Below are 922746 nucleotides of genomic sequence, written 5' to 3'. Positions count from 1 at the left end.
CCCGGCTCCGACCTGCGGAGCAGACGCTCCCCGAGTGCTGTCAGGGTTGTCGGCTCAGTGTCCAACTCCTGTGGGCTCCAGTACCATCGGCGCCATGCCAGCACTCAACATCGAGTACACGGAGCACGAACTCGCCGCCATCCGCGAGGCCGCCGCCGCCGACGGAAAGAGTGTCAAGGCGTATGTGCACGACTTGAGTGTGCGGGAGCAGCAGCGCCGGGTGTTCGTCTCGCACGCGGTGGCGTTCTGGAACGAGCACCGCGAGGAGTTCGACCGGGCGTTCCCGGAGGACGCGCCCGCCGCCTGAGCGGTGCCGTCACGGGAGGGGGCGCGATGATGCTGCCGCGCGTCGATCTGCGCTGGCTGCTCGACATCCAGGAGCTGGCCTCGCCCGAGGACCTCAGCGTGCGCGACTACTCGGCACTCCAGGCGGCCGTCGCACGGCACCGGGTGAACACCGCCCAGCTCGGCCACGACGCCGATCCGGCCTGGTGCGCCGCCACCCTGATGCACACCATCGTGCTGCTGCGCCCGCTGCCGCTGCGCAACAACCTCTTCGCCTGCATGGCCACCGCCGCGTACATGCACGCGGCGGGCGAGGGCGTCGATCCGCCGTACGGGGCGCTGGTCGAGCTGGCCCGGGACATCGTGGAGGGGCGGGCGGACGTGTTCGCGGCGGCAGACCGGATCCGGTCCTGGCGGATCTGAGGCCGGGCCGGTCTGACGCCTGATTCGCCGTCAGACCTCGGCCGGAGCGGAGCCGTCGCGCGTCAGCCGGGTGCGGACCAGGGTCCCCAGCCGGTCCAGCCCGACGACGACGGCGGCCAGCGCGACGAACTCGACCGTCAGCAGGGCGATCTGGCCCCAGACGTAGCCGTACCCCTTCGTGGTCGGGTCGAAGAAGAAGTACGGGTACGGCAGCGGGTAGTTGGAGAACAGCGCGTTGCGGACGAGCACGAGCGCCGCGTAGCCGAGCGGGAAGGCCAGCCAGAGCGGGATGTCCCGCCAGGAGGAGGCGTTGCGGGGCCGGAACACCAGCCAGTCGACGATCACCAGCACCGGGGTGACGTAGTGCACGAAGAACGACGACCAGTGCTGGAGCTTGTCCGGCCCGTCGAACAGGCCGGGCAGCGGGTTGGCGCCGTGCTCCAGCAGGATGTGCGAGACCAGCCCGGTGATCAGGATGTACAGGGTGGCGGCGCCGCGCAGCCGGGGCGCGGGGGCGTCGGTGGTGCCGCGTTTCAGCATCCAGTACACGGCGCCGATGAAGTAGCCGAGCACGATCACATTGCTCTGGATGGTGAAGTACACCAGCGGCGCGGTCTGCAGGCTCAGGCCGAGGCCCGTCGAGAGCACGATGCCGGCGCGCCACCAGAGCGCCGGGCTGGTCCGGACTGACATACGGCCACCAGTTCTTTCCGGGCGATACGGGAGGTATCGGACGTCGAAGGGAAGATCGCACTCTACCCGTGGGTCGGGGGGAGGGAAAAACGTTCCTCCACCTACCGGATTCCCTGTGGATGCCCCTGCGACATTCGGCCGACACCTCGGCGGGCGGCCCCGGGCGCCGGACTCAGCCCGGCAGGACGAAGCCCGACTCGTAGGCCGCGATGACCGCCTGGGTGCGGTCCCGCGCGCCCAGCTTGGCGAGCACGCTGCCCACGTGCGTCTTGACCGTCTCCTGGCTGAGCACGAGCTTCGCGGCGATCTCCCCGTTGCTCAGCCCGGCCGCCATCAGTCGCAGCACCTGACCCTCACGTTCGGTCAGCCGCTCGATCGGGGTACGGCTCCGGCCCTGGTCCGAACCCCGGCCGGGCGCCGGACGGGTGTCCCGCGCGGACGGCGCCCCGTACCGGACGGCCAACTCGCGGACGGCCGCCGGGAAGAGCAGCGAGTCGCCGCGCGCGATCAGCCGTACCGCCTGCACCATCTCCTCCGCCCGGGCCCGCTTCAGCAGGAAGCCGGCCGCCCCGGCCCGCAGCGCGTCGTACACATGGTCGTCGTGCTCGAAGGTGGTGACCACCAGGATCCGGGGCGGCTCGGCCATTCCCCCGATCAGCTGCTCGGTGGCCCGGATCCCGTCGATCCCGGGCATCCGGACGTCCATCAGCACCACGTCCGGACGCAGTTCGCGCACCAGCGGCACCACCTCGGCGCCGTCGGCGGCCTCGCCGACCACGGTGAGGTCCGGTTCGGCGTCGATGACCACCCGCAGGCCGGTCCGCACCAGCCGCTCGTCGTCGGCGATCACCACCCGCACCGGGCCGCTGCCGCCCGCCGACGCTCCCTGGACCCCCGACGTACTCCCCGACGTACTCGTCGAACCGCTCACCGCTGCTCTCCTCCCGTTGCCACCGGCAGCCGGACGGCCAGCCGCCACATCGTTCCGTCGTCCGTCGGCCCGGCCTCGCTGTCGCCGTGCAGTGCCGCCGCGCGTTCGCCGATCCCGCGCAGCCCGCGTCCGCCGCCGGGCCGGCCGGGCCGGAGCCGGTCGAGCGGATTGGTCAACTCGATCCCCACCCGCTCCTCGGCCAGCGAGACCCGCAGCCGGGCCGGTGCGGGCCCGGCGTGCCGCAGCACATTGGTCAGGCCCTCCTGGACGATCCGGTACGCCTCGCGGGAGAACCCGGGCGGCAGCCGGTCCAGGCCCGGCGCCAGCTCGGCCTCCACCGTCAGCCCGGTCCTGGCGAGTTGCCGCAGCAGGTCGTCCAGCCCGGCGAGGGTCGGACCGGCCGTCGCGGCCTCGCCGCGTTCCTCCTCGCGGAGCAGCCCCAGCACCGCGTCCAGTTCGGCGACGGCGCCCCGCGCGGTCTCCTCGATGGCGGCCAGCGCCTCCGCCGCGAACTCCGGGTCGGTGCGCAGCACCCGGGCGGCGGCCGAGGCCTGGATGCCGACGGCGCTCAGCGCGTGGCCGACCGAGTCGTGCAGTTCGCGGGCCAGCCGGTTGCGCTGGGCGAGTACGGTGGCGCGCCGCTCGGCGGCGGCCAGGCGCTCGTCCGGGGTCGGGCCGAGCAGTACGGGCGCCCAGCGGGCCAGCAGGCCGCCGAGGCCGGCGCTGGTGCCGACGATCAGCGCGAGCAGGGCGAGGCCCAGCACCGGCCCCGGCAGCGGTCCCGGTACGCCGCGGCCCTCCCAGAACCGCGTCAACTCCTGGAAGCCGTTGGGCTGGAGGACCAGCATCACCGCGAACGGCGTGCCGGTCAGCGTCATCCCGCTGACGATGCCGCCGAACGCGAGGTGCAGCACGAACCAGCCGGCCGTCCGCCGTCGGGCCGCCCAGGACCGGGCCGGTCCGGTGACCACGTCGCCCGCCCGGGCGGGCGCGCAGAGCGCCAGGGCGGCCGCCCCCTCCAGCGCCCGAACGGTCGGCACCAGCGCGGTGGCGGCGGCCATCGGGAGCGAGGTGGCGAGGGCGGCGAAGTAGAGCAGGACCTGGAGCGGGAGCCCCTTCTGCGGGTCGAGCGAGCCCAGCAGGACCGTCGACAGCAGCCAGTACGGCATCAGCAGTGCGCCGCCGAGGACCAGGTGCACCCACCGCAGCCGGGCCTGCCGCCCGAACAGGGCGCGCAGCGCGCGGCGGACGGGGCCGGTGGCCCGGCCGTTGTCAGCATCCCGGCCGTTCTCCGTGCCCGTGCCCGTGCCCGTGCCCGTACCCGTACCCGTGCCCGCGCCCGTGTGCCGGTCGGCCCCCGCCCCCGTGATCATTGCGCAGACTCTACGTCAGCTGCCCGGCCGGACCACGGGACCGCCGAGGCCCACGCGGTGTCCGGGACGGCGCGGGCCGAGGACTGCTCGGCCAGGGCGATCGCGCCCACCGCCAGGACCAGCAGTCCGGTCACCGTCTGCGCGGCCTCCACCAGGGTCATCAGGCCCGGCACCGCCCGGCGGGGGTCGGGCGCCGCCGTGAACGTCCCGAACGCCACCAACTGCCAGGATCCCCAGCCGAACAGCGACCCCGCCGCCGTCCACACCACGGCCAGCGGTCCGCGCAGCCGCCACCCCGGACGGCCCCGGAACACCAGCAGCAGCAGCGCCGCGCCGGCGGCCACCGCCATCAGCGCCGTCACCCCGTCCATCACCGCCACACCCCGGCCCCGGTACTCCTGCCACTCCAGCGGCAGCCCGGCCGTCCCTCCGCAGGCCCAGTAGACCCGGGCCGCCGCGACCCCGGCGGCGAGCGGGGCGGCGACGCACGCGAAGGCCCGTTGGGTGGTCAGGGTGGGGGAGCGGGGCAGGTCGCCGATCCGGTCGTGGCGCAGCAGTCCGGCCCAGCGCTCCCGCGCGTACAGCAGGAAGCCGGTGATCAGGGCCAGCCCCTGGACGGCGAACCCGCCGTACACCACCGGGAACACCCAGCCGCTCGGCCCGTCGTCGGTACCGGGCGGCGCCTGGTCCGGGCCGAACAGCAGGGTGGAGAGCAGGAACAGCGGCAGGGCGAGCAGGACGGTCCCGAGCAGTCCGGTCGCGACCCACATCGGGAAGGCCACCAGTCCGGCCGGCGCCCGGCGCCCCCAGGGGCGGACGAAGGAGAGGGCGAGCAGGACGGCGACGGCGTCCATGCCGAAGGTCAGCAGGTTGACCAGCCACAGGTCGTCCATGGCCTCGGCGTCGCCGGCGCCGACCGGGTGGCCGGTGAGCCAGAGCAGCTTGAGACCGAGGTAGGGCACGGTCGCCGCGACGGCCGTCCAGGTCGCCGCGGTCCGGGCCCGGCCGACCGGTGCGGCGGGGCGGGGCGCGGTGGCCGTCGCGGCGGTGCCGGGCGCGGTGGCCGGTACGCCGTTCGGGGCCGGAGCGGGCGTCGCGTCGGGCGTCGGGGCCGGGGCCGCTGGGCGGGGCGGGAGCATCGAGGTCATGTGCCCCACGGTCCCGCGGGCCCGGCGGCCCGCGCGTCCTCCGGAGACCGGATCAGCCTCCCCCGCCGGGGGGATCCGGGCGGGCCGCGACCGTCCTGGCGGACGAGGGCCGGAGGTCTTGTTACCGGCCGGTCGCTTGCCTATCATCGCGAGTGTTACAGCTTTACTGTCAGACTTCGTCGATCCTCGGAGGGGCCGTGGCGCCCGTGGGTGACAGCGGTGTGCGCGGCGGCGGTGGCGTCGGCGCGGGCGGTGGTCCGGGCGGGCCGCTGGCCGGGGTCCGGGTGGTCGAACTCGCCGGGATCGGCCCCGGACCGTTCGCCGCGATGCTGCTGGGCGACCTCGGCGCCGACGTGGTCCGGGTGGACCGCCCCGAGCCCTCGCCGCTCGGCATCGAGCCGGTGTACGACATCGCCAACCGCAACAAGCGTTCGGTGGTCGTCGACCTCAAGGCCCCCGGGGGGCCGGGGCAGGTGCTCGACCTGGTCGCCCGAGCCGATCTGCTGATCGAGGGGTACCGGCCGGGGGTCGCCGAGCGGCTCGGGGTCGGGCCGGAAGCCTGTCTGGCCCGCAATCCGGCGCTGGTCTACGGGCGGATGACCGGCTGGGGGCAGCACGGGCCGCTGGCCGCCAGGGCCGGGCACGACATCGGGTACACGGCGGTGGCCGGCGTCCTCGGCCTCGTCGCCCCGACGTCCGCCGCGGCTGCGGCCGACCCCGACGGGCCGCCCGCCGTCCCCGCGAACCTGCTCGGCGACTACGCCGGCGGCTCGCTCTACCTGGTCGTCGGCCTGCTCGCGGCCCTCCACCACGCCCGCGCCACCGGCGCCGGACAGGTGGTGGACGCGGCCGTCGTCGACGGCGCCGCCCACCTCACCGCCGTCCTGCAGGGCCTGCTGGCGGGCGGCCGGTGGCAGGACCGGCGCGGCGTCAACCTCCTCGACGGCGGCGCGCCGTTCTACGCCGTCTACCCGGCCGCCGACGGCGGCCACCTCGCGGTCGGCGCACTGGAGCCGCAGTTCTACGCCGAGTTCGCCCGGCTGCTGGAGCTCGGCCCGGACGCGCCCGGCCAGTGGGACACCGCCCGCTGGCCCGAACTGCGGGCCCGGATCGCCGCGCGTTTCGCCACCCGCTCCCGGGCCGCCTGGGAGGCCGTCTTCGCCGGGTCGGACGCCTGCGTGGAACCGGTGCTGACGATGCGTCAGGCACACGCGCACGAGCACCTGGCGAGTCGGGAGACCTATGTCGAGGTGGACGGCATCACCCAGCCGGCCCCCGCGCCGAGGTTCTCCGCCACGCCGGGCGCACTGCGCCGCCCGCCGGCCCGCCCGGGCGCCGACACCTCCGAGGTCGCCCGCGACTGGGGTGTGCCCTCGCTCGCCGTCGAGCCCGTCGAGCCCGCCGAGTACGCCGGGCCCGCCGGGTCCGCCGAGTCGACCGGTGCGGCGGAGCCCGTCGGTCCAGCCCGCACCCCCGCACCGCCGACCGTCTGAACCCGCCGCCCTCCCAAGGAGTTTGCCGTGCAACGCGACCTCTTCACCGACGAGCACGAGGACTTCCGCGGCACCGTCCGGGCGTTCCTCGCCAAGGAGGTGCTGCCGCACTACGACCGCTGGGAGAAGGCCGGCATCGTGGACCGCGAAGCCTGGCTGGCGGCCGGCCGGCAGGGGCTGCTCGGCCTCGCCGTCGACGAGGAGTACGGCGGCGGAGGGAACGCCGACTTCCGCTACGCCGCGGTGCTGGCCGAGGAGTTCGCCCGGGCCGGGGCGTCCGGGCTGGCGATCGGTCTGCACAACGACATCATCGGCCCGTACCTCACCTCGCTCGCCACCGAGGAGCAGCGCCGCCGCTGGCTGCCCGGGTTCTGCTCCGGCGAACTCGTCACAGCCATCGCGATGACCGAGCCCGGGACCGGCTCCGACCTCCAGGGCATCCGTACCCGGGCCGAGGACCGGGGGGACCACTTCCTGCTCAACGGCGCCAAGACCTTCATCTCCAACGGGATCCTCGCCGACCTGGTGATCGTGGTCGCCCGCACCACCCCCGAGGGCGGCGCGCACGGCCTCGGCCTGCTGGTCGTCGAACGGGGCATGCCCGGCTTCGAGCGCGGCCGCAACCTCGACAAGATCGGCCAGAAGGCCCAGGACACCGCCGAGTTGTTCTTCGAGGACGTCCGCGTCCCGAAGGAGAACCTGCTCGGCGAGATCGACCAGGGCTTCCTGTACCTGATGCGCAACCTCGCGCAGGAGCGGCTCACCATCGCCGCCGCCGCGATCGCCGGCGCGGAGTACCTGGTCGAGATCACCACCGAGTACGTCAAGGGGCGCGAGGCGTTCGGCCGGCCGCTGGCGAAGCTCCAGCACGTCCGCTTCGAGATCGCCGAACTGGCCACCGAGTGCGCCGTCACCCGCGCCTTCGTGGACCGCTGCATCACCGAGCACAACCGCTACGCGCTCACCCCGGCCGACGCCTCGATGGCGAAGTGGTGGGCCACCGAACTGCAGAAGCGCACCGCCGACCGCTGTCTCCAACTCCACGGCGGCTACGGTTACATGACCGAGTACCCAGTGGCCAGGGCGTTCACCGACGGTCGCATCCAGACCATCTACGGCGGCACCACCGAGATCATGAAGGAGATCGTGGGCCGCTCCATCCTCGGCTGAGACCCCGGCCGGCCCCGGCCCCTGGCCCTCGGGCCGCCACCTCAGCTCCCAGCTCCCAGCACCCCGCCCCGAAAGGCTGCCCACCGTGACCACCGAAGCGTACGTCTACGACGCGATCCGCACCCCGCGCGGCCGGGGCAAGGCCACCGGCTCGCTGCACGGCACCAAGCCGATCGACCTCGTCGTCGGCCTGATCCACGAGATCCGCCGCCGCTTCCCCGGACTGGACCCGGCGGCGATCGACGACATCGTGCTCGGCGTGGTCAGCCCCGTCGGCGACCAGGGCTCCGACATCGCCCGGATCGCGGCCGTCGCGGCCGGTCTGCCCGACACGGTGGCCGGCGTCCAGGAGAACCGCTTCTGCGCCTCCGGCCTGGAGGCCGTCAACATGGCCGCCGCCAAGGTCCGTTCCGGCTGGGAGGACCTGATCCTGGCCGGCGGCGTCGAGTCGATGTCCCGGGTGAAGATGGCCTCCGACGGCGGCGCCTGGTTCGCCGACCCGATGACCGCCTACGAGACCAACTTCGCCCCGCAGGGTATCGGTGCCGACCTGATCGCCACCATCGAGGGCTTCTCCCGCACCGACGTCGACGCCTTCGCCGCCGAGTCCCAGGCCCGCGCCGCCAAGGCCCAGGCCGACGGGCTGTTCGACCGGTCGGTGGTCCCGGTCCGCGACCGCAACGGCCTGGTCGTCCTGGAGCGGGACGAGTTCATCCGCCCCGGCACCACCGTCGAGACCCTGGCCGGTCTCAAGCCCTCCTTCGCCGCGATCGGCGAGGCCGGCGGGTTCGACGCCGTCGCCCTGCAGAAGTACCACTGGGTGGAGGCCATCGACCACGTCCACCACGCCGGCAACTCCTCGGGCATCGTGGACGGCGCGGCCCTGGTCGCCATCGGCAGCCGCGAGATCGGTGAGCGCTACGGGCTGCGGCCGCGCGCCCGGATCGTCTCCGCGGCCGTCTCCGGCTCCGAGCCGACCATCATGCTCACCGGCCCCGCCCCCGCCACCCGCAAGGCGCTCGCCAAGGCCGGGCTGACCGCCGCCGACATCGACCTGGTCGAGATCAACGAGGCCTTCGCCGCCGTCGCGCTGCGCTTCGTCCGGGAGATGGGCTTCTCCGCCGAGCAGGTGAACGTCAACGGCGGCGCGATCGCCCTCGGCCACCCGTTGGGCGCCACCGGGGCGATGCTCATCGGCACCCTGATCGACGAACTGGAGCGGCGCGAGCTCCGCTACGGCCTGGCCACCCTCTGCGTGGGCGGCGGTATGGGCATCGCCACCGTCATCGAGCGCGTCTGACCCGCGCCCCCGAGACCTCCTCCCTTTCCGGCCCCTTCAGGAGACCAGAACCCCATGAGCGACACCGGCGACACCACCACCATCCGCTGGGAGCAGGCCGAGGACGGCGTGGTCACCCTCGTCCTCGACGACCCCACCCAGTCCGTCAACACCATGAACGAGGCGTTCACCGCCGACTTCGAGACCGTCGTCGCCCGGCTGGCCGGCCTCGGCGCCTCCGGCGGGCTGCGCGGAGTGGTGATCACCTCCGCCAAGAAGACCTTCTTCGCCGGCGGCGACCTGAGGATGCTCTCCGCCGCCCGTCCGGAGGACGCCGCCGCCGTCTTCGAGAAGTCGATGCGGATCAAGCGCGCCCTGCGCACCCTGGAGACGCTCGGCCTGCCGGTCGTCGCCGCGATCAACGGCAGCGCGCTCGGTGGCGGCCTGGAACTCGCCCTCGCCTGCCACCACCGGATCGCCCTGGACAACCCGGCGAGCCGGATCGGCCTGCCCGAGGTCACCCTCGGCCTGCTCCCCGGCGGCGGCGGGATCGTCCGCACGGTGCGGCTGTTCGGCATCACCGACGCCCTGCTCAAGTTCCTGCTGCAGGGTCGCCAGTACCGCCCGGCGCAGGCCCTCCAGCACGGTCTGGTCCACGAACTCGTCGCCACGCCCGCGGAGTTGGCCGAGCGGGCGCGAGCCTGGATCGAGGCGAACCCGGCCCCGGTCCAGCCCTGGGACGTCAAGGGCTACAAGATCCCCGGCGGCACCCCGAGCACCCCGGCCTTCGCCGCCAACCTGCCCGCCTTCCCCGCCAACCTGCGCAAGCAGCTGGCCGGCGCCCCCTACCCGGCGCCGCGCAACGTGCTCGCCGCGGCGGTGGAGAGCGCCCAGGTGGACGTCGACACGGCGATGGCGATCGAGGCCCGCTACTTCACCGAGCTGGCCTGCGGGCAGACCAGCAAGAACATGATCCAGGCCCTCTTCTTCGACCTCCAGGCGGTCAACTCCGGTGCCGGGCGGCCCGCTTCGGTGGAGAAGCGGACGGTCCGCAGGGTCGCCGTGCTCGGCGCGGGGATGATGGGCGCCGGCATCGCCCACGTCTGCGCCGAGGCCGGGATCGAGGTGCTGCTCAAGGACGTCACCGTCGAGGCCGCCGAGTGCGGGAAGTCCTACTCCGAGGGCCTGTTGGCGAAGGCGGTGGCCCGGGGCCGGCGCACCGGGGCGCAGCGCGACGAGGTGCTCGCCCGGATCACCCCCACCGCCGACGCGGCCGACCTGGCCGGCTGCGACGCGGTGATCGAGGCGGTCTTCGAGAACCCGGAGCTCAAGCACAAGGTGTTCCAGGAGATCGAGGGGATCGTCGCCCCCGACGCGCTGCTCTGCTCCAACACCTCCACCCTGCCGATCGGCCTGCTCGCCGAGGGCGTGCAGCGCACCGCCGACTTCATCGGGCTGCACTTCTTCTCGCCGGTCGACAAGATGCGGCTGGTGGAGATCATCCGCGGGCCGCAGACCGGGGACGAGGCGCTGGCCCGGGCCTTCGACCTGGTCCGGCAGATCGGCCGGACGCCGATCGTGGTCAACGACTCGCGCGGCTTCTTCACCTCGCGGGTGATCGGCCAGTTCATCAACGAGGGCGTCGCCATGATCGGCGAGGGCGTCGAGCCGGCCAGCGTCGAGCAGGCCGCCGCCCAGGCCGGTTACCCGGCCAAGGTGCTCTCGCTGCTCGACGAGCTGACCCTCACCCTGCCGCGCCGGATCCGCGACGAGTACCGGCGCGCCGTCGAGGCGGCCGGCGGCGCGTGGACCGCCCACCCGGCGGACGCGGTGGTGGACCGGATGGTGGACGAGTTCGGCCGCCCCGGCCGCAGCGGCGGCGCCGGCTTCTACGACTACGACGAGAACGGCACCCGGGGCCGGCTCTGGCCCGGTCTGCGCGAGCACTTCACCCGCGCGGAGGTGGACATCCCGTTCGAGGACCTCAAGGAGCGGATGCTCTTCAGCGAGGCCCTGGACTCCGTCCGCTGCCTGGAGGAGGGCGTGCTCACCTCCGTCGCGGACGCCAATGTCGGCTCGATCCTCGGCATCGGCTTCCCGGCCTGGACCGGCGGTGTGCTCCAGTACATCAACGGCTACCCGGGCGGTCCGGCCGGTTTCGCGGAGCGCGCCCGCGAACTCGCCGCCGCGTACGGGGAGCGGTTCGCGCCGCCCGCGCTGCTGGAGCGGATCGCCGCCGAAGGGCGCACCTTCACCGACTGACCCCCGCCCTCCCCGCCCTCCCCGCTCTCCTCACCCGGGCGGGGCGGTCCGACCGTCCTCGGCGGCCGCCTCGCCCAGCTCCTCCCGCAACGACCGCTGGAACGCCGTGACCAGCGCCTGCGCCACCATCGGCTGGATGTGGTCGGTGAGCGCCTTCATCCGCTCCACGTCGTCCGGCTCCGGCTCGCTCTCCCGGTACGGCTTCCACACCGTCTCCCGGAACAGCCGGTGCAGCTCCCGCGCGGTCGCCCGGCTGTGCTCCACCACGACCGCGCGCGCGGCCAGCAGGGTCTCCAGCGGGATCGGCACGTCCAGGATCCGCACCCCCAGCGGGAGCAGCCCCGGGTCCACCCGGAACACCTCCGGGTCCGCGGTGCGCTCCACCGCCCCCATCGCGGCCAGCCGGTCGACCTGCTCCTCCGACAGCCGCCGCCCGGCCCGCCGCTCCACCTCCTCGCGACCCGCCTCCTCCGGCACCTCGGGCGTCCACGAGGCCACCAGCGCCCGGTGGATCGCGAGGTCCAGCGGGGTGGAGTCCTGCGGCAGCCGCGCCAGGTACCGCTCGATCGCGGCCAGCGTCAGCCCCTGCCGCTGCAACTCCTCGATCAGCCCCAGCCGGTCCAAGTGCTCGGCCCCGTACCACCCCACCCGCCGGGCCCCCAGCACCGGCGGCGGCAGCAGCCCCTTGGTCCCGTAGAACCGCACCGTCCGCACCGTCACCCCCGCCCGCGCCGCCAACTCGTCCACCGTCAGCCGCACCTCCACCCCCGCCTCCCACCTCGTAGCACCACCACTGTGACAGCACCAGTGTGACACCACTGTCCCACCCGGTCCACGCCCCCGAACACCCCCGAACGCCTCCGGGCCCGGACTCCGATGTCGGAGTGCGGGCCCGGAGGCGTCCTGAACGGGGCGGCCCCGCGGCCTCAGGCGGCGAGGTCGGGGTGGTGGCGGCGGGTGACCTCGGGGTGGGCGCGGGTGTAGCCCTTCCACTCGTTGAAGCCGAAGTCGGCGTAGAGGGGGTTGGCCGGGTCCTGGGTGGCGCCGGGGGCGTGGTGGGCGAGCGGGAAGTCCAGCGGCTCGATGTGGGCGTCCAGGCGCGGGTTGTAGAAGAACGGCACGGAGTAGCGCTCGCGGGCGCCGGGCGGGCTGACCACGCGGTGGCTGGTGGCCTTCAGGTAGCCGTCGGTGGCGACCTCCAGCAGTTCGCCGAGGTTGACCACGAAGGCGCCCGGCATCGGCGGGACGTCCAGGAAGGAGCCGTCGGCGCGCTGCACCTGGAGGCCGCCGACGGTGTCCTGGAGGAGCAGGGTGATGAAGCCGTAGTCCTTGTGGGCGCCGACGCCCTGGCCGGCGCCGTCCGGGGCGGTGCCCGGGTAGCGGACCAGCTTGAGCCGCAGGTGCGGGTGGCCGGCGAAGGCGTAGTCGTAGAACTCCGGGCGGGCGCCGATCGCGGTGAGGAGTTCGTGCAGCAGCGTGCGGGCGACGGAGCCGAGCCGGTCGATCCAGGTCAGGGCGGCGTCGCGCAGGGCCGGCAGGGCCGCCGGCCACTGGTTGGGGCCCTCCAGCCACCAGTAGGCGGGCTCGCCCGGGCCGGGGACGTGCGGGGGCAGTTCGGCGCCGATGTCGAGCTGGTCGCGCCAGTCCTGGCTGCCGCCGGTGCGCTCGTCGCCGGTCCGGGTGTAGCCGCGGTAGTGCGGCGAGTTGAGGTTGGCGACGGCGAGGCGGTCGGCCTCGGGGAGGGTGAAGAAGGCCCGCATGGCGTCGGTGAGGGCGTCCGTCTCGGCCGGAGTGACCCCGTGGCCGACGAGCTGGAAGAAGCCGACACCGGTGGCGGCGGCCCGGAGCGCGTCGTGCAGCCGGGTGCGGTCCGCCGGGCTGCCGTGGGCGAGCGAGAGGTCGATCACCGGGAGGGCGTCCTCGGTGGCCGGGGAGGTGGTCGGGAGGGTGGCCGAGGTGGTGGTGGGGTGCTGCTGCGACATGGATGACATCCGCTGGGTCTCGTCCCGGCCGGCTCCGGTGGTGACCGGGAATGCCGGGGACGCGCGCCTGGTGCGGCGGATGTGCCCGGGGCCGGGGAGGGGGGACGCGGCCGGGTGGGGGCCGCGCTGAGGGTGGGTGCGAGGTTCAGCTGGAGCGTCGACAGGACATGCTGGTCACGCGGAGCAGGTCCACGTGGCGACGGCGAACGAGTATGAGCACGTCACCAGCCTAGATCAACCGTTCGGGTGGTGGCGCAGGGGGCCGGGTCCATGGCATGGGCATGCCGAGATGGTGCTCCTGGCGTGCTGTCCCGGCAAGGGGGCGTGCGCGGAATTCCCGGGCGCGGACTTCTTGGCAGAGCCTTGGCCGTGTCCTGGCCGTGGACCGGACGGACGCTGACCCGTCCCCCGGAAGAGTACGCCGAGGACCCGGAAAGCGTCCGGGGCGGACGCGGGGCTGTAATCTCCACGCCCCGTCCCGGCGGGACTTGACCTCAAGTGAGCTTCAAGTTCCATGATTGTCCGCATGACCAACGCACTCATGAACGCCGGTTCCGTCGAGGCCGAGATCGCCGCCATCCAGCAGGTTGTCGCCACTGTCCAGCACGCGCAGGTCAACGAACTCCCGGAGGTGTTCATCGACCTCTTCCGGGAGGACGCGATCTGGACCACCGGGCACGGCAAGGTCCTGCTCGGCCGGGACGCGATCGCCGAGTTCACCCGCAAGGTGCTCCCCGGGGCCTTCGCCGGCACCGGCCGGACCGCCGCGTACGAGGTGGCGCACGTGTTCTTCCTCCGTCCCGACGTGGCCGCCGTCAAGGTCCGCCAGCGGTACTTCGACGGCGCCGGTGAGCAGGTCGGCGACGAGGGCAGCCCGCTGTACGTGATGACCAAGGAGGACGGCCGCTGGCTGCTGACGGCCAATCAGAACACCGTGGTGGTGGCGGAGTAGAATGACCTACCGGTGCCGCAGATAGGCGGCCGCAGTCGCGCGGAGCCGGTCGTGCAGGCCGTCGTACGCCCGGGTGCGTCCCAGAAGTGCCTTGGGCAGCTTGGCGGCCATGGTGTAGTTGGTGTCGCACACATTGGCCGCCGGGGCAAGGCCGGCCTGGCTGACCAGCTGGTAGGCGTCCAGGGTGTCCAGGCCGAGCAACTCCCCGGTCCAGCCGACGAGATCGTGCTGGCTGATCCGGAAGGCGTCCTCCAGTGGCCGGGCCGAACCGGTGGAGATCAGGTAGCGGTCGTCCTCCAGTCGCGGCCAGGCGGGCCCGCCGCCCTTGACCAGGTCGACCACGACCGTGGTGCGCATCGCCGTCTCGACCGCGGTGCCGCACACCTCGCCCTCGCCCTGGCGGGCGTGGCCGTCGCCGACGGCGAGCAGGCCGCCGGGCACGTTGACCCGGAAGTAGGCGGTGGCACCGGCCCGCATCTCGGGGGTGTCGAGATTGCCGCCGTGCGCGCCGGGCGTGATCGACATCAGGGTCTCGCCGCCGGCCGGGGCGACGCCGACCGTGCCGTGCATCGGGTCGAGCGGCAGGTCGACGGTGAAGTCGCCGACCCGGGCCCGGAACCGGCAGGTCCCGGCCGCCCGGTCCAGCTCGTACACCCAGACCCGCTCCTCCAGTGGGGCGTGCAGCATCGCGGTGCTGTGGGTCGCGGTGAGCGCGCCGAAGTGCGGGAAGGTGCTGGAGATCCCCCAGTCCCGGGCCGGGGCGATCTCCACGAAGTGCACGGCGAGGGTGTCGCCGGGCTCGGCGCCGGCCACCGCGATCGGCCCGGTCACCGGGTTGAGGTAGGGGAACTCGCAGACCTCGCTCGGCAGGTCGCCGGTGCCGCGGACCCGGCCGCCGAAGCAGTCCTCGGTGGTCAACTCGACGATCGTGCCCGGTCGGACGGTCAGCAGCGGGGCGCTTCCGCCGAAGGTGTAGGCGTACTCGTCGGGGGTCGGGGAGAGCGTGACGAGGTCGGGCAGGCTCACTGGTTCTCCTTGCTGAGGGGCGAGTCGGGGGAGGACGGGTCGGGGGAGGGTGATTCGGGGGAGGAGGGCTGGTCGGTGGCGACCGCCGTCAGGTTCGGCCGACGGCCGGAGAGCATCAGTCCGGCCAGGACCAGCCCGCCGATCGCCAGCCAGACGAAGCCGAGCCGCTGGGCGGCGATGTCCGCGTTCACGACCACGTACGCCAGGATGACGAATCCGGCGGCCGGGGCGAGGAGATGGCGCCACCAGTCCCGGCTGCGCCGCCGCACCAGGTAGTGCACCACCACGGACACGTGCAGGACCAGGAAGGTCGTCAGCGCGCCGAAGTTCACCAGCGTGGACAGCAGGGTGATGCCGTCCTCGCGGGAGGCCGTCCAGAGGCCGAGGACGAGCGAGACGCCCGCCGTCAGCAGGGTGGCGTTCACCGGGACGCGGCGGCTCGGGTGGATCTTGGCGAGGAAGGCGGGCAGCTGCCGGTCCCGGGCCATCGCGTACAGCAGCCGGGAGGTGGCGGCCTGGGCCACCAGGGAGTTGGCGAAGCCCCAGGCGACGGCGGTGGCGGCGGCCGTCACGGTGGCGAGCCAGCCGCCGGCGGCGACCCGGGCGGCGTCGTAGAAGGCGGTGCCGTCCGGATCGCCCTCGGTGATCAGCGCGTTCGGGTCCGGGACGAGCAGGGAGGCGATCCAGGTCTGCGCGATGAACAGCGACCCGGCGAGCAGCAGGGCGGCGATCATCGAGCGGCCGATGGCCCGGGTGGAGTCCCGGTTCTCCTCGGAGAGGGTGGAGATCCCGTCGAAGCCGAGGAAGCTCAGCACCGCCACCGAGACCGCGCCGAACACCAGACTCCAGGAGAACGTCTGGGAGTTGTAGACGGGAGTGAAGTCGAAGCCGCGGCCCTTGCCGGCGGCCAGCGCCGCCAGGCCGAAGCCGACGAAGACGAGCAGTACCAGCAACTCGCCCACCAGCATGACCTTGTTGACCTTCGAGGTCATCTCGACGCCCAGGTAGTTGACGGCGGTGTTGAGCAGCACGAAGCCGACCAGCCACAGCCAGACCGGGACGGCCGGCACCAGCGAGTTCATCGCCACACCGGCGATCAGGTACAGCAGGCCGGGCACCAGCACGTAGTCCAGCAGGATCATCCAGCCGGCCAGGAAGCCGACCGGTGCCGCGATGCCGCGCCCGGCGTAGGTGTACACCGAGCCGGCCATCGGGAAGGCCCGTGACATCTGGGCGTAGGAGAGGGCGGTGAACATCATCGCCACCATCCCGAGCCCGTACGCCAGGGCGACCATGCCGCCCGAACCCTGGAAGACGCTGCCGAAGATGCCGAAGGGGGCGATCGGCACCATGAAGACCAGGCCGTAGACCAGCAGGTCGGTGAAGCGCAGGGAGCGGCGCAGCTCCTGGCGGTAGCCGTAGCCCTCGATGCCGGCCTGCTCGGACGCGGTGGTTCGACCGGTGGGGCCGGAGGAGGTGGTGGGGCCGGAGGGCGGGGCGGGTGCTTCGGACATGGGGGGCTCGCTTCCGTGACGACCCGGGGTGGTGGTGGGAGACACTAGAGCCAGTTATTTCCAAATGGAAGGGTTATGTGCGAGGTCGTCGGGGAACTCCGCCGTTCACGGGAGGACCGTGAACCCCAGCCCCTCCGCCCGCGCCAGGTGCACCCCCTCCCGGGCCGGTCCCAACGGGGCCCGCGCCCACGCCCGCCGCACCGCCGGGCCCTCCCCGCGCAACAGGCGCGCCGCCGCCCGCGCGAGCCCCCCGTCCGCGACCAGCTCCCCGCGCGCCGCCAGCGCCGCCACCAGGTGCAGCCCGTCGTAGAGGCCCACCGCGTACGCGTCCAGCACCGGCGCGTACGGGCCGAACACCGCCCGGTGCCGCTCGGCCAGCCGCACCCGCCGCTCCTCCCCGAGGCTCGCGAACGACGGCATCGCGGCGTACAGCGTGCCGGTGGTGTCCCCGCCGTACGCGAGCAGGCTGTTCTCCTCCAGCGCGCCGGACAGCCGCACCAGCCGCCGGTCCAGGCCGGTGCGGCGCAGCGCCCGGTTGAACCGCACCAGGTCGGCGCCGATCAGGCTCAGCACCAGCGCGTCCGCCCGCCGTGCCCGCAGCGTGTCCAGCAGCGGTTCCAGCCCCCGTTCGGCGGTCCCGAACGGCAGGTGCCGGTCCAGGACCACCCGCGCCCCGGCCCGGGTCACCGCCGCCCCGGCCGCCCGGTGCACGGCGCGGGGCCAGATGTAGTCGTTGCCGACCAGCGCCCACCGGCTCAGCCGGTGCTGCCCGGTGAGCCGTTCGACCACCCCGGCCAGCTGGCGGGCCGGCTCCGCCCCGGTGCAGACGACGCCCGGCAGCCGCGTCCCGCCCTCGTGCGGCGGGGTGAAGACGTACGCCGCCCGCCCGGTGGTCACCGCCTCCACGGCCCGGTGCACGTCGCTGGAGTGGCAGCCCGCCACCGTGTCCACCGCCCCGGCGTCCAGCAGCTGCGCCACCTCCCGGGCCACCGCGTCCGGCGGGCCGCCGCCGTCCACCAGCACCAGTTCCAGCGGCCGGCCGCGCACGCCGCCGCCGGTGTTCACCTCGTGCGCGGCCAGCAGCGCGCCGTCCAGCGCCGAGGGCCCGGTCAGCCCGAGCGGGCCGGACTGCGGCACGACCAGGCCCACCCTCAGCGCCGGTGCCTCGCGGGGGAGGTACAGCGCGTCGAGTGGCTCCAGCAGCTTCACATCGGCGCCCATGGCTTGCGAGTATCGTCATGGCAGCCGGTCCGGCCAAGCGGGCCCGGCCAGGTCGGGCGGGACGACAGGACCGGCCGCGGGACGAACGACGGGGAGAGCGAGACGGCCATGACACCACCAGCCACCCCCGACACCTCGATGCCCGGCACCTCGGCCCCCGGCACCTCGGCCCCCGGCACCTCGGCCCCCGGCACCTCGGCCCCCGGCACCTCGGCCCCCGGCACCTCGGCCCCCGGCACCTCGGCCCCCGGCACCTCGGCCCCCGGCACCTCGGCCCCCGGCACCTCGGCCCCCGGCACCTCGGCCCCCGGCACCTCGGCCCCCGGCACCTCGGCCCCCGCCGCCGTCGACGAGCCGCTGCTGATCGAACTCCTCACCCTCGCCCAGCGCCGGCTGGCCCGCGACCTGGCCGCCCGCCTGGAGGCCGAGGGCTGCACGCTGGACCAGTGGCGGGTCATGCGGTGCCTCATCGACGACGCCGGCCGCTCGATGGGCGACCTCGCCCAGGCGCTGCTCATCCCGCAGGCCAGCCTCAGCCGCATCGTCGACGCCCTCACCGAGGCGGGCCTCGCCTACCGCCGCCAGGACGAGCAGGACCGCCGCCGGATCACCGCCCACCTCTCCCGGCGCGGCCTGATCCGCCTCGAACGCCTCGACGCCCTCGCCGCCGCCCACGACGCCGCCGTCCGCGCCGCCTGCGGCACCCCCGACCCGGGCCGGCTCCTGCGCCACCTCACCGAGGCCTGACCGGTCGGCCCCCGGGCCGTCGCGGGCGCCCGGTGGAGCGGGACGTCGGAGAGCCCGACTTCCCGCCCCCACCGGGACGGCGGAACCCGGGACGCCTTGCCGCGGCGACCGCATCGCCCACAGGCCCCGAGCCGCCCGACCGCTGACCCCGGCCCCCTCCGCCCACGGCCCTGCCGCTCAGTGTCCGTCGGGCCCGAAGACGGCCGGGCCGAGGTCGGCCGGGACATGGGCCTCGGCGAGGGCCGCAGCCTCGGCCGCCGACCCGACCTCGGCGATCAGGCTGCCGGCGCCCTCGCGGTCCAGGGTGCGCTGCACCCGGTACGTGCCGCTGCCACGGCCCGGGACGATGACGACCGCCGGCCCGAGCACGTGGCCGACGCTGGGCCGGAAGCCGAGTCGCCACATGCTCGTGAACGGGAGCAGTTGTCGCAGCCTCGGTCGCACGTACGCCGCCTCCACCGCCGCCCCGAACTCCGGGAACCCGTCCGCCTCCTCCTGGGCCCGTTCCTTGAGCTGCCGCCATGCGACGTCGACCGCGTCGGCCGGGTTCCGGTCGGCCGCCTCCGCGAGCTCGCCGTATTCCAGCCAGGGCAGCAGCTCGCGCATGGCGGGCAGGCTCTCCCCGCGCCCCCAGGCCACGCCCGCCCGGACGATGTCCCCGAGGTCTGCGGTGCCGCCCGCGATCATCGCCAGGCCCCGGCTCCAGCCGTCGACGCCGAAGAAGCGCCAGCCGTCCTCGATGTAGACCACGAGCGGCTCCCGCCCGGGAGCAGGGGCGGCGATGGTCGCCGTCTCGTCCGAATCGTCCGGCACCACCGTGATGTCCAGGCCCAGCCGGGCGGCTGTCCGCTCCAGCGCGATGGCGAGGCTTCCGGCGGCGATGACATCGGGATAGAACTCATGATCCATTTCGCCAGTATGGCGATGCGACTGTCACGGATCGAGAGGATCGGGAGGACGGCCTGATCCCGTCGCTCAGCACGGCGAACAGGACGCCGGCCCGGCGGGGGCGCGTCAGGAGGTCTCAGGGTGTGTCGCCCGGACGGGCTCCCTTTCCGTCCGTTGCCGCGTGCGGGAAGGGGCAGCCGCCCGACGCGGGGGTGTCCTCGAAGGTGCCCAGCTCGCTGATCCGGTAGCCGTACGGGTAGCCGGGGTAGCTGCGGACCTGCCGGCCGTCGCGGCCGAGGTGCGGGCGGCGGCGGGGCGGGAGCAGGCGGACGAAGCGGCCCCGCAGTCGCATCCCCGCCCGTACGGCGCTCCGCAGCGGTGCGGAGGGGGCCGGGTAGCCGAAGGCCTCGCGCAGCGGGTCGTCGAGCAGGCAGAGGGAGGAGAGCCGCATCGAGGAGCGCAGCGGCGCCGGGTACCAGGAGGCCATCAGGCCGAGCGTCGAGTCGGAGACCGCCCGGCCGCCCTCGTCGAAGGCGAAGTGCTCGCGCTCGTAGTCGTCGAGCAGCCGCTCGAACTCCCCGTAGGTCTCCGGGAGGTCGACCAGGCCCATGTGCCGGCCCAGCTCGCGGTAGTAGTTGACGCTCGCCCGGATCTCGTGCGGGGAGAGCCGCCGCCAGCCGTAGTCGTCCAGCCAGCGCTTGGGCGTCACCACGAACGTGGACAGCACATAGCGGTAGTCGGCGTCGGAGATGTCGTACCGGCGGTGCATCCCGTTCATCCGGCGGATCGCCTCGCGGCCCTGCGAGGAGTCGAAGCCGTACTCGATCACCGCCTCCAGGATCAGCACCGTGTCGTCGTAGCGCTTCTGCGTGCGCCGGGTGAACTCGCCGGTCCCGGCCAGCAGTCGGCCGATGCTGGGCACCGCGTAGGTGCGGTAGAGCGCGAAGCTGAGCGACTGGGTGTAGTCCCACGGGAACTCGTACCAGCTGCTGATCCGGTAGATCTCGGTGAACTCGGTCTCCGGGTCCATGTGCTGAATCTTCTTCAGCCAGTCGTATCGCTGCACGGGCCCCGACCCTAGAGTCCTGCTCACGGCCGGGTCAACGGCACCTCCGCCCGGGTCCGGCGGGCCCGGCGGGGGCCGCGAAAAGATTTTCCCGGATTCCCGGCCGGCGATGTCGAGACCGCGCGGCCGGCTCCGACCCCTCGGTGCAGGCCCACCACGAACGAGGAGCGCGACCGTGAAGTACATGCTGCTGATGCAGTTCAGCAAGAAGGACGTCGACTTCCCGAAGGTCGAGGACTGGCCGTTGGAGGACGTCCGGGTCCACGTCCAGTACATGCGGGACCTGAACGCGGAGCTGGCCGGCACCGGCGAACTCGTCGACGCCCAGGGGCTGGACATGCCGGAGACCGCCCGGATCGTCCGGGCGCAGGGCGGCGGCCTGCCGGTGGTGACCGACGGGCCGTTCGCCGAGAGCAAGGAGTGGCTGGCCGGCTGGTGGATCGTGGACTGCGGCACCCAGCAGCGGGCGATCGAGATCGCGGCCAGGGTCTCGGCCGCTCCCGGGCCGGAGGGGAAGCCGCTCGGCATGCCGGTCGAGGTGCGCCGGATCATGTCGGAGTCGCCGGTCGAGGTGTGAGCGCCGACGCGTGACCGCGGTCCGGGCGGGCCCACCACCCCCGTGGGCGGGCCCGCCCGGACCGCGCTGCATCGGCCGGACGGAGCCGCGCCGGGTGTCAGAGGCGCCCGGCCGCGCCTCCTGCCGCGCCCCCCGCCGTGCTCTCCGCCGCCGTCCGGGCGGCCCGCTCGACCCGGGCCCGGTGGGCGGCCCACCAGGCCGCGTCGCCCGGGGCCGTGTTCTCGCCGTCCCGGCGCTGCCCGGTCGCGCCGTCGACGAGCTCCCGCACGATGTCGGCGTGCCCGGCGTGCCGCTGGGTCTCGGCGGTCATGTGGACGAGGCTGTGGTGCAGCGTCACCGCACTGCGGTCGCCCCACGGCACCCGGCCGACGGCGTCCAGCGGCAGCGCGGCGATGGTCCCGTCCGCGTGCGCGCAGGCCGCGCGGTACTGCCCGGCGATCAGCTCCCGGCTCTCCTCGGGGGTGGCCCAGAAGTCCGCGTTCGGTTCGGCGTCCCCGGTGATCCACGGTCGGGGCGCCTCGAAGGGCCGCCCGAAGGTCTCCCCGAAGTAGAGGGCCTCCGCCGCCGTCGCGTGCTTGACCAGCCCCAGCAGATTGGTCCCGGTCGGCGTGAGCGGGCGGCGCACGTCGTACTCGGACAGCCCTTCGAGCTTCCACAGCAGGGCGTCCCTGGCGTCCTGGAGGTAGGTCCGCAGGTCCTTCTTGAACGCCGCCGGTCCGGAGGGTGGCCCGGGAGGGCCGGTGTCGGTCCCGGTCTCGATGCCGGCGTCGGTGTCGGTGCTGGTCTCGGTCATGGCGGCCAGTCTTCCGCCGCCGCCCGGTCCGATCACCGGATTTTCCGGCGGCGGGACCGGGCAGCCCTCACTGAGCCGCGACGGGCAGCAGACCGCGCTCGCCGAAGACCTTCTTGGCGACGAACGTGGCGTTCAGGGCCTTCGGGAATCCGCAGTAGCCGGTGGTGTGCAGCAGCACCTCGGTGATCTCGGCGGGCGTGAGGCCGACATTGAGGGCCGCGTTGAGGTGGACCTCCAGCTGCGGTTCGCAGCCGCCGAGCGCGGTGAGCATGCCCAGGGTCACCAACTGCCGGTCGCGGGGTTCGAGCCCGGGGCGGCTGTAGATCTCGCCGAAGCCCCAGGCGACGATCTGGTGGGCGAGTTCGGGGTGCACGTCGGCGAGCGAGTCGACCACCCGCTGCCCGGCCTCGCCGTCCACGGCGGTCAGCACGGCCAGCCCCCGGTCGAACCGCTCCTGCCTGGTGCTGCCGGTCTCGGTGCTGGTGCTCTCGGCACTGCCGCTGTTGGTGCTGTCGGTGCTCATGGGGTCTCCGTTCCCTGGGCGTTCTCGGTGTGCGGTGCTGCCGACCGTACGACTTGGAGTGCACTCAAGGTCAACCATCTCCGCCGCCGTGCCGGGCCGGTCGCTTCCGCCGATCCGAGCAGGGCGAATGCCGATGGTTATCATGCGGACGGGGGAGTCGTTCGGGTGCGGGGGGAGTCGGTAGGTGGGCCAGGTCGGGGGGTCCGGCGGGCTGGGGTTCGAGGTGCTCGGGCCGGTGCGCGCGCTGCGGGACGGGGAGGAACTGCCGCTGGGTTCGCCGCAGCAGCAGGCGCTGCTGCTGTCCCTGCTGTTCCGGTCGGGTCGGCAGGTGTCGGGCGGCCAGCTGATCGACGACCTGTGGGGGGACGAGCCGCCGGCCAGCGCCCACGGTGTCGTCCGGACCTATGTGCACCGGCTGCGCCGGGTCCTCGGGCCGGACGTGCTGACCTCGCTCGGCGGCGGCTACCTCCTGGTGGCCGACCGCGACGGCCTCGACACAGCCCGGTGCGAGACCCTGGTGGCCCGGGCGCGGGTGCTGCGCGCCGACGGGCGGCCCGCCGAGGCCGCCACCGCGCTGCGGGCGGCGCTGGCGCTCTGGCGCGGCGAACCGATGTCGGGGGTGCCCGGGCCCTATGTGCGGCGCCGGCGCCGGGAGTGGGAGGAACGGCGGCTCGCCGTCCTGGAAGCACGCCTGGAGGCCGAGGCGGAGGCGGGGGCCGCGCGCGGGACGGTGGGCGGCCGGTGGACCGGGTCGGTCGCCGAACTGGCGGCCCTGGTCGAGGAGCACCCGCTGCGCGAGCGCCTCTCCGAACTGCTGATGCTCGCGCTGTACCGCTCCGGGCGGCAGGCGGAGGCGCTGGAGGCGTACCGTGCGGCGGACCGCCGGCTGCGCACCGAGCTGGGTGTCGCACCCGGCCCGGGCCTGCGCGAGCTGCACGGGCGGATCCTCGCGGCGGACCGGACGCTCACGGCGCCCGCCGTCCGGGAGTCGGTCGTCCGGGAGTCCGCAGTCCGGGAGCCCGCCGCCCGGGAGCCGGTACCGACGTCCCCGGGGGAGGCCGCCGGGTCGACCGGGGCGGACCCGGCCGCGCTGCTTGTCCCCGATCAACTCCCTTCCCCTGTGGCTGATTTCATCGGCCGGTCGGCGGAGGCCGAAGCGCTGCGGGCCGCCCTGCGGGAGCCGGGCTGCGTGCCCGTGGCGGCGGTCGCGGGGATGGGCGGGGTCGGCAAGACCGCGCTCGCCGTGCAGGTCGCGCACGACCTCGCCGGGGAGTTCCCGGACGGCCGGCTCCACCTGGACCTGCACGGCACCGACGGCCGTCCGACCCGGCCCGAGGAGGCGTTGGCGGTCTTCCTGCGCTCGTTCGGCGTGGTCGGCGGGGCGATCCCGACGGGCCTGGCCGAACGCACCGCCCGCTACCGCTCGTTGCTGTCCGGGCGGCGGGTCCTGGTACTGCTCGACAACGCGCGCGACGCGGAACAGGTCCGGCCGCTGCTGCCGGGCAGCCCGGGCTGCGCCGTCCTGGTGACCGGCCGGACCCGGATCGGGGCGCTGCCCAATGCCCGCTTCACCGAACTGACGGTCCTGTCCGCCGACGAGGCCGTCGCCCTGCTGACCCGGGTGGTGGGCGGCGAGCGGGTCGCGGCCGAGGGTGAGGCGGCCCGCGAACTCGTCCGACTCTGCGGGCAGTTGCCGCTGGCGGTGCGGATCCTCGCGGCCCGCCTGGCCTGCAGGCCGAGTTGGAGCATCGCCCGACTGGTGGAGCAACTCGGCTGCGACCGCTACCGCTTGGACGCGCTGCGGGCCGGGGACCTCGCCGTGGAGTCCTCGTTCCGGTTCGGCTTCGACCAGCTGGACGCCGAACAGGCACGCGCCTTCCGGCTGCTGGCGGTGCCGGAGGTGCCGGACCTGTCGCCCGGGGAGGTGGCGGCGGTGCTGGACCGGTCGGCGGCCGTCGCCGAGGAGCTCGCCGAGTCCCTGGTGGACTGTTCGATGCTGGAGGTCGCGGCGACCCCGGACCGCTACCGCTACCACGATCTGCTGCGGGCGTTCGCCCAGCGGCTCGGCCGGGGGGACGACGCCGGGGCGCAGGCAGAGGAAGAGGCAGAGGCGGAGGCGGAGGCGGAGCGGCTGGGTGTGCTGGCCCGGCTGGTGGACCACCACCACGCGAGGGTGACGGCCGGCCCCGGCGACCCGGCGGCCCACGGCGGGGACCACCGGGTCGTCGGTGGCGACTACGTGGCCGTCGGCGCGCTGGTGAGCCAGTGCGCGAAGCTCCCGCACCCGGCCGCCGGGGCGGCGCCCGCGCTCGACCGCCTCGCCGAACTCCTCCTGGGCGCCTGCTTGTCGGCGGTCTCGGGCCGCGCCACCCGGCCGCTCGGACACGCCGCCAACGCCCTGCTGCGCTCGGCCCTGGAGCAGGGCGACCGCACCGTCGAGGCCCGGGTCAGGCTGGTGCTCGGCCGGCTGCTGACCGAGGTCGGCTCCGCGTCCTCGGCGCTCTCCGAACTGCTCCGGGCCCGCGACCTGTGCACCGCGCACGGGCTGCCGGAACCGTTGCTCGCCCTCGCACACGGCTCGCTCGCGGCCTGCTTCGTCCACCTGGGCCGGGCGGAGGAGGCGGTGGCCGGCTTCTCCGCGGCGGTCGCGGTCCGGGAGCGGTCCGGGGACCGTCGGGCGCTGGCCGCCGAACTGCTGGACCTGGCCGGGGCGTTCGCGCGGCAGGGACGCTACGACGCGGCGGGCCGGGTGATCGACCAATCGTTGCTGGTGAGTCATGAACTGGCCGACCACGCGTTGGAGGCCCGGGCCCGGGAGGCGCTCGGATCGATCGCCCACGACCTCGGCCGGCACGACGGGGCGGTCTCCCACCGGCGGGCCGCGCTCGCCCTGACCGACCCGGCCGACCACCGGCGCACCGGCCGGATCCTGCTGCGGTTGGTCGAGTCGCTGCGCGCGGCCGGACGCGGCCCGGAGGCGGTCGAGGCGGCGGAACGCGCGGTCGGGGCGCTGACCCTCGACGGCGACCACCGGGGCCGGGGGCTGGCTCTGGCGGCACTCGGTGACGCGCTGGCCGACGGTCCGGCGGCCACCGGCGCACCGGCTGCGGCAGACGATCCGGTGGCGGCCGAGGTCCGGGCGCGGGCCCGGGCCTGCTGGGCCGAGGCGCACGACATCCTGGCCCCGATCGGCTCGCCCGAGGCCGAACGCCTGGTGCCCCTGCTCGGCCGGGACCGCTCGGCCGGGCCGCCCCGACGGCGCTGGCCCTCCTGGCTCCCGGCCTGAGCGGTCGGGCCAGGGGCGGGGAGGGAGGGCCCGGCGCCGCCGGGGGCGGGGTCAGGCGGTGGTGACCGTCCAGATCTGGTCGGCGGAGGCCTCACAGGTACGGAGCATGGCGGGCGTGTTCGGACCGACCGCGGACAGGCAGTGCAGCGCATCCCCCAGGACGCTCAGCAGATAGCCGCCGGACACCGGGACGAACGTCCAGGCCTGCTTCGTCCGGTCGGGCACCGGCTGGGACAGCATGGTCAGGGCATGGTTCTCCTCCAGGTCCAGGACCTTGGAGAACCGGCTGGAGCCGTTGAGGAGGGAGTACCCGCCCCCGGCCCGCGCGGCCAGCTGCCACACGCCGCCGGGGCCGCCGTCGTCCCGAACGACCACCACCGGATTGCCGTCCCGGTCCAGGGACGCCAGGTTGTAGAGCACGGCACCGGCGTTGGACAGCCGGGCGCGCGGGGGCAGCGGGCCGGGCTGCTGGGTCGGCGGCTTGATCGGCGGTGTCGGGTAGGGCGGGCCCGCGGTGTACGCCGGGGGCGTGTACGGCGCCGGTGGCGTGTAGACCGGGGCGGGCGGCAACGTGGAGGTCGTGTACACCGGGGGAACGGTCCGGCGCGGCGCGGTGGTGTAGGCCGGGTCGCCCGGCGGCGGGGCGGCCGTGTAGACGGGGTCGGAGGGTGTCGACGGCCGCTCGGGCGGGTTCGTGGCGGCGGTACCGGGTGCGCCCGGTCCGCCCGCCGCCGAGCCCGGGGTCTGGGGAGCGGCGGGGCCGCCGGGTGCTCCGGGAGCCGTGGTGCCGGAGGCGTTCGGCACGGTGTCCCGGCCCGCCGGAGCGCCCGGCGATCCGGCCCCCGGGCCCCCGGTGCCGCCGACGGCCCCGCCGACCGCTCCGGCACCGATACCGGCCCCGGCCTCGGCGAGCGGGGCGCCCGACGTGCCGGGCGGGAGGGAGGCGGAAGGCGAGGGGGCGGCGGGGGAGGGCGAGGCCGTGCCCGGGTCGGAGGCCGGGCCGGCCGAGGCCGCCGACAGCGGGTCCGCCCGGACGGGGTCGCCCGTCGATCCGGCGGCGGCCGCCCCCGTCACGGCGGCGGCCCGCTTCCCGTCCTGGTGCAGCACGACGGCCGTGCCGGCGGTGACGACGCAGCACAGCACGGCCGCGGCCGTCACGAGCAGGGCCCGGCGGCGGGTGCCGAAGAGCGCCGCCCGCCATCCGGTCGCGGGCTTCGGCGGGGCGACGGTCCCGACCAGGAGCAGCTCGCGCGCCGCCGTCCCGAGCGGATGGGGCCCGGTCCCGGCCAGCAGCGACCCGGTGCCGATCGACCCGGCCGGGTCGAACACCACCCGGCCGAGCGTCGTCGTCCCGGTGCCCGGGCCGGTGCCCGCTCCGGCCCGGGCGCCCGTGCCCGTCCCCGCGCCCGTCCCCGTGGGTCGGAGCACCGCCGCCGCTCCGGTCGGCCGGACCGCGGCCGCTCCGGCCGCCGCGCCGCCCAAGGTCCCGGTGGGCGGCGGACCCGCGACCGGCGCGCCGGCCAGCGCCGCCCGGACGGCCGAGGCCATCGCGGCGGCGTCCGGCCAGCGCAGGGCGGGATCCTTGGCCATGGCCCCCTCGACGACGGCCCGGACCGGTGCCGGGACGTCCGCCGGCAGCGGTGGCACCGGGTCGGTCAGGTGCTTGAGGATCAGTTCGAGGGCGGTCCCGCCCTCGAACGGCAGCCGCCCGGTCAGGCACTCGTAGAGGACGACCCCGAGCGCGTACAGGTCCGCCGAGGCGGTGACCGTGCCGGTGGAGGCCTGTTCCGGGGCCTGGTAGGCGGCGGTGCCGAGCACCATCCCGGGGACCGTGAGCCGGGCGTCGCAGCCGGGGCGGGCGATGCCGAAGTCGGTGATGACCACGTGGCCGTCCCGCACCATCAGGTTGGCCGGCTTGATGTCCCGGTGGACGATGCCGGCCCCGTGCGCGGCCTGCAGCGCGGCCAGCACCTCCAGCGCCAGGCCCAGGGTCTCCAGGACGGTCAGCGGGCCGCGCCGCTCCAGCACCGTGCTCAGCGGCTCGCCGGTGATCAGTTCCATGACCAGGTAGGCGACCGGGCGGGTGGGGGGAGCGGTCGGCGCGCCCCAGGACGGCACGTCCTCGGCCGTCCGGCCGGGGCCGAAGTCGTGCACGCCGACGATGCCGGGGTGTCGCAGCCGGGCCATCACCCGGGCCTCGTCGTGGAACCGCTCCGCGAAGCCGGGTTCGTCCAGCAGCGCGGGTTTCAGGATCTTGACAGCCACCCGGCGGTCGAGCACCTGGTCCTCGGCGAGCCAGACATCGCCCATCGAGCCGCCGCCGAGCCATTCGCCCAGCCGGTAGCGGTCACCGAGTGTGGTGCCACGCATGATTCTCCTCGACCTCGTTCCGTCGTCGCGTCCGCCGCCAGGGGGCCCGGGTCGGGCCTCGGTCGCGCCGACCCGACCCTGTCAGCAGGGAATAAACACCGACTTGGCGTGGTCACTGAAAGTTCCCGTTCGGGCACCCCGGCGGTCCGTCAGCACCTCCGACGGGCCGGAAAATCCGGGGCGGGCGGCTGCGGTTCCGATTAGGGTCGCGGACGACCGGTCAGGTGAACCTCGGGGGCTTCGATGCAGCGCGACGGACAGGTACTCGTCTTCGACGCGGACGACACGCTGTGGGAGAACAACGTGCTGTTCGAGCGCGTCATCCACGACTACCTGGACTGGCTCCGGCACCCCACGCTCGACCGGGCCCGGCTGCGGGCCGTGCTCGACGACGTCCAGCGGGCCAACGCCGTCACCCACGGGTACGGCAGCCGGATGCTGCTGCGCAGTCTCGGCGACTGCGTCGAGAAGCTGCGCGGCAGGCCCGCCACCGGCCAGGAGCTGGCCGAGATCGAGGAGCTGGGCGCCGTCCTGGCCGACCACCGGGTGGAGCTCGTCCCGGACGTCGCCGAGACCCTTGCCGTCCTCGGCGGCCGGCACACCCTGCTGATGCTGACCAAGGGCAACCCGGAGGAGCAGCGGCGCAAGATCGGCGCCTCCCGGCTGGCGCACCACTTCCGGGCGATCGAGATCGTCGAGGAGAAGGACACCGCGACCTACCGGGGCTTCGTGGCGGCGCACGGCCTCACCCCCGCCGACAGCTGGATGATCGGCAACTCGCCGAAGTCGGACATCCTGCCGGCGCGGGCCGCGGGCATGAACGCCGTCTTCATCCCCAACGACCACACCTGGGTGCTCGAACACAGCGAGCTGGACCCGGCCGACGAGGGGGTGCTGCACCTGCGCGCCTTCCGCGAGCTGCTCGACCACTTCTGACCGTGCCCGACACCGGAGGAGCCACCGCATGAACCCCGCCCCGACCGGACGTCCCGCCGAACGGGCGCTCACCGCCCCCACGGTGTCCTGCGTCTTCGTCTGCCACGACGGCAACGGCCGCATCCTGCTGGCCCGGCGCAGCGCCGGCGCCCGGGACGAGCCGGGCACCTGGGACACCGGTGCGGGGGCCCTGGAGCACGGCGAGTCCTTCGAGTCGGCCGTGCGGCGCGAGGTCCTGGAGGAGTACGGCACCGAGGCCCTGACGGTCGAGACCCTGGGCGTGCGCAACATCCTGCGCGGCGACCCGGTCTCGCACTGGGTCGCGGTCCTGTTCGCCGTCGAGGTGGACCCCGCGCGGGTCGTCATCGGAGAGCCGCACAAGTTCGACGCCCTCGGCTGGTTCCCCCCGGACGCCCTGCCCGAGCCCCGGCACTCCCAACTCGCCGAGACTCTCGCCCACTTCGCCGCCACCCGCTGACCGCCACCCGCTGACCGGGCCCTTCGGAGGCCCGGTCGGTCGCCGACGAAGGCGAGGCCGACCGCGTGGAAGCGAAGCCCTGGCCGCCCCGACCCGGGGCGGCCAGGGCCTTTTCCGTCCGGTCGGGCGCTGTCGCCCCAGAAGGTCGAGTGTGCTCGATGCCGATCGGGAGCCGCCTCGAAACCCCGTGCGGCAGCCCCCTGCCGCCCGGGGTGGTCACGGAGGGTGACGGGTGGGGCGGGGGAATCGGACTTGAATCTTTGCGAACAGATGTTCGATCCTGGGGGTGTGCCCGTAATCGAATCTGTTTTCGAATCCACCGTCGAGCGGCAGCCCTCGCTCCGACCGGTGGCGTCGCCCGCTGCCTCCGGGCGGGGGCTGCTGCCGGTGGTCCCCGCCCTGCGCGGGGTGCTGCCGGAGGGCGGGCTGCGGCGGGGGACGGCGGTGTCGGTGGCCGGCGGGGACGCCGGGCTGCTGCTGGCGCTGGCCGCCGGGGTGCGGGAGACCGACGGCGGATGGGCGGCGGCGGTCGGGCTGCCCGACCTCGGACTGGCCGCGGCCGCCGGTTACGGGCTGGACCTGCGGCGGCTGCTGGTGGCCGACGATCCCGGCCCGCACTGGGCCGAGGTGGTGTCGGTGCTGGCCGGCGCCGTCGAACTGATCATGCTGCGCCCGGACGGCCCGGTCCCGCCGAACCTGGCCGCCCGCCTGGCCGCCGTACTGCGGCGCAGCGGCTGCGTGCTGCTGGTGGCCGGGCCGTGGCCGGGGGCCGGACTGCGGCTGGGGGTGCGGTCCGGGCGCTGGTTCGGGCTGGGGGACGGGCACGGGCAGCTCACCGGACGGCAGGTGGAGGTGGTGGCCGAGGGGCGCGGCTCGGCGGTTCGCGGGCGGGCGGCCAGGCTCTGGCTGCCGGACGCGCACGGCGCGGTGCGGACCGTGGAGGAGACGGTCGGCGCCGGGACGGCGGACGTGGTGGGGGAGGACGCGGTGGCGGGGCCCGGAACGGGTCTCGACCGCATGGCGGTGGTGTGAGATGAGTGGTGCGAGTTGACCGGCGGAGAGGTTGCCGGCTCCACCGGGGCGAGTGGCGCGGTCACCCCCCGGGTGCTGGTGGTGTGGTGTCCGGACTGGCCTGTGGTGGCCGTCGAGCGTCCGGGAGAGGACCGGGACGCCCCGGTGGCGGTGGTCGAGGGCGGCCGGGTGCTGGCCTGTTCGGCGGCGGCCCGGGCGGCCGGGGTGCGGCAGGGGCAGCGGCTCAAGCTGGCCCAGCGGCTCTGCCCGGTCCTGGAGCTGCGGGACCGGGACCCGGAGGCGGAGGCCCGGCGGTTCGAACCGGTGGCCGCCGCGGTGGAGGCGTTCACCCCCCGGGTGGAGGTGCTGCGCCCGGGGCTGTGCGCGATCCCGGTGAAGGGACCGGCCCGCTACTTCGGCGGGGAGGAGGCCCTGGCGGCGAAGGTCCGGGCGGCGGTCACGGCTGCCCTGGCGGTGTCGGCGGAGGTGGTCGCGGCGGCGGTTGCGGAGGCCGTGGCGGCGGCGGTCGTCGGGCCCCAGGAGTTGCCGGCGGACGCGGAGGCGGGCACCGGGAGAGGGCGGGGCGACGGGCACGGCGACGGGGACGGCCTGGCCGAGGTCGTTCCGCTGCGTCCGGCCGCTCCCGCGCACCCCGCCGATGCCGAGCGGGCCGGGGCCCGGCGGCGGACGGCGGGGACGGAGGAGCTGTTCTCCGCCGCGCCGCCCGCCCGGGACGGCGCCCGGGGCGGTTTCGCCCGCCCGCCCGCCTACCCGTCGGCGCCCCCGTCGGCGCCCCCGTCGGAACCGGCGCCCGGAGCAGTTGCGGTCCCTGCGGCTCCCGCAGCCGTGCCGCCCCTCGGCCTGGTCGGGGTGGCCGACGGCCTGTTCGCCGCCGTGCTCGCCGCGCGGGCCGGGGTGCTGGTCCCCGCCGGGCGGACGGCGGAGTTCCTCGCGCCCTACCCGGTGGCCGCGCTCGGTGACGCCGGACTGGCCGAACTGCTGGAGCGACTGGGCCTGCCCACGGTCGGCGCGTTCGCCGCGCTGCCCGCAGAGTCGGTGGCCGACCGCTTCGGCCCGACCGGTACGACGGCGCACCGGCTGGCCCGGGGGCTGCAGCCGCGCCCGCTGGTGCCGCGTGCCGAGGGGCCGGACCTCTCCGTCGAGCAGCGCTTCGACCCGCCGGAGCCGCTCGCCGAACCGCTGGTGTTCGTCGCCCGGACCCTGGCCGAGCGGCTGCACCAGCGACTCGCCGGGGCGGGGCTGACCTGCCAGCGGGTCGCCGTCGAGGTGGTGTGCGCGGACGGCCGGACGGTCGCCCGGCTCTGGCGGCACGAGGGCAGGCTCTCGGCGACGGCGCTCGCCGAGCGGGTCCGCTGGCAGCTCCAGGCCTGGCAGAGCACCGGCACGTTCGACCGGGCAGGTGAGAGCCGCCCCGGTGAGAGCCACCCCGGTGACAGCCGCCCCGAGCCGGGCGGCTTCACCGCGCTGCGCCTCGTTCCCGACGACCTCACCCCCGACCAGGGGCGCCAACTCGCGCTCTGGGGACAGGCGGTGGCCGACGACCGGGTGGAGCGCGCGGTGGCCCGGGTGCAGGCGGTGCTCGGGCATGCCGGACTGCGCCGGATCGAGCCGGCCGGCGGACGGGGGCCGGACGACCAGGTGGTCCGGGTGCCGTGGGGCGAGCCGTACGACCCGGCGGCGCCCGCCGACGCGCCGTGGCCGGGCCGGGTCGGCGGGCTGCGGGACGTCTGGCCGTCCGTCGTGCACCGGGTCCCGGTGCCGGCGGCGGTCCTGGACGCGGACGGGCGCGCGGTGACGGTGGACGGCCGGGCGGGGGTGTCGGCCCGGCCGGCCACCGTGGCGGTGCGCGGGCGGGAGCTGCCGGTGGAGGGCTGGACCGGGCCCTGGCCGGCCGTCGAGTACTGGTGGGACCAGGCCCGGGCCCGCCGCCGGGCCCGGTTCCAGGTGACGGTGGCGGACGGGCGGGCGCTGCTGCTCACGGTGGAGGGGGGTGCCTGGTTCGTGGAGGCCGGGTACGACTGACGGCCCGGACGGTGCGAGCCGTTCGAGCGGGGGGCCGGAGAACCGACAAGAGATCGAAGGCGTCACCCCGATGGGATTCACCAGTCATCCCTCCGTCCCCTGGAGCGAGCTGCACCGGCGCATGGCCGCCGGTGCCGGAGGTGCTGTCGTACCGCTGCGCCCGGGCCCGACCGAGAAGGCGGCCGACCCCACGCGTCCCACCGGGCCCGCCCCCACCGCCGGGCCCGCCTGGGCCGAGCTGCACGTCCACTCCGCCTTCAGCTTCCTGGACGGCGCCAGCGACCCCGAGGCGCTGGTCGCCGAGGCCGCCCGACTGGAGGTCGAGGCGCTCGCGCTCACCGACCACGACGGCCTCTACGGAGTGGTCAGGTTCGCCGAGGCGGCCCGGGGCACGGGCGTGGCGACCGTCTTCGGCGCTGAACTGACGATCCGTCAGGAAATGGGCGGCGGTGTCGAGCACCTGCTCGTGCTGGCCCGCGACCCGGAGGGCTACCGCCGCCTCTCCGCCGTCATCGGCGCGGCCCAACTCGCGGGCGGGGCCAAGGGGAACCCTGTCTACGACTTCGCCGCCCTGGCCGATGCGCACGGCGGCCACTGGGCGGTGCTCACCGGATGCCGCCTCGGGCGCGTCCCGGCCGCCCTGGCCGCCGCCGCAGCCGGTCCCACCCCCGTCCCCACCCTCACCCCCGACCCCGAGCACCAACTCAGCACCCTCACCGAGGCGTTCGGGCGCGACAACGTCCACGTCGAGCTGATCGACCAGTGGCTCCCCGGCGACGACCTGCGCAACGACGCCCTCGCCGCGCTCGCCACCCGGCTGGGCCTGACCGCCGTCGCCTCCACCAACGCCCACCACGCGAGCCCCGCCCAGGGCCGCCTGGCCCAGGGCCTGGCCGCCCTGCACGACCGCCGCACCCTCGCCGCGGCGGCGGGCTGGACGCGGGTCGCCGGCACCGCCCACCTGCGCTCCGGCCGCGAGATGGTGGCCCGGTTGGCCCGCTTCCCCGGCGTCCGGGAGGCGACCGTGGACCTCGCCCGCGCCTGCGCCTTCGACTTCGCGACCCTGGACCCGGAGCTGCCCGGCTACCCCGTCCCGCCCGGCCGCACCGAGATCGGCCATCTCCGCGCGCTGGTCGCCGAGGGCGGCCCGGCCCGGTTCGGACCGGCGAACGGTCCGGCCCGCCGCCAGCTCGCCCGCGAGCTGGACGTCATCGAGGACCTCGACCTGGCCGGCTACTTCCTGATCGTCCACGACATCGTCGACTTCTGCCGCCGCGAGGACATCTGGTGCCAGGGGCGCGGCTCGGCGGCGAACTCGGCGGTCTGCTTCGCGCTCGGGATCACCGCCGTCGACCCGGTGCACTACAAGCTGCTCTTCGAACGTTTTCTCTCCACCGCCCGGGACGGGCCGCCGGACATCGATCTGGACATCGAGAACCGCCGCCGTGAGGAGGTCATCCAGTACGTCTACCGTCGCTACGGGCGCGAGCACGCCGCCCAGGTGGCCAATGTGATCACCTACCGGCCCCGGCTGGCGCTGCGCGACGCGGCCAGGGTGCTCGGCTACCCGCAGGGGCAGGTCGACGCGTTCAGCCGGCAGGCGGACTTCCGCTCGCCGCCCGGCGAGGACGCCGTCGTCCCCGCCGACGTGCTCTCGCTCGCCGGCCAACTCCACGGACTGCCGCGCCACCTGGGCATCCACTCGGGCGGCATGGTGCTCACCCGGGAGCCGATCGCCGAGATCTGCCCGACCGAGTGGGCCCGGATGCCGGGGCGGTCGGTGCTGCAGTGGGACAAGGAGTCGGTGGCCGGCGCCGGACTGGTCAAGATCGACCTGCTCGGCCTCGGCATGCTCGCCGCGCTGCACGACACCTGCGACCTGGTCGCCCGCCACCACGGCCGGCACTTCGACCTGGCGACCGTCCCGGACGACGACGCCGGCGTGTACGCGATGCTGCGGCGGGCCGACACCGTCGGGGTCTTCCAGGTCGAGTCGCGCGCCCAGATGGCCACCCTGCCCCGGCTCAAGCCGGACCACTTCTACGACCTGGTGGTGGAGGTCGCGCTGATCCGGCCCGGCCCGATCCAGGGCGGCTCCGTCCACCCCTACCTGCGCCGCCGCGCCGGGGTGGAGCCGGCCGACTGCCCGCACCCGCTGATGGAGAACGCGCTCGGCAAGACCCTCGGGGTGCCGCTGTTCCAGGAGCAGATGATGCAACTCGCCATCGACTGCGCCGGGTTCACCCCCGCCGAGGCGGACCGGCTGCGCCAGGCGATGGGTGCCAAGCGCTCCCACGAACGGGTCGCCCGGCTGCGGCAGCGGCTGCTGGACGGCATGGCCGCGCGCGGCATCCCGCAGGAGGTGGCGGAGGACGTCTATCTGAAGATCGAGGCCTTCTCCAACTACGGCTTCCCGGAGAGCCACGCGATCAGCTTCGCCTACCTGGTGTACGCCAGCGCCTGGCTCAAGTACCACTATCCGGCGGCCTTCACCTGCGCCCTGCTGGCCAACCAGCCGATGGGCTTCTACTCGTCCCTCAGCCTGATCTCGGACGCCCGGCGGCACGGCGTGCGGGTGCGCGGGGTGGACGTCAACGCCAGCGGACCCGCGCCCACCCTGGAGCCCTACCGGGGGCCGACGCCCGCGCCGCCGCTGACCGCCGGCCTGCCGCAGCCCGCGATCCGGCTCGGCCTGGACACCGTGCGCGGCATCGGCACCGCGCAGGCCGAGGCGATCGCGGCCGGGCGCCCGTACGCGGACCTGGAGGACTTCGCCCGCCGGACCGGCCTGCCGGCGCCGGGCCTGGAGGCGCTGGCCTCGGCGGGCGCGTTCGGCTGCTTCGGGCTCGGACGGCGGCAGGCGCTCTGGGCGGCGGGCGCGTTCGCGGGCGTCTCGGCGGACCTCATCCCGGGCACGACGCCCGGCACCGAGGCGCCGGAGCTGCCCGCGATGACCCCGGTCGAGGAGACCATCGCCGACCTCTGGGCCACCGGGACGTCCGCGACCAGCCATCCGCTCCAGCACCTGCGCGCCCACCTCGACCGGGGCGGCGCGCTCCCGGCGGAGCGGCTCCCGGACGTGCCGGACGGGACGGCGGTGGTGGTCGGCGGCCTGGTCACCCACCGGCAGCGGCCTCCGACGGCGGGCGGGGTGCTCTTCCTCAGCCTGGAGGACGAGACCGGGCTGATCAATGTGATCTGCAGCCGGCCGGTCTGGGAGTCCCAGCGCCGCACCGCCCTCGACCGGGCCGGACTGCTGGTCCACGGGCACATCGAACGGGACCGGGGCGCCACCAATCTGGTCGCCACCCGGCTCGCCCCGCTGCGGATCGGGCTGTGACGGCGCCGGATCGGTTCGTGCCATGATCGTCCCCATGGAATCGACGCCGTCGCCGACCCCACCCCCGACCGCGCTCCCGACCACCGTCGTCTCCCGGACCTCCGCCCGGGCGGGGCTGCTGCTCGCGGTGGGCGTGCTCGCGACGGCCGGCTGCGGCAGCACCCCGGCGACCGGGGCGGGCGGGGGAGCGCCGGGACCGGCGCGCAGCATCGGCGACGCGCCCCTCCCGGTGGTCACCTCGGCCCCCGCGATCACACCGTTCCCCGCGTCCCCCGCACCCGCCGCGAGCACCTGGTCCACCCCGGGGCCCGTCCGGTCGGTGCCCCTGCCGGGCACCGCGCCGACCACCACCCCGGCCCCGCCGCCCGTCTGCTCCCCCGAAGGCATCGCCCTGACGGTCGGCGAGGCCGATGCCGCGATGGGCCTGCGGGTGATGCCGGTCCGGCTGACCAACTGCGGCACCCGCCCCTACAGTCTCAACGGCCACCCCGCCGTTCGCGTCCTGGACGCCGAGCGCGCCCCGCTCACCGTCACCGTCAAGCACGGCTCGGCCGGCATCGCGACCCTGGCGAACTTCGACGCGGCCCCGAAGCCGCTGACCCTGCAGCCCCGCGAGTACGCCGAGTTCCAGCTGGTCTGGCGCAACACCGTGGCCTTGGGCAACAAGGCCCCCGACAACGGCCGTTACCTGGAGGTTGCCCCGCTACCCGGCCGCCCCCGGCTGACCGTCCCGGCCGACCTCGACCTCGGCACCACCGGCCGGCTCGGCGTCGCCCCCTGGTCCGCGCCCGTGCGGTAGAGCTCCAACACCCCCGCCCGCCGGGCGAGATGGCAGCACCGGGACAATGGCCCGCATGTCCGAACAGTACCTCTCGGCGTTCGCGGTCGACGGCGACGCCCTGCTGCGCACGGTCGGCTCCGGCGAGGAGTCCTTCGTCCGGGCCGCGCTGGACCGGATCGCTCCGCTGGCGGCGGCCGACCGGCTGCTGCGGGCCACCGATCCCGCCGAGGTGGAGACCGCCCTGCGGGAGATCGTCCACGGCCGGCTCCACCCCGCGCGCCCGGGCGGCTACGGCTGGCTGCTGGAACTCCTGCTGCCCGGGGCCGGTGACACCCTCGGCGCGGCGATCCTGCCGGGTCGCGGCTGGCACGAACTCGCCGACACCTTCCGGGCCTGGGGGCTGCCCGCCCTCGCCGGACTGTGGGCGCGCCCCTGGCCGTGGCCGCGCGCCGAGGTGTCGGACGGCGACCCGTGGCCCTTCCCCTGTCTCGCGGCCGGTCCCGAACTCGACCGCGTCCACGGCGAACTGGCCGGTTTCGACACCGACCGGATCCACCAGGAGCCCGAGCTCCTCCCGGGCGGGGACGAGGACGCGGCCGAGGAGGTCGAGTGGCTGGTCGGCGAACTGCTCCCGGAGTGGACGGCGGGCGCCCGGGAGCGCGGGCGCGGGCTGCTGATCCTGCGCGACGGCGGCAAATGACCGCGCACGGGTGACCGCGCGCGGATGACCGGTGCGGCGCAGTCGTGGGGGTGCCTGCGCCGCACCGGGGCTCATAGGGGTCCGGCGGCCGGACCCGACCGGTCGGAGGAGCGGCAGGTCAGAAGGCGGGCCGGTCGCCGAGCTCGACGATCTTCAGATCGCGCACCCGCACGGTGAACCAGACCTCCTGGCTGCCGCCCCCGCCCCAGAACTCGGTGAGCCGGACGGAGGCGTAGCCGTACTCCTCCTTCACCTGCTGGACGGACCAGTCCACCGGGACGTTCTGCGCGCGGAACACCGGATCGGCGTCGTGCTCCTGCGCCCAGGTGTCCAGCCGACGGTCGAGGGCCGGGGCGAGGAAGCGCTTGCGCACCTCGGACGGCTGCTCGCCACTGGTGCCCAGCACCGCCCGCCGGTACTCCTCGAAGAAGACGACCACCTGGTGCGCGGCCGGCGTCCCCGCCCGGACCTGGGCGGTCGAGACCGCCCCCGGAGGCAGTGCGGACACCGCCTGCGCGGAGGTGGCGAGCAGGCTGCCGACGGCGAGCAGGACGGCGGCTCCGGCCAGGGCTGTGCGCATCGGATTCATTCGCTTCATGGCAGGATTCCATCATTCGCCGACGAACTCTGTATATCGCTGGAACGTGTGGTTTGCCGCGCTGGCGAGGGTATTTGACGATTGATCTGCTAAAGGGAGAATCCGCTCTGCCGTCCCTTCCCGGGCGGGCCGGCGAAGGCCTGGGCGATCGGCAGCCAGGCCGTCGCCACCTCGCCGACGGCGGTCAGTGCGAGGTCGTCCGGGTGCCGCCGCTGGGTGACCAGCAGACAGAAGTCCAGCGCCGGACCGGCCACCCGGTCCGCCGCGTCCTCCGGTCCCCAGGTCCACAACCCGCCGTCCGGGGCCGTCAGTTCGACCCGCACCGGGGCCTGCGGGGCGGGCAGTCCGTGCACCGTGAACGCGAACCCCAGGGTCCGCACGCCCAGGTGCGCGACGTGCCGCAGCCGGGCGCTCGGTTCCCGGACGGCGCCGAGCGCGTCCGCGACGTCCTGCCCGTGGGCCCAGGTCTCCATCAGTCGGGCGGTGGCCATCGAGGCGGCCTTCATCGGCGGGCCCAGCCACGGCAGCCTGGTCCCGGACGGCACCGCCGCGAGGGCCGTCGCCAGCCGCTCCCGGCCCGCCCGCCAGCGGGTCAGCAGCGCGGGCGGCTCCTCGGCGGCCCCGCGCGCGGCGCCGTCCTCGACCGGGTCCGCGCCGGCCGCCAGCAGCTCGCCGAAGATCCGGCGGGAGTCCGCGACGAAGGACTCGGGGTCGCGCGCGGCCAGCTCGGACCAGTCGTCCGTCCAGGCCAGGTGTGCGATCTGGTGGGCCACCGTCCAGCCCGCCGCGGGCGTGTCCAACGCCCAGCCGTCCGGCTCCAGACCGGCGACGAGCCCGTCCAGTACCTCGCTCTCGGCCCGCAGGTCGGCCAGCAGTCCGGTCAGTACGGGCGACTCCCCGGGAACGGGAACGTTCGGGTCCGTCATGGATCTCCCTCTCGCAAGCTCGGAAACCTGGAACACACCGCGGCGCGCCCCCCTTGGTGACCCGCCGGTAACCTCGCGCCCGCACCCTACGCCGCCCGGCGGTCCCGCGCCCGGAACTCCACCGAACCCGCGCTCCGCACCCCTCCCCACGGGCAGGAGGCCGTGTGACAATCGCGCGGTGACGACCGCCCCGACCGTCCAGGGCCCGCCGGTGAGCGGCCCGCCGGCGAGCGCGCCCGCGCCGGACGACCTCGCCGCCCGGGCCGCCGTGCTGGTGCGGGACGCCGTGCTCGGCGACCTCGCCCGCCGGGTGGTCGCCGACTGCGGGGCCGACGTCGGCCTGGTCGGCGTACCCGACCCGGAGGTGACCGGACCGGCCACCGAGGGGATGGTGCTGCGGCACTGGGCCGGCACCCGGGCGGAGCTGCTGCACGGCCTCGCCGTACCGGCCGGGACCGGACTCGGCGGCCGGGCACTGGCCGAGCGGGCGCCCAACTGGGTCCCCGACTACCGCGCGGCCACCACCATCTCGCACCACTACGACGCGGCCGTCACCGCCGAGGACCTCTACGCGATGCTCACCGTGCCGCTGCTCCACCACGGCGCGGTGCACGGCGTGGTGTACGCCTCGCTGCGCGCGGTGGTGCCGTTCGGGGACGTCCGGATCGGCGCGGTGACCAGGCTCGCCGAGGCCGCCACCCGGGCCCTGGCCGGGGCCGCCGCCTGGTGCGGAGCACCGGCCCCGTCCGCCCCGAGGCACGCCCCGCCGCTCACCCGGCGCGAGCACGAGGTGCTCCGCTGGGCGGCGACCGGCCGGACCAACCCGGAGATCGCCGCCCAGCTCGGCCTGACCTGCAACACGGTGACGGGCTACCTGAAGAGCGCGATGCACAAGCTCGGCGTCCGCAACCGCACCGAACTCGCGCTCGCCGCCCGGGAGTCCGGCCTTCTGGGCTGAACGTCGATTCAGAGCCGGTCAGTTGACGCCGCGCTCGCGCCCCGCCCAGTACGGCTCGCGGAGCCGGAACTTCTGCAGCTTCCCGGTGGTCGTCCGCGGCAGCGACTCCCGGAACTCCACCGAGGTGGGGGACTTGTACCCGGCCAGCCGCTGCTTGCAGTGCGCGATGAGGTCCGCCTCGCCGACCTCGGTGCCCGGCTTCAGCACCACCAGGGCCTTGACCGTCTCGCCCCACTTGGCGTCCGGTACGCCGATCACCGCGGCCTCGGCCACCGCCGGGTGGTCGTAGAGGCAGTCCTCCACCTCGATCGAGGAGACGTTCTCCCCGCCGCTGATGATGACGTCCTTCTTCCGGTCCGAGATGGTCAGGTAGCCGTCGGTCAGGGTGCCGCCGTCGCCGGTGTGGAACCAGCCGTCCCGGACCGCCTCGGCGGTGGCCTCCGGCTGCTGCCAGTAGCCCTCCAGGACGACGTTGGAGCGGACCAGTACCTCGCCCTGCTCGTCCACCCGGACCTGGTTGCCGAGGGCCGGGGCGCCGGCCTGCACCAGCTTCTCGGCCCGTCGCTCGGCGGGCAGTTCGTCCCACTCGGCGCGGGTGCGGTTGACCGTCACCACCGGCGAGGTCTCGGTCAGGCCGTAGATCTGCATGAACTCCCAGCCGAGCTCGGACTCCATCCGCTGCACCACCGAGGTGGGCGGCGGCGCGCCGGCCACCACCATCCGCACCCGGTCCCGGCCGGGGACCGGCCCCTCCCATTCGGCCGCCGCGTCCAGCACCATCTGCACCACGGCCGGAGCGCCGCACAGGAAGGTCACCCCGTGCCGCTCGACCCGGCGCAGGATCTCCGCGCCGTCGACCTTCCGCAGCACCACGTGCCGCGCGCCCAGTCCGGTGAGCGAGAACGGGAAGCCCCAGCCGTTGGCGTGGAACATCGGCAGGGTGTGCAGGTAGACGTCCCGGTCGCTCGCACCGAAGTGCAGGGCCATCAGGTTCGCGTTCAGCCAGATGTTGCGGTGGGTGAGCTGAACGCCCTTGGGGCGAGCGGTGGTTCCGCTGGTGTAGTTGACGGTGGCGGTGTCGTTCTCGTCGATCGGGTACCGGCGGGGCGCGTGCTCGAAGTCGTACAGCAGCCGGTCGCTGTCCGCGCCGATCACGAACTTGTGCTTGGCGACCACCCCGGCCAGCGGCTCCGCCAGCTCCGGGTCGACCAGCAGCACCGAGGCGCCGCTCTGCTCGACGATGTACGACACCTCCTCTGCCTTGAGGCGGAAGTTCACCGGCACCAGCACCCGGCCGTGCCCGCTGACACCGAACATCGAGGTCAGCAGCCGCGCCGAGTTGTGCGACACGACCGCCACCCGCTCACCGGGACCGACCCCGAGCCGGTCCAGCCCGGCCGCCTGCGCCCGGGCCAGCTCGGCCACCCGTCGGTACGTCAGATCGCCCCAGGATTCGGCCGGTTGCGCCGATTCGTCGACGATGCCGACCCGGTCGCCGTAGACCAGCTCGGCCCGGTCGAGGAAGTCCATCACGGAGAGTGGAATCTGCATGCGCCCACTGTCCTCCGCCCACCGCCCCCTGCACACCCCCGATCGGGGGTGTCACCCGTTAGTGACCGGCGAGCCGGAGCCGGGGCTTCCTCTTGCTGAGCCGGCGGCGAACACGTGGCGAACAGGGGGCGCGGGGGAGGCGCGGCCTCCGCTCCGCTGCTAGGAAGGGCGGCAGGACCGCAAGGACATCCGCACGGGGAGAAACACCGATGACCGACCACCGTTCCGACGGCTCAGACGGCCTCTACGACGCGATCGGGGGCCTCGACGCCCTCCGGAGACTGAGCAACACCTTCTACCAGGGGGTGCTCGCCGACCCCCTGCTCGCGCCGGTCTTCGCCGACTTCACGCCCACCCACATCGAGCACGTCGCCGTCTGGCTGGCCGAGATCTTCGGCGGTCCGGACCGCTTCACCACCGAGCTCGGGGGCCACCAGTCGCTGCTCCGCGTCCACCTCGGCCTCGCCATCACCGAGGAGCAGCGCACCCGGTGGATGGAGCTGATGGCCGAGGCCGTGCACAAGGAACTCCCCGAGGGTGAACTGCTGCGGCGGCGTGTCCTGGAGTACTTCGACTGGGGGACCCGGATCGCCAAGGACGTCTCGGCCTCGCCGGCCGGCACCGACCTCGGGGACCCGGGCCCCACCCCGCGCTGGGGCTGGGAAGGCCTCAAGTAGGGCCCCGGAGACAGCCCCGGACGCAGCCCCCGGAGCGGCCGACCGGCACCGCCGGCGGCCGCGAAACCCGGTTGGACGAGAGGAGTCCGGCGGGTCACAGTGGGCGCATGGCTTCTCTTGTGCGACATGTGACCTTCGACTGCGCCGACCCCCACTCCCTCGCCGTGTTCTGGGCGGAGGTGGTGGACGGCGCCCTGGGCGAGGGCGACGTCCCCGGTGACCCGGAGATCGAGGTCAACTCGGAGGGTGTCTCGCTGCTCTTCATCCGGGTCGAGGAGGGCAAGGAGGTCAAGAACCGGCTCCACCTCGACCTCGTGCCGAAGGACCGCACCCGGGACGAGGAGGTGGAGCGCCTGATCGCCCTGGGCGCGAAGCAGTTCGAGGACCACCGCCGGCCCGACGGCGCGGGCTGGGTGACCCTCACCGACATCGAGGGCAACGAGTTCTGCGTGGTGCGCAGCGCCGCCGAACGGGCCGCCACCGCCTGAGTGTCCGCACGCAACGGCTACCCGACGGCCGCCCGCCAGGTCCACGAGGTCCGGCGCGGGCGGCCGTCGAGTTCGCCCCGGCCGGTGCACCAGAGCAGTACGTCCACCGGCTCCCCGGCGGGAGCGTCGGGGAAGAGCCGGGCGAGCACCGCCGCCGCGAGCCGCTCCGGGGGCCGCCAGTCCAGGCCCAGCCCGAGGGTGATGTCGTGGGTGTGCAGCAGGGTCTCGGCGACGCCCATCGCGGCGAAACCGGCCGGGTCGCAGGGCCCGTAGTGCCAGGCCCGCAGTTCGGGTGGCGCCGCGTCCAGGGCGGTGGCCAGCAGGTGCGCGGCTGCCGTGACCACCGTGAGCACCTCGGCCGGTCCGGCGTCCGGACGCACGGTGAGGTCCAGCGGCAGATAGCGGTCGGTCGGCCGGGCGGCGAGCTGTCCGGCGTAGGCGAGCAGGTCGTGGGCGATGTGGGCGGCGGTGTCCCGGCAGCTCCACTCCAGTGGCCCGGCGGGCGCGTCCCAGTCCGGGCCGCCCGCTTCGGCGGCGGGTCCCAGTACGGCCGTCGCCTCGCCGAGCGCGTCCCGGACGTCGCCGCCGTTCATCCGATGATCGGTCATAGCGCCACCGTCTCACGCACGCCACCGCCCCGGGGGATCTACCGTCCGCAGCTGCCCCCGCCCGTAGCCCCCGACCGGTGGGCCGTCAGCCGATCTGGATCGAGCGCTTCGCCAGACCCATCCAGAAGCCGTCGATCACGGTGCGCTGGCGGCCCAGCTCGCCCTCGGCGGCACCGAGGGTGACGAACAGCGGGGCGAAGTGCTCGGTCCGGGGGTGGGCGAGCCGCCCGGCCGGCGCCTTCTCCTCGAAGTCGAGCAGCGCGTCGAGGTCCTGGGCCTCCAGCGCCCGCCGGCCCCAGTCGTCGAACTCGGCCATCACCGAGGTGATCCGGCCGTCGCTGCTGAGCGCCCGCAGGTTGTGGGTGAAGAAGCCGCTGCCGACGATCAGCACGCCCTCGTCGCGCAGCGGGGCGAGCCGGCGGCCGATCTCCAGCAGCCGCTGCGGGTCGAGGGTCGGCATGGAGACCTGGAGGACGGGGATGTCCGCCTCCGGGAACATCTCCACCAGCGGGACGTAGGCGCCGTGGTCGAGGCCCCGGTCGGGGATGTCCTGGACCGGCGTGCCGGGGGCGCGCAGCAGTTTCCGCACCCGCTCGGCGAGCTCCGGTGCGCCGGGGGCGGCGTACCGGACGCGGTAGTAGTGCTCGGGGAAGCCCCAGAAGTCGTACACGAGTGGCACGGTGGTGACGGCGCCGAGCGCGAGCGGGGCCTCCTCCCAGTGCGCGGACACCATCAGGATCGCCCTGGGTCGGGGCAGGTCGGCGGACCAGGCGGCCAGCTGACCGGGCCAGACGGGGTCGTCGGCGAGCGGCGGCGCTCCGTGCGACAGGTAGAGGGCGGGCATGCGGCCGGGTGCGGCGGTACTCATGGCGGTTCTTCTCCTCCGGCCCTCGGGGTGCTCGGGGCGGTCCTCGGAAGGCGGTCCGGGCAAGTAGTTCAAATTTGAACTCTCCACGGATTCGACCGTACACCTTCGTTCGAATTTGAACAATAGGAGTACGATCACCTCATGCCCTCCACCTCGTCCGCACCTTCGGCGCCCCCCTCCGCCGCCTCCCCGTACGAGCCCCGGTGGCTCGACGAGGAGGAGATGGCTGCCTGGCGGAGCTTCGTCACCGCGAGCAACCTCCTCAACCGCCGCCTGGAACGCCAGCTCAAGGAGGATTCCGGTCTCTCCCACACCCAGTACGAGATCCTCGTCCACCTCTCCGCCGCCCCGGCCGGCTCGCTGCGCATGACCGAACTGGCGGACAAGCTCGTCACCTCCAAGAGCGGCCTGACCTACCAGGTCACCCAGCTGGAGAAGGCGGGGCTGGTCGGCCGGCGCTCCTGCCCGAGCGATGTGCGCGGCGTCTTCGCCGAACTCACCGACCAGGGTCGGGAGATGCTGCGGGAGGCCGCCCCCGGCCATGTCGCGCTGGTCCGCGAACTGCTGATCGACGTGCTCAGCCGGGAGCAGCTCGCCGTCCTCGCCGACGGCCTCGGCCAGGTCGGCGCCCGCCTCCGTCTCGACGACGCCCTCTGAGCCGGGCGGCGCGCTCCGGACTGTCCGCGAGTCGTCCGCCCTTCGGGCCGCCGGGTCCCGAGGACACCCCCGTCGTCCTCGGTACCCGGTTTCCGCCCGCCCCGCCCGTGCCCTGACCGCGCCCCGCCCGCGCCCTGACCCCGCTCCGACCCCGCCCCGCCTCAGCCCTCGGCCGGGGCGGCTTCCGTCGCGCGCGCGAGCAGCAGCTCCCGCTCCCGCTCGTTGCGGGTCAGCGCCGCCGCCCGCTCGAACTCCGCCCGCGCCTCCGCGCCCCGCCCCAGCCGGGCCAGCAGGTCCCCCCGGACGCTGGGCAGCAGGTGGTACCCGCGCAGCGCCGGCTCCTCGGCCAACGCGTCCACCACCTCCAGCGCGACCGCCGGACCCTCGGCCATCGACAGCGCCACGGCCCGGTTGAGCTCGACCACCGGGGACGGCGTCAGCGCCATCAGCCGCCCGTAGAGGGCGGCGATGGTCCGCCAGTCGGTGTCCTCGTAGCGCACGGCCCGCGCGTGGCAGGCCGCGATCGCCGCCTGGACCGAGTACGGGCCGGTGCCCGCCCGCAGCAGGGCGGCGAGCCCTCGCCGGATCAGCAGCCGGTCCCAGCGGGCCCGGTTCTGGTCGGCGAGCAGCACGGGTCGGCCGTCCGGGCCGGTACGGGCCGCCGTCCGGGAGGCCTGGAGTTCCAGCAGCGCCGCCAGTCCGTGCGCCTCGGGCTCCCCGGGCATCAGCGCGGCCAGCACCCGGGCGAGGCGCAGCGCGTCCTCGCAGAGCGCCGGCCGCAGCAGGTCGTCCCCGGCGGTGGCCGAGTACCCCTCGTTGAAGATCAGATAGATGACCTCCAGGACGGAGGAGAGCCGGGCCGCCCGGTCCGCCCCGTACGGGACCTCGAACGGTATCCCGGCCTGCGCCAGCGTCCGCTTGGCCCGGACGATCCGCTGGGCGACCGTCGGCTCCGAGGAGAGCACGGCCCGGGCGATCTCCGCCGTGGTCAGGCCGCCGAGCAGCCGCAGCGTCAGCGCGATCCGGGCCTCGGCGGACAGCACCGGGTGGCAGACGGTGAAGATCAGCCGCAGCAGGTCGTCGTCGATGTCGTCCGGCCCGGCCGGCTCCGGCGGCGGGACGTCCTCCAGCGCCCGTCCGACCTCGGCGAGCTTGCGGGCGTACGTCTCCCGGCGGCGGACCAGGTCGACCGCGCGGTGCTTGGCGGTGGCCATGAGCCAGGCGCCCGGACGGTCCGGGACGCCCGACCCGGGCCACTGCTCCAGGGCGGCGACCAGCGCGTCCTGCGCCAGCTCCTCGGCGATGCCGACGTCGCGCACGATGCGGGTGACCCCCGCGATGATCCGGGCCGACTCGATCCGGAACACGGCCTCGACCGTCCTGGCCGTGTCCGCCCCACCGGCTTCCGTCGCACCGGCTTCCGCCCCACCGGCTTCCGTCGCACCGGCTTCCGCCCCACCGGCTTCCGTCGCACCCGCGTCGCGCTCCGTCACGATCACCCATCAGAGCAGTCGGCACCCCGGGGGGCAAACCGTTCGCCCGGGACGCCGCCGCCCGCCCGGTCACGCCTCCGGCGGCGTGGCGGCCTCGTCGATCTGCCGCAGCTCGGCGCCGACCGTCCAGCTCCCCGGGTGGACCTCCAGGAAGCGCCGGGTCCACTCGACGGCCTCGGCCATGTCCTTGCACTGGATGATCGCGTAGCCGCCCACGACCTCCTTGGTCTCGGTGAACGGCCCGTCGGTGGCGGTCACCTTGCCGCCCTCCCAGAGCAGCCGGGTGCCCTCCTTGGTGGGCAGCAGTCCGGCGGTGTCAAGCATCACCCCGGCGTTGGTGATCTCCGCGAACAGTGCCCCCATCCGCTCCTCGAACGCGGGGTCCATCTCGAAGTTCTGCGACTGCTGCTCGTCGATGCGGATCAGGCTCATGAAGCGCGGCACGGTACTCACTCCTCGTCGGTGCGGGCGGGGCTTCTCCCCGCCGCTCACCCCTGCGTCGAACGGAGGGCGTCCGTTTCGACAGCCGGTCGGGAAATTCTTCCGACGGATTCCCGCCCCGGCCACCGGAGCGCCCGGCGCGCCCGCGCGGCGGCGCGCGAACGCGGAGCCGCACGGGTGTATCGGACCCGGCCGGGTGTCCGCTACGGTGGCGGCGGATACACCGATGTATCCGATGCGTCGATGTATCGAGGTGGAGCTGTGGCGGCGACGGACGCGACAGGGGCGGCAGAGGTGGCAGAGGTGGCACCCGGGCCCGGCGGCGTCCGGGTGACCGCGCGCAGGGCACGGACGAGGGCCCGGCTGCTGGAGGCCGCGTTCGGCGTGTTCGCGGCCAAGGGGTTCGGCCGGGTGTCGATCGAGGAGGTCTGCGAGGCCGCGGGCTACAGCCGGGGCGCGTTCTACTCGAACTTCGACACCCTGGAGGAGCTGTTCTTCGCCCTGTACGAGGAGCGGGCCGAGCTGATCGCCGCCCAGGTCACCGGGGCGCTCGCGGCGCGGGCCGGGGACACCGACGTGGCCTCGCTGGTCGACCGGGTGACCGGGGTGCTGCTGCTGGAGCGCGACTGGCTGCTGATCAAGACGGACTTCCACGTCGCCGCCGCCAGGGACCCCCGGACCGCGCGGACACTGCTGGAGCACCGGCGGCGGCTGCGGGAACTGATCGCTGAACGGCTGGCCGAGGTGGCCACCGAACGCCCGCTGCCCGAGGTGCTGGGGGGCGCCGAGGGCGCGGCCCACGCGGTGATCGCCGCCTACGACGGTGTCACCACCCAGCTCCTGCTGGACCGCGACGTCGAGCACGCCCGGGCCTGGCTCCGGCAGCTGCTGCTCGCCCTGCTGTCCGCCGACGGACCCCGCTGACCGGTCCTCCCGGTCCGCTGCTTCCCCTGCCTTCCGCTTCCCCTGTCTTCCCTGTACCCCCGGCCGGACCGGCCGGACCGGCCGGTCGCCCGAAGGATGGAGTGCTGTTGTGGACACCGATGTCGCCGATGTGATCGTGGTCGGAGCCGGACTCGCCGGTCTCGTCGCGGCCCGCGAACTCACCGCGCGGGGCCGACGGGTCGCGCTGCTGGACCAGGAGAGCGCCGCCAACCTCGGCGGCCAGGCCCACTGGTCCTTCGGCGGGCTCTTCCTGGTGGACTCCCCCGAGCAGCGGCGGCTCGGCGTGAAGGACTCCGTCGAGCTGGCGTGGAACGACTGGAGCGGCAGTGCCCGCTTCGACCGCCTCGACGACGAGGACTCCTGGGCGGTGCGCTGGGCCCGCGCCTACGTGGACTTCGCCGCCGGCGAGAAGCGCGCCTGGATCACCGAGCGCGGGATCAGGCTGACGCCGCTGGTGGGTTGGGCCGAGCGCGGCGACCTGCGCGCGGACGGCCACGGCAACTCCGTGCCGCGCTTCCACGTCCCCTGGGGCACCGGCACCGGGGTGGTGGGCCCGTTCGTGCAGGACGCCCGGCAGGCCGCCGCCGCCGGTCTGCTCACCTTCCACCACCGCCACCGGGTCGACGAGTTGGTGGTCCGGGACGGGGTGGTGACGGGCGTGCGGGGCACCCTGCTGGCGCCGGACCCGGCGCCGCGCGGCGCCGCCTCCAACCGCGAGCCGGCCGGGGAGTTCGAACTCACCGCCCAGGCCGTGATCGTCACCACCGGCGGCATCGGCGGCGACCACGAACTCGTGCGCCGCCACTGGCCGGAGCGCATGGGCACACCCCCGAAGAACATGATCACGGGCGTCCCGGCCTACGTGGACGGGCGGATGCTCGACATCAGCGCCGCCGCCGGGGTGCGGCTGGTCAACCGCGACCGCATGTGGCACTACACCGAGGGCATCCGGAACTGGGACCCGGTCTGGCCCGGACACGCGATCCGGATCCTCCCGGGCCCGTCGCCGCTGTGGTTCGACGCCCTCGGCCGGCGGCTGCCGGAGCCCTGCCTGCCCGGCTACGACACCCTGGGCACGCTCAGGCACCTGCGCACCACCGAGGACATCGCGCCGTACGACCACTCGTGGTTCGTCCTCACCCAGCGGATGATCGAGAAGGAGTTCGCGCTGTCGGGCTCGGAGCAGAACCCCGACCTCACCAGCGGGGACCGCAAGGCCGTCCTGCGCGAGCGCCTGCTCGGCAGCGGGGCGCCCCGCCCGGTGGAGGCGTTCAAGCGCCACGGCGCGGACTTCGTCGTCGCCGACACCCTGGAGGAGCTGGTGGTGAAGATGAACGGCCTGACCGAGGAAGCACTGCTCGACCCGGCCGTGCTGCGGGCCCAGATCGAGGCCCGGGACCTCCAGATCGCCAACCCCTTCAGCAAGGACGCCCAGATCCAGGGCATCCGCAACTCCCGCCGCTACCTGGGCGACCGGCTCAGCCGCACTTCCGCCCCGCACCGCGTGCTCGACCCGGCGGCGGGCCCGCTGATCGGCGTCAAGCTGCACGTGCTGACCCGCAAGACCCTCGGCGGCATCCAGACCGACCTGGACTCCCGCGCCCTCGGGGCCGACGGGCGTCCGGTCGGCGGCCTGTACGCGGCGGGGGAGGTCGCCGGGTTCGGCGGCGGGGGCGTGCACGGCTACAACGCCCTGGAGGGCACCTTCCTCGGCGGCTGCCTGTTCTCCGGCCGCGCGGCGGGCCGGGCGGCGGCGGCGGTGGGCTGACGGGTCCGAGGGGTGCGACGACGGGGGGCGGACCACCGGCTCGTCCGGCCCGCCCCCGCCGTCACACCCGGGGCGGTCAGAACATCCGGGCCTGGGTGACCCGGTTCAGATGGATCAGCACGTCGTAGGCCCGGCCGATCGCCAACTCCGGCCGGGGGTCGGTGAGGTAGACCGACCCGGCCTCGTAGGTGGGGCGGGAGACGTTCAGCCAGTCGCGGGCCGCCCGGGGCGCGGTGCGCAGATCGACGTAGTAGTCCCGGTAGCGGACCCGGTCGAGGGTGTGCTCGTTCATCTCGGGCGTGGCCGGCGGGACGGTGACGGCCTTCCAGGCGTCGGTCAGGATCCCGTCGTTGGTGAGGAAGGAGCCGCTGTCGAAGGTGAAGCCGACGGCCACGTAGTCGCGGCCGTAGGTGTCCCGCAGATGGGACCCCTGCGGCTCGGGGTACAGGAAGGTGTCGGTGGCCAGGTAGCCGGTGTGCCCGTTGTGCGCCGACAGCAGCACCTTGCCGCCGGTGCGGCGCTCCCACCAGGCGGTGTTGTCCGCCATCGCCCGGTCGCGCAGCTGCTCCGCGGCGGAGACGGAGGCCGGGTCGGTGAGGTCCAGGGCGGCGAAGTCGAAGGTGTCGGCGATGTTCCGGGCGTGCTGCACGGCCCACGCGTGGGCGTCCCCGCCGGCCCCGCTCGCGCTGACCAGGTCGAGGGCCTGCCGCGCCTTGGCGGCGTTCTCCCGGCGCTCGGCGACCGGCTTCTTCAGGTACGCCATGGTGTCGTCGAAGGGCCGCAGTCCGGCGTAGAGCCCGTCGAGCTGCGGCAGCGCGTCCGGCCGGGCCTCGCGCAGGTAGGAGGCGACGCGTTCGAAGATCCGGTCGCCGAGCCTCGGGGCGCCGATGTCGTCGCCCAGGAAGTGGACCGGGTTCGTGGGGTGGCTCCGGTTGTAGGAGCGCATCCAGGCGATCAGCTCGGCGAACTCCTCGCGGTCCCAGGGGCTGCCGCCCAGGGCCTCCTTGACCACCTGCCGGGCGTCGCCCGGCCCGCCCTGGAGGTACTCCTCGATCTGCAGACCGCTGGTCCAGCTGGTCTCCAGGGCGAAGGTGGTGAAGCCCTTCTCCTCGACCAGGTAGCGGAACAGCCGCTGCTTCATCGCGAAGAACTCGTGCGAACCGTGGGTCGCCTCGCCGAGGCCGACCACCCGGGCGTCGCCGATCATCGCGCCCAGCGCCCGCAGGTCCGCGGTGCGGCCGCCCGGTTCGGTCGTCCGCAGCGGCTGGGCGACGCTCTCCAGCGCGCGCACCACGGCGGAGCGCTGCGCCTGCGTCGGGGCCGCGGCCGTGGCGGCGGACGCGGACCCGGCCGCCGCGGGGGCCACCGGCGCGGCGACCGCCGCCACCGGGGCCAGTACCGCCGCGGCGGCCAGTGCCGCCGTCGCCGCCAGCAGTCCGCGCCGCCCGATCCGCTTGTTGCCTGCCATCTTGTGATCACTCCTCAACCCGTCGGACCGCCGATGACCTCGGCGTTCGATGAGTTGATCTTCGCCGTGGCAGGGCCCGCGGCGCGCTGGGGAGGACCGCCGTCCTTGCTGGGGGAAACCCCCCGCTCGGATTCGGTGGCGGGCCCCCGACCGGCGGCGGCCCCTCCGTCCGTTACCGCGCGCGCGGCACCGGGCGACGTGCTGCGGGAGTGCGCTACGGGCGGCCGTGCCGCACGTCCGCGTTCTTCTCCGGGCGCAGCTCGGCCGCCAGCGGTTCGGCCTTGGCCCGCTTCACCGCGAGCGCGCGGGCCAGGTCGAACGCCGCCACCGGGTCGTCCTGCTTGAGCCACGGCTGCGCCCCGCACCAGGGGCCGATCGCCCGGAACTGCTCCAGCGCCACCTCGTAGGACTCCACCTCGCCGGCGAAGTGCGCCAGCAGGTGCCGCAGCTGGGGCATCCGCTCGTCGTCCGGACGGACCTGCCGCAGCTGGGCGGCGAGGTTGTCGATCCGCCACTTGGTCCTGTCCGCCGCCAGCGCGCCGGCGATGCTGCGGCGCTCCTCCAGCTCGGCGAGCGCGTGCAGGTAGATCCCGCCCAGCGGGCTCCCGGGCGGGGCCGCGTCCATGGCCTGCTCGGCGAAGGCCATCATCCTGTCGTTCGACCCGAACCACTTGGCGCACCAGTACTGCATGGCCTGCCAGTGGCCGTCGTAGTGGTACCAGGCGCGCTTCACCAGCTCGTCCCAGGCCTCCTGGAACTGCTCCGGGGTGAACTGCGCCCCGCGCGCCGCCGTCACGACCACCACCCACGGGCCCGGGTTCGCCGGGTCCAGCAGCGCGGCCCGGCGGGCGGCCTCGATCGCGGCCGGCAGCAGCTCGACGAAGCTGTTGATCGCGTCGTCGCCGACCTCGTGCCGGTAGCCGGAGCCGCGCACCTCCCAGGCGCGGTGCACCATCAGCTTGGCCTCCAGGGTGGCGGCGTCGCAGTCGCCCGGTTCGGCGGCGCGCCAGGCGGTCAGCCAGCCGTCCCCCTCGGCCGCGACCGCCGCCAGCAGGCCCAGCCGGGACCAGCGCTCGTCCCAGTGGTCCCCGGCCTCGGCGACGTACGCGGCCGCCGGGCGCCAGTCCCCGGCCCAGGCGGCGTCGGCGATCGCCTGCGAGCGCTCGCGCTGCTCCAGCGGGGTCGGCGGGCCGGAGCGGGTCGGGTCGAGCCGTTCGCGCGGCGGCATGCCGTAGGCCGCCGGGTCGAAGCCCTCCCGGGCCCACTTCAGATGGTTGCGCCGCCGGAGGAAGCGGTAGACGAGGTAGGCCACGAAGGCCAGGAGGATGATCAGCAGACGTATCACGAGGGCGAATCATGGCTGGTGGGACGGTGTGCGTGCAAAGCGATAACCGCTCGCCGAATGCGGCGTTCCATGGAAGCATCCGCTGTTATGGGGACGAATCTGCACGGCGCGCACGTGACACTCCGCCCGGCCTCGGCCGAGGACATCCCGGCCCTGGTCGCCATCCGCCGCACCCCCGAGGTCTTCGCCCGCTGGCGCGGTGGTGACGACCTCGCCGACGCCGTCACCACCGACCTCGCCGAGCCCGGCACCGAGACCTTGGTGATCGAGGTCGGGGGCCGGGTCGTCGGCGCGGTCCAGTGGTACGCCGAGAACGACGACGAGTACCGCCACGCCGGGATGGACATCTACCTCGACCCGGCCCACCACGGGCAGGGTTACGGCACCGACGCCGTCCGCACCCTGGCCCGCCACCTCGTCGACGACCACCACTACCACCGGCTGATCATCGACCCGGCGGCGGACAACACGGCGGCGATCCGCTGCTACGAGAAGGTCGGCTTCCGCCCGGTGGGGGTGATGCGCCAGTACGAGCGCGGCTCCGACGGCACCTGGCACGACAATCTGCTGATGGACCTGCTGGCCGCCGAACTCGTCTGAGCCGCGGCCGCGCTCCCCGGCGGGGGAGCGCCACCGGTGCGGTCAGTGGTCGGCGCGCAGCGGCTCGCCGGTGCGGTGGAGGTGGGCGAAGATCTCGCGGTAGGAGCGGAGCAGCCCGGTCTCGTAGTACGGGATGCCCTTCTCCGCGCAGAACCGGCGGGTGATCCGGGCGGCCCGGGGGAGCGCGGGGGTCGGCATGCTGGGGAAGAGGTGGTGCTCGATCTGGTAGTTGAGGCCACCCATCAGGGTGTCGAGCACCGGGTTGCCGCGGACGTTGCGCGAGGTCAGCACCTGGCGGCGGAGGAAGTCCAGCCGCATCTCCGGGGTCACCATCAGCATGCCCTTGTGGTTGGGCGCGAAGACGCAGCCCAGGAGGATGCCCAGCAGCGCCTGGTGGACGGCGAGGAAGGCGATCGCCTTTCCGGCCGGGAGGGCGGCGAGGACGACCCCGAAGTAGGCCGCGAAGTGGAGGACCAGCAGGGTGCCCTCCAGCCGGGGGCGCTTCATGTCGGGGCTCCGCAGCGCGCGGAAGCTGTTCCAGCTGAGGTTGAGGCCCTCCAGGCACAGCAGCGGGAGGAAGAGGTAGGCCAGTCGGCGGCCGATGAACCGGGCGGCCCCGCTTGCCTCCCGGGCCTGCTGCTGGGACCAGACCACGATGTCGGGGGAGACGTCCGGGTCCCGGCCCTCGTGGTTGGGGTTGGCATGGTGGCGGGTGTGCTTGCTCATCCACCAGCCGTAGCTCATGCCCATCAGCAGGTTGGCGACTATCCGCCCGCCGATCTCGCTCGCCCGTCGCCCGCCGAAGACCTGACGATGCGCCAGATCGTGTGCCAGTAGTCCGAGTTGGGTGAACACGACGGACATGCCGGCGGCCAGGGCGAGTTGCAGCCAGGTGTCGCCCAGGGCGAACAGGGCGTACCAGCCGCCGGCGAACGCCGCGAGGGTGAGGCCGATGCGCACCGTGTAGTAGCCGGGGCGCCGGTCGAGCAGTCCCTCCTCGTTGATCCGGCGGGCCAGCTGGGCGAAGTCGCTGCCCTCCCGCTCCCGCCCGGCCGTGGCGGCGGTGGTGACCGTAGTGACCGGTGCGGGTGGGGCAAGCGTCGTGGGCTCTGGGCTCATGACAGGAAGTCTGCTGTCCGGCCGCGGGTCGGAGAACCGGACAAGCCCCCTTTCCGGTAGGGGGGTTGACCCCCGTACCAGGGGCGGGAAAGCCCCCGCCCGGCGGCGGTCGGGGTTGACGGCTGCGGCGGGGTTCCACCACCCTTTCACTAATTGAGTAGTGAAAGGGTGGGTTACTCATGTGGATGCTCCATGCCCTCCGGCGGCCCCGGCCGCTGTCCTGGGGGCTGGCCGGACTGTTCGCCGCGCTCTACGCCTGCGTCGCCGTCAACCGGCACCGGCGGATGCTCACCCAGTCCTACGACCTGGGCATCTTCGAACAGGCGGTGCGCGCCTACGCCCACGGGGAGGCGCCGGTGGTCCTGCTCAAGGGGCCCGGTTACCAGCTGCTCGGCGACCACTTCCACCCGCTGCTCGCCACCCTCGCCCCGCTGTACCGGCTGTTCCCGAGCGCCGTCACGCTGCTGCTGGCGCAGGCGGTGCTGATGGCGCTGGCCGTCGTGCCGCTCGCCCGGTGGGCCTTCGAGGTGGGTGGTCCGAGGCTGGCCGTGCTGGTCGGCGGCTTGACCGGGGCCTCCTGGGGGATCGTCGAGGCGGTGGCCGACGACTTCCACGAGATCGCGTTCGCGGTGCCGCTGCTGGCCTTCGCCGCCACCGCGCTCGGCCGGGGCCGACCGGTCGCCGCGGTGCTGTGGGCGCTGCCGCTGGTCCTGGTCAAGGAGGACCTCGGGCTCACCGTGGCCGTGGTCGGCGCACTGGTCTTCGTCCGGGCGGGGAAGGGCAGCGGGACCAGGGCGCTGGGCTTCGGGGTGGCGCTCTTCGGACTCGCCGCGACCGCGCTGACCGTGCTGGTGGTGCTGCCCTCGTTCAATCCGGACGGGGCCTTCGACTACTGGGGCCAGATGGGGACGCGGGAGGCGGCGGGTGCGCCGTGGGAGCTCGCGGGCCGGCTGGTCTGGCCGCCGCTGAAGTGGCTGCTGCTCGGGCTCGCCGCCGCGACGGCCGGCTTCCTGGGGCTGCGGTCGCCGCTGGTCCTGCTCTGCGCGCCCACCCTCGGCTGGCGACTGGCTGCCGACAACTCGCACTACTGGGGCGTGAGTTACCACTACAGTGCGGTGCTGATGCCGCTGCTGCTGGCGGCCCTGGTGGACGCCGTGCGGCGGACCGGCGCCTTCGCCGGGCCGGGCCGGGTGCTGGCGCGGGGCCGGGAGGCAGGACCGGACCGGGCGGCCGTCCGCCGGGCCCGACGCGCACTGGCGGTGGCCGGCCTGGTCGCCCTGGTGACGCTGCCGGTCTATCCGCTGCACGAACTCGTCGCCCCCGGGGCCTGGGGGACCTCGCCCCGGCTGGAGCGGGCCCGGTCGATGCTCGCCCGGATACCCGACGGTGCCACCGTCGCCGCCTCCAACCGCCTCGCCGCGCAACTGGCCGGACGGACCGCGGTCGGCCTGGTGTGCCGCGAGCCGTCGCCGCCGCTGGTCGAGTCGCCGCCGGTCGGGACGCCGTCGGTCGGGGCGCCATCGCCCGGGACGCTTTCGCCCGGAGCGGTGCGGGGCGGCCCGGAGTGGGTGGTCGTCGACCTGGCCGACCCGAGCGTGCAGGCACCCTGCGCGATCGCCGACACCCTCCGGATGCTCGACCGCTACGAGCGGCTCGGCTACCGCCGGGTCGTGGACGACGGTGACCTGCGGCTGCTCGGCCGTTCGTAGGACCTTTCCCGAACGTCCCCCCGGGGGTGGGTCGGACTTGACCGAGGCGCAGCGGTCCGCCACCATTCCACCAATAAACTAGTGAAAGGGTGATGCGGGTGTGATCGAGTACCGCATCGAGCGGCGCAGCGGCGTCTCCACCTACCAGCAGATCGTGCAGCAGACCAAGCAGGCGCTGCGACTCGGTGTGCTGCAGCCCGGGGACAAGCTGCCGACCGCGCGGGAGGTGGTCGAACAGACCGCGATCAACCCGAACACCGTGCTGAAGGCCTATCGCGAACTCGAACGCGAGGGGCTGGTCGAGCCCCGGCCCGGTCTCGGCACTTTCGTCCGGCGTTCGCTCGCCCGGCCCGAGGCGGCCGCCGACGGACCGCTGCGCGCGGGGCTGGTGGGGTGGGTCGACGAGGCCCGTGCGGCCGGACTCGAACGCGAGGACATCTCCGCGCTGATGGCCTCCGTGCTGGAGCAGCGCTTCGGGACCGGCGCCACCGGGAGCACCGGTACGGCCGGGAGCACCGGTACGGCCGGGAGCACCGGTACTGCCGGGGGCTCCGGCGCCGCCGGGAGTACCGGGCCGGCGGATCCGGCCGCGTAGACGCGTAGACGCGCAGGCGCACAGAACAGAGAGGGTGGGGGCCGCATGACAGACGCGACAGCGGCGACGCACGCGATATCCGTCCCGGCGGACGGCGCGCCGTCCGCCGGGACGCCGGCCGTCGAGGCCGTGGGGCTCGGCAAGCGCTACCGGGGCGACCGGTGGGCGCTGCGGGGCTGCGAGTTCACCGTCCCGGCCGGCCGGATCTGCGGCGTGGTCGGTGCCAACGGGGCCGGAAAGAGCACCCTGCTCGCCCTGGCCGCGCGCCTGATCGAGCCCACCGAGGGCGAGTTGCGGGTGTTCGGCGAGGCGTCGAGCACCCCGGAGGCGCGGGCCAGGGTCGCCTGCGTCACCCAGGAGAAGCCGCTCTACCCCTCCTTCACGGTGGCGGGCACCCTGCGCATGGGGCGCGAACTCAACCCGGGCTGGGACGAGGAAGCGGCCCAGCGGGTCGTCGACATGGGGGAGTTGAGGCTCGACGCCCGCGTCGGCTCGCTCTCCGGTGGCCAGCGCACCCGGGTCGCGCTCGCGCTCGCCCTCGGCAAGCGCGCCGATCTGCTCCTGCTCGACGAGCCGATGGCCGACCTCGACCCACTCGCCCGCCACGAGCTGATGGGCGTCCTGATGGCCGAGGCCGCCGAGCGCGGCACCACGATCCTGCTCTCCTCGCACATCCTGGCCGAACTCGACGGCATCATGGACCACTTGCTGCTGGTGCAGGCGGGCCGGATCCGGCTGTCCGGCGACCCGGAGGAGATCCTCGACAATCACCAGCTGCTCACCGGCATCGCCGACGGGGCGGAGCTCCCCGCCGGGACCGCCGTGGAGCGGCGGGTCCGGGGCCGCCAGGTCACCGCGCTGCTGCACACCGGCGAACCGGTCGACGGGCCGTGGGAGTCGGTCCGGCCGAGCCTGGAGGAACTGCTGCTGGCCTACCTCCGCAGCCCGCTGCCCCCGCCCGCCACCGCCCCCGATCGCGAGGCCGCCGCATGAGCACCAGCACCCTGTCCGGCTCGGCGACCCCGCCCCACCCGGCCGCCGCCCCGGCCGCGAACGGCGGTTCCGCCCCGGCCCGCCGCAGGCGCGGGCCGAGCGGAGCACTGTGGCTGGTGCTGCACCAGAACCGGCCCGCGATCCGCTCGGTGGCGATCCTGCTCGTCCTGGTCTCGGCCGTCCTGATCGCCATGCACGTCCTCCTCCACGACCGGATCGTGCTCATGCGGGAGACCTCCTGCTACACCCCGGCGTCCTGGGAACGGATCGAGTGCGCGGTGCGGTCCGGCCGGGTCGAGCTGCTGAGCCGGATGTTCACCGACGTCGTCCAGCCCGCCGTCACCGCGGTCCCGGTGCTGATCGGCATGTTCCTCGGCGGGCCGCTGCTCGCCCAGGAGTACGAACGCGGCACCGTCCGGCTGGTCCTGACGCAGTCCGTCAGCCCGCGCCGCTGGCTGCTGACCCGGCTCGCCGTGCCCGGCGGGACCGTGCTGGTGGCGACCGCCGTGCTGTCCGCGCTGACCAGCTGGGTGTGGTGGTCGGACATCTACCGGGGCCCGGTGGCCTTCGACCCCCCGTTCCAGGGCTTCACCTACCCGGCGCTGGGCCTCGCCCCGGTCGCCTGGTCGCTGTTCGGCCTGGCCCTGGGTGTGCTGGTGGGGCAGCTGCTGCGGCGCACCGTCGCCGCCGTGCTGGTCAGCGGGGTGGTGGTGGCACTCTCCCAGGCCGTGATGGTCGCCTGGCGGCCGTTCTTCTGGCCGCTGGTCGAGGAGGAGCAGCCCTACAACAACATGATGGGCGGTTTCGTCAAGCCCGCCGGCGCCTGGCTGGTGGAGGACGGCGTGGTGCGCGCGGACGGTACCCGGCTGATGCGCGACCAGTGCTTCGAAGCGGCCAGCGCCTGCGACGAGGCGCCGACCTCCTGGGGCCAGTACCACCCGGCCTCGCACCTCGTGCCGATCCAGCTGGTCGAGGCCGGTCTGCTGCTGGCGCTCACCGCCGTGGTGGTGACCGTCGTCCTGCGCCGGCTCACCCGCGCCGGCGTCTGAACGGTCCGGGGTGCTCCGAACGGGTCCGGGGTGTGGTCCGAACGGGCCGCCGCCGTCCGATTACGGTCTTCTGCCCGGGCGCCCGGCCCAGCAGACTGGGACGGCTTCACGGCCGATTGCGGTCTCCCCCGTCCCAGAAGGAGAACTGCGCAGCATGACCGGAACGACAGCAAGGACCGGAACGACCGGTGGGGTCGGGGCGACCGCGAGGATCGCCGTCATCGGCGGCGGCCCCGCCGGCCTCACCCTGGCCCGGATCCTCCAGGTCCACGGCATCGCCGCCACCGTGTACGAGCGCGAGCCCGACCGGGACGTGCGTGGCCAGGGCGGGACTCTCGACCTGCACGGCGACACCGGCCGGCGCGCCCTCCAGGAGGCGCGCCTGACCGAGGAGTTCTGGGCGAGGGCCAGGACCGAGGGCACGGAGTTCCGCATCGTCGACAAGCACGGCGCCGCCCCCCGCGGCTTCGGCGCCGGGCCCGCTCCGGACGCCGCCGGTGCGCCGGGCCGTCCGGGCGCCGGGGACGGGTCCGGTCCGCCGGGAGGGGCCGACCCGGGGGAGAGCCCCGAGATCGACCGGGGCGACCTGCGCGGACTGCTGCTGGACTCGCTCGCCCCCGACGCCGTCCGCTGGGGCCACCGCCTCGACCGCGCCGAGCCGCTCGGCGACGGCCGGCACCGGCTGCACTTCGACAACGGCGCCGTCGAGCTCTGTGACCTGCTGGTCGGCGCCGAGGGCGCGCACTCCCGGGTCCGCCCGCTGCTCACCCCGGTGGAGCCGCACTACACCGGGGTCAGCCTGGTCGAGCTGGGCATCCCCGACGCCGACCGGACCGCCCCCGGGGCCGCCGCCGCGGTGGGCAACGGCAGCCTGTTCGCGTTCCACGACAACAAGGGCCTGGTCCTCCAGCGCAACAGTGACGGCCGGATCCGCGTCTACGCCTTCTTCCGCAGCCCCGAGGACTGGCTGCGGGTGGCCGGCCTCTCCGCGGACGACCCGGCGGGCACCCGCGCCGCCGTCGCCCGGCACTTCGCCGACTGGGCACCGGAGTTCCGGGACGCCCTGGCCGCCTGCGACGACACCCTGCGCACCCAGCCGCTGGAGATGCTGCCGGTCGGCCTGCGCTGGTCGCGCCGCCCGGGCGTCACCCTGGTCGGGGACGCGGCGCACCTGATGTCCCCGTTCGCCGGGCAGGGCGTCAACCTCGCGATGTGGGACGCCGCCGAACTCGCGCTCGCGGTGGCCCCCGTGCTGGCTCCGCCGGCCCGCTGGGAGGCGTCGACCGCGGCGGCCCTCGACGCCGCCGTCGAGGGTTACGAGAAGGCGATGTTCGAACGGGGCGCGTTCTGGGCCGGCATCTCCGCGTTCAACCACGACCGGGTACTGGCCCCGGACGGCCACGAGAACCTGCACCTCATGGCCGGGCCGCCCGGCCCGCCGGACGGCGCTCCGGGCGGTGCTCCGGGCCGCGCGTAAAGCCCCCGTCCGGGCCCGGCCTCAGGCGCCGGTGCAGCCGCAGGACCGCCGGACCACCATCCGGGCCGGGAACATCCGGGCCCCGGTGGTGGGCGTCGGCTCCCCGTCGGCGCGCGCACCGAGCACCAGGTCGACGGCGGCGCGCGCCATCTCCTCCTGCGCGGTGGCCACGCTGGTCAGCGGCGGCCCGGCGATCACGGCCTCCGCGATGTCGTCGAACCCGGCCACCGCGACGTCCTCCGGCACCCGCAGGCCGAGGTCGTCGGCGGCCCGCAACAGGCCGATCGCCTGATCGTCGGTGGCGCAGAACACGGCCGTCGGCCGGGCGGCGCGCGCCAGCAGCGCGAGCGCCTCCCGGTGCGCGCGGACACGGTCGAAGGGCGCGCCGACCAGTCGGCCCTCGGTGGTGAGCCCGGCCGCCGCGAGCGCGGCGGCCCAGCCGGCGGTGCGGACGGTGACCGGGTCGCTCGGGCTGAGCGAGAAGGTGCCGCCGAAGCAGTGCACCGTGGCGTGGCCGTGCCCGAGCAGGTGGCCGACGACCTCCCGCGCCCCGCCCTCGTCGTCCGCGACGACCGCGAGCCCGTGCTCGGTCTCGGCGCGGTGGTGCAGCAGCACGACCGGCGTCCCGTCCGGGGCGTCCGCCCGGGCGACGCCGGGGGCGGACGGGTCCTGGGTGACCAGGATCAGACCGTCCACCTGCATGCCCAGGAAGGCGCGGATGTAGTGGGCCTCGCGCTCGTTCGCGTAGTCGGAGTTGCCGATCAGCACCAGCTTGCCGCGCTCGGCGGCGGCCCGCTCCACGGTGTGGGCGAGTTCGGCGAAGAAGGGCTGACGGGCGTCCGGCACGACCATGCCGATCAGGTCGCTCCGCCGCCGCGCCATGGCCTGCGCGACGCGGTTCGGCCGGTACCCCAGCTCCTCGACGGCGGCGAGCACCCGGGCCCGGGTCGCGGCCGCCACCGGCCGGGGCCCGTCGTTGATCACATAACTCACGACCGCCGTCGACGTCCCCGCCGTCCTCGCCACGTCGTCCCGCGTCACCCTTGCCATGCCCGCGAGCCTACACACCGGCACCGACGGGCCCGGCCGTCGTTCCACCGGCCGGACGCCGCGCCGGACGCCGCGCCGGACGCCGCGCCGGACGCCGCGCCGGACGCCGCGTCGGACGCCGCCCGGGGTGCCGCGTCGGCTGCCGCTTTGGGCGCCGCGCGGGGTGCCGTCAGTACATCTGGTCAGCGGTGACGTCCGCGGAGCGGCGCAGGGCCTGCTCGGCCGGTTCGCCGCGCAGGGCGAGCAGGGTGAGCGTCAGCGCGTCCACGACCGTCAGGTGGGCGATCCGGCTGGCGGTGGTCTCCAGCCCGAAGACCAGGTCCTGGCCGCCGGCGACCAGGGTGCGGGTGGCGGCCTCGGCGAGCGGGGAGCGGGCGTAGCTGGTGACCGCCACCACCGCGGCGCCGTTGCCGCGGGCGTGGCGGGCGGCGTCGACCACGGTGCGGGTCGCCCCGGTGTGGCTGACCGCCAGGCAGGCGGAGGCGGACGTCAGCTGCGCGGCGGCCAGCTGCGCGGTGCTCGGGTCGGCGGGGGCGTCGGTGCGCAGGCCCAGGGCGCGCAGCCGGTAGGCCGCGTCCAGGACCACCGCGCCGGACAGCCCCTCGCCGAGGAGGAGGACGTGGTCGGCGGCGTTCAGCACCTCGGCCGCCGCCCGCAGCTCGTCGACGGCGAGCGTCGTGGTGATGCCGTCGAGCGCCTCCCGGGCGGCGCGAACGGTGTCGGCGAGGGCGCGGGCGGCCGGGTCCCGGGTGTCGGACGTGTCCGGCGCCAGGGCCGGGGCCTGGCGGACGGCCGCGATCTTCAGCTCCTGGTAGCCCCGGAAGCCGAGCCGCTGGCAGGCGCGGACCACCGAGGACGGCGCCGTCCCGGCGAGCTCGGCGACATCGCTCACGCTCAGGCCGACCAGGTCGGCGCCCCGGGCGAGGACCACCCGGGCGACCCGCTCCTCGCTGCCGCGCAGCTCGCCCAGCCGGGCGCGGACGTGGGCGGCCAGCTGGGACTCCAGTGGAGAAAAATCGGAATGCTCTTCCATGGAAGCAGTGTAACGTGGAACGGGATTCCGAGGGTCGGTGCTCCGCCGGCCCGCGGATCCACCGTTCTGCCGTTCCGTCGTTCTGCCGGTTCCGTCGGTTCCGTCGTTACGTCGTTCCGTCCTCAGGAGGGGAGCCCCGCCGTGGCAGCCGCCGCCGTTCCCGTGGCCGTTCTGACCGCCGCCGTTCTGCACGCGGTGTGGAACGGGCTGGCGCACCGGATCGAGGACAAGCTGGTCGGGTTCACCCTGATCAACCTCGCGTACACCGCCTGCGCGGTGGTCCTGGTGCTGCTCAACCCGTTCCCGGCGGCCGTCGCCTGGCCCTACCTGCTGGCCTCGGTGGCGATGCAGGTGACGTCCCAGCTGCTGCTCCTGCGGGCCTACCAGTTGGGGGACTTCGGGCAGATGTACCCGATCGCGCGCGGTTCGGCGCCGCTGCTGGTGGCGGTGCTGTCGGTGGCCCTCCTCGGCGAGTCGCCCGGGGTCGGGGAGCTGCTCGGGGTGGCCGTCATCTCCTGCGGGCTGGTCGGTCTGGCCTTCGCCAAGGGGATCCCCGGCCGGGCCCAGCTGCCCGCGCTCGCGGCGGCGCTCGGCACCGGGGTGATGATCGCCGCCTACACCGTGTCCGACGGCGGCGGCGTCCGGCACGCGGGGACGGTCGGCGGCTACGTCGCCTGGCTGTTCCTGCTCCAGGGGCCGGTCCTGGCACTGATCGCCCGGGTCCGGCGCGGGCCGGGCCTGCTGGCCGGGGCCGGTCCGGCGGTGCCGTTCGGGCTGCTCGGCGGAGTGCTGTCACTGACCGCCTACGGGCTGGTGGTGTGGGCGCAGTCCCGGGGGGACCTCGCCACCGTCGCGGCGCTGCGCGAGACGAGCATCGTGATCGCCGCGCTGATCGCCGCCGTGGTCTTCCGGGAGCGGCTCGGGCGGCTGCGGATGGCGGCGAGCGCGGCCGTACTGGCCGGGATAGCCGTCCTGGAACTGGCCCGCCCCTGAGGCCGGTTCCAGGACGGCGGGGGCGACCCCGCGCGATTCAGGGGACGACGACCGTCAGCGAGCTGTGCGTCGTCGTGAAACCCAGCTCCTCGTAGAGCTGCCGGGCCCGGTTGCCCTCGGTCACGGCCAGTCCGATCCGGGCGGCGCCACCGGCGGCGACCTCGGCGACCACCCGGCGCAGCAGGTCGCGGCCGAGACCGGGGTAGCCGTGCGCCGGGTGGCGGAACACGTGGGCGATCCAGGGCAGGCCGTCCCAGTCGGTGACGACGGCACCGGCCACCACCAGGTCGCTACCGTCCACGACCAGGCTGCTGGCCGACAGCGGGGGTCCTATCACCTGCCCGGAGAGCAGTTCGGCGATCCTCCGCACCGAGGACCGGTCGTCCCGGCCCTCGTCCGGTCGGTGGTCGGGGTGGCCGGGGCCGAAGGCCGCCCGGGAGGCCGGCACGAGCGCCTCGGCCCCCCGGTCGCAGGGGACGGCCCGGAACCCGTCCCGGAGCGGGGTTTCCGCCCAGACCTCCCAACCCCCGGGCGGGGGAGCGTCGGTGAGGTCCCGGTGCATCGTGTGGCCGTGGCGCAGCACCGCGGCTCCCTGGCGCACCAGCTCCTCCCCGAGCCGGACCGGTCCGGAGACCACCCAGCCCGCCAGCTCCGTCCGCACGAAGGCGGCCAGGGCGGCGGGATCGGTGCCCGGGTCGACCACCTCCAGCCGGTCCGCCCAGGGGCGGCCCTCCCGTTCCCCCCGCTCGAACCGCACCACGGCGACCCCGTCGGCCCCGTACCCGTACTGCCAGTCGCTCCCCGTCTGCGCCACGCCGTCCGTCCGATCCTCGCCCGTCGGCGCACCCTCGGGTACGCCCTGTCGTCCCGCCATGCTCGGTGAACGATCCGCCCGGGATCAACCGACTGCCGGTCAACCGGCCGACCGGGGCGGCGAATCGGTCAGGACGTGGCCGGATTGTCGGTGGCGACGCTCAGCGTTCCGGGCATGAGCGTCCCCGAGGTCGTCCCGATCCTGCACGAGCCCGGCTACCGCACCGACACCATCGGCCGCTGCCGGGGCGGCCAGTTCTTCGCCTCCGTCTGCTACGCCAGCCCCGAGGGGTCCTCCGACTCCGACGACGGAGCCTGGTACGCGGTGCTGCACCGGTTCGACCCGGGCGGGCGGCACCTCGGCTCACGGATCGAGGCGGTGCCCGAGGAGTTCGGCACCGGTACCGGTAAGACCGCCGAGGAACTGCTGCGGGAGTGGCTGGACGCCCTGCCGGAGCGGGAGTTCGGGGACATCGCGGTCGCGCCCTTCCTGGTGCTGGTCGACGGCTGCCGCTTCGGCCTGGTGACAGAGCGGCACGACGAGGAAGCGACGGAGGACGACTGGGCCGAGCTCTACCCCGACGGCCTCGGCTTCCACGCTCCCTGGGACGGCGAGTACGACACCTGAGCCCGGCCGTCCCCGAACCCCGTGGTCGGCCACCCCCGGGCCCCGGCCTGCTCAGTCCGCGATCACCGCCGCGCGGACGCAGAGCACGTCCGGCAGGTGGGAGAGCACCGGCGACCAGTGCGCGCCCTCGTCGTTGCTGGCGTAGACCTCGCCGGTCCGGGTGCCGAAGTAGATGCCGGCCGCCGCGAGGTCGTCGGTGCGCAGCGCGTCGCGCAGTACGACGCCGTAGTGGTCCTCGCCGGGCAGGCCCTCGGCGAGGGCCTGCCAGCTGTCGCCGGCGTCGTCGGTGCGGAAGACCCGGCAGCGGCGGCCCGGCGGGATCCGGTCGTCGGCGCCGCCGAGCGGGAACACGTACGCGGTGTCGGCGCGGTGCGGGTGGGCCGCGATCGCGAAGCCGAAGTCGGCGGGCAGGCCGTCGGCGATCGAGCGCCAGCTCGCGCCGCCGTCGTCGCTGCGGTAGACGCCGCCGTGGTTCTGGAGGTAGAGCCGGTCAGGGTTCACGGCGTCCCGGGCGATCTTGTGCACGCACTGGCCGAACTCCGGGTACTGGTTCTCCTCCGGCAGGAACTCGGCCCGCAGACCGGTGTTGGAGGGTTCCCAGCTGCCGCCGCCGTCCTTGCTGCGGTAGACGCCGCCGCTGGAGACGGCGACCAGCAGCCGTTCCGGGTCGCGCGGGTCGCACAGGACGGTGTGCAGGCCCTGGCCCCCGTAGCCGGCGCCCCACTCGGTGCGCTGCGGGTGGTCCCACAGCGACTCGACCAGGGTGAAGGTCTCGCCGCCGTCCGCAGAGCGGAACAGCGCGGCGGGTTCGGTGCCCGCGTAGACCACGTCGGGGGCCTCGGGGCCGGCCGGCTGGAGCTGCCAGACCCGGGTCAGCGAGGCGCCCGTGTGCTCCGGGAAGCGGATGGCCGGGGTGGACGGCTCGAACCAGCTCGCGCCGAGGTCGTCCGAGCGCCACACCGACGGGCCCCAGTGGCTGCTGTCGGCGCCCACCAGCAGCCTGGTCCGGCCGCCGCGGCGGTCGACGGCGACGGAGTAGACCGCGTTCATCCGGAAGTGCGGCCCGCTGAACTCCCAGTCCAGCCGGTCACGACTGCGGCCGAGAAAGAGGCCCTTCTCGGTCCCGACGGCCAACAGCACCTCGGTCATTGCCACACACCACCCGGTCGGCGAAACGGCCCCCTCGGACACCCCTCCCGGGCCAGTGTCCCGCTGTCGGGGGCCCGCCACATCTCGCCGCGCCGGTGCGGACCGCCGCCGGACGCCGCGCCCGACCGAGGACGGGGCCGGTGGTGCGGCGCCCGGGACGCCCGGGCGCCGCACCACCGGCCACCGGAAACCGGCCGCCGTCAGCCCCGGCAGCCCTCCAGCAGCCGCAGCCAGACCTCGCTGATCGTCGGATAGGCGGGCACCGCGTGCCACAGCCGGTCGATGGGCACCTCGCCGACCACCGCGATCGTCGCCGAGTGCAGCAGTTCGGAGACGCCGGGGCCGACGAAGGTCGCGCCGACCAGCACCTCCCGGTCCAGGTCGAAGACGACCCGGGCCCGGCCCCGGTAGTCGTCGCCGTAGAGCGAGGCCCCGGCGACGGCGCCGAGGTCGTGGTCGATCGCCTTGACCCGCAGTCCGGCCCGTTCGGCGGCGTCGAGGGTCAGACCGACGGCGGCTACCTCCGGCTGTGTGAAGACCACCTGGGGCGCGCCGGCACTGTCCGCGGACGCGGCGTGCGCGCCCCAGCGCTCGGTGTCCAGCGGGCGCGCCTGGGCGCGGGCGACGATCGCCGCGCCGGTGATCCGCGCCTGGTACTTGCCCTGGTGGGTGAGCAGCGCCCGGTGGTTGACGTCCCCGGCGGCGTACAGCCATGCGCCGTCGACACCGAGCACGGTGCAGCTGTCGTCCACGTCGAGCCAGTCGCCGGGGTGCAGACCGACCTGCTCCAGGCCGACGTCGGCCGTGCGCGGGGCACGCCCGGTGGCGTACAGCACCTCGTCCACGGTCAGCCGCCCGCCGTCGCCCAGGGTGAGCGTGACCTCGGACGGGCCCTCCGCAGGGTCGGCGCCCTCTGCCCCGTCTGCCCCGTCCGCCCCGGCCACCGCCCGCCGCTCCAGCGCGGTCACCTCCGTCCCGAACCGGAGGTCCACCCCGAGGTCCCGCAGACCGTCCGCGACCAGCTCGCCGGCGAACGGCTCCGTCCGGGGCAGCAGCGCGGAGCCGCGGACCAGCAGCACCACCTCGGAGCCGAGCGCCCGCCAGGCGGTGGCGAGTTCCACGCCGACCACCCCGCCGCCCACCACGGCCAGCCGCCGGGGGACGGCGGGTGCGCCGGTCGCCTCGCGGTTGGTCCACGGCCGGGCGTCGGCCAGTCCGGTCACATCGCGCGGCAGCACCGGGCGGCTCCCGGTGCAGATCGCGACGGCGTGCCGGGCCACCAGCAACCTTTCACCGCCGTCCTCCGACTCGACCGTCACCTGCCGGTCGCCCGCCAGCCGGCCGTGGCCCCGGGCCAGTTCGATGCCGGTGTCGCGGAGCCACCGCACCTGGCCGTCGTCCTGCCAGTGCGAGGCGAACGAGTCCCGCCGGGCGAGCACCGCGGCCGCGTCCAGCGCCCCGCCGCCGACCGCCTCCCGGGAACCGGCCACCGCGCGGGCGTCGGCCAGCGCGGCCACCGGGCGCAGCAGCGCCTTGCTCGGCATGCAGGCCCAGTACGAGCACTCGCCGCCGACCAGTTCGCTCTCCACGATCACCGTGCGCAGCCCGGCGGAGGCCGTCCGGTCGGCGACGTTCTCGCCGGTGGGGCCCGCGCCGATCACGATGACGTCGAACTCCTCGGGGGCGGGGGACTGGGGGGAGGTCATACGTGCTCCTCGCTGCTCTGGATCGGTGCTGTTGTTCGGGCGGACAACACGGGCCCGCGGACGGGCCGGTGGCGCTCCGGTGCCGGTGCGCCTCGTGCACCGTGCCGTGGTGCCCCGTGCCGTGGTGCCGTCGTGCCGTGCCCATCCTGCGCCGACCGGACCGCCCGACGCAGCCGAACACGCGGGCGAGGCGCCGGTCCGGACAACCCCTTCACACCCCGGTGACCGCCGCACCGCACGGAGGTACGGTGCGGCGGCCACCCGGAGCGGTCCGAACGGCACGACCTACCCGAGCGCCGCCAACTCCGCGAGCGCCGCCGCCGTTTCGGCCGGCCGGGAGAACATCGGCCAGTGCCCGGTCAGCACCTCGCGCAGCTCCCACTCCGCCCCGCCGAGCGCCGCGAAGTACGGGTGCCCGGCGGCGATCATCTCCCGGAGCTGTCCCAGCGGGATCGAGCAGGAGATCAGGGCCTTCGGCAGCTTGTCCGCCCCGCCGGTCAGCCGCACCGGCTCGGAGAACGTCCCGGCCGGCTGGGCCGTGGCCCGCTCGCGGAACCGCGCCAGCCCGGCTTCGTCGATGCCCTCCACGGAGGTGCCGTCGGAGGTCAGCACCTCCCAGGACGGCAGCGGCAGCCACCGGCCGTCCACCACCATGGCCTCCATCGCGGCACGCTGGTCCGGCTCCCAGAGGTCCGCGAGCGCGACGCCGTCGGCCAGCGGGCCGGAGTCGACGTAGACCACCCGCCGGATCCGGTCCGGCACCCGGTCGGCCGCGCCGGACACGGCGACGGTGCCGCCGCTGTGCGCCACCAGCACCACGTCCCGGAGGTCCTCGCGGACCAACAGTTCGGCGAGATCGGCGATCTGGGCCTCCGCGCCGGTCTCCGCGGTGGCTTCGCCGGCCCGCTCGGCGAGCCCGGGCAGGGTCACCGCGTGCACGGTGTGCCCGGCGGCGCGCAGGGGTTCGGCCACCGCCTCCCAGGCCCAGCCGCCGAGCCAGAAACCGGGGACGAGTACGAAAGTGCTCATGATGGGACGGTCCTCTCCTGGAATGCCTGTGCTGGGCCCGGGCCCGGTCCTGACCGCCACCCGGCCGCCCGTCGTGACCCCGACCCTAGAATGGCAACCGGACAGAACTCGACCGGATTTGCCGCCGGTTCGACCACCCGGCCGTCAGCCCCGCCCACTGCCCTCCGGCCGAACCGTCCGGGCTGCGCGGGCGTCCGGCCGAACCGTCCGGGCCGTCCGAACCGTCCGGGCCGCACGGGAGAACAGGAGCGGAGCACGGTGGAGCACCCGGTCAGCCGCATCCTCGCCCTCCTCGAACTGCTCCAGGCACGCCCCGGCCTCACCGGCGCCGACCTCGCCGAGCGGCTGGACGTCGACGTCCGCACCGTGCGCCGCTACGCGGCCCGGCTCGCCGAACTCGGCATCCCCGTCCAGGCCGACCGGGGCCGCTACGGGGGCTACCGGCTGCTGCCCGGCTACCGGCTGCCGCCGCTGATGCTCACCGGGGACGAGGCTGCCTCGGTGGTCCTCGGGCTGCTGGCCGGACGCCGGTCCGGACTGTCGGTGGGGGAGCAGGCCGGGGAGTCGGCCCTCGCCAAGGTCCAGCGGGTGCTGCCGCCGGCGCTGCGCGACCAGGTCGCCGCCGTCGAGCAGACCCTCGGACTGACCGCCGCGCCCGCCACCGGCCCCAGCCCGGCCGCCTCGGAGCTGTTCACGCTCGCCGAAGCCGCGCGCCGCAGCCGCAGGGTCCGGCTCGACTACCGGGACCGCGCCGGCACGCCCAGCGAGCGCGAGTTCGACCCGTACGGACTGGTTTTCCACTCCGGCCGCTGGTACACCACGGGGCTGGACCACCGCAGCGGCGAGCAGCGGACCTTCCGGCTGGACCGGATCCGCTCCGTCCACCCGGGCGGGACCGGCTTCGAGCCGCCCGCGGACGCCGACCCGGTGCGGAGGGTCCTGGAATCACTCGCCTCGGTGCCGTGGCAGCACGAGATCGAGGTCGTCCTGACCACCGGCCTGGACGAGGCCCGCCACCGCATCCCGCCCACCGTCGGCACGGTCACCGCGACCGAGGACGGCAGGGTGCTGTTCCGCGCCCGGGCCGAGCGCCTCGACGGCATGGCCGTGCTGCTCGCCGGTCTCGGCTGGCCCTTCACCGTCCGCCGCCCCGCCGCCCTGCGCGACGAGGTCCGCGCGCTGGCCGCCCGCCTCGCCGACTGGACGGAGGACGGGACGGGCCCGGCCGACGGCTGACCGGCACCGAGCCCTCCGAACGCGTGACGGTCCGCCGAAGAAAAGCGACAGCGGGCCCCGGGGCGGACGAACCGCCCCGGGGCCCGCCGTACGGGCGACCGGCCGTCAGACCTTCGGCGCGCCGTTCTGCTCCGACGCCACCTGCCGCTTGACCTCGTCCATGTCCAGCTTCCTGGCCTGGCCGATCAGATCCTCGAACACCGGCTCGGGCAGCGCCCCGGCCTGGGAGAAGACGAGCACGCCCTCCCGGATGATCGCCAGCGTCGGGATCGACTGGATCCCGAACGCCGCGGCGAGCTCCTGCTGCGCCTCGGTGTCGACCTTGGCGAACACGAGGTCCTGGTGACGCTCGGCGGCCTTCTCGAAGACCGGCGCGAACTGCCGGCACGGGCCGCACCAGGCCGCCCAGAAGTCGATCAGGACGAAATCCTTGCCGCCCTCACCGGGGACGATGTCGTCGAAGTTCTCCTTGGTCAGCTCGACCGTGCTGCTCATCTCGCGATTCCTGCCCTTCCGGTGGTGGCGATCCAGGCCATGCGCCCCCGACAACGGCTGCTGTCCGCGTGCTATTCCGCGGACCCTGCCGCGCGGTTCGTCGAGCGGAATCGGGCCCGCGTCCGTACCGGAGGGTGTCAGGCACCGACGTGCCCACCCACCGACCGGGGAGCGGTCACCATGCGCAACACCCGCCGTACCCGTACCGAAGGCCCGACCGGTTCCGTTCACGGGCCCGGGCGCCTCGCCGTGCTCGCCGCCGCCGCCCTCGTCGCGGGCTGCGGCTCCTCCGCCTCCTCCGGCGGCTCGCCGCCCGCCGACCCGCCCGCGTCCTCCTCCGCCCCCGCCGTACCGGGCACGTCCGCCGCCACCCTGCGGACCACCACCGCCGCCCGGCTCGGCACCGTCGTCACCGACAGTGCGGGCTTCACCCTCTACCGCTTCGACAAGGACAGCGCCACACCGCCCACCGCCACCTGCGCCGGCGACTGCGCCACCCTCTGGCCCCCGGCCGCGGCCCCGGCCGACGGCACGACGGCCACCGTCAACGGCATCGACGCGAAACTCGTCGGCACCGTCACCCGGGCCGACGGCAGCAAGCAACTCACCCTCGCCGGCTGGCCGCTCTACCGCTACGCCCCCGACCACAACCCCGGCGACACCAAGGGCCAGGGCGTCCAGGGCGTCTGGTTCGCGGTGACCCCCGCCGGCGACCGGGCCGCCGCCACCTCGGGCGGCTCCGGTTACTGAGCCCGACGGACCGCCGCCCACACTCGACCCGGAGGCACGGGTGCGCAAGGATGTGATGGTGACCGAGGAGCCTCCCGGTGGCGGCCGCCCGGCCGCGCGGAGCGCGTCGGCACCGGACGAGGAGCTGATGCGCGCCCTCTACCGCGAGCACGCCGGGCCCCTGCTGGGCTTCGTGCTCCACCTCGTCGCCGGGGACCGCCAACGCGCCGAGGACGTCGTGCAGGAGACCCTGCTGCGGGCCTGGCGCAACCTCCACCGGCTCGACCCGGCGACCGCGTCGCTGCGCCCCTGGCTCGCCACCGTCGCGCGGCGGATCGTCATCGACGGACACCGCGCCGCGCTCGCCCGACCGCGCGAAGTGGACGCGGCTCCGCTGGAGTTGCTGCCCGCGGCTGACGAACTCGACCGCGCACTGCGGATGATGACGGTCGCCGATGCCCTCGGCGACCTGTCGCCCGCGCACCGGGAGGTCGTCGTGGAGACGTACTTCAAGGGCCTGACCGCCACCGAGGCGGCCGTCGAACTCGGCATCCCGGCGGGCACCGTGCGCTCGCGGCTGTACTACGCGCTGCGCGCGCTGAGGCTCGCGCTGGAGGAACGGGGCGTGACACCGTGACACCGCACGAGCCCGGCCCCGAGCCGTCCGTGCACCTCGACGTCGCCGGCTACGTCCTCGGCGTACTGGACCCGGCCGAACGCGCCGCCTTCGACGCCCATCTGGCGGCCGGCTGCCCGCAGTGCGCCCGGCAACTGGCCGAACTCACCCCCGTCGGAACCCTGCTGGCCGAGTACGCGGCCGACGGCGATCCGGCCGACCCCCTGCCGAGGCCGGACCCGGCGCTGCTGGACCGGCTGGTGGCGGAGGTCGGGGCGGTCCGCCGCCGGGGCCGGGTCCGGCGGCTGGCGCTGGTCGTCGCGGCGGCCGCCGTGGCACTGGCCGGACCTGCGGTGACCGCCGCCGTCATCACTGCCGACACCCCGCCCGCGGTGGTCGCCGCGGCCGCCGCCCACCGCTTCACCGCGACGAACCCCGCGACCGGGGCCAACGCCGTCGTCGGCGTCGACCCCGCGCCCTGGGGCAGCCGGATCACCCTCGAACTCTCCGGCGTCCCCGGCCCGCTCACCTGCGACCTGGTCGCCGTCTCCGGCGCGGGCGACCGGCAGACGGTGACCACCTGGAGCGTCCCCGCCACCGGCTACACCGCCGCCGCCCTCCACACCACCGGCGGCACCGCCCTCCCCCCCACCACCATCGACCACTTCGAAATCCGCACCCTCGACACCGACACCCTCCTCCTCACCATCCCCACCCGCACCCCCTGACCCCCACCGCAGGAAGCCGCCCCCGCCGACTTCCTGCGCCACCACCCCAGCCCTTCGTCCGTCGCCACGGGAGGTCGATCCCGCCGACCTCCCGTGTCCCTGCTCGGCGCCGCTGCCGCTCGCTGTGGAAAGTCGATGGGGCCGACTTCTCGCTCCCGCTCGTCCGTCGGCGGCGCGGGGCGCTGCCGCCCCTGCTTGGTGTGAGCAGAGGTGGTGGTCGGTGCGGAGTAGGAAGTCGACTTCGCCGACTTCCTACTCCGTGTCTACCGGGGTGCCCGGGTGGCGAGGTGGGTGAGGGCGCGGGCGCAGCGCTGGGCGAAGAAGCGTTGGGCGAGGGGGAGGAGGGGGCCGGCGAGGCGGGCGTACCAGCGTTGTGGGCGGCTGAAGGCGTTCAGGGTGAACCAGACCGCCCCGTCCGGCGCGAGTTCCACCACGAAGGTCTCCTCGCCCACCGCGAGGTGCCCCCGGCGGGTGCCGTAGGTGAAGCCGTAGCGGTCGTGCTCCCCGTCGGCGGTGCTCCAGACCACCCGGCACGGGGCGCCTGCCCGCAGCGGGCCCAGGCCGATGCCGCAGTGGACCGCGACGCCGCGTGCGGCCCGGTCGGCGTCGGTGGTGATCCGGACACCGGCCGCCCGGTGCATCCGCCAGTCCAGTACGGCGGCCCCGGCGGCGTCGAGGGCGGCGCGGCCGTGGCCGAGCAGGGCGCGGTGGCGCAGGTGGTTGTAGCCGGTCGGCAGTGGGGCGTCGAGGCGGGTGCTGGCGCCGACCTCGGGGTAGTTGAGGTCGTCCAGCGGTGCGACGGCGTTCATCGAAGGGCCTCCTGCGGGATCGGCGGCATCGGCGGGACAGGCGGGACAGGCGGGACAGGGGCGACGGCGAGGCGGGGCCAGGCGAGCAGCGAGCAGAGCGCGAAGCCGAGCGCGTTGCCGACGCCGTGGGTGGCGGCCATCCAGCCGAGGGTGGGGTGGGGGAGTCCGGTGGCTTCGCCGAGGGCCCACCAGAGGGCGAGCAGCATGGTGACGGCGAGGACGGCCGCCGAGACGCCGAGCAGTAGGGGCGTGCCGGTGAACCGGGGGGCGCCGCTGCGGTCCTCGGCCCGGGGGCGCAGGTCGCGCCAGGTGAGCAGGCCGACCAGCCACATGCCGGCGGTGAGGACGGTGGCGCCGACGAGTTCGGCCCAGTCCCCGACGAAGTAGCCGCCGAGGACCAGCAGGGTCCCGGTCGGGACGCTGAGCGCGGCCCACCGGGCGGCGGGGCGGTCGGGGACGGCGCGGCAGACGAGTCCGGCGACGAGGGCGGCGGTGAACCCGGCGTAGTGGAAGTGCGGGACGGTCAGGGCGAGGATGTCGAGGTCGAAGCCGAACAGCTGGTACCCGGCGCGTTCCGCGACCAGGGCGAGTCCGGCGATCGAGGGCATGGCCAGCGCGGTGAGGACGGCGATCTCGGCCGGGGCCAGGGAGCGGGTGCGGGCCAGCCGGAGCGGGGCGTGGGCGGCGACGGCGAGGGTGCCAAGGGCGTAGCAGGCGGCGGCGCCGGTGGCGAGCGGGCCCCGCGGCAGCCACAGCGACAGTGCGCCGGGGACGGCGGCGAGCGGCCAGAGGCGGCGCAGCCGGACGAGTCCGGGTTCGTCGACGAGTGCGAGGCCGAGCGGGACCACCGCGCCCATGCCGAGCAGGACCAGCAGGTCGACCAGTTCGGTGGTGCCTCTGCCCATGGCGGTCGGAGCTCCTTGAACGCGTTCAAACTTCCCTTGCGCGCCGACTCTACGCGCGGCATTGAACGCGTTCAAGTTCTGGTTCCGGGGCAGCGGGGACGGCCTGCCCTGGTGTTCGCGAGGGGCGCGGCGCACCCTGGAGGAGTAGGAGGGGTGACCGGACGAGGAGCGACCGCCGGAGGTGATCCGCCATGCAGACTCTTGTCGGTTGGCACATCGAGATGGAGTTCCGCGAGGAGGGGCCGCGGACAGCCGCCGCCGCCCTGCTGCGACTGGGCGACGGATCGGAGCTGCGCGCACACGGGTACACCAGCCGCCACCCGTCGGACCCGGAACAGCTCAAGGTCGGTGAGGAGATCGCCGCCGCGCGGGCGCTCAACGACCTCGCCTCGCAGTTGCTCACCAAGGCCCACGGTGAGATCCAGCAGGTCAGCCCCGTCCCGACCCACCCGCTGTCGTGACACCGTCGGAGGGTGCCGCGGGCCCGGCCCCCCACCGCTCGCGCATCCCGCTGATCTGCCCGAGGTGCGGGAAGGAGCAGCGGGTGGTGCCGGGCGGGGCGGGCCGCGCGGTCAAGGTGGTGCACGCCGGGACCGGCCAGGAGGCCTGCGAGCCGGGCGACCTCGCCCGCGCCCCGGAGAACGGCACGGCCTGAGCCCGGGCCGGCCCAGGCCGCGTGCCGCGGCAGGTCAGTTCGGGCAGTACGTGGTCGGCACCTGCCACTCGGGCCCGATCAGCCGCTGCTCCAGCTCGTTGAGCGTGATCCGGATCCCGATCGTCCCGGCCAGCCCGAGCCGCATCCGGCTGCGGGCCAGGACCACGAAGGCCGACAGGCCGTACTTGTTGATCAGCGACGCGCGGTAGCGGGCGGTGGCGTCCTCGTCGCAGACGGCGGCGCGGGCCGGGAGCTGGGCGCCGGTCGGGCGGCCGTGCGAGTCGCAGGGGCCGACCAGCACCTTGGGGTGGCGGCGGATCCGTTCGGCCTCGCCCGAGTGGGCGGGGGTCCAGATGCCGAGCGCGGTGCCGTCGGAGACGACCCAGCTCTGGGAGTGGACCTGGCGGCCGTCCTCGCCGTAGGAGGTGAGCAGGAGGTATCTGCTGTCGGCGAGCTGGTCGGTACGGTCGTGCACGGTGTCCTCCCTCTCCGGTCCGGCGGGCGGTCGCGCCGGCGCGGCCCCGGAGGTCGGGGTGACCGGTGCTCCCGTGGCGCTCCACAGGGGCGTGCTGCTCGCAGGCGGTGCGGTGCTCCGCGGTGGGGCCCGACGGTCCGGGTGCCTCCGCCGTACGACCCACGGGACAGCCTGGCACGGGTCCGGTCAAGGACCCCGGCCGGGTGGGCCACTCCATTGTCGTCCGGGGCGGCCGCCGTTTCGAGGGCTCGGGGGCGTTCGAAAGCGGCGAACCGGTGCGGTCCCGCAGGCGTGGGCGGGGGGCGTGCGCCGCCGCAGACCTGAACGGCTGCCGTTCGACGGCGACAGAGGATCCCACCCGGACGGCGTAGACACGGACGCAGGCACCGGCACGGATGCGGGAGAACGGCGAGCGGCCCGCCCGGTGTCCTGAAGACACCGGACGGGCCGCTTCGCACCGTCGCGCTACCCCGCGAGGGTCAGTGCACCAGCACCGGCACCTCGTTGGCGTCCGCCGCACCCGCGCCCGAGCCCTCACCGGCGCCGCCGGCCCCGGGGCTGCCGGCGTTGATCAGGACGAAGGCCAGCACGGCCGCCAGGGCCAGGATCCCGAAGGACCACCAGATCGCGGTCGAGAAGCCGTGCACCATGCCCCCGAACTGCACCGCCTTCGCGGCGGCCGGGCTGGTGGCCTCGCCGGCGTGGGCCGCCAGCCAGGTGGTGGTGGCGCTGGCCGCGATGGTGTTCAGCAGCGCGGTGCCGATGGCGCCGCCGACCTGCTGCGAGGTGTTGACCATGGCGGAGGCCACGCCCGCGTCGCGCGGCTGGACGCCGTGCGTGGCGAGGCTCATCGCCGGCATGAACGCGGTGCCCATGCCGAGGCCCATCAGGACCAGACCGGGCAGGATCAGCGCCGGGTAGGAGGTGTCCACGTCGATCTGGGTCAGGATCAGCATGCCGACCGAGGCCAGCAGGAAGCCGGGCGCCATCAGGTACCGCGCCGGGACGCGGGTCATCAGGCGGGCGCCGATCTGGGTGGAGCCGGTGATCATGCCCGCCACCATCGGCAGGAAGGCCACGCCGGTCAGCACCGGGCTGTAGTCGAGCACGATCTGCAGGTAGTAGGTCAGGAAGAGGAAGAGACCGAACATGCCGATCACGGCCAGGCCCAGCGACAGGTAGACGCCGCCGCGGTTGCGGTCCAGCACGACGCGCAGCGGCAGCAGCGGCGCCTTGACCTTGCTCTCGACCAGGACGAACGCGGCCAGCAGCAGGGCGGCGGCGACGAACAGACCGATCGTCATGCCCGAGCTCCAGCCGTCCGACTCGGCCCGGGTGAAGCCGTAGACCAGCGCGACCAGACCGGTGGTGACCAGCAGCACGCCGGGCACGTCGAGCTTGTTGCGGTTGCGGCCCTCGGCGGGCTCGCGGATCACCATGACGGCGCCGACGGCGGCGACCACGGCGAACGGGATGTTGACGAAGAAGGTCCAGCGCCAGTTCATGTACTCGGTGAGCAGGCCGCCGAGGATCAGACCGATCGCACCGCCACCACCGGCGATGGCGCCGTAGATGCCGAACGCCTTTGCGCGCTCCTTGGCCTCGGTGAACATGACCGCCAGCAGCGAGAGCGCGGCCGGGGCGAGCAGGGCGCCGAAGACACCCTGGAGGGCGCGGGCGCCGAGCAGCATCGCGGTGTTGGCGGCGGCGCCGCCGAGCGCGGAGGCCAGCGCGAAGCCGGTCAGACCGACGATGAAGGTGCGCTTGCGCCCCCACAGGTCGGCCACCCGGCCGCCGAACAGCAGCAGTCCGCCGAAGGCCAGCGCGTACGCGGTGATCACCCACTGGCGGTTGCCGTCGGTGATGCCGAGGTCCTTCTGGGCGGACGGCAGCGCGATGTTCACGATGGTGGCGTCCAGGACGACCATCAGCTGTGCGAGGCCGATGAATATCAGGGCCTTCCAGCGCCTCGGATCAGGCTGCAGGGAGGGCAGGGCGTCGGTTTTCGACATGGAGGTACTCACTTCACGGTGCGAGGTGTGCGGAACACGTGCGGGGCAGTGCAAGGGGCAAAGGGTTAAGGGGAGGAGAACAGCGGCGGACGCGTCGGATCAGTGGTCGCCGTGGAAGTCCTCGAAGGTCGCGGCCCGGCCGGGCAGTGTCGAACGGGCGGGCGCCCGCATGCCGTCCAGGAACAGTTGCAGGTGCCGGTGGACGAATCCCTCCAGGATGTGGCACGAGGTGCCCGGCAGCGGGCGGGTCAGCTGGCTGAGCGCGATGAACAGGTCACCGTGGGCGACGTCCGGACGGATCTCGCCCGCCGCCTTCGCCCGGTCCAGCAGATCGCCGACGACCAGCAGCAGGCGCTCGCGTGCCTCCGCCAGGTCCGGATCGTTCAGGTCGACCTGGTTGGTGAGCATCGGGCAGAGCGCGCCGACCTTCTCGTCGACCGTCTCGTGGGCGAACCGCTCCAGGGCGTCGAACGGGCCGGCGGCCTCGGTGGCGGCCCGCTCGGCGATCGCCACGATGCGGTTCTTGACGAGAAGTGCCACCTCGCGGATCAGTGCCGCCCTGGTGGGGAAGTTCCGGTAGAGCGTAGCGTTTCCGACGCCTGCCCGCTTCGCAATTTCGTCCAGCGGCGCCTCGGCGCCGTGCTCGACGAACGCGTCCCGGGCTGCCAGCACGATCCGCTCACGGTTGCGGCTTGCGTCCGCACGCAGTCGGGGCGTGCGGGCCGGTTCCGTCGTCGGGGTCGGCCGGACGGCGGCGGTGCTCATGGCTCTGCTCCTCCCGAAGCATACAAGTTCCGGGGAGAAACTCCCCGCTTAGTCCTACGAAGGGCTAAACGGGGAATCGCTCCCCGGAAATTTCACGCTTCGGTGTGACCTGAGTCACATCACCGTCCGTGCTTCGGGCATCCCGCCACCGTCACGGCCGCCGTCACCGTCGGCCGCACCGCCGACCGCTGACCGCACCGCCGACCGCTGACCGCGCCGCCGCCGCGGGGGCGGCCCGACGGTCGAGGGTCACCCCACCGCGACCCGCGCCCCGACGCCCGGACCGGTGCGGACGGGCCGGTGCAGCGGGATCTCGAAGTGGACGGTGGCCACGCCGGGGCCGTGCTCGCCGCTCGGGCGGGCGTCGTGGACCTCCTCGGCGAGGCTGCGCCAGAACGGCTCGGCGCCCGGGACCGCCGTGTTGGTGTGCAGGTAGAGCCGCCGGTAGCCGCCCTCCGCGGCGGCGAACGCACGCGCGCGCTCGACGAGTTCGCGGGCCAGACCGTGCCGCCGGTGCTCCGCCCGGACGTACACCCGGACCAGCTGGGCGGTGGTCCCCGAGGGGTAGCGCTCGGCGACCTCGCGCGGGTGCGGCGGGTGGACCGGCCCGGTGGAGTGCAGCGCGGTGGTGGCGACCACCTCCTCGGCGTGGACGGCGACCAGCAGGGCGTGCCGGGGGTGGTCCAGGTAGTGCCCCTGGAGGTCGACCACATCGGCGTGCCACTCGGGCACATAGCCGTAGCCGAACTCGCGGTAGAAGGTGTCGAGGATCAGCCGGCGCGCCCCGGGCACGTCCTCCGGCACGGCATGACGGATCACATAAGGAAGTTGACGCTGCATCAGAAGCTCCGACCGAAGGTGGGGCGGGAGGGTGATGGTCAGCGTACATGAAAACCACTTTCATCTGACACGTTGGCGGACGTGCGGTCCGGCGTGTTGAAAATGAAAACGAATCCCGTTACCGTCCTGCCTGTCCACCGATCGTCGTGTCCGTCGAAGGGGAGAACCGTGGCGCATCTGCTGGTGATCGAGAGCTGGGTCGGCTCCATGAGCAGGCTGCTGCCGAGGGCCCTGGGGGAGAGCGGCCACCGCTTCACCTTCCTCACCCGCGACCTGCACCACTACCTGCGCGCCGCCCCCGTCGACGGCCCGCACCCGCTGCTCGCGGCGGAGAACATCCTCACCGTCGACACCAACGACGCGGCCGTGCTGCTCCCGTACGCCGAGCGGCTGCACGGGCTGCTCGGCTTCGACGGGGTGCTCTCCTCCTGCGACTACTACCTCCCCCAGGTCGCCCGGGTGGCCCACCGGCTCGCCCTGCCCGGGGCCGCCCCCGACGCGGTCGAGGCCGCCTGCCGCAAGGACCTCACCCGCCGGAAGCTCGCCGAGGCCGGCGTCCCCGGCCCCGCGTACGCGCTCTGTGCCGACCGCGAGCAGGCCCGGGCCGCCGCCCGGGCGATCGGCTACCCACTGGTGGTCAAGCCGGTCGACCTGTGCGCCGGGATGTTCGTCCGGGAGGTCGTCGACGAGACCGAGCTCCTGGTCGCGATCCGGGCCCTGGACGCGTTCCCGGTGAACGCGCGCGGCCAGCGCCGGGAGCCGGCCGTGCTGCTGGAGGAGCTGCTCACCGGGCCCGAGGTCAGCGTCGAGACGGTCTCGGCGGGCGGTTCCGCGCACGTCGTCGGGATCACCGACAAGAGCGTCGCCGGGGCGCCCGCGTTCGTCGAGACCGGGCACATGTTCCCGGCCGCCCTGGAGCCGGCCGAGGCCAGGGCCGCCGCCGACACCGCCCTCGCCGCGCTGGCGGCGCTCGGGCTGGACCAGGTCGTCGCGCACACCGAGATCAAGCTGACCCCGACCGGGCCCCGCGTGGTCGAGGTCAACCCGCGACCGGCCGGGAACCGGATCACCGAGCTGGTCCGGCGGGTCACCGGGGTCGACCTGGCGGCCGCCGCCGTCGACGTGGCCCTCGGCCGCCGGCCCGACCTGGCCGTCCACCCGACCGGGGTCACCAGCGCGGCGATCGCCTTCCTCGTCCCCGAGGGCGGGCAGGCCGGACTGCTGGACGGCTTCGACGGCGAGGACGCGGTGCGGCGCGACCCGGCGCTGGTCGAACTGGCGCTCGCCGGTGCGGGCCGCGAGGTCCGGCCGGCGACCAGCAACAACGAGTACCTCGGGCACGTCATGACCGCCGACAGCGTCGGGGCCGGGGCGCGCGGCGCGGCCGAGCGGCTGCTGGCCGGGCTCACGCCGCGGCTCACGGCCGCCGTCGGGGCCGAACCGGCGGAGGTGCCCGCATGAGCGCCCCCGCCCCCGCCGCAACCCCCGCCCCCGCCGCAATCGCAGCCCCCGCCGCCACCGCAGGCGTCGCCACCGCGGGCGTCGCTGTCCCCCCGAGCGTCGGTACCCCCGCGCTCGACCTGATCACCGGGCGGGCCCGTACGGGGGCGTACGGGCCCGACCCGGCCTCCCTGCGGGTCGCGCTCGCCTTCACCACCGCCCAGGCGGTCCGGCACGCCGGCCGCGCCTGCGGCTACCGCAACGAGGTGCTCAGCCTGCGGCTCGGCGCCGCCGTCGGCTCCTGCGCCGTCGAGCCGGGGGAACTCCCCGCCGACACCCTCACCGACTGCGTCGGCGCCACCGTCGACGAACTGCTCGACCACCCCCGCGCCGCCGTCCGGGTCGCCGTGCTGGACGCCTACCTCGGCCACTGCCGCCCGCACGGACCGGCCGCGGGTGCCCGCCCGTTCCCGCTGCCTGCGGGCTCCTCGCTGGCGAAGTCCCGCGCCCGCGCCGCTGCCGTGGTGGGGCTGCTGCCGCTCGCCGACGTCCGCCGGGTACTGGTCGTCGGAGTCGTCAACTCGCTCCTGGAGCAGCTTCGTTCGCGCGGAGCCGAGTACGTCCCGTGCGACCTCAAGGGCGGCACCACCGAGTGGGACGAACCGGTGCGTACCGACGCCCTCGCCCACCTCGACACCTGCGACGCCGTCCTCGCCTCCGGCATGACCCTGGGCAACGGCTCGCTCGATCCGCTGCTCGCGCACGCCCGCGCCACCGGCAAGCCGCTGGTGCTGTTCGCCCAGACCGGCAGCGCGGTGCTGCCCCGGCTGCTGGGGGACGGCGTCACCGCCGTCAGTGCCGAGCCCTACCCCTTCTTCTGGCTCGACGGCGGCCCCACCGTGCTCCACCTCTACGGCGGCCCGGCGGCCCGAGGGGGTGCGGCGCGATGACCGCCCTGCTCGATCCGGCCGCGGCGCTGGGCAATCCGGACCTGCTCCCGCTGCTCGGCGGCACCCCGCTGACCCGCATCACCACCCCGCTGCCGCACCCGCACCCCGGCTTCTGGGCCAAGCTGGAGGGGCTGGGCGCGGGCGGGATGAAGGCCCGCTCGGCCGTCGCCATGCTGCGCGGTGCCCGGGCGCGCGGTGAACTCCGCCCCGGAGCCACGGTGGTGGAGTCCACCTCGGGCACCATGGGGGTCGGCCTGGCCTTCGCCGGGCAGGCCCTCGGACACCCGGTCGTGCTGGTCGGCGACAGCGAACTCGAACCGTCCATGCGGCAGTTGCTGCACGCCTACGGGGCCCGGCTGGAGCTGGTCGAGCGGCCGGCCCGGCACGGCGGCTGGCAGGCGGCCCGGCTCGCCCGGTTGCGCGCCGTGCTCGACCTGCTGCCCGACGCCTACTGGCCCGACCAGTACAACAACCCCGACAACGCGGCCGGTTACCGGGCGATGGCCCAGGAGATCACCGCCGAGCTCGACCACCTCGACGTGCTGGTGTGCAGCGTCGGCACCGGCGGGCACAGCGCGGGGCTCGCCGAGGCGCTGCGCCGCCGCTGGCCCCGGCTGCGGATCATCGGCGTCGACTCGGTCGGCTCCACCATCTTCGGCCAGCCCGCCCGGCCCCGGCTGATGCGCGGCCTGGGCAGCTCGATCCACCCGCGCAACGTCGCCCACCAGGCCTTCGACGAGGTGCACTGGGTCGGCCCGGCGGAGGCGGTGGACGCCTGCCGCCGGCTGGCCCGGGGTGCCTTCGTCAGCGGCGGCTGGTCCACCGGCGCGGTCGCCCTGGTCTCGTCCTGGGCGGCCCGGGTCCATCCGGGCGCCGCCGTGGCCACCGTCTTCCCCGACGGCCCGCACCGCTACCTCGGCACGGTGTACGACGACGCGTTCTGCCGGCGGCACGGTCTGGACGCCGAGCGGGCCGCGCCCCGCCCGATCGAGATCCCGCACCCGGCGGCCGTCGAGGTCAGCGGCTGGGCCCGCTGCAGCACCGGCCGGACGGCGCCCGCCCCCGCCCCCGCGGTCGTCACCGTCCCGGCCGCCGCCGTCCCTGTCGTCACCGTCCCGGCCGCCGCCGGACCCGCCCGCACCGAGGAGGACCGATGAGGCTCGACATCCGCACCGGACGGCTCCGCCTGGCCACACCGCTGCGCATCTCCCGCTCGGTGACCACCGAGCGGGACGCCGTCCGGCTCGCCCTCGGCCACGGCGGACTGACCGGCCACGGCGAGGTGGTCAGCAGTCTCCACCTGGGCCTGCCCACCCACCGGATCCACCAAGAACTCGCCCTGCTGCGCCCCGCGTTGGAGCGCCATCAGGACCCCGAGCAGGCCCTTGCCGACCTGTCCTCCGGCGCGCCCCCGTTCGCGGCGCTGCCGGCCGGTGTGCTGGCCGCCGTCGAGGCCGCCCTGCTGGACCTGGTCGGCAAACGGGCCGGCGAACCCGTCCACCGCCTCCTCGGCCGGGCCGACCCGGTCGCCGCCGTCACCGCCCGCACCATCGGCATCGAGCCGCCCGCGCGCGCCGCCGTCCAGGCCGCGAGGCTCGCCGACGCGGGCTTCACCGTGCTCAAGATCAAGGCCGGCAGCGCCGACCCCGGCCTCGACCTGGCCCGGGTCCGGGCCGTGCACGAGGCCGCGCCCGGGGCCCGGCTGCTGCTCGACCCCAACGGCGCCTGGACCCCGGCCGAGGCCCTCCGGCTGCTGCCCGCCTTCGCCGCCACCGGGGTCGAGGCCGTCGAGCAGCCGATCGCCCCGGGCGACCCCGACGCGCTCGCCGCCGTCGCCGAGCGCTCGCCGATCCCGGTGATCGCCGACGAGGACGCCGTCGACTACGAGGACGCGTGCCGGCTCGCCGGGCGGGTCCAGGGCGTCAACCTCAAGCTCGCCAAGTGCGGCGGCGTCCACCAGGTGCTGCGCATCGCCGAGGCCCTGCGCGGCAGCGGCACCGAGCTGATGCTCGGCTGCCTGGTGGCGAGTTCGCTGGGCATCGCGCCCGCCGTCCACCTCGCCGACCGGGCCCGCTGGCTCGACCTCGACGGCCATCTGCTGCTCGCCCACGACCCCTGGCAGGGCATCGGCGGCGCCGACGGCACCGTCCGCACCCCGGACCGGGCCGGCCTCGGCGTGCTGCCCGCCCCCGACGTTTCCGCTCCCGAGGCCCCGGCCCCCGTGTCCCGGGCCACAGCGGCCGGAGCTCCCGCTCCCGAGGCCCCGGCCCCCGCGCCCGACGGCCGCGCCGAGCCGTTCGCCGAGGCCCGACCGGCGGCCGGCCGGTGAGAATACTGCGCGCCGTACGGACCTTCCCACTGCCCGTACGGCTGCTGCTGGTCAACCAGCTCGGCGTCAACACCGGCTTCTACCTGCTGATCCCGTACCTGGCCGGGCACCTCGGGCACGACCTGGGACTGTCCGCGCTCGCCGTCGGCACCGTGCTCGGGCTGCGCAACCTCAGCCAGCAGGGACTGTTCATCCTCGGCGGCTCGGCCGCCGACCGCCTCGGCGCGCGCCGCGTCATCATCGCCGGGTGCGCGCTGCGCAGCGTCGGCTTCGGCCTGTTCGCGCTCGGCGACACCCTCGGCGTGCTGCTCGCCGCCTCCGCCCTCAGCGGGCTGGCCGGCGCGCTGTTCAACCCGGCCGTGCGCACCTACGTCGCCCGCGAGGCGGCGGACCGCAGGGCCGAGGCGTTCGCGCTGTTCTCGGTGTTCGCCACCACCGGCGCGCTGGCCGGCCCGCTGATCGGCACCGTCCTGCTGCTGGTGGACTTCCGGGCCGCCGCGCTCACCGCGGCCGGCGTCTTCGCCGTCCTCACCGTCGCCCAGGCCTTCGCCCTGCCCGAGCGCGCCGCCGAGCCCGCCCCGCGCGGCGTGCTCGCCGACTGGCGCGAAGTGGCCTCGGACCGGCGGTTCCTGGCCTTCTCCCTGGGCATGGTCGGCCTGTTCGGCATGGAGAGCCAGCTCTACCTGCTGCTGCCCGACGCGGCCCGCCGCGCCACCGGCTGGGAGGGCGCCGTCAGCCTGGTCTTCCTGACCGCCACCCTCGCCAACCTGACCCTGCAACTGCGCATCACCACCCGCCTGCAGCGGCACGGCCCGCCCTCCCGCTGGATCCCGCTCGGCCTCGCCGTCTCCGCCACCGGCTTCCTGCTGCCGCTCGCCGCACCCGGCCTGCCCGGCGTCCTCGGCGGTGTCCTGCTGCTCCAGCTCGGACTGATGACCGCGCAGCCCTTCGTCCTCGCCCTGATCCCGGCCTTCGGGCGCGACGGCCTCACCGGCACCTACTACGGCCTGTACTACGTGGTCTCCGGCTTCGCCGCCGCGCTCGGCAACACCCTGGTCGGCCGGGCCATGGACAGTGCCGCCACCGCGCCCTGGCTGCTCTGCGCCGGTCTCGGCCTCGCCTCCGCCACCGCGCTCGCCCGGCTGCACCGCGCCGGGCGGCTCCCCGTCCCCGCCCGCCCCCTCCCCAGCGAGGCCCGATGAACCGCCGCCCGACCCCGCCGCCCCCCGCCGGGACCCACCGGAACCTGCTCACCGACCGCCCCGAACTCTACGAACTCCGCTTCCCCGACCCGGAGTCCACCGCCGCCCGGTGGGCCGAGGCGATGCTGCGCGCCCACGGCGCTGGGCCCGAGGTGCTCGACCTCGGCTGCGGCACCGGGCGGGACGCGGCGTGGCTGCACCGCGTCGCCGGGCGCACCGTCACCGGCCTGGACAGCTCCCCGGAGATGATCGCCCACGCCCGCTCCCGCCACCCCGGACCGGCCTACCACGTCGGCGACATGCGGGACTTCGCGCTGCCCGGGCGGTTCGACGCGGTGCTCTGCCTGGACAGCGCACTGCTCCACTGCCACACCAACGAGGACCTCGACGCCCTCTTCGGCCGGGTCCGCCGACACCTGCGCCCCGGCGGACTGCTGGTCGCCGAGATGCGCAACGGCGCCTTCTTCCTCGGGCGCACCGAACTCCTCGACGCGCCGAGGCTGGACAGCATCACCCACGAGGGCGTCACCCTCACCTCGCGCACCGTGCTGTGGATCGACCACGCCGCCCAACTCCTGCGCCGCACCCGCAGCTGGGCCGGGGACGACGGCGCGCCGCCGGTCGAGCAGCACTCCGCCTGGCGGCTGCTCTTCCCGCAGGAGCTGCGCCACCTGCTCGCCCACCACGGCTTCACCGTCCTCGCCCTGCACGACCGGCCCGGCCCGCGCACCGACCCCCCGTGGACGGACGGCACCCCGGGCACCTCGGGCACCGCAGGGACCGGTGGCACCCCCGGCACCCCCGAGACCGCCGACGGCGACCGGCTGCACCTGGTCGCCCGGCTCGAACCCCCCGCCCGAAAGGGAAGTTGACCCCGATGACCCGCCCACTCGCCCGCCGTACCCTGCTCACCGCCGCCTCCGCCTCCGGTGCGGCGCTCGCCCTGGCCGCCTGCTCCGCCCCGGGCGGCACGGCCGCCACCGACCGTGAACCGGACGCCGCCGAGCCCCGGCGCGGCGGCCGGCTGCGCGCCCTGTTCGCCGGCGGCGGCGCCGACGAGACCCTCGACCCGCACCGGGTCAACCTCTTCGCCGACGTCGCCCGCGCCAAGGCGCTCCACGACAAGCTCGCCGACTGGGGCCCCGACCTCGCCGCCGTCCCCCGGCTCGCCACCGGCTGGGAACCGGGCCCCGGCCTCGACGTCTGGACCGTCCGGCTGCGCGAGGCGGTCTTCCACGACGGCCGGCCGGTCACCGCCGCCGACGTCCTGTACAGCTACCGCCGAATAGCCGACCCCAAGCGGGCGTTCCGGGCCCGGGCCTCGCTCGAACCGATCGACCTCGCCGCGAGCCGGGCCCCCGACCCGCGCACCGTGGAGTTCCGACTGAACCGCCCGTGCGCCGAATTCCCCAACGTCCTGGCCGCGTTCGGTGCCTACATCGTCCCGGACGGCACCGAGGACTTCCGGGCACCGGTCGGCTCCGGGCCGTTCTCCTTCGTCTCCTTCGAGCCCGGCCGCTCCCTGCTGCTCCGGCGCTTCGACGGGTACTGGGACGGCGCCCCGCACCTCGACGAGCTGGAGATCCTCGCGGCCGCCGAGGAGTCCGCCCGCGCCAACGCCCTGCTGGCCGGACAGGCCGAGTACGCCCACGAGTTGGCGCCGGCCACCGCCCGCGCCCACGCCTCCGGAGGGCGGATCGGCATCGTCCGGCTGCGCAACAGCGCCATGCAGGGCTTCGTCATGAAGACCGACCGGCCGCCGTTCGACGACCCCCGGGTCCGACAGGCGTTCTTCCACCTGGTCGACCGGCAGGAGCTGGTCGACGGCGCGCTCTCCGGTGCCGGTGAGATCGGCAACGACCTGTTCGGCAAGGGCAGTCAGTACTATCCGGCCGGTCTCCCGCAGCGCACCCGGGACGTCGACCGGGCCCGCGCGCTGCTGCGCGAGGCCGGCGCCGAGGGGCTGCGGATCACCCTCGACACCTCGCCGGTCGCGGCCGGACTGGTCGAGGCGGCGGGCATCCTCAAGGACCAGGCGGCGCGGGCCGGCATCACGATCGACGTGCGGGTCGGCAACAAGGACACCTACTGGAAGGACATCCTGGACGGCGGCGTGCTCGCCTCCTTCCGCTCCGGCGCGATGCCGATCGAGTCGCACCTCTCGCAGCGGCTGCTCTCCACCTCCACCACCAACGCCACCCACTGGCGCCGCCCCGACTTCGACGACCTCTACACCCAGGCGCAGTCCACGGCCGACCCGGCGGCCCGCACCGCCCTCTACGAGCGGATGCAGCGCCGCCTGTTCGACGAGGGCGGACTGCTGGTGTGGGGCTTCGCCGACTGGATCGTCGGCCACGCCCCGCGGCTGCGCGGCGTCGCGGCGGACGCCCCGGCCAACACCCTCGACTGGGCCAGGTTCGACAAGGTCCGGCTGGCGTGACGGCGACGCCGCGCGGCTGGGTGCGGCGCCGGCTGCTGCTCGGCGCCGGGCAGGTCGCGGCCGTCCCGGTCCTGGTCTTCGTCCTCACGGAGGCGCTCCCCGGCGACGCCGCCGTGGTCGCCGCGGGGGACGACCCCGACCCGGCGCGGATCGCCGCGCTGCGCGCCGCGCTGGGGCTGGACCGCCCGGCGGTGGAGCGCTTCGCCGACTGGGCGGGGGAGTTGGCGCACGGCGATCTGGGCCGCTCGCTCGTCGGCGGCCGCCCCGTCGCCGACCACCTGACCGGGGCCCTCGCCCCGACCCTGCTGCTGGCGGCGCTCACCCTGGCCCTGCTCGTCCCGGCGGCGGTCGGCCTCGGGCTGCTCGCCGCCCGGCGGGAGGGCGGAGCGTTGGACCGTGCCGTCAGCACGGTGACCCTCGCGGTGTACGCGGTACCGGAGTTCGCCCTCGGCGTGCTGCTGACGGGGGTCTTCGCGCTGTGGCTGGGCTGGCTCCCGCCGACCGCCGTCGGCGGGATCGGCCGGCAGCCCGCCGTGCTGGTCCTGCCGGTCGTGGTGCTGCTGGCCCGCCCGGTCTGCTCGACCGCGCGGCTGGTCCGGGCCGGGCTGCTCGACGCCATGGCGGCCCCGTACGCCGTCCACGCGCTGCGCTGCGGTGTCCCGCCGAACCGGGTCCGGCTCGGCCACGCGCTGCCCAACGCCCTCGCCCCGGTGGTCCAGCACCTCGCCCGCACCGCCGAGTGGCTGCTCTGCGGGGTGATCGTGGCCGAGGCCCTGTTCGTGGTCCCCGGGCTCGGCACCGTGCTGCTGGACGCCGTCGCCGCCCGTGACGTGCCGGTGGTCCAGGGCCTGGCGGTGCTGTTCGGCACCGTGACCGTCCTGCTGAACCTCGCCGCCGACCTCGCCGCCCGCCGCCTCGCCCCCCGAACGGAAGTCGCCGTATGACCGCCCCGCCCCGCGCCACCCCGCTCCGCCGTCCCGCCGGCCACCGGCCCGACCGCGGACCTGCCGACCACCTCACCGCCCGTCGCTGCGACTGCGGCGTCTGCCGGGCCCTCGCCCGGCGCTGCCGGTGGCTGGTCCGCCGGGTCGGCGGGTCCGTCGCCGGGCGCCGGCGGGACAGGGCCTCGGTGGCACCGTGAGGCGCTACGCGCTCGGACTCGCGCTGGTCGCCGTGCCGCTGCTGCTCGCCCTCGGCGGGCCGCTGCTGGCGGGCGGGCCGGGGCCGCGCGGGGTCTCCTTCACGGTCGGCGGCGGCCACTGGCTCGGCACCGACTTCGCGGGCCGCGACGTCCTGCGCCAGGTCCTGCTCGGGGGGCGCCCGGTGGTGCTGGTGGCGGTCACCGCGACCGTCCTCGGGTACGCGCTGGCGCTGCCGCTCGCGCTGGCCGCCGCACTGACCGGGCGGACCTGGGCCGAGGAGTTGCTGCTTCGGCCCCTGGATGTACTGATCGCCGTACCGGCGCTGCTCCTGGTCCTGCTGGTGGCCACCGCGGCGGAGCCGGGACCGGCCGGACTGGCCGTCCTGGTCGGGGTGACGGCGGTGCCGGACATCGCCCGGGTCGCGCACGCGGCGGCGGTGGCGGCGGCGTCCCGCCCGGTGGTCGAGGCGTTGCGGCTGCACGGCGAGTCCTGGTGGCGGATCGCCTTCGGACAGGTCGCCCGGACGGTCCGCCGCACCCTCGCCGCCGACGCGGGCACCCGGCTGGTGGGTGCCCTCTACCTGGTGGCGACGGCGGCCTTCCTCGGTGTCGGGGTGCGGCCGGACACCGCCGACTGGGCGGTGATGGTGGACCGCAACCGGGCGGGGCTGTTCCTGCAGCCCTGGGCGGTGGTCGTCCCGGCGCTGCTGGTGGCCGGGCTGTCGACCGGCACCAATCTGCTGTTCGACACGGCACTGGCCCGGCCGCGCCGGCGCGGTCCGGGAGCGGGTCGGCGCGGTCCGGGAGCCGCCGCGTGAGCGGGTCGGAGCTGGCCGCCGTGGACGGACTGCGGGTGCGGGTCGGCGCCCGGGTCCTGGTGGACGGGGTGTCGCTGCGGGTGCGCGCCGGCCGGGTGACGGCCCTGGTGGGGCCGTCCGGCAGCGGGAAGACGACGACCGCGCTCGCCCTGCTGGGCGCCTACCCCGAGGGCGCCCGGGTGTCCGGCACGGTCTCCCTCGCCGGGGCGGGCGGCGCCCCGGTCGGCCATGTGCCGCAGCACCCCGGCACGGTGCTCAACCCGGCCCGTCGGGCGGGCGTCCTGCTGCGCGACCTCGCCAGGGTGCACGGCGGCGGCCCGGAGGCCGTCCGGCGTGCGCTCCACGACACCGAACTGTCCGAGGTGGACGGCCTGTTGCGCCGCTACCCGCACCAGCTCTCCGGCGGCCAGCAGCAACGCCTGGTGCTCGCCCAGGCGTTGCTCACCGGAGCGCGGGTGATCGTCGCCGACGAGCCCACCACCGGCCAGGACCCGGCCACCGCGCACCGGCTGGCCGCCCTGTTCCGCCGGCTCGCCGCGCGCGGCACCGGGCTGCTGCTGCTCAGCCACGACCTGGCCCTGGTCCGGGAGTCGGCCGACGAGGTGGTGCTGCTGGCCGACGGCCGCGCGGTGCGGACGGGCCCGCCCGACGAGGTCCTGCGCGCGCCCGCCCGCCCGGCGGTGCCCCCGGTCCGGCCCGCCCCGGCCCCGACCTCGGCTCCGGCCGCGCCGGTCCGGCTCGCCGTCACGGGCCTCACCGCCCGCCACCCGGGCGGCACGGTGGTGCTGCGCGAGGTCGGCCTGAGCCTGCGGGCGGGGGAGTGCCTGGCCCTCACCGGCCGCACGGGCAGCGGCAAGACCACCCTCGGCCGCTGCCTGGCGGGGCTGCACCCGCGCCACGAGGGCACGGTCCTGCTGGACGGCGAGCCGCTGCCGCGCAGCGTCCGGCAGCGCGGACGGCGGCGGCTGGCGGCCGTGCAGTACGTCTTCCAGGACGCCCGGTCGGCGTTCGCGGACCACCGTCCGGTGCTCGACCAGGTCGCCCGGGCGGCGGTGCGGCTGCGCGGCCGCACCCCGTCGGCGGCCGGGGCGGAGTCCGAGGCCCTGCTCGCCGTGCTCGGCCTCGACCCGGCGAAGGCCGCCCGCCCGCCCGGCGGCCTCTCCGGTGGTGAGCTCCAACGGGCAGCGCTGGCAAGGGCGTTGATCGTCGAACCGGCGGTGCTGGTGTGCGACGAGATCACCGCGGGCCTGGACGCGGACACCCGGGCCTCGATCCTGGCCCACCTCGCCGACCGCCGGGACCGGGCCGGTCTGGCGCTGCTGTTCGTCTCCCACGATCCGGCGGCCGTCGACGCCCTGGCCGACCGGGTGGCCACCCTGGCCGACGGCCGGCTGCACCCCGCCTCGACGGCTCACCCGTTCGGGCGACAGGACACCGCGCCGCCCGGGTAGCACCGCCGGCCGCCCTCCGCACCCGCGCGGGGCGGCCGGGGCGCACCCCCGGACTCCCGGCCCTTCCGTCACCCTCACCACCACCTCACCGGCCCCACACCCACCCCCGCGCGCGTGGCGCGGCGCGAAATCTCGGACACGTCCTAGGCTGAACCCGCCCGGACGGCCGGACGGCCGTGGGAGTCGGGAGGGGCCCGGCGGCCGGGATCTCGGAGGTGGTGCGCGATGGGCAGCGACGGTTCGACGAGCGACGGTTCGACGGCCGAGGTGCGCTGCGTGGCGGCCGTCCCCTGCTGGGTGAGCCTGATGGCCCGCGACCTCGACACCGCCCGGGCCTTCTACGGACCGCTGCTGGGCTGGGAGTTCGAGCCGGGCCCGGACCGCTTCGGCCCGTACGAGCACGCGGTGGTCGGCGGCGAGGCGGTGGCCGGGGTCGGCGTGGCGGGCGGCGGCTGGGACATGCCGGTCGCCTGGACCAGTTACTTCGGCACCGAGAGCGCCGACGCGGCCGCCGACGCGGTGCGGGAGCGCGGGGCGACCCTCGCGGTCGGTCCGCTGTCCTTCGACGCCGGCCGGCTGGCGTTCGCGGCCGACCCGGCGGGTGCGGTGTTCGGCATCTGGGAGGGCCCGCCGGGACGGGCCCGGCGGCTGGACCTGCTGGGCGCCCCGGTCTGGATCGAGCTGCGCACCCCGGACCCGTTCGCGGCGGCGCTCTTCTACGGCGAGGTGTTCCGCTGGGACGGCCGCGACCCGGAGCGGTTCGAGGTCCGCTGGGAGCACGACCGGGTGGTGCTGCGGGCGGAGGGGCACAGTGTCGCCGCGCTGGCCCGGGAGCAGGCGGGCGGGCCGACGGGGCTGACCCCGCACTGGGAGGTCTCCTTCTCCGTACCGGACACCGACGAGGCGCTGGTCCGGGCGGAGCAGCTCGGCGGCAGCGTGCTCGGTCCGGCCTTCGACTCGCCCTACGGGCGGGTGGCCCGGCTGCGGGACCCCGAGGGCGGCCGCTTCGCGGTGATCAGCGCCAAGCCCTGACCGCGCCCGTCGAACAGTTCCCTAGGCCCCGGCGATCTCCGCCCGATCGGCCCGCAGCCGTTCGCCGAGCGCGGCCCGCTCGGCGGCCGGCAGGGCCTTGCGGGCGGCGGTGAAGAGCTGCTCCTCCTCGGTCGCCAGGTGCCGCCGCAGCCGCTCGGTGAGCCCGTTCAGCAGCGTGCCCAGCGCCGGGTCGCCGGCGGGGAGGGCCTGGAGGTCGGAGAGGTACTGGCCGATCGCGAGGTGGTCGTGGATGCACCGGAACACCACCGCGCCGCCGTCCGGCACATCGTGCTGGACGACCGGGAAGAGGTGCTCCTCCTCGGCCGCGCAGTGGCTGAGCAGCAGGTCGGTGAGCTGGTCCAGCAGGGCCCCGGGCGCCCGGCCCTCGGCCCGGCCGGCCTCGATCCGGACGAGCAGTTCCTCCACCGCGCGGTGCTCCGCGGTGAACTCACCCAGGATGTCCGGCCTGCGGTTCATGGCGCGCCCGCCTCTTCTCCGTCGACGTCCGGTGCGCCCCCCGATACCTCCAGTATCCGGCGCCGCCCGGGCAACCGGGTCGTCCGCCGGATCCGCCCGCGCACGGTGCTCGTGCCACCACCGGCCCTCGGTCCCCGCGCGGCCGTCCGCTCAGGGGCGGTCCCGCCGCCCGGCGAGGGCCAGCAGCCGGGTCTGCGGCCCGGCGTCCCCGGCCACCGGGAGCGGTGGGTCGAACAGTCCGCTGCCGGAGAGGTCCCCGTAGCCGGCGAACTCGGCGAGCGCGAAGTCGACGAGCTCCTCCGGGAGCCGGGTGCCCCGGCCGATGCCCTCGGCGAGGTCCCAGCTGTGGACGACGGCGTCGGTGGTGAGCTGGTCCAGGTAGTACTGGCCGGGGACGTCGCCGAAGGAGAGGTGGACGACGAGCTCGGTGGCGCCGGGGACGGCGAAGGCCTCGCGGGCGGCGTCGGCGGCGGCCGTCCAGGCGGCGACCGGGTCGTCACCGAGGACGTCGCCGTCGAAGCGGCCGCCGACCTCGGAGATCGTCGCGCCCATCAGCAGTTCGGGCACCCAGAGCTGCTCGCCGGTGAGGTGGTTGACCAGGTCGCGCACGCTCCAGTCGGTGCACGGGGTGGGGGCGTCCCACTGGTCGGGGGTGACCAGCCGGATCCGTTCGGTGAAGGCGGCGAGGGCCTCGGCGTGCGGGGTGCCCCGGTCGGCCGGCCGCGGGTGTTCCTTGCGATGTGCCATGTCCTGAGCGTGCCCCGCCGCGCACTTCCGTACGCCGGTCTACACCACTTGTGACCCGGCCACGCCAATATCCTCGGTCCGGTCGGTTGTTCAAATTCAAACTTCCAGGTACGGTCGACACACCCCAGCTGGTTCGAATTTGAACAAACGAATTCGGCCGGTATCGACGAACCCCCCTTTCTGATGGAGACGCGCATGCCGAGCAGCAGCCCGAGCACGACCGCCGCCACCACCCCCCTTTCCGCATCCGGGTCGGTCCCCGGATCGGTGACCACCTCCCCGCACGCCTACGACGCCGGCCTCCTGCTGCTGCGGGTGGCACTCGGCCTGACCATGGCCGCCCATGGCAGCCAGAAGCTGTTCGGCTGGTTCGGCGGCGGCGGCATCGACGGCACCGGAAAGTTCTTCGAGGCGAAGGGCTACCCGGCGCCGAAGTTCATGGCCGTCGTGGCCGGTCTCACCGAGGCCGGCGGCGGACTGGCGCTCGCCGTCGGTCTGCTGGCCCCGCTGGCCGCCGCCGCGATCCTCGGCACCATGATCAACGCCCTGGCCGTCACCTGGAGCAGCACCTTCTTCGCCGCCAAGGGCGGCAGCGAGTACGAACTCCTGCTGATCGCCGCCGCGGCGGCGCTCGCACTGACCGGCCCCGGCCGCTATGCCGCGGACCGCTACCTGCCGGTGGTGCGCGCGCACCGGCTGAGCTACGGGGCGGCCGCAGTGGTGCTCGCCCTCGTCACCGCGGGCGCCGTGCTCCTGGCTCGCAACTGACAAGGAGTGCACGGCCGTTGAGGTTGTTCCCCCCCGTGAAGGCCGCCGGTCACCGACCGGCGGCCTTCGCCGTTCCGTGGTCGATTGGTGAAGTTCCTGTGCAGGCGGGGGAGTTGCCGGAGATTCTCCGTTTCGAGGGTTCCCCGGCCGTGTGATGTATGCCATTGTACATGTCACACTCCCCACCGGTGCTCGGCGCCACCGCCCCAACGGTGCGCCGCAACGGCCCTCAATACCCCCACCGGTCGCGCCCCCATGCGACCGACGAAGGCCCGGAGGCCCCCACGTGAGAATCACACGCCCTTTAGCGCAAATACCGCACGTCGCAAAGGTCCTGGCGCTGATTCTGGCGCTGTTCGTGACGGTCGGCCTGTTCGCCCCGCGCGCCCAGGCGACCACCGACAAGACTCGTCCGGAGTTCGGCGGCGGCTCTCCCGCCGCCACCTCGGCCGGCCCGGCCGGGCTCGCCCCGAGGCCCGCCGTCGGTGACACCCCCGATGCGGGCGGCAAGAACGAGGCGGTTCCGGCCCGGGACCGCGCCCCGTTCTCGACCGCCTCCCCGGACCGCTCCGACACCCCGTCGGCGGCCCACCGGCAGGCCGAGATCGTCAAGACCTTCGGCGCGGCCGCCCCCAAGGCCCTCGCCGAACAGGCTTGCAACATCCCGGACTTCACCGGTCGCACCGGCAGTGCCCTGGTCCAGGCGGTCAAGGCGGCCGACCTCGGCTGCATCAACAGCCTGTTCAACCTGGTCGGCACCGACGCGCGCGGCGCCTTCCGCGAGGCCCAGATGGTCTCGGTGGCCGACGCCCTGCGCGACAACGCCGCCGCCTACCCGGGCGACAACTCCACCTCCACCGGCCAGTTGGTGCTCTTCCTGCGGGCCGGCTACTTCGTGCAGTGGTACCACGCCTCCGACGTCGGCACCTACGGCACCGCCCTGCAGACCTCGATCCGCGGCGCGCTGGACAGCTTCTTCAACAGCGCGCACTCCCGCGACGTCACCTCCGCCAATGCCGGCACCCTCGGCGAGGCGATCACCCTGATCGACAGCGCGCAGGAGAACGTCCGCTACCTCCCCGTGGTGAAGCGGCTGTTGGGCGCCTACGACGCCGCCACCCACAACCCGACCAACATGGGCAACGCGCTGAACAGCGTGTTCACCGTGCTGTGGCGCGGCCACCAGACCACCGGCTTCGTCGACGCGGTCGCGGCCGACCCGAGCGTGCTCGACGCGCTCTACTCCTTCGCCTCCGCCAACAGCGCCCTGCTCGGCGGCGACTACACCTTCCTGGTCTACAACGCCACCCGCGAGCTGGGCCGGTTCGTGCAGTACCCGGTGCTCCAGTCCAAGGTGCGCCCGCTGCTGAAGGGGCTGGTCGACCGCTCCTCGCCCAGCGGCAACACCGCCTACCAGTGGGCCGCCGTCGCCGAGATGACCGACGCCTACGACAACGGCAACTGCTCCTACTACGGCACCTGTGACTCCGCCGCCCGGCTCAAGTCGGCCGTGCTGACGGTCAGCTACACCTGCAGCCAGAGCATCCGGATCCTCGCCCAGGCGCTCGACCCCACCCAGCTGGCCACCGCCTGCACCAGCCTGACCGGCCAGGACGCGTACTTCCACGGCGTGGCCAAGGACAGCGGGCCGGTCGCGGACGACCGGAACACCACCATCGAGGTCGTGGTCTTCCACAGCTCCTTCGACTACGGGGTGTTCGCCGCCTCCATCTACGGCATCAACACCGACAACGGCGGCATGTACCTGGAGGGCAAGCCCAACGAGGTCGGCAACCAGCCGCGTTTCCTCGCCTACGAGGCCGAGTGGGCGCGCCCGGACTTCCAGGTCTGGAACCTCAACCACGAGTACACCCACTACCTCGACGGCCGGTTCGACATGTACGGCGACTTCGACGCCGGTGTGACGACCCCGACCATCTGGTGGATCGAGGGCTTCGCGGAGTACGTCTCCTACTCCTACCGCAAGGTCAACTACGACGCGGCGATCTCCGCGGCGGGCCTGCACACCTACAAGCTCTCCACCCTGTTCGACACCACCTACGAGAACACCAACACGGAGCGCACCTACCGCTGGGGCTACCTCGCGGTGCGCTACATGCTGGAGCAGCACCGCGCCGACGTCGACGCCGTGCTCGGCAAGTACCGCGCCGGTGACTGGAACGGTGCCCGCACCCTGCTCAAGACCACCATCGGCACCCGCTACGACGCCGACTTCGACGCCTGGCTGACCCGCTGCGCGGCCGGTTCCTGCTCCGGCAGCACCAACCCGCCCGGCAACCAGCCGCCCACCGCCGCCTTCACCACCTCGATCGGCGAGCTGGGCGTCACCTTCGTCAACCGCTCCACCGACCCGGACGGCAAGATCGCCGCCTACGCCTGGGACTTCGGCGACGGCACCACCGCGACCACCGCCAACCCGACCAAGTGGTACACCAAGGCCGGCACCTACACCGTCACCCTCACCGTGACCGACGACAAGGGCGCCACCGCGAGCGCCCGGCAGAACGTCACCGTGGCGGGCCTGCCGGAGTGCTCCGGCGCCGACCCGCGCCAGCTGGACAAGAACTGCCGCCGCAGCAACCTCTCGGCGAGCACCGGCAACTACACGCACTTCTACCTGTACCTCCCGGCCGGGGTGAAGCAGCTCAAGCTCACCAGCACGGGCGGCACCGGCAACGCCGACCTCTACTACAACGCCACCAACTGGGCGTACACCAACTCGTACACCGCCAAGTCCACCAACGCGGGCAACAACACCGAGACCCTGACCATCACCAACCCGCCGGCCGGCTACGTCTACGTGAGCCTCTACGGCCAGCAGGCCTACTCCGGCGCGAACATCAAGGCCGAGTACTGATAACGGAGTTCTGATCCCGGAAGCACTCGGAGGCACTCGGAAGCACCCGGAGGCCCCCGGCGGCGCGCGAACGGCGCGCCGCCGGGGGCCTCCCCGCGTTCGGCCCCGGCGTCCGGCCTTCCCGCATCCGGCCCAGGAGCGACCGCATCGGTATTGCACCGACCGTTCCAAAAAGGCTAACGTGCTGCCATGGCGAGACCGCGCACCTTCGACGAGGGCCGGGCGCTCGACGCGGCGATGCACGCGTTCTGGGCGAACGGCTACGAGGCCACCTCCACGCAGGACCTCTGCGAGGCGACCGGCCTGGGGCGGAGCAGCATCTACAACACGTTCAGCAGCAAGCACGACCTGTTCAAGCGGTCGCTGGCCCGCTACATCGAGCTGATGACCGTCCCGCAGATCGAGCTGCTGGAGGATCCGGAGCTGCCCCCGCTGGAGCGGATCCGGGTCCTGCTCGCGCGGATCGTCGAGGCGGAGTTCGAGCACCGCCCGGAGGGCCGCAGCATCGGCTGCCTGACCGTGAACGCCGTGGTGGAGCTGGCCGGGCGCGACCCGGAGGCGGACGCGATGCTGGTCCGCGACCAGGAGGTGCGGCTCGCCGCGCTGCGGGCCGCGATCGCCGCCGGACAGCTGGCGGGCGCGATCGCCGCCCGGCGGGCGCCGGAGGAGCTGGCCCGCTTCGTCAACGCGGTGATCGGCGGCATGCGGGTCGCCGCCAAGGGCGGGGCCGACCGGGTCGCCGTCGAGGCCGTGGCCGCCACCGCCCTGGACGCCCTCGCGCCCTGACCTGACCTGTCCCGGCCTGTCCCGGCCTGTCCTGTGCGGCTCGCTCCGGAGCGTGCCCACGCCTGCCCTCATTCTGTACTGATCGATCCAAAACAAACGGGGGAGCCCTTCCCATGCCACGTGCCGTGTACGTCCTCGCCCTCGGCGTCTTCGCGATGGTGACCAGCGAGTTCGCCGTCGCCGGGCTGATGCCCCAGCTCGCCGAGGGCCTCGACGCCACCGTCCCGCAGATCGGCTACCTGATCACCGCCTTCTCGGTGGCGATGTCCTTCGGTGGCCCGTTGCTCGCCGTCGCCCTCCTCCGGACGCGCCAGAAGGCGGCGCTGATGCTCCTGTTCGCGATCTTCCTGGTCGGCAACGTGCTCGCCGCGACGGCCTCCGGCTATCCGGTGATGCTGGCGGCCCGGGTGGTCTCCGGCGTCGCCGCGCAGGCCTTCTTCGGGATCTCGATCTCGCTCTGCGCCCAGCTGACCCGTCCGGAGGTCCGCGGTCGGGCGATCGCCGTCCTGATGAACGGCCTCATGCTCGGCACGCTGCTCGGTCTGCCGCTCGCTACCGTGATCGGCGAGCACCTCGGCTGGCGCGCGGCGTTCTGGGCGGTGGCCGTCCTCACCGCGGCGGTGGCGCTGTGCACCCTCGCCGGGGTCCCGGACGCCGACCACGCCGAGGGCACCGGCTCGCTCCGGGACGAGCTGGGCGCGCTGCGCGACCGGCGGCTGTGGCTGGCCTTCGTCACCAGCACCCTGATCATCGGCGCGACCTTCACGCTGTTCAGCTACGTCAACCCGATCCTGACCGAGCTCACCGGCTTCCCGGTCGGCTCCGTCCCGCTGCTGCTGGTCGCCTACGGCGCGGCGACGGTGGTCGGCAACACCGTGGTCGGCCGGCTCGCCGACCGGTACGCGCTGCCGGTGCTGGCGACCGGCCTGGCGCTGAACGCCGTGTTCCTGGCCGGCCTCGCGCTGCTCGCCCAGTTCCGGGTGCCCGCCGTCGGCCTGCTGCTGGGTGTCGGCCTGGTCGGGGTCACCATGAACCCCGCGATGGTCTCGCGGGTCCAGCGGATCGGCGGCTCCCGCCCGCTGGTGAACACCGTCCACAACTCGTTCATCACGCTGGGCGTCATCCTCGGCTCGCTGCTCGGCGGCCTCGCCATCGACGCCTGGGGCCTGCGCGCGGTGCTGTGGCTCGGGGTCGCGATGGCCGTCGCGGGGCTGCTCAGCCTGCTCCCGGACGTGCCGCGCGGTCGCCGCGCGCTCCCGGGCCGGGCTTCGGGCGCTCGGGGGAATAACCCCGAGGGGGTGGATGCTAAGGTGGTTGAAACTTTGACGATCGGATCCTGAGCCGGCTTCCCGGCGGGATCAGCCAGGAGTGTGGTGAGCACCATGCAGTTCGGAATCTTCACCGTCGGCGATGTCACCCCCGACCCGACCACCGGCCGCACCCCGACCGAGCACGAGCGGATCAAGGCGACCGTGGCCATCGCGCGCAAGGCGGAGGAGGTCGGCCTCGACGTCTTCGCGACCGGCGAGCACCACAACCCGCCGTTCGTGCCGTCCTCCCCGACCACGCTGCTCGGCTACATCGCCGCGCAGACCGAGCGCATCATCCTCTCCACCTCGACCACGCTGATCACCACCAACGACCCGGTGAAGATCGCCGAGGACTACGCGGTGCTCCAGCACCTCGCCGACGGCCGGGTGGACCTCATGATGGGCCGGGGCAACACCGGCCCGGTCTACCCGTGGTTCGGCAAGGACATCCGCCAGGGCATCCCGCTCGCGATCGAGAACTACGCACTGCTGCACCAGCTGTGGCGCGAGGACGTGGTCGACTGGTCGGGCCGCTTCCGCACCCCGCTGCAGTCCTTCACCGCGACCCCGCGCCCGCTGGACGGCGTCCCGCCGTTCGTCTGGCACGGCTCGATCCGCAGCCCGGAGATCGCCGAGCAGGCCGCCTACTACGGTGACGGCTTCTTCGCGAACAACATCTTCTGGCCCAAGGAGCACTTCCAGAAGCTGGTCAACCTCTACCGGGAGCGCTACGCCCACTACGGGCACGGCACGCCCGAGCAGGCGATCGTCGGCCTCGGCGGCCAGCTCTTCATGCGCAAGAACTCGCAGGACGCGGTACGGGAGTTCCGCCCGTACTTCGACAACGCGCCGGTGTACGGCCACGGCCCGTCGCTGGAGGAGTTCGCCGCGGAGACCCCGCTCACCGTCGGCAGCCCGCAGGAGGTCGTGGAGAAGACCCTCGCCTTCCGTGACACCTTCGGCGACTACCAGCGCCAGCTGTTCCTGATCGACCACGCCGGCCTGCCGCTGAAGACCGTGCTGGAGCAGCTGGACCTGCTCGGCGAGGAGGTCCTGCCGGTGCTGCGCGAGGAGTTCGCCAAGGGCCGCCCGGCCGGCGTCCCGGACGCGCCGACCCACGCCAGCAGGCTCGCGGCCGAGCGTGCCCGTCAGGAGCAGGGCGCCGACAACGCAGGGCAGACCGAGCAGACCGTGGAGGTGGCCAAGTGACCGCGTACCGACTGGTGGTGATCAGCGCCGGACTGAGCAAGCCGTCCTCGACCCGGCTGCTCGCCGACCGGCTCTCCGAGGCGACGGTCCGCCGACTCGGCGCCGAGGGGCGGGAGGTGGACGTCCAGGTGGTCGAACTGCGCGACCTCGCCACCGACATCGCGCACAACTTCGTCACCGGCTTCCCCGGTCCCGCGCTGCGCGAGGCGATCGCGGCGGTCGGCGGGGCGGACGCGCTGATCGCGGTGACGCCGATCTTCGCGGCCTCCTACAGCGGGCTGTTCAAGTCGTTCTTCGACGTGATCGACCCCGACACCCTCACCGGCAAGCCGGTGCTGATCGCCGCCACCGGCGGCACCGCCCGGCACTCGCTCGCCCTGGAGCACGCCGTCCGCCCGCTGTTCTCCTACCTGCGCTCGGTGGTCGTGCCGACCTCGGTCTACGCCGCCACCGACGACTGGGGTACCACGGGGGACCGCCTCACCGACGGCCTCCCGGGCCGGATCGAGCGCGCGGCCGGAGAACTCGCCGGGCTGCTCGCCGGTCGGGCCCCGAACGGTCCGGCCGGGGGCGGCGCGGCCCAGGAGGAGGCCGTGGTGCCGTTCGAGCAGCAGCTGGCGGCGCTGCGGGTCTGAGCGCCGCGGTTCTGAGCGCATGCGGGAGGGGCGGGTCCGAGAGCTTCGGACCCGCCCCTCCCGTGTGTATTCACCCCAGACGCGCGTCGTACGAGGCCCGGGCCGTCGCGATCTCGCGCTGGTGCGTCTCGGTCCAGGCGACCAGGGAGCGGACCGTCTCGTGCAGCGTCCGCCCGAGCGGCGTCAGCGCGTAGTCGACCCGGGGCGGCACCACGGCGTGCACGGTCCGCTCGACCAGCCCGTCCCGCTCCAGCTGCCGCAGGGTGACGGTCAGCATCCGCTGGCTGACCCCGTCGATCTCCCGCCGCAGCTCGGTGAAGCGCAGTGAGCCCCGGTCCAGCAGCGCGATCACCAGCAGCGACCACTTGTCGGCGATCCGGTCGAGGATCTGCCGCACCTCGCAGTCCTCCCGGGTGTCCCACTGGAGCACGTCGTAGTCGTCCTCGGTAACCGCGCAGTGCGTCGGTGACTTCAAAGTGCCTTCTTCCATGCCTCCTGATGCTGCCTCAGGATGGCAATGGTTACAAGAGGGAACCGGCCGGACGAAGGGGAACCGCCCCCGTCCGGCGTCCCCGCCCCCCGCGCACTTCCAGGAGACCACCGTGTCCACGTCCTCAGCCGTGCCCGAAACCGGCCGCCGGGCCGCCGCTCCGGCCGGGTCGCCACCGGCGGAACCGTCCTCCCACTTCACCGGCCGGGAGGCGGCCGTCCTGCTCGTCCTCTGCGGCGCGATCTTCCTGGAGGGCATCGACGTCGCCATGCTCAACGTGGCCCTCCCGTCGATCCGCGCGGACCTCGGGATGGACACCGGCTCGCTGAGCTGGGTGCTGAGCGCCTACGTGCTCGGCTACGGCGGCTTCATGCTGCTCGGCGGCCGCACCGCCGACCTGCTGGGACGGCGCCGGATGTTCCTGTTCTGGCTCACCGTCTTCGTGCTCTGCTCCGGCCTCGGCGGCCTGGCTGGCGCCCCCTGGGTACTGATCCTGGCCCGCTTCCTCACCGGCCTCTCGGCGGCCTTCATGACCCCCGCCGGCCTCGCGATCATCACCACCGCCTTCGCCGAGGGCCCCCGCCGCAACCGCGCACTGCTCGTCTACGCGGGCACCGCCGCGGCCGGCTTCTCCCTCGGCCTGGTGGCCGGCGGACTGCTCACCGCCGTCGGCTGGCGCTGGGTCTTCTTCGCCCCGGTGCTGCTCGCGGGCGGCCTGCTGCTCGCCGCCGTGCCGCTGCTCCCGCGCGACCAGGCGCCCGCCCGCCGCCCCGGCGAGCGCTTCGACCTGGGCGGCGCCGTCACCGTCACCGGCGCGATGCTGCTGCTGGTCCAGGCCGTGGTGCGGCTCGGCGAACCCGACGCCGCGGCCGGCCCGACCCTCGCCCTGTTCGTCGGCGGTGCCGCCCTGCTGGCCGCCTTCGTCGCGATCGAACGGCGCTCGGACGCCCCGCTGCTCCGCCTCGGCCTGCTGCGCTCCGGCCCGCTGCTGCGGGCGAACATCGGCGCGCTGCTGTTCGCGGCCTCGTTCTTCGGCTTCCAGTTCACCGTCACTCTCTACCTCCAGGACCTGCGCGGCTGGTCCCCGCTGCAGACCGGCCTCGCCCTGCTCGCGGTCGGGGTGGACGCGGTGCTCGCGCCGACCCTCACGCCCCGGCTGGTGGAGCGCTTCGGCAACGTCCGGGTGATCCTCGGCGGCTTCTGCCTGGCGGTGGTCTCCTACGCGCTGTTCCTGCCCGTCGGGCCGGACTGGACGTACCCGATGATGTTCCCGACCATGATCCTCACCGGACTGGCCTTCGCCCTCGCGTACGGGCCGCTGACCATCGCCGCCACCGACGGCGTCGCCGAGGAGGAGCAGGGGCTGGCCGGCGGACTGCTCAACACCGCCTTCCAGTTCGGCGCCGCGCTCGGCCTCTCGGCGGTCACCACCGTGAGCCTCACCGTCGGCGGGTCGGACGGTCTGCGGGCCGCGCTGGTGGTGCCGGTCGTGGCGGTCGCGCTCGGCGCCCTGGTCACCGCCCTCGGCCTGCGCCGCGGCCGGGTCTGACCGGCGCCCGCCCTCTTCCCGCTGTCGCCCCTCCCGCTCCCGCGCGGTGAGGGGCGTACGGCCGACCGGCCCGCCGCCCGCGCCGAAATGTCCGCTCCGGGGTGTAATCGTACGGATGATCAGGCCCCGGAGACCGGAGTCCGCCCATGCCGCCACAGTCACCCCAGGCGCAGCCGCAGTCGCAGCCCGCCGACCCACCGGCCCCGCAGCCGGTCCTCACCCCGCTGACCACCGCCGCGATCTTCCTGGTCCTGACCGTCGACCCCGGCGGCGAGGACGCCGTCCGCGAGCTGCTGCCCGACCTCGCCGGCCTCCGCCACGCCATCGCCTTCCGCGCCCCCGACGTCGGCCTCACCTGCGTCACCGGCATCGGCTCCGACGCCTGGGACCGGCTCTTCGACGGCCCCCGCCCGGCCGCCCTGCACCCGTTCCCCGAGGTGGCCGGCCCCCGCCACCGCGCCCCGGCCACCCCCGGCGACCTGCTCCTGCACATCCGGTCCGCCCGGACGGACGTCTGCTGGGAGCTCGCCGGCCGGATCACCCGGCGGCTCGCCGGCGCCGCCACCGTCGTCGACGCGACCAACGGCTTCTCGTACTACGACGCCCGCGATCTGCTGGGCTTCGTGGACGGCACCGAGAACCCGGAGGGCCGGGACGCCGCCGAGGCCGTGCTGATCGGCGAGGAGGACCGGGACTTCAGCGGCGGCAGCTACGTCATCGTGCAGAAGTACCTGCACGACCTGGCCGCCTGGGAGCAGCTGACCGTCGACCAGCAGGAACGCGCGGTCGGCCGCAGCAAGGCCGACGACATCGAGTTCGCCGACGCCGCCAAGCCGGCCGACTCCCACGTCGCGCTCACCTCCGTCACCGGCCCGGGCGGCGAGGAGCGGCAGATCCTGCGGTTCAACATGCCCTTCGGCCGGTTCGACGGGGGCGATTCGGGGCGCGGCGAGGCCGGCACCTACTTCATCGGCTACGCACGCGACCCCGAGGTGCCCGAGGAGATGATCCGCAACATGTTCGCCGGCCGGGGCCCGGCCGCCCACGACCGCCTGCTCGACTTCTCCACCGCGGTCACCGGCACGCTGTTCCACGTCCCCACCGCCGACTTCCTCGCCGACCCGCCACCGGCCCCGGGCGCCTCCGCCACCTCCGCCCCGCTCACGGCCCCGCTCCCCGAGGCCGCCTTCCCCGTCGCCGCTCTCCCCACCGACGGCTCCCTCGCCATCGGCAGCCTGAAAGGCACCCCCGCGCCATGAACAACCTGCACCGCGAGCTCGCCCCCGTCTCCGCCGCGGCCTGGGAGGAGATCGAGGAGGAGGCCAGGCAGACCTTCAAACTCCACGTCGCCGGCCGCCGGGTCGTCGACCTGGCCGGCCCGGACGGCCCCGCGCTCGCCGCCGTCGGCACCGGCCACCTCACCACCATCGAGCCGCCCACCCCCGGCGTCCAGGCCCACGCCCGGGAGGTCCGCCCGCTGATCGAGCTCCGGGTCCCGTTCACCGTCGCCCGCGCAGCCGTGGACGACGTCGAACGCGGCTCCCGCGACTCCGACTGGCAGCCGGTCAAGGACGCCGCCCGCACCCTCGCCCTCACCGAGGACGGTGCCCTGTTCGACGGCTACCCGGCCGCCGGCATCGAAGGCATCCGCGCCGCCGCCACCAACCCCGCCGTCCCGCTCCCCACCGACGTCCGCGAGTACCCGGAAGCCGTGAGCCGCGCCCTCACCACCCTCCGCCTCGCCGGGGTGGGCGGCCCCTACGCCCTCCTCCTCGGCGCCGACGCGTACACGGCGGTCAGCGAGACCTCGGACCACGGATACCCGATCGCCAGCCACATCGCCCGGCTCCTCGACGGCGAACTGATCTGGGCCCCCGCCATCGAGGGCGCCCTGCTGCTCTCCACCCGCGGCGGCGACTTCACCCTCGTCCTGGGCCAGGACGTCTCGGTCGGCTACCTCTCCCACACCGAGGACACCGTCGCCCTCTACCTCCAGGAGTCCCTCACCGCCCGCCTCCTCACCCCCGAGGCCGCCGTCCCCCTGACGACCCCCTGACCCCGCACGGCGTACCCACGTACCAAGGGCCGGTGCGACTCGCACCGGCCCGGGTCTTTCCGTGTCGGGTCAGCACCAGATGGCGATGCCCCAGACGGATGTCCCGTCGAACCCGAGGGCGGAGACGGTCGAAAGGGCACCCACGATGATCATCTTGAACACGGTGAACCGCACATTTCTGCGCCAGGCGCGAAGTCGTTTGAACGTGCGGTCAGTTAATCAGTCCCAGAGTGTCGGGACAAATCGTCTTTGAGCGCTCGGTCCGAGGGTGGTATTCGAGCGGGTTTTCGTCAGGCGTCGTGCTCGTCGCGGGTCCGGGCGAGGGATTCCCGGGCGAGTGCGAGTTCGTCGGCCGCCTTGATGCGGTCCGCCAGGGCGACGGCCTCGGTCAGGAGGAGAGCGGCGGTGGCACGGGCACCGAGGGTCAGTTCGCACTCGCCGAGGCCGCGCAGGGCCGTCACCTCCTCGCGGGCGGCACCGACCGAGCGGGCCAACTCCCGGGCCAGTGCGTACTGGTCGCGCGCATCGGCGGACCGACCGGTGGCGAGGAGGGTGCCACCCAGGCCGTTCAGGGCGTTCGCCTCGTGCCGCACGCTCCCGGTCGACCGGAAGGTGGACAGTGCGGACCGGTACAGGCGGACCGCCCGGTCGTACTGCTCCGGGACCGGCAGGGACGCGGCCAGGTTGGCCTGCGCCACGGCGAGGTCGAAATGAGAGATGTCGTCGCCCGCGATATCAAGGATGCGCTCGAAGGAAATGCGGGCCGACTCGTGGTCGTGCATTCCCAGGAAGAGATCCCCGAGATTGTTCAGGATGCGGAACTCCAGAGTTCTGTCCTGGAATTCCCTCGCCAATGGAAGGGCTGCTTCGTAGGCGGCGAGCGAGCTCTTCCGGTTCCCGAGCGAATTTTCGATGGTGCCGATGTTGGCGAGGCAGCGCGCGGTGTTCCAGAGGTCGCCGCTCTCTCTTCGGATCCGCAGGGACTCCTCCAGGACGTCGACTGCCTCGACCAGGGAGCTCTGGTGCCAGAGCAGTCCGCCCAGCAGGCTCAGCGCCTCCGCCGTGGCGTCGTCGTCCTGGTCGGCGCGCGCCAGGGCCAGGCCGCGCTGGAGGGCTTCCTGGGCGGCCGGGTAGCGGGAGGCGTTGGCGAGGGTGGCGCCGAGGTCGATCAGCGCGCGGGCCTCGCGGCGGTCGTTCGGCACCGAACGCCAGTACGCCGCCGAGGCCTGATGCAACTCGTGGGCCTCGCTCCAGTAGGCCTGGGAGTCCAGATGGCCGGCCAGGACATGGGCGAGCCAGGCGGCGGCCTCCGGATGGCCGGTGCCGCGGGCATGGCCCGCCAGGACGATCAGGCCGGACTGCTCGGTGACCAGCCATTTCCTTGCCGAGTCATTCGAATCGAGGTCAAGGTCGAACAGCAGCCCTTCCGATGCGGGTAATTGACGGAGCATCGGGAGCGGCAGCCGCGATCGCCGCGGATAGATCAGCCGGTCGGCCCGGTCGGCCGCGTGGAGGGTGAATCCGAGGAGTCGCCGGAGTGCGCCGGCGGCCTCCTCCGGGCCCCCCTCGTCGCGGGTCAGGACGTGTGCGTACTCCCTTATGAGATCATGGAGTTGATATCGCTCGGGAGTGTCCTCCTGGATCAGGTGGCAGTGCAGCAGCGCCTCCAGCAGGTGGTCCGCCTCGTCGACCGGGCGGCCGAACAGGGCAGCCGCGGCGTGGAGGCCGATGTCGGGCCCCGGGTGGGCGCCCAGCAGGCGGAACGCCTCCTGCTGCTCGGTCGGCAATGACCGGTACGTCATCTCGAAGGCGCGGGCGACGCTCTCCGTGTCGTGCCGGATCTCGGCGAGCCGCCCCGTCTTGCGGGACAGCCGCTGGGCGAGGTGCCCGAGGGTCCACGACGGCCGCGCCTTGAACCGGCTGGCGGCGATCTCGATGGCCAGCGGGAGCAGCCCGCAGCGGTCGACGATCTCGACGATCCGGCCTCGGTCGTCGGCGCGCTCCCGCCCCACCACCGAGGTGAACAGGGCGACCGCGTCGTCCACCGGCAGGATGTCCAGGAACACGGCTCTGGAGCCCGGCAGTTCGGCCAGGCGGCGCCGGCTGGTGACGAAGACCAGCGAGGCGGGCGCGGTGGGGAGCAGCGGTCTGATCTGGGCGGCGGTCGCCGCGTCGTCCAGGACGACCACCGCGCGCCGGGTGGCGAGCACCTCGGCGCACAGGGCGAACAGTTCCTCGCTGTCGATCGGCACGGTGGTGGCCGGCACGCCGAGGCGGCGCAGCAGCGCGGTGGCCACCGCCGAGGGTGTGAGCGGGTGCCGGTTGACGATGTGGGCGCCCAGGTTGAGGTGGGCGTAGCCGTCGGGGAACCTGCCGCGCATCAGATGGGCGGCGTGCAGCGCCAGGGTGGTCTTGCCGACGCCGGCCATGCCCAGGATCGCCGAGACCGTCACCACGCCGCCCTGCTCGACCGCGTCCCCGGTGCTGCCGAGCAGTCGGCGCAGGTCGTCCCGGCGGCCGATCATGTGCCGACCCGGCGATGGGGACGGTGCGGCGCCACCGCGCGGGACGGGTGCCGGGCGCGGGCCTGCGGGAGTCCGGCCCGCGGGAGTGCGGACGGCGGGAGTGCGGACGGCGGGCCCGGTCAGCGGGGCGCCGGTGAGCATCCGCTCGTGCAGTCGGGTGAGGGCCTCGCCGGGTCCGGTGCCGAGGTCGGCGTGCAGTCGGCGGACGACGGCGGGGTAGACGGCGAGCGCCTCCGCCTGCCGGCCGGCGCCGTGCAGCGCGACCAGCAGGTGCGCGGCGACCCGTTCGTCGGTGGGGCGTTCCTCGCGGAGGGCGGTGAGTTCGGGGACGACTTCCCCGAAGCGGCCCAGCCGGAGGTCGATCTCGATCCGGAGCAGGGTGGTGGCGAGGCGCTGGTCGGCCATGGTGGCGCGGGTGGACTGGGCCCAGCCGCCGGGAAGTCCGGCCAGCGGTTCGCCGCGCCAGATTTCCTCGGCGCGGCCGAGAACGGTCCTGGCCTGGATGTCGTCGCCGTTGTCGGCGAGTTGGCGGGCGTTCTTGGACAAGTCGACAAAACGATGCCAGTCGATCAAATGGGTGTCGGCGCGGAGCGTATATGTGTGCGATCGGCTCTCGATGGTGGGGATGTCGCGCGGCGAACCGGGGCTCTCGCTGGCGGCGGCCATTCGCAACTGGCGCCGAATGCGCGAGACATGGCTGTAGATGCTGGCGACCGCGCTGGGCGGGGGTTCCTCGTCCCACAGCCGTCCTGCCAGCAGCTCATGGCTGAGCGGCCGCCCGACGTCCAGGGCCAGGGCGGCCAGCAGTCGGCGCCCCTTGTCGGTGCGAATTTCCGACAACTCGCCGTTCACCGAAAGTTCAACCGAACCCAGAAGGTGGAACTCCATTCGACGCCCCCCGCCGGTGGCCACCAGCTTGCTGTGTCGGAGCGGAGCATCCCACGTGTGCAGGGACGGGGCCATACCGCCTTCCGCTGTAAGGGTCAGGCGTTATTGACAATTCGGCGTCCGACTGGGAGTCATGTGATATGCGGGAGTTGTCGATTGCCCATCAACACGGGTCACACCGATTCGTTCCCGTCACTTCAGTCCATCGTTCTACGGGTAGGGGGAGCCAGTGGAGCCGGAGATGTGCGGAGTAGCGGGGGTCCGAGGTCGGCCGCGCGTCGGGAGTCGCCGATGAGCGCGTCGGACGGAGCACGCGAGCCGCGCCTCGTGGCGCGGAACTCCCTGTCCGGCGGGCGGGTCGAAGGCTCCGTCGTCCAGGCGGGGGAGATCCACCATCTGACGGTCTACAGCGGTCCCGCCGAAGCACCCGCGGCCCCGGCTCTCCCGGTGCCGCGCCAACTGCCCCCGACACCACGCCGTCTGGTCGGGCGGGAGGACGACCTCGCGGCCCTGGACCGCGAGTTGGGCGACCCGCCGGGCGCCGCCGACGTCACGGTGGTCGTCACGGGCCCCGCCGGGGTGGGCAAGACCGCGCTCGCCGCCCAGTGGCTGCGCCGGCTGTCCGGCCGTTTCCCGGACGGCCAGCTCTACGCCGACCTGCGCGGCCACGCCCCGGGCGGTCCCGCCGACCCCGCCGAGGCGCTCGGCGGGTTCCTGCGCGCCTTCGGCATCGCCCCCGTGCCCGGCAGCCTCGCCGAGGGCGCGGCGCTCTGGCGCTCCCTCGCCGCAGAACGCCGGATTTCCGTCCTGCTCGACAACGCCTCCACCGCCGCCCAGGTCCGGCCGCTGCTTCCCGGCTCGGAGCACGCCGTGGTCGTGGTGACCAGCCGCCGCCGGCTCACCGGGCTGGGCATAGACGGTGCCGTGTTCCGGCCGGTCGGACTGCTCTCGGGCGACGCGTCGGTGCAGCTGCTGGCCCAGCGGGTCGGTGCGGAGCGGGTGGCCCGCGAACGGACCGCCGCCGCCCAGGTGGTGGAGCGCTGCGGCCGGCTTCCGCTGGCCGTCTGCCTGGCGGCGGCCCGGATCGCCGCCCGTCCGGTGCAGCCGCTCGCCGCCACCGCCGAAGCCCTCGGACAGGAGTCCCAGGGGCTCGCCGCGCTCGACGTCGAGGGGGAAGCCGTGCGGCACGCACTGGACGCGTCCTTCGAAGTGCTGGGGGCGGACACCGTCCGGCTGTACGGGCTGCTCGGTCTGCTGCCGTTCCCCGTGTTCACGCTGGACGTGGTCTGCGCGGTCGGCGGCCTGGCCCCGGGCGAGGCCGACCGGCTGCTGGACGGGCTGATCGACGTCCATCTGCTGGAGGAGATGGAGGGCGGTTTCCGCTTCCACGACCTGGTCAAACTGCATGCCCGGGCGCGGGCCGAGAAGGTGCGCGGGCTGGCCGAGGGCCGGGCCGCCGTCGACCGGGTGCTCGACTGGTACCTCGCCCGCACCACCGCCGCCGAGGCGCTGCTGAGCCCGAGCCACCGCACCCTGCGCCGCGACTACACGGTCGAACCGGGGCCCCGCGCAGCGGAGTTCGCCGACGAGTCGGCCGCCCTCGGCTGGCTCGACGCCGAGACCGGGCGGCTCGCCGACACCGTCCGCTGGGCCGCCGCCCTCGGCCGGGCGGCCACCGCCTGGCAGCTGGTCGACGCCATGTGGCCGCTCTTCCTGCGGTTGCGCCCGGCCCGGCTGTGGATCGAGGCGCACCGGATCGGGCGGGAGGCCGCCCGGGCGGCCGGCGACCGGGCGGGGGAGCTGCGGATGCTCACCTCCGGCGGCACCGGTCTGCGCAACGCGGGCGCGGGGGAGGAGGCCGCGGAGTGGTTCACCGAGGCACTGGAGCTGGCCCGCGAGGTCGGCGAACCGCTCGTCGAGGCGGACGCCCTCTACGGCTTGAGCCAGACCCACCGGACGGCGGGCCGACTCACCGAGGCGGCCGACTGCCTTCGCGGGACAGCGGCCCTGCGGGAGTCCCGGGGGTACGACCGGGGCACCGCGCTCGCCCGGTTGGCGCTCGGTGAGGTGCTGATCGTGGCCGGTCGCCCGGCCGAGGCGGTCCCCGTCGTCGTCGAGGCCCACCGGGTCCTGACCGCCGTCCCCGCGCCCTACGAGGCCGCGCGGGCGCTCGCCTTCCTCGGTCAGGCGCAGGTCGCACTCGGCGCCCACGACGAGGCCGACCGCTGCTACGCGGAGGCGCTCGCCGAGTTCCGCGCGGGCCGGGCCCGTCACTGGGAGGCCCGCGTCCTCGAACTTCTCGGTGACCTGGCCCGGGCCCGCGGAGACCTGGTCGGGGCGGCCGCCCGCTACGGCGAGTCCTTCGCCCGCTACCGGGCCCTGGTGGCGCCCGACGCCGCCCGGGTCGAGGCCGCCCTCGCAGCCCTGGCGGCCCCGCCCGGTCCTGCTCCCGCCACCGACTGAGCGCCGGTCCGCGCCGCCGCGCCCGCCGCGTCACCGGGGCCCGGCCCCGGACCCCCGGCCGGACGGTCGACCCGCGTACCGGCACCCACTCCGGTACGCGGGCGGCCGGACGGCCGAGCTCCGTCAGGCGCCGCGCCGGGCTCCCGGGCGCGGAGTCGGAGCCGAGGCCGGAGCCGGGGCCGGAGCGACCGGTGCGGGGAGCTCGGCCAGCGCGACGAGCTCGGTGAGCGCGCCGCCGGTGGCGAGCCACGCGTGGGCGAGCGAGCCGAGGACCGGCCCCGGGGCGGACGGGGAGCCGCGCAGCGCCAGCCGTCCGCCGGTCCGGGCGAGGACGAACCGGGTGCCGTCCGTGCCGTCGGCGGTGGCGACCGCGCAGCCGGGGAAGGCCCGGAGGACGGCGCAGAGCCGGTCCCGGGCCCGGACCGGGCCGGTGCGGCCGAGGTGGAGCACATCGGCGTGGCGACGCCAGCGGGCGGCGCCCGGTGCGGTGAGGTCGAGCGCCAGGTGCTCGTCGAGGAAGGAGCGCGGCGCGGGCGACCCGACGGGGCGGACGGTGCTGAGCAGCCAGGACCGGATCCCCGCCGGGGAGTGGATCCGCGCTTCGAAGCCGGTGCCGGGCACCCCGGCCGGCGGCGGGCCGTCGACCGGGGTGAGCAGCACGGTGCGGAACGCGGCGTGCGGCACGGTGCGCGGCGGAGTCACCGCCGGTCCTGCCCGGCCCGGCGGGTCGCGCCGCTGCTCGGCCACAGCGGTGCCGGCAGCGGCAGGACGGGGGGCTCCGGTACGTGGGCGGGCTCGCCCAGGCCGAGGACGCGGTAGAGCAGCCGCCGCATCCGGCGGTCGAACCGGCCCGGTTCGGAGCTGATCCGGGCGGCGATCGCCGCGTACTCGGACCGCCGGTACTGCCGGGCGGCGTAGTCGAGCTGGGAGGTCAGGGGATGGGCGGGGCTGAGCGCGGGCGCGGTCCGCGCGAGCAGGGCCCCGGGCGAGCGCGGGTTGACGTCGCGGTGCGGGTATTCGGCGAGCAGGATCGGCGCGGCGGTCATGGTGCCGTAGAGGGTGACGGAGCCGTGGTCCCCGATGACGAAGTCGGCGGCGACCAGCAGCGGGCGCCAGTCCTCCTCGGGTCCGAGCACGGTGACCGCCCCGCGGGCGGTGGCCGTGGCCCAGGAGCGGACGGCCCACGGACCGTGGGCGGCGGCCACATTGGGGTGGACCAGCAGCGCGGTGCGGAAACCGCGCCTGGGCAGTTCGCCGGCCAGCCGCGGCAGGACGGCGTCGAGCCGGGTGAACAGCGAACCGCTGCCCCAGGTGGAGCAGACCAGCACCAGGCGTTCGCCCGGCCGCAGCCCGAGCGCGGCCCGGTAGCGTTCGCGGGCGGGCAGGGCGGCGGCGATCCGGTCGTAGCAGCCGTCCCCCACCACCTCGGTGATCGGCAGCGCCTCGGGGCAGCCCCGGCCCACTTCGGCGCGCTCCTCCTCGTGCGCGAGGGCGAAGGCGGAGGGCACCACCCGGCCGTTCCGGACGATGTACTCGGGCCCCAGACCGGACACCGTCCGCGCGGTGCCGGTGCCGGCTTCGGTGCCCGCCCCGGCTTCGGTGCCGGTCCCGGCCGGCGACAGCTTGATGTGCCCGGCCCCGTGCGGCAGCCGGACCAGCGGCCCGCGCAGCTGCTCCAGGCCCTGCGAACCGGCCGCGAGCACCAGGTCGAACTCCCGTCGGACGGCCTCGTCCCAGGGCAGCACCGTGCCGCCGAGGCCCCGGACGTGGGCGGCGGCTCCCGCGTTGAACGCGTGCGGTGCCACCGTGAACTGGACGTGCACCCGCAGGTCGGCGCCGAGCAGCGGATAGATGTCGTGCAGCCGCTGGCCGTAGACCGTCGAGTGCACGACCACCAGCACCTCCTTGCAGCCGGTCAGCGTGGCCCAGCGCCGACCGCTCCCGGCCTTTCCGTACGTGCTCTCCCCGTGGTCGACTTCCCCGTGCACCAAGGTCATGTCGTTCCCCCTCCTTGATCCCGGACCGGGGCCCCGGGTCTCGGCGGCCCCGACGGGGGTGTGCCCGGGTGTTCTGGCGGATTCCATGACGGTCCCTGGCGGGTGCTTGCGCAAAGCTTGCGGCGGCCTTGCCCCCGGTCGTACCGGGCCCCGGGAGGGGGAAGGGTACTGAGTTCCTTTACGAGGGGTACTGAGTGCCGTATCCTCCTCGGAGAGCCTCTGACGCTGTTGAACGAGAGCCGACAGGGCAGGCCGGTCCGGGTGGTGCGACACCGCTCGCGGGGCACGGTCGGGCCTGGCCCGGCACTCAGTACCCTCGGCGGGCTGCGAGGCCGTGGACCAGTGCATCCGACCAGTGCACCCGTACCAGGAGAACCGCTCATGAGCTTGAGGATCGTTGTCTGTGTGAAGTACGTGCCGGACGCGACGGGTGACCGTCGTTTCGCGGACGACCACACCACCGACCGGGAGGGCGTGGACGGCCTTCTGTCGGAGCTGGACGAGTACGGGGTGGAGCAGGCACTGCGGATCGCGGAGGCGAACGAGGGTGCCGAGGTGACCGTGCTGACGGTGGGTCCGGACGACGCGAAGGACGCGCTGCGCAAGGCGTTGTCGATGGGTGCGGACAGGGCCGTGCACGTCAACGACGAGGACATCCACGGTTCGGACGTGATCGGGACGTCGGCGGTGCTGGCGAAGGCACTGGAGCGGACCGGGTTCGACCTGGTGATCGGTGGTATGGCGTCGACGGACGGCACGATGGGTGTGCTGCCGGCGCTGCTGGCGGAGCGGCTGGGTGTGCCGCAGCTGACGCTGCTGTCGGAGGTGTCGGTCGAGGGCGGCGTGGTGAAGGGTCGTCGGGACGGCGACTCGGCGACGGAGCTGGTGGAGGCGGCGCTGCCGGCGGTGGTGTCGGTGACGGACCAGTCGGGCGAGGCGCGCTACCCGTCGTTCAAGGGGATCATGGCGGCGAAGAAGAAGCCGGTGGAGTCCCTGGACCTGGACGACCTGGGCATCGACGCCGGTGAGGTCGGTCTGGCGGGTTCGTGGACGGCGGTGGAGTCGGTGACGGCGCGTCCGGCGCGTACCGCGGGCACGGTCGTCAAGGACGAGGGCGAGGGCGGCAAGGCGCTCGCGGGCTTCCTCGCCGACCAGAAGTTCATCTAGTCCCACCCGTTCGCGCATCCCTGCTGCCCCACCCCACAACACGGAGACATCGAGCAATGGCTGAGATCCTCGTCCTGGTCGACCACGCCGACGGCGCGGTCCGCAAGCCGGCCCTGGAGCTGCTGACCCTGGCCCGCCGTATCGGCGAGCCGTCGGCGGTCGTCCTCGGCGCCGGCGACAAGGCGGCCGAGCTGGCCGCCAAGGCCGCCGAGTACGGCGCCGCCAAGGTGTACGTCGCCGACGGCGCCGAGTTCGCCGACCAGCTGGTCGTCCCGAAGGTGGACGCGCTGGCCCAGATCGCCGAGGCCGCCGACGCCGCCGCGGTGCTGGTCACCTCCTCCGGCGAGGGCAAGGAGGTCGCCGCCCGCGTCGCCCTGCGCCTGGGCTCCGGCATCATCACCGACGCCGTCGACGTGCGCGCCGGCGACAACGGCCCGATCGCCACCCAGTCCGTCTTCGCGGCCTCGTACACCGTCGACTCCCGCGTCAGCAACGGCGTGCCGGTCATCGCGGTGAAGCCGAACGCCGTCGCCCCGGAGGCCGCCCCGGCCGCGGGTGCGGTGGAGGACGTCACCGTCGCGTTCACCGGCAACGCCGCCAAGGTCGTCTCGCGCACCCCGCGCGTGTCCTCCGGCCGTCCCGAGCTGACCGAGGCCGCGATCGTGGTCTCCGGCGGCCGCGGCGTCGGTGCCGCCGAGGGCTTCGGCGTGGTCGAGGAGCTCGCCGACGTGCTCGGCGCGGCCGTCGGTGCCTCGCGCGCCGCCGTCGACGCCGGCTGGTACCCGCACAGCAGCCAGGTCGGCCAGACCGGCAAGCAGGTCTCCCCGCAGCTCTACATCGCCAACGGCATCTCGGGCGCGATCCAGCACCGGGCCGGCATGCAGACCTCGAAGACCATCGTGGCCGTCAACAAGGACCCCGAGGCCCCGATCTTCGAGCTCGCGGACTACGGCGTGGTCGGCGACCTGTTCGAGGTCCTGCCGCAGCTCACCGGCGAGGTGAAGGCCCGCAAGGCCTGACACCGGCCCGATACCGGCCTGATCGCGGAAGGGGCGTGGCACCGAGTACCCCGGGGTACTCGGTGCCACGCCCCTTCTCGTGCGCCGTGCGCCGTGCGTCGTCAGCCCTGAGGCGAGAGCCGCGGCCCCGGGGGAGCCGCGGCTCTCGCCGTCACTCCGCGAACGCCGCCAGGTGCTGGGTGAACCCGCCCTGGTTCGGCGGCAGCGGCCGGGGTTCGAGGACCGGCACCCGCTCCGGCTCCTCCGGCGACAGCACCGTCAGCTCCGGCTGCTCCACGCCCTCGGCCGCCCCGCTGAGCCGGACCCTGGTGCCCACCGGCACGGTGGAGCGCAGGCCGGTGACGATGCACCAGACGTCGAAGCCCTCGGACATCCGGATCAGCGACTTCTGCCGGGCCAGCGGCGTACGGGCCTGCTCGACGGCGCACCGCCGCACCACCCCGGTGCCCTCGCTGCGCTCCAGCCGCAGCTCGGTCGAGCCGCAGGTGGGGCAGAGCAGCCGCTGGAAGGTCGGATTGTGGCACCAGTCGCAGCGCTGGAAGTACAGCGGAACGAGCTCGGTGTCGGCGTCGATGGCTGAGTGGACCACGGTGTCATCTCCCTGCGTTCGTACGGGCCCGGTGCTACGGCTACCGCCAAAAAGAGGATAGGGAACTCAGTGCCGCTCTGTGAAGGCACTGAGTTCCCTTTTCCTTGTGCACGTGCATAATGAAGGGTACTGAGTACCGTCGTGAACGTCGTGAAACAGGAGTGGCCGCTCATGAGCCAGGACTTCGATCTCTTCCGGATCTCCGAGGAGCACGGGATGCTCCGTGAGGCGGTGCGGTCGTTGGCGGAGGCGAAGATCGCTCCGTTCGCGGCGGAGGTGGACGAGGCGGGTCGGTTCCCGCAGGAGGCGCTGGACGCGCTGCAGGCGAACGATCTGCATGCGGTGCATGTGCCGGAGGAGTTCGGTGGTGCGGGGGCGGACGCGCTGGCGACGGTGATCGTGATCGAGGAGGTGGCGCGGGTGTGCGCCTCCTCGTCGCTGATCCCGGCGGTGAACAAGCTGGGTTCGTTGCCGGTGCAGCTGTCGGGGTCGGAGGAGCTGAAGGCGAAGTACCTGGGGGCGCTGGCGCGTGGGGAGGGGATGTTCTCGTACTGCCTGTCGGAGCCGGAGGCGGGTTCGGACGCGGCGGGGATGAGGACCCGGGCGGTGCGGGACGGTGACTTCTGGGTGCTGAACGGTGTGAAGCGCTGGATCACCAACGCGGGTGTGTCGGAGTTCTACACGGTGATGGCGGTGACGGACCCGGAGCTGCGGTCGAAGGGGATCTCGGCGTTCGTGGTGGAGAAGGGCGACGCGGGGGTGTCGTTCGGCGCGCCGGAGCGCAAGCTCGGCATCAAGGGGTCGCCGACGCGTGAGGTGTACTTCGACAATGTGCGGATCCCGGCGGACCGGATGATCGGCGCGGAGGGGACGGGGTTCGCGACGGCGATGAGGACGCTGGACCACACCCGGGTGACGATCGCGGCGCAGGCGCTGGGCATCGCGCAGGGCGCGCTGGACTACGCCAAGGGGTATGTGCGGGAGCGTCGGCAGTTCGGGAAGCCGATCGGTGACTTCCAGGGTGTGCAGTTCATGCTGGCGGACATGGCGATGAAGCTGGAGGCGGCGCGTCAGCTCACCTACGCGGCGGCGGCGAGGTCGCAGCGGGGGGACGGGGACCTGACGTTCTTCGGTGCGGCGGCGAAGTGTTTCGCGTCGGACGCGGCGATGGAGATCACGACGGACGCGGTGCAGTTGCTGGGCGGGTACGGGTACACCCGGGACTATCCGTTGGAGCGGATGATGCGGGACGCGAAGATCACGCAGATCTACGAGGGCACCAACCAGATCCAGCGCATCGTCATGGCCCGCAACCTCCCGTAGCCCGACCCCTCCCGACCCGTCGGGGGGACCGCCCTCGGGCACCCGGACCACGGCCGCGCACGGGCCGGTCCGGGTGTTCGAGGCCGATGCTATGTTCCGGGAATGAGCGAGAAGGAAGAGCAGGACCAACCGATGAACGACGGGCAACCGAAGCCCGCGATGCGTGAGGCGCTGGTCGCCGCCGCCTTCGAACTCTTCCTGGAGCGCGGCTTCGAGCAGACCACGATCGACGACATCGTCTCGCTCGCCGGGGTCGGCCGGCGGTCCTTCTTCCGCTACTTCCCGGCCAAGGAGGACGTGGTCTTCCCCGACCACGAGCGCGGCCTCGCCGAGATGACGGAGTTCCTGGAGTCCGGCAGCGGCGAGGAGGACCCGGTCCGGCACGCCTGCGACGCGGCCCGGCTGGTCCTGCGGATGTACGCCGAGCAGCCCTCCTTCTCCGTCCAGCGCTACCGTCTCACCCGCAAGGTGCCGGGCCTGCGCGCCTACGAACTGTCCGTCGTCTGGCGCTACGAGCACACCCTCGCGCACTATCTGCGCGGCCGGTTCGCCGGGCGCCCGGAGGGGCCTCTGCGGGCCGACGTGGTCGCCGCCGCCGTGGTCTCCGCGCACAACCACGCCCTGCGCACCTGGCTCCGCTCCGGCGGCGAGAGCGACTGGGTGACCGAGGTCGACCGGGCGATGACCTTCGTCACCGACACCTGGGGCGAGCGCGCCGCCGGCGGAGACCCGGCTGCGGACGGCACCGGACCGGGGGAGCAGGACGAGGTCGTGGTGCTGGTCGCCAGCCGCCGGGCCCCGCTCTGGCGGATGGTCCAGGGCATCGAGAGCGCCCTCGGCGACCCCCGCCGCGTCCACCAGGACTGACCCCTCGGTCCCTCTGCCCCGCCCTCACCCTGATGGCGCAGGCCCGGCGGGACGCGCCGGGCCCGGAACCGCGGCCGCCGTGCGCGGCCCCCGACGGCGGGTGAGACTCGGTCGCAGGACGTGGCCGGAGCCGGACCGGCGCGGGGAACGCGACGGAGGCGGACGATGCCCGAGCCGAGCGACGGTCCGAGCGGGAGCGAGGACCCGACGGCGAGGCCCGACCCGACGGCGGGCACCGGCCCGCCGTCCCCGCCCGCCCAGGCGGCCCCGACCCTGCACGGCGTGCTGCGCACCAAGGGCTACCTCGGACTCCTGGTGATCTCGGCCCTGGTCGGCGTCCCGGTCTCGCTGGCCGCCTTCTGGTTCGTCGGCCTGGAGCACCAGCTCCAGCACTGGGTCTGGGAGAGCCTGCCCGACGCCCTCGGCCTCGACCGCGCCCCCTGGTGGTGGCCGCTGCCCGCGCTGCTGCTGGCCGGTCTGCTGCTCGCGCCGATCGTCACCCGGGTGCCCGGGCGCGGTGGCCACATCCCGGTGGACGGCCTGGGCGGGCCGCCCGCCCCGCCGAGGACCGTGCCCGGCGTCGTGCTGGCCGCACTCGCCTGTCTGCCGCTCGGCGCGGTGCTCGGCCCGGAGGCGCCGCTGATGGCGATGGGCGCCGGGCTGGCGCTGCTCGCCGTCCGGCCGTCCCGCCGCGCGGCCCGGCCGCAGCTGGTGCCGGTGCTCGGCGCGGCCGGTTCGGCGGCGGCGATCTCCACCATCTTCGGCAGTCCGCTGGTGGCCGCCGTGATGATGATCGAGGCGGCCGGCCTGGGCGGGCCGCAACTCCTGCTGCTGATCATGCCCTGCCTGCTGGCGAGCGGGGTCGGCGCGCTGGTGTTCACCGGCTTCGGCCACTGGACCGGGCTCTCGGTCGGCGCCCTGTCGCTGCCCTCGGAACCGCCCGCCGGGATCCCCGACCCGGGCGACTTCCTGTGGGGCCTGCCGGTCGCGGTCGCGGTCACCGTGGTCTGCGTGTCCGGTCAGCTGCTCGGCCACCGGGTCAAGGCGTTCACCGTCGGCGACCCGGGGCGGGCCGTGCCGCCGCCGCCGATCCGGCAGACTGCTCTGCGCACGGTGCTGTGCGCGGTCGCGGTCGGCGGCTGCATCGCCGCGTACGCGCTGCTGACCGGCCGCTCGCCGGAGGAGGCGGCGCTCTCCGGCCAGGCCACCCTGGGTACCCTGGCCGCGAACCCGGCGGCCTGGTCGGTGTTCGCGCTGCTGATGCTGACGCTCTGCAAGACCGCCGCCTGGGGCATCGCCCTGGGCAGCCTGCGCGGCGGCCCGATCTTCCCGGCCGTGCTGATCGGCGCCGCCCTCGGAGTGGCCTGCGGCCCGCTGCCCGGCCTCGGCGTCGAGTCGGGCCTGGCCGTCGGCCTGGCCGCCGCGGCCACCTCGGTCACCCGGCTGCCGGTCACCAGTACGGTGCTGGCGGCCGAGCTGCTGGGGCCGGACGCACCCGATTCGCTCCCGCTGCTGCTGGTGACCGCCGTGACCTCCTTCGTGGTCGGCGAACTGCTGCGCGGGCAGATCGAGCGGCGCACACCGACGGCGGACGCGCGGGCCGGCTGAGGGGCCCGCGGTGCCGGCGTCAAGAGCGATCCGCTTTCTCCACTCCTTCGAATTAATCCGGGGTTCGGGGCCGTCACCCCGGGCAATCCCGCTCCCATGACGACCTCCTCGCCGCACCGCCGCAGCCGCCGCTCCACCGACCGCCGTTCCACCGACCGCCGCCCCCGCCGCCCGCTCCCCGCACCCCCGCCGAGCGCGGCCCGGCCGGGTACTCCCGTGCCCGCACCCGCACCGGTGCCGTGCGCCCCACCGGCGGCCGCCTGCTGCGCCGTCTCCACCAGTGAGCGCCGCTCGCTCGGCGGGACGGTCATCCGCACCCACCGCCACCACCCCCGCTGCCCGGTCTGGGCCGCCCGCTGAAAACCCCCGTGCCAACCGTCGCCGCCCGGTGGTAGAACAGGCCGGACGCCGAGGGGGAACACATGTCGGAAGCCGACGAGCCGATACACGAGCACCTGGTGGACGAGGCGGCGCTGCGCCCGGGCGGGCGCGTGCTCGACCTCGGCTGCGGCACCGGCCCCACCCTGGCCGTCTTCTCCCGCCGCCACCCCGACGCCCGGCTGCTCGGCCTCGACCACTCGGCCGACAGCGTCGCGACCGCCCGGCGGCTGCTGGCGGACCACCCCGGCGGCATCGGCATCGGGACGGCGGACCTCGCCCACCCGCTCCCGCTGCCCGACCATCACCTCGACGCCGCGGTCTCCTACAACGTGCTCGAATGCCTGCCGGACCCGGCCGCGCTGCTCGCCGAGACCGCCCGGGTGCTGCGGCCCGGCGGCCGGGCGGTGCTCGCACACGTCGACTTCGACTCACTGGTGATCGCCGGCGCTGACCGGGACCTCGACCGTCGGATCTGCCACGCCTTCACCGACGACCAGCAGCCGTGGATGGACCACGTGGACGGGCGGATCGGCCGCAAGCTCCCGGGCCTGGTCCGGAACTCCCCGCTGCGGCTCGGACGGGTCCACCCGGTCGTCACCAGCTCCACCGAGCTGACCGGCCACGCCGCCCGCCGGATCGAGGGCATCCGCCACGCCCTGACCACCGCCGGCGAGGAGGGCCGGGGCACCCTCTCCCCGGCGGAGATCGAGACCTGGCACACCGCCGTCCGCCTCGCCGCCGCCCAGGGCCGCTTCTTCCTCGCCGAAACCGCCGTCACCGTCACCGCCCACGCCACCTGACCGGCGCCCGCCCCGCACCCCACGACCTGCTCGCGCCGCGGCACGGAAGAGGAAAGGGACCCCGGACGAATCCGGGGTCCCTTTCGTGATGTGCCAGGAGATCCTGCGGTCGGTCACGCCGTTGGGGAAAACGAAAAAGGCCCCAGACGAATCTGGGGTCTTCCGTGGTGTCCGAGGGGGGACTTGAACCCCCACGCCCGATAAAGGGCACTAGCACCTCAAGCTAGCGCGTCTGCCATTCCGCCACCCGGACGGGGTGTTGTCCTCGCGGCTTCCTTCTGTTCGTCGGCCGCGCTGACAGATGTAACTGTAGCAGTGATCCGCTGCCGGTCCCAAAACGGCCCGGGGAGGGGGAGTGGGGGTTGCGGCGGTGTGTCGGCGTGTTTCCTGGGGGTGGATCCGGGTCGGGGGCTGGGAGAGGATGGGCGGACGTGCTCGTGCGACCCGGGTGCAGGTCCTGGGGCGCCGCTGGGGTGCCGGTGCGGGCCAGAGACGAGGAGTGACCGTGAGCGAGCGGAGCGAGTCGAAGGTGACGGGGGAGTCCGAGGTCGCCGACATCTGCCGCGATCTGATCCGGATCGACACCAGTAACTACGGCGACGGTTCCGGTCCGGGCGAGCGGAAGGCGGCCGAGTACGTGGCCGAGCAGCTCGCGGAGTTCGGCCTCGAACCGCAGATCATCGAGTCCGCCAAGGGGCGGGCCTCCACCGTCGTCCGGATCGAGGGCGAGGACCGGTCCCGACCGGGCCTGCTGATCCACGGGCACACCGACGTCGTGCCGGCCAACGCCGCGGACTGGACGTACGACCCGTTCTCCGGCGAGATCGCGGACGGCTGCGTCTGGGGGCGCGGCGCGGTCGACATGAAGGACATGGACGCGATGACCCTGGCGGTGGTGCGCGACCGGCTGCGCACCGGCCGCAAGCCCCCGCGGGACCTGGTGCTGGCCTTCCTCGCCGACGAGGAGGCGGGCGGCACCTACGGCGCGCGGTACCTGGTGGACAAGCACCCGGGGCTGTTCGAGGGCGTGACCGAGGCGATCGGCGAGGTCGGCGGCTTCTCCTTCACCGTCAACGACCGGAACAGGCTCTACCTGATCGAGACGGCCGAGAAGGGCATGCACTGGATGCGGCTCACGGTCGAGGGCCGGGCCGGGCACGGGTCGATGGAGAACAACGACAACGCCATCACCGAACTGTGCGAGGCGGTCGCCCGCCTCGGCCGGCACGAGTTCCCGCTGCGCATCACCAAGACCGTCCGGGCCTTCCTGGACGAGCTGTCGGACGCGCTCGGCGTCGAGCTCGACCCGGAGAACATGGACGAGACGCTCCGGGTGCTCGGCGGCATCGCCAAGATGATCGGCACCACGCTGCGCAACACGGCCCAGCCGACCATGCTCGGCGCCGGGTACAAGGTGAACGTGATCCCCGGCCAGGCCACCGCGCACGTGGACGGCCGCTTCCTGCCCGGCTACGAGGAGGAGTTCCTGGCCGAGCTGGACAGCGTGCTCGGCCCGCGGGTGAAGCGGGAGAGCCTGCACTCGGACAAGGCGATCGAGACCAGCTTCGACGGGGCCCTGGTCGAGGCGATGCAGACCGCGCTGCGCGCCGAGGACCCGATCGCCCGCGCGGTGCCGTACTGCCTGTCCGGCGGGACGGACGCCAAGTCCTTCCAGGACCTCGGGATCCGCTGCTTCGGCTTCGCCCCGCTCCAGCTGCCGCCGGAGCTGGACTTCGCCGGGATGTTCCACGGGGTGGACGAGCGGGTGCCGGTGGACGGCCTGAAGTTCGGTGTGCGGGTGCTGGACCGGTTCCTCGACGCCTGCTGAGCAGCCTGCCGAGAAGCCGGTTGACCGGTCTGCCGACCGGTCAGCCGGCAGGGACGGGAGCCGTACGGGAGCCGCACAGCGGTCGACCGTGCGGCTCCCGTGTTTCCGGCTGCACATCGCCCTCGGCAGTTCGATGACATGTTCGTCGTATCACCGGTCCGGGTGAATGCAACGTCTGTTCCGTACCCCGTTTGCCGCAACCTCGTTCCTTCCTGTGACGGCCCGGAGCCGATATCCGGGTGTTCATACAGGAGGAATGATGAAGGTCAAGAAGATCGCCGCCGTTGCCGCCGCCACCGGTGGTCTGGTGCTCGCTGTCGCCGGTGCGGCCTCCGCCCACGGCGGGGCCGGTGCCGAGGGTGTGGCAGCCGGTTCCCCGGGCGTCGTGGCCGGCAACCAGATCCAGATCCCGGTGCACATCCCGGTCAACGTGTGCGGCAACACCATCAGTGTGATCGGCGTGCTGAACCCGGCGTTCGGCAACCACTGCGCGAACGTCTGATCCTCGGTCGGTCGTCGAGTCGGGCCCCCGGGCGGCGTACGCGCCGCGCCGGGGGCGCCTGCGTTTCCTGGGCCGCCCCCGGAGCGACCCATGGCATCCCTCGAAAGAGTGAATGGGGGCTGCACGGCTCAACCTCCTTGCGGGTTGCTTCGTTTTCTCCCATGCAGCCGAGGACCTCTCCGCCCAATCGGAAATTCCGACTTTCGGAAGGTCGTCACGTCGTCTCGAAATGTCAGGGGAAAATATGAGGAACGCAGCCAAGAAGGGGCTCCTCACGGCCGTGGCCACCGGCAGTGTGCTGGCCTCGACAGCCGGCTACGCCAGCGCGACCGCCGGTGCGGAGGGCGCGGCAGTGGGTTCACCGGGTGTCGCTTCCGGGAACTCGGTGCAGGTGCCGGTGGAGGTGCCGATCAACGCCTGCGGTAACACGGTCGACGTGGTCGGCGTGCTGAACCCGGCGTACGGCAACAACTGTGCCAACGCCTCCGGGCACCACGGCGGTGCGCACACGGGCGGCGGCAAGTCGGCCTCGGGTTCGAGCGCCTCCGGCGCGGCCACCGGGTCGCCCGGTGTCGTGGCCGGGAACAGCGTCCAGGCCCCGGTGCACATCCCCGTCAACGCCTGCGGCAACTCGGTCGACGTGGTCGGCGCCGCCAACCCGGCCTTCGGCAACGACTGCGCCAACACGGCCGCGCCCGCGCACACCGCTCCGCCCGTCACGCCCGACGAGGACTGCCCGGAGGAGCACGGCCCGCACAACCCGCCGCCGCCCGCCACCACCGGCCACCCGTCCACCCCGCCGCCGGTCACCCAGACCCCGAGCAGCGGCGAGACCACGCAGGGAACGCCCAGGAACGGCGGCCCCTCGGAGGCCCCGCCGTCCGGCGGGGCGACGGGCGCTTCCGCGAGCGGGGCGGCCACGACCCCGGGCAGTGCTCCCGGCGTTCCGCAGGCCCGCCCGGCGGCCGCGCGCACCGGAAGCCCGTCCGCGGCCCCGACCGCCGAGGCGGGCAGCCAGCTCGCCTCCACCGGCGCGGGTGACACCGAACTGCTCGGTGCGGCCGGTCTGGCCCTGCTGATCGGCGGCGGCGTCCTCTACCGCCGCTCCCGCGCCGGCGCTCGCTGAGCACTTCCGGCGCCGGGCTCCCCGGCACACCGGCCCCGGGCCCCACGGCCCGGGGCCGGTGCCGTGCCGTCAGGGACTCCTGGGACTCCAGGGCCTTCAGCAGGGGGCCAGGAGGCCCGGCAGAGGTCGTGAGGGCAGGGCCGCGGGCCCGGATGCGGCACCCCGCCACCGGTACCGCCACCGGCAGCTCATCGGCCCCGGACCGTCACCAGCTCCGTACCTGCCGGATGATCCGCCGGCGCAGCAGCACCGTCCGGCTGCCGTCCGGGAGCAGTCGGAGCCGGTCGAGCTCCCAGTGCCCGTACTCGGCGTGATCGGTGAGAAGTTGGCGTGCCGCGTTGCGGGACGTCCCGCGCGGCATGCGCAGCGACTGGTACTCGTACTCCGGCTGCCGGACCAGCTTCGGTGGGGTCAAAATGCTCCTCCTGTGGGACGCCTCCGAGCAAGCCTACGGCCTGCCTCCGACAGCGGGCCCGGGTATTTTCGGCCGCCCCGGCCCGCACCTGACTGACTGGACATCAGTTCCGTTGCTGCTGTGGTCGGCATACCCCCGGCGCGGCGGGTGAAGCGACTCCGGGGCGGGCCCGCGCGTGCGCCCGGCGTGCGCCGTCGAGCGCTTTCCGGCGGGGGACAGATGCATGCGGAACGGACATCAAGGGGGAAGTTGCGGTGAAATCGCGGGTGTAGGTGACAACCGCTGTGCGTACCGGCACCGGGGGGAGATAGCGTCTGCACCATGTCTGATGCCGCGCAGCCCACCATTGCCGAGGTACGCGCCGCCGCCGAGGCGGTCAAGGCCGCCATCGACCGTCATCTGGAAGCGGTGTCAAGCCCCAGCGCAGCGGACGATTCCGCTGTGTCCACCGCCTACGAGCAGCTCGCGACGGCGGCCATCGCGTACGACCAACTCCTCTACGAGGTCTACGACGAGGTGACCCCCTTCGAGGTCCCCGGCGACGAGGGCCCGGGCGGGTACCACGGACCCGAACAGCCCGAGGCGATCAGCGTGCTGATCCGCCGCGACTACCACATCGTCGACCCGAAGCGGCTGCGTGCCCAGGCCGAGCGGCTGGACGACTCGCTGACCCCGGAGGGGGCCGCGGGCGACGGGGTGAACGCCGCGATCGGTGTGCTGTTCGGCGAGTTCGAGCCGGACGAGATCGCCGCCCGCAGCGAGGAGTTCGGGCTGGAGGAGGGCGACTCCACGCTCTGGGTGGCGGCGGCCGAGCCGAGCGAGCCGGGGGAGTGGCTGCCGGAGCCGTTCGAGCACGCGGACCCGCAGCTGCTGATCTGCCGCTTCGACGTCAGCGAGGTCTACGACGACGAGGACCTCGACGACTGACCCCTGTCCCGCCCCGCGCGCCCGGCGCGCGGGGCGGGGGCCCGCTCAGCCGGCGGCGGCGCCGAGCTGGGCGAGGAGGGTCGTGTTGTCCTCGATGTGCCAGTCCTCGGTGATCCGCCGTGCGCCGACGTGCTGGATGTCGATCGCGGCGAACTCCACGGCCTGCCCGCGACCGGCCCGTCCCTGGAACACCCCGGTGAAGTGCCCTCGGAACACCAGCCGGGCGGTGAGCTTGTCCCCCGTGACCAGGAGGTCGGCCAGCTCGCACCGGAGGTCGGGCACGGCGGCCCGGAAGGCGCGCGAGGCGACGGCCGGGCCGGTGGGCCCCTGCGGCCGCCCGGCCGGGAGGGTGTTGTCCCGGAAGTCCCGGTCGACGGCGGCGTCCAGGTAGCGCTGCTCCCCGGTGTTCCAGAACGTGTAGAGCTGCTGGGCCAGCCGGATCTCCAGCGCGGCCCGGCGGGCCCCCAACGAGCCGTCCACGGTGAGCGCGAGGGGCCGGACGAGGTCGGGCGAGCGGTCCACCAGCCGCCAGGCCCGGTCCGCTCCCGGGATGGAGCCCCGGTTCGCGGAGTCGCGGGCGGTGGCGGCGGTCGCACCGCCGAGGACGGCGCCGACGGCGAGCAGGGCGGCCAGGGAGCCGGCGAGGGTGGCGGAGGCGGGGCGGAAGCGGCGCTTCGGAGGCATGATTTCGGACGTTCCTCTCGGGGGACGGCCGGCGCGGAGGTGCGCGCCGGGGGACGTCCTCACCCTCCGTCGGCCCGGTGCCATGCGTCCAAGGCTTGCTTTCTACCGGAACGATGAATCCTGTTCATGGCGGGAGGGTCGGGAGCGCGCCCCGGCCGGCGGCGCGTAGGAAGGCCGAGGGCCCCCTCGTACGTCCGAGGACGTACGTGGGGGCCTCTCCGTGCGGACCGGACGCCGTTCGGGCCCGTCAGTACTCCTGCGCGGCGTTCTCGGCGAGGATCGCGCGCAGCCGCGTGGTGCGCGGCGCGGCCGGGCGCTCGGCGACCGCCTGCGGGAGCGCCGGTCCGGCGGCGTGGACCACCGAGAGGTGCCGCTCGCCCCGGCCGAACGCGGTGTACACCCACTGCCGGCTGAGCGCCGCCGCGGCGTCGTCCGGCACGACCACCACCGCGCCCGGCCAGTGCCGGCCGACCGCCTGGTGGACGGTCAGCGCCCAGCCGTGCCGCAGCTTCTTGGCCTCGGCGGGCGCGACGGTGCGGCGGCTGCCGTCCGGGTACTCCAGGTGCAGGCCGGCGGCGTCGCCGTCGACCACCCGGGCCGGCCGGGTGTGGCCGGGCGCGGGGGAGTCGGCGACCCGGTCGCCGGGGTCGAAGCCGGCGAACCGGCCCGGGCCCGGGTTGAGCCTGGCCTTGGCGGCCGCGTTCAGCGCGCGGGTGCCGGCGCCGCCGCCGTGGCCCGGGGTGAGCAGGACGACCTGCTCGGACGGGATGCCGAGGGCGCGCGGGATGGAGTCGGTGAGCAGCTGGACGGCGCGGTGGACGGCCTCCCCGCTGTCCTTGGCGGTCAGGATGACCACCTCCTTGTCCGGTGCCTCGACCGGCTGGAGCTCGCCGATGCCGACGCCGGAGACCAGCTCGCCGATCGGGCCGAAGTCCGGCGTGCGGGAGGCGACGGCCGGGCAGACCTTGGCGGTGAGCAGGTCGGCGAAGAACCGGCCCGGCCCGGCGGACCACAGCTGGCCCGGGTCGCCGCTGAGCACCAGCCGGGTGCCGTCGGCCAGCGACTCCAGCAGGGTGGCGGCCAGCTCGACGTCCAGCAGCGGGGCGTCCAGCACGACCAGCAGGTCGAGCGCGAGCATGCCGTCGGGGGACCGGCCGGGACCGGCGGCGCCGGCGAGCAGCTCGGCCAGCGTGGCGACGGGCGCGGGGGCCGGGGCGTCGGCGAGCGGCGCGAGCGCGGCGAAGGCGTCGCGGCCGTGGTCGGTCCAGGTGGCGGCCCAGGCGCGCAGTCCGAGGCCGGTGGCCGCGGCCAGCAGGGCGGCCGGCTCGGCGCGGGCGGCCTCGCCGCCGGTGTGCAGGACGAGCGCGCTCCCGGCGGCGGCCCGGACCAGGGCGGCCGCGGAGGAGGACGGGGCGGTCCCGGCGGCGGCCTCCCAGGCGGCCGGACCGGGCGCGGCGGGTGCCTGCGGGGCGGCGTCGGTGTCGGTCTCGGCGCTGGCTTCCGCGCCGTCCGCCTCCACGACGGCTTCGGCACCGGCTTCCTCGGCGGACCCGCTGTCGGAGCCGTCGTCGGTCTCCTCGGCGGACCCGTCGGTGGCCTCCTCGTGGTCCTCGCCGGGCACGAAGGTGGACATCAGCCGGACCAGGCCGTCGGCCAGGCTCTCCTCCGCCAGCGCGAGGCGCTCCAGGGCGAGCAGGGTCCGGGTCGGCGGCTCGTCCTCGTCCTCGCCGCCCGCCGCGTGCGCCTCGGCGCCGGTGAGCTCCTCCTGGAACGGCATCGCACGGCCGTCGAGCACCGCGGCCTGGACGGCGGCGGCGGAGTCCGGCACCCCGAGGCGCTCCAGTCCGGCGGTCACCTCGCCGATCTCCAGGGCGGAGTGGCCGCGCAGCGCCGCCTGCTCCAGCAGCCAGCCGACCAGCGCCTGCGCCCGTCGCGGGTCGCCCGGGCCGGCCGCCGGACCGAGCAGGCCGCGGGCGAAGCCGTCCGCGTGCTCGGGGCGGACACCGGGGAGGGAGAGCACGGCCCACGGGTCCTCGCGGAGCTGCTCGGCCGCGCCGTCGCCGAACACCGACACGGCGGCGGTGGCCAGCTCGGCCGGGGCGCCGCCCGCGCCGAGCACCTCGGCGGTCGCGCGGAGCGCCTGGGCCCGCTGCTCGTCGGTCACCGCCGGACCGGTGCCGGTGCCGTCGGCGGGGGTGCCGGGGGCCGTCCCGTCCTCCGGCGTCGAGCCGGCCGGGTGGGCCGAGGACGCGCCGGTGCCAGGGCCGGACCGGCCCACCGAGCGGACCCGCTCGGCCAGCGCCGCGACGGCGGCCGCCCGGTCGGCGGCGACGCCGCCGGGACCGGCCGCGTCCGGTGCCCCCGCGCCCGCCGTCTCACCGTCCGCCGAGCCCGAGCCCTCGTCCGTCGAGTCCACGTCCGCCGAGCCCTCGTCCGCCGAGCCCGACTCACCGTCCGTCGAGTCCGAGTCCGAGTCCGAGTCCGAGCCCGCCGGGCCCCGCTCCGCCGACGCCTGCGCGGGCACGGCGCCGCCCGTGTCCGGGCTCATCGAGGACTCCTCCGGGGCGCCGTTCTCCGCGTCAGTCATCGTCCGCTCCACAAAAGCTCAACTCCACTGCTGGGCACCGGCCGCCCGTACTGCGGGCGGTCGGCTGTTCGGGCCGGTCCGGGGCCGCGCGGGGCGGCCGGGTCGGCGGTCGGTCGGTTCGGGCAGGCTCGGGCGCGGGGTCGAGCGACCGCTACAGCTCGCTCCACCCCTGGTCGGGGTAGCGGTGGACCGGCGCCGAGATGTCGTCGAGCGCACCGCGGATCTCCTCCGGAAGCGTAAGCGCCTCCACCGACAGCGCCGCCTGCAGCTGCGCCACCGTGCGGGCCCCGACCAGCGCGCTCGCCACCCCGGGGCGGTCCCGGACCCAGGCGAGCGCGACCGCCAGCGGGCTGCTGGCGAGCCCGTCGGCGGCGGTGGCGACGGCGTCCACGATCCTCCGGGGACGCTCCCCGAGGTACGGCTGGACGAACCCCGACAGGTACGGCGAGGCGCCGCGCGAGTCCTGCGGCAGGCCGTGCCGGTACTTGCCGGTCAGCACGCCGCGCCCGAGCGGGGAGGCGGCGAGCAGCCCGACCCCGGCGTCCAGGGCGGCGGGCAGGGCCTCGCGCTCGATGCCGCGCTGGAGCAGCGAGTACTCCAGCTGCGCCCCGGCCAGCGGCACCCGCCCGTGATGGGCGTTCTGCCAGGTGGCGGCCTTGGCCAGCTGCCAGCCGCTGAAGTCGCAGACGCCGACGTAGCGGGCCCGGCCCGAGGAGACGGCGATGTCGAGGGCGCTGAGGGTCTCCTCGACGGGGGTGGCCGGGTCGAAGGCGTGCACCTGCCAGAGGTCGACGTAGTCGGTGCCGAGCCGGCGCAGCGAGGCGTCGAGCGCGGTGAGCAGGTGCCCGCGCGAGCCGTCGAAGCGGCGGGCGGCCGGGACGCTGCCGGCCTTGGTGGCGATGACCAGGTCGGAGCGGGGGACGAGACTGTCGGTGAGCCGGGAGAGCAGGTACTCGGCGTCGCCGTCGGCGTAGACGTCGGCGGTGTCGACGAGGTTCCCGCCGGCGTCGACGAACTCCTTGAGCTGTTCCGCGGCCACCTGCTCGTCGGTGGCGCGGCCCCAGGTCATGGTGCCGAGGCCGAGCCGGGAGACCTGCAGCCCGGTGCGGCCGAGGTGACGCTTTTCCATCGGACGTGCCCTCTTACTGGCCGTAGGTGCGGTGGCGGCGCGGCGCCACCGGCCGGCACCGCGGCCGCACGGCCGGGACGACGGGGGACGAACGCGCAGGTGGGGCGAGGCGCCCCCACGTCGGCTGAGCGTAGCGGCCGGTGCCCGGGCAGGTGTGCAGACCCGCAGGACGACCCCGGCCGCCGCCGCAGGACGACCCCGGGCCCCCGTGGGACCCGCCCCCGGTCCCGCCACGCGGCCGGAATGTGACCCGGCCCACTCCTACCGGCCAGTAGCATGTCCGTCGGACGCGCCGCTACCCTCACGGAACAACCGACTGGAAGGCACTGCCCATGCGACTCGGCATCAACCTCGGCTACTGGGGACTCGGCATGGACGCCGACAACATCGCCGTCGCCCAGGAGGCCGACCGGCTCGGCTACTCGGTCTGCTGGGCCGCCGAGGCCTACGGTTCGGACGCCGCCACCGTGCTGTCCTTCGTCGCCGCCAGGACCGAGCGGATCGACGTGGGCTCGGCGATCTTCCAGATCCCGGCCCGCACCCCCGCGATGACCGCGATGACCGCCGCCACCCTGGACACCCTCTCCGGCGGCCGCTTCCGGCTCGGCCTCGGCGTCTCCGGCCCCCAGGTCTCCGAGGGCTGGTACGGCGTGAAGTTCGACAAGCCGCTGACCCGCACCCGCGAGTACGTGGAGATCATCCGCAAGGCGATGTCCCGCGAGCGGCTGGTCCACGAGGGCGACCACTGGACGCTGCCGCTGCCCGGTGGCCCCGGCAAGCCGATCAAGCTCACCGTGCATCCGGTGCGCGAGCACATCCCGCTGTACATCGCCGCGATCGGCCCGAAGAACCTGGAGCAGACCGGCGAGATCGCCGACGGCTGGCTCGGCATCTTCTTCGACCCGGAGCACGCCGCGCTCTCCCTCGACCCGCTGAAGGCCGGCCGGGTCCGGTCCGGAGCCGAGGCCGGCCGGGAGTTCGAGGGCTTCGACGTCTGCCCCACCGTTGCCATCGCGGTCGGCGAGGACATCAAGGCGGGCGTCGACTCACAGCGCTCGTACACCGCGCTCTACATCGGCGGCATGGGCAGCAAGGAGAAGAACTTCTACAACCAGCTCGCCCGGCGGATGGGCTACGAGCAGGCCGCCGACGAGGTCCAGGAGCGCTACCTGGCCAGGGACTACGCGGGCGCGGCCGCCGCCGTCCCGCACGAACTCATCGACGCCACCTCGCTGATCGGCGACACCGCCCGGATCGCCGACCGGATGCAGGCGTACGCCGACGCGGGCGTCACCACGCTCACCCTGGCCCCGGCCGGCTTCACCCTGGACGAGCGGATCACCGCGCTGCGCACCGGCGTCGCGGCGCTGGAGCGCGCCGGCCTGGCCTGACCGCCGAACCCGGGTGGCACCGTCCGAACGGCGACGGTGCCGCCCGGGAACGACCGGTGGCGGTGCCACTCGGGAACGACCGGCGGCGGGGGAGCGACCGGCCCTACAGCCAGTCGTGCCGCTTGAACACCCGGTGCAGCAGCACGCAGACCACCACCATCAGCGACACCGCCGCCGGATAGCCCCAGGGCTGGTGCAGCTCGGGCATGTGCTCGAAGTTCATCCCGTACACGCCCGCGATCATCGTCGGCACGGCGGCCAGCGCCGCCCAGGCCGAGATCTTCCGCATGTCGTTGTTCTGCTGCACGCTGACCTGCGCCAGATTGGCGGCGAGGATGTCCGAGAGCAGCCGGTCCATCCCCTCCACCTGGTCGTTGGCCCGGGCCAGGTGGTCGGAGACGTCCCGCAGGTAGGGGTGCGCCTCGGCGCGGACGTACGGCACCCCGTCGCGGTCCAGCCGCATCATCGGCTCGACCAGCGGGCCGGTGGCCCGGCGGACGGTGACCAGCTGCCGCTTGTAGCCGTAGATCCGGCTCGCGACGTCCCGGCCCACCCGGCCGGGGGCGAACACATCGGCCTCCAGCTCGTCGAGATCGGCCTGGAGCCCGACCACCACGTCCACGTAGCCGTCCACCACCGCGTCGCAGACGGAGTGCAGCACGGCGCTCGGGCCGTACTTGAGCACCTCCGGGTGCTCCTCCAGCTCGGCCCGGAGGTCCCCGAGCGGGCTGTCGGCGCCGTGCCGGACGGTCATCACGAAGTCCTCGCCGACGAAGAGCATCACCTCGCCGCTGGTCACCGCGTGGCCGCCGGGGTGGTAGCCGAGGGTCTTGAGCGCGACGAACAGCGAGTCCTGGTACGCCTCCACCTTGGGCCGCTGGTGGGCGCCGACCGCGTCCTCGACGGCCAGCGGGTGCAGGCCGAACTCCTCGGAGACCTCGTCGAGTTCCTCGACGGTCGGCTCGAACAGGCCTATCCAGACGAAGCCGCCGCGCCCCGCCTTCCGCGCGGCGGCGAGGGAGCCGGCCGGACCGGCGGGCGTCGCGACCGGTCGGCCGTCCCGGTAGATGGCGCAGTGGACGATCATGCGCGCCATTCTCGCCCCTGGCGCCGTTCCGAAACATCCGCCGCGACGACGGTTCGCCCCGGCACCGGTCGCCACCGTCCCCCGCGTCCCCCGCGCCCCACCCGTGCCCGGGTCCGGACCTTCTCGGCGGCACCCCTCGGCAGCGCCCCGACCAAGATCCGGAAGCCCGCCCGCCCCGCTCCGGGAGGCCGTAGGGTGGGCCCATGCCCACCCTGCTGCTCGTCCGCCACGGCCGCTCCACCGCGAACACCGCCGGAATCCTGGCCGGTTGGACGCCGGGCGTGGAGCTCGACGACACCGGGCGCGCGCAGGCCGCCGCGCTCGCCGCCCGGCTCGCCCCGGTCCCGCTGGTCCAAGCGGTCAGCAGCCCGCTGGAGCGCTGCCGGCAGACCCTGGAGCCGCTGCTCGCGGCCCGCCCCGAGCTGGCCCGCCCCGAGCAGGCCGGCTCCGGGTCGGCCGGTTCAGGGCCGGCCGCTTCCGCAGGCGCCGCCGCCGCGGCGGGCGGGCCCGCGCTGGACGACCGGCTCGGCGAGTGCCACTACGGGGAGTGGACCGGCCGCCCGCTGGCCGAGCTCGCCAAGGAGCCGCTCTGGCGCACCGTCCAGGACCACGCGGCGGCCGCCGCCTTCCCGGGCGGGGAGTCGCTGCGCGAGCTGAGCCACCGCACCGTCGGCGCGGTCCGCGAGTGGAACGAGAGGATCGCCGCCGAGCACGGCGAGGACGCCGTCTGGATCGCCTGCTCGCACGGCGACGTGATCAAGTCCGTGGTGGCCGACGCGCTGGGCCTGCACCTCGACCACTTCCAGCGGATCAACGTCGACCCCTGCTCGGTCACCGCGATCCGCTACACCGCGCGCCGCCCGTTCGTGCTGAGGATGGGCGACACCGGCGACCTCGCCTCCCTCGCCCCCCGGCCCGCCGCCCACCCCGGACAGGACGGCCAGGCCGCTCCGAGCGGGGACGCCGTGGTCGGCGGTTCCACCGGCGCGGCCTGATCCGGCAGAACCCGGGAGACGGACCCGGGGCAGCCCGCCCCCGGGCTCGGCTCCCCGGCCCGGCCCGGGAGGTCGTAGGGTGACCAGTGGGCCCCGGCGCACCCCGCCGCGCACCCCGGGACCACCGGGCCCGACCCCGAACCCCGTGACGTCCCCGACGTCCACGACGATCGATACGATCCGGAGCGAGAGCGTGCCCCGTCAGGTCTACTTCTACGACCAGCCCGAACGGTTCGTGGCCGGCACCGTCGGCCAGCCCGGCGCCCGGGCGTTCTACCTCCAGGCCAGCGCCCGGGGGCGGATCACCAGCGTGCTGCTGGAGAAGACCCAGGTCTCCGCGCTCGCCGAGCGGATCGAGGAGGTCCTCGACGAGGCCCTGCGCCGCAGCGGCGGCGAGGCCGCCATCCCGGCCGGCGCCCCGCAGGAACTGCTGGACACCGCGCCGCTGGACCTGCCGCTGGAGCAGGAGTTCCGGGTCGGCACGATGGCGCTGGCGTGGGACACCGTGGACAGCTGCCTGGTCGTCGAGGCGCAGGCGCTGATCGAGGAGGAGGAGGGCGAGGAGGAGGGCGCCGCCGTCTTCGAGGACGACGAGAACGGCCCCGACATGCTCCGGGTGCGGCTCTCCGGCGCGATGGCCCGGGTGTTCGCCAGGCGCGCGCTGGACCTCGTCGCGGCCGGCCGCAAGCCCTGCCCGTTCTGCAACCTGCCACTCGACCCGGAGGGCCACCTGTGCCCGCGCGCGAACGGGTACCGGCGCTGAACACGCCGCCGGCCCCGGTCGGCGGGACCGAGCCGCCGCGCGCCGACCCCGCCGGGGCCGCCGCCCTCGCCGCCGACACGCCGACCGCGCTGCGGCTGCTGCGGGAGGGCGCGCTGACCGTGCACGGCCGGCTCACCGACGCCTCCAACGCGGCCCTCTACTGCACCGTCGGCATCGACGGTACCGACGGTACCTACGGCCTCAGCGCGCAGGCGGTCTACAAGCCGGTGGCCGGCGAGCGCCCGCTCTGGGACTTCCCGGACGGCACCCTGGCCGGCCGCGAGGTCGCCGCCTACGAGCTGTCCGCCGCCACCGGCTGGGGACTGGTCCCGCCCACCGTGCTGCGCGACGGCCCGCACGGCCCCGGCATGGTGCAGCTGTGGGTGGAGCCCGATCCGGAGGCGGACCCGCTGCTCGCGCTCCAGGACCCGGCCGGCCCCGAGGACGGCTGGCTGCCGATCGTCCGGGCCGAGGTCGGCGACGGGCGCACCGCGCTGCTGGTCCACCCCGACGACACCCGGCTGCGCCGGCTCGCGGTGCTGGACGCCGTCCTCAACAACGCCGACCGCAAGGGCGGCCACCTGATCCCGGCCGCGGACGGCCGGATCTACGGCATCGACCACGGCGTCACCTTCCACCGCGAGGGCAAGCTGCGCACCCTGCTCTGGGGTTGGGCCGGGAGCCCGCTGCCCGAGGAGGCAGCGGCGGTGCTGGCCGGGCTGGCCGGGCAGCTGGACGGCCAGCTGGGGGAGCGGCTGGCCCCGCACCTGACGGCGGCCGAGCTGGACGCGACCCGGGCCCGGGTCGCGGCGCTGCTCGCGGCCGGCACCCATCCGCTGCCCTCCGAGGACTGGCCGTCCATCCCCTGGCCGCCGATCTGACGGTCCGGCGGGCCGTCCGGCCTTCGAACCGCGGGCCGGCCGGGCCGCCGGACCACCCGTCCACGGGTCCCTGTACCGGACAGTGGTCTGGACCGGTGCCCGGTCCCGGCCGCACACTGCGACGATGGACGAGCGACGGACCACCCCCCACCTGGACCTGCCGCTGCACCGCCTCCAGGTCCCGCTGCCGCATCTGCTCCCGTTCGCGATCGGCAGCTTCGACACCATCGGCCCGCTGTCCCGGGCCGGCTTCCCCCACCGGCACTCCTTCTTCGAGATCGTCTACGTCACCGGCGGCCGAGGCGCCCACGTCCTGGACCTGGTCCAGCGGCCGCTGCAGCCGCCGCAGTTGTGCGTGATCGCACCCGGCCAGGTGCACCACTGGGTGGACGCGGACGACCTCACCGGCCAGGTCGTGCTGTTCAACGAGGACTTCCTCCTGACCAATCCGCAGGACCTCGCGGCGCTGCGCTCCCTGGCCGGACGCCCGGCGGTGCGGCTGGGCGACCAGGCCGGGCCGATCGCCGCGCTGCTGGCCGACATGGAGACCGAGTACCGGGCCCGCCCGGCGGGCTATCCGGGCGTGCTGCGGGCCAGTCTGCACATCCTGGTCGTCCGCGCCCTGCGGGCCTGTGCGCCGGTCGGCCCCGGGGCACTGCCGGGCCGCACCGGCGACCTCGCCGCCGCGTTCACCCGGCTGATCGCCGACCCGGGCGGAGTGCAACGCTCGGTCGCCTCCTGCGCCCACGAGTTGGGGGTCTCCGCGGGGCACCTCCAGGCGACGGTCAAGCAGGCGACCGGCCGCACGCCGGGGCGGCTGATCCGCCAGCAGCAGACGCTGGAGGCCAAGCGCCTGCTGGCCTGCACGGAACTGACGGTCCGTCAGGTCTCCCGCGAGGCCGGGTTCGGCGACCCGGCGTACTTCTGCCGGTTCTTCCGCCGGGAGACCGGGATGACCCCCGGGGAGTTCCGGACCAAGGTCGGAGGAAATCACCACGATCCCCGGATCACGTCCATCGCGGCAGGTCCGGACGGCCCGTAGGTTGACTGTCGGCCACCGGCGGACCGCCCGGCGCGAGCGGGCGGCCCGCCGGCCCGGTCCTTGTCATGCCCCCACCATGGCAAGGGCCGTCATTCCCATCGACACCGGCAGATCCCCCACACCCACAGCGAAGGAGTCGGCGCATGCCCGCGTCCGAAGAGCCCGTCACCGGGACGGACGGTCCCACCGACCGCCGGATAAGCCGCAAGACCGTCCTCCGGGCAGCCGCCGTTCTCGGCACCGCCCCCCTCCTGGTCGGCGGCGGCGTCGCCCTGGCCCGCGACCGGGTCGGCACCGGCGAGATGCCGGACTTCACCCCCGAGTGCCACGACGGCGACGCCCCGACCATCGAGCAGACCGAGGGGCCGTACTTCAAGCCCAACTCGCCGCTGCGCAGCTCGCTCATCACCGACAGCACCCCGGGCACCAGGCTCACCGTCAGCGGCTACGTCTTCGGCCGCGCCTGCCTGCCCCTGTCCGGCGTCCTGCTGGACTTCTGGCAGGCCGATGTGAACGGCGCCTACGACAACGTCGGGTTCACCTTCCGCGGCCACCAGTTCACCAACGCCCAGGGCGCGTTCAGCCTCACCACGATCGTGCCCGGCCTCTACCCGGGCCGCACCCGGCACATCCACGTCAAGCTCCAGGCGCCCAACCGGCCGGTGCTCACCACCCAGCTGTACTTCCCGAACGAGCCGCGCAACAGCACCGACACCATCTACGACGCGCGGCTGCTGATGAACGTCCGCCAGGTCGGCTCGGCCAAGGAGGGCACGTACGACTTCGTGCTCAACGTGCCGCAGACCCCGACCCCGACCGCCACCCCCACCGGCCCGACCACCCCGCCCACCAGCACGCCCCCCACCACACCGCCGGGCGGGACCTGGGCCGCGGGCACCCTCTACAGCGCGGGCGACCGCGTCACCTACGGCGGCGTCTCCTACCGGTGCCTCCAGGGGCACACCGCCATCACGGGGTGGGAGCCGCCGAACGTGCCGGCCCTCTGGCAGCGGTTGTAGCGGCTCCGGCCGTCTGCCCGGAGGGTCGCGGGCGCCCGGTCGGCGGCAGGGCCGACCGGGTCGCCCGTCCGCCCGGACCGCCCCGCGTGGCCGTGCGCGGGGCGGTCCGGCGCGGTTCCTACGTGGTTCCGGCGTGGTTCCGGCACGGTTCCGCGCCGACGGCCCGGCGAGGGCTTCCGGACACAATCGGTCAGGAACCGCCAAGGCCGCGAAAGCAGACGAATCCAGTCGATCTCGCCGACTGGTTAGGCTTTCAAATGTTCTCAAGGTTAAAGTCGATCCCATGCATGCCTGGCCCGCCTCCGAGGTTCCCGCCCTGCCTGGTCAGGGGCTCCCCCTTCGAATCCACGACACCGCGACGGGAGGCATTCGGGAGGTCGTGCCGCAGGACGGCGCCGCCCGGATCTACGTCTGCGGCATCACGCCCTACGACGCGACCCACATGGGCCACGCCGCCACCTACAACGCCTTCGACCTGGTGCAGCGGGTGTGGAAGGACGCCGGCCACGACGTCCTCTACGTGCAGAACGTCACCGACGTCGACGACCCCCTGCTCCAGCGCGCGGTCGAGACCGGACAGGACTGGGTGGCCCTCGCCGAGCGCGAGACCGCGCTGTTCCGCGAGGACATGACCGCGCTGCGGCTGCTCCCGCCGGCCCACTACATCGGCGCCGTCGAGTCCATCCCGTGGATCGTCCCGCTGGTCCAGAAGCTGCTCGCGAGCGGTGCCGCCTACGAGCTGGACGGCGACATCTACTTCTCGGTCGAGTCCGACCCGACCTTCGGCGAGGTCTCCGGCCTCACCCGCGAGGCCATGCACCCGGTCTTCGCCGAGCGCGGCGGCGACCCGGACCGCCCGGGCAAGCGCCACCCGCTGGACGCCCTGCTGTGGCTGGCCGCCCGCCCCGGCGAGCCCGCCTGGGACACCGAGCTCGGCCACGGCCGCCCCGGCTGGCACATCGAGTGCGTCGCGATCGCCCTGCAGTTCCTCGGCATGTCCTTCGACATCCAGGGCGGCGGCAGCGACCTGTCCTTCCCGCACCACGAGATGGGCGCCGCGCACGCCCAGGTCGCCACCGGCGCCCACCCGTACGCCCAGGCGTACGTGCACGCCGGCATGGTCGGCCTGGACGGCCACAAGATGTCCAAGTCCCGGGGCAACCTGGTCTTCGTCTCGGCCCTGCGCCGCGAGGGCGTCGACCCGGCGGCGATCCGGCTGGCTCTGCTCTCGCACCACTACCGCGAGGACTGGGAGTGGACCAAGGGCACCCTGGACGAGGCCGTCGAGCGGCTCGCCCGCTGGCGCGCCGCGGTCTCCCGCCCGGACGGCCCGCCCGCCGAGCAGCTGCTCGCAGAGGTCCGCGCCGCGCTCGCGAACGACCTGGACGCCCCGGCCGCGCTGGCCGCGGTGGACCGCTGGGCCGCCGCGCAGGAGCGCGACGGCGGCACCGGGATCGACGCACCGGGCCTGGTCACCCGCACCGTGGACGCACTGCTCGGCGTCGCGCTGTAGACCGTGCGCGCGGAGTCCCGCGAACGAACGCCGGAGGGGCGTCGAGGCCGATGGCCCCGGCGCCCCTCCGGCGTTCCTGCGGTGTTCCCGCGCCGCGGGGAGGGTCAGTCCTCCTCGGCGCCGTCCTGGGTCTCCCGGGCCGCCGGCGGCTCCGGCTCGGCCGGCCGCTCCGCGGTGGCGTGCCCGGCGACGGGCTTCTCACCGGTCGGCCCGACGTTCTCCCGGCGCCGCAGGTACCGCTCGAACTCCCGGGCGATCGCGTCGCCCGAGGCCTCCGGCAGCTCCGCGGTGTCCTGCGCCTCCTCCAACTGCTGCACGTACTCGGCGACCTCGCTGTCCTCGGCGGCCAGCTGGTCCACGCCCAGCTGCCACGCCCGGGCGTCCTCGCCGAGCTCGCCCGGCGGGATCCGCAGGTCCAGCAGGTCCTCCAGCTTGTTGACCAGCGCCAGGGTGGCCTTGGGGTTCGGCGGCTGCGCGACGTAGTGCGGCACCGCCGCCCACAGCGTCACGGCCGGCACCCCGGCGTGCGTGCACGCCTCCTGGAGCACCCCGACGATCCCGGTCGGACCCTCGTAGCGGCTCTCCTCCAGCTCCAGCCGGCGGGCCAGGTCCGGGTCCGAGGTGACGCCGCTGACCGGCACCGGGCGGCTGTGCGGGGTGTCGCCGAGCAGCGCGCCCAGGATCACCACCAGCTCGACGCCCAGCTCGTGCGCGAAGCCGAGCAGCTCGCTGCAGAACGAGCGCCAGCGCATGCTCGGCTCGATGCCGCGGACCAGCACGACGTCCCGGGTGGTCGGCTCGGTGACGCGGATCACCGAGAGCCGGGTGGTGGGCCAGGTGATCCGGCGCACTCCGCCGTCCAGCCAGACGGTGGGCCGGTTGACCTGGAAGTCGTAGTACTCCTCCGCGTCGAGCGCGGCGAACACCTTGCCGCCCCAGGTCTCGTCCAGGTGCGCCAGCGCGGCCGAGGCGGCGTCACCCGCGTCGTTCCACCCCTCGAAGGCGCACACCATCACCGGGTCGATCAACTCGGGAACTTCCTCCAGCTCGATCACCCAGCGTCTCCCTCCGGTCGGCGGCCACCGCGCCACCCGGCCGGGAATGCCCGGGTGCCGGCGGTCGGAAGCCGACGGTCGAACCTCTCGTCACCCATGGAACGCCTCGCTCCATGGTCCCTACCTGCCCAGCCTACGGGCTTTGAAGCGCCGTTCCGCCGGGCCACCGGGCCAGTCTGGGCGAGGGGACGGCCACGATCCAGCGGTTATCCCGGCGGGCCCCGGGGGACCGCCCCGGGTCCGGCCGCGCCCGGGCGGCGGGACGGCGCGATGATGGGTGGTGGGGCCGGGCGCGCAGGGTGTGAGGAGCCGGCGGATGAGCGGATGGCGGTGGACGGCGGCCGGGGCGGCCGGGGCGACTGTCGTGGTGGCGGCGGCGGTCACGGCGGGGCTGGCGGCGGCGGTGCTGGCTGCGGGCCGGCGGCTGCCGGTGGAGCACGTCAGCGAGGGCGGGTTCGAACTGGACCGGCCGCCCGCCGAGGTCTGGGACGTCCTGACCGCCGTCGACCTCTTCCCGGCCTGGCGCCCGGGGCTGGCGCACGTCGAGCGGCTGCCCGCCACCGCCGCGGGCCACCCCCGCTGGCGCGAGTACGGCAGGCACGGCCACACCACCTACGAGGTCGTGGAGAGCGCCGCCCCGCACCGCCTGGTGACCGGCATCGCCGACCCGGACCTGCCCTACGGCGGCACCTGGACGTACGTGCTGACGCCGGTCGGCCGGGGCTGCACCCTCACCGTCACCGAGCACGGCGAGGTGTACCAGCCGCTGTACCGGGCCGTCTCCCACTACCTGACCGGCGAGGGCGCCACCGTCCACCGCTACCTGGGCGCGCTCGCCCACCGGATGGCCACCCGGTAGGCCAGCCTCAGCGGACCCAGTCGCGCCGGTAGTCGGCCCAGTTCTGCTCGGTGGCGGCGAAGTCCACGTACAGGCCGACGCCGAAGTTCGGCCGGTGCGGGTCCTGCCGGCCCAGGCCCAGCCGGATGCCCCGGATCCCGGCGGGCACCGTCTCGGCGCGGCCCCGGTGGCCCCACTTGTCCTCCCAGTAGAACGGCAGGCCCATCAGCAGGTCGGTCTCCGCCGGGGTGGCCTCCAGGGCGAGTTCGGTCTGGTAGGCGTTGTAGGCGCCGTAGAACCCCTCGGTCGGCATGCTGGAGTCGTAGGTCATCACCGCGATCTGGTCGACCCGGCGGGCGGTGGCGGTGAAGTACGCCTGGTCCCACCACTTGCCGTGGTCGGTGAGCGCGATGGCGACCGTGTGCTGGTGGGGCAGCGGGTCGATCTGCGGGGCGGCGACCGACAGTTTCACGCCGCGCCCGGCGGTGACCGGGCGGACCTGGTCGAGCAGGGCGAGCCAGCCGGCGGAGCCGGGCCGGATCGGCTCCATGTCGAAGTGGACGCCGTCGAAGCCGAGGTCCAGGACCTGGCGGGCGGAGGCGGTGACCCGGTCGCGGGTGGCGGCGTCCTCCAGGTCCAGGGCGTCCTTCTCGGGCTTCACCTCGTCGCCGAGCCAGCTCTGCACCCGGACCCCGGGCAGCGCCCGGTGCGCGGCCTCGGTGAACCAGCGCGCCCGGGGGTGCACGGCGGGCGGCAGCGAGCCGTCGTGCTCCAGGGGGCCGGTGTGCACGTAGAGGTCGCGGACGCCGGTGCCGGCCAGCCGTTCGGCGAGGGCCGCGACGTCCGCGTCACTCTTCCGGCCGTCCACCCAGGCGTGGCCGAGCCAGAGCGCGTCACGGCCGCGGCTGCGGGCCTCGGGGGAGGGGTCGCCGACGTACTGCAGGCGCAGCGCGAGCGCCGCCGAGCCGACCGGGACCAGCACCACGGACAGCGCCGTCAGGGCCACCACCAGGCTCTTGCGCCATCGCGACCAGCCGCGCCAGCGGGACCGGAGGGCCCGGGCCGGGGCGGCCGCGGCGCGCCCGGTCCGCCGGGCACCGTCTCGTACGAGTGTCCGCATGGTGGTCATTCGGTCGTTCCCCCCTGTTCGGCCGAGCGTTCAGGATACGGAATAGGTGGCCTTCTCCCGGCGGGGGCCGGATACCCTGGCCACGTGCGTCCCCGATTCAGCGGGTTCGCAAAGCCGACAGCCGTCGCACCCAGGGAGAAGCCCCATGGCCATTGCCGCCAGCCCGTCCGTCACCCCGCAGAGCCGCGCGAACGCGCTGCGTGAGGCACTGGCCACCCGGGTGGTGGTCGCCGACGGAGCGATGGGCACCATGCTCCAGGCACAGGACCCGACGCTGGAGGACTTCCAGAACCTGGAGGGCTGCAACGAGGTCCTCAACCTGACCAGGCCCGACATCGTCCGCTCCGTCCACGACGCCTACTTCGCGGTGGGCGTGGACTGCGTGGAGACCAACACCTTCGGCGCCAACTTCTCCGCGCTCGGCGAGTACGACATCGCCGACCGGATCTTCGAGCTCTCCGAGTCCGGTGCCCGGCTGGCCCGCGAGGCCGCCGACGCGCACGCCGCCGAGGACGGCCGGACCCGCTGGGTGCTCGGCTCGATCGGCCCCGGCACCAAGCTGCCGACCCTGGGCCACGCCCCGTACGAGGTGCTGCGCGAGGGCTTCCGGGTCAACGCGGCCGGTCTGATCGCCGGCGGCGCGGACGCCCTGCTGGTGGAGACCAGCCAGGACCTGCTGCAGACCAAGGCCGCGATCCTGGGCTCCAAGCAGGCCCTGGCCGACGCGGGCCTGGACCTGCCGGTGCTGGTCCAGGTGACGGTGGAGACCACCGGCACCATGCTGCTCGGCTCGGAGATCGGCGCCGCGCTGACCGCGCTGGAGCCGCTCGGCGTCGACTACATCGGCCTGAACTGCGCCACCGGCCCCGCCGAGATGAGCGAGCACCTGCGCTACCTGGCGAAGAACGCCCGGATCGGCCTGTCCTGCATGCCCAACGCGGGCCTGCCGGTGCTGGGCAAGGACGGCGCGCACTACCCGCTGAGCCCGTCCGAGCTGGCCGACGCGCACGACGTGTTCACCCGCGACTACGGCCTCTCGCTGGTCGGCGGCTGCTGCGGCACCACCCCCGAGCACCTGCGCCAGGTGGTCGAGCGGGTGCAGGGCCGCCCGGTCGCCCCGCGCGAGCCGCGCCCCGAGGCGGCCGCGTCCTCGCTGTACCAGTCGGTGCCGTTCCGCCAGGACACCTCGTACCTGGCGATCGGCGAGCGCACCAACGCCAACGGCTCGAAGAAGTTCCGCGAGTCGATGCTGGCCGGCGACTGGCAGGCCTGCGTGGAGATCGCCCGGGACCAGATCCGCGACGGCTCCCACCTGCTGGACCTCTGCGTGGACTACGTCGGCCGCGACGGCGTCGCCGACATGAAGGAGGTCGCCGCCCGGCTGGCCACCGCCTCCACCCTGCCGATCGTGCTGGACTCCACCGAGCCGGAGGTGCTGCGGGCCGGCCTGGAGTCGCTCGGCGGGCGCGCCGTGCTGAACTCGGTGAACTACGAGGACGGCGACGGCCCGGAGACCCGCTTCGGCCGGATCGCCTCGCTGGCCCGCGAGCACGGCGCCGGCCTGATCGCGCTGACCATCGACGAGGAGGGCCAGGCCCGCACGGCCGCCAAGAAGGTCGAGATCGCCGAGCGGCTGATCGCCCAGCTGACCGGCGAGTACGGCGTCGACGAGGGCTCGATCCTGGTCGACTGCCTGGCGTTCACCCTGGGCACCGGGCAGGAGGAGTCCCGCCGGGACGGCATCGAGACCATCGAGGCGATCCGCGAGCTCAAGCGCCGCCACCCGGACGTGCAGACCACCCTCGGCCTGTCCAACATCTCCTTCGGCCTCAGCCCGGCCGCCCGGATGGTCATCAACTCGGTCTTCCTGAACGAGTGCGTCGACGCGGGCCTGGACTCGGCGATCGTGCACGCCTCCAAGATCCTGCCGATGGCGCGGATCCCCGAGGACCAGCGCGAGGTCGCGCTCGACCTGGTGTACGACCGCCGCAGCGAGGGCTACGACCCGCTCCAGAAGCTGCTGCAGCTGTTCGAGGGCGTCTCCTCGTCCTCGGTCCGGGCGTCCAAGGCGGAGGAGCTGGCCGCGCTGCCGCTGGAGGAGCGGCTCCAGCGCCGGATCGTCGACGGCGAGCGCAACGGCCTGGAGGCCGACCTCGACGAGGCGCTGACGGAGCGCCCGGCGCTGGAGATCGTCAACGGCACGCTGCTGGCGGGCATGAAGGTGGTCGGCGAGCTGTTCGGCTCCGGCCAGATGCAGCTGCCGTTCGTGCTCCAGTCGGCCGAGGTCATGAAGACCGCGGTGGCCCACCTGGAGCCGCACATGGAGAAGTCCGACGACGAGGGCAAGGGCACCATCGTGCTGGCCACCGTCAAGGGCGACGTCCACGACATCGGCAAGAACCTGGTCGACATCATCCTGTCCAACAACGGCTACACCGTGGTCAACCTGGGCATCAAGCAGCCGGTCTCGGCGATCCTGGACGCCGCCCAGGAGCACCGGGCGGACGTCATCGGGATGTCCGGCCTGCTGGTCAAGTCCACCGTGATCATGAAGGAGAACCTGCAGGAGCTGAACCAGCGCAAGCTGGCGGCCGACTACCCGGTGATCCTCGGCGGCGCCGCGCTGACCCGGGCCTACGTCGAGCAGGACCTGCACGAGATCTACGAGGGCGAGGTCCGCTACGCCCGGGACGCCTTCGAGGGCCTGCGGCTGATGGACGCGCTGATCGCGGTCAAGCGCGGCGTGCCCGGAGCCACCCTGCCGGAGCTCAAGCAGCGCCGGCACGCCCGGGTCGAGGTCGAGGAGCCGGAGGAGGTCAACCTCGGCCAGATCCGCTCCGACGTCGCGGTCGACAACCGGGTGCCCGAGCCGCCGTTCTGGGGCGACCGGATCGTCAAGGGCGTGCCGTTCGCCGACTACTCCTCCTGGCTGGACGAGGACGCGCTGTTCAAGGGCCAGTGGGGCCTCAAGGCCGCCCGGAGCGGCGACGGCCCCTCGTACGAGGAGCTGGTGGAGACCGAGGGCCGGCCGCGGCTGCGGATGTGGCTGGACCGGCTGCAGACCGAGGGCTGGCTGGAGGCGGCGGTCGTCTACGGCTTCTACCCGGCGAACTCCAAGGGCGACGACCTGATCGTCTTCCACGAGGACGGCAGCGAGCGGACCCGCTTCACCTTCCCGCGCCAGCGGCGCGGGCGCCGGCTCTGCCTGGCCGACTTCTTCCGTCCGGAGGAGTCCGGGGTCCGCGACGTGCTGGGCCTCCAGGTGGTCACCATGGGCAACCGGATCTCCGAGGCGGCCAACGAGCTGTTCGCCGACAACTCCTACCGGGACTACCTGGAGCTGCACGGCCTGTCCGTCCAGCTGGCCGAGGCGCTGGCCGAGTTCTGGCACGCCCGGGTCCGCTACGAGCTGGGCTTCGGCGACGAGGACCCGCAGGACGTCAGGGACATGTTCGCGCTCAAGTACCGCGGCGCCCGGTTCTCGCTGGGCTACGGGGCCTGCCCGGAGCTGGAGGACCGCGCCAAGATCGCCGACCTGCTGAAGCCCGAGCGGATCGGCGTGGTGCTCTCCGAGGAGTTCCAGCTGCACCCCGAGCAGTCCACCGACGCGATCGTGATCCACCACCCGGAGGCCAAGTACTTCAACGCCCGGTAATGCCCACGCTGCGCAGCGTTCGCTTCATTCGGGGTCCCCGGGCGTATCCTTGATGATCCTGAACGGGCCGGTCCGCTCAAATGCGGGCCGGCCTGTGCCATCCCCGGGTCCGATCCGGGCACGGACGGAAGGATCCCGCCAATGACCACCATCTCCACCGCCACCCCGACCCTCGGCCGCGGCGACGACGACCGGGGCCTGCAGGCGGTGCTGCTGGACATGGACGGGACGCTGGTCGACACCGAGGACTACTGGTGGCAGGCGGAGGCCTCGCTCTTCGCCGAGCTGGGCCACGAGCTGACCGCCGAGGACCGCGCCCACGTGGTCGGCGGCCCGATGACCCGGGTCATCGACCACCTGCTGGCCAGCACCGGGGTGGACCTCTCGCCGGCCGAGCTGACCGTGCTCATCAACAAGCGCTTCGTCGACCTGCTGGACGGCGAGGTGCCGCTGATGCCGGGCGCCGAGCGGCTGCTCAACACGCTGGCCGCGCACGGCGTGCCGGCCGCCCTGGTGTCCGCCTCGCACCGGCACATCATCGACATCGTGCTCCGCTCGCTCGGCGCCGAGCACTTCGCCTTCTCGGTCGCGGGCGACGAGGTCGCCCGCACCAAGCCGCACCCGGACCCGTACCTGGAGGCGGCCCGCCGGCTCGGCGCCGACCCGGCCCGCTGCGTGGTGGTGGAGGACGCGCCGACCGGGGTGCGGGCCGCCGAGGCGGCCGGCTGCCCGGTGATCGCCGTCCCCTCGGTGGCGCCGATCGAGCCCGCGCCGGGGCGGCTGGTGCTGTCCTCGCTGGAGCAGGTCGATCTGGAGCTGCTGCGCTCGCTGGTCGCCTCGCGAGTGTGATTGTCGTCTCATTGCGGACCGGCCGTACCGCCCGGTAAGCGGACGGAACCGGCCGGGCCGGGAGACTGCTCGGGGAGAAAACGGGCATTGCCTGACAACTCGTAGGAGAGGCCAGCCCAGCGCACCCGCCCGTGTCCCAACTGTCACCTGTGCGGGTATCGGGGGTGTGTGTTCGATATGGCACGCTACTCCAGTTCGTTCCACCCCCCCGAGCCCAGGCACCGCCGCTGACGGGCACCCCCGTCGTGCCCGCGGTCGCAGCCCCGCACCCAGAAGGACGCGACCCGTGAAGACTTCCGCTGAACGACTGGCCGTGCTCGGCTGCGCCGGAATCGTGGCCGTTTCGGTGGCCGGCTGCGGCTCGGTGACCGACGCCGTCAAGGGCGACGGCGACAAGGCGATCACCCTGGGCACCACCGCGACGACCACCGCCCTGGACCCGGCCGTCGCCTACGACGCCGGCTCCTGGCTGCTGCTGCGCAACACCTTCCAGTCGCTGCTGAGCTACCCGGCCGCGTCCAGCGCCCCCACCCCGGACGCCGCCCAGGCCTGCGAGTTCACCGCCGGCGACGCCACCCAGTACCACTGCACGCTCAAGACCGGGCTGAAGTTCTCCAACGGCCACGCGCTGACCTCCGCCGACGTCGTGCACTCGATCCAGCGGACCCTGAAGATCAACGACGCCAACGGCCCGGCCGGCCTGCTGTCGTCGATCAAGACGGTCGAGGCGGTCAACGACACCGAGGTGCTCTTCCACCTCGCCCAGCCCGACGCCACCCTCCCGGCGAAGCTGGCCGGCCCGGCCGGCGCCATCGTCGACCAGGAGGTCTTCCCGGCCGACAAGGCGCTGCCGAACGACAAGCTGGTCGGCTCCGGCCCGTACCGGATCGACTCGATCGAGGCGACCCCGAAGAGCGGCCCGGCCAAGGTCGTGCTCCTGCCCAACGACAAGTACACCGGCGACGCCAAGCTGCGGAACAAGAAGTTCGTGCTGCGCTACTTCGACAAGCCGGCCGACCTCAAGACCGCGATCGACAACGGCGAGGTCGACCTGGCGGACAACAGCCTGGAGCCGAACACCGCCGCGCAGATCCTCTCCGACCAGCAGGGCGGCAAGACCGACCTGCGCGTCGTCGAGGGCGACAGCAACGACACCCGCTACCTGGTGTTCAACACCAAGGACGCCACCGCCGGCAACGTCGCCGTCCGCCAGGCCGCCGCCCAGCTGGTCGACCGCAAGGCCCTGGCCCGCGACGTCTTCGCGCGCACCGTCCAGCCGCTGTACTCGATGGTCCCGGCCGGCGTCACCGGCCACAACACGGCCTTCTTCGACCGCTACGGCGACCAGGACCCCGCCAAGGCCAAGGCCATCCTCGCCGCCGCCAAGGTGGCCACCCCGGTCAAGCTCAGCCTCACCTGGTCGCGCTCGCGCGCCGAGGCCGTCGAGGCCGAGACCCTGAAGAAGCAGCTGGAGGCAGGCGGCCTGTTCCAGGTCACCGTCCAGCAGGAGCCCGACTGGGACGCCTTCAAGAAGGGCTGGAACGAGAGCAAGTACCAGATGTACCTGATCGGCTGGTTCGCGGACTACCCGGACCCCGACAACTACGTCGCGCCGCTGATCGTCGAGGGCGGTTCCTACCACCACGGCTGGGACGACAACCGGATCAGCCAGAAGCTGGTGCCCGACACCCTCAAGCAGACCGACCGGGCCACCGCCAGCAGCCTCTACGCCCAGATCCAGGGCATCGTGGCCGAGAACGCCCCGCTCATCCCGCTGTTCCAGAACAAGGCGTTCTACACCTCCCGGTCCAACATCACCGGCGTCGAGTCGACCGTCGACACCACCGGCTTCTTCCGCTTCTGGGAGATCGGCCGGGTCGGCAAGGGCAAGTGACCCGAGGGGCCGGCGCCCCGACAGCACGACGGAGCGGCCCGCCCGCCCCCACCCCGGACCGGGGCGGGAGCGGGCGGGCCGCTCCGTCGTTCCGGCTACAGCGCGCCGGGCCGCACCAGGCCGCTCTCGTACGCGTACACCGCCGCCTGCACCCGGTCGCGCAGCTGCAGCTTCGTCAGCACATGGCCGACATGGGTCTTCACCGTCGTCTCGCTGACGAACAGCTCCGCCGCGATCTCCGCGTTCGACAGCCCGCGCGCCACCAGCTTCAGCACCTCCAGCTCCCGCTCGGTCAGCGCGTTCAGCGCCTGCGGGGGCGCCTCCTCGCCCGAGGGCAGCTTGGTGGCGTACATGTCCAGCAGTCGCCGGGTGATCGACGGCGCCAGCATCGCCGCGCCGTCCGCCACCACCCGGATCGCCTGCACCAGCTCCTCCGCCGGCACGTCCTTCAGCAGGAAGCCGCTCGCACCCGCGCGCAGCGCCTCCACCACGTACTCGTCCAGGTCGAACGTGGTCAGCACCAGCACCTTGGCCGGGCCGTCCCGACCCGGACCGGCGATCCGGCGGGTCGCCTCCACCCCGTCCATCCGCGGCATCCGGATGTCCATCAGCACCACGTCGGGCTGCAGCGCCCGCACCTGGTCCAGCGCCTGCTGGCCGTCGCCGGCCTCACCGACCACCACCAGGTCGGACTCGGCCTCCAGGATCATCCGGAAACCGGTGCGCAGCAGCGGCTGGTCGTCGACCAGCAGCACTCGGATCGTCACCTAGGACTCCTTGCTCGTCGGATCCCCGGTGGGATCGTCCTCGTCGGGCGTACGCGCCAGGGGCAGCGGGTACGGCGGGGGCGTGCCGCCGAACTCCGGACAGCTGGCCCGGTGGTCGCACCAGTCGCAGAGCCGGTTGCGGGTCGCCGGGAAGTCGCCGGTCGCCACCGCCAGACCGATCCGCTCCCACAGCGCCAGCAGCTTGCGCTCCACGGCCAGCAGGTCCGCCTCGTCCGGGTCGTAGCTGACCACGTCCCCGCCGCCGCCCAGGTAGACCAGCTGCAGCCGCCGGGGGAGCACGCCCTTCCAGCGCCAGACCACCAGCGCGTAGAACTTCATCTGGAACATCGCTTTGCCCTCGAAATCCCTCGAGGGAGCCCGGCCGGTCTTGTAGTCCACCAACCGGACCTCGCCGGTCGGCGCGACATCGACCCGGTCGATGTAGCCGCGCAGCAGCAGCCCCGACTCCAGGGCCGTCTCCACGTAGAGCTCGCGCTCCACCGGGTGCAGCCGGGTCGGGTCCTCCAGCCGGAACCACTGGGCGACCAGCTTCTCCGCGTCCCCCAGCCAGCGCGTCAGCGCCGCGCCGTCCGGGTCCTCCGGGAACAGGCCGGCCAGCTCCGGGCGCTCGCCCAGCAGCCGCTCCCACTGCGGGCGCAGCAGCCCCAGCGCCCGCTCCGGCGTGCGGTCCGCCGCCGGGGAGTCGAACAGCCGCTCCAGCACCGCGTGCACCAGCGTGCCCCGGGTCGCCGCCGAACTCGGCGGCTCCGGAAGCCGGTCGATCACCCGCAGCCGGTACAGCAGCGGGCAGGTCAGGAAGTCGCCCGCGCGCGACGGGGACAGCCCGGTCGGGGCCGCCGCCGCCCGCGCCGGAGCCACGACGGCGCTGCTGGTCTCGGTCTGCTGCATACCCCAGACCCTATTGCCCTGCGCTGTCATCCCGCTGCCACGGTGCTGCCGAAAGCCCCCTGCGGGTGGGTATGAAGGCAGTGGGAAGGCGAGGGGCGCGCGCCGGACGACCGCCCCGATCACGTAGCGTGGGCGCACCGGCGCGCGGCGCGCGCCGGTGGCAGACGGACGAAGGGAACACGGTGAGCGACTCCAGTGGCCGGCGGACCTCCGACCAGCCACCGCACGACAGCGGCACCCGGCCCGGGCCCCCGCCGCCCGAGGACCCGGAGCCCCGCGGCGGCATCCTGATGGGCCGCCCCTTCGGCGTACCGATCTACGTCACCCCGTCCTGGTTCGTCATCGCCGCCCTCATCACCTGGGTCTTCGGCGGCCAGCTCGACCGGGTGCTGCCCGAGCTCGGCGCCGCCCGCTACCTGCTCGCCTTCTTCTTCGCCGTCGCCTTCTACGGCTCGGTGCTGATCCACGAACTCGCCCACACCCTCGTCGCCCTGCGCTACAAGCTCGGCGTGCGCCGCATCCAGCTGCAGTTCTTCGGCGGCGTCTCCGAGATCGAGAACGAGGCCGAACGCCCCTGGCGCGAGTTCTGGCTCGCCTTCGTCGGCCCGCTGCTCTCGCTCGTCCTCGGCGGCGTGTTCTACCTCGCCCTCCAGGGCGTCGAGCTGTCCACCGTCCCCGGCGTCCTGCTGACCGGCCTGATGGTCTCCAACCTCGTCGTCGCCGCCTTCAACCTGCTGCCCGGCCTGCCGCTCGACGGCGGCCGGATGCTGCGCGCCGTCGTCTGGGCGGTCACCGGCCGGCCGATGACCGGCACCGTCGCCGCCGCCTGGGCCGGCCGGGTGCTCGCCGTCGCCGTCCTGATCGGCCTGCCGCTCGTCAGCTCCGCCCGGGAACTCGACCGCAGCCGCACCGACACCCTGGTCGACGCCGTCCTCGCCGCCGTCCTCGCCGCCATCATCTGGAACGGCGCCACCGGCGCCCTGCGCAACGCCCGGCTCAAGGAGGTCCTGCCCGGCCTGCGGCTGCGCGACCTCGCCCGCCGGGCCGTCGAGGTCACCGCCGACACCCCGCTCGGCGAGGCCACGCGGCGCGCCCACGAGGCCCAGGCCGGCGCCGTCGTCGTCGTCGACGGCCGCGGCGAGCCGATCGCCCTCGTCCGCGAGTCCGCCGTGCGCGCCGTCCCCGAGCACCGCCGCCCCTGGGTCGCCGTCGGCCCGCTCGCCCGCGACCTCGAACCGGGGCTGCGGCTCCCCGCCGACCTCGCCGGCGAGGACCTGCTGCGCGCCGTCCGGGCCACCCCCGCGGGGGAGTACCTGGTGGTCGAGGAGGACGGACGGGTGTTCGGCGTCGCCACGCTCACCGACATCGAACAGCGGCTGACCGCCGCCGTCACCGGCCGCTGAGACGACCGCCCGGCAGCGCTGGGACGACCGCCGGGCAGCGCGCGGACGATCACCTGGTCGGGCGGACGGCGCGCTTCCCTTAGGATTGTCCGCATGTCCGAACCGACCGGTGCCACCCGCCGACGCGGGCCCTTCCAGGTCGGGGACCAGGTCCAGCTGACCGACCCCAAGGGCCGCCACTACACGTTCACGCTCCAGGCCGGGAACCAGTTCCACACCCACAAGGGTGCGTTCCCCCACGACGAGCTGATCGGCGCCCCCGAGGGCACGGTCGTGCGCACCACGGGGAACGTCCCGTACCTCGCGCTGCGCCCCCTGCTCCCCGACTACGTCCTGTCCATGCCGCGCGGCGCCGCCGTGATCTACCCCAAGGACGCGGGGCAGATCCTGGCGATGGCCGACATCTTCCCGGGCGCCCGCGTGGTCGAGGCCGGCGTCGGCTCCGGCGCGCTGTCCACCTACCTGCTGCGCGCCGTCGGCGACACCGGCCTGCTCGCCTCGTACGAGCGCCGCCAGGACTTCGCGGACATCGCGCAGTCCAACGTCGAGCGCTACTTCGGCGGCCCGCACCCGGCGTGGAAGCTCACCGTCGGCGACCTCCAGGACAACCTGGTCGAGACCGACGTCGACCGCGTCATCCTGGACATGCTCGCCCCCTGGGAGTGCCTGGACACCGCCTCCAAGGCGCTCGTCCCCGGCGGCCTGATCTGCTGCTACGTGGCCACCACCACGCAGATGTCCCGGACCGTCGAGGCCCTGCGCGAGCACGGCACCTACACCGAGCCGCAGGCCTGGGAGACCATGGTCCGCACCTGGCACCTGGAGGGCCTGGCCGTCCGCCCGGACCACCGGATGATCGGCCACACCGGCTTCCTGCTCACCGCCCGGCGCCTCGCCGACGGCGTCGAGCCGCCGCTGCGCCGCCGCCGCCCGGCCAAGGGCGCCTACGGCGAGGAGTACGACAACGGGGCCCCCGAGCCCACCCTGCAGGAGCGCGCGGCCGCCCGGGCCGCCGCCCGCACCGAGAGCGCCGACCAGGTCGACCTCGGCTGAGACAGCCACCGGAGGGGTGGTACGGCATCGCCGTACCACCCCTCCCGCGTTCCCGCGCACCCGGACACCTCCCGGCCGCCCCGGTGTGGGACGATGCTCGCTCACACAGACCACTGGAGGGGACGCCTGGTGGAGACCGCGGTCGGGACGACGGCTGGACAGCGGACCGCGACGGGCCGCACCGGCCCCGGTCGGGGGCGCACCACCCCCTGGCACTGGGGCGTCGCGGTGGGCGGCTGCGCCGCCGTGGTGGCGGCCGCACTCGCCGCCGGCCCCGCCGGCGGCACCACCGGGCCCGCCCGGCCCACCCCCAGGGCCCTGCCCGCGGCCGCCGCGCCCGATCCGGCCCGGGCCGAACTCCCGCTCGACTGCGGGCCGTTCCCGGTGACCATAGCCGTCAGCTTCGCCGCCGACCTCGGCGACGGCCGGCCCGGCACCGTCGCCGCCGCGCACTGCGCGGCCGGGAACGGCACCCCGCCCGACGGCGTCTTCCTGCTCGGCCCCGGTCCCGGCGGCCGTCCCGCCGTCCTCGCCACCCTGCTCTCGGAGCGCGAGAACCTGATCGTCAGCCGGCTCGCGCTGCGTTCGGACGGCGCCATCACCGGCCACGCGCAGGGGTATTCGAGCGACGAGGTGCCGCGCTTCGCCCCCGACATCTCGCTCGACCTCACCTGGACGCACAAGGGCGGCGCCTGGGACCGCTCCCAGACCGCCGCCCCACTGGCCCTCACCTAGCGTCCACGCGGCGTCGGGCCCGCGCCCGCCCGGAGCCGGGCCCCGGCCTACTCGGCGTCGGGCCCGAAGACCTCGACCCGGTCGTTGGCCCGGCGCACGTGGATGCAGTCGCCGGGGCAGTCCTTCACCGAGTCCACCACGTCCTGAAGCAGCGTCAGCGGCACCGGCACGCTCTCGCCCGGCTGCTGGCGCAGCTCGTCGTCCTCGCCCTTCACGTAGGCGAGGCCGTCGATGTCCAGCTCGAAGACCTCCGGCGCGTACTGCACGCAGATGCCGTCGCCGGTGCACAGGTCCTGGTCGATCCAGACTTCCAGCGGCTCGGCCGCCTCCGTCGTCCCGTTCACCGACATGTTTCGTCCGCCGTTTCTGTCCCGGGACGCCCCGTCCTGGGGCATTCCCGCCATTCGTACAACGATCGGACCTCGGGCGTCGGTCGCGATCGGATATCGACTCGCCCGACGATACATCTGGTCCGCTTTGGCCGGTGCGCGGTGGGTATCCCCCTAGCAGAGGGGAAGCACGCGAGGGCGAAGATCGGACACGCCCGTTCCATCTTTCTTGATCTAGGGGTTTACGGACCCCTGGTCCCAGGTAGGGTCTGGAAGCGTCCAGCTCCCCGGAGGAGGTGAGGACCGTGGCAGCCCACGATGACGACTACAACCGCAGCACCGGCAGGCCCGCTCGTGGTTCCGACGAGGCCGCTCAGGTCTCGTACCTTGAGCAGGAAATCGCCGGACTGCGCCGCAAGCTCGCCGACTCGCCGCGCAATTCGAGAATCCTCGAAGAGCGGATCGTCGAGCTCCAGACCAACCTGGCCGGCGTGACCGCCCAGAACGAACGGCTCGCCTCCACCCTGCGTGAGGCCCGCGACCAGATCGTGGCCCTCAAGGAGGAAGTGGACCGGCTGGCACAGCCCCCGGCCGGATTCGGTGTGTTCCTCAGCTCCAACGAGGACGGCACCGCCGACATCTTCACCGGTGGCCGCAAGCTCCGTGTGAACGTCAGTCCCAACGTCGTCCTCGACGAACTGCGGCGCGGCCAGGAAGTCATGCTCAACGAGGCCCTCAACATCGTGGACGCGATGGCCTTCGAGAGCATCGGCGACCTCGTCACCCTCAAGGAGGTCCTGGAGGACGGCGAGCGGGCCCTGGTCGTCGGCCACACCGACGAGGAGCGGGTGGTGCGCCTGGCCGAACCCCTGCGCGACATCACCCTGCGCACGGGCGACGCCCTCCTGCTGGAACCGCGCTCCGGCTACGTCTACGAGGTCGTGCCGAAGTCCGAGGTCGAGGAGCTCGTCCTCGAAGAGGTCCCGGACATCGACTACCGCCAGATCGGCGGCCTCGCCAACCAGATCGAGCAGATCCGCGACGCGGTCGAGCTGCCCTACCTGCACGCCGACCTCTTCAAGGAGTACGAGCTGCGCCCGCCCAAGGGCGTCCTGCTCTACGGCCCGCCCGGCTGCGGCAAGACGCTCATCGCCAAGGCGGTCGCGAACTCGCTGGCCAAGAAGGTCGCCGAGGTCACCGGCCGGCCCCAGGGGAAGAGCTACTTCCTCAACATCAAGGGCCCCGAGCTCCTCAACAAGTACGTCGGCGAGACCGAGCGGCAGATCCGCCTGGTCTTCCAGCGCGCCCGCGAGAAGGCGAGCGAGGGCACCCCCGTCATCGTGTTCTTCGACGAGATGGAGTCGCTGTTCCGCACCCGCGGCTCCGGCGTCAGCTCGGACGTGGAGAACACCATCGTCCCCCAGCTGCTCGCCGAGATCGACGGCGTGGAGGGCCTGGAGAACGTCATCGTCATCGGCGCCTCGAACCGCGAGGACATGATCGACCCGGCGATCCTGCGGCCCGGCCGCCTGGACGTCAAGATCAAGATCGAGCGCCCCGACGCCGAGGCCGCCAAGGACATCTTCTCCAAGTACCTCAAGGGCTCGCTGCCCTTCCACCCCGACGACGTCAAGGAGCACGACGGCTCGCTGGAGGCCACCGTCGCCGCCATGATCCAGTCCGTGGTGGAGCGGATGTACTCCGAGACCGAGGAGAACCGCTTCCTGGAGGTCACCTACGCCAACGGTGACAAGGAGGTCCTGTACTTCAAGGACTTCAACTCCGGCGCGATGATCCAGAACATCGTCGACCGGGCCAAGAAGATGGCCATCAAGGACTACCTCGACCACGGCCAGCGCGGCCTGCGCGTCTCCCACCTCCTCAACGCCTGCGTCGACGAGTTCAAGGAGAACGAGGACCTGCCCAACACCACCAACCCGGACGACTGGGCCCGCATCTCCGGCAAGAAGGGCGAGCGGATCGTCTTCATCCGCACCCTCGTCACCGGCAAGCAGGGCGCCGAGTCCGGCCGCTCCATCGACACTGTCGCCAACACCGGACAGTACCTGTAACCGCTCCGCCCCGGACCTCCGGAACGCACGTACCCCGTCCGGCTGTGGCGCCTCGCGGCCCCGCAGCCGGACGGCGCGTCTCGGGGCCCGCCGGTCGGTACGGCGTTCTAGGCTCGACCCACCGTTCGCGGGCAGACGGCCCGGCGTCGGTGTTGATCAGCGGTACGTCAGCGTGTGCCGTCCGTCGGGGGCGGCGCACCGGGGCAAGGAGGGCCGCATGACCGTACGGCGCGTGATGGGCATCGAGACCGAGTACGGGATCTCCGTGCCCGGGCACCCCAACGCCAACGCCATGCTCACCTCGTCCCAGATCGTCAACGCGTACGCGGCGGCGATGCACCGGGCCCGACGGGCCCGCTGGGACTTCGAGGAGGAGAATCCGCTGCGGGACGCCCGGGGCTTCGACCTCGCGCGGGACATCGCCGACGCCAGCCAGCTGACCGACGAGGACATCGGCCTCGCCAACGTCATCCTCACCAACGGCGCGCGGTTCTACGTGGACCACGCGCACCCCGAGTTCAGCTCGCCCGAGGTGACCAACCCGCGCGACGCCGTGCTCTGGGACAAGGCCGGCGAACGGATCATGGCGGCAGCCGCACAGCGCGCCCTGGAACTGCCCAACGGGCAGACCATCCACCTGTACAAGAACAACACCGACAACAAGGGCGCCTCCTACGGCACCCACGAGAACTACCTGATGAAGCGGGCGACCCCGTTCGCCGACATCGTCCGCCACCTCACCCCGTTCTTCGTCTCCCGCCAGGTGGTCACCGGCGCCGGCCGGATCGGGATCGGGCAGGACGGCTCCGCGCACGGCTTCCAGATCAGCCAGCGCGCCGACTTCTTCGAGGTCGAGGTCGGACTGGAGACCACCCTCAAGCGCCCGATCATCAACACCAGGGACGAGCCGCACGCCGACGCCGAGAAGTACCGCCGGCTGCACGTGATCATCGGGGACGCCAACCTCTCCGAGATCTCCACCTACCTCAAGCTCGGCACCACCTCGCTGGTCCTGGCCATGATCGAGGACGCCTTCATCACCTCCGACCTGGCCGTCGACCAGCCGGTGCGCACCCTGCACCGGATCTCCCACGACCCCTCGCTGAAGCATCTGGTCACACTGCGCAGCGGGCGCCGGCTCACCGCCGTCCAGCTCCAGCTGGAGTACTTCGAGCTGGCCCGCAAGTACGTCGAGGACCGCTTCGGCACCGACGCCGACGAGCAGACCGTGGACGTGCTGGCCCGCTGGGAGGACGTGCTGGGCCGGCTGGAGCGGGACCCGATGTCGCTCTCCCGGCAGCTGGACTGGATCGCCAAGCGGGAGCTCCTGGAGGGCTACCGCAACCGGGACGGGCTGGAGTGGGACAATCCGCGGCTCGCCCTGGTCGACCTCCAGTACAGCGACGTGCGGCCCGAGAAGGGCCTCTACAACCGCCTGGTGGCCCGTGGCCGGTTCGACCGGCTGGTGACCGAGGAAGAGGTCGTCAGGGCCGTCACCAAGCCGCCGGAGGACACCCGGGCGTACTTCCGGGGGCGCTGCCTGGAGCAGTACGCGGAGCACGTCGCGGCGGCCTCCTGGGACTCGGTGATCTTCGACCTTCCGGGCCGGGACTCGCTGCAGCGGGTCCCCACCCTGGAGCCGCTGCGCGGCACCCGCAACCACGTCAAGGCGCTGCTGGACCGCTGCCGCACGGCGGAGGACCTGCTGCGGGTACTCGCCGGCGGGTAACTTTTCGATCACCACGGGTGAAGCCCGGGCAAATGGGAATCATCCGGGGGGACGGCGGGTGTTGGACAGGAAGCGCCACCGGCAAACCGGAAGCGGGTTGTCGCAGCTTGTGTATAGGGTCGATGCAGCAAGCAGCGACCAAACCGTGCCAGATGATCGAGCGGGGTGAGGTAAATGGCGAGCAAGGACACCGGCGGCGGCCAGCAGCGGGCGAACCGCTCCTCCGAGGAGGTCGAGGAGCAGGCCGCGGAAGCGCAGAATTCCGACGAGCTCAAGGAACGCCAGGAAAAGCTGAGCGACGACGTCGACGCGGTTCTGGACGAAATCGACGAGGTCCTGGAATCGAACGCCGAGGATTTCGTGCGGCAGTTCGTGCAAAAGGGCGGACAGTAACCGGACCGGAAACCGGCCGGGCGCCCGGTGGACATTCCGGGAATTCACGGCCGCGACCGATGACGGCGGACGGGCGGCACGAGCCGTCCGTCCGCCCGGTCCGGCCCACGGGTCCGCTGGACAGTGATCGCCCGGCCGATAGGGTCGGGCAGTGCGCGCTTCAAGCTACCTGGAAGGAATCGTGTGGAAGCCAACACTCGTGGCACCGGGCGTCTACCGGCTGCCTTCCTCACCCCGGGGTCCTCGTCGTTCCTCGACTTCCTGGAGGCCCACCGGCCCGAGCTGATCCCCGGGCGGCAGCGCCTGCCCGAGGGCGTCATCGAGGCCCCGCACGGGACGACCATCGTCGCCGCGGTCTTCGACGGCGGCGTGGTCCTGGCCGGTGACCGCCGCGCGACGATGGGCAATGTGATCGCCCAGCGCGACATGGAGAAGGTCTTCCCCGCCGACGAGTACAGCGCCGTCGGCGTCGCCGGCACCGCCGGCCTCGCGATCGAGATGGTCCGGATGTTCCAGCTGGAGCTGGAGCACTACGAGAAGATCGAGGGCGCCGTCCTCTCCCTGGAGGGCAAGGCCAACCGGCTGACCACCATGATCCGGGGCAACCTGGGCATGGCGATGCAGGGCCTCGCGGTCGTCCCGATGTTCGCGGGCTACGACGTCGACCTGGGCCGCGGCCGGATCTTCACCTACGACGTCACCGGCGGCCGTTCCGAGGAGCGCGGCTTCGCCGCCACCGGCTCCGGCTCGGTCTTCGCCAAGGGTTCGATGAAGAAGCTCTACCGCGAGGGCATGACGGCCCAGCAGGTGTCCACCATGGTCGTCCAGGCCCTCTACGACGCGGCCGACGACGACTCCGCGACCGGTGGCCCCGACCTGGCCCGCAGGATCTTCCCGATCGTCTCGCTGATCACCGAGGACGGCTTCCGCCGGCTCACCGAGGCGGAGGTCACCGCGATCGCCGTGTCCATCACCGACCAGCGCCTGACCCACCCCAACGGGCCCCAGGCCCCGCTGCTCTAGCCGTCAACCGAGAAGGAAGGGACGACCGCCGGTGTCGACACCGTTCTACGTCTCCCCCCAGCAGGCCATGGCGGACCGCGCGGAGTACGCCCGCAAGGGCATCGCGCGTGGTCGCAGCGTGGTCGTGCTCACCTACGCCGACGGCATCGTCTTCGTCGCCGAGAACACCTCCCGGGCGCTCCACAAGGTGTCCGAGATCTACGACCAGATCGCCTTCGCGGCGGTCGGCCGCTACAACGAGTTCGAGAACCTGCGCATCGGCGGCGTCCGCTACGCCGACCTGCGCGGCTACACCTACGACCGGGCCGACGTCACCGCCCGGGGCCTGGCCAACGTCTACGCCCAGACGCTCGGCACGATCTTCTCCTCGGTCGGCGAGAAGCCCTACGAGGTCGAGCTGATCGTGGCCGAGGTCGGCCGCAGCACCGAGGACGACCAGATCTACCGGCTCACCCCGGACGGCTCGGTCGTCGACGAGAAGAACTACGTGGTGGTCGGCGGCAACGCCGACTCGATCGGCAACTACCTCGGTACGCGCCACCGGGCCGGGTTCTCGCTCACCGAGGCCATCAAGGTCGCCGTGGACTCGCTCGCCCGCGACCCCAATGGCGGCAGCCCGCGCACCCTCACCCCCGACCAGCTGGAGGTGGCGGTCCTCGACCGCGAGCGCTTCCAGCAGCGCAAGTTCAAGCGGATCCTGGGCGGCCAGCTCGCCCGGCTGCTCGACGGCGACCAGTCCGCCGAGACGGACGACGAGGAGAAGCCGGCGGCCACCCCGCCGGGCGACTCCGACCAGTAGTGCCTGCGGGGTCCCCGCGGCGGCCGGCGACGTCCGCCGCGGGGACCCCGGTGCCCCTGCGGCGGCCCGGTCGGCGCCGCGGAGGCGGTTTCGGACAGCTCCCATCAGAGAATGGATGGCCCATGGACCGCCGAATTTTCGGGCTGGAGAACGAGTACGGCGTCACCTGTACGTTCCGCGGGCAGCGCAGGCTGTCCCCGGACGAGGTGGCCCGCTACCTCTTCCGCCGCGTAGTCTCCTGGGGCCGCAGCAGCAACGTGTTCCTGCGCAACGGTGCCCGCCTCTACCTCGACGTGGGCTCCCACCCCGAGTACGCCACCCCCGAGTGCGACGACGTCACCGAGCTGGTGACGCACGACAAGGCGGGCGAGCGCATCCTCGAGGGCCTCCTGGTGGACGCCGAGCGGCGGCTGCACGAGGAGGGCATCGCCGGGGACGTCTACCTGTTCAAGAACAACACCGACTCGGCCGGGAACTCCTACGGCTGCCACGAGAACTACCTGGTGGCCCGGCACGGCGAGTTCTCCCGGCTGGCGGACGTGCTGATCCCGTTCCTGGTGACCAGGCAGCTCATCTGCGGCGCCGGCAAGGTGCTGCAGACCCCCCGCGGCGCGGTCTACTGCGTCAGCCAGCGGGCCGAGCACATCTGGGAGGGCGTCAGCTCCGCGACCACCCGCTCCCGCCCGATCATCAACACCCGCGACGAGCCGCACGCCGACGCCGAGCGCTACCGCCGGCTGCACGTCATCGTCGGCGACTCCAACATGTCGGAGACCACCACCCTGCTCAAGGTGGGCTCCACCGACCTGGTGCTCCGGCTCATCGAGGCCGGCGTGGTCATGCGCGACCTCACCCTGGAGAACCCGATCCGGGCGATCCGCGAGGTCAGCCACGACCTCACCGGCACCCACCAGGTCCGGCTCGCCAACGGCCGGGAGGCCAGCGCCCTGGACATCCAGGAGGAGTACTACACCAAGGCGCTGGAGTTCGCCGACCGCAAGGGCATCAACACCGGCACCATCGCCCGCGTCCTGGAGCTGTGGGGCCGCACCCTGGAGGCGGTGAAGACCGAGCGGCTGGACGACGTGGCCACCGAGATCGACTGGATCATGAAGTACAAGCTCATCGAGCGCTACCGCGAGAAGCACCAGATGAGCATGAGCAATCCGCGGGTCGCCCAGATCGACCTCGCGTACCACGACATCCACCGTCGGCGCGGCCTGTTCTACCTGCTCCAGGCCAAGAACCAGGCGCTGCGGGTCACCACCGACCTCAAGACCTTCGAGGCCAAGTCGATCCCGCCGCAGACCACCCGGGCCCGGCTGCGCGGCGACTTCATCCGCCGGGCGCAGGAGCAGCGCCGCGACTTCACCGTCGACTGGGTGCACCTCAAGCTGAACGACCAGGCGCAGCGCACCGTGCTGTGCAAGGACCCGTTCCGGTCCGTCGACGAGCGGGTGGAGAAGCTCATCGCCGGCATGTGACGGTGGGAGCGCCGGCAGCCGACCGGCGCGGCGCCGGGGTCCGACCGGTGCCGCTGACGTGCGGCGGCGGGGGAGCGGCAACCCCGCCGATGTGATCTTCGCGGTGTCCGGTCCCGGTGGTGCCTCCCGGGACCGGACACCGTCTGCGCATACGCTGTCCGTCGAGTCCGGAGCCGGGTCCGGAGAGCCGACTTTGACCGACAGTGAGGAAAGCCGTGCGCCGCACCGCCGGGTTGCTAGTCACCCTGCCCCTGTTGCTGGCGGTGGCCTGCAGCAGTTCCACCAAGCCTGTCAGCCAGGCCACGCCCACCGCGTCGCCCAGTGCCGCGCCCACCGTGCCTGCCCCGGTGAACGAGGCCTCGCCGATGCCGACCCTGTCCGGCGGGGGCTTCGGGAGCAAGGCCACCATCACCATCCCCGAGGGCCAGCAGCCCAGCGGTCAGTTCGTGGTGAACACCGTCAGCGAGGGCGACCGCTCCACGGTCAACAAGGGCGACTGGGTGACGGTCAACTACACCGCCAAGGACTGGACCACCGGCAAGGACCTGCCCAGCTCCTACGACTCCGGCGGCAAGCCGCAGCTCTACCAGGCGGGCAGCGGGCAGCTGGTCCCGGCCTTCGACCAGAGCGTGATCGGCAAGAAGGTCGGCAGCCGGCTGCTGGTCGTCGCCCCGCCCGCCGCCGCGTTCGGCACCCAGGGCAGCACCCAGCTCGGCGTCGCCGGCGGTGACACCGTGGTCTTCGTGCTGGACATCATGGAGAGCCTGCCGCCGGACGCCACGCTCTCCGGCGCCATGACGCAGCCGCCCGCCAACCTGCCGCAGGTCAAGGACAACGGCAAGGCCGCGGTCACCATCACCGTGCCGGCCGGGCAGGCCCCGCCGACCGAGCTCCAGCAGGCCGTGCTGATCAAGGGTGAGGGCAAGCAGGTCAAGTCCGGGCAGACCCTGGTCGTGCAGTACACCGGGGTGCTGTGGGCCAACGGCCAGCAGTTCGACTCCTCCTGGAGCCACGGCGGGGCGCAGGCCCTGCAGATCGGCACCGGCAGCGTCATCGAGGGCTGGGACAAGGGCCTGGTCGGGCAGACCGTCGGCAGCCGGGTCGAGCTCGTGGTGCCGCCGGCCCTCGGGTACAAGGACCAGGCGCAGGGTGCCGTGCCGGCCAACTCCACGCTGGTCTTCGTGATCGACATCCTGGAAGCCGTCTAGCGTCCGCCCCGTCGGATCCGTCCGGCGGAGTCGGGGTCCGCCCCGTCGGGCCGCCCCTCGGGGCTTTCCGGCGGAGCCTTCCGTCGGACCGCTCCGGGCACGGGGAATGCGAAGATCCTTCACGCGGGCTGGTTTCGGCCCCGGGGGATTCCGTACGCTTGGGCGGGCGCTCGCACACGGAAGCGCCCGCCCTCATCCTGACCTGTCATACTGCCCTCGCACTGTGGTAGGCGCCGCCGGCGTCCGGGGTCCGGGCGGGCAGTGCGACAGCACCCCGGCGCCACCACGCCGGCCGTAGACCTCGAATACCTCGTGGTGAGATGGATGGGGAGTCATGTCTGAGAAAGAGTCGAGCCCGGGCGGGTCCGGCACCGCGCACGGTAACTCCGTCGGAGACCCGGCCGACTCGCGGCCCGGCGGCCCGCTCCCGGGCGACGGCGAGTCGATCATCGTCCCCCCGGCGATCCTGCGGCAGCAGGCCGGCTGGGGCGGCACCGACGAGGCGCCGCGGACGGGAGGGACCAAGACCGACGAGGTCCCGCAGATCTTCGCGTCCACCGTCCGCCGCCAGGACGGCTCCGAAGCCGGGTACGACGAGAACCCCGGCAGCGTCGGCCGGCTCGGTGTGATCCTCGGCACCGTCCTGGGCGTCCTGCTCGCCGGCAGCGCCGTCACCCTGTACCTGGTGAACAAGGACGGCTCCTCCGACGACAGCGCCGCCGCCAAGCCGGACACCGCCAAGTCCGCCCCGGCCACGCCGACCGCCGACCCCGTCCCGCCGATCAAGGACAGCGCCAAGGTGCTGCCGACCGTCACCGGCGACTTCGGCAAGAAGGCCACCATCGAGGTGCCGCCCGCCGACCAGGCCGACGGCAGCTTCGTGGTCAAGGTCCTCTCCGAGGGCAGCGGCCCCAAGGTCGAGAAGAACTCCTGGACCTCGGTCGACTACACCGGCAAGGACTGGAACACCGGCAAGGACATCCCGTCCTCGTACGACGACAAGGGCAAGCCGCAGATCTTCCAGGCCGGCACCGACGCCCTCATCCCGGCGCTCGACCAGGCCGTCGTCGGCAAGAAGGCCGGCTCCCGCCTGCTCGTGGTCGCCCCGCCGGCCGCCGCCTTCGGCGCCCAGGGCAACCCCAGCATGTCGATCGGGGCCAAGGACAACCTGGTCTTCGTCATCGACATCCGCAACAGCAACGCCCCCGACGCCGTCGTCAGCGGCACCGTGACCCCGCCGCCCGCGGACTTCCCGCAGGTCAAGGACAACGGCAAGAAGCCCGCCGACATCACCCCGGTGCCCGGCGCGGCCGACCCGACCGAGCTCAAGAGCCACCTCCTGATCAAGGGCGAGGGCCGCAAGGTCGAGAAGGGCGAGAAGATCCTCGTCCAGTACACCGGCGCGCTGTTCAAGGACGGCAAGGTCTTCGACTCCTCGCTCAGCAAGGGCCAGGCGTTCTCCTTCCCGCTCGGCGGCGGCCAGGTCATCGCCGGCTGGGACCAGGGCCTGGAGGGCCAGACCATCGGCAGCCGCGTCGAGCTGGTCATCCCCGCCTCCCTCGGCTACAAGGACCAGGCCCAGGGCGACATCCCGGCCAACTCCACGCTGGTCTTCGTCGTCGACATCCTCGACGCGGGTCAGGGCTGATTCACTTTCGGGTGACAATGGTGTGCGTGTGACCTCCGGGTCCGGCCGCGTGGCCGGACCCGGACGGGCGGCGGGCGCCCGTACCGTGGTCCGGGAAACGGACCGAGGTGCGGGCGCCCGCCGCTTGGTCATGGACCGAACCAACCGTGAAACGAGGCATCAAGTGAGCAAGCCCGAGATCGACTTCCCGGTCGGCGACGCGCCGACCGAGCTGAAGATCCGCGACATCGTGGTCGGCACCGGCGAGGAGGCCAAGCCCGGCCAGGTCGTCGAGGTCCACTACGTCGGCGTGACCTTCGCGACGGGCGAGGAGTTCGACGCCAGCTGGAACCGCGGCTCGACCTTCAAGTTCCCGCTCGGCGGCGGCCGCGTCATCAAGGGCTGGGACCAGGGCGTCGCCGGCATGAAGGTCGGCGGCCGCCGCGAGCTGGTCATCCCGCCGCACCTGGGCTACGGCAACCAGTCGCCGACCCCGGCCATCCCGGCCGGCTCGACCCTGATCTTCGTGGTCGACCTGATCGGCGTCTGAGCACGCTGACCGATCGGCGTCCGAGCACGCCGACCACCAGGGCCGCACCCCCTCCGCGGGGTGCGGCCCCGGTCGTTCCCCGGCTCGGCTTTTGCACCGCGTACCGCTACCGGTACGGTCGGTCCCGCCGGGTCCACGACGCCCCGGCGGGCACACCCCGCGCGCGGCGCGGCACACCGGAAGGGTCAGCGATGGCGATCGCCAAGGCAGAGCGGCTGATGAATCTCGCCCTGTGCCTGATGAACACCAGACGTCCGCTCTCCAAGAAGGAGCTGCGGGAATCCATCGAGGCCTACCGCGAAGCCTGGCAGCACAGCAGCGAGGAAGCCTTCAACCGGATGTTCGAGCGGGACAAGGACGACCTGCGCGAACTCGGACTGGTCATCGACGTCGACGAGAACGCCCTCGACGGCGAACTCGGCTACCTCGCCCGCGCCGACCGCAACCGCCTGCCGGAGATCGCCCTCGACGCCGAGGAAGCCGCCGCGCTCACCCTCGCCGCCCGCGTCTGGCAGCAGGCCAAGATGTCCGGCGCCGCCAGCGGCGCCCTCCAGAAGCTGCGCGCCGCCGGCGTCCCCTTCACCGAGACCGAGGGCCGACCCGTCCTCGAACCGCGCATCCCCGCCCGCGAGGCCGCGTTCGAACCGCTGCTCACCGCCGCCCGCGACCGCCGCCCGGTCACCTTCGAGTACCGCAAGGCCGGCGCCGCCGCCGCCCAGCAGCGCAGCGTCGAGCCCTGGGCCCTGGAATGCTGGCGCGGCCACTGGTACCTGGCCGGCTGGGACCGCGACCGCGAGGCCGCCCGGGTCTTCCGGCTCGGCCGGATCACCGGCAAGGTCCGCGCCCGCTCCGGCGCCTTCCTCGGCACCGTGCCCGAGCACGTCGACGTCCGCGCCACCGTCGCCGAGTTCGCCGGCGAGGGCGCCACCGCCACCGCCGTCGTCCGGGTCCGCCGCGGCGCCGGCTTCCCGCTGCGCACCAAGGCGCTCGGCACCCGCCGGATCGACGACGGCTGGGACGAACTCGACATCCCCTTCGGCAACGGGCTCGGCGCCGACCTCGCCGAGTTCGGGCCCGACGTGCTCGTCGTCGGACCCGAGGACCTGCGGGCGGACGTCGTCGACCGGCTGCGCGCGGTGGCCGGTGCCGGCGTGGTGGTTGCCGGGGTCGCCGGCGCCGGGCCGGCGGGGACCGCCGGGGTGGACAGGACCGAGACCGAGGACGTGCGGGCATGAGCAACGCGATCGACCAGACCCGGCGGATGCTCTCGCTGGTCACCTACCTGCGCGAGCGCCCCGGCGCCGAGGTGGCCGAGGTCGCCCGCGCCTTCGGCATCAGCGAGCGCGAACTCATCGGCGACCTCAACGTGCTCCCGATGTGCGGCACCAGCTTCCGCGGCGGCGACCTGCTCGACATCGACACCGACGGCGAGCGGATCTGGTGGCACAACGTCGACGACGTCGCGCAGCCGCTGCGCCTCGCCGCCGACGAGGCGACCGCCCTGCTGGTCGCCGCCCGCGCCGTGGCCGGCCTGCCCGGCCTGCGGGCCGGCGACCGCGAGGCCCTCACCCGGGCCGTCGCCAAGATCGAGAACGCGGCGGGGGAGAACGCCGAGGGCAGCGCCCGGGTCGGCGTCACCTTCGAGGCCGAGAGCCACGTCTTCGCCGACATCGACCGCGCCCTCAGCGAGGGCCGCCGGCTCTGGCTGCGCTACTACTCGCACGGGCGCGGCGGCATGACCGAGCGCGAGGTCGACCCGATCCGGCTGCTCACCGAGGGCCACACCTACCTCGAGGCCTGGTGCCGGACCTCCGAGGACCACCGGATGTTCCGGCTCGACCGGGTCGCCGAGATCAAGGTCCTGGACGTCCCCGCCGACCCGCCCAAGCGCGAGCCGCGCGACCTCTCCGGCGGGCTGGTCAACCCCTCCGCCGACGACCCCGAGGTCGTCGTCGAGGTCTCCTCCGGCGGGCGCTGGGTCGCCGAGTACTACACCCACGACCGGGCCGAGGAACTGCCCGACGGCGGACTGCGGATCACCCTGCGCAGCGCCGACCCCTCGCAGCTGCGCCCGCTGGCCCTGCGGCTGGGCCGGGACGGGCGGATCGTCTCCCCGCCGGCGCTCGTCGAGCAGGCGCGGGCCGCGGCGCTGGAGGCGCTCGCGCACTACGGTGACGGGCTGGTCTGAGCCGTGGAGCCCGGTACCAGATTCAAGGTGTACTGCTCCGAGTGCCGGGAGAAGGTCGAGGTGCCCGCCGAGGGGTTCCGGCTGACCTTCGGCCGGACGGCGGACCGGACGCACTACAGCTTCTCCTGCCCGCTGTGCGGGGCGGCGGTGCGCAAGCCGGCCGGGGAGAAGATCGTCGCGGCGCTGACCGAGGCCGGGGTGCGGACCATGCGGCTGGTGCCGGCGGAGCAGTGAACCGGGGCCGGCGCACCGCGGTCCGCCCGGCGCACCGCGGCGTCCGCGCGGCGCACTGCCGGGTCCGGGCAGCGCTCCGCGGGGCGCGGGCGGGCCGATAGGGTGGGGCCATGTCCTGGATGCCCGTCGCCGCAGTCCTCCTCACCACCGCCGGTCTGCTGGTGCTCGGCGTCCTCGCGGTCCGGCTCTGGCTGGACGTGCGGGCGCTGGCCGAGGGAGTGGACACGGCCTCCCGGGCACTCGCCGAGGCTGCCGAGGAGCTCGCGGCCTCGGCGGCGGCCCGGCCCTGAGCCCGGGACCTCGGACGCGGGGGGCTGCTGCTCGGCCGTAGGGGCGCGTTACGCTCTCAGATGGCTCCTGAATGCGAACGGGGGGCCGCTGTCCTGTCGGGCGGCCGTCGTCACGGTGTCATCCGCAGCGGTTACCATCCCCGCAGCGAGCGGCCCGGTCGGTGCCGCCGAAACTGAAGGTGGTCGAGCATGCGGGTCTCGTTCACCGCGATCCTGGTGGTCGCGGTCATTGCCATTGTGCTCTTCGGCGCCAAGCGGCTGCCGGACCTGGCGCGCTCGCTCGGCCAGTCGGCCCGGATCCTCAAGAGCGAGGCCAAGGCGATGCGCACCGACGGTTCCGCCGACACCCCGGCCGCGCCCGCCCCGGTGGCGGCCGAAGGCGTCGCGGCGAAGACCATCCAGTCCGCCCCGGGGGCCTCGGCGAGCGCCCGTCCGGTGAGCGAGCCGTCCGCCGGACAGTCCGCGGGTCCGTCTGCGGCTCAGTCCGCGGGCCAGTCCGCGAGTCACTCCGCCCCGGAGGGCGGGGCGCGCTGAGCGCGCGGCACACGCCACCACTGGGGGCCCGTCGACCGGCGGGCCCCGACGCACAAGTTGAGGACCGGGGTTGAGCAAGCTCACGAAGGCGCCGAAGGCGGCCAAGGATCCCGAGGGGCGGATGGCCCTCGCCGACCACCTGCGGGAACTGCGGAACCGCGTGGTCAAGTCGGTCCTGGCGATCGTGCTGTTCACGATCGTCGCGCTGATCTTCCACAAGCAGATCGAGACACTGCTGCTCAAGCCGCTGCCGCAGTGCACCCCGGACACGATCGCGTCCACCAAGGGCCGCTGCGCGCAGGTCTCGACCATCGGTCTGACCGCGGGCTTCAACTGGATGCTCAAGGTCGCCCTGACCGCGGGTGTGGTCGCGACCGTCCCGGTCTGGCTGTACCAGCTGTGGGCCTTCGTGGCGCCCGGACTGCACAAGCACGAGCGCAAGTACACCGTCATCTTCATGCTGTGCGGTGCGCCGCTGTTCCTGGCCGGTGTGACGCTGGCGATCCTGCTGCTGCCGCTGACCGTCGAGGTCCTGATCTCGTTCACCCCGAACGAGACCGTGCCGATCCTGCCGCCGGCGGACTACTTCGACATCGCCACCCGGCTGGTGATGGTGTTCGGCCTGGCCTTCGAGTTCCCGCTGCTGCTGGTCATGCTGAACCTGGTCGGCGTCGTCACCGGCAAGCGGCTGCTCGGCTGGTGGCGCGGCATGGTGATGGGCATCACCGTGTTCGCGGCCTTCGCGACGCCGAGTGCCGATCCGCTGAGCATGCTGGCGCTGGCCGCGCCGATCTGGGGCCTGTACTTCGTCGCGGTCGGTGTGGCGATGCTGAACGACCGGCGCCGGGCCCGGCGCAACCCGGACCTCGCGCTGGACGACGAGGAGGCTTCGCACGTGGACCTGTCGGTGGCACCGGTCGCCGGGGCCGAGGCGATCGAGGCCTCCGCCACGCCGAGCGCCTCCGGCCATGTGCCGGCCGCGCGGCACGAGCAGATGGACGACATCACCTGATCCGTCGGGGGTGATCCGGCCGCCGGCGATCCGCCGCCGGTGGCCGGGGCGCACCGACCGCGACGGTCGCGGTGATCCGAATGCCGGGAGCCCCGGCCCGCCGTTTTGCGGTGGGCCGGGGCTTTTTGGTGCGACTCGCCCGTTCGTACCCGGGGCAGTCTTGGCAGGTTCGATGGCATGTGACATATTACTGCCGTGTCCCACTCACAGAGACTCCCGGACGTCGTGGTGGTCGGAGCCGGCGTCGTCGGCGCCGCCTGCGCGTACTACGCCGCGCGGGCCGGGCTCGCCGTCGACGTCGTCGACCGCGGCCCGGTCGCCGGCGGCACCACCGGCGCCGGCGAGGGAAACCTGCTCGTCTCCGACAAGGAGCCCGGTCCCGAACTCGATCTCGCCCTGTACTCGGGCGGACTCTGGCGCGAACTCGCCGCCGAGTTCGGCGCCGACGTCGAGTACGAGGACAAGGGCGGCCTGGTGGTCGCCGGAACGCCCGAACGGCAGGAGGCGCTGCGCGCCTTCGCGGCCGGGCAGGCCGGCTCCGGCGTCCTCGCCGAGGAGATCCCCGGCGAGCGGCTCCGCGAACTGGAGCCGCACCTCGCTCCGGGGCTGGCCGGAGGATTCCACTACCCCCAGGACTCCCAGGTCCAGCCCGCCCTGGCCGCCGCCCACCTGCTGCGTGCCGCCCGCCGCGCGGGTGCCCGGCTGTACACCGGCGAGGCCGTCCGGGCGCTGCGGATCGGTGCCGACGGTGCCGTTCGCGGGGTCGAGACGGAGCGGCGGCGGCTGGACTCGGCCGCCGTGGTCAACGCCGCCGGCACCTGGGGCGGCGAGCTGGCCGCACTGGCCGGTGTCGGGCTGCCGGTACTGCCGCGGCGCGGGTTCGTCCTGGTGACCGAGCCGCTGCCGCGGATCGTCCGGCACAAGGTTTACGCCGCCGACTACGTCGCCGACGTGGCCAGCGGCTCGGCCGCCCTGCAGACCTCGGCCGTGGTCGAGGGCACGCCGGGCGGGCCGGTGCTGATCGGTGCCAGCCGCGAGCGGGTCGGCTTCGACCGCACCCTCTCGGTCGAGGTGCTGCACCGGCTGGCGGCCCAGGCGGCCGCGCTCTTCCCGGTGCTGGCCGGGGTGAACGTGATGCGCGCCTACCGGGGCTTCCGTCCGTACCTCCCGGACCACCTGCCCGCGATCGGCGCCGACCCCCGGGTGCCCGGTCTGTACCACGCCTGCGGCCACGAGGGCGCCGGCATCGGGCTGGCCCCGGGCACCGGGGCGCTGATCGCCCAGCAGCTCACCGGCAAGGACCCCGAACGCGACCTCGCGCCCTTCCGGCCCGACCGCTTCCCGGCGGCGGACGCCGCGGCCTGAGGGGGGTGCCGCACACTTTGCAAAGTGCACTTTGCAAAGTGCGTGGACACCACCCGCAGGACGGGCACCCCGGAAGGCCGCGTACCCGGAGGGGCGTGTGCCGGCGGGACCGCGTGTGTCCGCCGGGCCGCGCGCCCGACGGAGCACGCGCCCGACGGACCGTGCGCCCGACGGACCGTGCGCCCGACGGGGCCGAGCGCCCGCCGGGGCAGGTGCCTGCCGGAGCCCCCGACAATCCCACGATCGGCTCGTGAGCTGAACGGAGAACCCCCACCCATGCGCCGTACCCGCACCCCCGCGGAGCTGGTCCGGGCCGAGCCCGGGCCCGCCCACACCATCGAGTTCGACGGTCGGCCCGTGCCCGCGCTGCCCGGGCAGACGATCGCCGCCGCCCTCTGGGCCGACGGCGTGCTCGCCTGGCGCACCACCCGGGTCGGCGGGAAGCCGCGCGGGGCGTTCTGCGGCATCGGCGCCTGCTTCGACTGCCTGGCCACCGTCGACGGGCGGCCCAACCAGCGCACCTGCCTGCTGCCGGCCGAGCCCGGCACCACCGTCACCACCCAGGAGGGCCACGGCCGTGCCGACCTCGAAGTCTGAGCCCGTGCAGTCCCCCGGAGCCCACGGCCGCGGCGGTCCGTTCCACGACCTCGCGGTGATCGGCGCCGGCCCCGGCGGCCTCGCCGCCGCCGTGACCGCCGCCGACCTCGGTCTGCGCTGCGTCCTGGTCGACGCCGGACGCAGCACCGGCGGGCAGTTCTACCGCCACCCCGCGCCCGGCCTCGGCGCCGCCCGCCCCGACCGGCTGCACCACGGCTGGTCCGTCTACACCGGCCTCTCCGACCGGCTCGCCGCCCACCGCGCGGCCGGCCGCGTCGAGCTGCTCACCGGCCACCAGGTCTGGGCGCTGGAGCGGGCCGGGGACGGCGACTGGCGGCTGCACGCCACCACCGGCCCGGACGCCGACGACCGGACCACCGTCCGCGCCGCCGCCGTCCTGCTCGCCACCGGCGCGTACGAGCGGCAGCTGCCCTTCCCCGGCTGGACCCTGCCCGGGGTGGTCACCGCGGGCGGCGCGCAGGCCATGCTCAAGGCCGGCCTGGTGCTGCCCGGCCGGCGGATCGTGGTCGCGGGCAGCGGCCCGCTGCTGCTCGCGGCGGCCTCCTCCCTGGTCACGGCCGGCGCCGAGGTGCCGGCCGTGGTGGAGGCCACTGCGTACCTCGGGTACGCCCGACGCCCCGGCGTGCTGGCCGCTGTCCCGGCCAAGCTGGTCGAGGGCGCCGGGCACGGTTCGGCGCTGCTGCGCCACGGCGTCCGGCTGCGGCCGCGCAGCGCGGTGGTCGAGGCGCACGGCACCGACCGGGTCACCGCCGTCACGGTGGCCCGGTTGGACGCCGAGTGGCGTCCGGTGCCCGGCAGTGAGCGGCGGATCGCCTGCGACGCGCTCGCCGTCGGCCACGGTCTGATCCCCCAGATCGAGCTGGCCACCGAGCTGGGCGCGGCCACCAGGACCACCCCCGACGGAACGGCCGCGCTGAAGGTCGACGCCCGCCTGCGGACCACCGTGCCCGGGCTCTGGGCGGCCGGCGAGGCCTGCGGTGTCGGCGGCGCGGACCTCGCGATCGCCGAGGGCGAGCTGGCGGCGCACGCGGTCGCGGAGCGGCCGGTCCGGACCGCGCTGCTGCGCCGGCGCTCCCGGCTGCGGGCCTTCGCCGAGCTGATGGCCGCCGCCCACCGGCCGGGGCCGGGCTGGACCGACTGGCTGCGGGAGGACACCGATGTCTGCCGCTGCGAGGAGGTCCCGGCCGGGCGGATCAAGGAGGCGGTGGACGAGCTGGGCGCGGCCGACGCGCGCACCGTCAAGCTGCTGACCAGGGCCGGGATGGGCTGGTGCCAGGGCCGGATGTGCGGTCCGGCGGTGGCCTGCCTGGCGGGCGGCGACGATCGGGCCGAGGTCCGGCCGGACAGCCGGCCGTTCTCCTGCCCCGTTCCGCTCGGGCAACTCGCGGCCGAGCGGGACGACATGGCCGACCCGGGTCACCGGGTCGGCCAGGACCATCAGGGCCATCAGGATCACCAGGACCACCAGGACGACCGGCAGGACCGGTAGCACCGGCCGGATCGGACGGACCGGCCGCTCCCGTCGGCCGGTCGGTCCGAATCCGACCGAAAACGCCCGGTGGTGGCTCTTGTCTCCACCGCGCGCCTTCTAATAAAATGTCACACCTCACCAAGGAGTCATCCGTGTCCCAGATCTCGCACGACACCACCCGGCCCTGGCGCGGCATCATGGTCGCCACCACGCTCCCGCTGCGCCCGGACCTCTCCGTCGACTACGACGCGTACGCCGACCACGTCCGCTGGCTGATCGAGTCGGGCTGCGACGGTGTCGTCCCCAACGGCTCGCTCGGCGAGTACCAGACCCTGACCGCCGAGGAGCGCGCCAAGGTCGTCGAGGTCGCGGTCGAGGCCGCCGGCGACGGCTCCCGCGTGATGCCCGGTGTCGCCGCCTACGGCAGCGCCGAGTCCCGCCGCTGGGCCGAGCAGGCCGCCGAGGCCGGCGCCGGCTCCGTGCTGCTGCTGCCGCCGAACGCCTACCGGGCCGACCACGACGCCGTCCGCGGCCACTACGCCGAGGTCGCCAAGGCCGGCGTGCCGATCGTCGCCTACAACAACCCGATCGACACCAAGGTCGACCTGGTCCCGACGCTGCTCGCCCAGCTGCACGCCGAGGGCTCGATCGTCGCGGTCAAGGAGTTCAGCGGCGACGTCCGCCGGGCCTACGAGATCGCGGAGCTGGCCCCGGGCCTGGACCTGCTGATCGGCGCCGACGACGTGCTGCTGGAGCTGGCCCTGGCCGGCGCCGTCGGCTGGATCGCCGGTTACCCGAACGCCCTGCCGGAGGCGAGCGCCGCGCTGTACAAGGCCGCGATCGCGCACGACCTGAACACCGCGCTGCCGCTGTACAAGTCGCTGCACTCGCTGCTGCGCTGGGACTCCAAGACCGAGTTCGTCCAGGCGATCAAGCTCTCCATGGACATCGCCGGCCGCCCCGGCGGTCCGACCCGCGCGCCGCGCCTGCCGCTGACGCCGGAGATCGAGGCGGCCGTCCGCGCGGCCACCGAGAAGGCGCTGGCCGAGGGCCTCGCCTGATCCGAAGCACGACCCGAACCGGATTCCCGGTTCCGAGTGTCCGGGACGGCCGGCTGCGGGGGCAGCCGGCCTCCGGGCCACTTTCCGGCCCCGCCGGTCCACCCCCGTCCGGACCGTCCCGGCCTCGACGAAGCCAGCCATCTCCCCACCCACGGAGCGTCAGCAGATGCGCAGCCGTCACGTCTTCCACGCCGTCGACTCGCACACCGAGGGCATGCCCACCCGGGTCATCACCGGCGGGTTCGGTGTCATTCCCGGTGCCACCATGGCCGAGCGCCGGACGCACTTCCAGGAGCACCTGGACCACTTCCGGACCCTGCTGATGTACGAGCCCCGGGGCCACGCCGCGATGAGCGGCGCGATCCTGCAGCCGCCGACCCGGCCGGACGCCGACTTCGGCGTGCTCTACATCGAGGTCACCGGCCTGCTGCCGATGTGCGGCCACGGCACCATCGGCGTGGCCACCGTGCTGGTCGAGACCGGTATGGTGCCGGTCGTCGAACCGGTCACCACCGTCCGGCTGGACACCCCGGCGGGCCTGGTGGTCGCGGACGTCGCGGTCGAGAACGGCGCGGCCACGGCGGTCACCATCCGCAACGTGCCCTCGTACTCGGAGGCGCTGGACCGCAAGATCGAGGTCCCCGGCTACGGCACGGTGACCTACGACCTGGCGTACGGCGGCAACTTCTACGCGATCCTGCCGCTCGCGGAGTTCGGCCTGCCGTTCGAGCGGGAGCGCAAGCAGGAGATCCTGGACGCGGGCCTCGCCCTCATGGACGCCATCAACGCGAGCCCGGACCGGCCGGTGCACCCGGAGAACCCGTCCATCCACAGCTGCCACCACGTGCAGCTGCTGGCCCCCGGCTCGACCGCCGAGCACTCCCGGCACGCGATGGCCATCCACCCCGGCTGGTTCGACCGCTCGCCCTGCGGCACCGGCACCTCGGCCCGGATGGCCCAGCTGCACGCCCGCGGCGAGCTGCCGCTGGACCGCGACTTCCGCAACGACTCCTTCATCGGGACCACCTTCATCGGGCGACTGGTGGAGGAGACCGAGGTGGGTGGGCGGACGGCCGTCGTGCCGACCGTCACCGGGCGGGCCTGGATCACCGGCACCGCCCAGTACTTCCTCGACCCCAGCGACCCGTTCCCGGCCGGCTTCCTGCTCTGATCCGGCCCGCTCCGGCCCGCTGATCCGCACCGGCCTCCCGCCCCACCCCGGTCCCGCCCCGCCCCACCCCGGTCCCGCGGCCGGCCGGCCCCCCGTCCCGGGGCCGGCCGACCGCCGCGGGACCTGCCGTCCGACCCGCTCCGAACACCCGTCGAAACCCCCGAAGGGCTGCCTGCAGTGACGATCCGTTCGTACAACCCCGCCGACCCCGCGGACCTCGTCGCCGAGGCGCCCGCCCCCGGTGCCGAGGCCGTCCTGGCCACCGTCGCCCGCGCCCGCGCCGCCCAGCCCGGCTGGCTCGCCGCCGGCGCCGGCGGCCGCTCGGCCGCGCTCACCCGGATCGCCTCGGTCGTCGAGGCGCACGCCGAGGAGCTGGCCGAGCTGGTCGTCCGCGAGGTCGGCAAGCCCATCGCCGAGGCGCGCGGCGAGGTCGCCCGCACCGTCGCGATCTGGCGCTACTACGCGCAGGCGCCGTTCGCGGCCTCCGGCGAGGTGCACGAGACCGCCGGCGGTCCCGGCCTGCTGCTCACCCGCCGCCGCCCGTACGGGGTCGCCGGTCTGGTCACCCCCTGGAACTTCCCGCTGGCGATCCCCACCTGGAAGGCCGCCCCGGCGCTGGCCGTCGGCAACACCGTGGTGCTCAAGCCCTCCTCGGAGGCGATCGGCTGCGCCCGCCGACTGGCCGAGCTGGTCGCCGAGGCCGGGCTGCCGGCCGACGTCTTCACCGTGCTGCCCGGCGGCGGCGCCGAGGGCGGCACCCTGGTCGGCGCGGCCGACGTGGTCTCCTTCACCGGCTCCACCGGGGTCGGCCGCCAGGTCGTCCGCACCGCCACGGACCGCGGCATCCCCATCCAGGCCGAGCTCGGCGGGCTGAACACCGCGATCGTCCTGCCGGACGCCGACATCGACCAGGCCGCCGCCCACCTCGCCAACGCGATCGCCGGCTACGCGGGGCAGAAGTGCACCGCCACCAGCCGGGTCGTCGCGGTCGGCGAAGCCTACGAGCCGCTGCGCGCCGCCCTGGTCAAGGCGCTCGGCCAGGTCGACGGCACCTCCTGCGGGCCGGTCATCAACGAGGCCACCCGGGACGAGATCACCGCGGCCGTCGACTCCGCCCGGGAGGCCGGCGCCGAGGTGCTGACCGGTGGCGGCGCGCCCGCCCGGAACGGCTGGTACCTGGAGCCGACCCTGGTCGCCGGCGTCCCGGACGAGCACCCGCTGAGCCGCGAGGAGTTCTTCGGCCCGATCGCCGTGCTGCACGCGGCGGCCGACCTGGACGAAGCGATCGCGCTCGCCAACGACACCCCGTACACGCTGTCCGCCTCGGTGCACACCCGGGACCTGGACGCGGCGCTCGCCACCGCCGACCGCCTGAACGCCGGCATGATCCGGGTCAACGCGCCGTCCAGCGGCGTCGACTTCCACCTGCCGTTCGGCGGCGCCAAGGGCGCCAGCCACGGTGCCCGCGAGCAGGGGCAGGCCGCGCTGGACTTCTACACCCAGAGCCGCACCGTCACCCTGCTGCCGGGCGGAGGCGCCTGATGACGACGGACCTCCCCGACCGGGAGGCGCCCGCGGCGGTGCACGTCGACACGGTCGACTACCACACGGCCGGCGAGCCGTTCCGGATCGTCGTCGGCGGCGCGCCCGTCATCCCCGGCGACACCGTCGCCGAGCGGCGGGCGATCGCGATCGGGGCCGGCGGCACCGCCACCGCGCCCCGGCCGGGCCCGCTGGACGACATCCGGCAGCTGCTCACCCGCGAGCCGCGCGGCCACGCCGGCATGTACGGCGGCTTCCTGGTGCCGCCGGACGACGACGAGGCCGACCTCGGCGTGCTGTTCTGGCACAAGGACGGCTACTCGACCGCCTGCGGCCACGGCACCATCGCGCTCGGCGCCTGGGCGGTCGACTCCGGGCTGGTCGCCGCGCCCGACTACGGCGTCGCCCGGGTCCGGATCGACGTGCCGTCCGGCCGGGTCACCGCGCTGGTCAACCGGGCCGCCGGACGGACCACCGGGGTGACCTTCCGCAACGTGCCCTCCTGGGTGAGCGAGCTGAAGCTCCCGGTCGAGACCTCGCGCGGCACCGTCGAGGTGGCCGTCGCCCACTCCGGCGCCTGCTACGTCTCGGTGCCGGCCTCGGCCCTCGGACTCTCGGTGACCCTCGACCGGCTGCCCGAGCTCACCTCGGTCGGCCGGGAGATCCGGGCCGCGCTGGCCGACTCCCCGGCCGTGCGGCACCCGGTGGACCCGAGGCTGTCCGGCGTCTACGGCGTCATCCTGTTCGACGAGCTCCCGTCGGTGGACGGCGCGCTGAACCAGCGCAACGTCACCGTCTTCGCGGACGGCCAGATCGACCGCTCGCCGTGCGGCTCCGGCAGCTCGGCCCGGCTGGCCGTGCTGGCCGCCGAGGGGCGGCTCGCCCCCGGCGAGGAGCTGCGGCACGAGTCGATCGTCGGCACGGTCTTCGGCGGACGGGTCCTGCCCGGCGGCGACCCGTGGGGCGACGGAGTGGTCACCGAGGTGACCGGCACCGCGCACCGCACCGGCGAGCACCGCTTCGTGCTCGACCCGCAGGACACCCTCGGCGCGGGATTCCTGCTGTGAGCGGCGACCTGCGGACCGCCCCGGAACCGCCCGGCGTGGCGGCCGAGCCGCTCCGGCCCGCCGCGCCGGGCTCCGCCCCCGCCGCCGCCCCGGCCGTCGGGCCGACCACCGGGCCGGCGGTGCTGCCGACCGGCGCGGTCGGACTGACGCCTGCGGAGGCGGCGCGGGCGATCGAGGGGGTGCTGCTCGACGGGCTCGACCCGGAGGCCGCCCCCGCCCGCTCGGCGATCCCGGTCCCGGCCGGGGAACTGCTGATGATGCCGGCCGCCTCCACGGCCTACGTCGGGGTGAAGATCGCCGGTGTCGCGCCGGCCAATCCCGCCGTCGGGCTGCCCCGGATCACCGGCGGCTACCTGCTGCTGGACGGTCCGACCCTGCAGCCGGTCGCGCTGCTGGACGGCATCGCGCTCACCTCGCTGCGCACCCCCGCGGTCACGGCCGTCGCGCTGGACCGGCTGGCGGTGCCGGAGGCCGAGCACCTGGTGCTGTTCGGTTCGGGCCCGCAGGCGTACGGGCACCTGGACGCCCTGCTCGCCGTCCGCCGGCTGACCCGGGTGACCGTGGTCGCCCGCAGCGCGGAGCCGGCCGAGGCGCTGGTCCGGTACGCCCGGGGGCTCGGCCTGGAGGCCGCCGTCGGCACCTCGGCCGAGGTGGCGGGGGCGGACCTGGTGGTCTGCTGCACCACCGCGCGCACGCCGCTGTTCGACGGCGCGCTGGTGCCGGACCACGCGGCGGTGGCCGCGGTCGGCTCGCACGAGGTGGACGCCCGCGAGGTGGACGAGGTGCTGGTAGGCCGGTCCGCGCTGTACGTGGAGGCCAGGGCCGCCGCGCTGCGGGAGGCCGGCGACCTGCTGATGGCGGGCGTGACCGGCGCCGACCCGCTGTGGAACCTGGCCGAGCTGGTGCGGGGCGAGGCCCCGGTGCCGGCCGACCGGCCGAGGTTCTTCAAGAGTGTCGGGATGGCCTGGCAGGACCTCGCGGTCGCGGCCGAGGTGCACCGGCGCGGGGCGGGCCGATAGGGCTTCCGGTCGGCACAGGTCTGCTGTGGGACCCGGCCAGTCGGGTACCGGCGCTCGGCGCTGTGTCGGTACCCGTCCCCAAGTCCGTTACCTAGGACGGGGATTGGTCGTCGTTGTGTCGGCCGGAGTTGCGGCCGGCGTGGTGGGAAGGGATCCCCCGCCACGCCGGCCGCTTTTTCGCGTTCCGGCCGGGGGCGGTGGGTACGGCGGGTCCGGTGCGACCGGTCCGGCCCGTTCGGTCACGGGGGAGCGGAGTGACGGAATCGAGGAGTTCGGCCGCCGACCGTTGTCAGCGGGCGGCAGCCCTGCCACCATGGGGTCCGACCATGGATGCCGTGCGCTGACTGGTCGTTCGAAATCACGGAATGTTGCACACTCAACGTAACGTGACATTGTACGCTGGTGTTCTGCACTCACCGGAGGAACACCATGGCCGACCTCAAACCCCGCACCCTGATCTCCGTCCAGGAGCGGCTGCGCGACCAGGTCGCCCACGCCCTGCGAGCCGCCCTGATCTCCGGCGAGCTGCGCCCCGGCGTCGTCTACTCCGCGCCCGCCCTGGCCGCCGACTTCGGCGTCTCCGCCACCCCCGTCCGCGAGGCCATGCTGGACCTTGCCCGCGAGGGACTGGTCGAGGCCGTCCGCAACAAGGGCTTCCGGGTCACCGAGCTCACCGAGCGGGACCTCGACGACTTCACCGAGATCCGCGCCCTGATCGAGGTCCCGACCGTCGGCCGGGTCGCCCGCACCGCCACCCCCGAGCAGCTGGAGGCTCTGCGGCCCCAGGCCGAGGCGATCGTCGTCGCGGCCGGCAAGCAGGACCTCATCGGCTACCTGGAGGCGGACCGCCAGTTCCACCTCGACCTGCTCGGCCTGGCCGGCAACTCCCGCCTGGTCGAGGTCGTCGGCGACCTGCGCAAGCGCTCCCGCCTCTACGGCCTCAACCGGCTGGCCGAGCGCGGCGAGCTGGTCTCCTCGGCGGAGGAGCACCTGGAGCTGCTGGACCTGATGATCGCCGGCGACGCCCCGGCCGCGGAGTCCTGCATGACCCGCCACCTCAGCCACGTCCGCTCCCTGTGGGCGGAGGGCCAGGAGGAGGCGGCGGAGGAGGAGTCCCGCACCGGCCTGCGCCTGCGCGCCCGGTAGGGGTGAACCACCCGTTCGGGGGAATTCGTCGTGACCGGGTGGGGTATCGATTCCGGGTTCTACGATGATGTTCCCGACATCGGCAGCAAGGAGAACTCCATGTCCGCCGCCGCAGTGGAAGACCCTTTCGGCCAGCCCACGCTGCTGGAAGCCGCAGAGCTGATCGCCAGCCGGTTGACGGGTCACCGCGTCGAGATCATCGGGGGCCAGATCACCGTGACGCCACCTGCCGACGGGCCGCACGGTGAGGTGCTGACGGATCTCATGGTCCCGCTTCTGGCGGCCGGACTCCACCGCAATACGTGCAGGGTGGTTCAGGCAATCGGGTTGTGGCTGCCAGGCGGACCCTCCGACTACGCCGTTCCAGACCTTTCGGTCGTGGACGCGGACTACCGGGACCACCTGATCGAGCACAACAGTTACGACCCGGCGGTCTTCAGGCTCGTGGCCGAGGTCACATCCTCCAACTACATGGCGGATGTGAAGATCAAGCCGATGGTCTACGCCGATGCGGGAATCCCGGTCTATCTCATCGTCGACCGCAGAAACCTCAAGGTCATGGTGCTCACCGACCCCCAGGGCGGCGAGTACCGGGTGCACGCCGTCCATCACCCCGGGCAGTCCTTCGCGTTGCCGGAGTCGATCGGTGCGGCCGTGACGCTCTCGGTGGACGAGGTGCTGGCCGCCAAGAAGTAGCTCACAACGCCGCCGGGACCGTCAGGCGGCCGTCGTGGACCTCGGCGACCTGGTCGACCGCTGTCAGATGGGTGCGGTCGTGGGTGACCAGGACGGTGGCGGTGGCGCGGCGGTGGGTGAGGGTGGTCAGCAGGTCGAGCACGGCGGCGCCGCGTTCGTGGTCCAGGGCGCTGGTGGGCTCGTCGACCAGCAGCACGGTGGGGTCGTTCATCAGCGCCCGGGCGATGTTGACGCGCTGGCGCTGACCGCCGGAGAGCTGGTGCGGGCGGCGGGCGGCCAGGTCGCGCAGGCCGACGGCGGCGAGCAGGTCCAGGGCGCGGGGCAGCGCGGCGCGCGGGGAGCGGCCGTCGAGGTGGGCCATCACCTGGAGCTGTTCGGCGGCGGTCAGCGCGGGCAGCAGGTTGGGCTGCTGGAAGACGATGCCGATCCGGTGCCGCCGCAGCGCGGTCAGTCCGGCGCGGTCCAGTCCGGCGGTGTCGGTGCCGTCCACCACCACCCGACCGGAGTCCGGGGCGATCAGAGTCGCGGCGACCGCCAGCAGGCTGGACTTGCCCGAGCCGGACGGGCCGACCACGGCGGTGACGGTGCCCTTCGGCACGGTCAGCGACACCTCGTCGAGGGCGGTCAGCCGGCCGTCGCCGTCCGGGTAGGTGAGGGTGACGCGGTCGAGGTGCAGGGTCATCGGGCACTCCCCAGGGCGGTCAGCGGGTCGACGGAGGTGATGCGGCGGATCGACAGGGCCGCGCCGAGCGCGCCGAGCGCGATCATGACGGCGGCGGGCAGCAGCACCGTCGGGGCGTCCAGGACGAACGGGACGGCGGAGCCGATCAGCGCGCCGACGCCGACCGCGACCGCCGTGCCGAGCGCGGTGCCCAGGAGCAGCAGCAGGACGGCCTGGCCGAGCGCGTCGCGCAGCAGGTAGCGGGTGGAGGCGCCGAGGGCCTTCAGGACGGCGATGTCGCCGCTGCGCTGGATCGTCCAGACGGTGAAGAAGGCGCCGATCACCAGCGCCGAGATGGCGAACAGGAAGCCCCGCATCAGCTGCAGGGAGCCGTTCTCCGAGGTGTAGGAGCCGATCGCGGCGAGCGCGTCGGTCCGGTCCCGGGTCTCGGTGCCGAGGGCGGCGTCGGCGGCGGAGAGGTCGGCGCCCTTCGCGGTGGTCAGCGCGACCACGGTGGCGTGCCCGGCGCCGCCGGGGGCGGTCCGCTGCCAGTCGGCCAGGGTCGTCCAGACCACCGGGGTGTGGCTGTAGGAGGCGTCACCGGCGACGGCCGCGACGGTCAGCGGGTGGCCGGCGACGGTGAAGGCGTCGCCGGGGCGCAGCCCGCCGAGGTCCTTCGCGGCGGTCTGCGACAGCACCGCCCGGCCGGGGGAGAGGGTGTCGCCCCGGGGGGCCAGCGCGGAGCCGTCGGGGACGCCGAGGACGGAGAGCGCGGCGGTGCGGGTTCCGGCGGCGCCCTTGGTGGTGGCGATGCCGAGGGGCTCGGCCGAGGTGACGCCGGGGGTCCGGGCCCAGCCCTGCCACTGCTCGGGGGTGACCTGGGAGTCGGTGAACGACAGCTTCTGCCCGTCGGCGGGCCGGCCGAAGGCCAGGTGGTCGGCGGGCAGGCCGGTGACGGCCGAGGTGTTCTGCCGGCCGAGTCCGGCGGTCAGTCCCGACAGCAGGCCGACCAGCACGGTGATCAGTACGATGACGGTTCCCATCAGGGCGAACCGCCCCTTGGCGAACCCCAGATCCCTCCAGGCGACGAACACCGCGAGTCCTTTCGTCCGTTCCGCTGCGACACTGACGAGAGTGGTCGAACGGCGGTCCTCCGGGCATCGCACCGGGGATTGGATCCTCGGCTTCGAAGGACGGAAGCGGAGTTCAACCTTTCGATTGATGCCGGTCGGCGGCACGGACCCTAGGCTGGACGGATGGCGACCGATCGACCTCGAACCACCCCCGTCGCCCGTGTGCTCCGGGTCTGTCTGCACCTGCTGGTGGCGGGCCTGCTCGCGCTCGCCGTGGTCCGGGCCCTGGCCGGGCGCGACGGGGACCCGGCGGCGGTCGCGGCCGCCGCCACCGCGATGGCCGCCGTCTACGCGGCCGGTCCGCTGATCGGCGCCGTCGGCCGCTCCGGCCGGGCCGCCGCGCTCTGGCTGGCGCTGCTCGGGGTCACCTGGGTGGGCGTGCTGGTGGCCACCCCGGACGGGGTCTGGGTGGCGTTCCCGCTGTACTTCCTGGAGCTGCACCTGCTCGGCCGGCGGGCCGGGGTGGCGGCGGTCGGGCTGACCGCCGTCGCGGCGATCGTCGCCTACTCCGCCCATCAGCACACCGTCGGTGTCGCGCCGGCGATCGGGCCGCTACTGGGCGCCGCCTTCGCCGTCGCGACCGTGTTCGGCTACCAGGCGCTCTACCGGGAGAGCGAGGAGCGCCGTCGGCTCATCGACGAGCTGACGGCCGCCCGCGCCGACCTCGCCACCGCCCATCACGCGGCCGGCGTCCTCGCCGAGCGGGAGCGGCTGGCCCGGGAGATCCACGACACCCTGGCGCAGAGCCTCACCAGCATCCAGTTGCTGCTGCGGGCCGCCCAGCGCGCGCTGCCGGAGCGGACGGACGCCGCCGGCGAGTACGTGGAGCAGGCCCGGCAGGCCGCGCAGGACAACCTCGACGAGGCCCGCCGCTTCGTGCGTGCGCTCACCCCGCCGGCGCTGGAGAGCGACACCCTGCCGGTGGCGCTGGAGCGGCTGTGCGCGACGACCTCGGTGCGGAGCGGCCTGCCGGTGCGGCTGCACGTCCTCGGCGAGCGGGTCCCGCTGCCGGTGCCGCACGAGGTGGCGCTGCTGCGGATCGCGCAGTCCGCGCTCGGCAACACGGTGCGGCACGCCGGGGCGGGCCTCGCCGAGGTGACGCTCAGCTTCATGGCGGGCGAGGTGGCGCTGGACGTGGTGGACGACGGTGCGGGGTTCGACCCGGAGGCTGTGCGGACGCGGTCCGCCTCCGGTGGGGCGGCCGGTGGCGGGGAGGGCGGCTACGGGCTGCCGTCGATGCGGGCCCGGGCGCGGGCGCTGGGCGGGAGCTTCGCGGTGGAGTCCGCGCCGGGGGAGGGCACGGCGCTCGCGGTGCTGCTGCCGGTGCCCGGGGACGCGGGCGACACGCAGGAGGAGGGGTCGTCGTGACCGGGGCCGTGATCCGTCTGCTGCTGGCCGACGACCACCCGGTGGTCCGGGCCGGGCTGCGGGCCGTCCTGGAGAGCGAGCCGGACTTCGCGATCGTCGCGGAGGCCGCCACCGCCGAGCGCGCGGTCGAGCTGGCCGCGGAGGTGGCGGTGGACGTGGTGCTGATGGACCTGCAGTTCGGGCCGGGGGCGGCGATGAACGGCGCGCAGGCCACGGCGGCGATCACGGCCCGGGGCCCGGGGGCGCCGAGGGTCCTGGTGGTGACCACCTACGACACGGACGCGGACACGCTGCCGGCGCTGGAGGCCGGGGCCACCGGGTACCTGCTGAAGGACGCGCCGCCGGAGGAGCTGGCCCGGGCGGTTCGGTCGGCGGCGGCGGGCCGGCCGGCGCTGGCGCCCACGGTGGCGGACCGGCTGCTGGAGCGGATGCGGACGCCCGCGGCGGCGCTGAGCGCGCGGGAGACGGAGGTGCTGGGGCTGGTCGCGGACGGTCTGACCAATCAGGCGATCGGCGGGCGGCTGCACCTGAGCCTGGCCACCGTCAAGTCGCATCTGGTGCACATCTACACCAAGTTGGGCGTGGAGTCGCGGACGGCGGCGGTGCGGGAGGCGCGGGCGCGGGGGCTGATCCGGCGCGGGGGCTGACGGCGACGGGGTGACAGCGGGCGGGCCGAGGGGGCGGCGGGCGTAGGGTGGTCGGCGACCTCGTGTGCCGCGCGATCGGAGGATCCCCGGATGGCCGTCCGACTCGACGAACTCGCCGTGCCCGTGCTCGGCGCACCGATGGCCGGCGGGGCGACCACGCCGGAGCTGGTGGCCGCGGTGAACGCGGCGGGCGGGCTGGGCTTCCTGGCGGCCGGCTACCGGAGCGCCGCCGCGATGGCCGAACAGGTCGATATCACCCGAAAGCTGACGGACCGTCCGTTCGGTGTGAACCTCTTCGTACCGGCCGCGCCCGGCGACCCGGCGGCGGTCGCCGCCTACCGGGAGCGGCTGCGGCCCGAGGCGGAGCGGCACGGGGTCGTGCTGCCGGAGGCGATCGGGCCGGACCGGGACGACTGGGACGCCAAGATCGCCGCGCTGCTCGACGGGCCGGTCGCGGTGGTCTCGTACACCTTCGGGCTGCCCGCCGCCGAGGAGGCGCGGGCGCTGCGGGCGGCGGGGGTGTTCCAGGTGGGCACGGTGACCACGCCGGAGGAGGCCCGGCGGGCCGAGGCGGTCGGGATGGACGCGCTGTGCGTGCAGGGCCCGGAGGCGGGCGGGCACCGGGCCACCCACGGGATCGCGGACCGGCCGGGGGAGGTCCCGCTGCTCGATCTGCTGGCCGGGGTGCGGTCGGTGACGGGGCTGCCGCTGGTCGCGGCGGGCGGGCTGGCCGACGGGGCGTCGGTCGCGGCCGCGCTGCGGGCCGGGGCGGTGGCGGTCCAGCTGGGGACGGCGCTGCTGCGGGCGGACGAGGCGGGGACGTCGGCGGCGCACCGGGCGGCGCTGACGGAGTTCGAGGCGACGGCGGTGACCAGGGCGTTCACCGGGCGCCCGGCGCGGGGGCTGCGCAACGCGTTCATCGACCGGTACGGGCCGTACGCGCCCGCCGCCTATCCGGAGGTGCACCACCTGACCCAGCCGCTGCGCGCGGCTGCGGCCGGGCGCGGTGACACCGGGGCGATGCACCTGTGGGCCGGGACGGGCCACCGGGCGGCGCGCGGCGGCCCGGCGGCGGGGATCGTGGCCCGGTTGTGGGAGGAGGCCCGGGCCGTCGGGCGGTGAGCCCGGCGGCCCCGCGGCCGTTCCCGGGGGTCCGTCCACCGGGTCCCTGCCTGGGCGGGAAGCCGGTGGACGGGCCCCCGAACGGTGCCGGCCCGACCGCCGTGGGGCCGGCACCGCCGGCTCAGCCGAGCAGTTCGGCCATCCAGGCCTCGATGGCCGGCACGCTGCGCGGCAGCGCGCCGGACATCAGCCGGGCGCCGTCGGCGGTGATCACCAGGTCGTCCTCGATCCGGACGCCGATGCCGCGCAGCTCGGCGGGGAGGGTCTCGTCGTCGGGCTGCAGGTAGAGGCCGGGCTCGACGGTGAGCACGTGGCCCTCCTCCAGGACGGCGTCCAGGTACGTCTCGGCGCGGGCCTTGGCGCAGTCGTGGACGTCGAGGCCGAGCATGTGGCCGGTGCCGCAGAGGGTGTAGCGGCGGTAGAGGCCGCTGTCCTCGGCGAGCGCCTCCTCGGCGGAGACGGGCAGGACGCCCCAGTCGGCGAGGCCCTCGGCGATGACCCGGGCGGCCGCGGCGTGGAAGTCGCGGAAGCGGGCGCCGGGGCGCAGCGTGTCGATGCCGGCCTGCTGGGCGGCGAGCACCAGCTCGTAGACCTGGCGCTGGACGGGCGTGAAGGTGCCGCTCAGCGGGAGGGTGCGGGTGATGTCGGCGGTGTAGAGGGTGTCGGTCTCGACGCCGGCGTCCAGCAGCAGCAGGGAGTTCGGGTCGAGCGCGCCGTCGTTGCGGATCCAGTGCAGGACGCCGGCGTGGGCGCCGCTGGCGGCGATGGTCTCGTAGCCGATGCCGTTGCCCTCGGCGCGGGCGCGGAGGTTGAACACGCCCTCGATCCAGCGCTCGCCGCGGTGGTGGCGCAGGGCGGCGGGCAGGGCGCGGACGACGTCCTCGAAGCCGAGCACGGTGTGGTCGACGGAGAGCTGGAGCTGCTCCACCTCCCAGGTGTCCTTGACCAGGCGCAGTTCGGACAGCACGGCGGCGAAGAGGCCGTCGGCGTCGACGAGCGCGGCGGGGCCGGGGCGGCCGGTGGCGGCGTCGAGCTCGGGGTCGACGCCGGTCAGCACCCGGGTGACGGGCTGCGGGCCGGTGAGCAGCTTGTCCAGCTCGTCGAGGTGCTCGACGCGCACACCGGTGAGCCGGGCGGCCTCGTCGAGGTCGGGGCGGCGGCCGACCCAGAACTCGCCGTAGCGGCGGTCGCGGAAGAACTCGGCGCCGCGCACCGGGTCGGCGCCGCCGCGGGGGGAGCGGGGGCGCAGGTAGAGGACGGGCTCGTGGCCGTCGGGGCCGGTCGGCTCCAGGACGAGCACATGGCCGACCTGGTCCTCGCCGGTGAGGCCGGTGAGCCAGGCGTAGGCGCTGTGCGGGCGGAAGCGGTAGTCGACGTCGTTGCTGCGGACCTTGAGCCGGCCGGCCGGGACGATCAGGCGCTCGCCGGGGAAGGCCAGGGACAGCCGGGCGCGGCGGCCGGGCGTGACGGCGTAGCCGGGGACGCGGTCCTCGGCCGGGAGCGGGGTGGGGGCCCAGGCGGTGCCCATGAAGGCGTTGAGCGCCGCCGACACCGGGAGGTCGTGGCTTCCGGTGTTGAGGCCGGTCTGACGGAGGGTCACCGGGTACTCCTAAAACGCGTGGTGCGGAGTTGGGGGAGGAGGGGCTGCACGGACACATCTCGGTAACGGGTGGCGTCACCTCTTGTGCAGTGCAATTTCACATTACTATGTTACGGGTCACACCGCGGAGCGGCTAGACCCCCTGAGGTCGCCCTCCCGGCCGGGCCCCGGATCCACCCCCGGGGTTGGACGACGGGCCTTCTCGGCGGGCCCCCCACTGCGGAGTCAGATATGAACAGGCGTACCCAGACCGCCCTCGCGGCGGCCATCGCGGCGGCACTCACCCTCGGGCTCGGCGCCTGCGGAAGCAAGGACAAGAGCGACAGCGGCTCCGGCGACACCGCCGCCGCCAGCTCCACCAAGGGACCCGGTGCCGACACCGGCACGGCCGTGGGCGGCACCCCGGTCAAGGGCGGCACCCTGACCGTGCTGACCAACCAGGACTTCGCCCACCTCGACCCGGCCCGCAACTGGACCCTGCCGCAGATGGACTTCGGCACCCGGCTGATCTACCGCACCCTGGTCACCTTCAAGGCCGAGCCCGGCGACGCCGGCAACCAGATCGTCCCCGACCTGGCCACCGACACCGGCCGCCCGTCCGACGGCGGCAAGACCTGGTCCTTCACCCTGCGCGACGGGCTGAAGTACGAGGACGGCTCGCCGATCAAGTCCTCCGACATCAAGTACAACGTCGAGCGCTCGTTCTCCCCGGACCTCACCGGCGGCCCCGACTACGCGGCCCAGTACCTGGCCGGCGGCGAGAACTACAAGGGCCCGCTGACCGGCGAGCACCTGGCGAGCATCGAGACGCCGGACGACAAGACCATCGTCTTCCGCCTCAAGCGCCCGGTCGCCGAGTTCGCGTACACCGCGACCCTGCCCACCTTCGCGCCGGTGCCGCCGGCCCAGGAGAAGGGCACCCAGTACGACATGCGGCCGTTCTCCTCCGGCCCGTACAAGATCGAGAGCTACGACCGCGGCAAGCAGCTGGTGCTGGTCCGCAACAGCAACTGGGACCCGTCCTCGGACCCGATCCGCAAGGCCTACCCGGACAAGATCGTCGTCACCCAGGGCCTCAAGGGCGGCCAGGTCGACGACCGCATCATCGCCAGCGACGGCGCCGACGCCTCCGCGATCGAGATGCCCTGGATGCGCCCCGAGTCGGTCGCGAAGGTGCTGCCCAAGCCCGACGTCAAGGCCCGCATGGTGGCCGAGCGCACCGGCTGCACCGACAGCCTCTACCTCAACACCTCCAAGGCGCCGTTCGACGACCCGAAGGTCCGCGAGGCCGTCATGTGGGCGGTCGACCGCGAGGCCCAGGTCACCGCCTTCGGCGGCCCCGCGATCGCCGACGTCGCCACCTCCTTCCTGCCGCCGTCGCTGACCGGCGGCGTCAAGGCCGACCCGCTGAAGATCCCGGCCGCCGGCGACCCGGCGAAGGCCAAGGACCTGCTCAAGGCGGCCGGCAAGACCGACCTCAAGGTCGCGCTCACCGTCTCGCTCGGCGACAAGACCCGCGGCGAGGCCATCCAGCAGTCGCTGTCCAAGGCCGGCATCCAGGTCACCGTCAACACCGTCGACCCGTCGGCGTTCATCGACACCCTCGGCGACGCCAAGGCCGCGCCCGAGCTGACCATCAACGGCTGGTGCCCGGACTACCCGTCCGGCGCCACCTTCCTGCCCTTCCTGTTCGACGGCCGCACCATCAAGGACAAGGGCAACCAGGGCAACTACAGCCAGTTCCGCGACCAGGCCACCATGGACGAGATGGACCGCATCGCGGCCCTCCCGGACGTGAACGAGGCCAACGCGGCCTGGAAGAAGCTGGACGAGGCGCTCCTGCAGAAGGCCCCGGCCGTCCCGCTCATGTGGCAGCGCCGCGCGCTGCTGGTCGGCACCAACGTGGCCGGCGCCTTCGGTGCCCCGGGTTACGCGGGCATGATCGACATGGCCACCGTCGGCCTCAAGGACCCCGCCAAGAGCCAGGGCTGAGGAACCGTCCGTCATGAGCACCACTACGACTGAGCCCGCCGCCGCGCCCGTCGCGGCGGCGGGCCCCGCGAAAGCCTCCGGGCGCGGGCCCTGGCGGCTGGTCTGGGACCAGCTGTGGGCCAAGGGCTCCGCCCGCTTCGGCCTGATCATGGTCGTCCTCCTCGTCCTGATGGCCGTGCTGGCCGGCCCGCTGAGCGCGCTCGGCGGCTGGAACGCCGAGGAGTTCGACAAGCGCGCCGTCGACGCCTACCTGGGCGGCCTGCCCAAGGGCGACTTCGGCGGCGTCGGCGCCCGGCACTGGTTCGGCGTCGAGCCGGCCACCGGCCGCGACCTGTTCGCCCGCGTCCTGCACGGCGGCCAGGTGTCGCTGCTGATCGCGTTCGTCGCCACCGCCGTCGTCGTGATCGCCGGCACCCTGGCCGGCATCGCGGCCGGCTACTTCGGCGGCCGCATCGACAGCCTGCTGTCCCGGCTGATGGACCTCACGATGTCGTTCCCCTCGCTGATCTTCATGATCGCGATGATGTCGGTGGCCAGGGACGTCAACCGGATCCTGCTGATGACCGTGGTCATCGGCCTGTTCGGCTGGCCCGGCGTGGCCCGCGTCGTCCGCGGCCAGACGCTCTCGCTCAAGCACCGCGAGTACGTCGAGGCGGCCAAGGTCGGCGGCGCCCGGTCCTGGCGCATCCTCACCCGGGAGATCCTGCCCAACGTCTCCGGGCCGATCATCGCCTACACCACCCTGCTGATCCCCGGCATGATCGCCACCGAGGCCGCGCTCTCCTACCTCGGCGTGGGCGTCCGGCCGCCGACCCCCTCCTGGGGCCAGATGATCGCCGAGTCGATCGTCTTCTACGAGACCGACCCGACGTACTTCCTCATCCCGACGGTCTTCCTGTTCGTCGCCGTCCTCGCCTTCACCCTGCTCGGCGACGCGCTGCGCGACATCCTCGACCCGAAGGGAGGACGGTCGTGATCCTCTACCTCGGGCGCCGGCTGCTCGGCGTCGCCGGCATCCTGCTGGCCATCTGCGCCATCACCTTCACCATCTTCTACCTGCTGCCCAACGACCCGGCCGCGGCCGCCTGCGGCAAGACCTGCAGCCCCGAGCGGCTGATCGAGGTCAAGGCCGCGATGGGCCTGGACAAGCCGATCTGGGAGCAGTTCTTCGTCTACCTGCTGGGCATCGTCGCCGGTCGCGACTACGGCAGCGGAGCCAGCGCCACCCACTGCGGTTTCCCCTGCCTCGGCTACTCCTACGAGTACTCGCTGCCGGTCTGGGACCTGCTGGTCGACCGCCTGCCGGTGTCGGTCTCGCTCGCCATCGGCTCGGCCGTGCTCTGGCTGGTGCTCGGCCTCAGCGCCGGCATCACCTCGGCGCTGCGCAAGAACACCGTCGTCGACAAGGTCCTCACCGTCCTGTCGGTCGGCGCCGCCTCGCTGCCGGTCTACTTCACCTCGATCATGCTGATCTGGGGCGTGGTGCGGACCGCCGGCCTGCTGCCCTACCCCGCGTACCACGAGTTCACCGACAACCCGGTGTCCTGGGCCTCCAACCTGCTGCTGCCGTGGACCGCCCTGGCGCTGCTCTACGCGGCCCAGTACGCCCGGCAGAGCCGGACCTCGATGATCGAGGCGATGGCCGAGCCGTACATCCGCACCGCCCGCGCCAAGGGCATGCCGGCGCTCACCGTCACCGTCAAACACGGTCTGCGCTCCGGCATGACGCCGATCCTCACCATCTTCGGCATGGACCTCGGCGGCCTGCTGGCCGGTGCCGTCATCACCGAGTCGATCTTCGGACTGCCCGGAATCGGACGCCTCTTCTACGACGGCCTGCTCCGCTCCGACCAGCCCGTCATCCTCGGCGTCACCCTGCTCGCGGCCTTCTTCATCGTCGTCGCGAACCTGCTGGTCGACGTGCTCTACGCGTACGTCGACCCGAGAGTGAGGTACTGATGACGTCGTTGTTGGAGGTCGAGGACCTCAAGGTCGCCTTCGACACCCCGCGCGGCACCGTCCGGGCCGTCGACGGCATCAACTTCACCGTCGAGGCCGGGAAGACCCTCGGCCTGGTCGGCGAGTCCGGCAGCGGCAAGTCCGTCACCTCGCTCGCCGTCATGGGCCTGCACCGCGGCGCCCACGTCGGCGGCTCGATCAGGCTCGACGGCCAGGAGCTCAACGGCCTGGGCGAGAAGAAGCTCGGCGCGATCCGCGGCCGGAGGATCGCCATGATCTTCCAGGACCCGCTGTCCAGCCTGCACCCCTTCTACCCGGTCGGCGAGCAGATCGCCGAGCACTACCGGGTGCACTTCAAGGCCTCCCGCAAGGCCGGCCGCGAGCGTGCGATCGAGATGCTCGCCGAGGTGGGCATCCCCGAGCCGGCCCGCCGGGTCGACGAGTACCCGCACCAGTTCTCCGGCGGCATGCGCCAGCGCGTGATGATCGCCATGGCGCTCGCCTGCGAGCCCGAACTGCTGATCGCCGACGAGCCGACCACCGCGCTCGACGTCACCGTCCAGGCCCAGATCCTCGACCTGATCGCCAAGATCCAGCAGGAACGCGGACTCGGCGTCGTGATGATCACCCACGACCTCGGCGTGGTCGCCCGGGTCGCCCACGAGGTGCTCGTCATGTACGGCGGCCGCGCCGCCGAACAGGCGCCCGTGGACCGGCTGTTCGCCGCCCCCGCGCACCCGTACACCCGCGGTCTGCTCGACTCGCTGCCCCGCCTGGACGACACCGACGACGCCCCGCTGCGGGCCATCCCCGGCAGCCCGCCGTCGCTGATCGCCCCCGCCCCCGGATGCTCCTTCGCCCCGCGCTGCGCCCGCACCATCGCCGCCGCCGCCGAGGAGCACGCCCGCTGCCTGTCCGAGCGGCCGGAGTTCGGCCCGCTCGCCCCCGGCCACCAGGCCGCCTGTCACCTGCCGCTGGTGCCGGAAGGAGTCCTGGGATGACCGAACCCCTGCTGACGGTCCGGGATCTGGTGAAGACCTTCCCCGGCCGCCGCTCACGCACCGGCAAGCCCGGCGCCGCGATCAGGGCGGTGGACGGCGTCAGCTTCGACGTCGGCGCCGGCGAGACCCTCGGCCTGGTCGGCGAGTCCGGCTGCGGCAAGTCGACCACCGGGCGCATGGTCGTCCGCCTGATCGACCCGACCTCGGGCACCGTCGACTTCGACGGCACCGAGATCGGCGGTCTGACCCAGGCCCAGCTGCGCCCGCACCGCAAGCACCTGCAGATGGTGTTCCAGGACCCGTACTCCTCGCTCAACCCCCGGCAGACGGTGGCCCGGATCATCTCCGAGCCGCTGCTGGTCCAGGGCAGCAGCGCGGCCGACGCCCGCAAGCGGGCCGTCGAGCTGATGGAGCTGGTCGGCCTCATCCCCGAGCACCTGGACCGCTACCCGCACGAGTTCTCCGGCGGCCAGGCCCAGCGCATCGGCATCGCCCGCTCGCTGGCCACCTCGCCCCGGCTGGTGGTCGCCGACGAGCCGGTGTCCGCACTGGACGTCTCCATCCAGGCCCAGGTGGTCAACCTGATGGAGCGGCTCCAGGACGAACTGGGGCTGGCGTACATCTTCATCGCGCACGACCTCTCGGTGGTCAAGCGCGTGTGCGACCGGGTCGCGGTGATGTACCTCGGCCGGATCGTCGAGATCGGCGACAAGCACCAGGTGTACAGCAACCCGGCGCACCCCTACACCAAGGCCCTGCTGTCCGCCGTTCCGCTGCCGGACCCGGCCGCGGAGCGGGCGCGGGAGCGGATCGTGCTGCTCGGCGACCCGCCGAGCCCGGCCGCCCCGCCGCCGGGGTGCAGCTTCCACCCGCGCTGCCCGAAGGCCCAGGAGATCTGCCGGACCGAGCGTCCGCTGCTGCAGATCGCCGGGCCGGGCGGGCGCGAGGCGGCCTGCCACTTCCCGGAGAACTGATCCGGGACGCGGTCTCGCGGTCGGGGGCGCCTGCCACTGGGCGCGCCTCCGGCCGCGGCTGAACCGCCGTACCGTCCGGCCACCCCCACGGCGGACGGTACGGCACCGAACGCGCGAGGAGCGATCCTCCTCGCGTGCCGAGCCCCCGGTCGGGAGCGGCGGGGAGCCTGTGATGAGGGCCGCGCCCGACCGGGACCCGTCCGGTGGACTTCCACCGGGCGGGCGGGGCCCGCCTGTTCCGACCGGGTCGTCGGAACGGGCGGGCCCTCTGTCGTCCCGGGGCCTGCCACCGCGCGGGCCCGCTTCGTCGTTCCGGGGCCCGCGTGAGCGCTTGACTTGAAGTTCACTTGAACTCATAGCGTGTCCACGTGACCGAAACTCCGCGTGTCCAGACCGCCTCCACCTCCTCCGACCAGGGAGACCGCGCTCCCGTTGCAGAGTCGGCGGCGACCTCCGGCGGCTGGGGGGACCTCTTCTCCAAGCAGTACGCCGCCCAGGCCTCGATCATGGCCGGCGGTGTCGCCCTCTACGCGATGAACCTCTACTTCACCGCCGCCCTGCTCCCCTCGATCGTCGAGGACATCGGCGGCGCCCGCTTCTACGCCTGGGTGGCGACCGGCTTCCTGATCGCCGCGGTGACCGCCGCGATGCTGGTCAGCCGGCTGCTCGCCCGGTTCGGGCCCTCGCGCTCCTACCTGACCGGGTTCCTGGTGTTCGCCGCCGGTGCCGGGCTGACGGCGGCCAGTCCGTCGATGGAGACGCTGATCGTCGGCCGGATCGTCCAGGGCCTGGGCGGCGGGCTGATGGCCGGCCTCGGCTACGCGGTGATCCGCACCGCGCTGCCGGAACGGCTGTGGACCAGGGCGGCCGGCCTGGTGTCGGCGATGTGGGGCGTGGGCACGCTGGTCGGCCCCTCGCTCGGCGGGCTCTTCGCCGAACTGAACGCCTGGCGCGGCTCCTATGTCCTGCTCATGGCGGCCGCGCTGGTGCTGGCCGTGCTGGCCCGCCGCTCGCTGCCCGGCCCGACCGGGTCCGCGCGCACCGTCGAACCGCTGCCGCTGCCCTCGCTGCTGCTGCTGACGCTCGCGGCCGGTGCCTTCAGCATCAGCTCCACCGTGCCGCGCGGCTGGGCGACGGCGCTGTGCATCGTGCTGGGCCTGGTGCTGCTGGCGGGCTTCCTGCTGGTGGAGCGCCGCGGGTCGGCGACCGTGCTGCCGAAGCTGACCTACCGTCGCGGCAACCACCTGAAGTGGATCTACCTGACCGTCGCGGTGTACTGCACCGGTGTGATGACCGAGACCTTCATCCCGCTGTTCGGCCAGGAGCTGGGCGGGCTGAGCCCGCTGGCGGCCGGCTTCCTCGGCGCGACGGTGTCGGTCGGCTGGACGTCCGCGCAGCTGTTCAGCGTCAACCTGAGCTCGGAGCGGGCCCGTTCGCTGGCGATCCGGGTCGGCCCGGCGGTGCTCACGGCGGGCCTGCTGGCCTACGGACTGCTGCAGACCTCGCAGGCCTCCGGCGGCCGGGTGCTGCTGTGGGCGGTGGTGCTGGTGATCGGCGGGACCGGCATCGGGGCGGCCTTCCCGCACCTGAGCGTCACGGCTATGCGCAGCACCGACGACGAGGTGGAGGGCGCCAAGGCGGCCGCGGGCCTCAACACCACCCAGCTGATCGCCTTCACGGTGAGTTCGGCGCTGGCCGGGACGCTGGTGAGCTTCGGCGGGGACTCCACGCTGGACGGCGCCCGCTACATGGTCTTCGGGCTCGGCGCCCTCACCGTGTTCGGCACCGCCACCGCCGCGCTGAGCCTGCGGCGGGCGCGCGCCGAAGGGTGAGCGCGACGCGGGAAACGGACCGCCCCGGCCCTCCTGGTGGGAGGACCGGGGCGGTCTGCCTGTCCGTGGGACCTGTCTTCCACGGGGAGGCCCGGCGCTCAGGACGCCGGGGTCCGGACTGCCGGGCCCGGCCGGGCGGGGTGTGCGCGGCCGGATCCGGGCAGCGGGGTCAGGACGCGGGGCCCACCCGGACGGTGGTGATCCGCCCGCCCTGGGACTCGCGCACGACCTCGATCTTGGTGTTGGTGTCCGGCACCTTCACCCCGAGCTGCGGGGTGGCCGGGTCGCTGTAGACACCGGTCCGGTCGTTGAAGGCCGGGACGGCCTTCTCCGAGCCGATCTTCACCGGGACGCCGGCCTTGTGCAGCGTGAACCCGGTGGTCGGCTTGAGCGAGAAGGTCGCGTCGAAGGTCTGCGCCCGGGCGTTGACCAGGGTGCCGTCGGCGAAGCGGATCGGCGCCGGGTGGGCGTCGATCGGCAGGATCAGGCCGCCGCCGGGGTGGTCCTTGGTGTTGTTGTCGCCGTAGCCGGTGTCCCAGAGCCAGACGAGCACGCCCTCCTGGTACGGGTAGTTGTCGACGATGTCCTTCTTGCCCTCGACCCCGGTGTAGCCGAAGTTGTACGGGCCGGTCTTCAGGAACTCGCCGAAGCCGGCGTAGCGCCGGTTCTCCACCAGGTAGGCGCGCGGGTGCTGCTTGACCGCGGTGCGGCCGGTGATGACGGTGAAGCCGGTGGCGGTCCAGCCGTTGGTGCCGTTCTCGGCGCCGTCGGTGAACAGCGTGGTGGCGCCGGCGGTGATCCTCACCGCGTCGACCAGGACGCCCTTGCCGTGGGTGTTGCCGTCGGAGGTGACGTGCAGCCGCAGCCGGACCTTCTGGCCCGCGTAGGCGTCCAGCGGGATGTGCAGCTGCCGGTACGCGCCGGAGGTGCCGCTCAGGCCCGGGACGTTGGCGCTGGTGCTGCCGATCGGGTTGCCGTCGACGGTGCCGGGCAGGGCGGTCCAGGTCTTGCCGCCGTCGGTGGAGGCCTCGGCGGTCAGGAAGTCGTAGTCCTGCTCGATGTCGTACCAGACCGCCGCGTCGAGGGCGGCCGGGCCGGTGGTCCCGCCGAGGTCGACGTCGCGGGCCAGCGCGTTGTCCAGGTTGTCGCCGGTGTCGCTCCACCACTGCTTGGCGCCCTCGCGCGGGTCGGCGAGGTCGGTGCTGGTGGTGCCGTCCGGCAGGTGGACCAGGACGGCCTGCGCCTGGTCGGTGTTGTAGCCGCTGACGCCGAGCGCGTGGCTGGACCGGGTGGCGGCCTGCGCCTCGTCGTAGTTGAGCCAGCCGAACTGCAGCTTGCTCCAGGCGTCGAGGTCGCCGGGGTAGGCGCCGGTGGTGTTCTTGCCCTTGCCCAGGTACGAGGCGGAGGACATCAGCGACCAGAAGTTGACGCTGTTGTCGCCGCCGCTGGTGCTGTACAGGTCGGGCAGGCCGAGGTTGTGGCCGAACTCGTGGGAGAACAGGCCGACGCCGCTGTTCTCGCCCGCCTGGACGTAGTCGTAGACGTACAGGCCGGTGTCGCCGACCGGCGCGCCGCCGATCTTGTTGCCGACCGGGCCGACCTGGCCGGTCGGGTCCGGGAAGGTCCAGCTGCGGTGCGCCCACAGCGCGTCGGCGCCCTGCGCGCCGCCGCCCCAGGTCTCGTCGGCGCCGGCGTGCACGACGACGACGTTGTCCAGGTAGCCGTCGGGCTGGGCGAACTCGCCGTCCTTGTCGTGGTCGTAGCGGTCGTAGACGTCGTACTGGGCCAGCTCGGCCTTGACGTCCGCGGCCGTGCGGCCCTTGGCGATCTCGCCGTCGTACCAGGCCTTGACGGCGTCCCGGATGAACTCCTGGCCCTGGGTCCAGGCGCCGGAGCCCTGCGGGCCCTTGTTGGAGCCGTAGCGGGCCTCGTTCCACGGCACGGTGACCCAGTTGCTGACGGTGCCCTCGATGTCGTACCGGCCGGAGGACTGGGTGCGGTAGAAGTTGCGCATCGAGACCGCGCCGGGCGAGTCGTCGAAGAACATCTTCTGGTAGTACTTCCGGTCGAAGTCCTGGTTCCAGAGCGTGTGGTTGTCGCTCTTGCCGGGCTTCGGGATGGCGTTGTGCGCCGGGCCGGGGGTGCCCCCGTAGCGCGGCTGGCCGTTGTACAGCGTGGTGTTGTCCACCTGGTCGCCGAACTGGGCGAGGATCACGAAGACCTTGTCCTTGCGCTGCTGCGCGAGCTGGACGTAGTCATTGCCGACCCGCACCTTGGCGGGTGCCCGGCGGTCCGTGGTCTTGGCCACGGCGCCCTTGTTGAGCTGTTCCAGTGCCTTGGTGCGCAGCGACTGGCGCTCGCGCTCCTGGGGCGCGAGCGGCGCCGGCGGGGCTTCGAGGCCGCCGGCCTCGGCGCTGTCGCCGGACTCGGCGGTGATGGTGGATGCGGGCGTGGGGGGAGCGGCCTGGGCGGGGGTACCGAGCAGGGTGACCGCTATCGCGCTCGTGGTGAGCGCGGCCGCGAACGCCGCGGACAGTCTGCGCAACTGACCTGTCCTTTCCGGACGGTGGGTGGTCGGGCGAGCGCAGGTAATATTTCACATGTCATGGGTCACACGGAAGGGATCTGACCACGGGAGGTGTGGGCGGCCCCCGGCGGGGGAACGCGGCCGGGCCGCCCGCGTGCTGCGGCGGGCGGCCCGGGATGGGTGCGGCGCGGGTGCGGCGGCGCGACCTGGGGGCGCGGCCTGCGCGAAGCAGGGCGCCCGCCACCCGGGTGGCAGTGGAGCGGCAGCCTCCGCCCGGGTGGCGAGCATCACAGCGGATCAGAGTTTCAACGCGGTCCGCAGGAAGGCGAGTTCGGCCTGGGTCAGCTGCTCGTTGACGCCGCCCGGGGTCATGTGGGTGATTCCCGGCAGGGCCAGCAGGCTGTGCGGCCGGCCCGCCGCGGTGAGCGCCTGCGAGAGCAGCAGGGTGTGCGAGGGGTGCACATTGTCGTCCGCCAGACCGTGGATGAGCAGCAGCGGCCGATCGAGCGAGGCCGCGTCGTCCACCAGGCAGTCGGCCGCGTAGCCGTCCGGGTTCTCCTGGGGCAGTCCCAGGTACCGCTCGGTGTACGCGGTGTCGTACAGCCGGAAGTCGGTGGGCGGGGCGCCGGCGCAGGCGGCGTGGAAGACGTCCGGGCGGCGCAGCACGGCCAGCGCCCCGAGGTAGCCGCCGTACGACCAGCCGCGCACGCCGACCCGGTCGAGGTCGAGGTCGGGGTGCGTCTCGCCGAGCGCCCGCAGGGCGTCGGCCTGGTCGTCCAGTGCCACCTGGGAGAAGCGGCGGAAGATGGTGCGCACGAAGGCGGGGGAGACGAACGGGGTGCCGCCGTTGTCGACGGTGACCACCGCGAACCCCTGGTCGGCCCACCACTGCTTGAGCTGCCAGCGGCGCGGCTCGTTGGCCACGGCCTGGTAGCCGGGGCCGCCGTAGACGTCGAGCAGCACGGGCAGCTTCCGGCCCGGGACGTGCCCGCGCGGGTAGACCACGGCGCTCGGCAGGCCGCGCTCGGTGAGCCGGGCGAGCAGCGGCTCGACCCGGTACGGCAGCGGGGCGGAGAGGTCGGTCAGCGGGACGGTGCCGTGCGGGGTGCGGGCCTCGCGGCGCACGCCGTCCGGGTCGGCCGAGACGAGCAGCAGGGTGTCGCCGGCGGCCAGCGCGCTGTGCGTGCCGGGGCCCTCGGAGAGCCGCTCGGGCGCGCCGCCGTCCGGGTCGACCAGGTGGACGTGCTGGTCGAACGGGTCGCCCTCGCCGGTCTCGCAGAGCAGCCGGTCGCCGACCCGGCCGACGACGCGGCGGATCTGCAGGCCGGTGGTGTCCAGCGGCTTGCCGTCCACGGCCAGGCCGCGGGCGTCGGGCGTGTCCAGGACGGTGAGCAGTCGGCCGTCGTCCAGCCGGTCCGGCGTGCCGGGCAGGTCGTCGACCCAGAACTCGTCCGCGGTGCGGGAGAGCTCGGTGGTGCTGCCGGTGGCCGGGTCGGCGCTCAGCAGCAGCACGTTCTGCTGCAGCCGGTCGGCGACGGTGAGCAGCAGCTCCTCCGGTCCGGCCCACCGGGCGGCGCACAGGTAGGGGAAGGTCTCGGTGTCCCAGTGGAGTTCGACCCGGGTGTCGTCCAGGCCGAGCACCCAGAGCCGGACGTCCGCGTTGGGGCCGCCGGCCTGCGGGTAGGCGAACTGCTCGGGGGCCTGCTCCGGGTGCGCCGGGTCGGCGAAGTGCCGCGGCGGGACGGCGGACTCGTCCACCCGGGCGGCGAGCACGGCGCCGCCGTCGGGGCTCCACCAGTGGCCCCGGTGGCGGCCGAGCTCCTCGGCGGCGGCGAACTCGGCGACCCCCCAGCGGGCGCCGTCGTCCGGGCTGAGGCGCCGGTCGGGGCCGCCGGCCGGGGTGGTGACGTACAGGGCGTCGTCGGCGACGTAGGCGACGCGCTCGCCGGTCGCGTCCGGGCGGGGGTCGAAGACGGGGCCGGCGGCGGCGAGTTCGGTGGTGCGGCCGGTCGCGGTCTCGGTGCGGAAGAGCCGGCCGTCGAGGGCGAAGACGGCGACGGAGAGGTCGGGGGTGGCGGCGAAGGTGCCGATGCCGGCGGCGGTGAGCCGGGACCGCTCGCGCAGCCGGCGCTCGACGTCGGGCAGGTCGGCGGTGGAGCCGGTGCGGCCGGGGGCCAGCACGGTCGGATCGGCGACCTCCCGCTCGGCACCGGTGGCGAGGTCCAGGAGGTGGAGCCGGTCGAACCGGTCCTCGGGACCGCTGGAGCGGAGCAGCAGCAGGCGGGTACCGTCCTCGTTGAGCGAGATCGCTCGCGGGGCACCGAAGCTGAAGCGGCCGGTCCGGGCGCTGAGGGAGAGGTAGGAGTCGGTGATGGTCACCGCCCGATGGTCGCCGTGGAACGGGCCCGCCACCAGTAGGGCGACATGTGAAATGTCACACATCACGTGATCTGGGTAACAGAACGCTCGGGCGCCGACCCCCGGACCCCCGGCCCCGACACCACTCCAGGAGGAACGCAGTGACCGAGACCGCGCCGACCGTCGAGGCCCCCGAACCGCTGGCCGGGACCGAACGGCTGTTCACGCTGGACCCGGCGGTGGTCCACCTCAACCACGGCTCCTTCGGCGCCGTCCCGGTCCCGGTCCAGCAGCTCCAGCGGCGGCTGTACGAGGAGCAGGAGGCCGACCCGGACGGCTTCTTCGCCGACCTGCCCGGGCGGGTCGCGGCGGCCCGGGCCCGGCTCGCCGAGGCCCTCGGCACCCGGCCGGAGCTGCTCGCGCTCGTCCCCAACGTGACCGACGCGATCGCCGTCGCGCTGGCCAACGTCCCGCTCGCGGCCGGGGACCAGGTCCTGGTCACCGACCACGGCTACGGCACGGTCACCGAGGCCGTCCGGCGGCGCGCCGAGGAGCTGGGCGCCGAACTGCGCACCGTCCGGCTGCCGCTGGACCTCCCGGACGGGGAGGCCGTCCGGGAGGCCGTCCTGGCCGAGGTCACCGACCGCACCGCGCTCGCCGTCCTGGACGGCATCACCTCGCCCACCGCCCGGCGGGTCGCCACCCCCGAGCTGCTCCGGGAGCTGCGCGGGCGCGGGGTGACCACCGTGGTGGACGCCGCGCACGAGCCGGGCATGCTGGCCGACCCGGTCCCGGCGGAGGCCGACTTCTGGTTCGGCAACCTGCACAAGTGGGCCTTCGCGCCGCGCGCCACCGGCGTGCTGGTGGTCCGCCCGGAGTGGACCGGGAAGATCCGGCCGCTGATCCTCTCCTGGGAGGACCACCAGGGCTATCCGGCGGCCGTCGAATGGCGCGGCACGCTGGACTACACGCCCTGGCTGGCCGCCCCGGCCGGGATCGACCTGCTGGACGGGCTGGGGCCCGGGCTGGTGCGCGAGCACAACGAGCGGCTCGTCGCGTACGGCGCCGCCGTGGTCGCCGAGCGGGTCGGACTGGCCCCGCTGCCGTCCTCGGCCGGGCTGTCGATGCGCGCGCTGCGGCTGCCGCCCGGCGTCTCCGAGACGCTCCCGCAGGCGCAGGAGCTGATGGCGCAGATGTGGCGGCGGTACGCGGTGCGGACGGTGGCGCGGCCCTGGGCGGGCGGCGGGGTGCTGCGGCTGTGCGGACAGCTGTACAACCGGGCGCCGGAGTACCGGGTGCTGGCGGACGGGCTGGCGGAGCTGCTGCGGTAGCCCGTTCCGCGTCGGCCCAGGACCTAGGAGAGGGCCTGGCTGTCGCCGGGGCGGTCGTCGCCGGGGTGGCTGTCGCCGGGGCGGCTGTCCGAGGTCCGGTCGTCCCCGGGCGGGCCGTCCTCCCGGGAGCCCTCCGTGGCGGCGCGGAGCTCGGCGAGCAGCGCGTGCTGCTCCGAGATGAGCCCGGTGAGGATCCGCCGCGCCGCCCGGAGCAGGTCGGCGACGTCCCCGCCGGCCAGCGCGTACACCACCGTGGTGCCCTCCCGGGTGGCGGTGACGATGCCGGACCGGCGCAGTACCGCGAGCTGCTGGGAGAGGCTGGACGGTTCGATCCCCAGCTCCGCCAGCAGCTCGCGCACGGGCGTCGGTCCGGCCTGCAGCAGCTCCAGGACCCGGATCCGGACGGGGTGGCCGAGCATCCGGAAGAACTCGGCCTTGGCCTGGTACAGCGCGACCGCCACGGCGCTCCCTCCCTGGTGCGTCCCCCTGGTGTGTCCCCGACGGGTCCCGGGCGCGCCCCCTCCGGCTCCGGCCGGCCGGGTGGGCCCGGGACCGTCAGATCTCCAGCGAGAGCTCGATCCGCTTCAGCTGGTGGCGGGCCATCGCGAGGTTGGCGCGGGTGCGGTTGAGCGCCAGGAACAGGAACAGCCCGCGCCCGCTCTGCGTGGTCAGAGGCCGCAGCAGGTGGTACTGGCTGGTGAGGCTGACCAGGATGTCCTCGATCTCGTTGTCGTGGAGGTTGAGCATCTCCATCGCCCGCATCTTGGCCCGCACCACGTCGGTGTTCCCGGCGGCGGCGACGTGGAGGTCGATCTCGGTGCTGTCGCCGAGGCTCCCCAGCGCCATGCCGCTGCCGTAGTCGACCAGGGCCACGCCGATCGCGCCCTCGATCGCCATGGCCTCCTTGAGCGAGGTCTCCAGATTCGCCATCGTGCGCTCCTCCCGCGGGCCCGGTGGGTGCCACCGGGATGTGGCACCGAATGTAGGGAGGACTCCGGGCGCGGCAGCGCGGATGACCGGAGTCGTTCGAAGATGGTCGCCGGGTGACTGCTTGAAGACATTTGCAACTATGGATGTGAAAGAGATCCGATGCATTGCCCCGGAAAAACGGTGCTATCGATGTCGGTCCCGGCGGGTAACCTCTCGCTGAGATGCGAGATCACACCAACGACCCCCGGACGGCGATGAACACCCCTGAGCCCGTGCCCTCCGACGACCGGGAGCTGAGCCCCGCCGAGGCCTTCGCGGCCTCCCGCCGCCGGGCCAAGGAGCAGGCCACCGCCCTGCACGGCTTCCAGGAGCTGTACGACTTCCCGCTGGACGACTTCCAGCTGGAGGCCTGCCGCGCCCTGGAGGCGGGCGAGGGCGTCCTGGTCGCCGCTCCCACCGGATCCGGCAAGACCATCGTCGGCGAATTCGCCGTCCACCTCGCGCTGCGGGGCGGGCGGAAGTGCTTCTACACCACGCCGATCAAGGCGCTGTCGAACCAGAAGTACGGCGACCTCGTCAAGCGCTACGGCGCCGCCAAGGTCGGCCTGCTCACCGGCGACAACAGCGTCAACGGCGACGCCCCGGTGGTGGTGATGACCACCGAGGTGCTCCGCAACATGCTCTACGCGGGCTCCAGCACCCTCGACGGCCTCGGCTACGTGGTCATGGACGAGGTCCACTACCTCGCCGACCGCTTCCGCGGCGCGGTCTGGGAGGAGGTCATCATCCACCTCCCCGAGTCCGTCACCCTGGTCTCGCTCTCCGCGACCGTGTCCAACGCCGAGGAGTTCGGCGACTGGCTGGACACCGTCCGCGGCGGCACCCGGGTGATCGTCTCCGAGCACCGGCCGGTCCCGCTGTGGCAGCACGTGATGGCCGGCAACCGGATGTACGACCTGTTCGCCAGCCCCGACCGCGACGGCCGGCCCAAGAGCGGCCCGCGCAACCCCGGCAAGGCCGTCAACCCCGAGCTGGTCCGCCTCGCCCGCAGCGAGCTCGACCGCAACCCGCGCGACCGGTTCGGCCGGGGCCGGGGCCGCTCCATGCCCAACGGCCGCCCCGGCAAGGTCTGGACCCCGGGCCGGGTCGACGTCATCGACCGCCTCGACGCCGAGGGCCTGCTGCCCGCGATCACCTTCATCTTCAGCCGGGCCGGCTGCGAGGCCGCCGTCCAGCAGTGCCTCTCCTCCGGCCTGCGGCTGAACAAGGACGGCGACCGCGCCCTGGTCCGCGCCTTCGTCGAGGAGCGCTGCGCCGACATCCCCGACGAGGACCTCCACGTCCTCGGCTACTTCGAGTGGCTGGACGGGCTGGAGCGCGGCATCGCCGCCCACCACGCCGGCATGCTGCCCCGGTTCAAGGAAGTGGTCGAGGAGCTGTTCGTGAAGGGCCTGGTCAAGGCCGTCTTCGCGACCGAGACCCTGGCCCTGGGCATCAACATGCCCGCCCGCTCCGTGGTCATGGAGAAGCTCGTCAAGTGGAACGGCGAGACTCACGCCGACATCACCCCCGGCGAGTACACCCAGCTCACCGGCCGGGCCGGGCGGCGCGGCATCGACGTCGAGGGCCACGCCGTGGTGCTCTGGCAGCGCGGCCTCGACCCGGAGGCGCTGGCCGGCCTCGCCGGCACCCGCACCTACCCGCTGAAGTCCTCGTTCCGGCCGTCCTACAACATGGCCGTCAACCTGGTCTCCCAGTTCGGCCGGCACCGTTCGCGGGAACTCCTGGAGACGTCCTTCGCGCAGTTCCAGGCCGACCGCTCGGTGGTCGGCATCGCCCGCCAGGTCCAGCGCAACGAGGAGGGGCTGGAGGGCTACCGCGAGTCCATGACCTGCCACCTCGGCGACTTCGGCGAGTACATGGAGCTGCGCCGGCAGCTCAAGGACCGCGAGAACGAGCTCGCCCGCGAGGGCAGCAGCCAGCGCCGCGCCGCCGCCGTCGAGTCCATCGAGCAGCTCAAGCCCGGCGACGTCATCCACGTCCCCACCGGGAAGTTCGCCGGCCTCGCCCTCGTCCTCGACCCGGGCCTGCCGCCGGACCGCCGCTCGCCGCGCGGCGGCCCGCGCCACCCCGACTACCAGGACGGGCCGCGCCCGGTGGTGCTCACCGCCGAGCGGCAGGTCAAGCGGCTCGCGATGATCGACTTCCCGCACCCGGTCGTCGCCATGGACCGGCTGCGCATCCCCAAGTCCTTCAACCCGCGCAGCCCGCAGTCCCGGCGCGACCTCGCCTCGGCGCTGCGCACCAAGGCCGGCCACCTGGAGCCCGAGCGGTTCCGCAAGGGCCGCGCGGCCGCCGCCGACGACGCGGAGATCACCCGGCTGCGTGCCGTCCTGCGCCAGCACCCCTGCCACGGCTGCGACGAGCGCGAGGACCACGCCCGCTGGTCCGAGCGCTACCACCGGCTGCACCGCGACACCGAGCTGCTGGAGCGCCGGATGCGCTCCCGCACCCACACCATCGCGCGCACCTTCGACCGGGTCTGCGGGCTGCTCACCGACCTCGGCTACCTCAGCGGCGACACCGTCACCGAGGACGGCAAGCGGCTCGGCCGGCTCTACGGCGAGCTCGACCTGCTCGCCTCCGAGTGCATCCGCGAGGGCGTCTGGAGCGGCCTCGCCGCCCCCGAACTCGCGGCCTGCGCCTCGGCGCTGGTCTACGAGGCCCGCCAGTCCGACGACGCCACCGCCCCCCGGGTCCCGGAGGGTGGCGCGAAGGAGGCGCTCGGCGAGATGGTCCGCATCTGGGGCCACCTCGACGCCCTGGAGGAGCAGCACCGGATCAACACCGCCGAGGGCGTGGGCCAGCGCGAGCCCGACCTCGGCTTCGCCTGGGCCGCCTACCGCTGGGCCCTCGGCCACTCGCTGGACCAGGTCCTGCGCGACGCCGACATGCCGGCCGGCGACTTCGTCCGCTGGACGAAGCAGCTGATCGACGTCCTGGGCCAGATCCAGGACGCGGCGGGCGAGGACGCCGAACTCCGCAAGACCGCCCGCAAGGCGGTCGACGGCCTGCGCCGCGGCATCATCGCGTACTCCTCGGTGGGCTGACCCGCCCGGAGAGCCACGACGCCGACGGCCCCCCGCCCCGTGCGGGGGGCCGTCGGCGTTCCGGGCCTCAGGAGGACCGGTCGAGGAGCCGGAGGCGGCTGAGGGTGCGGTTGATGTCCAGCGGGAGCGAGTCGCCGCCGAGAGCGTCGCCCAGGAGCTCCGCCACGGCGAGGTCGCAGGCGTCGCGCTCCCGGCGGTGGCGGGCGTACACCGCGTGGAACTCCCGGAAGAACTCGTGGAAGTGCACGCGCCGCTTGCGGGGGAGCGGGAGGGCCTCGTAGAACACCTCGGTCAGCCAGCTCTTGCCCCGGCCGACCGGCCCCCAGACGTAGAGGCCGCAGGGCGGCGGCCCGGCGAAGAAGCGCCGGCGCCCGGTGAGCTCCGCCCCCAGCCGGGCGAGCCGTGCGGCGGCGGCCCGCTGCGCGTCGTCGAGCGCGAACCCGGCCTCCCCTGCCGCCTGTTCGAAGGTGTCCAGCATCTGTGTGCCCCCCGGTACCGGAAAATGACGGACCGCCAGGTCCTCCGACGGTCCGGCATGATCATTTCAGACCGGCGCACGCGGGAGGTCGGACGGGTCGACCTCCCGTGAGGGGGCAGGAGTCCACACCGGGCAGAGGGAAGGGCCCGTCGCGTGGTGCGACGGGCCCGGGGGCGGGGGAGGGGCGGGGTCAGCGGGCGGCGAGGGTCTCCAGGACGCGGTCCAGGGAGGTGCCGAGGCCCCAGCGGGTGGCGAGGTGCTCCAGGGTCATCGGGTCGAGCGGCTCGCGGGGGAGGGCGGGGTCGAACTCGGGCAGCGGGGCGTCGGTGGCGACCCGGACCACGGTGGGTGCCACGTCCAGGTAGGGCGCGGCCTCCACGATGTTGCGGCGCCGGGCCGGGGTGAGCGCGGAGCCGATGTCCTGGGCGGCGGCCCGGATGCCGGCGAGGTCGCCGTACTCGTGGATCAGCTGGGCGGCCGTCTTCTCGCCGATGCCCTTGACGCCGGGCAGGCCGTCGCTCGGGTCGCCGCGCAGGGCGGCCAGGTCGGCGTACTGGGCACCGCCCACGCCGTACTTCTCCCGGAGCAGGGCGTCGTCGGTGACCTGGAGGTTGCCCATGCCCTTGACGGGGTAGAGCACCGTGATCCCGCGGGCGTCGTCGACCAGCTGGAACAGGTCGCGGTCGCCGGTGACGATCTGCACCGGCCCGGAGGCGCGCGCCGTCAGGGTGCCGATCACGTCGTCCGCCTCGTAGTCGGCGGAGCCGATCCGGGCGATGCCGAGCGCGTCCAGCACCTGCTCGATCACCGGGACCTGCGGGGCGAGGGTGTCCGGCACCTCCTCCGCGCCGTCCTCGGCGGCCTCGGCGACCCGGTGGGTCTTGTAGGAGGGGATGAGGTCCACCCGCCACTGCGGCCGCCAGGCGGCGTCCATGCAGGCGACCAGCTGGTCGGGCCGGTGGTCGTGGACCAGCCGGGCGATGAAGTCCAGCAGGCCCCGGACGGCGTTGACCGGCTCACCCTGCGGCGAGCGCAGGGTGTCCGGTACGCCGAAGTAGGCCCGGAAGTACAGGCTGGCGGAGTCGAGCAGCATCAGACGGGGTGCGGTCACGCCTCCGATCATGCCGTACCGGGCGGACAGGGACGTGCTAGTGCTTGTGCGGCCCGGCCCGGTGGACGGGGCCGTGGGCGTCGGCGCAGTGGTCGGGGGAGAGATCGCCCGGGGTGGTGATCTGGAGCAGTGCCCCGGCCTCGTCCTCGCCGACGTGGTCGACCTGGAGCGTGCTGTGCGAGATCCCGTACTCGTCGGCGAGCCTGCGCTGCAGTTCGCGGCGGACGGCGTGGCAGTCCCCGCCGGGGGTGACCAGGATGTGGGCGGAGAGGGCCGGCTGGTTGGAGGTGATCTCCCAGATGTGCAGGTCGTGGATCTCCTCCACCAGCGGCTGGGCGACCAGCCGGTCCGCGACCGTGTCCGGGTCGATGCCCGCCGGTGCGGCTTCCAGGAAGATCCGCCCGGAGTCGCGGACCAGGCCGATGCCGGCCTTGAGCATCAGCGCCACCACGATCAGCGAGGCGATCGAGTCGGCGCGGGCGAAGCCGGTGGTCACCATGACCACGCCGGCGACGGCGGTCGCGATGAACGCGTACAGGTCGGTGAGCACGTGCTGGAAAGCGCCCTCGACGTTGAGGGAGCTGCGGTTGGCCTTGGACATGCACCAGGCGGCGGCGATGTTGACGACGATCCCGATCAGCGCCGTGACCAGCACCAGCGTGCCGGCCACCTCCGGGGGTTCGAACAGCCGGGTGATCGCCTCGTAGCCGAGCCAGGCGGAGAGGATCAGCAGCGTCACCCCGTTGGCCTGGGCCGAGAGGATCTCCGCGCGCTTGAGTCCGTAGGTGTAGCCGCCGCGGGCCGGGCGGGCGGCGAGCCGCATGGCGATCAGGGCGAGCACGATCGAGGCGGCGTCGGTGAGCATGTGGGCGGCGTCCGAGATCAGCGCCAGCGACTGGGCGGCGAAGCCGACCACCACCTCGCCGGCCATGAACACCACGATCAGCGCGAGCGCGCTCAGCAGCCACCGGCGGTCGGCGTCGGCGGCCACGCCGTGCGAGTGCCCGCCGTGGCCGCCCCGACCCCCGTGCTTGTGGTCATGCTCATGATCATGCTGGGAGTGCTCGTGGCCGGCCATCGAAGTCCTCTCCTGGAGCCCATGAACGCGTGGGGGTAAGGGGCGACATCCGTGACCGCCCCGCACCCGAAGTGAACCGCACATCGAACGAAGATCCAAAGGCTGCATTGGAGACCGTTGTCATTGCCGCGTCGTAACCCTCGTGGGGTATCGTCCCGCTGCCGTTGACCAGGGGAGAAGCGCATGAGGCCGGACGGACGCACCGCAGGGACCGAACGGGTGGTCGGCCTCGGCACGATCGCCCGCGAGTGGGGCCGGATCGGGATCACCGGCTTCGGGGGGCCGCCCGCGCACATCCTGCTGCTGCGCAGGCTCTGCGTGGAGCGGCGGCGGTGGCTGACGCCCGAGGAGTTCGAGGACGGCATCGCGGCCACCAACCTGCTGCCGGGACCGGCCTCCACCCAGCTCGCCGTGCTGACCGCGTGGCGGCTGCGCGGCGCGCCCGGCGCGCTGGTCGGCGGGGCCTGCTTCATCGGGCCCGGGCTGGTGCTGATCCTCGCGCTCGCGGCGCTGTTCCTGGCCGGCGACCCGCCGCTGTGGGTGCTCGGCGCGGCGGCCGGCGCCGGGGCGGCCGTGCCGGCGGTCGCGGTGCAGGCGGCCACCTCGCTGGTCCCGGCCAGCCTCGGCCGGATGGGCCGGGGCCGGGGTGCCCGCGCCCGCTGGGCGGGGTACGCGCTCGCCGGGGCGGTGGCGGCGGTACTGACCGGGCCCTGGCTGGTGCTGGTGCTGATCGCCGCCGGACTGGCCGAGATCGCCGTCCGGGGTGGAAGGGAGGACCGGGGAACGGGCGGATCGGGCGGGCGGGCCGTGCTGCCGCTCGCCACCGGGCCGCTCGCCCTGGGCGGGCTCGGCGTGCTCGGGGCGGTGGCCTGGGTGGCGTTCAAGGTGGGCGCGCTCTCCTACGGGGGAGGGTTCGTGATCATCCCGCTGATGCGGGACGACGCGGTCAACCGCTACCACTGGATGACCGACGGACAGTTCCTCAACGCCGTCGCCCTCGGCCAGGTCACCCCGGGGCCGGTGGTGCACACCGTCGCGGCGGTCGGCTACGCGGCCGCCGGACTCGGCGGCGGCCTGCTCGCGGCGGCGGTCGCCTTCGCGCCGTCCTTCCTCTTCGTGCTCCTCGGCGGCCGGCACTTCGACCGGCTCCGGGCCGACCGGCGGGTGCGGGACTTCCTCACCGGCGCCGGACCGGCCGTCACCGGCGCCATCGCCGGCTCGGCGCTGCCGCTGGCCGCCTCGCTCGGGTACGGCTGGCAGTGGGGCGTGCTGGCCGGGGCGCTGCTCTGGCTGGTGCTCGCCCGGCGGGGCGTGGTGCTCGCCCTGCTGGCCGCCGGCGCGGCCGGGGTGCTCGCCGTGGCCGCCGGACTGCCGCCGGCCTGAGGCTCCGCTCCGTACGGACGCCCGGGTCGTACGGGCGCCCGGGTCGCACGGACACTCGGCCTCCGGCGTGAACCTTGGGGGTGGGGCTCACTCGACCGGGTGAGCCCGGTTTGCGCGCCCCTGTGCGCCTGCGCCACGATCGGCACCCGTGAAGATCATCGCGGCGCGAGCCGTCCACTGGCTCTCGGAACTGGAGCCCTTCGCCGCCGAATTGATGAACCGTCATATCAATGCGGCACGCGAGTGGTTCCCGCACCAGTACGTGCCGTGGAGCCTCGGCCGGGACTTCGACGGACCGCTCGGCGGCGAGCCCTGGCGGCCGGAGCAGTCCGCGCTCGCCCCCGCGATCCGCTCCGCCCTGGTGGTCAACCTGCTCACCGAGGACAACCTCCCCGGCTACCACTGGACCATCGGCGCGCAGACCTCCCGCGACGGCGCCTGGGGTGCCTGGCTGCACCACTGGACGGCGGAGGAGGACCGGCACGCCGCCGCCATCCGCGCCTATCTGCACGCCACCCGCGCCGTCGACCCGGTGGCCCTGGAGCGCGCCCGGGCGGCCCAGCTCGCCACCGGCACCCTCCCCCGGCCGGACGGCGTGCTCGGCCTGGTCGCCTACGCCGCCGTGCAGGAGCTGGCCACCCGGGTCAGCCACCGCAACACCGGCCGGCTCAGCGGCGACCCGGTCTGCGACCGGCTGCTCGCCCGGGTCGCCCAGGACGAGAACCTGCACATGGTCTTCTACCGCGAACTGCTGCGCGCCGCACTGGAGCTGGACCCCGACGAGGTGCTCGTCCGGCTCGACGCCACGGTCCGCGCGTTCGCCATGCCCGGCCAGGGGATGCCCGGCTTCGCCGCCCTGGCCGCCGAGATCGCCGTCGCCGGCGTCTACGACCCGCGGGTCCACCACGACGAGGTGCTCGCCCCGCTGCTCCGCTCCCTGCGGGTCTTCGAACTGACCGGGCTCGGTCCGGACGGCGAGCGGGCCCGTGACGGGCTCGCCGAGCACCTCGCCCGGCTGGACGTCCGCGCCGCCCGGTTCGTCGAACGCCGTGCGCGGGCGCTCGCCGCCCGCGCCGCCCGCGACTGACCCCGCCGCCCGCGACCGACCGCACCGCCCGCGACCGACCGCACCGCCCGCACCGCCCGCGACCGACCCGCGTTCCCCGCCCCCGGACAGGAGAGGCATGACGACCATCATCGACAGCACCGGGACCGTCGGCACCAGCGCCGCCGACATCGAGTTCCACTACGACCTCGGCAACGACTTCTACGCCCTCTGGCTCGACGAGACGCTCAGCTACTCCGCCGCCGTCTGGGACGGCATCGACCCCGCCGAGCCCGACGCCACGGCCCTGCCCCGCGCCCAGCGGGCCAAGCTCGACCTCCACCTCGACCTGGCCGGCGCCGCTCCCGGGGCGCGCCTGCTCGACGTCGGCTGCGGCTGGGGCGGTCTGCTCGACCGCGCCGTCCGCACCGGCCGGGCCGCCGGGGCGACCGGGCTCACCCTGTCCCGGGCCCAGCACGCCCACGTCCGGTCGCTCGGACTGCCCGGCGTCGACGTCCGGCTGGAGAGCTGGGACGCCCACCGCCCCGGGCGCCCGTACGACGGCATCGTCTCGGTCGGCGCCTTCGAGCACTTCGCCACCGCCGACATGGACGCCGCCGCCCGGCTCGCCGCCTACCGCGGCTACTTCGAGCGCTGCCACGGCTGGCTGCGGCCCGGCGCCCGGATGTCGCTCCAGACCATCGCCTACGACGGCGTGACCGGTGGCGACGGCCCGGTCGGCGCCTTCGTCGCGGCCGAGGTCTTCCCCGGCGCGGCGCTGCCCCGGCTGGGCGAGATCGTTCTCGCGAGCGACCCGTACTTCGCCGTCACCGCCGTCCGGGCCTCCGCCGAGGACTACGCCCGCACCCTGGGTGCGTGGTCGGCCAGGCTGCTGCGGGCCCGTACGGAGGCCGAGCGGCTCGTCGGCCCGGACGGCTACCACCGCTACCGCCGCTACCTGCGGGCCTGCGAGGTCACCTTCCTGCGCGGCGCGGCCACGCTCTACCGCATCGGCTTCCGGCGGCGCGACGAGCCGCTCCGGCCGGCGGGCTGAGGGCCGGCCCGGATGCGTCCCTCCGTCGCTGCCGCCGATTCGTCGCCCTTACCGGGAAGCCCCGCCGGGCCTCCCCCCGCCGGGCCTCCCCCCGCCGAGCCGCCGCCCGCCACCGTCGTCCCCGGAACTCCCGCCCCCGGGCCGGTGGGCAGGCGGCGGGCGTGGTCCGCCGTGGGGGTCGTCTGCGCCGCGCTCTTCCTGCTCGGACTCGACTTCACAGTGCTCAACGTCGCGGTCCCCGGCCTGCGCGCCGAACTCGGCCCCACCCTCGCCGAGACCCAGTGGATCGTCGACGGCTACGCGCTCGCCCTCGGCGGCTGCGTGCTCGCCGCCGGCGCCCTCGGCGACCGGTACGGGCGGCGCCGCGCGTTCGCCGCCGGACTCGCGCTCTGCGCGCTCGCCTCGGTGGCCGGCGCGCTCGGCGACACCCCCGGGCAACTCGTCGCCGCCCGCTGCGCGATGGGCCTCGGCGCGGCGTTCTTCATGCCGGCCACGCTCTCCACCGTCGTCCATGTGCTGGACGCTCCGGAGGACCGGCGGCGGGCGATCGGCATCTGGGCGGCGGTGGCCGGTGTCGGCGCGCTGTTCGGCCCGGTGGTCGGCGGCTGGCTGGTCGAACGGCACGGGTGGCAGGCCGCGTTCTGGCTGAACGTCCCCGTGGTGGCCGTGATCCTGGCGCTCACCCCGGTCGTCCCCGAGTCCCGCGACCCCGGGGTCCGCCCGCTGGACCGGCTCGGCGCACCGCTGTCCTGCGCCGCCCTGCTCACCCTCGTCTGGGGCTTCATCGAGGCACCGGGCCGGGGCTGGACCAGTGCTGCGGTGCTCACGGCGTTCACCGCCTCCGCCGTGCTGATCGCCCTGTTCCTGTGGCGCCAACTCCGCTGCGCCGCGCCCATGGTGCCGCTCCGACTGCTGCGCGGCGGGCCGGTCTGGCCGGCCACGGTCAGCCTGGCGCTGATGTCCTTCGCGATGTTCGGTGCGATGTTCCTGCTCACGCTCCACCTCCAGCAGGTGCGCGGCCTCTCGGCCTGGCAGGCCGGGCTGCGGATGGTGCCGCTCTCGCTGGGGCTGGCCGTCGGCGCCGTACTGGGTCCGGTGGTCGCCCGGCACGCCGGGGCCCGGGTGCCGGTGGCCGCCGGTCAGCTGCTGATCGCCGCCGGGTTCGTCCGACTCGGCCTCCTGGAGGCGGAGTCGGGGGATGCCCCGGTGCTGCTCTTCGAGGCGGCCGCCGGGCTCGGTGCGGGCCTGCTCGCGCCGGTGGCCACCGAACTCGTGATGAGCGCGGTGCCGTTGGCCATGGCCGGGGTCGGCTCGGCCCTCAACGACGCCACCCGGCAGGTCGGTTCGACGCTCGGTGTGGCGGTGCTCGGCTCCGTGCTCGCCACCGTCGCGGACGGCTCCGCACCGGGCGACCGGGCCGCGTTCACCGCGGGCCTGAGCGCCGCGGCTCTGGTCGGCGGGGCGGTCGCCGCGCTGGCCGTCCTGCTCGCCTGGTTCCGGCTGCCCGGCCGCGAACCCTCCGTGGACACCGGCCGCCCGGCCCCGGCGGCACCCGGACCGGGCTGAGCGCCGGACCCGTCACCCCGTCCCCTTCCCCCCCCCTTGAGAGGAACCCCCGTGTCCGACACCTTCACCGTCCTGCGCGACTGCCTGGTCACCGAGTTCGACGTCCCGGCCGACCGGGTCGAGCCCGGGGCCACCCTCGCCTCGCTGGAGCTGGACAGCCTCGCCCTGGTCGAACTGTCCCTGCTGGTCGAGGAGCGGATCGGCGCGACCGTCAGCGACATCCGCCCCGAGTCCACCCTCGGCGCCCTGGCCGCCCACGCGGACGCCGTCCGGGCCGCGGCGCCCGCCGCCGTCCCCGTCCCCGCTGCCGTTCCCGCCGCGAGCACCACCCTCGCGTCGAGCGCCGTCAGTTGAGCACCGGCGGCACCGACGGCGCCCACAGCGCCGGCGGCACCCGGGCGACACCCTCCCGGGCGGTCGCCGTGACCGGGATCGGCCTGGTCACCCCCGCCGGGTTCGGCGCCGGGGCGACCTGGGCCCGCCTGCTCGACGGCACGTCCACCGCCCGTACCGATCCCCGGCTCGCGGGGCTGGCCGTCGACTTCTCCTGCCCGGCCGAGGGCTTCGAGGTGGCCGAGCTGCTCGGCGGCCGGCTGGTCCGCAGGCTCGACCGCTTCGCCCAACTCGCCGTCCTGGCCGCCCGCGAGGCTGTCGCCGACGCCGGACTCGACCCGACGGCCTGGGACTCCGCCCGGGTCGGCGTCGTCCTCGGTGTCAGCGCCAACAGCACCCTGACCTACGAAACGGAGTACGCCCGGCTCGCCGACGGCCGGCCCGACCTGGTCTCCCCGCTGATGCTGCCCCGCTCCATCCCGAACATGGCGGCCGGCGAGGTCGGCCTCGACCTCGGTGTCCGCGGGCCCAACCTGGTCACCAGCACCGCCTGCGCCTCCGGTACCACCGCCCTCGCCGTCGCCTGCGACCTGCTCCGGGCCGGGACCTGCGACCTCGTTCTCGCCGGCGGCACCGACTGCCCCCGCGCACCGATGGTGGCCACCGCCTTCGACCGGCTCGGCGCGCTCTCCCGGAGGCGCCACGACCCGGCCGGCGCCTCCCGCCCCTTCGACGCCGACCGGGACGGCTTCGTGCTCGGCGAGGGCGCGGGCGTCCTGGTACTGGAACGGGTCGCGCACGCCCGGGCGCGCGGCGTCCGGCCACGCGCGTACCTGGCCGGCCACGGCTCCACCGCCGACGCCCACCACTTCACCGCCCCGCACCCCGGGGGTGACGGCCTGGCCCGGGCGATCCGGGCGGCCCTCGCCGACGCCGGCCTCGCCCCGCACGACATCGGGCACGTCAACGCGCACGGCACCGGAACCCGGCTGAACGACACCGCCGAGGCGGCGGCCCTGCACCGGGTCTTCCGCCGGCCGCCCCCGGTCACCTCGGTCAAGGGCGCGATCGGCCACACCCTGGGCGGCGCCGGGGCGATCGAGGCGGCGGTCACCGTGCTCACCCTTCAACACGGACTGGTCCCGCCCACCGCCAACCTCGAACGGCCCGACGAGTCCCTCGGCCTCGACGTGGTCGCCAAGGTGCCGAGACGGCTCGCCCTGGACGCCGCCGTCTCGGTCTCCAGCGGGTTCGGCGGGCAGAACGCGGTCGTCGTCCTCACCGCCGCCTGAGCCGCCGTCGTCCTCACCGCCGCCTGCCGCCGCCTGCCGCCTGAGCCGCCGTCGTCCTCACCGCCGCCTGCCGCCGCCCGCCGCCTGAGCCGCCGTCCCGTCGCCGTTCCGCCCCGTCGCTGTCCCGCCCCCGGAGTCCGCCATGCCCACCCCCGCCACCCGCCGGCCGCTCGCCCGGGCCCGGCTCACCGCCGCCCGCCTCTACCAGCGGCTGGTGATGAGCCGCCCGCCCGCCGACTGGACCGTCCCGCCGGCCGACGGCCGCTACGGCCCGGACGAACCCGCCGACCCCCGGCCGCTCACCCTGCTGATGCTCGGAGACTCGCTCGCCCGGAGCCTCGGCGCCGGCCGGCCCGAGGAGACCCTCGGCGCCCGGCTCGCCCAGGCCCTCGGCGAGCACCTCGACCGCCCCGTCGACCTGCGGGTCCTCGCCCGGGTCGGCGCCACCACGGCCGCCCTGCGGCAGCAGGTCGCCCGGGCCGACCGGATCCGGCCCGGCCTCGCGGTGCTGATCGTCGGCGGCAACGACGTACTCCTCCCGCTCCCGCTCGGCCGCGCCGCCCGCCGGTTCGCACTGGTGCTCCAGCGCCTCCGCGACACCGGCTGGCACCCGGTCGTCGTGCCCTGCCCCGACCCCGGCCACGCCCCGGGGTTCCGCGCCCCGGCCCGCCTCCTCGGCGCACCCCGCTCCCACCGCCTGGCCCACCGCCAGACCCGGGCCGCCGAACGCGCCGGCATCCCGGTGGCCGTCTCCTCCGGTCCCGAGTTCCGCGACCGGGCCGAGCACCTCCTCGGCCCCGACGGCGTCCACCCGTCCCCCCGGGGCTACGCCGAACACGCCGCCCGGATGCTCCCCGCCCTCCTCGCCGCCGCCGCGACCCTCCCCGCCCCGGCCCCCGTCACCCTGTAGCGCACGGCCGGGGCGCGCCGCGAAGCACCTGCGGCACGCCCCGGCCCGGAGCAGGACTAGGTGTACTGACCACGGAGGTTGGTGACGGGGTTCACGGTGCGGTGATCTTGAAATGAGTGAGGGCCTTCTGGCCAGGTGTGGATTGCGACATCTACCCCAGCGCCAGAAAGGCCCTCATGCCACACCGTAACGCACCGCTGACCGAGACCGGACGCCTGCGCCTTGCCCGCTGCGTGGTCGAGGACGGCTGGCCGCTGCGGCGGGCCGCCGAGCGCTTCCAGGTCTCGCCCACCACGGCCAAGCGCTGGGCCGACCGCTACCGCGCTCTCGGCGAGGCCGGCATGGCGGACCGGTCCTCGCGCCCGCACCGCAGCCCCTGGCAGACCCCGACCCGCACCGAGCGGCGGATCATCAAGGTCCGCGTCCTCCGGCGCTGGGGACCCGCCCGCATCGCCTACCTGCTGCGGCTCAACCCGGCCACCGTGCACCGCGTCCTGACCCGCTACCGCCTCGCCCGCCTGGCCCACCTCGACCGCACCACCGGCCGCGTCATCCGACGCTACGAGCACTGCGCACCAGGCGAGTTGGTCCACGTCGACATCAAGAAGCTCGGCAACATCCCCGACGGCGGAGGCCACCAGGCCCTCGGACGCCAGGCAGGCCGCAAGAACCGCTCCGGAGCCGGCTACAGCTACCTCCACAACGCCGTCGACGACCACTCCCGCCTGGCCTACAGCGAGATCCTGCCCGACGAGCGCAAGGACACCGCCACGGCGTTCTGGGCCCGGGCGAACGCCTTCTTCGCCCGGGCCGGAATCACCGTCCAGCGCGTGCTGACCGACAACGGCTCCTGCTACAAGTCACACGCCTGGCGCGATGCCCTCGCCGCCGAGGGCATCGCGCACAAACGCACCCGCCCCTACCGGCCACAGACCAACGGCAAGGTCGAACGCTTCAACCGCACCCTGCTCGACGAATGGGCCTACGCCCAGCCCTACCGCAGCGAGCAGGAGCGCCGCGACGCCTACCCCGCCTGGCTGCACACCTACAATCACCACCGCGGACACACCGCACTCGCAGGCAAGCCACCCGCCAGCCGCGTTCCCAACCTCACGGGTCAGTACAACTAGGGCGCGTATTCGGTCGTGATCAAGGGGTGGTCCTGCTGAGGTCTTTGATCCAGATCATCGCGCCGCGGAGGTGGAGGCCGGCGAGGTAGCTGGCGGGCGTCTTGTCGTAGCGGGTGGCGATGCCTCGCCAGGCCTTCAGCTTGTTGATCAGGCGCTCGACGGTGTTGCGCTCCTTGTAGAGGTCGGTGTCGTGGCTGACGGGCCGGCCGCCCCGGCTGCCCTTCTTCTTCCGGTTGGCGGTCTGGTCCCTCTTCTCCGGGATGACGGCCTTGATCGCGCGTTGACGCAGGTGGGCGCGGTTGCCGCGGGACGAATAGGCCTTGTCCCCGGCGACCGCGTCGGGCCGGGTGCGGGGACGGCCGACCGGTCCGCGGACCCGTAATTTCTTGAGTACGGGGATGAACTGCGGGCTGTCGGCGGCCTGCCCCTCGGTCAGCACGAACACCAGCGGGCGGCACCTGCGGTCGCCGGCGACGTGGACCTTGCTGGTCTGGCCGCCTCTGGAGCGTCCGAGCAGCGCGGCCTTCAGGCGGAGCTTGCGCCGCCGCTGGATACGTCGTCGCTCCTCGCGTCCCGGATCATCTGCGGCGTCCTGTCCGTCTTGTTCTTCCGGGCCGCCCCTTTTTGCCGGGCCTTCTCCGCCTCATCGGCGGCCTTCTCCAGGGCCGCCAGGGCGTCGGGGCTCAGGTGCATCCCGGCGGCGTCGTGGTGGGCCCGAACGGTGGTGGAATCCACGCTGACCAGCGACAAGTCCACCTCGCCCCGCCTCGCGGCTTCCGCGATCGCACCCTCCAGCAGGGCTTCGAAGACGCCCGCGTCACGCCACTGCCGAAAGCGATTGGAGACGGTCGACCACGCGCCGAAGTCCGCCAGCATCTCCCGCCACTGCCCGCCGGTCTTGAACCGCCAGATCACGCCCTCGAACTGCTGCCGCAGCCGCTCCGGGTACGGGCCGTACTCGCCGATCGGCAGGTACGGCTCGATGAACTCCCATTCCGCATCAGTCAGTTGCACTCGCGTCACGCGACATGGTCTACCTGATCAGGCCTCGCCGTGAGGGCAAATCCCACAGATTGATCACGACCCGATACCCGCCCTAGCCGACCTCCACCGGCTCCAGCTGCAGCGACCGCGCCGCCGTCGCGGCCCGCACCAGCGCCCGCATCACCCGCAGGTCCTCGCCCTGCTCCGGATGCCACTGCACCCCGAGCGTGAAGCCCGGCCCCTCCACCGCCTCCACCGTGCCGTCCGGCGCGTGCGCGCCCACCCGCAGCCCGGTCCCCAGCCGGTCCACCGCCTGGTGGTGGAAGGTCGGCACGGTCAGCTCCGGCTCCGGCAGCAGCCCGCCCAGCAGCGTCCCCGGCACCGGCCGCACCACATGCGTCCCGTACCGGCCGGGCGAGCCCCCGTGCACGTCCACGTCCACCACGTCCGGCAGGTGCTGGATCAGCGTGCCCCCGCACACCACGTTGAGCACCTGCATGCCCCGGCAGATCCCCAGCAGCGGCATCCCGGCCGCCAGCGCCGCCCGCAGCAGCGCCGACTCCCAGACGTCGCGCTCGACCGTGTCGACATCGGTCAGCGGGTGCGGCGGCTGCCCGTAGTAGGCGGGGTCGATGTCCGGTCCGCCCGCGACGACCAGGGCGTCCAGCCGGGCGAGCACCTCCGGCGCGCGCTCGGGGGCATCGGGCGGCAGGAGCACCGCGATCCCGCCCGAACTCTGTACATAGGCGGTGTACCGCTCGGGCACCAGGGCCACGCGGCGGTCCCGCCAGTCGCTCCAACTCGCGTCCACCAGATAGGTGCTGACGCCGACAATAGGCCTGCGATCCATGGCGCGCATTCTCCTCCCGTCCCGCCCGATCACCCGTCAACCTCGCACCTCGGCGCGCCACACCCGTCCGCCCTCTTCCGTGCTGTCGGCGCCAGGCCGTACGGTTCGCTGTGACCGCTCGGTCTCGCTCCGTGATCGAGGAAGAGGAGGAGGGCGTCCGCCATGTCCGACCGCACCACCGCACCCGGGGCCGCCGGGCCCGGCACCCCCCGCCGGCGCGCCCCGCTCACCCTCGACGAGCTGCGCGCGCTGGTCGACGCGGGCGAGGTCCACACCGTCGCCCTGGCCTTCACCGACATGCAGGGCCGGCTCCAGGGCAAGCGCTTCGCCGCCGGCTTCTTCCTCGACGAGGTGGCCGAGCACGGCGCCGACGCCTGCGAGTACCTGCTGGCCGTCGACGTCGAACTCAACACGGTGGACGGCTACGCGCTCTCCTCCTGGGAGACCGGCTACGGCGACTTCGCCATGCGCCCCGACCTGTCGACCCTCCGCCTGACCCCCTGGCAGCCCGGCACCGCCCAGGTCACCGCCGACCTGGCCGGCCGCGGCGGCCACCCGGTCGCCGCCGCGCCCCGCCAACTGCTGCGCCGCCAGATCGCCCGCCTCGCCGAGTACGGCCTGGCCGCCGACATCGGCACCGAGCTGGAGTTCCTGGTCTTCCGCGACACCTACGAACAGGCCTGGCAGGGCGGCTACCGCGGGCTGACCCCGGCCAACCTCTACAACGTCGACTACTCGCTGCTGGGCACCGCCAGGGTCGAGCCGCTGCTCTCCCGGATCCGCGTCGAGATGGCCGGCGCGGGCCTGGTGGTGGAGTCCGCCAAGGGCGAGTGCAACCTCGGCCAGCACGAGATCGCCTTCCGCTACGCCGACGCGCTCACCACCTGCGACCAGCACAGCGTCTACAAGACCGGTGCCAAGGAGATCGCCGCCCAACTCGGCTGCGCGCTCACCTTCATGGCCAAGTACGACCAGCGCGAGGGCAACAGCTGCCACATCCACCTGTCGCTGCGGGACGCGGTCGGCGCCCCGGTGTTCGCCGACGCCGACGGCCGGATGACCGACACCATGCGGCACTTCCTGGCCGGGCAGCTGCTCGCACTGCGCGAGTTCACCCTGCTGTACGCGCCGAACATCAACTCCTACAAGCGCTACCGCCCGGGCTCGTTCGCGCCGACCTCGGTCGCCTGGGGCCGGGACAACCGGACCTGCGCCTACCGGGTGGTGGGCCACGGCGCGGGCCTGCGGATGGAGAACCGGGTGCCCGGCGGGGACGTCAACCCCTACCTGGCGGTGGCCGGCATGATCGCCGCCGGCCTGCACGGCGTCCAGCAGAAGCTGGAACTGCCCGCCCCCTGCCTGGGCAACGCCTACGCCGTCGAGGACTACGCCCGGGTGCCGGGATCGCTGCGCGAGGCCGCCGACCTGTGGGGCGCGAGCGAACTCGCCCGCACCGCCTTCGGGGACGACGTGGTCGAGCACTACCTCCACATGGCCCGGGTCGAGCAGGACGCCTACGACGGCGCGATCACCGACTGGGAGCGCTACCGGTCCTTCGAGCGGATGTGAGCACCATCGACCGAGCGGATGTGAGCACCATCGACACGACCACCGCCACCCTCGCCGAGGCGGCGCCCCCCGCCTGCACCGTCCGCAACCCCGCCACCGGCGAGGTCCTCGCCACCCTGCCCGACACCACGCCCGGGCAGCTCGACGCCGCCGTGCGGCGCGCCGTCGCGGCCCAGCGCGGCTGGGCCGCCCTGGCGCCCGGCGAACGGGCCCGGCTGCTGCGGTGCTTCGCCGACCAGGTGGACGTGCACGTCCCCGAACTCGCCGCCCTGGAGGTCACCGAGGCCGGCCACACCATCGGCAACGCCACCTGGGAGGCCGGCAACGTCCGCGACCTGCTGGAGTACGCGGCCGGGGGAGTGGAGCGGCTGACCGGGCGGCAGATCCCGGTGGCCGGCGGGCTGGACGTCACCTTCCGGGAACCGGTCGGCGTGGTCGGGGTGATCGCGCCGTGGAACTTCCCGATGCCGATCGCCGCCTGGGGCTTCGCACCCGCCCTCGCGGCCGGCAACGCCGTCCTGCTCAAACCCGCCGAGGCGACCCCGCTCACCGCGCTGCGGCTGGCCGAGCTCGCCCTCGCCGCCGGGCTGCCCGAGGGCCTGTTCCAGGTGGTGCCGGGCTCCGGGCCGGTGACCGGCCGGGCGCTGGTGGACCACCCGGAGGTCCGCAAGATCGTCTTCACCGGCTCCACCCTGGTCGGCAAGGAGGTCGCCGCCCGCTGCGCGGCCCGGGCCAAGCGGGTGACCCTCGAACTGGGCGGCAAGAGCCCCAACATCGTCTTCGCCGACGCCGACCTCGCGGGCGCCGCCGACCCGATGTCCTTCCTCGACAACAGCGGCCAGGACTGCTGCGCCCGCAGCCGGATCCTGGTCCAGCGGGACGTGCTCGACGACTTCCTGGCCCTGCTGCTGCCGGCCGTCGAGGCCGTCCGCACCGGCGACCCGGCCGATCCGCGGACCACGATCGGCCCGCTGATCTCGGCCGCGCAGGTGCGCCGGGTCGCCTCGTACGTGACGCCCGACCTGCCGGTGCTGGCCCGCGGCGCGGTCCCGGACGGGCCCGGCTTCTGGTACCCGCCGACGGTCCTGGCGCCGACCCGGCCGGACGTCCCGGCGGTCACCGAGGAGATCTTCGGCCCGGTCGCGGTGGTGCTCCCGTTCGAGGACGAGGCGGACGCGCTGCGCCTGGCCAACGCCACCCGGTACGGCCTCTCCGGCTCGATCTGGACCCGCGACCTGGGCCGGGCGCTGCGGCTGGCACGCGGGGTCGCGGCCGGGAACCTCTCGGTCAACTCGCACTCCTCGGTGCGGTACTGGACGCCGTTCGGCGGCTTCGGCGAGTCCGGCGTCGGCCGCGAGCTGGGGCCGGAGGCACTGGCGCACTTCACCGAGACCAAGAACGTCTACATCCGCACCGACGCGTAGGAGCCGCCAGTGACCCGGAACGCCCCCCGGCCCCACCACCCCCACGAGTCCGGGGAGGCCGACGGGCCGGTCTGCCGCCGGCTGGTCGGGCGCACGGCCGTGATCACCGGTGCGGGCAGCGGGATCGGCCTGGCCTCGGCCCACCGGCTCGCCGCCGAGGGTGCCCGGGTGGTCTGCGCCGACATCGACGAGACCGCGGGCAGGGCGGCCGCCGAGGCGGTCGGCGGCCTGTTCGTGCACACCGACGTGACCGACCCGGCGATGGTCGAGGCGCTCTTCGACGAGGCCTACGAGACCTTCGGCAGCGTGGACGTCGCCTTCAACAACGCCGGCATCTCGCCGCCGGAGGACGACTCGATCCTCACCACCGGGCTGGACGCCTGGCGCCGGGTCCAGGAGGTCAACCTGACCTCGGTCTACCTGTGCTGCCGGGCCGTGCTGCCGTACATGCGCCGGCACGGGCGGGGTTCGATCGTCAACACCGCGAGCTTCGTGGCCCGAATGGGCGCGGCGACCTCGCAGATCTCGTACACCGCGTCCAAGGGCGGGGTGCTGGCGATGTCGCGCGAGCTGGGCGTGCAGTTCGCCCGGGAGGGCATCCGGGTGAACGCGCTCTCCCCGGGGCCGGTGGACACCCCGCTGCTGCGCGAGCTGTTCGCCGCGGACCCGGAGCGGGCGGCCCGCCGACTGGTGCACATCCCGCTCGGCCGCTTCGCCCGGCCGGAGGAGATCGCGGCCGCGGTCGCCTTCCTCGCCAGCGACGACTCCTCGTTCATGACGGCCGGCGAGTTCCTGGTGGACGGCGGGATCTCCGGCGCCTACGTGACGCCGCTGCACGGCCCCGGGGCGTGACCCGGCGGTGGCCCGGGAGCGATCCGGGAGCGATCCGGGGTGTGATCGGAAAGACACGTTCCGGGCCTCCGGAGGGGCCGCTCCCGGCTTCTCACCGTAATCTCATCGAAAAGGGCCGGAATTCGGGGTCCAGCTGATTTCGCGCTTATCCGGCTGCCTTTAGATTCTCTGTCGTGAGTGAGCAGATCCCCGCCGGGTGGTACCCGGACCCGAAGGACATCACCAGCGACCCGCGACCCCAGCGCTGGTGGGACGGCAAGGGCTGGACGGCCAGCACCCGGCCCGCACCCTCGGACGCGCCGCCGCCGGAGGCCCCGGCGGCGGACGCTCCGGGGTCGGAGGAGACCGCCGAGACCCGAGTGCTGGAGGGGGAGGTGCTGGAGGGCGGACCGTCGGTCCGCTACCCGGAGCCGCCGCCCTTCGGCACCGCCTACGGTTCGCCGCCGCCCCCACCGCCGAAGCGGCGGCGCAAGCCGTCCAAGCTCGTGATCGCGGCCACCGTGGCGGCCGTGCTGGGCCTGGGCGTCGGTTCGGGCATCACCTATCTGGCGATGGACGACCACGGCGACCGGCACCACAGCGCGCGCCCGGCCGTTCCGCCCGGCGGCAATGGAAACGGCAACGGCAATGGCAACGGCGGCCCGTGGCGCGGTCTGCCGGACTTCGGCGACCCGGGCGGCAACAACGGCGGTAACAACAACGGCGGCCAGGGCAACGGCAACGGAGGCCGTGGCAACGGGAACGGCAATGGCGGCCAGGGCAACGGCGGTCAGGGCAACGGCGGTCAGGGCAACGGGAACGGCAACGGAGGCCGGGGCAACGGCGCCAACAGCACCCAGGCCATCGACGCGGTGAACCGGCTGGTCCTGTCCATCCCCTCGGGTTGGGAGGGCGGCACCACCCGCGACGGCTTCGCCCTGATCACCATCGGCTCCTACGACTGCGAGGGCGGCGGCAGCTGCTCGCTGGGCGGTGCCAACACCGGCCGGATCGACGGCGCCGGCACCGACGTCCAGGCGGCGGCCAAGGCCGACATCGACAAGGCCGTCAAGGACTCCTACAACGAGGTCCTCTCGCACCAGGAGCTCAAGTCCGAGGCGGTCAAGGTGGACGGCCGGGACGGCTACCTGGTCCGCTGGAAGGTGGACGCCGCCAAGGGCAACGACGGCTATGTGCAGACGGTGGTCTTCCCGTCCGCCGACGGCAAGTCGCTGGTCTCGGTGCACTTCGGCTTCGACATCGCCGACAAGGCGCCGGACGTCGCGGCGATGGACACCATCCTCAAGGGCATCACCGACTACAGCGGCAAGCTGCCCGCGATCCCGGGCTTCCCCGGCGGCCAGGACGGCGGCGGTACCGGCACCTCGAACACCTGAGAAGGGCATCGGCCCCGGGGTCCCGACGCGGACCCCGGGGTACGACCCGCACGGTTCGGCTCACGCACGGCGGCGGCCCGCCCGGAACACTCCGGGCGGGCCGCCGCCGTACCGCTACGGGTGGATCGGCCGGGGCAGGCGCCGAACAGGGGTTCGGGAACGGCGCCGCCCCGGCTTCCGGCGGTCAGCCGTCGTGTCGAACAGCCTCGACCCGACGGCGCCGGAGCACCATGGCGGCCCAGCCGAGGCCGATCGCGGCGGCACCGGTGAGCAGCATCGGCCCGGTGGCCGAGCCGCCGCCGACCGCGGCGCTGTCGGCCGCGACGACCTTGCCGGCCGGCTCCTCGGCGTTGCCGCCGTGTCCGTGGTGGGCCACGGTGGACTTGGACTGGCCGGCGGCGATCTGCGCCTCGCTCGGCGCGGCCGGGGCCTGGGCGGTGAGCGCGGAGACCGCCTCGGTGAGCGAGGCGCCCTTGCCGAAGTCGACGTCCGAGCAGCTGTAGAACGCCTCCGGGCTGTCGGTGCGCTGCCACACCATGTAGAGCAGCTGACGGCCGGTGCGCTGCGGCAGGGTGCCGCTGTAGTTGTAGTAGCCGTTGTCCGAAGTGCGCTGGGTCGGCACCTGGGCGACCGTCACCGGGTCGAGGTCGGACCACTTCAGCGGCTGGGTGGGGTTCCAGCTCTGCTTGGTGATGTAGATGGTCTGGTTGCCCTGGTGCGGGGCGGTGACCCGGAACTTGAAGTCGATCTTTCCGGCGGTGACCGCGGTGGCCGGCCAGTCGGCGCGCGGCAGGTCCAGGGCCTTGTACTTGTCGCGGCCGGCGGAGCAGAGCTTGCCGTCCGGGATCAGCGCCTGGTGGTTGCCGGCGGCGTTGGCGAGGTTGACCTCGTTCCAGTCGTACAGCGGCTGGGTGCCGCTCAGTGCGACGAGGTCCTTGCAGATCTGCGACTTGGGGGTCTCCGGACCCTCGGCGTAGCAGGCCGCGACCCGGCTGACCGGGTTGGTCACGGTGCCGTGGGCGCCGGCCGTGCCGATGCCGGCGGCCGAGACGGAGAGGAACGCGGCGCCGATGACGCCGACGGACAGAGCGGTGCGCTTCATGGACATGGGGTGGGGACTCCTTGACCGTGTACCGGGTCGAGGTTGTGGGGGAGTGCCGGGCACGTCTGCCCGAGGGGCCGGTCGACCCGGCGCTCCGGTCCCTGGGCTGAGCGTATGATTGGACTAGACCAGCTGGCAATAGCGCGCTGTGGGCCACTTTTTGACGGAATGTAGCCCGCCGAGCAGCGCAAAGGCCCGACGGGGCGCCGTAGTTAGGCATCCCATCGGGCCTTCTTAAGGTCCGGCCAAGGTCCGGCCAAGGTTCGGCCGGGGTTCCTGCGGTTCCCGGGCGGGGTCAGTCCTTCCCGGGCGGCGGGGACTGGTAGTTGTAGGTGACCTGGCTCCGGCCCGCCTGGATGACGGACTCGTTGAACGTCCCGTTGTGGATCTCGTTGTGCACGGTGTCCCCGGGCTGCTGCCGCGGCGCGAACTCCCGCAGCACGGCCTCCAGCTCCGCCGCCGCCCGCGGGTCCTCGCGCAGCAGCCGGCGGAGCCGGTTGCGCAGCTCGGCGGCCTGGTCGCCGACCAGCTCGGCGTCGCCGTCCGCCCGGACCACCTCGACCCGGATCTCCTCCAGCTCGGCCGACACCTCCTCGGCGTTTCGGCCCCGCCCGAAGAGCGCGGCCAGACGTGAACGGGCCTGCGTCCACGCCTCGGTGGCCATCAGCCCGACCACCGTCGTGGCCCCCGTCGTCACCAGCTGCGCGATCTCGGCCTCCACGGCCTCCCCCTCCGTCGGTGCGATCCGCGTCCCACGGTAGTGGAACCGCGGTCCGGAGGGGACGGAACGGCGCGGGCCGCCACCCGGCTCAGAGGAAGGTGTGCCCCTCGCCCCGGTAGGTGGGCACGGTGCGTACCACCCGGTCGCCCTCCACCAGGTGCAACTCCGGGAAGCGCTCGCAGAGTTCCCCCGCCTTGGCGTGCCGGAACCAGACCCGGTCGCCGATCAGCAGATCGTCCGCGGCGGCGCCGAGCAGTGGTGTCTGCACCTCGCCGGCCCCCTCCATCGGGTCGTAGCGCAGCCCGGTCGGCAGGTACGGCACGGGGGAGCGGTCCGGGCCGGCCGCGCCGGACGCCGGGTAGCCGCCGCCCAGCACCGTCACCACGCCGAGCCCGGGCCGGCGGACCACCGGCTGGCCGAACAGGGCGGCCGGCCGGCCCCGGAACGACCGGTAGTTGTCGAACAGTCTCGGCTGGTACAGCCCGGATCCGGCCGCCACCTCGGTCACCGCGCGCTCGGCCACCGTCGACTCGACGCTGCCGGTCCCGCCGCCGTTGACGAACTCCAGCTCGGCCACCCGGCGCACCAGCCGGACCGTCGCCGCCCGCCGCTCGGCCAGCTCGGTCCGGGCCCGGGCCTGCATCAGCCGGATCAGCCCGGAGCGCACCGGCCGCCCGGGCACCGCGTCGCCCACACCGGCGACGTGCCCCTCGTAGGCCATCAGCCCGACCACCCGGAAGCCCCGGCGGCGCTGCACCAGCTCGGCGAAGGCGGCCACGTCCTCCGGGGTGCGCAGCGGCGAGCGGCGGGCGCCGACCCGGACCCGGCCGCCGAGCAGGTGCAGCGCGGTGTCCAGTTCGAGGCAGACCCGCACCTCGGCGGAGCCGGCCCGGGCCGCGTCGACCAGGTCCAGCTGGGCCGGGTCGTCCAGGACCACGGTGACGGCGGCGGCCAGCTCCGGGTCGGCGGTCAGCTCGGCGAAGCCGGCGCGGTCGCTGGAGGGGTAGGCGAGCAGGATGTCGCGCAGGCCGGTGCGGGCCAGCCAGAGCGACTCGGCGAGGGTGAAGCCCATCACCCCGGCGAAGCCCTCCACGGCCAGTACCCGCTCCAGCAGGGCGCGGCAGCGCACCGACTTGCTGGCCACCCGGACCGGCTTGCCCCCGGCCCGGCGCACCAGGTCGGCCGCGTTGGCGTCGAAGGCCGCCAGGTCGACGACGGCCACCGGGCCGTCCAGATGGGCGGTGGCCCGGTCGTACCGGGCGCGGTCGGCGGCCGGGGAGGGGGCCGGCGGCGCGGCGGTCGGTCGGGCGGACGCGGTGCGGGCTGCGGCTTCGGGCGTGGCCATGGGCGCAGCGTGCCACACCCGCCGTACCCGTCGGTAGGGGTTGGACGGGGGACCTTCGGGCGGGTACCCCGAACAGGGACTCCGGACGGGACCTCCGGACGGGACCTTCGGTCCGGGCGGGGCGGCCGCACGGTGGCATAGGGTCGGGCGGGTGGACCGCAACGACTTCCCGAACCCGGCCTTCGTCGGCAAGAGCATCCCCGATCCCGGCTTCTCCGGCGACGACGGCACCGCGGACCCGGCGCTGACCGCCGCGCTCGCCCGCTGGACGCAGGACCCCGCCGCCGAGCCGCAGGTGCTGGCCGCGCTGACGCCCACCCGGCTGATGGTGCCGATCGTGGCGATCCTCGGTGAGGTCGAGGTGGACGAGCACGGGCACAAGCACGACAAGAGCAGTGACATGGCCGTCCCGCTGGTCGAGGCCGCCGACGGCCGGCGCGCCCTGCCGGCCTTCACCTCGCTGGAGTCGCTGGCGCGCTGGCGGGCCGATGCCCGCCCGGCGCCGGTGGCCGCGCCGCAGGCCGCCATGGTCGCCTTCTCCGAGCGCGCGGACACCCTGCTGCTGGACCCGGCCGGGCCGGTGCCGTTCCTGCTGTCCGGGGCCCGGCTCCGCGCCCTGGCGGAGAACCGGTCGTACCTGGCGCCGGCCGCCGACCCCGAGGTGCGGGAGGCGGTGCGGGCGCTGCTGGCCGCGGAGCCGCAGGTGGTCGCCGGGGTACTGGCGGCGACCGAGGACTCGGACGGCGTGCTCGCGGTGGTCCTGGACCCGGAGCTGGACCGGACCGGGATCCAGGAGGCCGCGCAGCGGGTGGGCCGGGCGGTGGCCACCGATCCGGTGCTGCGGGTCCGGCTGGACCTGGGGCTGGACCTGGCGGTCCTCCCGGCGGGTGCGGGGCTGCCCGGCGAACCGCTCTACCGGCGCTGACGAAGGACGGCGGGGAGCATCGTCACGTGACGATGCTCCCCGCCGTCGCGGGTGCGTCTCAGGAGTAGACCGGCCCGGTGAACTTCTCGCCCGGGCCCGAGCCCGGGGCGTCCGGGACGAGCGAGGCCTCGCGGAAGGCCAGCTGCAGCGAGCGCAGGCCGTCCCGCAGCGGCGCCGCGTGGAAGTTGCTGATCTCCGGGGCTCCGGCGGTGACCAGTCCGGCCAGCGCGGTGATGAGCTTGCGGGCCTCGTCGAGGTCCTTGTCCTTGTCGCCGCCCTCGGCGAGACCGCACTTGACGGCCGCGGCGCTCATCAGGTGCACCGCGACGGTGGTGATCACCTCGACGGCCGGGACCTCGGCGATGTCCCGGGTGAGGTCGTCGAAGCCGATCGCCTCGTCGTCCGCGGCGGGGTTCTGGATGGGCTCGCTGCTCAAGGGGGGCTCGTTCCGTCGTGCCGTTGTCCGTACAGAGGGAGCGTACAAGCCGGGCCGGGCGGGGGCGGAATGGCGTTCGACCCCCCGGGGCTGTATGCTTCGAGACTGACCGGCCAGGCATCCCCAGGGAAGCCCGGCCAGCAAGAGGAGGCTCCACCCAGGAGGCCCGAGAGGGCAACCGCGAAAGTCTCCCACCCGAGCGGCCTCGCGGTCGACGGGTCCGGTCCGCGACGGGCGCCCAGCGCCGACAGTCGCCGCAGCACCCCTCACCGGGTGCCGACCCCGGTTGTGTGGAGCCCCGCTTGTACCGAGCGGGGCTTTTTTCGTGTCGCGGTGTGGGCGTAGGGATCCACAGCGCAGCACGAATGAAGCCCCGCCCAGTGGTCGAGTCCACTACGTGCGACCGCCGCCCGACGGCCGCATCGCAGAAGGTGCAACCGAGGAGGCCCCATCAGCACCGAGCCCCGCATCAACGACCGGATTCGCGTCCCCGAGGTGCGACTCGTCGGTCCCAGCGGCGAGCAGGTCGGCATCGTGCCGCTTGCCAAGGCGCTGGAGCTCGCGCAGGAGTACGACCTCGACCTGGTCGAGGTCGCGGCGACCGCCCGGCCGCCGGTGTGCAAGCTCATGGACTACGGCAAGTTCAAGTACGAGTCGGCCATGAAGGCCCGTGAGGCGCGCAAGAACCAGGCGCACACGGTCATCAAGGAGATGAAGCTCCGGCCGAAGATCGATCCGCACGACTATGACACCAAGAAGGGTCACGTCGTTCGGTTCCTCAAGCAGGGCGACAAGGTCAAGATCACGATCATGTTCCGTGGTCGTGAGCAGTCCCGCCCCGAGCTGGGCTTCCGTCTGCTCCAGCGGCTCGCCGACGACGTCCAGGACCTGGGCTTCATCGAGTCGTCGCCGAAGCAGGACGGCCGAAACATGATCATGGTCCTCGGCCCGCACAAGAAGAAGACCGAGGCGATGGCCGAGGCCCGCGCCATCGCGGACGCCCGCAAGGCCGAGCGTCAGGGCCGGACCCCCGGCTCCGACGCCGCCGCGGACTCCGAGGAGCTCCTCGACGACCAGGACGACGTCCTGGACTCCGAGGACGTCGCCGAGGACCTCGCTGAGGACCTTGCCGAGGACGTCGCCGAGGCCCAGGACGCCGCCGCCGAGACGGAGGCCCCCGAGGCCGCCGCTCCGGTCGAGCAGCCGGCCGAGGCCTCCCAGGGCGCCTGACCTTCCCCGGTCAGAGCGGCCCGGGAGACCGGCCACCAGGGTGACGGGGCGTCCCGCCCGGTCACCGCAGATCCATCCTTCACGCCCGCGCGGCGCACACCGCGCGGGCGTGGACGGACCGACGAGGAGAAACGGCGACATGCCGAAGCAGAAGACGCACAGTGGCGCCAGCAAGCGCTTCAAGATCAGTGGCTCTGGCAAGGTGCTGCGCGAGCGCGCCGGCCGCCGCCACCTCCTGGAGCACAAGCCCTCCACGCTGACCCGCAAGCTGGCCGGGACGGTCGTGCTCGCCCCCGCCGACGCCAAGAAGATCAAGAAGCTTCTCGGCAAGTGATCGCCCTCCCGCCCGGCGCCAGCCGTGTGCGGGGCAGCTGATCCTTCCCGACCCATTCGAATGACGGACCACGTGAAGTAGTCCGTGGTCCAACCCAAGGAGTAATCAAGTGGCACGCGTCAAGCGGGCAGTGAACGCCCACAAGAAGCGCCGGGTCATCCTGGAGCGCGCCAGCGGCTACCGCGGCCAGCGCTCGCGCCTGTACCGCAAGGCCAAGGAGCAGGTCACCCACTCGCTGGTCTACAACTTCAACGACCGCAAGAAGCGCAAGGGCGACTTCCGTCAGCTGTGGATCCAGCGCATCAACGCTGCGGCCCGTGCCAACGGCATCACCTACAACCGCTTCGTGCAGGGCCTGAAGGCCGCCAGCGTCGAGATCGACCGCAAGATGCTGGCCGACCTGGCCGTCAACGACCCGGGCGCGTTCGCCGTGCTCGTCGAGGTCGCCCAGAAGGCGCTGCCGGCCGACGTCAACGCGCCGAAGGCCGCCGCCGACGCCGCCTGATCCTCGGATCAGTTGTGTTGAACTGACCGGACCCGCAGGCTCGATCCTGCGGGTCCGGTTTTGTGTTACCGCGCAGACGCCAGTACAGAGACGAGACCATGCCGAGCACCGACACGCCCCTGCTCACCTCCCTGCGCTCGCCGCGCGTCATCGCCGCCCGGAGGCTCGCCAAGCGCAGCCAGCGCGGCAAGGAGCGCCGCTTCCTCGTCGAAGGCCCGCAGGCCGTGCGCGAGGCCGTCGCGTTCGGGCGGCTGCCGGGTTCGGGCGAGCACGCCGTCGTCGAGGTGTACGCCACGGTCGAGGCCGCCGAACGGCACGCCGGGATCGTCGAGGCCGCGCTGGCCGAGGGGCTGCCGGTGCTCACCGCCACGGACGAGGTGATCGCCGGGATCTGCGACACCGTGACCCCGCAGGGCATCGTCGCCCTCTGCCGCTTCATCGACACCCCGTTCGCCGAGGTGCTGGCCGCCCGGCCGAAGCTGGTCGCCGTGCTCGCCCACGTCCGCGACCCCGGGAACGCCGGCACCGTGCTGCGCACCGCCGACGCGGCCGGGGCCGACGCCGTGGTGCTCACCGACGCCTCCGTGGACCTCTACAACCCGAAGGCCGTCCGGGCCTCCGTCGGCAGCCTGTTCCACCTCCCGGTCGCCGTCGGCGTGCCGGTCGAGGAGGCGATCGGCCGGCTGCGCGAGGCCGGCGTGCGGGTGCTGGCCGCCGACGGAGCGGGGGAGCGCGACCTCGACCGGGAGCTCGACGAGGGCACCCTGGGCGCGCCCGGCGCATGGGTGTTCGGCAACGAGGCGTGGGGGCTCCCGGAGGAGACCCGCGCGCTCACCGACGAGGTCGTGCGCGTCCCGATCCACGGGCACGCCGAGAGCCTCAACCTGGCCACGGCCGCCGCGGTCTGCCTGTACGCCTCGGCCCGCGCCCAGCGCTCGCCCGGCGGCTGCCGCGCGGCCGTCCGCTAGCGGTCCCCGTCCGGCCGCTGCCGGTCCCCCGGCCCGGCCGGGCACCGCGCCCCGCCCGGCCGCCCCGGGGCCGGTCCCCCGGTGACAGCCCGGGAACGGGGCCGCCCGGGCGCGCCGGGAACTCGTCGTGGGCCCTATTACCCGAGGCCGGGAGGCGCTAGGGTCTGCCTCGGTGGGGGGAAAGACACGGTGGGTAATCGGGGAGGACACCCATGGTCGGCAGCGGGCCGGAGCTCGATCCGGACGACCTTCCGGACGGCCTGGTGGTCGCCGACGCGTCGGGCCGGGTGGTCTGCTTCAACCGCGCCGCCGCCCGGTTGACCGGGGTCCACCCCGGGGCCGCCCTCGGCAGCGGACTGGAGGACGTCCTCCCGCTGGAGGACCTCGACGGCCGCCGCTGGTGGCAGCTGACCGACCCGTACGGCGGTCTCGCCGTCCGCACCAGCCAGCCGGAGCGCAATCTGCTGCTGCCCGGCGGCCGCGAGGTGCTGGTCTCCGCCCGCTACGTGCGGGCCCGCCCCAAGGGCCCGGTGGAGAAGCTGGTGATCGCCCTGCGCGGCACCGAGGCCCGCCGCCGCACCGAGCGCAGCCACGCCGAGCTGATCGCCACCGTCGCGCACGAGCTGCGTTCGCCGCTCACCAGTGTCAAGGGCTTCACGGCGACCCTGCTGGCCAAGTGGGAGCGGTTCACCGACGGGCAGAAGCGGCTGATGCTGGAGACCGTGGACGCCGACGCCGACCGGGTCACCCGGCTGATCGCCGAGCTGCTGGACATCTCCCGGATCGACGCGGGCCGGCTGGAGCTGCGCAAGCAGGTGGTCGACCTGGCCGCCGCCGTCCGCCGCCACGTCGAGCGCAAGGTCGCCACCGGCATCCCCGAGGACCGCTTCGACATCCGGATCGGCGAGCCGCTGACGGTGCTGTGGGCCGACCCGGACAAGGTCGACCAGGTGCTCGCCAACCTGCTGGAAAATGCGGTGCGTCACGGCGAGGGGACTGTCACCATCGAGGTGGCACCGGCCAAGGAGGTCGTCGAGGCCCCCGTCTGGGAGCGCCCCGGCACTCCGCCCCGCATCGTGGAAGGCACAGCGGTCACCGTGAGCGACGAAGGAAGCGGTATCCCCGAAGAGGCGGTCCCACGCGTCTTCACCCGCTTCTGGCGCGGCTCCAGGCGTGGCGGCACCGGCCTCGGCCTCTACATCGTCAAGGGCATCGTCGAAGCCCACGGCGGCTCGATCCGGGTGGACCGCGCGCCCGGCGGCGGCGCCCGGTTCCGATTCGTCCTGCCCGCCGGGATCCCCGACTTCATGCTCTGAACGAGCAGCGGCGCCCTGCCCCGCAGGGCGCGGTCGGTCCACGGGCGGGCTTGACGGCGGTCGCGCTACGCGCTGCGACTACACTCGACCTTTGGCGTTGTGGAACGCCCTGCGCGGCCGTGCCGCGGACATCCCACCTCCCCCGTTCGGAGACCGGCTGCCCGTGCCCCGGCCACGCCGGGCGTGACGCGGTGGACCCCTCCTGCCCGTCGGCGGGTACGGAGGGCGTACGAGCCCCCTTACCTGAGCACGGACGAGCAGGAGCACGGGAAGATAGAGATGTCGGCACCCAACAAGTCGTACGACCCGGTCGAGGTCGAGGCCCTCAAGCCCGAGGTGGTGGAGGCGGCCCGGGACGAGGCAATCGCCGCGTTCGCCGCCGCCACCAGCCTCGACGAGCTGAAGCAGGCCAAGGTCGCCCACACCGGCGACCGTTCCGCGCTCTCCCTCGCCAACCGCGAGATCGGCGCCCTGCCCCCGCACGCCAAGGCCGCCGCCGGCAAGCTGATCGGCCAGGCCCGGGGCGCCGTCAACCAGGCCCTCGCCAAGCGGCAGGGCGAACTGGAGGCCGAGCGCGACGCCCGGGTGCTGGTCGAGGAGGCGGTGGACGTCACCCTGCCCTACGACCGCACCCCGCGCGGCGCCCGCCACCCGCTGACCACGCTGGCCGAGCGCATCGAGGACACCTTCGTCGCGATGGGCTACCAGGTCGCCGAGGGCCCCGAGGTCGAGGCCGAGTGGCTGAACTTCGACGCCCTCAACCTGGGCCCGGACCACCCGGCCCGCTCCATGCAGGACACCTTCTTCGTCCGCGCCCCGGACGGCTCCGCCGACTCCGGCGTGGTGCTGCGCACCCAGACCTCCCCGGTCCAGGCCCGCACCCTGCTCGACCGCGAGCCCCCCGTCTACGTGGTCTGCCCCGGCCGGGTCTACCGCACCGACGAGCTGGACGCCACCCACACCCCGGTCTTCCGACAGGTCGAGGGCCTGGCCGTGGACGAGGGCATCACCTTCGCCGACCTCAAGGGCACCATCGAGCAGCTGGTCTCGACCCTGATCGGCGACGGCCTGGAACTGCGCTGGCGGCCCTCGTACTTCCCGTTCACCGAGCCGAGCGCCGAGATCGACCTGCAGTGCTTCGTGTGCCGCGGCGAGTCGGTCGGCAACCCGGACCGGCCCTGCCGCACCTGCGGTTCCGAGGGCTGGATCGAGCTCGGCGGCTGCGGTGTCGTCAACCCGCGGGTGCTGGTCGCCTGCGGTGTCGACCCCGACCGCTACAGCGGCTTCGCGTTCGGCCTGGGCCTGGAGCGAATCCTGATGAACCGTCACAACGTCGCCGACATGCGCGACATGGTCGAGGGTGACGTGCGCTTCACCCTCCCGTTCGGGATGGAGATCTGATGCGCGTCCCGCTTTCCTGGCTGCGCGAGTACGTCGACCTGCCGGCCGGCGAGACCGGCCGCGACGTGGCCGAGCGCCTGGTCCGGGCCGGCCTGGAGGTCGAGACCGTCGAGCAGATCGGCGGCGACCTCAAGGGCCCGCTGGTGGTCGGCGAGGTGCTCTCCATCGAGGAGCTGTCCGGCTTCAAGAAGCCGATCCGGCACTGCTGGGTCAACGTCGGCGCGGCCAACGGCACCGGTGACCCGCAGGAGATCGTCTGCGGCGCGACCAACTTCGCCGTCGGCGACAAGGTCGTGGTGGTCCTCCCCGGCGCCGTGCTGCCCGGCCCGTTCCCGATCGCCGCGCGCAAGACCTACGGCCACACCTCGGCCGGCATGATCTGCTCCGCCCGCGAGCTGGGCATGGGCGACGACCACGACGGCATCATCGTGCTGCCGCCGGAGTACGAGCCCGGCACCGACGCGATCGAGCTGCTCCAGCTGGTCGACGACGTGCTCGACATCGCCGTCACCCCGGACCGCGGCTACTGCCTGTCCATGCGCGGCGTCGCCCGCGAGGCCGCCGCCGCGTACGGGCTGCCGCTGGCCGACCCGGCGCTGCTCGACGTGCCGCCGGCCAACTCCTTCGGCTACCTGGTGAAGGTCAACGACCCGGCCGGCTGCGACCGCTTCGTGGCCCGCACCGTGGTCGGCATCGACCCGGCCGCCAAGTCCCCGATCTGGCTCCAGCGCCGGCTGCAGAAGGCGGGCGTCCGCCCGATCTCGCTCGCCGTCGACATCACCAACTACGTGATGCTGGAGGTGGGCCAGCCGCTGCACGCCTACGACAAGCAGCGCGTGGACGGCCCGATCACGGTCCGCCGGGCCGAGCCGGGCGAGAGCCTGACCACCCTCGACGGCGTCAAGCGCACGCTGTCCGCCGAGGACCTGCTGATCTGCGACAACAGCGGCCCGATCGGCCTGGCCGGTGTCATGGGCGGCGCCTCCACCGAGATCCTCGACCCGGCCGCCGGCCCGGGCACCACCGAGGTGATCATCGAGGCGGCGCACTTCGACCCGGTCGCCATCGCCCGCGGTGCCAAGCGGCACAAGCTGCCCTCCGAGGCGTCCAAGCGCTTCGAGCGCGGCGTCGACCCGGAGGCCGCCCGCGCCGCCGCGCAGCGCGCCGTCGACCTGCTGGTGCTGATCGCCGGCGGTACCGCCGAGGCCGGTGTCACCGACATCGCCGCCCCGCACCCGGTGCGCACCATCACCATCGCCGCCGACCTGCCCGACCGGGTCGCCGGCACCGGGTACGGCCGCGAGACCGTCACCCGGCGCCTCCAGGAGATCGGCTGCTCGGTCTCCGGCGCCGACGTCCTGGAGGTCACCCCGCCGACCTGGCGCCCCGACCTCACCGACCCGTACGACCTCGCGGAGGAGGTCATCCGGCTGGAGGGGTACGACAACGTCCCCGCCCGGATGCCCACCGTCCCGCCGGGCAAGGGCCTGACCGAGGCCCAGCGGACGCACCGCCGGGTGGGCGTGGCACTGGCCGGCGCCGGCTTCGTCGAGGTCAACAACTACCCGTTCGTCGGCGAGGCCTCCTTCGACGCGCTCGGCCTGGAGCCGGACGACCGCCGCCGCCGGACGGTGACGCTGGTCAACCCGCTCAACGACGAGGAGCCGGGGCTGCGCACCACGCTGCTGCCGGGACTGCTCGGGGCGCTGCGCCGCAACGTCGGCCGGGGCAACACCGATCTGGCGATCTTCGAGACCGGGACGGTGTTCCTGCCGAAGGACGAGCTGTCGGTCGCCCCGCGCCCGGCCGTCGACCGCCGTCCCAGCGCCGAGGAGCTGGCCGCGCTGGACGCCGCGCTGCCGCACCAGCCGCGCCGGGTCGCGGTGGCCCTGGCCGGCGAGCGGCTGCCGTCCGGCTGGTGGGGCAAGGGCTCCGCGGCCGGCTGGGCCGACGCGATCGAGGCCGCCCGCGCGGTGGCCCGGGCCGCCGGCGTCGAGCTGGACGTGCGCCGGGGCCAGCTGCTGCCCTGGCACCCGGGCCGCTGCGCCGAGCTGGTCGTGGCGGGCACCGACCGGGTGGTCGGCCACGCCGGTGAGCTGCACCCGCGCGCCGTCAAGGCGCTGGGCCTGCCCGAGCGCACCTCGGCGATGGAGCTCGACCTGGACCTGCTGTCCGCCGACGGCGCCGTGCGGGTCGACGGCCCGCCGGTCTCCGGCTTCCCGGTGGCCACCCAGGACGTCGCGCTGATCGTCGACGCGGCCGTGCCGGCCGCCGAGGTCGAGGCCGCGCTGCGGGCCGGGGCCGGCGAGCTGCTGGAGGCGATCCGGCTGTTCGACGTCTTCACCGGCGAGCAGGTCGGCGAGGGCCGCAAGTCGCTGGCGTACGCGCTGCGGTTCCGCGCCGCGGACCGGACGCTGACCGCCGACGAGGCGAGCGCCGCCCGCGGGGCGGCCGTCGCCGAGGCCGTCGCCCGCACCGGCGCGGTGCTGCGCGGCGCCTGACGGCCCGTCCGCCCAGCGGTACGAGGGGCCCCGACCGGACTTCCGGTCGGGGCCTTTCGCATGACCGCGCGGGTAAAGATGGCGTCAGGGCCTTGCGCGGTGGTGGGCGTGAACGCTTCAATCTAGTTAGGAAACTTTCCTAACTCTCCTCATGGGTCCGGAGACCCCCATGCCCCGGACCAGGGAAACGGAGCGCCCCATGCGTCTCAAGCACCCCACCGCCCGGCTCGCCCTCGCCGCCCTGCTGGTCGCCGTCCCGGCCGGTGTCGCGGCCGCCGGCACCGTCCACGCCGCCCCGGCCCCCGCCGGTGCCACCCGGCTCGTGGCCGTCGGCCTGGACGACCCGCACAAGAAGGACATCGCCATGCAGCTGGTGTCCAGTGCCGAGAACTCCTCGCTCGACTGGAAGTCCCAGTACAAGTACATCGAGGACATCAAGGACGGCCGCGGCTACACCGCCGGCATCATCGGCTTCTGTTCCGGCACCGGCGACATGCTCGACCTGGTCGAGCACTACGCCGACCTCAAGCCGGGCAACATCCTCGCCAAGTACCTCCCGGCGCTGCGCAAGGTCAACGGCACCGAGTCGCACGCCGGCCTCGGCTCCGCCTTCGAGAAGGACTGGGCGACCGCCGCCAAGGACAGCGTCTTCCAGCAGGCCCAGAACGACGAGCGCGACCGGGTCTACTTCAACCCCGCGGTCAACCAGGCCAAGGCCGACGGCCTGCGCGCGCTCGGCCAGTTCGCCTACTACGACGCGATCGTCATGCACGGTCCCGGCGACAGCTCGGACAGCTTCGGCGGCATCCGCAAGGCCGCCATGAAGAAGGCCAAGACCCCCGCCCAGGGCGGCGACGAGGCCACCTACCTCAAGGCCTTCCTGGCGGCCCGCAAGACCGTGATGCTGAAGGAGGAGGCCCACTCGGACACCAGCCGGGTCGACACCGAGCAGACGGTGTTCCTCAACGCCAAGAACTTCGACCTCAACCCGCCGCTGAAGTGGAAGGTCTACGGGGACAGCTACGCCATCAACAGCTGACGGACCGCCGGATGGTGGCGGGAGGCGCGGCGGCGGCCGGGCCTCCCGCCACGGGCGCGTCCTGAACGGACCCGTGGTGTCCGTTAATTCGGATGACGGTCGAACACGCGCGCTGGTAGCGTCCCCGACGTGGCAAAGCTGAACCAGATCATCGCTGTCGAAAAGGGCGTCAAGTCGAAGTCCTTCCAGGAGCTGACGCAGTCCCACCAGGACCTGCAGAAGCCCGCGCTGCTGGCCGGCATCTCCCGGACCTACCAGCCCAAGGACGAGGAGGGCGAGCAGCTCCCGCCGGAGTCCACCCGCGTCCAGGTCAAGGCCGAGGACGTGCTGCGGACCACGGCCACCACCCTGACCAGGCTGTTCGACGTCGTCGCGACCAAGGACTGGGCCAACACCACCGCCCGCGCGGACGTGGTGGTGGACGGCCGGACCCTCGTCGCGGACGCGCCGGTCACCTACCTGCTCTTCCTGGAGAAGCAGCTCACCGACCTGCGGACCTTCCTCCGCAAGCTGCCCGTGCTGGACGCCGCCGAGGCCTGGAGCCACGACCCGTCCACGGACTCCTGGAAGACCGAGGCGGTGCGCACCAACCGGACCAGGAAGGTGCCGCGCAACCACGTCAAGGCCGAGGCGACCGAGAAGCACCCGGCGCAGGTCGAGGTGTACTACGAGGACATCGCGATCGGCTACTGGACGACCGTGAAGTTCTCCGGGGCGCTCCCGGCCCGACGGGTCAACGAGCTCGTCGAGCGGGTCGAGAAGCTCCAGCAGGCCGTGCAGTTCGCCCGCGAGGAGGCCAACGGGGCCGAGGTCGACGACCGCAGGGTGGGCGACGCGGTGTTCGGCTACCTGCTCGGGTAGCCCCATGATCGCCCCCGGGTGAGACCGGGGGTGGCGCGAAGAGCGCAAGCTGATACTGACGTTGAAGCTGAACATCGGGGAAATGGTGGGGGTTCGAGTCCCTCCTCCGGCACCACCTGCCGGAGTGGCCCAAATGGTAGAGGCGCCCCGTAAGACTCAGACTCTCGCTCAAGACTCAGCATTCGCCGCCGAGCGCCGGATCGACCGGGTGTGTGCTACAGCGTGGGTTGCGGGTTCGACTCCCGTCTGCGCCTCTCCGTGGCGCGGTAGCTTCAATGGCAGAGCAACGTTGTGAGACTGACCCACACCCTTAAACGTGCCGGCGCAGAGCAATTGGGTGGCACACCAGGGGCCCGGGAGCTGGATACCGCTCCCGGGCCCCGTCACGTCCGCGGACAGCGGACCGTCAGGCGGTCGCGGTGTAGTCGTAGAAGCCCCGGCCGGACTTGCGGCCCAGCAGGCCCGCGTCGACCATCCGGGACAGCAGCGGCGGAGCGGCGAACAGCGGCTCCTTGTACTCGTCGTACATCGACTCGGCGATGGAGACGATGGTGTCCAGGCCGATCAGGTCGCACAGCCGCAGCGGGCCCATCGGGTGGGCGCAGCCGGCCTCCATGCCCTTGTCGATGTCGGAGGCGGTGGCCACACCGGTCTCGAACATCCGGACCGCCGACAGCAGGTACGGCACCAGCAGCGCGTTGACCACGAAGCCGGCCCGGTCCCGGGCGCGGATCGGGGCCTTGTGCAGCACCTCGACGGCGAAGGTCTCGGCCCGGTCGGTGGTCGCCGACGAGGTGGTCAGGGTCGGGATCACCTCGACCAGCTTCTGCACCGGCGCCGGGTTGAAGAAGTGCAGGCCGATCACCTGCTCGGGACGGGAGGTGGCGGCGGCCAGCTTCACGATCGGGATCGAGGAGGTGTTGGAGGCGAGGATCGCGTCCCGGCGCTCGACGACGCGGTCCAGCGTCTCGAAGATCTTCACCTTGATGTCCTCGCGCTCCGCGACCGCCTCGACCACCAGGTCGCGGTCCGCGAAGTCCGCCAGGTCGACGGTGAAGGACAGCCGGGCGAGCGCCTCGTCCTTCTGCTCCTCCGTCAGCTTGCCGCGCTTCACGGCGGTCTCCAGTGAGTTGGTCAGCCGGGTGCGCCCGAACTCCAGCGCCTCGCCGCTGGCCTCGGCGACCAGGACGTCCAGCCCCGCCCGGGCGAACACCTCCGCGATGCCCGACCCCATCAGGCCGCAGCCGATCACTCCGACACGCGCGATGTCACTCACTCAGTTGCCCTTCGGTGGTGCCGGGGGTCGCCCAGCGACAGTGGCCCAGCAGCTGCTGTTCGGCGGTTCGGGGGCACCGGTATGTGCGGACCGGTGCACCGTCCCGACGACGTTACTACTCCCTACCGGCGAGTAGGTCATCCCCTCCCCGGGCGGAACGGCCGGTCCCCGCCCCCAGGTCGTCCCGACCGCGTCCCCCTCCCGGTCCCCGGTCCCTCCCCGCCGCGTTCCCGTCCTGCCCCCGTCCCGTGCCTGCGCCGAACGGGTGGCCCCGTCCGCGTCGCGCGCCCCCTCGGGCACCGCCCCCGCCCACCGGGGGACAGAATGCGGGCCGGACAGCGGGTGGCCGGGGACGCGCGAAGGAGCAGCGGCATGCCGACGGGATCGCTCACGGGACAGGTCGCCCTGGTCACCGGCGCCGGCCGCGGCATCGGCCGGGAGATCGCCATCGGCCTCGCCGCCGAGGGCATGGCCGTCGGCCTGGTCGGCCGCACCCACGAGACCCTCACCGACACCCTCAAGGAATGCGTCCGGCACGGCTCCCGCGGCGTCGCCGTCACCGCCGACGTCACCCGGCCCGGCTCCGTCCGCGAGGCCGTCCGCGTCGTCGAACGCGACCTCGGCCCGATCGACCTGCTGGTCAACAACGCCGGCCGGACCGACCCGGTCGAGGCCCCGCTCTGGGAGACCGACGTCAACCAGTGGTGGCAGGTCGTCGAGGTGAACCTGCGCGGCCCCTACAACCTGCTGCGCTGCGTGCTGCCCGGTATGGTCGAGCGCCGCCGGGGCCGCGTCGTCAACCTCAACTCCGGGTTCGCGCTGCGCCCCGAGAGCCGGTACACCGCGTACGCGACCTCCAAGGCCGCGCTGCTCCGGCTCTCCGACAACCTCGCCGACCCGCTCGCCGAGCACGGGGTCGTCATGCTCGACATCAGTCCCGGCGCCGTCGCCACCGACATGACCGCGGGGATGCCGATGTTCCGGGACATGAAGGCCTGGGGCTCCCTCCCGTACATGGTCGCCGTCACCGTGGACGCCGCGCGCGGGCGCTTCGACGCGCTCCACGGGCGGTTCATCCACGCCGGGCGGGACAACCTGGAGGAGCTCGTCGGCCGCGCGGAGGAGATCCGCGCGGCGGACGCCCGGACGCTGCGGCTGCGTGCCTACGGGCCGGACGACCCGATGGGCTGACCGGGCGCGGGGGCGATCGGGTGCGGGGCGTGCGGGTGCCGTGGCGCGCGGGCGCGACGGGGCGGGGGAGGGGCGCTCAGAGGCCGGCGAGCGCCGCCAGGGCGTCCAGTTCCTCCGGCGTGAGCGAACCCGGTGCCCGCCCGGCCCGGGCGAACTCCCCGGCCAGCCGCTGGAGCGCCTCGTTCAGCGGCGCCGCCGCCCCGTGCAGCCGCGCCAGCAGGACGATCTCGCCGTTCAGGTGGTCCGCCTCGATCGAACCCGTCCCGCGCGCCAGGCTCTGCCAGGACGAGGACCCGGTCCGCTCCTCGCCCTCCACCGGCTCCAGCCGCAGCGCCTTCCCGCACGTGCGGGCCAGCTCGTCCGGATCGTCGTGGGGGATGCCGGCGGCCGCCAGCACGGCCGCGCCCTCGGCGCCCACCCGCTCGTACAGCGCCTCCAGCCGGCCGTCCGCCGAGCCCCCGCCGTACGGGCCCCGCCCGGCCACCGCGTCCAGCGCGTTGCCGAGGTTGCCGAGCAGCTTGGTGTACTTCCAGCGCGCCACGTCCGCGTCCACCGGCGCGCTGAAGCCCGAGCCGCCGAGGTCGGCGGCGATCGCGGCGGCCCGCCCGCCCCCGCTGCCGGACGGGTACCCGCCGAGCCGCAGGATCCCGCTCACCGGGGTGCCGTTCGCGCTCACCCGGCCCGCCGCGACATGGGTGGAGGGCATCCACACGAACACCGCCAGCACCTCGCGGAACAGCCGCAGCGCGAGCCGCTCGTTCTCCACGCCGTTCTGCGCGCACACCAGCGGCAGCCGCTCGGCGGCCGTCCCGCCGCCCGCCACCGGGCGCGGCGCCCACTCGGCCAGCACGGCGGCGGTGTCCTGCGACTTCACGGCGAGCAACAGCACGTCGTCCGGCCCCAGTGCCAGCTCCGCCGGCCCGCCGACCGCCGGGATCCGCAGCGTCCGGGTGCCCTGCGGCGTCCCGAACCGCAGTCCGTCCGCGCGCAGCGCCCCCAGGTGCGCGCCGCGCGCGACCAGGACCACGTCGTGTCCACCCTCGTGCAGCCGGGCACCGATCGTGCCGCCCACCGCACCCGCCCCGATGATGATGTACCGCATGGCCGAAGCATCCCACGGCCCCACAACCCCGGTCCGGCCCGGGCGGGGCGAGGTCGGTGGCGTCCGGTGGCGGACGCCGAGGTGCGGCGGGGGCCCGGGGCGGGCCGGGGACGAGGGGCCCGTCGGCCCCGCGCGGACGGGGCGGCGTCCGGTGGAGCGGGCGGTGGAGCGGGCGGGGGTTGGCAGGACCCCCACGGGGAGCGGGGCGGGACCGGGGTCAGGCGCAGAGGCGGCTGGCGGTCACCGGGGTCAGGCCGGCCTTGGCGAGGCCGTCCAGGATGCCGGGCAGGGCGTCCACCGTGCAGCGGTGCCCCAGGTGCAGGGCGACCACCGAGCCGCCGCGCACCGAGTTGAGCACCCGCCGCTGGAGTTCGGCGGCGGTCGGGTCGGCGTAGTCGCGCGGGTCCACGTCGAAGGCGAGCACGTGCTCGTAGCCGACCGCCCTGGCCTGCTCCCGCACCATCGGCGTCGCGTACTGGGCGGCGGACGGGCGGAACCAGCGCCCGATCGAGCCGGTCAGCCGCTGCAGCCGCTCCGCGCACTGGGCGATCTCGTCGCGCGCCCGGTCCGGGGACATCGCCGAGATGTTCTGGTGGTTCTGGGTGTGGTTGCCCAGCTCGTGGCCGCCGTCCAGGATCCGCCGGGCCATCTGCGGCTGCTGGTCCAGCCAGCTGCCGACGACCATCACGGTGAGGCCGACGCCGCGCTTCTCGGCGGTCTCCAGCAGCGCCGCGGCCAGCGCCGGATCACCGCTGCCGTGGCAGGTCAGCGCGACGTTGCGGCCGGTGCGCGGCCCGTACGCCACCTCGAAGGGCGTGCCGGCGGCGAGCGGCGGCAGCACCGGCGGGACGGGCGGGACGGGCGGCGCGCTGGCGGCCGCGGCGTCCGGCGCGGGCCCTTCGCCGGCCGGGGCGGACGCGGTGGGCGCGGGCGAGGCGGGACCCTCGCCGGCCGGCCAGGCCGGGTCCACGGTGCCGGAGGGGTCCACCGGGCCCGGGCGCACGGCGAACGACCCCGGATCGGCCCGGCGGCGGCCGGTGTCTCCGCAGGCGGTGAGCAGCCCGCCGGCCGAGGCGAGAGCGGCCAGCTTGACGGTGGTGCGCAGGACAGTGCGCCGGTCGACAGTCATCGGCAGCCAGCATAGGGACGGCGCCCCCCGGCGGCGAACGCCCGCGCGCCCGGCGCGGACCGGGGCCCGGCCGCCCGCGCGGCATCGTTCGGACGCTGCGGAAACCTGAACTACCGCTGTTTCGACGGCGTGTCGTCGGTTACGATCACGGCGCACCGTGCGGTGGGGGCCGCTCGGCGGCCGCCCGCCGGCCACACGGAGCGACGGGGGCCCGGGACGTCCGGCAGCGGACGCGCCGGGCGCACAGCACGCGGCGGACACGCCGCGGACAGCCAGGGGGCGGAAGATGACCGAGGACACGAGCACGGCGGCCGACGTCGTGGACGCATGGGAATGGGCACGCGCCGAGGACTGGCGGCCGCCGACGGAACTCGACACCGGCGTCCCGCACACCGCCCGGATGTACGACTTCTACCTCGGCGGCAAGGACAACTTCGAGGCCGACCGCAAGGCCGCCGAGGCCGCCATCGCCGCCTACCCGGCGCTGCCGCTGCTGGCCCGCACCAACCGCGAATTCCTCGGCCGGGCCGTGGAGTTCGCGGCCGGCCGGGGGATCAGGCAGTTCGTCGACATCGGCACCGGCATCCCGGCCGTCGGCTCCACCAGCGAGGTCGCCCAGCGGGCCGCGCCCGACGCCCGGGTCGTCTACATCGACAACGACCCGATCGTGGCCACCCACGCCCGCGCCCTGCTCTCCGGCCACCCGGCCGGCCACACCTCCGTCATCGAGGCGGACCTGCGCGAGCCCGAGGCGATCCTCGACCACCCCGCCCTGCGCGGCGCCGTCGACCTCGGCAGGCCGGTCGCCCTGATGCTGGTCGCCGTCCTGCACTTCATCCGCGACGAGGACGGCGCCGAGCGGATCGTCCGCACCCTGCGCGACGCGCTCGCCCCCGGCAGCGTGCTGATCCTCTCCCACGGCAGCCCCGACTTCGCCTCCCGCGAGAGCGCCGCCGAGGGCACCCGGATCTACCGCAGCGCCAGCGCCCCGCTCGTGCTGCGCCCGCGCGCGGCCGTCGAACCCTTCTTCGGCGACTTCGAGTTCGTCGGACCCGGCCTGGTCCAACTCCCGCTCTGGCGCCCCGTCGCCGGCCACGTCCCCACCGCCGACCTCCCGGCCGGCTGGCAGGACGTCTCGGCGTACGCCGGCGTCGCCTTCAAGAACTGAGCCCCGGTCGGGGGCCGGGCGGACCGCCCGGCCCCCGACCCGCCCCGGTGGCTAGCGGCCGCGCAGGCCGTCCATGTCGCGGCGGTCGCGCTTGGTGGGGCGGCCGGCGCCGCGGTCGCGCAGGCCGGGGGCGGCGACGAACTCCCGGGCCGGGCGCGGCGGGCTGTTGTCCACCAGGCAGTCGGCCGCGACCTCGGCGCCGACCCGTTTGCGGATGGGCTTGCGCACCACGACGACCCGCTCCCAGCCCTCCTGGCGCACCCGGACCTCGTCGCCCGGCTTCACCGCCTGCGCCGGCTTGGCCCGTTCGCCGTTCACCCGCACATGCCCGGCCTTGCAGGCCGCCGCGGCGGCGGACCGGGTCTTCGCCAGCCGCACCGACCAGATCCAGCTGTCCACCCGCACGTTTCCCTCGTTCTCGACCATCCTTCGAGCTTAGGGCCCGTACTTCCGGGCTCAGCGGCGGCCGGGGGCCTCCTGGACGGCCCAGCCGTTGCCGTCCGGGTCGTTGAAGAAGACGAAGGAGTTCCACACCTCGCCGCGGCCGTCCACCCGGTCCCCGGCCTCGAAGTGCTGCACCGGGCTCACCTCGACGCCGCGGGCCAGCAGCTCCTTGTAGGCGCGGTCGATGTCCGGCACCACGAGCTGGAGCCCCTTCACCGAGCCGGCCGGGGCGTCGGTCAGGCCGGTGCCCAGCACGATCGAGCAGCCGGAGCCGGGCGGCGTCAGCTGCACCACCCGCAGGCCGTCCCGGATCCGGGTGTCGTGGTCGACGGCGAAACCGGCCTGCTCCTCGTAGAAGGTCTTGGCCCGGTCGACGTCCGCCACCGGGACCACCACCACTTCCAGCTTCCAATCCATGGCTTCGTGCCTTCCCTCGGGATCCCTCGGGTCCTTCCAGTATCGGCCGCCGCCCCGGCCCGCGCCCGGCACGGGCCGTCGGGCGGTCGGCTAGCCTGGGCCACAATGAATCCCCTCGCCGAACCGGCCGCCCCGACCCCTTTCCCGACTCCCTGGGGCGATCTCGTCCTCACCCGATTCCCGGAGGATCCGCGCGAGCGGTTGCGCGCCTGGGACGCCGCCGACGAGTACCTGCTGCGGCACCTGGGCGGCGAGGCCGACTCGGCCGGTGGCCTGGCCACCGCCCTGGCCGGCCGCGCCGTCACCGTCCTCGGCGACCGCTGGGGCGCGCTCACCACCGCGCTCGCCACGGTGCCGGCCGACGCGGACCGGCCCGCCGAGGTCACCCAGATCAGCGACTCGCACCTCGCCCGGCGCGCCACCCTCGCCAACCTCGCCCGGGCCGGCGCCGACCCCGCCGCGGCCCGGCTGCTGACCACCCGCGACACCCCGCCCGACCGGATCGACGTCCTGCTGGTGCGGGTCCCGAAGAGCCTCGGCCTGCTGGAGGACCAGCTGCGCCGGCTCGCCCCGGCCCTCCACCCGGACACGGTCGTCCTCGGCACCGGCATGGTCACCGAGATCCACACCTCCACCCTGAAGCTCTTCGAGCGGATCCTCGGCCCGACCCGCACCTCGCTCGCGGTCCGCAAGGCCCGGCTGATCCTCTGCACCCCGGACCGGGCGCTCGACCCCGGCCCCAACCCGTGGCCGCTCCGCTACGCCCTGCCCGGCGACATCGGCGCCGTCTCGGGCCGCACCGTCACCAACCACGCCGGCACCTTCTGCGCCGACCGCCTGGACATCGGCACCCGCTTCCTGCTCGCCCACCTGCCGGTCGCCGCCCCGGGCGCCCGGGTGGTGGACCTCGGCTGCGGCAACGGCGTGGTGGGCACCGCCGCCGCGCTGGCCACCCCCGGGATCGAGCTGCTCTTCGTCGACGAGTCGTACCCGGCGGTGGCCTCCGCCGAGGAGACCTTCCGCGCCAACCTCGGCCCGGACGCCCGGGCGGAGTTCCGCACCGCCGACGCGCTCGACGACGCCGACGTGCCGGCCGGCTCGGTGGACCTCGTCCTCAACAACCCGCCGTTCCACTCGCACCAGGCCACCACCGACGCCACCGCCTGGCGGATGTTCACCGGCGCCAAGCGCGTGCTGCGCCCCGGCGGCGAGCTCTGGGTGGTCGGCAACCGCAATCTCGACTACCACGTCAAGCTCCGCCGGCTGTTCGGCAACTGCCGCACGGTCGCGGGCAATCCGAAGTTCGTGGTGCTGAAGGCCGTCAAGCGCTGAGCGCCGTCCGCCGCTGAGGGCGTCCACCACCGGCGAGTACCCGCCAAGTCGCGGGTACTCGCCGGAACTCCTTGCATGAATGTTCGGTACTGCGTATATTCATGCCTCGACAAAGGAGGAACGCCATGGCATTGCGAGTCGCCGTCGCCGGAGCGAGCGGATACGCGGGCGGCGAGGTGCTGCGCCTGCTGCTCGGCCACCCGGAGGTCGAGATCGGGGCGCTGACCGGCGGCTCCAACGCGGGCACCGCGCTGGGACTGCTCCAGCCGCACCTGCCGGCGCTGGCCGGCCGGATCCTGGAGCCCACCACCCCGGAGGTGCTGGCCGACCACGACGTGGTCTTCCTGGCGCTGCCGCACGGGCAGTCCGCCGCCGTGGCCGAGGCGCTCGGCGAGAACGTCCTGGTCGTCGACTGCGGCGCCGACTTCCGGCTCAGGGCCGCCTCCGACTGGGAGCAGTTCTACGGCTCGGCGCACGCCGGCACCTGGCCCTACGGCCTGCCCGAGCTGCCCGGCCACCGCGACGCGCTCAAGGGCGTCAACCGGATCGCCGTCCCCGGCTGCTACCCGACGGCCGTCTCGCTGGCGCTGTTCCCCGCCTACGCGGCCGGCCTCGCCGAGCCCGAGGCGGTGGTGGTCGCCGCCTCCGGCACCTCCGGCGCCGGCAAGGCCGCCAAGACCCACCTGCTCGGCAGCGAGGTGATGGGCAGCGTCAGCGCCTACGGCGTCGGCGGCGTCCACCGGCACACCCCGGAGATGGCCCAGAACCTCACCCCGCTCGCGGGCGAGCCGGTCAGCGTCTCCTTCACCCCCACCCTGGTCCCGATGCCGCGCGGCATCCTCGCCACCTGCTCCGCGAAGGCCAGGCCGGGGGTCGGCGCCGAGGAGCTGCGCGCCGCCTACGCCGAGGCGTACGCGGACGAGCCGTTCGTCCACCTGCTCCCCGCCGGGCAGTGGCCGCAGACCAGCAGCGTCTACGGCGCGAACACCGCGCTGGTGCAGGTCGCCCTGGACGCGGCGGCCGGGCGGATCGTGGCGATCAGCGCGATCGACAACCTGGTCAAGGGCACCGCCGGCGGCGCGGTGCAGAGCATGAACATCGCCCTCGGCCTGCCCGAGGAGCTCGGCCTCCCCGTGAACGGAGTCGCACCGTGACCGACCACCAGAACATCGGCGTGACCGCGGCCCGGGGCTTCCGGGCCGCCGGCGTCACCGCCGGGATCAAGGCCTCCGGCACCCCGGACCTCGCCCTGGTCGTCAACGACGGCCCCTCGCTCGCCGCGGCCGGCGTCTTCACCGCCAACCGGGTCAAGGCCGCCCCCGTGCTCTGGTCCGAGCAGGTCCTCAAGGGCGGCACGGTCTCCGCCGTCGTCCTCAACTCCGGTGGCGCCAACGCCTGCACCGGCCCGCTGGGCTTCCAGGACACCCACGCCACCGCCGAGAAGGTCGCCGAGGAGCTGGAGCTGAGCGCCGGCGAGGTCGCCGTCGCCTCCACCGGCCTGATCGGCGTCCGGCTGCCGATGGACCTCCTGCTGCCCGGTGTCGCCACCGCCGCCGCCGCGCTCGACGCCGCCGGCGGCGAGGCCGCCGCGATCGCCATCAAGACCACCGACACCGTCCACAAGACCGCGCAGGTCACCAGCCCGGCCGGCTGGACGGTCGGCGGCATGGCCAAGGGCGCCGGGATGCTCGCCCCGGGCCTCGCCACCATGCTGGTCGTGCTCACCACCGACGCCGACGCCGACGCGGCCGCCCTGGACACCGCGCTGCGCGCCGCCACCCGCACCACCTTCGACCGGATCGACTCCGACGGCTGCATGTCGACCAACGACACCGTGCTGCTGCTCGCCTCCGGCGCCAGCGGCACCGCCCCGGAGCCGGCCGAGTTCGACGAGGCGGTGCGCGCGGTCTGCGCCGACCTCGCCCGGCAGCTGATCGGCGACTCCGAGGGCGCGAGCAAGGACATCCGGATCGACGTCACCGGCGCCGCCACCGAGGACGAGGCCGTCGGCGTCGCCCGGGTGATCGGCCGCAACAACCTGCTCAAGTGCGCCATCCACGGCGAGGACCCCAACTGGGGCCGGGTGCTGGCCGCGATCGGCACCACCGACGCCGCCTTCGACCCGGACCGGCTCGATGTCGCGATCAACGGCGTCTGGGTGTGCCGCGACGGCAGCGTGGGGGAGGACCGGGACCTGGTCGACATGAGCGGGCGCGAGGTCGTGATCACCGCGAACCTCAACGCCGGCGGGGCCGCCGCCACCCTGTGGACCAACGACCTCACCGCCGACTACGTGCACGAGAACAGCGCCTACTCCACCTGACGGCGGGCCGGCCCGCCGGCCGACCGTCCGACCGCCGCCACCCGAGCCGGGGGACCAGAACCGTGAAGATCGCACCCAAGGGCGAACAGGCCCGGAACAACACCGCGTTGCCCAAGGCCATGACGCTGATCGAGGCCCTGCCCTGGTTGGAGCGCTTCCACGGCAAGACCGTCGTCATCAAGTTCGGCGGCAACGCCATGGTCGACGAGGAGCTCAAGGCCGCCTTCGCCGCGGACGTCGTCTTCCTGCGCTTCGCCGGGCTCCACCCCGTCGTGGTGCACGGCGGCGGCCCGCAGATCAGCGCCCAGCTCGACCGGCTCGGCCTGGAGTCCTCGTTCACCAACGGCCTGCGGGTCACCACCCCGGAGACCATGGACGTGGTCCGGATGGTGCTCGCCGGCCAGGTGCAGCGGGAACTGGTCGGCCTGCTCAACGAGCACGGCCCGTTCGCGGTCGGCATGACCGGCGAGGACGCCCACACCATGACCGCGGTCAAGCGGTACGCGGTCGTCGACGGCGAGTCGGTCGACATCGGCCTGGTCGGCGACATCGTCAACGTCGAGGCCGGCGCGGTGAAGGCGCTGATCGCGGACGGCCGGATCCCGGTGGTCTCCTCGATCGCCCGCGGCACCGACGGCCACGTCTACAACATCAACGCCGACACCGCCGCGTCCGCCCTCGCGGTCGCCCTCGGGGCCGAGATGCTCGTCGTGCTGACCGACGTCGAGGGCCTCTACAAGGACTGGCCGGACTCGGACGACGTGATCAGCCAGCTGGAGGCCGCCGAGCTGGAGGAACTGCTGCCGGGCCTCGCCTCCGGCATGGTGCCCAAGATGGAGGGCTGCCTGAACGCCGTCCGCTCGGGCGTCGGCACCGCCCGCGTGCTGGACGGCCGGGTGCCGCACAGCCTGCTGCTGGAGATCTTCACCGACGAGGGCATCGGCACCATGGTCGTGCCCGACGACGAACCGACCGTGACCGGGGGACTCGCATGACTTCCAACGCCCAGCTGACCGAGCGGTGGCAGCACGCCTTCACCGACAACTACGGCACCCCGCGGATCCCGCTGGTCCGCGGCGAGGGCAGCACCCTCTGGGACGCCGACGGCAAGGCCTACACCGACCTGCTCGGCGGCATCGCGGTCAACGCCCTCGGCACCGCCCACCCGGCCGTGGTCGAGGCCGTGGGCCGGCAGATCGCCACCCTCGGCCACATCTCCAACCTGTTCCTGGCCGAGCCCACCGTCGCCCTCGCCGAACGGCTGCTGGAGCTCGACGGGCGCCCCGGGCGGGTGTTCTTCTGCAACTCCGGCGCCGAGGCCAACGAGGCCGCCTTCAAGATCTCCCGCCGGACCGGCCGCACCCACCTGGTCGCCCTGGAGGGCGCCTTCCACGGCCGTACCATGGGCGCCCTCGCGCTCACCGGCCAGCCCGCCAAGCAGGAGCCGTTCCGCCCGCTGCCCGGCGACGTCACCCACGTCCCGTTCGGCGACGTGGAGGCGCTGCGCGCGGCCGTCACCACCGACACGGCCGCCGTCTTCCTGGAGCCGATCCAGGGCGAGAACGGCGCCGTCCCGCTGCCCGACGGCTATCTGCGGGCCGCCCGCGAGATCACCCGCGCCACCGGCACCCTGCTCGTCCTCGACGAGATCCAGACCGGCGTCGGCCGCACCGGCCACTGGTTCGCGCACCAGGCCTTCGACGGGGTCGAGCCGGACGTCGTCACGCTCGCCAAGGCGCTCGGCGGCGGACTGCCGATCGGGGCCGTGCTCGCCTTCGGCGAGGCCGCCGAACTGCTCACCCCCGGCCAGCACGGCACCACCTTCGGCGGCAACCCGGTGGTCGCGGCCGCCGCGCTCGCGGTGCTGGACACCATCGGGTCCGAAGGACTGCTGGAGCACGCCCGCAAGATCGGCGAGCGGCTGCGGCACGGCGTCGAGGCGATCGACGACCCGCTGGTCTCGCACGTGCGCGGGGCCGGGCTGCTGCTCGGCATCGTGCTCACCGCCCCGGTGTCCGCGAAGGTGCAGGCGGGCCTCCAGGAGGCCGGCTTCCTGGTGAACGCCGCGGTGCCGGACGCGGTGCGCCTCGCGCCGCCGCTGGTGCTCACCGAGCAGGAGGCGGACGCCTTCCTGGCCGCGCTGCCGGCCGTGCTGCGGGCCGTGCGGGCGGACGCCCCGGACGATGCGAACCGAGCGTAGTCCGGGAGAATAATCACATGACCGTTCCCCACTCCGGCCAGCCCGCCGCCGGCCCGACGCCGCAGGTCCCGCAGACCCGCACCGCGCGCCACCGGCGGATCGTGGACCTGCTCACCCGCCAGCCCGTGCGCTCGCAGAGCCAGCTCGCCAAGCTGCTCGCCGACGACGGACTCGTGGTCACCCAGGCCACCCTCTCCCGGGACCTGGACGAGCTGGGCGCGGTGAAGATCCGCAACCGGGACGGCGCGCTCATCTACGCCGTCCCGGCCGAGGGCGGCGACCGCACCCCGCGCGCGCCGATGGGGGAGTCCGCCACCGAGGGCCGGATGGCCCGGCTGGCCGGCGAGCTGATGGTCTCCGCGACCGCCTCCGGCAACCTGGTGGTGCTGCGCACCCCGCCCGGCGCGGCGCAGTTCCTGGCCTCGGCGATCGACCAGGCGGAGGTGTTCGAGATCATCGGCACCATCGCCGGCGACGACACCGTGCTGCTGATCAGCCGCGACCCGGCCGGCGGCCAGGCCCTCGCCGACCACCTCATGCAGCTCGCCCAGGCGAAGGCGCAGTAGCCCTCCCGCGCGGCTCCCGCACCGCCCTGTGGGCCCGGTTCCGACCGGGCCCACAGGCGTATCCGGAACCGGCCCGGCCACGGGTTTTGAGTTTCATACGGAGTAGTGCATACTTATGCCTATCGCCGTAAGCCTGTTCGCACAGTTGTGAAGGAGAAAGCCGTGACCGAGCGCGTCGTACTCGCCTACTCGGGCGGTCTGGACACGTCCGTCTGCATCGGCTGGATCGCCGAGGAGACGGGCGCCGAGGTCATCGCCGTCGCCGTCGACGTCGGCCAGGGCGGCGAGGACCTGGACGTCATCCGCCAGCGGGCGCTGGACTGCGGCGCCGTCGAGGCCGAGGTCGCCGACGCCCGCGACGAGTTCGCCGACGAGTACTGCCTCCCGGCCGTCAAGGCCAACGCCCTCTACCAGGGCCAGTACCCGCTGGTGTCCGCCCTCTCCCGGCCGGTCATCGTCAAGCACCTGGTGGCCGCCGCCCAGAAGCACGGCGCCACCACCGTCGCCCACGGCTGCACCGGCAAGGGCAACGACCAGGTCCGCTTCGAGGTCGGCATCAACTCGCTGGCCCCCGGCCTCAAGTGCATCGCCCCGGTCCGCGACTACGCGATGACCCGGGACAAGGCCATCGCCTTCGCCGAGGCCAAGGGCCTGCCGATCGCCACCACCAAGAAGTCCCCGTACTCGATCGACCAGAACGTCTTCGGCCGGGCCGTCGAGACCGGCTTCCTCGAGGACATCTGGAACGCCCCGATCGAGGACGTCTACGAGTACACCCGGAACCCCGCCACCGCGCGCGAGGCCGACGAGGTGGTCATCACCTTCGACGCCGGCGTCCCGGTCGCGATCGACGGCCGCAAGGTCACCGTCCTGCAGGCGATCGAGGAGCTCAACAAGCGCGCCGGCGCCCAGGGCGTCGGCCGGCTCGACATGGTCGAGGACCGCCTCGTCGGCATCAAGTCCCGGGAGATCTACGAGGCCCCCGGCGCGATCGCCCTGATCACCGCCCACCAGGCGCTGGAGAACGTCACCGTCGAGCGCGAACTCGCCCGCTACAAGCGGCAGGTCGAGCAGCGCTGGGCCGAACTGGTCTACGACGGCCTGTGGTTCTCCCCGCTCAAGCGCGCCCTCGACGGCTTCGTGAACGAGGCCAACCAGCACGTCTCCGGCGACATCCGGATCGTCCTGCACGGCGGCCGGGCCGTCGTCAACGGCCGCAAGTCCGACCAGTCGCTGTACGACTTCAACCTCGCCACCTACGACACCGGCGACACCTTCGACCAGTCGATGTCCAAGGGCTTCATCGAGATCTTCGGCCTCTCCTCGAAGATCGCCGCCCGTCGCGACCTGGGCTGAGCAGCCCCGGACCCGGCCGGCCCCGCTCCCGCGGGGCCGGCCGGGACCACCCCCGCGGTCCCGGCCGGGACCGCCCCCGAACCCCCCTTTCCCGCACGTCCGTAAGGAGCCAGTGATGTCCGCCGACCAGACCGCCACGGGTGGCGACGTCCGCCTCTGGGGCGCCCGCTTCGCCGACGGCCCCTCCGAGGCCCTGGCCAGGCTCTCCGCCTCGGTGCACTTCGACTGGCGCCTCGCCCCCTACGACATCGCCGGCTCCAAGGCCCACGCCCGCGTCCTGCACAAGGCCGGCCTGCTCACCGCCGACGAACTCACCGCCATGCACGAAGGGCTCGACCGGCTGCTCGCCGACGTCGAGGCCGGCACCTTCACCGGCACCGTCGCCGACGAGGACGTCCACACCGCCCTGGAACGCGGCCTGCTGGAGCGCCTCGGCCCCGACCTCGGCGGCAAGCTGCGGGCCGGACGCTCCCGCAACGACCAGATCGCCACCCTCTTCCGGATGTACCTGCGGGACCACGCGAAGACCATCGGCGGCCTGGTACTCGACCTCCAGCACGCCCTGGTCGGCCTCGCCGAGGCCCACCCGGACACCGCGATGCCGGGCCGCACCCACCTCCAGCACGCCCAGCCCGTGCTCTTCGCCCACCACGTCCTCGCGCACGTGCAGGCCCTCGGCCGGGACGCCGAGCGGCTGCGCCAGTGGGACGCCCGCACCGCCGTCTCCCCCTACGGCTCCGGGGCGCTGGCCGGCTCCTCGCTCGGCCTCGACCCGGAGGCCGTCGCCGCCGACCTCGGCTTCGAGGGCGGCTCGGTCGGCAACTCCATCGACGGCACCGCCTCGCGCGACTTCGTCGCCGAATTCGCCTTCGTCACCGCGATGATCGGGATCAACCTGTCCCGGATCGCGGAGGAGGTGATCATCTGGAACACCAAGGAGTTCGGCTTCATCACGCTGCACGACGCCTTCTCCACCGGGTCGTCGATCATGCCGCAGAAGAAGAACCCCGACATCGCCGAGCTCGCCCGCGGCAAGTCCGGCCGGCTCATCGGCAACCTCACCGGCCTGCTCGCCACCCTCAAGGCCCTCCCGCTCGCGTACAACCGCGACCTCCAGGAGGACAAGGAGCCGGTCTTCGACTCCTGCGACACCCTCGAAGTCCTGCTCCCCGCCTTCACCGGCATGATGGCCACCCTCACCGTCCACCGCGAGCGGCTGGAGGAGCTCGCCCCGGCCGGCTTCTCCCTCGCCACCGACATCGCCGAATGGCTCGTCAAGCAGGGCGTGCCGTTCCGGGTCGCGCACGAGGTCGCCGGAGCCTGCGTCAAGGAGTGCGAGGCGCACGGCATCGAACTCGCCGACCTGACGGACGAGCAGTTCGCCGCCATCTCCACACACCTCACCCCCGAGGTGCGGACGGTCCTCAGCGTCCACGGCGCCATCGCCTCCCGCAACGGCCGCGGCGGCACCGCGCCCGGCGCCGTCGCCGTCCAGCTCGGCGAGATCAAGGCCGACCTCGCCGCCCAGCAGGAGTGGGTGACGGGCTGACCGGCCCCCACCACCCACCACGGGGGAGGGGCGCGGCGGGTCCTCCGCCGCGCCCCTCCCGTCCGTATGCGACCGGCCGCCCGTAACCCGGACGGCCCCCACCCGGTCAAGCACGGTATGTGCACCGCCTTCCCGTCCGTCCCCTCCGCCGAGGACGAGGTCCTCGCCGAGCTGCGCCGCCGCCGCGTCCGCGAGGCCGTCGCCGCCCTGCCCGGCCGCTGCCCGCAACTGGTCGCCGCCCTCGCCGAGGACCCGCCGCCGACCTACCGCGAGCTCTCCCACCGCCTCGGCATGCCGCGCGGCTCCATCGGCCCCACCCGGGCCCGCTGCCTGGCCTGCCTGCGCGTCCTGCTGCACGCCGAGCGCTACGCCTGAGCGGCGGCCGTGCGCCCCCCGGCCCGCGAGCCGCCGCCCCGCCCGGGCCTCGCGCGGTCCTCGCCCGGCACCCGTCCCGCCGCGCCCCGCCGGGCGTGACCCTCGCCACGTCCGGCGGCCGCGAGGTTGAGATCAGCTGACACCCGGGTAAGGCGCTGGCGAACGCGGCTCTTGACGGTGGCGCGCCCGCTCGGATACTGACCGTGAGCGCGCCGCCGCCGACACGGCCCCACCAGGGCCGTGCGGGCTGGTACGTTCGTGCGCCACCCCCGGTCTGGGCGGATCCCCGGCCGGGACACCCTCCGGCAGCCAACCGGTGCGACACCCTCACCTCTCACGCGCCGGGCACAACGATGGGGAGGCCCCCGCACATGGGCATGAGCGTGAACATTTCGACCGCCGGGACGGACGACGCGGAGCAGATCCTCAAGCTCCAGTACCTCGGCTACCAGAGCGAGGCCGAGCTCTACGGCGACTGGGCCATCGAGCCGCTGACCCAGTCCCTGGAGAGCCTGCGAGAAGAGCTGACCGAACGGCACGTGCTCGTCGCCCGCCTCGGCGACGAGATCGTCGGCACCGTCCGGGGCCACCTCGGCCCCGACGGCGTCGGTCGGATAGGGCGTCTGGTCGTCCACCCCCGGATGCAGCGCCACGGCCTCGGCGGCCGACTGCTGGAGGCCCTGGAGCGCCGCCTCGCGGCGGACGGCGCGGTCAGCTCCTACCGCCTCTTCACCGGCCACCGCAGCCTCGGCAACCTGCGCCTCTACGCCCGCCAGGGCTACCGCCAGACCACCGTCGAACAGATCAGCGGCCGGATCACCCTGGTGCACCTGGAGAAGTCCGCCGCCGCCCCGCTCGCCGCCACCGCCTGAAGCCCCGGCCCGCCCCACGCGGGCCCCGTCGAACCGGCGCCGCCATCATTCGGACTCCCGAAGGCGGCGCCGGTCGCCGTTCGTGCAGCTCAGTGCCACGAGTGTCCGCATTGCGGACGCCGTTGCGAAATAATTGGGACCTCCTCGAACCATCTGATTTACTGGCTCACATGACTGCGACGACGAAATGGACCCCCACCGGCACCCCGCCGGCAGGTGAGAGCGCCATGTGCCGTCGAATGTGTCACCGCTGAGGGCCACCGCCCACGGCACCCGCTGAGAGTGCCTCTCCTCGCGCCCCGAAGCGAGAACCCCGGCGTCGTTCCCGTCCGTGCGGACGCGCCCTTCCTGCCGTACCCCCCTTCTTCGGCCTGCCCGCACACCCTCGGGCGGTCCACTGACTCGTAAGGGCCACGCCGTCGCGCGGCCCGGCCGCCCAGCGGCGACGATCAAGGGGTGGCAGGTCCGGATCCCCCCGGCGCGACGCCGTTCCCGTCGCCGACCGCACGGCGGTGCGACCTCCGCACGCCGCCCGCCCCCGACCCACGGAAGCAGCTGTGATCACCACCACGGACCTCACCAAGGTCTACCGATCCCGCGGCCGCGAGGTGACCGCCCTCGCGGGCGTCGACCTCCACGTCCGCCCCGGCGAGGTCTACGGAGTCGTCGGCACCAGCGGCGCCGGCAAGTCCACCCTCATCCGCTGCGTCAACATGCTGGAGCGCCCCAGCTCCGGCACCGTCACCGTGGACGGCGTCGAACTCACCGCCCTCACCGGCGGCGAGAACCGCGCCGGCAAGGACCTCCGCGAAGCCCGCCGCCGCATCGGCATGGTCTTCCAGCACTTCAACCTGCTGTCCTCCCGCACCGTCCAGCAGAACGTCGAACTCCCGCTGGAGATCATCGGACTGGACCGCACCCAGCGCCGCCGCAAGGCCGCCGAACTGCTCGACCTCGTCGGCCTCACCGACAAGGCCCGCAACTACCCCGGCCAGCTCTCCGGAGGCCAGAAGCAGCGCGTCGGCATCGCCCGCGCCCTCGCCGGCGACCCCAAGGTGCTGCTCTCCGACGAGGCCACCTCCGCGCTCGACCCCGAGACCACGCGCTCCATCCTCAAGCTGCTGCGCGACCTCAACGAACAGCTCGGCCTCACCGTCCTGCTCATCACCCACGAGATGGACGTCATCAAGTCCGTCTGCGACTCCGCCGCCCTGATGCGCGGCGGCCGGGTGGTCGAATCCGGGGCGCTCACCGACCTGCTCGCCCGGCCCGGCTCCGAACTCGCCCGCGAACTCTTCCCGCTCAGCGAATTCGGCACCGGACACCCCGGCGCCACCGTGCTGGAGATCACCTTCCAGGGCGACGCCCCCGCCCAGCCCTTCGTCTCCCAGCTGGCCCGCACCTACCAGATCGACATCAACATCCTCGGCGCCGCCGTCGAGACCATCGCCGGCCGCATGGTCGGCCGGATGCGCGTCGAACTGCCCGGATCCCGGCACGACAACGTCGTGCCCATCGGCTTCCTGCGCGAGCAGGGCCTCCAGGTGGACGTGATCGAAACGGCGAACGGAGCGGTGGCATGACCTGGGACCAGATGCAGGAACTGATGTGGCCCGCCACCTGGGAGACCCTCCAGATGGTCGGAGTGTCGACCGTCTGCACCGTCGTCCTCGGACTCCCGCTCGGCGTGCTGCTCGTCCTCACCGCCAAGGGCGGCGCCCTCCAGAACCAGCCCGTCAACAAGGTGCTCGGCGCGGTCGTGAACCTCGCCCGCTCACTGCCGTTCATCATCCTGATGATCGCGCTGTTCTCCTTCACCCGCTGGCTGGTCGGCAGCTCCCTCGGCTGGCAGGCCGCCACCGTCCCGCTGACCGTCGGCGCCATCCCCTTCTTCGCCCGACTCGTGGAGACCAACGTCCGCGAGGTCGACCGCGGCCTCGTCGAAGCCGTCCAGGCGATGGGCGGCAACACCTGGACCCTGGTCCGCAAGACGCTCGTCCCCGAAGCCCTCCCCGGCATCGTCGCCTCCGTCACCACCACCGTCATCGCGCTCATCGGCTACTCCGCGATGGCCGGCACCGTCGGCGGCGGCGGCCTCGGCGACCTCGCCTACCGCTACGGCTACCTGCGCTTCGAGACCGCCTTCATGTGGGTCATCGTCGCCGAGATCGCGATCATCGTCACCGTGATCCAGCTGGCCGGCGACTACGCCGTGCGACGGCTCGCCAACCGGGGCCGCGGCGGCGGCCGGACCAGGCTGCTGCGCCCCCGCGCCGACACCGACCTCGTCGCCTCCTAGCGCTCCCCGCCGCCCGGACCCCGGCACCCCCGGTCCCGGCACCTCCCAGACTTCCCCGTCCGAAAACCGGACGCGGCTCCCCGCAATACGCAGAAAGGCACTTTTCGTGCGCAACGCCCTGAAGTTCACCAGCGTCCTCGCCACCGCCGGCATCGCCCTCTCCCTGGCCGCCTGCGGCAGCAACGGCGACTCGTCCTCCTCGGACGCGAACGCGCCGCTCACCGTCGTCGCCAGCCCCACCCCGCACGGCCAGATCCTCAAGTACGTCAAGGACAACCTCGCGGACAAGGCCGGCCTCAAGCTCAACGTCAAGGAGGTCACCGACTACGTGACCCCCAACACGGCGGTGCAGGACGGCTCGGCCGACGCCAACTACTTCCAGCACGTGCCGTACCTGGAGGACTTCAACAAGAAGCGCGGCACCGACATCGTCTCCGTCGAGGCCGTGCACCTGGAGCCGCTGGGCGTCTACTCCAAGAAGGTCAAGGCGATCGCCGAGCTGCCGGACGGCGCCACCATCGGCCTGCCCAACGACGCCACCAACGAGGGCCGCGCGCTCAAGCTGCTCGCCGACAACAAGCTCATCACCCTCAAGGACGGGGCCGGCACCGCCGCCACCCCCGCCGACGTCACGGGCAACCCGAAGAACTTCAAGTGGAAGGAGCTGGAGGCCGCCCAGCTGCCCCGCTCCATCGCCGACCTCGACGCCGCCGTCATCAACGGCAACTACGCGCTCGACTCGGGCCTCAAGCCCGCCACCGACGCGATCGTGCTGGAGAAGGCCGAGGGCAACCCCTACGCCAACATCCTCGCCGTCAAGAAGGGCAAGGAGAACGACCCGCGGGTGAAGAAGCTCGCCGAGCTGCTGCACTCCGCCGAGGTCAAGAAGTTCATCGACGACACCTTCCAGGGCTCCGTCATCCCGGCGTTCTGATCCCCCGGGCCGACCGCTCCCGACCCGTCCCGCCGGACCACCGACCGGGCCCCCGCCGCAACCAGGCGGGGGCCCGGTCGGGCAGTATGCACCAGTGACGGTCCGACAGACCCATTTCTGACGTACCGTCGTCCGGTCCGAGCACCGCGTGACCACCCGGTACCGGCGAGGCGTACGGTGTGTCCACGACCCGGCGAGGAGAGACGGCATGGCAGCGAGCTTCCCCGAGACCGCCATCAGCACCGAACGGCTGCTGCTGCGCCCGCTTGCGGAGGACGACGCCCCCGGCCTGGCCGCCATGATGGCCGACGAACTCGTCCTGGCCTGGACCGACCACCCGCACCCCTTCACCGAGGCCCACGCCCTCGACCTGGCCCGCACCCTCGCACCCGCCCACCGCGCCACCGGCCGGGGCATCGTCCTCGCCGTCACCGAACACCTCACCCAGCGCCTGGTCGGCCTGGTCGAACTCCGCCACACCGACTGGCGGCTGCGCACCACCGAGATCTCCTTCGTCACCGCCGCCTGGGCCCGCGGCGAGGGCTACGCCCCCGAGGCCGTCCTCGGCGTCGCCCAGTGGCTCTTCGAGGACCGGGGCTTCCTGCGCCTCGAACTGCGCACCGCCGCCGGGAACACCGCCGCCCAGCAGGTCGCCCAGAAGATCGGCGGCATCAGCGAGGGCGTCCTGCGCAGCGCCTGGATAGTGCGCGGCGAGTCCGGTGAGTCCGGCGGGTCCGGCTCCGGTGGGGCGGGGGAGCGCCGGGGCCACGGCCGCCCGGACCACGGCTCCTCGAACCGGGACCTCCCGGACCACGCTCCCTCGGGTCACGACCGCTGGGCCCCCGACCGTCCGCCCGTCGGCGAGAGCCGCAGCGACCTCATCCTGTGGAGCCTGCTCCCCGAGGACATGGAGACCCCCGAGCCCGCCGCCCCCGCCTGGGCCGGCGGCCACCGCTACGTGCTGCGCGACTGACCCGCGCGACCGGACCCCGCGAGGACCCGCGAGGACCCGCACGAGGACCCGAACGAGAACGCGCACGACCGGCCCGCGCGACCGCCGGGCTGCCCTTCGGGGCCGGTCGGCGCGGACATGTGTACGAGATGTCCGCGCCGAGGGGATCACACCCGGTAGCCTTCCACCGGCGCCGCACACGGGCGCCGCCTGTCGGCGCACGGATGGCGAGGGAGAACAGCCGCAGATGGCTGACCGGATCACGGTCATCGGGTGGGACGGCACACCGCTCACCGAGGCCGCCGCCGCGGCCCTCGCCGCAGCCACCCTGGTGGCCGGCGCCCCCTACCAGCTCAAGGCCCTCCCGGTGCCGCCCGCCGCCGAACGCATCGCCCTCGGCAGCATCCAGCTCGCCGCCCGCCGGATCGCCCAGCACCGCGGCGCCGCCGTCGTCATCGCCGAGGGGGACCCCGGCTTCTTCGGCGTCGTCCGCACCCTGCGCCGCCCCGAGTACGGCCTCGAACTCGAAGTCCTCCCCGCCGTCTCCTCCGTCGCCGCCGCCTTCGCCCGCGCCGGAATGCCCTGGGAGGACGCCCAGGTCGCCAGCGCGCACGGCGGCCGGCTGCGCCGCGCCGCCAACCTCTGCCGCGCCCACCCCAAGGTCGCCGTCCTCACCGCGCCCGGCGCCGGCCCCGCCGAACTCGCCCTGATGCTCCGCGGCGTCCACCGCACCTTCGTCGTCTGCGAAGCCCTCGGCACCCCCGACGAGGACGTCACCGTCCTCACCTCCGACCGCGTCGCCGACCACATCTGGCGCGACCCCAGCGTCGTCCTCGTCATCGGCGGCAGCAGCGCCGGCGGCCCCGGCGGCGGACCCGCGAACGGCGCCGCCGGCGAGGCCGCCGGCTGGCTCGCCGGACGCCCCGTCGGCTACCCGGGACCGGACCGGGGCTGGGCCCTGCCCACCGACACCTACACCGGCACCGGCCGAAACCCCACCGCACCCGGCGCCCCCGCGGACCCCGGCGCACCCGGCGCGTCCGACACGCTCCCGGCGCACGTCCGCGCGCTCGTGCTCGCCCGCCTGGGTGCCCGCCCCGGCGACCTCGTCTGGACCGTCGGCGCCGGCAGCGGCGCACTCGCCGTCGACGCCGCCCGCTTCGGCGCGGCCGTCGTCGCCGTCGAGGCCGACCGCTCCGCCTGCGCCCGGCTCGCCGTCAACGCCCGCCGCTACGGCGTCGAGGTCGAGATCGTCCACGGCCGGGGCCCCGACGTCCTCGGCGAACTCCCCGAACCCGACGCCGCCGTCATCGAGACCGGCGGCCCGGAAGCCGTGCGCGCCGTGCTCTCCCGCCGCCCCGAACGGATCGTCGCCGTAGCCCGCACCCTCGCCGAGGCCGAGGAGGTCCGCCGCGTCATCGCCGGCGCCGGCTACCGCGCCGACGGCGCGCTGCTCCAGTCCGCGCCACTGCTCGCCCCGACCGGGGCCGCCGCCGACGGACCGGGTCTGCGGCTCGGCATGGGCGACCCGGGCACCTTCCTGCTCTGGGGTGCGCAGAAACCGTGAAGGCCCGGTGGTGCCGGGTGGTGATCCCGCTGGGAGCCGGTGCCGATCGACGCACCCCCGGCCGCTCCCCGGGTCCGCCCGCCGGGCCCGCCGGCCGCGCCCTCCGGTCCGCCCGAGGGGCCCCGGCCCGGCGCACGGCCCGGCCGGACGGTGATCCAGGTCGCATCCGGACACCGATTCGGGAGGCGGCGTCCCCGGGCCGGTAGTGTGGCGTCCGGGACGGCTGCGGTGTCCGACAGCCCGCCCGATCCGGTCGGGTCCGGTGCCTTTCTGACATGGCGCCGACCGACGAGGTTCGGAGTGTGGGCAATTCGACGGGCCGCCCGCCGGACCTGGAGAATGCCGTAGGGTCCGGTGCGGTCGTGCCGGTTGCCCCGGCTTGTCGTTGTCTCAGATGACGCGCCGCCCCACCGGGTGGCGCGCGGGCCGGGGTGCCGCAGCGCGCCGGAAGGATTTCGGCCGCAGCGCCTCGGCGCGGCGGCCGTGTGTGATTGAGGGGCGGGCCGGTGCAGGCCCGGCCCGTGCGGATGGGCGCTGCGGTCGGTGATCGTGTCGCCGAGGGCGCGGCAGCGGCCTGGAAGGAGCATTGACATGACCGATGGCGGCCACGTCCCGAACGAGGGACTGCCGGAGCACCTGCTCGCCGGGCCCGACCGGCTCGGCGGCCCGGAGGGCGTCGCGGCTGTCGCACCCGTGCAGGGCGTCGCACTGGACGGCACCCTCCCCGGCGTGCCGGCCCACGGTGTGCCGACGCAGGCCGTGCCCGTGCAGGGAGTACCCGTGCAGGGCGTCCCGGCACCGGGCAGCCCCGCACCGGGCAGCCCGCTCGGTGCGCCCGGATTCGCCGTGCCCGCTCCCGGAACGCCCGGCGCCGCCGGTGACGCCTGGGCCGCCGCCCCCCGCCCCACCTTCCACTTCGTCGACCAGCCGGACGGCCTCGACGACGAGGACGACGTCCTGCTGATGCCCGGTCCGCAGGGCTCCTGGGGCGAGCCGACGGCGCCCGCCGCCGACCAGGCCACCGACCCGCAGGCCCCGCCCGGCACCCCCGTCGAGCCGTCCTGGCCGCCGCTGGAGCCGCCCGTGCTCGGCGCCGCCGACCAGGCGGGCGCCCCCCACGGCTTCGCGCCGCAGGCCGCCCACGGCAACCAGACCGTGCCGGCCCAGCAGCAGGGCCCCGAGCCGGTGACGGCCGTTCAGTCGCCGCGCAGGCCGCTGCACGCCGGGCCGCCGATCCCGGACCCGTCGCTGATGACCGGCCAGGTCCCGGTCCGCTCGCTGGCCGACCGGGGCCCGTCGACCGGCAGCACCCCCGCGCACGGCATCCCGGTGGTACCGGCGGCCGTCCAGCCCGAGCCGGCGGCCGTGCCCGTCGCCGTCCAGCCCGTGCCCGCGCCGCAGCCGGTCGAGGCCGCCGTCCAGCAGCCTCCCGTCGTGCTGCCCGTCGCCGTTCCCGTCGAGGCACCGGTCGTGGCCGAGGCGGTCGTCGAGGCGCCCGTGGAGGCCGTCGTCGAGGCCGCCGTCGAGATCGCCGCGGCACCCGGGAACACCGAGCCGGCCGCCGTCGAGCCGGTCGCCGAACCGGTCGCCGTAGCCGTCGCTGTCGAGGCCCCGGCCGAGGGCTCCGCCGCCGAGGTTCCCGCCGCTGCCGCCGAGGCCGCCGCCGAGGCACAGGCCGGGGGCGGCCAGCCGCGCCGCATCTCCGCCTTCCTCGCCGCGCCGACCCCGCACGGCCTCCCGCAGGTCGAGCCGGTCGCCGAAGCCGCGGCCGAGCCGCTGGTCGAGCAGTCCGCCCCGGCCGCCGTCGGGACGGAGGCCGAGCAGTCCGCCCCCATAGCGCCCGTCGCCGACCCGGCAGCCGCCGCCGCGCAGTCGGAGCCCGAGGCCGTCGGGCCCGCCGCGCCCGTCGCCGTCGAGCCGGTCCCGGCGGAGCAGCCCGCGCCCGCGGTCGAGGCCGCGGCCACCGCGCCCGAGGCGCCCGCGGGCCGGCTGGCCGAGCCGGCCGCCGCCGAGGCCCCTGCCGAGGTGCCGGCCGAGGCCCAGGCCCCGGAGGCGGCCGCCGAGACCGCCGCAGGCACCGGTGAGATGCCCTCCGGCCAGCCCGTCGCCGTCCCGGTGGACGTCCCGGCCGAGCCGGTCTCCGCCGCTCCCGCCGAGCCGCTGCCCGCCGCTGCCGCCGAGGCCCCCGCCGAGGAGCAGCCTGCGGTCGAACTGCCCGCCGTGCCGACCGACACTCCGCCGACGGACGCCGTGCCTGTCGACGCGCCGCCGGCCGACGCGCCCGCCGAACTGCCCGCGACCGAGGCCGCCGAGGCCCCGCAGGCCGAGGACGGCACCGCGGCCGAGCCGACCGCCGTCACCGAGCCGGTCGCTCCCGCAGAGCCGGCCGGGGCCCCCGCGTCCACCGACCCGGCCGAGGCCCCCGACGCTCCGGCCGTCCCCGCCGAAGCGGTCGAGCCCGCCGCCGCCGAGGCACCTGCGGACGCCGAGCAGCCGGCCGAGGTCGCGCAGCCCGTCGACGCCGAGGAGCCCGCCGTGGAGTCCGAGGAGCCCGAGGAGCCCGCCGAACCGCGCGGCCCCGCCGCCCCCGGCTACGACGAGGTCGGCCGCGAGGCCGTCCACCAGGTGATCCGCGAGCGCCGCGACATCCGCAACGGCTTCCGCCCCGACCCGATCCCGCACGAGGTGCTGATCCGCGTCCTGGAGGCCGCCCACACCGCCCCCAGCGTCGGCTACTCGCAGCCCTGGGACTTCGTGGTCATCCGCTCCGCCAAGACCCGCCGCAAGATGCACGAACTGGCCGAGCGCCAGCGCGAGGCGTTCGCCGACTCGCTCCCCAAGGGCCGCGCGAAGCAGTTCAAGGAAATCAAGATCGAGGCGATCCTCGAGACGCCCGTCAACATCGTCGTCACCGCCGACCGCACCCGGGGCGGCCGGCACACCCTGGGCCGGCACACCCAGCCGCAGATGGCCCCGTACTCGGCGGCCCTCGCGGTCGAGAACCTCTGGCTGGCCGCCCGCGCCGAGGGCCTCGGCGTCGGCTGGGTGAGCTTCTTCGACGAGGAGGAGCTGGTCCGCGAGCTCGGCCTGCCCGAGCACCTGGAGGTCGTCGCCTACCTGTGCGTCGGCTTCGTCGACGCCTTCCCGGACGAGCCCGAGCTCCAGCAGCAGGGCTGGGCCAAGAAGCGCCCGCTGTCCTGGGTCGTCCACGAGGAGCAGTACGGCAACCGCGCCCTGCCCGGCGAGGAGCCGCACAGCGTGCTCTCCGAGACCCTGCGCGGCATCCGCCCGCTGGACGCCAAGGCGCTCGGCGAGGCCTGGGACCGGCAGAAGCGGATGACCAAGCCGGCCGGCTCGCTCGGCATGCTGGAGATCATCTCCGCCCAGCTCAGCGGCCTGTCCCGGAAGTGCCCGCCGCCGATCCCGGAGCCCGCCTGCGTCGCGGTCTTCGCCGCCGACCACGGCGTGCACGCCCAGGGCGTCACCCCCTGGCCGCAGGAGGTCACCGCCCAGATGGTGGGCAACTTCCTCGCCGGGGGAGCGGTGGTCAACGCCTTCGCCAAGCAGATCGGCACCGAGGTCTGCGTCGTCGACGTCGGCGTGGCCTCCGAGCTGCCCGACGCGATCCAGCAGGGCCGCACCACCGGCCTGCTGCCGCGCAAGGTCAAGCCCGGCACCGACGACATGACCCAGGGCCCGGCGATGACCCGCGAGGAGGCCCTCAAGGCCCTCGAGGTCGGCATCGAGACCGCCCGCGACCTCGTCGCCGCCGGCAACAAGGCCCTGATCACCGGCGACATGGGCATCGCCAACACCACCGCCTCCGCCGCCCTGATCTCGATCTTCACCGGGCTGGACCCGGCCGAGGTCACCGGCCGGGGCACCGGCATCGACGACGCGACCCACACCCGCAAGATCGAGGTCGTCCGCGCCGCACTGGCCCTGCACCAGCCCGACCCGGCCGACCCGATCGGCGTGCTCGCCGCGGTCGGCGGCCTGGAGCACGCCGCCCTCGCCGGCTTCCTGCTCGGCGCGGCCAGCCTGCGCACCCCGGTGATCCTGGACGGCGTGATCGCCGGTTCGGCCGCGCTCGTCGCCAAGGCGATCGCGCCCGAGGTGCTCGCCGCCTGCATCGCCGGCCACCGCTCGGCCGAGCCCGGCCACCAGGCCGCCCTGGCCAAGCTGGGACTGCGTCCGCTGATCGACCTCGACCTGCGCCTCGGCGAGGGCACCGGCGCCCTGCTGGCCCTGCCGCTGGTGCAGAGTGCGGCCCGCGCGATGCACGATGTAGCCACCTTCGACTCCGCCGGGGTCACCGAGAAGGCCTGACGCTCGTCCGAACCGCTCCGTGCACCGGCCCGAGGGCGCGCCGGTGCGCGGAGCGGCGCCGTACCCAGCCACACCCTCACCCGATCCAGGAGCACCGCCGATGACCGCGCCCACCCCGCCCTCCTCGCCCGCCGACGGGCAGGAGGGGCCCAACCCCAGCACCGAGGGCCGCGCTCGCACCCCGTACCCGGTCGGCCTGCTGCTCGCCGGCCGCCGTGTCGTGGTGGTCGGCGGCGGCCACGTCGCCCAGCGGCGGCTGCCCGCGCTGCTCGCCACCGGCGCCGACGTCCACCTCATATCGCCGGTCACCACCCCGGCCGTGCAGGCGATGGCCGACGCCGGCGAGCTGACCTGGCACGAGCGCCGCTACCAGGAGGGCGACCTCGCCGACACCTGGTACGCGCTGGTCGCCACCGACGACCCGGCGGTGAATGTCGCCGTCAGCGCCGAGGCGGAGCGCGAGCGGGTGTTCTGCGCCCGCAGCGACGACGCCGCCGCCGCCACCGCGTGGACGCCGGCCAGCGGACGCGACGCCGGGGCGACCGTGGCCGTCCTCACCGGGGACCCGCGCCACTCGGCCGCGCTGCGCGACGCGATCGTCGAGGGGCTGCGGGACGGTTCGCTCGCCGCCCGCCAGTACCGCGCCCGCGGCGCAGGGGTGGCACTGGTCGGCGGCGGCCCGGGCGACCCGGACCTCATCACGGTGCGCGGCCGCCGGCTGCTCGCCGACGCGGACGTGGTGGTGGCCGACCGGCTGGCGCCGCGCGAGCTGCTCGCCGAGCTGCCGGAGCACGTCGAGGTCATCGACGCCTCGAAGATCCCTTACGGGCGCTTCATGGCGCAGGAGGCGATCAACCGGACGCTGGTCGAGCACGCCAGGGCCGGCAAGTTCGTGGTGCGGCTCAAAGGCGGCGACCCGTACGTGTTCGGGCGCGGCGGCGAGGAGCTGCTGGCGTGCGTGGAGGCGGGGCTGCCGGTCACGGTGGTGCCGGGCATCTCCAGCTCGATCAGCGTGCCGGCGGCGGTCGGGGTGCCGGTCACCCATCGGGGGATGACCCACGAGTTCACCGTGGTCTCGGGCCACGTGGGGCCGGACGACGAGCGTTCGCTGACCAACTGGGAGGCGCTCGCCGGGATGACCGGCACGCTGGTGCTGCTGATGGCCGTCGACAAGATCGGCGCCATCGCGGCCCGGCTGATCCGGGACGGGCGGGCCGCCGACACCCCGGTCGCCGTCGTCCAGGAGGGCACCACCGCCGCCCAGCGCCGGGTCGACGCCACCCTGGCGACCGTCGCCGCCACCGTCGAGGCCGAGCGGATCAAGCCCCCGGCCGTCATCGTCGTCGGCGACGTCGTCAACGTCCTCGCCACCCCGGAGTCCTGAGGGCCGCCCCGGAGTCCTGAGGGCCGCCCCGGAGTCCTGAGGGCCGCCACACCCCCGAGGGCCTCCCCACCCCGAGATCTCCCCGTCGGCACTTTGCAAACAGCAGCTGTTTGCAAAGTGCCGACGGCATAACAGCAGCTCGGGGCCGTAGGAGTGGCCGTTCCCCGCACTTTGCAAAGTCACACTTTGCAAAGTGCGGGGAGGGCACCGGACCACCCGCCTCACTCCAACGGCTGCTCCGTCCAGATCACCTTCCCCGTGGCGGTGTACCGCGTCCCCCACCGGTCCGCGAACTGCGCGACCAGGAAGAGCCCGCGCCCGCCCTCGTCGGTGGTGGCCGCGTACCGCAGATGCGGCGACGTACTGCTCCCGTCCGACACCTCGCAGATCAGCGACCGGTCGAGGAGCAGCCGCACCCGGATCGGCCCGGTGCCGTACCGGATCGCGTTGGTCACCAGCTCGCTCAGGATCAGCTCGGTGACGAACGCCGCCTCCTCCAGCCCCCACTGCTCCAGCCGCTCCGCCACCGCCGCCCGCACCCCGGACACCGCCGCCGGGTCCGCCGGCACCTCCCACTGCGCCACCCGGTCCGCCGGCAGCACCCTGGTCCGCGCCACCAGCAGCGCGATGTCGTCCTGAGGCCGCACCGGCAGCAGCGCCCCCAGCACGTCCGCGCAGGTCTGCTCCGGAGTGCGCGGCGGCCCGGTCAGCGCCGCCCGCAGCAGCTCCAGCCCCACGTCGATGTCCCGCTGACGGTCCTCGACCAGCCCGTCCGTGTACAGCACCAGCCGGCTGCCCTCCTCGACCTCCAGCTCCACCGTCTCGAACGGCAGCACCGCGAGCCCCAGCGGCGGCCCGGTCGGCAGCTCGGGGAACACCACCGTCCCGTCCGGCCGCACCAGCGCGGGCGGCGGATGCCCGGCACTGGCCAGCGTGCACCGCCGCGACACCGGGTCGTAGATCAGATACAGACAGGTCGCACCCGTCACGGCCGCCGCCCCGCCGGTCGCCGACTCCTCCTGGTCTATCCGGTTCACCAGCTCGTCCAGGTGCCCCAGCAGCTCGTCCGGCGGCAGGTCCAGCGTCGAGAAGTTGTGGATCGCCGTCCGCAGCCGCCCCATCGTCGCGGCCGCGTGCAGCCCGTGCCCGACCACGTCCCCGACCACCATCGCCACCCGCGCGCCCGGCAGCGGGATCACGTCGAACCAGTCGCCGCCCACCCCCGCCTGCGCCGGCAGGTACCGGTGTGCCACCTCCAGCGCGTTCTGCGCCGGCAGGCTGCGCGGCAGCAGACTGTGCTGCAGGGTCACCGCCATCGCGTGCTCCCGGGTGTACCGGCGCGCGTTGTCGATGCAGACGGCGGCGTGCGAGACCAGCTCCTCGGCCAGCGCGAGGTCCTCCTCCTCGAACGGCTCCTCCCGCTCCGACCGCCAGAACCGCGCCACCCCGAGCAGTACCCCGCGCGCCTTCAACGGCACCCGCACCAGCGAGTGCACCCCGTGGGCGAGCACCCGCTCCGCGCCCTCGGGATCCTGCTCCCGCCACGCCCGCGCCTCCGCCAGCCGGGGCTCCACCCCGGGCAGCCCGCTGCTCAGCGTGCCCGCGAGCGGCGTCGCCGGCACGACCTCCACCACCGTGCCCACCGGGTAGAACGGCGGGTCGTCCCGCGCCGCCGACAGCGCAGCCCGCCGCATCCGCAGCGGCGCCACCCCGGCCGGCGGCTCCTCGCCCTCCAGCACCTGCTCGGCGAGGTCGACGGTGACGATGTCGGCGAACCGGCCCACCGTCACCTGGGCCAGCTCCTCCGCCGTCCGGGTCACGTCCAGCGTGCTGCCCACCGTGACCCCGGCGTCGTACAGCAGCCGCAGCCGCCGCTGCGCCACCTCGGCCCGCCCGGTCAGCGCCAGCAGCTCGGTGGAGTCCCGCAGCGTCGCCACCGAACCGGGCGGCCCGCCGTCCCGGTCCGTGGGCCGCACGTTCACCGCGAGCAGCCGCTCGCCGGCCATCACCACCTCGTCGGTGACCGCCCGCCCGGCCGCCAGCAGCTCCAGCGGCGCCGGTTCCAGGCCCAGCTCGGCGAGCGGACGGCCCTCGGCGTCGGGCGGCAGGTCGAGCAGCCGGCGCGCCTCGTCGTTGCAGAGCAGCAGCCGTCCGTCACCACCGAGGATCAGCACGCCCTCGCGCACCGCGTGCAGCACCGCTGCGTGGTGCTCGTACATGCGGGTCATCTCGGTCGGCCCGAGGCCGTGGGTCTGCCGCTTCAGCCGCCGGCTGATCAGCGCCGAACCACCGGTCGCCAGCCCGAGCGCGGCCGCCGCCGCGCCCAGCACCACCGGCAGCTGGCGCTCGCTGGCGCTGCTCACATTGGCGATCGTGATGCCCGCCGACACCATCCCGACGATCTGCCCGTCCGGCGCCCGCACCGGCACGATCGCCTGCACCAGCGGCCCGATGGTGCCGACGACCTCCTCGGTCACCACCTGCCCGGACAGCGCGGGCTGGTAGTCGCCGACGAACTTGTGGCCGATCCGGTCCGGGTTCGGGTGGGTGTAGCGGATGCCGTCGGTGCTGAGGACGACGATGAAGTCCACGCCCGCGTTGATCCGCGCCGCCTGGGCCGAGGGCTGGAGGACCGCGCTCGGGTCGGGGGAACGCAGCGCCTGGACGATGCCGGGCGAGTTGGCGTAGGTCTGGGCGACGGCGACGGACCGGGTGGTGGCCTCCTGCCGTGCGTCGTTGCGGGACTGCACCACCAGCGCGACCACGGCGGCCACCACCAGCAACAGCACCACCACGACCTGCAACGCGAAGACCTGACCGGCCACCGAGCGCACCCGGCCCGGCTTGGGCCGGGCCGCGCGGGCGTGCTGGTGCCGACCGTGTGGGCGCCCACCGGGAGAGCCGGCGGCGGTACCGGTGGATCGCGAGCCGGAAGCGGAACCGGTCGCACCAGGGTCCGACGGAGCCCAGGATCGGCCCGAAAAACGGGCCATACGTCATATTTGCACTCCACGAGCCGACGGGCCAAGGCCACCGGCGACGAGCGTTGGGCCGGTTGGCCTTCCCCGGCCCGACTTGGCAAGATCTCAGGGTGTCCGAACCCAGCACCATCACCGACCCCGCCGACCCCCGTCTCGCCGACTACACCGGCCTGACCGACGTCGAACTCCGCCGCCGCCGCGAGCCCGCCGAGGGCCTGTTCATCGCGGAGGGCGAGAAGGTCGTCCGCCGCGCCCTCGCGGCCGGCTACCGGATGCGGTCGATGCTGCTGACCCCCAAGTGGCTGGACGTGATGGCGGACGTCATCGCCGGGACCGACGCCCCGGTGCACGTCGTCGAACCCGACCTGGCCGAGGCCGTCACCGGCTACCACGTCCACCGCGGCGCGCTCGCCTCGATGGAGCGGCAGCCGCTGCCGGACGCCGCCGACCTGCTGGCGGGTGCCCGCCGGGTGGCCGTCCTGGAGGGCCTGGTCGACCACACCAACCTCGGCGCGATCTTCCGCAGCGCGGCCGCCCTCGGCATGGACGCCGTGCTGCTCTCGCCCGACTGCGCCGACCCGCTGTACCGGCGCGCGGTCAAGGTCTCGATGGGCGCGGTGTTCGCCGTCCCGTACGCGCGGCTGGAGCCCTGGCCGGCCGCCCTGGGGACGGTGCGCGCCGCCGGCTTCGAGCTGCTCGCGCTCACCCCGGCAGAGACCGCCGTGGACCTGGCCTCGCTGGTCCCCGAAGCCGGTGCCAGGACGGCGCTGATGCTCGGCGCGGAGGGCGACGGCCTCACCCGGCAGGCCCTGGCCGCCGCCGACCACGCCGTCCGGATCCCGATGGCCCACGGCATCGACTCCCTGAACGTCGGCGCCGCTGCGGCCGTGGCCTTCTACGCCGTCACCGCCACCCGCTGACCCCACCGCTCGGCCCCCGGCGGGGGCTGCGCGGGAAGTCGGCCGGTCCGACTTCCCGCGCGACGGAGGGAAGCGGGCACCCGGACGCTGCGTGACGGGACGGCCCGTCGACGGGGCGGTCGGTCCGACGGGAGCGCGCCCGCGCGGGACGTCGGACCCGCCGACTTCCTGCTCCCGGACGCTCCCGGGCACTTCCGGGCACTTCCGGACTCTCGGGCACTCCCGGGCGTTCCCGACCCCGGAGGCTCCCCGGAGGTCAGCCCGTCGGGGCCGTGGGCGGTGCCGGGGCGGCGGCCGGGGGCGGGGTGACCGCCGGGGTGGTGGTGGCCGAACCGGGCCAGGACTCGTCCAGCGTGCCGTCCGCCCGCAGCGCGTAGCGGGTGGAGGTGACCGCCCCGGTCTGGGCGACCCGCTCCTCGCGGACCAGCGCGCCGTTCTCCAGCCGCCAGGTCGCGACCGCCTGCGGATCCGCCGCCGAGGAACGCGAGGTCAGGGCCACCGGAGTGTCCCCGGTGAACGAGAAGAGCTGCACCAGGTCGACCGGCACCGACCCCTCCGAGCGCCGCAGGACGACCAGCGCCGCCGGTCCGCCCCTGTAGCGCGCCGGGAGTACGGCGCTGAGCACGACCTGCGGCCCCGGGCCCGCCGAGCGGCCGTCCCGCAGGGTGACCGCAGGACCGCCCGCCGGGTCGGCGTAGGAGCGGTTCGGCCAGTCGACCGCCGGCCCGGCGCCCTGGGGCGGTGCCAGCGCGGCGTCCCCGGCCGCCGGGGCGCCGTGGGCCGCGGCCGCCAGCGGGCTGGTCGACGGCGCGATGCCGTCCGCCGAGAGCCCGGCCCCGGCCGGGGGCGTCCCGCCGTTCGTCTGTTCCCCCGCCCCCGCCGCCCCGGCAGCGGCCCCGGGGGCGCCCGTCGGGCCCTGCGCGGCGGAGGCGCTGACGGACGGCCGCAGCCCCTGGTTGTCGCGGTTCTCGCACCCCTGCGCCGCCGCGATGGCCAGCGCCACTCCGACCGTCACCGTCACGAACACCACGAGCCGCTGCCGCAGCAGCTGCTGCCGCGCGGTGCCCGGCCGCCCGCCGGGCACCGGGGTGTGCTGCCGGTCGCGCGGCCGACCGGGCCGCTGGACCCGCTCCCGTCCGGGCGGCGGCGTGGCCTGCCGCTCGCGCATCGGCCGGGTGGCCTGGACGGCCTCGGGCCGGGGGAGCGGGGCGGTGACCGCCTGGCTGCTGTCGTGCCCGGGGCCGGGGGCCCGCCGCGCCGCGCCGCCGGACGGCGCCCCGGTCCGGCCGATTCCGCCGGCCCGGGCGCGGGCCGCCGCCTGGTCGGGGGCCCGACCGGGCCCCGGGACGCCGTGCGGCGCGGCGGCGGACGCTCCCGCCGGTGCCGTCCGGGCCGGGCGCGTGGTGGCGCCGGGCCGGTCCGTGCCGCCGTGCCCGGGCCGTCCCTCGGCGGGCGGGCCCGCCGCCCCGGGCACGGCCCCGGCCCGACCGGCCGGGTCGTCCCGTCCGGCGGCCTCGCCGCGTGCCCCGCGGCCCCGGCCGAACGGCCCGCCGGACCCGCTGCCCGCGCCCCGTGCGGCGAGTTCGCTCAGCCGCTCGTGCAGCGCGGCCGCGCCGGGCCGTTCGGCGGGCTCCTTGGCCAGGCAGGCCCGGATCAGCGGCGCCAGCTGCGGCGGCACCGCCGTGAGGTCGGGCTCCTCGTGCACGACGCGGTAGAGCATGACCTCCGAGGAGGCGCCGGACCCGAACGGGGTGTCCCCGGTGAGCGCGTAGGCGAGCGTCGCGCCGAAGGCGAAGACGTCGGTCGCGGGCGTGACGGCGACCCCCCGGACCTGCTCGGGGGCGAGGAAGCCGGGGGAGCCGACGGCGGTGCCGACGTGGGTGAGCGTGCTCGCCCCGCGCGACCAGGCGATGCCGAAGTCGATGATCCGCGGCCCGCGCGGCGACAGCAGGATGTTGGAGGGCTTGAGGTCCCGGTGGACGACGCCGGCCTCGTGCACCTTGACCAGCCCGTCGGCCAGCGCGGCCCCGATCCGGGCGACCTCGGGCCAGCCCAGCGCCCCTTCGTCGCCGACCCGCTTGTACAGCGAGGGTCCGGGGACGTACGCGGTGGCCAGCCAGGGCCGGTCGGCCTCGATGTCGGAGCCCATGACGCGGGCGGTGCAGCCGCCCCGGATCCTGGAGGCGGCGGCGATCTCGCGGGCGAAGCGGGTGCGGAACTCGACGTCCTCGGCCAGTTCCGCCCGGATCAGTTTGAGCGCGACCCGCTGCCCCCGGCGGTCGGAGCCGAGGTAGACCACGCCCATGCCGCCGGCCCCGAGCCGCCGGTGCAGCCGGTACGGCCCGACGATGCGGGGGTCCTCACGCCTCAGCCGCATCATCGTCATTCCCGTTTCCCCGTCAGACTGTCGGTGAGGCCCCGTCGAGTGGGGCGTCGTCAGTTCCTGTCCGGCACAGCTTACGGACTGCCTGCTGCGGTGTGCTGATACGCAACACCTGAAGCCACCGTCCGATTGTCGGATCTTGGACTGACAGTCGGCGGGGCGGTGCCGAATCGTTTCTCGGGGTCCCCTCTCAGGGTTCCCCCGGGGGAGCCGCGGCGGGCGTCTCCGCCTGCGGTAGTAGGCCCCAGGTCCGGGCGTCATCCTCCGGGAGGCCCGGAGAACAGTACGACGGCATGACGTCCGCCAACCCCCTCGCGCCATACCGTTGTTCTCAGCGGTGGACGGGGAGCTCGTCCCCCGAGGTAAGCCGTCCACCGCGTCCACGTGCACCACCGTTCCGCCTTCCACCACCGGCCGAGCTCACGAATCAGGAGTCAGGGCATGGCAGCGCAGCACACGGGACCCACCTCCCGCCGCCGTCGGCCGGCCTTCACTCAGCCGCAGGCCGCGGAGCCCACCAGGCACCCCGCGGTGGCGGTGGCCATGGCACTGCCCTGCGCGGTGCTGCTGGCCGTCCTGTTCGGAGGCTGGGAGCAGATGGCGAACCAGGCGCAGGCGGTGGCCGATCTGATCGGCCACTGACGCGCACCACAAGCTGGCACTGATCCCCTGGGGACGGGGAGCCGGTGCCGCCGGGGAGGCCGCCGCCGCGACAACTCGCGGACGGGCGAGTGCGGCGCGCAGAGCGCCCCGGCAGGCGGAGATGCCGCGTACGGACGTCGGTGAGGGCGACCGTACGCGGCTCTTCCGTTGCAGGGCCCACAGCGCACGGCCCCCCGCGGACCGCACGGGCACCGGGGCGGAACGCCGAAAACGGCCGGGGCCGCGACTCGAACGAGTCGCGGCCCCGGCCGTCACTGTGCGCGATACTGGGATTGAACCAGTGACCCCTACCGTGTCAAGGTAGTGCTCTCCCGCTGAGCTAATCGCGCCTGGTAAGGCGGTTCTGCAGCAGGCCCCGGAGGGCCTGACGTGCGCGATACTGGGATTGAACCAGTGACCCCTACCGTGTCAAGGTAGTGCTCTCCCGCTGAGCTAATCGCGCTGGTGCGGTGCTTCCGCAGCGGATCCCGGAGGATCCGACGTGCGCGATACTGGGATTGAACCAGTGACCCCCACCGTGTCAAGGTGGTGCTCTCCCGCTGAGCTAATCGCGCGGGGCTGGTGCCTCGGTGGAACCGGGCGTGGTGCGCGATACTGGGATTGAACCAGTGACCCCTACCGTGTCAAGGTAGTGCTCTCCCGCTGAGCTAATCGCGCGGGGAGGACACCCGGCAGAACCGGGCGATCCTCTTGGAGGTGGAGACGGGATTTGAACCCGTGTACACGGCTTTGCAGGCCGTTGCCTCGCCTCTCGGCCACTCCACCAGGCAACACTCGAAAGACGACCTTACACTGTCCTTCGTCGAGCGGACGACGAGATTCGAACTCGCGACCCTCACCTTGGCAAGGTGATGCTCTACCAACTGAGCCACGTCCGCCTGTCTCCCGGGGATCTTCACCGGTTTTCCCGGCTGCGCTCCCTGGCGACGTGTTGAACTCTAGCGGATTCCCGGGCCAGCTAAAAATCCGTTCCCGCAGCGTGCCCCCGGGGTCCCCGCCCGACGCCCCCGGGTCGCCCCGGGTCCGACCGCCCCGGACGGACCCATCGGGGGCGGCGGAACACCCTGAGTGACACCCGCAGGTCACCCGGCGTACGCCCGCGCGACGCCCGGCTCTGCTCACTCCTCTCGACCTACACTGCAGGCACCGCAACCTCGCAAAGCCCTGTGCAGGAGAACCGTGTCCGGCCACCCCGCCCTTCAGCAGCCCCTCGCCCGCTTCGGCGGCCGCGTCGCCACCGGACTGCGCGACCTCACCTCGGACCCGGCCGCGCTGGACTCCACCGGCTGGTGGGCCGTCGCCCACGACTTCGAGGGCCGGCTCACCTGCGCCCGCTTCGACGACGTCCGCCCCGCGCCGGCCGCGCCCTCCGGCGCCGGCTGGCTCGGCCCGGCCGCCGGCAGCTGGCGCAGCTCGCTCGACCGCGCCGCCTACACCGGGGGCGTCCGCCGGATCCGCGAGCACATCGCCGCCGGCGAGGTCTACCAGGCCAACCTCTGCCGGGTGCTCTCCGCCCCGCTGCCCGACCCGGACCGCTCCGACATCGACGCCCTCACCGGCCTGCTCGCCCACGGCAACCCGGCCCCCTACGCCGGAACGGTCCGGCTGCCCGGCCACGGCGTGGAGATCGCCACCGCCTCGCCGGAGCTCTATCTGCGCCGCACCGGCCGCACCGTCGCCTCCGGCCCGATCAAGGGCACCGGCCGCACCGAGCACGACCTGCTCGACAAGGACCACGCCGAGAACGTGATGATCGTCGACCTGGTCCGCAACGACCTCGGCCGGATCTGCGCCACCGGCAGCGTCACCGTGCCCGACCTCTGCGCGGTCGAGAAGCACCCCGGACTGGTCCACCTGGTCTCCACCGTCGAGGGCACCCTGCGCGAGGACGCCGGCTGGCCCGGGCTGTTCTCCGCCACCTTCCCGCCCGGGTCCGTCACCGGAGCCCCCAAGTCCAGCGCCCTGCGGATCATCGACGCCCTGGAGACCGCGCCCCGCGGCCCCTACTGCGGCGCCGTCGGCTGGGTCGACGCCGACCGGGGCGAGGCCGAACTCGCCGTCGGCATCCGCACGTTCTGGATCGACCGGACCGACCCGACGGCCCCCGAACTCCGCTTCGGCACCGGCGCCGGCATCACCTGGGACTCCGACCCCGAACGAGAATGGGCGGAAACCGAACTGAAGGCGGCCCGCCTGGTCGCGATAGCGTCGGGTGCCGAGACGTACCCCGACACCGACTGAACCCGACACGGACCGCACCGGCCGCCACCCGGACCCGGCCGGCCCGTGCCCGTCCCGCGAGGAGCCCCCCGCGATGCAGCACCCGACCACCAGCTGGGTCAACGGCACCCTCGTCGACTCCGCGGACCCGGCCCTGTCCGTCCTCGACCACGGACTCACCACCGGCGACGGCGTGTTCGAGACCATGAAGACCGTCGACGGCCGGCCCTTCGCGGTCACCCGCCACCTCGACCGGCTCACCCGCTCCGCCCGCGGCCTCGGACTGCCCGACCCCGACCACGACCTGGTCCGCAAGGCCTGCGACACCGTCCTCGCCGCCAACCCGATGCCGCTCGGCCGGCTGCGCCTCACCTACACCGGCGGCACCGCGCCGCTCGGCTCCGAACGCGGCGACGGCGCCCCCACCCTGGTGGTCTCCCTCGGCACCGCCGCCCGCCGCCCCGACACCACCGCCGTCGCCGTCGTCCCCTGGCGCCGCAACGAGCACAGCGCCGTCGCCGGACTCAAGACCACCTCCTACGCCGAGAACGTCGTCGCCCTCGCCGCCGCCCACCGCATCGGCGCCTCCGAGGCACTGCTCGCCAACACCGCGGGACGGCTCTGCGAAGGCACCGGCTCCAACGTCTTCGTCGTCCTCGACGGCCGGCTGCTCACCCCGCCGCTCGCCTCCGGCTGCCTGGCCGGCATCACCCGGCAGCTCGTCGTCGACTGGTGCGGCGCCGAGGAGGCCGACCTGCCGCTGGACGCCCTCCAGCAGGCCGAGGAGGTCTTCCTCACCTCCTCCCTGCGCGACGTCCAGGCCGTCACCCGGATCGACGACCGGGAACTCCCCGGCCCCGGCCCGGTCACGCTCGCGGCCATGACGGCCTTCGCCCGGCGCAGCGGCGACGACCTCGACCCCTGAGACCCCCGGCTCCCGGCCCCCGGCCCCCGGCACCCCGGGCACGCCCGAGGGGCCCCGGCCGGTACAACAGCCGGACGGCGGGGAAGGGAGCGGGACATGACCATCACGCTGCGCCCCGAGAGCCAGGAGACCCCCACCGCCGCGGGCGGCCGGACCAGACGCTGGCAGATCTGCGTCAACGGCCGCCCGGTCGGCGGGCTGCGCACCACGGCCGTCCCCCGGGGCGACCGAGTCTGGGGCGAGATAGCCGAGTTGGAGGTGCGCAGCGGGCGCGGCCGGGGCCGGGGGACGATCGCCGCGCTGGCCGCCGAGGAGGTGCTGCGGGGCTGGGGCTGCGTCCGGGTGGACGCGGACATCCCGGAGACCGCGCGGATCGCCCGCTCGCTCGCGGTGACCCTCGGCTACACCGAGCGGATGCGGAACATGATCAAGCGGCTGGACGGGCCGCCCGCGCTGCCGGGGGGCGTCGCCGCCCGTCCGATCGACGAGGACGCGTTCCCGGCCTGGCTGGCCGAGGCCAAGGCGGGTTATGTGAGCGATCTGCTGGCCTCCGGGCTGGGCGAGGAGCAGGCCCGCGCCAAGGCCGAGGCCGACCACCTGAAGCTGCTGCCGCAGGGGGCCGGCACCCCGGGTGTGGCGCTGCGCCGGCTGCACGGGGCGGGGGAGGAGCCGCTGGGTTCGCTCTGGCTGGCGCTGCGGGTCCGTGAGCTGTCGGACGGCGCGCCGCTCGGCTGGGTGATGGTGGTGGAGGTGGCCGACGCCCACCGGGGTCGCGGGCACGGGCGGACGCTGATGCGGCTCGCGGAGCGCGAGTGCCTGGCGGCCGGGGTCCGCGACCTCGGGCTGAACGTCTTCAGCGGCAACGAGGTCGCGGTCCGGCTGTACGACTCGCTCGGCTACCGGGTCACCAACCGGGTCTACGGCAAGCAGCTGCTGTGAGCCGCCGGGCCGGCCGGCCCGGGTCAGGCGGTGCGGGCGGCCCCGGCGGCCTCGACGGCGGCGACGAGGCGCTCCAGCAGGCCGTCCTGGCTCTGCCCGCCGTCGAACCGCTGCCCGGCGATCACATAGGTCGGGGTGCCCTTCACGCCGATCGCCCGGCCCTCGGCCTGGTCGGCGTCGACGGTGAGCATGTGCCGGCCGTCGACCAGCGCGGTGTCCACCTCCTCGGGGTCGACCCCGACCTCGCGGGCGACCTCGAGCAGCACCTCGGTGCCGCGGGTGGAGAGGTCCTCGACCCGGGCGAGCAGGGCCTCGACGAAGGGCCAGCCGAGGCCCTGGGCGAACGCCTCCTCGGCGGCCTCGGCGGCGGCGTAGGCGTGCTTGTGCTTCTCCAGCGGGAAGTGCCGCAGCTCGACCTGCAGCGCGTCGCCGTAGCGGGCGCGCAGTTCGCGGACGTCGTCCAGGGCGGTGCGGCAGTCCGGGCACTGGAGTTCGCACCAGAACTCGAGACGGGGGAGGGAACCTTCGATCATGCCTCCAGTGTTCCACCTGTGGGGCCCCCGCCAGGACGGTCGGCGGCCGGGCCCGGCCAGACCGGGAGCGACGGGAGGTCCGACGGGATGACGACTCCGACCGACGGGGCGGCGGTGACGGCCGCGACGGCCCCGATCAGCAGGACGGCCCCGGGTACCGGGGCGGCGACGGGCGAGGGGAGGCGGCCGTGCTGACGGCGGCGGTCAGTGTCGCGCTCACGGCGGCCGGGGTGGCCGTGGCGGGCCTGCGGGCCTACCGTCGGCGCTTCCTCTCCGCGACCCGGTGGTTCGCCGTCGCGCTGCTGCCGCTGGGCCTCTATCTGACCGGCCTGTTCCCGGTGGCCCGGACGATCGGCGACGAGCTGGCCGACTGGGCGACCAAGCTCGTCCTCGACCCCCGGGTGTGGACCGGCATCGTGCTGCTGGGTGTCTCGGCCGGTCTGCTGGCCGCCACCCGCTGGGCGGGCCGCCGCGGCGCCGTGACCGGGGGGAGCGAGTCCCGTCCGGCCGCCGCCGGGCCCGCACCGGCCCGACCCGCGGTGGCTCCGGCCGCCGGTACCCCGGCCGCCGGGCCGGCCCCGAAGCGCGCCGAGGAGGCCGCCGGGGCCGAGCGCGGCAGGGCGGGCAAGGCCGGGAAGCCGGGCAAGGCAGCCAAGGCAGGCAAGAACGACAGCGGTCTGGACGAGTTCGCCGACATCGAGGAGATCCTGCGCCGGCGCGGCCTCTGACCTGCCCGGTGCCCCCGGCCGCCCCGCCCGCTCAGGCCGAGGGCACCGCTTCCGCGGAGCGCTGCCGGGCCCGGTACGCGGCGACGTGCAGCCGGTTCCCGCAGGTCCGGCTGTCGCAGTAGCGGCGGGAGCGGTTGCGCGAGAGGTCCACGAACACCCTCGCGCAGTCCGGCGCCTCGCAGCGGCGCAGCCGTTCGCGCTCGCCCGCGGTGAGGATGAAGGCCAGCGCCATGCCCAGCTCGGCGGCCAGGTGGTCGCCGAGGGCGGCGTGCGGCGCGAAGTAGTGGATGTGCCACCCGTGGTGGTCGTGGTTGGTCAGCCGGGGTGTCGTCCCGGCGGCCGCGACCAGGGCGTTCACCTGCTCGGCGGCCTCTTCGGTGGACTCGGTGCCGAAGACCTCGCGCAGCCGGGAGCGCAGCTCGTGCACCTGGCGCAGGTCGTCCTCGGTGAGGGAGTCGATCTCGCTGATCTCCTGCCGGACCACGAAGGCGTCGAGCGCCGCGGTGTCGGGCAGCAGCTCGGTGCCGCACACCTCGGGTGCGGTGTTGAGCAGCTCGACGAGGATGCTCAGGGCGCACTCGGTGTCATGGGTGATCAGCACGTGGAGGCTCCTCGTGCGGAGGGGGCCGTGGGCACCCCGCGACTACGGGTCATTCCCAGACCCTACCGGGGCGGCGAGGGGTCCGGCGGTGGCTTGCTTCGAAGACGCGTACGGATTCCGTAGGTCTGTACGGAGTTTCTTCCGGGGGCCGGGCCGGGCGGTGCCCGCCGGGGCGGACTCCCGGGCAGTCGGGGCCGCGTCCGGGGGCACGGCCGTCCGTGCGGGCGGGGAGGGAACGGGAGGGCGCGGGGGAGACCGGCGGGGAGAGCGGTGGGGGAGCGCCGGAAAACGGTCGCGCCCGACAGCGAGGCCGGCCACCCGTGGGATGGCCGGCTCCGGTGCCGGGCGCGTGCGGTGCTGCGGGCCCACCCCGGTCGGGGTGAACCGTTTCGTCACCTGCCCCGAGACCGCGTCGTGCGCGGCTGAGTCTGCTGCCGTGCCCCCGAGTAGGACGGCAGCGGTGACGGCAGGGGTGACGACCCCGCCGACAGCGGGGCGTGACCGCCTCCGGTCGGTCAGCTTTCGGCGAGGATGTGGGACAGCTCCCGGTCGAGGTCGAAGTGACGGTGTTCGGTGCCGGGGGGCACGGCGGCGTCCGTCCGCTTGAGGAAAGACTCAAGCGCCCGGGCCGGGGCTTCCAGCAGGGCTTCTCCTTCCGGAGAGCTCAGGGCGATGCAGACCACCCCTTGCCCGTGACTGCGCGACGGCCAGACCCTGACGTCGCCGGTACCGGTGGGTCGGTGCAGCCCCTCCGCGAGGAGATCTCGGGCGAACACCCACTCCACGGTCTCGTCCGCGCCGGTGTGGAACGTGGCGTGCACGGCATAGGGGTCGGCGGTGTCGTAGCGCAGGCCCGCGGGGACGGGCAGTGAGGACTCGCTGGACACGATGAGGCGCAGGTGCAGCTCGCAGCTGACCGTGGTGTTCATAAGCGCCATGGCCTTTCGCTCAGTGTGCGCTCGGGGAATCGCACGTCGGCGAACGGACCATCCCACCTCCAAGACCGATGTAAACCCCTCTGTCCCGATTCGGGCGCGAGTCGTACCCCTTACGGCGCATTGCGGAATCGCCACAGACCGGCCTCCGGGCGATTACCGGAGCCCTTCTCGGTTAGTTTCCTGGCATGACTGTGCGAAGCGACAAGGCACGCGGTGACGCGGGCGGGAACACCGGAACGGGGGATGTGATCGTGCCGGACGACACGGGGGTGCCGACGGGGGCGGACGACAGCGGTGGGGGCTCCGGCGGGGAGGGGGCGGCGGAGGCCGGCGCGGACGGCGGCAGGCCGCTCGGCTCGCGGGCCCCGCGCTTCATCCGCCGCTCCCGCCCGCTGCACCTGAGCTGGCAGGTCGCCGTCTTCCTGGTCGGCCTCGCCGTCGTGGCGCTCGGCGTGGTCATGCTGCCGCTGCCGGGACCGGGCTGGGTGGTGATCTTCCTGGGTATGGGCATCTGGGCGACCGAGTTCGTCTGGGCCCAGCTGGCGCTGCGCTGGACCCGCCGCAAGGTGGCCGAGGCGGCCCAGAAGGCCCTGGATCCGAAGGTGCGGCGGCGCAACCTGACGCTCACCGCGATCGGTGTGGTGGTGATCGCGGCGCTCGGCGGCTGGTACCTGTGGAAGTACGGGCTGGTCATGCCCTGGAAGATCCACGAGGACTGAGCCGTCCGCCCGCCCGCCGGGCGGGGCCGTCCGGGTGAGGGCGAGGCCGGGGGCGGTGGTCGGACCGCCGGGGAGAGCGGGTTCGGACCACCCTCCGGGATGCGGTAATGTTTTCCCTGCACCCGGGCGATTAGCTCAGCGGGAGAGCACTTCGTTCACACCGAAGGGGTCACTGGTTCGATCCCAGTATCGCCCACCGGAATGCATTGTGATATGTGAGGCCCAGCCGATTATCGGCTGGGCCTCACATGTATTTCCCGCAATCCGGTGAACGGTGTCGGGGAATGTCCTGAGGCGCAGTCATCTTCCGCACCGCGCGGAGTTCTGTGGGGGCGTCGGGCGGCACTCCCCGAACGAGTTGTACGGCACCCCCCGAATGGTGCTACTGTTCTTCTCGTTGCCCGGGCGATTAGCTCAGCGGGAGAGCACTTCGTTCACACCGAAGGGGTCACTGGTTCGATCCCAGTATCGCCCACCGGACAGCACGCAGGCCCTGATCGGAACACCGGTCGGGGCCTGCGGCGTTCGTGCGCGTCGGGCCCGCCCCTACGCGGCCACCTCGCAGTCGTGCTCCGGCGACAGCCGCCGCCCGCAACCGCACCGGGCCGGGCGCATCGGCCAGGACAGGTCCACCCGCTCGTCCGCCCCCGACCGGTCGAACCATGCCTGCAGCCCCCGGGCCTGCGCCGCGTGCCACACCGCCTGCCGCAGATGCAGCTCGCCCACCGTCAGCCCGCCCAGCGCCCCCGGGTACCGGGCGCCGACCGCCCGCACCAGCTCCAGTGCCGCCGTCGCGTCCGCCGCCGCCTCGTGCGCCCCGGTCAGCTCGACCCCGTAGTGCGCGCAGAGGTCCGTCAGCGTCCGCCGGCCCCGGCGGTAGCGGTCCACGTGCTTGTCCAGCACCCGCGGGTCCAGCACCAGCAGCGCCGCCGGACCGGTCGCCTCGGCCAGCGACGTCCCCCGGTGCCGGCGCAGCTCGCGGTCCAGCAGCGTCAGGTCGTACGGCGCGTTCATCACCACCACCGGCCGCCCGGCCCGGGCCTGTTCGGCCAGCGCGGCGGCCACCTCGGCCACCACCACCGCCGCCGGGCGCCCGAACGCCCGCACCCTCGCGTCGTCTATCCCGTGCACCGCACGGGCCCCGTCGGGTATCGGCACGCCGGGATCGGCGAGCCAGCTGGTCGCCACCGGGGCCGCGCCCGGGGCGGGTTGGACGACCAGGGCGGCCGAGACGATGCGATCGGACTCGACGTCCACGCCGGTGGTCTCGGTGTCGAAGGAGGCGAGCGGGCCGGTGAACCAGTGCTGCTGCATGACTGCCCCTCGAAAACAGCGTGTTCCCGCCCCGGTGATACCCGCCCCTGACGCCCCCTCAACCGTTTGGCGGCACACCGGCCGGGCACCCTGCCCTCGGGTGCCGTGTTCGAATCCGGACCGGCCGGGGGGACGGGGGAGGGACGGACGGTCATGGCGCTGACGCAGCCGCAGCCCGAGGGGGCGGCGGCCGTCCTGCGGGGCGATCTGGCGGTGACGGCCTGCATGGAGACCCTGCAGGTCGGCTATCTGCACGCGGTCGTCGCCGCGGCCGGCTGCTCGCTCTCGCAGCCGTTCCCGGACAACGGCATCGACTGGCACGTCAGCCACGGCTCGCGCAGCCACCAGGTCGACGACGAGGTCACCGTCAAGATCCAGCTGAAGGCCACCCAGCAGATCGCGCCCGACCCGCGCGGCGCCTTCTTCTCCTTCACCCTGGACAACGACCACCTGCGCAAGCTCGCCCGGCCCCGGGTCGCGGTGCCCCGGATCCTCGTCGTCATGCTGCTGCCCCGCCGGGTGGACCGCTGGCTCGCCGCCCGGCCCGACGCGCTGGAGCTGCGGCACTGCTGCTACTGGGTCAACCTGGCCGGCCACCCCGTCACCGGGCAGCGCCGGACCAACGTCCGAGTCCCCACCGCGAAGGTCTTCGACGACCGCGCCCTGTGCGACATCATGGCCAGGGTCGGCGCGGGCGGCAGCCCGTGACGGCCCGGCCCCCGGCCGGGAGGAGCCGCTCCATGACACTGCCCCACGGGCCGTTGCGCCCCGCACCCGGCGAACCGCCGACCGGGCCGCTGCCCGATCCGGCCTCCGTCGATCCCGCGGTGCTCGCCACCCTGCTCGCCCGGCACGGCTGGGTCCGGCGCGGCGGACCCTCCGCCCGTTACGGGCGCTGGACACCCCCCGAGGGCACCGACCCCGGCGTCAGCCTGCTCGTCCCGGCCGGCGACGGCTTCGACGACGCCGTCGACCTGCTCACCGACGCCGTCACCGCGCTGTCCCGCTCCGCCAGCCCCTCCGCCCGGGCCATCCTGCTCGCCCTCGCCGTCCCCGGCGACGAGCTGCACTGGCACCGCGACCCGACCGGACCGCCCGGCGCCGCCACGCCCGGCACCGCGCCCTGGGAGGAGACCGAACGGCTCCGGCGGGCCGCCCGCGCCATGCTCGCCGCCGGTGCCAAGGCCGGCCGCACCCGCGCCGCCTACTTCGGCGCCCGCCTGGACACCTGGGCCGGCGACTTCCTGGACCGGGTCCTGGTCGTCGCCGACGGCCCCGGGCTCACCGCCCACAGCCCCGCCCCCGAGGGCCGGGCGGCGATCACCACCCTGGTCCGCGCCCTGGAGGCGCTGCGCGACGCCGTCGACTACCGCCGGGTCAGCGGCGGCGCCGAGGCCTTCGAGAACGCCGTCCAGTCCGGGGTCAGCCGCGAGCTGGTCGACGCGGTCCAGGACCTCGTGCGCGGCGCGACCGCGAGCCGCTTCACCGTCGCCTGGTCGGCCGCCGCCGGCACCCCGGGCGGTTTCGGCGACCGCCGGACCGCCGTCGAGTTCTCGCCCGGCGACCTGCCGGCCCTGGCCGAGGCCGCCGAACTGCTCGAACGCCTCGAACCCGCCGTCGCCGTCACCCTGGTCGGCCTCGTGGTCCGGCTCAAGCGGGCCGACCCCGCCGGGCCCGGCAGCGTCCGGCTGCGGGTGCTCGGCGGCGCCGAGGTCGACGAGGTCAAGGTGCGGCTGCCCGCCGCCGCCTACCGGCTCGCCGCCGAGGCCCACCTGGCCGGCACCCCCGTACGGATCTCCGGCCGCCTGGAACGGCGCGGCGGCTTCCGCCGCCTCACCCGCCCCTCCGCCCCGGAGCCCTGCGGACTGGAGGACGCCGAGCGCGAGCGGCTGCTCAAGACCCTGGGGGAGGGGAGGGAGGCATAGGAGGGGTACGGAGGTGACGGTGGGGCCACCGGTCTCGGTACCATCGTCAGACGCAGCGCTGTGCTGCGTCCTCTGAATCCAGCACGTCAGGAGAGACCGGTGACGGACGTCCGGGTAATCATCAACCGCGAACCCGATCGGGAAGAGCGCGTGGTGACCACGGGCACGACGGCCGCCGAGCTCTTCGCGGACGACCGCTCGATCATCGCGGCCAAGATCGCCGGCCAGCTCAAGGACCTCGCCTACGCCGTCCAGGACGGCGACGAGGTCGAGCCGGTCGTGATCGGCAGCCCCGACGGCCTCGACATCCTGCGCCACTCCACCGCGCACGTGATGGCCCAGGCCGTGCAGCAGCTCTTCCCGGAGGCCAAGCTCGGCATCGGCCCGCCGGTCAAGGACGGCTTCTACTACGACTTCGACGTCGAGAAGCCGTTCCACCCCGATGACCTCAAGGCCATCGAGAAGAAGATGCAGGAGATCATCAAGCGCGGGCAGAAGTTCTCGCGCCGCGTCGTCACCGACGAGGCCGCCCGCGAGGAGCTGTCCGGCGAGCCGTACAAGCTGGAGCTGATCGGCCTCAAGGGCTCCGCCGCCACCGCCGGCGAGGGCGCCGACGTCGAGGTCGGCGCCGGCGAGCTCACCATCTACGACAACCTGGACGCCAAGAGCGGCGAGCTGTGCTGGGGCGACCTCTGCCGCGGCCCGCACCTGCCCAGCACCCGGATGATCCCGGCGTTCAAGATCATGCGCTCGGCCGCCGCCTACTGGCGCGGCAGCGAGCGGAACCCGATGCTCCAGCGCCTCTACGGGACCGCCTGGCCGAGCAAGGACGAGCTCAAGGCGCACCTGGAGTTCCTGGAGGAGGCCGCCAAGCGCGACCACCGCAAGCTCGGCAACGAGCTCGACCTCTTCTCCATCCCCGAGGAGATCGGCTCCGGCCTCGCCGTCTTCCACCCCAAGGGCGGCATCATCCGCCGCGCCATGGAGGACTACTCGCGCCGCCGGCACGAGGAGGAGGGCTACGAGTTCGTCTACACCCCGCACGCCACCAAGGGGAAGCTCTTCGAGAAGAGCGGCCACCTGGACTGGTACGCGGACGGTATGTACCCGCCCATGCAGCTCGACGAGGGCGTGGACTACTACCTCAAGCCGATGAACTGCCCGATGCACAACCTGATCTTCGACGCGCGCGGCCGCTCGTACCGTGAACTGCCGCTGCGCCTGTTCGAGTTCGGCACCGTGTACCGGTACGAGAAGTCCGGCGTCGTGCACGGCCTGACCCGCGCCCGCGGCTTCACCCAGGACGACGCGCACATCTACTGCACCCGCGAGCAGATGGCGGACGAGCTCGACTCGACCCTCACCTTCGTGCTCAACCTGCTGCGCGACTACGGTCTGACCGACTTCTACCTGGAGCTGTCCACCAAGGACCCGGAGAAGTTCGTCGGCAGCGACGACGCCTGGGAGGAGGCCACCGCCGTCCTCGCCGCCGTGGCCGAGAAGCAGGGCCTGCCGCTGGTCCCGGACCCGGGCGGCGCGGCCTTCTACGGCCCGAAGATCTCGGTGCAGGCGCGGGACGCCATCGGCCGGACCTGGCAGATGTCGACCATCCAGCTGGACTTCAACCTGCCCGAGCGTTTCGACCTTGAGTACACCTCGGCGGACGGCTCGCGCCAGCGGCCGGTCATGATCCACCGTGCGCTGTTCGGCTCGATCGAGCGGTTCTTCGCGGTGCTGCTGGAGCACTACGCCGGTGCCATGCCGCCGTGGCTGGCTCCGGTCACCGTGACCGGCATCCCGATCACCGACGAGCACGTGCCGTACCTGCTGGAGGTCGCGGCCGAGCTGAAGAAGCGCGGGGTCCGGGTCGAGGTGGACACCTCGGACGACCGGATGCAGAAGAAGATCCGCAACGCTCAGAAGACCAAGGTCCCGTTCATGCTGATCGCCGGCAACGACGACGTCGAGGCGGGCGCGGTCTCCTTCCGCTACCGCAACGGCGAGCAGAAGAACGGTGTCCCGCTGGCCGAGGCCGTGCAGGAGATCGTGGACGCGGTGGAGCGTCGCATCCAGGTCTGACCCGACCGGGTGCGCGGGGCGGGCTCCTCAGGGAGTCCGCCCCGCGCGCTTTGCAAGCAGGGGCGGGCGAATATGCTGATCAGCATGACGACTGAGCCGGAACTGCAGCGGGGCGTCGGGGAGCCGGACGGCTTCCGCCGCCTGTGGACCCCCCATCGGATGGCCTACATCCAGGGCGAGAACAAGCCCACCGGCCCGGCTCCGGACGACGGCTGTCCGTTCTGCTCGATCCCGTCGCTCACCGACGAGGACGGGCTGGTCGTCGCGCGCGGGAGTTCGGTGTACGCGGTGCTCAACCTGTACCCGTACAACGGCGGGCACCTGATGGTGGTCCCGTACCGGCACGCGGCGGACTACACCGAGCTGGACGAGGCGGAGACGGCCGAGCTGGCGGTGTTCACCAAGAAGGCGATGACGGCGCTGCGCGCGGCCTCGGGCGCGCACGGCTTCAACATCGGGATGAACCAGGGCGCCGCGGCGGGGGCGGGTATCGCCGCGCACCTGCACCAGCACGTGGTGCCGCGCTGGGGCGGGGACACCAACTTCATGCCGGTGGTCGGCCACACCAAGGTGCTGCCGCAACTGCTGGCGGACACCCGGAAGATGCTGGCCGAGGCCTGGCCGGTGGACTAGAGGTCGGGCCTGGCACGAGGAGGGCCCCCGTCGACCGTTCCGGGTCGGCGGGGGCCCTCCTCGTGTCGCGGGGCGGACGGTCAGGCGTCGTAGCGGTCGACCTTGAACGGCCGGCTGCCCTGGGCCTCGGCCTTGAGCCCGGCCGCGCGGCCCTTGAAGGCGCGTTCGGTGTCGAGGTCGTGCTCGGCGAGGAACTCCATCGTCGCCGTGTGGACGGCGCCGATGACCGGGTGCGAGACGTTGAGCGCGTTGTCGGCCATGGTGCGGGTGTCCCAGGGCTGGCCGGCCCAGATGTGCCGGAGGCCGAAGGGTTCGGGCAGGCCGAGGCCGCCGCCGAGCCAGGACAGCAGGCCGGGCATCCGGTAGAAGGGGGCGCGGACGGCCTGCCGGACGACCTCGTCGTTGTCGATCAGCGGGAGCTTGACCGTGCGCTCCTCCCAGAACCGCACGGTCTTGGCGACCGACTTCTCCTTGTCCTTGGGCTTGTCGAAGAAGTAGCCGTTGATCGGGCCGAGCGCGAAGGCCGCGACGGTGACGTTGAGGGTGTTGGCGAGCAGCGCGACGGTCACGGTGAAGGTGAGGACGAGCTTGCCGTCGTGGGTGATGAACTGGGTGGAGAGGTAGTGCCGGGGGCCGCCGCCGAAGGTCTGCTTGTCGGCGATGGCCTGGACGGCGAAGTCGCGCATGTGGTCGCCGTCCATGTCGGCGCTGCCGGGGCGGCTGATCTCGTCGGCGTTCTCGCCGACCTCGAAGACGACCCACTGCTTGATCCGGACACCGGGGATGCCGCTGTTGGCGACCTCGCTGATGCCGAGGGCCTTGAGGTGGCCGGAGATCTTGCGGACGAGGTCCCAGGGGTGGAACTGGCGGAAGTCGATCTGGCCCTCGGCGGGGCGCAGGGTGTCGATGAGCTTCCACTCGCCCCAGCGGCGGCCGGCGCCGAGGATGCCCTTGGGTCCGGCGTAGTGGTGGACGTTGGTCTCCTGCTCGGACTCCAGCCGGCCGAGTTTGGCGCGCAGGTCGGCGGCCTTCTTGTCGAGGTCGTCGCGGGGGACGGCCATCGGGACGGTCGCGGCGACGGCGTTGCCCTCGACGAGTTGCAGCCAGCGGGCGCGCAGGTCGAGGGCGGTGCGGACGACGATGCGCTTGGCGAGGTACCAGCCGACGACCGGGGCGAGCATGACGATGCGCAGGTAGAGGCCGAGGATGCCGCCGGCCGGGGGCTTGATCGCGAGCAGGACGGCGACGGCGGCGGCGAGGAAGAGGACGACGCCCCCGTACACGCCGGCGTTCTTGGGGTTGTCGCGCCTGAGCCAGGCGCGGAGCTGGAAGGTGCCGAGCCAGAGCAGGGTGCCGGGCAGGAAGAGCAGGCCGGTGACGACGGAGACGGTGGACAGCTGCCGGTCGCGGCCCCGGCGGATCTCCTCGGCGGCGAGGCAGTGCTCGACGACCTGGCGGGTGTCGACGCCGAAGGCGGGCACCAGGGGCTTGCGGTCGCCGCCGAGGGCGCGGGAGATGAGCGCCTTGCTGAAGGCCTCGCCGAAGTTCGGCGCGAAGAGGGCGAAGCGGCCCTTCTTGGCGGTGGCTCCGTCGAGCTTCCCGGCGTCGCCCGTGAGTTCGGCGTCGCGGTACGCGGCCGAGGAGAGCGCCTGGGTGCCGGCGGTCTGCGGGCCGGCGTCGGTCCGGGGTATCTGCGCACCCGGGGTCATGTCGAGTGTGGTCACGGTGGCGTCCCCTCCTCCCCTTGTCCTGCGGCAGGGTACCGCGCCGGGGTACCGGTGCGCGGATGATCGTCTGAACTGGCGTCACGAACGGGCCACGTCGGGCCCGTGGGGCATGATGCCCACGTTTCGGCTGTCCGACGCGCCCCGGCGGCCTGTTGCCGGGAGGGATGGGGCACGATGGGCGCCATGGAGAGCGATGCGCTGACGGATCCGGTTCTGGTCTTCGACGGGGACTGCGCGTTCTGCACGACGTGTGCGACCTGGGCGGAGCGTTTTCTGCGACAGACGCTGGCGTCGGGGGGCTGGGAGGCGGTGCCGTTCCAGTTCGCGGACCTGGCGGCGCTGGACGCCCTGGCCGGGGGGCGCGGCGAGGTGTCGTGGGAGCGCGCGGAGCGCGAAGTGCTCTGGGTGACGCCGGCCGGCCGGGTGTACGGCGGGGCGCAGGCGGTGGCGCGGCTGCTGATGCGTTCGGGCGGGGCGTGGGCGTACCTGGGCGGGGTGCTGGCGCTGGCGCCGGTGCGGCCGGTGGCGGGGCTGGTGTACCGCTGGGTGGCGCGTTACCGGCACCGGATGCCGGGTGGGACGGCGGCCTGCGCGCTGCCGCGGCGCTGACGTTCGGGGCGCTGACGTTCGGGGTCTGACGTCCGCAGGGCCGACGGCCGGGGCGGACGGCGGGTGGTTCAGTCGTCCTGGTCGGTGAAGCGGGCGGCGAGGGCGGCGGGCATGGGTTCGTGGCGCAGGTGGGAGCGGCCGAACTCGGCGGTGCCGTGGGTGAGCGAGCGCAGGTCGACGGGGTAGCGGGCGAGTTCGAGTTCGGGGACCTCGGCGCGCAGCAGGGTGAGGCCGGGGCCGGCGGTCTCGGTGCCGAGGACGCGGCCGCGGCGGGCGGAGAGGTCGCCGAGGACGGCGCCGAGGTAGTCGTCGGGCAGCAGGACGCGGACGGCGGCGACGGGTTCGAGGAGCCGGATGACGGCGTGTTCGGCGGCGTCGCGCAGGGCGAGGGCGGCGGCGTTCTGGAAGGCGGAGTCGGAGGAGTCGACGGAGTGCGCCTTGCCGTCGGTGAGGGTGACCCGGATGTCGACGAGCGGGTGGCCGGTGGCGACGCCCTTGGCGAGCTGGGCGCGGACGCCCTTCTCGACGGAGGGGATGAAGTGCTTGGGGACGGCGCCGCCGACGACGTGTTCCTGGAACTCGAAGCCGGAGCCGGCGGGGAGGGGTTCGACCTCCAGCTCGCAGATGGCGTACTGGCCGTGGCCGCCGGACTGTTTGACGAGGCGTCCGTGGCCGGCCGCGGCGGTGCCGAAGGTCTCGCGCAGGGCGACCTTGTGGGGGACGGTGTCGACGTGGACGCCGTGGCGGTTGCGGAGGCGGTCGAGGAGGGTCTCGGCGTGGGCCTCGCCGGTGCACCAGAGGACGAGCTGGTGGGTGTCGGGGTTCTGTTCGAGGCGCAGGGCCGGGTCCTCGGCGGCGAGCCGGGCGAGGGCCTGGGAGAGCTTGTCATCGTCGGCCTTGCTGTGGGCCTCGACGGCGATCGGCAGCAGCGGGTCGGGGAGCGGCCAGGTGTCGAGTTCGACGGGGTGGCCGGGTTCCTGGACGGTGTCGCCGGAGCGGGCGGTGCTGAGTTTGGCGACGCAGACGAGGTCCCCGGCGACGGCGTGCGGGACGGGGCGCTGGAGTTTGCCGAAGGGGCTGGTGAGGCCGGTGACGCGTTCCTCGGTGTCCTGGTCGGCGGGGTGGTGGGGGCCGGTGAGGCGGATGCGGGTGTCCGGGCGCAGGGTGCCGGAGTAGACGCGCAGCAGGCTGATCCGGCCGACGTAGGCGTCCCCGGTGACGCGGACGACCTGGGCGGCGAGGGGTGCGTCGGGGTCGCAGGCGGGGCCGGGGCGGGTGCGTTCGGTGGGGTCGGGGAAGGTGCTGGTGATGAGGTCGAGGAGTTCGGTGGCGCCGAGGCCGTGCTCGCTGGTGGGGACGGCGGGGTGGAGGGCGCAGGTGAGGACTTCGCGGCGCAGGCCGGCTTCGAGGGCGGCGGTGTCGAGGGTGTCGCCGGCCAGGTACTGCTCCATCAGGGTGTCGTCCTGGCCGGAGATGGCTTCGACGAGGCTCTCGCGGGCGGGCCCGGTGTCGGGGAGGGGGTCGGTGCGGCCGTAGGTGTGGCCGGTGAGGAGGTCGACGCTGCCGTCGGGGCGGCCGTCGTGGTGGACCGGGAGGAAGAGCGGCCGGAGGGTGTCGGGGCCCAGTTCGAAGGCGTCGTGGCAGGCGGTGAGGATCTCGTCGAGGCTGCCGCGGGCGATGTCGAGTTTGGCGACGGCGATGGCGCGGGGGATGTTCTCGGCGGCGCACTGGCGCCACAGGGCGCGGGTGGGGGCGGTCACCGGGTCGGTGGCGGAGACCACGAAGACGGCGGCGTCGGCGGTGTGCAGGGCGGCGCGCAGGTCGGCGGCGAAGTCGGGGTGGCCGGGCGGGTCGATCAGGTTGATCTTGACGCCGCGCCATTCGAGGGGGAGCACGGAGAGCTGGACGGAGCGCTGCTGCTGGTGCTCGACGGGTTCGTGGTCGGAGACGGTGGTGCCGTCGGCGACCTTGCCGGGGCGGCCGAGGGCGCCGGCGGCGAGGGCGAGGGACTCGGCGAGGGTGGTCTTGCCGACGCCGGCGCAGCCGACGAGGGCGACGTTGCGCAGGTCGCGCGGTCCGGTGACGGCGGGGGCCTGGCCGGCCCGGGCGGTGCTGCGGTCGGGCATCGGGGTCTCCTCCCGTCGCGCCGGGGGCTGTCGGTGAAAGTCTAGGGTCGAAGGCGTCGGGGGGCGCGCGAGCGGTCGGTGGGCGGGGAGTGTCGGCGGGCGTGGCTACGATGGGTGCGCCGGGCGGGCTGATCCGTCGGGTCGTCTGCCGCATTCTCCGCCGCAGGCGGGTACCAGGCAGATCGGAGCGGTCGGGAAGGCCATGCTCAACAAATACGCGCGTGCCTTCTTCACACGTGTCCTGACCCCGTTCGCCGCGTTCCTGATCCGGTTGGGTGTGAGCCCGGACACCGTGACGCTGGTCGGTACCGCCGGTTCGGTGGCGGGCGCGCTGGTGTTCTTCCCGCGCGGGGAGTTCTTCTGGGGCACCATCACGATCACGCTGTTCATCTTCTCGGACCTGGTGGACGGGAACATGGCGCGGCAGCTGGGGCGGACCAGCAAGTGGGGGGCGTTCCTCGACTCGACGCTGGACCGGGTCGCGGACGCCGCGGTCTTCGGCGGCCTGGCCATGTGGTACGCGGGCAAGGGTGACAACAACCTGCTGTGCGCGGTGGCGGTGTTCTGTCTGGCGAGCGGGCTGGTGGTGTCGTACACCAAGGCGCGGGCCGAGAGCCAGGGGCTGCCGTGCGACGTGTCGGGGCTGGTGGAGCGGGCCGAGCGGCTGGTGATCAGCCTGGTGGCGGCCGGTGTGGCGGGTCTGGCGACGTTCGGTGTGCCGTACGTGGAGTGGCTGCTGCCGGTGGCGCTGTGGCTGGTGGCGGCCGGCAGTCTGGTGACGGTGGTCCAGCGGATGGTGACGGTGCGCCGTGAGGCGTTCGAGGCGGACCGGGCGTCGGCCGGGAGTTGAAGGGGGCGGTGCCGCGGTGAAGGAACGAGTGATGGACCGGCTGGTGTACTCGGCGTACGCGTCGGGCTGGGCGGTGCTGAGGCATCTGCCCGAGCCGGCGGCGCGGGCGCTGTTCGACCGGCTGGCGGACTCGGCGTGGCGGCGGCGCGGCAAGCGGGTGCTGCAGTTGGAGGCGAATCTGCTGCGGGTGTGCCCGGACGCGGACGAGGCCCGGCTGCGGGAGCTGTCGCGGGCCGGGATGCGGTCGTACATGCGGTACTGGCAGGAGTCGTTCCGGCTGCCGGTCTGGGGTCGCGCGCGGGTGCTCCGGGACGTCCGGGTGGACGGGTTCGAGGGGCTGCGGGAGGTGCTGGAGTCCGGGCGGGGCGCGGTGGTGGCGCTGCCGCACATGGGCAACTGGGACCTGGCGGGGGCCTGGGTGGCCTCGTTGGGGTATCCGTTCACGACGGTGGCGGAGCGGTTGGAGCCGGAGCGGCTGTTCGACCGGTTCGTGGCGTTCCGGGAGAGCCTGGGCATGGAGGTGCTGGCGCTGACCGGCGGCTCGGTGAACGTGGTGGGCACGCTGGCGCGCCGGCTGCGGGCGGGGAAGCTGGTCTGCCTGGTGGGGGACCGCGACCTGTCCGAGGCGGGCATCGGGGTGTCGTTCTTCGGTGAGGCGACGCGGATGCCGGCCGGTCCGGCGGCGCTGGCCCAGCGGACCGGGGCGGCGCTGATGCCGGTCTCGCTCTGGTACGAGGGCCGGACCCTGCGGGGGCGGATCCATCCGGAGGTGCCGGTTCCGGCGGAGGGCGACCGGGCGGAGAAGACCCGGGCGATGACGCAGGCGATGGCCGACGTGTGGGAGGACGCGATCCGGGCGCACCCGGAGGACTGGCACATGCTGCAGCGCTTCTGGCTGGCCGACCTCCCGGTCCGTGAGACGGTGGAGACGGGGCCGGTCCGCCCCGCGGACCCGGTGGCCGCAGGCCCGGTCGTGGCCGACCCGGTCGTCGCGAAGCCCGTGGTCGCCAGTCCGGTGGTCGCGAGTCCCGTGGTCGCCGACCCGGCGGCCGGGGCCTCGGGGGCGTCGGGGGCCTGAGGCCCTGCCCGTCGTCGCCCGTACCGCTCGCGCCGCCCGTACCGCCCGCACCGTCCGCAGGATTTCGAGGAGACCCGTGAAGATCGGCATCGTCTGCCCGTACGACTGGGACGTCCCCGGTGGCGTGCAGTTCCACATCCGGGACCTCGCCGAGCACCTGATCGGTCTGGGCCACGCGGTGTCGGTGCTGGCGCCGGCCGAGGACGACGAGGCGCTGCCGCCGTACGTGGTCTCGGCGGGGCGGGCGGTGGCGGTGCCGTACAACGGCTCGGTGGCGCGGCTGAGCTTCGGGATCCTGTCGGCGGCCCGGGTGCGGCGGTGGCTGCACGACGGGGGGTTCGACATCCTGCACGTGCACGAGCCGACCTCGCCGAGCCTGTCGATACTGGCGGCCTGGTCGGCGTCGGGGCCGATGGTGGGCACCTTCCACACCTCCAACCCGCGCTCGCGGGCGATGATCGCGGCCTCGCCGATCCTCCAGCCGGGCCTGGAGAAGATGCGGGCCCGGATCGCGGTGAGCGAGTACGCGCGGCGCACCCTGGTGGAGCACCTGGGCGGGGACGCGGTGGTGATCCCGAACGGCGTGGACGTGGGCTTCTTCGCGGAGGCCGAGCCGGACGCGCGCTGGACCGGCGGGGCGGCCGACGGCGGGCCGGGGACGATCGGCTTCATCGGGCGGATCAACGAGCCGCGCAAGGGGCTGCCGACGCTGCTGGCGGCGCTGCCGCGGATCCTGGCGGAGCGGCCCGGGGTGCGGCTGCTGGTCGCCGGCAAGGGCGACGAGGAGGAGGCGGTCGCCGGGCTGGCGCCGGAGGTCCGCGCGCAGGTGGAGTTCCTCGGCATGGTGAGCGACCGGGAGAAGGCCCGGCTGCTGCGCAGCGTGGACCTGTACGTGGCGCCCAACACCGGTGGCGAGAGCTTCGGGATCATCCTGGTCGAGGCGATGTCGGCGGGCGCGCCGGTGCTGGCGAGCGACCTGGACGCGTTCAAGCAGGTGCTGGACGGCGGGGACGCGGGCGAGCTGTTCCCGGTGGAGGACGCGGACGCGCTGGCGCGGACGGCGCTGCGGCTGCTGGCGGACCCGGGGCGGCTGGAGGAGCTGCGGAAGGCGGCGTCGCGGCATGTGCGGCGGTTCGACTGGTCGACCGTGGGCGCGGACATCCTGGCCGTCTACGAGACGGTGACGGCGGGCGCGGCGGCGGTGGTCGGGGAGGACGAGCGCAGCGGCCGGCGGGGCCGGTTCGGGCTGGCCCGGGACTGAGCCGTCGGCGGGGCGCCGATAGGGTCGGACGGCTGTCCCGTCGGACGTGCGGTTCGACGTCCGACGTCCTGTCCGTCGTCCCGACCGTGCCCCCGGAGGCCCCCGATGCCGCAGATCTCCGTCGACTACTCGCCGAGCCTGGCCGGCTCCTTCGACCGCCGTGAGCTGGGGGTGGCGATCAACCGGCTCGCGGTGGAGACCATCGACGCCACGCCCGGGGGCTGCAAGACGGTCTTCCGGCAGACCGACCCCGAGGTCGTGGTGGGCTTCGGCGAGCGGGTCGAGGCGCAGCTGTTCGTGCAGTTCCAGATCTTCCCGGGGCGGACCCCGGAGGCGAAGGCGGCGCTCACCGAGGCGGTGCTGGCGCTGCTGGCCGAGCGGGTGAAGCCGGCGCCGGGGGAGCGGCTGCAGCTCGCGGTGGACGTGCGCGACATCGACCGCGGGGCGTACCGGAACACGGCGGTCGAGGGGTGAACCGGAGGCACCCGGTAGCGTAGCGCCCCGTGACTACGTGGATCTGGGCCGGCGTGGCCGTGGTGCTGTTCGGGATGTACCTGAGTTGGACGGCCGGGAGGCTGGACCGGCTGCACGCCCGGATCGACGCCGCTCGGGCGGCGCTGGACGCGCAGCTGGTCCGCCGGGCGTCGGTGGCGATGGAGCTGGCGACGTCCTCGCTGCTGGACCCGGCGGCGTCGCTGCTGCTGCTGGACGCGGCGCACGCGGCCCGGCAGGCGGAGGACGAGCAGCGCGAGGTGGCCGAGAGCCAGCTGAGCCTGGCGCTGCGGGCGGTGTTCGCGGAGCCGGAGCAGGTGGCGGTGCTGGTGGCCGAGCCGGGCGGTGAGGAGGCGGTGCGGGACCTGACGGCGGCGGTGCGGCGGGTGCCGATGGCGCGGCGGTTCCACAACGACGCGGTGCGGGCGGCGCGGGCGGTGCGGGAGCACCGGCTGGTGCGGTACTTCCGGCTGGCGGGCCGGGCGCCGTTCCCGATGGCGTTCGAGATGGACGACGCGCCGCCGGTGGCGCTCACTCCGGAGGGCGCGCCGGCGTAGGGCGCGGGCGCGGGGAGCGCGGCGGGGGACCGGGCGGTTGACCTTGCGGGGGACCGGGTGGGGGACCGATGGGGCAAGTCCGGCACGGCCGGGTGGAACGCGTCTCACCCGCTGCGGCGGGTGGGTCCGGATCCGGCCTGTTTGTCGTATCCCGTCACCCACGCTGGACTTGGTGGCGCATGGAGGGGCCGTTTCTTCCGCCTACCATAGGGCGATAGCACTGGTTCATCTTCGAGTGAGGTCTCACGTGTCCACCACCCCCACCACCGCAGACCAGCCGCAGATCGGTACCGCCCGGGTCAAGCGCGGCATGGCCGAGCAGCTCAAGGGCGGTGTGATCATGGATGTGGTCAACGCCGAGCAGGCGAAGATCGCCGAGGACGCCGGCGCTGTGGCCGTCATGGCCCTGGAGCGTGTGCCGGCCGACATCCGCAAGGACGGCGGCGTGGCCCGCATGTCGGACCCGAACATGATCGAGGAGATCATCGCCGCGGTCTCGATCCCGGTCATGGCGAAGTCCCGGATCGGCCACTTCGTCGAGGCCCAGGTCCTCCAGTCGCTGGGTGTCGACTACATCGACGAGTCCGAGGTGCTGACCCCGGCCGACGAGGTCAACCACTCCGACAAGTTCGCGTTCACCACGCCGTTCGTCTGTGGTGCGACCAACCTGGGCGAGGCGCTGCGCCGCATCGCCGAGGGCGCGGCCATGATCCGCTCGAAGGGCGAGGCCGGCACCGGCAACGTCGTCGAGGCCGTCCGCCACCTGCGCCAGATCAAGAACGAGATCGCCAAGCTGCGCGGCTTCGACAACAACGAGCTGTACGCCGCCGCCAAGGAGCTGCGCGCCCCGTACGAGCTCGTCAAGGAGGTCGCCGAGCTGGGCAAGCTGCCGGTCGTGCTGTTCTCCGCCGGCGGTGTGGCCACCCCGGCCGACGCCGCGCTGATGCGCCAGCTGGGTGCCGAGGGCGTCTTCGTCGGCTCCGGCATCTTCAAGTCGGGCGACCCGGCGAAGCGTGCCGCCGCGATCGTCAAGGCCACCACGTTCTTCGACGACCCGAAGATCATCGCCGACGCCTCCCGCAACCTGGGCGAGGCCATGGTCGGCATCAACTGCGACACCCTGCCGGAGACCGAGCGCTACGCCAACCGCGGCTGGTAATACGCCTCCCACGGCCCGCCGCACGGTGTGATCATCGGCGCGGCGGGCCGCTGCGCGTCGTCCGTTCGAGAGTCAAGAGGTACGAGAAGTGTCCACTCCAGTCATCGGCGTCCTCGCCCTGCAGGGCGACGTCCGTGAGCACCTGATCGCGCTGGCCGAGGCCGACGCGCTGGCCCGTCCGGTCCGCCGGGTGGAGGAGCTGGCCGAGGTCGACGCGCTGGTGATCCCCGGCGGGGAGTCCACCACGATGTCCAAGCTGGCGCTGCTGTTCGGCGTGATGGGCCCGCTGCGCGAGCGGGTGGCGGCCGGGATGCCGGTGTACGGGACCTGCGCCGGCATGATCATGCTGGCCGACAAGATCCTGGACGGGCGCGAGGACCAGGAGACGGTGGGCGGTATCGACATGACCGTGCGCCGCAACGCCTTCGGCCGCCAGAACGAGTCCTTCGAGTCGGGCGTCGCCTTCACGGGCCTGGACGAGGCACCGGTGCACGGCGTGTTCATCCGCGCCCCGTGGGTGGAGGCGGTCGGCGCGGCCGTCGAGGTGCTGGCCGAGCTGCCGGCCGCCGACGGCCCGGAGAGCCGGATCGTCGCGGTCCGCCAGGGCAACCTGCTGGCCACCTCGTTCCACCCCGAGCTCACCGGCGACCACCGGGTGCACGCGTACTTCGTGCGGATGGTCGAGGAGCACCTCGCCGCCGCGTGACGGTAAGCGAACGACCGTGTGCGGGCGAGGACCGACCGCACCGGTAAGATCTCATCTGTTCATTTCCCATTGGCGACGTAAAGGAGCTGGCGATGTCCGGCCACTCTAAGTGGGCTACCACCAAGCACAAGAAGGCCGTGATCGACGCCAAGCGCGGCAAGCTCTTCGCCAAGATGATCAAGAACATCGAGGTGGCGGCGCGCACCGGCGGTCCCGACGTGAGCGGCAACCCGACCCTCTACGACGCCATTCAGAAGGCGAAGAAGAGCTCGGTCCCGATCGACAACATCAACCGCGCCGTCAAGCGCGGTGGCGGTCTGGAGGCCGGCGGCGCCGACTACCAGACCATCATGTACGAGGGCTACGGCCCGAACGGTGTCGCGGTGCTCATCGAGTGCCTCACCGACAACCGCAACCGCGCCGCCTCCGACGTGCGCGTGGCGATGACCCGCAACGGCGGCTCGATGGCCGACCCGGGCTCGGTCTCGTACCTGTTCAACCGCAAGGGCGTCGTGATCGTCCCCAAGGCCGACGGCGTGGACGAGGACAAGCTCTTCGAGGTCGTGCTCGACCAGGAGCCCGAGGAGATCAACGACCTCGGCGAGTCCTTCGAGATCGTCTCCGAGGCCTCCAAGATGGTCGCCGTGCGCACCGCCCTGGTGGACGCCGGCGTCGACTACGACTCGGCCGAGGCCAACTTCCTCCCGAGCATGCAGGTCGAGCTGGACGTCGACGGCGCCCGCAAGATCCTGAAGCTGATCGACGCCCTGGAGGACAGCGACGACGTGCAGAACGTCTTCGCCAACTTCGACATCAGCGACGAGGTCGGTGCGCAGCTCGACTCCGAGTGATCGTGCCCCCTCCCGGCCCGGCGGTCCCCAGGACCGCCGGGCCGGTGTCGTCGGTGGCGCTGTCGGTGGTGGACGGTAGCCTTCGCAGGTCGGAGGACGTGACTACACAGGGGGAACCTTGGTTCGGGTGCTGGGGGTCGATCCGGGGCTGACCAGGTGCGGGATCGGCGTGGTCGAGGGCGCACCGGGCCGGCCGCTGCGGATGGTCGCGGTCGGGGTGGTGCGCACCCCCGCCGAGGCGGAGATCGGGCCGCGGCTGCTGCTGGTCGAGCAGGGCATCGAGGCCTGGCTGGACGAGCACCGGCCCGAGCTGGTGGCCGTCGAGCGGGTCTTCGCCCAGCACAACGTCCGCACCGTGATGGGCACCGCGCAGGCCAGCGCGGTCGCGATGCTCTGCGCCACCCGGCGCGGCATACCGGTCACCCTGCACACCCCCAGCGAGGTCAAGGCCGCCGTCACCGGCTCCGGCCGGGCCGACAAGGCCCAGGTCACGGCTATGGTGCAGCGGCTGCTGCGGCTCGACGCGCCGCCGAAGCCGGCCGACGCCGCCGACGCGCTGGCGCTGGCCATCTGCCACATCTGGCGCGGCGGCGCCACCAACCGCCTGGAGGCCGCGATCAAGGCGGCCGCCCGCACCACCACCCCGCCCGGCCCGAGAGGAACCCTCCGATGATCGCCTTCGTGCAAGGACCAGTGGCGGCGATCTCCGCCGGCCTCGCGGTGGTGGAGGTCGGCGGTGTCGGCATGGCGGTGCAGTGCACTCCGACCACCCTGGCCGGCCTGCGGCTGGGCGAGCCGGCCCGGCTGGCCACCTCGCTGGTGGTCAGGGAGGACTCGCTGACCCTGTTCGGCTTCGCCGACGACGACGAGCGCGCCGTCTTCGAGATCCTCCAGGCCGCGCCCGGGGTCGGCCCGAAGCTGGCGCAGGCCGTGCTCGGGGTGCACAGCCCGGACGCGCTGCGCGCCGCGGTGGCGAGCGGCGACGAGAAGGCGCTGGTGGCGGTGCCCGGCATCGGCAAGGCCAAGGCGGCCAAGCTGCTGCTGGAGTACAAGGACAAGCTGGGCGCGCCGCACGGCGCGGTGCCGGCGCAGAAGCCGGTCGCGACCGGGCCGGCGCCGTGGGGCGAGCAGCTGCACTCCGCGCTGGTGGGTCTCGGCTACGCGCCCCGGGAGGCGGACGAGGCGGTCGCCGCCGTCACTCCGGAGGCGGAGGCGCAGTCGACGCCGGACGTCGGAGCGCTGCTGCGGCTCGCGCTGCGCGGCCTCAACCGTTCGCGCTGAAGCCAACTGACGATCCGTCACTTTGTCGACACCGATGTGGGAGCCCCCTCCGATGAGCCCGTACGACTCCGAGCCCGCCGACCGGCTGGTGACCGCCGCCGCCGACGGTGAGGACCAGGCCGTCGAGGCGGCGCTGCGCCCCAAGCTGCTGGACGAGTTCATCGGCCAGGAGCGGGTGCGCGAGCAGCTGTCGCTGGTGCTCCAGGCGGCCCGTCGTCGCGGCTCCGCGCCGGACCACGTCCTGCTCAGCGGCCCGCCCGGGCTCGGCAAGACCACCCTGTCGATGATCATCGCGGCCGAGCTGGGCGCCCCGATCCGGATCACCTCCGGGCCGGCGATCCAGCACGCGGGGGACCTCGCGGCGATCCTCTCCTCGCTCGCCGAGGGGGAGGTGCTCTTCCTCGACGAGATCCACCGGATGTCCCGGCCCGCCGAGGAGATGCTCTACATGGCGATGGAGGACTTCCGGGTCGACGTGATCGTCGGCAAGGGGCCGGGTGCGACCGCCATCCCGCTGGAGCTGCCGCCGTTCACCCTGGTCGGCGCGACCACCCGGGCCGGTCTGCTGCCGCCGCCGCTGCGGGACCGGTTCGGCTTCACCGGCCACATGGAGTTCTACGCCCCGGCCGAGCTGCAGCGGGTGGTGCACCGCTCGGCCGCGCTGCTGGACGTGGAGATCGACCCGGCCGGAGCGGCCGAGATCGCCGGCCGCTCCCGGGGGACGCCGCGGATCGCCAACCGGCTGCTGCGCCGGGTCCGGGACTACGCGCAGGTGCGGCACGACGGCGTGGTGACCGCCGAGATCGCCGGCCGGGCGCTGGAGGTCTACGAGGTCGACGCCCGTGGTCTGGACCGCCTGGACCGCGCGGTGCTGGGCGCCCTGCTGAAGCTCTTCGGCGGCGGCCCGGTCGGGCTGTCCACCCTCGCGGTCGCGGTCGGCGAGGAGGCCGAGACGGTCGAGGAGGTCGCCGAGCCGTTCCTGGTCCGGGAGGGCCTGCTGGCCCGTACCCCGCGCGGGCGGATCGCCACCGCCGCCGCCTGGCAGCACCTCGGCCTCGTCCCGCCGGTTCATCCGGGCCGCGGCGCGGTGCCCGCCCAGCCCGAACTCTTCGCTTCCGACGGGCCCCGGAGCACCGAGGACTGAGCGCCGGCCCGGGCGGGAGGCCGAACGGGTGAGGGCGGAGCGTATGCGGAGCGTGTGCGCCCGCGGTCGGGGCAGGTGCGGGATTCGGGGGAGAAGTCCCGGGAAACTGTGCAGGCGGAGGCTCGCCACTTTCGGCGGCAGGATGCGATGCTTGGCGTTGTCCGATCAGTTCGGGGTCGCCTAGACTCCGCCGGACCGCCCCTCTCACCCGAGAGGACGACCAATACCACACAGGCCGCCGGCCGGCGGCCCGTAAAGGACCCTGGCTGCAGTGAACCTCATCATCCTTCTCCTCCCGATCCTCGCGATCGTGCTCATGTTCCGGTCGCAGAAGAAGCGCCAGTCGCAGATGCAGCAGATGCAGACCGCGCTGGAGCCCGGGGCGGGAGTCCGGACCATCGGTGGTCTGTACGCGCGGGTGAAGGCGGTCAACGAGGAGACCGTCGAGCTGGAGATCGCGCCGGGCGTGGTCAGCCACTTCACCAAGAGTGCGATCGCGGCGGTCATGGACCCCGCGGACTACGACGCGATCATCAACGGCCGTCCCGCCGAGGACGAGCCGGTCGACGCCGTGGACGCCGAGATCGAGCCGGTCGCGGCCGAGCCGCTGTCGTTCACCAAGGACGACGCCGCCAAGGGCGACGCGAAGGCCGAGGCCGAGGGCGGCGCTCCCGCGAGCAAGTAGTACGGTCGGGCACCCGCCCGGCCGCGCGGCGCAACGCCGCGAGCCCACAGGACTCAGGGCCGCAGTTCCGCCACACCCCGTCCAGCCACGAGCCGGGCGGGGTCCGGTGGGGGGAAGTGGCATGGACAGGGAGAAACGAGCAAGGTGGCAACACCCAAGTCGCGCCCGCGCGACGGCTACCCAGGGCGGGCGCTGGCCCTCATCCTGGTCGTCACCGTCGGACTGGTCGCCCTCATGTTCGGGACGGGCAACACCAAGCCCCGCCTCGGGATCGACCTCGCCGGCGGCACCAGCATCACGCTGAGTGCGAAGTCGAGCGACCCCAAGGCGATCAACAAGACCAACATGGACGTCGCCACCGGGATCATCGAGCAGCGGGTCAACGGGATGGGTGTCTCCGAGGCGGAGGTGCAGACCCAGGGTGACCGCAACATCATCGTGAACATCCCCAAGGGCGGGGACAAGCAGACCGCGGCCGACCAGGTCGGCACCACCGCGAAGCTGTTCTTCCGCCCGGTCCTCGCCCTCGCGCCGAGCGGCGTCCAGGCCCCGGCCCCGAGCGCGACCCCGTCCGCGGGCGCGACCGGCACCCCGGCCGCCGCCCCCGCCGCGACCGGGACGGGCTCCGCCGCCCCGAGCGCCGCCGCCACCGGCACGCCGAGCGCGAGCGCCACCAAGCAGGGCCGCCCGGCCGGTGAGGCCCTCGCGGCCGACAACACGCCGTCGCCGGTCGCCACCACCGGTGCCGCCGCCTCCGCCACCCCGAGCGCCGCCCCGGCCGCCGCGACCGGCACGCCGCCGGCCGCCGCCACCCCCCCGGCCACCCCGGACCTCTCCGCCGCGATGACCTCGGGCACCGTGCCGCCGGAGCTGGCCGCGCAGTTCGCCGCGCTGGACTGCAGCAAGCTGGAGCAGCGGAAGAACTACCAGGGCGAGGACGGCGCGCCGACCGTCGCCTGCACGCAGAAGGACGAGAAGGGCCTCTACTACAAGCTCGCGCTCGGCCCCGTCGCGGTCCAGGGCAAGAACGTGACCAAGGCCCAGGCGACCATCGACACCCAGCAGGGCGGCGGCTGGCAGGTCCAGCTGCAGTTCGACGGTAAGGGCACCGACGCGTTCACCGCCGTCACCGGCCAGCTGGCCGCGCAGCAGCCCCCGACCAACCAGTTCGCCATCGTGCTGGACGGCCAGGTCGTCTCCCACCCCGAGGTCCGCAGCGCCATCCCCGGCGGCTCGGCCGTGATCTCCGGCGGCTTCGGCCAGGAGGAGGCGCAGAACCTCGCCAACGTGCTGAGCTTCGGCGCCCTGCCGCTGGAGTTCCAGACCAGCGACGTCACCACGGTCTCCCCGCAGCTCGGCGGCGACCAGCTGAAGGCCGGCCTGGTCGCCGGTCTGATCGGCATGGTCCTGGTGGTCCTGTACTCGCTGCTCTACTACCGCGGCCTGGGCCTGGTCTCGATCGCCGGTCTGCTCGTCTCGGCGGCCCTGACCTACTCGATCATGAGCCTGCTCGGCGCCGGGATCGGCTTCGCGCTGAACCTGCCGGCGGTCTGCGGCGCCATCGTCGCGATCGGTATCACCGCGGACTCCTTCATCGTGTACTTCGAGCGCATCCGCGACGAGGTCCGCGAGGGCGCGCTGCTGCGCCCGGCCGTCCAGCGGGCCTGGCCGCGCGCCCGGCGCACCATCCTGGTGTCGGACTTCGTCTCCTTCCTCTGTGCCGCCGTGCTCTACGTGGTCTCGGTCGGCAAGGTGCAGGGCTTCGCGTTCACGCTGGGCCTGACCACGGCGCTCGACGTCGTGGTGATCTTCCTCTTCACCAAGCCGCTGATCACGCTGCTGGCCCGCCGGAAGTTCTTCTCCGACGGCCACCCGTGGTCCGGCCTGGACCCCAAGCGGCTGGGCGCCCGCCCGCCGCTGCGCAGCACCCGTCGTCGCAACCCTTCGTCCTCCGCCGCCGTGAAGGGGGCCTGACACCGTGTCGCGCTTCTCCAATCTGGGCCACAAGCTCTACCAGGGCGAGGTCAGCTTCGACTTCGTCGGCCGCCGCAAGCTCTGGTACAGCATCTCCGGCGTGATCGTCCTGGTCGCCGCGATCGGTCTGGCGATGGGCCTGCACCTGGGCATCGAGTTCAAGGGCGGCTCGGTCTACACCGTGGCCAAGCCCGGGCTCACGGTGTCGCAGGCCCAGGACGCCGTCGACAAGATCGTGTCCTCGCACCCGCTGGTGCAGTCGACCGACAACGGCAAGATCCGGATCCAGATCTCCTCCGAGGACAAGACCACCGCCTCGGAGTTCACCGGCAAGCTCGCCCCGGCGATCGGCGTCCCCGCCGCCGAGATCGACACCCAGGTGATCGGCCCCAGCTGGGGTGAGCAGATCTCCCACAAGGCGATCACCGGCCTGGTCATCTTCATGATCCTGGTGACGATCTACCTGGCGATCGCCTTCGAGTGGCGGATGGCGGTGGCCGCCCTGGTCGCCCTCATCCACGACCTCCTGATCACCATCGGCGTCTACGCCCTGGTCGGCTTCGAGGTCACCCCGGGTACCGTGATCGGCTTCCTGACCATCCTCGGCTACTCGCTCTACGACACGGTCGTCGTCTTCGACACCGTGAAGGAGAACGCCAAGGGGCTCACCAAGCAGAACAAGATCACCTACAGCGAGGCGGCCAACGCGGGCCTCAACCAGACCCTGGTCCGCTCGCTCAACACCACGGTGGTCGCCCTGCTCCCGGTGGCGGCGCTGCTGTTCATCGGTGGCGGCCTGCTCGGTGCCGGCACCCTGAACGACATCTCGCTGGCCCTGTTCATCGGTCTCGCCGCCGGTGCCTACTCCTCCATCTGCGTCGCCACCCCGCTGCTCGCGCAGCTGAAGGAGGAGCAGCCGGAGATGAAGGCCCTCGCCAAGCGGGTGGCCCAGCGCCGGGCCGCCGAGGCCAAGGCCGCCACGGCGGCGGAGGCCGGCGAGGGCGAGGAGATCGCGGACGAGGACCTGCCGGCGGGTATGGTCGGTCAGCGCGGCCGAGGGGCCGGCACCACGCGTGCCAAGGGCCGTCCGTCCACCAAGCGCTGATCCCCGCCTACCGTAAGGACCGTTCGTGACCACCGCCGACACCGCACTCGCCGAGCTGCTCACCAGCCGGATCCGGGACGTCCAGGACTACCCGAAGCCGGGCGTGCTGTTCAAGGACATCGCGCCGCTGCTCGCCGACGCCGAGGCCTTCGCCGCGCTCACCCGGGCGCTGGCGGAGCGGGCCCGGGAGCTCGGGGCGACCAAGGTGGTCGGTCTGGAGGCACGCGGGTTCGTGCTGGCGGCCCCGGCGGCCTTCGCGGCCGGGCTCGGCTTCGTGCCGATCCGCAAGGAGGGCAAGCTGCCCGGCGAGGTGTTCCGGCGCTCGTACGAGCTGGAGTACGGCTCGGCGACGCTGGAGGTGCAGTGCGACGCCTTCGCGCCCGGTGAGCGGGTGCTGGTGGTGGACGACGTGCTGGCCACCGGCGGGACCGTCGGGGCCTCGCTGGACCTGGTCAGGGAGGCCGGGGCCGAGCTCGCCGGTGTGGTGGTGCTGATGGAGCTCGGCTTCCTCGGCGGCCGCGAGCGGCTCGCCCCGCACCTGGGCGGCGCTCCGCTGGAGACGCTGGTCATGGTCTGACAGCGGTCGTGGTCCTCCGGTACCGGTCACGGTCCGAGGACGCACGACCCGGACGGGCGGCGGTCGGAATCATCCGGCCGCCGCCCGTCGTTGTGTCCGGGGTGTGTCCGGTCCGTGCGCGGGGCCCGGCCGACCGAACGGCGCGGCGCCGGGCTCGGTACCATGAAGATTCATCCCCTCCCGGTTGCGCGAGGCGCGGCCCCGGCCGCACGGCGCCCGCGGGGGGCAGGCCGAGTGCCCCGAGGAGTGTCCTTGCCCGACGAGGTTGTGCCCAAGGCCGCTGCGGCCGCCCCCGAGAACCGGCCCACGCCCTCGGGGGCCACCCCGGCACGCCCGGCGCCGACCCCGTCCCGGCCGCCCGCCCCGGGCGGCCGGGCCTCCACCGCCGGAGGCATGCGCGCCCGCCTCGCCCGCCTCGGCGGCCAGCGCTCCAGCGTCCTCAACCCGGTGCTGGAGCCGCTGTTCCGCTCCATCCGGGCCAACGACCCCAAGGCCGATCCGGCGCTGCTGCGGGACATCGAGAAGGCGTACGCGGTCGCCGAGAAGTGGCACCGCGGGCAGAAGCGCAAGAGCGGCGACCCCTACATCACCCACCCGCTGGCGGTCGCCACCATCCTGGCCGAGCTGGGCATGGACGCCGCGACCCTGATGGCCGGGCTGCTGCACGACACCGTCGAGGACACCGACTACGGCCTGGAGACCCTCCGCAAGGACTTCGGCGACTCGGTGGCCCTGCTGGTCGACGGCGTCACCAAGCTGGACCGGGTCAAGTTCGGCGAGGCCGCGCAGGCCGAGACGGTCCGCAAGATGGTCGTCGCGATGGCCAAGGACCCGCGGGTCCTGGTGATCAAGCTGGCCGACCGGCTGCACAACATGCGCACCATGCGCTACCTCAAGCGGGAGAAGCAGGAGAAGAAGGCCCGCGAGACGCTGGAGATCTACGCCCCGCTGGCGCACCGGCTGGGCATGAACACCATCAAGTGGGAGCTGGAGGACCTCGCCTTCGCGATCCTCTACCCCAAGATGTACGACGAGATCGTCCGGCTGGTCGCCGAGCGCGCCCCCAAGCGGGACGAGTACCTGGCGACCGTCATCGACCAGGTCCAGGGCGACCTGCGCGGCGCCCGGATCACCGCCTCCGTCACCGGCCGGCCGAAGCACTACTACTCGGTCTACCAGAAGATGATCGTCCGCGGCCGGGACTTCGCCGAGATCTACGACCTGGTGGGCATCCGGGTCCTGGTCGACACCGTCCGCGACTGCTACGCGGCGCTGGGCACCATCCACGCGCGGTGGAACCCGGTGCCGGGGCGGTTCAAGGACTACATCGCGATGCCCAAGTTCAACATGTACCAGTCGCTGCACACCACGGTGATCGGTCCCGGGGGCAAGCCGGTCGAGCTGCAGATCCGCACCTTCGACATGCACCGCCGGGCCGAGTACGGCATCGCCGCGCACTGGAAGTACAAGCAGCGGGCGGTGGCCGGCGCCTCCAAGGTGCGCACCGACACCCCGACCCAGACCCGCAAGGACGACAAGGCCGGCGCCGTCAACGAGATGGCCTGGCTGCGGCAGCTGCTGGACTGGCAGAAGGAGACCGCCGACCCGAGCGAGTTCCTGGAGTCGCTCCGCTTCGACCTGGCCAGCAACGAGGTCTTCGTCTTCACGCCCAAGGGCGACGTCATAGCGCTCCCGGCCGGCGCCACCCCGGTGGACTTCGCGTTCGCGGTGCACACCGAGGTGGGCTACCGCACCATAGGGGCCCGGGTGAACGGGCGGCTGGTGCCGCTGGAGTCGACCCTGGAGAACGGCGACACCGTCGAGGTGTTCACCTCCAAGGCGGAGAACGCCGGACCGTCCCGGGACTGGCTGGGCTTCGTCAAGTCGCCCCGGGCCCGCAACAAGATCCGGGCCTGGTTCTCCAAGGAGCGCCGCGAGGAGGCGATCGAGCAGGGCAAGGAGGCGATCGTCCGGGCGATGCGCAAGCAGGGCCTGCCGATCCAGCGGATCCTCACCGGGGACTCGCTGGTCACCCTGGCCCACGAGATGCGCTACCCCGACATCTCCTCGCTGTACGCGGCGATCGGCGAGGGCCACGTCGCCGCGCAGAACATCGTCCAGAAGCTGGTGCAGGCGCTGGGCGGCGAGGAGGGCGCCACCGAGGACCTCGCCGAGACCGCCACGCCCACGCACGACAACCGGCGCGCGGCGCGCCGCCGGGCCAAGGGCGACCCCGGCGTGATCGTCAAGGGCGTCGAGGACGTCTGGGTGAAGCTGTCGCGCTGCTGCACCCCGGTCCCGGGCGACGGCATCGTGGGCTTCATCACCCGCGGCAACGGCGTCTCGGTGCACCGCGCCGACTGCGTCAACGTGGAGGCGCTCAACCAGCAGCCCGAGCGGATGATCGACGTCGAGTGGGCGGCCACCCAGTCCTCGGTCTTCCTGGTGGCGATCCAGGTCGAGGCGCTGGACCGGTCCCGGCTGCTCTCCGACGTCACCCGGGTGCTGTCGGACCAGCACGTCAACATCCTGTCGGCGGCGGTGCAGACCTCCCGCGACCGGGTGGCGATGAGCCGGTTCACCTTCGAGATGGGCGACCCCAAGCACCTCGGCCACGTCCTCAAGGCGGTCCGCGGCGTCGAGGGCGTCTACGACGTCTACCGCGTCACCTCGGCCCGCAAGTAGTAACCGGCACAGCGCGAAGGGCCCCCGGGGATCGCTCCCCGGGGGCCCTTCGCACGCTGTTCGCGGCCGGGATCAGCCGCTGAACTCCTCCTGGCTGCGGTGGGCCTGGTTCAGCAGCTCCTCGACGCCGGCCAGCTCGGACTCCAGCTTCGCCGTCCGGGAGGCGTTGCCGGCCGCACGGGCCTTGTCGAGGTCGGTGCGGAGCTTGTCGGCCTTGGCCTGGAACAGGCCGACCATGCCGGCCGCGCGGGCCTTGGCCTCCGGGTTGGAGCGCTTCCACTCGCTGTCCTCGGCCTCGCGGATCGCCCGCTCGACCGTGTTCAGCCGGCCGTCCAGCTTCGGGCGGACGTCGCGCGGCACGTGGCCGATGGCCTCCCAGCGCTCGTTGATCTCGCGCAGCGCCGCCTTGGCGGCCTTGAGATCGGTGATCGGCAGGATGGTCTCGGCCTCGGCCGCCAGCGCCTCCTTGAGCTTCTGGTTGGCCACCTGCTCGGCGTCGCGCTCGCTGAACACCGCGGAACGCGCCTGGAAGAAGACGTCCTGGGCGCCGCGGAACCGCGCCCACAGCTCGTCCTCGATGTCGCGCTGGGCGCGGCCGGCGGCCTTCCAGCGCGCCATCAGGTCGCGGTAGCCGGCCGCCGTGTCGCCCCAGTCGGTGGACGAGGAGAGCGCCTCGGCCTCGGTGACCAGCTGCTCCTTGGTGAGCCGGGCCTGCTCGCGCTCGGCGTCCAGCGACGCGAAGTGCGACTTGCGGTGCTTGGAGAAGACCGAGCGGGCGTGCGAGAAGCGGTGCCACAGCTCGTCGTCGCTCTTGCGGTCCAGCCGGGGCAGGGCCTTCCAGGTGTCCACCAGGGCGCGCAGCCGGTCGCCGGCCTCCCGCCACTGGGTGGACTCGGCGAGCTGCTCGGCCTCGGTGACCAGCGCCTCCTTGGCGGTGCGGGTCTCGTCCTGGGCCTTGGCGCGGGCGGCCTTGCGCTCCTCGCGGCGGCTGTCGATCTCGCCGGTGAGCGTGTCCAGGCGCTTGGCCAGTGCGGCCAGGTCGCCCACCGCGTGCGCCTCGGTGACCTGCTCGCGCAGGTGCTCCAGCGCGGCCTGGGCGTCCTTGGCGGCCAGGTCGGTGGTGCGCACCCGCTTCTCCAGCAGGCCGATCTCCACCTCGATGCCCTGGTACTTGCGCTCGAAGTAGGCGAGCGCCTCCTCGGGCGAGCCGGCCTGCCAGGAGCCGACGACGCGTTCGCCGTCCGCGGTCCTGACGTAGACCGTGCCCTGCTCGTCGACACGGCCCCACGGGTCGCTGCTCATAGCGCGTCCTCCACATGACGTCGCGCCCACCGCCGGGGCGGTAGGCGTCCGTCGTCCACAGTTGATGTGCGGCGGACCGATGAGTCCGCCGTCCCCGCCCGCCGTGTCCTGCTTGCCGAGGGTGACGGCCGGCGGGTCTGGGCACCCTATACAACGCCAACATAGGCGACCGGGCCCGGTGCTGTCCGCATCCGGGCCGGGCGATTTCGGGTCCGGGGCCGCCCGGCGGGCCGCGTGGGCGCCGCCGGGCCGCTCCCGGGGCGGATCAACCCTTGGCGGCGGTCACCGAGTTGAGGGTGACGTCGGCCATCGGGTGGCCGTCCGTGCCGCCCTCCAGGGTGCCCGCGGCGGCGATCTTCTGGAGCGCGTCCAGACCGCCGGTGATCTTGCCGAAGGGGGTGTAGTTCGGCGGCAGCTGGGTGTCCTTGTAGACCAGGAAGAACTGGCTGCCGTTGGTGCCGGGGCCGGAGTTGGCCATCGCCACGGTGCCGGCAGGGTAGGTCGCGCCGGTGAGGTTCTCGTCGGCGAACTTGTAGCCCGGGCCGCCGGTGCCGCCGGGGGCGGTGGCGCTCGCGGTCGGGTCGCCGCACTGCAGCACGAAGATGCCGTCGGTGGTGAGGCGGTGGCACTTGGTGTGGTCGAAGTACTTCTCGCCGGCCAGGAAGGCGAAGGAGTTGACCGTGTGCGGTGCCTTGGCGGCGTCCAGCGCCAGCGTCACCTTGCCGCAGTTGCTGTCCAGCGTCGCGGTGTAGGTGGCCTTGGCGTCCACGGTCATGGCCGGCTCGGCCTGCCACTGCTTGCCGTTCGGGCTGCCCGGGGCGGCCTCGCCGCAGCCCTCGACCGGCTTGCGGGTCGGGACCGTCGGCTCGGTCGGGGTGGGCGCGGCCTGGGCGGTGGGGTCGCTCTTCTTGTCGTCCGAGTCGAAGGCACCGGTCGCGAACAGGGTGCCGCCGCCGGCCAGCACGACCACCGCCAACGCGGCGCCGAGGACGCTGTTGCGGCGCTTGCGCGCGGCCGCCGCGGCGGCCCGGCGCTCCGCCTGGCGTTCGTACTTGTCACGGGCGAGCTGCCGCCGCCGCTGTTCGCTGGTGACCACCGGCTTTGTCTCCTACGGAAGTGCTGGTCGCTGATGTGTGGGCCTCGTGTGTGCGATGCCGATGCGGATCATCGCACCCATCGGCGGCCAAGTGTAGGGACCGCGACCGTAAGAACGGGGTGAACCTGTCAGGTCGAAGTGAACCTGTCACCCGGATCTGGTTCGCAACCGGACCCGGACCGCCGGTAGGCTGCCTCTGCAATCACAGCTTGTAGCAGCAGCCGGAGCCACCGCGGCGGCCGAAGCCCGAGAGACCGAGACCGACACCGAAGGACGCGCGTGTTCATCGCCGGATTCCCCGCTGGAGCCTGGGGCACCAACTGCTACCTGGTCGCGCCGGGACCGGGCGAGGAGTGCGTCATCGTCGATCCCGGCCACCAGGCCGCCGCCGGCGTCGAGGAACTCGTCCGCGAGCACCGGCTGAAGCCGGTCGCGGTGCTGCTCACCCACGGCCACATCGACCACGTCGCCTCCGTGGTCCCGGTCTGCGGCGCCAAGGGCGTCCCGGCCTGGATCCATCCCGAGGACCGCTACATGATGAGCGACCCCGAGCGGGCGCTCGGCCGCTCCCTGGGCACCCAGCTGATGGGCGAGCTCACCGTCGGCGAGCCGGACGACGTCCGCGAGCTGACCGACGGCAGCGTGCTGGAGCTCGCGGGCCTCTCGCTCACCGTCGACCACGCCCCCGGCCATACCGGGGGGTCGGTGACGTTCCGGACGCCCGGCGCCGAGGACATCCCTCCGGTGCTCTTCTCGGGCGACCTGCTCTTCGCCGGCTCCATAGGGCGGACGGACCTCCCGGGCGGGGACGGCGAGGCGATCATGCGCTCGCTGGCCCGGGTGTGCCTGCCCCTCGACGACGCCACCGTGGTCCTCTCCGGCCACGGCGGACAGACCACCATCGGCCGCGAGCGCGCCACCAACCCCTACCTCCGACAGGCAGCGGGGGCGGACGGCGCCCCGGCTTTCCCGCGACGAGGAATGTGACGGAAGAGAAGTTGAGCACCTTCACCGCCCCCAAGGGCACCTACGACCTGCTGCCGCCCAGCTCCGCGACCTTCCTGGCGATCCGCGAGGCCATCGCCGCCCCCGCCCGCCGGGCCGGCTACGGGTACATCGAGACCCCGGTCTTCGAGGACGTCAAGCTGTTCTCCCGCGGTGTCGGCGAGTCCACCGACATCGTCTCCAAGGAGATGTACAGCCTCACCACCAAGGGCGGCGACGAGCTCGCGCTGCGCCCCGAGGGCACCGCCTCCGTGCTGCGCGCCGCGCTCCAGGCCAACCTGCACAAGCAGGGCAACCTGCCGGTCAAGCTCTGGTACTCCGGCTCGTACTACCGCTACGAGCGCGCCCAGAAGGGCCGCTACCGCCAGTTCTCGCAGGTCGGCGCCGAGGCGATCGGCGCGGAGGACCCGGCGCTGGACGCCGAGCTGATCATCCTCGCCGACGACGCCTTCCGGACGCTCGGCCTGAGCGACTACTCGCTGCTGCTCAACAGCCTCGGCGACAAGCAGTGCCGCCCGGTCTACCGCGCCGCCCTGATCGAGTTCCTGGCCGGCCTGGACCTCGACGAGGACACCCGCCGCCGCGCGGAGATCAACCCGCTGCGCGTCCTCGACGACAAGCGCGAGTCCGTGCAGGCCCAGCTCGTCGGCGCCCCGATGCTGCGCGACTACCTCTGCGAGGACTGCAAGTCCTACGACGAGAAGGTCCGCGAGCTGCTCACCGCCAACGGCGTGGCCTTCACCGACGACCCCAAGCTGGTCCGCGGTCTCGACTACTACACCCGCACCACCTTCGAGTTCGTGCACAACGGCCTCGGCGCCCAGTCCGCGATCGGCGGCGGCGGCCGCTACGACGGCCTGTCCGAGATGATCGGCGGCCCCGCGCTGCCCTCGGTCGGCTGGGCGCTCGGCGTGGACCGCACCTTCCTGGCCCTGGAGGCCGAGGGCGTCGCCCTCGAACTGCCGGCCGCCACCTCCGTCTACGCCGTCGCGCTCGGCGAGGAGGCCAAGAACGTCCTGTTCGCCAAGGTGGTCGAGCTGCGCCGGGCCGGCGTCGCCACCGACCTCGCCTTCGGCGTCAAGAGCATCAAGAACGCCATGAAGTCCGCCGACCGATCCGGCGCCCGCTTCGCCCTCGTCGCCGGCGACCGGGACCTCGCGGAGGGCGTGGTCCAGCTCAAGGACCTCACCACCGGCGAGCAGAACCCCGTCGCCCTCGACGCACTCGTCACCACCCTGAAGGAGAAGCAGCTGTGATCCGCACGCACGACGCGGGCACGCTCCGCCCGGAGCACGCAGGCACCACCGTCACCCTGGCCGGCTGGGTCGCCCGCCGCCGCGACCACGGCGGCGTCGCCTTCATCGACCTGCGCGACGCCTCCGGCACCGTGCAGATCGTGGTCCGCGACCTCGACTCCGTGCACGGCCTGCGCGCCGAGTACTGCGTCAAGGTGGTCGGCGACGTCCGGGTCCGCCCCGAGGGCAACGAGAACCCCGACATCCCGACCGGCGCCGTCGAGGTCGTGGTCAGCGCGATCGAGGTCCTCTCCGAGGCCGCTCCGCTGCCGTTCCCGGTCGCCGAGTACGAGCCCGGCACGGTCAACGAGGAGGTCCGCCTCCGCTACCGCTACCTCGACCTGCGCCGCGAGGGCCCGGCCAAGGGCCTGCGCCTGCGCTCCAAGGTCAACAACATCATCCGCCGGGTGATGGAGGACAACGACTACCTCGACATCGAGACGCCGTACCTCACCCGCTCCACCCCCGAGGGCGCCCGCGACTTCCTGGTCCCGGTCCGCCTCCAGCCCGGCCACTGGTACGCCCTGCCGCAGTCGCCCCAGCTGTTCAAGCAGCTGCTGATGGTGGCCGGCATGGAGCGCTACTACCAGATCGCCCGCTGCTTCCGCGACGAGGACTTCCGCGCCGACCGCCAGCCGGAGTTCACCCAGCTCGACATCGAGGCCTCCTTCGTCGACCAGGAGGACATCCTGGCCCTCGGCGAGAAGATCATCGGCTCGATCTGGCGCGAGGTCCACGGCTACGAGGTCCCGAACCCGCTGCCGCGGATGACCTACGCCGACGCCATGGGCCGCTACGGCTCGGACAAGCCGGACGTCCGCTTCGGCCAGGAGCTCACCGACCTCACCGAGTACTTCCGGGGCACCGAGTTCCGCGTCTTCCAGGCCCCGTACGTCGGCGCCGTGGTCATGCCCGGCGGTGCCTCGCAGCCGCGCAAGCAGCTCGACGCCTGGCAGGACTGGGCCAAGGCGCGCGGCGCCAAGGGCCTCGCCTACGTGCTCATCGACGCCGAGACCGGCGAGCTGCGCGGCCCGGTCGCCAAGAACCTCTCCGAGGAGCACCTGGCCGGCCTCGCCGCCGCCGCCGGCGCCAAGAACGGCGACGCGGTCTTCTTCGCGGCCGGCAAGGAGCGCCCCTCGCAGGAGCTGCTCGGCGCCGCCCGACTGGAGATCGGCCGCCGCTGCGAGCTCATCGACGAGTCCCAGTGGGCCTTCCTCTGGGTCGTCGACTTCCCGATGTTCGAGCCGATCGAGGACGACAAGGGCGCCTTCCAGGGCTGGCACGCGGTGCACCACCCCTTCACCGCCCCCACCGCCGAGTCGCTGTCGACCTTCGACACCGACCCGGGCAGCGCCCTGTCCAACGCCTACGACCTCGTGCTCAACGGCTCGGAGCTGGGCGGCGGTTCGATCCGTATCCACCAGCGGGACGTCCAGAAGCGGGCGTTCGACGCGATCGGCCTCTCCGAGGAGGAGGCCGCCTCGCAGTTCGGCTTCCTGCTGGACGCCTTCAACTACGGCCCGCCGCCGCACGGTGGCGTCGCCTTCGGCCTCGACCGGATCGTCACCCTGCTCGGCGGGTACGACACCATCCGCGACGTCATCGCCTTCCCGAAGACGTCCACCGGCGGCGACCCGCTGACCGGCGCCCCCACCCCGATCACCCCGGCGCAGCGCCGCGAGGCCGGCGTGGACGCCCAGCCGAAGGTCCGCGAGGACGCCAAGTCCGAGGCGCAGCCGAAGGCCTGACATTCCGTCGGCCGGCATCGGCTAACCTTTCACGGCCCCGGACAGCAACTGCGCTGTCCGGGGCCGGTCCACAACGGTGTGCGACAGAGAGAGGGATCCCCTGTGAAGGTCAGTACCAGAATCGAGTGTCCCGAGGACGCTCCTGCCACCAGACGAGTCCACATGGCCGCCTTCCCCGGCCCGGACGAGGCCGACCTGGTCGACGCGCTGCGCCGCGACGCGGCCTGGCTGCCGGAGCTGTCGGTGGTCGCCGTCGACGACACCGGGCTGGTCGTCGGCCACGCGCTGCTGTCCCGGCTGCGGGTCGGCGAGGGCCCCGGGCTGGCGCTCGCGCCGGTCGCCGTCGCGCCCGAGTGGCAGCGCAAGGGCGTCGGCGAGCTGGTGGTCCGGGCCGCGCTGACGGCCGCCGAGGAGGCCGGCGAGAAGCTCGTCGTCGTGCTCGGCGACCCGGACTACTACGGCCGCTTCGGTTTCATCCCGGCCCAGCGGCACGAGGTGAGCGGCCCGTTCGAGGTGCCCGAGGGGTACCTCCAGACGCTCGCCCTGCCCGGGTACGACGGCTCCCCGAGCGGCCTGTGCCGGTACCCGGAGCCCTTCGAGTCCGTCTAGGTCGCTCCCGGGCTCTCCGGGGCGTCCTGGGGCGTGTCCTGCGACAGGCCCCGCGGAGTGTCCTGGGCCCCCCGTCCGTCGATCCGGTTCCCGAGACCTACCGTGGCCCGGCAGCTGCGCACGAACGCGGCCATGGCAGGTGTCGGCGTCCGGTCCTTCGGCCAGTACAGCCCGACCTGGCTCGGGCTCAACCCTCGCACCGGCCGGTACGCGACATCCTCGCGCGGTGCCAGCCGGCTCATTGTCTCCGGGGCGAAGCCGACGCCCTGGCCGCACACCACGGCGGCCAGCCACTCGTCGGTGTTGTGCGCCACCGCGCCGATCCGCACCGGTCGCCCGCCCCGCTCCCGGACCGCCAGCCAGTAGTCCCGCCAGTGCCCGGCCTCGTGCGGGATCGCCACGAAGGGCTCGTCGAGCAGCTCCTCGAAGTCGATCACCGCACGGCCGGCCAGCCGGTGCCCGGCCGGCAGCGCCGCGCAGCGCGGCTCCTCGCCCAGTACGGCCACGTTGTAGCGCCGGGCCAGCGAGGGCGGCGCGTGCCAGAGGGTCAGGTCGATCTCGCCGGTGGCCAGGCCGGAGGTCGGGTCGAACCAGTTGTTCTGCCGCAGCTCCACCTGCCAGCCCGGCATCCGCCGGGCGAAGTCCGCGACCGTGCTCCGGGTCATCAGGTTGATGATGCCGCCCTCGAAGCCCACCCGGAGCGTCGAGCCGTGCTCCGCCGCGGCCGCCCGGGTGGCGCGCAGCGCCTCCTCCCAGCCGGCCATCAGCGCGTCGGTGTGCGCGGCCAGGGCCAGGCCGGCCCGGGTCGGGGTCATGCCGTGCCGCGAGCGTTCGAACAGCTCGACCCCGAGCAGGGTCTCCAGCTGCCGGATCTGCTTGGTCAGCGCCGGCTGCGAGACCAGCAGCCGGGCCGCCGCCGCGGTCAGCTGCCCCTCCTCGCAGACCGCGGCGAAGCCGCGCAGCAGACGGGTGTCGACATCCATGCCCCAAGGTTATGGAACCGGAAATTGGACCCGTTCGGCAGGTCTGGGTCATGGTGGGTCGTTCGGTCTTCGGGCCGGTCGACGGGGGAGCCCGGCAGCGACGGTTCAGGGGGCCGCCGGTGCCGGGCCGGAACACTCCCGGCGCGCGGCGCCGCCCCGGTCGGGACCTGCGGGGACCGGCCCCAGGACGTACGGTGAGGGATCATCAGCACCCCGCCGAACGGAGGCGCCCAGGTGGCAGCCAAGGCCCAGCGCGAGCAGAGCGCCCCCGAGGGGCGGAGCGCCCAGGACGGTCCGGCCGGTCCGCGGGGGCGGCTGGCGAGGAAGCCGTACGAGAACGAACTGCTCCGGCTCCAGCACGAGCTGGTGAAGCTCCAGGAGTGGGTGCGGGCCGAGGGTGCCCGGCTGGTGGTGGTCTTCGAGGGGCGCGACGCGGCCGGCAAGGGCGGCGCGATCAAGCGGGTGACGGAGTATCTGAACCCGCGCATCGCCCGGGTCGCCGCACTGCCCGCGCCGACCGAGCGCCAGCGCACCCAGTGGTACTTCCAGCGGTACGTCGAGCACCTGCCCGCCGCCGGGGAGATCGTGCTGTTCGACCGCAGCTGGTACAACCGCGCCGGGGTCGAGCGGGTGATGGGCTTCTGCTCCGAGGAGGAGTACTGGCAGTTCCTGCACCAGGCCCCGATCTTCGAGCGGATGCTCGCCGAGTCCGGCCTGCTGCTGCGCAAGTACTGGTTCTCGGTCAGCGACACCGAGCAGGAGCGGCGCTTCCGGGAGCGGCTGGCGGACCCGATGAAGCGCTGGAAGCTCTCGCCGATGGACGTCGAGTCGATCACCCGCTGGGAGGACTACTCGCGGGCCAAGGACGAGATGTTCCTGCACACCGGCACCCCGGAGTCGCCCTGGCACGTGGTGGAGAGCGACGACAAGCGGCGGGCCCGGGTGAACATGATCGCCCACCTGCTCTCCACCGTCCCGTACCGCGAGGTGGGCCCGAGGCCGATCGAGCTGCCGGAGCGCCCGGCCTCCCAGGGCTACCGGCGGCCGCCGCGTGACCTCCAGAAGTACGTGCCGGACCACGCGGCCCGGATCGGCGGAGAGGGCACCTCCTAGGGTCGGGGGCGGTCGTGGCCGCCCCGGATCCGGGGCGGGCTGTCGGAGGGCTCGCATAGGCTTCCGGTGTGGACGAACCGGACCTCTTCACCGCCGCCGCCGAGGAACGCCAGGCCAAGGAGCCCGGCCGGGCGCCGCTCGCCGTGCGGATGCGCCCGCGCACCCTCGACGAGGTGGCCGGCCAGCGCAAACTGCTCAAGGACGGCTCCCCGCTGCGCCGGCTGGTGTCGGGGTCGAGCGGCCCGGCGGCGACCAGCTCGGTGATCCTCTGGGGCCCGCCCGGCACCGGGAAGACCACGCTCGCGCACGTCATCAGCCAGGCCGTCGAGGGCCGCTTCGTCGAGCTGTCCGCGATCACCGCCGGGGTCAAGGAGGTCCGCGCGGTCATCGACGGCGCCCGGCGCGCGGTCGGCATGACCGGCCGGGAGACGGTGCTCTTCCTCGACGAGATCCACCGTTTCTCCAAGGCCCAGCAGGACTCCCTGCTCCCGGCGGTGGAGAACCGCTGGGTGACCCTGATCGCCGCGACCACCGAGAACCCGTACTTCTCGGTGATCTCGCCGCTGCTCTCCCGCTCGCTGCTGCTCACCCTGGAGTCGCTGACCGACGACGACGTCCGGGCGCTGCTGCGCCGCGCGGTCGTGGACGAGCGCGGCCTCGGGGGCGCGGTGGAGCTGACCGGGGAGGCCGAGGACCACCTGGTCCGGCTGGCCGGCGGCGACGCCCGCAAGGCGCTCACCACGCTGGAGGCGGCGGCCGGGGCGGCGCTGGAGCAGGGGGAGGCGGAGATCACCCTGGCCAGTACCGAGACCGCCGTCAACCAGGCGGCCGTCCGCTACGACCGGGACGGCGACCAGCACTACGACGTGGCCAGCGCGCTGATCAAGTCGATCCGCGGCAGCGACGTGGACGCCACCCTGCACTACCTGGCCCGGATGATCGAGGCGGGGGAGGACCCGCGCTTCATCGCCCGGCGGCTGATGATCTCGGCGAGCGAGGACGTCGGACTGGCCGATCCGACGGCGCTGCCGACGGCGGTGGCGGCGGCCCAGGCGGTGGCGCTGATCGGCTTCCCGGAGGCGCGGATCATCCTCTCCCAGGCGGCGATCGCGCTCGCCCTGGCGCCCAAGTCCAACGCCGCCTACCTGGCGATCGACGCGGCGCTCGCGGACGTCCGGCAGGGCCTGGCCGGCCCGGTGCCGCCGCATCTGCGGGACGCGCACTACGGGGGCGCGGGCAAGCTGGGGCACGGCAAGGGCTACCAGTACCCGCACGACCTGCCGGAGGGCATCGCGAGCCAGCAGTACGCGCCGGACGCGGTGCACGGGCGGGCGTACTACCGGCCGACCCGGCGCGGCGGGGAGGCGCGCTACGCGGACGTCGTGGAGTGGACCAGGGGGCGGCTGTGGGGCGAGCCGGCCGGGCCCGCGAAGGCGGTGGCCAAGGCGGACCCGAAGGCAGGATCCGTGGCGGAACCGAAGCCCGCACCCGAGGCGGCGCCGGTGACGGAGGGGGAGCGGGAGGCCGGGTGAGGGGGCCGGTGATCTGCCGGTATACTCGGGCGGAGTGCCATGTCCCGGGACGGCGGTGGGGGAGACCCGACCGACCGGCCGCACCAGCGGGGCAGTGGCCGTTGGCCCCTTTCGGGGGGCCCGCACCAGGAGCGTCGCGCACCGTCTCGGTGTCGCGGGCGACCGGTTCCCGGTTCGCCCGTGTGACCAGCACATTCGTGCCCGGCTCCGGAGAGCGGCTGATCGCACTGCCCCAGGGCGGTGGGGTTTTCTCCGGGCCGCGACATGCGACCTCCGTCAACACCTGGTGAAGCCGTAGTCGTCAGTAAGGAAGGTTTGGTTCATGGCGAACCAGAAGCGTCCCAAGGTCAAGATCGCGCGTGCGCTCGGCGTGCCGCTGACCCCGAAGTCCGTCAAGTACTTCGAGGCCCGCCCGTACCCGCCCGGCCAGCACGGCCGTGGCCGCAAGCAGAACTCGGACTACAAGGTCCGTCTGGTCGAGAAGCAGCGTCTGCGCGCTCAGTACGACCTGAGCGAGAAGCAGATGGCGCGCGCGTTCGACCGCGCGAAGAAGGCCGAGGGCAAGACCGGTGAGGCGCTCGTCGCCGAGCTGGAGACCCGCCTCGACTCGCTGGTGCTGCGTTCGGGCATCGCCCGCACCATCTACCAGGCCCGTCAGATGGTCGTCCACGGCCACGTCGAGGTCAACGGCGGCAAGGTCAACAAGCCGTCGTTCCAGATGAAGCCGGGCTTCGTGGTGACCATCCGCGAGCGCAGCAAGGAGAAGGTCCCGTTCCAGGTCGCCCGTGAGGGTGGCAACGCGGGCGAGGGCCAGACCCCGAAGTACCTCGAGGTCAACCTGAAGGCCCTGGCCTTCCGCCTGGACCGCGCGCCGCAGCGCAAGGAGGTCCCGGTGATCTGCGACGAGCAGCTCGTCGTCGAGTACTACTCGCGCTGACCCGCGAGCGGTATCACCTGCGGTACCCAGCGAGCCCCCGTCGCCCCTGTGCGGCGGGGGCTCGCCCCTGTGCGGGGGAGGTTCGCCCTTGGGCGGGATCCGTCAGACCTGTTCGCCGGTCATCGCGGCGACCAGCCGCAGGTGCGGCCGGGCCTCCTCGTGGCGGCCCTGGCGCTCCAGGGTGCGGCCCAGCACCAGCCGGGCGTAGTCCTCGGCCGGGTCGGCGTCCAGCACCCGGCGCAGCTCCGCCTCGGCCCGGCCGAGCTGGGCGGAGTGGAAGTAGCTGCGGGCCAGCAGCAGCCGGACCGAGAGGTTGGCCGGCTCCTCGGCGAGCACTCCCTCCAGCATCCGGGCGGCGTCCGTGTACGCCTTGGAGTCGAAGTAGAAGTTCGCCATGCGGTAGTCGTCGGCGAGGTTGGTGGCCACGGGGGTGCTCCTTCCGTACGGGCCGGTGGTTCTGCCCCCTCCAGCAATGGACAAGTTTCAACTATTCCCGGGGTGCAACCGGGTCCCCGCAGCCTTCACCGGCCCGCAGCCTTCACCGGCCCACCGGGGAGGGCTGCGGCGCGGGCGGCAGCGGCCCCGGTCCCGGCCGCGCCCCCGGATCCCCCGGGTGCTCGCCGCCGCCCAGCGCGCGGTGCACGGCGGCGTCCAGGTCGAGCCGGGTGCCGGTGGTGAAGAAGTCGGTGTACTCCTGCTCGGTCAGCCCGGCTCCGGCCCGCTCCTCGCAGGCCCGGTGCGGGCCGTTGAAGGTGCGGGAGCCGAAGAACGGCTTGCCGACCGCCTGCCAGATCCGGTGCGCCGCGCCCTGCAGCACCCGGGCCTCGCGCAGGTCCCCCGGCTCGCCCGGACCGGCCGGCTCGGTCTCCAGCAGCGCCAGCAGGTCGATCGCCAGCACGATGCCCAGCAGGTCGTTGAAGAGGTGGTTGAGCCGGACGCTCTCCCGGGCCAGCGCCCGGGCCGGGCGGACCTCGCCGTTCAGCCACTGCGAGTACGCCAGCGCGTACAGCGCGTACGCGTACGCCCACTGCTCGCCGTGCTCCTCGCACAGCTCGCGGACCTGGCCGAGCCACAGCTCGCCGCTGTCCTGGTCGCCCTGGAACAGGTACGCGATCCCCAGCTCGAACATCGCCATCAGGACGTTGCTGTTGAGCTCGCCGATGGTGCGGTAGTGCCAGAGCGCCTCCTCGAACAGCTCGGCCGCCCGGGCCGGCTCGTCGCCGATCAGCGCCGCGCAGCCCTGCCGGTGCACCGCGTAGGCGAGCGCGCGGTCGTCACCGGTGGCCAGCGCCTGGCGGCGGCACTCCTCCAGCGCCGGCCGGGCGGAGACCAGGTCGCCCTGGAGAGTGGCCATGTAACCGGTCACCCAGAGCGCCTTGGCCCGGGCCTCGGTGGGCTCGGGGGCGAGGGCGAGGGCCCGGTCGAGCCAGTGCCGGCCCTCGCCGAGGTGGCCGCAGCCGACCCAGAAGAACCACAGCGTGCCGGCCATCAGCAGGGCGATCTGCTCCTCGCCCGGCTCGGCCAGGCAGAACTCCAGGGCCGCCCGCAGATTGGCGTGCGCCAGCCCGGTCCGCTCGGCGGTCTCCGCCTGCCGGGGGCCGAACCACTCGACCTCGCCCCAGGTGGCCACGCCCAGGTACCAGTCGCGGTGCCGGCACAGCAGCCGGTGCTCCTCGCCGGCCGCCCGCAGCCAGCGCAGTCCGTACTCGCGGACGGTGTCCAGCAGCCGGAAGCGGACGCCGAAGGGGCTGTCCTCGCGCAGCACCACGGACTTGGCGACCAGCTCGGTGAGCAGGTCCAGCAGCTCGTCCGGGTCGACGCCCTCGCCGCCGCACACGTACTCGGCGGCGTCCAGGTCGAAGACGCCCGCGAAGACCGAGAGGCGCGCCCAGAGTAAACGTTCCTGCTCCGTGCAGAGCTCGTGGCTCCAGCCGATCGTCGTGCGCAGCGTCTGATGGCGCGGCAGGGCGGCCGGATCGCCACCGGTCAGCAGCCGGAACCGGTCGTCCAGCCGCGCGCCGATCTGCTCCACCGACAGCGCCCGCAGCCGCCCCGCGGCCAGCTCCACCGCCAGCGGGATGCCGTCCAGCCGCCGGCACAGCTGGGCGATCCCCTCGGCGTTCGCGGCGGTGACCGCGAACGACGGCAGCACCGCCCTGGCCCGGTCCGCGAACAGCAGCACCGCGTCCGGCGGCGCCCCTGCGGCGATCGCGCCGGCGGTGCCGACCGGCAGCGGGGCCAGGTTCAGCAGGTGTTCCCCGGCCGTCCGCAGCGCCACCCGGCTGGTCGCCAGCACCCGCAGCCCCGGCAGCGCCCGCAGCAGCGCCAGGGCCAGCTCGGCGCAGGCCGGCACCAGGTGCTCGCAGCCGTCCAGGACCAGCAGCAGCCGACGCCCGGCGAGCCGCTCGGTCAGCACCTCCAGCGGGGGCCGCGCCGTCCCGTCGGTCAGCCGCAGCGCCTCCAGCACGGCGTGCCCGAGCAGCCGGCCGTCCTGCACCGGGGCCGCCTCGACCAGCCAGGTGCCGTCCGGGAACGCCCCGGCCGCCCGCGCCGCCGCGCGCAGGGCCAGCCGGCTCTTGCCGACCCCGCCCGGGCCGGTGACCGTCACCAGCCGCCGTTCGGCCAGCAGCAGGGACAGCTCGGTCAGCTCGCGCTGCCGGCCGACGAAGCTGGTGACCTCCGCCGGGAGCCGCCCCGGCCCCGGCCCGTCCGGCCGTGGTGTGGAATCCCGATCCAACCCCTGCTCCCCGTTTCGCGGCCCGGGCCAGGTCGGCCCGGGCGTCCGGCTCGGCCGCGTGGGTGGCGACCTGCCTGGCAGAACGAGGTGACCGGCGGGTAGGTTACGCGCGCGGATCGCACACCCGGTCGGTTCGCCGCGCGCCCCGCGGGGGAAACCCGGTCCGGAAACCCGGTGCGGTCGCGATAGGGTTCCCCCTGGGAAACAGCAAGGCGAGGGAGCGCGCAAAGGTGTCCGTGGGAGAGCTGGCCGGTCTGCTCGTCGCCGTGTTCTGGGCGGTCCTGGTCACCCTGCTCGCCGTCGTGCTGGTCCGGCTGTCGCGGGTCCTCAAGGAGGCCACCGTCCTCGTCTCCGCCGTCACCGAGCAGGCCGTGCCGCTGCTGACCGACGCCGGCGCCGCCGTGCGCAGCGCCAACGAGCAGCTGGAGCGGGTGGACGAGATCACCGCCAACGTGCAGGACGCGGCGGCCAACGCCAACGCGCTCTCCTCCACCGTCGCGGCGACCCTCGGCGGTCCGCTGGTCAAGGTCGCGGCGTTCAGCTACGGCGTGCGCAAGGCCGTCGCCAAGCAGCAGGGCACCGCGACGCTGCCCGCCCAGCCGTCCGAGCGCGAGGAGCTGGCCCGGCTGATCCGGGCCGAGGTTCGCGCCGCGACCGCGCAGAAGACCGGTCTGCTGTCCCGGGTCCGGCGCGCGGTGAGGGGCTGACGGCATGGTGCGACGCATCTTCTGGATGGCGGTCGGCGCCGGTGCCACCGTCTGGGCCATGAACAAGGCCAACGAGGCCGTGCACCGGCTCACCCCGGACAGCCTGTCGGGCACCGCCGCGCGCGGTGCGCTGCACCTGGGCGACCTGGCCAAGCAGTTCGCCCAGGACGTCCGGACCGGCATGACCGAGCGCGAGGAGCAGCTGCGCGAGGACCTCGGGCTGGACGGCACCGCCGTCGTCGAGCCGCGCCGCCGCGGAGCGCTGCGCGGCGAGCCCCAGTACCGAGCTATCTCGGCGGCGCCCGGTAGCCCGGCCGCCGCCCTGCCTCCGCCCAGCCGTGCCCGCGCCTCGTCCGAGGACGGTACGGGCACCACCCCCCAAGCCATCGAGAGAACGCCCCGGCGCGCGATTCCGCCGCGGGGCGGTACGAACCGGAAGGACCACTAATGGAGTCGGCAGAGATCCGCCGCCGCTGGCTGCGCTTCTTCGAGGAGCGCGGCCACACCGTCGTTCCGTCGGCGTCCCTGGTCGCCGACGACCCCACCCTGCTGCTGGTCAACGCCGGCATGGTGCCGTTCAAGCCGTACTTCCTGGGCGAGGTCAAGCCGCAGTTCTCGCGCGCCACCAGCGTCCAGAAGTGCGTGCGGACCCTGGACATCGAGGAGGTCGGGAAGACCACCCGGCACGGCTCCTTCTTCCAGATGTGCGGCAACTTCTCCTTCGGCGACTACTTCAAGGAAGGAGCCATCAAGTTCGCCTGGGAGCTGCTCACCACTCCCGTCGCGGACGGTGGCTACGGCCTGGAGAAGGAGAAGCTCTGGATCACCGTCTACAAGGACGACGACGAGGCCGAGCAGATCTGGCGTGACGTCATCGGCGTCCCGTCGGAGCGGATCCAGCGCCTGGGCATGAAGGACAACTTCTGGTCGATGGGCGTCCCCGGCCCGTGCGGCCCGTGCTCGGAGATCAACTACGACCGCGGCCCCGCCTACGGCGAGGAGGGCGGCCCGGCCGTCAACGGCGAGCGCTACCTGGAGATCTGGAACCTGGTCTTCATGCAGTACGAGCGCGGCCACGGCGACGGCAAGGACGGGTTCGAGATCCTCGGCGACCTGCCGAGCAAGAACATCGACACCGGCCTCGGCCTGGAGCGTCTGGCCGCCATCCTGCAGGGCGTCGACAACCTCTTCGAGATCGACACCAGCCGGATGATCCTGGACCGGGCCGCCGAGCTCACCGGCCACACCTACGGCGCCGACCACAGGTCGGACGTCTCGCTGCGCGTCGTCACCGACCACATCCGCACCGCGCTGATGCTGATCGGCGACGGCGTCACCCCCGGCAACGAGGGCCGCGGCTACGTGCTGCGCCGCATCCTGCGCCGGGCGATCCGCAACATGCGCCTGCTGGGCGCCACCGGTGTGGTCGCCAAGGACCTCACCGAGGTCGCGATCCGGGCGATGGCCCCGCAGTACCCGGAGCTGGAGGCCGACCGCAAGCGCATCGAGACGGTCGTCGTCGGCGAGGAGGCGGCCTTCCTGCAGACCCTGAAGGCCGGCACCAGCCTGCTCGACACCGCGGTCACCGAGACCAAGCAGTCCGGCGGCGCGGTGCTCTCCGGCGACCAGGCGTTCAAGCTGCACGACACCTACGGCTTCCCGATCGACCTGACCCTGGAGATGGCCGAGGAGCAGGGCCTCCAGGTCGACGAGGCCGGCTTCCGCCGCCTGATGCAGGAGCAGCGGGACCGCGCCAAGGCGGACGCCAGGGCGAAGAAGATGGGCCACGCCGACGTCGCCGCGTACCGCGAGGTCGCCGACAAGTCCGGCGCCAGCGTCTTCACCGGCTACACCCTCACCGAGGGCGAGGCCACCGTGGTCGGCCTGCTGGTGGACGGCGTCCCGGCGCCGGCCGCCTCCGAGGGCGACGAGGTCGAGCTCATCCTCGACCGCACCCCGTTCTACGCCGAGGGCGGCGGCCAGCTCGCCGACCACGGCCGGATCCGGCTGGACTCCGGCGCGGTCGTCGAGATCCGCGACGTGCAGCAGCCGGTGCCGGGTGTGGTCGTGCACTCCGGCGGCGTGCTGTTCGGCGAGGTCGTGCTCGGCGCCTCGGCCTACGCCACCATCGACGTGGACCGCCGCCGGGCGATCGCCCGTGCCCACTCGGCCACCCACCTGACCCACCAGGCGCTGCGCGACGCGCTCGGCCCGACGGCCGCCCAGGCCGGTTCGGAGAACGCCCCGGGCCGCTTCCGCTTCGACTTCGGCTCGCCCGCCGCCGTGCCCGGCAGCGTGCTGACCGACGTCGAGCAGAAGATCAACGACGTGCTGACCCGCGAGCTGGAGGTCACCGCCGAGGTCATGACGATGGACCAGGCCCGCAAGGCCGGCGCCATCGCGATGTTCGGCGAGAAGTACGGCGACGAGGTCCGCGTCGTCACCATCGGCGACTTCTCCAAGGAGCTGTGCGGCGGCACGCACGTCGGCAACACCGCCCAGCTGGGTCTGGTGAAGCTGCTCGGCGAGTCCTCGATCGGCTCCGGGGTGCGCCGGGTGGAGGCGCTGGTCGGCGCCGACGCCTACCGCTTCCTGGCCCGTGAGCACACCGTGGTCGCCCAGCTGACCGAGCTGGTCAAGGGCCGCCCGGAGGAGCTGCCGGAGAAGATCTCCGGCATGCTCGCCAAGCTCAAGGACGCCGAGAAGGAGATCGAGCGCTTCCGCGCCGAGAAGGTGCTCGCGGCCGCCGCGGGTCTCGCCGACTCGGCCGAGGACGTGCACGGCATCGCCGTGGTGGCCGCCCGGGTCGCCGACGGCGTCGGCGCGGACGAGCTGCGCAAGCTGGTCCTGGACGTGCGCGGCCGTCTCGGCTCGCGCCCGGCCGTGGTCGCCGCCTTCACCGTGGCGAACGACCGCCCGCTGACCGTGATCGCCACCAACGAGGACGCCCGCGGCCGGGGCATCAAGGCCGGCGAGCTGGTCCGCACCGCGGCCAAGACCCTCGGCGGCGGCGGTGGCGGCAAGGACGACGTCGCCCAGGGCGGCGGCACCGACGCGACCGCGATCGACAAGGCCGTCGCCGCCGTGCGCGGACTGGTCGCGGAGCGTGCCTCCTGATGGGGTCCGCGTTCTGATGGAGATCGAGGAGAAGCCCTTCCGGCGCGGGCGGCGGATCGCGGTCGACGTCGGGGACGCCCGGATCGGGGTCGCGTCCTGCGACCCCGACGGGGTGCTCGCCACCCCGGTGGAGACCGTCCCGGCCGGGGCGAAGTCGCAGGCCAGGATCGCCGCGATCGTCGAGGAGTACGGCGCGATCGAGGTGGTCGTCGGTCTGCCGCGCTCGCTCAGCGGCAAGGAGGGCCCGGCGGCGGAGAAGGTCCGCGGCTACGCGGTCCGGCTGGCCGACCGGCTCTGGCCGGTCCCGGTCCGGCTGGTCGACGAGCGGATGTCGACCGTCACCGCGACCCACGGGCTGCGCGCCTCGGGGGTCAAGGCCAAGAAGGGCCGCTCGGTGGTCGACCAGGCCGCCGCGGTGGTGATCCTGCAGACCGCCCTTGAGTCCGAACGGGTGAGCGGACGCCCGCCCGGTGAGAGCGTCGAGGCGGCGGGCTGACCGGCCTGCTCTAACGTCCCGGTGAGGGGTCCGTGCGGACGCGTCCGCACGGACCCCTCTGCCATTGCCGTCGTGCCGCACACCGTGCGGACCGCCGAGGGGGCGCGCCGTGACCGACCTGGACCTCACACCCGGCCTGAGCCCCGGCCACCTCGGTGCGCCGGTGATCGAACCGGAGGGCCGACCGCCGGGCCCGCCCGCCCCGCGCCCCGAACCGCCGGACCCGCACCGGCGGCGCAACGGGCTGGCCTGCCTGCTGACCGCGCTGTCGCTGGTGGTGGTGTTCGGCGGCATCGGCCTCGCGGGCTTCGGCTGGCTCCAGGGGCAGCGCAAGCCGCCGGCCGCCGCCGACTTCGCGGGCGGCGGCTCCGGGTCGGTGCAGGTCTCGGTGCCCGAGGGGGCCGGCCTCAGCCAGATCGCCTCCGCCCTGGTGCGCAACGGCGTGGTGGCCAGCTCGCTGGCCTTCACCCGGGCGGCGAAGGGCAGTGCGGCGGCGGCCGGGCGGATCCAGCCGGGCACGTACACCCTGCGGCAGCGGATGTCGGCGGCCGCGGCGCTCGCCGTGCTGGTCGACCCCGCCAACGCCAACGGTCTGACCATCCCCGAGGGCTGGCGCGGCAGCCAGATCTTCGCGGCGATCGACAAGAAGCTGCAGCTGGCCGCGGGCACCACCGAGCAGACGGCCAAGGACCAGGCCGCCGAGCTGGGCCTGCCGGAGAACGCCAACGGCACCCCCGAGGGCTACCTGTTCCCCGCGACCTACAGCGTCACCGAGGACACCACCGCGGCCGAGCTGCTGAAGCAGATGGTCGACCGGGCCGAGAAGGAGTTCGCCCGGGACGACGCGGAGGTCGTCGCGACCAACCTCGGGCAGAGCCTGTACGGGCTGGTGACCATCGCCAGCATGGTGCAGGGCGAGGCCGACAACTCCGAGGACATGGCCAAGGTCGCGCGGGTGATCTACAACCGGCTGGCCAAGAACATGCCGCTCCAGCTGGACTCCACCATCAACTACGCGCTCGGGCGCTCCACGCTGAACACCAGCGTCACGGACACCCGGCTCGACTCCCCCTACAACACCTACAAGCACGCCGGGCTGCCGCCGACCCCGATCTCCAACCCGGGGCGGCAGGCGATCATGGCGGCGGTGGACCCGGCGCCGGGGGACTGGCTCTACTTCGTGACCGTGAAGCCCGGGGACACCCGGTTCACCGACAGTTTCGAGGTGCAGCAGAAGAACGTCGCCGAGTTCAACGCGACCCGGGCCGCGAGCCCGTCCGCCACGGCCTCCGGCTCGGCCCCGACGTCCGGCCCGGCCCCGGGGTCGGCGCCCGCCTCGGCCCCCGCCGGGGCGGGGGCGCCCTCGGGGCCGGGCGGTCACTGAGCGCAGCGGTTGCGGCCCCGACCGGACGGCCGACTGCGGTACGGTAGCGTCTCCGTCCAGGTGTTGCGCTAGCACGCCGGTTCGACAAGCAGCCGGGACGCCGTCCCGGGCGACCGGGCCGATCCTCCGGTCGTCTCCGTCGGTATAAGGGGATCAATGACCGATCTGGGTCGGGGCTACGGCCCCCAGGGCTCCGAGCCGTGGCATCCGGGTGACCCCGGGTACGGCGGTCAGCAGCCGGTCCCCGGCCAGCAGGACGGGCAGTGGCAGCAGAATCCCCAGCAGCAGCAGCAGCAGTACGGCGACGGCGGCCAGGGCATGGGGCAGCAGGGGTACCCCCAGCAGCAGGGCGTGCAGGGTCAGCAGCAGCAGTACGACGGCGGTCAGCAGGGCTACCCCCAGCAGGGCATGGGCGGTCAGCAGGGCTATCCGCAGCAGCAGGGCGTTGAAGGGCAGCAGCAGCAGTACGGCGGCGGCCAGCAGGGGTACCCCCAGCAGCAGGGCTATCCGCAGCAGCAGGGGATGGGCCAACAGGGTTACCCGCAGCAGGGGATGGGCCAGCAGGGCTACCCCCAGCAGGGCATGGGCGGTCAGCAGGGCTATCCGCAGCAGCAGGGCGACCAGGGCCAGCAGCAGTACGGCGGCCAGCAGGGCTACCAGCAGCAGCAGATGCCGCAGCAGGGTGCGCCGCAGCAGCAGATGCCGCAGCAGGGTGCGCCCCAGCAGCAGCTTCCCCCGCAGGACGGGCCCCAGCAGGGTGCGCCGGGCGCGCGCCGCAGGGCCGCTCCGGCGGAGCAGAAGCAGCCGGCCGCCGCGCGTCCCGCCGGGCCCGGGCCGGACGGCATCGACTGGGAGGCGGAGGCCGCCGCGCTGGAGGCCGGGGCCGACCCGGTCGGCGCCGTCGAGGAGGCCGGCCACGCCGAGGGCGAGTGGGACGGCCACGAGGGCGAGTACACCGAGGACGAGTACCACGGCGACGGCTCCGACGAGGACGGCAACGGCTTCCTCGGCGAGGAGGACCAGTCCCGCGAGGCCAAGAAGAAGCGCAAGGAGAGCGGCAAGAAGTCGGGCCGGCGCAACGGCGGCGCGTGCCTGGTGGTCGCCCTGGTGCTGCTCGGGGTCATGGGCGGCGCCGGCTGGTGGGGCTACGGCTTCTACACGAGCCACTTCGGCCCGCCGCCGGACTTCCCCGGTCCGGGCAGCGGTTCGGTCAAGGTCGAGATCAAGCAGGGTGCGGCGGGCAGCCAGATGGGCCTGGCGCTGAAGCAGGCCGGCGTGGTCAAGAGCGTCGACGCCTTCAGCAAGGCCTGCGACAAGAACGTCAAGTGCACCACCATCCAGCCCGGCACCTACAGCATGCCGACGGAGATGTCCGCCGACGGTGCGGTGCAGTTCCTGGTGGACGCCAACGGCGGCGAGAAGCTGATCGTCCAGGAGGGCCTGACCGCCGCGGCCACCTACGTCAAGATCGACGACAAGCTGAAGCTGGCCAAGGGCACCACCGCGGCCGTCGCCAAGGAGCAGGTTGGCACCCTCGGGCTCCCGCCGTACGCCAACGGCAACATCGAGGGCTTCCTCTGGCCGACCCGCTACTCGATCACCGAGGGCATGAAGCCCGAGGAACTGCTCAAGCAGATGGTCAAGAACGCCGTCGACCGCTACGCGAGCCTGGACGCCGAGGCGTCGAAGATCGGGCTGAAGACCGGCTACGACGTGGTCATCGAGGCCAGCATCCTGCAGGCCGAGGGCAACAACCCCGAGGACTTCGCCAAGATGGCCCGGACCATCCAGAACCGGCTGGCCGACAAGGGCAAGGTCAACGGCAAGCTCGGCATGGACACCACGCTGCAGTACGCGCTGGGCCGCAAGAACCTGGACAAGAAGGACATCAACGACGCGTCCAACAAGTACAACACCTACTACAACGCCGGACTGCCGCCGACCCCGATCTCCAACCCGGGCGACGCCGCGCTGAAGGCGACGCTGAACCCGGCGGACGGCAAGTGGCTGTACTTCATCGCGATGTCCCCGACCAGCACCCTGTTCGCCGACACGGACACGGAGCACGCCAAGAACGTCGAGTCCTACTGCCTGGCGGCGGGTCAGAAGTTCGACGCGGTCTCCGTCCACTGCACCACCAAGTGACGACCGCCGGGAGGCGGCGGAGGAAGTGACCAGCGTGACCAGCAAGCACCGGGCGGCCGTCCTCGGCTCGCCGATCGCCCACTCGCTCTCGCCCGCCCTGCACCGGGCCGCCTTCGCGGCGCTCGGCCTGGACGGCTGGCGCTACGACCGGTTCGAGGTGGACGAGGCCGGCCTGCCCGGCTTCGTCGCCGGGCTGGACGAGGCCGAGTGGGCGGGCTGCTCGCTGACCATGCCGCTCAAGCGGGCGGTGATCCCGCTGCTCGACGAGGTGAGCGGGGCCGCCCGGACCGTCGACGCGGTGAACACCCTGGTCTTCACCGCCGACGGCCGGCGCGAGGGCCACAACACGGACGTGCCCGGCCTGGTCAACGCGCTGCGCGAGCGCGGCATCACCGAGGTGTCCTCGGCCGCGGTGCTCGGCGCAGGGGCCACCGCCTCCTCCGCGCTGGCCGCGCTGGCCCGGCTCGGCGCCCGCGAGGTGACCGTCTACGTCCGCACCCCCGAGCGGGCCCGGGAGATGGCCGCGCTGGGCGAACGGCTCGGCGTGGCGGTGCGCACCGCCGACTGGGAGCGCGGCGCCGAGGCGCTGGCCCACCCGCTGACCGTGGCCACCACCCCGGCCGGGGCGACCGACACCTTCGCCGCCGGGCTGACCGCCGCGCCGGGCGCGCTGTTCGACGTGCTGTACCACCCGTGGCCGACCGCGCTGGCCGCGGCCTGCGCGGACCGCGGCGCGACCGTGCTGGGCGGCCTCGACCTGCTGGTGCACCAGGCGGTGCTGCAGAACGAGCTCTTCACCGGGCGCGGCCCCGGTCCGCTGGCGGCGGTCCGCGCGGCCGGCGAGGCGGCGCTCGCGGCGGGCTGACCGCCGCCCGGGGCAAGGGTGGTGCACGGACGGTGTGCGCCCTCGGTGTGCCCACCGTGTCCGTACGGTGCCCGGGGTGTGGCGGCGCTCCGCCGGCGGGCCCTCGGCCGCGCGGTGACCGGCCATTCCCGTCCGCCGGTCGGCCGAATGCTGTCCGGTGATCGGACTCCAGGTCCGGTCGGCCGTCCGGCATGAAAGGATTCGGGGAGAGAAGGCACGCCCGGACGGGTGCGGAAGCCCCGCGCCGGTCCGCTGATGAAGGAGCTCCGTTGGGTACGTTGCGCTGGCTGACGGCGGGGGAGTCGCACGGCCCCGCACTCGTCGCGACGCTGGAGGGCCTGCCCGCCGGTGTACCGGTCACCACCGCGGTGGTGGCCGACGCCCTGGCGCGTCGCCGGCTCGGTTACGGTCGCGGCGCACGGATGAAGTTCGAGCAGGACGAGGTGACCTTCCTCGGCGGCGTCCGGCACGGCCTCACCATGGGCAGCCCGGTGGCCGTGATGGTCGGCAACACCGAGTGGCCGAAGTGGGAGCAGGTCATGTCGGCCGACCCGGTCGACCCCGAGGTGCTGGCCGGTCTCGGCCGCAACGAGGCGCTGACCCGCCCGCGCCCCGGCCACGCGGACCTGGCCGGCATGCAGAAGTACTCGATCGACGAGGCCCGCCCGATCCTGGAGCGCGCCAGCGCCCGGGAGACCGCCGCCCGGGTCGCGCTCGGCGCCGTCGCCCGCTCCTACCTCAAGGAGACCTGCGGCATCGAGATCGTCAGCCACGTGGTCGAGCTGGCCGCCGCCAAGGCCCCGGCCGGGGTGCTGCCGCTGCCCGCCGACGAGGCGAAGCTGGACGCCGACCCGGTGCGCTGCCTGGACGCCGACGCGTCGAAGGCGATGGTCGCCGAGATCGACCAGGCCCACAAGGACGGCGACACCCTCGGCGGCGTCGTCGAGGTCCTCGCCTACGGCGTCCCGGTCGGCCTCGGCTCGCACGTGCACTGGGACCGCCGCCTCGACGCCCGGCTGGCCGCCGCGCTGATGGGCATCCAGGCGATCAAGGGCGTCGAGGTCGGCGACGGCTTCGACCTGGCCCGCGTCCCCGGCTCGCAGGCGCACGACGAGATCGTGCCGGGCCCGGACGGTGCCAAGCGCGTCTCCGGCCGCTCCGGCGGCACCGAGGGCGGCCTGTCCACCGGTGAGCTGCTGCGGGTGCGCGCCGCGATGAAGCCGATCGCGACCGTCCCGCGCGCGCTGCGCACCGTGGACGTGCGCACCGGCGAGCCCGCCAAGGCGCACCACCAGCGCTCCGACGTCTGTGCGGTGCCGGCGGCCGGCATCGTCGCCGAGGCGATGGTCGCCCTGGTGCTCGCCGACGCGGTGAACGAGAAGTTCGGTGGCGACCACGTGTCGGAGACCCGGCGCAACGTGCGGAGCTACCTCGACAACCTGATCGTCCGATGACCACTCCGGTCCTCGTGCTGGTCGGCCCGCCCGGCAGTGGCAAGTCCACCGTCGGGCGGGCCGTCGCCGAGCGCCTCGGTGTGGCCTTCCGGGACACCGACGCCGATATCGAGGCGCGGGCCGGAAAGCCGATCCCGGACATCTTCGTGGACGAGGGCGAGCCGCACTTCCGCGAGCTGGAGCAGGCGGCCGTGCGGGCCGCGGCCGGGACCCACGCCGGGGTGCTGGCGCTCGGCGGCGGCGCGGTGATGGCCGCGCCGACCCGTGAGCTGCTGCGCGACCTGCCGGTGGTGTTCCTGGAGGTCCCGCTCGCCGACGCGGTCAAGCGGGTCGGCCTGGACGCCCCGCGCCCGCTGCTCGCGGTCAACCCGCGGGCCCGCTGGCGCGAGCTGATGGAGGCCCGCCGCCCCCTCTACCTGGAGGTGGCCACCGCCGTCGTCGACACCGCCGGCCGCACCCCCGAGCAGGTCGCGGACGCCGTACTGGAAGCACTGGAGCTGAAGACCCCCCATGACTGACACCACCGTCAGGATCCACGTCGCCGGAAGCGCCGGCCACGACCCGTACGACGTGCTGATCGGGCACCAGCTGCTCGGTGAGCTGTCCCCGCTGATCGGGACCAGGGCCAAGCGGGTCGCGATCATCCACCCGGAGGCGCTGTCCGCCACCGCCGACGCCGTCCGCGAGGACCTGGCCGGCGAGGGCTACGAGGCGATCGCGCTGCAGGTCCCGAACGCCGAGGAGGCGAAGAGCGCCGAGGTGGCCGCGTACTGCTGGTCGGTGCTCGGGCAGACCGGGTTCACCCGCAGCGACGTCGTCGTCGGCCTCGGCGGCGGTGCCACCACCGACCTGGCCGGCTTCGTCGCCGCCACCTGGCTGCGCGGGGTGCGCTGGATCTCCGTGCCCACCACGCTGCTCGGCATGGTCGACGCGGCCGTCGGCGGCAAGACCGGCATCAACATCGCCGAGGGCAAGAACATGGTCGGCGCCTTCCACCCGCCGGTGGGCGTGCTGGCCGACCTCGGCACGCTGGAGACCGTGCCCAAGCACGACTACGTCTCCGGGCTCGCCGAGGTCATCAAGTGCGGCTTCATCGCCGACCCGGTCATCCTCGACCTGGTCGAGGCCGACCCCGAGGGGGCCAGGACCCCGGCCGGGCCGCACACCGTCGAGCTGATCCGCCGCGCCATCCAGGTCAAGGCCGACGTGGTGTCCGGGGACCTCAAGGAGTCCGGGCAGCGCGAGATCCTCAACTACGGCCACACCCTCGGCCACGCCATCGAGCGCAACGAGCGCTACAAGTGGCGGCACGGCGCGGCGATCTCGATCGGCATGGTGTACGCCGCCGAACTGGGTCGCCTGGCGGGCCGGTTGGACGACGCGACGGCCGACCGGCACCGCACCGTGCTGGCCTCGGTCGGCCTGCCGCTGACCTACCGGGCGGACGCCTGGCCGAAGCTGCTGGACGCGATGAAGATCGACAAGAAGTCGCGCGGCGACCTGATCCGCTTCATCGTGCTGGACGGCCTCGCCAAGACCTCCGTACTGGAGGGCCCCGACCCGTCGCTGCTGGTGGCCGCCTACGCGGAGGTGTCCGGGTGACCAGGGTGATGGTGCTCAACGGCCCCAACCTGGGCCGGCTGGGCAGCCGCGAACCCGACGTCTACGGCGCCACCTCGTACGCCGGGCTGGTCGAGCGCTGCACCGCGCTCGGCAAGGAGCTCGGCTTCGAGGTCGAGGTGCACGAGACCAACTCCGAGCAGCAGATGGTGGAGTGGCTGCACGAGGCCGCCGACGGCCGGGTGCCCGTGGTGATCAACCCGGGCGCGTTCACCCACTACTCGTACGCGATGCGGGACGCCGCGGCGCAGCGCACCGCGCCGCTGGTCGAGGTGCACATCTCCAACCCGTACGCCCGGGAGACCTTCCGGCACACCTCGGTGATCGCCGCGGTGGCCTCCGGGACGATCGCCGGGTTCGGGATCGGCTCGTACGAGCTGGCCCTGCGGGCGCTCGCCGAGCAGCTCGCCGCGGGCTGACGCCGGGCCCGGTCGGTGACCGGCGGCGGTGCGGCGGTGGGCTGTGTCCACCGCCGCACCGCCGTGTAGTGTCCCGCTGAAGGAAGTCGGGAGGTGCCGTGACGCAGTACGCCGGGGGTGGATCCGTCCCCCCACGTCCCGTGGCTCCGCCGGTGCCGGGGTATCCGGTGGCGGCCGGGACGGTGCCCGTTCCGATGGTCGTTCCGTTGCCTCTGCCTGTGCCGGTGGCTGTTCCGCTGATGGTTCCGGTGGGCGACTCGACGGCCTCGACGGACTCCTCGGGGCCGCCGACCGTTCCGCTGCCGGTGCTGCCGTCCCCTCCGCCCGGACCGTTGCCCGCGCCCGCGCCCGCGCCCGCGCCCGCGCCCGCCCCGGCCGCGCCGCCCGCGCCGGCCCCGGTGCCCGCCGGCTCCACCGGGCACTTCCTGCTGCCCTCCGGCGCGCCCGTCCAACTGCCCGCCCGGCAGCCGCAGCAGCACGCGCCCGCGGGCCCGATCGCGGTGCTGCTGATCGGTCCGGCCGGTGCCGGCAAGACCACCGTCGCCCGGCACTGGGCCGAGCGGCGTCCCACCCCGACCGCGCACATCAGCCTCGACGACGTCCGGGAGTGGGTGCAGTCCGGCTTCGCCAACCCGCAGTCCGGCTGGAACAACGCCTCCGAGGCGCAGTACCGGCTGGCCCGCCGGACCTGCGGCTTCGCCTGCCGCAACTACCTCGCCAACGGCATCTCCTGCATCATCGACGACGCGGTCTTCCCCGACCGCCCGGCGATCGGCCTCGGCGGCTGGAAGCGGCACATCGGGCCCGGCATGATCCCGGTGGTGCTGCTGCCCAGCCTCGACTCGGTGCTCCACCGCAACGCCCGGCGCAGCGGGAACCGCCGGCTCGGCGACGAGGAGGTGGCCCGGATCCACGGCCGGATGGCCGGCTGGTACAACTCCGGGCTGCCGATCATCGACAACTCCCAGCTCGACGTGGCCGCCACCGCCGCCGAGCTGGACCGGGTGATCCTGGCCCGGCTGATGGGCATCCCGGTCCGCTGAGGGGCCCGTTCGCCCGGCGGGTGTGTCGGTGCCGACTGCGATGATGGACGGGTCCTGAACGTTCGACCGGGGGAGCCGCGCCCGTGCCGGAAGGCCACATCATCCACCGTCTCGCCGCCGAGAACCACCGCGCCTTCGGCGGCCGGGAGGTCCGGGCCAGCAGCCCGCAGGGGCGGTTCGCGGACGGCGCCGGGCTGATCGACGGACGGGAGCTGGAGGCGGCGGAGGCCGTCGGCAAGCACCTGTTCCTCGGCTTCGGCGAGGACGCCTGGGTGCACATCCACCTCGGCCTGTACGGGGGCTTCACCTTCGCCGCGATCGGCGACGGGCCGGTCCCTGCGCCGGTCGGCCTGGTCCGGCTGCGGCTGGAGAACGACGAGCACGTCGCCGATCTGCGCGGCCCCAACACCTGCGCGCTGATCACCGGCGCCGAGAAGGCCGCGGTGGCGGCCAGGCTCGGCCCCGACCCGCTGCGCGCCGACGCCGACCCGGACGCCGCCTGGCGGCGGATGGCGGCCAGCCGGACGACGGTCGCGGCCCTGCTGATGGACCAGAAGGTGCTGGCCGGGGTGGGGAACGTCTACCGGGCGGAGGTGCTGTTCCGGCACGGCATCGATCCGCACCGGGCGGGGCGCGAGCTGCTCCGGGCCGAGTGGGACGCGATCTGGGCGGACCTCGTCGCGCTGATGCGCGAGGGCGTCGGCGCGGGCCGGATCGACACCGTGCGCCCCGAGCACACCCCCGAGGCGATGGGCCGCCCACCACGGGTCGACGACCACGGCGGCGAGGTGTACGTCTACCGGCGGGCCGGGATGCCGTGCCTGGTCTGCGCCACCGAGGTCCGGACCGAGGAGCACGCCTCCCGCAATCTGTTCTGGTGCCCGTCCTGCCAGCCGGCCGGGACCCCGGGCCGCTGACCGGGCCGCCGGTCGGGCGGTCGGTCGGGCGGTCGGCGGGGTGGGGTCAGCCGGTCGCCGCGTCGGGCTCGCCGTGCTCGTGGTGCTCCTGGTGTTCGCCGTGCTCGTGGTGCTCGTCGTGTTCGGGGGTGTCGACGGCGCACGCGTCCAGCAGGGGGCGCAGGTCCGCGTCCACGAGCCGGTAGCGCACGACACGTCCCTCCTTCTCGCCGGTCACCGCCCCGGCCGTCCGCAGCAGCCGCAGGGCCTGGGAGACGGCGGGGTCGCGCATGCCGGTGGCGACCGCCAGGTCGGAGACGGCGAGCGGCCCGGTGCGGTGCAGCGCGAGCAGCAGGGCGAGGCGGCCGGGGTCGGCGAGCAGCGAGAAGCGCTCGGCCCAGGAGCGGACGTGGGCGGTGTCGCCGATCGCCGCGATGGCCTCGCAGACCCGGTGCCCGTCGATGGTGCGGTGGCCCGCGCGGTCGGCCGGTACGAGATGCATACGGGCCATTCTCGCAGGCGGGACGCTGTGATCCTGGACACCTGCGCAGGTGCGCAGCCTTGCAAGGGTCACCGCCCGCCGCCTACGGTGTTGCCCGCCGTGGTGCTCGGGAAGACCGGTGACGGACCCTCAGGGGTCCCAGTCCGGAGCGGCCCTCGCCACTGTGATCGGGGGGAAGTGTCCGTACCCACATGCCACTGGGCGCCTCGCGCGTTCGGGAAGGCGGGTGCGGGAGCCCCGTCAGCCAGGAGACCGGCCGCGGCATCTCACGAAGTGTTTCCACGAGGTGCTGGAGCGTGATCCCAGGATGACCCTGCCCGAAACCGTCGCCGCCCCGGCGGCGCCCACCGCCCTGCCCACCTTCCGATGGCGGCGGGAGGACACCGTACGGACCGCCGGCCTGATGGGCGTGATCCTGGCCATGCACGTGGTGGCCTTCGGCACGCTGATCTTCCTGGTCGCGCCGGAGAAGTACGAGGTGGGCACCCAGGTCTTCGGGGTGGGCCTGGGCATCACCGCGTACACCCTCGGCATGCGGCACGCCTTCGACGCCGACCACATCGCGGTGATCGACAACACCACCCGGAAGCTGATGGCGGACGGCAAGCGGCCGGTCTCGGTCGGCTTCTGGTTCGCGCTCGGGCACTCCTCGATGGTGGTGCTGATGGCCGCCCTGGTGGCGGGCGGCGCGCAGCTGGCCAGCACCCTGATGGACGACGAGTCCACCACCCACCAGTGGCTGGGCGTGGTCGGCACCTCGGCCTCCGGGGTCTTCCTCTACCTGATCGGCGCGCTCAACCTGGCCGCTCTGTTCGGCATCCTCAAGGTCTTCCGCTCGATGCGGGCGGGCCGGTTCGACGAGGCCGAGCTGGAGGAGCACCTCAACTCGCGCGGCCTGCTGGCCCGGGTGCTGAACCGGGCCACCCGCTCGATCACCCGTCCCGGCCAGATGTTCCCGGTCGGCATGGTGCTCGGCCTGGGCTTCGACACCGCGACCGAGGTCACCCTGATGGTGATGGCGGGCTCCGGCGCGGCCTCCGGCCTGCCCTGGTACGCGATCGTCTGCCTGCCGCTGCTGTTCGCGGCCGGCATGAGCCTGTTCGACACCCTGGACGGCACCTTCATGAACTTCGCCTACCAGTGGGCGTTCTCCAACCCGGTGCGCAAGGTGTACTACAACCTGACCATCACCGGACTGTCCATCGCGGTGGCGTTCATCATCGGGACCATCGAACTCGTCGGCGTCCTGCACGAGAAGCTGGACCTCACCGACCCGGTGACCGGCTGGATCGCGGACATCACCCTGGACAACGTCGGCTACGCCATCGTCGGCCTGTTCGTCGTGGTCTGGGCCGCCGCCATCGCCTACTGGCGCCTGGCCGGCGTCGAGAAGAAGTGGGCCGTCGCCCCCGTCCCCGCCCCGGTCGCCGCACCCGCCCCGACCGCCGCCCGGGCCCCCGCCGGCGGCGCCGAGTAGTCCCGCGCGGGCCCGGGTGGGGGCGTTCGGCGGGCGGATCGGGGGCGGGGTTCGTAGGCTCGACGCATGGCTGATGCGTACGCGGGCCGCCGGGAGCGGTTGCGGGAGCACTGCAGTGCGTCCGGGACCGACGCGGCGCTGATCACCCGGGCGGCGAACGTGCGGTACCTCACCGGGTGTCCGCCGTGCGGGGCGACCCTGCTGCTGACCCGGGACCGGGCGTTGCTGGCACTGCCCGACGACCTGCCGCCGGACGACACCGGCGAGCACCTGATCTCGCCCGAGGTGACCCGGCTGGAGGTGGCGGCCGGGGCGGACACCGCGCTGGCCGCCGCCGGTGCCGCGGCGGGGCTGCGGGTGGCCGGGCTGGCGGTGGAGGAGCACGACCTGACGGTCACCCGGCACCGGGCCGTGGCCGGACTGGTCGAGGGCACCCGGCTGGCGGACGTCGGACAGGCGGTCGAGCGGCTGCGGGTGGTCAAGGACGAGTACGAGATCGCCGATCTGCGGATCGCCGCGGAGATCGCCGACCAGGCGCTCGGCGAGCTGCTGGAGTCGATCCTGGTCGGCCGGACCGAGCGGCACCTGGCGATGGAGCTGGAGCGCCGGATGATCGACCACGGCGCGGACCGCGCGGCGTTCCCGGTCTCGGTCGGCACCGGCAGCCACTCCGGCCAGCAGGCGCACCAGCCCACCGACCGCCGGGTCGAGGAGGGCGACTTCCTGACCGTGGTGCTCGGTGCCAGGTACCGGGGCTACGGCGTCTCGACCGCCCGGACCTTCGTGATCGGCGCGGCCCCGGCCCCCTGGCAGGTCGAGCTGCACCGGCTGGTGTTCCGGGCCCAACGGGCCGGTCGGGAGGCACTCGGCCCGGGGGTCGAGCAGCACGTGCCGGACCAGGCGGCGCGGGAGATTCTGCAGTCCGCAGGGCACACCGAGACCTCTCCGCACCCGGTCGGCCACGGCATCGGGCTGGAGATCCGGGAGGCACCGCGTCTCGGCCCCACGGACATGGGTAAACTGGACAGCCGCGTGCCGGTCACTGTCGGCCCGGGAGTCCACCTCCCGGGACGCGGCGGGGTCCGGATCGAGGACACGCTCGTCGTGCGCCCCCTTGAGGAGGGCGGGCCCGAGCTGCTCACCATCACCACCAAGGAGCTCCTCGCCCTGTGACACGGGTGTGTCCCAGGACGCGACCCCTTGGTTCCTTGACAGCTATATCCAGGAGTTAGTGCGCCCGTGGCTTCCACGAACGATCTCAAGAACGGCATGGTCCTCAAGCTGGACGGCGGGAAGCTCTGGTCCGTCGTCGAGTTCCAGCACGTCAAGCCCGGCAAGGGCCCGGCCTTCGTGCGCACCAAGCTCAAGGAGGTCCTGACGGGCAAGGTCGTCGACAAGACCTTCAACGCCGGCACCAAGGTCGAGACCGCCAACGTCGACAAGCGCACCATGCAGTTCTCGTACAAGGACGGCGAGAACTACGTGTTCATGGACATGGACACCTTCGACCAGCTGACGATCGAGCCGGTCGTCGTCGGTGACGCCGCCAAGTACCTGCTCGAGGGCTTCGACGCGCTCGTCGCCGTGAACGACGGCGCGGTGCTGTACATCGAGCTCCCGGCCGCCGTCGAGCTGGTCATCGCCGAGACCGAGCCGGGCGTCCAGGGCGACCGCTCCACCGGTGGCACCAAGCCGGCCACGCTGGAGACGGGCGCCGAGATCCAGGTCCCGCTCTTCGTGACCACCGGCGAGAAGGTCAAGGTCGACACCCGCGACGGCAGCTACCTCGGCCGGGTGAAGTAAGTCCGTGTCGTCCGCACGCACCAAGGCCCGCACGCGAGCCTTCCAGATCCTGTTCGAGGCCGACCACCGTGGGGTCGACCCGCTGACGGTCCTCGCCGACTGGGTGGCCCGGGCCCGGGAGCCCAAGCCGGACGAGGGCACTCCGCAGGTCGGCGAGTACACCATGGAGCTGGTCGAGGGGTACGTCCAGTACGCCCGCCGGATCGATGATCTGATCTCGCAGTACGCCGTCGGCTGGACGCTCGACCGGATGCCGATCGCGGACCGCAACGTCCTGCGGCTCGGCACCTACGAGCTGATCTGGGAGGACAGCGTCCCGGACGCGGTCGTCGTCGACGAGGCGGTGGAGATCGCCAAGGAGTACTCCACCGACGACTCCCCGGCGTTCGTGAACGGTCTGCTGGCCCGCTTCATGGAGCTCAAGCCGAGCATCCGCCGCTGAGGCGCGCACCTGTACCGACGGCCGTCGGACCGGAAACGGTCCGGCGGCCGTTCGGCGTGTTCACCCGTTCGGCGTATGGTGGCCCTACTCGTCAGTAACCTCATGCGCCGGCGGCCCACGCCCGCCGGCGACCCCGTAGTGAAGGGCAGGCCACCCCCCCATGACCACGGCGATCCGCAGCGAGTTCGACCAGGGCATCGCCCTCACCCCGCACCCGGACGAGCCCGGCCGGTACGACGGCGAACTCGGCGCGGGCTGGCAGATCGGCGGCGGCGTCAACGGCGGACTGCTGCTGGCCGTCGCCGGCCACGCGCTCTCGCTCTCGCACACCGCCCGCCCGGAGAGCGCCGGCCACACCGACCCGGTGTCGATCAGCGGCTACTACCTCTCCGCCGCCACCCCCGGACCGGCCACCGTGCGCACCGACGTCGTCCGCGCCGGCCGCACGCTCTCCACCGGCACCGCCTCGCTCAGCCAGGACGGCGTGGAGCGCCTGCGGGTGCTCGCCACCCACGGCGACCTCGCCACCCACGACGGCGAGGTGCGGACCAGCGCCGCCCCGCCGCAGCTGCCGCCGCCGGACCAGTGCGTCGGCGTCGAGCACGCGCCCAAGGAGCTGATCGCGCAGGCCGCGCTGCTGGAGCGGTTCGACATGCGGCTCGACCCGGCGACCATCGGCTGGGCGCTCGGACAGCCGTCCGGCGCCGGCCGGATCCAGGGCTGGTTCCGGCTCGCCGACGGCCGCGAGCCCGACCCGCTGCTGCTCCTGCTGGTCGCCGACGCGCTGCCGCCGGTCACCTTCGACCTCGGCATGCCGGGCTGGGCGCCGACCGTGGAGCTGACGGTGCATCTGCGGGCCAGGCCCGCCCCGGGCTGGCTGCGGGTCGTGCACGCGACCCGGAACCTGGCGGGCGGGTACTTCGAGGAGGACGCCGAGGTCTGGGACGAGACGGGCCGCCTCGTTGCCCAGTCCCGGCAGCTGGCCCGCGTGCCCCGATAGTCGCCCGCTCGCCTCCGGGGCGCTTTCGTCCGGTGCCGACGGTCGGCGCTCCAACGCCGCTCGTACCTCGCGTCGTCCTCGCTTCTCCCTTTCGGCACCGGCGCGCCCCTTCGGCTCGGGGCGGGAGTCGCCCGCTCGCCTCCCCTGTGGGGCTCGGGGCGGGAGTCGCCCGCTCGCCTCCCCTGTGGGGCTCGGGGCGGGGGTTGCCCGGTCCCGTGTGGGGCTCGGGGCGGGGTCGCCCGCTCGTTCTCCTCGCGGGGGCGCTCGTTCGGGGGGCGTGCGCGGGCGTGGGTGGCTGAAATGGTGTGAGCGGGTGGGCACGGGGTGTGACGACGGCGCCTCGCGCGGGGCGGATGCGCGGGGCGCGACCGCTCGGGCGCACAACCGTGCGTGACTCCAAACATCAGATTCACCCTCGGTTACAGTCCTGTGACACGTCGTACGTGTGCGCCACGCGGGGCGGGGGAGGACAAGGTCGGCGGTGCACCCGCCGCCGCCCCGCCCGCCCCGCCCGAGGAGCCCCGATGAGCCGCAACGGCCGCGCCCGCCGCACTCCCGACTGCACCGCCGCCGGCCACCGCCCCCGGGTCCGTCCGCGCACCGCCGCCGAGCGGTCCGAGGGCTGCGAGCGGCAGCGGTCCGAGGGTGCCGGCCAGGCCTTCGTGATCGGGGTGCTCACCAACGCGGCGGACTTCGAGGAGGCCCGCGCCTGGCAGCTGTCGGACGCCCCGGACCACGAGCGGTACCTGGCCGAGACCGCCGAGCTGCTCGCCGACGCCCGGCGGCGGTTCGACACCGTCCGGGCGCGGATGTTCCACCCGCGGGACTTCGCCGAGTTCTGTCTGCTGCACGGCCTCGACCCGGCCGAGCCGGCCGCCCGCGAGCGCTACCTGGTCAACCCGCCGCTGCAGACGCAGCTGTTGGCCTATCAGGGGGAGGAACTGGTCGGCGACTTCCTGCCCCGGCTGGTGCGGGCCCGGGAGAACGGGCTGACCCTGCGGCACACCGACCTGCTGCTCGACGGCCGCCTCCACGGGGAGCGCGACGAGGCCGTGCGCGGCGCCTACGAGCAGGGTGCCGAGGTGTTCCGCCGGATGCTGCTGGGGGCCGGCTGCGGCGTCTACGAGCTGCGGCTGTCGGTGGACGCCCCCGGCGGGCGGCTGACCGCGGCGGCCCGGGTGCTCCAGTGGGAGGACGGCGTGGTGCGGATCAACGACGAGGACCTCGAACTGCTCTGCGCGGTGCTCTGCGCCGGGCTGGCCCGGGGGCTGCCCGGTCTCGCGGTGCTGCACGGCGCGCAGGGCTCGGCGGCCGCCTGCGGGGAGTACCGGCCGACCGCCTGGGCCTGGACCAGCGAGGGGCAGGTGTGGACGCCCTCGGCCGGCCCGGTGCGGCTGGACGGCGTGGCGGCCGAGCCGGGCTACCGGCTGGAGACGGTTTGCTGAGGGCGGGGACGGGCATACGGGCGGGCGCCGGGACGGCCGCTCGGGAACGCCGCGGCGCGGCACCCTGTGCGGGGTGCCGCGCCGTGACGTTTCTGCTGGTGTGGGCCGTTCCCGCTCCCGTTTCGTGGGCCGCGAACCGAGGAGCCGGGAACCGAGGGGCCGGGACTCAGCCCGTCTCCTCCTCGCGCACCGCACGGCGCGCGTCGGGGTTGAGCACGCCCCAGGAGATGAGCTGCTCGGTGAGGATCGACGGCGACTGGTCGTAGATCACGGCCAGGGTGCGCAGGTCGTCCTGGCGGATCGACAGCACCTTGCCGTTGTAGTCGCCGCGCTGGCTCTGGATGGTCGCCGCGTAGCGCTGCAGCGGGCCGGCCTTCTCGGACGGGACCTGGGTCAGTCTCTCCAGGTCGAGGACCAGGCGCGGCGGCGGCTCGGCCGCGCCGCCGGGCGTACCGCCGGGCAGCAGCTCCTGTACCGGGACCCCGTAGAACTCCGCCAGTTCGGCCAGCCGCTGCACGGTGACCGCACGGTCGCCGCGCTCGTACGAGCCGACGACCACTGCCTTCCAGCGCCCCTGGGACTTCTCCTCGACACCGTGCAGGGAGAGCCCCTGCTGGGTGCGGATGGCTCGGAGCTTGCCTCCGAGCTGCTTCGCGTAGTCGCTGGACATTGATCTCCCCGGACGAGATTGCTTCGCGTTCAGTGGTGTGTCACGGGCGATTGCCGACGCCGTTACCGGTGGGTTCGACGTCCGTCTCGTAACTCACTGTGAGGTTACGTAGAGTGAGGTAGTTGCGTCAAGCCGAATGGGGCAGTCGTGCGAATGGGCCGCATCAGGGGTGCGTCCGGCACGTGAACCAGGGGAAGCGGAACGATGGCCGTCGGTTGGCCGCAGAATCACGCTGGTAGGATGACCGGAGCCCGCGCCGCAGGTCGGCGGGGGTCTCCCGACATCCTTTAAGACCCGTCCCGTGAGGCGGGGAAGGAGGTCCGCTTCGGCATGACCGCACACCAGGAATCCGCACCGAGGCCGCCGCACCAAGTGCTGGACGGCACGGACATCGCCCGGGTCATCACCCGGATAGCGCACGAGATCGTCGAGCGCGCCAAGGGCGCCGAGGACGTCGTGCTGCTGGGCATCCACACCAGGGGTGTCCACCTCGCCCGGCGGCTGCACGCCAGGCTCGCCCAGATCACCGACCAGGACATCCCGCTCGGCACCCTGGACATCACGATGTACCGGGACGATCTGCGGCTGAAGCCCGCCCGCGCCCTGGAGCACACCGAGATCCCGCCCGGCGGCATCGACGGCCGGCTGGTCGTCCTCGTCGACGACGTGCTCTTCTCCGGCCGCACCATCCGCGCCGCGCTCGACGCCCTGAACGACATCGGCCGGCCGCGCGCGGTCCAGCTCGCCGTCCTCGTCGACCGGGGCCACCGCGAGCTGCCGATCCGCGCCGACTACGTGGGCAAGAACCTCCCCACCTCGCTTCGCGAGGCCGTCCAGGTGCGCCTGTCCGACCGCGACGGCGTGGACGCCGTGCTCGTCGGCGACCGCGACTTCGCGGCGCGCTCCTCCCAGGCCATGGCCGCTCAGGCCACCGAATCGCACCTCCCGGAGTAACCCGCGTGAAGCGCCACCTCGTGTCCGCCGCCGATCTCACCCGCGACGACGCGCTGCTCGTCCTGGACACCGCCGAGGAACTCGCCCAGCTGTCCGGCCGGGCGGTCAAGAAGCTCCCCACCCTCCGCGGCCGCACCGTCGTCAACCTCTTCTTCGAGGACTCGACCCGCACCAAGACCTCCTTCGAGGTCGCCGAGAAGCGGCTCTCCGCGGACGTCATCAACTTCTCCGCCAAGGGCTCCTCGGTCTCCAAGGGCGAGAGCCTCAAGGACACCGCCCTGACCCTCCAGGCGATGGGCGCCGACGCGGTCGTCGTCCGGCACCACGCCTCCGGCGCGCCGGCCCGGCTGGCCCAGTCCGACTGGCTGCACGGCAGCGTCATCAACGCCGGTGACGGCACCCACGAGCACCCCACCCAGGCCCTGCTCGACGCCTTCACCATGCGCCGCCACCTCAACCCGGGGTCCGGCAACGACCTGGCCGGGCGGCGGGTGACCATCGTCGGCGACATCCTGCACAGCCGGGTGGCCCGCTCGAACGTCCACCTGCTCACCACGCTCGGCGCCCAGGTGACCTTCGTCGCCCCGCCGACCCTGCTGCCGATCGGGATCGAGAACTGGCCCTGCGAGGTCAGCTACGACCTGGAGAGCGTGCTCCCGAAGACCGACGCGCTGATGATGCTCCGGGTCCAGCGCGAGCGGATGAACGCCGCGTTCTTCCCCACCGAGCGCGAGTACACCCGCCGCTACGGCGTCGACGGCCCGCGGATGGCCCGGCTGCCCGAGCACGCCATCGTCATGCACCCCGGCCCGATGGTCCGCGGCATGGAGATCACCGCCGAGGTCGCCGACTCCCCGCGCTGCACCGTGGTCGAGCAGGTCGCCAACGGCGTCTCCGTCCGGATGGCCGTGCTCTACCTGCTGCTCGGCGGAGCCACCCTCACCGACACCCCCCGCACCGACTCCGTGGAGAGCGCCAAGTGACCACCTACCTGATCCGCAACGCCCAGATCCTCGGCGGCGCTCCGCAGGACCTCCACCTCGTCGACGGTGCGATCGCGGCGATCGGCACCGCCCTGGACGCCACGGCGGACATCGAGATCGACGCCACCGGGCTGATCGTCCTGCCCGGCCTGGTCGACCTGCACACCCACCTGCGCGAGCCGGGCCGGGAGGACGCCGAGACCGTCCTCACCGGCACCCGCGCCGCCGCCAAGGGCGGCTTCACCGCCGTCCACGCGATGGCCAACACCTTCCCGGTGGCCGACACCGCCGGTGTGGTCGAGCAGGTCTGGCGGCTGGGCCAGGAGTCCGGCTACTGCGACGTCCAGCCGGTCGGCGCCGTCACCGTCGGCCTGGAGGGCAAGAAGCTCGCCGAGCTGGGCGCCATGCACGAGTCCGCCGCCGGCGTCCGGGTCTTCTCCGACGACGGCAAGTGCGTCGACGACGCGGTGATGATGCGCCGCGCGCTGGAGTACGTGAAGGCCTTCGACGGCGTCGTCGCCCAGCACGCGCAGGAGCCCCGGCTGACCGAGGGCGCCCAGATGAACGAGGGCCAGGTCTCCGGCGAGCTCGGCCTCGGCGGCTGGCCGGCCGTCGCGGAGGAGGCGATCATCGCCCGCGACGTGCTGCTCGCCGCGCACGTCGGCTCCCGGCTGCACATCTGCCACGTCTCCACCGCCGGCTCGGTCGAGATCGTCCGCTGGGCCAAGGCCAAGGGCTGGGACGTCACCGCCGAGGTCACCCCGCACCACCTGCTGCTGACCGACGAGCTGGTCCGCTCCTACGACCCGGTGTACAAGGTCAACCCGCCGCTGCGCACCGCCGAGGACGTCCAGGCGCTGCGCAAGGCGCTGGCGGACGGCACCATCGACGCCGTCGCCACCGACCACGCGCCGCACCCGGCCGAGGACAAGGACTGCGAGTGGGCCGTGGCCGCGATGGGCATGGTCGGCCTGGAGACCGCGCTGTCCGTGGTGCAGCAGACCATGGTCGACACCGGCCTGCTGAACTGGGAGGGCGTCGCCGACCGGATGTCGCACCGCCCGGCCCGGATCGGCCGCCTCGCGGGGCAGGGCCGGCCGGTCTCGGTGGGTGAGCCCGCCAACCTGGTGCTGTTCGATCCCGCGTACCGTGGTGCCGTGAACCCCGACAGCTTCGCCACGCGCTCCCGCAACACCCCTTACAAGGGCCTCGACCTGCCCGGACGGGTGCACGCCACCTTCCTGCGCGGCCGCGCCACGGTGCTGGCCGGCGAGCTGGTCGAGCAGGGTGGTCTCGCGTGAGCTCCACGACCGGGGGCGCCGTCGCGCTGCTGGCCCAGGAGCAGGCCAGGGTGACCAATTGGCCCGGGTACATCGGCTGGACGGTCGGCCTGCTGCTGGTCATCGGCCTCGTCTACTGGCTGATGCGCCAGGGCTGGAACTGGCGCCGGACCCTGCAGTCCGGGATCCCGCCGCTCCCCGCCGTGCCGGAGCGCGCCGGCCGGACCATCCTGGAGACCAGCGGCCGGTACCACGGCACCACCACCGCCGGGAACTGGCTCGACCGGGTCGTCGCGCACGGCCTGGGCACCCGCAGCCGCGCCGATCTGACCCTCGGCGAGAACGGCCTGCTGGTGCAGCGCCCGGGCGACGTCGACTTCTGGATCCCCGCCGAGCACCTGACCGGTGCCCGGACGGACTCCGGGATCGCCGGCAAGGTCGTCCCCTCCGGGCTCCTCGTCGTCACCTGGACGCACGAGGGTACCGAGCTGGACTCCGGTTTCCGGGCCGACCACCCGGACGAGCACGCCGCCTGGGTCGAGGCGGTCGCTCAACTCGCAACACGTACGACGACGAAGAAGACGGAAGAGGCCGCGTCATGACCGCACCTGCCCCCACCACGCAGCGCCAACGGCGGGAGCGTGTGCCCGCTGTGCTCGTCCTGGAGGACGGCCGGACCTTCCGGGGCCAGGCCTACGGCGCGACCGGCGAGACCTACGGCGAGGCCGTCTTCAACACCGGCATGTCCGGCTACCAGGAGACCCTCACCGACCCCTCGTACCACCGCCAGGTGGTCGTGATGACCGCCCCGCAGATCGGCAACACCGGCTGGAACGACGAGGACGACGAGTCCAAGCAGATCTGGGTCGCCGGGTACGTCGTCCGCGACCCCTCCCGGGTCGCCTCCAACTGGCGCTCCCGCCGCTCGCTGGACGAGGAGCTGGTGAACCAGGGCGTCGTCGGCATCAGCGGCATCGACACCCGGGCGCTCACCCGCCACCTGCGCGAGCGCGGCGCCATGCGCTGCGGCATCTTCTCCGGCGAGGCCCTGGCCGACCCGGCCGCGCTGCTCGCCAAGGTGCAGACCTCGCCCGAGATGAAGGGCGCCGACCTGTGCGCCGAGGTCGCCACCACCGAGCCCTACGTGGTGCCCGCGATCGGTGAGAAGCGCTTCACCGTCGCCGCCCTGGACCTCGGCATCAAGGCGATGACCCCGCAGCGGATGGCCGAGCGCGGCATCGAGGTGCACGTGCTGCCCGCCAACGCGACGATCGAGGACGTCTACGCCGTCGACCCCGACGGCGTGTTCTTCTCCAACGGCCCGGGCGACCCGGCGACCGCCGACCACCAGGTCGCCGTGGCGCAGGGCGTGCTGGAGCGGAAGACCCCGTTCTTCGGGATCTGCTTCGGCAACCAGATCCTCGGCCGCGCGCTGGGCTTCGGCACCTACAAGCTCAAGTACGGCCACCGCGGCATCAACCAGCCGGTGCAGGACCGCACCACCGGCAAGGTCGAGGTGACCGCCCACAACCACGGCTTCGCCGTGAACGCGCCGCTGGACAAGGTCAGCGACACCCCGTACGGGCGGGTCGAGGTCTCCCACGTCTGCCTGAACGACGACGTGGTGGAGGGCCTCCAGGCGCTCGACGTGCCCGCCTTCAGCGTGCAGTACCACCCCGAAGCGGCTGCCGGCCCGCACGACGCGGCCTACCTCTTCGACCGGTTCGTCGAGCTCATGCGAGGCGACGACAAGCAGAGTGTTGAGCTCATGGAGGGCCAGCGTGCCTAAGCGCACCGACATCAAGTCCGTCCTGGTCATCGGGTCCGGCCCGATCGTGATCGGCCAGGCCGCCGAGTTCGACTACTCGGGCACTCAGGCGTGTCGCGTCCTCAAGGCCGAGGGCCTGCGGGTCGTCCTGGTGAACTCCAACCCGGCGACGATCATGACCGACCCGGAGATCGCCGACGCCACCTACGTCGAGCCGATCACCCCGGAGTTCGTCGAGAAGATCATCGCCAAGGAGCGCCCCGACGCCCTGCTGCCCACCCTGGGCGGCCAGACCGCGCTCAACACCGCGATCTCCCTGCACGCCGCCGGCACGCTGGAGAAGTACGGCGTCGAGCTGATCGGCGCCGACGTCGAGGCGATCAACAAGGGCGAGGACCGCGAGCTGTTCAAGGGCGTGGTCGAGGCCGTCAACGCCAAGATCGGCCACGGCGAGTCCGCCCGCTCGGTCATCTGCCACACCATGGACGAGGTCATCGCCGGGGTCGACACCCTGGGCGGCTACCCGGTCGTCGTCCGCCCCTCCTTCACCATGGGCGGCGCCGGCTCCGGCTTCGCCCACGACGAGGACGAGCTGCGCCGCATCGCCGGCCAGGGCCTGACGCTCTCCCCGACCACCGAGGTGCTCCTGGAGGAGTCCATCCTCGGCTGGAAGGAGTACGAGCTGGAGCTGATGCGCGACAAGAGCGACAACGTCGTGGTCGTCTGCTCGATCGAGAACTTCGACCCGATGGGCGTGCACACCGGTGACTCGATCACCGTCGCCCCGGCGATGACGCTCACCGACCGCGAGTACCAGATCCTGCGGGACATCGGCATCGCCGTGATCCGCGAGGTCGGCGTCGACACCGGCGGCTGCAACATCCAGTTCGCCGTCAACCCCGACGACGGCCGGGTCATCGTCATCGAGATGAACCCGCGGGTGTCCCGCTCCTCGGCGCTGGCCTCCAAGGCCACCGGCTTCCCGATCGCCAAGATCGCCGCCAAGCTCGCCGTCGGCTACACCCTCGACGAGATCCCCAACGACATCACCGAGCAGACCCCGGCCTCCTTCGAGCCGGCCCTCGACTACGTCGTGGTCAAGGTCCCCCGGTTCGCGTTCGAGAAGTTCCCGAGCGCCGACGCCACCCTCACCACCACCATGAAGTCGGTCGGCGAGGCCATGGCCATGGGCCGCAACTTCCCCGAGGCGCTGCAGAAGGCGCTGCGCTCGCTGGAGAAGAAGGGCTCCCAGTTCACCTGGGTCGGCCCGGTCGGCGACAAGGCCGAGCTGCTGGCCAAGGCGGTCGTGCCGACCGACGGCCGGATCAACACCGTGATGCAGGCCATCCGCGCCGGGGCCACCCCGGACGAGGTGTTCGAGTTCACCAAGATCGACCCGTGGTTCGTCGACCAGCTCTTCCTGCTCGACGAGATCGCCGCCGAGCTGGCCGAGGCCCCCGAGCTCACCCCCGAGCTGCTGCGCCACGCCAAGCGGCACGGCTTCTCCGACCACCAGATCGGCGAGATCCGCGGCCTGCGCCCCGACGTCGTCCGCGAGGTCCGGCACGCGCTGGGCATCCGCCCGGTGTTCAAGACCGTCGACACCTGCGCGGCGGAGTTCGCGGCCAAGACCCCGTACTTCTACTCCTCCTACGACGAGGAGAACGAGGTCGCCCCGCGCACCAAGCCCGCGGTGATCATCCTCGGCTCCGGCCCGAACCGCATCGGCCAGGGCATCGAGTTCGACTACTCCTGCGTGCACGCCTCCTTCGCGCTCGCCGAGGCCGGGTACGAGACCGTCATGGTCAACTGCAACCCGGAGACCGTCTCCACCGACTACGACACCTCCGACCGGCTCTACTTCGAGCCGCTCACCCTGGAGGACGTGCTGGAGATCGTCCACGCCGAGAAGCAGGCCGGACCGCTCGCCGGTGTGATCGTCCAGCTCGGCGGCCAGACCCCGCTCGGCCTGGCCCAGGCGCTCAAGGACAACGGCGTGCCGATCGTCGGCACCCAGCCGGAGGCCATCGACCTGGCCGAGGAGCGCGGCGCCTTCGGCCGCGTGCTGCGCGACGCGGGCCTGCCCGCCCCCAAGCACGGCACCGCCTTCTCCTTCGCGGAGGCCAAGGCCCTCGCCGACGAGATCGGCTACCCGGTGCTCGCCCGCCCGTCCTACGTGCTCGGCGGCCGCGGCATGGAGATCGTCTACGACGAGGAGTCGCTCGCCTCCTACCTGGAGCGGCACGCCGGTCTCATCTCCGAGCACCCGGTGCTGATCGACCGCTTCCTCGACGACGCGGTGGAGATCGACGTCGACGCCCTCTACGACGGCACCGAGCTGTACCTCGGCGGCGTCATGGAGCACATCGAGGAGGCCGGCATCCACTCCGGCGACTCCGCCTGCGCCCTGCCCCCGATCACCCTCGGCGGGTACGACATCAAGCGGCTGCGCGCCTCCACCGAGGCCATCGCCCGCGGCGTCGGGGTGCGCGGCCTGATCAACATCCAGTTCGCGCTCTCCGGCGACATCCTGTACGTCCTGGAGGCCAACCCGCGCGCCTCGCGCACCGTGCCGTTCACCTCCAAGGCGACCGCGGTGCCGCTGGCCAAGGCCGCCGCCCGGGTCTCGCTCGGCGCCACCATCGCCGAGCTGCGCGCCGAGGGCATGCTCCCGGCCGAGGGCGACGGCGGCACCCTGCCGGCCGACGCCCCGATCGCGGTCAAGGAGGCCGTGATGCCGTGGAGCCGCTTCCGCGACATCCACGGCCGCGGCGTGGACACCGTCCTCGGCCCGGAGATGCGCTCCACCGGCGAGGTCATGGGCCTGGACCGGGTGTTCGGCACCGCCTACGCGAAGGCCCAGGCCGGCGCCTACGGCGCGCTGCCGACCAAGGGCAAGGTCTTCGTCTCGGTCGCCAACCGCGACAAGCGCAACCTGGTCTTCCCGGCCCGCGCGCTGGTCAGCCTGGGCTTCGAGGTGCTCGCCACCGCCGGCACCGCCGAGGTCCTCCAGCGCGGCGGCATCCCGTCGACGCTGGTGCGCAAGCACAGCGAGGGCGAGGGCCCGAACGGCGAGCGGACCATCGTCCAGCTGATCCACGACGGCGAGGTCGACCTCATCATCAACACGCCGTACGGCACCGGCGGCCGCCTCGACGGCTACGAGATCCGCACCGCCGCCGTCGCCCGCGCGGTGCCCTGCCTGACCACCGTGCAGGCCATGGGCGCCGCCGTCCAGGGCATCGACCGGCTGCTGCGCGACGAGGTCGGCGTCATGTCGCTCCAGGAGCACGCCGAGCTGATCAACGCCGGCCGCGCCAAGTAGCACCACCGCAGTGGGGGGCACCAGTACCGCCGGGTGCCCCCCACTTCCATGCCCTGGGAGGACTTTGTGTACAAGCTGCTGTTCGACCTCGTGTTCAAGAAGATGGACCCGGAGAAGGCCCACCACCTGGCCTTCTTCTGGATCCGGCTGGCCTCCTCGGTGCCCGGCCTGCGCGGCCTCGTCCGGCTGGTGCTCGCCCCGCGCGACCGGGCGCTGCGCACCGACGCCCTCGGCCTCGCCCTGCCGGGACCGTTCGGCCTGGCGGCCGGCTTCGACAAGAACGCGGTCGGCATCGACGGCCTGTCGATGATCGGCTTCGACTACGTCGAGATCGGCACCGTCACCGGCGAGGCGCAGCCCGGCAACCCGCAGCCGCGACTGTTCCGGCTGGTCGAGGACCGCGCGCTGATCAACCGGATGGGCTTCAACAACCAGGGCTCGGCCCGGGTCGCCGCCCGGCTGGCCGCCCGCCCGCACACCAGCTCCACCCCGGTCGTCGGCGTCAACATCGGCAAGACCAAGCTGGTCGAGGAGGCCGACGCGGTCGCCGACTACGTGAAGTCCACCGAGCGGCTCGCCCGCTTCGCCGACTACCTGGTGGTCAACGTCAGCTCGCCGAACACCCCCGGGCTGCGCAACCTCCAGGCCGTCGAGCACCTGCGCCCGCTGCTGAGCGCCGTGCGCGAGGCCGCCGACCGGACCACCCCGCACCATGTGCCGCTGCTGGTCAAGATCGCCCCCGACCTGGCGGACGAGGACATCGACGAGGTCGCCGACCTGGCCCTGGAACTGGGCCTGGACGGCATCATCGCGACCAACACCACGATCGGCCGCGAGGGCCTGCGCAGCGACGCCGCCCGGGTCGCGGAGATCGGCATGGGCGGCCTGTCCGGCGCCCCGCTCAAGGAGCGCGCGCTGGTGGTCCTCCAGCGGCTGCGCGCCCGTACCGGCGGCCGGCTGACGCTGGTGTCGGTCGGCGGCATCGAGACCGCCGAGGACGCCTGGCAGCGGATCGTGCACGGCGCCGACCTGGTGCAGGGCTACAGCGCCTTCGTCTACGAGGGCCCGTTCTGGTGCCGGCGCATCCACAAGGGCCTGTCGGCGCGCCTGCGGGCCGGCGGCTTCCGCAGCCTGGCCTCGGCCGTCGGCAGCGCGGTCGACGACCGCACGGCCGCCTGAACCCCTCCTCCCACGCCTCTTCTCCCACGCCCCTCCGGAAGGACGTCATGACCCTCGCCCCCTTCGGCGCCCGGCTGCGCCACGCCCTCGACACCCGCGGCCAGCTCTGCGTGGGCATCGACCCGCACGCCTCCCTGCTCGCCGCCTGGGGCCTGGAGGACACCGTCGCGGGCCTGGAGACCTTCAGCCGCACCGTGGTCGAGGCGCTGGCCGGCCGGGTGGCCGTGCTCAAGCCGCAGGCCGCGTTCTACGAGCGCTTCGGCTCCCGGGGCGTCGCCGTCCTGGAGCGCTCGGTCGAGGAGGCCAGGGCGGCCGGCGCGCTCGTCCTGATGGACGCCAAGCGCGGCGACATCGGCTCCACCATGGCCGCCTACGCGGAAGCCTTCCTGGCGCCCGGCAGCCCGCTCTTCTCGGACGCCGTCACGGTCAGCCCCTACCTGGGCTTCGGCTCGCTGCGTCCGGCGCTGGACCTGGCGAAGGCGAGCGGCGCGGGCGTGTTCGCGCTGGCGCTCACCTCCAACCCGGAGGGCGCGGAGGTGCAGCGCGCGATCGGCGCCGACGGCGAGCCGGTCGCCGCCTCGGTGCTGCGCCAGCTGGCGGAGGAGAACGCCGGGGCCGAGCCGCTGGGCTCCTTCGGCGCGGTGGTCGGTGCCACCCTGGCCGACGCCGGGGTGGACCTGGCGATCAACGGCCCGCTGCTGGCCCCCGGCATCGGGGCGCAGGGCGCGACGATGGCGGACCTGCCGCGGGTGTTCGGCGCCTCGGTGCGCAATGTCGTCCCGAGCGTCAGCCGGGACGTGCTGAAGCACGGCCCCTCGGTTGAGGCGCTGCGCTCGGCCGCCGACCGTTTTGTCCAGGAGTACGCCGAAGCGGTCAAGTAGCGGACGGCATCGCGGGGTTCGCCCCGGCGGACGCTCCGCAGCACCCCCGTGACGGGTTGCGACGGGGGAGGCGGGACGGCGGCCCGACGTGAGCGCCGTCACATCGGTGCCGCCAAAGCTTCGCAATCACGGTCATTTTGCCCCGGAAAGTCCTGGTCGGCCTTGGCTGACCAGGACTTTTCGTGTTCTTTTCCTGACGCGGCGCCGCAATCCGGGTAGTGTCCGGCGATAGGTCAACGAAGAGCCGCGAATTCTGCTGCTCTCGCAGGTCAGGGGTGGCGCGTCGCTCTCTGGCCGGTGTCCTGGGAACCACAACAGTCCTAGTTCAATCCCTTCCATCCACACCTGAGGTGAACGGCGTGGCTCTTCCGCCCCTTACCCCTGAACAGCGCACCGCCGCGCTCGCGAAGGCCGCCGAGGCTCGCCGGGAGCGCGCCGAGGTCAAGAACCGGCTCAAGCACTCCGGCGCCTCCCTGCACGAGGTGATCAAGGCCGGCAAGGCCGACAACGACGTGATCGGCAAGATGAAGGTCTCCGCTCTGCTGGAGTCCCTGCCGGGCGTGGGCAAGGTCCGCGCCAAGCAGATCATGGAGCGGCTCGGCATCTCCGAGAGCCGTCGTGTCCGTGGCCTCGGAACGAACCAGATCGCCTCCCTGGAGCGGGAGTTCGGCGGCGGTGCCGCCTGACCGTGCCCCCGTGGTCCCAGGATCGTCCGCGATCCGGGATAATCGGTGCATGAGTGAGCGTCCGCGGCTGACCGTGCTCTCCGGCCCCTCGGGGGTCGGCAAGAGCACGGTCGTCGCTCATATGAGGAAGCAGCACCCCGAAGTCTGGCTCTCGGTGTCGGCGACGACCCGCCATCCGAGGCCGGGCGAGCAGCACGGGGTCCAGTACCACTTCGTCGACAACGACGAGTTCGACAAGCTGATCGCCAACGGCGAGCTGCTGGAGTGGGCCGTGTTCGCGGGCAACCGCTACGGCACCCCCCGGGCCGCTGTCCAGGAGAAGCTGGAGCGCGGCGAGCCCGTGCTGCTGGAGATCGACCTGCAGGGTGCCCGCCAGGTGCGCGAGTCCATGCCCGAGGCGCAGCTGGTCTTCCTGGCTCCGCCGAGCTGGGACGAGCTGGTCCGCCGGCTCACCGGCCGGGGCACCGAGCCGCAGGACGTGATCGAGAAGCGGCTGGAGGCTGCCAAGATCGAACTGGCGGCCGAGCCGGAGTTCGACACCACCCTGGTCAACACCTCCGTCGAGCAGGTCGCCACTGAACTGCTAGCCTTGCTCGGTGTAGGCTGACCTGTTGTCTTTTTTTCCACCCTTTCGGAAGGTTTTCGCGTGTCCTCTTCCATGACCGCGCCCGAGGGCATCATCAACCCGCCGATCGACGAGCTGCTTGAGGCCACCGACTCCAAGTACAGCCTGGTCATCTACGCGGCCAAGCGTGCGCGTCAGATCAACGCGTACTACTCCCAGCTCGGCGAGGGCCTGCTGGAGTACGTCGGCCCGCTGGTCGACACCCACGTGCACGAGAAGCCGCTGTCGATCGCGCTGCGCGAGATCAACGCCGGCATGCTGACGGCCGAGGCGATCGAGGCCGCCTGAGGCGTCACCGCGTCTGCGGAAGGGCCCGTCGGAGTTCGCTCCGACGGGCCCTCCGTCTTTTCTGCTTCCGGTGGTGCCGTGCTGTCCCGGCGGCCGGGCGGGGTGCCACTGGGCGGGGTGCCACTGGGCGGGGTGCCACTGTGCGGGTGATCGGCGGCGGGCCGTAGGGTTGGCGGGCATCTGGGACCGCCACGAGGAGAGCAGGCGACATGAGCGGCAGCACGGAGCGGACGGGCGCACCGCGCGTCGTCCTCGGCGTCAGCGGCGGCATCGCCGCGTACAAGGCGTGCGAGCTGCTGCGGCGGTTCACCGAGTCCGGCCACCAGGTCACCGTGGTGCCCACCGCGGCGGCGCTGCACTTCGTCGGCGAGGCGACCTGGGCGGCCCTCTCCGGCCGCCCCGCGGCCACCGAGACCTGGGACGACGTGCACGAGGTCCCGCACGTGCGGATCGGGCAGAACGCCGACCTGGTCGTGGTCGCCCCGGCCACCGCCGACCTGATGGCCAAGGCCGCCCACGGCCTCGCCGACGACCTGCTGACCAACACCCTGCTCACCGCCCGCTGCCCGGTGGTGCTGGCGCCCGCGATGCACACCGAGATGTGGGAGCACCCCGCCACCCGGGAGAACGTCGCCACGCTGCGGCGCCGGGGCGTGATCGTGCTGGAGCCCGCCAGCGGGCGGCTGACCGGCAAGGACACCGGCAAGGGGCGGCTGCCCGAGCCGTCCGCGATCTTCGACGCCTGCCGGGCCGTGCTCCGGTACGGCGGCGAGCGGGCCGACCTGGCCGGCCGGCACGTGGTGGTCTCGGCCGGCGGCACCCGTGAGCCGCTCGACCCGGTCCGCTTCCTCGGCAACCGCTCCTCCGGCAAGCAGGGCTACGCGCTCGCCGCGACCGCCGCCGCCCGCGGTGCGCGTGTGACGTTGATCTCGGCCAACGCGGGGCTGTCCGACCCGGCCGGGGTGGACGTGGTCCGGGTGGCCACCGCGCTGGAACTGCGGGACGCGGCGCTGAAGGCCGCCGAGGACGCGGACGCCGTGGTCATGGCCGCGGCGGTGGCCGACTTCCGGCCCGCGGCCTACGCCGCCGGCAAGATCAAGAAGGTCGAGGGCGTCGAGCCGGCGCCGGTCGCGCTCGTCCGCAACCCCGATGTGCTCGCCGAGCTCTCCGCCCACCGCACCCGTTCGGGCCAGTTGGTGGTGGGATTCGCGGCGGAGACCGACAACGTCCTCGCCAATGGCCGCGCCAAGCTCGCGCGAAAGGGCTGCGACCTGCTGGTGGTCAACGAGGTGGGGGACGGAAAGGCCTTCGGGCAGGATGTCAACGAGGCCGTGGTACTGGGCGCGGACGGCACCGAGACCCCCGTTCCGGTGGGTCCGAAGGAGGCTCTCGCGGACGTCGTCTGGGACCTGGTCGCGGAACGGCTAGATCTGCGCGCCCATTGATCCCAAGGGGTGGGCATACGGTCTTCGATTCCGGAATCACGTGACGTTTCCCGGAAGCCGACCGTTACACTCCAGGAATCAAGTCTTTCCGGAAGTCCCCGGTTCCGACCGGGGCCTTTCAGTCAGCAGCCGCTGCAACCCCAGGGAGCGCTGTGTCTCGCCGCCTGTTCACCTCGGAGTCCGTGACCGAGGGACACCCCGACAAGATCGCTGACCAGATCAGCGACACCATTCTTGACGCTCTCCTCCGTGAGGACCCGACTTCCCGGGTCGCGGTGGAGACGCTGATCACCACCGGCCAGGTGCACGTGGCCGGCGAGGTGACCACGAAGGCTTACGCGCCGATCGCGCAGCTCGTCCGGGACAAGATCCTGGAGATCGGCTACGACAGCTCCAAGAAGGGCTTCGACGGCGCCTCCTGCGGCGTTTCCGTCTCGATCGGCGCGCAGTCGCCGGACATCGCCCAGGGCGTCGACACCGCGTACGAGGCCCGGGTCGAGGGTGACGAGGACGACTTGGACCGGCAGGGCGCCGGCGACCAGGGCCTGATGTTCGGCTACGCGTCCGACGAGACGCCCGAGCTCATGCCGCTGCCGATCACCCTGGCCCACCGCCTCTCGCGCCGCCTCACCGAGGTGCGCAAGAACGGGACCATCCCCTACCTGCGCCCCGACGGCAAGACCCAGGTCACCATCGAGTACGACGGCGACAAGGCCGTCCGCCTCGACACCGTGGTGGTCTCCACCCAGCACGCGAGCGACATCGACCTGGAGTCGCTGCTCACCCCGGACATCCGCGAGTTCGTCGTGGAGCCGGAGCTGAAGGCGCTCGCCGAGCAGGGCATCAAGCTCGTCACCGAGGGCTACCGGCTGCTGGTCAACCCGACCGGCCGGTTCGAGATCGGCGGCCCGATGGGCGACGCCGGCCTCACCGGTCGCAAGATCATCATCGACACCTACGGCGGCATGGCCCGCCACGGCGGCGGCGCCTTCTCGGGCAAGGACCCGTCCAAGGTGGACCGCTCGGCCGCGTACGCGATGCGCTGGGTGGCGAAGAACATCGTCGCCGCCGGCCTCGCCCGCCGCGCCGAGGTCCAGGTCGCGTACGCGATCGGCAAGGCCGAGCCGGTCGGCCTGTTCGTGGAGACCTTCGGCACCGAGACCGCGCCGGTCCTCGCGATCCAGAAGGCCGTCACCGAGGTGTTCGACCTGCGTCCGGCCGCGATCATCCGCGACCTGGACCTGCTGCGCCCGATCTACTCGCAGACCGCCGCGTACGGCCACTTCGGCCGTGAGCTGCCGGACTTCACCTGGGAGCGGACCGACCGGGTGGAGCAGCTGAAGAAGGCCGTCGAGGCCTGATCGGCTCGTAGGATCGTTTCATAGGATCGTTTGACGGCAGGTGGTGGCCGCCCGGCTCTCCGGGTGGCCACCACCTGCCGTTTTGTCGGTGGACCTGCTGCTGTTCTGTCGGTGGGACCTGGTAGGACTGGGTGCGATGAGCAGCAGGCAGGGGAGTGACGAGGACGGCGGGGCGGTGGGCGAGGAGGTCGAGGACGCGGGGGTGGTGAGCGAGGACGCGGCGGACGGCGGGGCGCCGGAGCAGCTGGCGTTCATCCGGGAGACGGTCCGGCGGGCCAAGCCGCGCAGCTGGCGCGGGGCCAAGCGGGCCGAGCACCTGCCGGTCGCCCGGGTGGTCGTCGACAAGGGCGTGCTCACCATCGACAAGTTCTTCGACTACGAAGTACCGGCCGCGATGGCGGAAGAGGCCCGGCCCGGTGTCCGGGTCCGGGTCCGCTTCGGCGCGCGGGTGGTCAAGGGCCAGCGCGAGGGCGGGGAACTCCACGACGGATTCATTGTCGCCCGGCTGGAGAAGAGCGACTTCTCCGGGCCGCTGGCCCCCCTCGCACAGGTCCTCTCGCCCGAACCGGTGCTCACCCCCCAGCTGCTCCGGCTCTGCCGCACCGTCGCCGACCGGTACGCCGGCACCCTGGCCGACGTCCTGCAGCTCGCCGTGCCGCCCCGGCACGCCAAGGCGGAGGCCGAGCCCTCGCCGCCGCCGTCGCCCCGCCCGGACGCGCCCGCGCCCGGCGGCTGGAGCCGCTACCCGGCCGGGCCGGACTTCCTGGCCTCGCTGGCCGCCGGCGGGGCGCCGCGCGCGGTCTGGACGGCCCTGCCCGGCCCCGGCTGGCCGTACGAGACCGCCCGGGCCGTCGCGGCCACCCTGGCGAGCGGGCGCGGCGCGCTGGTCGTGGTGCCCGACGGCCGTTCGGTGGCCAGGGTCGACCGGGCGCTGACCGAACTGCTCGGCGAGGGCCGGCACGCCGTCCTGGCCGCCGACCTCGGCCCGCGCGAGCGCTACCGGCGCTGGCTCACGGTCAGCCGGGGCTCGGTGCGCGCCGCCGTCGGCACCCGGGCGGCGATGTTCGCGCCCGTGCACGACCTCGGGCTCGTGGTGGTCTGGTCCGACGGCGACTCCAGCCACTGCGACCCGCGGGCCCCGCACCCGCACGTGCGCGAGGTCGCCCTGCTGCGTGCGGCCGAGGAGGGCGCGGCGGTGCTGCTCGGCGGGCACGTGGTCACCGTCGAGGGCGCCCAGCTGGTGCGGACCGGGTGGGCCAGGGCGCTGACCGCCGACCGGGAGACCGTCCGCCGGACCGCACCCCGGGTCCGCACCGTCACCGACCTCGACCAGCACCGGGACGCCGCCGCGCAGGCCGCCCGGCTGCCCTCGATCGCCTGGGAGGCCGCCCGCGAGGGCCTGGCCGCCGGCGGTCCGGTGCTCATCCAGGTGCCCCGGCGCGGCTACGTCCCCCGGCTGGCGTGCGGGCGCTGCCGCACGCCCGCACGCTGCCGTCGCTGCGAGGGCCCGTTGGAGGCGGCCGGGGCCGACGCGCCCCTGCACTGCGGGTGGTGCGGCGAGGAGGAGCGGGAGTGGCACTGCCCGGAGTGCGGGTCGTTCCGGCTGCGGGCCCAGGTGGTGGGCGCCCGGCGGACGGCCGAGGAGCTCGGCAAGGCGTTCCCCCGGATCCCGGTGCGGACCTCCGGGCGGGACGCGGTGCTGACCACCGTGCCGGACGAACCGGCGCTGGTGATCTCCACGCCCGGGGCGGAGCCGGTCGTCGAGAGCGGCGGCGGGTACGCGGCGGCGCTGCTGCTGGACGGCTGGGCGCTGCTCGGCCGCCCCGACCTGCGGGCCGGGGAGGAGGCGCTGCGGCTCTGGCTGACCGCCGCGGCGCTGGTCCGGCCGTCGGAGGAGGGCGGGACGGTGGTGGTGGTCGCCGAGCCGACCGCGCGGCCGGTGCAGGCGCTGGTGCGCTGGGACCCGCTCGGGCACGCCGGGTTCGAGCTGGACGAGCGGGCCCAGCTGCACTTCCCGCCGGTGGCGCGGATGGCCTCGGTCACCGGCAGCCCGGCGGCGGTGGCGGACCTGCTGAACCTGGTCCGGTTGCCGCCGGACGCGGACGTGCTCGGGCCGGTGCCGGTGGCGGCGCTGCGGGGGGAGGAGCAGGAGCGCGCGCTGCTGCGGGTGCCGCCGGGGCAGGGGGCCGCGCTGGCGGCGGCGTTGAAGGCGGCGCAGATCGCGCGGATCGCGCTGCGGACGCCGGAGGTGGTGAAGGTGCGGATCGATCCGACGGACATCGGCTGAGGGGCGGTCCGGCGGGGGTGTGTGCGGGGCCGGTGCCGGGACCGGTTCTGTGACCGGTGCCGTTTATCGGTGCTGTGTTCGGCTGTGGGGTCGTGTGTTCGGTGGTGGATGCCGGACAGCGGGTGAGGGGCGCGGCGTTCGTGCGCGGCCCTCACCCGGCGTCCGGGTGGTGCGTCAGCTGCGCAGGGGGACGCCGGAGCGGTCCAGGGCGGTGCGGTCGACGGCGCTGCGGTCGAGAGTCGCTCGGTCGCCGGTGCCGCGCTCGCCGGTGCCTCGGTCGAGCGCGGCGCGCTCCATGGCGGCGCGCTCCAGGGCGGTGCGGTCGAGGCCGCCCTGGCGGGCGGCCGGGACGGTGGTGGCCAGGCCGGTCGGGGCGGGGGAGCGGTCGCGCTCCACCGTCGGGTGGCCGGGGCCGGTGTGGCCGGGGGCGGTGTGGCCGGGGGCGGTGTGGGTCGGCGGGTGGCCGGCCGCGGCGTGCTGCGGGGTGTGGGTCGCGGGGTGCGGCGCGGAGTGGCCGGGGAGCTCCTCGGAGCGGTCCGGGCGGCTCGGGTTGGGCACCGTCCCGCTCGCCGCCAGCAGCTCGCCGGTCGGCCGGCGCATGCCGTAGCGGCGGTGCACCGCCTGCTTGGTCACCCCGAGGGCGGAGCCCACCGAGTCCCAGGAGAACCCCAGCGCGCGGTCGAACTCGACCGCCGCCGCCACCAGGGTCTCCACGCTCTCCCGCAGCTCCTGCGCCAGCCGCACCGTCGGCGCGGGGGCTCGTCCGTACACCACGAAGCCCGCGGAGGTGCTGGGGCGACGGGGGCGGTAGACGTTGCCCAACTGGGCGGTGAGCGTCCGCAGCGCGTCGACCTGCCGCCTCACCCGCTCGATGTCCCGCACCAACAGGTGCAGGCTCGCCCGCGCCCGGGCGTCGTGGTTGATCTGCTCGGCCATGGCCTACGTGCCGCCTTCCGTACGGTTCACTCGACCGGAGCGCCCTTCCCGCGCGCTCCGGCCACGGTCAATCCCCCTTGACCAACGCCGGACCGGCCACCGGGGTCACGCAGGCAGGGCGAGCGGGATATGCCAGAACCTCGTGCGGGCGGATTGCATAGACTTGCCGACGGCCGCGCGCGCCCCGCTCGGCCGTGCGTTCCCAGCAGCCGGCACCCCGACGGACAAGGAGCCCGTGCCCGTGGCGATCCAGCCGATCCGAATCTTCGGAGACCCCGTCCTGCGCGCCACCGCCCAGCCCGTCACCACCTTCGACAAGGAACTCCGCACCCTGGTCGGGGACCTCACCGAGACCATGCTCGACGCCCCCGGCGCCGGCCTGGCCGCGCCTCAACTCGGCATCTCGCTGAGGGTGTTCACCTACCACGTGGACGGCGTCACCGGGCATCTGATCAATCCCGACCTGTCGCTGAGCGAGGAGGAGCAGGACGGCCCCGAGGGCTGCCTCTCGCTCCCCGGCCTGCGCTACGACACCCGGCGCGCCTACGGCGTGGTCGCCCGCGGCTTCAACATGTACGGCGACCCGGTCACCGTCGAGGGCACCCAGCTGCTGGCCCGCTGCATCCAGCACGAGACCGACCACCTGGACGGCATCGTCTTCATCGACCGCCTCGACCCGGAGCAGCGGAAGGCCGCGCTCAGGGCGATCCGGGAGACGGACTGGGGCTCCGGTCCGGTGCCCGTGGTCAAGGTCTCCCCGCACAGCACCTTCGGCGCGGCGCGCTGAGCGCCTGCGCGTCTGGCCCCGGTCTCGTTCCGGTGTCCGTCCGATCTCCTCCCGATCTCCTTTGATCGGTGTCAACTCCTTACTGCAGAAAGGCACTTGATGCGCCTCGTGTTCGCCGGCACCCCCGAGGTCGCCGTTCCCGCCCTGGACGCCCTGCTCGCCTCCGACCGGCACGAGGTCGTCGCGGTGGTCACCCGCCCCGACGCCCCCTCCGGCCGGGGCCGCAAGCTCGTCGCCAGCCCCGTCGCCCAGCGCGCCGAGGAGGCCGGGATCGAGGTCCTCAAGCCGGCGAAGCCGAGCGACCCCGACTTCGTCGCCCGGCTCACCGAGCTCGCGCCCGACTGCTGCCCGGTCGTCGCCTACGGCGCCCTGCTGCGCCCCGGCACCCTGGAGATCCCGAAGCACGGCTGGGTCAACCTGCACTTCTCGCTGCTCCCCGCCTGGCGCGGCGCCGCGCCCGTCCAGCACGCGGTGATGGCCGGCGACGAGGTCACCGGCGCGTCCACCTTCCTGATCGAGCAGGGCCTGGACTCCGGCCCGGTCTACGGCGTGATCACCGAGGAGGTCCGCGCCGCCGACACCAGCGGCGACCTGCTCGGCCGGCTCGCGCACTCCGGTGCCCGGCTGCTCGCCGCCACCATGGACGGCATCGCGGACGGCAGTCTGCACGCCGTCCCGCAGCCCGCCGAGGGCATCACCCTCGCCCCGAAGATCACCGTCGAGGACGCCCGGATCGACTGGACCGCGCCCGCACTGCGGGTCGACCGGGTCGTGCGCGGCTGCGCCCCCGCGCCCGGCGCGTGGACCGAGTTCCGCGGCGAGCGGCTCAAGGTCACCGGCCCGGTCACCCTGGTGCCGGCCTCCGCCGATCTCGCCCCGGGGGAGCTGGCGGTCGGCAAGAACAGCGTCCGGGTCGGCACCGGCAGCCACGAGGTCGAGCTGGGCGAGGTGCGGCCGCAGGGCAAGAAGGCCATGCGGGCGGCGGACTGGGCGCGCGGCGCGCGGATCGAGTCCGGCGAGCGTCTGGGTGAGCGCCCCGCGGAATGAGCCGGGCCGGGCGGGGCGGCGTGCACTTTGCAAAGTGTGCGAGGACTTTGCAAAGTGCACTTTGCAAAGTGCACGCCCGGGCCCGTAGCGCGGACACCCGGGCCTCCCCGGCGAGGGCGTGCGGGAGCCCGTCCGGGAGCGGCGTGAGCTGAGCCGGTCCGCTTTTCGCGTTACTGTTCGAGAGATCACGACATAACCTCCGTAGCACCTTGAGGCACATCCCATGAGCACGTCCCACAGCAATTCCGGCACCACCTCCGGCGCGGCCGGCGCGTCCGGCGGAAAGCGCGCCCCGCGCCCGCACCGGCGCCCGAAGAAGGACCCCGCGCGAATCGTCGCCTTCCGCGCCCTGCGGGCCGTCGACGAGCGCGACGCCTATGCCAACCTGATCCTCCCCTCGCTGCTCCGCGAGGCCGAGCAGAAGGGCATGGACCGGCGCGACGCGGCACTCGCCACCGAGCTGGTCTACGGCACCCTCCGGCTCCAGGGCACCTACGACGCGGTCATCGCCGCCTGCATCGACCGCCCGCTCAGCAAGGTCGACCCGCCGGTCCTCGACGTCCTCTCGCTCGGCGCCCACCAGCTGCTGACCACCCGCATCCCCAGCCACGCCGCCGTCTCGGCCACCGTCGAACTCGCCCGGGCGGTGCTCGGCGACGGCAAGGCCAAGTTCGTCAACGCCGTGCTGCGCCGGATCAGCGCCCACGACCTGGACACCTGGCTGGAGAAGGTCGCGCCGCCGTACGACAAGGACGCCGAGGACCACCTCGCCGTCGTGCACTCCCACCCGCGCTGGGTGGTCGCCGCCCTGTGGGACTCGCTCGGCCGCTGGCAGCCCGGCGCCGCCGGACGCGAGGCGATGGAGGAACTGCTCCGCGCCGACAACGAGCGCCCCGAGGTCACCCTGGTGGCCCGGCCCGGCCGGATCGCCGTCGGCGAGCTGGCCGAGACCCTGCCGGAGGCCGAGCCGGGCCGCTGGTCCCCGTTCGCGCTGCGGCTCGCCGAAGGCGGCGACCCGGGCTCGCTCGCGGCCGTGCAGGACAACCGGGCCGGCGTCCAGGACGAGGGCAGCCAGCTGGTCGCCCTCGCTCTCGCCGCCGCGCCGCTGGACGGCCCGGACCGGCTGTGGCTCGACGGCTGCGCCGGCCCCGGAGGCAAGGCCGCGCTGCTCGCCGCGCTCGCCGCGGAGCGCGGGGCCGCGCTGGTCGCCAGCGAGAAGCAGCCGCACCGGGCCCGACTGGTCGCCCGCACCCTGGCCGGCAACCCCGGCCCGTACACCGTGATCGCCGCCGACGGCACCCGCCCGGCCTGGAAGTCCGGCGGCTTCGACCGGGTGCTCGTCGACGTGCCGTGCTCCGGCCTCGGCGCCCTGCGCCGCCGCCCGGAGGCACGCTGGCGTCGCCGGCCGGCGGACGTCGCCGCCTTCGGACCGCTCCAGCGCGACCTGCTGCGCTCGGCCGTCGAGGCCACCAGGATCGGCGGCGTGGTCGGCTACGCCACCTGCTCGCCGCACCTCGCGGAGACCAGGGCGGTCGTCGACGACGTGCTGCGGGAGCTGGGCGGCAGGGTCGAGTGGATCGACGCCCGGCCGCTGCTGCCCGGCGTTCCGGCCCTCGGTGACGGCCCCGACGTCCAGCTCTGGCCCCACCTGCACGGGACGGACGCGATGTACCTGGCCCTGCTGCGCCGCACGGCGTAACGGCGTAGGGCGCGTAGCCCGCCGGGGCGCGGGCTCGTCAGGAACGGCCGGTCGGGTCCGGCCCGGGTGATCGGCCCGGGCCGGACCCGATCGGGGTGTTCAACGGGCGCTCAGGACGGGATGGTTGTCGCCGAGGAAGGCTTCGGCCGGGGGCAGGTCGACGGTGCGGCGGGGGGAGCCGGCGCGCGCTGTGACGACGCCTCGGACCAGTTCGCGCAGCCAGCGGTGGCCGGCGTCCTGGTCGTTGCGCGGGTGCCAGGCCATGGTGAGGACCACCTCGGGCATCGGCACCGGGAGTGGGAAGGTGGTCAGGCCGAGGGCCTCGGCCGCCCGGGTGCCGAGGCGGGCCGGGGCGAGGCCGACCAGGTCGCTGTCGCGGAGCAGGAAGAGCGCGGCCGGGTAGCTCGGCACGCTGGCGACCACCCGCCGGGAGAGGCCGACCTCGGCCAGCCGCTGGTCGATCGGCCCCTGGCCCCGGCCGTTGCGGGAGACCGCGAGATGGTCGGCGGTGGCGAACTCCTCGGCGGTGGGGGGCGCGCCGACGGTCAGCGGGTGTCCGGCGCGGGCGATGCCCACCAGGCCGGAGGTGGCGAGCGGTTCGGTGCGGGTCTCGGGGTCCAGGTGGTCCGTCACGCCGACCTCCAGGTCGATCACGCCGTCCCGCATCGCGCTGGCGCCCTCCGGGTGGTCGCTCAGGAAGCGCAGGGTGACGGCGGGGGCCTGGGCGCGGACCGTCTCCACCAGGGTCGCGCCGATGGTGGTGAGGAGGACGTCCCCGGTCTGGAGGGTGAAGCGGCGGTTGAGGTCGGCCGGTTCGGCGGCGGCGCGCGGGACCAGCAGCGACTGGCCCCTGCTGACCAGCGCCCTGACCTCCGCCCGCAGTTCCACCGCGCGCGGCGTCGGGACCAGCCCCCGGCCGGCCCTGACCAGGAGCGGATCGCCGAGCACCCGGCGCAGCCGCCCGAGCGTGCGACTCATCGCGGGGGCCGAGGTGTGCAGCCGCTCTGCGGCGCCTGTCACGCTGCCCTCCTCCAGCAGGGCGTCCAGGGCGACAAGCAGGTTGAGATCGAGGTCCGGCATGGAGTTCTCCGCTGGTGGTCGGTCGGCTGGGTGGGGGTGGTGGGGGCGGGGATGACCAGAAGTGGAAGCAGTGCTGACCAAGGGTTTCGTGGGGACGCATGACGACTCGTCATCTACCGTCGATCGTGACAACTCCCCTTTGGAGTGAAGGATCTGACGTGATGATTGACAATGACATGTTGGTGATGGCCTGCCAAGGAGGCCGTGTGCCGACCTTTCGTCCGGCCGACGGCGCACGCCGGCCGCACCGGCCCGGTGAGCTGCCCGGGCTCCCCGTGTGCCGCCCGGGCGCCGTCTCCGGGTGACCCGTCGGCCCGGCGGTGGGGGTGCGGAAGTGGGGACGGTCGGTCCGGATCATCGGACGGTGGTACATACCAATGGGCCTGCGCCGGAGCGCGCCCCGGGCGGACCGGCGCGTCCGGACCCGCGTTCGGACCCGCGTTCGGGCCCGGGTTCGTGTCCGGACTCGCGTTCGGGCTCTCGTCGGGGTGAGGGTGGGAGGGTGAATTCCTCCTTGGTGGGTCCCTCCGCGTACGCGGAACGGCCGCCCGGTGCCTCCCCCGGGCGGCAGGTGGCCTGTGTCTGGGTGCGGCGGAACGTCGCGGGGCCCGCGTACGGGCAGCTGGTCGTGCCGGACGGCTGTGTGGACCTGGTGTGGTCGGCGGCGGGCCTGGAGGTGGTCGGCCCGGACCGCGCGCCGCGGACCGTGCCGGTGCCGGGCGGGGCCGAGCTGGCCGGGGTGCGGTTCCGGCCCGGTGCGGCGGGCCTGCTGCTGGGGGCGATGCCGGTGCGGGAGCTCTGCGACCTTCAGGTGCCGCTGGCCGAGGTGGTCGGCGCGCCGGTGGCGGAGCGGCTCGGGGAGCGGTGTGCGGAGGGGCTCGGGGAGGGGCTCGTGGAGCGGGGCGGGGAGTGGGAGGGGGAGCGGTGCGCCGGGGCGGGTGGGCCGGCGGAGGTCGTGGTGGTGCTGGACGACTTCGTGGCCTCGCGGGTGCCCGGGTGGGCGCCGGACCGGGCGGTCGAACGGGCGGTGGTCGCGCTGGGGCGTCCGGAGGGGGTGCGGCTGCCGGATCTGGCGGCGGAACTCGGCCTTTCGGAGCGGCAGTTGCGGCGCCGGGTGACGGACGCGGTCGGCTACGGACCGAAGACCCTGCAGGCGGTGCTGCGGTTCCGGCGGGCGGTGGCCCGGGCGCGGTCGGGCGGTGGAGGGAGCGGTGAAGGCGCCGGTGGGGCGCCCGGGTTGGCGGCGGTGGCGGCCCAGGCCGGGTACGCCGATCAGGCGCACCTCACGAGGGAGGTGCGCCGGTGGTCGGGGGTGTCGCCGACGGTTCTGCTGGGCCGGGCGGCCGCGAGGCCCGGTCAGACGCCCCCGGGGGCGTCGTAGGCGCGCAGGGTGAGCAGCGCCTGGAGCGTGACGCCGGGGCGGGCCTCGGACTCGGTGCTCGCCGACCAGCGGACCCAGTGGATCGGCCAGCCGCCGTCCGACTGCTGCTCGGCGGCGAGGTGGTCGAGCCCGCGGGCGAGTTCGGCGGCGGTGAACCAGCGGCGCGCCAGGCTGTCCGGCCGGCGGGCGTAGTCGTGCGGTAGGTGGTGCTCGCCCGGTGCGTAGCCGGGGGAGACCCTGGCCTCCTCGGGCCGGGCCGGGTCGAGCAGGACGATCCGCTGCTCTTGGACCAGCGCGCCCAGGCGCGCGGCCTCCCGCCGGGCCCAGGCCGTGTCCGGGGCGGCGTCGAGGAAGCGGATCGCGGCGCCCGCCTCGTACGGGTGGGTCTCGTGGAGGTTCTCGACGGCGGTGCGGCAGAAGGCGGTGGCGGCGGTGAGCCACGGGTGGACGATGCCCAGGCGGAGCAGCGGGGCGACGATCTGGCCGGTGGACAGCAGTGCCCCGACGGGCGGTTCGCCCTCCTCGGGGACCGGGACGAACGGCGGGTGCGGGTAGGGGCGCAGGCTCGGCAGGACGACCGGCACGCCGCCGTCGGGCGCGGCGACGCCCGCCAGCCAGTCGCAGACCGCCCGGGCGCGGGCGTGGTCCAGGGCGCCGGCCTCCTCCAGGGCGAGCAGCGCGGCCGGGACGGCGATGGGCTGGGCGGCGGGCCCGCGCACGTCCGGTTCGAGGCCGTAGGCGTAGCCGCCGTCGGCGGTGCGGTGGGCGTCGAGGGCGGCGAGGACGCCTGCGGGGTCGCCGGTGGGGACGACTGCGGGAACGCCGGTGACCCCGCCGGTGGGACCGCCCTCGACGCCGAACAGGTGGGCGAAGCGCCGCTGTTCGAGGACGCGGCCGGAGGTCCAGAGGTACCGGGCGGCGGCGTCGAGGCGGGCCCCGGTGAGGCGTGCGGTGCGGGTGCGGGTCATGACTCGACCGTAGGCGGGCCGGGGGCGGCCGTCTTGAACGATTCGGACGCGGGCGCGGGGGTGTCGAGGGTGCGGGGGTGTCGAGGGCCGGCGCGGCGGGGGCGGGGGCGGGTGTCAGAGCTCCTTGGCGGCCGCTCGGCGCTGCCGCTTGCCGAGCGGGGCCTGGGAGAGGTCCTCGGCCTGGGAGCGGAGGTTCTTGTGGCCGTACCCGCGTTCGTCGAGCCAGGCGCGCGCCGACTGCTCCGCGCGCTCGGTGGCGTTGAGGATGTCCTCCTCGGCCTCGCCGGTGTCCTGGTAGCGGAACGTGAAGACGGCGCGGGCGTTCAGGTCGTAGCTGAGGTGGCCCTCGGGGGTGAAGGCGGCGAAGAGGATGTCGTGCTCGGCGGCCTCGGACTGCAGCTCGGCGTGCTGCTCCGGGGTGAGGCCGTCGAAGACGCCGCGGACGGTGATGCGGAAGGTGCGGGTGGTCATCCGGCGAGCCTAGTTCGCCGGGCGGCGGGTCGGCGAAGGGTTTTGCGGCGGTCCGGCCCCCGGGCGGCCCGCTCGGACGCAGCTGTAGGGGAGCGGCGGGAAGCCGTTGAAGCCCCGGGTGGTGTAGGCGGTGGCGTAGGCGCCGCAGGAGAGGATCCACACCGGGTCGCCCGAGGCGGCGTCCCGGGGGACGGGCACGCCGGCGCCCTCGTCGGCGTAGGCGTCGTCGCTGTCGCAGGTGGGCCCGGCGATCACGGCGGGGACGGTCGCGGCGTCGGGGTGGGTGGGGAACTCCAGCCGGTAGCGCAACTCGTCCATCTCGTACAGGCCGTTGAACTTGCCGCAGCTCAGGTAGAGCCAGTACGCCCGTTCGCCGTCAAGTTGCTGACGATCCGTCAGGCGGGTGATGTGGGCCCGGATCGCGCCGTGGTCGGCGACCAGGTGGCGGCCCGGCTCCATCAGGAAGTCGAGCGGTACGGCGGAGACTTCGCGCAGCCGCTGCATGCCCTCCCGGATCACCGCGAACATCTTGTCGACCGGCGGGTCGAGCGGCTCCCCGCGCCGGTCCAGGACGCCGAGGGCGGGCAGGCCGCCGCCGAGGTTGACGTGGTCCAGCAGGATGCCGCGCCGGTTGGCCTCCTCGACCACCGAGGCGATCGTCTCCAGGGCACGCTGCCAGGCCTCGGAGGTGAGTTGCTGGGAGCCGACGTGCACGGAGAGCCCGGCCGGGACCAGTCCGGCGTCCCGGGCTGCCTCCAGTACTCGCAGGGCGTCCGCCGGGGAGCAGCCGAACTTCCTGCTCAGGCCCCAGAGTGCCCCCTCGCCGGTGGTGGCGAGGCGGCAGAACACCCTTGCACCCGGCGCGTGTTCGGCGATCGCGAGGACATCGGCCAGGCTGTCGGTGGCGAAGTCGCGCACGCCGATCCGGTACGCCTCGGCGATCTGGCGGTCGGACTTGATCGTGTTGCCGTAGTGGACCCGCTCGACCGGCACGCCGGTGCGCAGCGCCTGGACGATCTCCTGCGGTCCGGCCGCGTCGAAGCCGGAGCCCCGTGCGGCCAGGCAGTCGAGCACCTCGTCCACCGGGCAGGCCTTCATGGCGAACCGGATCTCCACGTCCGGAAGTTCGTGCCGCAGGGCGTCGTACTGGGACTCGATGCCGTCGAGGTCGTAGATGATCCGGTCGTCCTCGGCGGCGGCCAGGGCGGTGCGCAGGCTTCCGTGGTCAGGCATGGGCGGCACTCCGGCCGGTGGTGGGTCGGTCCGGTCTTCCGGGCGTTCCGGTGCGCCGCTGCTCGACGGTGCGGCCGGTGGTCGCCCGCGGGCCCACGGCCTCCTCGTGGGCCGCCGGTTCCTGGGACGGGCGCTCCGAAGCGGCTCGATACAGGTGCCCGTCGGGCTTCGGCATCACGTCACTCCAAGGTCGGGTCGGGGCGTCGGATCGGTGGGTGTCGGACGGTCGGATGCCCGTGCGAGGGGAGGGGGCGGCAGGGGTCGAGGGGCGCGCGGGTACGGGTCGCCGGACAGGCGCGGAGAAGGGCGCGGCGAGAGAACGGCGAGGGTGACGGCGAAGGAAACGGGGAGGGGAACGGCGAAGGAAATGGAGGAGGACGCGGGTCCCTGACGGGGAGTGAGGCGGCGGCTGGTTTGCTCGTCGGACAAGGAGTGCCGACAACTGTTCCGGCCTCGTCAAACGCGTGTGACCCTACGGTGGACTAGACCAACTTACGGTGTCAACCCTCGTCCCGGCAGCCCCGATCGGTGCCCCGTCGGTCGGTGGACGACCGGGTGTGACCTGCGGGAAAGCCGGAGGTCGGGCGGGTCGCGGCCGCTCGGCGCGGCGGTCCGGCGGGTCGGGCCGCAGGTGCCCCTTCAGGTACTCGCCGCTGCCCGAAGGGGCTGGTGGTGGCGGGCGTCGGCGGCTTCGCGCGGCCCCGGGCGGGGGTGCGGGCGGCGTGCCGGTGCGGAAAGTGGGGCGGGGCGTGCGGGGAGGGTGTGGAGGATGTGAGGGGCGCGGCGGCGGTGACTCGCAACGGCCGCCCGTAGAGGCAGGGTTGCCGACCCGCGCGGTGCCGGGCGGGCGGCGTCCCCGGGCCCCGCGGTGCCGGGCGGACGGCGCGTCCGGGCCGCGGCGTGCTGCCCGGGCCGCCGCCGGGGCCGCCACCCCCCACCGGTCGGAGGAGGTGACGGCCCCGGGGTCGGGGATCAGAGCGCGACGGTCCGCAGGTAGGAGCCCTGGCCGCGGATCCCGGCGACGAGGAGTGTGTGCCCGCCGGGGACGACCGCCGCGGCCGAGACGCCGTCCAGACCGAAACCGGTGAGGGTCTCGCCCGGCACGGCGGTGTCGGTCGCGGTGCTGTAGGCGAGTACCGAGGCCTGCGGCGTCCAGCTGTCCTTGAGGAGGTAGAGCCGCCCGCCGTCCGGGCTCACCGACACGTAGTGGAGGTCGGCCGGCGCGGTCGCGAAGGTGAAGACCGGCCGCGCGGTGTTGGTGGCGGTGCTGATCGCGTACCCGGTGCCGGCGGAGGCCTGGATGCCCAGCGCGTACACCCGCAGCCCGTCGGGCGAGGCGGTCAGCTCCCCGGTGGCGCCGAGCCGCTCGACGGGGAGCAGCGGGGTCGGCACGGCGGTGGTGGTGTCGAGGTGCTCGACGCCGAGGTCCGTGGCGACGTACGCGGTGGCGCCGCCCGCCTGGAGCGCGAACCCGCCCACGCCGTACCCGCGCAGCGGCAGGCTCCCGGTGAAGGCGCCCGCGCCGGTGCCGAACACCAGCACCCGGCCGGGGCGGACGCCCTGGCCGTCGCCGGCCGGGCCGTTCTGCCCGGCGTAGACCTTGGACCCGTCCGGACTCACGGCGAGGCCGGTCAGCGCGCCCGGCGTCCAGTCGGCCGGGCGCTGCTGCTCGGGGGCGGGGGTGCGGGAGAGCACGGTGCCCGCCGCGGTGTCCACGGCCACCAGCCGGTCCGCCACGACCACGTAGAGCCGTCGGCCGTCCTGGCTCACCACCGGCTTCCCGGCGTCGCCGTCCTCGGCCAGCGGCAGTTCGGCGACGACCGCGCCGCTGCGCAGGTCCACCGTCCGCAGGACGACCGGGGTCCGGCTGCCGGACCGGTCCGCCGCCACCACGTACGCCTTGGTCCCCTCGGGGCTGACCGCGAGCCCGAGTGCCCGCCAGCCGACGGCGGTGCCGTTCGGTGCGCCCGCGGCCGGTTCGGCGGCGGCCGCCCCGGCACCGGTCCCGGTCAGCAGCAGCGCCGCGGCCACCGCCAGCGCCCCGGTCCACCGGGCTTTCCCCACAAGCGAATTCATGATTCCCCACTCTGTGGTCTAGACCTTATGGGTGGTGCGAGGAAAGGCTAGGGCACGGGAGCGGGGCCGGGGCGTCGGTTTTTGGACCTTGTTCGTGCGGGCGGGGGCCGGAGGGGGGCGGGCCCCGGTGCGGGCGCGGGCGCGTCGTTGTTCCCGGATCGGCCATAGGTTCGCTCTATGGGCCCATAGATCCACACCGCCTACAGTGGCAAGGTCCGGCGGGGTTGGGTGGACGTGGAGCACCCTCGCCCGTCCGCTCCACCGGGCAGTGCGCTGTGCCCGCTGTGCCGCTGTGCCCGCTGTGCCGCTCCGCCCGCTGTACCGCTCCAACCCGTCCTGTTCGTTCCCGTCCGGAGGATCGCCCCGAGATGACCCGCCCGATCCGTGTCGCGATCGTCGGAGCCGGCCCCGCCGGCATATACGCCGCCGACGCCCTGCTGAAGTCCGACGCCGCCCAGCAGCCCGGGGTCTCCATCGACCTCTTCGAGCGGATGCCCGCGCCGTTCGGTCTGATCCGGTACGGCGTGGCGCCCGACCACCCGCGGATCAAGGGCATCGTCACCGCCCTCCACAAGGTGCTGGACAAGCCGGAGGTGCGGCTGTTCGGCAACGTCGACTACCCCGGCGACCTCGCCCTGGACGACCTGCACCGGTTCTACGACGCCGTGGTCTTCTCCACCGGCGCGATGGCCGACCGGGCGCTCGACATACCCGGTGTCGGCCTCGACGGCTCCTACGGCGCCGCCGACTTCGTCTCCTGGTACGACGGTCACCCCGACGTGCCGCGCACCTGGCCGCTGGAGGCCGAGAAGGTCGCCGTGCTCGGTGCCGGCAACGTCGCCCTGGACGTGGCCCGCATCCTCGCCAAGACCGCCGACGAGCTGCTGCCCACCGAGATCCCGCCGAACGTGTACGAGGGCCTCAAGCGCAACCGGGCCCTGGAGGTGCACGTCTTCGCCCGCCGCGGTCCCGCCCAGGCCAAGTTCAGCCCGATGGAGCTGCGCGAGCTCGACCACTCGCCCAACATCGAGGTGATCGTCGCCCCCGAGGACATCGACTACGACGAGGGCTCGATCGCCGAGCGGCGCGCCGCCAAGCACGTCGACATGGTCGCCTCGACCATCGAGAACTGGGCGATCCGGGACGTCGGCGACCGCCCGCACCGTCTCTACCTGCACTTCTTCGAGTCCCCGGTGGAGGTGCTCGGCGAGGACGGCAAGGTCGCCGGGCTGCGCACCGAGCGCACCGAGCTCGACGGCACCGGCAACGTCCGCGGCACCGGCGAGTTCACCGACTGGGACGTCCGCTCGATCTACCGGGCGATCGGGTACTACTCCGACGAGCTGCCGAAGCTGCCGTTCGACCCGGTCTCCGGCACCGTGCCGAACGCGGCCGGCCGGGTGCTCGCCGCCGACGGCTCGCACCAGGACGCGGTGTACGTGACCGGTTGGATCAAGCGCGGGCCGGTCGGCCTGATCGGGCACACCAAGGGCGACGCCAACGAGACCGTCGCCTGCCTGCTCGCCGACCAGGCCGAGGGGCGCCTGCCGGGCGCCGTCGAGCCGGACCCGGAGGCGGTCCCGGCGTACCTGCGGGAGCGCGGGGTGCGGTTCACCACCTGGCAGGGCTGGTACGAACTCGACGCCCACGAGCGCGCGTTGGGCGAGGCCGAGGGGCGCGAGCGGGTCAAGGTGGTGGAGCGGGAGGACATGCTCCGGCACAGCGGGGCGTAAGCCTGGTCCGGACCGGGGCCGGCCCCCGGTCGGAGTCGGAGTCGGAGTCGGAGCGGGTCCCGCCCCGGCCCGTCGACGGTGGACACCTCCCGTCGACGGGCCGGGGCGGCGTCGGCCTGCTACTTGGGCATCTCGTTCCAGAGCTGGTCGGCGCTCCTGCCGGTGACCTGGACCCAGATCTGGCCGGAGCCGTAGTCCCTGGTGTTCAGCAGGTACGGCAGGTCGGGCCGCCGGTAGGTCTTCGCGACGTAGTCGATGAACCTGGCGGTGGCGCTGTAGCCGCTGTCGTACCGGTCGCCCGGGGCGAGCGGATGCACGGTGCCGGGCTGGAAGTTGTAGTAGCGCACCCAGTCCGCCAGCCCCTCCTCCAGCCACCACGGGCGGCCCGGGTGGCCGAAGAACGCGACGTGCGCGGCCTCGTGCAGCAGGAAGCCGGTGTCGCCCCGGTTGTTGCGGCTGTAGTCGACGCTCGCGTGGATCTCGGGCACCGCGCCCGGCCGCGCGTCGGCGGGGTGGTCGGTGACCTGCGGGTCGAGGACGATCCGGAACCGCGGGGCGGCGGTCCAGGCGCCCTTGGTGACCAGGGCGGAGATCGTCGAGTAGTAGTCCGCGATCGTCTGCTTCTGCTGCTCCAGCCACGGTCCGAGGTCCGGGGCCCGCGAGTAGTCCAGGTCGATGACCGGGCGGCCGGGGGTCGGCGGGGTGGTGCCGCTGCTCCGGTCGAGGTTCCAGTTCTGTGCCGGGTCACCGGTGTTGCAGGCGGCCACCCTCGCGTTCAGGTCGGCGCCGCGGGCGAGGCAGAGGCGCGGGTCCGAGACGTTGCGCAGCAGCCAGCCCCTGCCGTCGCCCAGTGAGGTGTTGTGCAGGCTCCACCGCTGGTTGTCCGCGGCCAGGTAGTTCCAGGCGCCGACGGTGTTCCGGCCCAGGTCGCGGTCGATCGCGTTGTTGGTGCCCGGCACCTTGACCGACCAGGTGCCGGCGCCCTCGTCCTTGATCGTCCAGACCTGCTGGGCGGACGCCTCGTTCCAGTCGCGGACCACCACGTTGGACCCGCTGTCGCGGCTGTCCCACTGGAGGGCGCCGCCGGCCTTGCTGGAGACGCGGTAGTCGGCGCCGCTGACCGGCAGCGGCAGGTCGGTCGTGCTCGCGCTCGCGGTCCCGGCTCCCAGGACCGTCCCTGACACCGCGGTCGCGGCGACCAGGACTGCGGCGGCGGCCGTACGACGGTTGATCATGTCGGGTTCCCCTCTCGGCCGGATCCCCGGTGGATCCGGCCTCCCGTCATGTCATCGCGCCGCCGCACACAGCGGGTCGACAGCCTGTTGACGAGTGCGTCGACAGGGGGCGTCGTACGGTCGGCCCGCTGTGTGCGGCGCTCAGTCCTCGGTGGGCGGGGGCGGGGCGAGCACGACCGGCCAGGCGTCCTCCCCGGCGAGCACCTGTTCCAGGGCGAGCCCGGGGCGGGCGTTGAACACGGCGGTCGCGGCTCCGGCCCGGGCGTACAGGACCGGGTCTACCGCCGCTTCCGCGTGCAGCACCAGGGCCGCCTCGGGGGCGGCGGGCGAGCGCTCCGGGAACGCCGCCGGGTCCGCGCCGACCTGCTCCAGGGTGAACGGGTACGCGGCCACCGCGACGGTCAGGCGGTTCCCGTCCAGGGCGTGCTCCGCCCAGCCGTCGGTGGGGAGGAGGAAGAACGCGCCGTCCCCCTCGTGCCCGTACCAGCTCAGCTTGGCGACGGCGCGTTCGCCGGGTGAGCCGTCCGGATCGACGAGCAGTGCCACCACGGGCGCGTCCGGGTCGTCGGGGTTGATGCCGTTGCGGACGTAGAGGCGGGCCACGGGCGACCTCCGGTCGGGGGTGGGTGGTGCGGGCGGGGGTGCGTGGGCGAATGCGGGCGGGGCCTCCGGGGACGGTCACCCCGAAGTGATTGTCATGAACGCGACTTTAACGGGCCGGTCGCGTGAACGACAGGAGAACCGTGCGCTCCGGATCGTTCGCGCCGGATCGTTCGCTGCAGGGCGTTCGCTGCGGATCGTTCGTTGCGGGGCGTTCGCTACGGCGCGTTCGCTACGGAGCGGGCTCGCGCTTGCGCCCGCCGCGTTGTTCGTCGTGCTGTTCGAGCCGTTTCGGTCCACCGTCGCGCGGCCGCTCCGGCCGGTGGTCCCGGACCGTCGGCGGGACGGTACGGCGGCGGCGCGCCTCGACGACGTGGCGGGTCAGAGCGAGGGTGCAGAGCAGTGCCAGCAGCGTGCAGACGCCCGCCCAGCCCGCCAGGGCGTGGGCGCGCAGGCCGAGCCAGGAGCCGACGCTGCCGCCGAGGTAGCCGAAGGTCATGTAGGCGGTGTTGAGCCGGCTGCGGGCGTCGGCCCGGAGCTCGTAGACCCGGGTCTTGTTGGCGATCATCCCGGACTGCATCGAGACGTCCAGCAGCAGCGTCCCGGCCACCAGGACGGCCAGGCCCGCCGCGCCGCCCCCGCCCCCGGCCGCCAGGACCGCCGCCGCGGCGAGGGCGCCGAGAAGTCCGGCCAGGTTCACCGGGTCGGCGCCCCGGCGGTCCACCACCCGTCCGGCGAACGGCGTGCAGACCATCGTCGCCGCCCCGACCAGCGCGATCAGCCCGACCGTCTGCGCGCCGAACCCGTACTCCGGCCCGGTCAGCAGCAGCGGCAGGCAGGTCCAGACGGCGCAGAACCCGCCGAAGACCATGGCCTGGTAGAAGCCCGAGCGGCGCAACTCCGGTTCGTCGCGCAGCAGTCGGAGCGGCTCGACCAGCAGCGACCCGTACGACGGCCGGACGGCGGGAGTGACGGCGGTGACGTCCGGCAGGGCGCGGGTCAGGACGGCCGCGAGCGCCAGCGTCAGCACCCCCGCCGCCAAGTACGGGGCGCGCCAGCCCAGGTACTCGCCGAGCGTGCCGCTGAACGTCCGCGCCAGCAGCATGCCGCCGGTGGCCCCGCTCAGCAGCGTACCCATCACCGCCCCGCGCCGGTCGACGGGCACCAGCCCGGCCGCCATCGGCGACACCACCTGGGCCGCGACCGTGGTGGTCCCGACGGCGACGCTCGCCGCCAGCAGTACGGGCAGGGTGGGCGCGCAGCCGGCCGCGAGCAGTTCGACGCCGGTGAGCCCGAGCAGGGTGGTCAGCAGTCGGCGGTTGGGTATTCGGTCGCCGAGCGGCACGATCAGGAAGATGCCGATGGAGTAACCGATCTGAGTGAACGTCACCGCCAGTGCGGCGGAACTCTCGGACGTGTCCAGGCCGGAGGCGATCAGGGGGGTGATCGCCTGGGGGAAGTAGATCGTGCCCACGCCGACGGCGCAGGTGACGGTGAGCAGCAGGAGCAGACGGCGATTCATACCCGGAGGTTGGACCTGCGGCGCGCCGTTGCCAACCGATGTAGCGTGGCACTTCATGGTCATCACCTTCGAGTTGGGCGTCGAGGACCTCGCGGACACCCGGTTCGCCCTCTCGCCGCTGAACGAGACCGTGCTCAGCCTGCGCGTCCTGCGCGAACCGGGCCTGTCGGCGCTGCACCTGCCCTGGCGCCGGTCCGTGCTCCGGTCGCTCGGTGAACTCGACGGTTTCGACGCGGGGTTGCTGCTCTCCCTGGTGGCCGAGCGGCGTACGGTGCCGGACTTCCTCACCCCGCGTCCGGAAGGCTTCGCCCCGACGTTCGAGGAGGAGTTGGCCGTCGTCCGCCGCACCGCCCCCGCGGTGGTCCGGCGCGACCTGCTGGACACCCACCTCCCCGACCCGCCGCCCGAGCCCCTGCGCACCGCCCTCGACCGCGCCGGGGACGCGGCCGTCCGCCGGCTGCGCGACGCCCTCTGCGAACTCCTGCGGCGCTACTGGGAGATCGCGGTGCGGCCGGAGTGGCCGGGGATGCGGCTGCTGCTGGAGGCCGACATGACCTACCGCGCCCGCCGGCTCGCCCTCGGCGGTGCCCGGCTGCTGTTCGCCGACATGCACCCGTCCCTGCGCTGGCACCGGGGCGTCCTGCACATCGCCGACATGATCGGCCGCCACCATGTCCTCGCCTCCGGACGGGGGTTGCTGCTCCTGCCGTCCGTGTTCGCCCACAAGCCGGCGCCACCGCTCAGCGCGGACGGCGCGCCCACGCTGGCGTACCCCTGCCGGGGTGTCGCGACGCTCTGGTCCCGCCCGCCCGTCGTCGAGGCCCCGGCGCTCACCGCGCTGGTCGGGGCGGCCAAGGCCCGGCTGCTCACCATGCTGGACGAGCCGCTGGCCACCGTCGAACTCGCGCGCCGGTTGCGGGTCACGCCGAGTGCCGTCTCGCAGCACCTGCGGGTGCTGCACGCCAACGGTCTGGTCGCCCGGGCCCGGGACGGGCGGCAGGTGCTCTACCGGCGGACGTCGTTGGGGGACCGGCTGGGGGGTGGGGGTCGGGTCGGGGGTGGGGTGGGGGAGTAGGCGGGCGGTGGGGTGCGGGAGTAGGCGGGCGGTGGGGCGGCGGGGTGGCCGCCGCACCGCCCGGCCGGTTCAGCGCGGGTCGGGCGACGTCGGGAGCGTGGCCGGGTCGGTGTTGGCGCCGCACAGGATGACGCAGACCTTCTCGCCGTCGGCGGGGCGGTAGCCGTAGGTTCCGTCGGTGCGGGCGGCGTTGTCGGTGCTGTCGGTGCTGGTGCCGCTGCTGTCGTTCTCGGCGTCGCCGTCGGTGAGCAGGGCGGCGAAGGCGGTGGCGGCGCCGTGCTCGACCAGGATCCGGCGGTCCTCCCAGAGTTCCCGGCGGGCCCGGACGATGGCCTCGTCCGGCACGAGCACCGAACGGGCGCCGGTGGCGCCTCCGCCCCGGCCGTCCGCGTCGGGCCGGGCGGCGTCCACGGCCAGGGCGGTGGCCCGGCGGGCGCCGAGCGAGTCGCCCGCGACCGAGTCGACCGTGACGTCCACCGGCCGGCCCGCCGCGAGGGCGGCGTGCAGCGCCCGGGAGTGCTCCGGCTCGACCGCCACCGCGCGGATCCCGTGCTGCCGCGCGGCCGTGGCCACGCCCGCGAACAGCCCGCCGCCGCCGACCGCGACCAGCACGGTGTCCAGGCCGGGCACCCGCGCGTGGATCTCCTCCATCAGGGTGCCCGCGCCCGCCGCGATCAGCGGATGGTCGTAGGCGTGGCTCGCCAGCGCGCCGCTGGTCGCGGCGAACTCCTCGCAGGCCGCCAGCGCCTCGGCGTACTCCGTGCCGACCAGCCGGACGTCCGCCCCGTACGAGCGGAGCCGGGCGATCTTCACCTGCGGTGCGTTGGCCGGCAGGAACACGGTCGCCCGCACCCCTTGCCGGAGCGCCGCCCACGCGCACGCCAGCCCGGCGTTGCCGCCGGAGGCGATGGTGACGCCCGCGTCGGGCAGGGTCCCGGCCTCGCGGTGGGCGCGGAGGAAGTTCTGCGCGCCGCGCGCCTTGAACGACCCGGTGTGCTGGAGGTACTCCAGCGCCAGCCACAGCTCGGGGCCCTTGGCGTCTCCGCTGTCCCCGAGGCCCTCGGCGGGCGCGACCGCCACCGGCCGGACGTGACCGGCGATCCGCTCCGCGGCCGCCTTGATGTCGTCGTAGCCGAGCTCGTGTCGCATGGTGCCGCCTCCAGGGGTCCGCATTCCGGTACGGCGTACCGTACGCTGTGCCGCATGCCTCGGCAATCCGCCTCCCTCGACCGCGCCACCCCCGAACGCATCGCGGTCGCCGCCCTGTCCGTCGTCGACGGCCAGGGCCCGTCCGCCCTCAGCTTCCGGACGCTCGCGGCCCACCTGGACATCTCCGTCGCCTCGCTCCAGCGCCGTTGCACCGACCTGGCGGGACTGCTCGACCTGGTCACCGACCACCTCGCCGAACAGCTCCCGCGCATCGCGCCCGGCACCGCCTGGGCCGACGCCACCGAGACCCGGTTCACCGCGCTGTACCGGCTGCTGACCACCCACCCCGGGCTCGTCGCCCTGCGCGGCAGCCGCCCCTGGCTGGGCCGGAACCTGCTGGCCCGGCTGGTGGAACCGCAGCTCGCCGACAGCATGGCGGCCGGGATGACCGCCGAGGAGGCGATCACCGCGTACCGGCGGATGTACCTGCTCACCCTCGGCAGCGCGAGCTTCGTCGACCACCGCGACCCTGCCGCCACCCGGGCCGCGACCCGTACGGCGTTGGCCGCGCTCGACCCGGAGATCTATCCGGTGCTGAGCGGCCGGCTCGCCGAGATCGTGCCCGTCGTGACCGACCACGAGGTGTACTACGGGGCGCTGCGCCAGCTGATCCGCGCCGCCGTGCCCTCGTCGGCTGCTTCGTCGTCGGCAGCGTCCTCGCCGGCCGTGTCCTCGTCGGCGGCGTCCGGCGGCTGACCGGTGCCCGGTGCCCGGTGCCCGGTGCCCGGAAGGGCACTGCTGTTCTTCCCCCTGGGCCTCCCCGCTCGGGGTGCGTCGCCGCTGATACGGCGCGCGCGGGCATTCCGCGCGCCGGCCCGCCTCCCGCCGTCCGCGCGGGTGCCCCGCCCGATCTGCCCGATCTGCGCGCCGGGCTGCCTGAACGGTGCCGGGCCTGGGAATATCCTTTGAATCCGTACGAGAACGAAGAACTAAGGGTGGGCGACATGATCGGTGCGGTGCTGATCGGGATCCTGGCGCTCGTCGTCGGGGGCTGCGTCTGCGTGGTGTGGGCCGACCGAGGGGGTCCCCGGTGGACGCGCGCCGTGGCGGCGGCCACCGTCGGTGCGGGTCGGGCGGTGCGGAGCTACCAGAAGGCCCAGCGTCGCAAGGACAACAACGGTTCCGAGACCCTCGGCGGCGACGCGGGGTAGGTACGGGGTAGGTGCGGGGCCGTTGTTCCCGGCGCCTTGGTTTTCACCGGTGCCCCCTGCCGATCAGCAGGGGGCACCGGTGCGTTGGGGCGAGTCGGAAATGTGCCGATCGGTACGGGCGGATTGGGGTGGGGGAGCGGCAGGCTGAGGGACGTCGGGCTGCCGGTGGGGTGGCCCGGGAATCGAGGTCCCGTGGTCGACCACCTCTCCCGGCAGGGCGTGAGCGCCGAGCCGCGGCGCTTCCTGTTTCCCGCAGCTGTCCGTGAGTTGCTGCGCACCGTCGTCGCCGTCCTCGTTGCCGCCGTCCGCCGCGTGTGCCGTCCGTCGGTGCGGCGCCCGCCGTGGGTGCGGCGCCGTCCGGCGCTCAGCGCACCCGACCGTCCCAGCGCCATGCACCCGCCGGGCGGCGCGGGAGGTCCGACAGCGCGGTCCGGCCGGTGCACCAGAGCAGGGTGTCCGTGCCGCCGTGGCCGGGCGGGGCCTCCGGGAAGAGCCGGGCCACCGCCGGGGCGGCGAGCCGGTCCACCGGTTGCCGGTCGAGCTGGAACGCCCCGGCCAGGTCCCATCCGTGGACGAGAAGTTCCACGATCCCCATCGCGGCGAAGCCCGGACCGTCCGAGTGGCCCCAGGGGTGCCAGGCCCGGGCCTCCGGCGGTGCCGAGCGGACGGTCGCCGCCAGCAGCTCGGCGGCGATGCGCAGCCCTTCCAGGCAGTGGGGGATCGGGGCGGCCGGGTCCAGCGAGCCGAACAGGGTGACGTACCGATCGGTGGGCCGCGCGGTCAGCAGGCCCGCGTAGCCGAGCACACCCAGCGCGAGGTGGTCCAGGGTGGCCCGGGCGGTCCAGTCGCTTCCGTCGGGGCGCCGCGACCAGTCGGCGTCCGCCGCCCGCTCCAGGACGCCCGTGGTCACGTCGGCGGCCTCGACGACCAGTGCTGCCCACAACCTGCGCCGCGACTTCACCGCCCGCGTCGGCGTCACGCCCACCGACTACCGCCGCGCGTTCCGCTCACCGGCCGCCCCGGCGTGACGCCGCGCGCGATGCCGCCGAGTGCGGCCTCAGCGGTTGCCCTCGACGCGCTCGACCCGGACGACGATCGTCCGCCAGAGCCACCCCACCGAGAGCGGCAGCGACACCAACCCGACGCCGACCGCGCCACGCATCCGGTTGTCCGTGATGCCGCCGCAATCACGGGTGGCCCACGAGTCGGCGAGAGCGTTGTAGAACACCGGAGAACCGCAGTGCACCGTCGTGCCGTTCCGGTACTCGTGCGAGGCCGGGACGAAGGCCATCCCGATCGCCCACAACCAGGCGGCCAGCGCCAGCAGCCCCAGCGCGTGCACTCCCCAGCCCCGCGAACGCTCGGCGCGCCGCCACGCCCGCGCGTCACGTTCCCTCAGGTACTCCCCGACGTCCATGCGCTTCCCCCCGCTTCCGGTCCGACCGTCGGCCGACGGCCCAGGAGAGCATGGCAGCCAGCACTCCCCGGCCGTTGGCGGGGGTGGGTCAGCGGGGGTGGGTCAGAAGTCGAAGAACGCGCCGGTGGTGCGCAGCAGGTCGCAGTGGTTGCCGTAGGTGTGCTGGAAGGTGAGCGGCCGTCCCCGGTAAGTCCCGGAGGCGGTGACGGTGTACGGGTCGTACAGGTCGTTGCAGACACCGGGGTCGACGTCGAGCCGGCCGAGGTCGCCGTTGACCGAGTCGAGCAGGCGGCAGGCCGTGAACGGGTCGGGGTGCGTGGTGGAGCCGTCCGGCGGGCAGCCGAGGAGGGCGACGTGCGGCGTGCCGGCGACGGGGGTCTCGCCGTGGGCCACGGTGAGCCGGAGGCCGGTGCCGACGGCGGGAAGGACCGAGCCGGTAGCGGACGAGCCGGTGGCGGACGAGGAGGAGGCGGACGAGGGGGAAACGGGCGTCGCACCGGCGGTGGCCGTGCCCGCAGGAGCGGTGGTGAACAGGACGGTCGCGAGGAGCACGAGGGCTCGGGTCGTCTTCACACCCGGCGCAACGACCCTTCGGTACGACCGTCACGGTCGGACCGGCCCACCGGAGTGGGAAGTCGGCCGGTCCGACTTTCGGTGCACGTGGGCGCCCGCTCCTCCGCCTCCTCCGCCCCCGCAGCGTCCTACGCCCCGAAGTGTCCTACTCCTGCTCCACCCCGTCGGCGTCCCGGGTGGCCTCGGCGGCGCGGGCTTCGAGGAGGCGGGCCGCCTTGAGGAGCGTCGCGAAGGACGGCAGGCGCGGCTCGATGTGCGGGCCGACCGCCTCCAGGGCCGCCGCCGCGTGCTCGGCGGCCGAGGCGGGGTCGTACCGCAGAGCGGCCATTCCGCTGCGGATCCGGAGCGTCGCGACGGCGTGCCGTCCGATCAGCGCCGTCTCGGAACGCGGGCCGAAGACCCGTTCCTGCTGCGGCAGGGCGATTTCGGCGAGGCGCAGGGCCTGCCGGGTCCGGCCCGCCTCCGCGTAGGCGTTGATCAGGTTGGCGGCGGACGCCAGCGTGTCCGGGTGGTCCCGGCCGAGGACCCGGGCCCGGGCAACCAGTACCCCCTCGCCGACCGAGGCAGCCTTGTCGTTGTGGCCGGCCCGCCGGTAGGAGACGGCGAGGTCGGACCGGCCGGTGAGGGTCAGCGGGTGGTCGGCGCCGAGGACGCGTTCCAGTTCGGGGACGGTCCGTTCCTCGATGGCGAGTGCCTCCTCCGTGCGCCCGACGGCCGCGTAGGAGGCGGCGAGCTGCATACGGGACCAAAGCGTGTCCCGGTGGTCGGGGCCGAGCACCCGTTCCCGGGCGGCCAGGACCTCCTCCTGGATGGGAAGGGCCTCCGCCGCCCGTCCGGTCTCCGTGTAGGTGTGCGCGAGGTTGGCGCGGACGATGAGCGCATCCGGGTGGTCGCTGTCCGCGGGCCTGGCCGGGGTCGATCGGCCCGGGCCGAAGGGGCCCGGTTCGTCGGGGTCGTCGGCGGGCCGGAATTCGGTGACCGCGCGTTCCTGCAGCACAAGCGCCTCCGCTGTCCGCCCCACTGCGGCGTACGCGATCGCGAGGCCGGTACGCGAGCTGACGGTGTCGGGGTGGAGCGGGCCGAGGACCCGCTCCCGGCTCGCGAGCACCTGTTCCTTGAGTGCGACGGCGTCACCGAGCAGGCCCGCCTCGCTGTAGGCGGCGCCGAGGGCGGCGAGGACAGCCAGAGTGGTCGGGTCCTCGTCCCCCCGGAGCTCCTGTTGCGCGACCGCGACCTGCTTCAGCAGCCGGGCGGCGTCCACCGGCTGCCCGGCCTGTCGGTGGGCGGCGGCCAGGTTCGCCCGGGCGGTGAGGGTGCGTCCGTGGAGCGGGCCGAGCGAGCGGGCGACGGAGCGGACCTCCTCCTCCCAGTGCTGGACCGCGAGTTCGCCGAGCCCGGCGTGGAGGAGGCTGAGCCCGGCCTTCTCCCGCAGCAGGTAGCCGGGGAAATGATGCTGTCTGTCGCCGAGGATCTCGTTCAGCACGGCCGTGTTGGCACGCAGGCTCGCGACGAGACGGTGGTCGGCGTGCTCCTGCGCGGGCCACAGTTCGCCGAGGGCCCAGATCACCGCGAGCTCGGCCCACTGGGGCTCGGCGTTGGTGTCGCGGGCGGCCCGGGCGGTCAGCGCGTGGATGGTGATCTCCCGGTGGGCCGGGCGGTGGGCCGGTCCCGGGCCGGGGTGGGGGAGGGGTACACCGGCCGGGAGGTTGGCGATGAGGTTGTAGATGTGCAGGACGGCCAGCACGGCCCGGGTCTCCTCCTCGCTCACCGCCGGCGGGGCGGGCGGAGGGTCCGGGGGCGGCTCGCGGCGCAGCAGCCGGGCGGCCCAGCGTCGCGACCGCCGGCTGCTGCCCTGCGGTGGCGCCTCGACGACGGCCTGCGCGTCGGGACCGGCGTGCGCGTCGGGGTCCGGACCGCCTCGCGCGTCGGGTGCGTCCCGGGTGTCTCGTGCGTCCAGTGCATCCGGGTCGGCCGCGGCGCCGGCGGCCCGCCGCTCCGCCAGGTACTCCGTGGCGGCCGGCGTCCGCCACAGCTCGCGCGGGTGCCCAGCCGGGTCGAGCAGGGCGGCGAGTTGGACGGCGGGCAGGGCGAGGCCCTTCGGCTCGGTCTGCTGCGCCGCCTCCAGAGAGATCAGCAGGGCGGTGCCGACGGGCCGCCCGTACAGTTCGGTGTCCGCGTCGGGCGGCAGCATGCCTTCCAGTGTCCTGCTGCGTTCCCGGAACAGGGCGAGGTACTCGGCGCAGCTGCAGCCCTTGTTGACCATGTAAGCGGCGGCGTGCCCGAGCGCGAGCGGCAGCCGTCCGAGGGCTTCGGCGAGTTCCTCGGCCTGCTCGTCGAGCAGGTAGGGGTATCCGGCGGAGGTGAGCCGGTCGCGCAGGTAGTCGGACGCTTCCTCCGGGCTGTACACGTCCATCGGGACGAGCGCCCGCCCGCCGCCGGAGGCGTGCGCGCCCCGCTGGCGGGTGGTGGCGATCACCCGGCCGTTGCCCCGGCGGGAACTCCCGGGCCACGGCGGGCCGGTGGCGGTGAAGTCGGTGACGTCGTCGAGCACGACCAGCCAGCCCCGGTCGGTGCTGCGCAGCCAGTTGAGGAACTGCAGGGCGTTCCGCTCGACCTCGGCCGGCGCCTCGGTCGCACCGGGCAGTTGTACGGCGACGGCCGCCTCGGCGTACGCGGCGAGCACGGTGAACGTGTCGGCGGCCGGTGCCCACACCACCACGTCCACCCCGCTGTCGGGGCGCAGCGCCCGGTGGGCGTAGGAGGCGGCGAGCTGGCTCTTGCCGACGCCGCCGCCCCCGGCGAGGACTTGCGTCAGCACCACGGTCTCGTGCCCGGCGCGGGCCTCGTCGATCTTCGCGCGCACGGCGGTCCGGGGCTGGAAGGCACTGGCGAGGATCGGGATGCTGCCGATCACCACCGGCCAGTCCGGCGGGGCGGGGCGCGGGGCTTCCTGGTGGATGTACGTCCCGGCCTGGATCGCGTTGACGATCCGGGAGTTGATGATCTGATTGTGGACGACGGGCTGGCCGGCGGGTATCGGCGCGACGTGGTCGAGGTCGGCGCCCTCGTTGCCCTCGTTGCCTTCGCGGTCCTCGCCACCCCCGCGGCCGCCGCCGCCCCCGCCCCCGCTGCTGCCTCCGTCCGACCGTTCCGGCGGCGTCTCCGACTCGCTCATGATCCGATCCTCCGTCGATCCTTCTGACCGGAGAATCATCATTCCGTGCGATGGTCACCGCGGGACGCGTTTTCGCCGTAACGGTCGCTCAGGGCACGGACGGTGGCGGCGATGCGGTCCCGGAGCTCCGCCGGGGCCAGGACCTCGATCTCGGTACCCAGGCGGAGGAACTCCCCGTGCGCGTGCTCGACCGACTCGATCGGCACCCGCGCCTCCGTCCATTCATCACCACCCGAACGTGTGAGGCCGAGACGCCGCGCGCCCTCCGCCGTCACCCGGACGAGTGCCTCCCCGGTGTGCAGCCGGGCCCGGAAATCGGCGACGTACGCGCGCCAGTGGGCGGCGAGGTCGAACCCGGAGGGCGGCGCGGTGATGGGTTCCTCCGCCAGGAGGCGCAGGCCGAGGATCTGGTCGACGCGGTACGTCCGCAGCCCGGACGCCCCGCCCGCGACCAGGTACCAGCGCCCGGCCTTCAGCACCAGCCCGTACGGCTCGACCCGTCGCTCGATCTCCTCCGGCGCCCGCCAGCGCCGGTAGCGCAGCAGCACCGCCCGTCGCTCCCACACAGCGGTGGCGACGGCGGCGAGGTGCGGGTGCGGCGCGCGGTCGGCGTCGCCGTACCAGCCGGGCGCGTCGAGCAGGAAGCGCTGCCGGATCCGCCCGGCGTGCTCGCGGAGGGCAGCGGGGAGGGCCGCGTCCAGCTTCAGCCGGGCGGTCGCGAGGGCCTCGCCGAGCCCGAGCTGGGCGGCGGCCTCGGGAAGTGCGGTGAGGAAGGCGGCCTGCGCCTCGTCGCCGGTGAGCCCGGTGAGGCGGGTCCGGTAGCCGTCGAGCAGCCGGTAGCCGCCCGCGTGCCCGGCGTCCCCGTACAGCGGGATCCCGGCGGCGGCGAGGGCCTCGACGTCCCGGTAGACGGTCCGGACGGAGACCTCCAACTCCTCGGCGAGCTGCCGGGCGGTCATCCGGCCCCGGTTCTGGAGCAGGAGCAGCAGGGTGACGAGTCGGCTCGCGCGCATAGCGTCGAGTATCCGCGACTTCACTGACAGAGGATGTCAGTGGAGTGTCCATAACCTGCGGCGCATGAACGATTTCGACTTCCTGCACGGCTCCTGGGACGTGGCCAACCGCCGCCTCGCCGCACTGCTGACCCCCGGCTCCGAGGTGTGGGAGGAGTTCCCGGGGCGGTCGGTGGTCCGGCCGCTGTTCGAGGGTGGCGGCAACATCGACGAGATCACCTTCCCCACCCTCGGCGGACGCCGGGGCGTGACCCTGCGGCTGTTCGACCGGGAGGCCGGGAAGTGGTCGATCTATTGGTCCAGCAGCCGGACCGGCCGGCTCGACCCGCCCGTGAGCGGCGGTTTCGCGGGGGAGCGGGGCGACTTCTACGGCGACGACAGCTACGAGGGGCTGCCGGTCCGGGTGCACTTCACCTGGCACCGGCTCGGCCCGGACGCGGCGCGCTGGGAACAGGAGTTCTCGGCGGACGGGGGAGTGACCTGGGAGCTCAACTGGGTCATGGACTTCACCCGCACCGGCCCGGCGACGGTCGGCCTGTGAACACTCCGCTGCTCGACAACTCGCGCATCGTCGAACTCCGCCGCTACACCCTGCACCCGGGCGCGCGGGACACCCTGATCGAGCTGTTCGAGCGCGAGTTCGTCACCGGACAGGAGGCGGTCGGGATCGCGGTGGGCGGCCGGTTCCGCGACCTGGGCGACCCGGACCGCTTCGTCTGGATGCGGTCCTTCCCCGACATGGCGAGCCGTCGGCGCTCCCTGGAGGCGTTCTACGGCGGCCCGGTGTGGCGGCGGCACCGCGAGGCGGCGAACGCGACGATGCTCGACAGCGACGACGTGTTCCTGCTGCGCGGCCCGGGCTTTGTCCCTGTGGACGCGGACGTGCTCGCCACCGTCTGCCATCCCCCGGACGAGGCCGCCTTCGACGCGTACGCCGCCCGGCACCTGGACCCGTCCCACGCCCTCCACCGCACCGAGCACGCGCCGAACGACTTCCCGGCGCTCCCCGTGCGCGGGGGCGAGGACGTCCGGGTGTGGTTCAACGGCCCTGCCGAGCCGCCCCCGTGGCCGTCGGAGCGGCTGCGCCTGGTGCGGGTATGAGACGACGGAGTGGGAAGTCGGTGGATCCGACTTCCCACTCCGTCGTGTGTCACGTCGTCAGACGGTGAAGTTGGGAGCCTGCGTCTCGATCGCCTTGACGAAGGCGGTCCACTCGGCACGGTCGAACGCGAGGTGCGGCCGCTCGGGGTTTTTGTCGTCGCCGACCCAGACGTCCCCGTTGGGGAAGCGAGCGACGATCACACAGTTGCCGTTGCTCTCCCCGGAGAAGGGGGACTTGGACCAGGCCGCCTCGGCGGGACTGTGGTCGTAGGGGTCGTGCTTCTCGCTCACGTGATCTCTTCCAACTTGCGTTCAAGGGCACTGATGGTGTCGGCAGGCGACAGGGCGAACCGCTTCAAGCGGCTGAAAGCCCGCTCGGCTCGTCGAACATCTCGTCCCGATCTACGCGGGAGCATACCGCCGACGGCCTCGGTGAAGACAAAGCCGCCATCCGGCTCATCGGGGAACCGCAGAAGCGTGAGTCCTGAGACGAGGATGCCGGGTCTCCCTGCGCTCAACGGCACCATTCGGACCGTCACATTGGGGTATTCGGAGACCTTGAGGACGTGGCGGATCTGCTCGGCGAGGATCTCCTCGTCGCCGGCTACCAGGAGTGCGACCTCGCCGAAGTAGACCTCCAGGTCGAGCCTGGGCTCATCAGTGAGGCGACGTTGGCGCAGTATCCGGATCTCGGCCGCAGCCTCGTTCTGATCCTCGCTCAGGCCGTCGAGACCTGCAGAGATCATCTCGCGCGCGTAGTCCGGCGTCTGCAGGAGTCCCGGGAAGGCGGAGTGGTAGTAGTCGAGCATGTGTGTGGCCGCGGCTTCGAGGCCGAGGAACTCGCCGAACGCGGCGCTGATCGTCTCGGCGAACTCGTGGTCCTGCCACCAGTTCCGGTCCGGCCCGTCACCAATGAGGTCCTCGATCTCAGTGCGGTCAGTGCCGGTGATGCCGCAGTGGTCGAGCAGCCGATTGAGGTCTGCTGCGTCGACAGGGACCTTTCCGTGCTCGACTCTGCTCAGGCGGCCAGGGTTCCAGCCCTTCAGACCCCTCGTCATGTCGATCTGGGTCTTGTTGTTCTCCACTCGCCAGGCGCGCAACTCCTCCCCGAGCCGGATCCTCCGGAGCGTGGACCTGTCCATGGACAAGAGCTGTCCCTCCCTGTAGGCGTTCGCGACCAGTCTGTCCATGAGGGCGGCGAGGCTCAAGCCGGACCCATGATCAACTAATTTATTTTTAGCTTTCCTAGTTCGGGTTGCAAATTCGATTCAGGTTGCCCCACACTCAACGTGACCGACCGGACACGCTCCTGAAGGGGCTCCTCCATGTCCACTCCGGGTATGCCTGCCTTCCGCACCTGGGAGGCCCGACTCGCCGATCACAGCACCTCGGTGCGAACTGCCCGGCGGGGCATCCGTGACCAACTGACCTCCTGGGGATGGTCGGGCGAACGGGTCGACGACCTCGTCCTCATCGCCTCCGAACTGGTCACCAACGCCGTCGTCCACGCCTGCGCCGGCCACGGCGAAGTCCGGCTCCACCTCCAGGAGTTCGACGGTGACTGCCGGCTCGAAGTCTGGGACCCCCGGCACGACCTGCCGCTCCACTCCCGCGCGCCCCGCCGCTTCAGCGAGTGCGGGCGGGGGATCGACCTCGTCCGCCAACTCGCCTTCGACTTCGGGGTCGTCACCCGCAAGGGGGCCGGAAAGCGGGTCTGGGTCCGAATGTTGCTCGACCCCTCCGCCATGCCACCACCACCGCTCACCGGTTGAACTCCTGAGGACCCGACCCCATGCACCCCGCCGCCATCGCCTTCCAGGACCCCGCCCGGCTGCACGCGCGCTGCGAGATCTCCGGCGTCCGCCGTTTCACCCTCCGACCGGGGTACGAGACCACCGTCGTCGTCCCGGACGAGGTCTGGGAACCGCTCCCGGACGGGTATCCGGAGCGGTTCGCGCCGAGCGTCTTCACCCGGGACAGCGGGCTCGTCGAACTCTTCCGCTTGCCCGACACCGTCTTCGACGTCCCCACCGCGACCGCCCTCGTCGAGATGCTTGGCGACGCCTTCCCGGTCACCCTGGGTGAAACCGCCGACCCACCTGGGCTCGCCTCCACCCACGCCCATCCCGACACCGGCCTCCGCCTCGGCCTGCACGTCGACAACCACCAGCCCCTCCCGTACCCCTCCCGCGAGACCGCCCGCCGACGCCTCTGCGTGAACCTCGGTCCGGGGAGCCGGCACCTCCTCCTCGCCACCACCGACATCAAATCCATCTGCCGCACCGTCCACGCCGACTACGCGACCCACACCCCGAGCACCGCCGACCTGCGCCTCTACGTCACCCTCCGCAGGCCCGTGCACGCCCTCCGGCTGCGCATCGACCCGGGGGAGGGGTGGATCGCACCGACCGCCGTCCTCCCGTACGACGAGTCGACGGCCGACCTGCCGCTCCCCTCCGTGACCGCCTCCTGGCTCGGCCACTGGCACCGCGGCCTCTTCCCGCCCCTGATCTGATCCCCCTCCCTCCCCTTCTGTGTCAGGCTGGAGGGTGCACGACCGAGGTCGGGAGGCTCTCGATGGCCGAGATCAGGGTGAACGGCGTGTCGCTGTACTACGAGACCCGGGGCGCCGGGCCGGGAGTGGTGCTGGTGCACGGTTCCTGGACGGACGCCGACAGCTGGGTACGGGTACTGCCGGGGCTCGCGGAGGAGACCACCGTCGTCTCCTACGACCGGCGCGGACACAGCCGCAGCGAGGACCTCCTCACCCAGGGATCCGTCTACGAGGACGCCGCCGACCTCGCCGGCCTCATCGTCGGCCTCGGCCTGGCGCCCGCCTACGTCTGCGGCGACTCCTACGGCGGCCTGATCGCCCTCCGCCTCGCCGCCGCCCGCCCCGACCTGCTGCGCGGCGTGACCGTCCACGAACCGCCCGCGACCGGCGTCCTCCTCGCCGACCCGGAACTCCGCCCCCTCGGCGTCGCCTTCTCCGAACGGATCTCGGAGGTCCGCGAACTCCTCGAACAGGCCGAATCAGCGGCCGCGGCCGAGCTCTACGCCAACACCATCGCCTTCGGCCCGGGCGCCTGGGAACAACTCCCCGCCCCGGTCCGCCACACCTGCGTCCGCAACGCCCCGACCTACCTCGACGAACTCCGCGACCCGGACGCCCTCGACCTCGACCTCACCGCCCTCAACCGCTTCACCGAACGCGTCCTCCTCACCCAGAGCGACGACAGCGCCCCCATGTACGGCGAGATCCTCGACCTGATCGACCTCTCCCTCCCCAAACCCGAACGCCACGTCTACCCCCACGCCGGCCACGCCCCCCACCTCTCCGAACCCGAACGCTGGGTCCGCACCACCCTCCCCCACGCCCTGAATTGACCCACTCGGAGACCAGTCGCCCAGGGGGAACCGCGGCGTCGCGGCCTGTGTCCACTACAAGGAGCGCATCGGAGGTCGACATCGCCTGTGCCCGGAGTGCTTCCCATGAGTCCAAATGAAAAGGTCGCCGCCGAGAGTGGCGAAACTGCTCGTCGGATGTGATGCTGGGTGAAGTGTGGCCGATCGTTGCCGCCACATTAACTTTCGCCACGATGCTTCAGTAGGTCGCTTCGTCGGGTTCGTTTCCGCGAGCTCCGACATGCAACCGTCACCCTCCTCGCGGGTCGAGGCGTTGAACTTGTCGTCGTCGGATATTTCCTCGGCCACGCCCACATCGGCGTCATCGCCACCGTCTGCATGCACGTCAGACTCCGTATGCAACCAACCGCTATCGGCCTCGCCTGATGGGCACCTGGAAAGCTCTATCGGGTCGTCACCGATCCGGACGGCGGCAGTGATGTGCCGTCCTTTGCGGCCCCTATTCACTGACGGTGATGTCAGCTGCTGCCGTCAGGCGCCACTGCGGCCCCACTGGAATTAGACCAGGGGGCCGCAGCGATCTATGCAGACCGAGGGAATTTCTGGGCAGGAAACTCTCGGAGAGGCACCGCGGAGTTGGATGTAGGCTCAGTTACTCCTGAGACGCAACGGCGCGAAAATAATCGGTTGCACGGTTGAGCGAAATATCCAATGCTGCTAGTCCCTCTGCGTCACGCCATTCTTTGGTTCCTGTCTCGCAGGCTTGCCATGCCTCGATGTACGCATCCTCAGCATCGGCGATGCTGAAAAGCAACTCGTCCAGACGATCGCCCGAGATCCGACTCTTCGTGCCCGGGGCAAGGATCCTGCTATTCATTTTGGCTCGCGCAACCAGGACCTCTCCTGCGCGCTGAAGATGAACTTCACCCACATTCGCGCTGACGATGATTTCGGCCAGCACCTTAAGGGCGGGCTGCGGAACATACGTCGAAGATCAATCTCCTCACTTGCCCCTCCTGAGGGCTAGTCGCAATGTAGCTACGCCCCCTGCGCCTTCCGGTAGGTCGACTCCGCCTGCCCGCAATACGAATACGCAGTATGTGACGCAGTTGTTGCCGGGGCCATAAGGGTCGAAGTTCGTGTCGACGGATCCTTGCTGAGCTTTCCAGGCGGCCTCCGCATTTGGAAGATCGAACGTCCTGGACACAGTCTTCGGCCCCATGTCCTCCCGGAACCCTCTCCGCCCACATTTGGGAGTCCAGAATAGTCGCCAGGCGACCTGGGCCTTCCCTGCGGCATGGCTTCCGTCGTGGCTGATCGTCCGTCGGCCATGTCTATCTGAATGATGGCGTGCCCATCACTCCCCTGCTCGGGATCGTAAAGAACGGTCGCCGTCTCATCGCAATTATGGACGAAGACCGGAATGCTTCCCGCCAGCAAATCTCCGCGAGACCACCCACACCCGCTACACCGCGTGCGTCAACCAGTACCGAGCCCCCGGCCTTGGCCGGCAGAAGATCGCCAAGCTCTCGGCAAAGGACGTCCGGAGCTGGCTGAACGAACTGTGAACGGTCTGCCAGTGCTGCGCTCGCGGCATCGACGCCGCCCGCAGGCCCGACGCTAAGGCCGGCCGCCGCTCGCGTTGTTGCGCCATCGGAAAATGCTGCCGCAAGCATCTCTCCCCACTCGCACTCGCCTACCTCCACTCTGTGCTCAAGTCCGCCCTGGAGCACGCAGTGCGAGAGGAGGAGATCCCACGCAATGTCGCCCGCAACGTCCCCACCGGCACACCCCGCCCCCGCCGCTTCGATCCCTTCACCGCTGACGAGGCCCGCAACTTCCTCGCGGGTGCCTCTGGTCACCGGCTGTGTGCACTGTTCGAACTCGCCCTCCATACCGGGCTCCGCAAGGGCGAACTCCTCGGCCTGCGTTGGGAATACCTCGACCTTGCAGGCGGCACCGCCAACGTCCGCCGGACTCTCCAGCGCACCCGCACCGGCGGCCTGACCATGCTCCCCACAAAGACCATCAGCTCGGAGCGCCGCATCGCCCTGCCGTCGTCCTGCTTACGCACTCATCGCACCCATCGCGGGCAGCAGGCTCAGGAGCGAGAGAAGGCCGACAGGGGCTGGATGGACAACGGCCACGTCTTCACCCGGCCCGACGGCCACCCGATCGAAACCGCCACCCTTACCCGCCACTTCAAAGCTTTCCTTCGCCGCTCCCAACTGCGCCAAATCCGGTTCCATGCTCAAGGAACTCCTCGGGCACGCCCACATCGGCGTCACCGCCACCGTCTACGCCCACGTCCGCCTCCAGCGGCAAGCCATCGACCTCCTCGGCCGCGCCCTACACAACCCCACCAACACCGCCGACCAGCCCGACGGTGGCGACGACCCGCGGCTTTGTGCAACACCCGTCCGCTGACGTTGCCGTCAACTACTGCCGTCAAGACGCCGTAGAGCCCCCGCTGAAGTGACCTTCAGCGGGGGCTCTACGAATGTTCTGACAAACTGCTCCTGGCGGCCATTCCTGTATCCGGCGCGCGCAGAAAAGATCACATCAAGATCAGGCTACCGGCGCCCTCAAGGGGTCAAATCGATCCCACTCAAGACCCCAGAATGCATCAAAGCCATTCAGCTTTACAAACTCCCTCTCCGAAGCATAAATTGGATACGCCCCGACGAGTTCAACGACGTCACGCTCGCCCGAATCAAACTCCCCAGGCCCTAGATCGAGAGTGCCGGAATTCCATTGACCCGCAGGGCTGGCCAAGAGAAGGCTAGACATATCGGAATAATCGATAAATCGCTCCATGTGGCCAAATGCTCGCCCGCTATGAAAGGCTGAAACTCCACGCATTGCACCAACCGCGCGGGATGGGATAGTTGCCCATTCGAAGTCATCAGAGCAAACGGTAACGCTCAATTCTCGGCGACTTGAAGTCCACTCCGCGTGATCCGCCAGTGAGAGTCCGTACGTGAATCCGGTCAGATAGCCAGGCTCCGGCACGTTTGCATAGATGGCGGCGAGCGCCCTGCCCAGCTTGGATCCTGGGGGCAGGATCTCTCGAATGACCGGATCCGCGCCAGTAAGTGTATGCAGATGGCCGAGATAGCGGGAAAGTCGGCCAGAAGTGTCGCGATCATTCATTGGTTCTCAATGCTCCGAACATCGGATTGACGGGCGGGCGCCTCCACAGTAGCACCGAGACGCCCGCCCGTAACAATCAGTCCTCCCACCAGCCCTGATGGACATCTACCCATCTGGTTTTGGAGTGATCAATATATGAATTGAACTCGTCGAATCTGCGGGCTGGAATTCTCCACTCGGTAACACCCTTTAGCCCATTCTTGTTCTCCAACGGGTACTCGAGTTTACCAAATGCCTTCCGAAATCCCGGCTTCATTGTGAAGACGTGGAATCCAGGGTCATGGCCGTTGCCAGCGTACTGCGCTGCGCCTTCGGCCATGTTGGACAGGTATGCCGTGGGATGATTTCCGTCGTGGTTGGCGACATTCAGCCCGTCCGCCTCACTCGCCCTCTTTCCCTCCCCAGGGGAGCGAAAGAGCTCTATCGGATCCTCATCCCCACAGTTATGAACGAGGATGGGCGTGGCCCCCGCCAGCACATAGTACGTGTGGAGGTTGGAGACAGTGAGGTCGCGGGCTTCGGTGGGGGCGAGTTCGTAGTTGCGGACGGACTGGATGGTGACGGGGGTGCCGTCGGCGGTGAGGAGGGTGTCGCCGGGCTGGAGGTCGGAGGCTTGGGTCCAGCGGGCGGTGGTGATGTCCCAGTAGGGGTGGTGCTGGGTGGAGGTGAGGGTGCTGGGGGAGGAGGTGGTGGAAGCGAGGGTGAGGTCGGTGAAGAGGGTGTCGTCGGGGGTGACGATGGTGTTGACGACGGCTTCGGCGGAGGTGGTGTTTGTTTGGGGGTCGGTGGCCAGGACCTGGTCACCGACGGTGATTTCACCGATGGGTTTGGCGCTGCCGTCGGCGAGTAGGACGGGCGTGGTCGGCGGGAAGCTGTGGCGGCGGATCGGGCAGGCCGCAGCTACGGTGTCTTCCGCTTCCTTGGCAGCCTTGGATTCGCGGCGCCAGGTCTTCAGGCCGTCGAAGAGGTCGCCGGCGAGGGTCTTGAGGGTTTTGGCGAGTTCGTAGGCCTTGTTCCAGCGGAACGCGTACTTGGTCAGGAGCTTGGTGAGCGGGCCGCCGCTGAGCATGCTGCTTACGACGTTGAGTGCGGTCTCGCCGCAGGAGCCGAGGTTTCCGGTCGTGACGCAGTCGATGGCGTCGGTAATGCCCAGCTCGTCGGAGACGATCTTGGCGAGTTTCTTGCCGACGTCGATGACCTTGTTCTTGGCGGTCTCGGCCTTCTTGGCGCTCTCGGTCACCTTGGTTGCGACCGGACCGCCGCCGCCGGATCCGGGGCCGGGGACGTTAACAGTGCTGTACGGAGTGAGGTCGGCCTTCGGGGGTTCGACCCCGGGCATGTAGGTCGCGGTGGTTTCCGCCGCGTTGCTCATGGTGATGGTGCCGGCCGCGCCGCATGGGTAGAGCGTGCCGCACTCCTGCGAGCGGAGGCCGCTCGGGTCGGACTTGTTGACCGGGTCGTTCTCGGAGTACGCGTAGCCGTTCCACTGTTGTGGGTCGCCTGCGTCTAGGACGGGGTCGAGGCTGAGGAATCGGCCTGTGGTGGGTTGGTACTGACGCGCGCCGAGGTTGGTGAGGCCGGTGATGTCGTCCTTGGTGCCGCCGACGAAGCCGTGGTCGCCGGCCCAGATGGAGGGCTGGGTGCCGCGGGGGTTGCCGAAGGGGTCGGTGGGTCGCCGGTTCTCCGCGAGCGTCCTGGCGTTGATGGCCAGGGAGTTGCTGCCGTGGTGGTCGGCGAACTGATAGGTGAGGACGTTGCCGCCCTGGCGCACCAGGGTGATGCCGCCGGGGACGGAGTAGTAGCGCGAGGCGGTGAGCGACTTGGTTGCGGTGTCGTAGACCAGCTCGTCGCCGTTGGCGAGGTTGATGGTCGTCTTGCCTGGGTTGCGGCGGACGAGCTGGCTGCCGCCGGCGTCGTACACATAGGTGGTGGCGCCGCTGCCGGTCTTGTTGACCGACTCCAGGCGGTCCTCGCCGTTCCAGGTGAGGGTGGTGGTGCCGGCGGTGTCCGTCACGGCGGTGGTGTGGCCGGCCGCGTCGTACTGGGAGGTACTGGTGGTCGGGTTGTCACTCCCCACACGGTTGGTGGAGGTGAGCAGGGCGTGCGGGCCGCCGGTACCGCCGCCGGTGCCGGGCGCGGCGGTCGGGGTGTTGCGGGTGCCCGCGTTCGGGAAGGTCTGGGTGGTGGTGACGTCCCGGGAGGTGTCGCCGCCGGGATCGTGGGCGACCATGCCGGTCCGGTTCCCGGTCAGGTCGTACTGGTAGCTCTGCCAGTAGGGGGCGGAGCCGCCGACGGTGGTCTGGGCCGGGACCTGGGCGCCGCTCGTCGGACTGTCGTTGGTGCAGCGGCCCTGGCCGCCGACCGTCGGGTTGGGCTCCTGGTAGAGGCGCCCGGTGTCGGTCCAGGCCGTGGTGAGGCGGCCGAGGTAGTCGTAGCCGAAGCACTGCAGGTCGGTCGCGGACGGGGTGTTGTTGGGGATGCTGCGGATCGCCGTGATCCGGCCGGCCTGGTTGTAGGCGTAGGTGGTCTGCTGGACCGAACCGGTGGTGGCGGTCTGCTTGTCGACGAACTGGCTGATCGGGCGCCCGGTGGACTCGTCGAACGTGTTCGTCGCGACGAGCTGGGTGCCGTACGGGTTCATCGTGGAGCGGATGTTGCGGCCGTAGGCGTCGTAGTCGGACTGGACGTCGTAGGCGACGCCGCCGAGCCCGCCGATGTCGTGCAGGAGACCGTAGGCCTCGTAGTTGTAGGTGACCGACTCGGCGAACAGGTCTCCGACCGCGGGCAGGCCCTGCTTGGTGAGCGCGCCGGTGATGGGGTTGTAGACGGCCTGGTACGTGTAGGTGAGCGGGTTGGCCTGCCCGACCTCGCTGCCGGGGATGGTGACGGTCGTCTTGGTGGGACGGTAGGCGGTGTCCATCGCCGTGACCGCGGTGGTGTACGCCGCGCCGCTCTGACCGCCGACGTAGCGGGTCGAGGCGGCGGGTTTGCCCTTGGCCACGGTGTCGTACGTGTTGCCGGTGAGCCGGTTGGCGGGACTGACGGAGTCCTTGTAGGTGCCGGTCGGGCGTCCGAGCAGGTCGTAGGTGGAGACGATGCTCTGGCCCCGGGCGTCGGTGGCGCTGGCCACCCGGCCGGCGGCGTCGTAGGTGACGGTGCTGCTGCCGGCGTCGGGGTCGCTGGTGCCGGTGCGGCGCCCGCGCTGGTCGTAGCTGTACGTCCAGGTGTTGCCGGCGGCGTTCGTGCGGGAGGCCTCGGTGCCCACCTGGGAGTAGCTGTAGGACGTGACGTCCGCGTCTCCGGGGTTCCCGGTCGGGGCCGGGGTGCGGTACTGCCACAGCTGGAGGGTGCGCCCGCGCGCGTCGGAGATGGTGGTGGTGGCCCGTCCTCCTGTCGGCGGTGTGACGTCGATGCGACCGGGCTCGGGGTACGAGGTCGCCGTGGTGGCCTGTTTGACGCCGTACGCGCGGGACTCGCTGGCGACCACGCGGCCCATGCCGTCGTAGACGGTGTGCGACTGGCTGGGGACCTTGGAGTTGTCGGGGTGGAAGCGGGTGGTTTCCGGCGGGTTGAGGTTGTTGTAGTACGTGTTGTTGGTCGAGTCGGGGCGGCCTTGGGAGTCGTAGGAGGTGTCGGTGATCAGTCGGCCGGCGTAGGCCGAGATGGCCGGGTCGGTCTGTGTCTGCACGACACGGGCGAGGCCGTCCAGGATCTGGATGGACTGCTGGTAGGTCTTGGTGGCCCGCAGGGTCTGGGTCGTGATCGAGGAGGGGCCGTTGTTCCTGAGCTGGTACGTGAACTTGTAGTCGGCGGGTTCGGCGGTGCTGCGGCCAGCCTGCCAGACGGCTGTCAGCCGGCCGAGGGAGTCGTAGGTCTGGGTGACGGTACGGCCGTTGACGTCCGTGGTGGTCAGGGGCAGGGACCGGGTGGGGTCGAGGGTGACGGTGGAGGTCCAGCCGGTCGCGGCCTCCGGGGTGCCGGCCGGGGCGGGCGCGACCACGGTGTTCTTGTTGGGCAGTTCACCCGGCGCGGCGGCACTGTAGACGGTGGTGGTGGCGGCACCGTTCGGGTGCGCGCCGTCGGTCGTGGTGGGGTCGGTGACGGTGGTGGGACGGCCGTAGGCGTCGTACGCGCTGGTGCCGGTGGTGGTCCACTGGGCGGTGCCGTTGGCGTCGTACTTCTCCAGCACCTGGAGGCCGGTGGCGGACGCGGTGGCGCCCAGGCTGCCGTGGGGCTGGTTGTCGTAGAGCGTGCGACCGCCGGTGACGGTGTTCGCCGCCGTGGGAGTCGCGTCGCAGGCGTTGTCGCCGGAGACGGTGAGCGTCTGGGAGACGGCGTTGACGATGGGCGAGGCCGGGTTCGCGGCGTAGTTCGTCCGCACGCACACGTCCGGGGTGCCGTCGGCCTGCTGCAGGACCTTCGAGGGGCGGTAGGGCGCGTTCGCCTCGACGAACGTGGTGTCCGTGGTGGTGCGCCAGCTGTTGTCGGACTTCCTTGCCTTCGCGGTCACGGAGCTCTGGGCCGGTGCGGCGTACCGTGCCTGGAGCGGAGGCAGGGAGTTCCCTCGACTGTGGGTGGCGACCACCGCAGGCTCGCTGCTGGAGTTGACGCTGCTGACGGCGGGGGCGTCGAGAGGGGCGTTTCCGTCGGCGTAGGTGGCGGATTCGAGGACCTGACCCGAGAGCCAGTCGTGGTCGGTGACGGGACCGCTGGTCGGGCCCGCGACCTTGACGCCGGTGCGGACGTTTCCGGCACCGTCGTGGTCGCCGTCCATGCCTTGGTGGTAGTAGGTGGCGGTTTTGCTCTGCGGGCCCTCACCCTCACCGATGGTGCCGCTCACCGCGGTGACGTAGGCGTAGCCGCGGAACTGGTCCCAAGTGCGAACGGCGCTGTCGATGCCGTCGGCGTCATTGCGGTGCCAAGCGGCGTCGCCGTAGGTGTAGCTGGTGGTCTGGAGGAGGGAACTGGACACGAAGTCCGAGCGCGGGTCGATGGCCACGGTGTGGACCGGGTAGCGCAGGAACCAGTCGTCGACGGGGTTGTCGGTCGCTGTGGCGTTGGGCTCGTACCACTTGACGTTGAAGCAGGGCAGTGTGTTGTTGCTGGGGGAGTTCGGCATGACGCCGTTGTCGCGCGAGCACGACTGGCGGTAGTAGTCGATGCCGATGGTGCCGCCGGTCTCGGTGGTGATGACCTCCATCCGGTAGCGGAAGAAGTCCGAGCGCGAAGGCACGAGGCCGTCGACGCGGTTGCGCAGTGCCATGGCCTTGAAGGTGACGGGGTTCAGCGCGGTGTCGCCCTGCCCGCTGCTGTGGCCCGTGCGCTGGACCGAGTCGAGCCAGGGGATCTGGGGATCCGCTGCACCCGGGCTGTTGCTGGTGTCGTGCGGGTCCTTGAAGGAGTGCTCGAGCCTGTAGGTGTCGACGTCACGGTACTCACCGTTGACACGGACCTTGGTGGTGATGGTGTTGAGCCACCGGCTGGTCCAGAAGCTGGGACCCGCGTTGGCACAGGCGCCTGCGGCGGCGCACTGCTGGTCCACCGGCACGTCGGGCCAGTTGCCGGCGTTCTCGGGTGTGCGGTTCTCGGCCGCGCAGGCGTCGCCGGCGAGGCAGCGCTCACCGCTGTCGAAGGCGACCTGGGAGGAGGGCTGGTGCGTTCCGTTGCTGTTCAGCTGGTCGGAGAGAAGCTGACCGTAGCCGATGGCGCGCAGAGTGCCGGCACGCGTGTACTCGGTGTTGGTTCCGTTGCCGTGGTTCTGGCCGGCGCCGAGCGCGTAGTTGTTCTTCTCGGGGTCGTAGCTGAAGGTGGTCAGGTTTCCGTGGGGGTCGACGATGTAGTCGAGGTTCCACCGCCAGGCGCTCCGGCACCAGGACGCGTTGCCCTTGGCGGAGTCGTAGCAGGGATCACCGGGCTTCGGGGAGAACACCGGGACGGTCCAGGCCGACTGGCTCACCGGACCGGTGCTGGTCGGAGTGCCCTGGGCCGAGGGCAGGTGGTTCAGGCCGAAGTAGTAGACGGTGCCGCTGGTGTCTGTGACCTTGAGGAAGGATCCGTTCCAGGTGCCGTTGTCGGCGCCGGTGAGGAACTCGACCTTGGTGCCGTCGTCGGACTGCAGGCGCCAGGTGCACTTGGACAGTTCGTCGCGCGGGTTGGAGGTGTCGCAGGAGCCGTCGTGCGGGACGAGCTGGCCGGAGTGGCCGGCCAGGGAGAGCGTCAGGTTGGCGCCGCCCCAGCACTGGTCGCCGGAGCCGGTGATGCCGGCCTTCGAGCACGGCTGGTAGGAACGCTCGACGAAGCCCGAGCCGAGGTCCCAGCCCTCGCCGATCCAGGACGCCTGGGAGTTGGTCGCGGAGGTCTTGCCGTCGACCGACGCCGAGTCGTAGGACAGACCGATCTGCGGGACGCCGCCGCCGAGGCTCGGTGGCATCTGGACCGGGTAGTTGTACGTGAACGAGCCGGACGATCCGCCGGCCGCCCAGCCCTGACTGGGGTTCAGACTCGTGGCGCTGTAGGTGCCGGAGCCGCTGCTCGGGGCTCCCTGCAGGGCGAGGACCATGGCGGGCGCCGCGGTGGGAGCACCGGCCGCGGAGACGGCCGAGGACTTCGCGAACGGTGAGGACACGGGCGCGGCGGCGGGGAGGTCGACGTCGGCGACGAGCTTCTTCGTCTGCGGGTCGAGGTGCGAGGGGACTGGTGTGCCGGTCCGGCATTCCTGAGCGCCCGGGTTGGTGAGCGCGCAGGCGGGCAGCGCGACCAGGGTGGCGCGGTTCGCCCAGTCGCCGCCGTAGGCGGGGGCGAGCGCCACGGGGTCCAGGCTGACGCGCGCCTTGGTCCCGATGTGCTGGTCGGCGAGGGAGAGGGAGACCAGGGCGCCGCTGACCCCTGCGGCCTTGGCGGTTGCGGTGTCCGCGACCGTGACGCCGACCTTGGGGTTCGTCTCCGCGCCGGTGGAGCTTTCGGCCCGGCGGGCGGGCGAGGGGTTGCTCCCGCCGGCTATGGACGACACCCAGACGGGAAGGTCGCCGGCCTTCGCGGCGGCGCCCGCCGCAGGCTCCTGGACCGTGTTGCCGCGGCCGTCGGGGCGGGTGGTGAGTGTGCCGGCGGCGGGGGCCTGCGCCAGTTCGACCGTCGCGGCGCCGGCCGGAGCAGTCTTCCCGCCCCTGTTCGGGACAGGCTAGGCGGGCGTTGTCTTCGCAGGGGCGGTTGCCGGGATGGACGCCTCGGTGCCGTCCACCGAGGCTGTTCCCGGAAGCGGAGTCTTCGGTGGCGACCATACGCGGTGGTAGTCCGGTTCCGCCGCGAAGGCTATGCCCCCGGCGGGAACCATCAGGGAGGCGACGACCGCAAGGGTGCTGACCAGGGCGGTCCGCGAGCGTCGCGAGTAGGAGGCCCGTAGGCGGGCCGAGCGAGCACGGTGAGAGAGCACCGTCACCCCTCCGTAGGTGACCGTGCCCGTGGGAACGGCCAGTTGATCAAGCGTCAGTCGACCTTATGGGTCGCCTACATCTCACGTCGAGGAGTCGACAAAGATCGCCTGCGGTGATTCAAATCACGACGGGTGCGAATGGTGTGAACCAGTGTCAAAGCATTCTGGTAGCAAGGAAAAGTGATTGACGGACCGTCAGGTTCGTGGGCAGGTTGCGTCTGTCCTGTGCGCGCAGTGCCGATCCGGCCGCGTCCGCACCTTCTCCTCGTCGGAAAGGCTTCGCCGTGCCCACGCCCCCCAGATCACGCCCTGCAGGGCGCCGAGCCAGGACCCTGGCCGGACGAGTTCCAGCGTTCGCCCTAGGTGTACTGACCCGTGAGGTTGGGAACGCGGCTGGCGGGTGGCTTGCCTGCGAGTGCGGTGTGTCCGCGGTGGTGATTGTAGGTGTGCAGCCAGGCGGGGTAGGCGTCGCGGCGCTCCTGCTCGCTGCGGTAGGGCTGGGCGTAGGCCCATTCGTCGAGCAGGGTGCGGTTGAAGCGTTCGACCTTGCCGTTGGTCTGTGGCCGGTAGGGGCGGGTGCGTTTGTGCGCGATGCCCTCGGCGGCGAGGGCATCGCGCCAGGCGTGTGACTTGTAGCAGGAGCCGTTGTCGGTCAGCACGCGCTGGACGGTGATTCCGGCCCGGGCGAAGAAGGCGTTCGCCCGGGCCCAGAACGCCGTGGCGGTGTCCTTGCGCTCGTCGGGCAGGATCTCGCTGTAGGCCAGGCGGGAGTGGTCGTCGACGGCGTTGTGGAGGTAGCTGTAGCCGGCTCCGGAGCGGTTCTTGCGGCCTGCCTGGCGTCCGAGGGCCTGGTGGCCTCCGCCGTCGGGGATGTTGCCGAGCTTCTTGATGTCGACGTGGACCAACTCGCCTGGTGCGCAGTGCTCGTAGCGTCGGATGACGCGGCCGGTGGTGCGGTCGAGGTGGGCCAGGCGGGCGAGGCGGTAGCGGGTCAGGACGCGGTGCACGGTGGCCGGGTTGAGCCGCAGCAGGTAGGCGATGCGGGCGGGTCCCCAGCGCCGGAGGACGCGGACCTTGATGATCCGCCGCTCGGTGCGGGTCGGGGTCTGCCAGGGGCTGCGGTGCGGGCGCGAGGACCGGTCCGCCATGCCGGCCTCGCCGAGAGCGCGGTAGCGGTCGGCCCAGCGCTTGGCCGTGGTGGGCGAGACCTGGAAGCGCTCGGCGGCCCGCCGCAGCGGCCAGCCGTCCTCGACCACGCAGCGGGCAAGGCGCAGGCGTCCGGTCTCGGTCAGCGGTGCGTTACGGTGTGGCATGAGGGCCTTTCTGGCGCTGGGGTAGATGTCGCAATCCACACCTGGCCAGAAGGCCCTCACTCATTTCAAGATCACCGCACCGTGAACCCCGTCACCAACCTCCGTGGTCAGTACACCTAGGGCTTGCCCTGTGTGCCGGTCTGCCGACACCGGCAGCGACAGCCGCGCCGCAGCCGAAACCCAAGAGTCTCGCTCAGGTGATGGCGGAGGCCGACGCCGAGCACACGAAGATGCGGCCGCCCGCGACCGAGGCGGAGAAGGCGATCGCCCGGGCCAAGAGCACGGGCGTGGCCGTACCCGTTCCCTCGCTGACCGACGACTACAGCGAGACGGTGGCCACTCCTGAAGGGCATCTGCAGAAGACGCAGCATGTGGAGCGGCAGCGGGTCAAGCAGAACGGCGCGTGGGCGGATCTCGACGCCACCCTGGTCACCGATCCCAGGGGCGGCTTCCGTCCGAAGGCTTCGGGGGCCGGCGTCCACCTGTCGGCCGGCGGGCCGGGCGCGCTCGCGACGCTCACCAGCGCGGACGGGAAGCAGCTGACGCTCAGCTCACCGTTTCCGCTGACGCAAGGTCATGTGGACGAGGACGGCGACGGCGTGCTCTATCCCGAGGTCGCCCCCGGGATCGACCTGAAGGCGACCGCCACCAAGTACGGCGGCCTGAGCACCGTCCTCGTCGTGAAGACCGCCGAGGCCGCCGCCGATCCGGCGCTGAAATCGGTCACCTTCCCCGTGGCCACCGCGGGCGTGACCGTGAAGTCGGACGCCGACTACAACCTCACGGCCACCGCCGACGACGGCACCGTGCGCTGGTACGCCCCTGCGCCCCGGATGTGGGACAGCACCACGGCTGCCCCGGCCACGGCCCCCCGGAGCGCCCCGGCCACCCCGTCCTCCGTGAAGGCCGGCTTCACCGCCCTTGGCTCGGCCGCTGTCGAACCGGCGGCCGCGAGCGGTGATCCCGAGGGCTCGGCGACCAGTAGCGTCGACGGGCCGGGGAACAACGCCAAGGTCTCGGTCATGCCCACCAGCGCCGGCGGCGGCGGAATCACCCTGAGTCCCGATCAGGACCTGCTCGCCCACGGTGAGGGGCCGTGGTTCATCGATCCGGGCTGGATCACCGACGACCGCAGTGGCAACGGTTGGACGTGGACCCAGTCCGCCTACCCCGGTCAGAAGAACTTCCTGCGGACCGTCTCGGCCTCGGAGCCCTTCAACCGCCCCGGTGTCGGTCGGCAGGACTATGTGCAGAAGACCGGAATCGAGCGGTCGTTCTTCCAGATCGACTCGGCCGGCTTCGGCGGTACCATCATCAACAAGGCCACTATGACGATGTGGCAGGTCAAGTCGTCCAACTGGGACTGCAAGAAGGCATACCCCCTCAACCTCTTCGTGGTCAACAAGCCGATCGGCTACGAGACGAGGTGGGAGGACGCTCCGACGCACCTCGGCGGTCGAATCGGGGACCCCGCTTTGGTACCCGGCTCCGGAAACGCGGGATGCACCAACTCCGTTGACTTCCGCTTCGACGTGACCTCGGCGTACCGCGACTGGGCGGCACAGACGTCGGCGATGACTTTCACCGTCGAGGGCGACGAGAACGACAAGCTCGCGTTCAAGCGCCTCGACTACCGGCCGGTCGTGGTGGTCGAGTACGACCGGACTCCCGACACTCCGACGGAACCCCACACCGATCCCGCCCCGAAGACCGAATCCCCGGATCGGACTGTCCCGGGTTGCGACGGCAGCGGTTGGGGCTGGTTGGGCGCGGGGTCCGACCTGAACGGAGTCACGCTCAACGCGACTGTCAGCAGCCCCGTTCAGCAACAGCTGTACTCCTGGACCCACATCTGGGACTACACGGTGCCCGGCGTTCCCGATGTCGCCTCGGACTACACCGGCCCGGTGAACAGCGGCACCAATGCCGCTTACCTGGTGCCGGCCGGCGTCATCAAGGACGGCCATGTCTACGGCTACGGCATCCTCGCCAGCGACCAGTTGGTGGGCATGTCCGGATCCACGCCGGCCTGCCACTTCGGTGTCGACCAGACCCCACCCACGGTGCAGGTCCCGACGCTCTACGACCAGTTGTCCGACGAGGCGCTCGCCACCCAGTTCCCGCCGTCGGGCAACGGGCAGGGCAGCAGGCTGCGGTCCGGTGAGTGGGGGAACATCCCGTACACCGCCGTCGACCCGAACCCTTCGGGCGGCCAGACCTCCGGCGTCGTCTGCGCGCGCTGGAGCTTCGACCCGCAGTTCGAAGGGGCGTCCTGGCAGTGCGGCGACTCGCTGCCCGCGGGTGGGCTTCCTGTCTTCCCCACCGCCTGGGGAACCAACATCGCCTACATCCAGGTCGAGGACAATGCGGGCAATGTCTCGCCCGTCGCCCAGTACGCCTTCTACGTGCCATGGAACCCGGACGGCCCGCAGCCGGTCTTCGGCGATGTCACCGGTGACGGCGCGGCGGACATCCTCACCGCCGACGACGCCGGGAACCTCCGCGCCTACAGCATCCCCGGAAACACCGTCGCCAAAAGCCCGACTGCCGCACTCGCCGCTGTACCCGCCGATACACCGGACCGGAGCACCTGGGGCCGGGATGCCGTCCAGTACAGCCACCGCGGTGCACTCACCGGTGGCAAGCACGTCGACGACCTGTTCGTCCACGTCAAGGACGATCCGAACCTATTCGTGTACGGAAATCCCGGCAACAGCCGTTCCACGGGCCGCTACGACAGCAAGTCCCCGGTCAACCGGCCGGCGTGCGTGACGCCTCCCAACGACACCGCCTATTGCAACGGCTATGCCGCGGACTGGTCGCACACCCTGCGTGTGGCGGCGTTGGGCGACCCCGCCCACACCGACCTCGACATCAAGCTGGAGTTCAAGAACAAGACCGGCCTGATCACCGTGGAGGTCAATGACGACGGCAGCGACGCGGGTCTGTGGTTCTTCCCCGCCGCGACGACCAACCAGTTCGGTCAGCCCGTCCGCCTCGCCTCCGGCGGTTGGAAGGACATGGAACTCATCACCCCGGGTGACTGGGCCGGACAAGGGCACCCAGGCTTGTGGGCACGCAACCTCCGCCCGGTGGACGTGGATCCGACATCGGGTGACCTGACCGCCTACACCTTCACCACAGGCACCCTCGACGTCGTCGATCCCGACTTCGGGGATCCCGTCCTCGACGAGAACGGCACTCCTCTCGTCGTTCCGACCCTGACCGGCATCGCGAGCGCCACCAATATCCAGGGTGTTCCCGTCGCCACCTGGCCCGTCCTGGGCTCCGACGGCGACCTCCTGGGCAACGGCGCCCCCGGACTGTGGGGCAAGAACCCCGCGACCGGTGACATCCAGATCTGGTGGGGGCACCGCACCGGTGATCCCGCCAACCCCGGCTTCGCCTGGGACGTAGGACCTCACACGGTCGCCAACTACCAGGTGAACCCGGACTGGTACAACCTCGACCGTCAGAACACACTCCGCTCCGATCCCACCAGGGCCGTGGTCGACAGCAACGCGACCAACGTACTCGGTGGCACCAACAATCCCGGATTCACCACCGACCGGAACGGCACCGTCAACGGTGCTTCCACTTTCGACGGCGGCAACTACTACCAGAGCACGCGGGCACCCGGTATCGACACCCGCCGCAGCTACAGCGTCGCCGCCTGGGTCAAACCCGACAGCGTCAACGGCTACGGAACGGTGCTCTCTATCGTGGGCAACGACCGCAGCCCCTTCTATCTCCAGTACTCGGCCGCTACCGGCACCTGGGCCTTTGTCGCTCCGAACGAGGACTGGCACGACACCACCACCTACTACGTGGCCGGCGGCTCGGAGCAGGCTCGCCCCCAGATCGGTCAATGGGTGCACCTGGTGGGCACCTACAACGCGGAAACCGCCACCATGACGCTCTACGTCAACGGAAGGGCCGTCGGCGCGGCGAAGAACCCCCACGGCTGGTACAGCGGTGGAACGCTCTCCATCGGCGCTGCCGTCACCCGCTACTACTCGGTCGAGGATCACTTCCACGGTGCCATCGGCGACGTCCGTGCGTACCCCTACGCGCTCACCGACCCCCAGGTCAGCAACCTCGCCATCAGCGGCACCAGCATCTCGGTGCGCAGTGCCCTCGACAGCGGAAAGTGCCTGGACAACATCGGCGGCGGAATGGACGTCGGCATCTGGAACTGCTGGAACGGCCCCAACCAGCAGTTCAAGTTCAACACCGACAACCACGCCCTCATCATCCAGGGCAAGTGCGTGACCGTGCAGGACGAGGCCACCTGGAACGGTGCCCCCGTCGTCCTCGCCGACTGCGACAACATCAAGGGCGGCCAGAAGTGGCTGCGCCGTGCTGACAACAGTCTCTACAACCCGAACTCCGGCCGCTGCCTCGAACTGCCGGGCTGGGTCACCGAGAACGGCACTCGCCTCGGGATCTGGGACTGCCACGCCGGTGCCAACCAGCGCTGGTTCCTCAGTCCCGCCACCTGACCTGCGGTAACACACCCCTTCACTCGGCCCCCGTCGCGTTCCTGCGGCGGGGGCCTTCGCCTGTCCGTGTGCTCCGGGGTCGAAGGTCAGGGGCTGGGCCGGGCAGGGCCGCGACGAGGTTGTCGGCGCGGGGGTCGGCGTGGCCGATCATGCGGTTGGTGCTGTAGGTGAAGGTGGGGGCGGCGAAGGCGGCGGCGACCCGGTCTTGGTGAGGTCGGGGGAAACGATTTGATGATCTGCCAGTAGCAGTGGGTGGTCCGGCCGCTAGGGTTTGGCGCGTGGCAGCGGTGAACGGGGCACTGATCGGGGGCCGGTACCAGCTCGTGGAGCTGATCGGCCAGGGTGGCATGGGGCGGGTCTGGCGGGGGTGGGACACCACGTTGGGCCGGGATGTCGCGGTGAAGGAGGTGCTGCTGCCGCAGGGCGTCACGGAGGCGGAGCGGGAGCAGCTCGTGCAGCGGGTGCTGCGGGAGGCGCGGGCTGCCGCGCGGCTGAACCATCCCGGGATCATCACCGTGCACGACGTCGCCGAGTACGAGGGCGCGCCGGTGATCGTGATGGAGTTCGTCGACGGGGAGTCGCTCGCGGCGGCCGTCGGCCGGGGCGGGGCGCTGCCGGTGGCGCGGGTCGCGGAGTTCGGGGCGGCGATGGTGAAGGCGCTCCGGCAGGCGCATGCTGCGGGGATCGTGCACCGGGACCTCAAGCCGGACAATGTGCTGCTGATGGGTGAGCGGGTGATCCTCACCGATTTCGGGATCGCGCACATGGCGGACGCCACCACGGCGCTCACCCGGACCGGGGCGGTCATCGGCACGCCCGCGTACATGGCGCCGGAGCAGTTGGAGGGCCGGCCCCCGGCTCCCGCCAACGACCTTTGGGCGCTGGGCGCGACGCTGTACTCGGCGGTGGAGGGCGAGGCGCCGTTCAGCGGGGACACCTTCGGCGCGCTGTGCGTGGCGGTGGTGACCAAGGAGCCGCGTCCGATGGTGCGGGCGGGGGCGCTGGCGCCGTTGCTGGGTGCGTTGTTGGCGAAGGATCCGGCGGCGCGGCCTTCGGCGGAGCAGGCGTTGGCGGCGCTGGAGGCGGTGGCCCGGGCGGGGGCGGCTGCGGGCGCGGTGGGAGGGGCGTTCGGGCCGCCGCCGGTGATGTACGGAGAGGTGCCGCTGGGGCCGGTGCGGATCCCGCCGCAGGTCGGCCCCGGGCCGCTGGCTTCGGGCCGGCCGCCGGGGGAGTTCCCGCACGGGGGTTGGCAGGATCCGGTGGCGGCGGGGTGGGGGAGCCCGATAGAGGTAACGGCGGCACCGGCACCGGCTCCGGTGCCGGAGCGGTCCGGGGCGAATCCCGCGGTGGCGGTGCTGGTGCGCTTCATCGGGTGTCTGGCGCTGATCTGGGTCGTGGGCACGGTTTTGCCGTGGAACTACCTCGACCACGTCGTCAGGGGATTCGGACCGCTGGCGTTGGCCATCACCGGCGTACTGGCACTGGCCAACGCGGTGCCCCGGCCGCGTTGGCACCCGGCGGTGGTGTGGGTCGTGGCCGTCGTCGCGGACTTCGGCCTCTGGTACCTCACCGCCACTCTGCTGGAGGTCAAGTTCGGCGGCTGGTTCACCGGATTCGGCGAAGCGCCCGGGCAGATCGCCGTGAACATGCTCCTGCTCGGCACGGGTTCCTGGCTGCTCTGGATGTTCGTCCCGGGCAGCCGCCGACGCCGGTAGCGGACGTCAGACGCGCCCCACCGGGGCCAGGGCGGCCGTGATCACGCGGTCGAGCGACCGGTCGAACACGGCGTCTGGGCTGTCGGCCGCCGGTCCGGCGGTGGCGAACGCGGCCGCCAGGTGCGGGAATTCACCGCTCGCGGCGGCGCGGCCGAGGTAACCGGCCAGGTCCGCCTGCCACTTGGCGCCGGCCGCCGCCGTGCGCTCGTACTGCGCGAACTGGCACACGAACCCGGTGAGCAGCGCGAGCGCCTCCAGGCGGGCGGTGCCGTTCAGGCCGCTCGGCTCGGTGACGGCGAGGAAGTGCTCGGTGTAGCGCAGGGCGTTGGGGCCGATCCCGGGGCGGGCGATCACCAGGGCGGGCACCCAGGGGTGGCGGCGCAGGGCGGCGAGCTGCTCGTGCGCGAGGCCGCGGAGGTCGGCCCGGCAGTCACCGGTCGGGGTGAGGCCGGAGTAGTCGTACTCACCGGCGACGGCGTCGAGCATGAGGTCGAGCAGGTGCTCCTTCTTCGGCACGTAGTTGTAGAGCGACATGGTGCCCGCGCCGAGCGCGGCCGCGACCCGGCGCATGGAGACCGCGTCCATGCCCTCGGCGTCGGCGACGGCGATCGCGGCGGCGGCGATGGAGGCCCGGCTGTGGGCGGGGCGGGGGCCCCGGCCGGTGCGCTCGGGGCGCAGCCAGATCAGTTCGGGCGACTCGCCGGGGGGCGGAGCGGCGGGGGTCGGCACAGCGGCGGGGGTGCTGCTGGCGGTGCTGTTGCTGGGGGTCTTGCTGCTCGGCTGCTCACTGGACGGCACTGGTAGATCACCTCGGTTCCCCATCTTAGATACGTACGGCGTACGTAGTACGATGCGCTTGCGTTCTCTTCTACGTACGCTGTACCTAATGAGGGAGTGGCAGAGCCATGTCCGACACCGCCTGGACCAGCGCCCCGAGGAGTTCCGGGGCCCGGAACGCCGCCTTCGCCGTCGAGATGTCCGGCGTGGAGAAACGCTTCGGTGCCACCCGGGCGCTGCGCGGACTCGACCTCGCCGTGCCGGCCGGCACCGTCTGCGGCCTGCTCGGCCCCAACGGCGCGGGCAAGACCACCGCCGTCCGGGTGCTCGCCACCCTGGTCGCCCCCGACCGGGGGACGGCGCGGGTCTCCGGGTACGACGTGGCTCGCGAGGCGGACGCGGTCCGGCGCAGCATCGGCCTGGCCGGTCAGCACGCCGCCGTGGACGAGGGCCTCACCGGCCGCGACAATCTGCGCCTCCTCGGTCGGCTGCACCGGCTCGGCGGCCGGGGCGCCCGGGACCGCGCCGAGGAGCTGCTCGACCGCTTCGGGCTCACCGGGGCCGCCGACCGGCTGGTGCGCACCTACTCCGGCGGCATGCGGCGGCGGCTCGACCTCGTCGCCAGCCTGGTCACCGCCCCGCCGGTGCTCTTCCTCGACGAGCCGACCACCGGGCTCGATCCCCGCAGCAGGCGGCAGATCTGGGACGCGGTCGCGGAGTTGGCCGAGGCCGGGACGACGGTGCTGCTCACCACCCAGTACCTGGAGGAGGCGGACCGGCTCGCCGACACCGTCGTGGTGGTCGACCACGGCGCCGCCATCGCGACCGGCCCGCCCGAGCGGCTCAAGGCGTCGATCGGCACGCGGGTGTCGGTCACCCTCGCCGACGCCGACCAACTCGGCCGGGCCGCCGTGGTCCTGTCCGCGCTCGCGGGGAACGGCGACGTGGCGGTGAACCAGGACGAGCGGACGGTGGAGGTGGTGTCCCGGTCGGGGGTGACGGTGCTGCTGCCTGCGCTGGTGAGGGAGTTGGACGCGGTGGGGGTGGTCGCGCTCGATGCGGCGGTGCGGCCGCCCTCGTTGGACGACGTCTTCCTCGCGCTCACCGGGACGGCGCGGGGTGGCGGCGTCGACGACGCCGATGCCGCGCACACCGCACATGCCGCAGATGTCTCCGATTCCGCCGATGTCGCCGCCGGTGTCTCCACCGAGAGGAAGGTCGCCTGATGTCCGCAGTCGCTGACCTGGCCGCCGACACGTGGTCGTCGATGCTCCGTGTCCTGCTCCACTACCGCCGCTCGCCCGGGCTGCTGGCCGTCTCGCTCGCCGTGCCCGTGCTGATGGTGGTGGTGTTCGGCTATGTGTTCGGCAGTGCCATCACCGTGCCGGACGGCGCGTCCGGCGCGTCCGGCGCGGCCGGTGCGTCCGGCGCCGGGCCTGTCGACGGCTACCGGGAGTTCCTGATGCCCGGGCTGTTCGCCATGGTGGCCGTCAACGGCATCGTGCCGACGATGGTCGGCGCCGCCCGGGACGTCGGGCGCGGCGTCACCGACCGGCTGCGCTCGATGGCGCTCTCCCGGACCGGCCTGCTGCTCGGCCAGACCCTCGCCGACCTGCTGGTGAGCGTGGTGGTGCTGGCCCTGCTGGCGGCGGTCGGCCTGGCCGTCGGCTGGCGGATCCGCGGTGGGGCCGCCGATGCCTTGGGGGCGTTCGGGCTGCTGCTGCTCTTCCGGTTCGCCATGACCTGGGTCGGGCTGCTGCTCGGCCTGGCCGTCGGCAAGGAGGAGGCCGCCGGCCAACTGGCGGTCGCGGTCTTCCCGTTGGCCATGGTCACCAACGCTTTCGTACCCACCGGCGGCATGCCCGGCTGGCTGGCGGCGGTCGCCGAGTGGAACCCGATGAGCGCCGTGGTCCAGGCCGGGCGCGACCTCTTCGCCAATCCGTCCGCCCCGGCGGCGGCCTGGCCGATGCAGCACGCCGTCCTGGCGACGCTGCTGTGGTGCGGGGTACTGCTGCTGGTCTGCGGCCCGTTCGCGGTGCGGAAGTTCGCCACCCACGGCACGTAGGCGCGAGGTCGGCCGTGCGCAGGGCCGTGCACCCGCAGGTGCAAGGTCCTCCGCACGGGGGACCGGCCCCGCGCCGACCCCTGCTGCGGCACAGTCGGACGCACCCCGGCAACCCGTTTCCCACGGGGCGGAATGTGCTGGACAGCGCGGCCGGTGCGGCGGAGGGTGGGGCGCATGGAGTTCACCCACCTCGGCCGCACCGGCCTCACCGTTTCCCGACTCTGCCTGGGCACCATGAACTTCGGTCCGCACACCGAGGAGTCCGACGCCCATCTGATCATGGACAGCGCCCACGAACGGGGCATCAACTTCTTCGACACCTCCAACAGTTACGGCCGCGACGCCGAGGGCAACCACAAGGGTCGCACCGAGGAGATCATCGGCCGCTGGCTGGCCAAGGGCGACGGCCGCCGCGAGCGCACCGTGCTCGCCACCAAGGCCTATGCCCCGATGGGCGATTGGCCGAACGAGGGGCGGCTCTCCGCGCTCGCGATCCGCCGTGCCGTGGAGGACAGCCTGCGCCGGCTGGGCACCGACCACATCGACCTCTACCAGATGCACCACATCGACCGGGACACGCCCTGGGAGGAGATCTGGCAGGCGATGGAGGTCCTGGTCGCCCAGGGCAAGATCATCTACGTCGGCTCCAGCAACTTCGCCGGCTGGCACATCGCCCAGGCCCAGGAGGCCGCCAAGGCACGGCACTTCCTCGGCCTGGTCAGCGAGCAGTCCCTCTACAACCTGCTGGACCGGACCATCGAACTGGAGGTGATCCCCGCTGTCGAGCACTACGGACTCGGCCTGCTGCCGTGGTCCCCGCTGCGCAGCGGCGTGCTCGGCGGCGCCCTGCGCAAGGAGCGCGAGGGCGGCCTGGTCCGCGGCGGTCTCCCGCACGCGGGCGAGATCCTGGCGGCCAACCGCGACCGCATCCAGGCCTACGAGGACCTCGCCGACGAACTCGGCGAGCACCCCGCGGACCTCGCCCTCGCCTGGCTGCTGTCCCGCCCCGTCGTGACCGCCCCGATCGTCGGGCCGCGTACCCTCGGCCACCTCGACGCGGCCGTGCACGCGCTGGACATCAAGCTCGACGACGACGTCCTGGCCCGCCTGGACACCCTCTTCCCGGGCCGCCGGCCCGCGCCGGAGGACTACGCCTGGTAGGAGGGGCGGTAGTTGTCCGTCGCGTCGTCCTCGTGTCCGCCGACCGGTGGTGGGCACGGGGGCGGTGTCCGTCGACGGCCGAAGCGGCGGCAACGCAGCAAAGGCAACAAAGGCAACAAAGGCAACAAAGGCAACAACAAAGGCAACAAGGAGAACTCCACTTGTTGCCACTCTCAACTTATAGCGGGTGGGGGGCCTTGCCGCAAGGGGGTGGGGGTGGCGCAGAATGACCGATCTGAAACGGGCGAGGATGAAAACGGCTGATTCATGGGATTTGGTCTTCTTTGTCTCCCCTGGTGGATGACGGAAAACTGCGGGACGGGGCGATCGGTGATGGATGTGCGTTCGACGACAGATGTGATCGTGGTCGGTGGCGGGCCGACCGGTCTGATGCTCGCGTGCGAGTTGCGGTTGCACGGGGTCGGCGTGGTGGTGCTGGAGCGGCTGGAGGAGCGGACGGCCGAGTCGCGCGGACGCGGACTGCACGCGCGCAGCGTGGAGATCATGGACCAGCGGGGGCTGCTGGAGCGGTTCCTCGCGGTGAGCGAGAAGTTCCGGGTGGGCGGGCTGTTCGGCGGCGTGATGGCGGCCTGGCCGGACAGCCTGGACACCGCCCACCCGTACGGGCTGGCGACGCCGCAGGCGGTCACCGAGCGGCTGCTGGAGGAACGGGCGCGGGAGCTGGGCGCCGAGATCCGGCGCGGCCGCGAGGTGGCCGGGCTGGACCAGGACGCGGACGGCGTGGACGTCGAACTGGTGGACGGCACCCGGCTGCGCTCGCGCTACCTCGTCGGGTGCGACGGCGGGCGCAGCACGGTGCGCAAGGCGCTCGGGGTGGGCTTCCCCGGTGAGCCGGCCACGGTCGAGACGCTGATCGGGGACCTGGAGTTCACCGAGGACCGGGCGAAGGTCGCCGAGGTGGTCGAGCGGGTGCGCCGGACCGAGCTGCGGTTCGGCGTGGCGCCGGACATCGACGGCCGCACGGGGGTCGCGCGGATGATCGTGCCCGCGGACGGCGTGGCCGAGGACCGGTCGACGCCGCCGACGCTGGAGGAGTTCAGGGCACGGCTGCGGGCCGTCGCGGGCACCGACTTCGGCGCGCACTCGCCGCACTGGCTCTCCCGTTTCGGCGACGCGACGCGGCAGGCCGAGCGCTACCGGGTCGGCCGGGTGCTGCTGGCCGGCGACGCCGCGCACATCCACCCGCCGACCGGCGGGCAGGGGCTCAACCTCGGGGTCCAGGACGCGTTCAACCTGGGCTGGAAGCTCGCCGCCGAGGTCGACGGGTGGGCGCCGGAGGGCCTGTTGGACAGCTACCACGCGGAGCGCCACCCGGTCGGCGCCCGGGTGCTGGCCAACACGCGGGCGCAGATGACCCTGCTCGGCAGCGGGTCGGGGCCGACCGCGCTGCGCGAGCTGTTCACGCGGCTGATGGAGTTCGAGGAGGTCAACCGCTGCATCACCGGCATGATCACCGCGGTCGACGTCCACTACGACTTCGGTGGTGGCCGCGCGGGCGACCAGGACGGCAGCCAGGACGGTGGCCATGACGGCGGACACGAGCTGATCGGCCGACGGCTTCGGGACGTGCCGCTGTCGGGCGGGCGCCGCCTCTACGGGCTGATGCACGAGGGGCGGGGGCTGCTGCTCGACCGCACCGGCGGGGGACGGTTGTCGGTCGACGGCTGGGCAGACCGGGTCGACCACGTCGTCGACGACCGGAGCTCAGAAGCATCCGTGGACGTGCCCGCGTTGCTGCTGCGGCCCGACGGCCACGTGGTCTGGGTCGGCGAGGACCGGCGCGAGCTTGAGGTCGCGCTGACCCGCTGGTGGGGCGCTCCGCTCCGTGAGGAGGAAGGGGAGCGTTGACGGACGTGACGGCCACGGACGCGGCGGTGCCGCTCGCGGAGCGCCGGGCGGAGGTGCTGGATCCCTCGGTGCCGTTGGAGGCACGGCGGCGGGTGATCGCGGAGTTGGAGACGGGGGATCCGCTGCTGCGCGAGTTGGCGTACACGGCGTTGCCGGAGGCGCTGGTGGACGCGTTGATCGCGCATCCGTCGGCGAGGGTCCGGGGGGACGCGGCCGAGCGGATCGACCTGACGGTGGCGCAGCGGCGGCGGCTCCTGCGTGACCCGAGGGGTGAGGTGCGGCTGATGGCGTTGGACTTCGGCGGACCGGACCTGGAGCTGGACGAGGCGGACGTCGATCGTCTGGTGGCGGATCCGAGGATCATCGTCCGCGAGGAGGTGGCCCGCCGGAGCGACCTGTCGAAGGAGCACGTGATCGCCCTGCTCGGGGACGTGAGCGGGTCGGTGCGGGTGCAGGTGGTCGGGCGCGCATGGCGGCACCTCGACGAGGCGGCGCGGGCCGCACTGCTGGCGGACCGGCACTCCGGGATCCGGGCGGCGGCGGTGCTGGCACGGGACGAGGTCCGGCCCGTCCGGCCCGCGGTCGCGTCGCGGCCGGGAGCAGCCGGGGTGGAGCGGGCCGGATCGCCGACGCCGCAACCGCCGACGCCGCAACCGCCGATGCCGCCCGCCGGGGGTGTGATAGCACTGCCCGCATGACGGAGAGGCCCGCGGGGCGCGGGAGTTACCACCACGGGGCGTTGCCCGAGGCGCTGGTCGGGGTGGCGTTCGAGCTGCTGGACGAGCTGGGGCAGGAGCAGGTCACCATGCGGGAGGTGGCCCGGCGGGCGGGGGTGTCGGCGGGGGCGCCGTTCCGGCACTTCGCGGACCGGCGGGCGCTGCTGACGGCGGTGGCGGACCGGGTACTGGCGGACTTCGAGGCCTGGCAGCGGGCCGAGGTCGCGACGGCCACGGGGGCGGCGGGGGCCGGGGAGGTTGCCGGTACCAGCGCCGGTGCCGGGGACCGGCGGGCGGTGCTGCGCGCGCTCGGGCTCGGCTTCGTCCGGTACGCAGTCCGGCACCCGCACCGGTTCGCACTGGTGCGCTCGCGGGTGTTCGCGCCGGCCCCGCAGCCGGAGCTGCGGGAGCGGCTGTCCGGGATCGACCGCGCGTACACCGAGGTGATCGTCGCCGACCAGGCGGCCGGCCTGCTGCGGCCCGGTGATCCGGAGCTGGCGGGGTTCGCGGGGCAGGCGCTGGTGTACGGGCTGGCGCAGATGATCCTGGACGGGTACCTGCCCGCCGAGAGGGCGGAGGAGGTGGCCGCGCAGGTGCTCGACACCTTCGGCCGGGGGATCGCCAACCCCCGTTGAGGAGAAGGAACTTCGCGGGCGGGACTTCGCGTGCGCGGAGGGTTGACCGGGTCGTTCCGCGCTGATGTAATCACCGCTTACATCGACCTCTACCCGCGAGTAGCCCAAGGGGCGGGAGGGTCGGAAGAGCCGACAGGGCTGGGGGTAGACGTGTTCGCGAAACCGACTCCGGGCTTCACCACCGCGGCCGCCACCGGGGATACCGTCGTCCTGCTCATCGGGATGCGGATCAACCGGTTCTGGGCCGTCCACCAGTGGTTCCCGATGCTGCTGGCGATGTTCCGGATGCTGCACGAGCTGGGCCGGCAACCGGAACGCGGCCTGCGCGGGAAGGTCCTGCTGACCGCCTCGCCGCGCACCTACTACGCCGTCCAGTACTGGGAGTCCGAGGAGAAGCTCTACGCGTACGCGACCGCGCCGGACGCCTTCCACCACCGGGTCTGGAAGATCGCCAACAACAAGCTCAAGAAGGGCAGCATGCGCGGCCACGTCGGCCTCTGGCACGAGGCGTACGTCGTGCCGGAGGGCGGCTACGAGTCCGTGTACTTCGACATGCCGCCGTTCGGCCTCGCGGGCGCGAGCGGGGTCCTGCCGGTGGAGAGCCGGGGGCGCAGCGCGCGGCAGCGGCTGGCGTTCCGCTCGGACCCGGAAGGGGAGGGGTCTGCCGCAACCCCGTCGGACACGTCGGACACGTCGGAGTGAACGACGGCGGCCCCCGCGGACTCCCTCCGCGGGGGCCGCCGACCGCTCGGGCGGCGGTACCCGCCGCTCAGGCGGTGGTGGTCGCCGGGAGGCCGATCGGGTTGATCGGGGGCAGTGCGCCGCGACAGAGTGCCGAGATCGGCTTGAGGGCCGCCGCGAGCCGGTCGAGTTCGGCCCTCGGGTGGTGCTCCCAGACCCGGGCGGCGGCGAGGTCGGTGGCGGCCTCCAGGGCGTGGTGCCGGATCCGGCCGCACTCGGTGATGGTGCCGCGCTCGGTGATCCAGCCGCGCTCCACCAGCCGGGCCGCCGCCGCGTCCCACTCGGCGTCCGTCCAGCCGCGCACCGGCTGCAGCGCCTCGCGCCGCACGTCCAGGGCGCAGCGCACCACCAGCGCCTCGCAGCCGTCCAGGCCGGCGGCGACCAGGGCGGCGACATGGCCGTCACCCCGGTGCTCGCGCATCACCGTGGCGGCCTGCCAGAGCCGCCCGTGAGGGTCGGACGGGCTGGGGAGGGCGGCGTTGGCGGCGGCCAGCACCCGGCCGGCGCAGTCCAACCGGGTGACCGCGTCCGCCAGCAGGTCCGCCGCCAGCTCGATCTGAGCCGGGTCGACGTGCTCCAGCAGCCGCCTCAGGGCCGCCGAGGCGCCGTCGATCCGGGCGGCGAGCGCGGCCTCCGGGGCGGCCAGCTTCCAGATCGCCGGGAGGGCGCGCTCGATCGGGGCGGGCGCGAAGTTGAAGAACGCGGCGATCACCGGCGGGGCGTCCACCGCGCCGAGCGGGGCGGCCCGGCCGCCGAAGTAACTGCGGGCTACGCCGCGCAGGCCGACCTCCTCGAAGGCGGCGAGGCCCTCGGGGGTGAAGTAGGTGACGGCGTGCACGGGTTCGAAGAGCCACCACAGGGCGCGGGCGGGGTGGACCAGATCGGCCAACGGAGGACCTTCCTCGAAGGAGCGCGGGGAGCGCGAGGGGGAGGGATACGGTGTCGTACAGGCCTGATGACCACGGTGGCCGTCACGATAACCCTGCCCCCGGTGTGATGACGGTCACGGGGAGGTCTCACTGGTGACACGCCCCCGACGGCGCGAGGGATGATGGGCGCGTGCGCGCCCCGTGCGCGCCCCGGACCCCAGGGTGCCGGGCCCGGACCGCCGGGCCCCGGGGCCCCGGGACTCCGAACACCCTCGGCACGCAGGCAAGAAGAGGTAACAGGCCCCATGGCGCAGATCAACCCCAGCATCCTGTCCGCGGACTTCGCCCGCCTCGCCCAGGAGGCCGAGGCCGTGCGGGGCTCGGACTGGCTGCACGTCGACGTGATGGACAACCACTTCGTGCCGAACCTGACCCTCGGCGTCCCGATCGTCGAATCGCTCGCCCGGGCCACCGACATCCCGCTCGACTGCCACCTCATGATCGAGGACCCGGACCGCTGGGCGCCCCAGTACGTCGAGGCGGGCGCCGGCTCGGTCACCTTCCACGTCGAGGCCGCCGCCGCCCCCGTCCGGCTCGCCCGCGAGATCCGCGCCAAGGGCGCCCGGGCGTCGATGGCGCTCAAGCCGGCCACGCCGATCGAGCCCTACGAGGACCTGCTGCCGGAACTCGACATGCTGCTGATCATGACCGTCGAGCCCGGCTTCGGCGGCCAGGCGTTCCTGGACATCATGCTGCCGAAGATCCGCCGGACCAGGGAGCTCATCTCCAAGCACGGCCTCGAACTGTGGCTCCAGGTCGACGGCGGGGTGTCGGCGAGCACCATCGAGCGCTGCGCCGAGGCGGGCGCGGACGTCTTCGTCGCCGGCTCCGCGGTGTACGGGGCCGAGGACCCGGCCGAGGCGGTCGCCAAGCTGCGCACCCTCGCGGACGCCGCCACCGCCGGCGCCGGGTGGGCCTGCGCGCACTGACGCGGCGGCCGGGTGGTCCCGGATGGAGGATCGCCGCACCCTGGTGGAGGCTCGTTGCGACGACCCCTCCGGCCCGGGAGCGGCGGTCCTCCGGCCCGGGCCCGGCCCGACGCATTACGGTGGTGAACACGCCATGAGCAACCTCGACGCCCGGCCCGCCCCGACCACCTGCGACGGCCAGTCCGGATGCGAGCCGGTCCGCGAGCTACTGACTGCCCGCCAGGCACCGTGGGTGAGAACACGGTGGTCTGCCGTCTGCTCCCTAACCGGGGGCGCCGGATGACCAACATCACCGTCGCCGCCGCCACCGATCTCCACCTCCCGTGGGACCTCGACTTCGAGTGCGCCGTCCTCACCGTGCCCGGCTGCACCACCATTACCCTCCTCCTCAGCGGACCACCCGCTTCGGCGAGGTCCACGGCTACGAGGGCGCCCGCCTCCACGCCCCGGCCCTCCCCGACATCCCCTGAATGCAGACGGGAGCGCTGAGGTTTAAGGCTTCTACATCTTGCTTCGGAAGGCGGGATGTGGCTGTTGATGGTGAATGGTTGACGGTCCCGAACCGGGAGGTCGCACGAGCCTGACGCGGCTCAGGGGGCAAGTACAGGCTTCAGGAAGGGGCTCGGCTCGCCGTGCCAGAAGATGTCGACGCTGTCCCTGGCACGAGTGACGGCAACGAAGAGCAGCGAGCGGGCGCGCTGCATTTCCCGGCGGTACCGCACGAGGTCAGTGCCCTTCAGACGGTTCACGTTGTCACGCGGCACCAAACCGTTGCGGACCCCGGCGATGATCATCCGCTGATACTCCAGGCCCTTGAACCTGAACATCGTGCCGATGTGCACCCCATCGTCGCTCTTGGGGCCGTCGGGGCCGATTTCCACCGCAGGGATTCCGTGCTGTGCCAGGGTGTAGGCGACCTCTCCCGCCATCTGGTTGGTGGGGACACAGACTGCGATCTGTTCCAGGGGGATCCGCTCGTCGGGGTGGGCGCTCCAGGCTGCGATGTGCTCGGCGATGGCGATTCGCTCTGTGCTCCAGTCAGCACAGGGGTGCAGCCGGGGAGCAGAGCCGTTGAGGACGGAGCGGAAGCCCGCCAAGGTTTCCTCGCCGCCGTTGAGGTCGTCGTAGGACTCTCCGCTGAGGACGTCCAAGGCCGAGCGCAGGATCTGGCGCGTGGTGCGGTAGCTGAGAGTGAGCTTTGACGAGCGACCCCGGATGTGGACACCCAGGCTTCCGAGGGTCACCTGGTTCCGGTAGATGCGCTGGTGGGTGTCACCGACAAGGAAGATGTCGTCCTGGCCACTCGGGACCATGGCCCGGAGCATCTTCCAGTGAGCCGGACGCAGGTCCTGTGCCTCGTCGACCACGATGTGCTGGTACCGGTATCGCAGCCAGCCCTTGGAGCCGTCCTGGAGGTGGATGTTGTCCAAACCGCCGGCCTCGTCACGATGGGCCTCGACCGAGGCGATCCGCCGTTCGCGTTCCACTTCCAGACGTGCCGCCCGCTCGGTCACCTGGTCCCAGGTCTGCCGTCGGGAGCGGTCCAGCCGCTGGGTGAAGCGCTCGACGAGCTGCCAGATCTCGGCGCGCTCGGTACGACCGATGCTGCCGCGCCCCGCCCGGCGAGCCCTGAAGTAGTCCGCGCGTGATCCGATCACTTGCCCGAGGATCACCTGGGTCCACTCCTCGTGGAGGAACTCGGCATCCCACGCGGTCTCACCGAGCTCGTCAAGCAGCGCTTGCCACTCGCGTACGGCCTGGTTGTCGTCGATCGTCTGCTTGGAGTTGCCCGGTTCGGCCTCCCGGACGACCCGAAGCGCGAGTTGGTCGACGTGGCTGATCTCCACCCTGGCCAGTAGCCCCTCCCCTCCGAGTTCGAGGAGACGTGAACGCAGGTCCGCGGCGAGGTTCTTGTTGTAGGTGGTGAGAAGGACGGGCTTGGTGTGGCCCCGGGGCAGCCGGTCGACCAGGTGCTGGACGCGGTGGAGGGCAACGATCGTCTTGCCCGTCCCCGGGCCACCACTCACACGGGCCGGCCCGGAGTAGGTGCGTTCCACCAATTTCGACTGGGTGGGGTGGAGGAACACCTTCCAGCGTCCGAAGTCGCCGTCCTTCAGAACCTCCTCCAGGGCCGCGTCGGAGGTGGTGACCATGGTGGCGGGTCGTTCGGCGGCAGCCTGGAAGTCCTCCGGGTCGACCGGATCAGGCACGGCAACCGGGGTGGTGACCTGGTCGAGGATGCTGTCGAAGTCCTTGCCGTCGACGATGGCCAGGAGCACTTCCGCGGTGAGCTGCGGGGCGTATTCGACGAGACCGAGCAGCTGGTCCTCGGTGGTGAGCGTGCGGATGACCGGGAGGAGCGGCGCGGCGACCCCGAGGTCGCTCAGCTGCTCGTCGCTCCAGTCCGCGAAGAGTCCGCGGGGCGTGGCCGGTTCGACCGGCTGGCGACCTGACGTCGGCGGTGCCGGGGCGAGGACCCGCAGGAGGCTCTCCTCCACCACCTGGAGGTCGACGTACTCGATGCCGCCGGTGATGTGGTTGATCCCGTAGGCGAGCCGGTCGAGGTTCTCGTAGACGTCCTTGCGGTGCTTGACCGCAACGATCAGCCAGTCGTCGTCCGCCAGGCGCAGGAGCAGGGCACGATGGTCATCGTTGACCCGGGCCGACCAGAGTCGGCTGTCTCCCTTGAGCTGCTGGAGCTTGAGGCCGGTGGCCTGTGGGTTCGCCTTGAACTTGTGCTGGAAGTCGTAAAGGGCGCCCTTGACCGAGCGGGGGAGTTTGAGGATCTCCTTGTCCGCCTTGTCCAACAGGCGAAGGGTGATTCCCGGGGTCTTCATCGCTCTGATTCTCCGTCGGTGGTCGTGCCGTTTCGTCGGTGTTGAGGTGCAGTCCGGCCGTAGCCCCGCAGGCCGAGCCGCTCGGCGAGTGCCTGGGCGTCCCAGCTCATGGCCGGGCGGACGTCCCAGCCGGCGGCGTGGAAGGCTTTGTCACGGTCCTGGGCTTCGAAGTCCTGCTCCCCGCCGGCCACGCGAGGAGCGAGAACGATGCCGATCCGCTCTTCGGGCCACGCGAGTTCGGCCTGCCAGCCGTTGCTGTCGAGCTCGTGGCCGCCCTTCGGAGCGGGCGCACCGGCCTCCGCCAGGTGATGTGCGAGCTCGGCGAGGCCGACCTCGTCCGGGTCGAGGTATTCGAGTACCCGGATCCACGCCGCGTCGGGCTCGGAGGCTGGGACAGGGACCGCCGCCTCTGCGGAAGTTCCCTTGCCGACCTGCGGTACGAGGGGGGCCGGAGACACACGACCCGGACCTTCCGGGACATCCTTCGGGCCCTGCTGTTGCCCTACCGGGGTCTGCCGGGTCGACGCCAGCCAGCCGTCGCCGCCGCTCACCGTCAGGGTCTCGACGGAGAAGCCGTCCAGGAGGCCCGTGGTGAGCTGGACACTGTCGCCGCCGCCGTGCTCCAGGAACTGCAGCAGGTTGGTCCAGAAAAGCCAAGAACGCCAGCGCTGCTTGTGTGACGGCTCGTCATCGTGGACACGCTCGGCGTCGTCGAGGACGGCGAGCGCGCTCCAGACTGGTGGCGTGCGGCGTCCGTCGGCGGCCAGGACCAACCGGAGGCCCGAGCGGTCCGGAGCGGTGATGATCTGCACCGGTCCTCGCGGACCGGCAGGTACTCCGCCGCCGACGGCCGTGCGGACTTGCGGTCCGACCGCGTCGACCGTAAGTGCGGCGGCGCGTGCTCCCGTGACACCGGTCAGCCCTGCAACGGCGGCCTCCGCGCGCCACTGCCACCGGGCGGCGCCCGGCGAGCGCAGGTAGGCGAGCAGCAGGTTGGCGGGGTTGACCCAGACGGTCTCGGAGAGTTCGCCCGGCAGGCTGCTGCGGACATTGGCGTAGTACTTCCGTGCCCTCTCCTCCCCGTCGCCACCCGGTCCGTAGGGTCGCCAGACCGGGGCGTTCGGCCCGCCGCCGGCGTGGCCGTTGTCGGAGACGAGGCGGCGCCAGTCCTTGACGTCGAAGTAGGTGAGCTGGAAGACACGCAGGCCGTCCGTCCGGAGCCGAGCGCGCTTCACAGCGTCGTCCGCGAGCCTGTTGTGCCGCGGGCCGGCGTGGTACTCGTAGCCGTCCAGATAGACGGCGAGCCGGGGTCCGGGGGCGTCGAGCCGCTCGAAGAGGACGTCCGGGCGGGTGCCGTCCAGAGTCCGTTGCTGGGAGACCCGCCAGCTCACGGTCGAGCCGTCGTTGCCGGTCAGGCGGAGTTCGAGGGAGTACGTCCCCGCCGAGGTCGTGTAGGCGTCCGCGCTCGCCCGGGACTCGGGCAGTCGGGCCCACTCCCTCAGGGTGTCGACGAACATGATCTCCAGATCGCTCTCGGCCTGCTGCTCCAGGGAGATGTGACGCGTGGTCGTGACCGGCGAGGTGTGCCAGCGCTCCCCGTCCGTGCCGAGCAAGTCGTCGAGCATCTGGCGGACCTCGCTGCGGCTGACCTTGTCGTAATCCGTGGCCGGTACGCGGCGCAGCAGACAGCGGTGACAGCCGTCCTGGCTCTTCTCCTGGCAGGGGCAGCTCTCGATGACGTCGCGTGCCCTGAGCAGGACCTCCTTGAAGCCGTCCGCCGAAGCCAGCCGGTGCAGGTAGCCGGTACCGCCGGGAAGGCGGTCGTAGACGACCAGGAAGCGTTGGGGCCAGTCGGAGTCGCTGCCGTCGGGCATGGAGGCGGCTGCGATGTCGATGTGGTCCGGGTCGCCGCCGTAACGTGCTGCTATGCCGACGAACAGGGCCGCGGTGAAGGACGCCAAGCGCTCCTTCACCCGTGCCACCGAGGCGGGCAGCAGGATTCGAACGGCCTCGGTGGTCAACTCGTGGGCGAGCAGCAGGGGTACGTCCTGCGGCTCGCTCCGGCCGGATCCGGCGGGCTGCGGCGCCCGCCGGCGGGGGCACCAGAGCAGATGGTGGGCGCCGGCCCTGGAAGGAGTGCTGAGCGACTGGGTGAGGGCCTCTGCCGGAGCATCGACGACGGGGCGGCCGTCGGCCGTTGCACCTCCGCAACTCGTGCACACGAAGAACGGGTTGAGGCGAACGTCCTCGCCGGCCACGGGCACGGTGCTGCTGCCGTCCTGGCGGTCGAGGCCCAGGTTGAGTGTCCGTACCACCGCACGGCGGGCGAAGTCGACCCCGAAGGTCGCTGTCCTGTGACGCCATGAGCCGGGGGCGAGCTGGTCAGGGTCGATGTCGACGGAGGTGAGGACGGAGTACCGCCGGCGCTCCCGTTCGTCCTTGTCGTCACGGACCCGGGCGTCGTCCCGTTTGTCACGGGCCACCACCTGACGGGGCTGGAGTACGTACTGGACGCACCCGGCGTCTGCGATGGCACGACCACCGCAGCGGGGGCACGGATCGGTGTCGGTGAGCGCGTTCTCGGTGCGGACGAACCCGCAGGACGGGCAGAGTCGCCAGACGGACCAGGCCCGCCTCTCGGAGCTGCCGATGTCCAGGGCCCGCACCACGTGCCGGTAGCCGTTGACGTAGAAGCTGCTTCCTGGCGCGAGTTCGGTGAGGGCGAGTCGACGGGAGCGGTCGTAGCCGCGGACCTCGCTGCGGTAGACCTGGGCGGTCCCGCCCGCCGAGTCCCCGGGGTTCGTGGTGACTCCGTCCGCCTCGGTCGGGTCCTCCCGCCAGTAGAGGGTGGCCTCCAGCCTGGTGGTCGTGTCGGCGAGGCTGTAGTTGGGCAGCAGCCCGAGCTCGACCAATGCGCCGTGGGCGCTCGCCCGGTTCAGCGCACCCAGGAGGTCTGCGGTGCTTCGCAGTTCGGCGCGCAGTTCCCGCCGCTCGCGGTCCTGTTCCGGGTCGGTCGGTACCAGGGCATCGGCGGCCTTGTTGATGGCTGAAAGGCGGCGCTTCAGCTCCTCGCGGCGGAGCACCCAGGCTTCCTCGGCCTCCTGCAGACAGCGGGCGATGCCGCCGGTGGCGTAGGCGCGCAGTTCGTCGGCCGCATGGTCGGAGACACCGGCGTCCTCGTCCGGGCTGGTGCCGCTCGGGAAGAGCGCCAGGAACTCCTCCACCAGGGTCTTTCCGTGGGTGAGTGCGGCGTCGGCCAGGTCCTGGCACCATCCGGTGGTGCCGAACAGTGCCGACACCAGCCTGGGCACGGGCTGCAGCCGCTCGCCGTCGGCCGTGGTCAGCTTCCCGGCGGCGGCCAGGTCGAGCAGTTGTGCCGTGTACTGGCGGCGGAGGATCTCGACGGCGGACAGGTAGCAACCCGGTGGCACGATGTCGCCGGCGATCATCTCGCGCGGATCGTCGAGGTAGTACAGGTCGCGGGCCCTGCGGCCGCCGAAGGCGACGACGAGGGCATTGCCGGTCTTCCGGCCGGCGCGACCGGCCCGTTGGACGTAGTTCGCCGGTCCGTCTGGCAGGGAGCCGAGCAGGACGGCGGACAGGTCACCGATGTCGATGCCGAGTTCGAGGGTCGGCGTGCAGGACAGCACGTTGGGGTCGGTGTAGTGCGCGCCGGACCGGAACGCCCGCTCGACCCGCTCCCGCTCGGGGCGGGTGAGCATGCCGGTATGCTCGGCGGTCACCACACGGAAGGTGCCGCCGGTCAGGTAGAGACGCCGGTAGTAGTCGTCGGCGTAGTCGCGTTCCTGGACGCTGCCGAAGCCGGACGTGGTGCCACCGGTGGGGGAAGCACCGTACTGCGGCGGTGTCAGGATTCCCTTGCAGCGGTAACGGGGGCACGGGTGCCCGTACCAGCGTGTGCGTCGTTCGGGTGGTACGACCTGTTGCCAGCCGCAGTCCTCACAGCTGACGAAGGCCTTGTTGACGATCGAGTCGTCGAGCAGCCGTACCTCGATATGGCCGGGCTGAAGCCCGTAGACGCGCGTGGTGCGGTCCTGTGCCGTGCGGACGGCCAGGACCTGCTCGTCGGCGAGCGCGGGCAGCAGCCGGCGCAGGTACTCGGTGGCACCGGCGGAGTCGAGCCCGAGGCACCGCCTGGTCCAGTCCTGGTACCAGCCGCCCCGGCCCGACACCGTGTCGAATTGTGACTTGTCCTTCTGCCCGTCGAGCAGGAACCGCGGCGGTGCCATCCCGTCGGGGAAGGCCGGCATGCCGTCGGGGCGGCCGCCCCAGATCTTGAACCGGGCGACGCCCGCGTCCCTCATCCACGGCTCCAGCCAGCGATGCCGCACCCCACCACGCTGACGCAGGCGTTCCAGCAAACCACGCACATAGGCGACGTAGCGCTCGGAGGTCGGCATCGACCCCACAGCGACCAGCTGGCCCGGCAGGGCGAGGTGCAGATCCCGTGCGAGAGCGGCGACGCGGTCGGGCTCCTCCAGGACGACCTCGGCTGCGGCCGTCCGAGTGAGCTCCAGGGTGCGCCCGAGTCTTGAACGCAGCCCGAACTCCATGACGGTGGCGAACGCCAGCCGCTCGCCGATCAGCCTCCAGGTACGAGCGTCACCGGTGCCCCGCCCGGACAACAGCCGGTCCACGCCGACCTCGTCGTGCAGGTCCGGCGGGACGACCGCGGCCAGTGTGCCGGGGTCGTCCACCGAGTCCAGGACGTTGCCGATCAGGTCGTTGAGCGGGAGCGGCGCACCGGAGTCCTCCAGGTTGTGCGCAAGCAGGGACCGGAGGGAGAACTTGTAGGAGGCGTTGGCGATGTACCCGGCCCGGTGTGCCGCGTCCTGGGTGGAGTCGTTGAAGACCAGCGTCTTGCGCTCTTCGGGGACGAGGGCGATGTCGCCGCCGGTGAACAGCTGCGTGACGGTGGCCGAGGCGAGCGCTGCCAGGGCAGTACCGAGGAAGCGGATGCCGTTGTCGGTGTTGCACGCGGGGCAGCGGTCGTCCGTGGCCGCCTTGTCGGCGGTCCTCTTGTCCAGGATCGCCAGGGCGAACCAGGCATCGAGCAGATCCCCGTCGTCGGCGGTGACCGGCATGCGGTAGGTGCCCTGTGCCCCGTCGAGCACGATCACGGACAGCGGGTCGACCCCACCGCTCGCCGGCCGGGAACCGGTGAGGGCGGCGAGCGCCTCCTGCTTCTCTGCCCGGGTGGCGGAGATGAAGTAGCGGATGCGCCGCTTGTCCCGTCCGAGGCCTGCCCGCCAGATCTTGTCGTGGGCCATCACGAGTTGCTGCGGGTCGGCTTCCGGGGAGAGCGCGGCCCACCCGGAGCGCCCGCAGTTGCGGCAGTAGACGGCCGGGAGGTGGACTTGTGCCGGGCGAACCGCAGTGTCCGCACCGGGGAGTGCTTCGGGCCGCTGCGAGCCGCTCGACGGCCAGCCGCCGGACGAGGAGTCGCCGTCCTCGCTGTCCAGCGGCAGCGCGGCGGTCGCGTTCCGGCGGGCAGCCGTCCGGTCGTCCTCGTACCAGCGGAACTCCGGCGCACCGCCGAGGCCTCGCAGCACCCTGGTCACCGGCCGGACCCACAGGTGGGCCTCGACGTGCAACAGAGGGCGCGGTCGTCGCTCGTCGGAATCCGGGTCCCGCGCGGCGGACAGCAGGGCGACGAAGCGGGACAGCGCCTGCAGCGCGAGCCGGGGATTCTCCCGCGCGGTACGGCCCCACGCGTAACCGAAGCGCGCCAAACGGTCCCGCAGGCCCCACTCGTCGAGCGGTTCGCCGTCGAGCAGGGCCAGGACTCCATGGGTGAAGTCGTGGCGCCGCAGCATCCGCCCGACCTGGAAGGCGTCGAGCCCGGAGCGTCCCAGCATGCGGGTCGCGAGGCCGTTCAGGTCCAGCATTTTGGGGTTCGACTCCACGCCCGGACCGCCCGAAGCCGTGATGACCTCCTGCGGGGTCGGAGGCTCGGGAAGCTCGTAGTCCACCGCACCGGTGAACTCCTCGGCGGACATCCGCTCCTCGCCGATCAGCGTGTCCGGCGCGAACGGCATCCCGAACACCTGGGCGGCGACATCGAGGATGCCGCCCGCCTGACCGCCGGGGCGACCTTCGCCGAGGGTGGCCGATGTGGCCACCGGGCAGATCGACCCGAGCGGGCTGCCCGGACGGGTGGCCCCGACGACGGCGGCCAGCCGCCGAAGCAGCATGGCGACGTCGGTGCCCTGCGCCCCGTCGTAGGTGTGGAACTCGTCCAGGACCACGTGGGTGATCTCGGCGCCCTCCCACAACGGGCGGTCCTCACCGCGTTGGAGAAGCAGGTCGAGCATTTTGTAGTTGGTGATCAGCACGTCCGGCGGCGAGACCCGCATCTCCTCACGGCGCGTCATCACCCGCCGGAAGTCGGTGTCCGGACGGTCGCCGATGTAGAGCCCGGCTGTGACCTCCGCCAGCTCCGGCTGCGCCAGGTAGTCCCCGATACGCCCGGCCTGGTCGGTCGCCAAGGCGTTCATCGGGTACAGCAGGACGGCCTTGACCCCCCGCCGCCCGCGCGCCTTCTCCCGGCGGCAGTGATCGAGCACGGGAATGAGGAACGACTCGGTCTTCCCCGAGCCGGTACCGGTCGTCACCAGCGTCGGCCGGGCCGGGCCGTGCAGGGTGCTCAGCCGCTCCCAGGCCTTGGCCTGGTGCCGGTACGGCGGGAACCCGGGCTGCCACTCCAGGTGCCGCTGCCAGCCCTCGTCCGCGATGTGGAACGGCGTCCTGATCCGCAGGTAGGGCCCGCGGAAGATCCCGGTCTCCGGGTGACCGAGGAATCGTTCGAGGGCGCTGCGGGTGTCCTCGTCCGCGAGGGCGTACGTCGTCGTGAGGTACTGCGTCAGACTGCCGCGCACCTGCGCGGCGGCCAGGGTGGGCCTCACGGCGGACTCCTTCGACGTGCGCTTTCACGGAGTGTGGATCACTCGATCACTGGATCACCCACACCGTATAGTGCGGCACCGACCTATCGGGCCCCGTTCTCGGTCACGACCAGGCTTCGAGTTCCTTGACGAACTCGGTGTAGGAGCAGTTGCGGGCCTTCGGTCGGGGCGTGACGAGCTTGTGCTTCGCGGCCTGCTCCATGATGGACGGGGCGTGCTTCTCCTCGTACCGAGGCGTGCGGAGCTGCGTCTCCAAGTGCTTCTTGGCATCGGCGATCATGCCGAGGTCTCGCCCGGCGTCCTTCGCGTCCAGCTTCCAGTTGGGCTTGGTCTTGGGGAACGCGCCGGGGAAGAGCATCAGCCATGCCTCCATCTCGGAGGCCGCCAGGGCGAGGGCGGAGTTGCACTTCGTGAAGGCACGTTGAAGCTCACCGGAGAGCCCGTCCCGGGTCTTCTCGTAGACGCTGTTCGTGACGCCGTCCATGTCCACATGGACCACGATGCCGAAGAGCTGGGCATTGTGCCTTTCCGCCAGGGCCTGGGCGATCTGACGGAGTTCGTCCAGGGTCGGTGCGAGCCGGGCCTTGGCCTTGTCCAGCCGCATCTTGTCCTGTTTGATCTGGACGACCTTCGGCCCGGGCTTCGGCAAGAGCTCCGGTATGAGGTGCTGCAGTACCTCCCGGTCGAAGGGGCCCTCGCCGGCCACGGCGATGATGGACTTCGGGGCTTTCGGTCGGCTGCCCTTGCCTCGGCCGCTCACAGATCACCGCCGAGAGTCCCGGAGAACCAGAGCTTGCCCAGGGGAAGTCCCTCGGAGGCCTCGACAATTGCCTGGATCTTCTCGGCCCTGATGGCAGGAATCTGGGAAGCGCCCGACTCGTCACGCTCGCAGATCACGAGCTCTTCCGGTTCCAGGTAGTCCGCGAAGACCGGTGAGTGGCTGATGACGAGGAACTGGGAACGTTCGCTGGCGTCCCTAAGGCGCTCGTACAGGAGGCCGAGGGCGTGAGGGTGCAGGCCGTGGTCGATCTCCTCGATGCAGGTAAGGATCGGTGGGTGCGGATCGTGGAACAGCGACAGGAGGCACAGCAACCGGACGGTGCCGAACGATGCGTCGGCGAGTTGGGTGCGGCCGCGCAGCCCGCGCTCCTTCAGCATGACCGTGACGCGGTCCGGCTTGCCGGGGGTCGGCACGACCTCGATGTCCTCGATGTCCCGCACCACGTACCTGACGTCGTCGAGCAGCGAGTCCCAGGCGTAGGAGTCCTTCTTCAGCTCCAGAAGGAAGTCCCCGATGTTCCTCGCGTCGTTGGCGAGCTTTCTGCCGCTGAAGCCGATGGGCGACGGCTTGCGCGCTTTGCGCACATCGGCATCGAAGATGCGGACCGAGGAGATGTGTCGGCCGATCGTTCTCACAGCGTCGAAGGACGCGCCGGTCGCCGGGAGGCCGGCCGACTCCTGGAGGCCGCTCACGTACCGGTCCGGAAGGTAGCCCGGCGCCGTCGGCAGTTCCTCGCGGAGCGGACTGTCGACGAGGAACTTGTCCCGGCGCAGCTCGATCGTGGATGCCGCGGCGGGGCCGAGGTGCTGGACGAACCGCTCCCGCCTGGACAGGACGTGCTGGTCGTCGGAATCCCCGGGAGCCCGACGTTCGAGCAGGGTCAGGTCGTACGTGTCCGGGCGTGCGTCGGTGGCGTGCTCGGTCCACACACCTTCGAGTCCGATGCTCAGCTCGGACTTTGTGCGACGGCCGCCTCGGTGAGCGACTTCCGGGTATCCGTCGGAGGCCTCGAGCGTCGGGCCGATGCCCTGGCGCGCGATGTCGGAGAGGAATCCGAAGGCCTTGAGGACATTCGACTTGCCTGCCGCATTCGGGCCGACCAGGACGTTCAAGGGACCCAACGGAAGCTCGGTGTCCGTGAGCGTCCGGAAGTTGACGACGTTCAGGCGGGTGAATCGATGCTGCAAGGGATGCCGATCCGAGTGGTTGTGTGCCAGTCACAGCGGGACGGCGTCAGCCTACCCAGCGCTGATCACGACGGCTGGGGATCCCCTGGATTGCCGACTGCCCGACTCATCTGCGTGGGGCACTCCGCTCGGACGGTCTTGCCCGGATCGCCAGGCGCGGGTGCCCCAGCACTCGGCGAGCGCGGCGAGGAGGAGCAGGCCGCGGGCGGAATCGGCGTCGGCGGCGTTGGTGCGGTGGTGTACGTGTTCAAGGCACGCACAGCGTGCGGGACCGCGAGGCAGCGAAGTACTCGTCGATCGCGGTGTAGCCCACAGCGAACAGCAGCAGACTCAGCAGGGCTAGGAGACTCGCGCCGAACTGCAGGACGTCCTTGGTGGTGAACCCGCTCTCCGGTGCGGTTGGTGGCGCGGTGGGTTCGGCGAGTGGCGCGGATACAGTCACGGACTTCCTCCGGCGGAGCGGACAGCGTCTTTCCTTCTGGCCTGGTTCGGCCTTCCAGGTATCAACGAGTGGTCTGAGTGGCGGGCATGGCGGAGCCGCGGGCGTTCCGGAAGTCTGTCTGCCGACTGCGCGGGAGTCGCATTACCCGGGGCCGGACCGGATTCGGTGGCCGTCGCGCGCGACCGGCGCGGTGCGGTGGGCGCATCGCCGGCGTAGCGGGGGTGGATTCGTCCGCTGTGCCGTCAGGCGGACCCGGCCGTCCCGCGTGTGTGCCCGGAAGGGCCGCCTCTCAGGAGTCGGCGTCGCTACCGAGCTTGTCGCCGACGTACCCGAGTCGGATCGCCTGCTCCTCGTGGACGAGACGGAAGTGCAGCCGTCCCTTCCCCGGGGTGAAGCGACCGTGCCATGAGAAGCAGCGGTCCTTACCGTCAAGGTCGGTGAAGGTGCACAAGTGCTGACGGTTCTGGGATTCCGGCGTGATGTGCGGGTGCTGCCACTGTGGCTCGGGCGAGGTGGCAGGGTCCCAGCCGGCGGCCGTCGCCTCCAGGTCGATAAGCAGCTTGCGGACCGGTCGGTGCCACTTCATGTCGAGGCGGCGGAGGCAGCGCTCGAAGCGGGGGATCTTCTGGAGGTGCGGGAAGAACTCGTCCCAGGCGTCGAGGATTTCCGCGGGGGTGGTGAGCGAGGCCGTGGCCGTGTCCTGGGCCCAGGCTTTGTGTTCGTCGGCCTCGTCCGGGTGGGAGCAGTGCCGTGCACGGCCGAAGCTGTTCTCGATGCCGTCCTCGGTGAGGTGCTGGATGTCGACGTCCAGCCACGGAGTGGCCCACTTCGCCGATACCGGGAGACTGACGGCGAGGCCATCGGTGAGGTGGGCGAACGCGATGCCCTCGACGGTGCGGCCGTCGTGCTGGTACTCGACCTCGTCCGGGTCGAGTGTCAACTGGACGGCGTCCCGGAAGGGCGAGCGGCTGCGCAGGGCCAGAAGGTACCGATGCCGGTCGCGGTTCTGCGGGTTCGCGTTCACCCACTGCTGGTACAGATACCCGCGCGCCAACTCGGCAGCCGGCAGAGGGCTCTTGGTGATCAACGCGATGCTCTGCCAGCTCTTGAGGTGGCGCAGGGTGTCAACGAATCCAGCCATCGCCGTGTCCACCTCCCTGGGGCCGGACTCGGACTCGCAGGACAGCTCGTTGAGAAACAGTGTCAGTGACACTCCCACCCCTGGGGTTCTGTTGAGGATCATTTTCCGGAACGTGGCGCGGGAGGTCAGTCGAGAAGCTTCTCCAGGGAGTTCTCCCATTCGTCGAAGAACCCCGTCGGCCACTCTGAGAGCATGCCGTCCTCGCCCATGACGGGACTGATCACTTCGGCGGTCTGCTCGTGGCGCCGGAAGAAGTGGACGGCCGTGGAGGAAGCGGGGATACGTCCGTCCTTCACGGCGATGCGAAGGCCGTTGAGGACGTGGTCTGAGTGGGTCTCCACGATCACCTGCGCTCCAGCGGCGACTGCGGCCACGGCGAGGTAGGCCAGCCAGGTCTGCCCCTGGGGGTGGAGGTGCGCCTCGGGATTCTCCAGGAGGATTAGGGAGCCCGGCTGGGCCGACAAGCAGGCAACGACGATCGGCAGGGCGTAGGTCAGCCCGAAGCCGACGTTGGTCGGACGGTAGCGATTGGAGGCGGAGACGCCGGAGCCGAAGCCGTAGCTGAGGCGTACGGTATCGGTCCCGTCGATGCCCACGGCCTGGAGGTTGACGCCCGGGCAGAGCCGCTGCATCCACGCCTCGGTCTGGGAGAGGAGCGACGCAGAGTGGGTGTCGTCCAGCCGCAGGGCGCCGGCCGATACGAAGTCGTCCTGGTGGGCGCGGAGGAAGTTGACGGTGTGCTCGCCCCGTGAGCCGAGGAATCCACGGCCCACGGCCGCCTGGTGGGAGCGCGGGTAGCTGACGGCCGGAACGATCCGGTCGGCCTTGAGGTACTGGAACCCGGACTGGAAGAGCGAACACTCGTCCGCGGCGTAGGCGTCCGGGCCCATCGGACAGTCGGTCATCCTCAGCAGGTCGTCCTCACGGCCGTACGCCGCGGACCAGACGAAACGGGTGCCGTCGGTAGTCACGGAGAGTGTGATACTGCGATCGTCAGAGAGGTCCGACTCATGGCGTACGTAGGTGTCGTGCCGTACGTCCTGACCGGTGCCGAGCTCGACGAGCTCACCGTTGAGGAGGAAGCCGCCGCCGTCCTCGTACAGGTGGAGGAGCCCGGCGCCCTGGGACTGGCGCAGGAGCGCGAGAGACTGGAGAACGGTGCTCTTGCCGGAGGAGTTCAGCCCGGTGAGGAGTGTGAAGGGGGCCAGCGCGATGTCCTGGCGGGCGAAGGCCTTGAAGTTGGTGATACCGACGTTCTCAAGCATCGAGCGTCTCCTCGAGGATCCGATCCATCTCGCGGAAGCGGTGCCGCACCTTGCCGACGTCGCCGGTGCCAGCTGACACGGCGCCCATGAACAACGGGTCGTCCATGAGCCCTATGAACTTCTCCTCGACGACCGACCGCCGGGCTTCGAGCAGGTCGATCTCGTCGGCGCGCATGCCGGCCAGGCTGACCGACTCGATCTCGAACAAGGCCTTGTTGACAGGCGAGCGCCGGTTGTAGCCCGGGAACCTCTTCCGGAAGGCGTGTACGCCGAAGATTCGCTCCGCCGCCCCCATCGAGTGGGCGAACTGGCCGGCCAGGGTGGCGAGTTCCTCCGGCGAGAGGGTGTTGATCTCATGCATGGCGGACCGGAGGAATCCGTCGAAGTCCTGTGAGGCGTAGGACTCGGGCGAGTTGAGGCTGAAGGCCAGGAAGCGCAGGCACATCTCGCGGTCCGACATGCGCTCCGGGGAGACGCTGTGGGACGTCGCGCTGAGGAACGGTTCGGTGTTGGCGAGCTCGTGCAGGAAGGTGCGGGCCCGGCCTGGGATCAGAGCGTGGCGCAGTTCCTGCCGGGTCAGCGGGCGGCCACCCGTGTTGATCCGGGCGAAGATGTTGAACTTGACCTCCTCCGGCGTGCCGCGACGGATGAGGAGGACCACGAGCTCGGTCTCCTCGATCCGGGTCTGGAGGCGGCCCGGGAGGTCGGCGAAGGAACATCCGTTGAACTCGGTCAGGTATTCCAGGCCGGTGAGGTGGAGGGGATCGGCATCGATGGAATCGGGGTCGACGAAGCGAGCGATGGTGGAGAGCCGCTGCACGCCGTCCACGATCGCCCAGGAATCGTCGTCCAGCTCGGCGGCGTAGAGCGTCGGAAGGGTGATCCGGAGCAGGAGCGACTCGATCAGCCTGCTCTGCGCCTTCACCGTCCAGATACCGGCACGTCGCTGGAAATCCGGAGCGAGGTCGATGGTGTCGCGCCGGATGCGGTTGAGGAGGAGCGAGACCGTGGGGGTACGGGTCAGCACTTCGATCTTGCTGGGATCGAAGGGGCTGGCGATCCGCTCACCGATGTCCTCGGACTCGACGCCGGAGCTCTTGCCGCCGTCGTCGAACTCGACGGGGAGCTGTGTTCCGGGCTCGTCGAGCGCGAACAGGGCGTCCGGTGCGGGGTACCTAGACTTTCCACCAGCGGAGCCGTTGATGTCGGTCACGATCCATCCTCGTCGGGCGTCATCGGAGCCCACCGGCCAGCGGCAATCTCCGCATCTAGGCGAGCCTGGAATTGAACGTGGGAGGCACGCATTTCGGTCTCGCGGTCAGCCTTGTAGAACGGCGCGGTGTAGCCCTCGGGTGGCGGTGTGGTGGCGGGGTTGGTCAGATGGTCGAGAAGGGCGGGATAGGCATCCTTGGTTTGGCCGTGGCCGTATGTGTTGTGGTTGCGAGCGATCTTGCGACCGCTGGCGTCGAAGTACATGTCTGCTTCATAGTCGGCGAGGACTGGGAAGCGAGATCTGTAGATTGCGACCAGTTGGTCGGCAGTGATTCCAAGCCAGACTGACACGAGCGCATCCAACTCGACGAGAGCCGCGCGACGCTCATGCTCGGTTCGGAGAGGTGTGTCGTACTGCCAGGTTGGCGTGAGGTTCGCCGCCAGAGGCTTGACGCATTGCCAGTTGTTATAGCCCCAGTCCTCGTAGCCTCGCCAGGCTGGATGGAACAGTTCCTCCCAAAGAGGTTCGTAAGCATCGGTGAGGCAGTTGAGACGGAGGCTGCGCAGGAGGAGCGGCGATGCAAGTGGGTGGTCGGTTGTAGGGGCTGGCATCTTGAGAGCCTCGGCGACCTGGAGATGGGAGCGGCCGGTGATGCGGAGTAGGTAATCCAGAGGGAGGGATGCCCAGAAACCCGCACTCATTGCGGTGGCGCGGTTGTCTGGAAGGGCCATGGATTGGACTGTGTGGACATGGGCGGGCCCTGGAGGGATGAGTGCCGCAAAGAGGCTCCGCTCAGTATCAAATGGGATCATGGCCCTCCAGGCAAGCCTGAAGTACTCCGTATAGGGGCGTCCATTCCAGCGATCCTGAACTGATCGGTAGCGATCGATTTCGCAAGATCGAATGTAATTGACTCGTGGCACCATGCTCACCGGCAGGGTAGGCAGGTTATTGCCGGACCAATCGAGATGGCTATTGCACGGAACATTTGGCTGCTTGGCAAATGGGTTAGAGACTCCCAGGTGGGGGCCTTGGAGGATGACATCCGAGAGGGAGTCGGGCCTACTGGTGTGGTGGCGGTACAGGCCAAGCTTCTTGGTGGCGAGATTCTCAAACATGCCGATAGTAATTTTAGGATCACGCGATCCCAGGCGATCGGCATTTGACGAGAGTGCAGAGATTGCTGCTTCCTCTGCATCGGTAACAGGTGTCAATAGCGGAGTTTGGGCCACCGGCTCGCTGGTGGCGCCGGAGAGGGAGCGCCATTCGATGAGTCGATCCAGATTTACTCGGATTAGTCGTCGGGAATGGGGGCGCAGATCCCATGTGCCGTTATTCTTGATTCCTGGAAGGGGCCCCGATCCGTCGTGTGTCAGTGACTCGGAAAGAGTCTCTGCTCCATAAAGCTGGCTGAAGTGTCGAAAATTAATATCCTGAGGTGTTCCGTAGATATGCAATCCGAAGCTGGTGGTATGTCCAACTGGATGCGGGAATGCCCAGTTCTTGCCATTGATGAATCCAGCATGGGTGCGGAGGTGCCTATATGCGCCTTCGCGAAGGCGTCCTTCCTTCGTGCCTCCGAAGTGGGTGTCAGGATGAATTAGTCCGGCCATTCCCGGTTTGTTTGTATGGTTCCAGATCTGGCACATGAAGCCGCGATATAGATTAGGTCTCGTGCCAGCGACCAGTGAGTACATGGCCGAGCTACTGAGGACGCTGACGATTCCGGTATTGGATGCTTGCTCGCCGAGGATGTAGTCGAGATTATCGCCGTTGAGAAGCTCGGTTTTTCGGGAGCGCCAGTCGTCCATGTTTGGCTTATCCGCAAGTGTGAACCACGGGTCTAGCTCGGCTAGGATAAGCGCTTCATCCCAGTCCGGACGCACCCATGGCGGATTCCCTACTTGGATGTCGTAGCCACCCTGGCTGAAGACCTGCGCGAACTCCAATTCCCAGTGGAAGAAGCCGTGAACCTCCGCCACGTCGCGCGCGATCGAAGCCCAGGGGAAGCGGGACTCTAGCCAGTGGGCTCGGTCCATGCCCATGAGGTCGGGCAGTCCATCCTCGTACGGGGTCAGCTCCTCAAGGGTCTCGAATGCTGAGACCAGAGACTCGGACGGCACCTCGTGTGTGCCGAGCAGTGCCTCAGCGAAGTCGAGCCAATCGTCGAATGACGCAAGGGCGATCACCGAACGACGTACCTCGCGGATCGCCTCTTTGCGACGGCCGGCGTTACGGTGGCGCTCGGCCGCCTGCCTGGTCAGCTCACCGGACTCGCTGACGCCTCCGAAGAGGTCATCCGCCTCCCACGACAGGAGGATATCGGACGAATTTCCTTCGAGGGCCACGGTTACGGGAGCATCCGGGACGCGCTGGTAACGGCTTGCAGTGCCGTCAAGCAAAGCAGCCTCCTGGACCGGCCAGAACCACAGTGCGCACCACGCATCCATCAGCATCTTGAGACGCCAATACGGGGTGTCGACTGCGAGGAGATCAGCCAGTACCTCTTCCCGCTGCACAGCAACCTCGGGGCAACGCAGCCACTCCTCCCCGGCGCCCCACACATCAATGCGCCGGGAGATGTCGCGCTCGGAGATTTCCAGGCGCCGTACCACCAAGTTCCACAGGTACTCGGCTCGCCGCGCCAGGCCTTGCAGACGGGTGATCTGCTTGGCGTTGGGAGATTTGGTGATTGCCCTGCGCCATGCACCGAGAGCCTTGGCAGCCTCGGGTGCGAGTGCCTTGGCCTCCTTCTCGGCAGCGGCCGCGCCCCACTCCTTTGCAGGCAGCAGGAAGTGGTGGACCGAGCCTTCCGGGAACGAGATCCCGTTCACTGCGTCGGCCAGCGGGAAGCGCTCGGGTGTCGTCCCTAGCCAGATGCCCTTCTTGAGCTTCTCGGCCGGGTACACCTCGCGCCGCCCGCCGATGAGCGAGTTGCCGCGTCGAAGGTGCAGACCGAACCAGGGGGCCTCCATGCCGGGGTGCATGGCGTTCAACCACAGTGACACCTCGGCCAGTTCGACCGCAGTCTCGTTCAGGTCGACCCCGTACGAGTTGTGCAGGGCGATATACGCCTTCACCTTCTGCAACTCGACCGGGTACTTCTCCGTGTCGATGGCGACGCCCAGTTCGTCCTGGCGTCGCCGCAGGTACTCGGCCGCTACCTGGTTAATCGCCTCGTTGAGGAACGCGCCCGAACCCAGGGCTGGTTCGCAGATCTTCCAGTCCAGCAGCTCACGGGCCGGTGTCACCGTGCCGTCCTGGTCCAGGCGGTGCTGGAGGGTGAGCTGCACCGTCACCTTGGTCAGCGACTCGGGCGTGTAATACGACGCGGAGGTCTGCCGGTCGCGGCCGGACAGTCGGTAGACGAAGGAGCCCGGCTTGTGTCGGACCGGCACCTCCTCGCCGGTGTCCTCGTCCCGGGTGCGCACGAACACGGTGTCGGGGTACTCGTCGACCTTCGACCTCGGGATCAGCCACGAGCCGTCCTTTGGGTCGCCGCCCTTGGCGACCTCCCACAGCTCCTTGTCCGACACGGACCCCTTGTACGACATCAGGCCTTCGTACACCGCGCCGAGTTGGTTGATGCCCAACTGCGCGTACGAGATGAAGCCGCCGCGCTCGCCCTTCCGGCCCTTGGTGAGCATCAGCAGCCGCAACACCTTGTACAGCGTCGCGTTGCGCAGGCGGGTGTCGAGGCAGCGCTCCTCGCCGGTTTCGTCGGCGTCGAAGCGCGGGTCGGGGACGGAGTCCTTGCCGATCAGTTTGATGGACTCGGGCTCGAAGAGTTTGGAGTGCAGCGGCTCGAACCGAAGGCCGATGTCCTCGGAGGTTTTCTCCTCCACGACCCCGTGTGTCTGCCGCGGCCGGTAGCCGTTCTGGACCTTGCGGAACAGCAGGTCCAGCGACTCGTACAGGTAGATCCCGCGCCGCGACTCCTCGTCCACCAGGTCTCGTTCAGCGACGAGTTCACCGAGCCGCCCCAGCCCGTACCCCTGCTGGTACTCGGGGTAGTCCGCCGGCAGGATGCCCAGCTCCGGCCGGGCCTCCGCATACAGAAGGAACAGGATCCGGTACAGATACCGCAGTGACTCCCGCGTCAGCTGCTTCTCCAACTCGGAGAGCTCCATGACGTCCTCGGGCCGTACGCCCTCGTTCCCACGGATGCGGTCCAGCACCTCGTTGGCGATCAGCTCGACGCTCATCCGCAGCCCGTCGCGCAGGTCGCTGGAGACACCCACCGCGTGCTTGGTGGACTTGTCGACCAGCTCCGCGAGCGGGTTCTCGCCGCCCGCCTCCGGCGTGCGCAGCGAGTCCGCGCCGAACAGGGCCGCCACCGTGTCGAGTTCGCCGCCGGCCTTGGTGTCGTTGCGCTCCAGTGCCCCGTCCAGCGAGACTGCGAGGTAGCGGCCCTCGCCCCAGGTCATCCGGTCGGCGAGAACGACCACGCCGCCCACCAGCAGCAGCACGTACCGGGGCGCGTCCTCGCAGGCGAACAGGAACGAGGCGAGCTTCGAGCCGGTGGCGATGGTGTGTTGCCCGTCCAGTACCAGCGGTTCGAGCAGGCGCCCGGGGCCGTCCGGGTCCAGGGCCGCGTCCGGCTCGGCGGCCCAGCCACAGTCCAGCGCGATCAGGCCCTTCTCGCTGTGCGCGACCTGTACTTGGTGGGCCTGGTCGGCCCGCTCGACCGTGATGGTGCCGGGTTTGGCGTCGTAGCCGAGGGCCAGCAGTACCCGCGCGTTCAGCGCGCGCACCTGCTCGCGCCAGGCCGGGGAGCCGTAGGTGGCGACATCGTCTGTCCCCGTCACACCATCGGCGCTGTCCGCGGACTCGGCGAGGGCGAAGCCTGCTCGCGAACGGAAGTAGGGACGGCGCAACGCCCGCAGGCCGGCCCGCGGGGTGACCGGCAGGGCGTCCGGGTCCTGCTCCGCATCGTCGTCGGCGGCCGCAGCCTTCGCCGCCTCCTCGCGCTCCTTCCACACGCTCAGCAGTCCGGACTTGAGGTCCTTGGGCAGGACCTCGGCGAGGTAATGGGCGGAGAAGTAGTCGCCGCGGTTCACCAGGGAGTCGAACGTCATTACTGGCTCTCTCAGGGGTCAGACGGCCTGGGGCGGCGTGGGGGCGAGGACGGCGAGGACGCGAAGCAGTGGCCGGCCGGTAGTGAGCAGCGAATCGGCGATGCCGGCGAGTCGCTGCTTGGTGCGCTCCCCGGCCAGGGTCGGCTGCTCCCAGGCGCCGAGGCGCAGCCGGTACTTCTCGATCGGTTCGCGCAGCGGCTCGTCCCAGGCCGCGCGGTGGTGTTCGAGGAAGGCCTCCGCGCGCTCCAGCGCGGCGGGGATGCCGCCTTCCAGCCGCTCGACGGGCCAGTGCTTCAGCGGGTTGGCCATTGTGGGGCCGACGCCAGAGCGGCGGAGTATCGCCACCATGTCGTCATCGACGGCACCGTCCCGCGTGACCGCCATCCACTTGACGACCGTCGGCCGGCCGAGGGCATTGGAGTAGACGCCCTGGATCAGGTACGTGGGTTCGACGACGTCCGCGGTGATCACCAGTGCTTCCTGCCGCCCGAGGCGTACGAGCACCTTGTCGGTGAGCCACTCCACCACCGGGTGCAGGTCGGTGAGCAGCGAGATCTCCGGCCAGCTGGAGGTGGAGGACTCGCGGGCCCGTTGCAGGGAGTGCTCGGCGAGGCGGCGGTTGAGGGTGACGAGCAGGCGTTCGCGCAGCCGCTGCTCGCGGACGTAGTCGAGGGGCAGGGCCTTGAGCCGGTGGAGGAGGTCGGTCGGCGGACGGAAGGAGATCAGGCCGGAGGTTTCGTCGCGGTCCATCTCCAGGGTGCTCTGGGCATCCGGGTAGACCTCGCGCAGGGCCTCGTCCAGGAATTCACGGGTGGAGGCGAACAGGCGCGGGACGTCGGCGCGCGGCACGGAGGTGTCCTCACCGGCCGGCTCCTCGCCGACCGAGCCGAAGAAGTCGCTGAGGAAGTCGTCCATGCCGTCGGCCTCGTCGGCCTGCGGGCGGTGCGCCTCCAGCGACTCCTCCACCGTGCGGCCCCGCAGCAGGTCCTGGATGAGCGACTTTTCCTCGGCCTCCGCGCGGTAGAGGCCGGTGACGGCCTCCGCCGTGCCGAGCTTCTGGTGGGCCTCGCGCTCGCGGTCGAGCAGGCGCTCGGCGACGAGCGTGTCGTCCTTCGCGCCTTCGACCTCACTGGTGAGGATCAGCGCCCGGAACTCGGGGGCGCGTGCCTGGCCGTAGCGGTCGATGCGGCCGTTGCGCTGCTCGATGCGGATCAGCGACCAGGGCACGTCGTAGTGCACCAGCTGGCTGCACTGGCGGTGGAGGTTGACGCCCTCGGACGCGACGTCGCCGGTGAGCAGGACGCGCACAGGGGTGTCGGCGAGGCCGAAGTCCTCGACGCACTGCATCTGCTGCTCGTCACTGAGGCCGCCGTGCATGATGCGGACGGCGCCCTGGGCTGTCCGGCCCTTGAACCCGAGCGCGGTGGGGAGGACGGAGTGCAGCCATTCCAGGGTCTGCACGCGTTCGGAGAAGACGACGACGCGGGTGTCGGAGCCCGGCCGCACGCCGATCGCCCGCAGCTCGGCGACGAGTGCGGTGAACTTCGCCGAGTCCGCGTCGGTCATGACGCCGACCAACTCCCGGAGCCGCAGAAGGGCGTCCCGCTCCGCGGCGACGGCCGACTGGATCTCCTTCTTCTCCAGGGTCTTGATCCGCGTCTCGACGGTGGCCTTCAGCGCGGCAGACGAGGAGAGGAAGGACTTGAGCAGGGTGTAGGGGAAGAGCGGTACGTCACTGACCGACTTCCGGCCGTCGGACGGCAGCCAGACCTCGGCCAGCTCCTCGAAGATCTTCTCCTCGGCCGGAGTGGCCGCGCAGCGGACCGACCGGGAGGGGCCGCGGTCCGCCCACTGCCCCTTCATCTGCTCGCGGACCTCTTGGCTGATCTTGGTGCGGCGGATGAAGAGGTGCTCGATGTCCTCGGCCCGGTAGTTCTCCGGGTCGCGGATGGCTGCAGGGTCGAGCAGGCTGATGAGCTCGGCGAAGGACTTCGCGTCGCCGTTGTGCGGGGTGGCGGAAGCGAGGATCAGGGCGTCCGTGCGCGGGGCCAGGATCTGGGCGAGCTGGTTGCGCAGCGAGCCGCGGTTGATCAGGTTGTGCGATTCGTCGATGACGACCGCGTCCCAGCTGATCCGTTCCAGGTGGTGTTTGTACTGGTCGGTGTTCTTCAGGGTGTCGATCGAGACGATCACGCGCTTGAAGTAGGTGAAGGGGTTGCGGCCCGCCGGGATCTCGCGCTGGATCCGCTCGATGCCCACCGAGTCGAGCCGGATCAGCGGGATCGCGAAGCGCGTCCAGAGCTCGTGCTGGAACTGCTCCAGCACGTGCTGCGGGGTGACGACAAGGATGCGGTCCCCGCGGCCGCGCCGGATCAGCTCGGCGAGGGTGAGCCCGATCTCCAGCGTCTTACCGAGGCCCACCACGTCGGCGATCAGCATCCTGGGGCGCAGGTTGCGCCCGGACAGCGCGAGCTGGGCCGGGCGCTGCTGGTAGTGGAGGGGGTCCAGCAAGAAGGAGTCGGCGAGGGCCAGGCCGCGCTCGGACTGGGGCAGGGCGGTCCGTCGCAGCACGGCCTCCAGGAAGAGGCGGGAGCGGCGGAAGTTCGGCGAGTCGTCGGCGACGAGCTTCGTCTGCCGGGGGTCGACGAGCTCGATCCGGTCCAGGGCGGTGAAGAAGACCGCCTCCTGGTCACGGACGAAGTCAGAGACGCCGACCACTTCGACCCGGGCGCCGTCGTGCTCGGTGAGCGCGCTGTTCCTTACGAGCCACACTTCGTCCCGAACGAAGACCTGCGCGCCCGCCGGATACGGGTCCTCCACGGTCCCGGTCGGTTCGGCGTTGCTCAGCTCGGGGGTCACCCGCTGCCTCCTGTGTTCATCGTGCGCTGCGGTGGTGGCGGCCGTCCTCGCGAGACAGTGCACCAGGTGAAGAGCTTACGGCGCGGGCGAGGAGAGGACCGGCCTCGGTCAGAACGGGGCCTTGGCCGCGTAGGTCTCGCGCAGCTGTTGGGCTGTGCGACGAGCCTGAAGCGATCGTCGGGGTGCGCGGGGCGGTGACGCCGAAGGTGGAGCAGACGCAGGTCCAGGTGCGCAGGCGGGTGTGGGTGTCGCCGCCGGAACGTCTTTGACCGTCGGTGTGTAGGCGGGGCTCTCGTCCGGGGCTGGACTTGGCGGTGGGACGAAGAGCGGTGCAGGCGGGGCCTGCGTCGGGGGTGTGTCGGTCGGGACCGGTGGGAGGAGCTGAACGGTCGGGGCCGTTGCCTCGTACCCGGGAGCCGGCTTCGCCGTGGTGAGGGCTGTCAGCTGTCGGCGGGCCTGGGTGACCTTGAGCCCGTGGGCTTCGATGACGGTGCGGAACTCCTTGACCACGGACGGTAGGGATGGTCGGTCCTTCGCTTCGTGGGCGAGCATTGATGCCAGGATCGGTGACAGCTCGGTCGGGACGCCGGTCAGGTTCGGGGGGGTGTCCGGATCAGTGACCATGTGGAAGAGCACATTGACGTTGGCTGCCTGATAGGGATACCGGCCGGTCAGCGCGAAGAGGAGGACCGCGCCCAACGCGTACGCGTCGACCGCCTCCGTAAGGGGCTTCACGCCGCCGGCCTGTTCCGGAGCCATACACATAGGTGTGCCGACGACTGTGTTCGGGGCTGTGAGGGAGGAGCCCGATTCGGCGAACACCGCGAGGCCGAAGTCGATGATCTTGGGACCGTTCGGTCCCAGCAGGACGTTCGCCGGTTTGAGGTCCCGATGCAGCAGTCCTTGCTTGTGCACCAGGGCGAGGGCCTCGGCGAGGGTCGCGCCGAGCGAAGCCACCAGGACGGCAGGGATCGGGCCGTACGCGTCCACATGCCTGCGGAGATCGGCGCCCTCCACGTACTCCGTGGCCAGCCACGGGGGTTCCGCCTCGGGATCCGCGTCCAGGAAGGCCGCGACCCGGTTTCCCCAGACGGTCTTGAGGACCTCGATCTCCTGAGCGAAGCGCAGCCGGCTCTCCGAGTCGACCAGGGCGGGCTTGATCACCTTGACCGCGGCCTGCTCCCCGCCGGGGGACTCGCCGAGATAGACCTGACCCATGCCCCCCTGGCCGATCCGGGCAAGGAGTTCGAAGCCGCCGATCTCGGGCGGGTCCTCGGGACTCAGGGGACTAGTCGTGTGCACGTCCATCCTCGTCGTGGTGCTGGTCGGAGACATACTGTGGCCACCGTAGTAGACGTCGTCCGGTCAAGCTGGTGGATCGGTGGACGTGGCCCGGAGGTCGGCGGCGAGGGTCGGCCGACCATGCCTGCTTGATGGAATACATGCGGATGCGCCGACGGCAGGTCGGGGTACCGGGCGATCGATGCTTCTTCGCGCTCCGGTCGGGAGAGGGCGGGCCCGTCTCGGTGAGGTTGGCGACTGTGCCGACAATGCTCGGGTGCCGCCGTGCCCTTCGGGGGGGCGGCTTGGCGGAACCCGGCGCCGGCGTCGGTCGCAGTCCGTACATTGGACGAAGCATTCTGTACACACCCCGGGGGAGCGCACATCCATGACACAGGCCGAGCACCCGTACCCGGTTCCCGAACTCCTGGCCGCCGTGCAGGCGGAGATCCGGGCCGAACGTCGCAACGACGCCAAGGAGGCGGAGAAGGCGGCCCTGTCTGACGGGCGGCCGGTGTCCGTAGCGGAGGGTCGGTACGAGTACCTCTTCGCCTGCCGCAGGTGGCCGGGATCCTTCGACGGCAGTCCTGTTCTCGTGCGTCCCTCCCAGGCGCGCGGCGACTGGATCCCGGGTGAGGCCTCCCCGATGCCGGACGGGAAGGTCAGGCTGGTGGTGGCCGAGAATCTGCCGGCCGGGGCGCGCAACGTGCAGGTGCGCAAGGACGATTCGGCAGGTTTGCTGGTGCTGGCGGAACGCCTGAAGGCGGCAGGTTCGGACGACGGTGGCATTCGGGTCGAGAGCGCCGGATGGATCGTCGGGCAAGGGTCACCGGCGGTGGGCCGGGCAGCGGACCCCGAACGATGGGTGGCCGGCTGGAACGGGTTGAAGCTCAATCCCCGCCAGCGGACCGCGGTCGCCCAGGCCCTCGCGAGCGAGGCCCTGTTCCTCTGGGGTCCACCGGGCACGGGGAAGACCGATGTCGTCGGCCACATAGTGGAGGGCAACGTCCGCCAGGGGCACAGTGTTCTCTTCCTGGCTCCGACCAAGGTCGCCGTCGACCAGGCTCTGGAGCGGATCTGTGACCTCCTGAAGGCCGAGACGGGCTTCGCCGAGGGCCTCGTCCAGCGTGCCGGGGAGATCGAACTGCCGTCGCTGCGCGAGAGGTACGGAGACTACGTCGACCCGACCCGGATCGCTGGGCGGGTCTCGGCGCAACTGGGCGAGGAGGCACGGGCCGCGCGGGAGGCCCTGCAACTGGTACGTGCCGGTGTCACCCTGCACGACGAGGTCCGGGAGCTGGAGCAGCGCCTGGCCGACGACCGGAAAGCCCACCAGAACGCTGCTGACGCTGCCGGGGTCGCGGAACGGGACGCCCTGCGGGTGGAGGCCGAGGCGGCCCGGCTGCGGCTGGCCGTCAGTGAAGCCAGGGAGCCGAAGGGCCTCTTCTCAGGGCGAAAGGAACGGGAGCTCGCCGCCCTGAGGGACGAGCTCACCCGGGCCACCGATGCCGCTTTCGCCTCTCAGTACGTCGGAGCGGCCGCCCGTAAGCAGGCGGAGGAATTGGCTGCCCGGATCAGTACAACGACTGGGCGCCTCTCGGGCCTTCGGCCCCGACTTGAAGGTCTTCCGGCGTACGCGGTGCTGGTGCACGAGGCCGGACGCCTGCAGGAGCGTGTCCAGGAGCTCGACCGGCAGCTCGCCCGCATCCAGCAGACCGTACGGTCCCAGTGCCGGGTCATGGGGGCCACGGTGGCCAAGGCGGTCCAGTCGCGCAAGCTGCTCGATCGGGTGGACGTCGTGGTGGTCGACGAGGCGGGCATGGTGGATCTGCCCTCGGCCTGGCTGGCGGCCGGTTTGGCAGGCAAGCGAATAGTCGTGGCGGGTGACTTCCGGCAGTTGCCCGCGGTCACCAAGGGTGACGGCGATCGGAAGGCCACGGAGGACGAGCGCGCACACGCGCGGTACTGGGCCGCCCGTGATGCCTTTCACGCGGCCGGTCTGGTGAGCGAGCACGGTTCCGTACGTCAGGACGCACGCCTGGTGGCGCTGGACACCCAGTACCGCATGCGTGAGCCGATCTGCCGACTCGTCAACGCCGTCGCCTACCCCGATGCGCCCCTCGCCACGGGACGCGGTGACGGCAGCCGGATCCCGCTCAACCCGCTGATCGATGTCCCCGTGATCCTCGTCGACACCTCCAAGCAGCGCATCCCGGGCCCCGACTACCGGGCCAACACCGTGAACGAGGCCGTCGTTCACGAACTCGTCCGCGGCCTCCAGTACGAGGGGGTGCTCCCCGGCCACAAGTGGGGAGCTGCCGAGATCGGGGTGGGGGAGCGGGCGACCGACCGGCTGGCGGTCATCGCGCCCTACCGCGCGCAGGTCAAGGCGTTGAAGGGAAGCCTGAAGTACCGGTTCGGAGAGGACTACGAGGGGCTGGTCGACACCATTCACCGCTTCCAGGGCAGCCAGCGTCCGATCGTCGTCTTCGACACCGCCGTCGGCGCGGGAAAGGACCCGGGCATCTTCTACGCCGGGACCGGCCTTTCCTCCCAGACCTGTCGTCTGCTGAACGTCGCGCTCAGCAGGGCCCAGGACCACCTCGTCGTCGTCGCCGATGTCGAGCACCTGCGCAAGCACCTCGGCCCGCACAGCGAGGCCCGGGTCATGCTCGACCACCTGGAGCGCCATGCCCAAGTGATTTCGGCCGACCAGCTGATCCCGACACGGGATGCGGCTCAGCTCCCGGCCCTCTCGGAAGAGGAGCTGGCGCGGCCGGCCTTCTTTCCCGCCGACGAGGTGCAGAAGGCCGTGGAATGGGACATCGCGCGTGCCCGGACCAGCGTCGAGGTCTACTGCGCCTTCCTGGACCCGGCGCCGGTGCGCCGGTGGTCGGCGCTGCTGGGTGCCCGCGTGGCCGAAGGAGTAGAGGTCGTCGTCCATACCCGGTCACCGGAGGAGCAACGGGAGGCGGCCGGGGCGGCTCGTCACCAGAAGCAGATCGACATCCTCAGGGCGGCCGGCTGCCAGGTGGGCTTCCGCGAGCGGATGCACGAGAAGGTTCTCATCCTCGACAGCGCGGTGCTCTGGCACGGCTCGCTCAACCTGCTCGCGAGCAGCGGGCCGACCGACCTGATGATGCGCTTCACCGACCCTGCATCCTGTGAACGGGTCAGCCGGGTCATCGACCGGGCCCGTAAGGAGCGGGCTGCGTGGAACCCGCGGGCCGCCGGAGAATCTGCCGACAGTGTGAGGCCCAGCGCGGTCCGGCATGCTGCGCCCAGCGCGACCGGGACGGGAATCCGCCCCGGGGATCTCGTCGACGGGCGGCTCTACCTCGACGTCCCGTACGGGGAGAAGGACGAGGCCAAGGCTCTGCTCAGAGCCCGCTGGGACAAGCCGAACGGGCTCTGGTACGTCGAGGCCGCGCGGGTGACTCGGGAGCAGGCCGCCCGCTGGCTGCCGTGAGCCGCAGGGGCGGTAGTCGGCGGTCGGCCGGCCCCTCGGGTGGTGGGGCCGGCCGGTCGGGCGGGAGGTGACGGAGCATCAGGTTCGTTGCTCGGGAAGGGCGAAGGCGATCATGGCGTGGTAGCGGGGGTGGGGGGTGTCGGTGGGGGAGAACCAGTCGGTCGGGCCGGTGCGGTCCTCCCAGGCGAGTTGGGCCTCGGTCAGGGCGTCGACGAGGTCGGTGGCGAGGCGGCCGGCCTCGAAGAGGTCCTGGTCGGTCGACTGTGAGCTGGCGCCGACGATCTGGCCGCGGATCGCGGCGGAGTGGCCGTAGCGGAAGGCGCCGCTGCCGCACAGGTGGGGGTCGGTGAGGACGGCTTCGCCGTAGTTGCGGCCGAGGCGGCGGTGGCCGGCGGCTTTGGCCGCGGCCTTGGGGAGGAAGCGGTGGGCGTCCTCGCCGACGGTGATCACCGCCATCACCGATTCGGTGTCGGGGACCCAGGGGCCGGCGGTCGGGTCCAGGAGGACGAAGCCCATGCTCGCCCGGGGGTAGGGGTCGCGGGGGGCGGTGCCGGCGGCGGCGGTGTGGTTGCGCCAGATGCTGGCGGCGCGGCGCAGTCCGAGGCCGATCAGCAGCCCGGCGAAGCCCTCGTCGTCGAAGAGGTGGTCGTACGGGTTGTGCCGGTGCTGGGCGCGGACGGTCAGGCCGTGCTCCGAGACGCTCTCCCGGGTGGTCACGTTGGCTCCTTCGGCAGCTTGCGGTGCCCGGGCCTCTCCGACGGGGGCCGGGGCGGTGCGATTGTGGCCACGGGGGCCGGTGGGTCGCCAGGTCCGTGGTCCGGGGGAGTGGGCGGCGCGGGTGCGAGGGGTGTCGGTTCCGGGGCGGTCGCACCGGGTCTGGTCTGCGGTTTCTGACGCGGCCATGTCTCGCCGGCGGGACGGCGGGCGGAACGGCGGGCGGCGGGCGGACAGGAGGAGGGGAGGGGCGGGCCAGGGGGTGGGCCGGGGGGCGGGCAAGGGGCGGCGGATCGGCGGGTGCCGGTGGGGGGATCCCGAAGGCTGGTCTAGACCTTGAAGCGGTGCGGTTCGTTCCTCAAAATGATCGACTGTTGCTGAACAACGGGGAGGACAGCATGCGAAGGGCGGATCGGTCGAACGACGTGAGGATTCTGGGAAGACGGGCCGGGCGGGGATCGGAACTCTCCCGGGACCACACCTCACTCGCTCTCCCGGCAAGGCTCCCGATCGACGCGTGGATGCGCATCGGGCAGGATCTCGGGGCCGCGGCGGATTCCGCCACCTGGTGGCTCGGCGACTGGCTGGTCTACGGCCAGGAGCGATATCCGGAACGCTACCGGAGGGCCATCGACGAAACCGCGCTGGATTACCAGACGCTGCGGAACTACGCCTGGGTCGCCCGGAAGTTTCCGCCGGGCCGCCGCCGACCGGCCCTGAGTATGCAGCACCACGCCGAGGTCGCCTCGCTGGATCCCGAGGTCCAGGACAACTGGCTCGACCGGGCCCAGCAGGGCAGCTGGTCGCGCAACGAACTCCGCCGCCGGATCCGCACCGCCACCACTCCGGGCACGGGCGCGCGGTCCATCTCCGTCGAACTCAGGCTCGCGGTGACGCAGGCCCGCCGCGGGCTCTGGGAGGACGCCGCGGACGCCGCCAACCGGGACCTGTCCGCCTGGGTGCTGGAGGTCCTGGACGCCGCCGCCCGGCGCTGCACGGAGGAGCGCGAGGAGCACGACCGGATGCGGATCGCCGAGGCGGGCTGACCCCGCCCGCCGCCCGGCGGGCGACGGACGTTGACGCGGCGAATTTCCCGGCTATTTGATGACCGGGTCGGGAGAACGCCGGAACGGCGAACACCGATCAGCCATCGGGCCGCGAACCAGGTATCAGGAACCCGGGTTCCCGATTGCTCGGGAACCCGGGGGCCAGGGTTCAGGAATCAGGAATTGCGACGGCGGAATGACGCTGCCGCGGCCCGCCGTGCCCGCACCGCGCGAAAGCGACCGATTTCCAGTGGCCCCGGACCGTACACGGGAAAGGAACCAGTCATGACAGTCAGCGCGAACCCCGATCTGGTCGGCGTATTCCGGGAGGACGGATTCGTCTTCGCCGGGACACTGCTCTCCGCGGACGACGTCGACGCCTACCGGGCGATCTACGACCGCTTCCTCACCGGTGAGATCGAGAGCGGCGACAAGCGCTCCGACCTCGGCTCGCACGCGCCGCGGGCCGACGGCGCCGAGGCCGGCGTCGAGAACATCACGCAGATCATGTGGCCCTCCGCGCTCCACCCGCCGATCCTCGAACTGCCGTTGCACGAACGCGGGCTGGCCCTCGCCCGGGAGCTGATCGGCGAGGACGCGATGCTCGACTTCGACATGCTGATCCACAAGGCCCCGAACACCGGGGTGCCCACGCCCTGGCACCAGGACGCCGCGTACTGGATCGACCTGCCGGACACCCGGGCCGTCTCGATCTGGGTGGCGCTCGACGACGCCGGGCCGGACAACGGCTGCATGTGGTACGTGCAGGGCTCGCACACCCGGCCGCTGCGCCCGCACCGCCCCACCAGCGACGGCAAGAACATCGAGTGCGACTGCTCGGAGGACGAGCCCGGGGCCACCGCGGTGCCGGTGACGGCCGGTCAGGGCATCGCGCACTCCGGCACCACCCTGCACTACTCCCGCGGCAACACCAGCGACCGGGTGCGGCGGGCGTACATCCTCAACTACCGCCCCGAGGCGATGATCCGGCTGGAGCGCGAGCAGGGCTCCGACCACGGCCTGAACGACAACGAGCGCAAGGTGCGCAACGCGGGCGCCGACGGCGCCGACGGCGTCTCCGCCTGATCACCGGTCCGACCCCACCGAACCCCCACCCCCACAGCGAGGTACTTCGATGGTTGCCAGTACGGATGTCAGTTCAGATGTCAGCAAGGACGCAGGTGCGGATGCCGGTAACGACCCGGCCCGGGTGCGGCTGAGCGGCGCGGTGATGAGTCACCCCAGGCGCGCGGAGGAGGCCCGGCGGCTCGCCGAGGCCGACCCCCGGGGCCGGGTCCGGGTGATCATGGACCCCGAGCCGGACGGCCGCCCGACCGCCCTCCGGGTGGCGCCGCTCTCCTGGTCCTGCGTGGCGCCCGACGCCACCCACCACCTGGTGCTGCAGGACGACGTGGTGCTCGCCGAGGGCTTCTACGAGCATGCCGAGCGCGCCGCCGCAGCGGCCCCCGGCGAGGCGATCGCCCTCTACGCGGGCTGGGAGGCCCGCAACGGCGCCGTCGCCCGGCTCGCCGCGCTCGCCGGCGCGCCCTGGGCGTACACCCTCCAGGAGCACGTGCCCTGCCAGGCGCTGATGCTTCCCGCCGAGGCCGCCCGCGGCTACGAGGCCTTCCAGCGGGAGCACGGCGGCGGTTGGCCCTACGACGTGGTGGTGCAGCGCTACCTGAACGCGATCGGCATGCCGGTGCGCTTCTGCACCCCCAGCACGGTGCAGCACGACGACCTGCCCAGCCTGGCCGGCAACACCTACCACGGCTTCCGCCAGGCGACCCTGTTCACCGGCGACGCCGGTCCGGCGGAGGCCGACGGGCCGTGCCCGCGCTTCCCGGTGGTGCCCTTCTACCAGTACGGCGAGGCCCGCTGCGCCGTGCTCCGGGGCACCGAGTGGGAGTACCTGGAGACCGAGCGGCAGCTCGCCCGCACCGGTCTGCTGGACGCCTGCCTGGCCGCCCTCGCGGCCACCGGTCCGGACGCGGCGGCCGGCCTCCCGGACGGTTCCGGCCGGGCCGTGTGGCTGACGGCGTTCGCGCTCGGCGCCGTCACCGCCGACCTGCCGGAGCCGGACCCGCGGATCGCCGCCGCCGTCATGGAGACCCTCGGATCGGGCGGCCTGTGCGAGGAGTCCACCGCCGCCGAACTGCTCGCGGCGGCCCCGGCGGTGCGCGACCTCGCGCTGACCGCCCTCGCCGCCGGCCGCCGCGCCGGGGCCGACCCGGCCGTCCGCACGCCCCGCCCGGCCCCGCTCGCCCGGGTGGCCGTCACCGGCGGCGACCCGGCCTTCGCCCGGCAGTTGGCCCGCCTGCTGGCGGACGGCGGCCACGACGCGGTGCACCCCGCCGGGCCGCCGTCCGCCGAGGACCTCGACGGCGTTCGCTTCGTGGTGCACCTCGGCCGCCCCGAGGACGAGGGCCTGCTGGCCGACGTGCTCGCCGCCGCCGCCGAGGCCGGGGTGGAGCGCGTGGTCTACGCCGGCTCCTCGGCCGTCTACCGGGGCAGCCGCGAACGGACCGTCACCGAGGAGCTCCCGGCCGCCGCCCCGGCCGACCCGGTGGCACTGGCCTGGTGGCGCGAGGAGCAGGCCGTCCGGGCCTGGGGCGCGGACTGCGGCGTCGCCGTCCAGGTCCTGCGCCTCGCCGACCCGGTCGGCCCGTACGCGCCGGAGGACAGCCCACTGGTGCGGTGGGTGAACCTGGCCTGGACCCGGCGCCCGCTCGCCCTGAACCCGCTGGGGCGCCACCAGGTGCTGGACCACCGCGACCTCGCCGACGCGCTGCGCGCCGTCCTGGCGGCGCCGCCCGCGCGGCCGGTGCTCAACGTCGCCTCGGCGGCCTTCGACGAGCAGGAGCTCGCCGGGCTCCTGGCCGATGTGTCGCGCCGTACGCCCTGGGAGTGGGTCCAGGACCCGACGGTCGACCGCTGGACCATGGCGACCGGCCTGATCGGGGCCGAACTCCGGTGGCAGCCCTCGGCCGAGCTGCGCGAGAGCATGCGCGCCCTCGCCCAGTGGTGGGCCTGCGACATCCACGGCGACTACACCGTGCACGGCGACTACACCGTGCACGGCGACTTGACCGTCCCTGCGGTCCCCGCCGTCCCGACCGGGCCCGACGCGCGGGCGTGACCGCACCGGCCGGCGGCGCCCCGTCCGGCGCCGCCGGCCACCCCGTCACCCCGCTGCCCGCCAGCGCAACCCACCCGTCACCGCCCACCTCTGGAGTACCGCATGTCCGCCATAGCCGGCTGGGTCGAGTTCTCGCACGGCACCGCCACCCCTGACACCGCGGACGGACAGGACGTCGTCCGGGCCATGACCGAGGCACTGGCCCGGCGCGGGCCCGACGGCGAGGGGCTGTGGAGCTCCCCGCACGCCGCCCTCGGCCACCGCCGCACCGCCCGCGACCCGCACCCGCAGCCGCTCGCCGCCCCCGGCGACACCGGCCCGCTCGCCGTGCTCTCCTTCGCCGGCCACCTCACCAACGCCCGCGCGCTGCGCGACCGCCTCACCGCCGCCGGGCACCGCGCCGTCACCGGCGGCGAGGCCGAGGCCGTGCTCCAGGCGTACCTGGCCTGGGGCGAGGACTTCGTCACCCGGATCGAGGGCAGCTACGCGCTCGCCCTCTGGGACCCGCGCCGGGAGGAACTGCTGCTGGTCCGCGACCGGATGGGCGTCAAGCCGCTCTTCTTCGCGACCACCCCGGACGGTGTGCTCTTCGGCTCCGAGCCCAAGGCCGTGCTCGCCCACCCCGCCTTCCGGCCCGCCCTCGACGCCGACGGCCTGCGGGACATCCTCTCCGTCGCCCGGGTGCCCGGCCACGCGGTCTTCCGCGGCCTGCGCGAGGTCCTGCCCGGCGCGCTGCTGCGGGTCGGCCGCTCCGGCGCGACCGAGCGCCGCTACTGGCAGCTGCGGGTCGCCGGCCACCCCGACGACCTGGGCACCACCGTCGACACCGTCCGCACGCTCCTGGAGGACGCGGTCGCCCCGCACCTGGACGGCGAGGAACTGCCCTGCTCGCTGCTCTCCGGCGGCCTCGACTCCAGCACGCTCACCGCGCTGGCCGCCGCCCTCGCCCGCCGCCAGGGCCGCGGCCCGATCCGCTCGCTCGCCGTCAACGACCAGGAGCCGGGCGCCGACGGCGCCGCGGCGCAGGGCAACGAGGACCACCTCTACGCCCGGCTGATGGCCGAGCACGCCGGTACCGAGCACGGCGAGATCTCGCTCGCCGGGCTGGACCTGCTCGACCCCGCACTGCGGGCCTCGGTGCTCGCCGCCTACGACATCCCGATCAACAAGGGCGACCAGTACGCCTCGCTGCGGCTGCTGTTCGGCGAGGCGCGCGGGCACGCCGCCGTCGCGCTGTCCGGCGAGTGCGGCGACGACGTCTTCGGCGGCTACAACTGGAACCGGCTGCCGGAGTGGATCGCGCAGCCGACCTTCCCGTGGGTGGCGGAGGGCCGTCCGCGCTTCCTCGGCACCGACGTCGTCTTCGACGCCGGACTGCTCGCCAAGCTCGACCTGGCCGGCTACGAGCGCGACTGCCACCGTGCCGCCGTCGCCGAGATCGGCGCCGCCGACGCGGTCGCCGACCCGGTCGAGGCCCGCTACCGCGAGGTCACCTACCTCGCGCACACCCGCCACACCCGGGTGCTGTTCGACCGGCTGGACCGCCTCGGCAGCGCCGCCGGGCTCGACATCCGGGTGCCGTTCGCCGACCCCCGGCTGGTCGAGTACACCTTCAACATCCCCTGGGAGATGAAGGCGTTCGACGGCCGGGAGAAGAGCCTGCTGCGGGCGGCGATGAAGGACCTGCTGCCCGAACCGGTGGCGATGCGGGTCAAGACGCCCTACCCCAACCTGCGGGACGCCGGTTACGACCGGGTGCTGCGGGAGCGGCTGGCCGCGGTCGCCCTGGACCCGGACAGCCCGGTCGCCCCGCTGCTCGCCCCTGGGCTCCGGGCCGCGGTGGCCCGCGACGGCGCGGACGCCCTGGTCACGGGGGTCGGCCGCGCCGCGCTGGAGACCGCCCTGCAGACTGACGCCTGGCTGCGCGCGTACCGGGTCGAACTCGCACTCTGAGTCGACGCCGACACGGACGCCGACGCCGACGCCTACGCCGACACAGACGCGCCGGCACCGGCACCGCCCCCGGAGCAGCGTCCCTGGAGCCCGCGCCCCCGGAGCCCCGTTCCCGCCCGCCCGACCCCGAGCACCCGACCGCCCCGGCGGACGTCCCGAAGGAGCCCCATGGCCGCGACCCTGGCCGCGCCGCCCGCCCCGCCCGCCCGCCTGTGGACCCGCAACTTCGGGTTCTACTTCACCGCCCGCACCATGGCGGTGCTGGGCGACACCATGATTCCCGTCGCGACGGCCGTGGCGATGCTCTCGCTCGGCTTCGGGGTGGGCGCCGTCGGTGTCGCGCTGGGCGCCTGGATGGGGGCGTTCGCCCTGTTCGTGGTGTTCGGCGGGGTGTTCGCCGACCGTTTCCACCCCCGGCCGCAGATGATCGCCGCCGACGGGGCGCGCTTCGCGATCCAGGCCGGACTCGCGCTCTGCCTCTGGCTCGGCCACCCGGCACTGTGGCTGCTGGTCCTCGCCTCGGTGCTCGGCGGGCTCGCCACCGCGATGTTCCAGCCGGGCCTGACCAGCCTGGTCCCGCAGGTCGCCACCGACCCGCAGCAGGCCAACGGCGTGCTCCGGGTCAGCCAGGGCGTCGCCACCATGGCCGGCCCGGCCGTCGCCGGCACCCTGGTCGCCGTGGTGTCCCCGGCGTCGGTGTTCGCCGCGACGGCGGTCGTCTTCGTGGTCAGCGGGCTCTGCCTGACGGCCCTGCGGCTGCCGTACGTCGAGCCCGACCGCAGCGCCTCCACCCTGCAGAACCTGCGCGAGGGCTGGACGGAGTTCCGCTCCCGCTCCTGGCTGTGGTCGGTGATCCTGATCTGGTGGGTCCTCGGCGTCGCGGTCTGGGGCCCGATCACCCCGGTCGGCGCGGTCTCCATCATCGACGCCCACGGCAAGGCGGCCTTCGGCTGGGCGGAGAGCGCCTTCGGCGTCGGCTGCGTGCTCGGCGGCCTGGTCGCGATCCGGCTGCGCCCGGCCCGTCCGCTGTTCGGCGGGGCGGTGGCGATGCTGCTCTTCCCGCTGATGCCGCTGTCCGCCGCGCTGGTGCCGCCGGTACCGCTGCTGATGGCGGGTTACCTGGTGAGCGGTATCGGGTGGGCGTTCTGGGGCGTCCAGTGGGCGACCTCGGTCCAGACCCGGATACCCGAGGACAAGCTCAACCGGGTCGCGGCCTACGAGATCGCCGGATCCATCCTGGCCGTCCCGCTCGGCCAGGCCGTCGCCGGTCCGGTCAGCGGCCTGGTCGGCGTGCACCGGCTGCTGTTCCTCGGCGCCCTGGTCGGGCTGGGCTGCGCCCTCGCCCTGCTCGCTGTCCGGCCCGTCCGCCGGCTGACCCGGGCTGTCGACTGACCCGGGCCGTCGGCTGACCCGGGCCGTCGGCTGACCCGGGCCGTCGGCTGACCCGGGCCGCCGACCGATCGCATCCGTTCCTGCCCGTCCGGCATTCCCGCCCGTCCGGCCTCCCTGCCCCGTCCGGCAATGCCACGCACCCCACCAACGACAGGAGACCGACCGTGCGCCACCGTCTGACGGTGATCGGCAGCGGCTACCTCGGCATCACCCACGCCGCCTGCATGGCCGAACTCGGCCACGAGGTCCTCGGACTGGACATCGACGAGGACCGGGTCCGCTCCCTCAACCAGGGCGAACTACCCATCCACGAGCAGGGGTTGGGAGAGCTGCTGCGCCGAAACCTGGCCGCCGGGCGGCTGCGCTTCGGCACCGACCCGAAGGAGGCCGCCGCCTTCGGCGACCTGCACTTCCTCTGCCTCGGCACGCCCCAGCGCAAGGACTCCGGGGCTGCCGACCTCTCCCAACTCGACGCCGCCGTGGCCGCGTTGGCCCCGCACCTGGACCGGCCCTGCCTGGTCGTCGGCAAGTCCACCGTCCCCGTCGGCACGGCCGAGCGGCTGGCCGCCCGGCTCACCGAGCTGGCGCCCGCCGGGGAGGCCGCCGAACTCGCCTGGAACCCGGAGTTCCTGCGGGAGGGCCACGCGGTGGAGGACACCCTGTCGCCCGACCGGATCGTGCTCGGGGTGCGCCCCGGCCGGGCCGAGGGCCTGCTGCGCGACCTGTACGGGCCGCTGGGCGACATTCCGACCGTGGTCACCGACTACGCCACCGCCGAGCTGGTCAAGACCGCCGCGAACGCCTTCCTGGCGACCAAGATCTCGTACATCAACGCGATCGCCGAGGTGTGCGAGGCGGCCGGAGCCGACGTCGTGCGGCTGGCCGAGGCGCTGGGCCACGACGAGCGGATCGGCCGGCGCTTCCTCGCCGCCGGACTCGGCTTCGGCGGCGGCTGCCTGCCCAAGGACATCCGGGCCTTCGTCGCCCGCGCCGAGGAGTTGGGCACCGGCGAGTCCCTGGAGTTCCTGCGGCAGGTGGACGCGATCAACCTGCGCCGCCGCACCCGCGCCGTCGACCACGCCCGGGAGCTGGTGGCCGGGTCCTTCGCCGGCCGGAAGGTCGCCGTGCTCGGCGCCGCCTTCAAGCCCGAGTCGGACGACATCCGCGACTCGCCCGCGCTCGACGTCGCGGCGGCGATCGCGCGCGAGGGCGGGCAGGTCTCGGTGTACGACCCGGCGGCCCTGGACAACGCGCGCAAGGCCTTCCCCGACCTGGCCTACGCCGCCTCCGCGGCGGAGGCCGCGCGCGGGGCCGAGGTGGTGCTGCTGCTGACCGAGTGGCGCGAGTTCGTGGAGCTCGACCCGGCGGCCCTGGGCCAGGAGGTCGCCGTCCGGGCCGTCGTCGACGGCCGCAACGTCCTGGACCCGGCGGCCTGGCGCGCGGCCGGCTGGACGTACCGCTCCCTCGGCCGCCGCTGACCGGGGGCCGGGGTGGGGGCCGGAGCGGGCCGGCCCCCACGGTGCCCGAACGGCCCGCGACCGCCTGGCGTGATCCGAGGGAGAGGACCTACGGGAGGTAGTCGTTGCTGAACGCCTCGGCGGGGGTGGTGGGCTTCTCGATCAGGCCCTGCTCCTGCATGAAGGCGGCCATCCGGTCCCAGGTGGCCGGGTCGTTGAGGCCGGGCTTCCCGGTGGCGGGCGGCTGCATCAGGGGGGCGGTGGCGCGCAGGACGGCGAGGGCGGAGTCCTGCTGCTTCTGGTCGTTCATGCCCGGGATGTAGCTCTTGCTGATCGTCACCGCCTCGTCGGGGTGGTCGACGGTGTACTGCATGCCGCGCAGCGTGGCCGCCACGAACTTGCGCACGTCGTCGCCGCGCTTGTCCAGGGTGGTCCTGGTGGCGCCGAGACCGGCCGCGACCAGCGGCAGGGCCGAGGCGCCGCCGGTGCCCTCGACGGGGCGGACGGCCAGGCCGGCCTGCTGGAACTGGACGGCGTCGTTGTTGAGGTAGCCCATCACGGCGTCGACCTTCTTGCCGACCAGGGCGGCCTGCTGGGTGAAGCCGATGTGCTGGACGTCGACGTCCTTGGTGGTCAGTCCGCCGGCCTTCAGCTGGGCCAGCAGGCCGAAGTAGGTCTCGCCGTACGGGCCGGGGGTGCCGACGCTGTGGCCGCGCAGGTCCGCGATCGTGTGGATCGGGGAGTCCTGCGGCACCAGCATCGCCACCGGGTAGGTGTGGTAGAGGGTGGCGATGTCCACGACCGGCACGTCCTTGGCCCGGGCCTGGAGCATCTCGTCGCCGCCGGCGTAGACCACGTCCTCCTGACCGGCGGTCAGGGCGCCGAACAGGTCGTCGGTGAAGCTGTGATGACGAAGCGTCACCTTGAGCCCGGCCTCCTTGTAGAAGCCCTTGCTCTCCGCCACGTAGAAGGGCGCGAACTGGATGTTCGGGATGTAGGTGAGGCCGACGGTGACGGCGCCGCCGGACTTGCCGTCCGAGGACTTGGCGGCGGTCGGGTCGGAGGCGCAGGCCGAGAGCGTGGCGCTGCCCGCGAGGAGCAGGGCGAGCGCCCCGGCGGCGCGGGCGGTGGTCTTGGGCATGCGGCAGTCCTTGGTGATAGGGATTTCGACGGGAACGGGAACGGGAACAGCAACGGGAACGGGAACGGGAGAGGGAACGGGGCGGGAGGAGCCGGTGCTCAGCGGTCGACGGTCAGCTCGACCAGCCGGACCGTCCCGTAGGTGGCGGCGGCCAGCAGGGTGAGGGTGAGCAGCGAGACGAACAGGCCGGTGGAGTTCGCCTGGCCGCGCTGGACGGCCAGCAGTTGGCCGAGGCCCTCGCCGCCCATCACGAACTCGCCGACCACCGCGCCGGTGATGGAGAGCGTGCACCCGGTGCGCACCCCGGCGAGGATGCTCGGCAGTGCCAGCGGGAACTCGATGTGGCGCAGCATGCCCCACCGGCCCACCCCGTCGACCCGGGCGGCGTTGAGCACGTCGCGGTCGAGTTCGCGCAGGCCGAGCATGGTGTTGACCAGCATCGGGAAGAAGACCAGCAGCGCGCAGAGGATGGCGATCGGCAGCAGCCCGTACCCGATCCACAGGGCGAGCAGCGGCGCGAGTGCCACCGCGGGGACGGCCTGGGAGGCGGCGAGGTAGGGCTGCAGGGCTCGGGCGGCGACGGTGCTGCGGGCCATCAGGTAGCCGAGCGGCAGGGCCGCCGCGATGCCGAGGCCGCTGCCGGCGGCGCTCTCGACGACGGTCTGCCAGGTGTAGCCGAGCAGTCCGCCGTCGGTGATCGCGTCGACGAAGGCCCGGGCGACGGTGCCGGGGGCGGGCAGGAAGAACGCCGAGACGGCCTTGGTCCGGGTGACGAGGTCCCAGGTGGCCACCAGGACCAGGCCGAACACCAGCGGCGGCAGTACCGTCGCCAGTCGGCCGGTGGCGCGTGCGGACCGGCCGGCTGCGGACCGGCCGGTGGCGGTGGTGGTGGCGGTGACGGCCCGGGGCACCGGGGTGGTGGCCGGTGCCGGAGGTGTCCGGTGGGCGGTCTTCGGCTCTGACACGGAAGCTCCGTTCGTCTCCCCGTACGCAGGGTGGGTGGTTCTGACGCCGGGCTGCGGCCGGCTCGGTGCGCTCCTCATCGGGCCGCTCCTCATCGAGCAGCTCGGTGCAGCAGGAGGGTGACGGCCAGGACCGCCGCGGCGCCCGCGGCGAGCGCGAGCCAGCCCGTGCCGGTGCCGGTGGCCGTCACGACCGCGATGCCCAGCGGTGGCCCGACGGCCGTCCCCGTGCTCCAGGCCAGCGAGGACAGTGCACTGCCCCGGCCGAGCGAGGCGGGGCCCGAGAACCGTACCAGCAGCGGAAAGAACGCCGAGGAGTAGGCGATCTCGCCGATCGCGAAGAGCGCGGCGAAGGCGGCCAGCAGCGCGGTCCTGGCCGTGCCGTCGGTGGCCGTCGCGAGGGCGCCCGCGCCGAACGCGGCGCACCACAGCAGGGGCGCCGCGATCAGGGCGGCCTCCTCGGCCAGCCCTTCGAGGCGCCGGGCGACGGGGTGCTGGAGCAGCAGCAGGACGAGGGCGTTCCCGGCGGTGACCGCGCTGACGCCGGCCAGGCCGATGCCCATGCCGTGGTGCAGCAGCAGCGGGACGGTCGCCTCGATCTGGGTGAAGCCGGCGGTCGCGAAGAGCGCCTGGGCGAGCATCAGCAGGGCGATCGGACGGCTGCGCAGCAGCGTTCGGTAGCCCTGCCGGTCCGCTGCCGGGTCCGCAGCGCCGCTGTCGGGCGCGGCAGGCGCGGCCCGGCGGCGCCGGTGGACCAGGAGGAACAGCACGGCGAGCGGCACCGAGGCGGCGGCCGCCGCCTCGTACAGCCAGGGCAGGGTGCCCGCCGGGCGGCCGGCGGCGAGCAGCAGCCCGCCGCCGGTGGCGCCCAGGCCCATGCCCGCGTTGGTCATCACATGGCGCAGCACGAAGGCGCGGCGTTGCCCCGCGGCCGGCACCAGGGCGGTGACCACCCCGGTGATGGCCGCGTACTGGAGGCCGTAGCCGACGCCCGCGAGCAGGCCGGAGGCCGTCACGGGCAGGCTGCCGCCCGCGGCGCCGAGCAGCGCGTAGGAGAGGACCAGCGAGGTGGTGCCGACCGCGCCGACCGCCGCCGCGCTGCCCCGGTCGGCCCGGGGGCCGCCGAGGACCGCGGCGGCGCACCCGGCGGCGGCCATCGCCACGAAGTAGGTACCGGCGCCGGTTGCGCCCAGTCCCAGTCGGTCGCTGATGTAGATGCTGGTCAGCGGGAAGACCAGGCCGATGCCGGCGCTGGACGCCAGCAGGGCGGCCATCAGGCCGTGGAACCCGGTGCCGGGACGCCCGTCCGGCTGCCCGGCTCCGCTCATCGGGCGGCCAGGCCGTCGCGCAGGGCGAGCAGTTCGCGGACCGGGGCGAGGTCGAACGGGCCGGGGACGGAGACGATGATCTCGGTGGCGCCGGCCGCCGCGAACGCCTCGGCCAGGCCGGTCTGCGGGGCGTCGATCATCACGGTGCGGCCGATCTCCCGCGGGTCGCGGCCGACCTTGGCGCACCAGTCGTCGAGCAGGCCGCTGCGGCGGGCGAACTCGGCCACCGGGTCGGTGGAGTCCCAGCCGTACCAGTTCCACAGGTCGGCGTAGCGGGCCACGGCCTGGAGGGTGCGCTTCTCGCCGCCGCCGCCGATGAGGATCGGCAGCGGGCCGACGGGCGCGGGGTTGAGCCGGGTCAGGCGGTCGCGGATCGCGGTGACGGCTTCCTCGAAGGCGTCGATCCGGCCGCCGGGGCCGGGGAAGGGGTAGCCGTACTCGCGGTGCTCCTGCTCGAACCAGCCGGCGCCGACGCCGAGCACCAGCCGGCCGCCGCTGAGCAGGTCGACGGTGCGGGCCTGGTCGGCGAGCAGGTGGGGGTTGCGGTAGGCGGTGCAGGTGACCAGGGAGCCGATGGTGGCGCGGCTGGTCTCGACGGCCATCGCGGCCAGCAGCGACCAGCACTCGTAGTGGCGGCCGCCGAGGTCGCCGGTCTGCGGCATGAAGTGGTCCCAGGTCCACAGCGAGTCGACGCCGAGTTCGTCGGCGGCGCGCCAGGCGGCCCGCAGGTCGGCCAGGTCGCAGTGCTGGGGGTGGAGCTGGGCGCCGATCCGCAGGGTGGGGCGGGTGGCGGCGGGGGTGGTGCTCATGGGGGTCTCCTGGTGGTGCGGGTGCGGGTGGGTGTCCGACGCCTGGCGGGCGTCCGACGGGGTGTCAGGAGGGTGTGGGGGTGGGGGTCAGCGGGGCTCGACGAAGACCCGGAAGACCGGCGAGCCGGAGCTCTCGGTCAACGCCTTGTCCGTGTCCGACAGTTCGTGGCGCGAGGTGACCAGCGGGGCCAGCCCGTCGGCGAGTGCTCCGCCGCGCAGCAGGGCGGCGGCGGCGCGCCAGTCGGCGGGCTCCTGGCTGTAGGAGCCGGTCACGGTGAGCTGGCGGCGGTGCACCTCGTAGCCGGGCAGGACGGCGTCGGGGGTGTCGTGGGAGCCGCCGAAGAGGACCAGCCGGGCGCCGTCGGCCGCGGCGCGGAAGCCGGCGGCGATCGCCTCGCGGGAGGCGATGGTGACGAACACCACGTCGGCCTTGGGGAGTTCGGCGATCTCCTCGGGCGTCACGGCGTGGTCGGCGCCGGCCGCCAGGGCCGCGCCGCGGCGGGCCTCGTCGGTCTCGATCACGGTGACCGAGCGGGCCTGGTGGTGCCGGGCGAGCAGCAGGTGCAGCCGGCCCATGAAGCCGCCGCCGATCACCGCGACCCGGTCGCCGGGCTGGAAGGAGCCGCGCCGGAACGAGTGCACGACGCAGGCCAGCGGCTCGCCCATGGCGGCGTGCAGCGGGTCGGCGTCGCCGACCGGCCAGGCGTGGGCGGCCGGCACCCGGACGTACTCGGCGAGCCCCGCGCCCATGCTGATGCTGCCGTCCGGCAGCAGGCTGCCCTGCGGCGATGCGCAGACGGCGCTGTTGCCGGAGCGGCAGTGGCGGCAGGTGCCGCAGCGGGTCAGCAGGTCCACGGTGACCAGATCGCCGACGGCGGGGGCGTCCTCCAGTGCGGCGGCGCGCGCACCGACCTGCTCGACGCGGCCGGAGACCTCGTGGCCGGCGGCCACGGGGTAGACGGGCATGGCGCCGGTGTAGAGCTTGGCCTCCATGGTGCACAGGCCGCAGGCGGCGATCCGGACGAGCACGTCGTCCTCGCCGATCTCGGGGCGGGGGGTCTCGCGGATCTCGACGGAGCCGGGGGAGGTCACCAGGGCTATGCGCATCGGTCGTTCCTTTCGCGGTGCTGTGGTGCTGCGGTGCTGTGTGCAGCGGTGTGGGCTGCTGCGGGTGCGGACCGCCGCGGTGCGCGCCGCCGCGGCACAGGGGTGCCGCGGTGCGGTGCCGCCGCGCTGTCGCGCTGCCGGGGCACGGGTGGTGCCCCGACGGGTCCGGACGGTCGGGTGGACCGTCGGACGGCGGGGGGTCGGCTCAGGCCGAGGGAGGGGGAGGGGGAGCGGTCCACAACGCGGCGGGCCGCCAGTGCGTCCACCGCTCGGTCCACCAGGTCTCGCCGCGGTCGATCCGGGCGGCGAGCCCGGCGGCCTCGGCGCGGACGGCGGCGGCCTGTTCGGGGGTGAAGCCGCCGGTGCGGGCGCGCTCCTCGAAGGCCTCGACGTCCTTCCAGCGGTACGGGCCGCCGTCGGCCGGGATCCAGAGGTCGAGTTCGTGGTCGAGGGTGTCGACGCCCTCGGCGGTGATCCGGTACGGGTCCTGGAAGTTGACGTACCAGCCGGAGAGCTCGTCGGTCGCGGGGTCGCGGAAGGCCCAGACCGCGTGGGCCTCGCCGGGGCGCTGCAGCTGCAGGACGCCGGGGCTGCGCCAGCGGTCGGCGACGGTGCTCCAGCCGTGCGGGCCCCAGCTGAACCCGCCCTCGCCGAAGGAGAGTCGGGTGTCGCGGGCCAGGTACAGGGCGAGCAGGTCGGGTTCGTGGGCGACGACCCGGACGGGGTAGCTCAGCCAGACCCGTCCGTCGAGGATCTCCCGGCGCAGGACGACCTGACCCGGCGTCAACAGCGCTGATTCCGGCGGTAACGGGCCGGGTCCGGCCTCGGACAGGGCTGTGCCGGGACCGGTCGCGGCAGAGCTCGTGCTCCGGCCGGATGCGTCGCCGGCGGGCACGGCGGAGCGCCTCGGACTTCTCGATGGATCGTGCATGAACGTCTTGCCCCCGTTTCGCAATGCCGCCCCCAGGAACGCGGGCGGCGAAACCCCGGCCCCCGCCGGAGTGCCGAACGCCTGCCCCTCGGACCCCTTCCCCAGTGGTTCGACGCAGGTCGAACGGGGGTCGCTACTCGTGGGTAGGCATCGGCGGTCCGGATCTTAGGCACGCTCGGAGAGCCTTGGCAATGCCCGCCGAACGGCGGGGTCGGGAGGTCCCGTCGACGGTGTGATGCAGCCCACGGCGCCACCCGTTGACCGACGTCTTGTCAAGATCGCGGCAAGTGTGCAAAGTTGACGAGCGTTGTTCAAGACGTTTGCGCACTCCGGGGTCGGTGAAATTCCGAACCGGCGGTTACAGTCCGCGACCCGTCCGCCGCCAGCGGCCGGTTGACCAGGTGAAATTCCTGGACCGACGGTTAAAGTCCGGAAGGGAGGCAGTGCGCGGCGAGCAGGTTTTTCCGACGGCCAGGGGGATTCCCTTTCGGCCGGTCGGTCGCGGGCCGATTCCGCCGGAATGCGGTCGAAGGCCGTCCCTGCACGCCCATGCTCCAGCAGCCCCGGAAGTCCGCGCCCCGAGCGCGAGGAGAGTTCCGATGGGCCACACCACGGGCACGACCACCGCCGACGCGACTCCGTACGCGGTCGGCGACACCGAGCAGCCGTTCGACTCCGTCGAGTACGCGGTCGCGCAGATCGCGGCCGGCCGGGCGGTCGTCGTCGTCGACGACGAGAGCCGGGAGAACGAGGGCGACCTCCTCTTCGCCGCCGAGCTCGCCACCACCGAACTGGTCGCCTTCGCCATGACCGAATGCCGCGGACTGCTCTGCGCCCCGATGACCGGCGCCGACCTCGACCGGCTGGAACTGGACCAGATGGTCCGCCACAACACCGAGCTCCACCGCACCGCCTTCACCGTCTCGGTCGACGCCGCGGCCGGTATCAGCACCGGCATCTCGGCGGCCGACCGGGCGCTCACCCTGCGCCTGCTGGCCGAGCCGGGCACCCGCCCGCCCGAGCTGGTGCGCCCGGGCCACGTCTTCCCGCTGCGGGCCGTCGACGGCGGTGCGCCGGCGCGCCCCGGTCACACCGAGGCCGGGGTGGACCTGTGCCGGCTGGCCGGGTTGCGTCCGGTGGCGGCGATCTGCGAGATCGCGATGGCCGACGGCTCGATGGCCCGGCTGCCGGAGCTGCGCGGGTTCGCGCGCCGGCACGGTCTGGCGCTGATCTCCATCGCCGACCTGGTCGAGTACCTGCGCACCTCGGCCGCCGCGACCCGGCCGGCGGTCGCGGCGGTCGTCGGCTGATCCGGCCGGGAAACCGGCCGCAGAAGGGGGCGGTTCCGCCCGGAATTCCATTTCCGGGGCGGCGCCGGGATTCGCCCTGCCCGCAGGAGTTCGGCAACGGCTCCGGTTAACCCACTGTTTTCCCGGAATTGACAGTTCCGCAATCCTGCTCCAATAATCGATTCACGGATGCACGCCGACGGGGAGAGGCCTGGTATGTCCGACACCAGCACCACCGAAAAACTCAGAAGTATTTGGGAAGAAGTCCTCGGTACACCGGTCGACGACCTGGACGCCGATTTCTTCGACCTCGGCGGGGATTCCCTGCTGGCCCTCGCGATTTCCACCCGGGCCATCGAGTCCGGTCTGGAGATGCCCCGGTCGGCGGTGCTGCGCCGCAGCACCCTCCGGCAGCTCGCCGAGGCCGTCGAGGACCCCCGACTCTTCGATCGCGCCTGAGCGGTGGCGATCGTCGTCGTCTACGACCGGGGCTCGGCCTCGCCGCGCGAGGTGATCGCCCTGGGCCGAACGGCTCCGGTGCTGGTCGCGCTGGCCGACTCCGACCACGCCCGGCAGGTCGGCCCGCTGTTCGAGGAGAACTGCGCGGGCGTCGTCGCGCTGGCCGAGGGTGACGGGGCGGCTGTCGCCCGGCTGCGCGAGCAGGGGGCCGAGGGCATCCTGACGTTCAGCGAACGGATGCTCGCCGACACCGCCCGGCTCGCCGGACTGCTCGGCCTGCCGTTCAACACCCCTGAAACCGTGCGGGTGTTGACCGACAAGGCGGCGCAGCGCCGGCGGCTGCGGGAGGCCGGGGTGGACAGTGTGCGCAGCGCGCTGCTCACCGACGCCGACGGCTGGCGCGCCGCGCTGGCCGAGGTGGGCCTGCCCGCCGTGGTCAAGCCGGTCCGCGGGGAGGGCAGCCGGAACACCGTCCTGGTGACGGATCCTGACCGGGGCGCCGCCGTGGTCGAGGAGTTCCTGCGCACCGAACCGGCGCTGGTGGTCGAGGAGTTCCTTCGGGGCGCGGACTGCGCGCCGTTCGGGGACTACGTGTCGGTGGAGAGCGCCGCCACCCCCGGCGGGATCCGCCACCTCGCAGTGACCGGGAAGCTGCCGCTGGCGCCGCCGTTCCGGGAGTCGGGGCAGTTCTGGCCCTCGCAGCTGGCCCCCGGGCCGGAGGCCGAGGTGGTCGACCTGGCCGACCGGGCGCTCCGGGCGCTCGGGGTCACCCACGGTCTGGTGCACACCGAGATCAAGCTGACGGCCGCCGGGCCCCGGCTGATCGAGGTCAACGGCCGCCTCGGCGGCGACCAGACCGATCTGGCCGGACGGTCCGTCGGTCTCGATCTCGTCGCCCTGGCGGCCGAGTTGGCGCTCGGGCGCGATGTCGGGCCGCCGCCGGTCCGCCCGGAGCGGGTGCACTTCCAGTACTACACCCCCGGCCCCACCTCGGGCGGCAGACTGACCCGGGTCGACGGCCAGGCCGCCGTCCGGGCGCTGCCCGGGGTCGACTCCTACCGGCTCTCGGTCCGGCCCGGCACCGAGCTGGCCGCCGGGACCAGTACCACCCTGCTCGACATGCTGTGCGGCTCGGCCGCCGACCACCGGGGCATGACCGCCCTGGTGGAGCAGGCGATCGCCCTGCTGGCGTACGAGTTCACCGTCGACGGCCGGCCCGTGACGCGCACCGCCCGGGACCTGCTCGACCGCGTCTGAGGCGTCCCGTCCGCGGACGCCGCGGTGGACCGTCGGTGCCGCACCGGGCCGCCGGGACCAGAAGGACACGCCCTCGACGCGGCCTCGACGCGCCCGACTCCGCGAACCACCACCCTGGATGACTCATGCCTACCATCGGCTCGGCCGCCGCCGGGTTCCTCAAGGAACTCGTCCCGGCGCCCGGGGCCGAGCGCCGCATGGGTGTGCTCACGCTCACCCAGTCGCTCGGCACCGGCCTCTTCCTGACCTCCAGTGCCATCTTCTTCACCAGGACCGTCGGACTGTCCGCCGAGAGCGTCTCGGTGGCCATGTCGGCGGCCGGACTGTGCGGGTTCCTCGCCACCGTTCCGGGCGGGCGCGTCGCCGACCGGTTCGGTGCGCGCCGGCCGCTGGCGGCCAGTTACGGTCTGCTCGCGGTGCTGTTCGTCGGCTACGCCTTCGTCTCGGGCGTGGCCGCGTTCACGGCCGTGGCCTGCGCGATCGCGGTGTGCGAAACTGTCGGCAGCCCGCTGCGCGCGGCCCTGACCCACGCCCTGTTCGGCTCCGCCCGCTCCGCGGGTGTCCGGGCGAGGATGCGCAGCCTGTTCAATCTCGGCTTCACGGCCGGCGCCGGTCTGGCCGGGGCCGCCCTGGCGACGGACTCCCGGATCGCCTTCCTGATCGTGATCGCGGTCAACGTCGCCCTCCAACTGCTGTGTGCCATCATGGCGTTGGGCCTGCGGCCGGACGGCCCGGAGGCGGTCCCGGCCACCGCGGGACGCTCCTGGGAGGCCTTCCGGGACCGGCGGTTCCTGCTGGCCACCGCGCTCTCCGGGATCCTGGAGCTGTTCCAGCCGGTGCTCGCGGTGGGCGTGCCGCTGTGGATCGTCAACCGCACCGACGCCCCGGGCGCCCTGGTGGCGGCCCTGACGGTGGTCAACACCGTTCTGGTGGTGCTGCTCCAGGTCGCCGTGGGCAAGGGCTCGGACACCGTGTCCGGCTCCGGCCGGCTGCTGCTGCGGGCGGGCCTGCTGATGGCGCTGGCCTGCTGCCTGTTCGCCGGGTCGGGCGCCGCCGACACCTCGCTGGCCGTCGTCCTGCTGTTCGCCGGCACGGTCCTGATGACCCTGGGCGAACTCGCCCAGTCCGCCGGCGGCTGGGGGCTGTCCTTCACCCTGCCGCCCGAGGGCCGGATGGGCGAGTACCAGGGCGTGTTCGGCCTCGGCCGCGGGCTCCAGCAGTTCTTCGGCCCGGCGCTGGTGGTCATGCTCCCGCTCGGCATGGGCGGCGTCGGCTGGCTGCTGCTGGCCGGACTGTTCGTGGTCTGCGGCCTGATCGCCCTGTGGGCCTTCGTCCTGGACGCCTCGCCGGCCGGCGTGTCCGACGAACCGTCAAATGAACCATCACCCCAGACGTAGGAGCACCACGTGAGTCCCACCCCCCACAGCTACCCCTCGTTCCGCAGCGTCCTCGCGGACAACCCGCTGGTCCGGATCGCCGGCGCGCACTCGGCGCTCGGCGGCGTCATCGCCGAGCAGGTCGGCTTCCAGGCCGTCTGGGCCTCCAGCTTCGAGATCTCCGCCGCCCGCTGCCTGCCCGACGCCAGCCTGCTCAGCATGAGCGAGTACCTGGACGCGGCCGCGCACATCCAGAAGGCGCTCTCCGTCCCGGTGGTCGCCGACTGCGACACCGGCTTCGGCAACAGCATGAACGTGGCGTACATGGTGGCCGAGTACGAGCAGGCCGGCATCACCGCCGTGTGCATGGAGGACAAGATCTTCCCGAAGATGAACAGCTTCGCGGCGGCCGACCACAGCCTGCTCGACGTGAACGCCTTCGCCCACAAGATCGAGACGGCCAAGAAGTCCCAGCGCAGCGAGGACTTCTTCGTCATCGCCCGCACCGAGGCGATGATCAGCGGGCTGGGCGTCGACGAGGCGCTCAAGCGCTGCGCGGTCTACGCCGACGCCGGTGCCGACGCCGTCCTGGTCCACTCCAAGCAGGCCACCAAGGACGAGGTGCTCTCCTTCCTCGACCAGTGGGACGACCGCCTGCCGGTCGTCGTGGTGCCCACCACCTACCCCGACTGGCACGCCGACGAGGCCCGCGCGGCCGGCGTCTCCGCCGTCATCTACGCCAACCAGGGCCTGCGCGCCACCATCACCTCCCTGCGGTCCGCCCTCGGCTCGATCTACGAGACCGGGCACTCGGCCCACCTGGAGGACAGCATCGCCGGGGTCAAGGACGTCTTCGCGCTCCAGCGCCTGGACCAGTGGCAGGAGTTCACGGCCTGACCGCCGGAACGACCCCGACCACGACCCCGACCCACCGAAAGGAACAGGACTTGTCGTCGCAAGACGTGGCGCTGGTGCGCCGCCGGGCGGCACGCGCCCGGGCACTCGCGCTGACCACGGTCAGCACCGCCGGGACCGGCCACATCGGGGCGGACCTCTCCGCCATGGACATCCTCTGCGCACTCCACTTCGGCGTGCTGCGCGGCGGCCCGGACGATCCGGACCGGGACCGCTTCATCCTCAGCAAGGCCCACGCCTCGGCCGCCATGTACAGCGTGCTCGCGCTCCGGGGCATCCTGCCCGAGGAGGAGCTCGCGACCTACGGCGCGGCGGACTCGCGGCTCAGCACGGTGGTCTCCACCCGCGTGCCGGGCATCGAGTTCAACACCGGCTCGCTCGGCCACGGCCTCTCGCTCGGCGTCGGCGCGGCCCTCGCCGCCCGGGTCCAGGGCTCCGGCCGCCGGACCTTCGTGCTCACCGGCGACGGCGAGCTCCAGGAGGGCAGCAACTGGGAGGCCGCGATGCTGGCCGCCTCGCGGGGGCTGGAGAACCTGGTCGTGATCGTCGACCGCAACCTCGCCCAGAAGGGCGCCAGCACCGAGGACATCAACGCCCTGGAGCCGCTGGACGAGAAGTGGCGCTCCTTCGGCTGGGCCGTGCGCGTCGTCGACGGCCACGACGTCGAGGAACTGCTGACCGTCCTCGGCGCCGCGCCGCTGGAGCCGGGCCGGCCGACCTGCCTGATCGCCTCCACGGTCAAGGGCAAGGGCGTCTCCTTCATGGAGCGCAACCTCGAATGGCACAGCCGCCGACTGACCCCCGACCTTCTCGACCAGGCACTCCGGGAGCTTGAGCATGGCACCGACTGACTGCGCCGCCGCCTTCTCGGCGGCCCTGCTCGAACTGGCGCGCGCCGACGAGCGGATCTGCATCGTCAACAACGACTCGGCCGAGACCCACTCGGCGCTCGGCTTCCAGGCCGAACTGCCCGACCGCTTCGTCGACGTCGGCATCGCCGAGCAGAACCTCGTCGGCGTCTCGATCGGCCTGGCCAACGCGGGCCTGCGCCCGTTCGTCTACTCGGCCTCCTGCTTCCTGACCGCCCGGGCGCTGGAGCAGATCAAGAACGCCGCCTACACCAACGCCGACGTGGTGTTCTGCGGCTTCGTCAGCGGCCTCGCCTACGGCGCGCTCGGCGGCACCCACCACGCCGTCGAGGACCTCGCCTGGATGCGGTCGATCCCGCGGATGACCGTCCTGGCGCCGGCCACCCCGAACGACACCGTGGCCGCCCTGCGCGAGGCGATGACCCACGACGGCCCGGTCTACATCCGGATCGTCAGCAAGCTGGACACGCCCGAGCTGTTCCCGGCCGACCACACCTTCGCGTACGGCGGCTCGGTGCAGCTGCGCGAGGGCGAGGACGTCACCCTGGTCGGCACCGGCCTGCTCACCACCCGCCTGGTGGAGGCCGCGGAACTGCTCGCGGCCGACGGCGTCCGGGCGGGCGTGCTCCACCTGGGCTCGGTCCAGCCGATCGACGCGGAGGCGATCGGACGGGCCGCACGCCACAGCGGACGGCTGGTGGTCGCGGAGGACCACGTGCTCAACGGCGGCCTCGGCGGCGCGGTCGCCGAGACCGTCGTCCGCACCCACCCGGTGCCCGTGCTGCAGCTCGGAGTGCCGAACGAGTACGCGCCGATCGGCCCGGCCGAGTTCCTCTACGAGCACTTCGGCCTGACGGCGCAGGGCGTGGCGAAGCGGGTGGCACAGTGGCTGGCCTGACCGTCACCGTCGCCGACTACACGGCCCGCTATCTGCACGCACTGGGCGTGCGCACCTGCTACAGCCTCTCCGGCACCGGCTCCATCCACCTAGACCAGGCCTTCAGCCAGCAGCCCGGGCTGGTGACCATCTGCGCCCGGCACGAGACCGCGGCGGCGCTGATGGCCACCGGCGCGGCCAAGCTGACCGGCGAGCTCGGGGTGGCGCTGGTCACCAGCGGCCCGGGCGCCGTCAACGCGCTGGCCGGACTGGTCGACGCCTACGCCGACGGCGTGCCCGTGCTGGTGGTCTCCGGCCAGGTCGAGACCCGGCACATGGAGGAGGGCGTGCGCTCCTTCGGCGTCCAGGGCTTCGGCGTGGTGCACAGCGCCCGCAGCATGACCAAGTACTCCGCGGTGGTGGAGCGCCCCGGCGACATCCGCCGCCACCTGGACGAGGCCGTCCGGCACGCCCTGGAGGGCCGCCCGGGCCCGGTCTGGCTGGACATCCCGCTGGACGTCCAGGCCGCACTGGTCGATCCGGACGCCCTGGAGGGGGCCGAGCCGCCCGCCGCCGAACCGCGCGGCTCCGGCGCCCGGCAGACCGCCCGGCAGCTGATGACCATGCTGCGCTCCGCCGAGCGCCCGCTGATCGTCGCCGGCCAGGGCGTCCGGCAGGCCGACGCCGTGCAGGCGTTCCGGGCCATGGTGGCGAAGCTGCGGATCCCGGTGGTCACCTCGCGGCTGGGCACCGACCTGCTGCCGTACGACTCGGAGTTCTGCTTCGGTCAGGGCGGCATCCGCGGCCGGCTCTACCCCGGGCTGATCATGGGCCGCTCGGACCTGGTGATCTCGTTCGGCTCCAGCCTGTCCACCGCCTTCGTCGGCGAGGACGCGGACGCCTTCGACCCGGACGCCACCGTCGTCGCGGTCGACATCGACCCCTCGCAGCTGACCAAGAAGGGCGTCCGGGTGGACTTCCCGGTCTGCATGGACGTCGGCCGGCTGGTCGAGGCGCTCCAGGAGGAGGCGGCCGAACCCGCCGCCCCCGCCCACGAGGCCTGGCTCGCCGAGTGCGCCGCGCTCAAGGCCGCCCACCCCACCGTCGGCGAGCAGCGGCCGGACGGCCCGATCAACTCCTACCGGTTCGTCGACCGGCTGGAGGCGCAGACCGGCCCCGGCCACGTCTTCGTGGTCGACACCGGCAGCGCCTACTACGTCACCGGCCAGACCCTGGAGTTCACCGCCTCCCAGCGGGAGATCACCTCGGCCGCCTTCCTCAACATGGGCGCGGCCGTGCCGATGGCGGTCGGCGCGGCCTTCGCCCGGCCGGACGCCCAGGTGCTGGTGATCGTCGGCGACGGCGCGATCGAGCTCAACATCCAGGAGCTCGCCACCATCAGCCAGTACGGGCTGGGCATCAAGGTGTTCGTACTGAACAACGGCGGCTACGCCTCGATCCGCGAGTCGCAGGCCGCGCTGGTCGGCGGACCGGAGCTGGAGGAGCCCGAGACCCTGGACTTCTCCGCCGTCGCCACCGCGTTCCGGCTGCCGTACCGCACGCTGCGGCACACCGGCACGTTGGACGCCGACATCGCGACCGTGCTGGCCGAGGACGGTCCGGCGCTGGTCGAGGTGATCTGCGACCCGGCGCAGCTGCTGCTGCGTCCGCTGCGGGCCGACGGCGGGCGCCGGGCCCACGACGGCGCCTCGATGGTCCGGGCCGGCGGCCCGGACGAGCTCCCGGCCCTCACGGACCTGGTCCGGGAGCGGGAGCTGAACCATGCGTGAGACCCTGCGGGCCTCCTGGAACCACCGGCACCGGCTCGGCCAGACCCGGGAGGACGCCGAGCGGGGCGTGTTCAACCCGCACCACAGCACCCTGCCGCTGGTGCTGCACGGCACCCTCGACACGGCCGCGCTGAACCGCGCCTGGCACGCCGTGCAGCGCCGGCACCCGGCCCTGCTCAGCGGCTTCGACACCGACCGGGCGCTGTGGCACGTCGGCGCCGCCGAGCCGCAGGACCTCCGGCGGCTGCCCGCCGGGGCGGACGAGGAGGCTGACCGGGCCGCGGTCCGCGAGGCCGTGATCGAGCCCTTCGACCTGGAGAACGGGCCGGTCGCCCGGCTGGTGGTGCTCCCGCGCTCGCCGCAGGAGACGTACTTCGCGCTCGTCACCGAGCACATGGTGAGCGACGGCTGGTCGCTGAACGCCCTGATCCGGGACCTCGCCGTGCTCTACGGGCAGGAGGTGGGCGCGGCGGTGCCACCGCTGCCGCCGGTCGAGCTGCCCTTCCAGGAGTTCGTCCGCCGGCAGAACCTCGCCGTCGACTCGCCGGCCGGCCGCGCCGCGCTCGCCCGGCTGGCCGCCCGGCTGGACGGCGTCGGCGCGATCCCGGCGATGCCGGTCGAGGGGTTCAGCGGCGCGACCGGCATCCGCTACGAGGAGAACGAGGACTTCGTCCGCCGCCTGCCGGGCGAACTCTGCCGCGACCTCGCCGCGGCGGCCCGCCCGCTGCGGATGACCGGCCTGAACCTCATGCACGCCGCGCTCCACCGGGCGCTGTACGAGCGCTCGGGCCGCCCGGTGGTCGCCACCACGCTGTCCACCGCCAACCGGGAACTGCCCGGACTCACCCACACCGTGGGCTGGTTCGCCAGCAAGACGGTGCTGGCCAGCGAGCCCGGCCTGCACCCCGACGCGGTCGGGTACCTGCGGCACTTCCGCGAGCGGATCCTGACCACCCTGGACGACAGCGACCTGCCGTGGCCGGCCCTGATCGACCTGATGGACCCGAGCGCGCTCGGCCGCCAGGCCACCGTCCCGTACGTCACCTTCAACGCCCGGCCGCTCGGCATGCGCCGCAGCGTCGGTGAGATCGAGATCCCCGGCGTGCGGACCGCGCCGCTGCGGATCTCCAACGGCTGGCACGACGCCGCGATCGCGACCTTCTGGGACGAGGACGAGGACGGCGTCACCGTGAACGTCATGTTCAAGACCGACTGGTACACCGCCCCCGACGTCCTGGCCCTGTGGGACGCCGTGGAGGCCCGGCTGCACCGGTGGGCCGAGGAGCTGCGCCCGTGACCGGCGCGCCCGGGCCCAGCAACCCGTCGACGAGGGAGAACACCATGCAGGACACCGGCATGCACATCGCGACCGTCCGCGAGTCGACCGTCGAGACCGCCGCCGCACGCGACTGGGCGCCGCTCACCGACGAGCAGTTCGAGAGCTACGAGCAGCACGGCTACCTCCACCTCAAGGGCCTGTTCAGCCCCGAGGAGGTGGAGCGCGGACTCGCCGTCATCGACGAGGTGGTCGCCGACGGCGCGCGGACCATCGAGAACCACGCCAGCTTCACCGACCGCGCCCACACCGTGCGGGTGCGCGACGCGGTGGCCCGCACCGCCGGCATGGACTACTTCCTCGACCACCCGAAGCTGGTCGGCCCGCTGATGTCGCTGCTGGCCGGCAGCGTCCAGCTGCTCGGCACCGAGATCTTCGTCCGCTCGCTCCAGGACGAGGCGCTGGAGTACTGGCACACCGACGGCGGCGAGTACCTGCAGCAGCTGCGGCTCGTCCACGGCAGCCCGAGCCTGCAGATCAAGGCGCAGGTGTTCTTCACCGACACCACGAAGTCCGACAGCGGCAACTTCCTGCTCGTCCCCGGCAGCCACCGCAGGGTGCCGACCGACCGGACGGCGCTCTGCTACATCGAGGAGCTGGACGAGCCGCTGCGCCAGGGGGTGCTGCCCGACGACGCGCTGGAGGTCAAGGCCGCGCCGGGCGACGTGCTGATCTTCCCGTACTCGCTGTGGCACGCCGTGGCGCCCAACAAGGTCCAGGAGCGCAAGACCTTCATCCTGCGCTACGGGCACCTGTGGCACCGCCCGCACGACTACGTCCAGCAGCCGGCCGAGGTGCTGGAGCGGATGTCGCCGCGGCTGCGCCGGATGTTCGGCGACTTCGGCGACCAGGTCCACCCCACCGACTACTACAAGCCGGTCGACCAGGGTGACGTGATGGCGGTCGGTGGCAACCATGCAGCTGTCTGACCCCGCTGACCTGCCTGACCTGCCTGACCGCTCCGACCTGTCCGGCCTGCCGGCCGGCGCCCGGTCGCTGCCGGAGCTGTTCGCCCGCGTCGCCGCCGTGCGCGGCGACGCGGCCGCGGTGGCCGGCGGCGGCGAGCAGCTCGGCTACGCGGAGCTCGACCGGCGGGCCGGGGCCGTCGCCGCCCGGCTGACCGCCGCCGGCCTGGGCCGGGGCGACCTGGTGGGGGTGCTCCTGGAGCGCTCGCACCGGGCGCCCGCCTGGATCCTCGGCGTCCTGAGGTCGGGCGCGGCGTACGTGCCGCTCGACCCGTCGTACCCGGCCGACCGGCTCCGGTTCATGGCCGGGGACGCCGGCCTCGCGGCCCTGGTCGGCGACCCCGACCGGGCCGCGGCCTGCGGACTGGACGCGCTGCCCGTGATCGACCCGGAGGCCGCCGCGGCCGAGCCGGCCCGACCCGCTGAGGCCGGTGGGCCCGTCGCAGCCGAGCCCGGTCCGGACGACCCGGCGTACGTGATCTACACCTCCGGCTCCACCGGCGTGCCCAAGGGCTGCGTGGTCACCCACGGCAACGTCCTGGAGCTGCTGCGGGCCACCCTGCCGCTGTTCGAACTCGGCCCCGACGACCGCTGGACCCTCTTCCACTCCGCCTCCTTCGACTTCTCGGTCTGGGAGCTGTGGGGCGCCTGGGCGACCGGCGCGACCGCCGTCCCGGTGCCCGCCGCCACGGCGCAGGCCCCGGAGGACTTCCTGCGGCTGCTGGCCGACGAGCGGATCACGGTGCTCAACCAGGTCCCGTCCGCCTTCCGCCACCTGGCCCGGGAGTACGCCGACTCGGGCGCCCCGGCCACCGCGCTGCGGTACGTGGTCTTCGGCGGCGAGAGCGTCGACCTCGACGTGGTGCGCGGCTTCCTCGCCGCCTCGGCCGCCGCACCCGGCCCGGTGCCCGTCATGGTCAACATGTACGGCATCACCGAGATCACCGTGCACGCCACCCACCTGGTGCTCACCCCGGAGCAGCTGGCCGGCGACACCCCCTCGCCGATCGGCCGCCCGCTGCCCCATCTGGCGATCGAACTGCGCGACGACGCACTCCGGTTGGTCCCGGACGGCGGCACCGGCGAGATGTGGGTGGCCGGGTCCGGGGTCGCCGACGGCTACCTGAACCGGCCGGAGCTCACCGCCGAGCGCTTCCGCACCCTCGACGGCCGCCGGATGTACCGCACCGGCGACCTCGCCCGCCGGCTGCCCGACGGAGGGCTCGCCTACCTCGGCCGCAACGACCAGCAGGTCAAGCTCCGCGGCCACCGGGTCGAACTCGGCGAGGTCGAGGCCGGTCTGCGGGCCGCCCCGCAGGTCCGCGACGCGGCCGCGCTGGTCGTCCGGGACGACGCGGGCAACGAACTGCTGACCGCGCTGGTCGTCCCGGCCGGACCGGGGGAGGCGGACGTCGCCGCCCTGCGGCGGTTCGCCCGCGCCACCATGCCCGCGCAGCTGGTCCCCAACCGGTTCCACCCGGTCGAGGAGCTGCCGCTCACCTCCTCCGGCAAGCTCGACCGGAAGGCGCTGGCCGGGCTGGTGCCGAAGGCCGCGGCGCCGAAGGCCGGTGCGTCGCGGGAAGGGGCACCGCAGGAAGGGGCGTCGCAGGAAGGGGCGCCGCGCGCCCGCGTCCTGGTGCTCGACCCCATCGACCCGGGGGCGCTGGACGAGCTGCGGCGGCAACACGACGTCACCGTCGCGCTGCGCCCGCCCGTCGACGAACTGCTCCGGCTGGTGCGCGACCAGGAGGTGATCGTGCTCCGCAGCGGGGTGCGCCTGGACGCTCCCGTGATCGCGGCGGCCGGCCGGCTCAGGGTGATCGCCCGGGCGGGTTCCGGGATCGACAACATCGACGTCGCGGCGGCCCGGGCGGCCGGTGTGACGGTCTTCAACATCCCCGCCGTCTCCGCCCCGGCCGTCGCCGAGCTGGCCCTCGGGCTGATGCTCACGGTGGGGCGCCACCTGGCGCTCGCCGACCGCCAGGTGCGGTCCGGGATCTGGAACAAGGCCGCGCTCTCCGGGGTCGAACTCGGCGGCAAGACCCTGGGGTTGGTCGGCTACGGCCGGATCGGCTCCCGGATCGCGGCGCTCGGCCGCGCCCTCGGCATGCGGGTCCTGGTCGACGTGGCCCGTCCCGACGCCGACCGCCGACACGAACTGGAGCGCCTCGACTACGAGTTGGCGCCGCTGAAGACGCTGCTGCCGGCCGCCGACGTGGTCTGCCTGGCCGTCCCGCTGACCGACCGGACGCACCACCTGATCGACGCCGCCGCGCTGGCCGCGATGAAGCCGACCAGCCTGCTGGTCAATGTCTCCCGCGGCCTGGTCGTCGACGAGGACGCGCTGTACGAGGCACTCGCCGAGGGCCGGATCGGCGGCGCCGGGCTCGACGTGGTGGCCGAGGAGGGCCGCCCGAACCGGCTCCACGAACTGGACAACGTGGTGATCACCCCGCACATCGGCGCGATGTCGGTGGACTCGCAGGTCCGGATCGGCCGCATCCTGGTCGACTCGGTGGCCGCCGCCCTGGCCGGCCGGGAGGTGCCCAACCAGTGCTGACGACACGTCAGAGCACCATGGAGAGCGCCGTCCTGGCCGACTACGGGCGGATCGAGCACCGGCGTACCCCGCTGCCGCCGGTCGCCCCCGGCGAGCTGCTGGTCCGGGTGCTCGCCACCGGTATCTGCGGCTCCGACCTCGCCACCTACCGCGGCGCCCATCCGTACAAGACCGCGCCGACCGTGCTCGGCCACGAACTGTGCGGCACCGTCGTCACCCCGGCCGGCGGGTTCGCGGAGGGCGAGCTGGTGTGCGCCGCCGCCTACGCGCACTGCGGCGACTGCCCGATGTGCGCGCGGGGGCGCACCAACCTGTGCGGTGCCAAGGCCAACCTGTGCCACCTCGGCTGGGACGGCTCCTTCGCGCAGTACGTGACGCTGCGGCCCGCCATGACCTACCGCCTGCCCGTCGGCACCGATCCGGAACTCGGGGCGCTGGTCGAGCCGTTGTCGATCGCCCACCACGCCGTCGCCCTGGCCGGCCCGGCGGACGGGCGGGCCGTGCGGATCATCGGCGCGGGCAACATCGGCCTCGGCTGCCTGCTCGCCGCCAGACGGCTCGGCTTCGGCAGCGTCGTCTGCTCCGACCTCGGCCCGGACAAGGGCCGCCGGGCCGAGGCCCTCGGCGCCGACGGCTACCTCGACGTCCTGGCCTGCGAGGCCGGTCCCGGCCCGGCCGCGGCGGACGCCGACGTGGTGCTCGTCGCCGCCGGCCACCCGGGCGCGGTGGACGAGGCGGTCCGGGCGGTGCGGCCCGGCGGCACCGTGGTCGTGGTCAGCTTCTTCGACCGCCCGCCCGCTGTCGCGGTCAACGCCCTGGTCGGCAAGGAGGTCCGGGTGATCGGCTCCTCGCTGTCCACCGCGGAGGACTTCCACGCCGTCATCGGCTGGCTGGCCGAGGGCAGCATCGACCCGAGGCCCATGGTCACCCACCGCTTCGGCCTCGCCGACGCCGGCGCCGCACTGGCGCTGATGGCGGCCGGAGAACCGGCCACCGGAAAGATCATCATCACCCCGTGAGGACACGCATGACGCTCACCATCGGCATCGTCGGCGGCACCGGGCACGCGGGCGGCGAACTCTGCCGCCTGCTGCTGAACCACCCCGGCGTCGGCACCGTCCTGCCCACCGCCCGCGGCGGCGAGGACCTCGAACGGGTCCACCCCAACCTGCTCGGCAGCGGGCTCGCCTTCACCACCGTCGAGCAGCTGCGCGAGCGGGCCGGCGACCTCGACGTGGTGTTCTTCTGCACCCCCTCGGGCGAGGCGATGCGCGCCGCGCCGTACTTCCTGGAGCGCGGCGTCAAGGTGGTCGACGTCAGCGCCGACTTCCGGTTCGCCGACGCCGACCGCTACCGCGAGGTCTACGGCGAGGAGCACGCCAGCCCGCAGCTGCTGCCGGAGGCCGTCTACGGCGTCACCGAGCTCTATCGGGACCGGGTCGCCGCGGCCCGGCTGGTGGCCAACCCCGGCTGCTACGCCATCACCACCGTGCTCGGCCTCGCCCCGCTGCTGCGCTCCGGGCTCGCCGACCTGGACACCGCGATCCACCTCGCCGCCGTCAACGGCACCTCCGGCGCGGGCAACAAGCCGAAGACCGAGATCATGCACGCCGAGGCCTTCGCCTCGATGCTGCCGTACAGCCTGGAGGGCCACCGGCACGCCCCCGAGCTGGAGACGCAGCTCGCCCCGCTGGCCGGCCGCGAGCCCGTCGTCGACATGACCACCGCCCACGGCAACTTCGTCCGCGGCATCTACATCCAGGCCAGCGTCGCCGTCCGGGCGGAGGCCCGGGCCGGACTCGACCGCGCCGCCCTGCTCGACCTCTACCGCGAGCACTACGCCGACGAGCACTTCGTGCGCGTCAACACCTTCGCCAAGCAGGGCAGGCTCAACGCCAAGGAGTACGGCGTCTACCCGAGCCTCACCTCGGTCGCCGGCTCCAACTTCTGCCACATCGGGGTGGACTACGACCCGGTGCGCGGCTTCGCCAAGGTCGTCGCGGTGACCGACAACCTGGTCAAGGGGGCGGCCGGTTCGGCGATCCAGAACATGAACCTGATGTTCGGCCTCGACGAGCGCGCCGGCCTCGGGCACTACGGCCTGTGACCGGGATGCGGCTGCTCGCCGACCACACCCCGGCGCCCGGCGAGCGCTGGATCTACTCGGCCGGGTTCAACGCCGGTCCCGCGCTCGCCGACACCGGCCGGATCGACGTCGAACTGGCCGACCTCGCCCGGCTGTCGGACGCCGGCGCGCGGACCGCCCTGCTCAGCCACCAGGGCAGCGCCAAGGACGGCAGCGCCCGCCACCTGGACTACCTCGCGGACTACCTCACCCGGCGGCTCGGCCGCCCGGTGCGCTACCTGCCGGAGAACACCACGGCCCGCGCCCGGACCTGGGCCCGCGAGCTGGAGCCCGGCGGGATCGCGCTGTTCGGCAACACCCGCCTCGACCCGGGGGAGGAGCGCGGCGACCCCGAACTCGCCCGCGCCCTGGCCGGGTTGGGCGACCGGGTGGCGATCGGCGGCTTCTCCAAGGCGCACCGGCGGCACGCCTCCAACACCGGCCTGCTCGACCACCTGCCCGGCTGGGCCGCGGCCGGACTGGTCGGCGAGGCCCGCGCCCTCGACCCCTGGGCGGCCGGTGCCGGTGCCGGCGGGGGAGCCGGCGGTGGCACGGCCGGCGGTGACGGCCCGTCGGTCGCGGTGCTCGGCGGCGTCAAGCCGGAGAAGACCCTGATCGGCCTGCGCGGCCTCACCCGCACCCACCACCTGGTGATCCCGGGCGGCGTCGTGCTCAACACCCTGCTCGCCGTCACCGGCCACCGGATCGGCCGCTCCGAACTGGGCAGCGACCCCGAGGGCTGCGCCCGGGTGGCGCGCGAGGTCCTGGCCCGCACCGGCGGGGCGGGCATCCACCTGCCCCGCGTGGTCGTCGCGGCCGGACCGGACGGCACCCTCCGGCACCTGCCGCTCGACCGGGGCGTGCCGGACGACCACACCATCGTCGACTTCGAGGTCCAGCCGGGCGCGATCGAGCTGCTCCGCCGCGCCGGACGGGTCCTGGTGGCGGGCACCCCCGGCCGCCACGCCGAGGGCAACCGGTACGCGGCGGCGGCCGTCCTCGCCGCCCGGGCGCACGCCCCCGGCGGCACGCTGCTGCTGGGCGGCGACACCGTGGCCGAACTGCCCTGGGACGGGCCGCGCTCCACCGGCGGGGGATCGGCCCTGCAGTACCTGGTCGAGGGCACCTGCGCGGTGTTCGAGGCCCTCGCCGCCAACGCCGCCCGCACCGACCCGAGCCCGCACCGGCCCGGCACCGACCCGACCCCGCACCAGCCCCGGCGAGGAGCCGCCCACGATGACCGCTGACCCGCGCCCCGGCACCGTCGACCTGGACGACCTGCCCGTCCCCACCCGGGTGGTCCTCGGCCGGGGCGTGCTCGACCGGCTCGGCCCGCTCGCCGCCCCGCTGGGCGGCCACGCCCTGCTGGTCTGCGGCCGGACCGCGATGCGCCGCACCGGCATCCTGGACCGGGCGCTCGGCTCGCTCACCGCCGCCGGCCTCGCCGTCACGGTCTTCGACCGGATCAGCGCCAACCCCCGCTCGGACGAGATCGACGAGGCGCTCGCGCTCGCCCGGACGAGCGGCTGCGACCTGGTGGTCGGTCTCGGTGGCGGGAGCGCCATCGACGCGGCGAAGGCGGTCGCGGTCGCCGGTGACGCCGGCACCGTGCGCGAGCTGATCGGCCGCACCCTGCCCGGTTCCGCCGCCGCGCTGCCGGTCGTCGCCGTCCCGACCACCGCCGGCAGCGGCTCGGAGGTCACCCAGGGCGCCATCGTCACCGACGTGGTGCGGGGCTTCAAGTCCGGCATCCGCGGTGAGGACGTGGCCCCCAGGATCGCGCTCGTCGATCCGGACCTCACCGACCGGCTGCCCGCCGCCGTCGCCCTGGAGAGCGGCTTCGACGCCCTGGCGCACGCGGTCGAGGGCGCGGTCGCCAAGCGCGCGACCGCGCAGAGCCGGGCCTACTCCCACCGGGCCCTCGCCCTGGTCCGCGACCACCTGCCCGGGCTCGCCCGCGGCGCGGCCACGCCCGAGGCCCGGGAGGCGATGGCCCTGGCCGCGCTGCTGGGCGGGGTGAACGTCACCACCGTCAGCACCTGCCTGCCGCACCGCCTCCAGCAGGCCATGGGCGCCTTCGCCGGGAACCCGCTCTCGCACGGCCGGGGTCTGGCCCTGCTCTACCCCGCCTGGCTGCGCAGCGCCCGCCCCTTCGCGGACGAGGCCTTCGCCGCCGTCGGGGACACCCTGGGCCACCGGGACGCCGCCGCGGCCGTGGACGCGCTGCTCGCGAGCACCGGCCTGGGCACCTCGCTGACCGAACAGGGCTACACCGAGCGGGACATCGACACCTTCGTGGCCGGACTCAGCGGCAACCTGGAGAACGACCCGCACCCGGAGGTCGGCACCGAGCTGGTCCGCTCCCTCTACCGCGCCAGCCTGACCCGCTGACGCGTTCGGCCCCGGGAGGCCGGGGCCCGGTGCCCCGGCCTCCCGGCCCCCCGACCCGCCGACGGGTCAGGGGGCCGACGTGTCCGCCGGAGCCGGGGCGGCGGTGGGGGCGGTGGTCGCCGCGCCGCGGCGGAGCAGCAGGAGGGCCAGCACACCGATCACCGCCGCCAGCAGGGTGGAGCCGATGGTGATCGCCGCGAAGCCCCGCCCCGAGGCGTGGGTCGCGGTGCCGACGAAGCTCGCGAAGAGCGAGCCGAACATCGACACCGCGATCGCCTCGCTGCCGAGGCGGACGGTGTTGATCCAGCCCGCGCCCATGCCGGCCTCGTGCTCGGGCACCTGGGCCAGCGCCTCGCCGTCGACCAGTCCGGCCTGGAGGCCGAAACCGGCGCCGACGACGACCAGCGGCAGGGCCATCCAGGCGAGCCCCTGCGGGGCGGCGGCGCCCGCCAGGACCAGGCCCACCACCAGCAGGCCGATGCTCCAGGCGAGGATCCGGTCCATGGCGGCGCCGCGCGCGACCAGCCGGCCGGCGAGCAGCGGGGCGATCAGCACCGGCATGGTCATGAACATCAGCAGGGCGCCGCTCTCGCCCGGCGAGGAGCCGTAGGCGCCCTGGAAGAACACCGGGATGTAGGCGACCGCGTTGGTGAAGGTGAACGACGCCACCGCGATCACCAGCGTCATCCCGGAGAACCGCGCGTTGCGCAGGGTGCGCAGGCTCAGCAGCGGGGTCGGCGCGGTGGCCTCCTGCCGGGCGAACAGCCCGTAGCCGGCCAGGCCGGCGGCCGTGCAGAGCAGGAACTGCGGGGACAGCCAGCCGGTCTGGGAGCCGAGCACCAGGCCGCCGAGGAGCAGGCCGGTCGCCGCGCAGAACAGCACCGCGCCGGTCACGTCGATCCGGGCGGTCCGCCGGGTGCCGTGGGCGGTCGCCCGGCGGATCAGCGGCATGGCGGCGCAGGCGACCACCAGGCAGGCCAGTTGGAAGCCGAACACCAGCCGCCAGCCGACGAGCTGGGTGAACAGGCCGCACAGCGACGGGCCGAAGGCCAGCGACAGGCCCGCGACGGCGCCCAGCAGGGCGAAGGCCCGGGTGCGGCGTTCGCCGGTGAAGCCGGTGGAGATGATCGCCGAGCCGACCGAGAAGACGGCGCCCGCGCCGACCCCCGCGACCAGCCGGGAGGCGTCCAGCAGCAGGTAGCCGGAGGACAGGACGCTGAGCGCGGAGCCGGCGCCGAAGGTCAGCAGGCCGATCAGCAGGGCCCGCCACCGTCCGATGACGTCCGCGACCGAGCCCCAGACGAGCGTGGCGCAGGCGAAGGTCAGGTTGTAGCCGTTCAGGGCCCACTGCTCGCCGGTGGACGACGACCCGAGGTCCGCGGCGATGTCGCCCAGCGCGACCGCCGTCCCGGAGACGGACAGCGGGACGGTGAAGACGGCGAGCATGACGACGGGCATCACCAGGCGCAGGCCGGGCGGCCCGGCGGCGGGGGCCGGCCGCGTTGTGTCGGAGGTCATCGAGGTCATCGTTCTCCTCTACCCGACTTCCGTGCGCGGAAGTCGAAGGAACAGCAACGGAAAACGGCCGTTCCACGCCGGCAGGCATCGGGGCCGGCGTGGAACGGCGGTCCGGGGGACCGGGGCGGTGGCGCCTCCGCGACGGGACGCCACCGCCCCGGTGGTCAGCGGCCGGCCTTGACGGTCCGGCACTCGTCGAGGAAGTCCACGATCGGACCGAACACGTCCAGCGCGGCGTTGCGGCCGATGAACGTGTCCAGGTGGCCGTAGCCCGGCACCTCGACGTAGCGGACGTCCAACTGCGGGTACCGGGCGGTCAGGATCTCGTGGCAGATCTTGTTGGAGTCGAACCAGAAGCGGTTGTCGCTGCCGGACAGCAGCATCAGCGGCGCCTCGATCTTCCCCGCGTTGTCCAGCGCGTTCTTCGGCAGCGCGTCGTAGCGGCCGTCGTTGTCGTTGAACCGCAGCATGGTGTGGGCGAGTTCGACGCTGCGCAGGTGCGGCAGGATCCACATCGGCACGGTGCCGTACAGGTCGGCGAGCCGGTCGTGGGTCCGGGCGTCGAGGTTGTCGTGCTCGAACAGCGAACCGCCCACGCCCCAGGAGTCGTTGTGCAGGATCTGGCAGGTCGGGTCCTTGCACTCGGCGCCGATCGAGACCTCCGCGAAGATCAGCGAGTGCTTCGACCAGAGCCCGACCTTCTTGAAGTCGGTCGGGATGTTGACGAAGCGCGAGCGCAGCAGCTCGCCGCCGAAGTGCAGCCGGGCCCGGGTCTTCCAGGACAGCTTGGGCGTCAGGAACACGCCCTGCGCGACGATCCCGTCCAGTCCGGTCACCAGCCCGGCCGCCAGGCTCATCGACAGGCAGAGCGCGCCGATGCAGTGGGCGACGCAGAGCAGCTGGCGTCCGCCGATCCGCTCCCGGATCAGCGCCACGGCCTCCGGGATGTCGTACAGGGCCACGTCGTCGAAGCTGTACCGGACCCGGCCCTCGTTGTACGGCAGGCGGCAGCTGCCGCGCCAGTCCAGCAGCCAGGGCTCGTAGCCGGCGTCCAGCAGCACGTCGACCAGGTTGCGGGTCTCCGGCAGGGTGAACATGTCGGCCGAGGCGGTGAGGCCGTGCAGTACGAGCACGGCCGGACGCTCGTCGGCGCCGCCGTCGGGGACGACCCGGGTCAGGCCGAGCCGGGTGCCGTCGGACGCGGTGAAGGGGATGTCCTCGACCCGCTCGCCGAGGCGGTGGTGAAGGGGCCTCAGGGTCATCGGTTCTGCTCCCTCTGGATCATCAGCTTCCTGATCTTGCGTGCCAGCTTGTCCTTGTCCCGGTCGATCGCGTCCCGGCGCAGGTCCAGCAGCTCGGCGGCGGCCCGCAGCGACGGCTCGGCCAGGCCGGCGCCCATCTGCAGGAAGAACCACGACAGCCACGCCAGCTTGGCGAGCCGCTGCTCCTGCGAGGACAGCCTCGGGTCGACCTGGATCCCGTCGATCTGGTCCGGGAGGAAGCTGCTGCCCGGCACCTTCACCACACCGGCCAGCACGGCCGGTTCGCCCTCGCGGCCGATCGCGATGTCCAGGGTGCGGGTCTGCTTCCAGAGGTCGCGCCGGGCGCGCGCCGTCTTGAAGCCCTCCAGCCACCAGCGGTTGCCGTCCCGGTCCTCCAGGACCAGCCGGTACCGCAGCAGCGGGTGGTCGTTGCTGTGCAGGCGCGGGACGCCCTCGTCGGGGCGGACCTGGATCTCGCCCTCCACCACGGTCAGCGGCTCGGGGTGGATCCGCTCGCACACCACCTGGCCGCGGACGTCGATCCGGCGGTGCCGGACCACCTGGTACATGCTCGCGATGGACAGCGTGAACGCCAGCCGGCAGCTGCTGTCGCGCTCCTCGCCGACCGGGCCGACCTGGCCCTTCATCCGTTCGCGGAAGGACAGGTAGGGCGGGTCCTCGCGGCTGGGGAGGCGGGCCACGCCGTTCTCCGCCATCCGCTCGAAGGCCTTCAACTGGGCCTCGGAGCCGTAGCGTTCGGCCGGCGGCAGACGGTGCCGGGCGACGAACGCCTCGGTGCGCTCGGAACCGGCCTCCGGGCCGAACATCAGCGCCTCGAACAGCTTGACGGCGGTCGGGCTGCTCAGGATGCGGACCAGGAAGTCGAGTTCGGGGACGGGGTCGGTCTCCTGCCGGCGCAGCAGGTCGTCCCGCCAGTCCTTCCAGCCGGCGATCCGGACGTTCATCCCGGCCAGCTTCATGTCCTTGACCAGCTCCGGCAGCGTCTCCGCCCGGCCGGTCAGGTTGTAGTTCTGGCCCCAGGCCTTCGGGTCGAAGACGATCGCGGCCGTGATCCGGCTGATCCAGTCCACCGGGGCCAGGTTGAGGAACTTGAACGCCGGCACCGTCCGGAACCGGGAGATCGCGCCGATCAGTCCGGTGCTGAGGTCGGCCGGGTTGTAGACGCCGGTGCGGGTGTGGCCGCCGATCGCGCCCGGCCGCAGGAAGGTCACGGTCAGGCCGTGCTCCCGGGCCCGCCGCAGCACGGCCTCGGCCGCCCACTTCGACTTGTCGTAGCCCGCGAACAGCCGGTCGATGTGCGCGACCGGGTCGTCCTCGCCCATCTTCTCGATGCCGACCTCGTTGAACACCGCGACCGAGGAGACGTGGTGCAGCGGCTTGGGCCGTCCGGTCATCGCCAGCTCCGCCAGCAGCAGCGGGCCGAGCACATTGGTCTGCCGCAGCGAGGGGTAGCCGCGCAGGAAGTCGACGGCGGCCGCGACATTGACGATCGAGTCGACGTCCCGGGCCAGCTCCTCCCAGCGCTCCTCGGACAGGCCCAGCCGCGGCTGCCGGATGTCGGCCGCGAGCACGGTCACCCGGCGGCGCACCTCGAAGGACCACGGCTGGTCGTAGCCGGCCAGGGCCTCGGCGAGGCGCTGCTCGGCGGCCGCGTCGTCGGCCGCGCGCACCAGGCAGACCACGTGGGCGTCGCCCGCGCGCAGCAGGTCCAGCAGCAGGTGGCTGCCGAGGAAGCCGGTGGCGCCGGTGAGCAGGATGCGGCGCGGCTCGGCCGGCTCGGCCTGGCGGCTGAACGGCAGCCGGTCGGCCAGCGCCAGGTCGGCGAGGATCGTCGCGATGTCCTCGTGCGCCTGGGGGGCGGACGCCCGGTGGTCGTCGGCCGGCAGCAGGCCGGACCGGAGCGCCAGGGCGGTCCCGGTCGCCGCCGGGGCGGCGGCCCCGGCCCCGGTGACCGGCAGACCGGCCGCGGCGGCCCAGCGCTGCGCCAGCCGGCGCGGGCGGGCGTCCGCGAACAGGTCGTCCAGGCTGACCCGGACGTCCAGTTCACGGGCCATCAGGGCGACCAGTTCGACCGCGTCCACCGAGGAGAGGCCGGCGTCGAACAGGTCGGTCTCCACCCCGGTGGACGCGCCCGGCAGGAAGCGGGCGGCCTGCGCGGCGATGTCCGCCGCGACCTGGTCGACACCGCGTGCCCCCGCCGCTCGGGCCGCCGCCGGGGCCGCCGGGGCGGTGGTGGGCGCGGCCGGCTTCCGGAGCCGGGCCAGCAGGTCGGACGCCTGGGCCCGGCCGGGCCGTCGCCGCTCGATCACCTCTTCCTCGGGACGGCGGTTGACACTGGGGTTGCGGCTGCTGCCGCCTCCCGCCTCAGGCATTGCTGACCTCCGCTGCGATATCGGTTCCGAGGTCCCAGGAGCGGAACGCCCGGAGTTGGTTCAACGCCACCACCGTCTCCAGCCGCGGTGCCTCGACCTCGCCGCCACCGAGGCGGGAGACCAGGCGCCGGGCCGGGATGTTGCGGGGCGTGTGGTCGGCGACGAGCCGCACGGCGTCCAGGCCGAGGGCCTCCGCCCGGTCGGCGAGCCACTGCAGCAGCCGGTCCTCGACCCCGCGGCCGAGCACCCGGCAGCTCATCATCCAGGCCACCAGTTCGAGCGCGTCCCCGTCCGGCCGGACCGCCAGGACGCCGATCTGCCCGTACTCGCCGAAGCGGTCGCGGGCGGTCGCCGTCCAGACCTCGCCGCCGTCCTGCCGCAGCCGGTCCAGCCCGGCCGCGTCCAGCGGCTGCGGCCGCAGGTTGAACTGGTTGGTGCGACGGCTGAGCTGGACGGTCCGCTCGGCGCTCTCGGCGGACACCGGCACGATGTCGAGTTCGAGCTTCAGGTTCTCCAGGAACTCGGCGAAGCCCAACTGGGCGCGGGCCTCGTCGCGCACCTGCTCCTGCTGGTAGAACGCGGCCCGGGCGGCGTCCTCGGCCGTCGCCGCGATCGGCGTCATCGGCCACAACCGGTGCACGAACCCGTCGAGTTCGGCCGACGGCGGGCAGGTGAGGCAGAGCACCTCGGGCAGCTGGGCACGCACCCCGGCGATCTCCACCGGGTTGTCGTCGAGGAACAGGAAGCTGTCCAGGCCCAGCCGCAGCTCCTCCGCGATCCGCGCGATCCGGGTCCACTTGGGCTCCCAGGCCGCCGAGATCGCGGCGAAGTGCTCGCGGCGCAGCAGGCTGTCCGGCCGGTCGAGGACGGCGTGCACCGTCGCCTCGTCGTTGTTGGAGACCAGGGCCAGCAGCACCCCGGCGGACCGCCACTGGAGCAGCCGCCGGGCCAGCAGTTCGCGGGCCCCGGTCAGGTCGACGTTCTCCGGCCCGGCCTCGCCGGCGATGCCGCTCCACAGCGTCTCGTCGCCGTCGACCACGATCACCTTGGGCGCCCGGCGGCGCACCGTCCCGACCAGGTCGGCCAGTTGGAGCGCCACCACGGCCTGGAACTCCTCCTGGAACGGCAGGTGGGCGAGCTGGTCGGTGTGGTCGTCGAAGACCTCGTCCGGCGGGAAGTCCTCCAGCCAGAGGTCCGAGTCGAGCACCGCGACGCCCGGCCGGTCGGCCAGCCGCTCCGCGACCCGCCGCTCCCACCCGCGCAGCCGCTCGTCCGGCGACCGCTCCGGGAGGAAGGCCACCACCAGCGGCTTGCGGGTCCGCTCGGCGAGGGCGGCCAGCGCGGCCGGGTACTCCTCGGCCAGCTGGTCGAGCAACTGCTCGTCGCCCGGGGCGAAGCGGACCAGGTCGCCCGGGCGCAGCAGCACCAGCCCGGCCACCGCGGCCGGCTCGGCGAGCACGCTGCCCGGGTCGTGCAGGCTCGCCAGCACCTGGTGGTAGGGCGCCTCGGCGACGGCGAGGGGGCCGCCCTCGGCGGCGCCGTCCTCCAGCGCCACCCCCAGCATCGCCGGGAGGTTGCCGAGGGCGAAGGTCGCGGCGACGGCGACCTGTCCGGCCGCAACGGGTTCGGTGCTCACGTCGGTGCTCTCCGGTATCGCGACGAGGGTGTCGGGGGACTCGGTGATGTCGGCGGCGAGGGCCAGCAGGCCCCGGCCGAGCTCGGCGCAGCTCGCGTCGTCGAGGACGTCGGCGTTGTACTCCAGGCCGACCTTGCCCAGCCCCGGCATCACGGTGACCATCAGGTCCAGGTCGGACCAGCCGGTGCCGGCCGGCAGGATCCGCAGGCCCCCCGACGCGCCGGCCTGGGGCGGCATGTAGTTGAAGTAGACCTCGACCAGGGGCGCGTCCTTGCGGTACAGCCCTTCCTCGACCAGGGCGGACATCACGTCGAAGAAGGTGACGCCCTGCTCCAGCACCCGGGTCAGCCGGCCGTCGGTGCGCCGCAGCACCTCGGCGGCCGACTCGCCGGCCCCGACCTCGGCCGCGTACGGGATCGGCAGGCCGAAGTAGCCGACCGCGTCCAGGGCGCCCACGTGCAGCCGGGTGTCCACCGGGACGGCCAGCACGAAGCGGTCGCGCTCCCGCAGCCGGGCGAGGTGCACGGTGAGCGCGCCGAGCCAGAACGCGGCGGGCGTGATGCCCAGCCCCGTCGCGGCGGCGGCCACCCGCTCCTGGAGCTCGGCCGGCAGCTCCACCAGGTGGGTGGCGGACCGGTAGGACCGCTGTGCCGGGCGGGGGCGGGCCAGTTCGAGGTCCAGCCGCCGCGCGCCGGTGAAGTCGGCGCGCCAGTCGGACGAGGGGTTGCGGTCCCCGTCCGGGCGCGCCGCCTGGGCGCGCAGCAGCAGGTCGATGTCCCGGTTGGAGACGACGGCGGGCGCGGTGCCCGGACCGGTGTCCCGGTCCGTGCCGAGGCCCGCGTCCAGTTCGTGCGCCACCACCATCAGCGACGCCAGGTCGGAGACCGCGTGGTGCGCGCCGAAGACCAGCACCTGCTCCCCGGAGGGGCGGGCGAGCAGTTCGAACCGCCACAGCGAGGCCGTCGCGAGGTCGAACGGCGGCTCCATCAGCTCGCGCAGCCGGTCGTCCACGCTGGTGTCCTCGGCCACCGCCGACCAGCGCAGCAGCCCGTCGGGGACGCCGCGCCGCACTTCCAGCTGCTGCCCGTGCTCGGCGTCCGGCACGATCGCCGTCCGCAGCGCGGCGTGCCGTCCGGCCAGGGCGGCGACCGCCGCGGCGAGCCGCTCCGGCGTGGTCGGGGCGGACAACTGCACGGCCAGCCCGATGTGGTGGGTGACGCCCGGGGTGCCCTGCTGCTCGGCGCGGAGCAGCCGGACCACGTCCCGGGTGGCCGGGTGGCGGACGAGCTCCGGCGCCTCCCGGTCCGCCTCGGTCCCCTCGGTGCCGACCGGCCCGGCCTCGCCCGCCCCGGCCATCAGCCGGTCGGCGATGCTCTCCACACTGGCGCCGTTGAACATCGAGGCGACCGGCAGCGTCTGCCCGAAGTCCGACTCGACGAGGCCGCGGATCTGCATGGCCATCACCGAGTCCAGGCCCTGGCCGACCAGCGACGCGGCGACGTCCAGCTCCGCCGTGTCGAACCCCATGGTGCGGGCGAACCGGTAGCGCAGCCGGTCCACCGTCGCCTCCCGGGAGTCGAGCGCCGGACGCCCGGCGGATCCGGCCGACCCGGCGGCCCGCCGGGCCCCGGCCCGTCGGCGCGGCGGGAAGAGCCCGGCCAGCAGCGGCGGCAGCAGCTCCGGCCCGGTCGCGCGCAGCACCGGCTCGTTCAGGGCCACCGCGAGCAGCAGCCCGTCGCCCGGGTCGCCGGTCAGCGCGGCGTCCAGCAGACCGAGGCCCTGCGCGGTGCCGAGCGCGGTGATCCCGCCGCGGTTGATCCGCTCCAGGTCCGCCTCGTCGAGGTGCCCGGTCATCCCGGTGGCCTCGGCCCACAGGCCCCAGGCCACCGACAGACCGGGCCGGCCGGTGCGGCGGCGCTGCTGCATCAGGGCGTCGAGGTAGGCGTTCGCGGCCGCGTAACCGCCCTGCCCGGCGCCGCCCAGCACACCCGCGACCGAGGAGAAGGCCACGAACGCGGACAGCGGCGCCCCGGCGGTCAGCTCGTGCAGGTGCCGGACCGCGTCGACCTTCGGCCGCAGCACCGCGTCCAGGTCGTCCGCGCCGATCGAACCGAGCAGCCCGTCGCGCAGCACACCCGAGGAGTGCACGACGGCGGTCAGCGGGAACTCCTCCGGGACCTCCCGCAGCGCCGCCGCCAGCTGCTCCCGGTCGGCCACGTCGCAGGCCAGCACGGTGACCCGCGCCCCGGCGGCCGTGAGTTCCGCCCGCAGCTCCTCGGCACCCTCGGCGCCGGGGCCGCGCCGGGAGAGCAGCAGCAGGTGGCGGGCGCCCAGCGCGGCGGCGTGCCGGGCCACCTGCGCGCCCAGACCGCTCGTCCCGCCGGTGATCAGCACGGTGCCGGTGCCCAGCGCCGCCGCCGGGTCGCCGGCCGGCTCGGCCCTGCCGCGGCGGAGCTCCGGCGCGTACACCCGCCCGCCCCGCAGGGCGAGTTCGGGCCGGCCCGACCGCACGGCCGCGCGCACCGCCGCCTCGTCGACCGGCTCCGCGGCGTCCGCGTCGACGTCGACCAGGACGATCCGGCCCGGGTTCTCCGCCCGGGCCGCCCGGGCCAGACCCCACACCGGAGCGTGGTCCAGGTGGACGGCGGCATCGTCCGGCTCGGCGCCGGTGGGTACGGCGCGGCGGGTCACCACGACCAGGCGCGCCCCGGCCGGCCGGTCCTGGGCCAGCCACTCGCGCAGCTGCTCCAGGGTCCGGTCCAGCACCGCCCGGGCCCGGGCGGGCCCGTCCGCCTCCGCCGGGCCGTCGCCGACCACCAGGAGCGTCGGCTCCTCACCGGCGTCGGCATCGGTGGCGGTGCCGTGGGTGTCGGGCGCGGTGTCCAGCGGGGACCAGACGACGGACAGCAGCGCCGTGCTGCCGCCCTCCCCGGTGGCGAGCTCACCCGCCGTCACCCGGCGGACCAGCAGCGAGTCGATCCGCACGAGCGGCGCCCCGGAGCGGTCGGCCAGCTCCACGGTGAAGGTGTCCGGACCGGCGGGCGTGATCCGCACCCGTGCCTCGCTCGCCCCCCGGCCGTACAGGGCGACCGACCCGAAGGAGAACGGCAGCGGCGCCGGGCCGTCCGCCGTGTCCACCGCCGCCGCCTGAAGGGCCGCGTCCAGCAGGGCGGGGTGCACGCCGAACGCGGCGGCCTCCTCCGCCTGCCGGCCCGGCAGGGTGACCTGCGCGAGGATCGCGTCCCCGGACCGCCAGACGTCGGACAGGCCCTGGAAGGCCGGGCCGTACTCCAGGCCGAGGGCGGCCATCGCGTCGTGGTGGGCGTCCACGTCCAGCCGCTGCGCCCCGGCGGGAGGCCACGCGGCCTCGCTCTTCGGGGTCTCCGAGGTCTCCGCGGCCCGGTCGGCCTCCTCGCCGGTCAGGAGGGCGCTCGCGTGGTGGGTCCACTCCGGCGCTCCGTCGGAGCGGCGCGGCCGGGCGTAGACGTCGACCGGCCGCACACCGCGCCCGTCCGCCGCGCCCACCTGCACCTGGAGGTCCACCTCGCCGTGCTCGGGGAGCGGCAGCGGCGCGTGCAGGGTCAGCTCGCGCACGGCCCGCAGGCCGATCTCCTCGCCCGCCCTGAGCACGAGTTCGACGAATGCGGTGCCCGGCAGGATGACGGCCCCGAAGACACCGTGGTCCGCCAGCCAGGGGTGGCCGGTCCGGGAGATCCGCCCGGTCAGGACGAGGTCGTCGCCACCGGCCAGCGGCAGCGCGGCGCCGAGCAGCGGGTGCCGCACGGGGCCCAGCCCGGCCGTGCCGACATCGGTGGCCGTGGCGGCGGCGGGCTGCCAGAACCGCCGGTGCTGGAAGGCGTAGGTGGGGAGGTCCGTCAGTCGGCCCGCACCGGTCCAGGGCGTCCAGTCGACGTCCACGCCGACGGCGAACACCTCCGCCGCGCTGCGCAGCAGCTGCGCCGGCTCGTGCTCCTGGCGGCGCAGCGTGCCGACGGCCGTCACTCCGGCGACCCGGTGGTGGCCGGCGTTCTGGGCCACCGCACCGAGCAGCACCGGGTGGGGGCTGGTTTCGACGAAGACGCGGTGGCCGGTGGTGAGGAGGGTGGTGAGGGCGGTGTCGAAGCGGACGGTCTCGCGGAGGTTGGTGAACCAGTAGGCGGCGTCCATGGTGGCGGTGTCGATGGCTTCGCCGGTGACGGTGGAGATCAGGGGTGTGTGGCCGGTGCGGGGGGTGACGGGGGCGAGGAGGTGGAGGAGTTCTTCGCGGAGTTCCTCGACCTGGGGGGAGTGGGAGGCGTAGTCGACGGCGATGCGGCGGGCCTGGATGCCGTCGGTCTCGCAGCGTGCGGCGAGGGTGTCGAGTTCCTCGGGGGCGCCGGAGACGACGACCTGTTCGGGGCCGTTGACGACGGCGATCTGCAGGCCGGCGGTGAGGTGTTCGTGGATGCGTTCCTGGGGGGCGAGGACGGAGAGCATGCCGCCGCGGCCGGAGAGGCGGAGGATGGCGCGGCTGCGCAGGGCGACGATGCGTGCGGCGTCGTCGAGGGTGAGGGCGCCGGCGACGTGGGCGGCGGCTATCTCGCCCTGGGAGTGGCCGACGACGGCGGTGGGCTTGACGCCCAGGGAGCGCCAGAGTTCGGCGAGGGAGACCATGACGGCGAACAGCACGGGTTGGACGACGTCGACCCGGTCGAGGGCGTGGGCGTTGTCGTCGCGGACCACGTCGAGCAGTGACCAGCCGTCGGCGAACGGCTCCAGCGCGGCAGCGCAGTCGGCCATCTTCCCGGCGAACACCGGTGAGAAGTCCAGGAGTTCACGCGCCATACCGATCCACTGCGAACCCTGACCCGGGAACACGAACACCGTTCCGGTCGGGGCGGTCCGGCCGGTGACGACGCCCGCGGAGTCTCCGGTGGAGACGAACTCCTGCAGTCGGTCGACGAGTTCGGCGGTGGTGCGGCCGACCACGACGGCCCGGTGGTCGAACAGGGCGCGGCCGGCGGTCAGGGTGAACGCGACGTCGCGCGCGTCGGGTCCGGTCCCGTCGGTGATCCGCTCCAGCAGATGCGCGGCCTGCTCGGTCAGCGCGGCCTCGCTCCGGGCCGACAGCACCCACGGCAGCGCACCGCCGCCCGGGCCCGCCGTACCCGCCGCGGTCCCGCCGGGCTCGGCGGCCGGCTCGGGCGCGGCCTCCAGGATGACGTGCGCGTTGGTGCCGCTGTAGCCGAAGGAGGACACGGCGGAGCGGCGCGGCCGGTCCACCTCGGGCCACGGCCGGTTCTCCTCCAGGAGCCTGACCTCCCCGGCGGTCCAGTCGACGAACCGGGTCGGCTCGTCCACGTGCAGGGTGCGGGGCATCACGCCGTGGCGCATCGCCTGGACCATCTTGATGACGCCGGCGACGCCGGCGGCGGCCTGGGTGTGGCCCAGGTTGGACTTCAACGAGCCGAGCCAGAGCGGGTGTTCGGCGTCGCGGCCCTGTCCGTAGGTGGCCAGCAGGGCCTGCGCCTCGATCGGGTCGCCCAGCGTGGTGCCGGTGCCGTGGCCCTCGACGAGGTCCACCTCGGCCGGCGTCAGCCGGGCGCCGGCCAGCGCGTCCTGGATCACCCGCTGCTGGGCGGGCCCGTTGGGCGCGGTCTGACCGTTGGAGGCGCCGTCCTGGTTGACCGCCGAACCGCGCACCACGGCCAGCACCCGGTGCCCCAGCCGCTCGGCGTCGGCGAGGCGCTCCAGCACCAGCACGCCGACGCCCTCGCCCCAGCCGGTGCCGTCCGCGGCCGTCGCGTAGGACTTGCAGCGCCCGTCGGCGGCGAGCCCGCGCTGACGGGAGAACTCCACGAAGACGCCGGCGGTCGACAGCACCGTCACCCCGCCCGCCAGCGCCAGCGTGCACTCGCCCTCGCGCAGCGACTGCACCGCCTGGTGCAGGGCGACCAGCGAGGAGGAGCACGCCGTGTCCACCGTGACGGCCGGACCCTGGAGCCCCAGGTGGTAGGAGACCCGCCCGGACACCAGGCTGCCGACGCTGCCGCCGCCGGGGTCGTAGTCGTGGTGGAACGACCCGGCGAAGACGCCGGTCCGGGTGCCCTTCAGGGTCTGCGGGTTGATCCCGGCGCTCTCCAGCGCCTGCCAGGACGCCTCCAGCATCAGCCGCTGCTGCGGATCGATGCCGTGCGCCTCGCGCGGGGTGATCCCGAAGAACGCCGGGTCGAAGTCGGCGGCGTCGTGCAGGAATCCACCGGAGCGGGTGTAGGTCCGCCCGCTCTTCCCCGGCTCCGGGTCGTACAGGGCGTCGACGTCCCAGCCCCGGTCGGCCGGGAACTCGCCGATCACGTCCTCGCCCTTGACCACGATGTCCCAGAGGTGGTCGGGGGAGGACACGCCGCCGGGCAGCCGGCAGCTCATGCCGACGATCGCCACCGGCTCGTGCCGCCGGTTCTCGGCCGCCTGCAACCGGCCCCGAGTGGCGTGCAGCTCCTCGGAGACCGCCTTGAGGTACTTCAGCAGTTCTTCTTCGGTGGGCATGGGCTCACTCTCAGATCAGGTCGGTGGGGGCTTCGTCGCCGGACACGGAGATGCCGAGGCTGTTGGTCACGAAGTCGAGGACTTCGGCGGCGCTGGCCGAGGCGAGGCCGGCCGGCTCCTCGGCCGCGGTCCCGGACGGGCCGCCGCTCCACGGCTCCGACAGGTCGCGCAGGGTCTCGGTCAGGGTGGTGCGCTGGGCGCCGGTGAGGTCCAGCGCGGCGAGGTGCGTGCGGATCCTGGCCAGGTCGGCCAGCACCCGTTCGTAGTCCGGCTCCCCGGCGTCCGCGGCTTCGGCGGGCGCCGGGGCGAGGCGGTCGAGCAGATGGTCCGCCAGCTCACGCGGGCTGGGGTGGTCGAACACCGCCGTCACGCCCAGCTTCAGGCCGGTCCGGTCGTTGATCCGGTTGCGCAGTTCGACGGCGGTCAGCGAGTCGAAGCCGAGATCGCGGAAGGCCCCCTCGGGGGAGACCCCGTGGGCGTCCCCGTAGCCGAGGACATGTGCCACGTCCGCCAGGACCAGACCGAGCACCAGCTCGTGCCGCTGCTCGGGCGACAGCCCGCGCAGCCGGTCCGCGAGGGTCTCCTCGGCGACGGCGACGGCTCCCGCCGCGGCCGCCCGGCGACGGGGCGCCGGCACCAGGTCCCGCAGCAGCGGCGGCGCGCTGTCCGCGTCCAGCGCCGCCGGGTCGACGGCCACCGGGACGACCACCGGCCGGGTGCCGAGCAGGGCCCGGTCGAACGCCGCCAACCCCTCCTCGGTCGAGGTCGGCCGCAGACCCGTCCGGGCGATCCGGCCCAGGTCGGCCGCCGCCAGGCCCTCCGTCATCCCGCTCGCCTCCGCCCAGAGGCCCCAGGCGAGGGAGGTGGCGGGGAGTCCGGCCGCGTGCCGCTGCTGTGCCAGTGCGTCGAGATAGGCGTTGGCGGCGGCGTAGTTGGCCTGTCCCGCAGAGCCGAGGACGCCGGCGGCGGAGGAGAAGAGGACGAAGGCGGCGAGGTCGGTGTCGGCGGTGAGGTCGTGCAGGGCGTGGACGGCGTCGGCCTTCGGGCGCAGGACGGTGTCCAGGCGTTCGGGGGTCATGGCCTCCAGGACGCCGTCGTCGAGCACACCGGCGGTGTGGACGACGGCGGTCAGCGGGAACTCCTCCGGGATCTCCCGCAGCACCGCGGCCAGCTGTTCCCGGTCGGCGACGTCGCAGGCCCGTACAGTGACGTGCGCCCCGGTGTCCAGGAGGTCCTGGGGGGCGGCGGTGCCGCTGCGGCTGAGCAGGAGCAGCCGGCGGACGCCGTGCTCGGTGACCAGGTGGCGGGCGACCAGCCGGCCCAGGGTGCCGCTCGCACCGGTGATCAGCACCGTGCCCTCGGGGTCGAGCGCCCGCGGCGCCGCCGGGACGGTCCGGTCCCCGGGTACGTCAGGGTCCGGGGCCGGCGGGGCGGAACGGCTCAGCCGGGGCACCAGTACCTGCCGGCCGCGGACGGCCACCTGGGGCTCGCCCGAGTCGACGGCCAGCGCGAACGCCTCCTCCGACCAGGTGTCGACGTCGATCAGCAGGATCCGGTCGGGATTCTCGGCCTGGGCCGAGCGCAGCAGGCCCCAGACGGCGGCGGTGACCGGGTCGGGCCGCTCCGCCATCGTCCCCTGGGTGACCACGGCGAGCCGGCCGTCGACCGACCCGGACACGGTCAGGAACTTCTGCGTCTGCACCAGGACCTCCGTCAGCCTGGCCCGCAGGTCGCCGCCGGGGGCGACCATGGCGACGGTGACGTCGGCCGGTGCGGAGCCCGGCCGCCCGGCCGGGACGGCCCGCCAGCGCAGGTGCAGCCCGCCGTCCCGGTCCGGGGCGGTCGCGGACATCCGGCGCAGCGTCAGGGCGTCCACGGTGATCACCGGCCGGCCGGTGGTGTCGACGGCGGTGAGCGCGACGGTGTCGTCACCGGCGGCGGCGAGCCGCACCCGGACCGCCGTCGCCCCGGAGGCCTCCAGCGAGACCCCCGCCCAGGAGAACGGCAGCAGCGGCCGCCCGGCGCCGGCGGCGCCCGCGGTGCTCTCCGTCCCGCCGAGCGACGGGACGCCGAGCGTCACGGCGTGCAGGGCCGCGTCGAGCAGGGCCGGGTGGATCCCGAACCCGTCCGGCCGGGAGGGGAGTTCGACCTCCGCGTAGAGGGCGTCGGAGGTCGTCCAGGCGGCCCGCAGGCCCTGGAACACCGGGCCGTAGCCGTAGCCGCGCCCCGCGAGCTCCTCGTACAGCCCCTCGACCGGGACCGGCCGGGCGTCGGCCGGCGGCCAGGGCCAGGCCCCGGCCGGCTGCGCGGGCGCGGAGGACAGCACACCGGTCGCGTGCCGGACCGAGGGCTCGGTGGCCGAGGCCGGTGAGGCCGAGGAGTGCACGGTGACGGACCGGCGGCCCGCCTCGTCCGCGGCGCCGACCGCGACCTGGAGGTACACGGCGGCCTCCGTCGGCAGGACCAGCGGCGCCTCCAGGGTCAGCTCCTCCACCAGCCGGCAGCCCACCGCGTCGGCGGCGTGCAGCGCGAGGTCCAGGAAGGCCGTGCCGGGCAGCAGCACCGTCCCGTCGACCGCGTGGTCGGCGAGCCAGGGGTGCGAGCCGGGCAGCACCCGGCCGGTGAGCACGGCCTGGCCGTCCGGCAGGTGGACGGCGGCGCCGAGCAGCGGGTGCCGGGTGGCGTGCAGGCCGGCGGCCTGGAGGCCGGCCGTCGAGCCGACCGCGTCCTGCCAGTAGCGCTGCCCCGCGAAGACGTGTCCGGGCAGCTCGACCAGACGGCCGCCGGGCACGGTCCGCTCCCACGGCACCGGCACGCCCGCCACGAACTGCCGGGCCAGCGCCTGGGTGAGCGCGAGCGGCTCCGGCCGGCCGGCGGTGAGCGCGGCCACCGCGACGAAGCCGTCCCGGCCGAGCTCCTCGTCGAGGGTGGCGTGCACCATCGGCGTCACCACGGCCTCGGGCCCGACCTCCAGGAAGGCGGTGATGCCGTGTCCGGCCAGGCAGCGCACCCCGTCGGCGAAGCGCACCGCCCCGCGGACGTGGTCCACCCAGTACTGCGGCGTGCCGAACCGCTCGGCGTCGATCAGGCCGCCGGTGACGTTCGACACCACCGGGATCAGCGGCGCCCGGAAGGTCAGGCCCGCCAGCACCTCGGCGAACCCGTCGAGCATCGCGTCCATCCGGTGCGAGTGGAAGGCGTGCGACACCGACAGCCGGCGCACCCGGTGCCCGGCGGCCCGGAAGTGCTCGGCGACCGCGACCGCCGCCTCCTCGTCGCCCGAGACCACCACGGCCAGCGGCCCGTTGACGGCGGCGATCCCGACCGCGTCGGCCAGACCGGCCCCGGCGATGTACGCCTCGGCCTCCTGCTCCGCGGCCTCGATCGCGACCATCGCCCCGCCCGTCGGCAGGGCCTGCATCAGCCGGCCGCGGGCGGCCACCAGGGCGCAGGCGTCGGGCAGCGTGAGCACGCCCGCCGCGTACGCCGCGGTGATCTCGCCCAACGAGTGGCCCATGACGTAGTCGGGCGTCACCCCGCGCTCCTCCAGCAGCGCGAGCAGCGCCACCTCCAGGGCGAACAGGCCGGTCTGGGTGTACACGCTCTGGTTCAGCAGCGCCGCCACCGGGGTGCCGGCCTCGGCGAACACCACGTCGCGCAGCGGGTGTTCGGCGTGGCCGTCGAGCTGCTCGTCCACCGTCCGGCAGACGGCGTCGAACGCCTCGGCGAACACCGGGTACCGCTCGTACAGCTCCCGGCCCATCCCGGCCCGCTGCGAGCCCTGGCCGGAGAACACCATCGCCAGGCCGCCGGCGCCGGCGGCACCCGTGCGGCCGGAGACGACGGCGGGGCTCTCCTCGCCGCGGGCGAGGGCGGCCAGCGCGCCGGTCAGCTCCTCGCGCCCGGTGCCCAGCAGCACGGCGCGGTGGTCCAGCACCGCCCGGCCCACGGCCAGGGTGTGCCCGACGTCGCGAGGGTCGGGGCCGGAGCCGTCGGTCCCGTCGGTGAGCCGTTCCAGCAGGCGGCCGGCCTGCCGGCGCAGCGCGTCCGGGGTCTTCGCCGACAGTGCCCAGGCGACCGCCGGGGCGGCCCCGGGCCTCTCCTGGGCCGGCAGGCCCGCCGGCTCCTCGGGGGCGGCTTCCAGGATGACGTGGGCGTTGGTGCCGCTGATGCCGAAGGAGGAGACGGCGGAGCGTCGCGGGCGGTCGAGTTCGGGCCACTCCTGCTGCTCGGTGAGCAGGCTGACGGCGCCGGACTCCCAGTCGACGTGGTGGGAGGGGGTGCCGGCGTGCAGGGTGCGGGGCATCACGCCGTGGCGCATCGCCTGGACCATCTTGATGATGCCGGCGACGCCGGCGGCGGCCTGGGTGTGGCCGAGGTTGGACTTCAACGAGCCGAGCCAGAGCGGGTGTTCGGCGTCGTGCTCCTGGCCGTAGGTGGCCAGCAGGGCCTGTGCCTCGATCGGGTCGCCGAGCGCGGTGCCGGTGCCGTGCGCCTCGACGACGTCCACGTCCGCGCCGGTCAGCCGGGCGCCGGCCAGCGCGTCCTGGATCACCCGCTGCTGGGCGGGCCCGTTGGGCGCGGTGAGGCCGTTGCTGCCGCCGTCCTGGTTGACGGCGGAGCCCCGGACGACGGCCAGCACCTGGTGGCCGTTGCGGCGCGCGTCGGAGAGGCGTTCGACGACGAGCATGCCGACGCCCTCGGACCAGCCGGCGCCGTCGGCGTCGTCGGAGAAGGCCTTGCAGCGGCCGTCGGGGGACATGGCGCGCTGGCGGGAGAACTCCACGAAGGTGGTCGGCGTGGACATCACCGTCACACCGCCCGCGACGGCGAGCGTGCATTCGCCGTTGCGCAGCGCCTGGGCGGCCAGGTGCAGGGCGACGAGCGAGGAGGAGCAGGCGGTGTCGACCGTCATCGCCGGGCCCTCCAGGCCCAGCAGGTAGGAGATCCGCCCGGACGCCACACTCGACGAGCTGCCGAGCATCCGGAAGCCGTCCATGCCCTCGATCGGCTCGTGCAGCGGCGGCCCGTACTCCATCGCCATCAGGCCGGCGAAGACGCCGGTGCGGCTGCCGCGCAGGGTGGCGGGGTCGATGCCGGCGCGCTCCAGGGCCTCCCAGGAGGTCTCCAGCAGCAGTCGCTGCTGCGGGTCCATCGCGGTCGCCTCGCGCGGGCTGATACCGAAGAACTCCGGCTCGAACACGGCGGCGTCCTGGAGGAATCCGCCCTTGCGCGTGTACGTGCGGCCGACGGCCTCCGGGTCGGGGTCGTAGAGGTTGGCGAGGTCCCAGCCGCGGTCGGTGGGGAAGTCCGAGATGACGTCCGCGCCGTCCAGGGCGGCTCGCCAGAGGTCCTGGGGGGAGGTGATGTCGCCGGGGTATCGGCAGGCCATGCCGACGATGACGATGGGGTCGTGGTCGGTGGTGGTGGTGTGGGTGGTGGGGGTGTGGGTGGTGGTGGTGCCTTGGATGTGTTGGTCGAGGTGGTGGGCGAGGGTGGTGAGGGTGGGGTAGTCGAAGACGAGGGTGGAGGGGAGTCGGAGGCCGGTGGTGTTCTGGAGGCGGGTGCGGAGTTCGAGTCCGGTGAGGGAGTCGAATCCCATGTCGCGGAAGGGGCGTTCGGTGTCGGGGGTGTCGGTGGTGTCGGTGGTGGTGTGGCCGAGGACGGTGTTGATGTGGTGGTGGAGGAGGGTGATGAGGGTGGTGTGGCGTTCCTCGGGGGTGAGGGCGGCCATGTCGGTGGTCCAGGTGCCGGTCTGGGTATGGGTGGTGGCGGTGGGTCGGGTGGGGGTGCGGACGAGGTTGCGGTAGAGGGTGGGGAGGGTGTTCTCCGTGGCGCGGTTGCGGAGGGTGGGGTGGTCGAGTCGGGCGGGGACGAGGGTGGGGTGGGTGGTGGTGAGGGCCCGGTCGAGGAGGTTGAGGCCCTGGGTGGTGGTGAGGGGGGCGAGGCCGGTGCGGGTGAGGCGGCCCAGGTCGGCACTGTCGAGGTGGCCGGTCATGGAGCTGGCGTCGGCCCAGAGGCCCCAGGCGAGGGAGGTGGCGGGGAGTCCGGCCGCGTGTCGTTGCTGTGCCAGTGCGTCGAGGTAGGCGTTGGCGGCGGCGTAGTTGGCCTGCCCTGCGGAGCCGAGGACGCCGGCGGCGGAGGAGAAGAGGACGAAGGCGGCGAGGTCGGTGTCGGCGGTGAGGTCGTGCAGGGCGTGGACGGCGTCGGCCTTGGGTCGCAGGACGGTGTCGAGGCGTTCGGGGGTGAGGGCTTCGAGGACGCCGTCGTCGAGGACGCCTGCGGTGTGGACGACTGCGGTGAGCGGGTGCTCGGTGGGGATGTCGGCCAGGGCGGCGGCGAGTTGGTCGCGGTCGGCGACGTCGCAGGCCCGTACGGTGACGTGCGCCCCGGTGTCCAGGAGGTCCTGGGGGGCGGCGGTGCCGCTGCGGCTGAGCAGGAGCAGCCGGCGGACGCCGTGCTCGGTGACCAGGTGGCGGGCGACCAGCCGGCCGAGGGTGCCGCTCGCGCCGGTGATCAGCACCGTGCCGTTCGGATTCCAGGCCGCTGGTGCGGCGGTGTCCTCCGTGTTCGGGGCGACGAGGGTCAGCCGCGGCGCCAGGACCTCGGAACCGCGCACCGCGACCTGCGGTTCACCGGTGGCGACGGCGGTGGCGAGTGCCGACTCGGACCAGGTGTCGACGTCGATCAGCAGGATGCGGTCGGGGTGTTCGGTCTGGGCGGAGCGGAGCAGGCCCCAGACGGCCGCGGTGACCGGGTCGGGCCGGTCGGTGAGGGAGCCCTGGGTGACGACGGCGAGCCGGGTGTCGTCGTTCGCGCGGTCGCCGAGGAACTGCTGCGTGAGCTCCAGGATTTCGGTGAGCCGATCGCGCAGCTCGCCGCCGGGCGCGACGCGGGCGACGGTGACGCCGCTGGGCGCGGCCGGGTTCTGCGGAGTGGGCAGTTGCGACCAGCCGATCCGGTAGAGCGGTTCGTCGGTGGTGGTGGCGAGCTGGTCGGCGGACATCCGCTGGAGGCGGAGGTCGTCGACGGTGACGACGGGGTGGCCGGTGGTGTCGTAGGCCGTGAGGTGGGCGGCGTTCTCGCTGCGGCGGGTGAGGTGGACGCGCAGGGTGGTGGCGTCGGTGGCGTGCAGCTGCACGCCGTTCCAGGAGAACGGGACCCAGAGGTCACCGGCGGGAAGCGGGTGGAGGGCGGCGTCGAGGAGGGCGGGGTGCAGGGCGAAGCCGTCGGAGTCGGTGGGCAGGACGACCTCGGCGTAGAGGTCCTGGCCCTGCTGCCAGAGCGCGGTGAGGCCCTGGAAGGCCGGCCCGTAGCCGTAGCCCAGAGCGCTGAGGCGCTCGTAGGCATCGGTGGTGTCGATGCGCTGGGCGCCGGTGGGGGGCCAGGTGCCGGTGTAGGGCGCGGGGTTGTCGGTGGGGGTGTCGGTGAGGGTGCCGACGGCGTGGCGGGTCCAGTCGTCGGTGGGGTCGGTGGGGTCGGTGTCGGTGGTGTGGAGGCGGGAGTGGATGGTGACGGTGCGTCGGCCGTCGGTGTCGGGAGAGGCGACGGTGACCTGGATGACGCTCTGGGCGGTGTCGGTGAGGACGAGGGGGCGTTCGAGGGTGAGTTCGTCGAGGACGCGGTGGCCGACCCGGTCGGCGGCGTGCAGGGCGAGCTCGACGAACGCGGTGCCCGGCAGGACGACCGCCCCGAACACGCCGTGGTCGGCGAGCCAGGGATGCATGCCCAGTGACACCTGGCCGGTCAGCACCAGCCCGTCCTGGGAGGCCAGCCGGACGGCGGCGCCCAGCAGCGGGTGCCCGGCCGGGTTCAGCCCGAGCCCGGTCGCGTCCAGGACCGGCTTGGCTGCGGGCAGCCAGTGGCGGCGGTGTTGGAAGGCGTAGGTGGGGAGGTCGGTGAGGTGGCCGGCACCGGTCCAGGGGGTCCAGTCGACGGTGAGGCCGGTGGTGTGGGCTTCGGCGAGGCTGTGGAGGAGGCGGAGTTGTCCGCCTTCGCCGCGGCGCAGGGTGCCGATCGCGTGGACGCCTTCGGTGCCGGTGTTCTCGGCGGCCTGGGTGACGGGTCCGGTGAGGACGGGGTGGGGGCTGGTCTCGACGAAGACGCGGTGGCCGGTGGTGAGCAGCGTGGTGAGGGCGGTGTCGAAGCGGACGGTCTCGCGGAGGTTGGTGAACCAGTAGCCCGCGTCCATCGTCGCGGTGTCGATGGCCTCGCCGGTGACCGTGGAGATCAGGGGTGTGTGGCCGGTGCGCGGTGTCACCGGGGCGAGGAGGTGGAGGAGTTCTTCGCGGAGTTCCTCGACCTGGGGGGAGTGGGAGGCGTAGTCGACGGCGATGCGGCGGGCCTGGATGCCGTCGGTCTCGCAGCGTGCGGCGAGGGTGTCGAGTTCCTCGGGGGTGCCGGAGACGACGACCTGCTCGGGGCCGTTGACGACGGCGATCTGCAGGCCGGCGGTGAGGTGTTCGTGGATGCGTTCCTGGGGGGCGAGGACGGAGAGCATGCCGCCGCGGCCGGAGAGGCGGAGGATGGCGCGGCTGCGCAGGGCGACGATGCGTGCGGCGTCCTGGAGGGTGAGGGCGCCGGCGACGTGGGCGGCGGCTATCTCGCCCTGGGAGTGGCCGACGACGGCGGTGGGCTTGACGCCCAGGGAGCGCCAGAGTTCGGCGAGGGAGACCATGACGGCGAACAGCACGGGTTGGACGACGTCGACCCGGTCGAGGGCGTGGGCGTTGTCGTCGCGGACCACGTCGAGCAGCGACCAGCCGTCGGCGAACGGCTCCAGCGCGGCAGCGCACTCCGTCATCTTCCCGGCGAACACCGGTGAGAAGTCCAGGAGTTCACGCGCCATGCCGATCCACTGCGAACCCTGACCCGGGAACACGAACACCGTTCCCGGGGATCCGGCCCGACCGGTGACGACACCGGCGGAGCTGCCGGTGGAGACGAACTCCTTGAGTCGCTCGGCGAGTTCTTCACGACCGTCACCGACCACGACGGCCCGGTGGTCCAGCAGCGTACGACCGGCCGTGAGGGTGAACGCGACATCGTGCAGGTCGGGTTCGGTTCCGTCGGTGATCCGCTCCAGCAGGCGCGCGGCCTGCTCCGTCAGCGCGGCCTCGCTCCGGGCCGACAGCACCCACGGCACCGCACCGTCACCCGCGACCTCGGCCGACTCCGGCGCGGGCTCATCCGACGCGGCCTCCAGGACCACGTGCGCGTTGGTCCCACCGATGCCGAAGGAGGAGACGGCGGAGCGTCGCGGGCGGTCGAGTTCGGGCCACTCCTGCTGCTCGGTGAGCAGGCTGACGGCGCCGGACTCCCAGTCGACGTGGTGGGAGGGGGTGCCGGCGTGCAGGGTGCGCGGCATCACGCCGTGGCGCATCGCCTCGACCATCTTGATCACGCCCGCGACACCCGCCGCCGCCTGGGTGTGCCCGATGTTGGACTTCACCGACCCGAGCCAGAGCGGCCGTTCGGCGTCGTGCTCCTGGCCGTAGGTGGCCAGCAGGGCCTGTGCCTCGATCGGGTCGCCGAGCGCGGTGCCGGTGCCGTGCGCCTCGACGAGGTCGACATCGGCCGGGGTGAGCCGGGCGTTGGCGAGGGCATCGCGGATGACGCGCTGCTGGGAGGGGCCGTTGGGGGCGGTGAGGCCGTTGCTCGCGCCGTCCTGGTTGACGGCGGAGCCCCGGACGACGGCCAGCACCCGGTGCCCGAGCCGCTCGGCGTCGGAGAGGCGTTCGACGACGAGCATGCCGACGCCCTCGGACCAGCCGGCGCCGTCGGCGTCGTCGGAGAAGGCCTTGCAGCGGCCGTCGGGGGACATGGCGCGCTGGCGGGAGAACTCCACGAAGGTGGTCGGCGTCGCCATGACGGTGACACCGCCGGCCAGCGCCAGCGAGCACTCGCCGTTGCGCAGGGCCTGGACGGCGAGGTGGAGCGTGACCAGCGAGGAGGAGCAGGCGGTGTCCACCGTCATCGCCGGGCCCTCCAGGCCCAGCAGGTAGGAGATCCGCCCGGACGCCACACCACCGCTGCTGCCGGTGATCAGCAGGCCCTCGACGTCCTCGCTCGCCTCCGACAGCCAGGTGCCGTAGTCGTGGTACATCAGGCCGGCGAAGACGCCGGTGCGGCTGCCGCGCAGGGTGGCGGGGTCGATGCCGGCGCGCTCCAGGGCCTCCCAGGAGGTCTCCAGCAGCAGTCGCTGCTGCGGGTCCATCGCGGTCGCCTCGCGCGGGCTGATGCCGAAGAAGTCGGCGTCGAACTCGCTCGCGCCGGAGAGGAATCCGCCCCGGGTTGAGTACGTCTTGCCGGTGCTGCCGGGGTCGGGGTCGTAGAGCCCCGCCGTGTCCCAGCCGCGGTCGGTGGGGAACTCGGAGATGGCGTCGGTGCCGTCGAGCACCGCCTGCCACAGCTGCTGCGGCGAGTCGATCCCCCCGGGCAGGTGGCAGGCCATGCCGACGATGACGATGGGGTCGTGGTCGGTGGTGGTGGTGTGGGTGGTGGGGGTGTGGGTGGTGGTGGTGCCTTGGATGTGTTGGTCGAGGTGGTGGGCGAGGGTGGTGAGGGTGGGGTAGTCGAAGACGAGGGTGGAGGGGAGTCGGAGGCCGGTGGTGTTCTGGAGGCGGGTGCGGAGTTCGAGTCCGGTGAGGGAGTCGAATCCCATGTCGCGGAAGGGGCGTTCGGTGTCGGGGGTGTCGGTGGTGTCGGTGGTGGTGTGGCCGAGGACGGTGTTGATGTGGTGGTGGAGGAGGGTGATGAGGGTGGTGTGGCGTTCCTCGGGGGTGAGGGCGGCCATGTCGGTGGTCCAGGTGCCGGTCTGGGTATGGGTGGTGGCGGTGGGTCGGGTGGGGGTGCGGACGAGGTTGCGGTAGAGGGTGGGGAGGGTGTTCTCCGTGGCGCGGTTGCGGAGGGTGGGGTGGTCGAGTCGGGCGGGGACGAGGGTGGGGTGGGTGGTGGTGAGGGCCCGGTCGAGGAGGTTGAGGCCCTGGGTGGTGGTGAGGGGGGCGAGGCCGGTGCGGGTGAGGCGGCCCAGGTCGGCACTGTCGAGGTGGCCGGTCATGGAGCTGGCGTCGGCCCACAGGCCCCAGGCGAGGGAGGTCGCCGGCAGCCCGGCCGCGTGCCGGTCCTGTGCCAGGGCGTCGAGGTAGGCGTTGGCGGCGGCGTAGTTGGCCTGCCCGGCCGTACCGATGACGCCCGCGACCGAGGAGAAGAGGACGAAGGCGGCGAGGTCGGCCCCGGCGGTCAGCTCGTGCAGGAGGTCGGCGGCGTCCGTCTTGGGCCGCAGGACGTTGGCGAGCTGCTCGACGCCGAGGTTGGTGACGGCGGCGTCGTCGAGGACCCCGGCGGCGTGGACGACGGCGGTGAGCGGGTGCTCGGCCGGAATGCCGGCCAGGGCGGCGGCGAGTTGGTCGCGGTCGGCGACGTCACAGGCCACGAACGCGGGCGTGGCGCCGAGTTCAAGGAGTTCGGCGGCGAACTCCTCGGAGCCCCGGGCGCCGCTGCGGCTGAGCAGGAGCAGCCGGCGGACGCCGTGCTCGGTGACCAGGTGGCGGGCGACCAGTCGGCCGAGGGTGCCGCTCGCACCGGTGATCAGCACCGTGCCGTCCGGGTTCCAAGCCGGTGCCGGGTAGGTGCCGGCGCTTGCGAGAGCGAGCCGGGGGACGAACAGCTGCCCTGCCCGGAAGGCCACTTGGGGCTCGCCGGTGGCAATGGCGGCGGCGAACGCCTCCTCCGACCAGATGTCGACGTCGATCAGCACGATGCGGCCCGGCTGCTCGGTCTGGGCGGAGCGGAGCAGGCCCCAGACGGCCGCGGTGACGGGGTCGGGGTGGTCGGTGAGGGAGCCCTGGGTGACGACGACCAGCCGGGTGTCCTCGTTGGCGGGGTCGGTGAGGAACTGCTGCGTGATCTCCAGCACTTCGGTGAGACGGGTGAAGAGATCGCCTTCGGCCTCGACCCGGGCGAGCGCGATGTCCTCCGGCACGACGGGACTCTGCGGACGCGGGATCTCGTGCCAACGAAGCTCGTACAGCGGTTCGTCGGTGGTGGTGGCGAGCTGGTCGGCGGACATCGGCTGGAGGCGGAGGTCGTCGACGGTGACGACGGGGTGGCCGGTGGTGTCGTAGGCGGTGAGACGGGCCGCGCCTTCGCCCCGGCGGGTGAGGTGGACGCGCAGAGTGGTGGCGTCGGTGGCGTGCAGCTGCACGCCGTTCCAGGAGAAGGGGACCAGGAGTTCGTCGGCGAGCAGCGGGTGGAGGGCGGCGTCGAGGAGGGCGGGGTGCAGGGCGAAGCCGTCGGTGCCGGTCGGCAGGACGACCTCGGCGTAGAGGTCCTGGCCCTGCTGCCAGAGCGCGGTGAGGCCCTGGAAGGTGGGGCCGTAGCCGTAGCCGACCGTGCTGAGCCGCTGGTAGCTGTCTGTGGTGTCGATGCGCTGGGCGCCGGTGGGGGGCCAGGTGCCGGTGTAGGGCGCGGGGGTAGTGGGGGTGTCGCTGAGGGTGCCGACGGCGTGGCGGGTCCAGTCGTCGGTGGGGTCGGTGGGGTCGGTGTCGGTGGTGTGGGGGCGGGAGTGGATGGTGACGGTGCGTCGGCCGTCGGTGTCGGGAGAGGCGACGGTGACCTGGATGACACTGTGGGCGGTGTCGGTGAGGACGAGGGGGCGTTCGAGGGTGAGTTCGTCGAGGACGCGGTGGCCGACCCGGTCGGCGGCGTGCAGGGCGAGTTCGACGAACGCGGTGCCCGGCAGGACGACCGTCCCGAACACGGCATGGTCCGCGAGCCACGGGTGGCTCGACAGCGAGATCCGCCCGGTCAGGACGCTCTCGCCATTGGCGAGTTGCAGCGAAGCGCCGAGCAGCGGGTGGTCGACCGTACCCAGGCCGATGGAACCGACGTCGGTGGCCGTGGCGCTCGCCGGCAGCCAGTGGCGGCGGTGTTGGAAGGCGTAGGTGGGGAGGTCGGTGAGGCGGCCGGCACCGGTCCAGGGGGTCCAGTCGACGGTGAGGCCGGTGGTGTGGGCTTCGGCGAGGCTGTGGAGGAGGCGGTGCTGTCCGCCTTCGCCGCGGCGCAGGGTGCCGATCGCGTGGACGCCTTCGGTGCCGGTGTTCTCGGCGGCCTGGGTGACGGGGCCGGTGAGGACCGGGTGGGGGCTGGTTTCGACGAAGACGCGGTGGCCGGTGGTGAGCAGCGTGGTGAGGGCGGTGTCGAAGCGGACGGTCTCGCGGAGGTTGGTGAACCAGTAGGCGGCGTCCATGGTGGCGGTGTCGATGGCTTCGCCGGTGACGGTGGAGATCAGGGGTGTGTGGCCGGTGCGGGGGGTGACGGGGGCGAGGAGGTGGAGGAGTTCTTCGCGGAGTTCCTCGACCTGGGGGGAGTGGGAGGCGTAGTCGACGGCGATGCGGCGGGCCTGGATGCCGTCGGTCTCGCAGCGTGCGGCGAGGGTGTCGAGTTCCTCGGGGGCGCCGGAGACGACGACCTGTTCGGGGCCGTTGACGACGGCGATCTGCAGGCCGGCGGTGAGGTGTTCGTGGATGCGTTCCTGGGGGGCGAGGACGGAGAGCATGCCGCCGCGGCCGGAGAGGCGGAGGATGGCGCGGCTGCGCAGGGCGACGATGCGTGCGGCGTCGTCGAGGGTGAGGGCGCCGGCGACGTGGGCGGCGGCTATCTCGCCCTGGGAGTGGCCGACGACGGCGGTGGGCTTGACGCCCAGGGAGCGCCAGAGTTCGGCGAGGGAGACCATGACGGCGAACAGCACGGGCTGCACGACGTCGACCCGGTCGAGGGAGCCCTCCTCGCCGTCACGCACGACATCGAGCAGCGACCAGCCGTCGGCGAACGGCTCCAGCGCGGCAGCGCACTCCGTCATCTTCCCGGCGAACACCGGTGAGAAGTCCAGGAGTTCACGCGCCATACCGATCCACTGCGAACCCTGACCCGGGAACACGAACACGGCACCGTTCACCGAACCCGGTCCGACCCGGCCGGAGATCACTCCGGCGGAGGCGCCAGCGGTGGTGAACTCCCTTAGCCGCTCGACCAGTTCGTCCCGGTCGTCGCCGACCACGACGGCCCGGTGGTCCAGCAGGGCGCGACCGGCCGTGAGGGTGAACGCGACATCGTGCAGGTCGGGTTCGGTTCCGTCGGTGATCCGCTCCAGCAGGCGCGCGGCCTGCTCCGTCAGCGCGGTTTCGCTCCGGGCCGACAGCACCCACGGCACCGGACCGTCACCCGCGGCGCTGTCACCCGCTGCCCCGGGCGACCCCGCCACCGGCGCCTCCGTCCCGGCGGCCGGCTCCTCGGGGGCGGCTTCCAGGATGACGTGGGCGTTGGTGCCGCTGATGCCGAAGGAGGAGACGGCGGAGCGGCGCGGGCGGTCCGACTCGGGCCAGTCGCGCTGCTCGGTGAGCAGGCTGACGGCGCCGGACTCCCAGTCGACGTGGTGCGACGGGGTGTCGGCGTGCAGGGTGCGTGGCATCACGCCGTGGCGCATCGCCTCGATCATCTTGATCACACCGGCGACGCCGGCGGCGGCCTGGGTGTGGCCGATGTTGGACTTCAACGAGCCGAGCCAGAGCGGCTGTTCGGCCTCGCGGCCCTGGCCGTAGGTGGCCAGCAGGGCCTGTGCCTCGATCGGGTCGCCCAGGGTCGTGCCGGTGCCGTGAGCCTCCACGGCGTCGACGTCGGCCGCGCCCAGCCGGGCGTTCGCCAGCGCGCCCCGGATCACCCGCTGCTGGGAGGGGCCGTTGGGGGCGGTGAGGCCGTTGCTGCCGCCGTCCTGGTTGACGGCGGAGCCCCGGACGACGGCCAGCACCTGGTGGCCGTTGCGCCGCGCGTCGGAGAGGCGTTCGACGACCAGCAGGCCGACGCCCTCGCCCCAGCCGGTGCCGTCGGCGTCGTCGGAGAAGGCCTTGCAGCGGCCGTCGGCGGCGAGGCCGCGCTGACGGGAGAACTCCACGAACATGCCGGGCGTGGAGAGCACCGTGACACCGCCGGCCAGCGCCAGCGAGCACTCGCCGTTGCGCAGGGCCTGGACGGCCAGGTGCAGGGCGACGAGCGAGGAGGAGCAGGCGGTGTCGACCGTCATCGCCGGGCCCTCCAGGCCCAGCAGGTAGGAGATCCGCCCGGACGCCACACTGGTGGTGGTGCCGGTGAGGCGGAAGCCCTCGGTGCCGTCGACGGGCGCGTTCAGCCGCGGGCCGTACTCCATGCCCATCGCACCGACGAAGACGCCGGTGCGGCTTCCGCGCAGCCCGTCGGGGTTGACGCCGGCCCGTTCCAGGGCCTCCCAGGCGGTCTCGAGCAGCAGCCGCTGCTGCGGGTCCATCGCGGCGGCCTCGCGCGGGCTGATGCCGAAGAAGTCGGCGTCGAACTCGCTCGCCCCGGAGAGGAACCCGCCGTGGCGGGCGTAGCTGGTGCCGGGGTTGGCCGGGTCCGGGTGGTAGAGGCCGGCCAGGTCCCAGCCGCGGTCGGTGGGGAACTCGGAGATGGCGTCGGTGCCGTCGAGCACCGCCTGCCACAGCTGCTGCGGCGAGTCGATCCCCCCGGGCAGGTGGCAGGCCATGCCGACGACCGCGATCGGATCCTCGTCGGTGGCGGCGACCGGGGCGGCGGTCGGCCGGTCCTCGTCGGCGTCCAGTACGCCGACGATCCGCTCGTGCAGGTACGCGGTGAGGGCGTTCGGCGTCGGGTAGTCGAAGAGCACGCTGGCGGGCAGCCGCAGGCCGGTCGCCGAGGCGAGCCGGTTGCGCAGCTGCACGGAGAGCACGGAGTCGAAGCCCAGGTCGCGGAAGGTCTCGTCGGCGGCGAAGCCGGTCCCGCCGGTGCTCCCGGCCAGGTGCTCGGTGAGCCAGCGGCGCAGGAAGCCCTCGGGCTCGGTGCGGATCCGGTCGCGCAGGGCGAGGGTCGCGGAGCTGAGGTGCTGTTCGGCGGCGGGCGCGGCGGGGCGCTCGTCGAGCCAGTAGCGCTCGCGCTGGAAGGCGTAGGTCGGAAGGTCGACGGTCGGTGCCGCGCCGATGATCCCGGCCCAGTCGACGGTCGCACCGGAGACCCAGGCCTGGGCGAGGCCGGTGAGCAGGGTCTGCGGCTCGGGACGGTCGCGGTGCTGGAGCGCCACGGCGAGTTCGGTCTCGTCGGGCCGGACCAGCGGGGTCAGGGTGGCGTCGGGACCGAGTTCGACGAACCGGGTGACGCCCAGCTCGCGGCAGGCGGTGATCGCGTCGTGGAAGCGGACCGTCGCGCCGACGTGCCCGATCCAGTACTCCTCGGTCATCGGAGTGCCGGTGCGGCCGGTGACGGTGGAGACGATCGGGATGCTCGGCTCGGAGACGGTGAGACCGTCGATCCGGCGGGCGTACTCGTCGAGCATGGGCAGGGTGAGCGGCGAGTGGGCGGCGTTCCGGACCCGGAGCCGGGTGGTGCGGCGGCCGCGGTCGCGGAAGTCGTCGGCGATCCGGGCCACCGACTCCTCGGCGCCGGAGAGGACGACCGAGGCCGGCCCGTTGATGACGCCGATGGAGACGTCGGTGACGCCGTCGAGCGCGGCGAGCGCCTCCTCCTCGGTCGCCTCGACGGCGATCATGGCGCCGCCGGCGGGCAGGGCCTCCATCAGTTCGCCGCGGGCGGCGGCGAGCGCGGCCGCCTCGGGCAGCGAGAGGGCGCCGGAGACGTGGGCGGCGACGATCTCGCCGAAGGAGTGGCCGACCAGCAGGTCCGGTTCGACGCCCCAGGAGGTGACCAGGCGGTAGAGGGCGACCTGGAAGGCGAACAGGGCGGGCTGCATGCGGCGCATGCCGTCCAGGGCGGCCGCGGCGTCGGCGCGCTCGCCGAACAGCACCTCGCGCAGGCCGAGGGCGGGGTCGAGGTGGGCGAGCACCTCGTCGAGGGCCTCGGCGAACACCGGGTGAGCGGCGTACAGTTCACGGCCCATGCCGACCCGGTGGGCGCCGCCGCCGGCGAACAGGAAGGCCGTGCGCCCGGCCGGGGCGGCGAGGCCGCTGACGGCCTCCTCGTGCAGGCGCTCCAGGCGGGCGGTGAGGTCGGAGCGGTCGGTGCCGAGGACGACGGCGCGGTGCTCGAAGACCGAGCGGCCGGTGGCCAGCGAGCGGGCGATCCCGGCGGCGTCGGCCTCGGCCGCTCCGGCGGTGGCGTCCAGGTGGGCGAGCAGCTTGCCGGCCTGCGCCTCCAGCGCGCGGCCGGAGCGGGCGGAGAGCACCCACGGCAGCGGGCCCCGCGCGGTGGCAGGCGTGGTGGCGGTGGCCGTCGAGGCGGTGCCGACCTGCGCGGCACCGCCCGCCGGGGCGGCGACGTCCGTCGGGTGGCCGGCGTAGGGCCCCTCGGTGAGCACGACGTGGCAGTTGGTGCCGCCGATGCCGAACGAGCTGACACCGGCGACCAGCGGGACCTCCGGGTCCGGCCAGGCGTCGAGTTCGGTCTGCACCCGGAGGTTCAGCTCGTCGAGCGGGATCGCCGGGTTGGCGGTGCGGAAGTGCAGGCTGGCGGGCAGCCGGCGGTGGCGCAGCGCCAGCGCGGCCTTCAGCAGGCCGACGATGCCGGCCGCGGCCTCCAGGTGCCCGATGTTGGTCTTGACCGAGCCGACCCGCAGCGGCCGGCGGCCGTCGGCGCCGCGGCCGATCACCGCGGACACCGCGGCAGCCTCGACCGGGTCGCCCACGGGGGTTCCGGTGCCGTGGAGCTCGACGTACTGGACGGCCTCGGTACCGATCCCGGCGTTGGCGTAGGCCTGCCGCAGGACCTGCTGCTGGCCCGCGACGTCGGGGTCGCTGAGCCGCTCCCCGCCGCCGTCGTTGTTGACGGCGCTGCCCCGGATCACGCAGTAGACGGGGTCGCCGTCCGCGACGGCCTGCGCGAGCGGCTTGAGCAGGACCACGCCGCCGCCCTCGCCGCGGACGAAGCCGTCGGCGCTCTCGTCGAACACGGCGCAGCGGCCCTTGGCGGAGAGGGCGCCGAGGCCGGCGGCGGCCCGCATGCCGTCCGGGGAGAGGATCAGGTTGACGCCGCCGGCGAAGGCGAGGTCGGACTCGCCGCGGCGGATGCTCTCGCAGGCGAGGTGGACGGCGACCAGGGAGGAGGCCTGGGCCGCGTCGACGGCGAGGCTGGGGCCCTGGAGGCCGAGGGTCCAGGAGACCCGGTTGGCCACGACGGCCCGGTGCCGGCCGGTGAAGTCGTGCAGTTCGCCGTGGCCGGCCCGGTCGCCGCGGGCGGCGAGGGCGGCGTAGTCGTCCGAGGAGACGCCGACGAACACGCCGGTGCGCGAGCCGCGCAGCCGGTGGTCGGGCAGCCCGGCGTCCTCCATGGCCTCCCAGACGAGTTCCAGGGCGAGGCGCTGCTGCGGGTCCATGGCCGCGGCCTCGTCGGGCCCGACGCCGAAGAAGGCGGCGTCGAAGGTGCCGACCTCGTCGAGGAAGCCGCCGGTCCAGGAAGCGCCGCCGGGGCCGCGCTGCTCCGGCCAGGGGGAGAGGGCGTCGGTGCCCTCCGTCAGGAGTCGCCAGAACGCGGCCGGACCCGATGCCGAGGGGACCCGACAGGAGGCTCCGATCACGGCGATGGCGGTGTCGTGGGTGCTGCCGATCGTCTGGTCACCGGACATGGAGGGCTTCATACCGGGAGTATCCGTTTCCGGACCGGACCGGGACTTCCGCCAGAGGAACGGCAGGGGAGCAGGGCTTCGGTGCAGGATCGGCGGCGCGAAACCAGGACTTTAGGCCAAGACGGGAGACCTGGTCCCGGTGGCCGGGCCGGTGCCGCGGGTCCGGTGCCGCGGGTCCGCCGACCGTCGGAGGCCGGGTCAGTCTTCCCACCGGGGAGCGGTGTTGAACGCGGGCACGACAGCGGGGCGCCCGCACGGTGGTTCCGTGCGGGCGCCCCGCTGTCGTAGGGTCGTCCTCCTCGCCGGCCGCGGCCGTGGTCTCACATGGCCGCGGCCGAGGCGATCAGCTGCGCCCGGGAGGCCATGTGGGCCTTCGCGAGCACATTGGAGACGTGGAACTTGACGGTCTTTTCACTCAGGCCCAGCCGACGAGCGATCTCCTTGTTGGCCATGCCCCGCCGCACCAGCTGGAGCACCTCGGACTCGCGCGAAGTCAAGGGTGCGTGGGTGGGGACCACCGAGAGGGGGCGGGGCAGTGTGTCCCGCACGAACCGGAGGAGCAGGCCGCTGAGGCCGGGGGAGACGTAGCAGTCGCCGGTGGTGGCCCGGCGGACCGCTTCGACCAGGACCTCCTCGGGATCGTCGGAGTGCACGACGGCACGCACGTTGGCCTCGGTCAGACGGATCCAGTCGGCCGCGGTCTCGGCGTCCTCCACGACGACCACCAGGGCGGTGTCGAGGGCGGTCAGCTCGTGCAGGTGGTCGGTCTGCTTCCGGGCTTCGAGCACCACGACGTCCGGTTCGCGCACCGCCGTCGCCGTCAGCAGCCCGATGATGTCCGCCGCCTCGCCGACCACGGTCAGTGCGTCGTCCTGCTTCAGTGCCCCACGAATGCCCAGTCGTGCGTAGGGGTGTCTACTGCATACAAATACTCGTGTCTGGCTGCTGCCACTATCCAACTTTTCCGCTCTCCTGTTATGTGGGCACACAGGGGTGAGGGGCGGGGCCGGTCGGGCGCGGAAGATCGCCGCTCCGTGCTCGGTCCGCATTTCCGGGCAGCGCGAAACAGCGGTCGCGCGGCGCGGTGAAATGGACAGTAAAAGACGTTCTCGAAATCGCCGGGAAATCCGTTGAGAACCGCTTCGGATGCGCTGTGCATCCGGGCCGGATCCGGCCGCCCGTGCGGGAGAATTCTGCGGGCGACCGGATTCCGGACAGCGGTGCGGGATGGCAGGCGGATTGTCGAGACGCGGTCTGCTCGCCCCCGTGCAGTGCTGCGTCTGTCAGTCCGTCGAATTCCGGCGGGAGATCTCGATGGCGCCCACCGGACACAGCTGGGCGGCGCGTTCGACCGCCTCCCGGAGGTGCTCCGGCGGCTGGGAGATCCGCAGCAGCACCATGCCGTCCCGACTGTCCTGGTCGAACACGTCGGGCACGGTCTCCACGCAGTTGCCGGACCCGCAGCACAGGTCCCGGTCGACAGTGATGTGCATGGTCACCACGTCACCGGCAGTTCGCCCAGCCCGAAGGTGACCGCCTCGTGGCGCTTCGGGACGTCCGCCAGGGTCGTCTCCGACCGGAGGCCGGGGAACTGCTTGGCCAGCTGGACCAGGGCGATCCGAAGCTCGGCCCGGGCCAGTGGCTGGCCGATGCACTGGTGCAGGCCGAAGCCGAACGCCATGTGCCGGTGCGCCTCGTTGCGCCGGGGGTCGAAGAACTCGGGGTCGTGGAAGACCGACTCGTCCCGGTTGGCCATCGACAGCATCGCCACGACGCTCTCGCCGGCCTTGATCTCCCGGCCGCCGATGACGGCGTCCTCCAGCGCGAGCCGCGGGAGACCGGTCCGGACGACGGTGCAGTACCGGAGCAGTTCCTCGACGAGGTTGGGCGCCAGGCCCGGGTCCTCGCGCAGGGCGTCCAGGTGCTCGGGGTGCTCCAGCAGGGCCAGCGCCGACATCCCGATCATGTTCGCGGTGGTCTCGTGGCCCGCCACCAGCAGCAGCATGGCCATGCTCAGGAGCTCCTCCTCCTTGAGCTCCCCCGGGATCACGCGCTCGGTCACCAGCCGGCTGAGCAGGTCCTCGCCGGGGTGGGTCCGCTTGTGCGTGATCAGGTCGCCCAGCAGGCCGTTCAGGGCCTCCATGGCGGCGCCGACCTCGGCCGGACCGGAGTTCCGGTCCATGATCGCGCGGCTGTGGTGCTGGAAGAAGTCGTGGTCCGAGTAGGGCACGCCGAGCAGGTGGCAGATCGTCATCGACGGCACCGGCAGCGCGAACTCGTTCATCAGGTCGGCCGGCGGGCCGATCTCGCGCATGCGGCCGAGGGCCTCGTTGACGGTCTCCTCGATCAGCGGCTCGATCCGCCGGATGTTCTTGATCATGAACTCGGCGGTCAGCATGCGCCGGAAGCGGCTGTGGGCGTCGCCGTCCATGAAGATGAACAGCCCGGACGCGCCCTCGCGCGTCGGCGGGATCGGGTTGAGGACCGGGAACCCGGGGCGGTACTGGTCGGAGCTGAAGCCCGGGTGGCGCAGCAGCTGCCGCACGTCCTCGTGCTTGGTGATCAGCCAGGCCCAGCCGCCGAAGGGGAGTCTGATTCTGCCGGTCGACTCGTCGAGGTGCTTCAGGTCGTAATCTCTGACCGGAATGAACGGGTCGTCGTCCGACCCGATGAACGGGAACGCCGGAAAGGCGGTCACATCAACGCTTGCTACTTCCCCCACTTTTACCCCCGTGGATGGAGCTTGACATTGAGCCATCACCCTAACAGGTCGTCATCGGACGGATCTTCGATAGTGATCCACCTCACATGCCCCTGGCGGTTGACTCGGGGAAAGCCGTTGATTCGTCGGAGAAGAGGCTCCGGGAAGCGGTCGGAGGTATTCCGTTCGTGATGGTCGGAGGGGGCTGTGGAATTGTTCAGGCGAGATCGTGAATGGGAATGCCGAGATTCCCGGTGCCGCCGCGGGGAGAACGGGGAGCCGGGGTCCGGGAGATGTGAACGAGTTGTTCCCGCGGGGGGCGCGGGCGGTGCGGGGGTGCGGGTGGTGCGGGGGTACGGGTGGTGCAGGGGCCGACGCGCATGCCGGGGGCGTCACGCGCGGCGGCCCCTGGTACGGGTGCCGGGGCCGGTCGGGTCAGGCGACGGCGGGGAAGGCGAACCGGACGGCGGTCAGCCGCTCCGACAGCTCCCACAGGCGCTTGCCGGTCTCGGCGTCGGCGGCCGACGGGGCCAGCTGGACCACCTTCGGCGTGCCGCGCAGCTCGGCCATCCCGTCGGGTCCGATGAACTGTCCGGACTCGACCTCCGCGGCGGTGGCGGCGAACAGTTGGGGCAGCGCGCCCTGGTCCGGGGCCTGGGCGAGCGGGGTGAGGATGCGGCCGAAGAGCACCTTGACCATGCCGACCGGGGAACTGGTCTGGAGGTTGGTGGCGGTGTAGCCGGGGTGCGCGAGCAGGCTGCGGACCGGGCTGCCGGCCGCGGCGAGACGCTGGTGGAGCTCCCAGCCGAACACGGCGTTGGCGAACTTCGACTGGTTGTAGTAGCCCATCGGCGAGTACTTGCGCTCGCCGGAGAGGTCGTCGAAGAAGACCTTGCCCTGCCGGTGGTTGGTCGAGCTCACCGTGACCACCCGCGGGTCCTTGCCCTCGGCCAGCAGGTCGAGCAGCAGTCCGGTGAGCGCGAAGTGGCCGAGGTGGTTGGCGGCGAACTGGATCTCGTGGCCCTGCGCGTTCAGCGTCCGCGGCGGCGCCATCACGCCCGCGTTGTTGACGAGGACGTCCGGGCGGGTCCCGTCGGCGCGCAGCCGTTCGGCGAAGGCGCGGACCGAGTCGAGGTCGGCCAGGTCGAGGCGGCGGACCTCCAGGCGGGCGCCCGGCTGTGCGGCCGTGATCTCGGCGGCGGCCCGCCGGCCCTTGGCCTCGTCGCGGACGGCGAGGATCACCTGGCCGCCCTTGCGGGCGATCGCCCGGGTGGTCGCCAGGCCGAGGCCGCTGTTCGCCCCGGTGACGACGAACACCCGCCCCGTCTGGTCCGGAATCCGATCGGCGGTCCAGCCCTGCTGCTTCGTCATGCGTCACACGCTGCCCTACCTGTCACCGAGTGTCAAGTGCGCCCTTGTGGGTCAAAGGCGGCGCGGCGTGTAACATGAGGGGGTGACTACCCGCCCTGAAGCGAGCCTGGCCCAGCGCAAGCGTCAGCTGGTCTCCGACGAGCTGTCCCAGGCCGCGCTGAACCTCCTGGCGCAGAAGGGGTTCGACGCGGTCACGGTCGACGAGATCGCGGCCGCCGCCGGCATGTCCAAGCGCACCTTCTTCCGCTACTTCGCGTCCAAGGAGGACGTGGTCGTCCAGTTCCTCGGGGAGATGGGCGCCGGCATGCGGGCCGAGCTCGCCGGCCGGCCGGCCGAGGAGTCGCCGTCGGTGGCACTGCGGCACACCGTCTGGGTCCCCATCGACGCCTGCGCCGGCCATGCGGAGCAGGCACTGCGGGTGGTGCAGCTGATCCTGGGCACGCCGGCGCTGCACGCCCGCTTCCTGGAGCGCCAGGCGCAGTGGCGCGACGAACTGGCGGGCGAGCTGGCCGACCGGCTGGGCCTGGGCTCCGCGACCGGCCTCCACCCCCGGCTCGCCGCGGGGATGGCGCTGACCGCGTTCGACGTCGTCCTGCAACTGTGGAGCGCCAGCGACGGCGCCGAGGACCCGGCCGAACTCACCGACCGCGCCTTCGCCACCATCGCCCCCGCCCTGGACGCCCTGCCGGTCTAGGGGCTGTCTGACGCGTGCTCGCGCGTCCGCGGGGGTGTGAGCACGGCCGCGGGCGCATGGCAGGCTGCTCGGCATGGTGATCAATAATTCGTCGCCGGCCGGCGACGAGGTGCTGGCGGTCCGTCCCGAGCTGACGGACGCCGAGCTCGACGAGCTGTTCGACGCGTCCTGGCCGGAGCACCGGGCGACCTCCTTCGCGCCGGTGCTGGCCCGCAGTCTGACCTGGATCGCGGCGCGCCGGGGGGACCGGCTGGTCGGTTTCGTCAACGTCGTCGGTGACGGCGGTGTGCACGCCTTCGTCCTGGACACGACCGTGCATCCGGACGAGCGCCGGCGGGGGCTCGGGATGCGGCTGGTGCAGGCCGCCGCCGACGAGGCGAAGGCGCGCGGTGCCGAGTGGCTGCACGTCGACTACGAGCCGCACCTGGAGTCCTTCTACGGCCGGTGCGGATTCCGGCCGACCGCCGCCGGGCTCAGGCGGCTCTGAGCGGACCCGCACCGGGGCCCGGAAAGGCCGTACGGCCCCGGACGGTTGTCCGGGGCCGTACGGGACGTGGCGGGGCGGGCCGGTCGGGCCCGCCCCCCGTTCAGGGGTGGGTCACCGGCGCAGCGGGCCCTCGCAGGTGTAGTCGGCGCTGCCGGCGCGGCCGGTGGGCCACACCTCGACCTGGCCGAACCAGCAGTTCATGTCGGCGAGGTTGTTGGCGGCGGCGCCGCCCCGGGTGAGCAGGAAGTAGTCGACGGTGGCGGCCATGTCCGCGCGGACCTTGCCGGCGTCGAAGGTGTTGGTGAGGTTGGCGCTCATCCGGCCGGTGCAGGTGAACCGCATGGTGTTGTTCCAGTCGGCGTTGTCCTTGCAGACCGGGGTGTTCTGGGTGGCGCGGGCGAACGCGTCCTGGACCTCGGAGGCCCAGGCGTAGGTGAGCCGGCTGTTCGGCGTGTAGGTGGTGACCGGCACGTAGAGGTTGTCGGCGAGCGGGATCTCGGCGTCCAGGAAGGCGTTGTACTCGCGCTGGAGGTCGGCGTCCCGGCCGAGGCGGTCGCGCCAGGCGTTGTAGCCGGTGACGTCGTCGGCGCGCAGCAGCCGGTACATCTCGGCGAGCTGGTCGGGGTGGCGCTCGCCGAGCAGGTTGAAGAAGGTGGCCGCGTACGGGTAGACGCGGAAGCCGAGGGTCTCCCAGCTGGCGTGCAGGATCTGATCGATGGTCAGGCGCGGTGTGCCGGAAGCGCCTTCCTGGGCGATCTGGCGGACCATGTACTTGCGGGCCTTGACGCCGTCCTTGGAGGTGGAGCCGGCGAAGTACTCCGCGGTGCCCTCGTTCATCGCGAAGGTGGCGGAGCCGGGCCAGCGGGTGGTGTAGCCGGACTCCGGGATGGCCCAACGGGCGTTCAGGTAGTGGGTGTACTCGTGCCGGAAGAGCTCCTCCAGGCTGAAGTACGACTCGGCGGTGGTCCGCTGGTAGGTGTAGAAGGTGGAGTTCTCCTCGATGAACATGCCGCCGTTCTCGACGTCGCCGATCCCGAACAGCAGGTACTGGAGCGAGCGGTAGTTCGTCTTGGTGTCGTACAGCTGCACCGTGAGGGTGGGGTGGGTGTCGTCGGCGAGCGGCCGGTCGGTGCCGATGACCCGGAAGAACTGGGCCTTGACCTGCTTGGTGGCGTAGTACAGCTGGTCGGCGGTGGCCCGGTCGAGGGCGGTGCGGATGACCAGGCCGCCGTTGTCGTAGCTGTAGGTGTTCGGGAAGAACTGCTGGGTCAGCTCGGCCCGGCAGGCACCGTACTGGCCGCAGAGGCCGAACTCGTTGAGCGGGACGGCCAGGTTGAGCCACGGGCGGCTGAGGCGGCCGAAGTTGTTCTGGACGGTGCCGACCACGCTGCCGATCTCGGCCTTGATCTCGCCCTTGAGCGAGTCCACCAGGGTGTACCGGGCGTACTCGTTCATGGCGTCGCCGACGGCCCACTCGGTCTCGGTGCCCTTGAGGTGGGCGTAGCCGGCGAAGGCGCGGATCGCCTGCCGGTAGCCGGGGTTGGCGACGGCCGCGGCGCGGAAGGCGCCGCCGTCCTCGACCACGTTGTTGACGCCCTGGAAGTTGAGCTGGAGCGCGGCCTGCAGGGCCCAGTTCCAGCCCCGGTCGCCGATGTACGCGGTGCCGGGGGTGGCGTACTGGCGCAGCACCCGCTCCAGCAGCGGGAGTCGGCCGGGGCGCAGCTTGGGGGCGGTGGAGGTCTGGATCAGCTCGCCCATGGTGTTGCCGGCGGCGGTGGTCGGGTCGAAGGCGCGGGGGTTGGCGGTGTAGGCGGTGATGGCGCGGTCGATCGCGGCGGCGGTGGCGTCGTCGTTGAGGTCGAACTCGCGGTGGCCGTAGTCGAAGTAGACCGCGACGTGCAGGTAGTACCAGAGCTCCTGCTGGTTGCGGTTGTTGGCGCTGTCGAAGCCGGGGGCGAGGGCGGTGATCCGGTCGGCGACGGCGCGCACGTGGGCCGGGGTCAGGACCTTGGCGAGGTCGGGGCTCCAGTCGACCAGCAGCGGGCGCAGACAGCCCTCGTAGGTGTGCGAGCGGTCGGCGAGGAAGTCGGCCAGGGCGGCCGGGGAGAGGGCGGTGAAGGAGGCGAGCGAGCAGGCCGCGGCGGCGTCGGCGGCGGTCGCCGCCTGGGCGGCGGGGGTGGCCGGGTCGGCGGCGGGCCGGGTGGCGTCCGTGGTGGGCTGGAGGGTCTCGTTGCCCGGCGCGCCCTCGGGGCCGGGGGCGCCGGTGGTGGTGCTGCCGTGGGCGACGTCGCCGGTCGGGCCGGCGGGGTGGGCGGTGGTCCCGCCGAAGGCGGCGGCCGGGTCGGTGGTCCGCCCGGAGGCGGCGGGCGGTGCGGCGGCCTGGGCGCTCTGGACGAGCGGGGCGGCGAGGGTGACTGCGAGGGCCGCGGAGAGCAGGACCGAGCGCAGGCGGGGGGTGGTTGGCACAGGAGCTCCAGGTGAGCATGTGGGGGGTGCGCGGGACGGGGCGAACTGGGGGTCCGGTGCCGTGGGGGCGCCGGGTCCGCCGGACCGCGCGGGAGTCTGATGACGTCGAGGGAAACGGTGATGATCTCTCGACTCACTGGCCAGTAAAATAGTAATGTCAAATTGCATTGCGCAAGGGCTGGTGGGAGGGCAGATCGGCCGCTGGTAACGAGAGGGTCTCGACCGGGGGTCGGTGGCGCGCAGGGTCTTGACGGGGAATCGACCGGGGGCGTTTGCTGGCTCCCGCTCGTTGAACGTTGATCGGTTCTGTTTGTTTGTGTGGGATTTGAACGTTCAAATCTCCGCGTCGCCCGACCAAGGAAAGGTCATGCCCGAGTACCTGAAGAAGTTCGCCGAGCCGTTCGGCTACCTGGACTTCGCCCGCTTCGGGCCGGTGTCGGAACCGGTCCGCCGGGTGCTGCTCCGCGAGGCCGACCGGCTCCACCGGCACGGCTGGGACGCGCTCGAAAGCCTCGACGCGGACACCGCGGCGGCGGCCCGGACGGCGGGCGGGCTGCTGGGCTGCGCGCCGCACGAGATCGCCTTCGTCGGCTCCACCTCGCACGGGCTCTTCGCCGCCGCCCACGCGGTCGGCGCCGGTGCGGGGGCCGTCGTTGGCGCGAGGAACGTCGGCGGTGCCGCGTCGGGCGGTACCGCCGGCGGCCCCGCCCCGGAGGGGACCGTGCTGGTGGCGCGGAACGACTTCCCCGGAGCCGTCTACCCGTGGCTGCGCGCCGCCGACAACGGCGGACTGGCGGTCCGCCAGCTGGAGGGCCCGGTCACCGCCGACCTGGTCCGGGAGCACCTGGACGACCGGGTGCGCGCCGTCGCCGTCTGCGCCGTCGACGCCGCGACCGGGTACCGGGCACCGCTGGCCGCGATCAAGGAACTGATCGGGCCGGACCGGATCCTGGTGGTCGACGCCGTCCAGGCCCTGGGCGCCGTGGAGTTCGCCGCCGACGCGGCCGACGTGCTCGCCGCCGGCGGCCAGAAGTGGCTCCGGGCCGGCTGGGGCGCCGCCGTCCTGATGGTCCGCGACCGGATCGCCGACCGGATCGGGCCCGGGCTCAGCGGCTGGTCCGGCGTGGTCGACCCGATCGACGCGCCCGCCCACCCGTGCCCGCCCCGGCCCGGCGCCGTCGCCCACACGCTCACCAATCCCGACGGCCCCGCCGTCGCCGCCCTGGGCGCCGCGCTCGCCCTGGTCCGGGAGGAGGGCGCCGCCCGGATCGAGGCCCGGATCGGCGAGGTGCTCGGCGGACTGCTCGCCGCGGCCCGCGCCGCGGGCGCCGAGACCGGCGGCGGCCCGACCTCGGACGCCCCCTACGGCTCCTGGCGCGGCGCCGGCGACCCGGCCGCCCTCGGCAGCGGCATCGCCCGACTGCGGCTGCCCGGCGCCGACCCCGTCGCCGTCCACCGCGCGCTGACCGACGCGGGCCTGGCCACCACCCTGAGGGCCGGCTGGATCCGGCTCTCCCCGCACGCGAGCACCGACCCCGGGACCGCCGAGCTGCTCGGCGGAACGCTCGCCCACGTACGGCGGGGCGCCCGCACCGCCTGAGCGGACGGCCCGCGCCCGGCCGTCCCCGCCTCCGGGCGGGGCGGCCGGCACCCCGCACCACCCGGCACCACCCAGCACCGTCCCCGCACCACCCCGCATGCACCACCTGGCACCACCGACGTCCCACCCCGTCCCGCTCGACGTCCACCCCCTCAGAAGGGCATGCCATGTCACACCTCTCCCGTCGCGACCTGCTGCGCGCCTCCGGCGCCGGCCTGCTGACCCTCTCCGCCGGTGGCGCCCTCGCCGCCTGCGGCGGCTCCAACGGCTCCGGCTCCTCCGGTGGGGACGCCGCCACCGGCACCATCACCGTCTGGTCCTGGACCAGCGCCGCCGACGCCCTGCGCGGCGTCGTGCCCGCCTTCGAGAAGGACAACCCGGGCATCAAGGTCGACGTCCAGGACGTCGGCAACCCGGCCATCTGGGACAAGATCACCGTCGGCCTGGCGGCCGGCGGGCAGGGCCTCGCCGACGTCCTGCACATCGGCTGCGACTACCTGCCCGGCTACCTGGAGAAGTTCCCCAACGGCCTCGCCGACCTCTCCGCCCTCGGCGCCGACGCCCACAAGGACAAGTTCGCCAAGGGCCTGTGGCCGGTCGTCACCGACAAGGACGGCAAGGCCCGCGCCCTCCCGTGGGAGGTCAACGCCCAGGGCTTCTTCTACCGCAAGGACATGTTCGACCGGGCCAAGCTCGACCCGACCACGTTCGAGACCTGGGACGACGTGATCGCCGGCGCCGACGCCTTCAAGGCGGCCAACCCCGGCGTCGGCGTGCTCGGCATCAACAAGCCCGGCACCCCCGGCCCCGACGTCGACTTCCTGCAGTCCCTGATGCAGCAGCAGGGCGCGTTCTACTTCGACCTCAAGGGCGACATCACCCTGACCTCGCCCGAGTGCGTCCGCGCCCTCACCCTGGTCAAGCGCCTCAATGACGCCGGACTCGTCATCGAGACTCCCGGCTCCACCGCCTGGCGCACCCAGATGAAGGACAGCCAGCTCGGCGCCGGTCCGCAGCCCTCCTGGGCCGCGCACTACATCGAGACCAAGTTCCCCGACCTGAGCGGCAACTGGCGGCTCACCCGGCCGCCGGCCGTCACCCCCGGCGGCAAGCGCACCGCCATCGTGAACACCACCCATCTGGCCGTCGCCGGCTCCAGCCCCCGCCGCACCGCCGCCTGGAAGTTCGTCGAGTACGCGCTCACCCGCGCCGACTCGGTCAACGCCATGTTCAAGGCCGGCAGCGTCTTCCCGGCGCTCACCGCCGCCTACCAGGACCCGATCTACAGCGAGCCGAGCGCCTACTACGGCGGCCAGCCGGTGCTGAAGACCTTCACCGACCTGCTCTCCGAGGGCGGCGACGCCACCAACTACTCCGGCGACTACGCCCGCGCCCTCAAGCTGGTCAGCGACGCCCAGACCAAGGTCCTGGTCAAGGGCGGCGACCCGGCCGAGGCGCTCCAGGACGCGGCCAAGCAGCTGGCCCAGCAGACGGGGCGCAAGATCAAGTGACCGCCGCCGCTCCTCCGGCCACCCGGCCGGCCGTCCCGGCGGCGGTCCGCCCGGCCGCCGTCCGGCGCGCCAGGCTCCGCCGCCGGGCCGTGCCCTACCTGCTGCTCGCGCCCGCGCTGATCCTGTTCGGGGTCTTCAAGGCCTACCCGATCATCTCCTCGCTGCTGCTGTCGCTGACCGCCGGCTCCGGCAGCGTCACCCACAGCGCCGGCCTCTCCAACTACCAGCGGCTGCTGCACGACCCGCAGTTCTGGACCGCGCTCGGCAACACCGCCCGGATCCTGGTCGTGCAGGTCCCGGTGATGCTCGCGCTCGCCCTCGGGCTGGCGGTCGGCCTCAACGCGGCGTTCGTCCGCTGGCGCACCGTGTGGCGGCTCGGCGTCTTCATGCCCACCGTCACCGGCCTCGTCGCCACCGGCATCCTGTTCTCCTTCCTCCTCAACACCAAGGACGGTGCGGTCAACAACCTGCTGGACTCGATCGGCCTGCCCACCATCGACTGGTTCGGCGACGGCTTCTGGGCCCGGATGGCCGTCGTCCTCGTCCTGACCTGGCACTACACCGGCTACAACGCCGTCATCTACCTGGCCGGCCTGCAGGGCATCCCCAAGGAGCTGTACGAGGCGGCCATGGTCGACGGCGCCGGACCGGTCCGCCGGTTCCGCTCCGTCACCCTGCCCGCGCTGCGGCCCGTGCTGCTGTTCACCGTGGTGCTCTCCACCATCGGCACCCTCCAACTCTTCGACGAGCCCTACGTCCTGACCCGCGGCGGCCCCGACAGCGCGACCCTCACGGTCTCGATGTACCTGTACGACAACGGCTTCCGCTACTTCGACTTCGGCTACGCCTCCGCCATCGCCTACGCGCTCACCCTGCTCGTCTCGGTGCTCGGCGCGGCCCAGATGCGCCTGATGGGAGAACGCGAATGACCACCGCCGCCACCTCCGTCGAGCCCGTCGCACCGGGCCCGGCGGCCCCGCCCGCCAAGCCGGCGCCGACCGGCCCGAGCCCCTGGCGCCGACTGCGCGGCTGGCCGCTCACCCTGGTGCTCGCCGCCGTCACCGGGCTGTCGATCGCCCCGTTCTACTGGCTGGTGATCTCCGCCACCCGCAGCGACAGCGAGATCTTCTCCTGGCCGCCGAAGCTGCTGCCCGGCTCCCACCTGGGCGACAACATCGGGCACCTCCAGGACCGGGTCGGCCTCGGCCGGGTCCTGCTCAACTCGCTGCTGGTGTCCGGCCTGCAGACCCTCGGCGGGCTCGTCGTGGCGCTGCTGGCCGGGTACGCCTTCGCCAAGTTCCGGTTCCGGGGCCGCACGGTGCTGTTCGCCGTCCTGCTGTCGACCCTGGTCGTGCCGGACCAGGTCATGCTCGTCCCGCTGTTCAAGATGATGATGTCCTTCGGGATGCTCGACAGCTACCAGGCGCTGATCCTGCCCGGCCTGTGCGTGCCGTTCGCGATCTTCCTGATGCGGCAGTCCCTCAGCGCCATGCCGGACGAACTCCTCGACGCCGCCCGGGTCGACGGCGCCGGCGAACTGCGGGTGCTGTTCGGCATCGTGGTACCGGTCATGCGACCGGTGCTCGCCGCACTGGGCATCTTCCTCTTCCTCGGCTCCTGGAACAGCTTCGTCTGGCCGCTGATCGCCCTGCGCAGCACCGACATGCACACCCTGCCGGTCGCCCTCGCCACCCTCCAGGGCATGAAGGCCAACACCGACTACGGCTCGATCCTCGCCGGAACCGCGATATCCACCCTGCCGATGATGGTCCTCTTCCTGGTCCTCCAGCGGCAGTTCATCTCCGGCCTGCTGGCCGGTGCCACGAAGGGCTGAACCGAACCATGACCGACACCAGCGACGAGATCTGGGAGCCCCACGCCCCCGCCACCACGGCCCGCCCCCGCCCGGTGGAGGTGCCCGCCTCCGCCGGCCGGCTGGAACTGCTGGTCGCCGGGACGGCGAGCGTGAACGTCCTCGCCGAGGGCGTCGTCGAGGTCACCGCCCAAGACCTCGAGGGCGGTACCGGAGACGTCCGGATCGAATGGCGCACCCCCTGCGTCGACGTCACCTCCTTCTGGAGCCCCGACCCGCGCGGCACCGGCTGGCTGCCCACCGCCTGGAACGCCCCGCGCCGCACCGGCCTCTCCCGCGGCGCCCCCGTCGCCGCCCTCGTCGGCACCGGCGACACCACGGTCTGCGCCTTCGCGACCGACCGCGAGGAGGTGCTCGCCAGCGCCGGCGTCGTCGAGGAGACCGGCGAGTTCCGGTTCTGGGTCCAGGCCGCCGGCCGCCTCACCGTCCGGATCGACACCTCCGGCCGCCACTTCGGCCTCAGCCTCGCCGAACTCGCCGACTGGTGGGCCGGGGACCGCCCGGTCCACGTCCCCGTCGCCGCCCGCCTCCCCGCCTACTCCACCTGGTACGCGCTGCACCAGAACATCACCCCCGGGACCGTCGAGCAGCAGGCCGCCCTCGGCAAGGAGCTCGGCCTCGACACGATCATCGTCGACGACGGCTGGATGACCACCGACCGCACCCGCGGCTACGCCCACTGCGGCGACTGGGAACCCCACTCGCTGCCCGACACCGCCGCCCACGTCGCCCGCGTCCACGACCTCGGCGTCCAGTACATGCTCTGGTACGCGCTGCCGTTCATCGGGAAGGACAGCGCCGCCTGGGCCGAACTGAGCCGGTTCACCCTCGTCGACGCCCCCCACATGGGCGCCGTCGTCGTCGACCCCCGCTACCCGGCGGTCCGCGCCCACCTGGTCGACCGGCTCGCCCGGGCCGTCGAGGAATGGGGCATGGACGGGCTCAAGGTCGACTTCATCGACTGGTTCGGCGTCCAGGACCCGCCCGCACCCGGACCGCAGGCCGACTGCGCCACCGTGGACGAGGGCCTGCACCTGCTGCTCGCCGAGATCCGCCGCCGGACCGTCGCCGCCGCGCCCGAGTCGATGATCGAGCACCGCCAGCCCTACGTCAGCCCCGGCCTGTGGCCCTACGCCACCATGGTCCGGGCCGTCGACTGCCCGCTCAGCTCGCAGGAGAACCGGCAGCGCGTCGTCGACACCCGGCTGATCGCCGGACCGCTCGCCGTCCACTCCGACATGCTGATGTGGCACCCCACCGAACCGGTCGAGCAGATCGCCTGCCACCTGATCAACGTCCTGTTCGGCGTGCCGCAGATCTCCGTCGACCTCGCCGTCCAGAGCCCGGCGCAGCGCGAGACGCTCGCCTTCTGGCTCGGTGTCTCCCGCGCCCACGTCGACACCCTGCAGCTCGGCGGGTTCCGGCCGGCCCGGCCCGACCTCGGCTACCCGATGATCACCGGCGTCGGCGACGGCACCACCGTCGTCGCCCGGTACGCGCCACTGCCCGTCGCCACCGGCACGGAAGCCGCCGGCGAGTGGCGTACGCTGCTGGTCGCCAACGCCGACGCCGACCCCGGGGTCCGCCTCACCGGCGGCCGGGGCACCGCCGAGGCAACCGTCCAGGACGCCCGCGGCCGGACCGTCGGCACCTCGACCGTCCACCTGGACGGCGGCCTCGTCTACGTCCCCCGGGGCGGCCTGCTGACCCTCCGCCGGGTCTGACGGCCGGCGCCCGGCGGGGCGGTACCCCTGTGAAGGAGAACCGATGACCACCCCGGGAGCACGCCCGGCGCGCCGCGTCACCACCATCGCGGACGTCGCCCGGGCGGCCGAGGTTTCCCGGCAGACCGTCTCCAACGCACTCAACGCCCCGCACCGGGTCCGCCCCGACACCCTCGCCCGGGTCAACGCGGCGATCGAGCGGCTCGGGTACCGGCCCGACCAGTCCGCCCGGTCGCTGCGCACCGGCGAGCGCCGCACCATCGGCTACCTCGCCCCGGTCGACGACCCCTTCGACCCCAACCCGCTGATGGCGGGCTTCCTCGAAGCCCTCGTCGACGCGGCCGGGGCCGTCGGCCACCACGTGCTGCTCCTCCGCCCGGCGGCGGGGGAGCAGGACGTCCGGGCGGTGATCGACGGCGTGGTGGCGGCCCGCCAGGTCGACGGCCTGGTCCTCGCCGACGTCCTCCCCGACGACCCCCGGGCCGCCCACGCCGCCCGGGTCGGCATCCCCTTCGCCGCCTTCGGCCGCACCGGTCCCGGCCTCCCGCAGCACTGGGCCGACATCGACAACGAGGCCGCCACCGCCGAGGTCGCCCGCCACCTCGCCGCCCGGGGCCACCGCCGGGTCGCCTTCGTCGGCACGGCCACCACCCTGCCGTGGCTCGCCGCCCGCCGCGAGGGCTTCCACCACGAGGCCGCCCGCCTCGGCCTCTCGCTCGCTCCGGCGCCCCCCGCCGGCGGCCTCCGCGCCCTGCTGCGCGACCCGGACCGGCCGACCGCCCTCGCCACCGACAACGACCTCGCCGCCCTCGCCATCTACGAGGCCGCCCGCGCGGAGGGCCTCCAGGTCGGCCGCGACCTCGCCGTCACCGGCTTCCACGACACCCCCCTCGCCCGCCACCTCCACCCGCCGCTGACCTCGGTGCGGCTCCCCCTGCGGACCATCGCCACCGCGGTCGTCACCCGGCTGCTGGCCCAGTTGCGCTCCGACCTCCCGGTCGGGGCGGAGGGGGTGGAACTGGTGGCGGAGCTGGTGGTCCGGGAGAGCTCGGCGGGGGCCGCGCCCGGGAGTTGAGGGTGCCCGCCGGTGTCGGCGGTGCGGTGCGGAACCGTCCCTCACCACCTCCGGACTGACGTAGCATCACCTCCTTCTTTCGTCGTCGGCACGGAGGTGCGGGATGCGTCGGGTTGCGATCGTCGGGGCGGGGCAGGCGGGGTTGCAGGTGGCGTTGGGGCTGCTGGCGGCCGGCGGGTACGAGGTGACGGTGGTCTCCGGCCGGACGGCGGGGGAGCTGCGGGCCGGGCCGGTGCTGTCGACCCAGGCGATGTTCGGCCCGGCGCTGCGGGTGGAACGGGCGGCCGGTCTCGACCTGTGGGCGGGGCAGGCGCCGCAGGTGCGGTCGGTGGACGCCGTGCTGGTGCCCGAACCCGGGCTGCGGGCGCTCGAGTTCACCATGACCCTGGACGAGCCCGCGCAGTCCGTGGACCAGCGGGTCAAGATGGCGCGCTGGCTGGAGCTGGTCGAGGAGCGCGGCGGCCGGGTCGAGCACCGGGAGCTGGACCGGGCCGGGCTGGGCGGGCTGGCGGTGGCCCACGAGCTGACGCTGGTCGCGGTCGGGCGGGGCGAGCTGGCCGGGATCTTCGCGCGCGACGCGGCCCGCTCGCCGTTCGACGCCCCGCAGCGGCGGCTGGCGGCGCTGTACGCGCACGGCGTCGGCGCGCCCGATCCGGCGGCCGGCCCGCGGGCACGGATGCACGCGGTGCCCGGGGTGGGGGAGTTGTACCTCCAGCCGGCCCTGACCCGCTCCGGGCCGTGCGACATCCTGCTGTGGGAGGCGGTGCCCGGCAGCGCCTTCGACTGTTTCGGCGACCGCCCGCCGGGCGCCGAACAGCTGCGCCGGATGCGGGAGTCGATGGCGGAGTACCTGCCCTGGGAGGCGGAGCTGTGGGCGGCGGCCGAGCCGACCGACGCGGGCGCGTCGCTCTACGGCGCGCTGACCCCGGTGGTGCGTCACCCGGTGGCGCGGTTGGACGGCGGGGCGGCGGTGCTGGGGATCGGGGACGCGCTGGTGGTCAACGACCCGATCACCGGCCAGGGCGCCAACAGCGCGGCGCGGGCGGCCGAGTGGTATCTGCGGGCGATCGTCGGCCGGGGCGACGGGCCGTTCACGGCGGAGTGGATGACGGAGGTGTTCGAGGGCTTCTGGGAGCGGCACGCCCGCCACGGGGTGGCGCTGACGGCGGACCTGCTGACGATGCCGGAGCACCTCCAGGGGGTGTTCGCGGCGGCCGCCGAGCACGAACCGGTGGCCCGCCGGCTGGCAAACACCTACGCCGAACCCGCCGACCACGCGGCCTGGCTGGCGACGCCGGAGCTGACGGCCGCCTACCTGGCCACCCTCCCGCGGCCGGGTCGGACCGGCTGATCGGCTGTCATGATCGCGCCGTGGAGCCCAGGGCGTGACAACTCGCGGTGCTCCTGTACCTCGGTATCAAGGTCCACGCGCTGGACGCGGCCACCGGCACCACCCGCTGGAGCTTCCCGCTCGGCAGCACCACCGGCGGCTTCGGCCCGGTCGCGCTGTGGGCGGGCAACGGCCTCCTCCTCGGCAACACCGACCAGGGCCTGGTCGCGCTCCCCGCCGACGGCAAGCCCCGCGGCTGACCGGTCGGGCGGTCGGGCGGTCGGGCGATCGCGCGGTGTGGAGGGATTGTGCGGTGTGGAGGGATTGTGCATGACAGCCGTCGATGGCACGGTGATTGCGCATTCTCGGGGTCCGGTCGTGGACCGGACCCCGACCGGACACGCGAGGGGGAAGCGTGGAGAAGAACGATCGGCCCGACCGTCCCTGGCAGGACCCGGCGCGGCAGTTGCCGCCGCCACCGCCGCCGCCACGGCCGTCGGCACCGCCGACGATCGGGGACCGGGGCGGCCTGCCCTTCTCGTCCGGCCCGTCGGCGGTACTGACGGACTCGGTGGACCTGAGGGTCAGCAAGCGGCTGCTGTGGGTCGGCGGGGCCGCGTACCCGCTGCACAACATCGTGCGGGTCTACGCCTTCGTGCTGATGCCCAAGCGCAAGGAGGCGGTGCTGAGGTTCGCGCGGCAGGTGGTGCAGGCCTCGACGCTGGCCCTGCTGGCCGTGGTCGGCTCCGGGTTCCCGTTCGGGGTCGGGAAGGACGTCGAGCCGTTCAAGGGGCCGGCCCTGACCGTGGCGCTGTTCTGGGTGGGGTACGGGTTCCTGGCGATGTTCGGCGTCCTCGCCGCTCCCGCGGTGCCGGTCCTGGCCGTGGACACCGCCGGGAACGCGACGGCGCTGGTCGGGACGGCCGACCGGCGCGGGCTGCGGGAGGCGGTCCGGATCCTCTCGCACGCGCTGGAGAACCCGGAGTTCGAGGTCGAGCTGTCGATCCGGTCGCTGACGGTCAACACCGGGAACTACCACTTCGGCGACAACGTGAACATGTACGGCGGCAGCGGCAACACGGGGAAGGCGACGGGATGAGCGGCGACCACTTCCACGGCGACGTGGTGAACATGATCGGCGGCACCGGCAACAAGGGCATCGTGCACCACCACGCACCGGTCGCTGACGGCGCCCGGGCGACCGATGAACTCACCCGGGCCGTCCAGGAATTGATCACTCTACTGCGCGAACTCCGGGACGGTGTGGCGCCGATGGACGCGGAGTCCATCGACGAGGCGCTGCCGGCGCTCACCGTCGGGCCGGGGGCGGTGCCGCGCGAGCGCCACCGGGCACTGATGGCGGTGGCGGGGATCGCCACCACCGTCGGCGCGGTCGGCGTGCCCGTCGTCGAGGCGGTCCAGCGGGTCCTGGGGCTGCTCGGCGGCCAGTAGGGCGGCCAGGGCGGCGCCGTGTGTCGACCCGCGCCGCCCTGCCGTGCTGCCGCGCCGTCCTGCCGCGCCGTGCTGCCGTCCTGCCGGGCCCGGCCGTCAGACCGTGTCGCCGGCCCGGAGCTCCTTGGCGATCTGGCGGCGGCCGGCGATCAGCGCCTCGGCCAGCACACCGACCGTGACCAGGGCGGTCAGCGCCAGCGCCGGGGGGAGGACGGCGCCGGGGCGCAGCGGCAGGCCGGGCGGGACGTCGGTGCCGAGCAGGGCGGACAGGTCGAGCGCCGGGCCGAGCAGGACGACGGCGGCGAGCGCGGCGAGCAGGCCGCCGGCCGCCGCGAGCAGCGTCTGCGGCAGGGTCTCGACCAGGATCAGCGCCAGCCCCTGACGGGGGCGCAGTCCCATGGTGCGCAGCCGGGCCAGCGCGGCGGAGCGGTCGGGGGCGGCGCGGACCAGCGTGAGCAGGGCGGCGAGCAGGGCGAACGCGCCCGCGCCGGCGGTGCCGACGCGGAACACCAGGACGGCGGCCTGCCGCAGCGGGTCCTCGGTGAGTTCGGCGGTGAGCGCGGCACTGGTCCTCACCAGGTAGCCGTCCGGGATGTCGTCGGGGTCCGGGCCGACCACCGGGACGCCGGTCCGCCGCGCGGTGTCCGCGACGATCGGGTGCACGGGCAGGTCGCGGGTCAACGAGCGGACGGCTGTTTCGTCGATGTCGCCGACGGCGAACCAGTGGCCGTGGTCCCCCAGTCCGGGCACCCGGGCGGTGGCGGGCCCGGCCGGGAGCACGACGAAGGGGTGGGTGGAGTCGCGCAGCGCCGGGGTGGCGTCGATGGTGCCCGCGTACTGGGCGCGCAGTTCGCCGGTACTGGTCAGATAGATCCGCTCCGCCCCGGCCCGGCCGCCGAGCTGCTCGACCAGTCCGCGCGAGTACAGGGCGGGGACGGGGACCTCGCGGGCGTCCGGTCCGGTCGGGCCGTCGGGGGCGGCCAGCAGCGCCGGGTCGAAGGCGCCGCGCCCGAGGGAGCGGGAGATCTCCGCGTAGGCCGTCGGCTCGACGACCACCAGGCTGATGGTGAGGTGGGGCCGGTCCGGGCGCAGCACGGCCGCGTCGGTGAGCAGGGTGACATCGGTGGCGGCCCGGACGCCGGGCAGCCGGTCGGCCCGCTCGGCGAAGGAGTCGGCCAGGCCGAAGCCCTTGGGGGCGCTCACCATGACGTCGCCGCCGGTGGCGAGCCGGGCCTCGCGGGCCCGGCCGGAGTCGACCGCCCCGATCACGTCGGCGCCGAACCCGGCCGTGGTGACGGCCAGCAGCAGCGCGAGCGTCGGCAGCACGGCCGGGCGCGGACGGCCGCCCGCGCCGCGGGCCGCGCCGGCCAGTCCGAGGAAGCCGACGGCGCCGCGCCGCCGGCCGACCGCGCGGGCGAGGGCGCCGATCAGCGGCGGCTGGATCCGGGCCAGCAGCAGTCCGGTGCAGAGGGCGATCAGCAGCGGGGCGGCGACCAGCAGCGGGTCGATCCCGGCGCCGGGCGGGGCGGCGCCGCGCCGGCGGACCTCGACCACCGCGGCGGCCGTCAGCAGGAGCAGGCCGAGTTCGCCGACGAGCCGTCGCGCGCCGCCGCGCCGGACGGCCCGGCGGGGCGTCAGCAGCATCAGCGCCCGGGCCGGGAAGGCCAGCAGCGCGCACAGCGTGGCCGTCACCGCCGCGAACAGCGCCGCACCCCAGCGGGGGGTGGGCAGCAGCAGGAGGGCGAGCAGCGTCCCGAGGGCGGCGCCGGGAAGGACGACCGCCGCGCCCTCGCCGAGCAGCCGCCGCAGCACCTCGCGGCGGGAGCCGCCGCGGGCCTGGAGCAGCAGGAGTTCGGGGCCGCGCCGGTCGGCGGCCAGCGCGGCGGCCAGGCACAGGACGACGGTGACGACGCCGGCCAGCCCGGCCGGGCCGAGCGCCGCCAGCGGGGCGGCGGTGTCCCGGCGGGCGGTGGCCAGCGCGAACAGGTCCGGCAGCGAGGAGAAGGTGCGCAGGTCGGTGCGGCCGGTGGCGGCGGCCAGGTCGGCGGCGGTGGGGCCGCTCAGGTAGCTCGCGAGCTCGTGGGCGGCGTCGGGCAGCCGGTCGGCGCGCAGCGAAGCCGGGTCGACCGGCAGCCGCCAGGAGAGTTCACCGCCCTGGGCCCATTCCCTCAGCCGTGGCAGCTCGTCGCCGCCGGTCAGGCCGACCGCGCTCCAGTAGCGGAGGAACTGGAAGGTCTCCGGGATCTCCAGGCAGGGCCGGCCCAGGCAGTAGAGGTCGGTCCAGTACGGGTCGTGGTCGTCGTTCACCCGGAAGGTGCCGACCACCTCGGTGGCCGGGGAGGGCTTCGATCCGGGCTGGAGTTCCTCCGTCAGCACGTCGCCGACCCGGATGCCGAGCTTCTCGGCCGTCAGGTCGGAGACCACGATCGGCAGCGGCCGGCCGGGGGCGGCGGTCGGCCAGCGGCCCTCGACCAGGGTGGTGTGCTCGGAGAGCCCGGCCAGGTGCCGCAGTTCCAGGCGCGGGGACGGGCCGTCGGGCCGGGACAGCTGCGGATTGCCGAGGGTCTTCGGCCGGATGCCCCGCACGCCGTACACCGGTCCGCTCGGCGAGACCCGGAACTCCCCGCCGGTGCGGGCGGTGAGCTGCGCGGCGACCGAGGCCAGGGTGGCGGAGTCGTCGCCGGGGCGCAGGTCGGAGCGGCTGACCAGGCTGGTGGCGCCGATGCCGCGGTCGCGCAGGAAGTCGCGCAGGGCGGCGTCCTCGCCCCGGTCGACACCCCGGGGGAGCCCGGCGGAGAGCAGCACCACCACGAACACCAGCACGCCGTTCAGCAGCGCCGTCCAGGGCGCGGACCGCAGCCGGGTGCGGACCCACCGGGCGGGCCGGTGCTCGGCGCGCACCGGGGGTGCGGGGGTTGCTGCCGCCGGGCCCTGCATCCGCGTTCTCCCGCCCCTGCGCCCGTCCCTGCGGGCGGGCGGTCGCCGATCCCGGCCCCTGGTGACCGGATAGCGGACGATGCTGTCAGAGCGGGGGACGCGGCGGAAGGTCCGTTCGGGCAGACCGCACGGGGCGTCCGGGCCGGGCGGGGCCGGGTGGTTCGTCGCCGTCCGGTGTGCTCCGGTCCCGGCGGCCCGGGGAGCGGTCGGCGAGCGGACGGGCCCGTGGGGGCCCTGTCGGTGGCTGGGGCTAGGTTCTGAGGTGTCGCCGGGCACCGCGCCCGCAGCGCCGGAACACCCCGTCACGCCCGTGCCCGGAAGGGGCCCACGCCATGTCAGCCACCGCCACCGACACGCAGTCGACGTACCTTGAGCTGTCCGAGGACAGCGGTAGCTCGCACAAGTTCTACGAGGTCCTGGTGGCCGGCGTGGACGTCACCATCACCTACGGGCGGATCGGCGAGAGCGGCCAGACCAGGACCACCGCCTACCCCACGCCGGAGAAGGCCGCGTCGGCCGCCGCCAAGAAGATCGGCGAGAAGGTCCGCAAGGGCTACGCCCCGGCGGTGCGCGGGGTGCGCGAGCGGCGGGCGGTGACGCGGCGGGCGATCGTCAGCACCCGTTCGACGGCCCGGCAGGCCCCGGTGCTGTGGCGGTTCAACTCGGGCGCGGCGGCGTTCGGCATCTTCGTCGGCGAGGAGCACGCCTGGGTGGGCAACGAGCGCGGCGACGTCTACACGCTGACCCACGACGGCGCGGTGACCGGCCGCTACGGGTTGCCGGACGGCGTCAAGTGCATCGTCGCGGACGACTGGTGGATCTACGCGGGCTGCGACAACGGCAAGGTGTACGACCTGGGCGGCAAGGTGCCGCGGGTGGCGTACGAGATAGCCGAGGACGTCGACATCTACTGGCTGGACATCCACGACGGCGTGCTCGGCGTGGCCGACGCGCGCGGCGGGATCACCACCGTCGACCACGAGGACGAGTTCCAGTGGCGGCGTTCGGCGGAGGGCACCGACGGCTGGATGGTGCGCTGCGACAACGACGGTGTGTACCACGGCCATTCGCGCGGCGTGAGCCGGTACGCGGCGCGCGGCGGCGCCCCGGTCTGGCACACCCGCACCGACGGCGAGGTGCTGTTCGGCTGGCAGGAGCGGGAGGAGGTGTTCGCCGGGACGTCGCGCGGCTGGGTGCACCGGCTGCGCAAGGCGGACGGTTCGGAGACGGCCCGCTACCGCTGCGACGCCGCGGTGTTCTCCTGCGCGGCCTCGCCCGACGGCCGGTACGTCTTCGCGGGCGACAACCACTCCTCGGTGTACTGCTTCGACGCCGACGGCACCCGGCTGTGGAAGCTCGGCACCGGCTGCGGCTCGGCGTACAGCATGCAGTACCGCGACGGCCGGCTGTACCTGGTGACCACGGACGGTTCGCTGGTCTGCGTGGACGCGAGCGAGGCGGCGGTGCGGGCGGCCGAGGAGGGCCGGCTGCCGCAGGCCGCCGAGGTGGACGGCAGCGGCTGGACGGCGGCGGTGGCCGGTGCGGAGATCGAGTCGGTGGTGGTCGGTTCGGCGGGCGCCGCGGGCGGCATCGAGGTGGAGTGCGTGCAGGACGGCACCCGCCTGCGGGTGCGGGTGGTCTCGCCGGGCTACGACGCGACCCGCCGGGTGCAGTTCCCGAAGGACATCCGGGTGCCCGGCGCGCGGTACCTGGTGGCCGAGGTGCTGGAGTCCGGCAGCGGCTCGTTCTACCGGGCGCGGGGGGACATCAAGCGGCTGCTCTGAGTTCTCCTGACGGACTTTCCGATCCCGTCGGGAGACCGTTGACAGCCCGTCGCGGGCCTCGGTGTAATGCGGGTGCAATACGCACGCACGGCACACCGACCGACCGTTTCGGGCTGTTCCCGGGGAAAGCAGGGCGTCATGAGCGTGGACACCGTGGCCGTCGAGGATTCAGCGGGTTCGGCGGGCTCGGTGGGTTCGGGCGCGGCCGGGTCCGCGGCCTCCGGCGGGGTGTCGGCGGGCGCGGTGCCCAATTCCCGGATGGCCGCGCTGTACGAGCGCGACCTGGCCTGCCAGGGCCTCGGCATCGCCCTGGAGGAGGTGTCCACCGGGCGGGCGTCGATGCGGATGACGGTCGCCCCGGCGATGGTGAACGGGCACGGCATCGCGCACGGCGGCTACCTGTTCCTGCTCGCCGACGCGGCCTTCTCCTACGCCTGCAACAGCTACGGCCCGGTGACGGTGGCGCAGGCCGCACAGGTGACTTTCCTGGCGCCGGCGGCGGTCGGGGACGAACTCGTGGCGGAGGCGGTGGAACGCACGCGTTCCGGGCGCACCGGCATTTACGACGTGACGGTGCGGAATGCGGCCGAAAAGGTGATCGCGGAATTCCGGGGCCAGAGTGTGATGCTGGCCGGACAGCCGCACACGGCCTGAGGAGCAGGGTGGGCCGGGGGAGTGGATCTCCCCCGGCCCACCGCCGCCCGTCAGGCCGGCGGGCGCTCGTCCACGACCTGCTGGAGCTTGCCGGTGCGCGGGTTGGTGGCCAGCTCGGAGCGGGGCACCCACTCCACCTCCAGGTCGTGGATCACCCCGGCCGCCACGTCGTCCGGGTAGAGCGGCCGGGCCCGGTACACCGCCTCGACCAGCCGCTCGGCCAGTCCGGCGGGGGGCTCCTCGGTGTATCCGAGCCGCAGCACCAGCCCGTCCTTGCCGTCCCAGCGGCGCTGCACCATCTGCATCCCGGAGATCACCTGGTCCGGGTCGTGGGCGAGCAGGACGGCGCGGATCTCCTCGGTCGGCATCGCCACGGTGCCCACCCGGGCCCCCTCGACCGACCGTCCGACCAGCCGGAACCGGCCGCGCTCCAGGTCCACCCACTCGGCCCGGTCGCCGGTCGGGTAGCGCAGGATCGGCATCAGGGTGCGGAACAGGTTGGTGACCACCACCCTTCCCGGTACCCCGAGTTCGGTGATCGGCTCGCCGGTGGCGTCGTCGACCAGCTCCACCACCGTCCGGTTCGGGAAGGCCTCGTGCACCCGGACGTCGTCGCCGGGCACCGGCGCGCCGACCAGGCCGGCGTCCACCGAGGCGTAGCCGATGGAGGCGACGGCCGCGTTGGGGAACGCGCGGGAGAGGATCGGCCGCAGGTCGGCGAAGAGCAGGTCCCCGCCGAACAGCAGGAGTTGGATCCGCTCGGCGACCTGACCGTGCTTGACCAGGTGCTCGGCGACCGAGCTGAGCTTCATCGGCTCTCCGGCCAGCACGTCCACGCCGAAGTCGTCGATCAGCGCGGCGATGTAGGCGTCGGGAGCGGCGCCGACGGGCAGCCGGACGTTGTCCACGGGGGCGTGGTGCAGGGCGTTCTCGATGTAGAGGAAGCCGCCGTACAGCTCGCCGGCCCAGAACAGGTTGGCGACCCGGTGCCCGGGCTTGAGGCCGGCCTGGACGAGGCCCGCGCCGAAGGCGGTGACCGAGTCGGCGTGCTCGGTGCGCGTCCAGGGGGAGAACTTGGGGACGCCGGTGGTGCCGCCGGTCTTGTAGACGCCGCCGTCGAGCAGCGGCCCGGTCAGCAGGCGGTTGTCCGGCCAGGAGTTGGCGGCCCAGAACGCGGTCTGCTCGATCAGCGGGAGCTGCGAGAGGTGCTCGACGCGCTCCGGCAGGTCCCGGTAGAGCTCGGCGTAGAAGGGGGAGTTGCGGCGGGCGAAGTCGATCAGTTCGGGCAGGGGTTTGGCGGGCACGGGAGAGCTCCTGACGGTTTATCGGTTCGGGTCGGGGCGGCCGATCCAGGTGCGGGCGAGGGTCTGGACGGCCGAGCCGTCCGGGTCGGCGAGCTTCTGCGCCAGGTAGTCGGCGGCCCACGCGTTGGTGGGCACCCGGAAGGCGGGCCGCTCGGCGCGCAGCGTGCGCACCACGACCTCGGCCACCTCCCGGGCGGGCTGCCCGGCGGCCTCCCAGCCCTGGCCGCCGACCCAGCCGAGGTAGTCCTCGAAGGTCGGCGCGTAGGGCCCGGAGGCCGCCCCGATGGTGCGGCGGTCGATGTCGGGGAAGATCCCGAACCGGGTGTCCGGCACGAAGCCGGGCACGACGACGGAGACCCGCACGCCGTGCGCGCCGGCCACCGGGGCGAGGCTCTCCATGAACCCCTCGACGGCGGCCTTGGCGGCGCAGTACGCCTCGTTGAACGGCTGGCCGACCACGCCGTGCACGCTGCCGATGGTGACCAGCCGGCCGCCGGAGGCGCGCAGCAGCGGCAGGGCGGCGCGGCTGACGGCGATCACGCCGAAGAAGTTCACCTCCAGATTGGCCCGCAGCGCGGCGTCGGTGGACATCTCCAGCGTGGGGTCGAAGTTGGAGACGCCTGCGTTGTTGACCACCGCGTCCAGCCGCCCGTGGGTCTCGGTCACGCCGTCGACGCAGGCGGCGACGGAGGCGGCGTCGGTGACGTCGAGCCGGCGGACGTCCAGCTCGACCCCGGCCTCCTCGGCGGCCTTCCGCAGGTCGTCGGCGCGGTCCGGGTCGCGCAGGGTGGCCACGGTGGTGAACCCGGCCCGGGCGGCGGCCACGGCGGTGGCCAGGCCGATGCCGGAGGAGCAGCCGGTGACGAGCAGGACCTCGCTGGCCGGTCCGGTGCTCATGGCGTACTCTCCGTCAGCTCGGGCTCGGGCTCAGGGTCGGGCTCTGACTTGGGCTCGGGTGCGGCGTCGGCCGCCTGCGGCTCCGCCTCGCGGGCGGCGGCGTCCAGCCGGGACTGGATGCCGAGGGCGGGCAGGAAGGAGCAGGCGGCCAGCAGCGTGCCGCCGGCCATCACCCAGCGCGCCGCGTCCAGGATCCCCAGCGGATCGGTGAGCGCGGACACGGCGAGGCCGCCGACCAGCGCGGCGAGCGGGATCACGCCCCAGGTGACGGTGCGGAACGCCGCGTGCATCACGCCCTGGTGCTCGGCGGACATCCGGGACTGCCGGGTGGGCGCGCTGCACACGTTGATGCAGGACATGAAGAAGCCGTAGCAGCCCATGGTCACCGCGATCACGAGCACGGCGGGCAGCGCGGGCGCGGCCAGCACGCCCAGCCCGACCAGGCAGTGCAGCAGCAGCGACCAGGCCAGGGTGCGGCCCAGGCCCAGCCGTCGGCTGATCCCGGGGGCGACCACGGCGCCGGTGAGCGCGCCGACCGCGCCGACCGACATGGCGGCGCCGAACTGGCCGACCGAGACGTCCAGGCCCCGGTAGGCGAGCACGGGCAGCACGGTGACGAAGATCGGCCCGCCGGAGTTGAGGGTGACCGCGGCCAGCACCACCCGGCGCAGCACCGGGTCGGCCCAGTTCATCCGGAAGCCGGCCGTCAGCCGCTCCCAGACGGTGCCCTCGACGACCGTGCGCCCGCCCCACGGCTGCATGTAGCGGAAGCAGGTGGCGGAGATCAGGTAGCTGGCGGCGTCCACCACCAGGGCGCCCACGCCGAGCGCGCTGTAGAGCCCGGCGGCGATCGAGGGCCCGGCCACCTCGGCGACCGAGTTGCTGCCCTCCAGCCGGGAGTAGGCGGGCACCATCTTCTCCTCGGGGACCACCGCGGGGACGGCGATCAGGTACCCGACGTTGAAGAAGATGGTGGCGCCGCTGATCACGGCCACGCAGCCGAACAGCAGCGGCGTGGAGAGGAGGTCCAGCCAGTACGCGAGCGGGATCACCAGGACGGCGGCCAGCCGGAGCAGGTCGCAGACCAGCATCGTGCGGCGCTTGTCCCAGCGGTCCACCAGCACGCCGGCGATCGGGCCCAGCAGCGGGATGCCGAGGTACTGGGCCATCGCCACCACGCCGACCTGGAGGGCGGAGGCGTGCAGGACGAAGATCATCAGGGTGGGGACGACGAACACGGTGATCCGGTCGCCGACCACGCTGACGGTCTGGCCGGCCCAGAACAGGTTGAAGCCGCGCCCGAGGTCCGCCGGCTTTCGCAGCTTCACGAGGCCTCCTCGGCGACGGGGGCCTCCTGGGTGGCCTCGGCGGCATCCGGAGCCCCGGTGTTCTCGGTGTTCTCGGCGGCGCGGACCACCAGCGAGGCCGTCTTGCCGGTGCGGTCGTTGCTGACCAGCGCGTCGACGACCCGGACCGTGACGTGCTCGGGGTCGTGCTGGAACGCGGTGCTGAGGGTGAACGTCCCGGCCAGCAGCTCGGCCCGCAGCGCCGCCGGGTCCACCTCGGCGGCCGGGTCGGCCAGCAGCAGCACCTCCACCCCGGTGGCCCGGCCGCCGTCCTCGGTGACCACCACCTGGGCGCGCGAGACGCCCGGCTCCCGCTCGGCCCGGGCGACCAGCTCGTCCACGTGCAGGCCGAGGCCGCGCACCTGGACGACGTTGTCCCGCCGCCCCAGCACCCGCATCGCGGCACCCGGCCGCCCGCACGGGCAGGTGGTCAACTCGCCCGCGTCACCGGTGCGGTAGCGCAGCACCGGGTTGAGCATCTCGGGGTCGAGGGTGGTGAAGTCCAGCAGCCCGTCCGCACCGGCGTGCACCAGCTGGGTGGGCAGCGGGTGGAAGGTGTCGGCCGGGCAGTCGGGCGTGTTGGTGCCGACCACCCAGGTCTCGGTGGAGCCGAACATGCCCCAGCGGCGGGCCCCGGGCGCGACCACCGCGAGGTCCTCCTCCAGCTGCGGCTGCCAGGCCTCGCCCAGCCACAGCACCTTGCGCAGCGAGGGCAGCTTCAGCCCGGCCGCGCGGGCCTGCGCGAACCAGAGCCGCAGCACGCTCGGGGTGCCGCCGATCGCCGTCGCCCCCCGGTCGGCGAGGAAGCCCAGCCAGTCCGGGTACTCCTCGCGGGTGATCGAGCCGAGCGCGATCACCCGGCAGCCGGCCCGGTCGGCCAGCGCGGCGGCCAGGAAGTGCGCGCCCCACATCCGGCCGGCGCCCCAGGCGTTGGCGAACACGTCCTCGCGGTCGAGCACCGGCCAGTGTTCGTGCACCTTGGCCATGTAGAAGCCGGTCGGCGCGTAGCCGACCTTGGGCGCGCCGGTGGAGCCGCCGCTCTGGAACAGCCAGGTGGCGGCCGTGTCCGAGCGCGGCTCCAGGTGGGCGAGGGCGGTGTTCAGGTCGTCCTTGAGCAGCGGTGGCAGCGCGGCCAGCTCGTCCAGGGTGCGGACGGCCGCCGGGCGGTCGGCGTAGCGCGGGGCGAGCGCGGGTACCGTCCGCAGCCGCTCCAGGGTGGCGGCGGCGACGGTCAGTCGCGGTTCGGCCGCGTCCGGCGGCAGGGAGAACGCGTCGGTCATCGGGTTTCCGATCGGGGGGCGGAGGTCGTCGGGGCGGCGGTCGGGGCCGGGGCAGCGGTCGGGGCGCGGTGCGCGAGGGGTGAGAAGAGGCCGGGGGGTGCGGACGGCGTGCCCTTGGCGAGCCACTTGGCGTGGGCGTCCCGGTAGGCGGTGAACCGGGCCCGGACGATGTCCCGCTGGAGCGAGCGGTCCGGGTCGGTGAGGTCCGGGGCGATCACGCCGTCCGGCTCCAGCTCCGAGAACCAGTACTTCTCGCCGTCGAACAGGAAGTCCACGCAGAAGTACGGGATCGCCAGCTTCTTCGCGAAGTACGCCGTGGCCTCGGCTAGTTCGGGCGGGATCGGCGGGAACTCCATCGTCCCGCCCCGGCTGGCGTTGGCCACCGGCGAGCCGGCCTCCGGCACCCGCCGCATCACGGCGTACGGCTCGCCGTCCACCACGTACACCCGGTAGTCGACGGTGCCGTCGCCCAGGTACGGCTGGGCGACGAGGGTGGTGTCGCCGCCCTGGGCGAGGCTGGCCAGGCCGCGGATGTCCTCCGGGCCCCGGGCGAGGTTGATCCCGCCGCCGCCGCACCAGCCGGCGGGCTTGACGATCGCCGGGTAGGTGAGCCGGTCGAGCGCCACCTCGTAGTGGTGCTTGGCGACGTCCCGCCCGGTGCCGATCCGGATCGACGGGATCGGCGGCACCGGCGAGTCGGCCAGGTGCAGCACGGTGGCGACCTTGTCGTTGCCGATCAGCGAGACGTACGGCGGGAACGGCAGGTAGAACCCGGCCTGCTCCAGCACCGCGTACAGCGAGTACTGGTTGAAGACGTCCATCGACTGGTACGGCAGCGAGTACAGCGCGGTGACGAACAGGGTGTCCTGTGGGGTCACCGGCTCCTCGTCCAGGTACACCACCGGGCGGGCCGGGTCGGTGGCGTCCACGGTGACGGCGTCCGGCGAGTGCCGGCACCAGCTGAGGCCCAGCTCCTCGGCGATCTCCTCGTAGAGGTCCCAGAACAAGTACCGCCACGTGGCGGTGGTCCGGGTCGACTCGCGGTCGGGGAAGATCCAGCACATCCGGCGCAGCGGGCCCGGGTCCTGGGGGTCGGTCTGCTGCGGGCCGACGGGGTTGGTCACCGTGCTGCTCCTTCCTGCGGGGCCGGTGCGGCGGCCGCGGCGCGCGCGGTCCGCTCCGTCCACCAGCGGCGGCCGGACTCGGGGAGGGTGTCCACCGGGTCGTAGTAGGGGTGGCGGCGGTCGAGCGGGTCGTCGCCGGTGGGCACGGCGCCGCCCGAGCGGACCTCCAGCGCGGTGCGGTAGTTCTTGGTCCAGTACGAGATGCCGCGCTCGCGGTCGTACGCCACGGCCTGGTGCACCCAGCGCTTGCCGAGCCTCGGCACGTCGCAGACCAGGCGCGGGGTGGCGTAGCCGGGCAGGTAGCCCATGATCGCCTCCTGCAGGTACTGGGCCCGGTGGACGCTGGTGCGCCAGTGCTCGGCGTTGGGGATCATGTCGCAGAGGTAGAAGTAGTAGGGCAGGATGTTCGCCTCGCCCTGGAGGGCGAAGCAGAGGTCGAGCAGGTCCTCCGGGGTGTCGTTGACACCGCGCATCAGCACGCCCTGGTTGCGCACATCCCGCACGCCCGCGTCGAGCAGCGCCCGGGCAGCCTCGGCGACCAGCGGGGTCACCGAGCGCACGTGGTTGGCGTGGGTGTGCACGGCCAGGTTGACGGCCCGGCCGGCCGCGACCGTCGCGACCCGGTGCACGCCCTCCAGCACCTGCGGCTGGAGCCAGTGCTGCGGCAGGCCGACCACCGCCTTGCTGGCGAGCCGGATGTCGCGGACCGACTCCAGCTCCAGCAGCCGCAGCAGGAAGGACTCCAGCTGCGGCCACGGCACATTGGCGAGGTCGCCGCCGGAGACCACCACGTCGCGCACGGTCGGGGTGCGCTTGAGGTAGTCGAGCATCTGCTCCTGCCGGTGGGCCGGCCGCAGCACCAGCCGGGCCTTGGTGACCTGGGGGGTGGAGGTGCCGACGAGGTCCATCCGGGTGCAGTGCCCGCAGTACTGCGGGCAGGTGGAGACCAGTTCGGCCAGCACCTTGGTCGGGTAGCGGTGGGTGAGGCCCTCGACCACCCACATCTCGGCCTCGTGCAGCGAGTCGCGTTCGGCCTTCGGGTGGCTGGGCCACAGCGGGTGCCGGTCGGCGAGCACCGGCAGCATGTATCGGCGCACCGGGTCGGCCAGGAACGCGGCGGTGAACGCCGCCGGGGTGGTGGGGGAGTGCGCGGCCATGGTGTTCAGCAGCTGCGGCGGCAGCAGGATCGGCATGGTCGCGAACTCGGCCTGGTCGGCGGCGAGTTGCTCGTAGAACTCGGGGGTGAGCAGATCGCCGACGACGGCCCGGAGCTGGCGGGCGTTCTTGACGCAGTGCGCGCGTTGCCACTGGGCGTCGCGCCACTGCGCCTCGGTGACGTCGCGCCAGCCGGGCAGTCGGCGCCAGTCCGGCTCCACCAGCCGGGTGCGGACGTACTGGTACGGCTGCGGGGGCGGGGCGGGTGCCGCCGGTGGCGGTGGTAGTGGTCCCGGTGCGGTGGCGGTGCGCGCGGGGGACACGAGGTGGTCGGTCATTCCCGTGCTACTGGGCGGTGAAGAGGGTGGCGAAGCGGGTGCGCAGTTCGCGCTTGAGGACCTTGCCGGTCGGCCCGAGCGGGAAGTCCGCCGCCGCGCGGGCGATCCGGACGGCGGCGAGCGCGGCCAGCCCGGCCCCGGCCAGCGCCTTGTTGGCGGCCTCCAGCACCTCCTCGGCGGTCACGGACTCCGCGTCCTGCTGCAACTGGACGACGGCGAGCGGCCGTTGCCCCTCCCCGGCGGCCCCCGGCACACCGACCACCGAGCAGTCCCGGACCAGCTCGGCGCAGTCCGCCAGCAGCACCTCCTCGACCGGCAGGCTGTAGACCGGCCCGGCCGAGGTGTCGATGACGTCCACGGTGCGGTCCAGGTGGTAGAACCGGCCCTCGGCGTCGCGCCGGGCGAGGTCCCCGGTCAGCCAGTAGCCGGCCAGTTCGAAGCTCTCGGTCAGCCGCGCGTTGTTCCAGTAGCCGGGTGTCCGCGAGGGCGAGTCGATCCCGAGCAACCCGACGGTGCCGTCCGGCAGTTCGTTGCCGTCCTGGTCCAGTACCGCGGCCCGGCGCACCACTTCGAGCGGCTTGCCGACGCAGCGGTCGTTGCGGACGCTCTCCGGCGTGGTGACCTGGCCGAACAGCGCCATGCCCATCTCGGAGGAGCCCAGGCCGTCGACGAACTGCGAACCGGGCAGCGCGGGTTGCTCGGCCTTCTCCTGCGGCAGCAGCCAGGGCCGGATCAGCCCGGCCGGGCGCTCGCCCAGCTGCACCAGCCGGCGGATGTGCCCGTAGTGCGCGCTGTCGCCGGTGTTGAACCAGGAGTGCACCTTGGCCGCGCCGGCCACCGGCAGCTCACCGGTGGCGAGTTCGACGAAGGTGCGCGGGAAGGAGGCGACCATGGTGGGCCGGAACGCCTCCATCACCGGTTCGACCACCGAGCGGCGCCAGTCCGCCATCACCACGGTCGGCAGGCCGAGCAGGGTCGCGGTGAGGAAGTAGCTCAGGCCGCCGGCGTGGGTGTGCGGCATCAGCGACATCAGCCGGTCCTCCGGCTCGGCCGGGAAGCGCACCATGCGCGGCTGCTTGCCGTCCCAGAACTGCCGGTGCGCCAGCACGGTCGACTTCGGCGTGCCGGTGGTGCCGGAGGAGTGGATCAGCGCGACCACGTCGTCCGCCGCGTGCCGGTACGGGTACTCGGCGGGCAGGCCGCCGGACGCGTCGGCGTCGAAGGCCTGGATCTCGGCGGCGAGCGCGATGAACCTCGGGCGGCGCTGCGGGTCCTGGCGGTAGGCGGCGGCGAGGCGGGTGGTGTCGTCGGCGACCACGCCGACCACGCCGACGTGGTTCAGGTAGCGGACCATCACGTCGTGCCGCATGGCGTCGTTGACCAGCGCCGGGACGGCGCCCAGCGCGGTGAGCGCGAGGAAGTGCAGCAGCGGCTCCAGACCCTCGGCGATCACCACCGCCACCGGCTCGCCCGGGCGCACGCCGTTCGCGTGGTACCAGGCGGCGTAGCGGTCGCGCAGGGTGGCGAGGTCCTGGAGGCTGTGGCCGCGCAGCACCACCGCGCCGCGGTGGTCGAGGTGGTGGCTGAAGGCGAAGGGGACGGCGCGGTTGGGGTTCACGGCGAGGGCGTGGTCGAGGAAGTTGCCGGCCCCGAGCCCTGGTTCGGCCATCAGCTGCTCGCGCGCGGCGAGCGGGGCGACCGGGGAGGGGGCGGTGGGCGCGGGGGAGGTGGGCTCGGGGGAGGTGGGTGCGGCGGAGGTGGTCGGGCCGTGGTGCGGGCCGCTGTTCGGGGAGGAACTCTCGTCGCTCATGGCGGTCTCCTGAGGGGGGTGGCCCGCGGTTCTTGTGGAACGGGAGCGCGGGCTGTGTGGTGAGGGAGAACAGGTGCGGGTGTGCGTGCGCGTGCCGGGGAGGTGGTGCCGGTGGTGCCGTGGTTCGGTGGTGCCGTGGTTCGGTGGAGCGGGGGTCAGGCCTCGGCGTCGAGGATCTCCGCGACGACCCGGTGGCCGGAGCGGATCGCGCCCTCCAGCAGGCCGAAGAACTCGGTACTGGTCTCGGTACCGGCCCAGTGCACCCGGCCGTGCGGCGCGGTCAGCGCCGGGCCGAGCCGGGACCAGTCGCCGGGCCCGAACAGGGCCGCGTAACACCCCTTGCTGTACGGCTCGTTCACCCAGTCGGTGCGGTGGAAGCCGATCGGCTCGGGCAGCATCGGGAACAGCGAGGCGGCCTGCGCGACGGCGGCCGCGCGCTGCTCCTCCGGCCCCAGGGCCGCGTAGCGGTGCGCCTCCGCGCCGGTGACGAAGCCGGTGAGCACGCCGACCCGGGACCCGTCCGGCGCGTCGGCCGGCGAGTCGTCCACGGTGGAGAGCAGCGGGCCCCGGGCGTTGACCGACCAGCCGGAGAGCCCGTGCTCGCGCCAGACCGGCGAGGGGTACACCAGGTTGACCTTGACCGCGCAGCCGCGTCCGGTCCGCTCGCCCGCGCGCGGGGCCGGCCGGACGGGCCGCAGGTCGAGCGACTCGGCGAGCAGCGGCGGCAGCGCCACCACCGCGACCTCGGCCCGGTAGACCGCGCCGGCCTCGGTGTGCACGGTGACGCCCTCGCCGTCCTGGACGACGGACCGCACCGGTTCGCCGAGCCGCACCGAACCGGGCCGCCGGTCCGTCAGCCGGGCGGCGAGCCGCTCGCACAGCAGGTGCGCGCCGCCGGCGACCCGGTCCTCCTGGGCACCGCCCTCGAAGGCGTTCAGATAGCGCAGTCCGCCGCCCGAGCGCAGGTAGAAGGCCATGTGCAGGACCGAGACGTCGGCCGGGTCGGCGGCCATCATCTCGCCGAGGAAGAGCGGGAAGAACAGCCGGGCGTCCGGGTGGTCGAGCTCCTGCTCGGCCCACTCGGCGGCGGTGAGGGCGTCCAGCCGCTCGGCGTCCGGGGTGAGCCAGGGCGCCTCCGGGTCGACCTGGGCGGTGAGTTCGGCGAGCCGGTCGAACAGCTCGCCGAGCGCTACCGCGTTGAGCGGCGGGAACCGGCCGTCCCGGGTGGCGAGTTCGCCGTCCGTGCCGGTGGTACCGGCGGCGGGGGAGAGGGCGAACCGGCTCGCGCCGTGCATGGTGGTGGGCGTGGTGGCGAGGCCCAGGTCCTTGATCAGCGCCAGGAGTTCGGTGTGCTTGGCGCCGAGGTAGGCGGCGCCAGCGTCGATCCAGGCGCCGGGCGCGACCTCGATCCCGTGGGTGCGTCCGCCGACCCGCGGGCGCGCCTCCAGCACGGTGACCTCCACCCCGCGCGCGGCCAGCCCCTCGGCGGCGGTCAGACCGGCCGGGCCGGCGCCGATCACCACGGCGGAGGTGACCCGTGCGCGGCCGGGCGTCGTGGGGCCGGGCGTCGTGGGGCCGGTCATCCCGCGGTCGCGATCAGCTCGACCAGACCGGCCGGGGTGGGCGCGAGCACGAAGTCCTCGAAGGACAGCTCGACGCCGTAGGTCCGGGCGACCGCGCTCAGGACGCGGGTGGCGATGAGCGAGTCACCGCCGAGGAGGAAGAAGTCCGAGTCCGCCGCGACGTCGTCCGTCTCCAGTACGCGGCGGAAGATCGTCACCAGGCCGTCCGTGTCGGCGGGGGTGGTGTCTACGCTGCTCAACGAGCATCTCCTTTGACGATCGGGGGGCGGTGCGCCGGTGGGGCACCTGGTGCGGGGGCCGTACGGGTGGGCCCGGGAGGTACGACGGGTGGTACGTCGGGTGGGTACGACGAACGGGCGCGGCTCGGGCTCGTGGTGGGCCGGGCGGCGGTTCTGGCACTCGGGTCGCCGGGGTTGCCGCGGTTGCGGGCGTCCGGGCTTCCGGTTCTAGTGGTGCGCGGGTTCGGGCAGTTGGGCGCCCGTGCCCGCTCCCGTGCCCGCTCCCGCGCCGGCGCCGCGCGCGGAGTGGAGGCGGTGCGAGCCGGCCCGGTCGACCTTGCCGCTCGCCGTGAGCACCAGCTCCGGCACGACGGTGATCCGGCTGGGCACCAGATGGCCGGGCACCCGGTCCCGCAGGTACGTCCGGAGCTCGGCGCCCAGGGTCCCGGCCGCCGCAGCGGCGCGCGGGACGACGTACGCGACCAGCGCGGACCGGCCGGCCAGGGTCGCCCCCGTGACCGCGACGGCGTGCACTCCCGGGTGTCCGGCGAGGTGCGCCTCGACCTCGGCCGGGTCGACCCGGATCCCGCGCACCTTGAACTCGCCGTCCAGCCGCCCCTGGTGGGTCAGCACGCTGTCCGGCGCCCGACCCACCCGGTCGCCGGTGCGGTACCAGCGCACGCCCTCGGCGTCCTCGCCGAAACGGTCCGAGGTGGCCTCCGGCAGGCCGAGGTAGCCGAGCGCGACGGCGGGCCCGCCGATCAGCAACTCGCCCTGCTCGCTGATCCGTTCGTACACATGGGGCAGGGCGCGCCCGATCGGCACCCGGTCGCCGGCCGCCCACGGCCGGTCCCGCGCGGCCGCGAGCGGCCCGTGCAGGTCGACGGCATGGGTGATCAGCGTGGTCTCGGTGGACCCGTAGGTGTTGAGCAGCCGGACCCGCCCGGTGTCCAGGGCGGCCCAGTCGGCGAGCCGGGCCGGATTGGCGGCCTCCCCGCCGATCACCAGCAGCCGGACGCACTCGGGCAGCGCGAGGCGCTCCTCGGCGAGGTGGAGGACCAGTTCGTGCCAGAACGCGGTGGGCAGGTCCAGTACGCCGATCCGCTCCCGTTCCACCAGGCGCAGGAAGCGCGGGAACGAGCCGGAGTGGGCGTCGCGGTCGAGGACGAGCGCGGCGCCGCCGGTGAGGGTCGGGAGGATCTCCTCGAAGCAGGTGTCCCAGTTCAGCGAGGCGAACTGCAGCACCCGGTCCTCGGCGGTGAGGCCGAACAGGGTGCGCAGCGAGTCGACCGCGGCGGAGATCGCCCGGCGTGGTGTGACCACGGGTTTCGGCTGCCCGGTCGAACCCGAGGTGAAGAGCAGGTAGGCCGGCCGCTCCGGCCCGGTCCGCTCCGGCGCGACCTGCGTCCCGGCCCGCGGTTCGGTGGTCGTGCCAGGTAACTCGACCACGCGCACGCCTGGTTGCGCGAGCCCCCCGCCGACCGCCGTCCGGCAGCCGACCGAGGCCAGCATGTCCCGCTGCCGCTGCGGCGGGAACGCCGGGTCGACCGGGCAGTACGCCCCACCGGCCGCGAGGATGCCGAGCAGGGCGACGACGGTGTCCGGCGTGTGGGTCGCCGGAACGGCCACCACACCGGGCGAGGTACCGAGGCGGTGGGCCAAGGTACGTACCAACTCGTCGAGTTGGCGGTAAGTCAGCGCGCCCCCGTGGTGGACGATCGCCGGTCGTTCGGGATATCGGCGCACGGTTTCCGTGAACGCGTCAATCAGGTCGGAACTGGCCCCGTGGATGTTGCGGTTATTTGTCATGCCCGCCCCAAAGAATGCCGTGCGAGCACTTGTTCGGTACTCGGCGGACCGGGACTCTACCGGCCGAGCCTGCGGAGCCACAATGGCTGTTGAGGATGTCGCTTCAAGGATGTGTGGTTGACATGTGAACGGGGCGAGGTCCGTCTCGGCGGTCCCCTGGGGTTCAAGTGACTGCGAAGAGTGACGATTTGGTCACCCGAGGCGCCGGTTTGACGGCGCCGTTCCACGAGGAGATCGCACACCGTCCACTTGGGCGGCCCTTTTCCGCACCGTCGAAATCCCCGATGGTGCAAGCCATTTCCGTGCTGGGCCCGGAGTGTTCGCCCCGGCCGTTGCCGCTGCTCGCGGCCACTCGCTCCGAGCGCGGCCAATTCTCCGACGAATTGACGGACAATCAGCGCAGCCGGTCCGGTCGAAGACGGATGGATCGTCCACCCGTCGACCGCATGCCAAGTTCGCGCCCGGACGGATCCGAAGTACACGTCGTACCGCTCCGACCGGCCCCGGTGCTCCCTGTTCAGCCGTCCGCGACCACGTTCGGCGGTCCACCGGCCACGCTCAGTCGTCCGCGACCACGTTCGCGAGTGGGAGGCCCGCGAAGAAGGCCACCGCCTCCTCGCGCCAGTGCGGGTGCCAGGTCCCGGCCTCGGCGGCTGCCGTCTCGGCGCAGCGGCGCATGTCGGCCCGGAGCTTGCGGTCCACGCCCAGCCGCCGGGCCAGCTCGCGGACCCGCTCGACCGTCGCGGCCGGGCAGTGCGGGTCGCCGAGCGCCGACTCCACCACGGCCCGCTGCTCCTCGTCGGCGGCCGCGAGCAGGGCGCTCACGGCGTAGCTGCGGCGCCCCGCGCGGAGGTCGGCGCCGGTGGACTTGCCGGTGCGTTGGGCGGGCCCGATGCGTTCCATGACCGGGTGTTCGGCGGTGGCCGTCCAGCCGGGGGAGAGGGCGGCGAGGCCGGTGCTGCTGCGGGCGCCGGAGCGGAAGCGGGCGCCGGTGGCGCGGGAGATGGGGTGGACGCCGCTGAGGGCGACCCACGGGTGGAAGAAGTCGGCGGCGAGGCGGGTGCCGGGGCCGAGGTGGCGGCGGGTGTCGGCGAGGAAGCCGGTGACCTCGGCGGGGGCGAGGTGCATCAGGACCCCTTCCGCGAGGACGAGGACGGGTCCGGGCCGGGCCTCCACGACGTCGGTCCACTCCGGCGCGGTGAGGGAGGCCGCGCGGACCCGGGCCCGACTGTCGGGCAGGAGGCGCTCGCGCAGCTCCACCACCTCGGGGACGTCCAGGCCGAGCCGGCGGACGCTCTCGGGCACGGTGTCGGCGAGCCGCTGGTCGCGGGTGCAGAGGCCGATGCCGACGGACAGGACGGTCCCGGTGGGGTGGGTGTGGGCGAAGCGCCGGGTGATGGCGTCGAAGACGACGGCCCGGTGGATCGATCCGACGGCGTTGGAGCGGTCGGTCAGCACCTCGGACTCGCGGAAGCCGGTCTCCTGGAGCACCCGGGTGGCCTGCGGGTCGCTGAACTCACTCCCGGGGAGCAGGCGTTGCGCGTGGGCGCGGCCGTAGAGGGGGGTGAGCAGGGTCATCGCCACGCCACTCAGGCCGTGCACGGGGGAGTCATCTGACATAAGGTTAGGCTTACCTAAGTCGAGGTGCGGGTCAAGTGGCCCGCTCGCCTCGGTGCGGTGCGTGGGGGCCGACGGCGCCGGCCCCCACGCTTCAGCCGTTCGCCGGCTCGGCGGCCTGCCGACTCGGTGGCTCGGCGAGCCGCCGGTTCAGCAGGAGATGTTGCCGCCGCCGACGTCGGTGCCGAGGACGCCGGTGAAGTTGCGGAAGAGGCTGACGCGGTCGTTGCGCTCGTCCGGGTTCCTGCCGTCGCACTCCAGTGCGCCGTTGATGCTGCGGATGGTCTCGCCGAAGCCCTTGTTGTTGACGATGGCGTCGTGCGGGGTCGACCGACCGGCGCCGCTCTGCGTGTTCCAGAACCAGAGCGCGGTCTTCCAGGCGACGGCGGAGTTCCGCTCCACCTGGTACGGGTCGCGCAGCAGGTCGATGTGCAGGGCGTCGCCGGCCGCCTTGTAGTTGAAGTTCCAGCTCAGCTGGAGCGGGCCGCGCCCGTAGTACGCGGACTGCCCGGCCGGACAGCCATAGGGCTGCGAAGTGTCGCAGTAGTGGGGGTAGTTGGCGGTGTTCTGCTCGACGACGTACTTGAGTCCGCCGGTCTCGTGGCTGACGTTGGCGAGCAGCGCGGCCGCCTCGCGCCGCTTGGTGGCGTCGTTCCCGGTGTTGGCGAACGCCGGGTGGGCGCCGAGGGAGTCGACCAGGCCGCCGTAGGTGTAGAAGGCGTTCCGGTTCGGGAACATCTTGTTGAACTGGGCCTCGCTGACCACGAAGGAGGCGGCGGCCGAGGCCGGTTCGATCCGGGCGGCCACGGAGATGGTGCTCAGAACGGCGGCGGAGGCCACCAGGGGCAGGGTGCGGAAGAGCTTCATCGTTCCTCGGTTCGGGAATCGGTCCGTCAATATGCTCACGCGAGTGCTTCGCTGGCGAAGCACCCAAGGCATCATCGGGGGCGAGTCCCGGGAATCCCGATGTGTGAACGCCCAAACCGCTCGTTGGAGTTGAATCCGGTCAACCGCCTGCCACCCGGCGTTCGCATCGCCCCGACCCCATGGCATCGTGGACACGTCAAGTCTTTGTCTCTGCGATGCGGGAGCACCCATGGAACGCGGCAGCGGAACACTGGACCTTGTCGACAGCGAGTGCGAGATGGCGTACGGCGCGGCCCGGCCGAGACTGCGCGAGTACGTGCTCGGCTACCGGGGCTACCGGCTGGATTCGGACCGGCCCCGCCGCCGCCTGGAAGTGCCCACCGACGTGGTGACGTTGACGGTCGGCTTCGACGGATCGCTGCGTCTCACCGACGCCGTCGCCGGAGCCGACAGCGGCTCCTTCGGCTCCGTCCTCGCCGGGCTGCGGCGCACCGCCACCATCGCCGAGCACAGCGGCAGGCTGCACGGCCTCGCCGTCTCGCTCACCCCCCAGGGCGCGTACCGCATCCTCGGCCCGGCGCTCGGCGACCTGGACGGCCGGTGGATCGAGGCGGGGTCGGCGTTCCCCGGTCGGGGCCCGCGCGAACTCGTGGACCGGCTGCGCGAGTCGAGGACCTGGTCGGGGCGGTTCGCGCTGCTGGACGCCTACTTCGACGCGCGGTTCGCAGAAGGGCGGGTCTGGGACCCCTCGGTGAGCTGGGCCTGGGAGCAGCTCCGCGCCTCGCACGGGCAGGCTTCGGTGCGCACGCTGGTGGACAGTACGGGCTGGAGCCGCCGACGGCTGGAGCAGCGCTTCCGCGAACACCTCGGCCTGGCGCCGAAGCAGGCCGCCGACATCCTCCGCCTCCAGCGCGCCCTGCTGACCTACGAACGGCGGCCCGGCTGGGGCGGGGCCAGGATCGCCGACCACTGCGGCTTCTACGACCAGGCGCACCTGGTGCACTCGTTCCGCGCCATGGTGGGCTGCCCGCCGACCGCGTTCTTCGCCTCCCGCCGGGCCGCCCAGGTCCCCGAACCGGCCGACCGCCTGGCCGGCCGGGTCACCACCGCGATCGAGTTCGTCGACGGCGGCCCGGACCACTGACCGGAGTGCGCATTTTTACAAGCCCGGTCCGCCGCCCGCGCGGCATCCTGATCCGACGGGGCGGCTACGGGGGAGCCGCCCCGGAACCGCCGCGGGCGAGACCGCACGCCGCCGCTCAGGGGACCCGGGAGCGGGAAGTCGGCCCGGTCGACTTCCCACTCCCGGATCCCGCCCCTGCTTCCCGCCCCTGCTTCCCGCCGCTGCTTCCCATCGCTGCTTGTACCCCTGCCTCCCGCGCCGCGCCGGCCCGTGGCACGCGCGGGCGACCGGTCCACGCACGGCACGCCCCACCGCGCCGTGCGGGAGCCCCCGGCGCAGCGGCCCCCCGACCGCAGACCCCGCGCCGAGGGCGACGCCGCCGTCCGCGCAGGAAGTCGGCCCGCCCGACTCCCTGCGCGGACGGGGCATCAGGCCCGGCTGGTGTAGTCGACGGCGTACTCGACCAGCAGATGGGCCCAGATCTCCTGATGGACCAGGTCGGGATCGGCGGACCGCACCCCGCCCGGACCGCGCAGGGCCGAGCACGGCCCGCCGTCCGTGGCCGACCGCCGCCGCCATTGACGGTGGGCGTCCGCCAACTCGGCGGCCGTCACTTCCTCCGGGTCCCTGAACGTGGTGACGAGGCGGTCCGCGTCGCCGTCCTCGATCACCCGCACCGTATGGGCGGCGACCGGGTCGGGCTTCGCGCCGGACCACGCCTCCAGGAGGCACTTCGCCCGCTCGCACGCGGGCAGGTCGGGATCGACCAGCACCGACAGGTAAGAGCCGTCCCGCAGTACCTCCAGGACCGGCAGCGGCACCCGGGGCGGGACCCGCCAGCACGTCGCGGCCCCGATCCGGGCCGCGGCGCCGAAGGTCGCGAAGGTGTACCGGCTCCGATCGCCGAGGAGTACCCAGTCGCTGCTGGCCGTGGCCAGCAGCGAGACCGTCATCGCCTCCTCGCCAGGGCGGCGCGGACCGACCTCGGCGTCGACGACGGTGCGCGACCCGCAGTCGACGACGGCCACCACCCGGGCCCCGGGGGTGGTGCCCGGGCGGGACCGCCCGGCGGTGTCGGGGCCGAACTCGGCCGCGTTCCCGGCCGAGCCGGGCACGTCGAGGCCGAACCCCTCGACGGCCATCAGCCGTCGACCGCCGAGCCAGGCCCCGGGGGAGACGACCGGCTGCGCGACCCGGTAGAACGTCTCCCGCAGCACGTCCCGGCCCAGCCGTCGCCGGGCCCGGCCGATCCCCGACGCCGTCAGCGGCCCCGCCGTCACGCCCGGGACACCGTCGAGCCGGGACAGTTCCGCGACGACTGTCCGTGCGACATCCTCGACCGGCTCGTCGGGGAAGAGGCACAGCGCCATCACCAGACAGGCGGTCAGGTGCAGCGGGAGTTCCCCGTCCGGGGCCGGCCCGTCCAGGCCACAGGCCTCGACGGCCTCCTCGATCAGGCGCCGCGGCACCGCCGCCACCAGATCGCCCACCGACACCCCGCCCGGTCGCGCGACCGGGCCCTCCCGCTCAACGGACCCCGAAGCCATGGCGAGGACCTTAACCCGGCGGACGGCCCCGGCGGCCCTCGGCTGCCTCCGCTGCCTCAGCTGTACGCGATGCGTTCGACCTCGAAGAGCTGGGCGGCGCCGATGCGGCCCTCATCCTGGGCGAGCAGCCAGGTCAGCAGCTCCGGTCCGGCGAGCAGTTCGCGGTGGAAGCCGAGCCGGAGGTCCGCGAGCTCCCGCTCGGCGAGCCAGTGGTCGAGCGCGTCCTCGAAGTGGCGCTCCGCCGCCTCGGTGCGGGTTTCGGTCCAGACGGCCAGCCACGGTGAGAGGCTTCCGGTGCAGACGGCCACCGTCTCCAGCACCTCGACGGCCCGGTCGGTGCCCGGGTACTCGTGCAGGGCCGAGCGCCACCAGGCGTCCCAGACGCGCTCCAGTGCCTGCCGCTCCGGCGGGGGCCAGCCCCGGTAGCCGGCCGCGAGCAGCCGGGAGGCGATCATTCCGTAGTGGGTGTGCAGTCGGCCGGTGGTCAGGAGGCGGACGATCCGCGGTGTCGTCCGGTGGTAGAGGGCGGCGAAGTCGTCCCAGTGGTCGGTCGCTTCGGTGGCGACGGAGGAGACCAGATCGTCCGGTACCAGATGCGCGGGGCCCGCGAGGGTTTCGAGATCGGTGTCGGTGTAGCAGTAGGTGCAGCCGCCGACGGTGATCGGGCGCTCGGGCAGCGCCGCGAAGACGGCGTCGAGCGCGTCAAGAGCGGTGCGGAGCTGCTGGTCAGGGGTGGTCATGGGGCACCTGCTGGGAGACCTCGTCCGGCCCACCGGAGAGGAGGGCGACGCTATCACGCTCGCGGTGCCCGGGAGCCGTCCGGGCCATGCGATCGACGCCGATCTGCCCGGCTGGTAAGTTCCCGGGAAGGTGCTTCCTCGTCCCGAGAGAGTGGGTTCTGTCCATGGCGTGCCGGATCAGTGAGATCGTGCTCGAATGCCACGACCCGGAGCTGCTGGCCCGGTTCTGGTGCGAGGTCCTGGACTTCGTCGAGCTCGACCGGGAGGCGGAGGGCTGCATCGAGATCGGCCCGCGCGAGGGCTTCGGCGGACCGCAGTCGACGATCTTCCTCATCCGCACCGACCTGCCCAGGCCCGGGAACAACCGGCTGCACATCGACGTCAACCCCACCGACCGCGACCAGGCCGCCGAACTCGAACGCCTGCTGGCCGCCGGAGCCGTACCGGTCGACGTCGGTCAGCCGGAGGACGCGAGTTGGCACGTGCTCGCCGACCCGGAGGGCAATGAGTTCTGCCTGCTGAGGACCCGCCTCGCCCCCGTCTGAGCCCTCATCGTGACGGCGCGGGCCCGCCGGAACTCCGCCCGGCCGTGCGGCGGTGGACGCTCTCCCCGACGCGCCAGCGCTCGCCGATCAGCGCGCCGTTGACGTCGAGGCCGAGGGTGGTGAGGTTCTCGCCGAACACACCGTTCGCGAGCGGCCGGCCCAGTTCCGCCTGCCAGGCGTCGAGGTCCTCCCGGGCGTAGGCGTAGACGGCCTGGTCGGGACCTCCGTGGTGCTTCACGTCGTAGACCCGGTCACCGGCGAGACCGACCTCTCCGGTGCCCTTGGGGCCGGGAGCGCCGACGAACACCGGCTCGTCGACGGGCCGCTTGTCGATGCCCGTCGCGTCGAGGCCCTTCCACGGATTGGGTCGGGGCCGGCCGATGTTGACCGTGAGCAGCTTCATGCCCGCGACGGTACGGGCCGGAGCAGTCCGGGGGCGAGGGGTTTCCCGGTCGGGCGGCCGTGGACGGCGGCCGTCCGGTGGGTGGAAATGACGTGCGCCGGGTCGTGGGGGCCTGGGAGGCTGCCGGGGCCGTAGTCGTCGATCGTTTCGAGGAGGAGCCGTGGGTTCCGCCGTTGGGGTGCCGCTGCTCGAAGGGCCCGTGCTGGAGGGCGAGTTCGTCCGCCTGGAGCCGCTGGGGCATGCCCATGCGGCGGATCTGGCCCTCGCCGCGACGGAGGACCGGGCCGGCTACGGCTTCACCTGGGTGCCGGCGGCGAGCGACCTCACCGCCTATGTGGACACCCAACTGGCGCGGCGCGACACCGGATGGGTGGTCCCGTACGCCCAGGTGGACCGCGCCACGGGCCGGGCCGTCGGGGCCACGGCCTTCCTGGACCCGCGTCGCCACCCGGCGGACGGCACGCTGTTCGCGATCGAGGTCGGCTTCACCTGGCTCGCGGCCTCCGCCCAGGGCAGCGGACTGAACACCGAGGCCAAGTACCTGCTCTTCCGGCACGCCTTCGAGGGCTGGGGCGTCTCCCGGCTCGACCTCAAGACCGATGCCCGCAACGGCCGTTCCCGCGCGGCCATCGCGAAGGCCGGCGCCACCTTCGAGGGTGTGCTGCGCAACTGGTCCACCTCCTGGGCCCCGGGCGAGGAGGGCCTGCTCCGGGACTCGGCGATGTTCTCGATCACGGCACCGGAGTGGCCCTCCCGCCGCACGGCATTGGAGCACCGCCTCGCCCGCCTGCGGGAACGCCGAGCGGCAGCCGTGGCAACGTCGCGCCCGTGACCGAGGAGTGGGAGTGGGCAGTCGACGGCGTCGACTTCCCACGCCACAGTGATGGTGTTGTTGTGTGTTGCGGTCCTCGGCACTTGGAATGATCGCTCGCCGCCCGTCACCACAAGGCCTTCAGAAACGGCTGCGGAGGGCCGCGTCCAGATCGCGAAGCAGTTCCCCGACGCGCCCTCCACCAGCAGGTGCCGAGGGGTAGCGCCTGAGCACGGCGACGACGACCGGCGCCGCGCGTCGGCGAGCTTGCTCGATGTACTCAGCACCAACTTCGCGATCATCGTCGGCCATAAGTTCGACCGCTCGCGCCGCGTGGGCCGCTGCCCCGAGAATGTGCTTCACCTGGTGGGCGTCGGCCAGCGGATGCAGGTACGCGGCGGCTGCCGCGTTCATCGCTGCTCGCGCCGCATCGACTGCGGTCGCGGTGCCTGCTTCTCGGGCCGCCCTGTGCGCCGCCCACGCGGTGTCGCGCAGTGCCTTCCCCCGTTCGCCGCCCCGAGCGAACGCCCATGCGGCATCGATCGCGTGGCGAGGCCGCGAGTCGGCGGGGTGTGTTCTCTCGAAGATCCCCAGGACTTCCTGGGCGCTCTGCGCGGCATAGCCGGTGACCTCACGAAGGTCCTGCGTGCTCAGTGCGATCTCGCCGGTTTCGTTGGCCACGTGTTGCATCCTCGTCCACCGCACCGGTGTGCCGCTAGTCGGCTGCATGACGGTCGGCCGATCGGGAGCGCGACTGTCGACGGGTGGTCCGGGAGAGGCGTCCGGCGCGGCCGCCCGTTCGCGGACCCAGGGTGAAAGCATGTCCATCATGACAGGTCAGAGCCGCTTTTCGTAGGGCGGAAAGCACAGTTCGGGAGGCTTGTCCGGTCCGTTCCCCGCAGCTCAGAATCTCCTTCGTCCGTCATCCGGAGACAGGGGAAGCGTTGACGATCGATCACGATGCGGTGTTGCGGGCCCGAGTGTTGCTGCTGGGGTCCGGGCGGTTGTGGCCGGAGGACCTGGTCGGTGCGTACCGGGTGCTGGCCGAGGTGAGTCCCAGGGTGTACGGGCCGAAGTTGGTCGACACCCTGCTCACGCTGTGTTACCAGAGTCGGGATCCGAAGGTGAAGGTCGAGCTGGCCGCAGAGGCCTACCGGGCGGCCCGCAGGATGGAGGCCGTGGAGCCGGGCCGGGCGGAGCGGTTGCGTCGGGCCTCGGACGCCTACCAGACTTCGCTGTTCGCCCTCGGGCGCAGGGCGGAAGGGCGCGCGGTCTGCGAGGAGCTGGCCGAGGCCGGCCGCAGCGAGCGGCTGGCGACCGTGCTGGCCGAGGAGGGGCGCTTCGGGGAAGCCGCGCAGCTCAACGAGGTGGCCGCTCGGAAGCGGAGCCCGGACCGGTCCTTCTGGGACCTGGTGCCATGGGCGGCGAACCTTGAGGGCGCCGGGCAGCACGACGCCGCGTCGGGCGTCTTCCGCGAGCTCCTGGCGGAGACCCGGCGGGAGGCGGTCGAGGAGGGCACCGGCCTGCCGGTTCTCGTCTGGGAGCTGGTGCACTTCGCCCGGATGCGGGAGACCGTGGGGGACGGGGCGAGTGCCGCGGCCGCCCGGCGGGAGGCCCTTGAGGTCCTGGAGGGACTCGCAACCACGGGCGAGCCGAGGAAGTCGAGCAGCCTCCTGGAGTGGTGGAAGACGCTTTTCGTCCTGTCGGGGCGGGCGGCCGAACCCGCTGCGGGCCCGGAGTCACCGATGCCGCCGTCCGGCGCAGGATCGGCATCCGCGCGGTCGTCCGCGACGGCGACCACCACTACCTGTTCGAGGAGCGGTTGGTGCCCTGCTTCGACGAGGGCGTGACGCTCGCCCGGCGTCTGCCCGACGACCCCGCACGCCTCGCCCGGGCGCTCACCGACCGGTCGATGTTCCTCGTCGCGGCACGCTCCTTCGAGCGCGCGTTTGCCGACCTCGCCGAAGCGGTGGCGCTGCTCCAGTGAGGCCTGTCCGTCCGGCCGCCGCCGGCTCGTCGCAGCGGTCTGCGGCGGGCCGGCGGGCTGGCGGACTCGGCGTCAGCGCAGCAGCTTCAGGGGCGACCGGCCAGTGGCGTCCTTTGCTGCCGGTGCCGCCCCGGTACCGTCCGGGCCGCAGGCCGCCTTCAGGAGGAGGTCGTCGATCGCCGCGCCGGTCTCGTCGGTCTCGGCCCCCTCCAGGAGGTTGAAGGAGACGGCGAACTGCCGCGAGCCGTCGCGCGCCCCGAGCATGATCGTGTTGTAGCCGGGGATGCCGCCGGTGTGGCCCCAGACCTCGCCGCACGGCAGGTCGTAGCGGATCAGGCCGAGCCCGTAGTGCGCGGCGATCATCGGTGCCGGGACGGCGGTCGTCATCTCGGCCAGCCGGGCGGGCGTCAGCAGCTTGCCGCCGAACAGGGCGGCGTGGAAGCGGTCGAGGTCGGCCGTGGTGGAGATGCCGTTGCCGGCGGCGTCCGCGACGGTCGGGTTGATCCTGGTGACGTCCGCCGGGCCCTCCGGCAGCTGGACGTACCCGTGCGCGTGGGGACCGGGGATCCGGGCGGAGGAGTTCGGGAACGTCGTGCTGTCGAGGTTCAGCGGTTCGACGATCCGCCGTTCCACCTCGCGCTGCCAGCTGCGCCCGGTGACCTTGCGGATGATCATCCCGGTGAGTATGTAGTTGGTGTTGGAGTAGTGCCAACCCTGCCCGGGCGCGAAGTACGGCGAGTGCCCGACGCCGACGGAGACCAGCTCCTCCGGGCGGAAGTCCGTCCAGCGCCCCTGTGCCAGGTACGCGCGCAGGCTCGCCTCGTCGTGGTAGAGGAACCTAGGGTCCTCCAGGTAGTCGAACAGGCCGCTGGTGTGCTGCAGCAACTGCCGCAGGGTGATCGCGCCGCCGTTGGGGACGACGCCCGGCAGGTACTGCTCCACCGGGTCGTCCAACCGGAGCCGGCCCTCGTCGGCCAGCTGAAGGACGACCGTGGAGACGAAGGTCTTGGTCACACTGCCGATCCGGAACCGGCTGTCGGCGCGCACCGCGCGCCCGGAGTCCAGGTCGACGACCCCGGCGGCGTCGCGCGACGGTCGGCGGCCGTTCTCGCGCGCCTCGCCGAGCGCGGCCGTCGCACCGCCGCGCTCGACCAGGGCCCGCAGCTCCGGGCCCAGGTCGACGGCCGGCCGCTGCCGTTCGGCCTCCGCCACGGCGGCGGGCACCCCGACGCCCGCCGCCACCGCGGCCGTCGGGGCGAGCGTGGCGACCGTGGCCCCGGCCACCGCGACGGCGGCGAGCCGCAGGCCGAGCCGGTCGCGACGACGCGGGCCGGCCAGGTGATTGGCGTTCATGGTGTTCCCTCCCGGACCCGACCCCCGGGCCCCACCGCCACGTTCGCATCCGCACCGCCTCACCCGCGTCGTCCTGCGGAAGGCCCTGCGGGGCCTCTGTACTGCCTCTGAACGGCAACTCGTGCTCCCCCTTGGGGCGGGGAAGGAGGGGCACGAAATCCCCTTTGAGGAGCTTGACTTGACCTTCCGCCCGGGGCTCTCCGCTCTGCTTCCTCCATCCGGACGGGCACCGGCCCGGGGCGGAGACGGGTGGTGCCCGGTGTTGTTGATCATGGTGGGTCATCACCCGATCGAGGGGCCCGGGCTGCGCCGATACCTGTGGGGTATCGGCTCGGCGAAAACGGGTCTTGGACACCGGTAGCCCTCCGGCGGTGCACTTCTCACCATGAACATCGCCTACTGGATCCTCGCGACACCGCTCGCGCTCTTCTACCTCTACGCGGGCACGCTGAAGGTGATCCGCAGCCGCGATCAGCTCCGGCCGATGATGGCCTGGGTCGACCGTCTGCCCCTGCCCGCCCTCAGGGCGCTGGGGACGGTCGAAGTCCTGGGCGCGACCGGACTGGTCCTGCCGCCGCTGACGGGCATCGCGGTCCCGCTGGCACTTGCCGCGGCCGGCGGCCTCGTCCTCCTCCAGGCCGGGGCGATCGCCGTCCACCTGACCGGCGGCGACCGCCGGATCGCACTGAACACAGGGCTCATCACCACTGCCGCTGTGACGATTTGGCTGGCCACCGGGCTGTGACGGGGCACGACAGTCCTCGCCCGGTGGAAGGTCAGTCCTCGGCCTCGGACGTCTCCCGGGGGTGGGTGGGGTAGACCGCGTGCCAGTGCTCGGCCGATGGGCACCCCGGTCGGGCACAGCGCGGCCCTGGCCGTCGGCTGGTGCGCCGCGATCGCCCTGGGCGGCTACCGGTGGGCCAGGAAGCTCTACAGCCGCGAGCCCACCGGGTGAGTGCGGCGGTCGGCCCGGGCACGAACGGCCCGGGGAGGAACTTCGAGCGGACACGTTGACGCCGGGCGGTCGATCCCCGAGGCTGGCCCGCGGCCCGGAGAATCTGTCGATCAGTCAACTCAACCGACAAAGTTTCGAGTTGGAAGTTCCCGTGGCCCGGAAGGGATCCTTCGATGCGTCGTGCCCCAACCCTGCTCGCGGCCCTGCCCATGGCGGTGGCGGCTGCCCTCGCCGCACCCTCGGCCGCCCTCGCCTCCGGTCCCGGAGTGCCCGGAGCGTCCGTAGTGGCCGCCTCCGCTCCGGAGGCCCCCGCAGCCTCTCCGGCCTCCCCCGCCTCCCTGGCCTCCGCGCCCGCCGGATGCCGCACCTATGCCGTCATCGGCGAACTGAACCAGTTCGGGGAGTGCACCGGAATCGAACCGCGCCAGACCTGGACGCTCCAGGGCCACTGCGCGTGGAGCATCGGTGGCCGAGTCTACGAAAACTACGTCAACAGCTCGGTGATCGTCGGCAACACCACCACCTCCGTGAACTGCAGCCCGGGCCAGTTCGTCGACGTGCGGATCATCCTCGGCTACGTCCTGCCGCCGGAGGAGCCCGGTCCGGTCCGCCCGCCGGGCCGGATCATCGGACTCGCGGGCAAGTGCATGGAACTGCGGAACGGCAGTCCCGAGGACGGGACGAAGGTGCAGATCAGCGACTGCACCGGCGCGCCCGGCCAGATCTGGCGGCTGGCCATCGGCGGAACCGTCAAGGCGCTGGGCAAGTGCATGGACGCGGTCGGCGGCGGTACGAAAAACGGCACCAAGGTGCAACTCCTCCTCTGCAACGGCAGCGCCGCCCAGCAGTGGTACCGGGAGCCGGACGGCCGGATCGTCAATCCGCAGTCCAACCTGTGCCTGACCGTCCCGGAGTCCAACCCGACCAATGGCAACCAGCTGGTGCTGTGGGACTGCATCGGCGGCGCCAACCAGCTCTGGTCCCAGCCCTCCTGACGGGTGTACGGCGCCCGCGTCCCGGGTCGCCCGCCCGGAGCCTCGAAGGGCTTCGAGTGCGTCGGACCTGTCCCCACCCGTGAACAGTCCGACAAGAGAACCCGACAACCGTCACGGTAAGCACAGTGGCCGCACCAGTGTCCCCGTACCTTGATTCTCGACTCTTTGAACGAACACAAGAGCCCGGTCATTCACACGGAGGACACCATGACGGCAGGCGCACCCACTTGGAGTTCGGACGCCGTGCTGCGGCGGCTGCGCGGCACGGGCGAGGGGCTGATCCGCTCGACCGGTCCCGGTGCGGCCGCCGACCGGGCGATGGGACGGGCCCTGACCGGCTTCCTGGACCGGATCGCCGGGCGCGGCTCGGGGCCGGCCGTGGACGGGATCGTCGCGTTGCCGTTCCTGGTGCACGGGACGCACTCCGGCGACCCGGCGCCGGCCGAACCCGCGGCGGTGGCGCACGTGCTGTGGTGGGTTGCGGCACGCTACCTGGACGACCTGTCCGACGCCGGGCCCCGGCCGCCCGCCGCGGCCGACACGGACAGTGCGGACCAGGAGCTGCTCGCCGTGTTCGGGATCGCCTGCCACCTGGTGGACGAGGTGCTCGACGAGGGGTGCCGCGACGACCCGGCGCGGGCGCTGCGCCTGCGTCAGGAGCTGTCGCGCACCTGGTACCGGGCGATAGCCGGGCAGCTCGCGGACCTCACGGCGACCGCCGCGACGGCGACGGCCGAGGAGGTCATGGACGGCTACCTGGGGAAGACCGGTGCCCCGTACGCCATGGCCGCCGCGATGGGCGCGGTGCTGGCCGGGTGCGACGAGGCGCGGGTGGACGCGTGGCGCGACTTCGGCGCGCGTTTCGGTGTGCTGCGGCAGTTGGTCAACGACCAGCGGGACATCGCCTCGGGACGGTACGAGGACCTTCGCAACGGGACTGCGACCTTCATGGTGGTGCAGTACCTGAAGTCGCTGTCCGGGCCGGAGCGCGTGGTGGCGGAGAAGCTGCTCGTCGGGTGCGCGGACTCCGCGGCGGCCCGGGAGGAGTTCGCGGCGCGGCTGACCGAGCCGAGCCAGTTGCGGGCCTTCGCGGCGGCTGTCGGGCCGCTGATCGACGGGCTGCACGCGAGCATCGACGAGGCCGGCGGGGTGGGCGAGTACGTCGCGGGTCTGCACGCGCTGGTCGACCAGACGGTGAACCTGTACCCGGACTTCCTGCTGGGCGCCCGGGACTGAGGGCAGCCAGTACAGCTGGAATCTGTCGGGCCTGGGGAGGAATGCCGACGGGCCCGCCGCTGGGAAGCGGCGGGCCGTCGGGGGTGTGCTGTTTCAGACGTTGGCGTCTGCGGCGAAGTTGATGAACGCCTTCCACGCGGCTGGCTCGAAGGCGAGTTGGGGGCCGGTCTTGTCCTTGGAATCACGGACATGGACGACACCGGGCGTCTCGGCGACCTCGACGCACTGGGCGCCCTCGTTGCTGCTGTAGCTGCTCTTGAACCACGCGAGTTCGGCCATGCCTACCGCTCTCCCAGAGTCTTTTCGATCAGGGCCAGGGACTCCCTCATGGTGAGTGCCTGCCCCCTGAGGGTGCCGTACCGTGCCGCCATCTTACGGATTTCCACCGGATCCGTGATCAGCCTATTGACGTGCTGGACTTCGACGTAGGCGATCTGTGCGCCTCCAGCTGGCGTGAGCAGGGCGAACGAGCCGCCCATGCCGGCGTTCTCCGTGCGGTCGAGCGGCATCACCTGGAGTTCCACGCCGCGCACCTCGGCCACGCTGAGCAGGTGGCGCAGCTGCGCCTCGTGGATGTCCCAGCCGCCCAACGGCCGCCGCAGGGCACTCTCGTCGATCACCCAGCTCATCACGGGCAGCGGCCAACGGCTCAGGATCTCCTGTCGGGTCATCCGCGCGACGACCCATGAATCGATCTGTTCGACGGACAGCCACGGCCTGCGCATGTCGTACAGCGCCCGCGCGTGCGCCTCTGTCTGCAGCAGCCCCGGGATGTTCAGGCTGCTGTACTCGTGGATCTCGATCGCCTTGGCTTCCTCCGCCGTGAACGCCTTGGAGAAAGCCGGGTGACGCTCACTCACCCGGACCTTCGCCTTCATCACGTCGTCCGCGACGACCTTCAGCGCCCCGCCCGCGTCGACGATGGGGTCCACCACCGTCAGGAACTCGATTCTCGGCGTCCGCTTCCCCCGCTCGATGAGTCCGACCATGTCCTCGCTGTACCCGATGCGCTCCGCCAGCTCGCGCTGGGTCAGTCCCGCCCGTTCGCGGTACAGCTTGACCAACTTGCCCACCGCGCTGTAGAACTCGGCGATCCCGTCCGAGTTCTCCAACGTCTCCCCGTCGTCGGGGACCGTGCGCTCGTTGCGCTCGACGCTGCTCACCATGGGAACCACCCCTGCTCGCACGAGTTTGCGACCGACTGATCCGGGCCTCGCCAACAGGCGGACCCTCCGCTTCCGCACAAGCACGCTCCGTGCCCGCCGGATCCGTGGTCAGCGTACGGCCGTGCCGCCAGGCTTTTCCCCATGACGACCGAAATTCCGCTCGACAACCCCCGCCGCCACACCATCGTCCTCGCCGCGACCGCGAAGGGTGCCTGTCTCTGCCGAGGCATCGTCAGACGTCAACTCGCCGACTGGGGAGTGGACTCCAGTTTCGGCGAGCCGTTCCATTCGGCGCTGCTCATCGTCGCCGAGCTGGCGGCGAACGCCATCACGCACGGGCGCGTTCCGGGGCGCGGGTTCGAGCTGCACATCAGCCTCACCACCACCGTGCGCCGGGGCGCCACCCTCCGGATCGAGGTGTCCGACTGCCGGGGCGACCGGCTGCCCGTGCTCCCGTCGACGCGGGTCACCGACGGGCAGTCGGGGCGGGGGCTGGTGCTGATCGACGCGCTCGCCGACCGCTGGGGAACGGCCCTCCGCGACCCCAGCGCCAAGACCGTCTGGGCCGAACTCGACTTCGCCGATGCCCGCTGCCCCGCCGATGCCCGCTGAATCCCGCCATGCCGCGACTGCCCCCGGCAGCGCCGCGCTCTGCACCCTGCTCCCGTTCGTCCTGCTGCTCGCCCTCCTCGCCTGGGCGTACCCCCTCACCACCCGTCAGCACGGCCGTCCCCGCCCGGCCCCGACCCCCACCGCCGCCGCCACGGCGCGGTGAGGGGGTGTGCGGGCCGCCGCCGTCAGGGTGCCGGCGGTCCGCACACCTCCAGGGCGAGCAGGCGGTACGACGGGTCGGCGATCGGGGTGTCCTGGTCGGGGAGCGCGGCGAGTCGGCCGACCACCTCGGCCACCTGCTCGGCGTCGGCACGCACGCACCAGGGGATGCGGCCCGCGTCGATCGCCTCCCGCCACTTCCTGGCACTGCGCCCCTGTCCGGTGCCGGGGAAGCGGGCCTCACCGGCGGGGCGCAGGCCGTGGGCCCCCGCCCAGTCCCGGATCCGCTCGGTGCGGTCGGGCGCGTGCGGGGTGTACTGGCGGCGCAGTTCGGCGGTGGCCCGGGCGAGGTCGCCGTCCTCGGTGAAGTAGGCCGCCTCCTTGTCGACGGTGGTCACCAGCCTGCCGCCGGGCCGCAGCACCCGGAGGGCCTCGGCGAGCACGGGTTCCGGGTCCGGCAGCAGGTGGAGCAGCCAGACCATCACCACGGCGTCCACGCTCCCCGAGGCGAACGGGAGCCGCGTCGCGTCGCCGCACACCGCCCCGCCGGGTATCCGCCGCGCGGCCGGGACGAGCATGCCGGGGGAGCGGTCGACGCCGAGCACGGTGCGGCCCGGCCGTTGCAGTCGGCGCGTGACGATGCCGGTGCCGCAGGCGATGTCCAGCACGGTCGCGGGGCCCTGCGGCAGCAGTTGTTCCAGGGCGTCCGCCGCCGCCTCGGCCCGGGGTTCGCCGCCCCGGGTGGTGTCGTACGCCTGGGCCTCGCTGTTGTAGTCGATCATGTGGGGCCATGCTCCCGGGGCCGGTCGCTCCGCACAAGGGTGAGCCGCTCGGGTAGGCCCGGAGGATGACGGCAGCCAGGACCAGGGATTCACGGCCGGCCGCCTCCACTCGTCCGCTGAGCCGACGGTCGCTCGCCCGGTGAGCTGACGACCGCCCGCCGGGCTGCGTGATCTTGTGGAACGGCACCCGGGAGTCCGGGATCCGAGCAACACGCACCCTTGCACGAGAGGCACTTCATGAGCCGCTGGAAGGCCGTCACCCTGGTCGTCACCGCCGCCGCCCTGGTCGCCACCGCGGCCGCCCCGGCGACAGCCGCGACCACCGTCGCCCGGCCCGACGCCGTCCAGCAGCGGCTGGACGCGCTGCTGGCGGAGACGGGCGCCCCCGGCGCGCTGGGCACCGTCCGCTTCCTGGACGGGCGCACCCGCAGCTACACCGCCGGGGTCGGCGACGCCGCCACCGGTGCGGCGGTGCCGAAGAACGGGCAGGTGCGGGTCGGCAGCAACACCAAGACCTTCACGGCCGTGGTGGTGCTCCAACTCGTCGCGCAGGGGCGGCTCGAACTGGACGCGCCGGTGGAGCGGTACCTGCCGGGCGTCGTCCGGGGCGACGGGATCGACGGCAACCGGATCACCCTCCGGCACCTGCTCCAGCAGACCAGCGGGCTGCCCAACTACACCCTCCACCTCGGCGACGACGTCCGCCGCTACGAGCCGCGCGAACTGCTCGACATTGCCCTCCGCTACCCGGCCGACGCCGCGCCCGAGGATCACAAGTGGGCGTACAGCAACACGAATTACGTTCTCGCCGGGCTGGTCGTCGAGGCGGTGACGCAGCGGAGCCTGGGCCAGGAGATCGAGCGGCGGATCGTCCGGCCGCTCGGCCTGCGGCACACGTACTTCCCCGCGCCGGGCGACGCGACGATCCGCGGGGCCCACCCGCACGGCTACTACCGCGAGTCGGCGGACGGGCCGCTGGTCGACATTACGGACATGGACCCCTCCTGGGCCTGGGCGGCCGGCCAGCTCGTCTCCACCCCCTCCGAACTCGGCCGCTTCTTCACGGCGTTGCTGGACGGCGAACTCCTGCCGCCCGCGCAGCTCGCCGAGATGCGCGCCACCACTCCCGCAGGGGAGCCGTTCGCGGCGGGATCGGGTTACGGGCTGGGGCTGGTGAGCACGCCGCTGTCCTGCGGCGGCGAGTACTGGGGGCACGGCGGCAGCATCCCGGGCTACGAGACCCGGGTCGGCGTCACGGCGGACGGCCGCGCCGCCACCGTCACGATGACCGTCCAGGCGCCGGACAAGGCGGCCGCGCGGAAGCTGGAGGGCGTGGTCGACGCGGCCCTGTGCCGCTGACGCCGGTCCGGCCGTCTCACCGGTCCAACCGGACCTCCGGGTGGGCGGCCGAGCGGCCGTTGAACAGGGTGGTGGGCCGATGGCGCAGGTGGAGGTCGAAGAAGGCGGCCAGATAGGCGCGTTGGGCATCGACGGCGCGGGCCGGGGCGAGGGTGCCGAGGAACGCGTCGAGCTGTCCGGCGGGCCAGCCGAGGACGGGCCGGGCGGCGGGGAGGAGGGCTTCGAGGTCGGAGAAGGTGCCGTGGCCCGAGTCGCCGAGGGTGAGTTGGCGGCGCCAGGAGCCGAGATGCGGCCACAGCGCGTCCCACATCGCGTCGCGCACCGGGCGGTCGTCCGAGGCGCGGAAGAGCAGCAGCGGGCGGTCCACGCCGTCGGCGGCGGCGGTGCCGAAGACCGGGCCGTCGAGCGATACCCCGGCCAGTACGCGCGGGTCGTCGTGCAGGGTCTGGACGGCGGTGGCGCCGCCCATGGAGTGGCCGACCATGCCGACGGTGGCGGGGTCGATCGCCGCACCGAGGCCCGGCGGGAGGGGGCGGTGCTCGGCGTCGGGGTCGGCGCCGGCCGCGAGCTCGGTCAGCCGGTCCAGGACGAAGCGGACGTCGGCGGTGCGGTAGTCGACGATCCCGGTGTCCGTCATGGCGAACACGGCGGGCTTGTTGCGGATCTCCAGCCGCCCGTCCGGGAAGGTGACCTCACCGGCGTCGAAGGTGTGGTCGACGGCGACGACCACGTACCCGCGCGAGGCGAGGTCCTCGGCGGCCAGGGTGCCGAAGGCGCGGTCGGCGCGGGAGCCGGGGGAGTAGAGGACGACCGGGTGGCGGGTGCCGCGGTCGGCCGGGGCGTCCTGGCGGGAGTGGGTGAGGGGCCAGGCCAAGCGGCTGGGGGCGGCACCGAGGTAGTCGCTCTCCAGGTGGGCCAGCGCGGCCGGGTCGAGCCACGGCGCGAGCCGGTGGGCGGAGCCGCCGCAGGTGGCGGCCGGGTACCAGAGCTGGGCCATCAGTTCGCGCGGACGCGGAGTGGGCGCCCAGAGGTCGGGGCGTCCCGGGTCGACCAGATGGAGGGTGGTGGTGCCGACGGGGTGCGGGCCGGTCGGCGCGGGGAGGGCGAGCGGGATAGTGGCAGCGGTGGTGGCGGCGTGCGCGGTCGCGGGCAGCGCCGCCGTCGTGGCGAGCGCGCCGGTGCTGAGCAGACCGGCGAGCAGCGCGGCGGCCGGGCGGGAACGGCGTCGGGGCACGGTGCGGGGCATGGGCGGGTTCCTTCGAACGGATCGGGTGCTGGGGGTGGTTCCGTGACCAAGGTGACGGCCGGTCCCGGTCCGGCGCGTCCGGCCGGGGGCATACGACCGTGGTCGGATGTCCGGCCGTCCGCCGGTGGCTAGCCTGGCCGGGTGCAGAACCAGCCGACGGCCGGACCCGCGCCCGCACGCCCCGCCACCCGGGCGCCCTGGACGAAGCGGCTCGCGCCCTTCCACCGGGCGTGGACGGACCCGCTCGTGGCGCTGGCAGGCACGGCGGTCACCGTCGTCCGGGTCCTCGACGCCGCCCGCGACTTCGACCCGCACGGCCGCGGCAACCCGCCGCTGGAGGGCTCCGCCGCCCTGGCCGCCGCCGTGCTCGCCACGGTGGCGCTGGGGACCGCGCTGGCGCTCCGGCGGCGGTGGCCGGCCGCGTCGTGCTGGATCGCCGTCCTCGCCTGGGTGTTGTCGGTGGCGGGCTGCCGGCAGCCGGCGGTCGGGCTGGTGGTCGGCGCGTGGGCGGTGCCGGTCGGGGCGCTGGCGGTGTACGCGGCTGCCGCCGAGGACCGGCGGGCCGGGTGGGCCGGTCACGGGCGGACGGCGCTCGGCGTGGCCGTCCTCGGCTGGGCGGTCACCGCGACGGCACCCGACGAGGTCTTCGGCAATCTTCCGCTCGCCGTTCTCGCCCAGACCGCCGCCTGGGCGGTGGGGCGCGCCGTGCGCGGACACCGCGCGCACACCGCCGTGGCCGCCGAGCGCCGGGCGGCGCTGGAGCGGGCCGCCCGCTCGGAGGAACGGCTGCTGCTGGCACAGGAGGTGCACGACGTGGTGGCGCACAGCCTCGGCGTGGTGAGCGTCCAGGCCGGCTTCGGCCAGTACGCGCTGGCACACGCGGGAGCGGACGGCGGCGCGGAGGCGGCCGGGACGGCGCTCGCGGCGATCCGGGCCGTGAGCACGGACGCGCTGCGCGAGACCCGGACGCTGCTCGCCGTCCTCCGGGAGGACACCGGGCCCCGGGAACGGCCGCCGGTCCCCGGGAACGGCCGCCGGTCCCGGGGCCCGCCCCCGGGCTGGCGGCGGTCGATCTGCGGCGGCTGGCGGAGTGGGCCGGTGCGGGTGGGGTCGCGGTGGAGGTGCGGATCCGCGGGCGGGAGCGCGAACTGCCGCCCGGCGTCGGCCTGTCCGGGTACCGGATCCTGCGGGAGGCGCTCGCCAACGTGGTCCGGCACGCGGGCGCCGCCCGGGCCCGGGTGGAGGTCGAGTACCGGGACGACGAGCTGTGGTTGGAGGTCACGGACGACGGGCCCGGGGACGGCGCGCGTCCACGCCCCGCACCGCCGGCGGGCACAGGCAGCACGGGCGGCACCGGACTGGCCGGGATGCGGGAACGGGTGGCCCCGTACGGCGGTTGGTGCGTGGCCGGGCCGACCCCGGCGGGCGGCTTCCGGGTCAGCGCCGGGCTGCCACTGGCCGGGGCCGACTCCAGCTCCGCAGCCGGGGCCGACTCCGGGTCGGGCTCCGCAGCGATGGAGCACCGGCCGTGACGGTCCGGGTCCTGGTCGCCGACGACCAGGCCCTTGTCCGCGCCGGGTTCGCCGGAATCCTGCGCCTCGCCCCGGGCTTCACGGTCGCGGGGGAGGCGGCGGACGGCGCGGAGGCCGTCGAACTCGCCGACCGGGAACGTCCGGACGTCGTCCTCATGGACATCCGGATGCCCGGCCTGGACGGGATCGAGGCCACCCGCCGGATCGTCGCCGGACCGTCGGGCAGCCGGGTGCTGATCCTCAGCACCTACGCGCTCGACACCTATGTGCGCGGTGCGCTGCGCGCCGGGGCGGCCGGCTTCCTGCTCAAGGACGCCGAACCCGTCGAACTCCTCGCCGCGGTACGGGCGGTGGCCGCCGGAGAGGGTGCGCTCGCGCCCGGCATCGCCCGGCGGCTGATCACCGAGTTGACCGGGCTGCTGACCGCCGGGCCGGGCGCCGCCGACGAGGACCCGGTGCGGGCCCGGGCGCGCACCGCCGTCCTCGCCCTCACGGCCCGCGAGCGCGAGGTGCTGGCGCTGGTCGGCGACGGGCTCACCAATCCCGAGATCGCCGCTCGCCTCCACATCACCGAGGGCACCACCAAGACCCACATCGGGCGACTGCTCCACAAGCTCGCGTCCCGCGACCGCGTCCGCCTCGCGATCCTCGCCCACCGGGCCGGACTGTCGCGCTGAGGCGCTTCCGGAGGCACGGCGCCGCGCGAGGTTTTACCAAACGGTCGACCAACGGGCCCGGCCGCTCGGATAGCGTCCAGCTCGTCCCCTTCGAACAGCATCGCGGTCCTGTCCTGCCCTCCCGGCGGGGTGGGCCCGTCATGGAGGTATGCCGTGAACCCGACCGCCGTGAACCCGCCCGCCGTGAACCCGATCGACCTTTCCGCCGCCGCGTCCGCGCTGACCGCCCCGTGGGAGTCCCGGCTGCTGGAGCAGGTGGGCACGGCCGCCGTGAAGGTCCTGCGGATGGACGGACGGCCGCTGCCCGTCGAGGCCCACGACAGTCCGGAGGTGCTGATCGTCCTCTCCGGTCGGCTCGAACTCCTCCTGGACGGGGCCGAGTCGACGGTCGGCCCGGGCGAGCTGTGCCGGATCCCGGCGCGGGCGCCGCACGCCGTCCGCCCCGGCAGTCGGGGGATCCTGCTGATCGTCGAGGTCCCCGAGGAGGAGTGAGTCCCGAGGAGTCGCTTCCGAGGTCAGCCCGTGGCCCGGTCCGCCGCCTCCCGGGTGATGTCGGCGTAGCGGTGGAAGAGCGCCGGGCGGGCCTCGCCCCGGTCGCGGGCGTACAGGGCGGCCCAGCAGCGGGCGATCCGCTCCCGGGCCCCGGTGCCGGGCCAGGGCCGGGGCAGCAGTTCGGGCGGCAGCAGCGGATCGGGCTCCATCGCGCGGGTGAGCTCGGCGGCCAGCTCCACCGCGACGGTGAGGAGTTCGCCGGAGGAGAGTTCGGCAGGGCCGGTGAGCCGGTCGAGCCGGGGGCCGACGACACGGTCGAGGCGGTGGTAGCGGTCGGCGATCTCCGCCAGGGGCCACAGCTCCCGGGCGAGTTCGGCGGGCTCCCGGGTGTCGCCCCGGCGCAGGTCGGTCGTGGTGAGGAGGGTGAGCCCGCCGTGGGCGCCCAGGCGGTGGGCCGCCTCCTCGACGTACGGTTCCCAGGCGTTGGCGCTGACGTACAGACCGCCCTGGAGCGGGGCACCGCCGAGGTGGACCAGCGTCTCGCGCAGGGTGTCCCGGGCGGCGCGTGCCGATTCGGGCACCGCGAAGGCGGCCAGGTGCCAGATGCCGTCCCAGGGCGCGGCCCCGGCGTCCTGGCGGAAGGCGTGCCGCAGGAAGTCCACGTCGGGGGCGAGGTCGCGCAGGGTGTCCGGGGCCGCGTGCAGCTGCGCCCTGCGGCCCCGGCCCTCGTGGGTGAACCGGCCCTCGGCGACGAGTCGCTTGACGCACAGCCGGACCTGCTGGTCGCTCATGCCCAGGGTGTTGGCGACGCTGTACAGCTCGTCGGCGCCGACGGTGCCGTCCTCGCGGACCAGCGCGTGGACGAGCATCCGGGTGGGGACCTCGACGTGGTCGGTTCCGGTGTCGTCGGTTCCGGTGCTCACAGTCCTGTCCTCCGGTCGGTGCCGACGGGTCGGCGCATGGTGGTGACCGCGCCGAAGCCGAGAAGTCGCCGCAGGTAGGGCGTCTCCTCGGTCCGTACGGCCGTGAAGCCGCGCCGCTCGTACAGGGCCCGGGCGCGCGGGTTGGTGTCGATCACGTCCAGCCGGATCTCCCGGAAGCCCTGCTCCGCCGCGACGGCGGCCACCTCCTCGATGAGCAGGCTGCCGACGCCCCGGCCGCGCAGGTCCGGATCCACGGCGATCCCGTCCATGAGGAGCTGCCCGGCCCCCGGCCGGCGTTCGAACAGGGTGAGGAGCAGGACGCGGTGCAGCCCGCGCAGGCGTCCGTACGCGCGCAGCACGGCGCCGGCCGTTCCTCCGGTGAGGCCCCGGCCGCCGAGCCGGTACCCGGCGAGGCCGACGAGCCGCCCGTCGAGCAGGGCGCAGACCGCGCGGTCGGCGTTGAGGTGGGCGGCGATGAAGGGCACGGCCTTCTCGGGCGGGTCGAGGGCGGGGCGGAGCTTGCGGCCGAAGGCCTCCCAGTACAGCTCGGCGGCCCGCCGCTCGGCCCCGGCGGGGAGGCCGCGCCGCACGGTCACCGTTCCGGCGCCCGGGCCCGGTGCGTCGAGTCCCATGCTGTGCCCCTCTTCTTCCCGATCCTTGCAGCCAGGACTCAAATCTATCAGACTCGCCACGATCGTTGCTGTTCTGATAGTTCTAAGGCCGGAATCGGAATCGGAACGGAGGTGACCGTCCCGTGCGTCACAGGACCCAGCCCCGACGGCGGGGGCTCCGCATCGCCGTGTGGTCGCTCGTCGCGGTGCTGCTCGTGGGTACCGGCCTCGTCGGCGCGGTGCTGTGGCAGAACTCCTACGACATGGACGAGCGGAGGGTCTCGATCCGCCACGGCGGCCACGTCCTCAACGGCGTCCTCGCCGTCCCCAGGGACGGCCGCGAGCGCCACGGACTCGTCGTGTTCGTCCACGGCGACGGCCCCACCGACGCCACCCACGACGACGGCTACAAGCCCATCTGGGAGGCCAACGCCAAGGCCGGCTACGCCTCCCTCTCCTGGGACAAGCCCGGCGTCGCGGGCGCCCCCGGCAACTGGCTCGACCAGTCCATGGACGACCGGGCCGACGAGACGGCCGCCGCGATCGCCTGGGCCCGCGCCCGTCCGGACATCGACGGCGACCGGATCGGGCTCTGGGGCGCCAGCCAGGCGGGCTGGGTCCTGCCGAAGGTCGCCGCCAGGACGCCGGTGGGCTTCGTCGTCGCCGTCTCGCCCGCGATCAACTGGCTCCGGCAGGGCCGCTACAACCTGCTCGCCGAACTGCGCGCCGAGGGCGCGTCGGCGGCCCGGACCGAGGCCGAGACCGCCAGGAGCGACGCCGTCCGGGAGCTGCTCGCACGGCATGCGGGCTTCGAGGAGTACCTCGCGGCCATGGGCGGCGACGCGCACGGCATGACCGCCGACCGCTGGGGCTTCGTCTCAAGGAACCACACCGCCGACGCCACCCGGGACCTCCTCGCCCTGCGCGGCGTCCCGGTGCTGCTGGTCCTCGCGGGCCAGGACACCAACGTGGACACCGCCGATACCGAGCGCGGCTACCGCGAGGCGCTGGACACGGGCGGCGCGGGCGGCGCGCTGACGGTCGAGCACTACCCGGACGCGGCGCACTCGCTGCTGAAGCGGTCCGTCGAGCAGTCGGAACTCAGGATCACGCTCACCGCGCTCTTCTCGCCCCGCTCGCTCTTCGCGGACGGATTCCTGGACGGCCAGCGGCAGTTCCTCGACGGGCTCGGCCGGGACCCGCGTCAGCGCTGAGCCCGCTCGGCGCTCAATTCCCGGACAGGGCCTCGGCCGCCGCCAGGGCCACCGACTCCACCAGGTCCACCCCGTCGGTGTCGGTCGGATTCCCGTCCGAGACCACGGCGATCAGCAGCTCGTGCCCGTCCCGCTCGACCCGGCCGATGCTGTTGATCACCCACAGGCCGTCCGTGTCCCTCGGCAGCCAGCCGTTCTTCACCTCGAACCCGCCGTTGCTCGCCGCCGCGCCCACGCCCCAGCGCTGGTCGTCCTCCACCTGGTCGAGCAGCTCCTGGATGTAGGCCCGGGAGGTCGCGGAGAGCAGCGAATCGTCGGTGAAGACCTGGCGCAGCAACCGCAGTTGGTCGTCGGCGGTGGTCGAGGTGAGGCCCCAGTAGCCGTCCTGGCCGGCCTCGGTGGCGGTCAGGCCGAAGCGTGCGTTGGCGGCGTCGAGACCCGGGTCCGCGCCGATCTCGTCCCACAGGCCGGTGGCGGAGTCGTTGTCGCTGTTCTCGATCATCGTGGTGGCCAGGTCGCGCTGGGCGGCGGTCGGCGTGGTGCCGAGGTCCTGCGTCCGGAGCAGCAGCGCGGCCAGTATGTCGAGTTTGACGATGCTGGCGGTGGCGAAGTCGTGGCCGGGGCCGCCGTAGCTGAGCGACTGCCCGGTGCCCAGGTCGGTGACCGCCACCGAGACCGCGCCCTCGGCCCGGTCCACGGCGCTGTGCAGGGCTGCGACGGCGGCACCGGTGGAGGTGTCGGGAGCCGCGGCGGTCGTGGGGGTGGCCGTCGGGGCGGGCGTCCTCGGGGCGACCACCGGCGGCGCGGACGAGGTCGTGTCGGCCACGACGGACAGCTGCGGCCGGCTCTCGACACCGCCGGACGGCCCCTGCAACGCCGCGGCCACCGCCCCCGCGGCGACGAGCAGGCCGACCGGTACCAACACTCTTGCCCGGGAGACGCTTCGTATCGCCATGATCGATGAGAGTAGGGCGCGCGGCTTCGAACATCATGAGGACGGCATGGATGTTTTCTCAGTACTCGTCGGCCGTCGGACCGTCCGGACGTGTGACGGCCCTTTCACGGTACTCCTGGCCGGATCCGAGCGGCGCAGGTCAGGAGGACGTGGGCCGGAGTCGGCGGAGCATCACGGTGTACGCGGGACTGCCGGCGACCGGCAGGGTCGGGCCGACCGGGCGGTAGCCCCAGGACTCGCCACGGGCCCGCACGCGGGGCTGGTCGGCCTCGGCCAGGAGGCACACCAACTCCTCGGGCCGCTCCTCCAGCAGGGCGTCGTGCAGCCGCCGGGCGAGGCCCTGCCCGCGCCAGGCGGGGCGGACCATCAGCTCGGACAGGCCGAAGGTCGCGGCGGCGTCCGGGGCGGGGCCGAGCAGCCCGCGCCACCACTCGCGGCCGGCCGTCAGCGGTGCGCCGTAGGCGAAGCCGGTCGGTTCGCGGCCCTCGTAGGAGACGGCGCAGGAGAACCCGGGACGGCTCGTCCAGTGGTCGACGACCTGGTGGAACCGCTGGGTGAACGGGTCGAGCATCCGGTCGGCGCGGGCGTCGGCGTGGATGCCGAGCAGCAACTGGTCGAAGTCGAGCGGCAACTCGTGGTGGTAGTGGATGATCCTGGCGACGGTCACGGGAGGCTCCATCGGTCGCGGCAGCGGTCGGGCCACTCTTGCGCACCACGCGCTTCCGATGCCAGGCCCTGCGGATTTCCGGGGCCGGCTTTTTCATTGCGGGAACGGTACTGGGAACGGCGAAGGCCCGGAGGACGGATCCTCCGGGCCTTCGTTGCTACTGAGTAGCGGGGACAGGATTTGAACCTGCGACCTCTGGGTTATGAGCCCAGCGAGCTACCGAGCTGCTCCACCCCGCGTCGGTAAACACGACCTTACGGCATGGGGAGGGCGAAAAGCGAATCGCTTTCGGACGGAGGTGCCGGGACCGGCTTTTTCGTTGGGGGAACGGTTCCGGGAACGGCGAAGGCCCGGAGGACGGATCCTCCGGGCCTTCGTTGCTACTGAGTAGCGGGGACAGGATTTGAACCTGCGACCTCTGGGTTATGAGCCCAGCGAGCTACCGAGCTGCTCCACCCCGCGTCGGTAAACACGACCTTACGGCATGAGGAGGGCGAAAAGCGAATCGCTTTCGGCCAGGGCGTCGAGAAGCCGATTCTTCTGTTCCGGGAACGGCGAAGGCCCGGAGGACGGATCCTCCGGGCCTTCGTTGCTACTGAGTAGCGGGGACAGGATTTGAACCTGCGACCTCTGGGTTATGAGCCCAGCGAGCTACCGAGCTGCTCCACCCCGCGTCGGTAAACACGACCTTACGCACTCGGCCGGTGGAAAGCGAATCGGTTGTTCCCGCACGGTCCGCCCCGGGAGGCGCCGGCCCTCCGCCGGCTCCTCCCGCGTCCGACCTCCCGGCGCCGGGGCGGCGGGCCGCTCCCCACTGGGCGGCGGACCGTGAACAACCCTTCCGGGCTCGGAATATGACGCTGCGTCCGGAGCCGTGAGCGGCGGGTTTGCGGGTGGGTGCGGTGTCGTGATTGGCTGCCGCCACCCACCCGCAGGCCCATCGGGGTGATCTCGCTCCGGGGCTCCGCCGTGCACGCTGTCGACCGTCGCGGTGGCCGAGGACCTGCCGGTCGCCGTCCGGCGCGGCGCCGCGAGGCTCCGCCGACGGGCGTGCACCCGCGCGCGGTGGAGGGACGGGCGGCGCTCGTCCATCTGCGCGCGGGCAGTGCCGGCGGGCCGAGTGGGGCGGGCGGGTCCGCGCCGACCGCCCCGCTCGGTACGAATCCGGACCCGGACCCGGACCCGGGCCTGGATCCGGAGTGGCCCCGGTGTCCAACTCCCGGGCGGAATCTCCTGATTGTCCGATCCGGCCGCTGTGATCACGCGATGATCACCTGCCCGCCGATGCTCCGACGCCCGCCGTACCGCACGGTCCGGTCCAATTTCCCTCCGTACACAGCCGGTTGCCCAGTCGGCCCGGCCCCCGCGTACGGAAGGCAGTCCGGCCCATGGCCCGCACAGACCAGCAGTCCTCGCCCGACCGGCGGTTGACCGAGGCCGCCGCCCGTCTCGGCCTCGGCCGACGCCGCTTCCTGACGGTCGCCTCGGCGGCCGCCGCGCTGGCGTTCACCACCGAGCTGCCGAGCGCCCACGCCGCCGAAGCCGAACTCGCTCCCCGCACCCTGGCCGAGGACCCGTTCACCCTCGGTGTCGCCTCCGGTGACGCGCTCGGCGACGCGGTGGTGCTCTGGACCCGCCTCGCGCCGCGCCCGCTGGAGCCCGGCAGCGGCCTGCCGCCGGCCGGACTGGTCAGGGTCGACTGGGAGGTGGCCCGGGACGAGCGCTTCCGCAAGGTCGTCCGGCGCGGCACCGCCAGGGCCCACGCCGAGTTCGACTATTCGGTGCACGTGGACGTCGACGGCCTCGACCAGGACCGGGTGTACTGGTACCGCTTCCGGGTCGGCGCCTGGACCAGCCCGGTCGGCCGGACCCGCACCGCCCCGGCCCGCAACCGCCACGTCGACCGGGTCCGCCTCGGCCTGGTCTCCTGCCAGGCCTACGAGGACGGCTACTTCACCGCGTACAAGCACCTCGCGGAGGAGGACCTCGACGCGGTCTTCCACGTCGGCGACTACATCTACGAGTACGCGATCGACTCCGCCGGCGGCGACCGCAAGTACACCGACCGCAGCCTGCCCTCGCTGCTCGCCCACGAGACCACCACCCTGGCGGACTACCGGCTGCGCTACTCCCTCTACAAGACCGACCCCGACCTCCAGGCCGCGCACGCCGCCTTCCCCTGGTACGTCACCTGGGACGACCACGAGGTGGAGAACAACTACGCGGCCGGCATCCCCGAGAAGGGCCAGTCCCCGGAGGCCTTCGTCGCCCGCCGCGCCGCCGCCACCCGCGCGTACTGGGAGAACATGCCGCTGCGGATGCCGCAGCCGAACGCCACCGAACTCAAGCTGTACCGCCGCCTCCACTACGGGCGGCTGGCGCAGTTCGACATCCTCGACACCCGCCAGTACCGCTCCGACCAGGCCAACGGCGACGGCTGGCAGTTCCCGACCGCGGAGTCGGCGGACCCGCGCCGCACCCTGATGGGCGCCACCCAGGAGCGCTGGCTGCTGGACGGCTTCCGCAGCTCCCGCGCGGTGTGGAACGTGGTGCCGCAGCAGGTGGTGCTCTCCCGCCGCAAGAACACCACCGCTGCGGTCTCCAAACTGTCCATGGACGCCTGGGACGGCTACCCGGCCGCGCGCGAACGGCTGCTGGCCGGAGTGGAGGACATCGGCGTGGAGAATCTCGTCGTGCTCACCGGGGACGTGCACGTCGCCTACGCGATGGACGTCAAGCGCGACTTCGACGACCCGGACTCGCGGACCGTCGGCGTGGAGATCGTCGGCACCTCGATCGCCAGCGACGGGGACGGCGAGGAGCACCCGGGCAACTGGGCCACCCTGACCGCCGCCAACCCGCACCTGAAGTTCTACGACGGGCGGCGCGGCTACACCGCGATCACCCTCGACGAGGAGCACGCCCGCGCCGACTACCGGGTGGTCTCGCACATCACCCGCCCCGGCGGCACGGTGTCCACCGCCGCCTCCTTCGTCAGCGAGGCGTACCACCCGGGGCTCCAGCAGGCCTGACGCCGAACCCCGGACCGCCCCCGCCCCCGAGCCACCGGCCCGGTCGTACCGTTCCCCGATGCGGTACGCCCGGGCCGGTCCCATGGTGCCGCCGTCCTTCTTCGCCGGGCCCGCCGTACGCCGTCGATCCCGCTCCGCGCCTTCGGGCGTCAGGAGGGTTCGTGGACGATGCGGAGGTGTCGTGAATCCTCGGTGATCGGCCGTTGATCGGCCGTAGAGCCGGGCCGTGGACCATCGGCGCCAGGGGAAAGCCGGTCCGACGGTCACCACCGTCCGGCGCCGCACCTCGGGCCCGCCCGACGGGGGGCCGCGGGCCCCTGGTCCCCGGTACTTGGCCAACCCACGGAAGGCGGACGGAGCATGGACGGCGGTCACACCCTGCAGTCGACGGCGGGCTTCGGCGAGCTGCTCAGGATCCGGCGCGAGCGCATCGGCCTGACCCAGCAGATCCTCGCCGACCACGCGACACTGAGTGTCCGGGCGATCCGCGACATGGAGAGCGGACGGGTCCAGCGCCCCCGGCAGGAGACGGTCCGGCTGCTCGCCGACGCGCTGCGGCTGGAGGGCCGCAGCCGCTCGGTGTTCGAGGCGGCCGCGCGCCGCCAGGCGCTGGCCGAGGAGCCGCGCGACGAGCCGACCGCGCCGCCGGTCGCCCGGGGCGCGATCGTCGGCCGCGAGCCGGAGATCGACGTGCTCACCGAGGCGCTCGCCGTGCACGGCGACCGGCTGGTCACCGTGGCCGGACTCGGCGGGGTCGGCAAGACCCGGCTGGTGCTGGAGGTGGCCCGCCGGCTGCACCTGACCGCCCGCTGGTCGGTGCGCTGGATCGACTGGGCCCGCCAGCCCGGGATGGGCCCCGAGCGCCGGGCCGACCTGGTCGCCGCGATCGGCGCCCGCCCCACCCTGCTGGTCCTGGACGGCGCCGACGCCGGGGTGGAGACCGCCCTGCTGGACGAGCTGTTCCAGCGCTGCCCCGGCCTCAGCGTGCTGATCACCGCCCGGGTCCCGCAGCCGCTGCCCGGCGGGCAGGTGGTCCCGCTCGCCCCGCTGCCCACCCCCGGACCCGAGCTCGACCACGACCCGGCCGCGCTGGCCGAGGTCGGCGCCGTCCGGCTGCTGCTGTCGCACCTGCGGCGGCTGCGCCCCGGGTACCGGCTGGAGCCGGAGGAGGCGCCCGCGGTGGCCGCGCTCTGCCGGCAGCTGGACGGCCTGCCCGGCGCCCTGGAGCTGGCCGCCGGCTGGTCGACGGTGCTCTCGCCGCGCCAGCTGGTGGCCCGGATGGCGGACGGGCCGTTCCACCTGGGGCCGCCGCCGGCCGGCTTCGGCGGGCGCGGGGACGTGGGGGAGGCCCTGGACGCGGCGGTGCACCGGCTGACGCTGGGCCAGCGCGACCTGCTGGAGCGGCTGGCGGCCGAGCCGGGGGACTGGTCCGGGGAGGACGCCGTCGAGCTGAGCGGACGGCCGCCCCAGGAGTCGCTGGCCGCCGTGCACGAGCTGCTGGCCAGCGGGCTGATCCGCAGTGTGCCGGCCCGGGACGGCGTCCGGTTCACCGTGCTGAACCTCTGCCGCCGGCTGTTCGGCGGCGCCGGGGCGTACCCGGTGCTGGCCGCGGCGGGCTGAGCCGCCGGACGGGCGGGGCGCACCACCCGTCGGTCGCGGCGGGGCGTACCCCGCTCCTGCTGCGGCGGGGCGTACCCCGTGCCGGGTGCGGCGGGCCGAGCCGCCGGATCCCGATACTGCCCGTCACTTGCCGGACGAGCTGCCGGTCCGCCCGCCGGATCCTGCCTAGCGTTCTGCTCAGGCCGGGCGAGCCGGTCGCCGGCGCCGCCGGGCCGGGACTCCCACCACCACCGACTACAGAGGGTTTGCGCCGTGAACCAGTTGGAGCCGCAGCGCGGAAAGGCCGAACCGGCCGGTCTGGACGTCGTCGTGACGACCATGTCCTCGGACTCGCACACCTGGAACCTGGTCTTCCTGCAACTGCTGCTGGAGGAGCTGGGCCACCGGGTCACCAACCTGGGTGCCTGTGTGCCGGACGAGCTGCTGGTCTCCGAGTGCCGCCGGATCGAGCCCGACCTGATCGTGCTGAGCAGCGTCAACGGGCACGGCTACCACGACGGGCTGCGGGTGATCCAGGCGCTGCGCGCCTGTCCCGAACTGGCCGCCACCCCGACGGTGATCGGCGGCAAGCTCGGCATCGCCGGCTCCGGGGACCCGGACCGGCAGCGGTCGCTGCTCTCGGCCGGGTACGACGGAGTGTTCGAGGAGGGGCGTTCGGTCGCCGACTTCCGCTCCTTCGTCGGCGCGCTGCCCGCACCCGCCTCGCGGGCCCTGCCCGCGCCCGCCGACCGTGCGCTGACCGCCGACCGCGTACTTCCGGCCGACCGTGCGCCGGCCACCGACCGTGCGCTGCCCACCGCCTCCAGAACCCTGCCCACCGCCACCGCCTCCGGGGTGCTGCGATGACCGTTCCCGCCACCGCGCCGCGCGGGGACGCCCCCGCCAACCCCGGCTTCGGCGCCTTCGTCGCCCGCGCCCGGGCCGCCGGGACGCTCGTCGTCCAGCCCCGGATGGGCATGGCCGACCCGCTGCGGATGCGCGACGGCCTGCTCGCCACCCGCGGCGCCGATGCCACCACCGTCGGCACCATCACCCTGGACAGCTACACCCGCACCGGGGACCTCGCCGCCGCCCGGAGCGCCCTCACCGAGGGCGTCGGCCTCAACGGCTACCCGATCGCCAGCCACCCGGTGGACGTCACCCGGGCGGTGCTGCGCGGTATCGCGGACGCCCGCTTCCCGGTGCAGGTCCGGCACGGTTCGGCGATGCCCGAGCACATCATCAGGGCGCTGCTCGCGGTCGGCCTGGACGCCACCGAGGGCGGCCCGGTCTCCTACTGCCTGCCGTACAGCCGCACCCCGCTCAGCGAGGCGGTGGCCAACTGGCGACGCAGCTGCGAACTGCTCGCCTCACTGAGAGAGTTCGGAGCCGAGCCGCATCTGGAGACCTTCGGCGGCTGTCTGATGGGGCAGCTCTGCCCGCCCAGCCTGCTGATCGCGGTCAGCGTGCTGGAAGCGCTGTTCTTCCGCCAGCACGGGCTGCGCAGCATCTCGCTCAGCTACGCCCAGCAGCCGGACCGGGCGCAGGACGAGGAGGCGCTCACGGTGCTCGGCCGGCTCGCCGACGAGCTGCTGCCCGACGTCGACCGGCACATCGTGCTCTACGCCTACATGGGCGTGTTCCCGCGCACCCCCGGCGGGGCCACGCTGCTGCTGGAGGACGCGGCCCGACTGGCGGTGCGCACCGGCGCGGCCCGGCTGATCGTGAAGACGACGGCCGAGGCGCACCGGATCCCGACCGTCGGCGAGAACGTGACGGCGCTGGAGACGGCCGCCGCCGCTGCCGCCGCGGAGCGCCTGCGCCCGCCGCTCACCGCCGTCCCGGACACCGGTATCGAGGCCGAGGCGCGGGCGCTGATCGGCGCGGTGCTGGAGCTGGACACCGACATCGGCCGGGCCCTGGTCCGCGCCTTCGCGGCCGGCTACCTGGACGTGCCCTACTGCCTGCACCCCGACAACGCGGGCCGGGCCCGCAGCTCGCTCGGGCCGGACGGGCGGCTGCACTGGTCGAACGTCGGCTCGATGCCGATCGCCGGCCTGTCCGGCGGCCCGCGCCCGCCGATCCTCGGCTCCGCCGACCTGCTCGGCGCGCTCTCCCACGTCCAGTGGAGCTACGACAGCCGCGCCGCCGAGACCCCGGACCTCGACCGAACACCCGCCGCACCACGAGAGTTGGGACACACCACGCTATGACCACCGACGGGCCCACCCCCGCGACCGGCGCCGCGACGCTCCCCGAGCCCGGCCGCCACCTGACCTCCCCGACCACCCGGGCCGCCCTGCGGATCCAGCACCAGCTGCTGTTCGCCGCCCGGGAGTTCCTGCGCGGCCGGGGCTTCACCGAGCTGCTCCCGCCGATCATCGGCCCGGTCACCGATCCCGGCTCGCGCGGCTCCAAGCAGGTCGACATCGACTTCTACGGCCACCGCTACAAGCTGATGACCAGCGCGATCCTCTACAAGCAGGCCTCGCTGCTGGCCTTCGACAAGATCTTCTGCATCGCGCCGAACGTGCGGCTGGAGCCGCTGGAGACCGCCGGGACCAACCGGCACCTGGCGGAGTTCCACCAGCTGGACGTGGAGGTGGCGGGCGCCACCCGGGACGACGCGGTGCAGCTGGTGGAGGAGCTGGTGGCGCACATCGTCGGCAGCGCGGTCCGTGAGCTGCCCAAGGAGTTCGCCGAACTCGGCCGCGACACCGACGCGTTCGCCGAGCTGTTGAAGGGCTCCTTCGGCCGGATGCGGCACGCGGAGGCGGTGGCGGAGCTCCAGGGCCTCGGCCACCCGCAGAGCCCGGACGCCGAACTCGACTGGGACGGCGAGGCACTGCTCTCCGCCCGGCGCGACCGGCCGTTCTTCGTCACCGACTACCCCAAGGGCTCGCGCGGCTTCTACGACCGGGAGAACCCCGAGGACCCGGGCCTGCTGCGGAATTTCGACCTGATCGCGGCCGAGGGCTTCGGCGAGCTGTGCAGCGGCAGCCAGCGCACCAACGACTACGCCGAGATCATCACCCGGATGCGGGAGACCGGCGAGAACCCGCAGAAGTACCGCTGGTACCTGGACCTGGTCCGCGAGGGCGTGCCCGCCAGCGCCGGCTTCGGCATCGGGGTGGAGCGGCTGACCCGCTACGTCGCCGGGCTGGACGCGGTCTGGCAGGCCAGCGCCTTCCCGAAGCTGGCGGGGGTGGTGTCGCCGTGAGCGGACGCAGTATTCGGGCCGGACGGGACAGGACCGGCCGGAACGGGGCGGGCGCATGAGCGACCTCTCGGCACCCGGCTTCCCGGAGGAGGAGGTCCGGCACCGGGCCCGGGTCGGGACGGCCGCCGCCTTCCCGCCGCCCGGCAGCTACGGGCAGGTGCTGCTCGGCGCCGAGCGGCCGCCGGTCGGACAGCCGGGCCCGGACGCCGGGGACGCGCTCGACGCCCTGCGGATCGTGCCGCCGGTGTTCGTGCCGCAGCGCCTCGCCCGGCTGATCGACCTGGGCCGTGAACCGGACTACCGGGACGTCGAACTCACCACCGCGATCGGCGGGTTCACCTCCGCGCTGCCGGTGTACGTGTCCGCGACCGGCTCCACCCGGGCGGCCGGCGGCGACATCGGCCTGGCGCTGAGCCGGCAGGCGGGCGTGCTCGGCCTGCCGATGGTGATCGGCGAGAACGTCGTCCCGGTGAACGGCTACGGCCGGCTCGGCGAGGCCGCCGACCGGGCGCTGCTCGGCCGGTTGCGCGCCTACGCGGAGGAACTCCCCGACGGGCTGGGCGGGGTGGCCGTCCAGCAGTCCACCGAGGACGCCGATGCCGAGGTGTGGAACCTCGTGTACAGCGACCCGGCGGCCCTGCCGCTGCTCGAATCCGGGCGGCTCGCCTTCGAGTTGAAGGTCGGCCAGGGTGCCAAGCCGGGCCTCGGCGGGATGACCGTGCTGGACGCCGCGGACGCCGCCCGGCTCGGTGACCGCTACGGCATCGACCCGGTCTTCGGCGACGACAGCCGGGTGCTGCGCGCCAGTACGCCCGGCACCTTCACCGCGGAGATCCTGCGCCAGCAGGTCCGGCTGATGCGCAACAACTTCCCCCGGGCCCGGATCTGGGTGAAGCTGCACCCCGGCCGGGACGTCGCCGAGGCCGCCCGGGTGGCCGCCGAGGCCGGGGCTGACGCCGTCACCGTGGACGGCGCGGAGGGCGGCACCGGCTGGGCGCCGGGCGTCTTCCCGGCCCAGGTCGGCCTTCCGCTGGCGGAGTGCCTGCGCAGGATGGCCGCCGCCGGACCGCCGCCCTGTCTGCTGGTCTCGGGGCGGATGTGGGAGGGCGGCCGGGCGGTCAAGAGCCTGGCGCTGGGCGCCCGCGCGGTCGGTCTGGGCCGGGCGGCCCTGCTCGCCGCCGCCGAGGACCCGGAGGACGGCCTGATCCGCTTCGCCGACTGCCTCGCCCTGGAGCTGCGGCTGCTGATCAGCGCGCTCGGGAAGTACACGCCGGCCGCGCTGGAGCGCGCGGACGTGTGGTCACCGGACTTCCCCCAGTAATTCCCGCCCCCACCTCTCCACCGCTTCACCGACAATCGCAGACAGAATTCCCGCGAGCCCGTCGCGGCGCCTCCGTGCGCCCCGGCGGGCCGTCTGTGTTCACGGCAACTCCTTTCCTGCAAGCGGCAGTTGAAACTGCCGATGGTCTTCCGGGAATTCTGCCGATCGGCTGCTGAAAGCGGGCCTACGGTCGAGACCACTGCCCGCAGCATCGTTAATTCATCGGGGTTGGATGATGGAATCTCGCGGTTTCCCCTTCATATCCGTCGCGCGCCGGTTCCCGGACCGCCCGGCCGTCCGGCTCGGCGGGCGGACCGTCCGCTACCGGGAGCTGGACGAGCTGAGCGGCGCCCTCGCCGCCCGGATCGCCCCCGGCCGCACGGTCGCCGTCACCGGTCGCGACCGGCTCGACCACCTGGTCGGCCTGCTCGCCGCGCTCCGCGCCGGTGCCACCTACCTGCCGCTGGACCGGGAGGCCCCGGAGGAGCGCAACCGCTGGATCCGCGAGGACGCCGGCGCCACCCTCGCCCTCACGGACGGGGAACTGACCGGCGACCTCACCGGTGACCTCACCGGTGACCTCACCGGTGACCTCACCGGCGACCAGACCGGCGACCAGACCGGAGACCCGGCCGGCGAGCCTGCGGGTGAGTCGGCGGCAGACCTGCCCGACGAGCCGCCCGCCACCGCCGGCTACCTCATCTACACCTCCGGCACCACCGGCCGCCCCAAGGGCGTGCACGTCCCGCTCGCCGCCCTCACCGGCCACCTGGCCGCCGCCGTCGAGCGCTTCGGCCTCACCGCCGAGGACGTGGTGCTGCACCTCGCCCGCCCCACCGTCGACGTCGCCGTCGAGCAGGTGCTCACCGCCCTCTCCGCGGGCGCCTGCCTGGTGATCCCGGAGCGGCAACTGCTCGCCCCCGACGCCCTGCTGGACCTGCTGGACACCGAGGGTGTCACCGTCGCCAACCTGCCCGCCGGCTACTTCCAGGAGGTCGTACCGGCCGTGCGCGACCGGGGCCGCGACCGGGCGCCCCGCACCCTGCGGCTGATGATCTCCGGCAGTGACCGGCTGCACCCGGACGCCGCCGCCACCTGGTGGGACGCCACCGGTGTGCCGCTGCTCAACGCCTACGGCCCGACCGAGACGGTCGTCACCGCCACCACCCACCGGGTGGCCGGCCCCACCGCCCAGGACGCCGGGTCCGTCCCGATCGGCACCCCGCTCGGCGACCGCCGCGCCTACCTGCTGGACGACCGGCTGCGACCCGTCACCGCCCCCGGCGAGTCCGGCGAGCTCTACCTCGGCGGCCCGCTGCTCGCCTCCGGCTACCACGGCCGCCCCGGCCAGAGCGCCGGCCGCTTCGTCGCCGACCCCTTCGCGCCCGAGCCGGGCGCCCGGATGTACCGCACCGGCGACGTCGTCCGGCGCGCGGCCCCGGACGCCCCGCTGGAGTTCGTCGGCCGCGCCGACCACCAGGTGAAGATCCGCGGCTTCCGGGTCGAGCCCGGTGAGATCGAACAGGTCCTCGCCGCCCATCCGGACGTGGCCGGTGCCGTCGTGGTCGCCCACGAGGGCCGGCTCGCCGCCTACGTCACCGGCCCGGCACCGGACCGGGAGGCGCTCCGCGCCCACCTGGCCGAGCGGCTGCCCGAGCACATGGTCCCGGCCACCGTCACCGCGCTGGACGCCTTCCCGCTGACCGCCGGCGGCAAGGTCGACCGCGCCGCCCTGCCCGAGCCGCAGGCCGAGCAGCCTGCCACCGCCCCCGCCGGGCGCCCGCTGCGCACCCCCGCCGAACAGCTGATCGCCGCCGTCTGGGCGGACGTCCTGGGGGTGCCCGAGGTCGGTGCCGAGGACAACTTCTTCCACCTGGGCGGCGATTCGCTCACCGCCGTGCGGGTGGTCGGCCGGGTCTTCGAGACCTTCGGCATGATCTCCCCGTACGCCATCTTCGACGCCCCGACGCTGGCCGGGTTCGCCGCCGCCGTCACCGCCTCCGCCTCCGCGGGCGGCGAGCGCCCGCCGCTGACCCGGGCCGGAGCCACCTCGGCGCCGCTGTCCACGTACCAGCGCGGGCTGTGGTTCCTCGACCAGATGAACCCCGACGCGCCGACCTACAACGTGCCCTGGGTGTTCCGCTTCGCCGGGCCGGTCGACCCGGAGCGGCTGCACCGGGCGCTGGGCGGCGTGGTGGCCCGGCACGAGGCGCTGCGCACCACCTTCGAACTGACCGAGGACGGCCCCCGGCAGCTGGTCCACCCCGCCGCGGAGGTGCCGTTCACCGTCACCGACACCGAGGCCGGGCGGGTGGACGGGCTGGTCGCCGAGGCCGCGCTCGTCCCCTTCGACCTGGAGACCGGCCCGCTGCTGCGCGCCCACCTCTACCGCACCGGCGGCACCGCCACCCTGCTGCTGCTCTGCCACCACATCGTCTGGGACGAGGGCTCGCTGCCCGTGCTGGAGGGCGAACTCGCCGCCCTGTACGAGGAGTCGGCCACCGGCCGCCCGGCCGCCCTGCCCGAGCTGGCGGTCCAGTACGCCGACCATGCCGCCTGGCAGTACCAGGACGCGGAGAGCGCCGAGCGCCGACTCGCCCACTGGCGCGAGCACCTGGCCGACGCCCCGACCGAGCCGGTGCTGCCGACCGACCACCCCCGGCCCGAGGTCCAGGAGTTCCGCGGCGACTTCCACCGCTTCGCCATGCCGCGCCCGGTCGCCGAGGCCGTCCGCGCGCTGGCCCGCAGCGAGGACGCCACCCCGTTCATGGTGCTGCTGGCCGCCCTCGCGCTGACCCTGCACCGCCGCACCGGACAGCGCGACCTCGTCCTCGGCTCCCCGGTCAGCGTCCGCGGCGGCCGTCCCGAACTGGATGCCCTGGTCGGCTACTTCGTCAACCTGCTGCCGCTGCGGGTGCGGCTCGACGAGGGCGCGGACTTCCGCGAGCTGGTCCGGCACGTCCGCGAGGTGGCGATCGCCGGCTACCGCCACCAGGAGGCGCCGTTCGACGACATCGCGGCGACCGTCCTGGAGGACCGCCCGGACGACCGGGCCGAGAACCGCAATCCGCTCTGCCAGGTGCTGCTGGAGCTGCACCCGCTGGACTCCCGCCCGCTGACCGTCGGCGGCATCGAGGTCACCCGGGAGCTGCACTCCAACCCGGTCTCCCGGTTCGACCTGTCGATCTCCGTCGACGACCGGGGCACCGACTTCACCGGCCGGTTCGAGTACGACTCCGACCTGTTCGACGCCGCCACCATGGCGGAGCTGTGCGACGCCTGGCTGGGCACCCTCACCACCGTCGTCGAGGCGCCCGTGCACGCCCTGGTCGAGGCCCGGGCCGCCGCCGCCCCGCAGGCCCTCGCCGTGGTCTCCGGCGAGCAGCGGCTCTCCTACGGCGAGCTGAACACCCGGGCCAACCGGCTCGCCCACCACCTGGCCGAGGCCGGCACCGGCCGCGGCGACACCGTCGCCGTGCTGGTCGAGCGCGGCCCCGACCTGGTGGTGGCGCTGCTGGCCGCGCTCAAGACCGGCGCCGCCTACACCCTGCTCGACCCGGACTTCCCGGCCGAGCGGCTGGCCGGGGCGGTCGCCGACAGCGGCGCCGAGCTGCTGGTCACCCACCGCGACGCGAGCCCGCCGTTCCCGGTCGGACGCCACCTCGACCTGGACGCGAAGGCCGCCGCGATCGCCGCCCGGCCCGGCCACGACCCCCGGGTGCCGGTCACCGGCGAGGACCTCGCCTGCGTGATGTTCACCTCCGGCTCCACCGGCCGCCCCAAGGGCGTCGCCGTGCCGCACCGCGCGCTCACCACCACCTACCTCGGCCAGGACTACGCCCGCTTCGGCCCCGACGAGGTCTGGCTGCAGTGCTCCCCGGTGTCCTGGGACGCCTTCGCCCTGGAGCTGTACGGCGCGCTGGCCTTCGGCGGGGTGTGCGTGCTCCAGCCCGGCCAGCGGCCCGACCCGCAGGCGATCGCCGAGCTCACCCTGCGCCACGGCGTCACCCAGCTCCAGCTGTCGGCCAGCCTGTTCAACTTCCTGCTGGAGGAGTTCCCGGCCACGTACGACGACCTCAAGGTGGCCTTCACGGCCGGTGAGCGGGCCTCGGTCACCCATGTCGGCAAGGCGCTCGACCAGTATCCGGGGCTGGTGGTCGCCAACGGCTACGGCCCGGTGGAGAGCCTCGGCCTGACCACCTGCCACCGCGCCACCGCCGAGGACGCCGCCGGCGCCGCGATCCCGATCGGGCGCCCGCTGCACGGCAAGGCGATCCACATCCTGGACGAGCGGCTGGAGCCCGTCCCCGACGGCACCACCGGCGAGCTGTACGCGGCCGGCGGCGGCCTCGCCCACGGCTACCTCGGCCGCCCGGCACTGACCGCCGAACGCTTCGTCGCCGCGCCCTTCGGCACCCCCGGCGAACGCCTCTACCGCACCGGCGACCTCGGCCACCGGCGGCCGGACGGACTGCTGGAGATCACCGGCCGGATCGACGACCAGGTGAAGATCCGCGGCTTCCGGGTCGAGCCCGGCGAGATCGAGGACGCGCTGACCCGCCACCCCGCCGTCCGGGAGGCCGCCGTCACCGTGCACGAGCCCGCCCCGGGCGACCACCGGCTCGCCGCCTACGTCACCCTCGACACCGGGGCCGGACCGGCCGGCCCGGAGGAACTGCTCGACCACCTGGCGGCGCTGCTGCCCGAGCACATGGTGCCCGCGACCGTCGACGTGCTGGACGCGCTGCCGCTCAACCCCAACGGAAAGGTCGACCGCAAGGCACTGCCCGCGCCCGCCGAGCGCCGCGCCGAGGCCCCGGCCGACCCGCTCACCCCCGGCCAGCGGCTGGTGGCCGACGCCGTGCGGGCCGTGCTGGAACTGCCGGGCGACCTCGGCCCGGACGACAACTTCTTCCGGATCGGCGGCAATTCGCTGGCCGCCGTGCGGGTCGCCATGCGGCTCTCGCAGGAGACCGGCACCAAGGTCCCGCCGCACGTGGTGTTCCGCGGCCGCACCGTGGGCGCCATCGCCGAACGGCTGGCCTCGTGATGACGGGCCGCCCCGACACCGCTCGCACCGAAGGGAACGAGGCCGTGCGCCCGTCCGACACCCCAGCCCCCGCTACCGAAACCGTCCGGACCGCGCCCGCCTCCGGCCTCCAGCGCGGACTCTGGTTCCTCGACCGCCTCGACCCCGGCGCCGTCACCTACACCACCCCCTGGACGTACGAGGTCACCGGCCCGCTCGACCTCGACCTGCTGGCCCGGGCCCTGGACGCCGTCACCGCCCGGCACGAGGCGCTGCGCACCACCTTCGCGCTGCACCCCGACGGCCCCCGCCAGCACGTCCACCCCGGGCTCACCGTGCCGCTCGCCACCACCGACCTGCGCGCCCTGCCGGAGGGCGAACGCGACGCCCGCGCCGAGGAGTTGATCGCCGAACGCGCCGCCGAACCGTTCGACCTCGCGGCCGGCCCGCTGCTGCGCGCCGAGGCGATCCGGCTCGCCGACGAGCGCACCACCCTGCTGTTCGTCGTCCACCACATCATCTGGGACGGCTGGTCGGCCGACCTCTTCGAGCGCGAACTCACCGACCACTACCGGGCGTTCCTCGGCGGCCGGACCCCGGAGCTGCCCGCCCTCGGCACCCAGTACGCCGACTGGGCCGAGGAGGAGCAGCACACCTCCTACGAGGAGCACCTGGCCTACTGGAAGGACCGCCTGGACGGCGCCCCGACCCTGCTCGACCTGCCCGGCGACCGCCCACGGCCGGCCGAGCGCGGGGAGCGCGGCGGCACCGAGCACTTCGGCCTCGCCCCCGGCAGCGCCGCCCGGGTCCGGGAGCTCGCCGAACAGGAGGGCGTCACCCCCTTCACCGTCCAGCTCGCCGCCTTCGCCCTGCTGCTGAACCGCTGGACCGGCGCCGACGACCTGCTCGTCGGCACCCCGGTCACCACCCGCAACCGACCCGAACTCGCGGACCTGCTCGGCTACTTCGTCAACCTGCTGCCGCTGCGGATCCGGCTCGCCCCGGACGCGAGCTTCCGCGGCCTGCTGGCCGACATCCAGGACGGCGCCTTCGACGCCTTCGGCTACCTCGATCTGCCCTTCGACCAGCTGGTCGACCACCTCGGCACCGCCCGCACCCCGCAGCACCCGCCGCTGGTCCAGGTGGTGTTCGGCGCCCACAGCGAGGACAGCGCCCCGCTCGCCCTCGGCCCGGCCGCCGCCCGGCGCACCGTCCGCGCCAACGGCACCAGCAAGTTCGACCTCACCTGGTCGGTCTTCGAACCCGTCGGCGACGGCGGCGGCGAGATGCGCGGCGAGGCCGAGTACAGCGGCGACCTCTTCGACCCCGGCACGATCCGGCGGCTGGCCGCCGACTACGCGGCCCTGCTGGACGCCGCCCTCGCCGACCCGGACGCCACCGTGCTGCGGCTCACCGCCGCCCCCGCCGCCGGGGCCAGGCCCCGGCCCGCCCGGCTCGACGACGGCCACTGCCTGCACCACCTCTTCGAGCGGGCCGCCGACGCGTACGGCGACCGCCCCGCCGTCGACGACGGCCAGGAACGCCTCGACTACGCCGAACTCGACCGCCGCGCCAACCGGTTGGCGCACACCCTGATCGACCGGGGCGTCCGCCCCGGCGACCGGGTCGGCCTGCTGCTGGAGCGCACCGCCGCCGTGCCGGTCGCGATCCTCGCCGTGCTCAAGGCCGGCGCCGCCTATGTGCCGGTCGACCTCGTCGCCCCCGCCGACCGGGCCGCCCTGGTCTTCGGCGACACCGCCGTGCGGGCCGTGCTCACCGACCGCCCCGACCGGGCCCCCGACGGCCCCTGGCAGACCCTCGACCTCACCACCGGCGGCCCCGGCGCCGCCGAGGTCGCCGCCCGCCCCGACACCCGCCCGCCCGCCGTCGGCCGCCCCGGCGACCTCGCCTACCTGATCTTCACCTCCGGCTCCACCGGCCGCCCCAAGGGCGTCGCCGTCGCCCACGAGCACGTCAGCCGGCTGCTGGACTCCGGCCGCGAGCACTTCGGCTTCGGCCCCGACACCACCTGGACGCTGTTCCACAGCTACGCCTTCGACTGGACCGTCTGGGAGCTCTGGGGCGCGCTGCTGCACGGCGCCCGGCTGCTCGTCGTGCCCTACCTGACCAGCCGCTCGCCCGAGGAGTTCACCGAACTCCTCGACACCGAGCGGGTCACCCACCTGTGCCTCACCCCGTCCGCGCTGCGCCAGCTCGAACCGGCCCTGCGCCGCCGCCCCCGCGCCCTCCCGGAGCTGCGCTGGATCATGCTCGGCGGCGAGGCGCTCGACCCGGCCGTGGTCCAGCGCTGGCACGACCTCGACCCGCTGCCGCCCGCCCGGCTGTGCAACCTGTACGGCATCACCGAGACCACCGTGCACGTCACGATCCACGACGTGGCCGAGGGCGGCGCCGGCTTCGAACGCAGCCTGATCGGCGATCCGATGCCGCACCTGACCGCCGCCGTCCTGGACGACTGGCTGCGGCCCTGCCCGCCCGGCGTGCCCGGCGAGCTGTACATCGGCGGCGGCAGCCTCGCCCACGGCTACTGGGGGCGCCCCGGCCTCACCGCAGGCCGCTTCGTCGCCGACCCGGCCGGACCGCCCGGCGCCCGCCTCTACCGCACCGGCGACGTCGCCCGGCGGCTGCCGGACGGCGGCCTCGAATACGTCGGCCGCGCCGACTTCCAGGTCAAACTGCGCGGCTTCCGGATCGAGCTCGGCGAGATCGAGAACGCCCTCGCCGCCCACCCCGACGTCGACGCCTGCGTGGTGACCGTCCACGAGGACCGGCTCGCCGCCTACGTCACCGGCCGCGCCCCGGCCGACGTCCACGAGTTCCTCGGCCGCTCCCTGCCCGCCTACATGGTCCCGGCGAGCGTCACCGTGCTGGACGCGCTGCCGCTGACCGTCAACGGCAAGGTCGACCGGGCCGCGCTGCCCGCCCCCGGCCGCGCCGCGCCCACCCGGGCCGGCCGCCACGTCGAGGCCCGCAGCCCGGAGGAGGAGCTGTTCGCCGCCGTCTGGACGGAGGTGCTCGGGGTCCCCGGGATCGGCGTCCACGACGACTTCTTCCACCTCGGCGGCGACTCCATCCGGGCCGTCCAGCTCGCCGGCGCCCTGCACGACCGGGGCTGGCAGGTCTCGCTGCGGGACGTCTTCAACGCGCCCACCGTCGCCGCCCTGCTGCCGCTCGCCCGGCCCGTCGAGGCCGACCCCGGCGCCGACCTGCCGTTCGCGCTGATCGACGAGGAGGACCGCGCCGAGCTGCCGCCCGGGATCGTCGACGCCTACCCCATGGTGTCCATGCAGCTGTCGATGGTCTTCCACATGGAGGTCGCCGGCGGCACCGACAGCTACCACAACGTCAACTCCTACCGGATCGGCGGCGACCTCGACGAGACCGCGTTCCGCCGCTCCGTCAACGAGGCGATGGCCCGCCACGCCGTCCTGCGCACCGGCCTCGACCTCTCCGGCTACGGCGAACCGCTCCAGCTGGTGCACGGCAGCCTGCCCGCCCCGGTCGAGTTCGCCGACCTGCGCGACCTGCCGGAGGCGGACCAGGACCCGGAGGTCCGCGCCGTCTTCGAGGACCACCGCGACCGGCCGTTCGACCTCGCCGAACCCCCGCTGTTCCGGATCACCGTGCAGCGGCTCGCCGAGCGGGCGTTCCAGCTCACCATCTCCGAGCACCACGCGATCCTGGACGGTTGGAGCTTCACCTCCCTGCTGACCGAGATCCTGGAACGGCACACCGCGCTCGCCGCCGACCCGGTCTCCACCCCCGCCCCGCCCCCGCGCACCGCCTTCCGGGACTTCGTGGCCGTCGAACGCGGGGCCACCACCGACCCGGACTCGCTCGCCTACTGGCACCGGCGGCTCGACGGCGCCACCGGCCAGCTCTGGCCCGGCAGCGAGGACGTCCACGAGCTGCCGCGCACCGTCGAACGGGTGCTCCCGGACGCGCCCGGGCAACTGCGCGCCGTCGCCGACGCGCTCTCCGTCCCGGTGAAGTCCGTCGCGCTCGCCGCCCACCTGTACGCCCTCGCCCGGATCACCGGGCGGCAGCGGGTCACCACCGGGCTGGCGATGAACGGCCGGCTCGAACGGCTCGGCGGCACCGAGGTCTACGGGCTGTTCCTCAACACCGTGCCACTGGTCGCCGAACCGGGCGAGGACCTCGCGGCGCTGGTGCGGCACGTGCACCGGGAGGAGCTGGACATGATGCCGCACCGCCGGGTGCCGTTCGCCCGGCTGGCCCGGATGATGGCCGACACCGCGCTCGACAGCCAGTTCGGCTACCTGCGCTTCCACGCCCTGGGCCGGCTCAGCGCGGCCCGGATCGAGGACGGCCGGATCGGCAGCGAACCCACCTACCGGCACGAGCCCAACAGCTTCACCTTCGGCGCCTCGCTGATCCAGGACCCGGCCTCGCAGCGGGTGCTGCTCGCGGTGGACCACCAGCGGGCGCTGGTGGACGACGCCGCGGCGGAGGAGTTCATCGACACCTATGCCGGGGCCCTGGCCCGCCTGGCCGGGGAGGTCTGACCGGGCCGCGGCAGAGGGGTGGCGCCGGAGCCCGACCGCGGGCAGCTGTCCGGGCCCGGCCCCACCCCTCCCCGCCCTCAGCCTCCGCTGCACCCCCATGACTTCGCACCACCGCTCCACCCTGCTCGACCCGCACCGCCGACCGTCCGACCCCATCGAGATCGAGGAGTACTCCGCCATGACCACCTTCGCCGAGCCGGCCGCCGCCACCGCGACCCCCGTCACCCCCGCCGACCTGCTGGCCCGGCTGCGCGCCGCCGTCGCCGCCCACCCGGCGCGGACCGCCGTGCACGCCGCCGACGGCAGCCTCGACTTCGCCGCCCTGGACCGCCGCACCGCCGCCCTCGCCGCCGCCCTCCGGGCCCGGGGCGTGCGCCGCGGCGACAGGGTCGGCGTCCACCTCGCCCGCACCCTGGACCTGCCGGTCGCGCTGCTCGCCGTCTGGCGGGCCGGCGCCGCCTACGTCCCGCTCGACCCGGCCTACCCGGCCGAGCGGATCTCCTTCATGGCCACCGACGCCCGCCTCGCCGCCGTGGTCAGTGCCGAGACGGCCCCGCCCGTCCCGGCCGGTGTCCCGGTGCTCCGCCCCGACGCCGCCGCTCCTGTCGAGGAGACCGACGCCGACGCCTTCGTCCCGGACCCGCTGGACTCCGCCTACGTCATCTACACCTCCGGTTCCACCGGCCGCCCCAAGGGCGTCGAGGTGCCGCACGGCGCCGTCGCCGACCTCGCGGCCGGCCTGGAGCAGGCCGGCGCCTACCGGCCCGAGCCGTCCGTCGTCGCCTGGAACGCCAGCGTCTCCTTCGACGCCTCCGTCCAGCAGTGGATCCGCATCTGCCGGGGCGACACCCTGGTGGTCGTCGACGACGCCCGGCGCGCCGACCCGGCCCGGCTGGCCGCGCTGCTCGCCGAGCACGCCGTCACCGACCTCGACCTGACGCCCTCGCACTGGCAGCTGCTGCGCGAGCAGCTGACCGGCGCCGCCGTGCCGCGCCTGTTCATGGGCGGCGAGCCCGTCCCCGGGCGCACCTGGCGCGAGCTGGCGGACGGCGGCATCGACGCCTTCAACCTGTACGGGCCGACCGAGTGCACGGTCGACGCCATCACCGCCCGGATCACCGGCCCCGGCCCGCACCTGGGCGAGCCGCTGGCGGGCGTGCGGGTCCACCTGCTGGACGAGCGGCTGCGGCCGGTCACCGGCGCCGGCGAGGTCGGCGAGCTGTACCTCGCCGGGCCCGGCCTCGCGCACGGCTACGCCGGTCAGCCGGGCCTGACCGCCGGCCGCTTCGTCGCCGACCCGTTCACGACCGCGCCCGGCGCCCGGATGTACCGCACCGGCGACCAGGCCCGCCGCTCCGCCGAGGGCCTGCTGGAGTACGTCGGCCGGGTCGACCGCCAGGTCAAGCTGCGCGGCTTCCGGATCGAGCTCGGCGAGGTCGAGCACGCGCTGGCGGCGCTGGACGGCGTCACGGCCGCCGCGGTGACCGTGCACGAGCCCGCCCCCGGCGACACCCGCCTCGCCGCCTACGTCACCGGCCCGGCCGCGCCCGCGGAGCTGCTGGCCGAACTGCGCCGCACCCTGCCCGCGCACCTGGTCCCGGCCGGCGTGACCGTGCTGGAGGCGATGCCGCTCACCCCGAACGGCAAGGTCGACCACCGGGCGCTGCCCGTCCCGGCCGCCGAGGCGGCGCCGGAGGCGGTCGGCGGGGGAGTGGCGGAGCAGGTCGCCGAGGTGTGGCGGACGGTGCTCGGAGTCCCCGAGGTGCTGCCCGAGGACGACTTCCTCTCGCTCGGCGGCCACTCGCTCGCCGCGCTGCGCGTCGTCCACCTGCTGCGCCGCAAGCTGAACGTCGAGCTGCAGCTGCGGCACCTGCTGGACGCCGCCGACCTGGCCGCGTTCACCGAGGCCGTGCAGCGCGCCGCCGCAGCCGGTCCGGCCGCCGCCCGCCCGGCCCTCACCGCCCGCCGGCCGGCCGTCCGATGAGCCCCACGACCCCGACGACGCCCACGACGCCCACGACCCCTACGACCCCCGGCCCCGCCGCGCGCCCGCCGCTGGTCGCCCGCCCGCGCCCGGCCGCCGCCCCGCTGCCCACCACCCCGGCCGTCCGCCGCGCCCCGGCCACCACCACCCCGGTGGCGGCCCCGGTCCCCGCCGCCCGCCCGCGGATCGAGGGCGACTGGTTCCTCCTCCCCGCACCCCGGCCCGACGCCGCCGTCCGGCTGTTCTGCTTCCCGCACGCCGGCGGCGACGCCACCGCCTTCACCCCGCTGGCCCGGGCCCTCGCCCCCGCCACCGAGGTGTGGGCGCTGCGCCCGCCGGCCCGCGGCGGCCGCAGCCGGGACCCGATGCCCGCCGACTTCGCCGCGCTGACGGCCGAGGTCGCCCGGGTGATCGCCCCGCACCTGGCCCCCGGCCGCCGGGCCGCCTTCTACGGGCAGAGCTTCGGCGCCCTGCTCGCCTACGAGGTGGCCCGGGCCCTGCCGGCCGATCTCCGCCCCGAACTCGTGGTGGTGGCCGGCGCGCCCGGCCCGGCGGAGTGGACCGAGCGGGAGTCCAAGGACCTCGACGCGGCCGAACTCCTTCGCCTCACCGGGCTGGAGGAGCTGGTCAGCGCCGATCCCGAGCTGGTGGAACTCGCCCTCGGCGGCATCCGCACCGACCTCGCGGTCAGCGCCACCTACCGCCACCACCCGCACCCGCCGCTCGCCTCCGCGCTGTACGCGCTGGCCGGGGCCGAGGACCCGATGCTCGCCACCACCGACCTCTCCGGCTGGGCCGCCCACACCCGGGGCGCCTTCGACCAGCTGGTCCTGCCCGGCGGGCACCTGCTCGCCACCGTCGACCGGCCCGGCCCGGTCGACCTCCTGAACTCCCTGCTTTCCGGCCGCGCGGCGGCCGACCCTGTCTCCAGCACCGCCACCGCCACCGCCACCGCCAGTGCCACCGCCACCGAGGAGCAGCCGTCATGGTGACCACCACTTCCGTCGATCTCACCGACCCCGCCCTGTGGGCGTACCCCGAGACCCCGGCCCTGGTCGCCGAGCTGCGCCGCGAGGCGCCCGTCCACCGCACCGACAGCCTGGACGACGGCCCGATCTGGTCGGTGATGACCTACAAGGAGTCGGCCGACGTCCTGCGCAACGCGGCCGTGTTCAGCTCCGAGTCCGGCTCGCTGCTGGGCGCCGGCGTCGGCAACGTCCCGGTCGGCTCGGGCCGGATGATGGCCCTCACCGACCCGCCCAAGCACCGCGAACTGCGGGCGCCCGCCAACCCGTTCTTCTCCAAGAACGGCGTGCGCGGGGCCTCCCGCTCGATCGCCGAACGGGCCGGAGAGCTCTTCGACCGGGCCGTGGAGCAGGGCGAGGCCGACCTCGTCGACGTGGTCTCCGCGCTGCCGCTGGCCGTCATGTGCGACCTGCTGGACGTCCCGGAGAAGGACCGCGACATGATGGTCCGGGTCTGCGACGTGGCCTTCCTGGGTGCCACCCCGGAGGAACGCCGGGCCGGGCACCAGCAGTTGATCCCCTACCTGATGCACCAGGTGATGCTGCGGCGCACCGACCCCAAGGACGACCTCATCTCGATGATGGCCACCTACAAGGTCAACGGCAAGCTGATGCCGGTCGAGGACGTCGTGCTCAACCTGGACAACATCGTCGTCGGCGGCGTCCAGACGGTCCGCCACACCGCCGCGATGGGCCTGCACACCCTGGTCAACCGGCCGGACCTGTGGCAGGCGCTGCAGCGCGGCGAGGTGGACATGGACTCCGCCGTGGACGAGCTGCTGCGCTGGACCTCGGTCGGGCTGCACACGCTGCGCACCGCCACCCGGGACATCGAGCTGGCCGGGCGGCAGATCCGGCGCGGCGACCGGGTCGCGGTGTGGGTGTGGTCGGCGAACCGGGACCCGGAGGCGTTCGAGGCGCCGGAGGAGATCCGGCTCGACCGCTCGCCCAACAAGCACCTGGCGCTGGGCCTGGGCGCCCACTACTGCATCGGCGCGCCGCTGGCGAAGGCCGAGCTGAGCGCCCTGTTCTCGGCGGCGCTGGAGAAGGCGGCGACGATCGAGCCGGCCGGTCCGGTCGAGTACAACCGCTCGATCATCAACTTCGGCCTGGACCGCTTCCCGGTCCGGCTGACCCCGCGCTGACCTGCGCCGGGAGAGCGCGCCGGCACCGCGCCGGAACCCCGCGCCCACCCTTCCGACCAGCCCTTCTCCCGACCGAACCCCCACCCCCGCTCCACCCCCGCTCCACCCCCGTTCCCACCCCGTGCGCCCGAGGCCCGCGCAGGAGGACGGCAGTCCCGGAACTGCCGCTCACCTGCCGGGCCTTGTGCCGCTTCCGGACCCGGCCCGCACCTACCTTCGAACCACACCGCACCGCGCCACCACCTCACCGAGGAGAGCACCGTGAGCAACCCGTTCGAGGACGACAACGCCGGCTACCTGGTCCTGGTCAACGACGAGAACCAGCACTCGCTGTGGCCGGTCTGGATCGACGTGCCGGCGGGCTGGACCACCGTCCACGGCGAGGCGCCCCGCCAGGAGTGCCTGGAGTGGATCGAGACCAACTGGACCGACATCCGCCCGGCCTCGCTGGTCGCCGGCCTCGGGAACCGGTGAGCGCGGCCATGCTGACCTGGGAGCTGAACCCCGGCCGTCCGGCCCTCCTCCGCGTCCCGGCCGTCGCCGGCCTCGCCGAGGGCTGTGCCTGGCTCCGCGAGCACGAGGACGAGCTGACCGCCGCACTGCACCAGCACGGCACGATCTTCCTGCGCGGGCTGCCGGTCGCGGCCACCGAGGACGTCGCCGCCGTCCGGGACGTGCTGATCCCCGAGCCCACCCCGTACCGGGAGAAGGCCACCCCGCGCAGCGACTTCGGCAACGGCGTGTTCTCGTCCACCGACCTGGCGGCCGCGCTGCCGATCCGGATGCACAACGAGAACAGCTACACCCTGACCTTCCCCGGCCGGCTGCTGTTCGCCTGCCTGATCGCCCCGGAGGAGGGCGGCGCCACCCCGACCGCGGACGTCCGCAAGGTCCTCGCCGCACTGCCGCCGCACCTGGCCGAGCGCGGCCGGACCACCGGCTGGACGCTCGGACGCAGCTACTCGGAGTACGTCTCGCTGCCGTGGCGGACCGCCTTCGGCACCGAGGAGCCCGCCGAGGTCGAGCAGTACTGCCGGGAGAACGGCATCACCTGGGAGTGGCTGGAGGACGGCACCCTGCGCACCGACCAGCTGCGGCCGGCCACCATCCGCCACCCGCACACCGGCGAGGAGGTCTGGTTCAACCACCTGGCCTTCTGGAACGAGTGGTCGCTGGACCCGGACATCCGGGAGGCCATGGTCGAGGAGTTCGGCCCGGACGGCCTGCCGTTCAACACCGGCTTCGGCGACCGCGAGCCGGTCACCCGCGAGGACGTCGAGGCGCTGAACGCCGCCTACGAGGCCGCCACCGTGCGGGAGACCTGGCAGGTCGGCGACGTGATGCTGGTCGACAACGTGCTGTGCTCGCACGGCCGCGACCCGTACCGGGGCGACCGGAAGATCGCCGTCGCGATGGGCCGCCCGGTCGACGTCCTCGACTGCGAGCCGTCCGTCCTCCCGACCACCGCCGTCCCCGCGTGACGGCGTCCACCACCACACGCCCGTGACGTGAGCAGAGGAAGCACCGTGATCCCGGTTTCGTACGCACAACAGCGTCTCTGGCTGATCGACCAGATCGAAGGGCCGACCGCGCTCTACAACCTGCCGTTCGCGGTCCGCCTGCGCGGCGCGCTCGACCTCGACGCGCTGCGCGCCGCGACGGCGGACGTGGTGGCCCGGCACGAGGCCCTGCGCACGGTGTTCCCGGTGGACGGCGAGGGCGTGCCGGTGCAGCACATCCTGCCGTCGGCGGAGGCGGGCACCGCCTTCACGACGGTGGAGTGCGCGCCGGCCGACTACGCCGCCCTGCGGGACCGGGCCGCCGCCCACACCTTCGACCTGAGTGCCGAAACGCCCTTCCGGGTCACGGTCTTCTCGCTCACCCCGACAACTCCGTCCGGGGACGACGGCGCGGACGCCGTCCCCGAGCACGTGCTGCTCCTCGTGCTCCACCACATCGCCGGTGACGGCTGGTCGCTCGGCCCGCTGCTGCGCGACCTCGCCGCCGCCTACACCGCCCGCCTCGCCGGCGCCGCACCGGACCGGGAGCCGCTCCCGGTCCAGTACGCCGACTACGCCCTGTGGCAGCGCGAGCTGCTCGGCGAGGAGTCCGACCCGTTCAGCCTGATGAGCCGTCAGCTCGACCATTGGAGAGGAGTCCTGGCCGGTCTGCCGGAGGAGCTGGAGCTGCCGGTGGACCGCCCCCGGCCGCCGGTGCCGACCGGTGCCGCCGACGCCGCCCCGTTCACCCTCGGCCCCGAACTGCACACCGCACTGGCCGAGTTGGCGCTCCGCCAGCGGTCCACCCTGTTCGCCGTCCTCCAGGCCGGCCTGGCCGCGCTGTTCACCCGGCTCGGCGCCGGCACCGACATCCCGCTCGGCACCGGTGTGGCCGGCCGCTCCGACGAGGCCCTGAACGACCTGGTCGGCTTCTTCGTCAACACCCTGGTGCTGCGCACCGACACCTCCGGCGACCCGTCCTTCGCCGAACTCGTGGGCCGGGTCCGGGAGGCCCAGCTGGACGCCTTCGCCCAGCAGGACGTGCCGTTCGAGCGGCTGGTCGAGGAGGTCAACCCGGCCCGCGCGCTCGGCCGCCACCCGCTGTTCCAGACCCTGCTGGTGCTGCAGAACCACGAGGAGGGCGAACTCGGCCTGCCCGGGCTGGAGTCGTCGCCCGAACCGCTGGGCCTGCGGGTCGCCAAGTTCGACCTCAACATCGGCATCACCGAGCGGCACGACCGGGACGGCACCCCGGCCGGCCTGGAGGGCTCGGTCGAGTACGCGGCCGACCTGTACGACCGGGCCACCGTCGACACGCTGTTCGCCCGCTTCGGCCGGCTGCTGGCCGCCGCGGCCGCCGACCCCGGGGCGCCGATCGGCACCCTGGACATCCTCGCCCCCGAGGAGCGCGCCCGGCTCGCCGAGGACTGGAACGCCACCGCCGCCCCGGTCCGCACCGGCTCGCTGCCCGGGCTGTTCGCGGCACAGGCCGCCCGCACCCCGGACGCGGTCGCCCTCGCCCACGACGGCGGCGAGGTCGGCTACGCCGAGCTCGACGCCCGCGCCAACCGGCTCGCCCACCACCTGATCGCCTCCGGCGTCGGCCCGGAGTCCCCGGTCGCGCTGCTGATGGAGCGCTCGGTGGACCTGGTCGTCGCCACCCTCGCCGTGCTCAAGGCGGGCGGCTGCTACGTGCCGATGCACGCCGGCCTGCCGCCCGAGCGGATGACCGCCCTGCTCGCCGACACCGCCGCGCCCGTCCTGATCACCGACCGCGCCGAGCCCGGCTTCGCCCACGAGGCCGTCGTGGTCCGCCCCGGCGACGAGGCCGGGGCGCCCGACCACGATCCCGGCCTGCCCGTCCACCCGGACCGGCTCGCCTACGTGATGTTCACCTCCGGCTCCACCGGCACCCCCAAGGGCGTCGCGGTCCGCCACCGCGACGTGGTCGACCTCGCCGACGACCGCCGCTGGCGCGACGGCCGGCACGAGCGGATCCTGCTGCACTCCCCGCACGCCTTCGACGCCGCCACCTACGAGCTGTGGACGCCGCTGCTGCACGGCGGCACCGTCGTCGTCGCCCCGCCCGGCACCATGGACGCGGAGGCCCTGCACACCGTCGCCACCCGGCACGGCGTCACCGCGGTCTTCCTCACCAAGGCGCTGTTCGACCTGGTCGCCGAGCAGGCCCCGGAGACCTTCCGCGCCCTGCGCACGGTCTGCACCGGCGGCGAGGCAGCCTCCGGCACCCTGATGCGCCGGGTCCTGGAGCACTGCCCCGACCTGCTGCTCGCCCACGTCTACGGGCCCACCGAGGCCACCACCTTCGCCACCCACCACCACCTGCTCCCGGCCGACCTGGACGGCGCCCGGGCCCCGATCGGCGGCCCGCTGGACAACATGCGCACCCACGTCCTGGACGCCCGCCTCCAGCCGGTGCCGCCCGGCGTGCCCGGCGAGCTGTACATCGCCGGGGCCGGCCTGGCCCGCGGCTACTGGCGCCGCGCCGCGCTGACCGCCGAGCGCTTCGTCGCGGACCCGTTCGGAACCGGCGGCAGGATGTACCGGACCGGCGACCTGGTGCGCCGCCGGGCGGACGGCGCGATCGAGTTCCTCGGCCGGATCGACGGCCAGGTCAAGCTGCGCGGCTTCCGGATCGAGCTCGGCGAGATCGAGGCCGTGCTCTCCGGCCACCCCGCCGTCCGCCAGGTCATCGTGGTCGCCCGCGAGGACCGCCCCGGCGACACCCGGCTGGTCGGCTACTGCGCCGTGACCGCCGAGGCCCTCGACGGTCGGCCCGAACTCGCCGCCGAGCTCAAGGAGTTCGCCGCCGCGACACTGCCCGGCTACATGGTGCCCTCCGCCGTGGTGGTACTGCCCGCGCTGCCGCTGAACGCCAACGGCAAGGTCGACCGGCGCGCCCTGCCCGCCCCCGAGCTCGGCACCGACCCGGCCGGCCGCGCCCCGCGCGACGAGCGCGAGCGGGCCCTGTGCGCGCTGTTCGGCGAGATCCTCGGCATCGAGGACATCACCGTCGACGACGACTTCTTCGCCCTCGGCGGCCACTCGCTGCTCGCCACCCGCCTGGTCGGCCGGGTCCGCGCCGACCTCGGCGCCGAACTCGCCATCGGCGACCTCTTCCAGGCCCCGACCGTCGCCGCCCTCGCCGCCCGGCTCGCCGACGGCCCGGCCCGCCCGGCCCTGCTCCCCGAGCAGCGCCCCGAGCACCTGCCGGTGTCCTTCGCCCAGCGCCGCCTGTGGTTCCTCGGCAAGGCCGAGGGCCCCGCCGCCACCTACAACGTCACCCTCGCCCTGCGGCTGTCCGGCCCGCTCGACACCGCCGCTCTGGAACGCGCCCTCGGCGACGTGGTGGCCCGGCACGAGTCGCTGCGCACCGTCTTCACCGAACTCGACGGCGTGCCGCACCAGCGGGTCCTGGACGGCCCGCCCGGGCCGCTGCTCACCGTCACCGACCGCCCCGCGCAGGACCTCGTCGGCCACCTCTTCGACCTGGCCGAGGACGTCCCGCTGCACGCGTACCTGTGCCCCGAGGGGCCCGAGGAGCACGTGCTCACCCTGGTGCTGCACCACATCGCCGGTGACGGCTGGTCGCTGCGCCCGCTGTTCCGCGACCTCGCCGAGGCCTACACCGCCCACCGCGACGGCACCGCCGCCGAGCCGCGTCCGCTGCCCGTCCAGTACGCCGACTACACCCTCTGGCAGTACCGGCTGCTCGGCGCCGACACCGACCCCCGCTCCCTGCTGTCCCGTCAGCTCGACCACTGGCGCGAGGCCCTGTCCGGACTGCCGGACGAGCTGCCGCTGCCGCTGGACCGCCCCCGCCCGCCGGTGCCCACCCACCGCGGCGACGTCGTCGAGCTGGACCTCGACGCCGCCCTGCACGCCCGGCTCGCCGAACTGGCCGGCCGGCACGGGGTCACCCTGTTCATGGTGCTCCAGGCCGCCTGGGCCACCCTGCTGCACCGCTTCGGCGCCGGGGACGACGTCCCGATGGGCACCCCGCTCGCTGGGCGGCTCGACCCGGCCCTGGACGAGCTGGTCGGCTTCTTCGCCAACACCCTGGTGCTGCGCACCGACCTCAGCGGCGCACCGAGCTTCACCGAGCTGCTGGGCCGGGTCCGGGACGCCGACCTGGCCGCCTACGCCCACCAGGACGTGCCGTTCGAGCGGCTGGTCGAGGAGCTCAACCCGGCCCGCACCCTGGCCCGGCACCCGCTGTTCCAGGTGATGATCGCCTTCGACAACACCACCGGCGGCGGTCCGGAGTTCCCCGGCACCCGCGCCGCGTACGAGCCGCTGGGCCTGCCCACCACCCCCTTCGACCTGACCCTCAACCTGTCCGAGCGCCTGGACCGGGACGGCTCCCCGGCCGGCCTCTCCGGCGGCCTGGAGTTCGCCGTCGACCTGTTCGACCGGGCCACCGCCGAACGGCTCGCCGCCGCGCTGGCCGGCCTGCTCGACCAGGTCGCCGAACGGCCCGACCGCCCGGTCGCGGAGCTGGACGTGCTCGGCGCCGAGGGCCGCGAGGACCTCGCCCGCTGGCACGACACCGGACGCCCCGGCGCCGAGCCGCTCCTCCCCGCCGCGTTCGCCGCCCAGGCCGCCGCCACCCCCGACGCCACCGCGCTGGTCTTCGGCGAGCAGCGGCTGAGCTTCGCCGAGCTGGACGCCCGCGCCAACCGGCTCGCCCAGGGCCTGGCCGGCGCCGGGATCGGCCCCGAGTCCCTGGTCGCGCTCGCCGTGCCCCGCTCCGCCGAGTCGATCGTCTCCCTGCTCGCCGTGCTCAAGGCCGGCGCCGCCTACCTGCCGCTGGACTCCGACTACCCGCGCGACCGGCTGGCGGGCATGCTCGCCGACGCCCGCCCGGCCGCCGTGCTCAGCACCGACGCCTGGCCGCTGCCCGAGGTCCTGGCCGGACACACCGTGCTGCCCGCCGACGCCGAGCCCTGGGCGGAACTGCCCGCCGACGAACCGGAGGTGGAGCTCGGCCCCGAGAACGCCGCGTACGTCATCTACACCTCCGGCTCCACCGGCCGCCCCAAGGGCGTCGTGGTCCGCCACGGCGGCCTCGCCCACCTGCTCGCCTTCCACCGCGCCGGGACCCTCGCCCCCGCCCAGCAGGCCCACCCGGGGCGGCGGTTCGCCTTCGCCGCGACCGCCTCGCTGTCCTTCGACACCTCGCTCGAAGCGGTGCTCTGGATGGTCGCCGGCCAGGAGCTGCACCTGCTCGACGACGACCTGCGCCGCGACGCGGCCGGCATCGTCGGCTACCTGGCCCGCACCGGCGCCGACACCCTCGACGTCACCCCCGCCCTGGCCGAACGCCTGGTCGAGGAGGGGCTGCTCACCGTCGCCCCGCCCGCCGTGCTGATGATCGGCGGCGAAGCCTGCGGCCAGCAGCTCTGGACCACCCTGAGCGCCGCGCCCGACACCGTCGTGTTCAACCTGTACGGGCCGACCGAGTGCACCGTCGACGCCCTGCACCACCGCCTCGGCGGCGCCGTCGCCCGCCCGGTGATCGGCCGCCCGCTGCCCAACCTGCGCGCCCACCTGCTGGACGCCCGGCTGCGCCCGGTACCGGTCGGCGTCCCCGGCGAGCTGTACCTGAGCGGCCCCGGCCTGGCCCGCGGCTACCTCGGCCGCCCCGCGCTGAGCGCCGAACGCTTCGTCGCCGACCCCTACGACACCGGCCTCCGGATGTACCGCACCGGTGACCTCGCCCGGCGCCGCTCCGACGGCACCGTGGAGTACCTCGGCCGCACCGACCACCAGGTCAAGGTGCGCGGCTTCCGGATCGAGCTCGGCGAGATCGAGGCCGTGCTCACCGCCCACCCCGGCGTGGTGCAGGCCGCCGTGCTGCCGCACCAGGACGGCACGGCCGGCACCCGGCTGGTCGCCCACCTGGCCGTCGCGGCCGGCGCCGACCCGGCCGCGCTCGACCTCGCCTCGGTGCGCGCCCACGCCGCCGCCGCCCTGCCCGACTACATGGTCCCGGCGGCCTTCACCGCCCTGGCCGCGCTGCCGCTCAACGTCAACGGCAAGATCGACCGGGCCGCCCTGCCCGCCCCCGACTTCACCGCCGCCGCCGGAGGCGGCCGGGCCGCCCGCACCCCGCGCGAGCAGATCCTCTGCGGCCTCTACGGCGAGATCCTCGGCGTGCCGGAGGTCTCCATCGACGACGACTTCTTCGCCCTCGGCGGCCACTCGCTGCTCGCCACCAAGCTGCTCAGCCGGGTCCGTGCCACCCTCGGCGCCGAACTCGGCATCCGGGACGTCTTCGAGGCCCCGACCGTGGCCGGCCTGGTCGAGCGCCTCGACGGCGCCGACGCCCGACCGGCCCTGACCGCCGGCCCACGCCCCGAGCGGCTGCCGCTCTCCTCCGCACAGCGCCGGCTCTGGCTGCTCGACCGGATGGAAGGCCCCTCCGCCCTCTACAACATGCCGTTCGCGCTGCGCCTCACCGGCCTGCTCGACCGGGACGCGCTCACCGCCGCCCTGACCGACCTGGTCGCCCGGCACGAGAGCCTGCGCACCCTGGTCGCCGAGCACGAGGGCGAGCCGTACCAGCGGATCCTGACCCCGGCCGAGGCCGCCGTCCCGGTCGAACTCCTGGACTGCGCACCGGAGTCCGTCGACGCCGAGGTCGACCGCGCGGGCCGCCGCCCGTTCGACCTGGCCGCCGAACCGCCGGTGCGGGTCACCCTGCTCCGGGTCTCGGAGTACGAGCACGTGCTCGTCGTCGCGCTGCACCACATCGCCGGTGACGGCTGGTCGATGGGCCCGCTGCTGCGCGACCTCACCGAGGCCTACACCCTGCGCCTCGGCGGCGAGCCGCCGCTGCTCGAACCGCTCGCCGTCCAGTACGCGGACTACGCGCTCTGGCAGCGCGAGCTGCTCGGCGACGAGGCCGACCCGCAGAGCCTGGTGTCCCGCCAACTCGCCTACTGGCGCGATACCCTGGCCGACCTGCCGGAGGAGATCGCGCTGCCGGCCGACCGCCCGCGCGGCGCCCGGGCCGACCACCGCGGCGACCGGGTCGCGCTGCCGATCGACGCCGGACTGCACGCCGGACTGGTCGCGCTCTCCCGCGAGCACCGGGTCACGATGTTCATGACCCTCCAGGCCGCGCTGGCCGCGCTGCTCACCCGCCTCGGCGCCGGTACGGACGTGCCGATCGGCTCGGTGGTCGCGGGCCGCTCCGACGAGGCGCTGGACGAGCTGGTCGGCTTCTTCGTCAACACCCTGGTGCTGCGCACCGACACGTCCGGGGACCCGGGCTTCGCCGAGCTGCTGGGCCGGGTCCGGGAGACCGGCCTCGGCGCCTTCGCCCACCAGGACGTGCCGTTCGAGCGGCTGGTCGAGGAGCTCAACCCGGCCCGCTCGCTGGCCCGGCACCCGCTGTTCCAGGTCGCGATGGTGCTCCAGTCCACCGACGAGGGGGAGTTGGAGCTGCCCGGCCTGGAGGTCGAGGCACTGGCCTCGGACACCGGGGTCGCCAAGTTCGACCTCAACGTCACCCTGGAGGAGTTCTTCGGCCCGGACGGCGCGCCCGCCGGTCTGGACTGCGCGATCGACTTCGCCACCGACCTGTTCGACCGGGAGACGGTGGAGGCGGTCGCCGCCCGCTTCGGGCGGCTGCTGGCCGCCGTGGTGGCGGACCCGTCGGCGCCGATCGGCCGGGTGGAGCTGCTGGACGGCGCCGAGCGCGCCGCCCTGCTCGCCCCCGCCGCCGCCCTGCCCGCCGACCTCCCGCTCGTCCCGGCCGCTTTCGCCGCCCAGGTGGCCGCGACCCCGGCCGCCACCGCCCTGGTCTTCGGCGGACTCCGGCTCAGCTACGCCGAGTTGGACGCCCGGGCGAACCGGCTCGCGCACGGCCTGCTGGCCGCCGGCATCGGCCCGGAGTCCGTGGTCGCGCTCGCCCTGCCCCGCTCGGCGGAGACCGTCGTCGCCCAACTCGCCGTACTCAAGGCCGGCGCGGCCTTCCTGCCGCTGGACGCCGAGTACCCGCTGGAGCGCACCGCCCACATGCTGGCCGACGCCCGCCCGGCGGCCGTGCTCAGCACCGGGGACTGGCCGCTGCCCGAGGCGCTGGAGGGCCAGACCGTCCTGCCCGCCGACGCCGACGCCTGGGCGGAGCAGCCCGCCGGGGCCCCGCCGCTGCGGATCGGGGCGGCCCACGCCGCCTACGTCATCTACACCTCCGGCTCCACCGGCCGTCCCAAGGGCGTGCTGGTGAGCCACGGTTCGATCGCCGCCCTGCTGGCCCAGCACCGGGCCGAGACCTTCGCCGGGGCGGAGCGCCGGCACGGCCGGCTGAGCGTCGCCCTGACTGCCTCGCTCTGCTTCGACGCCTCCTGGGACAGCCTGCTCTGGATGGTCGCCGGCCACGAACTGCACCTGATCGGCGACGAGTTGCGGCGCGACGCGGCCGCGCTGGTCCGCCATGTGCGCGGCGCCGGTATCACCGTCGTCAACGTCACCCCCTCCTACGCCGAACAGCTGCTCGCCGAGGGCCTGTTGGAGGAGGACGGCGAGGACGGTTCGGCCCCCGGGGTGCTGCTGCTCGGCGGCGAGGCCGTCGGCCAGGCCCTCTGGACCAGGCTGCGGGAGACCCCGCAGCTCACCGGCCACAACCTCTACGGCCCCACCGAGGCCACCGTCGACACCCTGGTCCAGTCCTTCGCGGACTCCGAGCGCCCCTCCCTCGGCCACCCCGTGCTCGGCACCCGCGCCCACGTCCTGGACGAGTACCTGGCGCCGGTCCCGGTCGGCGTGCCCGGCGAGCTGTACCTCACCGGCCACAGCCTGGCCCGCGGCTACCTCGGCCGCCCGGCGCTGACCGCCGAACGCTTCGTCGCCGACCCGTTCACGCCCGGCACCCGGATGTACCGGACCGGCGATCTGGTGCGCCGCACCAGGGACGGCGGGATCGACTACCTGGGCCGCACCGACCACCAGGTCAAGATCCGCGGCTTCCGGATCGAACTCGGCGAGATCGAGCAGGCGCTGACCCGCCACGAGGCCGTCCGGCAGACCGTGGTGACCGTGCACGAGGGCACCGACGGCGACCGCCGACTGGTCGCCCACTGCGCCACCACCACCGCTTCCGCCGCCGATCGTGCTGCCGAACTCGCCCAGGAGCTGCGCCGGTTCGCCGCCGATTGGCTGCCCGCCCACATGGTCCCGGCCGCCGTCGTCCCGCTCGACGCGATGCCGCTCACCGGCAGCGGCAAGGTCGACCGGCGGGCCCTGCCCGCCCCCGACTTCGCCCTCTTCACCGGCGGCCGCGCCGCCCGCACCGCCCGCGAGGAGATCCTCTGCGGCCTCTTCGGCGAGGTGCTCGGCGTCGAGCGGGTCTCGATCGACGACGACTTCTTCGCTCTCGGCGGCCACTCGCTGCTCGCCATGAAGCTGGCCGCCCGGGTCCGCGCCACCCTCGGCACCGAACTCGGCATCCGGGACGTCTTCGAGGCCCCGACCGTGGCCGGCCTCGCCCAGCGGCTGGACGGCGGTGCCGAGGCCGGGCCCGCGCCGACGGCCGGCCCGCGCCCCGAGCGGCTGCCGCTCTCCTCCGCGCAGCGCCGGCTCTGGCTGATCGACCGGATGGAGGGTCCCTCCGGCCTCTACAACCTGCCGCTCGCGCTGCGGATCGGCGGCCCGCTCGACCCCGCCGTCCTGGCCGCCGCCCTGAACGACGTGGTGGCCCGGCACGAGAGCCTGCGCACCGTGATCGCCGAGCAGGACGGCGAGCCGTACCAGCGGATCGTCCCGGCCGCCGAGGCCCTGGTCCCGTTCGAGCACCGCACCGCCCCGGCGACCGACCCGGCGGCGGAGGTGGCGGCCTTCGCGGACCTGCCCTTCGACCTCGCCGCCGACCTGCCGCTGCGGGCCCTGCTGCTGCCCGCCGGCGACGGCGCCCAGGAGCGGGAGGAGACGCAGGAGGGGGAACAGGAGCACCTGCTCGTCCTCGTCCTGCACCACATCGCCGGTGACGGCCGCTCGATGGAGCCGCTGCTGCGCGACCTCGCCGCCGCCTACGCGGCCCGCCGCGACGGCACCGCCCCCGCACTGCGCCCGCTGCCGGTCCAGTACGCCGACTACGCGCTCTGGCAGCGCGAGCTGCTCGGCGACGAGGCCGACCCGCAGAGCCCGGCCGCCCGGCAACTCGCCCACTGGCGCGAGGCACTGGCCGGACTCCCGGAGGAGATCGCGCTGCCGGTGGACCGCCCCCGGCGCGCCGACAGCTCCCACCGCGGCGACCGGGTGGTGCTCCCGCTCGGCGCCGAGCTCCACCGCGGTCTGACCGCCCTGGCGCGCGAGCACCGGGTCACGATGTTCATGACCCTCCAGGCCGGCCTGGCCGCGCTGCTCACCCGCCTCGGCGCCGGTACGGACGTGCCGATCGGCTCGGTGGTCGCGGGCCGCACGGACGAGGCGCTGGACGATCTCGTCGGGTTCTTCGTCAACACCCTGGTGCTGCGCACCGACACGTCCGGGGACCCGGGCTTCGCCGAGCTGCTCGGCCGGGTCCGGGAGAGTCAACTCGGCGCCTTCGCCCACCAGGACGTGCCGTTCGAGCGGCTGGTCGAGGAGCTCAACCCGGCCCGCTCGCTGGCCCGGCACCCGCTGTTCCAGGTGATGCTGCTGCTGGAGGGCGCGAGCCAGGGCGCGACCGGCGGCGACGCCCCGCTCGACCTGGCCGGGCTCCCGGCCGCGATCGAACCGGTCGGCGGGTACGTCGCCAAGTTCGACCTCTCCGTCGGCATGGGGGAGTCCTTCGACGCCGACGGCGCCCCGGCCGGTCTGGAGTGCGCGATCGACTTCGCCACCGACCTGTTCGACCGGGAGACGGTGGAGGCGGTCGCGGCCCGCTTCGGTCGGCTGCTGGCCGCCGTGGTGGCGGACCCGTCGGCGCCGATCGGCCGGGTGGAGCTGCTGGACGGCGCCGAGCGCGCCGCCCTGCTGGCCCCCGCCGCCGCGCTGCCCGCCGAGGTCCCGCTGCTGCCCGCCGCGTTCGCGGCCCGGGCCGCCGCCACCCCGGAGGCCACCGCCCTGGTCTTCGGCGAGTTGCGCCTGAGCTTCGCCGAACTGGACGCCCGCGCCGCGCTGCTGGCCGAGCGCCTGCGGGCGGCCGGGGCCGGTCCCGGCACCGTGGTCGCGCTGGCCCTGCCCCGCTCGGCGGAGACCGTGGTCGCCGTGCTGGCCGTCCTGCGCTCCGGCGCGGCCTCGCTCCCGCTGGACGCCGAGTACCCGGCCGACCGGACGGCGGCGATGCTCGCCGACGCCGCGCCCGGGCTCGTGCTCACCGACGAGGGCTGGCCGCTGCCGGAACTGCTCGCCGGCCTGCCCGTCCTCCCGGTGCGCGGCCCCCGCCCGGAGGCCGCCCCGGCCCCGGCCGCCGCGCCGGACCCGGCGGACGCCGCCTACATCGTCTACACCTCCGGCTCCACCGGCCGCCCCAAGGGCGTGGTGGTCGGCCACGGCTCGATCGCCGCCCTGCTCGCCTCGCACCGCGCGCCCACCGGCCCGATCGGCGCGGGCGAACGGGCCGGCGGACGCCGCCGGGTCGCCCTGACCGCCTCGCTCTGCTTCGACGCCTCCTGGGACGGCCTGCTCTGGCTGGTCGCCGGCCACGAACTGCACCTGGTCGGCGACGAGGTCCGGCGCGACGCCGCCGCGCTCGTCCGGCACCTGCGCACCGAGCGGATCGACGTCCTGGAGGTCACCCCCTCCTACGCCGAACAGCTCCTCGACGAGGGCCTGCTCGACGCCGCCACGCCGCAGGGCCCGGCCCCGACCATGGTGCTGCTCGGCGGCGAGGCGGTCGGCCAGTCCCTCTGGACCAGGCTGCGCGAGGCCCCGCACACCACCGCCCACAACCTCTACGGCCCGACCGAGTCCACCGTCGACGCCCTGGTCCAGCCGTTCGCGGACTCCGAGCGACCGTCGCTCGGCCACGCCGTGCTCGGCACCCGGGCCCTGGTGCTGGACGAGCGTCTGGAACCGGTCCCGGTGGGTGTGCCCGGCGAGCTGTACCTGAGCGGTCCCGGCCTGGCCCGGGGCTACCTGGGCCGCCCGGCGCTGACCGCCGAGCGCTTCGTCGCCGACCCGTTCACGCCCGGTACCCGGATGTACCGGACGGGGGACCTGGTGCGGCGCACCAGGGACGGCGGGATCGACTACCTGGGCCGCACCGACCACCAGGTCAAGATCCGCGGCTTCCGGATCGAGCTCGGCGAGATCGAGCACGTGCTGACCCGCCACCCCCGGGTGCTGGCCGCCACCGTGACCGCCCGCGAGGACGGCGCCGCCGGCCTGCGCCTGGTCGCCCACGTCGTCCCCGACCAGGGGAGGGACCGCGCGGCCGGACCGCTGGACCCGGCCGAACTGAGGGCCTTCGCGGCCGAGTCGCTGCCCGGCTACATGGTCCCGGCCGCGGTCGTCCTGCTCGACGCCCTCCCGCTCACCGCCAGCGGCAAGGTCGACCTGCGGGCCCTGCCCGCCCCCGACTTCACCCTGCTCCCGGGCGGCCGCGCGCCGCGCACCCCGCGCGAGGAACTGCTCTGCGGCCTCTTCGCCGAGGTGCTCGGGGTCGATCGGGTCTCGATCGACGACGGCTTCTTCGACCTCGGCGGCCACTCGCTGCTGGCGATGAAGCTGCTCGGCCGGATCCGCGCCGCCCTCGCGGACGAGCTCGGAGAGCGCGCCGACCTCGGCATGCGGGCCCTGTTCGAGGCCCCGACGCCGGCCGGTCTGGCCCGCCGCCTGGAGGCCGCGGCCGACCGGGGCCCCGACGCCCCGGACGGCTCCGACGCCTTGGACGTCCTGCTCCCGCTGCGGACCGGCGGCGGCAAGGCCCCGCTGTTCTGCGTCCACCCCGCCGCCGGGATCAGCTGGGTCTACTCCGGTCTGCTGCGCCACCTCGACCAGGACCGGCCGGTGTTCGGCCTCCAGGCCCGGGGCCTGCGCGGCGGCTCCCCGGACTCCGTGACCGGGATCGCCGCCGACTACGTGCGGGAGATCCGCGCCGTCCGCCCGCAGGGCCCCTACCACCTGCTCGGCTGGTCGTTCGGCGCGGTGGTCGCCCAGGAGATGGCCGTCCAGCTCCGGGCGGCCGGCCAGGAGGTGGGCCTGCTGGCCCTGCTCGACGGCCTCCCGGCCGGCCCGGCCACCGAGGAGGCCCCGGCGTCCGACGACCCGGTGGAGACCCTCGCCGAACTGCTCGCCTCGCTCGGCTACGACCCGGCCGACGGACGCGGGCAGGCCGAACTGGCCGCCCTGCTGGGCGAGGCGGCGGCACTGCTGCCGGACGTCTTCGAGCACCACCGCAAGCTGATGGCCGAGCACGTGCCCGGCCACTACCGGGGCGAGGCCGTCTTCGTCGGCGCCACCGCCGACAAGCCCGCCGACTGGCCCTACGAGGCCGCCTGGGCCCCGTACCTCACCGGCGGGGTCGCCGCCCACCGGATCGACTGCGCGCACGGCGCCCTGACCCAACCCGAGCCCCTCGCACGGATCGCCGCCGTGCTGGCCGAGACGCTGGAGAGTGACCCCCGATGAGCACGAGTACCGTCCCGGTCGAACCGCCCGCAGTGGACGAAGGTCCCCGCCGCAGCCGTTGGGGCCTCTGGGCCCAGGGCAACTTCCGCAAGCTCTGGATCGGTGAGACGGCCAGCGGCCTCGGCACCGCCGTCGGCAATGTCGCCCTCGCCCTGGTGGCGGTGGTGACCCTGGACGCCTCGCCGTTCATGGTCGGCGTGCTGACCGCCTCCGCGTGGGTCCCGTGGCTGTTCCTCGGCCTGCTGGCCGGCGCCTGGGTGGACCGCTGGCCCCGGCTGAAGGTGATGCTGGTCTGCGACCTGCTGCTGCTGGTGCTGTTCGGCAGCGTGCCGGTGGCCGGCTGGTTCGACGCGCTGACGATGGCGCAGCTGATCCTGGTGGCACTGCTGGCCGGCGCGGTGAAGGTGTTCTTCTCCACCGCGTACGGCGCGGTGCTGCCGGCCCTGGTCGCCAAGGACGACCTGCTGGAGGCCAACGTCAAGCTGCGCTCCGGGGACTCGGCGGCGGAGATCGCCGGCCCCGGCCTGGCCGGTCTGCTCTCCCAGGTCTTCGGCGCGGCCAGCGGACTGCTGGCCGACGCGATCACCTACCTGGTGTCGGCGGTCTGCCTGGCCGGCATCAAGGTGGAGGAGACGCCGCCGCCGGTGGCCGAGCGGCGCGGCATCCTGCGCGAGATCGGCGAGGGCGTGCGCTTCCTGGCCGGGGACCCGTTCCTGCGCAACCTCGCCCTGTTCGGCGCGGTCGGCAACCTCGGCCTCAACGGCATCCAGGCCGTGCAGACGATCTTCCTGGTCCGCAGCGTCGGGGTCTCGCCCGGCGGCATCGGCGCGGTCTTCGCGGTGGTGTCGGTCGGCGGTCTGGCCGGGGCCGCCCTGGCCGGGCGGATCGCCCGCCGCTTCGGCACCGCCCGCGGGCTGCTGCTCTGCGAGCTGGTCGCCGCGCCGTTCATCCTGCTGCTGCCGCTGGCCGGCTCCCGGCTGCCGCTCGCGGTGAGCGCGGTCGCCTGGTCGGTCGCGGTCTGCGGGGTGATCGCCGGGAACGTCCTGGCCGGCAGCTTCTACCAGTCCTACTGCCCGCCGGCGATGATCGGCCGGATCAGGGCCAGCGCCTCGACCGTCAACTTCAGCGCCATCCCGGTCGGCGCCCTGCTCGGCGGCTGGCTGGGCGAGGTGCTCGGCGCCCGCACCACCATCTGGATCATGGCGGGGGTGCTGCTCTCGGCCGGCGCCGTGCTGCTGGCCGGCCCGCTGCGGGCCCGCCGGGACTTCCCCGAGCGCCCGGCCGCCGCCTGATCCTGCGCCCCATCCCCTTGTCACGTACCGATCGCCCCGCCCTCACCCTCGGAGCCCCGCCATGACCCGCACCGCCCGCCCGCGCCGCTACCTGATGTGCCGTCCGACCCACTTCGACGTCAGCTACGCCATCAACCCCTGGATGGACCCGGCCAAGCCGGTCGACACCGCCCTCGCCGTCGCCCAGTGGGAGCGGCTGTACGAGCTCTACCTGGAGCTCGGCCACCGGGTCGACCTGATCGACCCGATCCCGGGCCTGCCGGACATGGTCTACGCGGCGAACGGCGCCACCGTGGTGGACGGCCGGGTGCTGGGGGCGCGGTTCCGCAACACCGAGCGCGCCGCCGAGGGCCCGGCGTACCTGGACTGGTTCCGGGAGCACGGCTTCGCCACCCACGACCCGGCGCACGTCAACGAGGGCGAGGGCGACCTGCTGCTGACGGACCGCTACCTGCTGGCCGGCCGGGGCTTCCGCAGCGTCTCCGCCGGTCACGCCGAGGCGCAGGAGTTCCTCGGCCGCCCGGTGGTCGGCCTGGACCTGGTCGACCCGCGCTTCTACCACTTGGACACCGCGCTCAGCGTGCTCGACGGCGACCGGATCATGTACTACCCGGGGGCGTTCTCGGCCGGCAGCCGGGCGGTGCTGGCCCGGCTGTTCCCGGACGCGGTCCTGGTGACGGAGGAGGACGCGTCGGCGTTCGGCCTCAACGTGGCCAGCGACGGGCTGAACGTGGTGCTGCCGGAGCCGGCCACCGGGGTGGCGGCCAAGCTGCGGGAGCACGGCTTCCGTCCGATCGGGGTGGACCTCTCCGAGCTGCTCAAGGGCGGCGGCAGCGTGAAGTGCTGCACCCTGGAGATCCGCGAGGGGGCCTGACCGGCGGCCGGGGAATCCCCGGTGGCACGGGCTCGAAGCCCTGATCGAAGCCCTGATCAACGCCCTGATCAACGCCCTGATCAACGACGGCGATCGACGCACGGTGCTCGTGCGTCGATCTGCCGTTGAACGCCCCTTGCCATGCTGATCACGTCAGCCCGGGGAGCCCCCCCGGAAGGGCCCGGAACACCCCTTCCCGCCAGGGAAGACGACCCAGGGAGCAGTCATGGCGAAGAACTCGACGAACGGCACCGCCCGGATCCGTCTGGCCGTCGCGGGCCTCGGCCTCGGCACCCTGCTCGCCCTCGGCGTGGCGGTCGGCACCGCGATGGCGGACGGCGCGGCCGGCCCCGCCCAGGGCGGGACCACCGCGCCGACCGCCACCCCGACCCCGACCGCCACGCCGACCAACGGCAACGCCCACGGGGACTGGAACAGCACCGGCTCCTGAGCCCGGCTTTTCGGTCCGGCTCCTGAGCCAGCTCCCAGTCCGTCAGGATCGGCCGAAGGATCCGGCGAAGAACCCCGCGCAGAACCGTTTCTGCCGCCCCGTCACACCACCCCGATCAGGGATCCACCAGCGCGAACGCCGGCTCCGCGAGCAGCCCCGCCACCTCGGCGGCCTCCGGCAGCCCCAGCCGCCGGAAGATCGCGTGGGCCTCCCGCAGCCGCGCCCCCGCCTCGGACCCGCGCCCGAGGTCCGCCAGTGCGCAGCCGAGCACCACCAGCGCCTGCGCCTGGTCCCGCTCCGCCCCCAGCTCCTCGCAGAGCCGCAGCGCCTGCCCCGCGTGGTCGAGCGCCTCGTCCGCCCGGCCCAGCTCGCGGAGACTGTCCGCCAGCCGGTAGCGCGCGTGCGCGGCCCGGTCCCGCAGACCGGCCGCCACCGAGACCGCCAGGCACTCGCCGAACCAGGTCACCGCCTCCTCGTGGCGCCCCAGCGCGTGGTGCGCCAGCCCCAGCACGTACAGCGTGTACGCCCGGCCCGGGTCGTCCTGCCGGGTCCGCAGCTCGGCCAGCGCCTCGTGGCAGATCGTCACCGCCTCGTCGGCCCGGCCGCTGCGCACCCGCGCCAGCGCCGCGTTCACCGTCGTCACCAGCGCGCCGGAGCGGTGCCCGAGCCGGTTGGCCAGCAGCAGCGCCTCGTCGTAGTGGTCCACGGCCTCGTCGTAGCGGCTCAGGAACTGGCAGATCAGCCCGAGGTCGTTCAGCGCCTGCCGCAGGATCACCGAGTCCCCGGCCGCCCGCGCGGCCTCCACGGCCCGCCGGGACGCCGCCTCGGCCGCGTCCAGCCGGGTGGCGGCCAGCGCGACGTTGCCGCGCAGGAAGTGCGCCCGCCCCTCGGCCCGGACGTCGCCGTGCCGGGCGGCGGCCTCGGCCAGCGCGTCGGCGGTCGCCGCGAGCTGACGGCTCGGCGGGGTGAGCACGAACGGGGTGAGCGCGATCAGCAGATCGGTCGCCGCGCGCAGTGCCGCCCCGAGCCCGGCCGACGGGTCGGCGGCGACCTGGGCCGCCAGCGCGACCGCGCCCGCCCGTTCGGCCGTCGCCCACTCGCGGGCCGCGTCCCGTCCGGACAGCGGGACGCCGGGGGAGTGGGCCGGGCCGAGCGCGCCAGCGGCCGGATCGCCCGGCACGGCGTGCTGGAACGCGCTGCACGCGGTGGCCAGCAGGTGGTCCAGCAGCCGGTCCCGGGCGGCGACGGTCTCGCCGTCGTCCTGGTCGGCCCCGCGGTCCCCGCCACTGGCGGCGTCCCCGCCGCCGGTGCCGCTCCCGCCGCCCGGTCGTCTCCGGGCGAACGCGCGGAGCAGATCGTGGTACCGGTAGCGGCCGGGGAACGGCGATTCCACCATCGCCACGTCCACCAGCGCCTCCAGCAGGTCCTCGGCGTCGTACTCGTCGAGGTCCAGCAGCGCGGCGGCGGCCGGCAGGCCGATGTCGGGCCCGTCCACCGAGGCGACCAGCCGGAACGCCCGGGCCTGGTCGGCGGTCAGCTGGCGGTAGCTCAGTTCGAAGGCCGCCGCGACCGCGAGGTCCCCGATCCGCAGCTCGTCGATCCGCCGCCGCTCCACCTGGAGGCGGCGGCTGAGGGTCTCCACCGTCCAGCCCGGCCGGGCGGCCAGCCGGGCGGCCACGATCCGCACCGCCAGCGGCAGGTGCCCGCAGGCCACCACCAGCTCGCGGGCGGCGGCCGGTTCGGCCGCCAGCCGCTCCGCGCCGATGGTGCGTCCGAGCAGGTCGAGCGCCTCCTCCGGCTGGAACACGTCCAGGTCCACCTGGACCGTCGCCGGCAGTCCGGCCGGGCGGGTGCGGCCGGTGGTCAGCACCGCGCAGCCCTCCGCCCCGGGCAGCAGCGGCCGGATCTGCGCCGCGTCCTTGGCGTTGTCCAGGACGAGCAGCAGCCGCCGGCCGTCCACCACCGAGCGGAACAGCGCCGAGCGCGCGTCCAGCCCGTCCGGCACCGCGTCCGCGGAGACCCCGAGCGCCACCAGGAAGCCGCTCAGCACCGCCTCCGGATCGGCCGGGACGGGGTCCGAGCCGCGCAGGTCCACGTACAGCTGGCCGTCCGGGTAGCCGTCCCTGACCCGGTGCGCGACGTGCAGCGCCAGCGCGGTCTTGCCGACCCCGCCCATGCCGACCACGGTCGCGACCACCAGTGCCTGCGGCTGCCCGGGGTCCCCGCCCTCCGCGTCCGGCGCGGTGGCGGCCAGGGCCGCGTGCAGCACCCGGACCGGGGCCGTCCGCCCGGTGAAGTCGGCGGCGTCCGGCGGCAGCTGCGCGGGCCGGGGCGGGGCGCCCGCCGGACGGGCACCGCGCCCGGCCGCCTCGGCCCCGTCGCCCGGGTCCTCGGCCGTCCCGGTCCGGCCCGCCCCCTCCGCGTCGGCCTCCGCCCGTCCGGCGCGGGGGCTGCCCGGCCCGGCGCCGGAGGCTCCGGCCGCGGCGGCGGCGGCGGGCGGCCCGGCCGGGGCGGCGCCCGGCGGCTGCGGCGCGGCCAGCGTCGCGTCGCCCTCCAGGATCCGCCGGTGCAACTGCTCCAGCTCGGCCCCCGGCCCGACCCCCAGTTCGGTGAGGAACAGCTGCCGGACGCCGCGGAACACCGCCAGCGCGTCCGCCTGCCGACCGGCCTGGTACAGCGCCCGCATCAGCAGTCCGTAGGCCCGCTCGTGCAGCGGGTGCTCGGTGGTGAGCGCGGTCAGCTCCGGGATGCACCGCGAGTAGCGGCCGAGCGTGAGGTCCAGGCCGATCCGCTCCTCCAGCAGGGTCAGCCGCAGCTCCTCCAGGCGCTGCCGGTGCCGCTCCGCGAACGGCCCGGGGATCCCGGCCAGCGGCTCGCCCTGCCAGAGCTCCAGCGCCTGGTTGAGCAGGTCGCGGGCGCGCAGGGGATCGGCCCGGGCGGTCCGCTCCGCCTCGGCGGCCAGCGCCTCGGCCTGCTCCGCGTCCACCGCGAACTTGGGCAGGACGAGCCGGTAGCCGTCCCCCATCGACATCAGGGCGCTGCCCGCGGCCTTCTCGCCGCTCTTCCCACCGGCCTTCTCGCCGGTCTTCCCGCCGGGGTCCTCCTCCCCGGCGACCACGGCGTCCAGGACCTTCCGCCACCGCCACGCGTACGTCCGCACGGTGGTCATCGCCGCCCCCGGCGGCTCCTCGCCCCACAGCGCCGCGATCAGATCCGTGGCGCTGGCCGAGTGGCCGGGCCTCAGTAGCAGTACGGCCAGCATGGCCTGCTGCTGTGGGCTGCCCACCTTGAGCGCCGTCGCGCCGCGGTGAGCCCGCATCAGACCCAGTACGGAAAAACGGAGATCGCTCATACTGCCCCCTGCTGCCCCAAGGACAGTGCCCGCCCCGTTCGTGCACATGTCAGATGATATGTGAGTTGTAGACCTCTGATGTTCTTGGCCGCAAGGTCGAGCCCGGTGTCGAGACTCCGTTGAGCCTGTGGTGACCGGGCGTTGACCATTACCGGCAAGAATCACCCTGCCGGGGCCCTCCGGAGACGGTCCGGTCCGCGCCCCTCCTTCACCTCCCGCGACCGGGTACCCCCTGTGCCCGGTCGTGATCGCCCCCGCCCTCGGCCGTCGGCGGCGTGGGGCGCCATGACCATACCTTCGGAGGCGGACGTCCGTGAACACCGCTCTGCTGTACCACCTGCTCGACGTCGACCCGGCCGACGGGCCGGCCGAACTGCTCCACCGCGCCCGCGGCAGCCGTCACCTGCCCCACCTCGTGCTCTCCGCCCTGGCCCGCGAGGACGTCCGGATGGGCGAACCCGCCCGCGCCGAACTGCGCCGCGCCCGCGCCCGCGCCGACCGCTACGCCGGCCTCGCCCTCGACCTGGCCCGGTCCACCGGCGTCCGCGCCATCCACGGCCTCCCGCTGGCCGGCTACTACCCCGCCGACCTGCTCCGGCCCCAGGACGGGCTCGACCTGGTCGCCCCCGGCGAGGCCGCGCTCTGGCAGGCCGTCGTCCGCCTGGTCACCGACCACCCGGTGGAGACCATCGACGTCACCCTGCTCGGCGACCGCCCGCACCACACCGCCGTCACCGTCCGCTGGCCCGCCGAGGACCCGCTGCTCGACCCCTGGTACCGGGTCCGCCTCGCCACGGCCGCCCTGCCCGGCGACTGCGCCACAGTGCCGGTCCGGCCCTACCTGGTCGCGGACGACCACGTCGAGTGCCTCATCGCCCTCGCCGAGGCCCAACTGCGGACGCGGGCCGGAGGCGGGGCCACCGGGGCCGCCGGTGCCGGTGCCGCCGGTGCCGCTGGGGTCGGTGCCGCCGGTCCCCCCGACCCGCTCACCCTGCTCGACCTCTCCTGTCTCACCGACCAGCCCTTCGAACCCGCCGAGACCGCCGCCGTCCTGGCCGCCTACCGCCTCGCCCCCGAGGCCGCCGCCCTGCTCGACCTCGCCGCCCCGCTGCTGCCGCTCGGCACCCTGGCCGCCGTCCGCACCGCCCTCACCCCCGAACTCGCCCCCGAACGCCGCCGCCGCGCCGAGGCCGCCGCCGGCCCCCGACTGCCCGTCCGGCACGGCACCCTGCTGCGCCGCACCGTCATCCGCCACACCTGGGACGAGGCCAGGCTGCTGGGCGCCGGCGACTCCCGCGAGGGCGCCCTGCTGCTCACCCCCGTCGCCGACTACCTGCTCGGCGCCCCCGACGCGTCCCCCACCCTCGCCGACCGCAGCACCGCGCTGGACGCGCTGCACCACTGGGACACCCACTGCTGACGCGTTCCCGGCTCCGTCCGCCTCCCGCGCCGCCGTTCGCCCCCGACCTGCGCGGACCTTCCGCCGTTCCGCCCGCGCGGCCGCGTCGCGCCCCCTACTGTCGACCCACTGGCACGCGGGGGACGACTTCCGAGGGGGAACACACCGTGCACATCCACTGCGACCGCTGCGGGTTCGAGCGGCTCTACACCGGGGCGCAGAACCAGGACGGCATGCCCTGCGTGGTCTGCGGCCTCGGCCGCATGCGCAACGGGCGGCCGGCCCGGGGCTTCACGATCGGGGCCGACTTCCGGCCGGTCCCGCACGACATGGTGGTGCCGAACTACCACGCGGTCCGGACCGGTACCCGCTCCACCCCGAGCGACTTCAACTACTTCGCGGGCATCCACGGCAGCGCCTACCAGGACTTCGTCCAGGAACACACCAGCTACATCGGCGCGTTCACCAACCTGCTGGTGCCGGAGTCCGAGCAGTTCGCCTGGCTCACCCCGTACACCGGCAACAAGCACAACCGGACCCACTTCACCCAACTCGCGCTCGCCCGGGTCGCCCAGGCCAAGTTCGTCGACAACAAGGGCCGACTGCCCCGGCTGATCGAGCCGTTCGTCGGCTCCGGGCAGATCTGGCTCAACTCAGCCTGCTGGGGGAAGGCCTTCACCGGCGGCGTCCAGCCGTTCGCCTCCGTCGTCGCCGGGGACCTCAACCACTACGTCATCGGCAGCTACTGGACCATGCGCCGACTCGGTGCCCGCTTCGTCGACGAGTACCTGAAGCTCGCGCAGGCGTGGGACGCCGATCTTCCCCACCGGTTCGCCCAGTTGATCGAGGAGACCAGGACCGGCAAGGCGGAGCTGGCCCGGGCGGGGGAGGACCCGGCGACGGCGATGATGACCTGCTTCAAGTACATCTGGCTGGTCAACCGCTGCGTCCACGGCACCAAGCTGGGCCCCGGCGGCGCCGTCGTCGCCACCTGCAAGGAGCGCACCGCCGGCGAGCTGGCCGCGCTGCGCGCCCAGGAGCGGGAGCGTCTCGGCGCAGTCCGGGACAAGGTGGTGGGCACCATGTTCGACTTCGAGTGTCGCGACTTCCGCCGCACCTGCGAGCTGGCCGAGCCGGGCGACATCGTCTTCATGGATTGCCCGTTCCCGGCCTTCAGCAACGGCCTGGTGCCCGGCGACGCGGTGTCGCCGGAGACGGCCGACTCCAGGACCGCGAACACCTACGGCACCGGGGACGACGGGGCGGCCTTCCAGAAGGTCATCGTGGACGTCGCCCGCGAGCTCTCCCGGGAGGGCGTCACCGTCCTGCTCTGCAACTTCGCCAACCCCGGTCTGGTGCACGCCTACCAGCGGCTGGTGGCCAACGGGGTGGCGGCCCGGGACCTCAGGAACTACACCTTCACCTACCGCTCGCCCGCGACCACCACCGAGGCGTACCAGCTCACCGTCGTCCCCGGCGCCGGGAACCGCGCCGTGACGGCCGGCCCGCGGCAGATCCTCGCCGACTGGCACCAGCACGGTGGCGACGACGTGCTCGCCGGCGAGTTCTTCGCACCGCGCCAGGAGCTGGACGAGACCGAGATGGACTTCCAGCTCCAGTACGACGCGCAGCAGGAGCGACGCGAACAGGAGGAGGACAGCGACTACGAGCCCCAGTAGGACCCGGTAGGACTGCTCGCCCGGCTCTCCTGGACAGGTGTCCATGTATGCTGGACACCTGTCCAAGAGAGAAGGGGGTCGACCGTGCGTACGGCCGCGAACGTCCTGGTGGTCCTGGTGGCCGCCCTGCACCTGTACTTCCTGGTCCTGGAGATGTTCCTGTGGCAGCGGCGGCCCGGCCGCGAGCTGTCCGGCTTCGACGCCGACCTCGCCCGCACGACGGCCCCACTGGCCGCCAACCAGGGCCTCTACAACGGCTTCCTCGCCGCCGGACTGGTCTGGGGCCTGATCGCCGGCGGCTCGACGACGACCGGCTTCGGGGCCCAGGTCTTCTTCCTGTCCTGCGTGGTCGTCGCCGGAGCGTTCGGCGCCGCCACCGCCAACCGGCGGATCCTGTTCGCCCAGGCCGTCCCGGGCGCACTGGCCCTCGGCGCCGTCCTGCTCGCCCGATGAGCCCGGACCCGTCGTTGGTGGACCCCCGGGCCGCCCGCACCAGGGCCCGACTGCGGCAGGCCCTGCTGGAGGAGTGCGCCGAACAGCCGCTGAGCGCGATCGGCGTCGCCGCCGTCGTCCGCCGCGCCGGCGTCGGCCGGGCCACCTTCTACGTGCACTACACCGACCTGGAGGCCCTCGCCGTCGACGCCTGCGCCGACGTGGTCCGCGAGGCCGTCGACGCCCTGCACGCCTGGCGCGGCATCCCCGACCCGGCCGCCCCGCCCCCCGCCCTGGCCGCCTTTCTCACCGCGTTGCTCCCGTACGCCGGCCTCTACCGCTCCCTGCTCACCCCGGGCGGCGGCGGCCCCCTCGGCCAGGTCCTCCATCGCGAACTCCGCGAACGCAGCCGCGCCGAACGCACCCTTGCCGGTGCCCCGCAACCCGAACTCGTGGCCTCCATGGTCGCCGGCGCCTTCACCGCCCTCCTTGCCGACTGGCTCCACGGCTCCGTCGAAGCCGCCCCCACCGACCTCGCCGCCCGCGTCTGGCGCCTCCTGATCTCCATGCACCGCACCCCGGGGCTGTGATCCCGGCGGCAACCGGGGCGGCAGGGCCGACTACATTCGGGTACGACCGCAACCGGGCCCTGCGCCGACCGACGGAGCGACGGCCACTCGACCCTCTCCGGGAGATTCGTTGAATCGCGCGACGGCCACGCTCGCCGCGGCAACCATCGCCGCCGGCCTGCTCCTCACCTCCTGCGGGCCCACCAACGAGGCCGTGACGGCCCGTCAGTCAGCCTCCGCTCCGTCGGCGATGCCTTCGGCGAGCCGGGCGGGACCCCTGACGATCCCCCAAGAAGGGCACGCGACATGACGAACCATCAGGCAGGCATCGGCGTCATCGGCGGGTCGGGGCTGTACGCGCTGCTCGACGAGGTGGTCGAGGTGGCCGTCGACACGCCCTACGGGCCGCCCAGCGACTCGGTGTTCCTCGGCGAGGTGGGCGGCCGGCGGGTGGCGTTCCTGCCGCGGCACGGGCGGGCGCACGCGATTCCGCCGCACCGGATCAACTACCGGGCCAACCTGTGGGCGCTGCGCTCGCTCGGGGTGCGGCAGGTGCTGGGCCCGTGCGCGGTGGGCGGGTTGCGGCCGGAGTACGGGCCGGGGACGCTCGTCGTCCCGGACCAGTTCGTCGACCGCACCGCCGCCAGGGCGCAGACCTTCTACGACGGCGAGCCGCTGCCCGACGGCTCCCTGCCTGGCGTGGTGCACGCCCCGATGGCGGACCCGTACTGCCCGGCGGGCCGCGCCGCCGTGCTGGCCGCGTCCCGGGGAGCCGACTGGGAACCGGTCGACGGCGGCACCCTGGTGGTGATCGAGGGCCCGCGCTTCTCCACCCGCGCCGAGTCCCGCTGGTTCACCGCCAACGGCTGGTCCACGGTCGGCATGACCGGCCACCCCGAGGCCGTGCTCGCCCGTGAACTCGCCCTCTGCTACACCTCGCTGAACCTGGTCACCGACCTGGACGCGGGCGTCGACAGCGGCGAGGGCGTCACCCACGCCGAGGTCCTGGAGGTCTTCGGCCGCACCGTCGACCGCCTCCGCACCGTCCTGTTCGCCGCCCTCGAAGCCCTCCCCGAACACCGCTCCTGCCCCTGCCCGCACGCACTCGACGGCTTCACCCCCAACCTCCCCGGCCTGCCGGGAGAATGACCGGACGGGCGCTCACGACGCGGTCAGGATCCGCTCGAGTCCCGACCGGCGGACAGGGTCCGGCCGGTGACGGCGTCGACCAGCGGACGCGAGGCGAGCGGCGCGCTCAGATGACCGCTGAGCCGCGCGGAGCCGACGGCGTCCTCCGGGCACTGGTAGGTCGGCCCCTTGAACGCCTTGCGGTGCAGCACCACCGTGACGCGATCGGCGTTCTCCCGCAGCTCCAGGTCCGGGCGCTGCTCGCACTGCCAGTCGACGGCGAGGCTGATGGTCCGACCGTCCTCGCCGATCGCGACCTGTCCGGTCGCGCTCGCGTCGTAACCGCGCCACTTCGAGGGCAGCCACCAGGTCTGCAGCGCCACCTCGGCGACCACGGCGACCAGCACCGCGCCGAGGACGAGGCTCGCGTGCCTCGACAGGCGCAGCCGACGGCGGGTCCGGATCATGACGCCTCCTCGGTGTCCGGGGCCGAGCAGGGTCGAGGGGTGCTCGTGGCCGGGTGGGAGGGGTTCCAGAGGCGGTCGGCCTCGCCGCGGGCGAGGTGGTCCTCGTAGATCCGGACCTTGGCCCGCATCACGTCCAGCGTGCCGCGGAGTTCCCGGACCTGTGCCTCCACGCGGTCCTGGTGATGGCGGAGCAGGGCGAGCCGCTGGTGCTCATTGCCCGGGCCCTGGCGGGCCAGCTCGATGTACTGGCGGATCTCCGCCAGGGGCATGCCGGAGGAACGCAGCCTGGTGCAGATCGCCAGCCACTCCAGGGCCTCCTCGTGGTAGACCCGGCGGCCGTTGGACAGGCGGCGCACCGGGTTGGCGAACAGGCCCTCCCGCTCGTAGTAGCGCAGCGCGTGCACGCTGAGCCCGCTGCGCTGCGCCACCTCGCCGATGCTCAGGTCCATGGCCGTCCCCCTCGAACCGCTGTTGATCTAGACCCGACTCTAGGACCTAGCGTCGGTTCATCGGCCCATCGGGTCATCGGTCCATCGGAACGGGGAGAAGTATGAGTATCTGGTTCGTCACCGGCGCATCGCGCGGGCTCGGCGCGGCGATCGTCCGTGAGGCGCTGGACCGGGGGCACGGTGTGATCGCCACCGCGAGGGACGCGTCGGCGGTGATCGAGGCGTACCCGGACGCGCCGGACGGCCTGCTGGCGGTGGACGCGGACGTGACCGAGCCGGGGCAGCTCGCGGTCGAGGCGGGCCTGGCCCGGTTCGGCCGGATCGACGTCGTCGTCAACAACGCCGGCTACGGCCTCGTCGGCGCGATCAAGGAGACCTCGGACCGGGCCGCCCGGGACCTCTTCGACGTCAATGTGTTCGGCGTGCTCAACACCCTGCGGGCGACGCTGCCGACCCTGCGCCACCAGCGGTCCGGGCACGTCCTGAACATCGGCTCCGTCGGCGGATTCGCCACCGCGCCGGCGACGGGCCTTTACGGCGCGTCGAAGTTCGCCCTCGAAGGCATCTCGGAGGCCCTTCACGGCGAGCTGGCCCCGCTCGGGATCCGGGTGACGATCGTCGAGCCGGGCGGCTTCCGCACCGACTTCCTCGGCGGCTCCAGCCTGCGGACCGAGCCGGCCACGATCGCCGACTACACCGAGGGCGCGGGCCCGGTGCGCGAGGCGCTGGCCCGCTACGACGGCCAGCAGCCGGGCGACCCGGCCAAGGCCGCCCGGGCCGTGGTCGACCTCGCCGGCCTCGCCGAGCCGCCGCTGCGCCTCCAGTTGGGCGCGGACGCGGTCGACCGGGTCGAGGCCAAGCTGGAGCTGGTGCGACGCGAGCTCGACCGGTGGCGGGACGTGGCGCTCTCGACCGCCGTCTGACGGCCGCCCTTCGGGCTCCGCGCTCGCCCCGCGCCGGGCCCGGGACGGTGACAGCGGACCGCGCGTACTCCTCGCGCGATCCGCTCCACCTCACCTGCCGGTCACCCCACCGGCGCTCGACCCCGGGAACGACCGGGTGTCAGCGGCAGAGGGCCACGTCGACCGCGTCGGTCAGCCGCTTGCCGGTCGCCGCGTCCGGGATCACGGTGACCGTGATGTTCGCGGCCCGGCCGTCCTCCGTGACGCCGCCCCGGGTCCGGAAGCCCGGGGAGGTGCCGCCGTGGCCCCAGACGAGGCCGCCGCAGGTCAGCGGCCTGCTCTGGATCCCCAGGCCGTAGCGGACCCCTTCGCCCAGGAACTCGGCGGGGACGGTGGTGCGCATCTGGGCGAGCTGGGCGGCGGGCAGCAGCCGGCCGCCCAGCAGTGCGCCGTAGAAGGCGTTGAGGTCGGTGTTGGTGGACACGACCGCCCCCGCCGCCCAGGCCATCGAGGAGTCCATCGCCGTGTAGTCGACCAGCGGCGCGTCCGGGGCGGTGCGCAGGTAGCCGTGCGGGTGGGTCTCGCGGAGGGCGGTCTCCCCGGCGGCCGGCACGTAGGTGTGGCGCAGGCCGATCCGCTCGATGACGCGCTTGGTGAGCTCCTCGCCGTACGGGCGGCCGGTGACCTTCTGGATCAGCAGACCGGCCACCAGGTAGTTGGTGTTGCTGTACTCCCAGCCGGTCCCGGCGGCGAACCGCGCCTTCTGGGCCAGGGCGCCGTCGAGGAGTTCGCGCGGCTCGAACCAGCGGTACTGGATGGTGGTGAAGTCGGCCAGCGCGGGGGCGTCCATGTAGTCGGGCAGGCCGCTGGTGTGCTGGAGCAGCTGGCGGACGGTGATGTTCCGCCCGTCGAAGCCGTCGCCGCGCAGCAGGCCGGGCAGGTAGGTGTCGACGGAGGCGTCGAGGCCGACCTTGCCCTCGGCGACCAGTTGCAGGACGACGACGGCGACGAAGGCCTTGGTGTTGCTGCCGGCCCGGATCTGCCCGTCGACGGGGACCCGGGCCCCGGTGGCCAGGTCGCCGACACCCGCGGTGTAGGTGCGGTTGCGGCCGTCGCGGCCCTTGACGCTGGCGAGGGCGGCGGGAACGCCGTTGTCCTTCACCAGTGCGTCGAGGCGCTGCTGCACGGTGTCCGGGCGTGGTGCGGCGGCGGCCGGGGCCGGGGCGAAGGCGGTCAGGGCGAGCCCGGCGGTGGCCGCGGCCGTCATGGCGTACCGCACGAGGCGGATGCTGTGTGCCCTGCGCTGCGGGGCGTGTTCGTTCATCTGGACTCCACTGCTGGGAAGCGAAGGGGGAGAAGGGGGAAGGCGGGCAGTGCCCGGGGATCAGCGGCAGAGCGCCTCGTCGACCGCCTTGTCCACGTGCTTCGCGGTGTCGCCGTCCGGGATGGTGGTTACGGTGAAGTTCACGGCGCGGCCGTCCTCGGTGGTGCCGCCGGCGGTCTCGTAACCCGGGATCGTCCCGCCGTGGCCCCAGGCGACGCCGCCGCAGGAGAGCGGGCGGCTCACCAGGCCGAGTCCGTACCCGGCCCCGGCGCCGATCGCCTCGGCGGGGACGGTGGTGCGCATCTGGGCGAGCTGGGCGGCGGGCAGCAGTCGGCCGCCGAGCAGCGCGCCGTAGAACTTGGTGACGTCGGTGTTGGTCGAGACCATCGCGCCGGCTGCCCAGCCCCAGGACGGGTCCAGCTGCGTGTAGTCGCGCAGCGAGCCGTCCGGGTTGCGCTGGTAGCCCTTGGGGTGGGCCTCGTGGATCGTCATGTCCCCGGGCGCCGGGAAGTAGGTGTGGCGCAGGCCGATCCGGTCGACGACGCGCTTGTTGATCTCCTCGCCGAGCGGGCGTCCGGTGACCTTCTGGATGATCAGGCCCGCCAGCAGGTAGCCGGTGTTGTTGTACTCCCACTGGGTGCCGGGCGCGAAGTGGGCCTTCTGGGCGAGCGCGGCGTCGAGGAGTTCGCGCGGCTCGTAGTAGCGCTTGGGGGCGTTGAGGACGCCGTCGCGGTCCACGTACTCGGGCAGGCCGCTGGTGTGCTGGAGCAGCTGGCGGACGGTGATGTTCCGGCCGTCGATGCCCTCGCCGCGCACCAGTCCGGGCAGGTAGGCGTCCACGTTCGTGTCCAGGCCGACCTTGCCCTCGGCGACCAGCTGCAGCACCACGACGGCGGTGAACGCCTTGGTGTTGCTGCCGATCCGCACCTGTCCGTCCACCGGCACCTTGGCCTTGGTGGCCGCGTTGCCGATACCGGCGGTGTAGGTGCGGACGCGGCCGTCGCGGCCCTTGACGGTGGCGAGGGCGGCGGGCACCTTGTCGTCCTTGACCAGCGCGTCGAGGCGCTGCTGCACGGTGTCCGGCCGCGGGGCGGCGGAGGCCGTGCCCGGCGCCAGGACACCGGCCACCACGGCGGCGCCGACCACCGCGGTCACGGCCGCCGCCAGCCCGCGCCGGCCGGCGCGGAGACGGGCCGGAAGGTGGTGCTGCGGTGCGTTCTGCGGTGCGTGCTCGTTCATCGGAAAGCCTCTCTGATCAGGCGCCGGAGCTCTTCTCGGCGCCCTCCAAGAGGACCATTCGACGGACCGTCAATCCCTCCGCGCCGGGGACGAAACCGCACCGGGACCGTGCTCCGGGGCGGAGCCCGGCACGGGACCGTACTCCCCGGGCCTGCGGGGGCACTCCCTAGACCGGCGGCGCCTGGTGGAGCCGGGTGAGCAGGGCCGTCAGCTGCTTCCGCTCCTCCGGGGCGAGCGGCGCCAGCAGTTCGGCGTTGGCGGCTTCGGCCAGGGCGCCGCAGCGGGCGAGGACGGCGGTGCCCTCCGGGGTGACGGTGACGGCGTTCTTGCGGCGGTCGGAGGGGTGGGGGCTGCGCAGGACGAGGCCCTCGTGCTGGAGGTGGTTGAGGATGCCGACCATGTCCTTGGGGTCGACGGACAGCCGCCGGCCCAGGTCGGCCTGGGTGACGGGCCCGTACTCCGCCGCCGCGGCCAGCACCGCGTGCTGCATCAGCTTCAGTCCCTCCGCGGCGATCGCGTCGGCGACCATCCCCCGGCCGCGCGCCGCGACCCGGCCGACGAGCCAGGTGGGCAGGGACTGGATGTGCTGGAGCGCCGAAGGCGGTTCCGGTGTCAGGTCCGAGGTCATGGGGCCAGCCTATCCAGAAAGCCATTGGACAGACCAATGATTTCCACCTTATCGTTGGGGAATCCAATGAATTCGAACGGGGGAGGTACTGTGCTGCGCATTCGCCACGAGGTCAACGGTGGACCCGAGCTGCTGCTCGCCGAGGAGGTCGACCGGCCCGAGCCGGGAGCCGGGGAGCTCCTGGTCCGGGTCGAGGCGGTCGGGGTGACCCTGCCCACCGTGCGCAAGCTGCGGGGGAGCGGCGAGCCGGTCCCGCTCGGCGGCGAGGTCGCGGGGGAGGTCGTCGCGCTGGGGGCGGGAGTGGCCGACTTCCGCGTCGGGGACCGCGTCACCGGGCTGTGCTTCGCCGACGCCTACGCCGAGTTCGCGGTCCTGGGCGGCGCCATGGCGTCCCGCATCCCGGACGGCGCGACCGCCGTGGAGGCGGTCGCGCTGGTCCGCAGCGGGCTGGTCGCACGCGGCGCCTACGAGGCCGCGCGTCCGGAGCCCGGTGAATCGGTCCTGGTCACGGCGGCTGCCAGCGCCGTCGGCACGCTCGCCCTCCAGTACGCCAGGGCCGGCGGGGCGGCCCGCGTCGTCGCTGCCGTCAGCAGCGCCGACAAGGCCGACTTCGTCCGCGGACTGGGCGCCGACGAGGTCGTGCGCTACGAGGACGCTGACTGGGGCGGCCCGTACGACGTGATTCTCGACGGCGTCGGCGGCGATCTGCTGGGCCCGGCCGTCCGGGCCCTGGCGACGGGCGGTCGGCTGGTGGCCTTCAGCTCCGGCGGCGGCACGGTGGAGGCGTACGAACTGCTGCTCCGCGGCGCCTCGTTGATCGGCTTCCAGATGCGGGCCGTCGCCCTCGGCAGGCCCGAGCTCTACCACCGCTGGCTGCGCGAGCTCTGGCAGCTGCGCGACGCGGGCACCCTGCGCCCCGCCGTGCACGAGGAGATCCCGCTCCGCGACGCCGCCCGGGCCCACGCCGTCATCGAGCAGCGCCGCAACCTCGGCAAGGTCGTCCTGGTCCCGTAGCCGTAGCCGTGGCCTGTCCGGTCGATCGTGCGACCTGCCGGGGAAAATGCGGTGGCGGCAGGGTCGTTCGCGGGCGAGCATGGCCCGCATGAACGATCAACCCGAGCGATGGACCCAGGCGACCGTCTACCCCGACATGTGGCTGAACCCCGACGACGATCCCCGTGACAACGAAGGGCCGGGCCCGGACGGGGAGTTGCCGACCCTGCGGGAGGCGATCACCAACTACCGCCTCACCCTGCGCCTCAAGTGCGACGGCCTGGACGCCGAGCAGCTCGCCCGCCGTTCGGTGCCGCCGTCGACGATGTCGCTGCTCGGCCTGGTCCGCCACCTCGCCGAGGTGGAGCGGGACTGGCACAACTGGATCACCGAGGGCGAGCGGCTGCCCAAGCTCTACGGCGCGCGGGACGCGGACTTCGACGGTGCCGTGGCCGACCAGGCCGTGGTGGACGCCGCGTTCGCCGATCTGGAGCGCGAACAGGCTTCCCTGGACGCGGCGTTGGCCGTCCACCACGCGGACCTCGGTGCGCGGGTGGGTCGGGAGGGGCTGGCGATCCGCGAGGTCATGCTGCACATCGTGGACGAGTACGCCCGCCACTGCGGCCACGCCGACCTGCTGCGCGAGTGCGTGGACGGCCGGGTCGGGCAGTAGTCGCTCCGGCACGGGCGCGGGCCGTACATGGCGTCGGCCGGTCGGCGACCTCCCGGGCGGACTGGGTCGACGCCCGGAGGTGGGGTGGTGCGGTACGGGGCGGGACGGTCGGGCGGCGCGGTGTCGCGCTCCGACGTGGCGGTCCCGGGTCAGCGACCGGCCGGACGATCGATTGTCCGGCCGGTTCGCTGGGTGCGGCGACAGGCCGCAGTGGTGCTCACCCGCCGAGGCGGGCGAGGAGCAGGCGTGCCCGCCGGGTCTTGGTCTCGGCGCGGTTCTTGAGGTTCATCGCGTGGGCGAGGCGGTGCTGCTCGGCCTCGCGCATCCGCTCGTTGATGATCGCGCGAGCGGTTTCGAGGTGGTAGGTCATGACGGTCGTTCCCCCTGCCGGTGGGTGGCCTGCCGATGGCTTAGGCATCAGCCCCAAGGCCCCCCTTGCACCTATGATTCTACACCAGTTTTCGAGACCTGCTCTCCATTTCGCAGCCGAGTCGGGCTGTTGTCCTGGTGTTTGAAGGTCTGTCGGTTAATGAGCATTAGGTGTGCCGGATATGTCCGCGCGCCGTCGGGCGATGAACGGGTGGGGGCTCCGCGCGAAGCCCCCACCCGTTCGCACTGCGTCCCAGGTCAGACGGCTTCGGTGGACAGCCCGGCCTCGGCGGGCAGGTCGGACTCGGTGGGCAGTCCGGCCTCGACCCAGTCCTGGATGCCCTCGCGGTACTTGCGGACGTCGGTGTAGCCGAGCGCGGTGAGCCGGTCGGCGACCTGGCCGCTGTTCGGGCAGGCCGGGTTGGAGCAGTAGGTGACGATCGCGGCGTCACGGTCGGGGAGCACGGTGGACGCCCGGCTGTCGAGCTCGGCCGCGACCAGTGCCACGGCGCCGGGAAGGTGCTGCTGGGCGTAGTAGTCGCCGCCGAGCGTGTCGACGACCGTCACGGCGCCGGCCTCGATCGCGGCTGCCAGTTCGTCGCGGGTGATGAGTGCGGTCATGCCGCCACCTCCAAGGGAATCGGACTACAGTCCTGTTATGGCTCACGACAGTACCGGACCACAGTCCGCTTATGCAACGCCCCTGGAACTGCTGCGCACGCCGCCCCCCAAGGAACGCGCCGACGCCGCCCGCAACCGGATCGCGGTGCTGGACGCGGCCGCCAGGCTGTTCGCCGAACACGGCGTCGAAGCGGTCTCCATGGACCAGGTCGCCGCCGCCGCTGGCGTCGGCAAGGGCACGCTCTTCCGCCGGTTCGGCGACAAGTCGGGCCTGGCCGCCGCGCTGCTGGACACCCGCGAACGCGTACTCCAGGAGGCCGTCCTGCACGGCCCGCCCCCACTCGGCCCCGGCGCGCCGGCCGACGAGCGCCTGGCCGCGTTCCTCGACGCCTACCTCGACTACCTGCTGGAACACCTGGCCCTGGTCCGGATGTCCGAGACCGCCACCCCCGGCGCCCGCTACCGCATCGGCGCCTACCGCTTCTGGCACCGCCACGTCGCGATCCTGCTCACCACCACCCCCGACCCCGACCCCACGGCCCACGCCCTGCTCGCCGCCCTGGCCGCGGAGCACGTCGCGGCCCTCCTGCCCGAACTCGGCGAACAGCGCATCCGGGCCGCCCTCCTCCGCCTCGCGGAGCGCGCGATGTGACGGCCCGGCCCGGTGGCTCGGCTGCCGGTCCGGCCGGCTCTCCTGGCCGGCTCTCCTGGCCGGGCCGTCAGCGGGCGGCCTCCACCGTGCGGACGGCGTCCGCCAGCCACTTCCGGTACCAGAGCGTGAAGGTCATCGGCTCCTGCCCGGCCCCGAGGAGCGGCTCAAGATCCCGGTCGTCCGCCCGGTCGTCGGACCAGATCCGGCCGCGCTCGGGCCCGCTGACCACGAGCCACTGGCGATAGGCGCAGCCCAAGTGGGACAGGACGACGGCACCGACGGTTCGCTCGGGGCTCCACATCAGCACCTCCCACCTGCTGTCCCACTCGGCCTGCGCCTCGTCGAACGCGTCCTCCTCGTCGAAGTCCTCCTCCTGGGGGCACTCCTCCTGGAGAGCGTCGAGCAGGGCGGGATCGGGGCCCTGGACGGGGAAAGGCTCGGACAGGCGACCCGGCTCCACGAGGTCCGCCCCGTCCCCTTCCCAGCTCCAGCGGTCACCCGCGCGGCGAACCGGGAACAAGCCGTATCCCGGACCCGCGCCGCCGGCACCGACCTCGATCAGGAAGGCCCGGTAGTCCTCGGGGAGCCGGATGCCCAGCTGTGCTTCCAACTGGTCGACCTCGCCCTCGCCGAGCGGGTCCTCCAGCGCGAACCCGTGTCCCCTGGAACCGAAGACATCGGCGGCTCCCGGCGCCTTCGCCAGTTCTTGTATCTGCTCGCGGACGCCCGCCCAAGATCCAATGCTCATGCCCGCAGGGTACGAGCCGGTTCTGACATCCGGTGCGGTTGCCCCGCGGTCCCGTGCGCGGGAGCCTCCCGCACCATCCGCACCATCCGCACCAGTGGCACCGGGCGCGCCCCCGGTGCCGCCGCACTGTCACAGGACGGTCCCCGCTCGGTGAACGGAACCCGATCGCCGTTCCCAACTCCCCTTTGCCGCAACATCCTTGGGCTGTCGTCCGGACGCCACAACCCGTCCGGGCGAAGGCGGAACGCTGCCCCGCGCGCGTGCGACGGGGAGCGTCCAGGCGCGAGCGTAGGGGGACAGGTGGGAGCGGTCACGGTCATCGGCGCCGCCGCGGTGCAGAACGAATCCCGACCCGCGTGGATGGGAGCGGTGATCCGGGGCGGACAGCACGTCGCGGACGCGCTCGGCATCCCCGCCCATCTGACCACCATGGACCCGGACACCGCCTTCGGCGTGATCGCCATGCCGGTCCTGCTGGCGGTCATCCTCCTGGGCGTCCAGGCCGGTTCCATCGCGCGCGCCGTCACCTCCCGGGACTTCTGGGACGACACCGGCCGCCTGCTCGGCGTGGCGCAGCTGCTGCTGCTCGTGCTGGCCTACGCGCTCGGGACGGGAGGGCAGTCCCGCTCGTTCGGCGCCGCCGTCGGGGACATCCTCTCCGGGCAGTTGCCGGACCTGCTGCCGATGGCCGTCGCGACCCAGTGGCTGCTGCTCTCGATCCTCTGGCTGGTGGTCGGCGCATCCGCCGGAGTCCGCCGCTCGGACCTGACCGCCCCCTTCGACCACCCGCATGGCGATGACCCAGGCCGCGACGGCAGCGGGGATCGACCCCGACCGGCTGTCCTTCACCATCGCACTGCGAACCGCCCGACTCCGCGTGATCACCGCAGCAGGAGCCCTCGGCGCCCCGGTGCCGCAGGTGCCGTTTGCCGACGTGCTGGTCCTCGCAAGAAATCTCGGCCCCCGGCGCCGCCGGTCACGGATCAGCCCGCGGTGCGTGAAACGCACCCTCTCGCCCTACGCCTACAACAAGGTCGCAGGCAGCGTCGGAGGAAAGAAACCAGTAGAAATCACCATCGCCATCGCCCCCAGTTGACCACCGCCAACGGGCCCTAACTTCCCGGTCTTGGGGTTTATCCGGCGACAGGGCGGAGTTTTGCAACTTCCAGAGATTCGGGCATTTCGGTCACCCTTGCTGGCGGGCTATGCAACCGGCCCACCTTATCCAACCCGAGTAGTGCGAGTACTCCGGCCGACCTGGACGGATCGGCCTTCGTCCGGCCTGCACTGGGTGGGCTGCCCCGTTCTGACCAGGCCAGGGTCACGAAGGCGTGCCGGAGCGTCGGCCCGTCAGCTGGGCGATGTCGGCAGGGAGCGGTTCGTAGTCCCCGAAGAGGGCGTCTCGTTCGGGCTTGTCGCGACGGTTCGTTCAACACCTCGAACAGCACCGTGCCACAGCACAGTTCGACCGGCCGATGCCGCCCCGAACCACCCCTCAGGGCCGGAAGGTGCGCCGGTACGTGTCGGGCGGGACGCCGACGCTGCGGTGGAAGTGGCGGCGCAAGGTGGTGGCGGTGCCCATTCCTGTCGTCGCGGCGATGGTGTCGACGGTGGCGTCGGTCGTCTCCAGGAGTTCCTGGGCGTGGCGGATGCGTTGGGTGTGGAGCCACTGCAGCGGCGTGGTGCCGGTGAGGTGCTTGAAGTGGCGGCCGAGGTGGCGTGAGCTCATGCGGGCCTGGCGGGCCAGGTCTTCCACGGTCAGCGGCTGGTTCAGTCGCTCCAGCGCCCAGGGGAAGAGCTCGTCCAGGGGGTGGTTGCCCGGGGCGGGGACGGGGGTGGCGATGAACTGGGCCTGGCCGCCGTCGCGGTGCGGCGGGACGACCAGGCGTCGGGCGATCCTGTTGGCGACGGCCGAACCGTGGTCGAGCCGGACCAGGTGCAGGCACAGGTCCATGGCGGCGGCCTTGCCCGCGGAGGTGAGGACGTCGCCGTTGTCGACGTAGAGGACGTCCGGATCGACGTCGGCCGCCGGGTGGCGCCGCGCCAACTCCCTTGTGTGGGCCCAGTGGGTGGTGGCGCGCCTGCCGTCGAGCAGCCCCGCCGCGCCGAGGACGAAGGCGCCCGTGCACAGTGAGGCCACGCGGGCGCCGGCCGCGTGGGCGGCGCGCACCGCCTCGACCAGTTCGGCGGGCGGTTCGCGGTCCGTGTCGGCCCATCCGGGGACGATCACCGTGTCCGCGTGCGCGAGGCCGTCGAGTCCGCGGTCGGGCTCCAGACGGAAGCGGCCGATGCTCACCGGAGCGTTCCCGCACAGGGAGAAGTCGTACCAGGGGTCCACGAGGTGGGTCAGATCGGATCCGAAGACCTCGACGGCCACGGACAGTTCGTAGTGGAGCATGCCGTCGGTGACGGCCAGCGCGACAGCGGTCATGTCCGAAACTGTACGCAGCGTGTCGTTTCCGACGCTCGTCCGGGGTGCCACCGCAAGGACAGGATATGGGTGTCGGGCCGCAGCGGACCGGCATCGCAGCAGGTGTTCGAGCGGACGGGGAGCAGTCTCATGGGGTCAGGTCAGCTGGTGGCGGTGTTCGGCGCGTACGGTCGCACCGGGCGGTTCGTGGTCGCGGAGCTGACCGCGCGCGGGTTCGTCCCGGTGCTGTCGGGGCGCAACGCCCGGGCCCTGGAGGAACTGGCCGACGAGCACGGGCTGGAGGCCCGGGTGGCGTCGGTCGAGGACCTCGCCTCGCTGGACCGGGCCCTGGCGGGAACGGCGGCGGTCATCAACTGCGCCGGGCCCTTCGCCTCGACCACCGGTCCCGTGATCGAGGCCGCGCTGCGCGCGGGGATCCCGTACCTGGACGTGGCCGCCGAACTGGAGGCCAACCTCGACACCTTCGCGAACTACCGCGAGCAGGCCCGGGACGCGGGGGCGGTGATCGTCCCGGCCATGGCCTTCTTCGGCGGCCTCGGTGATCTGCTGGTCACCGCCGCGATGGGCGACTGGACCGAGGCCGACGAGGCGCACATCGCCTACGCGCTGAGCAGCTGGCACCCCACCGCCGGCACCCGGCTCTCGGGCGCGGTCTCCCGCGAGCGGCGCGGCGACCACCGTCTGCGCTACACCGGCGGACAGTGGGAGCGCCGCACCGATGCCGCACCCACCCTGGAGTGGGCCTTCCCGGAGCCGATGGGCCCGCGGCCGGTGATCGGGGAGTTCACGATGGCGGACGTCGTCACTGTCCCGCAGCACCTGTCCATCCCGGACGTGACCACCTACATGAACACCGAGGCGGTCCGGGACGTCGTCGCTCCCCACACGCCCGCCCCGACCGCCGCCGACGAGAGCGGGCGCTCGGACCAGACCTTCCTGGTCGACGTCGTCGTTCGCTCGGGCAAGGCCGAACGCCGGATCACGGCCAGTGGCCAGGACATCTACGCCGTCACCGCGCCCCTCGTCGTCGAGGCCCTCGAACGCGTGCTGACCGGCGCCACCAGGACCATCGGCGTCGCCTCCGCCGGCGAGATGTTCGACGCCCCGGACTTCCTGCGCGCGCTCGGGCCGCACATCACGCTCGACTTGCACCCGCAGAAGCAGACCGCCTGACCGCGGCCGCCCGGTCGGCCGACGGGCGCGTCCTCGGTGAGCCATGGCGACGTAGGTAGTCCTCGTTCGAGGTTCGATTCCCTCACTGGACCATCGCTGCCCATGAGTGCGAACAGAGCCAGGTCCTGGAGTGCGGCGCCGGACAGGCCGGGTAGGAGATCAACCCCGCACGTGCGGGGAGCAGGTTCCGCACCCGCCCTGTCCACGCATCACGCCGGGACCAACCCCGCATGCGCGGGGAGCAACTGCCATCCTCCGGCCAGTCCGGAAGCACGACGGGACCAACCCCGCATACGCGGGGAGCAGTAGGCCACGCCCGCGACGACAGCATCGAGCGCGGGACCAACCCCGCATGCGCGGGGAGCAGATCCTCCCCGCCTCCCCGGAGGCGTCCATCCGGGGACCAACCCCGCAGCGCGGGGAGCAGAGTTGCTGAACTGCGGTTCTACCCCGCGCGGGGGCGGGATTCTGCAACTTTCCGAGATTCGGGCATTTCGGTCATCCTTGCAGGCAGGCTGCGCACCCGGCCAACCCTATCCAACCCGCGCAGTGCGAGACCTCAGGCCGATCCCCGTGCTCGCGCACGTGCCGTGGTGCTGCCAGCACGGCTTTGTTGCGTACTCGGGCCGTCGCGGGAGCCGGGTGGAGTGGGAAGTCGGAGAGTCCGACTTCCCACTCCACCACCGTTGCTGTCAGCCGGAAGGCTCGCGAACGTCGGCTGCGCGAGTACGGCGAGCAGGGCCAGCACCGCCGCCGTGAGGAGCGTGCGCAAAGGAACCCGGACGGCACGTAGCGCGGAGTGGGAACTTCGACGACCTCGATTGGCTCGTTCCTCCCCCTCCAACTGGCGGATCCGTCGGAGCTGCTGGTGACCGAAGGGCTCCGGTCCAGGACTCTCACGTGCGCCCGGTGGGCCAAGGTCTGTCCACCGTTGTCGGCCGCGAGGTCGGTCCGCGCAATGGCCGATCGGTCTTCGCCCGTGAGTCGCACCGCATGGGGTGCGAGCGAGCCATGAGCGCCGGGGGAAGCCCTCGGCTGCGTCGGATCCGATGCAGCCGAGAAGAACAGCAGAAGGGCGACCGAGGCTACCGCCCTCATGCCGCCGCGGACGAACCGTGCGGGAGCGGCGGCGAGGCGAGGCGACTGGGCACTCCCAGAAGCCGGAACCGCCCGTGCCCCGGGGGTGGTCCCGTGTCCCCGTCCCGACTCGGCCGCGATTCGGAGCATGGGCGTTGAGCTGGTAATCTTTCTGATGTCGCGAGGGAGTTGATTCCTCGCTAGGCGTCAGCGGTGCTACCAGAGCACGTCCTACTTTCAGTAGGAAGAGTCCGTGCAACCCGGGCCTGGCGCTCCAGAGTCGGACGGGGTCCGGCGCCACACAGGCGCCGGACCCCGTCCGCGTTCCCCGCCCCGGAAGCGGGCGGACCAGTCCCCTCCGTCCACGGCCCCGCCACTTACAGTTCGTCGGGCCCGAGGTCGGCCGGGACGGGCCTCGGCCAGCAGGTCGCCGGCTCCGTCGCCGGACAGGGTGTGCTGCAACCGGAACGTGCCGCTGCCACGGCTCTGGGCGATGTCGACCTATGGCTTGAGCGCGCGGCCGACGACGCTGGGCCGGAGGCCGAGGCGCCATATGCTCTTGAGCGGGAGCAGTGTTCGTAGTCCCGGTCGTACGTACGGTGCTCCACCGCCCCGAACTCCGGGAACTCGTCCGTCTCCTCCCGGCCCTGTTCCCTGAACTGCGGCCATGTGACGTTGACTGCTTCCAGACGGTCCGAGATCCGAGCCGTTTTGGGAGGAGGCGTTCACTGGGCTGCAATTCGAGGGCCTGGCGCGGGATCGGGGTGGCAACGATCCCGCCGGCGTAGGAACGTGGTGATTGCCACGCAAGATACTCCGCGACTGCCGACAGAAGGTGATGGCCTGCACCGCGCAGTACGCGGCGCAGGCCATCACCCAACTGCACAATCCCACCCGAACCGCCTGAGCAGGTCGGACCACTTGTCGACCTGCCCGGTGCGCTTGAATTCCGCAATGCTGCCGGACTCGTCGTCGGCCGTGTGCAAGTCGCTCATCTCCACGTGTACGGCGCTCCGCCGAGTCTTCTCCAGAAGGGCCGCGAAGTCAGGAATCGGCTCGGCTCTGCCGCAAACGTGGGGACCGGTGGTGGTTCAGACGCACCGCCATTGCTGGGGGATCAAACCGGGCGCACAGGAGCACCCGACATCTGACTTGTAGGAGCAGCACTCTCGGGGATCAGCCCCGCATGCGCGGGGAGCAGGTTCAGCTCGAACGAGTCGCTGATCACCCCGGGGGATCAGCCCCGCATGCGCGGGGAGCAGAGTCGGTGAGCTGCGGGTTTATCTGGCGGTAGGGCGGAGTTTTGCAACTTCCAGAGATTCGGGCATTTCGGTCAGCCTCGCAGAGGGCTACGGATCTGGGCCACCCTATCCAACCCGAGCAGTCCGGGTCCCCGGCCGATCTGGACGGATCTGCCGTTTGTCCGGTGGGCACGGATGGGCGTCCCGCGCCTCGTCCTGGCCAGGGTCAGGAAGGCGTGTCGGAGCGCTGGCCCGCCAGGCGGGCGATGTCGTCGGCGATGCTGGCCAGTGGGTCCACGGTGCCGATCGAGCGGAACCAGTCCCACAACTCAAGGGCGTGGTAGAGCCGGTAGAGGTCCAGACGTTCCGCAGCATCGCCAGGGAGGGGTCCGTAACCCTCGAACAGGGCGGCGCGTTCGGGTTCGCCGCGGCCGAGGGAGTAGTAGTCGGTCTTGGCGAGGTCGATCAGGGGGTCTGCGGCGATCGCGTTCTCGACGTCGATGATCCCGGTCACGCGGGCCGCGGCTCCGGGGGCGACGAGGACGTTGCCCTCGTGGAGGTCGTTGTGGCAGAGGACGGGGGACCGGCAGTTGTCGAACAGGGCGCCGTCGCGCTCGATTCGCCGTGCGACCGCGTCGTGGAGTCGGTCGTCGCCGCCGAGGGTCTTGAACTCCGCGAGCTTCTTGGCGAACTGGTGCCGCATGTAGGTCCCGTTGTCGGGGCGGGGATCGAGGATGCGGTCGGTCATGTACCCGTAGGCGTCCTGGCCGATCTGGTGGATCGTGGCGAGGGTGGCACCCATCTGCCGGTAGAAGGACGGCATTTGGGCCGCGTGCAGATCCTTCGAAGCCTCCGACAGGGGGAGCCCTGAAAGCAGGTTCAGGACGGTCACGGCCCGGCCGCCGGGTGCCCCGTCCGGGGTGTGGTGGAGCACTCGCGGTACCGGGAGGGAGTCGAGGCCGGCGAGGATCCGGTAGACGTGGACCTCCTTGGCCTGCTTCCACGCCCACTCGGGTGCGTACACCTTGAGGATCGCGGAATGGGCGGGATCGACGCAGCGCAGCTCGTACACCGTGCTCAACTGGCCGCCCGTGCGCGGCAGTACCTCGATCACCTCGGCTTCGGGGAACACCTCCCGCAACAGCGCTTCGGCCCACGCGGTCCCTGGAGACGACTGATCCGGCTGCGGCATGCGTCGACCCTAGGGATCGATGCGTCGCGCGGCAATCGAATTGCCGGCGAGTGGGTTGAGATTCCGGCACGAGCCTCGTCGCCACCATTGACCAGGAGCAAGTCGGCGCGGCGCAACCGCCATCACGGGCCTGTCGCGAGATGGCGGTTGCGCCGTGTTCAGGCCAGCGTTCAGGCCAGCCGGGTGGTGGCGTATGCCTCGATGGCGTCGCGCTGGTACGCGGCCAGGCCCGGGGTGATCGCCTCGTAGGCAGTGCGCCAGGAGTCGTTGTCCACGCAGGAGCGGCCGATGGCGCGGAACTCCTCGGCGGACACGGTGTGCAGTTCCACCAGGGCCCGGTACTGGGCGTCGATCTCGGCCTGAACGGGTTCGGCGTCGGCCGGGAGGCCGGCGGTCATGAGCTCGGCGAGCCGGATCATCTGTGCGGTGCGCTCGCGCTGCCCGGCCTCGACCTCGGTCGGGTCCATCGTGGCGGCCCGCTGGTTGGCCGCTTCGGCGAACTCCGGGAAGTCGCGCAGGCTCTCCTCGTACTGGGTGGGCTGGATGCCCTCGAAGAGGTTCTCCGGGCGGTTGATGGTCATGGGGTTGCCGTCCTTCCTGGACTGCTCCAGTTCGGCGATCGTGCGGGAGACGGTGTCGGCCAGGGCATCGAGACGGTCCCGTTCGGCGAGCAGCCGCTGGTGGTGGCTGCGGAGGGCATCCACCTCGTCGACCCGCGCTGCGAGGATCCGGTCGATCTCCGGCAGCCCGACGCCCAGCGCCCGCAGTACGAGGATCTGTTGCAGCCGAAGAAGCTGGCGCTCCTCGTAGTAGCGGTGACCGTTGGCGCCGACCCGGGCCGGCGGCAGGAGGCCGGTCTCGTCGTAGTGACGCAGCGTCCGCGCGGTCACGCCCGAGATCCGGGCCACCTCTGAGATCGGCCAGTCCATCACGACTCCTGCACGTGTGTCGCCGGGCCGGTCTCTCCGGCCCTGGTTATGACCGTAGGAGCTGCCGCAGCGGCAACTTCAACCCCGAGGTCCATATCCCCGGCAATCGAACAGGCACGGTCTGCACCCCGAGTCCGGTGGAGGCAGCGCAAGGCCGAACGGGGCGGTCGGCAGCGGATCGGAGTGATCCGCTGCCGGAAGCTCGCCCGGGGTTATTCGGCGGGGGTGCCGTGGAGGAGGAGGGGGAGGTGGGCGCCGCGGGTGAGGGCGTCGAGGGCGTGGGTGGTGCGGCGGTGGTGGTCGGGGTGCATGGTGTCGGCGAGTTGGGCGCGGTGGAGCCAGTGGACGGCGGTGACGGTGGCGGGGGGTCGGTGGCGGGCGACGGTGGATTCCTGGGCGGGGCTGAGGCGTCCGCCCCAGTGGACGAGGTGGAGGGCTTCGGGGAGGAGTCGGGTGGGGGTGTGGTCGGTGGCGAGGATCTTGCGGAGGGGGAGGACGAGGCCGGTCTGGGTGTCGGTGTGGCGGCGGGCGGCGTGGTGGGGGAGTTCGTCGGCCTCGGCGGGTCCGCCGGGCAGGACGAGGCCGGACTGGTGGGTGGTGCCGATGACGAGGAGGGCGCCGTCGCGGTTGAGGATCAGGGCGTGGTGGTTGTGGCGTCGGCGGGGCGGGGTGGTGAGGAGGGTCGGGAGGTGGTGCAGCACGTGGGGCTCCTGGGGGTGGTCAGTCGTCGGGGTTGTCGGGGGTGAGCCAGGTGAGGCAGGCGGGGAGTCCGGCGCTGATGCCGGTGGCGAGGATGAGGCCGAAGATGAGGAGTTGGGGTCCGAGGGGTCCGTCGTGGATGGGCCAGCAGACGAGGGCGGCGGCGAGGGCGCTGAGGGTGGGGACGCACACGGCGGCGACGACGAGCCGGAGGGAACGGTTCACGCCACGTCGGCGACGCGGGGCCGGCTGGGGTGCTGGACGGTGAGGAAGCGGGGCGTGGGGAGGGCCTGGATGCGGTTGGGTTTGGTGGTCCACTCGCAGCCGCCGGCCTCGTGGCGGAGGTAGACGAGCCCGGCGAGGGTGTCCATGTAGACCGCTTCGAGGGGCTTGCCGGAGGTGTCGAGGTGCGCGAGGTCGCGGACGATCTCGCCAACGGCGGGCTTGTACACGGGAATGCGGGGCTGCGAGGGCATGTTGGCTCCATTGGTTGCGCAGGGTCCCGGATCTCTCACGGGGTGTAGCCATCGTGCCCCCCCTGTGCTTACGATGGCCAGGGTCTGAACGTTGACCAATCGGGCGTGTGAAAGGTGCCGACGTTCATGGATGAGCCCGTAATTGACGAGATGTCATCCCCGGCTGTGCGCTTCGGCCAGGAACTTGCCAGGCTGCGGGAGGCGCGGGGCTGGTCGCAGGTCGGACTGGGGAAGCGCATGGGGTACTCCAACACGCTGATCTCGTACATCGAACGAGCGAAGCGTCCTCCAACAAAAAACTTCGCTGTTAAAGCCGACACGGTGTTCGAAACCGGAGGTACGTTCTACGAGCTCTGGTGCAGGCATGCGAAAGAGGGTCTGTTGGAGGGCTTCGAGGAGTTCGCCGACGAGGAGACGAAGTGTCGGCGTGTGCGTGGATTTGCGCTGACCATCGTGAATGGCCTCTTCCAGGTCCAGGAGTATGCCGAGGCCTTGGCCTACGCAGCAGTCCTGCGTGGAGCAATCTCCCAGTCGGAGGCCGAGCAGCGAGTCGAGTTCGTGCTGGCCCGGCAGCGTGTGCTCGACCGGAAGAAGCCACCGCTGATCCATGTCGTGCTCGATGAGGACTGTCTCGTGCGTACGGTCGGCGGACGGGCTGTCATGCTCAAGCAGCTCGACCGAATCGTGGAGTTGGCAGCTCGCTCCAACGTCACCATCCAGGTGGCGCCGTTCTCCTTGGGGGAGAATCTGCCGTTCACGATGCCGGTGACCCTGCTGGACCTCCAGGACGGGGCGGTCGTCGGCTACGCCGAATCGCATGCTCGCGGCCACCTTGAACGAAGGCGTGAAATCGTCTCGGTGTGGGAGAGGGAGTACGATCAGCTGGTGGTGGAAGCCCTGCCCAAGGCGGCATCCCTGGCACTGGTCCACAAGGCTCGAAGGGAGCTCACTCCATGAACCCGAACACGTCTGATGCGTCCTGGTTCAAGTCGTCGTACTCCAACAACGGCGGCGAGTGCGTGGAGGTTTCCGCGAGCTTCCCCGGCGCTGTTCCCGTCCGTGACTCCAAGGACCCCGAGGGCCCGGCCCTCGTCTTCCCGGCCGACGCCTGGAGTGCCTTTGTCGCAGGTGTGCAGGCGGGCGAGTTCGGCACCGTCTGACCTGAACCGACTCTCGGCCCCGACCGGATTCCCGGTCGGGGCCGATGTGTTGAAGCGTCCGCGCTACCGTCAGTGCCATGAACCCTGTGAGCTGGCACAAGAGTTCCTACAGCGACAACGGTGGCCAGTGCGTCGAGGTCGCACCCGACATCCCCGGCCTCGTCCCGGTCCGTGACTCCAAGGACCCCTCCGGTCCCGTCCTCGCCTTCCCCTCCGACGCCTGGAACGCGTTCGTCGCCGCCGTCCAGGCAGGCGAGTTCGGCACCATCTGACGCATCACAGAGCCCCCGCCACCGCCCGCCGCTCCCGCCGATACGCCCCGGGCGGGGCGCCGAAGTGCCGTTTGAACGCCTTCGCGAACGCGAACTCCGATGTGTAGCCGGCGTTCTCGGCCACGGCACCCAGCGAATCGCCCGTCTCGCGCAGCATCCGCGCCGCGATCGCCATCCGCCATGTCGTCAAATAACTCAACGGCGGCTCGCCGACCACCGCGGTGAACCGCCGGGCGAACGCCGCCCGCGACAGCCCGGCCCGGCTTCCCAGCAGCTCCACCGTCCACGGATGCGCGGGGTCGTCGTGGATCGCCTTCAACGCGGGCGCGATCAACGGATCGTTCAGCGCCGACGCCCACCCCTGCGTCCGCTCCCTCGGCAACTCGGCGTACCAGGACCGCAGAATGTAGAGCAGCAGCAGGTCGACGAGCGCCGTGACCACCGAGTCCGAACCCGGTTGCGGCCGGTGGATCTCGGCGCAGAGCTGGTCGACCGCCGAGCGCAGTGCCGGATGGCGACCCGGGCTTGCCGGGAGGTGGATGACCTCCGGGAGGTCGCCGAGCAGCGGGTGCGGTCGGTCGATGTCGAGGTGGTAGGCCCCGCACACCAGCACGCTGCGAGCACCGTCACCCCCGACGCTGAACGACCCGATCGGCGAGGAGGTGTCGACGCGGTCGGGTTCGAAGGCCACCGGCTCACCCGCGACCGCGTCACAGATCGCGTGATCGGTGCCGCGCCGCAGGAACACCACATCACCGGGGCCCAGTTCGATCGGATCGCCGCCGACCGGCAGCAGAAAACAGCGCCCCTCGACCACGACGTGGAACCCGGCTCCCGAGATGGGCTGGAAGCGCACACCCCACGGCGCCCGCGCGTCCGTGCGGACGACGGACGGACGCCCGGTGCGCAGAGCGGCGAGGGTGTCGCTGAGGATGTCCATTCGCCCACCCTAGCGCGCCAGCACTGAGACGATCGGACAGGGAATCGAGACTTTATGTCATTCACTGTCTCCAGTCGTGAGCCGTAGCGTCCTCGGCATGAACAACACAGCAGACACCCCGCGCGTCGTCGTCATCGGCGGTACCTCCGGCGTCGGGTTCGCCGTCGCGCAGGCCGCAGCGGCCCGGGGCTCGAACGTGGTCGTCGCCTCCAGCAATCAGGACCGGGTCGACCTGGCGGTGAAGAAGATCGGTGACCGGGCCGAGGGCATCGTGCTGGACGTCGCCGACGAGGCCGCGATCGTCGCCTTCTTCGACCGGGTCGGCGAGTTCGACCACCTCGTCTACACGGCGGGCGAGCCCCTGCTGCTGAAGCCGCTCGCCGACCTCGGCGCCGAGGAGTCGCGGGCGTTCTTCGAGCGCCGCTTCTGGGGTGCCCTGCTCGCCGCGAAGTACGCGACGCCGAAGCTCCGTCCCGGCGGCTCGATCACCCTCACCTCCGGCGCCTTCGCCACCCGGCCCGTCCCCGGGGCCCTGCTCGGCGCGAGCATCACCGCGGCCGTCGAGGGCGTGACGCGGGCCCTGGCCCTGGAACTCGCCCCGCTGCGGGTGAACGCCGTCCGCCTGGGTGCGGTCCGCACCGAGCTCTGGGACAGCACCGTGCCGGACCCGGAGGCCTTCCTCCAGGTGCAGGGCAGCGGCCTGCCCGTGCAGCGCGTCGGCACCCCCGAGGAGGCCGCGGCGGCCTACCTCTACCTCCTCGACAACGGCTACGCGACCGGCACCGTGCTCACCCTTGACGGGGGAGCGGCACTGGCCTGACCTCGGTGCCGGTCGGACCGGCAAGCCCGGTCCGACCGGCCGCGGCCGGCCTGCGGCGGACAGCGCGCCACCGCCGGGGGTCATGTCACCCGAACGGCCGCTGCGCGTATCCGATGGCCGAGAAGCCGCGTTGGTATGGCACCGAGCGGCAGGGCGGTACTCAACCGCTCCCGACGGCACCTGATCACGACAGCAGCAAAAGAGGGCGGCATGCTCCAGATCTCAGTCGAGCACTCCGAGATCGGCCCGGGTGAGGCCCACCGGTGGCACCTTGTCCCCCTGACCGGTGACGACGGGCCCGCCCCGCGTCGGATGACCGGCTACAACCAGGCGAAACATTTCACCGTTGCCCAGTACGCCCAGAGCGTCGACGACCCGATCCGGTCCTACGTCGCGGGGAGCTTCGAACTCGCCGGCCGGGTGGACCTGGACGCGCTGGCGGCCGCGCTGCTGCACCTGGTGCGACGGCACGAGGTGCTCCGGGCGGTCTACCAGCCGCTGGCCGGGGACCTCGGCTGCGAGGTCCTCACCCCCGACGAGGTGGCCCTCAAGCACGTCTACGGCGGCCCGTTGGAGACCCCCGCGCAGGTCACCCGGCACCTCCAGGAGGCGTTCCAGGAGGTGGACACCCTCTCCTGGCCGCTGATCACGATGGGCGCGGTGGTGCGGCCGGAGTCCACCACCGTCTGGTTCTCCTGCGACCACCTGGTCACCGACGGACTCTCCAGCGCGATCGCCATCAACGACATCGCGACGGCCTACCGGAGCCTCACCTCCGCAGCCGCAGCCGCAGCCGACGAAGCCGAAACCGGAACCGGAACCCGAACCGAAGCCGCCACGACCCCGGGTGCGGGGAGCTACCTGGAGTTCAGCCGCACCCAGCGCCGCGCCAACCGGGCGATGCGCGCCGACGATCCGCGACTGGACCACTGGCGGGGCTTCCGCGACCGCAACGGCGGCCTCTTCCCGCGCTTCCCGCTCGACCTCGGCGTCCGGCCCGGGGAGCTGTACGCGCCGGTGGCCGGTACCGAACGACTACTGGACGCCGACCGGATCGAGGAGTTCGGCGCCGTCTGCCGCGGCCTGGGCGGGCGGCTGTCCATGGGGCTGCTGGCGAGCGTCGCCATCGCCGTCCGGGAGTTGGGCGGGCCGCCGGTGTACCGAGGACTGATGCCGTTCAACGAACGCGGCCGGGGTGACTACGCGGAGTCGATGGGGTGGTTCATCAACACCCTGCCGATCGAGTTCCCCGTCGGGCCGGGGGCCGGCCTCGGCGACGTGATCGCCGATGCCCAGGACGCCTACGCCGAGGTGCAGGCCCATGCCGAGGTGCACTTCGTCAAGGCGTGGAAGCTGCTCGCCCCGGCCGAGTACGCGACGCTGCGCTACTGGCCGTACGCGGTGAACTTCTTCTCCTACATCGACTGCCGCAGGCTGCCCGGCGCGGACCTCCACCTCGCCCAACAGGCCCGGATGCACGTGTGGGTGTCCGGCTGCAACGGGATCCTGCACTGGCTGCACCGCACCGACGAGGGCCTGTTCGTCAACACCATCCACGCCGACACCCCGCAGGCCCGGGACGTCAACCGGGCGCTGCTGGACGGGATCGCCGGCGTGCTGACCGAGCCGCTCCGGGCGTAGCGACCGAGCGACCTCAGGACGCCTTGGTCGCCGCCGCGTTCGCGAGGGTGGTGTCGATCGCCCTCCGGGTCTGCTCCAGGCGCTTCAGGTCCGCCTGGACGGCCCGGTCCTGGTAGGCGGTCTCGACGGCGAACCAGATGCCGACGACGTTGTTCTGCTGCTTGCAGCCGATGTCGGCCGTCGCGGCGGCGATCTCGGGAGGGGTCGCCGTCGGCGACGAGAACCAGCGCTCGTCGCCCACCGCGTCCACGGGGCTCGCGTACGTCTGCCCCTTCTCCTTCATGCAGCGCGACCAGGCGGCGAAGGCCGCCTTCACCCGCGCGTCGGCCATGGAGTCCGCGAAGCTCCTGCCGTTGATCTCCAGTGCCCCGGCGTCGTCCTGGAGGATTCCGCCGCCCCGGGTCAGGGTGTCGTCCGCCTCGCCGAGGCAGCCGCCGGGCGGGATCGCGAGGCCGTTGTGGGTGCGGTCGGCGGGCGCCGCCGGATCGGCGGGGGCGCCCCGGCCCTGGCCCAGGACGGCCTGCAGCTCCGGTGCGGGGGGCTGCGGGGCGGCGGACTGCTGTGCCCGGTCCGCCGCCCCGCCCCAGTGGTAGCCCTGGACGGCCGCGCTCGCGGCGTCCGTGAGGTAGTACCGGCGGACCATCAGGTCCGGCTTGGTCCCGTTCGCCGCCGGCGCGTAGTCGAATCCGGAGCGCTTCATGCACGCCCCGATGAGCGCCGTCCTGGCGGTCTCGATCCGGCGGTCCTCGTCCGGGCTGATCAGGTACTGGGCGACGGGCAGCGCCCGGCCGTCGGCGGTGGCCAGGGTCGGGATCGCGCCGACCACCGGCGGGGCCGCCGCCGGAGCCGGGCCTGCCTTCGGGTCGGCGCCCGCGCAGCCCGCGGCGGCGGCGCCCAGCGCGACCACGGCGGCCAGGGCGGCGATCACCGGCGCACCGACCGGGCGTAGCGACCGGACCGACCGCCGGACCGGTCGCCGTACGGACCGCCGTACGGACCGCCGTACGGACCGCCGTACGGACCGCGTCGACGCGGGGGCTGCGCTGCGCATGGCGAACTCTTCTTCCAGCCGGAACAGGGGCGGTGCCGCGCGCCGGGGGCTGCGCGGCACCGCCGCCGAGGAAATCGCGGGCCGACCCGAGGTCAGCGGCAGGCCTCGAAGTAGTCGAAGCACTGCGAGGCGTTGTTGTTCCGCAGCTGCGGGATCAGGTTGGCGCCGGTACCGCGCTTGATGTACTGGCTGACGCCGTAGCCGCCGGGGCTGTAGTAGATCGTGACGCTGTAGTTCTGGTTGAAGTTGTAGACCGACGCCGCGTTGTTCCGGACGTGCTGGCCGTTGCCGGTGCCGCCGCCGCCGAAGGTGTAGGTGGAGTTGACCTGGTAGGTCTCGTAGCCGCGGCTGCTGCCGTCGCCGTCGCCGAAGAAGGCGCCCTGGAAGTTGGGGCTGTAGTACAGGCAGGCGTCGTACGAGGCGCACCCGCCGCTGGACGCCGAGGCGGGCGCGGCGGTGGCGACGGCGAAGCCGAGGGCGGCTATGGAGAGCACCCCGGCGGCGACCCTGTTGCGGATCTTCATGGACAACCCCGTTTCGGTCGAGCGGTCGGAAGGCCCCGCGATCCGGTGGAGGGCCCACCCGCCGCAGGCGATGATCGTCGACCCGCCCCCCGGGGTTCGGCGGCGGCGGGATTGTCGGACCCTGCGGCTAGGCTCCACCTCCGACCTCCACCGGGGGCGTCCGGGGGGCGGGTCGACGACGAGAGGGCCATGGACGTGACGATCACCGCAGGGCAGCTCAACCGGGCCACCCTCGAACGGCAGCTGCTGGTGCGACGGGAGGAGATCGGCGTCGCCGAGGCGGTGCGGCGGGTGGTCGCGCTCCAGGCGCAGCAGCCGGCCTCGCCCTACCTCGCGCTGTGGAACCGGGTGGCCGGCTTCGACTCCGCCGAGCTCGACCGGGCCTTCGCGGAGCTGGGGATCGTGCGGTCCACCCTGATGCGGATCACCCTGCACGCCGTGCACGTCGACGACTTCGCGACGTTCCGGGAGGCCGTCCACCCGTCGGTGCGGGGCGCCCGGCTGGGCGACGACCGGTTCACGGCCTCCGGTCTGACGGCCGCCGACGGGGACGCGCTGGTTGCGGACGTGCTCGACTTCGGCGACCGGACGCGCGCCGCACCGGAGTTCGAGACCTGGCTCGCCGGGCGGATCGGTGCCGAGGCGGCGCCCCCGGCCTGGTGGGGGCTGCGGCAGGTGGCACCGCTGCTGCGCGCACCGGGGGAGGGGCTCTGGTCGTTCGGCCACCGGCTCTCCTACGTCGCCCCGCCGGTCCGGCCGGTGCTCGGCGATCCGGAGGTGTACGCGGCCTCGCTGCGCACGCTCGTGCGGCGCTACCTCGCCGGGTTCGGACCGGCTTCGGTGGCGGACGTGGCGCAGTTCGCGCTGGTGCAGCGGGGCCGGGCGAAGGAGGCGCTGCGGGTGCTGACGGCGGAGGGCGGGGTCGAGCGCCTGGCGGGGCCGGACGGCGCGGAGCTGTTCGACCTCGCCGGGGCTACGCTGCCGGACGAGGACCTGCCGGTGCCGGCCCGGCTGATGGCGATGTGGGACAGCGTCCTGCTCGCCTACGCCGACCGGAGCCGGATCGTCCCGCCGGAGTACCGCGCCCTGGCGATCAAGCGCAACGGCGATGTGCTGCCGACCCTGCTCGTGGACGGCTGGGTGGCCGGGGTGTGGCGCACGGTCGAGGGCGGCGTCGAGGCGACGGCGTTCCACCCGCTGCCGGACGCGGCGTGGGAGCAGCTCGCCGCCGAGGCCCGCTCGCTGACGGCGCTGCTCGCCGACCGCGAGCCGTACGTCTACCGCCGCTACGACCACTGGTGGAGCAAGCCGGGCGCGCGAACGGACGGCGCGGAGGTGCGGCTGCTCCCGGGGGCCTGAGAAGGGTCGGGAGGACGGCCGCGCGCCCCAACGATCAAGGAACGCGAAGCCCGAAGGGGACGGATCCGGGCTCAGGTGAACGCCGCGACGGTGGCGACCAGGGCGATCCAGCCGACGAGGGGGAGGCCCAGGGTGACGGCGAGCGGCAGCGGCAGCTGCAGCAGCATGGAGCCGCCGATGAAGGCGAGGAGGCCGATCCCGGGTCCGGAGAGCAGGCCGGCGCCGCTGTCGCGCGACCGGGCCAGACCGTTCACGGTCAGGGCCGATCCCAGGGCGATCAGGGCGGCCACCTCCAGGGCGGGCAGGTGGGGGTCCTGGAGGCTGTCGGCGTGGTGCCCGCGGTCGGAGATCTCGACCGCTCGCGCGTGGAAGACCGTCACCCGCACGTTCGAGCCGATCTGCACGTCGTCGTAGAAGTCCTGGTCGACGTTGTACGTCTCCTTGGGTGCCGTTTCGCGCGCCACGGTCAGCCGGTACTCGCCGTCGTTCTTCCGCGCCGTCACCCTGCCGGTCTCGTAACGGTTGCAGTCCGCTCCCGGTTCGGCGGCCGTGCCGCAGACCGGTGCGGTCCGGTAGCCGTGCATCTCGTCGTGGGCGTCGAGGTACAGCCGGAAGCCGAGTACGGTGACGGCCAGCCCCGCCAGGACGAGGATCCCCTGGAGCAGGAGAGCACCCGCCAGCAGGGAGGGCCGCCGTTCGGCGCCGGACGCCCCTGGGTCCCTCATCCACGTCTCCATCGTCGCCCCCACGATCGCGCCGCGCCCCGGGCGCCGCCCCGGTGCCCAGCGGGGATGATTCCAGGGCCGCCGGTCGACGGGGAGCAACCAGGCGCCCTTGTGACGCAGTTGTGGAAATCCCGGGTTACGGGCGACACGTGCCGGTCGGTCACTTGCCGCCATGACGACGTCGGAATCGCCGGGCCCGGCGAGCCCACCGGGCCCGGTGTCCCGGTTCCGGCGCCGCCGCCGGTCCATCACTCCACGAAGTCGATCAATTGCCCAACGATTTCCGAGCCGCCGCGCCGGCCCCGCGGAGTGGAAAGTCGGCGGCGTCGACCTTCCACTCCGCGGGGCCAGCGCGGCGGGGGCCGCGAAAATGACGCCCAGTCACCGGGGGAACACGTTATTCGATGATTGAGGTGTACCTGCGGTTATTCGCGGACCAATTCCTACGGGCGCAGCACCGTGGCCGGTTCATCACGCTTCGCGTTCGCCCGGTGCGGAATTCCGGAACGACGCCGGACCGGAGGGCGGAACGACGCCGGACCGGACGCCGGACCGGACGCCGACTCAGACGTCGAGCGAGGTCTCTATGCGCTTGAGGCCGTGCCGGGCGAGCGCCAGGTTGGCGCGCGAGCGGTCCAGCGCCAGGTAGAGGAAGAGCGAGCCGTGGCTGCTCGCGAGCGGGCGGATCAGGTGGTACTGGCTGCCCAGGGTGATCAGGATGTCCTCGATGACGTCGTCGATCGACAGCGCGGCCAGCGCCCGCACCTTGGCCCGCACGACCTCGGTGTTGACGGCCGCCGCGACCTCCAGGTCGAGATCCTGCCCCCCGCCGAGGAAACCGAGTGACATACCGCTCTCGTAGTCGGCCACGGCGACGCCGATCGCGCCCTCGATGGCCATCGCGTCCTTGAGTGCGTCGTCAATGTTCATGCGCTGTTCGTCCTTTGCGTAACTGCGGGGCAGAACTCCCGTGTGCGGGAACAAAGTAGCAAGAAGTCCCCCGCATCGACCCCGTCGAGGAAATGATGGAATAAAGTACGCTGCCAACAGTTCAGAACACGAAGGGGTACCGGTGCGCGCACTCGAAGCCTCCCTCTCCGATGTGCTCGGCTCCCCCGGCGTGGTCGGCGCCGTACTCGTCGACGCCGCCACCGGCCTCACCTACGGGGCGGGCGGGGACCAGCGACTGCTCGGACCAGGGGCCGAACTCGCCGAACTGGCCGCCGTGATCGGCGACCGGCTGTGCGAGGCCGGGGCCGACGGGGAGCTGGAGAGCGTCGTCGTCACCAGCACCCTCCACCACGAGGTGGTCCAGGTGCTGCCCCGTCAGGGCGATCCGCTGCTGCTGGCCACCGTGCTGGACCGGTCGCGGGTCAACCTGGCCCTGGCGCTGCGCCAGACCGCCGACAGCGCTCGGGGCTTTGTGACATGACACCCGACACCCACGATCACGACCACGTCCACGTCCAGGTAGGCCCGCGTCCGGCCGCCCGCAATGTGCCCGCGCACCTGCTGGCACTGCGCGAGGTGGACTTCACCGGCTCGGTCGTCGTCTCCAGCGCGCCGGGCGGCACGATCCACCTGGAACACGGCCTGATCACGGCGATCGAGACCCCCGGCGCCCCGACCGCCGAGACCCTGCTGCTCAAGTCGGGGCGGATCGGCCAGGCGGACTGGACGGCGGCGGAGACGGCCGCCTCCTCCGCCGGGGCCGCCTCCTCCACCGGGATCGGCGACCTCGGCGCGGCCCTGGTCGCCCAGGGCTCGATCGGCGCCGCCGAACTCGAAGCGGTCTGCGCCTCCGCCGTCTTCGACGGTGCTTTCGCCCTGGTGCTGAGCCCGCCCGGGGCCTGGGAGACCGTCGGAACGGCCCCGCCCGCCGGGCTCGCGCTGCGGCCCGGGATCGAGCCGAAGCGGCTCTTCGAGGAGACCGCCCGCCGGACGGCCCTGCTGACCCGGGCCTGGGGCCCGCCCGGCGAACTGGCCCGCACCCGGATCCGGCCCGCCGCCGGGGTGTCCGGGGTCGGCGGCGTCGACGGGGTCGGCGGGGTAGGCGGGGTCGGCGGGGGAGCGCTCCCCGGGCCCGCCGCGGTCCGGATACCGGCCCGCCACCGGGAGATCCTGGCCGCCGCGACCGGCCGCCGCACCGCTCGCGACATCGGCTTCGCGCTGGGGCGGGGTGTGTTCGCGGTGCTGCTCGACCTGGTCCGGATGGACGCCCGGCAGCTGCTCCACCGGGAACCGGCCGCCGCCGTCCCGATGGCGCCGAGCGTCGCTCCCCGGACCGCACCGGGCGAACCGCTTCCGGCCGACGGCGGGCAGCCCCTGCCGCGCCGCGTCCCTGGTGCACGGAACCCGGCACACGGGCCCCGGGCGGAGCGGGCGGGGGAGCCGTGAGCAGGGCAGCCGCGGCCGCTCCCGACGGTCCACCGCGCGCCGAACGTGCCGACCGTGCCGACCGCACCGGGCGCGCCGCAACGACAGAGCCAACCGACACGACCGTGACGACCGAGAAGAGCACACCATGAGCAGCCAGACGCCGACCGCCGTGCTGGTCGACGAGTTGAAGTCACTCCGCGAGCGGGTCATGGGCATCTCGGAGAGCGTCGTCTCGACCGCCGACGGCCTGCTGGTGGCCGCCGACACGGCCGCCGTCCACCCCGAGTCGGCCGCCGCGCTGTCGGCCGCCATGCTCGGCCTCGGCCGCCGCACCGCCGCCGAGGTCGGCGTGGGCGGACTGCGGGAGGTGGTCACCCGCTGCGACGGCGGCTACGTTGTGGTGCTGGCGATCGGGGACCGGGCGTTGCTGATGGTCCTGGGCGACGAGGGCCTCGACATCGCCGGACTGCACCGCGAGTCGCCCGCCACGGTCCGCCGGCTGGGCGAACTGCTCGGGATGGTCCCGGTGGCCTGAGCCGCCGGCTCTCCTTCCTCTCGCCACAGCTGCGGACGCGGTACCCCCGGCCGGATGCTTCCGGCCGGGCGTTCGCCGGCCTCGGTGCTGGGGGGCTCGCGTATTCGAGTGTCGCGAGTTCGAGATCAGTGCGAGGAGCGCTCGTCACTGTCCGTGCCTGGCGAATGCCGCTCCCGGCGGGCCGTCGTCGCTGGGGATCGGCGGCTACGACTCGGCGACGACGATGTAGAACGTCACCGCCGGGTCGGCGACGTGTTGCAGTACCCGGTCGGTGCGGGCACGGTCGGCGGCGTGGTCCGGCAGCGGCAGGTCGTGGATGTCGCCGAGCCGCACCGTGACGGTGCGCCGGTCGGCGGTGCGCTCCCTGGCGGCCTCGACCGCGGCCGGGTCGCGGTCGACGCCGATCACCGTGCCCGTCCCGGTGACAGCTTCGGCGAGCGAGGCGAGATCGGTGCCGGGGCCGCAGCCCAGATCGAGCACCGTTTGGCCCGGGTGGATGTCGAGCTCGTCGAGCATGCGCCGTTTGTAGGAGCGGCCGAGGTCGGTCGCGGCTACCCGATCGAGGTAGGCGATCGGGTCGGGGGTGGCGGTCTCGAACACTGTTGAGGGCATGGGAAGCAGTCAATCAACTCCGGCAAGCCCAGTGGGGTCTTCGAAGGCTCTTGCCCGCGGGGCCCGCCCGGTCTCCCGCGAACCTTTCCGCCGGAATCGACGACTGTCCCGGTGGGACGAGCGGGGAAGACGGAGAGGGGAGGCACGATGGGCGGCGGAGGTGCCGGCGAGGTTGCCGGCGAGGTTGCCGGTGAGGGTGCCGGTGGCGACCGGCGGCGTGACGCGCTGTTGGTGGTGCGCTGCCAGCTCGGCGAACGGGAGGCGTTCGGCGAGCTGGTGGACGTCTGGCACGCGCCGCTGTGGCGCTACCTGCGGGGTGTGTCCGGGGGCTCCCCGCACCTGGCCGACGACCTCGCCCAGGAGGCCTGGGTCGCAGTGGTGCGCGGGCTGCCCGGGCTCCGGCAGCCCGAGCGGTTCGCGCCGTGGCTGTTCACCATCGCCCGGCGCGCGCTCACCAATCACCTCCGGCAGGAGTACCGGGCGCCGGAGACCTCCGGGCGGGCACGGGCCGCCGGGACCGGTACGGGGGCCGGAGCGGACGCCGTGGCCGACGCCGAGGTCGAGGCCGGGGTCGCCGTCGGTGCCGATCACCTGCTGGACGACGTCCTCACCACCATGCAGGTGGAGGCCGGGCTCAACGACCTCCCGCCGCAGGAGCGCGAGGTGCTGATCCTCTTCCATCTGGAGGACCTGCCGCTGGCCGTGTGCGCCGAAGTCCTCGGCGTCCCGACCGGCACCGTCAAGAGCAGGCTTCACCGGGCCCGCCGCATGCTGCGGAGCGCCCTCGTCGAGAAGGGGTACGGAGCATGAGCGAGCGGAACGTCGCCGCCGGAGGGGCCGGTGTGCCGCAGGGCCTGGAACGCGCGCTCGCGGCCGAGGTCTCGCTGGCCGCCCGGGTGCGGAACCTGGCCGTGGGCCTGGCGGGCGGCGGCGCGGCGGCCCTGGTCGCGGTGCTGTGGGCCACCGAGCCGCAGCCGCTGCCGGTCCGCACCCGGCTCGCGTTCGCCGGACTGATCGCCGTCGGCCTGGCCTGGGCGGCCTTCGCGAGCTGGACGCTGACCACGAAGCGGCCGCTGTACGCCCGGGACCGGGTGCTGGCCGGCCGGATCGCACTGGCGGCGGCCTCGGCGACCGCCGGAGCGGGGACGGTACTGGCCGTGCTCCGCGGCACCCCGGTGGAGGCGCTGGTCACGGCCGTGACCGGCCTCGCCCTCGTCGTCGCCGCCGGGCTCGCGCTGCGGCGCGCGCGGGTCCGCCACCGCGAACTGCTGCGTCTGCGCGATGCCTTGCGACAGGAGACCCCGTGACCAGGTGTCAGCCCCCGTGGACCACCTCCTGCTCCCATTCCCCGCGCGGCTGGGTGTGCAGCCGCCAGTAGTGCTCCGCGATGTCGTCCGGGTCGAAGGCGGTGCCGGGGGCGACCGCACCGGCCACCGTCACGCTGGCCGCGTGCACGCCGGCTGCGCCGTAGGTCTGGTCGAGCAGCGTGACGAGCGCGCGCACGCCCGCCTTGCCGAGGGACAGGCTGACGTACTCCGGCTTCGGCTCGGGCATGCCGCCCGTCACCAGGACGGTGCCCCGCCCGCGCTCCGCCATCCCCGGTGCGACGTGCGCGGCGGCGGTCAGCGCGCCCACCACGTTGACCGCCCAGGCGTCCAGCTGGTCGCGGGCGGAGGACTCCCCGACGGCGTCCGGCCGGATCAGCGCCGCGTTGTAGACCAGTGCGTCCGGCCGGCCCAGCTCCTCCGCCAGCCCGTCGAGCGCGGCCCGCAGCGCCTCTTCGTCCGTGCTGTCGGCGGTGCGCACCACCGCCTTGCCCCCGGCCTGCCGCACGGCCTCGGCCACCGCCTCGGCCGTCGCCCCGCTCCGCGCGACCAGGCCGACCGGCAGGCCCTCCCGCGCGAACCGCAGCGCCACCGCCTGTCCGATCCCGGGCCCCGCTCCGACGATCACTGCTCCGGCCATGCCGACCTCCCCGTTCGTACGATCCTTGACACCGCCAACACCCCGGAGTCACAGGCGCATTCCCCCGCCCCGGGAGTTCACTCGTGCGAGTGGTCGGGCCCGGACCGGGAACCTTTCGGACCGCCGACGGCGCAGGCGGGGGCGTTGTCGCGCCCGGGTGTCCACCGCTGTCCGCAGGTGTTGACCGTTGCCCGCAGATATCCGGACCTGTCTGCTCCAGGGGTGGTCGAACGGTCCGTCCACACCCCCGGAACGGGCATGGTACGAACCATCCTTGGCACCGAAACTCCCAGGTCGTGGCGCTCGGGCTTCGGGTTATAGTGCCCACGTCAAACGCCCGGGGGAGGGCCGACCGCAGGCTGCCGTGCCCGCGGCCGACCTGACAGGACCGCCCCGGGAAAGGACCCGAGACAGGAACCGACGACGTTGCCCCGAGAGCTGGTCGCCGCCACGGCTGCGACCCGGAGCCCAGCGCTCCGGGATCGGGTCGCGCCGTGCGTAGCCGCGGGCCGTCGTCGTCCGCTCCCTCCCGCCGCCTCCGGCCGGCCCGGCCGCCGGAGATCCTCGTTCCCCCTGACGCCGGCCTGAGCGTCCCGCCGACGGATCCCGCCGCCGGCCCCCCGCTCGCCGCTTCCCCGAGCGCCGTTCAGCGTCACCCCGGCACATGTCACCCGAGCCCACGTCACCGACGACTCCGCGTCCCCCCGGGCACCTCGTCGTCCCCCGGACGCCCGCTCCATCCCGAGAGGTCCGCCCCGCCCATGGCCGAGTCCCGCTTCAGCATCCTGTCCGAGGAGTTCGCCGCCGCCCCCGAGCGGTACTTCGGACAGCTGTGCGAGCACGCGCCGGTGCACCGCGAACCGGCCCTCGACGCCTGGTTCCTCTCCCGCCACCGCGACGTCCGCCGGGTACTGACGGACCATGAGGCGTTCAGCACCGCGACGCTCCAGGTCCGCGCCGAGCCGGTGATGGGCGGTCCGGTGCTGGCGCAGATGACGGGGGCGGAGCACACCGCGAAGCGGGGAATCGTCGTGCGGGCGTTCACCGGCCCCGCGCTCCGGGAGCAGGTCCGCACCCTCCGCGCCAACGCCGTCGAACTGCTCGCCCCCCTGCTCGCCCGGGGGCGGATGGACCTCGTCAACGAGTTCGGCAAGCCCTTCGCCGTCCGCGCCGCGCTGGACGTCCTCGGCCTGGACCGCGAGGACTGGCAGCGGGTCGCCGAACGGATAGCCGGGGTGGGCGAGTTCGTCACCGCCGTCACCCTCACCGAGGAACGCCGCCGGGTCTGCCTGGAGCTCGCCGGGGAGCTGGAGGCCCAGCTCGTCCCGATCGTCGAACAGCGCCGCCGCCACCCCGGGGCCGACCTGATATCCATGCTCTGCACGGCCGACCTCGACGGCGTGGCGATGAGCACCCGCGAGGTGGTCGCACTGCTCGTCAACGTCCTGGTGGCCGCCGTCGAGCCCGCCGACAAGACCCTCGGCCTCCTCCTCAAGCACCTGATCGACCACCCCGAGCAGCTCGCGGACGTCCGCCGGGACCCGTCGCTGCTGTCCGCCGCCGTCGCCGAGACCCTGCGGTTCACCCCGCCCGTCCAGCTGGTGCCCCGGCAGGCCGAGCGCGACACCGAGTTCGCCGGCACCCTCGTCCCGGCCGGCGCCACCGTCTTCTGCCTGATCGGCGCGGCCAACCGCGACCCCGGGGCCTTCACCGACCCGGACCGCTTCGACCTCCACCGCCCCGATCTGGCCGCCGCCCGCTCGTTCACCGCCGCCGCCCAGCACCTGGCCTTCGGCACCGGCCTGCACCAGTGCGTCGGCGCGGCCTTCGCCCGCGCGGAGATCGAGACGGTGGCCGCACTGCTGCTGCCGCTGCTGGAGGATCTCCGACCCACCCCCGGCTCCACCTACCGGGAGACCGGCCTCTACACCCGGGGCCCCGCCGCGCTGTCCCTGGACTTCACCCCCGTCCGCATCCCGACGGCCCCGCCGCACGCCCCGACCCCGGCGGCCGCCCCCGAGCACCACCCGACCCCGACGGCCCTCGCACAGCACCACTGATCCCCCGCCAGCCCCCTCCTGGAGGAAGACCGCGATGACCACGACCGACATCACCCGGGCACTGAACGACCTGCTGTTCGCCCCGGACCCGGACCTCCCGCTCGACGAAGCGGTGGCCCGGCACTTCACCCCCGACTACCGCCAGCGCACCAACGGCGTGTGGAGCGACCGGGCGGGCTTCGTCGAGCACATCGCCAAACTGCGCTCCCTGGTCCGCGAGGGCCGGGTCGAGGTCCACGACGAACTCCGCGACGGCACCCGCTACGCCGACCGCCACACCGTCACCGTCACCAAGCACGACGGCCACACCTCCCGCATCGAGGTGTACCTCTTCGCCGAACTCGCCGCCGACGGCCGGTTCGAGCGCGTCGAGGAGACCACGCTGCTCCTCTCCGGCCACGAGGACGACCGCGACCTGGGCTCGATCAGGTGAGCCCGACCGGACCGCACCACGACGACAGGACGCGGGGCCCCGACACGGCGGCCGCGGCCCGGCGCCGGCACAGAGGGAACAGAAGGAACAGAAGGAGGGGAGCCGTCATATGGCCTCCGTCAAGCAGAGACTGAGCAGTGCGCGGGTCCAGGCCTTCGTCGGCCGCGACGAGGAGTTGGACGGCTTCGCCCGGGCGCTGGCCGGCGACCCGCAGGCGCCGTTCGCGTTCTACCTGGTCGGCCCGGGCGGCATCGGCAAGTCGACCCTGGTGCGCCGCCTCGCCGACCACGCCAGGTCGACCGGCCGGCTGCTGCTGGAACTCGACGGCCGCTTCGTCGGCCGCGACCCGGCCGACTTCGAACGCTCCGCCGCGCCGTTCCTCGACATCCCCGGCACCGTCCTGTTCGTCGACTCCTTCGAGCACTGCCAGTGGCTGGAGAGCTGGCTGTGGCAGCGCTTCCTGCCCCGCGCCGCCGACGACACCCTGGTCGTGCTGGCCGGACGCCTCGCCCCGCAGCCCCAGTGGACCGCCGACCCCGCCTGGTCCGGACTGCTGCGGGTGATCGAACTGGGACCGTTCTCCGAGACGCAGGCCCGCAGCCTGCTGAGCACCGCCCAGGTGCCGCCCCAACTGCGCGAACGGGTCCTGCGGTTCGCCGGCGGCAACCCGCTGGCGCTCTCCCTCGCGGCCGCCGCCAGGGAGGACGACTGGAGCCGCGAGGGCGTCTGGGCGCCCTCCGCCGACGTCCTGCGCACCCTGCTGTCCGGTCTGGTCGGCGAGGTGCCGACCGCCGCCCACCGCCGCGCCCTGGAAGTGGCGGCGCAGGCCTGGTCGACCTCCGAGGAACTGCTCGCCGCCGTCCTGCCCGACGAGGACGCCCACCTGCTCTTCGGCTGGCTCCGCGGCCTGCCGTTCATGGAGTCCACCCACCGGGGCCTGCACCCGCACGACGCCGCCCGCGAGACCCTGGCCGCCGACCTGCGCTGGCGGGCCCCCAACGCCTTCGTCGAGATGCGCCGACGGCTGGCCGAGGAGTACCTGCGGCTGCTGCGCGAGGCCCCCGAGGAACAGGTCTGGACCGTCACCGACGAGCTCTTCCACCTCTTCAAGGACGGCGAACTGGTCGCCCGGCTGCGCACCTGGTCGCGCGAGGACGAGGTGCACGACCGGCCGCTGCACCCCGAGGACCTCGACACGGTGCTGCGGATGGCCACCGAGACCGAGGGGCCGGAGTCCGCCGAACTGGTCCGCTACTGGGCCCGGCGCCAGCCGCAGGCCTTCAGCGTCTACCGGCTGGTCGGCACGGGCCGGGTGGTGGCGTTCACGGCCCGGCTCGCCCTGCCCGCACCCGCCGACCCCGAGGACCTCGCCACCGACCCGGTGGTGGCCGCCGCCTGGGCGTACACCGAGGCCACCGCGCCGGTGCGGCCCGGCGAGCACATCGGCGTCAGCCGGTTCACCGTCTACCCCGAGCGCTACCAGGTGCCCTCGCGCGTCATCGACCTCAGCTCCTCCCGGGCCCAGGCCGAGTCCGCCCGCGCCCGGGCCCGCGCCTACGGCTTCGCGGTCTGGCGCGACGCCGACACCTGGGCCGCCCGGGTCAGGGGCAGCCTCACCGACACCGGCGCCCGGCCCCGGGTCGGGGCGCACACCTACGGCGTGTTCGGCGTCGACTGGCGGCAGCTGCCGGTCGAGACCTGGCTGCGCCACCTGATGACGTCGACACCCGTGCCCGCGCAGGCCGGTCCGTCCGGGGTCTCCCGGACCGTGTTCGACCAGGCGGTGCGGGAGGCGTTCACGCACTGGCGCGACCCGGGCGCGTTCGCCGCCTGCGCCCTGCTGCGCACCCGCCTCGCGGCGGACCTGGACGAGCCGGTCGAGGAGCTGCGGGAGCTGCTGCGCCAGGCCGTGGACGACCTCGCGCAGGACCCGCGCGGCGCCCGCGCCCGCGAGGCCCTGACGGCGGGCTACTTCTCCGGCGCGCCGACCCAGGAGGGCGCCGCCCGCCGGCTGGGCCTGCCGTACGGGACGTACCGGCGGCACCTGCGGCAGGGGCTCGACCTGCTGTGCGAGGCGCTGTGGGAGCAGGAGCTGCACGGCTCGCGCTGACGGGAGCGAACGCGGCCGCGGCCACGGGTCCCGCACCTCCGGGTGCGGGGCCCTGCGGCGTTCCGGGGCAGGGGCAGAGGCAGGGGCCGGACGGTGGACAGCCGCGGACAGCGGTGGACAGTCCCCGGACCCGCCGGGCCTGGCAACTGGACAGCGCCCGGTTCGAATCTGTGGCCATGAACGCTGCACCGACACCACAGGCACCAATACCCGAAGCCCCGGCCGGCGGCCGCCCCCACTCCCCGGGAGCGGCCCTCGCGGCCCTCGCCGGGGCCCAGTTCACCGTCATGCTCGCCACCTCGATCGTCAATGTGGCGCTCCCGCAGATCCGGGCCGGGACCGGCCTCTCCGACGGCGCCGTCACCTGGGTGGTCAACGCCTACGGCCTGGCGTTCGGGGCGCTGCTCCCGGCCGGTGGGCGGGCGGCGGACCTGCTCGGCCGCCGCCGGGTGCTGGCCGCCGGGGTCGCGCTGTTCGCGGCGGCCTCACTGGCGGCGGGCCTGGCCACCGCCCCGGCGCCGCTGATCGCCGCCCGGGCCGTCCAGGGCCTCGCGGCGGCGGCGATCGCCCCGGCGGCGCTGGCCCTGGCGATGACGCAGTTCCCCGGCGGTCCCGGGCGGGGCAGGGCGCTGGGCGTGTGGGGCGCGGTCTCCGGTGCGGGCGGGGCGGGAGGCGTCCTGCTCGGCGGAGTGCTCACCCAGGCCTGGGGCTGGCCGTGGATCTTCCACTCGGTGGCGCTGGGCTCGGCGCTGGTGCTCGCGGCGGTGGTGGTCCTGGTGCCGCCGGAGGCAGCCGGGCCGTCGCCCCTGTCGCTCCGCAGGGCCGCCCCCGGGCAGCGGGCCGCAGGGTCCGGCGGAGGGTTCGACCTGCCCGGCACCGTGACCGTCACCCTCGCCCTGACCTGCCTGGTCTGGGGCCTGACCACCGCACGCGGCGCCGGCTGGGGCGACGGCGGCGTGCTCACCGCCCTGGCCGCCGCCCTCGTCCTCCTCGCCGCCTTCGTCGCGATCGAGCGCCGCCGCCCGGACGCGCTGATCCCGCCCGGGCTGCTCGCGACCGGCCGGGTGGCCGCCGGGAACGTGCTGATGGCGCTGCTGGGCTCGGTCTGGATCGGCCTGTTCTTCTTCCTCCCGCTGTACCAGCAGCAGGTCCTCGGCTCGGGGCCGCTGGCCACCGGGGCGGGCCAACTCCCGCTCGCCGCAGCCAATATGGCCGGTGCCACGCTGGCTCCGCGACTGGCCCGGCGGGTCGGTCCCACCGCGACCGCGGTCGCAGCCCTGCTGACCGAGGCGCTCGGCCTGCTGTGGCTGTCCCGGATCGACGCCGACGGCGGCTACGTCACGGACATCCTCGGCCCGAGCCTGCTGGTCGGCCTGGGCCTCGGCGTCGCGTTCGTCCAGCTCACCGCGCTCGCCGTGGACGGCGTCCCGGCAGGGCAGGCCGGACTGGCCGGCGGGCTGGTGAACACCACCCGGCAGGTCGGCGGCGCGATCGGGCTCGCCGTCCTGACCACCCTGGCCGGGTCGGTGACCGGCGGTGCCGCCGCCGACGGGTCCCACCTGGAGGCGCTGACGGCCGGATACCGTGCCGCCTTCGCGGTCTCCGCCGCCGTCCTGACGGGCACCGCGGTCCTCGCGGTCCTGCTGGCCCGCTGCACCGGCCGCGGGAAGGCCGCCGCCGCGCCGGGCGCCGTCAAACCGGAACCCGCCGCCTGACGGCGACCCACTTTTCGACCCCACCGACCGCTCCGGCATCCCCTGCGGCCGGAACAAGCACTCCGCCCGGATCGGCGTCAGCGACGCCGACCGCAGCCGACCCACTCCCGTTCGAACCGTCACTTCCCGAGGAGCCCACGATGTCCCGTGTCACCCGTGTCACCCGTGCCGCGATCCCGCTGATCGCCGCAGCCGCTCTCTCCGGTGTCCCCGTGGTCACCGCCGCCGCCTCCGCCTCCGCAGCCACCGCATCGCACACCTCGTCGCACACCGCGCCGTGCCCGCCGAGGATCGTCGCCGACTGGGTCCGCGCCTGGAACGGCACCGACCCCCGGGCGCTCGGCGCCCTGTTCACCGCCCGCGGCGTCTACACCGACCTGGGCCTGGGCGTCGTCTTCCACGGCCGGGAGGAGATCTCGGGCTGGAAGGCCCGCGCCGACCGGCTGATCGACGGCATCCACGTCACCGTGCGCGCCACGCACCGCGACGGCAGCCGGATCACCGTCGACGCCGTCTACGCCGGTCGACTGAAGGCGGCACCCGAAGCCTTCGCGGTGCCGATGACGACCCTGCTCGACCTCGACGGCCACGGCCGGATCGCCTCGGACCAGGACCACTACAGCCTGGCCGAGGTGCTCGCCCAGTCCGGCCTGCCCGCCGACTGGACCCCGCCCGCCTCCTGATCGCGTCACCCCGGGCGCATCCCGGGGCGCACCCCGTTCCACCCCGTCCCACCCCGTTCCACCCCGGATCCAACGGCCGGCGGCACCTCCCCTGCCGCCGGCCGTTGCCGTTCCCGCTTCCCCGCGCCGTCCCGCGCCGCACCGACAATAAATCTTTCCTTGACAATTTTTCTTGTCGGTACGACCCTTGAAGCATGTTGGACGTCGCAGTGATCGAAGATCCCGCCGCGGCCGAGGTGTCGCTGGACCCGATCCGGCGTCGCATCCTCGCCGCCCTCGCCGAACCGGGCTCGGCCGCCGCACTGGCCGCCCGCCTGGGGCTGGCGCGGCAGAAGGTCAACTACCACCTGAAGGAGCTGGAGCGGCACGGCCTGGTCGAACTCGCCGAGGAACGGCGTAAGGGCAACGTCACCGAACGGGTGTACCGGGCCACCGCCGCCTCCTACGTGATCTCGCCCGCCGTCCTGGCCGCCGTGAGTCCGGACCCGGCCCGCGCGCCGGACCAGCTGTCCGCCCGCTGGCTGCTGGCCCTCGGCTCCCGGCTGGTGCAGGAGGTCGGCACCCTGCTGACCGGAGCCGCCAGGGCACAGCGGCGGGTCGCCAGCTTCGGCATCGACGCCGAGGTGCGGTTCGCCTCGGCGGCGGACCGCACGGCCTTCGCCGACGGACTCGCCGAGGCGGTCGCCACCCTGGTCGCCCGCTACCACGACGAGTCCGCCCCCGGCGGGCGCAGTCACCGGGTGGTGGTCGGCCTGCACCAGATCCCCGCCGCCCCCGCGACTCCCGTGGCCCCCGATACCGATTCCGCCCCCGACGACACCCCCGACGACGCCCCCGCCGCCGGGCCCGGACAGGAGAACGCACGATGACCCACCCGTTCGAGATCGAGCTGGAGACGGTGCTGCCGGCGAGCCCGGACGAGGTCTGGGCGGCGATCGCCACCGGACCGGGCATCGACTCCTGGTTCATGGGCCGCAACGAGCTGGACCCGCGCGAGGGCGGCACCGCCGCGATGGAGATCGGCGGCCACCGCGAGGACGCGCTGATCACCGCCTACGAGCCCGGCAAGCGCCTGGCCACCCGGACCGCCACCGCCGAGAACGGCCGCTTCATGGCTTTCGAGTACCTCGTCGAGGGCCGGGAGGGCTCCGCCACCGTGCTGCGCGTCGTCCACAGCGGCCTGCTGGGCGACGACTGGGAGGACGAGTACGACGCGCTGCGGCGCGGCTGGCCGTTCCACCTCCACACGCTCGTCGAGTACCTCACCCACTTCCGGGGCCGTACCGGAGCGCCCGTCTTCGGTGTCGCGCCGGTGCCCGGCCGCCCGGCGGCGGAGCTCCGGGGCGCGCTGGCGGGCGCGCTCGCGCTGCCGTCCCCGCCCACCACCGGCACCCGGGTGGCGGCGCGTCCGACGGGACTGCCGCCGCTGGACGGCGAGGTGGTGTGGGCGGACGACGAGCGCTTCGCGATCCGCACCGGCGACGGCCTGTACGGCTTCCACCACAGCGCCGGCCTGGTGCTGATGTTCCACCACCTCTTCGGGCCGGACACCGACGGCGCCGAGGCCGCCTGGCAGCAGTGGCTGACCGGCCTCCTCGCCTGACCCGCCCCCGGACGACTCCCTCCGCGCAACTCCCCCCGGACACCCGCTCGACACCCCGCTCGCCCGCACAAGCACACCGAGGAACCATCATGCGCACGCTGATCAGCACCGCCTTCGTCTCCCTCGACGGCGTCGTCGAGGCCCCGGGCGGCGAGTCCGGTTACCGCAACGCGGGCTGGACCTTCAAGGACATCGAGTTCCTCCCCGAAGCCTTCGAGATCAAGGGTCGGGAGCAGGAGGAGGCCACGGCGATGCTGCTGGGCCGGGTCAGCTACGAGGCCTTCAGCCCCGTCTGGCCGGACATGGCGGACTTCGCCCGCTACAGGACCCTGCCGAAGTACGTGGTCTCCACCACCCTCGCCGAGGAGGACCTGGTGCCGAACTGGGGCGAGACCGCCATCCTGCGCTCGCTCGACGAGGTCGCGGCCCTGAAGGAGACCGAGGGCGGCCCGATCATCGTCCACGGCAGCGCGTCCCTCAACCGGGCGCTCTCCGACGCCGGCCTGATCGACCGCTACCACCTGCTGGTCTTCCCGCTGCTGCTCGGCGCCGGCAAGCGCCTCTTCAGCGAGACCGACAAGGACACCCAGAAGCTGAAGCTGGTCGAGTACGCCGCCTACGCCAACGGCCTCCAGAAGCAGGTCTTCGACGTCGTCCGCTGACGCCCGGTCCCGCCACCCCGGGCGGCCGTCACGGCTCGCGCAGCCCCCGGGTCGCCCGGGCGCCCGCCACCAGCTTGGTGACGGCCGTCCGGGCCTCGTCCTCCCGCCGCAGCGCGAGGACCGCCGGGACGGCCTCGTCCATCCACGCGCGGTCGCCGAGCAGAGCGGCCTCCCCGGCGTCGACGGTGACGCCGAGCAGTACGCCCAGGACCACCAGCGCCCTTGGCGCGTACTGCAGGCCCCGGTGGTGGCTGAACCGGCCGGTCCAGTAGGTGTACGGGTGCCGGACCGTCGCCGTCAGGTGCGGACCGGTCAGCCCGAGCGGGGCCATCTGTCCGAGCGACAGCAGGGCCGTCCGGCGGGACCCCATCCACCGGTGGGTCGTGACGGAGAGGCCGAGGCTCATGAAGCGGGCCCACGGCACGACCTCGTCCGCCCGCCCGTCCGCGTGCGGGACGATGCCGTCGGGGGTGAACTCCAGGTGCGCCCGGTTCCGGTGGTCGCCCAGCAGCCACCGCCCGTCGACCCGCACCAGCGGTACCGGCGGACCCGGCGGTTCAGGCAAGTGCCCCGGTCCGGCGCCGTCCGGTCCGGGCCCGTTCGGGAGAGTGTTCACGCTTCCTCCTCGGGATCGCGCAGGCTCTGCCGCAGGCGCGGAGCTTGGCATGATGCGGGAATGAGTGATGATCAGATCAGCATATTCAGCACGGTCGTCCCGCTGGAGGAGTACACCCACACCGAGATCCTCGGCGACGGGCCGGACCCCTTCCAGGTCGCCGAGCACGGGATGGTCTGGCGGCCCAAGGACCTCCACTTCGGCATCCGCAGCGAGCCGGACGGCCGGCTCGTCGCCCACGCCGGGCTGGTGGTCCTGCCGGTGTCGATCGACGGGAGCCCGACCGAACTCGTCGGGCTCGGCGGCGTCGCCGTCGCCGCCGACCTGCGCGGGCACGGCCTCGCCCGGACGGTGGTGGACGGCGCCCTCGCCCACGCCCGCACCCTCGGGCCGCGCCTCGCCGTCCTGTTCTGCCGCCCGGACAAGGCCGAGCTCTACGCCCGCCTCGGCTGGCAGCCACTGGCGGGCCCGGTCGAGGTCGAACAGCCCACCGGCCCGGCGGTGATGCCGCTGCGCACGATGTGGTTCCCGCTGCACGACGGTGCGCGGTGGCCCGAAGGCGCCCTCCGGTTGCACTCGTTGCCGATGTGACACGTGAAAGGCTTGTCCGATGAAGTTCGAATTCCAGGCAGAGCTCTGGATCTGGGAAGCCCGGCGCTCCGACAACTGGACCTTCGTCAGGCTGCCCGTCGAGCCCTCAGAGGAGATCCACGACCTCACCGCCGCCGGGCCGCGACGCGGGTTCGGCTCGCAACGGGTGCGGGTCACGATCGGCGCCAGCACCTGGCAGACCTCGATCTTCCCGGCCGCCGACGGCCACTACGTGCTCCCGGTCAAACGCGCCGTCCGCAAGGCCGAGGACCTCGACGCCGGTGACACCGCCACCGTCACCGTCGAACTCCTCGACCTCTGACCTCGCACCCCGATCCGGCAGGCGGGCTACAGCACCCGCTGGTACTGGTAGGTCTCGTGGGTCGGCCGGTACCCGAGGGCCTCGTTGACCCTCCGCATCGCGGTGTTGTCCTCGGCGGTGTCGGTCAGCAGGCCGCCGAGGGCCGGGTACCGGCGGCGGCTCAGGGCGATCGCCTCGGCCTTCATCCGCCGGGCGAGGCCGTGGCCGCGGTGGGCGGGCAGGACGGCGGTGCCGTAGTGCTGGCCGTCGCCGGTGCCGTCGGCCGGGACCACCAGTTCGGTGAAGCCGACCATCGAGCCGTCGGACACGGCCACCGCCGCCACCGTGTGCAGGTGTTCGCCGCGCTCCTCGACCACCCGGGCCACCGCCCGGAGCCGGTCGACGTCCCAGCTCACCGTGCCGTGGTCGACCTCGCCCATCGGCATGTCGTCCATCGCGCGGCGGGCGGCGGCGTACGGGGCGGCGAGCCCGTCGGGGACGGTGCCGTCCCAGGCCACCAGCCGGTAGGGGTGCTCCGCTGCCCCGGATGTCGCGGCCTTGCCCGACTCGGCCAGGTCGAGCCGGGAGTGAAGCAGTGTCAGCGCCCGCCGGAACCCGTGCGCCGAGAGGAACTCCTCGCCCGGCGCCCCACTGTCGACCGCCACCACCACGGCCCGCCGCCCGTCGGCGCCGGCCGCCTGCACCGCTGCGTCCACCAGTCGGGCCCCGACCCCCCGGCGCCGCTCCGCCGGGTGCACCCGCACGGCCAGTTCGGCCAGGTGCGCCTGCCCCGGGTCGGTGAACAGCCGCAACGAGGCCGTCCCGACCGGGTTTCCCTCCCCGTCCGCCGCCAGCCACACCAGCCGTCGGCTGTGGCTGCCGTGGTCAGGATCGGTCAGAGCAGTGATGCGAATCGACAAATCTTCTCCATGAACCGGGTTCGGACGCGCCCGAGTGCGACAAGTCGCAGGACGCTACCCGCCCGCACGGCCCGGCCGCAACGAGGTTTCCCGTCCGGGCGCCGGACCGCCGGTGTCCGTCTGATTCCCGCGATCCGTGATCCGGATCAGGGGGAGCCCGATCCGGAACCGCCCCGGCAGCAGCAGAAGCAGTCCTGACCGGGTGGGGGTGTACCTGGATACACCCCCACCGGGCAGTTGGACGCAATGTCCGGCCGCCCGTGCCCCGGAAGAGTCGTCGTCGACGGAAGCACGCGAACGAGCGGACCGGAGGCGGACGACATGAGGACCCGAACCCGACAGGAACAGCCCGGGCAGGACCGGAAAGTGCCGTGGAAGGCCGAGGCGGGGGTGTTCCTCGCCGTCGCCCTCCTCGGGGCCGGCGCGCTGGGTGCGGTGCAGCCCGCCACCGGGGTGCCGACCGAGGTGCTGCAGCTGACCCAGTTCGGGCCCGCCGCAGGGGTGCTGGCGGTGGCCCTGCTGTGGCCGGGGCGGATCCGCGCCCGGCTGGCCGGGGCACTCCGCGCGCGGCGCGACACCGCCTGGGCGGGACCCGGCCGCCGCACCGGCCTCCCGCTGCTGCTCACCGCGCCGCTGATCATCGCCCTCGCCGCCGGTACCTACGCGCTGCTCGACGGCGACGGGGACGCGCGGCTGACCGATCCCCGCTCCCTGGCCCACCCGTTCGCGCTGATAGTGCTCGCCCAGCTGATCGGCGCCTGCGGCGAGGAGATCGGCTGGCGGTGCTGGCTGCAACCGCTGCTGCGCACCCGGTTCGGGCCGCTCGCCGCCCCCGTCGCGGTGGGGCTGCTCTGGGGCGGCTGGCACGTCCAGGTGTTCGCCCAACGCCCCGCTTACGCAGTCGGGTTCCTGCTGGGCACGGTCGCGATGTCGGTGGTGCTCGGACTCGCCCTGGAGGGCGTGCGGACCCACCGGCTGCTGCTCGCCGGGGGCTTCCACACCCTGGTCAACCTCGGGATGCTGCTGACGATGGACGAGGAGGACGGCACGGTGCTGCCGATGGTGCTGCTCGGCGGAGCCGCCCTGCTGGCGGCCGTGCCGTGGGTACTGCGGGCCCGGTGGGGCGCCCGGCCGGAGGACGACCGGGAGCCGTCGGCCGCGCCGGGTAGGATCCCGGCGGCGCCGCACGGGGCGCGCTGAGGTGACGGAACGACGGGCGGGCACGGCGGTGCGGGGGCAGGCGGGCGGGGGAGCGGACAGCACGGTGCGGGCGCTGCTCCGCTGCCAGCTGCTCTCCCTCTGCGCCTTCGCCGTGACCGCGCTCGGCGCCCTCGTGGTGGGAGCGCTGCTGCTGCTCCCGGTCGGTGTCGGCCGGTCGCTGCTGCCGGGCGCGGCCGCGCGCCTGCGCCGGCTGTCGGACCGCTACCGCTCCTGGGCGACCCGCTGGACCGGCACCCGGATCAGCCCGCCCGACCCGCTGCCGGAGGGGGAGGGCCGACAGCGGGCGGGCGCGGTCCTCGCCGACGAGGGCTTCTGGCAGGACGTCCGCTGGTCCTGGCTGGAGCCGTGGGTGGGCGGGCTGCTGGTCTCCGTCCCGCCGACGCTGGCCGGCTTCGGACTGTTCGGCGCCCTGGTCCAGCCCTTCGTGTGGCGCCTGCTCGGACCCGACAACTGGTACGCCTTCGTGCCCGTCGACTCCACCCCCTCGATGCTGGCCGCCGCCGTGCTCGGTCTGCTGTTCGTCGCGGGCGGGCTGCGGCTGGCGCCCGCGGTGCTCGGGCTGCACGCCAGGTGGACCCGGCGGGCGCTCGCCGCGCCGTACACCACCGAACTGGTGCGCCGGGTCGAGCACCTTACCGACACCCGGGCCGAGGCGCTGGACGCGCAGGCGTCCGAACTGCGGCGGATAGAACGCGATCTGCACGACGGCGCGCAGGCCCGGCTGGTCGCCCTCGGCATGACCCTGGACGCCGCGACCAGGCTGCTGGACTCCGACCCGGCCGCCGCCCGCGACCTGCTGCGGGAGGTGCGGGCGAGCTCGGCGCGGGCCCTCCAGGACCTCCGGGACCTCGTGCACGGCATCCACCCGCCGATCCTCACCGACCGGGGCCTCGGCGACGCCGTCCGCTCCCTCGCGCTGGACTGCTTCCTTGACACGCACGTCACCGTCGAACTGCCGGGGCGCTTCCCGGCGCCGGTGGAGGCGGCGGCCTACTTCGCCGTCGCCGAGCTGCTCGCCAACGCGTCCAAGCACGGCGGCGGCCGGGAGGTGACGATCCGGCTGGCGCACGCCGACGGGACCCTGACCGCCACCGTCGCGGACGACGGCCGGGGCGGAGCGGACCCCGGCGGGGGCAGCGGACTGCGCGGGGTGGCGCGCCGGCTGAGTACCGTCGACGGAACCCTCGCCCTGCACAGCCCGCCGGGCGGCCCGACCACCGTGACCCTGGAGATACCGTGCGCGTCGTCCTCGCCGAAGACCTCTTCCTGCTCCGGGACGGGCTGATCAGGACGCTGCGGGAGCACGGCTTCGAGGTGGTCGCGGCCGTCGACAACGGCCCCGACCTGCGGCGCGCGCTGCACGAGCAGGAGCCGGACGTCGCGGTGGTGGACGTCCGGCTGCCGCCGTCCTTCACCGACGAGGGGCTGCGGGCCGCGCTGGAGGCGCGCGGCGCCCGCCCGGGCCTGCCGGTGCTGGTCCTCTCCCAGTACGTGGACCGGCTGTACGCGCGGGAGCTGCTGGCCGACGGCCAGGGTGCGATCGGCTATCTGCTCAAGGACCGGGTCACCCGCACCGAGCAGTTCGTGGACGCGGTGCGGACGGTCGCGGGCGGCGGCACGGTGATGGACCCGCAGGTGATCGCGAAGCTGCTGGCGCGCGGCGACGCCCGGGGCAGCACCGCCGAGCTGACGCCGCGCGAGCACGAGGTGCTGCGGCTGATGGCGGAGGGCCGCTCCAACGCGGCGATCACGCGCGCCCTGCACATCAGCGAGAGCGCGGTGGCCAAGCACACCGCGAGCATCTTCGCCAAGCTGCGGATCGAGTCCTCGGCCGACGACAACCGCCGGGTGCTCGCCGTCCTGGCCCATCTGGAACGCTGATCCGGGTGCGGCACTTGACCTTCACACCAGTGTGAAGGTGCACGATGGCCCCATGACGACCTTCGATCCCCGCGCCCTGCTCGAAGCCGCCCGCCTCGGTGTGCTGGCCACCATCAAGTCCGACGGCCGGCCCCAGCTGTCGCCGGTCATGCCCTTCTACGACCGCGCCGCCGAGCGGCTGTACGTCTCGGTGACCGAGGGCCGCGCGAAGACGGCCAATCTGCGCCGCGACCCGCGCGCCGCCCTGGAGGTGACCCGGGCCGACGGCCGGGCCTGGGCGACCGCCGAGGGGACCGTCACCCTGATCGGTCCGGGGAGCGACCCGAAGGGCCCCGAGGTGGAGGCCCTGGTCGACTACTACCGCCGGGCGGCCGGCGAGCACCCGGACTGGGACGAGTACCGGGCTGTGATGGTCACCGACCGGAGGGTCCTGATGGTGCTCGCCGTCGACCACGTCTACGGCCAGCGGCTGGGCTGACCGACCCGGCCGGGCCCCGACATGCGGCGGCCGGGCCCCGCCACGTGACGGGGCCCGGCCGGGGAGCCCGCCGCTCAGGCGCGGCCGGCCGCCCGCTGGGTGCGGCGGGCGAGGGAGTCGACGACCACGGCCGCGAGCAGCACCGCACCGGTGATCATGAACTGGATGGCGTTGCTCAGGCCCTGGATGTTCATCCCGGACTGGATCGAGCCGATCACCAGCGCACCGAGCAGCGCCGACCAGGTCGAGCCGCGTCCGCCGAACAGGCTGGTGCCGCCGATGACGCCGGCCGCGATGGCGTTCATCAGCAGGTTGCCGCTGCCGGAGGTCTGGCTGGCCGACTGGATCTGCGCGGCCAGGAACAGGCCGCCGACGGCCGCCATGGTGGAGCAGATGGTGAACACGCTGATCCGGATCCACGACACGTTGATACCGGCCCGCCGGGCGCCCTCGATGTTGCCGCCGAGCGCGAACACCTGCCGGCCGTAGGTGGTGCGCCGCAGTACGAAGTCCAGCACCACGATGAAGACCAGGAAGATCAGCAGGGCCAGCGGCAGGCCCTTGTACTGGTTGAGCGTGTAGGCGGCCAGGAAGGCGACCACCGCGATCGCCGCGGTGCGCAGCGCGATGTCCAGCACGGGACGGGACGGAACCCCGGCGGCCTGGCGCCGCCGGGCGTCCAGCACCGAGGCGCCGAGGAAGAGCAGCACGCCGATCACGGCCACCCCGTACGCGGCGGCCTGTGAGCTGTAGATGGTGCTGTAGAGCCGGGAGACGATGTCCTTGCCGGACAGGTTGACGGTGCCGTTGGCGCCCAGCACCTGGAGCATCAGGCCGTTCCAGCCGAGGTTGCCGGCCAGGGTGACGACGAAGGCCGGCACGCCGACCTTGGCGAAGAACACGCCCTGGATCAGGCCGACCACGGCGCCCCCGACGAGGGCGGAGAGCAGGGCCACCCACTGGTTGACGCCGTGGGTGACGTTCAGCACGGCGAAGATCGCCGCGCACAGGCCGCTGACCGAGCCGACCGAGAGGTCGATCTCGCCGAGCAGCAGCACGAACACCACGCCGATCGCGATCATGCCGGTGCCGACGATCTGCTGCGACAGGTTGGAGAGGTTCTGGGCGGACAGGAAGGAGCTGTTCAGGCTGCCGAAGACGGCCCAGATCACGATCAGCGCCAGCACCACCGGGAGCGAGCCCAGTTCGCCGCTGGTGATACGGCGGCGGAACTCGCCGAAGTAGCCCTTGACGCCCTCCTGGCGCACGATCAGCCGCGGGTCGACGGCCGGGGTGGCCTCGGCGGCGACCGGCACGGGGGCGTTGACACCCCCCTTGGGCATGCTGTCCTCGGGGAGCGGGACATGGCGGTGCTGGTCGCCGCCGGGGGTCTGCTCGGTCATGGGGAGCCCTCCGTACCGCGGGCCTCCCGGCGGGTCACCGCGTTGTCCGTGGCGCCGGTGATGGCCGAGATGATCTCTTCCTGGCTGGTCCGGCGCTTGTCGAAGACGCCGTTGTTGCGGCCGAGCCGCAGCACCGCGACGGTGTCCGCGACGGCCATCACGTCGGCCATGTTGTGGCTGATCAGGATGACGCCGAGGCCCTGGTCGCGGAGCCGCTCGACCAGGTCGAGCACCTGGGCGGTCTGCTCCACGCCGAGGGCGGCGGTCGGCTCGTCGAGCATCACGACCTTCGGCGAGCCGACCAGCGCGCGGGCGATCGCCACCACCTGGCGCTGACCGCCGGACAGCGAGGCGACCGGGATCCGCACGCTGGGGATGCGGATGGAGAGGGTGTCCAGCAGCGAGCGGGACCGCTTCTCCATCGCGACCTCGTCGAGGACGGCGAAGCGCCGGATCTCCCGGCCGAGGAAGAGGTTGCCGACGACATCGAGGTTGTCGCAGAGCGCCAGGTCCTGGTAGACCGTGGCGATGCCCAACTGCTGGGCGTCCTGCGGCCGGTGGACGCTGACCGGGCGTCCCTCCCACTCGATCGTGCCCTCGTCCGGCTGGTGCACCCCGGCGATGGACTTCACCAGGGTGGACTTGCCGGCGCCGTTGTCGCCGACCAGGGCGAGCACTTCACCGGCGCGGACCTCCAGCTCGATGTCGGTGAGCGCCTGGACGGCGCCGAACCGCTTGGAGACCCCGCGCAGGGCCAGGACGGTCTCACCCGTCACGGTGACCAACTCCCTCGACCGGGTTGACGGGCACGGCTACTGGAGGCCCGCGGCCTTGCAGGCGTCCGCGTAGTCCGGGGTGCAGATCTGGGCCACGGTGTAGAGGCCGTCGGCCACCACGGTGGTCTTGATGTTGTCCTTGGTCAGCACGATCGGGGTGATCAGGTTGGCCGGGACCTGGTTGCCGCTGCCGTTGGTGACCGTGACCGGCACCAGCGCGGGGTCCAGCGGCTTGCCCTGGGCGAAGGTCACCGCCATCTGTGCCGCGATGTCGGTCTCCGGCTTGAACGGCTTGTAGATCGACATCGTCTGGGTGCCCGCCAGGATCCGCTGCACGCCGTCCAGCTGGGCGTCCTGGCCGGTGAGCGGCACGCTCAGGCCGGCCGCCTTGAGGGCGGTGGCGATGCCGGCGGCCATGCCGTCGTTGGCCGAGTAGACGCCGACCACATTGGGCCCGCCGATCGCGGTGATCGCGGCGGAGGCCTCCTGGTTGGCGTTGTTCGGGTCCCAGTTGGGGGTGTCGTACTCCTTGCCGATCTTCAGCTTGCCGTCGATCGCGCTGTGCGCGCCGGCCTTGAAGTCGGCCGCGTTGGGGTCGGTGGGCGAGCCGTTGATCATGATGATCGACCCGGAGCCGGCCTTGTCGCCGACCGCGGCGACCAGGGCCTCGCCCTGGAGCTGGCCGACCTTCTTGTTGTCGAAGGAGACGTAGGAGTCGACCGGCCCCTGCGCCAGGCGGTCGTAGGCGATCACCTTGACGCCCGCGTCGTGCGCCTTCTGGACGGAGGACTGGATCGACTTCGCGTCCACGGCGTCCAGGATCAGCACCTTGTCGCCCTTGGTGAGCGCGGTGTCGACCTGGGTCTGCTGGGTCGTGGCGTTCTCGTTCGCGTTGTAGTAGTCGATCTGCGCCTGCGGTGCCAGCTCCTTGATCTTCTGCTCGATCAGCGGCCGGTCGAACTGCTCGTAGCGGGTGGTCTTGGTCTCGGGCAGCAGCAGCCCGATCCGGACCGCGCCGACCGTGCTGCCGCCGCCGGCGGACCCGCTCGCGGAGCCGGACGAGCCGCCTCCGGAGGATTCCTTGGCGCTGCCGCACGAGGACAGCGCGAGACCGAGGGAAACCACTGCGGCGGCCGCGAGCGTGCGGCGAAGCCCGTTGTTCATGAGGATGCCTCTTCCGGTTCGACCCGCCCCGTTCTTCGGTCCCCCGCGTCCGAGTCTGCGAACTGCGGGCCGCCGCCACGATCGGAGCTGGGCCGAACGGGTAAGGCGGCCACCGGCCCGACGGGTACGACCACCCCGTCGGGCCGGTGACCGCCCTGCCCGTCCCCGGATCCTCAGCCGAAGTCGAGCGACCCCGTCCGGGTGCGCTTGAGCTCGAAGAACGCCTTGTGCCCGGCGAGCAGCCGGACGCCGTCGAAGACCTGGACGGCCTCCTCGCCGCGCGGGATCGCGTTCAGCACCGGCCCGAAGAACGCGGTGCCGTCGACGTGGATGGTCGGGGTGCCGACCTCCTCGCCGACCGGGTCCATGCCCGCGTGGTGGCTGCGGCGCAGCGCCTCGTCCCACTCGGTGCCGTGCGCGGCCCCGGCGAGCTCCTCCGGCAGGCCGGCCTCGGCCAGCGCCTCGCGCAGGAGCTTGTCGTCGACCTCCCGGTCCTCGACGTGCAGCCGGGTGCCGAGCGCGGTGTAGAGGTCGCGCAGCACCCCGACGCCGTACTGCTCGGCGGCGGCGACGCAGACCCGGACGGGGCCCCAGCCGGTGGTGAGCAGCCGCTGGTAGCGCTCGGGCAGGCCCTCGCGGCCCTCGTTGAGCACGGACAGGCTCATCACCCGGAACGTCAGGTCGAGGTCCCGGTGCTTCTCCACCTCCAGGATCCAGCGGGAGGTGATCCAGGCGAACGGGCAGATCGGGTCGAAGTAGAAGTCCACGGTGCTGGTCGCGGCACCGGCGGAGTCGGCGGCGGCACCGGAGCCGGTGTTGGCATTGGCGTTGGCGTCGGTAGTGGCAGCTGTAGTGGTCACCCGGCCGAGCCTAGGGGCCTGCCGGACCGCTCGGAAGGGCCGGTCCGGCATGGTTTCCCTGGGCCACTCCCGGATCCGGCCGCCGCGACCCGCCCGGGCGGCTCCTTCGCTCCGACAGGTGAGGGGTCGTCGCCGTCCGTGTCCGGTGGCATGATCCGGAACGGTGAACCGCTGCCGCCGTTCGGGTGAAGGAGCGGCTCCGGGTGTTTCCGATCTTGGGCGGATATGCTGCCGCCCCGTCAGGCCCTCGCGAAGCCCTCGCGACGGGCGGTCGGGACGAGGGCGGGAGCCGAAAAGATGATGGGACCGGCGCATTCACTGTCCGGCGCAGCGGCGTGGCTGGGCGCGGGAGCGATCGCGGCGGGCATGGGCGAACCGATGCCCTGGCCGGTACTGCTCGCGGGGACGCTGATCTGTGCGGGCGCGGCGCTGGCGCCGGACCTCGACCACAAGGCGGCCACGATATCCCGGGCGTTCGGCCCGGTCTCGCGGATCCTCTGCGAGGTGATCGACAGCCTCTCCTACGCCGTCTACAAGGCGACCCGCGGCAAGCGGGACCCGCGTCGCACCGGCGGCCACCGGACGCTGACCCACACGTGGGTCTGGGCGGCGCTGTGCGGCGCGGGCGCCTCGGCCGTCGCCGTCTACGGCGGCCGGTGGGGCGTGCTCGGGGTGCTCTTCGTGCACATGGTGCTGGCGATCGAGGGACTGCTCTGGCGCCAGGCCCGGGTCTCCAGTGACGTCCTGGTCTGGCTGCTCGGCGCGGCCGGCGCCTGGATGCTGACGGACGTCCTGGACAAGCCGGGCAACGGCGCGCTCTGGCTGTTCGACCAGCCCGGGCAGGAGTACCTGTGGATCGGTCTGCCGATCACCCTCGGCGCGCTGGTGCACTGCCTGGGCGACGCGCTCACCGTCTCCGGCTGCCCGGTGCTGTGGCCGATCCCGATCGGCCGCAAGCGCTGGTACCCGATCGGCCCGCCGAAGGGGATGCGGTTCCGGGCCGGCAGCTGGGTGGAGCTCAAGGTGCTGATGCCGGTCTTCATGGGCGCCGGCGGCCTGTGCGCGGTGGGCGCGCTGGGTTACTTCGGCTGATCCGCCGCGCGGCCGCGACCGCGCAGGTGGCAGGGCCCCGCACCGGGGGAGCGGCTCCGGGTGCGGGGCCCTGTCGCGTCCGCGCTCCGGGCATCCGTGCTTGCTCTGAATACCCCCTGGGGGTATAAATGAGCTCATCGGGCAGGGATACCCATGGGGGGTATCGAGAACTGCCGCCGAGATCACCGGAGGAATCCCATGTCCTGCTGCTCCACCGAAGGCACCTGCTCGACCGGCACCGAGGCCGTCGATGTCGCCGTGGCCGGCGAGGTCGAGGCCGACACCGCCGTTGCCGAGGCCGAGGCCGACCGCGTTCCCGCCCAGCGGGCCTGACCGCCCACCGGGTCCGGGGGTTCGAACCCCCCTGGGGTATCGGACCCCGGACCCGGATCCGATCGACAACGAGCACGAGGAGCCCAGATGACCACCCAGGCACCCCCCTCCACCGAGGTGGAACTCCGGATCGGCGGCATGACCTGCGCCTCGTGCGCCGCCCGGATCGAGAAGAAGCTCAACCGGATGGACGGGGTCACCGCCACCGTCAACTACGCCACCGAGAAGGCCAGGGTCGAGTTCGGGCCCGACCTGAGCGTGGCCGACCTCGTCGCCACCGTCGAGGCCACCGGCTACACCGCCGCCCCGCCCCGGCCGGCCGCCGTCGACGCCGACAGGACCGCCGGGACCACCGGGGTGAGTGGGTCCGCAGAGCCCGCGGAGTCCGCCGACGACCTCGCCCCGCTGCGGCAGCGGCTGATCACCGCGGTCGTCCTGGCAGTCCCCGTCGTCGCGATGGCGATGGTGCCCGCCCTCCAGTTCGACAACTGGCAGTGGCTCTCGCTCACCCTCGCCGCGCCCGTCGTCACCTACGCCGCCTGGCCGTTCCACCGGGCCGCCTGGACCAACCTCAAGCACGGCGCCGCGACCATGGACACCCTGGTCTCGCTCGGCACCGGCGCCGCGTTCCTCTGGTCCCTGTGGGCGCTGTTCCTCGGCCACGCGGGCATGCCCGGCATGCGGCACGGCTTCGAGTTCACCGTCGCCCGGGGCGACGGCTCGTCCAGCATCTACCTGGAGGCCGCCGCCGGGGTCACCGCCTTCATCCTGGCCGGCCGCTGGTTCGAGGCCCGCTCCAAGCGCCGCGCCGGGGCCGCGCTGCACGCCCTGCTGGACCTCGGCGCCAAGGACGTCGCCGTCCTGCGCGACGGCACCGAGGTACGCGTCCCGATCGGCGCGCTGACCGTCGGCGACCGGTTCGTGGTCCGTCCCGGGGAGAAGATCGCGACCGACGGTGTGGTGGTCGAGGGCGCCTCGGCCGTGGACGCCTCGATGCTGACCGGCGAGTCCGTCCCGGTCGAGGTGGCCGTCGGCGACACCGTCACCGGCGCCACCGTCAACGCGGGCGGCCGGCTCGTGGTGGAGGCCGCCCGGGTCGGCGCCGACACCCGGCTCGCCCGGATGGCACAGCTCGTCGAGGACGCCCAGAACGGCAAGGCCGCCGCCCAGCGCCTCGCCGACCGGATCTCCGCCGTCTTCGTACCGATCGTGATCGCCCTGGCCCTCGCCACCCTCGGCTACTGGCTCGCCACCGGGGAGGGCTGGACGGCCGCCTTCACCGCGGCGGTGGCGGTGCTGATCATCGCCTGCCCGTGCGCGCTCGGCCTGGCCACCCCGACGGCCCTGATGGTCGGCACCGGCCGCGGTGCCCAGCTCGGCATCCTCATCAAGGGCCCCGAGGTCCTGGAGAACACCCGCCGGGTCGACACCGTCGTCCTCGACAAGACCGGCACCGTCACCACCGGCCGGATGACCCTGCTCGCCGTCCGCACCACCGGGGGCACCACCGAGGACGAGGCCCTGCGCCTCGCCGGCGCCCTCGAACACGCCTCCGAACACCCCGTCGCCGCCGCCATCGCCACCGCCGCCGCCGAACGCCTCGGCACCCTGCCCCCCGTCGAGAACTTCGAGAACGTCCCCGGCCTCGGCGTCCGGGGTGTCGTGGACGGCCACGCCGTCGTCGCCGGACGCGAGGCCCTGCTCGCCGAGCGGGCGCAGCCCCTGCCGGCGGAACTCGCCGGGGCCAAGCGGGCCGCCGAGGCCGCCGGACGGACCGCCGTCGCGGTCGGCTGGGACGGCGCCGCCCGCGCCGTCCTGGAGATCGCCGACGCCGTCCGACCCACCAGCGCCCGGGCCGTCGCCGAACTGCGCGCCCTCGGCCTGCGCCCCGTCCTGCTCACCGGCGACAACCGCACCGTCGCCGAAGCCGTCGCCGCCGAGGTCGGCATCCCGGCACAGGACGTGATCGCCGAGGTGCTGCCCGAGGACAAGGTCGCGGTGGTCGAGCGGCTGCAGGCCGAGGGCCGGGTGGTGGCGATGGTCGGCGACGGTGTCAACGACGCCGCGGCGCTGGCCCGGGCCGACCTCGGCCTCGCCATGGGCACCGGGACGGACGCCGCCATCGAGGCGAGCGACCTGACCCTGGTCCGCGGCGACCTGCGCTCGGCCGCCGACGCCATCCGCCTCTCCCGCAGGACGCTGGGCACCATCAAGGGCAACCTCTTCTGGGCCTTCGGCTACAACGTCGCCGCGCTGCCGCTGGCCGCCGCCGGACTGCTCAACCCGATGATCGCGGGCGCGGCGATGGCCTTCTCCTCGGTCTTCGTGGTCGGCAACAGCCTCCGGCTCCGTACCTTCCGCTGAGTGCCGTCCGTTGGGCGTCGTCCGCCGAGCGCCTTCCCCGCTGCCCGGCCCGGGAGCCCCGGAACCACGTCGGTTCCGGGGCTCCCGGCTGCGCGCCGGGGCCGGGTGCCGGGTGCTGGTCCGACGGCCGGGCACTGATCCGATGAGGGGACACCGCCGAGGCGTTCCCGGAGGTCAGCGGCCCGGTCGCATAGCGTGTCGTCGCCGTGCCGTCGGCGGCGGCACAGGTCGGCGGGCGGCACCGGGGACGGTTCCGGGCACGGCTTCGGGCACGTGGGACAAAGGGGTGCAGGGTGGCTTCCTCGGGAACGAGCGGCTCCTTCGGACGTGGGCAGCGCTTCCGCGCCTGGCTGCTGGAGGGCCTGTCCGACCGGGTCAAGCAGCACCCCGGCCCGCACGCCCAGGCCCCCGCCGAACAGGCCCGCCCCTGGTGGCGGGTGATGTGCCTGACCGGCCTCGACTACTTCTCCACCCTCGGCTACCAGCCCGGCATCGCGGCCCTCGCGGCCGGCCTGCTCTCCCCGGTGGCGACCGTCGTCCTCGTCGTCGTCACCCTCTTCGGCGCCCTGCCCGTCTACCGCCGGGTGGCCCGGGAGAGCCCGCACGGCGAGGGCTCGATCGCGATGCTGGAACGCCTGCTGTCGTTCTGGAAGGGCAAGCTGTTCGTCCTCGCCCTGCTCGGCTTCGCGGCCACGGACTTCATGATCACCATCACCCTGTCGGCCGCCGACGCCACCGCCCACCTGGTTGAGAACCCGCACCTGCACAGCGCCCTCACCGGCAAGCAGGTCATCATCACCCTGGTGATGATCGCCCTGCTCGGCGGCGTCTTCCTCAAGGGCTTCAGCGAGGCGATCGGGCTGGCCGTCGTCCTGGTCGCGATCTACCTCGGGCTCAACGTGGTCGTCGTCGTCACCGGCTTCTACCACGTCTTCAGCTCCCCCGGAGTGGTGAGCGACTGGGCGGACGCGCTGACCGCGGAGCACGGCAACGTCGTCGCCATGATCGGCGTCGCCCTGGTGACCTTCCCCAAGCTCGCCCTCGGCCTCTCCGGCTTCGAGACCGGCGTCGCCGTCATGCCGCACATCGAGGGCGACCCGGAGGACACCGAGGAGAAGCCGACCGGCCGGATCCGCGGCGCCCGCAAGCTGCTCACCACCGCCGCGCTGATCATGAGCGTGTTCCTGATCGCCACCAGCTTCATCACCACCCTGCTGATCCCGAAGGAAGCCTTCGAGAAGGGCGGCGAGGCCAACGGACGCGCGCTCGCCTACCTGGCCCACGAGTACCTCGGCAACACCTTCGGCAGCATCTACGACCTGTCCACCATCGCGATCCTCTGGTTCGCCGGTGCCTCCGCCATGGCCGGCATGCTCAACCTGCTGCCCCGCTACCTCCCCCGCTACGGCATGGCGCCGCACTGGGCGAAGGCGGTCCGGCCGATGGTCATCGTGCTCACCCTGATCGCCTTCCTGGTCACCTGGCTCTTCGACGCCAGCGTGGACGCCCAGGGCGGCGCCTACGCCACCGGCGTCCTGGTGCTGATCAGCTCCGCCGCGATCGCCGTCACCATCGCCGCCCGCGCCGCCCGCCAGACCGGCTGGACCATCGGCTTCGCGATCATCGCGGCCGTCTTCCTCTACACCACGGCCCTCAACATCGCCGAACGCCCCGACGGCGTGAAGATCGGCGCCTGCTTCATCGCCGCCATCGTGCTCGTCTCCCTGGCCTCCCGGCTCAAGCGCGCCTTCGAACTCCGGGTCACCGACATCGTCTTCGACGAGGCCGCCGAGCGCTTCGTGCGCGACTACACCCACCGGCCGCTGCGACTGATCGCCAACGAGCCGAACAGCCGCGACCTGGCCGAGTACCAGGAGAAGAAGCGCCAGATCCGGGCGGACAACGACATCCCGATCGAGGACGACCTGGTCTTCGTCGAGGTGACGGTCAAGGACCCCTCGGAGTTCGAGGCCGTGCTCACCGTGCACGGCGAGGTGCTGCACGACCGCTACCGGGTGCTCACGCTGGAGAGCTCCAGCGTCCCCAACGCGCTGGCCGCGCTGCTGCTCACCGTCCGTGACCGCACCGGGCAGCAGCCGCACATCTACTTCGAGTGGACGGAGGGCAATCCGTTCGCGCAGTTCCTGCGGTTCTTCCTGTTCGGGCAGGGGGAGGTCGCGCCGGTCACCCGCGAGGTGCTGCGGGAGGCGGAGCCGGACCGGTCGCGGCGGCCTCGGGTGCACGTGGGCTGAGGAGCGGGGGAGTCCGGGGCCGGGGGGGGCGGGGGAGTCCGGGATGTGCGGGGCCTGTGCCGATGGGTTGTCAGGTGCATAGCATGACGGTTCATCGGCCCCACCCGCCGTCCCGTCAGCCCGCAGAGGAGCAACTTCCGTGCTTTATCGCAGGTTCGGCTCGATCGTCCTGACCGGCGCCCTCGCCCTCGCCGCCCTCGGCACCGCCCCGGCGGCCGTCGCGGCGCCGGTCGCTGTCGAGAACCCGTCGGCGGCCGCTGCCGCCGATGGCTCCCGGCACCGGGTCGAGGTCTTCGCCGAGGACGGCTCGATCGGACGGGCCACCGTGCCCGCCGCCTCCCCGTACCTCACCGGCGACCGCCCCGGCCTCGCCCCCGCCGCCGGGGACGGCGAGGTCACCCCGATCCTGCGGAGCGGCGACAGTGCCGGCAAGGTCGACGTCGTGGTCATCGGCGACGGCTACACCGCCGCCGAACAGGAGAAGTTCCACGCCGACGCCGCCGCCAAGTGGCAGGAGCTCAGCGCCGTCGAGCCCTACGCCGGCTACCGGAACCTGTTCAACGTCTGGGCCGTCGCCACCGTCTCCGCCGAGTCCGGCACCACCGGCGACCCGGACCGCGCCACCGTCCGCAACACCGCGCTCGGCTCCTACTTCTGGTGCGAGGACATCGAACGCCTGCTGTGCGTCGACACCAAGGCCGTCGAGAACTACGCCGTCAAGGCCCCGCAGGCCGACCTCGTCCTCGTCGTCGCCAACACCGCCAAGTACGGCGGCGCCGGATACAACGTCGCCTCCCCGCTCGGCTACGACGGCATCGCCACCGTCGCGGGCGGCAACCCGAAGGCCGGGCAGATCGCCGTGCACGAGACCGGCCACTCGCTCGGCAAACTCGCCGACGAGTACTTCTACGACGGCTCCGACACCTACCCGACCGGGGAGGGCGAACCGGCCGAACCCAACATCAGCATGTACACCGCCGACCGGCTCACCCACGACCGCGCCAAGTGGTACCGCTGGATCGGCCGGACCTCGCCCGACGGGGGCGTGGTCGGCAGCTACGAGGGTGGCGGCTACTACCCGAAGGGCCTGTACCGGCCCACCGAGAACTCGATCATGCGCTCGCTCGGACGGGAGTTCAACCTGCCCGGACGGGAGGCGATGATCGCCGGGTTCTACCGCCACGCCGTCCCGCTCACCAGCCCCACCCCGGCCGGCACCCCGCTCACCCGGTCCGACCGCCTCACCGTCGACCTCCCGGTCGCCGGCACCACCCTCAGCTGGTCCCTGGACGGCCGCACCCTGCCGCAGCTGCGCGGCCGGACGACGGTCGACCTGCGCACCGTCCCGCTCCCCGGCCCGCGCGACCGGGTCCACACCCTGACCGCCACCGCCACCGACCCCACCCCCGCCGTCCTCGACCCGGCCCTCCGCACCGCCCTGACGGCCACCCTGTCCTGGCCCGTCACCCGCTGACGACCGGGGTCGCCTGCTCTCGGGCGGTCCGATCCGGATTGCACGGCTGCACGGCTGCACGGGAAGTCGGTCCGTCCGACTTCCCGTGCGCGGCGGCCGCGCCCGGAGCGGGCTGCGCCCGGGAGCCCGGCCCCGGGATCCACCCGGCCGGGCGGAGCCGTCGGCCATCTGCGACAGTGGGCCGACGACCCAGCCCGACGACGCAGGTGGGAGGCCCGGTGACATTGCCGAGGAAGGGTACCCGGCTCATCACGGTCGACCAGGTGACGTACCGGTGGGTCGTCAGGCGCAGGCCCACCTACAGCCAGGGGACCGGACAGTCTCCGCTGTCGGTTGCCGTCGAGCGGGCGGAGGAGCCCGGCTCGGTGCTCGTCGTCCGGCTCCTGGGAGCGCATCCGGGCAACTGGCTCGGTCTGCCGACCGTCGGTGCCACTCCCGCGAGTGTGGCGCTCGCGGTCCGCGACGCCCGGGAGCGCGGCTGGCAGCCGGGGACTCCGGGCGGCCTGTTCCACTTCGAGCTGCCCCAGGGGTCGACACCCGTTCCTGGCACTCCTGGCCCTCAGGCCTCCGATGCGCCGGGCGGCCCGTGAGCCACAGGTGAGCCGATCCGCCGGTGGGCCGATCCGCCGGTGGGCCGCGACCGGCGGTCCGTCAGCAGGCTGTGAGCACGGCTTCCTCGTAGGCGGTGACGGTGGTGAAGCCCAGGCGCCGGTAGAGGGCGAGTGCGGTGGGGTGGTCGGCCCGGACGTTGAGGCCGATGCGGTCGACGCTGTCCGCCAGGACCTCGCAGAGCCGCGCGGTGCAGGCCGCCGCGAGCCCCCGCCCCCGGGCCTCCGGGTGGGTGGTGACGTTCCCGATCACCGCCACCCGTCGGGCGGCGGAGTGGACGTGCACGCCGGCCGTCGCGAGCAGTCGGCCCCCGGCGTCCCGGATCCCGACGTAGGGGCCGGTGGTGAGCATCCGCTCGTCGAACCAGTTGCCCGGGTAGCCGGCGGCGAACAGGGCGCGCAGCTCCGCCAGGTCCGCCGCGCCGAGCCGCTCCACCGTGCCGGAGGGGCGCCCGTCCGACGCCCCGCCCAGGTGCGGCGCGAGGGCGGAGGGGTCGGTCAGCGCCATCCGCAGCATCGCCGTCCGGTGCTCGGCGCGGTAGTCCGGCGTGAGGGCGTCCACTCCGCCCTCGGTGAGGTGGGCGAGCAGTCGGCGCGGCAGTACGGGCCGCATCGCGTGCAGCAGTCCGGCCAGGCGGTCGGCGTGCGCGGGCCGGGCGAGGCCGAGCAGGGTGGGCACGTCCCCGACCGCGTACAGCAGCGCCACCGGACCGTCCGCCGACGTCGTGTACCAGGCGGTATGGGACCAGAACGGCTCGTCCAGGTCGCCGAGTTCGAAGAGGTGGAGCTCGGGGTCCCGCCCGAACCGCTCGGCGAGCGCCGCCCGGTCGTGCAGGCTGGCCAGCGGTGCGGGGGGAGGGGGAGGGGGAGGGGAAGGGGGAGGGGCGGAGGCCGGGGTCGAGGACACCCGCCGAGCCTACGCGCGCTCCGGTGCGGTCGCCCCGCCGGGGACCCGGTGGGGCGCGGGCCCGGAAGGGCCCAGCAGGGCCCGTAGCCGGCCGGGCGGCAGTCCGGCCGCGCGGTGCACCACCCGGGTCAGATGCGCCTGGTCGGTGAAGCCCAACTCCTGCGCCAGCAGGGCGAGTCGCGTCTCACCCTCGGTCAGCCGCTCCAGTGCGAGAGTGACCCGCAGCCGGTTGCGGTAGCGGGCGATCCCCTCGCCGGTGCAGGCCCGGAAGATCCGGCTCAGGTGGTGCGGCGAACAGCCGACCGCCCGGCCCAGCTCGTCCAGCCCGAGTCCGAGGTCCGCCGCCAGCGCGGCCCGCGCGGCGTCCACCAGTCGACGGCGCGCCGCGTCCCGGACCGGCCGACCGCTCTCCACCCTCGCCGGTGCCAGTGCCGTCAGCACCTCGCCCGCCAAGGTGGCCGCACGCTCGGCGAGTTCGAACGAGTCCGCGCCGCCGCGCGCCCGGACAACCAGCATCCGGTGCGCCAGCGCCATCCGCGGCGTGGTGAACACCAGCCCCTGCGGCACCTCCGGGTCGCCGCCCAGCAGTTCGGCCGTGCGCGGCTCGGAGAGCACCAGTTCGGTGTAGAGGTCGCCGCCGCACGGATGCGCGAACTGCTGCTCGCTGCCGATCCGTTCGACATAGACACAGGCCGGGTCCAGGACCTGGTCGACCCCGTCGATCCGCCCCCGGAACATCCCCCGCCGCACCATCACCAGCCCGAACACCGGCGCCGGCCGCAACTCCGTCCACCCTTCCGGCGGGTCCTGGCAGGACACGTCGGCGACACACAGGTCGTCCCCGCTCAACAGGGACGCGCGTTCGACCGGCATGCCCGCACCCTACTCCCGGGGCGACCCGCTGTCGTCGCCCGTCACCGACCGTCCAGCACCTCGGAGTTCGGCGCGAGGCGGAGGCCGGCCAGGACGAGGAAGTCCGCCAGAGCGATCTCGCCGCGACGGCTCCCGTCGTGCCACCGGGCGAGCAGGCCGGAGCCCTCCTCGTCCCACGCGTCCGGGTCCGGGCCTCCCGGGAAGTGCTCGACGCTGCCCTCGCCGTGCCGGTAGCGGAAGTACAGGTACCGGCCCCCGGTCGTCCACGCGTTCCACTGCGAGGGGCTGCAGCTGCAGGTCCGCACCACCCGCGCGAGCGCGGTGTCCTCGTGCAGCCGGGCCTCGACGCCGCCCAGGTGCCCGTCGGGACCGACGACCAGCAGGGCGCCGTCCAGGCCCAGCACCCGGACGCGTCCACCCTCGAACCCGAGGGCGAGCCCGGCGGTGAAGGCGGTCCCGCCGTCCCGGTACTCGACCGCGCTCACCGACCGGATCGGCTGCCCGAGGAAGCGCGTCAGCGGCAGATCCGCCGGATCGGTGGTGGTTGCGGTCGTGCCGGTTGTGGTGGCTGGACCCGCCGCGTCGGACCGGAACGACAGGCCCTCACCAGGGGTACGGAACAGCACGGGCCCGAGGCGCTCCAGGTGGAGCCACAGGTGCGACAAGTGCGGCGCGGTGGCGGACTGCCGCTGGTGGCGGGCCGCCGTCACCCCGGTCAGTCGGGCGCCGACCAGGTCGGCGGCCGCCACGGGCTCCTCGTCGATCATCCGGCGATGCTCGCACGGTGCTTGCCGGCGCGCGAACGGATTGCACAAGAAACGACAAGCCGCCGGGGCGGGCGCGGCGGGACAGTGGAACCGGTCGGCGCCCCGTACGGGGGTCGGGGCGCCGACCCCGCGTCGTTCTTCGGCCCCCGCCCGGTCCGCGTTCCGTTTCGTGTTCTGCCCGAGGAGTCCCGTTGAACGATCCGACCGTTCCCGCCGTCCCCTTCGCCGAAGACCCCGGAGCCGGAGCCGGAGCCGGAGCTGAAGCCGGAGCCGAATCCGGCCCGGAGACCGGAACCGACCGGCCCGGGCGGCGCCGCCTGCTGCGCGGCGCGCTCGCCGTCGCGGGCGCGGCAGCGCTGCGCCCGCTCGCGGCCGCGACGCCCGCCGCCGCCGAGCCCGCCGAGCGCGCCGGTTCCGCCGCGTCGGCCGCCGCTGCCGTCGTGCGGCGCTTCGGCCGGTACGAGGTGCTGGCGCTGCTCGACGCGCACGGCCCGTTCCCCGGCACCGCGCAGGCCGCCTTCCCCGACGCGACGGCCACCGACTGGGAGCGCGCCCGCCGCCTCGACCCGGCCGCCTTCGGCCCGGGCGACACCTGGGAGCTGGACTTCCGCTGCTACGCCGTCCGCCGCCCCGGCGGCCGGGTCACCCTGGTGGACACCGGTATCGGCCCGGTCGGCAGCCCCGCCTCCGGCTGGGCGCCCGTCCCCGGCCGACTGCCCGCCGTCCTGGCCCGGGTCGGGATCACCCCGGCGGACGTCGAGACGGTGGTCCTGACCCACCTCCACGAGGACCACTGCGGCTGGTCGGTCACCCCCGAGGGCGTACCGGTGTTCCCGAACGCCCGCTACGTGGTGCAGCACGCCGAGGTCGCGGCCCTCGGACCGACCAGGACGGCGCGCACCTACGTCGTCGAACCGCTGCTGCGGGCAGGCCAGTTGCGCGAGGTCGACGGCCACACCGTGCTCGGCGGCCGGGCCCGCCCCGGCGGCGCCGCGATCACCCTGCTCCCGACCCCCGGCCACACACCCGGCCACCAGTCCGTCCTGGTCGACGGCGGCGGGGACCGCCTGGTGCTCACCGGGGACGTGCTGGTCCATGCCGTCCAACTCGCCACCCCCGGTGTGCGCTACCTCTTCGAGGCCGACCCGGAGACAGCCCGCGACAGCCGCGAGCAACTCCTCGCCGAAGCCCGCCGCACCGGCGCGGTCCTCGGCACCGCCCACCTCAACCGCCCCTTCGTCCGACCGTGGACACCGGCCGGGCACACACCCCCGCACTGAATACTCCCGCCGGTCCCCGCCCGGCGCGCCGTCCGGGCAGGGGCGGGTCCTACGGTCGGACCCATGACGGGCACTCCGGACTCCCGGGCCAATCGCCACTTCTCCCAGGCCAGTCCCGCAGGTCCGGGCTGTGACAGTGTGCCTGCGCTGCTGCGGAGGCCGGCCGGTTCGATCGAAGCGCTGGGCCCCGTCGAGGTTCAGAACCTCGTCATCGAGTCCGAGATGACCGAGCACGGACCCTGGCGGTCGGGGACCGTCGACTTCCACCTGCCCGAGGACGACTGATCCCGGCTCCGACGAGACTCAGGTCTTGGCGCCCATCACTCCACCGAAGAGTCCGAAGATCGTACCGATCCCCGAGAAGCCGGCGATCTTGGCCGTATCGATGGCGCCCTTGACCTGCTCGCTGTCTCCGCCGAACGCCACCAGCGAGAAGTAGGCGACCCAGAAGGCCGCCGTAAAGCCCACGACGGTGATAAAGATCATCTTGAAGTGGGCGCCGACGGTGACTTCGGAGATCAGCGGCGGTTGGCCGATGGGTGTGTCGACGGACGGCGGTGCTGCCTGTGCCGGCACGGCTGCCGTCTGGCTCCCGCCGGCTGCTGCTGCGGCACCGTCGGAGGAGATGTCGGTCAACGGAGCCAACCCTTCCGGGACGGAACCCTGGACACCTTCGACTCGCCGAGAGCGTCGATGGTGATGCGGGAGTCCTCACGCGGGTGGGCGAAGATCTCTCGCAGGACCCTTATCACCGAGCTGACCCTGAGCCCCTTGAAGACGACCGCTGTTGCGCTAAGCGCGACCGGCACCAATGCTCCAATCACTCCCAACCATTCCATCGCTCGCCTTCCCATGGGTGCGGCTCGTTGTCGGTGCCGACAGAGTAGCGTCAACGGCCCTGGGGCGAGATGACGTTGAAGGTGAGCCGCGGCCCGCTGCGGATCGTCGTCGTCACGTCGCCCGCCCCCGTCGGGCGGCCTCCCCGCCGGATCCCGCCCCGAGACACTGTGCTGCACCGGGCAGTTGGCGGACGGCTGCGGTTCGACGTTCCGCGGGCCGCGGTCGGACGAGGCGCGGTCCGTTTCCTGGCGGGGCGGCGGGGCACCTGTGGTCGTGGTCGTGGAGCCTGGACGGCCGCAGCAGTCAGGCCCTCTTCGAGCTTTCTCCCGGTTCCGTCACCCGTGGCGTCTCGCATGCCACCGTGCAGGAGCTCTGGTACGTCACGGCCGGCCGGGGCAGGATCTGGCGGCGGCAGTCCGGTCGGGAGTCCGTGGACGTCCTGCGGGTGGTGACATCGGTCTCGGTGCCACTGGGAACGGCCTTCCAGTTCCGGGCCGACCCCGACAGCCCCGGCCCGCTGCGCATCGTCGCGATCACCGTGCCTCCCTGGCCGGACGGCTTCACTACGGAAGCCCGCTCCGAGGACGGCCCCTGGCCTCCCACCGTCGGCTGGCGCGGACGGCTTCGGCCGGCGCCCCCGTGGGAGCGGGGGCACCGGCCGGTTGGAGGCTTCGCGGTGTGCGGTGTGCGGTGTGCGGTGTGCGGTGTGCGCTGGTTCGCGCTGGGCCTCGGGGTGGGGTCAGAGGGGGAGGATCAGGTCCTGGCCGGGCTGGATGAGGTCGGGGTCCTCGCCGAGGGTCGCGCGGTTCCGTTCGTACAGCGCCTGCCAGCCGCCGGGGACCCCGAGCTGCTCGGCGATGCTGTCGAGGGTGTCGTCGTCGCGCACCGTCCAGGTGGTGGGGCCACCGGCCGGGGGAGGGGCGGCGGGGGTGCTGGGGGTGCCGGAGGCGAGTGCCTCCGCCGGTTCGGCGACCGGCTCGACCGCGGGGCGTTCGCGGTCCCGGTCGGCGCGGGCGCCGCAGACCGGCCACGGGGTGAGCCCGCGCTGTTCGGCGAGGGTGTTGGCGACGGCGATCTGCTCGTCCCGGCTGGCCAGGTCGGCGCGCGGGGCGTAGCGGAGGCCGCCGGTCTCCTCCCAGGTCGACTTGTCGAACTGGAGGCCGCCGAAGTAGCCGTTGCCGGTGTTGATGTGCCAGTCCCCGCTGCTCTCGCAGGCGGCGACCCGCTCCCAGTCGATCACGGTCCCCCGATCGATGCCCGCTCCGCCTCCCCGGCCCGGTGGCGCGGCGTGCGCCGCGGCGGGGGCGGCGAGGACGGCGGCCAGGGTGCACACGGCGGTGGGGAGCAGGCGGCGCAGGTGCGCGATGGGGGGCATCGGCGGCTCTCAGGTCCGGGGGCAGGGGCGCGTGCCGCTCGTGAGCGGCGCGTTCCCACCGACGCACGCCGGGCATGCCGGATCCCCGCCGACACGTCGAGCGGGTCACCCGCCCGGCTCCGCGTCGCCACCCGGCCGGCTCCCGTCCCGCCCGTCGGGCCGGTCCGCCGGGACGTCCGGCCGGCCGGACCGGTCCGGTGACGGTACTCACAGGGTCGAACGTGCGCGAACACCTTCGGATGAGCGTGCGGCATTCGGGTGCAGGTTCGACCGGCCCCGGGCCTCCTTGCTCGTGCGCCTGTGCGAGTCGTCGGCGGCCGTTCTGCCGGGCCGGTGGCCGCGTCGGACACCTTGCCGGACGCCTTTCCGGGCGCCTTGCCGGACCGTTCCCGTGCGCCTGTCCCCGGACGAACGACGGCCCCCGGCGCGAGCGCCGGGGGCCGGGGAGGAGCAGGGTGGAGCAGGTGGAACTCCGCAGGTCAGCGGCGCTTCTCGTGCTCGGGCGCTGCGGCGGCCTGCTGGCGCTGCTTCTCCTCCTTCTCGTGCTTCTCCTTGACGCGCACGGACTCCCGGCGGACCTCCTCCTGGATCGTCCGCTCGCGCCGCAGCCACTCCGGGTTCTCCTCGCGGAGCGCCTCGATCTGCTCGGTGGTGAGCGCCTCGGTGATGCCGCCGCGCGCCAGGCCGGACGCGGAGACGCCGAGCCGGGTGGCCACCGCGGAACGCGGGTGCGGGCCGTTGCGGCGCAGGTCCTGGAGCCACTGCGGCGGCTCGGTCTGCAGGGCGGTGAGCTCCTCGCGGGAGATCACGCCCGACTGGAAGTCGGCAGGGGTGGCGCCGAGGTAGACCCCGAGCTTCTTCGCCGCTGTCGCCGGCTTCATGGTCTGCGTGGTCTTCTGCTTGAGCGATGTCATGGTCACCAGGGTAAGCGAGCGGCCGACGCCCGCTGTCACGGTCGGTAGCCTTGGTCGGGTGACAGAGATGCAGGTGACACCCTCGTTCCGGCTGGCCTACGTCCCGGGCGTGACCCCCGGCAAGTGGGCGCGCGTCTGGTCGGAGCGGCTCCCGGACGTTCCGCTCGCCCTGGTCGCGGTCGAAGCCGCCGACGGGGAGCCGACGCTGCGCGCGGGCGACGCCGACGCGGGGCTGCTGCGGCTGCCGGTCGACCGGACCGGTCTGAGCGCGATCCCGCTGTACACCGAGACGACGGTCGTGGTGTTCCCGAAGGACCACTGGCTGGCGGCGGCCGAGGAGGTCACCGTCGCGGACCTCGCCGACGACGTGGTCTTCCACCCGCTCGACGACACCCTCGAATGGGAGCAGCTGCCCGGGCGGCCCGCCATCGAGCGGCCGGCCACCACGGCCGACGCGATCGAACTGGTCGCGGCCGGTGTCGGGGTGCTGCTCGTCCCGCAGTCGCTGGCACGCCTGCACCACCGGCGCGACCTCACCTTCCGGACGATGGCGGACGCCCCGCAGTCCCGGATCGCGCTGGCCTGGCCGGAGGAGGGGACCACCGACCTGGTGGAGGAGTTCATCGGCATCGTCCGGGGCCGCACGGTCAACAGCTCGCGCGGCCGTGGCCAGACGGCCGCGACCCCGGCCGAGGCCCCGGCGGCGAAGTCCGCCCCGGGCCGCGCCGGCGGCGCTAAGGGTGGCACCGGCGGCGCCAAGGGTGGCGGCGGCGGGAAGGGCGGTGCCTCTAAGGGCGGTGCCCCCAAGGGCTCGGGCAAGCCGGCCGCCGGAGGCCGCGCCACCGCCGCCGGCCGTGCCCGGGGCGGCTCCGGATCGTCGTCCGGTGGCGCGGCGGCCGCCCGACGAGGCCGCCCGAAGCGTCGCGGCTGAGCGTCTCCCCGTCGGCCGCGCCGAGTGGATGCCGGCCCGTTGGCCGTGCGCCCACTCGGCCGGTCACGCGTTCCGGGGTGCGGTCAGCGTGTTCAGCAGGGCGGCGCCGCGCTCGGCATCGTCCACGCTCACCGCGAACTCCGCGCCCTGCCGTGGCCGGATCACCAGGCACTCGCCGCTGCGCAGCATGACCGTGGTGCCCAGACCGCTCAGCCGGTAGCCCCAGCCACCGACCTGGGCCGGGGTGCGGCTCTCGGCCCGGGCCGAGACGATCTCCTCCGGATCCCAGTGCCGGGACGGCCGCCCGAGCGGGCCGAACGCCACATCCAGGCCGCGCTCGGTCACCCGTGCCTGCACCGACGAACAGCCGAGCCCCGCCAGCGCGACGACCGCCAGCGGCGCGGCCGTCGCCCAGGCCGCCCCGCCCAGCCCGGCGAACCCGGCCAGGGCCGCCCCCGCCGCGCCCAGCCCGGCCACCGCGGCCAGCACTCCCAGCCAGGGGTTGACCGCCCGGGAGAGCCAGACGGCGCGCTGCCCGTCCGGCAGGTCCAGGCGGGGGCCGTCGGCGGCGGTCGCGGAGAGCGGCCCCGGACCCTGCGGCCGGGCGAGCCACCAGGCCAGCGCGCCGGCCGCGACCGCCGCCACCAGGACCAGCAGTACCTCGGCGCCCAGGGGCCGGGCCTCCTGCCAGGTCGGGCGGTCCAGGTTGGCCGAGACGATCGCGGCCTGCGCGCCTGTCAGCAGCGCGCCTCCGAAGCCGAGCCCGACCGCCGACCAGGCCTTCGCCTGCTCCCCGCCGCGCCACCGGGCGACGGCCGCCGCCGCGACCGACGCCGTCCACAGCGCGGCGGGGAAGCCCACCGCGGCCGCGAACGACATCGACCCGTCCGCTCGGCTCCCGTTCCAGTGCGTGGCCACGGGCTCCGGCAACCGATTGCGTGCCACCCACGGCAGCCCGACCAGCAATGCCAGCACCCCGAGGGCGAGCGCCCCCGACGCGATCACCCCGATTGCCCGGGCCGCCACGCCGTTGTGGGCGTCGCTCTGCCCGCCGCCGCGCCCGTCCTCCTGCGAATCCTTCTTCACTCCAGCCCCCTGATCATCTCGACGAGCTCCTCCCGGCTGAAGCCTGCGTGTGCCGCGTCCGCGACCAGCCGACGCGCCGCGTCCAGCAGTTCGGCGCGGCGGTCGGCGCCGCGGGCGACGGTGATGCCGCGCCCCCGGCGGAACTCCAGTACCTCTTCGTCCCGCAGTGCCCGCAGTGCCCGCAGCACCGTGTTCGCGTTCACCCCGAGCGCCCGCGCCAGATCCCGCGCCGGCGGCAACCGCTCCCCGGGTACGCACTCGCCCTCACCGACGGCCCGCCGGATCGCTCCCGCAACCTGCTCGTGCAACGGCCGGGAGTCCCCGGCCTCCAGCTTCAGCAACATGATGCTAGTGATAGTAGCACCATCGCCGAATGGCACCAGTGGCCCGGCAGCGCCCGCCGGGTTCGGACGGCAAGGCATCCACTGGCGGCCGTTCGCGCGACCGACGAGGTTCGGAGCGGCGTCTCCGGCTTCGACCGGCGGCCCCGCTCGGGTCGGCCGGTGGGCTGGGGGGAGCAGCGCGGCGGCTGACCCGAAGGCCCTCGGAGCCGAGCCGCCCCGGGCGGCCGCAGCCCTGGTGACTCACCGCCGCTGCGGTCGAGCCGCACCCGGGAGCGGGCGATGGGGTCCTGCTTCCGGTCGGCGGGCCGACGGAACCGACCGAGAGCGGTGACGACCAGGTCGAGCTGGGCGGAGGACGGCCGTCGCTCTGCGAAGAACGCGGCGAAATCCAGTGCTACGCAAGGTCCTTTCGCATCAGGGTGCACAGCGTTTCGTACCGCCGGAGTGAGCCGTCCTCGGCCTCTACGTCCCAGGATTCGAGTTCACTTCCGAAGGCCCGGTATCCCAGGCGTTCGTAGAGGGCGCGGGCGCGCGGGTTGCTCTCCTCGACGCCGAGTTCGGCGAGGGCCAGGCCCTTGGCGCTGATCCGCTGCTCGGCGGAGCGGACCAGCAGCGTGCCGATCCCGCAGGACTGGAGGGCCGGGTGGACGCCGAGTTGCCAGAGGGTGCCGGCGCCTGGCCTGACCGTGTAGTCGATGCCGCCGACCGCCACCGGGAGGCCCGCCGGGGTGCAGACCGCCAGGTAGTCGACCTCGCCCGCTTCGGCGCGGCGGATCTGGTGGACCAGCTCGCGCACGTGCTTGGGGTAGCCGGCCCAGCCGCAGGACGGCAGGTCCGCGTCGGTGAGGTCGCGCACCGACAGGTGCAGCCTGATCTCGGTCATCGCCGCCTCCCCGTCCTCCGGCAGTGGCCGTCTCCCATTTCAGCAAGCGGTCTCCTTGCCGTCCAAGGGTTTTGGATCGGTCCCGACTTGAGCCGGAAGGGCTTGTGCTCGGACCGGGACCCGCAGACCAGCACGGGCTGTGGCTGTGGCTCGGGCTCGGCCGGTCCCGGGCGGTTGCCGTTCAGCGGGTCCCCTGCGCCCGCCGAACGGCAACCGCCTGCTCGGGGTTCACTCGGGGGTCAGTCGCGGAGCGTGCGGCGGGTTGTCGTGGTGAGCAGGGCGGTGGCGAGGAGGGCCAGGGTGATGGCGGTGACCAGGAGGGGGGAAGGGCCGGCGGGGTGGCCGGCGCGGCGGACGGTGCCCATGAAGTCGAGGGCGGCGATCTGGTTCACCGCCAGGTACCAGAGCGGCAGGTAGAGGGCCTGGAAGAGGCGGTGGGTGCGGGAGAGGATGCCGAGGGCGAGGGCGAGTGAGGGGATGAACAGGGCGCCCGCCGACCAGGCCGCCACCCCGGCGAGGTCGCCGGCCGCGACGAGCCGGACCAGGACACCCGCACCGATCAGGGCGGTGAGCAGCACCCCGGCGGCCCATTCGGCGAGCAGTCGGGCGCGGGCGGCCGGGTAGGCGCCGAGCAGGACCTCAAGGTCGTTCTCGGCCGAGCGGCTCCCGAGGCGGGACCAGAGCAGTACCGGCCAGACCCAGGCGGCGGGCAGTACCGCGCCGACGCCGGTGTCCGATGGAACGGAGAGCCCGGCCAGCACCAGGCCGGCTGCCACGAGCCACCACCAGCGCGAGGCGTCGGCGAACAGGATCCGCGCCTCACCGAGCAGCAGCCGGCCGAAGTGGGAGCCGAAGCGGGATCGGGACCGGTGGTGGGCCTGGGGCGCGGAGGCGGGCCCGGCGGGCGGCGCGACGGGCGCGGCCGCAGCGCGGACGGGACCAGGGACGGGGGCGGCGAGGGGGGCGGACGCCGTACCGTCGGAGTGCCGCTCGGCCGTCCTGGCGCGAGCGGGGTCGAAGCGGGTGAACCACAGGGCCGACAGCGCGGCGAGCACCACCGCGAGCAGGACGAGCAGCAGCCGCTGGGCGAGGAACCCGGTCCCGAAGTCCACGCCGTCCCAGCGGAACGCTTCCAGTGGGGAGTCCACCTTGGTGAGGCCGAGGCTGAAGTCGTCGCCGCCCAGGTCGACGCCTCGCGCGGCCAGCGTGTCGCGCAGCGAGGCGGCCACCGGGCCGAGGCCGAGCCCGCCGAACGGTGCGCCGGGCGCCTCCCCGGCGATCAGGAGGGCCGGTGCGAACGTGAACCAGGTGACATTGCCCAGCCCCCCGCGCAGCAGCGGCACCGTTTCGAACAGGACGGCCAGTGCCGCGGTCGCCGCGAGCATCGGCAGGGTCAGCACCAGGAACGGCGTCAGCAGCGCGACCGGGTCGAGCGCCCGGTCCTCGCCCCGGACCAGTTGCAGGGCGGGTGCGGTGAGCGCGAGCACGCCGAGCATCGAACCGAGCACCAGCAGATTGCCGAGGAACTTCGCCAGCATCAGTTCGACGTTGCGCAGCGGAGCCGCGGCCAGGAGCTGACCGACCCCGGTCTCCTCGTCCCGGCCCAGGCCCTTGCGCACCACGTAGAACCCGCCGAGGCTGAGCCACAGCGTGCCCGCCAGAGCGGTCGCCGTGCCGACGTACGCGCTGTTGTACTCCCCCCGGTAGGAGCCGAGCGCGAGGATCGCCCAGTGCCCGTCGGCGGGCGGGACGGCGAGCAGGCCCAGGCCCACTGCGGCGAGGAGCGTCACCGCGTAGGCGGGGCGGCGGATCCGGTCCCGGAAGTCGCCGAGCGCCAGCCGGCCGATCCGGCTCACCGGGCCGGTCCGCCCGGACCCACCGGCAGCGGCGCCGGGGGCACGTCCGGTCTGTGCCCGGGACCCGTCGGGGTGGGACGGGCGGAGAACGCTCCGGGTCATCGCCGCACCCCCGGACGGGCCGCGGCGGCCGAGGGGGCGAAGGCGGGCCCGTCGTGTGCCGACCGGACCAGCCCCAGGTAGGCATCCTCCAGGTCCGGCGCGACCGGCACCGCCCCGGCGGTCGGCTGGCCGTCCGCGAGGAGCCGCAGCCGCACCCGCCCGTCCCCCGCGCGCACCATCCGGCTCACCACGAAGTGCTGCTGCACGGCCGCCACCGAGCCCGCGTCCACCAGGACCTCCCACACCCGGCCGGCCTGGCCGTGCAGCAGCTCCTCCGGACTGCCCCGGCGCAGCAGCCGCCCGCCGGCGAGGACCGCGATGTCCCCGGCGACCGACTCGATGTCGGAGACGATATGGGTGGACAGCAGCACCACCCGGTCCTCGGCGAGGGTGCTCAGCAGATTGCGGAAGCGCACCCGTTCCTCCGGATCGAGGCCGGCGGTGGGTTCGTCGACGACGATGACGCCCGGGTCCCCGAGCAGCGCCTGGGCGATACCGACCCGGCGCAGCATGCCGCCCGAGTACGCGCCGAGCGGCCTCCGCACCGCCTCGGTCAGGTTGACCAGCGCGAGCAGTTCGTCGATCCGGGCCCGGGCGGCCCGGGCGGGAAGCCCCTTGGCGGCCGCGAGGTAGGACAGGAACTCGCGCGAGGTGAGGTGCGGGTGGACGCCGAAGTCCTGCGGGAGGAAGCCGAGTTCCCGCCGGAGCAGATCAGGGTGGGCGAGCACGTCGGCCCCCCGGTAGGTGAGCCGTCCGGAGGTGGGCCGGGTCACGGTGGCGACGATCCGCATCAGCGAGGACTTGCCCGCGCCGTTCGGTCCGAGCAGGCCGAGCAGCCCGGGGCCGAGTCGCAGCGAGAGGCCGTCGACCGCGTGCTTGCCGCTCCGGTAGACCTTGCTGACGTCGGTCAGTTCGAGGTGGGGTGTGACATCGGATCGGCTCATGCGCCTGTGCTCCGCTCTCCCGGTCGTGGGTGGGATGGTGACTGACTGCGACCAGCCTCCCCGGTCGGCCTCGCCCTGCCATCTGCCGATCGGCATAGATCCGGCGCCTTTTTCCGGAGCGAGAACCTGCCGATCGGCACAGGTTGACGCCCGGGGGCGGGGGCAAAGTTCTGAGCGAGGGCGACGGGCGCCGACCTGCGAGGTCACCGGCGTGCCGAGCCTTGACAGGTGGTTCGGGCACTGGATTACTTGGCTCCGGCCAGGGCCGACCGAATGGTCGGTAGTGCATTCTGAAGGAGGCACGATGAGCGGCGGAGCGAAGGATCCGGGTACGCCCGTGGGCCCGGGAGGAGAGGGGCGGGCGCCGACGCGTCTCGGTGAGGCGCCGCCGGTGGAACTCCTTGACGCCGGTGAGCGGATGACCGTCGAGGAGTTGCGGGCGCACCAGCTCAAGCACCTGCGGGCCACGCTGCGCCACGCCTACGACAACGTCGAGCTGTACCGGCGGAAGTTCGACGCGGCCGGCGTCACGCCCGAGGACTGTCGTGCCCTCGCCGACCTCGCCCGGTTCCCCCTCACCACCAAGGCCGACCTGCGCGACACGTACCCGTTCGGCATGTTCGCCGTCCCGAAGGAGAAGGTCCGCCGGATCCACGCCTCCAGTGGGACCACCGGCCTGCCGACCGTGGTCGGCTACACCGAGCACGACCTGGACGTCTGGGCGGACGTGGTGGCCCGCTCGATCCGGGCGGCCGGCGGGCGGCCCGGGCATACGGTGCACATCGCCTACGGCTACGGCCTGTTCACCGGCGGACTGGGTGCGCACGCGGGTGCCGAACGCGCCGGGTGCACCGTCGTCCCGGCCTCCGGCGGCATGACGGCCCGCCAGGTCCGGCTCATCCAGGACCTCAGGCCCGAGGTCATCATGGTCACCCCGTCCTACCTGCTCACCCTGCTGGACGAGTTCGAGCGGCAGGGCGTGGACCCGCGCGGCACCTCGCTGCGGATCGGAATCTTCGGCGCCGAACCGTGGACGGAGGAGATGCGCGCCGAGATCGAGAGGCGGACGGGCCTCCACGCCGTGGACATATACGGACTCTCCGAGGTGATGGGGCCGGGCGTCGCCCAGGAGTGCGTGGAGACCAAGGACGGCCTGCACATCTGGGAGGACCACTTCTACCCGGAGGTCGTCGACCCGCTGACCGACGAGGTGCTGCCGGAGGGCGAGGGCGGTGAACTCGTTTTCACCTCGCTCACCAAGGAGGCGCTGCCGGTGATCCGCTACCGCACCCGCGACCTCACCCGGCTGCTGCCCGGCACCGCGCGCCCCGCGTTCCGCCGGATGGCCAAGGTGACGGGTCGCAGCGACGACATGATCATCCTGCGCGGGGTCAACGTCTTCCCGACCCAGATCGAGGAGGTCCTGCTGCGGGTGCCCGCCGTCGCACCGCACTTCCAGTTGCGGCTTACCCGCCGGGGCCGGCTGGACCGGATGACGGTGCGGGTCGAGGCGCGGCCGGAGGTCGGGCCCGGGCAGCGCGAGGAGGCCGTCGCGGTGATCGCGCGGGCGGTGAAGGACGGCGTCGGCGTGAGTGTGGACGTCGAGGTGGTGGACCCGTACACGCTGGAGCGTTCGGTCGGCAAGATCCGTCGGATCGAGGACCTTCGGGAGCGCGGAGGGGAGGGGTCGGGAGTGGGTTGAGGGAGGGCCGCGGGGCGGGGTTCCGCGGCCGGCAACGGGCCCGTCCGGGCCGTGGTTCAGTGCCCCTGGTCGGAGTCCAGATTGAGGGCCATCCGCTCCAGGACGCCGACCGCGGTCCGGTACTCCTCGGGCGAGATGCCGGCGACGGAGGCCTCGCGGAAGGCGGCGACGCGCTCGCCGACCCGGGCGAGGCGGGCGCGGCCGTCCTCCGTCGGGGCGAGCTGCTCCGCCGCCGGTCGGAGGACCCAGCCGTCGGCGAGGACGGCGGTGATGGCGTCGGTCAGTTCGGCGGGTGAGGCGTTGGCGGTCAGAGAGGTGAGGACGGTCGTGTCGGTGGTGCGGGGGTCGGCCGCGACGACGTTGAGCACTTGCCAGGTCAGCCGGGTGAGGCCGTACTCGGCCAGCATGGCGTTCATGGTGGTGGTGAGGGCGAGGTCGGTGCGGTTGAGCCAGTAGCCGATGGGTTTCACGTCGTTCTCCTGCGCCGGTCGCGACATCGAGGGCTGTGGCGGCTCAGGGCCGGGTGAACGCGGCGGTGTTCTCGCGGGCCCACTGGTGGAAGCTTCGCGCGGGGCGGCCGAGGAGGGTCAGGGTGGTGTCGTGAACGGGGGCGGGCCCATGGGTCGCGGCCTCCCAGAGGTCGAGCAGGGAGGTGACGACAGGAGCGGGCATGTGACGCCCCATCTGCTCCTCGGCCTCGGCACGGCTGATCCGCTCGACCGGGATCTCGCGGCCGAGGACCTCGGCGAGGACGGCGAGTTGGTCACGGAAGGTGAGCGACTCGGGGCCGGTCGGGGTGGGCGCGGAGCCGGTGAGGGGGCCGGTCAGGGCCTCGGCGGCGATGTCGGAGAGATCCTCGGGGTGGATGGGCGCGATGTGCGCGTCCGGGTGGGCGAGTCGGATCGGCAGGCCCCGGCCGATGGAGTACGCCCAGCCCAGGGAGTTGCTGGCGAAGGCATCCGGGCGCAGAAAGGTGCAGTCAAGGCCGGAGTCGGCGAGCGCACGCTCGACCAGGAGGCTGTGACCCGCGAGCGGGTCGTTCTCGGCATCGGGGCCGAGGACGGAGGACGAGGAGAGCAGGACGACGTGTTCGACACCGGCCGCTTCGGCGGCCTCGACGAACGCGTTGATGCCGGCGGGCTGGGGATAGAGGAAAACCTGCTGGACGCCGCGCAGTGCGGCGGCGAAGGCCTCGGGGCGGTCGAGGGCGAGCTCGGTGCGCTCGACGCCGTCGGGAACGGTCAGGTCGGCAGGCCGGGCGCTGGCGGCGCGGACGGAGTGCCCGGCGGCGTGCAGGCGGGCGATGACGCCCTGGCCGACCTTGCCACGGGAGCCGGTGACGAGGGTGGTGGTCATGAGGAGGAGTCCGTTCGTTTGCGTCAGGTGGTGAGCGGGTCGGGTCGCGGGCCGACTGGGACCCGGCTGTGCGCATCCTGCCAATATCAATGCTGATCTACATATGCATGATGTCCTGCACACGTTTTCACGTCAACACATGTCTTCATCGGCTCACGCACACGGATAGGCTGCCCGCATGACGACAAAGCCCGGGCCGGGCGAGGGCGAGGACCTCCTGAACGCCGTGGGGCCGGCCTTCGGGCGGCTGCGGCGCTCCTCACTGCTCGACGTCGAGGACCCGATCTCCCAGAAGGACCTCAGTCGGACGCTGGTCCTGCGGATCGTCCAGGACGTCACCGGTCAGGACGGTCGCGAGGTCACCGTCGGCGCCGTCGCCGAGCACCTGGGTGTCGACCCCTCGGTGGGCAGCCGCATGGTGTCGGACTGCATCTCGGCCGGATATCTCGTCCGCGCTGCCTCCCAGCAGGACGGCCGCCGGACGGTCCTGCTCCTCAGCCCGGAGGGCGAGGAGGTGATGGAGCGCTTCCGTCAGTACCAGCGCTCGGCCTTCGAGCAGATCACCGCCGAGTGGCCCGACAGCGAGCGACTGGAGTTCGCCCGCCTGATGGTGAAGTACGTCGAATCCCAGGACGCCCTGCGCACCCGCCTCCGCCGCACCCCCCGCTGAACCTGCCCCGGATGCCGGGGAGTGGCAGCACCGGCTCCGGGGTCGCCTCGTCAACAGTGGACTGGCTTCGTCGGCTTGACGCGCCGGCCTCGTGCGATGTCTACGATGAGGTCATGAGCGGGAGCCTCCAGGTATCAGGTGCACATATCTCGCAGGTGGCCGAGGCGGACGAACGGCTGGATGTCGCTGCCGGGATCCTTGCGCTGCTGGCCGACCGGACCCGGCTTGCGCTGCTGCAGCGGCTGAGTGAGGGGGAGGCGGATGTGACGACCCTGACCGAGGCGGCCGGTGCGGCGCGGCCGTCGGTCAGCCAGCACCTGGGCAAGCTGCGGCTGGCCGGGCTGGTGTCCACCCGCAAGGACGGGCGCCGGGTCGTGTACGCGCTGCGGCACGGGCATCTGCGGCGGCTGGTCCAGGAGGCACTGAGCGTGGCCGATCACCAGATCAGCGGACTGCCGCCGCACGACTGAGCTGCTCCGCGTCGCCCCTCGATGCCCTTCGGGGAGTCTTTGACTCCCAATAGGTGCACACGTACGCACATGTTGTCTTATCCTGGAAGGGACCCCACCGGCCCGCGCCACCTCGGCGCGCTCCGCACGAACGGAGTCCCCGATGCTCTCCGTCCTCCGCAACCGCACCTACCGACACCTGTTCGTCGCCCAGGTCGTCGCCCTTGCCGGGACCGGCCTGGCCACCGTGGCGCTGGGCCTGCTCGCCTACGATCTCGCCGGGGCCGACGCCGGGTCGGTGCTCGGCACGGCGTTGGCGATCAAGATGGTCGCCTACGTCGGTATCGCCCCGGTCGTGGCCGCGCTCGCGCACCGGATCCCGCGCCGTCGGCTGCTGGTCGCCGCCGACCTGGCCCGTGCGGGCGTGGCGCTCGCACTGCCGTTCGTCGGTTCGGTGTGGCAGGTCTACCTGTTGATCTTCGTCCTCCAGGCGGCCTCGGCCACCTTCACCCCGGCGTTCCAGTCGGTGATCCCCGATGTGCTGCCCGAGGAGCGCGACTACACCCGGGCGCTGTCGCTCTCCCGGCTCGCCTACGACACGGAGACCCTGGTCAGCCCGGTGCTGGCGGCCGCGTTGCTCGCGCTGGTCGGCTACCGGTGGCTGTTCTGGGGGACGGTGATCGGCTTCCTCGCCTCGGCGGTCCTCGTCGTCTCGGTGGTCCTGCCCGGCGCGGTCCTGGCGGCACGGGGCAACCCGGGCAAGGCCGACGCCGGAAGCCGCTCGGCCGGCGCGCGCTCGGCCGGTGCGCGCTCCCTCGCCGGGATCCGGCTGTTCCTCTCCGTGCCGCGCCTGCGGGCGCTGCTCGCCCTGGACCTCGCGGTGGCGGCCGGCGGCGCGATGGTGATCGTCAACACGGTCGTCTACGTCCGCGAGGAGCTGGGCCGCCCGGCGGGCGACGTCCCGCTCGCCCTCGGCGCTTACGGCGGAGGCTCGATGCTGGTCGCGCTGCTGCTGCCCCGGGTGCTGGACCGGGTCGCCGACCGAACGGTGATGCTGCCGGCCGCCTTCGCCGTCGCAGGCCTCCTCGCCGCCCTGGCGGTCGTCACCACGGCGGGCGGCGGGGCGTGGCGCTGGCCCGCGCTGCTCATTTTGTGGGCCGGGCTCGGCGCGGCGGGTTCGCTGATCCTGACGCCGGGCGGCCGTCTGCTGCGGTCCGCCGTCCCGCCGGCCGACCTCCCGGCCGCCTTCGCCGCGCAGTTCTCGCTCACCCACGTCTGCTGGCTGCTCGCCTACCCGCTGGCCGGCTGGCTCGGTGCCACCGCCGGGCTCCCCGCGGCCACGGTGGCCCTCGCAGTCCTCGCCCTGGCCTCGGCGGGCCTGGCGACCCGGGTCTGGCGCACCGGGGCCACAGTCGCCCGGCCTGCCATCGCCCCGGCCCCGGCCCCGGCTGCCGTGACGGTCCGCCCCCACCGCCGCCATGCGCGACGGCCCGTCCACCGACGCCCGCTGCACGCCCCGTCCGGTCGGGCCCTTGTTCGGCACCATCACCACCGCCACCCTGCGGCCCCCTGACAATGACCGCTCATCGCGCCCCCGGGAGCCTTGCGCTCCCGGGGGCGCTCCATGTCCGGTCCGGCGGGGGAGCGGCTCTTTCGTGTCCCTGTCTCTCGCGTCCCGTACTTTGCAAAGTCGGACTTTGCAAAGTACGGGAAACGGCTACCTGGATGGCGCTGAACTGGTGTTATGTACTCAGAACTTTGCAAATAGCTCCTATTTGCAAAGTGCTGCGAGGGAAGTGTGAGGGCGCCAGTGCCACCGAGGTCCAGCGCCCCGGCCCAGCGCCCTGGCCCAGCGCCCCGGCCGGCGCCCTGGCCCGGGCCGTCCGCGCTCCGACGGTCCGGGTGACGCCCGGTCGTCGCGGTCGTTGCTCCGGGTGGAGGCCCCGGCGGGTGGGTGCGGTTCGCGTCGACTGTCAGGCTGGTCCGCGAGTGCCGACAGCCGGGGAAGCCTGGGCGGACTCGACGGCCCGAACCGGGCCGTGTGACCCGCCGTGCCGACCAGGGAGGATGCGTCCGGGCACCCGGCCGGCGGCTGATTTCGGAATCGGGGTGGACCCAGGGCTCGCATGTTGATTCATGTTCGATATTGTTTGTTCATGTGGTTGAAGGGAAGCCCCAGGAGAGGGAGCACGTCATGGCCCCAACGGTGACCGACGCGACCGGCCAGTTCGGCGCGAGTGGGTCGGCAGACGCGAGCGGAACGACCGGTACCGCCACGTCCTCCGGCCTGAACGCTCAGGCCGGTACGAGCAGGCAGGCCGGTGCGACGACCAGGACGGTCACCGAACTGGCCGACGGCCGCGAGCTGATCTACTACGACCGGGGCATGCCGCCCACCGCCCGGGCCGTCGCCGACCTGCGTCCGCTGGACGCCGTCGCGCCCTCCTCGGAGGTCCGGCAGGATCCGATGACCGGCGCCTGGGTGACCGTCGCGGCCCACCGCCAGGCGCGCACCTACCACCCGCCGGCCGACGAGTGCCCGCTCTGCCCCAGTCGTGAGGGCCGGTTGAGCGAGATCCCGGCCGGCGACTACCAGGTGGCCGTCTTCGAGAACCGCTTCCCCTCCCTCGCGGGCGAGCCGGGCACCCACCCCGTGCCGCCGGCCCTCGACGACCCGCTGCACAGCCGCGGACCGGGCGTCGGCCGGTGCGAGGTGGTCTGCTTCACCGCCGACCACGACGCCTCCTTCGCCGATCTCGACGAGGACCACGCCCGCCTGGTGCTGGATGCCTGGACCGACCGCACCGCGGAACTCTCCGCGCTGCCCGGCGTCCGCCAGGTCTACTGCTTCGAGAACCGCGGCACCGAGATCGGTGTCACCCTCGCCCACCCGCACGGCCAGGTCTACGCGCTGCCGTTCGTCCCCCCGCGCACGGCCAAGATGATCGACCAGGCCGCCCGGCACCGTGCCGCCACCGGCCGCAACCTCTTCGACGACCTCGTGGCCGCCGAGCGCGCCTCCGCCGGCAGCCTGTCCGCCGGTACCCCCGCCGGTACCCCCGCCGGTACCCCCGCCGGCGGCCCCTCCGCCGACAGTGCCCCGGGCGACCACCCGGAGGACAGCCGGGTCGTCCTGGCCGGGGAGCACTGGACCGCCTTCGTGCCCTTCGCCGCCCGCTGGCCCTACGAGGTCCACCTCTTCCCCAACCGCCGCGTCCCCGACTTCACCGGACTGAACGAGGACGAGCGCGCCGAGTTCCCCCGGATCTACCTCGACCTGCTGCGCCGCTTCGACCGGCTCTTCAGCGACGGCGACCGGCAGGTCCGCGCGCCCTACATCGCCGCCTGGCACCAGGCCCCGGCCGGCCACGAGGACGAACTCGCCCTCCACCTGGAGCTGTTCACCGTCCGGCGGACGGCCGACAAGCTCAAGTACCTGGCCGGTACCGAGTCCGGCATGGAGGCGTTCATGAACGACGTCGCCCCGGAGTTCGCCGCCCGGCGGCTGCGCGAGGTCGGCCAGGCCGGACCCGCGAACCCGACCGGCCCCACCCCCGCCGTCGACCCGACCCCCGCAACCAGCCCCACCCCCGCCGCCGGTCCGACAGCCGCAACCGGCCCGGCCCCCGCCCCGACCGCCCAGGAAGCGCAGCGATGACCCCCACGTCCCCCACGCCCCCGTCCGCCGCCTTCGAGGAGCTCTACGGCCACGCCCCCGAGGGCGTCTGGGTGGCCCCCGGCCGGGTCAACCTGATCGGCGAACACACCGACTACAACGACGGGTTCGTCCTCCCGATCGCTCTCCCGCAGGCCGTCCGCGCCTACGCCCGCCGCCGCGCCGACGGCGTGCTGCGCCTCGCCTCGACCCGGGTCCCCGGCGAGGTCGTCGAGCTGGACGTCGCCGGGCTGGCCCCGGGCGGCGTGTCCGGCTGGGCCGCGTACCCCGCCGCGGTCGTGTGGACGCTGCGCGAGGCGGGCCACCGGATCGGCGGCGCCGACGTCCTGCTCGACAGCGACGTGCCCGGCGGTGCCGGCCTCTCCTCCTCCGCCGCGCTGGAGTGCGCCGTCGCGATCACCTACAACGACCTGTACGAACTCGGTCTGGAAGCCGCCGAGCTGGCCAAGGTCGCGCAGCGCGCCGAGAACGACTTCGTCGGCGTCCCCTGCGGAATCATGGACCAGATGGCCTCGATGGCCTGCGGTGCCGGGACGGCCCTCCACCTGGACACGCGCGACCTGTCCGCCCGGTACGTCCCGCTCGACCTGGCGGGCGCGGGCCTCACCCTCCTGGTCCTTGACACCCGGGTGCAGCACGACCTCGCCGACGGCGCCTACGCCGCTCTGCGGGCCGGTTGCGAACGCGCCGCCGCGCTCCTGGGGCTGCCGGCGCTGCGTGACCTCGCCGCCGACGACCTCCCCGCGGCCCTGGACCGGCTGCCGGCCGAACTGGTCCCGCTGGTCCGGCACGTGGTGACCGAGAACGGCCGGGTCGAGCAGACCATGCGGGAGCTGGCGCAGCACGGGCCGGCTTCCCTCGGGCCGATCCTCACCGCCGGCCACGCCTCGCTGCGCGACGACTACCGGACGTCCTGCCCGGAGACGGACCTCGCCGTCTCCGTCGCCGTCACGGCCGGGGCGCTCGGCGCGCGGATGACGGGTGGCGGCTTCGGCGGTTCGGTGATCGCCCTGACCCGTACGGCCGACGCGGACGCGGTGGCCAAGGCGGTCACCGAGGCCTTCCTCGCGGAGGGCTGGGCCGCGCCGCACGTCTACCGGGCCGTGCCCTCCGCGGGCGCCCGCCGGGAGTCCTGACCGCCCCGCCGCCTCCGCCGCCCCGCCACGACCCCGCGACCGCGACCGTGTCGACCCCGCGACCGCGTCCGCCCCCGTCGACTCCCGGCGGGGGCGGACGCACGTCCGGGCAACTCGGCCTCCCCGTCAGGGTGGTCCTGCCGGACCCGGGGTCGGAACGGGCCTGGTCCGCCCCTCCGCCCGGCGGTGAGGCTGGGCACATGACCAACACCCACCGGAACACTCCTACCGTCCCCACCACCGCGCACGCCCCCACCATCCAGGACCAGGACTTCGAAGGCCGAACCGTGCTGGTCACCGGAGGCACGAGCGGCATGGGCCTCGCCACCGCGCGGGTGTTGCTGGACCGGGGTGCCAACGTGGTGATCACCGGCCGCGACGACGCCCGCCTCGCCCGCGCCGAGGCCGAACTCACCGGGGCCGAACTCACCGGGGCCGAACTCACCGAGGCCCGACTCGCCGGGGCCGGACTCGCCGGGGCCCGACTCATCCAAGCCGGACGCGCCGCCGCCGAGCGGGTGTTCGCGGTGCGCGCCGACTCCGCCCGTCCGGCCGACCTGGCCCGGTTGGCCGAGTTGGTGGGCGAGCGGTACGGCCACCTGCACGGGGTGTTCGCCAACGCCGGGGTCGGTGTCTTCGAGGCCCCGGCGGAGGTGACCGAGGAGAGCTTCGACCGCACCGTGGACGTCAACTTCAAGGGCGTCTTCTTCACCGTCCAGCACGCCCTGCCGCTGCTGGAGCAGGCCCCGGGCGGCGGTGCCGCGATCGTCCTCAACGCCTCCTGGACCCTGCACCGGGGCCTGCCCGACGCCCCGGTGTACGCGGCGACCAAGGCCGCCGTGCACAACCTCGCCCGCACCCTCGGCAGCGCGTTCGCCGGGCGGGGCGTCCGGATCAACTCGGTGAGCCCGGGCTACATCGTCACCGGGATGTTCCACGAGGTGATCACCGAACCGGCCCAGCAGGAGGCCGTGCGGGCGCGGATTCCGCTCGGCCGGCTGGGGGAGGCGGCGGACGTCGCCGAGACCGTCGCCTTCCTGCTCTCGCCCCGCGCCGCCTACATCACCGGCCAGGACATCGTGGTGGACGGCGGCGTGGTGGCGGTCGCGGGCCCCTGACGGGACGCGAGGCCGCCCGGTCCGGCCGGTCTGCGCCGGTCTGTCCCGTCCTGCCGTGGCTGCCTGGTCCTGCCAGGGCCAGGCAGCCAGAACGCCGACCGGACAGAATGACCGTATGAGCGTGAACCGAACGAGCCGCCCCGACCCCACCCCCGGCACCGCTGCTGGCGCCGTCCCCGGTGCCGTCCCCGGTGCTGTCCCCGGCACGACCACCGGCGCCGCCACCGCCGGTACCCCGGGCGGCCTCGCCGAGTTCCTGCGCACCCGCCGCTCCCGGCTCCGGCCCGAGGACGTCGACCTCCCCGACTTCGGCGGCCGCCGCCGGGTGGCGGGCCTGCGTCGCGAGGAGCTCGCCCAACTCGCCGGCGTCAGCGTCGACTACTACACCCGGCTCGAACAGGGCCGGGTCGGCAACCCGTCGGACGCCGTGCTCGACGCCGTCGCCCGCGCGCTGCGCCTCGACCCCGAGGAGGCCGGCCACCTGCACCGCCTCGCCCGCACCCGCCCGACCCGGGGCGGTGGCTCCGGCGGCACCGGTCGAGGCCCGGCCCGGGGCTCCGCCGCCCCGCAGAAGGTCCGGCCGTCGATGGCCCGGCTGCTCGACGCGATGCCCGACGTGCCGGCCGTGGTGATGGGCCGCCGGATGGACATCCTGGCCTGGAACAGCGCCGCCGCCGCCCTCCTCGGCGACTACGCGACGCTCGCCCCCGCCGAGCGGAACATCGCCCGGATCACCTTCCTCGACCCGGCCTCGCGCACCCTCTTCGACGACTGGGTGGGCTGCGCGCGCGAGAACGTCGCCTTCCTCCACCTGGAGGCCGGCCGCCGCCCCGACGACCCCCGGCTCGCCGAACTGATCGGCGAACTCTCGGTGCGCAGCCAGGAGTTCCGCCAGTGGTGGGCGGAGCACCCGGTCCGCGACAAGACCTCCGGCCACAAGGTGTTCCGCCACCCGCTGGTCGGCCGGATGGAGCTGGTCTACGACACCCTCCGCTCCGCCGACGACCCCGACCAGGCCCTGGTCACCTACACCGCCGACCCCGGCAGCCCCTCCGAGGACGCCCTTCGGATGCTGATCTCCTGGGAGGCCGACCGCGTCGCCCGGTCCCACTAGCCTCCTGACCTCCTGACCTCCTGGCCTCCTAGCTTCCCGACGGCTCCGGCCGTTCCTTCGGGCGGTAGTTCGGTCCCGCCTCTTCGATGTACGTCAGCAGGGCCGACCCGGCGGACGTGACGTCCAGCTCGACGACCACCTCCTCGTCCTCCCAGCGGCCGTGCTCCGAGACGACGAGGCCGATCAGGGCCACGTCGCCCGCCCGGCCGCGCAGTTCGTACTGCTCGATGCTCTCGCCGCGCAGCCCGTCGTCCGGGTCGTCGCGCTCCCAGGCGTCCACCGCGGCCTGCGCCACGGCCCTCGGCAGCCGCACCGTCACCCGGCCGACTTGGGCGTGGACGTGCTCCCCGATCGCGGCCAGCACCTTCGATTCCTTCCGGTACAGGGCGTACCGCTCCTCATCCACCATGGGGGCGACGCTACTCGGACCGCCGGACCCGGCTCGACCGAATTCCACCGTCCGACCGCAGCCCACCGGCCCCACCGGCGCCCTAGCCCGCCGGCCGACCGTGACCCACCGGTTCCACCGGCCCCACCGGCCCGCCGCACGCGGGACCATCGGCCCACCGGGTTCCACCCGTCCGGCCCTGGCGGCGAGCCCGGTCCGGGGGTGGGATGGAGGTGACCGGGGCCCGGGGGGTCGGGAAGCGGCTCCGGCGGCACGAAGGGCAGGAGCACGAACATGAAGGCCGCCGTCGTCCACGACTTCACCCAGCCGCTCGTGATCGAGGAGCGCCCGGTCCCCGAGCCCGGCCCGCACCAGGTGCGGGTGCGGATCGAAGCCTCCGGCCTCTGCCACACCGACATCCACGCCGCGCACGGCGACTGGCCGGTCCGGCCGACCCCGCCGTTCGTGCCCGGACACGAGGGCGTCGGCATCGTCGAGGCGGCGGGCGCCGAGGTCCGGCACGTCCGGGTGGGTGAGCGGGTGGCGATCCCGTGGCTCGCCGAGGCCTGCGGCCGCTGCGACCACTGCGTCTCCGGCTGGGAGACCCTCTGCACCCGGCAGCAGAACAGCGGCTACTCCGTCGACGGCGCCTACGCCGAGCAGGCCCTCGCCCACGGCGACTACGTCGTCCCCGTCCCCGACGGCCTCGACCCGCTGGACGCCGCCCCGCTCTCCTGCGCCGGTGTCACCACCTACAAGGCGCTCAAGGTCTCCGGCGCGGGCCCCGGCACCCGCGTCCTGGTATCCGGAATCGGCGGCCTCGGCCACCTCGCCCTCCAGTACGCCCGCCTGGCCGGCGCCGAGACCGTCGCCGTCGACGTCACCGACGACAAGCTGGCCCTCGCCCGCGAACTCGGCGCGGACCACGTCCTCGACGCCCGCGTCCAGGACGTCGCCGCCGAGGTCCAGAAGCTCGGCGGAGCCCACGCCGCGATCGCCCTCGCCGTCAGCAACGCCTCCTTCCAGGCCGCCTACGCCTCGCTGCGCCGCGGCGGCACCCTCGTCCTGGTGGCCCTGCCCGCCGAGGGCAGGCTCGAACTCCCGGTCTTCGACACCGTCCTGAACGGCACCAGGGTGATCGGCTCAATCGTCGGCACCCGCCAGGACCTCGCCGAGGTCTTCCGCCTCCACGCCCTCGGCCGCACCCGCGTCATCCGCGAGACCCGCCGCCTCGCCGACGTCAACACCTGCTTCGACGAGGTCCTCTCCGGCCGCACCCCCGCCCGCCTGGTCTTCGACCTGCGCTGACCACCCCGCCGCCGCCTTCGGCCCAGCGCCCGCCGCCTTCGACCCAGCGCTCGCCCCCTTCGACCCGGCGCCCGCCCCCGCCCGCCCCCGGCGTCCGGGGGCGGGCGCTTCGGCCTCCGGCCGACTTCCGTGACCTGCGCCGATGCACAGATCGGGGCACGTCCGGCGCTCGCGGAAACGGGATTGCCAGTCCGGATCGCCACGCACTAACGTTCGACCGCGCACCGATCATCGAAGTGCGCGAGCGTCATCTGACATGTGATCAGAATGCGCACCACACCCGGACAAATCCCCTCGTTCGCGTCGACAGCGGCAGTCAGCCGGCGGTCGGCCGCGGACCGAGGGGTCCTGCTGCGAAGGCGAACTGACACCTCATGCGAGAAACCCGTTCATCCGCGCCGCCGCGCGGCCGGTCGGCGAGGCACCTGGCGCCGCTGCTCGCGATCGGCCTCGTGCTGGCAGCCCCCGGAGCCGCGTTCGCGGATCCCGGCGCGACCCCGACCGGCGCCCCGGCCGATGCCTCGACCAGCGTCCCGACCAGCGTCCCGGCGGGCGCTCCGACCAGCGCCCCGGCTGATGCTCCGACCGGCGCTCCGACCAGCGCCCCGGCTGATGCCCCGACCAGCGCCCCGACGGCCCAGGAGGCCGCACCGACGGCCGAGCAGGCTCCGGCTCCGGCCCAGGCTCCGACCCCGGCCGCGGACGGCCCCGCGCCGTCCACCCCCAGCAAGCTGTACGTCAAGCCGCAGCCCGTGGACCAGGGCGGCGACGGCTGCGGAGCCGGCGCGCCCGGGTGGATCGGCAAGACCGTTCCCCTGGCCGACGGCACGTCCGACGTCAGCCTGTTCGCCTGGAGCGGCGCCGCGCAGCCCGGCGTCGGTACCGTCACCGTCGGCTTCCGGGTCTGGGACGCCACGGCCGGCGAGTCCGGTGACTCCGGCGGCGTCACGCGGACCAGCCAGAGTGTCGGTGCCAACGGAGGCTGGGGCCAGGCCACCGTCGGCCGCGCGCTCGTGGACGGTCACCAGTACGGCTGGAACGCCTGGACCACCGGTGGCGGTGTGAACAGCCCCGTGACGGCGGACTGCGCCTTCAAGGTCGACCTCTCCGCGCCCACCCTGGCGTCCATCGCGCCCTCCTCGGTGTTCCCGCCGCAGGGCAGCGGCGCCACGCCCACCGGCTATGCGGGTGACCCCGGCATCACCGTCCGGGTCACCAGCAAGGACCCGGTGCCGACCGGCTGCGCCGACGGCTGCCTCGCCAGTGGCGTCCGGGGGTTCCGCTACACCCTCAACGGTCGCTCCTCGGCCGGTGGTGCCACCGGGACCGTCCCCGCCTCCCTGGCCGCGGACGGCACCGCGTACGCCGATGTCCCGATCAGCGTCGGATCCGGCGACTGGGGCTCGCACCAGTTGACGGTCAGCGCTGTCGACGGGGCGGGCAACTCCGACCCGCGGATCGCCGGCTACAACTTCTACGCCCCGTGGAAGAAGGACCGCCCGGACGTGGCCGGCGACGTCGACGCCGACGGCGTGCCCGACTACCTGGCTCCGGCCGCCGACGGCTCGCTGGCACTGTTCCGGGGTGGCAGCGGTGGCACGTCCGGGCCGGAGACGGCGTCCCCGGCCGCGAGCAGCCCCCTGCACGACGACTGGAACAACTACCTGCTGGCCCACCGCGGGGCCGTCGTCGGGGACGGCGACTCGCTCTTCGCCTACCACAAGGGCACCAAGCAGCTCTTCGTCTACGCCAACGACGGGAACGCGACGCCGAACCCCCTGTTCGGCCGCTTCACCCGCTCCGTCGGTCCGCTGGGCGGGAACACCGTCTGCCGCGGGGGCGTCGACGGCACCTGGAACCACATCACCGGGATGACCGCCGTACGGCGTGGCACCGGTGGGACCGGTCTGGTCACCGTCGAGCAGGGCCACCTGCGGTACTACAGCAGTGTCCGTAGCGGCCAGAACAACTGCCTCAACCCCGGTGTCGAGCTCGGGGCTCCGGGCGAGGACTGGAGCGGCTTCACCCTGATGTACCCGGGTGAGGTCAACGGCGTGCCGACCCTGTGGGTGCGGGACACCGTGACCGGGGCCGTCACCGGCCTGCCGCTGCCGCTGGACGCCACGGGCAAGGTCGTGCAGGGCTCCGCGCCGCTGCCGCTGCCCGCCCACAAGCCCCTGACGTCGGCGCTCCAGGGCGCCGGTGGTGCGGGCCTGTGCGCCGACGTCGACCACGGGGGGACGGGCAACGGCACCGCAACCGTGCTGGGGACCTGCTCGGACCAGGGCGCCGCCACCAACCAGGCGTTCACCTTCGGCACCGACGGTTCCGTGCACGTCCTCGGCAAGTGCCTCGACGTCACCGGCGGCAACACCGCGAACGGCTCGCCCGTCAACGTGTGGGACTGCAACAGCAGCTCGGCCCAGATCTGGGTGGCCGGCCCCTACCCGGGCACGCTGAAGAACCCGAACGCGGACAAGTGCCTCGACGCCGGGGCCGGTGCTGGCGTGGGCGACCGCCTGGTGATCCAGGACTGCCACGACGGAGCGAGCGGTCGCTGGACGCTCTCCGCCGCCCACTCCCTGCTTCCGTTCGGGCTCGCGCAGGGTGCCTTCCCCGCCGTGGACTCTCCCGGCGACATCAACGGCGACGGCCACCCGGACCTGGTCGTCACCGCCGCCGACGGCCGGGCGTTCCAGTACCCGGGCGCCGCTCCGGACGGGGACCTGCCCCGCTTCGGCGGGCCGCTGGAGCTCGGAGTGCGGCTCTTCGACCCCTACAGCGTCGTCTCCGTCTACAGCCAGGGCCGCTGCCTCGACAACTTCGGTGCGCCGAACGGCGGCCCGGTGCGCCTCTACGACTGCTGGAACGGCGCGAGCCAGAAGTTCGCCTTCGCCTCCGACGGCACCCTGCGCACCGGCGGCCGTTGCGTGGCCGTCGAGGACGACCGGACCGACTGGGACGCGCCGGTCGTCATCACGGACTGCCGGGGCGCCAGCGGCCAGATCTGGCAGTACCGCGAGGACGGCTCGATCTACAACCCCGCCTCGGACACCTGCCTGGAGCTGCCGGCCTGGAACGACGCCAACAGCACGCCGCTGGGCATCTGGAAGTGCTACGGCAACGCCAACCAGGTGTGGACCCTGGCCCCCAACACCGCCTGACCGCAGCACCGGACACACCCCCGGGCCCGCGACGCATCACGCGTCGCGGGCCCGGGGCCGTCCCGGGGCCGTTGCCGAGGTCGTCCCGGAGCCGTTCCCGAGGTCGCCCCGGGCCGTTCCGCGCGCCCGGCCTGTCCGCTCTATGGCCGTCAACTCGGCACCGGGCCTAGCATGTTGACGGGGAGTACTGGGGGAGCGATGAACGAACTCTTCACGACGCTCGACCGGGCCGCCGGGCGTACTGCCGCCGGGCCGGGGCTGGACGGTCTGGTGGGCGGGCTGCTGGCGGAGGTGGCGGACGGCAGACGGGTGCTGCGGGCGGTGGACCACCCGCTGGGGTTCTACTGCCTGCCGGTGCTGCGCGAGGGCGCGCTCGGGGTGTGTGTGCACGTGTTCGACCCGGTCAGGGCCGCCGGGCAGCGCGAGATCCACTGCCACAGCTGGGAGCTGAAGAGCAGCGTGCTGTACGGGCGGGTCGGCAATCTGCGGGTCGGTGTGCACGACGAGGCCGCGCGGCCGAGCCACCGGGCCTTCGAGGTGTACAGCGACGCGGCCGCGGGGGTGGACGAGGTCCGGCCCACGGCGCGGCTGGTCCGCTGGGAGCCGTTGGGCGAGGAGGTCAGCGGGCGGGGCGGGACGTACACCCTGGCGGCGGGGGAGTTCCACGTCACGGCGCTGCCGGACGGCGAGCCCGCCGCCACCGTGGTGCTGGGCCGCACCGTGCCGGGGCCGGTGGACGTGGTGCTGGGGCCGGTGGACGGGGGCGCGCGGCGGGTGGTGCGGCGGTTGTGCGACGCGGACCGGACGGCCCGGATCGCCGGGGAGGTCGCCAGGAGGATCGGTGGACGGGACGACAGCGGCCCCGGGTGAGGGGGCGGGCGGATTCGCCGAGGAGTGCCGGGTGGCGGTGGAGGCCGCGGAGGCGGCGGGCGCGCTGCTGAGGTCGCGCTTCCTGGGCGCCTTCCGGGTGGACACCAAGGGCACGGACGGCGACGTGGTCACCGAACTCGACCTGCTCGCCGAGGAGCTGGTCACCCGCCGGCTGGCCGGGCGCTTCCCCGCCGACCGGATCCGGGCCGAGGAGGGCGGCGAGGTGGCCGGGCCGCCCGGCAGCCGCCGCACCTGGCTGGTCGACCCGCTGGACGGCAGCAACAACGTGGTCGTCGGCCTGCCGGCGTACGTGGTGGGCATCGCGCTGTGCGTGGACGGGGAGCCGGTGCTCGGGGTGGTGCACGACCCGGTGGCCGGCCGCACCTGGCGGGCCGTGCGCGGCGCGGGCGCGTACGGGCCCGGGGGGCGGCTGCGGCTGCCGGTGCGGCCGCCCGGCGCCGGACGTCCCGTGCTCGGCTGGACGCAGGGGCACGGGGTGGGCGGCGACCCGGTGGCGCGGGCGCTCAAGGACGGGCTGGAGGGCGGCGCCCGCCGGGTGCTCCAGCTCTGGGCGCCGCTGCTGACCTGGGCGCTGCTGGCCGGTGGGCTGATCGACGGTTTCGTCGGCTACCGGGCGGAGGAGATCGACCTGCCGGCCGGCTGCCTGCTGGCCACCGAGGCGGGGCTGGAGGTCCGGGGGCTGGACGGCGGACCGTTCAGCCCCCGGACCGGGCAGCCGGAGACGGCCCGCAGCTATGTCGCGGGCCGCCCGGAGCTGCTGCCGTACCTGCTCGATCTGGTCGCCGGAGCCGTCTGACACCTCAGCGGAGCGGCTCTCACACCGTCAGCGCGAGCGCCGCCGTCGCCAGCGCGACGCCGCCGACCGCCAGCACCGCGCTCGCCCCGGCCACCCCGCGCAGCGGCACCCGCAGGCCGGCCGAGCGGCAGCGCTCGTACCAGAGCAGGGTGGCCAGCGAGGCCCAGGGGGCCACCAGTGGGCCGACGTTGGTGCCGATCAGCAGCGCCAGCAGCTGGCTGTGGTTGCCGGCCGGCACCGCGGCCTCCCCGGCCAGGTAGACCGGGAGGTTGTTCAGCAGGTTGGACAGGCCCGCGCCGACCGCCGAGGCCCGGAACAGGCCGAGGGTGCCGCCGTCGGTGCCGATCGCGTCGGCGAGCAGCCGGTGCAGCCCGTGCGCGTCCACGGTCTGCACCACCAGGAACATGCCGGGCACCATCCCCAGCAGCCGCCACGGGATCAGCGAGGCCCGCAGCGCCTGCGGCCGTCGCAGCGCGAAGGCCGCCACCACCACGGCCGCCGCCGCGCCCGAGGCCACCCAGAGCGGGACGACCGCCGCCAGGCTGGCCACCAGGAAGCCGGCGCAGGCCAGCGCGCAGATCCGGAACAGCACCCGGTCCCCGGGCCGGTGGGCCGCCGGCGGCCGGTAGCCGTCCGCGCCGCGCCGTCCGCGCCGCCAGTAGAAGGCCCACAGGCAGGCCATGGTGGCCAGCAGCGCGGCCAGCTGCGGCGCCCACATGGCGCGGGCCAGGCCGGCCGGGGAGAGCGCGACCCGGTCGGCGGCCAGCAGGTTGGTGAGGTTGGAGACCGGCAGCAGCAGGCTCGCCGTGTTGGCCAGCCAGACCGTGGTCATGGCCAGCGGCAGCGGGGCGATGCCGACCCGGGTGGCGAGGGCCAGCATGACGGGGGTCAGCAGCACGGCGGTGGTGTCGAGGTTGAGCGCGGTGGTGGTCAGCGCGGCGAAGCCGACGCAGAGCAGGAACAGCGCGGGATAGCTGCCCCGCCCGGCCCGTGCCACCCAGGCCGCCACCACGTCGAACACCTCGGCCGCGCTGGTCAGCTCGGCGAGCACGATCACCGAGCCGAGGAAGGCCAGCAGCGGCACGATCCGTTGGAAGGCCGACCCGGCGGCGTCCGCCGGGAGGAGCCCGGTGGCGAGGAACAGCAGGCCGCAGGCGAGCAGCCCCGCCGCCAGCAGGTCCAGGGGATGAAGCCGTTTGACGGCGGGCCGGTACGCGAACACGGACGTCAGGGTCGCACACGAGGCGATTCGGGTCGAGACTGCCCTGCGAACATCCGGCCACCGATCGACCCGGTGTTCGTGCGGTGCGGCGGAAAAACCACCCGAATCCATTGCGGTGAAACAGGGTTGAGTCCCCCGTGATCGGTCATAAGCTCCTCCCATGGGGGCTCTTGACGCGATCCCGGGTGGCCCCGGGCCGATCGACTTCTTCATCAGCTACTCCCCGGCCGACGAGCGCTGGGCGGCCTGGATCGCCTGGACCTTGGAGGAGGCGGGCTACCGGGCCTTCCTCCAGGCCTGGGACTTCGTGCCCGGGACGAACTTCGTCGACTTCATGGACCGGGGCATCACCGAGTCCGCCGCCGTGATCGCGCTGCTCTCGCGCAACTACGAGCGCTCCCGCTACGGCCGGATGGAGTGGCAGGCCGCGCTGCGCGCCGACCCGGACGAGCCGGAACGGCGGCTGGTGACGGTCCGGATCGAGGACATCCCGGTGGACGGCCTGCTCGCCACCCTCACCTACATCGACCTGGTCGGCGTCACCGAGCCCGACCGCGCCCGGGGGCTGCTGCTGACCCGGGTCGCCCAGGCGATGGAGGGCCGGGCCCGCCCCGAGCTGTCCCCCGGCTACCCGGGCAACGGCAACGGCTCCCCGACGGGGACAGGCACCGGCACCGGCAGCGCCCAGGACCTCGCCCCCGCCCCGCACCCGGGCGGCGACACCGGCCGGGCCGGCCGCCGCCGCCCCACCGCCCGGCCCGAGTACCCGCAGGCCGTCGGCCGCGCCGCCGGACGCGAGGCGGTCTCCGTCCTCCACCTGGCCGGCCCCGCCTTCGGCCGGGGCGCCGACCCGGTCGACCTCCAGTCGGCCCTCTGGGGCGACCTCGTCGAACTCGCCGACGCCGGCGCCCCCGCGCCCGAACTCGTCGTCGTCACCGGCGACCTCACCGCCACCGGCAGCCCCCGCGAGTGCGAGCAGGCGCTGACCTTCCTCACCGGGATCCGCTCCCTGCTCGGGCTCGAACCGCACCGGGTGGCCGTACTGCCCGGCGGCCAGGACGTCAGCCAGGCCGCCTCCCGTGCCTACTTCGCCACCTGCGAGGCCGACGAACTGCGGCCCGCCGCGCCGTACTGGCCCAAGTGGCGGCACTACTCCCGGCTGTTCCAGGAGTTCTACCAGGGCCTGGACGTGGTCTTCGACAGCGCCCAGCCGTGGACGCTCTTCCCGGTGCCCGAACTCGGCACCGTCGTCGCCGGGCTCAACTCCTCGATGGCCTGGACCCATCGGCCCGAGGACCGCTACGGCTGGCTCGGGCCCGAGCAGGCGGCCTGGTTCGCCCAGGCGCTGCGCCCGTACGAGAACGACGGGTGGCTGCGGATCGGCGCGGTCAGGCACCCGGTCGCGACCGGACAGGCTGGACATGCCGGACAGCCAGGGCAAGCCGGCCAGGCCGGGCCCGGTGCCGCCGAAGGCGTCGAACCGCTGCGCGACGCCGACCGCTTCACCCGGCTCACCGCTCCCCGCCTCCACTTGCTGCTGCACGGCCCCGCCACCGCCGCCGCCACCCACGCCGACGGCCCCGGCCGCGGCCCCGCCGCGCGCCCGTTGCCCCCGCACCTGCTCGCCACCACGGCCGGCGAACTGCCCGTGCTCGGCGCCACCGCCCCCGGCGCCCACCAACTGCTCCGGCTCACCCGCGACGGCCTCACCCGCTGGCCCGCCTCCGCACCCGCCTCCGCGCCCGGCAACCCCACCGCCGCCACCGCCCCGCACCGCCTCACCGTCGCCTGGCGCCGCGCCGAGCGCGCCTTCCCGGCCCCCGCACCGGCCCCCCGCTCCGGCCCGCCGCAGCTGGAGGAGTCCCGGGCCCCCGCCGACACCGACCACGAGACCCGCGCCCTCGCCTCCCCCCAGGAGGCCCTGCTGGCCCGGGTCGCCGAGGTCTGCCGCACCCGCCACCCCGGTGCCCAGATCCGGCCGGTGGCCGGCACCACGACCCAGCTCTTCGTCACCTGGGCGGCCGAGTCCGGGCTGGTCCGCCAGCAGCGGGTGGCCGCCTGCGTCGGCACCCCCACCGAGCAGGAGGTCGAGCAGTTCGTCGACGCCGTGCACGCCGACGGCGCCGGCCTCGACGCGGAACTCGTCCACGACGGACCGCCGCCCTCCCGCGAACTGCGCGACCGGGCCCGCCGCCGCGGCGTGCGACTGCGCAGCTTCCTGGAGTTCCAGGGCCTGCTGGACCTGCGCGGCTACGTCGGCGCCCAGACCGAACGGCTCGCCACCGACAGCCAGTACCACCCCGACCTCTACCTCGCCCAGCGCTACCGCGACGCCGAACGCCCCGCCGCCGACGAGCACGAGGGACTGGTCGACGAGCTGCTCCGGCTGCTGGACTCCGACCACGGCCGCTTCGTGCTGCTGCTCGGCGACTTCGGCCGCGGCAAGACCTTCGCCCTGCGCGAGCTGGCCCGCCGGCTGCCCTCCGAACTCCCGCACCTGGCACCCCTGTTCATCGAACTCAGCGCACTCGACAAGGCGCACTCGCTGGACGGCCTGGTCGCCGCCCACCTCACCGAGCACGGCATCGACACCCTCGACCTGCGGGCCTTCCGCTACATGCTCCGCCAGGGGCGGGTGGTGCTGCTGTTCGACGGCTTCGACGAGCTGGTCAACCGGGTCAGCTACGAACGCGCCGCCGACCACCTCCAGGTGCTGCTGGACGCCGCCGTCGACAACGCCAAGATCGTCGTCACCAGCCGCACCCAGCACTTCAGCTCCCACGAGCAGGTGCTCACCGCCCTCGGCGAGCGCGTCGGCCTGCTCCCGCAGCGCCGGCTGATCGCCGTCCAGGACTTCACCCCGCACCAGATCCGCGGCTACCTCGGCAACCGCTACGGCGACGAGGAGACCGCCGCCCGCCGGATGCGGCTGCTGGAGGCCGTCCCCGACCTGCTCGCGCTGTGCCGCAACCCCCGGCTGCTGAGCTTCGTCGCCGACCTCGACCACGACCGGCTGCGCGCCGTCGCCGGCGCCGGGCGGGCGCTCAGCGCCGCGGGCCTGTACGAGGAGGTGTTCACCTCCTGGCTGCGGTTCGAGGAGCGGCGCGGCCACGGCGGCCCCGGCGCCGCGCCCGGCCTCGGCCTCGACCAGCTCTGGCAGGCCGTCACCCTGCTCGCCCTGCGGCTGTGGGAGAGCGGGCGCAGCTCCATCCCGCTGGACGAGATCGTCGACATCGCCGGCGTGCTCAACGGCCTCGCCGACAACCGGATGCCCACCCCGCAGGTCGCCCACGCGGTCGGCTCCGGCAGTCTGCTGGTCCGCTCCGACGAGGGCATGTTCCACTTCATCCACGGCTCGGTGGGGGAGTGGCTGGTCGCCCGCGCCGCCGCCGAGGCGCTGGCCCGCGCGGACACCACCCTGCTCGCCCGCGGTTCGCTCAGCCGGCTCGCCGTCGAGTTCCTCTGCGACCTGGCCGACCACCAGGCCTGCCAGCGGTGGGCCCGCTCCGTCCTGGACGCCCCCGAGACCGCCACCGAGGCGGCCCGGCTCAACGCGGTCAAGGTGCTCGACCGGCTGCGCGTCCCCGCCCACACCGACCTGCGCGGCGCCACCCTGGCGGGCGAGGACCTGTCGCACCGCGACCTGTCCGGCGTCGACCTGTTCGGCGCGGACCTGCGCGGCGCCCGGCTGCTCGGCGCCAACCTCTCCGGCGCGGACCTGCGCGGCGCCCGGCTGGCCGGCGCCCGCCTCGACTCCGCCGACCTCACCGGCGCGGACCTGCGCTTCGCCGATCTGCGCGGCGCCCGGCTGGTCCGCACCGACCTGCGCGGCGCCCGGCTGCGCGGCAGCCACTGGCAGCGGGCCGCGCTGATCTCCGCCGTCACCGACGAGGAGGTGCTCGCCGCCCCCGAGCTGGCCGCCGCCGCGATCGCCCCCGGGCTGCCCGTCGAGGCCGGTTTCAGCCCCTCCGAGGTCGGCGTCCCCTACGGCTTCGACGTGCGCTCCACCCGGCTGCCCGAGCCGGTCGCCTTCAGCCGGGACGGCCATCTGCTCGCCGTCGGTTCCGAGGACGGCAGCGTGCTGATCTGCGACGCCGTCACCGGCATCGCCCTGCGCACCCTCAAGGACCACATCGGGCGGGTCTACTCGGTCAAGTTCGCCGACGACGTGCTCGCCACCGGCAGCGCCGACGGCACCGTCCGGCTCTGGGACCCGGTCTCCGGCGAGTGCCGCCACCGCCTCGACGTGCACCTCGGCGGCGTCTGGCCGCTCTCGGTCTCCCGGGACGGACGGCTGGTCGCCACCGGCGACCTGAACGGCGTGGTCACCCTCTGGGACACCGTCACCGGCGAGCCCCGGCACCGCCTGCCCGGCCACGCCGCGCCCGTCTACACGGCGGTGTTCAGCCCCGACGGCGCGCTGCTGGTCACCGGCGACCAGCGCGGCGGCGGCCGGCTGTGGTCCACCGCGAACGGCCGCCGGCTCGCCGAACTCCCCGGCCACCGCGGCACCCTCTACCGGTCCGCGTTCAGCCCGGACGGCACCCTGGTCGCCACCGCCGACGGCGGTCCCGACGACGGCACCGGCGGCACCGTCCGGATCTGGGAGGTCGCCTCCCGCCGGCTGCGCCACAGCATGCCCGGCCACGCCGGACGGATCTACACCCTCGCCTTCCACCCCGACGGCGACCTGCTCGCCAGCGGCGACACCGAGGGGCAGATCCGGCTCTGGAACCCGCTCGACGGCACCGCGGTCGGCCGCCCGGAGGACTCCACCGGCAAGATCTACCAGGTCACCTTCGACGAGGCCGGCACCCGGTTCGCGGCCAGCGACAGCGACGGCGGCGTGCGGGTCTGGCGGGTCGGCCCCGCCGACGGCACCGGCGGGGCCCGGGAGGTGACGCCGCTGCGCCGGCAGCCGCCCGAGCACCGGGGCTCGGTCTGGGCCTGCCGGTTCCGGCCCGGCTCCGGCCGGGGCGGCGCGGAGAGCGACCCGCTGCTGGTCACCGGCGCCAACGACGGGCGGGTCCGGCTCTGGGACCCGTCCTCGGGCCGCAGCCGCCAACTGCTGCGCGGCCACGGCCGGCGGATCGGCTCGCTCACCTTCAGCGGTGACGGCACCCTGCTGGCGGCCGGCGGCAACGACGGGCGGGTCCGGCTCTGGGAGCCGTCCACCGGCCGTCGGCTGCGCGAGCTCTCGGGCCGCAGCAGCCGGCTGGTCTCGGCCGTGTTCAGCCCGGAGGAGGCGGTGCTGGCCACCGCCACCAACGACGGCGACCTGTGCCTGTGGAACGCCCGCACCGGCGAGTACCTGCGCGAGATGGACGTCGAGACCGAGCACGTCTGGGCGGAGGCGTTCAGCGCCGACGGCGTCCTGGTGGCCACCGCCAACGACGACGACACCGTCCGGATCTGGTACCGGCGCACCGGGGCGCACCTCAACACGCTCCGCGAGCACCGGGGGCGGGTCCGCTCGATCGCGTTCAGCCCGGACGGGCGGCAGCTGCTGACCGGCTGCGACGACAGCCGGGTGCGGATCTCCGACATCGACGCCGGGCGGGTGGTGGCCGAACTCGACGGCCACACCGACCGGGTGTACGCGGTCTCGCCGGCCGCCGACAGCACCTGGCTGGCCAGCGCCTCCTGGGACGGCACCGCGGTGATCTGGGTGGACCGGGCCGTCCGGCACCGGCTGACCGGCCACGTCGGCCGGCTGTGGACGGCCGCCGCCCACCCGAGCCGCCCGCTGCTCGCCACCGCCGGGGACGACCGGGTGGTCCGGTTGTGGGACCCGCTCGCCGGGACCGAGGTGGCGGGGCTGCGCGGCCACACCGGCCGGATCCTGGCCGTCACCTTCAGCCCGGACGGCTCCCTGCTGGCCAGCGGCGGCGAGGACGGCACGATCCGGCTCTGGCGCGTCCCCGAGGAGGGCCGCCCCACGGCCCTCGCGACCCTGCTCGGCACCCCTGACGGCTGGGCCGCCCTGCTGCCCTCCGGCGCCTACAAGTGCGAGGGCGACGTCGCCGGCGAGTTCTGGCACGCCGTCGGCATGTGCCGCTTCGAACCGGGCGAACTCGACTCCCACCTGCCCGGCGTCCACCGCCTGCCCCCGGAGGCCCTGCTCTGAACCCCTCCGGGGATGTGGGAGCGCACGGGGAGGGCCCCGCCGGTGGCTTGGGTTCTAGGAGTCGTTGCAACACCCCAGCTCAGGGGATGCGATGGACTTCGAGATCCGCAAGGACCGGAAGCCTCAGGGGACCAGGAAACTGACCGCTGAGCGGGAGGCATACTTCCGGCTCATGCAGCAGGGCTACAGCAGTACGGAAGCCTGCCGGATCGTCGGCGTCAACGTCCGGACCGGCAAGAAGTGGCGTAATGGCCATCACTCGCCCGGTGGGCAGAGGAAGGCGGTACCTCCCATCCATGTGGAGGTGCCGCCTTCCGGTCCGTCCCGGTACCTGCGCGAGGCCGACCGCATCCACATAGCAGACCGGCTGCGGGAGAAGGTCGCCATCCGCAAGATCGCCGCCGAGCTCGGTCGCAGCCCCTCCACGATCAGCCGCGAGATCGCGCGCAACCGCCACCCGGTCAACGGCCAATACCGGCCGCACGCCGCACAGGCCCGGGCCGATGCCCGCCGGCCCCGACCCAAGCCCGGCAAGATCGGCCAGAACCCCGAACTGCGGGACTTCATTCAGCATCATCTGGGCAGGAAGTGGAGTCCGGAGCAGATCTGCCAGGCTCTGCGTGCACAGTTTCCCGATCGACCGGAGATGCACGTGGTCCACGAGACGGTCTACCAGGCCCTCTACGTCCAAGGCCGCGGCGAACTGCGCCGGGAACTGGCCGCCGCCCTGCGGACCGGACGCGCCCGGCGCAAGTCGCACCGCCAAGCGGCCTGCCGCCAGCCGCGGTTCGTCACCCCGATGGTCATGATCAGCGAGCGCCCCGCCGAGGTCGAGGACCGGGCGGTGCCCGGCCACTGGGAGGGCGACCTGATCATCGGCAAGGACGGCGGATCCGCGATCGGCACCCTGGTCGAGCGCGCGACCCGCTATGTGATGCTCCTGCACCTGGCCGAGGGCCGAACCGCCGAGCAGGTCCGCGACGCCCTGGTGACCATCGTCCAGACCCTGCCCGGCCACCTGGTGCGCTCGCTGACCTGGGACCAGGGCTCCGAGATGGCCGCCCACGGCTCGTTCACCCTGGCCACCGACATCCCGGTCTACTTCTGCGATCCCGCCAGTCCCTGGCAGCGCGGTTCGAACGAGAACACGAACGGCCTGCTGCGGCAGTACTTCCCCAAGGGCACCGACCTGTCCGCCCACAGCCCCGAACAGCTGGCCGCCGTCGCCGCCGAACTCAACGGCCGCCCACGCAAAACGCTCGGCTGGGAAACCCCAGCCGAGCGCCTGCATAAACTGCTCGCGGCCTAGACAACCGACCACGTGTTGCAACGACCCCTAGAAACCGCCTGGTACCGGCGGGGCCCTGGTGCGCTCAGTGGTTCACCCTGGTGGTGCGGATGCTGCTACTGGTACTGCACGGAGAGGGTGGTGCCCGCGAAGTCCTGCTGGGCGGCGAGGCTGAAGTAGACCCAGCCGGCCGGGGGGTTGGTGATGGTCAGGGTCTCGCCGTTGCCCGCGTTGGTGGACTTGGCGAGGGCGTTGCTGGTGGTGGCCCAGTTGGAGCCGCCGTAGTACAGGTCGGCGTTGCCGGTGCCGCCGCTGCTGGTGAGGGTGAGCGTCTTGACGCCGGCCGGCAGGTTGATGAAGTGGTAGCTGTAGTTGCCGGTGACGGCGGCCAGGTTGTCCCGGCGGCAGTTGTTGTCGAACTGGCGGGTGTCCGGGATGGTGCAGACCGGGGTGGTCGGGGTGACCGGGCCGGTCGGGGCCTCCGGCAGCGGGCCGCAGTCGTTGGTGGCGCAGGCGCCGAGCCAGTTGCTGAAGTCGGCGTCGTAGCGGGTGCCGATGGTGGTCTTCAGGATGGTGCGGGCGCCGTTCCAGTCACCCGTGCGGTACTTGGCGAGCACGGCGTCCATGTCGGAGCGGTGCTGCTGCAGCATGTAGCGGGTGGCCAGCCAGCCCCAGCGGTAGACCCGGTTGGAGTTGGCGTCGGCGTCGGCGGTCTGGTCGTAGACGGTGTCGAAGAGCTCGCTGAGCTTGTAGGTCTTCTTGCCGGCCTCGGCGATCGCGTCGGCGTTGCGCACGTTGCGGTAACCGTAGGAGATGTTCTCGGCGATGCCCTCGACCCACCAGATGGTCGGGGTCACGATGCCGGCCTCGAAGTCGCCGGCCATGTTGTAGCGGCCGTCGAGGTAGTGGGTGTACTCGTGGTTGAGGTTCCAGATCTGGAACTCCGGGCGGATCCAGGACGCCTCGTGGGCGATGAAGCGGGCCTGGTTGCCGGCCACCGCCGGGTTGCCCTCCTCGTACATGCCGCCGTTGTCGACGTCGATGTCGTAGAAGGCCCAGGCGTACAGCGAGTACTGGTCGTAGTCGTCGAAGGCGACGACCTCCAGGTTGGTGTTCACATCGCCGGGGATGGCGCCCTTGTCACCGATGATCTTGTGGAAGTAGGCATCCTGGTTGATCAGGCTGGTGCAGGTGGTCGCAAGCTGACCCGGGGACATGTCCTGGGCCTTGATCTTCAGGCCGTCGTTGCAGACCTTCTGGATCGGCAGGATGACCGGCATGAGGCGGGTGTTCAGGTCGCAGATACCGAAGTCCGCGCAGTGGCCCTTGTCGAACTTGCGCGTCGCCCAGCCCAGGTTCATGGTGATCGGGGCGGTCGGGCCGACGTTCGGGTAGCGGTTGATCAGGTCCTTCATGATCGGCCGCAGCTGGGTCTTCAGCTCCGGCACGTCCAGCGCGTAGCCGAGGTAGCGGCCGATGTTGCTGACGATGTCGAAACGGTTCAGCAGGGAGTCGTTACGGGTGACGAAGCCGGACCAGGAGTTCAGGATGCTGGGGTCGGCCTTGAGGGCGGCCTTCCAGCCCTTGCTGTCGTTCGCGGCGGCGAAGCCGTCCTTGAGGACCCAGTCGAACTCGGCGACGGTGGCCGTCATCCGCTCGGGCCAGGTGCCGGTGTAGTTGTCGAGCAGCCACTTGAAGTAGCCGGCGTAACGGCCGAGGGTGTCGGTCTGGCCGATCACCTTGACGACCTCGACCATGAGGTCGCCGTTGGCGGCGGTGGCGTCCTTGCTGTGGTTGTTCGCGAAGAACGCGTCCAGCCCGCCACGGGTGGCGGCGGCCAGCGTCGGGCCGTAGCTGCCGATGGCGTTCGGATTGGTCTCGTGCAGGTAGTAGCCCGCCCGCAGGAAGAGCACCAGCTGGCCGATGGCGGTGCTGTTGTCGCCCGGGTAGGCCGGGGCGGCGTCGCGCAGCGCGTTCGCGACGGTCACCATGTTGGCCTCGCGGAAGGCGGAGCCCGAGGCGTTGACGTCGATGTTGAACAGCGGCCAGGTGCACTCGACCCGCGGCAGGGCCTTGAGCTGCTGGACCAGGGAGCTGCCCGAGGCGTTGAGCACCCCGGACAGGTCGGGACAGGGGTCCGCGGCGGCGGCCGAGAAGCCCTTGGCGGCCTTGACCGGAGCGGTGGCCGGGGCGGCGGGCGGGGTGTGCGCCGCGGCGCTGTCCTGGGCGGAGATCTTGTAGGCGCTGGTGCTCTTGGCATCGGGCGACTTGGGGACCGGGATCGACCGCGGCGTGGCGGCCGCGGCCTTGGTGCCGGCCGGGGTGGAGGCGCCGGCCGGGGCGGCCTGGGCCTGCGGGGCGAACAGTCCGAGGGCGATGAAGAAGGCCGCGCCGAGCGCAGGGAGCTTGCGCGCGTTGGCCGTGTTTATCCGGGAGGGACGCATCTGTGGGGGCCTCCGGGGCCGTTCGGGGCCGCGATTTGGGGGGCGCGGCCACTCGATGTGTGACATGTAAAATGGCACACATCGCCAGTCGGCGGGAAGGCCCGGGGGTCGAATAATCGTTCGCCGCAACCGAAACGTTGTCAGGGGGCCCCGAGGTGGGGCATTTGTCCTGGTAGGGCTCAGGCGGCCGGTGCGGCGGAGCCGCGCGGGGCGAGGGTCGCGGCGGCCCGAGGGGTGAGCGCCGCCGCCTCCAGCGGGGCCGAGGGGTCGACCGAGAGGTCCGCCGGGGCCGGCTCGGCACCGGCCCGGACCAGCAGGTCGCCGACGGCCGCGACCATCGCCCCGTTGTCGGTGCACAGCCGCAGCGGCGGCACCCGCAGCGCGATCCCGGCCGAGGCGCAGCGCCGCTCGGCCAGCTCCCGCACCCGCGAGTTGGCGGCCACCCCGCCTACCACCACCAGGGTGCCGATCCCGTGGTCCAGGCAGGCCCTGACGGCCTTGCGGGTCAGCACGTCGGCGATCGCCTCCTGCAGCGCGGCGGCCGCGTCCGGGACGTTCGGCTCGGCACCGGCGGCCCGTTGCGCCTCGACCCAGCGGGCGGCGGCGGTCTTCAGGCCGGAGAAGGAGAAGGCGTAGGGCGGGTCGTTCGGCCCGCTCAGCGGGCGCGGCAGGCGCACCGCGCGCCGGTCGCCGTCCCGGGCGGCCCGGTCGATCGCGGGCCCGCCCGGGTAGGGCAGGCGCAGGATCCGGGCGACCTTGTCGAAGCACTCGCCGGCCGCGTCGTCCAGGGTGTCCCCGAGGTGGACCACCGGGTCGCGCGCCAGGTCGCGCACCAGCAGCAGCGAGGTGTGCCCGCCCGAGACGATGAGCACGACGCACGGGTCGGGCAGCGGCCCGCCGTCGAGCGTCGCGGCGGCCACGTGCCCGGCGAGGTGGTGCACCCCGTACAGCGGGACGCCGAGCGAGAAGGAGTAGGCCTTGGCGGCCGCCACCCCGATCTGCAGTGCCCCGGCCAGGCCCGGACCGGTCGTCACCGCCACCGCCCCGACGTCGGCGAGGGTGAGCCCGGCCCGTTGCAGGGCCTCGTCGACGACCGGCGCCATCGCGTGGAGGTGCGCGCGGGCGGCGATCTCGGGGACCACGCCGCCGTAGCGGGCGTGCTCGTCCATCGAGGACGCCACCGCCTGGCCGAGCAGTACGCCGTCGCGCACCAGCCCCGCGCCGGTCTCGTCGCAGGACGACTCGATGCCCAGCACCACCGGCGATCCGGCCACAGTGTCCACCTTTATTGCTTGCTTCTACTACCTGCAACTATTGTGCAACAAGGATCCGCGGTGAAGATCTCCGGGGTGGGAGGAATACGCAGGAGCCGGTGCTTAGTTTCTGCAACTGATACGCAATAGTGTTGACCCGGCACGATCGTCACCGTTGAACTCGCCGAAAGGGCCCGTCTCCTGATGAGCACCTACTCGCTTCCCGACCTCCCGTACGACTACTCCGCGCTGGAGCGCGCGATGTCCGCGGAGATCCTGGAGCTGCACCACTCCAAGCACCACGCCGCGTACGTCAAGGGCGCCAACGACACCCTTGAGCAGCTCGCCGAGGCGCGGGACAAGGAGCAGTTCGGCGGCCTGGTCGGGCTGCAGAAGACCTTCGCCTTCCACCTGTCCGGCCACGTGCTGCACTCGCTGTTCTGGCAGAACCTCTCCCCGGAGGGCGGCGACCGCCCCGAGGGCGAGCTGGCCGACGCCATCACCGAGCACTTCGGCAGCTTCGACGCCTTCAAGAAGCAGCTGAGCACCGCCACCACCGGCGTCCAGGGCTCGGGCTGGGGCATCCTCTCCTGGGAGCCGCTGGCCGGCCGCCTGATCGTCGAGCAGGTCTACGACCACCACGGCAACGTCGGCCAGGGCACCACCCCGCTGCTGGCCTTCGACGCCTGGGAGCACGCCTACTACCTGCAGTACCGCAACGTCCGCCCCGACTACGTCACCCGCCTGTGGGACGTCGTCAACTGGCAGGACGTCTCGGCCCGCTTCACGGCGGCGAAGAGCGCCTGACCCTGCATTTTTGGGGTGAGCCGCCCACAAACACCTGACCCAGGGCAGGGCAGGTAACGAAGGGCCCCCGAAGGTGCGAACCGTCCGGGGGCCCTTTCGTGCGTGTCAGGCAGACCCCTTGCCGTCGATCTTGTCCAGGAAGGTCACGTCGAACGATTCGAGGTACCGGCCGCGCTCGGCCAGGAACCGGCGGACATGAGGCTGCCGCTCGTGCTCCTCGAACGCCTCGCGGTCCGCGTACAGCTCGTAGAAGATCCGGACGCGCGGCTCGTCCGGCACGGCGTGATTGACGTAGACGAGAGTCCCGGGCTCCTCGGCGCGGATCCCTTCGAGTGCTTCCCGTGCCAGTTCGTCGAAGGCGTGAGCGGCTGTCGCATCACGGGCCACGAACCGGGCAACGAGGCCGAATCCCATGCTTCTCCCCTTCCTCGATCGATCAGCGCCGGGCCCCGGCGGGCCAGAGCACCTGGACGGGAATGCCCAGCCGCCGGGCGTGGGCGACGACGTCCGCCGTCCCGCCGAAGCCCCGGGCGGGCAGGCCGTCCCAGACGGCGATCAGCCGGTCGACCCGGCCGACGAGCAGCTCGCTCCCGGCCATGTGAGCGGCCTCGTCCGACTCCACCCGGCCGGTGCGGTGCTCCTCGGAGGCGTCCCGGAGGAGGCGGTCGTAGACCGGGTGATGCCACTCCGGCAGGCCGTCGCGGTACCGCTGGGCGGGGACGACCACTTCGAGCCGGGCACCCCGGTGGAGCGCGAGCTCGGCGATCCACGCGTCCGGCCCGTCCGCGATGCAGGACACGACCGTGAGTTCGGACGCGTCCTCCGCCGCCAGGGAGTCGGCCAGCAACTGCCGGACCTTCCGCTCCAGCTCGGCATCCAGCCCCCGGTGCCCCGTGATCCCGATCCGCATCGTGCTCCTTCCTAGAGGTGTACGCCGTGCAGCCGCTCGTCGAATTCACGAACGGCCTTGGACGGCGAGGACGTGCTGAACGATCTCCGCAGGGAACGTCCTCTTTCGACGATCCGTCCCGAGCGGTACTGGAGGCCGATCTCCAGGGCTTGGCCGCCGAGCGCGAACGCCGCCTCGACCCGCCCAGCGGCCAAGTGGCCCGCCGCCACATCCATGAACATCAGTGCCCGCTGTTTCGCATGACCAGTCGCAGTGGGAGTGTGGACAACCGTGGATGTCCACGCCGTGAGCCCCAGTTTGGCGCCGCAGGTCACGCGAACTGCGGCGATCTTTGACTCGTCGAAGGTGAACACCCAGGGCCAGGGCGGTCGTTCCCCGTCTGAGCTGCCTTCAATCACTGCTCGGCTCCGCATCAACGCGCGATCGGCGCTTCGCCGATCGCCCGCAGCGGCATGTCCCAGGGCCTCGACCGACGAGAGCCAGGCGTCGGCGATCGGCGGATACTCCGGTTCGAGGCACCTTCGAGCGCTTCGTGCAAGGCTCAGTGCTTGGACGGCGTTGCCGGAGTGCGCTTCGAACTGGGCGAGACTTCCTGACTGGTAGGCCGTGAGGAGTGGGTTCGAACTCGACCGGGCGGCCTTGATCGCGGCCCCGTAGAACGAACGCGCCGAGCCGTGGTCGCCCATGTCCCAGGCCAGCCAGGCCGCCAGGCTCGCGGCCTCGCTCGCGACACCGGCGAGTCCTGTCCGTGCGGCCTCGGTCGGTGCCGTTCGCATGAGTCCCTGAATCAGCCGCAGATGCGCGTGCACGGCCTCGGCCAGCTCGCGGGAGGGCGTCGATCCGTCCAGCCTCCGGTACGAGGTCGTGGCGAGCCGGAGCGCCGCTGCCTGCGGCTCGGTCTCGTCCATGACGTGGTCGACGACGGCGAGAACGGGCGCGGCGACGGCGATCGCCGCCGCCGCGCCGAGGAACTGACGCCTCTCCACGTTCTCGCCTCCCTTCGTCGTCCGCATCGGCGGGCCTGCCAGGCCCAGCACGGCCGGCGGGATCTCCAGATGTCGTGAGATCCGCAGCAGGACGTCCATGGCGTACGGTCCGCTGCCGCGCTTCTCCAGCCGGGAGGCGGCCGACTGCGACAGTCCGCACGCCGCGCCCAACTGCAGTTGGGTCAGCCGCCGGTAGGTTCGCGCCAGTTCGACGATCTTCCCGTAGTTCCCGGTCCGGGACGCTTCCCGGACCGCGACCGAGTTCCAGTTCACCAGCCCACCCAAAGCTACGGGCCCGCCCGGGGCCGGTGACGCGCTCCGATGCGGCGCGCGCATACGCGTATGCGGGCGCCGCATCATCGATCGTCCCATACACGTGACGAGTTGTTGACTGCCGGTGACAGGTCGCTCTGTTCGACGCGCGGCCTCGCACCGGCAGCACTCCTGCCCCGTCGACGTGGAGGCGTTCATGGTGGTCAGCCCGCTCAGCAGTGCCCGGTTCCCGGTTCCGCTGGACTGGGGGACGCCGCCGGCACCGGAGGCGGTGCCGGCGGCGCGGTGGCTGGTGGGGGCGATCGTGCGGGAATGGGGTGTGCCGCTCGCGGACGACGCCCTCAGGGACCTGGAGCTGTGTGCCAACGCGCTGCTGCACACCGGGGACCGTTGTGCCGTGACCGTGTTGCGGCGGCCGGGGCGCCTGAGAGTCGAGGTGTTCGACCGGTGCCCCGCGCTCCCGCGGCGGGAGCGCGGGGTCGAAGCGACGGGTGGGCGGGGGCTGTTGCTGGTGGAGGTCCTCGCCGATGCATGGGGCTGGTACCCACAGGGGGACGGCAAGGTGGTCTGGTTCGAGTTCCCCGAGCAGCACGAAGCGCCGTGCCCCACGCATGGGTGGGGCACGGCGCTCGGCCTCGTGCTCAGCTCGCGGGTGGCGTGCTGAAGGCGTCCAGGATTCTGTCCGCCGCGAGTGTCGCGGTCATCGTGCCCTCGCGCACCCGCCGCTCCAGCTCCGGGACCAGGCGGCCCACCTCGGGGTGGGAGTGGAGCCGGGCCAGCAGCTGGTCGTGGACCATCGCCCACGTCCACTCCACCTGCTGGTCGCGGCGCTTGGCGGCCAGTGCGCCGGTCGCGTCCAGGACCTTGCGGTGCTGCTGGAGGCGCTCCCAGAGCACGTCCAGCCCGCCCCCGTCGCGGCCCGAGCAGGTCAGCACGGGCGGCGTCCACGGCGCGTCGGGAGCCTGCAACAGGCGCAGCGCGCCCGCGAGTTCGCGGGCGGCGGCCTTGGCGTCGAGTTCGTGCGGGCCGTCGGCCTTGTTGACGGCGATGACGTCGGCGAGTTCCAGGACGCCCTTCTTGATGCCCTGCAGCTGGTCGCCGGTGCGGGCCAGCGAGAGCAGCAGGAAGGAGTCGACCATGCCGGCCACGGTGGTCTCGGACTGGCCGACGCCGACCGTCTCGATCAGCACCACGTCGTAGCCCGCCGCCTCCATCACCAGCATCGACTCCCGGGTGGCCTTGGCCACCCCGCCGAGGGTGCCGGAGGTCGGGGACGGCCGGACGAAGGCGTTCGGGTCCACCGCCAGGCGTTCCATCCGGGTCTTGTCACCCAGGATCGAGCCGCCGGTCCGGCTGGAGGTCGGGTCGACGGCCAGCACCGCGACCTTGTGACCCTGCGCGGTGAGCATGGTGCCGAAGGCGTCGATGAAGGTCGACTTGCCGACCCCGGGCACCCCCGTGATGCCCACCCGGACCGCTCCGCCGGAGTGCGGCAGCAGCCGCGTCAGCAGCTGCTGCGCCAGCGCGCGGTGGTCGGGCCGGGTGGACTCGACGAGGGTGATGGCCCGCGCGATGTACGCGCGCGAGCCCTCCCGCACACCCGTCGCGTAGCTGTCGAGGTCGATCGTCCGGGGCGGCATCCGACCCGGGCCTCAGATCTCGTGGCCGAGGTCGGCGGCGAGCGACTTCAGGAGGTCGTAGGCGGCCTCCGGGATCACCGTGCCGGGCGGGAAGACCGCCGCGGCGCCCGCCTCGTAGAGGGCGTCGAAGTCCTGCGGGGGGATCACCCCGCCGACCACGATGGTGATGTCCTCGCGTCCGGCGGCGGCGAGTTCGGCGCGCAGCGCGGGCACCAGGGTGAGGTGGCCGGCGGCGAGCGAGGAGACGCCGACGATGTGCACGTCCGCCTCGACGGCCTGCCGGGCGACCTCGGCGGGGGTCTGGAACAGCGGGCCCACGTCCACGGTGAAACCGAGGTCGGCGAAGGCGGTGGCGATCACCTTCTGGCCGCGGTCGTGGCCGTCCTGGCCCATCTTGGCGACCAGGATGCGGGGGCGGCGGCCCTCGGCCCGCTCGAACCGCTCGACCAGTTCCCGGGTGCGCTGCAGGGGGGCGGAGGCGCCCGCTTCGTCTCGGTACACACCGGAGATGGTACGGATCTGGCCCGAGTGGCGGCCGTACACCTTCTCCAGGGCGTCGGAGATCTCGCCGACGGTGGCCTTGGCGCGGGCGGCGTTCACGGCGAGGTGCAGCAGGTTGCCGTCGAGCGAGCCGCCGCGCGAGGGCCCGGCCTCGGCGGCCCGGGTGAGCGCGTCCAGGGCGGCGCGGGTGGCGGTCTCGTCGCGCTCCGCGCGCAGCCGGCGAAGCTTCTCGATCTGGGCGGCGCGCACCGCGGAGTTGTCGACCTTGAGCACGTCGATCTGCTCGTCGCTCTCCACCCGGTACTTGTTGACGCCGATCACCGGCTGGCGGCCGGAGTCGATCCGCGCCTGGGTGCGGGCGGCGGCCTCCTCGACCCGCAGCTTGGGGATGCCGGCGTCGATGGCCTTGGCCATGCCGCCGGCTGCCTCGACCTCCTGGATGTGCTGCCAGGCGCGGTTCGCGAGGTCGTGGGTGAGCTTCTCGACGTAGGCCGAGCCGCCCCACGGGTCGATGACCCGGCAGGTGCCGGACTCCTGCTGCAGCAGCAGCTGGGTGTTGCGGGCGATCCGGGCGGAGAAGTCGGTCGGCAGCGCGAGCGCCTCGTCCAGCGCGTTGGTGTGCAGCGACTGGGTGTGGCCCTGGGTGGCGGCCATCGCCTCCACGCAGGTGCGGGCGACGTTGTTGAAGACGTCCTGGGCGGTGAGCGACCAGCCGGAGGTCTGCGAGTGGGTGCGCAGGGACAGCGACTTGGCGTTCTTCGGGTCGAACTGCTTGACCAGCTTGGCCCAGAGCAGCCGGGCCGCGCGCAGCTTGGCGACCTCCATGAAGAAGTTCATGCCGATCGCCCAGAAGAACGACAGCCGGGGCGCGAACGCGTCCACGTCCAGGCCGACGTCCAGTCCGGCCCGCAGGTACTCGACGCCGTCGGCCAGGGTGTAGGCCAGCTCCAGGTCGGCGGTGGCCCCGGCCTCCTGGATGTGGTAGCCGGAGATGGAGATCGAGTTGTACCGGGGCATCTTCTGCGAGGTGTACGCGAAGATGTCGGAGATGATCCGCATCGAGGGCTGCGGCGGGTAGATGTACGTGTTGCGGACCATGAACTCCTTGAGGATGTCGTTCTGGATGGTCCCGGCCAGCTTCTCCGGCGGCACCCCCTGCTCCTCGGCCGCCACGATGTACAGCGCCAGTACGGGCAGCACCGCGCCGTTCATGGTCATCGAGACGGACATCCGGTCCAGCGGGATGCCGTCGAACAGCTGGCGCATGTCGTAGATCGAGTCGATCGCCACGCCCGCCATGCCGACGTCGCCGGTGACCCGCGGGTGGTCGCTGTCGTAGCCGCGGTGGGTCGGCAGGTCGAAGGCGACCGACAGGCCCTTCTGACCGGCCGCGAGGTTGCGGCGGTAGAAGGCGTTGGACTCCTCGGCGGTGGAGAAGCCCGCGTACTGCCGGACCGTCCACGGCTGGTTGACGTACATCGTCGGGTACGGGCCGCGCAGGTACGGGGCGATGCCCGGGTAGGTGCCCAGGAAGTCCAGCCCGGCGAGGTCCTCGGCGGTGTACAGCGGCTTGACGCCGATGCCCTCGGGGGTGTCCCAGAGCTGCTCGTCGACGTCCTTGCCGGTGGCCTGCCGCCAGGCGGCGCGCCACTGGCCCTCGGTGGCGGCGGCGGTGGCCGTGGTGGTGGCGCCGGCGCTGGTGGTGGCCGTGGCGTCCGGACGGGCGGCGGGGGCGCCGTCGGCGTCCGGGTCGAGCCCGATCGCGGTGAAGTCGGGGATCATCGGGCCACTCCGATCTCGTCGAGCAGGGAGGTGAGGACGGCGACGGCGTCGCCGCCGGCGAAGACGAAGCCGTCCACGCCCGCGGGCGGGTTCTCGCCCGGCCGGCCGGCCAGCAGGACGCGCCGCGCGCCGGCCGCCGCCAGTGCGGAGGCCACCGCCTCGGCGTGTTCGCCGTACAGGGCGTCGCTGGAGCAGAGGCAGGCCACCGCGGCGCCGCTGGCGGCGAACGCCTCGGCGAAGGCCGCCGGGTCGGTGCCCTCGTGCGCGGTGGTGGCGATGCCGCCGGCCTGGAACAGGTTGGCGGCGAAGGTGGTGCGCGCGGTGTGCGCGGAGGCGGTGCCGATCGAGGCCAGGAACAGCGCCGGGCGGCCGCCGGTGGCGGCGAGGTGCGCGTCCGAGCGGTCGCGCAGTGCCTCGTAGGCCTCGGCCCGCCGCACGGTCGGCAGTCCGCCGCCGGGGCCGGCCGGGGCGGGCTCGCGGACGAGCGCCTGCTCGCCGAGGTTGGGGAACTCACTGACGCCGGTGACCGGTTCGCGCCGCTTGGCGAGCCGGACCGAGCGCTCGGCCCAGGTGGCGGCGATCCGCTGCTCGACCAGTCCGGACTCCAGCGCGGCGCGCTGGCCGCCGGCCCGCTCGATCTCCTGGAACCAGGCCCAGGCGGCGTGGGCGAGTTCGTCGGTCAGCCGCTCCACGTACCAGGAGCCGCCGGCCGGGTCGACGACCCGGGCGAGGTGCGACTCCTCCAGCAGGATCGCCTGGGTGTTGCGGGCGATCCTGCGGGCGAAGGCGTCCGGCAGGCCGACGGCGGTGTCGAACGGCAGCACGGTCACCGCGTCGGCCCCGCCGACACCGGCGGCCAGGCAGGCGATGGTGGTGCGCAGCATGTTCACCCACGGGTCGCGGGCGGTCATCATCACGTCGGAGGTGACGGCGTGCTGGCGCTGCGCGGAGGCTGCGGGGGTGGCGCCGCTGGCCTCGGCGACCCGGGCCCAGAGCCGGCGCGCGGCGCGGAGCTTGGCGATCGTCAGGAACTGGTCGGCGTCGGCGGCGTAGCGGAACTCCAGCTGGCCGAGCGCGGCGTCCACGGAGAGTCCGGCGGCGGTGAGCGCGCGCAGGTAGGCGACGCCGGTGGCGACCGAGGCGCCCAGTTCCTGCGCGGGGGAGGCGCCGGCGCCGTGGTACGGCAGGGCGTCGACGGCCAGCGCGCGCACGCCGGGGTAGCCCTCGGCGCAGCGGGTGGCGAGCGAGGCGGCCTCGGCGAGCAGGGCGTCGGTGCGCGCGGCGTCGCCGGTGCGGGCCTGGAGGCCGAGCGGGTCGGCGCCGAGGGTGGCGACGGCGGAGCCGGGGGAGACCTCGCGCTCGCGGTACAGCGCGAACAGCTGTTCGGCGGCGGCTGGGAACTCGGCACCCGCGTCGAGGACCACGGCGGCCAGGTCGAGGTAGACGCCGGTGAGCGCCTCGCCCAGCGCGGTGACGGGCAGTCCGGACCCGCCGAGCTCCAGCCAGAGCGAGCCGCCGCCGTGCTCCAGGTCGGCCAGCGCGGCCTGGTTGGTGCGGCGCGGATCGGGGTCGCTGTGCCGCTGGCGGACGTCCCAGCCCGAGACGGTGGCGCCCTGCGGCCGGGCGCCGCGCACGAACGGCGGGAAGCCGGGGAGGCCGGGGTCGGCCGGGGCGTCCTCGGCGGTGTACAGCGGGCGGGCGCGCAGCCCGTCCTGGAGCGCGGTACCGAGCGCGTGCTCGGCCGCGGCGCCGTCCTCGGGCTGCGCCCCCGCCTTGCGGAGCACACCCTCGACGAGGGTCTGCCACTGCGCGCGGTGGGCGGCCGGGAACTCGGCGGCCAGGGGAAGCCCTTCGGGCGGGACCGTCATGCCCCGCAGGTTAGCGCCCGCTCGCGGGAGCGCAGGAGAGGCGAAGGGTGTGACCTTGCCCTCTCTGTGCACTCTGTTGCACTACCGGTGCCACCAGGGGGTTGTGAGGGGGTGCGCGGGGGCAGGGCCCGGCGGTTGGGGGCGGGCGGCTTGCGCAAGCCCGGCGGTCATCTACTAAATTACTTAGGAGAACGCGGGCGGAGCGGGCGCTGCACCCCCGGCGCACGCCGGCCTGCCCGTTCACCCGCCCGTGTTCGCGCCGTTCGGTCCTTGACGGTCCCTACGGTCCGGCTTCACCCCTTCTCGCCGCCAGGAGACCGCCAGCATGGGAAAGCGCCGCAAGCCCAGCCCGCCCAGCCGGGCCCGTCTGGCGGTCCTCACGACCGCGATGGCCGGCGGCGTCGTCCTCACCGCCGGGCCCGCCCAGGCCGAGCCGACGCCGGGCCTCGCCGCCGTGAAGGAGGAGGTCGACCGGCTCAACGAGGAGGCCGAGCAGTCGATCGAGCGCTACAACGGCTTCCAGGAGAAGCAGCAGAAGCTCCAGGGCGAGGCGGGCCGGATCCAGGAGAAGGTGGCCCGGGGCCAGGACGCGATGAACGAGCTGCGCACCCAGCTCGGCGGCATCGCGGCCGACCAGTACCGCAACGGCGGCATCGACCCGTCCGTCCAGCTGATGCTCGATGCCGACCCCGGCGCCTACCTGGCCCGGGCCTCCGCCCAGAACCAGGTCGTCGACTCGCAGGCGGCCCTGCTGCGCCAGGCCCTGGCCGAGCAGCGCCGGCTCGACCAGGACCGCGCCGAGGCGACCGCCACCCTCGCCCAGCTCGACCAGGCGGCCGCCGCGCTCGCGGGCGAGAAGAAGGCGGTCCAGGACAAGCTGGCCAAGGCCCAGGCGCTGCTCAACAAGTTGAGCGCCGCCGACCGGGCCAAGGTCAACGCCCAGGAGGCCGCCGCCACCCGGGCCTCCCGCTCCGCCGCCGAGCGGCCCGCCTTCACCGGCCCCGTTTCCGGACGGGCCGCCGCCGTGGTCCAGTTCGCCTACTCCCAGCTCGGCAAGCCGTACGTCTGGGGCGCCACCGGCCCGTCCGGCTACGACTGCTCCGGCCTCACCGGCGCCGCCTACCGCGCGGCCGGGGTCCAGCTGCCGCGCGTCTCCCAGTCCCAGTGGAACGCCGGCTCCCGCATCGCCCGCGCCGACCTCCAGCCGGGCGACCTGGTCTTCTTCTACGGCGACCTGCACCACGTCGGCCTCTACATCGGCGACGGCAAGATGATCCACGCCCCGCGCACGGGGAAGAACGTGGAGGTCCTCCCGATCGACACCATGCCCTACGTCGGCGCCGTCCGGCCCTGAGGCGTCGATGGCGGCCGGGGTGCCTGCTGCTCTCAACGGCCGGGGCGCCCGCCGCCCTCAGTCGACGATCAGCAGGCTGGCGCCGTTCGGCGCGCTGGAGCGGTGGGCCTCCGCGTCGTCGGCCACCTGGTAGCTGCCGCCCCGGCCGGTGACCACGACGCGGCCGTCGTCGAGCGTGGTCACGAGCTCGCCCTCCAGGACGTACAGCACGTGCCCCTTGCGGCACCAGTGGTCGGCGACGTAGCCCGGGCTGTAGTCCACCCGCCGGACCCTGACCTCGCCGAACTGCTGCACGCGGCTGGTCACTTCCCCGCGCTCGCCCGGCTTGCGCTCCTCGTCGACCTGGTTCCAGTCGGTGGCGGTGAAGGGGAAACCGGTGAGATCCATGCGGTCACCCTAGTCACGCCGAACGCCACGGCGATCACGGGTGCGGGGCGCAGGCCAGCAGGTAGGGGAGGAGCGGGGCGGCGAGGGCGGCCAGGCGGTAGGCGGGGGCCGGGGGCGCGGGGGTGCGGGCGAGGCGCTGGACACGGGCGAGCACACCGGTGGACGCGGCGGCGAGGCCGGCCGGTCCCGGCCCGGCCCCGGCGGTGGCCAGGGCGCAGAGCGCGCCCGCGAGTTCGGCGGGGGTCACCCGGGCGAGCGCGGCGTCGTCGGCCGCCATCTCCAGCAGCAGCGCCACCTCCGCCCGCCCGAGCCGGGCCAGCGGGAGCCGGCCGAGGAGGAGCGCGAAGGTGTCGGCGGCGAGCAGGACCAGGTGGTGGCGGCCGCGCAGGTGTCCGTACTCGTGGGCGACGGCCGCGGCGAGCCGCCGTTCGTCCAGCAGGTCGACGGCGCCCCGGGTGGCCACCACCCGGGCCCGGTAGCCGGGCAGGCAGTAGACGGCGGGCCGGGGGTCCTCCAGGACGAGCAGCCGGCGCCCCGGGTCCCGGGTGGCGACCAGGTCGAGCGTCTCCCGGTGCCGCCGCCGGGCCCGGGCGGCCCGCGCGGCGAGCACGGCGGTGACCGCCGCGACCGCGCCGCCGGCCGCCACCGGGGCCCACCAGTCGTGGGCGTGCGGCGCGACGGCCGACTCCAGGTGCGGGAGCAGGCCGACGAGGCCGGCCGGTTCGTGCCCGATCGGTGCCACCAGGTGGTGCGCGGCCAGCAGCAGCCCGCTGCCGAAGGAGGCCATCAGCGCGAGCCAGACGCCCGCGCCGAGGGCCGGCCGGGCCTGGAGCCGCGGCGAGCCGGCCAGCCGCCGCGGGAACAGGAAGCCGACCAGGAGCAGGTGCAGCGCCAGCAGGGCGAGGGTCACCGGTCGTCGTCCCGCGCCTTGACCTGCTCCAGGGCGGCGAGCAGGGCCGTCGCCTCGTCGCCGCTGATCCGGTCGACGAAGTGCAGCAGGGCCCCGGCGCGGTCCGGGCTGGTCTCCAGGGCCTGGTGCATCAGCTGGGCGGTGTACGACTCCCGGGTGCAGGTCGGCTCGTAGACCCAGGCCCGGCCGACCTTGCTCCGCCGCAGCCACTCCTTGCCGTGCAGGATGTCGGCGACGGTGTTGACGGTGGTGTACGCGACGGGGCGCTGCCGCCGCAGGTCGTCGACGACCTCGCGCACGGTGGCCGGGCGGCCCCAGGACCAGAGCCGGTCCATGATCTCGGCCTCCAGATCGCCCAGTCCGCGCAGCACCCGTCCGCTCCTCCGTCGTTCCGTCCCCGTGCCCGCCGCCCATCGTAGGGCCGAGCTCAGCGGCCCGTCCGCCGGAGCAGGTCGGTGGCCGCCGCGGACCAGTGCGGGTGCTCGAAGCCGAACCCCGCCGCCAGCAGCCGCCCCGGGGTCACCGCCCGGCTCTTCAGCAGCAGCTCGGTGTCCGAGCGGAGCGCGAACGCGCCGAGTTCGGCCATCCACCGGGTGGCCGGGAGCCCAACCGGGATGCCCTTGGCCCGCCGGATCGTCCGCATGAACACCCGCTGCGGCACCGGCGTCGGCGCGGCCAGGTTGACCGGTCCGGCGATGTCCTCCCGGTCGATCAGGAAGCGGACCGCGCGGACCAGGTCCCGGTCGTGGATCCACGACAGGTACTGCCCGCCGCCGTCGACCGACCCGCCCAGGCCGGTCCTGGCCAGCCGCACCAGCTGGTCGAAGGCGCCGCCGGCCTCCGGGCTCATCACCATGGCGCAGCGCAGCGCGACCCGCCGGGTGTGCGGGGTGGCCGCCTCGGTCTGCTCGCGCTCCCAGGCGCGGGCGATCCGCACGCTGCGCTCCCAGTACGCGGGCACGCCGGGCTCGTCGCCGCCGATGACGCCGGTGTCCTCGTCGTGCGGGGCGCCGTAGGTGTGGGCGTAGATGGTGGCGGTGCTCATCTGCAGCCAGACCCGGGGAGGGCGGCGGGCGCCCGCGATCGCGCGGCCGACGGCCCGGGTGGAGTGCACCCGGGAGTCCATCATGTCGCGCAGGTTCTCCTCGGTGTAGCGGCAGTCGACGCTGCGCCCGGCGAGGTTGACGACGGCGTCGGCGCCGTCGATCGCGGCGGTCCAGCGGCCCAGCGAGCGGCCGTCCCAGTAGATCTCCTGGTCGCGCCGGGGCCGGCGGGTCAGCACCAGGACCTCGTGGCCGTCGGCGGTGAGCGCCCGGTCCAGGATGCGCCCGATATGGCCGGTCCCGCCGGGTATGACGATCCTCATCGCGGATTCCCCCCTCGAACGATTGGTCGTGCGCACCCTAGCGGTCGACCTGAACGTGTTCAAAATGCCGGTGTCGACAGCACATGGCCGGAAATGTGTCCGAATCCGTGGAACCACCACGGGTGCTCACCCGACTGGTGGTCCGGATCCGATCGTCTGCTCGCCCGAGCCTGTCCAAGCTCGCCCAAGCTCGTCCAAGTTCGTTGTCCAAGCTCGTCCAAGGAGTGCTCGCGCATGTGCGGAATCACCGGCTGGGTGTCCTTCCACCAGGACGTCCGCCACAGCGCCCCCGTCATCGAGGCGATGACCGCCACCATGACCCTGCGCGGCCCCGACGCCGGCGGTGTCTGGCTCGGCCGCCACGCCGCCCTCGGCCACCGCCGCCTCGCCGTCATCGACATCGACGGCGGCGCCCAGCCGATGCCCGACCGCCGGGACGAGCCCGGCGTCGTCCTCACCTACAGCGGCGAGGTCTACAACCACCACCAGCTGCGCGCCGAACTCCGCGCCAAGGGCCACCGCTTCGAGACCCGCAGCGACACCGAGGTGGTGCTCCGCGCCTACCAGGAGTGGGGCGACGCCCTCGTCGAGCGGCTGGAGGGCATGTACGCCTTCGCCGTCTGGGACGAGCGCGAGCAGCGCCTTCTGCTGGTCCGCGACCGCCTCGGCGTCAAGCCGCTGTTCTGGGCCGAGATCGACGGCGGCGTCGCCTTCGGCTCCGAGCCCAAGGCGCTCTTCGCCCACCCGGAGATCACCCCCACGGTGGACGCCGACGGCCTGCGCGAGGCCTACAGCCTGCTCTTCAACACCGGCCCCACGGTCTGGTCCGGCGTCCGCGAGGTCCACCCCGGCGCCCTGCTCGTCCTCGACCGCAGTGGCGTCCGCGAGACCCGCTACTGGGAGCTCACCGCCCGCCCGCACACCGACGACCTGGAGGCCACCAAGGAGCGGATCGGCGAGCTCGTCAACCTCGCCGCCCGCGCCCAGCTGGAGGCCGACGTCCCGCTCTGCAGCCTGCTCTCCGGCGGCCTGGACTCGACCATCGTCACCGCCCTGGTCGCCGACGAACTGCGCCTCCAGGAGGGCCCGGACGCCAAGCTGCGCTCCTACGCGGTCGACTACAGCGACCAGGCGGAGCAGTTCACCGGCGACGTGCTGCGCACCGGCCACGACACCCCGTTCGCCGCCGAGGCCGGCGCGTTCATCGGCAGCGACCACTCCACCGTGGTGCTCGACCCGCGCACCCTGCTGGACCTGGAGCACCGCCGCGCCGTCGTCGTCTCCCGGGACTCGCCGATCGGCGTCGGCGACATGGACACCTCGCTCTACCTGCTGTTCGGCGAGATCCGCAAGCACTCCACGGTCGCGCTCTCCGGCGAGGCCGCCGACGAGGTGTTCGGCGGCTACCCGTGGTTCCACAACCCCAAGGCGCTCGCCGCGCAGACCTTCCCCTGGCTGCTCGTCACCGGCGACGAGGCGGCCATGCCGATCAACCCGGACCTCGCCGCCCACCTGCGGATCGCCGAGTTCCGCGACGACACCTACCACAGCGCGCTGGCCGCCGTCCCGCACGCGGACGGCGAGAGCCCCGAGGAGCACCGCCAGCGCGAGATGCAGCACCTGTCGATGACCCGCTGGCTGCGCCAGCTGCTGCACCGCAAGGACCGCCTCTCGATGGCCCAGGGCCTGGAGGTGCGGGTGCCGTACTGCGACCACCGGCTGGTCGAGTACGCGTTCAACGCCCCCTGGGCGATGAAGAGCTACGACGGCCGGGAGAAGAGCCTGCTGCGCGCGGCCGGCCAGGGCATCGCCCCGGACTCGGTGCTGTGGCGGCCCAAGAACCACTACCCGGCGACCCACCACGCCGACTACAACAGCGGGCTCCAGCGGCTCGCCCGCGAGGCGCTGGACGCGCCGCACGTGCGCGACATCGCCGACGAGACGGTCATCAAGGCCAGTCTGGACACGCCGGCCGACCAGCTGGAGTGGGGCCACCGGCTCCGGCTGGAGCGCGTCGTCGACCTCGCGCTCTGGCTGGACCACCACCGCCCGACGCTCGCCGTCTGACGGACGCTCCGCCCGGTGGGGCCCGACGCACGTGCGTCGGGCCCCACCGGGCGCGTCCCGGTTAGGCTGCCGGAAGGCGAGGGCGACCGGCAGGAGGGCCAGGATGCGCGACCCCCGGCACGGGCCGCTGGTGGCGATGCTGCTGCTGCTCACCGTGGTCACCGGACTGGTCGACGCCGTGAGCTACCTCGCCCTCGGACACGTCTTCGTCGCCAATATGACCGGCAATGTGATCTTCCTCGGCTTCGCCCTGGCCGGCGCGCCCGGCCTCTCCGCGCGCGCCTCGCTGGCCGCCCTCGCCGCCTTCCTGGCCGGCGCGCTCGCGGGCGGGCACCTCGCCCGGCGCCGCCCCGCCCACCGCGGGCGGCTGCTGGTCCTCACCGTGGCGGTCCAGTCGGTCCTGTTCGCCGGCTGCGCCGTCCTCGCCGCGACCCTCGGCCACACCGCCGAACCGGTCCGCTACACCCTGATCTGCGTGCTGGGCGGCGCGATGGGCCTGCAGAACGCGGTCGTCCGCGCGCTCAAGGTGCCGGACCTGACCACCACCGTGCTGACGATGACCCTCACCGCCCTGGCCGCCGAGCGCGCCGGTCCCCGCCGACTGGCCTCGGCCGCCTGGATGTTCGCGGGCGCCCTGCTCGGCGCCGTGCTCGTCCTGCACGCCGCCGTCCCGGTCGCCCTCGCCGCCGCCCTGGTCCTCCTCCTCGCCGTCGCCGCCCTCACCCACCACGCCTCCGGCCACCCCGCCGCCCCCTGGACCCACCCCGACCCGGCCCGCTGACCGGCCGGCTCTCCAGGGGTACCCGGTCGGGAGGGTGCAGGTCGGGAGGGTGCCGGGGCTCAGGGGCGGGTGGCGAGGAAGGCGTCGAACTCGGCGCCGTACCAGCGGGTGGTGCGGCCCAGCGGGGTCATGCCGAGGCGGCGGCAGACCGCGGCGGAGCGGTCGTTGCCGGGGCGGACCACGGCGTGGATCTCGGTGAGGCCGTCGGCGAAGCCCTTGGCGAGGGTGGCACGGGCGGCCTCGGTGGCGAAGCCGTGGCCCCAGGAGTCGGGGTGCAGGTGCCAGCCGACCTCGATCTCGCCGTTGCCGGTGCCGTCCTCGTCCGGCAGCGGGATCAGGATCACCGAGCCGGCCACCACGCCGGTGTCCTTGCGCTCCAGGGCCCAGATCCCGTAGCGGGGGTCGGCCGAGCGCTGCCGCCAGCGGTCGATCACGGCCGGTACCTCGGCGGGCGACTCCAGGGCCTTCGGGGTGGCGCCCAGCCATTGGGCGACCTCCCAGCGGGAGTAGGTGTCGAACGCGCGCTCGGCGTCGGCGTGCTGCCAGAGGCGGGCGGTCAGCCGTTCGGTGCTGAACAAGGGCGTCTCCATCGGGGGTTCGAGGGTGCTCGGTGTGTTGTCAGTCGTCCTGCGGCTGGCTGGTGCGGCCGGACCAGCGGGGCTCCCAGTGCGCCCAGGAGCGTTCCCAGTCGCGGGCGGCCCGCCGGTCGAGGGCGCGCAGCCGCAGGGTGAGCAGGCAGCCGATCAGGGCTGCCAGGACGGCTGCGCCGGCCAGGCCGGTGCAGACCACCCCCACGGCCAGGCCGACCGCGGTGGCCGGGGGAGTGGCGGGCCGCCCGTCGTCGTCGACCCAGAGGGTGACGGTGGATCCGGTGGCGGCGCTGCGCGGGACCTCGACGGTGCCGGTGCGGGCCAGGCCGTCGGGGGAGGTCCAGGAGACCGAGGTGTCGACCCGCTTCTCGTAGCCGCCGCTCCACCGGCCGGCGCCGGTGTCCTCGGCGCGGAGCCGCCCGAGGACGAGTGCCTCGGTGCGGTGCAGTCGGCCGCGGTCGGCCTCGGCGGTGCGCCCGGCGGCGCGGTGGCCGAGGACGGCGGCGCCGGCGACCCCGGCCAGGCCGAGGACCAGGGCGAGGCCGGCGGCGAGCCAGGCGCGGCTGCGGGCGCGGTCGACCGGGCGGGCGAGGGGTTCGCGGGCCCGGACGGTGCGGCGGCGGCCGAGGGCGCGGCGCAGCGCGCGGCCGGCCCGCCGGGGCGGCGGCACGGTGCGGGCCGGGCGGGGTGTCCTGGACACGATGCGTGCTCCTCACGGCGGTTGGCGTGCGTGGGCCCCGTCGACTCCAATTTCCCCCGGCACCGCCCCCGGGCACAAGAGTCGGTCACCCGGCCGGGGCGAGGGACTCCCGGTCCCCGGCCGGGTGCCGGGACCGGGACGTTCGGCCCTCGGCGGGCCGGGGGTCGAAGGGGCAGGCTGGCACCGGCCGCGCCCCCCGTGCCGGGGGCGCGGTGGTCCGGCCCGCTGTGGGGGCTCGCCGGGCCGCCGTGCAGGGCGGGGGACGGGTTTTGGGGCCGTCCCCCGCCTGCGGCGTTCCAGGGCCCCAGGATCGGCCCGCCTGGTCGGGCGACACGGTGTTTTCGCAGGTCATAGCCGTATTCTCGCGAGCTATACACTCGGTGTATATCCCTGGTGTATGTTCTTCCTATGAGTGTTCCCCTCACCCTTCTCGGGCTGCTGGAGCGCGAGCCGAGCCACGGCTACGACCTCAAGCGCGACTACGACGCCTTCTTCGGGCGCGGCAAGCCCCTGCCGTACGGTCAGGTCTATTCCACGCTCGGCCGCCTGGCCCGGGACGGCAAAGTCGTCGCCGGCGAGGCCGAGCCCGGCGACGGGCCCGAACGCAAGCGCTACGTCATCACCGAGGCCGGGGTGACCGAGTTCGAGCACTGGCTCGCCGAGCCCGTCGCCCCCGAACCCACCCTCCAGTCGGTGCTGTTCACCAAGGTCGTGCTCGCCCTGCTGCTCGGCCGCGACGCCGAGGCGTACCTCGACACCCAGCGCGCCGCCCACCTGCGCCGGATGCGCGAGCTGACCGAACTGCGCCGCACCGGCCCGCTGGTCGACGCCCTGCTCGCCGACCACGGCCTCTTCCACCTGGAAGCGGACCTCCGCTGGATCGACCTGACCACTGCCCGCCTGGACGCCCTCGCCGCGGAGGTACGCGCATGAGCCCCCTGATAGAAGCCCGCGACGTCGAACTCGCCTTCGGCGAGACCCCGGCCCTGCGCGGCGCCAGCCTGGCCGCCGAGGCCGGGGAGGTGCTCGCCGTGATGGGCGCCAGCGGCTCCGGCAAGTCCACCCTGCTGCACTGCCTGGCCGGCATCCTCGTCCCCGACGCGGGCGAGGTGCACTTCGACGGACAGCGGATCGACCGGCTGGACGAGAACCGGCGCAGCGCCCTGCGCCGGGACGCGTTCGGCTTCGTGTTCCAGTTCGGCCAGCTCGTCCCGGAACTGACGGCCGAGGAGAACATCGCCCTGCCGCTGCTGCTCGGCGGCGTCCGCCGGGCCGCCGCCCTCGCCGAGGCCCGCCCCTGGTTCGCCCGGCTCGGCCTCGACGGCCTGGGGAGCCGCCGCTCCGGCGAACTCTCCGGCGGCCAGGCCCAGCGGGTCGCGCTCGCCCGCGGCCTGGTCACCCGCCCCCGGGTGCTGTTCGCCGACGAGCCGACCGGCGCGCTGGACTCGCTCACCGGCGAGCAGGTGATGGAGCTGATGGTCGGCGCCGCCCGCGAACAGGGCACCACCGTCGTCCTGGTCACCCACGAGCCCCGGGTCGCCGCCTACGCCGACCGCGAGGCCGTGGTCCGGGACGGCCGGGCCCGGCTGCTCTCCACCGGGTACGCGCCGGGCGTGGCGGAGCGGGTCGCCCCGTGATCACCTTCGCGCTGCGCCTCGCCGTCAGCGGCGGCCGCCAGGCCGTCGCCCGGCTGCTCACCATCACCGCCGCCACCGCCGTCGGCGTCGGCCTGCTGCTCTCCACGCTCGCCGCCGTGAACGCCGTCGGGGCCGCCAACGACCGGATGCTCTGGTCCAACAGCGGCGCCAAGAGCCGCACCGAGACGGCGAACGTCGATCCGCTCTGGTGGCGCGACCACGGCCCCGAGTTCTACGACGGCAAGCGGCTGCTGTACATCGAGGTCGCCGCCACCGGTCCGACCTCGCCCGTCCCGCCGGGCATGGCGAAGCTCCCCGCAACGGGCGAGTACTACGCCTCGCCCGCCCTCGCGAAACTGATTCGCGAGACACCGGCCGACCACCTGGCCGACCGCTTCCCGGGCCGGCTCGTCGGAGAGATCGGCAAGGCCGCGCTCGCCTCCCCGGACTCCCTGGTCCTGGTCGAGGGCCAGGACCGGACCGCCCTCGCGGCCCGCCCCGGCGCCCGCCCGATCACCACCATCGCCGACCGGCTCCCGGACTGCCAGGCAGACTGCCCGGGGGGCGGCGTGCGCGGCGACGCCATGACACTGATCCTCTCCGTGGTCGCCGGGGCGCTGCTGTTCCCCGTGGTGATCTTCATCGGCACGGCCACCCGGCTCTCCGCCGCCACCCGGGAGCAGCGCTACGCCGCGATGCGCCTGGTCGGGGCGACACCCCGGCAGATCACCGCGATCGCGGCCGTCGAGTCCACCCTGGCCGCCGTGGCCGGCACCGTCCTCGGCTTCGTGGTGTTCCTGCTGCTGCGACCGCTGGTGGCGACCGTCCCGTTCACCGGGGAGCGCTTCTTCACCGAGGACCTCACCCTCACCGCCGTCCAGTGCGCGGCCGTGCTGCTCGGTGTCCCGCTCGCCGCCGCCGTGGCCGCCCGGCTCGCCCTGCGCCGGGTCACCGTCTCCCCGCTCGGCGTCAGCCGCCGGGCCACCCCGAAGCCGCCGTCCGTCTGGCGGGTGGCGCCGCTGCTGGCGGGGCTCGCCGAACTCGCCTGGTTCGTCGGCCGCCGCCCGCAGACCACCAACGGCCAGACCGCCGCCTACCTGACCGGCTTCCTGGTGGTCATGTTCGGCCTGGTGGTCGCCGGCCCCTGGCTGACCATGGCCGTGGCCCGGCTGGTCGCCGCCCGGACCAGCCGCCCGGCCACCCTGATCGCCGTCCGTCGGCTCGCCGACGACCCCAAAGCCGGGTTCCGCTCGGTGGCCGGCCTGATCCTGGCCCTGTTCGTCACCACCGCGACGGTCGCCATCATCGGCACCATCGACCTCAACCGCGGCGCGCTCAGCGGAGACCCGCAGACCCGGGTCGCGGTGGAGCACGGTGTCATGGCCGGCGAGCCGCCGATGACCGATGCCCTTCCGGAGCGGGTCCTCGCCGACCTGCGGGCCGTGCCCGGCTTCCGGGGCCTCGCCGTCGCCCACGCCAACCCGGACGGCCTGGCGCACGACCCGGACGCCCCGCCCGACTGGCCCGAGGCCTCCCTGGTGTCCTGCGCCGACCTCGCCCAGACCCCGGCGGTCGGCCACTGCGCCCCCGGCGCCGCCGTCGCCGCCGTCGAGCCGTTCGGCTTCCTGAGCCTGACCTCGCAGGCCGCGAAGGAATGGCCGACCGCGCCGATCACCGCCGAGGCCGTCGACCGGCTGCCCGTGCTGTCGCTCTACATGACGACGGACGGGACCACCGCCGCCAAGGAGCGCGTCCGCACCCTGCTCAGCCGGGCTTTCCCGGACCAGCACGCCAGGATGGTCCAGGACTGGGGCTCCGCCCAGCAGAAGGAGCTCGCCGGCTGGCGGCAGCTGGCCGACGTGGTGCTGCTCACCACCCTGCCGATCGCCGGCTGCAGCCTGGCGGTGAGTGTGGTCGCCGGCCTGTCCGACCGGCGCCGGCCGTTCGCGATGCTCCGGCTCACCGGGGCGCCGCTGCGGATGCTGCGGGCGGTGATCGGCCTGGAGAGCGCGCTGCCGCTGCTGGTGGTGTCGGCCCTGGCGATCGGGACGGGCTTCGCCGCGGCCGCGATGTTCCTCAAGTCGCAGATGGACTACGACCTGGTGTCGCCCGGCGGGGTGTTCTTCGGCCTGGTGCTGGTCGGGCTGGCGTCCTCGCTCGGGATCATCGCCTCCACGCTGCCGCTGCTGAAGCGGATCACCGGCCCGGAGGCGGCCCGCAACGGCTGAGGCCCGGCCCCGCCGGGAAAGCGCGAACCCCGCCCCCCTCGAACCGGGGGAGCGGGGTTCGCGTGCGTGCGTCCCGGCCACTTTGCAAAGCCGCTCCGCACTTTGCAAAGTGGCCGGGCGACTTTGCAAAGTGCGGGGAGTCACCCGTGCGGACCGGCGCCGGGTCGGCCCAGGACGGGGTAGGCACGCGTCCCCGGCCGGGGCGCGAACCCCAGCTCCGCGTTCCAGGCGCCCAGCACCAGCCCGGACGGGTAGAACATCGGCTCCGGCAGCGCGTCCAGCGGCACCCGCTCCCAGCCGCCGCAGGCGTGCGGCTCGGTGACCACCGCGACCGCCAGGCTCGGCGGGGCGAGCACCGCGGCGGTGAGCCGGGGGCGGCCCAGCTCGTGGTCGAGCAGCAGCGCCAGCACCCGCATCCCCTCGGCGGGGAGCACGATCCCGGTCTCCTCGGCGAGCTCGCGCGCGGCGGTCCGCTCGAAGGACTCGCCGGGGTCGACCTTGCCGCCGGGCAGGCTCCAGGTCGGCGGCTCGCCGACCGCGGTGCGGCGGCCGATCAGCACCCGGCCGTCCCCGGTGGGCACGATCACTCCGGCGCCGAGCAGCGGTGCGTGGGTCACGTCGGTTCCTCCGAACGGGGTGACGGGTGACGGTGCGACGGGTGACGGTGCGGCGGGCGCGGCCGGGCGACGGGTTACCAGGCGGAGCGCTCGAAGTCCTTGAGGAAGCACCCGAAGAGGTCCTCGCCCTGCTCGCCGCGCACGATCGGGTCGTAGACCCGGGCCGCGCCGTCGACCAGGTCGAGCGGGGCGTGGAAGCCCTCGTCGGCCAGGCGCATCTTGTCCGGGTGCGGGCGCTCGTCGGTGATCCAGCCGGTGTCGACGGCGGTCATCAGGATGCCGTCGGTCTGGAACATCTCCACCGCGCTGGTGCGGGTGAGCATGTTGAGCGCGGCCTTGGCCATGTTGGTGTGCGGGTGACCGGCGCCCTTGTAGCCGCGGGAGAAGACGCCCTCCATGGCGGACACGTTGACCACGTACTTGCGGCGGGACGCCGAGGCGGCCATCGCCGGGCGGAGCCGGCTGATCAGGATGAACGGCGCCGTGGAGTTGCAGAGCTGGACCTCCAGCAGCTCCATCGGGCCGACCTCGTTGACGGTCTGCACCCAGCTGTTGGTGTCCGCGAGGTCCGGGACCAGGCCGCCGGCGTCGATCGCCGTCCCGGCCAGGATCCGCTCCGGCGTCGCCGAACCGGTGACCAGGGCGAGCGAGGTGACGTCCTCGGCGGAGATCCGCTCGGCGGGGTCCGAGGCCTGGCGCGGCAGCGCGGGCAGGTCGACGCTGCCGCTGTTGAACCGGCCGATGGTGGTCGACTGCGGCAGCTCGCCGGCCGGCAGCGGCGCCGACTCGGCGGCGACCAGCTCCCGGTAGGACTCCGGCGGGCGGCGCACGGTCTGCGCGGCGTTGTTGATCAGGATGTCCAGCGGGCCGTCCGCCGCGACCTCGTCGGCCAGCGCCATCACCTGGGCAGGGTCGCGCAGGTCGATGCCGACGATCTTCAGCCGGTGCAGCCACTCGGCGCTGTCCGGCATCGCGGTGAAGCGGCGGATCGCGTCGTTGGGGAAGCGGGTGGTGATGGTGGTGTGCGCGCCGTCGCGCAGCAGCATCAGCGCGATGTACATACCGATCTTGGCGCGGCCGCCGGTCAGCAGCGCGCGCTTTCCGGTCAGGTCGGCGCGGGCGTCGCGCCGGGCCCGGTTCTTGGCCGCACAGCCCTGGCAGAGGTTGTGGTAGAACGCGTCGACCTCGGTGTAGCGCTGCTTGCAGACGTAGCAGGAGCGGGGGCGCTCCAGGATCCCGGCGATCTCCGAGGTGGTGACGGTGGTCAGGCCGAAGGCGCCGGCCGTCTCGTCGTCGATCCGGCTCGGGGCGCCGGTCGCGGTGCGCGCGGTGACCTCGCGGTCGTTGGCGGTCTTGCGGGCCCGGGTCTCCTGGCGGCGGCGCTGCTTGAGGGTGCGGAATATCCCGCCGACGGCCTGCCGGACGGTGATCGCGTCCGGGTGGTCGACGTGCAGCTCGTCCAGCTCGGCCAGCACCTCCAGGCAGAGCCGGAGCCGCTCGGGGTCGAGGCCGGGGCCGTAGTCGATCTCCTCGATGTCCTCGTCGCCCCGCTGCTGCCCGGTGTCCACGCCCGCTGCCGCCGTCAATCCCGCCGCCATGCCTCTGCCGTTCCCGCTCGCCTCGCCGATCACGGCGTGCGCCGCGTCTACCGCGTGAATGCTACGGGAGCGGCCCCGGCCGGGGCGAAAGCCCGGGACTTGGACGATCCTCCATATCTACGCGCGGAGCTTTGATCATGGCTTGTACGCAGACCCAGCAAACGGCGGCCAGCTGGCGTTTGTCCTACCGGTACCGGAGAATCGAACGTTGGGTGCAGGGGCTCCCGAGTGCGCCCTGCGGCCGTGCCGCACCCGCACCCGAGGTGTAATTTCTCCCAGCCAGAGAGCCCCGTTTCATGCGCTTCCTGAACGACCTCATGCCCTCGTACGACCTCACGTACGACGACGTCTTCATGGTCCCCAGCCGATCCGCCGTGGGCTCCCGCCAGGCTGTCGACCTCTCCTCCAACGACGGCACCGGCACCACCATCCCGCTGGTCGTGGCCAACATGACCGCCATAGCCGGCCGTCGGATGGCCGAGACCGTCGCCCGCCGCGGCGGCCTGGTCGCCATCCCGCAGGACATCCCGACCGAGGTCATCGCCGAGGTCGTCGGCTGGGTCAAGCAGCGCCACCTGGTGCACGACACCGCCATCACCCTCGACCCCGGCGCCACCGTCGCCGAGGCGCTCTCGCTGCTGCCCAAGCGCGCCCACGGCGCGCTGGTCGTGGTCGAGGACGGCCGCCCGGTCGGCGTCGTCACCGACTCCGACTGCCAGGGCGTCGACCGCTTCACCTCGCTCGCCGAGGTGATGTCCCGCGACCTGCTGCTGCTGGACGAGGGCATCGACCCGCGCGACGCCTTCGACAAGCTCAGCGAGGCGCACCGCAAGCTCGCCCCCGTCGTCGACCGCGACGGCCGGCTGGTCGGCCTGCTCACCCGCAAGAACGCGCTGCGTGCCACCCTCTACACCCCGGCCGTCGACGCCGCCGGCAAGCTGCGGATCGCCGCCACCGTCGGCATCAACGGCGACGTCGCCGGCAAGGCCAAGGCCCTGCTGGAGGCCGGCGCCGACACCCTGGTCGTGGACACCGCGCACGGCCACCAGGAGTCGATGATCAGCGCGCTGCGCGCCGTGCGCGGGCTGGACCCGCAGGTCCCGATCGTCGCGGGCAACGTCGTCTCGGCGGCCGGTGTGCGCGACCTGGTCGAGGCCGGCGCGGACATCCTGAAGGTCGGCGTCGGCCCGGGCGCCATGTGCACCACCCGGATGATGACCGGCGTCGGCCGCCCGCAGTTCTCCGCCGTGCTGGAGTGCGCTGCCGAGGCCCGCCGCCTGGGCAAGCACGTCTGGGCCGACGGCGGGGTGCGCCACCCGCGCGACGTCGCCATGGCGCTGGCCGCCGGCGCGTCCAACGTGATGGTCGGCTCCTGGTTCGCCGGCACCTACGAGTCGCCCGGCGACCTCCAGACCTCCGCCGACGGCCGGCAGTACAAGGAGTCCTTCGGCATGGCCTCCAAGCGGGCCGTGAGCAACCGCACCGCCCAGGACTCCTCGTACGACCGCGCCCGCAAGGCGCTGTTCGAGGAGGGCATCTCGCACTCCCGGATGTTCCTCGACCCGGCCCGTCCGGGCGTCGAGGACCTCATCGACTCCATCGTCGCGGGCGTGCGCAGCTCCTGCACCTACGCGGGCGCGGCCAGCCTGGAGGAGTTCCACGAGAAGGCCGTGGTCGGTATCCAGAGCGCGGCCGGCTACGCCGAGGGCAAGCCGCTGCACTCCAGCTGGGCCTGATCACCGCTGCCGGGCCCGATCACCGCCCGGCGCGCGTTCCGTCGGTGGCCGGCCTGCTCCTCGCCACGGGGAGCAGGCCGGCCACCGGCGTTCCGGCCGGACGCGGGCCGACCGCGGCTGCCTCGACCGCGGGTGTGCCGACCGCGCCGACCGTCCCGGTCGCAGGTGCCTCGACGGCCGACTGCTCCCGCAGGCCCAGCGGCAGGAGCAGCGCGCGGCCGAGCAGCCCGACCGCCCCGTCCAGCGCCGTCGCGCACGCCCGCGCCGCCGACGGCTGCCCGCGCAGCCCCCAGAGCAGCCGTACCGAGCCCCAGGCCGCCTCCCGCGCGGTGCCGACCGACCACGCCCCGATCCGGTGCGTCATCGGCTCCAGCCGCTCCAGCACGTCCGGCCCGGGCATCAGCTGCTCGCGCACGGCCGTCTCGACCTCCGCCAGCAGACCGTTGATCCGGTGGTAGTCGTCCTCCAACTGCTCGGGCTCCCGGTCGAGCCGCCGGCAGGTGTCGACGACGGCGAGCGGCAGGTCGTGCTGGATGTGGGCGTTCATCCCGGCCAGCGCGAACTGCAGCGGGTGCACCTCCGGATCGGCGCGTTGCTCGAACAGCGGCCGCCAGCAGGCCGGTGGCCGCCGCCCCGCCGCGACCGCGTCCACCGCCAGCAGGTAGCGCCCGGCGAAGAGCACGTCCAGCTCGGCCACGGCGGACGGATCGGCGAACCCGCCCAGCCCGGTCCGGACGCCCTCGGTGACCGTGAGGTACATCCGGTTGAAGACCGCCACCCCGTCGGTCGGCGGAAGCCCGGCCGCGATCGCCCGCAGCCGCCGGACCACGTCGTCGATCCCTCGCGCCCCGTCCGTGCTTCCAGCGGGCACCCCGACCATCCGTCACTCTCCGATGTCGATCGTGTATTGATCGCATCATCGTGACAGCAGTCGGATGTGCCGCACCGGCGCCGCGCCTCAGCCCAGTTCGTACTCCAGGACGTACGTGTGCCGGCCCTCCTCGTCCACCTCCAGCTCGAACACCCCGGTGATCCCCGCCAGCTCGCCCGCGCCCGTGCCCGCGACCACCCGGATCGCCAACCGCTCGCCGTGGCTCCCCGGCGCCGAGTGCTGCAGCACGAACGACCCCTGCCGCCCGTCCAGCGCGCCCGTGAACCGCTCCACCGCCACGTACGCGGCCGGGCCGCCCGCGCCGTCCATGACCGACAGCATCCGCACCACGCTCGCCCCGGTCAGCCCGCCCGTGAACTCCTTGGTGATCCGCACCCGGCCGAGCGTGGCGCCCGGCTGCTCGTCCGTCTCCTCCGGCTCGAACGCCGTCACCTCGAAGGCCCCGCTCGCCCTGTCGCCCATCGCACCGTCCCCTCGACGAAAGCCCGCGCGCCCGGTCAGCACCGACCGCGGGACCACCCTCGCACGCGCCACTGACAACCGCCCCGGAACGGCGGGCGGCACGGGCGGCGGACGGCGCGGGGTGGCACGGGCGGCACGGGTGGCGGACCGCTGAAGGCCGACGGTCAGCGGTCCCAGCGGACCGCGAGGGCGGCGGCGTCGTCGGCGAGACCGCCCGGGGAGACCCAGGAGGCGAGGTCGGGCAGGAGGGCGTCCATCAGGTCATCCGGGCTCCCGGCCGGGAGCCCGGCGAAGCGCTCGGGGAGGGGGTAGAACTCGCCGGCCGCGTCACGGGCCTCGGACACCCCGTCGGTGTAGAGCAGCAGCAGGTCGCCCGGCCAGGGGTCGACCGGCTCGGCGGTGTAGCGGCCGTCGCCGAGCAGGCCGAGCAGGCCCAGCGGCGGGGCGTGCCGGGAGGGGACGAGCTCGGTGACCCGGCCGGCGCGGCGCAGCAGCGGGTGCGGATGGCCGCAGTTGACCAGCAGGGCCGCGTTGTCCCCCCGGTCCACGCCGAGCAGCACCGCGGTCACGAACCGCCCGTCGGCGGGCCGCCCGGTCAGCGCGGCGTCCAGGTGCTCGGCGAGCCGGGCGAGGTCCGGTTCGGTGCGCGCGGCCGTGCGGAAGGCGCCGAGCACGTCCGCCGCCGTCTCGACGGCCGGCAGGCCGTGGCCCTGGACGTCCCCGAGCAGGATCCGGATCCCGAACGGGGTGTCCACCACCTCGTACAGGTCCCCGCCGATCCTCGCCTCGGCGGCCGCCGCCACGTAGCGGACGGCGATCCGCAGCGGTCCGATCCGTTCGGGCGGCGGGCGCAGCAGGGCCCGCTGGGCGGCCTCGGCGACGGTCCGGACCTGGAACAGCTCGCGCTCGCGGGCGGCGATCAGCACGACGTTGGCGGTGCTGGCGAGGGTGGTGGCGGTGATGGTGATCAGCGAGACGAGGTGGACGGAGAGCGGCAGGTGGGAGTTGGCCTCCTCCAGCAGACCGGCCACCACGACGGCGGCCGCGCCGGTGGCGAGCGGCACCCGGGCCCGGCGGGTGGTGGCCCCGACCAGGACCGGCGCGGCGGCGAGCACGGGGGAGAGGGTGCTGCCGGGGCCGGTCAGCAGGTCCGTCACCACGGCCCCGACCAGCAGCAGGAAGGCGCTGCCGAGCAGCAGCCTGGTCCGCCGCGGCAGCCGGGGCGGACCAGGCTGCCGCACGGCGTCCGGTGCCGCGGCGCCCTCGGGGCCCTCGCCGCTCGCGCTCACGCACCCGCCTCCAGGCCACTCGACGGTCCGACGACTCGACGGCGGCGCGCGCCGGGGAGCCGCCCCCTCCGTCCACTCTCCACCGCCGCCCGCCCCACCGGCATCCCGGCGCCGGGCCGCCGTCCGCTCCACCGGCCTGCCGTCCGCCGTCCGTGCGGGGTCCGGGACGAACTAGGCTGGCGGGCGCGATGAGACGTAGGAGCGCGGCCCCGACCTCCCCCCTGCCGCAGCGGCAGGGGGTCGATCCGGTGCATCTGCGGCTGCCGGTGACCGGCGGGCCGTGGGGGACCGTGCGGGAGTACCTGGGGGAGCGGCTGCCGGCGGTGGCGGCGGAGCGGGTGGACGGGCTGCTGCGGGCCGGGGAGGTGGTCGGCGAGGACGGCCGGTCCGTCGGTCCGGCCGACCCGTTCCGGCCGGGTGCCCATCTGTGGTTCTACCGGGAGCTGCCGGCCGAGGTGCCGGTCCCGTTCGAGCTGGCGGTGCTGCACCGGGACGAGCACCTGGTGGTGGTCGACAAGCCGCACTTCCTGGCCACCACCCCGCGCGGGCGGCACGTCGTGGAGACGGCGCTGAGCCGGCTGCGGCACACGCTGGCCCTGCCCGCGCTGAGCCCGGCGCACCGGCTGGACCGGTTGACGGCGGGGCTGGCGATGTTCGTGGTGCGGCCGCAGGACCGGGGCGCCTACCAGTCGCTGTTCCGGGACCGGCTGGTCCGCAAGGAGTACCGGGCGGTGGCGGCCTACGACCCGGCGGTGGAGCTGCCGCGCACCGTGCGCAGCCACATCGTGAAGGAGCGCGGGGTGATCGCCGCCCAGGAGCTGGACGCGCCGCCGAACAGCGAGAGCCGGATCGGGCTGCTGGAGCGGCGCGGCGGGCTCGGCCACTACGTGCTGCGGCCGTCCACCGGCCGCACGCACCAGCTGCGGCTGCACATGAGCGGCCTGGGCCTGCCGATCCTGGGCGACCCGGTGTACCCGGTGGTGCTGCCGGAGCCGGCCCCGGACGACTTCAGCAGGCCGCTGCAGCTGCTCTCCGCCGCGATGGAGTTCACCGATCCGCTGACCGGCCGGCCGTGCCGCTTCGAGAGCCGCCGGACGCTGGCGGCCTGGTCGGACCCGGAGTCCTGGTAGCCGGGCGTCTCCCGTCCGCACGTCCGCACGTCCGTAGGGTCCGTGCTGTCCGTCCCTGCCGCCCGCCCGGGTCCGCGCGGGCCTTCTCCGGCGGCCCCGGGCGGAGTAATTTAGTTGACCTCAGCTAAATACTTCCGGGCCCGGCCGGGGCCCGGCCCATCCGGGGGAGGACGGGGCGATGGACGTGGACACGGACCACCCGCGCTACAAATGGGTGGCGCTCTCCAACACCACGCTGGGCATGCTGATCGCCACGATCAACTCCTCGATCGTGCTGATCTCACTGCCCGCGATCTTCAACGGCATCCACCTGGACCCGCTCCGCCCCGGCAACGTCGGCTACCTGCTGTGGATGCTGATGGGCTACATGCTGGTCACGGCCGTGCTCGTGGTCACCCTCGGACGGCTCGGCGACATCTGGGGCCAGGTGCGGATCTACAACGCCGGCTTCCTGATCTTCACCCTCACCTCGGTCGTGCTCTCCCTCGACCCCCTCCAGGGCGGGGGCGGCGCGCTCTGGCTGATCGGCTGGCGCGTGGTGCAGGCGGTCGGCGGTGCCATGCTGATGGCGAACTCCGCCGCGATCATCACCGACGCCTTCCCCGCCCGGCAGCGCGGCATGGCCCTGGGCGTCAACATGGTCGCCGCGATCGCCGGCTCCTTCGTCGGGCTCGTCCTCGGCGGACTGCTCGCCGAGTGGAACTGGCGCTCCATCTTCTGGGTGAACGTGCCGATCGGCGTGATCGGCACCGTCTGGGCCTACCGCTCGCTGCGCGAGACCGGTGTCCGCCGACCGGGCCGCATCGACTGGTGGGGCAACATCACCTTCGCCGTCGGCCTGACCGCCCTGCTCGCCGCGATCACCTACGGCATCCAGCCCTACGGCGGGCACACCATGGGCTGGACCGATCCGTGGGTCCTGACCGGTCTGCTCGGCGGCACCGCCGTGCTCGGTGTGTTCTGCGCGGTCGAGCGCCGGGTCGCCGAACCCATGTTCCCGCTGCGACTCTTCCGCGACCCGGTGTTCACCGGCGGCAACCTCGCCACCCTGCTGGGCTCGGTCGCCCGGGGCGGCCTCCAGTTCATGCTGATCGTCTGGCTCCAGGGCATCTGGCTGCCGCTGCACGGCTACGACTACGCCGACACCCCGCTGTGGGCGGGCATCTACCTCGTCCCGCTCACCGTGGGCTTCCTCGCCGCCGGGCCGGTCGCCGGGTACCTGTCCGACCGGTTCGGGGCCAGGCTGTTCGCCGCGGGCGGCCTGCTGGTGATGGCGGCGTCCTTCGCCGGACTGCTCGCCCTGCCCACCGACTTCGGATACCCGGCGTTCGCGCTGCTGGTCCTCCTCAACGGCCTCGGCGGCGGCCTGTTCGCCGCGCCCAACACCGCCCTGGTGATGTCCAGCGTGCCGGCCGCCGACCGGGGCGCCGCCTCCGGCATGCGGGCCACCTTCCAGAACGCCGGCATGGTGCTCTCGATCGGCGTCTTCTTCTCGCTCATGGTCGCCGGCCTGGCCGGTTCCCTGCCGCAGACCCTGTCCGACGGGCTCACCGCCCAGGGGGTGCCCGTCGCGGACGCCCACGCCGTCGCCCAACTGCCCCCGGTCGGCACGCTGTTCGCGGCGTTCCTGGGCTACAACCCGGTCCGCGAACTGCTCGGCCCGCACGTCCTCGCCCAGGTGCCGGCCGACAACGCCGGGACGCTCACCGGCCGGGAGTTCTTCCCCCACCTGATCTCCGGCCCGTTCCACGACGGCCTGGTGGTGGTGTTCTCGCTGGCCATCGCGATGTCACTGGTCGCCGCCGTCGCCTCGCTGCTGCGCGGGCGCGCCGGCCGGTCGGCGGCCGGGACGGGGAGCGGTGACGGCGGCGGTGGCGGCGCGGGGAAGCCCCGCGCGGCGACCGGGGGAGCGCGCTCGTGAACACCCCCGAACCGCAGGGCCCCGGCGCCCTGGACCCAGGAGCCCTGGACCCCGGTGCCCTGGACGCGGCGGCCGTCGCCCGGCTGCGGCTGGTGATCGCCCGGCTGCACCGCCGGCTCGCCCAGTCCTCGGCCGGGCAGGAGTTCACCTTCGCCCAGCAGTCCGCGATCGCCAGGATCGAACAGCACGGACCCCTGCGGCTCGGCGAACTCGCCGCCCTGGAAGGGGTGTCCGCGCCCTCCATGACCCGCACCGTCGGCCCGCTGGTGACGGCGGGGGTGGTCGAACGGCTCCCCGACCCCACGGACGGCCGCTCCTTCCTGGTGGCCATCGCCCCGGCCGGTGCCGACCTGCTCGCGGGCATCCGCCGACAGCGCTCCGAGCACCTCGCCCGCCGGGCGGAGGCCCTCGCCCCGGACGAACAGGCGCTGCTGCTCGCCGCCCTGCCGGTGCTGGAACACCTGCTGACCGCCGAGGACACCTGACGCCGGGGGCACCCGGCACCGTCCGCCGGGGACTCACCGCTCCGACAGCCCCGGCGGCAGCTCCAGTTCGAACCACACCACCTTGCCGTCCGGCGTCTGCCGGGTGCCCCACCGGTGGGCGAGCTCGTTCACCAGGTGGATGCCGCGACCGCCCTCGTCCTCCTCGTCGGCGCGCCGCATCCGGGGCGCGCCGGCGTCCCGGTCGGCCACCTCCACGGTCAGCGTGCGGTTGCACAGCAGCCGCAGCCGGGTGGGCGAACCCGCGTGCACCAGCGCGTTGGTGATCAGCTCGCTGGTCAGCAGTTCGGCCCAGTCGGCCAGCGGCGCCAGCCCCCAGCCGGTCAGCGTCTCCCGGGTGAACCGGCGCGAGTGGGCCACCATCGCGTGGTCGTCGTCGAGCGGGAGGGTGGCGATCCGGTCCGAACCGGCCTCCCGGGCCTGCGCCATGATGATCGCGATGTCGTCCTCGCTGCTGCGGCCGGTGAGTTCGGACAGCACCGCGTCGCAGGTCTGCTCCAGCGAGCCGCTCCGGTCCGCGATGGTGCGGCACAGCAGCTCCAGCCCCTCGTCGAGGTCGCGTCCGCGCCGTTCGACCAGGCCGTCGGTGTAGAGGGCCAGCAGACCCTCCTCCGGGAGGGTGAACCCGACGCTCTCGAACGGGACTCCGCCGACCCCGAGCGGTGCGCCGGGCGGCAGTTCGAGCAGCCGGGCGTTCCCGTCGGTGTCGGCCACCACCGGCGGCAGGTGGCCCGCGCAGGCGGCGGTGCAGCTCCGGTCGACGGGGTCGTACACGACGCAGACGCAGGTGGCGAACTGGCCCTCGCCGATCGCCGTGGTGGCCTCGTCCAGCCGTTGCAGCACCCGGTCGGGTGCCAGCTCCAGGGTGATCAACGTCCTCGCCACGGTGCGTAGTTGCCCCATCGTCGCGGCCGCCCTGATGCCGTGGCCCATGACGTCGCCGACCACCAGCGCGACCCGGCCGGAGGAGAGCGGGACGACGTCGAACCAGTCCCCGCCGACCTCGCTCACCACACTGCTCGGCAGATAGCGGTAGGCGATCTCCAGGCCCAGCGTGCGGTGGATCTCCTGCGGCAGCAGGCTGCGCTGGAGGGTGAGCGCCGTCTCCCGCTCCCGCCGGTACAGCCGGCCGTTGTCGATCGCCAGCGCGGTGCGCCCGACCAGTTCCTCGGCCAGCGCGCGGTCCGCCGGGCCGAACGACAGCGGATTGCGGGTACGGATGAACTCCGCGCCGCCCAGCACCAGTCCGCGTGCCATCAACGGCACCATCAGGTAGGAGTGCACACCCGCGTCCAGACCCGGCTTCACCCGGTCCTCGGAGGCGACGATCCGGCGCAGCGCCGCCTCGTCGACCTCCGACACCAGGATGGACCGCCCGGTGCGCAGGCTCTCCGCGTACACCTTGGCCGACTGCGAGGTCTCGCCGACCGCGTCGGCCGCGTCCGACATGACACCCTCGGCGTCCACCTCGCCGACCGCCACCGCGCGCATCAGCACCGAGCCGTCCGGCGGCACGGGTGCCGGGTCCTCGCCGCCGAGCACCGCCTCGCGCAGGTCGACGGTGACGAAGTCGGCGAACCGGGGGATCACCACCTCGATCAACTCGTGGGCGGTGCGGTGGAGATCCAGGGTGGTGCCGATCCGGTTGGACGCCTCGTTGAGCAGCGACAGCCGCTGCTGCGCGGCCCACGCCTCGTCGAGCGCGCGCTGCCGGGCGGCCGCCGCGTCCCGTTCCCGGGTGAACAGCAGCGCGTTGTCGATCGAGACGGCCGCCCGCACCGCCAACTCCCCGGCCAGCGCCAGGTCGTCGTCCTCGTAGGGGCGTTCCACCACCGTCCGGTAGAACGCCGCGACGCCGACGGGCGAGCCGCGCGCGATCAGCGGCACCACCATGAACGAGCTGACCCGCTGCTCGTGCACCGCCGCGGCGCGCACCGGATCGTCGCGGAACCAGGCCATCCCGACCTCGTCCATCCGCGGGACCAGCACCGGGCGGCGGTGGCGGAGCGCCCAGGCGTACGGGGAGGAGGCCGGGAACCGGTGCACCCCGCCGCTGCGGTCGATCGGCCGCAGGGTGGAGCGGTCCGCCGAATGGAAGGCCATCCGCCGCAGCAGCGCCGAGCCGTCGCCGGACGGCCGGGCCTCGCGCTCTCCGCGCACCAGGTCGTCCAGCACCTCGACCACCACCGTGTCGGCCAGCCGGGGGGTCGCCACGGCGGCCAGCTCCTCGGCGGTCTGGGCGAGGTCGAGGGTGGTGCCGATCCGGGCGGAGGCCACATTGACCAGCGCGAGGCGCTCCTGCGCGGCCTTCGCCTCGCGCAGGGCCTGCTGGCGGGCGAGCACGATCTGGTGCTGGCGCAGGTAGAGCCGGGCGTTGTCGATGGCGACGGCGGCCCGGGAGGCCAGCTCGTCACCGAGCGTGATGTCGGCCTCGGCGAAGGACTCCCGTTCGCCGCGCCGGGAGTAGACGATCATGCCGAGGGTGGTGCCGCGCGCCACCAGCGGGGTGATCCGCACCGAACGCGGACGGTCGCCGAGGAACGCCTGCCGGCGGCTCTCGGTGATCGCGTCGCTCAGCGGCGGCAGTTCCCAGGACGGCACCACCACCGTCCGCCCGGTGGCCAGCGCCCGTGCGTACGGGGTGTCCGGGGTCACCTCGTACACGGTGTCGACCGGCAGCGCCTCCGCCGGGTACAGCGGATCGGAGGTCGCCAGGGCCAGCCGCCGCACGTGCTGCGGCGCGGCCGGGTCCAGCGGCTCGACGTTGCGGCCGGCCGCCAGCGCCTCCAGGGCGAAGACGCCGCTGATGTCGGCGACCTTGGGCACCATGGCGTCGGCCAGCTCCCGGGCGGTCTGCCGCAGGTCCAGGGTGGTGCCGATGGAGGCGGTGGCCTCGACCAGCAGGGCGAGCCGCTCCTGCGCGCGGGCGGCGCGGGCGTCGGCCCGGAAGCGCTCGGTGATGTCGATGATGGTCGAACTCACGCCGAGCACCCGCCCGCCCGGCTCCTCCAGCCGGAAGTAGGAGGCGGACCAGGCGTGGTCGTGGGTCGGGTCGCCCGGGGTGCGGCCGTGCGAGCGGGCGTCCACCACCGGCTCGCCCGTCTCCAGCACCCGGCGCATCACGGCCTCGCTCTCCGAGCCGTTGATCCCGGGCAGCAGCTCGGTCAACCGGTGCCCGAGGTGCCGCGCGACCGGCAGCCCGTTGACCCGGGCCAGCGCCTCGTTGATCCGTACGAAGGCGAGCTGGGCGTCGTAGACGGCCATCCCGACCGGGGACTGCGAGAAGAAGCCGTCCAGCACCGCCAGGTCCGCCTGGATCCGGCGCAGCGTGGTCACGTCCGAGGCCACTGCGAGCACCAGCGGGCTGCCGCCGGGACCGGCGATCGGATGGGTGCGGAACTCCAGGTTGACGTGGTGCCCTTCCCGGTGGCGCACCGGGAACACCCCGGACCAGCCGCTGCCGTCCAGGATCCGCTGGAACAGCTCCAGCACTTCCGGCCGGTCCTCCTCCGAGGCCAGCAACTGCGCGGCCCGCGCGCCGATGGCCTCCTGCGCGGAGTAACCGAGCAGGGCCTCGGCGTCGCTGCTCCAGTGCAGGATCCGGCCGTCGGCCTCGATCAGCGCGGTGGCGATCGGCACCATCAGCAGGGCGTCCGGCCCCTCGGCCGGTTCCGGCCGCGGCGCACCGCCGGACGGCACCCGCCCGGGCCCGCCGGCCTCGTGCTCACGACGCTCGTTCACCATGCTCGGTCACCATGGCCAGCACCGCCCGGAGGTCGTCCCCATCAGCCCTGCCATCCTCCCACGCCCCCCACCGACCCCGCACGGCACACCTGCCCGGAGGCAGTTCCGGCACAGGCGGGACCCGCGTCCCAGGCAGGCCGGGACGGGGTCGGTCGGCTCGGCCGCGACCTCAAGGACCAATGGTCGACACCGGCGGCGGGTCGGTTCCCCGGACGACCTGCCAGGGGGTTCGCGGGGTCGCACATGTGAGGTGTTGGATTCCTGCACCCCGGAGAGTCACGAGCGCGGTGTGGACCGGGTCGAGCTCCTCGACGGGTCGGCGGTAGGCGAGGATCTGCGTCAGCTCCAGATCGATGACCGCTGTCGATCCGCGGATGCGGTCGAAGCGGGCACCGAGGCGAACGGGCCCGAGCAGGCAGCGCACGGTCGCGGTGGCCTCGGTCGGCGTCACGATGGTGACCTGATCGATCGCGATTTCCAGCTCGACGACGTGGCCGACCGGGGCGAGTGGCTCGGTCGGGCCCTCCGGCGGGTCGGTGTGCAACTCGGTTCTCCTTGTCCGGGGCACGCTACTGGCCGGGGAAGGTGGCGTCGGCGGTCTGGAGGGTGCGGAGGAGGCGGACGGCGGGGGTGTCGACGGAGCGGCGGGTGTTGGCGAGGACGATGACGCCGACCTGGCGTTCGGGGTCGAAGGCGACGAAGGAGCGGTAGCCGCCGGTGCCGCCGTTGTGCCAGATCTGGAGGTGGCCGCCCTGGCGGGCGTGCAGGCGGTGGCCGAGCCAGCCGAGGTGCATCCAGGCGACCGGGTTGACCCGGTGCCGGACCTCGCGGGTGAGGGCGATCGCGGGTCCGAGCGGGGTGGACTCGGTGTCGTCGGCCAGTTGGGCCCGGAGGAGGACGGCCAGGTCGGCCGCCGTGGAGCGGAGTCCGCCCGCGCCGGCGAGGTCGGCGAGGTGCCAGGCGGGGACGGGCCGTCCGCCGGGGGTGTGGCCGGGGGCGAGGCGGGACGTCTGCTCCGGGGAGGGCTCCAGGACGGTGTCCTTCAGTCCGAGCGGCTCGCAGACCTCCCGCCGGACGAGCTCCCCGTAGCCGACGCCGGCCCGGTGGGCGAGGGCGAGGCCGAGCAGTCCGGCGCCGAGGTTGGAGTAGCGGAAGCTGCGGCCGGGGGCGGCCCGGAGCCTGGTCCGGCCGAGGCCGGTCAGCAGGGCGTCGGAGGTGCAGTGCGCGTACGGGTCGGGCTTGTTGGGGCTGAGGAGGGAGGACAGCAGCATGCCGGCGGGCAGCCTCGGCAGGCCGGACGTGTGGGTCGCGAGGTGGCGCAGGGCGAGCGGTTCCGGGCCCTTGGCCGGGACGGTGACGCCGGCCGGGAGGGCGTCGGCGAGGGCCTCGGCGAGCGGGTCGTCGAGGGTGACGGTGCCCGCCAGCGCCAGTCGGGCGAGCGCGAGCGAGGTGAAGACCTTGGTCACCGAGCCGATCTCGAAGAGGGTGTCGGGGCCGGGGGAACCACCGGCGGTCCCCGGTCCGGTGCGTCCGGCGCCGCGGATCTCCACCGTTCCGCGGGCGAGACCGGCGACCACCGCGCCGACCTGTTGGCCGGCGAGGCGGTCGGCGGTCTGCTGGACGAGGCTGCCAAGATCGTTCATGCGTCCGAGCCTAGGAGGGGCGGGACGGCGGTGGCGTCCACCGCGGCGACGATTTCGGCACCCGCCGCTCGTCCCCGGGAGGTACGCCGCCGCCGTCCCGCCGGTCCGTCAGCAGCTCAGGTTGTTGCCGGGGACGGTGCCGAGCAGCTGGGTGAAGCGCTGGTAGGCGTTGATCCGGCTCTGCACCTGCGCGGGGTTGCCGCCGTTGCACTCCAGCGAGCCGTTGATGCTGCGGATGGTCTCGCCGAAGCCCGCGCCGTTGACCATGGCGTTGTGGGGGGTCATGGTGCCGGGGCCGTTCTGGGTGTTCCAGTACCAGAGCGCGGTCTTCCAGGCCACGGCCGGGTCGGTCTGCACCAGGTTGGGGTTGTGCAGCAGGTCGATGCCGAGGGCGTCGCCGGCGGCCTTGTAGTTGAAGTTCCAGCTCAGCTGGATCGGTCCGCGCCCGTAGTAGGCGGCCTGGCCGGCCGGGCAGCCGTAGGGCTGGGAAGTGTCGCAGTAGTGCGGGTAGTTGGCGGTGTTCTGCTCCACCACGTAGACCAGGGCGCCGGTTTCGTGGTTGACGTTGGCGAGGAACGCCGCGGCTTCCTGCTTGCGGACGGTGTCGGTGCCGGTGGCGGCGAACGCGGGGTACGCGGAGAGGGCGTCGATCAGGCCCTGGTAGGTGTAGAAGGGGTTCCGGTTCGGGAACATCTGGTTGAACTGCGCCTGGCTGACCGGGAATCCGCCCGGGTTCACGGTGCCCGTGGGGGTGGGCGTGCCGGTCGGGTCCGGGCCGGTGCCGCAGCCGCCCTGGTCGGACCAGACGCCCGAACCGCCGGTGCTGGGCGGCTCGTTCTGGGTCCACCACTTGGCGAGCCAGTTGTGGCCGTTGTACGAGACGGCGGCCCCGCCGGTGTAGACGGCGGAGGAGTTCCAGGGCGACGCGCAGACGGCGGCGCTGGCGTTGGCGGCGGGCAGCAGTAGGATCACCGCGAGCGCCGTGAGGACGGCGGAGAGCAGTGCGAGCAGGCGTTTCGTGGACACTTGATCACCCCTTGTGCGGTGGGGGCCGCACGGTCGTGGAGGACGGGACGTCGGGGCAGGGGGGCCGGGGCCCCGCGGTGGGGGGCGCGTCGTGGGGGACGGGCCGACCGGGGTGCGGGCCGGGTGCGGGGCTGTCCCAGACTCAAGCGGAGTGGTCTATACCTGTCAAGGGGGTCGGGGCGAATCGCCCGGAATGCGGTCGCCCGCGGGCGGTCCGCGCCGCCCCGGCGGCCCGTCCCGGCCCGGCGGCCCGGTCTGGGAGGATGTCCGGGTGGATCAGACCCCCGACGCCGACGCCCGGTCGGGCCCCGGCGCACCGATCAGGTCGGGCATTCCCGAGCACGGCCGGGTGCCCAAGTACTACGCCGTCAAGGGCCAGCTGGAGGCGCTGCTCGACGAGCTGGGCGAGGGGGGCGTGCTGCCGACCGAGCGCGAGCTCGCCGCCCGCTTCGAGGTGGCCCGGGAGACCCTCCGCCAGGCCCTGCGCGAACTGCTGATCCAGGGCCGGGTCCGGCGGCGCGGCCGCAGCACGGTGGTGGCCGGCCCCAAGCTGGAGCAGCCGCTCTCGCTGGCCAGCTACACCGAGGGTGTGCGGCGCCAGGGCCGGGTGCCGGGCCGGACCCTGATCGGGCTCGAACGGCTGGGCGCCGATCCCCAGCTGGCCGGGCAGTTGACGATCGGCCCCGGGGATCCGGTCTGGCACCTGGAGCGGGTGCTGCTCGCGGACGGTGAGCGGGTGGGCCTGGAGAGTACCTATCTGGCGGTCGGGCGGGTGCCGGGGCTGGAGGAGGAGTTCGACCCCGGGTCCTCGCTGTACGCGTACCTCGGCGAGAAGGTCGGCATCTCCTTCGGCGCCGCGGACGAGCGGATCGAGACGGTGCTGGCGACCCCGCGCGAGGCGCTGCTGATCGGCACCCCGCCCGCGCTCCCGATGCTGCTGCTGCACCGCCTGACCAGGGATTCCGCCGATCGTCCGGTGGAGCGGGTCCGCTCGCTCTTCCGGGGCGACCGCTTCAGTTTCACCACCAGGCTCGAAGCGGACTGACCTTTCCCCGACCGCCTCCACGGGCCGTTCTTGATCACAGAAAGATAACGGGTCTGGACCGAATTCGGGCGTTGTTCACACCCGGGTCGGAAATCCGGCGACCCCCGGCCATCCGCTGCTCCGACCGTAGTCACCGCCCCGTTCCGCGCCATGACGACGCATCAGGAGGACGACGTGGACCCCCGGATCCCCGCCGCGCAGCAGACCCACGCCACCCCGCAGAGCCGCACCGCCCGGCCCGCCGCCACCCCCGGCCTGTCCCGCCGCGGCCTGTTCCTCGGCGCCGCCGCGGCACTCGCCGCCGGCCCGCTCGCCGCCACCGCCGCCCACGCGGCCACCGCCCCCGGGACCCGCGCGGCCGGAGCCGCCGCCCGCACCCCCAAGGTCCTGGTCATCGGCCTGGACGGCACCATGCTCACCCGCATCAAGGACTCCGGCGCCCCGAACCTCGCCGCCCTGATGGCCGGTGGCCTCACCGCCGCCAGCAGCCTCTGCACCAGCCCGATGGCCGGCACCTCCTCCGGCCCCGGCTGGTCCACCATCGCCACCGGCGTCTGGCCGGACAAGCACAACGTCCGCGACAACAACTTCACCGCCCCCGCCTTCGCCGCCTACCCCGACTTCCTGACCCGGGTCGAGACGGCGAACCCGGCGCTCTCCACCTACGTGGTGGCGTCCTGGGCGCCGATCGCCGACACCATCTACTCCGGCCGGGTCGACACCCGGGTCGCCACCCCGTCCGCCGAGTACGACACCGGTACCACCGCCCGCGCCGTCGCCCGGCTGCGCGACGGCAACCCCGACGCGGTCTTCGTCCAGCTCGACAACGTCGACCACGCCGGCCACAGCAGCGGCTCCGCCAGCCAGGCCTACCTGGACGCGATCCGGGGCGTGGACGCCCAGGTCGGCCAGATCCTCACCGCCGTCCGCGGCCGGGCCGGCTACGCCCAGGAGGACTGGCTGGTGATGGTCACCGCCGACCACGGCCACACCCCCACCGGCGGCCACGGCGGCTCCACCTGGGAGGAGCGGCAGACCTTCCTGATCGCCAACGGCTCGGCGTTCCCGGCCGGTTCGGTCCGCCACGACGTGCGGATGGTCGACATCGCGCCCACCGCCCTGGCCCACCTCGGCATCGCCGCCGACCCCGCCTGGGGCCTCGACGGCACCCCGGTCCCGGCCCTCGTCCCGGACGACTTCGACGCGCTGCGCCCGCAGCTCACCGGCCGGGTCGACGAGACCGGCATCCCCGCCGGCGTCCTCGGCTTCACCCGCACCGCGCCGGCCGGCTGGTCCGTCGACAACTCGGCGATGGGCACCGGCGGCGTCACCGAGTGGCGCGGCTGGTCGTTCACCACCGACGAGTTCTGGACCAAGGCCCAGCGCGACCAGAACCGCGAGCTCAACGTCCGCTCCCGCAACGTCTTCGCCGTCGCCGACTCCGACGAGTGGGCCGACAAGACCTTCCAGGGGAACTACGACTCCACCCTGGTCAGCCCCGAGTACCCGGTGGTGGGCCGGAGCAGCGTCCCGGTCGCCTTCACCACCTTCTACCGGCCGGAGGGCGCCCAGACCGCCCGGGTGCTCGCGGTCTGGGACGGCGGCACGCCGGTCGAGGTGAAGAGCTACACCGCCGACACCAACGGCCGCCAGCGACTGGACCTGGCCGTCCCGGCGGGCGCGAGCCGGCTGCGGCTGCGCTTCCGGTACACCGGCAGCAACAACTGGTACTGGGTGGTCGACAACGTCCGGGTCGGCTGAGCCGGACGCCCGGACGCCCGGACGCCCGGGCAGCCTGCTGAAGCCGGACGCCGGGGAAGCCCGCTGAAGCCGGGCGGTCCGGGCACCCCGGCCGGGCTCAGGGGGCGAGCGCGGCGCGCAGCCGCTCGGCGACCAGCGCCGCGTCCGCCTCGTCGGTGTACGCCCGGCGCGGCCAGAAGAAGCCGCGCAGCCCGTCCTTCGGGTTGCGCGGCACCACATGGACGTGCAGGTGCGGCACCGACTGGCTGACCCGGTTGTTCGCCGCGACGAAGGTCCCTGCCGCCCCCAGCCCGAGTTCCACCGCCGCGGCCACCCGCCGCACCCGCAGGAAGAACGGGCCCACCGCCGCCGGCGGCAGGTCCGTGAGGGTGGGGTGGTGGTCGCGGGGGACCACCAGCACATGGCCGGGGAAGAGCGGCCGGCGGTCCAGGAGGGCCACGGCCACGTCGTCGTCCAGCACCCGGTGCGCGGGCTCCGTGCCGGCGACCACCGCGCAGAAGACGCAGTCCATCCGTCCATTCAACCGGCCCCGGGCCGCCCCGGCACGCGCTCCCGTCCGGGTCACCCGTCCGGACCCCGAGCGGGTGCGGGGCGGCGGCGGCCGGGCGCACCGTGCAGGTGGGGCGCGCGGCGCGTCCCGTCGACGAGGAGGTGGCCCGGATGGCGGGCAAGTTCGAGGTGTACGAGGACGCCGGCGGCAAGTTCCGGTTCCGGCTCAAGGCGGGCAACGGCGAGATCGTCGCCACCGGCCAGGGCTACGCGAGCAAGGACGCCGCCCACAAGGGCGTGGAGGCCGTCCAGCGGGCGGCGAGCGGGGCGAGCGTGGTGGACGTCGCCAAGTCCGGGGCCGCGGCCTGACCCCGGCGGGTCCGGGCGGGGCCGGCCGGGGCGGCACGGGAGCCCCGGCCGGCCCCGCACCGTCGTTCCCGCCCCCGATCCCGCCCCCCGATCCCGCTCCCGGCCCGTTCCCGCCCCCGTTCCCGCCGTTACTCGTAGCGGTAGAGCAGCGCCTCCCGCTCGTTCTGCTCGATCGCCTCGACCGTCAGCGCGGGGTCCGCAAGGTGCGAGAGCGTGACCTCGGCCGAACTCGGCTGGGCGTCCCCGGCGAGCCAGTTCCCCGGCTTCCACGCCGAGGCGCGCAGGAACGCCTTCGGGCAGTGCGCGAACACCTCCTCCACGGCGACCACGATCGCGCTGCGCGGCGGCTTGCCGACCGCCGTCAGCTGCTCCAGCAGCCGGGGATCGGTGGAGACGCAGGCCCGCCCGTTGACCCGCAGGGTGGTGTCCCGGCCCGGTACGACGAAGAGCAGCCCGATCCGGCCGGTCCCGACGATGTTGTGCAGGGTGTCCAGCCGCTTGTTGCCGGTCGCGTCGGGGATCGCCAGGGTGAACTCGTCGAGCACCGACACGAGTCCGGCCGGGCCGCCGCGCGGGGACACGTCGCAGCGCCCCTCGGCGTCCGTGCTGGCCAGGAGGACCAGCGAGGAGCAGGCGATCAACTGCCGGGCGACCTCGTGGATGCGGTCCACCTGCTTGCGGCGCGCGTGGTCCCCGGGCTGCTCGTAGACCTCCCGCAGCCCGGCCGCGTCACGCACGGCGGTGGCGGCGAGCGCCTCGAACAGGCCGGAGGGCCGATCCGGCCCGGCTGTTGACGGAACAACGGACTCCGGTGTGCTGGTCATACCGATCAACGTAACCGAGCCCGGGCCGGAGCGGCCGTCCGCCGTCGGGAAATCCCGCCCGAACCCCTCGCCACCAGCGTTTTCGCGTCGATAATGGGGCCAGGACGCTTTCGGAGCAGGTGGTCGCCGTGATCATCAGAATCTGGGCCGGGCAGGTCATGGCCGGGCACATCGAGGAGTTCTGCGAGGTACTGATCAGCAAGGTCCTCCCACAACTCGGGCGCACCGACGGCTGCCTCGGCGGCGAGCTGTTGCGCTCCGTCACCGAGGACGGGCACCGGGTGCTCGTGGTCAGCCGCTGGCGCGACGAGGCGGCGCTGCTCGGCTACGCGGGGCCGATGTGGCGGATCCGGCCGGTCTGGTCGGAGGGCGAACTGCGGTACCTGGCCCACCCGCCGGAGGTCAGCCACTTCACGCCGGTCGCCGCGCCCTGATCCGTCGGGCGCCCGCCGCCCGGCCCCGGGACGATCAGACGTTCAGCGGGACCGGGTGCACCTCGGCCGCCGGATGCCCGGTGCGTTCGTGGATCCGCTGCACGGCCTCCTTCGACGGTGCCTCGGACAGGCAGTAGACGTGGCCCGACTCCGGATCGGCCCAGGCCTGCTCGAAGGTCACGCCCTCCTCGGCCTGGATCGCCAGGTCCGCCTGGTGCGCCATCCGCAACTGCTCCTCGGTGATGCCGGCCATCCCGTGGTGGACGTCCATGAACTTGGCCATAGCTCCCGCACCTCCTGCGGTCGCCCGCGACGGCGCGTGCCACCGCCCCGGTACCACCAGCCTGCGCCCGACGCACCCCGGGCCGCCACCGGACGCCCTCGGACACCTTCGGGCACCTTCGGAAAGGCATCGCATTCCCCGATCGGCGGCCCCGCGCCGTCCATTCCCCGGCACCGAGTGAAAGAGACCACAGTGGACACCTCTCCCGGGCTCCGCGCGGATCATGGCAGAATGACGGCAGAATCAGCAGTGACGTTCAGCGCACTCCGGGGTCGGTGAAAATCCGAACCGGCGGTTACAGTCCGCGACCCGTCCGCAGCCAGCGGACGGTTGACCAGGTGAAATTCCTGGACCGACGGTTAAAGTCCGGATGGGAGGCGTGCGCGGCGGACGAGTGAGCAGGGCCCGCGGTCCCCCGGTGGACCTCGGGAGGCGGTGTGCGGCGACGGACGGGGTTCCCCCTCGTTCCGGCGCCCGGTTCGGCGGCAGCCCGGCGACGGGTCCCGTTGCCGTCCGGCGGTCCGCGTACCCCCGCGCCCACATCTGTCCGCGTCCTTCTCCCGTGCCACACCCCGGAGTCCGCGCCCCAAGCGCGAGGAGAACCCGGGTGTTCACCGGCATCATCGAAGAGCTCGGCGAGGTCGTGTCGATCGAGGAGATCGGCGAATCCTCGCGGATCCGTCTGCGCGGCCCGGTGGTCTGCGAGGGCGCGCGGCACGGCGACTCCATCGCGGTCAACGGCGTCTGCCTGACCGTCGTCGACACCCCCGAGCAACTCGCTGCCGGTACCGGCGAGTTCAGCGCCGATGTGATGGCCGAGACCCTCCGCCGTTCCAGCCTGGGCGAGTTGAAGCCCGGCGGACGGGTCAACCTGGAGCGCGCCATGGCGCTCGGCGCCCGGCTCGGCGGACATCTGGTGCAGGGTCATGTCGACGCCACCGGGCGGCTGTTGGGCCGCGAACCCGGGGAGCGCGACGCGGCCGGCGAACTCCGCTGGGAGGTACTGCGGTTCTCGCTGCCCGACTCCGTCTCGCGCTACCTGGTCGAGAAGGGCTCGATCACCGTCGACGGCGTCAGCCTCACCGTGGTCGAGGCCGCCCGCGACAGCTTCACCGTCAGCCTCATCCCGGCCACCCTCGCGCTGACCACCCTCGGCACCAGGGCCGTCGGCGAGAGCGTCAACCTGGAGGTCGATGTCCTCGCCAAGTACGTCGAACGGCTGCTGGAGGCCCGCACCCTCCCGCCCCTGCCCGCGACGGACGGCACTCCGGGGGAGGAACGGTGAACTGGCTCAACGGCACCGTCCACCTGCTCGGCCAGGACGTCTACCGCTCCGACATCATCGGCAACCTGCTCGGCCTCGCCGCGCTCGCCCTCGGCTGGCAGCGGTCCCGGCTGACCTGGCCGGTCCAACTGCTCTCCGGCCTGGTCCTGGTCGGCGCCTACTGGAGCGCCCACCTCAGCGGCGGCGTCGGCAAGCAGATCGTGGTGGTCGTGGCCGCCGTGTGGGGCTGGACCAGGTGGCAGCGCGGCGCGCGGGGCGAGGGCGACGTCGCCGTGCGCTTCGCCACCGGCCGCGAGCGCGCCGTGCTGATCGGCGGCACCGCGCTCGGCACCCTGGCGGTCGGCACGCTCTTCACCGCCGTCCCGCAACTGTCCTGGGACGCCTGGCCGGACGCCTACATCTTCGTCGGCACGCTGGCCGCGATGGTCGCCCAGGCCCGCGGCTGGGTCGAGTTCTGGTTCGCCTGGATCGCCGTCGACCTGGTCGGCGTGCCGCTCGCCTTCAACAACGGCCTGGTCTTCTCCGGCTTCGCCTACTCCGTGTACTTCGTCCTGGTCCTGCTCGGCCTGCGCGCCTGGTGGCTCCGCGGCCGCACCGCACACCCCGTGACCGACCCCGCCCTCCAGGGAGCCTCCGCATGACCGAGAACCCCACCACGCGTCCGGCAGAGAACCCCACCGCGACCCCGGCCGGGGACCCCGTCGGCGAGTTCGTCCTCGACCCGGTCGAGCGGGCCGTCGCCGACATCGCGCTCGGCCGCGCCGTGATCGTCGTCGACGACGAGGACCGCGAGAACGAGGGCGACATCGTCTTCGCCGCCTCCGCCGCCACCCCCGAGCTGATGGCCTTCACCGTCCGCTACAGCTCCGGCGTGATCTGCGCCCCGATGACCGGCGCCGAGCTGGACCGGCTCAAGCTCCCGCCGATGACCCAGGTCAACGAGGACCGCAAGGGCACCGCCTACGCCGTCTCGGTCGACGCCAGGGACGGCGTCGACACCGGCATCTCGGCCGCCGACCGGGCCCGCACCGTGCGCCTGCTCGCCTCGCCCGGCACCGGCCCCGGCGACCTCGCCCGCCCGGGGCACGTCTTCCCGCTGCGCGCCGTCGAGGGCGGCGTGCTGGTCCGCCCCGGCCACACCGAGGCCGCGGTCGACCTGGCCCGGCTGGCGGGCCTGCCGCCGGCCGGCGCGATCGCCGAGGTGGTCAACGACGACGGCACCATGGCCCGGCTGCCCGAACTGGTGGCCTTCGCCCGCGAGCACAACCTGGCGATCATCTCGATCGAGGACCTCATCGCCTACCGCCGCCGCACCGAGCTGCACGTCGACCGGGCCGCCGTCACCTCCCTGCCGACCGCGTACGGCGAGTTCACCGCCGTCGGCTACCGGGGCACCCTCGACGGTGTCGAGCACATCGCGCTGGTCGCCGGCGGCCTGGCCGAGGACGGCCGGCTCCCCGACGGCGAGGACGTCCTGGTCCGGGTCCACTCCGAGTGCCTGACCGGCGACGTGCTCGGCTCGCTGCGCTGCGACTGCGGCCCCCAGCTCCAGTCCTCGCTGCGCCGGGTCGCCGAGACCGGCCGGGGCGTGGTGCTCTACCTGCGCGGCCACGAGGGCCGGGGCATCGGCCTGGCGCACAAGCTGCGCGCCTACGAGCTCCAGGAGCGCGGCCGGGACACCGTCGACGCCAACCTCGACCTGGGCCTGCCCGCGGACGCCCGGGACTACAGCATCGGCGCCCAGATGCTCGGCGACCTCGGCGTCCGCTCGCTCACGCTGCTGACCAACAACCCGGACAAGCTCACCGCGCTCACCGAGCACGGCCTCAAGGTCAAGGGCCGCGAGCCGGTGGAGATCCCGGCCGGCGAGCACAACGCCCGCTACCTGCGGACCAAGCGCGACCGGATGGGCCACGAGCTGCCCGGCCTCGACGGCTGACCCGGCCGCACCCGCACGTCCTTCCCGTACTGATCCGCAATCCGCAAGCCTCGACCAGCAACCCGAACCACCGAAAGGCACCGCACATGAGCGGCCACGGAGCCCCCGAGCTGACCATCGACAACGCCGCCGACCTCAAGGTCGCCGTGATCGCCGCCCAGTGGCACGAGAAGGTGATGAACGGCCTGCTCGACGGCGCCCACCGCGCCCTCAAGGAGCTGGGCGTCGCCGAGCCGACCGTCCTGCGCGTCCCCGGCACCTTCGAGCTGCCGGTGGCCGCCAAGCGCCTCGCCGACCGGGGCTACGACGCCGTGATCGCCCTCGGCGTGGTCGTCCGCGGCGGCACCCCGCACTTCGACTACGTCTGCCAGGCCGCCACCGCGGGCCTCACCCAGGTCTCCGTGGACACCGGCGTCCCGGTCGGCTTCGGCGTGCTGACCTGCGACAACGAGCAGCAGGCGGTGGACCGCGCGGGCCTGCCCGGCTCCACCGAGGACAAGGGCCACGAGGCGGTCACCGCGGCCGTCGCGACCGCCCTCGCCCTGCGCGCCCTCTGAGCGGACGAGCCGGAGCAGGGCCCCGGACCGTGGACGTCCACCGGACTGTCCACGGTCCGGAACCGTTTACCGCCGGTCCGCCCGCACGCCGTATGGTGAGTCCCATCATGGCTTCGAAGACATTCGAGGAGCTCTTCACCGAGCTCCAGCAGAAGGCCGCCACCGGCGACCCCTCGTCCTCCCGCACCGCGCAGCTCGTCCAGCAGGGCGTCCATGCGATCGGCAAGAAGGTCGTCGAGGAGGCCGCCGAGGTCTGGATGGCCGCCGAGTTCCAGTCCGACGAGCAGACCGCCGAGGAGATCTCGCAGCTCCTCTACCACCTTCAGGTGATGATGGTCGCCCGCGGGCTGACGCTCGACGACGTCTACAAGTACCTCTAGACCTACAAGCACGTCCGGACCCACAAGCACCTCTGCACCGCCGGACCTCCGGTCCGCCCCGGCCGCCGGGAAACCCATCCACACCGAACAGGTAAGGAACTGACCTCCATGCTGCGCATCGCCGTGCCCAACAAGGGTTCGCTCTCGGGTCCCGCGGCGGAGATGCTCCATGAGGCCGGCTACCGGCAGCGCAAGGACTCCAAGGAACTGGTGCTGGTCGACCCGGGCAACCAGGTCGAGTTCTTCTTCCTGCGCCCGCGCGACATCGCCGTCTACGTCGGCTCCGGCCGTCTGGACGTCGGCATCACCGGCCGCGACCTGCTGCTGGACTCGCACTCCAACGCCGAGGAGGTGCTCGCGCTCGGCTTCGCCGGCTCGACCTTCCGCTTCGCCCGCCCGGTCGGTGCGGCGGTCGAGGACGTCGCGGACCTGGAGGGCCTGCGGATCGCCACCTCCTACACCGGCCTGGTCGAGCAGCACCTGGCCGACCGCGGGGTGAAGGCCACCGTCACCAAGCTGGACGGCGCGGTGGAGACCGCGGTGCAGCTGGGCGTCGCCGATGTGATCGCCGACGTGGTGGAGACCGGCACCAGCCTGCGCAACGCCGGCCTGGAGGTCTTCGGCGAGCCGATCCTGATCTCCGACTCCGTGGTGATCCGCCCCAAGGGCGCGGGCGAGGACCCGCGCGTCGACCAGTTCCTGCGCCGGCTGCAGGGCGTGCTGGTGGCCCGCCGCTACGTGCTGATGGACTACGACATCCGCGCCGAGCAGGTCGGCGCCGCCGTCGCCCTGACCCCGGGCCTGGAGTCGCCGACCGTCTCCCCGCTGCACACCGAGGGCTGGGTGGCCGTCCGCTCCATGGTTCTCCGCAAGGAGGCCCAGCAGATCATGGACGATCTGTGGGCCATCGGCGCCCGGGCGATCCTGGTCACCAACATCCACGCCTGCCGCCTCTGAGCGGCGCCGGCATAAGCACCGGTTGAATGGGGTGGGGCCGCCGTCGGCGCCCCACCCCGTTTCCGTCGGCCCACCCGAGTTCACCGTCCGGCCGCCCCACCCCTCGAACCACCCCGGAGCCCCTCGTGTCCACCCCCGCCGAGTTCCCCGTCACCTGGGCCCCGCGCCGCACCCGCGCCGTGCTGCTGCCGGTCTGCGTCGTGCTGGTCGTGCTGTTCGCCGTGATCGCGGTCGCCCTCCCGGCCAACTGGCAGCTCAACGACCGGATCATGATGCTGCTCAGCGGAGTGCTCTTCGCCTCCGTCGGCCTGATGCTGGCGCGGCCGAGGGTCAGCGCCGACGCCGAGGGCGTGACCGTGGTCAACTTCGTCCGCCGGCGCCGGCTGGCCTGGGCGGAGATCGTCGGCGTGAACTTCCGCCAGGGCGACCCGTGGGCCTCCCTCGACCTCGCCGACGGCACCTCGCTGGCCGCCGTCGGCATCCAGCCCGGCGTGGGCCGGAACCAGGCGATCGCGGACGCCCGCGCCCTGCGCGACCTGGTCGCGCGCCACGGCGGCTGACCGGCCACCGGCCGACACGCACCGGCCGACACCCTCCGGCGGAGGCCCGGTGACCGGCGCCCGATGACCGGAATCCGACGCCCGGCCGCGCCCGAACGTGGATCCGACGGTCGCACGGGTATGGTCTACGCTGGCAAAAGCGGGGCAAAGGCATTGCCCTGCCCGAAATCGACCTGAGGAGTGACACTCCCCGTCCATGGACGATCCGTCCGGTAGTACCTGCGCCGCCCACCCTCCGACCGACGGACGGCAGGCGGCACTGTGATCACGGCCTGGCTGCTGCTTCTCGCAGCCCTCCTGCTCATCCTCGCCAACGGCCTCTTCGTGGCCGCCGAGTTCGCCTTCGTGACCGTGGAGCGCGGCGCCGTCGAGCGCGCCACCGCCACCGGGGACGCCAAGGCCGGCCGGGTCTCCCGGGCCCTGCGCCACCTCTCCTTCGAACTCTCCGGCGCCCAGCTGGGCATCACCGTCACCTCGCTGGTCGTCGGCATGCTCGCCGAACCCGCGCTGTCGACCCTGCTGAAGCCCCTGTTCGGCGCCGTCGGCCTCTCCGACGGAGCCTCCCGCGGTGTCTCCGTGGTCCTCGGCATGCTGCTCGCCACCGTGGTCCAGATGGTGATCGGCGAACTGGTCCCGAAGAACTGGGCGATCTCCCGCCCGCTCCAGGTGGCCCGCGCGGTCGCCGCCCCGCACATGGCGTTCTCCCGCGCCTGCCGCCCGCTGATCCGGGTCCTCAACGGCTCGGCCGACCGCACCGTGCGCGCCTTCGGCATCGAGCCGCAGGAGGAGCTGGACCACGCCCGCACCCCCGCCGAACTGGTCTCGCTCGCCCGGCACTCCGCCCGGGCCGGCGCCATAGACGAGGAGTCGGCCACCCTGTTCGTGCGGACCCTCGGCCTCGGCGACCTCACCGCCGAGTCCGTGATGACCCCCCGCGTCGACGTCTCCGCGCTCCAGCGGGACGCCAGCGCCGCCGACGTCCTCAACCTCACCCGGGCCACCGGCCTGTCCCGCTTCCCGGTGTACACCGACACCCTGGACGAGGTCACCGGAACCGTCACCCTCAAGGACGCGCTCGCCGTCCCCGCCGCCCGGCGCGGCACCGTCCGGGTCGGCGACCTCGCCGTCCCGCCGCTGCTGGTCCCCGAGAGCCTCCCCGCCGAGCGGCTGCTCGACCAGCTGCGCCGCCTCCAGCCGATGGCCATCGTGGTCGACGAGTACGGCGGCACCGCCGGCGTGGTCACCGTCGAGGACATCGTCGAGGAGATCGTCGGCGAGGTGCAGGACGAGCACGACCCCGCCGACGGCCCCGAACTGCTGCCGCTGCCGCCGGTCGACGGGCAGCCCGTCTGGGCGGCCGACGGCCGGGCCCGGCTCGACCAGCTGGAGGCCATCGGCCTGCACGCCCCGGACGGCCCCTACGAGACGCTGGCCGGACTCGTCACCGACCTGCTCGGCCGGCTGCCCGCCCCCGGCGACCGGGCCGAACTGACCGGCTGGCGGTTCACCGTCGAGGCCGTGGACCGCCACCGGACCAGCCGGGTCCGGGTCGAACGCACCTCCGGGCACGACGGCCCGCGCGGCGCCGAGGACGAGGACCGGACCCGATGACCGCGCTCCAACTCGCCGTCGCCCTCGTACTGCTGCTCGGCAACGCCTTCTTCGTCGGCGCCGAGTTCGCCGTGGTCTCGGTCCGACGCAGCCAGATCGAACCGCTCGCCGAGGCGGGCAACAAGCGCGCCCGCACCGTGCTGCACGCGCTGTCCAACGTCTCCGCGATGCTCGCCGCCGCCCAACTCGGCATCACCGTCTGCTCACTGGGCCTGGGCGCGCTCGCCGAGCCGACCATCGCCCACCTGCTGGAGGGGCCGTTCCACGCGCTCGGCGTCCCGGCCGGCCTGATGCACCCGCTCTCCTACGGGATCGCGCTGGCCGTGGTGGTCTACCTGCACATGGTCATGGGCGAGATGGTGCCCAAGAACATGGCGCTGGCCGGCCCCGAGAAGGCCGCGCTCTGGCTCGGCCCGCCGCTGGACCGGCTGGCCCGCTGGCTGGCCCCGGTGATCGCCTTCCTCAACGCCTTCGCCAACGGCGTGCTCAGGCTGTTCAAGGTCGAGGGCAAGGACGAGGTCGAGTCGGTCTTCACCACCGAGCAGCTGATCTACCTGCTCGCCGACTCCGGTGACGCCGGACTGCTGGCCAAGGACCGCCAGGAGCGGCTGGAGGACGCCCTCGGACTGGGCCGTCGCCCGCTGACCGAGGTCCTGCTCACCCCCGAGCAGCTGGTCACCGTGGACACCAAGGTGACCGCCGCCCAGGTCGAGGAGCTGGCGCTGCGCACCGGCTTCTCGCGCTTCCCGGTCACCGACGGCGACCCGGCCGGCCACGGCTACCTGGGGTACCTGCACCTCAAGGACATCCTGGACGTCGACGACCCGTCGGTGCCCGTCCCGGCCCGGCTGTGGCGGCCGATCACCGTGCTCCGCGGCACCCTGCCGCTGGACGACGCGCTCGGCGCGATGCGCCGGGCCACCTGCCACCTCGCGGCCGTCCTCGACCAGGACGGGCGGACGCTCGGTGTGGTGATGCTGGAGGACGTGCTGGAGGAGCTGGTCGGCGAGGTGCACGACCCGGACCACCGCTCGGCCGCGTAGGCCGCCCGGGCCGCTCGGCCCCGCACGCACCCCGGGAGGCCCCGGGAACCCCGGTTCCGCCCGGGGTTCCCGGGGCCGCTTCGCTCTCGGCGATTCCGCTCTGAGCGTGCGACTGTTCCGCTGCGGACCGTCCCCGGGCAGGGTGGTGGGCATGAGACTTCTCCTGCTGGGTGGGACGGAATTCGTGGGGCGGGCCGTCGCGGAGGCGGCCCTGGAGCGGGGCTGGGAGGTGACGGTCTTCCACCGGGGCACGCACGCTGCGCCGGAGGGGGCCCGGGTGCTGCACGGGGACCGCACGGCCGAGGGCGGGCTCGCGGCCCTGGCCGAGGGGGAGTGGGACGCGGTGGTGGACACCTGGTCCGCCGCCCCGTCGGTGGTGCGCGACAGCGCCCGCCTGCTGGCCGGCCGGGTCGGCCGCTACGCGTACGTCTCCAGCCGGTCGGTGTACGCGTACCCGACGCCGGCCGGCGCGGACGAGAGCGCGCCGCTGGTCGAGGGCTCGCCGGACGACGGAGAGATGCCCTACGCGGAGTCCAAGCGCGGCGGGGAGCTGGCCGCGCTGGACGCCTTCGGCGACCGGGCGCTGCTGGTCCGGGCCGGGCTGATCGTCGGACCGTACGAGAACATCGGCCGACTGCCCTGGTGGCTCGACCGGATCGCCCGCGGCGGCACCGTGCTCGCCCCCGGCCCGCGCGACCTCTCGGTGCAGTTCATCGACGTCCGCGACCTCGCGACCTGGACCCTGGACGCGGTCGCGGCCGGCCTCGGCGGCCCCTACGACCTGGTCGGCCCGCGTGGGCACAGCACCATGGGCGAGCTGCTGGAGGCCTGCGCGAAGGCCACCGGCGCCGAGCCCGAGCTGCGCTGGACGACGCCGGAGGCGATCGCCGCGGCCGGTATCGCGCCCTGGGTCCAGCTGCCGTTCTGGGTGCCGCCGGGCGAGCTGTACGACGCCGTGCACGGCGCGGACGTGGGCAAGGCGCTGGCCGCCGGGCTCCGCTGCCGGCCGGCGGCGGAGACGGTCGCCGACACCTGGGAGTGGCTGCGGTCGATCGGCGGCGTCGCGCCGCGGCGTCCGGACCGGCCGGCCGTCGGCCTGGACCCGGAGCTGGAGGCCGCGGCGCTGGCCGGCTGACGCCGGTGCCGGGGCTCAGGTGCCGGGGCTGCGGGGGCCGGGCCCAAGGGGACCGGGCCCGGACCGCCCCGGCCTCAGCCCCGGCCGTCGATCAGCTCGCCGTACGCCTGCACCAGGTCCGGCAGCCGCAGCGTGGCGAGGTCCTCCCGGCCGGGCGGCTCGCGCAGCAGGGTGAGCCGAAGGTCCCGGTAGGCGCAGGACTTCTCGTACAGGGTGCGGATGAAGCGGCCGTTGCCGAGCTCGTCGATCCAGCCCTCGCGGACCACATGGGTGCAGATCGAGGCCAGCTCCTCGGCCGCGTCCTCGTCCCAGCCGTCGCCGTCCTGCCCGGCGAGCGCCGCGCCGATCGCGGTCAGCTCGCCGGGGCGGTAGCTGGGGAAGTCGACCCGGGTGGTGAAGCGGGAGTTGAGCCCGGGGTTGGTGGCCAGCAGCCGGTTCATGCCCTCGGGGTAGCCGGCCAGGATCACCACCAGCCGGTCCCGGTTGTCCTCGGCCCGCTTGAGCAGGACCTGCAGCGCCTCGTCGCCGTACGCGTCGCCCTTGCTGTAACCGGAGTTGGAGAGGCTGTACGCCTCGTCGATGAAGAGCACACCGTCCAGCGCGGAGTCGATCAGCTCGTTCGCCTTCACCGCCGTCTGGCCGAGGAACTCCCCCACCAGGTCCGCTCGTTGGGCCTCCACGAGGTGGTCCCCGGAGAGCAGGCCGAGGGCGTGGAAGACCCGGCCGAGGATCCGGGCGACGGTGGTCTTGCCGGTGCCGGACGGGCCGGAGAAGACGAAGTGGCGCTTGGGCGGCTGGACCGGCAGCCCCTGTTCGGCGCGCAGCCGGGCCATCCGCAGCTGCGCGGAGAGCGCCCGCACCTGCCGCTTGACCGGCTCCAGGCCGACCATCCGGGAGAGTTCGGCCAGCGCGGCGTCCAACTCGGCCCGATGGGCCTCGGGTTCGGACATCGCACTGGTGCTCGCCACCTGGGCCAGGGCGGTCTCGCCGCGTGCCGTCGCGGGGGCGGCCGGGGAGGCCGCGGCGGGCTGCGGGGCGGTCGAGCCGGAGCGTCCGTTGGCGGCCAGCGGGGGCGGTGCGCCCGCTCCGCCGCCGGGCCGGTTCCCGGTGCCGCTGCCGGGCCCGGCCGAGCTCGGCACGGCCGGGTAGCCGTCGTCCGCCTCGTCGCCGTCGGCCCCGACCGGGCCGCCCGGGACCGGACTCCCGAACGGGTCCCCGACACCCGGCCCGCCGAACGCACCGGCTCCCGGCGCCTCGCCACCCGGCAACTCGGCTCCCGGCAGTTCGCCACCCGGCGGCAGCTCCGTGCCCGACAGCTCGGCGCCCGCGAAGGCCGTCGCCTGCTCCGACTCCGCCTGCTCCGCCCCGAACTCGGCACCGGCCGCGAACTCAGCGCCCGTGCCGAACTCCGAGCCGGCCCCGAGCGCGTCGAAGCCGGCCTGCTCCAGCACGGCCGCGTCCAGCAGCGCCGCGTCGATCGCGTCGTCCTCCGCCCCGCGCCCCGCGTCCCGGCCGCCGATCCCGGCGCCGTCCAGCAGGCCGTCCGCGAGGCCGTCCTCCGCCGAGATCGCCGCCAGCCGGGCGGCGGTGTCCATGAACGCCGGGTCGGCCCGGTGCACGGCCCGGTACAGCGGCAGCGCGGCCGCGCTGCGCCCGGCGCCCTCGTAGGCGCGGGCCAGCCAGTAGCGCAGCTCCTTGCGCTGCGGCTGCTCGGAGCGGCAGCGGGCGAGCGAGGCGGCGAGCGGCGGCTGGGCCTGCGCGCACATGTCCAGCCGGACCCGGGCCATCCCGGCGAACAGCCCGGCCTCGATGCCGAGCAGCGGGTCGTCGAGCAGCCGGTCGGTGTCCCGGATCAGCTGCTCCCAGTCCTTGAGGAGGTAGGAGCGGCAGGCGTGCAGGAACCGCGCGGAGGGGTCGTCGGCGGGGGCCGGGCACTGCTCCAGGGCGTGGTCCAGCTCGGTGAGGTGGCGCCCGTCCAGCCAGTGCGAGGCGTGCGCGAGGGCGAGGTCGCGGCCGGTCTCCAGGACCGGCTGCACCCACCAGCCCAGCCAGTACCAGGAACTGAGTGGGCGTCCGTGCCGCCGCCGCTGCTCGCCGAACCGTTTCTGGTGGCGGTGCATCGCGAGCAGCGCGCCGGAGGTGTCGCTGCGCAGCGCGTGCAGGCCGAGCCAGGCGTCGGCCATGCCGGGGTCGAGCCGGACGGCGGCGCGGAACTCCTCCTCGGCCCGGGTGTAGGCCCCGGCCGTGTAGGCGTCCATGGCACGCAGCCAGGCGCGGTCGGCGAGCCGGTTCGGAGCCGGGCCGCCCGCGGTGTTGCTGTCGGAACTCTCCACTGAACGCCCCCCGCGATGTGGCTCGGGGCCCGGCCGGTGCGGCGGTGTGCGGACCCGCCGGTGGTCGTCTGCCCACGGGGCGCATATGCGCCTGCCTGGAATCGTACCGGCGCGGCGCTGATCCGGAAGGGTGCCGCACGATGTCAAAAGCGATCGGGCGGACGGCCGTTGAGGGGTGGCCGGCCCCGGGGCGGTGGAGTCGGACGGCACCCCCGGCTCACGGGGGAACAAGCCGGGGATGCCGGGTCCGAAGTTGCGGAATCAACAATTCCGCGAACGAGGGAGAACCTATTTGCTGACGATGTCGCAGGTCAAGGCCATATTTGAAGGTTCACCGACGGTGCCCGGCGCGATCCGCCCGGTCACCCCGTCGACCAGGGTGCCGGCGTGCGGGCGGCTCGGGTCCGCGGCGAAATGTGCCGATTCGGCGAGCGCCCAGCCGGCCCAGAACTGCGCCAGCGCCGGACCGTCCCGCTCCTCGCCCCGCCGCCTGGCCGCCGCCGCGTCCAGCTCCATCCACACCAGCCGGGCCAGCGAGGGCCGCACCGCGCGCCGCCCGGCGCCGACCCCCTCGACCAGGACCACCGGCGCGAGCGGTACCGGGGCCGTCCCGGCGAACCGGCGCAGCGTCCAGTCGTACACCTCGTACTCCGCGTCCCGGCCCGCCGCCAGCGGCTCCAGTACCTGGCCGCGCAGCCGCCCGGTCCAGCCGAACGGCTCGGCGTGCGTCGCCAGGTCGTCCAGGTGCACCACCGGGGCGCCGCCGAGCGCGGCCGCCAGCCGGGCGGCGAAGGTCGTCTTGCCCGAGCCGGCGTGGCCGTCCACCGCGACCAGCCGCACCGGACCGCAGGACGGCGGCAGCGCCCGCAGCTCGGCGGCGAGGGCGGCCAGCGCGTCGGCCGGCGCGTCGGCCCGCGCCGACGGCCGCGCCACCGGCCGGGCGACGGGCCGCACGACGGGCCGACCGACGACGGGCCGCACGGCGGGCCGGGCGACGGGCCCCATTACCGGGGCGGCGGAAGTCTCGGAAGAAGCCACAACGTCAACCCTACGGCGGAGTCCGCGCCGGTCCGGACAGTGTTCGAGTCCTCCCCGTGACGGCGGCGCCTTGATCAGGCATACTCGCATCGCCATGCCTGTGAACGGCCGTTCACCGCAATCCGGTGCCGCCCGGCCGAGGCTGCCACATCCCCGCGCGGGCCCGACCACACCCCGGGGCCCGGCGCACGACCGAGGAGGCGACCAGCCGCTATGACCACCTCCCCCGCGAAGTCCGTGGACCGCCAGCTGCCCAGCGAGGAGGCCCGCGAGCTCCTGAACCTCACCCGGGACCTCGTCCAGCGTGAGCTGAAGCCGCGCGCCGCGGAGGACGAGGCCGCCGGCCGCTTCCCGCGCGAGGTCTTCCGCACGCTCGGCGAGGCCGGACTGCTCTCCCTCCCGTACGACGAGAAGTACGGCGGCGGCGAGCAGCCCTACGAGGTCTACCTCCAGGTGCTGGAGGAGCTGGCGTCCGGCTGGCTGGCCGTCGGCCTGGGCGTCAGCGTGCACACCCTCTCCTGCCACGCGCTCGCCACCTTCGGCACCGACGAGCAGCGCGAGCGCTGGCTGCCCGGGATGCTCTCCGGCGAGCAGCTCGGCGCCTACTGCCTGTCCGAGCCGCAGTCCGGCTCCGACGCCGCAGCCCTGCGCACCCGGGCCGACCTGGACGGCGAGGAGTACGTCGTCGGCGGCACCAAGGCCTGGATCACCCACGGCGGCGAGGCCGACTTCTACAGCGCCCTGGTGCGCACCGGCGAGGAGGGCGCCCGGGGGATCAGCTGCCTGCTGGTGCCCGGCACCCAGCCCGGCCTGTCGGCCGCCCCGCCGGAGCACAAGATGGGCATGAAGTCCTCGCCCACCGCCCAGCTGCACTTCGACGGCGCCCGCGTCCCCCGGGACCGGCTGATCGGCAGCGAGGGCCAGGGCTTCCAGATCGCGCTCGCCGCGCTGGACTCCGGCCGGCTCGGCATCGCCGCCTGCGCGATCGGCGTCGCCCAGGCCGCGCTCGACACCGCCGTCGACTACGCCCGCGAGCGCCACCAGTTCGGCCGGCCGATCGCCGACTTCCAGGGCCTGTCCTTCATGCTCGCCGACATGGCCACCCAGATCGAGGCCGGTCGCGCGCTCTACCTGTCCGCCGCCCGCCGCCGCGACGCCGGCCTGGCGTTCTCCAAGGAGGCGGCGATGGCGAAGCTGTTCTGCACCGACGCCGCGATGCGGGTGACCACCGACGCCGTCCAGGTGCTCGGCGGCTACGGCTACACCCAGGACTTCCCGGCCGAGCGCTACATGCGCGAGGCCAAGGTGCTGCAGATCGTCGAGGGCACCAACCAGATCCAGCGCCTGGTGGTCGGCCGCCACCTCACCAAGGGCTGACCGGCCCGGGGCCGCCCGTCCGCCGCCGCTCCGAAGGGGCCCGGCGGACGCCGGACGGCGCGCGAACGGCCCCCGGTGCCGCTCCTGGTCAGGGAGCGGCACCGGGGGCCGTTCTGCCGATCCTCGGGGCCGACGCGCGATGCCCGGGCGCGCGGCCGGCGCTCAGCGCCGGGAGAATCGGCCGCGCTGCTCGGGAATGACCGGCGCGGAGCCCGAACGGACCGGGCGGTGCACCATGGCGTGGGAGAACGGCTGGGTGCGCCAGTCGTGCTCGCCCGGCAGCGCGCTCAGCGCGGACAGGCCGGCCGGGTCGCCCTCCTCGGCGCACTCCACCTCGGCCAGGTCGTCGGTCGGGGTGCCCGAACCGGGGCACAGGGTGGGGGAGAAGGGGTGCCAGGCCCGGGGCAGCACGGCGTGCTGCGGCAGCCGCTCCTCGTCGCCCACCAGGGCGATGGGACGCCGGCAGGACGGGCAGTCGACCCGGACGGTCTCCCACAGCTCGGCCTCGCCCGGATCCACCCCCGGCGCACCGTCGTGGGGGACCGCGAGGTCCTCGCGGTCGGTCGTATCGTGGGCGTCGTCCGCGCCCGTCGGGCGCTGGTCGGTAACGCGCATGGTGATCCCCCTCGGATCGGGCCCGGCGTGGTCGCCCGGGGCCACAACCAGCACTTCCCGCCGACGCGGACTCATAATCCTGCAGTTCGGCGCACTGTGATGCACCGGGTGTGTCCTTCGCCACATTCGTCCGGCATGTGCCCGTACGGCACCCCGGGGCGCGCCGGATGCTGATCCGCGCCCCCCTCCCGGCCCCGCGTGCGCCCCCGGCCCGACGCCGTCCGCGCCCCCCACCGCCGCGATCCGCGCGCCCCCGAGAGGGTAGGTTTGCGCCTTGTGGAGGATCTCGATCAACGCATCGTCCGACTGCTCCTCCAGGACGGCCGGATGAGCTACACGGACCTGGGCAAGGCCACCGGCCTGTCCACCTCGGCGGTGCACCAGCGGGTGCGCCGCCTCGAACAACGCGGGGTGATCCGCGGCTACACCGCGATCATCGACCCCGACGCCGTCGACCTCGCGCTCACCGCGTTCATCTCGGTCAAACCCTTCGACCCCAGCGCCCCGGACGACACCCCCGAGCGCCTGTCCGACCTGCCCGAGATCGAGGCCTGCCACAGTGTCGCCGGCGAGGAGAACTACATCCTCAAGGTCCGCGTCGGCGCCCCCGGCGACCTGGAGGACCTGCTGGCCCGCATCCGCAGCGCCGCGGGCGTCTCCACCCGCACCACCGTCGTCCTCTCCACCCCCTACGAGGCCCGCCCCCCGAGGCTCTGACCGGCCCTCCCGGGGGTGCAGACTTGGCCCCATGACCGAACGCACCTCACGGACCGTCCTGCTGCGCGGCGGCGCCGTCTACAGCCCCGCCGACCCCTTCGCCACCGCCATGCTCGTCGAGGGCGAGCACGTCGCCTGGGTCGGCAGCGACGGCGCCGCCGAGGCCTACGCGCGGACCGCCGACGAGATCGTCGAACTCGACGGCGCCCTGGTCACCCCGGCCTTCGTCGACGCCCACGCGCACGCCACCGCCACCGGCCTCGCGCTCACCGGCCTCGACCTCACCGGCACCCCCTCGCTGGCCGCCGCCCTGGCCGCCGTCACCGCCTTCACCGCCCGCGAGCAGCCCGGCGGCGTCCTCATCGGCCACGGCTGGGACGAGACCGGCTGGCCCGAGGGCCGCCCGCCGACCCTCGCCGAACTGGACGCCGCGGCCGGCGGCGCCGCCGTCTACCTCTCCCGCACCGACGTGCACTCCGCGCTCGCCACCACCGCGCTGCGCGCCCTCACCGACGGCCTCGCCGAACGGCCCGGGTACCACCCCGAGGGCCCGCTCACCCGCGACGCCCACCACGCCGTCCGCGCGACCGCGCTCGCCCGCCTCACCCCCGCCCAGCGCCGCCACGCCCAGCGCGCCGCCCTCGCCCGCGCCGCCGAACTCGGCATCGGCGCCCTGCACGAGTGCGCCGGCCCCGAGATCTCCTCCGAGCAGGACCTCACCGCCCTGCTGGAACTGGCCGCCGAGGGCGACGGCCCCGAGGTCTTCGGCTACTGGGGCGAGCTCGCCGAGCGCGGCGGCGTCGAGACCGCCCGCCGGCTCGGCGCCGTCGGCGCCGGCGGCGACCTCTTCGTCGACGGCGCCCTCGGCTCGCACACCGCCTGCCTGCACCACGACTACGCCGACGCCGCGCACACCGGCACCTCCTACCTGAGCGCCGCCCAGGTCGCCGACCACGTCGCCGCCTGCACCGAGGCCGGCCTCCAGGCCGGCTTCCACGCCATCGGGGACGCCGCGGTCACCGCCGTCCTGGACGGCGTGCGGGCGGCCGGCGACCGGATCGGCGCCGACCGCGTCCGGGCGCTGCGCCACCGGGTCGAGCACGCCGAGGCCCTCGACGACAAGGCCGTCGCCGCCTTCGCCGAACTCGGCCTCACCGCCTCCGTGCAGCCCGCCTTCGACGCCGCCTGGGGCGGCCCGGACGGCATGTACGTCCAGCGCCTCGGCGCCGAGCGGGCCGCCGCGCTCAACCCCTTCGCCGCGCTGCTGCGCTCCGGCGTCCCGCTGGCCTTCGGCTCGGACGCCCCGGTCACCCCGCTCGACCCCTGGGGCACCGTCCGGGCCGCCGCCTTCCACCGCACCCCCGAGCACCGGATCTCGGTCCGGGCCGCGTTCACCGCCCACACCCGGGGCGGTTGGCGGGCGGTCGGCCGCGACCAGGACGGCGTGCTCGTCCCCGGCGCGGTCGCCAGCTACGCGATCTGGGCCGCCACCGACCTGGTCGTCCAGGCCCCGGACGACCGGGTGGCCGGCTGGTCCACCGACCCGCGCTCCGGCACCCCCGGCCTGCCCGACCTCACCCCGGGCCACCCGCTGCCCACCTGCCTGCGCACCGTCGTCCGGGGCCGCACCGTGCACCTCGCCGAGGCCGGGAGCAGCACGGGGACCGGCGCGGAAACCGGCGCGGAAACCGGCGAGTAGTTCGGCACGAAAACCGGATGATCGGACCGGGTCGACCGTCCTAGGTTGGCCCCATGACCGATCAGCCGTTCGTCCCCGCCGACTTCACCGTCCCCCGCGCCCTCGACGCCGAGGGGTTCCGCCTGGAACCCCTCGGCGAGCAGCACAACGAGGCCGACCACGCCGCCTGGACCGGCAGCATCGCCCACATCCGGGCCACCCCCGGCTTCGGGGACGGCAACTGGCCCCTGGCCCAGGGCATGGACCTCGACCGCAACCTCGCCGACCTGCGCCGGCACGCCGCCGACTTCGAGGCTCGCCGGGGCTTCACCTACAGCGTCCGCGCCGTCCCCGGCGACGCCGTCGTCGGCTGCGTCTACATCTACCCGGACCACGAGCGGCCCGGCGCCACCGACGTCAGCTCCTGGGTCCGGGCCGACCGGGCGGAGCTGGACGCTCCGCTCCACCGCGCGGTCTCCGCCTGGCTCGCCTCCACCTGGCCGTTCGCCGAGGTGACGTACGCCGCGCGCTGACCGGGCCGCACCGGCGCCCGTCCCGGCGCCGCGCCGGTACGCCGGGACGGCGCAAAGCGACCCTCACCTCACGCCGGGGTGTCCGGACGGGGTACCTTCTTCGGACAGCGTCCGAACAGCCGTCCCGGTGCACCACAGCGGGACGGCGTCGAGAGAGATGGTGCGACGGTGGTCATGCCCGTCACCCAGGAGCGGTCCGGTACCGCACCCGAAACCCCCGACGAGGCACCCGGCCCCGGTCCCGGCCGTGCGGCCCGGGCCCTCGCCAGGATCCGGGCCGGCCTGCCCCGCACCGGGCTGGCCGCGCTCGCCGGGCTGCTGCTCGCACTGGCCTTCCCGCCGTTCGACCTGTGGCCGCTGTCCCTGCTCGGCGTCGCCGCGCTGTCCCTGCTCACCCGGGGCCGCAGCGTCCGCCAGGCCGCCTGGACCGGCTTCGCCTTCGGCCTGCCGTTCTTCCTGATGCTGCTCAGCTGGCTGCGGGTGATCGGCTGGGACGCCACCGTCGGCCTGTCCGTCGTCGAGGCGCTCTTCCTGGCCGCCATGGGCTCCGGCCTCGCCGTCACCTCCCGGCTGCCCGGCTGGCCGCTCTGGGGCGCCTGCCTGTGGATCACCCAGGAGTGGGCCCGCGACCGGCTGCCGCTCGGCGGCTTCCCCTGGGGCCGGCTGGCCTTCGCCAACACCGCCACCCCCTACACCCCGCTGGCCGCGCTCGGCGGCGCCCCGCTGGTGACCTTCGCCGTCGCCCTGTCCGGCACCCTGCTGGCCCGGGCCGTCGTGCGGGCCACCGGCCGGGGCACCGGGCGGCGCCCGGTCGCGGCCGCGCTCGCCGCGCTCGGCGCCGTCGCCACGATGCTCGCCGGCTTCCTGGTGCCGGTGCCCACCGCGGCCGCCGACACCGTCAAGGTCGCCGTCATCCAGGGCAACGTGCCCAACCCCGGCATGGACTTCCTCGGCCGCCCGATGATGGTCCTCAACAACCACGCCGCCGCCACCGAGAAGCTCGCCGAGGACATCAGGGCGGGCCGGGCCGAGAAGCCTGACATCGTCATCTGGCCGGAGAACTCCTCCGACCTCGACCCGTTCTCCGACCCGGCGGCCTACCGGCGGATCGACGAGGCCGTCCGCGCGATCGGCGTGCCCACCCTGGTCGGCACCCTCGTCGACGGCCCCGACGAGCAGCACGTGCAGAACGAGGGCATCGTCTGGGACCCGAGGACCGGCCCCGGCGCCTCCTACACCAAGCAGCACCCGGTGCCGTTCGGCGAGTACGTGCCCTTCCGCGACCAGCTCTCCAAGGTCATCACCCGCCTCCAGCGGGTCGCCCGCGACTTCTACCCCGGCGACCACAACGGCGTCATGCAGCTCGGCCCGGCCCGGATCGGCGACGTCATCTGCTTCGAGGTCGCCTACGACGAGATCGTCCGCGACACCGTCGACCAGGGCGCCCGGGTCCTCGTCGTGCAGACCAACAACGCCACCTACGCCAGGACCGGGCAGCCGGAGCAGCAGCTCGCGATGAGCCGGCTGCGCGCCGTCGAGCACGGCCGCGCGGTGCTGATCGCCGCGACCAGCGGCATCAGCGCGGTCATCGCCCCGGACGGCACGGTCGTCCAGCGCACCGAGGAGCTGACCGCCGCCGAGCTGTCCGCGACCGTCCCGCTGCGCGACGGCACCACCGTCGCCGACCGGGTCGGCGCCGTCCCCGAGTGGACGCTCGCGGTGGCCGGCCTGCTGGCCTGCGCCGGGGGCGTGCTGCTGGGCCGCCGGCGCCGTGCGACGGCCCCCGGGGACGCCACCGCCACCGCGCCCGCCGCCGGCGAGTGACCCGCTGTTCCACCGGGCCCGCGTCCGGTGGAACACCGGCCGCCGGCCGACCGTTGGACCAGGTGGTGCCGTAGCCGGCCCGGACCTCCCGTGCGGCGCGCAGAGCACCGCCTGGAGTGGATTCGTACCGTGACCCGGCAAGACACCCCCACCCGTCCGGCCCCGCGCTCGAAGCTGCGGCGCGCGCTGCCGCTGCTGCTGACCGCCTGGCTGGTACTGGAGATCTGGCTGCTGGTGCAGGTGGGCTCCTGGCTGGGCGGCCTGACCGTGGTGCTGCTGCTGATCGCGGGCGTGCTGATCGGCGGCTGGCTGATCAAGCGGGCCGGCGCGCGCGCCCTGTCGGCGGCCTTCGAGCAGACCCGCGACCCGCGACCGGAGCAGCCGCAGACCGGCACCAGCCTGACCGTGCTGGCCGGCCTGCTGCTGATTCTGCCCGGCTTCCTCTCGGACGGGCTGGCGCTGACGCTGCTGTTCCCGCCGACCCGCGCGCTGTGGCGGGCGGCCGGGCGCCGGGCGGCCGACAAGGTGCTGCGCTCCACCGCGACGGCGGGCGCCGATCCGCTGGCGGAGGCGATGCGACTGCAGGAGCAGCTGCGGATCCACCGCCCGGACGGCAAGGTGATCCAGGGCGAGGTGGTCGAGCCGGGCGCCGGCCCGGCCGCCGGACCGCAGGGCCCGGACACCGGCTACCGTCCGCCCCTCAACGGCTGACCACCCGGGCCGCCGGCGCTCCCGACCGGGAGCACCGGCGGCCCGGCTCGGGTACGGGCGGCAGGGCGAACCGGGTACGAGGCGCAACGCGGGCCGGGTACGAGCGGCAGACGCGAAAGGGACCCTGGTGACCAGGGTCCCTTTTCGTGTTCCCCCGCCGGGTGGCGGGAGCGGGGTCAGGCGCTCTTGCGGGTGTCCCGCGGGTGGACCGCGAGGTTCATCCCACCGGAACGGAGTACGGCCAGCCGCTCGGCCAGCACCTCCTCCAACTCCTCACGGGTCCGGCGCTCCATCAGCATGTCCCAATGGGTACGCGTCGGCTTGGTCTTCTTCTCCTCGGGCTCGTCACCGTCGAGGAGTACCGCCTCCTGGCCGCAGAAGCGGCATTCCCAGGCGGAGGGGATCTCGGCCTCGACCGAGAAAGGAACCTCGAATCGGTGTCCGTTCTGACATGCGTACTCGACGGTCTGGCGGGGAGCCAGATCGATACCGCGGTCGGTCTCGTAGCTAGTGGCCCCGAGTCGCGTGCCGCGGAGAGCTCGCTCGCTCATGAATCGTGCCTCCCGGGCTTATGGCCCACAGGACTAGTGGTCGCTGTTCTTCGTCGTTCGGTCAACGCTCGGCTTCCGACGAAGATTCCCGTCCCGGGACATGCGTCGTCTGTTGTGCCGTCCCTGTTTGTACCCACCGGCGCCCGATTTGTCACATCTGGCCGGTGATATCACCCCAGGTGTCACCTATTTCACATCCGGTGATCGGTCGGCCTTTCCCGGACGAGCGTACCGGGCCGGGATTCGACGGCGGAAGCCGCCCCTCCCCTTCGGATGTGCGGCCGAGGGGTCAGGCGAGTGGGCGGAAGCGTAGCGCGGCCGGGGCCTTGGCGAGGTCCACTCCGGCGTGCGCGGCCGGATCGAGCTCCACAGGCACGGTCGGCGGGCCGTCCTGGTGCGCGGGCAGCGGCTGCGCGGACGGCACCGGCACGGGCGCCTCGGTGCGGGTGTCGCGGTGCGGCAGCAGCGCGATCACGGCGTCCCGCAGCGCGGCCGGCGCCTCCTCGTCCAGGGGGTCGACGGTGGCCGGCAGCTGGAGCCGGACCGGGGCGCCGGTGCCGATCCGGGCGTAGCCGCGGCCGGCCGGGGCGTGCGCGGCGGGCGCGATGTCCAGCGGCACCCCGAGGGCGGCGTGGCTCTCCTCGGGGCCGGCCGGGCCGAGCACCACCCGGGCCCGGGCGGTGGCCCGGACGCTCGGCGAGATCCGGTCCCTGGCCGCGATGTCGTCGGCGACGACCACGGTGACCCGGGCGGCCCGGCCGTGCCGCAGCGGCAGCTCCAGCAGGTCCTGCGGATCCGGCCGGCCCTCGGCATGGGCGAGTTCGGTCAGCTCGGTCGGGTGGTCGAGCAGCAGCCACAGCGGCCGGGTGACGTCCGCGGGCGGTGCGGCACCCGCGTGCCGGGCGGCGTTCAGGGCGGTGACCCTGCGCTCGGTCTCCTGGGCCGCCCAGTGCAGCGCGGCCAGCGCGCCGTGCAGGCTGGTCTCGACGGTGTGCACACCGGGCCGGTTGACCAGGCAGGCGTGCTCGCCGGTGCCGGCGCCGTCGATGACCATCAGGTCGGCGTACGGCAGGGCCTGGAGGGCGATCGAGCGGATCAGGCTGGAGGTGCCGTAGCCGCTGACGCCGAGCGCCAGCAGGTGCGGCTCGCCCGAGCGCGGACCGGTGCGCCAGACCACCGGCGGCTGCTGGGCGGGCATGCCGCCCTGCTGCACCGGGATGGTCCTGGCGCTGCCGTCCTCGTCGGTGAAGCCGAGCACGATCTCGCCGGGCGCGGCCACGAAGCGCTGGGCGGCGATATCGGTGGGCAGCGGTGCCAGGGCGGCGATCCGCAGCCGGTTGGACTCCTCGTCCCAGTCGAAGCGGTACTCGCGGGCCCGGCCGGCCTTGCCCTGGACGACCTGCTCGATCCGGGCCCGGGCGGCCGGCTCGGTGTCGGTGAAGTACGCGGGGTAGGCGATCTCCAGTCGGGAGAGCCGGCCCCCGGCGTCGAACTCCCACCCGGAGAAGACGTTCTTCCAGCTGCCCTCGTGGTGGTACAGCGGGACGAGCTCGTCCGGCCCGGCCAGGTAGGGGGTGAGCGCCGCGTACAGGGCGGTGAGCTTGACCTCGGCGACGTCCGGCTCGGGCGGGGCCGGCGGGGCCTTGGGCGCGCGCCCGGCCCAGGCGGCGCTGGCCATCAGCGCGACCAGGGCGAACAGCAGGCCGTGCGGCAGCAGGAAGATCCCGACCAGCATCGCGGCGACCAGGAACACCGTCGGCCCGCGCCGCTCCTTCGGGGTCGCCTGCCAGCGGCCCTTGGCCCAGGCGACGTGGTGGCGCATCCCGCGGCCGACGACGGTGAGCGGCGCGAACATGTCGGAGGCGTGGTCGCCGGCCGTGCGGGCGAGGTCGCGGCCCTTGCTGAGGTGGTGGCGGTTGAGCGGCATTCCGGGCTCCCCGGGCGAGTGGGACGGTCGGGTGGAACGGGGCCGGACAACCCCTGGCGGCGGAGGCCGGTCCGGTGGCGGCTCCGGCGGGAACGACCGGGCCCGGGGGCGGTGGGATCCGCGCCCGGGCCCGCAGAGCGGAGGGGGGAGCCCCGCTAGAACTTGATGCCGCCGAGCAGGCTGGCGAGGGTCGCGCCGCCCGCCGTGATGCTCGGCGCGATCGAGGAGCCGGCGATGTAGAAGCCGAGGAGGGCGCAGACGATCGCATGGGAGACCTTGAGTCCGTCCCTGCGGAAGAAGAGGAATGTGATGGTGCCGAACAGGACGATGCCGGAAATCGAGAGGATCACGTTCTGCTCCTCGAAGGAGGGGACGGGGACAGTGTCACGGAAAGTGCCACAATCGTGACAAAAAGTAATAGATGATGGAACGGCGCAAATGGGTGGATCTCCGGAGAAGCCCCACCCCCCGCCCCGGAGGGCGGTGTGCGAACCGGCCCCGCCGGGGCCCGGGGTGCCGCATTTCCGGTGTGCCGAGCCATTCCCGCCCCCCGGGCGGGAAGTTTCCGGGGGTGGTGGAAAGTTCCCCCGAACGGGCGCGCAACCTTCCCGCCCGCGTGTCGTGCGCTACCGTGCGTGCGGCGCGACCACCGACCACGCCGGAGCGGCCCCGACCCGGGCCGCGCCGCGGAGAAAGGCCGAGACATGACCGACACCCCCGACGCCGACGTGATCGCCCTGGCCGGCAGGCTCTTCGACGCCGCCCGGGCCGGTGACTCCGCCGCCCTCGCCGCCTACGTCGACGCCGGTGCCCCGGCCGACCTCACCAACGACCGGGGCGACACCCTGCTGATGCTCGCCGCCTACCACGGGCACGCCGTCGCGGTCACCGCCCTGCTGGAGCGCGGCGCCGACCCGAACCGGGCCAACGACCGGGGCCAGACCCCGCTCGCCGGCGCCGTCTTCAAGGGCAACGACGACGTCCTCGACGCCCTGCTCGCCGGGGGCGCCGACCCCGCCGCGGGCACCCCGTCCGCCGTCGACACCGCCCGGATGTTCGAGAAGACGGCGCTGGTCGCCCGGTTCGAGGGCCGACCGGAGGCGGGCTGAGCGAGCGCCGTAGGCTTGACGACCATGGAGAGCACCACCACCGGCGGAACCTTCGCACACGACCGCAAGGGCGACCGCATCGAGCTGCGCGTCACCGGCTTCGGACACCCCGACGCCCAGCTCCTCGCGGCCGAGGTCCAGCAGGAGTACGTCGTCCGCTACGGCGAGGGCGACCTCACCCAGCTGCACCCCGACCACTTCGAGCCGCCCGCGGGCCTCTTCGTCATCGCGTACCTCGACGGCGGGCCGGTCGCCTGCGGCGGCTGGCGCGCCAAGTCGGCGGCGCCGTTCGGCATCCGCGACGGCGACGCCGAGGTGAAGCGGATGTTCGTCCGCCCCGAGGCGCGCGGCCGGGGCCTGGCCCGGACGCTGCTGCGCCACCTGGAGCGGACCGCCGCCGACGCCGGCCGGACCAGGTTCGTCCTGGAGACCGGAACCGAGCAGCCCGAGGCCATCGCCCTGTACGCCTCCGAGGGGTACGCGGCGATCGAGAAGTTCGGCATCTACCGCGAGCACCCGCAGAGCATCTGCCTGGGCAAGGAGTTCGACGGCGCGTCCGCCGTCTGACCCGCGCCCCGGACGGGTAGCCTCCCGAGGGGGACCGACCGGCCCCCTCGGGAGGGGCACCGGCCGACGGCCGGTGACGGGCGGGGGAGAACCGCGGATGACCGGACCGGTACCGCCCGTCGAAGTCTTCGAAGCCGCCGAACCCATCGACCCCGTCCGAGTCCCCGGAGTCCCCGGAGCCCCCGAAATCGCCGCTCTCGGTGAACTCGCCGAACCCGACGGCCCGTTGGCCCGCCTGGTGGCCGAGGGCCTGCGCAGCGCCGGGACCGGCGGCGTCTGGTCGGTGGGCGACGCCGGCGGCGTCCGGGTCCGCGGCCGGACCGGCCCCCTCGGCCAAGGCCCCTGGGCCGCACGGGAGATGGACCACGACACCGTCTTCGACCTGGCCAGCATCACCAAGATCGTCGCCCTCTGGCCGTGCGCCGGAGCCCTCCGGCAGACCGGCCGGCTCCCCCTCGACCGCCCCCTCGCCGACTACTGGCCCGCCGCCGCCCGACACCCCGTCGGCATTTTGACGGCCCGTCAACTCCTCACCCACACCGCCGGAATGCCACTGCGCACCCGCTTCGCCGAACTCTACGGCGACGACCCGGCCGCGATCCGGGCCGGCGTCCTCGCCGCCCCGCTGCACCGCCCGCCCGGCGCCGCCGTCGAATACACCGACCGGGCCGCCGTTCTGCTCGGCCACCTCGTCGAGGACCTCGCCGGCGCACCGCTCGACCGGCTCGCCGCCCGGCAGGTCTGGCAGCCGCTCGGCATGACCGACACCCGCTACGGCCCGCTCGGCCCGGACACCGCCCACCGCACCGCCCCCACCGAGTACGAGCGCACCGCCGACGGCATCCTGTGCGGCACCGTGCACGACCCCTCGGCCCGGCTGCTCGGCGGCGTCTCCGGCAACGCCGGCGCCTTCTCCACCGCCCGCGACCTCGAACGCTTCCTCACCGCCCTGCTCGCCCCGCCCGCCGGACTCCCCTGGGGCGACCCCTGGATCACCGAGTCCCTGCGCGTCCACACCGGCGGACTCGCCCCCGCCCGGGGCCTGTCCTGGCTCTGCGCCGCCGGCACCGACCCCGCCGCCGGCACCTTCGTCCACTACGGCTTCACCGGCACCGCCGTCTGGATCTCCCGCCGCCGCGGCCGCTGGGCACTGCTGCTCACCAACAAGGTCCACTACGACCGCGACTTCCAGCCGCTCACCGACCTCCGCAACGCCTTCCGCCGGGCCGTCCTCGGCTGACGGCCCGGCGGGGCGCACGCCCCGTGCTGCCGGGTGTCAGAGCAGCGTCGACCAGTAGGACCAGAAGCGGTTCAGGACCAGCAGCGCGATCACCGCCGCCCACAGCACCGGCAGGGCCCAGTGGTAGCGGGCCGCCTCCCGGACCACCGGCCGCAGCCGGGGGCCCACCGGGATCACCCCCGACCGCAGATTGTGCAGCGTCGTGTACCAGAACAGCGCCACCACCGTCACCCAGACCACCATGCAGTACGGGCACAGCGCGCCGATGTCGTACAGCGCCTGGACGATCAGCCAGTGCATGAACCCGACCCCGAGCACCGTCCCGGCCTGCAGCCCCAGCCAGAACCAGCGCCGGTACGCGGCCCCCGCCAGCAGACCCGCGCCGACCGCGGCCAGCGCGCCGAACGCCGCCAGCCCCAGCAACGGGTTCGGGAAGCCGAACACCTCGGCCTGCGCGGTACGCATCACCGAACCGCAGCTGATCACCGGATTGATGTTGCAGCTCGGTATGTAGGACGGATCCTCCAGGATCCGGAGCTTGTCGAAGGTCAGCACCGCCGAGGCGGCCAGCCCGACCAGGGCGCACAGCAGGACGAACAGCGAGAACGCGCGGCCCGCGCCGACCGGGCCCGGACCGGGCACGGCCGGACCGGAGGGAACGGGGCGGGAGGAGGAGTGGGACGGCAGAGCGGTCGATGCGGTCATGGCAGAGCACTCCGTGGGTCAGGAAGGGCCGGCCCGGCCGGGGACGGCCGGGCCGGTGGTGCTCACTGCAAGCCCGCGGCCTGCTTCACCTGCGCGGTGAACTGCTCCGCCGTCAGCGCCTTGTTGCCGCTGAACAGCGTGAGCGGCTTGCCGTCCACCTTCACCGTCGGGGTACCGGTCACCCCGCTGTCGTTGAACGCGTCCGCGACCTTCTTCGCCCACGGCGCGTACGTCCGGTCCGTGACCGCCTTGACGAAGGCGTCCGTCTTCAGGCCCGGCACCTTGTCGGCCAGCTCCAGCAGGTGGTTGACGTCGCCGAAGCCGTCCTCGCGCTCGTCCGGCTGGTTGGCGTACAGCACGTCGTGGTACGCCTTGAACTTGTCCGCGCCCTCGTTCACCGCGGCGCCGATCGCCGCCAGCGCGGTGCGCGAGCCCTTGCCGCCGAGGTTCTTGTCCAGGAACGCGGCCAGGTGGTACTCGACCTTGACCGTGCCGTCCTCCACCAGCTTGCGGACCGCGTCCCCGTTGGCCGCCTCGAAGTTCTTGCACACCGGGCAGCGGAAGTCCTCGAACACCTGGAGGGTGTGCGCGGCGTCCGCCTTGCCGTACGTGATGACCGTGCCGTCCGCACCCGAGGTGTTCGCCGGGACGACCATCGCGGTCGGCTCGACCGTGTCCGCCGCCGAGGACTTGCTGTCGCCGCCGGCCGTGCTGATCGCCAGCGCGGTGCCGCCGACCAGGGCGAGACCGACCACGAGCGAGACGCTGACGACTATCCGCCGGCGACGCGCGTTCGCCTGCTTCTCCAGGCGCTGCGCCTCCTGGATGCGCTCACGGGCGCTGATCTTCTGGGACTGCTTGCGGGAGGGCTTCTGGTTGGGGTGAGCCATGTCGGTCCAACTCCGTAATGGGGCGCGCCGAGGGGCGCGCGGAGGTGTCCCCACCCCGGCGCACGGCGTACGGCGCGGGCGCGCGGAGGCGCCGGCGGAAGTACGGGCCGGAGGGGACTACTGGGCGGGAGGCGGAGGCGCGCACCGCCCGCCGGACACCTGGGAGCCCGTCGCGGGGCAGTCGTCAGGACGTCGTCAGCGGGCAGGCGCGAACAGCGGCGGGCCGCGGCGCGGGGCCGGACTCAGCACCACGTCCTCGCGGCACGGGCGGCGGCGGTCCGGGACCGGCAGCGGCACCCGCAGCACCGGCCGGGCCGGTGCCGGAACCAGCAGCGCGACCAGCGCCCGCAGCGGCGCCGCGACCGCCTGGCGCAGCGCGCGCAGCGCCCGCAGCAGGCCGGACAGGGCCGCGTCACCCAGCCGCAGCCAGGCCGCGGCGGCCAGCGCGATCACCAGGTGCACCAGCAGGAGCAGCAGTTGGGTGGCCGCGGGCGCCAGCCGCCCGGAGTGCCCCAACTGGCCGTAGAGCAACGACGACCCGTCCACCGAACCGCCGCCGCAGACCAGCAGGTTCATGCCGCGGGCGGGGAGGTCGGCGCCGAGGACCGGACCACAACTGGTCTGGCCCAGATTGAACGTCGTGTTGAGCAGCAGCTCGACCGGGACCAGCACGGCCGCGATCTGCGTCAACCGCCGCTCCCCGCCGGCCAGCACGGCCGCGACCAGGAAGACGACGGCGGTCGCGACCACCACCAGGGTGAGCGGCAGCGGGCGACCGGTGATCACCACCTGGCCCAGCGCGGACAGCGGCACGGCGAGCGCGGTGAACACCGCGGCCCGCAGGGCCCTCGTCGCGTGGGTGGAGGAGGTCGTCACGCTCGGGAGTATGTCACGGCCCTTACGCCGGGCACGAGGGTGCGTCGGGGCCGGCGGCCGGATCGGCGCACAGATTGTCCCGCATCGGTCGTTCGTTCGCGGTCCGGGGGCGGGGAGTTCACCGGGGCGATGGGTTTGACGGCGCGAGGGCGGGTGACGGGCCGTCAGTCGCTGACGGGGCGGTGGGACGGTCCGACAATCGAGCGATGGACTATGCCCATGGCCCGGGGCCGGGGGTGCCCGCGGTTCCGTCACCGTCGTGGCCGTGGCCGCCGGGACCGTGGTTCCCGCCGCATCCCCCGCAGCCGTCGCACCCTCCGCACTCCGCGACGTCCTGCCCGTCGCCTTCGCCTTCTTCCACGCCTTCTTCCACGCCTTCGCCCACGCCGTCCTCCTCGCCGTCGGTGCCCTCCGTGCCGTCGCCGTCGCCGTCGTCCTCCGCCCAGCCGTCCGCACCGGCCCCCGTCGTGCCGACCGCCACCCCGTCCCCCGAGCCGGCCGCACCGTCGCCCGTGCGGACCACGCCCGCCGTCCCCACCACCCCGACCGCCACCCGGCAGCCCGTGAAGCCCGCCCCGCCGCCGCTCCCGCCGCACGCCGCCGTCACCCTCCGGCCCGGACCCGAACCCTCCCCCTCGCCCCCGCACCCACAGGCCCCGCCCAACTGGACGGCACAGCCCTCGCCCATGCCCCCGCCACCCGCCCCGACCGCCACCCTCACCGCCGTCGCCGCCGCACCCCCGCCCCCCGCCGCACCCCCGGCCGCCGGACTCGACCCCACCACCTGGACGACCGTCCTCCTCCTCACCGTCCTCGTCCCGGCCGCGCTCGCCGCAGCCCTCGGCCACCACCACACCAGCACCCGGAGTCGCCGATGAACCCCGTCCCCCTGCTCAGCGCCGCAGCCTGCGTGACCCTCGCCGTCGGCTCCCTGGCCGTCGCCCACCGACTGCGCCCCGCCGTCCCCGAGGGCGAACTACCGCCCGAACCCCACCCCGTCCTCTCCAGCATCGGCTCCGGACTGCTCTCCGGATTCATGCTGCTCACCGGCTTCCTCGTCGCCACCGGCTGGGCCGCCCGCAGCACCGGCATCCTCCCGCCCCGCGGCCTCTACCTCGCCGACATCGCCGCCGGCACCGCCGTCCTCCTCTACCCCGCCCTCGCCGGCCTCCCCTTCACCCCCCGCTACACCACCGCCGTCGTCTTCTTCGCCGCCCTCGTCGGCTACACCATGTGCCTCGCCATCCAGCTGCGCCCCTGACCGCACCCGCGCCGCACGGATGCCGCATCGGCGCACAGGACGTCGGACCCGCCGACTTCCCACTCCGTCGGGGACAGGCGCGGGCGGCGGACGGGTGGCGGAAAGGTGCGCTGCCCCGGGGCAGGGGCGCGGGCTAGCCTGGAGGCGATTCCCGGACGCCCCGGAAGGGGGTGCAGGCGGATGGCCGACGACAGGGTCACCGTGGGTGAGGTGGTGCTCGGACGGATCCGGGCGCAGGCCGAGGTGCTGGCCGGGCTGGACGAGGCCGTGCGCGCCGACGAACCGGACGCGGTGCACCGGATGCGGGTCGCCTGCCGGCGCCTGCGCAGCGCGTTCCGGACCTACCGGCGACTGCTCGCCCCCGGAGCCACCGACGAACTGGTGGCCGAGCTGCGCTGGCTGGCGGCCGCTCTGGGCCGGGCCCGCGACCAGGAGGTGCTGGGCGAACGGCTGGCGGCACGCGCCCGGGAACTGCCCGCGGAATGCCGACCCGAGCAGGTCGCCGCCGAACTGGAACGCCGGGGGAAGGCCGAGTACCGCCGGGTCCGGCCCGAGGTCGTCGCCGCCCTGGACAGCCCCCGCCGCCGGGCACTCGCCGACGGACTGGCCACGCTGCTCACCGAACCGCCGCTCCGCGGCCGGGCGGACCGCGCGGCCGGCCCGGAGCTGACCCGGGTCGCCGCCCGGGAACAGCGGCGCACCGCCGACCGGATCCGGACCGCGCTGGCCGACGGGGGCGAGGAACAGGACATCGCGCTGCACGAGGCCCGCAAGGCCGCCAAACGCGCCCGGTACGCGGGCGAGACGGCGCTGCCGGTCGCGGGCCGGGCGGCCGAACGGTACGTCGCCCGGATGAAGGCCGTCCAGGAGGTCCTCGGCGAGCACCAGGACGCGGTGGTGGCCTCGACCGCGCTGCGCGAGCAGGCCCGCGCCTCGAAGGAGCCGTTCGGCTACGGCGTGCTCTACGGGCAGCAGTTGGCGGAGGCGGAGCGGGCGCGGCTCGCGCTGCCGGAGGTGTGGGAGCGGGCGTCCGGCCCGGAGCTGACCCGGTTCGGCTGAGGCAGCGGGGGAGCGCGGCGCCGTCCCCCGGGCGTCACTCCTCCGCCGGGTCGAGCCCCGCGGCCCTGGCGGCGGTGCGGAGCAGCTCGCGCAGCATCACGGTGCTGAGCCGGCCGGTGTTCGTGTTGCGCGGGCTCACGTGGTAGCAGCCGTACAGCTCCAGCGGCGGGCCGCCGTCGCGCGCGGTCAGCGTGACGTGCGCGCCGTGGCCGAACCGGGGCCGGGGGCGCGGGACGGTCCAGCCGGCCGCGTCGAGCACCGGGAGCAGCGTCTGCCAGGCGAACCCGCCGAGCGCCACCACGCTGCGCACGGTGGGGCGGAGCAGTTCGAACTCGCGGGCGATCCAGGGCCGGCAGGTGTCGCGTTCGGCGGTGCTCGGCTTGTTGTCGGGCGGGGCGCAGCGCACCGGGTCGGTGATCCGCACACCGTGCAGGGCGAGGCCGTCGCCGTGCCGGACGGAGAGCGCGCGGTTGGCGAGGCCCAGGTGGTGCAGGGCGGCGTAGAGCAGGTCGCCGGAGGGGTCGCCGGTGAAGATCCGGCCGGTGCGGTTGGCGCCGTGCGCGGCGGGGGCGAGTCCGACCAGGACGAGGGGGGCGTCGGGCGGGCCGAAGCCGGGGATCGGACGGGCCCAGTAGTCCCAGTCCAGGTAGGCGCGGCGTTTGACCCGGGCCGTCTCCTCGCGCCACCCGACCAGGCGGGGGCAGGCCCGGCAGCCGGTGACGACGCGGTCGAGGACGGTGAGGTCCGGCGCCCGGGCGGCGGCCGCGGCGGGGTGCAGTGGGTGGTCCGGGGCCTCGACGGCCTCGGCGACCTCGGCCGGGGCGGGTTCCTCGGCGGTGGGCTGCGGCATGGCGACGATCCTAGGGCTTGCGGGGGATTCGTCCCGGTCCGAACGGGGCAGGCGTAGCGTGGAACCAGCTGTTCCGGCGGCCGTCGGCAGGCTGGGTCGGCGACGGCCGGGGCTCGCTGCCGCGCGAGGAGGCCGTGATGGTCGTCGATGTGGTGATAGCGGTCGTGGTCGTCGTGCTGCTGCTGACGGCGGTGGTGGCGGGGCTGAGCCTGCGCGTGGTGCAGCAGTTCCAGCAGGGCGTGGTGTTCCGGTTCGGCCGGGTGCGGGACGAGGTGCGCGGGCCGGGACTGGTCGCGCTGATGCCCGTCGCGGACAAGCTGCGCCGGGTGAATGTGCAGATCGTGACGCTGCCGATCCCGGCGCAGGAGGGCATCACCCGGGACAACGTGACCGTCCGGGTGGACGCCGTCGTGTACTTCCGGGTGGAGGACCCGGTCAAGGCGATCATCAATGTGCAGGACTACAACTTCGCCATCTCCCAGGTCGCGCAGACCTCGCTGCGGTCGATCATCGGCAAGAGCGAGCTGGACGACCTGCTGGCCAACCGCGAACCGATCAACCAGGGGCTGGAGCTGATGATCGACAGCCCGGCCCTCGGCTGGGGGATCGAGATCGACCGCGTGGAGATCAAGGACGTCGCCCTGCCGGAGTCGATGAAGCGCTCGATGTCCCGGCAGGCGGAGGCCGAGCGGGAGCGGCGGGCGCGGATCATCACGGCCGACGGCGAGTTCCAGGCGTCCGCGCGGCTGTCGGAGGCGGCAGCGGTGATGAGCGCGACCCCGGCGGCGCTCCAGCTGCGGCTGCTGCAGACGGTGGTGGAGGTCGCTGCGGAGAAGAACTCGACGCTGGTGCTGCCGTTCCCGGTGGAGCTGCTGCGCTTCCTGGACAGTGCGGCGGAGACCCATCGGCGGGCCGCGGGCGAGGCCGACAGCCGGGCCGCAGCCGAGGCCGCTGCGCCGACGCCCGGGGAGCCGGCCGAGGTGCCGGGCACGGAGCGCGGGACGCCTTCGGTGCGCGCTGCCGAGGTCCACGAACTCCCTCCGCTGGAAGAGCTGTTGGGGAGCCCGCCGCTCGATGTGCCGCCGGTCCCGCCGTTGGACCCGCCGGCCGATGTGCCCGACGACGGTCCGGCCGATTCGTCGGAGGGTCCCGAAGGCGGGCGGGGCGCCGCCGCATAGGCGGCCCGGTGGCGGGGCCCCGGCGGCCGGACCACGATGGAGTGACGGGAGTGGCAGGCAGGTCAGGAGGCCGATCATGACCAGTGCGGGCGACATCATGCATCAGGGGGCCGAGTGCGTGCGCGAGCACGAGACGCTCGCCACGGCGGCCCGGCTCATGAAGGAACGCGACGTCGGGGCGCTGCCGATCTGCGGTGAGCGGCAGAAGCTCCTGGGGATCCTCACCGACCGGGACATCGTGCTCAAGTGCGTCGCTGAGGGCCTCGGCCCGGAGCAGGTGACAGCGGGCGAGGTGGCCCAGGGGCGGCCGATGACGGTGGAGGCGGACGAGGACGTCGAACAGGTGCTGCGGGTGATGGAGCAGTACCGGGTCCGGCGCCTGCCGGTGATCAACCACCCGGAGCACGAGCTCGTCGGCATGATCAGCGAGGCGGACATCGCGCGCGGCATGCCGCAGACGCGGCTGGCGGAGTTCGTGACGGCGGTCTGCGCCGAGGACTCGCCGCGCTCGACGGAGGTGCTGGAGACGCCGCAGAGCGCCTGACGGGCGAGGCAGTACGAGGGAGGCCGGCTCGGCCCGGGGCACGCCCCGGGCCGACCCGGTGTGGTGCCTTGGACTTCGCTCGCCTCGCCGTTCCCCGCACTTTGCAAAGTAACACTTTGCAAAGTGCGGAGAAGGACAGAATGGGCGGAAATGAGCGTGATGAGCCCAGTGGATGGGGCGGCCGCACACTTTGCAAAGTGCACTTTGCAAAGTGTGCGAAGCGGGGGAAGTAGCAGGGCAGAGGCAGAGGGGCGGTGGGGAGCAGGGGCCGGGGGAGGGACTGCCGGGAGGCTCAGGCCAGGGCGTAGACCGTGGTGGCGTGGGCGGCGGGCTCCTCCTCGCCCTCGGCGGTGAGGGTGATGTCCAGGAACGCGATCCGTCGGCCCAGCTTGGTGACCCGGGCGTGCACCAGGACGTCCTGTCCGACGACCGCGCGCTGGAAGCTGGTGGACTGCTGGACGGTCGTCATCGGGCCGAAGCCGCCCCGGGCGGCGGACACCGCGATCACGCTCGCGGTGTCCGCCGCCGCCATCAGCGCCTGGCCGGACAGCGCGCCGCCCTCCCGGGCGAGCTGGTCGGACCACGGCAGCCGGAGCACGGCGTGGCGCTCTCCGGTCCCGGTCACCGACAGGCCGAGCGCCTGCACCCAGGGAGCGAAGTTGTCGGCCAGGATCTTGTCCGCCTCGGCGGTGGTGAGGGTCATGGCGTCATTGTGGTGGCCGCCGCGGACGGTGTCAGGGACTCGGCGCGCCCGGCCGTCGGGGCGGCGGGCCGGCTACTCGGTCGAGGGCGGCTCCCGCTGCTCCCGCAGGGCCCGGAGCATCAGCTCCGCCAGGTGCAGCGCCCGCCGCCCGTCGGCCAGTTGGGCGATCTGGGTGCGGCAGCTGAAGCCGTCCGCGAGGATCACGGTGTCCGGTCCGGCGGCCCGGACCTCCGGGAGCAGCACCCGTTCGGCGATCGCCGCCGAGATCCCGTAGTGCCCGCGTTCGAAGCCGAAGTTGCCCGCGAGCCCGCAGCACCCGGAGTCCAGGACCCGGTTGGTGACGCCCATCCGCCGCTCGATCCGGCGGTCCGCCGCGCTGCCGAGCACCGCGTGCTGGTGGCAGTGGGTCTGGGTGACGGCGTTCACCGGCAGTTGCGGCAGCGGCGCGTCCGGCGCGTACTCGTCGACGAACTCGGCGAAGGTGCGGGTGCGTTCGGCCAGGGGGCGGCCCTCCGCGCCGAGCAGGCGCGGGACTTCCTCGCGCAGGGTGGCGGTGCAGCTCGGGTCCATCCCGACGACGGGTGTGTCGGCGGGCAGACCGGTGGCGGCGAGCGCGGCCAGGCTGCGGCGCATCACCCGCCGGGCGCCCGGGAGTTGGCCGGTGGAGTACCGGGTCAGGCCGCAGCAGACCGGTCCGGCGGGCAGTCGGACGTCGAAGCCGAGGTGTTCCAGGACCTCGACGGCCGCGCGCAGGACCTCCGGCTGGAGGTGCTCGGAGAAGGTGTCCGGCCAGAGCAGGACGGGCCGCGCGCCGGCCGGGGCCGGACGCAGGGCGCGGCGTCGCCGGTACCAGCGGGTGAAGGTCTCCGGGGGCAGCACCGGCAGTGCCCGGCGCCCGTCGATGCCGCCGAGCCGCTTGAGCAGCGGGGCGGCCGCTGAGCGGCCGATCGCGTTGACCGGGCCGGGTGCGAGCGCGGCGCCGCGCAGCCACAGCGGCAGCAGGCCCATCGCGTAGTGCGCGGCGGGCCTGGGCCGGTGCCGGTAGTGCTGGTAGAGGAACTCGCTCCGGTAGGTGGCCATGTCGACGTGGACCGGGCAGTCGCTGGCGCAGCCCTTGCAGCCCAGGCAGAGGTCCAGCGCCTCGCGGACCTCGGCGGACCGCCAGCCGTCCGTGATCGCGGCCCCGGTGCCGGGAAGCGTTCCGGTACCGGGGAGTGCCCCGGCGCCGCGCAGCATCTCGGCGAGCAGCCGGGCCCGCCCGCGGGTCGAGTGCCGTTCCTCGCCGGTGGCCATGTAGCTCGGGCACATCACACCGGTGGTCGTATCGATGCACTTGGCGACCCCCACGCAGCGGCGGACGGCCTTGGCGAGGCTGCCGTCGTCCTGCTCGTACGGCAGGGCGAGCGGCAGCTCGCGCGCCGGCCGCCCGCCGAAGCGGAGGTCGGCGTCCAGCGGGCGCGGGTCGACCGCGATGCCGGGGTTGAGCAGGTTCTCCGGGTCCCAGATCTGCTTGAACTCGCGGAACAGGTCGATGACTTCGGGTGCGTACATGCGCGGCAGCAGTTCGCCCCGGGCCTGTCCGTCCCCGTGCTCGCCGGAGAGCGAACCGCCGTGCGAGACCACCAGGTCGGCCGCCTGTTCCATGAACTCCCGGAACACCGGCAGCTCTTGTGGCCGGGTGAGCGGGAAGTCGATCCGCAGGTGGACGCAGCCCTCGCCGAAGTGCCCGTACGGGACGCCGCGCAGGCCGTGCCGGCGCAGCAGGGCGCGCAGTCCGCGCAGGTAGTCGCCGAGCCGCTCCGGCGGGACGGCCGAGTCCTCCCAGCCGGGCCAGGCCTCGCCGCCGCCGGGCAGCCGGGTGACGATCCCGGCACCGGCCTCGCGCACGGCCCAGAGCTGGCGCTGCTCGGCCGGGTCGGTGACCACGGCGGCGGTGGCGGTGCGTTCGCGACGGACGGTGTCGGCGAGCCGGCGGGCGGCGTCGAGGGCCTCGGCGGCGGTGGCGCCGCCGGTTTCCAGGAAGAGCCAGCAGGCGCCGTCGGGCAGCCGGTCGAGGGCGGGCGGGCGCGGTCCGGCGGCGAGCAGTGCGGCGATCAGGTCGGCGGCCATGCCCTCGACGGTGAGCGGGCCGAGCGGCAGCAGTGCGGGCACGGCGTCGGCGGCGGCCGTCTCGTCCGGGTAGCCGGCGACCACCAGGGCGCGGGCGGGCGGCTCCTCGACGAGCCGGACGGTGGCGCCGAGCAGCAGCGCGCAGGTGCCCTCGGTGCCGGTGAGGGCGCGGGCCAGGTGGTGGCCGCGCTCGGGCAGCAGGGCGTCCAGCGGGTAGCCGGAGACCCGGCGGGGGAGTTCGGGCAGGCCGCGCCGGACGGTGGCGAGGTTCCGGTCGGTGAATTCCTGGAGGCGGTGGTGGAGCAGCCCCTCGGGGCCGGGCCGGGCGGCGAGGGCGGCGCGTTCGGCGGGGGTGAGCGGGCCGCCGACGGTCAGTTCGGTGCCGTCGGCGAGCAGCAGGTCCAGCGATTCGACGTTGTCGGCGGTGCGGCCCCAGGCGACCGAGTGGGCGCCGCAGGAGTCGTTGCCGATCATGCCGCCGAGCGTGCAGCGGCTGTGGGTGGACGGGTCCGGCCCGAACCGCAGGCCGTGCGGGCGGGCGGCGCGCTGGAGGTCGTCGAGGACGGTGCCGGGCTGGACGCGGGCGGTGCGGCGCTCCGGGTCGACGCCGAGGACGGCACCCAGGTGGCGGCGGAAGTCGAGCACCACCGCGCCGGGGCCGATCGCCTGCCCGCCGATGCTGCTCCCGGCGCCGCGCGCCACCACGGGCACCCGGTGGTGGCGGCAGAGCGCGAGGGCGGTGCGTACGTCCTCGGTGTCGGCGGGCTTGACCACGCCGAGCGGCAGGTGCCGGTAGTTGGAGGCGTCGTGGCTGTAGACGGTCCGTTCGGCGGCGTCGAACCGGACCTCGCCGCGCAGCGCGGCGGCCAGCTCGCGCGCGAGCTCGGTGCCGGGGGTGGTCTCGGGGCGGCTCACGGGCGGTCCTCCCTGGCGGTGGCGAACGGTCCCCGCCGATCATCGCAGCCCGCCCCGGGGAACGGCACGGGGCGAGGGCCGTCTTCGAACCCGCGTCGGCCGGGCGGGACGGGTGCGGAGGAAAAGCGCTGGCGGCGCTCCCGGGGAGTGTGGGACGGTCGGTCTCCGTGACCATCGAGAATCCTGACGACCCCCGCCGCTTCATCGCCCATCTGCCGATCGGCGAGCGGCTCCCGATACCGGAGGACGCGGCCCCCTCCTGGTCGATCTTCCCCTACGAGGGCGAGCTGACCGTCCGTCCGCTGGACGCCCCCGTGCTGCCCGAGCCCGGCCGGCACGGCGAGGCCGGGGCGGCGGAGTGCCACGAGTGCCGCCGTCCGGAGGAGGACTTCGTCTGGACCGACGAGCACTGGCGGCTGAGGGCCTTCGACGCGCCGCACGGCCTGCCCGCCGTGCTGTTCCTCGGCCCGCGCGAGCACCACGACCTGACGGACCTGCCGCCGGCCCGGGCGGTCGAGCTCGGTCCGATGCTGCAGCGGGTGGAGCGGGCGGTCCTGGCACTCGGCGGTATCGGGCGCGTCCATGTGAACCGCTGGGGCGACGGCGGGGCCCACCTCCACCTGTGGCTGATCGCCCGCCCCGAGGGCCAGCGCCAGCTGATCGGCTCCACTCTCGCGCTCTGGATGGACCTGCTCCCGCCGCTGCCGGACGAGCTCCGCGCCGACACCCTGCACCGCATCGCCACCGCGATGGCGGCCGACGGCGGCACCGCGCACGCCTGACCCCGCGCACGGGGGCGGCACGGGCCCGCGCCGCCCCCGTCCCTGCCCCGACCCCCCTGGCCTCAGCGGCGGCGGGAGGCGCCGGTGAGCGTCCCGGCGGCGATGTGGGAGAGCTTGGCCACCTCGAAGGCCGGGTAGGCACCCCCGGCCAGCAGGGAGAACTTGACGCCCTCGCGGCCGCCCGGGCGGCGGTGGCCGGGCGGCTGGAAGCGCCGGTGGTGCTCGGCCGCGCGGTGGAAGAACTGCGGGCGCTCGGCGCGGGCGACGCAGCCGGCCAGGTCGAAGACGAACAGGTAGTGCCGGACCATCCGGGTGAACAGGGCGTCCCGGACGGGCCCGGGGGCGTCCAGCTCGTCCAGCAGCGCGAAGGTCCGCTCGTACTGGTCGAAGAGGTCGAAGCTGCTGCTCCCCGGCGAGCCGGTCGGGTGCACGGTCTCGCGGCGGCGCAGCTGTACGCAGGCGCGCGGCAGGACGGCGATCCGCCGGGCCGTCAGCATCGCCCGGTGGACGACGGGGACCTCCTCGTAGCGGCCCTCGGGGAAGGCCAGCGCCTGCCCGCGCCAGTGTTCGAGCCGCACCAGGCGGTCCCAGATCAGCGGCGGCGCGCCCAGCAGCTCGGGACGGTCCGCCGGGCCGAACACCTCGGGTCCGGCCTCGGCCAGCAGCGTCTCGGCGCCGCCGGGCCAGTCCCGGCCGGCGTGCTGGCGGGTGTGTCCGAACAGCAGCAGGTCGACCGGCCCGGTCCGCTCCAGGTGGTCGGCGAAGGAGCTGAGGGCGTCGCGGGCGAGCAGGTGGTCGGCGTCCAGGAACAGCAGGTACTCGCCGCGGGCCCGGGCGGCGCCCGCGTTGCGGCCGACGCCGACGCCGACCGCCGCGTCGAGCTGGAGGACGGAGACCTGGGGGTGCCGGGCCGCGTAGCGCTCGACGAGCTGGGCCGGGCAGTCGGGGGACCGGTCGGCGACCACCAGCACCTCGAAGTCGCGGAAGGACTGGGCGAGCAGCGAGTCCAGGCAGTCCGCCAGCTGTTTCTGCTGGTCGTAGGCGGGGATCACGACGCTGATCAGGGGTGAGGGCATGACGCCGGAGCGTAGGAGCGCCTGCGAACGGTGGCAAAGCCCTGACGGTCCGTAAATACGGTCAAGATCTGTCAAATCGTATGGACGTACGCCATATCTTCACCAGCTGCCCCGGTCGCGTCCACGTCAGGAACCTCCGCTCCGTCGGCGCCCTGTTCCGCCGGTGCCCCGCGCCGCCGGTTCGGCGCGCGGCATCCGCCGACGGCGGGCAGTCTGGAGGCGATGCCGCGGGGACGCCGCGGGACGGCACACGGACAGCGCGGGGACACTGCGGCGGCGCGCGGACGGAGGCGGGCATGGAGCAGCGGACGCGGCCGCCCCGGTGGGGCGAGCTCACCGCCTTCCTGACCCGGCTGACCTCCCTCCTGCTGCGCAACAGCGGCGAGGGCGTTCAGCAGCTGGAGCCGGAGGTGGAGGGCGCGGCGCGGGCCTTCGGCGGTGCGGCGCGCCTGCTGGTCGTCCCGGACGGCGCGGTGCTGACCGTCACCGCCGACGGCCATACCGGCACGGTGACGGTCCGGGCGTTCCCCGAGGTGTTCCGGCTCGACCAGCTCGCCGCCGTGAAGCCGCTGCTCGCCGAGATCCGGGCCGGCCGGCTCGACCTGCCCGCCGCGGCCGCCCGGCTCGCCGCCATCGACACGGCCCCGCCGCCGTACCCCTGGTGGGTGAAGGCGATCGGGATCGTGATGTTCGCCATCGGCTTCGCCCCGCTGATGCAGCCGACCTGGTGGGAGGTCGGCTCCACCGCCGTCCTCGGCCTGGCGACCGCGGCGCTCGCGGTCGGGGCGGCCCGCTGGCCCAGGCTGGGCGCGGTGCTGCCGTTCGTGGCGGCCGTGCTGGTGTCGGTGATCGCGCTGCTGGTGTTCGCCCGGACCCCGGAGCACGGCGGGCCGGTGCTGATCATGCTGCCCGCGCTGTTCTTCTTCGTCCCCGGCGACTACCTGAGCGCCGCCGCCGCCGAACTCGCCGCCGGGCACATCACCCCGGGCGCGGTGCGGCTGGTCTACGCGGGGTTCCTGCTGCTCCAGCTGTACGTCGGCGTGCTGGTCGGACTCGCCGTCACCGGGCGGGACCGGCACGCGCTGTTCGACGTGGCCGCCGCGCAGGACCTGCCGCGCTGGGCGCTGTTCACGGCCTGGATCGTCTTCACGACCGGCACCGTGCTGGCCTTCGCGATCCCGCTGCGGTTCGGGCCGTCGCTGCTGCTGCTGGTCTATCTGACGGTGGCGGTGCAGACGCTGTTCACCTGGCTGGCGGGCGAGGTCGCCGGGACCTTCGTCGCCGCGGCCGCGCTCAGCGCCGCCGCGACCAGGGTCGGCCTCCGGCCGTCCGCGCCGCCGCGGCTGATCCTGCTGCTGCCCGGCTTCTTCACCCTGACCGTCGGCTCGCTCGGCATGCGCGGGCTGACCGACCTGGCCGGCGGTCATCCCATCGCCGGCTTCCGCGATCTGACGCAGTTGGTGACGCTGGTGACGACGATCGCGGTGGGCCTGCTGGCGGGCGAGGTGCTGGCGGCCGCCCGGCGCCGGGGCTGAGCCGGGGAGGGGAACGGGCCGTCAGACGGAGCAGCCGGCCGCCGGGACGGGGCGCTCCGCCGGGACGGGGTGCTCCGCAGGGACGGCGGCCAGCTCGCGCAGGTACCAGTCGAGCCGGTTGCCGGTCGGTTCCATGACCCGTTCGGAGTACCGGAATCCGGCCCGCCGGGCGACGGCCGCCGAGGCGGTGTTCTCCGGGTCGACCCGGATCACGCCCTCGCTCGCGCCCTCCTGCGCCGCGTACCGGCACACCAGGTGCACGGCCCGGGTCGCCAGGCCCCGGCCGCGCCAGGCGGGGTAGAGGCCGTAGGCGATGTTGACCTGTCCCGGGCCGAGGCGCGGCATCGCGAACCGCAGGTCGATCGTGCCGGCCAGCACCGGCTCCGGCCCGGTCCGGATGCCGAACACCCGGGCCGGCCCCCGGTACAGCCACTGCGCGGTGCACCGCCGCACGTACTCCTCGGTGCCCGCGCGGGTGCTCGGCCCGCCGTTCAGCCAGCGCACCAGCTGGTCGTCCTCGCCCGCCAGGTGCGCGTCGATGTCCGCCACCCGGAACGGGGTGAGCACGACGACCCCGTCCGAGAGCCTCACCTGATCCATGCGCCCACTCTGGCCCGGCGCGCACTCGCCGGGCCACTGGGATTTCGGCCAGCCCGCATTCGAACGGACGGTCAACGAAGCACCGCGAATCGTTCTCGAACGAGCCCCTGGCGAGCCCCGAGCGAGCCATCGGCGAGCGTCGGGCGAGCCCCGAACGAGCCTCGGACCGCCCCCGGACGGTGCGGGGACGGCCCGGAGGCGCCGCGTCCGGCGGGTGCGCTCAGCGGCCGGTCCGCGTCGTCGTGCCGCGCAGCAGGACCGCCACGGCGACGGCGGCGAGGGTGACGACGCCCGCGGCGGTCAGGACGGTCAGGTGCATCGCGTGGACGAAGGCGTCGCGGGCCCGGTCGGCGACCGGCGGTCCGAACCGGGAGGCGGCGGCGAGCGAGGAGCGGGCGGCGTCGGCGAGCTGCGGCGGCAGTCCGGCGATGTCCACCCGGGCGCGGTAGCCGGCGGTCAGGACGCTGCCGAGCACGGCGATCCCGAGGGCGCCGCCCAGCTCCCGGGCCAGGTCGTTCATCGCCGAGCCGACGTTCTGCAGGGCGCTCGGCAGGGCCTCGGTGATGGCGGTGGTGGCGGGTGTCATGGCGAGCCCGGCGCCCAGGCCGAGCGGGAACAGGACGGCCGCCACCAGCCACCCGGAGCTGTCGGCGTCCAGCAGCCCGAGCGAGGCCAGCGCGCCCGCGATCAGCAGCAGGCCCGCGACCCAGGGGCCGCGCGCGCCGAACCGGTCGGTCAGCCGGGGGCTGAGCCGGGCGCCGGGCGCCATCCCGAGCGCCATCGGCAGCAGTGCGACGGCCGCCGCCAGGGCGCTGCGCTCCCGGACCAGCTGGAGGTACTGCATGATCACGAAGAGGTAGCCGAAGAAGGCGAAGAACTGGCAGGTGATCGACAGCGTCCCGGCCGCGAACCGGCGCTCGCGGAACAGCCGGGGGTCCAGCAGCGGGTGCCGCCGCCGCAGCTCCCAGCGGACGAAGCCGGCCAGCAGCGCCAGCCCGGCGAACCCGCCGACGAGGGTCCACGGGTCGGCCCAGCCCCGGACCGGCGCCTCGATCACCGCGTAGACCAGGGAGCCGAGACCGGCCACGGCCAGCAGGGCGCCGACGACGTCCAGCCGGGGCGCGTCCGGCTCGGCGGACTCGGGGACGAACAGCAGGGTGCCGGCCAGGGCCAGGACCGCGAGCACCACGTTCAGGACGAAGATCGACGGCCAGGACCACAGCTCCAGCAGGAGGCCGGTGGCGAACAGGCCGAGCACCGCCGCCGCGCCCGCGACCGCCGCCCAGGCGGCGACGCCCCGGGCCCGCCGCTCCGGCGGGAAGGTGCTGGTGATCGTCGACAGGGTGGCCGGCATGACCAGCGCCGCGCCGACGCCCAGCAGGGCGCGCAGCCCGATCAGGGCATCGGGGTCGGTGGTCAGCGCGGCGAGTCCGGAGCCGGCGCCGAACACCGCCAGGCCCACCAGCAGGGCCCGCCGCCGCCCGAACCGGTCCCCGATGGCACCGGCCGGCAGCAGCAGGGCGGCGAACACCAGGCTGTAGGCGTCGATGATCCAGGACAGCTGGGTCTGGCTGCCGCCGGTGGCGCGGGCGATGTCCGGCAGGGCCACGTTGAGCGAGGCCATCGCGGCGACCACGGTGGCCAGCGCGAGACAGGTGACGAGGAGGACGGCGCGGTGGCGGCGGTCCGGGGCGGCGGGGGCGGCCGCCCGGTCCGGACGTGCGGCGGTGGCGGGCATGACGGGACTTCCTCACGCTGGTCGGTCGGTGCCCGACCAGCGTGGGCGCGCTGCGGCTAGCATTTCAACCATGATGAATTCTTCCGGGGCAGCGGCCGAGGAGACAGCGGCCTGCGAGACGGTGGCCGGGGGGACGGCGGGCGGGGGGACGGCGCCCCGCCGGGGCCGGCGCAGCGGGAACTCCGGGGCCAGGGAGCAGATCCTCGCCGTCGCCCGCCGCCGCTTCCTGTCCGAGGGGTACCACGCGGTCACGCTCCGGTCGGTGGCCGCCGAGGCGGGCGTGGACCTCGCCCTGGTCAGCTACTACTTCGGCAGCAAGAAGGGCCTGTTCGGGGCGGCCCTCGCCCTGACCGGGAACCCGGCGGTGCTGCTGGCCGGGGCACTGGACGGCGAGCTGGAGACCTTCCCCGAGCGCGCCCTGCGGCTGCTGATCGGAGTCTGGGACGCCCCCGACAGCGCGGGCCCGCTGCGCGCCATGATCGGCGGCTCGGCGCTGGACCCGGCGGTCGCGCAGCTGGTGGGCGAGGTGGTGCAGCGGGAGATGGTGGACCTGGTCGCGGCCCGGCTCGGCGGTGCGGACGCCCGTCGGCGCGCCTGCCTGTTCGGCACCCAGCTGGCCGGGCTGATCATGGCCCGCTACGTGCTGCGGCTCCAACCGCTCGCCGCGCTGCCGGCCGATGAAATCGCGCGCTCCTATCTGCCACTGCTGCGCCAGGCGCTGTGGGGGCGCCCCGGCGGTCCCGGCGGCCCCGGTGGCCCGGGTGGCCCGGGTGGCCCGGGTGCTCCCGGTGGACGGAGGGCGGGCGGGGGCCGGCTCTGAGTGCGCGCGGCCGGGCCCCGAACGCGGCCGAGCCCGCAGGCGGGGGCCTGCGGGCTCGGTGCGGTGCGGTGCTGGGGGCGGCGGGGTGCCGGGGTCGGCTCAGTACCAGTGGTGGGACTGCCAGAACGACCAGGCGCCGCACGGGCTGCCGTAGCGGGAGTTCATGTAGTCCAGGCCCCACTTGATCTGGGTGGCCGGGTTGGTGCGCCAGTCGGAGCCGGCCGAGGCCATCTTGGAGCCGGGCAGGGACTGGACCAGGCCGTAGGCGCCGGAGGAGGCGTTGGTGGCGGTGACGTTCCAGCTGCTCTCGCGGGACACGATGTTGCTGAAGCACTGGAGCTGGCCGGCCGGGACGATCTGGGCGGCGATCTCGCGCGGGCTGCCCGAGTAGGACGGCTTGCTGTTCAGCGCGGAACGCTCCTGCGAGCGGGAGGCGGCGGCGTCCGACTTCGCCTTGGCATCGGCTGCCTTCGCCGCGGCCTGGGCGTCGGCCTGCGCCTGGGCGTCGGCCTGAGCCTGTGCGGCAGCAGCAGCGGCGGCGTCCGCCTCGGCCTGCGCGGCGGCGGCCTGGGCGTCGGCCTGGGCCTTGGCGTCCGCCTCGGCCTGCGCCTGCGCGGCGGCCTGCGCGTCCGCCGAGATCCCGCCGGTGGTGGCGGCCACCGCGGCGACGGGCGCCTCGGCGACGGCGGTGCCGCTCTCCGGGATGGCGAGGGCGGCGGTGGCCGCGCTCGCCACCACGAGGGTGGCGACACCGGTGATCAGCGAGTTGCGGCGGGCATGGCTGAGCTGCATGGAGCGGACAATCCTTTTCCGTCGGGGTGCCGTCAGGGCCGGGTGGCCGTCGGGGCGTGCCGGCCCCGGGCGGGGCGGCGGCGCGGGCGCCGGGCATCACACGGGGCCCGCTCGGGGGAGCGGCCCGCGGGTGGCGTACGGGACGGCCGTGGTGTGCCTGCCCGCCCCGGCGAAGTGCGGGGCGGCGGGAGCTGCGCGGCGGGGGGACCGGCCGCGCTGCCTGGCGACGGACCATTCTTGGCAGAGCCCGGCACGGGCGGCAAAGGCGCGGGCTACTACGGTCGGTAGTGGTTCGAGGGCCCGGAAACGGCGAAGCGCCCGGCCGATGGCGGGCGTTTCGAGGTGATTTGTCCGTATTTGCCAATCGATGGGACGGACCCCGGGATCGTCGACGAACGATCGGCCCGAACCGGCCGACCGCCTGCGTTCTTCGGGTCCGTGACGGCCGGTCCACCGTCCGGGTCGGGTGTCGGGCCGGCCGGTCCCGACCGGGGGCTGCGGACCGTCGCCCGACCCACCACTATCGGCGGTAGTTGATCGCCGGCGCCCTGTGGGGGGCCTCACACGAGGGGGCGGCGAACCGCACGCGTTGTGACGGCGCGGTCACCCGTTCCGGTACGGTCACGCGCTCCGGTACGGATTCGGCTCCGCGGACTGCGGCGCACCGGAGTAGGAGTCCTTCGCGTAGGGGTTGTCCGGGTACGGGTTCCCGGCGTACGGGTTGTCCGCGTACGGGTTGGCCGCCGCCGGCTGCTGCGCCCGGTACTCCGGCACGTCCGGCACGTCCGGGACGGCCGCCCGGTCCGGGGACTCCCCTTCCTCCGGCTCCTCGTCCGTCCCGGGCTCCTCCTCGACCGGCACCAGGTCGCGGGCCAGCAGGGTGGCCCCGGCGACGGCGCCCGGCATGGCGACCACCGTCACCAGCGGGACGAGGAACCCCAGCACCAGCGGCACGCCGAAGCCGAAGGCCAGCCCGAGCCGCCCGCGCAGCAGTCGCAGCCGCTCCCGCTGCGGCACCCCGCGCCGCTGCAGGGCGACGGAGGTCAGCTCCAGCGTGAGGAAGAAGCCGGAGACCAGGAAGCCCAGCACCGGGACGACGGTCTGCCCGACCACCGGGACGAACCCGGCCGCGAACAGCAGCACGCCGAAGCCGCCCGCCCGCACCAGGACGAAGAGGCTGTCCCGGGCCGCCACCACCAGCTCGCGCCAGAGCGGCACGTCCGGCGGGGTCGGCGCGCCGCCCTCGGTCTCGTCGACCTTCTCGCAGAGCTCCTCGTAGAACGGCTGGCCGACCAGCAGGGTGACCGCGGTGAAGGTGAGCACGGAGAGCAGCAGTCCGCCGACGAACACCAGCGCGGCGAGCGTGGTGCGCAGCAGGTCCTGCCAGAACGAGGTCCAGTGGTCGGCGAACGGGGTCGCCCAGGCGGCGATGTCCCCGGCCCAGCCGCCGAGGAGGAACAGCGCCACCACGTAACCGGCCAGGGTGATCAGCGCCGGGATCATCCCGAACGCCCACCAGCGGCCGTGCCGCGCCACCCACCGCTGGCCCTTGGCCAGGTACCCCAACCCCGCTGCAAGATCTCGCATGAGGGGAAGGGTAGGTGCTGACGGGTCGCCGGGTCATGTCCGTCCGGTCACGGAACGGAACCGGCGGTTCCCGGCCGGGGCGGTAGGGGCGGCATCAGGCCGGGCGGGCGGGTGGAAAAGGTGGGCGGGCACAACGGCACCGGGCCCGGGAGCCTCCGCAACGGCTCCCGGGCCCGGTGCCCGCGGACGGTACTGCGCCCCGGCTCAGGATGCCGGTGCCTCCACCGCGGCCCGCCGCCGACGGCCCACCACGGCCGACGCCGCCAGCACGACAACTGCGGCGACCAGCGACAGGTACATCTGCTTCCGACCGTCGGCGTCGGTGAACATGTACGCCATCACGAACCCGATCATGCCGATCGCGGCCCAGGTGAGGTACGGGTACAGCCACATCCGGACGGTCAGCCGCTCCGGCATCTCGCGCTCGATGATCCGGCGCATCCGGAGCTGGGAGAAGCAGATCACGAGCCACACGAAGAGCGCCACCGCGCCGGAGGAGTTCAGCAGGAAGGAGAAGACCGTGTCGGGGGAGGTGTAGTTGAAGAAGACGGCCACGAAGCCGAACACCACCGAGGACAGGATCGCCACCTGCGGCACGCCGCGCCGGTTCACCGTCGCGAAGGCCTTGGGCGCGTCGCCGCGCTGTCCGAGCGAGAAGGCCATCCGGGAGGCGGTGTACATGCCCGAGTTGAGGCAGGACAGCACGGCGGTCAGCACGATCACGTCCATCACCCGGCCGGCGCCCGGGATGCCCACGTGCTCCAGCACCGCGACGTACGGGCTGCCCTTGACGGCGGCGGAGTCCCACGGCAGCAGGGTCACCACGAGCAGGATCGAGCCGAGGTAGAAGATCCCGATCCGCCAGATCACGCTGTTGGTGGCCTTGCTGACCGCCTTCTCCGGGTCCTCGGACTCGCCGGCGGCCAGGGTGACGATCTCGCTGCCCATGAAGGCGAAGACGACGGTGAGCATGCCGGTGAACACCGCGCCCACCCCGTGCGGCAGGAAGCCGCCGTGGCCGGTCAGGTTGCTGGTGCCGACCGCGTGGGTGCCGGGCAGCAGGCCGAACACGGCCAGGGTGGCGACGACCAGGAAGGCGGCGATGGCCACCACCTTGATGCCGGCGAACCAGAACTCGAACTCGCCGTAGGAGGCGACCGAGCCCAGGTTGGTCGCGGTCAGCACGGCCATCACGATCAGGGCGAACGCCCACTGCGGGACGCCCGGCATCCAGCTGTTGAGGATCTTCGCGCCGGCGGTGGCCTCGACGGCCAGCACCACGACCCAGAAGAACCAGTACAGCCAGCCGATGCTGAAGCCGGCCCAGCGGCCCAGCGCCCGGTCCGCGTAGGCGGAGAAGGAGCCGCTCTGCGGATCGGCCGCGGCCATCTCGCCCAGCATCCGCATGACCAGGACGACCAGCACACCGGCCAGCGCGTAGGAGAGCAGGATGCCGGGGCCGGTGGACGCGATACCCGCGCCCGAGCCGACGAACAGGCCGGCGCCGATCACACCGCCGATGGCGATCATCGACAGGTGGCGGTTCTTGAGGCCGGCCTTGAGGTGGCCGTCGCCGCCGCGGCCGTGCCCGCCGTGCCCGGCGGGGTGCTGCTCGGCGGAGTCGCGGGGCGGAGGGGATCCGGCCCGGGTTGTGGTGTCCGCACTCATCGTGAGGGTGCCCTGTGCCTTTCCGGCGCGGCCCGACCCCCGGCTCGATCACCGGGGGGTGGGGGGACGGATCCGCGCATTGCGGTGCAACCTAACCTCTACCTCCGGGTATCGGAACAAGGTACCGGGAACTGTTCGCTCAGCGGACGAGAAAGCCCAGGTCAGAGCGGGTGAAGTGGTGGCCCGGAAAGCTCAGATCTGACGCATCGCCAGCAACTCGGGGCCCTCCCGGGGGGTTTGCCCGGCGGCCGTACATACTGGCGGGCGTGATGATCGTCCTCGTGGTGCTCGGCGTCCTCCTCGTGCTCGCCCTGCTGACCCTCGTCCACTGGTACCTCTGGCGCCGGCTGGTGCGCGACGTCTCGGCGCCCGGCGGCCGCTGGCGCCGGACCGGCACGATGCTCGCCGTCGTCCTGCCGCTGCTCTCGGTGGGGGCGCTGGTCGGCGGGCGGGCGTTCCCGATAGCGGTCGAACGCTGGTTCGCCTGGCCCGGCTACCTCTGGCTCGCGGTCCTGCTGTACCTGCTGCTCGCGCTCGGTGTCGGGGAGCTGGTCCGGCCGCTGCTGCTCCGGCTGCCCTCCCGGGCGGCGGTGCCGGAGGCGCCCGCGCCTGGTGCGCCGACGTCGGAGGACCCCGCGCAGGACGAGCCCGGGGTGGACGAGCCCGGGGTGGACGAGCCCGGGGTGGACGAGCCCGGGGTGAACGAGGTCGCCACCCCCGCCGCCCCCGCCGCGCCCTCGCCGGAACGGCGGCTGTTCGTCGCCCGGGCGGTCGCGATCGGGGCCTCCGGCGCGGCGGCGGCCGTGGTCGGCACCGGCATGTACGGGGTGCTGCGCGGGCCGAGGCTCAAGCAGGTGACCGTCCCGCTCGCCAAGCTGCCGGCCGCCGCGCACGGCTACCGGATCGCGGTGGTCAGCGACATCCACCTCGGCCCGATCCTCGGCCGCGCCCACACCCAGCGGATCGTGGACACCATCAACGCCGCGAAGCCCGACCTGATCACGATCGTGGGCGACCTGGTCGACGGCACGGTCCCCGAGCTCGGGCGGGACGCCGAACCGCTGGCGCAGCTGCGGGCCCGCGACGGCGCCTACTTCGTCACCGGCAACCACGAGTACTTCTCCGGCGTGGCGCCCTGGGTGGACTTCGTCCGCGAGCTGGGCGTCCACCCGCTGCAGAACGCCGGGGTCGAGCTCGGCGGCTTCGACCTGGCGGGGGTCAACGACATCGCCGGGGAGCGCGAGGGCGACGGCCCCGACTTCGGCCGGGCGCTCGGGGACCGCGACCCGGCCCGTACCGCCGTCCTGCTCTCGCACCAGCCGGTCACCATCCACGACGCGGTCCGGCACGGGGTCGACCTCCAGCTGTCCGGGCACACCCACGGCGGGCAGCTCTGGCCGGGCAACTTCGTGGCGGAGCTGGCCAACCCGACTGTCGCCGGGCTGGAGCGGTACGGCGACACCCAGCTCTACGTCACCCGCGGCGCCGGTGCCTGGGGCCCGCCGGTGCGGGTGGGCGCGCCGTCGGACATCACCATCGTCACGCTCGCCTCGCTCCGGGCCTGAACGGCGCCACCGGCGGTCGGGCGGCCCGGTGTCCTGCGGCGGGCGGGTTCAGGCCTCGGTGACGTCGAGCAGGACGACCCGGCGGCCGTCCGGGCGGCGGTGGAGCCGGGCGTCCAGCAGGGCCGGGATGTCGCTCTCCCGGGAGTGGCCCGGGACGAGGGTGACCTCCGCCTGCCGGACGCCCGGGCGGCCGGCCAGGGTGTAGCGGACGCGGTACGTCGTGGTGTCCGGCGGCGGGGGCGGTCCGAGGTCGCGCACGGTGCGTTCACCTCCGTTCGCCGTCCATTGTCCGCCGGTCGGCGGCAGGTGGCCGATCGGGACGAACCCGGGCAGAGTGGAAACCTCCGGGGCCGGCTCCGGGCGGGCTCCGGGAAGGAGCGACCCCATGCAGACCACCTGGAAGGGGACGATCAGCTTCGGCCTGGTCTCCATCCCCGTCCACCTGTACTCCGCCACCAAGGAGCACGACGTCCCCCTGCACCAGGTGCACGCCAAGGACGGCGGGCGGGTGCGGATGAAGCGGTACTGCGAGGAGGAGGAGAAGGAGGTCCCGTACGCGGAGATCGCCAAGGGCTACGAGTCCCCGGACGGCCGGACGGTCACGCTCACCGACGAGGACCTCGCCGACCTCCCGCTGCCCAGCAAGAAGATCATCGACGTGCTGGCCTTCGTCGACGAGGGCGAGATCGACCCGCTGATGTTCTCCAAGGCGTACTACGTCGGCGTCGCCGACAAGGCCGCCTCGAAGCCCTACGCGCTGCTGCGCGACGCGCTGGTGGAGTCCGGGCAGATCGCCGTCACCAAGATCGCGCTGCGCAGCCGGGAGTCACCGGCCGTGCTCCGGGTGCACGACGGCACGCTGGTGCTGCAGACCTGCATCTGGCCCGACGAGGTCCGCCCGGCGGCCGGGATCGCGCCCGAGGAGGACGTGACCGTGCGGCCGCAGGAGCTGCGGATGGCGCGCTCGCTGATGGAGACCCTCTCCGAGGACTTCGACCTGGAGCAGCTCCACGACGACTACCAGCAGGCGCTGCAGCAGGTGATCGAGGCGCGGTTGCAGGGGGTCGAGGTCCCGCACGAGGAGGAGGCGGGGGAGGCGCCGGACAACGTCATCGACCTGATGGAGGCGCTGCGCAGCAGTCTGCGGCGGGCCAAGGACGCCCACCCGGAGCGGTCCGGGGCCGAGGAGACGGAGTCCGACGAGACGGAGCCCGACGAGACGGAGCCCGACGAGACGGAGGCAGGGGAGCCGGTCGGGGAGCAGCCGCCGCCGCGCAAGCGTGCCGCCGCGAAGAAGGCGACGGCCACCAGGACAACGACGGCCGCGAGGACCACGGCCACGAGGACGGCGGCGACAAGGACGACGGCCGCGAAACCGTCGGCCGCCACGAGCAAGAAGTCCACGACCGCGAAGAAGTCCGCCACCGCGCCGAAGTCCGCGACCGAGAAGAAGAGCACGGCCGCGACGAAGCGGACGGCGGCAACGAAGAGCACGACCGCGAAGAAGTCCACGACCACCACCACGACCCGGAAGCCCGCCACTCCCCGGAAGGCCTCGTGACCTCCCCCCTCACCCCCGGAGGCGATTCCCGATGGACCTGATCACCTACAAGGCGCAGGACACCGGCCCCGACGCGCCCGCCCACCCGAGCCCGGCGCACCGGGCCTGGCACTGGCTGTGCAGTCTCTCCCCGACGGCCGTGGTCTTCCTGGTCGGCCTCTCGATCGGCCTGGGCGCCATCGGCACCCAGGCCTCGCTGACGTGGCTGATCGTCTTCAGCATCGTCTGGGGCGTGACCGTGCTGGCATTGGTCGGCGTCGTCGCCCGGTGGGCCACGCCCGGCCGGGGCCGCCACCGGATGGCCACCTGACCGTCCCCCGAGGGGTTCCGGTTCCCCGAGCAGCGGCTCGGGGGACCGGAACCCTCACCGGCTCAGCCCTTGAAGAGGTTGTGGCCGACGTCGGAGGGCACGAGCTCCTTGACCGGCGTACTGCTGTCGTCGGGCACCCGCGCGCCGGGCACCGGCTCGTCGCTCTCGCGGTGCAGCAGCACCACCCCGTGCTCGCCCCAGACCTGCCGGTAGCCGTGGGCCAGCAGCAGCTCGATCCGCTCGGCCTGCTCGGCCGAGGTCTGGAACGGGAAGGTCCGGGTGTCGGAGCGGATCAGGACGTAGTCGCGTCCGCGCGGCACGCCGTCGACCAGGACCACGTCGGTACGGCCGACCAGCCTCGGCACCACCTGGTTGTCGGCCTCGACCAGGGCGCCGTCCGGGATCTGCGCGGCGCCCCGGACCAGGGCCGCGTTGCTCGCCGAGGGGCGCCAGAAGGCCGGGGTCAGCAGGCTGACCCCGCCCAGTGCCAGGCTGCTGACCAGGGAGATCGCGACCACCGTGATGCCCAGGCCGTGGCCGGTGCGCCGGTGGAGCCCGCCCCGGGCGTGCAGGCGGCCGAGCGCCTCCAGGGTGGCGGTGAGCAGCACCGGCCACAGGAAGGCGTCGTAGTGGTGGGCGATCGACCAGTGGTTGGGGTTGTCCGACAGGACGCGTTCGGCGAGCAGCGGCAGCAGGCAGAGCGTGGTGGCGGAGCGCAGCGGCAGCAGCAGCAGGGTGCCGAACAGCCAGAGCACCAGCAGCGGCTTGACGGTGGCGTTGGTGGCGACCTGGACGAGCAGCAGGGGGTCGCCGAGCACGTTGCCGAACGCCGTCCCGGCGTCCGGGCCGAGCGGGCCGTACACCCAGTAGTAGTCGGGCTGGCCGCCCATGGCGGGGACGAGCGCGACGATGGCGAGCGCGGAGGCCAGCGGGCCGCCGATCAGCAGGCCCGCGCCGTAGGCGAGGGTGCGGCGGTCCCCGGCCCGTTCGCCCTGCCGGTCGCCGCGCGGGCGGCCGCGCCAGAGCAGGACCAGCCCGTACATGCCGACCAGCAGGCCGAGGTCCTCCTTGGTGAGGCAGAGCAGGGCGGCGGCGAGGGCGGCGGTGCCGTAGCGGCGGGCCAGGCCGCGTTCGAACATCAGCAGGGTGAGCGGGACGGCGAAGGCGACCTCGTGGAAGCCGCCCCGGCCGGCGGCGAGCAGGGGCCAGCCGAGGCCGTAGACGAGGCCGGCCAGGTCGGCGGCCAGGCGTGCGGTCCGCAGGCGCGCGGGGTCGGTCCCGGCCGGGTCCCCGGCCGTCGGCTCCCTGTCGCCGTCGCCGGTGCCGTCGGTCGGCGGGGCGAAGCAGCGCACCGCGATCCGGCGGACCAGCGGCACACCGGCGGCGAGCAGCAGGGCCTGGCCGAGGATCAGGGTGCGGGGGTCCTCCCAGATCCAGTAGAGCGGGGCGAGCGCGGCCAGGATCGGTGAGAAGTGGTCGCCCAGCAGGGAGAAGGCGGGCGGGAACTCGTGGTGGTAGCTCTTGACCGGCGAGATCGGCAGCCCTAAGTGCGCGTAGCCGGCCACACCCTGGTGGAAGATGCCGAGGTCGAAGCCGCCCAGCAGGACCGCCGACCACTGCTGGAGCCCGCAGGCCGCGACGACGGCGAAGCACAGCAGCGTCAGCGCGGCGGTCCGGCGGCCGGAGAGCGCGGCGGCGCCGGGTGCGGGCGGGCGCGCGGTGCGCGGCAGCAGCGGACGGTTCGGGCTGGTGGACGGGCTGAGCCCGGTTTCGACTGGCACGGGATCCCTGGGGTGGTCGGAGACGGGACGAGGGTCGCTGTCCGGCGGGCCGCGGGGCGGCGGGCGCCGGATCAGCCGGCCCCGGGACTGGGGGGCGCCGGGGTGTCGGCCGCCGCCGGGGCGGCGGTGCCGGGTGCCCGCCGCAGCAGGGTGATGCCGTGGTCGCTGCGCACCACCTGGTAGCCGCTGTGCTTGACGGTGGCGAGCTCCTGCCGCTCGCGCTCGGGCGCCATCGGCCAGCCCATCGGCTGCCCCTCGTCGACCACGATCCATTCAGCCGTGGACCAGTTCTGCGGCCAGCCGAACACGATGACCTCGCAGCGGTTGGTGAGCTGCGGTACCAGCCGGTTCGACGCGGAGACCCGGGCGCCGTCGGGGACGGTGGCGAGCACCGAGCGGGCGGCCTCGACCCGGGCCGGGGTCCGCCACAGTTCGGTGGAGAAGAGCTGCCCGAACGCGAAGCCCGGCAGCAGGGCCAGGGTGACCGCCAGACTGACCGGCAGTGCCGCGCGGGAGATCCAGCGGGGCACCAGCCCCTGCCGGCCGCGGGCCTTGACCAGCACGTCCACGAAGGCGGCGAAGACGATCGGCATCAGTACGGCGCTGTAGTGGTAACTCGTGCCCCAGTAGGCCGGGTTGTTGGACAGCAGCCGCCAGCCGAGGGTGGGCAGGGCGACGACCATGAGTGGGGATCGGGCGGCCAGCAGCACGGTCGGTGCCAGCAGCAGCAGGACGGTGGTGACCTTCTCGCCCGGGGTGATCAGGTCGAGCGGCAGGGTGAGCAGGTTCCGCCCGCCGGAGCCGCCGCTCAGGTTGTCCCAGTACGCGAAGCTGCCGCCCGGGCTCATCGCCGGGAGCAGCACCAGGAGTTCCACCAGCGAGGAGCCGACGCCGAAGAGGATGCCGGCCACGCCGACGCGCCGGTCGCCGCGCCACAGGATGTAGGCGCCGACGGCGGCCACGGTGATGCCGAGGTCCTCCTTGACCAGGACCAGCGGCGCGGCCCAGGCGAGCGCGGCGATCCAGCGCCGTTCGCCGAGCGCGACGACGGAGAAGGCGATCAGCGGGACGGCGAAGGTGATCTCGTGGAAGTCGAAGCCGAGGGCGGAGGCGAGCCCCCAGGAGAACCCGTAGCCGAGGCCGCTGACTCCGGCGGCGACCGGTCCGAGCTCGCGCAGCGCCCAGCGGGTGATCGGGACGGCGGCGACGGCGACCAGGGCCGACTGGGCCAGCAGCAGGACCTTCGCGGAGGGCCAGAGCCAGTAGAACGGGGCGAGGGCGGCCAGGGCGGGCGAGAAGTGGTCGCCCAGCAGGTTGAAGCCGGGGCCCTTGAGTTCGACGATCGGGCCCCGGCCCTCGGCGTAGCCGCGCACTCCCTGTTCGAAGATCCCGAGGTCGTATCCGCTGGTGAGCAGCAGTTCATGACGGCGAATGGTGAAGAATGAATAGGCCAGGAACAGCGTGAGGGCGACCGCCCAGGGGATGAATCGCACCCGCCGTTCGGCGGGGGACGTCACGCTCGACGGTTCGTCACCCTCCGTCCTGCGTTGAAGTGCTGATGTGAGTGTACTAATTGTCACTGAACATCCCCGTCGTTCCGGGTGCGAGTGGTCTGCGGCCGGTCTGTGGCCGATTCTTGTTCGACGCCCTCGGGGTGGCGGGCGGGTTCAGCCACGGGCGAACGCCGCCGGGCGTGTCGGCCCCCGGGCGGGCACCGTAGCATGGAGAAGCCCTCCCCGGCGATTGAGGCGCCGGGGAGGGCACTCATATCCTGCCTGATCGTCAGATCATCATGCTGTATTGATGATCACGGATCTGACGGGTATTCACCTCCACTGCTGGTACGAGCCGCCGTTGCCGCTCAGGGTGTAGACGCTGCCGTTGCCGTTGCTGTCCAAGTAGAGGCCGGTCGCGAGGTTCCGGTAGGTGTGCCCGTAGGGGCCGTTGCCCCGGACCCACTTCTGGTAGCTGCCGCCGTTGCAGCTCAGCGCGTAGACGCTGCCGTTGCCGTTGGAGTCGAGGCAGAAACCGGTGGCCTTGTTGCGCAGGGTGAAGGTGGAGCCGCCCAGGTCGCTGGAGTACCAGCGCTGGTACGAGCCGCCGTTGCCGGGGAGGGTGTAGACGTTGCCGTTGCCGTTGCTGTCGAGGTAGCGGCTGGTGGCGACGTTCTGGAGGGTGATCTCGCTGGTGGCGGCGCTCGCCTGGCCGGCGGCCAGAACGGTCGCGCCACCGGCCAGGACGGCGGTCGAGGCGACGAGGGCGACGGTGCGCTGGAGGAGATTCATCGCATTTCCTTCCCGTGGTGACCGGCCCTCCGGCCGGTCGTTACGGAACTTATCCGGAAATGCGCCGGTGGCGATATGGCGACCGGTCCGGCCCGACCTTCTTCGGCCACGGTGAGTTATATCGTCAAAATGCTCTGAATATTAGCGCAATAATTCACGCCTGTTTGTCAACGAAGGGGTTTTTGTGGAGGGTCCGTCCGGACCATGTGAAGGGCGAGAGGTTCCCTTTCGGGCGGCGGAGCCGGGGCAAGTGGGCAAATCGGGCAATCGACCGTGCCCGAACTTGGCCGGATCCGGCCGGGGCGCACGGCCCCGGCCGGGGGCGCGGAGGCGCACAGGTCGCGCGGGGGAGCGGACTCAGGCGATCCACACCGTGGTGATGTTGCAGAACTCCTTGATGCCGTGGCCCGACAGCTCGCGGCCGAAACCGGAGCGCTTGACGCCGCCGAACGGCAGTGCCGGGTGCGAGGCGGTCATGCCGTTGAAGAACACCCCGCCCGCCTGGATGTCCCGGACGAACCGCTCCTGCTCCGCCGGGTCCTCGGTCCAGACGTTGGAGCTGAGCCCGAACGGGGTGTCGTTGGCCAGCGCCACCGCCTCGTCCAGGTCGGCCACCCGGTAGACCGTGGCCACCGGGCCGAAGGTCTCCTCCTGGTGGATCCGCATCCGCGGCGTGATGCCGGTCAGCACCGTCGGCTCGTAGAACCAGCCCGCGTCCAGGCCCTCCGGCCGCCGCCCGCCGCACTCCACCCGGGCCCCGTGCGCCCGGGCGTCCTCGACCAGCTCGGCGATCTCGTCCCGGCCCTGCCGGCTGGCCAGCGGGCCGACCCGGGTCGCCTCGTCCATCGGGTCGCCGACCCGCAGCGCCGCCATGGCGGCGGTGAACGCGGCGGTGAACCGGTCGTAGACGTCGGTGTGCACGATGAACCGCTTGGCGGCGATGCAGGACTGCCCGTTGTTCTGCGCCCGCGCGGTGACGGCGGTGGCCGCGGCGGCCTCCGGGTCCGCGCTCGGCATCACCACGAACGGGTCGCTGCCGCCCAGCTCCAGCACCGCCTTCTTCACCTCGTCGGCCGCCGCGGCCGCGACCGCCCGCCCGGCCGGCTCGCTGCCGGTCAGCGTCACCGCGGCCACCCGGGGATCGCGGACCACCCCCTCCACCGCCGCCGAGCCGATCAGCAGCGTCTGGAAGCAGCCCTCCGGGAAGCCGGCCCGCCGGAACAGCTCCTCCAGCGCCACCGCCGTGCGCGGCACGTTGGACGCGTGCTTGAGCAGCCCGACGTTGCCCGCCATCAGCGCGGGTGCGGCGAACCGCACCACCTGCCAGAACGGGAAGTTCCACGGCATCACCGCCAGGACCGCGCCCAGCGGCCGGTAGCGCACATAGGCGCGGGCCGCCCCGGCGTCGGCCACGTCGGCCGGCTCCGGGTGCTCGTCGGCGAGCAGCGCCTCGGCGTTCTCGGCGTACCAGCGCATCGCCTTGGCGCACTTGGCGGCCTCGGCGCGGGCGGCGGCGATCGGCTTGCCCATCTCCTCGGTCATGGTCCGGGCGAGGCTCTCGCGGTCCTCGTCGAGCAGCTCGGCGGCGCGGCGCAGCAGTCCGGCGCGCTGGGCGAAGGAGGTGGTGCGGTAGGTGCGGAAGGCCTCCTCGGCGCGGGCCAGCCGTTGTTCCAGGCCGGCCGCGTCCAGCGGCTCGAAGGTCTCCAGGGTCTCGCCAGTTGCCGGGTTCACGCTTGCGATGGGCATCGGGGCCCCTCCCAGGGGTGCGCGGGGTGGAGGTGTCGGTCCTCCCACCCTGGCCCACCGCCCGCGGCCCGGGTACCACCCCCGCCCGGCGTGTCCCGGCGGACGGCCCGAGCAGGCCCGCCCCGGCCCGCGCCTGCTCGGGCAGCGCCTGCTCGGCCCGCGCCTACTCGGGCAGTGCCTCCGCCCGGGCCGCCGCGTCGCGGGCCCGGGCGCCGGCCCTGGTCCGCCCGGCGGTGATCAGACGGTTGGGGAAGCGGTGCAGGTACTCGGCCTCCAGCTGGCCGGTGCGCAGGGTGTGCCGCTTCAGGGCGTCCTCCGACCCGTACAGGAAGGTCTCGTGCCTGGTCCGGTGCAGCTGCTCCAGCTCGTGCAGCAGCGTGTCGTTGCCCAGGGCGTGCGGGGAGATGCCCTCGGGCCTGGCGTGCGCGGTGTCGGGGTGCGCCATGTCGACTCCTCCTCGGACGGAACTCCCCCCAGTACCCGGTGCCCCGTCGGCCCCTCCGGTACACCTGTTCGACGGCGGTGGGGTCGTCCCGGGGCTGCGGAAACGTAGGATGAAACCTTCGTATCCGTACCGAAACCACCGGACAGGCATCGATGGCAATCCCCAAGGCCGAACTCCACCTGCACATCGAAGGCACCCTGGAGCCCGAGCTGGCGTTCGCGCTCGCCCGGCGCAACGGCGTGGAGCTGCCGTTCGCGGACGCCGAGGAGCTGCGGCGGGCGTACGCGTTCGGCGACCTGCAGTCCTTCCTCGACCTGTACTACGCGCTGATGTCGGTGCTGCGGACCGAGGAGGACTTCGAGGAGCTGGCCGAGGCGTACCTGGCGCGGGCGGCGGCGCAGGGGGTGCGGCACGCGGAGATCTTCTTCGACCCGCAGGCGCACACCGCGCGCGGGATCCCGCTGCCGGTCGTCGTGGACGGGCTCGGGCGGGCGCTGGACCGGGCCGAGCGGCGGCACGGCATCAGCACCCGGCTGATCATGTGCTTCCTGCGGGACGAGTCGGCCGAGTCGGCGCTGGAGACCTTCGAGGCCGCCCGGCCGTGGTTCGGCGGGCGGATCACCGGGGTCGGCCTGGACTCCGCCGAGGTCGGCCACCCGCCGGCCAAGTTCCGCGAGGTCTACCGGCGGGCCGCCGAGGCCGGGCTGCACCGGGTCGCGCACGCCGGGGAGGAGGGCCCCGCCTCGTACATCACCGAGGCGCTGGACGTGCTCGGGGTGGAGCGGATCGACCACGGGCTGCGCTGCCTGGAGGACCCGGCGCTGGTCGAGCGGCTGGTCCGGGAGCGGATCCCGCTCACCCTCTGCCCGCTCTCCAACGTGCGGCTGCGCTGCGTCGACACCCTGGCCGACCACCCGCTGCCCGCGATCCTCGCGGCCGGCCTGCTGGCCACCGTCAACTCCGACGACCCGGCCTACTTCGGCGGCTACGTCGGCGACACCTTCGACGCCCTCGCCGAGGCGCTCGGCCTGGACGAGGACACCCTGCGCCTGCTCGCCGCCAACTCCTTCCGCGCCTCCTTCCTGCCCGAGGACCGCCGCACCGCCCTGCTGGCCGAGGTCGCCGCCTACGAGTTCGGTACCGCCTGAGCCGGGCCGCGGCGCCGCCCCCGCCAACGGGGACGGCGCCGCGGGCGCCGGACACAGCGAGGGTCAGAGCAGGGTCGACCAGTAGTACCAGGACTGGACGCGAACCGCGCTGGCCTGCGCAAATATGCTTGCATTCGGGCAAGTGATGGAAAATCGGACAAGCCTCTGACCTGGACTGTCCCGGGGTGACCCGCTCGAATGTGCCCTCAGATGTGCCCTCTGTGTGGCGCCGCGTCACGTCCAGCTTGAGGGGACGGCGGCCTCCGAGCGACGAACGCTCCTGCCAGTCCGGACGCGGCCGTGCGCTGGGCCGGGGGACTGGTGAGGGCCGACCGAGCAGTAGGCACTAGCGATGAAGCATACCTGAGTGCTTGATCAGCCATTTGCTGGAGCCTATTGTAATCCAACATTGGCGCAGCCAATATTCGCTTCTCGGGGGCCCTCGGCACGTCCCGCGCCATGGGTGCAGATGTTGGTGGTGCAGGTCGAGGCCCTCTGGCTGCGGACGCCGGGCAGGGATCGGGGAACCGGGGTGGCTCGTGGCAAGTAGCGCTTTCGAGGAGCTGTTGCAGACAGGCGAGCCGGGGCCTGTCACACTCGATCTGTTGCGGCAGCTGGTTCACCAGGTACGCCGAACCTACGGCTTTCCGCCGCCCGAGGGGTACACGGAGTGGAGCGATGATGCAGCCGACGACGTAATCACGTCGATGCTGACTCGCGAGGGAGAGGGACGGAAGTTCGTCACCAGCTGCTCCGTTCTCGCCGTCGACGAAGCCTCGCTGGAGCGCCTGTTTCTTGCAGCGATCAAGAATTTCCTGATCGATGAGGCGAAGAAGACGCCGCGGGGCAAGGTCCGGCGCCGGATCGCCCGTCTGATGAGCGAGGACCCGGTCTACCGGAAGGGTCCGGGTTCGCCACCGGGATGGGCGTTGGCCGAGCACGCCGAAGGCGCTATATGGCAGGGAGACCTCGACGACCTGATTGCGCAAGCAGCACGGGTGACAGGAGTCGGCATCACCCGCTGGAACCATTCCGGACCCACGCCCAAGCAGACGGTCCATGCCCTCAAGACCATTCTCCTGAAGGTGCTGCAGTACGCGCAGGGCGCGGTGCGGGAGGAAGACCTCGCCAAGGTCCTCCAGACCCGGTTCGAGCTCTTGGCGCCGGCCCGATTCATCACGCTGTACGCAGATGAGGGGGCTGTCTCCGAACTCGTCGAACAGCGCTCGGCTGACACGGCCGACCCTGTCAGGGGCGAGGGGTTGGCCGAGGACATCTGGCAGCGTCTGTCCCCCAACGAGCGCCTGCTGCTTCCCTACCTCGACGAGGACGCTCATCACGCGGCGCAGCTGTTGGAGATCCGGCGCGGCCACGCGGCTGCTGTTCTGTCGAACCTCAAGACGACGCTTGGTAGGGCATTGTCGGCGGAAACCGACCAGCAGTCGGTGATGGCGGCTCTGCTGTGGCGCTGCGACGGTGCCCCGTCCTGAACGGCCTCGAGTTATGTCGTCCGGATCCGGTGAAGAGAGAATGCACTGATGGACCACAGTCACGGGGGAGACGGTATGAGTTCTGTCCACACCAGGGCCTACCAGCGGCTGGTGGCCGCCGCGGCGCAGTTGAAGGTACCCGACGCCGTCCGCCGGGTGACCGCCGCACCACCCCGGGACCCGCAACCTGGCCAGATCTGGCGTGCGGCCTGGGAGGACGTGATCCAACTGCTGCTCGTCACAGCGGTTGGCGACAATGACGCTGTGCAGGCTGTACCGGCGTCCTTCGAACGGTTCGCCGACGCCGACACCTTGCTCCTACCCGCTTCGGCATCCACGTTGGAGGAGCCGCTGGCACTGTGGTGGGGTTTGGAGACCACCCTTCCGTGGTGTGTGCTGGACCGGCAGGTCAGTGAGCTGACCAGCCACCCTCCCGCCCTTACCGCACACACGCTCGCCGACGTCGTAGCCGACTCGCAGCGGGGCAGTGCCGCAGCCATGTCCGCTTCGGGCAACGAGTACCGCGAGGTCTTGGCCGACCGGGTCGCGGTCCTCCACTCGGGGCAGTGGGCCCCGCAGGGATCAGGAGGCTTGCCGCAGTTGTTTAGAGACAAGGCCGTCACTGCGGCGGATCTCGCGGCCGAGCTGAAGCTGCCGCCGCCGCAAGCATTGGCCGTGTGGAGGGGACAACAGCCCCTCACCACCGATCAGGCCGCCGCGCTGGCTGAGCGCCTCGGTCAGTCGGCCGGCCAGTTGATCGCGGCCAACCCCGCCTTGCCGCCGGATGTCGTGCACGAGCTGAACCGCCCCGTGCGCCGCGCGCAGGTGAAGGCGCTTGCTGCGAGATACGACGAAGCCGAGCAGGCAGCGCGGCTGCGCGCCGCGTACGGCATTTTCGCGCTTGCGGCACGCCAGGAGGGACCCGCCGGGCCGAACTGGACGGCACGCACGGACCGCTATTTCGAACTGGTTCTGGGCGAGTAGGGGGAGCGCCGCGTGGTCGACTACGTGCTCGCCGGCGCGGCCCGGACCCAAGCCTCGGCGATGGTCGAGGAGCTCGAAGCGGCCCGTCCCGGTGCGGTGGATCGCCTGGGGCAAGGCGCTCTCGCGGAGTTGAGGAGCTGGCCCGAGCTGATCGTTGTGAGTGTTGAGGAGAGTACGGCGGAGCAAGGATGCAGCGTCGCCGGGGCGTACGACTTCGGGCCGCCGCCGCGCCTGTCGGTCGCCACCTCGGCCAGCCACGGACGGCGGGACTTCACCGCCCTGCACGAGCTGGGCCACCACCTGCAGAAGAACAGCTTCGCCCTCATGGATGCCTTCAGCAGGGAACCTGATGGTGGCGTCCTCCTCGAGGACGCGGCTTGTGACGCGTTTGCCGCGGAGATCCTGCTGCCCGCCTCCCTCGTCGACCGGCACTTGGACGCCACGGGACCCGACGCGTCGGCGGTCGCCCAGCTGTGGCGCGCGAGCAATGCCTCCCGGATGGCGGTGTGTGTACGGGCCGCCCAGCGTCTGCCCGCGCCCGGGCACGTCCTTCTCCTCGATACGGCGGGGCGCCTCGTCTTCGGCGCCTCCCATGGTCTTCCGCCCCTGCGGCGCGGCAGCCGCCAAGGCGACATCCCCGTCATCGACCGCGCTCTGGCCGGCTCCGGCCGCGCGCAAGGGCGGACCCGGGTCCGCTACCGCGACGGCATCCTCGGACGCGAACTGCATGCCGACGTCACGGCGATGGACGGCTACCTCGTCGCCGTCCTCGTCGCCGACTCCGCCGCCTGGCGCGCCTTCACCCCGCCCACCCTCGACACAGGCCCCCAGTCGCGCGAGTACATCTGCGCGAGCTGTGACGAGGAGTATTCCTCCTTCGAATCGTCCTGCCCACGGTGCCGCATCCCCCGCTGCCCCGAGTGCAGCCGCTGCGCCTGCCCGCCCCGTGTCGCCGAACGCCGGTGCCCCGGCTGCTTCACCCTGCACCCGCCCGCGATGTTCCCTCCGGGCAGTGACCGTTGTCTGGACTGTGCCTGACGCCTCGCCAACCTCATCCGCACCGAGTTCACCGCTACTCGCGAGTTACGTCGTCTGTCCCAGGCGAAGCACCCCGCACCGGGGTGCTCACGGATCCGGGCGCCGGCCTCGGGGCCGTCGGAACCTCGTCGGCAGGAACAGAACCATGGCTATTCAGATCACTGCGGTACGCCTGTCCCCCGGCGGCGCCACGCACGAGCACATCACTCACCTGTGGTGGACTGACCAGGCGTCCGGCGACACCGGCAACAGCACCCGGGCACAGCTCGTCGACTGGATCGAGAACCAGTCCGGCAGGGCCTACACCTGCGACGCGGCCGGGCACCGCACGGAAGTCGCCGTGGTGACGCCCGCCCACGGCGAGAAGTACCTGCGGACCCGAGCCGATGGCGTGTGGACCAACAACCTCCTCGCCGTATTCCGGCGCTGACCCACCGCGGCACACGGCCGTCCGGCGCGCCGCTCTCGGCCGCGCGCCGAACAACCCGCCCCACGCTCCCCGGGAGAACCCGGGGCCGACCGCACATCACACCTTCAGGAGGACCCATGTCCCAGGACAGCCACGGGCCCGCGCCCGTCACGATCGTCGTCAACGCACGCCCGCACACCTGGGAGGCGAAGGAGATCACCTTCGAGCAGGTCGTAGACCTCGCCTACCCCGGCCAGGTGCCGACCGACCAGGACACCTACACCGTGCGCTACAGCCGTGGCCACGACGGACACGGAGCGGGCAGCCTCACGGCCGGCCACAGCGTCCCGGTGAAGAAGGGGATGGTCTTCGATGTCTACCGCACTTCTCGCTCGTGATCCCGACCTGGCCCGCCTCCTCGACGACGGCTACGACGTCGTCGTCCATGCCGGCCACGTCATCATCCGGCACATCCCGTACGCCACCGAGAACCGCACCGTCGCGCATGGGTTCCTCGCCTACCCCATGACTGTCAGCGGAGACCGCCTGGTCTCCGGAACCGACCACCGCATTTGGTTCAGCGGCTCCGCCCCGTGCGACGAGCACGGCCGGCCGCTGGCCCTGGCGAGCCCGGACCTCCGGGAGATCGCCGAGGGCATGCGGGTGGCCTTCATGCTCTCCAGCAAGCCCGGGCCCGACGGCTACCCGGACGAGTACACGAAAATCACCGCTTACGCGCGGATCATCGCCGACCAGGCGCACGCACTCGATTCCTCGGCCACCCCTACGCCGGGCGCGGCGTGGCAGGAGGTCGACGACGGCAGTCCCTTCGTCTACCGGGACACCGCCACCTCCCGCGCCGGCATCGCGGCCGTCCACCGCCGTTTCCGGGGCCACCGCATTGTGATCGTCGGTCTCGGAGGCAGCGGGAGCTACGTCCTAGACCAGGTGGCCAAGACCGAGGTGGACTCGATCCTCCTCGTCGACGGCGACACCTTCGACAACCACAACGCGTTCCGCGCTCCGGGCGCCCCGACCCTCGAGACCCTGCGCGGCCGCCCGGTCAAGGCCGCCTACCTCGCCTCGATCTACGCGAACATGCACCGGGGCGTGAAGGCCTGCGAGGAGTACCTGGACGAAGACAACCTCCACCTGCTCACCGGAGCGACGTTCGTCTTCCTCGCCTCCGACGACGCCGCTGGCAAGCCGGCGATCATCGACTGGCTCGAGGCACGCGACGTGCCGTTCATCGACGTTGGCATGGGCGTCGAGGAGATCGACGGCCGCCTCAGCGGGCTGCTCCGCGTCACCACGAGCCTTCCCGGCCGCCGTGACGCGGCTCGCCGCCGCATCCCGCAGCCGGCGCCCGAACGCGACGCCTACATGCGGAACATCCAGACCGCGGACCTGAACGCGCTCAACGCCGTCCTGGCCGTCATCCGCTGGAAGCGATCCATCGGCATCTATGCCGATGCCACTGACGAAGGCCACACCACGTACTCGCTGATCACCAACGAGATCGCCAACGAGGACCTGCCGTGAGTGCCCAGGACACGCTGCGTCCGGTCTTCACCGAGACATTCCCTCCGACGATGGAACCAGGGGTGCTGTACGTCTCGATCCCTTACCGAACCTGCGGTCACCTGTGCTGTTGCGGATGTGGACACGACGTCATCACACCGCTCTCCCCGGCGCAGTGGTCGATCGCCTATGACGGAGAGAACGTGTCCCTTGCCCCGTCGGTTGGCAACTGGTCATTCCCCTGCGAGTCGCACTACTGGATCCATGACGGCCGCGTCCGCTGGAGCCGCCGGTACTCGGCAGCGGAGATCGATCAGAACCGTGCTCGGGACCGTCGCCTGCTGGACCTGGACACCACGGTCCCCAAGCCAGGACCGCCGTCCAGACTCCGCCGCCATCTGCGGTTCTTGCGCCCGTAGGCCGATGAACCATCGCCCTGGCGAAGCGGCTCGCAGGTACGGAGCGTGACGGCGGAGGCGAAGCCCGGAACGCCTGCGGTGACCTAGTGGCTCGTCTCAGTTCCTTGGTCGCGGCAGGCCCGCATCGTCGCCGTGACCCTGGGCGACCAGGCCGGTGTGGCGCTGGATGCCCTGCACCGCCCGTCCAAGGTCGCCTGACCTTCAGCGAGCACCAGCTACCGGCGGACCCGGCTCGGCGATACGCCGACCCGGGCGGTCGTTCGCGGGCGTGGTCTCAGCGGTACTCGCGAAGGCGGGGCCGTACGCCGATCGCCGTGGCGACGAGGAGGCCGGCGAGCGCCAGTGCGCCCGCTGCCGCAGTGATCGCGTCGAGGTCGTCGTCCGCGTCGGCGACGGCCTGGCCGAGTGCCTGCTTGTTGATCGCGAGGACGGCGTCGAGGGCGTCACCGAACAGGTTGAAGTCGGCGTTGGACTGGCCGGGGGCGATGCCGGTGTTGAAGGTGACCGCCTCCTTGAGCTGCCCCTGGGCGCGCATCGCGCGGGTCTTGCGGTCGTCGAGCTGGTACTGCTGGAAGGTGGCCAGCACCCGCTCGGCGGCGTCCTGCTCGCCGGTGAAGGTGATGTTGCGCAGTTCGGTGCCGAGGAAGCCGTCGAAGCCGACGGTGCGGTGGTCGGCACGGTGCGCGTCGGCGGCGCTGCGCAGGCGGGCGTCGTAGGTGGCGATCGTGACGCCGTCGAGCCGGGCGATGGCCTGGCTCTTGTCGAGGAAGCTCTGCTCGTATGCTGCCGCGCGGGCGGGGTCGGTGAGGTAGCGGCTCTCGTCGGCGTTCATGTCGAAGGCGGTGGCACGGGCGCGGCTGAGGGCGATGACGGAGTCGTAGGAGTTGCTTTTGGCGACGAACAGGTGGTCCTGGGCGCGGGAGGCGAGGGTGAGACCCGTCAGCAAGGCGGCGGCGGTCACCAGCGTGGCGGCGACGAGTGGGATGTTGAGCAGGCGGCGGAAGCGGACGGCGAGGGTGCGCTGGAGGACCGCGAGCGCGGCGAGAGCGAGCAGGCCGGCGCCCAGGATCCACCACCAGCCGGCGGCCAGGTCGTCGCGCTGGGCGGTGTAGATGTTCTCGACGGTGGCGTCGTTGGCGGCGATGACCTGGTCTGCGGCGGGCAGGAGCTGCTGGCGCAGCAGGTCGGTGGCCTGCCGGTAGGCCTCCAGGGCTTCGGGGGAGGGCCTGCCGGCCGGGGCGTGGGCCTGCTCCTCCAGGAGCTGGGCGCGGGCGACGAGGGCCTCGTAGCGGCCGAGGCGGTCGAGGACGGTCTGGACGGCCTTCTGCCCGGCCGGGTCATCGCCCGTGGCTTCGGCGGCGCGCTGGAGGTTGCTGTCGGCCTCGGTGCGGCGCTGCTCGTAGGTGTCGAGGGTCTGCCGGCGCAGGGCGGCGTAGTCGGGGTCGGCGCCGAGCAGCAGCAGGTTGGCGGCCTGGGCGTCCATGTCGTTGAGCGCGAAGTACAGGTCGGCCGAACGGACGGCCTGCGGGGCGGCCTGGTGGCCGATCGCATCGATCCGGTCGCGGGCGCCGCTGAGCACCGTCGCGGTGACGGCCCCGAAGAGCAGCGCCGCGGTCAGGGTGGCGACGATCAGGCCACGGACCAGGCGGGGGGTGTTCCACCAGGCCCGGTTCAGCCACTCGGGGCCGCGTGCAGAGCGGGTCGTTCGGGGCGTCGGGGTGGTGTGGGGGACGCGCGGTGCGGGTGCCACCCCGGCCGGCCCGTGTGCCGCTGCCTCCGGCGAGGCCGCGTTGCATGGTATAGCCGCTCTGCCGGATGCGCCCATCGCCGCGCGTCCCCTTCCCCCCACTTGGCTGCCGGAATTACCTCGGTGTAAGTGACCGAGGTTGCTGGGATTCCGGCAGAGGTTCCGCCCGACTTCCCCACGAAGACGGGGCGGGACCGGTTCTTCGCCGCTGACGCTATGCGCACCGGGAGGCTGCTTCGGCGGTTCCTGATGCCGTCCTAACGCGTAGGGGGCGCGCCTTGACGGCTCCTTAGCGGCGCTGACCGCTTCCGGCTTGCGGGTTACGGGTTGTAGCGGTAGCCGATGCCCGGTTCGGTGATCAGGTACTGGGGCCGGGTGGGGTCGGGTTCGAGCTTGCGGCGCAGCCCGGCGAAGTAGACCCGCAGGTAGTTGCTGTGCTGCTCGGCGTCGGGGCCCCAGACTTCGCGCAGGAGGTGTTTGCCGGGCACCAGTCGGCCGGGGTTGGCCAGCAGGATGGTGAGGATCTTCCATTCGGTGGGGGTGAGCCGCACGTGCCCGTCCGGTCCGGTGACGGTCCCGGCGGTCACGTCGATCTTGTACACGCCGATTCGGGCCGTGGGGCCTGGTGCCGCGCGGGTGGGCCTGCGCAGGACGGCCCGCAGCCGGGCGAACAGCTCGTCCATGTCGAACGGCTTGGTGAGGTAGTCGTCGGCCCCGGCGTCGAGGGCGCGGATCTTCTCCTCGGTGTCCGCGCGGCCGGAGAGCACGATGATCGGCACGTCGAGCGAGCCGCGCAGGCCCTGGATGACGTCGACGCCGTCGAAGTCGGGCAGGCCCAGGTCGAGCACGACCGCGTCTGGTGGCTCGCGGCCGGTCGCGTCGAGTGCTTCCTGTCCTGTGCTCGCGGTGATGACGGTGAAATGGCGGGCGTGGAAGTTCATCCGCAGGGCTCGGAGCAGTTGAGGTTCGTCGTCCACGAGGAGAATGCGGCTCACTGCTCCTCCCGTACCTGGGCGCCGTCGCCGGGTGTCCCTGATGGCGGCGTGTTGCTGTCGTCGCCGGGGCGGTCGGCCACGGCGGCGGGCAGGGTGAGCAGCATGGTGGTGCCGCCGCCGGGGGTGTCCTCCACTTCCAGGGTGCCGTCCATGGCTTCGGCGAGGCCGCGGGAGAGGGCGAGGCCGAGGCCGACGCCGGTGGTGTTGTCGGTGTCGCCGAGGCGCTGGAAGGGGAGGAACACGCGGTCGCGGTCCTCGGGGGCGATGCCGGGGCCGCGGTCGACGATACGGATCTCGACCTGGTCCTCGTGGCTGCTCGCGGTGACCAGGACCGGTGCGCCGGGCGCGTTGTGGCGCAGGGCGTTGGCGATCAGGTTGGCCAGTACCCGTTCCAGCAGCGGCGGATCGGCGAGCACCGGTGGTGCCTGGCCGAGGTCCAGCGGTTGGACGGCGGCGTCCGGGTCGGCGAGGGAGTCCATTGCGCGCGGCAGCAGCTCGTCGAGATGGGCCGCTTCCAGGTGGAGGGTGAGAGCGCCAGCCTGGAGGCGGCTCATGTCGAGGAGGTTGTCGACCAGCCCGGTGAGCCTGAGCAACGAGTCGTTGGCCATGGAGAGGAGTTCGTCGCGGTCCTCCTCGGAGAACTCGACGTCGGGGCTGCGCAGCGAGCCGACGGAGGCGAGGGCGGCGGCGAGCGGGGTGCGCAGGTCGTGGCTGACGGCGGCGAGCAGGGCGGTGCGCATCTTGTCGGCGGCCTTGATCGGTTCGATCTCGGCGGCGACGGTGGCGAGTCGGTCGCGTTCCAGCGCGGCGGTGATGTGCGCGGTGAAGGCGGTGAGCACGCGCTGGTCGGCGGCGGGCAGTCGGCGTCCGGTCAGGATCAGCAGCGCGTCCGGGCCGGCCGGCAGTTCGGTGACCGTTCGGTTGGGGGCTGGTTCGCCGTCTGAGTCGCTGCGGGCGATAGCGCCGCCACTGCGGTCGAGCAGGGCGACCGAGTCGAGGCCGAAAGCGGTGCGGGTCTTCTCCAACAGCGCGGGGAGGGCGTCGGCGCCGCGCAGGACGCTGCCAGCGAGGGTGGAGAGGGTCTCGGCCTCGGCGGTGGCGCGGGCGGCGCGGGTGGTCAGGCGGGCACCGTGGTCGACCACGGTGGAGACGGTGAGCGCGACGGCCGCGAACACGGCCAGGGCGATGAAGTTGTTGGTCTCGCCGATGGTGAACGTGTGGACCGGTGGAATGAAGTAGTAGTTCAGAAGCAGTGAGGCCACCAGCGAGGCCAGCAGCGCCGAGACCGCGCCGCCGAACAGCGCTACGCCCACCACCCCGAGCTGGAAGATGAGGGCGACGGTCGTCAGGTTGAGCCCGCTGTCCACTTGGGAGAGCAGCAGGGTCAGGAGAGCCGGGACCGCGAGCCCGGCCAGGTAGCCGGCGACGGTGCGGCGTCGGGAGTGGCGCCGGCCGAGGGCGGGCAGCCGGCCCCGGCCGGTGAACTCGTGGGTGACCATGTGGACGTCGATGTCCTCGGAGGCGTCCACCGTGGTCTCGCCGATGCCGGGGCCGGTGAGGAAGCGGGCGGTCCGGCCGCGGCGGCTGGTGCCGAGGACGAGCTGGGTGGCGTGGTGGGCGCGGGCGAAGGCGAGCAGCGAGGTGGGAACGTCGTCGCCGACGACCACGTGGTAGCTGCCGCCGAGGTCCTCGACGAGCTGCCGCTGCTGGGCGAGGGCGCCGGGTGAGGCGCCGGCCAGGCCGTCGCTGCGGCTGATGTGGACGGCGAGCAGGTCGCCGCCGGCGGTGCGGTCGGAGATCCGGGCGGCGCGTCTGATCAGGGTCTCGCCCTCGGGGCCGCCGGTGAGGGCGACCACGACGCGTTCGCGGGTCTCCCAGACGCGGTCGATGTTGTGGCTGGCGCGGTAGTCGCGCAGGCCCTCGTCGACCCGCCCGGCCACCCAGAGCAGGGCGAGTTCGCGCAGGGCGGTGAGGTTGCCGACCCGGAAGTAGTGGGAGAGCGCGGCGTCCACCTTCTCCGCCTTGTAGACGTTGCCGTGGGCCATCCGGCGGCGCAGCGCCTGGGGGGCCATGTCGACGAGTTCGATCTGGTCGGCCCGGCGCACCACCTCGTCCGGGACGGTCTCGCGCTGCGGGATGCCGGTGATCTTCTGGACGACGTCGTTCAACGACTCGAGGTGCTGGATGTTGACGGTGGTGATCACGTCGACGCCGGCGTCGAGGAGTTCCTCGATGTCCTGCCAGCGCTTGGCGTTGCGTCCGCCGGGGATGTTGGTGTGGGCGAGTTCGTCGACGAGGGCGACGGTGGGCCGGCGGGCGAGCAGTGCGTCGAGGTCCATCTCCTCGAAGTCGGTGTCCCGGTAGTGCCGGCGGACGCGGGGGACGACTTCGAGTCCGTCGAGCAGCCCCGCGGTGTACTTGCGTCCGTGGGTCTCGATCCAGCCGACGACCACGTCCGCGCCGCGCTGCTGTCTGCGGTGGGCCTCATCCAGCATCCGGTAGGTCTTGCCGACACCGGGGGCCGATCCGAGGTAGACCCTCAGCCGTCCGCGGCGGTGAACGGTGCCGGGGGTGAGGTCACGGGACATGGGCGCTGCGCTTTCTGACGAAGGGCGGCCTGGGACGGGGGTGGAGCGCTGTCCGGGTGCGGGGCGGTTGGGCCTGTTCCGCTGAGCGGACACGGAATGCGGGCGACCGGCCCGGGCGCGGTTGGATGTCTTCCGCGCCCGGGCCGGTCCGGATCCTCAACGGGTCGAGGGGGTCACTTCGCCTCGCTCACGGCCTTGTTGAGCAGGACGATGTTGACGCCGTCCTGGCCGAGGAAGCCGAGCGCACGGGTATCGGTGTAGTGGTCGATCAGCTGGTTCAGCTTCTCGGTCGGGATGCCGCGCTCCCTGGCGACACGGTTGACCTGCTCGCGGGCGTAGGCGACGGAGATGTGCGGGTCGAGGCCGGAGGCGGAGGAGGTGACCGCGTCCGCCGGGACGCCCGCCGCATCGACGCCGTCGAAGGCGGCGATCGCGGCGCGGCGGTCCTGGATCGCCTTGGTCAGCTTCTCGTCGTTCGGGCCCAGGTTGGTGGCGCCGGATGACTTCGGGTCGTAGTTGCCGGCGGAGAACCGGGGCTGGAACCACTTCGGGTCCGGCTTCGGCTCCTCGTCCGGGTCGTCCGGGTTCTGCTTGGGGAGGTTGAAGTTCTGGCCGAGCAGGCTGGACCCGGCCTCCTTCCCGTCCGCCTTGACGATGGAGCCGTTGGCCTTGTCGGTGAACGCGACCTGGCTGATGCCGGTGATCAGCAGCGGGTAGGCGAGGCCGAGGATGACGGTCATCACCAGCAGCATGCGAAGCGCGGTGAAGTGCGTGCGCACGGTGGTGGGCAGGGGCTTGGACATGATGCGTTCTCCTCCTTCTCAGCTCAGGCCGGGGATGAACTGGACGACGAGGTCGATCGCCTTGATCCCGATGAAGGGGACGATGAGACCGCCGAGGCCGTAGACCCCGAGGTTGCGGCGCAGCAGTGAACTTGCGTCCGAGGGGCGGTACTTGACGCCGCGCAGGGCGAGCGGGATGAGGCCGATGATGACCAGGGCGTTGAAGATGATCGCCGAGGTGATCGCGGAGGTCGGGCTGTGCAGGCCCATGATGTTGAGGTGCCGCAGGCCCGGGTAGACGCCGGCGAACATCGCCGGGATGATCGCGAAGTACTTGGCGACGTCGTTGGCGATGGAGAAGGTGGTCAGCGCGCCGCGGGTGATCAGGAGCTGCTTGCCGATCTCGACGATCTCGATCAGCTTGGTCGGGTTGGAGTCCAGGTCGACCATGTTGCCGGCCTCCTTGGCCGCCATGGTCCCGGTGTTCATCGCGACACCGACGTCGGCCTGGGCGAGGGCGGGGGCGTCGTTGGTGCCGTCGCCCGTCATCGCGACCAGCTTGCCGCCGGCCTGCTCCTTCTTGATGAGGGCCATCTTGTCCTCGGGGGTGGCCTCGGCGAGGAAGTCGTCCACGCCCGCCTCCTCCGCGATCGCCCGGGCGGTCAGCGGGTTGTCGCCGGTGATCATGACGGTCCTGATGCCCATCCGGCGCAGCTCGTCGAACCGCTCCCGCATGCCCTCCTTCACCACGTCCTTGAGGTGGATGACACCCAGCGCCCTCGGCGCCGCGGTGCCGGTCCGGGAGGCGACGACCAGCGGGGTGCCACCGGCCGCGGAGATGCCGTCGACCAGGGCGGCGACGTCCTTGCCGACCGTGCCGCCGTTCTCGGTGACCCAGTTGGTGACCGAACCCGCCGCGCCCTTGCGTACCGAGTGGACGCCGTCGGCCTCCGCGAGGTCAACGCCCGACATCCGGGTCTGCGCGGTGAACGGCACCCAGGTGGCGTGCGCCAACTCGCCCTGGGCGCGGGCCCGCAGGCCGTACTCCGTCTTGGCGAGGACGACGATCGAGCGGCCCTCCGGCGTCTCGTCCGCCAGGGACGAAAGCTGCGCCGCGTCCGCTAGGTCCCCGATGCCCACGCCCTCGGCCGGCCGGAACTCGGCGGCCTGGCGGTTGCCGAGGGTGATGGTGCCGGTCTTGTCGAGCAGCAGGGTGTTGACGTCGCCCGCCGCCTCGACGGCCCGGCCGGACATCGCCAGCACATTGCGCTGGACCAGCCGGTCCATGCCGGCGATGCCGATCGCCGAGAGCAGCGCGCCGATGGTGGTCGGGATCAGCGCCACGATCAGCGCGACCAGCACGATCATCGACTGCGGCGCACCGGCGTAGGTCGCGAGCGGCTGCAGGGTGACGACCGCGATCAGGAAGACGATGGTCAGCGAGGCCAGCAGGATGTTGAGCGCGATCTCGTTCGGCGTCTTCTGCCGGGCGGCGCCCTCGACCAGGGCGATCATCCGGTCGATGAAGGACTTGCCGGGCTCCGAGGCGATCTTCACCACGATCCGGTCCGACAGCACCTTGGTGCCGCCGGTCACGGCCGAGCGGTCGCCGCCGGACTCGCGGATCACCGGCGCGGACTCGCCGGTGATCGCCGACTCGTCGACCGAGGCGACACCCTCGACGACGTCACCGTCGCCGGGGATGATCTGGCCGGCCTCGACCACGACGTGGTCACCCAGGCGAAGGGCGGTCCCGGGGACCTCCTCCTCGGCCTGCGAGGCGGGCCAGTCGGTGAGGCGGCGGGCCATGGTGTCGGTCTTGGTCTTGCGCAGGGTGTCCGCCTGCGCCTTGCCGCGGCCCTCGGCGACGGCCTCGGCCAGGTTGGCGAAGACCGTGGTCAGCCACAGCCAGACGGTGATCGCCCAGGCGAACACGCTGGGGTCGGCGATCGCGGACACGGTGGTGACGACCGAGCCGACCTCGACCACGAACATCACCGGGTTCTTGACCATGACCCGGGGGTCGAGCTTCTTCACCGCGTCCGGCAGGGACGCCAGGATCAGCTTCGGGTCCAGCAGGCCGCCGGAGACTCTGTGGGGCGCGTGGCCGTGTTCCGCGGGTGCGGGAGGAGTGACGGTGGTGGACATCAGTGGAGACCTTCTGCGATCGGCCCGAGGGCCAGGGCCGGGAAGTAGGTGAGGCCGACGACGATCAGGACGACGCCCGACAGCAGCCCGACGAACAGCGGCTTGTGGGTGGGCAGGGTGCCCGGGGTGGCGGGGACCGGCTGCTGGGAGGCGAGCGAACCCGCCAGCGCCAGCACGAACACCATCGGCAGGAACCGGCCGAACACCATCGCCAGACCCAGCGCCGTGTCGTACCAGTCCGTGTTCACCGTGATACCGGCGAACGCCGAACCGTTGTTGTTGCTGGCGGAGGTGAACGCGTACAGCACCTCGGAGAAGCCGTGCGCACCGGAGTTGAGCATCCCGGCCCGCTGACCCGGCAGCGCCATCGCGACACCCGTGCCGACCAGCACCAGCGTCGGCGTGGTCAGGATGTACAGCGAGGCGAACTTCATCTCCCGCCCGCCCAGCTTCTTGCCCAGGTACTCCGGGGTGCGCCCGACCATCAGACCGGCCACGAAGACCGCGACGATCGCCAGCACCAGCATCCCGTACAGGCCCGAGCCCACACCGCCGGGCGCGATCTCGCCCAGCATCATGTTGAACACCGTCAGCCCGCCGCCGAACGGCGTGTACGAGTCGTGGAAGGAGTCCACCGCACCGGTCGAGGTGAGCGTCGTGGAGGCGGCGAACAGCGAGCTGGCCGCGATCCCGAACCGCTGCTCCTTGCCCTCCATCGCCCCGCCCGCGGCCTGGAGCGCGGCACCGCTGTGCTGACTTTCCGCGAAGGTCACAAGGGCAGCGGAGGCGACCCAGAAGAGCGCCATGACGGCGACGATCGCGTAGCCCTGGCGGTTGTCGCCGACCATCTTGCCGAAGGTGCGGGGCAGGGAGAAGGAGATCACCAGCAGCAGGAAGATCTCCAGCACATTGGTGAAGCCGTTCGGGTTCTCGAACGGGTGGGCCGAGTTGGCGTTGAAGAAACCGCCGCCGTTGGTGCCCAGTTCCTTGATGACCTCCTGCGAGGCCACCGGACCGCCCGGGATCGACTGCGGGTCCCCGGCGAGGGTGGTCAGCTCGTGGAAGCCGTGGAAGTTCTGCACCACGCCGTTGGCGACCAGTACCAGGGCGAAGACGATCGAGATCGGGAGCAGCAGGCGCAGCACGATCCGGGTGAGGTCCACCCAGAAGTTGCCGACCCGGTCGGTGCGGTTGCGGGTGAAGCCCCGGATCAGCGTCGCCACGACGGCGATGCCGACGGCCGCGGAGACGAAGTTCTGCACCGCCAGGCCCGCCATCTGCACCAGATGGCCGAGAGCGGACTCGCCGCTGTAGGACTGCCAGTTGGTGTTGGTGGTGAACGAGATGGCGGTGTTCCAGGCCTGGTGCCCCGGCATCTGCTCGACGCCGAGGTTCAGCAGCAGGTAGCCCTGGAGGCGGATCAGGCCGTACAGGAAGAGCACGGAAATGGCCGAAAAGGCCAGCACCGAGCGCAGGTACACCGGCCAGCGCTGATCGGCGTCACCGTCCACACCGATCACGCGGTACAGGCCGCGCTCGACTCTGAGGTGTTTGGTGGTGGTCAGGAGCTTGGCGATGTAGTCGCCAAGGGGGCGGTAGCACAGGGCCAGGGCGCCCACCAGGGCAAGGGCCTGCAGCCACCCAGCAGCAGTGGAGCTCATGATCAGAACTTCTCCGGGTAGATCAGCGCGACGACGAGGTAGCCGACGAGCGCGACGGCGACGACGAGACCTGCGATGTTCTCGGCGCTCACAGCTTCTCGACCCCCTTCGCGATCAGAGCGATGACGGCGAACACGGCAACCGTGAGGCCGACGAACACGAGATCGAGCATGGGTTCCACCAACTGGGGAGATGTGGGGGATGCCGCGGGCGCCCCGGACGCTGTTCACGGCACCGGTGGAGGACCGGCACAGGCAGCAAACCAGCCAAAACAGGAGCGCCGGCAATTCCTGACGCGTTCCATACGGGTGGTGCGGAATCTTGACGCGGCTTTGACGGCCGCGTCATGTGCCCGAGATCGACGGTTGCCCGAAACGTTTCACGCCGGCCAATCCCTCCGCCCGGACCGGTCCGGCGAAGGCGGATGATCAGCGCTGCGGACGCGCGGCGGTCAGCTGGTGTCGCCGTCGGTGCGCCGACGGCGGTGCAGCAGGTGGCCGTGGGCCGCTTCGGAGTGGGTGACGACGTAGACGTCGATCTCGTCGCCGGAGCCTTCGATGACGGTCTCGCCCATACTGCGGCTGAACAGGTTCTTCAGGCGGCTGCGGCGGGTGGCGCCGATGACGATCTGGGTGGCGTTGACCTGCCGTGCGAACGACAGGACCGCCTCGGCGGGATCACCCCCGGTCACCGTGTGCCAGCTGCCCCCGAGGCTCTCGACCAGGGCGCGCTGGCGCGCCAGAAGCTGCGGTGACGCGCCCGTGAGGCCGTCGTCGCGGGCGACGTGGACGGCCAGGAACTCGCCGCCGGCTCCGCGCGAGGCGGTGCGCTTGGCCCGTCGGATCAGCGTGTCGCCCTCGGGCCCGCCCGACAGGGCGACCAGGACGCGCTCCCGGGTTCCCCACGGCTGCTGGATCCCGTGGTCGTTGCGGTAGCGCAGCAGGGCCTCCTCGACTCGGTCGGCCGCCCAGAGCAGGGCGATCTCCCGCAGGGCGGTCAGGTTGCCGGCGCGGAAGAAGTTCGCGAGCGCGGCGTCGATCTTCTCCGCCGGGTAGATGTTGCCGTGCGCCATCCGCCGGCGCAGGGCCTCGGCGGACATGTCCACCAGCTCGATCTGGTCGGCACGGCGGACCACGTCGTCCGGGACCGTCTCACGCTGCCGGATCCCGGTGATCTGCTCGACGACGTCGTTGAGGGACTCCAGGTGCTGAATGTTGACCGTGGAGACGACATCGACGCCCGCGTCCAGGAGCTCCTCCACGTCCTGCCAGCGCTTCTCGTTTCGGCCGCCGGGGACATTGGTGTGCGCGAGTTCGTCCACAAGGGCGACCCGGGGGTGGCGCGTGAGGACCGCGTCCAGGTCCATCTCGGTGAAGGCGCAGCCCCGGTAGGGCATCGTCCGGCGCGGCACCGTCTCCAGACCCTCGGCCATCTGGCGGGTCAGCGGCCGGCCGTAGTCCTCCATGAAGGCGATGACCACGTCCGTTCCCCGCGACGCACGGCGTCGGCCCTCGGCGAGCATGTCGTACGTCTTGCCGACCCCGGGAGCCGCCCCGAGGTAGACCCGCAGCCGGCCGCGCGCCATGCTGGCCTCCCTTCCCAGAGCACCCGGTACGAGCCAGGGGGATTCGATCCCCTCTGCGCGGGGTTGATCCCCGCGAGGATCAGGCAGAGCACCTGTGCTTCCCATGGTCGTCCCGTCCCCGTATCACTCGCAGTCCGTCCGAGTGAGGAACTCCGCCACCGACGACGCAGTCACAGCCGATTCGGACCGGACCTCGGCCGGGGAGTACCCGTGGTCGGGCGGTGACGATGGCAGGTCCGTAGGAGGCTCCGCCTCCGTCTGGAGCGAGTTGCGCCGAGCCTGGGCGGGTTGCGCCCGGTAGGCGAAAAGATGCTCTGCCGTTCCCCGCCAGAGCCCCGATAAAATGATCCTCGGTGTGGCGGGAAGACTGGTCGGCTCGGGAGATGACTGCAGCGATCAGGCGGGCGGTGGCCCCGATTGTCGCGATGGGGCACTTTTCGCCGATGACTGCTGTGGGGATCGTTCTCGCCCTGGTGGTTCTGGCCACCGCAGTGGCCACCTTCACACGGCTCCGGCGTGAGCCCGGGCCCTCCCTACTGGTCCTGGCCGGAATCGCGGTCGCACTGACACTCGGCGTTCCTGCGCTGCACATCCTCCCGCAGGCCATCGCCCCGGTGGTCTGCCGCCGCTGCTCTGTGGCTCCGCCGAGGAGCTGCCCGGCGCGACCTGCGCACCGTACGGTGACCGGTCACGATCCTCTCCTTCGGCCTGGTCTTCGCCGCCGCCATCGCGATCGTCGGCCTGCCATCCGCGTTTGCGTTCGTGCTGGGGGCCGTGCTGTCGAGCGCCGACCCGGTGGCGGTGACCGCTCCCGGACTGGAGGCTGGCGCTCCGCGAGCTTCCCTGGCCCCGTGAGCAGCTGGACGACCTGGGCGGCACGGACGTCGAGCTGCGGGTCACCCTGTCGTGCTTCGTCGAACCCAATCCCGGTCGGCGCGGTGTCAGGGGCCAGCGCACCTACCCCTCCCATCGGCTCAGGTTCGCCATGAAGGGCTCCCTCGAGTCCCGGGCCGCTTTCGAGCGCCGCATCGCGGAGACGGCGGAGGCGGGGGACGACGGAATCACCAGGGTCAAGAAGTTCGACAGCGACGACGCGTGGGTCGTCGGCCCGACCAACCGCAAACGCGGCTCACTCCACTCCGACGTCTGGAGGGGCGACGCGACAGCGCTGGCCGGCAGCGGCATGCCCGCCGTCTACCCTGCCGGCGGCTGGTGGAAGGACCACGACCGCTCCGACCGGGTCGGCCTTCCCGTCTCCTACGCCCTGCTGGTGTCGCTGGCGACACCAGAGGTCGAGACCGACCTCTACACGCCAACGGCCGTAAAGCTCGACGTGCCGATCCCGGCCGGCCTCGCCGCCCGAGTCGAGACGTCGCACGGAGTGCCGGTCCAACTGCCGATCAGCTGGTAGCTGGCATCGGGCAGGCAGCGGCCGTCGAGTACGACGCCCCCGGAGCCGGCGCAGTGGACACGGACGGCACGGCGCCGGACCTGCTCAGCGGCCGGCCGGGTCGGCTCCCTGGATCCGCCGGCGGAGGGTGGTGGCGAAGTCCTCGGCGCGGGACAGCTGGACGCGCAGATCGGCGATGCGGTCCTGGGCGGCCTGCTCGTAGTCGCGGACGCGGTCGAGCAGCTTCTCCCGCGCGCCGGGGTCGAGCCGGCTGCCGGCGTCGAGGCGGTCGGTGGCGTCGAGGAGGTCGCGCATCCGGTCGAGGCTGAAGCCGAGGGGCTTCATGCGGCGGATGACCATGAGGCGGGCGACGTCGGCCTCCGTGTACAGGCGGAAGCCGCCCTGGGAGCGGGCGGAGGGGATGACGAGGCCGGTCTCCTCGTAGTGCCGGATGGTGCGCAGGGACAGGTCGGTGCGGGCGGCGACCTCGCCGATCTGCATGTGCTCGGATTCCACGCCCGCCATCCCCGTGTCACTCTCGTCTCTCGGTCCGTCGGCGGCCGACGACTCCAAACCCTCCCTACTCTAACGTCAGGGTAGAGTTGGCGGCGCGGGGTGGCCTCGTGCCTTCCCCGACCCTACGGCCTGTGCGCGTGGTGCGGGCCCACCGCCGTGTCGGGGCCGAAGCCGCTCCCGCGAACATCCGCCGGCAGGAGACGAAGCGTGCGCATGCCCCACGTGCCCGGCGCCGCCGTCTGCCCGCCGTGACGCAGCACGTGCCGTGAGCTGATCGGCTGCCTTCGGGCCCGCCTCGCTCGGCCCCTTCCGTCTTCCGCCCGCCACCTCGGGCGATCCGCGGGGTTGCCGCCCTGGCCTCCCGCGTTCCAGTCCCCGCGCGTACCGCCGGTCGCGCCCGAGCACGACAGGTCCACCCCCTCTTGCAGACTTCCCCGCTCGCCGCTGCCTCGCGCCTGCGCGGCTCCCGTCCGTCCTGGCTGTCGCCGAAGGTCTTCCGCACCGAGGTGCTGGCGGGCCTGGTGGTCGCGCTCGCGCTGATCCCCGAGGCGATCTCGTTCTCGATCATCGCCGGCGTCGACCCGAAGATCGGGCTGTTCGCGTCCTTCACCATGGCCGTGGTCATCTCGGTCGTCGGCGGCCGGGCGGCGATGATCTCCGCTGCCACCGGTGCCGTCGCCCTGGTCGTCGGACCGCTCAACCGCGAGCACGGCCTGGGCTATCTGGTCGCAGCGGTCATCCTCGGCGGTGTCTTCCAGATCGTGCTGGGCGTGCTGGGGGTGGCGAAGCTGATGCGGTTCGTGCCGCGCAGCGTGATGGTCGGGTTCGTCAACGCCCTTGCGATCCTGATCTTCATGGCCCAGGTCCCCGAGATGACGCACGTGCCCTGGGCCGTGTACCCGCTGATCATCGGCGGCCTGGCGCTGATGGTGTTCTTCCCGAAGGTCACCAAGGTCGTCCCGGCGCCGCTGGTCTCGATCGTCGTCCTCACCGTGATCACGGTCGCAGCCGGGATCGCGGTGCCGACCGTCGGTGACAAGGGCGACCTGCCCTCCTCCCTCCCGGTGCCGGGCCTGCCGGACGTGCCGTTCACCCTGCACACCCTGACGGTCATCGCCCCGTACGCGCTCGCGATGGCGCTGGTCGGGCTGATGGAGTCGCTGATGACCGCCAAGCTCGTCGACGACATCACCGACACCCACTCCTCCAAGACCCGCGAGTCGATCGGCCAGGGCATCGCCAACATCGTCACCGGCTTCTTCGGCGGCATGGGAGGCTGCGCGATGATCGGCCAGACCATGATCAACGTGAAGGTGTCCGGCGCCCGTACCCGCCTGTCGACCTTCCTGGCCGGCGCGTTCCTGATGGTGCTGTGCATCGTCTTCGGCCCCGTCGTCTCCGACATCCCGATGGCCGTGTTGGTCGCCGTCATGGTGATGGTGTCGTTCGCGACCTTCGACTGGCACTCCATCGCCCCCAAGACGCTCAAGCGGATGCCCGCCGGCGAGATCACCGTCATGGTGATCACCGTCGCCGTCGTCGTCGCCACCTCCAACCTCGCCATCGGCGTCGTCGTCGGGTCGATCACCGCGATGGTCATCTTCGCCAAGCGCGTCGCCCACCTCGCCGACGTCACCGCCGTCACCGACCCCGACGGCACCAGCGTCGTGTACTCGGTGACCGGCGAGCTGTTCTTCGCCTCCTCCAACGACCTGGTCGGCCAATTCGCCTACGCCACCGACCCCGACAAGGTCGTCATCGACCTCACCGACGCCCACATCTGGGACGCCTCCTCCGTCGCCGCCCTCGACGCCATCGAGACCAAGTACGCCCAGCGCGGCAAGACCGTCGAGATCATCGGCCTCAACCAGCCCAGCGCCCAGATCCACCAGACACTCAGCGGCGAACTCGCCAGCCACTGACACCGTCCTTTCACCCCGCAGGGCCGGTCCCGAGCAGTGGGAACGGCCCTGCGGCAGTTCGGCGCCGACAGCGTCACTAACTTCTGTGCGGCGGATCGGAGCCAGGCCGGACGAGCCGGACGGGCCTGCCGCGCAGTTCCAGGGCACCGGGCAGGGGGCGCCGCAGCCCCGTCCGGCGGCCGGTCCTGGATGTTCCGCCCCGCTTCCGAGGGCGCGGCGATCGGGGGCCGCCGTCTCGGCGAGCCCTGCGCTGGCCCACGTGAACAGGGACGGGCAGGAGGCCGGCTCCGAACAAGGCATCGGTCCGTATCACCCCAGGACCGAGCTCCACGTGTTCACCGTGCTCGCCGCGATGTCCGGCATGGAGCGCGAGTACATCCGCGACCGCACTCTGGAGGGCCACGAGTCCGCCCGCAAGCGCGGTAAGACCATCGGCGGCGCCGGCGTCACCGACGAGTCCATGCTGTCCATGGCCCTCCACCTGCGCGACCAGGAGATGAGCCTGCGCGACATCGCCAAGCGGCTCGTCATCACCACGGGCGCGAAGAAGGGCCAGCACCCCTCGCCCGCCACCGTCATGCGGATGTGCGCGAGTACGACGAGCAGACGGCCCAGGCCCCGGCGAGACTCGGAGCATGAGCGGAAGATCGTGGCCGACCATCCGGGACTGGCTCGACAACGCGGCCAACGACAACATCGCGGACATCCTGGCGCAGGGGCACCGCGGCCGGCAGCTACTGGAGTTCTACGCCGAGGACGTGACCGACACCGTGAAGGCCGCGTTCGGCGAGGTGACCGGCTTCGGGGATCAATCAGGACGTGGCTAGCGGTAAGCCCCCGACGATCACGTCGATCGCCAAAATCCCCGGAGTTTCGTTACAGCAGGAAGCTCAGCCGCTCGTCCGCCATCCCGGGCGCGATCTCGATGATCTCCGCGGTAGCGACGTCCTGTGCGACGAACGGGTCCTCGTCGACGCGCTTGCGCAGTTCCTCGGGCGAGGCGTTGTGCGCGAGGACCGCGCCCCCGAGGCCCGGCTGGATGCTGCCGACCAGCAGGAAGACCCCGTCGTCCAGCCCGCGCTTGATCCACTCCTGGTGGCCGGCCATGTGCTGGGCGGCGGTGGCCTTGTTGTCGGAGAACCGGAGCAGGACTGCGAACATGCTTTCTCTCATCTCTCGTAGGTGTGCAGCCAGTCGCGCATCCGGTCGACTTCGCGCTGGATGAACGCTTCGTCGTGGAAGGCGTTGGCCATGACGGCAACGCCCTGGCTGAAGGCTAGGACGTGCATCGCCAGCTCGTCGGCCTGCCCGGCGTGCCCGAGTAGTGCGAACTGCTCGCGCAGCCAGGTGCGAAACAGGGCGAACAGGCGGCTGGCCTGGCCAAGCATGGCGTGCTCCAGCTTGGCCAGCTCGGTGGTGAGGGTGCCCACGGGGCAGCCGTAGTCCTGGATGTCGGCGCGGTTGGTCAGCACGATCTCGACGTACCGCATGATCGGGCCGGCCGGGGTGGACGCCTCGGCCTCCCACTGCTCCAGCATCCGCCGGGTGTCGGCCAGTCGGGCATCGATCACCGCGTCCAAGATCGCGTCCTTGGACTTGAAGTGGTAGTAGAAGTTGCCCCTCGACAGGCCGACGGCTCCGGCGATGTCCGCGAACGAGGTGTGCTCGTAGCCGTGGTGGTAGAAGAGCCGGTCGGCCGCCGCGACGATCTGTTCGCGGGTCGCCACAGCAGTCATGGTGATCCCCTTCCGGTGCTGTAGGACAGTTGACCTAGAGGCACAAAGTAGGTCAGCCGTCCTAGATCGTCAAGCCGTTGACACCGCCAGGATCGGCGGCCTAGCGTGACGGCCCTCTAGGACGACTGTCCTAAGATCGCCGCAACGCTGGAGCTCCGCATGCACCTCGACCTGTTCACGCCGTTCGACCTGGGCGGCCTCACGATCGCCAACCGGATGGTGATGGCGCCGATGACCCGCAACCGCGCCGACGCCGACGGCTGCGTTCCCCCGCTGATGGTGGACCACTACCGTCAGCGCGCCACTGCGGGCCTGATCGTCGCCGAGTCCACCACCGTCTCCCCGCAGGCGGTGGGCTACCCCTTCACGCCTGGCCTGCACACCGCCGCCCAGGCGGCGAGCTGGCGGCGCCTGACCGACGCGGTCCACGCGGAGGGCGGGCGCATCTTCGTCCAGCTGCAGCACTGCGGCCGCGTCTCCCACCCGAGCCTGCTGGACGGGCAGGTGCCCGTCGCCCCCTCGATGCTCGCACCCGTCGGCCAGGCCGTCACCTACACCGGTCCGCAGGACTTCGTGACGCCCCGCGCGCTCGACGCCAGCGAGCTGCCGGGCATCGTCGACCAGTTCCGCCAGGCCGCCGCGTTGGCGAAGCAGGCGGGCTTCGACGGCATCGAGGTCCACGCCGGCAACGGCTACCTGATCGACCAGTTCCTACGCGACGGGACCAGCCACCGCACGGACGCGTACGGCGGCAGCGCGGCCAACCGCATGCGCCTGCTGAACGAGGTCCTCGACGCCGTGAGCGAGCAGTGGCCCGCCGAGCGGGTGGGGGTGCGCCTGACGCCGGAGAACGGCTTCAACTCGATGTCGGACTCCGACCCGCAGGGCCACTTCGAATACTTCCTCGCCCAGCTGAGCCTGCGCGGCCTGACCTACGCGCACGTTCTGGAGGGCGGCATGGCGACGACGGCCGTCTCCCTCGACTACCGCGCGCTGCGGGAGCGGTTCGTCGGCACATACATCGCCAACAACGGCTACAACCTCGCCCGAGCCCAGGCGGCGGTGCACGCCGGCGATGCCGACCTGGTCGCCTTCGGCACACCGTTCCTGGCCAACCCGGACCTGGTCCGCCGCTACCGGGAGAACCTGCCGCTGACCGCGGCCGACCCGGCCACGTTCTACGGCGGCGGGGAAGCCGGCTACACGGACTACCCGTTCCACCAGGGCGACGCAGCCCAGACCCGCGCCCTCACGACCCAGGCCGACGTCCAGACCGCGGCCTGGTCTGCACGCTGATCGGCCTCCTGGGCGATTCCTGACGCTCAGTCCCCTCCCGCCTCATCGTCCTCGTCCGCATCCTCCGCCGGGTCTCCAAGGGGCCGCAGCCCGCCGCCGGCCGGGCCGGAGGCGTGAAAGATGTAGCGGCCCACGACGTTCAGGTTGGCGTGCTTGAGCGGGGAGAGCCGGGCGACGTCCTCGTCCAGCACCTGGTGCTCGCGCTGCTCGGCGGGCAGGGCGCGCAGCTGCTCGACGCCGGCGTCCAGGTAGCGGGTGGTCCACAGCACCGCGGCGTTCAGCACATCGACTGGGCAGCGCTCGCTGTCGACCTCGGCTACGCCGATCAGGCCCACTTCACCCGCGACTTCACGGCCACGGTCGGTACGTCACCGGTTCGCTACGCCTCGGGCAGACCGGGGAAGCCGGAACGGGTGGCGCCGAGCAGCAGGTGGTAGGCGCCGGTCTGCGGGTCACGGCCGGTGATCTTGAGGAGCACGTGGCGAGGCGGACCGCTGGAGTGGCCGGTGTGGGTCAGCAGGAGCAACCGGTGGCCCAGGAACCGATCCGGGCGCCGACAGCAGGGCACGAGCGGGGTGCGCAGTCGTACGCGGCGGAGGGGAGGCGGGTTTGGTATGGCGGGGGCATGCGCGGTTCCTCCTGTGTGCTGTGCGTCAGGTGGTCTCGGTAGGTGGGCCGGCCTGGTCGCGCGCCCATAATTTTTGCATAATGCAAAGATGTCTGGCTCTGTGGTGCAGCTGTCCACGCTCTCGGTCGCGCGAAGCGCCGTCCGGCGGGTTCTGGGCGGCGTCGCCGCCGCTGCCCGTGAGGCCAGGGGCGGCTTGGTGGTGCTCGCCCTGCTGGTCGGTGCCGCAGCCGGCGTAGGCGCGATCGTCTTCCGTTGGCTGATCCGCACCTTCACGCTGCTGTTCACCGGCGGCACGGACTATGCGGGGGCCGGGCGGGTGGCGAACCCGCACGTGCCCTGGCTCGGTCCGTACTTCGTGCTGTTCACCCCGGTGGTGGCGGGGCTGCTCTACGGGCCGCTGGTACAGCGCTTCGCTCCGGAGGCACGGGGGCACGGGGTGCCGGAGGTCATGTACGCGGTCGCGCGGCGCGGCGGGCGGATCGCGCCGCGGGTGGCGGCCGTGAAGTCGCTGGCGTCGGCCTTGTGCATCGGCGGTGGTGGTTCGGTGGGACGGGAGGGGCCGATCGTGCAGATCGGCTCGGCGCTCGGGTCGACGCTGGGGCGGCTGGTGCGGGTGGCGGAGGACCGCATGCGGGTGCTGGTGGCGTGCGGGGCTGCGGGCGGCATCGCCGCTACCTTCAACGCGCCTCTGGCGGGCGTGTTCTTCGCGATGGAGCTCATTCTGCGGGACTTCACCGCCGAGGCGTTCGGCATGGTGGTGCTCTCCTCGGTCACCGCTTCCGTGATCGGCCGCGCCGCGTTCGGCGACACCCCGTTCCTCCAGCCACCGGCGTTCCACGTCCAGCACCTCTCGGAGTACCTGCTGTTCGCCGTGCTCGGCGTGATCGCTGGTGCGGTCGGGGTGGCGTTCTCCCGGATCCTCTACCTGGTCGAGGATGCCTGCGACTTCCTGTGGCGCGGTCCGGAGTGGGCGCGCCCGGCTGTCGGAGGTCTGTTCCTCGGTGCACTGCTGCTGGCACTGCCGCAGATGTACGGGGTCGGCTACCCCGTGCTGGAGAACGCCGTCAACGGGAAGTACGCCATCGGTTTCCTGATCGTCCTTCTGGTCGGAAAGATCGCCGCGACCAGCCTCACCATCGGCATCGGCGGCTCCGGCGGCGTCTTCGCTCCCTCGCTCTTCATGGGAGCCATGCTCGGCGCGGCGTTCGGCGCCGCCGCACACGACCTGTTGCCGGGTGTCACCGGCCCGGTCGGTGCCTACGGGCTGATCGGCATGGGGGCGGTCTTCGCCGGAGCGGCCCGCGCGCCGATCACGGCGGTCATCATCCTGTTCGAGCTCACCGGCGAGTACTCGATCATCCTGCCCCTCATGGCGGCGATCGTGCTGGCCACCCTCGTCGGCCGGGCGCTTGCGCACGACACCATCTACACCCTCAAACTCAAGCGACGCGGCATCGACCTCGACCGGCCCGCTCCGGCGGCGGCGTTCGAGGGCACCACGGTCCGTGACGTCATGGAGCCCGTGCCGCGCATCCTGCCCGCGGGCATGCCACTGGCCGAGGCGGCCGCCGTCCTCGCCGCCTCGCCCCACGGCGTCCTGCCGGTCGTCGCGGACAACGGTGCCTATCTCGGTGTGGTGACTGCCCGCAGGGTGGCCGAAACGCTTTCGGACGCCGCGCACGACGACGCGAACGTCACGAGCGTCAGCCACCTGCCGAAGCCGGTCACCCCCGACATGGATCTCGCGGAGGCGCTGTCCGCGCTCGTCGCGGCCGAAGGAGCGGGACTGCCGGTGCTCGACGCCTCGGGGGCCTATCTGGAGGGATGGATCAGCCACCAGGCGGTGCTCACCGCCCTTCACCGGCGCCACGGCGACTCCTGACCGTCGGCAGGGACGCAACCACAGAGCGGCCCGACGCGTCTTGTCCTGGCGTTTGCACAGTGCAAAAGTAATGCCCGGGCCCGCGCCTTCCGGGTCCGTCAGGAGGGAATGTGAAGTCCCAGCAGCCCGCCCGCCGCCGGCGGCTCGCCGGTCTGCCCTTCGGCGCGATGGCCGCGGTCGCGCTGGTCGACCTGCTGGCCGGCCCCGAGATCGGATTCCTGGCACTGTTCTCGCTCGGCCCGGCCTTCGCCTGTGTGAACGGCACGGTGCGCCGAGCCTTGGCGGTCGGCGCACTGGCCTTCCTCCTGTGCCTCTGCGTCGCCTGGTACGACGACCTGCTCGACACCCGTCGCGCCGCCGTCGCCCTGGCCACCGTGGCCGGCGTTACCGGCGCCGCGGCCCTCGCGGCCACCCTGCGCCGCCGGTTCGAGCGCGAGCTCGCCGACGTCCGGTCCGTCGCCGAAGCGGCACAGCGGGTCCTACTGCGCCCGGTGCCGCGCCGTGCCGGCCGGATGCGCGTCGCCGTCTCGTACACCTCGGCGGCGGCCGAGGCGCGCATCGGCGGGGACCTGTACGAGGTCGTGCTGACGCCCTCGGGCTCCACCAGGGTGATCGTCGGCGACGTCCAGGGCAAAGGCCTGGAAGCGGTGGAGACCGCTGCTCTCGTACTCGGCGCTTTCCGCGAGGCGGCGCCGGACGAACCGGCCCTCGACGCGGTCGGAGCCCGGCTGGAGCGCGCCCTCAACCGACGCCTGGAAGGCGAGGAGTTCGTCACGGCCGTCCTCGCCGAGGTCGACACCGACCACACCGTGACCCTCCTCGACTACGGCCACCCGGCGCCCCTGCTGCTGCGCGGCGACGGCACGGTCCAGTTCGCCGAACCCCCCTTGGACGCGCCGCCCCTCGGGCTCGCCGCGCTCGGCCCCGACGGCCCCCAGGCCTACCAGGTGGAACTCGCCCCCGGTGATCAGATGCTGCTCTACACCGACGGTGTCACCGAAGCCAGGGACGCGCGCGGCTGCTTCTACCCCCTGGAGCGCCGTGCCTTCCTGCTCAAGGATGATGATCCGGACAGCGCACTGGAGGCGCTGCGCCGTGACCTGGTGGATCACACGGCCGGGCCGTTGAAGGACGACGCGGCGATGCTGCTGCTGCGCTACCGCGACGAAGGGGTGGCTGTCCGCTGACCGGAGGTCACGGGTTGATGGCTCATGAGGAAACGAGAACGGCATGATGCACCTGTTGCTCCTGGAGTACACCCGTTCGGAGGCGGACGCGGCGCCGTTCGTGGCCGCGCATGTGGACTTCCTGGAGTCCCACCACCGGGTCGGAACCTTCCTGCTCTCCGGGCAGACGGTGCCGTCCGACGACGGTGGGGTGATCGTCGCCATCGGGGTGTCGCGGGACCGGGCAGAGTCGATCACCCGCGAGGATCCGCTGGTCAGGGCGGGCGTCGCGCGGTACCGGGTCACCACGGTCGACCCCGGGCGTGTGCATCCCTTTCTGGCGGCCGCCGTGCCGGTGGACGAGTCCCGGATCCGCCCGCGGCGCGGCACGCGTTGAGTTGGTCGCTCTCGCGAGGGGTGGGGCAGAGCGATCTGTGGCTGCGTGAGTGCGCGGGGCCGGCTGGGTGACGACGCCGTTCGGCTCGGCCTGCCGGGGCATCAGGCCCTCCTGCCGTCACAGTTCCCCGCCGGCCTGTTGCCGCAGTGGTGTTCGCCGGATGGTCGGCCGGGTGGGGAGGCGACTACGACGAAACCTCCACACCCGCCCGACCCGGACGGCTCTGCGGCGTGGCGGGGATGTCACGTGCGGGGCCGGTCCGGTACTGCCGGTGCGGTCACCGGGCGGGGGACGCCCACGGCGCGCAGCGCCTTGTGACAGCCGGAGATTCCGACAAGCACCTTTGCATTATGCAAAGAAGTGTTGGCGTGCGCCAGGAGGAAGGAGGTGAACAACTGATGTGGGTGAATCGGACCCGTGGCGGCGCTGGGGGCGCGGGCAGTGCACCGGCGAGCGCCCCAGGAGGTAAAAAGGACACATGTCCGACGCTCCTCTCGTGCACGACCCCGCAGACCGGCCCTCCGACGGAGTGGAGGAAGACCTCGTGACGGCGGTGCTGACCGCGTCCCGGGTACTGGTCGCGATCTCGGCCAGGTCTCTCGGCGAGGCGGCCGAAGCCCTGACCCTGCCGCAGTTCCGCATGCTCGTCGTCCTCCACTCGCGGGGCGCGATGAGCATGTCCCGGCTGGCCGAGTACCTCGCGGTGAACCCGTCCACCGCGATGCGGATGATCGAGCGGCTGGTCGCCGCAGGCGTGGTGGTCAGGGAGAGCAGCAGCGCGGACCGCCGGGAGGTGCGGATCGCGCTGACCGGGTCGGGGGCGCGGACGGTGGCCGACGCGACCGACCGGCGACGTGAGGAGATCGCCCGTATCGTCGCCTCGATGCCCGCGCACCAGCGGGCCGGACTGATCGGCGCGCTGCACGCTTTCGCGGAGGCGGCGGGCGAGCCGTCCGCGCCGGACCGCCAGCTGGACGCGCTCGGTTGGTGATGGTCCGGCCGGTGGCTCAGGCTGCTGTGACCGGGCGGAGGAGCAGCCCGAGTCCCTCACGGGTCGCGGCGACCACGACCAGGTCGCCGTCGACGAGCATCCGCGTCCCTACCGGTGTCCAGAGGAGTTCGGGCGTGGCGAGGTAGGGGTTGGCGAGGTCGGGTGCGCGTTCGGGTGGGTCGGCGAGGTCGACGGCGAGGACGCGCCAGTGGCCGGGGCGTTGGGCCTCGGCGACCGTGCGGCCGGACAGGTGCGGGTTTTCCGACACCTGGACGGCGGCGATCAGCACGACCTGGCGGCCGACAGCGAGGGCGCCGATCACTTGGCGGCCCATCATCGCCGAGGCGAACGACGGTGCGGCGAGGAAGGAGACGCTGCGGCTGCGGGTGGCGGCGCGAGGGTAGGAGTCGCGCAGCGCCTGGTAGATGTCGCCCGCGAAGTCGTCGTCGAACAGTCTCAGCACCACGCGCAGTTCGGGGTTGCACTCGCGCCCGTAGAGGGCCGCTTCGAGATTGGTGCCGTCGTCGCTGGTGAGCGTCATCAGGGCGGCGGCCCGGTGGACCTTGGCGGCCTCCAGGACGCCCTCTTGGGTCGCGTCCCCGATCACCACGGGAACGCCGTAGGAGCGGGCCCGGGCGATGCCGCGGGCGGTCGGCTCGGCCTCGACGCAGACTACGGGCACCTCCAGCTCCCACAGCCGTTCCAGCACTCGGCTGCCCACCCGCCCGAGCCCGACCAGCACGATGTGCCCGGACAGCCCGCGCGGCGGCCGCCGCAGCGCGGAAACGGTACGGAACGCCCCGAGTGCCTCCAGTGCGAGGGCGATCAGCAGGGGCATCAGCAGCATGCCACTGACGGAGGTCAGGATCTGCAGCACCTTGCGCCCCGGCCCCGCCTCGTCGGCCGGATCGGCGATCCCGAGCATGTCCAGGGTGGTCAGCCACGCGGCCCGGACGGGCGACTGTCCGGTGAGCGCCCACGTAAGCGCCGCGAACACGAATACCAGTCCGGCCAGTCCGGCCAGCGCCCACCGCAGCCGCGGTGAGAACAGCGTGGACAGCGGCAGCCCCGACAGGCCGGGAAGCCTACGCGTTCGAGCCGGAGTCTGTGCCCGGCCGAGCAACTCCAGCACAACCCTTTCGGACTCCGGCGCCACCGACCAGGGGTCCGGCAGGAGAGAGCCCTCGGACTCCGGGTGTCCGCCGTCCGGCGTCACGGCGAGGGTGGCCACCTCCTGCCCGCGTGCGGGCGCGCCGGGCGACACGACGGACAGGCGCAGCAGCCGCCCGTCGACGTGCACCACGTGGCCGCGCCCGGCCACGGCGGCCGCCACGAGCGCGGGGGCGGCGGTCGCGGACGCCGACAGCACGGTGGTGGACGCCTGCAGGGCCGCCGGCGACAGCCCCGGGTGGTGGGTGGCGGCCGCGCGGTCCAGCAACTGCTCGATCCGGCCGCCGAGGCGACGGTTGTAGACGCGAAGCACGAGCCGCAGGCCCGGGTTGATCCGCCGGGCGCGCAGACCCGCCTGGATGTTCGCCTGATCGTCGTCCGAGGTCAGGGCAAGAGCTGCGGCCTCCCGGACCCCGACCGCCCGCAGGGTGGCCTCGTCGGGATGCTCCGCCTCGACGGCCGTGACGCTCACCCCTTCGTCGGCGGCCAGGGCGGCGATATGTGGACCGTGGTTGTACCGCAAGGACGGTAGCACCACGGTCACCCGCTGGCCGTAGAGTGTCGCGAGCTCGACAGCGAGCCGGTGCGCGAGGGCGCCGTCGCCGAAGACGACCATGTGTCCGGTCGGGGTGTCATCGGTCGGGCCGGCCTGCGCCGGTACCGGTGCGGGCCGGCCCATGGCCGGCTCCGCCTCGCCTGGTTGCCGGAGGGAATGGGTGGACATCGCGCCAGTCTGCCCGGCCGGATCGACGGCGCAGTCCACCGGTCGGGAATCGTTGACGAACCGTCATCGGACTGCTCACAGGAGCGCCGGTCGGCCCACCCGGATGTGCAGTGCTGCTCGTGCGCTGCCGGTCGACTTGCGGTCACCCCGGGGGGAGCTGCGAGCCGCGCTCATCCGCGCTGTTGCGGTATCGGGGCCGTGAGGACGGGACCGGTGTGCGACTCGTATCGGGCGGGGGTGACCGCGACGGCGAGCGGTCGGCGGTCGGCGACCGCCTCCGCCGCGGTCTCGTGGACGTCGAACACGCGGCCCGCGCCGCAGGTGCCGAGCGTGTGTCCTGCCGGGGCGCCCGGGGCGGGAAGAACAAGGCGCAGCTCACCGTCTCGGGCGGACATGTGCCGACGAGCGGCCGCCAGCACGGCGAACGCACCGGCGTCGCAGGAGCGCAGGCCGCCGAGGTCGATCACCAGGTGCCGGCAGCCCTGCCAGATGAGTTGGAGCAGGCGATCGCGTGCGGCGTTGACCGCCGGCAGGTCGAGGTCGCCGCTGATGTGCACCATCATCCAGCCGTGTCGTTCACCGTAAGTCACGTTTGCTGCGCTCACGTAGTGCCTTTCGTTGGTCCCCGCTGACGACCCGGACCGAACGACGTGCACAGACGGTTTGGCTCGCGTCCGGCCGGGCACGGAAAACGTAGGGTCGGGGCGGTTGCTGCTGTTCCGACCTGCGAGGTCGGAACAGCAGCAACCGCCCTTGAACGGATCCCGTTCCGCGGCGGGGATGTCACGGTCGGGGCGTCCAGTCCTCGCGGCCGAGGTGGGCAGGATTGCCTGTGTGGGAGACGACTCTGCACAGTTGGGCCGAAAGCAACCTTTGCATTATGCAAAGAATTTGCCCTGTTGGCCAGGCCCCGACCTGACGGATGCGTCCTTCGGGTGAACGCCGGCTACGGGCCCGGCCGTGCGGCGCGGGTGGAGGCCGAAGTCCTTGACGCATCCTTGATGCTCTCCTGTCGCGCTCTTGACGTATCGTTTCCGTCCGGTGAGCCGGGAAGCCTGGTCGGCACAGTGATCGACAACACCCTTCGGTGAAAGGCCTCCTGCCGTGGTATCTCCCACTGCCAGCACACCCGCCCTGCCGGCTCCGTCCGGTCGCGGGCCCCGGCGCTCGGTTCTCTTCTTCGCCTTCGCCTTCGCCGTGATCGCGGATCCGGTCTCCTCGGTCGCCTACGCGATCGAGGCCGCCCTGCATGCCCTGCACGGCGACCTCGCGCTGCTGTTGCCGACCATGGGCCTGGTGGTCGGCCTGGTCGTGGTCGTCACCGCCAACTACTGGCAGCTGGTGCGACGCTTCCCCAAGGGGGGCGGCGCCGCAGCGGCGGCCGGGCGCGCCTTCGGGCCCCGCTGGACGTTCCTGCCGATCGGCGCCCTCGTCGTCGACTTCGTCCTCACCATCGGCATCTCCATCTCCGCCGCCACGAGCGCGGTGATCGCGCTCGTCCCGGGCCTGGCATCGATCCGCATTCCGCTGGCACTGGTCCTGCTGGTCGTCGTGGCCGCACTCACCTGGTTCGGGCACGGCGGCCGCCTCCTGTTCGCCGCGATGACCGTCGCCTTCGTCCTCGTCGCCGTCGTCGTCCTCGGCTTCACCGCCCCGCACGCCGCCGGCACCGCCCCGGCCCACACCGACCCGGGACGCTCGGCCGCACTCGCCGTCGTGCTGGCCTTCCCCGTCGCCATGGCCCTGGCCACCGGAGTGGAGGCGCCGTCCACCGCGATCGCCCAGCTCGGCCAGCTCGACGACACCCACCGCCGCCGCTTCGGCCGCGGCACCCTCGCCCTGCTGCTCGTCATCGTCGGCGGCCTCACCCTCGCGCTCACCGCCCTCGCCGTGAAGCTCCACATCGGCCTGCCCGGCGCCGACTCCACCCAGATCGCCGACATCGCCCACGCCGCCGCCGGCCCCGGCTGGCTCTACGGCGCCTTCCAGCTCACCAGCTCCCTGCTCCTGCTCGCCGCCGCCAGCTCCTCCTTCCAGGCGGGCCCCGGCCTCCTCAAGGCCCTGGCCGGAACCGCGAAGAACCCCGGCGTCCTGCCCGCCGTACTCGGCCAAACCAACAGGCACCACACCCCGTACTGGTCCGTCGTGGTCTACCTGGCCGCAGCCGCCGTGATCATCGTCGCTGCGGCCGGCCAGGAACAGGAACTGGTGCTGTTCTACGCCGTGTCGGTCTTCGTCAGCTTCCTGGTCGGCCTGCTCGCCATGACCCACTTCGCGCGCAGCGAGCGCAAGCCCCTCGTCGCCGCCGTCAACGCCCTCGCCGCGGTGGCCGTCGCCTTCACCCTCGTGGTGAACCTGCTGCGCGGCTGGCCGGTGCTGTCCCTGGTCGCCACCCTGCTGATCGGCGCAGGCCTGTACATCCGCTGGGTTGGCGCCGGCAGCCCGAGCGGCATCGAGGACGTGGGGCGCCGGGCCGAGACGGTCTGACGCGCCGGCGGTGCGGGCGGTAGGGCCGGTCGATGAGTCCGACCCCCCTTGACGGCGCGAACAAGCGGCCGGGCACAGTCCTTACCGGGGCGTTACGGGAGCGTCGGGGAACACCTCCGGCAGGCCGACCCGGTGTACGAATAGGCGGGTACGGGCGGCGGAACGACACCTGGAGGCGCGCATGCCGGAACGGATTCCGGTCCTCGGAAGAGTGCCTCGGCGTGCACTGGCCGCCGCGACGGCGATCACGCTGGTGGCGGCCGGGCTCGGGCTGTACCTGTTCCAGCCGTGGCGCGCGTTCACCACGACCATCGTCGACGAGGCCCTGCCGACCGCCACCTCGACAGCGCCTGCGACGGTTGCCCCAATGATGGCGACGCCGACATCGATGGTCCCCGCGCCGCAGGCGCCGGCTACCCCGTCCGTGGCTCCCGCCACCCCGGTCGACCTCGCTCGTGGCCGCTTCGTCTCCGGCGAGCACGAGACGACCGGCACCGTGCGCCTGGTCCGTCTGGCCGACGGCTCCACCGTGCTGCGCCTGGAGAGTCTCAGCACCTCGGAGGGGCCGGATGTGCGCGTCTACCTCTCGGCCCGTCCGGCGTCCGAGTCCCGGCTCGACGATCTCGGTGCGGGAGCGATCGAGCTGGACCGCCTCAAGGGCAATCGCGGCAACCAGAACTACCCTCTGCCGGCCGGGGTCGACCTCGCTGCCGTTCACAGTGTCGTGATCTGGTGCAAGCGCTTCTCGGTGGGGTTCGGCGCCGCCGACCTGGCCGGCGTTCCGAGCTGACGCTACCGAGGAGGCGCGGCCGGTGGTCGGTGTGGCGCCACCGTCGCCCCGGCGCTCCCCGCTGCGTCGGGCGGTGGTCCAGGTGTCGGCCGCCCGTCGTGCTCGGCGAGCAGGGCCCTGGCCTCGGCCAGTGGCATTCCGGTGGCCAGGTGGGCGTGGACGAATTGTGCGCGCTGGACGGCGTCGAGCGGGCGGCGAGTTGCGGCTGCCGATCCGGCGTCCTCCGTCGACTCCGATGAAGTCGCCACGTCAGGTGGCGAGGGCGGCGGGGAGGTCGGGGAAGACCTGGAACGCCGTGTCGAAGCCCAGCACCGTCAGTGTCCGGTGCACGCGCCCGCCCGCAGGGGGCAGCACGACGCGCAGGTGGCCGCCGTAACGGCTGAGGACGCGCCTGGTGTCGGCCAGCACGGAGAAGCCGCTCAGATCGCAGAACGCGACCTCGCTGACATCGATGATCAACTGTCGCCGACCGGACAGCACCAGGCGCAGGAGCGTGTCGTGAAGCGGGGCAGCGCCGGCGAGGTCGAGCTCGCCGGCGACGCGGATCACTGTCCAGTCGGGCCCGGGCGGGCTCGAAATGGTCGCGGCGGCCATGAGTGTTCGACTTTCTTCGGTGGCGACGAGCGATCCGCTGACAGATGGTGTGCCCGCGATCGGACAGGTGGCAGCGCGGATGGCGGGCCCCGACGGCTCCGGGGCCCGCCGCGGCTCCGGCGGGCACATTTGCATTATGCAAAGAATAGGGCGATCTGCCAAGTTCTGCGACTTTGGGATCGTCTGTCGCAATCAGGAGTCATGTCACCAAAAAAGGTGAATTCTGCTGCGCCGTCATCGGCGGAGGCACGTCGGCTCATACCCTTGCATAGTGCAAAGGTTCTTCCCGTGACGGCGCGCAACCGGATCGGGGGAAGCCTGCGGACAGCCCTTCGACCTCCATCACTCGGATGCCCCGCTGATGAACGCCTTCGCACGCGCCCGCCGGCTCAGGCCGACGATGATCGCACTGCTCCTGTCCCTGTGCTGCCTTCCCGGGGCGGCGTGCTCACCGCCCCCCGAGGGCCCCGCGGCCTCAGCCGTCCCGACCGACGCGGATGCCTCCTCCGGGAAGGCTGCCGCCCCGACCCCGGCCGCCACTGCGACGGCCGACACCCGGCAGGAGATGTTGCCGGGCATGCCCCCTCTCCTGGACCCGCAGGACCTCTACGCCGCCGACCGGCCAGGCCGGCTTGCCGAATCGGTGAGCGCCTTCCCGTCCAGGGTGTACGTGCCGAACACCGAGTCCGACACCGTCAGCGTCATCGACCCGACCACCTACCAGGTCGTCGACACCCTGCCCGCCGGCCGTCAGCCGCAACACGTCGTTCCCTCCTGGGACCTGAAGACCCTCTGGGTGAACAACGACCGGGGCAACAGCCTCACACCCATCGACCCCGCGACAGGGAGGACGGGAGAGCCGGTCGGCGTCCACGATCCCTACAACCTCTACTTCACTCCCGACGGGCGGCACGCGGTCGTCATGGCCTCCGCCGACCGGCTGCTCGTCTTCCGGGACGCGCACACGATGGCCGTGGTCAAGGAGGTCAAGGCCGACTGCGCCGGAGTCAACCACGCGGACTTCTCGGCCGACGGGACGTACTTCATCGTCTCCTGCGAGTTCTCCGGCGAACTCCTCAAGGTCGACACCGCATCGATGACCGTCGTGGCCAGGTATGCCCTCCCCGGGCGCGGCTCGATGCCCCAGGACGTGAAGCTCTCGCCCGACGGACGGACCTGGTACGTCGCGGACATGGCCGCCGGGGGCGTGTGGATCCTGAACGGAGACGACTTCGGGTCGCCGACCCTGCTGCCGACCGGCAAGGGGGCCCACGGCCTCTACGTCAGCCGCGACTCCAGGAACCTGTACATCTCCAACCGGGACGAGGGCTCGGTGTCGGTGCTCTACTTCCCCACCGGCCGCCTCACCGCCAAGTGGCGGATCCCCGGCGGCGGCAGTCCCGACATGGGTGGCGTCTCCGCCGACGGCAAGGTCCTGTGGCTCAGTGGTCGCTACGACTCCGAGGTCTACGCGATCTCCACCGACGACGGGCACCTGCTGGCGCGCGTCAAGGTCGGCGCGGGGCCCCACGGCCTGTGCGTCTATCCCCAGCCCGGCCGCTACTCCCTCGGCCGCACGGGCGTCTTCCGCTGATCTGCGGACCTGCCGAGGCGGCTCACGGCGCGGGTGTGTCGTCGGTGAACGTCAGCATTCGCTCCAGGCCGAGGCTGTGCAGAGCCTCGCGGACCTGGGGGTTCGCGTTGCGGACGGTGACCGGGATGCCGGCGGTGTGAGCGGCTCGAAGTGTGTCGACGAACGCGCCTGCGCCGCTGTGGCTGAGCCGGGGGACGGCGGCCAGATCGATGTCCAGCGGGCCTTTCGTGTGCTTGAGCGAGGCCGTCAGCAGATGGGCCACGCGGTCGGCGTTGTCGGCGTCGATCTCCCCGTGGATCCGGACCTGGGTGCTGCGGGCCAGCCGGCGGCGTACCAGGCGGGCGGTGTCGAGCAGGTTCCGCGCTCTCATCGGCGCGGGACGGCGGCTGTGGTGGCCGGGCGGTGGGTGCGGCGGCGGGACGGGACGGCGAGCAGCAGGAGGCCGGCTGCGGCCAGCAGGCCGCCGACGGCCGCACCGGCCAGGACCACGTGGTCGTCGGCGCCGAGAGCCCGGGGGACGACGTGGGCGGGGAGGTTCGTGTAGATCAGGAGCAGACCCCAGCCGCGTGGACGGACGGGCTCCAGTCGTGCACGGGCCTGGCGAGGGGCGCGGCCGGTGGCCAGCGCGATCCCCGCCGGAAGCATCACGGCGGTGAGCGCGCCGACGGCGGCCCACAGCACGGTGGTGTTCACCGGCCGACCTTCGGACCTGTCGGCTGGGCTGAATGCAGGGGGCGGGGTGTGTGCACGGGGCGGCTCCGAGCAGGGGGAAGTGTCGTGCCGACCAGTCTTCCCGGCTCACCGAGCACCGATGGTAGCTCCCGGCAGGTCCCGTGGCAGGGCGGCACGGCGAGCTGCGCGGGGGCCGGACCGCTAAAGGGCTGTCAGGGAGCCGTAAAAGTCGTATAAAGTCGGTGGCGGTGTGCCGGGAAGCCTGGTCGGCGAGCAAGGGACAGTTCTCTTCGTCGATCCGGGGGTGACTCCTGTGGTACTCGTTGCCGTTTTCGGGGCCGCGTTGCTTGTCGCGGTTCTCCTGTCGGGCCTGGCGGCCCGCTCCGTGCTCTCGACCTCGCTGTTGTTCCTCGCGGCGGGTGCCTTGGTCAGTGACGGGTTCCTCGGTCTCGTCCATGTCACCCCGGACAGCCCGATCGTCGCGGTGACAGCGGACCTGGCACTGTTCACGGTGCTGTTCACCGACGGCATGCACGTCTCCTTCGCGTCGCTGCGCGGCGCCTGGCGCAATCCCGCTCGGGCGCTCGGGCTGGGGATGCCGTTGGCTTTCGTGGGGATGGCGCTGGTGACGCACTTCCTGGTGGGCCTGGACTGGATGACGTCGTTCCTGGTCGGTGCGGTGCTGGCGCCGACCGACCCGGTCTTCGCGTCGGCGATCGTGGGCCGCAAGGAGGTCCCGGCGAGGTTGCGGCAACTGCTGAACGTCGAGTCGGGGCTGAACGACGGCCTGGCGCTGCCGGTCGTGCTGGTGCTGATCGCCGCCGCCGGGCCCACCTCCCCGGACTTCGAGGCCTCGCTGCCCACGATCGGGCTGGAACTCGTCGGCGGCCTGGCCCTCGGCGCCGTGCTGCCCGTCCTGGTCGACCTGCTGGTACGGGTGCCCGTACTGGGCGCGGAGGCGAAACTGCAACCGCTGCTTCCTCTGGCGACCGGCATCCTCCTCTACGCCGCCTGCCACCTCACCCACGCCAACCCCTACCTCGCCGCATTCGCCGCGGGTGCCGTCCTCGCCTCCCTCTCGCCCGAGTCCAGGCGCACGTTCGAGCCGCTCGGGGAGGCACTCGCGGAGCTCAGCAAGTTCGCCGCACTGCTGGTCTTCGGCGCGCTGCTGACCCCGCGACTGTTCGGCGACCTGTCCGTCGGCGGCTACGTCGCGGTCGCTCTCGCGATCCTGCTGATCCGCCCGGCGTCCCTGCTGATCTCGCTGATCCGCTCCCGCATCGACCGGCGCGAACAGCTGGTCGCCGCCTGGTTCGGGCCCAAGGGCTTCGCCTCGGTGGTGTACGGGCTGCTGGTGCTGCAGGCCGGCATTCCGCAGGGCGCGCAGGCGTACACCCTGATCGCGGTCTGCATCGCCGTGTCGATCGCCGTGCACTCCAGCTCGGACGTACCCGTCGCCCGTCTCTTCGACGTCGAGGAACCGGTCCTGCCGCCCACCGGGGACGATGGGACCGAGGCAGCGCCCACCGGCCCGGGCGCGATGCCGACCGCAGGGAAGCGGTTCGCCGCTGCCCACGCCGCCACCAACATCCTCGTCAAGGAGCACCCCGATGCGCGCACGTGACCTCGCCGAGCCCTACCCGACCGTCGGCCTGGACGACCAGGCCCTGGACGCCGCCCGCCTCCTCGCGGAGCACCGCCTGCCCGGCGTCCTGGTCGTCGACGGCCCCGGCAGCCCGCGCGCGATCCTGCCCGCCTCCCAACTGGTGCGCCTGCTGGTGCCGGGCTACGTGATGGAGGACCCGACACTTGCGGCGGTGATCGACGAGGCCCACGCCGACCGGCTGTGCGAAGCCCTCGCCGGGCTCCGGGTGCGCGACTGCCTGCCCAAGGACGCCCCCGCGCCGACCGTCGCCGACGCCGACGACACCGCCGTCGAGATCGCCGCCCTCATGGCCCGCAACCGCAGCCCGCTCGCCGCGGTCGTCGAACGCGCCCCCGGCCGCAGCGGCGCCGCAGGCCGACTGCTCGGCGTCATCACCGCCTCCCACCTGCTCCACCGACTCCTGGGGAACCCGTGAACAACTGGCAGGCGTGGGCGTCGCTCGCGGTCTTCGCGGCCGTCTACGTCCTCATCGTCACCGAATGGGTGCACCGGGTCGGCGCGGCCCTCGGCGGCGCCGGCCTGATGCTCGCCATCGGCGCCACCGACGACGAGGCCGCGTTCTTCTCCACCCACTCCGGCATCGACTGGAACGTCATCTTCCTGCTGATGGGCATGATGATGATCGTCGGCGTGCTCAAGCGCACCGGCGTGTTCGAGTACCTCGCCATCTGGGCGGTCAAACGCGCCCGCGCCAGACCGTTCCGGGTGATGGCCATGCTCATGGTCATCACCGCCGTCGCCTCCGCACTGCTCGACAACGTCACCACCGTCCTGCTCGTCGCCCCCGTGACACTGCTGGTCTGCGACCGCCTCGCCCTGAAGGCGGCGCCGTTCCTGATCGCCGAGGTCTTCGCGTCCAACGTCGGCGGTATCGCCACCCTGGTCGGGGACCCGCCGAACATCATCGTCGCCAGCCGCGCCGGCCTCACCTTCAACGACTTCCTGGTCCACCTCGCACCGCTGGCCGTCGTCCTGACGGTCGTACTGGTGGCGATGTGCCGGTTCCTGTTCCGCCGCTTCTTCGTCTACGACGAGGACCGCGCCGCCGAAGTCCTCTCGCTGAACGAGCGCGAGGCCATCCACGACCCACGCCTCCTGGTCCAAGGGATGGTCGTCCTCGGCCTGGTCGTCGTCGGCTTCGTCCTCCACCCGGTGGTCCACTACGCGCCGTCGGTGGTCGCCCTGCTCGGCGCCGGCCTGCTGGTCGCGATCTCGAAGGTCGAGGTGAAGGACGTGCTCGGCGAAGTGGAGTGGCCCACCCTCGCCTTCTTCGCCGGACTGTTCATCATGGTCGGAGCCCTCATCGAGACCGGCGTGATCGGGACCGTCTCCACCGCACTGGCCGACCTCACCGGCGGCGCCCCGCTCGGCTCCACCATGCTCCTGCTGTGGGCCTCCGCCCTGCTCTCCGCGATCGTCGACAACATCCCCTACGTCGCCACCATGGCCCCCATCACCGCGGACCTCGTCCAGACGGTGGGCGACACCCACGGCCACGTCCTGTGGTGGGCCCTGGCCCTGGGCGCCGACCTCGGCGGCAACGCCACCGCCATCGGCGCCTCCGCCAACGTCGTCGTCCTCGGCATCGCCGAACGCAACCGCCAGCCCATCAGCTTCTGGACCTTCACCAAGTACGGCATCCCGGTCACGGTCGTCACCATCGCCATCTCGGCCCTCTACCTCTGGCTCCGTTACTTCGCCCTCGCCTGAGTCGGCAGGCTGAAGGCTGGTCGGGTCGCTGTCAGGACTGGAGATACGAGCGGTGGCGTCGTACAGGTCGCGCATCTGGTCGAGGGTGAAGCCGGGGGCGGCTTCATGCGGCGGATGGACCATGAACCAGGCCACCTCCGCTTCGGCGTTGAGCCGACTCGGCGTCAGTGACGGCCTCGGCCCGCGTCCCCGTGGTGCTGGGGGCGGGCCCGCGTCGCTCCGCTGCTGGGACGGTGTCACATGTGGGTGCGCCGTCGGACAAGAAGCAGCACGACGACGGCCGGTACTGCTCCGGCAAGCGCGTAGAGCAGCGTTCCATTCTCAACCGCGAGTCGGGCGTGCTCAGCGCTCCTGGACAACGTGATCATCGCGGTCCACGCGGCGAGCGGGACGAGAACGGCGAGAAGCGCGACCCAGGCCCCGCAGATTGCCGTTCGGACGCCAGCTGGCTTGCCGGCCATCATGCGGCTGGCTCCGGTGGCGAGCATCGCACCCGCTACGGTCGACGCAGCTGCGAACGCGATGGTGTCGCCCTGTTGCGCCAGCATCAGTGCAGCGGCGATCAGGTACCACAAGCCGCTCGCGAGTGTCGCCAATGAGGCAAGGGGAGACATGCTTCGAGGGTACGGCGAATGGGAAGGCGTCCGCAGGGCTGCCGGTGGATTCTCCGGCGAACCCCTGCGGCAGACCCCTGTGCCGGTTTCCACGAACTGATGGGGCAACAGGGAGGGGCGGGACTCTCGGTTGTCCGACCACCTTTCCGCTCTACCTGACCGGAGGGCAGAGCGCGCAGCAGCTCTCCTACGGGACGGCGCTGTGCCTCGTCCTCCTGGTCCCGCTGCTGCGGCAGTACTTCGGGGGGCGGGCAGCCGTGGCGGCGGGCGGCCGGAAGTGACGAAAGTCTGACGGGTAGGCGCGGGCCCTGGCCCGTCGGCCTGCCGGCTGGTCGGATCGGCAGTGTGAGCGAACAGAACGAAGAGGGCCGGGGCACGCCGGTCGGCCGCCGCGTGGTGCTGGGGCTGCTCGGGCTCGGCGCGGCGGGAGTCGCGGCCGGCCCGTACCTCCTGCGTGCCCAGGAGGCGGTGGCCGGCAAGGACCCGACGGGTCTCACCGGCCTGCTGCCGGGAGGAGGCGGCTTCCGGTACTACTCGGTGGTCGCCTCGGTGCCGACCCGCGACGCGGACACGTACACCCTGACGGTCGACGGGCTGGTGGAACGGCCCGGCCGCTACCGGCTGGCCGACCTTCGGGCGATGCCGCAGCGCCGGATCGTGCGGGACGTGCAGTGCGTGACAGGCTGGCGGGTGCCGGACACCCCGTTCGAGGGTGTGCCGCTGGCCCACCTGCTCGACAGCGCCGGCGTCACGGCGGGCGCCCGGGCGGTGCGGTTCAGCTGCTTCGACGGCGAGTACACCGAGAGCCTCACCCTGGAGCAGGCCCGGCGCGACGACGTCCTGGTAGCGCTCAGGCTCCAGGACGCCCCGATCTCCCACGCCCACGGCGGGCCGGTGCGGCTGTACGTGGCGCCGATGTACTTCTACAAGTCGGCCAAGTGGCTGTCCGGGATCACCGTCACCGATGCGGTGCGGCCGGGCTACTGGGAGGAACTCGGCTACGACACCGACGCCTGGGTCGGCCGCTCGAACGGGCGTGACGATGCGCCGACCGCCTGACCTGCTGCTCCGCTTCACCCGGGCCGAGCGCTGGGTGCACCGCGCCACCGCCGGGCTGATGCTGACCTGCCTGGCCACCGCCGCCTGCCTCTACCTGCCGCCGCTGGCCGAACTGGTCGGCCGCCGAAGGCTGGTGGTGACCGTGCACGTGTGGTGCGGTCTCGCGCTGCCGGTGCCGCTGCTGCTCGGACTGGCCTTCCGCGCGGTGCGCGCGGACGTGTCCGGGCTGAGCCGGTTCGTTCCCGCGGACCGGGCGTGGCTGCGGGCGGTACGGGTGCGCGGGTCGCACCGTCCGGCGGGGAAGTTCAACGCCGGGCAGAAGCTGAACGCCCAGTGGACGCTCGGGTCGATGCTGGTGATCGTCGGCACGGGGCTGGTGATGTGGCTCGTCCATCTGACGCCGCCGGGCTGGCGGACCGGCGCGACCTTCGTCCACGACTGGTTCGCGGCGGCGATCGCCGTGGTGGCCGCCGGGCACGTGCGGATGGCGGTCCGCGATCCCGAGGCGCGGCGCGGGATGCGGACCGGCCTGGTGGAGCGGCGCTGGGCCGAGCGCGAGCACCCGCAGTGGGTGCCCGCGCCGGCCCCGGACCGGGTGACCCCGGTCCGGGGCGGCGGCGCTCCTCGCCTGTGAGTCGCCGCGCGTGGTGCGGTGCTCCGGTGCGGCGGACGGCCTCAGCGGGCTGCTGCCCTGAAAGGGAGGGCCGGTCTTCGGGGGGCGATGGCCTCCGTCGGTCAATGTTCGCCCGGACCGTCGAAGCGTCAAGGAAGCGTCAATGGTCCGGTAGGGTTTCGGCTGGTGTGCCGGGAAGCCTGGTCGGCGAGCAGGGGACAGTCCTCTTCGCTCATCGAGGATTCCGGGGGATCTCTCGTGGTGCCTGTCGCATGCTTCGCTCCAGTGTTGTCCGACACGGCTCCGCCACAGAGTGCGGGCGCGGTGGCACGGGTGCTGGTGGTCCCGGGTCAGGGGCAGTCCCGGTGACGGAAGGAGCGGGTACCCCCGCCGAACTGAGCCGCCGGTACCTGGAACTCCTCGCCGACGCCTCCGGCACCGGCCGCAGCCTGTACCGCCCGGAGCTGGAGAGTCTGCGGCTCCTGGGTGAGCGCAGCGCCGAGTCGGGACACGGCCTGCGCGAGGTGGTTTCGTACTGCCTGGGGGCGACCCGCGAGGTGTGGCAGACCCTGCCCGGGATAGCCGGTGCCTCGACACTCGGCGAGCTGCGGCGTGCCGGGGAGGCGGTGCTGGCGGCGACGGACGCGGCGCTCGCCGCCCTGGGGGAGGGGCACGAGCGGGCGCAGCGACTGGCGGTTCGCCAGGAGGAGGCGCTGAGGCGCGAGTTCATCGACGACCTGCTCTACGGGCGCAGTGATCCGGGAGTGCTGGCGGAGCGGGCGGAGCGGTTCGGGCTGAGGCTGGCCCGCACCCATGCGGTCGCGGTCGCGGCCGGCGAGGAGCCGTACGACGACGTGCATCCCGTGGTGCGGCGGGTGGAGCGTGAGTTGGTGGGCCGCTTCGGAGAGCGGGACGTGCTGCTGGCGACCAAGGACGGCCGGCTGGTGTGCGTCGCGCCGGACAGTGAACGTGCGGTGCTGGACTTCTTCGCCCACCTGGCGCTCCGTCCCGGGGCGGGCTACCGGCCGGCCCGGCGGGTAGCCACCGGGCGGCGGCACTCCGGGGCGGGCGGGGTGGTGCGCAGCTACGAGGAGGCTCTGGGAGCACTGGACTTCGCCGACCGGCTCGCACTGCCCGCCGCGTTGCTGAAGGCGGACGAGCTGCTGGTGTTCCCGGTGCTGATGCGGGACCGCGCGGCGATGGCGGAGCTGGTGCGCAGCGTGCTCGGTCCGCTGACCGCGGCCAGGGGTGGGGCGCGGTTGCTGTTGGACACCATCGCGATCCAGGCCGAGGCGGGCTATGTGAACGCGGAGGCGGCGCGACGGCTGGGGATCAGCGTGCGAACCCTCTCGTATCGCCTGGAGCGCATCAAGTCCCTTACGGGGTACGACCTTTCGGATGCTTTGCAGCGTTACACCCTGGAGACCGCAGCCATGGGCGCACGTCTGCTGGGCTGGCCGGAGCAGCCGCTGTGAGCGGTGTGATCATGCCTGGTCCGGGGTGTTAGCAGCGCATAAAGATTGCCGGGTCCTGGCAATGTGCGAAAGCCGGTTCGATTGCCAGGATTGTCGTGGCACCGAACCGGTGCCGTGATGCGAGGCGGCGGGGGTGGGACGGGTGCGGGGATTCACCGAGGCTGCGCTGGGGTTTCCCACGGCACTGTTCAGCTTCGCGTTGCTGGTGGTCATCGGGTACTGGGGGCTGGTTCTGCTCGGTGGCCTGGGTGTCGACGCCCTGGACGGGGGAGAGGGCGTCGACACCCACGGGGGAGCCCTTGCCGGTCTCGGACTGGGGGGCGTGCCGGTGACGGTGGCGGGTTCCCTGCTGATCGCCGTTGCCTGGTTCGTGAGCCTGGCCGGATCCGTGCTGACCACCGGCCCGGCGGCGCGCTCCGCCGTCCTTGCCACCGCCTTGGCCTCCGCCTGGGCGGGGACGAGGGCGGCGCTGCGCCCGATAGCCCGGCGGCTTCCCCGTGAACGGGCCGCCAGCCGCAGCGACTTCGTGGGACGGCTCTGCGTGGTGCGTACTGGCCGGGTCGGCGCGGACTTCGGGCAGGCGGAGGTCACCGCGCAGGACGGGTCGAGCGCTGTGGTCCAGGTCCGCTCCCTCGCCGAGGAGCCCGGTCTGACGGTAGGCCGGACCGCGCTCATCTTCGACTACGACCCCGACGCCGAGTGCTACCTCGTGGCCGCCTTCGATCCAGGGGCGCTCGGCGACTGAGCTGTCCGCCCGGCGTGCTCTGACTTCTTTTCACACAAAGGACTTGTGATGGACACCATCGCTGTCGGCTTCGGCGTGCTCGTAGCCGTCGTGCTGCTCATCGTGCTCGCCACCCTGCTGCTCACCAGCCGCCTCTACCGGAAGGTCGAGCAGGGCAAGGCACTGATCGTCTCCAAGACGAAGAAGGTCGACGTGACCTTCACCGGCGCGGTCGTCCTGCCGGTGCTGCACCGGGCCGAGCTGATGGACATCTCGGTGAAGACCATCGAGATCTCCCGCACCGGCCGCGACGGGCTGATCTGCCGGGACAACATCCGTGCCGACATCCGGATCTCGTTCTTCGTCCGGGTGAACAAGACCGTCGAGGACGTCATCAAGGTCGCCCAGGCGATCGGCACCGCGCGGGCCAGCGACCAGGCCACCTTGCAGGACCTGTTCGCCGCCAAGTTCTCCGAGGCGCTGAAGACCGTCGGCAAGCAGCTGGACTTCACCGACCTCTACACCCACCGGCACGAGTTCCGCGACCAGATCATCGCGATCATCGGCACCGACCTCAACGGCTACAGCCTGGAGGACGCGGCGATCGACCACCTGGAGCAGACACCGCTGGGCTCGCTCGACGCCGACAACATCCTGGACGCCCAGGGCATCCGCAAGATCACCGAACTCACGGCGATCGAGCACGTGCGCACCAACGAGTACCAGCGCACCGAGGAGAAGGAGATCACCCGGCAGAACGTGGACGCCCGGGAGGCCGTCCTGGAGCTGGAACGCCGCCAGGCCGACGCCGAGATCCGCCAGCGGCGCGAGATCGAGACGCTGCGCGCCACGGAGGAGGCGGTGATCGCCCGCGTCCAGGAGGAGGAGCGGCTCAAGGCGCAGACTGCGTTCCTCACCACCGAGGAACAGCTCGGAGTGCAGCGCGAGAACCAGGCCCGCGAGGTCGCCGTCGCACAGAAGAACCGCGAGCGGGTCATCGCGATCGAGAACGAGCGGATCGAGAAGGACCGCCTCCTGGAGGTGATCGGCCGCGACCGGGAGACCGAGCTGGCCCGGATCGCCAAGGACAAGGAGGTCGAGGAGCAGAAGCGGGAGATCGCCGACGTGATCCGCGAGCGGATCGCCGTCGACCGTACCGTCGCCGAACAGGAGGAGTCCATCAAGACCCTGCGCACGGTCGAGGAGGCGGAGCGGCTGCGGAAGTCGACGGTCATCCAGGCCGAGGCCGAGGCACAGGAACAGCTGGTCAAGGACATCAAGGCCGCCGAAGCCGCCGAGCAGGCCGCAGGGCACAAGGCCCGCGAGTCCCTGGTCCTCGCCGAGGCGCGCCGCCAGGCCGCCGAACTGGACGCGACCGCCAAGATCCGCCTCGCCGACGGCATCCAGGCCGAGGCCGCCGCCGAGGGGCTGGCACAGGTCCGGGTCCGCGAGCAGGAGGCCGCCGCGATCGAGAAGGTCGGCCGGGCCGAGGCAGCCGTTCTGACGGAGAAGGCACAGGCCGCCGCACTGGAGATCGGCGCCAAGCTCAAGGCCGAGGCAGCGGGCCTGACCGAGAAGGCCGCCGCCATGGCCGCCCTCGACGAGGCCGGCCGGGGCCACGAGGAGTACCGGCTGCGCCTCGCGGCCGAGAAGGACGTCCGCCTCGCGGGCCTGGACGCCCAGCGGCGGATCGCCGAGGCCCAGGCCTCGCTGGTCGCGGCGGGACTGGAGAAGGCGAACATCGACATCGTCGGCGGCGACACCGTGTTCTTCGACCGCCTGGTGCAGTCGGTGACGGCGGGCAAGAGCGTGGACGCGTTCGTCGCCCACTCCGACACCGCCCGCGCTCTCGCCGGGCCCTGGCTGGACGGCAGCGCGACCTTCACCGAGGACCTCACCCGGGTGCTCTCCTCGCTCTCCACCGCCGACGTGCAGAACCTCACCGTCTCCGCGCTGCTGATGAAGCTCATCGGCCCGGGCGGCGACCAGAGCGGGCCGCTCACGCAGCTCCTCGCCTCCGCGCGGCAGCTGGGCATCGCCGAGACGCCGATCGCCGCTCTCAACGGCGCGAAGAAGTAGGGGAGCGAACCGGTGACCGAGGACGTCGTCGACGACGGCACGTACGAGGTGCTGCGCGCCCGGCTCCGTCGCGCCGCCGCCGACCTGACCGAGCGGGCGCAGGCCCTCAACGCACGCCGGGTGGCCGAGTTCGGCGGAGGCGAGCTGACGCTGGCCGGCACCGGACGGCTCGCCGCCTCGAAGCCTCTCGTCCTGCGCGACGTGGCGGCGGTCGGCGGCCTGCTCCTGGCGGGGTGGCAGCACACCGGCGGTGCCGCCTGCGACGACATCCTCACCCTCCACCGGCCCGATCTGACCGAGGCGCCCGCTGGGGCACTGCCCGGCCTGCTCGACGACCCGCGCCTGCGGCAGGACCTCGACGAACTGCACCGTTACTACCGCGACGCCCGTCTCGAACGGCTTCGGCTCGTCGACGGCCGCCTCCTGGCGCTCTTCCGCACCGGACCGGCCGTCGGCGACCTGAGGGTCCTGCGATGGGACCTGGCCGCTGACGGCACCCCCGCCTACCTGGACGCCCGGGGCGAACGCGACCACGTCCCGGCAAACGGCCGGCAACTCGACTGGACCGGGACCACCCGCACCGACCACCGCCAGGGCCGCCCGCCCGCCGTGTCCCTCTCGGGCGAACTCCTGCTCTCCACCGACGGCGGCACGCTGCGCCTGGCGACCCCGGACGGGCGCAACGTCCACGAGGAGCCGCTGGACGAGCCGCTCCAGGCCCTCGCCGACTCCGACATCGCCCACGGCCGCCTCGACACCCTGCTGCTGGTGCGGATCAAGCCCTACCGCGAGGAGACGGTCCGCCACCTGGTCTGCCACCTGCCCACCGGTCGCACGGTCCGCATCGACGCCCTCGGCCAGTCCTGCCTGCGGCTGCCCGCCGACCAGGGCCTGGTCTTCCCCGGCGGCTACGTCCTCACCGACGGCACCCACCGCGTCTTCGACCGGCCGACCACCGGACTGCGCCACGAACGGACGATCGCCTCGCCCAACGGCGAGGACACCCTGTTCGTCTTCCGTGACCCCGCCGACGGGCGCACCCTGCTGCTCCCCTACAACAGCGTCCGCCAGGAAGCCGCCGCACCCCTGCTCTGCCAGGGCTACGCGCTGCTCGACGACGGCACGCTCATCGCCCCACACACCGTGCACGAACCAGCCCGACTGCATCCCGTACAGACCTGGCGGACCCCGTTCACCAGCGAACGGCACGCTGCCGCCCAACCGACCCGACACAGCCCGCTCGCCCGGATCGGCAACCCCGACCTGGTCCGCGGCCTGGCCGACTGCCTGGCCCTCGCCCGCCTGGCCACCGCCCGCACCGACACCACCGCCGGCTACCAGGCCGTCCTCACCGCCGGCACACGCACCACCGACCGCCACCACTGGCTGGCGGAGCCCGGCCTCGGCGACCTCCACACGCCACTCGGCGACATCCGCGAGACGGCGCGCCAGGCCATCACCGAACACGAGACCGCCGCCGAGGTCACCGCCCACGCGGCGACCCAGGTCACCCGCACCGCCGAGCACGTCGACGGCCTCCTGCGCCGCACCCGCGGCGAGACCCTCACCGCCGCCGCCGAATGGATCGCCGAACTCGCCGACCTCCACCGCACACAGGGACAGATCGAGGCCCTGCGCGAGCTGCCCCGAGCCGACACCCACCGCATCGACCTCCTCGCCGAGCGACTCGCCGAAGGAACCGCGGAGGCGGCGCGGCGCGCCGCCGACTTCCTCGCCGAGCCCGACGCCTTCACCGACCACCACCGACAAGCCGCCGAACTCGCGGACACCGCCGGATCCCTCACCACGGCCGCCGACGCCGCGCCACTCGCCGAGCGGATCGCCGCACACACCGAGGCCGCGAAGACCGTCGCCGAACTCGTCACCACACTCGAACCGGCCGACCCCACCGTCCGCACCGCCATCCTGGACCGCCTCACCGACATCCTCGGACTGCTCAACCGGGCCCGGAGCGCCCTCGACACCCGCCGACGAGAACTGCGCACCCGCGAGGCCGCCGCCGAATTCGCCGCCGAAAGCGCCCTGCTCGCCCAAGCCACCGCCGCCGCCCTGGCCGCCGCCGACACTCCGCAGACCTGCGACGAGCAGCTCACCCGACTGATGCTGCGCATCGAACAACTCGACACCCGCTTCGCCGACGCCGATGCCGCCCTCACCGAGCAGCTCACCGCCCGCCGCGACGAAATCCACCACGCCCTCAGCGCCCGCCGCCAGAACCTCCTCGACGAACGCGCCCGCCACACCCAACGCCTGGCCGCCTCCGCCGACCGCCTCCTCGACGCGATCCGCCCGCGCCTGGCCGCCCTCGGATCCCCGGCCGACATCGACGCCGCCCTCGCAGCAGACCCGATGGCCGTCAAGATCCGCCAACTGGCCGGACAACTGGCCGACCTCGGCGACCCCGTACGGGCCGAAGAAGCGGTCGGCCGTCTCCGCGCCGCGCGCCAACAGGCCCACCGAGCCCTGCGCGACCGCGCCGACCAGGCCAGCGACGGCCCCGGCACGTTGCGACTGGGCCGCCACCTGTTCACCACCGTCACCCAGCGCCCCGAACTCACCCTCGTCCACCGGCAGGGCCACCCGACCTTCACGCTCACCGGCACCGACTACCACGCACCCGTCACCGACCCCGACTACGCGGCCACCGAGCGCTTCTGGGAACAGCCGCTGGTCTCCGAGACCCCCGGGATCTACCGCGCCGAGTACCTCGCCGCGACCCTCCTGCTCGACGCCGAGCCCGACGGCCTCGACGCCCTCCACGAGGCAGCCGCACGCGGCACGCTCGCCGAACTCGTACGCCGGGCCGCCGAAGAACGCCACGACGAGGGCTACCAGCGCGGCGTCCACGACCACGACGCCACCGCCGTCCTCCAAGCCCTCCTCACCCTGCACACCGGTGCCGGCCTGCTGCGCCACCCCGCGGCCGCCCGCGCCACCGCGCAACTCTTCTGGACACACGGCGCCGACGACAGCGCCAGGACGATCTGGGCGGCGCGGGCCCGCTCACTTGGAGCCGCCCGCGCGCACTTCGGCACCGTCCCCGCCCTCGACACGCTCGCCGACGAACTCGACGAGAGAATCGCCGAGTTCACCCAAAAAGCAGGCCTGCCCGCGACCCGTGCCGGCGCGTACCTGGTAGCCGAACTCGCCCACACCACCACCGGCTTCGCCGCCCGGGCCGCCATCACCGCGCTCCTGGACAAGTTCCACGCAGAGCCGGGCACCCGGGACCTCGCCGAAGCACTCACCACCATCCCCGACGAACCCGCCCGCCTGCCCGCCCGGCACCAACTGGCCTCAGCCTGGCTGGAAGCGTTCACCCAGGCGACCGGCCACCCCGCCGACACCGCGGACCTCGCCGAGGCCGTGGCAACCCTCCTCACCCCGGACCTCCCCCGCTACTCCACCGACGGCGCCGTCGAGACCACCGTGACCGGACTGGCCGGCGACCACCCCCGCCTCGACTCCGGCGCCCTGACCGTACGCCTGGACGAACTCCTCACCCGAACCGCCGACTTCCGGACCACACGCATCCCCGAGTACCGGGCCTACCAGCACAGCCGCGCCCGCCTGCTGGAGGCCGAACGCAACCGGCTCCGCCTCGAGCAGTACCATCCGCAGCCCCTCGACGGCTTCGTCCGCAACCGCCTCATCGACGAGGTCTACCTTCCCCTCGTCGGCGACAATCTCGCCAAGCAGCTCGGAACGGCGGGCGACGGCGCCCGCACGGACCGCAGCGGCCTGCTGCTCCTGGTTTCCCCTCCCGGGTACGGCAAGACCACCCTCGTCGAATACCTGGCCGACCGGCTCGGCCTCCTCCTCGTCAAGGTCAGTGGCCCCGCGCTGGGCCACCGGGTCACCTCCCTGGACCCCGCCGAGACCTCCGACGCCACCGCCCGGCGCGAGATAGAGAAGATCAACTTCGCGCTCCACGTCGGTACCAACGTGCTGCTCCACTTGGACGACATCCAGCACACCTCGCCCGAGCTCCTCCAGCGGTTCATCCCGCTGTGCGACGCCCAGCGCCGCATCGACGGAGTCTGGGACGGCCGGGCCCGCGAGTGGGATCTGCGGGGCAAGCGCTTCGCCGTCGTCATGGCCGCCAACCCGTACACCGAGTCGGGCAGGAACTTCCGAATCCCCGACATGCTCGCCAACCGCGCCGACGTCTGGAACCTCGGCGACGTCGTCGCAGGACGCGACGACCTCTTCGGCCTCAGCTTCATCGAGAACACCCTCACCGCCAACCCCCACCTGGCGCCGCTCGCCACCGCCGAACCCGCCGACCTGGACACCCTCCTGCGCCGCGCCACCGGAGAATCCTCAGGGCATGAACTCTTCGGGCCCTGGCCCGCCGCCGAGACCGAGCGGATGACCGCCGTCCTGGCCAAGCTCCTGCGGGTCCGCAGCACCGTCCTCGCCGTCAACGGCGCCTACCTGCGCTCCGCCGCCCAGAGCGACCGCTCCCGTACTGAGCCGCCCTTCCTGCTTCAGGGCTCTTACCGCAACATGGCCAGGATCGCCCAGCGCGTCGTTCCCGCCATGGACGACACAGAACTCGACGCGCTCGTCACCGACCATTACCGCGCCGAGGCCCAGCCTCTCGGGGCCGATGCGGAGGCACAGCTCCTCAAACTCGCCGAACTGCGCGGTACCCTCACCCCCGACCAGGCCGCCCGATGGGAAGCCGTCAAGGCCGACTGGCCACGGATGTGCTGACGGGTCGCCCGCCCTCCCGGCCGAGTCCCTCGGCCTGCACGCCTGCCTGGGCCCGGCGCCAGTTACACCATGAAGCCGGCCCGTCCGTCGACACGGCTGAGCGTCACCGGCGGAGCGGCGCCTTCGGACGTTTCGCGGGTGACGGCCCGGGTTGCTCTCCACCGGTCGTCGGCGGGCATGCAGGCCAGGTCCGAGAACTTCCCTGAGCAGAGCGACCGGGCGTACCTCCATCCAGCCGACTGGGGGTCAACGACCCCCGGCCCGCATCCATACTCGGGAGAGGCGGGCCGGGCGATGTAGTGGTCGCCGGGCCACAGACCCTGAGCACCGCGCCAATCGTTGCTGTGGCGGTGTTGTCCGGGCCGCCGCGCATCGGCCCGGACAGCACCGCCGTCGCCCGAAGGGGCTACTTCATCTCCAGGTCACGGCGGTTGAAGCCGGCCACGCCGAGGGCGACCAGGGCCGCTCCCAGAAAGGTGAGGATCACCAGGGGAGTCCAGTCGACAGCCGCGGCCGGGAGGCGGGGGACGTGCCCGAACGGGGACAGGTCGTTCATCCACTCGGGAAGCTTCAGGAGCGGGCCCAGGTACCCGATGACGAAGGCGTAGCCCGGCACGATCCATGCCGCCGCCACGGCCCGGGGGAGCCAGCCGTAGACGGTGACGGCGAAGCCGACGGTCACCCAGAGAGCGGGGGCGTAGGCGAGGGCGGCGCCGGTCAGGCGCAGGAACGCGCCGCCGTCCTTCAGGGAGGCCGCGCCGGCGATCCCGAAGCCGATTCCGGCGGTGAGCATGAGGGCGGTGGAGCCGGCCAGCGCGACCGCCAGGTGGCCGGCCAGCCAGCGGGTGCGGGAGAGTCCGGTGGCGAGCAGCGGTTCGGCCCGTCCGCCGGTCTCCTCGCCGCGTGGACGCAGAGTGGCAAGGACGGCGTACACGGCGACGATCACGGCGATCACGAGCATGGTGATGGCTGCGAGGGAGTCGGCCATGGTGGTCCCGCCGACGCGCCGGAGCGCGTCCTTGAGCTGGTCGACGTCCTTCAGCATGTCCTCGGCGTTGCCGAGGATCGACCCGTACATCAGCCCGAGCAGCGGTGCGGCGGCGCCGAAGCCGGCCAGCATGCCGCGGTGCAGCCGCAGTGCGAGGCCGTACGGGCTTCCCAGCGACTCGGAGGCGGTCGGGCTGCCGGGCCTGGTGGCCCTGAGGCCGGCGCCGACGTCGCGTCGGGTGCTGAGCGCGAACGCCACGGTGCCCGTTGCGGCGGCCGGCAGCAGCACGAGCAGCAGTGGCCACCAGCGGTTGTCGACGAACACGTAGGTGCGCTGGAGCCAGCCGATGGGCGATGCCCAGGAGAGCCCGTTGCCGCCGGCGTCGCCGGCGGCGCGCAGCGCGTACGCGGCGCCGAGGACGGCGAGGGCCATGCCCGAGGCGGTGCGGGCGTGTGCGGAGATCTGGGCGGTGATACCCGCGACTGCGGCGAACAGGAGCCCTGCGGCCGCGCAGGAGAGTCCGTAGAGCAGGGCGGAGCCGGCGGTGATGCCCTCGATGCCGAGGCCGCTCAGGCCGACGGCCAGGAGGAGGGTGAGCGCGAGGTTGGCGATGGCCGCCACGGCGAATGCCGCCGCCAGGTGGGCGTGCCGGCCGACGGCGGCCGAGCGGACCAGCTCGGCGCGTCCGGTTTCCTCCTCGGCCCGGGTGTGCCGGGTGACGATCAGCACGCTCAGCAGTGCCATCAGGACAGCCGCCAGGCCGAGCAGCCGGTGGCCGAGCATGGCGCCGTAGGTGTAGTCGTCGAGGTAGTGGTGCGGGCCGGTCATGGCCAGTACGCCGGGGTTGTCCGAGGAGCGGGCGACCGAAGCACGGTCCTCCGCCGTCGGGTAGAGCGACTTGACGTTGTTGGCGGTCGAGACCGTGACGAGGAAGACGAGCAGGACCCAGGCCGTGATCCTGATCCGCTCCCGCCGCAGGTTGAAGCGCAGGAGCGTCCCCACCCCGGCGAAGTTGTCACCCACCTGCCGGTGTGCGGCCGTTCCGCTCGGTGCTGTGGTGTCCGTGGTGGTGGCGCTGGTCATCGCGCACCGCCGCGGGTGCGCGAGAACAGGCCGCGACCGGCTGCCGGCTCGTCGGTGTGGTGGCTGCCCATGGCCAGTTCGTCACCGTAGTGGCGCAGCATCAGCTCTTCCAGCGTCGGCGGGTGGCTGACCAGGCTGTGCAGTCCGGCGTCGCCGAGTCGGCGGACGGCGGCGTCGAGGTGTCCGCCGTCGACGGAGAAGTGCACCTTGGACCCCTCGATACGGACGGCGTGCACGCCGGGCAGGGTCTCCAGGCCGGTGACCGGGCGGAGGGTCTCGGCCTCGACCGTGGTCCGGGTGAGGTGGCGCAGTTCACCGAGGGTGCCGGTCTGGACGACCTTGCCGCGGCGGATGATGCTGACCCGGTCACCGAGCTTCTCGACCTGGGCCAGGATGTGGCTGGAGAGCAGGACGGTCCGCCCCTGCGCCTTGGCCTGGAGGACGACGTCCTGGAAGACGACCTCCATGAGCGGGTCGAGGCCCGCGGTGGGTTCGTCGAGCAGGAGCAGTTCTGCGTCGGAGGCGAGTGCGGCGATGATGGCGACCTTCTGCCGGTTGCCCTTGGAGTAGGCGCGGCCCTTCTTGGTGGGGTCGAGGTCGAAGCGTTCGATCAGTTCGTCGCGGCGGCGCTTGTCGAGGCTGCCGCGCAGCCGGGAGAGGAGGTCGATGGCCTGGCCGCCGGTGAGGCTCGGCCAGAGTTCGACGTCGCCGGGGACGTAGGCGAGGCGGCGGTGCAACTCGACGGCGTCGCTCCAGGGGTCCTTGCCGAGCAGTCGGGCGGATCCGCCGTCGGCCCGCAGCAGGCCCAGAAGGACCCGGATGGTGGTGGACTTCCCGGCGCCGTTGGGGCCGAGGAAGCCGTGCACCTCGCCGGTCTCGACGGTGAGGTCGAGGCCGTCCAGCGCGGTGGTCCGGCCGAAGGCCTTGCGCAGGCCGGACAGAATGATCGCCTTCGTCATGCTCCGGAACGTATCGTAACTTCACAAACTTGTGAATATTGGGAACGCGTTAAAGTTGGCGCGACAGGACGACCGGGCTGGTCGCGGGGCCGACAGGCGGAAGACGGGGAGAGCCACGTGCGGGCGGAGCGGCGACAGGCGTGGGAGGAGCATGACGTGGACGCGGTGTCCGGGTTCGTCGAACGCTTCGCGGCGGAGCTGGCGGCGGCGGGCGTGCCCCGGATGCCCGCGCGGATCTTCTCCTGCCTGATGGCCGAGGAGACCGGCGTCCTCACCTCGGCCGAGCTGTCGGAGCGGTTGAAGATCAGCCCCGCCGCCGTCTCCGGTGCGATGCGCTACCTGACCCAGGTCGGCCTGGTTTCCAAGGAGCGCGAGCCCGGTTCCCGTCGCGACCGCTTCCGGGTGCTCAACGACGTCTGGTTCGAGTCGCTGACCCGGCGGGACGAGGTCCTGGTGCGCTGGGTCCGGGTGCTCAAGGAGGGCGAGGCCACCCTCGGGGCGGAGAGCGTGGCCGGTGGGCGGCTCGCCGAGAGCGCCGAGTTCTTCGAGTTCATGATCACGGAACTGGAGGGGATGCTGGACCGCTGGAAGGCGCGGCGCGGGGGCGGCGTGAGCGCCTGACCGGTCGGCCCGATTGCCCGTGGTCTTGTGCCGGGGTCGGAGTCAGGGGTGTCACGGGTGACCCCGGCCGTCGTTCGGAACATGGCCACCTGGCGAGGCCCTACGAGGTGCCCATGATCCTCGCGAAAGTCGCCGGATCGGCATCGAAGCCGTGGACGCCGGGCCGGAACACCCAGGCCCCCGAGCTGTTCCGGATGAATTCCGCGACCGTCGCGGCCGTTGCCCCGTCGACGCCGGCGAAGTCCACCGCCGCCAACTCGTCGCGCCCGTTGCGGATCCTGGCCACGGGGTTTGCTATGTCTCCGAACGTCAACCGGCCGGCGTTCTGCTGGATGGCGACGCCCACGACCACCCGGAGGTAGCGGTGTGCCAGGCGGTCGAGCTCAAGGACCAGGCGCTCGTCGACGCCGAGGCCCTTGCCGTCGCGGCTGTCCCTGGTGAGGGTGATCGTGCCGTCGGGGGCGCGGCTGTCGAAGTGGACCAGGTAGGCGGGGGCGCCGGCCGGGGCGCCGGTGGTGTACGTCGCGGCGACGAGATCCAGATCGTGACCCGCCGAACCTGCGGGACTCGGATCCCACGACAGGCCTACTTCGATCCGTTCCAGGCCCTTGTTGAGACTGCTCACCGGACTCTCCCTTCGTCATCGCACCGACCCGGCATAGTGCCATCGCGGACCGGTTTGTGGTGGGTCAACGATAGGTCACTGGCATGTCATTGACATGAAATCAGATCTGCCTGCCCGGGCGGACCTCGAATCTGGCCGACCGACCGGCCTCCTTGTGGCTTCGGCGGCCGTGAGGCTCTGCTGAACGGCTGGCCGACGGACCCGGCAGTCGTGGCCGGAGTCGGGGACCATGGTCAGGTTTCGTCGTCCGGACTGCTGTGATGTGAGCCGCAGCGCGTAGCTCGGCCGTCAAGGGCCCGCTGAAGAGCCGTAGAAGTCCCGGGTGGAGTGCCAGGAGGCGTGGTCGGCGGACAAGGGACACATCTCCTCTTCGACAAGGGGGCGCCGCGTATTCGAGCCGACCTCGGCGGCAACGCCACCGCCATCGGCGCCTCCGCCAATGTGGTCGTCCTCGGCATCGCCGAGCGCAGCCTCACCCCCATCAGCTGCTGGACCTTCATCCGTTACGCCGCACCCGTTGCCGCGTCACCATAGCCGTCACCGCGCCCTGTCTGTGGCTGCGTTACTTCGCCCTCGCGTGACAGTGGCCGGCGCCCGTGGTATGCCGGGATCACGGGGATGGTTTCTCCTTGCGGCGGGTGAGGTGGCCTGCGGACTCCAACCGGGACAGCCGGTCGTGTTCGCGTTCCGCCCAGCGTCGTACCCGGTCGGGTTCCAGTGCGGTGCCGTGGCCGACGTGGAGTGCGGCGGGGTCGAGGGCGAGCATCGCGCGCAGGCTGGTGAGGTTCTGTCGGGGGTCGTCGTGAAAGGGTGGGTTCGCGGGTCTTCCGGGGATGAGTCCCATGAAGGAGTTGGCGATCAGGTCGCCGGCGACGAGGTCGCCGTCGTCGGTGAGGACGGAGACCGATCCGGCGGTGTGGCCGGGGGTGGGGATGATGCGGCCGGCGATCCCGAAGTCCTCCAGGCGTGTCTCGCCGTTGATCAGTACACCGGGTTCGACGGGTTCGGCCTGGACGTGCAGGTTCTTGTTCCGGTCCATCAGGCGGCCCATCGGGCCGGTGGGCAGGTACGGTTCGCGGACCCGGCCGGTGCGGTACGGTCCCAGGTCGGCGATGTGGCCGGCGACGGGCGCGCCGGTGAGCCGGTGCAGTTCGGCGGCGGAGCCGAAGTGGTCGATGTGGCCGTGGGTGAGAATGATCAGCGAGACGTCGGCGGGGTCGACGCCGTGCGCGGTGACCTGGTCGTGGATCCTGTGGCCGCTGCCGGGAGTCCCGGCGTCGACGATGACGGGCCGTCGGCCGAGCAGTAGGTAGGCGTTGACGGCGTGCCGGCCCAGGACCGGGATCGGAACGACCTTCGTGCGGGAAATGGCAGGCTCCGGGGTGTGGGTTGCGGGCATGGCTGGGGGCCGCATGGGGCGCTGGCGGTGAGGGGAGGCTGACGCGCTGGATGGAGCGGGTGGTCAGAAGCGGCGGCGGTACTCGGCCGGGGTGGTGCCCAGGCGTCGCTGGAAGGAGCGGTGCAGTGTGTCCACGGAGCCGAGGCCGCTGGCGGCGGCGATCTCCGGGAGGCCGAGGTCGCTCTCCTCCAGCAGTCGGCGGGCGGCCTCCAGTCGGGCGGACTCGACGTAGGCGGCTGGGGTGGTGGCGGTGCGTTGGCGGAACAGGCGGGAGAAGTGGCGCACGCTCAGGTGCAGTTGTTCTGCGAGGGCGTCGGCCGAGAGGTCCTCGGTCAGGTGCTCGGCGATCCAGACGCGCAGGTCGTCGATCCGGCCGCCGCCAGTGCTCTGGACGGAGAGCGGCACGCTGAACTGACTCTGCCCGCCGGAGCGTTTGACGTACATGACCATCATCCGGGCGGTGGCCAGGGCGAGCGTCTGGCCGTGGTCCTCGGCGACCATCGCGAGCGCCATGTCCATCCCGGAGGTGACCCCGGCGCAGGTCCACACGCTCCCGTCCCGGATGAAGATCGGATCGGGGTCGACCGCGACCTTCGGGTGCTCGGCCGCCAGACGGGCTGCGGTCAGCCAGTGGGTGGTGGCGGGCCGGCCGTCGAGCAGCCCCGCCGCGGCGAGCAGGTGCGCGCCCGCGCAGATCGACCCGACCCGGCCGGCACGCGGGGCTGTCGCGCGGAGCCACTCGGTGACCGTCCGGTCGATCACCGGCTCCACCCCGTCGTCGGCCAGCGTGATCGCGCCGGCCACGAGCAGGGTGTCCATCCGGCCGTCCGCCGCGTCGAGGGTGAGGTCGGCCAGCAGGCGCACGCCGCTGGAGGTGGCGACCGGTGCGCCGTCGGCGGTCGCGATCTGTACGACGTAGCCGGGCCGGTCGGGTCCGGCGACGCGGGTGGCGACGGAGAACACCTCTGCCGGTCCGGTGACGTCGAGGAGTTCGACGCCGGGGAAGGCGACGACGACGACTCGGTGGGGCGACTGGGGCATGTCGAAATCATGTCGCCTGGCTTGCGGTGGCCGCAATGACGAGGTCATCGCAGATCCGGCCATCGGGTCGGCAGACCGCAAGGCCGTCGGGCGGTCTGCCGGGCCGAAACGAGCGCTACGCGCGGGAGTGGCCGGGCTCGACGGTGCTCGGCGGGGTACCCGCTCCACCGCTTCGGTCCGGCTGTGACCGTGCTGCAGAAGGGCGCGACTCGTCCTACGGCGGCGACTACTACCGGCTGCGCGCCCTCGGCACCGGTTCGAGCTGGCCGGATCTGCCGAACGGCGTTAACGGCGGCAGGCGCCGCCCATGAGTTCGCGCCGGCCCCCCGGGTGGGCTGAGGACCGGCGCGGTCGGGTGCTGCTGGTGCGGACGGGCCAGTCCGTCGGTGGGAAGGTCACGCGTCCGTCGGCCGGGCCTCCCGGGTGGTCTTCAAGTTCACCGGGACGCTGTCCCGCCAGAGCGCGTCGGGTTCTTCTCCCAAGCGCGGCGCCGTGCAGGAGACGAAGTGCTCAGCATCCGGCCGGGTTGAATGCCCGGCCACACGGGCCAGTTCATCGAGCACATCCCCCGTGACGGGGTATCCGCCGGAGCGGATGTCCTCGTCACTGAGGAGGGGGAGCAGGACGCGTACCTTCTCGCCGTTGACCGGTTCGTAGGCGATGGCTCGTAGGCGGCGGTGGAGCGGCGACCGGCCGCCGCGACGGCCGTGTCACGCGGCCGTCGCAGCGTCGACGTTGGTCAGCCCGAGGGTCGGACCGGCGGAATCAGCTCGGGAGGCCCAGCAGGTCGCGCAGAGCCCGGTCTTTCCGGACGACGCCTGACGGGGCCGTCCGTTCGAGGGCGGCGACGAGCCGCTGCCGGTCCCGTTGCCGTACGGCCAGCAGCGGGATCCGGCAGCGCGCCCCGTCGCGGCCCTCCAGCAGAAGCGTGCGCACCGCGCGGCCGCCGTGCCGGGTGGGGACGAATTGCTCGGGCGGGACGAAGGCCACGGTCAGGTTCCTCCGTTGAGGCGGGCGCGCAGGTCGGCGGCGAGGCGGTCGGCCCGCTCGGGATCGTCGGGCAGTACCCCGGCGCCTTCGGTCATCAGGGCGTGGAACTGCTGCTGCTCGTAGGGGGTGTTGGGCGGGAGGGCGGCGATGTGCCAGTGGACGTGGGCGTTGCCCTGCTGGCTGCCGAGGCTCAGCACGTACACGCGCTCGGTCGGAACGCTCGCCGTGAGCGCGGTGGCGACGCGGTGGACCACGCGTTGCAGGGCGAGGTACTGGTCCTCGGTGAAGTCGCCGATGGTGTCCTCGACGTGGGTGCGCGGGGCGACCAGGACCTTGCCGTGCAGGGTGGGGTAGCGGTCGAGGAAGGCGACGTGGACGCCGTCGTCCAGGACGACCCGGTGCTCGTAGTCGGGGGCGCCGGCGAGCATCGCGCAGATGAAGCACGGCCCGTTGCGGGCCCGCTCGTTGTAGGCGTCGAGGTCGAAGGCGGTCACCGCGCCCACCCGCCGGGGCCGGGTCGCAGCGCCATGAAGCCGTCGAGGGGCTCGAAGCCGAGGGTGCGGTACAGGCCCGCGCCGGCGGCGGTGGCCCGCAGTTCGACGGATCCGCAGCCGCAGTCCTTGAGGGCTTCGACGAGGGCGGTGGTGACGGCCCGGCCGTGTCCGCGCCTTTGGTGGGCGGGGTCGGTCACCACGGTGTGGATGCGGCCCCACAGGCCGGTGGGGAACGCGGGGCCGAGGTAGCCGCGGTAGACGATGCCGATGGCGCACGCGGCGAGGCCGTCGGTGGTGGGGACGACGTAGGCGAGCAGGTTCGGGTCAGTGCCCAGGCGCTCGCGCATGTCGTCGCGGAAGGTGGTGCGCCACTCGTCGGTGAGCGGGCCGCCGTCCAGGACGGCGACGCGCAGGCGCAGCAGCTCGTCGGCGTCCCCGGGGACGGCGGGCCGGGCGGCGGCGGGGGTCATCGGCTGGTCCTCTCCGGGGCACCGTGGGTGGTCAGCAGGAGGCAGAGCAGGTCGTCGAGCGGGTACTCGGCCACGGCGCTCCAGCCGAAGGCGCGCAGCAGGTCGAGACTGGCCGAGCGCAGACCGATCGACTCCCAGCCGGCGCGTTGGCGTTCGGCGAGCGGGGTAGTGACGAGCAGCCGACCGCCGGGGACGAGGAGGCGGCGGGCACCGGCGACGGTGGGGACGAGGTCGGCGAACGGGAGGAACAGCCGACAGGTGATCAGGTCGAACTCGCCGGCCGGGAGCATGTCCAGGCTCCCGCGGTCCACGTCGAGGAGCCGGAAGTCGAGCCCGTCGCGCTCTCGGTGCCGGTCCTGGGCGGTGGCGACGGCTACCTCGGAGAAGTCGACGCCCGTGACCTGGAAGCCCAGATCGTGGAGGGCGGCGGAGTATTCGCCGGTGCCGCAGCCCACGTCGAGCGCCCGGCGGCCGTTGCCGGGGCCGAGATGCTCGGTGAGCAGGTCGACCTCCAGCTCGGCGACGGGACGAAATCCTTTCCCCTGCTTGTAGTGGTCGTTCCAGTGGTCTGCGGCGGACACTGCCGCTCCTCTCGGTCGGGGCGCCGGCGGACGGGTCAGTCAGTGGGGCGCAGGCCGGGCGGGTGCAGCGGGCCGGGAGCCAGGCGCTCCAGCAGCCTCTCCGCGCTGCCGTCGGGCCGGTAGAGCGTGCGGTAGGCGTACGGGTGCGCGGCGCCGGGGAGCGTGGCGACGCCTTCCTCGGTGACGGTGCGGCCCTGGGTGATGGCGAGCAGCCGCAGGTCGATGTCCGCGGGCAGGGCCGCCTGCTCGCCGGTGGGCGGGCGGCGGTGGCGGCCGGGCATCTCAGGCCCCGACCAGGGCGCGCAGGTCCTCCGAGGCGTCCCAGCCGTAGGTGGAGAACCCCCGCCCGTCGCCGGTGAGGTAGGCGGTGAGGGCGGCGTGCGAGGTAGGGAACATCGGGGTGGGCAGCGCGGAGGCGTCCATCCACAGGACGGCGAGGTGCTTGTCCGGCTCGGTGTTCGTCAGCTCGCCCCGCCACGAGGTCGCGGCGAAGACCGAGAGCAGGAACGGGCCCTTGCCGTCCCACCCGGCCTTGACCTGGATGGTGTGGACCAGCCGCAGGTCCTCGGGGGCGACGACCAGGCCCGACTCTTCGTGCAGCTCGCGGGCGGCGGCCTCGTCCAGACGCTCACCCTCCTCGACCTTGCCACCGGGAACCGTCCAGGCGGGCACCGTGGACCAGGAATCGTTGGCGTAGTGGACGCAGGCGACCTTGCCCTCCTTCTCGTCGTGGACGATGACGCACACGGCCTGACGCAGGGACTGCACGGAGACTCCAACCGGTAGTGAGGAAAAGGGCGTTCACGCAACGGGGTTCGGGTGGCGTAGCAGGTCGAGGACGGTGCGGGCGTAGCCGAGGACCTCCTCGTCGCGGTGGTGATCGAGGGCCCAGCGCAGCGCGGCGGGGCAGTCGATCGCGGCCCACGCCCGGCACGCCGCCCGCTCCTGCGGCGTGAGTTCGCGCCCATATCCGGTGGTGAACGCGGCTCGCAGGTCGGGGCGACGGGACGTGAGCTGGAGCGTGAGGCGCATCAGGTCGCGGCGCGCGGGTGCTTCGACGTGGCTGCGCTCGAAGTCGATGACCCCGAGCAGCAGCCGGTCGCCCTCGCGGCGCACGATCCAGTTCCGAGGGCCGAAGTCGCCGTGGCAGTAGGCGAGCGCCGTGCGAGGGGGTTCGTGGCGGGTCGCCTCGGCCAAGACGGTGATGTCCTCCTCCGGGAGGCGCGCCTCCCGGGCGCGGGCCAGCGCGCGTTCGCGCTCCTGGTCCCAGGGCAGGTACTCGCCGACGGGAGCGCCGGCCGTCGGCTGCGCGTGGATGACCGCGGCGAGGTTCCCGGCCTGCCGGTACACCTCCTGCTCCTCGGCGGCGGTGAGCTCGGTGCTGATGACCGGGGTGCCGGGCAGCGCGGAGGTGACGACGAGCAGCGACCGGGCATCCTCGGCAAGCAGGGCCGGTGCCCGGCCGCTGCCGAGCCCTGGTGCGAGGAGACGGTAGGCGGCGGTCTCACGCTGGTACATGAGCGCGTTCTTGTGGCGCTTGGCGAACAGCCTGCGCCCGTCGGCGGCGGCGACCTCCCAGACGACCGGGTGGCCGGCGCGGGCGAGGGACCGCACGCCCACCAGCTCGTAGCCACCCGCTGTCGCGCGCAGCAGCCGGTCGACGTCGTCCGGGACGGCGGCGGCGCTCACGCGGCCCATCCGACGATGGACAGGGTGCTGCCGCGGCCGATCTCGGCGAGCGCGTGGACGGTGTAGGGCACGGTGTCGGCCGGCAGCGAGTCGAGCGGCCACCAGCGCAACTCCTCACACTTGTGCGGCTCCGCGTTGCGCACGTGGCCGTCGTAGCGGGTGGGGCGGAAGAACAGCTGGAGGCGACTGCGGCCGTCGTCGGGGTCGAGGTGGTGCATGGTGTGGACGAGGACGAGGTCCTCCTCGCGCACGCGGATGCCCAGCTCCTCGTCGGCCTCGCGGCACATCGAGCCGGTCACCGGTTCGCCCGTCTGCATGTGCCCGGCTGGCAGGTGCCACAGGCCGTTCGCGTAGCTGGTGTTGCGGCGCCGACCGAGCAGCACGCTGCCGGTGTCGACCAGGACGAGGTGGACGCCGACGGCCAGGGTGAGCGGATCCGCTCCGGCTGTCCGGGACGCGGTGACGACGGGCCGCCGGGTGTGCTCGGGTGTGTTCACGCGGTCCTCCCGGTGGTCCGGTCGGCCGAGGCGGCGAGCAGCGGCAGGTAGTGCTGCATGTAGGGCGGGACCTTGAGCAGCGGTACCTCGTCGAGGGGGACCATGCGCACCGCCAGGCCCTCGTCGCCGAGCCGCAGGTCCGTCTCGGGGCCGTCCCAGACGCCGTGCAGGACGCGGGTGAGCGGGTGTACGAGGTCATGCTGCGGGCCGGGTACCGGCCGTAGGCCGGAGACGGTGATCCCGGCTTCCTCGGCGACCTCGCGCGCAGCGGTCTCCTCGGCCGTTTCCCGGCCCTCGCGCCAGCCTCCGATCGGCGTCCAGTGACCCGGCCACGCGATGCCCGGGTTGTGGTCGCGGTGGTGCATCAGCAGTCGGCCCCGGGCGTCCGTGACCAGGACCATGACACCTTCGAAGTCATCCTCCGGCGGTGCCGGACGCTCCACGTACAGCGGCGTGCCGCTGCGGTGGGCGCGCAGTACCTGCAGGAGCCGTTGGTAGCGGTGCGGTTCCATGAGCGCGCGCCAGTCGTGCGCGGTCTCGAACCGCCACTCGGTGTGCTCGGCCGTATCGAGGCGGATCCTCGCCTGCTGTTCGGGGGTGAGCACGCCGCCGTCGAAGACATAGCCGCAGACCGGCACCGGGTACTCCGTGCCCGCCTGCTCGTGGATGACGGCCACCAGGCGCCGCTGGGCGATGATCTCGGGATTCTCCGCGGCGAGATCGAGGCCCAGCTCCTCCACGCCCTCGATCAGCGCGGTGGCGAACGGTGTCCGGCCGTGCTCGACGTTGCCGCCGGGGAAGTTCCACACGTCCGGGTTGATGGTCGAGCGCATGCCGAGGATGCGGCCCTGCGGGTCGGTGACCAGGAAGCTGCCGTAGGCCGTGGGCCGGGCGACGGTGGTGATGTAGCCGCCGACCGGCCGCCAGCCGGGGATGGCCAGACGGCGGACGAGCCACTCGATGACCTCCCGCTGCCCGTCGCCGGTCGCAGGCAGGGCGTCCGCGCTCGCCCACTGGTGGCCGTCGTGGTCCCGGGAGAGGGCGATCGGGGTGCCGTCCGGCACGATGGTGGTGAAGACGAACTGCCGTACCCGGTTGCCGTACTGGCTGGTGAAGTCGAGGTGCCGCGCGTACTCCAGCAGGAGGCCGGTGAGCCCGGTTTCCTCGGCCAGCTCCCGTGCCGCGCTCGCTTCCACACCCTCGCCCGCCTCACGGCCGCCGCCGGGGTACTCCCACAGTCCGGGCAGCACGTCGCGCTGGGACCTGCGGATCATGAGGATCCGGTCGGCACTGTCGCGGACCACCACGCCGACGCCGATCCGCTCGATGCCCTCGCGGAGAGCCAGCGCGGTCAGCCCATCGAAGTCGATCAACGGACTTCTCGTCTCGTTGGGCAAGCACGCTTCGCTGGCCGACAGTGCCGGCAGCGCGGACGGAGCCTCGAACGGCCCTGCTGCGGCAGGAGCGTCCGCGGCGGTCGGACCGTGGGCTTCACTGCCCGGGTTCGCCCCCGATAGCGGTTTCATCGTCGCCTCCATGAGATGGGAGAGTTCCGGTTGTCCGGGGCTGTACTGGAGATCAGTGGGTATCGGCGTCGGCCCGGCCGCGGGCCTGGTGGGGGACGCCGGTGGCGTACTGGGCTGCCTGGAGGAGGTAGGACTCGCGGTACCGGGTGGCCGGCCGGCGGGCCATGAGGTCGGCGTGGCTGCCCTCTTCCAGGAGTCGGCCGTGGTCGAGGACGAAGATCTGGTCGGCCTTCGCGGTGGCGCCGAGGCGGTGGGTGATCAGGACGACGGTGACGCCCAGGTCGGTGAGTCGGCGGATCTGCTCGAACGCTTCGACCTCGGCCTGTGGGTCGAGTGCGGAGGTGGGCTCGTCGACGACCACCAGGGCCGGGAGCCGGCCATCCGCATCCGGGGTGGTCAGGCGCAGGCGGGTACGAGCCAGGGCGACCTTCTGCCATTGGCCACCGGACAGTTGGACACCGCCCTCGAAGCCCTTGGCCAGCAGAGTCCTCCAGCCGCGGGGCAGCTCGTCGATCACCGGCTGGAGGTCGGCGTAGTCGGCGGCAGCGTCCAGGGCCTCTTGGCCGAGAGGGACCTCGGGCCTTCCCAGCAGCAGGTTGGCCCTCAGGGTGAAGATCCAGCGTTGGAAGTTCTGTGCGAGCAGGGCGACGCTGCGGAACTGCTGGTGGCGGTCGGCGGTCGCGGTGTCGATGTCGTCCCACAGCACGCGGCCCCGGTGGGGCTGGTAGACACCGCACAGGATGTTGGCCAGCGTGGACTTGCCCGACCCGTTCGCCCCGACGAGAGCCACCACCTTCCCGCGCGGGATCGTGAGGCTGACCTTGTCCAGTGCAGGGGCCTCCCGGCCGGGGTAGCGGAACGTGACGTCTTCGACGGTGATCGTCTCGGGTCGATCCGGAAGTGGGGTTCCTCCCGTGGGGATGGCCCGGCGGTGGCCGTCGCGGCGCAGTTGGTCGAGGTCGCGGACGAAGAGGGACTCCTCGTAGAGGCGGTTGATCTGGGAGACGAGGCTGCCGATGCCGGCCGATCCGGAGCGGATGGCGACGACGGCGGTGCCGGCGGCGGCGAGCGGGATCGAGCCGTTCAGCACGAGCCAGCCGAGCAGGGCGAACGCGCCGGTGGTCGCGAGGCCGGCCAGCGTGGCGGTGAGCAGGTCGGTACGGGCGCGGGCGCCGGCAAGCCGGGCCTGCTCCATCTCGGCGGATTCGGCCATCTGCTCGTAGTGGTGGAGCAGGAACGGTCCGCTGGCGTGGACGCGCTGCTCGGCCGCGGAGTAGGGGCGGATCATCATGTCCGCCAGCGCGCTGCTGGCCCGGGAGTGCTGGAGCCAGGCCCGGGTGGAGGTGTACTGGCGGCGCGCGGTGAGCACGGCGCCCCAGCCACGCGGTGCGGTGATCAGCACCAGCATCGGCAGCAGCACGGGGTGGAGGAGGGACAGGACGCTGGCCGCGGAGATCAGGGACAGGCCCGCGGTGAGGACGGAGGTGGCCTGTCCGATGATGTTCTGCAGGGACATCGCGCCCCAGCGGGCGCTGTCGACCTCGGCCAGGAACTCCGGGTCCTCGATGGCCTCCAGCTCGGACCGGCTGACGATGCCCAGGAACTCCACGGTCGCGCGGCGGAAGACCGCGGGCTCCAGCTTCCCTCCCGCCCAGCCGGAGACGGCGGAGAGGACCGAGGAGAGAGCGGCCAGAAGTCCGACGGCGACGACCGCCGGAACGGCGGCGCGCAGGACGGGCCCGACCTCGCCGGGCGCGAGGAGCGCGGTCAGAGCGCGGTTGGTGGCGACCAGCGCGGCAGCCGCCGCCAGGCCGCGCAGCACCTCCGCGCCGACGAGGGCGACCAGGGCCCGCGGGTCGGCCTGCCACGCCATCCGTCCGGCGAGGCGCAGGAACCGCGGCATCTGCCGGGCCACCGCCCAGAACGTGACCTCCCCGCTGGCCATCTCGTGCTTGGCCCAGCCGTAGTCGTACTTCATCGGCCCCCCGAACAGCAGCTGCTCGCTGTCGGAGCCCTCCTCGGTTGCCTTCGGCGCACTGCTCATCCGGATCCTTCCTTCGGCGGGTGGGCGCGGCGTTGAACCCGGGAGTGGGAGCGGACGCCCGCCCCCGGGCTGCGGTCGGGTGCTCAGGCCGGGGTGCTGCCCGTCGTGTCGCGGGCGGCGACCGCGCGCAGGTGCTCGTCGAAGAACCGGCGGGGGTCGCCGCCCATCCGGGCGAGCATCACCAGGGCGGACAGCGCCACGTCGCAGGTCTCCTTGCGCACGTCGTCCCAGTCGTGGGAGAAGCCCTTTCGGGGGTTGGCGCCGAGTGCCCCGATGACGGCCTCCGCGACCTCCCCGGCCTCTTCCTGGAGCTTGAGGGCCTGCACGGTCCAGCGCAGCTCGTCGCTGCGGTCGTAGTGTGCATCGAGCCTGGCAGCAAGGGAGTTGACGATCGTCCAGGTCTGTTCCATGAGTGAGGATCCTGTCCCTGTTCGAATGGGGCTATCAAGCCGATTTCTAATCTGGCGGTTCTCGGCGAGCCTGGCTCTTTTCGATTCCCCGGCGGCCCGATCAGCGATGCCGGCTTCGCCGGGTGTGCTAGTGGTCGTGGGGAGACCCAAGGGCGCGATCTACGAAGCTGCGCACGTCAGTGACGTCGTAGCCGAGACGAAGGAAGCGCTCGATGCCAAGGAGCAGTGCCTGCGCCGCGATGTCGCGGCCCCAGGTGTTACCGAGTTCGCCGGAGTGATCGGGGTCGTCGGGGAGGTCATCGCTCCATTCGGCCAGCTTCTCGATACCGAGATCGTCGAGCAGGACGCCGTGGCGGATGTGAACCTCGCCGACCACCTCCGAGATCGCCTCGAATCGGGTCGGTGCCTCCCGCTCGCATCGCAGACCTGGTACCCCCGGGTAGAGCTGCGGTTCGAAGACACAGCCTGTGGGCGGGTCGGCTGCCAGGCGGTCGAAGGCCCCGGCGGGCACGGCGGCCGATTGGCCCAAGGATGCGGCCAGGGTGAAGCAGTGGACGATCACGGATCGTTCCGCCTTCGTGTCGAGGTGCGGGGACGTTGCCAGGTCAAGTGCCTGATGGAGCTGCGTCAGAGGACGGGGCTGAGGACCCAATGGTCTATTCGTGCCGCGAGCTCGGAGTCGCTCGCGGTGCGTCCGAGCCGGCACGAGCTGACAGTTCGGGCCGGAGCGGCCTCCACACCGCGCATGCTCATGCACAGGTGTTCGCCGACGGCGATGACGGCCACGTCGTCCGTTCCTGCGGCCTTGGCGATGTCGTGGGCGACGTCCCGGACCACCCGCTCCTGCAGCTGCAGCGCGTTCGCGTGGACGCGCAGCTGTCGGACCAGCTTGGACAGGCCGAGGACCCGCGCTCCGGGGACATAGGCGATGGCGACTTTGAGGCGGAAGGGGAGGAGGTGGTGCTCGCACACGCTCCATGCCTCGATGTCGCGGACGAGGACGAAGTCGTCGGTGGTGGTGGCGTGGGAGAACGTGGTTCCCAACGTGCCGGGGTCGCGGTTGAGGAACTCGGTCCACCAGGCGGCGACGCGGCGGGGCGTGTCGGCCAGGCCTTCGCGGTCGGGGTCCTCGCCGAGGGCGAGGAGCAGTTCCCTGGTGAGGGTTTCGACGCGGCGGGTGTCGACCCGGGGGCGGGCGGGCGAGGGTATGGGCGTCACGGTGCCATCGCCTTCTTGGTGGGTTACGGGGTCGAGTCAGGCGGGCTTGAAGCCGACGCCGGCCCAGGTCGTCGTGTCGGTGCTCGCAGCGTCGCCGGCGTTCCAGCTGCCGGCCGGCGCCAGGCCGGGCGGTAGAAGGACCAGGCCGTGGAGCAGATCGTGAAGCTGTTGTGCGGTGCGCAGGCGCAGCGTGAGGTCGCTGTCCGTGAAGGCGTCCGCGAGGGCTCGCCGGATCGCGGGTGTGTGGTCGGCGGTCGCGTGGGTGATGGACACCGTGCTGCCGGCGGGCAGACAGGACACGATTCCGCGCAGGGCGTGGCGGACGGCATCGTCGTCCGGGATCCAGTGCAGCGTGGCGTGGATGCTGACGGCGATCGGGCTGGTCAGGTCCAGGTGGCCGGCCACCTCCGGTGCCGTGAAGAGTGCGTCGGTGTCGAGGAGGTCGGCCGCCAGGGTTCGGACGGCACCACCGTCGGTCAGGTGGGCACGGGCGTGGTTCATGACGAGCGGGTCGAAGTCGACGTAGGTGGTGCGCACCCTGTCCGGGTTCGGGGATGCGGCGGCGGCCGTGCGGTGGATGGTCGGCAGCGTTCTTCGGCTGCTGCCCTCCCATTTCGGTACCGGTCGGGGCAGGCCGCAGCCGAGGTCGAGGAACTGGGCGATTCCCTGCTCGACGGCGGCCAGAGTCGCTCGGCGGGTGAACTCCCAGTTCACGTCGGCAAGGGCCGCCAGCTGCGGAACGGCTTCGAGCATACGGTCGCCGAGAACGCGGTCGACGGCGAAGTTGTCCCGCCCGCCGGCGAGGTAATCGTGTACCCGGGCGGAGGTTGGGCAGCGGAACCAGGACGTGCTGTCTTTGCGGGTGGCGGCGCTGGTCTCCATGTGGTGCTCCAGGGCGAGGGGCGCGAAGGCCGCCCACACCGGCCGGTCGGCGCGGGCGGCCTTCGCGCGGGGGGTCAGAGCTGGGTGGCGCCGGGCAGGCAGCCGAGGAGCGGCACGGCGGTGAACGCCTCGCCGTAGCCGGCGCCGATGCGTGCTCCCCAGAGCCGGCCGAGGGTCTCGGCCATCGGCCCGAAATGCTCCTCGATCGGCTGGCTGGCGTGCCTTCGCAGCGCCGCCATCTTGGTGTCGAACGTCGCGGTGACGTCCACGATCACGTCGGCCCGCACAGGGCCGTCGAGGGTCAGGGAGTTGTAGCTGTCGCACGTGTAGAAGCGCCTGGGGCGGCCGGTGGCGATCCTGGGCTCGGGCAGTGCAGCGAGCACGGTGGTGGCGACGGCGCGGTGTTCGGGGTGGACGTCGTTGAGCGGGTGCGTGATGACGACCTCGGGAAGGGTCTCCAGCAGCAGCCGGCGGACCGCCTCCTCGTCGAGCCGGTCGAGTTGCCGCAGCTGCGCGCCGAGGACGGCGGCTCCCTCGCGTGCTTCGGCGTCGCGCTCCACGTCGCGGCAGGGTACGGCGATGGTGACCGTGGCGTGCTGGGCGTGGTGCGCCAGGGTGGCGCCGGCCCAGAGTTCGGCGTCGTCGGGGTGCGCGAGCAGGGCCAGAACCGATCCCGGCGCGACGGCGCTCACCACAGCCCCAGCTTCTCGACGACGTCGGCGGGCTTGGGGAGTTGGGGGCTGACCTCCCCGTCCGGGGACAACGGCAGGACGAGGTCGCGCTGCATGGTGATCAGATCCCGCCAGCGCAGGACGTCGTCCCACGCTTCGGTGATCGCGCGGCCCTTCGCGCCGGTCAGCCGATCGGAGCCGGGGAGGGCGTCCAGGCGCATGCAGTCGCGTAGGAGGCCGGCGGCGACCTTGGGACCAACACCTTTGACGCCGGGGATGTTGTCGGCGCTGTCGCCGGTCAGGGCGCGGAAGTCCGGCCACTGCTCGGGGGTGACGCCGTAGCGCTCCACGACCTCGCCGGCGGTGATGAGTCGCCGGGTGGCCTTGCGCGATCGGTTGATGATCTTCACCTGGTCGGTGAGGAGCTGGTAGTAGTCGGCGTCGCGGGACATGATCCGCACCGGCCGGGTCGGGGCGGCCTGAACGGCGAGGGTGGCGATGACGTCGTCGGCCTCGGCGTCGTCGAGCTCGATCCAGCGGATGCCGTGGAGGTCGAGGCCCTGCTTGACCGGGGTGAGGAACTGCAGGGGCTTGAGCGCCTCCGGCGTCGCCTCGCGGTTGGCCTTGTACTCCTCGTCGGCAGCGACGCGCTCGGCGGTGCCGTGCTCGCCGTCGAAGACGACCAGGACCTCGGGCGGGTCCACGTCGAGGTCGTCGCGGATCGTGGCGCGCAGCAGGGCGAAGAAGGCGAACAGCCCCGTGAGTTCCCTGCTCTTGTCACGGGAGAAGATCGGCGCGGGGAACCCGAACGTGCCGGCCCACAGGACGTTGAAGCCGTCAACGAGCAGCAGGGGCTTGGGGGTTGCTGCGATTGCGGACATCACGACACCGCCTCCAGGAAGAGGTTAGCGATCCGGTGCGGTGCGAAGTCGTCCGCTCGCCGGTACACGGTCTGTGTAGTCGCGCCGTACAGTATGTCATCTTCCAGGAGGGCCTGGGCGGTCTTGTGGAGCGCCGCGGGGCCGGCGTCGTGGGCGACGAGGAGCTGGCCGCCGTGGCCGGTGGGCTCGATCAGGGCCGGGAGGTTGCCGACGCGGTAGGCGACGACGGGGGTGCCGACGCTCATCGCCTCCAGGGCCACGAGCCCGAAGGTCTCGCGGTGGCTGGGCACGATCACCACGGCGGCCCCGGCGAGCCAGGGCAGGACCTCGTGCCAGGCGAGCGCCCCGCGCAGGCTCATGCCCGGTGTGCGGGCCGCCGCCTTGCGGCACTGGTCGAGCAGGGCCGCCTGCGACCCGTTGCTGGCCTCGAACCCGGCTTCGGCGAGCGCCACCTCGACGGGCCGGTCCCATCCCGCGGCCGTCTCCAGGAGTTCGAGGACTCCCTTCTCCGGGCCGAGCCGGGCCAGCACGCGCACCGGGCCGCGGCGGCGCAGCTCCTCGCGCCGATCCGGGCCCGGCGGCAGGACCACGGGGTCCGGGAGCAGCGCATTGGGGACGACGCGCAGGTTGCGTGGCTGCCAGCCGGTCAGCTCGCCGAGGACAGTGTCGGAGGGGACGAGGACGCGGGTGGCGCGGGCGAAGGCGGGGCCGGCGTCGAGGACGGCGGGCTTGACGTGGGCGGCGAGCGCGCGGCGGACGTGGCCGGGGAAGTCGCCGCGCAGGCGCCCCAGGCCCCACAGGGCGTCGGTGAACAGGACGGTGTCGATGCGGTGGGTGGTGATCAGGTCGCGGATCTGGCGGGCGAGTGCGCTGTCCTGCCCGGTGACGGCCCGGCGCAGGACGTCGTCCTCGCAGGGGAAGGTGACGTTGTCGAGCCGCAGCCGCTCGACGGTGACGCCGGGCAGGGTGGGGCCGTCGGGCTGCGGGGCGGCGGTGGCGATCACCGGGCGGTGGCCGGCCTCGGCGAGGCCGGCGGCCAGGGCGGCCGTCGCTCGCTCGATCCCGGCCGGGGCGTCCGGGCGCCAGGAGACGAGGACCAGCAGGACGCCCCTGGACGTGGCCGGGCCGGTCACGGGGTCATCACCCGCCGAACGGGCGGAAGAACCCGGGTGTCGCCGGCGTGGGCCTGTTCCGAGGGGAAGACGACCCAGTCGTCCACGGTCCAGATCCAGCGGGCGGGCGCGTCGGTGCAGCCCTGGTTGCGGCACAGCGCGAGCGTCTCGACCACGGCCCCGTCGGTGAGGCGGCCGGTGAGGGCGCGGGTGACGGCGGTGAAGGTGGCGCCGGAGCCGGCGATGTCGTCGACCAGCAGGATCCTGCCCTCGAACCGGTCCGGCAGCCGCTCGGGAAGGAGTACCTCCACCTCGCCGGTGGCCTGCTGCCACGGGGCGTCGCTGGTGTTGTGGCGGGCGGTGACGGTGTGGAGGGGGACCTGGAGGTAGTCGGCGACCACCGTGGCGGGCCTGATGCCGCCGGAGGCGATGCCGATCACACAGGTCACCGCGGGCGTGCTGCCGATGGTGGACTCGGCGAGGAGTCGGGCGGCGTCGGTGCACTGGTAGGGCGTCGGCGCGTACGGGGCGGTGCGGGTGAACCGGCGTTGCCCGCTGGGCTGGGTCGTGGCGGTCATGAGCTGCTCCGGACGGTGGGCAGGTGGAGGTCCTGGGGGCCGGTGACGGGGTTGAACGCGGAGATGCGGGTGGCGCCGCCGGTGTTGCGCCAGGCGTAGCCGTCGGCGCGTAGGACGGTGAAGCCGTCGGCGCTGCCGCGGGTGCGCAGCCGCACCCGCAGGCCGTCGGGGACGGTGAGGGCGTCGATGGCGGTACGGGCCTGGTCGTCGGTGAGCATCTGTTCGTCGGCTAGGGCCACGCCGTCGCCGATCGGCAGCATCTGGAGGAAGGTGACGCCACCGACGCCGAGCTGGGCGGCCCGCTCCAGGAGGGCCTGAGCCTCGTGCTGGTTGGCCTGCATGAGGACCATCTGGAGCTGGACGGGCAGTCCCTCGTCGACGGCGGCGCGGATGCCGGCCATCGCGCGCCGGTAGCTGTCGGCCCCGCGCCAGTGGTCGTGGGTGGCTTCGGTGGCACCGTCGAGGGAGACGCGCACGGCGTCGACCGCGCCGACGAGGTCGGCGGCCCGGCGGGCGAGGTGCCAGCCGTTGGTGGTGCAGCTGACCACCGCCGTGTTGTGGGAGCGGATCGCGCGGGCCAGGTCGGGCAGGTCGCGCAGCAGCAGCGGCTCCCCGCCGGAGATGTCGACGCCGAGAACGCCGGAGTTCGCGATGTGCTCGACGAGGGCCCGCCGTTCGTCGGCCGTGGATTCGCGCACGCTCTTGTCGTCCAGGCACTGGGGGCAGGCCAGGTTGCAGCGCACGATCGGCGACCAGCACATGCTCACCGGGGCCGTGAGAGGGAGCTTGGCCAGCTCGGCCTCGATCCAGGACGCGACCTGCCGGTCGTCGAGGAAGACCCGTCCGGCCGGGATCGATTGGGGCGCCAGGTGGTTGGTTCCGACCGCCGGGTCGTGGACCACGGTCGTGCCGCCGAAGGTGGCGGTGGCGAAGCAGCGGATCATGGGGTGACTACCTCGGCTTCGGTCAGGTGCTTGTCGGTGGCGGTGGCGAACTCGTGGCCGCGCCCGGAGGGCGCCGGCCGGTCGAGCAGACGGCGGTAGTGGGCGAGGGTGGCGGGCCAGGTGGCGAGCTTCGCCTGCCACTGGGCCGCAGCGTCGGGTGGGTCGAGGTGGTAGCCGACCGCCTGGCGCAGCGGGACGACGAGGCAGCCGGAGGCGATCAGCGCGGCACCGAGGTGGGTGTCCTCCATCCCCCAGCCGAGGCGGCCGAACTCCTCCTCGAAGCCGCCGACGTCCACCAGAGGCTCGCGCGGCACCGCGAGCAGCGCGGTGACCACCATCCGCGGCAGGTTCCAGTCGTGGTAGAACCGGCCGCACCCCAGGGTCTGGAAGTCGTCGGTGGCATCCAGCGGGCGTCCGTCCAGGCGTTCGCTGAGCGTGATTCCCGAGTACGGCAGCACGGTGTTGGCCGGCGGTGTCCAGGTGACGCGGTGATCGGCCGCCAGGGACGGCGGGCCGTCCGGCAGCACCCAGCCGCATGGGGAGGACCGGAGGACGGTGTTGTGCCGGAACCCGGTCAGCACGGTCTTCGTGCTCGCGCGGGCGGCGACGTCGGCCAGGACGTGCGGGGGCAGCACCATGTCGGCGTCCACGAACAGCAGGGTCGGCGCCTGGGCGAGGCGGGCCCCGATGTTGCGGGCGGTGGCCGAGCCCCTCCGGGTGGGGAGCCGGACGGCGGTGGTGACCGCCGGATGGCGGCGGGCGATCTCGAAGGTGGCATCCGTCGACGCGTCGTCGACCACGATCACCTCCACCGGCCCGGCCGTCTGCTGGGCGGCGAGCGCGTCCAGGACTACGGGCAGCGCGTACGCGGTGTTGCGGGCCGGCAGGACGACCGACAGCGGGCGGCCGGTGGCGGCGTGCGCCCGGGTGGGCTGGTGCCAGCCGATGCTCGTGCGCTCGGTGAACGCCTCGGTCAGGTGCCGGTGGATGTTGGGACGGGTCTTGAGTACGTCCGCGAGGGTGGGGCCGGTCACGGCCACCTCCATTCGTCGAGCACGGCGGCGGTCTGCGGCCAGTCGCGCGGGTCGCTGACCCACTGCACGAGCGGGCGCTCGGGCAGCGCCAGCAGGTCGGCCAGCGGGATCACGTAGTCGGGTTCCAGGACCAGCAGCATCCGGCGGGGTGTGCCGGTGGCGGCGAAGTCGCGGCGCAGCTGACCGGCGACGACCGGGCGCAGCTGCTCGGCGCGCTCGCGCGTCAGGCGGCGGTCGTACGGGGCGAGCGGGTCGTCGGCGTGGACCAGGCCGTGCTCGGCGGACAGGAAGCGGATCCTGCCGCGGGCCGACTGGTGCCCGGCGAAGCGGGCGAGCAGTTGGGGCGCGATGCCGCCGGTGTAGCGCTCCAGCGCCGGTATCGGCCTGGGCTCTTCGGCCTTGCGGCGCGAGCAGCCGGCGATGAGCAGGTCGCCGATCACGCCGCCCTCACCACCCGCACGCCGATGCCCGCAGAGCGCAGCTCGGCCGGGGCCGCGTTGAGGAACGTCGAGCGCGCGTACAGGGGCAGGGAGTTGTAGGAGCCGCCGCGGACCACGAAGCCGTCGCCGATCGTCGGCGAGGCGGTCCACTCCCAGCAGTTGCCGGCCATGTCCCTCAGGCCCTCCGGTGTCCGCCCGTCGGGGTGGGAGTCGACCGGGGTGAGCCGTCCGCAGCTGCCGCGCAGGTTCGCCCGGCTCGCATCCGGTTCCTGCTCGCCCCATGGGTAGGCGCGGAGGTCCGCCCCGGCGGCGGCCCACTCCCACTCCACCGACCTGGGCAGCTGGCCGCCGAGCTCGGCGGCCAGCCGGGCCGCGTGTGCCTGGTCGAGGTCCACCAGCGGCCGGTGGTCGTCGCCGAGCCCGAGCTGGGCGGGCGTCAGCGGCGTGGCCGTCCACTCCAGGTCGGCCACTGTGATCGGCCGCCGCCGGTCGCCGAACAGGCACACGCCGCCCGGCACCGGCACCCATCCGATCGAGGACGCGAAGGCGTCAGGTGTCGTCATCGTCGCCCCTCATCCGGCGATCAGGAACAGGTCTTCGGTGTTCACCCCGGCGCGTACCTGGCTCTTGCCGGGATGGGGTTCGAGCCCGCAGTGGCCAAGTGCCTCGGCGACGGCCGCCATCGCCTCCTGCGCCTGCGCGCGGTCCTCGCAGAACAGGCAGTAGTTGTCGGCGAACCGCACCACCCGGTAGCCGGCAAGCGCCGAGTCCGCCCGCGACAGACGCAGGTTGATCAGCAGCGGCGCCAGCGCCGTACCCGGAACGATCGGGTACGGCAGCGGCTCCAGCACCCGCTCGAACAGCCGCAGGAACGGGCCGTCCGCGACGTGCTCGGCCAGCCAACCGGCCACCTCGCTCGCGCTCGACCCGGCCGACACCTGCCGCACGTCCACGTCCGCCACCCACCGCAGCCCCTCCCGCAGGTGCCGGTCCGCGTCGCGCAGCGCGGTGATCCGGTTGCGGCCGGCCCGGTAGCCCGACACCCAGGCGGCGAACGCCCGCGCTTCCAGCACCGGCTCGATCGCATGGCGGATCGCCCGCTGCACGACCCGGTCCTCCACCGTCGGAATCACGGCGGTGAAGACCTTCCCGGTGTAGGCGGTGATCTCCACCTCCCGCACCGGGCCCGGCTCCCAGGTACCCGCGCGCAGCTGCCCGGCCAATGCCGCCAGCCGGTCGCTCAGGCCTTGCCGATACTCGGCCCAGCCCATACCGTCGGTGCCCGGTGCGCCGGCTCGGCGCATGCAGGCCCGCGCTGCCTGCTTGAGGTGGCGCACGTCCACGACGAACGACATCAGTGAATGGGCCCGTGGAACAGCGGAGTTGGGTATAGTGGGCGCAGCCTGAGCGGCAAGCAGGATCCCGCTTCGCCCATCGTTCGACCGAGGACCGCTACCGCACACGCGCGGTCCGGGGGAACCGGAACGACCGCGCCGCTCAGGTGCCTTGGCGCTGTCAGCGGCCACTCTCGTCCTCCCAGATCAGCGTGTGGAGCCGGGTGCTGAGGTTCCAGCCACGGGCCAGGACGGGTTCGGCCAGGGCCCGTTGTCCGGCGATCACCTCGGCGCTGCTCGTGCCCTCCGGCATGATCCACACCTGGGTGAGGGAGAACTCCTCCACCAGGGCGTCCACTTCATCGAGCTGGCCGATGTCACGGACCACGAACTTGAACCGGGCCTTCCCGCAGGCCGCCAGCGCCCGTAGCGCCTCCGGGTTGATCCGGCGGTCCCCACGTGCGGCGAATGCCTCCAGCTTCGGCGAGACGTTGAACGCCCCCACCGCCTCCACCAGGTCGGGCAGCGGTACCACCGTCCCGTTCGTCTCCACCTCCACCCGCCGGCCGGACAGCAACTGCAGCAGGGTGACCAGCTCGCCCTGCTGGAGCAGCGGTTCACCGCCCGTGACCACCACGAGGCGGGGCGAGTGGGACATCACCCAGGCGGCCAGGTCCTCCACGCTGTGTCGGGTGGAGACCTCCCGCGGGTCGAACCTCGACCAGTCCCACGTCTGTGGTGTGTCGCACCGGGGGCACTTGAGGTTGCAACGCGACAGCCTCAGGAACAGTGCCTCTTCCCCCACGCTCGGGCCCTCGCCCTGGAACGTCGGACCGAAGCACTCCGCGATCAGCAGCCCCCGGCCGCCGAGGACCGCGCCGCCCATGAGGCTCATCGCTCAGCCACCTGGAACTCGGCCCAGCTGCTCGCGGTCTCCGACACCCGTACCGCCGCCAGGCGGCCGGGCAGGTCCGGCTCCACGTGCTCCACGAACCAGCCGGCGAACCAGACCGCCAGGTTCTCCGAGGTCGGAACCACCGGCAGGACCTCGTTCAGCACGCGGTGGTCGAGCGTGGAGTCGATCACCGCCTTCACGGGCGCCAGGTCCCCGAAGTCGGTGACGAAGCCGGGCCCCACGAGCTGATCCGCGGTGAGGACGAACTCCACCGTGTAAGACCGACCGGCAATAGGCAGTCGCTGTCGCACGTAAGGCGGGGTGGATGCAGTACGGGCACGGGTCCACGTGATCATGGAGTTCTCTACGCTCAGTGATCACGAAGGACGGCCGTGCCCGCGCTGCCATCTTGCCTGCTCGAACCCCTCTGGGACCAGTTCGCTGCACTCTTGCCTGCCCGGGAAGCGTTCGTCGCGAACCATCCGCTGGGCTGCCACCGCCGCCGGATCGCTGACCGGACGGTCTTCGAGCACATCGTGCTCGCGCTGGTCCACGGCTCCGGCTACGAGCGCGTCTCCACCCCTGGATGCTCCGACCGCACGATCAGGCGGCGTGTCAAAGAGTGGGCCGAGCAAGGGATTTCCGAATCTGTGCACGCTCTCGCGCTCGAGGCCTACGACCGGATGATCGGCCTCGGTCTGGGCGAGATCTCGGTGGATGGCTGCATCACCAAGGCCCCGTCCGGCGGTGACAAGGCCGGGCGCTCGCCGGTCGACCGGGGCAAGCAGGGTCTGAAGCGCTCCGTCGCCACCGACGCCTGCGGCGTCCCGCTCGGGATCGTCTCCGACGGGGCCAACCGGCACGACTCGCCCCTGCTCGGCCCGACCCTGGACGCCGCCAAGGACCAGGTCGGCGCGCTGCCGGAAGCCGTCAACGTCAACCTCGACCGCGGCTACGACAGCGCCAAGTCCCGTTCGCTGATAGCCCAGTTGGGCTTCACCGCGGAGATCGCCCGCAAGGGCGTGCCCGCCCCGATCCAGGCCGGCAAGCGCTGGGTGGTCGAGCGCACGCACTCGTGGATGAACGACTACGGCAAGCTCCGGCGCTGCACCGAGAGGAGCGGCAGCGTCGTGGACTTCTACCTCTACCTCGCCGCCGCCCTCGTCACGCTCCGCATGCTGATCCGCCGGGCAACGAGCCGCTACCGCTGGGACGGCCGGCCCACCACCCGACGCCTCAAGTGATCCATTTGCCGGTCGGTCTAAGAGTGCCCGTGCATCCGGGCGCACTGGTGGCCGTCCGGCAGCCCGGGCAGGAAGTGCGCGGCCTCGAACCGGAAGACCTTGCCGATCCGGTGGCGCCCGGCCAGAACTCCGGCGCTCACCGGGCCGCCTCCGCGCCCGCGCGGGCGTACTCGGTCGGGTCCTCGACACCGGCCAGCGAGAACGCCTCGATCCGCTCGGTGCACGTCCCGCACCTACCGCAGTGCACCTCGCCGCCCCTATAGCAGGACCAGGTGTCCTGGTACGGCACGCCGATCTGGCGCCCGATCTCCACGATGTCGGCCTTCGCGAGGTCGATGAACGGCGCCAGCACCTCGAAGCCGTCCGCGAGGAATCCCTCGTTGCCGGCCTTCGCGGTCTCGGCGAACAGGTCGAAGAACGAGCTGCGGCAGTCCGGGTAGATCGCGTGGTCGCCGGCATGCGCGCCGAACGCCACCGCGTCCGCCCCACGGGCGACCGCCATCCCGACGGCGATGTCCAGCATGATCGCGTTGCGGTTGGGCACCACGGTGGCGCGCATGCTCTCGGCGGTGTAGTGGCCGTCCGGGAGCCGGACGGCAGGGTCGGTCAGCGCGGAGCCGCTGAGCAGCCGGCCGAGTCCGCTGAGGTCCACCACCTCTTGGTGGGCGCCGAGGTGGCCGGCGATGCGGCGCGCGAAGTCGAGTTCCTTGCGGTGCCGCTGCCCGTAGTCGAAGGAGAGCAGCGAGAGTCGGCTGCCGCGGTCGGCGAGCCAGTAGGCCGCGGTGGTGCTGTCGAGACCACCAGAGGCGATGACGACCGCATGACGCGGCGTGTGTCCAGTCATCTCCGTACTTCTTCCTGTAGTCCTCCGTGACGGAGGGCGGAGTGAGTCCCGCGAACGATGCGCGGGCGGACCGAAGGTGGTGCTTCAGCTGCCGGCGACGGCTTCGGCTCAGGGCAGATACCGACGCAGGCGAGTGGTCCATGGCCGACTCGGACGGGGATGGGGCACCCGCGGCGTGAGCTGGCGATGACTCAGAGTGCCTCTACTGCACGGGACATGATCAGACATGAGCTGGACATCTCAGGACGTCCCCGCTAGCCTCAGGCCGTCCGAGCACGTCCCAAGACGTCCTAAGCGGGGGCCGGATGGCCAACGAGCGACTGCGTTCCGCGCTGGTGAGCCGGGGCGTCACGGAGGAAGACCTCGCCGAGCACACCGGGGTTGACGCGAGGACCGTCGAGCGCTGGATCACCAAGGGCCGCGAGCCCTACCGCAAGCACCGGCAGGCCACCGCAGCATTCCTCGGATTCGAAGAGGACTACCTCTGGCCGAACGCGAAACCCGAAGAACAGCGGATCGACGCCGCGGACGCCGAGATCGTCCACGTCTACCCCCACCGCTCCTCCGTGCCACCGGACCTCTGGCTGAGCTTCGCCGAGCGGGCCACGTCCGAGCTGGGAATCCTCGTACACGCCGGCGTCCACCTCGCGGAGAACCCGCGCTGGCACCGCCTCCTGAGAACCAAGGCGGACGCCGGCGTTCGCATCCGCATCCTGCTGGGCGACCCCGACAGCCCCGAGGTCGCCCGCCGAGGCGAGGAGGAGGAGATCGGCGAGGGCGTCGCCTACAAGGTCCGGGAAGTCATCAAGCTGTACCGGCCGCTCTACGGGATACCCGGGATCGAGTTCCGCTCGCACCGCTCCACCCTGCACAACTCCCTCTACCGATCCGACGACGAACTGCTGGTCAACACCCAGATCTACGGAATCAGCGCACCGCTGACCCCGGTCCTGCACCTGCGCCGCGTCGCCGGAGCCCTGCTCGTACTCAGCTACCAGGAGAGCTTCGACAAGGTCTGGGCCCGAGCCGAACCGCTGAAGAGGAGCACCCCGTGAGCCGCACCGACTACTTCAACGACCCCGACGCCCCGGAAGCCCAGCGGATCGTCCCCGCCGTCACCGCCTTCGTGCTCAACGACCACGACGAGGTGCTCCTGGAGCGACGCTCCGACAACGGACGCTGGGCAATGCCCGGAGGCGTCCAGGAGATCGGCGAAAGCATCGCCGAGGCCGCCGTCCGCGAAGTCGAGGAAGAAACCGGCATCCGGGTGCGGGTGACCGGCATGGTGGGCATCTACAGCGACCCCGGCCACGTGATCGCCTTCTCCGACGGCGAGGTGCGCCAGGAGTTCTCCATCACGCTGCGCGCACAGCCCCAGGGGGGCACGCTGAGGGCCAGCTCGGAGTCGTTCGAGGTCCGGTGGACGCCCCGGTCCGAACTCGACGCCCTGGATATCGCGCCGACGACACGGCTTCGCCTCGACCGCGGATTCAAGAACGACCCCGCCCCCTACATCGGGTAGCCGCCCGGACGAGCCGCCAGCCGCTCCTCGACGCGGGCGACCATCGCCAGCAAGGCCGGGCGCGCCGCCGACACGGCCCGGTGAACGACGTGGTCCGGAGCGTAGCGGCAAAGGACCTCATCGAGCCGCGAGGTGGCATCCACCGGAGCGCCGTCGGGCCCGCTCGTGAGGTCGCAGAACGTGATGGCGTCCAACAGATCGGACGGGGGCCGCTCGAACTCCGCCAGCGCGGGCGCCAGCCCCAGCTCGGCTGCCTCCCACTCCGACGAGGAGTGGTAGGCCACCAGCGAGCAGACCAGCGGATCACATCCCAACCGGGCAAGGTAGCGGGCACCGTCGATCATGTGCTGGCCGGTATCAACCGCCGCGGACGCGTAGCCCACATCGTGCAGGATCGCGCTCACCGCGAGAACCACGCGAGCATTACCCACAACGGGCGCCAGCTTCCGCGCCTGAGACAACACTTGCTGGGAGTGGGCCCACCGCATTGGAAGGTCCGACAGAAGTATGCCCGTAAGGCGATGCGCAGCGAGTAAGTGCATCAACCCAGGTTAGGCGAGGCGGGGTCGGCGCTCCTCGTGCTGCGGGTCAGTCGTGCTGTCGGGGTGCGGGGGGAGATCGACGCCGCATGCCGCCAGTTCGGTGTGCTGCCACAGCGGCAGTCGTCCCCGGCGGGCGCTCTTGCGGCAGTTCTTCAGCCAGTCCCCAAGGCGGCCGTGGTCACCGCCTCTTCCCGACACCTGGACACGCGCATGGCCGTGCTGCGCCACGAACTCCTTCAGCAGCGCGATGTTGCTCCGGAACCGGTGCTCCGCGACGGAGGCCACGAATCCGAGGGCGTCCAGCTCGCGGCGCTGGTCGGCGCTGAGGGAGTCACCCCGCTTTCGCCTGCCGCGGACCTGGGAGCCGAGGGGCCGGCCCTCGGGGGTGACATATGTACTGGGCACCAGGAGGTTGCCGTGCTCGGCCCTGTAGTCGGTCAGGTCCTGGAGGAACTGCATCCACTCGGCGTCCCCGGTGTGCCAGACGACACCGAGGTCTTCGAGCCGGCGTGCGACGGAGGCGGGCAGGGAGGTCTGGCGGTGCCGGTGTTTGGCGTTGTTCAGCCACTGCCCGGTCCTCTCCCCGCTGGGGCCGATCCAGTCCCGCGCGACGCGCAGGTGGCCGGCCTCGGCGTGGAAGGCCCGCAGGTCGGCCAGGTGCCGCTCCCGGCGGGAACCGGTGGACAGCACGGCCCTGGTGGTGATCGCGTCGATGAAGCCGGCGGGGATCTCGCCGGCCCCGCTGAAGGAGATCCAGTTCGGCAGGCCCGCAGCCCGGTCCGGTCGGGCGGGGCGGTCACGGGAGCGTCGCATGCGGGTGAGGTGGCGGTAGAGCCGGTCGTCCATGGCGGCCATGGCCTCGACGGTGGCCAGGACGGTGCCGAACCCGCTGCCCTCACCGGTGTTCGCCGCGGTGACGGCCGGGACGATGATGGCCGCGACCTTCTCGCGGCTCCGGTCGCCCCGGCGCAGGGCCCGTCCGGCGATCTGGGTGACCTCGATCTTCGAGCGGCGCGCGTCGACGATGGCGACCGCGTCGGTCTCCGGGCAGTCGAAGCCCTCGATCAGGAGTCGGCTGTTGGTGAGGACCGCGAGGCCCTCAGTGCTCGACCGGAAGCGGTCGAGGATCCGGCGGCGCACGGCGCGGTCCTGCCGGCCGTGGACGTGTCCGGTCCACAGCGAGGCGGGCCGCTGCTCGGGCGGCAGGTAGTCGACCAGGTGCCGCAGCAGTTGGGCGAAGGCGCGGGCAGCCGCGACCGTCGAGTGGTAGGTGATCATGCGGCGGGAGCCGCGTTCCGTGGCCGCGCGCAGGACCGCGATGGCTTTCGCCACGACGGCGGCCTCGACGTGCATGGGGCCCACCATCAGGAAGGTGCCCTGGCGGACGAGGTCGGCGACGGCCCGGGCGGAGGCGTCGGCGATGACCACCTCGTAGTCGGCGAGCCGGCCCCGCTCGATGGCCTCGCCCACGGACAGCCGGTGGACGACGGGCCCGAACCGGTCGGGCCGGACCGGGATGCCGTCGGTGCCGACGAGGTCCCTGAGGGTCGCCGTCAGGGACACCCGTCGCCGGGCCGGGACGAGCCGGTTGTCGTGGATCTGGGCCCAGGTGTTGCTGTCCGAGCGGTGCAGTTCGTCGGCGACGACGAGGTCCCAGGCGCCGGCGCCGGCCCGGTGGGCGGCGATCACGGTGTGCAGGCTCTGGTAGGTGCAGATCGCGGTGGTCCGTCGCCCCGTCGCCCTGAGGTCGGCAAGTTCTCGTGGATCGCCGACGACCCGGGCACCACGGCTGGCGGAGGCGTCACCGAGGACCCGCCGGTCCGAGCAGATCGCGATCACCTCGCCGAGGGCATCGGGGCCGAAGGCCCTGGCCCACTGGTCGAGGGTCTGGCTGACCAGGTCCAGCGTGGGAACGGCGATCAGCACACTGCCGGTGCGGGGGAGGACCTCCTGCGCGATGGCGCCCGCGACCACGGTCTTCCCGGATCCGCAGGCCATCAGGACCACGACCTGGGGAACAGCGGCCAGCGCGGCGGTGGCCCTGTCGACCGCCTCGTCCTGGTCCGGCCACAAGGTCACACCGGCGAACGCACGCGGGGCCGCCCGGGATCGGGGAGGGGCGATTTCGGGCAGGACGGCGTCCTCGATCCCGGGGATGGCGCGAAGCATGGGCGTCCTTGCGAGGGGCGGGCGGCACGAACGGGCGGCCGGCAGCGGCGTGGCGGGTGATGCGCTCGGTCGGGGTGTCAGTTAGGGCCCGGCCGGGCAAGCGGGTCGCTCGTCACGGTCTCCTCCCGCAGGCCGACGCGGGTGGTCCGCCGGGCGTCGAGGACGGGGGCCCGTCCGGGGCCGGCGCGCACCCGCCCGGCCCGTCCACTGCCGGATCAGCCGCTGCGCGCCTGCCCGGCCGGAGCACGGCGCGTTCGCGGCTGTTCCAGTCCCACGGGTAAGTGGCCGGGCCCTCGCCCTGGCGCCGCAGGCAGGCCGTCCGGTGCGTGGCCTCGGGCAGCCACGCCGGGTCGCGTGATGCGGCTTCCAGGGCGATGACGACGCCGCATGCCGCGCGCAGCCGGGCCAGCACCCTGTATGCCGCGCCGTGCTGGACGGTGGTGACGTCGACGCCGTAGGCCGTCCGGAAGTCCTCGTACTCGCGGGGGTCCGCGGCGAAGCCGTCCCGGGTCCAGGCGATGAACGCGAGGTCGTAGAGGGCGGGTCCTGTGGCGAGGGACTCCAGGTCGAGCAGTGCCGGTCCGTAGCCGGGGCTCAGCAGGGTGTTGAAGGTGTTGAGGTCGCCGTGCACGACGACCGGGGCCTGGGGCCAGGGGTGGGTGGACCACTGGTGGCCGGCCGCGGTGACCTGCCCGTGCAGCCAGTGCCGGTCGGCCGGCGCGAGGACCCGCCGGGGCAGTGCTGCGATCCTGGCCAGCAGCTGGCGGGCGGGGTCGGTCACCGGCAGGCACAGGTGTTCGGGCACCGGGAGGGCGTGGAGCGCGAGCAGCAGGTGTGCCAGTTGTGTGCAGGAGACGGGGCCGCCGTCGCCCAGGTCCTCGCTGAAGGTCACCAGCCGCCCCTGGCGCGTCACGGCGGGCTCGCTCAGCGGGCGGGCCGTCATCACCCCGTTGTCCCGGAGCCAGTGCGCGGCCGTCGTCTGGCGCTGAACGGCGCAGCGGTCCTCGCCCGACTTGTAGATCTTGGCGACGGCGGAGGCCCGGCCGGTGGCGCGGGGCAGGCGCACCACCGTGTGCTTGCGGTGCTGGAGCACGACCGCACCGGTCGGGTCGAGCCCGATCATCCCGGCGGCCTCGGCGAGCGCCGCCTGGCCCGCCGGGTCCAGGGCGCGGGCTTGCCGCTCGGCGGGGCTCACCGGATGCCCGGCGCGGGGAGGGGCGCGCTCGCGAACGCCGGGCGGAGGCGGGGGTGCGGGCGGGGGGCCGCCGGCCGGGGCGGGGTGCGGTGGTGGACGGGCGGGGCAGCGGGTGGCATGTCGGAGTCCGGGGTGGTAGCGGTCGGGGAAGGGGGTGAGCAGATCACGCCCGTGGTCAGGGCGACGCTCACCGCATGTGGCGGGTCACCGGGCGAGCACTGCGGCGAGGCGGTCGTTGAGTCGCCTCTCGTCTCTCGTGCTGGCGAGGACCGTGTACTGGTGGAGGCTGGCGGTGTACCAGCCGACGGCTACGTCCAGCTGTCCGGCACGTTCGGCGGCCTGCCCGAGGACCTCGGTGGTGCGGGCGATCCAGTGACGGTGGCCAAGGTCGGCGAACTCCAGCCGGGCCTGGACAAGGGTGGCGGCGGCGAGATCGTGCTGGCCGGCGAGGGAGTAGCCCTCGCCGAGGTAGGCCAGTGCGCGGGCGGCGTTGAGCGGGTCCGGTGGCTGGAGACTGGTGAGATCGGCGCGGGCCATGCGCAGAATCGGGAGGGCGAAGTCGACATAGCCTTGCCGAGCGGCTGCGGAGGCGAGGAGCATCCCGGCGAGTCCTGCGCCCCTGCGGTCATCGAGGTCGCTGTAGAGGCTGAAGGCTTCGCCGAGGAAGGACTGGGCCTGGTCGTACAGTCCGGCGTCGTGGAGGGCCGCCCCGATGCCGGAGGTGTACTGGGCGACGCCGGAGCGGTCGCCAGCCGCATGGGCAAGCGCGGCAGCCCGCGAGTACTGGGTAGCGGCCTCCGAGTGGCGCCCGGCGGCGACCAGCCCCAGGGCGAGGCTGGAGGACATCTCGCGGACCGCCATCGGCTCGCCCCAGCGCAGCGCGGCGCGCAGCCCGGCCTCGTACACGATGATCCACATCGGGACGTCGCGGTGGTAGTGGAAGAGGGGCCACAGGTCGGAGGCGAGCGCGCAGGCAACCGCCGGGTCGCCCTGGTCGACGGCGGTGATCATGGCCGGGCCGACGGCGGGGGCGATGGCCTCCAGCCAGGCGAGGGCCTCGTGCCGGTTGGTGAAGCGGAGCGGCTCGACGGGTCGCCCCAGTGACGGGCGGGGCAGGACGCGGTGGTGCGGGGTGAGGAGTTGGGCGCAGGCGCGGGCGGCCTGGAGCAGGTGGGTGAGGTAGCCGGTGCAGGCTTCGTCGGCGGCCAGCCTGGCCGGTGCTCCGACGCCGGTGGCGGCGTTGCGGACGGCGGGCCGCAGCGTGTAGAGGTCGCCGCGGACGGCGGCGCGGTGGGCGGTGTCGAGCAGGCCCCGGGCGGCCAGCTCGTTGAGGAGCACGCGGGCCTGGTCGCGGGTGGTACCGGTCGCGGCGGCGCTGGAGGCGAGGTCGAGATCGGGAGCCGGAACCAGGGCGAGCCGCTGCAGGAAGCCGACTTCCCGCGGTGCCAGGTGGGCGAGGGCGGTGTCGACGGCGTCGCGCACGGGATTGTCCGATTCGGTCGGCCCTGATGAGGAGGGCGCGGGTAGGCCGGCACGCAGTGGCAGGTCCGGCTGGAGGACGAGCTCGGCGGCGGCGAGCGCGATGGCCAGCGGCATCCCGCCGTGGAACCTGACGAGGGCCGCCGCCCCGTCCGGGTCGCGCCCGGTGCGGTCCTCGCCGACGATCCGCGACAGCAGCCGCAGGCCGTGCTCGGCCACCAGGGGTTCGAGGCGGTGGTGGAGGGCACCGTGCGCGAGCAGCGCCGGCAGCGGATCGCGGCTGGTGACCACGACCAGGCAGCCCGGCGCCGCCGGGATCAGTGGCAGCACCTGCCCGGCGCCGGCCGCGTCCTCCAGCACCACCAGCACCCGCCGGCGGGCGGTCTCGCTGCGCCACAGGCCGAGCAGGTCCTGGTCGGCCCAGGGCAGCGGGGCGTGTTCGCCGAGGCCGAGCGAGCGCAGCAGGGACCGCGCGGCCTCGGCGGCCGTGGCGGGGCCGCCCGGGGAGTCGGCGCGGAGCCGGGCCACCAGCTGGCCGTCCGGGTATCGGTCGGCGATCTGGTGGCCCAGCTTGGTGGCGAGGGCGCGCTTGCCGACGCCGTCCGGACCGGTGATCACCACGACGGGCGCCGTTTCGCCTGCGGGGGCCCGGCCGAGGACGGCGTCCAGGTGCAGCAGGGCCTCCTGTCGGTCGGTGAACACGGCAGGGACGGGGGCGAGTTGTCGCGGCACCCGCACTGGCAGCGGTGGCTGGCCCGGGTGGAGGTGCACGCCGCCGGTGATGGTCCCGGCCTGGACGGCGGTGGCGACCGAGGAGTGGTCGATGGTGTTGCGCACCTCGCTCCCGCCCACTACGCGACCACGGCGGCCGGGACCGCCTGCTCGACGGATGCCCGGGGGCGGGGCGGTGCGGCCCGCCGGGACCGGGGCTGGGGAGTGAGCCGCACGGCGGCGTCGACCAGGGCCCAGTGCGAGAACGCCTGCGGGTAGTTCCCGAGTTGGCGCTTCGCGAAGGGGTCGTACTCCTCGGCGAGCAGGCCGAGATCGCTGCGCAGGGCGAGGAGCCGGTCGAACAGTCCGGTGGCCTCGTCGGTGCGGCCGATGGCGGTGAGGTTCTCGGTGAGCCAGAACGAGCAGGCGAGGAAGGCGCCCTCGTGGCCGGCGAGGCCGTCCACGTTGGCGCCGGATGCCTCGCGGGTGGTGTAGCGCAGCACCAGGCCGTGTTCGGTGAGGTCGCGCTGGACGGCCTCGATCGTGGCGATGACCCGTTTGTCGTCGGCGGGCAGGAAGCCGGCCTGGGGGATCAGCAGCAGGGAGGCGTCGAGGTCCTGGCCGCCGTAGTACTGGGTGAACACGCCGCGCTGGGCGTCGATGCCGTTGGTGCATACGTCGTGGTGGATCTCCTCGCGCAGCTCGGAGAGGCGGACCAGGACGGCGGGGTCGGTGGTGGTGCGGCGCTCCAGCAGCCGCAGGGTGCGGTCCACGGCGACCCAGCACATGACCTTGGAGTGCGTGAAGTGCTGTGCCTCGCCGCGGATTTCCCAGATGCCTTCGTCCGGCTCCCGCCAGCGCAGCTCCACCTGGGCGAGGAGCGCCAGGAGCAGGGCGTCGACCTGCGGCGAGGGAGGCAGTCCGGCGTCCTCGGCGAGCAGCAGCGTGTCCGCGAGTTCACCGAACACGTCGAGCTGGAGCTGGCCGGCGGCGCCGTTGCCGATGCGCACGGGCCGGGAGTTCTCGTACCCGGGCAGGTGGTCCAGGACCTCTTCGTCCAGGTCGGTGTCGCCGTTGATGCGGTAGATCGGCTGGAGACGTTCGGGGGTGAGCGTGTCGACGAGCCAGCGTCGCCAGCGCCGGGCCTCCTCCAGTTGCCCGAGGCGGATCAGGGCGGCGATGGCCAGCGCGCTGTCGCGCAGCCACACGAACCTGTAGTCCCACTGCCTCACGCCGCCGAGCTGCTCGGGCAGGGAGGTGGTGGGGGCTGCGATCACGCCGCCGCCCGGGTGGCACATGGCCTTGAGGGTGAGGGCGGAGCGCACCACCGCGTCGCGGTGGGGGCCGCGGTAGGTGCAGCCCCGTGCCCACTGCTCCCAGTACTCCACGGTCGCGTCCAGCTCGGCGAAGGCGTCCGGCGGGATGGGCGCGGGCCTGTTGGAGAGCTTCCAGGTGAGTGAGAGTGCGATGCTCTGGTGGGCGTGGAGGGTGAGGTCGGCCCGGCACACCCCGTCGCGGTTGACGGTGTGTGAGGGGCCGTCGAGCCAGTACGCGTGCGGGTAGGTGGTTGCCGACAGGCGCGACGCGCCGTGGTTGTAGCGCTGGATGACCGGCAGGGTGGCGCCGTAGTCGGTGCGGGGGCGGAAGACGGAGGCGATGCGCACCACGCCGCTGACGCACTCGACGATCCGGATGATCTGCGGTTCGGCGTTGTCGGTGACGTCGGGGGCGGGCATGAAGTCGGTGATCGCGAGGGTGCCGGTGTCGGTGTCCCACTCCTGGCGCAGGACCATGGTGTCGCCCAGGTACTGGCGGCGGTCGGCGGCCGGTGGCGGGGAGCCGTCGTAGACGGCCGGGCCGATGCGCCAGAAGCCGTGCTCGTCGCCGCCGAGCATCGCGGCGAAGACGGCTGGGGAGTCGAAGTCGGGCAGGCAGGCGAAGTTGATGGCGCCGTCCGGGCGGACCAGCGCGGCGGAGCGCGTGTTGCCGAGGAGGGCGAGGTCCTCGATCCGGAACGGGGCAGGGGCGCGGAGCATGGACGTCCTGACGTGGGCGGGGGCAGTGGTGGTCAGCCGCGGGCGGCGGCCGGGGCGGCGAGCGCGGCGAGGGCTGCGGTGACGGTGTCGGCGAGCGTGTCGGAGACGGGCAGCCACGGCATGAGATGGCCGAGCAGCACCCGGTTGGCCCGCTGGACCAGGTCTGCCGGATCGCAGCCGACGACCACCGTCCCGCCGTACGGCGTGAACAGGCCGGCCTCGTAGCAGTCGTGCACGCGCACGTGGCCGACCGGGTTCCAGAACAGGACGAGAGAGGCCCGGCGGATGTTGGTGTCCTGCCAGCCGAACGGGGCCCACGCGGCGTAGGGGTCGGTGGCCGGGTTGCGGGAGGGGCGCGGGTTGAGGACGGTGCCCTCGAAGCCGGCGCCCGCCAGCAGGTCGACCGCCTCGGCCTGCCAGTCCGCGCAGCCGACGGTCGCCCCGGCGAGGAACACCGACGGCAGGCCGTCCGGCTCGAACGGCTCCGGCGCCTCGATGTAGCGCAGTCGCTCCGGTCCGCCGTCGCGGCGGCCGGGAGGACGCTGGTGGGTGGGTGGTGTGGTCATCCGGTCTCTGTGGTCGAAGGGGTGCGGCCCTGGCCCGAACGGCCGCCATGGGTGGTGCGCGTCGTGCTGCTCAGCCGGACCGGCGGGTGCCGGCGCGGCCGGGGTCGTGCGGGGGCGGCGTGCGGTGGTTGACCAGGCGGTCGGCGACGCCAAGGGTGGTCAGGGCTGTTGCGGCGAAGATGCCGAGGTAGACCGGCTGACCGAGGGTGGAGAAGTGCTCCAGCAGGTAGACGGCGCAGCCGCCGACGACCACGCCGAGCAGGAAGCACAGCACGGCGAGCGCGATCCGCCCGGGTCTCGGCCGGGCCCTCACGGCGCCGCACTCCTCGTCCCGGCGGTGCGGGCGAGCGGTTCGGCCGGCCACGCGGGGTCGATGTCGCTCAGCCGCACCAGGCCGGCGAGCACCCCGACGACGACGGCCTGGGGCTGGGAGTCGACGTTCAACGCGCTGAGGAGGGTCTTGGTGTAGCTGCGCATGGTCGTCGTGGAGATGCCGAAGTCCGCGGTCAGCTCCGGGGTGCTGCGACCGCCCGCCCAGCCGCGAAGGGTCTGCGACAGGCGTGGGGCGAGGGAGGGCTTGATGGTCAGGGCACCGCTGGGGTGCACGGGCTCGGTGACGATCCGGTGGGCGGTGGCCCAGCCCGCGAGCTGGAGCACGGTGCGGTTGCCGGTCGTGACGAGGACCGCCTCGATCGCGCTGCGGACCCCGTCCGGGGCCAGCCGCGTTTCGGGGTCGGCGGCGATCTGCTCGAAGCCGGCTCCGGCGGAGGCCAGGACGATCAGCCGACGCTCGGCCAGCGCGAGGACGGGCAAGGGCTCGGTGGGCACAGCGGCTTCTCCAGCAGAGCGGTTCGGACGGTTCACAGGTGCTGCGGGATCGGCGCACCCGGCGCCGCCAGGTGGAACAGCAGCCGGGCCCCGAGCCGCTCGGCCTGCCCGGTGCCGACGACCAGGACCAGGTCGCCCTCGGCGGCCAGCTCGCCGATGAGCTGCTCGGGGCCGGGCTCGCACGGGCCGAAGCGGGCGCGCTGGACCTTGCCGTCGCCGAGCTTGCGGCGGGCGGCCCGCTCGACGGCGTCCAGCGGGTCGGGCACGGCGTGGTGGAGCAGCGGAGTGCTGACCGGCAGCAGCAGCGCGTGGTCCACGCCTTCGAGCGCGGCACCGAGTTCGGCCGCGTGCGCGCTGGTGCGGGCGATGCCGTCCGGTTCCATGACGACGAGCAGGGAGCCGTCGGTGAGCATCCGGGCGGCCTGGACGTCCTGGGCTACCTCGTGCGGATGCCTGGCCCGGGAGTCGACCACCGTGACGTGGCGGTGCGAGCCGAGGGTGGAGAGTGAGCGCTCCACTCCGCGGAAGGAGGTGGCGCGCTCGGCGACGGCCTGCGGGTCCTCGCCGAGCACCAGGGCGGTGGCGATGGCGGCGCACATCGCCAGCGCGTGGTGGCGTCCGGCTACCGGGAGGACGAAGGCGTGGTCCGTCTCCTGGTAGCGCAGGACGACGCGGAAGTCCTCGCCGGTCCAGCGCGGTGTCATGATCCAGACGGTGGAGGCGGGGTCGGTGCCCACCGTGACCACCCGCTGGTCGGGCACGGGGCGGTCGCCCAGGCGTTCGCGCAGGTTCGCCGTGCTGGTGTCCCAGGTCGGCAGGACGACCACGGCAGCACTGCGGGCGAGCCTCTCGGCGGCGTCGAGCCCGGCGACGTTGTCCTCGAAGTGCGGGGTATTGGCGCTGGTGGCGAGGATCAGCGCGGCGGCGAACTTCGGCTCGCTGTGCAGGAAGTGCGGGGCGGGGCGGTGCTGCCAGGCACCGGGCGGGGCGGCCTCGTGGGTGCCGGCGTCCGGGCACAGGTCCACGACGACCCGGCCACCGCCTCCCGCGTGCCCGGCGGCACCGTCGCGGGCCGGGGCGGTCAGCACCCAGCCCGTCCGCCCGTCGTCGAGGACGTGCGCGAGGGCGGCTGCCGCGGTCGTGGTGCTGTGGCTGCCCGCCACGGCCACCGCCCCGGCACCGGCCTGGACGGAGAGGGCCTTGAGCGCGACGGCACGGCCGATGACCGGCAGCCGCAACACTTGGGCGCGGTCCAGCTCGGGGTGCGGTCCGGCGACGATGCCCGACCAGACCACCGCCGTGCGGTCGGTGCGCACGTGCCCGGCGTCGAAGCCGACGTGCACCCGGACGCCCGCCTCTTCGAGAGCGGCGACGACGGGGCTGTTCCTGGCGGCCTCGGGGATGCTGCCGGTGACGTCGGCTCCGGCCTCGGCCAGCCACCGGGCCAGGCCCTCCATGCCGGGGGCGAGGACGTCGACCAGGTGCACGGCCGTCAGCAGGCCGGGCACGGCCGGACGCTGGTCGGTGCTGACCACGGTCTTGGGCCGGGTGGTGGTGTCCATGATGTTCTCCAACGGGGAAGCAGGGCGTGGGGGTTGGGTCCGGGCCGGGCGCGGGGAGGGGGATTCGACCCGCGACCGGCCCGGGGCTCATGCCTGGGCGAGACCGCGCTCGACCTCGGCGTCGGTGACCACACGGGCGTGGTGGTCCAGGTCCATGCGGGCGATCCGGGCCAGGTGCGCGACCACCCGCTCCTCCAGCAGCTCACCGGCCAACGTGCTGGCCTCGAACGCGCCGACGGCCTCCTCCAGCGACTGCGGCACCAGCGGCACATCGCGCTGCCCGTAGGCGTCGCCGCTGACGGCGGGCGGGGGCTTGAGGCCGGCCTCGATGCCGTGCCGGATTCCGGCGAACACCGCCGCCAGCGCCAGCATCGGGTTGGCGTCCGCACCCGGCAGGCGCACCTCCAGCCGCAGGCTGCGGCCGTGGCCGACCACCCGCACCGCGCACGTCCGGTTGTCCCGGCCCCAGGCGAGCCTGGCCGGCGCGAAGGAGTGGTCGCTGAGCCGCTTGTAGCTGTTCACGTACGGTGCCCAGAGCGGGGCGACCTCGGGCAGCACGGCCAGCAGCCCGGCCACCGCCTGCCCGCCCAGCTCCGACAGCTCGGTCCCGTCCTGCGGGTCGGCGGCCAGCACTGGCCGGTTGTCGAAGTCGGCCAGCGACACGTGCAGGTGCAGGCCGCTGCCGACCCCGGTGGACGGGGCCGCCATGAACGAGGCCGTCAGACCGGTTTCGTCCGCGACCGTCCTGGCCGCGTGCTTGAACAGCGCGTGCTGCTCGCACGCCGCCACCGCCTCCCCGTACGGGAAGGTCACCTCGACCTGACCGGGCGCACCTTCGCCCTTGACGGCTTCGACCGGCAGGCCGGCGGCGGCCAGGACCTGGCGGAGCCTGCGGCCGAACTCCCGCACGCTGGGCGGCTGGTCGAGGCCGTAGTCGCCGTTGTCCCGCACCGCGGGGCGAAGGCCCCTCCAACTGGAGGCCGCTGCGTCCCGGGCGGTGCCCTCGTAGAGCACGAACTCCGTCTCGATCCCCACCGCCGGCACCACGCCGAGCCCGGCGAGGCGGTGCAGCTGCTCGGCCAGCACCGTGCCCGGTGCCAGCGGGTGCGGCCATCCGCCGCTGATCGGATCGGCGAGCACCAGCGCGGTGCCCGGCAGCCACGGCAGCACCCGGGCCCGCTGCAGGTCGGGCAGCAGAGCGACATCGCCGAACCCGGACTGCCAGGAGAACGGCCCGCTGACCGCCGGGGTCATGCCCAGGTCGGTGCCGAGCACGTACGCACACATCTCCGGGGACAGCGCCCCCGACCGCAGCCGCTCCACCAACTGGGCCGCGTCGTACTCCTTGCCCTTGAGCCGGCCCTGCGCGTCGACCGTCGCCAGCAGCACCGTGTCGAGGCCGAAGACGGACACCAGCTGCTCCAGAGGCCCGGTCGGCGAGAGTGCCGCCGTCGGGGGCTTGGCCGCGCGGGAACGGGCGGCCCGCATCGTCGCCCTCATACGACCTGTGCCTCGACCCGGGCCAGGTGCGGGTCCTCCACCACCGGCACGGAGAACTTGTTGCCCGCCAGCTTCCACCACGCCCACGCCAGCACGAGGACCGCCGCCAGGGTGACGGGCGCGTAGTTGAACGTCTCGACGGTCACGGGGGCCCGCTGCGGCAGGCACACCAGCACCGTGAGGATCACGACCCACACCACGGCGGCGATCCCGATCGGCCTGCTCCACCGCCCGAGGTTCCACGGACCGGGGGCGAACCTGTCGCCCTGCCGCAGCCGGAGGTAGACGGGGATGATGTAGGAGGGGCTCATCCCGATGACGTTCACGGCCGTCACCGCGCCGTAGGCGACCGGAGACCAGAGCGATGGGACAGCCAGGACGAAGGCGACCGACACCGCCAGCCACACCGCGGGCACGGGCACGCCGCCGGCCGAGACCCGACGCCACGTCGCCGAGCCGGGCAGCGCCCCGTCCCGCGAGAAGGCATAGATCATCCGCGACGCGGCAGTGGTCTCCGCGCTGCCGCAGAACA

General features: G+C 73.4%; 771 protein-coding genes, 12 tRNA genes, 13 pseudogenes and 3 riboswitches (1 of these 799 running past the window's edge). Of the genes and pseudogenes, 464 read left to right on the top strand and 332 right to left on the bottom strand.

The window, feature by feature from the left end; translation table 11 throughout:
• The first annotated feature begins 94 nt into the window (after positions 1-94).
• Positions 95-307, top strand: a complete 213-nt coding sequence (locus OG715_RS11785) for a hypothetical protein (RefSeq protein WP_030391175.1) — start codon at positions 95-97, stop codon at positions 305-307.
• A gap of 29 nt (positions 308-336) precedes the next feature.
• Positions 337-708, top strand: a complete 372-nt coding sequence (locus tag OG715_RS11780) for a toxin Doc (RefSeq protein ID WP_266277301.1) — start codon at positions 337-339, stop codon at positions 706-708.
• A 30-nt stretch (positions 709-738) separates the two neighbouring features.
• Here OG715_RS11780 and OG715_RS11775 read toward each other — a convergent pair whose 3' ends face one another.
• The 4 genes from OG715_RS11775 to OG715_RS11760 all read right to left on the bottom strand — a co-directional run bounded on the left by OG715_RS11775 (position 739) and on the right by OG715_RS11760 (position 4853).
• Positions 739-1401: a Pr6Pr family membrane protein gene (locus OG715_RS11775; protein WP_266274852.1), complete on the bottom strand. Its 663-nt coding sequence runs from the start codon at positions 1399-1401 to the stop codon at positions 739-741.
• A gap of 172 nt (positions 1402-1573) precedes the next feature.
• On the bottom strand, positions 1574-2260 hold the full coding sequence (locus OG715_RS11770; protein ID WP_266277303.1) for a response regulator: 687 nt from the start codon (positions 2258-2260) through the stop codon (positions 1574-1576).
• A gap of 68 nt (positions 2261-2328) precedes the next feature.
• Complete coding sequence (locus OG715_RS11765) at positions 2329-3705, bottom strand: sensor histidine kinase (protein ID WP_266274853.1); 1377 nt, start codon at positions 3703-3705, stop codon at positions 2329-2331.
• Complete coding sequence (locus tag OG715_RS11760; protein WP_266274855.1) at positions 3702-4853, bottom strand: hypothetical protein; 1152 nt, start codon at positions 4851-4853, stop codon at positions 3702-3704. Before OG715_RS11760 ends, OG715_RS11765 begins: the two co-directional genes overlap by 4 nt.
• 206 nt (positions 4854-5059) lie before the next feature.
• On the opposite strand from OG715_RS11760, the gene OG715_RS11755 reads away from it, so the two are divergent.
• The 4 genes from OG715_RS11755 (at position 5060) to OG715_RS11740 (ending at position 11057) form a co-directional block, all read left to right on the top strand.
• Entirely contained in the window at positions 5060-6346 is a 1287-nt protein-coding gene (locus OG715_RS11755; RefSeq protein WP_323182257.1) for a CaiB/BaiF CoA transferase family protein, read from the top strand.
• 27 nt (positions 6347-6373) lie between these two features.
• A complete protein-coding gene (locus OG715_RS11750) occupies positions 6374-7516 on the top strand; it encodes an acyl-CoA dehydrogenase family protein (RefSeq protein WP_266274857.1) in 1143 nt (380 codons plus the stop codon).
• An 85-nt stretch (positions 7517-7601) separates the two neighbouring features.
• Complete coding sequence (locus OG715_RS11745) at positions 7602-8816, top strand: acetyl-CoA C-acetyltransferase (RefSeq protein ID WP_266274859.1); 1215 nt, start codon at positions 7602-7604, stop codon at positions 8814-8816.
• A gap of 54 nt (positions 8817-8870) precedes the next feature.
• Positions 8871-11057 carry a 3-hydroxyacyl-CoA dehydrogenase NAD-binding domain-containing protein gene (locus OG715_RS11740; RefSeq protein ID WP_266274862.1) on the top strand — a complete coding sequence of 729 codons (2187 nt, stop codon included), beginning with the start codon at positions 8871-8873 and terminating at the stop codon, positions 11055-11057.
• A gap of 30 nt (positions 11058-11087) precedes the next feature.
• On the opposite strand, the gene OG715_RS11735 is transcribed toward OG715_RS11740, so the two are convergent.
• Entirely contained in the window at positions 11088-11822 is a 735-nt protein-coding gene (locus OG715_RS11735) for a MerR family transcriptional regulator (protein WP_266274863.1), read from the bottom strand.
• A 161-nt stretch (positions 11823-11983) separates the two neighbouring features.
• Positions 11984-13039 carry an isopenicillin N synthase family dioxygenase gene (locus tag OG715_RS11730; RefSeq protein WP_266274865.1) on the bottom strand — a complete coding sequence of 352 codons (1056 nt, stop codon included), beginning with the start codon at positions 13037-13039 and terminating at the stop codon, positions 11984-11986.
• Between the two features lie 526 nt (positions 13040-13565).
• Here OG715_RS11730 and OG715_RS11725 point away from each other — a divergent pair.
• A complete protein-coding gene (locus OG715_RS11725) occupies positions 13566-13991 on the top strand; it encodes an SgcJ/EcaC family oxidoreductase (RefSeq protein WP_266274867.1) in 426 nt (141 codons plus the stop codon).
• Between the two features lie 6 nt (positions 13992-13997).
• On the opposite strand, the gene OG715_RS11720 is transcribed toward OG715_RS11725, so the two are convergent.
• The 3 genes from OG715_RS11720 to OG715_RS11710 all read right to left on the bottom strand — a co-directional run bounded on the left by OG715_RS11720 (position 13998) and on the right by OG715_RS11710 (position 17752).
• Positions 13998-15017: an acetamidase/formamidase family protein gene (locus tag OG715_RS11720; protein WP_266274869.1), complete on the bottom strand. Its 1020-nt coding sequence runs from the start codon at positions 15015-15017 to the stop codon at positions 13998-14000.
• Positions 15014-16531 carry an APC family permease gene (locus OG715_RS11715; protein ID WP_266274871.1) on the bottom strand — a complete coding sequence of 506 codons (1518 nt, stop codon included), beginning with the start codon at positions 16529-16531 and terminating at the stop codon, positions 15014-15016. The genes OG715_RS11720 and OG715_RS11715 overlap by 4 nt, the downstream gene beginning before the upstream one ends.
• A gap of 105 nt (positions 16532-16636) precedes the next feature.
• A complete protein-coding gene (locus tag OG715_RS11710) occupies positions 16637-17752 on the bottom strand; it encodes a substrate-binding domain-containing protein (protein ID WP_266274873.1) in 1116 nt (371 codons plus the stop codon).
• Positions 17753-17860: 108 nt separating this feature from the next.
• On the opposite strand from OG715_RS11710, the gene OG715_RS11705 reads away from it, so the two are divergent.
• The gene (locus tag OG715_RS11705; protein ID WP_266274875.1) at positions 17861-18499 is read left to right on the top strand and encodes a MarR family winged helix-turn-helix transcriptional regulator; all 639 of its coding nucleotides are present in this window, start codon (positions 17861-17863) and stop codon (positions 18497-18499) included.
• A gap of 177 nt (positions 18500-18676) precedes the next feature.
• Here OG715_RS11705 and OG715_RS11700 read toward each other — a convergent pair whose 3' ends face one another.
• Together OG715_RS11700 and OG715_RS11695 are read right to left on the bottom strand one after the other, a co-directional pair.
• Positions 18677-19408: a DUF6193 family natural product biosynthesis protein gene (locus OG715_RS11700; protein WP_266274877.1), complete on the bottom strand. Its 732-nt coding sequence runs from the start codon at positions 19406-19408 to the stop codon at positions 18677-18679.
• Between the two features lie 115 nt (positions 19409-19523).
• Positions 19524-20453: an oxygenase MpaB family protein gene (locus tag OG715_RS11695; protein ID WP_266274879.1), complete on the bottom strand. Its 930-nt coding sequence runs from the start codon at positions 20451-20453 to the stop codon at positions 19524-19526.
• A 184-nt stretch (positions 20454-20637) separates the two neighbouring features.
• Between OG715_RS11695 and OG715_RS11690 the strand changes: the two genes are divergently transcribed.
• Positions 20638-21030: a YciI family protein gene (locus tag OG715_RS11690; protein ID WP_266277308.1), complete on the top strand. Its 393-nt coding sequence runs from the start codon at positions 20638-20640 to the stop codon at positions 21028-21030.
• 97 nt (positions 21031-21127) lie between these two features.
• On the opposite strand, the gene OG715_RS11685 is transcribed toward OG715_RS11690, so the two are convergent.
• On the bottom strand, positions 21128-21823 hold the full coding sequence (locus OG715_RS11685; RefSeq protein WP_266274881.1) for a DinB family protein: 696 nt from the start codon (positions 21821-21823) through the stop codon (positions 21128-21130).
• Between the two features lie 67 nt (positions 21824-21890).
• Positions 21891-22346 (bottom strand): carboxymuconolactone decarboxylase family protein, encoded by a 456-nt coding sequence (locus OG715_RS11680; RefSeq protein WP_266274883.1) that lies wholly within the window; start codon positions 22344-22346, stop codon positions 21891-21893.
• Between the two features lie 184 nt (positions 22347-22530).
• Between OG715_RS11680 and OG715_RS11675 the strand changes: the two genes are divergently transcribed.
• The gene (locus OG715_RS11675; RefSeq protein ID WP_266274885.1) at positions 22531-25632 is read left to right on the top strand and encodes an AfsR/SARP family transcriptional regulator; all 3102 of its coding nucleotides are present in this window, start codon (positions 22531-22533) and stop codon (positions 25630-25632) included.
• Between the two features lie 51 nt (positions 25633-25683).
• On the opposite strand, the gene OG715_RS11670 is transcribed toward OG715_RS11675, so the two are convergent.
• Positions 25684-28002: a serine/threonine protein kinase gene (locus OG715_RS11670; RefSeq protein WP_266274887.1), complete on the bottom strand. Its 2319-nt coding sequence runs from the start codon at positions 28000-28002 to the stop codon at positions 25684-25686.
• A 243-nt stretch (positions 28003-28245) separates the two neighbouring features.
• Here OG715_RS11670 and OG715_RS11665 point away from each other — a divergent pair, with 243 nt between their 5' ends.
• The 7 genes from OG715_RS11665 (at position 28246) to OG715_RS11635 (ending at position 37291) form a co-directional block, all read left to right on the top strand.
• The gene (locus OG715_RS11665; protein WP_266274889.1) at positions 28246-28938 is read left to right on the top strand and encodes an HAD family hydrolase; all 693 of its coding nucleotides are present in this window, start codon (positions 28246-28248) and stop codon (positions 28936-28938) included.
• 28 nt (positions 28939-28966) lie between these two features.
• The gene (locus OG715_RS11660; RefSeq protein WP_266274891.1) at positions 28967-29416 is read left to right on the top strand and encodes an NUDIX domain-containing protein; all 450 of its coding nucleotides are present in this window, start codon (positions 28967-28969) and stop codon (positions 29414-29416) included.
• A 288-nt stretch (positions 29417-29704) separates the two neighbouring features.
• The gene (locus OG715_RS11655; protein ID WP_266274893.1) at positions 29705-30448 is read left to right on the top strand and encodes a hypothetical protein; all 744 of its coding nucleotides are present in this window, start codon (positions 29705-29707) and stop codon (positions 30446-30448) included.
• Between the two features lie 15 nt (positions 30449-30463).
• Positions 30464-32470 carry a DNA polymerase Y family protein gene (locus tag OG715_RS11650; RefSeq protein ID WP_266274895.1) on the top strand — a complete coding sequence of 669 codons (2007 nt, stop codon included), beginning with the start codon at positions 30464-30466 and terminating at the stop codon, positions 32468-32470.
• A gap of 70 nt (positions 32471-32540) precedes the next feature.
• Positions 32541-35810, top strand: coding sequence for an error-prone DNA polymerase (locus tag OG715_RS11645; RefSeq protein ID WP_266274897.1), 3270 nt, complete (start codon positions 32541-32543; stop codon positions 35808-35810).
• Between the two features lie 34 nt (positions 35811-35844).
• The gene (locus OG715_RS11640; RefSeq protein WP_266274899.1) at positions 35845-36609 is read left to right on the top strand and encodes a DUF4232 domain-containing protein; all 765 of its coding nucleotides are present in this window, start codon (positions 35845-35847) and stop codon (positions 36607-36609) included.
• A 55-nt stretch (positions 36610-36664) separates the two neighbouring features.
• The gene (locus tag OG715_RS11635) at positions 36665-37291 is read left to right on the top strand and encodes a DUF7691 family protein (protein ID WP_266274901.1); all 627 of its coding nucleotides are present in this window, start codon (positions 36665-36667) and stop codon (positions 37289-37291) included.
• Between the two features lie 118 nt (positions 37292-37409).
• Here the strand turns inward: OG715_RS11635 and OG715_RS11630 are convergent, their stop codons facing one another.
• Together OG715_RS11630 and OG715_RS11625 are read right to left on the bottom strand one after the other, a co-directional pair.
• Positions 37410-37889, bottom strand: coding sequence for a hypothetical protein (locus OG715_RS11630; protein WP_266274903.1), 480 nt, complete (start codon positions 37887-37889; stop codon positions 37410-37412).
• A gap of 89 nt (positions 37890-37978) precedes the next feature.
• Positions 37979-38815 carry a TIGR03084 family metal-binding protein gene (locus OG715_RS11625; protein ID WP_266274905.1) on the bottom strand — a complete coding sequence of 279 codons (837 nt, stop codon included), beginning with the start codon at positions 38813-38815 and terminating at the stop codon, positions 37979-37981.
• Between the two features lie 178 nt (positions 38816-38993).
• On the opposite strand from OG715_RS11625, the gene OG715_RS11620 reads away from it, so the two are divergent.
• On the top strand, positions 38994-39773 hold the full coding sequence (locus OG715_RS11620) for a helix-turn-helix transcriptional regulator (RefSeq protein ID WP_266274907.1): 780 nt from the start codon (positions 38994-38996) through the stop codon (positions 39771-39773).
• A gap of 18 nt (positions 39774-39791) precedes the next feature.
• Here OG715_RS11620 and OG715_RS11615 read toward each other — a convergent pair whose 3' ends face one another.
• Entirely contained in the window at positions 39792-41324 is a 1533-nt protein-coding gene (locus OG715_RS11615; RefSeq protein WP_266274909.1) for an AMP-binding protein, read from the bottom strand.
• A 209-nt stretch (positions 41325-41533) separates the two neighbouring features.
• On the opposite strand from OG715_RS11615, the gene OG715_RS11610 reads away from it, so the two are divergent.
• Together OG715_RS11610 and OG715_RS11605 are read left to right on the top strand one after the other, a co-directional pair.
• Positions 41534-42001, top strand: coding sequence for a group II truncated hemoglobin (locus OG715_RS11610; RefSeq protein WP_266274911.1), 468 nt, complete (start codon positions 41534-41536; stop codon positions 41999-42001).
• 107 nt (positions 42002-42108) lie between these two features.
• On the top strand, positions 42109-42489 hold the full coding sequence (locus tag OG715_RS11605; RefSeq protein WP_266274913.1) for a VOC family protein: 381 nt from the start codon (positions 42109-42111) through the stop codon (positions 42487-42489).
• A 17-nt stretch (positions 42490-42506) separates the two neighbouring features.
• Here OG715_RS11605 and OG715_RS11600 read toward each other — a convergent pair whose 3' ends face one another.
• Positions 42507-43097, bottom strand: coding sequence for a maleylpyruvate isomerase N-terminal domain-containing protein (locus tag OG715_RS11600; RefSeq protein ID WP_266274915.1), 591 nt, complete (start codon positions 43095-43097; stop codon positions 42507-42509).
• A gap of 85 nt (positions 43098-43182) precedes the next feature.
• Entirely contained in the window at positions 43183-43965 is a 783-nt protein-coding gene (locus tag OG715_RS11595) for a dioxygenase family protein (protein ID WP_266274917.1), read from the bottom strand.
• A 141-nt stretch (positions 43966-44106) separates the two neighbouring features.
• On the opposite strand from OG715_RS11595, the gene OG715_RS11590 reads away from it, so the two are divergent.
• Positions 44107-44622, top strand: coding sequence for a MarR family winged helix-turn-helix transcriptional regulator (locus OG715_RS11590; protein ID WP_266274919.1), 516 nt, complete (start codon positions 44107-44109; stop codon positions 44620-44622).
• A 161-nt stretch (positions 44623-44783) separates the two neighbouring features.
• On the opposite strand, the gene OG715_RS11585 is transcribed toward OG715_RS11590, so the two are convergent.
• A complete protein-coding gene (locus OG715_RS11585) occupies positions 44784-45989 on the bottom strand; it encodes an RNA polymerase sigma factor (RefSeq protein ID WP_266274921.1) in 1206 nt (401 codons plus the stop codon).
• Positions 45990-46184: 195 nt separating this feature from the next.
• Entirely contained in the window at positions 46185-46559 is a 375-nt protein-coding gene (locus OG715_RS11580; RefSeq protein WP_266274923.1) for a YciI family protein, read from the bottom strand.
• Between the two features lie 300 nt (positions 46560-46859).
• Here OG715_RS11580 and OG715_RS11575 point away from each other — a divergent pair, with 300 nt between their 5' ends.
• Both OG715_RS11575 and OG715_RS11570 read left to right on the top strand, forming a co-directional pair.
• Positions 46860-47480 carry a TetR/AcrR family transcriptional regulator gene (locus OG715_RS11575; protein WP_266274925.1) on the top strand — a complete coding sequence of 207 codons (621 nt, stop codon included), beginning with the start codon at positions 46860-46862 and terminating at the stop codon, positions 47478-47480.
• Between the two features lie 109 nt (positions 47481-47589).
• Positions 47590-49269: an FAD-binding dehydrogenase gene (locus tag OG715_RS11570; protein ID WP_266274927.1), complete on the top strand. Its 1680-nt coding sequence runs from the start codon at positions 47590-47592 to the stop codon at positions 49267-49269.
• A gap of 76 nt (positions 49270-49345) precedes the next feature.
• Here the strand turns inward: OG715_RS11570 and OG715_RS11565 are convergent, their stop codons facing one another.
• Together OG715_RS11565 and OG715_RS11560 are read right to left on the bottom strand one after the other, a co-directional pair.
• Positions 49346-50737: an erythromycin esterase family protein gene (locus OG715_RS11565; protein ID WP_266274929.1), complete on the bottom strand. Its 1392-nt coding sequence runs from the start codon at positions 50735-50737 to the stop codon at positions 49346-49348.
• 214 nt (positions 50738-50951) lie between these two features.
• Positions 50952-52082 carry a hypothetical protein gene (locus tag OG715_RS11560; RefSeq protein ID WP_266274931.1) on the bottom strand — a complete coding sequence of 377 codons (1131 nt, stop codon included), beginning with the start codon at positions 52080-52082 and terminating at the stop codon, positions 50952-50954.
• Positions 52083-52169: 87 nt separating this feature from the next.
• Here OG715_RS11560 and OG715_RS11555 point away from each other — a divergent pair, with 87 nt between their 5' ends.
• A complete protein-coding gene (locus OG715_RS11555) occupies positions 52170-52682 on the top strand; it encodes a GNAT family N-acetyltransferase (protein ID WP_266274933.1) in 513 nt (170 codons plus the stop codon).
• 42 nt (positions 52683-52724) lie between these two features.
• On the opposite strand, the gene OG715_RS11550 is transcribed toward OG715_RS11555, so the two are convergent.
• Complete coding sequence (locus tag OG715_RS11550; protein WP_266274934.1) at positions 52725-53801, bottom strand: fatty acid desaturase family protein; 1077 nt, start codon at positions 53799-53801, stop codon at positions 52725-52727.
• 185 nt (positions 53802-53986) lie between these two features.
• On the opposite strand from OG715_RS11550, the gene OG715_RS11545 reads away from it, so the two are divergent.
• The 5 genes from OG715_RS11545 to OG715_RS11525 all read left to right on the top strand — a co-directional run bounded on the left by OG715_RS11545 (position 53987) and on the right by OG715_RS11525 (position 59624).
• Positions 53987-55510: a DUF2079 domain-containing protein gene (locus OG715_RS11545; RefSeq protein WP_266274936.1), complete on the top strand. Its 1524-nt coding sequence runs from the start codon at positions 53987-53989 to the stop codon at positions 55508-55510.
• 100 nt (positions 55511-55610) lie between these two features.
• Entirely contained in the window at positions 55611-56105 is a 495-nt protein-coding gene (locus tag OG715_RS11540) for a GntR family transcriptional regulator (protein ID WP_266274937.1), read from the top strand.
• Positions 56106-56150: 45 nt separating this feature from the next.
• Positions 56151-57098, top strand: a complete 948-nt coding sequence (locus tag OG715_RS11535) for an ABC transporter ATP-binding protein (RefSeq protein WP_266274939.1) — start codon at positions 56151-56153, stop codon at positions 57096-57098.
• Positions 57095-58147 carry an ABC transporter permease gene (locus OG715_RS11530; RefSeq protein WP_266274940.1) on the top strand — a complete coding sequence of 351 codons (1053 nt, stop codon included), beginning with the start codon at positions 57095-57097 and terminating at the stop codon, positions 58145-58147. Before OG715_RS11535 ends, OG715_RS11530 begins: the two co-directional genes overlap by 4 nt.
• A gap of 154 nt (positions 58148-58301) precedes the next feature.
• On the top strand, positions 58302-59624 hold the full coding sequence (locus OG715_RS11525) for an FAD-dependent oxidoreductase (RefSeq protein ID WP_266274941.1): 1323 nt from the start codon (positions 58302-58304) through the stop codon (positions 59622-59624).
• A 21-nt stretch (positions 59625-59645) separates the two neighbouring features.
• Here the strand turns inward: OG715_RS11525 and OG715_RS11520 are convergent, their stop codons facing one another.
• Positions 59646-60674 (bottom strand): LacI family DNA-binding transcriptional regulator, encoded by a 1029-nt coding sequence (locus OG715_RS11520; RefSeq protein WP_266274942.1) that lies wholly within the window; start codon positions 60672-60674, stop codon positions 59646-59648.
• A gap of 169 nt (positions 60675-60843) precedes the next feature.
• Positions 60844-61707: a MurR/RpiR family transcriptional regulator gene (locus OG715_RS11515; protein ID WP_266274944.1), complete on the bottom strand. Its 864-nt coding sequence runs from the start codon at positions 61705-61707 to the stop codon at positions 60844-60846.
• A 141-nt stretch (positions 61708-61848) separates the two neighbouring features.
• Here OG715_RS11515 and OG715_RS11510 point away from each other — a divergent pair, with 141 nt between their 5' ends.
• Entirely contained in the window at positions 61849-62700 is an 852-nt protein-coding gene (locus OG715_RS11510) for a DMT family transporter (protein ID WP_266274946.1), read from the top strand.
• A gap of 37 nt (positions 62701-62737) precedes the next feature.
• Here the strand turns inward: OG715_RS11510 and OG715_RS11505 are convergent, their stop codons facing one another.
• Positions 62738-63514: a GNAT family N-acetyltransferase gene (locus OG715_RS11505; RefSeq protein ID WP_266274948.1), complete on the bottom strand. Its 777-nt coding sequence runs from the start codon at positions 63512-63514 to the stop codon at positions 62738-62740.
• 174 nt (positions 63515-63688) lie between these two features.
• Here OG715_RS11505 and OG715_RS11500 point away from each other — a divergent pair, with 174 nt between their 5' ends.
• Entirely contained in the window at positions 63689-64141 is a 453-nt protein-coding gene (locus tag OG715_RS11500) for a hypothetical protein (protein WP_266274950.1), read from the top strand.
• 51 nt (positions 64142-64192) lie between these two features.
• Here the strand turns inward: OG715_RS11500 and OG715_RS11495 are convergent, their stop codons facing one another.
• From OG715_RS11495 to OG715_RS11485, 3 genes are all read right to left on the bottom strand, one after another.
• Positions 64193-65290, bottom strand: a complete 1098-nt coding sequence (locus tag OG715_RS11495; RefSeq protein WP_266274952.1) for a WD40/YVTN/BNR-like repeat-containing protein — start codon at positions 65288-65290, stop codon at positions 64193-64195.
• Between the two features lie 200 nt (positions 65291-65490).
• Positions 65491-66996, bottom strand: coding sequence for a dihydrolipoyl dehydrogenase family protein (locus OG715_RS11490; protein ID WP_266274954.1), 1506 nt, complete (start codon positions 66994-66996; stop codon positions 65491-65493).
• A 285-nt stretch (positions 66997-67281) separates the two neighbouring features.
• Positions 67282-68025, bottom strand: coding sequence for an alpha/beta fold hydrolase (locus OG715_RS11485; protein ID WP_266274956.1), 744 nt, complete (start codon positions 68023-68025; stop codon positions 67282-67284).
• A 258-nt stretch (positions 68026-68283) separates the two neighbouring features.
• Here OG715_RS11485 and OG715_RS11480 point away from each other — a divergent pair, with 258 nt between their 5' ends.
• Positions 68284-69261, top strand: a complete 978-nt coding sequence (locus OG715_RS11480) for a helix-turn-helix transcriptional regulator (RefSeq protein WP_266274959.1) — start codon at positions 68284-68286, stop codon at positions 69259-69261.
• A 105-nt stretch (positions 69262-69366) separates the two neighbouring features.
• Here OG715_RS11480 and trxA read toward each other — a convergent pair whose 3' ends face one another.
• Positions 69367-69756: a thioredoxin gene (trxA, locus tag OG715_RS11475; RefSeq protein ID WP_266274961.1), complete on the bottom strand. Its 390-nt coding sequence runs from the start codon at positions 69754-69756 to the stop codon at positions 69367-69369.
• 180 nt (positions 69757-69936) lie between these two features.
• On the opposite strand from trxA, the gene OG715_RS11470 reads away from it, so the two are divergent.
• The 3 genes from OG715_RS11470 to OG715_RS11460 are packed head-to-tail and all read left to right on the top strand — an operon-like array spanning position 69937 to position 71829.
• Complete coding sequence (locus tag OG715_RS11470; protein ID WP_323182258.1) at positions 69937-70506, top strand: hypothetical protein; 570 nt, start codon at positions 69937-69939, stop codon at positions 70504-70506.
• Positions 70507-70561: 55 nt separating this feature from the next.
• Positions 70562-71122 (top strand): sigma-70 family RNA polymerase sigma factor, encoded by a 561-nt coding sequence (locus tag OG715_RS11465; RefSeq protein WP_266277310.1) that lies wholly within the window; start codon positions 70562-70564, stop codon positions 71120-71122.
• On the top strand, positions 71119-71829 hold the full coding sequence (locus OG715_RS11460) for an anti-sigma factor family protein (protein WP_266274962.1): 711 nt from the start codon (positions 71119-71121) through the stop codon (positions 71827-71829). The genes OG715_RS11465 and OG715_RS11460 overlap by 4 nt, the downstream gene beginning before the upstream one ends.
• Positions 71830-72092: 263 nt before the next feature.
• On the opposite strand, the gene OG715_RS11455 is transcribed toward OG715_RS11460, so the two are convergent.
• Both OG715_RS11455 and OG715_RS11450 read right to left on the bottom strand, forming a co-directional pair.
• Positions 72093-72638, bottom strand: coding sequence for a DUF1990 family protein (locus OG715_RS11455; protein ID WP_407660965.1), 546 nt, complete (start codon positions 72636-72638; stop codon positions 72093-72095).
• Positions 72635-73543 carry a YndJ family protein gene (locus OG715_RS11450; RefSeq protein ID WP_266274963.1) on the bottom strand — a complete coding sequence of 303 codons (909 nt, stop codon included), beginning with the start codon at positions 73541-73543 and terminating at the stop codon, positions 72635-72637. Before OG715_RS11450 ends, OG715_RS11455 begins: the two co-directional genes overlap by 4 nt.
• Positions 73544-73734: 191 nt before the next feature.
• Here OG715_RS11450 and OG715_RS11445 point away from each other — a divergent pair, with 191 nt between their 5' ends.
• Positions 73735-74004 (top strand): DUF1876 domain-containing protein, encoded by a 270-nt coding sequence (locus OG715_RS11445; RefSeq protein WP_266274965.1) that lies wholly within the window; start codon positions 73735-73737, stop codon positions 74002-74004.
• A 228-nt stretch (positions 74005-74232) separates the two neighbouring features.
• On the opposite strand, the gene OG715_RS11440 is transcribed toward OG715_RS11445, so the two are convergent.
• The 4 genes from OG715_RS11440 to OG715_RS11425 all read right to left on the bottom strand — a co-directional run bounded on the left by OG715_RS11440 (position 74233) and on the right by OG715_RS11425 (position 78290).
• Positions 74233-74673: a PPOX class F420-dependent oxidoreductase gene (locus tag OG715_RS11440; RefSeq protein ID WP_266274967.1), complete on the bottom strand. Its 441-nt coding sequence runs from the start codon at positions 74671-74673 to the stop codon at positions 74233-74235.
• A 479-nt stretch (positions 74674-75152) separates the two neighbouring features.
• Entirely contained in the window at positions 75153-76685 is a 1533-nt protein-coding gene (locus tag OG715_RS11435) for an MFS transporter (RefSeq protein WP_266274969.1), read from the bottom strand.
• A gap of 99 nt (positions 76686-76784) precedes the next feature.
• Positions 76785-77450 (bottom strand): TetR/AcrR family transcriptional regulator, encoded by a 666-nt coding sequence (locus OG715_RS11430; RefSeq protein ID WP_266274971.1) that lies wholly within the window; start codon positions 77448-77450, stop codon positions 76785-76787.
• Between the two features lie 249 nt (positions 77451-77699).
• A complete protein-coding gene (locus OG715_RS11425; protein ID WP_266274973.1) occupies positions 77700-78290 on the bottom strand; it encodes a GNAT family N-acetyltransferase in 591 nt (196 codons plus the stop codon).
• A gap of 168 nt (positions 78291-78458) precedes the next feature.
• Here OG715_RS11425 and OG715_RS11420 point away from each other — a divergent pair, with 168 nt between their 5' ends.
• From OG715_RS11420 to OG715_RS11365, 12 genes are all read left to right on the top strand, one after another.
• On the top strand, positions 78459-79751 hold the full coding sequence (locus OG715_RS11420) for an ATP-grasp domain-containing protein (RefSeq protein ID WP_266274975.1): 1293 nt from the start codon (positions 78459-78461) through the stop codon (positions 79749-79751).
• Complete coding sequence (locus OG715_RS11415) at positions 79748-80680, top strand: Rossmann-like domain-containing protein (RefSeq protein WP_266274977.1); 933 nt, start codon at positions 79748-79750, stop codon at positions 80678-80680. The genes OG715_RS11420 and OG715_RS11415 overlap by 4 nt, the downstream gene beginning before the upstream one ends.
• Entirely contained in the window at positions 80677-81837 is a 1161-nt protein-coding gene (locus OG715_RS11410; protein ID WP_266274979.1) for a PLP-dependent cysteine synthase family protein, read from the top strand. Before OG715_RS11415 ends, OG715_RS11410 begins: the two co-directional genes overlap by 4 nt.
• Entirely contained in the window at positions 81834-83009 is a 1176-nt protein-coding gene (locus tag OG715_RS11405) for a dipeptide epimerase (RefSeq protein ID WP_266274981.1), read from the top strand. Before OG715_RS11410 ends, OG715_RS11405 begins: the two co-directional genes overlap by 4 nt.
• Positions 83006-84211 (top strand): MFS transporter, encoded by a 1206-nt coding sequence (locus OG715_RS11400; protein WP_266274983.1) that lies wholly within the window; start codon positions 83006-83008, stop codon positions 84209-84211. Before OG715_RS11405 ends, OG715_RS11400 begins: the two co-directional genes overlap by 4 nt.
• Positions 84208-85083 carry a class I SAM-dependent methyltransferase gene (locus tag OG715_RS11395; RefSeq protein WP_266274985.1) on the top strand — a complete coding sequence of 292 codons (876 nt, stop codon included), beginning with the start codon at positions 84208-84210 and terminating at the stop codon, positions 85081-85083. Before OG715_RS11400 ends, OG715_RS11395 begins: the two co-directional genes overlap by 4 nt.
• Before the next feature lie 5 nt (positions 85084-85088).
• Positions 85089-86651 (top strand): ABC transporter substrate-binding protein, encoded by a 1563-nt coding sequence (locus tag OG715_RS11390; protein ID WP_266274987.1) that lies wholly within the window; start codon positions 85089-85091, stop codon positions 86649-86651.
• A complete protein-coding gene (locus OG715_RS11385; RefSeq protein ID WP_266274989.1) occupies positions 86648-87595 on the top strand; it encodes an ABC transporter permease in 948 nt (315 codons plus the stop codon). Before OG715_RS11390 ends, OG715_RS11385 begins: the two co-directional genes overlap by 4 nt.
• On the top strand, positions 87592-87792 hold the full coding sequence (locus OG715_RS11380) for a hypothetical protein (RefSeq protein WP_266274991.1): 201 nt from the start codon (positions 87592-87594) through the stop codon (positions 87790-87792). Before OG715_RS11385 ends, OG715_RS11380 begins: the two co-directional genes overlap by 4 nt.
• Positions 87789-88610, top strand: a complete 822-nt coding sequence (locus OG715_RS11375) for an ABC transporter permease subunit (RefSeq protein WP_266274993.1) — start codon at positions 87789-87791, stop codon at positions 88608-88610. Before OG715_RS11380 ends, OG715_RS11375 begins: the two co-directional genes overlap by 4 nt.
• Positions 88607-90061 carry an ABC transporter ATP-binding protein gene (locus OG715_RS11370; protein WP_266274995.1) on the top strand — a complete coding sequence of 485 codons (1455 nt, stop codon included), beginning with the start codon at positions 88607-88609 and terminating at the stop codon, positions 90059-90061. Before OG715_RS11375 ends, OG715_RS11370 begins: the two co-directional genes overlap by 4 nt.
• Positions 90062-90286: 225 nt before the next feature.
• Positions 90287-91093 carry a VOC family protein gene (locus tag OG715_RS11365; RefSeq protein ID WP_266274997.1) on the top strand — a complete coding sequence of 269 codons (807 nt, stop codon included), beginning with the start codon at positions 90287-90289 and terminating at the stop codon, positions 91091-91093.
• A gap of 21 nt (positions 91094-91114) precedes the next feature.
• On the opposite strand, the gene OG715_RS11360 is transcribed toward OG715_RS11365, so the two are convergent.
• On the bottom strand, positions 91115-91570 hold the full coding sequence (locus OG715_RS11360) for a hemerythrin domain-containing protein (protein WP_266274999.1): 456 nt from the start codon (positions 91568-91570) through the stop codon (positions 91115-91117).
• 150 nt (positions 91571-91720) lie between these two features.
• Positions 91721-92317 carry a TIGR03086 family metal-binding protein gene (locus OG715_RS11355; protein ID WP_266275001.1) on the bottom strand — a complete coding sequence of 199 codons (597 nt, stop codon included), beginning with the start codon at positions 92315-92317 and terminating at the stop codon, positions 91721-91723.
• Positions 92318-92512: 195 nt separating this feature from the next.
• On the opposite strand from OG715_RS11355, the gene OG715_RS11350 reads away from it, so the two are divergent.
• From OG715_RS11350 to OG715_RS11325, 6 genes are all read left to right on the top strand, one after another.
• The gene (locus tag OG715_RS11350; RefSeq protein WP_266275003.1) at positions 92513-93085 is read left to right on the top strand and encodes a DoxX family membrane protein; all 573 of its coding nucleotides are present in this window, start codon (positions 92513-92515) and stop codon (positions 93083-93085) included.
• A gap of 292 nt (positions 93086-93377) precedes the next feature.
• Positions 93378-95963, top strand: coding sequence for a collagenase (locus OG715_RS11345; protein ID WP_407661102.1), 2586 nt, complete (start codon positions 93378-93380; stop codon positions 95961-95963).
• A gap of 189 nt (positions 95964-96152) precedes the next feature.
• Positions 96153-96749: a TetR/AcrR family transcriptional regulator gene (locus OG715_RS11340; protein ID WP_266275007.1), complete on the top strand. Its 597-nt coding sequence runs from the start codon at positions 96153-96155 to the stop codon at positions 96747-96749.
• A gap of 113 nt (positions 96750-96862) precedes the next feature.
• A complete protein-coding gene (locus tag OG715_RS11335) occupies positions 96863-98089 on the top strand; it encodes an MFS transporter (RefSeq protein ID WP_266275009.1) in 1227 nt (408 codons plus the stop codon).
• 42 nt (positions 98090-98131) lie between these two features.
• The gene (locus OG715_RS11330; protein ID WP_266277314.1) at positions 98132-99268 is read left to right on the top strand and encodes an LLM class flavin-dependent oxidoreductase; all 1137 of its coding nucleotides are present in this window, start codon (positions 98132-98134) and stop codon (positions 99266-99268) included.
• Positions 99265-99903, top strand: coding sequence for an FMN reductase (locus OG715_RS11325; protein WP_266275011.1), 639 nt, complete (start codon positions 99265-99267; stop codon positions 99901-99903). Before OG715_RS11330 ends, OG715_RS11325 begins: the two co-directional genes overlap by 4 nt.
• Positions 99904-99973: 70 nt before the next feature.
• Here the strand turns inward: OG715_RS11325 and OG715_RS11320 are convergent, their stop codons facing one another.
• Positions 99974-100393, bottom strand: a complete 420-nt coding sequence (locus OG715_RS11320) for a winged helix-turn-helix transcriptional regulator (RefSeq protein ID WP_266275013.1) — start codon at positions 100391-100393, stop codon at positions 99974-99976.
• 112 nt (positions 100394-100505) lie between these two features.
• Between OG715_RS11320 and OG715_RS11315 the strand changes: the two genes are divergently transcribed.
• From OG715_RS11315 to OG715_RS11305, 3 genes are all read left to right on the top strand, one after another.
• Positions 100506-101942: an MFS transporter gene (locus OG715_RS11315; RefSeq protein WP_407660964.1), complete on the top strand. Its 1437-nt coding sequence runs from the start codon at positions 100506-100508 to the stop codon at positions 101940-101942.
• 146 nt (positions 101943-102088) lie between these two features.
• The gene (locus tag OG715_RS11310) at positions 102089-103201 is read left to right on the top strand and encodes a Dyp-type peroxidase (RefSeq protein ID WP_266275015.1); all 1113 of its coding nucleotides are present in this window, start codon (positions 102089-102091) and stop codon (positions 103199-103201) included.
• Positions 103198-103998 (top strand): family 1 encapsulin nanocompartment shell protein, encoded by an 801-nt coding sequence (locus tag OG715_RS11305; RefSeq protein ID WP_266275017.1) that lies wholly within the window; start codon positions 103198-103200, stop codon positions 103996-103998. The genes OG715_RS11310 and OG715_RS11305 overlap by 4 nt, the downstream gene beginning before the upstream one ends.
• 290 nt (positions 103999-104288) lie before the next feature.
• Here the strand turns inward: OG715_RS11305 and OG715_RS11300 are convergent, their stop codons facing one another.
• A complete protein-coding gene (locus OG715_RS11300; RefSeq protein WP_266275019.1) occupies positions 104289-107363 on the bottom strand; it encodes an AfsR/SARP family transcriptional regulator in 3075 nt (1024 codons plus the stop codon).
• A 339-nt stretch (positions 107364-107702) separates the two neighbouring features.
• Between OG715_RS11300 and OG715_RS11295 the strand changes: the two genes are divergently transcribed.
• A complete protein-coding gene (locus OG715_RS11295) occupies positions 107703-109874 on the top strand; it encodes an ATP-binding protein (RefSeq protein WP_266275021.1) in 2172 nt (723 codons plus the stop codon).
• A gap of 123 nt (positions 109875-109997) precedes the next feature.
• On the opposite strand, the gene OG715_RS11290 is transcribed toward OG715_RS11295, so the two are convergent.
• Together OG715_RS11290 and OG715_RS11285 are read right to left on the bottom strand one after the other, a co-directional pair.
• On the bottom strand, positions 109998-110576 hold the full coding sequence (locus OG715_RS11290; protein ID WP_266275023.1) for a hypothetical protein: 579 nt from the start codon (positions 110574-110576) through the stop codon (positions 109998-110000).
• Positions 110573-111871, bottom strand: a complete 1299-nt coding sequence (locus tag OG715_RS11285) for a hypothetical protein (protein ID WP_266275025.1) — start codon at positions 111869-111871, stop codon at positions 110573-110575. Before OG715_RS11285 ends, OG715_RS11290 begins: the two co-directional genes overlap by 4 nt.
• 381 nt (positions 111872-112252) lie before the next feature.
• On the opposite strand from OG715_RS11285, the gene OG715_RS11280 reads away from it, so the two are divergent.
• Both OG715_RS11280 and OG715_RS11275 read left to right on the top strand, forming a co-directional pair.
• The gene (locus OG715_RS11280) at positions 112253-113038 is read left to right on the top strand and encodes an electron transfer flavoprotein subunit beta/FixA family protein (RefSeq protein WP_266275027.1); all 786 of its coding nucleotides are present in this window, start codon (positions 112253-112255) and stop codon (positions 113036-113038) included.
• Positions 113039-113094: 56 nt separating this feature from the next.
• A complete protein-coding gene (locus OG715_RS11275; protein WP_266275029.1) occupies positions 113095-114057 on the top strand; it encodes an electron transfer flavoprotein subunit alpha/FixB family protein in 963 nt (320 codons plus the stop codon).
• Between the two features lie 151 nt (positions 114058-114208).
• On the opposite strand, the gene OG715_RS11270 is transcribed toward OG715_RS11275, so the two are convergent.
• Complete coding sequence (locus OG715_RS11270) at positions 114209-114646, bottom strand: PhlB family protein (protein ID WP_266275031.1); 438 nt, start codon at positions 114644-114646, stop codon at positions 114209-114211.
• Positions 114647-114817: 171 nt separating this feature from the next.
• Here OG715_RS11270 and OG715_RS11265 point away from each other — a divergent pair, with 171 nt between their 5' ends.
• The 5 genes from OG715_RS11265 to OG715_RS11245 all read left to right on the top strand — a co-directional run bounded on the left by OG715_RS11265 (position 114818) and on the right by OG715_RS11245 (position 119625).
• Positions 114818-115969, top strand: a complete 1152-nt coding sequence (locus tag OG715_RS11265) for an acyl-CoA dehydrogenase family protein (protein ID WP_266275033.1) — start codon at positions 114818-114820, stop codon at positions 115967-115969.
• Positions 115970-116071: 102 nt separating this feature from the next.
• A complete protein-coding gene (locus OG715_RS11260) occupies positions 116072-116836 on the top strand; it encodes a TetR family transcriptional regulator (RefSeq protein WP_266275035.1) in 765 nt (254 codons plus the stop codon).
• Positions 116837-117001: 165 nt separating this feature from the next.
• Positions 117002-118444, top strand: coding sequence for a chloride channel protein (locus OG715_RS11255; protein WP_266275037.1), 1443 nt, complete (start codon positions 117002-117004; stop codon positions 118442-118444).
• A gap of 96 nt (positions 118445-118540) precedes the next feature.
• On the top strand, positions 118541-118804 hold the full coding sequence (locus OG715_RS11250; RefSeq protein WP_266275039.1) for a hypothetical protein: 264 nt from the start codon (positions 118541-118543) through the stop codon (positions 118802-118804).
• Positions 118805-118866: 62 nt separating this feature from the next.
• Entirely contained in the window at positions 118867-119625 is a 759-nt protein-coding gene (locus OG715_RS11245; protein WP_266275041.1) for a methyltransferase domain-containing protein, read from the top strand.
• A 165-nt stretch (positions 119626-119790) separates the two neighbouring features.
• Here OG715_RS11245 and OG715_RS11240 read toward each other — a convergent pair.
• Positions 119791-119878 (bottom strand) — tRNA-Leu (locus tag OG715_RS11240).
• A 252-nt stretch (positions 119879-120130) separates the two neighbouring features.
• Here OG715_RS11240 and OG715_RS11235 point away from each other — a divergent pair.
• The 3 genes from OG715_RS11235 (at position 120131) to OG715_RS11225 (ending at position 123081) form a co-directional block, all read left to right on the top strand.
• Complete coding sequence (locus OG715_RS11235; protein ID WP_043471987.1) at positions 120131-121453, top strand: M20/M25/M40 family metallo-hydrolase; 1323 nt, start codon at positions 120131-120133, stop codon at positions 121451-121453.
• Positions 121454-121712: 259 nt separating this feature from the next.
• Positions 121713-121955 (top strand): chaplin, encoded by a 243-nt coding sequence (locus tag OG715_RS11230; RefSeq protein WP_323182259.1) that lies wholly within the window; start codon positions 121713-121715, stop codon positions 121953-121955.
• Between the two features lie 244 nt (positions 121956-122199).
• A complete protein-coding gene (locus tag OG715_RS11225; RefSeq protein WP_323182260.1) occupies positions 122200-123081 on the top strand; it encodes a chaplin in 882 nt (293 codons plus the stop codon).
• 205 nt (positions 123082-123286) lie between these two features.
• On the opposite strand, the gene OG715_RS11220 is transcribed toward OG715_RS11225, so the two are convergent.
• Positions 123287-123481 carry a DUF5703 family protein gene (locus OG715_RS11220; RefSeq protein ID WP_255360265.1) on the bottom strand — a complete coding sequence of 65 codons (195 nt, stop codon included), beginning with the start codon at positions 123479-123481 and terminating at the stop codon, positions 123287-123289.
• Between the two features lie 336 nt (positions 123482-123817).
• Between OG715_RS11220 and OG715_RS11215 the strand changes: the two genes are divergently transcribed.
• Positions 123818-124423 carry a hypothetical protein gene (locus tag OG715_RS11215; protein WP_093862709.1) on the top strand — a complete coding sequence of 202 codons (606 nt, stop codon included), beginning with the start codon at positions 123818-123820 and terminating at the stop codon, positions 124421-124423.
• 45 nt (positions 124424-124468) lie between these two features.
• Here OG715_RS11215 and OG715_RS11210 read toward each other — a convergent pair whose 3' ends face one another.
• The 3 genes from OG715_RS11210 to OG715_RS11200 form a co-directional block, all read right to left on the bottom strand.
• Positions 124469-125107: an ester cyclase gene (locus OG715_RS11210; RefSeq protein WP_266275043.1), complete on the bottom strand. Its 639-nt coding sequence runs from the start codon at positions 125105-125107 to the stop codon at positions 124469-124471.
• 247 nt (positions 125108-125354) lie between these two features.
• Positions 125355-127694, bottom strand: a complete 2340-nt coding sequence (locus tag OG715_RS11205) for a helix-hairpin-helix domain-containing protein (RefSeq protein WP_266275045.1) — start codon at positions 127692-127694, stop codon at positions 125355-125357.
• A 151-nt stretch (positions 127695-127845) separates the two neighbouring features.
• Positions 127846-128823 carry an aldo/keto reductase gene (locus tag OG715_RS11200; protein WP_266275047.1) on the bottom strand — a complete coding sequence of 326 codons (978 nt, stop codon included), beginning with the start codon at positions 128821-128823 and terminating at the stop codon, positions 127846-127848.
• Between the two features lie 332 nt (positions 128824-129155).
• Between OG715_RS11200 and OG715_RS11195 the strand changes: the two genes are divergently transcribed.
• Positions 129156-130214, top strand: a complete 1059-nt coding sequence (locus tag OG715_RS11195; protein ID WP_266275049.1) for an LLM class F420-dependent oxidoreductase — start codon at positions 129156-129158, stop codon at positions 130212-130214.
• Positions 130215-130317: 103 nt separating this feature from the next.
• Here the strand turns inward: OG715_RS11195 and OG715_RS11190 are convergent, their stop codons facing one another.
• A complete protein-coding gene (locus tag OG715_RS11190; protein ID WP_266275050.1) occupies positions 130318-131310 on the bottom strand; it encodes a magnesium and cobalt transport protein CorA in 993 nt (330 codons plus the stop codon).
• A gap of 194 nt (positions 131311-131504) precedes the next feature.
• On the opposite strand from OG715_RS11190, the gene OG715_RS11185 reads away from it, so the two are divergent.
• The 6 genes from OG715_RS11185 (at position 131505) to mshC (ending at position 137514) form a co-directional block, all read left to right on the top strand.
• Complete coding sequence (locus OG715_RS11185; RefSeq protein WP_266275051.1) at positions 131505-132296, top strand: MSMEG_4193 family putative phosphomutase; 792 nt, start codon at positions 131505-131507, stop codon at positions 132294-132296.
• Between the two features lie 193 nt (positions 132297-132489).
• Positions 132490-133059 carry a DUF3090 domain-containing protein gene (locus OG715_RS11180; RefSeq protein ID WP_266275053.1) on the top strand — a complete coding sequence of 190 codons (570 nt, stop codon included), beginning with the start codon at positions 132490-132492 and terminating at the stop codon, positions 133057-133059.
• A gap of 89 nt (positions 133060-133148) precedes the next feature.
• Complete coding sequence (locus tag OG715_RS11175) at positions 133149-133940, top strand: SCO1664 family protein (RefSeq protein ID WP_266277318.1); 792 nt, start codon at positions 133149-133151, stop codon at positions 133938-133940.
• A 124-nt stretch (positions 133941-134064) separates the two neighbouring features.
• Positions 134065-134982 carry a helix-turn-helix domain-containing protein gene (locus tag OG715_RS11170; protein WP_266275055.1) on the top strand — a complete coding sequence of 306 codons (918 nt, stop codon included), beginning with the start codon at positions 134065-134067 and terminating at the stop codon, positions 134980-134982.
• Between the two features lie 143 nt (positions 134983-135125).
• The gene (locus OG715_RS11165; RefSeq protein WP_266275057.1) at positions 135126-136001 is read left to right on the top strand and encodes a dioxygenase family protein; all 876 of its coding nucleotides are present in this window, start codon (positions 135126-135128) and stop codon (positions 135999-136001) included.
• Between the two features lie 283 nt (positions 136002-136284).
• Complete coding sequence (gene mshC / locus OG715_RS11160; protein ID WP_266275059.1) at positions 136285-137514, top strand: cysteine--1-D-myo-inosityl 2-amino-2-deoxy-alpha-D-glucopyranoside ligase; 1230 nt, start codon at positions 136285-136287, stop codon at positions 137512-137514.
• 104 nt (positions 137515-137618) lie between these two features.
• On the opposite strand, the gene OG715_RS11155 is transcribed toward mshC, so the two are convergent.
• Positions 137619-138569 (bottom strand): PAC2 family protein, encoded by a 951-nt coding sequence (locus tag OG715_RS11155; RefSeq protein ID WP_266275061.1) that lies wholly within the window; start codon positions 138567-138569, stop codon positions 137619-137621.
• A 316-nt stretch (positions 138570-138885) separates the two neighbouring features.
• Between OG715_RS11155 and OG715_RS11150 the strand changes: the two genes are divergently transcribed.
• Complete coding sequence (locus tag OG715_RS11150) at positions 138886-139428, top strand: SRPBCC family protein (RefSeq protein WP_266275063.1); 543 nt, start codon at positions 138886-138888, stop codon at positions 139426-139428.
• A 7-nt stretch (positions 139429-139435) separates the two neighbouring features.
• Here the strand turns inward: OG715_RS11150 and OG715_RS11145 are convergent, their stop codons facing one another.
• On the bottom strand, positions 139436-140536 hold the full coding sequence (locus OG715_RS11145; RefSeq protein ID WP_266275064.1) for a glycoside hydrolase family 18 protein: 1101 nt from the start codon (positions 140534-140536) through the stop codon (positions 139436-139438).
• 145 nt (positions 140537-140681) lie between these two features.
• On the opposite strand from OG715_RS11145, the gene metH reads away from it, so the two are divergent.
• From metH to OG715_RS11130, 3 genes are all read left to right on the top strand, one after another.
• On the top strand, positions 140682-144191 hold the full coding sequence (metH, locus tag OG715_RS11140) for a methionine synthase (RefSeq protein ID WP_266275065.1): 3510 nt from the start codon (positions 140682-140684) through the stop codon (positions 144189-144191).
• A 141-nt stretch (positions 144192-144332) separates the two neighbouring features.
• Entirely contained in the window at positions 144333-145040 is a 708-nt protein-coding gene (locus OG715_RS11135; RefSeq protein ID WP_266275066.1) for an HAD family hydrolase, read from the top strand.
• 286 nt (positions 145041-145326) lie between these two features.
• On the top strand, positions 145327-146934 hold the full coding sequence (locus OG715_RS11130) for an ABC transporter substrate-binding protein (protein ID WP_266275068.1): 1608 nt from the start codon (positions 145327-145329) through the stop codon (positions 146932-146934).
• 95 nt (positions 146935-147029) lie between these two features.
• Here the strand turns inward: OG715_RS11130 and OG715_RS11125 are convergent, their stop codons facing one another.
• Together OG715_RS11125 and OG715_RS11120 are read right to left on the bottom strand one after the other, a co-directional pair.
• Positions 147030-147701: a response regulator gene (locus OG715_RS11125; protein WP_030299918.1), complete on the bottom strand. Its 672-nt coding sequence runs from the start codon at positions 147699-147701 to the stop codon at positions 147030-147032.
• Complete coding sequence (locus tag OG715_RS11120; protein ID WP_266275070.1) at positions 147702-148610, bottom strand: RecB family exonuclease; 909 nt, start codon at positions 148608-148610, stop codon at positions 147702-147704.
• Positions 148611-148861: 251 nt separating this feature from the next.
• On the opposite strand from OG715_RS11120, the pseudogene OG715_RS11115 reads away from it, so the two are divergent.
• From OG715_RS11115 to OG715_RS11105, 3 genes and pseudogenes are all read left to right on the top strand, one after another.
• A pseudogene (locus OG715_RS11115) lies at positions 148862-150013 on the top strand (site-2 protease family protein); the annotation flags it as partial.
• 93 nt (positions 150014-150106) lie between these two features.
• Positions 150107-151066: a tRNA (adenine-N1)-methyltransferase gene (locus tag OG715_RS11110; protein WP_266275072.1), complete on the top strand. Its 960-nt coding sequence runs from the start codon at positions 150107-150109 to the stop codon at positions 151064-151066.
• A 129-nt stretch (positions 151067-151195) separates the two neighbouring features.
• Positions 151196-151801, top strand: a complete 606-nt coding sequence (locus OG715_RS11105; protein WP_051756198.1) for a hypothetical protein — start codon at positions 151196-151198, stop codon at positions 151799-151801.
• A gap of 47 nt (positions 151802-151848) precedes the next feature.
• On the opposite strand, the gene OG715_RS11100 is transcribed toward OG715_RS11105, so the two are convergent.
• On the bottom strand, positions 151849-152145 hold the full coding sequence (locus OG715_RS11100; RefSeq protein WP_380310244.1) for a ferredoxin: 297 nt from the start codon (positions 152143-152145) through the stop codon (positions 151849-151851).
• A gap of 290 nt (positions 152146-152435) precedes the next feature.
• Here OG715_RS11100 and arc point away from each other — a divergent pair, with 290 nt between their 5' ends.
• The 25 genes and pseudogenes from arc to OG715_RS10975 all read left to right on the top strand — a co-directional run bounded on the left by arc (position 152436) and on the right by OG715_RS10975 (position 178429).
• Positions 152436-154202 (top strand): proteasome ATPase, encoded by a 1767-nt coding sequence (arc, locus tag OG715_RS11095; protein WP_266275076.1) that lies wholly within the window; start codon positions 152436-152438, stop codon positions 154200-154202.
• Between the two features lie 217 nt (positions 154203-154419).
• Positions 154420-155931 (top strand): depupylase/deamidase Dop, encoded by a 1512-nt coding sequence (dop, locus tag OG715_RS11090; RefSeq protein WP_266275078.1) that lies wholly within the window; start codon positions 154420-154422, stop codon positions 155929-155931.
• 174 nt (positions 155932-156105) lie between these two features.
• Positions 156106-156324 carry a ubiquitin-like protein Pup gene (locus tag OG715_RS11085; RefSeq protein WP_030299936.1) on the top strand — a complete coding sequence of 73 codons (219 nt, stop codon included), beginning with the start codon at positions 156106-156108 and terminating at the stop codon, positions 156322-156324.
• 183 nt (positions 156325-156507) lie between these two features.
• Positions 156508-157347 (top strand): proteasome subunit beta, encoded by an 840-nt coding sequence (prcB, locus tag OG715_RS11080; RefSeq protein ID WP_266275080.1) that lies wholly within the window; start codon positions 156508-156510, stop codon positions 157345-157347.
• Between the two features lie 31 nt (positions 157348-157378).
• Positions 157379-158146 (top strand): proteasome subunit alpha, encoded by a 768-nt coding sequence (prcA, locus tag OG715_RS11075; protein WP_266275082.1) that lies wholly within the window; start codon positions 157379-157381, stop codon positions 158144-158146.
• A 122-nt stretch (positions 158147-158268) separates the two neighbouring features.
• Positions 158269-159630 carry a Pup--protein ligase gene (gene pafA, locus OG715_RS11070; RefSeq protein WP_266275084.1) on the top strand — a complete coding sequence of 454 codons (1362 nt, stop codon included), beginning with the start codon at positions 158269-158271 and terminating at the stop codon, positions 159628-159630.
• Positions 159631-159845: 215 nt separating this feature from the next.
• A complete protein-coding gene (locus OG715_RS11065) occupies positions 159846-160838 on the top strand; it encodes an FKBP-type peptidyl-prolyl cis-trans isomerase (RefSeq protein WP_266275086.1) in 993 nt (330 codons plus the stop codon).
• 334 nt (positions 160839-161172) lie between these two features.
• Positions 161173-162486: an FKBP-type peptidyl-prolyl cis-trans isomerase gene (locus tag OG715_RS11060; protein WP_266275088.1), complete on the top strand. Its 1314-nt coding sequence runs from the start codon at positions 161173-161175 to the stop codon at positions 162484-162486.
• Positions 162487-162616: 130 nt separating this feature from the next.
• Entirely contained in the window at positions 162617-163015 is a 399-nt protein-coding gene (locus OG715_RS11055; protein ID WP_266275090.1) for an FKBP-type peptidyl-prolyl cis-trans isomerase, read from the top strand.
• Positions 163016-163206: 191 nt separating this feature from the next.
• Positions 163207-164157 (top strand): annotated as a pseudogene (locus OG715_RS11050) (helix-turn-helix transcriptional regulator); the annotation flags it as partial.
• An 89-nt stretch (positions 164158-164246) separates the two neighbouring features.
• Complete coding sequence (locus tag OG715_RS11045) at positions 164247-165203, top strand: helix-turn-helix transcriptional regulator (RefSeq protein ID WP_266275092.1); 957 nt, start codon at positions 164247-164249, stop codon at positions 165201-165203.
• Positions 165204-165230: 27 nt separating this feature from the next.
• A complete protein-coding gene (locus OG715_RS11040; RefSeq protein ID WP_231977872.1) occupies positions 165231-165437 on the top strand; it encodes a hypothetical protein in 207 nt (68 codons plus the stop codon).
• 110 nt (positions 165438-165547) lie between these two features.
• Positions 165548-165727 carry a hypothetical protein gene (locus OG715_RS11035; protein ID WP_266275094.1) on the top strand — a complete coding sequence of 60 codons (180 nt, stop codon included), beginning with the start codon at positions 165548-165550 and terminating at the stop codon, positions 165725-165727.
• 189 nt (positions 165728-165916) lie between these two features.
• Complete coding sequence (gene tatA, locus OG715_RS11030; protein WP_266275096.1) at positions 165917-166261, top strand: Sec-independent protein translocase subunit TatA; 345 nt, start codon at positions 165917-165919, stop codon at positions 166259-166261.
• A 121-nt stretch (positions 166262-166382) separates the two neighbouring features.
• Entirely contained in the window at positions 166383-167273 is an 891-nt protein-coding gene (tatC, locus tag OG715_RS11025) for a twin-arginine translocase subunit TatC (protein WP_407661101.1), read from the top strand.
• 195 nt (positions 167274-167468) lie between these two features.
• On the top strand, positions 167469-168638 hold the full coding sequence (locus OG715_RS11020; RefSeq protein WP_266275100.1) for an NAD(P)/FAD-dependent oxidoreductase: 1170 nt from the start codon (positions 167469-167471) through the stop codon (positions 168636-168638).
• A gap of 276 nt (positions 168639-168914) precedes the next feature.
• On the top strand, positions 168915-169235 hold the full coding sequence (locus OG715_RS11015; protein WP_030299963.1) for a (2Fe-2S)-binding protein: 321 nt from the start codon (positions 168915-168917) through the stop codon (positions 169233-169235).
• A 4-nt stretch (positions 169236-169239) separates the two neighbouring features.
• Positions 169240-170745: an FAD/NAD(P)-dependent oxidoreductase gene (locus OG715_RS11010; RefSeq protein WP_266275102.1), complete on the top strand. Its 1506-nt coding sequence runs from the start codon at positions 169240-169242 to the stop codon at positions 170743-170745.
• Between the two features lie 179 nt (positions 170746-170924).
• Positions 170925-171788 carry a dihydrodipicolinate synthase family protein gene (locus OG715_RS11005; RefSeq protein ID WP_380304285.1) on the top strand — a complete coding sequence of 288 codons (864 nt, stop codon included), beginning with the start codon at positions 170925-170927 and terminating at the stop codon, positions 171786-171788.
• A gap of 166 nt (positions 171789-171954) precedes the next feature.
• Complete coding sequence (locus tag OG715_RS11000) at positions 171955-172959, top strand: proline racemase family protein (RefSeq protein WP_266275106.1); 1005 nt, start codon at positions 171955-171957, stop codon at positions 172957-172959.
• 168 nt (positions 172960-173127) lie between these two features.
• Positions 173128-174501, top strand: coding sequence for an aldehyde dehydrogenase family protein (locus tag OG715_RS10995; RefSeq protein ID WP_407661100.1), 1374 nt, complete (start codon positions 173128-173130; stop codon positions 174499-174501).
• Complete coding sequence (locus OG715_RS10990; protein ID WP_266275110.1) at positions 174501-175568, top strand: proline racemase family protein; 1068 nt, start codon at positions 174501-174503, stop codon at positions 175566-175568. The genes OG715_RS10995 and OG715_RS10990 overlap by 1 nt, the downstream gene beginning before the upstream one ends.
• Positions 175565-176587 (top strand): ornithine cyclodeaminase family protein, encoded by a 1023-nt coding sequence (locus tag OG715_RS10985; RefSeq protein ID WP_407660963.1) that lies wholly within the window; start codon positions 175565-175567, stop codon positions 176585-176587. Before OG715_RS10990 ends, OG715_RS10985 begins: the two co-directional genes overlap by 4 nt.
• A gap of 429 nt (positions 176588-177016) precedes the next feature.
• A complete protein-coding gene (locus OG715_RS10980) occupies positions 177017-177733 on the top strand; it encodes a GntR family transcriptional regulator (protein ID WP_043471943.1) in 717 nt (238 codons plus the stop codon).
• A 99-nt stretch (positions 177734-177832) separates the two neighbouring features.
• Positions 177833-178429, top strand: a complete 597-nt coding sequence (locus OG715_RS10975) for a Uma2 family endonuclease (protein ID WP_266277322.1) — start codon at positions 177833-177835, stop codon at positions 178427-178429.
• A gap of 1 nt (position 178430) precedes the next feature.
• Here OG715_RS10975 and OG715_RS10970 read toward each other — a convergent pair whose 3' ends face one another.
• The gene (locus OG715_RS10970) at positions 178431-179111 is read right to left on the bottom strand and encodes an ABC transporter ATP-binding protein (RefSeq protein ID WP_266275112.1); all 681 of its coding nucleotides are present in this window, start codon (positions 179109-179111) and stop codon (positions 178431-178433) included.
• Positions 179108-180184: an ABC transporter permease gene (locus OG715_RS10965; RefSeq protein WP_266275114.1), complete on the bottom strand. Its 1077-nt coding sequence runs from the start codon at positions 180182-180184 to the stop codon at positions 179108-179110. Before OG715_RS10965 ends, OG715_RS10970 begins: the two co-directional genes overlap by 4 nt.
• Before the next feature lie 162 nt (positions 180185-180346).
• On the opposite strand from OG715_RS10965, the gene OG715_RS10960 reads away from it, so the two are divergent.
• The 3 genes from OG715_RS10960 to OG715_RS10950 all read left to right on the top strand — a co-directional run bounded on the left by OG715_RS10960 (position 180347) and on the right by OG715_RS10950 (position 183360).
• Entirely contained in the window at positions 180347-181591 is a 1245-nt protein-coding gene (locus OG715_RS10960) for a sensor histidine kinase (RefSeq protein ID WP_266275116.1), read from the top strand.
• The gene (locus OG715_RS10955) at positions 181588-182238 is read left to right on the top strand and encodes a response regulator transcription factor (protein WP_323182264.1); all 651 of its coding nucleotides are present in this window, start codon (positions 181588-181590) and stop codon (positions 182236-182238) included. The genes OG715_RS10960 and OG715_RS10955 overlap by 4 nt, the downstream gene beginning before the upstream one ends.
• Positions 182239-182328: 90 nt before the next feature.
• Positions 182329-183360 carry a nitronate monooxygenase gene (locus OG715_RS10950; RefSeq protein WP_266275118.1) on the top strand — a complete coding sequence of 344 codons (1032 nt, stop codon included), beginning with the start codon at positions 182329-182331 and terminating at the stop codon, positions 183358-183360.
• A 121-nt stretch (positions 183361-183481) separates the two neighbouring features.
• Here the strand turns inward: OG715_RS10950 and OG715_RS10945 are convergent, their stop codons facing one another.
• Positions 183482-184960, bottom strand: a complete 1479-nt coding sequence (locus tag OG715_RS10945; RefSeq protein ID WP_266275120.1) for an aminopeptidase P family protein — start codon at positions 184958-184960, stop codon at positions 183482-183484.
• Between the two features lie 231 nt (positions 184961-185191).
• Between OG715_RS10945 and OG715_RS10940 the strand changes: the two genes are divergently transcribed.
• From OG715_RS10940 to OG715_RS10915, 6 genes are all read left to right on the top strand, one after another.
• Positions 185192-186952: an ABC transporter substrate-binding protein gene (locus OG715_RS10940; protein WP_266275122.1), complete on the top strand. Its 1761-nt coding sequence runs from the start codon at positions 185192-185194 to the stop codon at positions 186950-186952.
• Positions 186953-186965: 13 nt separating this feature from the next.
• Positions 186966-187928: an ABC transporter permease gene (locus OG715_RS10935; protein WP_266275124.1), complete on the top strand. Its 963-nt coding sequence runs from the start codon at positions 186966-186968 to the stop codon at positions 187926-187928.
• Positions 187925-188911 (top strand): ABC transporter permease, encoded by a 987-nt coding sequence (locus OG715_RS10930; RefSeq protein ID WP_266275126.1) that lies wholly within the window; start codon positions 187925-187927, stop codon positions 188909-188911. Before OG715_RS10935 ends, OG715_RS10930 begins: the two co-directional genes overlap by 4 nt.
• Positions 188911-189912 (top strand): ABC transporter ATP-binding protein, encoded by a 1002-nt coding sequence (locus OG715_RS10925; RefSeq protein WP_266275128.1) that lies wholly within the window; start codon positions 188911-188913, stop codon positions 189910-189912. The genes OG715_RS10930 and OG715_RS10925 overlap by 1 nt, the downstream gene beginning before the upstream one ends.
• Positions 189909-190886 (top strand): ABC transporter ATP-binding protein, encoded by a 978-nt coding sequence (locus OG715_RS10920; protein WP_266275130.1) that lies wholly within the window; start codon positions 189909-189911, stop codon positions 190884-190886. The genes OG715_RS10925 and OG715_RS10920 overlap by 4 nt, the downstream gene beginning before the upstream one ends.
• A gap of 368 nt (positions 190887-191254) precedes the next feature.
• Entirely contained in the window at positions 191255-192718 is a 1464-nt protein-coding gene (locus OG715_RS10915) for an MFS transporter (protein WP_266275132.1), read from the top strand.
• 169 nt (positions 192719-192887) lie between these two features.
• On the opposite strand, the gene OG715_RS10910 is transcribed toward OG715_RS10915, so the two are convergent.
• Both OG715_RS10910 and OG715_RS10905 read right to left on the bottom strand, forming a co-directional pair.
• Positions 192888-195263: an immune inhibitor A domain-containing protein gene (locus tag OG715_RS10910; protein ID WP_266275134.1), complete on the bottom strand. Its 2376-nt coding sequence runs from the start codon at positions 195261-195263 to the stop codon at positions 192888-192890.
• Between the two features lie 279 nt (positions 195264-195542).
• Positions 195543-197624 (bottom strand): S9 family peptidase, encoded by a 2082-nt coding sequence (locus tag OG715_RS10905; protein ID WP_266275136.1) that lies wholly within the window; start codon positions 197622-197624, stop codon positions 195543-195545.
• Between the two features lie 140 nt (positions 197625-197764).
• Here OG715_RS10905 and OG715_RS10900 point away from each other — a divergent pair, with 140 nt between their 5' ends.
• Positions 197765-198934 carry an aminotransferase class V-fold PLP-dependent enzyme gene (locus OG715_RS10900; RefSeq protein ID WP_266275138.1) on the top strand — a complete coding sequence of 390 codons (1170 nt, stop codon included), beginning with the start codon at positions 197765-197767 and terminating at the stop codon, positions 198932-198934.
• A gap of 23 nt (positions 198935-198957) precedes the next feature.
• On the opposite strand, the gene OG715_RS10895 is transcribed toward OG715_RS10900, so the two are convergent.
• Both OG715_RS10895 and OG715_RS10890 read right to left on the bottom strand, forming a co-directional pair.
• Positions 198958-199395 carry an ArsR/SmtB family transcription factor gene (locus OG715_RS10895; RefSeq protein WP_266275140.1) on the bottom strand — a complete coding sequence of 146 codons (438 nt, stop codon included), beginning with the start codon at positions 199393-199395 and terminating at the stop codon, positions 198958-198960.
• A gap of 94 nt (positions 199396-199489) precedes the next feature.
• Positions 199490-199864: a hypothetical protein gene (locus tag OG715_RS10890; protein ID WP_266275142.1), complete on the bottom strand. Its 375-nt coding sequence runs from the start codon at positions 199862-199864 to the stop codon at positions 199490-199492.
• A 254-nt stretch (positions 199865-200118) separates the two neighbouring features.
• On the opposite strand from OG715_RS10890, the gene OG715_RS10885 reads away from it, so the two are divergent.
• Positions 200119-202974, top strand: a complete 2856-nt coding sequence (locus tag OG715_RS10885; protein ID WP_266277326.1) for a DEAD/DEAH box helicase — start codon at positions 200119-200121, stop codon at positions 202972-202974.
• 67 nt (positions 202975-203041) lie between these two features.
• Here OG715_RS10885 and zapE read toward each other — a convergent pair whose 3' ends face one another.
• From zapE to OG715_RS10870, 3 genes are all read right to left on the bottom strand, one after another.
• A complete protein-coding gene (zapE, locus tag OG715_RS10880; RefSeq protein WP_266275144.1) occupies positions 203042-203452 on the bottom strand; it encodes an AFG1/ZapE family ATPase in 411 nt (136 codons plus the stop codon).
• A gap of 190 nt (positions 203453-203642) precedes the next feature.
• The gene (locus tag OG715_RS10875; RefSeq protein WP_266277328.1) at positions 203643-204545 is read right to left on the bottom strand and encodes a 5'-3' exonuclease; all 903 of its coding nucleotides are present in this window, start codon (positions 204543-204545) and stop codon (positions 203643-203645) included.
• A 55-nt stretch (positions 204546-204600) separates the two neighbouring features.
• Positions 204601-205641, bottom strand: a complete 1041-nt coding sequence (locus OG715_RS10870; protein WP_266275146.1) for a cation diffusion facilitator family transporter — start codon at positions 205639-205641, stop codon at positions 204601-204603.
• A gap of 183 nt (positions 205642-205824) precedes the next feature.
• On the opposite strand from OG715_RS10870, the gene chrA reads away from it, so the two are divergent.
• The 8 genes from chrA to OG715_RS10830 all read left to right on the top strand — a co-directional run bounded on the left by chrA (position 205825) and on the right by OG715_RS10830 (position 214354).
• Positions 205825-207024: a chromate efflux transporter gene (gene chrA / locus OG715_RS10865; protein WP_266275148.1), complete on the top strand. Its 1200-nt coding sequence runs from the start codon at positions 205825-205827 to the stop codon at positions 207022-207024.
• Positions 207025-207172: 148 nt separating this feature from the next.
• On the top strand, positions 207173-208111 hold the full coding sequence (locus OG715_RS10860) for an acyl-ACP desaturase (RefSeq protein ID WP_266275150.1): 939 nt from the start codon (positions 207173-207175) through the stop codon (positions 208109-208111).
• Between the two features lie 97 nt (positions 208112-208208).
• Positions 208209-209123: an SAM-dependent methyltransferase gene (locus OG715_RS10855; protein ID WP_266275151.1), complete on the top strand. Its 915-nt coding sequence runs from the start codon at positions 208209-208211 to the stop codon at positions 209121-209123.
• Positions 209124-209294: 171 nt separating this feature from the next.
• Positions 209295-210689, top strand: coding sequence for an MFS transporter (locus OG715_RS10850; protein WP_266275152.1), 1395 nt, complete (start codon positions 209295-209297; stop codon positions 210687-210689).
• Positions 210690-210740: 51 nt separating this feature from the next.
• A complete protein-coding gene (locus OG715_RS10845) occupies positions 210741-211043 on the top strand; it encodes an acyl carrier protein (RefSeq protein ID WP_266275154.1) in 303 nt (100 codons plus the stop codon).
• A complete protein-coding gene (locus OG715_RS10840; RefSeq protein ID WP_266275156.1) occupies positions 211040-212314 on the top strand; it encodes a beta-ketoacyl-[acyl-carrier-protein] synthase family protein in 1275 nt (424 codons plus the stop codon). The genes OG715_RS10845 and OG715_RS10840 overlap by 4 nt, the downstream gene beginning before the upstream one ends.
• A 142-nt stretch (positions 212315-212456) precedes the next feature.
• Positions 212457-213224 carry an SGNH/GDSL hydrolase family protein gene (locus OG715_RS10835; RefSeq protein WP_266275158.1) on the top strand — a complete coding sequence of 256 codons (768 nt, stop codon included), beginning with the start codon at positions 212457-212459 and terminating at the stop codon, positions 213222-213224.
• 176 nt (positions 213225-213400) lie between these two features.
• Complete coding sequence (locus OG715_RS10830) at positions 213401-214354, top strand: IS481 family transposase (RefSeq protein WP_266275159.1); 954 nt, start codon at positions 213401-213403, stop codon at positions 214352-214354.
• A gap of 19 nt (positions 214355-214373) precedes the next feature.
• Here the strand turns inward: OG715_RS10830 and OG715_RS10825 are convergent.
• Positions 214374-215377, bottom strand: a pseudogene (locus tag OG715_RS10825) (IS5 family transposase).
• Between the two features lie 73 nt (positions 215378-215450).
• A complete protein-coding gene (locus OG715_RS10820; protein WP_266275160.1) occupies positions 215451-216188 on the bottom strand; it encodes a gamma-glutamyl-gamma-aminobutyrate hydrolase family protein in 738 nt (245 codons plus the stop codon).
• 162 nt (positions 216189-216350) lie between these two features.
• On the opposite strand from OG715_RS10820, the gene OG715_RS10815 reads away from it, so the two are divergent.
• From OG715_RS10815 to OG715_RS10800, 4 genes are all read left to right on the top strand, one after another.
• Entirely contained in the window at positions 216351-217757 is a 1407-nt protein-coding gene (locus OG715_RS10815; protein ID WP_266275161.1) for a glutamine synthetase family protein, read from the top strand.
• Between the two features lie 20 nt (positions 217758-217777).
• Entirely contained in the window at positions 217778-219181 is a 1404-nt protein-coding gene (locus tag OG715_RS10810) for an aldehyde dehydrogenase family protein (protein ID WP_266275163.1), read from the top strand.
• A 9-nt stretch (positions 219182-219190) separates the two neighbouring features.
• Complete coding sequence (locus OG715_RS10805) at positions 219191-220033, top strand: 3-oxoacyl-ACP reductase (protein ID WP_266275166.1); 843 nt, start codon at positions 219191-219193, stop codon at positions 220031-220033.
• A 173-nt stretch (positions 220034-220206) separates the two neighbouring features.
• Positions 220207-221409, top strand: coding sequence for a DUF2510 domain-containing protein (locus OG715_RS10800; protein ID WP_266275167.1), 1203 nt, complete (start codon positions 220207-220209; stop codon positions 221407-221409).
• A gap of 184 nt (positions 221410-221593) precedes the next feature.
• On the opposite strand, the gene OG715_RS10795 is transcribed toward OG715_RS10800, so the two are convergent.
• The 3 genes from OG715_RS10795 to OG715_RS10785 all read right to left on the bottom strand — a co-directional run bounded on the left by OG715_RS10795 (position 221594) and on the right by OG715_RS10785 (position 224577).
• The gene (locus OG715_RS10795) at positions 221594-222517 is read right to left on the bottom strand and encodes a lytic polysaccharide monooxygenase auxiliary activity family 9 protein (protein ID WP_266275168.1); all 924 of its coding nucleotides are present in this window, start codon (positions 222515-222517) and stop codon (positions 221594-221596) included.
• A gap of 289 nt (positions 222518-222806) precedes the next feature.
• Positions 222807-223232 (bottom strand): hypothetical protein, encoded by a 426-nt coding sequence (locus OG715_RS10790; RefSeq protein WP_266275170.1) that lies wholly within the window; start codon positions 223230-223232, stop codon positions 222807-222809.
• A gap of 88 nt (positions 223233-223320) precedes the next feature.
• On the bottom strand, positions 223321-224577 hold the full coding sequence (locus tag OG715_RS10785; protein WP_266275172.1) for an amino acid deaminase/aldolase: 1257 nt from the start codon (positions 224575-224577) through the stop codon (positions 223321-223323).
• Between the two features lie 151 nt (positions 224578-224728).
• Between OG715_RS10785 and OG715_RS10780 the strand changes: the two genes are divergently transcribed.
• The gene (locus tag OG715_RS10780; protein WP_266275174.1) at positions 224729-225502 is read left to right on the top strand and encodes an SseB family protein; all 774 of its coding nucleotides are present in this window, start codon (positions 224729-224731) and stop codon (positions 225500-225502) included.
• A gap of 58 nt (positions 225503-225560) precedes the next feature.
• Here OG715_RS10780 and OG715_RS10775 read toward each other — a convergent pair whose 3' ends face one another.
• On the bottom strand, positions 225561-225938 hold the full coding sequence (locus OG715_RS10775) for a DUF1844 domain-containing protein (protein ID WP_045941065.1): 378 nt from the start codon (positions 225936-225938) through the stop codon (positions 225561-225563).
• Positions 225939-226388: 450 nt separating this feature from the next.
• Between OG715_RS10775 and infC the strand changes: the two genes are divergently transcribed.
• The 9 genes from infC to OG715_RS10730 all read left to right on the top strand — a co-directional run bounded on the left by infC (position 226389) and on the right by OG715_RS10730 (position 236093).
• A complete protein-coding gene (infC, locus tag OG715_RS10770; protein ID WP_266277330.1) occupies positions 226389-227168 on the top strand; it encodes a translation initiation factor IF-3 in 780 nt (259 codons plus the stop codon).
• Positions 227169-227307: 139 nt separating this feature from the next.
• Positions 227308-227502, top strand: a complete 195-nt coding sequence (gene rpmI, locus OG715_RS10765) for a 50S ribosomal protein L35 (RefSeq protein WP_148647646.1) — start codon at positions 227308-227310, stop codon at positions 227500-227502.
• 109 nt (positions 227503-227611) lie between these two features.
• Positions 227612-228007 (top strand): 50S ribosomal protein L20, encoded by a 396-nt coding sequence (gene rplT / locus OG715_RS10760; RefSeq protein WP_266275176.1) that lies wholly within the window; start codon positions 227612-227614, stop codon positions 228005-228007.
• Between the two features lie 98 nt (positions 228008-228105).
• Complete coding sequence (locus OG715_RS10755) at positions 228106-228975, top strand: TrmH family RNA methyltransferase (RefSeq protein WP_266275178.1); 870 nt, start codon at positions 228106-228108, stop codon at positions 228973-228975.
• Positions 228976-229187: 212 nt separating this feature from the next.
• Positions 229188-230291, top strand: a complete 1104-nt coding sequence (locus OG715_RS10750; RefSeq protein ID WP_266275180.1) for a sensor histidine kinase — start codon at positions 229188-229190, stop codon at positions 230289-230291.
• A 279-nt stretch (positions 230292-230570) separates the two neighbouring features.
• On the top strand, positions 230571-231692 hold the full coding sequence (gene pheS, locus OG715_RS10745) for a phenylalanine--tRNA ligase subunit alpha (protein WP_266275182.1): 1122 nt from the start codon (positions 230571-230573) through the stop codon (positions 231690-231692).
• Positions 231692-234193 carry a phenylalanine--tRNA ligase subunit beta gene (pheT, locus tag OG715_RS10740; protein ID WP_266275184.1) on the top strand — a complete coding sequence of 834 codons (2502 nt, stop codon included), beginning with the start codon at positions 231692-231694 and terminating at the stop codon, positions 234191-234193. The genes pheS and pheT overlap by 1 nt, the downstream gene beginning before the upstream one ends.
• Positions 234194-234392: 199 nt before the next feature.
• Positions 234393-235232: a chitosanase gene (locus OG715_RS10735; protein WP_266275186.1), complete on the top strand. Its 840-nt coding sequence runs from the start codon at positions 234393-234395 to the stop codon at positions 235230-235232.
• 129 nt (positions 235233-235361) lie between these two features.
• A complete protein-coding gene (locus OG715_RS10730) occupies positions 235362-236093 on the top strand; it encodes a DUF7873 family protein (RefSeq protein ID WP_266275188.1) in 732 nt (243 codons plus the stop codon).
• Positions 236094-236499: 406 nt separating this feature from the next.
• Here the strand turns inward: OG715_RS10730 and OG715_RS10725 are convergent, their stop codons facing one another.
• Positions 236500-237369: a 3-hydroxybutyryl-CoA dehydrogenase gene (locus tag OG715_RS10725; RefSeq protein ID WP_266275190.1), complete on the bottom strand. Its 870-nt coding sequence runs from the start codon at positions 237367-237369 to the stop codon at positions 236500-236502.
• A gap of 372 nt (positions 237370-237741) precedes the next feature.
• Here OG715_RS10725 and OG715_RS10720 point away from each other — a divergent pair, with 372 nt between their 5' ends.
• Complete coding sequence (locus OG715_RS10720; RefSeq protein ID WP_266275192.1) at positions 237742-238560, top strand: SDR family NAD(P)-dependent oxidoreductase; 819 nt, start codon at positions 237742-237744, stop codon at positions 238558-238560.
• A 76-nt stretch (positions 238561-238636) separates the two neighbouring features.
• On the opposite strand, the gene OG715_RS10715 is transcribed toward OG715_RS10720, so the two are convergent.
• Both OG715_RS10715 and OG715_RS10710 read right to left on the bottom strand, forming a co-directional pair.
• The gene (locus tag OG715_RS10715; protein ID WP_266275194.1) at positions 238637-239662 is read right to left on the bottom strand and encodes a ketopantoate reductase family protein; all 1026 of its coding nucleotides are present in this window, start codon (positions 239660-239662) and stop codon (positions 238637-238639) included.
• A 217-nt stretch (positions 239663-239879) separates the two neighbouring features.
• Positions 239880-240791 carry a polysaccharide deacetylase family protein gene (locus OG715_RS10710; RefSeq protein WP_266275196.1) on the bottom strand — a complete coding sequence of 304 codons (912 nt, stop codon included), beginning with the start codon at positions 240789-240791 and terminating at the stop codon, positions 239880-239882.
• A 286-nt stretch (positions 240792-241077) separates the two neighbouring features.
• Between OG715_RS10710 and OG715_RS10705 the strand changes: the two genes are divergently transcribed.
• Entirely contained in the window at positions 241078-241959 is an 882-nt protein-coding gene (locus tag OG715_RS10705; RefSeq protein WP_266275198.1) for an SAM-dependent methyltransferase, read from the top strand.
• Positions 241960-242010: 51 nt separating this feature from the next.
• On the opposite strand, the gene OG715_RS10700 is transcribed toward OG715_RS10705, so the two are convergent.
• Both OG715_RS10700 and OG715_RS10695 read right to left on the bottom strand, forming a co-directional pair.
• A complete protein-coding gene (locus OG715_RS10700; protein ID WP_266275200.1) occupies positions 242011-242385 on the bottom strand; it encodes an RNA-binding S4 domain-containing protein in 375 nt (124 codons plus the stop codon).
• 30 nt (positions 242386-242415) lie between these two features.
• Complete coding sequence (locus OG715_RS10695; protein ID WP_266275202.1) at positions 242416-242820, bottom strand: VOC family protein; 405 nt, start codon at positions 242818-242820, stop codon at positions 242416-242418.
• Between the two features lie 105 nt (positions 242821-242925).
• Here OG715_RS10695 and OG715_RS10690 point away from each other — a divergent pair, with 105 nt between their 5' ends.
• The 17 genes from OG715_RS10690 to cobA all read left to right on the top strand — a co-directional run bounded on the left by OG715_RS10690 (position 242926) and on the right by cobA (position 264858).
• Positions 242926-244152 carry a methyltransferase gene (locus OG715_RS10690; RefSeq protein ID WP_266275204.1) on the top strand — a complete coding sequence of 409 codons (1227 nt, stop codon included), beginning with the start codon at positions 242926-242928 and terminating at the stop codon, positions 244150-244152.
• 125 nt (positions 244153-244277) lie between these two features.
• Entirely contained in the window at positions 244278-245306 is a 1029-nt protein-coding gene (gene argC, locus OG715_RS10685) for an N-acetyl-gamma-glutamyl-phosphate reductase (protein WP_266275206.1), read from the top strand.
• Positions 245307-245320: 14 nt separating this feature from the next.
• Entirely contained in the window at positions 245321-246475 is a 1155-nt protein-coding gene (gene argJ / locus OG715_RS10680; RefSeq protein WP_266277332.1) for a bifunctional glutamate N-acetyltransferase/amino-acid acetyltransferase ArgJ, read from the top strand.
• Between the two features lie 119 nt (positions 246476-246594).
• Positions 246595-247470, top strand: coding sequence for an acetylglutamate kinase (gene argB / locus OG715_RS10675; protein ID WP_266277334.1), 876 nt, complete (start codon positions 246595-246597; stop codon positions 247468-247470).
• A complete protein-coding gene (locus OG715_RS10670; protein WP_266275208.1) occupies positions 247467-248675 on the top strand; it encodes an acetylornithine transaminase in 1209 nt (402 codons plus the stop codon). The genes argB and OG715_RS10670 overlap by 4 nt, the downstream gene beginning before the upstream one ends.
• A gap of 17 nt (positions 248676-248692) precedes the next feature.
• Positions 248693-249241, top strand: coding sequence for an arginine repressor (locus OG715_RS10665; protein ID WP_030395991.1), 549 nt, complete (start codon positions 248693-248695; stop codon positions 249239-249241).
• A gap of 162 nt (positions 249242-249403) precedes the next feature.
• Positions 249404-250597, top strand: coding sequence for an argininosuccinate synthase (locus OG715_RS10660; RefSeq protein ID WP_266275210.1), 1194 nt, complete (start codon positions 249404-249406; stop codon positions 250595-250597).
• 115 nt (positions 250598-250712) lie between these two features.
• The gene (gene argH / locus OG715_RS10655) at positions 250713-252146 is read left to right on the top strand and encodes an argininosuccinate lyase (RefSeq protein WP_266275212.1); all 1434 of its coding nucleotides are present in this window, start codon (positions 250713-250715) and stop codon (positions 252144-252146) included.
• A 117-nt stretch (positions 252147-252263) separates the two neighbouring features.
• Positions 252264-252521, top strand: coding sequence for a hypothetical protein (locus OG715_RS10650; protein ID WP_266275214.1), 258 nt, complete (start codon positions 252264-252266; stop codon positions 252519-252521).
• 371 nt (positions 252522-252892) lie between these two features.
• On the top strand, positions 252893-253393 hold the full coding sequence (locus OG715_RS10645) for a GNAT family N-acetyltransferase (RefSeq protein WP_266275216.1): 501 nt from the start codon (positions 252893-252895) through the stop codon (positions 253391-253393).
• A 557-nt stretch (positions 253394-253950) separates the two neighbouring features.
• The gene (locus tag OG715_RS10640) at positions 253951-254976 is read left to right on the top strand and encodes a methionine ABC transporter ATP-binding protein (RefSeq protein WP_266275218.1); all 1026 of its coding nucleotides are present in this window, start codon (positions 253951-253953) and stop codon (positions 254974-254976) included.
• Complete coding sequence (locus OG715_RS10635) at positions 254973-255692, top strand: methionine ABC transporter permease (RefSeq protein WP_030395997.1); 720 nt, start codon at positions 254973-254975, stop codon at positions 255690-255692. The genes OG715_RS10640 and OG715_RS10635 overlap by 4 nt, the downstream gene beginning before the upstream one ends.
• A 106-nt stretch (positions 255693-255798) precedes the next feature.
• On the top strand, positions 255799-256626 hold the full coding sequence (locus OG715_RS10630; RefSeq protein WP_266275220.1) for a MetQ/NlpA family ABC transporter substrate-binding protein: 828 nt from the start codon (positions 255799-255801) through the stop codon (positions 256624-256626).
• Between the two features lie 208 nt (positions 256627-256834).
• Positions 256835-257599, top strand: a complete 765-nt coding sequence (locus tag OG715_RS10625; protein WP_323182265.1) for a GNAT family N-acetyltransferase — start codon at positions 256835-256837, stop codon at positions 257597-257599.
• 226 nt (positions 257600-257825) lie between these two features.
• Positions 257826-259145: a precorrin-6y C5,15-methyltransferase (decarboxylating) subunit CbiE gene (gene cbiE, locus OG715_RS10620; RefSeq protein ID WP_266275222.1), complete on the top strand. Its 1320-nt coding sequence runs from the start codon at positions 257826-257828 to the stop codon at positions 259143-259145.
• 591 nt (positions 259146-259736) lie between these two features.
• Complete coding sequence (gene cobT / locus OG715_RS10615) at positions 259737-263474, top strand: nicotinate-nucleotide--dimethylbenzimidazole phosphoribosyltransferase (protein ID WP_266275224.1); 3738 nt, start codon at positions 259737-259739, stop codon at positions 263472-263474.
• A 100-nt stretch (positions 263475-263574) separates the two neighbouring features.
• A complete protein-coding gene (cobA, locus tag OG715_RS10610) occupies positions 263575-264858 on the top strand; it encodes a uroporphyrinogen-III C-methyltransferase (RefSeq protein ID WP_266275226.1) in 1284 nt (427 codons plus the stop codon).
• 221 nt (positions 264859-265079) lie between these two features.
• Here cobA and OG715_RS10605 read toward each other — a convergent pair whose 3' ends face one another.
• On the bottom strand, positions 265080-267851 hold the full coding sequence (locus OG715_RS10605) for a SpoIIE family protein phosphatase (protein ID WP_266275228.1): 2772 nt from the start codon (positions 267849-267851) through the stop codon (positions 265080-265082).
• A 98-nt stretch (positions 267852-267949) separates the two neighbouring features.
• Between OG715_RS10605 and OG715_RS10600 the strand changes: the two genes are divergently transcribed.
• On the top strand, positions 267950-268759 hold the full coding sequence (locus tag OG715_RS10600) for a TrmH family RNA methyltransferase (protein WP_266275230.1): 810 nt from the start codon (positions 267950-267952) through the stop codon (positions 268757-268759).
• Positions 268760-269015: 256 nt separating this feature from the next.
• On the opposite strand, the gene OG715_RS10595 is transcribed toward OG715_RS10600, so the two are convergent.
• The gene (locus tag OG715_RS10595) at positions 269016-271145 is read right to left on the bottom strand and encodes a serine/threonine-protein kinase (protein WP_266275232.1); all 2130 of its coding nucleotides are present in this window, start codon (positions 271143-271145) and stop codon (positions 269016-269018) included.
• A gap of 438 nt (positions 271146-271583) precedes the next feature.
• Here OG715_RS10595 and OG715_RS10590 point away from each other — a divergent pair, with 438 nt between their 5' ends.
• Entirely contained in the window at positions 271584-271784 is a 201-nt protein-coding gene (locus OG715_RS10590; protein ID WP_266275234.1) for a hypothetical protein, read from the top strand.
• Between the two features lie 278 nt (positions 271785-272062).
• Here OG715_RS10590 and OG715_RS10585 read toward each other — a convergent pair.
• The 6 genes from OG715_RS10585 to OG715_RS10560 all read right to left on the bottom strand — a co-directional run bounded on the left by OG715_RS10585 (position 272063) and on the right by OG715_RS10560 (position 272683).
• A tRNA-Val gene (locus tag OG715_RS10585) sits at positions 272063-272134 on the bottom strand.
• 41 nt (positions 272135-272175) lie between these two features.
• Positions 272176-272247 (bottom strand) — tRNA-Val (locus tag OG715_RS10580).
• 40 nt (positions 272248-272287) lie between these two features.
• Positions 272288-272359 (bottom strand) — tRNA-Val (locus tag OG715_RS10575).
• Positions 272360-272387: 28 nt separating this feature from the next.
• Positions 272388-272462 (bottom strand) — tRNA-Val (locus tag OG715_RS10570).
• A 34-nt stretch (positions 272463-272496) separates the two neighbouring features.
• Positions 272497-272570: transfer RNA gene (locus OG715_RS10565), tRNA-Cys, on the bottom strand.
• 40 nt (positions 272571-272610) lie between these two features.
• A tRNA-Gly gene (locus OG715_RS10560) sits at positions 272611-272683 on the bottom strand.
• Positions 272684-272984: 301 nt separating this feature from the next.
• Here OG715_RS10560 and OG715_RS10555 point away from each other — a divergent pair.
• From OG715_RS10555 to OG715_RS10545, 3 genes are all read left to right on the top strand, one after another.
• Positions 272985-274046: a chorismate-binding protein gene (locus OG715_RS10555; protein WP_266275236.1), complete on the top strand. Its 1062-nt coding sequence runs from the start codon at positions 272985-272987 to the stop codon at positions 274044-274046.
• 73 nt (positions 274047-274119) lie between these two features.
• On the top strand, positions 274120-274950 hold the full coding sequence (locus OG715_RS10550) for an aminotransferase class IV (RefSeq protein WP_266275238.1): 831 nt from the start codon (positions 274120-274122) through the stop codon (positions 274948-274950).
• A gap of 96 nt (positions 274951-275046) precedes the next feature.
• Complete coding sequence (locus OG715_RS10545) at positions 275047-275889, top strand: GNAT family N-acetyltransferase (protein ID WP_266275239.1); 843 nt, start codon at positions 275047-275049, stop codon at positions 275887-275889.
• 23 nt (positions 275890-275912) lie between these two features.
• Here the strand turns inward: OG715_RS10545 and OG715_RS10540 are convergent, their stop codons facing one another.
• Positions 275913-276422, bottom strand: a complete 510-nt coding sequence (locus OG715_RS10540; RefSeq protein ID WP_266275240.1) for a DsbA family protein — start codon at positions 276420-276422, stop codon at positions 275913-275915.
• A 188-nt stretch (positions 276423-276610) separates the two neighbouring features.
• Between OG715_RS10540 and OG715_RS10535 the strand changes: the two genes are divergently transcribed.
• Positions 276611-277150: a hypothetical protein gene (locus OG715_RS10535; RefSeq protein ID WP_266275241.1), complete on the top strand. Its 540-nt coding sequence runs from the start codon at positions 276611-276613 to the stop codon at positions 277148-277150.
• 31 nt (positions 277151-277181) lie between these two features.
• Here OG715_RS10535 and OG715_RS10530 read toward each other — a convergent pair whose 3' ends face one another.
• Entirely contained in the window at positions 277182-277751 is a 570-nt protein-coding gene (locus tag OG715_RS10530) for a CGNR zinc finger domain-containing protein (RefSeq protein WP_093862815.1), read from the bottom strand.
• A 515-nt stretch (positions 277752-278266) separates the two neighbouring features.
• Positions 278267-278680, bottom strand: coding sequence for an SsgA family sporulation/cell division regulator (locus OG715_RS10525; protein WP_030056266.1), 414 nt, complete (start codon positions 278678-278680; stop codon positions 278267-278269).
• Positions 278681-278958: 278 nt separating this feature from the next.
• On the opposite strand from OG715_RS10525, the gene OG715_RS10520 reads away from it, so the two are divergent.
• The 3 genes from OG715_RS10520 to OG715_RS10510 all read left to right on the top strand — a co-directional run bounded on the left by OG715_RS10520 (position 278959) and on the right by OG715_RS10510 (position 279883).
• Positions 278959-279408, top strand: coding sequence for a TIGR02611 family protein (locus OG715_RS10520; protein WP_266277336.1), 450 nt, complete (start codon positions 278959-278961; stop codon positions 279406-279408).
• Positions 279409-279532: 124 nt separating this feature from the next.
• Positions 279533-279604, top strand: a tRNA-Val gene (locus OG715_RS10515).
• A gap of 207 nt (positions 279605-279811) precedes the next feature.
• Positions 279812-279883 (top strand) — tRNA-Val (locus OG715_RS10510).
• Positions 279884-279954: 71 nt separating this feature from the next.
• Here the strand turns inward: OG715_RS10510 and OG715_RS10505 are convergent.
• On the bottom strand, positions 279955-280722 hold the full coding sequence (locus OG715_RS10505; protein WP_266275243.1) for an exonuclease domain-containing protein: 768 nt from the start codon (positions 280720-280722) through the stop codon (positions 279955-279957).
• Positions 280723-280875: 153 nt separating this feature from the next.
• Between OG715_RS10505 and OG715_RS10500 the strand changes: the two genes are divergently transcribed.
• The 4 genes from OG715_RS10500 (at position 280876) to OG715_RS10485 (ending at position 285359) form a co-directional block, all read left to right on the top strand.
• Positions 280876-281430 carry a DUF4365 domain-containing protein gene (locus tag OG715_RS10500; RefSeq protein WP_266275245.1) on the top strand — a complete coding sequence of 185 codons (555 nt, stop codon included), beginning with the start codon at positions 280876-280878 and terminating at the stop codon, positions 281428-281430.
• A 32-nt stretch (positions 281431-281462) separates the two neighbouring features.
• Positions 281463-282647: a hypothetical protein gene (locus OG715_RS10495; protein WP_266275247.1), complete on the top strand. Its 1185-nt coding sequence runs from the start codon at positions 281463-281465 to the stop codon at positions 282645-282647.
• A gap of 99 nt (positions 282648-282746) precedes the next feature.
• Entirely contained in the window at positions 282747-284726 is a 1980-nt protein-coding gene (thrS, locus tag OG715_RS10490) for a threonine--tRNA ligase (RefSeq protein WP_266275248.1), read from the top strand.
• 72 nt (positions 284727-284798) lie between these two features.
• Positions 284799-285359: an HIT family protein gene (locus OG715_RS10485; RefSeq protein WP_266275249.1), complete on the top strand. Its 561-nt coding sequence runs from the start codon at positions 284799-284801 to the stop codon at positions 285357-285359.
• 80 nt (positions 285360-285439) lie between these two features.
• Here the strand turns inward: OG715_RS10485 and OG715_RS10480 are convergent, their stop codons facing one another.
• A complete protein-coding gene (locus OG715_RS10480) occupies positions 285440-287083 on the bottom strand; it encodes a hypothetical protein (RefSeq protein WP_266275250.1) in 1644 nt (547 codons plus the stop codon).
• A 186-nt stretch (positions 287084-287269) separates the two neighbouring features.
• Here OG715_RS10480 and OG715_RS10475 point away from each other — a divergent pair, with 186 nt between their 5' ends.
• Positions 287270-287695, top strand: coding sequence for a thiol-disulfide oxidoreductase DCC family protein (locus OG715_RS10475; RefSeq protein ID WP_266275252.1), 426 nt, complete (start codon positions 287270-287272; stop codon positions 287693-287695).
• 68 nt (positions 287696-287763) lie between these two features.
• Here OG715_RS10475 and OG715_RS10470 read toward each other — a convergent pair whose 3' ends face one another.
• On the bottom strand, positions 287764-289821 hold the full coding sequence (locus OG715_RS10470; RefSeq protein WP_266275254.1) for an elongation factor G-like protein EF-G2: 2058 nt from the start codon (positions 289819-289821) through the stop codon (positions 287764-287766).
• 202 nt (positions 289822-290023) lie between these two features.
• On the opposite strand from OG715_RS10470, the gene pgsA reads away from it, so the two are divergent.
• The 16 genes from pgsA to OG715_RS10390 all read left to right on the top strand — a co-directional run bounded on the left by pgsA (position 290024) and on the right by OG715_RS10390 (position 306226).
• Entirely contained in the window at positions 290024-290671 is a 648-nt protein-coding gene (gene pgsA / locus OG715_RS10465) for a phosphatidylinositol phosphate synthase (RefSeq protein WP_266275256.1), read from the top strand.
• Positions 290672-290702: 31 nt separating this feature from the next.
• A complete protein-coding gene (locus OG715_RS10460) occupies positions 290703-291749 on the top strand; it encodes a phosphatidylinositol mannoside acyltransferase (protein WP_266275258.1) in 1047 nt (348 codons plus the stop codon).
• Positions 291750-291825: 76 nt separating this feature from the next.
• The gene (locus tag OG715_RS10455; protein ID WP_266275259.1) at positions 291826-293010 is read left to right on the top strand and encodes a glycosyltransferase family 4 protein; all 1185 of its coding nucleotides are present in this window, start codon (positions 291826-291828) and stop codon (positions 293008-293010) included.
• 105 nt (positions 293011-293115) lie between these two features.
• The gene (locus OG715_RS10450; protein WP_266275260.1) at positions 293116-293484 is read left to right on the top strand and encodes a 5-carboxymethyl-2-hydroxymuconate Delta-isomerase; all 369 of its coding nucleotides are present in this window, start codon (positions 293116-293118) and stop codon (positions 293482-293484) included.
• 74 nt (positions 293485-293558) lie between these two features.
• Complete coding sequence (locus OG715_RS10445) at positions 293559-294059, top strand: hypothetical protein (protein ID WP_266277338.1); 501 nt, start codon at positions 293559-293561, stop codon at positions 294057-294059.
• A 247-nt stretch (positions 294060-294306) separates the two neighbouring features.
• On the top strand, positions 294307-295218 hold the full coding sequence (pdxS, locus tag OG715_RS10440) for a pyridoxal 5'-phosphate synthase lyase subunit PdxS (protein WP_030300161.1): 912 nt from the start codon (positions 294307-294309) through the stop codon (positions 295216-295218).
• 88 nt (positions 295219-295306) lie between these two features.
• Complete coding sequence (gene pdxT / locus OG715_RS10435; protein ID WP_266275261.1) at positions 295307-295924, top strand: pyridoxal 5'-phosphate synthase glutaminase subunit PdxT; 618 nt, start codon at positions 295307-295309, stop codon at positions 295922-295924.
• Positions 295925-296016: 92 nt separating this feature from the next.
• Positions 296017-296775, top strand: a complete 759-nt coding sequence (locus OG715_RS10430) for a YebC/PmpR family DNA-binding transcriptional regulator (RefSeq protein ID WP_266275263.1) — start codon at positions 296017-296019, stop codon at positions 296773-296775.
• Positions 296776-296893: 118 nt separating this feature from the next.
• Positions 296894-297448 carry a crossover junction endodeoxyribonuclease RuvC gene (gene ruvC / locus OG715_RS10425; protein ID WP_266275265.1) on the top strand — a complete coding sequence of 185 codons (555 nt, stop codon included), beginning with the start codon at positions 296894-296896 and terminating at the stop codon, positions 297446-297448.
• The gene (gene ruvA, locus OG715_RS10420; protein WP_266275267.1) at positions 297445-298056 is read left to right on the top strand and encodes a Holliday junction branch migration protein RuvA; all 612 of its coding nucleotides are present in this window, start codon (positions 297445-297447) and stop codon (positions 298054-298056) included. The genes ruvC and ruvA overlap by 4 nt, the downstream gene beginning before the upstream one ends.
• A 52-nt stretch (positions 298057-298108) precedes the next feature.
• Entirely contained in the window at positions 298109-299200 is a 1092-nt protein-coding gene (ruvB, locus tag OG715_RS10415; RefSeq protein WP_266275269.1) for a Holliday junction branch migration DNA helicase RuvB, read from the top strand.
• Positions 299201-299471: 271 nt separating this feature from the next.
• Positions 299472-299885 (top strand): preprotein translocase subunit YajC, encoded by a 414-nt coding sequence (gene yajC / locus OG715_RS10410; protein WP_266275271.1) that lies wholly within the window; start codon positions 299472-299474, stop codon positions 299883-299885.
• A 144-nt stretch (positions 299886-300029) separates the two neighbouring features.
• On the top strand, positions 300030-301859 hold the full coding sequence (gene secD / locus OG715_RS10405) for a protein translocase subunit SecD (RefSeq protein WP_407660962.1): 1830 nt from the start codon (positions 300030-300032) through the stop codon (positions 301857-301859).
• A gap of 4 nt (positions 301860-301863) precedes the next feature.
• Positions 301864-302964 carry a protein translocase subunit SecF gene (gene secF, locus OG715_RS10400; protein WP_266275273.1) on the top strand — a complete coding sequence of 367 codons (1101 nt, stop codon included), beginning with the start codon at positions 301864-301866 and terminating at the stop codon, positions 302962-302964.
• Between the two features lie 25 nt (positions 302965-302989).
• Entirely contained in the window at positions 302990-303541 is a 552-nt protein-coding gene (locus tag OG715_RS10395; RefSeq protein ID WP_266275275.1) for an adenine phosphoribosyltransferase, read from the top strand.
• Between the two features lie 162 nt (positions 303542-303703).
• A complete protein-coding gene (locus OG715_RS10390) occupies positions 303704-306226 on the top strand; it encodes a RelA/SpoT family protein (protein WP_266275277.1) in 2523 nt (840 codons plus the stop codon).
• 72 nt (positions 306227-306298) lie between these two features.
• Here OG715_RS10390 and OG715_RS10385 read toward each other — a convergent pair whose 3' ends face one another.
• Together OG715_RS10385 and OG715_RS10380 are read right to left on the bottom strand one after the other, a co-directional pair.
• A complete protein-coding gene (locus tag OG715_RS10385) occupies positions 306299-307528 on the bottom strand; it encodes a DUF349 domain-containing protein (protein WP_266275279.1) in 1230 nt (409 codons plus the stop codon).
• Between the two features lie 265 nt (positions 307529-307793).
• Positions 307794-308624 carry a peptidylprolyl isomerase gene (locus OG715_RS10380; RefSeq protein WP_266275281.1) on the bottom strand — a complete coding sequence of 277 codons (831 nt, stop codon included), beginning with the start codon at positions 308622-308624 and terminating at the stop codon, positions 307794-307796.
• 279 nt (positions 308625-308903) lie between these two features.
• Here OG715_RS10380 and OG715_RS10375 point away from each other — a divergent pair, with 279 nt between their 5' ends.
• From OG715_RS10375 to OG715_RS10360, 4 genes are all read left to right on the top strand, one after another.
• The gene (locus OG715_RS10375; protein ID WP_266275283.1) at positions 308904-309611 is read left to right on the top strand and encodes an MBL fold metallo-hydrolase; all 708 of its coding nucleotides are present in this window, start codon (positions 308904-308906) and stop codon (positions 309609-309611) included.
• An 11-nt stretch (positions 309612-309622) separates the two neighbouring features.
• The gene (gene hisS, locus OG715_RS10370; protein WP_266275285.1) at positions 309623-310885 is read left to right on the top strand and encodes a histidine--tRNA ligase; all 1263 of its coding nucleotides are present in this window, start codon (positions 309623-309625) and stop codon (positions 310883-310885) included.
• Positions 310882-312672 (top strand): aspartate--tRNA ligase, encoded by a 1791-nt coding sequence (aspS, locus tag OG715_RS10365; protein WP_266275287.1) that lies wholly within the window; start codon positions 310882-310884, stop codon positions 312670-312672. The genes hisS and aspS overlap by 4 nt, the downstream gene beginning before the upstream one ends.
• A 162-nt stretch (positions 312673-312834) precedes the next feature.
• The gene (locus tag OG715_RS10360) at positions 312835-313281 is read left to right on the top strand and encodes a GNAT family N-acetyltransferase (protein WP_266275289.1); all 447 of its coding nucleotides are present in this window, start codon (positions 312835-312837) and stop codon (positions 313279-313281) included.
• Here the strand turns inward: OG715_RS10360 and OG715_RS10355 are convergent.
• Positions 313278-314264: a LysR family transcriptional regulator gene (locus OG715_RS10355; protein ID WP_266275291.1), complete on the bottom strand. Its 987-nt coding sequence runs from the start codon at positions 314262-314264 to the stop codon at positions 313278-313280. The genes OG715_RS10360 and OG715_RS10355 overlap by 4 nt on opposite strands.
• 315 nt (positions 314265-314579) lie before the next feature.
• Here OG715_RS10355 and ppk2 point away from each other — a divergent pair, with 315 nt between their 5' ends.
• The 3 genes from ppk2 to rpsD all read left to right on the top strand — a co-directional run bounded on the left by ppk2 (position 314580) and on the right by rpsD (position 317846).
• On the top strand, positions 314580-315377 hold the full coding sequence (gene ppk2, locus OG715_RS10350; RefSeq protein ID WP_266277342.1) for a polyphosphate kinase 2: 798 nt from the start codon (positions 314580-314582) through the stop codon (positions 315375-315377).
• Between the two features lie 68 nt (positions 315378-315445).
• Complete coding sequence (locus OG715_RS10345) at positions 315446-316909, top strand: replication-associated recombination protein A (protein ID WP_266275293.1); 1464 nt, start codon at positions 315446-315448, stop codon at positions 316907-316909.
• Positions 316910-317231: 322 nt separating this feature from the next.
• A complete protein-coding gene (gene rpsD, locus OG715_RS10340) occupies positions 317232-317846 on the top strand; it encodes a 30S ribosomal protein S4 (RefSeq protein ID WP_030396046.1) in 615 nt (204 codons plus the stop codon).
• 102 nt (positions 317847-317948) lie between these two features.
• Here the strand turns inward: rpsD and OG715_RS10335 are convergent, their stop codons facing one another.
• Both OG715_RS10335 and OG715_RS10330 read right to left on the bottom strand, forming a co-directional pair.
• Complete coding sequence (locus OG715_RS10335) at positions 317949-318242, bottom strand: tetratricopeptide repeat protein (RefSeq protein ID WP_266277344.1); 294 nt, start codon at positions 318240-318242, stop codon at positions 317949-317951.
• Positions 318243-318384: 142 nt separating this feature from the next.
• The gene (locus OG715_RS10330) at positions 318385-320583 is read right to left on the bottom strand and encodes an ATP-binding protein (protein ID WP_266275295.1); all 2199 of its coding nucleotides are present in this window, start codon (positions 320581-320583) and stop codon (positions 318385-318387) included.
• 230 nt (positions 320584-320813) lie between these two features.
• Between OG715_RS10330 and OG715_RS10325 the strand changes: the two genes are divergently transcribed.
• From OG715_RS10325 to mltG (OG715_RS10305), 5 genes are all read left to right on the top strand, one after another.
• Positions 320814-321290 (top strand): DUF948 domain-containing protein, encoded by a 477-nt coding sequence (locus OG715_RS10325; RefSeq protein WP_266275297.1) that lies wholly within the window; start codon positions 320814-320816, stop codon positions 321288-321290.
• 4 nt (positions 321291-321294) lie between these two features.
• Entirely contained in the window at positions 321295-321738 is a 444-nt protein-coding gene (locus OG715_RS10320; RefSeq protein ID WP_266275299.1) for a DUF6167 family protein, read from the top strand.
• Complete coding sequence (alaS, locus tag OG715_RS10315; RefSeq protein WP_266275301.1) at positions 321738-324407, top strand: alanine--tRNA ligase; 2670 nt, start codon at positions 321738-321740, stop codon at positions 324405-324407. Before OG715_RS10320 ends, alaS begins: the two co-directional genes overlap by 1 nt.
• Positions 324408-324423: 16 nt before the next feature.
• Positions 324424-324903, top strand: a complete 480-nt coding sequence (gene ruvX / locus OG715_RS10310) for a Holliday junction resolvase RuvX (RefSeq protein WP_266275303.1) — start codon at positions 324424-324426, stop codon at positions 324901-324903.
• Between the two features lie 109 nt (positions 324904-325012).
• On the top strand, positions 325013-326287 hold the full coding sequence (mltG, locus tag OG715_RS10305) for an endolytic transglycosylase MltG (protein WP_266275306.1): 1275 nt from the start codon (positions 325013-325015) through the stop codon (positions 326285-326287).
• 153 nt (positions 326288-326440) lie between these two features.
• Here the strand turns inward: mltG (OG715_RS10305) and OG715_RS10300 are convergent, their stop codons facing one another.
• On the bottom strand, positions 326441-326818 hold the full coding sequence (locus tag OG715_RS10300) for a hypothetical protein (RefSeq protein WP_266275308.1): 378 nt from the start codon (positions 326816-326818) through the stop codon (positions 326441-326443).
• Between OG715_RS10300 and mltG (OG715_RS10295) the strand changes: the two genes are divergently transcribed.
• The 8 genes from mltG (OG715_RS10295) (at position 326810) to OG715_RS10260 (ending at position 334750) form a co-directional block, all read left to right on the top strand.
• Positions 326810-328432, top strand: coding sequence for an endolytic transglycosylase MltG (gene mltG / locus OG715_RS10295; protein WP_266275310.1), 1623 nt, complete (start codon positions 326810-326812; stop codon positions 328430-328432). The genes OG715_RS10300 and mltG (OG715_RS10295) overlap by 9 nt on opposite strands.
• Before the next feature lie 34 nt (positions 328433-328466).
• Complete coding sequence (locus OG715_RS10290; RefSeq protein WP_266275312.1) at positions 328467-329297, top strand: shikimate dehydrogenase; 831 nt, start codon at positions 328467-328469, stop codon at positions 329295-329297.
• A gap of 269 nt (positions 329298-329566) precedes the next feature.
• Complete coding sequence (gene aroC, locus OG715_RS10285; protein ID WP_266275314.1) at positions 329567-330751, top strand: chorismate synthase; 1185 nt, start codon at positions 329567-329569, stop codon at positions 330749-330751.
• Positions 330748-331269, top strand: coding sequence for a shikimate kinase (locus tag OG715_RS10280; RefSeq protein ID WP_266275316.1), 522 nt, complete (start codon positions 330748-330750; stop codon positions 331267-331269). The genes aroC and OG715_RS10280 overlap by 4 nt, the downstream gene beginning before the upstream one ends.
• A complete protein-coding gene (aroB, locus tag OG715_RS10275; RefSeq protein ID WP_266275318.1) occupies positions 331262-332353 on the top strand; it encodes a 3-dehydroquinate synthase in 1092 nt (363 codons plus the stop codon). The genes OG715_RS10280 and aroB overlap by 8 nt, the downstream gene beginning before the upstream one ends.
• Positions 332354-332361: 8 nt before the next feature.
• Positions 332362-332790, top strand: a complete 429-nt coding sequence (aroQ, locus tag OG715_RS10270) for a type II 3-dehydroquinate dehydratase (RefSeq protein WP_266277346.1) — start codon at positions 332362-332364, stop codon at positions 332788-332790.
• 224 nt (positions 332791-333014) lie between these two features.
• On the top strand, positions 333015-333833 hold the full coding sequence (locus OG715_RS10265; protein WP_407660961.1) for an AAA family ATPase: 819 nt from the start codon (positions 333015-333017) through the stop codon (positions 333831-333833).
• A gap of 83 nt (positions 333834-333916) precedes the next feature.
• On the top strand, positions 333917-334750 hold the full coding sequence (locus OG715_RS10260) for an Fpg/Nei family DNA glycosylase (protein WP_266275320.1): 834 nt from the start codon (positions 333917-333919) through the stop codon (positions 334748-334750).
• A gap of 145 nt (positions 334751-334895) precedes the next feature.
• On the opposite strand, the pseudogene OG715_RS10255 reads toward OG715_RS10260, so the two are convergent.
• Positions 334896-335231 (bottom strand): annotated as a pseudogene (locus OG715_RS10255) (ArsR/SmtB family transcription factor); the annotation flags it as partial.
• Positions 335232-335314: 83 nt separating this feature from the next.
• Positions 335315-335506: riboswitch (cobalamin riboswitch) on the top strand.
• A 32-nt stretch (positions 335507-335538) separates the two neighbouring features.
• On the opposite strand from OG715_RS10255, the gene nicT reads away from it, so the two are divergent.
• From nicT to OG715_RS10225, 6 genes are all read left to right on the top strand, one after another.
• Positions 335539-336708, top strand: a complete 1170-nt coding sequence (gene nicT / locus OG715_RS10250; RefSeq protein ID WP_266275322.1) for a Nickel transporter NicT — start codon at positions 335539-335541, stop codon at positions 336706-336708.
• 66 nt (positions 336709-336774) lie between these two features.
• Positions 336775-337881 carry a M24 family metallopeptidase gene (locus tag OG715_RS10245; protein ID WP_266275324.1) on the top strand — a complete coding sequence of 369 codons (1107 nt, stop codon included), beginning with the start codon at positions 336775-336777 and terminating at the stop codon, positions 337879-337881.
• A gap of 66 nt (positions 337882-337947) precedes the next feature.
• Entirely contained in the window at positions 337948-338511 is a 564-nt protein-coding gene (gene efp, locus OG715_RS10240; protein WP_266275326.1) for an elongation factor P, read from the top strand.
• A gap of 4 nt (positions 338512-338515) precedes the next feature.
• Complete coding sequence (gene nusB, locus OG715_RS10235) at positions 338516-338953, top strand: transcription antitermination factor NusB (protein ID WP_266275328.1); 438 nt, start codon at positions 338516-338518, stop codon at positions 338951-338953.
• A gap of 160 nt (positions 338954-339113) precedes the next feature.
• A complete protein-coding gene (locus OG715_RS10230; protein WP_266275330.1) occupies positions 339114-339953 on the top strand; it encodes a thioesterase family protein in 840 nt (279 codons plus the stop codon).
• Between the two features lie 524 nt (positions 339954-340477).
• A complete protein-coding gene (locus tag OG715_RS10225) occupies positions 340478-341398 on the top strand; it encodes a hypothetical protein (RefSeq protein ID WP_266275332.1) in 921 nt (306 codons plus the stop codon).
• Between the two features lie 166 nt (positions 341399-341564).
• Here OG715_RS10225 and bldD read toward each other — a convergent pair whose 3' ends face one another.
• Positions 341565-342068, bottom strand: a complete 504-nt coding sequence (gene bldD, locus OG715_RS10220; RefSeq protein ID WP_030300254.1) for a transcriptional regulator BldD — start codon at positions 342066-342068, stop codon at positions 341565-341567.
• Positions 342069-342398: 330 nt separating this feature from the next.
• Between bldD and pyrR the strand changes: the two genes are divergently transcribed.
• From pyrR to OG715_RS10150, 14 genes are all read left to right on the top strand, one after another.
• On the top strand, positions 342399-343022 hold the full coding sequence (pyrR, locus tag OG715_RS10215) for a bifunctional pyr operon transcriptional regulator/uracil phosphoribosyltransferase PyrR (protein ID WP_266275334.1): 624 nt from the start codon (positions 342399-342401) through the stop codon (positions 343020-343022).
• 5 nt (positions 343023-343027) lie between these two features.
• Positions 343028-344005, top strand: a complete 978-nt coding sequence (locus tag OG715_RS10210) for an aspartate carbamoyltransferase catalytic subunit (protein ID WP_266275336.1) — start codon at positions 343028-343030, stop codon at positions 344003-344005.
• Positions 344002-345306: a dihydroorotase gene (locus OG715_RS10205; RefSeq protein WP_266275338.1), complete on the top strand. Its 1305-nt coding sequence runs from the start codon at positions 344002-344004 to the stop codon at positions 345304-345306. The genes OG715_RS10210 and OG715_RS10205 overlap by 4 nt, the downstream gene beginning before the upstream one ends.
• On the top strand, positions 345303-345887 hold the full coding sequence (locus OG715_RS10200; protein WP_266275340.1) for a PH-like domain-containing protein: 585 nt from the start codon (positions 345303-345305) through the stop codon (positions 345885-345887). The genes OG715_RS10205 and OG715_RS10200 overlap by 4 nt, the downstream gene beginning before the upstream one ends.
• On the top strand, positions 345884-347074 hold the full coding sequence (gene carA / locus OG715_RS10195) for a glutamine-hydrolyzing carbamoyl-phosphate synthase small subunit (RefSeq protein WP_266275342.1): 1191 nt from the start codon (positions 345884-345886) through the stop codon (positions 347072-347074). Before OG715_RS10200 ends, carA begins: the two co-directional genes overlap by 4 nt.
• Positions 347067-350378: a carbamoyl-phosphate synthase large subunit gene (carB, locus tag OG715_RS10190; protein WP_266275343.1), complete on the top strand. Its 3312-nt coding sequence runs from the start codon at positions 347067-347069 to the stop codon at positions 350376-350378. Before carA ends, carB begins: the two co-directional genes overlap by 8 nt.
• A 66-nt stretch (positions 350379-350444) precedes the next feature.
• Complete coding sequence (locus tag OG715_RS10185) at positions 350445-351557, top strand: quinone-dependent dihydroorotate dehydrogenase (RefSeq protein ID WP_266275345.1); 1113 nt, start codon at positions 350445-350447, stop codon at positions 351555-351557.
• A 47-nt stretch (positions 351558-351604) separates the two neighbouring features.
• Positions 351605-352438: an orotidine-5'-phosphate decarboxylase gene (gene pyrF, locus OG715_RS10180; protein WP_266275346.1), complete on the top strand. Its 834-nt coding sequence runs from the start codon at positions 351605-351607 to the stop codon at positions 352436-352438.
• A 359-nt stretch (positions 352439-352797) separates the two neighbouring features.
• Entirely contained in the window at positions 352798-353124 is a 327-nt protein-coding gene (mihF, locus tag OG715_RS10175; RefSeq protein ID WP_030056187.1) for an integration host factor, actinobacterial type, read from the top strand.
• Positions 353125-353173: 49 nt separating this feature from the next.
• Positions 353174-353731: a guanylate kinase gene (gene gmk / locus OG715_RS10170; RefSeq protein ID WP_043471804.1), complete on the top strand. Its 558-nt coding sequence runs from the start codon at positions 353174-353176 to the stop codon at positions 353729-353731.
• Positions 353732-353770: 39 nt separating this feature from the next.
• Positions 353771-354037, top strand: a complete 267-nt coding sequence (gene rpoZ / locus OG715_RS10165; RefSeq protein WP_030240625.1) for a DNA-directed RNA polymerase subunit omega — start codon at positions 353771-353773, stop codon at positions 354035-354037.
• A gap of 209 nt (positions 354038-354246) precedes the next feature.
• Positions 354247-355482, top strand: coding sequence for a bifunctional phosphopantothenoylcysteine decarboxylase/phosphopantothenate--cysteine ligase CoaBC (coaBC, locus tag OG715_RS10160; protein ID WP_266275348.1), 1236 nt, complete (start codon positions 354247-354249; stop codon positions 355480-355482).
• A 152-nt stretch (positions 355483-355634) separates the two neighbouring features.
• Complete coding sequence (metK, locus tag OG715_RS10155) at positions 355635-356843, top strand: methionine adenosyltransferase (RefSeq protein WP_266275350.1); 1209 nt, start codon at positions 355635-355637, stop codon at positions 356841-356843.
• Between the two features lie 136 nt (positions 356844-356979).
• Positions 356980-359130, top strand: coding sequence for a primosomal protein N' (locus OG715_RS10150; RefSeq protein WP_266275351.1), 2151 nt, complete (start codon positions 356980-356982; stop codon positions 359128-359130).
• 584 nt (positions 359131-359714) lie between these two features.
• Here the strand turns inward: OG715_RS10150 and OG715_RS10145 are convergent.
• A pseudogene (locus OG715_RS10145) lies at positions 359715-360066 on the bottom strand (hypothetical protein); the annotation flags it as partial.
• Between the two features lie 241 nt (positions 360067-360307).
• Here OG715_RS10145 and def point away from each other — a divergent pair.
• The 3 genes from def (at position 360308) to OG715_RS10130 (ending at position 363599) form a co-directional block, all read left to right on the top strand.
• A complete protein-coding gene (gene def / locus OG715_RS10140; RefSeq protein ID WP_266275353.1) occupies positions 360308-360853 on the top strand; it encodes a peptide deformylase in 546 nt (181 codons plus the stop codon).
• A 99-nt stretch (positions 360854-360952) separates the two neighbouring features.
• On the top strand, positions 360953-361900 hold the full coding sequence (fmt, locus tag OG715_RS10135) for a methionyl-tRNA formyltransferase (protein WP_266275355.1): 948 nt from the start codon (positions 360953-360955) through the stop codon (positions 361898-361900).
• Positions 361901-362123: 223 nt separating this feature from the next.
• A complete protein-coding gene (locus OG715_RS10130; protein WP_266275357.1) occupies positions 362124-363599 on the top strand; it encodes an RsmB/NOP family class I SAM-dependent RNA methyltransferase in 1476 nt (491 codons plus the stop codon).
• Positions 363600-363698: 99 nt separating this feature from the next.
• On the opposite strand, the gene OG715_RS10125 is transcribed toward OG715_RS10130, so the two are convergent.
• Positions 363699-364679 carry a LysR family transcriptional regulator gene (locus OG715_RS10125; RefSeq protein ID WP_266275358.1) on the bottom strand — a complete coding sequence of 327 codons (981 nt, stop codon included), beginning with the start codon at positions 364677-364679 and terminating at the stop codon, positions 363699-363701.
• A 517-nt stretch (positions 364680-365196) separates the two neighbouring features.
• On the opposite strand from OG715_RS10125, the gene OG715_RS10120 reads away from it, so the two are divergent.
• The gene (locus tag OG715_RS10120; RefSeq protein ID WP_266277350.1) at positions 365197-366060 is read left to right on the top strand and encodes a DUF6597 domain-containing transcriptional factor; all 864 of its coding nucleotides are present in this window, start codon (positions 365197-365199) and stop codon (positions 366058-366060) included.
• On the opposite strand, the gene OG715_RS10115 is transcribed toward OG715_RS10120, so the two are convergent.
• From OG715_RS10115 to OG715_RS10100, 4 genes are all read right to left on the bottom strand, one after another.
• Positions 366036-367028 carry a hypothetical protein gene (locus OG715_RS10115; protein ID WP_266275359.1) on the bottom strand — a complete coding sequence of 331 codons (993 nt, stop codon included), beginning with the start codon at positions 367026-367028 and terminating at the stop codon, positions 366036-366038. The genes OG715_RS10120 and OG715_RS10115 overlap by 25 nt on opposite strands.
• A 114-nt stretch (positions 367029-367142) precedes the next feature.
• Positions 367143-367499, bottom strand: a complete 357-nt coding sequence (locus tag OG715_RS10110) for a DUF6204 family protein (RefSeq protein ID WP_266275361.1) — start codon at positions 367497-367499, stop codon at positions 367143-367145.
• A 9-nt stretch (positions 367500-367508) separates the two neighbouring features.
• On the bottom strand, positions 367509-368732 hold the full coding sequence (locus OG715_RS10105) for a type III PLP-dependent enzyme (protein WP_266275363.1): 1224 nt from the start codon (positions 368730-368732) through the stop codon (positions 367509-367511).
• A 972-nt stretch (positions 368733-369704) separates the two neighbouring features.
• Positions 369705-370808: a YncE family protein gene (locus OG715_RS10100; protein WP_266275365.1), complete on the bottom strand. Its 1104-nt coding sequence runs from the start codon at positions 370806-370808 to the stop codon at positions 369705-369707.
• 368 nt (positions 370809-371176) lie between these two features.
• On the opposite strand from OG715_RS10100, the gene OG715_RS10095 reads away from it, so the two are divergent.
• A complete protein-coding gene (locus tag OG715_RS10095; RefSeq protein WP_266275367.1) occupies positions 371177-372541 on the top strand; it encodes an FAD-dependent oxidoreductase in 1365 nt (454 codons plus the stop codon).
• Between the two features lie 119 nt (positions 372542-372660).
• Here OG715_RS10095 and OG715_RS10090 read toward each other — a convergent pair whose 3' ends face one another.
• From OG715_RS10090 to OG715_RS10080, 3 genes are all read right to left on the bottom strand, one after another.
• Positions 372661-373776 carry a basic secretory protein-like protein gene (locus OG715_RS10090; protein WP_266275369.1) on the bottom strand — a complete coding sequence of 372 codons (1116 nt, stop codon included), beginning with the start codon at positions 373774-373776 and terminating at the stop codon, positions 372661-372663.
• A gap of 141 nt (positions 373777-373917) precedes the next feature.
• The gene (locus OG715_RS10085) at positions 373918-374379 is read right to left on the bottom strand and encodes a hypothetical protein (RefSeq protein ID WP_266275371.1); all 462 of its coding nucleotides are present in this window, start codon (positions 374377-374379) and stop codon (positions 373918-373920) included.
• 229 nt (positions 374380-374608) lie between these two features.
• The gene (locus OG715_RS10080; RefSeq protein WP_266275373.1) at positions 374609-375898 is read right to left on the bottom strand and encodes an MFS transporter; all 1290 of its coding nucleotides are present in this window, start codon (positions 375896-375898) and stop codon (positions 374609-374611) included.
• 55 nt (positions 375899-375953) lie between these two features.
• Here OG715_RS10080 and OG715_RS10075 point away from each other — a divergent pair, with 55 nt between their 5' ends.
• Positions 375954-376973 (top strand): ArsR/SmtB family transcription factor, encoded by a 1020-nt coding sequence (locus tag OG715_RS10075; RefSeq protein ID WP_266275375.1) that lies wholly within the window; start codon positions 375954-375956, stop codon positions 376971-376973.
• Between the two features lie 69 nt (positions 376974-377042).
• Here OG715_RS10075 and OG715_RS10070 read toward each other — a convergent pair whose 3' ends face one another.
• On the bottom strand, positions 377043-378122 hold the full coding sequence (locus OG715_RS10070; protein ID WP_266275377.1) for a threonine/serine dehydratase: 1080 nt from the start codon (positions 378120-378122) through the stop codon (positions 377043-377045).
• A 54-nt stretch (positions 378123-378176) separates the two neighbouring features.
• Between OG715_RS10070 and OG715_RS10065 the strand changes: the two genes are divergently transcribed.
• Both OG715_RS10065 and OG715_RS10060 read left to right on the top strand, forming a co-directional pair.
• Positions 378177-378878 carry a TetR/AcrR family transcriptional regulator gene (locus tag OG715_RS10065; protein ID WP_266275379.1) on the top strand — a complete coding sequence of 234 codons (702 nt, stop codon included), beginning with the start codon at positions 378177-378179 and terminating at the stop codon, positions 378876-378878.
• A gap of 248 nt (positions 378879-379126) precedes the next feature.
• Entirely contained in the window at positions 379127-379333 is a 207-nt protein-coding gene (locus tag OG715_RS10060; protein ID WP_266277353.1) for a hypothetical protein, read from the top strand.
• Between the two features lie 364 nt (positions 379334-379697).
• On the opposite strand, the gene OG715_RS10055 is transcribed toward OG715_RS10060, so the two are convergent.
• Positions 379698-380243, bottom strand: coding sequence for a maleylpyruvate isomerase N-terminal domain-containing protein (locus OG715_RS10055; protein ID WP_323182266.1), 546 nt, complete (start codon positions 380241-380243; stop codon positions 379698-379700).
• On the opposite strand from OG715_RS10055, the gene OG715_RS10050 reads away from it, so the two are divergent.
• Positions 380236-380361 (top strand): hypothetical protein, encoded by a 126-nt coding sequence (locus tag OG715_RS10050; protein ID WP_266275381.1) that lies wholly within the window; start codon positions 380236-380238, stop codon positions 380359-380361. The two genes, OG715_RS10055 and OG715_RS10050, sit on opposite strands and share 8 nt — an antisense overlap.
• A 29-nt stretch (positions 380362-380390) precedes the next feature.
• Here OG715_RS10050 and OG715_RS10045 read toward each other — a convergent pair whose 3' ends face one another.
• The 4 genes from OG715_RS10045 to OG715_RS10030 form a co-directional block, all read right to left on the bottom strand.
• The gene (locus OG715_RS10045) at positions 380391-380750 is read right to left on the bottom strand and encodes a hypothetical protein (RefSeq protein ID WP_266275383.1); all 360 of its coding nucleotides are present in this window, start codon (positions 380748-380750) and stop codon (positions 380391-380393) included.
• 102 nt (positions 380751-380852) lie between these two features.
• Positions 380853-381323 (bottom strand): SSI family serine proteinase inhibitor, encoded by a 471-nt coding sequence (locus OG715_RS10040; RefSeq protein ID WP_266275385.1) that lies wholly within the window; start codon positions 381321-381323, stop codon positions 380853-380855.
• Positions 381324-381468: 145 nt separating this feature from the next.
• Positions 381469-384498 (bottom strand): tetratricopeptide repeat protein, encoded by a 3030-nt coding sequence (locus tag OG715_RS10035; protein WP_266275387.1) that lies wholly within the window; start codon positions 384496-384498, stop codon positions 381469-381471.
• 38 nt (positions 384499-384536) lie between these two features.
• Positions 384537-385511, bottom strand: coding sequence for a helix-turn-helix transcriptional regulator (locus OG715_RS10030; RefSeq protein ID WP_266275389.1), 975 nt, complete (start codon positions 385509-385511; stop codon positions 384537-384539).
• A gap of 64 nt (positions 385512-385575) precedes the next feature.
• On the opposite strand from OG715_RS10030, the gene OG715_RS10025 reads away from it, so the two are divergent.
• Positions 385576-386052, top strand: a complete 477-nt coding sequence (locus OG715_RS10025) for a hypothetical protein (protein WP_323182267.1) — start codon at positions 385576-385578, stop codon at positions 386050-386052.
• Positions 386049-386612, top strand: coding sequence for an NIPSNAP family protein (locus OG715_RS10020; protein WP_266275391.1), 564 nt, complete (start codon positions 386049-386051; stop codon positions 386610-386612). Before OG715_RS10025 ends, OG715_RS10020 begins: the two co-directional genes overlap by 4 nt.
• 57 nt (positions 386613-386669) lie before the next feature.
• Here the strand turns inward: OG715_RS10020 and OG715_RS10015 are convergent, their stop codons facing one another.
• Both OG715_RS10015 and OG715_RS10010 read right to left on the bottom strand, forming a co-directional pair.
• On the bottom strand, positions 386670-386903 hold the full coding sequence (locus OG715_RS10015; protein ID WP_266275393.1) for a DUF397 domain-containing protein: 234 nt from the start codon (positions 386901-386903) through the stop codon (positions 386670-386672).
• Positions 386900-387820, bottom strand: a complete 921-nt coding sequence (locus OG715_RS10010; RefSeq protein WP_266275395.1) for a helix-turn-helix domain-containing protein — start codon at positions 387818-387820, stop codon at positions 386900-386902. Before OG715_RS10010 ends, OG715_RS10015 begins: the two co-directional genes overlap by 4 nt.
• Before the next feature lie 117 nt (positions 387821-387937).
• Here OG715_RS10010 and OG715_RS10005 point away from each other — a divergent pair, with 117 nt between their 5' ends.
• The 3 genes from OG715_RS10005 (at position 387938) to OG715_RS09995 (ending at position 389999) form a co-directional block, all read left to right on the top strand.
• On the top strand, positions 387938-388384 hold the full coding sequence (locus tag OG715_RS10005; RefSeq protein ID WP_327064131.1) for an ATP-binding protein: 447 nt from the start codon (positions 387938-387940) through the stop codon (positions 388382-388384).
• A 20-nt stretch (positions 388385-388404) separates the two neighbouring features.
• Entirely contained in the window at positions 388405-389127 is a 723-nt protein-coding gene (locus OG715_RS10000; RefSeq protein WP_266275399.1) for a hypothetical protein, read from the top strand.
• Positions 389128-389189: 62 nt separating this feature from the next.
• The gene (locus OG715_RS09995) at positions 389190-389999 is read left to right on the top strand and encodes an alpha/beta fold hydrolase (RefSeq protein ID WP_266275401.1); all 810 of its coding nucleotides are present in this window, start codon (positions 389190-389192) and stop codon (positions 389997-389999) included.
• 631 nt (positions 390000-390630) lie between these two features.
• On the opposite strand, the gene OG715_RS09990 is transcribed toward OG715_RS09995, so the two are convergent.
• Positions 390631-390939, bottom strand: coding sequence for a hypothetical protein (locus OG715_RS09990; RefSeq protein ID WP_266275403.1), 309 nt, complete (start codon positions 390937-390939; stop codon positions 390631-390633).
• Between the two features lie 748 nt (positions 390940-391687).
• Here OG715_RS09990 and OG715_RS09985 point away from each other — a divergent pair.
• A pseudogene (locus tag OG715_RS09985) lies at positions 391688-392170 on the top strand (tyrosine-type recombinase/integrase); the annotation flags it as partial.
• Between the two features lie 55 nt (positions 392171-392225).
• The gene (locus OG715_RS09980; RefSeq protein WP_266275405.1) at positions 392226-392405 is read left to right on the top strand and encodes a hypothetical protein; all 180 of its coding nucleotides are present in this window, start codon (positions 392226-392228) and stop codon (positions 392403-392405) included.
• A 141-nt stretch (positions 392406-392546) separates the two neighbouring features.
• Here the strand turns inward: OG715_RS09980 and OG715_RS09975 are convergent, their stop codons facing one another.
• From OG715_RS09975 to OG715_RS09965, 3 genes are all read right to left on the bottom strand, one after another.
• Positions 392547-393131 carry a suppressor of fused domain protein gene (locus OG715_RS09975; protein ID WP_266275407.1) on the bottom strand — a complete coding sequence of 195 codons (585 nt, stop codon included), beginning with the start codon at positions 393129-393131 and terminating at the stop codon, positions 392547-392549.
• A gap of 76 nt (positions 393132-393207) precedes the next feature.
• Positions 393208-400140 (bottom strand): RHS repeat-associated core domain-containing protein, encoded by a 6933-nt coding sequence (locus tag OG715_RS09970; RefSeq protein ID WP_266275409.1) that lies wholly within the window; start codon positions 400138-400140, stop codon positions 393208-393210.
• 779 nt (positions 400141-400919) lie between these two features.
• Complete coding sequence (locus OG715_RS09965) at positions 400920-401873, bottom strand: IS481 family transposase (RefSeq protein ID WP_266272374.1); 954 nt, start codon at positions 401871-401873, stop codon at positions 400920-400922.
• Positions 401874-402073: 200 nt separating this feature from the next.
• On the opposite strand from OG715_RS09965, the gene OG715_RS09960 reads away from it, so the two are divergent.
• Together OG715_RS09960 and OG715_RS09955 are read left to right on the top strand one after the other, a co-directional pair.
• The gene (locus tag OG715_RS09960) at positions 402074-406375 is read left to right on the top strand and encodes a LamG-like jellyroll fold domain-containing protein (RefSeq protein WP_266275411.1); all 4302 of its coding nucleotides are present in this window, start codon (positions 402074-402076) and stop codon (positions 406373-406375) included.
• Between the two features lie 278 nt (positions 406376-406653).
• Positions 406654-408090, top strand: coding sequence for a protein kinase domain-containing protein (locus OG715_RS09955; protein ID WP_266275413.1), 1437 nt, complete (start codon positions 406654-406656; stop codon positions 408088-408090).
• 6 nt (positions 408091-408096) lie between these two features.
• Here the strand turns inward: OG715_RS09955 and OG715_RS09950 are convergent, their stop codons facing one another.
• Positions 408097-408888 carry a TetR/AcrR family transcriptional regulator C-terminal domain-containing protein gene (locus tag OG715_RS09950; RefSeq protein ID WP_323182268.1) on the bottom strand — a complete coding sequence of 264 codons (792 nt, stop codon included), beginning with the start codon at positions 408886-408888 and terminating at the stop codon, positions 408097-408099.
• A gap of 107 nt (positions 408889-408995) precedes the next feature.
• On the opposite strand from OG715_RS09950, the gene OG715_RS09945 reads away from it, so the two are divergent.
• The 7 genes from OG715_RS09945 (at position 408996) to OG715_RS09915 (ending at position 416015) form a co-directional block, all read left to right on the top strand.
• Complete coding sequence (locus OG715_RS09945; protein WP_407660960.1) at positions 408996-410093, top strand: ATP-binding cassette domain-containing protein; 1098 nt, start codon at positions 408996-408998, stop codon at positions 410091-410093.
• Positions 410093-410932 (top strand): ABC transporter permease, encoded by an 840-nt coding sequence (locus tag OG715_RS09940; protein ID WP_266275415.1) that lies wholly within the window; start codon positions 410093-410095, stop codon positions 410930-410932. The genes OG715_RS09945 and OG715_RS09940 overlap by 1 nt, the downstream gene beginning before the upstream one ends.
• Before the next feature lie 174 nt (positions 410933-411106).
• Positions 411107-412093 (top strand): aldo/keto reductase, encoded by a 987-nt coding sequence (locus OG715_RS09935; RefSeq protein ID WP_266275417.1) that lies wholly within the window; start codon positions 411107-411109, stop codon positions 412091-412093.
• Positions 412094-412432: 339 nt separating this feature from the next.
• Positions 412433-413962: an FAD-dependent monooxygenase gene (locus tag OG715_RS09930; protein ID WP_266275419.1), complete on the top strand. Its 1530-nt coding sequence runs from the start codon at positions 412433-412435 to the stop codon at positions 413960-413962.
• Positions 413959-414660: a hypothetical protein gene (locus tag OG715_RS09925; RefSeq protein WP_266275421.1), complete on the top strand. Its 702-nt coding sequence runs from the start codon at positions 413959-413961 to the stop codon at positions 414658-414660. Before OG715_RS09930 ends, OG715_RS09925 begins: the two co-directional genes overlap by 4 nt.
• Positions 414657-415313 (top strand): TetR/AcrR family transcriptional regulator, encoded by a 657-nt coding sequence (locus OG715_RS09920; RefSeq protein WP_266275423.1) that lies wholly within the window; start codon positions 414657-414659, stop codon positions 415311-415313. Before OG715_RS09925 ends, OG715_RS09920 begins: the two co-directional genes overlap by 4 nt.
• A 150-nt stretch (positions 415314-415463) precedes the next feature.
• Positions 415464-416015, top strand: coding sequence for a DUF4188 domain-containing protein (locus tag OG715_RS09915; protein WP_266275425.1), 552 nt, complete (start codon positions 415464-415466; stop codon positions 416013-416015).
• Between the two features lie 67 nt (positions 416016-416082).
• Here OG715_RS09915 and OG715_RS09910 read toward each other — a convergent pair whose 3' ends face one another.
• The gene (locus OG715_RS09910; protein WP_266275427.1) at positions 416083-416943 is read right to left on the bottom strand and encodes an SCO6745 family protein; all 861 of its coding nucleotides are present in this window, start codon (positions 416941-416943) and stop codon (positions 416083-416085) included.
• Positions 416944-417228: 285 nt separating this feature from the next.
• Here OG715_RS09910 and rpe point away from each other — a divergent pair, with 285 nt between their 5' ends.
• A complete protein-coding gene (rpe, locus tag OG715_RS09905; protein ID WP_266275429.1) occupies positions 417229-417912 on the top strand; it encodes a ribulose-phosphate 3-epimerase in 684 nt (227 codons plus the stop codon).
• Positions 417913-418502: 590 nt separating this feature from the next.
• On the opposite strand, the gene OG715_RS09900 is transcribed toward rpe, so the two are convergent.
• The 11 genes from OG715_RS09900 to OG715_RS09850 form a co-directional block, all read right to left on the bottom strand.
• Positions 418503-420749 (bottom strand): UvrD-helicase domain-containing protein, encoded by a 2247-nt coding sequence (locus OG715_RS09900; RefSeq protein ID WP_266275431.1) that lies wholly within the window; start codon positions 420747-420749, stop codon positions 418503-418505.
• Positions 420746-427675 (bottom strand): DEAD/DEAH box helicase, encoded by a 6930-nt coding sequence (locus OG715_RS09895; protein WP_266275433.1) that lies wholly within the window; start codon positions 427673-427675, stop codon positions 420746-420748. The genes OG715_RS09900 and OG715_RS09895 overlap by 4 nt, the downstream gene beginning before the upstream one ends.
• Before the next feature lie 103 nt (positions 427676-427778).
• A complete protein-coding gene (locus OG715_RS09890) occupies positions 427779-428324 on the bottom strand; it encodes a hypothetical protein (protein WP_266275436.1) in 546 nt (181 codons plus the stop codon).
• Between the two features lie 107 nt (positions 428325-428431).
• Positions 428432-429643, bottom strand: coding sequence for an AAA family ATPase (locus tag OG715_RS09885; protein WP_266275437.1), 1212 nt, complete (start codon positions 429641-429643; stop codon positions 428432-428434).
• A 247-nt stretch (positions 429644-429890) separates the two neighbouring features.
• Positions 429891-430085, bottom strand: coding sequence for a hypothetical protein (locus tag OG715_RS09880; protein WP_266275438.1), 195 nt, complete (start codon positions 430083-430085; stop codon positions 429891-429893).
• A 289-nt stretch (positions 430086-430374) separates the two neighbouring features.
• On the bottom strand, positions 430375-431226 hold the full coding sequence (locus OG715_RS09875) for a hypothetical protein (protein ID WP_266275439.1): 852 nt from the start codon (positions 431224-431226) through the stop codon (positions 430375-430377).
• Positions 431227-431351: 125 nt separating this feature from the next.
• Entirely contained in the window at positions 431352-432491 is a 1140-nt protein-coding gene (locus tag OG715_RS09870; protein WP_266275440.1) for an AAA family ATPase, read from the bottom strand.
• Entirely contained in the window at positions 432484-433704 is a 1221-nt protein-coding gene (locus tag OG715_RS09865; protein ID WP_266275441.1) for a DUF262 domain-containing protein, read from the bottom strand. The genes OG715_RS09870 and OG715_RS09865 overlap by 8 nt, the downstream gene beginning before the upstream one ends.
• A complete protein-coding gene (locus OG715_RS09860; RefSeq protein ID WP_266275443.1) occupies positions 433701-438782 on the bottom strand; it encodes a class I SAM-dependent DNA methyltransferase in 5082 nt (1693 codons plus the stop codon). The genes OG715_RS09865 and OG715_RS09860 overlap by 4 nt, the downstream gene beginning before the upstream one ends.
• 18 nt (positions 438783-438800) lie before the next feature.
• On the bottom strand, positions 438801-441641 hold the full coding sequence (locus tag OG715_RS09855) for a DEAD/DEAH box helicase (RefSeq protein WP_266275445.1): 2841 nt from the start codon (positions 441639-441641) through the stop codon (positions 438801-438803).
• Between the two features lie 108 nt (positions 441642-441749).
• Entirely contained in the window at positions 441750-442976 is a 1227-nt protein-coding gene (locus tag OG715_RS09850; protein ID WP_327064130.1) for a serine/threonine-protein kinase, read from the bottom strand.
• Positions 442977-443310: 334 nt separating this feature from the next.
• On the opposite strand from OG715_RS09850, the gene OG715_RS09845 reads away from it, so the two are divergent.
• Positions 443311-446391: an AAA domain-containing protein gene (locus tag OG715_RS09845; RefSeq protein WP_266275449.1), complete on the top strand. Its 3081-nt coding sequence runs from the start codon at positions 443311-443313 to the stop codon at positions 446389-446391.
• A gap of 78 nt (positions 446392-446469) precedes the next feature.
• On the opposite strand, the gene OG715_RS09840 is transcribed toward OG715_RS09845, so the two are convergent.
• Positions 446470-447108 carry a hypothetical protein gene (locus OG715_RS09840; RefSeq protein WP_266275452.1) on the bottom strand — a complete coding sequence of 213 codons (639 nt, stop codon included), beginning with the start codon at positions 447106-447108 and terminating at the stop codon, positions 446470-446472.
• Positions 447109-447503: 395 nt separating this feature from the next.
• Between OG715_RS09840 and OG715_RS09835 the strand changes: the two genes are divergently transcribed.
• From OG715_RS09835 to OG715_RS09810, 6 genes are all read left to right on the top strand, one after another.
• Entirely contained in the window at positions 447504-448151 is a 648-nt protein-coding gene (locus OG715_RS09835; protein WP_266275454.1) for an LmbU family transcriptional regulator, read from the top strand.
• A 285-nt stretch (positions 448152-448436) separates the two neighbouring features.
• Positions 448437-449237: a phytanoyl-CoA dioxygenase family protein gene (locus tag OG715_RS09830; protein ID WP_266275455.1), complete on the top strand. Its 801-nt coding sequence runs from the start codon at positions 448437-448439 to the stop codon at positions 449235-449237.
• Positions 449238-449382: 145 nt separating this feature from the next.
• Positions 449383-451290, top strand: coding sequence for an NAD-dependent epimerase/dehydratase family protein (locus OG715_RS09825; protein ID WP_266275456.1), 1908 nt, complete (start codon positions 449383-449385; stop codon positions 451288-451290).
• Between the two features lie 102 nt (positions 451291-451392).
• Positions 451393-453243 (top strand): asparagine synthase (glutamine-hydrolyzing), encoded by a 1851-nt coding sequence (asnB, locus tag OG715_RS09820; protein ID WP_266275457.1) that lies wholly within the window; start codon positions 451393-451395, stop codon positions 453241-453243.
• 168 nt (positions 453244-453411) lie between these two features.
• Positions 453412-454635, top strand: coding sequence for an MFS transporter (locus OG715_RS09815; RefSeq protein ID WP_266275458.1), 1224 nt, complete (start codon positions 453412-453414; stop codon positions 454633-454635).
• Between the two features lie 164 nt (positions 454636-454799).
• A complete protein-coding gene (locus OG715_RS09810; RefSeq protein ID WP_266275460.1) occupies positions 454800-456113 on the top strand; it encodes a UDP-glucose dehydrogenase family protein in 1314 nt (437 codons plus the stop codon).
• Between the two features lie 88 nt (positions 456114-456201).
• On the opposite strand, the gene OG715_RS09805 is transcribed toward OG715_RS09810, so the two are convergent.
• The 6 genes from OG715_RS09805 to OG715_RS09780 form a co-directional block, all read right to left on the bottom strand.
• Positions 456202-457233 (bottom strand): ABC transporter substrate-binding protein, encoded by a 1032-nt coding sequence (locus OG715_RS09805; protein ID WP_266275462.1) that lies wholly within the window; start codon positions 457231-457233, stop codon positions 456202-456204.
• Positions 457234-457331: 98 nt separating this feature from the next.
• A complete protein-coding gene (locus OG715_RS09800; protein WP_266277363.1) occupies positions 457332-457916 on the bottom strand; it encodes an ABC transporter permease in 585 nt (194 codons plus the stop codon).
• A gap of 371 nt (positions 457917-458287) precedes the next feature.
• A complete protein-coding gene (locus tag OG715_RS09795) occupies positions 458288-459523 on the bottom strand; it encodes an MFS transporter (RefSeq protein WP_266275464.1) in 1236 nt (411 codons plus the stop codon).
• Positions 459520-460332, bottom strand: coding sequence for an LLM class F420-dependent oxidoreductase (locus tag OG715_RS09790; RefSeq protein WP_266275466.1), 813 nt, complete (start codon positions 460330-460332; stop codon positions 459520-459522). Before OG715_RS09790 ends, OG715_RS09795 begins: the two co-directional genes overlap by 4 nt.
• An 87-nt stretch (positions 460333-460419) precedes the next feature.
• Positions 460420-461439, bottom strand: coding sequence for a zinc-dependent alcohol dehydrogenase (locus OG715_RS09785; protein ID WP_266275468.1), 1020 nt, complete (start codon positions 461437-461439; stop codon positions 460420-460422).
• 205 nt (positions 461440-461644) lie between these two features.
• Positions 461645-462226, bottom strand: coding sequence for a DUF402 domain-containing protein (locus OG715_RS09780; RefSeq protein ID WP_266275470.1), 582 nt, complete (start codon positions 462224-462226; stop codon positions 461645-461647).
• Positions 462227-462690: 464 nt separating this feature from the next.
• A riboswitch (FMN riboswitch) is annotated at positions 462691-462821 on the top strand.
• A 148-nt stretch (positions 462822-462969) separates the two neighbouring features.
• On the opposite strand from OG715_RS09780, the pseudogene ribB reads away from it, so the two are divergent.
• The 15 genes and pseudogenes from ribB to OG715_RS09705 form a co-directional block, all read left to right on the top strand.
• Positions 462970-463653, top strand: a pseudogene (gene ribB, locus OG715_RS09775) (3,4-dihydroxy-2-butanone-4-phosphate synthase); the annotation flags it as partial.
• Between the two features lie 222 nt (positions 463654-463875).
• A complete protein-coding gene (locus OG715_RS09770; RefSeq protein ID WP_266275472.1) occupies positions 463876-464118 on the top strand; it encodes an acyl carrier protein in 243 nt (80 codons plus the stop codon).
• Between the two features lie 3 nt (positions 464119-464121).
• Entirely contained in the window at positions 464122-465375 is a 1254-nt protein-coding gene (locus OG715_RS09765) for an ATP-grasp domain-containing protein (RefSeq protein ID WP_266275474.1), read from the top strand.
• A gap of 125 nt (positions 465376-465500) precedes the next feature.
• Positions 465501-466772: an MFS transporter gene (locus tag OG715_RS09760; RefSeq protein WP_266275476.1), complete on the top strand. Its 1272-nt coding sequence runs from the start codon at positions 465501-465503 to the stop codon at positions 466770-466772.
• Between the two features lie 9 nt (positions 466773-466781).
• Positions 466782-467648 (top strand): isocitrate lyase/phosphoenolpyruvate mutase family protein, encoded by an 867-nt coding sequence (locus OG715_RS09755; RefSeq protein ID WP_266275478.1) that lies wholly within the window; start codon positions 466782-466784, stop codon positions 467646-467648.
• Positions 467649-467698: 50 nt separating this feature from the next.
• Positions 467699-468517 carry a transketolase gene (locus OG715_RS09750; protein ID WP_266275480.1) on the top strand — a complete coding sequence of 273 codons (819 nt, stop codon included), beginning with the start codon at positions 467699-467701 and terminating at the stop codon, positions 468515-468517.
• Entirely contained in the window at positions 468504-469433 is a 930-nt protein-coding gene (locus OG715_RS09745) for a transketolase family protein (protein ID WP_266275482.1), read from the top strand. Before OG715_RS09750 ends, OG715_RS09745 begins: the two co-directional genes overlap by 14 nt.
• On the top strand, positions 469421-471202 hold the full coding sequence (locus OG715_RS09740; RefSeq protein ID WP_266275484.1) for a thiamine pyrophosphate-binding protein: 1782 nt from the start codon (positions 469421-469423) through the stop codon (positions 471200-471202). The genes OG715_RS09745 and OG715_RS09740 overlap by 13 nt, the downstream gene beginning before the upstream one ends.
• A complete protein-coding gene (locus tag OG715_RS09735) occupies positions 471195-472499 on the top strand; it encodes a condensation domain-containing protein (protein WP_266275486.1) in 1305 nt (434 codons plus the stop codon). The genes OG715_RS09740 and OG715_RS09735 overlap by 8 nt, the downstream gene beginning before the upstream one ends.
• The gene (locus tag OG715_RS09730) at positions 472496-473467 is read left to right on the top strand and encodes a phytanoyl-CoA dioxygenase family protein (RefSeq protein ID WP_266275488.1); all 972 of its coding nucleotides are present in this window, start codon (positions 472496-472498) and stop codon (positions 473465-473467) included. The genes OG715_RS09735 and OG715_RS09730 overlap by 4 nt, the downstream gene beginning before the upstream one ends.
• Positions 473454-476063 (top strand): amino acid adenylation domain-containing protein, encoded by a 2610-nt coding sequence (locus OG715_RS09725; RefSeq protein WP_266275490.1) that lies wholly within the window; start codon positions 473454-473456, stop codon positions 476061-476063. Before OG715_RS09730 ends, OG715_RS09725 begins: the two co-directional genes overlap by 14 nt.
• Positions 476057-477082, top strand: a complete 1026-nt coding sequence (locus tag OG715_RS09720) for a zinc-dependent alcohol dehydrogenase (protein WP_266275492.1) — start codon at positions 476057-476059, stop codon at positions 477080-477082. The genes OG715_RS09725 and OG715_RS09720 overlap by 7 nt, the downstream gene beginning before the upstream one ends.
• Entirely contained in the window at positions 477079-478170 is a 1092-nt protein-coding gene (argC, locus tag OG715_RS09715) for an N-acetyl-gamma-glutamyl-phosphate reductase (RefSeq protein WP_266275494.1), read from the top strand. Before OG715_RS09720 ends, argC (OG715_RS09715) begins: the two co-directional genes overlap by 4 nt.
• 5 nt (positions 478171-478175) lie before the next feature.
• Positions 478176-479435: a phosphoglycerate kinase gene (gene pgk, locus OG715_RS09710; protein WP_266277365.1), complete on the top strand. Its 1260-nt coding sequence runs from the start codon at positions 478176-478178 to the stop codon at positions 479433-479435.
• Positions 479425-480579: an iron-containing alcohol dehydrogenase gene (locus OG715_RS09705; RefSeq protein WP_266275496.1), complete on the top strand. Its 1155-nt coding sequence runs from the start codon at positions 479425-479427 to the stop codon at positions 480577-480579. Before pgk ends, OG715_RS09705 begins: the two co-directional genes overlap by 11 nt.
• Positions 480580-480645: 66 nt before the next feature.
• Here the strand turns inward: OG715_RS09705 and OG715_RS09700 are convergent, their stop codons facing one another.
• The 9 genes and pseudogenes from OG715_RS09700 to OG715_RS09660 form a co-directional block, all read right to left on the bottom strand.
• Positions 480646-482097, bottom strand: a complete 1452-nt coding sequence (locus tag OG715_RS09700) for an MFS transporter (RefSeq protein ID WP_266275498.1) — start codon at positions 482095-482097, stop codon at positions 480646-480648.
• A gap of 164 nt (positions 482098-482261) precedes the next feature.
• Positions 482262-483359, bottom strand: a complete 1098-nt coding sequence (locus OG715_RS09695; RefSeq protein ID WP_266275501.1) for an alpha/beta hydrolase — start codon at positions 483357-483359, stop codon at positions 482262-482264.
• Positions 483356-485752, bottom strand: a complete 2397-nt coding sequence (locus tag OG715_RS09690; RefSeq protein WP_266275503.1) for a thioester reductase domain-containing protein — start codon at positions 485750-485752, stop codon at positions 483356-483358. Before OG715_RS09690 ends, OG715_RS09695 begins: the two co-directional genes overlap by 4 nt.
• A pseudogene (locus OG715_RS09685) lies at positions 485745-493814 on the bottom strand (HAD-IIIC family phosphatase); the annotation flags it as partial. The pseudogene OG715_RS09685 and the gene OG715_RS09690, both read right to left, overlap by 8 nt.
• Before the next feature lie 109 nt (positions 493815-493923).
• Positions 493924-512514, bottom strand: a complete 18591-nt coding sequence (locus tag OG715_RS09680; RefSeq protein WP_266275507.1) for a type I polyketide synthase — start codon at positions 512512-512514, stop codon at positions 493924-493926.
• A gap of 320 nt (positions 512515-512834) precedes the next feature.
• The gene (locus tag OG715_RS09675; RefSeq protein WP_266275509.1) at positions 512835-513371 is read right to left on the bottom strand and encodes a response regulator transcription factor; all 537 of its coding nucleotides are present in this window, start codon (positions 513369-513371) and stop codon (positions 512835-512837) included.
• Between the two features lie 426 nt (positions 513372-513797).
• On the bottom strand, positions 513798-514007 hold the full coding sequence (locus OG715_RS09670; RefSeq protein WP_266275511.1) for a ferredoxin: 210 nt from the start codon (positions 514005-514007) through the stop codon (positions 513798-513800).
• Between the two features lie 2 nt (positions 514008-514009).
• Positions 514010-515212: a cytochrome P450 gene (locus OG715_RS09665; protein ID WP_030397510.1), complete on the bottom strand. Its 1203-nt coding sequence runs from the start codon at positions 515210-515212 to the stop codon at positions 514010-514012.
• Between the two features lie 438 nt (positions 515213-515650).
• Positions 515651-516586, bottom strand: coding sequence for an oxidoreductase (locus tag OG715_RS09660; protein ID WP_266275513.1), 936 nt, complete (start codon positions 516584-516586; stop codon positions 515651-515653).
• A gap of 82 nt (positions 516587-516668) precedes the next feature.
• On the opposite strand from OG715_RS09660, the gene OG715_RS09655 reads away from it, so the two are divergent.
• Positions 516669-517280 (top strand): TetR family transcriptional regulator, encoded by a 612-nt coding sequence (locus tag OG715_RS09655; protein ID WP_266275515.1) that lies wholly within the window; start codon positions 516669-516671, stop codon positions 517278-517280.
• Positions 517281-517353: 73 nt separating this feature from the next.
• The gene (locus OG715_RS09650; RefSeq protein ID WP_266275517.1) at positions 517354-517767 is read left to right on the top strand and encodes a GNAT family N-acetyltransferase; all 414 of its coding nucleotides are present in this window, start codon (positions 517354-517356) and stop codon (positions 517765-517767) included.
• 111 nt (positions 517768-517878) lie between these two features.
• Here the strand turns inward: OG715_RS09650 and OG715_RS09645 are convergent, their stop codons facing one another.
• On the bottom strand, positions 517879-520233 hold the full coding sequence (locus tag OG715_RS09645) for a collagenase (RefSeq protein ID WP_266275519.1): 2355 nt from the start codon (positions 520231-520233) through the stop codon (positions 517879-517881).
• A 367-nt stretch (positions 520234-520600) separates the two neighbouring features.
• Here OG715_RS09645 and OG715_RS09640 point away from each other — a divergent pair, with 367 nt between their 5' ends.
• The 10 genes from OG715_RS09640 to OG715_RS09595 all read left to right on the top strand — a co-directional run bounded on the left by OG715_RS09640 (position 520601) and on the right by OG715_RS09595 (position 530798).
• Positions 520601-521833: an aminotransferase class V-fold PLP-dependent enzyme gene (locus OG715_RS09640; RefSeq protein WP_266275521.1), complete on the top strand. Its 1233-nt coding sequence runs from the start codon at positions 520601-520603 to the stop codon at positions 521831-521833.
• 167 nt (positions 521834-522000) lie between these two features.
• Positions 522001-523344 (top strand): ABC transporter substrate-binding protein, encoded by a 1344-nt coding sequence (locus tag OG715_RS09635; RefSeq protein WP_266275523.1) that lies wholly within the window; start codon positions 522001-522003, stop codon positions 523342-523344.
• Positions 523341-524273, top strand: a complete 933-nt coding sequence (locus OG715_RS09630; protein ID WP_266275525.1) for a carbohydrate ABC transporter permease — start codon at positions 523341-523343, stop codon at positions 524271-524273. Before OG715_RS09635 ends, OG715_RS09630 begins: the two co-directional genes overlap by 4 nt.
• Entirely contained in the window at positions 524270-525178 is a 909-nt protein-coding gene (locus tag OG715_RS09625; protein ID WP_266275527.1) for a carbohydrate ABC transporter permease, read from the top strand. Before OG715_RS09630 ends, OG715_RS09625 begins: the two co-directional genes overlap by 4 nt.
• Positions 525179-525186: 8 nt before the next feature.
• Positions 525187-526941, top strand: a complete 1755-nt coding sequence (locus OG715_RS09620; RefSeq protein WP_266275529.1) for a glycoside hydrolase family 36 protein — start codon at positions 525187-525189, stop codon at positions 526939-526941.
• Between the two features lie 43 nt (positions 526942-526984).
• The gene (locus OG715_RS09615; RefSeq protein WP_266275531.1) at positions 526985-528016 is read left to right on the top strand and encodes a LacI family DNA-binding transcriptional regulator; all 1032 of its coding nucleotides are present in this window, start codon (positions 526985-526987) and stop codon (positions 528014-528016) included.
• A gap of 103 nt (positions 528017-528119) precedes the next feature.
• The gene (locus tag OG715_RS09610) at positions 528120-529367 is read left to right on the top strand and encodes a styrene monooxygenase/indole monooxygenase family protein (RefSeq protein WP_323182269.1); all 1248 of its coding nucleotides are present in this window, start codon (positions 528120-528122) and stop codon (positions 529365-529367) included.
• A 47-nt stretch (positions 529368-529414) separates the two neighbouring features.
• Positions 529415-529606: a PQQ-binding-like beta-propeller repeat protein gene (locus OG715_RS09605; RefSeq protein ID WP_266275533.1), complete on the top strand. Its 192-nt coding sequence runs from the start codon at positions 529415-529417 to the stop codon at positions 529604-529606.
• A gap of 155 nt (positions 529607-529761) precedes the next feature.
• Positions 529762-530445 carry a DUF6232 family protein gene (locus tag OG715_RS09600; RefSeq protein WP_266275535.1) on the top strand — a complete coding sequence of 228 codons (684 nt, stop codon included), beginning with the start codon at positions 529762-529764 and terminating at the stop codon, positions 530443-530445.
• Positions 530442-530798, top strand: a complete 357-nt coding sequence (locus tag OG715_RS09595) for a hypothetical protein (protein ID WP_266275537.1) — start codon at positions 530442-530444, stop codon at positions 530796-530798. The genes OG715_RS09600 and OG715_RS09595 overlap by 4 nt, the downstream gene beginning before the upstream one ends.
• Before the next feature lie 96 nt (positions 530799-530894).
• Here OG715_RS09595 and OG715_RS09590 read toward each other — a convergent pair whose 3' ends face one another.
• Positions 530895-533735, bottom strand: coding sequence for a hypothetical protein (locus tag OG715_RS09590; RefSeq protein WP_266275539.1), 2841 nt, complete (start codon positions 533733-533735; stop codon positions 530895-530897).
• 332 nt (positions 533736-534067) lie between these two features.
• Here OG715_RS09590 and OG715_RS09585 point away from each other — a divergent pair, with 332 nt between their 5' ends.
• Together OG715_RS09585 and paaI are read left to right on the top strand one after the other, a co-directional pair.
• Complete coding sequence (locus tag OG715_RS09585; protein WP_266275541.1) at positions 534068-535519, top strand: WGR domain-containing protein; 1452 nt, start codon at positions 534068-534070, stop codon at positions 535517-535519.
• A 258-nt stretch (positions 535520-535777) separates the two neighbouring features.
• The gene (paaI, locus tag OG715_RS09580) at positions 535778-536173 is read left to right on the top strand and encodes a hydroxyphenylacetyl-CoA thioesterase PaaI (RefSeq protein WP_266277367.1); all 396 of its coding nucleotides are present in this window, start codon (positions 535778-535780) and stop codon (positions 536171-536173) included.
• 50 nt (positions 536174-536223) lie between these two features.
• Here paaI and OG715_RS09575 read toward each other — a convergent pair whose 3' ends face one another.
• From OG715_RS09575 to OG715_RS09520, 12 genes are all read right to left on the bottom strand, one after another.
• On the bottom strand, positions 536224-537477 hold the full coding sequence (locus tag OG715_RS09575; protein ID WP_266275543.1) for a phenylacetate--CoA ligase family protein: 1254 nt from the start codon (positions 537475-537477) through the stop codon (positions 536224-536226).
• Between the two features lie 18 nt (positions 537478-537495).
• Entirely contained in the window at positions 537496-538374 is an 879-nt protein-coding gene (locus OG715_RS09570; protein WP_266275545.1) for an SDR family NAD(P)-dependent oxidoreductase, read from the bottom strand.
• Entirely contained in the window at positions 538371-539702 is a 1332-nt protein-coding gene (locus OG715_RS09565; protein WP_266275546.1) for an MFS transporter, read from the bottom strand. The genes OG715_RS09570 and OG715_RS09565 overlap by 4 nt, the downstream gene beginning before the upstream one ends.
• Positions 539699-541000 (bottom strand): phenylacetate--CoA ligase family protein, encoded by a 1302-nt coding sequence (locus OG715_RS09560; RefSeq protein ID WP_266275547.1) that lies wholly within the window; start codon positions 540998-541000, stop codon positions 539699-539701. The genes OG715_RS09565 and OG715_RS09560 overlap by 4 nt, the downstream gene beginning before the upstream one ends.
• A complete protein-coding gene (locus OG715_RS09555; RefSeq protein ID WP_266275549.1) occupies positions 540997-542124 on the bottom strand; it encodes an ATP-grasp domain-containing protein in 1128 nt (375 codons plus the stop codon). Before OG715_RS09555 ends, OG715_RS09560 begins: the two co-directional genes overlap by 4 nt.
• Positions 542121-543617 carry a KamA family radical SAM protein gene (locus OG715_RS09550; protein WP_266275550.1) on the bottom strand — a complete coding sequence of 499 codons (1497 nt, stop codon included), beginning with the start codon at positions 543615-543617 and terminating at the stop codon, positions 542121-542123. Before OG715_RS09550 ends, OG715_RS09555 begins: the two co-directional genes overlap by 4 nt.
• 7 nt (positions 543618-543624) lie before the next feature.
• Positions 543625-545427, bottom strand: coding sequence for a class I adenylate-forming enzyme family protein (locus tag OG715_RS09545; protein WP_266275551.1), 1803 nt, complete (start codon positions 545425-545427; stop codon positions 543625-543627).
• Between the two features lie 155 nt (positions 545428-545582).
• Positions 545583-547010: a flavin monoamine oxidase family protein gene (locus OG715_RS09540; protein ID WP_266275553.1), complete on the bottom strand. Its 1428-nt coding sequence runs from the start codon at positions 547008-547010 to the stop codon at positions 545583-545585.
• Positions 547007-547249 carry an acyl carrier protein gene (locus OG715_RS09535; RefSeq protein ID WP_266275555.1) on the bottom strand — a complete coding sequence of 81 codons (243 nt, stop codon included), beginning with the start codon at positions 547247-547249 and terminating at the stop codon, positions 547007-547009. The genes OG715_RS09540 and OG715_RS09535 overlap by 4 nt, the downstream gene beginning before the upstream one ends.
• A 207-nt stretch (positions 547250-547456) precedes the next feature.
• Complete coding sequence (locus OG715_RS09530) at positions 547457-548974, bottom strand: amino acid adenylation domain-containing protein (RefSeq protein WP_266275557.1); 1518 nt, start codon at positions 548972-548974, stop codon at positions 547457-547459.
• Between the two features lie 621 nt (positions 548975-549595).
• Positions 549596-550657 (bottom strand): class I SAM-dependent methyltransferase, encoded by a 1062-nt coding sequence (locus OG715_RS09525; protein WP_266275559.1) that lies wholly within the window; start codon positions 550655-550657, stop codon positions 549596-549598.
• A 147-nt stretch (positions 550658-550804) separates the two neighbouring features.
• A complete protein-coding gene (locus OG715_RS09520) occupies positions 550805-551521 on the bottom strand; it encodes a chitinase (RefSeq protein WP_266275561.1) in 717 nt (238 codons plus the stop codon).
• Between the two features lie 229 nt (positions 551522-551750).
• On the opposite strand from OG715_RS09520, the gene OG715_RS09515 reads away from it, so the two are divergent.
• Complete coding sequence (locus tag OG715_RS09515; RefSeq protein WP_266275563.1) at positions 551751-552665, top strand: helix-turn-helix domain-containing protein; 915 nt, start codon at positions 551751-551753, stop codon at positions 552663-552665.
• A gap of 407 nt (positions 552666-553072) precedes the next feature.
• Here the strand turns inward: OG715_RS09515 and OG715_RS09510 are convergent, their stop codons facing one another.
• Together OG715_RS09510 and OG715_RS09505 are read right to left on the bottom strand one after the other, a co-directional pair.
• A complete protein-coding gene (locus OG715_RS09510) occupies positions 553073-554191 on the bottom strand; it encodes a transposase domain-containing protein (protein WP_266275565.1) in 1119 nt (372 codons plus the stop codon).
• 56 nt (positions 554192-554247) lie between these two features.
• On the bottom strand, positions 554248-554931 hold the full coding sequence (locus tag OG715_RS09505) for a hypothetical protein (RefSeq protein ID WP_266275566.1): 684 nt from the start codon (positions 554929-554931) through the stop codon (positions 554248-554250).
• A 164-nt stretch (positions 554932-555095) separates the two neighbouring features.
• Between OG715_RS09505 and OG715_RS09500 the strand changes: the two genes are divergently transcribed.
• On the top strand, positions 555096-555476 hold the full coding sequence (locus OG715_RS09500) for a VOC family protein (RefSeq protein ID WP_266275567.1): 381 nt from the start codon (positions 555096-555098) through the stop codon (positions 555474-555476).
• Positions 555477-555510: 34 nt separating this feature from the next.
• Here the strand turns inward: OG715_RS09500 and OG715_RS09495 are convergent.
• Positions 555511-555879 (bottom strand): annotated as a pseudogene (locus tag OG715_RS09495) (MOSC domain-containing protein); the annotation flags it as partial.
• 160 nt (positions 555880-556039) lie between these two features.
• Here OG715_RS09495 and OG715_RS09490 point away from each other — a divergent pair.
• Positions 556040-556711, top strand: coding sequence for a GNAT family N-acetyltransferase (locus tag OG715_RS09490; protein ID WP_266275569.1), 672 nt, complete (start codon positions 556040-556042; stop codon positions 556709-556711).
• Positions 556712-556831: 120 nt separating this feature from the next.
• Here the strand turns inward: OG715_RS09490 and OG715_RS09485 are convergent, their stop codons facing one another.
• Positions 556832-557380, bottom strand: coding sequence for a putative immunity protein (locus OG715_RS09485; RefSeq protein WP_407660959.1), 549 nt, complete (start codon positions 557378-557380; stop codon positions 556832-556834).
• Between the two features lie 278 nt (positions 557381-557658).
• On the opposite strand from OG715_RS09485, the gene OG715_RS09480 reads away from it, so the two are divergent.
• On the top strand, positions 557659-558540 hold the full coding sequence (locus OG715_RS09480; protein WP_266275573.1) for a hypothetical protein: 882 nt from the start codon (positions 557659-557661) through the stop codon (positions 558538-558540).
• Positions 558516-558677, top strand: coding sequence for a hypothetical protein (locus OG715_RS09475; protein WP_266275575.1), 162 nt, complete (start codon positions 558516-558518; stop codon positions 558675-558677). The genes OG715_RS09480 and OG715_RS09475 overlap by 25 nt, the downstream gene beginning before the upstream one ends.
• 72 nt (positions 558678-558749) lie before the next feature.
• On the opposite strand, the gene OG715_RS09470 is transcribed toward OG715_RS09475, so the two are convergent.
• A complete protein-coding gene (locus OG715_RS09470) occupies positions 558750-560030 on the bottom strand; it encodes a serine hydrolase domain-containing protein (RefSeq protein ID WP_266275577.1) in 1281 nt (426 codons plus the stop codon).
• Between the two features lie 385 nt (positions 560031-560415).
• On the opposite strand from OG715_RS09470, the gene OG715_RS09465 reads away from it, so the two are divergent.
• The 3 genes from OG715_RS09465 (at position 560416) to OG715_RS09455 (ending at position 563216) form a co-directional block, all read left to right on the top strand.
• The gene (locus tag OG715_RS09465; protein WP_266275579.1) at positions 560416-560775 is read left to right on the top strand and encodes a DoxX family protein; all 360 of its coding nucleotides are present in this window, start codon (positions 560416-560418) and stop codon (positions 560773-560775) included.
• Positions 560776-561158: 383 nt separating this feature from the next.
• The gene (locus tag OG715_RS09460; RefSeq protein ID WP_266275582.1) at positions 561159-561980 is read left to right on the top strand and encodes a ricin-type beta-trefoil lectin domain protein; all 822 of its coding nucleotides are present in this window, start codon (positions 561159-561161) and stop codon (positions 561978-561980) included.
• 207 nt (positions 561981-562187) lie between these two features.
• Positions 562188-563216, top strand: coding sequence for a polyprenyl synthetase family protein (locus OG715_RS09455; protein WP_266275584.1), 1029 nt, complete (start codon positions 562188-562190; stop codon positions 563214-563216).
• A 93-nt stretch (positions 563217-563309) separates the two neighbouring features.
• Here the strand turns inward: OG715_RS09455 and OG715_RS09450 are convergent, their stop codons facing one another.
• Both OG715_RS09450 and OG715_RS09445 read right to left on the bottom strand, forming a co-directional pair.
• On the bottom strand, positions 563310-563495 hold the full coding sequence (locus OG715_RS09450; RefSeq protein WP_266275586.1) for a DUF397 domain-containing protein: 186 nt from the start codon (positions 563493-563495) through the stop codon (positions 563310-563312).
• A gap of 2 nt (positions 563496-563497) precedes the next feature.
• The gene (locus OG715_RS09445) at positions 563498-564382 is read right to left on the bottom strand and encodes a helix-turn-helix domain-containing protein (RefSeq protein WP_266275588.1); all 885 of its coding nucleotides are present in this window, start codon (positions 564380-564382) and stop codon (positions 563498-563500) included.
• Between the two features lie 141 nt (positions 564383-564523).
• Here OG715_RS09445 and OG715_RS09440 point away from each other — a divergent pair, with 141 nt between their 5' ends.
• On the top strand, positions 564524-564994 hold the full coding sequence (locus OG715_RS09440) for an ATP-binding protein (protein ID WP_266275590.1): 471 nt from the start codon (positions 564524-564526) through the stop codon (positions 564992-564994).
• A complete protein-coding gene (locus OG715_RS09435) occupies positions 564984-565157 on the top strand; it encodes a hypothetical protein (protein ID WP_266275592.1) in 174 nt (57 codons plus the stop codon). Before OG715_RS09440 ends, OG715_RS09435 begins: the two co-directional genes overlap by 11 nt.
• Positions 565158-565179: 22 nt before the next feature.
• On the opposite strand, the gene OG715_RS09430 is transcribed toward OG715_RS09435, so the two are convergent.
• Positions 565180-565935, bottom strand: a complete 756-nt coding sequence (locus OG715_RS09430) for a class I SAM-dependent methyltransferase (RefSeq protein WP_266275594.1) — start codon at positions 565933-565935, stop codon at positions 565180-565182.
• A 237-nt stretch (positions 565936-566172) separates the two neighbouring features.
• Here OG715_RS09430 and OG715_RS09425 point away from each other — a divergent pair, with 237 nt between their 5' ends.
• Positions 566173-567294, top strand: coding sequence for a serine hydrolase domain-containing protein (locus OG715_RS09425; RefSeq protein WP_266275596.1), 1122 nt, complete (start codon positions 566173-566175; stop codon positions 567292-567294).
• Between the two features lie 16 nt (positions 567295-567310).
• On the opposite strand, the gene OG715_RS09420 is transcribed toward OG715_RS09425, so the two are convergent.
• Positions 567311-568540 (bottom strand): alpha/beta hydrolase family protein, encoded by a 1230-nt coding sequence (locus OG715_RS09420; RefSeq protein ID WP_266275598.1) that lies wholly within the window; start codon positions 568538-568540, stop codon positions 567311-567313.
• A gap of 141 nt (positions 568541-568681) precedes the next feature.
• On the opposite strand from OG715_RS09420, the pseudogene OG715_RS42390 reads away from it, so the two are divergent.
• The 4 genes and pseudogenes from OG715_RS42390 to OG715_RS09400 form a co-directional block, all read left to right on the top strand.
• Positions 568682-569473 (top strand): annotated as a pseudogene (locus OG715_RS42390) (DUF7134 domain-containing protein); the annotation flags it as partial.
• A gap of 182 nt (positions 569474-569655) precedes the next feature.
• Positions 569656-570072, top strand: a complete 417-nt coding sequence (locus OG715_RS09410; RefSeq protein ID WP_266275602.1) for a sensor histidine kinase — start codon at positions 569656-569658, stop codon at positions 570070-570072.
• A complete protein-coding gene (locus tag OG715_RS09405; RefSeq protein WP_266275605.1) occupies positions 570069-570749 on the top strand; it encodes a response regulator in 681 nt (226 codons plus the stop codon). The genes OG715_RS09410 and OG715_RS09405 overlap by 4 nt, the downstream gene beginning before the upstream one ends.
• 153 nt (positions 570750-570902) lie before the next feature.
• Positions 570903-571241 (top strand): cupin domain-containing protein, encoded by a 339-nt coding sequence (locus OG715_RS09400; protein WP_266275607.1) that lies wholly within the window; start codon positions 570903-570905, stop codon positions 571239-571241.
• Between the two features lie 23 nt (positions 571242-571264).
• On the opposite strand, the gene OG715_RS09395 is transcribed toward OG715_RS09400, so the two are convergent.
• Complete coding sequence (locus tag OG715_RS09395; RefSeq protein WP_266277369.1) at positions 571265-572110, bottom strand: PaaX family transcriptional regulator C-terminal domain-containing protein; 846 nt, start codon at positions 572108-572110, stop codon at positions 571265-571267.
• A 50-nt stretch (positions 572111-572160) separates the two neighbouring features.
• A complete protein-coding gene (locus OG715_RS09390) occupies positions 572161-572796 on the bottom strand; it encodes a GNAT family N-acetyltransferase (RefSeq protein WP_266275609.1) in 636 nt (211 codons plus the stop codon).
• Between the two features lie 122 nt (positions 572797-572918).
• Here OG715_RS09390 and OG715_RS09385 point away from each other — a divergent pair, with 122 nt between their 5' ends.
• Positions 572919-573989, top strand: coding sequence for an alpha/beta hydrolase family protein (locus OG715_RS09385; RefSeq protein ID WP_266275611.1), 1071 nt, complete (start codon positions 572919-572921; stop codon positions 573987-573989).
• A gap of 13 nt (positions 573990-574002) precedes the next feature.
• On the opposite strand, the gene OG715_RS09380 is transcribed toward OG715_RS09385, so the two are convergent.
• From OG715_RS09380 to OG715_RS09360, 5 genes are all read right to left on the bottom strand, one after another.
• Positions 574003-574944 (bottom strand): serine hydrolase, encoded by a 942-nt coding sequence (locus tag OG715_RS09380; protein WP_266275613.1) that lies wholly within the window; start codon positions 574942-574944, stop codon positions 574003-574005.
• A 139-nt stretch (positions 574945-575083) separates the two neighbouring features.
• On the bottom strand, positions 575084-575611 hold the full coding sequence (locus OG715_RS09375; RefSeq protein ID WP_323182270.1) for a GNAT family N-acetyltransferase: 528 nt from the start codon (positions 575609-575611) through the stop codon (positions 575084-575086).
• 165 nt (positions 575612-575776) lie between these two features.
• Positions 575777-575850, bottom strand: a tRNA-Met gene (locus OG715_RS09370).
• 149 nt (positions 575851-575999) lie between these two features.
• Positions 576000-576073: transfer RNA gene (locus OG715_RS09365), tRNA-Met, on the bottom strand.
• 138 nt (positions 576074-576211) lie between these two features.
• Positions 576212-576285, bottom strand: a tRNA-Met gene (locus OG715_RS09360).
• 714 nt (positions 576286-576999) lie between these two features.
• Here OG715_RS09360 and OG715_RS09355 point away from each other — a divergent pair.
• From OG715_RS09355 to OG715_RS09275, 17 genes and pseudogenes are all read left to right on the top strand, one after another.
• Positions 577000-578643, top strand: a complete 1644-nt coding sequence (locus OG715_RS09355; RefSeq protein WP_266275617.1) for an alkaline phosphatase D family protein — start codon at positions 577000-577002, stop codon at positions 578641-578643.
• Positions 578644-579003: 360 nt separating this feature from the next.
• Positions 579004-580263, top strand: coding sequence for a helix-turn-helix domain-containing protein (locus tag OG715_RS09350; RefSeq protein WP_266275619.1), 1260 nt, complete (start codon positions 579004-579006; stop codon positions 580261-580263).
• Between the two features lie 252 nt (positions 580264-580515).
• The gene (locus tag OG715_RS09345; protein ID WP_438268147.1) at positions 580516-581109 is read left to right on the top strand and encodes a cobalamin B12-binding domain-containing protein; all 594 of its coding nucleotides are present in this window, start codon (positions 580516-580518) and stop codon (positions 581107-581109) included.
• A complete protein-coding gene (locus OG715_RS09340; RefSeq protein ID WP_266275621.1) occupies positions 581106-582455 on the top strand; it encodes a methylaspartate mutase in 1350 nt (449 codons plus the stop codon). The genes OG715_RS09345 and OG715_RS09340 overlap by 4 nt, the downstream gene beginning before the upstream one ends.
• The gene (locus tag OG715_RS09335) at positions 582452-583462 is read left to right on the top strand and encodes an asparagine synthetase A (RefSeq protein ID WP_266275623.1); all 1011 of its coding nucleotides are present in this window, start codon (positions 582452-582454) and stop codon (positions 583460-583462) included. Before OG715_RS09340 ends, OG715_RS09335 begins: the two co-directional genes overlap by 4 nt.
• Before the next feature lie 55 nt (positions 583463-583517).
• Complete coding sequence (locus OG715_RS09330; RefSeq protein ID WP_266275625.1) at positions 583518-584783, top strand: glutamate synthase-related protein; 1266 nt, start codon at positions 583518-583520, stop codon at positions 584781-584783.
• 235 nt (positions 584784-585018) lie between these two features.
• Entirely contained in the window at positions 585019-589833 is a 4815-nt protein-coding gene (locus tag OG715_RS09325; protein WP_438268158.1) for an amino acid adenylation domain-containing protein, read from the top strand.
• Positions 589834-589877: 44 nt separating this feature from the next.
• A complete protein-coding gene (locus OG715_RS09320) occupies positions 589878-594359 on the top strand; it encodes an amino acid adenylation domain-containing protein (RefSeq protein WP_266275629.1) in 4482 nt (1493 codons plus the stop codon).
• Positions 594360-594456: 97 nt separating this feature from the next.
• Positions 594457-596343, top strand: coding sequence for a non-ribosomal peptide synthetase (locus tag OG715_RS09315; protein ID WP_266275631.1), 1887 nt, complete (start codon positions 594457-594459; stop codon positions 596341-596343).
• Positions 596340-597335, top strand: a complete 996-nt coding sequence (locus tag OG715_RS09310) for a thioesterase II family protein (RefSeq protein WP_266275633.1) — start codon at positions 596340-596342, stop codon at positions 597333-597335. The genes OG715_RS09315 and OG715_RS09310 overlap by 4 nt, the downstream gene beginning before the upstream one ends.
• Positions 597329-598513 carry a cytochrome P450 gene (locus tag OG715_RS09305; RefSeq protein WP_266275635.1) on the top strand — a complete coding sequence of 395 codons (1185 nt, stop codon included), beginning with the start codon at positions 597329-597331 and terminating at the stop codon, positions 598511-598513. The genes OG715_RS09310 and OG715_RS09305 overlap by 7 nt, the downstream gene beginning before the upstream one ends.
• A gap of 261 nt (positions 598514-598774) precedes the next feature.
• Positions 598775-598987 carry an MbtH family protein gene (locus OG715_RS09300; RefSeq protein WP_043472778.1) on the top strand — a complete coding sequence of 71 codons (213 nt, stop codon included), beginning with the start codon at positions 598775-598777 and terminating at the stop codon, positions 598985-598987.
• Between the two features lie 8 nt (positions 598988-598995).
• The gene (locus OG715_RS09295) at positions 598996-599994 is read left to right on the top strand and encodes a TauD/TfdA family dioxygenase (protein ID WP_266277371.1); all 999 of its coding nucleotides are present in this window, start codon (positions 598996-598998) and stop codon (positions 599992-599994) included.
• A 45-nt stretch (positions 599995-600039) separates the two neighbouring features.
• Positions 600040-613593: pseudogene (locus OG715_RS09290) on the top strand (amino acid adenylation domain-containing protein); the annotation flags it as partial.
• On the top strand, positions 613590-614885 hold the full coding sequence (locus OG715_RS09285; RefSeq protein WP_266275639.1) for an MFS transporter: 1296 nt from the start codon (positions 613590-613592) through the stop codon (positions 614883-614885). The pseudogene OG715_RS09290 and the gene OG715_RS09285, both read left to right, overlap by 4 nt.
• Before the next feature lie 61 nt (positions 614886-614946).
• Positions 614947-615759, top strand: coding sequence for a dimethylargininase (gene ddaH / locus OG715_RS09280; RefSeq protein WP_266275641.1), 813 nt, complete (start codon positions 614947-614949; stop codon positions 615757-615759).
• Between the two features lie 226 nt (positions 615760-615985).
• Entirely contained in the window at positions 615986-616210 is a 225-nt protein-coding gene (locus OG715_RS09275; RefSeq protein ID WP_266275643.1) for a hypothetical protein, read from the top strand.
• A 115-nt stretch (positions 616211-616325) separates the two neighbouring features.
• On the opposite strand, the gene OG715_RS09270 is transcribed toward OG715_RS09275, so the two are convergent.
• Positions 616326-619529 carry an AfsR/SARP family transcriptional regulator gene (locus tag OG715_RS09270; RefSeq protein WP_266275645.1) on the bottom strand — a complete coding sequence of 1068 codons (3204 nt, stop codon included), beginning with the start codon at positions 619527-619529 and terminating at the stop codon, positions 616326-616328.
• A gap of 346 nt (positions 619530-619875) precedes the next feature.
• On the opposite strand from OG715_RS09270, the gene OG715_RS09265 reads away from it, so the two are divergent.
• The 5 genes from OG715_RS09265 to OG715_RS09245 all read left to right on the top strand — a co-directional run bounded on the left by OG715_RS09265 (position 619876) and on the right by OG715_RS09245 (position 624790).
• Positions 619876-620982, top strand: coding sequence for a hypothetical protein (locus OG715_RS09265; protein ID WP_266275647.1), 1107 nt, complete (start codon positions 619876-619878; stop codon positions 620980-620982).
• 146 nt (positions 620983-621128) lie between these two features.
• On the top strand, positions 621129-622640 hold the full coding sequence (locus OG715_RS09260) for a hypothetical protein (RefSeq protein WP_266275648.1): 1512 nt from the start codon (positions 621129-621131) through the stop codon (positions 622638-622640).
• Positions 622641-622724: 84 nt separating this feature from the next.
• On the top strand, positions 622725-623093 hold the full coding sequence (locus OG715_RS09255; RefSeq protein ID WP_266275649.1) for a DUF1304 domain-containing protein: 369 nt from the start codon (positions 622725-622727) through the stop codon (positions 623091-623093).
• Positions 623090-623662: a TetR/AcrR family transcriptional regulator gene (locus tag OG715_RS09250; protein WP_266275651.1), complete on the top strand. Its 573-nt coding sequence runs from the start codon at positions 623090-623092 to the stop codon at positions 623660-623662. The genes OG715_RS09255 and OG715_RS09250 overlap by 4 nt, the downstream gene beginning before the upstream one ends.
• A gap of 285 nt (positions 623663-623947) precedes the next feature.
• Positions 623948-624790, top strand: a complete 843-nt coding sequence (locus tag OG715_RS09245) for an S-methyl-5'-thioadenosine phosphorylase (protein WP_266275653.1) — start codon at positions 623948-623950, stop codon at positions 624788-624790.
• 23 nt (positions 624791-624813) lie between these two features.
• Here the strand turns inward: OG715_RS09245 and OG715_RS09240 are convergent, their stop codons facing one another.
• Together OG715_RS09240 and OG715_RS09235 are read right to left on the bottom strand one after the other, a co-directional pair.
• Positions 624814-625236: a hypothetical protein gene (locus tag OG715_RS09240; RefSeq protein WP_266275655.1), complete on the bottom strand. Its 423-nt coding sequence runs from the start codon at positions 625234-625236 to the stop codon at positions 624814-624816.
• Positions 625233-625685, bottom strand: coding sequence for a MerR family transcriptional regulator (locus tag OG715_RS09235; protein WP_266275656.1), 453 nt, complete (start codon positions 625683-625685; stop codon positions 625233-625235). Before OG715_RS09235 ends, OG715_RS09240 begins: the two co-directional genes overlap by 4 nt.
• A gap of 101 nt (positions 625686-625786) precedes the next feature.
• On the opposite strand from OG715_RS09235, the gene OG715_RS09230 reads away from it, so the two are divergent.
• Positions 625787-626608, top strand: coding sequence for an oxidoreductase (locus OG715_RS09230; protein ID WP_266275657.1), 822 nt, complete (start codon positions 625787-625789; stop codon positions 626606-626608).
• Between the two features lie 139 nt (positions 626609-626747).
• Here OG715_RS09230 and OG715_RS09225 read toward each other — a convergent pair whose 3' ends face one another.
• The 3 genes from OG715_RS09225 to OG715_RS09215 form a co-directional block, all read right to left on the bottom strand.
• Positions 626748-627911 carry a serine hydrolase domain-containing protein gene (locus OG715_RS09225; protein ID WP_266275658.1) on the bottom strand — a complete coding sequence of 388 codons (1164 nt, stop codon included), beginning with the start codon at positions 627909-627911 and terminating at the stop codon, positions 626748-626750.
• Between the two features lie 60 nt (positions 627912-627971).
• A complete protein-coding gene (locus tag OG715_RS09220; RefSeq protein ID WP_266275660.1) occupies positions 627972-629150 on the bottom strand; it encodes a serine hydrolase domain-containing protein in 1179 nt (392 codons plus the stop codon).
• Positions 629151-629316: 166 nt separating this feature from the next.
• Positions 629317-629778: a MarR family winged helix-turn-helix transcriptional regulator gene (locus OG715_RS09215; protein WP_266275662.1), complete on the bottom strand. Its 462-nt coding sequence runs from the start codon at positions 629776-629778 to the stop codon at positions 629317-629319.
• Positions 629779-629868: 90 nt separating this feature from the next.
• Between OG715_RS09215 and OG715_RS09210 the strand changes: the two genes are divergently transcribed.
• Together OG715_RS09210 and OG715_RS09205 are read left to right on the top strand one after the other, a co-directional pair.
• Positions 629869-630792 (top strand): quinone oxidoreductase family protein, encoded by a 924-nt coding sequence (locus OG715_RS09210; RefSeq protein ID WP_266275664.1) that lies wholly within the window; start codon positions 629869-629871, stop codon positions 630790-630792.
• Between the two features lie 79 nt (positions 630793-630871).
• Positions 630872-631444, top strand: a complete 573-nt coding sequence (locus OG715_RS09205) for a DinB family protein (protein WP_266275666.1) — start codon at positions 630872-630874, stop codon at positions 631442-631444.
• A 217-nt stretch (positions 631445-631661) separates the two neighbouring features.
• On the opposite strand, the gene OG715_RS09200 is transcribed toward OG715_RS09205, so the two are convergent.
• The gene (locus OG715_RS09200) at positions 631662-631814 is read right to left on the bottom strand and encodes a hypothetical protein (RefSeq protein WP_266275668.1); all 153 of its coding nucleotides are present in this window, start codon (positions 631812-631814) and stop codon (positions 631662-631664) included.
• Between the two features lie 257 nt (positions 631815-632071).
• A complete protein-coding gene (locus OG715_RS09195) occupies positions 632072-632434 on the bottom strand; it encodes a rhodanese-like domain-containing protein (RefSeq protein WP_266275670.1) in 363 nt (120 codons plus the stop codon).
• 37 nt (positions 632435-632471) lie between these two features.
• On the opposite strand from OG715_RS09195, the gene OG715_RS09190 reads away from it, so the two are divergent.
• Positions 632472-633086, top strand: coding sequence for a TetR/AcrR family transcriptional regulator (locus OG715_RS09190; RefSeq protein ID WP_266275672.1), 615 nt, complete (start codon positions 632472-632474; stop codon positions 633084-633086).
• A gap of 67 nt (positions 633087-633153) precedes the next feature.
• On the opposite strand, the gene OG715_RS09185 is transcribed toward OG715_RS09190, so the two are convergent.
• Positions 633154-633834 (bottom strand): SMI1/KNR4 family protein, encoded by a 681-nt coding sequence (locus tag OG715_RS09185; RefSeq protein ID WP_266275673.1) that lies wholly within the window; start codon positions 633832-633834, stop codon positions 633154-633156.
• Positions 633835-634134: 300 nt separating this feature from the next.
• Between OG715_RS09185 and OG715_RS09180 the strand changes: the two genes are divergently transcribed.
• A complete protein-coding gene (locus OG715_RS09180; protein ID WP_266275674.1) occupies positions 634135-634950 on the top strand; it encodes a hypothetical protein in 816 nt (271 codons plus the stop codon).
• Between the two features lie 379 nt (positions 634951-635329).
• On the opposite strand, the gene OG715_RS09175 is transcribed toward OG715_RS09180, so the two are convergent.
• Positions 635330-636265 (bottom strand): helix-turn-helix domain-containing protein, encoded by a 936-nt coding sequence (locus OG715_RS09175; protein ID WP_266275676.1) that lies wholly within the window; start codon positions 636263-636265, stop codon positions 635330-635332.
• A 129-nt stretch (positions 636266-636394) separates the two neighbouring features.
• Here OG715_RS09175 and OG715_RS09170 point away from each other — a divergent pair, with 129 nt between their 5' ends.
• Positions 636395-637438: a saccharopine dehydrogenase family protein gene (locus OG715_RS09170; protein ID WP_266275678.1), complete on the top strand. Its 1044-nt coding sequence runs from the start codon at positions 636395-636397 to the stop codon at positions 637436-637438.
• Between the two features lie 2544 nt (positions 637439-639982).
• On the opposite strand, the gene OG715_RS09165 is transcribed toward OG715_RS09170, so the two are convergent.
• From OG715_RS09165 to OG715_RS09145, 5 genes are all read right to left on the bottom strand, one after another.
• Positions 639983-640948 (bottom strand): phosphotransferase family protein, encoded by a 966-nt coding sequence (locus tag OG715_RS09165; protein ID WP_266275680.1) that lies wholly within the window; start codon positions 640946-640948, stop codon positions 639983-639985.
• A 170-nt stretch (positions 640949-641118) separates the two neighbouring features.
• Positions 641119-641877, bottom strand: coding sequence for a MerR family transcriptional regulator (locus tag OG715_RS09160; RefSeq protein ID WP_266275682.1), 759 nt, complete (start codon positions 641875-641877; stop codon positions 641119-641121).
• Positions 641878-642089: 212 nt separating this feature from the next.
• Positions 642090-642578: an NUDIX domain-containing protein gene (locus OG715_RS09155; RefSeq protein ID WP_266275684.1), complete on the bottom strand. Its 489-nt coding sequence runs from the start codon at positions 642576-642578 to the stop codon at positions 642090-642092.
• Positions 642579-642597: 19 nt separating this feature from the next.
• A complete protein-coding gene (locus OG715_RS09150) occupies positions 642598-642801 on the bottom strand; it encodes a hypothetical protein (RefSeq protein WP_266275686.1) in 204 nt (67 codons plus the stop codon).
• On the bottom strand, positions 642798-643052 hold the full coding sequence (locus OG715_RS09145) for a hypothetical protein (protein WP_266275689.1): 255 nt from the start codon (positions 643050-643052) through the stop codon (positions 642798-642800). Before OG715_RS09145 ends, OG715_RS09150 begins: the two co-directional genes overlap by 4 nt.
• A 126-nt stretch (positions 643053-643178) precedes the next feature.
• Here OG715_RS09145 and OG715_RS09140 point away from each other — a divergent pair, with 126 nt between their 5' ends.
• From OG715_RS09140 to OG715_RS09130, 3 genes are all read left to right on the top strand, one after another.
• Entirely contained in the window at positions 643179-644009 is an 831-nt protein-coding gene (locus tag OG715_RS09140; protein WP_045940172.1) for a helix-turn-helix domain-containing protein, read from the top strand.
• Positions 644006-644212: a DUF397 domain-containing protein gene (locus OG715_RS09135; RefSeq protein ID WP_045940173.1), complete on the top strand. Its 207-nt coding sequence runs from the start codon at positions 644006-644008 to the stop codon at positions 644210-644212. Before OG715_RS09140 ends, OG715_RS09135 begins: the two co-directional genes overlap by 4 nt.
• A 77-nt stretch (positions 644213-644289) precedes the next feature.
• Positions 644290-644484 (top strand): DUF397 domain-containing protein, encoded by a 195-nt coding sequence (locus tag OG715_RS09130; RefSeq protein ID WP_266275691.1) that lies wholly within the window; start codon positions 644290-644292, stop codon positions 644482-644484.
• Between the two features lie 4 nt (positions 644485-644488).
• Here the strand turns inward: OG715_RS09130 and OG715_RS09125 are convergent, their stop codons facing one another.
• Entirely contained in the window at positions 644489-645424 is a 936-nt protein-coding gene (locus OG715_RS09125) for an AraC family transcriptional regulator (RefSeq protein ID WP_266275693.1), read from the bottom strand.
• A 97-nt stretch (positions 645425-645521) separates the two neighbouring features.
• Between OG715_RS09125 and OG715_RS09120 the strand changes: the two genes are divergently transcribed.
• Together OG715_RS09120 and OG715_RS09115 are read left to right on the top strand one after the other, a co-directional pair.
• Complete coding sequence (locus OG715_RS09120; RefSeq protein WP_266275696.1) at positions 645522-646244, top strand: SDR family oxidoreductase; 723 nt, start codon at positions 645522-645524, stop codon at positions 646242-646244.
• 210 nt (positions 646245-646454) lie between these two features.
• Positions 646455-647885, top strand: coding sequence for a condensation domain-containing protein (locus tag OG715_RS09115; RefSeq protein WP_266275698.1), 1431 nt, complete (start codon positions 646455-646457; stop codon positions 647883-647885).
• Between the two features lie 13 nt (positions 647886-647898).
• Here OG715_RS09115 and OG715_RS09110 read toward each other — a convergent pair whose 3' ends face one another.
• A complete protein-coding gene (locus OG715_RS09110; RefSeq protein ID WP_266275700.1) occupies positions 647899-648813 on the bottom strand; it encodes a hypothetical protein in 915 nt (304 codons plus the stop codon).
• 215 nt (positions 648814-649028) lie between these two features.
• A complete protein-coding gene (locus tag OG715_RS09105; RefSeq protein ID WP_266275702.1) occupies positions 649029-649460 on the bottom strand; it encodes a hypothetical protein in 432 nt (143 codons plus the stop codon).
• A gap of 195 nt (positions 649461-649655) precedes the next feature.
• On the opposite strand from OG715_RS09105, the gene OG715_RS09100 reads away from it, so the two are divergent.
• Complete coding sequence (locus tag OG715_RS09100) at positions 649656-650819, top strand: winged helix DNA-binding domain-containing protein (RefSeq protein WP_266277373.1); 1164 nt, start codon at positions 649656-649658, stop codon at positions 650817-650819.
• A gap of 71 nt (positions 650820-650890) precedes the next feature.
• On the opposite strand, the gene OG715_RS09095 is transcribed toward OG715_RS09100, so the two are convergent.
• Together OG715_RS09095 and OG715_RS09090 are read right to left on the bottom strand one after the other, a co-directional pair.
• Positions 650891-651544, bottom strand: coding sequence for a hypothetical protein (locus OG715_RS09095; protein ID WP_266275704.1), 654 nt, complete (start codon positions 651542-651544; stop codon positions 650891-650893).
• A gap of 564 nt (positions 651545-652108) precedes the next feature.
• Positions 652109-652474 carry a hypothetical protein gene (locus OG715_RS09090; RefSeq protein ID WP_266275706.1) on the bottom strand — a complete coding sequence of 122 codons (366 nt, stop codon included), beginning with the start codon at positions 652472-652474 and terminating at the stop codon, positions 652109-652111.
• A gap of 142 nt (positions 652475-652616) precedes the next feature.
• On the opposite strand from OG715_RS09090, the gene OG715_RS09085 reads away from it, so the two are divergent.
• From OG715_RS09085 to OG715_RS09075, 3 genes are all read left to right on the top strand, one after another.
• Positions 652617-652976 carry a hypothetical protein gene (locus OG715_RS09085; protein WP_266275708.1) on the top strand — a complete coding sequence of 120 codons (360 nt, stop codon included), beginning with the start codon at positions 652617-652619 and terminating at the stop codon, positions 652974-652976.
• The gene (locus OG715_RS09080; protein ID WP_266275710.1) at positions 652973-653941 is read left to right on the top strand and encodes a hypothetical protein; all 969 of its coding nucleotides are present in this window, start codon (positions 652973-652975) and stop codon (positions 653939-653941) included. Before OG715_RS09085 ends, OG715_RS09080 begins: the two co-directional genes overlap by 4 nt.
• A gap of 127 nt (positions 653942-654068) precedes the next feature.
• Positions 654069-654458, top strand: a complete 390-nt coding sequence (locus tag OG715_RS09075; RefSeq protein WP_030398414.1) for a roadblock/LC7 domain-containing protein — start codon at positions 654069-654071, stop codon at positions 654456-654458.
• Positions 654459-654662: 204 nt separating this feature from the next.
• On the opposite strand, the gene OG715_RS09070 is transcribed toward OG715_RS09075, so the two are convergent.
• Positions 654663-655070 carry a methyltransferase domain-containing protein gene (locus OG715_RS09070; RefSeq protein WP_323182271.1) on the bottom strand — a complete coding sequence of 136 codons (408 nt, stop codon included), beginning with the start codon at positions 655068-655070 and terminating at the stop codon, positions 654663-654665.
• A 147-nt stretch (positions 655071-655217) separates the two neighbouring features.
• Between OG715_RS09070 and OG715_RS09065 the strand changes: the two genes are divergently transcribed.
• Together OG715_RS09065 and OG715_RS09060 are read left to right on the top strand one after the other, a co-directional pair.
• A complete protein-coding gene (locus tag OG715_RS09065; RefSeq protein WP_266275712.1) occupies positions 655218-655880 on the top strand; it encodes an RNA polymerase sigma factor in 663 nt (220 codons plus the stop codon).
• On the top strand, positions 655877-656377 hold the full coding sequence (locus OG715_RS09060; RefSeq protein ID WP_266275714.1) for a transmembrane transport protein: 501 nt from the start codon (positions 655877-655879) through the stop codon (positions 656375-656377). Before OG715_RS09065 ends, OG715_RS09060 begins: the two co-directional genes overlap by 4 nt.
• A 7-nt stretch (positions 656378-656384) precedes the next feature.
• On the opposite strand, the gene OG715_RS09055 is transcribed toward OG715_RS09060, so the two are convergent.
• Positions 656385-657035, bottom strand: a complete 651-nt coding sequence (locus OG715_RS09055; RefSeq protein ID WP_266275716.1) for an SDR family NAD(P)-dependent oxidoreductase — start codon at positions 657033-657035, stop codon at positions 656385-656387.
• 761 nt (positions 657036-657796) lie between these two features.
• Here OG715_RS09055 and OG715_RS09050 point away from each other — a divergent pair.
• From OG715_RS09050 to OG715_RS09015, 8 genes are all read left to right on the top strand, one after another.
• Positions 657797-659095 carry a cytochrome P450 gene (locus tag OG715_RS09050; RefSeq protein ID WP_266275718.1) on the top strand — a complete coding sequence of 433 codons (1299 nt, stop codon included), beginning with the start codon at positions 657797-657799 and terminating at the stop codon, positions 659093-659095.
• A gap of 34 nt (positions 659096-659129) precedes the next feature.
• Positions 659130-659528: a nuclear transport factor 2 family protein gene (locus OG715_RS09045; RefSeq protein WP_266275720.1), complete on the top strand. Its 399-nt coding sequence runs from the start codon at positions 659130-659132 to the stop codon at positions 659526-659528.
• A 109-nt stretch (positions 659529-659637) separates the two neighbouring features.
• Positions 659638-661638, top strand: coding sequence for an AAA family ATPase (locus tag OG715_RS09040; RefSeq protein ID WP_266275722.1), 2001 nt, complete (start codon positions 659638-659640; stop codon positions 661636-661638).
• A gap of 176 nt (positions 661639-661814) precedes the next feature.
• Entirely contained in the window at positions 661815-663353 is a 1539-nt protein-coding gene (locus OG715_RS09035) for an MFS transporter (protein ID WP_266275724.1), read from the top strand.
• 140 nt (positions 663354-663493) lie between these two features.
• Positions 663494-664036, top strand: coding sequence for a nuclear transport factor 2 family protein (locus OG715_RS09030; protein WP_266275726.1), 543 nt, complete (start codon positions 663494-663496; stop codon positions 664034-664036).
• Between the two features lie 194 nt (positions 664037-664230).
• Entirely contained in the window at positions 664231-664905 is a 675-nt protein-coding gene (locus tag OG715_RS09025; protein ID WP_266275727.1) for an ArsR/SmtB family transcription factor, read from the top strand.
• Positions 664902-665639, top strand: coding sequence for an SRPBCC family protein (locus tag OG715_RS09020; protein ID WP_266275728.1), 738 nt, complete (start codon positions 664902-664904; stop codon positions 665637-665639). Before OG715_RS09025 ends, OG715_RS09020 begins: the two co-directional genes overlap by 4 nt.
• A gap of 89 nt (positions 665640-665728) precedes the next feature.
• On the top strand, positions 665729-666301 hold the full coding sequence (locus OG715_RS09015) for a dihydrofolate reductase family protein (protein ID WP_266275729.1): 573 nt from the start codon (positions 665729-665731) through the stop codon (positions 666299-666301).
• A gap of 28 nt (positions 666302-666329) precedes the next feature.
• Here the strand turns inward: OG715_RS09015 and OG715_RS09010 are convergent, their stop codons facing one another.
• Positions 666330-666917, bottom strand: coding sequence for a hypothetical protein (locus OG715_RS09010; RefSeq protein WP_266275730.1), 588 nt, complete (start codon positions 666915-666917; stop codon positions 666330-666332).
• Positions 666918-666977: 60 nt separating this feature from the next.
• On the opposite strand from OG715_RS09010, the gene OG715_RS09005 reads away from it, so the two are divergent.
• Both OG715_RS09005 and OG715_RS09000 read left to right on the top strand, forming a co-directional pair.
• The gene (locus tag OG715_RS09005; RefSeq protein ID WP_266275731.1) at positions 666978-667508 is read left to right on the top strand and encodes a GNAT family N-acetyltransferase; all 531 of its coding nucleotides are present in this window, start codon (positions 666978-666980) and stop codon (positions 667506-667508) included.
• 19 nt (positions 667509-667527) lie between these two features.
• A complete protein-coding gene (locus OG715_RS09000) occupies positions 667528-667830 on the top strand; it encodes a DUF1905 domain-containing protein (protein ID WP_266275732.1) in 303 nt (100 codons plus the stop codon).
• 26 nt (positions 667831-667856) lie between these two features.
• Here OG715_RS09000 and OG715_RS08995 read toward each other — a convergent pair whose 3' ends face one another.
• Entirely contained in the window at positions 667857-668729 is an 873-nt protein-coding gene (locus OG715_RS08995) for a GNAT family N-acetyltransferase (RefSeq protein ID WP_266275733.1), read from the bottom strand.
• A 321-nt stretch (positions 668730-669050) separates the two neighbouring features.
• Between OG715_RS08995 and OG715_RS08990 the strand changes: the two genes are divergently transcribed.
• From OG715_RS08990 to OG715_RS08975, 4 genes are read left to right on the top strand one after another with little or no spacing between them, the layout of a single operon-like run.
• Positions 669051-669929, top strand: coding sequence for a CPBP family intramembrane glutamic endopeptidase (locus OG715_RS08990; RefSeq protein WP_266275734.1), 879 nt, complete (start codon positions 669051-669053; stop codon positions 669927-669929).
• Position 669930: 1 nt separating this feature from the next.
• On the top strand, positions 669931-671235 hold the full coding sequence (locus OG715_RS08985; RefSeq protein ID WP_266275735.1) for a sensor histidine kinase: 1305 nt from the start codon (positions 669931-669933) through the stop codon (positions 671233-671235).
• Entirely contained in the window at positions 671187-671831 is a 645-nt protein-coding gene (locus OG715_RS08980) for a response regulator transcription factor (protein WP_266275736.1), read from the top strand. Before OG715_RS08985 ends, OG715_RS08980 begins: the two co-directional genes overlap by 49 nt.
• Before the next feature lie 52 nt (positions 671832-671883).
• Positions 671884-672309, top strand: coding sequence for a PPOX class F420-dependent oxidoreductase (locus tag OG715_RS08975; RefSeq protein WP_266275737.1), 426 nt, complete (start codon positions 671884-671886; stop codon positions 672307-672309).
• Positions 672310-672383: 74 nt separating this feature from the next.
• Here the strand turns inward: OG715_RS08975 and OG715_RS08970 are convergent, their stop codons facing one another.
• The 4 genes from OG715_RS08970 to OG715_RS08955 form a co-directional block, all read right to left on the bottom strand.
• A complete protein-coding gene (locus tag OG715_RS08970; RefSeq protein ID WP_266277375.1) occupies positions 672384-673652 on the bottom strand; it encodes a sugar ABC transporter permease in 1269 nt (422 codons plus the stop codon).
• Positions 673653-673708: 56 nt separating this feature from the next.
• Complete coding sequence (locus OG715_RS08965) at positions 673709-674488, bottom strand: ATP-binding cassette domain-containing protein (RefSeq protein ID WP_266275738.1); 780 nt, start codon at positions 674486-674488, stop codon at positions 673709-673711.
• Between the two features lie 36 nt (positions 674489-674524).
• Positions 674525-675652 (bottom strand): sugar ABC transporter substrate-binding protein, encoded by a 1128-nt coding sequence (locus OG715_RS08960; protein WP_266275739.1) that lies wholly within the window; start codon positions 675650-675652, stop codon positions 674525-674527.
• Between the two features lie 173 nt (positions 675653-675825).
• The gene (locus OG715_RS08955; RefSeq protein WP_266277376.1) at positions 675826-676419 is read right to left on the bottom strand and encodes a mycothiol-dependent nitroreductase Rv2466c family protein; all 594 of its coding nucleotides are present in this window, start codon (positions 676417-676419) and stop codon (positions 675826-675828) included.
• 390 nt (positions 676420-676809) lie between these two features.
• On the opposite strand from OG715_RS08955, the gene OG715_RS08950 reads away from it, so the two are divergent.
• From OG715_RS08950 to OG715_RS08925, 6 genes are all read left to right on the top strand, one after another.
• The gene (locus OG715_RS08950) at positions 676810-677604 is read left to right on the top strand and encodes a metal-dependent hydrolase (protein ID WP_266275740.1); all 795 of its coding nucleotides are present in this window, start codon (positions 676810-676812) and stop codon (positions 677602-677604) included.
• A gap of 198 nt (positions 677605-677802) precedes the next feature.
• Positions 677803-677937 carry a hypothetical protein gene (locus OG715_RS08945; protein ID WP_266275741.1) on the top strand — a complete coding sequence of 45 codons (135 nt, stop codon included), beginning with the start codon at positions 677803-677805 and terminating at the stop codon, positions 677935-677937.
• Between the two features lie 87 nt (positions 677938-678024).
• Complete coding sequence (locus OG715_RS08940) at positions 678025-680301, top strand: heavy metal translocating P-type ATPase (RefSeq protein ID WP_266275742.1); 2277 nt, start codon at positions 678025-678027, stop codon at positions 680299-680301.
• Between the two features lie 293 nt (positions 680302-680594).
• Complete coding sequence (locus tag OG715_RS08935) at positions 680595-682553, top strand: APC family permease (RefSeq protein ID WP_266275744.1); 1959 nt, start codon at positions 680595-680597, stop codon at positions 682551-682553.
• A gap of 139 nt (positions 682554-682692) precedes the next feature.
• Positions 682693-684027 carry a M64 family metallopeptidase gene (locus tag OG715_RS08930; RefSeq protein WP_266275746.1) on the top strand — a complete coding sequence of 445 codons (1335 nt, stop codon included), beginning with the start codon at positions 682693-682695 and terminating at the stop codon, positions 684025-684027.
• Between the two features lie 263 nt (positions 684028-684290).
• Entirely contained in the window at positions 684291-684617 is a 327-nt protein-coding gene (locus OG715_RS08925; RefSeq protein ID WP_266275748.1) for a hypothetical protein, read from the top strand.
• Positions 684618-684678: 61 nt separating this feature from the next.
• Here the strand turns inward: OG715_RS08925 and OG715_RS08920 are convergent, their stop codons facing one another.
• From OG715_RS08920 to OG715_RS08910, 3 genes are read right to left on the bottom strand one after another with little or no spacing between them, the layout of a single operon-like run.
• Positions 684679-685542, bottom strand: coding sequence for a GNAT family N-acetyltransferase (locus tag OG715_RS08920; protein WP_266275750.1), 864 nt, complete (start codon positions 685540-685542; stop codon positions 684679-684681).
• Positions 685543-685551: 9 nt separating this feature from the next.
• A complete protein-coding gene (locus OG715_RS08915; RefSeq protein ID WP_266275752.1) occupies positions 685552-686415 on the bottom strand; it encodes a helix-turn-helix domain-containing protein in 864 nt (287 codons plus the stop codon).
• Positions 686416-686456: 41 nt separating this feature from the next.
• Complete coding sequence (locus tag OG715_RS08910; protein ID WP_266275754.1) at positions 686457-687182, bottom strand: hypothetical protein; 726 nt, start codon at positions 687180-687182, stop codon at positions 686457-686459.
• A gap of 191 nt (positions 687183-687373) precedes the next feature.
• Here OG715_RS08910 and OG715_RS08905 point away from each other — a divergent pair, with 191 nt between their 5' ends.
• Positions 687374-688462, top strand: a complete 1089-nt coding sequence (locus OG715_RS08905) for an MBL fold metallo-hydrolase (protein ID WP_266275756.1) — start codon at positions 687374-687376, stop codon at positions 688460-688462.
• 63 nt (positions 688463-688525) lie between these two features.
• Complete coding sequence (locus tag OG715_RS08900; protein ID WP_266275758.1) at positions 688526-688747, top strand: hypothetical protein; 222 nt, start codon at positions 688526-688528, stop codon at positions 688745-688747.
• A gap of 18 nt (positions 688748-688765) precedes the next feature.
• On the opposite strand, the gene OG715_RS08895 is transcribed toward OG715_RS08900, so the two are convergent.
• From OG715_RS08895 to OG715_RS08885, 3 genes are all read right to left on the bottom strand, one after another.
• The gene (locus OG715_RS08895; RefSeq protein ID WP_266275760.1) at positions 688766-689098 is read right to left on the bottom strand and encodes a hypothetical protein; all 333 of its coding nucleotides are present in this window, start codon (positions 689096-689098) and stop codon (positions 688766-688768) included.
• 943 nt (positions 689099-690041) lie between these two features.
• The gene (locus OG715_RS08890; protein ID WP_323182272.1) at positions 690042-690677 is read right to left on the bottom strand and encodes a transglycosylase family protein; all 636 of its coding nucleotides are present in this window, start codon (positions 690675-690677) and stop codon (positions 690042-690044) included.
• Positions 690678-691156: 479 nt separating this feature from the next.
• Positions 691157-691591 carry a DUF5997 family protein gene (locus OG715_RS08885; RefSeq protein ID WP_266275762.1) on the bottom strand — a complete coding sequence of 145 codons (435 nt, stop codon included), beginning with the start codon at positions 691589-691591 and terminating at the stop codon, positions 691157-691159.
• Positions 691592-691649: 58 nt separating this feature from the next.
• Between OG715_RS08885 and OG715_RS08880 the strand changes: the two genes are divergently transcribed.
• Positions 691650-692522: a LysR family substrate-binding domain-containing protein gene (locus OG715_RS08880; protein WP_407660958.1), complete on the top strand. Its 873-nt coding sequence runs from the start codon at positions 691650-691652 to the stop codon at positions 692520-692522.
• Between the two features lie 63 nt (positions 692523-692585).
• Here OG715_RS08880 and OG715_RS08875 read toward each other — a convergent pair whose 3' ends face one another.
• From OG715_RS08875 to OG715_RS08855, 5 genes are all read right to left on the bottom strand, one after another.
• Positions 692586-693608: a DUF1648 domain-containing protein gene (locus OG715_RS08875; protein WP_266275764.1), complete on the bottom strand. Its 1023-nt coding sequence runs from the start codon at positions 693606-693608 to the stop codon at positions 692586-692588.
• On the bottom strand, positions 693605-693952 hold the full coding sequence (locus tag OG715_RS08870; RefSeq protein ID WP_266275766.1) for a GntR family transcriptional regulator: 348 nt from the start codon (positions 693950-693952) through the stop codon (positions 693605-693607). The genes OG715_RS08875 and OG715_RS08870 overlap by 4 nt, the downstream gene beginning before the upstream one ends.
• A gap of 394 nt (positions 693953-694346) precedes the next feature.
• A complete protein-coding gene (locus OG715_RS08865; RefSeq protein WP_266275769.1) occupies positions 694347-694835 on the bottom strand; it encodes a GNAT family N-acetyltransferase in 489 nt (162 codons plus the stop codon).
• A gap of 239 nt (positions 694836-695074) precedes the next feature.
• On the bottom strand, positions 695075-696682 hold the full coding sequence (locus OG715_RS08860) for a hypothetical protein (RefSeq protein WP_407661099.1): 1608 nt from the start codon (positions 696680-696682) through the stop codon (positions 695075-695077).
• Between the two features lie 107 nt (positions 696683-696789).
• The gene (locus OG715_RS08855) at positions 696790-697737 is read right to left on the bottom strand and encodes an ATP-binding cassette domain-containing protein (protein WP_266275773.1); all 948 of its coding nucleotides are present in this window, start codon (positions 697735-697737) and stop codon (positions 696790-696792) included.
• A gap of 304 nt (positions 697738-698041) precedes the next feature.
• On the opposite strand from OG715_RS08855, the gene paaK reads away from it, so the two are divergent.
• Entirely contained in the window at positions 698042-699439 is a 1398-nt protein-coding gene (gene paaK, locus OG715_RS08850; protein WP_407660957.1) for a phenylacetate--CoA ligase PaaK, read from the top strand.
• 56 nt (positions 699440-699495) lie between these two features.
• On the opposite strand, the gene OG715_RS08845 is transcribed toward paaK, so the two are convergent.
• On the bottom strand, positions 699496-699909 hold the full coding sequence (locus OG715_RS08845; protein WP_266275775.1) for a MarR family winged helix-turn-helix transcriptional regulator: 414 nt from the start codon (positions 699907-699909) through the stop codon (positions 699496-699498).
• Positions 699910-699952: 43 nt separating this feature from the next.
• Complete coding sequence (locus tag OG715_RS08840; protein WP_266275777.1) at positions 699953-700795, bottom strand: NAD(P)H-binding protein; 843 nt, start codon at positions 700793-700795, stop codon at positions 699953-699955.
• 178 nt (positions 700796-700973) lie between these two features.
• Here OG715_RS08840 and OG715_RS08835 point away from each other — a divergent pair, with 178 nt between their 5' ends.
• From OG715_RS08835 to OG715_RS08805, 7 genes are all read left to right on the top strand, one after another.
• Complete coding sequence (locus OG715_RS08835) at positions 700974-701465, top strand: MarR family winged helix-turn-helix transcriptional regulator (RefSeq protein ID WP_266275779.1); 492 nt, start codon at positions 700974-700976, stop codon at positions 701463-701465.
• Positions 701466-701578: 113 nt separating this feature from the next.
• The gene (locus OG715_RS08830; RefSeq protein WP_266275781.1) at positions 701579-701935 is read left to right on the top strand and encodes an ArsR/SmtB family transcription factor; all 357 of its coding nucleotides are present in this window, start codon (positions 701579-701581) and stop codon (positions 701933-701935) included.
• Positions 701936-702077: 142 nt separating this feature from the next.
• Positions 702078-703487 carry an MFS transporter gene (locus OG715_RS08825; protein WP_266275783.1) on the top strand — a complete coding sequence of 470 codons (1410 nt, stop codon included), beginning with the start codon at positions 702078-702080 and terminating at the stop codon, positions 703485-703487.
• 813 nt (positions 703488-704300) lie between these two features.
• Entirely contained in the window at positions 704301-705572 is a 1272-nt protein-coding gene (locus tag OG715_RS08820) for a galactose-1-phosphate uridylyltransferase (protein ID WP_266277380.1), read from the top strand.
• Complete coding sequence (gene galK / locus OG715_RS08815) at positions 705569-706726, top strand: galactokinase (protein ID WP_266275785.1); 1158 nt, start codon at positions 705569-705571, stop codon at positions 706724-706726. The genes OG715_RS08820 and galK overlap by 4 nt, the downstream gene beginning before the upstream one ends.
• A gap of 200 nt (positions 706727-706926) precedes the next feature.
• Positions 706927-707844, top strand: a complete 918-nt coding sequence (locus OG715_RS08810) for an SDR family NAD(P)-dependent oxidoreductase (RefSeq protein WP_266275787.1) — start codon at positions 706927-706929, stop codon at positions 707842-707844.
• Positions 707845-707959: 115 nt separating this feature from the next.
• Complete coding sequence (locus OG715_RS08805; RefSeq protein ID WP_266275789.1) at positions 707960-708958, top strand: helix-turn-helix domain-containing protein; 999 nt, start codon at positions 707960-707962, stop codon at positions 708956-708958.
• Between the two features lie 28 nt (positions 708959-708986).
• Here the strand turns inward: OG715_RS08805 and OG715_RS08800 are convergent, their stop codons facing one another.
• Entirely contained in the window at positions 708987-709367 is a 381-nt protein-coding gene (locus OG715_RS08800; protein ID WP_266275791.1) for a hypothetical protein, read from the bottom strand.
• 273 nt (positions 709368-709640) lie between these two features.
• On the opposite strand from OG715_RS08800, the gene adhP reads away from it, so the two are divergent.
• The 4 genes from adhP (at position 709641) to OG715_RS08780 (ending at position 715505) form a co-directional block, all read left to right on the top strand.
• Complete coding sequence (gene adhP / locus OG715_RS08795) at positions 709641-710654, top strand: alcohol dehydrogenase AdhP (protein WP_266275793.1); 1014 nt, start codon at positions 709641-709643, stop codon at positions 710652-710654.
• Positions 710655-711028: 374 nt separating this feature from the next.
• On the top strand, positions 711029-713818 hold the full coding sequence (locus OG715_RS08790) for a ricin-type beta-trefoil lectin domain protein (RefSeq protein ID WP_266275795.1): 2790 nt from the start codon (positions 711029-711031) through the stop codon (positions 713816-713818).
• Positions 713819-714016: 198 nt separating this feature from the next.
• Positions 714017-714688 carry a hypothetical protein gene (locus OG715_RS08785; RefSeq protein WP_266275797.1) on the top strand — a complete coding sequence of 224 codons (672 nt, stop codon included), beginning with the start codon at positions 714017-714019 and terminating at the stop codon, positions 714686-714688.
• On the top strand, positions 714660-715505 hold the full coding sequence (locus OG715_RS08780) for an inositol monophosphatase family protein (protein ID WP_266275799.1): 846 nt from the start codon (positions 714660-714662) through the stop codon (positions 715503-715505). The genes OG715_RS08785 and OG715_RS08780 overlap by 29 nt, the downstream gene beginning before the upstream one ends.
• Positions 715506-715524: 19 nt before the next feature.
• Here the strand turns inward: OG715_RS08780 and OG715_RS08775 are convergent, their stop codons facing one another.
• Positions 715525-716727, bottom strand: coding sequence for an ArsB/NhaD family transporter (locus OG715_RS08775; RefSeq protein WP_266275801.1), 1203 nt, complete (start codon positions 716725-716727; stop codon positions 715525-715527).
• Between the two features lie 160 nt (positions 716728-716887).
• Here OG715_RS08775 and OG715_RS08770 point away from each other — a divergent pair, with 160 nt between their 5' ends.
• Positions 716888-722854, top strand: coding sequence for a WD40 domain-containing protein (locus tag OG715_RS08770; protein ID WP_266275803.1), 5967 nt, complete (start codon positions 716888-716890; stop codon positions 722852-722854).
• Positions 722855-722945: 91 nt separating this feature from the next.
• Positions 722946-724163, top strand: coding sequence for an IS30 family transposase (locus OG715_RS08765; RefSeq protein WP_266271214.1), 1218 nt, complete (start codon positions 722946-722948; stop codon positions 724161-724163).
• 95 nt (positions 724164-724258) lie between these two features.
• Here OG715_RS08765 and OG715_RS08760 read toward each other — a convergent pair whose 3' ends face one another.
• Both OG715_RS08760 and tsaD read right to left on the bottom strand, forming a co-directional pair.
• Positions 724259-726586: a M9 family metallopeptidase gene (locus tag OG715_RS08760; protein ID WP_266275805.1), complete on the bottom strand. Its 2328-nt coding sequence runs from the start codon at positions 726584-726586 to the stop codon at positions 724259-724261.
• Between the two features lie 179 nt (positions 726587-726765).
• A complete protein-coding gene (gene tsaD, locus OG715_RS08755) occupies positions 726766-727860 on the bottom strand; it encodes a tRNA (adenosine(37)-N6)-threonylcarbamoyltransferase complex transferase subunit TsaD (protein ID WP_266275807.1) in 1095 nt (364 codons plus the stop codon).
• 183 nt (positions 727861-728043) lie between these two features.
• On the opposite strand from tsaD, the gene OG715_RS08750 reads away from it, so the two are divergent.
• The gene (locus OG715_RS08750; RefSeq protein ID WP_043472659.1) at positions 728044-728646 is read left to right on the top strand and encodes a superoxide dismutase; all 603 of its coding nucleotides are present in this window, start codon (positions 728044-728046) and stop codon (positions 728644-728646) included.
• 105 nt (positions 728647-728751) lie between these two features.
• Here the strand turns inward: OG715_RS08750 and OG715_RS08745 are convergent, their stop codons facing one another.
• Genes OG715_RS08745 through OG715_RS08735 form a run of 3 tightly spaced genes read right to left on the bottom strand, consistent with a single transcriptional unit; the run spans position 728752 to position 730815 of the window.
• The gene (locus OG715_RS08745; protein WP_266275809.1) at positions 728752-729060 is read right to left on the bottom strand and encodes a putative quinol monooxygenase; all 309 of its coding nucleotides are present in this window, start codon (positions 729058-729060) and stop codon (positions 728752-728754) included.
• Between the two features lie 22 nt (positions 729061-729082).
• Positions 729083-729556 carry a hypothetical protein gene (locus tag OG715_RS08740; protein ID WP_266275811.1) on the bottom strand — a complete coding sequence of 158 codons (474 nt, stop codon included), beginning with the start codon at positions 729554-729556 and terminating at the stop codon, positions 729083-729085.
• A gap of 11 nt (positions 729557-729567) precedes the next feature.
• The gene (locus OG715_RS08735) at positions 729568-730815 is read right to left on the bottom strand and encodes a helix-turn-helix domain-containing protein (protein WP_266275812.1); all 1248 of its coding nucleotides are present in this window, start codon (positions 730813-730815) and stop codon (positions 729568-729570) included.
• A 196-nt stretch (positions 730816-731011) separates the two neighbouring features.
• On the opposite strand from OG715_RS08735, the gene OG715_RS08730 reads away from it, so the two are divergent.
• A complete protein-coding gene (locus OG715_RS08730) occupies positions 731012-731479 on the top strand; it encodes an ATP-binding protein (RefSeq protein ID WP_266275814.1) in 468 nt (155 codons plus the stop codon).
• On the opposite strand, the gene meaB is transcribed toward OG715_RS08730, so the two are convergent.
• Genes meaB through OG715_RS08715 form a run of 3 tightly spaced genes read right to left on the bottom strand, consistent with a single transcriptional unit; the run spans position 731457 to position 736606 of the window.
• The gene (meaB, locus tag OG715_RS08725; RefSeq protein WP_030396408.1) at positions 731457-732455 is read right to left on the bottom strand and encodes a methylmalonyl Co-A mutase-associated GTPase MeaB; all 999 of its coding nucleotides are present in this window, start codon (positions 732453-732455) and stop codon (positions 731457-731459) included. The genes OG715_RS08730 and meaB overlap by 23 nt on opposite strands.
• A gap of 12 nt (positions 732456-732467) precedes the next feature.
• The gene (gene scpA, locus OG715_RS08720) at positions 732468-734738 is read right to left on the bottom strand and encodes a methylmalonyl-CoA mutase (RefSeq protein ID WP_266275815.1); all 2271 of its coding nucleotides are present in this window, start codon (positions 734736-734738) and stop codon (positions 732468-732470) included.
• On the bottom strand, positions 734735-736606 hold the full coding sequence (locus OG715_RS08715; protein ID WP_266275817.1) for a methylmalonyl-CoA mutase subunit beta: 1872 nt from the start codon (positions 736604-736606) through the stop codon (positions 734735-734737). Before OG715_RS08715 ends, scpA begins: the two co-directional genes overlap by 4 nt.
• 325 nt (positions 736607-736931) lie before the next feature.
• On the opposite strand from OG715_RS08715, the gene OG715_RS08710 reads away from it, so the two are divergent.
• Positions 736932-737960: a C40 family peptidase gene (locus tag OG715_RS08710; protein ID WP_266275819.1), complete on the top strand. Its 1029-nt coding sequence runs from the start codon at positions 736932-736934 to the stop codon at positions 737958-737960.
• Positions 737961-738017: 57 nt separating this feature from the next.
• On the opposite strand, the gene OG715_RS08705 is transcribed toward OG715_RS08710, so the two are convergent.
• Genes OG715_RS08705 through OG715_RS08690 form a run of 4 tightly spaced genes read right to left on the bottom strand, consistent with a single transcriptional unit; the run spans position 738018 to position 740623 of the window.
• Positions 738018-738347: a DHCW motif cupin fold protein gene (locus OG715_RS08705; RefSeq protein ID WP_266275820.1), complete on the bottom strand. Its 330-nt coding sequence runs from the start codon at positions 738345-738347 to the stop codon at positions 738018-738020.
• Positions 738348-738381: 34 nt separating this feature from the next.
• The gene (locus tag OG715_RS08700; RefSeq protein WP_266275821.1) at positions 738382-739257 is read right to left on the bottom strand and encodes a M56 family metallopeptidase; all 876 of its coding nucleotides are present in this window, start codon (positions 739255-739257) and stop codon (positions 738382-738384) included.
• Complete coding sequence (locus OG715_RS08695) at positions 739254-739625, bottom strand: BlaI/MecI/CopY family transcriptional regulator (RefSeq protein WP_266277382.1); 372 nt, start codon at positions 739623-739625, stop codon at positions 739254-739256. Before OG715_RS08695 ends, OG715_RS08700 begins: the two co-directional genes overlap by 4 nt.
• 59 nt (positions 739626-739684) lie before the next feature.
• Positions 739685-740623, bottom strand: a complete 939-nt coding sequence (locus OG715_RS08690; protein ID WP_266275823.1) for a TIGR01777 family oxidoreductase — start codon at positions 740621-740623, stop codon at positions 739685-739687.
• A gap of 234 nt (positions 740624-740857) precedes the next feature.
• Between OG715_RS08690 and asnB (OG715_RS08685) the strand changes: the two genes are divergently transcribed.
• Both asnB (OG715_RS08685) and OG715_RS08680 read left to right on the top strand, forming a co-directional pair.
• Entirely contained in the window at positions 740858-742690 is a 1833-nt protein-coding gene (gene asnB, locus OG715_RS08685) for an asparagine synthase (glutamine-hydrolyzing) (protein WP_266275824.1), read from the top strand.
• Positions 742691-742793: 103 nt separating this feature from the next.
• Positions 742794-743471 carry a YoaK family protein gene (locus OG715_RS08680; protein WP_266275825.1) on the top strand — a complete coding sequence of 226 codons (678 nt, stop codon included), beginning with the start codon at positions 742794-742796 and terminating at the stop codon, positions 743469-743471.
• A 59-nt stretch (positions 743472-743530) separates the two neighbouring features.
• On the opposite strand, the gene OG715_RS08675 is transcribed toward OG715_RS08680, so the two are convergent.
• Positions 743531-744049, bottom strand: a complete 519-nt coding sequence (locus tag OG715_RS08675; protein WP_327064129.1) for a GNAT family N-acetyltransferase — start codon at positions 744047-744049, stop codon at positions 743531-743533.
• 40 nt (positions 744050-744089) lie between these two features.
• Positions 744090-744761: an Rv1733c family protein gene (locus OG715_RS08670; RefSeq protein WP_266275828.1), complete on the bottom strand. Its 672-nt coding sequence runs from the start codon at positions 744759-744761 to the stop codon at positions 744090-744092.
• Between the two features lie 408 nt (positions 744762-745169).
• On the opposite strand from OG715_RS08670, the gene OG715_RS08665 reads away from it, so the two are divergent.
• The 3 genes from OG715_RS08665 to OG715_RS08655 are packed head-to-tail and all read left to right on the top strand — an operon-like array spanning position 745170 to position 748626.
• Positions 745170-745694 (top strand): PadR family transcriptional regulator, encoded by a 525-nt coding sequence (locus OG715_RS08665; RefSeq protein ID WP_045941701.1) that lies wholly within the window; start codon positions 745170-745172, stop codon positions 745692-745694.
• Complete coding sequence (locus OG715_RS08660) at positions 745691-746398, top strand: ABC transporter ATP-binding protein (protein WP_045941700.1); 708 nt, start codon at positions 745691-745693, stop codon at positions 746396-746398. The genes OG715_RS08665 and OG715_RS08660 overlap by 4 nt, the downstream gene beginning before the upstream one ends.
• Positions 746395-748626, top strand: coding sequence for an FtsX-like permease family protein (locus tag OG715_RS08655; protein ID WP_266275830.1), 2232 nt, complete (start codon positions 746395-746397; stop codon positions 748624-748626). The genes OG715_RS08660 and OG715_RS08655 overlap by 4 nt, the downstream gene beginning before the upstream one ends.
• 140 nt (positions 748627-748766) lie before the next feature.
• Here OG715_RS08655 and OG715_RS08650 read toward each other — a convergent pair whose 3' ends face one another.
• Entirely contained in the window at positions 748767-749243 is a 477-nt protein-coding gene (locus tag OG715_RS08650) for a nucleotide triphosphate diphosphatase NUDT15 (protein ID WP_266275832.1), read from the bottom strand.
• A 74-nt stretch (positions 749244-749317) separates the two neighbouring features.
• Positions 749318-750841 (bottom strand): SDR family NAD(P)-dependent oxidoreductase, encoded by a 1524-nt coding sequence (locus tag OG715_RS08645; protein WP_266275834.1) that lies wholly within the window; start codon positions 750839-750841, stop codon positions 749318-749320.
• 296 nt (positions 750842-751137) lie between these two features.
• Between OG715_RS08645 and OG715_RS08640 the strand changes: the two genes are divergently transcribed.
• On the top strand, positions 751138-752577 hold the full coding sequence (locus OG715_RS08640) for a GuaB1 family IMP dehydrogenase-related protein (protein WP_045941697.1): 1440 nt from the start codon (positions 751138-751140) through the stop codon (positions 752575-752577).
• A gap of 19 nt (positions 752578-752596) precedes the next feature.
• Here the strand turns inward: OG715_RS08640 and OG715_RS08635 are convergent, their stop codons facing one another.
• The 3 genes from OG715_RS08635 to OG715_RS08625 form a co-directional block, all read right to left on the bottom strand.
• Positions 752597-753448, bottom strand: coding sequence for a DUF5995 family protein (locus tag OG715_RS08635; protein WP_323182273.1), 852 nt, complete (start codon positions 753446-753448; stop codon positions 752597-752599).
• Between the two features lie 87 nt (positions 753449-753535).
• Positions 753536-753931, bottom strand: a complete 396-nt coding sequence (locus tag OG715_RS08630) for a DUF3224 domain-containing protein (protein WP_266275836.1) — start codon at positions 753929-753931, stop codon at positions 753536-753538.
• A 164-nt stretch (positions 753932-754095) separates the two neighbouring features.
• Positions 754096-755220, bottom strand: coding sequence for a PP2C family protein-serine/threonine phosphatase (locus OG715_RS08625; protein WP_266275839.1), 1125 nt, complete (start codon positions 755218-755220; stop codon positions 754096-754098).
• 188 nt (positions 755221-755408) lie between these two features.
• On the opposite strand from OG715_RS08625, the gene OG715_RS08620 reads away from it, so the two are divergent.
• The 3 genes from OG715_RS08620 to OG715_RS08610 all read left to right on the top strand — a co-directional run bounded on the left by OG715_RS08620 (position 755409) and on the right by OG715_RS08610 (position 758756).
• Complete coding sequence (locus OG715_RS08620; RefSeq protein ID WP_266275841.1) at positions 755409-756350, top strand: pseudouridine synthase; 942 nt, start codon at positions 755409-755411, stop codon at positions 756348-756350.
• A 178-nt stretch (positions 756351-756528) separates the two neighbouring features.
• The gene (locus tag OG715_RS08615) at positions 756529-758271 is read left to right on the top strand and encodes an MFS transporter (RefSeq protein WP_266275843.1); all 1743 of its coding nucleotides are present in this window, start codon (positions 756529-756531) and stop codon (positions 758269-758271) included.
• On the top strand, positions 758268-758756 hold the full coding sequence (locus OG715_RS08610; RefSeq protein WP_266275845.1) for a MarR family winged helix-turn-helix transcriptional regulator: 489 nt from the start codon (positions 758268-758270) through the stop codon (positions 758754-758756). The genes OG715_RS08615 and OG715_RS08610 overlap by 4 nt, the downstream gene beginning before the upstream one ends.
• A gap of 33 nt (positions 758757-758789) precedes the next feature.
• On the opposite strand, the gene OG715_RS08605 is transcribed toward OG715_RS08610, so the two are convergent.
• The 4 genes from OG715_RS08605 to OG715_RS08590 form a co-directional block, all read right to left on the bottom strand.
• A complete protein-coding gene (locus tag OG715_RS08605) occupies positions 758790-762518 on the bottom strand; it encodes a SpoIIE family protein phosphatase (RefSeq protein ID WP_266275847.1) in 3729 nt (1242 codons plus the stop codon).
• A gap of 169 nt (positions 762519-762687) precedes the next feature.
• Positions 762688-763062, bottom strand: a complete 375-nt coding sequence (locus tag OG715_RS08600) for a hypothetical protein (RefSeq protein ID WP_266275849.1) — start codon at positions 763060-763062, stop codon at positions 762688-762690.
• Between the two features lie 25 nt (positions 763063-763087).
• A complete protein-coding gene (locus tag OG715_RS08595) occupies positions 763088-764161 on the bottom strand; it encodes a serine hydrolase domain-containing protein (protein WP_266275851.1) in 1074 nt (357 codons plus the stop codon).
• Between the two features lie 108 nt (positions 764162-764269).
• Positions 764270-765187, bottom strand: coding sequence for a glycoside hydrolase family 19 protein (locus tag OG715_RS08590; RefSeq protein ID WP_266275853.1), 918 nt, complete (start codon positions 765185-765187; stop codon positions 764270-764272).
• A gap of 271 nt (positions 765188-765458) precedes the next feature.
• On the opposite strand from OG715_RS08590, the gene OG715_RS08585 reads away from it, so the two are divergent.
• Positions 765459-766232 (top strand): GntR family transcriptional regulator, encoded by a 774-nt coding sequence (locus OG715_RS08585; RefSeq protein ID WP_323182274.1) that lies wholly within the window; start codon positions 765459-765461, stop codon positions 766230-766232.
• A 150-nt stretch (positions 766233-766382) separates the two neighbouring features.
• Complete coding sequence (locus OG715_RS08580; RefSeq protein ID WP_266275855.1) at positions 766383-767993, top strand: alkaline phosphatase family protein; 1611 nt, start codon at positions 766383-766385, stop codon at positions 767991-767993.
• 97 nt (positions 767994-768090) lie between these two features.
• On the opposite strand, the gene OG715_RS08575 is transcribed toward OG715_RS08580, so the two are convergent.
• On the bottom strand, positions 768091-768504 hold the full coding sequence (locus OG715_RS08575) for an HIT family protein (RefSeq protein ID WP_266275857.1): 414 nt from the start codon (positions 768502-768504) through the stop codon (positions 768091-768093).
• 149 nt (positions 768505-768653) lie between these two features.
• On the opposite strand from OG715_RS08575, the gene OG715_RS08570 reads away from it, so the two are divergent.
• Positions 768654-768851, top strand: coding sequence for a YegP family protein (locus OG715_RS08570; protein WP_266275859.1), 198 nt, complete (start codon positions 768654-768656; stop codon positions 768849-768851).
• A 128-nt stretch (positions 768852-768979) separates the two neighbouring features.
• Here OG715_RS08570 and OG715_RS08565 read toward each other — a convergent pair whose 3' ends face one another.
• On the bottom strand, positions 768980-769675 hold the full coding sequence (locus tag OG715_RS08565) for an MSMEG_1061 family FMN-dependent PPOX-type flavoprotein (RefSeq protein WP_266275861.1): 696 nt from the start codon (positions 769673-769675) through the stop codon (positions 768980-768982).
• Between the two features lie 128 nt (positions 769676-769803).
• Between OG715_RS08565 and OG715_RS08560 the strand changes: the two genes are divergently transcribed.
• Positions 769804-770109 carry an antibiotic biosynthesis monooxygenase family protein gene (locus tag OG715_RS08560; RefSeq protein WP_266275863.1) on the top strand — a complete coding sequence of 102 codons (306 nt, stop codon included), beginning with the start codon at positions 769804-769806 and terminating at the stop codon, positions 770107-770109.
• A 34-nt stretch (positions 770110-770143) separates the two neighbouring features.
• Here the strand turns inward: OG715_RS08560 and OG715_RS08555 are convergent, their stop codons facing one another.
• A complete protein-coding gene (locus OG715_RS08555; RefSeq protein WP_266275865.1) occupies positions 770144-770392 on the bottom strand; it encodes an SCO4226 family nickel-binding protein in 249 nt (82 codons plus the stop codon).
• A gap of 258 nt (positions 770393-770650) precedes the next feature.
• Positions 770651-770778, top strand: a riboswitch (FMN riboswitch).
• A gap of 221 nt (positions 770779-770999) precedes the next feature.
• Between OG715_RS08555 and OG715_RS08550 the strand changes: the two genes are divergently transcribed.
• The 10 genes from OG715_RS08550 to OG715_RS08505 all read left to right on the top strand — a co-directional run bounded on the left by OG715_RS08550 (position 771000) and on the right by OG715_RS08505 (position 779859).
• Positions 771000-771677, top strand: a complete 678-nt coding sequence (locus OG715_RS08550; protein WP_266275867.1) for a riboflavin synthase — start codon at positions 771000-771002, stop codon at positions 771675-771677.
• Positions 771674-772318 carry a nicotinamide mononucleotide transporter family protein gene (locus OG715_RS08545; RefSeq protein ID WP_266275869.1) on the top strand — a complete coding sequence of 215 codons (645 nt, stop codon included), beginning with the start codon at positions 771674-771676 and terminating at the stop codon, positions 772316-772318. Before OG715_RS08550 ends, OG715_RS08545 begins: the two co-directional genes overlap by 4 nt.
• Complete coding sequence (locus tag OG715_RS08540) at positions 772315-773616, top strand: bifunctional 3,4-dihydroxy-2-butanone-4-phosphate synthase/GTP cyclohydrolase II (protein WP_266275871.1); 1302 nt, start codon at positions 772315-772317, stop codon at positions 773614-773616. Before OG715_RS08545 ends, OG715_RS08540 begins: the two co-directional genes overlap by 4 nt.
• Before the next feature lie 86 nt (positions 773617-773702).
• Positions 773703-774173, top strand: a complete 471-nt coding sequence (gene ribH, locus OG715_RS08535; protein ID WP_266275873.1) for a 6,7-dimethyl-8-ribityllumazine synthase — start codon at positions 773703-773705, stop codon at positions 774171-774173.
• Between the two features lie 107 nt (positions 774174-774280).
• Positions 774281-774553 (top strand): phosphoribosyl-ATP diphosphatase, encoded by a 273-nt coding sequence (locus tag OG715_RS08530; protein WP_030306151.1) that lies wholly within the window; start codon positions 774281-774283, stop codon positions 774551-774553.
• A gap of 108 nt (positions 774554-774661) precedes the next feature.
• Positions 774662-775510: an ATP phosphoribosyltransferase gene (hisG, locus tag OG715_RS08525; protein WP_266275875.1), complete on the top strand. Its 849-nt coding sequence runs from the start codon at positions 774662-774664 to the stop codon at positions 775508-775510.
• Between the two features lie 125 nt (positions 775511-775635).
• Complete coding sequence (locus OG715_RS08520; RefSeq protein WP_266275877.1) at positions 775636-776070, top strand: PH domain-containing protein; 435 nt, start codon at positions 775636-775638, stop codon at positions 776068-776070.
• A 261-nt stretch (positions 776071-776331) separates the two neighbouring features.
• A complete protein-coding gene (locus OG715_RS08515; RefSeq protein WP_266275879.1) occupies positions 776332-777681 on the top strand; it encodes a hemolysin family protein in 1350 nt (449 codons plus the stop codon).
• A complete protein-coding gene (locus OG715_RS08510; RefSeq protein ID WP_266275881.1) occupies positions 777678-778724 on the top strand; it encodes a hemolysin family protein in 1047 nt (348 codons plus the stop codon). Before OG715_RS08515 ends, OG715_RS08510 begins: the two co-directional genes overlap by 4 nt.
• Before the next feature lie 151 nt (positions 778725-778875).
• Positions 778876-779859, top strand: coding sequence for an NAD-dependent epimerase/dehydratase family protein (locus OG715_RS08505; RefSeq protein ID WP_266275883.1), 984 nt, complete (start codon positions 778876-778878; stop codon positions 779857-779859).
• A gap of 74 nt (positions 779860-779933) precedes the next feature.
• Here OG715_RS08505 and OG715_RS08500 read toward each other — a convergent pair whose 3' ends face one another.
• Together OG715_RS08500 and OG715_RS08495 are read right to left on the bottom strand one after the other, a co-directional pair.
• The gene (locus OG715_RS08500; RefSeq protein ID WP_407660956.1) at positions 779934-782192 is read right to left on the bottom strand and encodes an AAA family ATPase; all 2259 of its coding nucleotides are present in this window, start codon (positions 782190-782192) and stop codon (positions 779934-779936) included.
• Between the two features lie 288 nt (positions 782193-782480).
• Positions 782481-783230 carry a uridine kinase family protein gene (locus OG715_RS08495; RefSeq protein ID WP_266275885.1) on the bottom strand — a complete coding sequence of 250 codons (750 nt, stop codon included), beginning with the start codon at positions 783228-783230 and terminating at the stop codon, positions 782481-782483.
• A 213-nt stretch (positions 783231-783443) separates the two neighbouring features.
• On the opposite strand from OG715_RS08495, the gene OG715_RS08490 reads away from it, so the two are divergent.
• Positions 783444-784607, top strand: coding sequence for an acyl-CoA dehydrogenase family protein (locus OG715_RS08490; protein ID WP_266275887.1), 1164 nt, complete (start codon positions 783444-783446; stop codon positions 784605-784607).
• Between the two features lie 162 nt (positions 784608-784769).
• Here OG715_RS08490 and OG715_RS08485 read toward each other — a convergent pair whose 3' ends face one another.
• The gene (locus tag OG715_RS08485) at positions 784770-785222 is read right to left on the bottom strand and encodes a hypothetical protein (RefSeq protein WP_266275889.1); all 453 of its coding nucleotides are present in this window, start codon (positions 785220-785222) and stop codon (positions 784770-784772) included.
• A gap of 276 nt (positions 785223-785498) precedes the next feature.
• Here OG715_RS08485 and OG715_RS08480 point away from each other — a divergent pair, with 276 nt between their 5' ends.
• The 5 genes from OG715_RS08480 (at position 785499) to fxsA (ending at position 790685) form a co-directional block, all read left to right on the top strand.
• A complete protein-coding gene (locus tag OG715_RS08480; RefSeq protein ID WP_266275891.1) occupies positions 785499-785939 on the top strand; it encodes an Lrp/AsnC family transcriptional regulator in 441 nt (146 codons plus the stop codon).
• Between the two features lie 31 nt (positions 785940-785970).
• Positions 785971-787638: an amidohydrolase gene (locus tag OG715_RS08475; RefSeq protein ID WP_266275893.1), complete on the top strand. Its 1668-nt coding sequence runs from the start codon at positions 785971-785973 to the stop codon at positions 787636-787638.
• A 53-nt stretch (positions 787639-787691) separates the two neighbouring features.
• On the top strand, positions 787692-788150 hold the full coding sequence (locus OG715_RS08470) for an N-acetyltransferase (protein WP_266275895.1): 459 nt from the start codon (positions 787692-787694) through the stop codon (positions 788148-788150).
• Positions 788151-788324: 174 nt separating this feature from the next.
• Positions 788325-789974 carry an apolipoprotein N-acyltransferase gene (gene lnt / locus OG715_RS08465; RefSeq protein WP_266275897.1) on the top strand — a complete coding sequence of 550 codons (1650 nt, stop codon included), beginning with the start codon at positions 788325-788327 and terminating at the stop codon, positions 789972-789974.
• 129 nt (positions 789975-790103) lie between these two features.
• Positions 790104-790685, top strand: a complete 582-nt coding sequence (gene fxsA, locus OG715_RS08460) for an FxsA family membrane protein (RefSeq protein WP_266275899.1) — start codon at positions 790104-790106, stop codon at positions 790683-790685.
• A gap of 176 nt (positions 790686-790861) precedes the next feature.
• Here the strand turns inward: fxsA and OG715_RS08455 are convergent, their stop codons facing one another.
• The 3 genes from OG715_RS08455 to OG715_RS08445 form a co-directional block, all read right to left on the bottom strand.
• Positions 790862-791236 carry an RNA polymerase-binding protein RbpA gene (locus OG715_RS08455; protein ID WP_030396357.1) on the bottom strand — a complete coding sequence of 125 codons (375 nt, stop codon included), beginning with the start codon at positions 791234-791236 and terminating at the stop codon, positions 790862-790864.
• Positions 791237-791525: 289 nt separating this feature from the next.
• A complete protein-coding gene (locus tag OG715_RS08450; RefSeq protein WP_266275901.1) occupies positions 791526-793163 on the bottom strand; it encodes a hypothetical protein in 1638 nt (545 codons plus the stop codon).
• A gap of 155 nt (positions 793164-793318) precedes the next feature.
• Positions 793319-793513, bottom strand: coding sequence for a hypothetical protein (locus tag OG715_RS08445; RefSeq protein ID WP_030306123.1), 195 nt, complete (start codon positions 793511-793513; stop codon positions 793319-793321).
• Between the two features lie 354 nt (positions 793514-793867).
• Here OG715_RS08445 and OG715_RS08440 point away from each other — a divergent pair, with 354 nt between their 5' ends.
• From OG715_RS08440 to OG715_RS08430, 3 genes are all read left to right on the top strand, one after another.
• Positions 793868-794272 carry an ankyrin repeat domain-containing protein gene (locus tag OG715_RS08440; protein ID WP_266275903.1) on the top strand — a complete coding sequence of 135 codons (405 nt, stop codon included), beginning with the start codon at positions 793868-793870 and terminating at the stop codon, positions 794270-794272.
• A 24-nt stretch (positions 794273-794296) separates the two neighbouring features.
• The gene (locus tag OG715_RS08435) at positions 794297-794839 is read left to right on the top strand and encodes a GNAT family N-acetyltransferase (protein ID WP_266275905.1); all 543 of its coding nucleotides are present in this window, start codon (positions 794297-794299) and stop codon (positions 794837-794839) included.
• Between the two features lie 97 nt (positions 794840-794936).
• Positions 794937-796079, top strand: a complete 1143-nt coding sequence (locus OG715_RS08430) for a serine hydrolase domain-containing protein (RefSeq protein ID WP_266275907.1) — start codon at positions 794937-794939, stop codon at positions 796077-796079.
• A 36-nt stretch (positions 796080-796115) separates the two neighbouring features.
• Here the strand turns inward: OG715_RS08430 and OG715_RS08425 are convergent, their stop codons facing one another.
• From OG715_RS08425 to OG715_RS08415, 3 genes are all read right to left on the bottom strand, one after another.
• Positions 796116-796784 (bottom strand): vitamin K epoxide reductase family protein, encoded by a 669-nt coding sequence (locus OG715_RS08425; RefSeq protein ID WP_266275908.1) that lies wholly within the window; start codon positions 796782-796784, stop codon positions 796116-796118.
• A gap of 62 nt (positions 796785-796846) precedes the next feature.
• Positions 796847-797674 carry a DsbA family protein gene (locus tag OG715_RS08420; RefSeq protein WP_266275910.1) on the bottom strand — a complete coding sequence of 276 codons (828 nt, stop codon included), beginning with the start codon at positions 797672-797674 and terminating at the stop codon, positions 796847-796849.
• 195 nt (positions 797675-797869) lie between these two features.
• Positions 797870-798550 (bottom strand): hypothetical protein, encoded by a 681-nt coding sequence (locus tag OG715_RS08415; RefSeq protein WP_266275912.1) that lies wholly within the window; start codon positions 798548-798550, stop codon positions 797870-797872.
• A gap of 413 nt (positions 798551-798963) precedes the next feature.
• Here OG715_RS08415 and OG715_RS08410 point away from each other — a divergent pair, with 413 nt between their 5' ends.
• From OG715_RS08410 to OG715_RS08400, 3 genes are all read left to right on the top strand, one after another.
• Positions 798964-799428 (top strand): hypothetical protein, encoded by a 465-nt coding sequence (locus tag OG715_RS08410; protein ID WP_266275914.1) that lies wholly within the window; start codon positions 798964-798966, stop codon positions 799426-799428.
• A complete protein-coding gene (locus tag OG715_RS08405; RefSeq protein ID WP_266275916.1) occupies positions 799425-799811 on the top strand; it encodes a hypothetical protein in 387 nt (128 codons plus the stop codon). Before OG715_RS08410 ends, OG715_RS08405 begins: the two co-directional genes overlap by 4 nt.
• Positions 799812-799991: 180 nt before the next feature.
• A complete protein-coding gene (locus OG715_RS08400) occupies positions 799992-800870 on the top strand; it encodes a CHAD domain-containing protein (protein WP_266275918.1) in 879 nt (292 codons plus the stop codon).
• Positions 800871-800904: 34 nt separating this feature from the next.
• Here OG715_RS08400 and OG715_RS08395 read toward each other — a convergent pair whose 3' ends face one another.
• Positions 800905-801720, bottom strand: a complete 816-nt coding sequence (locus OG715_RS08395) for a uracil-DNA glycosylase (RefSeq protein WP_266275920.1) — start codon at positions 801718-801720, stop codon at positions 800905-800907.
• 137 nt (positions 801721-801857) lie between these two features.
• Between OG715_RS08395 and OG715_RS08390 the strand changes: the two genes are divergently transcribed.
• Together OG715_RS08390 and OG715_RS08385 are read left to right on the top strand one after the other, a co-directional pair.
• Positions 801858-802898, top strand: coding sequence for a slipin family protein (locus tag OG715_RS08390; protein WP_266275921.1), 1041 nt, complete (start codon positions 801858-801860; stop codon positions 802896-802898).
• A gap of 76 nt (positions 802899-802974) precedes the next feature.
• The gene (locus OG715_RS08385) at positions 802975-803442 is read left to right on the top strand and encodes a CBS domain-containing protein (protein ID WP_266275922.1); all 468 of its coding nucleotides are present in this window, start codon (positions 802975-802977) and stop codon (positions 803440-803442) included.
• Between the two features lie 292 nt (positions 803443-803734).
• Here the strand turns inward: OG715_RS08385 and OG715_RS08380 are convergent, their stop codons facing one another.
• Entirely contained in the window at positions 803735-804145 is a 411-nt protein-coding gene (locus tag OG715_RS08380) for a PaaI family thioesterase (RefSeq protein WP_045944238.1), read from the bottom strand.
• A 72-nt stretch (positions 804146-804217) separates the two neighbouring features.
• Positions 804218-807169, bottom strand: coding sequence for an FAD-binding and (Fe-S)-binding domain-containing protein (locus OG715_RS08375; protein WP_266275923.1), 2952 nt, complete (start codon positions 807167-807169; stop codon positions 804218-804220).
• A gap of 167 nt (positions 807170-807336) precedes the next feature.
• On the opposite strand from OG715_RS08375, the gene OG715_RS08370 reads away from it, so the two are divergent.
• Positions 807337-807951, top strand: a complete 615-nt coding sequence (locus OG715_RS08370; protein WP_266275925.1) for a hypothetical protein — start codon at positions 807337-807339, stop codon at positions 807949-807951.
• 62 nt (positions 807952-808013) lie between these two features.
• Here the strand turns inward: OG715_RS08370 and OG715_RS08365 are convergent, their stop codons facing one another.
• Positions 808014-809027, bottom strand: coding sequence for a glycosyltransferase family 2 protein (locus OG715_RS08365; RefSeq protein WP_266275927.1), 1014 nt, complete (start codon positions 809025-809027; stop codon positions 808014-808016).
• Positions 809028-809323: 296 nt separating this feature from the next.
• Here OG715_RS08365 and OG715_RS08360 point away from each other — a divergent pair, with 296 nt between their 5' ends.
• The gene (locus OG715_RS08360; protein WP_266275929.1) at positions 809324-810562 is read left to right on the top strand and encodes a threonine/serine exporter family protein; all 1239 of its coding nucleotides are present in this window, start codon (positions 809324-809326) and stop codon (positions 810560-810562) included.
• Positions 810563-810583: 21 nt separating this feature from the next.
• On the opposite strand, the gene OG715_RS08355 is transcribed toward OG715_RS08360, so the two are convergent.
• Both OG715_RS08355 and OG715_RS08350 read right to left on the bottom strand, forming a co-directional pair.
• Positions 810584-811162, bottom strand: coding sequence for a GNAT family N-acetyltransferase (locus OG715_RS08355; RefSeq protein ID WP_266275931.1), 579 nt, complete (start codon positions 811160-811162; stop codon positions 810584-810586).
• Between the two features lie 220 nt (positions 811163-811382).
• A complete protein-coding gene (locus tag OG715_RS08350; RefSeq protein WP_266275934.1) occupies positions 811383-812900 on the bottom strand; it encodes an MFS transporter in 1518 nt (505 codons plus the stop codon).
• Between the two features lie 70 nt (positions 812901-812970).
• Between OG715_RS08350 and OG715_RS08345 the strand changes: the two genes are divergently transcribed.
• On the top strand, positions 812971-813720 hold the full coding sequence (locus OG715_RS08345; protein WP_266275936.1) for a TetR/AcrR family transcriptional regulator: 750 nt from the start codon (positions 812971-812973) through the stop codon (positions 813718-813720).
• 99 nt (positions 813721-813819) lie between these two features.
• On the opposite strand, the gene OG715_RS08340 is transcribed toward OG715_RS08345, so the two are convergent.
• From OG715_RS08340 to OG715_RS08330, 3 genes are all read right to left on the bottom strand, one after another.
• Entirely contained in the window at positions 813820-814512 is a 693-nt protein-coding gene (locus OG715_RS08340) for an aggregation-promoting factor C-terminal-like domain-containing protein (RefSeq protein ID WP_266275938.1), read from the bottom strand.
• 621 nt (positions 814513-815133) lie between these two features.
• Positions 815134-816099 carry an EI24 domain-containing protein gene (locus tag OG715_RS08335; RefSeq protein ID WP_266275940.1) on the bottom strand — a complete coding sequence of 322 codons (966 nt, stop codon included), beginning with the start codon at positions 816097-816099 and terminating at the stop codon, positions 815134-815136.
• 204 nt (positions 816100-816303) lie between these two features.
• Entirely contained in the window at positions 816304-817767 is a 1464-nt protein-coding gene (locus tag OG715_RS08330; protein ID WP_266275942.1) for an amino acid permease, read from the bottom strand.
• A gap of 269 nt (positions 817768-818036) precedes the next feature.
• On the opposite strand from OG715_RS08330, the gene OG715_RS08325 reads away from it, so the two are divergent.
• Positions 818037-819332 carry a metallophosphoesterase gene (locus tag OG715_RS08325; protein WP_266277388.1) on the top strand — a complete coding sequence of 432 codons (1296 nt, stop codon included), beginning with the start codon at positions 818037-818039 and terminating at the stop codon, positions 819330-819332.
• A gap of 48 nt (positions 819333-819380) precedes the next feature.
• Here the strand turns inward: OG715_RS08325 and OG715_RS08320 are convergent, their stop codons facing one another.
• The gene (locus OG715_RS08320; protein ID WP_266275944.1) at positions 819381-819590 is read right to left on the bottom strand and encodes a hypothetical protein; all 210 of its coding nucleotides are present in this window, start codon (positions 819588-819590) and stop codon (positions 819381-819383) included.
• Positions 819591-819717: 127 nt separating this feature from the next.
• Here OG715_RS08320 and ku point away from each other — a divergent pair, with 127 nt between their 5' ends.
• Positions 819718-820893 carry a non-homologous end joining protein Ku gene (ku, locus tag OG715_RS08315; protein WP_266275946.1) on the top strand — a complete coding sequence of 392 codons (1176 nt, stop codon included), beginning with the start codon at positions 819718-819720 and terminating at the stop codon, positions 820891-820893.
• A 31-nt stretch (positions 820894-820924) separates the two neighbouring features.
• A complete protein-coding gene (locus tag OG715_RS08310; protein ID WP_266275948.1) occupies positions 820925-821203 on the top strand; it encodes a hypothetical protein in 279 nt (92 codons plus the stop codon).
• A gap of 62 nt (positions 821204-821265) precedes the next feature.
• Here OG715_RS08310 and OG715_RS08305 read toward each other — a convergent pair whose 3' ends face one another.
• The 5 genes from OG715_RS08305 to OG715_RS08285 form a co-directional block, all read right to left on the bottom strand.
• Positions 821266-822984: a DUF2079 domain-containing protein gene (locus OG715_RS08305; protein ID WP_266275950.1), complete on the bottom strand. Its 1719-nt coding sequence runs from the start codon at positions 822982-822984 to the stop codon at positions 821266-821268.
• Positions 822985-823055: 71 nt separating this feature from the next.
• Positions 823056-824501 carry a DUF2079 domain-containing protein gene (locus tag OG715_RS08300; protein WP_266275952.1) on the bottom strand — a complete coding sequence of 482 codons (1446 nt, stop codon included), beginning with the start codon at positions 824499-824501 and terminating at the stop codon, positions 823056-823058.
• Positions 824502-824810: 309 nt separating this feature from the next.
• A complete protein-coding gene (locus tag OG715_RS08295) occupies positions 824811-825269 on the bottom strand; it encodes an RICIN domain-containing protein (RefSeq protein ID WP_266275954.1) in 459 nt (152 codons plus the stop codon).
• 357 nt (positions 825270-825626) lie between these two features.
• Complete coding sequence (locus OG715_RS08290) at positions 825627-827015, bottom strand: NADP-dependent succinic semialdehyde dehydrogenase (RefSeq protein WP_266275956.1); 1389 nt, start codon at positions 827013-827015, stop codon at positions 825627-825629.
• 163 nt (positions 827016-827178) lie between these two features.
• Positions 827179-827460: a DUF6158 family protein gene (locus tag OG715_RS08285; RefSeq protein WP_266275958.1), complete on the bottom strand. Its 282-nt coding sequence runs from the start codon at positions 827458-827460 to the stop codon at positions 827179-827181.
• Positions 827461-827612: 152 nt separating this feature from the next.
• Here OG715_RS08285 and OG715_RS08280 point away from each other — a divergent pair, with 152 nt between their 5' ends.
• From OG715_RS08280 to OG715_RS42385, 8 genes are all read left to right on the top strand, one after another.
• Positions 827613-828608: an adenosine deaminase gene (locus tag OG715_RS08280; RefSeq protein WP_266275960.1), complete on the top strand. Its 996-nt coding sequence runs from the start codon at positions 827613-827615 to the stop codon at positions 828606-828608.
• Positions 828609-829147: 539 nt separating this feature from the next.
• Positions 829148-830098 (top strand): hypothetical protein, encoded by a 951-nt coding sequence (locus OG715_RS08275; protein WP_266275962.1) that lies wholly within the window; start codon positions 829148-829150, stop codon positions 830096-830098.
• 75 nt (positions 830099-830173) lie between these two features.
• Positions 830174-831082: a hypothetical protein gene (locus tag OG715_RS08270; RefSeq protein WP_266275964.1), complete on the top strand. Its 909-nt coding sequence runs from the start codon at positions 830174-830176 to the stop codon at positions 831080-831082.
• A gap of 12 nt (positions 831083-831094) precedes the next feature.
• Positions 831095-832120 (top strand): ImmA/IrrE family metallo-endopeptidase, encoded by a 1026-nt coding sequence (locus OG715_RS08265; RefSeq protein ID WP_266275966.1) that lies wholly within the window; start codon positions 831095-831097, stop codon positions 832118-832120.
• A gap of 145 nt (positions 832121-832265) precedes the next feature.
• Positions 832266-832550 (top strand): DUF3892 domain-containing protein, encoded by a 285-nt coding sequence (locus OG715_RS08260; RefSeq protein ID WP_266275968.1) that lies wholly within the window; start codon positions 832266-832268, stop codon positions 832548-832550.
• A gap of 116 nt (positions 832551-832666) precedes the next feature.
• Positions 832667-832927: a multiubiquitin domain-containing protein gene (locus tag OG715_RS08255; RefSeq protein WP_266275970.1), complete on the top strand. Its 261-nt coding sequence runs from the start codon at positions 832667-832669 to the stop codon at positions 832925-832927.
• Entirely contained in the window at positions 832902-834071 is a 1170-nt protein-coding gene (locus tag OG715_RS08250) for a ThiF family adenylyltransferase (protein ID WP_266275972.1), read from the top strand. The genes OG715_RS08255 and OG715_RS08250 overlap by 26 nt, the downstream gene beginning before the upstream one ends.
• A 50-nt stretch (positions 834072-834121) precedes the next feature.
• On the top strand, positions 834122-834469 hold the full coding sequence (locus tag OG715_RS42385) for a DUF6527 family protein (protein WP_353962762.1): 348 nt from the start codon (positions 834122-834124) through the stop codon (positions 834467-834469).
• Between the two features lie 274 nt (positions 834470-834743).
• Here the strand turns inward: OG715_RS42385 and OG715_RS08245 are convergent, their stop codons facing one another.
• The 8 genes from OG715_RS08245 to OG715_RS08210 all read right to left on the bottom strand — a co-directional run bounded on the left by OG715_RS08245 (position 834744) and on the right by OG715_RS08210 (position 845975).
• Positions 834744-836219 (bottom strand): hypothetical protein, encoded by a 1476-nt coding sequence (locus tag OG715_RS08245; RefSeq protein WP_266275974.1) that lies wholly within the window; start codon positions 836217-836219, stop codon positions 834744-834746.
• A 317-nt stretch (positions 836220-836536) separates the two neighbouring features.
• On the bottom strand, positions 836537-837211 hold the full coding sequence (locus tag OG715_RS08240) for a response regulator (RefSeq protein WP_266275976.1): 675 nt from the start codon (positions 837209-837211) through the stop codon (positions 836537-836539).
• The gene (locus tag OG715_RS08235; protein ID WP_266275978.1) at positions 837208-839799 is read right to left on the bottom strand and encodes an ATP-binding protein; all 2592 of its coding nucleotides are present in this window, start codon (positions 839797-839799) and stop codon (positions 837208-837210) included. Before OG715_RS08235 ends, OG715_RS08240 begins: the two co-directional genes overlap by 4 nt.
• Positions 839800-839972: 173 nt before the next feature.
• On the bottom strand, positions 839973-840602 hold the full coding sequence (kdpC, locus tag OG715_RS08230; protein ID WP_266275980.1) for a potassium-transporting ATPase subunit KdpC: 630 nt from the start codon (positions 840600-840602) through the stop codon (positions 839973-839975).
• Between the two features lie 18 nt (positions 840603-840620).
• The gene (gene kdpB / locus OG715_RS08225; RefSeq protein WP_266275983.1) at positions 840621-842729 is read right to left on the bottom strand and encodes a potassium-transporting ATPase subunit KdpB; all 2109 of its coding nucleotides are present in this window, start codon (positions 842727-842729) and stop codon (positions 840621-840623) included.
• Positions 842729-844390 (bottom strand): potassium-transporting ATPase subunit KdpA, encoded by a 1662-nt coding sequence (gene kdpA, locus OG715_RS08220; RefSeq protein WP_266275985.1) that lies wholly within the window; start codon positions 844388-844390, stop codon positions 842729-842731. Before kdpA ends, kdpB begins: the two co-directional genes overlap by 1 nt.
• A gap of 2 nt (positions 844391-844392) precedes the next feature.
• On the bottom strand, positions 844393-844482 hold the full coding sequence (gene kdpF, locus OG715_RS08215; RefSeq protein WP_266275987.1) for a K(+)-transporting ATPase subunit F: 90 nt from the start codon (positions 844480-844482) through the stop codon (positions 844393-844395).
• A 359-nt stretch (positions 844483-844841) separates the two neighbouring features.
• On the bottom strand, positions 844842-845975 hold the full coding sequence (locus OG715_RS08210; RefSeq protein WP_323182276.1) for a universal stress protein: 1134 nt from the start codon (positions 845973-845975) through the stop codon (positions 844842-844844).
• Positions 845976-846960: 985 nt separating this feature from the next.
• Between OG715_RS08210 and OG715_RS08205 the strand changes: the two genes are divergently transcribed.
• Positions 846961-847386, top strand: a complete 426-nt coding sequence (locus OG715_RS08205; protein WP_266275989.1) for a hypothetical protein — start codon at positions 846961-846963, stop codon at positions 847384-847386.
• 84 nt (positions 847387-847470) lie between these two features.
• Here the strand turns inward: OG715_RS08205 and OG715_RS08200 are convergent, their stop codons facing one another.
• Positions 847471-847881, bottom strand: a complete 411-nt coding sequence (locus tag OG715_RS08200; protein WP_266273904.1) for a MerR family transcriptional regulator — start codon at positions 847879-847881, stop codon at positions 847471-847473.
• Positions 847882-848303: 422 nt separating this feature from the next.
• Between OG715_RS08200 and OG715_RS08195 the strand changes: the two genes are divergently transcribed.
• Both OG715_RS08195 and OG715_RS08190 read left to right on the top strand, forming a co-directional pair.
• Entirely contained in the window at positions 848304-849803 is a 1500-nt protein-coding gene (locus tag OG715_RS08195; RefSeq protein ID WP_266275991.1) for a SulP family inorganic anion transporter, read from the top strand.
• A gap of 635 nt (positions 849804-850438) precedes the next feature.
• The gene (locus OG715_RS08190; protein ID WP_266275993.1) at positions 850439-850630 is read left to right on the top strand and encodes a hypothetical protein; all 192 of its coding nucleotides are present in this window, start codon (positions 850439-850441) and stop codon (positions 850628-850630) included.
• A gap of 49 nt (positions 850631-850679) precedes the next feature.
• On the opposite strand, the gene OG715_RS08185 is transcribed toward OG715_RS08190, so the two are convergent.
• On the bottom strand, positions 850680-850964 hold the full coding sequence (locus tag OG715_RS08185) for a YciI family protein (RefSeq protein ID WP_266275995.1): 285 nt from the start codon (positions 850962-850964) through the stop codon (positions 850680-850682).
• Between the two features lie 8 nt (positions 850965-850972).
• Positions 850973-851539 carry a TetR/AcrR family transcriptional regulator gene (locus OG715_RS08180; RefSeq protein ID WP_266275997.1) on the bottom strand — a complete coding sequence of 189 codons (567 nt, stop codon included), beginning with the start codon at positions 851537-851539 and terminating at the stop codon, positions 850973-850975.
• 159 nt (positions 851540-851698) lie between these two features.
• On the opposite strand from OG715_RS08180, the gene OG715_RS08175 reads away from it, so the two are divergent.
• Positions 851699-852835, top strand: coding sequence for an alkene reductase (locus tag OG715_RS08175; protein WP_266275999.1), 1137 nt, complete (start codon positions 851699-851701; stop codon positions 852833-852835).
• 26 nt (positions 852836-852861) lie between these two features.
• Here OG715_RS08175 and OG715_RS08170 read toward each other — a convergent pair.
• Positions 852862-853119: pseudogene (locus tag OG715_RS08170) on the bottom strand (Tn3 family transposase); the annotation flags it as partial.
• Here OG715_RS08170 and OG715_RS42380 point away from each other — a divergent pair.
• From OG715_RS42380 to OG715_RS08150, 5 genes and pseudogenes are all read left to right on the top strand, one after another.
• A pseudogene (locus OG715_RS42380) lies at positions 853120-853272 on the top strand (AraC family transcriptional regulator); the annotation flags it as partial. It lies immediately after the preceding pseudogene.
• Between the two features lie 387 nt (positions 853273-853659).
• Positions 853660-855345, top strand: coding sequence for a chloride channel protein (locus tag OG715_RS08165; protein ID WP_266277390.1), 1686 nt, complete (start codon positions 853660-853662; stop codon positions 855343-855345).
• 110 nt (positions 855346-855455) lie between these two features.
• On the top strand, positions 855456-856532 hold the full coding sequence (locus tag OG715_RS08160) for a PP2C family protein-serine/threonine phosphatase (RefSeq protein ID WP_407660955.1): 1077 nt from the start codon (positions 855456-855458) through the stop codon (positions 856530-856532).
• Positions 856533-856575: 43 nt separating this feature from the next.
• On the top strand, positions 856576-856908 hold the full coding sequence (locus OG715_RS08155; RefSeq protein WP_266276003.1) for a YciI family protein: 333 nt from the start codon (positions 856576-856578) through the stop codon (positions 856906-856908).
• Positions 856909-857386: 478 nt separating this feature from the next.
• Positions 857387-857899 carry a MarR family winged helix-turn-helix transcriptional regulator gene (locus OG715_RS08150; protein ID WP_266276005.1) on the top strand — a complete coding sequence of 171 codons (513 nt, stop codon included), beginning with the start codon at positions 857387-857389 and terminating at the stop codon, positions 857897-857899.
• A 16-nt stretch (positions 857900-857915) separates the two neighbouring features.
• On the opposite strand, the gene OG715_RS08145 is transcribed toward OG715_RS08150, so the two are convergent.
• Both OG715_RS08145 and OG715_RS08140 read right to left on the bottom strand, forming a co-directional pair.
• Positions 857916-859793 (bottom strand): NAD-binding protein, encoded by a 1878-nt coding sequence (locus OG715_RS08145; RefSeq protein ID WP_323182278.1) that lies wholly within the window; start codon positions 859791-859793, stop codon positions 857916-857918.
• 170 nt (positions 859794-859963) lie between these two features.
• Positions 859964-860383 carry an STAS domain-containing protein gene (locus tag OG715_RS08140; RefSeq protein WP_266277396.1) on the bottom strand — a complete coding sequence of 140 codons (420 nt, stop codon included), beginning with the start codon at positions 860381-860383 and terminating at the stop codon, positions 859964-859966.
• A 514-nt stretch (positions 860384-860897) separates the two neighbouring features.
• On the opposite strand from OG715_RS08140, the gene OG715_RS08135 reads away from it, so the two are divergent.
• Positions 860898-862280, top strand: coding sequence for an amino acid permease (locus tag OG715_RS08135; protein ID WP_407660954.1), 1383 nt, complete (start codon positions 860898-860900; stop codon positions 862278-862280).
• A gap of 181 nt (positions 862281-862461) precedes the next feature.
• Positions 862462-863070, top strand: coding sequence for a DM13 domain-containing protein (locus OG715_RS08130; RefSeq protein WP_327064128.1), 609 nt, complete (start codon positions 862462-862464; stop codon positions 863068-863070).
• 249 nt (positions 863071-863319) lie between these two features.
• On the opposite strand, the gene OG715_RS08125 is transcribed toward OG715_RS08130, so the two are convergent.
• Complete coding sequence (locus OG715_RS08125; protein WP_266276009.1) at positions 863320-863664, bottom strand: STAS domain-containing protein; 345 nt, start codon at positions 863662-863664, stop codon at positions 863320-863322.
• Positions 863665-864064: 400 nt separating this feature from the next.
• Between OG715_RS08125 and OG715_RS08120 the strand changes: the two genes are divergently transcribed.
• Complete coding sequence (locus OG715_RS08120) at positions 864065-865258, top strand: YVTN family beta-propeller repeat protein (RefSeq protein ID WP_456077716.1); 1194 nt, start codon at positions 864065-864067, stop codon at positions 865256-865258.
• A 22-nt stretch (positions 865259-865280) separates the two neighbouring features.
• On the opposite strand, the gene OG715_RS08115 is transcribed toward OG715_RS08120, so the two are convergent.
• Together OG715_RS08115 and OG715_RS08110 are read right to left on the bottom strand one after the other, a co-directional pair.
• On the bottom strand, positions 865281-865628 hold the full coding sequence (locus OG715_RS08115; protein ID WP_266276010.1) for an STAS domain-containing protein: 348 nt from the start codon (positions 865626-865628) through the stop codon (positions 865281-865283).
• The gene (locus OG715_RS08110; protein WP_266276011.1) at positions 865625-865951 is read right to left on the bottom strand and encodes a hypothetical protein; all 327 of its coding nucleotides are present in this window, start codon (positions 865949-865951) and stop codon (positions 865625-865627) included. The genes OG715_RS08115 and OG715_RS08110 overlap by 4 nt, the downstream gene beginning before the upstream one ends.
• Positions 865952-866243: 292 nt before the next feature.
• Here OG715_RS08110 and OG715_RS08105 point away from each other — a divergent pair, with 292 nt between their 5' ends.
• The 3 genes from OG715_RS08105 to OG715_RS08095 are packed head-to-tail and all read left to right on the top strand — an operon-like array spanning position 866244 to position 869306.
• Positions 866244-867554, top strand: a complete 1311-nt coding sequence (locus OG715_RS08105) for a cation:proton antiporter (protein WP_266276013.1) — start codon at positions 866244-866246, stop codon at positions 867552-867554.
• On the top strand, positions 867541-868011 hold the full coding sequence (locus OG715_RS08100; RefSeq protein ID WP_266276015.1) for a CBS domain-containing protein: 471 nt from the start codon (positions 867541-867543) through the stop codon (positions 868009-868011). Before OG715_RS08105 ends, OG715_RS08100 begins: the two co-directional genes overlap by 14 nt.
• Positions 868008-869306 carry an ArsB/NhaD family transporter gene (locus OG715_RS08095; RefSeq protein WP_266276017.1) on the top strand — a complete coding sequence of 433 codons (1299 nt, stop codon included), beginning with the start codon at positions 868008-868010 and terminating at the stop codon, positions 869304-869306. The genes OG715_RS08100 and OG715_RS08095 overlap by 4 nt, the downstream gene beginning before the upstream one ends.
• A 236-nt stretch (positions 869307-869542) precedes the next feature.
• On the opposite strand, the gene OG715_RS08090 is transcribed toward OG715_RS08095, so the two are convergent.
• A complete protein-coding gene (locus tag OG715_RS08090) occupies positions 869543-869920 on the bottom strand; it encodes a hypothetical protein (RefSeq protein ID WP_266276019.1) in 378 nt (125 codons plus the stop codon).
• Between the two features lie 345 nt (positions 869921-870265).
• On the opposite strand from OG715_RS08090, the gene OG715_RS08085 reads away from it, so the two are divergent.
• The 6 genes from OG715_RS08085 to OG715_RS08060 all read left to right on the top strand — a co-directional run bounded on the left by OG715_RS08085 (position 870266) and on the right by OG715_RS08060 (position 880610).
• Positions 870266-870979, top strand: coding sequence for a molybdopterin-dependent oxidoreductase (locus OG715_RS08085; protein ID WP_266276021.1), 714 nt, complete (start codon positions 870266-870268; stop codon positions 870977-870979).
• Complete coding sequence (locus OG715_RS08080) at positions 870963-871613, top strand: cytochrome b/b6 domain-containing protein (RefSeq protein ID WP_266276023.1); 651 nt, start codon at positions 870963-870965, stop codon at positions 871611-871613. The genes OG715_RS08085 and OG715_RS08080 overlap by 17 nt, the downstream gene beginning before the upstream one ends.
• Positions 871614-871957: 344 nt before the next feature.
• Positions 871958-873067 (top strand): PucR family transcriptional regulator, encoded by a 1110-nt coding sequence (locus OG715_RS08075; protein WP_266276025.1) that lies wholly within the window; start codon positions 871958-871960, stop codon positions 873065-873067.
• A gap of 142 nt (positions 873068-873209) precedes the next feature.
• Positions 873210-873812 (top strand): hypothetical protein, encoded by a 603-nt coding sequence (locus tag OG715_RS08070; RefSeq protein ID WP_266276027.1) that lies wholly within the window; start codon positions 873210-873212, stop codon positions 873810-873812.
• A gap of 48 nt (positions 873813-873860) precedes the next feature.
• A complete protein-coding gene (locus OG715_RS08065) occupies positions 873861-875870 on the top strand; it encodes a flotillin family protein (RefSeq protein WP_266276028.1) in 2010 nt (669 codons plus the stop codon).
• Positions 875871-875882: 12 nt separating this feature from the next.
• A complete protein-coding gene (locus tag OG715_RS08060) occupies positions 875883-880610 on the top strand; it encodes a DNA repair ATPase (RefSeq protein WP_266276029.1) in 4728 nt (1575 codons plus the stop codon).
• Positions 880611-881016: 406 nt separating this feature from the next.
• On the opposite strand, the gene OG715_RS08055 is transcribed toward OG715_RS08060, so the two are convergent.
• Positions 881017-882681 carry an ABC transporter permease gene (locus tag OG715_RS08055; RefSeq protein WP_266276031.1) on the bottom strand — a complete coding sequence of 555 codons (1665 nt, stop codon included), beginning with the start codon at positions 882679-882681 and terminating at the stop codon, positions 881017-881019.
• A complete protein-coding gene (locus OG715_RS08050; RefSeq protein WP_266276033.1) occupies positions 882678-883640 on the bottom strand; it encodes an ABC transporter ATP-binding protein in 963 nt (320 codons plus the stop codon). Before OG715_RS08050 ends, OG715_RS08055 begins: the two co-directional genes overlap by 4 nt.
• 156 nt (positions 883641-883796) lie before the next feature.
• Here OG715_RS08050 and OG715_RS08045 point away from each other — a divergent pair, with 156 nt between their 5' ends.
• A complete protein-coding gene (locus OG715_RS08045; RefSeq protein ID WP_323182280.1) occupies positions 883797-884261 on the top strand; it encodes a GbsR/MarR family transcriptional regulator in 465 nt (154 codons plus the stop codon).
• Positions 884262-884361: 100 nt separating this feature from the next.
• Here OG715_RS08045 and OG715_RS08040 read toward each other — a convergent pair whose 3' ends face one another.
• Entirely contained in the window at positions 884362-884886 is a 525-nt protein-coding gene (locus tag OG715_RS08040) for a TerD family protein (RefSeq protein WP_266276037.1), read from the bottom strand.
• Positions 884887-885213: 327 nt separating this feature from the next.
• Between OG715_RS08040 and OG715_RS08035 the strand changes: the two genes are divergently transcribed.
• The gene (locus OG715_RS08035; RefSeq protein ID WP_327064127.1) at positions 885214-885420 is read left to right on the top strand and encodes a hypothetical protein; all 207 of its coding nucleotides are present in this window, start codon (positions 885214-885216) and stop codon (positions 885418-885420) included.
• A gap of 76 nt (positions 885421-885496) precedes the next feature.
• On the opposite strand, the gene OG715_RS08030 is transcribed toward OG715_RS08035, so the two are convergent.
• The 27 genes from OG715_RS08030 to OG715_RS07900 all read right to left on the bottom strand — a co-directional run bounded on the left by OG715_RS08030 (position 885497) and on the right by OG715_RS07900 (position 906372).
• A complete protein-coding gene (locus OG715_RS08030; RefSeq protein ID WP_266276041.1) occupies positions 885497-886285 on the bottom strand; it encodes an MBL fold metallo-hydrolase in 789 nt (262 codons plus the stop codon).
• Positions 886286-886348: 63 nt separating this feature from the next.
• The gene (locus tag OG715_RS08025) at positions 886349-887326 is read right to left on the bottom strand and encodes a GlxA family transcriptional regulator (RefSeq protein ID WP_266276043.1); all 978 of its coding nucleotides are present in this window, start codon (positions 887324-887326) and stop codon (positions 886349-886351) included.
• Positions 887327-888091: 765 nt separating this feature from the next.
• Positions 888092-888316 carry a hypothetical protein gene (locus OG715_RS08020; protein WP_266276045.1) on the bottom strand — a complete coding sequence of 75 codons (225 nt, stop codon included), beginning with the start codon at positions 888314-888316 and terminating at the stop codon, positions 888092-888094.
• A 2-nt stretch (positions 888317-888318) separates the two neighbouring features.
• Positions 888319-888810 (bottom strand): HIT family protein, encoded by a 492-nt coding sequence (locus tag OG715_RS08015; RefSeq protein WP_323182281.1) that lies wholly within the window; start codon positions 888808-888810, stop codon positions 888319-888321.
• Positions 888807-889280, bottom strand: a complete 474-nt coding sequence (locus tag OG715_RS08010) for a GNAT family N-acetyltransferase (RefSeq protein ID WP_266276047.1) — start codon at positions 889278-889280, stop codon at positions 888807-888809. The genes OG715_RS08015 and OG715_RS08010 overlap by 4 nt, the downstream gene beginning before the upstream one ends.
• Complete coding sequence (locus OG715_RS08005) at positions 889277-889861, bottom strand: class I SAM-dependent methyltransferase (protein WP_266276049.1); 585 nt, start codon at positions 889859-889861, stop codon at positions 889277-889279. Before OG715_RS08005 ends, OG715_RS08010 begins: the two co-directional genes overlap by 4 nt.
• Positions 889862-889896: 35 nt before the next feature.
• Positions 889897-890142: a hypothetical protein gene (locus tag OG715_RS08000; protein WP_266276051.1), complete on the bottom strand. Its 246-nt coding sequence runs from the start codon at positions 890140-890142 to the stop codon at positions 889897-889899.
• Position 890143: 1 nt separating this feature from the next.
• Positions 890144-890629: an NUDIX domain-containing protein gene (locus OG715_RS07995; protein ID WP_266276053.1), complete on the bottom strand. Its 486-nt coding sequence runs from the start codon at positions 890627-890629 to the stop codon at positions 890144-890146.
• Positions 890630-890662: 33 nt separating this feature from the next.
• Positions 890663-891550, bottom strand: a complete 888-nt coding sequence (locus OG715_RS07990; protein WP_266276055.1) for a phosphotransferase family protein — start codon at positions 891548-891550, stop codon at positions 890663-890665.
• Positions 891547-892047, bottom strand: coding sequence for an NUDIX hydrolase (locus OG715_RS07985; protein WP_266276057.1), 501 nt, complete (start codon positions 892045-892047; stop codon positions 891547-891549). Before OG715_RS07985 ends, OG715_RS07990 begins: the two co-directional genes overlap by 4 nt.
• A complete protein-coding gene (locus OG715_RS07980; RefSeq protein ID WP_266276059.1) occupies positions 892044-893420 on the bottom strand; it encodes an NUDIX hydrolase in 1377 nt (458 codons plus the stop codon). Before OG715_RS07980 ends, OG715_RS07985 begins: the two co-directional genes overlap by 4 nt.
• A 205-nt stretch (positions 893421-893625) precedes the next feature.
• Positions 893626-895617 (bottom strand): ATP-binding cassette domain-containing protein, encoded by a 1992-nt coding sequence (locus OG715_RS07975; RefSeq protein WP_266276061.1) that lies wholly within the window; start codon positions 895615-895617, stop codon positions 893626-893628.
• A gap of 83 nt (positions 895618-895700) precedes the next feature.
• The gene (locus OG715_RS07970) at positions 895701-896027 is read right to left on the bottom strand and encodes a MazG-like family protein (protein WP_266276063.1); all 327 of its coding nucleotides are present in this window, start codon (positions 896025-896027) and stop codon (positions 895701-895703) included.
• Between the two features lie 127 nt (positions 896028-896154).
• Positions 896155-896589: a hypothetical protein gene (locus OG715_RS07965; RefSeq protein WP_266276065.1), complete on the bottom strand. Its 435-nt coding sequence runs from the start codon at positions 896587-896589 to the stop codon at positions 896155-896157.
• 65 nt (positions 896590-896654) lie between these two features.
• Positions 896655-897245: a GTP cyclohydrolase I gene (folE, locus tag OG715_RS07960; protein WP_266276067.1), complete on the bottom strand. Its 591-nt coding sequence runs from the start codon at positions 897243-897245 to the stop codon at positions 896655-896657.
• A gap of 36 nt (positions 897246-897281) precedes the next feature.
• A complete protein-coding gene (locus tag OG715_RS07955) occupies positions 897282-898127 on the bottom strand; it encodes an SAM-dependent methyltransferase (protein WP_266276069.1) in 846 nt (281 codons plus the stop codon).
• A 74-nt stretch (positions 898128-898201) separates the two neighbouring features.
• Entirely contained in the window at positions 898202-898819 is a 618-nt protein-coding gene (locus tag OG715_RS07950; protein ID WP_266276071.1) for a PIG-L deacetylase family protein, read from the bottom strand.
• Positions 898816-899679, bottom strand: coding sequence for a 5'-3' exonuclease (locus OG715_RS07945; protein WP_266276073.1), 864 nt, complete (start codon positions 899677-899679; stop codon positions 898816-898818). The genes OG715_RS07950 and OG715_RS07945 overlap by 4 nt, the downstream gene beginning before the upstream one ends.
• Complete coding sequence (locus OG715_RS07940; protein ID WP_266276075.1) at positions 899679-900812, bottom strand: glycosyltransferase family 4 protein; 1134 nt, start codon at positions 900810-900812, stop codon at positions 899679-899681. The genes OG715_RS07945 and OG715_RS07940 overlap by 1 nt, the downstream gene beginning before the upstream one ends.
• Complete coding sequence (locus OG715_RS07935) at positions 900809-901369, bottom strand: phosphoribosyltransferase (RefSeq protein WP_266276077.1); 561 nt, start codon at positions 901367-901369, stop codon at positions 900809-900811. The genes OG715_RS07940 and OG715_RS07935 overlap by 4 nt, the downstream gene beginning before the upstream one ends.
• Positions 901366-902313 carry a radical SAM protein gene (locus tag OG715_RS07930; protein WP_266276079.1) on the bottom strand — a complete coding sequence of 316 codons (948 nt, stop codon included), beginning with the start codon at positions 902311-902313 and terminating at the stop codon, positions 901366-901368. Before OG715_RS07930 ends, OG715_RS07935 begins: the two co-directional genes overlap by 4 nt.
• Complete coding sequence (locus OG715_RS07925; RefSeq protein ID WP_266276081.1) at positions 902310-903347, bottom strand: glycosyltransferase family 2 protein; 1038 nt, start codon at positions 903345-903347, stop codon at positions 902310-902312. The genes OG715_RS07930 and OG715_RS07925 overlap by 4 nt, the downstream gene beginning before the upstream one ends.
• The gene (locus OG715_RS07920) at positions 903344-903787 is read right to left on the bottom strand and encodes a DUF6884 domain-containing protein (protein ID WP_266276083.1); all 444 of its coding nucleotides are present in this window, start codon (positions 903785-903787) and stop codon (positions 903344-903346) included. Before OG715_RS07920 ends, OG715_RS07925 begins: the two co-directional genes overlap by 4 nt.
• A complete protein-coding gene (locus OG715_RS07915) occupies positions 903784-904350 on the bottom strand; it encodes a formylglycine-generating enzyme family protein (RefSeq protein ID WP_266276085.1) in 567 nt (188 codons plus the stop codon). Before OG715_RS07915 ends, OG715_RS07920 begins: the two co-directional genes overlap by 4 nt.
• A 9-nt stretch (positions 904351-904359) precedes the next feature.
• Positions 904360-905142, bottom strand: coding sequence for a reverse transcriptase family protein (locus tag OG715_RS07910; protein WP_266276087.1), 783 nt, complete (start codon positions 905140-905142; stop codon positions 904360-904362).
• A 160-nt stretch (positions 905143-905302) separates the two neighbouring features.
• The gene (locus OG715_RS07905; RefSeq protein WP_266276089.1) at positions 905303-906016 is read right to left on the bottom strand and encodes a 7-carboxy-7-deazaguanine synthase QueE; all 714 of its coding nucleotides are present in this window, start codon (positions 906014-906016) and stop codon (positions 905303-905305) included.
• Positions 906013-906372, bottom strand: coding sequence for a 6-carboxytetrahydropterin synthase (locus OG715_RS07900; RefSeq protein WP_266276091.1), 360 nt, complete (start codon positions 906370-906372; stop codon positions 906013-906015). The genes OG715_RS07905 and OG715_RS07900 overlap by 4 nt, the downstream gene beginning before the upstream one ends.
• A 36-nt stretch (positions 906373-906408) precedes the next feature.
• On the opposite strand from OG715_RS07900, the gene OG715_RS07895 reads away from it, so the two are divergent.
• A complete protein-coding gene (locus tag OG715_RS07895; RefSeq protein WP_266276092.1) occupies positions 906409-907260 on the top strand; it encodes an IS5 family transposase in 852 nt (283 codons plus the stop codon).
• A gap of 17 nt (positions 907261-907277) precedes the next feature.
• Here OG715_RS07895 and OG715_RS07890 read toward each other — a convergent pair whose 3' ends face one another.
• Together OG715_RS07890 and queC are read right to left on the bottom strand one after the other, a co-directional pair.
• Positions 907278-907400 carry a 6-carboxytetrahydropterin synthase gene (locus OG715_RS07890; RefSeq protein WP_266276093.1) on the bottom strand — a complete coding sequence of 41 codons (123 nt, stop codon included), beginning with the start codon at positions 907398-907400 and terminating at the stop codon, positions 907278-907280.
• Positions 907397-908104 carry a 7-cyano-7-deazaguanine synthase QueC gene (gene queC / locus OG715_RS07885; protein WP_266276094.1) on the bottom strand — a complete coding sequence of 236 codons (708 nt, stop codon included), beginning with the start codon at positions 908102-908104 and terminating at the stop codon, positions 907397-907399. The genes OG715_RS07890 and queC overlap by 4 nt, the downstream gene beginning before the upstream one ends.
• Positions 908105-908409: 305 nt before the next feature.
• Between queC and OG715_RS07880 the strand changes: the two genes are divergently transcribed.
• Both OG715_RS07880 and OG715_RS07875 read left to right on the top strand, forming a co-directional pair.
• On the top strand, positions 908410-909159 hold the full coding sequence (locus OG715_RS07880) for a helix-turn-helix domain-containing protein (RefSeq protein WP_266276095.1): 750 nt from the start codon (positions 908410-908412) through the stop codon (positions 909157-909159).
• A complete protein-coding gene (locus OG715_RS07875) occupies positions 909156-909626 on the top strand; it encodes an NUDIX domain-containing protein (protein ID WP_266276097.1) in 471 nt (156 codons plus the stop codon). Before OG715_RS07880 ends, OG715_RS07875 begins: the two co-directional genes overlap by 4 nt.
• Here OG715_RS07875 and OG715_RS07870 read toward each other — a convergent pair.
• The 11 genes from OG715_RS07870 to OG715_RS07820 form a co-directional block, all read right to left on the bottom strand.
• Positions 909614-910114: an HD domain-containing protein gene (locus OG715_RS07870; RefSeq protein WP_266276099.1), complete on the bottom strand. Its 501-nt coding sequence runs from the start codon at positions 910112-910114 to the stop codon at positions 909614-909616. The two genes, OG715_RS07875 and OG715_RS07870, sit on opposite strands and share 13 nt — an antisense overlap.
• Before the next feature lie 63 nt (positions 910115-910177).
• Positions 910178-912337 (bottom strand): DEAD/DEAH box helicase, encoded by a 2160-nt coding sequence (locus tag OG715_RS07865; protein ID WP_266276101.1) that lies wholly within the window; start codon positions 912335-912337, stop codon positions 910178-910180.
• A gap of 112 nt (positions 912338-912449) precedes the next feature.
• A complete protein-coding gene (locus OG715_RS07860) occupies positions 912450-913532 on the bottom strand; it encodes a phosphotransferase (RefSeq protein ID WP_266276103.1) in 1083 nt (360 codons plus the stop codon).
• 204 nt (positions 913533-913736) lie between these two features.
• Positions 913737-915848: a hypothetical protein gene (locus OG715_RS07855; RefSeq protein ID WP_266276105.1), complete on the bottom strand. Its 2112-nt coding sequence runs from the start codon at positions 915846-915848 to the stop codon at positions 913737-913739.
• 14 nt (positions 915849-915862) lie between these two features.
• Positions 915863-917758, bottom strand: coding sequence for a glycoside hydrolase family 15 protein (locus OG715_RS07850; protein ID WP_266276107.1), 1896 nt, complete (start codon positions 917756-917758; stop codon positions 915863-915865).
• A 32-nt stretch (positions 917759-917790) separates the two neighbouring features.
• On the bottom strand, positions 917791-918324 hold the full coding sequence (locus OG715_RS07845; RefSeq protein WP_266276109.1) for a TIR domain-containing protein: 534 nt from the start codon (positions 918322-918324) through the stop codon (positions 917791-917793).
• 70 nt (positions 918325-918394) lie between these two features.
• Positions 918395-918637 carry a hypothetical protein gene (locus tag OG715_RS07840; protein WP_266276110.1) on the bottom strand — a complete coding sequence of 81 codons (243 nt, stop codon included), beginning with the start codon at positions 918635-918637 and terminating at the stop codon, positions 918395-918397.
• Entirely contained in the window at positions 918634-919152 is a 519-nt protein-coding gene (locus tag OG715_RS07835) for a LuxR C-terminal-related transcriptional regulator (RefSeq protein ID WP_266276112.1), read from the bottom strand. The genes OG715_RS07840 and OG715_RS07835 overlap by 4 nt, the downstream gene beginning before the upstream one ends.
• Positions 919153-919184: 32 nt before the next feature.
• Complete coding sequence (locus tag OG715_RS07830; protein WP_266276113.1) at positions 919185-920714, bottom strand: Mur ligase domain-containing protein; 1530 nt, start codon at positions 920712-920714, stop codon at positions 919185-919187.
• Between the two features lie 87 nt (positions 920715-920801).
• Complete coding sequence (locus OG715_RS07825) at positions 920802-922202, bottom strand: glutamine synthetase family protein (RefSeq protein ID WP_266276115.1); 1401 nt, start codon at positions 922200-922202, stop codon at positions 920802-920804.
• 8 nt (positions 922203-922210) lie between these two features.
• On the bottom strand, positions 922211-922746 hold the 3' end of the coding sequence (locus OG715_RS07820; RefSeq protein ID WP_266276117.1) for an amino acid permease. It continues 958 nt past the right edge of the window; the window shows 536 of its 1494 coding nt (coding positions 959-1494); its start codon lies beyond the right edge, outside the window — the gene reads right to left on this strand; its stop codon occupies positions 922211-922213.

The sequence above is a fragment of the Kitasatospora purpeofusca genome (assembly GCF_036010405.1).
In the GTDB taxonomy this organism is placed as follows: Bacteria; Actinomycetota; Actinomycetes; order Streptomycetales; family Streptomycetaceae; genus Kitasatospora; species Kitasatospora purpeofusca.
This window is presented reverse-complemented; position numbering and strand designations above follow the sequence as displayed.

Excerpts from the sequence above, each read along its gene's own strand:
- OG715_RS11660 (WP_266274891.1), top strand. The coding sequence starts at position 28,967 with ATGAACCCCGCCCCGACCGGACGTCCCGCCGAACGGGCGCTCACCGCC.
- lnt (WP_266275897.1), top strand. The coding sequence starts at position 788,325 with ATGCCCGTCACCCAGGAGCGGTCCGGTACCGCACCCGAAACCCCCGAC.
- OG715_RS10360 (WP_266275289.1), top strand. The coding sequence starts at position 312,835 with ATGGCCGCCTTCCCCGGCCCGGACGAGGCCGACCTGGTCGACGCGCTG.
- OG715_RS11605 (WP_266274913.1), top strand. The coding sequence starts at position 42,109 with ATGGCTTCTCTTGTGCGACATGTGACCTTCGACTGCGCCGACCCCCAC.
- OG715_RS09940 (WP_266275415.1), top strand. The coding sequence starts at position 410,093 with ATGTCCGCAGTCGCTGACCTGGCCGCCGACACGTGGTCGTCGATGCTC.
- OG715_RS11360 (WP_266274999.1), bottom strand. The coding sequence starts at position 91,570 with ATGAACCGCAGGCCGGACATCCTGGGTGAGTTCACCGCGGAGCACCGC.
- OG715_RS10650 (WP_266275214.1), top strand. The coding sequence starts at position 252,264 with ATGTGCACCGCCTTCCCGTCCGTCCCCTCCGCCGAGGACGAGGTCCTC.
- OG715_RS10550 (WP_266275238.1), top strand. The coding sequence starts at position 274,120 with ATGCAGCACCCGACCACCAGCTGGGTCAACGGCACCCTCGTCGACTCC.
- OG715_RS08340 (WP_266275938.1), bottom strand. The coding sequence starts at position 814,512 with ATGCAGCTCAGCCATGCCCGCCGCAACTCGCTGATCACCGGTGTCGCC.
- OG715_RS09025 (WP_266275727.1), top strand. The coding sequence starts at position 664,231 with ATGTTGGACGTCGCAGTGATCGAAGATCCCGCCGCGGCCGAGGTGTCG.
- OG715_RS09070 (WP_323182271.1), bottom strand. The coding sequence starts at position 655,070 with ATGCCCTCAACAGTGTTCGAGACCGCCACCCCCGACCCGATCGCCTAC.
- OG715_RS08385 (WP_266275922.1), top strand. The coding sequence starts at position 802,975 with ATGACCAGTGCGGGCGACATCATGCATCAGGGGGCCGAGTGCGTGCGC.
- OG715_RS08490 (WP_266275887.1), top strand. The coding sequence starts at position 783,444 with ATGACCACCTCCCCCGCGAAGTCCGTGGACCGCCAGCTGCCCAGCGAG.
- OG715_RS10075 (WP_266275375.1), top strand. The coding sequence starts at position 375,954 with ATGGTCATCACCTTCGAGTTGGGCGTCGAGGACCTCGCGGACACCCGG.
- OG715_RS10475 (WP_266275252.1), top strand. The coding sequence starts at position 287,270 with ATGGAGAGCGATGCGCTGACGGATCCGGTTCTGGTCTTCGACGGGGAC.
- OG715_RS10355 (WP_266275291.1), bottom strand. The coding sequence starts at position 314,264 with ATGGATGTCGACACCCGTCTGCTGCGCGGCTTCGCCGCGGTCTGCGAG.
- OG715_RS11520 (WP_266274942.1), bottom strand. The coding sequence starts at position 60,674 with ATGGCAAGGGTGACGCGGGACGACGTGGCGAGGACGGCGGGGACGTCG.
- cbiE (WP_266275222.1), top strand. The coding sequence starts at position 257,826 with ATGGCTGACCGGATCACGGTCATCGGGTGGGACGGCACACCGCTCACC.
- OG715_RS09160 (WP_266275682.1), bottom strand. The coding sequence starts at position 641,877 with ATGGACTGGCCGATCTCAGAGGTGGCCCGGATCTCGGGCGTGACCGCG.
- OG715_RS08285 (WP_266275958.1), bottom strand. The coding sequence starts at position 827,460 with ATGGCGCACCCCGACACCGCGCACGCCAGGCCCGAGGGCATCTCCCCG.
- OG715_RS09450 (WP_266275586.1), bottom strand. The coding sequence starts at position 563,495 with ATGGCCGAACTCGCGTGGTTCAAGAGCAGCTACAGCAGCAACGAGGGC.
- OG715_RS08150 (WP_266276005.1), top strand. The coding sequence starts at position 857,387 with ATGTCCGACGCTCCTCTCGTGCACGACCCCGCAGACCGGCCCTCCGAC.
- OG715_RS09795 (WP_266275464.1), bottom strand. The coding sequence starts at position 459,523 with ATGAGCGGAGCCGGGCAGCCGGACGGGCGTCCCGGCACCGGGTTCCAC.
- OG715_RS11430 (WP_266274971.1), bottom strand. The coding sequence starts at position 77,450 with ATGAGCACCGCCGCCGTCCGGCCGACCCCGACGACGGAACCGGCCCGC.
- OG715_RS08145 (WP_323182278.1), bottom strand. The coding sequence starts at position 859,793 with ATGTCCACCCATTCCCTCCGGCAACCAGGCGAGGCGGAGCCGGCCATG.
- OG715_RS11205 (WP_266275045.1), bottom strand. The coding sequence starts at position 127,694 with ATGACTGACGCGGAGAACGGCGCCCCGGAGGAGTCCTCGATGAGCCCG.
- OG715_RS10755 (WP_266275178.1), top strand. The coding sequence starts at position 228,106 with ATGCCGAGCACCGACACGCCCCTGCTCACCTCCCTGCGCTCGCCGCGC.
- OG715_RS09225 (WP_266275658.1), bottom strand. The coding sequence starts at position 627,911 with ATGAACGAACACGCCCCGCAGCGCAGGGCACACAGCATCCGCCTCGTG.
- OG715_RS07865 (WP_266276101.1), bottom strand. The coding sequence starts at position 912,337 with ATGCTTCGCGCCATCCCCGGGATCGAGGACGCCGTCCTGCCCGAAATC.
- dop (WP_266275078.1), top strand. The coding sequence starts at position 154,420 with ATGACCGTACGGCGCGTGATGGGCATCGAGACCGAGTACGGGATCTCC.
- pheT (WP_266275184.1), top strand. The coding sequence starts at position 231,692 with ATGCGCGTCCCGCTTTCCTGGCTGCGCGAGTACGTCGACCTGCCGGCC.
- OG715_RS08990 (WP_266275734.1), top strand. The coding sequence starts at position 669,051 with ATGAGGACCCGAACCCGACAGGAACAGCCCGGGCAGGACCGGAAAGTG.
- OG715_RS10590 (WP_266275234.1), top strand. The coding sequence starts at position 271,584 with ATGGCAGCGCAGCACACGGGACCCACCTCCCGCCGCCGTCGGCCGGCC.
- OG715_RS11705 (WP_266274875.1), top strand. The coding sequence starts at position 17,861 with ATGACACCACCAGCCACCCCCGACACCTCGATGCCCGGCACCTCGGCC.
- OG715_RS11715 (WP_266274871.1), bottom strand. The coding sequence starts at position 16,531 with ATGTCCGAAGCACCCGCCCCGCCCTCCGGCCCCACCACCTCCTCCGGC.
- OG715_RS10385 (WP_266275279.1), bottom strand. The coding sequence starts at position 307,528 with ATGAGCAGCGACCCGTGGGGCCGTGTCGACGAGCAGGGCACGGTCTAC.
- OG715_RS11390 (WP_266274987.1), top strand. The coding sequence starts at position 85,089 with ATGACCCGCCCACTCGCCCGCCGTACCCTGCTCACCGCCGCCTCCGCC.
- OG715_RS11275 (WP_266275029.1), top strand. The coding sequence starts at position 113,095 with ATGGCTGAGATCCTCGTCCTGGTCGACCACGCCGACGGCGCGGTCCGC.
- OG715_RS10885 (WP_266277326.1), top strand. The coding sequence starts at position 200,119 with ATGAACACCCCTGAGCCCGTGCCCTCCGACGACCGGGAGCTGAGCCCC.
- OG715_RS11145 (WP_266275064.1), bottom strand. The coding sequence starts at position 140,536 with ATGACCACCATGCGGACACTCGTACGAGACGGTGCCCGGCGGACCGGG.
- OG715_RS11150 (WP_266275063.1), top strand. The coding sequence starts at position 138,886 with ATGAGCGGATGGCGGTGGACGGCGGCCGGGGCGGCCGGGGCGACTGTC.
- OG715_RS11015 (WP_030299963.1), top strand. The coding sequence starts at position 168,915 with ATGCGCCGTACCCGCACCCCCGCGGAGCTGGTCCGGGCCGAGCCCGGG.
- OG715_RS11625 (WP_266274905.1), bottom strand. The coding sequence starts at position 38,815 with ATGACGGACCCGAACGTTCCCGTTCCCGGGGAGTCGCCCGTACTGACC.
- adhP (WP_266275793.1), top strand. The coding sequence starts at position 709,641 with ATGAAGGCCGCCGTCGTCCACGACTTCACCCAGCCGCTCGTGATCGAG.
- OG715_RS08890 (WP_323182272.1), bottom strand. The coding sequence starts at position 690,677 with ATGCCCCCCATCGCGCACCTGCGCCGCCTGCTCCCCACCGCCGTGTGC.
- OG715_RS11500 (WP_266274950.1), top strand. The coding sequence starts at position 63,689 with ATGAGCGTCCCCGAGGTCGTCCCGATCCTGCACGAGCCCGGCTACCGC.
- OG715_RS08790 (WP_266275795.1), top strand. The coding sequence starts at position 711,029 with ATGCGAGAAACCCGTTCATCCGCGCCGCCGCGCGGCCGGTCGGCGAGG.
- OG715_RS08510 (WP_266275881.1), top strand. The coding sequence starts at position 777,678 with ATGACCGCGCTCCAACTCGCCGTCGCCCTCGTACTGCTGCTCGGCAAC.
- OG715_RS09935 (WP_266275417.1), top strand. The coding sequence starts at position 411,107 with ATGGAGTTCACCCACCTCGGCCGCACCGGCCTCACCGTTTCCCGACTC.
- OG715_RS09960 (WP_266275411.1), top strand. The coding sequence starts at position 402,074 with ATGGCGGAGGCCGACGCCGAGCACACGAAGATGCGGCCGCCCGCGACC.
- OG715_RS09510 (WP_266275565.1), bottom strand. The coding sequence starts at position 554,191 with ATGGCTTCGGGGTCCGTTGAGCGGGAGGGCCCGGTCGCGCGACCGGGC.
- OG715_RS09185 (WP_266275673.1), bottom strand. The coding sequence starts at position 633,834 with ATGAGCATTGGATCTTGGGCGGGCGTCCGCGAGCAGATACAAGAACTG.
- OG715_RS09825 (WP_266275456.1), top strand. The coding sequence starts at position 449,383 with ATGAGTCACCCCAGGCGCGCGGAGGAGGCCCGGCGGCTCGCCGAGGCC.
- OG715_RS10035 (WP_266275387.1), bottom strand. The coding sequence starts at position 384,498 with ATGAGCGAGTCGGAGACGCCGCCGGAACGGTCGGACGGAGGCAGCAGC.
- OG715_RS08785 (WP_266275797.1), top strand. The coding sequence starts at position 714,017 with ATGAACGAACTCTTCACGACGCTCGACCGGGCCGCCGGGCGTACTGCC.
- OG715_RS09145 (WP_266275689.1), bottom strand. The coding sequence starts at position 643,052 with ATGCCCTCGCAGCCCCGCATTCCCGTGTACAAGCCCGCCGTTGGCGAG.
- OG715_RS11330 (WP_266277314.1), top strand. The coding sequence starts at position 98,132 with ATGCAGTTCGGAATCTTCACCGTCGGCGATGTCACCCCCGACCCGACC.
- OG715_RS11265 (WP_266275033.1), top strand. The coding sequence starts at position 114,818 with ATGAGCCAGGACTTCGATCTCTTCCGGATCTCCGAGGAGCACGGGATG.
- OG715_RS11610 (WP_266274911.1), top strand. The coding sequence starts at position 41,534 with ATGACCGACCACCGTTCCGACGGCTCAGACGGCCTCTACGACGCGATC.
- OG715_RS08280 (WP_266275960.1), top strand. The coding sequence starts at position 827,613 with ATGGCAATCCCCAAGGCCGAACTCCACCTGCACATCGAAGGCACCCTG.
- OG715_RS09040 (WP_266275722.1), top strand. The coding sequence starts at position 659,638 with ATGGCCTCCGTCAAGCAGAGACTGAGCAGTGCGCGGGTCCAGGCCTTC.
- OG715_RS08405 (WP_266275916.1), top strand. The coding sequence starts at position 799,425 with ATGAACCCCGTCCCCCTGCTCAGCGCCGCAGCCTGCGTGACCCTCGCC.
- OG715_RS10500 (WP_266275245.1), top strand. The coding sequence starts at position 280,876 with ATGGCGCTGACGCAGCCGCAGCCCGAGGGGGCGGCGGCCGTCCTGCGG.
- OG715_RS07845 (WP_266276109.1), bottom strand. The coding sequence starts at position 918,324 with ATGACCACACCACCCACCCACCAGCGTCCTCCCGGCCGCCGCGACGGC.
- OG715_RS11590 (WP_266274919.1), top strand. The coding sequence starts at position 44,107 with ATGCCCTCCACCTCGTCCGCACCTTCGGCGCCCCCCTCCGCCGCCTCC.
- OG715_RS10595 (WP_266275232.1), bottom strand. The coding sequence starts at position 271,145 with ATGACGATGATGCGGCTGAGGCGTGAGGACCCCCGCATCGTCGGGCCG.
- OG715_RS08580 (WP_266275855.1), top strand. The coding sequence starts at position 766,383 with ATGACGACGCATCAGGAGGACGACGTGGACCCCCGGATCCCCGCCGCG.
- OG715_RS09570 (WP_266275545.1), bottom strand. The coding sequence starts at position 538,374 with ATGAGCACCGGACCGGCCAGCGAGGTCCTGCTCGTCACCGGCTGCTCC.
- OG715_RS09585 (WP_266275541.1), top strand. The coding sequence starts at position 534,068 with ATGTCAGCCACCGCCACCGACACGCAGTCGACGTACCTTGAGCTGTCC.
- OG715_RS08175 (WP_266275999.1), top strand. The coding sequence starts at position 851,699 with ATGCACCTCGACCTGTTCACGCCGTTCGACCTGGGCGGCCTCACGATC.
- OG715_RS08710 (WP_266275819.1), top strand. The coding sequence starts at position 736,932 with ATGGGAAAGCGCCGCAAGCCCAGCCCGCCCAGCCGGGCCCGTCTGGCG.
- OG715_RS08425 (WP_266275908.1), bottom strand. The coding sequence starts at position 796,784 with ATGACCGCATCGACCGCTCTGCCGTCCCACTCCTCCTCCCGCCCCGTT.
- OG715_RS09845 (WP_266275449.1), top strand. The coding sequence starts at position 443,311 with ATGACACAGGCCGAGCACCCGTACCCGGTTCCCGAACTCCTGGCCGCC.
- OG715_RS10960 (WP_266275116.1), top strand. The coding sequence starts at position 180,347 with ATGGCGACCGATCGACCTCGAACCACCCCCGTCGCCCGTGTGCTCCGG.
- OG715_RS08360 (WP_266275929.1), top strand. The coding sequence starts at position 809,324 with ATGGAGCAGCGGACGCGGCCGCCCCGGTGGGGCGAGCTCACCGCCTTC.
- OG715_RS11485 (WP_266274956.1), bottom strand. The coding sequence starts at position 68,025 with ATGAGCACTTTCGTACTCGTCCCCGGTTTCTGGCTCGGCGGCTGGGCC.
- OG715_RS08565 (WP_266275861.1), bottom strand. The coding sequence starts at position 769,675 with ATGACCAGCACACCGGAGTCCGTTGTTCCGTCAACAGCCGGGCCGGAT.
- OG715_RS09020 (WP_266275728.1), top strand. The coding sequence starts at position 664,902 with ATGACCCACCCGTTCGAGATCGAGCTGGAGACGGTGCTGCCGGCGAGC.
- OG715_RS10230 (WP_266275330.1), top strand. The coding sequence starts at position 339,114 with ATGACCACGGCGATCCGCAGCGAGTTCGACCAGGGCATCGCCCTCACC.
- OG715_RS09305 (WP_266275635.1), top strand. The coding sequence starts at position 597,329 with ATGGTGACCACCACTTCCGTCGATCTCACCGACCCCGCCCTGTGGGCG.
- OG715_RS09395 (WP_266277369.1), bottom strand. The coding sequence starts at position 572,110 with ATGCTCGTCCACGCGCTGGTCCGCGAGGACGGCACCGTCGGCGCCGAC.
- OG715_RS08805 (WP_266275789.1), top strand. The coding sequence starts at position 707,960 with ATGAGCGTGAACCGAACGAGCCGCCCCGACCCCACCCCCGGCACCGCT.
- OG715_RS11035 (WP_266275094.1), top strand. The coding sequence starts at position 165,548 with ATGTCCTGGATGCCCGTCGCCGCAGTCCTCCTCACCACCGCCGGTCTG.
- OG715_RS09500 (WP_266275567.1), top strand. The coding sequence starts at position 555,096 with ATGGCGTGCCGGATCAGTGAGATCGTGCTCGAATGCCACGACCCGGAG.
- ruvA (WP_266275267.1), top strand. The coding sequence starts at position 297,445 with ATGATCGCCTTCGTGCAAGGACCAGTGGCGGCGATCTCCGCCGGCCTC.
- OG715_RS08290 (WP_266275956.1), bottom strand. The coding sequence starts at position 827,015 with ATGCCCATCGCAAGCGTGAACCCGGCAACTGGCGAGACCCTGGAGACC.
- OG715_RS11000 (WP_266275106.1), top strand. The coding sequence starts at position 171,955 with ATGCGCAGCCGTCACGTCTTCCACGCCGTCGACTCGCACACCGAGGGC.
- OG715_RS10940 (WP_266275122.1), top strand. The coding sequence starts at position 185,192 with ATGAACAGGCGTACCCAGACCGCCCTCGCGGCGGCCATCGCGGCGGCA.
- OG715_RS10795 (WP_266275168.1), bottom strand. The coding sequence starts at position 222,517 with ATGTCCATGAAGCGCACCGCTCTGTCCGTCGGCGTCATCGGCGCCGCG.
- coaBC (WP_266275348.1), top strand. The coding sequence starts at position 354,247 with ATGAGCGGCAGCACGGAGCGGACGGGCGCACCGCGCGTCGTCCTCGGC.
- OG715_RS08770 (WP_266275803.1), top strand. The coding sequence starts at position 716,888 with ATGGGGGCTCTTGACGCGATCCCGGGTGGCCCCGGGCCGATCGACTTC.
- OG715_RS08915 (WP_266275752.1), bottom strand. The coding sequence starts at position 686,415 with ATGCCGGTCGAACGCGCGTCCCTGTTGAGCGGGGACGACCTGTGTGTC.
- OG715_RS09285 (WP_266275639.1), top strand. The coding sequence starts at position 613,590 with ATGAGCACGAGTACCGTCCCGGTCGAACCGCCCGCAGTGGACGAAGGT.
- OG715_RS11365 (WP_266274997.1), top strand. The coding sequence starts at position 90,287 with ATGGGCAGCGACGGTTCGACGAGCGACGGTTCGACGGCCGAGGTGCGC.
- OG715_RS11295 (WP_266275021.1), top strand. The coding sequence starts at position 107,703 with ATGAGCGCGTCGGACGGAGCACGCGAGCCGCGCCTCGTGGCGCGGAAC.
- OG715_RS10280 (WP_266275316.1), top strand. The coding sequence starts at position 330,748 with ATGACCACTCCGGTCCTCGTGCTGGTCGGCCCGCCCGGCAGTGGCAAG.
- OG715_RS09135 (WP_045940173.1), top strand. The coding sequence starts at position 644,006 with ATGAACCCGAACACGTCTGATGCGTCCTGGTTCAAGTCGTCGTACTCC.
- OG715_RS10700 (WP_266275200.1), bottom strand. The coding sequence starts at position 242,385 with ATGGTCGAGAACGAGGGAAACGTGCGGGTGGACAGCTGGATCTGGTCG.
- OG715_RS10870 (WP_266275146.1), bottom strand. The coding sequence starts at position 205,641 with ATGGCCGGCCACGAGCACTCCCAGCATGATCATGAGCATGACCACAAG.
- cobT (WP_266275224.1), top strand. The coding sequence starts at position 259,737 with ATGACCGATGGCGGCCACGTCCCGAACGAGGGACTGCCGGAGCACCTG.
- OG715_RS09835 (WP_266275454.1), top strand. The coding sequence starts at position 447,504 with ATGCGAAGGGCGGATCGGTCGAACGACGTGAGGATTCTGGGAAGACGG.
- OG715_RS10855 (WP_266275151.1), top strand. The coding sequence starts at position 208,209 with ATGACGACCATCATCGACAGCACCGGGACCGTCGGCACCAGCGCCGCC.
- OG715_RS09125 (WP_266275693.1), bottom strand. The coding sequence starts at position 645,424 with ATGGACATCCTCAGCGACACCCTCGCCGCTCTGCGCACCGGGCGTCCG.
- OG715_RS08380 (WP_045944238.1), bottom strand. The coding sequence starts at position 804,145 with ATGACCCTCACCACCGCCGAGGCGGACAAGATCCTGGCCGACAACTTC.
- OG715_RS11085 (WP_030299936.1), top strand. The coding sequence starts at position 156,106 with ATGGCGAGCAAGGACACCGGCGGCGGCCAGCAGCGGGCGAACCGCTCC.
- OG715_RS11680 (WP_266274883.1), bottom strand. The coding sequence starts at position 22,346 with ATGAGCACCGACAGCACCAACAGCGGCAGTGCCGAGAGCACCAGCACC.
- metH (WP_266275065.1), top strand. The coding sequence starts at position 140,682 with ATGGCCATTGCCGCCAGCCCGTCCGTCACCCCGCAGAGCCGCGCGAAC.
- OG715_RS11525 (WP_266274941.1), top strand. The coding sequence starts at position 58,302 with ATGACCGGAACGACAGCAAGGACCGGAACGACCGGTGGGGTCGGGGCG.
- OG715_RS08660 (WP_045941700.1), top strand. The coding sequence starts at position 745,691 with ATGAGCCCCCTGATAGAAGCCCGCGACGTCGAACTCGCCTTCGGCGAG.
- asnB (WP_266275824.1), top strand. The coding sequence starts at position 740,858 with ATGTGCGGAATCACCGGCTGGGTGTCCTTCCACCAGGACGTCCGCCAC.
- OG715_RS09055 (WP_266275716.1), bottom strand. The coding sequence starts at position 657,035 with ATGGCCGGAGCAGTGATCGTCGGAGCGGGGCCCGGGATCGGACAGGCG.
- OG715_RS11765 (WP_266274853.1), bottom strand. The coding sequence starts at position 3,705 with ATGATCACGGGGGCGGGGGCCGACCGGCACACGGGCGCGGGCACGGGT.
- OG715_RS09430 (WP_266275594.1), bottom strand. The coding sequence starts at position 565,935 with ATGATCGACTACAACAGCGAGGCCCAGGCGTACGACACCACCCGGGGC.
- OG715_RS08945 (WP_266275741.1), top strand. The coding sequence starts at position 677,803 with ATGTCCTGCTGCTCCACCGAAGGCACCTGCTCGACCGGCACCGAGGCC.
- OG715_RS09130 (WP_266275691.1), top strand. The coding sequence starts at position 644,290 with ATGAACCCTGTGAGCTGGCACAAGAGTTCCTACAGCGACAACGGTGGC.
- OG715_RS10125 (WP_266275358.1), bottom strand. The coding sequence starts at position 364,679 with ATGCCGGACCTCGATCTCAACCTGCTTGTCGCCCTGGACGCCCTGCTG.
- OG715_RS11415 (WP_266274977.1), top strand. The coding sequence starts at position 79,748 with ATGAGCGCCCCCGCCCCCGCCGCAACCCCCGCCCCCGCCGCAATCGCA.
- OG715_RS11230 (WP_323182259.1), top strand. The coding sequence starts at position 121,713 with ATGAAGGTCAAGAAGATCGCCGCCGTTGCCGCCGCCACCGGTGGTCTG.
- OG715_RS07850 (WP_266276107.1), bottom strand. The coding sequence starts at position 917,758 with ATGCTCCGCGCCCCTGCCCCGTTCCGGATCGAGGACCTCGCCCTCCTC.
- OG715_RS09590 (WP_266275539.1), bottom strand. The coding sequence starts at position 533,735 with ATGCAGGGCCCGGCGGCAGCAACCCCCGCACCCCCGGTGCGCGCCGAG.
- OG715_RS11530 (WP_266274940.1), top strand. The coding sequence starts at position 57,095 with ATGAGCACCAGCACCCTGTCCGGCTCGGCGACCCCGCCCCACCCGGCC.
- OG715_RS09690 (WP_266275503.1), bottom strand. The coding sequence starts at position 485,752 with ATGCCTGAGGCGGGAGGCGGCAGCAGCCGCAACCCCAGTGTCAACCGC.
- OG715_RS09355 (WP_266275617.1), top strand. The coding sequence starts at position 577,000 with ATGGCCCGCACAGACCAGCAGTCCTCGCCCGACCGGCGGTTGACCGAG.
- OG715_RS10695 (WP_266275202.1), bottom strand. The coding sequence starts at position 242,820 with ATGGATTGGAAGCTGGAAGTGGTGGTGGTCCCGGTGGCGGACGTCGAC.
- OG715_RS08485 (WP_266275889.1), bottom strand. The coding sequence starts at position 785,222 with ATGCGCGTTACCGACCAGCGCCCGACGGGCGCGGACGACGCCCACGAT.
- OG715_RS08025 (WP_266276043.1), bottom strand. The coding sequence starts at position 887,326 with ATGCCCCAGTCGCCCCACCGAGTCGTCGTCGTCGCCTTCCCCGGCGTC.
- OG715_RS11310 (WP_266275015.1), top strand. The coding sequence starts at position 102,089 with ATGCCGCCACAGTCACCCCAGGCGCAGCCGCAGTCGCAGCCCGCCGAC.
- zapE (WP_266275144.1), bottom strand. The coding sequence starts at position 203,452 with ATGCTGGACACCTTCGAACAGGCGGCAGGGGAGGCCGGGTTCGCGCTC.
- OG715_RS10095 (WP_266275367.1), top strand. The coding sequence starts at position 371,177 with ATGACCCGCCCGATCCGTGTCGCGATCGTCGGAGCCGGCCCCGCCGGC.
- OG715_RS09315 (WP_266275631.1), top strand. The coding sequence starts at position 594,457 with ATGACTTCGCACCACCGCTCCACCCTGCTCGACCCGCACCGCCGACCG.
- OG715_RS10710 (WP_266275196.1), bottom strand. The coding sequence starts at position 240,791 with ATGACTGTCGACCGGCGCACTGTCCTGCGCACCACCGTCAAGCTGGCC.
- OG715_RS10080 (WP_266275373.1), bottom strand. The coding sequence starts at position 375,898 with ATGAATCGCCGTCTGCTCCTGCTGCTCACCGTCACCTGCGCCGTCGGC.
- OG715_RS11255 (WP_266275037.1), top strand. The coding sequence starts at position 117,002 with ATGCCCGAGCCGAGCGACGGTCCGAGCGGGAGCGAGGACCCGACGGCG.
- OG715_RS11405 (WP_266274981.1), top strand. The coding sequence starts at position 81,834 with ATGAGGCTCGACATCCGCACCGGACGGCTCCGCCTGGCCACACCGCTG.
- OG715_RS07880 (WP_266276095.1), top strand. The coding sequence starts at position 908,410 with ATGGCCAACGAGCGACTGCGTTCCGCGCTGGTGAGCCGGGGCGTCACG.
- OG715_RS09195 (WP_266275670.1), bottom strand. The coding sequence starts at position 632,434 with ATGACCGCACTCATCACCCGCGACGAACTGGCAGCCGCGATCGAGGCC.
- OG715_RS09470 (WP_266275577.1), bottom strand. The coding sequence starts at position 560,030 with ATGAACGCCAATCACCTGGCCGGCCCGCGTCGTCGCGACCGGCTCGGC.
- ddaH (WP_266275641.1), top strand. The coding sequence starts at position 614,947 with ATGACCCGCACCGCCCGCCCGCGCCGCTACCTGATGTGCCGTCCGACC.
- OG715_RS08645 (WP_266275834.1), bottom strand. The coding sequence starts at position 750,841 with ATGGCGGCGGGATTGACGGCGGCAGCGGGCGTGGACACCGGGCAGCAG.
- OG715_RS08555 (WP_266275865.1), bottom strand. The coding sequence starts at position 770,392 with ATGGCCAAGTTCATGGACGTCCACCACGGGATGGCCGGCATCACCGAG.
- OG715_RS09975 (WP_266275407.1), bottom strand. The coding sequence starts at position 393,131 with ATGAATGATCGCGACACTTCTGGCCGACTTTCCCGCTATCTCGGCCAT.
- OG715_RS09900 (WP_266275431.1), bottom strand. The coding sequence starts at position 420,749 with ATGAAGACCCCGGGAATCACCCTTCGCCTGTTGGACAAGGCGGACAAG.
- OG715_RS10100 (WP_266275365.1), bottom strand. The coding sequence starts at position 370,808 with ATGAATTCGCTTGTGGGGAAAGCCCGGTGGACCGGGGCGCTGGCGGTG.
- OG715_RS09105 (WP_266275702.1), bottom strand. The coding sequence starts at position 649,460 with ATGAAGATCCGCAACAGGGTCGCCGCCGGGGTGCTCTCCATAGCCGCC.
- OG715_RS10975 (WP_266277322.1), top strand. The coding sequence starts at position 177,833 with ATGTCCGCCGCCGCAGTGGAAGACCCTTTCGGCCAGCCCACGCTGCTG.
- OG715_RS11320 (WP_266275013.1), bottom strand. The coding sequence starts at position 100,393 with ATGGAAGAAGGCACTTTGAAGTCACCGACGCACTGCGCGGTTACCGAG.
- OG715_RS09725 (WP_266275490.1), top strand. The coding sequence starts at position 473,454 with ATGCAGCTGTCTGACCCCGCTGACCTGCCTGACCTGCCTGACCGCTCC.
- OG715_RS10645 (WP_266275216.1), top strand. The coding sequence starts at position 252,893 with ATGGGCATGAGCGTGAACATTTCGACCGCCGGGACGGACGACGCGGAG.
- OG715_RS10025 (WP_323182267.1), top strand. The coding sequence starts at position 385,576 with ATGAACGATTTCGACTTCCTGCACGGCTCCTGGGACGTGGCCAACCGC.
- OG715_RS09390 (WP_266275609.1), bottom strand. The coding sequence starts at position 572,796 with ATGGGACTCGACGCACCGGGCCCGGGCGCCGGAACGGTGACCGTGCGG.
- OG715_RS08335 (WP_266275940.1), bottom strand. The coding sequence starts at position 816,099 with ATGCGAGATCTTGCAGCGGGGTTGGGGTACCTGGCCAAGGGCCAGCGG.
- pgk (WP_266277365.1), top strand. The coding sequence starts at position 478,176 with ATGCGGCTGCTCGCCGACCACACCCCGGCGCCCGGCGAGCGCTGGATC.
- OG715_RS08050 (WP_266276033.1), bottom strand. The coding sequence starts at position 883,640 with ATGACGAAGGCGATCATTCTGTCCGGCCTGCGCAAGGCCTTCGGCCGG.
- OG715_RS11740 (WP_266274862.1), top strand. The coding sequence starts at position 8,871 with ATGAGCGACACCGGCGACACCACCACCATCCGCTGGGAGCAGGCCGAG.
- OG715_RS09245 (WP_266275653.1), top strand. The coding sequence starts at position 623,948 with ATGACGAACCATCAGGCAGGCATCGGCGTCATCGGCGGGTCGGGGCTG.
- meaB (WP_030396408.1), bottom strand. The coding sequence starts at position 732,455 with ATGCCGCCCCGGACGATCGACCTCGACAGCTACGCGACGGGTGTGCGG.
- OG715_RS11760 (WP_266274855.1), bottom strand. The coding sequence starts at position 4,853 with ATGACCTCGATGCTCCCGCCCCGCCCAGCGGCCCCGGCCCCGACGCCC.
- OG715_RS08800 (WP_266275791.1), bottom strand. The coding sequence starts at position 709,367 with ATGGTGGATGAGGAGCGGTACGCCCTGTACCGGAAGGAATCGAAGGTG.
- OG715_RS09515 (WP_266275563.1), top strand. The coding sequence starts at position 551,751 with ATGGAACGCGGCAGCGGAACACTGGACCTTGTCGACAGCGAGTGCGAG.
- OG715_RS08690 (WP_266275823.1), bottom strand. The coding sequence starts at position 740,623 with ATGAGGATCGTCATACCCGGCGGGACCGGCCATATCGGGCGCATCCTG.
- OG715_RS09635 (WP_266275523.1), top strand. The coding sequence starts at position 522,001 with ATGTCACACCTCTCCCGTCGCGACCTGCTGCGCGCCTCCGGCGCCGGC.
- OG715_RS07970 (WP_266276063.1), bottom strand. The coding sequence starts at position 896,027 with ATGGAACAGACCTGGACGATCGTCAACTCCCTTGCTGCCAGGCTCGAT.
- OG715_RS09220 (WP_266275660.1), bottom strand. The coding sequence starts at position 629,150 with ATGAACGAGCACGCACCGCAGAACGCACCGCAGCACCACCTTCCGGCC.
- OG715_RS09540 (WP_266275553.1), bottom strand. The coding sequence starts at position 547,010 with ATGACCGGCCCCACGACGCCCGGCCCCACGACGCCCGGCCGCGCACGG.
- OG715_RS09770 (WP_266275472.1), top strand. The coding sequence starts at position 463,876 with ATGTCCGACACCAGCACCACCGAAAAACTCAGAAGTATTTGGGAAGAA.
- OG715_RS10335 (WP_266277344.1), bottom strand. The coding sequence starts at position 318,242 with ATGGCGAACTTCTACTTCGACTCCAAGGCGTACACGGACGCCGCCCGG.
- OG715_RS10045 (WP_266275383.1), bottom strand. The coding sequence starts at position 380,750 with ATGGACGTCGGGGAGTACCTGAGGGAACGTGACGCGCGGGCGTGGCGG.
- OG715_RS09705 (WP_266275496.1), top strand. The coding sequence starts at position 479,425 with ATGACCGCTGACCCGCGCCCCGGCACCGTCGACCTGGACGACCTGCCC.
- OG715_RS10980 (WP_043471943.1), top strand. The coding sequence starts at position 177,017 with ATGGCCGACCTCAAACCCCGCACCCTGATCTCCGTCCAGGAGCGGCTG.
- OG715_RS09860 (WP_266275443.1), bottom strand. The coding sequence starts at position 438,782 with ATGACGTTCGACTCCCTGGTGAACCGCGGCGACTACTTCTCCGCCCAT.
- OG715_RS08180 (WP_266275997.1), bottom strand. The coding sequence starts at position 851,539 with ATGACTGCTGTGGCGACCCGCGAACAGATCGTCGCGGCGGCCGACCGG.
- OG715_RS10605 (WP_266275228.1), bottom strand. The coding sequence starts at position 267,851 with ATGGCCCGTTTTTCGGGCCGATCCTGGGCTCCGTCGGACCCTGGTGCG.
- OG715_RS08825 (WP_266275783.1), top strand. The coding sequence starts at position 702,078 with ATGCTCTCCGTCCTCCGCAACCGCACCTACCGACACCTGTTCGTCGCC.
- OG715_RS11490 (WP_266274954.1), bottom strand. The coding sequence starts at position 66,996 with ATGACCTCCCCCCAGTCCCCCGCCCCCGAGGAGTTCGACGTCATCGTG.
- OG715_RS09295 (WP_266277371.1), top strand. The coding sequence starts at position 598,996 with ATGCTGACCTGGGAGCTGAACCCCGGCCGTCCGGCCCTCCTCCGCGTC.
- OG715_RS11435 (WP_266274969.1), bottom strand. The coding sequence starts at position 76,685 with ATGTCGAAAACCGACGCCCTGCCCTCCCTGCAGCCTGATCCGAGGCGC.
- nicT (WP_266275322.1), top strand. The coding sequence starts at position 335,539 with ATGACCCTGCCCGAAACCGTCGCCGCCCCGGCGGCGCCCACCGCCCTG.
- OG715_RS08455 (WP_030396357.1), bottom strand. The coding sequence starts at position 791,236 with ATGAGCGAGCGAGCTCTCCGCGGCACGCGACTCGGGGCCACTAGCTAC.
- OG715_RS09190 (WP_266275672.1), top strand. The coding sequence starts at position 632,472 with ATGGCTCACGACAGTACCGGACCACAGTCCGCTTATGCAACGCCCCTG.
- OG715_RS09080 (WP_266275710.1), top strand. The coding sequence starts at position 652,973 with ATGACACCCGACACCCACGATCACGACCACGTCCACGTCCAGGTAGGC.
- OG715_RS09790 (WP_266275466.1), bottom strand. The coding sequence starts at position 460,332 with ATGAGCACCACCCCCGCCGCCACCCGCCCCACCCTGCGGATCGGCGCC.
- OG715_RS09805 (WP_266275462.1), bottom strand. The coding sequence starts at position 457,233 with ATGCCCAAGACCACCGCCCGCGCCGCCGGGGCGCTCGCCCTGCTCCTC.
- OG715_RS08570 (WP_266275859.1), top strand. The coding sequence starts at position 768,654 with ATGGCGGGCAAGTTCGAGGTGTACGAGGACGCCGGCGGCAAGTTCCGG.
- OG715_RS08430 (WP_266275907.1), top strand. The coding sequence starts at position 794,937 with ATGACCGGACCGGTACCGCCCGTCGAAGTCTTCGAAGCCGCCGAACCC.
- OG715_RS08080 (WP_266276023.1), top strand. The coding sequence starts at position 870,963 with ATGCGCCGACCGCCTGACCTGCTGCTCCGCTTCACCCGGGCCGAGCGC.
- OG715_RS09670 (WP_266275511.1), bottom strand. The coding sequence starts at position 514,007 with ATGCACATCACTGTCGACCGGGACCTGTGCTGCGGGTCCGGCAACTGC.
- OG715_RS10635 (WP_030395997.1), top strand. The coding sequence starts at position 254,973 with ATGACCTGGGACCAGATGCAGGAACTGATGTGGCCCGCCACCTGGGAG.
- OG715_RS08000 (WP_266276051.1), bottom strand. The coding sequence starts at position 890,142 with ATGCCCGGCCGCCACCGCCGCCCGCCCACCGGCGAGCAGGCGGCCCTG.
- argH (WP_266275212.1), top strand. The coding sequence starts at position 250,713 with ATGTCCGCCGACCAGACCGCCACGGGTGGCGACGTCCGCCTCTGGGGC.
- OG715_RS09340 (WP_266275621.1), top strand. The coding sequence starts at position 581,106 with ATGACCGTTCCCGCCACCGCGCCGCGCGGGGACGCCCCCGCCAACCCC.
- OG715_RS11210 (WP_266275043.1), bottom strand. The coding sequence starts at position 125,107 with ATGCCTCCGAAGCGCCGCTTCCGCCCCGCCTCCGCCACCCTCGCCGGC.
- OG715_RS08190 (WP_266275993.1), top strand. The coding sequence starts at position 850,439 with ATGAGCGGAAGATCGTGGCCGACCATCCGGGACTGGCTCGACAACGCG.
- OG715_RS08120 (WP_456077716.1), top strand. The coding sequence starts at position 864,065 with ATGATCGCACTGCTCCTGTCCCTGTGCTGCCTTCCCGGGGCGGCGTGC.
- OG715_RS09545 (WP_266275551.1), bottom strand. The coding sequence starts at position 545,427 with ATGAGCGACGAGAGTTCCTCCCCGAACAGCGGCCCGCACCACGGCCCG.
- OG715_RS10105 (WP_266275363.1), bottom strand. The coding sequence starts at position 368,732 with ATGCCTGACCACGGAAGCCTGCGCACCGCCCTGGCCGCCGCCGAGGAC.
- OG715_RS10460 (WP_266275258.1), top strand. The coding sequence starts at position 290,703 with ATGGACCGGCTGGTGTACTCGGCGTACGCGTCGGGCTGGGCGGTGCTG.
- OG715_RS08705 (WP_266275820.1), bottom strand. The coding sequence starts at position 738,347 with ATGGATCTCACCGGTTTCCCCTTCACCGCCACCGACTGGAACCAGGTC.
- OG715_RS09325 (WP_438268158.1), top strand. The coding sequence starts at position 585,019 with ATGGAATCTCGCGGTTTCCCCTTCATATCCGTCGCGCGCCGGTTCCCG.
- OG715_RS10935 (WP_266275124.1), top strand. The coding sequence starts at position 186,966 with ATGAGCACCACTACGACTGAGCCCGCCGCCGCGCCCGTCGCGGCGGCG.
- pyrR (WP_266275334.1), top strand. The coding sequence starts at position 342,399 with ATGACCGCACACCAGGAATCCGCACCGAGGCCGCCGCACCAAGTGCTG.
- OG715_RS11380 (WP_266274991.1), top strand. The coding sequence starts at position 87,592 with ATGACCGCCCCGCCCCGCGCCACCCCGCTCCGCCGTCCCGCCGGCCAC.
- OG715_RS10625 (WP_323182265.1), top strand. The coding sequence starts at position 256,835 with ATGGCAGCGAGCTTCCCCGAGACCGCCATCAGCACCGAACGGCTGCTG.
- OG715_RS08960 (WP_266275739.1), bottom strand. The coding sequence starts at position 675,652 with ATGAACAACGGGCTTCGCCGCACGCTCGCGGCCGCCGCAGTGGTTTCC.
- OG715_RS08745 (WP_266275809.1), bottom strand. The coding sequence starts at position 729,060 with ATGGGATTCGGCCTCGTTGCCCGGTTCGTGGCCCGTGATGCGACAGCC.
- bldD (WP_030300254.1), bottom strand. The coding sequence starts at position 342,068 with ATGTCCAGCGACTACGCGAAGCAGCTCGGAGGCAAGCTCCGAGCCATC.
- OG715_RS08055 (WP_266276031.1), bottom strand. The coding sequence starts at position 882,681 with ATGACCAGCGCCACCACCACGGACACCACAGCACCGAGCGGAACGGCC.
- OG715_RS09465 (WP_266275579.1), top strand. The coding sequence starts at position 560,416 with ATGAACATCGCCTACTGGATCCTCGCGACACCGCTCGCGCTCTTCTAC.
- OG715_RS09030 (WP_266275726.1), top strand. The coding sequence starts at position 663,494 with ATGTCCCGTGTCACCCGTGTCACCCGTGCCGCGATCCCGCTGATCGCC.
- OG715_RS08620 (WP_266275841.1), top strand. The coding sequence starts at position 755,409 with ATGAGACGTAGGAGCGCGGCCCCGACCTCCCCCCTGCCGCAGCGGCAG.
- OG715_RS07900 (WP_266276091.1), bottom strand. The coding sequence starts at position 906,372 with ATGATCACGTGGACCCGTGCCCGTACTGCATCCACCCCGCCTTACGTG.
- OG715_RS08835 (WP_266275779.1), top strand. The coding sequence starts at position 700,974 with ATGACGACAAAGCCCGGGCCGGGCGAGGGCGAGGACCTCCTGAACGCC.
- OG715_RS08605 (WP_266275847.1), bottom strand. The coding sequence starts at position 762,518 with ATGGTGAACGAGCGTCGTGAGCACGAGGCCGGCGGGCCCGGGCGGGTG.
- OG715_RS11670 (WP_266274887.1), bottom strand. The coding sequence starts at position 28,002 with ATGCGTGGCACCACACTCGGTGACCGCTACCGGCTGGGCGAATGGCTC.
- OG715_RS09140 (WP_045940172.1), top strand. The coding sequence starts at position 643,179 with ATGGATGAGCCCGTAATTGACGAGATGTCATCCCCGGCTGTGCGCTTC.
- OG715_RS11600 (WP_266274915.1), bottom strand. The coding sequence starts at position 43,097 with ATGACCGATCATCGGATGAACGGCGGCGACGTCCGGGACGCGCTCGGC.
- OG715_RS09965 (WP_266272374.1), bottom strand. The coding sequence starts at position 401,873 with ATGCCACACCGTAACGCACCGCTGACCGAGACCGGACGCCTGCGCCTT.
- OG715_RS11700 (WP_266274877.1), bottom strand. The coding sequence starts at position 19,408 with ATGGATCATGAGTTCTATCCCGATGTCATCGCCGCCGGAAGCCTCGCC.
- OG715_RS11425 (WP_266274973.1), bottom strand. The coding sequence starts at position 78,290 with ATGCAGCGTCAACTTCCTTATGTGATCCGTCATGCCGTGCCGGAGGAC.
- OG715_RS08400 (WP_266275918.1), top strand. The coding sequence starts at position 799,992 with ATGGCCGACGACAGGGTCACCGTGGGTGAGGTGGTGCTCGGACGGATC.
- chrA (WP_266275148.1), top strand. The coding sequence starts at position 205,825 with ATGAGGCCGGACGGACGCACCGCAGGGACCGAACGGGTGGTCGGCCTC.
- OG715_RS11225 (WP_323182260.1), top strand. The coding sequence starts at position 122,200 with ATGAGGAACGCAGCCAAGAAGGGGCTCCTCACGGCCGTGGCCACCGGC.
- OG715_RS08030 (WP_266276041.1), bottom strand. The coding sequence starts at position 886,285 with ATGCCCGCAACCCACACCCCGGAGCCTGCCATTTCCCGCACGAAGGTC.
- rpsD (WP_030396046.1), top strand. The coding sequence starts at position 317,232 with ATGGCGAACCAGAAGCGTCCCAAGGTCAAGATCGCGCGTGCGCTCGGC.
- OG715_RS08840 (WP_266275777.1), bottom strand. The coding sequence starts at position 700,795 with ATGACCACCACCCTCGTCACCGGCTCCCGTGGCAAGGTCGGCCAGGGC.
- OG715_RS08475 (WP_266275893.1), top strand. The coding sequence starts at position 785,971 with ATGACCGAACGCACCTCACGGACCGTCCTGCTGCGCGGCGGCGCCGTC.
- OG715_RS09980 (WP_266275405.1), top strand. The coding sequence starts at position 392,226 with ATGCTCAAGGAACTCCTCGGGCACGCCCACATCGGCGTCACCGCCACC.
- OG715_RS08615 (WP_266275843.1), top strand. The coding sequence starts at position 756,529 with ATGGACGTGGACACGGACCACCCGCGCTACAAATGGGTGGCGCTCTCC.
- OG715_RS07945 (WP_266276073.1), bottom strand. The coding sequence starts at position 899,679 with ATGTCCGCAATCGCAGCAACCCCCAAGCCCCTGCTGCTCGTTGACGGC.
- OG715_RS10665 (WP_030395991.1), top strand. The coding sequence starts at position 248,693 with ATGACCGTTCCCCACTCCGGCCAGCCCGCCGCCGGCCCGACGCCGCAG.
- OG715_RS11200 (WP_266275047.1), bottom strand. The coding sequence starts at position 128,823 with ATGGAAAAGCGTCACCTCGGCCGCACCGGGCTGCAGGTCTCCCGGCTC.
- OG715_RS08640 (WP_045941697.1), top strand. The coding sequence starts at position 751,138 with ATGCGCTTCCTGAACGACCTCATGCCCTCGTACGACCTCACGTACGAC.
- OG715_RS10115 (WP_266275359.1), bottom strand. The coding sequence starts at position 367,028 with ATGACCCGCACCCGCACCGCACGCCTCACCGGGGCCCGCCTCGACGCC.
- OG715_RS08255 (WP_266275970.1), top strand. The coding sequence starts at position 832,667 with ATGTCCCAGGACAGCCACGGGCCCGCGCCCGTCACGATCGTCGTCAAC.
- OG715_RS08155 (WP_266276003.1), top strand. The coding sequence starts at position 856,576 with ATGATGCACCTGTTGCTCCTGGAGTACACCCGTTCGGAGGCGGACGCG.
- OG715_RS09330 (WP_266275625.1), top strand. The coding sequence starts at position 583,518 with ATGAGCGACCTCTCGGCACCCGGCTTCCCGGAGGAGGAGGTCCGGCAC.
- OG715_RS11165 (WP_266275057.1), top strand. The coding sequence starts at position 135,126 with ATGCCCGCGTCCGAAGAGCCCGTCACCGGGACGGACGGTCCCACCGAC.
- queC (WP_266276094.1), bottom strand. The coding sequence starts at position 908,104 with ATGACTGGACACACGCCGCGTCATGCGGTCGTCATCGCCTCTGGTGGT.
- OG715_RS11635 (WP_266274901.1), top strand. The coding sequence starts at position 36,665 with ATGTCCGAACAGTACCTCTCGGCGTTCGCGGTCGACGGCGACGCCCTG.
- kdpC (WP_266275980.1), bottom strand. The coding sequence starts at position 840,602 with ATGTCCAAGCCCCTGCCCACCACCGTGCGCACGCACTTCACCGCGCTT.
- OG715_RS09335 (WP_266275623.1), top strand. The coding sequence starts at position 582,452 with ATGACCACCGACGGGCCCACCCCCGCGACCGGCGCCGCGACGCTCCCC.
- OG715_RS08820 (WP_266277380.1), top strand. The coding sequence starts at position 704,301 with ATGCCGCCCACCGCCCGGGCCGTCGCCGACCTGCGTCCGCTGGACGCC.
- OG715_RS09065 (WP_266275712.1), top strand. The coding sequence starts at position 655,218 with ATGGGCGGCGGAGGTGCCGGCGAGGTTGCCGGCGAGGTTGCCGGTGAG.
- OG715_RS09380 (WP_266275613.1), bottom strand. The coding sequence starts at position 574,944 with ATGGCGATACGAAGCGTCTCCCGGGCAAGAGTGTTGGTACCGGTCGGC.
- OG715_RS08090 (WP_266276019.1), bottom strand. The coding sequence starts at position 869,920 with ATGTCTCCCCTTGCCTCATTGGCGACACTCGCGAGCGGCTTGTGGTAC.
- OG715_RS09200 (WP_266275668.1), bottom strand. The coding sequence starts at position 631,814 with ATGACCTACCACCTCGAAACCGCTCGCGCGATCATCAACGAGCGGATG.
- OG715_RS09310 (WP_266275633.1), top strand. The coding sequence starts at position 596,340 with ATGAGCCCCACGACCCCGACGACGCCCACGACGCCCACGACCCCTACG.
- OG715_RS09230 (WP_266275657.1), top strand. The coding sequence starts at position 625,787 with ATGAGTATCTGGTTCGTCACCGGCGCATCGCGCGGGCTCGGCGCGGCG.
- OG715_RS11615 (WP_266274909.1), bottom strand. The coding sequence starts at position 41,324 with ATGCAGATTCCACTCTCCGTGATGGACTTCCTCGACCGGGCCGAGCTG.
- OG715_RS11045 (WP_266275092.1), top strand. The coding sequence starts at position 164,247 with ATGAGCAACGCGATCGACCAGACCCGGCGGATGCTCTCGCTGGTCACC.
- OG715_RS09695 (WP_266275501.1), bottom strand. The coding sequence starts at position 483,359 with ATGACCCTGAGGCCCCTTCACCACCGCCTCGGCGAGCGGGTCGAGGAC.
- rpe (WP_266275429.1), top strand. The coding sequence starts at position 417,229 with ATGGCGCAGATCAACCCCAGCATCCTGTCCGCGGACTTCGCCCGCCTC.
- OG715_RS09650 (WP_266275517.1), top strand. The coding sequence starts at position 517,354 with ATGGTGATCAATAATTCGTCGCCGGCCGGCGACGAGGTGCTGGCGGTC.
- OG715_RS09165 (WP_266275680.1), bottom strand. The coding sequence starts at position 640,948 with ATGCCGCAGCCGGATCAGTCGTCTCCAGGGACCGCGTGGGCCGAAGCG.
- OG715_RS08435 (WP_266275905.1), top strand. The coding sequence starts at position 794,297 with ATGGAGAGCACCACCACCGGCGGAACCTTCGCACACGACCGCAAGGGC.
- OG715_RS09485 (WP_407660959.1), bottom strand. The coding sequence starts at position 557,380 with ATGCAACACGTGGCCAACGAAACCGGCGAGATCGCACTGAGCACGCAG.
- OG715_RS07830 (WP_266276113.1), bottom strand. The coding sequence starts at position 920,714 with ATGGACACCACCACCCGGCCCAAGACCGTGGTCAGCACCGACCAGCGT.
- OG715_RS10785 (WP_266275172.1), bottom strand. The coding sequence starts at position 224,577 with ATGGCCACGCCCGAAGCCGCAGCCCGCACCGCGTCCGCCCGACCGACC.
- OG715_RS11565 (WP_266274929.1), bottom strand. The coding sequence starts at position 50,737 with ATGGCAGGCAACAAGCGGATCGGGCGGCGCGGACTGCTGGCGGCGACG.
- gmk (WP_043471804.1), top strand. The coding sequence starts at position 353,174 with ATGAGTGAGCGTCCGCGGCTGACCGTGCTCTCCGGCCCCTCGGGGGTC.
- OG715_RS11775 (WP_266274852.1), bottom strand. The coding sequence starts at position 1,401 with ATGTCAGTCCGGACCAGCCCGGCGCTCTGGTGGCGCGCCGGCATCGTG.
- OG715_RS08885 (WP_266275762.1), bottom strand. The coding sequence starts at position 691,591 with ATGACATCGCTCAAGCAGAAGACCACGCAGACCATGAAGCCGGCGACA.
- pheS (WP_266275182.1), top strand. The coding sequence starts at position 230,571 with ATGTCGGCACCCAACAAGTCGTACGACCCGGTCGAGGTCGAGGCCCTC.
- rpmI (WP_148647646.1), top strand. The coding sequence starts at position 227,308 with ATGCCGAAGCAGAAGACGCACAGTGGCGCCAGCAAGCGCTTCAAGATC.
- OG715_RS09995 (WP_266275401.1), top strand. The coding sequence starts at position 389,190 with ATGGCCGAGATCAGGGTGAACGGCGTGTCGCTGTACTACGAGACCCGG.
- OG715_RS09115 (WP_266275698.1), top strand. The coding sequence starts at position 646,455 with ATGCTCCAGATCTCAGTCGAGCACTCCGAGATCGGCCCGGGTGAGGCC.
- OG715_RS09240 (WP_266275655.1), bottom strand. The coding sequence starts at position 625,236 with ATGATCCGGACCCGCCGTCGGCTGCGCCTGTCGAGGCACGCGAGCCTC.
- OG715_RS09615 (WP_266275531.1), top strand. The coding sequence starts at position 526,985 with ATGACCACCCCGGGAGCACGCCCGGCGCGCCGCGTCACCACCATCGCG.
- OG715_RS08810 (WP_266275787.1), top strand. The coding sequence starts at position 706,927 with ATGACCAACACCCACCGGAACACTCCTACCGTCCCCACCACCGCGCAC.
- OG715_RS09945 (WP_407660960.1), top strand. The coding sequence starts at position 408,996 with ATGTCCGACACCGCCTGGACCAGCGCCCCGAGGAGTTCCGGGGCCCGG.
- OG715_RS10990 (WP_266275110.1), top strand. The coding sequence starts at position 174,501 with ATGACGACGGACCTCCCCGACCGGGAGGCGCCCGCGGCGGTGCACGTC.
- OG715_RS08250 (WP_266275972.1), top strand. The coding sequence starts at position 832,902 with ATGTCTACCGCACTTCTCGCTCGTGATCCCGACCTGGCCCGCCTCCTC.
- OG715_RS09760 (WP_266275476.1), top strand. The coding sequence starts at position 465,501 with ATGCCTACCATCGGCTCGGCCGCCGCCGGGTTCCTCAAGGAACTCGTC.
- pafA (WP_266275084.1), top strand. The coding sequence starts at position 158,269 with ATGGACCGCCGAATTTTCGGGCTGGAGAACGAGTACGGCGTCACCTGT.
- OG715_RS11725 (WP_266274867.1), top strand. The coding sequence starts at position 13,566 with ATGACCAACGCACTCATGAACGCCGGTTCCGTCGAGGCCGAGATCGCC.
- OG715_RS08210 (WP_323182276.1), bottom strand. The coding sequence starts at position 845,975 with ATGGCGCGCGGCCGGCTGCGGGTCTACCTCGGGGCGGCTCCCGGGGTC.
- OG715_RS11005 (WP_380304285.1), top strand. The coding sequence starts at position 170,925 with ATGGTCGCCACCACGCTCCCGCTGCGCCCGGACCTCTCCGTCGACTAC.
- OG715_RS08900 (WP_266275758.1), top strand. The coding sequence starts at position 688,526 with ATGACGGGCACTCCGGACTCCCGGGCCAATCGCCACTTCTCCCAGGCC.
- OG715_RS11110 (WP_266275072.1), top strand. The coding sequence starts at position 150,107 with ATGTCCGAACCGACCGGTGCCACCCGCCGACGCGGGCCCTTCCAGGTC.
- OG715_RS10450 (WP_266275260.1), top strand. The coding sequence starts at position 293,116 with ATGCCGCAGATCTCCGTCGACTACTCGCCGAGCCTGGCCGGCTCCTTC.
- OG715_RS10065 (WP_266275379.1), top strand. The coding sequence starts at position 378,177 with ATGCCTCGGCAATCCGCCTCCCTCGACCGCGCCACCCCCGAACGCATC.
- OG715_RS10705 (WP_266275198.1), top strand. The coding sequence starts at position 241,078 with ATGACCGAGGACACGAGCACGGCGGCCGACGTCGTGGACGCATGGGAA.
- OG715_RS08390 (WP_266275921.1), top strand. The coding sequence starts at position 801,858 with ATGGTCGTCGATGTGGTGATAGCGGTCGTGGTCGTCGTGCTGCTGCTG.
- OG715_RS09920 (WP_266275423.1), top strand. The coding sequence starts at position 414,657 with ATGACGGAGAGGCCCGCGGGGCGCGGGAGTTACCACCACGGGGCGTTG.
- OG715_RS09050 (WP_266275718.1), top strand. The coding sequence starts at position 657,797 with ATGGCCGAGTCCCGCTTCAGCATCCTGTCCGAGGAGTTCGCCGCCGCC.
- tatA (WP_266275096.1), top strand. The coding sequence starts at position 165,917 with ATGCGGGTCTCGTTCACCGCGATCCTGGTGGTCGCGGTCATTGCCATT.
- OG715_RS08575 (WP_266275857.1), bottom strand. The coding sequence starts at position 768,504 with ATGGACTGCGTCTTCTGCGCGGTGGTCGCCGGCACGGAGCCCGCGCAC.
- OG715_RS09250 (WP_266275651.1), top strand. The coding sequence starts at position 623,090 with ATGAGCCCGGACCCGTCGTTGGTGGACCCCCGGGCCGCCCGCACCAGG.
- galK (WP_266275785.1), top strand. The coding sequence starts at position 705,569 with ATGACCCCCACGTCCCCCACGCCCCCGTCCGCCGCCTTCGAGGAGCTC.
- OG715_RS10970 (WP_266275112.1), bottom strand. The coding sequence starts at position 179,111 with ATGACCCTGCACCTCGACCGCGTCACCCTCACCTACCCGGACGGCGAC.
- OG715_RS09270 (WP_266275645.1), bottom strand. The coding sequence starts at position 619,529 with ATGCGGGCTCACCGCGGCGCGACGGCGCTCAAGGTGGGCAGCCCACAG.
- OG715_RS08760 (WP_266275805.1), bottom strand. The coding sequence starts at position 726,586 with ATGCGTCCCTCCCGGATAAACACGGCCAACGCGCGCAAGCTCCCTGCG.
- paaK (WP_407660957.1), top strand. The coding sequence starts at position 698,042 with ATGAGCGGCGGAGCGAAGGATCCGGGTACGCCCGTGGGCCCGGGAGGA.
- OG715_RS08970 (WP_266277375.1), bottom strand. The coding sequence starts at position 673,652 with ATGCCCAAGGGGGGTGTCAACGCCCCCGTGCCGGTCGCCGCCGAGGCC.
- pyrF (WP_266275346.1), top strand. The coding sequence starts at position 351,605 with ATGACCCTCGCCCCCTTCGGCGCCCGGCTGCGCCACGCCCTCGACACC.
- trxA (WP_266274961.1), bottom strand. The coding sequence starts at position 69,756 with ATGAGCAGCACGGTCGAGCTGACCAAGGAGAACTTCGACGACATCGTC.
- OG715_RS11545 (WP_266274936.1), top strand. The coding sequence starts at position 53,987 with ATGCTCCATGCCCTCCGGCGGCCCCGGCCGCTGTCCTGGGGGCTGGCC.
- OG715_RS10245 (WP_266275324.1), top strand. The coding sequence starts at position 336,775 with ATGGCTGATGCGTACGCGGGCCGCCGGGAGCGGTTGCGGGAGCACTGC.
- OG715_RS10690 (WP_266275204.1), top strand. The coding sequence starts at position 242,926 with ATGAATCCCCTCGCCGAACCGGCCGCCCCGACCCCTTTCCCGACTCCC.
- OG715_RS08630 (WP_266275836.1), bottom strand. The coding sequence starts at position 753,931 with ATGGGCGACAGGGCGAGCGGGGCCTTCGAGGTGACGGCGTTCGAGCCG.
- OG715_RS10320 (WP_266275299.1), top strand. The coding sequence starts at position 321,295 with ATGGTGCGACGCATCTTCTGGATGGCGGTCGGCGCCGGTGCCACCGTC.
- OG715_RS09045 (WP_266275720.1), top strand. The coding sequence starts at position 659,130 with ATGACCACGACCGACATCACCCGGGCACTGAACGACCTGCTGTTCGCC.
- OG715_RS09455 (WP_266275584.1), top strand. The coding sequence starts at position 562,188 with ATGACGGCAGGCGCACCCACTTGGAGTTCGGACGCCGTGCTGCGGCGG.
- alaS (WP_266275301.1), top strand. The coding sequence starts at position 321,738 with ATGGAGTCGGCAGAGATCCGCCGCCGCTGGCTGCGCTTCTTCGAGGAG.
- OG715_RS08270 (WP_266275964.1), top strand. The coding sequence starts at position 830,174 with ATGAGTTCTGTCCACACCAGGGCCTACCAGCGGCTGGTGGCCGCCGCG.
- OG715_RS09560 (WP_266275547.1), bottom strand. The coding sequence starts at position 541,000 with ATGACCGACGCGTTCTCCCTGCCGCCGGACGCGGCCGAACCGCGACTG.
- OG715_RS09785 (WP_266275468.1), bottom strand. The coding sequence starts at position 461,439 with ATGCGCATAGCCCTGGTGACCTCCCCCGGCTCCGTCGAGATCCGCGAG.
- OG715_RS10545 (WP_266275239.1), top strand. The coding sequence starts at position 275,047 with ATGACCATCACGCTGCGCCCCGAGAGCCAGGAGACCCCCACCGCCGCG.
- OG715_RS11645 (WP_266274897.1), top strand. The coding sequence starts at position 32,541 with ATGGGATTCACCAGTCATCCCTCCGTCCCCTGGAGCGAGCTGCACCGG.
- OG715_RS07955 (WP_266276069.1), bottom strand. The coding sequence starts at position 898,127 with ATGGAGACCAGCGCCGCCACCCGCAAAGACAGCACGTCCTGGTTCCGC.
- OG715_RS10070 (WP_266275377.1), bottom strand. The coding sequence starts at position 378,122 with ATGCGACACGAGCTCGGCTACGACGACATCAAGGCGGCCGCGGAGCGG.
- kdpA (WP_266275985.1), bottom strand. The coding sequence starts at position 844,390 with ATGAGCTCCACTGCTGCTGGGTGGCTGCAGGCCCTTGCCCTGGTGGGC.
- OG715_RS11285 (WP_266275025.1), bottom strand. The coding sequence starts at position 111,871 with ATGACCTTGGTGCACGGGGAAGTCGACCACGGGGAGAGCACGTACGGA.
- OG715_RS11245 (WP_266275041.1), top strand. The coding sequence starts at position 118,867 with ATGTCGGAAGCCGACGAGCCGATACACGAGCACCTGGTGGACGAGGCG.
- scpA (WP_266275815.1), bottom strand. The coding sequence starts at position 734,738 with ATGATCCCCGACTTCACCGCGATCGGGCTCGACCCGGACGCCGACGGC.
- OG715_RS08950 (WP_266275740.1), top strand. The coding sequence starts at position 676,810 with ATGATGGGACCGGCGCATTCACTGTCCGGCGCAGCGGCGTGGCTGGGC.
- paaI (WP_266277367.1), top strand. The coding sequence starts at position 535,778 with ATGGCCGCGCTGTACGAGCGCGACCTGGCCTGCCAGGGCCTCGGCATC.
- OG715_RS08470 (WP_266275895.1), top strand. The coding sequence starts at position 787,692 with ATGACCGATCAGCCGTTCGTCCCCGCCGACTTCACCGTCCCCCGCGCC.
- OG715_RS11785 (WP_030391175.1), top strand. The coding sequence starts at position 95 with ATGCCAGCACTCAACATCGAGTACACGGAGCACGAACTCGCCGCCATC.
- OG715_RS11515 (WP_266274944.1), bottom strand. The coding sequence starts at position 61,707 with ATGGAAGAGCATTCCGATTTTTCTCCACTGGAGTCCCAGCTGGCCGCC.
- OG715_RS08065 (WP_266276028.1), top strand. The coding sequence starts at position 873,861 with ATGGACACCATCGCTGTCGGCTTCGGCGTGCTCGTAGCCGTCGTGCTG.
- OG715_RS08870 (WP_266275766.1), bottom strand. The coding sequence starts at position 693,952 with ATGTTGCTGAAGCTGGAGGCCGGGGACTCCCGGCCGTTGCACGAGCAG.
- OG715_RS11690 (WP_266277308.1), top strand. The coding sequence starts at position 20,638 with ATGCTGCTGATGCAGTTCAGCAAGAAGGACGTCGACTTCCCGAAGGTC.
- OG715_RS09505 (WP_266275566.1), bottom strand. The coding sequence starts at position 554,931 with ATGACCACCCCTGACCAGCAGCTCCGCACCGCTCTTGACGCGCTCGAC.
- asnB (WP_266275457.1), top strand. The coding sequence starts at position 451,393 with ATGTCCGCCATAGCCGGCTGGGTCGAGTTCTCGCACGGCACCGCCACC.
- OG715_RS09830 (WP_266275455.1), top strand. The coding sequence starts at position 448,437 with ATGACAGTCAGCGCGAACCCCGATCTGGTCGGCGTATTCCGGGAGGAC.
- OG715_RS07905 (WP_266276089.1), bottom strand. The coding sequence starts at position 906,016 with ATGAGCCTCATGGGCGGCGCGGTCCTCGGCGGCCGGGGGCTGCTGATC.
- OG715_RS09235 (WP_266275656.1), bottom strand. The coding sequence starts at position 625,685 with ATGGACCTGAGCATCGGCGAGGTGGCGCAGCGCAGCGGGCTCAGCGTG.
- OG715_RS10060 (WP_266277353.1), top strand. The coding sequence starts at position 379,127 with ATGATCGGTGCGGTGCTGATCGGGATCCTGGCGCTCGTCGTCGGGGGC.
- OG715_RS08420 (WP_266275910.1), bottom strand. The coding sequence starts at position 797,674 with ATGGCTCACCCCAACCAGAAGCCCTCCCGCAAGCAGTCCCAGAAGATC.
- OG715_RS09700 (WP_266275498.1), bottom strand. The coding sequence starts at position 482,097 with ATGACCTCCGACACAACGCGGCCGGCCCCCGCCGCCGGGCCGCCCGGC.
- OG715_RS11195 (WP_266275049.1), top strand. The coding sequence starts at position 129,156 with ATGCGACTCGGCATCAACCTCGGCTACTGGGGACTCGGCATGGACGCC.
- OG715_RS08115 (WP_266276010.1), bottom strand. The coding sequence starts at position 865,628 with ATGAGAGCGCGGAACCTGCTCGACACCGCCCGCCTGGTACGCCGCCGG.
- OG715_RS10505 (WP_266275243.1), bottom strand. The coding sequence starts at position 280,722 with ATGCAGCAGCACTGGTTCACCGGCCCGCTCGCCTCCTTCGACACCGAG.
- OG715_RS08865 (WP_266275769.1), bottom strand. The coding sequence starts at position 694,835 with ATGACCGAGATCAGGCTGCACCTGTCGGTGCGCGACCTCACCGACGCG.
- OG715_RS09060 (WP_266275714.1), top strand. The coding sequence starts at position 655,877 with ATGAGCGAGCGGAACGTCGCCGCCGGAGGGGCCGGTGTGCCGCAGGGC.
- OG715_RS09735 (WP_266275486.1), top strand. The coding sequence starts at position 471,195 with ATGCGTGAGACCCTGCGGGCCTCCTGGAACCACCGGCACCGGCTCGGC.
- OG715_RS11495 (WP_266274952.1), bottom strand. The coding sequence starts at position 65,290 with ATGACCGAGGTGCTGTTGGCCGTCGGGACCGAGAAGGGCCTCTTTCTC.
- OG715_RS11350 (WP_266275003.1), top strand. The coding sequence starts at position 92,513 with ATGCCGAGCAGCAGCCCGAGCACGACCGCCGCCACCACCCCCCTTTCC.
- OG715_RS11340 (WP_266275007.1), top strand. The coding sequence starts at position 96,153 with ATGGCGAGACCGCGCACCTTCGACGAGGGCCGGGCGCTCGACGCGGCG.
- OG715_RS09620 (WP_266275529.1), top strand. The coding sequence starts at position 525,187 with ATGACCGACACCAGCGACGAGATCTGGGAGCCCCACGCCCCCGCCACC.
- kdpB (WP_266275983.1), bottom strand. The coding sequence starts at position 842,729 with ATGTCCACCACCGTCACTCCTCCCGCACCCGCGGAACACGGCCACGCG.
- OG715_RS10750 (WP_266275180.1), top strand. The coding sequence starts at position 229,188 with ATGGTCGGCAGCGGGCCGGAGCTCGATCCGGACGACCTTCCGGACGGC.
- OG715_RS10715 (WP_266275194.1), bottom strand. The coding sequence starts at position 239,662 with ATGCGGTACATCATCATCGGGGCGGGTGCGGTGGGCGGCACGATCGGT.
- OG715_RS08125 (WP_266276009.1), bottom strand. The coding sequence starts at position 863,664 with ATGGCCGCCGCGACCATTTCGAGCCCGCCCGGGCCCGACTGGACAGTG.
- hisG (WP_266275875.1), top strand. The coding sequence starts at position 774,662 with ATGCTGCGCATCGCCGTGCCCAACAAGGGTTCGCTCTCGGGTCCCGCG.
- OG715_RS10720 (WP_266275192.1), top strand. The coding sequence starts at position 237,742 with ATGCCGACGGGATCGCTCACGGGACAGGTCGCCCTGGTCACCGGCGCC.
- OG715_RS10030 (WP_266275389.1), bottom strand. The coding sequence starts at position 385,511 with ATGCGCGCGAGCCGACTCGTCACCCTGCTGCTCCTGCTCCAGAACCGG.
- OG715_RS09095 (WP_266275704.1), bottom strand. The coding sequence starts at position 651,544 with ATGAGGGACCCAGGGGCGTCCGGCGCCGAACGGCGGCCCTCCCTGCTG.
- OG715_RS08130 (WP_327064128.1), top strand. The coding sequence starts at position 862,462 with ATGCCGGAACGGATTCCGGTCCTCGGAAGAGTGCCTCGGCGTGCACTG.
- OG715_RS10225 (WP_266275332.1), top strand. The coding sequence starts at position 340,478 with ATGAGCCGCAACGGCCGCGCCCGCCGCACTCCCGACTGCACCGCCGCC.
- OG715_RS11445 (WP_266274965.1), top strand. The coding sequence starts at position 73,735 with ATGCAGACTCTTGTCGGTTGGCACATCGAGATGGAGTTCCGCGAGGAG.
- OG715_RS10540 (WP_266275240.1), bottom strand. The coding sequence starts at position 276,422 with ATGATCGAAGGTTCCCTCCCCCGTCTCGAGTTCTGGTGCGAACTCCAG.
- OG715_RS08260 (WP_266275968.1), top strand. The coding sequence starts at position 832,266 with ATGGCTATTCAGATCACTGCGGTACGCCTGTCCCCCGGCGGCGCCACG.
- OG715_RS10390 (WP_266275277.1), top strand. The coding sequence starts at position 303,704 with ATGAAGATTCATCCCCTCCCGGTTGCGCGAGGCGCGGCCCCGGCCGCA.
- OG715_RS08940 (WP_266275742.1), top strand. The coding sequence starts at position 678,025 with ATGACCACCCAGGCACCCCCCTCCACCGAGGTGGAACTCCGGATCGGC.
- OG715_RS09595 (WP_266275537.1), top strand. The coding sequence starts at position 530,442 with ATGAGCGGCGACCACTTCCACGGCGACGTGGTGAACATGATCGGCGGC.
- OG715_RS11280 (WP_266275027.1), top strand. The coding sequence starts at position 112,253 with ATGAGCTTGAGGATCGTTGTCTGTGTGAAGTACGTGCCGGACGCGACG.
- OG715_RS10735 (WP_266275186.1), top strand. The coding sequence starts at position 234,393 with ATGCGTCTCAAGCACCCCACCGCCCGGCTCGCCCTCGCCGCCCTGCTG.
- OG715_RS10430 (WP_266275263.1), top strand. The coding sequence starts at position 296,017 with ATGTCCGGCCACTCTAAGTGGGCTACCACCAAGCACAAGAAGGCCGTG.
- OG715_RS09015 (WP_266275729.1), top strand. The coding sequence starts at position 665,729 with ATGCGCACGCTGATCAGCACCGCCTTCGTCTCCCTCGACGGCGTCGTC.
- OG715_RS08595 (WP_266275851.1), bottom strand. The coding sequence starts at position 764,161 with ATGAACGATCTTGGCAGCCTCGTCCAGCAGACCGCCGACCGCCTCGCC.
- OG715_RS08205 (WP_266275989.1), top strand. The coding sequence starts at position 846,961 with ATGAAGGGCTCCCTCGAGTCCCGGGCCGCTTTCGAGCGCCGCATCGCG.
- OG715_RS08830 (WP_266275781.1), top strand. The coding sequence starts at position 701,579 with ATGAGCGGGAGCCTCCAGGTATCAGGTGCACATATCTCGCAGGTGGCC.
- OG715_RS09205 (WP_266275666.1), top strand. The coding sequence starts at position 630,872 with ATGGCCCGCATGAACGATCAACCCGAGCGATGGACCCAGGCGACCGTC.
- mltG (WP_266275310.1), top strand. The coding sequence starts at position 326,810 with ATGGGCCAACAGGGTTACCCGCAGCAGGGGATGGGCCAGCAGGGCTAC.
- OG715_RS07930 (WP_266276079.1), bottom strand. The coding sequence starts at position 902,313 with ATGATCCGCTGCTTCGCCACCGCCACCTTCGGCGGCACGACCGTGGTC.
- OG715_RS11450 (WP_266274963.1), bottom strand. The coding sequence starts at position 73,543 with ATGGGCAGAGGCACCACCGAACTGGTCGACCTGCTGGTCCTGCTCGGC.
- OG715_RS09640 (WP_266275521.1), top strand. The coding sequence starts at position 520,601 with ATGCCCGAGTACCTGAAGAAGTTCGCCGAGCCGTTCGGCTACCTGGAC.
- OG715_RS07915 (WP_266276085.1), bottom strand. The coding sequence starts at position 904,350 with ATGACGACACCTGACGCCTTCGCGTCCTCGATCGGATGGGTGCCGGTG.
- OG715_RS11305 (WP_266275017.1), top strand. The coding sequence starts at position 103,198 with ATGAACAACCTGCACCGCGAGCTCGCCCCCGTCTCCGCCGCGGCCTGG.
- OG715_RS09425 (WP_266275596.1), top strand. The coding sequence starts at position 566,173 with ATGAGCCGCTGGAAGGCCGTCACCCTGGTCGTCACCGCCGCCGCCCTG.
- OG715_RS09745 (WP_266275482.1), top strand. The coding sequence starts at position 468,504 with ATGGCACCGACTGACTGCGCCGCCGCCTTCTCGGCGGCCCTGCTCGAA.
- OG715_RS11120 (WP_266275070.1), bottom strand. The coding sequence starts at position 148,610 with ATGCAGCAGACCGAGACCAGCAGCGCCGTCGTGGCTCCGGCGCGGGCG.
- fmt (WP_266275355.1), top strand. The coding sequence starts at position 360,953 with ATGCGCCTCGTGTTCGCCGGCACCCCCGAGGTCGCCGTTCCCGCCCTG.
- OG715_RS09170 (WP_266275678.1), top strand. The coding sequence starts at position 636,395 with ATGGGGTCAGGTCAGCTGGTGGCGGTGTTCGGCGCGTACGGTCGCACC.
- OG715_RS09005 (WP_266275731.1), top strand. The coding sequence starts at position 666,978 with ATGAGTGATGATCAGATCAGCATATTCAGCACGGTCGTCCCGCTGGAG.
- OG715_RS11550 (WP_266274934.1), bottom strand. The coding sequence starts at position 53,801 with ATGAGCCCAGAGCCCACGACGCTTGCCCCACCCGCACCGGTCACTACG.
- OG715_RS11780 (WP_266277301.1), top strand. The coding sequence starts at position 337 with ATGCTGCCGCGCGTCGATCTGCGCTGGCTGCTCGACATCCAGGAGCTG.
- OG715_RS11260 (WP_266275035.1), top strand. The coding sequence starts at position 116,072 with ATGAGCGAGAAGGAAGAGCAGGACCAACCGATGAACGACGGGCAACCG.
- argC (WP_266275206.1), top strand. The coding sequence starts at position 244,278 with ATGGCATTGCGAGTCGCCGTCGCCGGAGCGAGCGGATACGCGGGCGGC.
- cobA (WP_266275226.1), top strand. The coding sequence starts at position 263,575 with ATGACCGCGCCCACCCCGCCCTCCTCGCCCGCCGACGGGCAGGAGGGG.
- OG715_RS42385 (WP_353962762.1), top strand. The coding sequence starts at position 834,122 with ATGGAACCAGGGGTGCTGTACGTCTCGATCCCTTACCGAACCTGCGGT.
- OG715_RS11710 (WP_266274873.1), bottom strand. The coding sequence starts at position 17,752 with ATGGGCGCCGATGTGAAGCTGCTGGAGCCACTCGACGCGCTGTACCTC.
- OG715_RS10890 (WP_266275142.1), bottom strand. The coding sequence starts at position 199,864 with ATGGCGAATCTGGAGACCTCGCTCAAGGAGGCCATGGCGATCGAGGGC.
- OG715_RS10525 (WP_030056266.1), bottom strand. The coding sequence starts at position 278,680 with ATGAACACCACGGTCAGCTGCGAGCTGCACCTGCGCCTCATCGTGTCC.
- carA (WP_266275342.1), top strand. The coding sequence starts at position 345,884 with ATGACCGCACCTGCCCCCACCACGCAGCGCCAACGGCGGGAGCGTGTG.
- OG715_RS09435 (WP_266275592.1), top strand. The coding sequence starts at position 564,984 with ATGCCCGCTGAATCCCGCCATGCCGCGACTGCCCCCGGCAGCGCCGCG.
- OG715_RS09815 (WP_266275458.1), top strand. The coding sequence starts at position 453,412 with ATGGCCGCGACCCTGGCCGCGCCGCCCGCCCCGCCCGCCCGCCTGTGG.
- ribH (WP_266275873.1), top strand. The coding sequence starts at position 773,703 with ATGAGCGGCCACGGAGCCCCCGAGCTGACCATCGACAACGCCGCCGAC.
- OG715_RS09035 (WP_266275724.1), top strand. The coding sequence starts at position 661,815 with ATGAACGCTGCACCGACACCACAGGCACCAATACCCGAAGCCCCGGCC.
- OG715_RS07870 (WP_266276099.1), bottom strand. The coding sequence starts at position 910,114 with ATGCGGTGGGCCCACTCCCAGCAAGTGTTGTCTCAGGCGCGGAAGCTG.
- OG715_RS08440 (WP_266275903.1), top strand. The coding sequence starts at position 793,868 with ATGACCGACACCCCCGACGCCGACGTGATCGCCCTGGCCGGCAGGCTC.
- OG715_RS10150 (WP_266275351.1), top strand. The coding sequence starts at position 356,980 with ATGAGCAGCAGGCAGGGGAGTGACGAGGACGGCGGGGCGGTGGGCGAG.
- OG715_RS10875 (WP_266277328.1), bottom strand. The coding sequence starts at position 204,545 with ATGCTGCTCGACTCCGCCAGCCTGTACTTCCGGGCCTACTTCGGCGTA.
- OG715_RS11190 (WP_266275050.1), bottom strand. The coding sequence starts at position 131,310 with ATGGCGCGCATGATCGTCCACTGCGCCATCTACCGGGACGGCCGACCG.
- OG715_RS10820 (WP_266275160.1), bottom strand. The coding sequence starts at position 216,188 with ATGGATCGCAGGCCTATTGTCGGCGTCAGCACCTATCTGGTGGACGCG.
- OG715_RS10495 (WP_266275247.1), top strand. The coding sequence starts at position 281,463 with ATGACACTGCCCCACGGGCCGTTGCGCCCCGCACCCGGCGAACCGCCG.
- OG715_RS11640 (WP_266274899.1), top strand. The coding sequence starts at position 35,845 with ATGGAATCGACGCCGTCGCCGACCCCACCCCCGACCGCGCTCCCGACC.
- OG715_RS09850 (WP_327064130.1), bottom strand. The coding sequence starts at position 442,976 with ATGTCTCCGACCAGCACCACGACGAGGATGGACGTGCACACGACTAGT.
- OG715_RS11055 (WP_266275090.1), top strand. The coding sequence starts at position 162,617 with ATGGACCGAACCAACCGTGAAACGAGGCATCAAGTGAGCAAGCCCGAG.
- OG715_RS08750 (WP_043472659.1), top strand. The coding sequence starts at position 728,044 with ATGAGCACCTACTCGCTTCCCGACCTCCCGTACGACTACTCCGCGCTG.
- OG715_RS08665 (WP_045941701.1), top strand. The coding sequence starts at position 745,170 with ATGAGTGTTCCCCTCACCCTTCTCGGGCTGCTGGAGCGCGAGCCGAGC.
- OG715_RS09420 (WP_266275598.1), bottom strand. The coding sequence starts at position 568,540 with ATGCCCCGCACCGTGCCCCGACGCCGTTCCCGCCCGGCCGCCGCGCTG.
- OG715_RS09350 (WP_266275619.1), top strand. The coding sequence starts at position 579,004 with ATGGACGGCGGTCACACCCTGCAGTCGACGGCGGGCTTCGGCGAGCTG.
- OG715_RS07825 (WP_266276115.1), bottom strand. The coding sequence starts at position 922,202 with ATGCGGGCCGCCCGTTCCCGCGCGGCCAAGCCCCCGACGGCGGCACTC.
- aroB (WP_266275318.1), top strand. The coding sequence starts at position 331,262 with ATGACTGACACCACCGTCAGGATCCACGTCGCCGGAAGCGCCGGCCAC.
- OG715_RS09445 (WP_266275588.1), bottom strand. The coding sequence starts at position 564,382 with ATGGTGAGCAGCGTCGAGCGCAACGAGCGCACGGTCCCCGACGACGGG.
- OG715_RS08505 (WP_266275883.1), top strand. The coding sequence starts at position 778,876 with ATGAGACTTCTCCTGCTGGGTGGGACGGAATTCGTGGGGCGGGCCGTC.
- OG715_RS09075 (WP_030398414.1), top strand. The coding sequence starts at position 654,069 with ATGAGCAGCCAGACGCCGACCGCCGTGCTGGTCGACGAGTTGAAGTCA.
- OG715_RS10830 (WP_266275159.1), top strand. The coding sequence starts at position 213,401 with ATGCCACACCGTAACGCACCGCTGACCGAGACCGGACGCCTGCGCCTT.
- OG715_RS09870 (WP_266275440.1), bottom strand. The coding sequence starts at position 432,491 with ATGCTTGAGAACGTCGGTATCACCAACTTCAAGGCCTTCGCCCGCCAG.
- OG715_RS10815 (WP_266275161.1), top strand. The coding sequence starts at position 216,351 with ATGTCCGACCGCACCACCGCACCCGGGGCCGCCGGGCCCGGCACCCCC.
- OG715_RS10950 (WP_266275118.1), top strand. The coding sequence starts at position 182,329 with ATGGCCGTCCGACTCGACGAACTCGCCGTGCCCGTGCTCGGCGCACCG.
- ruvB (WP_266275269.1), top strand. The coding sequence starts at position 298,109 with ATGAGCCCGTACGACTCCGAGCCCGCCGACCGGCTGGTGACCGCCGCC.
- OG715_RS09090 (WP_266275706.1), bottom strand. The coding sequence starts at position 652,474 with ATGAACATTGACGACGCACTCAAGGACGCGATGGCCATCGAGGGCGCG.
- OG715_RS11535 (WP_266274939.1), top strand. The coding sequence starts at position 56,151 with ATGACAGACGCGACAGCGGCGACGCACGCGATATCCGTCCCGGCGGAC.
- OG715_RS11060 (WP_266275088.1), top strand. The coding sequence starts at position 161,173 with ATGTCTGAGAAAGAGTCGAGCCCGGGCGGGTCCGGCACCGCGCACGGT.
- OG715_RS07935 (WP_266276077.1), bottom strand. The coding sequence starts at position 901,369 with ATGACCGCCACGACCCAGCCCAGCGGGCAACGCCGGTTCACCCGCACC.
- OG715_RS09275 (WP_266275643.1), top strand. The coding sequence starts at position 615,986 with ATGGCGAAGAACTCGACGAACGGCACCGCCCGGATCCGTCTGGCCGTC.
- OG715_RS11170 (WP_266275055.1), top strand. The coding sequence starts at position 134,065 with ATGGACGAGCGACGGACCACCCCCCACCTGGACCTGCCGCTGCACCGC.
- OG715_RS08295 (WP_266275954.1), bottom strand. The coding sequence starts at position 825,269 with ATGAATCTCCTCCAGCGCACCGTCGCCCTCGTCGCCTCGACCGCCGTC.
- ruvX (WP_266275303.1), top strand. The coding sequence starts at position 324,424 with ATGGAGATCGAGGAGAAGCCCTTCCGGCGCGGGCGGCGGATCGCGGTC.
- aroQ (WP_266277346.1), top strand. The coding sequence starts at position 332,362 with ATGGTGCTCAACGGCCCCAACCTGGGCCGGCTGGGCAGCCGCGAACCC.
- OG715_RS09000 (WP_266275732.1), top strand. The coding sequence starts at position 667,528 with ATGAAGTTCGAATTCCAGGCAGAGCTCTGGATCTGGGAAGCCCGGCGC.
- OG715_RS11595 (WP_266274917.1), bottom strand. The coding sequence starts at position 43,965 with ATGAGTACCGCCGCACCCGGCCGCATGCCCGCCCTCTACCTGTCGCAC.
- OG715_RS11555 (WP_266274933.1), top strand. The coding sequence starts at position 52,170 with ATGGGGACGAATCTGCACGGCGCGCACGTGACACTCCGCCCGGCCTCG.
- OG715_RS10445 (WP_266277338.1), top strand. The coding sequence starts at position 293,559 with ATGTACCTGAGTTGGACGGCCGGGAGGCTGGACCGGCTGCACGCCCGG.
- OG715_RS07910 (WP_266276087.1), bottom strand. The coding sequence starts at position 905,142 with ATGTCGTTCGTCGTGGACGTGCGCCACCTCAAGCAGGCAGCGCGGGCC.
- OG715_RS11250 (WP_266275039.1), top strand. The coding sequence starts at position 118,541 with ATGACGACCTCCTCGCCGCACCGCCGCAGCCGCCGCTCCACCGACCGC.
- OG715_RS08345 (WP_266275936.1), top strand. The coding sequence starts at position 812,971 with ATGATGAATTCTTCCGGGGCAGCGGCCGAGGAGACAGCGGCCTGCGAG.
- OG715_RS10090 (WP_266275369.1), bottom strand. The coding sequence starts at position 373,776 with ATGATCAACCGTCGTACGGCCGCCGCCGCAGTCCTGGTCGCCGCGACC.
- OG715_RS09875 (WP_266275439.1), bottom strand. The coding sequence starts at position 431,226 with ATGGCTGGATTCGTTGACACCCTGCGCCACCTCAAGAGCTGGCAGAGC.
- OG715_RS11335 (WP_266275009.1), top strand. The coding sequence starts at position 96,863 with ATGCCACGTGCCGTGTACGTCCTCGCCCTCGGCGTCTTCGCGATGGTG.
- OG715_RS08530 (WP_030306151.1), top strand. The coding sequence starts at position 774,281 with ATGGCTTCGAAGACATTCGAGGAGCTCTTCACCGAGCTCCAGCAGAAG.
- OG715_RS08310 (WP_266275948.1), top strand. The coding sequence starts at position 820,925 with ATGGACCTGATCACCTACAAGGCGCAGGACACCGGCCCCGACGCGCCC.
- OG715_RS11455 (WP_407660965.1), bottom strand. The coding sequence starts at position 72,638 with ATGAACGCCGTCGCACCGCTGGACGACCTCAACTACCCCGAGGTCGGC.
- OG715_RS10470 (WP_266275254.1), bottom strand. The coding sequence starts at position 289,821 with ATGCCCGACCGCAGCACCGCCCGGGCCGGCCAGGCCCCCGCCGTCACC.
- OG715_RS09215 (WP_266275662.1), bottom strand. The coding sequence starts at position 629,778 with ATGACCTCGGACCTGACACCGGAACCGCCTTCGGCGCTCCAGCACATC.
- OG715_RS08010 (WP_266276047.1), bottom strand. The coding sequence starts at position 889,280 with ATGACCCCCGCCGCCGCCCGGCCCGCCGTCCCCGGGGACGCCGACGAG.
- OG715_RS08395 (WP_266275920.1), bottom strand. The coding sequence starts at position 801,720 with ATGCCGCAGCCCACCGCCGAGGAACCCGCCCCGGCCGAGGTCGCCGAG.
- OG715_RS08365 (WP_266275927.1), bottom strand. The coding sequence starts at position 809,027 with ATGCCCTCACCCCTGATCAGCGTCGTGATCCCCGCCTACGACCAGCAG.
- OG715_RS11470 (WP_323182258.1), top strand. The coding sequence starts at position 69,937 with ATGCGCAACACCCGCCGTACCCGTACCGAAGGCCCGACCGGTTCCGTT.
- pgsA (WP_266275256.1), top strand. The coding sequence starts at position 290,024 with ATGCTCAACAAATACGCGCGTGCCTTCTTCACACGTGTCCTGACCCCG.
- OG715_RS11630 (WP_266274903.1), bottom strand. The coding sequence starts at position 37,889 with ATGAAGCGAATGAATCCGATGCGCACAGCCCTGGCCGGAGCCGCCGTC.
- OG715_RS10835 (WP_266275158.1), top strand. The coding sequence starts at position 212,457 with ATGCCCACCCCCGCCACCCGCCGGCCGCTCGCCCGGGCCCGGCTCACC.
- OG715_RS08330 (WP_266275942.1), bottom strand. The coding sequence starts at position 817,767 with ATGAGTGCGGACACCACAACCCGGGCCGGATCCCCTCCGCCCCGCGAC.
- OG715_RS08680 (WP_266275825.1), top strand. The coding sequence starts at position 742,794 with ATGCGCGACCCCCGGCACGGGCCGCTGGTGGCGATGCTGCTGCTGCTC.
- OG715_RS09520 (WP_266275561.1), bottom strand. The coding sequence starts at position 551,521 with ATGAAGCTCTTCCGCACCCTGCCCCTGGTGGCCTCCGCCGCCGTTCTG.
- OG715_RS08855 (WP_266275773.1), bottom strand. The coding sequence starts at position 697,737 with ATGAGCCGATCCGATGTCACACCCCACCTCGAACTGACCGACGTCAGC.
- OG715_RS10110 (WP_266275361.1), bottom strand. The coding sequence starts at position 367,499 with ATGACCACCCGCACCTTCCGCATCACCGTCCGCGGCGTCTTCGACGGC.
- OG715_RS08765 (WP_266271214.1), top strand. The coding sequence starts at position 722,946 with ATGGACTTCGAGATCCGCAAGGACCGGAAGCCTCAGGGGACCAGGAAA.
- OG715_RS08350 (WP_266275934.1), bottom strand. The coding sequence starts at position 812,900 with ATGCCCGCCACCGCCGCACGTCCGGACCGGGCGGCCGCCCCCGCCGCC.
- OG715_RS10485 (WP_266275249.1), top strand. The coding sequence starts at position 284,799 with ATGCTGATCAGCATGACGACTGAGCCGGAACTGCAGCGGGGCGTCGGG.
- OG715_RS10005 (WP_327064131.1), top strand. The coding sequence starts at position 387,938 with ATGTCCACTCCGGGTATGCCTGCCTTCCGCACCTGGGAGGCCCGACTC.
- OG715_RS10670 (WP_266275208.1), top strand. The coding sequence starts at position 247,467 with ATGACTTCCAACGCCCAGCTGACCGAGCGGTGGCAGCACGCCTTCACC.
- OG715_RS11135 (WP_266275066.1), top strand. The coding sequence starts at position 144,333 with ATGACCACCATCTCCACCGCCACCCCGACCCTCGGCCGCGGCGACGAC.
- OG715_RS09120 (WP_266275696.1), top strand. The coding sequence starts at position 645,522 with ATGAACAACACAGCAGACACCCCGCGCGTCGTCGTCATCGGCGGTACC.
- OG715_RS09460 (WP_266275582.1), top strand. The coding sequence starts at position 561,159 with ATGCGTCGTGCCCCAACCCTGCTCGCGGCCCTGCCCATGGCGGTGGCG.
- OG715_RS08540 (WP_266275871.1), top strand. The coding sequence starts at position 772,315 with ATGACCGAGAACCCCACCACGCGTCCGGCAGAGAACCCCACCGCGACC.
- OG715_RS08715 (WP_266275817.1), bottom strand. The coding sequence starts at position 736,606 with ATGACGGTCCCGCCCGAAGGGCTTCCCCTGGCCGCCGAGTTCCCGGCC.
- OG715_RS11215 (WP_093862709.1), top strand. The coding sequence starts at position 123,818 with ATGTCTGATGCCGCGCAGCCCACCATTGCCGAGGTACGCGCCGCCGCC.
- ku (WP_266275946.1), top strand. The coding sequence starts at position 819,718 with ATGCAGACCACCTGGAAGGGGACGATCAGCTTCGGCCTGGTCTCCATC.
- OG715_RS09660 (WP_266275513.1), bottom strand. The coding sequence starts at position 516,586 with ATGACGAAGCAGCAGGGCTGGACCGCCGATCGGATTCCGGACCAGACG.
- OG715_RS08740 (WP_266275811.1), bottom strand. The coding sequence starts at position 729,556 with ATGCGGATCGGGATCACGGGGCACCGGGGGCTGGATGCCGAGCTGGAG.
- OG715_RS11685 (WP_266274881.1), bottom strand. The coding sequence starts at position 21,823 with ATGACCGAGACCAGCACCGACACCGACGCCGGCATCGAGACCGGGACC.
- OG715_RS08730 (WP_266275814.1), top strand. The coding sequence starts at position 731,012 with ATGGTGGTCAGCCCGCTCAGCAGTGCCCGGTTCCCGGTTCCGCTGGAC.
- OG715_RS08450 (WP_266275901.1), bottom strand. The coding sequence starts at position 793,163 with ATGCCGCTCAACCGCCACCACCTCAGCAAGGGCCGCGACCTCGCCCGC.
- OG715_RS08325 (WP_266277388.1), top strand. The coding sequence starts at position 818,037 with ATGATCGTCCTCGTGGTGCTCGGCGTCCTCCTCGTGCTCGCCCTGCTG.
- OG715_RS10130 (WP_266275357.1), top strand. The coding sequence starts at position 362,124 with ATGAGCACGTCCCACAGCAATTCCGGCACCACCTCCGGCGCGGCCGGC.
- OG715_RS11185 (WP_266275051.1), top strand. The coding sequence starts at position 131,505 with ATGCCCACCCTGCTGCTCGTCCGCCACGGCCGCTCCACCGCGAACACC.
- tatC (WP_407661101.1), top strand. The coding sequence starts at position 166,383 with ATGGCCCTCGCCGACCACCTGCGGGAACTGCGGAACCGCGTGGTCAAG.
- OG715_RS11395 (WP_266274985.1), top strand. The coding sequence starts at position 84,208 with ATGAACCGCCGCCCGACCCCGCCGCCCCCCGCCGGGACCCACCGGAAC.
- OG715_RS11355 (WP_266275001.1), bottom strand. The coding sequence starts at position 92,317 with ATGGCACATCGCAAGGAACACCCGCGGCCGGCCGACCGGGGCACCCCG.
- OG715_RS10000 (WP_266275399.1), top strand. The coding sequence starts at position 388,405 with ATGCACCCCGCCGCCATCGCCTTCCAGGACCCCGCCCGGCTGCACGCG.
- OG715_RS09525 (WP_266275559.1), bottom strand. The coding sequence starts at position 550,657 with ATGTCAGATGACTCCCCCGTGCACGGCCTGAGTGGCGTGGCGATGACC.
- OG715_RS08975 (WP_266275737.1), top strand. The coding sequence starts at position 671,884 with ATGACGACCTTCGATCCCCGCGCCCTGCTCGAAGCCGCCCGCCTCGGT.
- OG715_RS08355 (WP_266275931.1), bottom strand. The coding sequence starts at position 811,162 with ATGGATCAGGTGAGGCTCTCGGACGGGGTCGTCGTGCTCACCCCGTTC.
- OG715_RS11665 (WP_266274889.1), top strand. The coding sequence starts at position 28,246 with ATGCAGCGCGACGGACAGGTACTCGTCTTCGACGCGGACGACACGCTG.
- mshC (WP_266275059.1), top strand. The coding sequence starts at position 136,285 with ATGCATGCCTGGCCCGCCTCCGAGGTTCCCGCCCTGCCTGGTCAGGGG.
- OG715_RS09175 (WP_266275676.1), bottom strand. The coding sequence starts at position 636,265 with ATGACCGCTGTCGCGCTGGCCGTCACCGACGGCATGCTCCACTACGAA.
- OG715_RS09610 (WP_323182269.1), top strand. The coding sequence starts at position 528,120 with ATGCGTCGGGTTGCGATCGTCGGGGCGGGGCAGGCGGGGTTGCAGGTG.
- OG715_RS10920 (WP_266275130.1), top strand. The coding sequence starts at position 189,909 with ATGACCGAACCCCTGCTGACGGTCCGGGATCTGGTGAAGACCTTCCCC.
- OG715_RS08235 (WP_266275978.1), bottom strand. The coding sequence starts at position 839,799 with ATGTCCCGTGACCTCACCCCCGGCACCGTTCACCGCCGCGGACGGCTG.
- OG715_RS09550 (WP_266275550.1), bottom strand. The coding sequence starts at position 543,617 with ATGACCGACCACCTCGTGTCCCCCGCGCGCACCGCCACCGCACCGGGA.
- OG715_RS11410 (WP_266274979.1), top strand. The coding sequence starts at position 80,677 with ATGACCGCCCTGCTCGATCCGGCCGCGGCGCTGGGCAATCCGGACCTG.
- OG715_RS08910 (WP_266275754.1), bottom strand. The coding sequence starts at position 687,182 with ATGATCGACGAGGAGCCCGTGGCGGCCGCCGACCTGGTCGGCGCCCGA.
- OG715_RS11465 (WP_266277310.1), top strand. The coding sequence starts at position 70,562 with ATGGTGACCGAGGAGCCTCCCGGTGGCGGCCGCCCGGCCGCGCGGAGC.
- OG715_RS09625 (WP_266275527.1), top strand. The coding sequence starts at position 524,270 with ATGACCACCGCCGCCACCTCCGTCGAGCCCGTCGCACCGGGCCCGGCG.
- argB (WP_266277334.1), top strand. The coding sequence starts at position 246,595 with ATGACGCTGATCGAGGCCCTGCCCTGGTTGGAGCGCTTCCACGGCAAG.
- OG715_RS07975 (WP_266276061.1), bottom strand. The coding sequence starts at position 895,617 with ATGAGCAGTGCGCCGAAGGCAACCGAGGAGGGCTCCGACAGCGAGCAG.
- OG715_RS11730 (WP_266274865.1), bottom strand. The coding sequence starts at position 13,039 with ATGTCGCAGCAGCACCCCACCACCACCTCGGCCACCCTCCCGACCACC.
- OG715_RS08185 (WP_266275995.1), bottom strand. The coding sequence starts at position 850,964 with ATGTTCGCAGTCCTGCTCCGGTTCTCCGACAACAAGGCCACCGCCGCC.
- OG715_RS09440 (WP_266275590.1), top strand. The coding sequence starts at position 564,524 with ATGACGACCGAAATTCCGCTCGACAACCCCCGCCGCCACACCATCGTC.
- OG715_RS09680 (WP_266275507.1), bottom strand. The coding sequence starts at position 512,514 with ATGTCCGGTGACCAGACGATCGGCAGCACCCACGACACCGCCATCGCC.
- OG715_RS08100 (WP_266276015.1), top strand. The coding sequence starts at position 867,541 with ATGCGCGCACGTGACCTCGCCGAGCCCTACCCGACCGTCGGCCTGGAC.
- OG715_RS10925 (WP_266275128.1), top strand. The coding sequence starts at position 188,911 with ATGACGTCGTTGTTGGAGGTCGAGGACCTCAAGGTCGCCTTCGACACC.